Here is a 707,098-nt window from a genome sequence, read left to right as displayed (position 1 = left end):
CTCGGCTTCGGCCTGTGCGGCGGCCTCGGCTTCGGCCTGTGCGGCGGCCTCGGCTTCGGCCTGTGCGGCGGCCTCGGCTTCGGCCTGTGCGGCGGCCTCGGCATCAGCCTTTGCGGCAGCCTCGGCCTCAGCCTTTGCGGCAGCCTCGGCTTCAGCCTGCGCGGCAGCCTCGGCCTCAGCCTTTGCAGCAGCCTCGGCCTCAGCCTGTGCGGCGGCTTCGGCATCTGCGTCGGCCTGCGGATCGGCGGCGGCCGGCTGGCCACCGCCAGTCAGGGCAGCGATACATTCATCCACGCTGCCATAGCCGGCGACGATACAGGCCTCGGTAAAGGCCTGTTGCGCGTTGGCGATCGCATCGGCGTCGCCTGATGCCTGGGCATCGAGGAATGCCTGATACTCGGCCTGCTGCGCAAAGGCGGTGCCCGGCAGCATGGCGAGAGCGGCAAGACTGGTGCCGGTCAGAAGCCAGTTGCGTAAGCGCATGGTTTTATCCTTGTTTTTGGAGTCAGTTGCTCGAGAAGTGACGCTATGCTGCTGAACCGAACCTGAACGTCGGCTGACTTCTCTGGATCGAATTCCCCCGCTGGACCCCACGAACGCATGCGGCGAAGCACAGGTTCCAGCAAGCGGCGACAGGATCGGGCAATCGTGGCACCAGTGCGACACTGGCCCGGCTTTCCGGGACCAACCGGATAGGAGCACCCAGGCTTTGCGCCAGTTCCAGCAGCAGATCGAGGTGACGACGCGCGGGGCAGGGCTCTACGAGTTCACGCTGGCGGCGGAGCGCTTCGTGGGTGAGGCGGGAATCGAATCGGGGCTGCTGACGCTCTACTGCCGGCACACCTCGTGCTCGCTGCTGATCCAGGAGAATGCCGACCCGGACGTGCAGCGCGACCTCGACGCGTTCTTCCGCCGGCTCGTGCCCGAGGGCGCGAGCTGGATGGTGCATACGGCCGAAGGTCCGGACGATATGCCGGCCCATATCAAGGCAGCGCTGACACAGACCTCGATCGGGGTGCCGATCGTGAATGGAGCGCCGGCGTTCGGGACGTGGCAGGGGATCTACCTGTTCGAGCACCGGACGCGGCCGCATCGGCGGCAGGTGCTGATGCACCTGATCGGGGAGTAGAGCATTTTATAACTTAGCTATTGAGCTAAGTGATGTCATGGGATATGAAGCCTTCAAGCTAACTATTGGAAGGCTCGATCATGAAGCTCGTTTCCCAGCAGTTCATCTCCCTGGACGGCGTCTATCAGGGGCCCGGCAGTCCCGACGAGGATCGCAGCGGTGGCTTCGACCGTGGCGGCTGGCTTGTTCCGTTCGTCGATCCCAGCTTCGAGCAGGCCGTGGAGGCATGGACTGCCAATGCCGATGCTTTCCTCTTCGGTCGCCGCACCTACCAGGATTTCGGAGCATTCTGGCCGACGGTCACCAATCCGGCGGACCACAATGCGGCGCGGCTCAACAGCCTGCCGAAATATGTCGCTACCCGCTCCGGCAACGTCGAGCCGTTCTGGACGCCGGGCACGGTGCTGACGGGTGACGTGGAAGCTGAGGTGGCGAAGCTCAAGCAGCAGCCCGGTCGCGAGATCCAGATACACGGCAGCGGCTCGCTCACCGCGTCCATGTTCCGGGCGGGGCTGCTCGACGAGGTCCGCCTCGTCGTTGCCCCGGTGGTGGTCGGTGCCGGCCGCAAGCTGTTCACCGATACCGACCTGCCGCAGGGGCTCGAGTTCGTCGCCGAGTCGCGCACCCCCAGGGGCCTGCAGCTGCTGACCCTGCGCTATACGGGCCCGCTGACGCCTGGTACCTATGACCGCCATACGGCGATCCCAGGCGGGGATTGAGCGAAAGGCGCAGCTCGCGCCGTACCGGTTCGCGGCAAGCGGGCTAGGAGCGGGCTGCGCTTCGTGCCATGAGCAGGCAAGGGAGCCTGCCATGGATCTTGTCCTTACCTACTGGCCGTTCGCGCTCGGCCTGCTTGCGACCGGGGTGATCTCGGGCGTTGCGGCGGGCCTGCTCGGCATTGGCGGCGGGGCCATCATCGTGCCGGCGCTGGCGACGGCGCTCTCCATCATGGGCTTTGACAGCGACGTGGTGCAGCACGTGGCGGTGGGCACCTCGCTCGCCATCATCATCCCCACCGGCATCGCGAGCGCGCGGGCGCATGACCGGCGCGGCGCGGTGGACCGCGAGGTGCTGAAGCTGTGGGCGCCGTTCATCGTCGCGGCGACGCTGATCGGCGGTTTGATGGCCGGCCTGTTCACCGGCGACGTGCTGCGCATCGTGTTCGGGGTGATGGCGCTGTTCATTGCGGCCAACATCCTGCTGCCGTTCCAGGAGCGGCTGATGGGGCACCTGGGCGGCTCGAAGCTGACGCACCGGATCGCGGCGGCGGTGGTCGGCTATATCTCGGCGCTGATGGGCGTGGGCGGTGGCTCGCTGAGCGTGCCGACGCTGCATGCGTTCGGTGCGACAATGCACCGGGCGGTGGGGACGGGTGCCGCCATCGGGGTGTTCATCGCGATTTCGGGGACGCTCGGCTTCATCATTTCGGGCTGGAGCGCCGAGGGGCGGCCGCCGCTGAGCCTCGGCTACATCAACCTGCCGGCGCTGGTGCTGATCGGGGTCGCGGCGGCGCTGTGCGCGCCGTTAGGCGCAGCGATCGCGCACAGGCTGCAGCAGCGGACGCTGAAACTGGCGTTCGCAGCGTTTCTCGCCTTCGTGGGGCTGAACATGCTGTGGAAGGTGGTCGCGGGATAGGGGCAGCACGGTGTTTGCGGCCGCCCCCTCCACCAGCTTTGCTGGTCCTCCTCCCCCGCGACGCAGGGGAGGATCAAGAGGCTTCGCCGCTTAGTCGTCGAGGTCCCAGGTGACCTGGACGTTGATCTGGAAGCTGAGCTCGCCGCCTTCGACCGGGACGGCGCCGGCGGCGGAGTCGGCGACTGCCCTCATCATGTAGGGCTGCGGCGGCTGGTTGAAGTTCTGGGATTCGCTGATGTTGCGCAGCCCGCCAAGGTCCTCGCCGGCGGCGGTGGCGTAGAGCTCGGCCTTGCGGCGGGCGTCGGCGAAGGCGAGCTTGCGGGCTTCGTCGTAGAGCGCGCTCGGATCGGCAACGGCGAAGCTGACGCCGTTGATGGTGTTGGCGCCGACGGTCACCGCCTTGTCGAGTACGCCGCCGAGCTTGGCCATTTCACGCACGCGCACGTTGACGGTGTTGAACACCTGGTAGCCGGTGATCTTGGGCGGCAGCTGGTAGCCGTTGGCGTCGCGCGCGTCGGAATAGACGTAGTTCGGGTTGACCGAGAAGCCCGAGGTCTGGATGTCGCGCGCCTCGATGCCGGATTCCTTGAGGGTGGCGATCAGCTCGGCCATCGCCTTGGTGTTGGCGTCGAGCGCTTCGCGGGCGGTGGCGCCCTGGGTGGTGACGCCCGAAGTGATGAAGGCCGTGTCGGGAGCTGCGCTGACTTCGCCGACGCCGTTGATCGAGATGGTGCCGCTATCCTGGGCAAGGGCCGGGGCAGCGCTCAGGGCGGTGGCGAGGAGGAGGGGAATGAGGGCGGCAGTAAACGGACGCATGCGTCTCTCCTAATGTGGCCTAAGGCGGGCAATATGGCCCAGCCGAAAGCGGTGGTAGTGCGGCGCAGATGAATGGGGTTTGAACGCCGCTTCGAAGATGAGACGCCGGCAGCGTGGCAAAGCTTGGGTCGCGATCGAACGAAAGTTTGAGGAACGTGCCTCGCCGCTTGCTGGACAGGCTTTCGAGTGGCGGGTTAGGTAGCCGTCCAAAATTGGGAGAACTGTCTTGGCCAATCCGATCGTACCGAGCGAAGGCGTGCTGCTGGGGCGGGCGCGCGTGCCCGGGTTCGAGCATCCACGCGTCGTCACCGTGCGGGGTGAGGACGTGGTCGACATCACCTCAAAGGCCGCGCCGACCTCGCGTGACATCTCCGAGATGGAAGATCCCGCCGGCTACGTGCATGCGGCCGAAGGCAAGGTGATCGGCAGCGTGCACCAGCTGCTCGCCAACTCCTGGGCGGCGAAGACGCACGCCAGCGAGGCTTCGCTACTCTCGCCGATCGACCTGCAGGCGGTGAAGGCGGCAGGCGTGACGTTCGTGGTGTCGCTTCTCGAGCGGGTGATCGAGGAGCAGGCGCGTGGCGACAAGGCCAAAGCCGATGCACTGCGCAAGGATATCCTGACGCTGGTCGGCACCGACCTCAGCCAGCTCGAGCCGGGCTCGCCCGCCGCGATGGAGGTCAAGAAGACCCTGATCGCGCGCGGCGTGTGGAGCCAGTATCTCGAGGTGGGCATCGGGCCGGACGCAGAGATTTTCACCAAGTGCCAGCCAATGGCGTCGGTGGGGTATGGCGCCGATGTCGGCATCCTGCCGATCTCGGAGTGGAACAATCCCGAGCCGGAACTGGTGATGGTGGTGAACTCGCGCGGCGAAATCGTCGGCGCGACGCTGGGCAACGACGTGAACCTGCGCGACGTGGAAGGCCGCTCGGCGCTGCTGCTCGGCAAGGCCAAGGACAATAATGCGTCGGCCTCGCTGGGGCCGTTCATCCGGTTGTTCGACGGCAGCTTCACCATCGAGACGGTGAAATCGGCGGATATCGCGCTGTCGGTGACCGGCGAGGACGGGTTCGAGCTGACCGGGGTTTCAAACCTCAGCCAGATCTCGCGTTCGCCGGAATCGCTGGTTGCGGCCTCGATCGGGCGGCATCACCAGTATCCGGACGGATTTGTGCTCTATACCGGCACGATGTTCGCGCCGGTGAAGGATCGCGGCGGCGCCGGCAAGGGCTTTACCCACAAGGCCGGCGACGTGGTGTCGATCTCGACGCCATCGCTGGGGACGCTCAGCAATACGGTTCGGCTCTCGACCGAGGCGGCGCCATGGACCTATGGCGCGAGCCACCTGCTGCGGGATCTGGCGAAGGCCGGGCTGCTGTAGGCAAGCTCACGGAGTCATTCTCGCGAAAGCGGGAACGCTGTTGCGGCGCTTGCCGCATACGCGGCAAACGGAGATTCCCGCTTTCGCGGGAATGACCCGGCGGTTATGACGAAACTTGTGCCATGCGCACTGAACGAAGGAACGACCCGATGACCGAACTGCACAAGAACCTCATCAACGGCGAATGGGTCGGCGGCGACGGGGCGGAGAATATCAATCCGTCCAACACCAACGAGGTGGTCGGCGTCTATGCGCGCGCCTCGGCCGAGGACACCAAGAACGCCATCGCGGCGGCCAAGGCGGCGTTTCCGGCCTGGTCGCGCTCGGCGCCGCTGGAACGCTGGAGCGTCCTGAGCAAGACCGCGCATGAGATTTTCGCGCGCAAGGACGAGCTCGGCGCGCTGCTGAGCCGCGAAGAGGGCAAGACGCTGGCCGAGGGCATCGGCGAAGTCACCCGTGCTGGGCAGATCTTCGAATTCTTCGCCGGCGAGACGTTGCGCCTCAATGGCGAGAGCGTGCCGTCGGTGCGTCCGGGCGTCGGCGTCGAGATGACGCGCGAGCCGATGGGCGTGGTCGGCATCATCACGCCGTGGAACTTCCCGATCGCCATTCCGGCCTGGAAGATCGCGCCGGCACTGGCGTTCGGCAACACCGTGGTGATCAAGCCGGCCGACCTCGTGCCGGGCTGCACCTGGGCGATCGTCGAGATGCTCAACCGCAACGGCCTGCCCAAGGGCGTGCTGAATCTCGTCATGGGTCGTGGCTCGGTGGTGGGGCAGACCATGCTCGAGAGCCCGGATGTCGTCGCCATGACCTTCACCGGTTCGGTGAACACCGGGCGCAAGGTTGCCGAGGCTGGCATCAAGGTGATGCGCAAGATCCAGCTCGAAATGGGCGGCAAGAACCCGACCATCGTGCTCGATGACGCCGACCTGAAGGTGGCGGTGGAGACGACGGCGCAGAGCGCGTTCTACTCGACCGGCCAGCGCTGCACGGCGTCGTCGCGCCTGATCGTCACCGAAGGCATCCACGACAAGTTCGTTGCGGCGCTGACGGAGCGCATCCGCAACCTGCGCGTCGGCGATGCCATCGCCAAGGATACCGAGATCGGTCCGGTGGTCGATGCCGGCCAGCTCAAGCAGGACACCGACTATATCGAGATCGGCAAGAACGAGGGCGCCAAGCTCGTCGTCGGCGGCGACCTGGTGCAGCGCGACAACCCGGGCTTCTTCCTGCAGCCGGCGCTGTTCACCGAAGTGAACAACCAGATGCGCATCGCGCGCGAGGAGATCTTCGGGCCGGTGGCGGCAGTGATCCGCGTGAAGGATTACGAGGAAGCGCTGGCAGTTTCGAACGACACCGAGTTCGGCCTGTCGGCGGGTATCGTGACTACCTCGCTAAAGTATGCGACGCACTTCAAGCGCAATGCCGAGGCCGGCATGGTGATGGTGAACGTGCCGACCGCCGGCGTCGATTTCCACGTGCCGTTTGGCGGGCGCAAGGGCTCGAGCTATGGCCCCAAGGAGCAGGGCGCCTATGCCAAGGAGTTCTTCACCCAGGTGAAGACGGCGTATACGGCGGCTGGCTGAGTTCGGTCGCGCGTCAGAGCGCATTCGAAGCAATCATGCACGGAGTCATCCCCGCGAAAGCGGGGATCTTCGTTTTGCGGCACGTTCCGCCAAACCGAGATTCCTGCTTTCGCGAGAATGACCCTATGGTGGTAGGAATGAGCCGGTGATGGTGGTGGCCACCTCCGGGTGCTACTCGGGCTTCAGGCCGTAGGTGACGACGACGTTGCCCTGGGGGGTGACGGTCGAGCGCAGGAGCTTTAGCCGGCTGACCGGATCGGTGGGCTCGAACATATGCTTGCCCTTGCCGGCAACGACCGGGTGGGTGATGAGCGTCAGTTCCTCGAGCAGACCGGCAAAGAAGAGCTGGCGCGCGACGTCGATGCCGCCCATCACCGCGATCTCGCCGCCGTCCTGCGCTTTCAGCCGGCGGACGTAGTCGAGCAGGTCGCCCTCGATCAGGGTCGAGTTCTGCCAGGTGAGGTCGGACGGCTTGAGGGTGCGCGAGGCGACGTGCTTGGGCACGCCGTTGATGAAATCGGCGAAGTCTCCATCAGCACTGGCGGTCGGCCAGTAGCCGGCCCAATCCTGATAGCCGACGCGGCCGAGGATGACCGTATCGACCTTGCCCATGACTTCGGTCAGGAGCTGGCCGAGTTCGTTGTCGAAGGCATCGAACTGCCACTGGTCGGGCGCCTCGACGACGCCGTCGACGGAGTGGAAGAGGCCTGCAGTGATCTTGCGCATGTCGTTTTCCTTGTTGCCGGCCGCCAGTCACAGGGGCCGTTCATCGACACGACGAGCGGCATTCCCACGGATCGACAATGCGTCGCGAAAAATTACGCGGACTGCCGAATGGGCTCGGCGGCGCTGGCCGTGGTGCGGTGGGCCGGCAGCAGCCGGGCGGCGTTGATCGCGGCCTCCCTGGTGCCGAAGGGGCCGGCGACCAGGCCGTGGCTGTCATAGACGCCGAAGCCGCCATCCTCGCGGTAGTGGATTTCCCAGCCATGCACCGAAGCAATCTGGACGCTCATCGAATAGTCTCCCACAAAACGTCCCCGGTCGCGCCGTTGGGCGCGCCGGGGAATAGTCAGCGTGTGCGAAGCTGAAAACGCGTTGGGGTTCAGCGAGTTCCGCAGCGATGGCAATAAACCCGGTGCCGTCGTGAATGCGGCCTCAGGCGCTTTCGCGGCTGAGGATTTCGAAGCCGAGGCGGACGGCCCGCGTGGCCAGCGGCCGGCCGGCCAGCCGCTCGAGCATCATGCGGCCAGCCTCGACGCCGGTCTCGCGATTGGGGAAGCGGACCGTGGTCAGCGAAGGCTTGATCCACTGTGCCATCGGGGTGTCGCCGAAGCCGGCGATGGCCACGCGGCCGGGCACGTCGATGCCGAGATCGATGGCATACTGGATGGCGCTGACGGCGACGAGGTGGCCGGCGAACAGCACGGCGTCGATCTGCGGCGCCTCACGCAGGATGGCGCCGATGACCTCGCCGCCCGTCGGGGTGCCGGGGTTGCTGGTGACCTCGTAGTGGAGCGGCGGGGCGATGCCGGCTTCCTCGCAGGTGTGGCGCAGGCCATCGAGACGGGCCATCATGCGGCTGTCGTCGAGGCCGGTGTGGCCCACGAAGGCGAAGTGCCTGCGGTCGCGGGCGATCATGTACTGGGCCAGCGAGGCGCCGGCATCGAAGTTGGAGGAGCCGACGCTGACGTCGATCGGGTTGGGCGTGTAGTCGAACATTTCGACCACCGGTGTGCCGGAGCGCGCCAGCATGTCGATGCATTCGGGCGCGTGGTCCTTGCCGGTGAGGATGATGCCGTCGACGCGGTGGCCGAGGAAGGTGCGGACGAGCGCCATCTCGTTGAGTTTCGAGAAATGCGAGTTGCCGAGCAGGATCTGGTAGCCCGCCGGTTCGAGCAGGTCGGCGACGCCCTGCATGATGACGCCGTGGATGGGGTTGGCGATGGTGGGCACGACGATGCCGACCACCATGGACTTGGCCGAGGCCAGGCTGGAGGCGAGGCGGTTGGGAATGTAGCCGAGCTCGGCGGCGACCTTTAGCACGTGCTCGAGGGTCTTCTTCGACACCCGTCCGGGGTTGCTGATGCAGCGCGAGACGGTGATCGTGGAGACGCCCGCCGCCGCAGCGACCTCCTGCAGGCGCACGGGCGAGAGTGCGACTTTTGGTGGGCTGGCGGCAGGGCCGCTTGACGCCTTCTCATCCATGGTGCTACGCAGCCCTCGATTGGACAGCGCTATCCATGCTGTCCAGAATGTTTCTCTAGTCGAGCGAGAAGTGCTTCGCAACAGTCATTGCAGCTGGGCGAGGCTTTGAGCGAGATGTATGGACAGCGCTGTCCATACCGATCAGAGAGGAGGATCTGAGATGGATTGGAGTCAGTTCCATGTCACCGCCTTCGTGCTGAAGGTCCGCGAGGGCCGCACCGAGGAGTATCGCCGGCGCCATGCCGAGATTTGGCCTGAGATGGCGGCTGCGCTGAAAGCCACCGGCATCGTCCACTACGACATCTTTCTCGACGAGGCGGGGCGGCAGGTATTCGGCCACCAGATCCGCAGCCGGCCGGCTGACCCGCCCACGCCGGAGGACCCGGTGTTCCTCAAGTGGCGGGCCTACATGGCCGACGTCCTCGAGATGGAGAGCGAGCGGCCGGTGCGGGTGCCGATCGAGCATGTGTTTCATCTGACGGCGTGAGGCCGCGAGCTCACGCCAGAACGTACTGCGCCCACAGAGGGCGCGATCAAGGGAGGACTTGATGAGCAGACTATCGACGACCTTGCTGGGTGCTTCGCTCGCCGCGCTGCTGGCGACGACCGGGCTTTCCTGGGCGCAATCGGTGCCCGAGGTGCCGCGCAACCGCACTCTGATCAGCCAGGGCTGGGACTTCTACAACCAGGTGCCCTCGATCGACAATTTCAACCCGTATGCCGGCGTGCTGCTGCATCAGCGCAACAGCCTGCACTACACGGTCAACGAGGTGCTGTTCTACACCAACCACAACACCAACGAGACCACCGGCTGGCAGGCCGAAAGCTACAGCTACAACGACGACTTCACCGAAGTGACGATCAAGCTGCGTGACGGCGTGAAGTGGTCGGACGGCGAGGCGTTCACGGCCGATGACGTGGCCTTCACCTTCGACATGCTGAAGGGGGCGGCGCCGGAGCTGCTGTTCTCCTCGCAGATCGCCGAATGGGTGGACTCCGCGACGGTGACCGATCCGCTGACGGTCGTGGTCAAGCTGAAGAAGCCGGGGCCGCGCTGGGTGCAGGATTTCCTCGCCACCGGCCAGTCGACCCGCTTCGTGACCGTGCCCAAGCATATCTGGGGCGGCCAGGACCCCAAGACCTTCGCGAATTTCGACATCGCCAAGGGCTGGCCGGTCGGCACCGGGCCTTACAAGCTGGTGAAATCCGACGCGAACTCGCTGTTCTACGACCTGCGCGACAGCTGGTGGGCGCTCGACGCCGGCCTCGTCACCGCGATGCCGCAGGTGCAGCGCGTGGTCTACGTGCCGGCGACGGCGGAAGCCATGCCGCAGCTGTTCGCCACCAACCAGATCGACATGGGCCGCTCCATCCAGGCGGGCCAGTTCGAGGCGATCCGGGCACAGAACCCGGCGCTGGTGGCGTGGAACGAGCAGGGCCCGGTGTGGGGCGGGCCGGATGGCTGCACCTACGCGATCCGCTTCAACACGCAGGTTGCGCCCTTCGACAATCCGGCGCTGCGGCACGCGATCAACGCCGCGCTCGATCGCGACCAGGTGGTGAACCTCGCCTATGAAGGCTCGATGATGCGCGCCACGGTGCCGTTCTCGTCCTATCCGGGCATGCTCGCCTATGTCGACCAGCTCAAGGATGTGGCGGGCGTTGCCGATCTCGACGCGCACAGTCCCGAACTGGTGGCCCAGTACATGGCCGAAGCCGGCTTCACCAAGGGCGGCGACGGCAAGTGGGCCAACGCGGATGGCTCGCCGCTGCAGATCGAGCTGCAGGTGGCGCAGGGCGATCCGTCGGGTCCGGTGCTGAGCCAGCAGCTGCAGTCGGCCGGCTTCGATGCGCTGCTCAACGTGCAGCAGGGCACGGCGCTCAACGACTCGATGGCGGCCGGCAATTTCCAGATGACCATGGGCCCGCATTGCGGCAGCCTCTATGACCCCTGGCAGACGCTCGAGCATTTCCACTCGAAATACGTGGCGCCGGCCGGTGAAGCCTCAAAGAACCTGCGCGCCGTGACCCGCTACGGCAATCCGGAGCTCGACGGCATCCTCGACAAGCTCGAGCAGATGCAGCCTTCGCCGGAGAACGCCGAGTATGTCGAGCTGGTGAAGCAGGCGACGGCCATCTTCGCGCGCGACCTGCCGGAGATCTCGCTGGTCGAGGAGACGCAGACGCTGGTCTACAACACCACCTACTGGACGGGCTGGCCCTCGGCCACCAACCCCTACATGGCGTCGTTTATCCCGTGGGAAGGCTTTGCCCGCGTGGTGCAGAGCCTGCAGCCGACGCAGTAAGCCGACTGTTTCCGGGGGCGGCCGCGCCGCCTCCGGTCCATCCATTCTCTTTCAGGTCGCACGAAGCTCGATGGTCAAGATCAAGGAAATCCGCGCGTTCGCCATTCGCAACGAGATGGTCGGCGCACTCTATAACGAGGGCAACCAGCCCAAGACCAAGCCGCGGCGCGCGCCCTGGACCAAGGATGCCGAGGTGGCCGGGCCGATGTCGGGCTATTCGCGCTTCAAGCGCCTGCGCTCGAGCTGGCGCTTCGATGGCCCGGTGGGCGTGCTGATCACCGCCGACGACGGCACCACCGGGTTCGGCACGACGCGCTACGGGCAGCCGGTGATCAGCCTGATCAACGACCATTTCGCGCCGCTGTTGGTGGGCGAGAACGCCATGGCCACCGACCGCGTGTGGGACATGATGATGCGCATGTCGATGCCGTACGGCTCGACCGGCATCACCTCGTACGCGGTGAGCGCCGTCGACTTGGCCATGTGGGACCTCAAGGGCAAGATCCTGAAGACACCCGTCTACGAGCTGGCCGGCGGGCCGGCGCGGGAGAGCCAGTTCGTCTACGCCACCGGCAACGATACCGACTGGCACATGGAGCTGGGGTTCAAGGCGACCAAGCTCGCCTGTCCCTACGGCACGTTCGACGGGCTCGACGCCATCAAGAAGAATGCCGAATTCGTGGCCAAGAACCGCGAACTCATCGGCGACGATGTCGAGCTCATGCTCGATTGCTGGCTCGCCTTCGACGTCGAGTTCGCGGTGCGGCAGGCCGAGGCGCTGCGGCCCTACAAGCTCAAGTGGATCGAGGACTGCCTCAACCCCGACAACCTCGATGCGCACGAGCTGCTGCGCCAGCGGTTGCCCTGGCATACGCTGGCGACCGGCGAGCATTGGTATTCGCCGCTGCCCTTCGCGCATGCGGCAAAGCGCCAGGTCGCCGATATCTTCCAGCCCGATATCTGCTGGGTCGGCGGGTTCACGGCCTGCCAGCGCATCGCCCATATCGCCGAAAGCGCCGGCATCGAGGTGATGCTGCATGCGGGCATGAACAACCCCTACGGCCAGCATTTCAGCTTCAGCCAGCCGGGCGTGCGCTGGGGCGAGTATTTCGTCGGCTCCGGCCCGGGCGTGCCGCTCGAGGAGAGCCGGGTGTTCCCCGGCATGGCGGTGCCGGTGAACGGACAGCTCGTGCCGAACGGCGAGCCGGGCTTCGGGCTCGGGCTCAGCGCGGCGGCCATCGAGGCGATGGCCGTTTAGGAGACGACCCCGATGTATGCAGGTTACGTCGCGCGACGGCTGGGCATCATGCTGCTGGTCGTGTTTCTCGCGGTGTCGATCAACTTCGCGCTGCCGCGGATGATGCCGGGCGACCCGATCCAGGCGCAGCTCAGCCAGCTGCTCGCCTCCGGCGGCGGCTCGGGCGATATCAGCGCCATGGTGGAGGCTTACCAGCAGCGGTTCGGACTCGATCAACCGATCTGGAATCAGTACCTGGCGTACTGGCAGTCGCTGTTCAGCCTCGACCTCGGCTATTCGCTCACCAACTATCCCGAGCGGGTGGACGCTGCCATCGCCAACAGCCTGCCGTGGACGCTGGGATTGCTCGGGTTGGCGACGGCGGTGAGCTTCACGGTCGGCACGCTGCTCGGCGGCTTGATGGGCTGGCCGCGGACGCCGCGCTGGCTGCGCGGGTTCGGGTCGGGCGTCGTGCTGCTCTCGTCCGTGCCGTATTTCCTGATCGGCATGATCCTGCTCTATCTTTTCGCCATCGTGGTCCGGTGGTTTCCGGCGGGCGGCGGCATGCCATTCGGCATCAATGCGGGGTTCAACCTCGAGACCATGCGCGGCGTGATCTGGCACGGGACGTTGCCGGCGCTGTCGATCATCATCGCCGAGATCGGCGCCTGGGCCATCGGCATGCGCGGCATGCTGGTGAGCGTATTAGGCGAGGACTACATCACGCTCGCCGAGGCCAAGGGCAACAAGCCGGGCCGCATCCTCAACCGCTACGGCATGCGCAACGCACTGCTGCCGCAACTGACCAAGCTGGCGCTGACGCTCGGCCACATCGTTTCGGGCGCTATCCTGGTCGAGGTGATCTTCTCCTATCCAGGGCTCGGCTTCCGGCTGTACCAGGCGATCCAGTCCAAGGACTATTTCGTCATCCAGGGCATCGTGCTGCTGCTCTCGGTATCGATCGCCATCGCCATGTTCATCCTCGACCTCATCTATCCGCTGATCGATCCGCGGATCACGGCGAAAGGCCGCTGACCATGCGCCATTTCCTCTCCCTCGCCGGGCTAGAACTGTCGCGCAACCGCACGCTGCTGGCGGGGCTCGTGCTGCTCGGGCTGATCATCATCGTTGCCATCGTCGGACCGCTGCTGGTCGACGTGACGCAGGCGCAGGTCGGCGCCACCATTCCGCGCTCTCCGCCGAGCGCGGAGCACTGGTTCGGCACGGACGGGCAGGGCCGCGACATGCTCACGGTGCTGATCCTCGCCATGCCGCAGACGCTGAAGGTGGGGCTGCTGGCTGGGCTGATCAGCCTGTCGGTCGGGGTGGCGCTGGGACTGATCGCCGGCTTTACCGGCGGTATCGTCGACACGGTGATCCGGCTCGCCTCGGACGTGATGATGACCATTCCGGGCATTGCGATCCTCGTGCTGGTGGCATCGAACGTGCGCGAGATGACGGTGGAGCTGATGGCGGTGATCGTCGCGAGCCTCTCCTGGATGGTCGCGACCCGCACCATCCGCGCGCAGACACTGTCGCTGCGCGAGCGCGGCTATGTGGCGATCGCGCGGCTCAACGGCGCATCGGGGCTGAAGCTGATCTTCGTCGAGGTGCTGCCCAACCTCCTGCCGTTCATCGCGGCGAGCTTCGTCATCACCGTCTCGAACGCGATGCTGGCGACGGTCGGGCTCGAGGCGCTGGGGCTGGGGCCGCAGAACGACCTGACGCTCGGCATGACGATCTACTGGGCGCAGTTCTATGGCGCCATCATCCGCGGCATGTGGTGGTGGTGGGGTCCGCCGATCATCGCCATCACGCTGATCTTCATCGGGCTGATGCTGACATCGGCGGGCATGGATAGTTTTGCCAACAAGCGGCTGGGGTCGAACTGATGGCTGCTCCCGTGCTCGAGGTGAACAACCTCACCATCGAATATCGCACGCCCACCGGCCCGTTTCATGCCGTCAACGACGTAAGCTTCTCACTTGAGCCGGGCGAGCGCTTAGGGCTTGTCGGCGAGTCCGGTTCGGGCAAGTCGACAACGATCCTGGCGCTGATGCGCATGCTGCGCGGCGGGACAGTTACCGGTGGCTCGCTGCGGCTCAACGGGCGCGATCTGCTGGGCGTTTCGGACCGCGATTACCGGGCGTTGCGCTTTGCTGAGATGTCGCTGGTGCCGCAGGGGGCGATGAGTTCGCTCAACCCGGTGCTGCGCATCGGCGAGCAGATCGGCGACATTTTCGACGATCACGGCGTGCGCCATGGCCGGGCCGAGCGGGTGCGGATCATCGGCGAATTGCTGCAGCGCGTCGGGCTGCCTGCGAGCGTGCAGGATCGCTTCCCGCACGAACTGTCGGGCGGCATGAAGCAGCGCGTCTGCATCGCCATGTCGATTGCGTTGAAGCCAAGCCTGATCCTGGCCGACGAGCCGACCAGCGCGCTCGACGTGATGGTGCAGAAGCAGGTGCTGGGGACGCTCGGCAAGGTGCAGCGCGAGCTCGGCGCGGCGATCATACTGATCGGGCACGACATGGCGCTGATGGCGCATTTCGTCACCCGGATCGGCGTGATGTATCGCGGCAAGCTGGTCGAGACGGGACCGGTGCGCGAGGTGTTCGCCAACCCGCAGCATTCCTACACGCGCATGCTGATCGAATCGCTGCCGTCGTTCGAGCGGACCGGCGCCTTCCGCGGCGCGGGGGCGCGGGCCGAAGACTTTCTCAGTTCCGGAGGCGCGTCATGAGCAAGCGGCTCGAAATCGCCGACGTCGATGTCACCTTCTCCTCGGGCTTCGGCGGGCGGGACAAGAAGCATGCGCTCGCGAATCTGTCGCTGACGGTGGGTGGGCCGAGCCCGGCGATCACCGCGGTGGTGGGCGAGAGCGGCAGCGGCAAGACCACGCTGATCCGGCTGCTGCTCGGCTTCCAGGCGCCCACGCGTGGCAGCGTGCTCTATGACGGCAAGCCGATCGTGGGGATGAACACGGCCGAGCAGGCGACCTTCCGGCGCGAAGTGCAGGCGATCTTCCAGGACCCCTTCGACGTGTTCAATCCGTTCTACAAGATCGACCATCCGCTGCTGTCGCCGCTCTCGGCGTTCGGCATCACCCGGTCGCGGGACGAGTCCTATGCGAAGATCGAGAAGGCGCTGCGCAGCGTCGGGCTCGACCCGGCGGCGACGCTGGGACGCTATCCGCACCAGCTGTCGGGCGGGCAGCGGCAGCGGGTGATGATCGCGCGGGCGCTGCTGCTCGATCCGGCAATCATCCTCGCCGACGAGCCGGTGTCGATGGTGGACGCCTCGCTGCGCTCGACCATTCTCGAGATTCTCTACGGTCTTAACCGCGACATGGGCATCTCGCTGATCTATGTCACGCACGACCTGACCACGGCCTACCAGGTGGCCGACACGATCGTGGTGCTGCATGGCGGGCAGGTGATGGAGGTCGGGGCAGCCGAGGAAGTGATCCATCGGCCGCGGCATGCCTACACCAAGGCGCTGATCGAGGCGGTGCCGTCGCCAGACCCAGAGACGCCGTGGAATCTCGACGAGACGGGCGAGGCGCCGGCGCGCTTCGTCGAGCCGGGGCAGAAGCTGGTGCTGGAGCGGGTCGATCCGCTGCGCGCGGTCGCGGTGCCGGCCGGGACGGCGCGGGAGACAACCAGCGTCGCCGAGATTCAGGCGGCGGTGGCGGCAGCGCGCCAGGCGGCGATCGGCTCCGCCGCCTAGCTGAGGGCCCACGCGGCGCCGGTGACTGCGACTGCGACCTTGCCGCCGATATCCGGAAGCTCCTGCTGGGACGTTTCGAACGAAATGGCGTGACCGCCGACATGTGCGATGGCGATGGCGGCTCGGCCGCCGACGCGCTCCAGCGCGCGCAACGTCCATTCGCCGGTACTCGCGGGGACCAGTTGAAGCTGCTCGGGGCGGAGGAGGATGCTTGCCTGGCCGTCGGGTCGTCCTTGTTCGGGCCGTAGCGGGATCGTGCCGAGCAGGCTGTGCGTCTGGCCGGCGCGGATATCCGCGTCGAGGATGATGGTCGGGCCGAGGAAGGCGGCGACGGCTTCGCTCCGAGGCATCAGGTAGACGTCGCGGGGGTGGCCGGCCTGCGCGAGCTTACCGTCCTCGAGCACCACCAGCTGCTGGCTGAACTCCATGGCTTCGTCGCGGTCGTGGGTCACGAGCAGCGAGGCGATGCCAGCCTCTGTGAGGATGTCGGCGGTGGCGCGGCGGAGCTGATCGCGCAGGCCCGTGTCGAGAGCGGAGAAGGGCTCGTCGAGCAGCATCAGCCGGGGGCGGCGGGCGAGAGCGCGGGCGAGGGCGACGCGCTGCTGCTGGCCGCCCGAGAGCTGGTGCGGGGCGCGGCTGGCCGCGCTGCGGGGGAGTTCGACGAGTTCGAGGAGTTTCAGCGCCTGCGCTTCGCTGTCGGCGGCTTCGCGGATGCCGAAGCGAATGTTGTCGACGATGCTGAGATGCGGGAACAGCGCACCTTCCTGCATGACGAGGCCGATATTGCGCTTGTGCGGCGGCACACCGGCTTCGGGGTCGGCGATCCTTTGGCCATCGAGGCTGATCTCGCCGGTATCGGGAATCTCGAAGCCGGCGATGAGGCGGAGCAGGGTAGTCTTGCCCGAGCCGGAGGGGCCGACGACGGCGGTGCGTGAGCCGGCGGCGACGTCGAGACTCATGTCGGCAAGAGCGGCAACGGCGCCGTAGCGCTTGCCGAGGCCGCGGATGGAAAGCATGCTCATCGGGCCTTGGTCGCCTGCCGGTGAAGAATGACGCAGAGCGGGATGGATAGCACAACCATGGCGAGGGCGAAGGGGGCGGCGCCCATGTGGTCGAACTCGCCGGTTCGGGCCCAGAACTGGGTGGCCAGCGTCTCGGTGCCTATGGGCGACAGCATCAGTGTTGCGGTCAGTTCGGTGACGATGCCCATGGCGACGAGCGCCATGCCGGCCGCGATGCCGGGCATGGCGAGGCGCAGGGTGGTGCCGATGGCGGCGACCAATGGTGGGCGGCCGAGCGCGATGGCGGCCTGCTGCAGCTCGGCGGGGACCTGAGCGAGGCTGGCGCGCACCGAGACGATGGCGCGGGGCAGGAAGAGCAGGACGTAGGCGATCAGCATGGTGATCACGGTCTGGTAGAGCGGCAGCGCGACGCGGACGGTGATGGCGACGAGCGCCAGCGCCACGATCACGCCGGGCAGGGCGCCGACATAGAGGTGCACATTCTCGAGCGCGCGCTGCAGCGGGCCGGGGGCGCGGGCGGCCATCCAGGCGATGGGCAGCGAGACCAGCGTGACGAACAGGGCGCCGAGTACGGCGTAGAAGGCGGACTGGCCGAGGGCCGAGCCGAGTTCGCCGAGGTGCCAGGACTCGACGCCGCCGATCCACATCCAGCGGATCAACGTCACCATCGGCAGGCCGACGGCGAGGATGGTGGTAGCGATGGGGAGCAGCATCCACAGCCAGGCCGTGCGGCCGAGCTTTGCCACCGGCGCAGTGCGGGCGGCGCCGCTGCCGACGCGGGCATAACGGCGATCGCCGCGCAGCCAGGCTTCGAGCGCGAGAAGGGCGACGGCGCAGGCCACCAGCACGATGCCCATCAGATTGGCCGCCGGGCCGTCATAGACCGCCTGGAACTGGTTGACGATGGCGACCGTCAGCGTGTCGTAGCGGATGAGGACGTAGAGGCCGTATTCGGCCAACAGGTGGAGCCCGATCAGCAGGCCGCCACCGCACAGGGCCAGCCGGAGCTGCGGCAGCACCACGGTGAAGAACACCCTTGCTGGGGAATGGCCGAGGGTTGCGGCGATATCTTCAACCGCCGGATCAAGCCGGCGCAGCTGCGCCATCACCGGCAGATAGACCAGCGGGAAATAGGCGAGCACCGAGATGCCGACCGCCGGCCCGAGGCCGCGCAGCATGGGAAAGCTGCTGTCCCAGGCATAGGCCATGACGAAGGCCGGCACGGCGAGCGGAGCGACGGCGAGCCAGCGCCAGAGGGCGCGCAGCTGCAGGTCGGTGCGCTCGGTCAGCCAGGCCAAGGCGAGGGCGAGGCCGATGCAGAGCGGGACGGCCAGCAGCTGCAACACCAGCGTCGACAGGAAGACCTCGCCGACGCGCGGGCGAAAAATCATTGGCGCCGCGGTGTCCCAGCCGGCCTGGGCCAGCACCCAGACGACGAACCCGGCCGGGATCAGCGCGATGGCGGCAACCAGCGCCGCCGCCGCGATCACCGCCGGATGGGCGGCGGTGCGGCGGTGGCGGACCAGGCGCTCGGCGCGGGTCGCGACAGCTATGGCGGGCTCGGCGAGGCTCACGTCACATCACGCCGGCGGCCGTCATCAGCTGCACGACTTCCTGCGCGTTGAGCAGCGAGGGGTCGACCTTGGGATAACCAATGGTCGAGAGCGGCGGCAGGATCGGGTTGGCTTCGACGCCGCTGCCGACAGTGTACTCGAAGGCGTGGTCGCGCAGCACGGCCTGGCCCTCGGCGCTGGTGACGAAGGCGAGGAATTGCTGCGCCACTTCGGGATTGTCGGACGACTTGAGCACGCCGCCGCCCGAGATCGAGACGAAGCCGCCCGGATCGTTGGCGCCGAAATAGAGGTCCTTGAGCTTGTTCGAGCTCTCGCCGGTCGCGGCTTTGTCGCCGAAATAGTAGTAATTGTAGATCAGGGCGCCCGCGACTTCGCCCATGTTGGCGCCGCGCATGGCTTCGAAATTGCCGCGATAGACAATGGCGTTCTTCCTGAGGCCGGCGAGCCAGTTGGCGGTCTCGTCGGTGCCCGAAAGCTGCAGCAGGGCCGAGACGATGGCCTGGAAGTCGGCGCCGGCGGGGGCGGCGCCCCAGCGGCCCTCCCATTCGGGCTTGGCGAGGTCGAGCATCGACCTGGGGAGGTCGGCCTCCTTCAGCATCTCAGTATTGTAGACGAAGAGCGTGGTGCGCGCGGCGATGCCGGTCCACATGCCGCTGGTGGGCCGGAATTCTTCGGGCACCTGCGCCAGCGTGTCGGGCGCGACGGGCGAGAACAGGCCGGCCTGCTCGACCATCACCATGGCCGGGGAATTTTCAGTGAGGAAGATGTCGGCCGGGGAGTTGAGGCCTTCCTGCACGATCTGGTTGGCCATCAGGATGTCGGTGCCCTTGCGGATGGCCACCGGGATGCCGGTCTTGGCGGTGAAGGCATCGGCCCAGGCCTGGGTCAGGGCCTGGTGCTGCGAGGTGTAGACGGTGATCCCCGGGTCCTGCGCGTGGGCGGCCGGAATGGCGAGAACCGAGAGGGCGAGGGCGGCGAAGAGACGGCGTGACAGCATCGAAGAGAGTTCCTTAGTCGACCCACATGCGGCGGAGATTGGACGTCGATTTGTTGATCAGGTCGTAGAGCTCGGACTTGCCCTCGCGCTCGAACAGGGCGCGGGCGGTGCGCTCGAGATCGAACAGGATTTCGCGCTCGTCGGCGCGGCGGAACAGGCTCTGCGCCCAGGTGACGGCGACCTCGCGCACGCCACGGGTCACCGGCTCGACGCGGTGCATCACGGTGGTGGGATAGGTTACGGCGGAGCCGGCTGGGAGCTTGTAGGCGGTTTCGCCGCCGGTGGTTTCCATCACCAGTTCGCCGCCGTCATAGCTGTCCGGATCGGCGAGGAAGATCGTCACCGAAATGTCGGCGCGCATGAAATCCGGCCCCATCAACGGGTTGTCCATGTGCGTACCGAACTCCATGCCGGGCTCATAGCGCGCAAACAGCGGCGGCGCGAAGTGCCGCGGCATCACCGCGGCGGAAAAGACCGGGTTATTCTTGAGTGCGGCGATCACTTTTTGTTGAGCCGCCTCCAGAGCCGGGCCGGCGCCGAGCTGCTCGTTGTGCTTCACGAGCCGCGAGGCCCAGCCGGAACTCAGGACCCCGTCGACATAGACACCCGCGGCCACCGTACTGCGCAGCTCGGCAAGGGCGGCGGCATCGAGGACGTCGCTGATGCAGAGGATCATTCCCAGAAACTCCAGGTGGTTCAGGTCCACCGATTAATAGTTGACTGTCACAGTCAGTTTTCCTACGCGTTGCATCGCCGAACGGCAAGCTACTTTGGGTCGCACGGGGGTTGGCGTGGAACGCAAGACGAGAATCTGGATCGGGCTGGGCACAGCGCTGCTGGTCGGCAGCACCAGTGTCGAGCGCATCGCGCTGGCACGGGAAAGCTCGTTCACAGATCCAGCGGCGACAGCCCAGACGGGCGCGCTCGCGCCGACCAGGCGCATCCATGTGGCGCAGGTCGAGGCGGCAGGCGAGGGTGGTCCCAACGAGGGCGGCGGCCCGGTGCTGGGGACGATCACCGAGTTCCGTCTCGCGAGCAACGATGCGAGCGCCTTCGCCTATGACGCCAAGGCTCAGGTGGAAGGCTATGTCGACCTCGTCACCGCGACTTATTCGACGGCGTTCGACGCGGCGACCACGTTGCGTATCGCCATCGGAGCGCTGACCGACGCGCCGTCGGCCGAGACGCTCGAAGGCGCGCGCACGGCGTGGCTTGCGGCGCGTAGCGCCTATCTCGATACCGAGGCGTTCCTGTTCTATGCCGGACCAGTCGACGGCCCGGGTGGACCGTTCCCGCGGCTCAATGGCTGGCCGGTCGATCCGGCGGGCCTCGACGCGCTGATCGCCGACGAGGCGCAGTCGCTGAATTTCCGCGCCATTGCCCGGCTCAATACGATCGAGCCGCCGGTCAAGATCACCACCGGCTTGCATGTGCTCGAGTATCTGCTGTGGGGCGCCGATGGCGGGCTGACCGCCGATGCGTTCACCAACGCGCCGCGGCGTGGGCAGTATGCCGAGGCGTTGGCGCAGTTGCTGGTCAACGACCTGACCGTGGTCAGCGCCGCCTGGGCGGCCGGCGAGAACAACTATCGCGCGTCGGTGGAGCAGATGGACCAGCGCAATGCGCTCGGCCGCGCCTTCAACGGCATGACCGTGCTGCTCGGCTACGAAATCCCGCTGCGCCGCATCGGCGCGGGGCTGTTCCCGGCCAATGAGAATTTCCAGCCGTCGCCGTTCAGCGGCACGTCGGAGGCGGACAACGCCCACTCGTTCGGCGGCGCCAAGGCGGTCTATTTCGAGACCGGGCTCGACAAGCTGGTCGATGCGACCGACGCCGAGCTCGGGGCCAAGATCCGCTCCGAGTTCGAGGCAGCGGAAGCAGCCGTCGCCGCGATGGATGCGCCGTACGAGCGCTTCCTTGCTCCCGCATCGGGCTCGCCCGAGCGCGCCGCTGCCGAGGCGGCGGTGCGGGCGCTCACCGATCTTGCCCGCGATCTTCGCCAGGCCGGTAACCGGCTCGGCATCCTCGTCGTCGTCCCCGGCATGTAGCCGGCCGACCCTTCCCCGCCGCGGGGGTCAGGGCCCGGCGGCATCCAGCGTCAGTCCACGGAGCACGGAGGGTTCGTGCCTCCCGGGACAAAACAGAAGAGCACCCTCATGCTGATCCGTAGCCTCGTTACCCTTGGCGCCGTGCTGATGACCGGCACCGCGCTTGCCCAGGACATCACGTCCGTCGCCGATTTCACCACCGACAAGGCCAATGATTTCCGCGGCCTCGCCTATGGCGCCGATGGCAAGATCTATGTCTCTGGCCATCTCGGCGACCCGTCGGCTGAAACCGACCCGACCACGGTTGTCGTGGTTGGCCGCCTCAACTCCGATGGCACTCCGGACACCACGTTCGGTAACGGCGGCTTTGCCACGGTCGACCTCGGCCCCGGCGTCGAGCAGTCGCTGGCCGTTGCTCCGCTCGCCAATGGCGAAGTCGTCGCGGCGGTGAACGCCAATGAGGAGGATGGCGGTATTTCGGTTTTCCTCGTGAAGTTCGACGCGACCGGCAAGCAGGTCACCGGCGACGCCTGGGGCGGCGAGACCGGGGCGGTGGAAGTGGTGTTCGGCTGGGCCAATGCCGCCAATGACGGCTTCCCGGGTGTCGACAATCCGCCGCAGGACACGGCCTGGGATCTGAAGGTCGACAACAGCTCGGGCACCGAAAAGCTGGTCGTCGCCGGCCATGGCTCGGCCGTTGAAGGCTCGGGCCGCACCGATGCGGACCGGTTCGTGACGCGCCTGCTCGCAGCGGATGGCTCGGTCGATCCGGCGTTCAACGGCGGCAAGCCCTATACCTACCACTCGGCGCAGGCCTTCAACGAAGGCGGCCGTCGCGTCACGGTGGGCGCCGACGGCTCGATCATGAGCGCGGGCTACACCAATCTCGGCGACTCGCTGCGCAACCACGTGATCCTGATCCACCTCAATGCTGACGGCACGCTCGACGACGGCTTCGGCGGGTTCGTGACGCCCGAGTCGTCGGCGACCGCAGTTGGCCTTACCGCCACGCCGGGTGTGGCCGTGTTCAACCCATTCGTCGGCGATGGCGGCTTTGCCGAGTGCTACGCTGCCGTGCAGCTCTCGGATGGCAGCTGGGTGACCACCGGTTACGGTGGCGCGACCGGTGAGGGCGTTGCTTCGACGCTCGGCTTCAAGACCACCGAGGCGCCCGACATCGTTTCGTTCAAGGTGAAGGGCACCGCGCTCGACACCAGTTACGGCGGCGCCGGCCAGGTGGCCGTGCAGTCGGAAGGCCTCGGGCTCACCACTGCCGAAGATCGCGGCCGTCTGCTCGTCGCACTGCCGGGCGATCGCACCCTGCATGTCGGCTATTTTGGCGGCATCCCGTCGGCGGTCGTGCTCGACGCTTCGGGCAAGCTCGACACGACGGTCAGCGAGGACGGCATCATCGCCCTGCCGAACGACACTGTGGGGGCGCAGTTCTTCGGTGCTGCCGTGTCGCCGGATGGCAAGAATGTTGCGCTCTCGACCAACAACAACAAGGCCGGCGCCCGCGTCGTGGTGCTCGAGCTGCAGAGCTGATTGCTCGCATAGGGCAGGCTAAAGAAGGGCGGCTCTCGGGCCGCCCTTCTTGTTTTGCGTGCTCACGCCGAGTGAAGGCGGTCGGATGTTAGATCGACGGCGCGAGATGTAATTTTTGTGTACTGATTGAGCGGGCTATCGGCTTCAAAAAGAGATTATTGTTGACAACAACTTTGCCCTACGCGATGACCGGTGAGGGAGGGGTAGCCTCTCCGTGAGCATCGTGAGGGAGCGCCGCCGTGAAGATCACCGAGATCAAGACTTACCTGATGCAGGTGGGCGCGCGCCCGAGCAGCCCGACTGACAAGAACGGGCTTGCGGTGCTGGAGGGCGATTTCGCCGGTTCGCGCAACTGGCTGTTCGTCAAAATCTTCACCGACGAGGGCATCTATGGCGTCGGCGAATGCTCGGGCTGGCCCAAGGTCATCGAGACGGCGGTCAAGGACCTGTCGCATGTGCTGGTCGGCGAGGACCCCGGCAATATCGACCGGCTGTGGCAGAAGATGCTGACCAGCCTGATGGGGCACGGCATGACCGGCACGGTCGGCGGCGGCGCCATGACCGGCATCGAGATGGCGATGTGGGACATCAAGGGCAAGGCGCTCGGCCAGCCGGTGTGGAACCTGCTTGGCGGCTGCTTCCGTGATCGCATCAAGGTCTATGGCCATGCGCGCACCAAGGCGCGCGCCGATGAGCTGCTGGGGCTTGGCTACTCGGCGATGAAGCTGCCGCTGGCCGGCAAGGACGATATCGACCGGGTCTACATGATCCGCGAGCATGTAGGGCCGGATGTCGACCTGATGCTCGACGCGCACGGCCCGTCGTGGATGACAGCGCAGGACGCGATCGCCTTCGGGCGCGCGCTCGAGGACGCGGACCTCTTGTTCTACGAAGATCCGGTGGCGCCGGAGAACCTCGATGCGCTGGCGCGGGTGCGCGATGCGGTGGATATTCCGCTGGCGGCCGGCGAGCGCGTTTCGGCCATCTGGGGCATCCTGCCCTATATCGAGCGCGACCTGGTCGATGTGATCCAGCCCGATACCGGGCGGGCCGGCGGCATCACGCAGATGCGCAAGATGGCCGCGATGGCCGAGACCCACTTCATGACCATGGCGCCGCACTCGGGTTCGCTCGGGCCGGTGGCTGAATACGCGGCGCTGCACGTGATGGCGACCATTCCCAACGCGCTGATGCTGGAGCGGCTCGAGTTCGACTGGCCGGGCCGCGACACCGTGATCACGCCGGCGCCCAAGGTGGTCGATGGCCACATCGCGCTGCCGACGGCGCCGGGGCTGGGCGTCGACATCGTCGAGGACGAGATCGTGAAATATCCCAGCCGCGTCAACGTGCGGAACGACGAAGGCGTCTACGAGCCGGGCACGCATGGCGAGTCCGTCTATTTCCAGACCCGCTTGCGACGGGCGTCCACGCTCCGCCGCACCCGTTCCTAACTCGCCACCCAGCCTCGACGAGGAGATATTTTGATGCGCACGCCAAAGGTTACGCCCGAGACCCTGTCCGAGTCCGTCATCGCCGTGCCGCCGCTGGCGCGCCGGGCCGACTATGCGCTCGACAAGGAGGAGAACCGGAAGATCCTGGCGCATCTGGCCAAGGGCGGGGTGACCACGGCGCTCTACGGCGGCAATGCCAACCTCTACAACCTGGCGCTGAGCGAGTACGGCCCGTTGCTCGACATGCTCGAGGAGGTCGCGCCGAAAGAGAGCTGGATCATCCCGTCGATCGGGCCGGATTTCGGCAAGGCGCTGGACCAGGCGGGGATGCTGCGGGACCGGGCGTTCCCGACCGCAATGGCACTGCCGCTTAGCTTTCCGGCCGACAGTGCCGGCGTCGCGACGGGCCTGCGGCTGATCGCCGAGCGGTATGGCAGGCCGATCACTGCCTATGTGAAGGCCGACAACTATATCACGCCCGCCGACCTTGCGCGGGTGGTGGCCGATGGCGCGGTGTGCGCGATCAAGTATGCGCTGGTGCGCGACAACCCGGATGACGACCGCTTCCTCGACGAGCTGGTGCAGCGGGTGGACACCAAGTTCATCGTCTCGGGCATCGGCGAGCGGCCGGCGATCAGCCACCTGACGAAGTTCAAGCTGACCGGCTTCACTTCCGGCTCGGTGTGCATAGCGCCGGCCCTGTCGGCGGCGCTGCTGAAGGCGCTGAAGGCTGGGGATGGCAAGCGGGCGGCCGAGCTGCGGGCAAAGTTCCTGCCGCTCGAGGACCTGCGCGACGGTTACTCGCCGCTGCGCGTGCTGCATGCGGCAGTGGACGCCGCGGGCGTCGCGAAGACCGGGCCGCTGCTGCCGTTCCTCAGCAATCTCACGGACAAGGGGCTGCTCGACCGGATCGGACAGGCTTCGCGCGAGCTGCTGGCGCTCAACCAGCAGGCGCTGAAGGAGCTGGCGGCCTGAGGGTCAGGGCTGGCGGGTGACGTCGGTGAGACGGCGGCGGGCCTGACTGAGATGGAAGCGCATATAGAGGGCAGCGGCATCGGCATCGCCCATCTCGATCGCCTCGACGATCTGGCGGTGCTCCTGCACGACGGCGGCACGCCTTGCCTCCGAGCCGAGCGCGGTGAGGCCGAGCGAAACGTTCATCAGGCCTTCGACCTCGGCCGTCAGGTCCTCGAGCTGGCGAACGAACAGCTCGTTGCCGGTGGCGGACGCTACGGCGAGATGGAAGGCGATATCAAGATGCTGGGCCGGCTCGCCGGCTTCGACGGCGGTGCTGAAGGCCTTCATGGCGCTGCGGATGCGGAGCAGATCCTCCTCGGTCCGGCGCCGGGCCGCAAAGCTCGCCGACTCCGCTTCGAGCGCCATGCGGACCTCGAAAGTGCGCAGATAGGCGGCGAAGTCGGGGGCCTCGACGAACCGCGAGACGTCCGGCGAGGGGGCGCGCGCGAGGTAGGTGCCCGAGCCGCGCCGAGATTCGACGAGCCCGTCGGCCTGCAGCCGCATCAGGGCCTCACGCACCACCGGCCGCGAGGCGCCGAAGGCGCTGCACAGCGCGTTCTCGGTGGGAAGCTTCTGGCCGACAACGAGCGCGCCCTGCATGATCTGCTCGAGCAGCTGCCCGTAGAGGATATCGGCAAGCCGCCGCTTCGGCACCGGCTGGATGTTGATGTTCTTCATCGGTTTCCCGCTACCTGTCAGCGCGATCACTACAAGGTGGCAATAACGTTGACAACTTACTTGGCTGTCAGCGGTGCGCGCCCCAGGGTCGTGTCCCGCTGCAGGAATTCCCGCCGCTTGTCCTGATCACTTCCGGAGCCCACGCCATGCATGTTCTCGTCGTTCAGCCGCAGCTTGACAAGGTCGTCACCGACGCCGAGGGGCGCGGGGCCTGGCGCAGGAAGCTTGAGGAGGCCTCGCCCGACGATACGTTCGAGTATCTGGCGACCGACGCGGAACTGCCGGAGCGGATTGCAGACGCCGATGTAGTGGCCGGGTACGTCGCGCCGGAGGCGCTGGCGCAGGCCTCGCCGCGGCTGAAATGGGTGCACTCGTGGGCGGCCGGGCCGGACAAGCAGCTCTATCCGGCGTTCAAGGACAGCGACATCATCCTCACTTGCTGCAAGGGAAATGGCGCGGTGCCGCTCGCCGAGCACGCCATCATGCTCATGCTGATGCTGCAGCGCGATGCGGTGCGCTGGCTCGACGAGCAACGGCAGAAGGTGTGGCGGCACCGGCCGCACGAGGAGCTGGCCGGCAAGACCTGCGCCATCATTGGCACCGGCTATTCCGGCGTCGACCTGGCGCTCAAGGCCAAGGCCTTCCACATGGAGGTCATCGGCATGCGCCGCAGTGGTGAGCCGGCCGAGCATTTCGACCGGATGTATCGGCGCGAGCAGCTGTATGAGTTTCTGGGCGCGGCGGATTTTGTGGTGGTCACGGCGCCGCGCACGCCAGAGACGCTGGGCATGCTCGGGGCGGCCGAGTTCGCGGCGATGAAGCCGAGCGCCTACTATGTGTGCTTCTCGCGGGGCGGCATTGCTGACGACGCGGCGCTGCTTGAGGCGATCGTATCCGGCAGGATCGCCGGGGCGGGGCTCGATGCGCATGGCGAGGAGCCGCTGCCGCCGGAGAGCCCGTTCTGGGACGCGCCCAACACGATCATCACGCCGCATAATGGCGCGACCACGCCGGGCACGCACAAGCGCGGGCTCGAGATGCTGATCGAGAACCTGCGGCGCTACCGGACCGGCGACCCCATGGTCAACGAGGTGGAGAAGTCGGCGGGGTACTGAGCCCCGCCGCTTGGTGCCTCAGGCACGGAGTCATTCCCGCGCAAGCGGGAATCCTTGTTTGCGGAGCGTCCGGTCAACGGAGATCCCCGCTTTCGCGGGGATGACGCCGTGGGCGTGGTAGGGCCGGAACTCAGAGTGGGTGCAGCGTGAACGGCACGCCGGTCGAGGTGCCGGTGTCCTTGAGCTGTTGCAGCAGCACCGGCGGAATCGGCACGCCCGATTTGCGGCGCCTGGCTTCGGACTCCGCGGCGCGTTCACCGGGGTAACGGCCATCGCCGGTTGCTGCCGCGTCCTCGTAGACGCCGAGCCAGGTGTCGACATCGGCGCCGAAAGCGTCGTCGACGAGGGCCGGATTGATCAGCATCAGGAAGCCACCCATGCTGGCGGTGCCGTCGCGGGTGCCCGAGTTCACCGAGGCGGTGTTGCCCTGCAGGCTGTTGACCAGCGTCTGCACCAGCATGGCAAGGCCCATGCCCTTGTAGCCGCCGGTCGGCAGCACGGCGCCGGCCCAGGCGGCGTCGGCGTCAGTGGTGGGTGAGCCGTCCGGCGCGAGCGCCCAGCCCTCGGGCACCGGTGTGCCTTCGCGGATGGCCTGGCGCAGGTAGCCGCGGGCGACGACGCTGGCGGCCATGTCGAATACCAGCGCGGGCCGGCCGGGCAGGGGGACAGCGAAGGCGAGCGGGTTGTTGCCGATGGCGCGCTTGGTCCAGCCGGGCAGGGCCATCCAGGGTTGCGTGGCCTGCGCCATGAAGGCGACGAGACCGGCTTCCGCGGCGGGCAGCACATAGCTGCCGAGCGCCGCGAGATGGCCGCAGCGATGGATCAGGCAGGTAACGGTGGCCTGCGTGCGGGCCTGCTCGATGGCGGCCTGCACGGCGGCGACGCCGATGAACTGGCCGAGGCCGCGATCGCCCTCGTAGTGCATCATGCCGTTGCGCAGTTCGGCGCCGTGCCTCGGCGTCGGGTTGATGCTCCCGTCGCGCAGCGAGTCCGCGTAGTTGGGCAGGCGCGAGATGCCGTGCGTGTCGACACCGCGCAGGCTGGTGCGCACCAGCACATCGGCGGCGATGCGGGCTTCGGCCTCGGGCATGCGGCAGGCGGCGAGAACCTTGGCGGCCCAATCCTGTAGCGGATCGGCGGCAAAGTGCTGCTCGTTGGGGAGGGGCGCGTTCACAGGCTGGGCTCGCTTTCCTTGTGGTCTTCCTGGTCGTCCTCCCACTTGGGGCGCGGGGTCGCGTTGACCAGGCGCTGCGTGTAGGGGTGCTGCGGGTTGTTGAACACGGCGTGGGTCTGGCCCTGCTCGACTATGTCGCCGTTCTTCATCACCAGCACGCGATTGGCGAAATGCTTCACCACGTGCAGGTCGTGCGAGATGAAGATGTAGGACAGGCCGAGCCGGTCGCGCAGGTCGGCCAGCAACGCGATCACCTGTGCCTGGATCGACAGATCGAGCGCCGAGACCGCCTCGTCGCAGATGATGAGCTCGGGCTCGCAGGCGAGCGCCCGGGCGATGGCGATGCGCTGGCGCTGGCCGCCGGAGAACTCATGCGGGTAGCGGTCGGCATGCTCGGGGGCGAGGCCGACGAGGCCAAGCAGTTCGGCGACGCGCTCGTCCCAGCGCTCGCGCGGCTGGATGTCCCGGTGCACGGTCCACGGCTCAGAGATGATGCGGCGGACGGTGAGGCCGGGGTTGAGCGACGAGTAGGGGTCCTGGAACACCATTTGCAGGTTGCGGCGCAACCGGCGCTGGTCCTTGCCGTCCATCTCGAGCAGGTTCTTGCCGCGATAGTAGATGCTGCCGCTGGTGGTTGAATCGAGCAGCATGAGCAGGCGTGCCAGCGTCGATTTGCCCGAGCCGGATTCGCCGACGATGGCGAGGGTTTCGCCGCGCGCCACGGTGAAACTGGCGTCGTTCACGGCATGGATAACGCCAGGGCTGACGAAGCCGCGCGGGACGAAATAGTCCTTGAACAGGTGCTCGACGCGCAGCAGCTCGTCGGCACCACGCGCCGCCTCCTTGGTGCTGGCGACGCCATCTGGGCGGGCATCGAGCAGCTTCCTGGTGTAGGGGTGCTCGGGCGCATCGAAGACCCGGCGGGTCGGGCCGGTTTCCACGATGCGGCCGCCCTGCATCACCGCGACGCGGTCGCCCATGTTGGCGGCGACCGACAGGTCGTGGGTGATGAGCATCACCGCCATGCCCATCTCGCTCGTCGTTTCTTGCAGCAGCGCGAGGATTTCGCGCTGCACGGTGACGTCGAGCGAAGTGGTCGGCTCGTCCGCGATCAAGAGGTCGGGCTTGAGGATCATCGCCATGGCGATCATCACGCGCTGGCGCTGGCCGCCCGAGAACTGGTGCGGATACTGGTGAGCGCGCCGCTCGGGTTCGGGAATGCCGACCCGCCGCAGCAGGTCCACGGCGCGTTGCCAGGCCTCGCCCTTGGGCGCGGCGCCGTGGACGATCATCGCCTCGGCGACCTGGCGGCCGATGGTATAGAGCGGGTGGAGGTGGGCCAGCGGATCCTGGAAGATGATGCTGATCCTGCGGCCGTTGACCTTCTCGCGCTCGGCTTCCGAAAGCTTGAGCAGGTCCTTGCCGTTGAACAGAATCTCGCCACTGGTGATCTCGGCGGGCGGGCGATCCAGCAGGTCCATGATCGCGGCCGCGGTGACGCTTTTTCCCGAGCCGCTTTCACCGAGGACGACGAGCGTCTCTCCGCGGTCGATGTGGAAGCTGACATCATGCAGCACCTCGATCGGCGCTTTCTCGGTGAGGAAGCGGACGTTGAGGTTTCTGACCTCGAGCAGGTGCTGGCTCATCGGCGGTTGCTCCGGGCGATGGAGAGCCGCCAGCGCTGCTGAGGGTCGGTGACGGTACGCAGCCAGCTGGCCAGCAGGTTGAGCGACAGCGTCGTCGCCATGATCATCAGGCCGGGGAAGAAGGACAGCCACCAGGCCGTCTGCAGGTACTGGCGGCCGGCGGCCACCATGGCCCCCCACGAGAATTCCGGAGGCTGGATGCCGAGGCCGAGGAAGCTGAGTCCGGACTCCGCGAGGATGACCGAGGCGAAGTTGACCGCCGCCACCGTGGTGAGCGTAGGCGCAACCAGCGGGAGGATGTGCCGTATGACTATGGCGAAGGTGCCGACGCCGAGCGTGCGGGCGGCGCTGACGAACATGCGCTCGCGGATTTCCAACGTTTCGGCGCGCGCGGTGCGGATGTAGAGCGGCATGGCGCCGAGCGCGAGAATGGCGACGACGTTCAACAGGCTCGGGCCGATGATGTAGAGCACGATCAGCGCCAGCAGCAGGTTGGGGAAGCTGATGACGATGTCGGTCAGCCGCATGATGATGGTGTTGACCCAGCCGCCGACATAACCGGCGACGATGCCGATAAGTCCGCCCAGCGTCATCGCCGCAAGCACGGCGCCGGCGGCGATCGAGAGGCTGGTCTGCGCACCGACGATGAGGCGCGCGATCATGCTGCGGCCCAGGCTGTCGGCGCCCAGGATGTAGATGAAGCCCTGGTCGAGCGAGAAGGGCGCCAGGTTACGCTTGCGCAGGCTCATCTCGGTCGCCGCGTCCCACAGGAAGAACGGGCCGAAGATGGCGAGGAGGACGAGGATGGCGATGAAGATCGCCGATACGGTGGCGAACGGATCGCGCAGGAGCATCCGGAAGAGCGTGATGGATTTCTCGCGCCGCGGACGCGCAGGTGCTGTGAGAGTGCTCATGGTCACCGGGTGTAGCGGATGCGCGGATCGACGAGCCCGTAGAGGATGTCGATCGCGATGTTGAGGATGAAGATGGCGATGGCGATGACCAGCACAGCCGATTGCACCACGGCGAAATCGCGCTGCAGGATGGCATCGATCAGGGTCTTGCCCATGCCGTTGAGGCCGAACACGGTCTCGGCGATGATCGAGCCGTTGATCATGCCCACGGCCATGTCCCCGGCGACGGTGATGATCGGCAGCCACGAGCTGCGCAGGGCATGGCCGAGCATGGCGCGGCGGCCGAGGCCCTTGGCCTTGGCGGTCTTCACATAGGGCGATGACAAGACGCTGATCATGGTGCCGCGCACCACCTGGGTGAGCAGGCCCGTGGGCCTCAGCGCGACGACGATCACCGGCATGACCCAGTATTCCGGACCGCCGATGCCGGAGGTGGGCAGCCAGCCGAGCGCGACGGCGAAGAGCAGGATGCCGACGATGGCGATCCAGAAGTCGGGGGCGCTGGCGCCGGCCAGCGAAAGCGTGGTGGCGAGGCGATCGAACAGGCCGCCCGGCCGGCTGGCGGCGAGGGTGCCGACGACTACGGCGACCACGACAGTGATGGTCAGCGCCAGTGTTGAGAGCAGGAGCGTCGTCGGCACGGCCTCGAACACGGCGACCATGGCGGAGCGCTGCTGGCGCATCGAGATGCCGAAATCGAAATGCAACAGGCCTTCGACGTAGCGGAAGAACTGCATGTAGATGGGATCGGAATAGCCCATCTGGACGGCGTAGGCGGCACGCTGCTCGGCCGAGGCTTCCTCGGGCAGATAGAGCGCGGCCGGGTCGCCGGTCAGTCGCGTCAGCACGAACACCGCGATCAGCAGGCCCACCAGGGCGATGAGCGAGTGCAGTGCACGGCGCAGGATAAACTGGAGCATGATGCTTCCCTCCGGCCTTCGTCAGAAGAAACGGCACGCGGGGGACGGGCCGTCCGCGTGCCGCAAGGGCCTTATTTGAAGGTCATGTTCTGGACGACGATCTGGGTGGCCGTCTCCGAGGTCGGGACCCAGTTGAGCCGTTCGGATACCCGGGCGAAGGACACCATATAGAACAGTGGCACGGCGATGGTGTTCTCCTGGACATACGCCAAGGCCTTGCGGAAGCCAGCGGTCCGCTCCTCGCCGGTCAGGACGATCGAGTCGTTGATGATCTTGTCCAGCTCGGGCTGGTTGAAGGTCGCCGACTGGTTGCCGGTCGACTCGAAGTTGCCCAGGCTGAACGAGGCGTCGCCGCGGTCATTGTCCGACATGATCAGGTTGATGTTCGGCCCCACATCCTCGGGGAAGGGGCGGGCCTGGTAGTTGGCGTGACGGGCCCGTTCCATCATCTCGAGCTGCACGTTGAAGCCGACATCGTTGATCATCTGGGCGATGACCTCCATGACTTCCTCGGCATTGGCGAACACGCCGATGCGGCCCGGGAAGCGGATGGAGACGCTGGTGTCGACGCCGTCGGCCTGAGCCTCGGCGAGCAGTTGCTTGGCGCGTTCTGGATCGAACGGCCGCTGCGGAATATCGGGGTTGTGACCGTTGATGGCCGGCAGCGGCAGCTGGGCGGCGAGGATCGAGTCGGCCGGCAGGACCGAGCCGAGCATGGCTTCGCGGTCGATCGACAGGGCCAGCGCTTCACGCACGCGCGCGTCGGTGAAGGGCGGGAAGCGGTCGTCGATGCGGATCCAAGTGGTCTCGGTGTTGAAGTAGGAGAAGTCGGTCTTGGGGTTGGTCGCATCCTGCTCGGAGATTTCGAGCGCGATGTCGGCCTCGCCGGCTTCCACCATGGCGGCACGCACGGCCGGTTCGTTACGGAACACGTAGGTCACCTGCGAGACCTGCGGCTGCTCGCCCCAGTAGTCGGGGTTGCGATCGAGCACGACCTGCACGCCCGAAGTCCATTCCTTGAGGACGTAGGGGCCGGTGCCGACCGGGTTGCGGGTGAGCGTGGTCTGCTCGGTCTTGGGTGACATCATCGGATAGACCGCAAAGCCCAGGTCGAGGATCGGGGCAGGGCGGTCGGCGGTGATGTCGACGGTGTACTCGTTGACCGCTTCGGCCGTCAGCTTGAAGGTGGTGAAGGCCTTGGTGGTGACCGAGCAGATGAAGTCGTCGCGCATGCCGCGCTCGATGCTCCACACCACTGCCTCGGCGTTGAACGGGGTGCCATCGGTGAAGCTGACGCCCTCGCGCAGCTTGACGCGCCAGGTATCCTCGTCGATCAGCTCCCATGAGGTTGCAAGCCTTGGCGTGAGCTCGCCGGTGGTCGCGTTGCGATCGACCAGCGACTCGGAGATGTTGTTCTTGGTGATCAGGCTCATCGCGGCATGGCCGTTCTCGCACGGGTCGAGCGTATCGGGCTCGGTCCAGGCAGCGATGGTGATGGCAGTGTCGTCCTGAGCGAGTGCTGCGACCGGCGTGATGCCGAGAGACAGCGCCAGCGCCGCAGGCGCCAGTCGGTTCCATGTCAGTTTCAACTTTTCCTCCCGTTGATCTGCAAGCGGTGCAGTCAGCTATGCCCCTCCTCCATGGCCGCCACCGGCGGGGCGGGCCGCGCGGCGGGATTGCTGCTCGCGATGCGGGCGAGTGTGGTTAGTCCATCCCTGTGGCGCCCGGCGGACCTGTTCGTCCTTGTCCGGGCGGTAGTCGATGTCACGGCTCGCCCTTGAGGCGGGCACGCGTGGTGATCTGGCGCGGGTCGCACATCAGCTCGAGCACCGTGGCGCGGCGCGAGGCGAGCGCGGCGGCGAGGGCGGGTGCGAACTGTTCGGTGCGCTCGATCCGCTCGGCATCGGCGCCGAGGGAGCGGGCGAGCGCGACGAAATCGGGCGCCGGCAGGTCGGTGCCGATGACGCGACCCGGATATTCGCGCTCCTGATGCATGCGGATGGTGCCGTACATGCGGTTGTTGAAAATGAGGATGATCGGGGCGGCGCCATACTGCACCGCGGTTGCGACCTCCAGCCCGGTCATCATGAAGCCGCCATCGCCGACGCAGCCGATCACGGTGCGGCCGGTGCTGATCGCGGCGGAGACGGCGGCGGGCACGCTGTAGCCCATGGCGCCGCTGGTCGGCCCGATCTCGCGACCGGGGCGGCCGAAGCGGAAGAAGCGCTGGGGCCAGCCGGTGTGGTTACCGGCATCGAGCGTGATCACCGCATCCTCGGGCAGCTGGCGCTGCAACTCGCCGATGATTGTCGCCGGGTCGAGCTCCATCGTCGCGGGCGGGATGGTGGCGGCATCGAGATACTCGCGGCGCAGCGTCTCGCGCCAGTCGGCGCGGGTGGCAACGGGCGCCACATCGAGGGCGGCGAGGGCTTCGGCGAAGCTTGCGGAGCTCGCGACAATAGGCAGGTCAGGGGTGAAGACGCGGCCGAGTTCGTCGGCCTCGGGATAGACATGAACGAAGGTCTGCACCGGCTCGGGCACGGCCATGATGGCGTAGGCCTGGGTGGTGATCTCACCGAGCCGGGCGCCGATGGCGACGACAAGGTCGGCCTCACGGACACGGCCGGGCAGGGTGGGCGGACCGGAAGTGCCGAGTTCGCCGGCAAAGGCGGGAGAGTCGTTGTCGACGACATCCTGCCGGCGGAAGGAGCAGATGACCGGGATGTCGGCGCGCTCGGCGAAGCTGGTGATCGCCGCAGCCGAGGCATCGGTCCAGTCGCCGCCGCCGACGAGGAGCAGCGGGCGCTGCGCGGCGGCCAGCAGCTTCTCGAAGCGCCGGATGTCGCTATCGGCGGCGCGGGGCTTGGCTGGCTGGTAGGGCACGGCATCCGGCACGGTCGCCAGTTCGGTGAGTACGTCTTCGGGGAAGGCCAGCACCACCGGGCCGGAGCGGCCCGAGGTGGCGACGTGGAAGGCGCGGCTGACCAGTTCGGGGATGCGTTCGGCCTGCTGCACCTCGGTGACCCATTTGGCGACGCCACCGAACATGGCGCGGTAGTCGATCTCCTGGAACGCCTCGCGGCCCGCGGCCTCGCGGGCGACCTGCCCGACGATCAGGATCATCGGGGTCGAGTCCTGGAAGGCCGTGTGGACGCCGACCGCGGCATGTGTCGCGCCGGGGCCGCGAGTGACCATGCAGATGCCGGGCTGGCCGCTCAGCTTGCCATAGGCCTCGGCCATATTGGCGGCGCCGGCCTCGTGCCGCGCGTTGACCAGCTTGAACTGGTTGCGGGCGTCGTAGAGCGCGTCGAGCAGGGCCAGGTAGCTCTCGCCGGGCACGCAAAAGCCCATGCGCGCACCATGCAGCAACAGCTGGTCAGCGAGGATCTGTCCCCCCGTACGCTCGGTTGCAGCAACTGGCGCCATCTGACCTCCTCCGACGTTGCGGGGGAGAATGGCAGAACCGGAAAAAGATGCAAACTGTTTTTACATCTATGCGACGTAGGTGTATGGCCGTGGTCCCTTCTGGTGGCTTGTATTCGGCGGAATACCGAGAGAAACTGGACTAAACCGCATGTGCGTAAGTGCCCGTATTGTCCATTCCAGATGTACGGTAGGCGTACAAATCTTGACATCCGGCCGTCATCGTGGCCGAGGGGACGGCGAGCATGAAACCAGCGGCGCAAGGCAACGCCGCCGTCGTCCAGGCAAGCCTGCTGATGGTGCTGGGCGCGTCGCTGACGGCGGTGGACGGGGCGATCGTCAAGATCGTCGCGGGCGAACTCCACCCGCTGCAGATCTACTTCTTCCGCTGCCTCTTCGCGCTGGTGGTGATGCTGCCCTTCGTCATCGGCAAGCGCATCCCGCTGCGCACGACGCACCTGCCGCTGCACATCCTGCGGGCCGTGCTCAAGCTGGTGAGCATCGTGACGCTGATGTTCGCCATCACCATGCTGCCGCTGGCGACGGTGACGGCGATCGGTTTTGCCTCGCCGCTGTTCGTCATCATCGGGGCGATGCTGTGGTTCGGCGACAGCGCGGGGAGGCGGCGGCTGCTCGGGCTGGCGCTGGGCTTTGTCGGCGTGCTGGTGGTGGTGCGGCCCAGCGACGGGCTCGGCGAGGCCGGGGCGATCGTGGCACTGGTGGCGGCCATCATGGCGGCGGCGGTGACGCTGCTGATGAAGTACAGTTCGTCACGCGAACCCGCGGCCGGCATCGTGGCGCTCAACCTGATCATTTCGGTGCCGATCGCGCTCGTGACCGCGATCCCCGTGTGGGTGTGGCCGTCACAGGACGTAATCCTGCTGCTGGTGCTGCAGGGCGCACTCGCGGCGCTGTGCCAGCTCTGCTACGTGGCGGCGCACTCGCTGGCGGAGGCGACGGTGCTGATGCCGCTCGATTTCCTGCGGCTGCCGGCCGCGATCATCATCGCCTTCCTGCTGTTCCAGGAGACGGTGGACCTGTGGACGATCGTAGGGGCGGCCATCATCTTCATCGCCGGCGCAATGGCGCTGGAGCGACGGACAAGCATCGGTCCGCCGGAAGGGTGATGGTGGGCCCACCAGGACTCGAACCTGGAACCAGACCGTTATGAGCGGTCGGCTCTAACCATTGAGCTATGGGCCCTCGGCGCCTGACATAGCAGCCGGGGGGCGGGCGTCAACCGGTTGCGCTATTGCGATTTCACCACGCGGAAGAGGCCGCCTTCGCCGGTGGTGATGTAGAGCTCGCCGGCGCTGTCGCTGCCGAACGAGGTCACGTTGCCGAGCTGGCCGATCTGTTCGGTCCAGTCGGTGACCGCGCCGGCTGCGCCGTCGGCCCAGGGGAAGGACTGGATCATGCCGGTACAATAGTCGGCGAAGAAATAATGGCCGGCGAGTTCCGGGATGGCCGCGCCGCGGTAGACATAGCCGCCGGTGACCGAGCAGCCGCCGGTTTCGGCGTGCGAATAGGCGTGGACCGGGGCGACGAAGTCGGACTGCTCGCAGGTGTCGGCGCCGTAGCATTCGGGGCCTTCCACGATGTTCCAGCCGAGGTTGGCGCCGGCGTCGCCGGTGGTGATGACGTTGATCTCCTCCCAGGCGTTCTGGCCGACATCGGCGATGAAAATATCGTTGCCGTCGAAGGAGATGCGCCAGGGATTTCGTGCGCCGAGGGCGAAGATTTCCGGCGCGCCGCCGCCATTGGCGAAGGGGTTTTCGGGCGGGATGGCGTAGGGTGCGGCGCCGTTCACATCGAGGCGCAGAATCTTGCCGAGCAGCTCGTCGGGTTTCTGGGCGCGGTTCTCGGGGTCACCGGCCGCGCCGCCATCGCCCATGCCGATGTAGAGATAGCCATCCGGCCCGAAGCCCAGCCAGCCGCCATTGTGGTTGGAGTAGGGCTGGTCGACGCTGAGCAGGGTCTGGGCCGAGCCGGGGTCGGCGACGTTGGGATCGGACGAGACGGTATAGCCGACGACCTGGGTGTTGCCGGCCGAGTCGGTGTAATTGATGAAGAAGCGGCCGTTGCTGGCGTAGTCGGGGTGGAAGGCGAGGCCGAGCAGGCCCTGCTCGTTGCCGGTCGAGACATTGCCGCTGAGGTCGAGGAAGGGCGCCTCGAGCAGGTTGCCGTCGGCGACGATGCGGATGGCGCCCGATTGCTCGACCACGAAAAGCCGCGGGTCGTCCGAGGGCGCGACGGCGAAAAGCGGCTGGTCGAGATTTTCGACGACCGCCTCGGCGGTCAATGCGACCGGCTGCGCCGCCGCCGGGCTGGCGAAGACGGTGAGCATAAGCACGGCAAAACTCGTCAGTCGCAGCATGGTCCGCATCCTCGTCTCCCGGGTTGAGCATAACTCAACGCGAGGCGGTGGGGATTGACCAGCCGGGGGCGGTCAAAGCTGCGTGAGGAATCAGGCGCTTGTGGGCGCGACGCTGTCCTTGAGGGCCGCGAGTTCGGCTTCGGCGCGCAGGGCGCGATCACGCCAATCCTCGAGGGTCAGCCCATCGAGGCGGGCCGGCTCGGCCGGGGCGGTCTCGATCGCTTCGGGGATCGGGGCGCCGGTGACCTTCGCATGCAGGGCCGCGATATAGGCTGCGTCATCGGCGTGGAGCGTGCCGGCTTCGTGCTCGGCCAGCCAGCGATTCAGGTCGGCGGTGGTGTCCTCGTTCATGCTGCCGGTGGCCAGCAATTCCTTGATCAGCGCGTCGACCTGCACAGGCATCTCCTTGTCCGTTTCGGGCGCAACCTAATGGAAGCGAAGCCAAAGGGAAACCCGGCGCGGCATCGCGTCACCCGGGGCGGAAAGCGCGGCTCAGGAAGGCCGAGCCGGCGATGCCGAATCGCCAGGGGACCTCGACGGCCTTGGTGATGCCAATGCGCGGGCCGACGACGACCGGCCGCGCGACCTGCGGCAGGCGGATGGTGAAGGGCGGGCCATCGAGGCGGAGGCCATCATGGGCCCGGGTGACGGCGAGCGCCTGGGCCAGCTTGCCCGGGCCGGTGCAGAGTTTTCGCGGGTCGGCGAGGCCACGGCGCTCGGCCATTTTCTCAATGCCCGCAGTGGGTTCGAGGGCGCGGAGGAGGATGGCGGCGGCACCGGCGCAGGAGAAGTTCAGGCACCAGTGGATGCCGTAGGAGCGGTAGACATAGGCAAAGCCGGGGCCGAGGAACATCGAGGCATTGCGCGGGGTGGGGCCGCGGAAGGAATGCGAGGCGGGATCGCTCGGGTGATAAGCCTCGACCTCGGTGATGAGGCCGCCGACGCCATCGACGAGGAGCTCGGCGCCGAGTATCTCGCGGGCGACGAGGGTGACTTCGCGGTTGAAGAAATCGATCAGGGACATGGCCGCAGGATGGGCAAATTGCCCATGCCGCGCAAGGCGCTAGGGGGCGGTCAGATCCTGGGTTTGACGCCGCTGCGCAGGCGCTGGGTGGCGATCTGGATGGTGAGGTTCACCGCGCCCGAGCTGTCGGTATTGCCCGAGATCAGCGCCGCATTGGTGTTGGCGGAATTGGCGAGATCGGCCCTGAGGCCGGCGCGGCGCTTGGCGGCATTGGCCTGCATCTCGTCGTATACCGACGCGCGCGGCAGCCAGTTCATGGAGCGCTTCTCGACAATCATGCTGACCAATGTGGAGCGCTATGATGAACCAATCATTAATGCCTCCTGAACGCGGCCCGAACTGCTTGCATGCGACGGCAAGCCCATGAGAAGGCTGCAAAGGTGTTGAGGAGTGCGGCATGGATTCACTGAAGTTCGGCACCAGCGGCTTGCGCGGGCTCGCCACCGATCTCGTCGGCGGCGCGGCGCGGCGCTACACGGCGGCGTTCCTCGCTCATCTTGGCACGGCGGCGGGCAAGCGGGTGTATCTGGGCCGCGACTTGCGTGCTTCGAGCGCCGCGATCCTCGAGGATTGCGCGGTGGCGATCCGGGCGGCGGGGCTGGTGCCGGTCGATTGCGGGGCGCTGCCGACGCCGGCGCTGGCGCTCCACGCCATGGCCAATGGCGGGGCGGCGATCATGGTGACGGGCAGCCACATCCCGGCCGACCGCAACGGGCTGAAATTCTACACCGCGACGGGCGAGATCACGAAGGCCGACGAGGCCGGGATTGCCGCGGCGCTGAGCGAGACGGTTCCGGAGGGCGAGGGCAGGGCGGAAGACGAGACTGCGCTGGCGGGCGACCGCTACCGGCAGCGCTATCGCGGGCTGCTCGACGTCACCGCGCTCACTGGCTGGCGCATCGGGGTGTTCGAGCATTCCTCGGTGGCGCGCGACCTGCTGGTGTCGTTCCTCACCCGCGCCGGCGCCGAAGTGGTGCGGCTGGGGCGCTCGGAAGAATTCGTCGCGGTCGATACCGAGGCGTTCTCGGATGCGCTGTTCGAGCCGCGCTTTGGCTGGATCGACGAACACAAGCTCGACGCCATCGTTTCGACCGACGGCGATGCCGACCGGCCGCTGGTGATCGACGGAGCCGGCGAGTTCTTGCGCGGCGACGTGCTGGGGATGATCGCGGCACGGTTCCTCGGCGCCGACCGGGTGGTGACGCCGGTGACCTCGAACTCGGCGATCGAGGGTGTGGGCTGGTTCGGTCGGGTGGATCGCACGAAGGTCGGCTCGCCCTTCGTGATCGAGGGCATGGAAACGGCGGCGCAGGGTTCGCCCGGCGCGGTGGTCGGGTTCGAGGCCAATGGCGGCACGCTGCTCGGCAGCGATGTGGTGGTGAACGGCAAGACAATCACCGCGCTGCCGACACGCGATGCAGTGCTGCCGATGCTAGCGGTGCTGGCGACGGCGGCCAAGCTCGGCGAGAACCTCGCGGGGCTGGTGAAGACGCTGCCGGTGCGCGCGGCGCTCGCCGACCGCCTGGCGCATGTGGCGAGCGAGCGGAGCGCGGCGCTGCTCAAGCGGCTGGGCGAGGAGCCCGACTATGCCCGGGAATTCTTCGCGCCGGTGGGCGAGGTGCAGAGCGTCTCGAGCATTGACGGGCTGCGGTTCTCGCTGGTCTCCGGCGACACGGTGCACTACCGCGCCTCGGGCAATGCGCCGGAGTTGCGCTGCTATGTCGAGGGCGTGACGCCAGGCCGGGCAAAGGAGCTGCTGGCCTGGGGGTTGGCGGCGGCGAGCGCGGTGGTGCGGTAGGGAACGGTAAGACATATCGGCAGGCGGTTGTGCTCGCCGCCCCGGAACCGCGCTAGGATTGTCCTGCCTTTGAGGAGGATGACGTGGCGAATGGAGACAGTACGAAGCGACTGGCGGTGTTGATCGACGCGGACAACGCATCGGCCAAGATCGCCGAGGGCCTGTTCGAGGAAATTGCCAAGCTGGGGGAAGCCAGCGTCAGGCGCATCTACGGCGACTTTTCCAGCCCGCAATCGAAGCCATGGTCGGATGTACTGACGCGCTACGCCATCCTGCCACAGCAGCAGTTCGCCTATGTGAAGGGCAAGAACGCGTCGGATATCGCGCTGGTGATCGACGCGATGGACCTACTGCACAGCGGACGGTTCTCGGGCTTCTGCCTCGTGTCATCGGACAGCGATTTCACGCGGCTCGCTTCGCGCATCCGCGAAGAGGGCGTCGATGTTTATGGCTTCGGCGAGCAGAAGACGCCCGAGAGCTTCAAGCAAGCGTGCCGCAGGTTCATCTACACAGAGAATCTGCTGCCGGATGCGCCAGCCAAGGCGGGGACGCCTGAAACGGCCAAGCCCCCTTTGGAGCCAATCGCCAATGCGGAACGGCTGTTCAAGCGGGCGATGGGCGAGATGGAGACCGATGGCGGTTGGGTGGCGCTCAGTTCGGTCAGAAATCAGGTCGTCAATCTGGCTCCCGACTTCGATCCGCGGACCTACGGGTTCAAGAAGGTCAGTGATCTGGTGCGCAAGATTGCAAGCCTGGAGCTCAATGACGAGGGCTCTGGACGGGTACGGCTGAAGCTGAAGAACGAGGCACCTGCAAAGCCAGCGGCCAAAGGCAAGGCAAAGCAGGCGGGGCAGCCGGTGAAGAAGGCGAAGGGTTGAGGGGCTGTGCCTGTGGCCGCCCCCTCCACCAGCTTCGCTGGTCCCCCTCCCCCGTGAACGGGGGAGGATAAGAGGGGTTACTCCCGCACGATCACCAGTGCTGCCGCGGTGGCCATGATCACGCCGGCGGTGCGGTTCAGGGCGCGCAGGGCGCGGCTGGAGCGGAAGAAGTCGCGGGCGGCGGCGGCGAGGCCGGCATAGGCGCAGCCGATGGCGAGGAGGACGACCACCACGATGGCGGTGAGCTCGAGGAAGCCGAGCGGGGTGATCGGGCGGTCGAGCGGGATCACGGTGGGCAGCAGCGCCAGGTAGAAGACGATGGTCTTGGGGTTGCCCATGGTGAGGGCGAAGCCGGCGAGGAAGGTCTTCCAGGCGCTCTCCTCGCGCTTGGCGCCGATCTGCTCGGTGCCGGGCTTGGCGCTCCAGAACTGCCAGGCGACATAGAGCAGATAAAGCGCGCCGGCCCATTTCACCACGACGAAGATCGGACCGAACCAGGTGGCGATGGCGGCGAGGCCGAACAGGGCGAAGACGAGATAGACGAGGTCGCCGGCGAGGATGCCGAGCACCATGGGGAAGGCCGAGCGGAAGCCGCCGCCCAGCGCCCGCGCCACCACGGCTGCAACGCCGGGGCCGGGCACGATGACGGCAATGGCATAGGCTATGGTGAAGGCGATGAGGGTGACAATGTCCATGGCGACGCTCCGGAAGGCGCAACGGTTTACTGCGGGCGCGGCCGGAAGGCAATAGCGTCAGCATTGCTGACCTAAAATCACTTGCGGCGTTGGCAGGCGGCGAACAGGAAGAGCAGGGTCAGCCCAGGGGCGAGGGCGGCGGCGAGCGGTTGCCACTGATCGGGAAACATGGCGGCGCCCAGGGTCCAGGGCAGGCCGATGACGACGAGGGTGACGCCGGCGAGCGGCACGGGCTCGCCGCCCTGGACGACAAGTCCGATACCGTTCCACAGCAGCGTTCCGGCGTAGATCAGCGCGAAGGCGGCGACGACCAGCCGGCAGAGCCAGCCCATGCGGATGACGAAATGCGGGCGCTCGTCGACGACCACGACCGCGGGCGTCCGGCGCCGGCTGCGGCGGAGGATCGGGTATTTCGTCCTGAGCTCGCTGTCCCTCATCATGGCGAGGGTAGCGCCTGCGGGTTATGGATTTGCTAGGGCGGGGAAGGGGCGCTCGGATCACTCGCCGTCGCTGGTCAGCGCCATCACGTCGATGAAGACATTGTTCGTATCGTAGCGGCAGCGGAACTGTTTGATGCCCTCGCTGCCCTTATCGACGGTACCGTCGATGCTGGCGCTGCCATCGGGGGACCAGAGCAGCTCGCCCGGGGTGACGTAGATGGGGCGCGTGCCGTACTGGCCGGCGACCTCGCCGACGCAGTAGGCGACCATGCTGTCGGGCGGTACCGGCTGGCCGGGAGCGGGCGCGGCGCTCGAGGCGGCGGCATCGTCGGCGGCGATGGCGAAATCGATGGTGTAGGTGCAGGTGGCGCCGCGGCGGGCTTCGTTGCGCATCAGGTAGACATCGACGCGGTAGTCGCCGGCGGTGGCGGTGGTGCCGGTAAAGTCGTTGCCATCGATCGAGGCGTTGTAGATGGCCTCTGGGTAGGCGTCGGGCGCGTAGACGTTGAAATAGCAGCCGGCATTGTCGGGGTGGAGGCTCACGGCCATCACCTGGCCGGCGCCGGTGCCGAGATAGTAGGTCTCGGAGGCGTCGCCGGTGACGCTGCCGGACAGCGTGGTGCCGGTGGTGCCGGCGGGGAATTTGACTGTGTGCTCGGCAGCCAGCGTGGGCGCGGCGACAGCGAGCGACAGGGCGGCGAGAAGCAGGCGCATGCGATCCTCCCTCGGTACGCAGCCATTGCAGGCCGTGTTCGTGGCGGTGTTGGGGCGGCGCTTTCGCCACGCGGCGTTCGGCGAGCCGACGGCGTCGGGCGCGGCGGATTCAGGTCGCCATTCGCCCAAGCCACGGTGTCATTCCCGCGAAAGCGGGAATCTCTGTTTTCGGCGGGTGCGGTCAAACGGGGATCCCCGCTTTCGCGGGGATGACCCAGTGGTGGGGGGCGGGCACTCACCAATCCCCGCCCATAATCGCGCGACCTTGACAATCTACCTACTGATAGGTAGATAAGTCGTCATGGAACAGCAGACGGCAGAACGAATCCTGAAGACGGCGCGCGAGCTGGTTATCGCGGGCGGCTATAATGGTTTCAGCTATGCGGACATTGCCGAGGTGGTCGGCATCCGCAAGCCGAGCATCCACCATCATTTTCCGGCCAAGGCCGATCTGGTGCGGGCGCTGGTCGCCGGGTATCGCGAGGATCTGGCGGCCGGATTGGCCCAGTTCGAGGCGGTGTCGCCTGATGCCCCGGCGCAGCTGCGTGCCTATATCGCGACGTGGGAAGCGTGCATCGAAGATGGCAGCATGCCGTTCTGCCTCGGCGCGCAACTCGCGGCGGAGCTGCCGGCGCTGCCGCCGGAAGTCGCGGTGGAGGTGCAGGCGCATTTCCGGTTGCTGGCCGGCTGGCTCACCGAGGTGGTGGCGCGGGGCGTGCAGCAGGGCAGGCTTAGGATCAGCGGGACGGCCGAGGCCGAGGCAGAGACCATCATGGCCATTGTGCATGGGGCGATGCTGTCGGCCCGCGCCTATGGGACGCCAGCCATCTTCGGGCTGATCGTCAGGCCGATGCTGGATCGGCTCATGGCTAGCTGACGAACTCTCGACGGGGCAGGCGGGTAGGGCGGTGCGTGGGGTCGCCCCCTCCACCAGCTTCGCTGGTCCCCCTCCCCCGCTGCGCAGGGGAGGATATGGCGGCCCACTCGATCGATCGGACTAAACACGCTCTCTCAACCTACCTACTAGAAGGTCAATCAGATGAATGCCTCGAACAAGACTGAGTTGCCGGGCAATGCCGGCTGGCTCAAGACCTATGCTTTTGTGCGTTTCGGCTTTTCCGTCGCCTGGGTGGCGGCGGCGTTCGTGCTGGCGCCGCTCAACCCGGCGATCGCGGCGGTGCTGCTGGTGATTTATCCGGCCTGGGATGCGGTCGCGAACCTGGTCGACGCGCAACGCAATGGCGGGCTCGCGCGCAACGGCTCGCATCTGCTCAATGTGGTCGTCAGCGCCATCACCACGCTGGCGGTGATCGTGGCGCTGGGGCAGGGGATGACGGCGGTGGTCGTGGTGTTCGGCGTGTGGGCGATCCTGAGTGGGGTGCTGCAGCTCGTCACCGCGGTGCGGCGCTGGGCCTCGGGCGGGCAGTGGGCGATGGTGTTGAGCGGCGCGCAATCGGCTCTGGCGGGCGGCTTTTTCGTGTTCTCCGCGGGCACCATGCCCAATCCCGGCATCGCGCTGATCGCCGGCTATGCCGCCTTCGGCGCGATCTATTTCCTCGTGACGGCGGTGTGGCTCAGCGTGCGCGAGGCGCGTAGCCTCAGGGCAGCCGGCTGAGGCGCTCGGTGAGCAGGTCGTAGAAGCCGTCGGCGTTGCCGGAGCGGAGATAGGTGACGTTCTTCACCCGCCCGGTGACGCCCCAGTAGTCGGCGACGGTCATGCCGACGGTCAGTTCGCTCGATGTTTCGATCACGACGTTGATGTGGCGGCCCTGGAATAGGTCTGGATCGAGCATGTAAGCGATGACGCAGGGGTCGTGCAGTGGCGCGCCCTTGCTGTCATACTTGGCGATGTCGAAGCGCTCGGAGAAGGTCAGCATCTTGACCACCGCGTCGCCGGCCCTGTTGCCGAGGGCGCGGATGCGGTCGAGCCGGGGCTGGGTCGAGAGCATCATGTGGGTGACGTCGAGAGGCAGCATGGCGATCGGCACGCCCGAGCGCAACACGACGTCGGCGGCGTCGGGATCGACATAGATGTTGAATTCGGCGGCGGGCGTGATGTTGCCGCCCTCGAAATAGCCCCCGCCCATCATCACGATCTCCTGGATGCGCGGGATGATGCGCGGTTCCTTGATCATGGCCATGGCGACATTGGTGAGCGGACCGAGGGTGGCGAGCGTCACCGTGCCGGCCTCGTGCGTCAGCAGCGCCTCGATCAGGAAATCGACGCCGTGCTGCGGTTCAAGCTGCAGCTTGGGCGCCGGCAGGTCGGGGCCGTCGAGGCCGGTTTCGCCGTGCACGTGCTCGGCGGTAACGAGGGTGCGGCGCATCGGGCGCTCGCAGCCGGCATAGACGGCGATGTCCTTGCGGCCGGAGAGCTCGACCACCTTCAGCGCGTTGCGGGCATTCTGGGCCAGGGTGACGTTGCCGGCCACCGCGACGATGCCGAGGACATCGAAATCGGCGGGCGAGGCGAGGGCCATGAGGATGGCGACGGCATCGTCCTGGCCGGGGTCGGTGTCGATAATGATCTTGCGCGCCATGGGTTTAGCCCGGGTCCCTCAGAGATTGATTCCGGCGGCATGCTAGCGGGCGGCTCGGTCGGCGTCGACGGGCTGCGGCATCCTTCCGGCATCCGCGGCGCTGATCTGAGGACGCGCGGGAACGCCAAGTGCCGGCACTGCGTTTGTTGCAGCGCGGCGAAGGGAGCAACATGGTCACGAAGCAGGTTACGGGCGAGCGCCGCAAGGGGCTGACGAGGGACATCGAGAGAACCAATTTCGAGCGCGTGCTCGGCAATGCTGCCAAGATGGCAACGGTGGCGATCGGCATCGTGGTCGCGTTCGTGGCGATCCGCGAGGCGCAGGTGATCCTCGCGCCGGTGTTTCTCGCCATCATGATCGGGCTGGTGTTCGGGCCGGTGGCCGACCTGCTCGAGAATCGCGGCGTGCCCGAGGGGGTGTCGGCGGGACTGGTGGTGGTGCTGTTCCTCTTGGTGATCGTCTCGGGCGGGGCGCTGTTCTACGGGCCGCTGAGCGAGTGGGCCGAGCGCATTCCGGTGATCTGGGAGCACCTGCAGGCCGAGATGCAGAACTGGCAGGAGCCGCTGGCAGCGCTGGGCAACCTGCAGGAGCAGGTGAAGGGCGTGCTGGGCGGGTCGGGAGGCATGGAGGTGCGGGTCGAGGACGGCAGCGCCGTCACCGGCATCGCGCTGATGGCGCCGGCCTTTCTCGCGCAGGTGCTGGTCTTCCTCGTCTCGCTCTACTTCTTCCTCGCCACGCGCGAGAACATCCGCATCGCGACGCTGTCGCTGTGCTTTTCGCGGCGCATGCGCTGGCGCACGGCGCATGTGTTCCGCGACGTGGAGCAGAAGGTGTCGCGCTACCTGCTCACCATCACCATGGTCAACGTGGGCGTCGGGGTCGTGGTGACGGTGCTGATGTGGGGCATCGGCATGCCGTCGCCGATCCTGTGGGGCGCGATGGCGGCGGTGCTCAACTACGTGCCGTTCGTCGGGCAGGCGTTCATGGCGCTGATCCTGTTCCTTGCCGGGCTCGGGACGGGCGGCGGTCTCGAGGCGGCGGTGCTGCCGGTGGTGCTGTACTGGGCAGTCAATTTCGTGGAGGGCAATTTCGTGACGCCGAACCTGCTCGGCGCGACGATGACGGTGAATCCGTTCCTGATCTTTCTGTCGCTGACCTTCTGGCTGTGGGCGTGGGGGCCGATCGGCGGTCTGATCGCGGTGCCCTCGCTGCTGATCCTGCTCTCGACCATCACCCACATCCTGCCGGTGCGGCAGCTGCCGCCGCGCAAGGAACGGCGGCTGGTGAACGAGAAGACCCGCCACGATGTCGAGCAGGCCGAACCCCTGGCGCCGCCTCCGCAGCCCCCCAAGACCGCCGCACCCAAGCGCACGCCACGGAAGCGGGCCGCGCCGGCCCAGTAGCCCGTACACTAGCCCAATGGACAGCCTTGACGCCCGGCGGACCAGACCGCAGTTTGCGGGCTTCCAACAAGCACGGGTGAGCGATGGCAGGCGAAGCGGTAGCGCAGGCGGCGGAGGCGGTGGCACATGGCGGCGGCGTCGACCTGGTACAGGTCGTGGCGCTATTGGCTGCAGGTGTGATCGCGGTGCCGCTGTTCCGCCGGCTGGGGCTCGGTTCGGTGCTGGGCTATCTCGCGGCGGGGCTCGCGGTCGGACCGTTCGGGCTGGGGCTCGTACATGATCCGCTGGGCATCCTGCACGCAGCCGAGCTGGGCGTGGTGCTGTTCCTGTTCATCGTCGGGCTCGAGATGGAGCCGGCCAAGCTGTGGGGGCTGCGCAAGCAGATCTTCGGGCTCGGTGTGTTGCAGGTCGGGCTATGCGGGCTGCTACTGACGCTGGTCGGCATGTTCGTGCTGCAGCTGCCGCCGGCCATCGCCTTCGTGGGCGGGCTGGGCTTCGTGATGACCTCGACGGCGATCGTCATGCAGATCCTCAGCGAACGCGGGGAGCTGCAGTCACCGGCGGGGCAGAAGATGGTGTCCATCCTGCTGCTCGAGGACCTTGCGATCGTACCGCTGCTGGCGATGGTTGCGTTCCTGTCGCCCGGGGTCGATGCAGAGCAGACCGTGATGCAGCGCTGGATTAGCGTGGGCGTGGGGGCGGGCTCGCTGGTCGCGGTGATCTTCGCCGGCCGCTGGGTGCTGAATCCGGTGTTCCGCATCCTCGCCGAATCCAAGGCGCGGGAGATCATGACGGCAGCGGCGCTGCTGGTGGTGCTGGGTGCGGCGCTGATCCTCGATGCGGGTGGGCTCAGCATGGCGATGGGTGCGTTCCTCGCCGGCGTGCTGCTCTCGACCTCGACCTTCAAGCACCAGCTGGAAGCGGATGTGGAGCCGTTCCGCGGCCTGCTGCTGGGATTGTTCTTTCTTGCCGTCGGCATGTCGCTGGACCTCAACGTGGTCGCGGCCAACTGGAGCTTCATCGCGATTGCGGTGGTGCTCTACATGCTGGTGAAGGGCGGCACGATCTACGCCATCGCGCGTCTGCTCAAGTCCGACAATCGCGATGCGATCGAACGCGCGGTGCTGATGGCGCAGGGCGGCGAGTTCGCCTTCGTGCTGTTCACCACGGCGACGGCGGGCGGGCTGATGACGGCCGAAATGAACGCCATGATGACGGCGACCGTGATCATTTCGATGGTGCTGACGCCGTTCTCGACCATGCTGCTGAAGATCGTGCCCAAGCCCAGGCAATCGCTGGCGGATGTCGAGCAGATCCCGGAGGGGTTGAGCGGCAACGTGCTGCTGATCGGCTTCGGCCGCTTCGGGCAGATCGCCAGCCAGCCGCTCATCGCCAAGGGGCAGCACACCATCTCGATCATCGACAACGACGTCGAGATGATCCAGGTGGCCCAGACCTTCGGGTTCAAGATCTACTATGGGGACGGCACGCGGCTCGACATCCTGCATGCCGCGGGGGCCGGCAACGCCGACCTCGTCCTCGTCTGCGTCGACAAGAAGGAAGACGCGACGCGCATCGTCGAACTGCTCAAATCGGAATTCCCGCTGGCCAAGGTGATGGCGCGCGCCTTCGATCGCGGTCATGCGCTGGAGCTGATCCAGGCGGGGGCCGACTACCAGTTGCGCGAAGTGTTCGAGAGTGCCCTCGAGTTCGGCGCCGAAACGCTCCGCCAGCTCGATGTCGACGTGGTCGAGGTGGGCGAGATCATCGAGGGCGTGCGCGAGCGCGATCGGCAACGCTTCGCCGCGCAGATGGTCGGCGGCCTGATGGCCGGCCGCGACCTGCTGATCTCCAACGCGCAGGACCAGGCGCGCGAGAGCGGCACGGTGACGGGGCCATCTACGCCGGTCATGCCGCCGCCGGAGGATGCGGCGCAGGTCGCGAAGGGGTAGGGGCCGCGTTCTTCGCGAAGGTCAGTGCGGGAAGATACCCCCCACCCTGTCCCTCCCCCGCAAGGGGGGAGGTGACCTGCGTTCGCAAGTCTTCGTCCCGCTGGTACCGTGCGCTGTGTGAGCGTCTCCCTCCCCCTTGCGGGGAGGGGACAGGGGTGGGGGTATCTTTCGGCACCGATGCCGGCCAAGCCACGGTGTCATCCCGGCGCAGGCCGGGATCCAGCCTGGGGTGCTTCAGCGCGCCGTGAAGGCGGAGAGACCTCAGGATGGGCCCCGGCCTGCGCCGGGGTGACGCGGTGAGTTGGCGACAGCGTGCCTCACCGGCCCAATAGAACAATCGCCCAAGCTCTAGGCACGCTGCCTTAGAACCATTCTCATCGGGGCTTCCCACGGTGGCGTTTCAGTGCAACAGTGACCGTATAGAGGGGAACGTCATTACTGTGATGCCGGATTGCGACAATGCCGCAAAAGCCCCTCGTATTGGATGCTCCCGTCCCCGAAAAGCGCGCCCTGACCACCGAGGCGCTGCAGGACGAGATCCTTGAAAAGCTCACCTATTTCATCGGCAAGGACCCGATCGTCGCGCGTCCGCACGACTGGCTGAAGGCCACGATCTATGCGGTGCGCGACCGCATCATCGACCAGTGGATGGAGTCGAGCCGGGAGACCTGGCGCACCTCCAACAAGCGCGTCTACTATCTCAGCCTCGAATTCCTGATCGGGCGGCTGCTGCGCGACGCGATGAACAATATCGGCGTCATGGAGCATGTCCGGGCGGCGCTGAAGAACTTCAACGTCAACATCGACGACATGATCAACCTCGAGCCCGACGCGGCGCTCGGCAATGGCGGCCTCGGCCGGCTTGCGGCGTGCTTCATGGAGTCGATGGCGACGGTCGATATCCCGGCCTATGGCTACGGTATCCGCTACGTGCATGGGCTGTTCCGGCAGGAGATGAGCGACGGCTGGCAGGTCGAGCTGCCCGAGACCTGGCTCGCCCATGGCAACCCGTGGGAGTTCGAGCGGCGGGAGTCGAGCTACGAGGTCGGCTTCGGCGGGCAGGTGGTGCCGGTGCCCGAGCCCGACGGGACGACGCGGCTCGAATGGCGGCCGGCCGAGCATGTGCTGGCGGTGGCCTTCGATACACCGATCGTGGGCTGGCGCGGCAAGCGCGTGAACACGCTCCGGCTGTGGTCGGCGCAGCCGATCGACCCGATCCTGCTCGACAAGTTCAACGCCGGCGACCATATCGGCGCGCTCGAGGAGAGCGCCAAGGCCGAGGCGATCACCCGCGTGCTCTATCCGGCCGATTCGACTCCGTCGGGTCAGGAGCTGCGGCTGCGCCAGGAGTTCTTCTTCTCCTCGGCCTCGCTGCAGGACATCGTGCGCCGGCACATGCAGGCCTATGGCGACCTGGGGACGCTCTCCGACAAGGTGGCGATCCAGCTCAACGACACGCATCCGGCGATCTCGATCGCCGAACTGATGCGCATCCTGATCGATATCCACGGCATGAAGTTCGCGGCGGCCTGGAAGCTGACCAAGGCGACCTTCGGATACACCAACCATACGCTGCTGCCCGAGGCGCTCGAGACCTGGCCGGTGGGGCTGCTGGAGCGGTTGCTGCCGCGCCAGATGCAGCTGATCTACGCCATCAACGCCGAGGTACTGGGCGAGGCCCGCGCCATGGGCGGGTTCACAGACAACCAGATCGCCAACCTGTCGCTGATCGACGAGCATGGCAGCCGGCGCGTGCGCATGGGCCAGCTGGCCTTTGTCGGCTCGCACTCGATCAATGGCGTGTCGGCACTGCATTCCGACCTCGTCAAGAAGACGCTGTTCGCCGATCTCGACCGGCTCTATCCGGGGCGCATCAACAACAAGACCAACGGCGTGACGCCGCGGCGCTGGCTGATGCAGTGCAATCCGGAGCTGACCAAGCTGATCGCGGGGCGGATCGGGCCGGAATTCCAGGACAAGCTGGAGCTGCTCAGCGGGCTCGACGCGCATGCCGACGATCCGACCTTCCAGGACCAGTTCAAGGCGGTGAAGCGGGCCAACAAGGCGCGGCTGGCGCAGGTGATCAAGGACCGGCTGGGGATCGTGGTGTCGCCGGACGCGCTGTTCGACGTGCAGGTGAAGCGCATTCACGAATACAAGCGCCAGTTGCTCAACGTTATCGAGGCGGTGGCGCAATACTCGATGATCCGCTCGCACCCGGAAAGGGACTGGGTGCCGCGGGTAAAGGTGTTCGCCGGCAAGGCGGCGCCGGGCTACTGGAACGCAAAGCTCATCATCAAGTTGATCAATGACGTGGCTACGGTCGTGAACAACGACCCGGCTGTTCGCGGTCTACTGAAGGTGGTTTTCCTGCCCAATTATAACGTGAGCCTCGCCGAGACGATCATCCCGGCGGCGGACCTTTCCGAGCAGATTTCGACGGCCGGCATGGAGGCCTCGGGTACGGGCAACATGAAGTTCATGGCCAATGGCGCCATCACCATCGGCACGCTCGACGGCGCCAATGTCGAGATGCTGGAGCAGGTGGGGCCGGAGAATATGATGATCTTCGGGCTGACGGCGGACAAGGTGGCCGAGAAGCGCCAGCGCAGCGAAGTGCCGCGTTCGGCCATCGACAGCTCGCCGATGCTGCGCGAGGCGCTGGAGGCGATTTCGTCGGGCGTGTTCTCGCCCGACGATCCGAACCGCTACCGCGACCTGATCGGCGGCATCTACGACCACGACTGGTTCATGGTGGCGCGCGACTTCGACGCCTATGCCGCCGCGCAGCGCAGCGTCGACCAGGTCTGGAACAACCCACGCAAATGGTATTCCATGGCGATCCGGAACACTGCGCATGTCGCCTGGTTCTCTTCGGATCGGACGATCACGGAATATGCCAAGGGTATCTGGGGCGTGCCGGTCGGGGGTTAACGGGTGACCAAGTCCAAGTGGCAGGCGGCTGACAGCGACGTCCAGGCGATCGTTGCCGGCCGACATTCCGATCCATTCTCGATCCTGGGCCTGCACCAGGTCGGGGATATCTGGGTGGCGCGGACCTTCATTCCGCACGCGGAGTCGGTGTCGGCGCGCACGCTCGACAGCCGGATCCTCGGAGAGCTGAGCCCTCGTGGCGAGGGCTTCTTCGAGGGCGAGGTGAAGCTGACGGGCCGGATGCCGGTCAGCTATCACGCGCGCAATGACGGGGGCGAGTGGAACGTCCTCGACCCATACAGCTTCGGGCCGGTGCTCGGGCCGATGGACGACTATTATATCGGCGAAGGCTCGCACCTGAGGCTGTTCGACAAGCTCGGCGCGCATGCCATCGAGTTCGAGGGCGTGAAGGGCACGCATTTCGCCGTATGGGCGCCCAATGCGCGGCGCGTCAGCGTGGTCGGGCCGTTCAACGAGTGGGACGGGCGGCGGCACCCGATGCGGGTGCGCATCAATACCGGGGTGTGGGAAGTGTTCATCCCCGGGGTCGCTCCGGGCGAAGTCTACAAATACGAGATCGTCGGCGCCGACGGCGACCTGCGGCCGCTCAAGGCCGATCCGTTCGCGCGGCAGTCGGAGCTGCGGCCAAAGACGGCTTCGGTGGTCACCGATCCCAAGCCGTTCGAGTGGACGGACGCGGCCTATCTCGAAAAGCGTGCCAGGACCGACTGGCGGCGGAAGCCCGTCTCGATCTACGAAGTGCACATGGGGTCGTGGCGACGGCGGGCGGATGGCTCGTTCATGAGCTACGAGCAGCTGGCCGAGCAGCTGATCCCCTATGCCGCCGACAGCGGCTTCACCCATATCGAGATGCTGCCGATCACCGAGCATCCGCTCGACCTGAGCTGGGGCTACCAGCCGACCGGGATGTATGCCCCGACCGCCCGGTTCGGCGATCCCGACAGCTTCGCCAGGTTCGTCGATAGCGCGCATGCGGCGGGGCTGGGCGTGATCCTCGACTGGGTACCGGCGCACTTCCCCACCGACGAGCACGGGCTGGCGCGTTTCGACGGCACGGCGCTCTACGAGCACGAGGATCCGCGGCAGGGCTATCACCCCGACTGGAACACGGCGATCTACAATTTCGGGCGTCAGGAGGTCGTGAGCTTCCTCGTCAACAACGCGCTCTACTGGCTGGAAAAATTCCACCTCGACGGGCTGCGCGTCGACGCGGTGGCCTCGATGCTCTACCTCGATTACTCGCGCCAGCCGGGGCAGTGGGTGCCCAACCAGTTCGGTGGCAACCACAATCTCGAGGCGGTGGAGTTCCTCAAGCGGGTGAACACCGAGGCTTATCGCCAGCATCCGGGCGTGATGATGATCGCCGAGGAATCGACCTCGTGGTCGGGCGTATCGGCGCCGGCGGACAAGGGCGGGCTGGGCTTCGGGTTCAAGTGGAACATGGGGTTCATGAACGACACCCTGCGCTACATGAGCCGCAACCCGATCCACCGCCGCTTCCACCATGGCGACATGACCTTCGCCGCGCTCTATGCGTATTCGGAGAATTTCATCCTGCCGCTCAGCCATGACGAGGTGGTGCACGGCAAGGGCTCGCTGCTTTCGAAGATGGGCGGCGACGACTGGGGACAGTTCGCGGGCCTGCGCGCCTATTACGGCTTCATGTGGGGCTGGCCGGGCAAGAAGCTCCTATTCATGGGCCAGGAATTCGCGCAGCGCGAGGAGTGGAACGAGGCGAGGGGACTCGACTGGTGGCTGCTCGATGCGCCGGCGCATGAAGGCGTGCGGCGGCTGGTGACCGATCTCAACGCCCTCTATCGCGAGCTGCCGGCGCTGCATGCGCGCGACAACGAGCCGGAGGGGTTCGAGTGGCTGATCGGCAACGACCACACCAACTCGGTGTTTGCCTTCGCGCGCAAGGCCCCGGGCGAGCAGCCGGTGGTGGTGATCGCCAACATGACGCCGGTGCCGCGCGAGAATTATCGCGTGCCCATGCCGCTCGCCGGCAACTGGGTGGAGCGGCTCAATACCGATGCCGGCTGGTATGGCGGGACCAACAAGGGCAACCAGGGCCGGGTGGTGGCCAAAGAGAGCACGGTGAAGGGGCTTGGCCCCTATGCCGACCTCTACCTGCCGCCGATGTCGACGCTTTATCTGAAATACGACCCCTCCTGAGAGGGGCAGTGCTTAGGGACAGTCGCGTGAACGGATACAAGAGCCTGCAAATTTCCGGGCACGTGGTTTGGGGAGGGAAACATGGCTGACTACAGGACTCCATCGCCACTCGCCCGCGAGGCGATGGCCTATGTGCTGGCAGGCGGGCGCGGTACCCGGCTGTTCGAGCTGACCGACCGGCGCGCCAAGCCCGCCGTCTATTTCGGCGGCAAGTCGCGTATCATCGACTTCGCGCTATCCAATGCGCTCAACTCCGGCATCCGCCGCGTGTCGGTGGCGACGCAGTACCAGGCGCATTCGCTGATCCGGCACCTGCAGCGGGGCTGGAACTTCCTGCGCACCGAGCGCAACGAAAGCTTCGACATCCTGCCGGCAAGCCAGCGCGTGTCGGAAACGCAGTGGTACGAGGGCACCGCCGATGCCGTGTACCAGAACATGGACATCATCGAGGATTACGGCCCGCGCTACATCGTGCTGCTCGCGGGCGACCACATCTACAAGATGGACTACGAGATCATGCTCCGCCAGCACGTGGATACGGGCGCGGACGTGACCATCGGCTGCCTCGAGGTGCCGCGCATGGAGGCCACCGGCTTCGGCGTGATGCATGTCGACGGGCGCGACCGGATCGTCGATTTCGTCGAAAAGCCCAAGGACCCGCCGGGCATCCCGGATCGGCCGGACTACGCGCTCGCCTCGATGGGCATCTATGTGTTCGAGACGCGCTTCCTGATGGAGCAACTGCGCCGGGACGCGGCGACGGCCGGGTCGAGCCGCGATTTCGGCAAGGACATCATCCCCTATATCGTCAAGAACGGCTCGGCCTGGGCGCACCGCTTCCCGCGCTCGTGCGTGCGCTCGCCCAACGAGGAAGTCGCGTACTGGCGCGACGTGGGTACGGTCGATGCCTACTGGAAAGCCAATATCGACCTCACCGACGTCACCCCGCAGCTCGACCTCTACGACCGCGACTGGCCGATCTGGACCTTTGCCGAGATCACCCCGCCGGCCAAGTTCGTGCATGATTTCGAGGGTCGGCGCGGCTCCGCGGTGAACTCGCTGGTGTCGGGCGACTGCATCGTGTCGGGTGGCCAGCTGACGCGCACGTTGCTCTCGACCGGCAGCCGGGTGCATTCCTATTCCGAGCTGCACGAGGCGGTGGTGCTGCCTTACTGCACGATCGCGCGCGGGGCGCGGCTCAGGAAGGTGGTGGTCGATCGGGGCGTGTCCATTCCCGAGGGACTGGTGGTGGGTGAAGATGCCGAGTTCGACGCCAAGTGGTTCCGCCGCACCGCCGACGGGGTGACGCTGATCACCCAGCCGATGATCGACAAGTATCTCAGCAGTCGATGAAGCCCTCAGGCGCTGCAGGGCAGCGAGGGCTTCACGTCCGTTTAGTTGTCGCGTGTTCGAACCGGAAAAGTCTGCAACTTTTCCTGAACACGCTCCGATCGCCGCGGGAGCACCGATGACCGAAGTCCTCTCCGTCGCCTCGGAGGCTTTCCCGCTGATCAAGACGGGAGGCCTCGCAGACGTCGTCGGCGCGCTGCCGGCGGCGCTGGCGCCGCATGATGTGTCCATGCGCGTGCTGCTGCCGGGCTATCCGAAGGTCATGGATGCCCTGCGGGGCGGCCGGGAGCTCTGGTATTACGACGATTTCTTCGGCGGCGAGGCCCGGCTGATCGGCGGCAGGGCGAAGGGGCTCGACGTCATCGCCATCAACGCGCCGCACCTCTACGACCGGCCGGGCAACCCGTATCTGGGACCGGATGGCCGGGACTGGCCCGACAACTGGCAGCGCTTCGCGGCGCTGAGCTTTGTCGGCTACGACATCTCGCGCGGCATGCTGGAGGGCTACCGCCCGGACATCGTCCACTGCCACGACTGGCAGGCGGGGCTGGTGCCGGCCTACATCAAGTTCAACCCGGGCAGCAGCGCCAAGACCATCCTGACGGTGCACAATATCGCCTTCCAGGGCGTGTTCGGCTGGGACGTGTTCAACGGCCTGAAGCTCGACTACGAGGCGGCCCGCACCGGCTCGATCGAGTATTTTGGCAACATGGGTTATCTCAAGGCCGGTCTGCAACTCGCCGACATCGTGACGACGGTGAGTCCGACCTACGCGCACGAGATCCGCACGGGCTACTACGGCATGGGGCTCGAGGGGCTGCTGCAATCGCGCTCCGAGACAGTGCACGGCATCCTCAATGGTATCGACGCGGCAGAGTGGAACCCGGCGACCGACGCGGCACTGCCGCAGCAATATCAGGCGAGCACGATCTTTCAGCGCGCTGCCAACAAGCAGGCGGTCGAGCAGCATTTCTCGCTCGAGGCGGGTGAGGGGCCGATCCTTGCGGTGGTGAGCCGGCTCACCGGGCAGAAGGGGCTCGACATGCTGCCGGCCCATATCGACAACCTCGTCGCCCAGGGCGGGCGGCTGGTGGTGCTGGGCACGGGCGAGCCGCATATCGAGGATGCCTTTGCCGGCGCCGCACTGCGGCACCCCGGGCGCGTGGGTGTGGAGATCGGCTATTCGGAGCCGCTGAGCCACTTGATCCAGGGCGGAGCGGACGCGATCCTGATCCCGTCGCGCTTCGAGCCATGCGGGCTGACCCAGCTCTATGGTTTGCGCTATGGTTGCGTTCCGGTGGTCAGCCGCGTGGGCGGCCTTGCCGACACGGTGATCGACGCCAACGAAGCCGCCATCGAGGCTGGCGTCGGCACCGGAATCGTGTTCTCGCCGGCCACAGAAGAGGCTCTGGGCGAAGCCATTCGCCGGACGCTGGCGCTCTATGCGCGGCCGAAGGTGTGGCACAAGATGCAGCGCCGGGGGATGAAGTCGGATGTCTCCTGGGAACTCAGCGCCGAAAAATACGCCGACCTCTACGCGTCAATCCTGGGGCACAAACAGAATGACGACACTGACGATTGAGACGACGCCTTTTGCCGACCAGAAGCCGGGCACGTCCGGCTTAAGGAAGCGGACCAAGGCGTTCTCGGTGCCGAACTATGTCGAGAACTTCGTGCAGTCGATCTTCGACTGCCTCGAGGGGATCAAGGGCAAGACGCTGGTGATCGGCGGCGATGGCCGCTACTTCAACGATGTCGCCATCCAGAAGATCATCCGGATCGCCGCGGGCAACGGGTTTGGCACGGTGCTGGTGGGCCAGAACGGGCTGCTGTCGACGCCGGCGGCCAGCCACGTGATCCGCCACCACAAGGCGTTCGGCGGGCTGATCCTGTCGGCCAGCCACAATCCGGGCGGGCCGGACGGCGATTTCGGCATCAAGTACAACGTCAGCAATGGCGGGCCGGCGCCGGAGAAGATCACCGAGGCGGTGTTCGCTCGCTCCAAGGTCATCGACCGCTACCTGACGGTGGATGCGCCGGACGTGGACCTTTCGCGCATCGGCACGCAGCATTCGGCCGGCATGGTGGTCGAGGTGATCGACCCGGTCAGCGACTATGCGGCGCTGATGGAGACGCTGTTCGATTTCGACAGAATCCGCGCCATGTTCGCAGGCGGCTTCCGCATGCGCTTCGACGCGATGCACGCCGTGACCGGGCCTTACGCCCACCGCATCCTCGAGGGGATGCTGGGGGCGCCGGCGGGGACGGTGATCAACGGCACGCCGTCGCCGGATTTCGGCGGCGGGCATCCCGATCCGAATCTCGTCTATGCCAAGGAGCTCTACGACCTGATGATGAGCGAGGACGGCCCGGATTTCGGCGCCGCCTCGGACGGCGACGGCGACCGCAACCTGATCATCGGCAAGAACCGGTTCGTGACGCCCTCGGACTCGCTCGCCATCCTCGCTGCCAACGCGCCGCACGCGCCGGGCTACGCAGATGGCATTGCCGGTATCGCCCGCTCGATGCCGACCAGTGCGGCGGCCGATCGCGTCGCCGAAAAGCTCGGCATCGAGATGCACGAGACGCCCACGGGCTGGAAGTTCTTCGGCAACCTGCTGGACGCGGGGCGAGTCACCATCTGCGGCGAGGAATCGGCGGGCACCGGCTCGAACCATGTGCGCGAAAAGGATGGGCTGTGGGCCGTGCTGCTATGGCTCAACGTGATCGCGGCGCGCGGGCAGGGCGTCGACATGATCGTGCAGGACCACTGGGCCACCTACGGGCGCAACTATTACACCCGCCACGACTATGAAGAAGTCGACGCGGCGGCCGCCAATACGCTGATGGACGAGCTGCGCGCAAAACTGCCGGCGCTGGTGGGACAGACGCTCGAGGGCAGGGCGGTGGCCTATGCCGACGACTTCACCTACCACGATCCCGTGGACGGTTCGACGAGCGCCAGGCAGGGGGTGCGGATCGGCTTTGCCGATGGCAGCCGCATCGTGCTGCGGCTCAGCGGAACCGGCACTGTGGGGGCCACGTTGCGTATCTACCTTGAACGCTACGAGCCGCCCCATGGACAGCATGATCTCGACACCCAGTCTGCACTCGCCCCTCTCATCGCCATCGCAGACAGTGTCGCCGGGATCAAATCCCGCACCGGCCGTGATGCGCCGAGCGTTATCACTTGAGGACCCGTATCTAGTGAAACCCGAACTGATCCCGGGCGCCGGCAGCCCGGAGAAACTCGGCGCCACCATCACCGCCGAGGGTGTGAACTTCGCCGTCTATTCCGAGACGGCGTCGGCGCTGTTCGTTTCGATCTACGACGAGACGGACAAGGAAATCGGGCGCTTCGAGCTCGATGGCCACGATGACAACGTGCACCACGGGCTGGTCGCCAATATCGGCGCCGGCGCGCGCTACGGCTTGCGTGCCGATGGCCGCTACGATCCGGACCAGGGCTATTTCTTCGACCCCAACAAGCTTCTGGTCGACCCGTACGCGAGGCGCATCGACCGCACCTTCGTGCGCTCGCCGCGGCTGCGCCTGCATCGCGACGAGGCGGTCGACACGGCGCCGCTGATCCCCAAGGCGATCGTCGTAGGCGCGGAGAACACGGCCGTGATGCCGCGCCGCAAGGCGCCGCAGATGTTCTACGAGCTGAACGTGCGCGGCTATACCATGCGCCATCCCTCGGTGCAGGGGCCGCTGCGCGGTACCATCGCCGGGCTGACGACGCAGCGGGTGATCGACCATTTCAAGTATCTGGGCGTCGATGTCGTGCAGCTAATGCCGACCGCGGCCTGGATCGATGAAGGCCACCTGCCGGCGCTCGGGCTGACCAATGCCTGGGGCTACAACCCGGTGACGTATTTTGCGCTCGATCCGCGGCTCGCGCCGCGCGGCCCGCAGGAATTGCGCACCATGACCGACATGTACCGCAAGGCGGGCATCTCGGTGATCCTCGACGTGGTCTACAACCACACCGGCGAGGGCGACGCCGACGGGCCGATGCTGTCGATGATGGGGCTCGACGCCAAAACCTACTACCGCTTCGTCGAGGTCGACGGGAAACAGCACCTCGTCAACGACACGGGCACTGGCAACACGCTGCGCTGCGACCATCCGGCGGTGCAGAACCTCGTGATCGACAGCCTGCGCTATTTCGTCGAGGAACTCGGCGTGTCCGGCTTCCGCTTCGACCTCGCGCCGGTGCTCGGTCGCGAGCCGGGGTTCAATCCGGACGCGCAGATGCTGCAGCGGATCAAGTCCGATCCGGTGCTGAGCAAGTCGATCCTCGTGGCCGAACCGTGGGATCCGGGTCCGGGCGGCTATCAGCTCGGTCGCTTCGGCAAGGAATTCCACGAGCACAACGACACGTTCCGCGACGAAGTGCGCTCGTTCTGGAAGGGCGATCAGGGCAAGATCGGGGCCCTGGCCGGCAAGGTCGCCGGCTCGGCCGAGATCTTCAACTTCGCCGGGCGCAAGCCGACGGCCGGGGTGAACATGCTCGCCGTGCATGACGGCTTCACGCTCGCCGACCTCGTCAGCTATCTCGACAAGCACAACGAGGCCAATGGCGAGAACAACCGCGACGGCCACAACAACAACTACTCGTGGAATTGCGGCGCCGAAGGACCGACCGACGACGCCAACATCAACGCCGCCCGCCGCCGCGACGTGCGGGCGCTGCTGGCGACGCTGTTCCTCAGCCGCGGCCTGCCGCTGCTGCAGCAGGGCGATGAGTTCGGCCGCTCGCAGCAGGGCAATAACAACGCCTATGCGCAGGACAACGAGATCACGTGGCTCGACTGGGAGAAGGCGGACGGCGAACTGGTCGACTATGTCGCCGCGCTGACCGAGTTCCGGCGCAAGCATACGGCGCTGACGCACGACCATTTCCTCACCGGCGAGACCCGCAAGGGCGTGCGCGATGTTGCCTGGCTGCATCCGGACGGCCGCGAGATGACCGACGGCGACTGGAACGATGACGGCGCCTCGGTGCTGGGCATGCGGCTGCAGACGGCGGACGAGGAACTGATCGTGTGGTTCAACCGCCGGATCGAACCGGTGCTGGCGCGGCTGCCCGAAGGCTACTGGACGGTGGGCCTGCAGTCGGACGACAAGGCAGTGCTGCCGCTCGCCGACGGCGCAGCGACGCTGCCGCCGCGCTCGGTGGTGGCGCTGGTGAAGGCCCAGATCCCGCCGGAGAAGCCGGAAACGACGCCGGGGCAATATCCGGAGGAAACGCCGGTGCAGCCCGAGACCCCGCAACCGCCGCCGGCTCCGGACAGCGTACCGGGCAATCCGCCGGTCGAAGTGCCGCCGAGCGAGCCCCCGGAGACGACGCCGAAGGAATAGGGCTGCCACAAGGGAAGATTCCCGCTTTCGCGGGAATGACCCGGTGGTTGGACTAGCCACGATGTCATCCCCGCGAAAGCGGGGATCTTCGTTTCAGGGCAGCACTGAGGGCTGTGGCTTCCACGACCCCCTCTCTGCTGCGACTAACTCGCTGGCGCTCGTAAGTCTCGCGTCTCCCCCGCCAAGGGGGAGAGGGTGCGTCGCTGCAGGCATCCGATACTGATGGAAGGCTTCTCCCCCTAGGCGGGGGAGAAAGCGAAAACTTGGGCTTAGCGCAGCTAAGTCCTTAGTTTTCGCAAGAGAGGGGGTGCGGTGGCGCACCAGCCTCAGTCTTGCGCAAACCCGAACTGCCGATACAGCCGCTGCGCCGTGCCGTTGTAGATATCCACCTTCAACGCGACTTCCTCGGCCCCCCGAGCCCGCAGCGCGGTGATGGCGGTCGATATCAGGGCCGAACCTACCCCACGGTTGCGCCAGCGGACGTCGACCACGAGGTCCTTGATGAAGCTCGAGGTCCAGCACAGGCAGAAGCCGATGACGTCGTCGCCGGCCCTGGCGACGAAGGCGAGGTTGCGGTCGTATTCGCTGTCCGTGACGATGCCACCCCACCAGTCGAGCGCGCGCTCGGGCACGGTGCCGAAGCCGGTGGAATAGGCGGCCCGGAGCAGGGCGTGGACGCGGGTGGCGTCATCGGCCGTGAGCGTGGCGATCCGGACGGCCTCCGGCAGCGCGATGGCGGGGGACGAAAGGCTCAGTGGTCGGCGCAGACGGATGTGGCCGGGGGCGGCCGCGGTGGGCGGTTTGTCGGGCGCCGCAAGCTTACCAAGATTGCTTTCAGTCCATGATTGGAGCGGTTCCAAAAGGCCCGGATTCCGGCTGGTTTCGGGCGAAAACATACCCTTGTTCTTCCGAACATCCGCCGCTCTGCGGGAGCCTGATCCGGCCCGTCGACGCGATGTCACGCCGATGACCGCTCGCTGGAACGCCGCCGGATCAACCGGTGGCGCGACAAAGCAAGATTTGCCCTGCGGCCCAACCCTATCCGTATGGAGATCCTCAAATGCACCTCCCCCTCAAAGCCACTGCTGCGCTCGTCCTCGCTGCGCTGCTCGCCGCTCCGGCGTTCGCCGCGACCGTTGATCCCGCCAAGGAAGTCAACGCAGTCAAGGCCGACGTCGTGCCGGTCGGCACGCTGACGCCGATGATCGGCGAGTGGTCGGCCGGCGACCTCAACTTCCTCGACAAGGCCGCTTCGATCAAGGTGTTCGATACCAAGACGCTGTACAGCCCGGCCGATCTGCAGAAGATCGCCAGCGCCGAGACCAGCCAGATGAAGCAGCTGGGCCGCTTCCGCGAGGCGATCCGCGCCGATGCCGGGCTCGCGGGCTGGTTCAAGGCGCACAATATCGACATCAACCGCGTGGTGGCGGTGAGCGATCCGGACGGGAACCCGCAGGTTTATTTGTATTGATGCAGCGAATGGGCGCCGGCGGCGATCGCCGGCACCCATCCTCCCCTGCGTAGCGGGGGAGGGGGACCAGCGAAGCTGGTGGAGGGGGCGAGGCTGGACTCGGTGCGTGTGGTCGCCCCCTCCACCGCCTTCGGCGGTCCCCCTCCCCCGTAAACGGGGGAGGATAAGGGTGGCTACTCCGCCGCTACCGCCGGCACCAGCCCGCCCATCCGCTCGATGAACCCGATGATCTCGTCGAGATTCTCCCGCCGCAGCAGGTCGGTGAACACGTATGGCCGGCCTTCGCGCACCCGCCGCGTATCCGCGTCCATCACCTCGAGGCTCGCGTTCACGTATTGCGCGATGTCGGTGTGGGTGACGACCAGCAGGTCCGAGCGGGTGATGGCGGGGCCGCCCTTGCGCGGGATCTTTTCGCCCTGGGCCACGGAGATCACGTAGATGGTGATGTCGGCGAGGTCGGGGGAGAAGGTGGCGGCGAGGTTGTCGCCGCCCGACTCGATCAGGATGATGTCGAGATCGGGGAATTTGCGGTTGAGCTCGGCGATGGCGTTGAGGTTCAGCGAGGCGTCCTCGCGGATCGCGGTGTGCGGGCAGCCGCCGGTTTCGACGCCGACGATGCGGTCCTCGGAGATGGCCTGCACTCGGTTGAGGATGAGCGCATCCTCCTTGGTGTAGATGTCGTTGGTGACCACGGCCATCGAGTAGCGCTCGCGCATGGCCTTGAGCAGCATTTCGCACAGCGTGGTCTTGCCGGAGCCGACGGGGCCGCCGATGCCGACGCGGAGGGGGCCGTTGAGCGATTTCATATGAGCCTCATGATGACGAGGAGGAGAAAGCCGGCGCCCAGCGCGAGGCAGAGCGGGGAATAATTCTTGCGGTCGAGCGTGGCGAACGGTTCTTCCGAGAAGCGGGCGCGCCAGCCGGCGGTGTAGCCGATGGCGCCGCGGCCGAGGAAGATTGCCGCGAGGACGACGCCGACCAGCGTCAGCAGCAGGCCGCCGGCGGTGTGATCGGCGAGCGCCAGCGCGAACACGCCAGCGGCGAGGACGACGATGGAAACGACGAGGCTTGCAAGGCGCGGCACGCGGGTGACGCCGGGTCGGCCGATGACGGTGCGCGCCAGCAGTTCCGGATCGCGGATCGGCCAGCGGCTGCCGATGGCCCACAGGAAATGGGCGATCGCCACCGCCAGCAGCACCACGAAAATCAGGGCGGCGACCAACATGCTCATGAGCGGAAAATCCTCGGTTCCAGCGTCTCGTGGCGCATCTGCGCGATATCGGCGGCGTAGGCGATTGCACCGAGATCGGCAAGGGATGCCGTTGCCGCGGACGCAGCGAGGGCCGCGACGCTGGGTTCGAGGGCGGACATGACGGCGAGGCCATCGGTCTGGCCAAGGGGCACGAGACGGACGGCGACCGAGACCTGGCCGTGCACGGTGGCGGTGAGCCAGGCGAGGAGCGTGTCGACGAGGTCGATGTCGTGCGCGGCGGCGATGGCGCCGACAGCGATCGGGTAGGGGCAGGGTTCTGGCAGGCGGACGATGGTCTCGGTGGGCCAGTGCGCGGCGGCGCGGACATAGCTGTCGCCGGTGATGGTGGTCTCGAGCCAGCGCTCGCGGGAGGAGATGAGGGCGAGGGAGAGATCGGCGAGGTCGCGGAGGGCCGTGCCTGTGGCCTCCCCCCTCCCAGCCTCCCCCACAAGGGGGGAGGTGCCCGCTGGTGAGTGGGGCGCGATCTGGTCGAATCCACCAGCCCACACCTCCCCCCTTGTGGGGGAGGCTGGGAGGGGGGAGGCCCCAAACTCGATCTGTCCCCGGCCCGCCCGCCAGGCATGCGCCAGGAGGATCGCGTCCGTCCGGATGCCCCCATGCTCCAACGCCCCGGAAATCCAGCTTTGCAAGCGTTCGGAATCGGTTACGCGACGATCTGCAATTGCCGTCTCAAGTCCGGCCGACCAAGCGAAGGCGCCGACCGGGAAGGCGGGCGACAGCCAGGTGACGAGCTTCTGCAGCGCGGCTGGCGCGGTCATCGGTTGAGCAGGGCGTGCACGGGCTCGCCATGGCTGTGCGAATAGGCGCCTTCCTCGGGGAAGAACGGCTCGGACACGTCGGTGACGCTGGCGCCGAGCCCGCGCAGCATGTCGCGGATGACATGGTCGCGCAGGATGAGGACCCGATCGTTCTCGATCTGGGTTTTCAGGTGCCGGTTGCCCAGGTGCCAGCAGAGCCGCATCAGGTGGATGCGATCCGTACCGCGCACATCGTAGAGCAACTCCTCGCCGGCGACGATTTCGGCGAGGCGACCGTCCTCGAGCTTTAGGGCGGAGTGGCTTTCGAGCGTGATCGGCTCGGGGAAATCGACCAGCACGCTGTCGCCGTGCACCAGCTCGATGCGGCGACGGCGGACGCGACGCTCGTCGTGGGGAAGAATGGCGAGATCGAAGGGGATTTTCCCGAGCTGGCCGGGCGGCACATAGCCGACCGCGCGCAAGGTCTGCGGCATCAATCAATCCAAGTCTGGAGGCTTCCCAACCTTGGCGGGCAGCTTAGCGGCTCAGACGCGCGTGTCAAAGTAGAAGGCGATGGCCCAGGCCTGGTAGGCGAGGTGCAGCAGCACGAAGCCGAGGTGGAAGCGCCGGTTCGGCGTCCAGATCGCGATGGCGGAGAACACCAGCCCGAAGGGAATCTGCGCGATGTAGAGGATGCCCATGGCATCGAAATAGGGCGTCCCCTTGATCAGCGTATCGACGAGGTCGAGCAGGAAGGTCAGCCCGAAGATCGAGAAGAACCAGTGGCGGCGCCTGATGAAGAAATCCTCGTAGCCGTCGTAGTCGTCGAGCCGGTCGGGGAAGAGCAGCGCGGCGAGCGCGAACAGCGTGATGGCGTAGAAGATCAGGAAGGCGAAGGTGCCGAAATTCCAGTGCGGCAGCCCGGTCAGGCCGAATTCCCACCACCAGAACAGGATGAGCTCGATCACCATCGAGACCACCCAGAGCATATGGATGAGCGAGAGCTTCGCCCGGCTGGGATGCTGGATCAGCCCCGCCATGCCCAGCAACAGGCGCGTCAGGCCGAGCCCGACCACCGTGCTCATGACCATGCGGACGTGGACGAACACGTCGTGGGCGGCGGAAGGATCCATCGCAGTCTCAGGGCGTGTTGACCGCCTCGGTGCATTCGACGCCTTGCGGGTCGGCCTGCAGGTCGGTCAGCGTGGCGTCGCTGCCGCGGGTCCAGAACTCATACTGGCCGGCGACATATTTCGCGCCATCGGCAGCGATGACGTTGACGAACACCATCTTGCGGTCGCCCACGGGGACGATGGCGAGAAAGTTGGGCTCGGCGTTGATGAACTCGACCGTGAACGGGTCGAGCCCCTCGCACTGATACTGGTGCGTCGTCTTCTCGAAATCGCCGGTCAGGCTGAGCACGACCTGCGCCGAGACATCGACATTCTGCATCATGGCAGCAGTGGCTAGAGCTTCCATCGGCGCTTCCCTCCATCGCGATGTGCGCGAAGGTTAGCTGATTCTGTGGCGATCAGGCGGCATGGAGGGGGGTCGGCTACGCCGTTGCCGCAGGGCGCCGTCCCTGCCAACCAGAGGATCGGAAGCCAGGCATGGTCACCGATCGGGAACGCGCCCCGCCGACCACGCGCAGATCTCACTTGTGTGTTGCGGGACGCCTAGAGTTCGCCGGCGGGACCGGGGAGGAAGTTCGGATCCAAGATCTGCTCTACCGTGTAGGGGCAAGTCTCGGGGAAGGCAGCTTCGGGAAGCCGTGTCTGGGTGATCGCCTCATTCCGACCGATAATGTAGCTGCCGCGCAGTGACTCGGCGGGGTAGCTCCTGAGGCTGGGGCTCCTCTTCAGGACGCGGGCCAGCCGGATACGCTGCTCATCGATACTCCACTTCCAGCCATACTTTCGCTTGGCAGGCTGGAATTCCCACTTCAGAAGATGCGCTATCAAGACCTCCAGGCGACTGTCGATCTGATGTTCCTCAGAGCGCCCCAAGCTCTCAATCTCCTCGGCGACGTTTTCCAGGTCGATGCGGTCGAGCTTGTGAGCGCGGATAAGCGCGCCCTGCTCGGCTGCCCAGAGCGCGAAGTCGTCATCAATCGACGTCAGCGTCTTGAGATCGATCTTGTTCATGGCCGGCAGAGTACCAAACCGTCGTCGGTTTTAAAACCGATCGTGGATCGGCTGTGCCTCGTCGACCTCAGAACAGGAAATAGCGCTGCGCCATCGGCAGCACCGTGGCCGGCTCGCAGGTCAGCAACTCGCCGTCGGCCCGCACCTCGTAGGTTTCGGGGTCGACTTCCAGCTTGGGCATGGCCGAGTTGTGGATCATCGAGGCCTTGGTGATGCCGCCGCGGGTGTTTTCGACCGGCAGCATGCCCTTGTCGACGCCGAGCCGGCCCTGCAGGCCGCTGTCATAGGCCGCCTGGCTGACGAAGGTCACCGTCGACGAGGTCCTGAGCTTGCCGTGGGTGGCGAACATCGGGCGGTAGTGCATGGGCTGCGGGGTGGGGATGGAGGCGTTGGGGTCGCCCATCGGGGCGGCCGCGATCGAGCCACCGAGCAGCACCATTTCGGGCTTCACGCCGAAGAACGCGGGGCTCCACAGCACCATGTCGGCGCGCTTGCCCACCTCGATCGAGCCGATGTGGCGGCTCATGCCCTGCGCGATGGCGGGGTTGATGGTGTATTTGGCGATGTAGCGCTTCACGCGGAAATTGTCGTTGTTGCCGGTTTCCTCGGGCAGGGCCCCGCGCTGCCGCTTCATCTTGTCGGCGGTCTGCCAGGTGCGGATGATCACTTCGCCGACGCGGCCCATGGCCTGGCTGTCGGACGAGAACATCGAAAAGCAGCCGATATCGTGGAGGATGTCCTCGGCGGCGATGGTCTCCTTGCGGATGCGGCTCTCGGCGAACGCGACATCCTCGGCGATCGACGGCGACAGGTGGTGGCAGACCATCAGCATGTCGAGATGCTCGGCCAGCGTGTTAACCGTGTAGGGCCGGGTCGGGTTGGTGGACGACGGCAGCACGTTGGGTAGGCTCGCTACCTTGATGATGTCGGGCGCGTGGCCGCCGCCAGCGCCCTCGGTGTGGAAGGCGTGGATGGTGCGGCCCTTGAAGGCGCGTACGGTGTCCTCGACGAAACCGGATTCGTTGAGCGTGTCGGTGTGGATCATCACCTGCACGTCATAGGCGTCGGCGACGGCCAGGCAGTTGTCGATGGCGGCGGGCGTCGTGCCCCAGTCCTCGTGCAGCTTCAGCGAACTCACGCCGGCGAGGATCATTTCCTCGAGCGGGGCGGGGAGCGCGGCATTGCCCTTGCCGGCGATGCCGAGATTCATCGGGAAGGCATCGAAGCTCTCGATCATGCGCTGCGCATGCCAGGCGCCGGTGCAGGTGGTGGCGAGCGTGCCATGCGCCGGGCCGGTACCGCCGCCGACCATGGTGGTCATGCCGGCCATCAGCGCTTCCTCGATCTGCTGCGGCGCGATGAAGTGGATGTGGCTGTCCATGCCGCCGGCGGTGAGGATCTTGCCTTCGCCGGCGATGATCTCGGTGGAGGGCCCGATGATGACGTCGACGCCCGGCTGAGTGTCCGGATTGCCGGCCTTGCCGATGGCGTGGATGCGGCCGTCGCGCAGGCCGACATCGGCCTTGTAGATGCCGGTATGGTCCACGATCAGCGCGTTGGTGATCACCGTGTCCATGGCGCCCGCCGCGCGGGTGATCTGGCTCTGGCCCATGCCGTCGCGGATCACCTTGCCGCCGCCGAACTTCACCTCCTCCCCATAGGTGGTGAGGTCGCGTTCGACTTCGATGAACAGCTCGGTATCGGCGAGGCGGACCTTGTCGCCGGTGGTCGGCCCATACATCTGGGCATAGGTCGAGCGGGAGATGCGAGCCGGCATGGAGAGTCCTCTGGGCGAAGCAGTTCCTCCCATTTCAATCGCCTAAGATTGAGGCTGTCCAGCGGGTTGCCGAGAAAATCGGCATCTCAAACTTGAGTAGTAGAAACAAATTTCTGGCTGGCTCGCGTCGAGCTATGTCTCCGGCATGCGGTTGGGCGCATTGAGGGATTTTCATGAATCGGTTGCTGATGATTGCCGCGCTCGCGGCAGGTGGTCTCGTCGCGGGTAGCGCTTACGCGGCGCCTTCGGTGGAACGGGGCGACTACCTTGTGAATTCCATCGCCGCCTGCGGCAGCTGCCATACGCCGATGGGTCCGCAGGGCTTCATCGCCGAGCAGGAACTGGGCGGGCGCGTCGTCGAGGAGACACCGGCCTTTACGGCGATCGCTCCCAACATCACGCCGGCCGGGCGGGTGAAGGACTGGAGCGACGCGGAGCTCGCCAAGGCGATCCGCGAGGGCATCCGTCCCGATGGCTCGGTGATCGGCATGCCGATGCCGTTCGAGGTCTACAAGGGCCTGTCGGACACCGATCTTGCCTCGATCGTGATGTACCTGCGCACCGTGCCGGCGGTGGAGAACGACCCGGGCACCTCGGTCTACAACATTCCGCTGCCACCGGCCTGGGGACCGCCGGTCGAGCATGTCGCCGACGTGCCGGAAGGCGTGACGGTGGAATATGGCGAATACCTCGCCGGGCCGGTCGGCCACTGCGTGGTCTGCCATTCGACCTTCGGGCCGCAGGGGCCGATGCTGGATACGGCGCTGGGCGCGGGCGGGCAGGAATTCCACGGGCCGTGGGGCACCTCGGTCGCCGCCAACATCACCCCGACCGGGCTATCGAAATACACCGACGAGCAGCTGGCGGCGATCATCACCACGGGTACGCGGCCGGATGGGACGACGCTGATGCCGCCGATGTCGATCGGTCATTATGCGAAGATGAAGCCGGATGACGTGCAGGCGGTGATCGTCTACCTGCGCTCGCTGCCGGCGAAATGAGGTGATGCCGGAGCCGCCGTCAGCCGGCGGCCCGGCTCATCGCCGCGGCCTTGCGATAGGCGGTGGTGTAAAAGCCGATCAGCCGGTCGAGTACGCGCACGCCCTTTTGCAGCATCGGATCCTTGTAGCGCGCGCCGACCACGGACATGGCCAGCACCTGGATGGCATAGGCCTGCTTCTGCTTGCCCTCGGCGTAGAGCGCATTGCCGCTCTTCTGGAAGTCGGCGAGCAGGATCTGGGTGTGGGCGGGCTGCAGGGCGGCCTTGTAGCTGCGCCAGTCCTTGGCGCCGGCCTTGTCGATCAGGCGGGCGGCGAGGCTGCCGAGCCGGAACATCGCCTCCGGATCGGCTTTGTGGCCATTGCGCAAATCCTGCATCATGGCGCCGAAGCGCTGCTTGAAATCGTCTTCCTTGGTCGGCATGGCCATTCCGTTCGTGAACGGCCCTCTCTAGCCCAAAGCATCGGCCTTGCCAAAGCCTCGCAGGCGCATTCCACCGCGCGGTGGCGTGCGGGTGACACCGGCAGCTAGAGCTTGCCCATCACCTTGCCCTGGAAGCCATAGACCTCGCGCTTGCCCGAGAGCGGCACGAGCTTCACCTCGCGGGTCTGGCCGGGTTCGAAGCGGACAGCGGTGCCGGCGGCGATGTCGAGGCGGAGGCCGCGCGCGGCTTCGCGGTCGAAGCTCAGGCCAGCATTGGTCTCGTAGAAATGGTAGTGCGAGCCGACCTGGATGGGCCTGTCGCCGGTATTAGACACCTCGATGGTGATCTGTGGCGCGCCGGCATTGAGCTCGATTTCGCCGGGGACGGTGATGATTTCGCCGGGAATGAAGGCCATGGGATCACCTGATCGGTTCGTGGACGGTGACGAGTTTGGTCCCGTCGGGAAAAGTGGCTTCGACCTGCACGTCGTGGATCATCTCGGCGATGCCGTCCATGACCTGCGCGCGGGTCACCACATGGGCGCCGGCTTCCATCAGGTCGGCGACGGAGCGGCCGTCGCGGGCGCCTTCGACGACATAGTCGGTGATCAGCGCGATGGCCTCGGGATGATTCAGCTTCACGCCGCGCTCGAGGCGTTTTCTGGCGACGATCGCGGCCATGGAGATCAGCAGCTTGTCTTTTTCGCGAGGCGTCAGGTTCATGCGGGCGTTCCTGCGGGAGTGTCGTTCGTGGGGCACTGGATCCCCGCCTGCGGGGGGATGACGGCAATGGATGGGGCGATGACAGGTGCCACCTCCACGGTGTCATTCCCGCGAAAGCGGGAATCCATCTCGCCGCCCGCGCGGGCCGAGAGATGGATCCCGGCCTGCGCCGGGATGACGTCGGTGGAGAAGGAGGCCATTGGTCCCATCATTACAAATGCCAGAGGCGGGGCAGGGCGCCCGCGCCGGAGAGATCGGCAATTATTGGCGTGATGATCCGGCGCAGCGCAAGCCCGGATGGCGCCATGGCTCGGATGACGAGACGCTCGCCGATGACGGAGGCGCCGGCCTCGCCCCCGAGCTTTTCGCGGACGCGGTCGAGCTTCAGTTCGGCATCGGCGCCGACATAGAGGAGCGTCGCGAAGGCGTTGGCGCCGGCGAGCAAAGCGAGGTTTTCGCGCTCGGCATCCGTGCCGGTGAGGCGGGTGGCTTCGGCATGCATGAGGCGGCCATTGCGGCGGATGCGCCAGTTGTCGGTGAGCCGCGCGCTGCGGGCGGCTTCGCCCATGGCTTCGCGGCCGAGGAGGATCGCTTCGATGGCGAAAAGGCTCGCGTCCGGCGCCAGGTCGATCTCGAGGCTGCGGTTGAGGCGGGCGCCCTCGAACAGGATGGTTTCCTGCGGCAGCCAGTCGAGATGGGCCCCGGCGCCGACCTCGATGCGGGTGCGTACCGTCGCGTCGTCGCCGAGCGAGCGGTAGACGCGTTCGCAAGCCTGCGTGGTCAGCACCATGCGCGCGCCGGGCGCGGCGTTGACCTGCCACGAAACGTCGTCGCCGCCGGTGAGGCCGCCGGCGGTGTTGATCAGCACAGCCTGCAGGCTCGGGTCATGCGTGTGCGGCAGGCGAATCTTGGCGCAGCCCTCCTGGTAGAGGGTGGTGAGCCGGGTCCGGCCGTCGAGCACCTGCGTGGCGATGCGGCCGGTGCCGCGCGCGCGCTGGTGATTGGGGAGGGGGAGGGCGGTCATGCGGCCGACACCGAGCGGGAAGAACACCCCCCACCCTGTCCCTCCCCCGCAAGGGGGGAGGTGACCTGCGCTCGCAAGTTTTCGTATCGCACCAATGTGGATGTGAGCGTCTCCCTCCCCCTTGCGGGGAGGGGACAGGGGTGGGGGTATGTTTCCCGCACCGGACTATCCAGAGGCGCCACCGTCACACCATCAAATGCCGGCGCACTTCCGGCAAGTCGAGATCGGCCGCAGGGCCGGAATGCATGATTTCACCGCGATCCATGATGTAGATGTCGTCGGCGATCTCGCGGCAGAAGTCCAGATACTGTTCGACGAGCAGAATGGTCATCTGCTTTTCGTCGCGCAGGAACTGCAGGGCGCGGCCAATGTCCTTGATGATCGAGGGCTGGATGCCCTCGGTCGGCTCGTCCAGCACCAGCACTTTCGGGCGCGTCACCAGCGCGCGGCCGATGGCGAGCTGCTGCTGCTGGCCGCCGGACAGGTCGCCGCCGCGTCGCCCGAGCATCGACTTGAGGATCGGGAACAGCGCGAAAATATAGGTCGGAACGTTCCGGTCGGCGGGCTTCAGGCCGGCATAACCGGTCTCGAGATTTTCCTTCACCGTCAGCAGCGGGAAGATTTCGCGGCCCTGCGGCACGTAGCCCAACCCCATGCGGGCGCGCTTGTAGGGCGGGGCTTTTTTCAGCACTTCGTCGCCGAAGGTGATCTCGCCGGCCGACACATTGTTGATGCCGGTGATGGCGCGCAGGGTCGAGCTCTTGCCGACCCCGTTGCGGCCGAGCACGGCGGTGATGCGGCTCGGCTTGCACTCGATGGTGATGCCGCGCAGCGCCTGCGCCGCGCCGTAATGGAGGTCGATGGAACGGATGGCGAGGGGGGTGCTCATGGGCGCTGGTCTCTCGGTTTGTGATCCTCCCCTGCGTAGCGGGGGAGGGGGACCGCCGAAGGCGGTGGAGGGGGCGACGGGAAGCGCCGGTACTTGTGGTCGCCCCCTCTACCAGCTTCGCTGGTCCCCCTCCCCCGTGTACACGGGGGAGGATCACCGAGAGTGCGGTGTTCTGCCCTCATCGTCCCAGATACCTTTCGATCACCACCGGATTGGCGCTCACCTGGTCGAGCGTGCCTTCGGCCAGCACGGAGCCCTCCGCGAGGCAGGTGACGCGGGTGCCCAGTTCGCGCACGAAGCTCATGTCGTGCTCGACCACCACCACCGAGTGCTTCTGGGCGATCTGCTTGAGCAGCTTCGCCGTCTCGACCGTCTCGGCGTCGGTCATGCCGGCGACCGGTTCGTCGACCAGCAGCAGCTTCGGATCCTGCGCCAGCAGCATGCCGATCTCGAGCCACTGCTTCTGGCCGTGGCTGAGGTCAGCCGCGAGCTCGTCCTTGCGACCGATCAGGCGGACCGTCTCGAGGATTTCGGTGATGCGGGCGTGGTCCTCGGCGCTCTGGCTGTAGGTGAGGGCAGCGAAGACGCCGCGCGGCTTTTTCAGCGAGAGGACGAGATTGTCCCACACTGTGTGGCTCTCGAACACCGTCGGCTTCTGGAATTTACGGCCGATGCCGAGATTGGCGATCTGCGCCTCGTCGAGCTTGGTCAGGTCGGTGCGGCCGTCGAAATAGACCTCGCCGTCATCGGGGCGGGTCTTGCCGGTGATGATGTCCATCATCGTGGTCTTGCCGGCGCCGTTGGGGCCGATGATCGCCAGCATCTCGTTGGGATGGACGATGATCGACAGGGCGTTCAGGGCGCGAAAGCCGTCGAAGCTGACGGAGACGCCGTTGAGATAGAGCATGGTGTCGGCTTTGTCGGTCATTCGGCCGGCTCCGGATGGGTCTTGGCCTGGGGCAGGGTGGCGGGGTCTTCATCGGCCTCGGCGGCGGACGAGGCTTCCTTGCCCTTGCGGGTGCGCAGCTTGGCGAACAGCCCGACAATGCCCTTGGGCAGGAACAGGGTGACCACGACGAACAGGCCACCGAGCGCGAACAGCCAGTATTCGGGCAGGGCGCCGGTGAAGTAGGACTTGCCCAGGTTGACCAGCACCGCGCCGATGATCGGCCCGACAATGGTGCCGCGCCCGCCAACCGCGACCCAGATCACCGCCTCGATCGAGTTCTCGGGCGCGAACTCGCCCGGGTTGATGATGCCGACCTGCGGCACGTAGAGCGCGCCGGCAATGCCGGCCATCACGGCCGAAACGGTGAAGGCGAACAGCTTCACGTTCTCCGGCCGCCAGCCGAGGAAGCGGGTGCGGCTCTCGGCGTCGCGCACGGCGACCATCACCTTGCCGAGCTTGCTGTTCACGATCATTGAGCAGACGAACACCGAGAGCGCGAGGAATAGCGCCGACAACGCGAACAGGGTGGCGCGGGTCGCCGGCGCCTGGATGTTGAAGCCGAGGATGTCCTTGAAGTCGGTCAGCCCGTTATTGCCGCCGAAGCCGAAATCGTTGCGGAAGAAGGCGAGCAGCAGGGCGAAGGTCATCGCCTGGGTGATGATCGAGAGATAAACGCCGGTTACGCGGCTGCGGAACGCGAGGTAGCCGAAGACGAAGGCGAGCAGCCCCGGTACGACGATCACCATCAGCATGGCGAACCAGAACATGTCGAAGCCGAACCAGTACCAGGGTAGTTCCTTCCAGTTCAGGAACACCATGAAATCGGGCAGGATCGGGTTGGCATAGACGCCACGGCTGCCGATCTGGCGCATCAGGTACATGCCCATGGCGTAGCCGCCGAGCGCGAAGAAGGCGCCATGGCCGAGCGACAGGATGCCGACATAGCCCCAGACGAGGTCGAGCGCGAGCGCCAGCATGGCGTAGCAGAGATACTTGCCGAACAGGGTCACGGCGTAGCCGGGGACGTGTCCGAACTGACCGGGCGGCACCAGCAGGTTCAGCGCCGGCACGGCAATGGCGATGGCGACGAGGATGGCGACGAGCCAGATGGCCTTGCGGTCGAGCGCGCGGAAGAGGAGCTGGGTGATCATTGATGGGACGCTCCGGGCTGGCGCTCCCCTCCCCCTTGCGGGGAGGGGCTGGGGGTGGGGGTAGTCCGGGGATCGCCGATGGACCCCCACCCTCGTTCCCTCCCCGCAAGGGGGAGGGAGGCGACGACGGCCCTATTTGCGAATGCCATCATCACTGCTCCACCGCCCGACCCTTCAGCGCGAACAGCCCTCTCGGCCGCCGCTGGATGAACAGGATGATGAGGATCAGGATGATGATCTTGGCCACCACCGCCCCCGCATAAGGCTCGAGGAACTTGTTGGCGACGCCGATGGAGAGGGCCCCCACCAGCGTGCCCCAGAGGTTGCCGACGCCGCCGAACACCACGACCATGAAACTGTCGATGATGTAGTTTTGGCCCAGGTTCGGCGAGACATTGTCGATCTGGCTCAGCGCCACACCGGCGAGACCGGCAATGCCCGAGCCGAGGCCGAAGGTCATGGCGTCGACGAAGGGGGTGCGGATGCCCATGGCGCTGGCCATGCGGCGGTTGGAGGTCACAGCCCGCATCTGGAGGCCGAGCGGGGTGCGGTTGAGCACGGCGAGCAGCGCCAGGAACACCGCGATGGCGAAGATCACGATCCAGAAGCGATTCCAGGTGATCGACAGGCCGCCGAGGTCGAAGCTGCCGGACATCCAGCTGGGGTTCGCGACTTCCTTGTTGGTCGGTCCGTAGATGGTGCGGATGGCCTGCTGGATGATGAGGCTGAGGCCCCAGGTGGCGAGCAGGGTTTCGAGCGCGCGGCCATAGAGCCAGCGGATGATACCGCGCTCGATGGCGATGCCGACCAGCGCGGTGACGAGGAAGGCGAGCGGCAGCGCGATGGCGAGCGAATAGTCGAGCATGCCGGGGAAACTGCGCCGGATGATCTCCTGCACGGTGAAGGTGGTGTAGGCGCCCAGCATCACCATCTCGCCATGCGCCATGTTGATGACGCCCATCACGCCGAAGGTGATGGCGAGGCCGATGGCGGCGAGCAGCAGCACCGAGCCCAATGAGATGCCGTACCAGACGTTCTGGGCGATGCCCCAGGCCTGCTGGGTCTGGTTCAGCGAGTCGATCGCCGCCTGGATGGTGGGCTGCAGTTCCGGCGGCGAGGTGGCGAGGATGCCCGACAGCAGGGTGATGGAGTCGCGGCCACCCCGAGCCTTCACCGCCTCGACGGCGGCAGTCTTTTCCTCGAGCGAGGCGTCGGTCTTGAGAATGATGGCGGCGCGGGCGCTCTCCATCACGGCCTTGACCTGCGGATCGGCCTCGGCGGCGATGGCGGTGGTCAGGAGTTCGAGATTGTCCGGGTTGGCGTCGCGCAACACCGACTGCGCGGCACTGAGGCGGGTGGCGCGGTCGTCGCTCATCAGCGTCATCTGGCCGATGATGGTCCGCAGCCCACGGCGCAGGCCATTGTTGACGCGCACCTTCTCCATGTCGGCTTCGGCGGCGCCGGCAAAGGCCGCGCCGGTGACCGGGTCGATGGCATCGGCGCCTTCGCCGAGCAGGACCTTGCTGGTGGCTTCGATCACATACAGCTCGCCGTCGAGCAGGGTCTGCAGCACCGGCACGGCGCGCGGATCGCCGGTGGCGGCCAGCGCCGAGGCGGCCGCTTCGCGATCACGGAAATTGCCGGGCGCGAGGGCGTCGACGAGCGGGGCGAAGGTGGCGTCGTCGACCTGGGCGAGGGCGGGGGTGAGCGGGAAGAGCAGGGCGAGGAGCGTGAGGACCGCGAGTATCCAGCGTGTCGCCACCCCCCTCCCAACCTCCCCCACAAGGGGGGAGGTGTGAGCCGGTGCGTTTGGCGCGATCGCGCCATTCACACAGTTCGGCACCTCCCCCCTTGTGGGGGAGGTTGGGAGGGGGGAGGCCACAAGCCCGATCTGACCGTAGTTCACCGCAATGCCCCGAAAAATGGAAAAGAGGCGAGGGCGCTGGCGCCCTCGCCGGGAACCGCCGGGCGATTACATCGCGCCGCAGGTCTTGGTCTCGGTGTTGTAGTTGCCGCACTTGAGGTCGACCCAGTCGGCTTCCAGCACCTTGGATTCGGGCAGGAAGTCGGTCCAGGCGTCGCCGGGGACTTCACCGTCGGTCTCCCACACCACGTCGAACTGGCCGTCGGCCTGGATTTCGCCGATGAGGACGGGCTTGGTGATGTGATGGTTGGCAAGCATCTTGGCGACGCCACCGGTCAGGTTCGGCGTCTCGAGGCCGATAATGGCGTCGAGCACGGCGTCGGTGTCGGTGGTGCCGGCCTTCTCGACGGCCTGGACCCAGAGGTTGAAGCCGATCACGTGGGCTTCCATCGGGTCGTTGGTCACGCGCTCGGGATTGCCGATGAAGGCGCGCCACTTCTCGATGAACTCGGCATTGGCCGGTGTATCGACCGACTGGAAGTAGTTCCAGGCGGCGAGGTGGCCGACGAGCGGAGCGGTATCGAAGCCGGCGAGTTCTTCTTCACCCACCGAGAAGGCGACGACCGGGATGTCCTCGGCCGAAATGCCCTGGTTGGCGAGTTCCTTGTAGAACGGCACGTTGGCGTCGCCGTTGATGGTCGAGACCACGGCGGTCTTCTTGCCGGCCGAGCCGAAAGCCTTGATGTCGGAGACGATGGTCTGCCAGTCCGAGTGACCGAACGGGGTGTAGTTGATCATGATGTCTTCGGCAGCGACACCCTTGTCCTTGAGATACTGCTCGAGGATCTTGTTGGTGGTCTGCGGATAGACGTAGTCGGTGCCGGCGAGCACCCAGCGCTCGACGCCTTCTTCGTTCATCAGGTAGTCGACGGCCGGGATGGCCTGCTGGTTCGGCGCGGCGCCGGTGTAGAACACGTTGCGCTCGGACTCTTCACCCTCGTACTGCACGGGGTAGAACAGGATCGAGTTCAGCTCCTTGAACACCGGGAGCACGGACTTGCGCGACACCGAGGTCCAGCAGCCGAACACGGCGGCGACCTTGTTCACTTCGATCAGCTCGCGGGCCTTTTCGGCGAACAGCGGCCAGTCCGAAGCGGGGTCGACGACCACGGCTTCCAGCTTCTTGCCAAGCAGACCGCCCTTCTTGTTCTGCTCGTCGATGAGGAACAGCATCGTGTCCTTCAGCGTCGTCTCCGAGATCGCCATCGTGCCCGACAGCGAGTGCAGGATGCCGACCTTGATGGTGTCGTCCTGCGCGAAGGCCGGCACGATGGACGCGGCCATCGACCCGGCCAACGCAGCGGCGAGCATCACGCCGCGTGCGAATTTCATTGTCATCTGTTTGATCCCTCACAGGTACCCAATGCCCACGGCCCCCGATATTTGGCGCAGGTCACAGGAGGGCAGCGTGGGACGAAACCGGGAGGGGCCCTATACGTCGATTGACGTAGGTCGGCGTAGTAGACCCGCGATGCCGCGCTCCCCTCCCCCTTGAGGGGAGGGGTTGGGGGTGGGGGTCCATCGGTGATCACAGAACCACCCCCACCCTCGATCCCTCCCCTCAAGGGGGAGGGAGGCGATCATCGCGGACATCGGTGAGTCCATGGATTCCGCGTGACTGCCGCTCCGTCCGTGCTAAACAGGGCAGCGGCGCTTTTTTGAGCAGTAGTCCAGAATGGTGAGATTGTAGACACTGCCCATGGCCCGACAGCGGATTATTCACATTCGTCGCGACTATAACCGGTGGGTCGCCAACCAGACCCTCGAGGATTACGCGCTTCGCTTCACCGCTAAATCGGCGCGGCAGTTTTCGACTACGCGCATCTCGCACACGGCCATCGGCGCCATCTCGTTTCTTGCGCTCGAAGCGATCGGCGGGGCGATCACGCTCAGCTACGGCACGACCAATGCGATGGTGGCGATCGTCATCGCCTCGATCGCGATCCTCGCCGTCGGGCTGCCGATCGCGAACTATGCGACCAGGCACGGCGTCGATGTCGACCTGCTCACGCGCGGGGCGAGCTTTGGCTATATCGGCTCGACCATCACCTCGCTGATCTATGCGAGCTTCACCTTCATCCTGTTCGCCATCGAGGCCTCGATCATGTCGAGCGCGCTGGAACTGGCATTCGGCATCCCGCTCTGGCTCGGCTACATCATCAGCGCCGTGGTGGTGATCCCGCTGGTGACGCATGGGGTGAAGCTGATCAGCCGCTTCCAGCTGATCACCCAGCCGGTGTGGATTATCCTCAACATCCTGCCCTTCATCGCCATCGCGCTGGTCGACTGGCAGAAGATCGACATCTGGGTGGCGTTTGCCGGGCTGCACCAGGCAGCCGCCGAGCCGGGGACCTTTGCGCCGTTCGAAGTCGCAAAATTCGGCGCGGCCTCGGCAGTGATCCTGGCGCTGATGACGCAGATCGGCGAGCAGGTCGACTTCCTGCGCTTTCTCCCGGCCGACTGGAAGGCGAACAAGAAGCGCCACACGCTGGCGGTGTTCCTCGCCGGCGCCGGCTGGGTGGTGGTGGGAGCACCGAAGCTGCTGGCCGGCTCGTTCCTCGCCGTGCTGGCGCTGACCCATGGGGTGGCGCCCGAGCATGCCTCCGAGCCGGGGCAGATGTACGCCATCGCCTTCGGCTACATCATTCCCAACGAGACGCTGGCGCTGATCCTGATGGCGGTGTTCGTCGTGGTCAGCCAGCTCAAGATCAACGTGATGAACGCCTATGCCGGCTCGCTGGCATGGTCGAATTTCTTCTCGCGGCTGACGCACAGCCATCCGGGGCGTGTCGTCTGGCTGCTGTTCAACGTGGCCATCGCCCTGCTGCTGATGGAACTGGGCATTTACAAGCTGCTCGAGGCGACGCTGACGATCTTTTCGATCGTCGCCATGGCGTGGCTGTGCTCGATCTCCGCCGACCTGTTCGTCAACAAGCCGCTGGGGCTCGCGCCGCCCGGCATCGAGTTCAAGCGCGCCCATCTGTACGACATCAACCCGGTCGGGCTGGGGTCGATGACGATCTCCGCCACCGTGGCGCTGGTGGCGCATTTCGGCGCCTTCGGGCCGCTGGCCTCGTCGCTCGCACCCTATATCGCGCTGGTCGTCGCCTTCATCGCCTCGCCCACCATCGCCTGGGCCACCAAGGGCAAGTACTACCTGGCGCGAAAACCGCGGCAGGCGTGGGCGAACGAGAAGTCGATCACCTGCTCGATCTGCCAGCATCCGTTCGAGCCCGAGGACATGGCGTGGTGCCCGGCCTATGCGGCGCCGATCTGCTCGCTCTGCTGCTCGCTCGATGCGCGCTGCCACGACCTGTGCAAACCCAACGCGCATTTGCGCGCGCAGGCGCACGCGGTGGCGGCGACGATCCTGCCGGAATGGGCGGTGCAGAAGCTCCAGACCCGCGTCGGGCGCTACGGCGTGCTTGCCGGGGTCTCCACGCTAGCGATCGGGGCGCTGCTGGGGCTGATCTACTATTTCGCCTCGCGCGCCGCGCCGGAGACGGCCGAGGTGGTGGGCGGCACCATCGCGGTCGTTTTCTTCGTCTTCGCGGTGGTCGCCGGCATCGTCACCTGGTTCTTCGTCCTCGCGCAGGACAGCCGGGTGGTGGCCGAGGAGGAGAGCTCGCGTCAGAACACGCTGCTGCTCAAGGAAATCGCCGCGCATAGCCGCACCGACGCCGCCCTGCAGCAGGCCAAGGAGAAGGCCGAGGCCGCCAATCTCGCCAAGTCGCGCTATGTGGTGGGGTTGAGCCACGAGCTGCGTACCCCGCTCAATGCCGTGCTCGGCTATGCGCAGATCCTCGAGCGCGACGAGGCGGTGCCCAAGCATCGCAAGGGCTCGATCCAGGTGATCCGGCGCTCGGCCGAGCATCTATCGGGGCTGATCGACGGGCTGCTCGATATCTCCAAGATCGAGGCGGGGCGGCTGCAGGTCTATTCCAACGAGATCAACATCCACGATTTCCTCGACCAGATCGTCGACATGTTCCGGCTGCAGGCCGAGGCGCGCGGCCTGGAGTTCCGGCATTCGCGCGCGCCCGCCTTGCCGCAATTCGTGCGCACCGACGAGAAGCGGCTGCGCCAGATCCTCGTCAACCTGCTCTCCAACGCCATCAAGTTCACCGATGCGGGCTTTGTCGATTTCGCCGTCGAGTATCGCATGCAGGTCGCGACCTTCCGCGTCACCGATAGCGGCCACGGCATCCTCGCCGACGATCTGGGCCGCATCTTCGAGCCGTTCGAGCGCGGCAGTGCCGAGCGCAACAAGCTGTCGCCGGGGCTGGGCCTGGGGCTGACCATCACCAAGCTGCTGACCGAGACGCTGGGCGGCGAGATCACGGTGACGAGCACGCCGGGGCAGGGCTCCACCTTCCAGGTGCGGCTGATGCTGGCCAAGGTGGAGCGCGCCGTCGCAGCCGCCGCCGCGGATCGCCGGATCGTCGGCTATGCCGGGCTGCGCCGGACCGTGGTCGTCGTCGACGACAATGCCGAGCATCGCGAGCTGATGCGCGAGATGCTGTCGCCGCTCGATTTCACCGTGCTCACCGCCGTCGATGGGCCGGACTGCCTGACGCTGGTGCAGGATATCCGGCCCGACCTGTTCTTCGTCGACATCCTGATGCCGGGAATGAACGGCTGGGAGCTGGTCGAAAGACTGCGCGATGGCGGGCAGGCTGCCCCCATCCTGATGCTCTCGGCCAATATCGGCGACGGCGCGGCCAAGACCAATTCCGATGCCGGACACAACGACGCGATCGCCAAGCCCTTCAGCCTCAACCAGCTGCTCGACAAGGTCGCGACGCACCTGCAGCTCGACTGGGTGTTCGACGAGCCGCAGGGCCGCAGGAAGCCGGCCCCGCGCAAGCGCGAGGCCAAGCTGGTGTCGCCGGGGCCGGAGCATCTGCGCGAGTTGCTCGACCTGGGGCAAATCGGGCATGTGCGGGGCATCGACGTGAAGCTGAAGGCGCTGGCGGCAGCGCCGGAGAACGGCCCACTGGTCGAGCTGCTGCGGGCGCGCATCGAGGTGTTCGACCTCGATGGCTATCGGGAGGTGCTGGAGAGCGTGGGCGGTGATGATCGATAAGGAGCGCAGCCGCGAGATCGTGCTGGTCGTCGACGACTCGCCCGAGGCGCTCGGCTTTCTCACCGAGGCCATGGAGGCGGCGGGCGTTACGGTGCTGGTGGCGCGCAGCGGCGAGACCGGGCTCAACATTGCGCGACAGGTGGTGCCCGACATCATCCTGATGGACGCCGTGATGCCGGGGCTCGACGGCTTCGAGACCTGCCGGCGCATGAAGAAGCTGCCGGAAGTGGCGCATGTGCCGATCATTTTCATGACCGGGCTCACCGAGACCGAGCATGTCGTGCATGCCCTCGAGTCGGGCGGGGTCGACTACCTGACCAAGCCGATCAACATCGACGAGCTGCGCGCCCGCATCCGGGTGCATCTCGCCAATGCGCGCTCGGCCCAAAGTGCGCGCATTGCGCTCGACGCGGCGGGGCGGCACCTGATGGCGGTCGCCGCCAATGGCGAGATGCTGTGGACGACGCCGCAGGCGAGCCGCCTGCTCGATGCGCTCGGGCCGGGCGGGGCCGGCAGTCGCCTCGTGGCGCAGCGCGCCGGCAACTGGATCGGCGAGACTACGGCGCCCGAGGGGCGCGTAGGCGAAAGCTTTGCGCTCGAGCCGACCGCGGCGCGCGGGCTGCAACTGCTCTATCTCGGCGCCGTCGGCAGCGACGAGCATCTGTTCCGGCTCATCGCCTCGTCCGGGGAGAACCAGGACAACCTGTTGCGCCAGCTGTTCGGGCTGACGCAGCGCGAGAGCGAAGTGCTGCTGTGGATCGCGCGCGGCAAGTCCAACCGCGATATCGGCGATATCCTGGGGCTCAGCCCGCGTACGGTGAACAAGCACCTCGAGCAGGTCTACACCAAGCTCGGGGTCGAGAACCGCGCCTCCGCCGCGATCAAGGCCACGCACGCGCTGCAGCCGCTGGAGCAGTGAATCGGGTCCGCGTGACCTGCAACCAACCTGCACGGTGTCTCGTTACTCGCTCGATACGCCGACACACAGATCGGCGACGGACTATCGGCCGAGGCGGGAAGGGCTGACGCTCCCTTTTCGATCGACGCCGGTGGGGCGCGGAGCTTCGGCTTCGCGCCTTCTTTTTTTCGCCACATAAGTGGCGACGCTTAGCCGGAATGTGGCGACCCGTAACGGCAAGGTAAGCGTTCGTTGGCGATGGCGGCATGCGGCGGAGCGACCCGATCACGCATATTTCAATCACTTGCCCTCAGAAATAACGTCAAGCAACGGCCGTGCGCCCGTCTCTTTGTCCAATTGCGGGATTCTGTGTGAATCCCCGCTGTTGCCTGGCATTTTCTCGCCGCAATCCCTATGAGGTCGTCGTTGTCATTAGGCGCAAGCTATTGGTAGTGGCGTCAATTGTACGCGTTATCGCGTATAAGGATCGTCAAATAACCGTGCTAGGCGCATTTGCGTAATTAGTGCAATTGATTCAAACTAAGCTGCCGCGATGCAACCATTGCCGGAAACATCAGCTATCGTATTGCAACTGTTGGTGGCCAACTAGATTTCATGGCTGGCAGAAGGCTTGCCGACGTAACGGAGTGAGTGGGATGACGCGGAATATTTTGGTTCTTGCAACAGCGGCGATGTTCGCGGTGGGTTTGGCTACCGCACCGGCGAGCGCCGGGCTGCTCGGCAATCTTGGCAAGACTGTGGAGAAGACGGTCGACAAGGTGGTCGATACGGTCGACAAGACCGTCGATAAGGTCACCGGTACCGTCGACAACGCGGCCGGCACCAAGCTGGGCGATACCGTCGACAAGGTGGTGACCATCAACGACGACACCCCCGAGGGGCTCGTCAACCTCACGACCAAGGGCGAGAACCTGGTAACCGCCACGGTGGGACCGGATGGCAAGCCGCTGGTGCGTGCGGGCGTCGGCCTGCTCAACGAGCGGAACCTGGTGTCGCTGGACGTCGATGCGCTCGGCCTAGACGTCGACCTCGAGATCGGCATTTCCGATCCCAGCAATCCGAACGGGCCGCAGAACCCGAACAATCCGAATAACCCGGTGCTGGTCGGCAGCCTGGGCGGCGGCTCCACCTTCACGGTGACCTGTGCCGTGAACAACACCAAGACGCTGCTGCAGGTGGCGGTCAACGGCAAGCTCACTGCCTCCGAGATCAAGGCCTGGCGACGGGCCGCGAACGTACAGATCATCCCGGTCAAGCTGTGCCCGCAGGCCAAGTCGCAGATCGCCAAGCTGTTCGCGCGCAGCAAGAAGATCCTGCTGCTGCAGCGTGCGGTGACCACCGACGACCTGATCATGGCCTCGCTGAACCGCACCAGTTACGACGCCCGCGATGTGGCGGCCGTGCAGCGGCGCGGCCGACAGCTCGTGGTCTACGTTTACTGACCCTCCTCCTCCCGAACGGTCAGTTCCCTGAGGGCGCGGTTTCCGCGCCCTTTCTTTTTGATTAACGCGAAATCCAAATTCGTTCGTAACAAGTATAAACACGTGATCCGAAGTACGTATCCGCACGCATGAAGGTTTACTGTAACTGATAGGTTCCTGTCAGGTTGGCGCTCCTAGGCTCGATGCTACGTTGTGGCAAAAGGAGATAGGTCATGCGACGGAGTAGCTGCGCCATACTGGCTGCATTTCTACTTACTACTAGCGCGTTAGTCACATCGGCGAGCGCGCTTGACCTTGGCGGAATTATCAGCGTGGACAGCGGTAACGCGGGTAACGACTCCGCCATCAATATCGGCCTGGGCGGCGATGACGACAGTTCCATCGGTATCAACCTGGGCAGCGGCGGCGATGACGACAACGATGTCGACCTCGATCTCGGCGACGATGACGATGGTGACGGCGGTACCGACCTGGGTGTGAACCTGGGGAATGGCGACGACAACGACATTGGCGTCGACCTTGGTTCCGATAACGACAATGGCGGCCTGCTTGGCGGCATTCTCGGCGGCAGCGACGACGACGATGACGACGATGGCCTGCTCGGCAACCTCCTCGGCGGTGGCGGGGATGACGACGGCTTGCTCGGTGGTGTCCTCGGCGGTGGTGACGGTGATGGCCTGCTGGGCGGCGTGCTCGGCGGCGGTGACGGCGACGATGGCCTGCTCGATGGCCTGCTGGGTGGCGACGGAGGTCTTGGTGATCTCGGCGACATCGATCTCGGCCTGACCGGCAACGACAACCTGCTCGACGATCTGGGGCTGGGCGACGGCGACGAGGACCTGCTCGGCAACCTGCTCGGTGACGACGGCCTGCTCGGCGATGACGGGCTCCTCGGTGACGATGGCCTGCTGGGTGATGTCGATCTCGACAATCTGCTCGGCGGCGACGGGCTGCTCGGTGGAGACGTGCTCAGCGACGGCCTGCTCGGGGATGTCGATCTCGACAACCTGCTTGGCGGCGATGGCCTGCTGGGTGGAGACATCCTCGGTGGGGACGTACTCGGAGAAGGTCTGCTGGGCGATGTCGATCTCGACAACCTGCTCGGTGGCGATGGCCTCCTGGGTGGCGACATCCTGGGTGGCGGTGTGCTCGGCGACGAAGGCCTGCTCGGCAATGTCGGCGTCGGCGACATCCTCGGCGGTGACGGGCTGGTCGGCGACATCGACCTCGACAACCTGCTTGGCGACGGGGTCGGCGGTATCCTCAACAGCGAGGACGGCCTGCTGGGCAATGTCGGACTCGACCTTCTCACCGGCGACGAGGGCGTGCTGAATGGCGGCATCCTCAACGGTGAAGACGGGTTGCTCGGCAACGTCGGGCTGGATCTGCTGACGGGCGACGAAGGCGTGCTCAGCAATGCCGGGCTCGATCTGCTGACCGGCGATGAAGGCCTGCTGAACAATGTCGGGCTGGACCTGTTGAGCGGCGACGAGGGCCTGCTCAGCAATCTCGACCTTATCACTGGCGACGAGGGCGTGCTGAACGACCTCGGCATTCTCACCGGCGATGAGGGCCTGCTCAACGGGCTCAATGTCAGCCGGGTGCTCGACCTCGGCAATGGCCTGAACCTCGACGATACGCTCGACCTCGGCGATGTCGGCCTGCTCGATCTGGGCGACCTCGACCTCAGCAACCTGCTGAATCTGGGTGGTATCGACCTCGGCGGCATCGATATCGACCTGGGTGGCGGCGACAACGGTCCTGGTGGCCCTGGTGGTCCCGGCGGTCCGGGAGGCCCCGGCGGTCCTGGCGGTCCGGGAGGTCCCGGTGGCCCCGGCGGTAACGGCGGTGGTGGCGGCAGCGCCAGCGTCATGCGGAACATGGCCAATGCCAACTGCGACGTCGCCGAGGCCAAGAAGGTGATCGCGCTGGCCGGCCAGGCCCGGATCGATCGGCGCCTGCTCGTTGCCTACCGCGTCGCGCCGACCGTGCGTGTCGTGCCGATCCACCTGTGCGCCGAGCTGCGCAACCGGGTGCTCGCCATCCTCGCCAAGAGCGGCAAGGTGCGTGCGGTGCAGACGGTGCTGAATGCGAACAACGCGTTCAACGGCAGCGGCCCGCGTTCCGCGGTCGTCTCGGCCACGATCCAGGGCGGCCAGGTGGTGGTCTACACGATCTGACGCCCAGTGGGCGGGCCGCGACGCCCGCCCTCATCCAGGTTCCGGCACCCACCCCCAGCCGGAACATTCGAGGGGACGCAGGAGCTGGCTCGCTCCTGCGTCCTTCTCTTTGTGAAGCTACTCCGCCGGGGCAGGGGGGGCGCCGGCCTCGGCCCTCGCCGCGTCGGCGAGCTCGCGCTCGAGGCGCGCCTCCTCCTCGGCCTTGGGCTTGGCGAAGCCGGCGAGCAGCAGGTAGGCGACCGGGGTGAGGTAGAGCGTCGCCACCGCCGCGAGGCTCAGGCCGCCGACCATGATCCAGCCCAGCGCGGCGCGGGCCTCCGAGCCGGCCCCGCCGGCGACGATCAGCGGCACGCCGCCTAGCACGGTGGCGATCATCGTCATCACCACCGGACGCAGGCGGATATTGGCGGCGTTCTCGATCGCCTCGGGCACCGTCTGGCCGCGGTCGCGCAACTGGTTGGCGAACTCGACGATGAGGATGCCGTTCTTGGCCATGATGCCCACGACGAGCACCAGCCCGATCTGGCTGTAGACATTCATGGTGACGCCGGTGAGCAGCATGGCGAACACGGCGCAGGCGAGCCCGAACGGCACCGTCGCCATGACGATGATGGCGCTCCACACGCTCTCGAACTGCGCGGCGAGCACGAGCAGGATCACCACCAGCGCGAAGCCGAAGGTGACGATCAGCCCGTTATTGCTCTCGCCCAGGGTCTTGGCCTCGGCCATCGGCACGATGCCGGCGCCGTCGGGCAGCATGGGCTGGGCAATGGCGACCGCCTCGTTGTAGGCGTCGCCGAGCGCGAACCCGTCGGTCAGCGCCGCGGTCACGGTCACGGCGCGGCGCTGCTGCTCGCGGCCGAGCGAGGGGGCGATCGGCTCCTCGCGCAGGCTGGCAATGGTCGACATCGGCACGTAGCGGCCGTCGGCGGTCCGGACGAAGATCGACTCGAGGTCGGCCGGATCGTTCACCGGGTTCGCCGTCGACAGCATGCGCACGTCGTAGCTCTGGTCGTTGATGAACACCGTGCCGATGTCGGAGCCGTCGATCATGGCCTGCATCGTCGTCGACAGGCCATTGATGTCGATGCCGAGCTGCGCCGCCTTCTCGCGGTCGATGCTGAGGGTCAGCTGCGGCTGGGTGGTCTCGTAGTTCACCGAGACGCGGCCCCATTTCTCGTCCTTTTCGAGCTCGGTCTTGATCGCGTTGGCGGCGGTGGACAGGGTCTCGTAATTGTCGCCGAGCAGGGCGAATTGCAGGCCCGAGCCGCCGCCGCGCACGCCCAGGCTGTTGCCGGAGCGGGCATTGGCGCGCACGCCCGGCACGTTGACCAGCTGCTGGGTGATCTCGGCGGTGATCTGCTGCTGGCTGCGGTCGCGATGCTCCCAGTCGGCCAGCGTCATGGCGATGAAGCCGTTGCTGGTGTTGGAGCCGAAGCCCGAGACCGAGAAAATGCTGGTGGCCTCGCCGCTCGCCACATAGGGCTGCAGGATCTCCTCGATCTTCTGCATCTGGGTGCGGGTGAAATCGAGGCTGACCGTATTGGGCGCGTTGACGCTGATCGACACCGAGCCGCGATCTTCGGGCGGCGTCAGTTCCTGCCGCAGCGTGCCGAACACCAGCCAGGCGGCGCCGGCGAAGGCCAGGGCGGCGATGATCACCACCAGTGGATTGCGCAGGGCCCAGCGCAAGGTGACGCGGTAGATGCCGGCGAGCACGCCGCCGAAGCGCTCGACCAGGTTGGGCGGCCGCTCGGCATGCGGCTTCAGCATGCGCGAGGCGAGCATGGGCGCGAGCGACAGCGCCACCACGGCGGAGAGGCCCACCGCGATGGCGAGGGTGAAGCCGAACTCGCGAAAGAGCAGACCCGTCTGCCCCGGCAGGAACGAGATCGGGATGAACACCGCAGCGAGCGTCACCGAGGTGGCGATGACGGCGAAGAACACTTCCTGGGTGCCGAGCACGGCGGCGGCGCGTGGTCCCAACCCCATGGCGCGGCGGCGGGTGATGTTCTCGAGCACCACGATCGCGTCATCCACAACGAGCCCGGTGGCGATCACAAGCGCCAGCAATGTCAGGATGTTGAGGGAAAATCCGAATGCATAGATTCCGGCCACCGTGCCGATCAGCGCCACCGGCATGGTGAGCGCCGGAATGAAGGTGGCGCGCCAATCGAGCAGGAACAGGAAGATGATGGCGATGACGCCGACCACGGCGATCAGCAGCGAACGCTCGACCTCGTGGATGGCGCCGCGGATGAACACGGACTCGTCGGACGAGATCTTGATGTTGACGCCCGGGGGCAGGGCGGTCTTCAGCTCCTCGACCGCCTTCTGCACGCCGTCCGAGATCTGCACGCTGTTGGACTGCGCCTGGCGCACGACGCCGACGCCGATGCCGGATTTGCCGTCGGAGCGCAGGCCCGAGTTGGAGGCGCCGGGCGAGAACACGACGCTCGCCACGTCGCCCAGCCGGGTGCCGTCCTTGATGACGATATTCTCGAACTGCTCGGGCGTGTTCACCTCGGCCACGGCGCGCACGGCGATGTTCTGGTTGGTGCCGTTGATCGAGCCGGCCGGGCTGTCGAAGGCCATGGTCGAGAGCGCCGAGCGGATGTCGGCGACGGTCAGCCCCAGGCTCGCGAGCTTGACCTGGTCGACGTCGATCTCGAACACGCGCGTCTGGCTGCCATTGATCTGCACGTCGGCGACGCCCGGGATCGAGGCGAGGCGCTCCGAGATCGTGGTCTCGGCCAGTTCGCTCAGCTCGTCGCGGCTCAGCGTGTCGGAGGTGACGGCAAGCTGCATGATCGCCTGCGCGTTGGAGTCCGCCTTGACGATCACCGGATCGTCGGCATCGTCGGGCAGGCGGTTGCTGATGCGGCCGAGCGCGTCGCGGATGTCGGAGGTTGCGTTGTCGAGATTGGTGCCGTCGGCAAAGGTGATCGACACACGGCTGCGGCCGTAGTTCGAGTCCGACGAGATTTCGGCGACGCCCTGCACGCGGGCGACGACGCCCTCGATCTCGGCGGTGATCTCGCGATCCACCGTCTCGGCCGAGGCACCGGAGAAGCTGGTCGACACCGACAGGGTCGGGCGCTCGACGCTGGGCAGCTCGCGTACCTCGACACCGATGAAGGCGGCGAGGCCGGCAACGATGATCAGCGCACTGACCACGATGGCCAGCACCGGCCGGCGCACGAACAGCCCGGCAATCGCGCCCCCGCGCTCGTTCTGGGACTGGATGCTCATGAGGCGGCTCCGGTGTCAGAGTGTGCGGCCACCCCCCTCCCGGCCTCCCCCACAAGGGGGGAGGTGGAGAGCGGGGCTTGTGGCTCGATCGTGCCTCGTGCACCGGCAGGCACCTCCCCCCTTGTGGGGGAGGTTGGGAGGGGGGTGGCTACGCACTCGATGCTCATGACGGGTTCCCCCCGCCCTGGCGCTGTCCTTCACCCGCATCAGCACCCGTACCCGTATCATCAAGCAGGCGCACGGTGGCGCCCGGGCTCAGCTGCTGTACGCCCTGGGTCACAACCTGGTCGCCGCCAGCGAGCTCGGCTTTCACCAGCACGCCGTCGGAGTTGCGCTGGATGATTTCGACCGGGGTACGCTCGACCTTGCCGTCGGCGTATTTCCACAGGTAGCTGCCCTCGCTCGACCACTGGATGGCGAGCGGGTCGACGGCCGGGAACGCCTCGCCGGGGAAGCCGAGGCTGACCGAAAAGCTCATGCCGGGGCGGAGTCGGCCGTCCTCGTTGGGGATCATGGCTTCGACCTTGAGCGTGCGGCTCGCCGTGTCGATGCGGTTGTCGACGGCGCTGACCGTGCCGTCGATGCCGACGCCGGGCAGGGCCACGGCGCTCGCCGTCAGCGGCATGCCGACGGCGATCGAGGGGGCATAGCGCTCGGGCACCCAGAAGCTCACCTTGATCGACGAGATGTCCTCGATGGTGGTGACGACGCTCTGCGCGGTCACGGCATTGCCGGCGCTGACCTGGAACAGGCCGACGGTACCGGCGATGGGGGTGGTGATGGTGCGGCGGGTGAGCGCCAGCTCGGCATTCTGCAGCTCGAGCCGGGCGTTGTCGTAGGCGAGCTGGGCCGCGGCCACCGAAACGGAGGTGGCGTTGTTGGCGCGGGCGAGCTCGTTGGTGCGGGTGAGGGCGGTCTCGGCGTCGGTGAAGGCGAGGCGGGCACGCTCGGCGGCGATCTCCTCGGCATCGGCATCGAGGACGCCGATCACGTCGTTGGCGGCGACCTCCTGGCCGGGCGAGACGCGCAGCTCGCGCAGCGTGCCGGTCGCCGGCGACATCACCGTCACCGACTGGGTCGCAGCGCCCTCGCCGATGGCGGAGAGCTTGTCGTTGATGGTCGCCAGCACCACCGGAGCGGTGACCACGACCATGGTGCGCGCGCCACCGCGGCCACCACCGCCCGGGCCACCGCCGCGCTGGCTGGCGGGACCGGTGGCAGCTTCCGCCTGTTGCAGGAAGGGTAGATCAACGCCGAAGCGCCGAAGAATGTCGGGGGCGCCGGGCACGAAGAAAACATACGCCGCCGCAGCCGCGCCCACGATGACGAGCGAAAGCAATACCTGCCGGATCAATCCAATATCCCAAGAGTCTCAGCCCGCTCGAGGCGGGGCACAAATCGGGGCGGACGATACCATCCGCGCCATGAGCAGCACATTAATTCCCAGTAACGTTGCCGTGGCCTGTCGGCCGGGCACTGAGGTTCAGCCCCTCACTTCCTCTCCCCGACGGGGCGAGGAGGCGGGCAGCCTCGACATGTGCGCTGCGCTATTGAGTCCCGACCCTAGTGCCGCTGCAACAGGTCCGCCAGCCAGTCGTTGCCGGCGGCGCGGGCGATGGCCGCCGCATCCTCACCTTTGGCGTTGCGTTGACTGGCGTCGGCGCCATAGAGCAGCAGCAGGCCGGCCATGGCCGCATCGCCATGCTGGGCGGCGGCGTGCAGCGGCGTGAAGCCGTCCGCCTGGACCTGGTTGGGGTCGGCGCCGGCGCGCAGCAGCTTCTCGACCATGGGAGCGCAGCGCTTGGCGGCGGCGGCGTGCAAGGCCGCAACCTTCTGGGCATTTTCGGCCGGCGCGTTGATGTCGCGGGTCAGCGGCAGCAGCAGGTCGAAGGCCTCCGGATTCTCGAAGAAGGCAGCGAGCGCCAGCGGGGTGAAGCCGTCGGGCGAGCGGGCATTGGCATCCCAGCCCGAGGCGAGCGCGGCTTCCAGCCGGGCGCCGTCGCGGAGGATGATCGCTTCATGCGGATCGAGGTCGCGCAGGCGGGCGCGGATAGCGGAAATGGCGCCGACATTGCCCATGTAGGCAGCCCAGGCGACGAGCGAGGCGCCCGAGGAATGGCGGGTGTCCACCAGCCCGGGATCGTAAGAGAGGGCGGCGCGCAGGCCGTCGAGATCGCCCTTCAGGACCAGATCGAACGGATCGCTCATGGGGCGAGCATACGCGTAAGCGACGTTCACTTGAAGTGGCCTCCCACAGCTACGACCGGCAGGCGATGAACGTCACCGCCTGCCGGAGGTTCCGTGCGTCATTGGCTGCCTTGTATGATGCCGCACGCGAACCGATCGCCGGAGTTCCCGGAGGGGTCGGTCTTGTAGTCGTCAGGGTCGTTGTGGACGACGAGCGCCGAGCCGTCGCCCTCCAGCAGCTCGGCCAGGGTGACGTTCTCGTTGTGCAGGTCGACAGTAACCTCGCCGTCATCGTTGGCGGTGATGTTCATCAGGTCCCCTGCATGCGGACCTTCGGGATTTTCCATGCCGTGCTTGTGGTCGGCCGGCTCGTAATGCGCGCCGGCGGTCTCGAATTGAGTGACGGTGTCGCACATGGCGGTCTCATGGATATGGAAGCCATGGTCGCCATTGGGCACGCCGGTCAACTCGCCGGTGATATGGACTCCGCCCTCCATCTCGGTGAGTTCCAGCGTGCCGAGCGAGGTGCCCGACTGGTCCATCATCACGGCTGTCGCGCCAGTCTGGGCAAGGGCCGGCAGCGTCAGCGCGGCAAAGGCGGCAAGCGCAAGGGCGTGGCGTTTCATCAAATTCCTCCTGGCAATGAAGAGGAACGCCGTTCAGGTGGCTCCGTTCCGTCAGACCCGACGGATCGCGCTGGGCTGCGCGACCTGCTCCATGTCGAGCGTGGCCGCACCCTGCTGCGCAAGGCCGATTGCAGCCGCTTTGACGGATGCCCTACGGATGCTAGCCTGCTTGCGAGGAGTTGCCATGACGATCGACGACAAGCCCCGCATCGTCGGTGGCGGACCCAAGAAGCTTCTGTATACGGTCGAGACCATCCGCAAGATGGGTGTCGGCAAGGCGGCCAAGGCACTCACTTCGCACAATGCCTGCAAGGCCTGCGCCTATGGCATGGGCGGCCAGCGCGGCGGCATGACCAACGAGCTGGGCGAGTTCCCGTCGGTCTGCAACAAGTCGGTGCAGGCGCAATCGACCGATATCCAGCCGGCCATTCCAGACGAGGCCTTCCTCCATCCGCTCAGCGACCTGCAGCAGCTCTCGGGTCGCGAGATGGAAAAGCTCGGCCGGCTCAACACGCCGCTATTCAAGGCGCGCGGCGCCGACCGCTTCGAGCCGGTGAACTGGGACTTTGCCATCGCCCATGCGGCGGCCAACCTCAAGACCACCGAACCGAACCGGACGTTCTTCTACTCCTCCGGCCGCTCGTCCAACGAAGCCGGCTTCGTGTTCCAGCTCTTGGCGCGCGCCTGGGGCACCAACAACGTCAACAACTGCTCCTACTATTGCCACCAGGCGACCAGTGAGGGGCTGGCCACCACCATCGGCAAGGGTACGGCCACGGTCGAGCTCGAGGACCTGACCGGCGCCGACCTGATCTTCGTCATCGGCGCCAACCCATCGTCGAACCACCCGCGCTTCATCCACATGCTGAAGCACTGCCGCGACCGGGGTGGCGATGTGATCGTCATCAACCCGGCGCGCGAGCCGGGGCTGGTGAAGTTCGCCGTGCCGAAGTCGCCGAGCTCGATGCTGTCGGGCGGCACCGAGATCGCGTCCGACTATCTCCAGCCGCGCATCGGCACCGATGTCTGGCTGTTCAAGGGGCTGATGAAGGCCATCCTCGCGATGGGCGCCGAGGATAAATCGTTCATCGAGCGACACACGTCGGGCTACGCCGATTTGTTGGCCGATCTTCATGCACTAAGCCTGGACCAAGTGGCGGAAGTCACCGGTGTAACGGTCGAAAGTCTGGAGCGTGTCGCCACCGCCTATGCCCGCCGGCAGAATGTCGTGTTCGCCTGGGGCATGGGCATGACTCACCACCTGCACGGCGTCGAAAATGTCGAGGCCATCGCCAACCTGGCGCTGCTCAGAGGCATGATCGGCAAGCGCTATTCCGGCCTCTTGCCGCTGCGCGGGCACTCGAACGTGCAGGGCATCGGTACCATCGGGGTGAAGCCGGTCGTGTCTGAGTCCGTGTTCGCCGCCATGGAGCAGTCCTTCGGCATAAACCTCAGCCGCGCCAAGGGCTTGGATACCATGGCCGGGCTCGAAGCAGCCGAGCGCGGCGAGATCGATGCGGCCGTGATCATGGGCGGGAACCTCTGGGGCGCAACGCCCGACACGGCCTTTTCCACCCGCGCCATGGAGCGCATCGGCTTCAAGCTGTTCCTCACCACCACGCTCAACCGGGGCCACGTGCATGGACTGGGCGAGGGCGAGGTGCTGATCCTCCCCGTCACCGCCCGCGACGAGGAATGGTCGCCGACCACACAGGAATCGATGTTCAACTATGTCCGCCTGTCGGATGGCGGCATCAATCGGCTGAGCAACGTGCGGCCCGAAACGGTGATCCTCTCCGACCTCGCCCAGCAGCTGCTGCCGGGCTCGCCGATCCCGTTCGAACGATTCAAGGAACACCGGCAAGTCCGTGAAGCGATTGCGAAAATCGTTCCCGGCATGGAGCAGCTAGCCGATATCGATGTGGCCAAGCGCGAGTTCCACATCCGCAATCGGGTGATGCACGCGCCGGAGTTCGGCACCAAGGATGGCAAGGCGCATTTCGTGGTGACGCCGCTGCCCAGGCCGCCCGGCCGGCTGACGCTCGCCACCGTCCGCTCGGAAGGCCAGTTCAACACCATCATCTACGAGGAGCAGGACGGCTACCGGCTGAAGGCGGGCCGCGACGCCATCTTCCTCAGCCGCGAGGACATGGCGGCGCGCGGCCTCAGCGATGGGCAGCGGGTGACCGTCGCCTCCGACCATGGCCGGATGGAAGGCACTGCCACGGCCTTCGACCTGCCTCCCGGCTCCGCGCTGGCTTACTACCCCGAGGCCAACGTATTGTGCGGGACGGCGGTCGATCCGCGCTCTAAGACCCCCGCCTTCAAATCCGTGCCGATCTGGATCGAAGCCTGAACACCGGTTCGGAAGTTTCCAATGACCGCCTTCACCAGTAAGACCCTGGACTTCCTCAAGGGCATCGCCGCGCACAACGAGAAGGCGTGGTTCGAGGCCAACCGACCACTCTATGAAGCCGGCTATGTCGAGCCGGCCAAGGCCTTCGTCAGCATGCTGGGCGAGCGGCTGCGCGCCATCGCGCCGGACGTGCATTTCGAGCCGCGGATCAACGGCTCGATCGGACGGATCAATCGCGACATCCGGTTCTCCAACGATAAGCGACCCTACAAGGACCATCTCGACCTGTGGTTCTGGCTTGGCGACACCAAAGGCTGGGACCGGCCGGGCTTCTGGTTCAGCCTCAGCGCCGACAAGGCTTTTGGCGGCACCGGCATCTACCAGTTCATGGGCGAACAGCTCGATGGCTTCCGCCAGTCCGCCATCCACCCGCGCTCGGGCAAGGCGCTGATGGCGGCGATGGCCGAGGTTAGCGCCAAGGGTTACGAGATCGGCGGCAAGACGCGCAAGCGCCCGCCAGCCGGGCTGGAGATCGCGCCGGAACGGGCCGAGCTGCTGCTCTACGAGGGCCTGCATGCCGGCTTCGAGCTGCCGTCGTCCGCCGCGCTCGAGCCCGATTTCATCGACCAGCTTGTTCGGCGCTATGCCGACACCTGGCCGATCGGCAAATGGATCGCCGACGAAGTGGCGGACTGACATAGCTGCCATACCAGTGGCGCATGACAAACGTCATCATGCTTTACCTTTTGCATCGGGGGCTCGTGCGTAACTCAGGCCGGGAATGCAGCAGGGTTTCAGTCATGACTTCGGCAGGCGCGCAGGCGCAGGATGGCGTGCGCGCCGTCATCGAACAGATCAATTCCGACCTCGAGCGCTATGGCGCGCGCAACAAGCAGGTGGCGACGCAGACGCGTCTCCTGGCGCTGAATGCGGTTATCGAGGCAGCGCGAGCAGGGGAGGCCGGGCGGAGCTTTGCCGTCGTTGCACACGAAGTGCAGCGGCTCGCCGAACAGCAGGCCGAGACGGCCGCCAGCTTCCAGCGCGAAGTGCAGGCGCGGATCGGCGAGAGCCGCAGCCTAGTCGGCACGCTCGAGGCGGTCCGGCTCACCGATATGGCGCAATCGCTGGTGCAACTGATCGTGCGTAACCTTTATGAGCGGACGGCAGACGTGCGCTGGTGGGCCACCGATGCGGCGCTGTGGCAGGCGCTGGCGGAGCCGACGCCGGAGGCCATTGCGCATGCCGGCGCGCGGTTGCAGGTGATCCATCGCTATTACTCGGTTTATTCCGATCTCGTGCTGGTGGATGCCGCGGGGCGGGCGGTGACCAATGCCAACCCCGTCTTCTCGGCCAAGGTGACGGCGCTCGACTACGAGACGGCGGTGTGGTTCCGCGAGGCGATCGGGCTTCAGAGCGGCGATGAGTATGTCGCCGACGACGTGCGCCAGAGCCGCTCGCAATCGGGCCGGCAGGTGCTGATCTACGGCACGGCGGTGCGCGCCGGCGGCGCCACGCACGGGCAGACGCTGGGGGCGCTCGGGGTCTATTTCGACTGGGAGCAGCAGGGCACCAACCTCGTCACCGACGATATCGCCATGGCGCCCGGCGAGAAGGAGCGCACCACCGTGATGCTGCTCGACGGCAAGAACCGGGTGATCGCGACGACCGAGAAGGCTCGGCTGTTCCAGCCGTTCCGCCTCGCCTCCGACGAAAAGCGCGGCAGCTATGTCGATGCGGACGGAGCGCTCGTCGCCTTCGCCCGTACCCATGGCTACCAGGAATATGACGGCATGGGCTGGACCGGCGTGGTGATCCAGCGGCCGCTGTGATCCTCCCCTGCGCAGCGGGGGAGGGGGACCGCCGAAGGCGGTGGAGGGGGGGACGGGAAGTGCCGGCGTGTGTGGCCGCCCCCTCCACCAGCTTCGCTGGTCCCCCTCCCCCGTAAACGGGGGAGGATCAAGAGCGGCAGCGCTCACCCATTCCTGAACGCGTATCCGTAGCCGTTCAGCGCAGGGGCGCCGCCGAGGTGGGCGTAGAGCACCTTGCTGCCCTTGGGGAAGTAGCCCTTGCCGACGAGGTCGATCAGGCCCTGCATGGATTTGCCCTCGTAGACCGGGTCGGTGATCATGCCTTCGAGCCGGCCGACGAGGCGGATCGCTTCCTTGGTTTCCTCGGAGGGCACGCCGTAGACGGGGTAGGCGTAGTCCTCGATCAGCACGATGTCGTCGCCAGTGATGTCGCGGCCGAGTTCCACCACCCTCGCCGTGTCCTGCGCGATCTGCAGCACTTGGGCGCGGGTCTGGGCCGGCGTGAATGACGCGTCGATGCCGATGACCTTGTCGGCGCGGCCGTCGGCGGCAAAGCCGACCGCCATGCCGGCATGGGTGGAGCCGGTGACGGTGCAGACGACGACATAGTCGAACTTTACGCCGAGCTCGGCTTCCTGCGCCCGTACTTCCTCGGCAAAGCCGACATAGCCCAGGCCGCCAAACTTGTGTACCGAGGCGCCGGCCGGGATCGGGTAGGGCTTGCCGCCCGTCGCCTCGACCTCCGCGATGGCGTTCTTCCAGCTGTCGCGGATGCCGATATCGAAACCGTCATCGACCAGCCGCACGTCGGCGCCCATGATGCGGCTCAGCATGATGTTGCCGACCCGATCGTAGACCGCATCCTCATGCGGTACCCAGGCCTCCTGCACCAGCCGGCATTTGAAGCCGATCTTGGCTGCGACGGCCGCGACCATGCGCGTGTGGTTGGACTGCACGCCGCCGATCGACACCAGCGTATCGGCGCCCGAAGCGATGGCATCGGGGATGATATATTCGAGCTTCCTGAGTTTGTTGCCGCCGAAGGCGAGGCCGGAATTGCAATCGTCGCGCTTGGCATAGATCTCGACGTCGCCACCCAGGTGCTCGGTGAGGCGCGACAGCTTTTCGATCGGGGTCGGGCCGAAGGTGAGCGGATAGCGCGGAAATTTTGCGAGATTCATGTGCAAGGCCTCGAGATAGGGTCCGCCGAAGTTAGCAAGGCGTGGGCGAAAGGTGCTTCCCAAGTTGAGGCATAGGCTGGGTCCGTGCTACGGCGTCAGGGCGTATTCGGCGTACATCTCTCCACAGGGCGTCCATCCATGAAAGAAACTTCCGCGGCGGAGCTCGATCGCATCGACGTCAAAATGCTGCGCGCCCTGCAGCGCGACGGGCGGATCAGCAATGCCGATTTGGCCGAGGAGGTCGGGGTCAGCGCTGCGACCTGCCATCGGCGGACGCAGCGCCTGTTCGAGGCGGGCTATCTCACCGGGGTGCGCGGGCTGGTCGATCCGCAGCAGCTGGAGCTCGGCGCGCTGGTGCTGGTCGGCGTGGTGCTGGATCGCTCGACGCCGGAGAGCTTTGCCACCTTCGAGGCGGCGGTCACCAGGCTGAAGTTCGTCATCGACTGTCACCTCGTCGCCGGCGACTTCGACTATTTCCTCAAGATCCGCGTCCGCGACATGGCCCATTTCAACCGGCTGCACGGCACGCAGCTGATCGCGCTGCCGGGTGTACGCCAGACAAGGACGTTCTTCGTGATGAAGGAAGTGGCCGACAACCGGCCACTGGAGTTTTGAGGCTGCGAAGGGGCAGGGCAGGTTGTTGCCTTATCCACCAGCTGTCATCCCTGCGAAAGCAAGGATCCATCGCGCCGCAAGCGCGGGCTGTGAGTTGGACCCCTGCTTTCGCAGGGGTGACAACCGGTGGGGTAGGTGGAGTCAGAGGCCAGACCTCAACCCACCGGATACGCCACATAAGCGAACCGCCGGCTGTCGGGGGCCCAGGAATTAACGTTGATCGTGCCCTGGCCGCCGAAGAAGCTGACGAGGTCGCGCTCGCCGCTGCCATCGGGCCGCATGAAGCGCAGGATCACGTCCTTGTCGGGCGGATGGCCGAGCGTGCCCTCGGGATAGCTCAGGTAGACGATCGACGCGCCGTCCGGCGACACGTGCGGGAACCAGTTGACGCGGGCGTCGAAGGTCAGTTGCTCGATGCCGGTGCCGTCGAGGCGCATGCGGAAGCACTGGGCGTGGCCTGGCTGGGCCGCCGCGCGCTCGCCGCTGAAATAGATCCACTGCCCGTCGGGAGAGTATTCCGGCCCGTCATTGGGGTAGGCGACATCGGACAGCCGCGTATCCGGCCCGCCGGCTGCAGGGATGGTGAAGATGTTCACCTGCCGGCCGCTGCCGCGATTTTCGACCGCGACGTAGCTCAGCGTCGCGCCGTCGGGCGAGATGCCGTGCAGGTAGTAGTGATGCGGGTGGTCGTGCGTGTTGGAGACGCGCCGCGGCGAGCCGCCGGTGACGGGCAGGGCATAGAGATGGCCGTCGTCGGAGCTAACATAGACCGTCCGGCCGTCGGGCGAGAGCACGTGGTCGTTGTTGATGTCGCGCAGGTGTCCCGTGTCGATCTTTTCGGGCGAGGCCGAACCATCGGCGGGGATGCGCCACAGCTCGCCCCCGGCATTGAAGATCAGCGCGGCGCCATCGGGCGTCCAGTTCGGCGCCTCGATCACCTCCTCAGCGGTGAAAATCACTTCGGTGTTGCCGCCCAGATCGGCGATGGTCAGTTCGGCGCGCTGGCCCGGCTGCAGGCTGCGGCCACGGCGGGTGAAATCTGGCTTGGTCATGTGGCGAGGAACCGTTGGCGGGCCGGAGAGGTTGTGCGAAACCGTTCGCGTGGGCGAGCCGGCAGGTCAAGGTCCCTCGTGCGTCCCTTTCCGCATTGTTCAGGTCGTTTCGTGCCGTACCCTTCGGCTATCACTGGCCTGAGCACGGAGTATCGCCCTTGAGTCTGCCGCAGCTGACCGCCCTCGCCATTGTCGCGCTGATGATGGCGGCATTTCTCTGGGGCAGGGTGCGCTATGACCTCGTCGCCGCCTGTGCGCTGCTGCTGGCGGTGATCCTCGGCGTGGTACCGGCCGCAGAGGCGTTTTCCGGCTTTTCCGACGACATCGTCATTATCGTCGGCAGCGCGCTGGTGGTCAGCGCCGCGGTATCGCGCTCGGGCGTGGTCGACGCGGTGATCGCGCGGGTGGCGCCCAATGTCACGGCGCCCTGGGTGCAACTGCTGATCCTCGTCACCGTGCTTGCGGCGATCTCCGGCTTCGTCAAGAATATCGGGGCGCTCGCCATCATGCTGCCGGTGGCGTTCCAGATGGCGCAGCGCTCGAAAGTCTCGCCGTCCATGTTCCTGATGCCGATGTCGTTCGCGGCGCTGCTGGGCGGGCTCGTCACGCAGATCGGCACCTCGCCCAACATCATCGTTTCCCGCATGCGCGAGGACCTGACCGGTGAGAGTTTCGGCATGTTCGATTTCGCACCGCTGGGCATCGCACTGTCCGTGGTGGGCGTGATCTTCCTTGCCGCCTTCTATTGGCTGGTGCCGCAGCGCAAGCGCGACAGCCTGTCGGTGAAGGATGCGATCGAGATCAAGAACTACACTACCGAGGCCGCGGTGGTCGAAGGCTCGGCCGTGCTCGACGAGACCGTAGCAGCGCTGCACAAGCTGGGCGGCGATCGCGCCATGGTCACCGCCATCGTTTCGGGCAAGGGGGGCCGGCGTACGCCGCTGCCCGATGCGGTGCTGCGGCTGGGCGACCGGTTGATCCTCGAGGGCGAGCCAGACGCACTCAATCAGCTCGTGTCGCAGGGCGGGCTGGCGCTCTCCGACCGCTCCGACACACCGGGCGTCGACCTCGTCGTCACCGAGGCCATTGTCGGCCCGAACTCGCCTCTGATCGGTCGCTCGGCGCGCGACTATGCGCTTTACGAGCGGACCGGCATCGACCTCGTCGCAGTGTCCCGGCGCGAAAGCCGGTTCACCGATCGCATCGGTACGATCCGGCTCGAGCCGGGCGACGTGATCCTGCTGCGCGGCACCCGGCCGCGTCTGGCCGAGCAGTTGCGCGACCTCGACGCGCTGCCGCTGGCCGACCGCGACCTGCAGCTTGGTGGCAGCCGCAACCGCTTCCTGCCGCTTTTCATTCTCGCCGGCGCGATCATCGCGACCGGCCTCGGCTGGCTGCCGGTGGCAGTCGCTTTCTTCGCCGCGGCGGTACTGATCGTCCTCACTGGAGCGCTGCCCTCACAGGATCTCTACCGGCGGCTCGACGGACCGATCCTCGTCATGCTCGGCGCGCTCATCCCGGTCAGCGACTCGCTGCGTACCACCGGCGCTACCGACATTATGGCGTCGTGGCTGTCGCAGGTTGCTGCCGGCCTACCGCCCTATGGCGCGCTGGCGCTGATCCTCGTCGCGGCGATGGCGGTGACGCCCTTCCTCAACAATGCGGCGGCCGTGCTGGTGATGGCGCCGATCGCTGCAACCTTCGCCACCGATCTCGGCCTTCGGCCCGAAGCCTTCCTGATGGCCGTGGCCATCGGGGCCGGGTGCGACTTCCTCACCCCGATCGGGCACCAGTGCAACACGCTGGTGATGGGGCCCGGCGGCTACAAATTCGGTGACTACTGGCGGCTGGGGCTGCCGCTTTCCATTCTCGTGGTGCTGGTGGCCGTGCCGCTGCTGCAGATCGTCTGGCCGCTGACCTAGCGGTGGTTGCCCCGCCGCGCGGCTTCCCCTACATACGGCGCACGAAATTCAGCACACAGTTTTGGGACCCGTACGCTTCATGGCGCGTCAGTTCATCTACCACATGCACGGCCTCAACAAGGCCTACTCCAACGGCAAGAAGGTCCTGGATAACATCCACCTGAGCTTCTACCCGGATGCCAAGATCGGCGTGCTCGGCCCCAACGGCTCGGGCAAGTCGACGCTGTTGCGCATCATGGCCGGCATCGACACCGACTATACCGGCGAAGGCTGGGTGGCCGAGGGCGCCAAGGTGGGGTACCTGGCGCAGGAGCCGCAGCTCGATCCGCAGCTCGATGTCAAGGGCAACGTGATGACGGGCGTCAAGGAGAAGAAGGACATCGTCGACCGCTACAACGAGTTGATGATGAACTATTCCGACGAGACTGCCGACGAGGCGACCAAGCTCCAGGACATCATCGACAGCCAGAACCTGTGGGATCTCGACAGCCAGGTCGAAGTCGCCATGGAGGCGCTGGGCTGCCCGCCGGGCGACGCGTCGGTCGAGAACCTGTCGGGCGGCGAGAAGCGCCGCGTGGCGCTTTGCGCCCTGCTCCTCAGCCAGCCCGACCTGCTGCTGCTGGACGAGCCGACCAACCATCTCGACGCCGAGACTACGGCGTGGCTCGAAAACCACCTGCGCGAATTCCCCGGCGCGGTGCTGATCATCACCCACGACCGCTACTTCCTCGACAATGTCACCGGCTGGATTCTCGAGCTCGATCGCGGCCGCGGCATTCCCTACGAGGGCAATTACTCGGCCTATCTCGGCGCCAAGGCCAAGCGCTTCGCGCAGGAGCAGTCGGAAGACGCGGCGCGCGCAAAAGTGCTGGAGCGCGAAAAGGAATGGATGGGCCAGAGCCCGCAGGCGCGCATGGCCAAGTCCAAGGCGCGTATCCGCGCCTATGACGAACTGGTGAAGGTCAACGAGGCCCGCACCATGTCGAACACGGCACAGATCATCATCCCGCCGGGCGAGCGGCTAGGCCAGAACGTCATCAGCCTCGAGGGCGTCACCAAGTCGTACGGCGATCGCGTGCTGATCGACAACCTGACCTTCAAGCTGCCGCCGGGCGGCATCGTCGGCATTATCGGCCCGAACGGGGTCGGCAAGTCGACGCTGTTCCGCATGATCACCGGGCAGGAGAAGCCGGACTCGGGCGCCATCACCATCGCCGACAACGTCAACCTCGGTTATGTCGACCAGAGCCGCGACACGCTCGCGCCGAACAAGACGGTGTGGGAAGAGATCTCGGGCGGCAACGACATCCTGATGCTGGGCAAGCGCGAAATGAACTCGCGCGCCTACACCTCGGCCTTCAACTTCAAGGGTTCCGACCAGCAGCAGAAGGTCGGCAACCTCTCAGGCGGCCAGCGCAACCGCGTGCACCTCGCCAAGATGCTGAAATCGGGCGCCAACGTCCTCCTGCTCGACGAGCCCACCAACGATCTCGACACCGAAACCCTCGCCGCGCTCGAAGAGGCGCTGGAGGAATTCGCCGGCTGCGCCGTGATCATCAGCCACGACCGCATGTTCCTCGATCGTCTGGCGACCCACATGCTGGCCTACGAAGGCGACAGCCACTTCGAGTGGTTCGAAGGCAACTTCCAGGACTACGAACAGGACAAGATCCGCCGCCTCGGCGCAGACAGCGTGAACAACCACAAGGTGACGTATAAGAAGCTGACGCGGTAACGCGTCCAGACCCCTTTCAAACGGTCCGTGTGGCTTCTCGCCCGCGGACCGTTTTTGTTTATCGGCTCGCCGAATGGCTAGATGTCACGGCCCTTCTTACCTGCCAAAAGAAGCGGCGCGAGGAGGCACCGATGAACATCCTGAAGCATGAGAACCCGGCCGCGGCCATCACCACCGCGGCCGACGAAGCCATTTTCACCGCCGCGCGTGAGACCGCCGATCCGGTGCTCCCGCCCGAGGCTTCGACCTCAACGGCGCTCACCTGGCGCCGCCACACCGGCACCACCGTGTACCCGGGCGTGTCGCGCGACTACGCCGTGCACGTTCCGGCCAATCTCGATCCCACCACCCCGGCGTCGCTGCTCGTCTTCCAGGATGGCCGCTTCTACACCGACGACAAGTTCCGTGCGCCCGCCGTGCTCGATGCGCTGATCGCGGCCGGCGCCATCCCGCCGACCGTTGCGGTATTCGTGCAGCCGGGCGATCTGCCGGGCAATCCGGAGCAGAGCCGCGGAAACCGGTCGGTCGAGTACGATACGCTCGGGCCGGCCTATGTGACCTTCCTGCTCGAGGAACTGCTGCCCGAGGCGCTGGCGGGGCTCAACATCTCGAACGACCCGGCGCAGCGCGCCATCTGCGGCATGAGCTCGGGTGGTATCTGTGCGTTCAATGCCGCGTGGGAGCGGCCCGAAGCGTTCGGCAAGGTGATCAGCCATTGCGGCAGCTTCACCAATATCCGGGGCGGGCATGTCTATCCGTCGAGGGTGCGGGCGGCCGAGCCCAAGCCGCTGCAGCTGTTCCTGCAGAGCGGCGTCGACGATCTCGACCGGCCAGCCGGCAACTGGGCCGCGGCCAATTTCGACATGGCCACGGCGCTGGCGTTCAAGGGCTATGACTACCGCTTCGAGTTCGGGCTGGGCGCACACGACCTGCGGCACGGCGCGGCGGTGTTCGCGGCAACGCTCCGGTGGCTCTGGCGCTGAACAGTCCCGTGAACGTCATTGGCGCCGGGTAGGCGTGGACGCGACGGCCGGCTGCCGTTATCGAAGGGGCCGCAACCGTCGCGAGAGAGCGCCATGGCCGACTGGTCCCCGTCCCAATACCTGAAATTCGAGGACGAGCGCACGCGCCCCTCGCATGACCTCCTCGCCCGCGTGCCGCTGACGGCGCCCCAGCGGGTGGTCGACATGGGCTGCGGGCCGGGCAATTCCACCGAGCTTCTGGTGGAGCGCTTCCCGGAGGCCGAGGTCACCGGGCTCGACAACTCGCCCAACATGCTGGTCGAGGCGCGCAAACGTCTGCCGGGCGCGCGCTTTGCCGATGCCGATGCCAGTACATGGGTGCCGGAGCCGGGCACCGACCTCGTCTTCGCCAACGCCATCTACCAGTGGGTGCCGGATCATCTGGCGCAGCTGCCGCGCGTGGTCGAAGCGCTGCCCGAAGGCGGAGTGCTGGCCGTGCAGATGCCGGACAACATGGCCGAACCCAGCCACGTCCTGATGCGCCAGACTGCCGCCGAGGGCCCGTGGGCCGAGCGGCTGCGCGGCGCCGCCCGCCTGCCGCTACCGCCGGTGCGCACCTATTACGACGCCTTCCGTCCGGTGGCGCGCCACATCGATATCTGGCACATCGCCTACAACCACGTGCTGGATGGCCCCGAGGCCATCGTCGAGTGGGTGAAGGGCACGGGGCTGCGCCCGTTCATCGACCCGCTGGCGCCCGCCGAGCGCGAGGATTTCCTCACCCGCTATCTCGAGCACATCGCCGAAGCCTATCCGCCCACCACGGACGGCAAGGTGCTGCTGCGTTTCCCGCGGCTGTTCATGGTTATCGGGCGTTAGGGTGCGGTGTTGATCTCGACGATGTTGCGATCGGGATCGAGCACGTAGAGCTGGGCAAAGCCGGCTGGTCCGGTGCGCTTGACCAGCAGGCGGCGTGGGTCGCCATCGGGAGCGTGCTCGCTGAAGCCATGATCGGCGAGGAGGGCAACGACACCCTCGAAATCGTCGGTGGTCATGGCGAAGTGTCCGTCATTATTGTCGACGGTGTCGCTGCGGCGGAAGGTTTCGCCATCATGCACCACGAGGTGGAGTTGCCGGTCGCCGCAGGCCAGCCACGCACCGCGCACCGGAAAATCAGGTCGCAGCAACGGGTTCAGGCCGAGGATATCTCGGTAGAATCCGAGGGCGCGATCGAGGTCGCGAACGATGATCGAAACATGGTGCAGGCGTAGGCTGGGCAAGGCTGCCTCCTGTCGTCTTGGGTAAGCGTAGCGCGCCGGGCGGGATTGCGATAGCGCACGGCGCGCCGATTGCCGGGGCCTAGCCCGCGCCGGCTGCCGATGGTAAGCCGCGCTTTTCCAGTGCAGCCGGAGTCTTGGCCATGTCCGCCCCGTTCGAAATCAACTTTGATGGCGCCGTGATCCGAGGCGAGGCGGATGGGTTCGGCATTCCGGTCGTGTTCCTGCATTCCGGCGTTACCGACCGGCGCATGTGGGCCGAGCAGATGGCCGAGCTCGCGGCGGAGGGCTACCACGTCGTCAGCTATGACCGGCGCGGATACGGGCAGACCGAAACGCAGAATGTGCCGTTCAGCCATCTCATCGATCTCGAAGCGGTGCTCGACCAGCTCAGCATCCACGCGGCGATCTTCGTGGGCTCATCGATGGGCGGCGGGCTCGCCATCGACTTCGCGCTGGAGCATCCCGAGCGGACCATCGCGCTGGCGTTGATCGGCACCGCTATCAGCGGCGGCGAGGATGCGGAGGTTCCCGAGGAGGCGGCCGATCTCGAGGATGCCTACGAGTACGCCATCGATCGCGGCAATTTCGACAGCGCCAACAAGATTCTCGCGCATCTGTGGCTCGACGGACCGCTGAGCGAGGCCGGGCGCGTTTCGGGTCCAGTGCGCGAGCTGTTTCTCGCCATGGATGCGATCCAGCTCAACCATCCGAAGCTGACGCAGGAAGAAGAGCCGGAGTCGGCCATCGATGCGGTCGGCAACATCATCGCGCCCACTCTGCTGGTGGTGGGCGAGCTCGATTTCCCCGACATCGTCGACCGCCACGAGGATCTGAGCGAGGAAATGGAGAACGCCTTCGCCGTGGTGCTCGAAGACACGGCGCATTTCCCCAGCCTCGAGCGCCCCGACCTGTTCAACCCGATCCTGCTCGAATTTCTCGAGGCGGTGACGGGGCAGGGCGAGGACGACGAGGATAGCTACGAGGCCTAAGCCGCAACGCGTCCGAAGGCGCGGCGGAATGCCGTCGGGCTGACGCCGGTCTTGCCGCGGAAGTGGTGGCGCAGGGTTTCCTGCGTCCTGAAGCCCACGGCTTCGGCGATGGCGTCGAGGCCGAGCGTGGTGGTTTCGAGCAGTTCCTTGGTGCGCTCGACGCGTTCGGCGATCAGCCAGTTGAGCGGGCTGAGGCCCGTGGCATCGTTGAAGTGTCGAATCAAGCTGCGCTCGGAAAGCCTTGCGCCGGCTGCCATCCGGGCAATCGTCCAATCCTCGTCGAGACGCTCGCGCAGGATGTCGAGCAGCGGGCCGACCTGCCCGCGGCGCTCGCGTGCGACGGGGCGCGCGACATATTGCGCCTGGCCGCCTTCGCGGTGGGACGGCAGCACCAGCCGGCGGGCGACAGTGTTGGCGATCTCGGCGCCGAAATCCTGGCGGACGATGTGAAGGCAGAGGTCGATGCCGGCGGCGGAACCCGCGGCGGTCAGCACGTTGCCGTCATCGACATAGAGGATGTCGGGCTCGACCGTGATGGTCGGGAATTCGGCGCGCAGGCTATCAGCATAGCGCCAGTGCGTCGTGGCGCGGCGGCCATCAAGCAGGCCGGCGCGGGCGGGGACGAACACACCGGAGCAGAGCGTGGCGATGCGGGCGCCGCGGGCGCTGACCCGGCGCAGGGCGTCGCCGAGCACATCGGGGATCGGTTGTTTCGCCCCGCGCCAGCCGGGGACAACGATCAGGCCGGCATCCTCGAGCCGGCTCAGGTCGTGCGCGGTGTCGATCATGATGCCGCCCGTCGAGCGATAGGGGCCGGGCTCGATGCCGACGATTTCATAACTGTACCAGTCGAGATGCGAAAATTCCGGCCGTGGCAGGCCGAAGACTTCGACGGCGATGCCGAACTCGAACATGCAGAGCTGGTCGTAGGCGAGGATGGCGACGTGGCGGTTTTTCATGATGGCGGGATATTACCGCATATTGGCATTCCGGCCACTCACCGATCCCGCCATTCTCCGGCAGCATCCGGCCATGCAAGCCATGGAGGCACAGATGCAAAGCAACGTGACGCTGTTTCCCGCCGCATCCTCAGCTGAGGCGCGGCTCCATTTTGCGGCCCGGCTGGGCTTTGAGACCGACTGTTGGGACGTGCACGAGGCGCTGAGCCGCGGCGCGCAGGATTTCGTGCTGCTCGATGTCCGCGGGCCTGCGCTCTATGCCGCCGGCCATGTGCCGGGCGCGATCAACCTGCCGCATGGCAAGATCACCGGCCGCAAGATGGCCGAGTGGCCGCAGGCGACGCTGTTCGTGGTCTATTGTGCCGGCCCGCACTGCAACGGCGCCAACAAGGGGGCGCTGCGGCTCGCCGAACTCGGCCGGCCGGTCAAGGAAATGATCGGAGGCGTGACTGGCTGGCTCGACGAGGGGTTTTCGCTGGCGACCGGCGAGGCGCCTGGCAGCATCGCGCCGGAACTGGCGGCGGCGGAGTAGGGTGCCAGATGCACACTGGCCCATGATTGCATGCTGACCGACCCACAAACACGGCGTCATCCCGGCGCAGGCCGGGATCCATCCTGAGATGTTTCTGCTCTCAGCGGAGGTGGAGAACCTCAGGATGGGCCCCGGCCTTCGCCGGGGTGACCCTGTGAGTGGGACTGCTGTCCGTGGTTCGCGCGATGCGCCGCCGCTTGGGTGATGGTCCGGCGCTAGAGCGCCAGGATATCCGCGAAGTGCTGTTCGAGCTTGGGCGTCGGGATGTTGGTCAGATCCTTGGGCAGCTCGGCGATTATGGCCGACTTCAACTCCTTGCTGAGCGCCGGGCGGATATCGCCCAGCGCCGTCGGGGCGGCGGCGATGATCAGCTGGTCGAAGGCCTTTTCCTGGTGCTTGCGCTCCAGCTCTTCGGCCACGCGCTCGACGAAGCGGCGCTCGCGCACGGCCACCGGATCGGAGGAATATTCCATGGCGCTGCGGCCATCCGAGCCCGAGGAATAGCTGCGGCCCGGCTTGTCGGCCATGATCTCGCCCGCCTTCAGCGGCTCCTGCTCGAACATCAGGTCGTCGACAGCCGTAAAGCCCTCGCGCGGACGATGCTCGAACACCTTCGCGGTGGCGCCGTCGGCGATGAGGATCCAGGTGACCTTGGCTTTCATGGCACGCTCCATTTTGCTGATGACCCAAGCCTAACGCTGGACGTGGGGATTGGTTTGATCTCCATCAAGGCGACTGCTGACTGCCATCGCAAAGTCTGATTTGCCGCGCCTGCGCCGCGCTGCTAGAAGCCGCGGCATATTGGGCCGCCAGCGGCCGAAAGGACACGCCTTGGCGTCCGTTACCACCTCATCGCCGGATGACCGCATGCAGGCCGGGCTCGTCTCGGGCCTCACCGCCTATCTGCTCTGGGGCTTCCTACCGCTGCTGTTCGACAAGCTGCGCCATGTCGGGGCGACGACGCTGGTCGCCGACCGGACGCTGTGGTCGCTGCTGCTCGTAGGCGCGATCCTGATCGTTGCCGGCCGCACTGCCGAAGTCCGCGCCATCCTGCGCGACTGGCGCACGGTGCGCTCGATGGGGCTGGCGGCAGTCCTGCTCGCGGCGAACTGGCTGATCTATGTCTACGCGGTCGAGACCAACCAGGTGCTCGAGGCGAGCTTCGGCTATTTCATCAACCCGCTGGTGAATGTGGCGATGGGCATGCTGCTGCTCGGCGAGCGGCTCAATCGCTGGCAGACGGTTTCGGTGGCCATTGCCACCGTGGCGATCGGCATCCAGGCCATGGGACTGGGCGGCGTGCCCTATATCGCGCTCAGCCTCGCCATCACCTTCGCGCTCTACGGCTACCTCAGGAAGACCGCCAAGGCCTCGTCGGCGACCGGCCTCTTCGTCGAAACGCTGCTGCTGTCGCCGGTGGCTTTGGGCTACATCCTCTACACCTTCGTGCGCGATGGCGGCATCGGCGTCCATGCCGATCCGGGCACGCTGCTGCTGCTGGCGGCCACCGGGCCGGCGACGGCGGGGCCACTGCTGCTGTTCGCCTTTGCCGTGCAGCGGCTGCGGCTCAGCACCATCGGGATGCTGCAATACATCGCGCCGTCCATCCAGTTCCTGCTGGCGATCACGCTGTTCGGCGAACATCTCAACGGCACGCGGCTACTGAGCTTCGGGCTGATCTGGCTGTCGCTGCTGGTCTACACCGCCGACTCGATCGTCCGGCTGCGCAAGGCAGCGGCATGACGGACGAGCTGCCCGCCCTCAGCTTCACCGCCCGGGTCGAGGGCGTGTTCGTGGTCGAGACCGAAGCTGTCGAGTCGACGCCGAAACCCGAGATTCAGCTCACCTATGCGGGCGTCGTCGGCGACCGGCACGAGGGGCTGACGCGGCCGAGCGGGGCGCGCGAGCCGTGGTATCCGCGCGGCACCAAGATGCGCAACGAGCGCCAGCTTTCGATGCTGTCAATCGAAGAACTGGTCGAGGTCGGGGCGACGCTGAAGCTGCCCAGGCTGCCGGCCGAATGGATCGGCGCCAACCTCGTGCTCTCAGGCGTTCCGGAGTTCTCGAAGCTGCCGCCGCGCACGCTGCTGATGTTCCCGAGCGGAGCCACCATCCGCGTCGACGGTGATAACGGACCGTGCCGCATTTCCGGCCGTTCGATCATGGAGCACCATCCGGATCGCAAGGATGTCGAGTTCGCCTTTGTCAAAGCCGCATTGGGCAAGCGCGGGCTGGTCGGCTGGGTCGAGCGCGAAGGCGCCGTCCGGCTCGGCGACGAGGTGAGGGTGCGCACCTGGCGGCAGGCGATCTACGCCGCGGCAGGCTGATTGAGGGCCTGCCGCGCACCGCGGATGGTGGCGGCCACATCCTCGAACACGGCAGTGAAGGGCGTCGCCTCGCGCCAGACCAGCGACAGGTGGCGGCGCGCGCCGGGCGATTTCAGGCGGTGGATGCTGATGCGGTTGCCGGTCGCCTCCTTGCGGAGCGCGATCTCGGGCAGGAGCGTAATCCCCTGGCCGTTGGCGACGAACTCCACGATCGTCGACAGCGACGTCGCCGCGAAGGTGTGGCGGGCCGTGTCGGCATCGAGGGCGCAGGCCGCGATGGCCTGGTCACGCAGGCAGTTACCCTCATCGAGCAGCAGCATGCGGTCGCCGTCGATGGCGGCGAGCGGCACGGGTTCGCTGGTGCGCTCGGTGGCGGCAGTCGCCAGCACGAACTCATCGTCGAACAGCGGCGCGCGGGTGAGGCGCAGGCCGCCGGCCTTGGGTTCGCTGGCGATCAGCGCGAGGTCGAGGCTGCCATCGGCGAGCGCTTCGACCAGCGCTTCGGTGCGGTTCTCTGACACGGTGAAGCTCAGTTGCGGCAGCTCCCGCTGCAGCGCCGGGAAGATGTGGGGCAGGAGATAGGGGGCGACCGTCGGGATCACGCCGAAGCGGAGCGGCCGAGTCGGGTGGCCGCGCGCGCCGCTGACAAAGCCCTCGAGCGCGTCGGCCTGCTCGAGAATCGGGAGGATACGCTCGATGAACTCGCGGCCGAGCGGGGTCAGCCGCACCGATTTGCCGAGCCGGTCGAACAGGGGCGCTCCGCAATGCGCCTCGAGCTGGCGGATCTGCTGGCTCAGCCCCGGCTGGGTGACGTTGCAGCGCTCGGCGGCGCGGCCGAAATGGCCGGTCTCCGCCAGCACGGCGACATAATGCATCTGCCTCAGGGTGATCATGATAAGCTTAGATTATCAACGTGAGTAGTGCAATCAATTGGCATTATGCCGCGCCCTTGGCCAGAATGGAATCATTCCAAAAGAGTGGTCGCGGGGGCATGGCGATCCGTCTGCGCGCCGCATTTGGTCGGCGTTGCAGTCACCGCCGTGTCACCTCGGCCTACTATCCAACGACAGACAGACGGAGACGAACATGGACGCAGGCAGTGATGGTGGCGCGGGCAAATGCCCGGTTCCGCATGGCAGCACCGGGCGCAGGAATCGTGACTGGTGGCCCAAGCAGCTCGACCTTTCCATGCTTCACCGCAATTCCTCCCTGTCCGACCCGATGGGCTCGGATTTCGACTACGCCGAGGAATTCAAGAAGCTCGATTTGGCCGCGGTGAAGGCCGACCTCGTCAAGGTCATGACCGACTCCAAGGACTGGTGGCCGGCTGATTTCGGCCACTACGGCGGGCTGTTCATCCGCATGGCCTGGCATAGCGCCGGCACCTATCGCATCACCGATGGCCGCGGCGGCGCGGGGCAGGGGCAGCAGCGTTTCGCCCCGCTCAACAGCTGGCCGGACAACGCCAATCTCGACAAGGCGCGCCGGCTGATCTGGCCGATCAAGCAGAAATACGGCAACGCCATCTCGTGGGCCGACCTGCTCGTCCTCACCGGCAACGTCGCGCTCGAATCGATGGGCTTCAAGACTTTCGGCTTTGCGGGTGGCCGCGCCGACGTGTGGGAGCCTGAAGAGCTGTTCTGGGGGCCGGAAGGCACTTGGCTCGGCGACGAGCGCTATTCGGGCGAGCGCCAGTTGAGCGAGCCGCTCGGCGCGGTGCAGATGGGCCTCATCTACGTCAACCCGGAAGGCCCGAACGGCAATCCGGATCCGGTTGCGGCGGCGCGCGATATCCGCGAAACCTTCAGCCGGATGGCGATGAACGACGAGGAAACCGTTGCGCTGATCGCCGGCGGCCACACCTTCGGCAAGACCCATGGCGCGGGTGATCCGTCGCTGATCGCGGCCGAGCCGGAAGGCGCCGACCTCGAGGACCAGGGCCTGGGCTGGAAGAGCAAGTATGAGTCCGGCCATGGCGCGCACGCTATCACCTCCGGCCTCGAGGTGACCTGGACGCAGACGCCGGTGAAGTGGAGCAATTTCTTCTTCGAGAACCTGTTCAACTACGAGTGGGAGCTGACCACCAGCCCGGCCGGCGCCAAGCAGTGGGTGGCCAAGACCGACGACAAGGTGATCCCGGACGCGTTCGATGCGACCCGTAAGCACCGGCCGACCATGCTGACCACCGACCTGTCGCTGCGCTTCGACCCCGAGTACGGCAAGATCTCGCGCCGCTTCTTCGAGAACCCGGACCAGTTCGCCGACGCCTTTGCCCGCGCCTGGTTCAAGCTCACCCATCGCGATATGGGGCCCAAGGTCCGCTATCTCGGCCCGGAAGTGCCGGCCGAGGACCTGATCTGGCAGGACGTGATCCCGGCCGTCGACCACGCACTGGTCAACGACGCCGACATCGCGACGCTGAAGCAGAAGATCGCGGCCACCGGCCTCACCGTTGCCGAGCTCGTTGGCACCGCGTGGGCCTCGGCCTCGACCTTCCGCGGATCGGACAAACGCGGCGGCGCAAACGGGGCGCGCATCCGCCTCGCACCGCAGAAGGACTGGGAAGTCAACAAGCCGGCGCAGCTGGCGAAGGTCCTCGCCGTCCTCGAAGGCGTGCAGGCCGATTTCCAGGCCGGCGGCAAGCGCGTGTCGCTGGCCGACCTGATCGTGCTGGCCGGCGGCGTCGGCATCGAGCAGGCGGCGAAGGCCGCCGGGCAGGATGTCACCGTGCCGTTCACGCCGGGCCGCATGGATGCCAGCCAGGAGCAGACCGACGCACTCTCATTTGCCGCGCTTGAGCCGCGCACCGACGGTTTCCGCAACTACCTCGGCCCTCGCCGTTTCCTCGAGCCCGAGGAAGCACTGATCGACCGCGCCGCGCTGCTGCGGCTCACGGGTCCGGAAATGACCGTTCTCGTTGGCGGCCTGCGCGTGCTCAAGGTCGGCGTCAACGACCACGGCGTGTTCACCGACCGTCCGGGGACGCTGAGCAACGACTTCTTCCTCAACCTGCTCACCATGGACACCGTCTGGGCGCCCAAGGCCGGCGAGGAAGGCGTCTACGAGGGTCGCGACCGGGCGTCCGGTGCGCTCAAGTGGACCGGCACTCGCACGGACCTGATCTTCGGCTCGCACTCGCAGCTGCGCGCGCTGGCTGAGGTTTACGCGCAGTCGGACTCGGCTGGGAAGTTCACCAAGGACTTCATTTCCGCGTGGGTGAAGGTGATGAACGCGGACCGGTTCGATCTCGCCTGAGGTCGTTCACGGCGCCCGCAGTCGTCATCTCCCCCTTGGCGGGGGAGAAGCGAGACTTACGAGCGCAGCGAGTTAGTCGCAGCAGAGAGGGGGCGTGGCGGGCACCGTACCTCCCACGCCCCCTCTCTTGCGATTTCTAGGACTTAGCAAACGCTAAACCCAAGAAATCGCTTTCTCTCCCGCCAGGGGAGAGATGGGCTCCGTGCCCAATTCGTAAAATTTGAATCAAACCCGCCCGTTCACCTTCAGCGGACACTCCGATCTGTCCTCCCAATGTCGCCTCCAGCGTCGGCAGAAGCCGGAGGGAAGTGACGATGAGTGAAATGGAAGAAGGCGCAACGCGGGCCTTTTCGACGTTCAGAGTGCTGAACGGGGATTCCAATATCGTGGAACGCGAACAGCTGTTCCGCAACATGGCCCAGCTCTACTCCTATGTTTCGGATCGCTGCGACGATGAGCAGGTCGCGCAGTATGACGAGGTGCTGTGCCAGCTGGCCGAACTGGTCGAAGCCGAGGCGCGCTCGCACGTGGCCAAGCTCCTGGCGCCACTCGACCGCGCGCCGGGCAATGTCGTGGTCAAGCTCGCCAACGACCTGATCGAGGTGGCGCAGCCGCTGCTCGAATTCTCCAACGTGCTCAGCGACGACGACCTCATCGACATCATCATGAACCAGTCCGAGGCGCACCGTGTCGCCATCGCCGGTCGCCAGCAGGTGCCCGAGCGCGTCGGCGAGGCGATCGTCGAGCATGGCGAGACCGAATCCGTGACGCGCCTCGTGCGCAACGAAGGCGCCGAACTGGGCACCACGACGCTGCGCCGGCTGGCCGAGCGCGCCGCCTCCGATGCCGCCATCGCCGCCGATCTGCGCGGCCGCCCCAATATCGATTGGTCGGCAGTCGGCACCAAGATCGAGCAGGTTGGCCAGCGGGTGCGCGAGACGATGGTGCAGATCGATCCGCAGGTCGATCCGGTCACCGTCGGCAAGGTGCAAGCCGTGGTCTACAACCGCATGCGCAACCGTGCCGGCTTCTCCAGCCAGGAGTGGAAGGTCGCCTACAACCAGGTCAAGGCACTCGCCGATCGCAAGCAGCTCGATGAGCGCGCGCTGATCCGCTTCGCCCGCTTCGGCTATGGCCACCACACCGCTGCGGCGCTGACCATCCTGCTGCGTGTCGGCCCGGAAGTCTTCGTGAAGTGGCTGGCCATGCAGGACTACGTCGCCATCACCGTGGCGCTGCGAGCGCTCGGTATCGCACCGGACCTGTTCGAGGCCATGGCCGCCTCGATGCCGTGGCGCGACCTGCCGACCCAGCCGGACCTGCAGAATGTGCGCAAGCGCTTCGAGGCGCTGAGCCAGGACGAAGCGTCGGAGATATTCGAGACGTGGCGCAGCCACGCCTTCCGTCGCCGCCAGCCCACCGAGGATGCGGCCGGCGCCGCCTGACAACGACTCCAAAGCCTGTCTGAGAAACTCTGCGGCGACCCCCGGGTCGCCGTTTTCTCGTGCGCTCAGCGCAATTCCTGCGCCAGTCCGATGAGCAGTCCGCCGGGCCCGCGAATATAGCAGAGCCGGTAGATGCCCTCGTAGTCGACCACTTCGCCGACGAGCTGGGCGCGTCGGCCGAGCCTCGTCAGCGTGGCGTCGAGATCATCCAGAGCGAACATGACGCGCAGATAGCCCAGCGCGTTGACCGGGGCACTGCGATGGTCCGAGACGACGGCCGGCCGCAGGAAGCGCGAGATCTCCAGCCGGCTGTGGCCGTCCGGGGTGCGCATCATGGCGACTTCGACATGCTGGTCGCCCAGCCCGGTGACCTTCCCGGCCCATTCGCCTTCGATCGTCGCCCGGCCTTCGAGCTCGAGGCCGAGCTCGCCAAAGAAGGCGACGGCCTCCTCGAGGTCGTCGACGACGATTCCGACGTTGTCCATCCGCTTGATTGCCATGCAGGTACTTTATGCGCCGCGCCGGCAGGGGTCTACTGCCTGCGCTTGCGCGAGCCGGGCGCGACTTTCCCGATGCCGTGTCGAATTGCAGCCGGCCTGTTCGGCTATGGTGTGAAGGCAGCGCAACAGGGTCCGCTGCCACATCGTTTGAGGATCTGCCATGACCGAATATCTCGTCGCCGTCCACCATCCCGATGACTTCAAGCCGTCCTCGGAGAGCGAGGCGACGCGCGCCGATGTCAGCGCGCTCAACCGCGAAATGGTCGCTGCCGGCATCCGCGTGTTCGTCGGCGGGCTGACCTCGGTCAGCGATGCCCGCGCCATCCGCGTCAGGCCCGATGGCCAGGTCGTGGTTACCGATGGTCCATACATCGAGACCAAGGAGCATATCGGCGGCTTCTGGGTGCTCGAGCTCCCCGACATGGAGGCGGCGCTCGAATGGGGCCGCAAAGCCGCCATCGCCTGCCGTGTCCCGGTCGAGGTGCGCCCGTTCGGCAAGGGCTGAGTTCAGCGGGGCAGCAGCCTTGTGAGTGCTTCCTCGACCAGCGCGGGGACCTGCGCCGGATCGCCGAGATAGGCGATTTCGAGCAGGCCGTCCGACAGTGCGACGAGCAACGAGGCGGTTATCGCGGGGGCAGGGTCTCCGGCGCCAGCCGAAAGGTCACGCAGGGTGTCGTGGTACCAGGCCCGCCGTGCATCGACAGCCCGTCGCACCGGGCTTCTGGGGTCGGGATATTCGGCGGCGGCATTTAGGAACGGGCAGCCGCGGAAGCCGCCGCCGATCGCGGCGTCGCTGATCCGGCCGAGGATGGCGGCAATCATCTGGCGCGGCGGCCCAGGCGGCAGCGCGGCGACGGCAGCCCGGCCGATCCGATCCTGTTCCCCGATATAGGCGACCACCAGGTCATCCTTGGACGGGAAGTGGTTGTAAAAGGTCGCCTTGGCGACGCCGGCCTCGGCGATAATGCGGTCGATGCCGACGGCGTGGATGCCCTCGGCGTAAAATAGCCGGGTTGCGGTGGCGAGCAGGCGCTGGCGCGCGGGACTGACTGCCGGCGTGTTCATCGTTCCAAAGCCTCCCGTTTTCACCACTTGACTATAACAGACAGGTCTGTACAGTACAACATACAGACCGATCTGTTCATTAGTGTGTGCTGAGATCGGAGACCGACGATCGGAGATAAGAAATGACAGTGCTCGAACTCCAGGCGTTGACGGCCCGACATTCCGGCGCAGAGGCCTTCCATGGCGGGCTCTTTCGTGGCGTCTTGATGTCGGTGAAGCGCTGGCACTGCCGTCGGCAGACGCTGGCCCGGCTGTCGGCGTTGAGCGAGCGCCAGCTGGTGGATATGGGTGTCGAGCCCTCCGACATACCCCTGCGGCACAACTCGATGTGGGAAAAGCCCCATAGTCGGCCGGACATCCGGTAACCGAGGGACAGAAATGAGCAAGAGGCTCCGCGACAGCACTGGTCTGCGCCAGTTCCTGGATATCGAGCAGCAGCGCAACTGGATGGAGGGCAAGTCGGCCCCGCCCGATGCCGATGAACGGTCGGATTCCGTGGAACAGCGGTTCAAGTACGCGCCGCGGCTGCAGAAGCTGCTTGCCCGACCGCAGGCCGAGGCAGTCCTGAGCATCCTCAGGCTGTACAGCCAGAACTGCATTCCCATGCCACGCAGAACGGAACGAGAATACTGGTCGGTATCGTGTCTGCCGTCGACCTCAGACAAGCCGCTGGTCCGCGTCAACGCGAGCTGGATGGAGCTGTTCACGATCTACGCGGACGGCGACGGCGTCCGCGCCCGATTCATCGTGCATCTCTCCGATTTCAGCACGGACCGCTCACAGGCGGAGGGCCACGTGGACGAGACCCTGCTGGAGCAAAGCGTCACGACACCGGAGGACGTCAGCTACTTCTTCCCGCGCGGCGAGGACATGTTCGGCATCAATGTGCGCGGCTCCGCCTCGATCGATAAATTCCTCTCGGTTCCCGGCGTGTTGCGCGCCATTCGCAGATTCAACCTGACGCACATGAACCGGGGGCGGAACGCCTATCAGGCGAGCCACTGCTACGGCGTCGCGGACTACATGCTGGATGGCCAAGGCTAGCTCAGCGTTTCCGAGGCCGGCGGCCATCGGTTCCTGGATCAAATCTTTTGATAGGAGACGGAAATGCAATCGAACGACACAGCGGAGGTCATCCGCCGGTTCAACCAGGCGTTCGCGGAGCACGATCCGCAGCTGCTCGAGGGCCTGATTGCCGCCGACTGCGTGATGGAAACCATCCAGCCGGCTCCGGACGGGGAGCGCTACGAAGGATATGAGACCAATTTCGAGTTCTGGCGTGCGCTGGCGGCCGATGCCACTTCGCGGTTCGAGGTGGAAGAGACCGTGGTGATGGACAATCGCGCCAATATCCGCTGGCGCCTGCACTTCGGGGAGAACGATTCCCTCCGCGGCGTGAGCCTGATGCAGGTGCGCGACGGGAAGATCGTCGAGGCGCTGGCCTATGCCAAGGTGCCAGGGCAGATCGCTCCACTGCCCGAGGCGGAGCCGCGACCGCATGATGACAGGGGAGAAACGCGATGATCATAATCGCCGGCCACACCGAGACGAGGGACGTCAGCGAGCGCGACGCCGCCGTCGCGGGCTTTGCCAAAATGGTCGAGCGCGCGCGGCAGCAGGATGGCTGCCTCGACTTCGCGATCTCTGCCGATGCCGTCGATGAGCGGCGGGTCAACCTGTTCGAACGCTGGCGCGACGAAGCGGCGCTCAAGGCCTGGCGCAAGGTCGCGCGGGGGCCACGGATGGCGCCGGTGCGCGTCGAGGTCAGCCTCTACCGCACGGAAAAGGCGGAAACGCCGGTCTAGCCTGCGTCGACCCGCGACACTTGTGCGGTTGCACGGTGGGCACCGGCGCGGTACCTGCCTCGCGAGGGCAAGATGAATCCGAGAGCACGCCGCATGGTTCGGGAGGTCGGCACCGCGTTTGCGGTGTTGGCCATCTACGTTCTCACGCTGCTGCTGCCGATGCACCAGGCCGCCGGGCTGCAGCGGGACCTTGCCGCACTGGGCTACGAGACCATCGGTGCCTGGTCCGTCTGCGAGGATTTTGTCCCGACCGACAAGGGCGGAGACCAACCCGAGCCGGCGGCGGTCAAGTGCCCAGCAGCGGGCATCGGCAAATACGAGTTTGCGGCGCTGCTGCCGCCAGCCATCACCATTGCCGCGCCAGTTGTTGCCGAGTCCATCCGGCACCTGCTCCCCGCGACGCCGGCGTCGACCAGCCCGCCGGATCATTTCGGGCAGCCCCGCGCCCCTCCAGCCTTGGTCTGATATTCTGACTGGCAGTCTTCTGCCGCACAGACCTCAATCGACTGGAGATCAATGATGATCCGTATGCTTTCCTGCGCGGCCGTGGCCGTCGCTACCTTCGCCTCTGCCGCTCCGGCCTTCGCCCACGTCACTCTCGAGGTGCCGCAGGCGGCGATCGGCTCGACCTACAAGGCCGTGCTGCGCGTTCCGCATGGCTGCGGCGCTGAGGCGACCCACACCGTCCGGGTGCAGATCCCAGAGGGGTTCTTTGCCGTCAAGCCGATGCCCAAGGCCGGCTGGACGCTGGAAACCGTCACCGGGCCCTACGCGCAACCCTATGACAATCACGGCACGCCGCTCACCGAGGGCGTGAAGGAGATCGTCTGGAAGGACGGCAACCTGCCCAACGAGTGGTACGACGAGTTCGTGTTCCGCGGCACCTTCGCCGGCTCGCTCGAGCCCGGGCGGTTCTATTTCCCGCTGGTGCAGGAATGCGCCAATGGCGAAGAGGCCTGGATCGACGTCACCGGCGACGATGATGCCGAGATGCCGGCGCCGAGCCTCGAACTCGTTCCTGCCGGCGCGGCTGGTCACTGATCCGGGTCGGGCGCGGTCAGTCCCGCGCCCGCCTTTCCGATGGAGAATGGCATGCCGAGCGGATTGATCCGCACCGTGGTGATGGCCGTCGCGCTGCTGCTCGCCTCGGCGACCGCCGCCATGGCGCACGCGCAGCTGCTGTCGAGCTCGCCGGCACCGAACGTGGTGGTCGCCGAGGCGCCGGAAATGGCGCAGCTGATGTTCAGCGAGCCGGTCACCGCGCTGGTCGTGACGCTCATTGCGCCGGACGGAACGCATCAGGACCTGCTCGGGCAGACCACCAGCGGCGAGACGCTGACCGTCACGCTGCCGGAGGGGCTGGGGCAGGGCACGCATGTGCTGAGCTGGCGGGTGATCTCGGTCGATGCGCATCCGATCGGCGGCTCGCTGATCTTCTCGGTCGGCGCCGTGTCGGGCGATGGCACCATCACGGTGCCTGCCGCGGACGCGGTCGTCTCCGTGGCGCTCTGGGCTAGCAAGCTTGCGTTGTTCATCGGCCTGCTCTTCGGCCTCGGCGGCGCGGTCTTCGGCCTCATCGCCACGCAACCGCTTGGTGCGCGCCGAGCGGCCATCACGTTGACGCTTGTCGGCCTCATCGCCGCACCCGCGAGCCTGGGTCTCCACGGCCTCGATGCGCTTGGTCTTGGGCTTGGCGCTATTTTGAGTGGTCCGCCATGGACCACGGCGCTGGCCACCAGCTACGGCCCGACGGTCCTCATCGCCGCGGCGGCGCTGGCGCTGGCGTTGCTGGCCCTGTTACGCCCCCGCTTCGGCGTGGTCGCGTGGCTCGCCTGGCCGCTGGCCGGGCTGGCTTTGTCGCTGAGCGGGCATGCCGGGGCGGCCGAGCCGCAATTGCTGACCCGGCCCATGGTGTTCCTGCACGTCAGCGGTCTTGTCTTCTGGGTCGGCGCGCTGGTGCCGCTCTTCGTGCACCTGCGCGAGCGCACACCGGAAGCCGATCGGGCGCTCGCCGATTTCTCCAGCATCATCCCGCTGGCCGTCGCGCCCATCCTGATCTCGGGTGCGGCGCTGGCCGTGGTGCAAATGGGCGCACCCGGTCCGCAATGGCTCGCGCCCTATGGCCTCATCCTTGCGACCAAGCTTGGCCTGCTCGTGGCGCTGCTCGGGCTCGCCGTGTGGAACCGCGGCTGGCTGACCAAGCCAGTACTGGCCGGTGCCCCGGGAGCACCACGGCGGCTCATGCTGTCCGTGCGGGCGGAGATCGTGCTCGTCCTGCTGATCCTCGGGCTCGTCGCCGGATGGCGGTTCACGCCGCCGCCACGAGCGCTCGCCGAGGCGGCGACGATCACTGCCACCGCGCCGCTGCTGCTGCACCTGATGGGGGACGAGGACATGGCGATGGTCACGCTCGATCCCGGCCAGGCCGGACAGGTGTCGCTCGATATCTCGCTCTCCGACCACGACGGCAACCCACTGGTGGCCGAGGCGATCACCGTGACGATCTCGTCACCCTCACTCGGCATCGAACCCTTCAAGGCCGAGGCCGCCGCCAACGGGGTGGACTGGCAGGTCAGCGGCGTGCAGCTGCCGCTTGCCGGCCGCTGGCAGCTCGAGCTCAATATCCGCAAGACGCGGTTCAGCCTCGTCCGGCTGTCGACGGAGTTCGAGCTGCCCTAGAGGGCTACTGCACCTGCCGTTCGACGAACTGTGCCAGTTGGGTGGCCACGGTGCCCCAGCCGTCGTGGAAGCCAAGCTGCTCGTGCATGGCACGGTCGGCGTCGGATTTGTGCATCACGTGGGCGTGGTACGCCGTGCCCTCGGGATGGTCGGTCAGCGAGATCACGGCGGTGATGAAGGGCTGCTCGGCGGGGCGCCAGCCGCCGGTTAGCGCGTTGGTGAACACCAGCTGCCGGTCAGGCTCGATGGCGAGGTAGCAGGCCGATAGGTGCGGGGTGAAGCCGGTGCCACTCTCGTCGATTTCGGTGATCAGCGCGCCGCCCGGCCGTAGCTCCATCGCCGCGACACGGCACAGGGCCGGGGCAGGGATCCACCATTGCTCGAACGCTGCGGGCGTCGTCCATGCCGACCACACGGCGCTGCGTGGCGCCTTGATGATGCGGTTCAACTCGAGGTCGAGGTTCTTGTCGATGGTACGGCTCATTTTTCTCGGTCCTTGTCGAGTGCGCGGATGACGAAGTGCTCGAGCCGGTCGGTGCGCTCTTCCCAGAGCGCGCGCTGCTCGTCGAGCCAGCCCGAAACCAGCTGCAGCCGGTCCCTGTCGATGCTGGCGGTGCGCACCCGGCCATCCTTTCTGGTGTGGATCAGCCCGGCTTCCTCGAGCGCATGGATGTGCTTCATGAACGAGGGCAGGGCCATGTCGAACGGCTCGGCCAGCGTGCTGATGCTGGCTGAACCCACGCCCAGGCGCGTGATCACGGCGCGCCGGGTCGGATCGGCGAGGGCCTGGAAGACGGAATCGAGCTGTGAAAATTGCTGAGCCATAAGGCTAAGTATCAATCTTAGATACTAAGCGCAAGAGCTAGGTGATGTGTCGCTGGCTTACCCAACGTGACGACACCACTGCACGAGGCGGTGACGCCGCTGATGCTGCTGGTCACGGTCGGGGTGATCGGCTGCCTTGCCGGCGCGCGCCATTTCGCGCGCCGCTGAGCAGGCACTAGACCTCACGGCTCGCGAGATATAAAGATATCTTTATATCTGATGCGAGGACCGATGAGCGATACGGCCGATCTGGTTGGCGTACTGCGCGCGGCGGGGGAAACCACCCGGCTGCGGCTGCTTGCATTGCTGGCCGATGGCGAGCAGTCGGTCAAGGACCTCACCGAGATTCTCGGCCAGAGCCAGCCGCGCGTATCGCGGCACCTGAAGCTGCTCGCCGATGCCGGGCTCGTGCATCGCAATGCCGAGGGCGCCTGGGCCTATTACTGCCTCGCCGATGCCGGGGCAGGGGGTGATCTGGCCCGCTGGCTCATCGGCCGGCTCTCGCCCGAGGATCCGGACCGGCTGCGCGATCGCAAGCGCCTCGAGGCCGTCCGTCTGGCGCAGGCCGAGCAGGCCGCCTCGTATTTCGCCAAGGTCGCCGACAGCTGGGACCTGCTGCGCTCGCTGCACGTGCCCGAGGAAGCGGTGGAAGCCGCGATCCTCAAGGCCGTGGCCGGCCGCAGCGTCGATACGCTTATCGATCTCGGCACCGGCACCGGCCGCATGCTGGAGCTGCTGTCGGGTCACTATCGTCGTGGTATCGGCATCGATGCGAGCCGCGAAATGCTCGCGGTGGCGCGCGCCAAGCTGGCTGCGAGCGCCGTGGGCCACGCGCAGGTGCGGCTCGGCGACATCTCCGACCTCGACAGCGGTGCGCTCAAGGCCGACCTCATCATCATCCACCAGGTGCTGCATTATTTCGACGATCCCGGCCGCGTGCTGCTGCAGGCGCGCCGCGCGCTGAAGCCGGGCGGCGAGCTGCTGATCGTCGATTTCGCCCCGCACGGACTCGAGTTCCTGCGCAGCCATCACGCGCATCGCCGGCTCGGCATCGGCGAGGTGCAGATGGCCGCCTGGGCGCGCGCCGCCGACCTCGGCGTTGCCTCGTTCGAAAGCTTTCCACCCACCAACACCGCCGAAGGCCTGACAGTCTGCCTCTGGCGCCTCACCGACGAGACGGATCGACCCAAATGAGCACCGACTATACCGATCGCCCGAGCCGCATGAGCCCGGACGCGCGGCCCGATTTCCTTGTCTCGTTCGAGTTCTTCCCGCCCAAAACGGACGTGATGGAGGAGCGCTTCTGGGAGTCGATCCACAAGCTCGCCCCGCTGCATCCACGCTTCGTCTCGGTGACTTACGGCGCTGGCGGCTCGACGCGCGAGCGCACCCTGCGCATGGTCAAGGAAGTGAAGGCACAGACCGGTGTCGATGCGGCAGCCCACCTCACCTGCGTGTCGGCGACGCGCGATGAAGTCGACGCGGTGGTGCGTGGCTACAAGGAAGCCGGCATCAGCCGCATCGTGGCGCTGCGCGGCGATCCGCCGGAGGGCGTGGGCAAGCCGTTCACCCCGCATCCGGAGGGCTACAGGAATGCCGCCGAGCTCGTCGCCGGCATCCGCAAGATCGGCGATTTCGACATCTCGGTCGCCGCCTATCCGGAAAAGCATCCGCAGAGCCCGGGCTGGGACGCCGATATCGACAACCTAAAGCGCAAGCTCGATGCCGGGGCGACCCGCGCCATTACCCAGATGTTCTTCGATAATGACGACTATCTCCGCTTCATCGAGCGTGCCCGGGCGGCCGGCATCACTGCGCCGATCGTGCCGGGCATCCAGCCGATCCACTCGTTCAAGCAGATCTCGGGTTTCGCAGCCCGCTGCGGTGCGTCGATCCCGGGCTGGGTCGCCGATCGCTTCGAGGGGCTCGAGGAGGACCCGGAGACCCATGCACTGGTTGCATCGGCGGTAGCCGCCGAGCAGGTGTTGGAACTGGTCGATAATGGGATTACGGAGTTCCACTTCTACACGCTGAACCGCTCCAACCTCGTCCTGGCGCTGGCTCGGCTGCTCGGTTACCGGCCGGATTGAAAGCAAAAGCGTTCAGCGCGCATTCATGTCCGTTCAGGTAACGTTCACCCTCGGGGCAAGCCGGTGGCCACAACATGGCCACTAAGTCGCGTAGGATTCCCGTGAGGGTGGACGGGGCCACTTTTGAAGGACAGCAGACAATGAAACTCGATGCCAAGGTGAAGGGCGGACTGGCTTGGGCCGGTCTGATCGTCATCCTCGCCGTACCCGCGGCTGACATCCTTTTCGGCCAGCAGGGCGCCTCCAGCGCGACCGCCAGCGCCGCTGTTACCACTGCCGAAACCGCCGGCAAACCGGGCCTCAAGCTACCCGTTGCCAAGCCCGCCGTGGGCACCGATCCGGTGCAGACGGCCAGCACGGGCGAGAGCGCTCCGGTCGATAACTTCCTGAAATCCGGCAAGAAACTGCCGTCCTACATCTCCGATGCCGACGAAGTGAAGACCACGCCGGCTCCGGTGACGGTCAAGCCCGTCCAGCCCGTGACGACGCCGACGCAGGTCGCCACCGCCGCTCCGGTCGAGAAAACTCCGCCGGTCCCGCTGCCGCGCAGCGCCCGGCCTGAAACTACGACCGTCGCCACCCTGCCGCGCCAGGAGGCGCCGCCGCTCATCGTCGAGGAGCAGCCGGCTGCTGCCGTCGACCGCTTCCCGCTCAGCGACAACGAGGTCGTCACCGGCGACCAGCTGGAAGAGTGGGATTCGGGCTCGCTCGCCGACTATCTCGAGCGCAAGGGCCTGATGTCGGGCAGTCAGCCGCAGGCGGAGCGGGAAGTCTATGTCGAGCAGCCGGAGCAGCGGCGCAGGCTCGATGAATTCTGGCTGTTCTAAGCAACAATATCGGCCGCTTCCGGGCGGCCGCACTGTCAGGGGGTGACAGGTGCAATCGGCCGCATGTCTCAAGTCTATGAATTTCGCGCTTGCCCGATATTGTTCGCCCCGTTCGGAGAAGCACATGTCGGTCTGGCAGCGTCTGGGCGCATTCCTCGGGTCTCCGAGCCAGCGGACGGGTCTCGTCGGCTCGCTGGTGAATGCGCTCGACCCCGATAACTGGTTGCCCGGCGGGCGCGATGCCGCCTTCACGCTGGCGCTGATCGCGCTCTCGGCCAAGATGGCGGTGTCGGACGGCGTGGTGACGGCGTCCGAGCTGCGCGCCTTCCAGCGCACCGTCGAGATTTCGCCCGGCATCGAGGAGCAGGTCGACCGGCTGTTCAAGCTCGCCCAGCAGGATGTGGCCGGCTACGAATCCTATGCCAAGAAGATCCGGCGCTTCTTCATCGACAGCCCGGATACGCTCGAGCACGTACTCGACGGGCTGTTCTACATCGCCTCGGCCGACGGCATGATCCACGACGCCGAGCTCGAATATCTCAAGAATGTCAGCGATATCTTCGGCTTCGACGATGCGCGGTTCGAGCAACTGACGGCGCAGCACGTGCTGTTCGAGCGGGGCGTCGATCCCTACACCGTGCTCGGCCTCGCGCCGACGGCCGACAGGGCCGAGGTGAAGCGCGTCTACCGCCTGCTGGTGGCCGAGCATCACCCTGACCGGCTGATCGCCAAGGGCGTGCCGGAAGAGCTGATCGATGTCGCCACCGGGCGCATGGCGGCGATCAACAATGCCTACAACCAGATCATGAAGGCGGCGGCGTAAGCGGCTCGGCCGCTTGACGCGCTGCCTGATGCTCCCCCATATGCGCCCGTCAGTTGACCGGGTGGCCGCTCCGTGCGCTCCAGCACGCGGGGAGGAAAGTCCGGGCTCCATCGAAATACGGTGACGGCTAACGGCCGCCGGGGGCGACCCCAGGGAAAGTGCCACAGAAAGCAAACCGCCTGCCCAAGTCTGCTTCGGTAGACCGGCCGGTAAGGATGAAAGGGTGCGGTAAGAGCGCACCGCGGGCCTGGCAACAGGAACGGCACGGCAAACCCCACCGGGAGCAAGCTCAAATAGGGACGACGCGGAGCGCAAGCTCCAGCCGATTTCGAGGCCGGTCGTCCGGGTTGAGTGCATGAAGCCGGCAGCAATGCCGGCTCAAGATGAATGGCCGCCACGTCAGCGCAAGCTGGCCCTACAGAACCCGGCTTACAGGCCAACTGATGGATATCGAGGGGGTGGGCGAAAGCCCGCCCCCTCGGCCCGTTCTGGAGCCGGCGGCGTACACCGGCGTGGAGACTGTCCACCAGGTCGGCTCGCTCGTGGTGAACGTGCCGTAACCTCAACAGAATCTTAATCTCGGCCCGCCAAAGTGCGGCCATCCCCTTCGGGGAGTTTTGCGCGTGCCGGCTTGGCCGGAGTGGAGTTTCGGGCGGAAGATGAGTGAGCCGAGAGGCAGCGACGGTCAGGTGCCGCATGTGCCGGTGCTCCTGGCCGAGGTGCTCGAGGCGCTGGCCCCGCTCGATGGTGCGCGCATCCTCGATGGCACCTTCGGGGCCGGGGGGTATTCCCGTGCACTGCTCGAAGCCGGCGCATCCGTGGTCGCGGTCGACCGCGACCCGTCCGTGCTGCCTCATGCCGCGCGGTTGAGCGCCGATTTCCCGAGTCAATTCAGCTTCGTGCCGGGGACTTTTTCCGAACTGGATGAGCTTGCCGGCGGGCCTGTCGATGGCGTCGTACTCGATATCGGCGTCTCCTCCATGCAGCTCGATCAGGCCGAGCGCGGCTTCTCCTTCATGCAGGAAGGGCCGCTCGACATGCGCATGTCGTCAGAAGGGGAGAGCGCCGCCGACCTCGTCAACGATCTCGACGAGACGACGCTCGCCAACCTGCTGTTCGCCTTTGGCGAGGAGCGCAAGTCGCGTCGTATTGCTCATTCCATCGTCGCTGCGCGTGCCGCGGCCCCGATCACCACGACGACGCAGCTGGCCCGGCTGATCGAGAAGGCCATCGGCCGCAAGCCCGGCGACGCCCATCCGGCGACCCGCAGCTTTCAGGCTCTGCGCATCGCGGTGAACGGCGAGTTCGAGCAACTGGTCGAGGGGTTGTTTGCCTCCGAGCGGCTGCTCGGCGAGGGCGGGCGACTCGCGGTCGTCACCTTCCATTCGCTGGAGGATCGCATCGTGAAGCGCTTCTTCGATCCGCAGAAGGGCGGCCCAGCGCAGTCGCGCCACCTGCCTCAGGTCAGCGAGGAGGCGCTGCGCTGGGGCCGCGCCGGCAAGGCGATCAAGGCGTCAGCTGCCGAACTCGCGCGCAACCCACGCTCGCGTTCGGCAACGCTGCGGTCCGGGCTTCGCACGGCGGCTGCGGCCCGCGCGGTATCGCTGGCAGGCCTCGGCGTTCCCACCTGGCGAGGGGCGGCATGATCAAGATTCTCAATGTGGTGCTGGTCTGTTCCAGCCTCGTGGTGCTGGTCGGCGTCTACGGTCTCAAGTACTCGGTCGAGGACATCGCGGCCGAAAAGGTGGCGCTCGAGCGCAAGCTCGATCGGCAGGCCGGTGAGCTCAGCCTGCTACAGGCCGACTGGTCCTATCTCAACCAGCCCGCACACGTGGCGCCGATCGTCGCGCGTCACCAGGAAGCGATGGGGCTGGTGACCACGAACCAGAAGCAGATCGGCAGCATCGGCGACCTGCCCATGCGCCCGGCCGCGCCCGATACCGCGGCGCTCGACGATCTCCTCAACGCACTCGATCAGGGTATCGACCCGATCGGCCAACTGATCGAGGCCAACTGATGGCGATCATGACAGCCGGTGCCGACAGCATTTCGCTCGATGGCGGGCGCAAGGCGCGTGGCAATCTCACCAAGGCACGCATCCGCTGGGTGATCGCGGCGCTGATGCTGGTGTTCGCCGTGGTCGGCGGCCGCCTCGTGCAACTGGGCGCCACTGTCACCGACTCGACCATCGAGGGGGTGGCCCGTGATGTCATCACGGCCAGCCGCCCGCCAATCCTCGACCGCAACGGGCTGGAGATGGCGGTCGATATCCGGGTGCCGTCGCTGTTCGCCGAGCCGCGCCGCATCATCGACGTCGAGGAGGCGGTGCAGAAACTCCGGACCGTGCTGCCTGACCTCGACGAGGAGTGGCTGCGCAACCGCCTCACCGGCGACAAGGGCTTCGTGTGGGTCAAGCGAGAACTGACCCCCGCCATTGAGGAGCGCATCTTCCAGTTGGGCATTCCCGGGCTCGATTTCGTCACCGAGAGCAAGCGCTTCTATCCGTCGGGCAAGGAGGCCTCGCACATCCTGGGGGGCGTCAATATCGACAACCAGGGTACCATGGGCATCGAAAAGCACATGGACGACGACAGCCTCGCGGTGCTGCAGGCCACGGGCCTGGCGCGCGATGCCGACATGACGCCGGTGAGCCTGTCGGTAGACCTGCGTGTCCAGCACGCCATGTATGCCGAGCTGCAGGACGCCTTCACGCGCTACCAGGCGGTGGCCGCGGCGGGCGCCATGATCGACGTCAGGACCGGCGAGATTATCGCATTGGTGTCGCTGCCGGACTACGACCCGAACATTCCTGCGACGCTGTTCCAGGACTTCCAGGGCAAGAAGAGCTTCCGCTTCAATCGCATCACCTCGGGCATCTACGAGCTCGGCTCGACCTTCAAGACCGTGACCATGGCCGGCGCGCTCGACAGTGGCCGGGTCCGCATCACCGACCAGTTCGATGCGCGCTTCGGCGTGCGGTTCGGCCGCTTCACCATCGACGATTTCCACGGCAAGCACCGCATCCTGGCTGTGCCCGAAGTCTATAAATACTCGTCCAATATCGGCACGATCAAGATCATGCAGCAATTGGGCAAGGATGCGTTCCGTGACTTCCTCGGCCGGATCGGCATGGACCAGCCCGTGCCGTTCGAACTGCCCGAGATGCGGAAGCCGAAGGTGCCGGACAAGTTCTCCGAGATCGTCGCTGCGACCTCCAGCTTTGGTCACGGCCTGTCGGTATCGCCGCTGCACATGCTTCGCGCTATGGCGGCCTTCGTCAACGATGGCAACATGGTGGTGCCGACCCTCTACAAGCGCAGCGAGGAAGAGGCGCGCAAGACCTACGTCCCGGTGATCTCGCCAGCGACGAGCGCCCAGATCCGCTACCTGATGCGCCTCAACGCCATCGACACCGGCGGCTCCGCCACGCGCATGAACAAGCTCGCCAACGGCTATCGGGTCGGTGGCAAAACCGGCACGGCCGAGAAGGTGGTGAATGGGGCCTACTCGTCCGCCGTCAACTTCAACGCCTTCGCCTCGGCCTTCCCGCTCGACAATCCACGCTACGCCATGGTGATCATCGTCGATGAGCCCAAGGCCGAGGCCGGTTTGATGTCGAGCCAGAACACCGCGGGCTATAATGCGGGCGAAATTACGGGACGGGTCATTCAACGGGTCGCGCCAATGCTTGGAATCGCGCCAGACTTCAGCGAAATACTGGACCAGAATCTTGTCCCACCTGAGCTTCGCTGAAGCCGACCGAGAAATCACAGGCGTGCCTTTCGCGCTAGACGAACTGCTCAAAGGAACGGGCGCCGGCAACGTGCCCTCGCTCACCGTCGAAGGCATCAATGCCGACAGCCGGGCTATTGGCGCGGGCGAGGCCTTCTTCGCCCTGCCGGGTACACGCGTGCATGGCGACGGCTTTGCCGCGCAGGCGGTGGGGCGTGGCGCCACCGTGATGATCACCGACCGCGTCCCTGCGATCGCTCCCGGCGTGCCGGTCGTACTGGTCGACGATGTGCGGGCCGCTTATGCCCGCGCCGCCGCGCGCCAGTTCGCGCCGCAGCCCGAGGTCAATGTCGCGGTCACCGGTACCAACGGCAAATCCTCGATCGTCTCCTTCGTGCGCCAGATCTGGACCGCCTGCGGCATCGAGGGCGCCAGCCTTGGCACCGTCGGCGTCGAGACCAAGGCCGGCATCGAGCCGCGCGAGCTCACCACTTCCGATCCGTTGTCGCTGCATCGCGACCTCGGCGCGCTCAAGGCGCGCGGTATCGGCCATGTAGCGATGGAGGCCTCGAGTCAGGGGCTGGACCAGCGCCGGGTCGACGGCATCCGCTTCAACGCGGTGGCGTTCTCGAACCTCAGCCGCGACCATCTCGACTATCACCTCGACATGGAAACCTACCGCGAGGCCAAGCTTCGGCTGTTCAGGGAATTGCTCGCCGATGGTGGCGCCGCGGTGATCAATGTCGATGATCCCGAGCACATGCCGTTCCTGTTCGCCGCGCTCGACCGTGGCGCTACGTTGATGACGGTGGGGCGCGAGGGCGCCTTCCTCGAACTCACCGATATCCGCAACGAAGGCTATGGCCAGCGCGTCACCGTCCGCATGGTCGGCGAGCCGGTCAGCTTCTTCCTGCCGCTCACCGGCGCGTTCCAGGTCAGTAACGCAGCAGTGGCGCTGGCGCTGGCCATCGCAACGGGCGCGCAACCGGACAAGGCCGTGGCGGCGCTGGCGCATCTCAAGGGTGCCAGGGGCCGGTTGGAGCTTGTCGCCGAGCATAACGGCGCGGCGATCTTCGTGGATTATGCCCACAAGCCCGTGGCGCTCGAGACAGCGCTCGAGTCGCTCCGCCCCTATGCCAGCAACAGGCTCAAGGTGGTGTTCGGCGCCGGCGGCGATCGCGACCAGGGCAAGCGCCCGATGATGGGCGAGGCGGCGAGACGGCTGGCCGACGATGTGCTCGTCACCGACGACAATCCGCGCACCGAAGACGCTGCGACGATCCGCAAGCAGATCCTCCTCGCCGCCGATGGCGCCCGTGAGATCGGGGATCGGCGCCTCGCCATCGAGACCGCCATCGGTGAACTCGAGCCCGGCGACGTGCTGCTCATTGCCGGCAAGGGTCACGAGGACTATCAGATCATCGGCACCACCAAGCACCACTTCTCGGACCACGAGGTGGTGCTGGAGACGTTGAAAGGACTATAGCCGCATGCGACCGCTCTGGACTGTCGCCGAGGTCGTCAAAGCCACCGGCGGCCACCCGGAAGGCGTGTCGGATGGGCCGATCTCCTCGATCTCGATCGACTCCCGCGAAATCGCCGCCGAAGCGCTGTTCGTCGCCATCAAGGGCGATGTGCATGACGGGCACGATTACGTCGGCAAGGCGCTCGAGGCCGGCGCGACGGCGGCGCTCGTTTCCGAGGCCTATTTCAAGGCCAAGGGCGGGCAGGGTCTGATCGTCGTTCCCGATCCACTCAAGGCCCTCGAAGCCCTGGCCGTCTCAGCGCGGCAGCGCAATCGAGGGCAGATCATCGCGGTAACCGGCAGTGCCGGAAAGACCACTACGAAGGAAGCGATCCGCACCACGCTCGCCGCCTTCGGCGAGACGCACTACTCGATCAAGAGTTTTAACAACCACTGGGGCGTGCCGCTGATGCTGGCGCGGCTACCGCGCGAGGCGCAGTTCGGCGTGTTCGAGATCGGCATGAACCATGCCGGCGAGATCACCCCGCTGGTGAAGCTGGTGCGCCCGCATATCGCGGTGATCACCACCGTCGCCGCCGCCCATCTCGAGTTCTTCAGCTCGGTCAACGACATCGCCGCCGCCAAGGCCGAGATCTTCCTCGGGCTCGAGCCGGGCGGGGTGGCGCTGCTCAACGCCGACCACGATTATCTCCACATCCTCTTCGCCCATGCTCGGGCGGCCGGCGTGGGCAAGGTCGTGACCTATGGCTTCGATGACAGCGCCGACTGGCACATTGCCTCGGTCGGCACGGCCGGCGACAAGACGCTCGCCGATGTCGCCCACGATGGCGAGCGCTTCCGGCTGGAACTGCAGGTGCCCGGCCGGCACATGGTCGCCAACGCCGTTGCCGCGCTCGCGGTCGCGTCCTTATCGGGCGAGGCGACGCAGCCGGCCGTCGCAGCCCTCGCCAAGTTCGGCGCGCCGGAGGGCAGGGGGCTGACGCTGCGGCTCGGCCCCAAGGACAAGCCGCTGCTGCTGGTCGACGAGAGCTACAATGCCAATGTCGCTTCGATGAACGCGGCGATGGACCTCTACGCCTCAGTCTCCCCGCCGGGCGGCCGCAAGGTCCTCGTCCTCGGCGACATGCTGGAGATGGGTCCGCAGGGACCGCAGCTCCATGCCGGGCTGCTGAAGGCCGTGCTGAAGACCGGGGCGAGCGAAGTCTACCTCGTCGGCACGGCCATGCGGGCGCTAGCGTCCGAGCTGATCCGGGTCCGGGAATCCGACCGCGACGCGCCGGCCGTGACCCACGTGCCCACCGCCGAGGAGATCGGAGATACCATTCTCTCCGCGCTTGCCTACGGCGACGCAGTTATGGTCAAAGGGTCGAAAGGCGTCCGGCTCTCCCCTCTCGTGCAGAAGATCCGCGAGCGCTTCGAAAACGCCTAAGGGCGGGACGGGTGGGACACCGGTAGTATGCTGTATTTCCTCGGGCAGTTGGGCGATAGCCTCGCCGCCTTCAACGTGTTCCGCTACATCACCTTCCGTACTGCCGGCGCGGTGATGACCTCGCTGTTCTTCGTGTTCCTGTTCGGCCCCTCGATGATCGCGGGCCTGCGGGTGCGGCAGGGCAAGGGGCAGCCGATCCGCGAGGATGGCCCGCAAGGGCACCTGCTGACCAAGAAGGGCACGCCCACCATGGGTGGGCTGATGATCCTTGCCGGTACGGTGATCTCGACGCTGCTGTGGTCCAACCTCAGCAACCTCTATGTCTGGGCGGTGCTGTTCGTCACCGTTTCCTTCGGCGCCATCGGCTTTTACGACGATTACCTCAAGGTCACGAAAGCCTCGCACAAGGGCTTTTCCGGCCGGCAGCGGCTGATCATCGAGGCGATCGTGGCGCTGATCGCGGCCTATGTCATGGCTTCTGTCACCGACCCGGCCATCGCCACGCAGCTGATGTTCCCCTTCATCAAGGGCTCGGGAATTCCGCTCTGGTATTTCTTCTACTTCTTTGCCGCCTTCATCATCGTGGGCGCCGGCAACTCGGTGAATTTTACCGACGGCCTCGATGGCCTCGCCATCGTGCCGGTGATGGTCGCGGCGGCCTGCTTCGGACTGATTGCCTATCTCGTCGGCTCGTCGAACTTTTCCGAGTACCTGCTGCTCAACTATGTCGCCGGCACCGCCGAACTCTCGGTGCTGTGCGGCGCCCTGATCGGCGCAGGCCTGGGTTTTTTGTGGTTCAACGCTCCCCCGGCGCAGATCTTCATGGGCGACACGGGCTCGCTGGCCCTGGGCGGCGCGCTCGGTGCCATCGCGGTTGCGACCAAGCATGAGATCGTGCTGGCCATCGTCGGCGGCCTGTTCGTGCTCGAAACCGTGTCGGTGATCGTCCAGGTCGTCTCGTTCAAGCTCACCGGCAAGCGCGTGTTCAAGATGGCGCCGATCCACCATCATTTCGAAATGATGGGCTGGACCGAAAGCCAGGTAGTGATCCGCTTCTGGATCATCAGCTTCGTGCTGGCGCTGATCGGGTTGAGCTCGCTGAAGCTGCGCTAGGCGCCACGTGCACCGGCCCCCTCTCCCCCTTGGCGGGGGAGAAAGCGAAAACTTGGATCTTAGCGCAGCTAAGTCCTTAGTTTTCGCAAGAGAGGGGGTGGTTCTGATAGCCACTCTGCCCATCAGCCCCCTCTCTGCTGCGACTAACTCGCTGCGCTCGCAAGTCTCGCCTCTCCCCCGCAAGGGGGGAGAGGGTGCGTCGCTGTTTGCTCCGCGCAGGATTCGCAAAACGCGAATCCGTTGCGAACTTGGTAACCACCCAGCCCGTACAATTTAACTCTAGTTGTGCGTACGGGAGGCCGTCCAAACCAGGGCGGCGTCGGTTCAGATGTTTTCACGCGAGCGCAAGACGCCGATCGCGGAGTGGTGGTGGACGATCGACAAGTCCCTGCTCGCCGCGTTGATCCTGCTCATGCTGGTCGGGGTGCTGCTGAGTTTTGCAGCCAGCCCGCCGGTGGCCGAGCGCCTGGGGTTGGGGCCCTGGCATTTCATCGTGCGCCAGGCGATCTTTGCGGCGCTGGCGCTGCCGGTGATGATCGTCACGTCCTTCCTGCCGCATCGCACGGCTCGGTTCGCAGCGCTTGGTGTGCTGGTCGTCTCGATCATCATGCTGTGGCTGACCCTGCGCTTCGGCGTCGAGGTAAAGGGCGCGCGGCGCTGGATCTCGATTGCCGGCAATACCGTGCAGCCGTCCGAGTTCGTGAAGCCGGCCTACGCGGTGATCGGCGCGTGGCTGTTCGCCGAAGCGATGAAGCAGAAGGGCGTGCCGGCCCGCATCCTCGCGACGCTGATCATGGTCTCGATCGTGGGCGGCTTGCTGTTGCAGCCCGACATCGGCCAGACGGCGCTGGTGCTGGCGACCTGGGGCGCGCTGCTGTTCCTGTCCGGCATTTCGTGGTTCGTAATCTTCGGGCTCGGGGCAGGGGCGGTTGGCCTGCTGTTCGGCGCGTACATGTTCTTCCCGCACTTCGCGCGGCGCATCGACACCTTCATCAATCCCGAGAGCGGTAACACCTACCAGGTCGACAAGGCGCTGAGCTCGTTGCTCGAGGGTGGCTGGTTCGGGCGCGGGCCGGGCGAGTCCTTTGCCAACAAGAAGATCCCCGACGCGCATGCCGACTACGTATTCTCGGCCGCAGCGGGCGAGTTCGGCATCCTGTTCTGCCTCTGCCTGGTGGTGCTGATCGGCTATATCGTGGTCAAGGCGCTGATCGGGGCACAGCAGCAGTCGAGCCTGTTCGCCCGCCTTGCCGCCTCGACCCTCGCCATCCAGTTCGGGCTGCAATGCTCGATCAACCTGGCGGTGAATCTCAGCCTCATCCCGCCCAAGGGCATGACGCTGCCCTTCGTCTCCTATGGCGGCACCTCGATGCTGGCCGTCGCCTTCGGCATGGGGCTGATGCTGGCGCTTACCCGCAAGAAGCCGGAGGAGCGGCTGGCGAGCGGACTTCCCGTCTATCGCACCGCAGTGCTATCCCCCGCCGAATGAGCAGATTCGTCCTTATGGCTGGCGGCACGGGAGGCCATCTCTTCCCGGCCATGGCGCTGGCGCAGGAATTGCGCCGGCGCGGCCATGACGTCCAGCTGATGACCGACCACCGGGTCGAAAGCTATGGCGGCGATTTCCCCGCCAGCGCGACGCATATCGTGCCCTCGGCGACGCCCTCGGTGCGCAATCCAGTGAAGTTCGTCGTCGCCGGCATCACCATCGCCTGGGGCATCGGGGTCGCCTTCTTCAAGCTCGGTGGCATCAAGCCGGACGCGGTCGTCGGCTTCGGGGGCTATCCGGTCTACCCACCCTTCATGGCGGCAAGTCTGCGCGGTATCCCCGGCCTGCTGCACGAGCAGAACGCCGTGATGGGACGCGCCAACCGCGCGCTGGCCGGCATGGCAAAGGCCATCGGGCTGACCTTCCCCCGGACGGCCAAGGCGGAAGCCTTCGCCGCCAAGAGCGAGCTCGTCGGCAACCCCATCCGCGACCGCGCGCGGCAGGCGGCCCGCACCCCGTATCCCGCAATCGAAGCTAACAACCCCATTCGTCTGCTGGTGTTCGGCGGCAGCCAGGGCGCGCGGGTGTTCGGCGATCTCGTGCCGCCGGCGGTGGCGTCGCTGCCCGAAGCGCTGCGCCATCGACTGTTCATCACCCAGCAGTGCCGGCCCGAGGACCTCGATCGCGTCGCCGAGACCTATCGGCAGGCCAAGGTGAATGTCGAGCTCGCGCCGTTCTTCGATGATCTGCCCGAGCGGATGGCCGCCTCGCACCTCGTCATCTCGCGCGCCGGCGCCTCGACCATCACCGAACTCACCGCCATCGGCCGGCCGGCGATCATGGTGCCGCTGCCGGGCGCCATCGACGCCGACCAGAAGAATAATGCGCTCGTACTCGAAGCCGCCGGCGGCGGCTGGATCGCCGAGCAGGCCACGCTTACGCCCCAATCGCTTGCCACTCGCTTGACCTCACTTCTCGGTGATCCGGGCGCGTTGCAGAGGGCTGCGGCGGCTGCCAAGGCGCTGGGCCAGCCAGACGCCGTCACCAAGCTCGCCGACGCGGCAGAACGCCTCGCGGACAAGGGAAAAAGAACACAATGAAGATGCCCCGCAATATCGGCCCGGTGCATTTCGTCGGCATCGGCGGCATCGGCATGAGCGGCATTGCCGAAATCCTGCACAACCAGGGCTACAAGGTCCGCGGCTCGGATAGCGCCGAGAATCCCAATGTGCAGCGGCTGCGCTCGATGGGCATCGAGGTGGCGATCGGGCAGTCGGCCGATAACCTCAAGGACGCCGCAGTCGTCGTCATCTCATCCGCCATCAAGAAGGGTAACCCGGAACTCGCCGCCGCGCGTGCCCGTGGCCTGCCGGTGGTGCGCCGCGCCGAGATGCTGGCCGAGATCATGCGGTTCAAGAACGCCATCGCCATCGGCGGCACGCACGGCAAGACCACGACCACGACGCTGGTCGCGACCCTGCTCGATGCGGCGAACTACGACCCGACCGTCATCAACGGCGGCATCATCAACGCCTATGGCACCAATGCCCGCCTCGGCGGTGGCGAGTGGATGGTGGTCGAGGCCGACGAGTCCGACGGCACCTTCGTGCGCCTGCCGGCCGACGTTGCCATCGTCACCAATGTCGATCCCGAGCATCTGGACTATTACGGCGACTTCGAGAAGGTGAAGCAGGCCTTCATCACCTTCGTCGAGAATGTGCCGTTCTACGGCTTTGCCGTGATGTGCCTGGATCATCCCGAGGTGCAGGCGCTGGTTGGCCAGATCCGGGACCGCCGCGTCATCACCTATGGCCGCAATCCGCAGGCCGATGTGCGGCTGCTGGAGCTGGAGAACCGTGACGGGGTCCAGCATTTCTCGGTAGAGATCCGTGACCGCATCCGCATGACGCATCTGAGGATCGACGAGCTCGAGCTGCCCATGCCGGGTGAGCACAATGCGCTCAACGCCACGGCCGCCATCGCGGTGGCCGACCAACTGAAGGTGCCGGCCGAGGCGATCCGCAAAGGGCTGAAGAGCTTTTCGGGCGTGAAGCGCCGCTTCACCCGGACCGGTCTGGTCGGCGGCATCACCGTCATCGATGACTATGGCCACCATCCGGTGGAGATCGCCGCCGTGCTGCGGGCGGCGCGACAGTCGGCGCGGCGTGACGTGATCGCGGTTGTGCAGCCGCACCGCTATTCCCGCGTGCATGACCTGTTCAACGAATTCGCCACCTGCTTCAACGATGCCGATACGGTCATCGTCGCCCCGATCTATGCGGCGGGGGAGGCTCCGATCGAAGGCGTGACGCATGAGGAGCTGGTGGCCCGCATCCGGGCCCGCGGGCATCGCGACGCGATGGTCATCGACCGTCCCGAAGCGCTGGCACCGCTGCTCGCGGCGCGCGCCGCCGACGGCGATTACGTCGTCTGCCTCGGCGCCGGCAACATCACGCAATGGGCCGCTGCGCTGCCGAACGAGCTCGGCGCCATCATCGGTAAAGAGGTCGAGCTGCCATGAAGCACGTCGCCGTTCTGATGGGCGGGCTCGCCAACGAGCGGCCCGTGTCGATCATGTCGGGCACCGAGTGCGCGCGTGCGTTGCGCAATGCCGGCTACACCGTCACCGAGGTCGATGTCGGTTACGACATCGCCGAAAAGCTGCGCGAGCTGAAGCCGGATGTCGCCTTCAACGCGTTGCACGGCCCGTTCGGCGAGGATGGCACCATCCAGGGCGTGCTCGAGTTCCTGCGCATTCCCTATACGCATTCGGGCGTGCTGGCCTCGGCGCTGGCGATGAACAAGCACCAGGCCAAGATCATGTTCAAGGCTGCAGGCATTCCGGTCACCGACCACACGATTGCCAACCGCGCGGAGGTGGCGCGCGGCCACGTCATGGCGCCGCCCTATGTGGTCAAACCGATTGCCGATGGCTCGAGCTTTGGTGTCTTCATCGTCAAGGCCGACCAGTCGCACCCGCCGCAGGAGCTTTTGCGCGAGGACTGGAACTCGGGCGAGGAGGTGATGGTCGAGCGCTATATCCCAGGCCGCGAGCTCACCTGCGCCGTGATGGGCGACGTGGCGCTCGGGGTCACCGAGATCGTCACCGACCTCGCCTTCTATAATTATGAGGCCAAGTACGCCAAAGGCGGCTCCTTTCACGTCGTTCCAGCACAACTGCAACCGAAAATTTACGACAAAGTGCAGAAGATGGCGCTCAAGGCGCATGCTGCGCTCGGGTGCCGGGGCGTGACGCGGAGCGATTTCCGCTACAACGACCAGGCGGGGCCGGACGGTGAACTCGTCTGCCTCGAGATCAACACCCAGCCAGGCATGACCGAGACGTCGCTGGTTCCCGAACAGGCCAAGTTTGCCGGCCATTCGTTCGAGGAGCTGGTTGCCTGGATGGTGGAGGATGCGAGTTGCAACAGGTAGGGGCACAGAGTTTCGCCAACGCCCAACCTGTCGATCCGCGCCAGTTCCCCGTCGTCATTCCCCGCACCAGCCGTAACGCGCTCGTCAAGGCGAGCCACGTCTGGGTGCTGCACCGCAAGGTCATCCTCAGGGTGCTCGGGGTCATCCTTGCGCTGCTGCTTGCCGTCGGCGCCTGGGAAGGTCGCAACTTCATCGGCGCGGCCGGCACGGCGGTCTACCGGTTCGTGCAGGGTGAGTTCGCCGAGGTCGGCTTCGGCATCGACGCCATCGAGATCACCGGCCAGACGCTGACCGCCGACAAGGACGTGATCGCACTCCTCACCGTCGGCACCGGCAATTCGACGCTGACTTTCGATGCGCAGAAGGCGCAGGCGCGGCTCGAGTGGCTGCGGGCGGTGGAGTCGGCGACGGTCCGCAAGGTTTACCCGAACAAGGTCATCGTCTCGATCGTCGAACGCGTGCCCGTGGTGCGCTGGCGCGTCGGGGAGACGACCTGGCTGATCGACGAGCGGGGCAAGAAGATCGGCACCGACATCGCCTCGTATACCGACCTCCCACTGGTGATCGGCGAGGGCGCGGCGGACGACGCTGTCGCCATGGTGCGCGTGCTCGAGCGACATCCCGACCTCAAGGAGGGCCTCGCCGCGCTGAGCCGCATCGGCGACCGGCGCTGGGACCTGATGTATCGCAATGGCCTGCGCGTGCAGCTGCCCGAGAGCGGCATCGCACAGGCGCTCGGCCACCTCGAAATGTACCAGCGCGACTATGCGCTGCTCGATCGTGACGTGACGCTGATCGATCTGCGCGTCGCCGGCTTCGTGACGCTCAAGCCGGGCGAAGCCGCAGCCGAGCAGATCGCGGTCGCCAACGGCAAGAAGCCGGTGAAGAAACCAGCCGCGCCGGCAATCAAGGTAACGCAGGCGGCAGGCGCCGTGCCGGGCATAGTGCCGGTCGTGCCAGTGAAACGGACCCAGTAAAGACCATGATGACCGATGCCTTGACCGCGCGGCTTAAGCCTCTGCAGCCGGGTCGCACCTCGTTGGTAACGGTGCTCGATATCGGCTCGACCAAGATCTGCTGCGTGATCGCGCGCCTGGTGCCGCGCGCCGAGGGCAAGGCGCTGAAGGGCCGCACCCACAATGTCGAGGTGATCGGATTCGGCTACGGCCCGTCGGCCGGCATAAAGTCGGGCGTCATTGCCGATCTGGACAAGGCCGAGCAGGCGGTGCGCACGGTCGTCGGCATTGCCGAGCGGGCCGCAGGCCTGACCGTGCAGTCGGTGATCGTCAACGTTACGGCGGGCCGGCTCGGGTCCGAGACGTTCTCGGCGACTGTCAATCTCGGCGGCTCCGAAGTGGAGCGCGGTGACGTGCAGCGCGTGTTGCGCGCCGTCAACGAGCGTTCGGTGCGGCAGGAGCGCTCGATTGTCCATGCGTTGCCCATCGGCTACTCGCTCGATGGCCAGAAGGGGATCAAGGATCCCAAGAACATGGTGGGCGAAAAGCTGTCCATCGATGTGGCGGTGGTTTCGGCGGAGACGCTTGCCATGCGCAACATCGAACTGGTGCTGCATCGGTGCCACCTGCAGATCGAAGCGCTGATGGCAACGCCATATGCGTCGGGCCTGTCGACACTCGTCGACGACGAGGCGTCGCTCGGCGTCGCCTGCGTCGATTTCGGTGGCGCCACCACGACCGTCTCGGTCTTTGCCGAGGGGCATCTCGTCTATGCTGACGCCATCGCCATCGGCGGCCACCACCTGACGCTCGACATCGCCCGTTCGCTCTCGGTCGGCATTGCCGATGCCGAGCGGCTCAAGACCATGTACGGCTCGGTGCTGCCGGGGCAGGCGGATGAGCGCGACCTGATCCCGATCACTCCGGTCGGCGCCACGGCCGACGAAGCGCCGGGGCAGATCCCACGCTCGCACATCACCCGGATCATCCGGCCGCGTGTCGAGGAAGTGCTCACCGCCATCAAGGATCGCATGCAGGCCACCGGCATGATGGATGTCTGTGGCAGGCGATTCGTCATGACCGGCGGTGCCAGCGAGCTCACTGGTCTGCCGGAAGTCGCCCGCCGAATCCTCGCCCGCAACGTGCGGAACGGCCGTCCGATGGGCATCTCCGGTTTGCCCGATCTCGCCAAGGGCCCGGCCTTCGCCGCCGTGGCCGGCATGCTGGTGTACCCGCAGGTGTGCGGCCAGGAATATGTCGAGCCGCAACGCTCGGCCCGGCTCACCGGCACGGACGGATATTTTGCCCGCGTCGGCAGCTGGCTGCGTACGAGTTTCTAGGCGGAGGCCAGCTCCGCCGAGCCGCACAGGGCGGTAAGGCGTCCCTCAACTTCATGCTTAACCTCAGGTAACCAACGCGTTGCCAAGCCTTGCAATTTGCCATCACGTTAACGGTTTCGGCGGCATTGTTAGGGTCTGATTAACGAATTGGCGACTAATACTGGTCCCACACGCCACTCATGGGGCCATCATGACGATCAACCTCACCATCCCCGATATCCAGGAACTGAAGCCCCGCATCACCGTGTTCGGTGTCGGCGGAGCAGGCGGCAACGCGGTCAACAACATGATCGCCTCGGGGCTGTCCGGTGTGGATTTCGTTTGTGCCAATACCGATGCGCAGGCGCTGGCACTCGCCAGCGCGCAGCGGATCATCCAGCTCGGTGTTTCGGTCACCGAAGGCCTCGGTGCCGGTTCGCACCCTGAAGTAGGTCGCGCCGCAGCCGAGGAAAGCTACGACGAGATCAACGACCATCTGTCGGGCGCCCACATGGTGTTCATCACCGCCGGCATGGGCGGTGGCACCGGCACCGGCGCAGCCCCGGTGGTGGCCCGCGCCGCGCGCGAGCAGGGCATCCTGACCGTCGGCGTCGTGACCAAGCCGTTCCAGTTCGAAGGCAACCGTCGCGCCCGCCTCGCCGAGGATGGCATCGACGAGCTGCACCGCCATGTCGATACGCTGATCGTCATCCCGAACCAGAACCTCTTCCGCGTCGCCAACGAGAAGACCACCTTCGCCGACGCCTTCAAGATGGCTGACCAGGTGCTCTATTCGGGCGTCGCCTGCATCACCGACCTGATGGTCAAGGAAGGCCTGATCAACCTCGACTTCGCTGACGTGCGCGCCGTGATGCGCGGCATGGGCAAGGCGATGATGGGTACCGGCGAAGCTTCCGGTGACGATCGCGCCCGCCACGCTGCCGAGGCGGCGATCGCCAACCCGCTGCTCGACGATGTGTCGATGCACGGCGCCCGCGGTCTGCTGATCTCGATCACTGGTGGTCCGGATCTGACCCTCTACGAAGTGGACGAGGCCGCAAGCCGTATCCGAGAGGAAGTCGACTCGGATGCCAACATCATTCTCGGCGCCACCTTCGATCCGGATATGACCGGCACGATCCGCGTCTCGGTCGTTGCGACCGGCACCGACGCGACCATGGTGCAGGCGCTCGAGCCGATGAAGGCCAATCCGACTCGTCAGCCCCTCCAGGCTTCGGCGCTTCGCCAGGCAGCTGCCGAACGGCAGCCGCAGCAGATCGCTGCGCCGGTCGAGCTCGCCGATGAGCCTGAGTTCGAGGAGCAGGTGCAGCAGGCGGTCGCTGAGGCGATCAGCCATGACGTCTCCGACTACGCCTCGGCCTATGGCGACGAGGATGACGGCATCACCGTCGAGCCCTACGTGCCGGCTGCAAGCCATACGCAACTCGAAGAGGCGCCGCGACTCATCGATACGCCGATCCCGAGCGCCTACGTCCCGTCGAGTGCCGAGCGTCCGGATGGGCAGCGCCGCATGCCGCGTACCGAGGAGTTCCCGGCTGTTGCAAGGCAGTCACTCAGCGGCCAAGAAAAGCAGGAAGCCGAACCGCGCAATGCCCGCGCCCTGTTCAAGCGCCTCGCTTCGAATGTCGGCCTTGGCCTTAAGTCGAACGAGCCGGTGCGGACTGCTCCGCAGCTCGAACCGAGCGCCGACGACGCTGCCGCGCGCAGCGCCATCGAGGCCGGTGGGGCCCGGAATCCGCGAGTTTCGGCTGGTGCCGAGGGTGCCCGTGGTAACCTCGACCAGCACGGGCGCCAAGCGGCGCAGCCGGCCGCCAAGGAGCAGATCGAGATTCCGGCTTTCCTCAGGAAACACGGCTGAGGCCGCGGGGGAAAAGCCCTTTCGCCAGATCCCGGTGCGGCTTCCGCGCCGGGATTTTATTGTCTATGACTGCCTCGGGGCCGCAGACGGGCTGGAGTCTATAAAGCATGCATAAACTTTCGGCGCGGCAGCGGACCTTGGCCGATGCGCTCGAATTCAGCGGTTTCGGTGTTCATTCCGGCGCCCCTGTTACCCTCGTCATCGAACCTGCGGCTCCCGACAGCGGCTACACGATCACCCGCCGGCTCGATACCGGCCGCAAGGTCGGTCCGGTGCCGGTGCATTTCTCGCGCGTTACCCGCACGACGCTGTGCACGACGATCGACCTGGGCGACAGCGTCTCGGTTGCTACTGTCGAGCACGTGATCTCGGCGTTGTCCGGCATGGGCGTCGATAACGCCCACCTGATTCTGACCGGCTCGGAATGTCCGATCATCGACGGCAGCGCCGCGCCCTTCGTGCAGGGCATCCAGTCGGTCGGCCTGATGATGCAGCCGGCGCCGCGCCGTTACATCAAGATCATGCGCCAGGTGCTGGTGCGCAACAACGAGGCTTCGGCCGCGCTCGAGCCGTATAACGGCCGCCAGTTCGATCTCGAGATCGATTTCGACAGCCGCGTCATCGGCCGCCAGCGGATGATCTTCGACTGGACCCCGCGCAAATATTTCGAGGATGTGTCGCGCGCCCGTACCTTCGGCTTCGTGCGCGATGCCAAGGTGCTGCGGCAGGCCGGCTACGCCCTCGGCTCGTCGATGGAAAACTCCATCACCGTGCACGAGGACAAGATTCTCAACCCCGGTGGCCTGCGCTACGAGGACGAGTTCGTCCGTCACAAGCTGCTCGACGCCATCGGGGACCTGGCGCTGTGCGGCCTGCCGATCTACGGCCGCTTCCGCTCCTACAAGGGCGGCCATGCGCTGAACGCGCTGGTGCTGCAGGGCCTGTTCGCCAGCGAAGCCAACTACGAGATCGTCACCGCGGACCAGTTGCCGGTGGCCTTCGATGCGCTGGACGATGTGCCGGAAGGGCTCAGCGTCCAGACTTATCTGCGCTCGGTCGGGTGACCGGCCACAGTTTTGATCTTTTTTATCAGTAGTTCGCCTGCCACAATTCAGGTGGTGCGTAAGGGATGGGGCAGGTCGTGACGATCTCTCAGCTTGCAGGTTATTCGGGTCGATTCACGCGGCTTGCCGCGATCGGCGTTCTGGTTGTGCTGCTGGCTGGCTGCAACCTGTTCGGTTCGCCCAAGATCAAGGAAGAGGCGATCGTTCCGCCCGACCAGCTCTACCAGCAGGCGCTGGGCGAGATGGACAAGCAGAACTACCAGACCGCGATCAAGACGCTTGAGAGGCTGCAGCGCCAGCATCCCTACTCGGACTACAACGAGAAGGCGAAGCTGATGGAGATGTTCGCCAACTACCGAATCGGCAGGTTCGAGGAGGCGCTCCTCGCCGCGGACCGCTACCTGGCGCTCTACCCGTCGTCCAAGGAAGTGCCCTACGTACTCTACATCAAGGGCAACTCGTACTTCGCCCAGATCACCGATACGACGCGCGACCAGCAGATCTCCATGGACGCGATCAACACCTACCAGATGGTGATCAACAACTACCCGCAGTCCGAGTATGCCAAGGATGCCAAGGAAAAGCTGAAGATCGGCGTTGACCAGCTGGCGGGCAAGGAGATGTCCGTGGGCCGGTACTATCTGGGCAACGGCAACTATCCGGCGGCAATCAACCGCTTCCGCCAGGTCGCCGAGAACTACCAGAACTCGACCCACATCGAGGAAGCGCTATACCGCCTCACTGAAGCCAACCTGCAGCTTGGCCTCGTCTCCGAGGCGCAGACCGCCGCCGCGGTGCTCGGGCACAATTATCCGGCCAGCGAATGGTACAAGCGCGCTTACGAATTGCTCGCCAAGCAGGGCGTCAGCCCGCAGGTCAACGCCTCGAGCCCGCTGGCGTCGCTCAAAGCGAACTAGGTCGCAAGAACTCTCTTCGAAAGCACGTCATCCTGTGGGTGGCGTGCTTTTTTGTTGCCGTTTTGTTCGCGTCTGGTAGATTTCGAAACGTGATCTGTTTGGCTGGCCTGGGCCGGTCGATCTCGCAAGGGGCCATGCCCGAATGCTCAACGCGCTTTCGGTCCGCAATATCGTTCTCATCGATCAGCTCGACCTGGCCCTCGACGAAGGGCTGACGGCGCTCACCGGCGAGACCGGCGCCGGCAAGTCGATCCTGCTCGACGCGCTGACGCTGGCGCTGGGTGGCCGCGGCGACGCCTCGCTGGTGCGCTCGGGGGCCGAAAGCGGCCAGGTGGTCGCCGTGCTGCAGCTGCCGCGCAACCATCCGGCACGAGAGGCGCTGCGCGAGAACGCCATCGCCGACGACGAGGACATCATCCTGCGCCGGGTGCAGTTCTCGGATGGCCGCACGCGCGCTTTCATCAACGACCAGCCGGTATCGGCCGGGCTACTGCAGGCGGTGGGCAGGCTGATCGTCGAGATCCACGGCCAGCACGACGACCGGGCGCTCGTTGACGTCAATACGCATCGTGCCGCGCTCGATGCGTTCGGCGGGCACGAATCGCTCGTGGGCGCGACCTGGAGCGCGCACGAGATGCTGGTCGAGGCGGAAGCCGCGGTCGCCGGGCAGCGCGCCATCATCGCCGAAGCGCAGGCGCGCGAGGAATATGCCCGCCATGTCGTCGAGGAACTGGGCGAGCTCGATCCAGAGGACGGCGAGGAAGAAGTGCTGGCCGAGCGCCGGCAGCGCCTGATGACGCTGGAAAAGGCGGCCGAGGAAGTTCGCGACGCCGACGAGATGCTCAATGGCCCGACCGCCCCGGGCCCGGTGCTGGCCGGTCTGATGCGGCGGCTGATGCGCAAGGCCGATGCCGGCGCAGCGGTGTTCCAGCCGATCGTCGAGGCGCTCGACGCCACGCTCGTCTCGCTCGATGCGACTTCGGACGCGCTCGAGGCATTGAAGCGCGACATGGCCTTCGATCCGGCCGATCTCGAGAAGGTCGAGGAGCGCTTGTTCGCCCTCCGCGCCGCGGCCCGCAAGCACCAGACCACGGTCGATGGTCTCCCCGAGGTGCTGGCCAAGTACCGCAACGACCTCGAGATGCTGCAGAGCGGCGAGGAATCGCTGAAGGCGCTGGAAGCTGCCGCCGTCACTGCCCGCGCCGCCTACACTGCCGCCGCGACGGCGCTGAGTTCGGCGCGCGAAAAGGCGGCGGCAGCGCTGTCCAAGGCGGTGGGCGCCGAGCTGCCCGACCTGAAGCTCGGAGCGGCAAAGTTCATCGTCGACCGGCAGGTGGACGAGAAGCGGGTCGCTGCTTCCGGTTTCGACCAGATCGCCTTCCATGTGCAGACCAATCCGGGCACTCCCGCCGGCCCGATCCTCAAGGTCGCGTCGGGCGGCGAACTGAGCCGCTTCATGCTGGCGCTCAAGGTGGTGCTGGCCGATCGCGGCTCGGCTCCGGTGCTGATCTTCGACGAAATCGACACCGGCGTCGGCGGCGCGGTCGCGGATGCCATCGGGCGGCGGCTGTCCCGGCTCGCCGGCAAGGTACAGGTCCTCACTGTAACCCATGCACCGCAGGTGGCGGCACGCGCGAGGAGCCATCTGCTGATCGAGAAGCAGGCGATAGAGGAGGGCGCCTTCGTGCGCACCCATGTCCGCCGCCTTGATGGCAAGACGCGAACCGAGGAGGTCGCCCGCATGCTCGCCGGCGCCAAGGTGACCGACGAGGCACGCGCCGCCGCGGGTAAGCTGATTTCCGAAGTCTCATAAGCCACAGCGTGACTTACGGCGACGGATGGGTATCCTCAGCCGAACCAGGAGGATCCCCGATGAGCGGTGCCGAACGCGAAATCGAGAGTTTTGGCGAGTCCGAAGCCCGGGCCGAGATCGACCGGCTGCACGAGCTGCTGGCCGAGGCCGACCGAGCCTATTTCGAGCAGGATGCGCCGACGATCACCGATGCCGAGTACGACGCCATGAAGCGCCGTTACCAGGCGTTCGAAATCGCCTTCCCCATGCTCAAGCGCAGCGACAGCCTCTCGGACAAAGTCGCCGGCGCGCCGGTCGAGGGTTTTTCCAAGGTGCGGCACGCCGTGCCCATGCTCAGCCTCGCCAAGGCCTACACCGACGAGGACGTGGTCGATTTCATCGAGCGCGGCAGGCGCTTCTTCGAGCGCGACAAGGACCTGAAGCTCGCCTTCACCGCCGAGCCCAAGATCGATGGCCTGTCGGCCTCGCTGCGCTACGAGAACGGCGTGTTCGTGCAGGGCGCGACGCGCGGCGATGGCGCGGTGGGCGAGGACATCACGGCCAACCTCAAGACCATCGCCGATATCCCGCACAGGCTGAAGGGTTCGGGCTGGCCTGAGACCATAGAGATTCGCGGCGAAGTCTACATGACCATGACCGAGTTCGAGGCGCTGAAGGCGCGCTCGGCGGCGGTGGGCGGGCAGGAGTATGTCAACCCGCGCAACACGGCGGCCGGTTCGCTGCGGCAGAAGGACCCGTCGATCACCGCCAGCCGCAACCTGCGCTTTTTCGCCTATGCATGGGGGGCGACCACTGCTGATCCCGCGCCGACCCAGTATGAAGCGGTACAGAAGTTCGGCGAGTGGGGCTTTGCCATCAGTCCGCTGATGGTGCGCGCCACCTCGATGGAAGAGCTGATCGCGCAGTACAAGAAGATCGAGGAACTGCGCTCCTCGCTCGGCTACGACATCGACGGCGTCGTCTACAAGGTCGACGATCTCGAGCTGCAGCGGCGCTGGGGCTTTTCGAGCGGTGAGCCGCGCTGGGCCGTGGCGCACAAGTTCCCGGCCGAGCAGGCCTTCACCACCGTGCGCGCCATCGATATCCAGGTCGGCCGCACCGGCACCTTGGCGCCGGTGGCGCGCCTCGCGCCCGTTGGCGTCGGCGGCGTGGTGGTCGAGAACGTGACGCTCCACAACGAGGACTACATCAAGGGCATCGACAGCAACGGCCTGCCGATCCGCGGCGACGAACCGATAGATGTGCGTATCGGCGACACCGTGGTCATCCAGCGCGCGGGCGACGTCATTCCGCAGATCGTTCGGGTGGTGCTGGAGCAGCGCCCGGCCGATGCGGTGCCCTACGAGTTCCCGCATGTCTGTCCGGTCTGCGGCTCGCCCGCGACGCGCGAGATCAACGAGAAGACCGGCAAGGAAGATTCGCGCCGCCGCTGCACCGGCGAGCTGGTCTGCGCCGCCCAGGCGGTCGAGCGACTGCGCCATTTCGTGTCGCGCGGCGCCATGGATATCGAAGGCCTGGGGGCCGAGAATATCGATCTGCTGTTCAACTCGGGCCTCGTGAGGACGGCCGCCGACATCTTCACTCTGCGCGACCGCCGGGCCGAGGTGCAGGCGGCCTTTGCCGCCCGGCGCGAGGAGCAGTCGCGCCTGCGCGAAGAAGCCTCGGGCAAGGTGCGCAAGGCGACGCGCTCGGTCGAGGAGCGCAGCTTCGAGGGCCTCGACAAGCTGTTCAACGCCATCGACGCGCGGCGCGAGCCTGAGCTCGATCGCTTCATCTTCGCGCTGGGCATCCGCCACATCGGCGAAACCACCGGCGCCGTACTGGCCAAAACGTTCTCCAGCATCACCGCGCTGCGCGAAAAGGGGCTCGAAGCGGCTGCCGCCGGCGGGAACCTGCACGAGGTTTTTCCGTCGGTGAACGGTATCGGCGACACGGTGTGGGAAGCGCTGCGCGATTTCTTCGAGAACGAGCGGAACGTCGCTGTGCTCGATCGCCTGCTCGAGCAGGTGAAGCCGCGCGACTATGTCGTTACCGTTTCGGCCACCAGCGAAGTCGCCGGCAAGACGGTGGTGTTCACCGGCAGCCTCGAGAAAATGACCCGCGGCGAAGCCAAGGCCATGGCCGAGCGGCTGGGCGCCAAAGTGGCCGGATCAGTGTCGAAAAACACCGATATCGTCGTCGCCGGTCCGGGAGCGGGCTCGAAACTCAAGGAAGCGCAGGCGCTGGGCATCCTTGTTTTGGACGAAGATCAGTGGCTTGAGTTGGCGGCCAAATGACCGCCAAGGGGATGAGGATGCTGAAGCGGGTCGCCGCTCTGTTGTTTGCCGCATTGTGCCTGCCCGCGGTGGCGGGGGAGGCCGGCGATATCACGCGCACGCATCTCTACGCCGGCACGCTGGGGGAGGGCCTCAACCAGTTGCGGCCGTTCTACGAGCGCGGCGACATGGAAGGTCGCTTCGGCGTGGGCTTGATGAGCTTCACCCAAGGGCTCGAGCATTTTGCGCAGGGACTCTACCGCCACGGCTTCACGGCCCCTGATGCCGGTCCGGTGATGGGCTCGCCGCTGGTGATGCCGGTGCCGGTGAACGCCAATCCCGAACCGCTCGATTACGACAGGTTCCGCGCCTTGCTGCAGCGGCTGGTCGAGGACATGGATGCCGCCCGCGTGGCGCTGCTTGCTGCCGGGGAATCCGGCGACTATGTCGTGCCGGTCGATATCCTGCAGGTTCGCATCGATCTCGACGGCAATGGCAGCGGCTCGGAGAGCGAGACCATCGGCGCGGTGATGCAGGCCATGTTTGGTGGCGCCGCCGTTCCCGGCCCGACCGATCCGGGTGCGCCGCCGCCCACTCCACCGGCGCCACAGCCGATTACCATCGGCTTTGATCGTGCCGATGCCATCTGGCTCGCCGGCTATACCCAGGTGGTCGCGGCGCAGGCCGATTTCCTGCTCGCCCACGATTTCCGGGCGCTGTTCGACACTACCTTCCATCGCTTCTTCCCGCGCGCCGGGCTGCCGATGCAGGATTATGTCACCTCGACCGGTTCGCTGATGCTCGATCCGGCATCGGACAACGCCATCGCCGATGCGCTCGCCGCCATCCACAACCTCAACTTCCCGGTCGTCGATGCCGATCGGCTGAAGCGGGTGCGCGAGCGGCTTCGGGACATCACGACGCTCTCCCGCCGCAACTGGGAGGCGATTCTCGCCGAGACCGACAACGACCACGAGCTGCTGCCCAACCCGAACCAGGTGGGCCTCACGCCCGATGCCAAGATCACGCAGGAACAGATCAACGCCTGGGGCCTGACGCTCGATGCGGTCGATCAGATCCTCGAGGGCCAGCTGCTCATCCCGCACTGGCGCTTCGCCAAGGGGTTCGACCTCAAGGCCTATTTCGAGGGCGCCAAGCGCACCGATTTCATGATGCTGATCACGGGCTACGACGCGCTGCCCTTCCTCAAGGATGGGCCGATCGCGAGCACGGAGAATTTCCGCGCGGCGACCGACGTGTTCGGCGATGCGCTGTGGGGCTACGCCTTCTGGTTCAACTGACCGGCATGGCGGGCGAGGAAATCCTGCACGAGTCCCCGATGGGCCAGGAAGAGCCATCGGCGACGGTGAGTAGCTCAGCTTCTGCTCATTGCTTGTCGAGCCATGCGCCGAGCTGGTCGATGAGGTAGTTGGTGCCGCCTTCGCGTTGCTCGACGGTGTCGAGCCCGTCGAGGAAGGCGCCGTCTTCGCGCAGCACCAGTTTGGTGCCGTCGGCTTCCGGCCGGAGTTCGATGGTGGCGACCGACACCGAGATGCGCTGGCCGTTCAGCTTCATCTGGTAAGTGTAGATGATGCGGTTGTTTTCGACGATGTCCTGGTACAGCACGTCATAGCTGTAGACGTCGTTGCCCATCTTGCCTTCGTTGAACTCGCGGCCGCCGACGCGGAATTCGAAGATGTCGTCAGCGCTGCCTTCCTTCGGGCTGCCGAACCACTGGCGCTTGAACTCTGGCTTGGACCAGGCACCGAACACTACGGCGGGGGCGTGCCGATAGGTGCGCTCGACGGTGAAGGTGCCATGGACGATTGAGCGTTCGGTCATTTTCTTCTCCTGATTTGCCCGGCATGCGGGCGTAAGAAACCGGTCCGGCTCGTGGCCGGCACAGGCTCCGTGATGAAATATCGGACGGACTAGTCCTTGGACTCGTTGCCGAGGGGCATCGCGTCGAGGAAGGCGCCAAGCCGGTCGAGCCGCTTCTCCCAGCCGATGCGCCGATCATTGATCCACTTCTCAGCCAGGCTCAGCGCTCCCGTATCGATAGTGCAGGTGCGCACGCGGCCCACCTTCTCGGTCTTCACCAGCCCGCTGTGTTCCAGCACCTTGAGGTGCTGCACCACGGCGGGCAGGCTCATGTCGAACGGCGCGGCAAGTTCGCTCACCGATGCCGGCCCCCGGCTCAATCGCTCCACCATATGCCGCCGTGTCGGGTCGGCCAGGGCCTGGAACATGAGATCGAGCGGTTCGGGTGTTTGATTAAGCATACTCTTAAGTATCGCGATGCGATCATGGTGTCAATAGATAAGTGATTGATTAAGTGAAATCAGTGCGTGGAGATGCTCACCGCGTCGACGGTCCAGTCCCGTGGCGGCGCCTCCTCCAGCTTCTCCACGGTCACCACCTTGGGCGGGCCGTCGAGCTGACCGTAATAGGTGGCAAAGGCTGTGTCGGCGGCGTCGCGCCCGACGGCAATCTTGACGATGCCGTCGATCGGACAGAGCCGCGTGGCGTCAAACAGGTACCAGCGCCCGCCCAGATAGGCCTCGAACACGGCGTGGAAGTCCTGCGGCACGAGTTCCAGCGCATAGGCCGAGACGAAGCGGGCCGGGATGCCCAGAGCGCGAACCAGCGTGATGCCCAGGTGGGCGAAATCGCGGCAGACGCCGGCGCGCGAGGTGAAGGTCTCATAGGCCGAAGTGAGGCTGTCGCTCGAGCCTTCGACATAATCGACATTCTCGAAGATCCAGTTGCAGACCGCCTGTACGCGCTCGTGCCCGGCCGGGAGGGAGCCGAACTGCCGCCAGGCAAAACGCGCCAGCCGGTCGGACTGGCAGTAGCGCGATGGGGCGAGGTGCGGCAGCACGTCGAAGGGCAGGGCGGCGATCGGCACTTCGTCCAAGCTCTCGGTGTCGCCGATCACATGGGGCTGAGTGTCCACTTCGGCCCTGTAGCTGATCAGGTGCGTACCCGGCGGCAGCACCATACGGCGATAGCGGTTGCCGGTCTCGGGGACCTCGTGCACGTCGCCGGCCGGGCCGTCATAGGCCTCGCCAGTCAACACCTGGCCGCCAGCGCGCTGGGCCTCGATATTGAGGATAAGCGTCGTCTCGCTGACGACGTCGTATTGCAGCTGGCAGCCGACCGAAAAGCGCATGTGCTTGCCCCTTGAATGTGCGCTCAATTCGCAGGGGCCTCGCCGGGTTCCGGAACCAATCGGGTTCGGCACCGGTTTTTCGGGTATCCACGTCCGGCCGGATCGCCCTATGACCATCCTCAATGTGCGTCACGTCACCAGCTATGCCTATGCCAGGCCGGTTCGCTTCGGGCCGCACAAGCTACTGTTTCGGCCGCGCGATAGTCACGACCAGCGCATGCTGCGCGCCGACGTCAAGGTGTCGCCCGAGGCTGAACTGCACTGGATCCACGACGTGTTCGGCAACTGCATCACCATCGCCCAGTTTCCGGATGTGAGGGCGACCGAGCTGCGGTTCGAGACCAATATCGTGCTCGACCATACCCCGCACATGGTGCCGCGCTTCGAGACCGAGCCGCGCGCCAAGTTGTGGCCGTTCGAGTATGACGAGGAGTGCCTGCCCGATCTTGCCGCCTATATGCGGCCGCATCACCCGGCGCCCGAGGTCGAGGCTTTCGCCCGCAAATTCACCCGCGCCGGGCGCGAGACCGAGACCGGGCACCTGCTGATGACCATGACCACCGGCATTCGCGAGAGCCTCACCTATGTGCGGCGCAACGAGCCGGGCACGCAGTTGCCACTCCATACGCTGACCCTGCGCTCGGGCACCTGTCGCGACTACGCGCTGCTGATGATCGAGGCCTGCCGGGCGCTCGGCTTGGCGGCGCGCTTCGTCACCGGCTACATCTATTCGCCTTCGCGCGATGCTGGCGGCGTGCTGCGCGGTGGCGGCGCTACCCATGCCTGGGTGCAGGTGTTCCTGCCTGGCGCGGGCTGGGTCGAGTTCGATCCCACCAACGGCATTGTCGGCAGCAGGGACCTGATCCGCGTCGGCGTCGCCCGGGAGCCGAGACAGGCACGTCCGCTCAGCGGCAGCTTCATCGGCGATCGCGCCGACTATCGCGGCATGGCGGTGCAGGTGAACGTCACCGCAGGGGGCGGCGCGGTGCCCGATGTCGCGGCGGCCGGCCGGCGCGTACGCAACGCCAACGTGGCGGCGCTGGATCAGCCGCGGCCTTAGCCTTCTGCCCGGTTGCACTTATGCGCCAATCGCTTACACCTCCGCTCGCGTCAAACGAGAGGAGCATCGCGATGGCCGGCAAGGTGAGGTGGGGCATTCTGGCGACGGGTGGCATCGCGTCGAAATTCGTGCAGGACCTGCAGCAGCACGGCCACACGGTGACCGCCGTCGGCTCGCGCTCGCAGGCTGGCGCCGATGCTTTCGCCGCCCGCTTCGGCATAGGCGGGGTCCACGGCAGCTACGAGGCGCTGTGTGCCGATCCCGAGATTGATGCGATTTATGTCGCGACCCCGCACCCGATGCATCACGCCAACGCGAAGCTGGCGCTCGAGCATGGCAAGCACGTGCTGATCGAGAAGGCCTTCACCGTCAACGCCCGCGAAGCGCAGGACCTCGTCGACCTTGCGGCCAGCAAGGGCCTCGTCGTGCTCGAAGCGATGTGGACGCGCTTCCTGCCGCACATGCTGCGCATCCGCGAAATCCTCGCCTCCGGCGCGCTGGGCGAAATCCGCTCGGTGGTCGCCGAGCATGTGCAGGACCTGCCGGACGATCCCAAGCATCGTCTCAACGCGCTGGAGCTGGGCGGCGGTGCATTGCTCGATCTCGGCATCTATCCGATCTCGTTCGTGTTCGATGTGCTCGGCAAGCCCGAGACGATCGTCGCCAGGGCGCGGTTCAAGGACACCGGCGCCGACGGCACCGTCGCCACGATGTTCACCTATCCCGATGGCGCCATCGCCATGACGATCTCGGCCAGCGACACGGCCGGGCGCAACATCGCCACCATCCACGGCACCGACGGGCGCATCGAGATCGACACGGTCTGGTACACCCCGACCAGCTTCCGCCACTACAAGGGCAAGGACGAACTGGTCGAGCACTACACGTCCAACGTCACCGGGCGCGGCATGCAGTACCAGGCCGCCGAGCTCGAGCGGCTGGTCGCCGCCGGTGAGACCGCGGGCACGATCCTGCCGCCCGCCGAGAGTGTCGCCATCATGGCCTGCCTCGACGAGATCCGGGCGCAGATCGGGCTGCGTTATCCCACCGAATAGGCGGCAGTTGCCGGGCAACGGCGCAGGCGGCACTATGGCACCAACGAGGAGCCACACCAAAATCGTCCTGCGCGTGCTGACCAGCCTGTTCGGCCGACCCGATCCTGTCCCGGGCCGGCCTCGCATCGAACTCGCCGAACGGCCGGCACTGATCTACGCGATCGGCGACGTGCATGGGTGCCTGGCGGAACTGGTCGAGCTCGAACGGCTGATCGCCGAGGATGCTGCCGACACCCCCGGTGATAAGCTGTTGGTGATGCTGGGCGACTATGTCGATCGTGGGCCGAGTAGCGCGCAGGTGCTCGACCATCTGCTCGAACCGCCGCCGGCCGGATTTCGCCGCATCGCGCTGTGCGGCAACCACGAGCAGGCGCTGCTCGATTTCCTCGCCTCGCCCCGGCGCGGCGAATCCTGGCTCGATTTCGGCGCCGAGGCGACGCTCGCCTCCTATGGCGCTGATCCGCTGGTTGCCCGGCGCGGCGCGCTGCCGGCCGCCGCCACCCTCGAAGCGCTGATGCCCATCGAGCACCGCGAGCTTCTCGCCAACCTGCCGACCCTGCTGACCGTGCCGGGCTACGCCTTCGTTCATGCTGGCCTCGCGCCCGGCGTGCCGGTCACACGGCAGAACGACGCCGACCTGATCTGGATCCGCGAGCCCTTCCTCAGCACCGCTCGGGTAGCCGACGGCGTGGTCGTCGTCCACGGGCACACTCCCGGTAGCGAACCGGTGGTGACGCCGGCCCGCATCTGCGTCGATACCGCCGCCTTCGCCACCGGACGCCTCACCGCCGTACGCATACCGGCCATGGGCGAGCCGCGCTTCATCGCGACGGCGCGGGCAGGGGGCCCGCCGCGCTAGAAGCCAAGCCGTACGGCGGCATCATGCATTGCCGTGGCGACCACCTGGTAGCCCGCGGCATTGAGGTGGATGTTGTCGTAGCGGAGCGAGCGCGGCACGATGTCGGCGCGCACGTCCTCGGCATCGTCCGGAGAGGCGGCGGCGATGAGCGCCGCGCGCAGGTCGACGAAGCGGCTGCCATAGGTGTCCTTGAGCCGCGCGTTCAGGGCCAGCAACTGTGCATAGCCTGGCGTGCCGGCGCGTTCGACGGCATAGTTGCCGTTGATGATCGCGCCGACGAGATAGCGATCGTGACCCAGCGCGGCGACCATCTGCGCGATGTCGGCGAGCACGATCTGTGGCTCGTCGTAGTTGTTGCGGCCAACCCAGATCCAGGTGACTTCGCCACGCTCGGTCGCCGATGCAGCCAGCATGCGCGTCCTGACCTCGGTCGAGGTCTCCCCGCCAAAACCGTGCACGGATACGACGCGCGGCGGCACGAACATGGCGCTCGCGAGCCTGGGGTAGCTGAGCGTGCTGCCCGCGCCTGCTCCCGCGGTCAGGCTGTCGCCCCAGGCGGCGATCGGCAGCGTGCTCGGGGTGCGCCGGTCCGGCACTATGACGGGCAGCGCCAGCAGCACGACGATCGCCGCCGCGACTGCCGTCACCGCGAGCCATAGCCTAGCCGGCATAGGCCACCCAGCCCCGAAAGCTGAAGCCCGCGTAGAACAGGCTGATCCCGCCGAACCCCGCATCGCGGAGCATAGCTTCTTCCTCTTCCGGAGCGAGGATGCTCAGCCGAGTGCCTATGGCCTGCCGTGCGAGCTCGAGGCTCGCCGGATCGGCACCGTCGCGTGCGCCGAAGGCGACATGGCGGGCGATGAAGGCGGAACGCTCGGGCTCGGTCTGCGGGAAGCTGACATGCGCCAGCACGAACGGCGCACCGGGCCTCAGCCGCCGCCGGATCTGCTGCAGCGTCGGCAGCCGTTGCTCGCGCGGAATGAAGTGGAAGGTCAGGATGCTGGTCGCGCCGTCGAACGGCCCTTCGGGCGCCGCATCGATATAGCCTTCATGGAGCGCAATCCGGTCGGCATGAGCACCGGCCGTCTGCGCGGCCAGCCGCAGCATGTCGGCCGAGGGATCGACGCCATCGAACCGCCAGCCCGGGTGCGCCTCGGCGAAGGCGCGTAACTCCAGCCCGCCGCCGGCTCCGAGCACCAGCACGCGTCCGTCGACCGGCACGCGCTCGGCCAGCAGCATGGTGGTCATGCGCAGCAGGCCGGCATGCCCAGGAACCTGCCGCGGCGGGCCCTCCACATAGGAGGCCGCGTGCTGCGCGCCGAAGGTATTTGTCATGCGATCCTCCTCCCGGACAGGCGGCGGCCGGCAAGGGCCAGCACCAGCCCGCCGATCACGATGATGACGGCCCCCGCCACCACGCCTTCATTGGGCAACTCGGCAAACAGCAGCCAGCCGACGAGGGCGGCGAATACCAGCGAGGAATAGGACAACGGCGCCAGCGCCGACACCCGCGCCAGCATGTTGGCCCGGATATTGAGATATTGCCCGAAGATGGCGAGCGGCCCAAGCCCGAGCAGCGCCAGGTTCACCCAGCCGGCCGAGCGCCAGGTGAGGAGGGCAGGGACAAGCAGGATCATCATGCCCAGGAAATTCACGCTGGCCAGCGTTACCAGCGGCCGGTCCGTGGCGGACAGGATCTTGATGAACAGTCCCTCGAGCGCGAGCAGGAAGCTGCCGGCAACCACCACCAGCATGGGCACCAGGTAACTCGCATCAGCCGCGGAGAAGGCGCCGCGCGACAGGACGATCACCACCGCCCCGGCGAGGCTGATCGCGACGGCCGCGAGCCGCACCCCGGTCATGCGCTCGCCCAGCACCGAGATGCCGAGCAGGATCAGAAACACCGGGCTCAGCTGCGAGATGGCAGTGACGTCGACGACCGGAATCTGCGTGTTGCCGTAGATGATCGTGGCGCCACCGAGCCCGCCGGTAAGGGCGCGCCAGACATGGCGCATCGGTTTGGGGCTCTTCAACGTGCGCCAGGTTTCGCCGCGCAGCAGCGCGACCACGACGATGGTGAGAAAGCCGCCGACATAGCGCAGGAACATGATCTGCAGCGGCGAGGCGAGGTCGCCGACAATGCGCCCCGACACGAAGATCAGCGTGAAGATGCCCGCCACCAGCAGCGCGTAGATCGCCGCAAGGGGATGGATGTGCCTGATGTCATCGGCTGCGAGGCTGCTCATGCCAGCGAAGATCCCACTCGTCCGCCAGTCCACGCGCCAGCTCCGACGCTCCCGGTGTAGCCGCCGCCCACCGCCCGCGCCAGTCACCAATGGTCTGCTTCCATCAGGTGGAAGGATGGTCTGCAGCGATGTTGGGGAAGGAGAGTGGCGCGCCCTAGGGGAATCGAACCCCTGTTCCCGCCGTGAGAGGGCGGTGTCCTGACCGCTAGACGAAGGGCGCGGCGGAACTCTTATGGCGATCTACGCCAACCACGTCAACACTACCCCATGTGGAGGAAGTGGCGCGCCCTAGGGGAGTCGAACCCCTCTCTGCACCGTGAAAGGGTGCCGTCCTAACCGATAGACGAAGGGCGCCGCGGTGGTGGTCCCTATAGGGGGGTTCACCCAAGCTGGCAAGAGCCATTTTCCGGGCTGTGGAAGGTTTCAGCAGCCTGAGAAGGTCACCGGCTTGTTCCAGCCGCGCGGACGGTCGCGCACGTCGACATGGATGAAGTTACGCCCCGGATAGCAGCCGAGCCCGCCGACGTCGCGGTTGGATTTGGCGAAGGCGATGAGCTGGCTCTTGGGCACGCCGGGGATGAAGAAATCCACCGCCAGGCACTTCATGTGCATGCTGGAATCGACGCCGCCGCCGATAATGTTGCGGATCGGATCGCGATAGGCCGAGTTTACGACGATCTTCTTGCCGAAGCGGCGCTCGAACGAGCCGATCACGCCCTTGAGCTTGGGATTGACGCAAGAATTGTCCACGTCCCAGGACGACAGGTACATGCCGTTGCGGACGACGAAGCCATTGTAGGAGGCGCCGCCGCCACCGCCGAGGAAGAAGCAGCCGGACAGGAGCGTTGCGCACCACAGCGCAGCGACGAGACGTAGCATGTAGTTCTGATCCCCGACCTGTCGGATCCGGTATGGTCGAGACCGGCCCTTGCCCGGCCGGCCTCGTTGTCGGGAAAGCTACATAGGCTTGGCTAACCGGCGGCTAAGCCGCGTGGTTAGCGAGCCGTTACCAGGCGCCGGTATTGGGCATCGACACCCACGGCTCGGCCGGCGGCAGGGGCGAGCCCTTCTGCAGGATTTCGACCGAGATGTTGTCGGGCGAGCGCACGAAGGCCATGTTGCCGTCGCGAGGCGGGCGATTGATGGTGTAGCCCATGTCCTGCATGTGCTTGCAGAAGGCGTAGATGTCATCGACCTCATAGGCGAGGTGGCCGAAATTGCGCCCGCCCGTATAGACCTCGGGGTCCCAGTTATAGGTGAGCTCGACCGGGGTTTCATGCTGGCCGGGAGGGGCGAGGAAGATCAGCGTGTAGCGGCCCTTCTCGTTCTCGGTGCGGCGGATTTCCTCGAGCCCGAGGCCGTCGCGATAGAAGCGCAGCGACGCATCGACATCGGTGACGCGAACCATGGTGTGCAGGTATTTCAACGGGAGACCTCCTCGTAGATGGCCGGAGGAGCCCCGGCCGAAAGCGGGCGCACTCTAGGGGCGAGGGGCAGGTGGGGCAACTGCGCCATGCGCACTAGTGTCCGCCGCAGCACTGCCGCCGTGGTGGGTGGAAAAGGCAGAGAAAATGGTAAACGCTTCTTAACTTCCGGCAATGAATCGGACAGAGTGAAGCGGTCTTGTAGCGTACCCCGTCTTGCGGCGGGGCGAGTACGAAGAGGCTTATTGGCATGGGGGCCAAGTATTCAGCCGAGGGCGACGATGCCGGAGCACGCTCCGAGGATCGTCACGACTTGGGCCAGCAGAGCGGCGCCGATAGCGGGCTCGATGTCATCGAGATCGTCGGCACCATCAAGTGGTTCGACGTCGCCAAGGGATTTGGCTTCATCGTCCCCGATGATGGCCGCCCCGATGTGCTGCTACATGTCACCTGCCTCAGGCGCGACGGCTACCAGACCGCTTACGAGGGCGCCCGTATCGTGGTCGAGGCTTTGGCCCGTCCCGGGGGGTTGCAGGCCTTCCGCATCGTTTCGATGGACGAATCGACCGCCAGGCATCCGGCGCAGTTGCCGCCGCCGCGCACCCATGTGGCCGTCGAGCCGACCAGCAAGCTCGAGCGGCTCGAGGTGAAGTGGTTCAACCGCATTCGCGGCTTCGGCTTCCTGTCGGCCGGCGAGGGCACGCCCGACATTTTCGTGCACATGGAAACGCTGCGCCGCTTCGGCATCACCGAGCTCCGCCCCGGCCAGTATGTGCTCGTGCGGTACGGCAATGGCCCCAAGGGCCTGATGGTCGCCGAGATCCGCCCCGACGGCTGGGGCGACGCCCCGTCCTCGCACTGAGGCACTAGGCCTCTCTTCGCCACAGGGTCATCCCGGCGAAGGCCGGGATCCATCCTGAGATGGTCCGGCCAACGCTCCCACGGTTTGGGGCAGGGGCGCCGCCCACCCACCAGCTGTCATCCCTGCGAAAGCAGGGATCTACCTCTCCAACAGCGCGGGCTGCGCGTTGACCCTGCTCCGGCAGTGGTGACGTCCGGTGGTGAGGGCGCACGTTAGTCGAGCGGCCACCCCACCGACGCCGCGCGCCAAAACCTTTTTCGCCCTACACGCGCCGCGATCGCCCGGTTATGGTCCCGGGCGTTTCGTTTCCGCGGGTTCCCATGCTCAAACTGCTCAAGCTCATCCAGGCCGCGCTGCTGGCGCTGGTCGTCATGCCGCTCGCCGCCTGCTCGGCCGATGACAGCCAGCTGGTGATCAAGTCCGCAAATGGCGATCACACCTTCACCGTCGAGGTCGTCGATACCCCGGAATCGCGGGCCCGCGGGCTGATGTTCGTGCAGTCGCTGGCGCCCGACGCCGGCATGCTGTTCGATTTCAAGGAGAGCCGGCCGGTCTCGTTCTGGATGCGCAACACCTTCATCCCGCTCGACATGGTGTTCATCCGCGCCGACGGGGTGGTGGCCAATATCCACGTCAACGCCATCCCGCAGGATCCGACGGGTATTCCGTCGGACGGGCCGGTGATGTTCGTGCTCGAAATCCCGGGCGGCCGTTCGGTGGAGCTGGGGCTCAAGCCGGGCGACACCGTCGTCCACCCACGGATCAAGCCAGCCGGCTGATCACCATGCAGTCGAGCACCGCGACGAGGTGGAGGCTCGCGCCGGCGACGACGAAGCCGTGCCAGAGCGCATTGTGGAAGCTCAGCCGCTCCCACAAATGGAAGATCAGTCCGACGCTGTAGCAGACGCCGCCGGCCACCAGCAGCCACAGCGCCGTGCCCGGCAGGTGCGCGGCCAGCGCCTGGAACACGAACACGCCGCTCCAGCCGATGCCGAGATAGAGCACGATGGCTCCGCGTCCGAACCTGTGTGGCACGAACAGTTTCAGCGCCATGCCGGTGAGCGCTGCGACCCAGATCAGCAGGCCCATCACGATGGCGGACGGTGTCGCGCCCAGCAGTACGAGGAAGGGCGTATAGGTGCCGGCGATGAACAGGAAGATCGCCGCCTGGTCGAGCCGGGCCAGCGTCCGCTTGGCCGGCGCGGTGATCGGGCAGAGATTGAACGCCAGCGACACGCCCAGGACGGTCAACAGGCTTCCGACATAGAGTACCAGCGCCGGCAGCTCGTCCGGCGCGGTCTCGAAGCCGGCGAAGGCCAGCAGCACGGCGCCCAGCGCAACGGCCACGATGATGCCGATGCCATGCACGATGCCGTCGGCGATCAGCTCGGGCAGGGTGAACGGGCGGCCGCGGGTCCACCAGGTGCGGGCAATGGTCGTCTCGGTCGTCACAGGCGCGGCGATCCCTCAAATTGAATAAGCTGTGACAATCCCGTCATCGGACTGTCATAGTCAAGCAATTCGGCGGTGTGGGTGCTTGACACGTAACGCAGTTGTTACAAACGTCCGGCCATCGCCTTGTTTGGGAACGCGAAATGAGTCTCCCCGAGCTCTACTCGGCTTTGGCCGATCCGACCCGGCTGCGCGTGCTGGAGCTGCTGCACGAAAAAGCGCGCCCGGTGCACGAGCTCGCCGCCGCCTTCGATATCAGCCGTCCCGCCATCTCGCGGCACCTGCGCGTGCTCAAGGAGGCGGGCTTGGTCACCGAGATCAAGCAGGGGCGCGAGAACGTCTATTCGTTCACGCGCGAGCCGCTGAAGCTCGGGGCAGGGTGGATCGAGAAGCACGCGGCCAAACCCGCGGCCAAGGCGAAGGCCGCGAAGAAAGCCGTCGCGCCGGTCGTCGCACCCGAGCCGATCATCGTCAAAGCAGTCGAACCGGTGGCTGCACCCAGGCCGCTGGCAAAGACGAAGTCCGTATCAGTTCGCGTCAAACCTGCCGAAGCCCCAATCGTCATACCGCCGACCGCGCCCGCCCAAGCGCCGCCGCAGCTATCCTTCTTCGATCTCTAGGGTCATCGGCTGGCGTAACGCCATCCACTACCACCGCGTCATCCCGCCGTCGGGCGGGGCCGATCCTGAGATGTCGCGGTGTGGCCTAGGGCCCGGGCACCAACTCATCGATCCGGCCGGTGAGATAATAGCCGGCGAGCCCGGCCCACTCGCGCAGCGCGATCGTGGCGACAGCCATGTTTTCGGGCGATTGATCGGGCTTGAAGCGGATGCCTTCGCTGCCGCTGGCGAGATAGTCCGCTGGCCACGGCACGACGGCGAGGTCCGCCCGGCGAAACAGGCCGACCGAGCGCGGCATATGGAAGGCCGAGGTGACCAGCAGCCAGGTCTGGCCATCGGTCGTGCCGGCCACGGCCCTGGCGAACTGCGCATTCTCCTCGGTATTGCGCGACCTGTCGTCGATGAGGATGCGGTCGGCCGCTATGCCGAAGGCCTCGAAGAAGCGCTTGCCGGCCAGCGCTTCCGCTTCCTGCGCGACCAGCGCCGGTTGTCCGCCGGCGATCAGCACCCGCGCTTCGGGATGTCGCTGTGCCAGCCGCAGTGTTTCCACGAACCGGTCGCCCGACCGGTTCAGCTCCCAGCCGCCGCGCACGTCGTTCACCTCCCCATCCATGGCGCCGCCCAACACCACGATCCCATCGATCCGGGCCGGCTCAGGCGGCCGGGCAAAACGCTGCTCGAGCGGAGTGATCAGCAGGTAGCCGAAGGTGGTGAAGCTGCACACGAGGAGCAGCAGCAACGCCGCCGCGATCGCCACCCGCGCCGGCCAGCGCCGCCTCAGCCAGCTCAGCAGCAGGCCAAGCACAAGCAGCAGCAGGACGAGCGACAGCGGTTGCGCCAGCAACCAGAAGATGCGGGTGAAGTACGGGAACAGGGCAGGGACCTCCGACGGGGCCGCCACCCTGCCATTGCCGCGCCGTGGCAGCAAATGGGCGGATGCCGAGAAAGGCTGGCGACCTCGGGAGGATTCGAACCTCCGACCAACAGCTTAGAAGGCTGCTGCTCTATCCCCTGAGCTACGAGGCCGTGAGCGCGATGTAGCGCAAAGCCGGGCAAATGTCAGTCCCGGAGCGGCGACATACAAGGATGCTCAGATCGCCTCCGTGCTCTCGCGCACGATCAGGTCGGAGGTCAGCACCACGTGGATCGGCTCGTTCTCGGAGGCGATACCCTCGATGATGTCGATCAGCGTGCGCGTCGCCATGCGGCCGATCTTTTCGCGGGGCTGGCGCATGGTAGTGAGCGGCGGGTCGAAATATTCGGCGACCGCGATATCGTCGAAGCCGATCAGCGAGATGTCACGCGGGCACTCGATGCCCGCCTGCCGCGCGCGGTGAATGAAGCCGATGGCCATTTCGTCGGTGGCGGCAAAAATCGCAGTGGGCAGTTCGCCCGAGGCGAGGATGGCATCGGCGGCCGACTGGCCCGAGGGCATGTTGTAGGCGCCCATCGCCACCCATTCGGGACGGATCTCGAGGCCCGCCTCGGCCATGGCCTCGCGGTAGCCGAGCAGCCGTTCATGCGGGTTCTGGTTGCGCGAGGGCACGCTGATATGGCCGATGCGTCGATGCCCGAGGGCGACCAGGTGCTGCACGGCGCGCTTGGCCGCGGCGCGGTTGTCGGTGATTACCGAGTTGATCTTGGCATCGGGCAGCTCGTCATAGGCGGCGACGAGGGGGAGGGCGATGCCGGCCTGGCCGATGCCGTGCAGTCGGTTGGTATCGAGCGAGCCGTCGAACAGCAGCAGCCCGTCGGCGCGCGTCGAGAGCAGATAGTCGCGCAGCCACAGGTTCGGATCGTCGCCGATGCTCGAGGCCACCATCACGCTGTAGCCCCGTTCGGAGGCCTCGCTGATCACCGCATCGACGATGGTCGAATAGTACGGATTGCCGATATTGGGGGCCGCCATCAGAATCGTGCGGGCGGCCTTTAGGCGTAGGGAGCGGGCTGCCTGGTTGATGGTGTAGCCCGTTTCGCGCACCGCGGCGTGAACCCGCTCGCGGGTCGTCTCGGACACTCGTTCGGGGGCACTCAGCACACGGCTGACAGTGGCTGCGGACACATTGGCGTGTCGCGCAACATCTTGAATTGTCGGTGTTTTTCTCGACGTGTTCATTGTCGGGCGGTTCTCCCTCGGCGCCGCCTGCTACTTCTGTCTAATTCGTTCTTGACAGTCCGGCAAGGAATGTCGGAAAGTCCCTGCAATCGATTGCATCAGGTTCTGCAAGCGCCGATGAAATCGATTACACGCAATCGGCGGAGACTGCATCCAAAAAGATGGGGTCCTGCACCGCCGATGAAATTTCGCAAGGGGGCAACCGCTCCTCTGGTGAACGTTGGGAGGACTACATTATGAAATCTTTCGTGTCGGTGGTGGCCGTTGCGGCCGCCGCCCTGCTTGGCAGCACGGCTGTTCGCGCCGCTGACGTCGAAGTCATCCACTGGTGGACTTCGGGCGGCGAGCAGGCGGCCGTGTCGGTCTTCGCGAACGAGTTCGACAAGACCGGCGACAAGTGGGTCGACAACGCGATCGCGCTGGGCGAAACCGCCCGTGCCGCGATCATGCAGCGCGCGCTGGGCGGCGATCCGCCGGATGCCGCGCAGTTCAACCCGGGCCGTCAGTATGAAGAACTGATCGCGGCCGGCCTGCTGCTGGATCTGACGCCGCTCGCCGAGCAGGAAGGCTGGGACAATTTCATCCGTCCCGCCGATACCGTTGCTCCGTGCAAGATCGACGGCAAGTGGTGGTGCGTTCCGGTCAACATCCACATGAACAACTGGGCCTGGATCTCGATCCCGGCGTTCGAAAAGGCCGGTCTGCCGGTCCCGACCACCTGGGACGAGTACATCGCCGACCTGCCCAAGCTGAAGGATGCCGGCGTCATCCCGTTCGCCGTCGGCGGTGACGGCGGCGGCTGGCAGATCTCGACGCTGGCCAACGGCCTGATCCTCGCCCAGCTGGGCGCCGAGAAGGTCGAAAAGATCTGGAAGGACAAGGATCTCGACCTGGCCGGCGGCCCGGAAGTGCTCAAGGCCTTCACCGATCTGAAGACCCTCGGTTCCTACGCCGATGCCGGTTCGCCGAACCGCTCGTGGAGCGACACGACTTCGCTGGTGATCTCCGACGAGGCGGCCCTGCAGGTCATGGGCGACTGGGCTCAGGGTGAGTTCCAGGTCGCCGGCGAGAAGCCGGGCGTCGACTATGCCTGCTCGCTCGGGCCTCTGCTTCCCGAGCCCACCAATGTCCGTATCGGTGGCGACATCTTCGTGTTCTTCAAGCAGAACGATCCGGAAGTCGAGCGCGCCCAGCTGTCGCTGGCCTCGATGATGGTGAACCCGACCGTGCAGGCGCTGTTCAACACCGCCAAGGGTTCAGCTCCGATCCGCGACGACGTCGACCTGTCGCTCGCCAATGACTGCATGAAGCTCGCCATCTCCGTGCTCGGCAAGGACGGCGCGGTGGTTCCGGACCAGAACGTGTGGCGCAACGAGGCCTTCGCTACGGCCCAGAACGCCATCTTCTCGGACCTGATCTACAACGCTGCCACCACCCCGGAAGCGGCCCAGGCGCAGTTCGTGCAGCTGCTGCAGAACGCCGAGTAAGGTGTGTCGAAAGCGCGGCGGCCCGGCTATGCTGGGCCGCCGTTTCCATTTCTGTTGCATGTCTTCGAGGAATTGAGGCGTGACCATTACTGTTGCCGATGAGCAGGGCCTGACCACGGGCCAGCTCAAATCCAGGGCCAACCGCCGAAAACTCCTCGGCAAACTGCCGGCGATCGTCGGTACCCTGCCGATGACCATCGTGGCGCTCGGCGTCTTCGTCATCGGCATCGCCTTCACGGTGGTGTTGAGTTTCACCAACACCAAGTTCTTCCTCATCAACATCGATTTCGTCGGGCTGCGACAGTATCAGGTGCTGTGGTCGACGCCGCGCTGGCTGCAGTCGGTCGAGAACATCTGGTTCTACGGCTTCGGCCATATCGCGCTCTGCCTCGGCGTCGGCTTCCTGCTCGCGGTGGCGATGGACCAGCGCATTCGCGGCGAAGACGCGTTCCGCACCATCTTCCTCTACCCCTTCGCGCTGTCGGCGGTGATCACGGGTCTGGTCTGGCAATTGATGCTCGATCCGATCTGGGGCCTCCAAGCCTTCGTGCGCAGCCTCGGCTATCCCGACTTCACGTTCGCCCCGCTCGCCAGCGGCGATACCGCGCTGCTCGGCATGATCGTCGCGTCGGTGTGGAACGGCGTAGGCGTCACCATGGCGATCCTGCTGGCCGGCCTCCGTGGTGTCGACGAGGAAATCTGGAAGGCCGCCAAGATCGACGGCATCCCGACCTGGCGCACTTACATCTCGATCGTCATCCCGATGATGCGCGGCGCCGTCGCGACGGCCTCGATCCTGCTCGTCGTCAACGTCGTGCGCACCTTCGACATCGTCATCGCCATGACCGGCGGTGGTCCGGGCATCTCCACGCAGATGCCGGCTACCTACGTCATCGACAACATCAACTCGCGCAACGTGGCGCAGGGCATGGCCGCAGCAACCTGCATGCTGCTGCCGATCCTGGCGCTGATCCTGATCCAGGCGTTCTTCCGCTGGCGTGCTGCGCGCAAGGTGAGCACCACATGAGTTCCGCAGTCGCCACTGCCGGCATGGAGCCGACCGGCCCCAAGCCCAAACGCCTGACGCCCGCCCGCGTCGGCATCTATGCCTTCCTGATCATCGCGGCGTTGTTCTTCCTCGTTCCGCTCATCGTCATGCTGATGACGTCGATGAAGTCGATGAACGAGATTCGCGGCGGCAACATCTTCGCGCTGCCGATGCAGCCGACCTTCGACTACTGGGTGAAAGCCTGGAGTTCGGCCTGCACGGGTCGCGACTGCTTCGGCCTCCAGCCCGGCTTCTTCAACTCGGTGAAGATCACCGCGCTGTCGGTGCCGGTCTCGATCATCCTCGCCATGGTCAACGGCTACGCGCTCAGCTTCTGGCGCTTCAAGGGCTCGGAGCTGCTGTTCGGCATCCTCGTGTTCGGCGCCTTCGTGCCGTTCCAGGTGCTGGTCTATCCGATCATCTTCGCGCTCAGCCGCGTCGGCCTGTTCGGTACGCTGCCCGGCATCGTGATCGTCCACACCATCTTCGGCATGCCGATCCTGACGCTGTTGTTCCGCAACTTCTTCGCTTCGCTTCCGGGCGAGCTGTTCAAGGCGGCGCGCGTCGACGGGGCAGGGTTCTGGCGTATCTTCTTTTCGGTGATGCTGCCCATGTCGGTGCCGATCACCATCGTAGCGGTCATCCTGCAGGTCACCGGCATCTGGAACGACTTCATCTTCGGCCTGGTGTTCGCCGGCCGCGAGAACATGCCGATGACGGTCCAGCTCAACAACATCGTGCGCACCTCGACCGGCACGGTCGAATACAGCACCAACATGGCGGCGACGGTGCTTACCGGCGCGGTGCCGCTGATCGTTTATTTCGTGTCCGGTAAGTGGTTCGTCCGCGGCATCGCTGCCGGCGCGGTGAAGGGGTAAATCCTCCAATGACGTCTAGTGTTTCCATCCGCGATCTCAGCCTCAACTTCGGCCCCGTGAAGGTGCTCGAGAAGCTGGATCTCGAAGTCGCCCGCGGCGAGTTCATCGTGCTGCTCGGGCCCTCGGGCTGCGGCAAGTCCACGCTGCTCAACTGCATCGCCGGCCTGCTCGACGTCTCCGACGGGCAGATCCACATCTCGGGCAAGAACGTCACCTGGGAGGAGCCCAAGGACCGCGGCATCGGCATGGTGTTCCAGTCCTATGCGCTCTATCCGCAGATGACGGTGGAAAAGAACCTGAGCTTCGGCCTGCGCGTCGCGGGCATGCCCAGGGCCGAGATCGAGACGCGCGTGAAGCGGGCCTCCGAGATCCTGCAGATCCAGCCGCTGCTGCAGCGCAAGCCGGTCGAGCTCTCGGGCGGCCAGCGCCAGCGCGTCGCCATCGGCCGAGCGCTGGTGCGCGACGTCGACGTGTTCCTGTTCGACGAACCGCTGTCGAACCTCGATGCCAAGCTGCGCAACGACCTGCGCGTCGAGATCAAGCGCCTGCACCAGCGGCTCAAGAACACCATGATCTACGTCACGCACGACCAGATCGAGGCGATGACGCTGGCCGACCGTATCGCCATCATGCGCAACGGCGTCATCCAGCAGCTCGATGATCCGCACACCATCTACAACAAGCCCAGGAACCTGTTCGTCGCGGGCTTTATCGGCTCGCCGTCGATGAACTTCCTCAACGGCGATCTCAACGCCGGCGCGATCAACGTGTCGGGCACCACCATTCCGCTCGCCAACTATGCCTTCGCGGGCAAGGCCGAGGGCGGTGCGGTGCTGGGCATCCGCCCCGAGCATGTGGTCGTCGGGGAGGACGCCCGCCGCATGCCGTTCCAGATCGAAAGCGAGATCGAGATCGTCGAACCGATGGGCGCCGATACCGTGGCCTGGACCAAGGTTGGCGGCCAGCAGCTGACCTTCCGCGCCGCAGCCGAGGTCCATCTCGAGCCCGGGCAGAAGGTGCTGATCGGCTTCGATCCGGCCCGCGGGTCGGTGTTCAACGCGCAGAGCGGCGAGCGCATCTGACCTTTTGCCGGATTGGCATTACCCGTCGCGTGGCGGTACCACCCCGCGACGTGCAATGTCCAAGCACATAATCGGCGCCGCCCCGGCCCAAACCGGGGCGGCCGCTTTACGGGAGGACGATCATTGGATTTTTCGTTTCAGCTCTATAGCGCGCGCAATTTTCCGCCGCTCGACGCGGTTCTCGGACGGATCGCCAAGCTCGGCTACAAGCAGGTCGAAGGCTTTGGCGGGCTCTATGCCGATGCCGAGACCCTCGCCGCGGCGCTCAAGGCCAACAATCTCACGATGCCGACCGGCCATTTCGGCCTGTCGCAACTGCTCGATACCGACGCTGCGCTGAAGACCGCCGAAACGCTCGGCATCCGCTACCTCTACTGCCCGGCCATCCCCAAGGAAGAGCGCACCGGCAAGCCGCTAAGCGGCTGGGTCGAGCTCGGTGAGACGCTCGCAAAGCTCGGCGAAGCTTTCCGCAAGCGCGGTTTCGGCTTTGGCTGGCACAACCACGATTTCGAGTTCACCCCGCTGCCGACCGGCGAGCTGCCGATGGACATCCTGCTCACGACCGCCGCCCACAACGAGTGGGAAATGGACGTCGCCTGGGTGGTCAAGGGCGGCCAGGATCCGATCGCCTGGATGAAGAAGTATGGCGGCCGCATCAATGCGGTGCACGTCAAGGACATCGCGCCCGCCGGCGAGAATGCCAACGAGGACGGCTGGGCCGATGTCGGCCACGGCACCATGGATTGGCAAGCGCTTTCGACCGCCATCAAGCAGCACACCAATGCCCGCTACTGGGTGATGGAGCACGACAATCCGGCCGACGTCGACCGGTTCGCCTCGCGCTCGATCGCTTCCGTCAACGCCTGGAAATAAGAGAAGTCCAATGGATATCGGCTTTCAGCTCTACAGCGCCCGCAACTACCCGCTCGCCGAGGTGCTGAAGAAGGTAGCCGCACTCGGCTACACCCATGTCGAAGGCTATGGCGCGCTCTATGCCAACCCCGATCCGGCCGCGCTCAAGGCACTGCTCGACCAGAACGGGCTGACCATGCCGACGGCCCATATCAGCCTCGACGACCTCAAGGACACGGCAAAGACCCTGAAGCTCGCCGAAACGCTCGGCATCAAGGTCGCCGTCTGCCCCTGGCTCGCGCCCGAGCAGCGCCCGACCAGCGCGGCGGGCTGGAAGCAGTTTGGCGCCGAGCTGCAGGCGATCGGCAAGCCGCTGCAGGATGCCGGCCTCACCTTCGGCTATCACAACCACGATTTCGAGTTCGCGACCTATGACGGCCGCTACGCCCTGGACATCCTGCTCGAAGCCGCGCCCGCGGTGAACGTCGAAGCCGACGTGGCCTGGATCGTGCGCGGCAAGGCCGACCCGGCCACCTGGCTGCCCAAGTTCGGCGACCGCATCGTCGCCGTCCACGTCAAGGACCTCGCCCCCGCCGGCGAAGCCGAGGACGAGGGTGGCTGGGCCGATGCCGGCCACGGCACCGTCGGCTGGACCAAGCTGTGGCCGATCGTCCGTAACCAGACCCGCGCGCAATATTTCGTCGCCGAGCACGACAACCCCAACGACATCGATCGCTTCGCCTCGCGCTCGATCGCCTTCATCAAGACCCTCGGAGCCTGATCCAAAATGGCAAAGACCTATGGCGTCGGCATCATGGGTGCCGGCAATATCTCGGCCGCCTACCTGCGTCTCGCGCCGCTGTTCAAGAATCTCGAAGTCCGCGCCATCGCCGACATTCTGCCAGAAGCCGCCAAGAAGCGGGCCGAGGAGTATAATGTCGCCGCGCAGACCCCGGATGAGCTGCTGAAGAACTCCGAGATCGACGTGATCGTGAACCTCACGATCCCCTCGACGCATTTCTCGGTGTCCAAGGACATCCTCACCTCCGGCAAGCACGCCTACTCGGAAAAGCCGTTCGTGCTGTCGGTCGAGGAGGGCATCCAGCTCAAGGCGCTCGCCGCCGAGCATGGGCTCAAGGTCGGTTCGGCTCCGGACACGTTCCTGGGCGGCGCGCACCAGCAGGCCCGCTCGATCATCGATTCGGGCAAGCTCGGCCGCATCGCTTCGGGCACCATGCACGTGATGAGCCGCGGCATGGAGCACTGGCACCCCAATCCGGATTTCTTCTTCCAGCCCGGCGGCGGCCCGATCCTCGATCTCGGCCCGTACTACATCACCGACCTGATCAGCCTCGTCGGCCCGATCAAGCGCGTCTCGGCCTTCACCGGCATGGCGCGCGCCGAGCGTGAAGTGACCGCCGAGGGCCCGTACAAGGGCACCTTCATCAAGGTCGGCACACCGACGACCATCCACGCCATCCTCGAGTTCCACTCGGGCGCGATCATCACGCTGGGCGCCAGCTGGGACGTGGCCAGCCACGGCCACCACAATATCGAGCTCTACGGTACCGAAGGCTCGGTCTACGTGCCCGATCCGAATTTCTTCAACGGCGATGTCACCATCACCGACATTACCGGCGCCAAGGAGAAGGTGACCCCGTGGGATCACCCGTTCGGCGTCGCCAACCAGGGCCTCGATACCCCCAACCCGCGCGCCAACTACCGCAATGCGGGCCTCTCCGACATGATGGATGCGTTCGAGACCGGCCGGCACGCCCGCTGCGACCTCGACACGGCCCTGCACGCCGTCGACGTCATGGTGTCGATCCTCAAGGCCGGCGAGACCGGCCAGGTGATCACGCTGCAAACCACCTGCGAACGCCCGGCCGCCTTCGGCCCGGATGAGGCCCGCGCGCTGCTCCGCTGAGCCTGTTCGCATCGGAAAATGACAAAGGCCCGGGAGCGATCCCGGGCCTTCGGCTGACCCCCACCGAGATGCCGTTGCCGCAAGGCAATCCCAGCCGCATCCAGCTCGTCGCGCCGCAGGGCAGGCTGCCACCCTGAGTCAGGCGACGCGGGTTGCCAGCATGGGGCGGTCGAAGCGCAGCCACAGGGCGATGAAGCAGGCGCAGCCGAGCAGCCCGGTCAGTACCACCAGCCACAGCGCCACCTGCGTCGACAACATCCCGGCGACGATCGCGAACACCACCGGCGCGAAGGAGGAAACCACCAGTCGCGCCGAGCTGATCAGCCCCAGTCGCCGTCCGTAGCGGCCGGCCCCGAACAGCGCGAGCGGCAGCGTGCCCGACACGATGCTCGACAGCCCCGAGCCGAGCCCGAACAGAATGGCGAAGGCGGCGCCGCCAACCATCCACGGCGCCGTGGTGGCGAGCAGCACCAGCGCCAGCGGCATCAAAGCGGCGGCGATGGCGGCGAGCGCGGCCTGCGACAGGCCCTTTCCGAACTGCATGTTCACCACCCGGCTCAGCACCTGCGCCGGCCCGAACAGCGTGGTGACCATCACGCCGGCCGCACCCATGCCCAGCGTCGTCAACAGCGGGATCATGTGCATGAGGATGGCCGAGGAGACGAAGCCGAGCAGCGCGAACCCGGCGAGCATAAGCAATTGGGCGCCGGTCTCGGCCGAAGGCGGCACGAGGGCAGGGTGCTCGCTCGCGGTCGTCGCCTGCGGTTTGTCAGGCGCCCGGCGTCCCTGCCGCGCCAGCCAGATATGCGCCGGCAGGCAGGCGACGAGGTTCAGCGCGGCATAAACGAGATAGACCTCGCGCCAGCTGAGCGTCGCGTGCAGCGCCGTGGTCAGCGGCCAGAACACGGTCGAGGCAAAGCCGGCGATCAGCGTCAGGTGCACGATGGCGCGCTGCGCTCCCGGCCCCGTCAACTGGGCCAGCGCGGCGAATGCGGTGGAATAGAGCACGAAGGCCGAGGCGATCTCCACCGCCATCAGCCCGGCGACGAATGCCGGGCCGTTGGGCGCCAGCGCCATCAGCGCCAGGGCGAGCGCCGCCCCCACCGAGCCCCACGCCATCAGCCTTGCCGCGCCGAACCGGTCGGCCCAGCTGCCCGAGATCGGCGCGACAACGCCACCCACCAGCAGCGACACTGACAGCGCCGCATAAACCCATTCCAGCGACCAACCGAACTCGCGGCCGATCGCCGGCGCCAGCGCGCTGAAGCTGTAATAGAGCGTCCCGTAGCCGATGACCTGCGTCAGCCCGAGGGCCCAGATCACCCGGTGGCGCGTGTTTGCGCTCAGCTCGCTCATTGTTCGCCCGGGCCTGGTGGTTCAGCAGCAGCCGGATTTCGCCGCGGAGGGCGAGCAGCACGCTGCGGCTTCCGCCTGTGCCGCGCGATGGCGCGGCTTGCAGATGGCCGGGCGTTCGCCCAGCTGCACCACCGCCTCGGTATCGGTGAAGCCGATGCCCGCCACGTCATAGACCTGCATCGCCTCGTCGGGCCGGCTCACCTCGATGGTCACACGGGCATCACCGCTGAGCCGGATCTTGCGATCCACCTGCGTGAGAATCGCGCGGAATTTCCCGACCGCGAGGAAGGTCTGGCCCTCCTTGGCGGGCATGTCCTCGACCTGCAGGATGGTCTCCCGCCAAGCATCGGGATTCCCGCCGCAGTCGAGCGTCACGAACGAGCCGGCCTTTACCTCGGTGACGTGATAGCCCGGCTGCACGCGCCGGCCGCCATATTCAAGCACCAGGGCTTTGTCGTCATGCGGGGCGAGCAGCGCCAGCAGCGCGCTCAGGGATGTGTCTGCAATCAGGGGGCTGGCGTGAGCGTTCATCGTGCGCTATCCTCATTTCAACGACTCTTGAGATATTGAAATGAAACTCGACGAACAGCAAGCCCTGGATGCATTCGGCGCCCTCTCGCAGGAGACGCGGCTGCAGATGGTGCGTGCGCTGGTGGTTGCCGGTCCGGCCGGCCTCGCAGCCGGCGCCATCGGCGAAGCGGTGGGCGCATCTTCGTCCAGCGCCTCGTTCCACCTGTCGCATCTCGAACGCGCCGGGCTCGTCCAATCGCGCCGCGAGTCGCGCTCGATCATCTATTCCGCCAATTTCGACGGGCTCAGCGGCCTCGTCGAATTCCTGATGCGCGACTGCTGCCAGGGCCACCCGGAAGTGTGCCTGCCTGCCGCTGCCGTCGCCGCATCCTGCTGCGCCCCCGCCACCAAGGAGACCGCCTGTGCCTGCTGATCGCCCTTACAACGTCCTGTTCCTCTGCACGGGCAATTCGGCCCGCTCCATTCTCGGCGAAGCACTGCTGAACCACGTCGGCGGCACCCGTTTTCGCGGGTATTCGGCCGGCAGCCACCCCAAGGGCCAGGTGCACCCGATGACGCTCGAGGTGCTCAAGGATGCCGGCATCTCGATCGAGGGCCTGCGCTCCAAGGCCTGGGACGAGTTCGCCACCCCCGACGCGCCGAAGATGGATTTCGTCTTCACCGTCTGCGACCAAGCGGCCGGCGAGGCCTGCCCGATCTGGCCGGGCCAGCCGATGACCGCCCACTGGGGCATCGAGGATCCCGCCGCCGTCACCGGCCCGGAGTTCCAGCAGCGCGCTGCCTTCGAGGCCGCGCTCGGCTTCATGCGCAACCGCATCGCCGCCTTCACCAACCTGCCGCTCACCAGCATCGACCGGCTGACGCTGACGTCGAAGCTGCGCGGCATCGGCGCCATGGACGGCGCCACCGTCAAGGCCCCGCAGGTCGCGTGACCTCGCCCATGACCGAACTTCCGCGGCGCCTCGTTGCCGAGGCGCTCGGCTCGGCGCTGCTCGTCGCCACCGTGGTCGGCTCGGGTATCATGGCCGCCGCGCTCACCACCGATGGCGCGCTGGCGCTGCTCGGCAACACCCTGCCGACCGGCGCCATCCTCGTCGTTCTGATCACCGTGCTCGGGCCGATCTCGGGCGCGCATTTCAATCCGGCGGTGACGCTGGTCTTCACCCTGCGCCGCGAGCTGCCGGCCAGCCTCGCGCTGGCCTACATTCTCGCCCAGTGCGCCGGCGCCATCGCAGGCACCTTGCTCGCGCACGCCATGTTCGAGCTGCCGCTTCTCCAGCTCTCGACCCAAGCGCGCAGCGGGGCAGGGCAATGGCTGGCCGAGGCGGTCGCGACCTTCGGCCTCGTCGCCGTGATCCTCGGCGGCCTCCGCGCCCGGCCCGACAGCGTGCCGTGGCTGGTCGGCCTCTACATCACCGCCGCGTACTGGTTCACCGCCTCGACCAGCTTCGCCAATCCGGCCGTCACCCTTGCGCGGGCGCTCACCGACAGCTTTTCCGGCATCAGCCCCGCCGATGCGCCGGGCTTCATCATCGCCCAGCTCATCGGGGCGCTTGCCGCCGCCGCGCTCGGCGGCTGGCTGTGGCGGGCCGACATCCTACCGTCGCGCTAACACGTAGGATCACTTCTTTTCCGGGTTAACGACACCCAGCCTCGGGCGGACAAATTCCGCTCAACTGTCGCCATTTGCGCCAAGCCCGCTTCAACCGTGGATGGTCCAGGGTTCGGTCTTCCAAGACAAGGGTATGTTGCATATGGCTGTGCTGGCACTGGCGTACGAGATGGCGATGAGCGATCCGATCAACGAGGCATTGGTGCTCTACACGGGCTTCGGCAGTTCACCGTTTCCGCGCGCCAAGACCCCGCATCTGGTGCAGCGCTTCGGACATGACGAGGGCAACGCCCTCAAGCAGCGCATCCTCGAGCTGCTCGAGGAGTTGCAGCAGCCGGTCGATGGGCCGGAGAAGCGGTCCAGGAAGAGCGTTACCGAGCGCGCCATCGAGCAGCTCCGCCCACGCCATCCCGAGCTCGACGAGTCGGGTCTGAAGGCGCTGGCCTGGACTTTTGCGTTCGGGCTGCGCTGAGCGCCATCGTTCACCTTCAGTGAACGCTGCATTTCATTTTCTGCACGAATAACGCCGGCGTCCTGTTCGAGGCCGCCAGTCGTGTGGTCAAAGCCCCGGAAATCCCTTTACACACAAGCGTGTAACCTGACGCACAGGCGTGTAACCGGGGCAGTGTTCTGTGCCCTCATTCCCATTAGGTGCCTGCTTGCAGCTCGGGTGTACGGGCACTTATTTGCCTCTAGTCACATTTTGATACTGGAGTGCAGCAGAAATGACCAAACCGAAGATCGCAGTAATCATCAGCTCGACCCGTCCGACCCGCTTCGGCGACAAGCCGGCAACCTGGATCGCTGAACATGCCAAGGCGCGCGGCGACATCGACGTCGAAATCGTCGACCTGCGCGATTACGACCTGCCGCTGTTCGATGCCCCAGCCTCGGACTTCTGGATGCCGACCCCGAACGAGGTTGCCGCCAAGTGGCAGGCCAAGCTCAACGAGTTCGACGGCTACATCATCGTCACCGCCGAGTATAACCGCTCGATCACCGGCGCGCTGAAGAATGCCATCGACTGGGCCTACAAGCCGTTCATGAAGAAGGCCGTCGCCTTCATCGGCTACGGTTCGGTGGGCGGAGCGCGTGCCGTCGAGCACCTGCGCAACATCGTCGTCGAGTTGCAGGCCGTGCCGGTCCGCCACGCCATCCACATCGGCGGCTCGGATTTTGCCCCGATCATGTTCGGCCAGAAGACCTGGGATGAGACCAAGGTGAACTTCGACCAGTTCGTCCCCGACTTCCTCGAGAACCTGGTCTGGTGGACGAAGGCGACCAAGACCGCCCGCGACGCCGACTCGGCGGCGGCTGCCAAGGCCGCCTGATCGGGCCAATAGCCTTCGCCGGGGTTCTCCTCCTTTCGCACCCCGGCCCCCAGAGGCGGCGCTCTCCAGGGCGCCGCCTCATTTCTTGACTGGTGACGGGCGGCGCTCTCCAGGGCGCCGCCTCATCTTTTTGCGTACACGCTGCGGTGCTCTCCGGAGGCGCTGCGCTATTTCTCTTGGATATGACCGACGCCGCCATGTTAAGGTTGCCATGCAACCCCGGCGCAGGCTTCGTGTTGAGTGCGGGCGATGTTAGGTGTAGACAGCGCGCCGCCCGTATCCGGAGCTCTTCATGGCAAACGTGCCAAACGCTGCCGTACAATCCGACACCACCGATTCCAGTCACAGCGATGCGAAGAACAAGGCCCTGCCGGGTCTGGTGATCGGCGCCATCGGCGTCGTCTATGGCGATATCGGCACCAGTCCGCTCTACGCCTTCCGCGAGGCGCTGGCGTCGCGGCCGGCCGAGCAGGAAACGGCCATCGAGATTCTCGGCCTGCTGTCGCTGATCGTCTGGGCCATCACCATCACGGTGACGGTGAAGTACATCTTCTTCGTCACCCGCGCCGACAACAAGGGCGAGGGCGGCACGCTGTCGCTCATGGCGCTGGCCTCGAAGGGGCTTGCCAAACGCCCCACCTGGATTCTCGGCATGGGTATTGCCGGCGCGGCGCTGTTCTTCGGCGACGCCATCATCACCCCGGCGATCTCGGTGCTGTCGGCGGTCGAAGGCGTGACCCTGATCGCGCCGAATCTGTCGAGCTGGGTCGTGCCGGCTACGGTGGTACTGATTGTCGCCCTGTTCATGGTCCAGCGTTTCGGCACGCATAGCGTGTCGCGCGTGTTCGGACCGATCACCGCGCTGTGGTTCCTCACGCTGGGCATCGGCGGGCTGCTGCAGGTTCTCCACAATCCCGGGGTGCTGATCGCGGTCAATCCGGCCTATGGCGCGACGTTCCTTTTCACCCATCCCGAGATTGCGCTGCTTGTCGTCGGCGCCATCTTCCTCGCCGTCACCGGCGTCGAGGGCCTCTACGTTGATCTCGGCCATTTCGGCCGGCGGCCGATCGTCGTCGCCTGGTTCTCGCTGGTGTTTCCGGCGCTTCTGCTGAACTATTTCGGGCAGGGGGCCTATGTGCTGTCGGTCGGGCCGACCAACGTCACCTATCCGTTCTACGAGATGTGGGCGCCCTGGGCGCGGCTGCCGATGATCATCTTCGCCACGGTGGCGACGATCATTGCCAGCCAGGCGGTGATCACCGGCGCCTATTCGCTGGCACAGCAGGCCATCGCGCTGAACCTGCTGCCCCGCATGACGGTGCTGCACACCTCGGAGACGCAGTCCGGGCAGATCTACGTGCCGCAGGTCAACGGCATCCTCATGGTGCTGGTGATCCTGCTGGTCGTCGGCTTCCAGGATTCATCGTCGCTGTCGCACGCCTATGGCATTGCGGTTTCCGGTGTCATGCTGGTGACGACCATCCTGCTCGGCATTGTGATGTGGCGGGTCTGGCGCTGGCCCCCGGTGGCGACGCTGCTGGTCATGATCCCGTTCCTCATCATCGACCTGGGTTTCTTCGTCGCCAACGCGGTCAAGCTGGCGCAGGGCGGCTGGGTCCCGGCGATCGTTGCCTCCGTGCTGGCCGGCCTGATGACGATCTGGATCTGGGGCCGGGCGATTCTCTCCGAGAAGACCCGTCGCGACGAGGTGCCGTTGCAGTTCCTGGTGGAGAATCTCGCCAAGAAGAAACCGACCATCGTGCCCGGCACGGCGATCTTCCTCACGTCCGACATCGAGGGCGCACCCACCGCGCTGCTGCATAGCCTCAAGCACTACAAGGTGCTGCACGAGCAGAACGTCATCCTCACCGTCGTAACGTCCTCGGCGCCGCGCGTCTCGGACGACGAGAAAGTCACCATCGATGCCTATAACGACCTGTTCTACCGGGTGGTCGTGACCTTCGGTTACATGGAAACCCCGAACATTCCCAAGGCGCTGGCACTGGCGAGGAAGCTCGGCTGGAAGTTCGACATCATGTCGACGTCGTTCTTCCTGTCACGGCGCTCGCTCAAGCCCTCACGCAAGGGCGGAATGCCGTTGTGGAGCGACCGCATCTTCATCGCGCTCGCCCGCAACGCCACCGATGCGACGGAATACTTCCACATCCCGACCGGTCGCGTGGTTGAAATCGGCACGCAGGTGGTGATCTAGTCGGGCCGGGGTAACCGCCGGGACGACTTCTACTGCGCAAGACGCTCGACATCGCGATTGCCGGAGCAGGGCCGGGCGGGCTCGCCACGGCTCTGTTCCTGAGCCGCGCCGGCCACCGTGTGCGGCTGTTCGAGCGTTTCGAGCAGCCACGCCCAGTCGGCTCGGGCTCCATGTTGCAGCCCACCGGCCTCGCCGTGCGCGATGCTGCTGCACTCGCCACCGCGCTCGACGCTGCCGACTCGGTCCCCGACGCGCTGGCGCGCTACGCCGAGCTGCGTCGCTGGCATGTCCGCCTTTACCGGTTCCTGTCCGTGCCGTGGCTGCTCGCGGGCATGGTGAGTGGGCAATTGCTGAGTCCTCTCAGTCGCTTGCAACCGGAAACGGAACGGTCGCGCGAGGTGGCAGCGTGACTCGGCCGCATATCCTCATCGTCGGCGGCGCCGGCGTGTTCGGCTCGCGGCTGGCGCGGCTCCTCGCCCGGCGCAAGGCGTTCCGCATCAGCCTTGGTGGGCGTACGCAGGGCCGGGTGCTGACATTGCAGCGCGAGCTGCGGCTCGTCGACGAACAGGGCGAGTTCGCCTTCGTCCATATCGACCGCGAGCGCATCGGCATCGAGCGCCTGCGCGAAATCGCCTGCCAGGTGGTGATCGACTGCGCCGGCCCGTTCGAAAAGGGCTGCACCGAGCTGATCGAGGCCGCTATCGGCGCCCGCTGCCACTATGTCGATCTCGCCGACAGCCGCGCCTTCGTCGCCTCGGTCGGCCGCTTCGACAGCGCCGCTCGCGCCGTCGGCATCGCGGTGATCGCCGGCGCCAGCACCACCCCGGCGCTGACCCATGCCGTGGTCGAGGCCGCCACCGAGGCCTGGCTGTCGGTCGATAGCGTCGATGTCGCCGTCGTGCCCGGCAACCGAACGCCGCGCGGGAGGGCCGTAGTCGAATCGGTGCTCGGCTGGGTCGGCCAGCGCATCCGCGTCTTCCACGAGGGCACCTGGGCCACTGGCCGCGGCTGGAGCGGCGGACGCCGTGTCAGCATCGAGGGTCTGAAACCGCGCCGCGCCTTCCTCGCCGATGTGCCCGATCTCGACATGCTGCCGGCCCGCTTCCGCCCACGTATCCGGGCCCAGTTCGATGCCGGGCTCGAGCTCGAGCCGCTCAACCGCCTGATCGGCCTCGCCGGTCTCGTCGTCCGCTGGGGTCTCGCCCCGTCGGCGCGGATGTTCACCGGCATCGGCCTCACCGTCGCCAACTGGCTCGAGCGCTTCGGCACCGCCGATGGCGGCATGCTGGTCGAGATGGCGGGCCAGGACATGCGCGGCGAGCCCCGCGTCATGCGCTGGTCGCTGACCGCGAAGGAAGGGCACGGCCCCTATGTCCCGGTCGCGCCGGCCGCCGCGCTGGTGGAGGCGCTGGCGCTCGGCTACGGCGTGCGCGCCGGCGCTCGCCCTGCTGCCGGCGTGCTGAAGCTCGAGCACATCAGGCCGTGGTTTGATGGCCTCGCCATCGAGATCAAGCAGGTCGCCTATCGCGGCGAGAAACCGCTCTACCGCCGCGCCCTCGGTGAAGGCTTCGACAAGCTGCCCGGCGTCACCCGCAACATCCATCGCGGCCGCCCCGCCATCATCGCCGAAGGCGAAGCCGTGATCGCACCAGCCGAAAACGCCATGACCCGCGCGCTCGCCCGCCTGTTCGGCCTGCCGCGCGAGGAGGGCCGCCTGCCGGTGCGGGTCATCATCGAAAGCCGCGACGGCCGCGAGTACTGGACCCGCTTCTTCGCCGACCGCCCGATGCGCTCGACCATGAGCCTCACCAAAGGCAATTTCATCGAAGAACGCTTCGGCCCCGTCGCCATCCGCATGCGGCTGATCGGCCGCACCGACGGCCTCGACATGCAGCGCGTCGGCGGCAGCGTCTGGGGTGTGCCGCTCCCAGGCTTCCTGCTCCCCCGCATCAGGGCAGAAGAACGCGTCGACGAGGGTGGGCGGCACAGGTTCGACGTCGAAATCATCCTGCCCCTGATCGGGCGCCTGGTGGCGTATCGGGGGTATCTGGTGCTGTAGGGCAGGGGCAGGGCGGCCCACCCCCACCCACCACGCTGCGCGTGGTCCCACAAGGGGGAGGGAAAATCGCGGGCAACCTCCAGCACGGAAGCTTCAGTCGGGTGTCCCTCCCCCTTGTGGGGAGGGGGACCGGCGAAGCCGGTGGGTGGGGGTAGCCACGCCCACCGCATCCCTCAAATACTCGCCCCCACACTATGCAGCCCGGCATAAACCCCGCCGGCCGCCATCAGCACCTCGTGCGTGCCTTCCTCGACGATCCCATCCCCGGTGAGCACGACGATCCGGTCCGCGTGCCGCACCGTCGACAGCCGGTGGGCAATGACGATCGTCGTCCGCCCCTCGGCCAGCGTCAGCAGCGCCTGCTGCACCGCCCGTTCGCTCTCGTTGTCGAGCGCGCTCGTCGCCTCGTCGAAGATCAGGATGGCCGGATCCTTGAGGAAGGCCCGCGCAATGGTCAGCCGCTGCTTCTGCCCGCCCGACAGCTTCACGCCGCGCTGGCCGATATCGGTGTCGTAGCCCAAGGGCAGGGCGGTGATGAACTCATGCGCATTGGCCGCCCGGGCCGCCGCGACGATCTCCTCGTCGGTCGCGTCCGGCCGGCCATAGCGCAGGTTCTCGGCCACCGTGCCGGCGAACAGGTACACATCCTGCTGCACCAGTCCGACATGCCGGCGGAGCGAACTCAGCGTCACATCGCGGATATCGCGCCCGTCGATGCGGATGGCGCCGGCATCGACATCATAGAAGCGCGGGATCAGCGCGCAGAGCGTGCTCTTGCCCACCCCCGACGGGCCGACCAGCGCCACGAACTCGCCCGGCCGGATATCGAGGGACAGATCGTTGAGCACATGCGGGCCGTCCGCCTCGTAGCGGAAGCCGACCTGGTCGAGACGGATTGCCCCCTCGGGTAGCGGCAACTCGATCGCGCCGGGCCGATCGGCGATGTCGGGCTCGACCTCGAGGATCTCCATCGCCCGCACGAACCCAGTATAGCCCTCCTGCCAGAGCCGCACGAAGTTGGCGAGCCGCTGCACCGGATCGACCAGCACCGCCACGCAGAGCAGGAAAGTCAGCATCTCGGCGACATTCAGTTCGCCCGAAAGGATGCGCAGCGCCCCCAGCACGATGACGAGGATGGTGACGAGCTGTGCAAACGTCTCGGTGCCCACCGAAAACCACGCCTCCGAGCGATATCCGTCGGCCCGGCTCTCGAGGAACTTCTGGTTCTGCTCGCCGAACCGCCCCGTCTCCAGCCCCTCATTGGTGAAGGATTGCACCACCCGGATACCGGCCAGCGCATCCTCAACGCGCTCGTTCACCGCGGCGATCTGCTGCTTGGAACGCTCCAGCGCGCGGTTCATGCGCCGGTTGAAATGCAGCGCGTAAACCACGGCAAACGGAGTCATAAGCAGAATCAGCCCGGCCAGCGCCGGGTCGATGAAGAACAGCACGACCATGGCGCCGAGGAACTTCAGCACCGCGATCGAGAGATCTTCCGGGCCGTGGTGGAACAGCTCGCCGAGCCACAGCGAGTCGTTGGTGATGCGGCTCATCAGCTGCCCGGTGCGTTGCCGGTCATAGAAGCTGAACGACAGCTTCTGGCAGTGCTCGAACAGCTCCTGGCGCAGGGCAGCCTCGATCCTGGCCCCCATCACATGGCCCTGGTAGTCGACGAAGAACACCGCCGCCACCTGCACCGCGAGGATGGCGAGCATCACCGCGCCCATGGTGAGGATCTGCGCAAAGGCATCCGGCGCGCTGTCGAGCGCCAGCAGGCGCGTGGTCACGAAGTTGGCGCAGAGCGGCAGCGCCACCGCGGTGCCGGCAACGAGCACGGCACAAGCCAAGTCCGCCGCGAGCAGCGGCAGATGCGGGCGATAATAGGAGAGGAATTTTCCCCAGCGCGACCCGCGCCGCTGGGCGGCATCCGGCGTAGCGGTGAAGGCGGAAGAGGCGGCTTTACGGCGCTGCGGTTTTTGCTCCGCGCGCTGCGAGTGAGGAGACATGGAATGTCCTGTCCTGAATGAAGCGGGTGATCTCTTGGGACAGGATCGCTTTCATCTCATTCTCCTCGGCCACAGCGGCGATTGGCGAGAAACATCGGGCAGTCGCGCGCGCTCGTCAATTCCGATGCGGCAGTTGCAGTTCGCGTTGTGGCCCGGCTGCGACAGCCTTCTTACCTCTCCCTTTGGGGGAGAGGTCGGCCCGAAGGGCCGGGTGAGGGGGCCTTCTCCACGCACCGAGCTTGCGGCAAGACCCCCTCACCCCACCCTCTCCCTAAGGGAGAGGGGGCGTTGTGGCTCGCCCCGCGATTACATGAATGGGCCTAGGCCGGGATCGCCACGTCCCGCTTGCCGTAGGCCCGCAGGAACGTCCGCACGCCGTTGCGGGCCGCCGCCCGCACCTGCTCCTCGCTGACCCGGGTGCCCGGCTCGTTGGGCAGGTCGGCGCTGATCAACGCCATGAACTGCCGCGCCGCAAGGTCCGGGTCGTCGGCCTCGATCTGCCCGGAACGGGCCAGCCGGGCAAACCGGCCGGAAATAGCCGGCCAGTTCTTGCCCGGACCGTAGTCCTTCCAGGTCTCGAACAGCTCGGGATAGCGCGCGCCCTCGTTCTCGATCAGCTTGCGCAGCGCCCGTGAATTGGCGTCGCACAGGCAGTTGCCGGTCAGCCGCACGGCGAAATCCACCAGCTCGCGGCCGATATCGGCAGGATGGTCGGGGAAGGTCGCCAGCGTCTCGACCATGCGGGCGCTCGACTGTTCGTTGATGCCGCGCACCACCTCGGCGAACAATTTCTCCTTGTCGCCGATCTGGTTGTAGATGGTCTGGCGCGACACGCTCGCCTCTTCGGCGATGGTGTCGATGCTTGCCCCCACATAGCCGTCGCGGACGAACACCACGGTTGCCGCCGCGATGATGGCGCAGCGCTTGTTGTAGTTGCCCCGCTGCATGGCAGGGCTGCGAGGGACGGTATCGCTCAATTCCATGCACTAGAGGATAATCGCACTTGACGAATTGGACAAGAGTGTCCAAAAGTAACTTTGACACGAGTGTCCATTTTTGTGGACGCTCATGTCGCAAGGCAGCAGCACATCGAGGTTGGTCGGAGACCGAACGGACGCGCCAGGGTGATGGCGCGCGATGGTCCGGCCGTCAGGAACCTTGCGGGGGAGGGCCCCGCGAGCTGTCGAACATTACGAATTGAGCAGTTGGGAATTGCTGCAATGAACGCGAAAATCTTGGGCACGGCCGTCATTCTCGGCCTGTTGTCGGTCGTCGGTCCGGTCGCGATCGACATGTATCTGCCGGCGCTGCCGGAAATCGGCGTCCAGCTCGGCGCCAGCACCTCCACGGTGCAACTGAGCCTCATGTCCTTCATGGCGGCCTTCGCCATCGGCCAGCTCTTTTACGGCCCGGTCAGCGACATGGTCGGCCGCAAGCCGCCGCTCTATTTCGGCCTCGGCATCTTCATGCTGGGCTCGATCGGCTGTGCGCTCGCGCCGTCGATCGAATGGCTGATCGTCGCCCGCTTCGTCCAAGGCATCGGCGCCTGCGCCTCGGCCTCGCTGCCGCGCGCCATCGTGCGCGACCAGTATACCGGCGCCGAAGCGGCCCAGCTGTTCAGCCTGATCATGCTGGTCTTCTCGGTGTCGCCGATCCTCGCGCCGCTCACCGGCAGCCTCGTCATCGCCTTCGGCGACTGGCGCCTGCTGTTCTGGGTGATGACGGTTGTCGGCCTGCTCGGCCTTGCGCTCACGGTGTTCGCCCTGCGCGAGACCCGGCCGGTGCACCTGCGCACCGAATCGAGCATTGGCGGCGCGCTGCGCAGCTACGGCACGTTGCTGCGCGACTGGAACTTCATCGGCCTCGTGATGATCGGCGCCTTCGGCATGTCGAGCTTCATGGCCTTCATCGGCAATTCGAGCTTCATCTACATCGAGCATTACGGGCTGACGCCGACGCAGTACTCGTTCGCCTTCGCCGCCAACGCCATCTCGTTCTTCGCCGTCTCGCAGTCGACCGGCTATATGGTGAAGCGGTTCGGGTTGCAGCGCCTCGTGCGCTGGGCTGTCACCGGCTTTGCCTCGGCCATGGTGCTGCTCGCGGCGCTGTTCGTCGCCGGCATCGACAGCATGTGGGTGCTCTCGGGCCTGATGTTCGTCGCCTTCGGCTTCCTCGGCCTCGTGCTCCCCACCACCGGCGTCCTCGCCATGGAAGAGCACGGCGCCATCGCCGGTACCGCTTCGGCGCTGATGGGCACGCTGCAGATGATCTCTGGTGCAGTGGTGATGGGCATTGTCGGCGCCTTCCACGATGGCACCGCCATCCCGATGGTCCTCGGCTTCGCCATCTGCGCGCTCGCCGCGTTCCTCATCGCCCAGGTGACGATCCGCACGACCACCACGCAGGTCGTCGGCGCGCCGGCGGAATAAGCCTCGATCGGCTCCCCTCCCCCTTGAGGGGAGGGGCTGGGGGTGGGGGTCCATCGGTGATCACCGCGCCACCCCCTCCCTCGTTCCCTCCCCTCAAGGGGGAGGGAGGCGCCCAAGCAGGCGCCGGTGCGTGGTGCTACCCCTCATCCGCCCTCCGGGCACCTTCTCCCACAAGGGGAGAAGGCCTGACTGAGATGTCGGCGGGGTGGCCTTCTCCCTGGATTGGAGAAGGTGGGCGAAGCCCGGATGAGGGTGGGGCCGCGCGCGCCGTTCGAACTACTTCGGCATATCCGGGCAAAGGAACGGCACCGTCGCCGCCGCGTATTTCTCTTCCTGCACGGAGCTGCCCAGCTTCAGGTTCAGCACCAGCTCCGCATCGGTCAGCGACACGATGTCGGCCGCGATCTCCATGCCGTCCTCGTCCCAGCTGAGGGACGTGTCCGAGGTCAGTTGCCATTTCGACAGCCGGTGCGTCTCCCAGCACGAATCCTGCACGAAGGTGCCGTCGGAGAGGAAAATCCGCATCACGCCCGGCAGGTCGCCGTCGGTCTTGGTCCACACCCGGTCGGTGAGGCCCGGCTTGTCGATGCGTCCGTCTTCCGCGGTCGCCTCGGCGGCCTCCTGCGCCATGGCGGGCAGGGCGCCGGTGGAGGCGACACCCCACAAAGCGAGCAGTGCGAACAGGGCGGCTTTGCTGGTCATGGGGATTTGTCTCCGTGGCTCGATCTCAGTTGGGGCGCTGATCGGGGCGGCACAATGGCCGCGCCGAAAGAAAATGGCGCCACGTGTCGGTGGCGCCATTGATAGGCATCGTAAATGAACGGAAAATGAGCGCAGCCGCTCAGGCGTTCTGGAAGCGGCCGAGCACCTTGTCCTTGGCGCGCATGCGATCGCGCGCCTGCTTGGGCCACAGATCGTAGGCCGCGCCCTCGAGCGCGTGGCGCGCATGCAGCGGCCAGTTCGGATCATCGAGCGCAGTGCGGGCGAAGGCGACGAAGTCGGCATCACCATCGGCCACGATGCGTTCGGCATCCTCGGGGGTGTCGATCAGGCCCACCGCCATGGTGGCGACGCCTGCCTGGCGCACCGAGCGGGCCAGCGGCACCTGGTAGAGCGGACCGACCCTGAAACTGTTGCCCTCGAAGCCGCCGGACGAGACGTGCACCACATCGACGCCGCGGGCCTGCAACTCGCCGGCGAGCACGACCGAATCCTCGACCGTCCAGCCGCCCTCGACGCCGTCGGTCGCCGAGATACGGACCAGCAGCGGCTTGTCCTCGGGCCAGGCAGCACGCACTGCCTCGGTCACCTCGAACAGCAGGCGCATGCGGTTCTCGCGGCTGCCGCCATATTCGTCGGTGCGGTGGTTGGCGAGGGGGGAGAGGAACTGGTTCAGCAGGTAGCCATGCGCGGCGTGGATCTCGACGACGTCGAAGCCCGCCGCCTGGGCACGCTGTGTCGCAGACACGAAATCGTCGATCACCTTGCGGATACCCGCCTGGTCGAGCGCGGTCGGGGTCTGGAAGTTCGGGCTCGCGTTGTGAGCCTCGGCGCTTGGCGCCACCGGCACCCAGGTCTCGTAGGCATACTCGACCTTGTCGGCCTCGGTTTCGTCGAAGCCGTGCCGCCACGCGATGGGCGTCGCGGCCTTGCGGCCGGCATGCGCCAGCTGAATGCCCGCCGCCGAGCCCTCGGCCTTGATGAAGTCGACGATGCGCTTCAGCGGCTCGATCTGGGCGTCGTCCCACAGGCCCAGATCGCCGTAGGAGATGCGGGCTTCGGGGCTGACGCCGGTGGCCTCGAGGATGACGAGGCCGAAGCCGCCAATGGCGAAACGGCCGAGATGGACGAGATGCCAGTCATTGGCGAAGCCGTGCTTGGCCGTGTACTGGCACATCGGGGCGACCACCGTGCGGTTGCGCAAGGTCAGTCCGCGCAGGGTGTAGGGCGAGAAAAGCTGGGACATGGAGTAGGTCTGCTGCAAGTCTTGGAAGGGCTCGCACCATGCATCCGGTCGCTTCCATCGGCAAGTGCCGATGGAAGGTCCATTCGGTTAGTCCCCTGCTTGCCACCAAACCGTGTCCGCCTGAACCGCATCCGCCCGTCGGCGTGAACCCGGCTGCCTATGCCGCCTGCGCCCGACGGTGGCCGGACACTTCGGCGCCGGCATTGCGCTCCAGCGTCAGCAGCTGCAGCGAGCAGGCGACGATCACCGCGCCCATGATGATATAGGCGATCTGGAAATCGATCGGGCCCAGCACCGGCGCCCCGCGCCACATCTGCGAGAGGTTGAGGCAGGCCGCCGACACGGCAACGCCGAACACCATGGCGAGCTGCTGCGACATCGAGGAGATGGTCGTTGCCGAGCTGCGCTGGCTGGCCTCGACATCGGCAAAGGCCAGCGTCGCCAGCGCGGTGAACTGCATCGAGCGGGTGCAGCCGGCGACGAACAGGATGATCGCCGTCAGCGCGTAGGGCAGGTCGGGGCTCAACAGCCCGCAGGCCATCACCGAGACCCCGGCGAGCACGCCGTTGACGGTGAGGATCGAGCGGAAGCCGAAGCGGCGCAGCGTCGGCGTCGTCACCGCCTTGATGGCGAGGTTGCCGAAGAAATAGATCACCACCAGCCCGCCGGCGCTCAGCGCGTCCATGCCGTAGCCGACCTGGAACATCAGCGGCAGCAGGAACGGGGTGGCATTGATCGCGGTCCGCATGATCGCGCCGGCCTTGGCGTCGGTGGCGGCAAAGGTCCGGATCTTCAGCGTGCGCAGGTCGATCAGCGGATGCTTCACCCGCAGCAGCCACGCCACCGCGGCGGTGCCGACGACAAAGCCGATGACGATCAGGATGGAGGCGACCAGCGGGGGCAGCGTGCCCTGGACCAGCGCGTCGAAACCGTAGAGCAGGCAACCGAGCGTGAGCGCGGTCAGGACGAACCCCGGCGCGTCGAACGGCCGGTCGGCGAACTCGGTGTCCCTGGGCACGATGGCCGCGACCAGCGCCAGCCCGAGAATGCCGAGCGGGATGTTGATCCAGAAGTTCCAGTGCCAGGAGACGAACTCGGTGATGAAGCCGCCCAGCGCCGGGCCGAGCACCGGCGCAAACAGAGCCGGCCAGATGGTCAGCCCGATGGCCGGCACGATCTCTGCCTTGGTCGCCGTGCGCAGCACGATGATGCGTCCAACCGGGAACAACACCGAACTCGAGGCACCCTGCAGCGCCCGGGCAATGGCGAACTGGCCGAGATCGGCAGCCGCGCCGCAGGCGATGGAAGTGAGGGTGAACAGGGCGATCGCCACCATGAACACGCGCTTGGCGCCGAACCGGTCGGCCAGCCAGGCGGCCGCCGGGATGCAGCTCGCCACCGCCAGCATGTAGATCGTGACGCCGAGACTCATCTCGAGCGTGCCGACGTTGAAATCGCGTGCCATGCGGGGCAGGGCGGTGACGATGATCACCCCGTCGAGGAACTGCATGAACAGGGTGGCGGCCACCACGAGGGCGACGTTGCGGGCGTGCGGGCTGAGGGACGTCGGCATGGCAATCGGGAAATTAGCTAGTATGGCAGCTATACGCGCGCGCCACGCCCTGCGCCATGGGCGTTTCGGCTGATGCTGACAAAAACCGGTCGGGGTGTCGCGTAGTTTCCTCACATCGACAAACGAGGAGACGATACATGACCACCTCCCAGCTTCGCGGCCTGTGCACCATCGCCTACACCTCGGACGACCACGACGCCGCCAAGGCCTGGTTCAGCAAGCTGCTGGGCACCGAGCCCTATTTCGATCGCCCCGGCTATGCCGAGTTCCGCATCGGCGACTACCAGCACGAGCTCGGCCTGCTCGATGGCAAATATGCCGGCTATCTCGGCGGCGACGTCGTCCCCCACGACGGCCGTGCCGGCGCCATCGCCTATTGGCACGTCGACGATCTCGAAGCGATGCTCGCCCACGCCGTCGCGCTCGGCGCCAGGATCCACCATCCGCCCCGCCAGTTCCAACCCGACAGCGATTTCGTCGGCGCCACGGTCATCGACCCCTTCGGTAACCTCCTCGGCTTCATGCACAACCCGCACTATCTCGAGATGCTGGGGGAGAAGTGACGGCGACGCACCGGCCTCTCCTGATCCTCCCCCGCGGGGCGGGGGAGGGGGACCGGCATAGCCGGTGGAGGGGGCGACCAAACACTCAGACTGACCCGTCCCCATCCAACTCACGACGAGTTGCCCCGCCGATCCACCCTCGCTACTCTCCCGCTACACCGGACATTCCGGAGCCCTGCACTCGGGAGGATGCACGCGGCTCGTCTGCCCCGCCCAATGATCCGGCCCATTCCAGCAAAATCCTTGCCCCAACCGGATCGCCCGTTGCCATGCCGTTTTTCGACCTGCCGCAGTCTGAACTCGAGACCTATCGCTCGCGCGCCGTCGCCCCTGCCGATTTCGACGCCTTCTGGGCGGCCACGCTCGAAGAATCGCGCGCCAGGCCGCTCGACGCCACATTCGAGAAGGTCGATGCCGGCCTGAAGCTGGTCGAGGCCTATGACGTCACCTTCTCCGGCTTCAACGGCGACAAGGTGAAAGGCTGGTACCTCAAGCCTGCCGGCGTCGCGCCGCGTGGCACGGTGGTGAAATTCATCGGCTATGGCGGCGGCCGTGCCCTGCCGCACGAGCACCTGCTGTGGCCCACCACAGGGCGGGCGCTGCTCGTCATGGATACGCGCGGGCAGGGCGCCGCCTGGTCGCGCGGCGACACGCCCGATCCCACCGGCTCGTTTCCGGCCCATCCAGGCTTTATGACCCGCGGCATCAACGACCCGCGCGACTACTATTATCGCCGCGTCTTCACCGACGGTGTTCGCGCCGTTGAAGCCGCACTCACCCGCGCCGAGACCGATCCGGCCAGACTTTCCGTGGTCGGAGGCAGCCAGGGTGGTGGCATATCCATTGCTGTCGCCGGACTTCACCCCGGTGTTAGGGCGGCTATGCCCGATGTTCCATTCCTCTGCGACTTCCCCCGCGCCGTCGGCCTCACCACCCGTGACCCCTATGGCGAGATCGTGCGCTACCTCGCCGTGCACCGCGAGAAGGCCCAGTCCGCCTACGCCACCCTCAACTACTTTGACGGCGTCCACTTCGCCGCCCGCGCCCAGGCGGCCACGCTGTTCTCGGTCGCCCTGATGGATGATGTCTGCCCGCCCTCCACGGTCTACGCCGCCTACAATGCCTGGGCCGGGCCCAAGAGCATCGAGACCTACAGTTTCAACAATCACGAGGGCGGCGGCACCTGGCAGGAGCGGCGGCAGGTCGCCTGGCTGGATGAGACCCTGCCGTGACCACGCTTGCCCTCGACTATGCCGAGCGCGACGGACAGATCGCCCGTCGCCGCTTCGTCTACTCGCGCATCGCCATCTACGCGGTGCTGGCCTTCTTTGCGCTGATCTACCTCGTCCCGGCGCTGCTGGTGTTCTTCAACTCGTTCCGCAACCCGGCCGAGCTGCGCGAGTATGGCGTCATCAACTTCCCGCGCAGCTTCTCCTTTGATTCCTACGTGCGCGTATGGACCCAGGCCTGCGTCAGCGGCACCTGCCGCGGCATCGCGCCCAACTTCCTCAACTCGCTGATCATCACCGTGCCCTCGACGGTCGTGGTCACGCTGCTCGGCGCCATCAACGGCTATGTGCTCAGCAAATGGCGCTTTCCCGGCGCCAACTTCATCTTCACGATGATCTTCCTCGGCGTGTTCATCCCCGGCCAGATCGCGCTGCTCCCGTGGGCGTGGATCATGGGCCAGCTCGGCCTCGCCAATAACGTCATGGGCCTGCTGCTCATCCACACGGTGCAGGGCATTTCGTTCGCGACGCTGTTCTGCCGCAACTTCTATGCCGGCCTGCCCGACGAGATCATCAAGGCCGGGCAGATCGATGGGGCCGGCTTCTGGCGCATCTTCATCAAGGTCGTGCTGCCGCTCTCGGGCCCGATTCTCGCCGTCGCCGCCATCTGGACCTTCACCACCATCTGGAACGAGTATCTGTTCGGCATGGTGTTCACCTCGGGCGACCAGCAGCCGATCACCGTCGCCATGATGGGCGTGCGCTCGGGCGGCTCCGCCGCCACCGTGATGATCGCCGCGGTACCGCCGCTGCTGGTCTACTTCCTCGGCGGCAAGTACTTTGTCCGCGGACTCACCCAGGGAGCGCTGAAATAGGCATGAGCGGACGGCCATACGTCATCGACGAACTGATCTCGGCGAAAGCCATCGCGGCGCGCGTCGAGTCGCTGGCCAAGGAGATCTCAGCTCATTTCGACGGCACCGACAAGCTGGTGGTGGTCGGCCTGCTGCGCGGCTCGTTCGTCTTCATCGCCGACCTCGTGCGCGAGCTCGACCTGCCGGTCGAGGTCGACTTCCTCGAAGTCTCGTCCTACGGCAACTCCACTGAATCCAGCCGTGAAGTGCGCATCCTCAAGGATCTGCGCGGCGAGATCGAAGGCCGCGACGTGCTGGTGGTCGAGGATATCGTCGATACCGGCTACACGCTGAAGCACGTGCTCGACATCCTCGCCACGCGCCATCCGCGCCGCGTCGAAGCGTGCGCGCTGCTCGACAAGCCGTCGCGCCGCGAAGTGAACATCAAGGCGCGCTGGATCGGCTTCGAAATCCCCGACAAGTTCGTCGTCGGCTATGGCATCGACTACGCCCAGCGCAACCGCAACCTCGGCTATATCGGCGCGGTCCGGTTCACGGAGTAGGTGTCGAGGCCGCCAAGGCGATCGGCGGTGCGACGGTCGCAAAGCTGACAGGCTTTGAGGTGGGAAGCATCAGGATTGTCCCACCGGGTTGCGGCGGTCCGAGGGTCTGGAACGACGCCGATAGAACGACAGCTGGCACTGGTTCGGCCTTCGCTGCCGACGGCGTGACCACAGGTGACGGTGCCAGTCCGGTGGCAAGGCTCGTGACCGGAGCCGGAACGTGGATCGGAATCTCGACCGCCTGGTTGATTGCGACGATGGCGAAATCGCCTCTGCGGCTCACCCCGCGAGGCCGGAACAGCTCCCAGCCCATAGTCGTCTGACCTTTGAAGTCGGTTTTCTGGATGATGAGATTGCGGTCCATGCCCGCCGGACGCTTGCCGCTGGCATCGGCGCGGGCCGAGAAGTCGTTGGTGAAGCGCACGGCGAGCGTCTTGGGCTCGCCCACCTCGAAGCGCACCACGTCGTCCCGCTCACGCGCGACCGTGCCGCTTCCCACTACGACGCCGTCGGCGACGATTTCGTATTCCGGCGCGCCTTCGTAGAAGGTACCGCCAAGCGTCAGCGTCAATGTCTCGGCCGATGCCGATGTCGCGCCTGCACAGGCGAGAGCCAGCGCCGCCAGGATCTGCTTCACTCGTCGACCCCCCATTACTCGCGAGCGGGTTGAATTGTCCCCTGCGCAAGTACAACCGTTGCCAATACTAGGGCAGCCGAGTTTACAGAACTGTAACCGTGCAAGATTTGCCGGGAGGCGCGCCGGGGCCTCGGCGTCGCCTTGACAGTTGCCCGCCCGCAGTGAAGGTAAGCCCCCGAAATTCTTGGCGGGTCGCCCGCTGAGGTACGTGCACCAAGGCGCGACGCAGACCGCGCCGCAAAGGAGGATTCTCGATGCGCACCATCAAGGGGCCGGCCATTTTTCTGGCCCAGTTCGCCGGCGACGCGGCACCGTTCGATACGCTCGACAATATCTGCGGCTGGGCCGCCGACCTCGGCTACAAGGGTGTGCAGATCCCAACCTGGGCGTCGCATTTCGTCGACGTCGAGAAGGCGGCCACGTCCAAGACCTACGCCGACGAGGTGAAGGGCATCGTCAACAGCCACGGGCTCGAGATCGCCGAGCTTGCGAGCCACATCATCGGCCAGCTGGTCGCCGTGCATCCGGTCTACGACACGCTGTCGGACGGCTTTGCCATCCCGGCGGTGCGCGGCAATCCCAAGGCGCGGCAGGAGTGGGCGGTGCAGCACCTCAAGTGGTGCGCTGCCGCAAGCAAGAACCTCGGGCTCAAGGCGCACGCTACCTTCTCGGGCGCGCTCGCCTGGCCGTTCCTCTATCCGTTCCCGCAGCGTCCGGCCGGCCTCGTCGAAGAAGCTTTCGATGAGCTGGCGCGCCGCTGGACCCCGATCCTCGACGAGTTCGACCGCCACGGCGTCGACGTCTGCTACGAGATCCATCCGAGCGAGGATCTGCATGACGGCGTGACCTACGAAATGTTCCTCGAGCGCGTGAACAACCACGCCCGCGCGAACCTGCTCTACGATCCGAGCCATTTCGTGCTGCAGCAGCTCGACTACCTGCAGTACATCGATTTCTACCACGACCGGATCCGGATGTTCCACGTCAAGGACGCCGAGTTCAACCCGACCGGCAAGCAGGGCGTGTATGGCGGCTTCCAGAGCTGGGTGAACCGCGCCGGCCGCTTCCGCTCGCTCGGCGACGGTCAGGTCGATTTCGCCGGCATCTTCAGCAAGCTCAGCCAGTACGGTTTTGACGGCTGGGCCGTGCTCGAATGGGAATGCGCCATCAAGTCGCCGCAGCAGGGCGCCGAGGAAGGCGCGCCGTTCATTGCCAGCCACATCATCAACGTCACCGAGAAGGCGTTCGACGACTTCGCCTCGTCGGGCACCGACCAGGCGGCCAACCGCAAGATTCTCGGGATCAGCTAAGCAAGGCCACGGAGCTTCCCCCACCTCCGGATGTCATCCCTGCGAAAGCAGGGATCCATTCCTCCGCCCCGCACGGGCTGCGAGTTGGACCCCTGCTTTCGCAGGGGTGACACCCGGTGATAGGGGAGAAGTCGGAACACACTAGGGAGCAGGGACAAATGGCAGAAAACGGCGCACCGCGCATTCGCCTGGGCATGGTTGGTGGTGGAACGGGAGCCTTCATCGGCTATGTCCACCGCGTCGCTGCCCGCATCGACGGGGATTACGAGCTGGTCGCCGGCGCATTGTCGTCGCGGCCGGACGTTGCGATCGAATCCGGCAAGAACATCGGCCTCGCCGAGGACCGCATCTACACCTCCTACGAGGAGATGGCGGCCAAGGAATCGGCGCGCAAGGACGGCATCCAGGCCGTGGCCATCGTCACGCCCAACCACATGCACTATGGCCCGGCCAAGGCCTTCCTCGAGGCCGGCATCCACGTCATCTGCGACAAGCCGCTGACCTCGACGCTGGAAGATGCGCGTGCCCTCGCTGCCATCAAGCCCAAGAAGGGCGCGAAATTCCTCCTCACGCACAACTATACCGGCTACCCGCTGGTCCGGCAGGCGCGTGAGCTGGTGAAGTCGGGCGCGCTCGGCAAGATCCGCGTCGTCCAGGTCGAGTACCCGCAGGACTGGCTGGCGGTGGCCGCCGATGTCGGCAACAAGCAGGCGGCCTGGCGTACCGACCCGAAGCGCTCGGGCGCCGGCGGCGCCATCGGCGATATCGGCACGCACGCCTACAATCTCGCCCGCTTCGTCACCGGTCTGAAGACCGAGGCGGTGAGCGCGGACCTGCAGAGCTTCGTCAAGGGCCGCAAGCTCGACGACAACGTCCACATCATGCTGCGTTTCGCCGGCGGTGCGCGCGGCATGCTGTGGGCCAGCCAGGTCGCGGTCGGCAGCGAGAACGGGCTGCAACTGCGCGTCTATGGCGAAAAGGCCGGCCTCGAGTGGCGGCAGGATAACCCGAACTACATGTGGTACACCGAGTTCGGCAAACCCAAGCAACTGCTGACCCGTGGTGGCGCCATCTCGGCGGATCCCGCCTCCTCGATGAATGTCCGCATTCCGTCCGGCCACCCCGAGGGCTATCTCGAAGCCTTCGCCACGCTCTACAGCCAGTTCGCCCAGGTGATCCGCGGCGAGGGCAAGGACGTAGCGGGCCTCTTGCCCAGCATGGCCGATGGCGTCGAGGGCATGGAGTTCATCATCGCCTCGGTGACGTCGTCGCAGAACGACGGCAAGTGGACCAAGCTCAGCGACGTGTAAGCGTCCGCCGACTCCCGCAGGCGCAATTGAAGCTCGGAGTCATTCCCGCGAAAGCGAGAACCTCGGTTTCCGTGCGTGAGGCCAAACGGAGATCCCCGCTTTCGCGGGGATGATCCGGTGGGAAAGCGAGTCGGGGGCCAACGAGTAGTTCAGCTCAGCGCCGCGTGGCCGCCCGTCCCAGCGCGCCGCCCAGCGGCCCGGATCGGGTATCGAAGGCCGGCGCGTCCACCCGTTCGACCGTATAGCCTCTGGCAGTGAGCAGGGCGGGCACGCCTTGTGCGCCCACCAGATGCGCGGCGCCGACGATCACGAGGCTATCGTCATTGTCGGCCAGCATCTGCTCGAGCGGGGCGATCCACCTCTCGTTGCGCCGGGTGATCAGGCGGTCGTAGACCGGATCAGTGCCGGCCTGCATCTGATCTTCCACCAGCCGTGCCAGCGTATCGGCGTCACCGCGCAGCCACGCATCGACCAGCGGCTCGAAGGCGAAATCCACGCCGGCCTCCATGGCGTCGAGCGTCGACCTGAGGCTTGCCAACTGCTCGTCGATCGGCGCATCGGCGAGAAAGCCCATCTGCTCGGCCGCCGTCTCCAGTCCGCGCTTGCGGTCGGCCGGTAACGTCGGCTCGATCGTCAGCTCGACGCCCGCCCGCATGTCGACGCCACCCGGCGACATCAGCGTAAGGGCGGCGAGCCAGGGCTGCATGCGGTCGAAGGCGGCGGGATCGAGGCCGGCTCCGCTCGCGACCGAGCGGAAGCGCTCGTAGTCGCCGGGGCCGAGTAGCTCGGCCAGCGTCTGGCCGCCGGAGAGCCGACCCTTGGTAATTCCCATCTGCGACGCCACCGCATAGGCGTCGACGTCCATCACCAGCTCGAACGTCACATAGTCAGCGGCGGCGAGCAGGGCGTCGAACTGCGGAGTGCGCCAGTCGAGATCGCGCGTGAATACATGCACCGAGCCGAACAGATGAATGGAGCTGTCGGCATCGCTGACCTTCCAGATGGCCGGGTCGGCGGTGGCGGGGCCTGCAAGGCCGAGCGCGGTCAGGCTGGCGAGAAGAAGCTGGCGGAGGCGGTCGGCTCCGCCCATCGTCAGTGCGTCCAGGGCGTCTTGCGGTCGGAGCGGAAATTGTCCGGGTAGCTCGAGCGCTTAACCGTGGACTTGTGCTCGGGCATCACCTGGTAGGGGATGCCGTTGCGCTCGGCATAGGCGGTCGCCTCGTCCAGCGTTTCGAAGTTGAGCCGGATCTGCGCGCGCGTATCGGTGCTGGAGGTATAGCCCATCAGCGGCTCGATCTCCCGGGCAGTGGCCGGCTCATACACCAGGACCCACTCCTTGGACTTGCCCCGGCCCGACTGCATGGCGTTGGGTGCAGGTCGGAAGATACGTGCCGTCATCGCTTCCTCTTTGTAGTGGTCGGGGCAGAGTGATTCGAACACTCGACCCCCGGTTCCCAAAACCGGTGCTCTACCAGGCTGAGCTATACCCCGAACTGATGTCATCCGTTAGCTGCACTCGCGCCAAAGAGCAAGGCTGGGACACGCCGATCGGCGCCATTGACGACGCCTGCGACTATCGCCCACACAGGACGCATGAACGATTTCGGCAAACCCTGGCCCTTCGGCCTGTCGCGGCGCAACGCGCTCTATTTCGGGCTCGGCTTTGCCGTGCTGATCGCGCTGCTCTATCTGCTCGACCGGCCAGTCTCGGTGCTGGGCACCGGTCTGCCCGCCGATGTGCGCCGGGTGTTTCGCTGGATCACGCGCTGGGGCGAATCCGACTGGGTGCTGATCCCCACCTTCGCCGGCTGGCTCATCGCGTGGCTGCTGAGCATCGTCACCCGCGACAAGCTCAAGGCCGCGCTGGGCGAGTTCGCCGCATTGTCCGGCTTCATCTTCGCCGGCGTGGGCTTTCCCGGCCTCATGTCGGCGCTCCTGAAGCGCATTTTCGGCCGTGGCCGCCCGGAGACGTGGACGGCCGAGGCGCCGATCGCCTTCCGGCCGTTCAGCTGGGGCAATTACGACTGGCAGAGCTTTCCCTCGGGCCATGCGACCACTTCGTTCGCGCTCGCGGCCGTGATCGCGCTGCTCTGGCCGCGCGCGTTCTGGGTCGCGATCGTGCTCGCCGCCACCATCGCGATCTCCCGCATCATCCTGGGCCAGCACTATCCCACCGACATCACCGCCGGGGCGGTGCTGGGCGTACTCGGCGCTTACGCGGTACGGGCATTCTTCGTCCGGCGCGGCTGGCTGTTCAGCACCAGAGACGGGCTGACGCTGCGCCAGCCCTTCACGCATATCCCGGCCCTGTTCAGGAATTGACGCTGCGGTAGCGCTCGAGCCCGGCCGCCATGTCGGCCTTGAGGTCCTCGATGTCCTCGAGCCCGACATGCAGGCGGAACATCTGGCCCTCCGCCGTCCACGGCACGGCGGTGCGGATGTTGGACGGGTTGAAGGGCAGGCACAGGCTCTCGTAGCCACCCCATGAATAGCCCATGCCGAACAGCTCCATGCCGTTGACCATGGCAGCCGTGGCGTCGCGCGTGCGCTGGCGAAGGCGCATTGCGAACAGGCTGCCGGCGCCGGTGAAATCGCGCGCATAGATCGCGTGATCCGGGCTCGAGGGCAGGGCGGGGTGATACACCTCCTCCACCTCGGGCTGCTCGGCGAGCCACCGCGCGAACGCGACGCTCTGGGCATGGTGGTGCTTCATGCGCAGGCCGAGCGTGCGCATGCCGCGCAGCGTCAAGTACGCATCGTCGGGCGAGATGGTGACGCCGAGAATGCGGTGTGTGCGCTTGAGCTTGGTCCACAGCTTCGCGTTGGCCGAGACCGTGCCCACCATCACGTCGGAGTGGCCGACGAACATCTTGGTGCCAGCATGCATCACCATGTCGGCACCCAGCTTCAGCGGGTTGTGGAACAGCGGGCTGGCCCAGCTGTTGTCGACGATCACCGTCACGTCGCGCTCATGCGCAGCCCTGGCGATGGCGGGCAGGTCCTGCATCTCGAAGGTCAGCGAACCCGGGCTCTCGACGAAGATAGCCTTGGTCTTCTCGGTGATCAGCCCGGCGATGCCTGCGCCGATGCGTGGGTCGTAGAATTTTGCCGTGATGCCGAAACGGCCCAGCCCCTCGGTCGAAAAGATCCGCGTCGGGTCGTAGGCCGAATCCGTCACCAGCACTTCCTCGCCGGCCGACACCGCCGCGAGCAGGGCGGTCGAGATCGCCGACAGGCCGGAGGGGCAGATCACCGTGCCTTCGGCGCCTTCGAGCTCGCTGACCAGATCCGCCAGCGCGGCAGTGGTGGGGTTGTCGTTGCGGCCGTAGCGGATCGGCGCCTTGTAGTTTTCGAGCTCGTCGAGGGTTTCGAACAGCACCGTCGAGCCCCGGAAGACCGGCATATTCACATAGCCGAGATGCTCTGACGACGCACGTCCGCCATGTGTAAGAATGGTTTCGGCAGCCAGCGGCAAGCCGGTTTTCGTAGTCTTTTCAGTCATTTGGCACTCTGCTCAAAATCTCAGCCGGCACGGGTAATTGAACAAAAAACAGTCAGGTGTACTGCCCCAATTCGGCCATAGAGCTTGACGCAACCGTCAATTGTCGCTTCGATGGTTATCAGCATCACTCCCGTCCTAAAAGGCGGAGGTGCCGCCGGAGGGGGGCTGGGCTCAGTCTTTCCGGCCAAAAACAGGGTCAGGAAACAAGGTAAAACAATGATCAAATCGCTTCTCTCCGTTGCGCTGGTGGCAAGCTTGGGGCTTTCCGCCACCGCCGCGCACGCGCAGACGGCGGCCGCTTCGGCTACGCTCGATGCCGTCAAGGCGAAGGGCTACCTGCAGTGCGGCGTGACCGGCGGCGTGCCGGGCTTCTCGGCACCCGATGCCAACAACAACTGGTCGGGCCTCGAGGTCGATTTCTGCCGCGCCATGGCTGCCGCGATCTTCAACAACGCCGATGCGGTCCGCTACACCCCGCTCACCAGCCAGGAGCGCTTCACGGCCCTCTCCGCCGGTGAAATCGACGTGCTGAGCCGCACCACTACCTGGACCATGAGCCGCGATACCCAGCTGGGCATCAGCTTCATCGGCACCATGTTCTATGACGGCCAGGGCTTCATGGTCCGCAAGGCCGATGGCATCAACTCGGCTCTCGAGCTGAGCGGCGCCGCCATCTGCATCGAGTCCGGTACCACCACCGAGCTCAACGCCGCCGACTACTTCGCTGCCAACAACCTCGAGTTCAACACCGTCGTGTTCGTCGATCAGGACGAAGTGGTGAAGGCCTACGAAGATGGCCGCTGCGACGTATACACCACGGACTCCTCGGCACTCGCCGCCGAGCGTTCCAAGCTCGCTGTTCCCGATGATCATGTGATCCTGCCCGAGATCATCTCCAAGGAGCCGCTCGGCCCCGTGGTGCGCCAGGGTGACAGCGGCTGGTTCAATATCGCCCGCTGGACCTACTTCGCGCTGCTCGAAGCCGAAGAGCTCGGCGTAACCTCGGCCAATGTCGACGACATGCTCGCTTCCGACAATCCGGCCATCAAGCGCCTGCTCGGCGTCGAAGGCGATTTCGGCGCGCCCATCGGCCTCACCAAGGACTGGGCCTACCAGATCATCAAGCTGGTCGGTAACTATGGCGAGAGCTACGAGAAGCATGTCGGCCCGGCGACCCCGATCGGTCTTGAGCGCGGCCTGAACGCGCTGTGGAAAGACGGCGGCATTCAGTACTCGCCGCCGATCCGCTAAGCTTCGTTGCAACCCGGCGCCATCCTGTGGCGCCGGGTTGTCCGTTTCCGGGCGCTCGGCGGAACGCTGCCCGGACTGACTTTTTCTCCTGGGCAGGGGAGATACGCCGCCTATGGCCTCAATCGGAACGGCGCAACCGGCGCCGACTCGAAGCTTTTCCCTCAATGACCCCGTCATTCGCGGTGTCTTCTACCAGGTCGTCGTCGCGATCCTGGTGGTGCTGTTCCTGGTCTGGATCGTCAACAATACGGCGGCCAACCTCCAGGCACAGAACAAGACCTCGGGCTTCGATTTCCTCGGCAAGACCGCCGGCTTCGACATCAGCTTCTCGCTGCTGCCGTGGAGCCGCACCTCCTACTATTGGGAGGCGTTCCTTGTCGGGCTCACCAACACCATCCTCGTGGCCGCGATCGGCATCTTCTTCGCGACGATCCTGGGCTTCGTCCTGGGCATCGCGCGGCTGAGCTCCAATTTCATCATCTCGCGGCTCGCGACGGTCTATATCGAGACCATCCGCAACATCCCGCTGCTGCTGCAGCTGTTCTTCTGGTACTTCGCCGTGCTCAAGGCGATGCCGGCGGTGCGCAATTCGCTGGCGCTGCCGTTCGACGTCTTCATCAACCAGCGCGGGCTGTTCGTGCCCAAGCCGCTGCCGGACGAGCAGTTCTGGTATGTGGTCGTGGCCTTCTTCATCGGCATCGTGCTGTCCGTCGGCCTCGGCATCTGGGCCAAGCGCAGGCTCGAGGCGACCGGCCAGCGCTTCCCCACCTTCTGGGCGTCGCTCGCCCTGATCCTGGGGCTGTGCGCCATCGTCTGGTTCGCCAGCGGCGCGCAGGTGGCCTTCGATCCGCCGGTGCTGCAGCGTTTCAACTTCTCGGGCGGGCTCGAACTGCCGCCCGAATTCGTGGCGCTGGCCTTCGGCCTCATCATCTACACCGCCGCCTTCATCGGCGAGACGGTGCGCGGCGGCATCATGGCCGTCAGCCACGGCCAGACCGAAGCAGCGCAATCGCTCGGTCTCAAGGAGGGTGACCGGCTTCGCCTCGTCATCGTCCCGCAGGCCATGCGCGTGATCGTGCCGCCGCTGACCAGCCAGTATCTCAACCTCACCAAGAACTCGTCGCTGGGCGCCGCCATCGGCTATCCCGAACTCGTCAACGTGTTCTCCGGCACCGTGCTGAACCAGACCGGCCGGGCGATCGAGGTCATCGCCATGACCATGGCGGTCTATCTCACGCTGTCGCTGCTCACCTCGGCGATCATGAACTGGTACAATGCCCGCGTGGCGTTGGTCGAACGGTGAGGGCGGCGCAATGACCGGATACGTTCGTACCGAGATGGCGCCCGCACTGCCGGCGCCGCGCCGGACCAGCGGCTTCGTGCTGTGGCTGCGTGAGAACCTGTTCGCCACCCCGGTGGATACGGGCCTCACCATCCTGGGGCTGCTGTTCCTCGCCTGGGCCGTGCCGCCGCTCATCGGCTTCCTGCTCACCAATGCGGTGTGGCCGGGCGGAACGGTGGAGGAATGCCGCGAGATCGGCGCAGGGGCGTGCTGGGCCTATATCGGGGCCCGCGTCAACTTCTTCATCTACGGCTTCTACCCGATCGACCAGTACTGGCGCCCCAACATCGTGTTTGCCATGGCCGCGGTGCTCATCGTGCCGCTGGCCATGCCGAAGGCGCCGTTCAAGCTGATCAACGCGCTGCTCTTCTTCGTGGCACTGCCGATCGTGACGGTGGTCCTGCTGTCGGGCGGCTGGTTCGGGCTCAGCCGCGTGCCCACCGAGCAGTGGGGTGGCCTGCTCGTCACCCTGATCATCTCCTATGTCGCCATCCTCGGCTCGCTCCCGCTCGGCATCCTCTTGGCGCTGGGACGGCAATCGAAGCTGCCGGTGATCAAGACGCTGTGCGTCTGCTTCATCGAGCTGTGGCGCGCCGTGCCGCTGATCACCGTGCTGTTCATGGCCTCGATCATGCTGCCGCTGTTCCTGCCGCAGGGCACGACCATCGACAAGCTGCTGCGTGCGCTGGTGGGCGTCACGCTGTTCGCCTCCGCCTACATGGCCGAAGTGATCCGCGGTGGCCTGCAAGCCATTCCACGCGGCCAGTACGAGGCGGGCGCCTCGCTGGGGCTGGGCTACTGGCAGCGCATGGGCTTCATCATCCTGCCGCAGGCGCTCAAGCACGTCATCCCGGGCATCGTGAACATCTTCATCTCGCTGTTCAAGGATACCTCGCTGGTGTCGATCGTGGGCATTTTCGACCTGCTCAACACCATCCAGGCGGGCACGTCCGACGCCAACTGGTTCTCACCCACCCAGGCGATCACCGGCTACGTCTTTGCCGCGATGATCTACTGGGTCTTCTGTTTCTCCATGTCGCGCTACTCGATGTTCATGGAGCGCCGGCTCAACACCGGCCACAAGAGGTAAGCAATGACCACCGAACTCTCCGCCGTCGACCGGGATATCGACCGCTCGAACATGTCGGTCAGCAAGACCGATGTCGCCGTCGAGATCATCGGCATGAACAAGTGGTTTGGCGATTTCCACGTGCTGCGCGACATCGACCTCAAGGTGATGAAGGGCGAGCGCATCGTCATCGCCGGCCCCTCGGGCTCGGGCAAGTCGACGCTGATCCGCTGCATCAACCGGCTCGAGGATCACCAGAAGGGCCAGATCATCGTCAATGGGACCGAGCTCACCAACGACCTCAAGCGCATCGACGAGGTGCGGCGCGAGGTCGGCATGGTGTTCCAGCACTTCAACCTGTTTCCGCACCTGACCATCATGCAGAACCTCACGCTGGCCCCGATCTGGGTGCGCGGCATCCCCAAGGCCCAGGCCGAGGAGACCGCCATGAAGTATCTCGAGCGGGTGCGCATCCCCGAGCAGGCGAGCAAGTATCCCGGCCAGCTCTCGGGCGGCCAGCAGCAGCGCGTCGCCATCGCCCGTTCGCTGTGCATGAACCCGCAGATCATGCTGTTCGACGAGCCGACCTCGGCGCTCGACCCCGAAATGGTCAAGGAAGTGCTCGAGGTGATGATTTCCCTCGCCGAGGAAGGCATGACCATGCTGTGCGTGACCCACGAGATGGGCTTTGCCCGCCAGGTCGCCAACCGCGTCATCTTCATGGACCAGGGGCAGATCATCGAGCAGAACGAGCCGCAGGAGTTCTTCTCCAACCCGCAGCACGAACGCACGAAACTGTTCCTCAGCCAGATCCTGCACTGAGGACGGGCGAAGCCCGTTCACGTCCCCCTTGATGGGGGAGGCAAGCGAAGCTTGGCAGCCTGCTGCCTAGCGCAGCTCGGAGGGGGTGGAGCCGCAAGCACCGGCCTCTTCAAATCCTCCCCCGCGTGGCGGGGGAGGGGGACCAGCGAAGCTGGTGGAGGGGGCGGCCAAAGCCTCATTCATCGGCCGTCAATGACCGGTTCGTGAAGCGCCGCCCGGAGCGGCAGCGCTGCTGTCCTTACTGGCCGAGCAGCGGCGGGCACCGCCTCCTCCGACCCGTCCGAAACGCCCGGATCGCCGAACTTTCCTTCACCTCTGTCCCCCGCCCGCCACCCGCATGCGACAATGATCGCCAGCGAGGCCAGGCAACGGGAAAACCGGCATATGCATGAAATGAACGAAATGGGCACCGTTCGTTCAGTGGGTTCGGCCGATGCTGCCTTGACCCCACCCGACCGGATCGGGATATATCCCGACCGAGGGCGCACAGGAGCAGCGATTTGACCATGACGGTTGCGGCCGTTCGGCGGCGCCTCGTCCGCCTCTTCATCCTGATGGCCGTGCTCGTCCCGGCGCTGGCCGCTGCGCAGGAGCAACCGGCGCCTGCCGGGCCGACGCTGCAGGCGATCCGTGATCGCGGCCACCTGATCTGCGCCACGGCCGATCCGCTGCCGGGGTTCGCCCAGCCGGGGGCGGACGGGCTCTGGACTGGCTTCGACGTCGATTTCTGCCGCGCCGTCGCCGTGGCGATCTTCAACGATCCGAGCAAGATGGAGTTCGTGCCGCTGTCGGGCGACAGCCGTTTTGCCCAGCTGCAGACCGGCAGCATCGACCTCATCGCCCGCAATGCGCCCTGGACCATGCGGCGCGATACGGGCTACGGCGTGCGCTACGTGGCGACCTCGTTCTTCGACGGGCAAGCCTTCATGGTGCCGCAGTCGCTGGGGTTCGTGTCCGCCTACGAGCTTGACGACGTCAATGTCTGCATCCTCGACGAGCCCGAGCCGCTCGCGAACCTGCGCGAGTTCTTCTTCACCACGCAGGCGACCTACACCGAGGTGCTGTACGAGGATCGCGAGGATCTCGCCGTTGCCTATGCCCAGGGCATGTGCAACGCCGTATCCGCGTCGGCGAGCTTTCTCAACGCCATGCGCCGCGCGCTGCCGGAGCCGGCGACGCATCGTATCCTGCCCGAGCGCATCTCGAAGGACTCGTTCGGTCCGGTTGTCCGCGCCGGCGACGACCAGTGGTTCAAGATCGTCGCCTGGACTTTGTTCGCGCTCATCAACGCCGAGGAATCGGGCGTGACCTCCGCCAATATCGAGTCGCTTGCCGCTGCCAAGACGCACCGCATCCGGCGCCTCCTCGGGCTCGAGGGGACGTTCGGTCCGGGTATCGGGCTCGACCGCATGTTTATTTCGAATGTGATAAAGGCCGTAGGCAATTACGGCGAAATCTTCGATCGAAACTTCGGCCCCACAACCGGCGCGGCCGTGGTGCGCGGCCAGAACGCGCTGTGGATCAACGGCGGGCAGCTCTACGCCCCGCCGGTGGAGTGAGAGCCGCTGTCAGGCCGGGTCGAACAGGAGACTGACACGGCGGTTGATGGCGCCCTTCTTCTCTATCTTGCCGAGCTTTAAGCGTCCGATTTCGCTGGTGTTTTTGACGTGCGTGCCACCGCAGGGCTGCAGGTCGACGTGGCCGATCCGGACCAGCCGGACGCGACCCTGGCCCATGGGTGGCTTGACCTTCATGGTCTTCACCAGGCCCGGATTGGCCTCGAGTTCGGCTTCGGTGATCCACTGGGTGGTGACGTCGTGATTGCTGGAAACCAGCCGATTCAGCTCGGTTTCGAGCGCCGCGAGATCGGCCGGAACCTCCGGCATGTCGAAATCGAGCCGGCCCTTGTCCTCGCCGACCGAGCCGCCGGTGACCGGGAAGGGGAAGACGACGGACAGCAGGTGCAGCGCGGTGTGCATGCGCATCAGCTTGTAGCGGCGGTCCCAATCGAGGTGGACTACGACGTCTTGGCCCGGCTTGATCCGGGCTTGATCGCGCCTTGGTACGTGGAAGATCGCCAGCTTATCGCCGTTGGGGTGGATCGTCTCGCCGATGGCGATCGAGGAGCCGTCCGAAAGCTCCAGCCGGCCGGTGTCGCCGGGCTGGCCGCCCGAGGTGGCGTAGAAGATCGTGCGGTCGAGAATGATATCCCCGCCCTCGGTCACCGCGGTTACAGTGGCCGGCAGCGATTGGGCGTAGCTGTCGTCGCGGAAGACGAACTCGGTCACGCGACCGGCTCCGGCTCCACGACGGCCTTCCAGTCGATCGGCGCGCGGCTTTCCAGCCAGTGCGGCACGGGCAGGTTCTTGGAGCGCAGGAATTCGGGGTTGAACAGTTTTGACTGGTAGCGATTGCCGTAGTCGCACAGCACGGTAACGATCGTCTTGCCCGGCCCGAGGTCGCGCGCCAGCCGCACGGCGCCGGCGATGTTGATGGCCGACGAGCCACCCAGGCACAGGCCCTCATGTTCGAGCAGGTCGAACACATAGGGCAGGGCTTCGGCATCGGGGATCTGGTAGGCGCGGTCCACCACCACGTCTTCGAGATTGGCGGTGATGCGCCCCTGGCCGATGCCCTCGGTGATGGAATTGCCCGAGCTCTTGAGCTCGCCATGGGCGTAGTAGTTGTAGAGCGCGGCACCCTCGGGGTCGGCGAGGCCGATCTGCACGTTCGGGTTCTTGGCCTTCAGCGCCATCGAGACGCCGCCCAGCGTACCGCCCGAACCCACGGCGCAGATGAAGCCGTCGACCTTGCCGCCGGTCTGCTCCCAGATTTCCGGGCCGGTGGTCTCGACATGGGCCTGACGGTTGGCGACATTGTCGAACTGGTTGGCCCAGATGGCGCCGCCGGGCAGTTCGCGCGCCAGCTTCTCGGCGAGCCGGCCCGACAGCTTCACATAGTTGTTCGGGTTCTTGTAGGGTTTTGCCGGGACCTGGATCAGCTCGGCGCCGAGCAGGGTCAGGGCGTCCTTCTTTTCCTGGCTCTGCGTCTCGGGGATGACGATCACCGATTTGTAGCCGAGCGCGTTGGCGACCATCGACAGGCCGATGCCGGTATTGCCGGCCGTGCCTTCGACGATCGTCCCGCCCGGTCGCAGCAGCCCTTTCTTCTCCGCGTCGCGGATGATGTAGAGCGCTGCCCGGTCCTTTACGGACTGGCCGGGATTGAGGAACTCCGCCTTGCCCCAGATCTCGCAGCCCGTCGCGTCCGAGACGCGGTTGAGCCGGATGAGGGGCGTATTGCCGATGGCGGAGATGACGTCGCGGTGGTTGGTCATGGGGGACGGGAGGCTGTGGAGGTTGGCTTGGAAACTAGGCGGCACCCGCGCGGCTGCCAAGGCTCAAGCCTCGGAATGGTATGCGATTTTCCGGCCGCGACCGGCAGTGGCAGGTTTTGCCGGAAGCGGCCCGGTCCTGAGCAGTCCATTCCGCCGATGACCGCCGGATACCGGCCGGCGGATAGATTTCGTCCTCGCGTGAAATAGATTTTCCTTTGCCATGCCGTCGTGGCGCGGGCGTTTCGACGGTGACAGAAGCAAGACAAGCTCCACCTTTATAGCGGCAGATCGGCGCAAATGTCGGGGATACCTGACTAATCTGGTCGTCTTGCGCCGCTTGCCGCCCTCCGGCCGAGCCGTTATTTCACAGCCCGTTGCAACCCAGCCATCTGCCCAGCGCCATGACGTCTACCGGCCCCCGCGGCCTCACCCACCTCAAATCGCTCGAAGCCGAGAGCATCGAGATCTTCCGCGAAGTCGCGGCCAGCTTCGAGCGGCCGGTGATGATGTATTCGATCGGCAAGGATTCCTCTGTCCTGCTGCATCTGGCGCGGAAGGCATTCTTTCCGAGCCGCGTGCCGTTTCCGGTGCTTCACATCGATACCAAGTGGAAGTTCCGCGAGATGATCGAGTTTCGCGACCGCATGGCACGCGAGCACGATCTCGACCTGATCGTCCACACCAACCCGGACGGGCTGGCGCAGGGCATCAACCCGTTCGACCACGGCTCGGCGGTGCATACCGACATCATGAAGACGCAGGCGCTGCGCCAGGCGCTGAACGCCGGCAAGTATGACGCGGCAATCGGCGGCGCCCGGCGCGACGAGGAGAAGTCGCGCGCCAAGGAGCGCATTTTCTCGCACCGCAACGCCCAGCACGCCTGGGACCCCAAGAACCAGCGGCCCGAGCTGTGGCGCATCTTCAACACCCGGCTGGCGCCGGGCGAGAGCATGCGCGTGTTCCCGATCTCGAACTGGACCGAGCTCGACGTGTGGACCTACATCTACGCCGAGAACATCCCTATCCCCGAGCTCTACTTTGCCCGCAAGCGCCCGGTGGTGGATCGGGCCGGTACGCTCATCATGGTCGATGACGACCGCTTCCGCTTCAATCCCGGCGAGACGGCGCGCGAGGAGATGATCCGCTTCCGCACCCTCGGCTGCTACCCGCTGTCGGGCGGCATCCGGTCGGATGCCGCTGACCTGCCCTCGATCATCATGGAGATGCAGGCATCGCGAACCTCCGAGCGCGAGGGCCGGCTGATCGATTCCGACAGCGTGGGCTCGATGGAAAAAAAGAAGCAGGAGGGGTATTTCTGATGGCAACCGTGCCGCGTTCCATTCTCACCCCACACACCGACGTCATCCCCGCGAAAGCGGGGACCTCCGTTTGGCCGCACCCCCTGCAAACTGAGGTTCCCGCTTTCGCGGGAACGACTCCGTGCTTGTGGCCGGCAACCGGACAACTTCACGGTGAGGGGCAGCATTGATGGCAACTGTGCCGATGTCCGCCCCCACCGCCGCCGAAACCGCGCTCGAGCTGTGGCTTGCCGAGCAGACCGACAAGAGCCTGCTGCGCTTTCTCACGTGCGGCTCGGTGGATGACGGCAAGTCGACCCTGATCGGCCGGCTGCTCTATGACAGCCAGCTGATCCTCGACGACCAGCTCGCCTCACTGCGCAAGGAAAGCCGCAACCGCACCACCGGCGATGAAGGCATCGACTTCTCGTTGCTGGTCGACGGGCTGACCGCCGAGCGCGAGCAGGGCATCACCATCGACGTCGCCTATCGGTTCTTCTCCACCGACAAGCGCAAGTTCATCGTGGCGGACACGCCCGGCCACGAGCAGTACACCCGCAACATGGCGACCGGCGCCAGCAATGCCGACCTCGCCATCGTACTGATCGATGCGCGCAAGGGCGTGCTGACGCAGACCCGTCGCCACAGCTTCATCCTGAGCCTAATCGGCGTGAAGCATGTCGTGCTGGCGGTGAACAAGATCGATCTCGTCGGCTATGACGCCGACGTATTCAACGCCATCGAGAGCGAGTACCGGGCCTTCGCCAAGGATCTCGGCTTTTCGAGCCTGGCCGCCATTCCGGTGTCGGCGCTGAAGGGCGACAATATCCTAAGTGCCAGCGCCAACATGCCCTGGTATCGCGGCCCGCAGCTGGTGCCGTATCTCGAGAGCATCGAGGTCGCCACCGATCGCGCCGACAAGCCGCTGCGCTTCCCGGTGCAGTGGGTGAACCGTCCGAATCTCGATTTCCGCGGCTTCTCGGGCACCGTCGCCTCGGGCGTGGTGCAGGTCGGCGACGATGTTCTCGTCTCGGCCTCGCGCAAGCCGGCCAAGATTGCCCGCATCGTCACCATGGACGGCGACCAGCCGCGCGCCATTGCCGGCGAGGCAGTCACCCTCGTGCTCGACCGTGAGATCGACGTGTCGCGCGGCGACGTGCTGGTGCATCCGGGCGCGACGCCGGAGTATTCGAACCAGTTCCAGGCCCGGGTGGTATGGATGAGCGAGGAGCAGGCCATTCCGGGTCGCTCCTACCTGCTCAAGGTCGGTTCGCAGGTGGTGCCGGCGTCGATCACCGACCTCAAGTACCGCACCAACGTCAACACGCTGGAGCAAAGCGCGGCCAAGACGCTGGAGCTCAACGAGGTCGGCACGCTGACCATCGCCACCGACAAGCCGATCGCCTTCGACAGCTATGGCGACAACGCGCCGACCGGCAGCTTCATCCTGATCGATCGCATCTCGAACGCCACGCTGGGCGCCGGGGTCATCGATTTCGGCCTGCGGCGGGCGCAGAATCTCAGCTACCAGTCGTTCGACGTGAACCGGAAGGTGCGCTCGGACCTCAAGGGACAGACGCCGCAGATCGTGTGGTTCACCGGCCTCTCCGGCTCGGGCAAGTCGACCGTCGCGAACCTCGTCGAGAAGCGCCTCACCTCCGAAGGCCGGCACGCCTATATCCTCGACGGCGACAATGTGCGGCACGGCCTCAACAAGGATCTCGGGTTCACCGACGAAGCGCGCGTCGAGAACATCCGGCGCGTCGCCGAGGTGGCGCGGCTGATGGCCGATGCCGGGCTGATCGTGCTCGTCTCGTTCATCTCGCCCTTCCGCAACGAGCGGCGGCTGGCGCGCGAAGTGGCCGGCGACGTCCGCTTCACCGAGGTCTTCGTGAACACACCGCTGGAGGTGTGCGAGGCGCGCGATCCCAAGGGCCTCTACGCCAAGGCGCGGCGCGGCGAGATCCAGAACTTCACCGGCATCTCGAGCCCGTACGAAGCGCCGGAAAAGCCCGACATCATGCTGCATGGCGGCACCCACACCCCGGTGCAGATGGCCGAGGATCTTTACGCCCGCGTGTTCGAGTGGGACCTGGGCTACTCGATCTAGTTTTCGCACTGGCTGTCATCCCTGCTTTCGCAGGGACGACAGTCGGTGAGAAGGGCGAACCGCCGGGCTGGTACAACCAATCGGTGAATGCTTCTTCCAGCCTGTAACAACTCACGTCCCGGCGCTGGTGCGGCGGGACGTAAGGTGCAAAAATGCCGGCCTCTGGTTCGGCTACTCGTTGATGCGCACCGCGGTTCGGCTTGCACTCTTTCTGCTGTTTTCCTGGGTGGGGCTGTCGTTCGCCGCAATCGACGACTCGCGCGTCTGGTTCGAACAACTGAGCCCGGAGGAGCGCACCGCGACACAGACCGACCTGATCCTGTTGGGCCACTACGAGTATCTCGTCGACGGCAAGTTCGGGCAGGGGACGTTCGACGCCATCTCCGCCTTCCAGCGCAGCCAGGGCAGCCAGCCGACGGGGGTGCTGTCGTCGAGCGAGCGGCAGCGCCTGCGCGACCTGGCGCGCGATGTCGACAGCCGCTTCGGCATCGAGCTGGTCAGCGACGCCGAGGCGCGGGTTGCGATGATGATTCCGGGCCGGCTGCTGTCGATCCGCAGCGCGACCGGCACCGGCACCTCCTATGTCAGCGAGGATGGCGAGATCTCGCTCGAGACGATGCACTCGGCGCTGACCGAGCATTCGTTCGAGGATCTGTTCGAGGCCATGACCGCGCCCGATCCCGAGCGCATCGTCACCTATCGCAGTTTCGGCTCCGGCCGCTTCGTCGTCTCGGGGCAGATCGGGGACTACTCGTTCTACACGATGTTCGTGAGCGCCGGAGACGAGGCCATCGGCTACTCCCTGGCCTGGGGTCAGACCTACGAGGCGGTCGGGCCGATCGCCTCGATCTATCTTGCCTCGAACTTCAACCCGCTCAGCAACCTGCCGCCGCCACCGGCCCTGGAGAAGGCCGAGGGCGGGGCCGGAGCGCCGCCCGCAGGACAGTTCGACCTGCCGGCCGACGAACCCGGCCTGATCGTGCTCAACGCCGAGATCGACGAGGGCACGCCGCGCGCCTTCCGGCAGGCGCTCGAGGCCCGCCCGGAGGCGCGCATCGTGGCGCTCAACAGCCCGGGTGGCTCGGTGGACGCCGCGATCACCGTCGCCTGGGAGATCCACAAGCGCGGCCTCGCCACCTATGTTCCGGCGGGGATGGGGTGCTATTCGGCCTGTGCCTACATGTTCTTTGCCGGCACGGAACGGCAGGTGTCGGGCGAACTCGGCGTGCACCAGATCTCGTCCGAGATCGCGGACCTGGTGCTGGCGCAGACGACGCTGGGCGACGTCATCGATGCACTGCAGAGCTTCGGCGCACATCCGCAGGTGATCTCGCACATGCTGCGCACGCCGCCGAGCGACATGTATATCTTCAGCGCCGAACAACTGACCGAGTACAATATCCAGCTGGGCAATCCGATCGAGGTTGCCGTGGCGCTGAGTGCGCCGGTGAGCCTCGACGGGAAGCGCGGCGCCTATCTCGAGAGCGGCAAGCCGGCCGCTTTCGTGCAGCTGACCAGCAGCAGCTCGCAGGGCGAGGCCGAGCGCTCGCGCGACTATCTTGCCGGCCGCTGGGGCACGCTGTTCGGTGACGTGAAGCCCGAGATCGAACTCGCCGACCGGGTGTATCGCGTGCAGTTGCCGATGCCATCGGCGGAACGGGCGAACACGGTTTGTTCTGCTATCAAGGCCGATGGCGGCGGCTGCTATGTCACCGGAGAGTAAGGACCTGAGGTCCTCGCGGCCCTGCGAACAAGTCCTGAGCCCGATCTACTGATGTACGTAGGGCAGATGTTATCGACCACATCTCATCTACGACTATCGTCGTATCAGCGGATCGATTGTTGATCGAAAGACGGGTTCCGATTTCGTTCTCGTTCAATATTGTGCGACGAAGCGACGCAACCTGCAAAAGCTGCATCCGGCTGCTTCAGGCCTGATCCTCGCTCACCGGGACTGCGATTTCCGCCGTGCACACCGTTTCGGTGTCGATGTTGCGGTCGACGCCCCAGTCGAGTGTCTCGAGCCGCAAGGTGTCGAACAGCGCATCGGTGCTCACCGAGCGCCCGTCGAGTCGGGACAGGACGGCGGAAAAGCGCTCAGCCAGATCGGCAGGCGCGCCCGCATCGGCGGCAGGGTCCACGGCAACACTCTCGGTCAGGGAATGAGAAAGCCGGGTTGGCCCCGGGCTGTTGGAGCGCGGGCCTACTGCAGAAGCTCTAAAGGGCGCGTTGTTCGACAAGATAAAATTTCGCTTTCATTCGGAAAGCGCGCCATCGCATTTCAATGCACGAAGCTTTAGCGCAGGTTTCTACCGCGCGACTACATCTATCCAGCTGAACGGAACATGAAAAGCGCCGCTGCCCCCAAACAGGACCAGCGGCGCCACGATTTGGCCCGGGAGGTTAACCGGCCGTTGCGGGCAAACGGGCGATCCAGTCGCCGATGCGGGTGAGGTTGCCGCCGAGCTTGGCATGGGAGAGCGGGCGGTATTTTTCGGCGAGGGCTTCGGCCTCGGCGCCGGACTGGTGGCGGAGGTAAGGCTCGAGCCAGGCGAGGGCGAAAGGCTCGAGCTTCTGCTTGCCGGTCTGGTAGCTCTGCTCGACGCCAGCGACCCGCTCGACCACCGCAGGATCGGCGGCGGCCTTGAGGCTGAACGCGGCGATGCGGGTCAGGGCGCCGTCGCAGGCGGCGTAGGCGTCGTAGCCGGTGGCGGCGAGTAGCTCGGCCGTCAGCACCAGCGGGGCGGTGGCGTGGAGCTGGTAGTTCATGGCCTTGTCGGCGCGGTTCATCTCGAGCGGCAGGCTGCCATCGGGGCTGGCCTGGCAGGCGACGAGCTCGAAGCTCATGCGGGCCCAGTCGAGGATCTGCGGGTCGCCGTCGAGCCGGCCGGTGGCGGCGGCGGCGAGGGCGGCCCAGGCGCGCAGGTTGTTCCGCGAGGCATTGGGCGGAGCCTCGCCGTCGAAGAACAGCATGGTCGCCTCGATATTGGCCTTGAGCCAGCCGAGCACGCGGGCGCGCCTCGCGGGATCGAGGCCGCCGACCGCATCGGCCTGCAGCAGGGCGATGGCGAGGCCAGCCTGGCGGGCCGGGATGGCGAGCTGGACGTTGAGCGTTTCGAGGTCCGATAGGGCACCGGCGGTGGCCCAGCTGTCGAGCCAGTCGAGGGCACAGGCGGCGCGGGCGGTGTCGTTTTCGACGAGCGCGGTGTTAGTCATGCGCATCAGGTCGCCGATGAAATCCTCGACCGGCTTCAGCACCTTGTCGACTTCGGCGTTGGAAGCCTCGTCGATGTCCGAGCGGGTCTTGCTGTCGTCGGTGTAGCGGCTGCCGAAGGCCAGGGACACCACCGGCGCGGGCGCGGCCTCGCAGGCGAAGGGAGCCTCCTCGGCGCGGAGGGATGTCACGCCGAGGAGGGTGGTCATCGCCAGGGCGATGCCGAACGGGATACGCATCTAGTTCTCCACTGCCATCGAGGCGAGCAGGCGCTGGGCCTCGGCATTGCCGCGGCCGGCGGCGTCCTTGAGCAGTACGGTCGCCTCCTGGATCGAGGGCTGGATGCCGATGCCCATGGCGTAGGCCTTGGCGAGCTCGACCATGGCGGTGACGTCGCCGGCATCGGCGGCGCGCTTGAGCCAGGTCGAGGCGTCGCGGGCGTCGGCGGGGGTGCCGTTGGTGCGCAGGTAGAGGCCCATCTCGCGCATCGCCTCGGCACTGCCGCCGGCGGCGGCGGCGGCGTAGCGGGAGGTCCAGTCGACCTCGGCCATGACGGCGGTCTGGATGGCGGGCGGCGACTTCAGCACGCGCTCGCGCAGCTTGCCGAGATCGGCGACGGGGGCCTCCTCGATCATGCGCTTGAACATGGCGACCGCCTTGGTGGGGGCGTAGTCCTCGCTGTCGGGGTCGGCGTAGATCTTGACCAGCCGGCCCACGGCGGTGTCGTCGCCGAGGGCCACGGCCTTTTCGTAAAGCTCGATGCCGGTCTGGGCGTTCTGTTCGCCGCCCATGGCGACATAGCGGTCGGCGATGGCGGTGTGGCGCCAGCCGTCCTCGCCGGCGAGCATCAGGCTGACCTGCAGCCAGTGGTCGGTCTCGGCGTCGTCGGCGGTGGCGATGAAGGCGCCGGCGAGCTTGTTGGTGTTCTCGAAAGTGCAGTCGATGACGCTGGCGGCACGGTAGAGATAGTCGTGCTTCATCGCCTCGTCGGTGGCGTGCGAGGCGGCGAAGATCAGGGCGTCGGCGTCGCCGCGCTCCTCGATCGCCTGGTGATACTGGGCGAGCAGGTCTTCCTCGGTCTTGCCCTGGGATTCAAAGATCGGGATGAGACGCAGGATGGCCTCGCCGGAGCCCTGGTCGGCTGCCTCGGTGAGATAGCCGATGGCCTCCTGCTCACGCGCCGGATCACCCGGGAAATAGTCGAGCAGCACGGCGGCGAGATCGACCGGGGCACGCGGCAGGCCGCGGGCACGGGCATCCTGGAGCATGTCGATCGACTGCTGGATCATCTCGGGCGAGGGATCGACGGTGAGGCGGTGGCGGGCCAGCGCGTCGATGGTCGCGGGGATGGGATCGATGCGCGACTGCCAGAAGTCGAGCATCTGCTGGCTCGCGCCGCTCCGATGCAGGTAGTCGACATAGTAGGCGACCGAATTGGGACGACCGTAGAGCGCGTGGGTCTGAAGCTTGGCGAGCGCGATCGGATCGGCGTTCGGATCGAGCGCGCCGATATCGTCGGAGTCCATGAACTCGGTGGAGTTGCCGGCAGCATCCTCGGTGCGCTGCCAGAAGGCGGCGAGGCGCATGTCCGAACCTTCCGGTGCGCGGCAGAGATAGGCCTGGCGGAGGTCGGTCATCGGGTCGATCTTGCCGGCATCGGTCACCGCAAAGCTCATGAGCTCGGTGGCGCGTTCGAATACGCCCGGCTCGTCGCGGTGGCGCAACAGGATGAAGGCAAGCTCCTGGGCGCTGTCGGCATCGTCGAGCGCCACGCCCTTCTCGAGCAGTGCCTGCGCTTCGGCTTCGCCGGCCCAGCGGCCCTTTTCGTCGAGGACGAGTGTCGCGAGCTTGGAGAAGGCCCAGCCCGGCGGGGAGGGCATCTCGACCAGCTGGGTCAGGCGGGCCTTGAACTCGGCCCGCTTTTCGGGCTTGGCCTGCTCGGTCTCGAGCAGCGTCGCGAGGCGGAACAGCGCGGTACGGTTACCAAGGTCGGAGGACTGGGCGTAGAGCTTTTCGGCCCGTTCGAGGTCCTTCTCGACCAGCGCGCCGGCCTCGTAGAACTTGCCCAGCTCTACCTGCGCGGCGGCGACGCCGCGGTCGGACGCCATGTTGAGGTATTTGAGCAGCTTGTCGTTGTCCTTGACGATCAGCTCGCTCTCGAGATGCAGCTGCGCCACCTTCCAGGCGGCGCTGGGGTCGCCGAGATCGGCGGCGAGGCGCAGCCACTGCTCGGAAATGTCGTGGTTCTGCTTGACCACGAGACCCTTGGAATATTCGCGGGCGATGCGGCCGATGCGGTCGCAGATCTCGCCGTCGAGCTTACCGACGAGGGCGCCGAAGGCCATGGTGACGGCGAGCTTGGGGTCGAGGTCCCAGCCGGTCACCTGCTGGCCGGCAATGTTCATGGTGGCGAGGCGGAGCAGGGAGTCGGCATTGCCGCCCATGGCCGCGCGGGTCATGTAGCCGAGGCCCTTTTCCTGGTCTTTCTTGACCACGATGCCGTCGAGATAGAGCGTGCCGAGCAGGTTCAGCGCCTTGGGGGCAAGACCGGCCTGGTTGGCTTCGAGACCCTCGATGATGCCGGTCTCGCGCAGTTGCGGGATCTTGCCGGCCTTGAGGTAAAGATTGACGCGATCGAGCGTGGTGTCGGGCACCTTGGGCGCCGACATCTTCGTGGCGACGGTGAGCATCTTGTCGACCAGCTCGAGGTTGCCGATCGGATTGAGGTCGCGGAGGCGACGCGCATCGCGCAGCACCGCCTCCGGATCGCCTTCGGGAATGCTCTCCCCATCCCACGCCAGCCAGCGGTTGACGACCTCGGGATCGGCCTTCTTGGCGATGCAGACTTCCTGAGCCGGAATCTCCGGCGGCAGGAAGACGACATCGACCGGCTCGGCCAATGCCGGGGTCACGAAGCTGGCGCCGAGCATGAGCGCTGCGGCGAAAAGGCGAGAGACGGGAGCGGGCATCATTGCCTCCGTTTAGAGTCGCTTACTGCGCGGCGAAGAACGCGTTTTCGACGGCGGTCGCGGTGTAGGTGCCGTTCGAGCCGGTGAACACGATCGACACGCCGCCACGACGCTTGAGGTCGAGCGCGGCGACGGTTGCGACCGGCTGGCCTTCGGCCTGCACCTCGAAGTCGAGGGTGAGCGGGGCCTTCAGTGCGACGGACTTCGCCGTATCGCCGGCAATGGCCTCGATCGCCTTGGTGTTGGCGCTGGGCACGAACAGGTCGACGCTGGCCAGGTCGGAGAGGTTGTAGAAGTAGACTGTGGCCTTGCTGGGATCGCTCGCCGGTGCGTCCTGCAGCACCAGCGGCTCGCCTTCGACGCTCCAGGCGTAGGTGTAGTAGGTGCCCGGCTCGGCGGTCACGCTGCCCGACACGTCGCCGGCCGATACCGCAATGTCGCCCGGCTGCACATTGACGTAGGCCGAGAGGCCATCGTTGACGTTGTCGACGGTCGTGCCGTTGACCACGGCCACGGCGGCGCCCGGAACCAGCACGCGCACGAAGGCCGAGTTGGGGTCGACCGGAGCGTCATAGAGGCCGTCGTCCTGGGCGATCGCGAGCGGGGCCGAACCGAGCAGCATCGCCGCGGCGAGGGTCATGAGTTTGGGAGTTGAGCGCAGCATTCTGGCTCTCCTTTGCCTTACGTGTTGCAGATGGAAATCGCCGCGTTCTCTTCGGAGAGGCGGTCGTACTTGATGGAGACCTTGGCCAGCTCGAGGCTGTCGAGGGACTCCAACGGGATGTAGAAGCGTCCCGTGCCGCGGAAGCGGTCGCCGCGATGCACCTCGCGGGTGAAGGTGCGCCCGTCGCGGCTTTGGAAGCTGAGGACGACGTCGCGGCTGTTGTTGTCGCCGGCATCGGCCAGCAGCACCTGGTTGGGCGTGATCGATGTGCCGCTCAGATCGGCCTCGAACAGGCCCTGGGCCTTGTCGATCACCGGCGTCGAGGCCACCGGCTGGCACTCGTTGCGCGCAGCCGCGATCAGCTCGGTCAGCGACCCCGTGCCGAACTGGGCGAGGTTGTTGTAGATCGGGTTTTCCCAGACCATGAACTTGGGCCGGTTCTCCTGGAACTCGCGCGAGGTGAGGTAGGAGGTGATGGCGCCGAACTGGTTGCCGCCGGTGATGGCGAAGTTTGACACCGGCATGCTGGCATACTGGGCGAGGAAGCCGGCAAAGTTCGGCACCTCGGCATCGGAGAAAGAGGTGCCGACCAGCGCGATCTCGTCGCTCGGTCCGCCTTCCTCGCCACCGCCGCTGTCACCGAAGATGTCGAGCGCGGCATCGGCGCTGGCCACTTCCACGGTCTCGTAGGCAGTGGAGATGACGGGGGGCAGGCTCTGGACGCAGAAGGCCTGAAGCGTGCGGCGCATGCCGGAGACGGCAAGCTCGCTGCCTGTCGGGCGGGTTTCGAAGTTCACCGGCGTGATCTCGGCATATTCCGGCAGGTCCTTGAGCAGGCCGCCGATGGCCTGGGCGGCCCGTTCGGCACCGCGCGAGGTCCAGTGGAAGTCCGAGCGGAAGAATGGCGGGTCGCTGCCATCGGATGTGCGCAGCGCCTTGAGCAGGTCGACGGCGAGCACGCCCTTCTCATTGAGGCGCGCGACCTGATCCTCGTAGACGGCGACGGCGATGTCCTCGTTGAAGCCGAAGAGCGAGGCCTCCTCGGGCAGGAAGGTTGGCAGGGTCACGCTCTTGGTCGGGATCGGTACGTAGAGCATGGTGGTGCCGCGCGCCTTCAACGCGGCAGCGAGCTGGCTCATCTGGTCCGCGGTCACGTCGGTGAGCGGATGCTGCATGCGCAGGTCGGCAAAGATGCGGAAGAAGAAGCCATCCTTGCCCTCGACCGAGGGCAGGGTCGGGTTGTCCTCGAGATGCTTGCAGCCGAAGGCGGAATCGATGGCAAGGGCGGGGGCGGCGCTCAGCATGGCGGCGAGTGCGGCGCCGAGCATCAGCAGCTTGTTCATGGCGCGGTCTCCGTGGAGGCGGTGAGTTGCGGGTCGAGGTTGCGCAGCATGTTCTCGGCCATGGTGCGGATGTTGAGCTCATCGGCGGCGACGGCGATCTCGAGCAGGCTTTTGGCCTTCTCCAGGGTCGTCGGATCGGGCGTACCGCCGAGCAGGGAGACGGCGAGGTCGAAGGCGGCCTTGCTGTCACCACCCTCCGCCGCAGCGGTGAGCAGCTCCTCGGCTTTTTCAGGCTGCGGACCGAAGGGGACGCCCTTGCGGTACATCGAGATCAACCCGTCACGCGCCGCGGCATCGCCCCTGGCGGCGACCTTCGCCAGCAGCTCCTCGGACTCGGCCGTATTCTTGGGCTGCTCGACGAGCGCCCCGGATTCCAGCAGACGGACGAGTGGCTTGACCGCGGCCATGCGGCCGCCGCGCAGCGCCAGCATGTAGAAGTAACCGGCGGTGCCGAACTCGTCGGTATCGCCCGCTTCCACGATGGACTTGGCCAGGTAGTAGGCGCCGAGGTCGTCGCCCGACTCGGCGAGACGCCGCATCTCGGCGTAGCTGGCCTTGCCTTCGAGCATCTTGGTGCGGAGCGCCTTCATCGGGTCGACCGGCTTCGCGATGCGGATCTTCGGCGCCCGCGGCGGCGGCTTGCCGATATGCCGCGGCGGATCGTTCGTGCGCTTGAGCCGCTCGAACGCCCTGTCCTGGGCAGCGGCCGGCTGGGCCAGCAGGCCGGCAACCATGGCGGTGAGAGCGAGGGCGAGGAGCGGCTTCATGGGCTGGCCTCCTCCGTCGCTGCCGGGGCCCGGTTCCAGAGCTCGACCTGGCCGAGATAGCGGATCGGGAACTCCCAGATCACGGTCTCGGGCGGGGTATCGCGCAGGGTGTCGGAAGCGAGCAGGGCGCGCATCGGGGCGATCGGACCCTTGCCTTCCTCGGCCATGTTCAGCACGTCCGAGCCGAGCGCGACCTTGAGGCTCTCGCCAAAACTCCACTGCTCGTTGGCGCTGTAGCTCGTGCCGGTCAAAATGAACGGTATGGAGGAGGGTCCGAAGATGTCGGCGGGCGCAGCCTCAGGGGGGGCGATGGCTGTGCGGGGCACGACAGTCTCCGGACCCAGACCGACGAGTGGTGCCAACCCGCCGGTGACGATGAACTTGGAGAGATCACCCTCGCGCTCGACCGGGGCGGCGTCGGCGAGAGTGTAGGCGGTGTCGCGCCGGCCCAGGGCCGCACCGACCGTATCGGCGACCACGGAAGCGCCGAGCGGGGTCCAGTGCGTGTCGGTGTTGAGGAAGAGCTGGCCCTGGGCCTTGGCGTCGAGCAGCGCGGTGCGCGTTTCGACGTTGCGGATGCCGGCCTGGTCGAGCATGGCGCGGAAATCGGTGTAAAGGCGCTCGAGATCGCCGGGGATGGCGGCGTAGCTGACATGCTCGCTGTAGATGTCGGCCTTGGTCGGCAGCGGCACGACCACGAGTTCGATGCCCCTGGCGGCGAGCTGGTCGCGGATCTCGGTGACGCCGGCCAGAGCCTCGGCGAGGTCGGGCGTGCGCTTGAGCGTGGCGTCGAACTCCTCCTTGGAGAAGAGCCAGCCATTGTCGCCGACCACCACGCCGGGGCGGCCTTCCTTGAATACCAGGTAGCGGCCGGCGCCCATCAGGTCGATCGAGGGCAGCCGGTGCGGCATGATCTTCTTGTAGTAGCTGTCGATCTGCTCGGCCGCCTCGCCGCTGAGATAGGCCGAGGCCGATTTCGGCATTTCGGCGATGTCGCGACCCAAGCCCGAGACGAACTCGTAGTTGGCGACCACGGCGTAGCCGAGGAACAGCACAGGCAGGGCAAAGCCGGGCGCGAAGCTCGCGAGGGTTTTTGCACTCATCGTGTTGGACATTGTCGGCCTCAGAACTGGAAGTAGAGGAAGGGCGAGTAGGTCTGCTCGGCGAGGCGCATCAGGCAGAAGATGGCCAGCGCGCTCAGCGCCGCGGCCTTGACGAGGCCGGTGGTGCTGGTGACCGCGATGGTGCCGTCGCCGTTCACCGCGATCTGGGGCTCGTAGAACTGGCGGACGCGCGGCTCGGCGATGGTGATGGCGATGGCGACCGCCAGCATGGTCATGGCCTCACGGCTCACCATCCAGGCGACTTCGGGGCGGATGCCGATGCCGTTGAAGCCGAACATGCCGGCATACATCTGGAAGGCCTGGCCGAGATCGGGCGCGCGGAAGGTGACCCAGCCGAGGACGACCGCGATGAAGGTCGCGGGCAGGCTCCACCACAGGCTCGGGGCCCGCTTGTCGAAGCCGGTGAGGCGCTCGATGACGAGGATGCCGCCGTGCCAGACGCCCCACAGGATGAAGGTGAAGTTCGCCCCGTGCCACAGGCCGCCGAGCAGCATGACCATGAACAGGTTCACGTAGGTGCGGGCGACGCCCTTCCGGTTGCCGCCGAGCGGGATATAGAGGTAGTCGCGCAGCCAGACCGACAGCGAGATATGCCAGCGCCGCCAGAACTCGGTGATCGAGCGGCTGATGTAGGGCATGTTGAAGTTCTCGGCGAAGCGGAAGCCGATCATCAGCGCGAGGCCGATCGCCATGGCGGAGTAGCCGGCGAAATCGAAGTAGAGCTGCATGGAGTAGGCCAGCGCCCCGAGCCAGCTTTCGACCACGGTGGGGTTGGGGGCCGAGAACATGGCGTCGGCGAGGGGCGCGACCGGGTCGGCGATCAGCACCTTCATGGAGAGGCCGATCAGGAAGCGCTGCCAGCCGGCGTTGAACAGCTCCCAGCTATGCTCGCGCTTGGCGAACTGCGGGGCGAGGTCCTTGTAGCGCAGGATCGGGCCGGCCACGAGCTGCGGGAACAGCGCGAGGAAGGCGGCGAAATCGATGATGTTGTAGCTGACCTTGGCGTCGCCCCGGTACACGTCGACGAGGTAGCTGACCGAATGGAAGACATAGAACGAGATGCCGATGGGCAGCAGCAGCTGCCAGTGGATGCCGAGCGCATCGGGCGTGGTGCCCCACAGCGTGGCAAAGCTGTCGACGAAGAAGTTGAGATACTTGAAGACGCCCAGCACGCTGAGGTGCCCGATGACGCCGATGGCGAGGAAGAGCTTGGCCCTGGGCGTGCCCCGGTACTTCCCGACGAGGATCGAGAAAACGTAGGCCCACAGCGTGTTGGCGACCAGCAGCACGAGGAAGTCGAAGCGCCACCAGCCGTAGAACAGGTAGGACTCGATGAGGAGCGTGAAGTTCCGGTACTTGTTCGGCGTCAGGTAGTAGGCTGCCAGGAAGATCGGCAGGAACAGGAACAGGAACGTCTCGGACGAAAAGACCATCAGGCATCCCCCTCGAAGGTACAGGTGGTGGGGCGCAGGGCGCCGTTGGGTGTGAGCTTGGCGCCGGACTTCAGCTCGAGCCCGTCGATGATCGTCGGACCGCCCGCGTCGGCGCGCAGGTCAAAGAAGCGGTCGGTGAACTGGACCAGCTCGCCGTCGAGCAGGCGCGGGGCCTGGCCGGTGAAATCGTTCTGGGCAAAGGCGAGACGCGCCGTGGTCGAGCCCTTGATGCCGACGCGGTTGCCGTCGAGCTCGTTGGAGGCGATCTCGATCACGCCGTAGTCGGGCTGGTGGGTGACGGTGATGCCGGCATTGCCATTGTCGATCAGCCGGTTGGTCCGCACATCGAGCCCGGCGCTGTCGCGGATGGCGAGGCCGGACTGGGCGTTCTGCAGCAGCAGGTTGTCGGCGACCGCGATGCAATCGGCCGAGGCGACCGAGACGCCCGAGCGCTTCGATCCGGCAATCAGGTTGCTACGGATTTTCAGGTCGGCGCTGCCGGCATCGGCGAAGATGCCGTTGAGGCCGGCGTCGATGATGATGTTGCCGGTGAGGTCGACGCCGTTGGCGGCGTTGGTGACCTTGATGCCGTGGGCATCGGGGCCGGGCAGCACGACATTGCCGCGCGCCACCAGCGTGGTGCCGCCGCTCAGCAGCAGGGTGGTGCCGGTGAGGATGTTGTTGTCGACGATGGCGCCGGTCGCATCGATCAGCGCCAGCGCGCCGACATCGGTGAAGCGGCTGTCGCGAATGAAGGAACTGCCGGTGCGGTTATAGAAGCCGCTCTCGAGCAGCGTCAGCCCGGTCATCGGCGGGAACAGCCCGAAGCCGAGATCGGCGAACTGCATGCGTTCGAACTGGGCGTTGCCCGACATGGCGACGACCACGAAGGGATTGAAATCCTTGAGGCGCGGGTTCTCGGCTCCGGTCACGCCGATGCTCGCATCGGTACCGATGAGGTTGCCGGCCGAGAGCAGGAATGCGCCGCTCGAACGGTCGAGCAGCAGGGTCTCCCCCGGCTGCATGAACAGGGTGGCGCCGTTCCACACCGCGATCGGCAGGTGCGCGACATAGCCGTCGGGGGTCTTCTCGATGGCGTCGGTGAGGCCCGCGGCTTGGGCGGCTTCCTGCAGCTGGGCGAGGCTGGCGACGCCGCTGCCGACCAGCAGCACTTCGGGCTCCGCCTGCGCCTGGCGCAGGGCGACGTGATAATTGGCGCCGGCCTGGAGCGCGAGCTGGCTCAGCACCAGGTCGAGCGCGGCGGAGCTCACGGTCACGCCGCCGAGCCGGGGCCGGCCGGGGGACCCGGTCGGCGCATTGCGGAACTCGAGGCCGAGGGGGGCGAGGGCGGCGCGCAGCTCGTCGAGCGGACGGGCCTCCCCGACCATCGCCGTGACCTCGTCCACGGTCTTTTCAAAGGCGAGAGTCCGCGCATAGTCCGCCGCCGTGGCGGCCACGGGGAGGCACGCCGCCATGATGGCGAAACCAGCGCGGACTCCTGCCTTACGCATGTTCGCGGCTCCCGTCGCCCACCGCAGCCAGCTCGAGGAGCGGAGTGAGGTGGGTCAGCGGACCGTCCACATGGCAGGCGACTTCGATCACCTGCATCGGGCCGGTGCCGTCATTGGTGACCTGTGCGTCCTGTTCGGGGCCGACCTCGAAGGTGGCGCCGGCGCGCACCTGGCGCTGGCGGGTGCCGATCTGCAGCGTGCCCGAGCCCGAGGCGACGACCATCATGCGGCGGAAGTCAGCGCCGCGTTCGACAGGGAGGGTCGCGCCGGGGTTCACGGTGAGGTGGCGCAGCATGTAGCCGGCACCCGAGGCGAGCTTGCCCTGGCGGCCCCAGTCGGTGGTGCCGAAGGCGTGGTCATCGGCCTCGCGGCGGTTCTGCGCCTTGAGCTGCTCGACTACCTTCTTGACGTCCTGGCTCTTGTCCCTGGTGGTGACGAGGAGCGCGTCCTTGGTGTCCACCACGACGAGGTTGTCGACGCCGACCACGGCGACCAGACGATCGGACCCGCGAACATAGGAGTCACGGGAGTTCACCATCAGCACGTCACCGGTGACGACGTTGCCCTCGTCGGTCTTGTTGCCGATGGTGTGGAAGGCGGCCCAGGCGCCGACATCGTCCCACTCGACATCGGCGGGAGCGAGCGCAACGGATTTGGACTTCTCGAACACGGCGCGTTCGGTCGGCAGGCTCTCGGCGGAGCCGAAGCTGACTTCCTCGAGCAGCAGCGCGCCGTCATCGAGCTCGGCATTGGCGAGCGAGGCGCTGACGGCGCCGAAGGTCACCGGGTCGAAGCGGCGATATTCCTCGATCACCGTGTCGGCACGCATCAACGAGATGCCGGAGGCCCAGTAGGCGAGGCCCGTCTCGATCAGCGACTGGGCGATCTGCGCATTGGGCTTTTCGACGAAGCGCTCGGCGCGGTGGACGCCGCGGTAGTTCGAGAACTCGCCGCCGTCCATGATGTAGCCATAGCCGGTCTCGTTGTAGCGCGGCTTGATGCCGAAGGTGACGATCAGCCCGTCCATCGCGGCCTTCCAGGCGGCGCGGACGCGGCCGTTGAGGTCGCCGTCGATCACATGGTCTGATGGGCAGATCAGCAGCACCGCGTCGGGATCGGTGCGGGCGATCAGCAGCGCGGCGCTCAGCACGGCAGGGCCGGTATTGCGTGCCACCGGCTCGGCGATGATGCGCGCGTTGCGCTGGATGTCGCGCAACTGGCGGCGCACGGTGCCCAGATGCCCGCTCGCCACCGAGACGACGGGATCGTGGAACAGCTCGCCGCGATGGCGCTGGACAGTGGTCTGGAAGAAGGTGATCGAGCCCTCGGCGTCGATGGGCTGGAACTGCTTCGGCTGCTGGCCGCGGGACAGCGGCCAAAGCCGTGTACCCACACCTCCGCAAAGGATGACCGGATGGATGGCGTTCATTTTCGAGTGGCCCTCTGTCTTGTTCGCCGTCATTTGAAGGAGAAGAACCGGCTTACCGCCGCCAGCGGATCGGCCGTGATGAGCACATCCACCGGGGCGCCGACGAGCGATGGCTCGAGGGGCGTCGCGGGAACGAGCGTCACCGGAATGGCAGTGCCGTCGCCGGCCTTGGCCGTACGCAGCAGGCCGGGAAGCTCGGCCGGGTCGAGCGTGGCGCTGGTCACCGAGCCATTGGGCAGGTGCACCTCGGCATGGGCGCCGGAGGCGAGCTTCCTGAGCCCATTGCCGTCGACATGCGAGGTGATCACAGCCTGGGCGTCGGCAGGCGCGACGGTCATGACGGTATCGCCGGCAAGGACCGTGGCGCCCGACTGGGCCGCGCCAGGGGAAACGACGCAATCGCAGGGCATCGACACCGCGAGCACTTCACCGGCCGTGGTGCGGATGGCGAAGGCGATCTCGCCCTGGGTGGCGGCCGGATTCACGAAATCGAGCTGGCCGGGGCTGATGGCGCGCAGGTCCATGCCGTCGAGCGTGATGGTCGAGAGGCCGGTGACCGGTGTCACGAACAGGCGCTCGTAGAGCTTTACGCCGACAAAGCCGACCAGCAGCAGGCCAAGGCCGGCAAAGAGACCCCAGCGCAGCCCGTTGAGCAGGCCCTGACCGGCAGAGGGTTTGGCCCTGGGCACATCGTTACGCGCCTTCTCGACCTTGTCGCCGGTACGGATCAGGCCGTCGACGCCGACCAGGTCGCCACCGACGTAGGAGTTGAGGATGTAGCGCAGTTGCGGCAGATGCGGGCCGGTCGGCTCGAGGAAGCGCAACGAGACGGTTCCCGCTTCGGGCGAGCCGGCGCCGATGGCGGCATCGACCGGCAGGCTGATCGAGTAGCCGGGGAAATTGAACGACAACACGACCACCTGCACGCGGCCGTGCAGGTGCGGGTCGATCAGGCCGGTGGCCTCGGCGCCCACGACCGACAGGCCATTGCCCTGGAACGAGCGGCCGTTGATGAGGACGTTGAACGGCAGCCGGATGACCGGGTGGTCGCCATGCACCGCGAGATCGCTCAGCGGGGGCGCGACCGGGCTGGTCTTCTGTTCGAGTTCAGCATGCGCTTCGGTCATTGATACTAAGCCCTCAGTTGGCATGGATCGGGAGGGGGCTCAGCAGCCCCGTGACGAAGAGGACGCCAGCGACGAGCAGGCCCAGGGCGAGCACGTGCATGTAGCTGGAGGTCAGGGAACGGATCCGGCCCTCACTGCCACCGGCACCGGCAATGGCGGTCGACTGGCGGGTCCAGCGCTGGCGGTCGAGGCGGAACATGACCGAGGTCTTGATCGCGGCGCCGAACAGCTGGCCGAAGTAGAGCAGGAACGGGTAGGTGATCGGGAACGGGCCGCCGAAGCTGGCGAGCAGCCAGCAATAGACATAGCGCGTGGCCATGACCCAGGCGACGTAGGCAACGGCGATCAGCGGATCGACGAACACCGCGTAAAGCACGATGCCGACCGGAGCCGTCAGCGTCGTCCACATCGAGACGCGCTGGTCGAGGATCGACCACCAGGTGAAGAGGCCGATCTTCTGGGGCCCGAGCGCCAGCGCGCGGCCATTGGTGCGCAGCATGTTACCGAACCAGCGGCGCATCAGCGTCACGGCGCTCTCGACGAAGCCCGGCTTGGGCTGGGTTTCCATCGACACGCAGGCAACATCGGGCAGGTAGGCCATCTGGAAGCCGTGCTTGAGCAGCCAGAACCAGGTCGACTTGTCGTCGCCGGTGAGGAACTTCACGCGGCCCAGGCGCCAGTGATCGATATAGTCCTGCTCGATCGAGGCGATGAACTCGGGGTCGGTGGCGAGGTCCGCCCGGAACACCGACATGCGGCCGGTGAGGGTCAGCACGCGGCCGCCGAGCGCCACTGCCGACATCATCATCTGGCGCTGGGTGAAGCGCAGCTTGAACCAGTCACGGAAGATCGGGGTCTCCTCGATCTCGGCTCGCTCGTGGGTGGTCAGCGCGCCGACCTTGCCGCTGGCGAAGAACGGCGCGGCCCGCGCCACGATGTCCTCGGGGATCTGGGTGTCGCCGTCGATGAGCAGCACGACGTCGTCGGCGCTGGGGTAGCGGCGGGCGATGGAGCGGAGCGAGGTGGCGAGGGCGTCGCGCTTGCCGGTGCCGTCGATGCGGTCGATCACCACCTCGACGGTATTGATATCCCCGAGCACCTGCTGGGCCACCGAGCGGATCAGCCGCTCGTCGGCGAGATCGACCACCGAGGCCACCACAGTGGCGCCGCCGGGAGAGCGGCGGGCAGCCTGGAAGATGGAGCGATAGACGCGCGAGGTGATGTCGGCGTCGATCTTGTAGCTGGTGGCCAGCATGAAGGCGTGCGCCGGGCGGCGGGTGGCATAGAGGGCCGCGGCGGCGGCGCGCCGCCGCGGATAGACGATGCGGATATAGAGGTGCCCGCGCACGAAGTTGATCAGGGCCCAGCCGTAGCGCCACAGCCCGATCACCCCGAGGGTGAGGAAGACGCCGGCGCCGGCCGAGAAGGCGGAGGAGGGGACGGCGCTGGCGACTGCGGCGACGGCAAGGACGTAGATGATGTGCGCGAGCGGGTTCATGGCGCTTACCAGCAGATGCCTTCGTAGGTGCCGTTGGAGCGCAGGCTGGCGTTGATGCGGGTCAGATCGACCAGCGAGCGGTATTCGGAGACGGCGTTGAGGGGGGCGATGGTTTCCTCGTAGCGATTGCCCACGAGGATCACGTCGGAGGACGAGATCAGGTCCTCGATCTTGCCGACGAGACGCTGCGGCAGGTCGGGCACGACATCGTTGCCACGGCCCATGGCGGAGACGCCGCCCTCGACCGCCTGCCAGACGTAGGGGTCGTAGACCTTGAGCTCCATGCCCTTGGAGATGAGCCGGCTCGCGAGCTCGGCCAGCGGGCTTTCGCGCAGGTCGTCGGTGCCGGGCTTGAAGGCGATGCCGACGAGGCCCACCGACTTGGCGCCGGAACTGGCGATCATCTTTTCAGCCCGGTCGATCTGGGCCGCGTTGGCGATCAGCACGGAGTCGAGGAGGGGGGAGGCGACACCCTTTTGGGCAGCGAGATGCTGCAGGGCGCGGACGTCCTTGGGCAGGCAGGAGCCGCCGAAGGCGAAGCCGGGACGCATGAAGTAGGGGGAGATGTTGACCTTGGTGTCCGAGCAGATGAGCTTCATCACCTGCTGGCCGTCGACGCCCGACGCCTTGGCGATGTTGCCGATCTCGTTGGCGAAGGTGACCTTCACGGCGCGCCAGGAGTTCGACGCGTATTTCACGGCCTCGGCGGTGCGCAGCGTCACCACGTTGGACGGCACCGGCATGCCGGAGTTCACTTCCTTGAGGATGGCCTCAGTGCGCGCCTCGAGCGCGCCGAAGACGATGAGGCCCGGATCGTAGTAGTCGGCGATCGCGGTCGATTCGCGCAGGAACTCGGGGTAGTAGCCGACGCCGAAATCCTGGCCGGCGACCATGCCGCTGGCTTGCTCGAGTTCGGGCACGCAGACCTCGTCCATGGTGCCGGGCACGATGGTCGAGCGGATGATGACCGAGTGGAAGCTCGGCTTGTCCTTGAGCGCCTGCCCGATGTCGGCGCAGACGCCCTTGACGTATTTCAGGCCCACGGCGCCGGTGTCGTCGCTGGGGGTGCCGACGCAGATGAAGCTGGCGTCGGTGTCGAGCACGGCCTGGCGGCCATCGGTGGTGGCGCGCAGGCGGCCGGACGCCACGGCGCGTGCCAGGATCTCGTCGAGGCCGTTCTCGACGATCGGGGACAGGCCCGCATTGACGGCGCTGACCTTGGCGGGGTCGAGGTCGACCGCGATCACCTCATGCCCGTCGTCGGCGAGGCACGCGGCCGACACGACACCGACATATCCAATTCCAAAGACGCTGATTTTGGCCACGACAGTCCTCTCTCAGAAGTGTGAGCAGTATTGTTCTCGCCCGAGGGGCAAGTTATGCGGGGCGATGAAGCAACAGAACGACGAGCTACAAGCTCATTGGCCTCGTTCCGCCAAGTGCCTCCTATCGATCTCTCCACCGCTGGAGCTTCGAAGTAGACACTTAGTTTCGGAAGTATCGCGCTGGGATCGGCGATGACTGTCCGTTCGTGAGGGAAAGCCTGTGTGCTGGCCCCATTTCTGAGAAGCAATGGCGATTCATACGAGCCATTCCGCCAGCGCATGTCAGCGGGATGTCATGCAACGTTAACGTTTGCATTCCTGCGTCATCCAACCGCAGGCGGGCCGCAGGTTTCGGCGTTCACGTTGCGTTGATCAAGCGGGACCGGAGCGTGGTGGAATTAGGGCGAAAGAATGTGACCTGTCGGGGCCGGAATCGCGCTGCTCAAATTGTGGGCAGGTTTTGTGGTTCCAATCGGCCAGCGCCGCTGACCCTTCCGGTCCTTCGAAGGGTGAGGCCAGCGTCGCCGCTGCAGCCGGAAATGCTGTAGTTCCAGGCTTTTCGTTCGAGTCTTTAAGTAATCCCGCGGCGATTCCGGGAAGGATTCGCCGACGGTTTTCGCCACATGCCGAGCGTGGGACGCGGGAAGCGCAGGGCAGCCGCGCTTTTGCCGTCGTTGCGCGAAAGAATTCGCATGGGCAGAGTCGAAGGTGCCTTCGGCTCATTGGCGCGGGGCGTTGCACGCCAAGCGCTTGGGTAACAGCAGCAGCGGGTCATATCGATTGTCATCCACCGGAAGCAGCCGGCCACTGGTCCTTATTGTCGAGGACGAACCCATGATCATGCTGGGGGCGGTACAGTTATTCGAGGCCGCGGGCTTCGAGGCTCTCGTCGCGTTCAGCTCGGACGAGGCCGTGGCGCATCTGGAGAGTCGCTCCGGCATCGCGATCACGTTCATCGAATATGATGCGCCGGGCACGCTCGATGGTCCGCAACTCGCCGAGACCATCCGCATCCGCTGGCCGACGATCGAGATCATCGTGGTGTCGCAGCCGCGCGCGGGCGAGACGCCCGACCTGCCGCTGGGGGCACGCTATTTCGAGAAGCCGTACACCCATTCCGAGATCACCCGCGCACTCGAGGAGCTGGGGCTGATCGGCCAGGCGCCGCGCGCCCGTACCAGGCTGCCGCCGCGGGTATGACAACGTTTTCGCCCGCCTACGTCTTGAGGCGGGTTGCGCCCCCGACCGGTTGCGGTCAAACTCGGCGTCGCGATACGTCGGAGAGGGGCGCAAATGCGGGGTGCCATCCTGGCCGCGACGGCGGCGCTTCTGTGTAGTGCCGGCGTCGTGCATGCGGGCACGCTGGCCGATGTGCGCGAGCGTGGCACGCTGAACTGCGGTGTCAGCGAGGGGCTGCGCGGCTTTTCCGAACAGGACGACAGCGGTGCATGGGTCGGCTTCGATGTCGACTTCTGCAAGGCGGTGGCTGCGGCGGTGCTCGGGGACGGCGGCAAGGTCGAGTATGTGTCGCTCTCGGCCGAGGACCGGTTCGCGGCGCTCGCCGATGGCAAGATCGACCTGCTCTCGCGCAACAGCACCTGGACGATGACCCGCGATCTCGAGCAGGGGCTCGAGTTCGCAGGCGTCAGCTATTATGACGGGCAGGGCTTCATGATCCCGGCGCTGTTCGGCGCCACCAGCCCGCTCCAGCTCGACGGCGCCACGATCTGCCTCGTCAGCGGCACGACGACCGAAGCCAATCTCACCACCTATTTCGAGGCCGCCGGGCTCAGTGTCTCGGTGCTGCCCTTCGACGAGCGGCCGGAAGCGCGGGCGGCCTACGAGGCGGGGCAGTGCGACGGCTATACGGCGGACCGGTCGGCGCTTGCAGCCGAACGCTCGCTGCTAGCGGTGCCGGAGGACCACGTGATCCTCAAGGATGTGATCTCCAAGGAGCCGCTCGGCCCGGTGACGAGGGACGGCGACCAGGAGTGGACCAGCCTGGTGCGCTGGACGCTGCTGGCGCTGATCGACGCCGAGGAGCGCGGGCTCGATGCGGCCGCGGTGGCGGGCGCCAAGGCCGACGAGGCGCGGCGTGTAGGGGCGCCTGCGGTGGCGGCGTTCGGCCTTGATGCGGACTGGCTGATCGATGTGCTGGCGGCGGTGGGCAACTATGCCGAGATTTTCGACCGCCATCTCGGCGAAGATACGCCGATGCAACTGAGCCGTGGCGTCAACGCGCTCTGGAACCAGGGTGGGCTGCTCTATGCTCCGCCGATGCCGTGAGCTGCTGATCGCGCTTGTCGCGCTATGGTGCGTGCCGGCGCTGGCACAGGACATCTCGGGCATGTCGGCCCGCGACCTCGCCGTCGTGCGCATCAATATCATCGACCTGTTGGCCAACGAGCCGCGCCTGCCACTGCCGATCCGGCAGCGCCGCGACGTGCTGCGCGCGTATTACGAGGAGCGTGGTGGCGAACTGATCTGGCTGGGCAGCTCGCGCGGGGCGGCAATGGTCGCGCGGCTGGTCAACGCCGAGGATGACGGGCTCAATCCCGATGACTATCCGGGCGCGCGGCTGGGCGAATTGCTGACCGCGGCGGGGGCTACCGACAAGCGGAGCCTCGCGATCATCGAGCTATATTTCTCGGCGGCCTTCCTCGAATATGCATCCGACCTGCGGGTGGGGCGGTTCCTGCCCAACAAGATCGATCCCAACTTCTTCCTCGCGCCGCGCCAGATCGACGAATCGGCGGCGCTCGACACCGTTGCGTCCGAGGTAGACCTCGACACGGCCTTCCACCGCTTCGAGCCACAGAGCTCCGAGTATGCCGCACTGCATCAGGCGCTCGACGACTATCGGGCGCTGGCGGTGTTGGGTGGCTGGGGCACGGTGCCGCTGGGGGAGACGCTGAAGCCGGGGATGAGCGATCCGCGCATCCCGGCGCTCAGGGCACGGCTGGCGGTGACCGATGGCGCCGCGTCCGAAGCGCCCGGCGTGCCGGAACTCTACGACGACACCCTGGTCGAAGCGGTGAAGCGTTTTCAGGCGCGGCACGGGCTTGAGGTCGACGGCGTCGTCGGCCCGGCGTCGCTGGTGGCGATGAACGTGCCGATCGAGGCGCGCATCGAATCGATCGCCTTCGCCATGGAGCGCTGGCGCTGGATGCCGGACGATTTGGGCCAGCAGTACATCATCGTCAACATCGCCGGCTTCGAGCTTGAGCGGGTCAGGGACGGCGTCGTCGAGGAGCGCATGGCCGTGGTGGTGGGCAAGCCCTATAGCCGCACGCCGGTGTTCAGCGATGCCATCCGCTATCTCGAGTTCAACCCATACTGGAATGTGCCCGCCGGACTCGCCGCCAAGGAGGAGTTGCCCAAGCTGCAGTCCAACCCGGGATCGGTCGCGGCGGCGGGCTTCGAGGCGGTGCGCGGCGAGGAGGTCTACGACGTCCGTCAGGTGGACTGGGCGCAGGTCTCGCCGGCACGCTTCCCATTCCGGCTGCGCCAGAAGCCAGGCCCGAACAATGCGCTGGGACGGGTGAAGTTCATGTTCCCCAACCAGCACGATGTCTACCTGCACGACACGCCGTCGCGCAGCCTCTTCGGGCGGGCCGAACGGGCCTTCAGCCATGGCTGTATCCGGCTGTCGCGGCCGCTCGAACTGGCTGAGCAGGTGCTGGCGGCGGGTGGCGTGCCGGATTGGTCGATGGGGCGAATCGACAACGTCGTGGCATCGGTCAAGAACACCGTGGTGAACCTCAAGACGCCGCTGCCGGTGCACATCACCTATCTCACCGCCTGGGCCGAGCCGGACGGGGTGCATTTCAGCTCGGACATCTACGGCCACGACGAAAAGCTGCTGGCCGCGCTCGACGGGAAGTCGCTGGCCTGGTGATGGGCGGGGCGCTTGCAGGTGGAATTCTCGGCCTCGATTTGCCACCGGGTCATCCCCGCGAAGGCGGGGATCTCCGTTGGGCCGCACGCACCTGAACGGAGGTTCCCGCTTTCGCGGGAATGACTCCGAGTTCAATTTGTAGGTGCAAAGACCGGTTCTGCCCCCGTGAACACCACCGCCGGTGCAGGAAGCGAAACCGCCCTACGGTTCGCGCAGCAGGTGGGCCGGCCGCGTGGCCAGCGCGCGCCAGATGGTTGCCGCTCCCAACAGGCCGGTGAGCAGCACCGCGCCGATGCCGACGATGGAGAGCGTGGTCGGGTTCACGGTGAACTCAACGTCGAGCAGCACGCCGGTGAGGATGCGGGCGAGGGCGATGCCGACGGGCGTGGCGATCAGCGCGGCGAAGGCGGCGAGGATCACATATTGCAGGATCGAGACCGAGACGATCTCGGGCTGGGTCGCACCCAGCACCTTGTTGATCACGGCGTCGGCCTGGCGCTGGCGCCGACCGGTGGCGAGCGCGCCGATGAGGACGAGCAGGCCGTTGCCGACAGCAAGGCCACCGACCAGTGAGGAGGCGAGCGAGAGCTGGCTCAGCGCCGCCGTGATCAGGCCGAGCGTTTCGCCGATGGCGATGAAGCGCACGTCCGGCAGGGCTTCGGCCAGCCGCTGCTCGACGGCGCGTTCCTTGCCGGGTTCGGCCGTGACCGCGCCGAGCAGAGTTGCCGGATAATCCTCGAGCACGCCCGGCGAGAAGGTGGCGAGGAAATCGATGCCGCCTTGCCAGGAATAGTCGCGGAAGTTGGCGACCGTCGCGGTGACGCTGTCGCCGAAGATGGTGAAAGTGACAGTGTCGCCGATATTCACGCCCAATCCGGATTTCAGGCTCTGGTGCAGCGAGACGAGGGCCGGACCGCTATGGCCGGCGTCCCACCACTGGCCTTCGACCACGCGCGAGGTGGAGGGCAGCACGGAACGGTAGGTGATCGGGATTTCGCCCGAGAGCAGGAACAGCGCCTCGGGGCCTTGCGGCGAGAGACTGGCGGTCGGCGTCTGGTTCACCGCGGCGAACTCGCCGCGCAGCATGGGTGTGGCGGTAAAGGCGGTGACGTCGCCGCCTTCGGCCTGCATGGCCTCGAGCGTCGCGACCTCGTCGGGGAAGAGGTCGGACGCGACGAAGCTAGGCGCATCGAACACCGAAGCGCCCAGATACTCGTTGCGCAGGTTCACCTCGAGCACGAGGACGACGACCAGCATGGTCAAAGCCATGGCCACCGACACCACCACCGAAGGGGCATTGGAGCCTTCGCCGGAGATGCCGCGCAGCGCGTAGCGTAGCGGTCTGACGCCTGTTTCCGGGACCCGGTGGAGCAGGGCCTGCGCTGCCCCGATGGCGAGGCGGAACAGGGCGGCCGACAGTCCGCTGACCGCGACGAAAGCCAGCACCAGCATCACGTCGTCGGTCATCAGGATGGCGAGCCAGATGAAGACGGCGCCGGCGAGCAGCAGCGGGATGAACTGGAACGAACCGAACAGCGCGCGCCAGTCGATGGGCGGGGCGGCGAGGCCCTTGGCGCGGAACAGGGTGACCGGGCGGATGCTCTGGGCCTGCTGCAGCGGCAGGTAGGCAAAGGCGAAGGCGGTGACGAGGCCGACGCCGGCTGCGACCAGCAGCGGCTGGGCGTAGAGCGTGGGCGCAAGGCTGACACCGACGGCGCTGCCGACGATGGGGATGGCGATCAGCGCCACAGTCGCCCCGATGACAAGGCCGACGCCGACGCCGACGGCGGCGAGCGCGCCGACCTGGGCGAAGAAGTGGAGGAAGACGCGGGTGCGCGTGGCGCCCATGGAGCGCAGCACGGCGATGACGCTGGAGCGCTCGGCGATATAGGCCGAGATCGAGGTCCACACGCTGACGCCCCCGATCAGCAGCGAGGCGAGCCCGACGATGACAAGGAAGCGCATGAACAGGTCGTAGTAGCGCACCATCGGGCCGAGCCCGTCGCGAGCCGAACGCACGGTCCAGCCGCTGTCGCCGAAGGCCTGCTGCAGGGCCGCCTTGCCGGCTTCGGCGTCGCGAACGTTGAGCAGCAGCTTGTAGCGGAAGAAGGTGCCGAGCCCGGGGAGCGGGGAGGTTCGGTCGCCCAGCACGGCGAGGCCTTCGGCGGAGATCAGCGCGGGCAGGCCGAGGCGGAAGCCGCGGACGGCGGAATCGGGCAGGCCAGCGAGCATGCCGCGGACCTGGAAAGGCGTGCCGCCGAGCGTGAAGGTATCGCCTACGCCGATGCCGAGCTGGCCGAGCATGATCGGGCTGACGAGTGCGCCGAACATGCCATTTTCGAGGCCGAGGCGACCATGGACGTTCTGGCCGGCCACGAGGTCCGGGCTGGTCACCTGGCCGAGCAGGGGGTAGTTCGGGCCGATGGCGATCAGGTCGACGAAGGCATCCTTGTCGCCCAGCTCGGCGCGTACGTTGGTGTCGATGGCCGAGGCGAGGCGGCCATAGGTCTCGAAGGCGACAATCTCCTCGCGGGTGGCGCCGCGGTCGGTGCGCGACAGCTCGACGTCGCCACCCATCAGCACGGCGGCATCGCGCTCGACGGCGGTGCGGATCGCGGTGCCGACAGAGCTGACGCCGGCGATCAATGCCGTGCCGACCGCGAGGCAGACCACGAGAAGGCCGAAGCGGCGGAGATCGCCGCGCATATCGATGAGACCGATGCGGATGGCGGCGAGGATCGCACGCATCAGGTGCGTCTCGTCGTCGTTTCGACCAGTTCGCCACGCGTCATGGTGAAGACGCGATCGGCGCGGGCGGCGAGTTGTGGGTCGTGGGTTACCAGCGCGACGGCGGTCTTCTGTTGGCGCGCCAGATCGAACATCAGCTCGATCACCACCTGTCCGGTGGCCTGGTCGAGATTGCCGGTCGGTTCGTCGGCGAGGAGCAGCTTGGGCTTGGCGATCATGGCGCGGGCGAGGCCGACGCGCTGCTGTTCACCACCCGAGAGGGCGGAGGGGCGGTGGTGCAGCCGGTCGCCGAGGCCGACCGCGGTCAGTGCGTCGACAGCCTGCTTGCGCACTTCGGTCAGCGGCAGGTTCGGTTGCGCGATCTCGAGCGCGAGGCCCACATTGTCGAGTGCGCTCAGCGAGGGGATGAGATGGAAGCTCTGGAACACGATGCCGAGCGTCTCGCGCCGGAACAGGGCCAGTTCGTCCTCGTTCAGGCCGGCCAGATTGTGTCCGCCGACGATGATCTCGCCGGACGTCGGGCGCTCGAGGCCTGCCAGCAGCATGAGCATCGAGGTCTTGCCGCTGCCCGAGGGGCCGACAATGGCGACCACCTGGGAAGGCTGAACATCGAACGAGACGTTCTTCAAAATGTGGAGCGGGTGGCCCGCTATATCGAGCGTATAGTTGATCGATGACGCAGAAATTATCGGCGCGTCATGCTGAATCGCCACATCTGTCGTAGAATTGGAAGTGAGCATGATGCAGGGGACTTGCCGAGCGTAACAAACCGAATGATTGTGCGCGCCACGTGCCGACGACTAGCCTTGATGGCCAGGCCAGGTTTGCAGCCTGCGAAGGTCTGACACCCTGAGGCCGGCGAGTCAAAAGCCATCTGGATTTATCACCGGCGATCGCCGGGTCCTGCCGACGGGTGGGAGCAACAACGGTAGGGGACATGCTGAAATCGTATCGGGCGATCGCACTTGCGGCGATCATTGGACTGTCGGGCCTCGCGGCGGTTCCGGCGCAGGCAGGGCCGGCGGAGCTGGACAAACTCCTCTCCTATATCGGCAACTGGCAGGGGCAGGGCGCCCTGGTGGGCGGCGAGGCCCCCGAGCCGTTCAAGTGCCGGCTGACCGTAACCAGGGGCAACCAAGAGAAGGTCAACTATGCCGGCCGCTGCAGCCTGGTGAACATGAACCTCTCGGTTTCTGGCACCATCGCCTATGACGATGCGGCCAGCCACTACAAGGCGGTGATGAGCTCGAATGCCGGCTTCACCGGCGTGGCGGTCGGCCGCGAGCGCGGGCAGAGCATCAGCTTCGATCTCGCCGAGCGCCAGACCGACCGGGGCGGCAACGACGTACGTATCGGCTCGCTGCTGATCCTTCAGGGCGGCGGGATCCAGGTGGATTTCCAGGTCGAGTTCAACAACTCGGGCCAGATCCTGACCGCTTCGGTACCGTTCTCGAAGTAGGCTGCTAGCGCCTGCCGTTGAGGCAGGCGGCGTCGACCAGGCGTGCCGTCAGGTTGTAGCGACGATAGGCTCCGGACGTCCGCCCTACCTCGATGGGTGGGGCGAGTTCGGGGCAATCGACCGTGTAGCTCACGACCGCCAGGATCGGTCCGGCCAAGTCGATCGGCAGGGGATATTCCTGCTCGTAATGGTGCATCGGGCGGCCGGCGGGGCGGCGGGCGTAGATGGCCAGCCCGGCGTCGCGGCCGGTGTAGAACAGATCGGCGAGGATATCGCGGTTCTCGGCGTAGATCGGCACGTCGCCGTTGCCCTGGGCGAGGGCGATGATCTCGTTGCTGGTCGTCGTGCGTCCGGTGTAGCGCTCGAGCGGCGGATCGAAGCCGAGGATCGGCGTGTTCGGCCACAGGGTCAGCAGGGTGATCGCCACCGCCAGCACGACATTGAGCGCGAGGCCGGCGGCGCGCAGCCAGGGAACGCGCGCCAGCGCCGCCATGGCGAGCGGGACGCCGGAGAAGTAGGCCGCGGCGGCCCAGTTGGCATAGGCGGTATCGATGATCGACTGCCCCGACACGGCAATCAGCGGCACGACGGCGAAGGCAGCCAGCGGCCCGAAGCTGCGGAAGCGCGCCAACGCGACCAGCAGGGCCCCGAACAGGATGGGGCCCATCACGCCGAACTGGCTGCCCACGAAGGTCACGAGGCCACCGAGGCCCGGTGTCTGCCGCGCGTTGGCTGCGCCGCGAATCCAGCCGATATTGTCGGCGGTGTGCTGCAGTGTGGTCAGCCCGTTGAGCGCGTTCCAGAGCAGGTTGGGGCCGATGACGACGAGGAAGGCGAGGCCGAGCAGCGCGGCGTTGCGCCAGCCGATCCGGGCCTGCGGGAAGACGATCGCGGCGAGCCCGGCGCCGATGAGGAAGTAGATGGCGGCATATTTGGCGAGGAAGGCAAAGCCGATCAGCGCGCCGGCGAGGAGGGCGTAGCGGGCCTTTTTGGTCTCGCTCAGGTGCCAGTGGGCGAGCAGGGCGCCGGCGAAGAAGGGCGCCATCACCGAATCGGTGGAGATCAGCATCATGCCGAAGGCGACCATCGGCATGCTGAGATAGGCCGCCGCGACCCAGATCGCGGAGCGCGGGCCCCAGATGCGGGCCGAGAGCGCGGCGAGGAGGAAGGCGGTGATGCCGTTGAGCACCGCCGAGGGCATGCGCACCCAGAATGGGGCATCGCTGCCGGCGAGTGTGGTCACAGCGCCGATCAGCCAGGCGATCAGCGGGGGTTTCGAGTAGTAGCCCCACTCGAAGTGCTGGCCCCAGAGCCAGTACTGCGTCTCGTCGACGAACAGATCGGTGCGGTCGAAGGCGAGGACGACCAGGCGGAGCACGACCACCGCCGCGACAAGCGCGGCGACCGGCCAGGCCCAGCCCTGCCGGTCAGCCGCCGACTGCGTCACGGCGCCGCTCGGCGTAGATCAGCCACAGGTTGCGTGCGTAGATCACGACGCCGAACAGCTGGCCGAGGATGAAGACCGGATCCTGCCGGTAGAGCGCGTACGCGAGCAGCATGACGCCGCCGGCGAGCGAAAAGTACCAGAAGGCGGTTGGCACGACCGATTTGCGCTGGCGTTCCGAAGCGATCCACTGGACCAGGAAGCGGCCGGTGAACATGGCCTGCGCGAGCAGGCCGAAGACCACCCACAGCAGCTCAATCTGGTTCTCCACGTGGAAGATCTGCATCAGCCATTCGGCCATGGGTCAGCTGTCTCCTTGGGTCGCGCCCGCCGGCCGGGTCTTCTTGCGCCGGTGGATCAACCACATGACGCCGAAAAGGTCCACAACGCCGACGAGGGCGCGCTGGAAGTTGGAATAGTTGGAGCGACCGGCGCCGCGCTGGCGATGGCTCACGTCGACCAGGGCCACATTCCAGCCGTCGCGCTTGAACAGCGCCGGCAGGTAGCGGTGCATGTGATCGAAATAGGGGAGGGCGAGGTAGGCGTCGCGACGGAAGGCCTTGAGCCCGCAGCCGGTGTCGCGGGTGCCGTCCTTCAACAGGAACGAGCGGATGCCGTTGGCGAGGCGCGAGGCGACCTTCTTGGACCAGGTGTCCTGCCGGCCGACGCGCTGGCCGGCGACGAGGCCGAGGCCGGTGCTGCCAGCGGCAAAGAGCGGCGCTACCAGCCTGGGCAGCTCGGCCGGCGGGTTCTGGCCATCGCCATCGAGCATGCAGACGATCGGCGCGGTCGCGGCGCTGACGCCGGTGTGGATGCCCGCCGACTGGCCGCCGGACCGCTCGTGCCGCAGCACGCGCAGATGCGGCTTTTCGGTCGCCAGGCGCGCCAGCATATCGGGCGAGCCGTCGGTCGAGCCATCGTCGACGACGATGATCTCATAGGGCGCATATTCGGTGAGCGCGGCCTCGATCTCGGCGATCAGCGAGGGGAGGTTCCCTGCCTCGTTGCGCGCGGGAACAATTACGGACAGCCTGGTCATCATAACCCTGTTTCGCCGCGCTCTATAGGCGAGGCGGCCAATACTGGCAATCGGCCCACGGGCAGGTGGGCCATGCGCTGTGACCGATTTGAAACGCGGTCGCGGGCGGCGAACCGAACGGCTTTAGCTACGTTGGAACGGCATCAAGCCGGAGGTTTTCAGATGCCGATCGAGTACCCCAAGCCGCCCTTTCCCGAGCAGCAGCAGCCCTATCCGGGCTTTACCAAGCGGATGGACCCGGTGCCGGACCATGGCGAGGACAGCTATCGCGGCTCGCAGCGGCTCGAGGGCAAGAAGACGCTGGTCACGGGCGGCGATTCCGGTATCGGGCGGGCCGTGGCGCTGGCCTTTGCGCGCGAGGGCGCGGACGTCGCCATTTCCTATCTCAGCGAGGACGAGGATGCGCACGATATCAAGCGCGATATCGAGGATTGCGGACGCCAGTGCCTGCTGCTGCCCGGTGATCTCGCTGATCCGGCGCATTGCCGCGACATCATCGCCAGGACCGTCGAGGCATTCGGCGGCCTCGACGTGCTGGTGAACAACGCCGCGCACCAGGGCTATTTCGAGGCCATCGAGGATATCCCGGACGAGGAATGGGAAAGGACGATGGCGGTGAACATCTCGGCGATGTTCTATCTGACCAAGGCGGCCGTGCCGCACATGAAGCCGGGTTCCTCCATCATCAACACCGCGTCCAAGCAGGCGGACGAGCCCAGCCCCGAGTTGCTGGCCTATGCGGTGACCAAGGGGGCGATCCAGAATTTCAGCGCCGGCCTTGCCCAGTTGCTGGCGAAGAAGGGGATACGCGCCAACACCGTGGCGCCGGGACCGGTGTGGACACCGCTCGGGCCGGCGACGCTGCCGGCCTCGAATGTCGCGGAGTTCGGCGAGCAGGTGCCGTTCAAGCGGCCGGCGCAGCCGGCGGAGCTGGCGCCGCCCTATGTGCTGCTGGCGAGCGACGAGGCGAGCTATATCTCGGGCGCGACGATTGCCGTCACCGGCGGCAAGCCCGTCATGTAGGCGTCACGGACCGGGTTTCCCCAGACGCAAATTCGGGGTTGGCAAAGGAAAACAAACCCGCTACATGGGCCCGGCCTTGAACGAGGCACCCCGTGTTCCGCGATAGCTCAGTTGGTAGAGCGTTCGACTGTTAATCGAATGGTCGCTGGTTCGAGTCCAGCTCGCGGAGCCAATCCTCCTTAAATATCAGCGCCTTGGGTCTGGGCACGGCTGCGCGCTGCGGCCAGTTCCTGCGGTGTGTTGATATTGGCGAACGGGTCGCCGGTCGCCGTTTCCGGCCATTCCACCATCACTGCCGAAGCCGAACCGGCCAGCCGCTTGAGACTGTGTGGCGCCGTAGCGGCCGTCACCTGCGCCGGCAGGTCGAGGAAGCGGACGACGCGCCACAGGGCGTTGGTGGGATAAGGCTGGCCGCCATAGCTCGCCATCGCAACGTCCCTACCGCCGATAGCGGCGGCGAGCCGGTCGACATAGTCGGGCGGCAGGAACGGGGTGTCCACGGCCACGCTGACGAGGAATTCGGGAGGGTGCGGCCGGGCGACGCACCAGGTCATGCCACCGGCGAACCCGGCGAGCGGGCCGGCATAGTCGCCGTCGAGGTCCGGCACGGGCACCATCAGTTCCGGCAGATGAAGCAATTCGGGCGCTATCCGGCCATGGGCGACGAGCAGGGGCGTGCAGCCGTCGAGCCGGTCCGTCACCCGCTCGAGCAACCGCCGGCCGCCAATTACGAGTTCGGACTTGAGGGCGCCGCCCAGGCGCTCGCCGCGGCCGCCGGCGAGGATCAGGCCGGCAATCGTGGCGGGGTTTGACGTTTGCATATGGGCACTTATCCGGCGCGAGCGACGGCGCTAAAGTCACTCCGCCAAGATCGAGGGTCAATCCATGACGAGCCTGCTGCTACTGACCTATGCCGCGCCCACGCTCGAGCTCGCCGCGGGCGACATCCTGATCGACCAGGGCAAGAAGGACGGCAAGCTTTATGTTCTCGACTCCGGCACGCTGGCCGTCGAGCGCGACGGGGTGAAGATCGCCACCATCGACCAGCTCGACTCGCTGATCGGCGAGATGTCGCTGCTGCTCGACAAGCCACACAGCGCCACGGTGCGGGCCGAGACCGACGCGCGTGTCCGCATGGTGGACGACGCCATGCTCGTCCTCGAGCGCCAGCCGATGATCACGCTTCGGCTCGCGACGCTGCTCTGCCAGCGCCTCGACACGACGTCGGCGCTGCTTGCCGAGGCAACGCATGCGCCGGAGAAGGAAGAGAGCCTGATGGAGCGCCTGCGCGGCGCGCTGATGGGGCATGGCGAGGCGAAGGCCTAGGGTCCGTCCTAAATAGACATGTCACGCACTGTGTTCAGGCCTGCGCCTCCCGGGGGGCGCCGCGTGCAAGCTCAACTACCCTCCCGATCAAGCGGGAGTGTCACTCCGGACGCATTATCCACTGGGTCTCCCCGCGAAAGGGGGACTCTCCGTTTGATGGACGCACCGAAAACAGAGGTTCCCGCTTTCGCGGGAATGACTCCGCGCCTGAGGCGCATGCCTTAAGGAAGTCCCGTGCGTTGGAACTCAGCCCAGCCGGTAAGGTCGGCGGAGGCCTCATCTTCGGTTGCCTCGCCCGGATCGGCCTTCCTGGCCTGCAGGCGGCGTTGCCTTGCCTTCCATGCCGACCGTTGCCGTCTCTCGGCGGCGGCTTCCGCATCCTGCTCGCGCCACTCGACGACCAGGTCACGGTTGAGCGCGTCCTCGACAAACTCGGGGTCGAACACATGGAACGTGATAGTGCCGCGCCCACGCAGCTTCACCGTTCTCGTGCCGGCACTTGGCAGCCGGCCGTCCTCGAGCCACCGGCGCCGCTCGGTCGAAGAGATTCCAAGAATGTCTTCGATCTCACGCGGGATCACCGGTCGGCTTTCGATGCCCACCAGCGCCCTGGAGACGATCGCCGAGGCGGCGGCAAACTCATCCTCCGCCCCCCTCGGCATACTGAGGGTGAGTTCGCCGGCCTTCACCGTGAGCAACTTTCTGGCCGCCACCGGAAGCTGGGATCGGACCTGCATGTACAGGCCCTTGGAGCGAACCGACGAGCCTAGCCTCGCGGCATGGGGCAAGGTCCAGCTGCTGGTCAGATGGGAGGAGTCGTTCGTCCTTGACGTCATGCGGGATCAGGTAGGCGTTTCCTCCCACCGTCGCAACCACACCGCTATCCCGGCTGAGCCCGCGCCGTCGCCATCTGGCCAGATTTCGGAATGCGTTCCGAAGCCCGGCGGCATCTTCTCGGGGCCGGCGCAACAGCAGCAGGCAGGCTCTTGCCCAACCTATTGTCTTCGCCTATGAACCGCGCTCGTTGAGGCCACGTGGCGGAGTGGTTACGCAGCGGATTGCAAATCCGTGTATACCGGTTCGATTCCGGTCGTGGCCTCCATCCTTCCTCTTCCTTATGCCGTCCAGGCGACCGTTCTTGAAGCGGTCGCGGCGGGGCGCTATCACCTCGCCACATATTTCCAGCCAAAGGATCGCCCGATGGTCGACTACGCCGCCGCCCGCCTGAAAATGGTCGACAACCAGCTGCGCACCAGCGCGGTGAACGATCACCGCGTGCTGGCGGCGATCGGGGAGGTGCCGCGCGAGCGCTTCGTGCCGGCGGACCGGCAGGCGCTGGCCTATGCCGATGTAGCCCATGCGCTCGGTGGCGACAGGTATCTGGGGCCGGCCGCGCCGTTCGCCCGGCTCGTACAGCTGGCCGAGATCAAGCAGGCCGACCACATTCTCGACGTCGGCGCGGGCACCGGCTACAGCACTGCCGTGCTGGCGCGGCTGGGCGCGGCGGTCACGGGGCTCGAATCCGACCCGGCGCTGGCGCAGCAGGCGAAGGTCAATCTCGAGGGTTTGGACAATGCCGGCGTCATCGTCGGGCCGCTGGATGGCAGCAGCCTGTCGCAAAGCTACGACGTCATTGTCATCGAGGGCGCCGTCGACGCCGAACCGACGCAGTTTTTCAGCCGTCTCAACGAGGGTGGTCGCCTCGTGGCACTGGTGCGCAGCCAGGGGCCGGCGGTCGCCATGATCTATGTGCGGGGCGGCGACGATGTGACGGCGCGCAGCGAGTTCAACACCTCGCTGCCACCGCTGGCGCGGCCGGAACGGATGGAAACCTTCACATTCTGAAGGCCTCCGGTGGCCGGGCATGTTACTGACCAGATGGCCGGCAGTGTTGCCCGTCCGTCACGTGCCTGCACTTTTCCAAGGTTAAATGTTTGCAAGCCTTGAGTTGCTATGTTGTGCGTCCCATGTGGTCGACGTAACCTTGCGGGCGCGTCAGAGAGGTCGAATATGCGTTATCTGGGGGCAGTGCGGGCGGGCGCCCTTGCCGTAATTCTTGGCCTGTTGTCATCGACAGCCAATGCGGAGAGCCTGCGTTCGGCGCTCGAGAGCGCCTATCAGAACAATCCGGACATCATGTCCGCCTTGCTTGCGGTAAAGGCCAGCGCCGAGAACATCGCGCTCGCCAAATCGGGCAAGCTGCCGACCATCGGGGCCTCGGCCAGCGTCGGCGGGTCGTGGGACCTGCCGCAGGGCGGCGACTTCACCACCGGCTTCAGCCAGTCGCTGGGCATCAGCTACAACCAGACGCTGTTCGACAATTTCAAGACCGAGGCTGATATCGAGCAGGCCCGGGCCGGCGTCGAGGTATCGAAATACGCGTTGCGCAACGCCGAGCAGAACGTGCTGCTCTCGGTGGTGCAGGCCTATTTCGCGGTGATCCGCGACACCCAGCTGGTGCAGCTGCGGGCCGATAACATGGCCTTCTTCGACGCGCAGGTGAGCTCGGCTGAAGATCGGCTGCGGCTGGGCGAAGGCACGCGCATCGACGTATCGCAGGCCAAGGCCCGCCAGGCCGCGGCGGTTTCGTCCTATCGTTCGGCTGTCGCCTCGCTGCAGACCAGCCAGGCGAGCTATGAACGCTGGGTCGGGCACAAGCCATCGGGCCTGAGCTCGGATTTCAACTTCGGCAAGATGCTGCCGACCTCGATCGACAGTGCCATCGGCTCGGCCGAGGAGCGCCATCCAGCACTGCTCTCCGCCCGCGCCGCCATCCGCGTCGCGCAGGCCGGTTCCGATGCCGCCGCGGCCGCCTTTGGCCCGACGCTCGGGCTCGTCGCCAGCATCGATGCGACGCAGGGTTGGAGCAGCGCGGATCCGCCGCAGGGCGGTTCGAGCAGCAACCTCGGCGGTTCGGCGCGGCTGTCGCTGTCCATCCCGATCTATTCGGGCGGGGCGATGAGCGCGAACCTCCGCAAGGCCAATATCAGCCAGATCCAGACCGAGGTCGATGCGCTGTCGGCGCGCGACCAGATCCGCGAGGCGGTGATCTCGGCGTGGTCGACGCTGCAGAATGCTTCGGCGCAGATCGAATCGGCGAACGCAGCGGTGGCATCCAACCAGCTGGTGGTCGAAGGCACGATCCAGGAGCGCGATGTCGGGCAGAAGACCACGCTCGACGTGCTCAATGCCCAGGCCGAACTGACCACGGCGCGCGAGGCGCTGATCTCGGCGCGTTCGACCCGCATGATCGCGGCGTTCTCGCTGATGTCGTCGGCCGGCAAGCTCAGCCCGGAATATCTGGGCCTCAATGTCGCGGTCCATTCGGCGGACGGCTATATTTCCAGCGTCGAAGACGTCTGGCTCGAAATGCGGGCGCTCGACGAGGGCCGCTAGCCGCTTCCGTCGCAAGCGGATCAGGTTTCGACAGGGCCGCTGTGCACTTGCACGGCGGCCCTGTCGTTTCCGGGCTGTCGATCAGGTCAAGACCCGACCTTGCCGTATTCCCCCGGAAATCGCTGGGGAAGACGCAAGCGGTAGTGTGCCGCCGATTCACAAACCGCGACCGCTTGCACTAGATTGACAAGTAACGATTCGGATCGACGCCCGAGTCTCCTCGGAATGTGCGGCCGCGTATCGGCGGGTAATGTGAGGCAGTTATGAATAAGCCGGCGCCCAAAGAGCCCTCCATGGACGAGATCCTGTCCTCGATCCGGCAGATCATCGCCGACGACGATGCGGGCGCTGCGGTCAAGAAGGCGCCGACCCTGATGCCGGCGCCGACGCCGGCCCGCAGCTTCGTGCCGCAGGCCGTTCCGCCGACGCCTGAACTGGAGGAGGCCGAGCCGCTGGCGCTGTCGCCGGAGCAGATCCTCCGCGAGACAGCGGTCGAGGATGGGGCGCGTCCGGGGCTCAGTTATTCCGAGCTGCTGGGCGGCGCCGACACGTCCGGCGATTTCGAGGCTACCATGGTCGACCCCGAGGATATTGCGTTCGAGAGCGACGAGGACGACGAGCCCGCTCCAACGCCGGCGCCTGCTCCGGTGTTCACGCCGCCGCGCCCCGCGATGGAGCGGCCGGCGCCGCGTCCGGTTGCGGCTGCAGCGCCGCTGCCCGATCCGCAGCTCACTGCCGATCTCGCCGAGGAACTGCTCGAGCCGACCACGCAATCGGCGGTGAAGAGCACGTTTGCGCGGCTGTCGAGCATGCAGACGGTGGGCTCGGGCGTGACCATCGAGGAGATGATGCGCGAGATGTTGCGGCCGATGCTCAAGGATTGGCTGGACGAGAACCTGCCGACCATTGTCGAGCGCATGGTCGAGCGCGAGATCGCCCGGGTGTCGCGCGGCGGCAAGTAACGCGGACTTGGCGGACGCCGACGGCGCCACCATATGCGTCGGTGTTGACTTTCAGCACCCGCCTTTCCTAAGACCCTAGCCACCGAATTTCGTGGCCCGCCCGGCAGCAATGCATCGCGGCGGGCTTTGCGCCGTTGGAAACCACCTATGCTCGAGAAGACCTACGAACCGGCCGCCGTCGAGGCCCGCATCTATGCTGAGTGGCAGGAGGCCGGGGCCTTCAAGGCCGGGGCAGGGGCAAAGCCGGGGGCCGAGACCTTCTCGATCGTCATTCCGCCGCCCAACGTCACCGGCTCGCTGCATATCGGGCACGCGCTCAACAACACCATTCAGGATATCCTCATCCGCTTCGAGCGCATGCGCGGCAAGGACGTGTTGTGGCAGCCGGGCACCGACCATGCCGGCATCGCGACGCAGATGATCGTCGAGCGCCAGCTGATGGAGCGCCAGCAGCCGGGCCGGCGCGAGATGGGCCGCGAGAAATTCCTCGAACGCGTGTGGGAGTGGAAGGCGGAGTCGGGCGGCACAATCCTGAATCAGCTCAAGCGCTTGGGCGCATCGGCTGATTGGTCGCGTGAACGTTTCACCATGGACGAGGGCCTCTCCGAGGCGGTGCGAAAAGTGTTCGTCGGGCTCTACGAGAAGGGCCTGATCTACCGGGCCAAGCGGCTGGTGAACTGGCACCCGGGGCTCGAGACGGCAATCTCGGATCTCGAGGTCGAGAATATCGAGACCAACGGCAAGATGTGGCACCTGCGCTACCCGATCGAGGGGAGCGAGGAGACCATCACGGTCGCCACCACGCGGCCCGAGACGATGCTCGGCGACGTGGCGGTGGCGGTGCATCCCGAGGACGAGCGCTACCGGCACCTGATCGGCAAGTTCGTGATCCTACCGATCGTGGGACGGCGCATTCCGATCGTGGGCGATGAATATGCCGATCCGGAGCTGGGCTCGGGCGCGGTGAAGATCACGCCGGCGCATGACTTCAACGATTTCGAGGTCGGGCAGCGCCATGGGCTGAAGCCGATCAACATCTTCACCTCGACGGCGAAGCTGAACAGCTCGGTGCCGGAGGCCTATCGCGGGCTCGACCGGTTCGAGGCGCGCGACAGGATTGTTGCCGAGCTGGAAGAGTCGGGCGTGCTCGTCTGGGTCGAAGACAAGAAGATCATGGTCCCCTACGATGAGAAGTCGAAGCAGATCGTGATCGAGCCGTTCCTCACCGACCAGTGGTTCGTGAAGGCCGATATTCTGGCTGAGCCGGCGCTGGCCTCGGTGAAGGAGGGCCGGACCAAGTTCGTGCCCAAGCAGTACGAGAACACCTATTATGCCTGGATGGAGAACATCAAACCCTGGTGCATCTCGCGCCAGCTTTGGTGGGGTCACCAGATTCCGGCCTGGTATGGGCCGCGGCTCAATACCGATCCGGACTTCTCCAACCGCGAGGCCGGGCCGAAATGCTTCGTGGCCGACAGCGAGGCCGAGGCGATCAAGCTGGCGCAGGCCTATTATGGCAGCCGCAAGATCGAGGTGCATAGCGGCGGGCTGAACTCGCCCGAGTTCGCCAAGGACATGTCGGCGTTCGATACGACGCAGCGCGACCGGCTGAACCCGACGACCTGGTCGATGCGCAAGGCGCGCGACCCGTTCGCAGAGCTGAGCGATAGCAAGGTGCCGCTGCATCGCGACGAAGACGTGCTCGACACCTGGTTCTCGTCGGCGCTGTGGCCGTTCTCGACCATGGGCTGGCCGAACCAGACGCCGGAACTGGCCAAGTATTACCCGACCGACGTGCTGGTCACCGGCTTCGACATCATCTTCTTCTGGGTCGCGCGGATGATGATGATGGGGCTGGAGTTCACCGGCACCGAACCCTTCCACACGGTCTACATGCACGCCCTCGTCCGTGACGAGAAGGGCGCCAAGATGAGCAAGACCAAGGGCAACGTGATCGACCCGCTGAACCTCGTCGACGAGTATGGGGCGGATGCGACGCGCTTCACGCTGGCCGCCATGGCGGCGCAGGGGCGCGACATGCGGCTCGCGATCAGCCGCGTCGAGGGCTACCGCAACTTCGTCACCAAGCTGTGGAACGCGGCGCGCTTCCTCGAGATGAATGGCTGCGTGCGAGTCGAGGCCTACGATCCCAAGGCCAACACGCTGGCGCTCAACCGCTGGATCATCGCCTCGACGGCGCGCGCGGCCGCCAATGTGACGGCGGCGATCTCCGACTACCGCTTCAACGAAGCCGCCAACGTTGCCTACGACTATGTCTGGGGCACGTTCTGCGACTGGTATATCGAACTGGCGAAGCCCGTGTTCACCGAGGGCAGCGAGGCCGACAAGGCGGAGACGCAGGCGACCGCGGCCTTCGTGCTCGACCAGATCCTGAAGCTGCTGCACCCATTCATGCCGTTCGTGACCGAGGAGCTGTGGGCCGAGACCGGCAAGACCGGGCCGGCGCGCGAGAAGCTGCTGATCATCTCGGAATGGCCGGAACTGGCCGGGCTCGAGGACGAGCAGGCGCAGGCCGAGCTCGACTGGCTGGTGGCGCTGATCTCGGGCATCCGTTCGGTGCGTCAGGAAATGAACGTGCCGGCCGGCGCCAAGATCAAGCTGCTGGTGGTCGAGGCAGGGGAGGAGACGGGCACGCGCGTCGAGGCGCATCTCAATTCGCTGACTCGGCTCGCCCGGCTCGAGAGCGTCGACTACACCTCGGACGTGCCGCGCGACTCGGCGCAGATCATCCTTGGCGAGGCGACCTTCGTTCTGCCGCTTGCGGGTGTCATCGATCTGGATGCGGAACGCGCTAGGCTGAAGCGCGAGATCGCCAAGGAAACGGTCGAGATCGACAAGATCGACAAGAAGCTGGGCAATGAGCAGTTCCTGGCCAAGGCCGCCGAAGAGGTGGTCGAGGAGCAGCGCACGCGCCGGGCCGAGGCGGTCGAGCGGATCAAGCGGCTGGAAGAGGCGCTCGCGCGCTTGAGCTAGACTTCCTAGTTGTCGCGCTTTCGAACCGGAAAAGTCTGCAACTTTTCCTGAAAACGCTCAGAGGAGCCCTCCATGGGCGAAACGCTACCGGCCAGCAACCAGCGTCCGCCCGTGAAGGACTGGATGACCATCGTCCAGTTCGACGGCAAGGGCGGCGTGCGCAAGCTGGAAGAAACCGAGGAAGCCGATTTCGTCACCCCGCCCAAGGGCTTTGCGCTGATCTCGGGCAACTCGCGGGCGCCCGAGTTCAAGGTGTGGTTGAAAAAGGAGCTCGGCGATTTCAACGCCGACCTCATCACCGTGCCGTCGACGCGCAGCCGATGCACGATCCTCGACGATCGCGCGCTGATCGTGCTGCGGGTGGCGCGGCCGAGCGCCGATCCAGAGGATGTCGGCCGGCAACTGCTGAGCCTGTGGCTCGAGAAGGGCCGGGTGATCATCGCGTCGGAGCTCAACATCGTCGAGTTCCTGGGCATCACGCAGTGGCAGCAGACGCACCACGCGCCGCTGACGCCGGCGGACCTCGTGGCGCGTCTGGCGCTGCGGGCGGCGGACCGCATCGAGCCGCTGACCGAACGGTTGGGCGACCAGCTCGATACGGTCGAAGAGAACGTGATGGCCGACCGCACGCATGACGCGCGGGCCCGGCTGGCGCACCTCAGGCGCACGCTGATCAACATGCGCCGGCTGATCTGGCCGCAGCGCGACGTGCTGACGACGCTCGAAATCGAGGACCTGAGCTTCTTCACGGCGCGCGACCGGGTGCGCCTGCGCGAGGCGGCGGCGCGGACGGCGCGGCTCGGCGACGAGATGCAGACGCTGTCGGAACGCGCCGTGCTGGTGCACGAACAGCTGCTCGACACCCGCGCCGAAGAGATGAACCGCAATATGCTGGTGCTGGCGGCGGCGACCGTGGTGTTCATGCCGCTGACGGTGATCAGCGGGCTGCTCGGCATGAATGTCGAGGGCATCCCGTTCCACGACAGCCCGGCCGCGTTCTGGGTGGTGACGGGCGGCCTCGCGGTGCTGGGCGCCGCGATCTACCTGTTCATGCGCAAGCGGAAGTGGATGTAGGCGGGGCATCAATGCCCGTCATCCGGTCGACTTGCGAAGCCACTGGGTGGGCGACAAACTCAGTACAGATATCTATCCCCTCACCCCCAAACCCATGCGAGTCTCCCCCTCGTTCGCTGCACCAAAAGCGAGATCATGACGAGTGGTTGGTGTGGTGGAGATTGGGTGGGTCGGTAGTCGTGCCGGTCCAGGCCTAAAGCACGTCGGCACGATCCGGTTCGCCGGGGACGCCGCTAACAACGCGGGGGACTTGGCGGATGCACGCCCGGTCTCAGGCTGCAACTGCCCGCATCGGGCGGGGGGTGAAGGTTGGTGAGCGCGGAATCCGGCAGCCAGCTCAGCTTCGGGCAGTTCGCGATGCGGCACGGGATGCGCCCGGGCCCACGTGCCATAAGCCCAAAACCCCGATCGGCCGGCGAGGCGTGAGCCTCAATTACATTGCGGACTAACCGCGAGGGCAAACGCCTCCCCGGCACGTCGCTTCGCTCTTTGACATCCTCCGGGGGGCCAGTGGCCGCCGGATGCATCTGTGCGCCTATGGGCACCTGGCGATCTCACTCCACCGGCCGTCATCCCGGCGCACGCCGGGACCCACTGCTCAGTTCGTCGATCCAGACCCACACCGCGCCGGTCCATCCCGGCAAGGTCGGCACCATCAGTGCGCGGGCTAGCTCCGCGCACTGGGTCCCGGCGTGCGCCGGATGACGATCGAGTTTGAGGCATGGTTATCTCCACCCCGCTTGCGGCGGCTGGGTAGCATCGAAGCAATAGCCTCGACTCTTCACCCCATCATGGGGGCGGTAGGGGAGCGGCCGTCCGCCTCAGCGACGCACCAACTCCCCGCCGCTCCCCGAATTCTGAACCGCAAGTGAATCCCTCGTGACGTTTTTGCAACAGCAAGTTTGATTCCCGTTTGCCGCTCCCGGCGATCAACGATTTGCTGAGGATGCCCGCCACAATGTGACCCTAAAAGAAGCGGAGGACGAAGCAGGGGACGGGCTGCGAGGATGGACGGGCACTGCACGGTGTCCGGACCGAACCATTCGTGCGCTTCCCGCCCTTGTAGCCTGCCCGACCGGGGCACATAAACGGCGCCATTTCATTGGCACCGGACAACCGGAGCGGACAGGCAGGACAGGGAAATGGCATCCAACTACGTCGACAAGTCGAAACTACCGTCGCGGCATGTGACCGAGGGCCCGGAGCGCGCACCGCACCGGTCGTACCTCTATGCGATGGGGCTGACGAGCGAGCAGATTCACCAGCCGCTGATCGGCGTGGCGACGGCGTGGAACGAGGCAGCTCCCTGCAACATCTCGCTGCAGCGCCAGGCGCAGGCAGTGAAGAAGGGCGTTGCCGCCAACCACGGCACGCCGCGCGAATTCACCACCATCACGGTGACCGACGGCATCGCCATGGGCCATGCCGGCATGAAGTCGTCGCTCGCTTCGCGCGACGTGATCGCCGATTCGGTCGAGCTCACGATGCGCGGCCACTCCTATGACGCGCTGGTCGCGATGGCCGGCTGCGACAAGTCGCTGCCGGGCATGATGATGGCGATGATCCGCCTCAACGTGCCGTCGATCTTCATCTATGGCGGGTCGATCCTGCCGGGCCGCTTCCGCGGCCGCGACGTGGTGGTGCAGGACCTGTTCGAGGCCGTCGGTCTCCACTCGGTCGGCAAGATGGACGACGAGACGCTCGACGAGCTCGAGCGCGTCGCCTGCCCGTCGGCCGGTTCGTGCGGCGGCCAGTACACCGCCAACACCATGGCCATGGTGGCGGAAGCCATCGGCCTCGCGCTACCCTATAGCTGCGGCGCTCCGGCACCCTATGAAATCCGCGATGCGCTGTGCGCCAAGGCGGGCGAGCAGGTGATGGAGCTGCTGAAGATGCAGCTGCGTCCGCGCCAGATCGTCACCCGCGAAGCCTTCGAGAATGCCGCGATGACCGTGGCCGCTACCGGCGGCTCGACCAACGCAGCGCTGCACCTGCCGGCCATGGCGCACGAGGCGGGCATCGACTTCGACCTGTTCGACGTCGGCGAGATCTTCAAGCGCACCCCGTATATCGGCGACCTGAAGCCGGGCGGGAAATATGTGGCCAAGGACCTGTTCGAGGCCGGCGGCATTCCGCTGGTGATGAAGGCCCTGCTCGAGGGCGGGTACCTGCATGGCGACGTGATGACCGTCACGGGCAAGACCGTGGCCGAGAACCTCGAGAAGGTGAAGTTCAATACCGAGCAGGACGTGATCCGTCCGACCTCCAATCCGATCACCGCCACTGGCGGCGTGGTGTCGCTGCGCGGCAACCTCGCGCCCGATGGCGCCATCGTGAAGGTGGCGGGGCTCAAGAATCAGCGCTTCGTTGGTCCGGCCCGCGTGTTCGACCGTGAGGAAGAGTGCTTCGAGTGCGTCGACAAGCGCCTCTACAAGGAAGGCGATGTGCTCGTCATCCGCTACGAGGGCCCCAAGGGCGGCCCCGGCATGCGCGAAATGCTGTCCACGACCGCGGCCCTCTACGGCCAGGGCATGGGCGACAAGGTGGCACTGATCACCGACGGCCGGTTCTCCGGCGCGACGCGCGGCTTCTGCATCGGCCATGTCGGCCCGGAAGCGGCGATCGGCGGTCCGATCGCGCTGATCCAGGACGGCGATATCATCACGCTCGATGCCGTGACCGGCGAAATCTCGGTCAATGTCAGCGAGGAAGAGTTTGCCCGGCGCAAGACCTCGTGGGTCCCGCGCGACCATGAGTATGGCTCGGGCGCCATCTGGAAGTATGCCCAACTGGTGGGGCCGGCACGCTATGGCGCGCTGACCAACCCGGGTGCCAAGGGCGAGAAGGAGCAGTATGCGGACATCTAGGGCAGGAGCCCTTGTTTCCGTTGCATTTTGGGCTGCGCTCGCGATTGCGGGCGTAGCCACCCCGGCCGCCGCGCAGGTGAGCGGCGTGCTGCCTTCGCTGCCGGCAACGCCAGAAACGGCGGCCGACGCGGCATTGGCGATGGCCAACAAGCTCGATGGCGCCGGTGGCGGCATTTCGAGCGACGACCTGATCGCGGCGCTCGAGGATGCGGCGCTGGCCGGCCAGCCGATGGCGCTCTATCAGCTCGGCCTGATGTACGAGGCGGGCGAGGGCGTCGACAAGGATCCGGTCAAGGCCTTCGGCTATTTCAGCCAGATTGCCGACGAGCATGCCGACACCGCGCCCAAGGGCGTCGAAGCCGACATCGTGGCGCAGAGCTTCCTCAAGGTCGGCGAGTATTACCGCACCGGGCTGCCGGAAGCGGGCATCCCCAAGAACGAAGCCTATTCGAACAAGCTGATCCTGCATGCCGCGTCCTATTTCGGCGATGCGGACGCGCAGTTCAAAGTCGGCGAACTCTATCTCAGCGACGACGAGCTGGGCGACAACCCGCTGCAGAGCGCGCGCTGGCTGAACCTCGCGGCCCGCAAGGGCCATGCCGGGGCACAGGCCAAGCTCGGCGACATACTGTTCAACGGCGAGGGGCTCGAAGCCGACCCGATCGAGGGGCTGATGTGGCTGACGATCGCCTCGCGCCGTGCCGCCGGCACGATCGACCAGGGCTGGATCGACGACCTGCTCAACAACGCGATGTCGATCGCCACGCCCGAGCAGCGCCAGCAGGCGGTGCAGCAGGCGGATACGCTGGGCTCGCGTTTCGGCGGGCTGTGACGCTCACAAGCTGATCCCGGGCACGGAGTCATTCCCGCGAAAGCGGGAACCTCCGTTTGCCGGGGGTGCGGCAAGAAAACTGAGGTCCCCGCTTTCGCGGGAATGAGCCGGTGGGTGGGCGAGAGCGTGGCTGGCGCAGCCCGGTACCCTAACAGCAGCGTTCAGACCCAATTCAGCCGGGGTGTGGCAACCAATGGACAACAGACCCGTTGGACCAGTGCCATGCGTATTCCGATCATTCTCGCGCTTATCGTCGTCATCACGCTGCCCAAGGACGTTCATGGGCTGGTGGATGATGTTTCGGCTCAGGTCCGCACCGCCAGTGTCGTGGTGACGAAGTTCTTCGATCGCCGCGACGAGCCGGTGCAGGTGGCGGCGCTGTCCAAGGGGCATGCCGACACGCAGAAGGGGCTGTCGCAGAATCTGCGGTAGTCGCGTTGTGCGGTGTGCTCGGCGCACCACCCCTCCGAGCTTCGCTAGTTCGCTTGCGCTCACAAGCTGCGATTGCCTCCCCCATCAAGGGGGAGGTGTGGCCGGTACGTGCCCAATACGCGATTGTCATCCCTGCGAAAGCAGGGATCCATTTCGCGGCCCGCGCCGGTGGCTAGTTGGATCCCTGCTTTCGCAGGGATGACATCTGGTGGGAGGGCGTGGTCGAGGCCAGTACCCCAAGCGGATGACCGGCAAGCGAACAGCTAGAAGTTGAAATCGCCTTCGACGGGGACGTGGTCGCTGGGCTTTTCCCAGCCGCGGACCTCGCGGTGGATGATGACGTCGTTGAGGCGGTCGGCTGCTTGCGGCGAGAGCAGCAGGTGGTCGATGCGGATGCCGTCGTCGCGGTCCCAGCCGAAGGTCTTGAAATCCCAGAAGGTGTAGAGCGGCTCGTCGGTGACGGCGCGTAGCGCGTCGGTCATGCCGAGGTTGAGCAAGGCGCGCCAGCGCTGGGCGCTTTCGGGGCGGAACAGGGCGTCGCCGACCCACTGCTTGGGGTTCTTGGCGTCGATGGCGGCGGGAATGATGTTGTAGTCGCCAAGCAGGATGAAGGGCTCTTCGAGCTTCAGCCGCTCCTCGACGAATGTGTGAAGCCGGTCCATCCAGCTGAGCTTGTAGGGGAATTTGTCGGTGCCGACCGGGTTGCCGTTGGGCAGGTAGATGCAGCAGACGCGGACCACGCCGCCCTCGACCGAGAACACGCCCTCGATGAGGCGCGACTGCTCGTCGCCGTCATCGCCGGGGAGGCCGCGGGTGACTTCGTCGAAGCGGTGCTTGGAGAGGATCGCGACGCCGTTCCAGCTCTTCTGGCCGAAGGTCTCGACATTGTAGCCGAGGCCCTCGATTTCCATGCGCGGGAAATCCTCGTCCACGATCTTGATTTCCTGCAGGCAGACAATGTCGGGCGAGGCTTCTTCGAGCCACTTGAGCAGCGCGCTGTGGCGCGCCTTGACGCCGTTGATGTTCCAGGTGGCGATGCGCATGGGTCGACTCCGTTTGAGCCGACCCTAGTAGAGTTTGGCGCTCAATTGAACTGCTCCGGGATATCAGAGCGAAGCGTAGACTGCGTCGCGGATGTCCTCGCGGAATGGGCCGTTGCAGCCTTCGGGTGCGGTGTTGGTGAGGACGGCGATCGATAGCTTGTTGGTGCGGTCGATGATCCAGTTGTGGCCCCAGGCGCCGCCCCAGTCGAGCGTGCCGACGGGGCAGGGGCTGCGGGCCGCGCTGGGGTCCTCGATCATGGCGCCGAGGATGGTGAAGCGCTTGCCGGCATCGGATTCGCGGCGCGGGAGGGTGCCGATCTGGTTGATGAAGGCTTCGGCAGTGGTTTCGGGCTTGAGGAACGTGCCGCCGTTGTAAACCTCGAGCATCTTCATCACGTCATCGGCAGTGCCGCACGAGCCGCCGCCGCCGGACTGCGGTGCATCGGCGCGCAGGATGCGATCGACCTCCCAGCCCGTGCCGCGGTGGTCGTCCATGGTGATGCGGGCTGGCGGGACAATGGAGGGGTTGGGCAGGTCGCCATTGAAGTAGTTGGCGGAAAGGCGGGTGGCGTCGGTGGGGGTGAAGCGCCAGTCGACCATGCCGAGCGGACCGGCGGCGTACTTGTTCACCGCCGCCTCCAGTGTCGAGTTGTTGATGGCGGCGATGACGCCGCCGACGACGTCTATGCTGGTGCCATAGGCCCAACCGGTGCCGGGCGCGAAGAGTAGAGGCGCCGTGGCGAGGCGGCGCAGGTTCTCCTCGAGCGGGATGTAGGGGCCGGACATGCCGGGCGCCACGTTCTTCGGCGTCGTTTCGTAGGAGAGGCCGGAACTATGCGCGAGCAATTGCCGGATGGTGATCGGCCGCACGACGCCATCGGGGCTCGGCGGCGTGAAGTAGGGCAAGTATTTGGTGACAGGGTCGTCGAGCTTGAGAAGGCCGGCCTCCATCATCTTGAGGGCGGCGGTGGCGACGATGGGCTTGGTGACCGAGGCGAGGCGGAAGATGGCGTCGCGTTCGAGCTTTCGCCCGGACTCGCGGTCGGCAAGACCGGCCGTGCGCGCGTAGATCTCCTTGCCGTCGCGGTTCACCAGCACGACGCAGCCCACGATGCGGCTGACCAGCGCGGCGCCGATCGCCGCATCCACATTCGACTGCAAGCTCATGAAATCCTCCCAGATTTTGGTAGGACGCTAAGGTCCGCGATTGCCACGGACAAGTCGCCGAAAGGCAAAAGCGTCAGGCGACGGCGAAGCTGGTGCCGCAGCCACAACCGGCGACGGCGTTGGGGTTCTTGATCTGGAAGCTCTGGCCGATGAGATCGTCGACATAGTCGATCTCGGCGCCGCCGAGGAATTCGAGGCTGAGCGAGTCGATCAGCACCGTGGCGTTGCCGTTCTGAAGGACGAGGTCGTCCGCGGCCGGCTGTTCCTGGACGAGGTTGTACTCGTACTGGAAGCCCGAGCAGCCGCCGCCGGCGACGGCGATGCGCAGCACGGTGCCTTCGCCCTGTTTACTCAGGATGCGGCCAATCCGCTTGGCGGCGCGGTCTGTCAAAATGACATTGTTCGGTGCTAGAGCAACTTCCGACATCGTATACCTCTCGGCTGCCGGAGCCGGCAGCGATGAGTAACAATCTAATATCGTCGAGCGACGATGAAAAGGGTTCAGCGCATAATGGCTGAGCATGCCGCCTATGCTTCCTTCCCACATCAGAGCCGGGGGCGGCTCTACGATCCCGGTTCGAGCCCGACGCGCTCGGAGTTTCAGCGCGACCGCGATCGCATCATCCACTCAACCGCGTTCCGGCGCCTGCAGTACAAGACGCAGGTGTTTCTGCACCACGAAGGGCAGCATTATCGCACGCGGCTGACCCATACGCTGGAAGTGAGCCAGATGGCGCGCTCGGTGGCGCGGTCGCTGGGGCTGGACGAGGACCTGACCGAGGCGGTGGCGCTGGCGCATGACCTGGGGCACACGCCGTTCGGGCATGCGGGCGAGCGGGTGCTGGACCAAAAGCTCACGCAGTGGGGCGGGTTCGACCACAACATGCAGGCGATCCGCGTGGTGACGCGGCTCGAGAACCGCTATGCCGAGCATGACGGGCTGAACCTCAGCTGGGAGGCGCTGGAGGGCATTCTCAAGCACAACGGGCCGCTGATCGATCGCGATGGTGGGCCGTATCGGGCGGACAAGCCGGTGCCGCAGGGGCTCGCCGAGATTCCGGCGAGCGCCGACCTGATGGCGTGGAGCCACGCGAGCCTCGAGGCGCAGTCGGCGGCGATTGCGGATGATGTGGCGTACAACTCGCACGACATCGACGATGCGCTGCGGGCCGGGCTGGTGAAGCTGCCGGACCTGGTCGAGGTGCCGCTGGTCGGGCCGCTGGCGCGCGAGGTGCTGACGCGCTGGCCGGATATCGAGCGCAGCCGGCAGGCGCATGAGCTGCAGCGGCGGCTGATCACGGTGCAGATCGAGGACGTGATTGCCGAAAGCACGCGGCGGATCGCCGAGGTTGACCCGCAATCGGCGGACGAGGTGCGGTTCGCCGGGCGGACGCTGATCGGGTACTCGTCGGCGATGGCGGTGGCCGAGAAGGCGCTGAAGGAGTTCCTGTACCAGCGGGTCTATCGCAGCGACGAGGTGATGGGGCCGGTGCGGCGCAGCGAGACGGTGGTAGCGGAGCTGTTCGACCACTACATGGCGACTGCCGACATGCCGGGACGGTGGGGCGAGGCGGCGCGGGGCGCGGCCGATCGCGGGGTGCGGGCAGGGATCGTGGCCGACTTCATCGCCGGGATGACCGATCCTTACGCCGAAGAGCAGCATGCCCGGCTGTTTGACGGAGTCCAACAGTTAGGGTAGGGCCTCCCAACCCCGCCACGGGGTCATTCCCGCGAAAGCGGGAATCTCCGTTTTCGGGCCTATCCCTGCCACCGCAAACAGAGGTTCCCGCTTTCGCGGGAATGACCCGGTGGGTTTGGCTATCCAAGTGAGCACAACATGAACGTCTTCGCGCTGTTCGACACCCGCGTCGCCGACGCACTCAAGGCCCTCTATCCTTCGATCACCGAGGATGTGCTGGCCCGAGCTGCGGTGGAGCCGCCGCGAGATGCGGGGCATGGCGACCTGTCGAGCAATGCCGCGATGGTGGTTGCAAAGCCGCTGGGCAAGAACCCGCGCGAGGTGGCGACGGCGCTGGCCAAGCATTTCAAGGACGATCCAGACGTGTTGTCAGTCGAGGTCGCTGGGCCCGGCTTCCTCAATTTCCGGCTGGCGACGCCGGTGTGGCACAAGGTGCTCGCCTCGGTGGCGGCGCAGGGCGAGGCGTTCGGCAAGTCCGATATCGGCAAGGGCGAGCGGGTGAATGTCGAGTATGTCTCGGCCAACCCGACCGGGCCGATGCATGTGGGCCATACGCGCGGTGCGGTGTTCGGCGACGCGCTGGCCTCGCTGATGGCGTATTCGGGCTATGACGTGACGCGCGAATACTACATCAACGATGCGGGCAGCCAGATCGAGACGCTCGCCCGCTCGACCCTGCTGCGATACCGCGAGGCGCTGGGCGAGACGATCGAGATCCCGCCGGGGTTCTATCCGGGCGACTACCTGATCCCGGTGGGGCAGGCGCTGAAGGCGGAGTTCGGCACCTCGCTGCTGGATAAGCCTGAGGCCGAGGCGCTGGCGCTGGTGAAGGACCGGGTGCTGGCGGCGATGATGGACCTCGTGCGCGCCGACCTGGCCCGGCTCAACGTGCATCACGACGTGTTCTTCTCGGAACGGCAGCTGCACGGGCAGGGCGGCGATATCGACGCGACGCTCGAGTGGCTGCGCTCGCAGGACATGGTCTACCAGGGCCGGCTCGAGCCGCCCAAGGGCAAGACGCCGGAGGACTGGGAAGACCGCGAGCAGACGCTGTTCCGGGCCACCAATTACGGTGACGATGTCGACCGGGCGCTGGTCAAATCGGATGGCAGCTACACCTATTTCGCCGCGGACATTGCCTACCACCGCAACAAGTACCTGCGCGGCTTCACCCACATGGTCAATGTGCTGGGCGCCGACCACTCGGGCTATGTGAAGCGTCTGCAGGCGGCAGTGAAGGCCGTGTCGCATGGCGAGGCCGATATCGACGTGCGCATCTGCCAGCTGGTGCGGCTCCTGAAGAACGGCGAGCCGTTCAAGATGAGCAAGCGGTCGGGCGACCTAGTGCTGCTTTCCGACGTCGTCGAGGAAGTCGGCTCGGACGCGACGCGGTTCATGCTGCTCTATCGCCGGAACGACGCCGCGATGGACTTCGATTTCGCCGTGGTGAAGGAGCAGACCCGGGACAACCCGGTGTTCTACGTGCAGTACGCGCACGCCAGGACATACTCGGTGTTCCGCAAGGTAGCCGAGGAGATGCCGCAGCTCGACGTGTCGCCGGCGGCGCTGCGCGCGGCGGAGCTGTCGCTGCTGTCGTCGGAGGCCGATCTCGAGCTGGTGAAGGCGCTCGCGCAGTGGCCGCGCATCGTCGCGTCGGCGGCGCATGCGCATGAGCCGCACCGGGTGGCGTTCTACCTGTACGAGCTGGCCAGCGCGTTCCACGGTTTCTGGGCCAAAGGTAACCAGGATGTTGCCTTACGCTTTGTTAACGCCGATGATTCAAAGCTGACGACAGCTCGACTCGCCCTGGTCGCGGCTGTCCGGCAAGTGCTCGTCAATGGCTTGAACTTGCTTGGCGTTTCTGCGCCCGAGGAGCTTTCATAATTCGGGCGTATTAGTTTGTAGAGTGGCCGGCTCTTCGTCCGGGGGTACTTGTACGGACGCCGGGGACCACGAGTACAGGGGCGCTGCTTTCATGACAGCGAGACCGCAGTAGATGCCTGATGGCCAGGATAAATCCGACGACCTGATTGCCGAACTGGCCAAACTGATGGCCAGCAACACGACGCCGGCCCCAGAGCCCGAAGGCAATCCTGCGCCCAAGCTGGTTACGCTGCCGGATGCCCCGCAAACGGCGGCGCCTGCGCCGATCCGTATCCCGGGCATGGACTCGCCGGCTACCGCCACGCCACAGGTTCAATCTGCACCGACCGTGACGCCGCCGCCCGCACAGTCGGCTCCGGCTCAGCCGGCGCCGGTGACGCCGGGCGTATTGCGCATTCCGGGCATGGATCGCCCGGTATCGGTTGCCCCGGCCGGCAACGTGCCGACACCTTCCATCGGCAGTGCGCCTGCGCCCTCGGTTGCTGCTTCCCCGGCGCCGACAGTCAGTGCGGCGCCGGTTCCTGTCGCGCCGCGGCCGGTTGAGGCCAAGCCGGCCGCATCGTTCGATTTCGGCAGCTCCCCCGCTGCCACGACTTTCAAGCCCGAGCCGATGTCGAGCTGGCAGGATCGCGAGATCCCCAAGCCTGTGCCGTCGCACCCGGCGCCGCCGCCTGTTTCAGCTGCACCGGAGCCGCCCAGGCCGGTCGCGCCTGCGGTTTCGCCCGGCACGTCGGCCATCTCGTCCGTGGCCATGCCCAAGGCCGAGACGCCGTCACCGCGGGTCGAGCCAAGCATTACTGCGCCGACGCCAAAGCCGGGTGCGAGCGCGCCCGCGCCGGTCAGTCCGATGGTGGAGGCGGCCAAGGCCTCGCCGGCCGCCGACAACTTCGACTTCGACTTCGGTTTTGCCACCAACCCGCCTGAGCCGATCGGAGGGCAAACGTCCAAGCCCGCTCCGGCGGCAGTGCCGCCTGCCGCGTCGTCCGAAGATCCGATCGCCGACCTGATCGCGGCCGAACTCGACTCGGCCGATGCCGAAGCGGCGCAGGAGCAGCCGCGTCCCGCGCAGCCGGCACCGCGCAGCTTCCCCCAGCCGGCGGGTGGTCCCACGCCGCAGCAGCGGCCGGTACAGGCTGGTCCCGTGCCGTTCCGGCCGAACCAGGCATCGGTCCCGGCGCAGCCGCAGGCGAGCAAGCCCGAGGATCGCTTCGGCGTTGCCCCAGTGTTCGGGCGGGCCGGCCGTTCGCAGGTTGCGGCGCGTCCGCAGCAGCCGGCCAGCGATCCGATGGAAGAAATCGAGAGCCTGATCGGCGAGGCGGTGCGGGTCGAATTGACCACCGATAAGCCGACGCCGGCTCCGGCACCCGTGCCAGCCGCGCCGATGGTGCGGGCGAACGCGCAGAGCGCGCCCGCCGTGCCTCCGCTGACCGCCGGCATTCCGCCGCGTCGCGCCGCCATCAAGGACAAGGACGGCGATGTCGGCTCGGCCGAGGCCGCGATCCTTGCGGCCGCCGCTGCCAGCGGCGCCGAGGTCGGCCGTCTTGACAGCGTGGCCAGCGAGCCTGGCCCGTACAAGCGCGTCAAGGCCAAGCCGGAGCGGCGGTCGGGCGGCATGCGCCAATATGTCGGCATGGCGGTGGCGGGCACGCTGCTGCTGGCCGCCGGCTTCGGGCTCTACTGGGTGCTCGGCATGGGGCGCGGCAGCGATGCCGATGCGCCGGTGCTGACTGCCGATGCGACGCCGGTGAAGGAAGTTCCGCCGCCCGCGCCGGCGACGACCACGACGCAGCAGGGCGCGGTGGTGTTCAATGAGCTGGGTGGCGGCAACGCCACCGTGCCGGCCGACGAGCAGCTCGTGTCGCGAGACGACAGCGCCGAAACCAGCGTCGCCGATGTGGCGCGTACGGTCGGCGAGGGCGGGGAGGCCGCGAGCGAGAGCGAATTGGCCAATCGCAAGGTTCGCACCGTGACGGTACGTCCGGATGGCACCATCGTCTCGGGCGACGAAGCGGTCGCCGGCAACGAAGAACTGCCGGTGGACCGGCCGAACGTGCCGGATCTGCCGGGCGCCGACGTGCAGCCGTCCGAGCTGCTGGCTTCGATGCCGGCCGATCCGAGCGCTGTCGATGCGGCCGCGGCTACCGGCGGACAGCCGCTGCCCGCTGATCCGACGCAGGTTGCTGCTCTTGCGCCGAGCCCCGGGGCCACGATCGATCCCTCGATCGTCGCGCCGATCCCGGTGGCGCGGCCGACCAATCGGGCGGCGCTCGGTGGTGGAGCTAACTCGACCGTTGCCAGCGTGCAGCCGGTCGATCTCGGTGCAAGCCAGCCTGCTCCGGCTCCCGTGGCTGCTGCTCCAGCGGCGCCGAGCGGCAGTGGTCCGTACGTGCAGCTGAGTTCGCAGCCGAGCCAGGCGGATGCCGAGAACGCGCTGCGTTCGACGCAGAACCGGCTCGCTAACATCCTGGGTGGGCGCAGCCTTGCGGTGCGGCAGGTCGACCTGGGTGCCAAGGGCACGTGGTATCGCGTGGTGCTGCCGGTGCCGACGTTCCAGGATGCGACCGATACCTGTGCCGGGCTCAAGAATAACGGCATCGACTGCGTGCCGATCGGCGGTTGATCGCCGCCGACGGTTCCTTGACGTCCGCCGCTGATAGGGCGCAAATCGGTCATCTGGCGCGCTTCCGAACCGGAAAAGCCTGCAACTTTTCCTGGAAGCGCTCGACGGCTCGGGCGGGCGGCTGATGAGCGAGACACCTTCGGACTGGTTCGTATCGCCCGACACGCCGCGCGACGACGAAATCCTCTATGTCGACGTTGCCGGCTATGAAGGGCCGCTCGACCTGCTGCTCGATCTGGCGCGGCGGCAGAAGGTCGATCTCGGCAAGATCTCGGTGCTGGCGCTGGCCGAGCAGTATCTGGGCTTCATCGAGACGGTGCGCGAGAAGCGGATCGAGATCGCGGCCGATTACCTGGTGATGGCGGCGTGGCTGGCTTACCTCAAGAGCCGGCTGATGGTGCCGCAGCTGCCCAGCGACGACGAACCGTCGGGCGAGATGATGGCAGCGCTGCTGCAGTTCCGACTGAAGCGGCTCGAGGCGATGCGCAAGGCGGCGATGCAGTTGGTCAACCGGCCGCGGCTGGGGCGCGAGGTTTTTGCACGCGGGCAGCCGGAGATGGTGGTCGTCGAGCGGCGCAACCTCTACGAGGCGAGCCTCTACGACCTGCTCAAGGCCTATGCCAACGGGCGCGAGCGCGGCATGCCGCAGGATTACCACCTGTTCGAGCGCAGCGTGTGGTCGCTGCAGGAGGCGCGCGAGATTTTGACGCGGCTGATCGGGGAGAGCATGGACTGGGTGCCGCTCGATGCGTATCTGGACCAGTATCTGAGCGACCCGGAGCAGCGGAAGACCGCGACGGCCTCGAGTTTTGCCTCTAGCCTTGAACTGGCCCGGCAGGGGCAAATAGAACTGCGCCAGACCCTGACCTTCGGGCCGCTGTTCATGCGGCGGCGCCAGGGGGACAAGTCCGGTGACGGAAAGAAGCCGCAATGAACGACGCCCGGGTGCGGGACATCGATATCGACGAGCATGGCGAGATAGCCGAGCGGAATCTGCGGATTCTCGAGGCGATCCTGTTCGCGTCGAGCGAGCCGCTGTCGGTCGGCGATATTGCGCCATATCTGGGGGAGGGCGCCGATGTGCCGGTGCTGCTCCTGCAACTGGCCGAGCGCTATCGCGGGCGGGGCGTGAACCTCGTGCAGCGCGGCGACCGCTGGGCGTTCCGGACGGCGGATGACCTGTCCTTCCTGCTGCGGCGGGAGGAGACGGAGAGCCGGCAGCTGTCGCGCGCGGCATTGGAGACCCTAGCCATCATCGCCTATCACCAGCCGGCGACGCGGGCCGAGGTGGAAGAGGTGCGCGGTGTCGCGAGCGGTGGCGGCACGTTCGACGTGCTGATGCAGACTGGCTGGGTGCGCATGCGCGGGCGGCGACGCACGCCTGGGCGGCCGGTGACCTATGGCACGACCGAGGCGTTTCTCGACCATTTCGGACTCGAGAGCTTGGCCGACCTACCGGGGCTCGAGGAGTTGAAGGGCTCGGGGCTGCTGTCGAGCCGGCTGCCGCCGGCCTTCCAGGTGCCGTTGCCTTTCGACGGTGCGCTGCGTGACGACGAGGATCCACTCGATCCCGGCGACATGGGCGAGAGCGACGACGGCGAATGACTGAAGCCGAGGAGTTTGAGGACTGGGGCCCCCGCGGCACGGCCGGCGTCGCCTTTGCCGCGGCGCTGCGTTTCGACCATGTCAACGTGACGCTGGGCGGGCGGCCGGTGCTGCGCGATTTCTCGCTGGCGTTGGTGCCGGGCGAGATCGTGTGCCTGCTCGGCGAGAGCGGCTCGGGCAAGTCGACCATCCTGCGGGTGGCGGCGGGAATCCAGCGGATCGATGGCGGGACGGTGCGGATCAACGACGAGATCGTGTCCGGGCCGGGCGTGCACCTCAAGCCGGATCGGCGCGGCATCGGGCTGATGTTCCAGGATTTTGCGCTGTTCCCGCATCTGTCGTTGCTGCAGAACGTGACCTTCGGGCTGCGCAAGCTCGGGCGGGCGGCGGCGCTGGCGCAGGCACGGCAGGCGCTGAAACGGGTGGGGCTCGACGATCGCGAGGCGGATTATCCGCACCAGCTCTCGGGCGGGCAGCAGCAGCGGCTGGCGCTGGCGCGCTCGATTGCGCCGCGGCCGGGTATTTTGATGCTCGACGAACCGTTCTCGAGCCTCGACGCGCGGCTGCGCGAGACGGTGCGCAACGAGACGCTGGCGGTGCTGCGCGAGACGCATGCGACGACGATCATCGTGACGCACGACCCCGAGGAGGCGATGCTGCTGGGCGATCGGATCGCGCTCTTGCGGCATGGGCGGCTGGCGCAGATCGATACGGCATCGGCGATCTACAATCGGCCGGTGGATCTGAACGCGGCGCGCTTTTTCTCGCCGCTGAGCGAAATTGACGCAAAGGTGAGCGGGGGCCGGGTGGAGACGCCGCTCGGGCCGGTTGCGGCCCCCGGGCATGCCGAGGGCAGCCGGGTGGTGGTGGCGATCCGGCCGATCGGTGCGCTCGACGTGCGGACGGAGGCGCCCGGAACGCCGGGGCGCGTGCTGGCCAAGCGCGACGCGATCGGGATCGACCTGTGCGAAGTGAGCGTGGCGGGGATCGACCGGCCGATCCAGATCCGGCGGCGGGCCGACCGAAACCTCGGCGTCGGCTCCGACGTTTTCCTCACGCTCAATCCGGAACACGTCCTTGTGTTTGCCAAGGATTGAACCTATTTCTGCGTGCTAGTAACCGCGTAAGGCATATCTCGGAGACTAAGCATGCACGCGCCAGGCATTTGGGGCATCATCGTCGTAGCGATCGTCGTGATCGTCCTTTTCGGTCGCGGCAAGATTGCCGGCCTCATGGGTGAAGTCGCCTCGGGCATCAAGTCCTTCCAGAAGGGCATGCGCGACGAGGAAACCAAGCCCACGCCGCAGATCGACGCTTCGGTTACCGCCGAGCCGGCCCGCGAACCCGAAAAGGCCAAGGACGCCTGATCGTCTGACGGCCGCTCCCCGGAGCCATATTCATGCTCGGCGTCGGCTGGACCGAAATGCTTTTGATCGGGGTGGTTGCCCTGATCGTCATTGGTCCCAAAGAACTCCCCGCACTCATGCACAAGGTCGGCCAGTTTGCCGGCACGATCCGTCGCATGGGCCAGGACTTTCAGCGCGAGCTGAACAAGACCACCGGTCTCAACGAGATCAAGAACCTGCGCGAGTCCGTGACGCAGCCGCTCAAGGCGACTGCCGACGCGATCCGCAAGGAATTCAACACTACATCGCCAACGGGGCAGGTGACGCCCTCGGGCGCGCTGAAGCCGGCTGATCCGAAGGCCGAGAGCGTGGTCGACGAGATCAAGGCCGCGGCCGGGATGACGAAGCCGGCCGCGCTGCCGCTAACGGCCGCTGCTGCGGCCGCCGCGAAGGCGACCGAGGCGGCCGAGGTGTCGACGCCCGCCGTCGCCAAGGCGCCGGCGGCAAGTGCCACCAAGGCGCCGGTGAAGGCCGCCCCCAGGAAGATCAAGGCGCCGAGCGAGAGCACGGTAGATGCCGGGGAGATCGAGCCGGTAAAGCCGGCGCGAAAGCCCCAGACGACGAAGCCGATCGAGTCGCCAGCTCCGGTCGAAGCCATCGCGCCCACCAAGAAGCCAGCGGCGAAGAAGAAGGCGGCAACCGGTGCACCGGCCGAGACCGCCGCCGCTGCGCCGGTCAAGAAGGCCGTGCCATCGCGGCGCGCGAAGTCCGTAGCGCCGCCTGACGGATCGGCGAAGAAGCCCGCCCTGCGCAAGCGGGCCACACCAAAGACACCGACCTGACCATGGCCGAGCAGACCAAACTCGCTGCGCCCGAACCTGAAGTCGACACGGACGAGCTCGCCGGGAGCGAAGCGCCATTGCTCGATCACCTGATCGAGCTCAGGAAGCGCCTGATCCGGTCGGTCATCGTGATTTTCGTGCTGCTGATCGCCTGCTTCTTCGTCTCGGGCTCGATCTTCGATATCCTCGTGCAGCCGTACCGCAACGCGGTCTATCCGGAGCCGGTCGAACTCATCTACACGGCGCCGCAGGAATTCTTCTTCACGCAGCTGAGCCTCGCCTTCTTCGGAGCGATCTTCCTCGGCTTTCCGTACCTGGCGGTCGAAATCTACGGGTTCGTGGCGCCGGGGCTCTACAAGAAGGAGCGCCGCGCCTTCATTCCGTACCTGGTGGCGACGCCGATCTTTTTCGTGCTCGGTGCGGCGATGGTCTACTTCGCGGTGCTGCCGATGGCGATGCATTTCTTCGCCATGATGGAGACCGACGAGATCCAGATGCTGGTCAAGGTCAGCGAGTATCTGGGGCTGGCGATGACGCTGATCATCGCCTTCGGTATCTGCTTCCAGCTGCCGGTGATCCTGACGCTGTTGGCCCAGATCGACCTGATCGGCAGCGGCGCACTGAAGAAGGGGCGGCGCTACGCCATCGTCGCTATCCTGGTGTTCGCGGCCTTCATTACGCCACCCGACCCGATCTCACAGATCGGCCTCGCGCTGCCGATGTATCTGCTCTACGAACTCTCGATCTGGTCGGTTTCGCTGGTCGAGAAGCGCCGGGCAAAGGCGCTGGCCGAGGCCGGCGCCGATGAGACGCCGACCGCCTGACTTGGTGGCGTAGGCGCGGGGAGCGGCCGCTGTCCAGCTAGATCTCGCGAGTTGCCTCTTTCAGCCAGGCACGAACCTCGCCGGTGACGAGGGGGCCGATCTCCTTGAAGACGCGCTTGTGGTAGGCGTTCAGCCACTTGCGGTCGTCAGCGGAGAGTTGCGCTTCGTCCACGAGGCGAAGGTCTATGGGCGCGAGGGTGAGAGTCTCGAACTCGAGGAATTTGCCGTCGCCGACCGGGCTTTCGATGACGCTCAACAGGTTCTCGATGCGGATGCCGAAGGCGCCTTGCTTGTAGAAGCCGGGCTCGTTCGAGGTGATCATGCCCGGCTCGAACGGCACGGAATAGCGCGACGAGATGCCGATCGGGCCTTCGTGCACCGAGAGGAACGCGCCGACGCCGTGGCCGGTGCCGTGATTGTAGGTGACGCCATCCTGCCAGAGGAACTGGCGGGCCAGGACATCGATCTGCGCGCCGGTGGTGCCTTTGGGGAAGCGGACGCGCGAGATGGCGATCATGCCGCGCAGCACCTGGGTAAAGCGGGTCTTCTGCTCGGTCGTGACCTTGCCGGTGGCCATGGTGCGGGTGATGTCGGTGGTGCCCGAGAGGTACTGGGCGCCGGAATCGACCAGCATCAGTTCGCCGGGTTTCAGCTGCCGATTGGTGCTGCGGTTGACGTGGTAGTGGATGATGGCGCCGTTCGGGCCGGCGCCGGAAATGGTGTCGAAGCTGACATCGACGACGCTGGGGTCCTCGCGGCGGAAGCCTTCGAGCGCAGTGACGATGCCGATCTCGTCGAGCTGGCCCCTGGGGGCTTCGGCATCGAACCAGCAGAGGAACTTGGCTATGGCGGCGCCGTCGGCGCGGTGGGCTTCGCGCATGCCGGCGAGCTCGGCGTCGTTCTTGATCGCCTTGGGCAGCAGGACGGGATCGCGCTTTTCGATCAGCCTGGCGTCGCTGACGCCCTTGATGGCCTGGACCACGGCGACGGGGACGGTGCCGGGATCGATCATCACGCGCTTGTCGGCGGCGCCCAGCTTGCGCAGAGCGGCGATCATGGTGGCGACGTCGGCCACCTTGGCGAGGCCCTCTAGGCCCTTCCTCAGCTCGGGGGTGATCTTGTCCTTGTTGACGAACAGGGTCGGCATGCCGGTCTTGGGCACGAGGGCGAAGCCGAGCATGACAGGCACGTTGGGCACGTCGCGGCCGCGCAGGTTGAACAGCCAGTTGATGGATTCGGGGACGGTGAGGACGACCGCATCGGCGCTGTCGGCGGCGAGGATGGCGCGCAGTTCGGTGAGCTTGTCGGGCGCGGTCTTGCCGGCGCGGTTGTGGCCGAGGAACTCGACGGCGCCATTGGGCGGGGCAGGGCGGTCGGCCCAGATGGTGTCGACGAGGTTGGCGACCGGCACGAGGGTGGCGGACTTGCCAGCGAACTTCTTTTCGAGGTCGGCGATCTCGCTGGGCGTGTGCAGCCAGGGATCGAAGCCGACCTTGGCGGACTTAGGCACGTAGTCCGCGATCTTGGCGGGGATGCCGCCCTGCACGGCTTCGACGACTTCGACCATTGTGGTGTCGGTCTCGGCGGGCGCCTGCAGGGTGTAGCGGCCGTCGACGAACAGGGCGGCCTTTTTCGCGCCGACTATGGCGAGGCCGGCCGAGCCGGTGAAGCTGGTAACGTAGCCGAGGCGCGCCTCGCTCTCGGGCACCGACTCGCCGCGATGCGCATCGGCGCGCGGCACGAGGAAGGCATCGACCCCGGCCTCACGCATGGCGGCGCGCAGCGCTTTCACCCGGCCGGCCACGGTTTTGGGCGAGGTGCGGGTGTCGAAGTTCTGGTAGACGGCGGGGGCGAAGTCGTTGGGGCTCATGGCGGATTTTCGTCGGTGGGATGTGCCGAAACCCTAGCAGAGCCAATCCTGCCACCAAAGGGCCAAAAGCCTGAGCGGCGCGTTCAGGCGCGGTTCACCGGGGCGGGGGCATTTAGCCGCCGCGGGGTAACGGGAGATCGAAATGAACGACCGCAAAACCCTGTTCCGCCGGGTCTTCGCATCCATGATCGAACGCCGCACCAACGAGGCGCAGCGCCAAATCACCGAATACCTCAAGGCCCGGCAGCCGAATGTCGCCGCGCGTGCGGAGCGATTCACCGGCCGTTAAGGCGCCTTGCATGGCCAGCATGGCTACCCTTCAAAAACAACACCTTACCGGCTTGGCCTGCCGGGACTATATGCAAGCTCAAGCGGCAGAAGTGGCCGCACCAGTTTCACTAGACCGGGAGAAAGAGATGCCCGAGAACAAGAACGACTTTCGCAAGGCGCTTGCCGGCGTGATCGATGCACGTGGCCGCGAAGCCACTCGCAGCGTTGCCCGCGCCCGCGAACATCTTCTGCTCGGCGCGCTGACCAAGCGCCCGAACTAAGCGGTTTGCGCGCGGAATGCGCGGCAGTCGCCTGTATTGACCGAAGCTGAATCCCCGGACGTGAGTTCGGGGATTTTGTTTTTGGGGGTGATGGAGCGTGGGGCTCCACCCCCTCCGAGCTGCGCTAGGCAGCAGCTGAGCTGCCAAGCTTCGCTTGCCTCCCCCATCAAGGGGGAGGTGGGGGCCGGTGGGTGAGGCCGCCCCCTCCACCGCCTTCGGCGGTCCCCCTCCCCCGTGAACGGGGGAGGATCGCGGAGAGGCCGGTGGGTGGGGCTAGCGCTTCTCCAGCACCAGGGTGGTCCATTCCTTCTTTTCGATGCGGTGCTTGAGGACGATGCCTTGCAGGGCGTAGGCGGAGATGACGCGGTTGGCCTGGGTGTTGAGGATGCCCGAGAGGATGACGGTGGCGCCGCGCTCGGTGATCTTGCGCATGCCGGGGGCGAGGGCGACCAGCGGGCCGGCGAGGATGTTGGCGACCACCATGTCGTAGGGCGCGCCGGTTGCGATCTGGCGGTGGTCGAGGCCGGTGGCTTCGAGCGCGATGACATAGTTGCCGACGCCGTTGTCGCGGGCGTTCTCGACCGTGGTGGTGACGGCGATGGGGTCGATGTCGGTGGCAAGCACCGGCAGGTGGGTGCGCTTGGCGAGCGCGATAGCGAGGACGCCGGTGCCGGTGCCGACGTCGATCATCTGGCTGTAACGGCGGCGCTTGAGGGCACGGTCGATGGCTTCGAGGCAGCCGGTGGTGGTTTCGTGGTGGCCGGTGCCGAAGGCCTGGGCGGCATCGATGCGGATCGGGGTGACGCCGGAGGTGGGGACGGCATCCTCGTGGCTGCCATAGACGAAGAAGCCGCCAGCGATGACGGGCTTCAGGCCTTCGAGGGATTTTGCGACCCAGTTGACGGCCGGGTCGATCGCTTCGACGGCGAAGCTGACATCGCCGCCGAGCGTGTCGCGGGCGAGGGCGTTGAAGGCGTCGAGGTCGGGCTCGCTGTCGCAGGTGGCTTCGAACACCCACTCGCCGGTATCGGCGTCCTCGTGCGCGGAGGCGGTGATGGCGAGATCGTCGCGGGCCATCACGGCATCGACCAGGGCGTAGGCCTGATCCTTGGTGAGGGCGGTCGAGAGCTGGGAGAGCGTCATGGGGCAAGAAGTCCTGTTTGACGCTGTTTCGGCAGCGGGCCGGGCGAAGTCAATGCCCGGCGACGTGGATCGTTAAGCGGCGGCTGCGTTGTCGAGCAGGGTCAGGTCGGCCCAGACGGGCAGGTGGTCGGAGCCGGTGCGGGCGAGCGCGGTGTGGTGGACGCCCATGGCGTCGACGCGGAAATCGCGACTGAGGATGATGCGGTCGAGCGCCAGCATGGGCCGACGCGAGTGAAAGCTCGGGCCCGGGGTGACGATGTCGTGGTGGCGGGCGAATTCGGCGAGGCACCCGCCATCCTCGGCCCACTGGTTGAGATCGCCCATGATGACGGTGGGCATGCTGGCCTCGAGCTTTTCGAGATAGCCGACGACGGCTTCGGCCTGCTTCAGGCGCCAGTTGCCGATGAGGCCCAGATGCATGCCGACGACGCGGATGGCCGAGCCGTTGACGACGACGTCGGCCATGACGGCGCCGCGCGGCTCGAAGGCGGGCAGCTCGATGCGCTGGGTGCTCCTGATCTCGCTACCCTTGCGCACCAGCAGCACGTTGCCGTGCCAGCCGAGACTCATTTCGCGGATGCCGAAGCGGACGGGCAGGTAGTCGGTGTGGTCGACGATCATATCGGCCGACACGGTGGTAACGCGCTGGCCGAAGCGGCGATCGACCTCCTGCAGCGCGATGATGTCGGCGTTCAGCTCATTGAGGATGGAGAGGATGCGATCGGGCTGGCGGCGGCGGTCCGTGCCGATGGATTTGCGGATGTTGTAGGAGGCGACCTTGACCATGAGAACTCAGAGGATTGGCGACAAAAGCCGTCCGGCATTGGCGATGAAACGGGCGAAGGGATTGCGCTTCTGCACTTCTTCGCGGGTGACTTTGCGGCAATGGGTGAAATCGGTCTCGAGCATTTTCTCGACGTCCTCGATCACCTGCTTGTCGGTCATCCAGACGGTCATCTCGAAATTGATGGCGAAGCTGCGGTTGTCGAAGTTCACGCTGCCGACGCCGGCGATGCGGTCGTCCATCAGCAGCACCTTCTGATGCAGGAAGCCGCGATGGTAGCGGTAGATGGAGACGCCGTGTTCCACCATGGCATCGGCATGGGCATTGCTGGCGAGCCAGACCAGCAGGTGATCGGGCTTGGCTGGCAGCATGATTCGGACATCGACGCCGCGCATGACGGCAGCGTAGAGAGCTGTGCGCATATCGGTGTCGGGCACGAAATAGGGGCTGACGACCCACAGGCGCCGGCGGGCCTGGCCGATGATATCGGCAAAGGCGATGGCGTTGGCCTCGAGCTTGTCGGCTGGGCCGGTAGCCATGACGAGCGTGGAGACGTCGCCGACTTCCTCGACCCGTTCGGGTGGCGGCAGCTCGAGGGCATGATCGGTAGCCCAGAGCCAATCCTCCTGGAAGATCAGTGAAAGAGACGAGGCGGCGGGACCTTCGATGCGGATCTGGGTGTCGCGCCAGGCGCCGAATTTCTTGTCCTCGCCCAGGTATTCGACGCCAACATTGGCGCCGCCGGTCCAGGCGACCTTGCCGTCAACGACGACGTTCTTGCGGTGATTGCGATAATTGATCCGCATCGGGCCGAAGACGCGCAGCAGCTGGTGGCGGTGATTGAAGCCGTAGATCAGGACACCCTCGTCCTTGAGGCGCTTTTTGTAGGCGCCCGAAAGGCGGGTGCTGCCGACATCGTCGTAAAGCACATAGACCTTCACGCCGGCGCGGGAGCGCTCGATGAGGGCGTCGGCCAGGCGCTGGCCGAGGGCATCGTGGCGGATGATGTAGAACTGGACCAGCACGTAGACCTGGGCCTCGGCGATGCCGGCGATGATCGAATCGAACGTCGCCTTCCCGTCGATGAGCAGGTCCACCTTGTTGCCGGCGATGAAGGGCATGCCGGCGGCACGGCGTTGGACCGGCCACTCGTCGCCCGTTTCGCGGTCGATGACGGCCAGATCCTCGCTGCGCAAAAGACGGGAATGGCGCACCTGCAGCTTGGTGTTGGCGTAGCTGTCGAAATGCTTCCAGCCGAAGACGAGATAGACCAGTGCCGTGGGGAAGGGCAGGAAGGCGAGCGAGACGAGCCAGGCGATCGAGCCCTGCGAGGTGCGCGAGGCGCTGATCTCGCGAACGGCGCAGATGATGGCTAGGGCATAGAAGCCGGCCAGCACCATGGCGATGATGGGGATGCTCTCGATGACGCTTTCCGCCATCTCCGTCACGTCGACAACTTCGCCCATCGAGCCTCCCGCACCGCCAGCCTAAGACTAATATCCGATCGTTCGCCGCTGGCTAGTGCCGACCACCGGCGCGATGGGAGTTGCGTCCACCAACGAACGCCGCGATTGTGGGGTTGCCTGCCGATTTCCCCCACAATGAGCTTGCCGTGTCGACCCCCACGCCCAACCCACGTGAAAACGCGATGGCTGGGATCGGTTTCAAGCTGGGTTCGGTATGCCTGTTCCTGGGCATGTCGAGCTTCCTCAAGGCGGCCGAGAACGTGCCGGCCGGGCAGTTGGTGTTCTTCCGCTCGGCCTTCGCCATCCTGCCGATCATCGTCTACCTGATCTACCGGCGCGAGCTGCTGGTGGGGCTGCAGACCAAGCATCCCGTGAGCCATTTGTGGCGCGGGCTGGTCGGCACGGGCGGCATGATGACCGGGTTTTTCGCGCTGACGCAGCTGCCGCTGCCCGAGGCGATCACCATCAACTATGCAACGCCGCTGCTGATCGTGGTGTTTTCCGCACTGTTCTACCACGAGCGGGTGCGGCTCTACCGCTGGAGCGCGGTGCTGGTCGGGCTCGTGGGCGTGGTGATCATCATCTGGCCGCGGCTCACGGTATTCTCTGGCGGGGTCGGGGACCTGACCGGGGCAACGCTGGGGGCGATCTCGGCGCTGGTATCGTGCTGCTTTTCGGCGACCGCCATGGTGCTGGTGCGGCGGCTGGTCGACACCGAGCGCTCGGCGACGATCGTGCTCTATTTCTCCTCGATCTCGGCGCTGCTCGGGCTCTGCACCCTGCCGTTCGGCTGGGTGATGCCGACGACCGAGCAGTTCGCGCTGCTGGTGGCGGCCGGGATTTTTGGCGGGATCGGGCAGATCCTGCTCACCGAATCCTACCGGCATGCCGACATGTCGGTGGTGGCGCCGTTCGAGTATGCCTCGCTGCTGCTGTCGGTGGCGGTGGGCTATTTCTTCTTTGCCGAGGTGCCGAGCCTGCCGATGCTGGTGGGCGGCTCGATCGTGGTGGCGTCGGGGCTGTTCATCATCTACCGCGAGCACCGGCTGGGGCTGGAGCGGAAGCGGGCGAGCGAGGTTAGTCCGCCGCAGTAGGGTGGCTCAGGTTTCCTCGCGCTGTGAGTGCGGCATCTACCTCAGGATGGGATCCCGGCCTGCGCCGGGATGACCCGGTGGGTGGGCGCGATTGTGCCCCCGCTGAGGGTTGAGGGTCATCCCTTCTGGACGAAGCTCTCCAGCACCTTTTTCTTGCCGGCTTTTTCGAAGTCGATCGAGAGCTTGTTGCCTTCGATCTGCTCGATGGTGCCGTAGCCGAATTTCAAGTGAAAGACACGCTGGCCGACAGAGTACTTTGAGCCGCGGCCGTCGTCGGTGGAGCGGGCGACGAGGTCGCCGTCGATGGTGATCGGGCCGGCCGATTTGCGTGAGCTGGCCTGGGCGCGGGCGCGCTGCCAGCCGGGCGTTTCGTAGAGGGAATCGAACGGGTCGCGGGTGTCGAAGCGGCTGCTGGAGCGGCCGCCATAGCCGTAACCGCCGTAGGAGGAGCCGGTGTCCTTCACTTCGACGGCGGCGGCGGGCAGCTCGTCGAGGAAGCGCGACGGGATGGCGGATTGCCAGAGGCCGTGGGTGAGGCGGTTCTGGGCGAGCGAGACGCGCAGGCGTTTTCTGGCGCGGGTGAGGCCGACATAGGCGAGGCGGCGCTCTTCCTCGAGGCCGGCGCGGCCGCTTTCATCGAGGGTGCGCTGGCTGGGGAACAGGCCTTCCTCCCAGCCGGGGAGGAATACGGTGTCGAACTCGAGGCCCTTGGCGGAGTGCAGGGTCATGATCGAGACGGCGTCCTCGGCTTCGCCACTGTCACGGTCCATGACCAGCGAGACGTGCTCGAGGAAGCCCTGCAGCGAGTCGAACTCGCTCATCGAGTTGATGAGTTCCTTGAGGTTTTCGAGCCGGCCCTCGGCCTCGGCGGACTTATCGTTCTGCCACATCTCGGTGTAGCCGGACTCGTCGAGGATCTGGGCGGCGAGCTCGGCATGCCACGGACTGCGGCGGGGGATGCCGGGGGCGGTATCTTCGTCGACCTGCTTTTCGCCCCCGGGCGGGGTCTGCATGCGCCAGTTCCAGTCGTCAAACTGGGCCATCAGCTCGCGCAGGGTGGTGCGCGGCTTGGCCTTCAGTTCTTCGGTTTCGATGAGCATGCGCACGGCGCCGGTCAGCGTCGTGCCCTGCAGGCGGGCGGTTTCGTGGAGCAGCTTCACTGTGGTGTCGCCGAGGCCGCGCTTGGGGACGTTGACGATGCGCTCGAAGGCGAGGTCGTCGTTCTGGTTCACCACCAGGCGGAAATAGGCGATGGCGTCACGGATTTCCTTGCGCTCGTAGAAGCGCGGGCCGCCGATGACGCGGTAGTTGAGGCCGAGCGTGATGAAGCGCTCTTCGAAGGCGCGCATCTGGTGGGAGGCGCGCACGAGGATGGCCATGGAGTTGAGCACGTCGCCGCCGCGCTGGAGCTGCTCGATCTCCTCGCCGACCTGGCGGGCTTCCTCGTCGCTGTCCCAGACGGAAGTGACGTGCACGAGGTCGCCGGCCTCGCCGACATCGGTGTGCAGGGTCTTGCCTAGGCGGCCCTGGTTGTTGGCGATGAGGTGGGAGGCGGCCTTGAGGATGTTGGAGGTCGAGCGGTAGTTGCGCTCGAGTCGGATCACCTTGGCGCCCGGAAAGTCCTTCTCGAAGCGCAGGATGTTGTCGACCTCGGCGCCGCGCCAGCCATAGATCGACTGGTCGTCGTCGCCGACAACGCAGATATTGGCTTCCGAGGCCGGGCGGCCCTGGGCGAGGAGGCGCAGCCAGAGATACTGCGCGGTGTTCGAATCCTGGTACTCGTCGACGAGGATGTATTTGAAGCGCCGATGGTACTCGGCGAGCACATCCGGGTGCTCCTTGAACAGCTTGATGTTCAACAGCAGCAGGTCGCCGAAATCGGTCGCGTTGAGGGTGGCGAGCCGGGCCTGGTAGTCGTGGTAGAGATTGGGCAGGCGGCCATTGGCGAAGCCGGATTTTTCAGCCGGCGGCACGTCCTCGGGTAACCAGCCGCGGTTCTTCCAGCCATCGAGCATGCCGGCAAAGACGCGGGCGGGCCAGCGCTTCTCGTCGATGTTCTCGGCTTCGAGCAGCTGCTTGATCAGGCGGATCTGGTCGTCGGTATCGAGGATGGTGAAATCGGAGCGCAGCTTCACCAGCTCGGCATGGCGGCGCAGGATGCGGGCGCCGATGGAGTGGAAGGTGCCCAGCCACGGCATGCCTTCGACGCCCGAGCCGACGAGGTGGCCGATCCGCTCCTTCATTTCGCGGGCGGCCTTGTTGGTGAAGGTCACCGACAGGATCTCGGACGGCCAGGCGAGGCGGGAATTGAGGATGTGGGCGATGCGGGTGGTGAGCACGCGCGTCTTGCCCGTCCCGGCGCCGGCGAGGACCAGCAGCGGCCCCTCGGTGCTGAGCACGGCCTCGCGCTGTTCTTCGTTCAGCCCCTTCAGATAGCCGAGCCCGGCCACAGCGGGCTTGCGGCCCAATTGGCTGGTGATCGCACCGGCGGCGGGCCGGTCGAGGCGTTGCGGTTCAGATGCCATACGGGATTGACGAATCCTGTTTCGTTCTCATCGGCGAATATAGGGAGTGGGGCGGCCGATGTATACGTTCCGGGCATGTCACAGGACTGTCATGGGACTGTCACGCAAGCGTTGTGCGGCCTGCCTAAGCGTCAGCCCTCTTTTCAAGGGGGACTACATGCTGAAAAAGTCAATTCTGCTCGGCCTTTCGGCCAGCCTGCTCGCCGGCTCCGCCATCGGCGCCGAGTATTTCGACCGCATCGCCAGCTTTCCGGTGGCGCTGAACAACCCCGACGTTGAAGTCGGCAGCACCGAGAATTCCTCGGAAATCATCACCGCGACCGAAGACGGCATGACGCTCGTCTATTCGAACGCGCTGCTGGGCGGCATCGGCTTTGTCGACATCACCGACCCCAAGGCCCCCCAGGCCGGCGGTTTCGTGAAGCTCGAAGGCAGCCCGACCTCGGTGGCCGTGATCGGCGGCCGTGCGCTCGTTACCGTCGACACCACTGAAGATTTCACCGCGCCGACCGGCTATCTCGCCATCGTCGACATCGCGACCAAGACCCTCGAGTCCCAGTGCGACCTGGGCGGCCAGCCGGATGCCGTGGCCAAGAGCCACGATGCCTCGATCATCGCGATCTCGATGGAGAACCAGCGCAACGAGGACGTGAACGACGGTGACATCCCGCAGCTGCCGGGTGGCAACGTGACGTTCTTCAGCGTGGGCGAGGGCGGTGCGATCGACTGCTCGACCATGCGCGTCACCGACCTGACCGGCGTTGCCGATATCGCGCCGGAAGATGCCGAGCCCGAGTATACGGACTTCAACGGCAAGAACGAACTCGCGCTCACGCTGCAGGAAAACAACCACATCGTGATCATCAACGGCGAGACCGGTGAGATCATCAACGACTTCTCCGCCGGCGCGGTCGACCTCAAGAATATCGACGCCACCGAAGACGGCGTGCTGAGCTTCACCGAAAGCCAGGACGGGCGCCTGCGCGAGCCGGACGCCGTGCAGTGGCTCGACGACGACCGCATCGTGATCGCCAATGAAGGCGACTGGAAGGGCGGTTCGCGCGGCTTCACCATCTTCAACAAGGACGGCACCGAGCTCTACGAGAGCGGCCCGGCGCTGGACTATATCGCGGCCACGCTCGGCCACTATCCGGAAGGCCGTTCGGACGCCAAGGGCGTCGAGCCGGAAGGCATGGAAGTCGGCACATTCGGCGACACCAAGTACATCTTCGTGAACCAGGAGCGCGCGTCGCTCGTGGCCGTCTACAAGGATACCGGCGCCGAGCCGGAATACATCCAGTCGCTCCCGTCGGGCGTCGGCCCGGAAGGCGCCCTGGCCATTCCGTCGCGTAACCTCTACGTCACCGCCAACGAGACCGACCTGTCGGTCGATGGTCTCGCCGGCTCGCATGTCATGATCTTCGAGCTGGCCGAGCGCGATGCTCCGGCCTACCCGCAGATCGCGTCGGACATGGTCGACGGCGTGCCGCTGGGCTGGGCTGCGCTGTCGGGCGCCGTTGCCGATGCCGAAAAGCCGGGCACGCTCTATGCCGTGACCGACAGCGCCTTTGCGGAAGCGGCGATCTACACGGTCGACGCCACGCAGAAGCCGGCCAAGATCACCAACAAGGTCGTGGTCACGCGGAATGGCCATCCGGCCCAGAAGCTCGACCTCGAAGGCATCACGCAGGACGGTGAAGGCGGCTTCTGGCTGGCTTCGGAAGGCGATACGGCCAAGCTGACGCCGCATGCGCTGTACCACGTCAATGCCGATGGCGAGATCGAAGACGAGTTCGCTTACCCGGCCTCGCTGCTCAAGGGCGAGACCCGTTCGGGCTCGGAAGGCATCGCCAAGATCGACGACACGCTCTGGATCGCCATCCAGCGCGAGTGGAAGGATGACGAGAAGGGCTTTGTGAAGCTGCTGGCCTACAACACCGACAGCGAAGAATGGGGCGCGGTGCGCTATCCGCTCGAGAAGGCTCCGGAAGGCGGCTGGGTCGGGCTCTCGGAAATCACCGTGCACGGTGACTACGTGTACCTGATCGAGCGCGACAACCAGATTGGCGAGAAGGCCCAGCTGAAGGCCGTGTACCGCGTGCCGGTGTCCGAGCTCGTGGCCGCGCCGCTCGATGGCGAGATTCCGGTCGTGACCAAGGAACTCGTCCGCGACCTGATCCCTGACCTCAAGGCGAATAACGGCTACGTGGTCGACAAGGTCGAAAGCCTCGCGATCGACAGCGAAGGCACTGCCTATGTCATCACCGACAATGACGGTGTGGATGACAGCTCGGGCGAGACCTTCTTCTGGACCTTCAAGGTCGAGTAAGACGCGCTAAACTGTTTGACGGGGCCGGTCCGTGAGGGCCGGCCCTGATCGTTTGTGACGCGGAATTGAACGGCGATGGCCGACTTCGTTCAGTTCGGTTGCTCAAGATCGACATCGCCCTATTTCGTTTGCCCGTGAGCAGATTATCGCATGCTGCACGATGGCGAGGATAAGTCGGGCGGAGGGGCGGTTTCTCGGGCGCTTCGAAGCGGGACGGGACCGGCGTCGTGGCGCCGACAGTGCCCGGGATAGCCGGTCAGGTCAGTGGACCGTACCTATTTTCGCTGCAAGTCTGCCGCATTCATGAATGGCTTCTGAACTGATGTTCAGGTGACGAGCGCTGTGGCACGGACAACACGATCGTGAGGGATGACCCGCGAACAGCCCGTGACGTATCTGCGGGCTTTGCCTACACTTTGCCGAGTTTTGCGGAGATTCACGCGGCCCCGTGCTGAACCGGCTTTTCATCATCATCGGCGTGCTTGCGATCCTTGCCATCGCCGCGGCTTTCGTCGTGCCCAGCTTCATCAACTGGGGCGACTATCGCGAGCGGCTGGCGACGATTGCCGGCGAAGTGCTGGGTGCGCCGGTGCGGATCGAGGGCGATGTCGCCTTCTCGCTGCTGCCGCAGCCAAAGCTGCAGTTCTCGGCGGTGAGCGCCGGGCCGGCGGACCAGCCGGCGCTGACCATCGACAAGGTCGAGGCCGAGTTCTCGCTGATCGACTTCCTGCGCGACCGCTACAACGTCACCCGGCTGGTGCTCGACCATCCGGCGGTGCGTATCGGTATCGGGGCGGATGGGGCACTGGCGACCAGCGTGGCGCTGGCGCAGACGGTGGAGAGCAATATCTCCGTCGCCAACGCGACGATTACTGGTGGCACGGTGACGGTGGCCGATGCACGGACCGGTAACGAGCTGGTTGCGACCAATGTGGCGGGCGAGCTCCGGATCGACGCGCTGCGGGGACCGTTCTCGTTCCAGGGGACGGGAAGCTTCGAGGATCGGTCATACGCGCTGCGACTGACGACCGGAGCGCTGACAGCCGAGGGCGGCGGGACGCTGGCGCTATCGCTGCGGCCGACGGACGATCGGTTCACGCTCTCGGCCGAGGGGACGATCGAGACCGGAGCGAACCCCGGCTTCACCGGCACGATGACCTGGCGACAGCCGCCGGTGCGGCTGGTGGGCGAGGCGCCGGTCGATGCGGGGCAGGGCGACCTGGTGATGACCAGCAAGGTGGCGGCGACGACGTCGCGCATCCTGCTCACCGACTATGTGGTGGTGCCCGACGAGAACCGCGGGGCGACGCGGTTGCAGGGCGCGGCCGAGGTGTCGCTGGGCAGCAATGTCGCCTTCAACGCGGTGATCTCTGGCGGCGTGCTGGCGCTGCCGCCGCGCGATGCCACGGCCGAGCAGGCGGTCGAGCCGTATGAGATCGTGCGGCTGATCAAGGAATTGCCGGTGCCGCCGGCGCCGGGGATTCCCGGGACGATCGGCATGGATATCGCCGAGGTCGGCCTGCGGGCCTTTGCGCTGCGCAACGTGCGGCTCGACGCGGCGACGGATGGCAGCGGCTGGACGATCAGCCAGCTGACCGGGGTGCTGCCGGGCGATGCGACGGTGACGCTGAGCGGCGATGTGGATGTGTCGACGGGCAAGCCCGAGTTTGCGGGCAGCCTTGCGGTGCGCTCGCAGCGGCTGGATGCGCTGTCCACGATGTGGCGAGGATTGGCCGAGGGCAACCCGCTATTCGGCATGCCGGGCGGGATCGCGGCGCGGCTGAACCTCGTGGGCGAGACGCTGAGCATCAGCGAGGCGAGCGTCGAGCTCGACGGGCAGAAGATCCCGTTCTCGGCACAGATCGGGCTCGGGGCCAATCGCGACCTGCACTTGAGCGCCGATGTGGGCGAACTCGATGCGGCGCGGAGCGCTGCGCTGCTGGCACTGCTGCCGGACCTCAATAGCGACATCGCGTTTCCGGTGACGTTTCCGAAGGGCGAGTTCGAGCTCAGCGCGGCGCGGGCGCAGATTGCCGGGCTCGACGGATCGGACCTCGTGGCACGCGGTTCGTGGGACGGCGGCGTGCTGGTGGTGGACGAGGTATCGGCGAGCGACCTGGGCGGGGCGCGGTTCAGTGCGACGCTGACGGCGTTCGGCTCGATCGTGAAGCCGGAGCTGTCGGGCACGGCCGATATCGCGGTGGAGAGTGCCGATGCGCCGGCGCTGGCACAGCTTTATGCGGCGCTCGGGACGTCGGATGCGGTGGCGCAGTTCCTCAGACCATCGCTGCCGGTGGCGCTGAAGCTGAGGCTGGACGCGCCGAATGGCGAGGGGGCGCAGAGCCTGACGCTGAGCGGCACGGCCGCGGGATCGGATGTGACGGCGGAGGCGGAGCTGCAAGCGGGCTTCCTGCGGGCGCTGAGCGGCTCGCTGCAGGTGCGGTTGAATGCGCGTGCCGCCGACGCCGCGGCGTTGACTCAACAGCTGGGGTTGCCCAGTGGCGAGATGTTTGCGGCGGGGGCGCCGGGGACGCTGGTGGTGCATATCGACGGCAATGTCGGCAACAGCCTCGAGACCACGATGCGGCTGGCGAGCGGGGCGGACTCGGTGGGTTTTTCGGGTAACGTCGTGGTCACCGATCCGGCGGCGTTCAGCGGGCGGGGCACGCTCAAGGTGGCGCTTGCGGACGCCTCAGCGCTCGCCGACCTGGCGGGCGCGCAGGGCATTTCGCTGCCGGCGCTGAGCGGGTCGGCCTCGGTGGTGTTCGACGGGTCGGACGACATTTCGTTCGGGGGGATCGAGGGCAATTCGGCCGGGCAGCCGTTCAAGGGACAGCTGGCGCTGACGCGGCGGGGCGAGACGCTGGATGCGGCCGGGGCGCTCGAACTGCAGGCGATCGACGTCGCCGGGCTGGTCGGTGCGGTGGCGGGGCCGGCGGCGTTGCTGGAGGGCACGGGGCTTTGGCCAGAAGGGCCGCTGACGCTTGGCAACGCGGCGCGGACGAGCACGGGGCGAATCGCGGTGACGGCGCCAGTGCTGACGGTGGCGGGTCGGGAGATCGGCAGCGAGGCGCGGCTCAGCTTCGATTGGGACGGGACCAGCACGCGGCTGCGCAATGCCCGCGCCAAGCTGGGTGAAGGGACGGCCGAGCTCGAGTTGACGGTGTGCTGCGCCGGGCCGTTGCCGGCCAAGCAGGTGAGCGGGCGCTATGCACTCAACGACGTCGCGCTCGACGAGGTGATGCCGCCCGCTGTGGCTGCCGCGCTCGACGGCAAGCTCGACATGAACGGGCGGATCAACGGCACGGCTGAGAGCATCGCCGGGCTGCTCGGGGCGATGACCGGGGACGGGACGTTCAACGTGTCCGGGTTCAGCATTGCGCGGCTCAATCCGCAGGCGCCGCGCGCGGTGACGGGGCTCGAAAACATCCTCGAGATGCAGCCCGAGGAGGTCGTCGGGTTGATCGAGGAGCGGCTCGATGACGGGCCGTTCACCAGCCCGGAGGTGGCGGGGACCTACACGATTGCCGGGGGCACGCTGCGCAGCCCGAACCTGGCCATCGAGGGCGAGGGCGGGCGGCTGTTCGGCAGCGGGTCGATCCGGCTTGCGGACCTCGGACTCTCGGGGAGCTACAGCCTGACGCCGACGGCGATCACACCGGCTGCGATGGGCAGCGACGTGGGGGCAGGGCAGATCGTGGCGCGGCTCGGCGGCACGTTGCTGGCGCCGGAGCGGTCGTTCGATGTGTCGGCGCTGGTCGATACGATCATGGTCAAGGCGTACGAGGCCGAAGTGGCGCGGCTCGAAAAGCTGCGGGCCGAGGACGAGGCGCGCAAGGCCGCCGAGGCGGAGGAGGCTGCGCGACTGGCAGCCGAGGAAGCGGCGCGGAAAGCGGCGGAGGAGGAGGCTGCACGCAAGGCGGCCGAGGAAGAGGCGGAGCGACGGGCGGCCGCGGAGCAGGCGGCGCGGGAGGCAGCCGCGGCGGAGGCGGCTCGGCAGGTTGAGGAAGATGAAGCGACGCGGCGGGCGGTCGAGGAGGCACTGAAGGATCGGCCGGTGGATATTGGCTTTGGGAACTAGGGGCGCCGGGGCTGGGCCGGGCCCGTGGACTTCGAGTGTGGGGCTCCACCCCACCCGGCTGCGCTAAGGCCGCGCCGGGCGCGGCCAAGCTTCGCGAGCCCTCCCCATCAGAGGGGAGGGAGATCAGTGGACTTGGAGAGTGGAGTGTCCACCTTGTCGGCGAGCGGTCAGCCGGCGCGGTCACGGTACCAGGCGAGGACGGCCAGCCGAACGGCGGAGGAGAGGTTGGGGGTTTCCCTCGCTTCGTCGATCTCGCCGATCAGGACGGGCAGGGTGATGCCGCGGGCGGCGGCGAGGCGTTCGAGGCCGGCCCAGAATTCGGGTTCGACGGCGATGCTGGTGCGGTGACCGGCGATGGTCAGCGAGCGCTTTTCCACGCGCGCGGCCGGCTATTTCTTGCGGAAGCTGTCGAGGCTGACGACCTTTTCGCCCTTGGCCTCGGGCGTCGGGGCGGCGGGCTTGAGCTCGGTGACCTCGGCGGGAGCAGCAGCGGGCTCGTCATGGGCTTCGGGGTCGGCGACGCGCTCGACGTCGAACTGCAGGCCGAACTGCACGGACGGATCGAAGAAGCCCTTGATGGCTGAAAAGGGGATGCTGAGGAGTTCGCCGCGACCATCGAAGGACAGCTCGACCTCGAAACCGGTCTCGGTGACCTTCAAGCCGGTGAACTGGTTCTGGAGCACGATGGTCATTTCCTTGTCGTACTGCTCAACCAGCTTCTGGCTGAGCCGCACGCCGGGCGCCTTGGTGACGAAGGAAATGAAGAAGTGATGCTCGCCGGGCAGACCCGTCCGCGCCACTTCGGACAGCACCTTGCGGACCACGCCGCGCAGCGCCTCCTGGGCCAGGATGTCGTAGCGGATGAGGTCTTCGGCCATTGAGCGTTTCCAAGCGCGGGTGAATCCCCGCCTGGCGTTAATATCTCAGGTGTGCCGGTAGCAGTTCAAGGCAAAAGCGGCCGGTTGCCTTGGGTCATTAGGCGAGCCTTGAACGATGGGGAGGGAAGTGCAGGCTTCTGTTGCCAGGTGCCTGCGAACCCCGCCTGCCGCCCTGCTAGGAGCGGAGGACTTTAATTCCCAGTGCTAGCGCCGCATTACGCAGCGACAGCAACCGGAGCATAGTTGTCGTTGGCAACTATTAGGATGGCCCGATATCGGTGGTACCATGCCGAGCAAAAGTCTACCCTTTACGCCCTTGTCGATCCTGTTTCGTCCCCATGCAACCCGCCACGACGGGGAGATCTGGTGGAGACGCCGGGCACTGCCCCCGGGTCCAATGGGTTTATTACGATAGCCGTTTATCGCCATAGCCGGTCACCCGGCAGGTTCTATATAGGCGCGATGGGTGGGCGATGCAAAGGGGGCAGCCGTTGGATGTCCCTGGATCGTATCCACAAACGAGGTCGGGGCTGTGGGTTCCTCGTGCGGGCGCGAGCGACTACACTGGACCCATCTTTCCCGCAGAATCGTTCAGCCCCATGCGCCAGTATCTCGACCTGCTCAGTGACGTGCTCGAAAACGGGACCGACCGGTCGGACAGGACCGGAACCGGGACGCGCTCGGTGTTCGGGCGGCAGGTGCGGTTCGACCTGTCGCGGGGCTTTCCGCTGGTGACGACCAAGAAGCTGCACATCAAGTCGATCATCTACGAACTGCTGTGGTTCCTGCGCGGCGAGACCAATGTGCGCTGGCTGCAGGAGCGCGGGGTGAGGATCTGGAACGAGTGGGCCGACGAGAACGGCGATCTCGGGCCGGTCTATGGCTCGCAATGGCGGAGCTGGCCGGACGGGCATGGCGGCACCATCGACCAGATCCGCAACGTGGTGGAGTCGATCAAGACCAAGCCGGATTCGCGGCGGCATATCGTTTCGGCGTGGAACCCGGCCGAGGTGGACGAGATGGCGCTGCCGCCGTGCCACTGCCTGTTCCAGTTCTATGTGGCGGACGGCAAGCTGAGCTGCCAGCTGTACCAGCGCTCGGGCGACCTGTTCCTGGGTATCCCATTCAACATCGCGTCCTATGCGCTCTTGACCGAGATGATGGCGCGGGTGACCGGGCTGAAGCCGGGCGAGTTCGTGCATTCGTTCGGCGACCTGCACATCTACCACAACCATTTCGAGCAGGTACGGCTGCAGCTGACGCGCGAGCCGCGGCCGCTGCCGCGGCTGACGATCAACCCGGACAAGACCGACATCTTCGACTACGTCTTCGAGGATTTCATGATCACCGGCTATGATCCGCATGAGCGGATCAAGGCGGAGATTGCGGTATGAGATTGCTGGGACTGGCTCTTGCCCTGCTATTGGCCGCGCCGGCGCTGGCCAACGACACGATGGCGACGCTGGGTACCGGCGGGTTGGTATTCCTGCAGTCGCCCGACGTGAAGATGGTGCGCGAGGACCTGTATGTTTCGCCCGAGCAGATCCGGGTGAAGTACGAGTTCCGCAACGAGGGCGCTGAGGACCAGGAGGCGCTGGTGGCGTTTCCGCTGCCCGACATCACCGGCGACGGCGACTTCATGACGGCGGTGCCGAGCGAGGATCCCGCCAACATTTTCGGGTTCGAGACGACGGTGAACGGCGAGCCGGTGCAGAGCGAGCTGCACCAGTACGCGTTCGCGACCAATATCGACTACACGGCGTTCCTTGAGGATCTCGGCGTGCCGCTGCTGCCGTTCGGGCAGGCGACGCAGGCGGCGATCAACGCGCTCGACGACGAGCAGAAGGCCGAGCTGCTGCATCGCGGGCTGGTGATCCCGATGGAATACGACATCGGGCAGGGGATGCAGACCGAGTATGTGCCGGTGTGGACGCTGCGCTCGACCTATAGCTGGGAAGCGAGCTTTCCGGCCGGCGAGACGGTGGTGGTGGAGCACCAGTACAAGCCCAGCGTCGGTGGCACGGTCGCGGTGACCTTCCTCGGCGAGGGTTACGACGACTACGACCCCAAGACCGAGTACGCGAAGAAATACTGCACCGATGATAGCTTCATCAATGCGGTGAAGAAGACGCTGCCCGATCCGGACGAGCCTTATGGCGCGCCGTTCACCGAGAGCTGGATCAGCTATGTGTGGTCGACGGGATCGAACTGGAGCGGGCCGATCGGGACGTTCCACCTGACCATCGACAAGGTGCTGCCGCAGAACCTCGTGTCGTTCTGCTGGGACGGCGAGGTGACAAAGACCGGGCCGACGACGTTCGAGATGGAGGCCAAGGACTGGTGGCCGCCCTACGGCCGCGAGCTCGAGGTGCTGATCCTCAACCGGCAGAATCCGGAACCGACCGTCGGGTGAGCACTCCATGACCGTAACGATTCGCAGCGCCGTCCCCGGGGACGCGACGCTCATAATCCGTTTCATCGCCGACCTCGCCGCGTACGAGAAGCTGTCGCATGAGGCCAAAGCGAGCGAGGCTGACATTTTGCGCGACCTGTTCGGCGAGGCGCCAAAGGTGTTCTGCGAGATTGCCGAGCATGAGGGGCGGCCGGTCGGGTTTGCGTTGTGGTTCTACACCTACTCGACGTTTCAGGGCCGGCACGGCATCTGGCTCGAGGATCTGTACGTCGATCCGGAGGCGCGCGGGCTCGGGATCGGCAAGGCGCTGCTCAAGAGCCTGGCGCAGCGTTGCGTGCGCGAGGGCCTGGGGCGGTTCGAGTGGTGGGTACTCGACTGGAACGAGCCCTCGATCAACTTCTACAAGGCGCAAGGCGGGGTGATGCAGGACGAATGGACCAAGGTGCGCGTCGAGGGTGAGGCGCTGGCCAGGCTGGGTGCACCGTGAGCGTCCCCATCGCGATGATCGCGGCGGTGGGCGAGAACGGGGTGATCGGGGCCGAGGGCCAGATCCCGTGGCGGCTGCCGACCGATTTCGCGCATTTCAAGCGCACCACGCTGGGCAAGCCGGTGATCATGGGACGCAAGACCTTCGAGAGCATCGGCAAGCCGCTGCCGGGGCGCACGAACATCGTGGTGACGCGGCGGCGCGACTATGCGCCCGAGGGCGCGGTGGTGGTGCACGATCTGGGGGAAGCGATCGCGGTGGCGCAGGAGATTGCGACGCGAGACGGAGCTTCCGAGGTGATTGTCGGGGGCGGCGGCGAGATTTATGGGGAGGCGATGCCACTGGCGGAGCGACTTTACGTCACACATGTGGCGGCAGTTCCCGAGGGCGATGCTCGCTTTCCGGCAATAGACCCAAAGGAATGGGAAGTTGCCGAGGAGGTGTTGCTTGCTCGTACCGAGCGCGACAGCGCGGAATTCTCAGTGAGAATCTATCGTCGGCGTTCACCGGCCGCACGTTGATCGGCTTGGGCGCGCCCCCTATATAGGGCGGCAAGTCAAAACCCTTGGAAAGGTAACGCATGCCTTGGGACAACAATACGGGCGGGGGCGGCCGCAATAGCAATAATGGCGGCCCGTGGGGACAACCGTCCGGTGGCGGCGGCGGTGGCAATCGCCGTGGCGGGGGCGGGACACCCAGTCTCGAGGAAATTCTTTCGCGTGGCCGCGACCGCTTCCAGGGGGGGATTCCCGGCGGGCGCTGGGGCCTTGTCGGCGGCGCGGTGCTGCTGATCGCGGTGTGGCTGTTCAACTCGATCTACACGGTCGATCCTGCGGAAGTCGGCGTCGAGCTGCAGTTCGGCAAGCCCAAGCCCGAGCTTTCCAATCCGGGCCTGCATTTCCATCTGTGGCCGGTCGAGACGGTGGAGAAGGTCTCCGTGGCGCTGAACCGGACCACGATCGGTGGCACTTCAGGTGCGCGGGCCAGCGATGAGGGCCTGATGCTGTCGGGCGACCAGAACATCGCCGACGTGCGGTTCACCGTGTTCTGGTCGGTGGCGAACCCGATCGAGTACCTGTTCAATGTGCGTGAGCCCGAGGACATCGTGCGGCTGTCGGCCGAAAGCGCGATGCGCGAAGTGGTGGGCCGGCGGCCCGCCGACGACATCTTCCGCAACGACCAGGGCGGTATTGCGAGCCAGGTGCAGGACATCACCCAGGCAATCCTGACCAGCTATGGCGCGGGTATCACCGTGAGCGAGATCAACATCGAATATGCGGCGCCGCCGTCAGCGGTGGTCGAGGCCTTCAACGAAGTGCAGCGCGCCGGCCAGGACGAGACGCGCGTGCAGGAAGAGGCGCGGCGCGATGCCAATACCCGCCTCGGTAACGCGCGCGGACAGGCCGCGGCGGTACGGGAGCAGGCGGCGGCCTACGCCAACCAGGTGGTGCAGGAAGCCACCGGTGAGGCCGAGCGCTTCAACCAGATCTACGCCGAGTACGTGAATGCGCCCGATGTGACGCGGCAGCGCCTGTTCCTCGAGACGATGGAAGAAGTGCTGGGCGGCTCGCAGAAGGTGCTGATCGAACCAGGACAGAACGGCAGCGGGGTAATCCCCTATCTGCCATTGCCTGAGCTCAGGACGACACCGCCGACCAGCGGCGCCCCGACCACCGACGTTGCGCCGAGGTAAGCCATGAACAGACTTGTTGTTGCCGGCATTGCCGTCGTCGCCCTCATCTACGTCTTCTTCTCCTCACTCTACGTGGTCAACGAGCGCGAGCAGGCGATCGTGCTGCGCTTCGGCCAGATCACCGACGTGCGCAGCGAACCGGGCGTCTACTTCAAGATTCCGACCGATATCGTGGACACCGTGCAACTGATCGACGATCGGCTGCTGCGCGTCGACATCACCGATCTGCGCGTGCAGGTGCAGGGCGGCGCGTTCTATATCGTGGATGCGTTCCTGACCTACCGCATTACCGACCCGCGCCTGTTCCGCGAACGCGCCCTGGGCCAGCTGTCGGTGGTCGAGGATCGCATCAGCACGAGCTTTGCGGCCGTGCTGCGCCAGGTCTACGGTCTGCGCGACTTCGATGATGCGCTGTCGGAAGAGCGCGCGCAGATGATGGTGGAGGCGCGTGACCTGATCCGCCCCAACGTCGAAAATCTCGGCGTGCAGGTGCTGGACGTGCGTATCGTGCGAACCGATCTCGATGCGGAGGTGTTCGAGAGCACCTATAACCGCATGCGCGAAGAGCGTCTTGCCGAGGCGGCCGGTATCCGGGCGCGCGGCCAGGAAGCAGCCCAGACGTTGCGCGCCATCGCGGAGCGCCAGGCGGTGGAGATCGAGGCGGCGGCTACCCGTGACGGCGAGATCATCCGCGGTCAGGGCGACGCCGAACGGAACCGGATCTTTGCTGCGGCTTACGGCCAGGACCGGGAGTTCTTCGAATTCTTCCGCTCGATGCAGGCCTATCGTGCCTCAATGAGCGGGGACCGGACCACCATGGTGCTGTCGCCCGAGAGCGAGTTCTTCCGCTATTTCGGCTCGAACGGCGAACTGCCGGCGCGCAACCCGAGCCCGGCGGCGCCGATTGCGACGGCACCTGTGCCCGAGACCGCGGTGCCGCGCACGCAGGGGCCGGCGCTCGACGGGCTGGGTATCGAGGAAACTCCGGTGCCCGAGCTGACGCTCGACAACGGCCAGACGCTGGCGCCGACGGTGGGTACGGAAGTGCCGCCTCCCGTGGAGGTGGTTCCCGAGCTTCCGGCGCCGGCTCCCGAGCCGGCCCCGGCTGCCCCGGCGGAGACGACGCCGGCTCCGGTCCCGGCGCCCGCCGATGGCGCGGCACCGGCGGCGACTCCCTGATCCTCAAAGCCCCGGCCCAGTGCCGGGGCTTTCGTTTTCGGGCAACACCAAGTGTTGCGCATCAACCATTCGTGCGGCGGCGCATGCGCATGGCGGACGAGGACTTGTTCTCTTGCGTCGGCTTCGCGGATAAGCTCGGCGCCGGGACATGGATAGGTCATCCCGGTGAATCGGAGTGCGGTCGATGTGGCGTGCGGGGCGTTTGTTCGGGATGGTAGTGCTGGCCGCGGGGCTGGCGATGCCTTTGAGCGGCGCGGCGCTGGCCCAGGCGCAGGGACCGGGCTCGGTGGCCAAGCTCGCCGAACAGCTGTCGCCGGCCGTGGTCAATATCGGGACTTCGCGGCATGTGCTGGGCGGACCGGGCGTGCCGTTCCCGGAGTTGCCGGAAGGCTCGCCGCTGCAGGAATTCTTCGACGAGCACAACCCCAATGAGGGGCTGGGCGAGGAGCAGATGCAGGAGGCGCGCAGCCTCGGCTCGGGGTTCATCATTTCCGCTGACGGCACTGTGGTGACCAACAACCACGTGATCGACGGAGCGGAGGAAATCTCGGTCTACCTGACCGACGGGACGCGGCTGCCGGCGACGATCGTCGGACGGGACGACAAGACGGATCTGGCGCTGCTCAAGGTCGACGCAGGGCGCGACCTGCCGTTTGTCGAGTTCGGCGACAGCGACACGGCGGTGGTGGGCGACTGGGTGATGGCGATCGGCAACCCGTTCGGGCTCGGTGGTTCGGTGACACTGGGGATCGTTTCAGCGCGCAACCGTGACATCCAGTCGGGTCCGTATGACCAGTTCATCCAGACCGATGCCGCGATCAACCAGGGCAATTCGGGCGGGCCGCTGTTCGACATGAACGGCAAGGTGATCGGCATAAACACCGCGATCATCGCGCGCGGCGGCTCGTCGCTGGGCATCGGCTTTGCGGTGCCGGGGAATCTGGCGCAGCCGGTGATCGCCCAGCTCGGCGAGTTCGGCGAGACCCGGCGCGGCTGGCTAGGCGTCGGCATCCAGGAGGTCAGCGAGGATATTGCCGACAGCCTGGGCCTCACGAGTACATCGGGGGCGCTGGTGATCAACGTCACCAAGGGCGGGCCGTCCGAGACGCTGGTCAAGGAAGGAGACATCATCCTCGAGTTCGATGGCAAGGCGATTGCGCGGATGCGCGACCTGCCGCGGGTGGTGGCTGAGACTGCGGTGGGCAAGGCCGTGCCGGTAAAGCTGCTGCGCGATGGGACGGAGCTCACGATCGACATCACGCTGGGGCGGCTGGAACTGGGCGAGCAGTTGCTCGCGGGGGTGACGCCGGACGCCGAGGCTCCGGCCACCGATGCACCCGCGCCCGAGGCAGAGGTCGAGGTGTCGCCGGCGCCCGAGGGGCTGACCGAGCTGGTCGGGTTCGAGGTGGCGCCGATCGACGACGCGCGGCGGAGCGAGTTCGACATCGCCGAAAGCGAGAATGGCATCGTGGTGACGACGGTGCGCAGCGGCTCGGATGCGCAGGCGAAGGGGTTCATTCCGGGGCTGATCGTGACCGAGGTGAACCAACGCCAGATCGGCTCGGTGGACGAACTGAACCAGCTGGTCGCCGAGGCGCGCGAGGCGGGACGGCCGGCGGTGCTGTTCAAGGTGACCGATCCGGCGGGGACGAGCCGGTTTATTGCGGTGCGATTGGGGTAGGGGCCACATACCCACCCGGGCGTGGCGAGATAGTGCCTTCGACACGCGTCGGTCCTCATGCCGATCAGCGGACGATGTCTTCGTCCGTGTAGCCCTGTAGATAGAGTAGCGCCGTGAGGTCGGCGTGGTCGATGCGGACGTCGGCCTGGGCGGCGACGTGCGGCTTGGCGTGGAGGGCAACGCCGCAGCCGGCGGCCTTGATCATGTCGAGATCGTTGGCGCCGTCGCCGACGGCCATGGTGAGGGCCATGTCGAGGTGGCGCTCGGCGGTGAGGGTGCGCAGGCGGGCGAGCTTGGTCGACTTGTCGACGATGGGGTCAGCGACCGTGCCGGTGAGGCGGTCGCCATCGAACTCGAGCACATTGGCGATGGCTTCGTCGAAGCCGATGCGCTTGGCGAAGTAATCGGCGAAGAAGGTGAAGCCGCCCGACACCAGCGACGTGTAGGCGCCGTAGGCCTTCATCGTGTGGATGAGGGCGCGGCCGCCGGGGGCGAGGGTGATGCGCTCGCGGCGGATTTCCTCGATGAGGTGACGCTCGAGGCCCTTGATCAGGGCGACGCGGGTGCGCAGCGCCTGCTCGAAATCGAGCTCGCCGTTCATGGCGCGCTCGGTGATGGCGGCGACCTCGGCCTTGATGCCGACGGCATCGGCGAGCTCGTCGATGCATTCCTGCTCGATCATGGTCGAATCCATGTCGGCGACGAGGACGAGCTTCTTGCGATTCTCGGCGGGGACAAGGGCGGTATCGACCGGCTTGTCGCCGATGATGGCGCGGGCGGAGGCGACCGGATCGGCGACCTTCGGGCGCTCGATCTCGCAGGCGACGCGCTGGTGCAGCCAGTTGATCTCGCCACCGGTCTCGTGCTGGATCGCCGCGACCAGGGCGGAGTCGAGCGCCGGGTCGGCGGGATTTGCGATGAGGCAGAGTACCGTCATGGATATCGTCGAAAGGCCGGAGATATGGGCGTCAGCCCCGGGAAACGCGCGGTGTTGATAGCGGGTCCGACCGCCAGCGGCAAGTCGGCGCTGGCGCTGGCGATGGCGCGCGAGCAAGGCGGGGTGATCGTCAACACCGATGCGCTGCAGGTCTATGACGGGCTGCGGCTGATCACGGCGCGTCCCTCGGCGATCGAGATGGAACTGGCCCCGCACCGGCTGTACGGCGAGGTGCCGCCGGCGGTGCGGTTTTCGACCGGGGACTGGGCGCGGGCGGCAATGGCCGTGATCGCCGAGGCGGACGGGCGGGTGCTGATCTTTACGGGCGGCACCGGGCTCTATTTCGAGGCGCTGCTCAACGGGTTTGCCGATGTGCCGGAGGTGCCGGGCGAGATCGTGCGCGAAGTGGAGGCCGAGATCGCCGGGCTCGACCGCGAGGCGCGCGGGGCGCTGATCGCGGCGCGTGACCCGGTGATGGCGGCGCGGCTCAAGGCGCCGGATCCGCAGCGGGTGACGCGGGCGCTGGCGGTGCTGAGGGCGACCGGGCGGTCGCTGGCGAGCTTCCAGGACGAGGCGCAGGCCGGGCTGCTGGATGGGTTCGAGGTCGAGAAGCTGGTGCTCGATCCGGACCGCGAGGTGCTGCGGCAGCGGATCGCGGCCAGGTTTGCGGCGATGATGTCGGGCGGGGCGATCGAGGAGGTGCAGGCGTTGCTGGCGCTGAAGCTCGATCCGAGCCTGCCGGCAATGAAGGCGATCGGGGTGCCGGAGATCACTGCCCTGCTCGCGGGGGAGATCGAGGAGGACGAGGCGATGGAGCGGGCGGTGATTGCGACGCGGCAATATGCCAAGCGGCAACGGACATGGTTCCGCAACCGGATGGCAGACTGGAACCGGGTGGCGGTGTAAGGCGCCGGCCGCGAGGTTCGGGCCGGCGCCTTCGATCAGTGCTTCATGGCATGGTGTTCGCAGGAGACGGCGGGATTGAAGGGCATGAGCTCGCCCATCGGGTTATCGCGGAACAGCCAGACATGCTGGTCGAAATGCGGGGCGAAGCCGTGCGCTTCATCCCCGGGGGTGGCCGGGTCGTCGGCCATGTGGTCCCAGTTGCGGCCATTGAGCACCAGCTGATCCGGGGTGCCCTGGGCGTCCCAGGCGGCTTCGAAGACGAGGTTCTCGACGGCGACGAGCTCAAGCGAGCCGTCGGCCTGGGGCTCGTAGATCAGGATGGATGGCTTCATCCAGTCGGTATAGGTCGAGCCGCCGTCGACCCGTGGCGCGGTCGCGGTGATCTGCAGCAGGCCGGGGTGGATGTAGTGCAGCCCCATGGCCCCGAGCTCAGCCGGGAAGCCGGATTCGGCGGCTGACACGCAATGGTCCTCGGGCAGGATGTAGCCATCCGCCAGTGCTACGTTCACGTCCTTGTATTTGCTTACGGCGTCACGCAACTGGTCGAGATCGACGTCGACGGCCAGGGCAGCCGTCGGGAGAAGCGATGTCACCAGAGCAAAAACTGCAAGTGCCTTCACTGTACCCTCCTCAAACAGTCAAACGCGGGCGGGATGTCCACGGTTGTGCGGGAGAGATTAGCACTTCGTCAGAACCGGCGCACGACATGGACGCGCAGCGAAGCATATCACCAAAGACTTAGCCGCGGTGGTAGTAGCGCGATTTCCGCGCGCTGGAGATTTACCCACGCTGTCGGGAATGTGCTATTGATTGGCTATATGACGACTTGTACACAGCGCGGCTGCGGAGGACGACGTGAAGCGGATATTCGTGTTCGCTATCGGCATGTTGCTGGCACTCCCAGGCTGGGCCGAGGACACGACTGCTCCGGCCTGGGCTGACGTGCAGCCCATCTTCACCCAACATTGCGTGATGTGCCACGGGCCGCAGGGCGCGGCGAACGGGCTGCATCTCGACAGCTACGCTTCGGCAGTTGCGGGGAGCAAGAACGGCGCGGTGGTGCTGGCGGGCGATGCCGCCCATAGCGAGCTGATCCAGCGGCTCAAGGGCGAGAAGACGCCGCGCATGCCGTTCCTCAGCTATCCGCTGGGCGAGGACCAGATCACGCTGATCGCGCGCTGGATCGACGCGGGGCTGCTCGAAAAGTAGTTACGTGACGTCGATGCGCGTGGCGCCGGTGGTGCGCTCGAGGTCGGCCGCGGTGATCTCGAAGACCGAGCGTGGGTCCCCGGCGGCGGCCCAGACGGTGGCAAAGCCGTGCAGCGCTTCGTCGAGATAGGTCGGCAGCGGGGCCGGGTGGCCATAGGGCGAGACGCCGCCGATGGAAAAGCCGGTATGCTGCTTGACGAAATCGGCGTCGGGGCGCTCGAGCGCCTCGCCGATGCGCTGGCCGGCGCGCTTTTCGTGCACGCGGTTGCTGCCGGAGACGAGCAGGAGGTAAGGCTTGCCGCTGTCCTTGCCCTTGAACAGCAGCGACTTGACGATGCGGCCGACCTCGATGCCGAGGGCGTCGGCGGCCATCTGGGCGGTGGTGGCGAGCTGATCGAGCACGATCACCTGGCCGGGCAGGGCGTGGCGGGCAAGGGCGTCGGCGACGCGCTGTTCGGCGGGCTTGAGCTGGGTCATGCGGGGTTGTCTGCCATGAATTTCTGCACGAGGCCAAGCCGCTCGCGCAGCGCAAAGCGGCCGACGAGCAGGATGGCGACGAAGGCGAGGCCGGCGGCGAGGCCGAGCCAGATGCCGACGCCGCGCAGATCGGCGACGAAGCCGAGCAGGTAGGCGGTGGGCAGGCCCACGCACCAGTAGCCGAAGATGGCGAGGAACATCGGGGTGCGGGTGTCGGAGAGGCCGCGCAGGGCGTGGGCGGCAACGACCTGGGCGCCATCGACGAGCTGGAAGATGCCGGCAATGCCGAGATAGGTGGCGGCGAACATCAGGGCGGCGGCATTGGCCGGGTCGGAACCATCGAGGAAGATGCCGACCAGGGCGTGCGGGGCGACGAGGAACAGCGTCGCGGTGAGCGCCATGAAGCCGACACCCATCGCGAGGCCGGTCCAGCCAGCAAGGCGCACGCCTTCGGGATCGCGGCGGCCGGCGGCGAGGCCGACGCGCACGGTGGCGGCGACGCCGAGGCCGAGCGGTACCATGAAGGCGGTGGAGGCGAGCTGCAGCGCCACCGCGTGGGCTGCAACCTCGTTGGTGCCGAGCCGGCCCATAAGGATGGCGGCGACCGAGAACAGGCCGACTTCCGCGGCGACGGTGAGGCCAATCGGCACGCCGACGCGCAGGACCTCGAAGAAGTGCTTCCAATCGGGCTTGAGGAAGCGCGCGAGGATATAGAAGCGCTTCAGCTTGCGGTGCGTGACGGCGTAGCCGAGCAGCGCGAGGAACATGAACAGGTTGACGAAGCCGGTGGCGATGGCGGCGCCGCGCAGCTCGAGCCGCGGGAAGCCGAAATGGCCGAAGATCAGCACCCAGGCGACGAGACCGTTGACGATGACGCCGAGCACGGTGACGACGAGGATCACCCGGGTCGCCGCAAAGGCGGACAGGAACGAGCGCACCACGGCGATGCCGAGCGCGGGATAGAGCATCCAGAAGCCGGCCAGCATGTAGCTTTCGGCGAGCGCGGTGACCTCGGGATCCTGGCCGATGGCGAGGTAGATCGGGCGGATGTTGAGGACGATCGGCACCAGCAGGGTGGAAATGAGGATCGCGACCCAGAAGCCCTGGCGGACGATGCGGCGCACGGCCTTGGTGTCACCGCGGCCGCGGGCCTGGGCGACGAGCGGCGCCACGGCGCCGACAATGCCGATGCCGGTGAGCTGGAAGGGCATCAGGAATGCGCCGGCCAGCGTGCCGGCGGCGAGATATTTCGGGCCGAGCCAGCCCATCAGCACCACATCGGTGGTGAAGAGCAGGTTCTGGGCCAGTTGTGCAATGATCAGCGGCCACGCCAAAGCAAGGCTGGCGCGGAACTCGGTGGCCCAGCCACGTGAAGAGATTTCGCCGACGCCGGAGGCCGGCGCCGCAACTTGTTCAGACATTTGGCATTCCACTCGCGGGCGAGACGCTTAGCCCAATCACAAAGGTCTCACAAGCGCGTGGAACTAAACGGCGAAATGTGCATTCATGCTCAGGGGTTCATGGCGTCAAAACACCTGCGGAGAAAATCTTCCCATGCGTAAAATCCTATCCTCTGTTGCCGTGCTGGCCACGGCACTCACGCTTTCGGCGTGCTCGACCACGGAAAAGGCGGCGAGTGTCGGTGCAGTCACCGGCGCAGTCATCGGCGGCGCTACTACCGGCTCGCTCGGCGGCGCTGTTGTCGGCGCGACGGTCGGCGGCCTCACTGGTGCGGTTGCTGGCTCGCTGGTCGGTCGCTATCGCGATGATCCCACCAAGTGCGTGTGGGAAGACCGCAACGGTCGCCGCTTCGTCGCCGAGTGCTCGCCGCGCGGCTGATTCGGCAGCTTTACAGGGACAGGCCCGGCCAAGCGCCGGGCCTTTTCGTTTCACGGGGCGAGGTTTGCCGGAACGGGCGGCGCTTCGTACTTGACCGTGATTTCGACGCGGCCATTGCCGGCAAGATAGGGATCGTTCGGAAAGAGCGGATCGGCGGCGGCCTGGCCGGTCACCGACTGCAGCCGGTCGTCCGACAGGCCGAACTCGCCGAGGATGGAACGGACGGTGTTGGCGCGGTCGCTCGACAGGTCCCAGGCGCCGTAACGCGGATTGGGATAGCTCGCGCCAGCGGCCGTGTGGCCGGAAATGGCGATCGGGCGCGACAGGCGCTCGAGGATGGGACCAAGCGCGGCGATGGCCTTGCGGGTTTCCTCGTAGGGGAACTTTGAGCCCTCGGGGAACATGGGGCGGCCTTCCTGATCGATGATCTGGATATTGAGGCCCTCCTCGGTCTCCTCGACGAGGAGGCTGTCGGAGATCGTGGTGATCTCCGGATCGGCCTGCCAGGCTTGCCGGATGCTCGCGGCAGCGCTGTGGAAATCGGTGTTGTACTGCGACTGCATCGGCACCGTGGAAGCGCGTGTTGCCTCGTTGGGGCTGCCGCCGGCGTCGTCGGTCCCGCCGCGCGATTCCAGTTGCGGACCGGCCTGGCTGCTTTCGGGGGCGGTCAGCGCGTCCTTGCTGGAATCCACGGCGATCTTGGCACCATCGGCCGTGAAGGCCTGTCCCCCCATGACGCCGCCGGCTCCGCTGGTGCTTTCGGAGACGTTGGGTGGAGCGAAATAGTCGGCGAGGCCCTTCTTCTGCTCGGGCGTGGTCATGGAGATGAGCCAGAGCAGGAGGAAGAAGGCCATCATGGCCGTCACAAAATCGGCATAGGCGATCTTCCAGGCGCCGCCATGATGGGCGTGGCCGCTCTTCTTGATCTTCTTGACGATGATCGGCTGGTTGCCGGGGAGGGCCACGACGGGCTCCTTAGGTCAGCGCAGGCAGGTTCGCGGTCGCTTCGTCGATCTCGGCGAAGGTCGGGCGGACTTCGCTCATCAGGGCCTTGCGGGCGAACTCGATGGCGATGGACGGGGCATAGCCCGACATGTGAGCGAGCAGCCCGACCTTCATGGACAGGAAATACTTGGACTCGGCCTCGAAGATATTGCGCAGCGACTGCGCCATGGGGCCGAAGAAGCCATAAGCAACGAACACGCCGAGGAAGGTACCGACGAGGGCGCCGCCGATCATGTGGCCGAGCACTTCGGGGGGCTCGCTGATCGAGCCCATGGTCTTGATGACGCCGAGCACGGCGGCGACGATGCCGAGCGCCGGGGTGCCGTCGGCGAGGGACTGGACGGCGCCGATCAGGCGCTCGTTCTCCTGGTGGTGGGTCTCGAGTTCCTCGTCCATCAGCGATTCCATCTCGTGCACCACGTTGGAGCCGAGGGTGACCATGCGCAGGTAGTCGCACATGAACACCACCGCATGGTGGTTCTTCATGAAGGTCGGGAAACGCTGGAACAGTGGCGAGTTCTCAGGATCCTCGATGTGCTGCTCGAGGGCGAGGACGCCCTTGGATTGCACCAGCTTGAACAGGGTGAACTGCAGGCCGAGCAGCTCGACATAAGCTTCCTTGTTGTAGCGAGGACCGCGGAACAGGATGCCGAACAAGCCGGCCGTCTGCTTCAGGACGGGACCGGTATTGCCGATGATGTAGGCGCCGAAGGCAGCGCCCAGGATGATCACGGCTTCGAAGGGCTGGATCAGCACTTCGATGTGGCCGCCCATGGCGATGTAGCCACCGAGCACGGACACAAAGATAACGACAATACCGACGATGAGCCGCATACGCGTGACGCCCCGTACTCAAAACGGGAACCGCATGGTCGGAAGGAGGGTCCGAACGGCAGTGCCCAGTCATAAACTCGCTTCTGCGAGACCCTTCAGCATCGCTCCGGATGCCGCTGCCGCTTACGGGCAGAGTCGGGTACGCGTTCGGCGGCTAATGTCGTACGCGGCGGGTTAAGGTTCGGCTAATCGGGGCGGGCGGTTTGGCGGGGGTTTGCTGGGGCAGCGAGGCAGCCGCAACCACGGTTGTCATTCCTGCGAAAGCAGGGATCCATCTGTGCATCGGTGCGGGCTGTGAGTTGGACCCCAGCTTGCGCTGGGGTGACAGCCGGTGTGTGGGGTTGCCGTTGGATACAAGGCCCCAGTACCGGTCAGCCGGCGCGGAGCAGGGGGATCGCGAGGTCCTTGCGGAACAGGTAGAGCAGGATGCGGAGGGCGTCGCCGTCGGGACCGGTAAGGCCGGGGTTACGGCCTAGGGCGTTGCGAGCGTCCTCGTGGGCCCATTCGAGCAGGTGGCGGTGCACGTCGGGGACGGCAAGATGGTAGCCGGGCATGCCGGACTGTCGGGTGCCGAGCACGTCGCCCTGGCCGCGCAGCTCGAGGTCCTTCTCGGCGATCTCGAAGCCGTCCTCGGTCTTGCGGATGGTTTCGAGGCGGGCTTCGGCGGTTTCGCTGAGCGGCTCCTTGTAGAGCAGGAGGCACGCGGAGCGCTGGCTGCCGCGACCGACGCGGCCGCGCAGCTGGTGCAGCTGGGCGAGGCCGAAGCGCTCGGCATGCTCGATGATCATGATGGTGGCGTTGGGCACATCGACGCCGACTTCGATCACCGTGGTGGCGACGAGGATCTTGGCTTCGTTGTTCTGGAAGCGGTCCATGGCGGCCTGTTTCGCCGCCGCGCTCATGCGGCCGTGGACGAGGACGACCTGGTCGCCGAAGACCTTCTTCAGCTCGGCGAAGCGGTCCTCGGCGGCGACGACTTCGAGGGTTTCGCTCTCTTCGACCAGCGGGCATACCCAGAAGGCCTGTGCACCTTCGTCGATGCGGGCCCTGAGGCGCTGGATGACGCGGTCGTACTCGGAGATCGAGAGCACGGCGGTGTCGATGGGCTGCCGGCCGCGCGGCTTTTCGCGCAGGATCGAGACGGCCATGTCGCCGAAATGGGTGAGGACGAGGGTGCGCGGGATGGGGGTCGCGGTCATCACCAGCAGGTCGGCATGCGCGCCTTTCTCGCTGAGGGCGAGCCGCTGGTGGACGCCGAAGCGGTGCTGCTCGTCGACGACGGTGAGGCCGAGATTGTGGAACTCGACGCCGGACTGGAACAGGGCGTGGGTGCCGACGGCGATGTGGCTTTCGCCGGTGCGCAGCCGTTCGAGGGCGGCGCGGCGGTCGCCAGCGGGCATCTTGCCGGTCAGGAGCTCGATGCCGAGGCCGGCCTTCACGCAGATCGGGGCGAGTGAGCGGTAGTGCTGGGCGGCGAGCAGCTCGGTGGGCGCCATCATGGCGGATTGCGCGCCGCTCTCGGCAACGGCGGCCATGGCCATGAGGGCGACGACGGTCTTGCCGGCGCCGACATCGCCCTGCACCAGCCGCGACATGCGCTCCGGGGCGGCGAGGTCGTGGCGAATATCCTCGACGGCGAGGCGCTGGCCTTCGGTGAGGGTGTAGGGCAGGGCGGCGGTGACCGCGGCGGTGATCTCGCCGGTGAAGGTGCGGGGGATGCCGCGGGGCGAGACGAGCTGCGAGCGGACGATGAGCAGCGCGAGCTGGCCGGCGAGATACTCGTCGTAGGCGAGGCGCATGCGGTTCTTGGACCAGAGCTGCGCATCGTCGGGCGTGTCGGGGGCGTGCGAGGCGGTCATGGCGGCCTGGAAGGTGGGCCAGCCGAACTCGGCAATGCGCTCGGCCGGCATCCACTCGGCCAGCTCGGGCAGGGTGCCGAGCACCTGGCGGATCAGCTTGATCAGGACGCGGGAGGCGAGGCCGTGGGTGAGCGGGTAGACCGGCTCGACCAATGGCATATCCTCGAACTTGTCGACCTCGACGACATAGTCGGGATGGGTGATCTGCTTTTCGCCGTTGAAGAAGCCGATGGTGCCCGAGACGTAGCGATCCTCGCCGACGGGCAGCAGCTTTTCGACCCAGCCGCCCTGAGCGCGGAAATAGACGAGCTGGATCTCGCCGGTTTCGTCGTGGGCGAAGACCCGATGCGGCACGTTGGGGCGACCGCGTGGCGGGGGCTGGTGACGGTCGATATGCAGCTTCAGCGTCGCGATGTTGTTGTGCACGGCGCCGGCAATGCCCTCCATGCGGCGGCGGTCGACGACGCCGGAGGGCATGTGCATGAGCAGGTCGAGCGCGATGGCTTCCTGCCCCTCGGGCGCGCCGAAGAAGCGGGTGAGCAACGACGAGAGCTGTGGGCCCACGCCCTTGATGGAGTGCAGCGAACGGAACAGCGGATCGAGGATGGGTGGACGCGCCATGCCTGCCATGTGTGATGGCCGCCCGGCATGGGTCAAGCCTCACGTGGACAGGGGCGCGCCGAGAGCGTAAACACGCCTCCCACATCCCCCGAGACGACCCGATCATGGCCCTTCAAAAAGACGCCGGTGAAGATTCTGCATTGCGCGAGCGCCGTTTGCGCTATCGCGCCTGGCATCGCGGGACCAAGGAGATGGACCTGCTGCTCGGGCCCTATGCCGACGCCAAGCTCGGCACGATGAGTGCCGCGGAACTCGACCGGTTCGAGCAGCTTCTGGAGGAGGCCGATACGGACCTGCTCAAGTGGCTGATGGGCCAGGAGCCAACACCCGCGGACGCCGACCACGCATTGCTCGCGGACGTTCTCAACTTCCGGACCTCGAAATGACCGAACTGCGCGCCGATCGCACCATTGCCAACGTGCCCGACGGGATGCAGCCCGTCGCGTTCGCGCGGCTCGTCGAGGAGAGGCTGAAGCAGGCGCCGGACGAGGGTGTCGCGGCGGTGTTCGTTGCGCGCGACGGGCGACGCATGCAGCGCATGCTGGAAATCCTCGAGCAGCTGATGCCGGGGCACCAGATCCTGTCGCTCCCCGCCTGGGACTGCCTGCCCTATGACCGCGTGTCGCCGAACGGGGTGACCGTGGCGGCGCGGATGACGGCGCTTTCGACCGTTGCCAGCGGGGCGGCCAAGGGGGCGATCGTCGTCACCACCGTCAATGCGCTGGCGCAGAAGCTGCCGCCGCGCGACGTGGTGGCGGGGATGAGCTTTGCCGCGGCGGCCGGGCAGGTGGTCGATAGCGAAAAGCTGGTCGGCTGGGCGGCGGGCAATGGCTATCTGCGTGTGCCGACGGTGCGCGAGACCGGTGAGTATGCGGTACGCGGCGGGCTGATCGACATGTTCCCGGCGGGAGCAGAGCAGCCCTATCGCTTCGACTTCTTCGGGCGGCAGCTCGAGACCATCCGCACCTTCGATCCTGACACACAGCGCACGACCGGCAACGTCAAGCGCATCGCGCTGGCGCCGATGAGCGAGGTGCTGCTGAGCGATGAGGCAATCAAGCGCTTCCGGGCGCGCTACACGACGATGTTCGGTGGCAACACGGTGGACGATCCGCTCTATGCGGCGGTGAGCGCTGGGCAGCGCTATCCGGGCGTCGAGCACTGGCTGGCCTTCTTCTACGAGGCGCTCGACCACCTCACCGCCTACACCGAGGCCGCGCCGTTCGTGTTCGACGACCAGGCCAAGGAGGCCTTCGTCGACCGGCTGTCGCAGATTTCCGATTACTATCAGGCGCGCGAGGATGCGCGGCACGAAAAGCAGGCGCCGAACTCCGGCCCGCCCTACAAGCCGGTGCCGCCGGAGCAGCTCTACGAGACGGGCAAGGCGATCTACGAGGTCGCGCCCAAGGGCGGGGTGGTGCAGTTGTCGCCGTTCGCGACGCCGGACACCAAGCGCGCCGACGATGCAGGCGGGCGGGTGGCGCCGAGTTTTGCGGCGGAGCGGCAGGCGCAGGACGTCAACCTGTTCCAGGCGGTCGTGAACCTCTTCGCGCGCGAGCGGAAGGCCAAGCGCAAGACGATCATCGCGTGCTGGTCGGAAGGTTCGCGCGACCGCATGGCGCAGGTGCTGGCCGACCACGGGCTGGCGCATCCGCGCATGGCGGAGAACTGGCGCGACGCGGAGACGACTTCGGCGGAAACGACGGCGTTGGTGGTGCTGGGGCTCGAGACGGGCTTTCAGACCGACGACATGCTGGTGCTCAGCGAGCAGGATATTCTCGGCGAGCGGTTGCTGCGGCCACAGCGGCGCAAGCGCGCATCCGACGCGCTGACCGAGGCGGCGGGCCTCGCCGCGGGCGATCTTGTGGTGCATGTGGACCACGGCATCGGCCGGTTCCTCGGGCTCAAGACCATCGAGGTGCAGGGCGCGCCGCACGACTGTGTCGAGATCGAGTACGCGGGCAACACGAAGCTCTATCTGCCCGTCGAGAATATCGAGCTGCTGTCGCGCTATGGCGCCGACGCGGTCATCGAACTCGACAAGCTGGGCGGCGTGGCCTGGCAGGCCAAGAAGAGCCGGCTCAAGAAGCGCATCCGCGAGATGGCCGACCAGCTCATCAAGATCGCGGCGCAGCGCCAATTGGTGACCGCGCCGCCGATCGACATCCAGACCGGCCTCTACGAGGAGTTCGCGGCGCGCTTCCCCTACGACGAAACCGAGGACCAGCTGGCGGCGATCGCGGCGGTGTTCGAGGACCTGTCGTCGGGCAAGGTGATGGACCGGCTGGTGTGCGGCGACGTCGGCTTCGGCAAGACCGAGGTGGCGCTGCGCGCCGCCTTCGCCGTCGCCATGTCGGGACGGCAGGTGGCGGTGGTGGTGCCGACGACGCTGCTGTCGCGGCAGCACTTCAAGACGTTCACCGAGCGCTTTTCGGGATTGCCGCTGCGCATCCGGCAGGCGTCACGGCTCGTATCCGCGAGCGAGCTCAAGGGCACTCGGGAAGAACTCGAGAAGGGCACGGTCGACATCGTTGTCGGCACGCATGCGCTGCTCGCCAAATCGATCAAGTTCAAGGATCTGGGCCTGCTCATCATCGACGAGGAGCAGCACTTTGGTGTGGCGCATAAGGAGCGGCTCAAGGAGCTGAAGGGCAACGTGCACGTCCTGACGCTGACGGCGACGCCGATACCGCGCACGCTGCAGCTGGCGCTTACCGGGGTGCGCGACCTATCGCTCCTGGCGACGCCGCCGGTTGATCGGCTGGCGATCCGTACGTTCATTTCGCCCTTCGACGCACTCAGCGTGCGCGAGGCGCTGCTGCGCGAAAAATATCGTGGCGGGCAGGCGTTCTACGTGGTGCCCAAGATCAAGGATCAGCCCGATATTGCCGAGTTCCTGCGCCAGCAGGTGCCCGAGGTCAGCTATGTCGTCGCCAACGGACAGATGCCGCCGGGCGAGCTCGACGACATCATGAACAATTTCTACGACGGCAAGTTCGACGTGCTGCTGGCGACGACGATCGTCGAATCCGGGCTCGATATTCCGAACGCCAACACGCTGATCGTGCACCGGGCCGAGAACTTTGGGCTGGCGCAACTCTACCAGATCCGCGGCCGCATCGGGCGGGCCAAGCAGCGCGCCTACGCGCTGTTCACGATCCCGGCCGATCGCAAGCTCAACGACACGGCAGAGCGGCGGCTGACGGTGCTGCAATCGCTCGAAACGCTCGGTGCGGGCTTCCAGCTCGCCAGCCACGACCTTGATATCCGCGGTGCGGGCAACCTGCTGGGCGACGAGCAGTCCGGCCATATCCGCGAAGTTGGGTTCGAGCTCTACCAGGCGATGCTCGAGGAGGCGGTGGCGGCGCTGCGCGATGGCGATGCCGACTACGAGGACCGCAACGAGTGGAGCCCGACGATCTCGCTGGGCATGCCGGTGATGATTCCGGAGCACTATGTGCCGGACCTGCAGGTGCGCATGCAGCTCTATCGCCGGCTCGGCGACCTGGCCGATCCGCGCGAGATCGACGCGGCAGGCGCCGAGCTGATCGACCGCTTCGGGCCGCTGCCCGCGGAGGTCGAGGCACTGCTCAAGGTGATCCTCGTCAAGGCCCTGTGCCGGCAGGCCAATGTCGAGAAGGTCGACGCGGGACCGAAGGGAGCGGTGATCACGCTCAGGCGCAACGAATTCCCCAATCCGGCGGGGCTGGTGCGCATGGTTTCGGACCCGCAGATGCAAGTGCGGATCAAACCCGATCAGAAACTCGTGTTCGCCAGAGATTGGCCAAGTGCAGATGCGAGACTGAAGGGAACGGCTGCGATTCTCTCGAGGATGGCCCGTTTGGCCGCGGAATCGGGCGTTGCCGCAACAGTTTCAGGTTAAGACTTTCGGAAGTCGCAGTGGCCATGCTATTGCCCGATTTCGTGCATTGAAGAACACGCAATTGAGGTGGCGTGAGAGCCACCGCTGGTAGGACACCACAAGGAATCTCAATGACGCTCAAGAAGCTCGCCGTCGCCGGATTTGCGGTAGCCGCGCTGATGATGCCCACCTTCGGGGCGCTGGCGCAGGAAGCCGCACCCGCCGCTCCCGCCGAGGGGGCAGCTGCTCCGGCCCAGGAGGGCGCCGCTCCGGCGGCCGCCCCGGCAGCCAATGCCGCTCCGGCGCAGAACTGGCTGAAGGTCTGCGACCCGATCGCGGACAACAAGAAGGCCTGCATCATGCGTCAGGTCGTGGTGGCGAACGGCCAGTTCCTCGGCTCGTTCCTGCTGCGCGACGATCCGGGCCAGGAAAGCCGCCTGCTCGCCGTGGCGGCGGTGCCGCTCGGGGTGCTGCTGCCGTTCGGCCTGACCTGGCAGATCGATGGCGGCAAGCCGATCCGCGTGCCGTTCATGCTGTGCGACCCGCAGAGCTGCGCCACCCAGTTGGTGATCAACGAGGCCTATGTGAACAGCCTCAAGAAGGGCGGCACGCTGCGCCTGACCGCCAAGAATCGCCAGAACAAGGATCTGGTCATCGACATCAACCTCGGCGGCTTCACTGCCGTCTATGATGGCGAAGCGGCGATGACCTTCGACGAGTTCAACAAGCAGGCGACGACCCCGTCGGCGCTCGAGCAGCAACTGCAGGATCGTGCCGAGCAGCTCCGCCAGGAACTGTCGGGTGATGGCGCAACGCCGCCGGCGGACGGTGCGGCTCCCGCGCCGGCTCCGGCCCCTGCGACGCCGTAAGCGGCCGACTGGACGAGATGTAGAAAGGGCGCCTCGCGGCGCCCTTTTCTTTTTGCGGCCGCGCTGGTCAGCGGTTGCCCATGCCGATGCCGAAGGCGGTGCGCCGAAGCGGTGGCAGCATGCGCAGGGCCCATAGACCGCCGGCGCGCAGGGCTTGGGACGGCAGGAAGTCGCTGAGCAGCGAACGGAACAGTGCGTCGACCATGGCGCCGGTGCGCTGCAGGTCGTCCGTGCGGCGGCGGGCATAGTCCTCGCTGACGGCAATTACCCAGCCGGGCTGGGTGCGGTCGACGCCGGCAAGGGCGGCTTCGAGATCGGCGACGTCGCGCAGGCCGAGATTGAGGCCCTGGGCGCCGATGGGCGGGAAAGCATGCGCGGCCTCACCGACGAGCAGCACGCCGTTCATGCCGGCTTTGTCGACGGTGAGGGTCGAAAGCAGGAACATGTGGGCGGGCGTCAGCAGCTTGATGTCGCCGAACAGGCGCTGCGACTTATCGAGGAAGGTTTTCCGCAGGCCTTCGGCGCCGCCGGCCTGGGCAGCTTTCAGCACGTCGCGATCATCGATCCAGACGAGGTTGGCACGATTGCCGCCGGCCGGGACGAGGGTGAAGGGCCCCTGTTCATAGTGAAACTCGACCGAGCAGCCGCCCAGCGGGCGGGATAGCTCGAGATCGCAGACCAGCGCGGCCTGGGTGAAGCCGTGCTCGCGGGCGCGAAAATCAGTGGCGACGCGGACCAGCGACTTTTTGCCATCCGAGCCGATGACGAGCGGAACGGTGAGCACCGTGCCATCGGTGAGGGTGACGCACCAGCCGCCGGCCGGGTCGGGCTCGATGGCGGTCAGGGCGAGGTCGCGGGTTTCGAGATTGGACAGCGTTCCGCGCGTGGTCTCGAAGGCGGCGAGCAACGCGGCGTTGGGAAAATTCCAGCCGAAGGCGTCGAGGCCGGCCTCACCGGCGTCGAACAGCGTTTCGGGCGCGCGGATCAGCCGGTCGGTGGCATCGATGATGCGGATTTGCGACAGCCGATGGCCGATGGCGGCCGGGTCGGGCACGAGGCCGGCCCCGCGCAGATAGTCGACACTGGGCCCCATCAATGCCGAGGTACGCCGATCGGGCGGGCCCTTTGGCGCGAGGTGGAGGGTCGCCAGCCCGGAGCGGGCCACGGCCACCGCGGCGGCAACGCCGGCGAGGCCGCCACCGACGACGACGGCTTCGTAATTCGCGCTCATCGGGCTGGCCATTGCTGATCCTTCGACAAAGATGACGGAGTAGCAGTGCGTAGAAGCCCCCGCCAGCGACATGGTAGCACAGGCCGCCGGCCCTACCGTGGTCAACGCTCGTGCGCTCTTTCCACATTCGAAGCTGCGCCCTAAATATGTCGCCACTCAGCAGCTGAATGGGAGCCGATATGCTGGAACTACTCGCCGACCCCAATGTGTGGGCCGCCTTCCTGACCCTTACGGCGATGGAAATCGTTCTGGGTATCGACAACATCGTCTTCATCTCAGTGCTGGTCTCGCGGTTGCCCAAGGAGCAGGCCGATCGTGCCCGCAAGCTCGGCCTGGCACTGGCGCTGATCTTCCGTATCCTGCTGCTGCTGGTGATCAGCTGGATCATCGGGCTGACGCAGCCGGCCTTCGACATCCTCGGCTTCGCGCCTTCGTGGAAGGACCTGATCCTGATCCTGGGCGGCGCCTTCCTCGTCTACAAGGCGACCCACGAGATGCATGCCGAGCTCGAAGAGCCGCATGAGCATGCCGACGACCTGAAGAAGCAGGCATCGATGGCGTTTGCGGCCATCATCTCGCAGATCATCATCATCGACCTGGTGTTCTCGGTGGATTCGATCGTCACCGCGGTCGGCATGGCCGACCATGTCGAGGTGATGATCGCCGCGGTGATCGTCGCCGTCGGCGTGATGTTCGTGGCTTCCGGCCCCGTGGCGGATTTCGTCGCCAAGCATCCGACCACCAAGATGCTGGCGCTGGCCTTCCTGCTGCTGATCGGCACCTCGCTGGTGGCCGACGGCTTGGGGTTCCATATTCCGAAGGGCTACATCTACTCGGCCATGGGCTTTTCGGTGCTGGTCGAGGCGATCAACATCATCGCCAAGGAGCGTCGCAACCGGCGCAGCCCCGTGGCAAAGACAGCAACCGCGGTGATCGCGGAGCTGTCGCACGAGCCGCCGCCGGCTCCCGCGGCCGCGGCTGGCGCCCCCGCGGCAAAGCCCCGGGCCAAGGCGCGTTCGACCACGACTTCGCGCGCCCAATCGCGTCCCAAGTCCGCACCGAGGAAGTAAGCCAATGAGTCGCGCAATCGTCGTTCATGAACTGGGTGGCCCCGAGAAGCTGACGCTCGAGGATATCGAGGTCGGTGCGCCCGGGCCCGGGCAGATCAAGATCAGGAGCCGGGCCATCGGGCTCAATTTCATCGATACCTACCAGCGCAGCGGGCTCTACAAGCTGCAATTGCCGTTCGTCGCCGGCAATGAGGGAGCGGGCGATGTGATCGCCGTTGGGCCCGATGTCACGGCGTTCAAGGTGGGCGACCGGATCGCCTACCAGGGCGCGGTGGGCGCCTATGCCGACGAACGGCTGCTGCCGGCCGACCGGCCGGTCCGCATTCCCGACGGCATCAGCTACGAGGTGGCCGCGGCGGCCATCCTCAAGGGGCTGACGGCGTACTATCTGCTGCACCTGACGCATCAGCTCAAGGCGGGCGAGACGATCCTCATCCACGCCGCCGCGGGTGGCACGGGACAGATCCTGACACAGTGGGCCAAGGCGATCGGCGCCACGGTGGTCGCTACGGCCGGGTCCGACGAGAAATGCGAGATCGCGCGCAAGAACGGCGCCGACCTCGTGATCAACTACAAGAGCGAGAACTTCGTCGAGAAGGTGAAGCAGTTCACCGGCGGCAAGGGCGTGGACGTGGTCTATGACGGCGTGGGTGCGGCGACCTTCGAGCCTTCGCTCGACTGCCTCAAGGTGCGTGGGCTGATGGTCAGCTTCGGCAACGCGTCGGGACCGGTGTCGATTCCCAAGCTGACGATCCTCGCCGAAAAGGGCTCGCTGTTCCTGACCCGCCCGACCACCGGCGGGTACCTGCGTACGGCCGAGGATATCCGCATCGGGGCGGAGGCGCTGTTCAACGTGATCGCGCTGGGCAAGGTGAAGATCGCCATCGACCAGACCTTCCCGCTGGTGGAGGCCGAAAAGGCGCATCGGGCGCTGGAGGCACGCGAGACGACGGGGTCGACGCTGCTATTGCCGTGAGGTGATGGCGGGCAGGGAGGGATTCGAACCCCCGGAACGCTTGCACGTTCGCCGGTTTTCAAGACCGGAGCAATCAACCGCTCTGCCACCTGCCCGTGGCGCTCGCTTTAGCTTCTAGGCTCGCGGCTGTCCAGTTGCGCGCACCCAGGTGGTCTGGACGACGCCGGGATCGATCGTTGCCATGTCGCGGGCTTCGAGGCCGGCACCGGGAAGGACGAAGCGGGGGTGGTCCTTGCTGAAGCAGGGGATGCCGCCAGGGAGCGTCAGGCCGCGGACTTCGGAGAGGATGAAGCGGTCGTAGTGCGGCAGGAACAGGTCGAAGGCACCGGTGCCGCCGGTGATGGCGACCGTGCCTTCAGTGATGCCGAGGCGAGTGAGCGCGGCGGCGATGTCGAGGCCGGCGGGGTTCCACAGCGTCGCCAGCGGGTCGGTCGGGTCGGGGGCGAGATCGGGGATCGAGCGGGTGAGGACGAGACGACGGCGGCCGGGATTCTTGTGGTTGGCGTGGCCCAGGCGGCCGAGGACGACGAGCACCGAGGCATCGAGCGCGGCCTGGAACAGGCGCCAATCGGCCTCGCTGCGCAGCGCCGGGGGCATGGTGCCGTCGGTTGCGGCGATCATGCCGTCGACCGAGATGATGGCATGGCCTTCGACGATGACGCTGGAGCCGGGGATGGACATGGGGGCGCTGTAGCGCGCGGCGGGACAGCCCGCAAGCGCGCGTGCTAGGGGAGGCACATGTCTGCCGTTTATCCCTCTCAGAGATCGCCACTGATCATGCCGCTGGGCGACCGGGCGCTGCTCGTGCGCTTCGGCGAGCGGCTGGATGATGCGACCAACGCGGCGGCCATCGGCTTTGCCGGGCGGGTGGAAGCGGCGGCGATTGCCGGAGTGGTGGAGGTGGTGCCGAATCTCGTTTCGGTGCTGCTGCGTTTTGATCCGGACGTCACGGATTTCGAACGGCTGGCGGGTGAGGTGCGGCTGCTCGGGCCGGGCGAGGGCGCCGTGTCGCCGGGGGCCGAGCATCGGGTGGCGGTGACATTCGACGGGGCCGATCTCGAAGAGGTGGCGGCGTTGGTGGGATTGAGCACCGAGGCGTTCGTGGCGGCGCATAATGCGCGGGTGCTGCGGGTGCTGGCGACGGGGTTTGCGCCGGGGTTCCTCTATTGCGGGATGCATGGGGCGGCGCTGGTGGTGGCGCGGCGCGCGGTGGTGCGGCGGCAGGTGCCGGCGGGGACGGTGCTGTTCGCAGCGGGGCAGACGGCGATCACCTCGACGCCAATCCCGACCGGGTGGCATGTGATCGGGCGGACCGAGTTTCGCAATTTCGATGCTGCCGCGACGCCGCCGACGCACGTGCGGGCGGGCGACAGCGTGCGGTTCGAGGTGGCCCGGTGAGTGCGCTGCGCATCGTTCGGGCCGGGCCGCTGGTGACGCTGCAGGATGCCGGGCGGCCGGGTTTCCTGCGCGATGGTATAAGCGCGTCAGGACCGATGGATCGAGCGGCGTTCGAGCGGGCAGGAGGCTGGCTCGGCAATGCCGCAGCGACGGGGATCGAGTTCACCAGGGCGGGGCTGAGCTTCGTCGTCGAAGACGGGCCGCTGGGGATGGCGTGGGACGGCGGGACGTTCGCCATGCGGATCGACGGCACAGAGAAGTCATGGCCGGGGCGGGCGGTGCTGAAGGCGGGCATGGTGGTCGAGGTGACGCCTGGGGCGCGGGGGAATTACGGTTACCTGCGGTTCGATGGCGAGGTCGATGTACCGGCGGTGATGGGAAGCCGGGCAATGAGTTCGATTGCCGGCCTCGGTGGCTTTCACGGGCGGGCGCTGGCGGCAGGTGATGTGCTGGGCTTCGGGCCGGCACTGGTGCGGGCGATGGCACCGCATCCGCGGACGACAGCGGTCGTGGATGGGCCGATCCGGGTGGTGTGGGGCATTCATGCCAATGTGTTCGATGGCGGGGTGCGGCAGCGTTTCGTGTCGGAGGGTTTTGTAGTGACGCCGCAGCTGGACCGGATGGGCGTGCGGCTGGGCGACAAGGCTGGCGTGTTCGCGGGGCAGCGGATCCTGTCGCTGGTGTCGGATGCGGTGGTGCCGGGAGATGTGCAGATTCTTGGTGATGGGACGCCGATCGTGTTGATGCGGGACCACCAACCAACCGGGGGTTATCCGCGGATCGCGACGATTGTCTCGGCCGATCTCGACCGGTTCGCGCAGCTGCGGCCGGGCGCGGAGGTACGGTTCGAGCCGGTGACGATTGCCCATGCGAGGATGCTGAAATGAACGTGCTCGATCTCAATGCCGATCTAGGCGAGGGCATGCCGGGGGACGAGGCGTTGCTCGAGATCGTGTCGTCGGCCTCGATTGCCTGCGGCGGGCATGCGGGGGACGATGAGACCATGCGCGCGGCGCTACGGGCCGCGGCGGCGCGGGGCGTGGCGGTGGGGGCGCATCCGGGCTTTGCCGATCGGGAGAATTTTGGGCGGAAGCGCCTGATGCTGCCGCCCAATGAGCTCGACGAAACGGTGCGGGCGCAGGTGAAGCGGCTGGTGGAGATCGCCGAGGAGGAGGGCGTGCCGGTGCGCTATCTCAAGCTGCACGGGGCGCTGGCCAACATGGCGGCCGAGGAGCCGGCGGTAGCGGCGCTGTGCTTTGCGGCGGTGACGGGGCTGGTGGACGACATGGCGGTGCTCGCCATCGACAACAGCGCGCAGGTGGAGGTGGCGGAAACGCTGGGTTTTCGCGTGGTGCGCGAGGCCTACGCCGACCGGGCCTATCTGCCCGACGGACTGCTCGTGCCGCGCGCGGCGCCAGGGGCGGTGCTGCACGATCCGGGCGAGATTGCAGAGCGGGCGGTGCGGCTGGCGCAGGCCGGCGAGCTGGTGGCCATCGACGGGACGGTGATCGAGACTTCGGCGACATCGCTCTGCATCCATGGCGATACGGCCGAGGCGGTGGCGATCGCGCGGGCGGTGCGCGAGGCGCTGGAGCGTGAGGGGATCGCGGTCAAGGCGCCGTACTGAGGTTGCGGTTCGGCCTGACTTGGGCCATATCGGCGGCGCCACACGGAGGCTGCCAATGACTGCAAAGATCATCGACGGAAAGAGCTATGCCGAGGGGCTGCGCGGCCGCATTGCTGGCCATGTCGCGCGGCTGAAAGCCGAGCACGGCATCACGCCGGGCCTCGCGGTGGTGATCGTCGGGCACGATCCGGGCAGCGAGATCTACGTCTCGCAGAAGGCCAAGCAGACCGTCGAGGTCGGCATGCACTCGGAAAAGTACGAGCTGCCCGAGGATACGCCGGAAGCCGAGGTGCTGGCGCTGGTCGAGAAGCTGAACGCCGATCCGGCGATCCACGGCATCCTGGTGCAGCTGCCGGTGCCCAAGCAGATCGACCCCAACAAGATCATCGCGACGATCTCGCCGGACAAGGATGTCGACTGCTTTACGCCGGCCAGTGTGGGGAAGCTCCAGATCGGGCTGCCGGGGCCCGTGAGCTGCACGCCGCTCGGCTGCCTGATGCTGCTGCGCGATACGCTGGGCTCGCTCGAGGGGCTGAACGCAGTGATCGTGGGGCGCTCGAACCTCGTGGGCAAGCCGATGGCGCAGCTGCTGCTGCGCGAGAACTGCACGGTGACGGTGGCGCATTCGAAGACCAAGAACCTGCCCGACGTGGTGCGTCAGGCCGATATCGTCGTGGCGGCGGTTGGTCGGCCGCAGATGATCAAGGGCGACTGGATCAAGCCCGGCGCCACGGTGATCGATGTGGGCATCAACCGCATTCCGGCGCCGGAGCGCGGCGAGGGCAAGACACGGCTGCTGGGGGACGTGGACTATGCCGCGGCCGCCGAGGTGGCGGGCGCGATCACGCCGGTGCCGGGCGGGGTGGGGCCGATGACCATCGTGTGCCTGTTGGCGAATACCGTGACGACGGCGTCGCTGATCAATGGGCTGGAGCCGCCGCGGGATTTGACGCCGTAGGGTGCCATCACCACCCGGACGTAGACAGTCGGGCCTCCCTCCCCCTTGCGGGGAGGGAACGAGGGTGGGGGTGGTGCAGCGATCAAAGATGGACCCCCACCCCCAACCCCTCCCCCCAAGGGGGAGGGGAGCGTGCCCGTCGGTACGCCTGTCACCCCTTCCTATCCGCGAACGTCTGTTGCAGGCGCTTGGGTGCGCGAAAACGCCAGGCGTCTTCTAGGCGGAGGCCGAGCTCCTCGTCGGTGATGATGTCCATGCGGACGAGCAGGCCGGGCCAGCCCTTGAAATGGTCGGTCTGCCAGTAGATGTCGGGTGCCATTTCCATGAGCAGGTCTTTCTGCTCGAGCGGGCAATGCAGCACCATTTCGCTGGGGCCGCGGACCGAGGCGAAATTCTTCGTCTTCACCTTGAGCGAGGGCGCGCCGTAGCTGGTCGACTGGGTGACTTCGGGCAGCTGGCGCTCGGCGCAGAGGCGGAGCATCCGGCCGATTTCGGTTTCGCGCGCCGCCATCGCCATCTCCCTCACAATCCAGCAAAAAACCGCCTTGGACCGATCCGGAGTCTGGCGCATATCGAGGCGATTGGCTACACCAGCCTTGAACCCGAAGCGCCAGCCTCCCGGGGCCTCCATGACCGATGACGCCGATATCGCGGAAAGCGGGGAAACCCGGCCCGACCCGAACGCCTTTCGCGACGCGGAAGAGCAGCTGAATCCGGCCTGGATCGAGCAGCTGCGTGCCCACCTACTGGCGGGCGAGGAGCATGACCTCGCCGAGATGATGGAGCCGCTGCACGCGGCTGACGCCGGCGACGTGCTCGAGGCGTTGGACGCCGAAGAGCGTGTAGCGCTCGTCCAGATGCTGGGCGACAAGTTCGACTACCTGGCGCTGACCCAGGTCGACGACTCCGTCCGAAACGAGATCATCGAGGAGCTGCCAGCTGAGGAAGTGGCGCGCGGTGTCGCGACACTCGACAGCGACGATGCCGTCTACATTCTCGAGGACATGGACGCCGGCGACCGCGAGGAGGTGCTCGCCGCCTTGCCGGCCTTCGAGCGGCTGAGCCTCAAGCGCAGTCTCGACTTTCCCGAGGATTCCGCCGGCCGGCGGATGCAGACCGATTTCATCGCGATCCCGCCGTTCTGGACCGTAGGCCAGACGATCGACTACCTGCGGGCCGAGAGCGACCTGCCGGACGAGTTCTTCCAACTCTACGTCGTCGATCCGAGCTACCGGGTGCTGGGGACGATCCCGCTCGACAAGTTCCTACGCGCCAAGCGCATGGTGCGGATCGAGGACCTGATGAACCACGACGTCCTGACGGTCGAGGCGACCGAGGATCAGGAGGAAGCAGCGCGCGACTTCGAGCGCTACGACCTCGTCGAGATCGGCGTGGTGGACGAGAACAAGCGGCTGGTCGGCGTGCTCACGGTCGACGACATCGTCGACGTGATCCACGAGGAGGCGACCGAGGACATCAAGCTGCTCGGTGGCGTGGGCGACGAAGAGATTTCGGACAGCCTGCTGTCGACGGTGCGGAGCCGTGCACCCTGGCTGGTGGTGAACCTCATTACGGCGATGCTGGCCTCGTTCGTGATCAGCCTGTTCAACGCCACCATCGAGCAGATGGTGGCGCTGGCGGCACTGATGCCGATGGTCGCCTCGATGGGTGGCAATGCGGGCACGCAGACGATGACGGTGACGGTGCGGGCGCTGGCGACCCGTGACCTGGACCGGGGCCGGGTGCGTCGCCTGATCCTGCGCGAGGTATCGGGCGGCTTCGTCAATGGATGCATCTTTGCGATCCTGATCGGCGGAATCACGTGGGCGCGCTACCTCAATCCGGGCCTCGGGGTGGTCATCGGCATGGCCATGATCGTGAACATGGTCGCCGCCGGCAGCGCTGGAATTCTGATCCCCCTGGCGCTCAACCGGATGAAGATCGATCCGGCCATCGCATCGTCCACGTTCGTCACGACAGTGACGGATGTCATTGGATTCTTTGCGTTTCTGGCGCTTGCCGGGCTATGGTTCGGGCTGTTCTAGCCATACTTCTTAGGTCTAATCTCGACCTATCCACTGTGGCTTTCCCGCCACTTCCACCAAGGTCGTATCCGGGTTAACGAATCATTGCTGTCGCAATTCCGTCACTCTCGTGGTTGCGGCAGGACCCGAAGACGGCAAGAAGGAGCTTTGATGCGTACTTCAAAGACCCAGTGGTGGCGTTCTGCAGTCCCGACAGTGTCCTGGACACTGGTCTGCCTGCTGGCAATGTCACTTGTGTTCACTATCGTTGCCGGCGCCTAAGGACGGGGCGCAACTGGACCCAGCAGGGTCGTCGATAGTAAAGAGATTGGGAAGGGCGCCGGGCCACTCGGCGCCCTTCGGCATTGAGGCTCCCATGAAACTGATATTTGCGAACCGCAACTACTCGAGCTGGTCGCTGCGCGCCTGGCTCGTGCTCAAGCATTTCGGCATCCCGTTCGATGAGGAGATGGCGCTTCTCAACGGCGAGGGCTGGAAGGAAAACATCCGCAAGAAGTCGCCGAGCGGAAAGGTGCCGGTGCTGATTGACGGCGAGCTGGTGCTGCCCGAGACCACGGCGATCATCGAGTATCTCAACGACAAATACCCGGCCAAGGGGATCTGGCCATCGAACCGGATCGAACGGGCGTTGGCGCGCGCGGCAGCGGCCGAGATGCATGGCGGCTTTTCGGCGCTGCGCAGCGAGGCGCCGATGAACCTGCGCGGCTCGCACCCGGGCAAGGTGGATATCGACCTCGTCGCCGATGACCTCAAGCGCATCGAGCGGCTGTGGGGCGACCTGCTGTCGCGCTCGGGCGGGCCGTATCTGTTCGGCACGTTCACGGCGGCCGATGCGATGTTCGCGCCCGTGGCGACGCGCATCCGCACCTACGAGTTGCCGGTGACGGATGTCGCCATGGAGTATGTCGAGGCGATCTATGCGCTGCCGGCGTTCCAGGAATGGTTCGCCGAGGCGGTGAAGGAGCCGTGGGTGGTCGAGCACGACGAGATCGACATCATCCTCGCCAAGCGGGGCGCGGCCGGCAACGCATGATGCACATGATCAAGCTCTGCGTCGGGGTCGCGACGCTGGAGGAGCTCGAGGGCTATCGCAACGAGCGCGCCCATTGGTGGGGGGCCGACTATGGCGAGGACGTGCATGTCCATCGCACGCGCACCATGCCGAAGCGGCGCGCCGAAATGGAGGGCATCGGCTCGATCTACTGGGTGATCTCGGGCGTGGTGCGGTGTCGCCAGCCGATCCTGAGGCTGGCCGAGGCGGTGGACGAGCAGGGGCTCAAGTGCTGCGACATCATCATGGCGCCCGACATGGTGCGGACGGTGCCGCGGCCGAAATCGCCGTTCCAGGGTTGGCGCTATCTCGACCCGAAGGATGCGCCGGCCGATCTCGACAAGGGCGGGTTTGCGGATGAAGGTTCGGTCGAGCTGGCCGAGGAACTGGCCCGGCTGGGGCTGATCTGAGGCAGGAATGCCGCGTCGCGCCTGTGTCATCGGGGGCTGGTGAAACAGCGCTTGAATGGGGTCAGCGATCCCCTTCATACTTTTGGGTAGCGACCGAATCCCGGGATGGCGCCGCCGGGGCGCCTGAGGGGCAGGGGAGACCGATGGGCAGGACGGGGACGCACGTCATCGTCGTGGGCAACGAGAAGGGCGGGTCGGGCAAGTCTACCACTGCCTTCCACCTCGCCGTCTTCCTCATGTACCAGGGCTTTCGCGTCGCCTCGATCGACGTGGACAGCCGTCAGCAGACGCTGACGCAGTATGTGCGTAATCGGCGCAACTGGGCCCAGGCGCATGACCTGAAGGTACCGCACGCCACGCATTACCACCTGCCGCTGGCCAAGTCGGACTCGGTGAAGGAGAACCAGCGGGTCGAGTTCGACCTGTTTCGGCAGGCGATCATCGAGGTGGAGGGCGAAGCCGATTTCCTCATCGTCGATACGCCGGGCTTCGACACGCACCTGACGCGGCTGGCGCACTCGCTGGCCGATACGCTGGTGACGCCGCTCAACGACTCGATCATCGACCTCGACGTGATGGCGCATGTGGATCCGGTGACGGGCGACCCGCGCGAGATGAGCCACTATGCGCGGCTCGTGCAGCGGGCGCGGACCGAGCGGTTGTCGATCGACGGACGTACCATCGACTGGGTGATCGTGAGGAACCGTATCTCGATGCTGCCGTCGCGCTCGACGCGCGTGGTGCAGGGCGCGATCGAGAAGATCGCCATACGGCTGGGCTGCCGGGTGGCGGACGGGATCGCCGAGCGCGTAATCTTCCGCTCGCTATTTCCGACCGGGATGACGGTGTTCGATCCGCTCGACGAGGAGATGCTGGGCGGACTGCCCTCGATGTCGCATCTGAGCGCGCGGCAGGAATACCGGGCGCTGGTCGAGGCGTTGAAGCTGCCGGTGAGCGAACGGGCCAAGGCCCGTATCGAGGGGGAGAAGGCGCTGGCGGCGAGCGCCAGCGAGCCGGTGGCGTTTGAGCATATGGCGGGGGAGTAGGCCTTAGCCCCGAACCCAAGACTCGTAGTCATTCCCGCGGAAGCGGGAATCTTTGTTTCAGCACCTGACGGAACGGAGATCCCCGCTTTCGCGGGGATGACCTGGTGGTGTGAGGCGGGTTCGAAACCAGACAGGCGCGTCAGGCGAACTCTTTGGCTGCGGTCCGGCGGGGCAGGATGACGCGCACGGCGCGGCTGCCGGTGGGGCTGAACACGTCGAGATCGATCTCGACATGCGGCATCAGCATGCGGCGGGTGCGGGCGCTGAGAGCGAGCACAACACCGAGCAGGTCGGAGACGTTGCGGCGCTTGAGGCTCGGGTTGAGCCGCGCCACCATGGCGTTGACGGCTTCGGCGCGCTCAATGTGATCGTCGGCGGCGAGGGCCGAGCGGCCGACAAAACGGGCAAGCTCGGATAGACTGGACGTTTCGCTCATTTGGGCTACTCCAAACACGGGCCACAAACTCGCTTCCCTGGGGAGGCTGTTTCTTCGGTGCGGTTTTTCGTCTGTCGCGCTTTCGAACCGGAAAAGTCTGCAACTTTTCCTGAAAGCGCTCCTAGGACTGCATCGCGAGACAGCTCATCTTTGCTTTCTTGAGTTCACTGCAGATGTCGGTCGCGTCCTCGCGACCGCCGAAACCGCCGAAGCGGGCGCGGTAGAAGGTCTGGCCGTTTTTCTCGAAACGCTCGACATAGGGGCGGAAGCCGCCGAGCGTGGCGAGACGGGCCGAGGCGTCGCTGATGAGCGAGTTGGCCCCGCTTTCGGACGGAGCTGCGCCGATCTGGACAACCCAACCGCTCGCGACGGGGCCGGCAGCGGGGGCAGCCTCGGCTACGGCCAGGGGCGCCGGCGCGGTCTGGTCCTCGATGATGTCGGGAGCGGTGTCGCCGATGCCGCCGGAGGTCATCAGGTCGATCGGCTCGCCTTCCTCGCCGATGCCGACCGGCGGCAAGGGGGCGGAGGGCGCGGTCTGGCCGAGCGGGGCCGGGGCGGCGCCCAGCGAGAAGGTGTCGCTGAGCCAGGCGCCGATCACATCGAGCGGACGATCGTCGCCACCCATGCTGGCGGTGGCGGGGCCGGCGAGGTTGGTCGCTGCCTGCACGGCGGGCTCGAAGCCGAGATCGGCGGGGCGTGCCTCCGGCGTCGGGGCGACATCGCCGACGACGGCAACGGCGACCGCATCGGGAAGCTGGGCGGCTTCGGCGACGGCCTGCAGGCGGAAGGACGGGTAGGGCGCGGGCATGACCGGCACGGGCTCGGTCGAGGCGACCATCACGGTCGCGCCCTTGCGGCCGGGAAGCGGAATCATGGCGGTTTGGACGTAGCTGCCGGAGCGACCCTTGGGGAGATAGGTCTTGACCAGTTCACGTACCTTGGCATCACGACTGCCGGCAGTGTCGAAGCCGAAGCCGACCACAACGACGTGGCGGCCGTCCTTACGCGCTGCGGTCAAGAGGTTATAGCCCGAGGCATTGATGTAGCCGGTCTTGATACCGTCGACACCGTTGTTGCCGAGCAGCCGGTTATGGTTGCCGTAGGTCCGCTTGCCGTAGCTGAAGCTCTTGGTCTGGAAGTACTCGTAGTACTTGGGGAAGTGCTGGTAGATGGCAATGCCGAGGATCGCCTGATCGCGCACGGTGGTGACCTGGCCGCTATCGGGCAGGCCCGAGGCATTGCGGTAGGTGGTGCTGGTCATGCCGAGGGCGTGGGCCGTGGCGGTCATGCGCTTGGCGAATGCACTCTCGGAGCCGGAAATGTTCTCGCCGATGACCCGGGCGATGTCGTTGGCCGAGATGGTGACCAGCGCCTTGATGGCATTCTCGACGGTGATGGTCGAGCCGGCCTTGATGCCGAGCTTGGTCGGCACGGCCGAAGCGGCGAATTTCGAGACCTTGAACTTGGTCTTCAAGGTAATGTTACCGGCCTCCAGTTCCTGGAACAGGACATAGAGGGTCATCACCTTGGTGATCGAGGCGGGGTAGCGGGCGGCGTCGGACGAGCTCTCGTAGAGCACCTTACCGGACTTGGCGTCGACCACGATGCCAGCAAATTTGCGCGGCACCGAGGCCGCTTCAGCCGTGGCGACAGTGCTGACGACAAGGGCGGCGGCGACCACGGTCGCGGCGAGAATGCGCCAAGCGCGCCCGACGAAATGGGAAAAATGCTTCTGGGAAAGCACCCGGTACTCCAAACAACAATCGGGTCGAAAAGCCCGTACGCAACGCCTTCAGAAGCTTTCCGGACCGCCCCAACCGGCCCGTGCCTGCTCCCTGTTGCCAGCGAGAATAGGCTGGCGCGCCTTACCTTTTCGTAAAATGCGACGCATTTGTGAGGCGGGTCGGGGAACCCTTACCTGCGCCAAAGTTTAGGTACGTGGCCACTTAACAAGCGGACGCCCATGACTACATAATGGCCTCACCATGCTGCTTCGACCCGATCTTTCCCAGACCCGAGCCATGCGTGCCGACATCGCCAAAAGCGCCCGGTTCGCGGGCACTTCCGGCACTCCGCTGCGTAATGCGGAGGATGACGGGCAGGACAAGCGGGGGAACGGGTCGAGCAAGCAAGATACAGCGACCATCACCAAGCCCAGGACGAAGAGCAAGCGACCCAGCCTCTATCGGGTGCTGCTGCTCAATGACGATTACACACCCATGGAATTCGTCGTCCTGGTTCTGCAGGACGTATTCAACAAGACCCGCGAAGACGCCATGCGCATCATGCTCCATGTCCACAACCATGGCGTGGGGGAATGCGGCGTCTATCCGTTCGAAGTGGCCGAGACCAAGGTCACCAGGGTCATGGATGCCGCACGCAAGAACCAGCATCCGCTGCAGTGCGTGATGGAAAAGCAATAGGAACCGACATATGCCCTCTTTTTCCCGCGGACTTGAGAAGGCCCTCCATCAGGCAATGAACCTGGCCCGCGAGCGGGCGCATGAGTTCGCGACGCTGGAGCACCTGTTGCTGGCCCTGACCGACGATCGCGACACGATCGCGGTGCTCAATGGCTGCGACGTCGACATCGAGGCGCTGAAGAGCGACCTCGAGGATTTCATCAACGAAGAGCTCGACAGCCTCGTTGTGCCCAACGGGCAGGACGCGCGGCCGACAGCGGCGTTCCAGCGCGTGATCCAGCGCGCGGTCATCCACGTGCAATCTTCCGGTAAGGAAGAAGTTACCGGCGCCAACGTGCTGGTCGCGATCTTTGCCGAGCGCGAGAGCCACGCTGCCTATTTCCTCGAGCAGCAGGACATGACGCGGCTCGACGCGGTCAACTTCATCTCGCATGGCATCACCAAGTCCGGACCAAGCGAGGAGCGGCGCGTCCGCGGTTCCGAGGGTGGCCCGAATGGCGGCAACCAGGGCGAGGAAGGCGAGCGCTCGGGGAACGGGCAGAGCTCGGCGCTGGCCGATTTCTGCGTGAACCTCAACGACAAGGCGCGCGCCGGCAAGATCGACCCGCTGATCGGCCGCGATCCTGAACTACGCCGCACCATCCAGGTGTTGTGCCGCCGTTCCAAGAACAACCCGATCTATGTGGGTGACGCCGGCGTGGGCAAGACCGCCATCGCCGAGGGCCTGGCGCGCAAGATCGTCGAGGGCGACGTGCCCGAAGTGCTGCGTGAATCGGTGATCTACGCGCTCGACATGGGCTCGCTGCTTGCGGGCACGCGCTATCGCGGCGACTTCGAGGAGCGGCTGAAGGCCGTGATGAAGGAACTCGAGAAGCACCCGGACGCGATCCTGTTCATCGACGAGATCCACACCGTGATCGGCGCCGGCGCCACGTCGGGCGGCGCGCTCGATGCTTCGAACCTGCTGAAGCCGGCCCTGGCTTCGGGCAATATCCGCTGCATCGGCTCGACCACCTACAAGGAGTACCGGCAGTTCTTCGAGAAGGACCGGGCTCTGGTTCGGCGCTTCCAGAAGATCGACGTCGCCGAGCCGACCATTCCGGATGCGATCGAGATCGTGAAGGGCCTGCGCCCGTATTTCGAGGACTACCACAAGCTCAAGTACACCGATGAGGCGCTGAAGGCCGCAGTGGAGCTGAGCGCCCGCTACATCAACGACAGGAAGCTCCCCGACAAGGCGATCGACGTGATCGACGAGACGGGCGCGAGCCAGATGCTGCTGACGCCGGAGAACCGCAAGACCATCATCGACGTGCCGGATATCGAGCAGACCATCGCGACGATGGCCCGCATCCCGCCCAAGTCGGTGTCGAAGTCGGATTCCGAGCTCCTCGCCAATCTCGAGAACAACCTCAAGACGGTGGTGTTCGGCCAGGATGTAGCGATCACGGCCCTCGCGTCGGCGATCAAGCTGGCCCGGGCCGGCCTGCGCGAGCCGGAAAAGCCGATCGGTTCGTACCTGTTTACCGGTCCGACCGGCGTGGGCAAGACGGAGGTGGCGAAGCAGCTGGCGGATACGCTGGGTGTGGAACTGCTGCGCTTCGACATGTCGGAGTACATGGAGCGGCACACCGTTAGCCGCCTGATCGGCGCCCCTCCGGGCTATGTCGGGTTCGACCAGGGTGGCCTGCTCACTGATGGCGTGGATCAGCATCCGCATTGCGTGGTGCTGCTCGATGAAATCGAGAAGGCGCACCCGGACCTGTTCAACATCCTGTTGCAGGTGATGGACCACGGCAAGCTGACGGACCACAACGGCAAGTCGGTCGACTTCCGCAACGTGATCCTGATCATGACTTCGAACGTGGGCGCGATGGAGCTGCAGAAGAGCCCCATCGGCTTCGGGCGCAAGCGCGAGCAGGGCGACGACGAGGAAGCGATCAACCGGATGTTCACGCCGGAGTTCCGCAACCGGCTCGACGCGATCATCTCGTTCGGCCCGCTGCCGCCGGCAGTCGTCCGTCGCGTGGTCGAGAAGTTCGTGCTGCAGCTCGAGGGCCAGCTGGCCGAGCGTGGCGTAACCATTGAGCTGACCCCGGAAGCGGCCGAGTGGCTGGCGATCCGCGGGTATGACGAGCGCATGGGTGCGCGGCCGCTGGGCCGGGTGATCCAGGAGCACGTCAAGAAGCCGCTGGCCGACCAGGTGCTGTTCGGCGAGCTGCAGAACGGCGGCTCGGTGACGGTGGCTGTGGTTGGCGTCGGCCCCGATGCCAAGCTCGAGCTGATCGCGGTGCCCCCGCGTCCGGCACGGCCCAAGGCGATCCCGGGTCCCAAGACCCGAAAGGCCAAGGCGGCCGCGGCGGACAGCGCCGAGGACAAGCCGGCCGAGGAAAAGAACTGACGTCGTTGATAGTTTCCCATGCAGGGAATTGAGGCCGGGAGCGATCCCGGCCTTTTCTTTACGGAGCAGACCATGGACTCGAAGGCAGGACGATCGCGATTACCGGGGCGGCACGCGGACTAGGCGCTTCGCTCGCCATCGTAGCGGCGGACAGAGGCATGATCCCGCTCTTGCTGGGGCGGAATGACCGGGGGTTGAGCGTGACAGCCGATGCCATCCAGGCGCGGACGGGCAGGCGGCCGGATGCTTTCGTGTGTGACCTCGCCGATCTGCAGTCGGTGACTGAGGCGGCGGACCGGATCGCCATGGTGCATCCGGAGCTGGATGTGCTGGTCAATTCCGGTTCGCAATGGGCGGGCGGCGCGTTCGAGGCGATGAGCGATAGCCGGATCGCGGCGGTGGTGGGGTCGACCGTTACTGCGACGATGGCTTTGACGCGGCGGTTGCTGCCGCTGCTCCGGGCTAGGCCGGAGGCGGACATCCACACGGTGGTATCGACGAACGGGCTGCCCTATGTGCGGTTGACCACGTCGGCTGCCGTTCGTGGCGGCCAAGCATGCGCAGACGGGCTTCGTGCAGGCGCTGACCGAGGAACTGGTCGGCACCAGAGTTCGGGTGACCTCGGTCTATCCGGGGATCATCGAGAGTGTCTCGCCCCTCGATGCCGGCTGGGACCGTGTGCGCGGCGAGGATGAGATGCTGGGCGAGCGCGACGTGGTGGAGGCGATCCTCTACGTGCTTGGCCAGCCGCGCAACGTGGCGATCCGCTCGCTGGTGATCGAGCGGGCGCGGACGGAGTTTCTCGGCTAGGCCGGCGCCCGCTCGGTTGTGTCGCGGCTGGCGATCTCCTTGTGTGCCGCGCGGATGGCGTCGTCGATGCTGCGCTCGAAATGGGCGGCGGGCGGCTTGACGCCGTGTGAGGTCAGCGACTTGCGGACAGCCGGGTTGGCGCCGGAAATGTAGAGCAAGACATTGTGCCGGCCAGCCTTGCGGGTAACGCCTTCGATGGTGTTGGCGGCGGTGGAGTCGATGAAGGGCACGGCCGAGAAGTCGATGACGAAGGCGCGGTGCTGGTCGGCGATGCGGTCGAGGATGTTGCCGACGGTGGCGGCTGCGCCGAAGAAAAAGGCGCCGGTGATGCGATAGACGGCGACCTGCGGGTCGGTGGCGATGGCCGGATCATAGGCTTGGCGATCGGCACCGGTATCGTCGGGCTGGTCCTCGGGGATGGGCGGTACGTGCACCTCCACATTGGCGGAGGCGGCCATGCGGTGGATGAACAGCAGGGTGCCGAGCGCGAAGCCGACGACAATGCCCTCGGTGAGGCCGCGGAACACGGTGAGGCCGAAGGTCGCGAGGAGGACGATCGCATCGCCGACCGAGGAGCGGACGAGAATGGCGAAGGCATGCCGCTCGGCCATGTTCCAGGCGACGATGACGAGCACACCGGCCAGCGCGGCAAGCGGGATGTAGCTGGCGAGCGGGGCGGCGACCAGCATGAACAGCACGATGAAGGCGGCGTGGAACATGCCGGAAAGCGGGCTGCGGGCGCCGGAGCGGACATTGGTGGCGGTGCGGGCGACGGTGCCGGTGGCGCAGATGCCGCCGAACAGGGCCGAGCCGATATTGGCGATCCCTTGCGCGACGAGCTCCATGTTGGAGCGGTGGCGGCGGCCGGTCATGCCGTCGGCGACCATGGCGGAGAGCAGGGATTCGATCGCGCCGAGCAGGGCGAAGGAGATGGCGTCGGGGAGGACGGCCTGGATCTTCTCGAGCGAGAGCGGCGGTAACGAGGGGACAGGCAGGGTGCTGGGGATGCCGCCGAAGCGCGTGCCGATGGTTTCGACAGGCAGGTTGAGGAGGGCAGCGGCGAGAGAGGCGACGATCACGGCGAGGAGGATGCCGGGCCAGTGCGGGCGCCAGTGGCGCAAGCCGAGGATGACGCCGATGCTGAGCGCGGCGATGCCGATGGCGGCGGGGTTGGCGGTGCCGATGGCGCCGGCGAGGACCTCGAGCTTGGGCACGATCTCGGCCGGTTCGCCGATGAGGGTGAGGCCGAACAGATCGTGGATCTGGCCGATGAAAAGGATGACGGCGATGCCGGAAATGAAGCCTACTGTCACCGGATAGGGGATGAACTTGATGTAGCTGCCGAGCCGCAACACGCCCATCAGCAAGAGGATCAGGCCGGCGATGATGGTGGCGATGAACAGCCCGTCGAGGCTGTGGCGGGCAATGGTGCTGGCGACGAGGACGGTGAAGGCAGCGGCCGGGCCGCCGATCTGGAAGCGGCTGCCGCCGAGCGCGGAGATGAGGAAGCCGCCAATCGCGGCGGTGAAGAGGCCGCGCTCGGGCGCAGCGCCCGAGGCAATGGCGATGGCCATGGACAGCGGCAGGGCGACGATGGCGACGGTGAGGCCGGCGAGGATATCGGCACGCAGATCCGGCAGGCGGTAACCTTCGCGCAGGACCGTGACCAGCTTGGGGGTGAACAGGTCGATCGGCGCGGGTTCGGTGGCGCCGGAACTGGGGCTGGAGGCGGTATTGGCCATCGGATCATTCGCCCTTTCGCGAACAATGCGGCGATGCGTGGGCTGGGCCGCGATCGCCCTGGAATTTGCCTAGTTCGTCCTGGGTTGTGGTTGTCGGAGGCGCACGCCGCGGCCGCCGGTTTCGCTGCGGGCATTGTCGCCGATGAGCTCGACGCCGGCTGCGTTCAGCGCTTCGACGACGCGGGTGAGCGTATCGACGATGCCGCGGACATTGCCGTCGCTGGCTTCCATGCGCTGGATAGTGGGCAGGGACACGCCGGCCATTTCGGCCAGAGTCTTCTGGTCGATGCCGAGGAGGGCGCGGGCGGCCCGCAACTGGGCGGCAGTCATCATCAGTGTTAACGCCTGGACGGGGAAGTCTAGCGCACAAAGTCGACGAACTGATGCGTCACGCATCAGCTACGAGTCGTAGCAGTTTTGGGGCGAACCGGGAAGTCGCCGGGTTAGGGCGAGTTCGGGCGCGGCGCGTGGATGATGTTGCCGACGAGGAAGGTCAGGTAGATGGCGCCGGGGATGAATAGCGCGCCCACGTGCAGTTCCTTGTAGGCGAAGGCACCAATGCCGGCGCCGAGCAGCAGCGAGAACCACACCAGCAGGTGCTGGACCCAGCGCCAGGGCGGCGCGTCGCCATGGACGGCGCGGGCAAGGTCCTGGCCGACGGCAAAGAGGGTGCCGGTCACGAAAGTGGCGCCGAGGCGGACGGCGCCGGCCGGCTGCAGCACGGCGTTCTGTGCGCCGGCTGCAGCGGCGAGGGTGAGCATGGCCTGTGCCGGCGTGAAGCCGTTGGTGTAGAGCGCACCGGTGACGAGCAGACCGGCGATGACGAAGGTAAGGGTGCCGATGCGACCGCGGCGACCGCCGATGGTCGAGATCAGGCTGCCCAGGAAGCTGCCGATCACGAACATGGCGATGAGGCCAGCGGGCAGCAGCAAGCCCGCACCTATGTGGGTGAGACCGGCGCCGAGCTGAGTGGTGTTGCCACTCATGAACGAGGTGTAGAAGCCGCCCAACTCGATGAAGCCGACGACGTCGATCATGCCGGCCGTGGCAGTCAGCACGAGCCCGAGGGAGAGATGGGGTGTGGGCGTCACTTCAGATGTGCGGCGATCGCCCTGGCTTGCTCGGCGAGTTCGGCGTCATCGGCTTTGCCACTGTCGCCATGGCGCCCGACCGGGACGCCCTCGTAGACCGGAATGATGTGAAAGTGGAGGTGGAAGACCGACTGTCCGGCCGGTGCTTCGTTGAACTGGGCGATGCGGATGCCGTCGGGGCTCAAGGCCCGGCGCACGGCATTGGCGACACGCTGCACGTGGCCGATAGCCTTGGCAAGGACAGCCGGATCGGCATCGTACAGGTTACGCGATGGCGCCTTCGGGATGACGAGGCTGTGGCCTTTGGACTGGGGGAAGATGTCCATCATCACCAGCACGTCGGCATCCTCGTAGACCTTGTGCGAGGGAATCTCGCCCCGAATGATCTTGCCGAAGATGTTTCCCGGGTCGTAGGTGGTCACGAGGCGGCTCCCAAAGCTTGGTCTTCGGGATAATAGTTGCCGGGATAGGTTTCAATTGTCTCTTCGACGATATCGGCGGCAAGCCCCGTGCCGTCCTCGAGCATGAGCTTTTCCTGCATTTCGGTGGCGGCGATGGCGAAGGAGGCGTCGGTGGACAGCTCTTCCAGCGCCGAGGCGAGGATGTGCGGGGTGAGTTTCCTCAGCTTCACCGGGGCCGGGCCGCAGCCCAGTTCGTAGACGCGGCGGCCCCAGTAGGGCTGGTCGAAGAAGTGCGGGACGACGAAGGTGGGCCGGCCGGCAAAGAGGCCGGCATAGGTGGTGCCGGCGCCGCCGTGATGGACGAGGCCCTTCATCAGCGGGAAGAGTTTTGTGTGCGGGGCCTTGTCGATCGAATAGACGGTGTCGGGCAGGTCCTCGGACTTGATGCCGCCCCAGCCCTTGCCGACCACGGCGCGGCCACCCCATTCGCGCAGGGCGCGGGTGATGATCTCGGTGTTGCGCGCCGCGCCCCAGGGCATGGAGCCGAAGCCGAGATAGATCGGCGCATCGCCGGCATCGAGGAAGCGCTGGAAATCGGCGTCGGGGGCCCAGCCGGAGGTATCGTCGAGGCGCCAGAAGCCGGTGACCGTGGTGGTCTCGGGCCAGTCGCCGGGCGGTGGGGAGATGGTGCGCGAATAGGCGTGCAGGGCCGGGATCGGCTCGCCGCGGGCATTCTTGGAGAAGCCGGAGCGCTTGCGGCTGCGCAGGCCGAGGAGCTTGGCGCGCATGCGGTCGCGCGGGAAATCGTAATAGCTCTGATGCGCGGCCTGGACGACGTAGCTCAACCGGTTGAACAGCGGATCGAGGCTGATGCGGTTGAACAGCGGCTCGGGGGCAGGGCCGTCATAGCCGAAATAGGGGAACTCGCCGGTCGGGTTGATCGGCTGGAAGGCCGTCATGATGGCCGGGATGTCGCGCGCCTCGGCGATATCGACGGCGAAATTGGTGGTCTGGTGGAAGATGATGCAATCGACATCCTGCGCGGTGGCCCAGAGGCGCCGGCAGGCTTCCTTCATGATCTTCTGGCCGTCGCGCAGCAGCTTTGGCGCGTAGAGTAGCGAGTTCTTCGACATCACCAGATCGAACTGGCTCTGGCGCATGAAGGCCTGGATGTCGCTGCCCAGCGTCGCGAACTCGATGCCCTGCCCGGTGACGAAGTTCTCGAAGTCGTTGGTGGCGCAGAGGACAACGGAATGGCCGCGCTTCTTGAGGGCGAGCGCCAGCGCGGCAAAGGGCTGGACGTCGCCCATCGTGCCGATCGCTGCTATCGCGATGCGCTTGCTCATGCCGTCTCCATGTCGCCGCCTCTGGACGGGCCTCTCCTTCTAGCGAGGAGTGTGGCTGTGCTGAGGCGGGGAAAATACCGCGCGGGACCCGTGCGCGTCCAGTCGGGTGACTGGAAGCACAGGCGAAACGGGCAGGCAAGCGCTCCTATTGGCGGTCCCCATGTCTGAAGGGGGTGTAGCGCTCGAGCTGCTCCTGCTCGCGGGCGACGGAGGCGCGTTCGGAGGCGACGAAGCGAGCAACGGCGTCGCGCAGGCCGGGGTGGCCGATCCAGTGCACCGAGCGCGTGGTGGCGGGGGCGTAGCCGCGCGCGAGCTTGTGCTCGCCCTGCGCACCGGCTTCGACGACGCTGAGCTTGCGGGCGATGCCGAAATCGATGGCCTGGTAATAGCAGAGCTCGAAGTGCAGGAACGGCACGTGCCGGGTGGCGCCCCAGTAGCGGCCATAGAGCCTATCGTGGCCGATCAGGCTCAACGTGCCGGCGATCGGCTCGTCGCCGTCATAGGCGAACATCAGCACGATGCGGTCGGCCATGGCCGCCGAAAGCAGCGAGAAGAAGCGGCGGTTGAGATAGGGCCGGCCCCACTTGCGGCTGCCGGTATCCTGGTAGAACTCGAAGAAGTGATCCCACACATCCTCGGTGAGGTCGGCGCCGGTGAGCCAGCGAACGGTCAGTCCCTCGGGCTCGAGCGCGTCGCGGCGCTCGCGGCGGGTAACCTTGCGGTGACGGGAGGAGAGGGTTTCGAGGAAATCGTCGAAGCTCGAAAAGCCCTCGTTGTGCCAGTGATACTGGGTGTCGTGGCGGACCAGCCAGCCGGAGGCACGGGCGAGTTCGGCCTCCTCCTCGGTGACGAAAGTGGCGTGGACCGACGAGATGTTGTTCTGCGTCGCCAGCATTTCCGAGCCGCGCATCAGTGCGGTGCGGATGGCCGGGTCGGTGGCGAGGAAACGCGGGCCGGTGACCGGGGTGAAGGGCACGGCGCATTGCAGTTTCGGATAGTAGTTGCCGCCGGCGCGGTCGAAGGCATCGGCCCAGCCGTGATCGAACACGTATTCGCCCTGCGAGTGCGACTTGGCATAGAGCGGCATGGCGCCGACGATGGCGCCGGCTTCGTCCTCGAGAACGAGATGCTGCGGCTGCCAGCCGGTGCGGTGGCTGGCTGAGCCGGACTGCTCGGCGGCGAGGAAGAAAGCGTGGTCGAGGAACGGGTTGTCGACGACGCCGTCATGGTTCGGCGCCAAGCTGTTCCACACCCCCGCCGGGATGTCGGCGATGGACGAGACGGAACGGGCGCTGAGCGAGTTGTCAGGCACTTGGCGGTTCAAAACCCTCGAAGACGATCTGGTCGGCCTTGCCGATGACAGCGAGCGCGGCGGCGGGCGTCTTGATGGTCCAGGCGGTGACCGGGATGCCGAGCGCGCGGAAGAATTTTACCGCCGCGAGGTCGAGCGACTGGTCGCGGCAGGAGATGAAATCGAAGCGGGTCATCGGGTAGTGCAGCAGATTGCGCAGCACGAACTTGACGCCGCCCGAGAGGTGCTGGTCCCACTCAGGCTCGTCATAGCCATAGGTGACGATGCCGAGCGGCATGGTGCCGCCGCGCTTGCGCACCTCGACCAGGAGCTTTGGATCGAAGGACTCGATGGTGACCGGGCCGCGATAGCCCTTGAGCGCATCCATGACGGTTTGCGCCAGGACCTCGGTGGAGGCCTGGTCGGGTTGCTGCTTTAACTCGATCTGCAGCAGCACGCGACCTGCGATCTGGGCCAGGAACTCACTGAAGCGCTGCGGGGTGTCGCCGGTGGTGCTGTCGAGCAGGGTGTAGCTCGCGAGCTCGGCCATGGTTTTGGCGCCGACCGGGCCGGCGATGCCGGTCAGCCGGTCCAGATCGTCGTCGTGGAAGATCATCGGGATGCCGTCGCGGCTGAGCTGGACATCGCACTCGATGGCGTAGCCCTTCTCGATCGCGGCGGCGAAGGCGCTGGCGGTGTTCTCGATGATCCCGCGGCTGCGGTCATGCAGGCCGCGATGGGCGATGGGACGATCGAAAACGGGTTTGGCGCACATGGTCTTAAGCCGTCATATGGGGTTGCAGGTGCCCGGGCGCTAGCAGCCCCTGATGACAGTTTGTTTGCGTCAGCCTTCGACCTCGACGATGCCCTCGACTTCGACGGCGGCGCCGAGCGGCAGGGCCGCCATGCCGATGGCGGAGCGGGCGTGCCGGCCCTTGTCGCCGAGCACGCCGACGATGAGGTTCGAGGCGCCATTGGCGACGAGGTGGTGCTCGGAGAATTCGGGGGTCGAGTTCACGAACACGGTGAGCTTGAGCACGCGGATCTTGGTGAGGTCGAGCCCGGCCGAGTGGACGACCTGGCTGAGGAAGTTCACCGCTGCCAGTTCGGCGGCATTGCCGCCCTGGACGACATTCATGGTGTCGCCGAGCTTGCCGACGGAGACGCCGCTGGCGTCCGACGAAATCTGGCCGGACACGTAGACGATGTTGCCGGTGCGGGTGACCGGGATATAGGTCGCAACCGGCGCCTTCGGCATGGGCAGCTCGTAGCCATATTCGCGGAGCTTATCGAGGGGGCTGGTCATCTTGGTTCTCTTCGTCTGTCTTGTCGCTATTGCGCTCGGCACGTGCCTTCACGCGATCATATAGCTTGCCGCGGATCACTGCGTCGCGGCCGAAACGGTCGCGTACACGGTCAATGGCCCGCTCGGCAGCAGCCCGGCGGGCAATGCCGGGTTCGATAAGGTCGACCGGGTCGATCCCGTCGGCCGCCGAAATGCCGCTGACACCGATTCCGATGAGACGGAAAGCAGTGCCATCCACCTCGCGGGCGAGCAGCTGCAGGCCGGTTTCGTAGAGCACGCTGGCAAGCTGTGTCGGGATCATCAGGGCCCGCGCGCGGGTTCGCAAGCGAAATCCGGCGGATTTGAGCTTGAGGGTCACCGTGTCGCCGACCAATCCCTTGGCCTTGAGCCGTTCGGACAGGCGCTCGGACATGGCGAGCAGCTCGGTCGAGAGTTCGTCATAGCCCTTGAGGTCGGTGTTGAAGGTGGTCTCGGACGAAACCGACTTCATGCGGTCGTCGGTCGACACCGAGCGGGCATCCTCGCCGCGGGCAAGTTTCGCCAGGCGGGCACCGGTATCGCCGTAACGGCGGATGAGCTCGATGTCGGGGGTCTGCTGCAACTGGCCGATCGACTCGAAGCCGTCCTTGCGCAGCGTTTCGGAGAACACCTTGCCGACGCCGAAGATGAGGCTCACCGGCTGGCGGGCGAGGAAGTCCAGCGTCTCGGCCTTGCCGATAACGGCGAAGCCGCGTGGCTTGTCGAGGTCGGAGGCGGTCTTGGCGAGGAACTTGTTGTGGCTCAGGCCGACCGAGATGGTGACGCCGATCTCGCGTTCGACCTGCCGGGCGAAGCGGGCGAGGACAACGGCGGCCGGTGCGCGATGCAGCGTCTCGGTGCCGGTGAGGTCGAGGAACGCCTCGTCGATCGAGAGCGGTTCTACCAATGGGGTCAACGCATCCATGAGAGTACGGATCTGGCGGCTGACGGCCACGTACTTCGCCATGTCGGGCGGGATGACCACGGCTTGCGGGCAAAGCTCGCGCGCCTTGAACATCGGCATGGCGGAGCGCACGCCATATTGCCGGGCGATATAGCAGCAGGTGGAGACGACGCCGCGGGTGCCGCCGCCGATGATCAGCGGCTTGTCGACGAGGCTCGGATTGTCGCGCTTTTCGATCGAGGCGTAGAAGGCGTCGCAATCGACATGGGCGATGCTGAGTACGCCGAGCTCAGCATGGGCAATGATGCGCGGCGAGCCGCAGGCGCGGCAGCGGGGCAGGGGCTCGGGAGTGTCAAAGGTAGCCGAGCAATCGCGGCACAGCGAGAGCATGGCTCATCCCGAGGGGTTGAGCTTGGCCCAGACGCGCATGAAGTCGTCGGGTTTCAGGCTGTTATTGGCGCAGACGGCGAGAAGCAGCGGCTCGTTGCTGGCGACATAATCAACGAGGCCACGGTCGAGGCCGGCGCCGCCGGCAGCCTTGCGCAGCGCGTCGGGCGAGTAGCCGGTCATGGTCATGAACTCGGCGAGCTGGGCCGGATTTTCGGCGAGATAGTGCAGGCACATGTCGCCCAGGGTCCGCGCGGTGAGTTCGATGGATCTGGGCACGGAGGGACTCAGGGGCTGGTCAGGAGTGTAACAGATTGATGTTACCTCGAACTTGGGGCAGAACACGAGGGTCCCCGGCCCGGTTACGGGCAGATTTGAGTCTCCATGCCCAAGACCGTGATGATCGTTGAGGACAACGAGCTCAACATGAAGCTCTTCAACGATCTGCTTGAATCTCGTGGCTATTCCATCATCCAGACCCGCAACGGGCTGGAGGCGATGGACCTTGCCCGGGCGCACCGGCCGGACCTGATCCTGATGGATATCCAGCTGCCCGAGGTATCGGGGCTGGTGGTCACCAAGTGGCTCAAGGAAGACGACGAGCTGGCCGCGATTCCGGTGATCGCGGTCACGGCCTTCGCCATGAAGGGCGACGAGGAGCGGATATTGCAGGGCGGTTGTGAGGGATACATCTCCAAGCCGATCTCAGTGCCTCACTTTTTGGAAACGATTGCCCACTACATTGGTCCCGCCAACTAGCCGGAATCCCGGCAGGTCTCCTCACATTGCGAGGGTTGCGGTCTTTGACGGCACGGGTGCTGATCGTCGACGATATTCCAACGAATGTCCGCCTGCTCGAGGCGCGGCTTTCGGCCGAGTATTTTGAGGTCGTCACCGCCGCTTCTGGCCGGCAGGCGCTCGATGTTTGCGCCGAGGGCGCCGTCGACTTGGTGCTACTCGACGTGATGATGCCCGAAATGGACGGGTTCGAAGTTTGCCGGCGGCTCAAGGCCGACCGCCATACCAGCCATATCCCCGTGCTGATGGTGACTGCGCTCGACCAGCCCTCTGATCGCGTGCGCGGGCTGGAGGTCGGGGCCGACGATTTCATCTCGAAGCCGATCGACGACGTGCAGTTGATGGCGCGGGTCAGGAGCCTGGTGCGCCTCAAGGCGCTGACCGACGAGCTGCGGGCCCGTGCCCGCACCGGGCAAGAGATCGCTATCGAAGATGCGCAGCTGGCGATGGATAGAGTGGACCACAGCAACGGCCACGTGCTGCTGATCGATACCGATGCGCGCCACGCCGAGCGCATCCGCGGCTATCTCGCGGCCAACAATCGCGTCGACGTGCTGGCTAATCCGGCCGACGCGGCACTGGCGGTGAGCGGGGGCGAGTACGAACTGGCGCTGGTGTCGATGGCGCTGAAGGATTTCGACCCGCTGCGGGTGTGCTCGCAGATGCGGACGGCGGAGCAGACGCGTTCGCTGCCGATCATCCTGATGGCCGAGGAAGACGACCGGCCGCGCGTCGTGCGCGGCCTCGACCTGGGCGTCAACGACTTCATCATGCGGCCGGTGGAGCGCAACGAGCTGCTGGCCCGGGTGCGCACGCAGATACGTCGGCAGCGCTATGCGGTGGAGTTGCGTCAGAGCGTCAGCAACACGTTGGCGCTGGCGGTGACGGACGAGCTGACCGGGCTCTACAACCGGCGCTATTTCGAGCGGCATTTGTCGATCCTGCTGGGCAAGGCGCAGGAGCAGGGGCGCGATATGGCGCTGATGCTGATCGACATGGACTACTTCAAGTCGGTCAACGATACGCATGGCCATGACAGCGGCGACGCCGTGCTGCGCGAGTTCTCCGACCGGCTGCGGCGCCATATCCGCGGCGTAGACCTCGCCTGTCGATTCGGCGGCGAAGAGTTCGTGGTGCTGATGCCGGACACCGATTCCCGCCAGGCGCATGGCGTGGCCGAGCGTGTGCGGGCTGCAGTGGCTGAAAAGGCGTTCGACGTAGGGAATGGCCGGCCACTGGCGGTTACTGTGTCCGTCGGGCTGGCGCTCAACGAACACGAAACCGATACGCCCGAACTATTGCTGAAACGAGCCGACGTGGCGCTCTACCGCGCAAAGCGGGGTGGCAGGAACCGCGTGGTCTACGACGCGGCGTGACGAAGATGCCGCACTGCAGAATTAAGGTTAAGCTTTAGTAACGTTTCGTCGCAGCCATTTGACTAGGCGCGATAAAACGGTAAGTTATACACATGACAAGACAACGCCGACACAAGCGTTGGCAGTCACCCCTACGGTTCTCCTCAGGTCCGCCGCAACTCCTGGGTCCGTAGGGAGGCCGGTCCGCAGTGGTCAAGAGTGGCCTCTTCGACATGCCGCTCGGACCGGCCGCTTTCAAGAACGCCCGTCCCTTCTATAGGGGCGGGCGTTTTGCATTCGTGATGGATTTCCCAAAAAGAGACAGTTTGAAACGAAAAGCCCCGCGACTGGCGCGGGGCTTTTCGTTTGGACGCAAGCAGCGTCGTCAGATCACTTGATCTTGGCTTCCTTGAACTCGACGTGCTTGCGCACCACGGGGTCGTACTTCTTGAACGAGAGCTTCTCGGTCTGGGTACGCGAGTTCTTCTTGGTGACGTAGTAGTAGCCGGTGTCGGCGGTGGACACGAGCTTGATCTTGAGCGAGACGGCTTTGGCCATGATTCACGTTCCTTGAAACGGCTTGCCGCGCGGGGTGTTCGCGCGGCGCTGAATTACCCGGCCGAAAGGGCCTTACGAAATTTGGCCGGAAACTACGGATTTTCCGGCCGGTGTCAAGGTGGATGACGTGCCGACAACGCGCGGCGGGGCGAAACGGAGGTCCCCGCTTTCGCGGGGATGACACCGGGTGTACGGACTAAGCGTCGTGCCGGCTGTGGTCGGCGCGGGCCGGGTCGAAGCCGTGCATGTAGTTGGCCCATTGCAGGCCGACCACGGCGCCCTTGATCGAGGGCAGCATGACGAGCGGCAAGAGGATCGCCGCCGGAATCATGGTCCAGACATAAAACATCGGGTCGACGGGGCCGCCCATTTCGGCATGCAGCATCCAGCCGACCAGGACGTGGCCGACGATGAAGATGGCGATATAGGGCGGGAAGTCGTCGGCGCGGGCCTGGCTGAAATCGAGGCCGCACTCGGAGCAGGACTCGTTCAGCTTCAGGTATTTGCGGTAGAGCTTGCCCTTGCCGCAGTTGGGACAGCGGCAGAGCAGGCCATTGCCGATGGCCTTCAGCAGGGGGCGGGGCGTACGAAACGTCTGAACTTCGACAGCCATTTGTCTATCTCTTGGCGCGCGAAAATCCGCGCTTAGTCGGTGAACTTCTGCCAGACCTAGATGGTCCCTTGCGGCCCCGTCCACCAGATGACGGAACGCCGCGGCTGCCTTCGCTCAAAAGCTCGAAGCGCAGGGCGCCGGCAATGGGTGCAACCTCGAGCAGGCGGACTTCGACATCGTCGCCGATGCGGAAGGTTTCGCCGGTGCGGTCGCCGACCATGGCCTGCATCTCCTCGACGAAGCGATAATAATCCTGGCCGAGGGTCGAGGCCGGGATGAAGCCGTCGGCGCCGGTATCCTTCAGCCGGACAAACAGACCTGAACGGGTGACGCCGGAGATGCGGCCCTCGAACCTGGCGTTGACGTGGGCGGCAAGGAACTGCGCCAGCAGCCGATCATTGGTTTCGCGTTCGGCCAGCATGGCGCGGCGTTCGGTGGAGGAGATGTGCTGCGCGATGCCGGGGAGCTTGGCGATCTCGCCTTCGGTCAGCCCGTCATTTCCCAGGTTCAGCGCGCCGATCAGGGCGCGGTGGACGATGAGGTCGGCATAGCGGCGGATCGGCGAGGTGAAGTGAGCGTAGCGATCGAGGTTGAGGCCGAAATGGCCGTAATTCTCGGCCGCGTACTCGGCCTGCGCCTGGGTGCGAAGGATGATCTCCGAAACCTGCTGGATCTTGCCGTCGGTGCGCGCCTTGTCGAGGATGCGGTTGAAATCGGACGGGCGGACCGCGTCGGATTTCGGCGCCGGCAGCGACAGTGACGCGAGGAAGTCGCGCAGGGCGACGAGCTTTTCCTGGCTGGGCGTATCGTGCACCCGATAGAGCAGGGCGCTGCGGTGCTTCTCCAGCGTCTCGGCGGCCGCGACATTGGCGGCAATCATCATCTCTTCGATGAGACGATGCGCATCGAGGCGCTCGGGCACCTTCACGTCGACGACCATACCGGCCTTGTCGAGGATGATCTTGCGCTCGGGCAGATCGAGATCGAGCGGGCCACGGGCGTCGCGGGCCTTGGCCATGGTGGCGTAGGCGGCCCACAGGGGCTTGAGGATGGTGTCGAGGATCGGGCCGGTCTTGTCGTCGGGCTTGCCGTCGATGGCGGCCTGGGCCTGCTGGTAGCTGAGCTTGGCGGCCGAACGGAACAGCACGCGATGGAAGCTGTGGCTGCGCTTCTTGCCGTTGCGGTCGAAGACCATGCGCACGGCAAGGGAGGGGCGGTTTTCACCTTCCTTCAGCGAGCAGAGGTCGTTCGAGATGCGCTCGGGCAGCATCGGCACGACGCGATCCGGGAAATAGACCGAGTTGCCGCGGATATAGGCTTCGCGGTCGAGCGCGGTGCCGGAGCGGACATAGGCGGCGACGTCGGCGATCGCCACGTAGACAATGTGGCCGCCTTCGTTCTTCGGATCGGTGTCCGGCTCGGCATAGACGGCGTCGTCGTGGTCCTTGGCGTCGGCCGGATCGATGGTGATCAGCGGGATGTGGCGCCAGTCCTCACGGCCCTTGAGTTCGGCCTCCTTGGCCTCCTCGGTTTCCTTCAGCACGGAGGCAGGGAAGCGGTAGGGGATCTCGAGGTTATGGATGGCGATCATCGAGATCGCGCCCTCGGATTGCGGGTTGCCGATGACGTTGGTGACCCGCGCCTTGGGGATCATCAGCCGGCCGGTGAACTTCACCTCGACCTCGACGAGGTCGCCATCGCGGGCATCGCCGAGATCGCCGCCGTCGATGCGCATTTCCTTCTGCTTGCGGTCGACCGGGATCAGGCGGGCGCCGCCTTCGTCCATGCGCACGATGCCGACCTGGCCGCGGCGCGGCTTGTCGAGGATCTTCATGGTGCGGGCGGTGTAGCGTGGCACGTCGCCTTCGCCGGCATCGATGCGGGCGAGAATGCGGTCGCCAGGCGCCGGGACGACGCGGGCATTCCTGGGCTGCCGGACCTCGACACGCGGGGCCGGGCCTTCCTCGGTGTTCCACTGCGCCGGGAAGGCGTGCAGATCGTCGGGATCGGCGTCGGCCGGTATGTCGAGGACGGTCACGGCGGGCAGGGCCGCGGTGCGACGGAGTTGCTTGCGGGTTCGGGACAGGTGTCCGTCGCCCTCAAGCTCCTTGAGTAGCACCTTGAAGGGGGTGCGCATGTCGCCGTGGATGCCGAAATGGCGCGCGAGGTCGCGCTTGCCGTCGAGGCTGGGATTTTCCGCCATCGCCTGGAGGACAGCCTCGCGCGAGGGCAGGGCGCCCACGGCAAACTGCCGCGGGGTTTTTGTGGTTTTGATAGTCGTTTTGCTTTTCTGAGCCATGTTCACTTCTCAGAGGTCCTCAATGACCTCCGGTGGCGGCGGCTCTGAACGGGGATTCCCGCTTTCGCGGGAATGACCCGGGGGTCTGAACGACCTCCCGAGTAATCAGGCCTCCGCAGTCTTTTTCGATGCGGTCTTGGGCTTTGTCGTGGTCGACTTGCCCTTGGCCGCGGGTTTCTTGGTCGCCGCCTTCTTCGCCGGTGCCTTCTTAGCAGCAGCGGTGCGCGACGAGGATTTCTTTGCGCTCGGGCCGCCCTTGGCGGCGATGAGCTCGAGTGCCTGCTCGAGGGTTACATCCTCGGGCTTCAACTCCTTGGGCAGCGTGGCGTTCACCTTGCCCTGATTCACGTAGGGGCCATAGCGGCCGGCACGAACCGTGATCGGACCGGCATCGTGCTCGAAGGTCTGGATCGCCGCCGGAGCACCGGCACGACCCTTGCCGAAGCGTCCGCCACCGGCGGCCTTCTGGGCGATGAGGTCGACGGCGCGGTTGATGCCGACGGTGAAGACCTCTTCGACGTCCGGCAGGTTGGCATAGGTGCCGTCGTGCAGGACGAAGGGTCCGTAGCGCCCGATGCCGGCGCTGATCGGCTTGCCGGATTCCGGGTGAAGGCCGATTTCGCGGGGAAGGGTGAGAAGCTGCAACGCCTTGTCGAGCGTCAGGCTGTCCGGAGTCCAACCCTTGGGCAGCGACGCGCGCTTCGGTTCGGGTCCGTCGCCCAGCTGCACATATGGGCCGAAACGGCCGGACTTCAAGGCAACCTCGAGCCCGCTCGCCGGATCGGTGCCCAGTATGCCGTCGCCGGCACCGGCTTCGCTGGCGCCGCCGGTGGCCGCGTCGGAGAGCTGCATGGTGTAGCGGCACTCTGGATAGTTCGAGCAGCCGATGAAGGCGCCGAACTTGCCCAGCTTCAGCGACAGCTGGCCTTCGCCGCAGTTGGGGCAGCGGCGCGGATCGGAGCCGTCGGCCTTGGCCGGGAAGATGTGGTCGGCGAGCAGGTCGTTCAGCGCGTCGAGGACTTCGGAGACGCGCAGGTCCTTGATCTCTTCGACATGGCCCTGGAAGTCGCGCCAGAAGTCGCGCAGCACATCCTTCCAGGCAAGCTTGCCGTCCGAGATGAGATCGAGCTTTTCCTCGAGACTGGCAGTGAAGCCGTACTCGACATAGCGGTTGAAGAAGCTTTCGAGGAAGGCGGTGACGATGCGGCCGCGATCCTCGGGAACGAGCGCGCGCTTGTCGATGCGGACGTAGTTGCGGTCCTGCAGCACCGAGACGGTCGCCGCATAGGTCGAGGGCCGGCCGATGCCGATCTCTTCCATCTTCTTGATCAGGCTGGCTTCGGTGTAGCGCGGCGGCGGCTGGGTGAAGTGCTGCTCGATCAGCGCCTGCTCGAGCCTGGGCCGGTCGCCGACATTGAGCGGCGGCAGCTCGCGGCTATCCTCGTCCTCCTCCGCGTTAGGATCGCGATCCTCCTTGGCCTCGACGCCATAGAGCGCAAGGAAGCCGGGGAAGGTGACGACCGAACCGATGGCGCGCAGCGCGATGTCGCGGCTGGTGGCAAAGACCGCGATGTCGGCGGTGGTGCGTTCGATCTCGGCCGAGCGCATCTGGCTGGCGAGGGTGCGCTTCCAGATCAGCTCGTAGAGGCGATGCCGATCCGGATCGCCGCGCAGGGTGTCCGGATGACGGAACATGTCGGTGGGACGAATGGCCTCGTGGGCCTCCTGCGCGTTCTTGGCCTTGGTCGAATAGATGCGGGCCTTCTCGGGCAGGTAGTCGGCGCCGAAATTCTTGACGATGGCGCGGCGGGCCTGGTCGATACCCTCGGGCGCCATCTGCACCGCATCGGTACGCATATAGGTGATGATGCCGTCTTCGTAGAGGCGCTGGGCGATCTGCATCGTGCGGGACGGCGAGAAGCCGAGGCGCGAGGAGGCATCCTGCTGCAGGCTCGAGGTCGAGAACGGGGCGTAGGGATTGCGCTTGGTCGGCTTCTTGTCGACAGCGGTGACCGAGAACGTGCCGGCTTCGATGGCGGCCTTCAGCGCCTCGGCATCGGCGGCGCTGCCGATATCGAGCTTGTCGGTCTTCTTGCCGTCGACGGAGTAGAGGCGGGCCTCGAAGCTCTTGCCCTTCTCGTTGAGACGGGCGCCGATCGACCAATATTCCTGGGCGCGGAAGCGCTCGATCTCGCTTTCACGGTCGCAGACGAGGCGGAGTGCCACGGACTGGACGCGGCCGGCCGAGCGCGAGCCGGGCAGCTTGCGCCACAGCACCGGCGAGAGCGTGAAGCCGACGAGATAGTCGAGCGCGCGGCGGGCGAGATACGCATCGACCAGCGGCTCATCGATATCGCGCGGATTGCGCATCGCCTCGGTAACGGCATCCTTGGTGATGGCGTTGAAGACGACGCGGCGAACCGGCTTGTCCTTGATCAGCTTCTTCTGCCGCAGCACATCGAGCACGTGCCAGCTGATTGCCTCGCCTTCGCGATCGGGGTCGGTGGCGAGGATCAGTTCGTCGGCGTTCTTGAGAGCGTTGCCGATATCGGCCAGGCGTTTCCTGGAGGCCGTGTCGACTTCCCAGCTCATGGAGAAGTCGTCGTCGGGCAGCACGGAGCCGTCCTTGGCGGGCAAATCACGGACGTGGCCGAAACTGGCCATGACCTCGTAATCCTTGCCGAGGTACGAGCTGATCGTCTTGATCTTGTTGGGACTTTCGACGACGACGAGCTTCATTCACATACTTTCGGGAGTGGCATCCGGACGCGGCGCAACATGGTGAAGCGGTCGTGGGCTGTCAACCGGGCCAAAACCGGGGTCCGCCATTCCCCCTAAGGGGGAAGAATCTGTCGCTCAGGGTTTCAGCGCCACCAGCTGTCCGCTCGACCATTCAACGCGACCTTCGAGATCGAGTTCGAGCAGGAGCGTCTGGACCCGGGCGATGGCTATGCCGGTTGACTTGATGATGTCGTCGACGGCCACCGGGGTGAGGCTCAGGGCCTCGATCAGCAGCGCGCGCTCGTTGTCGGACGGCGGGGCGGGATCAAAGCTCTCGCCGTCGGGCAGCCAGTCAGGTTCGAGCAGGCTGGTGCGCGAAGGATCAGCATCACGCAGGGTTTCGATGATGTCGGCGGCACCGGTGATCAGTTTTGCCCCTTGCTGAATGAGGGCGTTGCCGCCCTCGGCGCGGGGGTCGAGGGGCGAGCCGGGGACGGCGAAGACCTCGCGATTCTGCTCGAGGGCAAGGCGGGCGGTGATCAGCGAGCCGGAGCGCTTGGCGGCTTCGACCACGACCGTGCCCAAGGCGAGGCCGGAAACGAGGCGATTGCGGCGCGGAAAGTCGCGGGCACGCGGTTCCCAGCCGAGCGGCATTTCGGTGAGCAGCGCGCCGCCATTGGCATAGATGTCGCGGGCAAGCGGCAGGTTCTCGTCGGGATAGATGTGGTCGAGCCCGCCGGCGAGCACGGCGACCGTGCCGGTGCGCAGCGAGGCGCGGTGCGCGGCGGCGTCGATACCACGGGCGAGGCCGGAGACCACGGTGTAGCGGGCCTCGCCGAGATCGGCGGCGAGCATCTGGGCGAATTTCTGGCCGGCGGTGGAGGCGTTGCGGGCGCCGACAATGGCGACGGTGCGGTACCAGTCGAGATTGTCGCGCCCGGAGATGGTGACCATGGGCGGCGCGCCGGAGATATAGCGCAGTAGTGGCGGATAGCCCGGCTCGCCCGAGCCGACGAGGCGGCCACCTAGCTTGGCGGTGGCGGCGATCTCGTCCTCGGCTTCCGCGACAGTGGGGATGCTGGCGGCGGTGCCGGCGCGTTTGAGCAGGCCGGGCAGGGCGGCGATTGCCGCTTCGGCGGAGCCTTCTCGGTTGATCAACTGCCGGAAGGTCTGCGGGCCGACATTGGGGGTGCGGATGAGGCGCAGCCAGGCGATGCGCTGCGACGGCGTCAGTTCGATGCCGCCGGAGGACATGGATCAGCCCGGCTTCTTCTCGGAGCCGATCTTGGGCTCGGTGCCGTTCCACAGCCGCCGGATATTGGGCCAGTGCTTGTAGTAGATGAGCAGCGTGAGCAGCCCGCAGGCCGAGGCAAAGAGCAGGGCGTAGTTCTCGCTGGCGGCGAGGCCATAGGCAAAGAGCGGGGCCGTGGCCGCGGCGGTGAGCGCGGCGAGCGAGGAGAACTTGCGGGTGAAGGCGATGAGCAGCCAAACGCCGCAGAAGATCAGGCCGACGCGCCAATCCCACCCCAGCAGCACGCCGACATAAGTGGCGACGCCCTTGCCGCCCTTGAACCCGAGCCAGACGGGGAAGATGTGGCCGAGGAAGGCGAAGATGCCGGCGGTGTAGACGATGTACTTGTCGGCGAGGATGGCATCGACGCCGGGCGTCGAGATCAGGAACCAGCGGGCGATCAGCACGGCGGCGAGGCCCTTGCCGGCATCGAGCAGCAAGGTCCCGGCGGCGAGCCAGCGATTGCCGGTGCGCAGCACGTTGGTGGCGCCGATATTGCCCGAGCCGATCGAGCGGATATCGATGCCGACGGCGCGCGTCAGCAGCAGGCCGAAGGGAATCGAGCCGAGCAGGTAGCCCATCGCGGCAGCGATCAGGAAGTTCATGCGGAAGCGCCCTCTTTGACCGCAGCATGGCTGAAGACCGGCTTGCCCGCAACGAAGCTGTGCATGACGGCGCCCTGCATGCGGGCGCCCTCGAAAGCTGTGTTGCGGGAGCGGGAGCGCAGCTCGCGATCCTTCACCACCCAGGGGAAGTCGGTATCGATGACGATGATGTCGGCGGGAGCGCCGACGGCGAGGCGGCCGGAGCTCAGCCCGAGGATCTCGGCCGGGCGGCTGGTCATGGCACGGAGGAGCGTCAGCAGCGGCACGTCGCCGGAATGGACGAGGCGGAGGGCGGCGGCGAGCAGGGTTTCGAGCCCGACCGCGCCGTCCGAGGCTTCGGCGAAGGGCTGGCGCTTCACTTCGCTATCCTGCGGATCGTGGCCGGAATGAATGGTGTCGATGGCACCGGAGTTGAGGCCGGCGATAACGGCCTGGCGGTCATCTTCGGAGCGCAACGGCGGCGACAGCTTGAAGAAGGTGCGCCAGGGCGCGACGTCGTTCTCGTTGAGCGCGAGGTTGTTGATCGAGATGCCGGCGGAGATGGCCTTGCCGCGGCGCTTGGCGGTGGCGAGCAGGTCGACGGCGGCGCCGGTCGAGACCTGCGCGGCGTGGTAGCGTACGCCGGTCAGCGCCGCGAGCTGGAGGTCGCGGGCGAGCGGGATGGTCTCGGCCTCGATCGGGATGCCCTTGAGGCCGGAGACGGTCGCCAGCGTGCCCTCGTTCATCACGCCATCCCCGACGAGTGTGTGGTCGGCGAGGTGGTGGATGACGGGCAGGTCGAAGTTGGCTGCGTAGGTGAAGGCCGAGCGCAGCAGGCCGGCGGACTGCACCGAATGGCGGCCGTCGGTCAGCGCCACGGCGCCGGCCTCCTTGAGGAGGCCATACTCGGTGATCTCCTCGCCCTTGAGGCCACGGGTCAGCGCGGCGGCGGGGAGGATGTTGACGGCGGCGGTGGCGCCGGCGCGGCGGAGCAGGAAATCGACCAGCGCACCATCGTCGATCACGGGCGTCGTGTCCGGCATCAGCACGAAGCTGGTGACGCCGCCGGCGGCCGCGGCATCGGCGGCGCTCTGCAGGGTCTCGCGATATTCGTGGCCGGGCTCGCCGGTGAAGACGCGCATGTCGATGAGGCCGGGCGCGACGACGAGACCGCGGGCATCGTAGATTTCGGCGCCGTCGGGGATGCCCTGCGGGCCGGCATCCGTGAGCCCGGCGATCTTGCCGTCCTCGACGAGGAGGGCGCCGGGGGCATCGCGGCCGGAGGCCGGATCGATGATGCGGGCATTGGTGATGACGAAGGGTTTTGCGCTCATCATGCCTCCTCGCGATCGGCGAGGAGGGTATCGAGCACGGCCATGCGGACGGCGACGCCCATCTCGACCTGCTCAGTGATCACCGAGCGCGGTCCATCGGCGATGGCCGGGTCGATCTCGACGCCGCGGTTCATTGGGCCCGGATGCATGACGATGGCGTCGGGCTTGGCGTAGCTGAGCTTTTCGGCGTCGAGGCCATAGAAGTGGTAGTATTCGCGGATCGAGGGGATCATCCGGCCGCTGGCGCGCTCGTGTTGGAGGCGGAGCATCATCACCACGTCGGCGCCTTCGAGGCCTTTGCGCATGTCGGTGTAGGTTTCGGTCGCCAGCGCCTCAATGCCCTTGGGCAGGAGCGTGCGCGGGGCAACGACGCGGGTCCGCGCCTGCATGGCGCCGAGCAGCAGCAGGTTCGAGCGGGCGACGCGGGAATTGGCGATGTCGCCGCAGATGGCGACGGTAAGGCCGGCGAGAAAGCCCTTGTGCTGGCGGATGGTGAGCGCATCGAGCAGCGCCTGGGTCGGATGCTCGTGGCTGCCGTCGCCGGCATTGATCACCGAGCAGCCGACTTTCTGGCTCAGCAGTTCCACCGCGCCCGACGAGCCGTGCCGAACAACGATGACGTCCGGGCGCATGGCGTTGAGGGTCGCAGCAGTATCGATCAGCGTTTCGCCCTTGGCCACCGACGAGGTCTTCACCGACATGTTGGTGACCTGCGCGCCGAGCCGCTTGCCGGCGATCTCGAAACTCGACTGGGTGCGGGTCGAGTTCTCGAAGAACAGGTTGATCTGGGTCTTGCCTGAGAGGGTGGGCAGGATCTTGCGGGGCTGCCGCGAGATCGGGATCATCGCCTCGGCGCGATCGAGCAGCTCGACGATTTCGTACTGGTTCAGCTGGCTGATGCCGAGCAGGTGCCGATGGCGGAATGGGGGACGCGAGGCCTTCTGGCCCACGGTGACCGATGCTGGCGAGGAAGTAGCCATGCCGCTCCGTTCCGGATGTTCGGCGGGTCTAGCGCGGGGTGGGGAGCGTGTACAGCCTCACGCAGCATTTTCCACGTATGTGATCCGGCTACAGCGCGCCTCTGCGGAGACGCTCCAGAGCGCCCTGCAGGATATAGCTGGCGGCCAGCTTGTCGACGACCTCGGCGCGCTTGTCGCGGCGGACATCGGCCTCGATCAGGGTGCGGGTAACGGCGGATGTGGAAAGCCGCTCGTCCCAGAAGGCGATGGGGACATCGGTCTTCTGCGCGAGGTTGCGGGCAAAGGCGCGGGTGGATTGGACGCGCGGCCCCTCCGAGCCATCCATATTCAGCGGCAGGCCGAGCACGAGGCCGACAACGGTGTTCTCGGCGATCAGCTGGAGCAGCCGGTTCGCATCCTCGGTGAACTTAGTGCGACGGATGGTTTCGAGCGGGGTGGCCGAGTAGCGCATGCCGTCGGAGATGGCGACGCCGATGGTCTTGGTCCCGAGGTCGAGGCCGAGGAGTTTGCCGGTGGGGGGGAGGAGGGAGATGGCTTCAATTACCGGCACGGCAAGACACCTGTTGCGTGGAGGAACAAAACGTGATCATCTGCCTATGCGAGATGACGTACGTAGCATTACATAGGTAGTCTAACTCGGTTGCGTGTTTACACCGATCCGTCGATCTTGAAAGTGCAATTGGTGCACTATTCCTGTGGGGGCAGGGATGTCGACCATCAAACGGATCGGGAAGCTCAAAATACAGGTCTACGCCGACGACCACTATCCGTGGCACTGTCATGTCATTTCGCCGGATCTCGAAGTCCTTGTCAGTCTGGACGATTTGTCAATCATCAAGGGCGTCCGTTATCGTCGGGAAATCTCGGACGCGCTGGCATGGATCCAAGCTAACTTGGACTTCGTGCGTGGCGAGTGGAAAAGGCAGAATGAGCGTTGACGACCTTTACGAGGAAGCCCCGCTTCCCCGGATTGAAAGTGCAGAAGCCCTCGACGGTCGCCGTGTGCGCATCGTGTGGCGAGGCGGTGTTGCGCAGGATATTGATGTCGCGCCGGCATTGGCCAGCCGCCGTATATTTCTGCAGTTGCGTACGGATGATGAGCTGTTCAGGACTCTGCAGGTCAACGAGGACGGCAACGCAATTGAATGGGCAGACGGCGCGGAGCTTACTGCTATTTGGCTTGAAAGGTTGGCTCCGACTGCTCTTGCTAATACGGAGTTCCGTGCGGCCATGGATGAGCTTGGCTACACTCTGGAGGGCATGGCTGCGCGTCTCGGGTTGTCTAGGCGTTTGATCGCAGACTACCGCCGTGACAAGCCGATTCCTGAGACGGTAGGTCTGGCCGTTCGGTATCTTATCGAGCATCAGAAGAAGGCCAGTTAGGTCCATTGCCGGTCATATGAAACTCACCTGGTTTGGCGGCACGACCGTCCGTGTTCATATCGGCGGCAGTATACTCGTCTGCGATCCGGCGGGGACAAATGGGGTGGATCCGGACGAGCTGGTTTCGGGGGCGGATCGGGTCTTTGCCATGTCCGAGGGGCTGGAGCGGGTCGATCCGGCGGCTTGGCAGCCGGAGCGGGCCGGGACGATGCTCAATGAGGCGGCTCCGGTGCAGGTACTCGGCGTCGAAGGCGGAGCGATTGTTTCCGTGGCCGGCGAGGCGCCGTTGCTGCTGGTGACCGGCGCTTTGCCGCGGGTCGGGCGCTGGGGGCGGGATGCTGTCGTGGTGGTGTTCGGGGATGAGGCCGATCGGCTGGCGGAGGCCGTGCTTGACGAGATCGGGCCGCAGCTGATTGCGGTTGCCGCGCCGGAGGCTATCGTCGATCGGGCGATTGCGGTGCTGAAGGATCGACTGGACGGAACGGGACTCACTTCGCTCGAGGCCGGGTTGGCGCTGGAAGTTTGATGGCGCCCATCAAGGGATTTCGTTGTTCTCCGCCGCTTTCCGTTGCTAGAAGGCGGCAAAATGTGACTTTCGGAGTGACCCATGTCGGTTGATGCTGCCACCGTGAAGCGTATCGGGCGCCTGGCCCGGATCCGGATCGAAGAAAGCGAGGTCGAAAAGTACCAGGACGAGCTCAACGCCATCCTGGGCTTTGTCGAGCAACTCGGCGAAGTGAATGTCGAAGGTGTCGAGCCGATGACCTCGGTGACGCCGATGCAGCTGCGCCGGCGCGACGACAAGGTCACCGACGGCGGCTATCCGGACAAGATCGTAAAGAACGCGCCGCTCACCGAAGACAATTTCTTCATGGTGCCCAAGGTCGTCGAGTAAGCGCTATGGCCGTCAGCATCGCCATCGAGACGCCGCTGCAGGACGATATCCGCCAGCTGGTGCACGAGCTCAACGAGCACCTGCTGCCGCTGTCGCCGATCGAGTTCCAGTTCAAGATGACCGTCGAGCAGATGGCGGATGCCGACACGACTGTGTTCGTGGCGCGCAACGAGGCCGGCGCGGCGGTGGGAATCGGGGCGCTGCGGGTGATCTCGGCCGAGGCGGGCGAGGTGAAGCGCATGTACACGAGCCCGTCGGTGCGCGGTCAGCGTGTCGGCTCGGCGCTGCTCGATGCGATCACGGCGCTGGCGCTCGACAAGGGCATGTCGCTGCTCCTGCTCGAGACGGGCACCGGCGAGGGCATGGCTGGGGCGCACCGGCTCTACACCAACTCGGGTTTCAACGAACGCGGGCCGTTCCTCGATTATCCCGAGAGCGAGTGGTCGGTGTTCTTCGAGAAGCGGATCAGGCAGCCTGCTGTTGCGTGATCCGTTGCGCGATGTTGCGATAATCGCAACGTCAGCACGCAATGTTGCGATTATCGCAACAGAACTATAGGAACGGCGGGACCTTTCCCGCGTCCTTCCCGCGAGCCTGAATTGACCGACCTTACCCACCTGAGCCTTGCTGCTGCCCGCGATGGGCTGAAGCGCAAGGATTTCTCGTCCAGCGAACTGACCGGCGCCTACCTCACGGCGATCGAGGGCGCCAACCCCAAGCTCAATGCCTATGTGGCGGTGACCGGAGAGCAGGCGCTGGCACAGGCCAAGCGGAGTGACGACAAGCTCGCGGCCGGGCAGGGCGGGCCGCTCGAGGGCGTGCCGCTCGGCATCAAGGACCTGTTCGCCACCAAGGGCGTTCATACCCAGGCGGCGAGCCACATCCTCGATGCGTTCAAGCCGGAATACGAATCGACGGTGACCAGCAATCTGTGGCGCGACGGCGCGGTGATGCTGGGCAAGCTCAACATGGACGAGTTCGCCATGGGCTCGTCGAACGAGACCTCCTATTACGGCCCGGTGATCAACCCGTGGCGGTCCGCCAACTCGAATGCCCAGCTGGTGCCGGGTGGCTCGTCGGGTGGCTCGGCGGCGGCGGTGGCGGCGTGGCTGTGCGCTGCGGCGACGGCGACGGATACCGGCGGCTCGATCCGCCAGCCGGCGGCGCTGACCGGCACCGTGGGCATCAAACCGACCTATGGGCGGTGCTCGCGCTGGGGCGTGGTGGCGTTCGCCTCCTCGCTCGACCAGGCCGGGCCGATCGCCCGCACGGTCGAGGATGCCGCGATCATGCTCGGCTCGATGTCGGGGTTCGACGCCAAGGATTCGACCTCGGCGCAGCTCGCTGTGCCGGATTTCGCGGCGGCAGTGGAGCGCGGCGTGAAGGGCCTCGTGATCGGCATTCCGCGCGAGTATCGCATGGACGGCATGCCGGCCGAGATCGAGGCACTGTGGCAGCAGGGCATTGCCTGGCTGAAGGCCGAGGGCGCCGAGGTGCGCGACATCTCGCTGCCGCACACCAAGTATGCGCTGCCGGCCTATTACATCGTGGCGCCGGCGGAAGCGTCGTCGAATCTCGCGCGCTATGACGGTGTGAAATACGGGCTGCGCGACACGGGCAAGGACATCACCGACCTCTACGAGCTGACCCGCGCCGATGGGTTCGGGCGCGAGGTGAAGCGCCGCATCATGATCGGCACCTATGTGCTGTCGGCCGGCTATTACGACGCCTATTACGTCCGCGCGCAGAAGGTGCGCACGCTGATCAAGGCCGACTTCGAGACCGTGTTCAACGATGGCGTCGATGCCATCCTGACGCCGGCAACTCCTTCTGCAGCCTTCGGAATCGGCGACGAGGACATGAAGGCCGATCCGGTGAAGATGTACCTCAACGACGTGTTCACCGTGACGGTGAACATGGCCGGGCTGCCGGGCATCGCCGTGCCGGCAGGCAAGGACGGGGCGGGGTTGCCGCTCGGTTTGCAGCTCATCGGCAAGCCGTTCGACGAGGAGACGCTGTTCGCGGCGGGCCGGGTGATCGAGCGCTCGGCGGGGATCGACTTTACGCCCGACAAGTGGTGGTAAGGCGGGCGTCGTGGGGTCTGCAGCTATTGCCGGCCCTGCCTTGCGTTGGCTGAATCCGCTTGAAGCCTAGCGGTTTCAGCCCTATTTGCCCGCCATGCGCAAATTGAGACTTGTCGAAATGCCGGTCAGGCCGGTGATTTCGTTTCAAAGGACTGGCTCCATGGCCGATGTATTCACCACCCTCGACTGGTCGGCTCCGCCCAAGGATATGTCCAAACCGCTGCAGGCGCTGTGGTGGGTGAAGAAGGGCGGGCTGCGCGTCGGTCCCGAATGGGAAGAGGCGCACCGGATCGTGCAGTCGATGGAAGGCACGTTCGAGTTCGACTGGGTGCATGCGTTGCTGCACTGGATCGAGGCCGACATGGGCAATGCCGACTACTGGTACCGCCGCGCCGGCCGCAAGCGCGCCACGGCGAGCGTTTCTGCCGAGTGGGAGCATATTGCCCGCGAACTGAGCGGCGTGACCCAGCATTAGGCCGGCAGAATACGACAGCTTGGAACGAGGGGGATAATTCCCCCTCGTTTTTGTTTTCAGCGATTGGTCAGTTCGGCTCGAACGAGCTCGAGGCCGCGCCGCGTGATGCGGTAAGGGCGGCCGTCGGACGAGGCTATGGCCTTCTTGTTCTTTAGCTTTTTGAACATGCCCAGGGTGCAGGGCATGAGCCAGCCGTCGCGGCTGTAGAGTTCGATGCCGTTGATCTTACCGGATTCGGTCTTAAGGGCGTGGATGGCGCCACCCTGTGCGAGCGCGTGCAGCACCCGCTGTTCCTCGCGGGAGATATCCATTTATTGTCAGTGCCTTGGAGGTGCGTGTGAACACGGACCGCCGCCAGCATCGCGCTTGGCGGCCGTCTGGTTTCAAACCCAACGCCAACTCGTTGATCGCGAAAGGCGATCAAGCGGTAGCGTTGGTGTTACGCAATCTCCGGCTGGCTAGACATAAGGACACTCCGTCAGTAGCGCTGACCTGATGCACGGCGCAGGCTGAACGGGCGATGAATAGCGGTTGAACCGGCAGTGGACCAGAGGCCAATTGCAATCGGCGGCGGCGCGGTGCAAACCAGCAACGTTCGATATCCCGCCGAGACTATTCCAGTGACCAAAACCCCCGCCGAGTGCCAGAGCAAAGACGACGTTCGCGTCGAGATCGACCGCATCGACCAGCAGCTGCTGGCGCTGCTCGCCGAGCGGCATGGCTATGTGACGCGTGTCGCCGAGATCAAGACCGACCCGCACGAGGCGTTCGATCCGGTACGCATCGAAGCGATCATCGCGCGGCAGCGCCAACGGGCGCAGGAACTGGACCTCGACGAGGACCAGGCGGAGTTGATCTGGCGCACGCTGATCAACTGGAATGTGAACTACGAAAAGGGCATTATCGCTGCGCGCAAGCGGCACGGCTGAGCTAGGCTCGGCTGTCCCGCGCGACAGGAGTCATCGTATGACGACGACCGAGATCACTGTTCGGAAGGCTGTGGCGAGCGAGGCAGAGCGGCTCACCGATCTGGCCCTGCTGGCCTGGGAGCGCGACCTGCGCCCCTTCCTGAGCGGTGAGGCGGCGAGCCGTCAGAACGAGAGGCGCCGGCTCGGCATGGCGGTGCATGAACTGCTCGATCGCACCATCGTCGCCGAGATTGATGGCGTGCCGGTGGGCTGGTGCGCGCGGGCCCGCGGCCGGCCCTATATCCCGTACCTGTTCGTGACCCCGTCGCTGCAGAACCAGGGCATCGGCAAGCTGCTGCTCAGGCGCATGGAATCGGTGCTCGAGCTCGAGGGCAACGACCGGGTGCAGCTCGATACGCTGAGCGACAACGTGCGGGCGGTGAATTTCTACCAGCACCAGGGCTACCGCATACTCGTGCTGAAGCGCGAAGGCGGGCAGGGCAGCGATCCGCAACTGAGTATCCGGCTCGAAAAGCGGCTCAACCCCTGGCGCGGTCCGCTGAACGACGAGGACTGAGGCGGAGTCCTTTGCGCCCATTGCGGGTAGCTTGGGGCGCGCCACCTTCCCGGGAAACCGTCATGCCCGGGCTTGCCCTGGGCACCCATGCATAGCGGGCTGCCTATGGGTCCGCGGGGCAAGCCCGCGGATGACGACTGAGGGCGTGTTGATAGCAAGCTGCCGAAGAACCTCGATCCGACCTGAACGTGTTGCCTTGTCGGCGAGGTCGCACTATGGCTTCGAGGTTCAATTCGAGGCCTGAGCCCATGACCCTTATCGATACGCGCACGCCGAACCCCAAGAGCTTCATCAAGGGGGCGACGGGCGACTGGGAAATCGTCATCGGCATGGAAGTGCATGCCCAGGTGACCTCGGAATCGAAGCTGTTTTCCGGTTCGTCGACCGAGTTCGGCTCGCCGCCCAACTCCAACGTGTCGTTCGTCGATGCGGCCATGCCGGGCATGCTGCCGGTGATCAACGACGAGTGCGTGCGGCAGGCGGTGCGGACCGGGCTGGGCCTCAAGGCGCAGATCAACAAGCGCTCGATCTTCGATCGCAAGAACTACTTCTATCCGGACCTGCCGCAGGGCTACCAGATTTCGCAGTTCAAGGACCCGATCGTGGGCGAGGGCTCGGTGTTCCTCGACATGCCTGAGGGCCGGATCGAGATCGGCATCGAGCGGCTGCACCTCGAGCAGGATGCCGGCAAGTCGATCCATGACCAGCACCCGAACATGAGCTTTGTCGACCTCAACCGGTCGGGCGTGGCGCTGATGGAAATCGTGTCGAAGCCCGACCTGCGCAATTCCGACGAGGCCAAGGCATACCTCTCCAAGCTGCGCACGATCCTGCGCTACCTTGGCACCTGCGACGGCAACATGGAGCAGGGTTCCATGCGCGCGGACATCAACGTCTCGGTGCGCAAGCCCGGCGGCGAGTTCGGCACGCGCTGCGAGATCAAGAACGTCAACTCCATCCGCTTTGCCGGACAGGCCATCGAGTTCGAGGCGCGGCGGCAGATCGATATCCTCGAGGATGGCGGCACGATCGACCAGGAGACGCGGCTCTACGATCCCAAGACCGGAGAGACGCGCTCGATGCGGTCCAAGGAAGAGGCGCACGATTATCGCTACTTCCCCGATCCGGACCTGCTGCCGCTGGAATTCGACCAGGCCTTCATCGATGGCCTGGCCCAGCACCTGCCGGAGCTGCCCGACGACAAGCAGGCGCGCTTCATCAGTGAGTATGGCGTGACGCCGTATGACGCGATGGTGCTGACGCTGGAGCGCGAGACGGCCGACTATTACGAGGCGGCGGTTAAGTTCGGCGGCGCCAAGCGCGACGGCAAGGCAGTCGCCAACCTGGTCAACGGCGACATCGCGGCCTTTGCCAACAGCCAGGGGCTGAGCGCGTTCGAGACGCATATCAAGCCGGGGCAGATTGCCGGCATCGTCGATCTCGTCGCGGCCGGGACGATTTCGTCCAAGGGCGCCAAGGACCTGCTGCAGGTGATCATAGCCGAGGAGCCTGAGGGCGAGCCGGCCGAGATCGTCGAGCGGCGCGGCATGAAGCAGGTGACCGATCTGGGCGCCATCGAAGCGGTGATCGACCAGATCATCGCCGCGAACCCGGGGCAGGTGGCAGCCGTGAAGGCCAAGCCGACCATGCTCGGCTGGTTCGTCGGGCAGGCGATGAAGGCTTCGGGCGGCAAGGCCAACCCGCAGGCGCTGAACGAGTTGCTGAGGAAAAAGCTCGGCATCGAGTAGGCCGGGCATTGCCAAGCTCACCGATGCCACCAATGCCGAATGGGCGTCGCGCTTCCGGGCCGAGCAGGGGAGCGGCTAGAGGCCGCCCGAGACGCGCAGGACCGCGCCGGTGGCGTAGGATGCTTCCTCGGACAGCAGCCAGATGACGGCATTGGCGATCTCGTCGGGTTCGCCGATGCGGGCCATGGGCACGCGTGAGACGACGCGCTGCGGCCGGCCGGGTTCGCCGGCAGTGGCGTGGATGTCGGTATAGATGGTGCCGGGCGCCACGGCATTGACACGGATGCCGGTGCTGGCGACCTCCTTGGCGAGGCCGATGGTCAGCGCCTCGACGCCGGCCTTGGAGGCGGCGTAGCCGACATATTCATGCGGCGCGCCGAGCGTCGAGGCGATCGACGAGATGTTGACGATGCTGCCCCGGATGCCGGCGGGCTGCCAGCGCCGGAGCGCCGCCTGGCACATCAGCATGGCGCCGAGCAGGTTGACCGCAAGGATGGCCTGCAAGGTTTCGGGTGTCGTATCCACGAACGGACCGATGCGTCCGGTGATGCCGGCATTGTTGACGAGGGCTGTTATCGGGCCAAGGCTGTCTTCCGCCTCGACGAAGGCCCGTTCGGCGAAATCCGGCTCCGCGACATCACCCTTGATCGCCGTGCAACGCGTGCCGCCGGCCTCCAGCTCGCGCAGCAACTCGGCCGCCGCCTCATCGTCGCTGCGATAAGTGACGCAGACGGCGTAGCCCAGCGTTGCGGCGCGCCGGGCGATCGCCGCGCCGATGCCGCGCGTACCGCCGGTGACGAGCAGGGTGGGCCGGCTGGTGGTCATGCGCATGCTCCTGTTGCGGTTTCGCGGAATGCAGCGGAGCGGGCGGCTGGCGTCAACCTTGATCGAAACGATCAATACGTGCGCGGCGAGGCGACGCGGCTGCCAGGGCGGGGTACGGTCCTGCCGATGGGGTGGCCGATCAAGGGGAGATGACCGTGCCGAAAGGATACTGGGTAGCGGATCTCGAGGTTTCGGACCCGGAGGCGTATCAGGCGTTCGTGCGCCCGTTCCTCGCCGAGAACGAGGGCCGCTTCCTGATCCGGGGCGGCGAGCGGCAGGTGGTCGAGGGGACGATGAATTCGCGGGTCGTGGTGATCGAGTTCCCGAGCTACGAGCATGCGAGCCGGGTCTACAACTCGGCGGAATACCAGCAGGGCATGAAGCTACGGCTGGGGGCGAGTAGTGCGAACCTCGCCATTGTCGAAGGGTTCGACGGCTAAGTCAGCCGGCGTTCGGATCGCCCGGTTGCCGCGATGCGTACTCGGCCTCATAGGCGACGCGATGACGCCGCTTCATCCAGAGGCGTACGCCGACGCCGCTGACGAATGCCGCGAGGACCGCGAGGCCCAGCGCCACCGGCTGGGCCAGCATATCGACGCTGTAGAAGACACCATAGAAGATGAGCGCCACCGCAAGAACCGAAACGGCGATCAACCCGTAAGTAATGGCCGAGCCGTCGGGCTTGGGCGCGTACTTCAAGGCGGCCGCCTTGGCATTGGCCTGTCTGATCTGATCGGGCACAGGAAATCCTTGGGTGTGTCGCTAGAAGTCACGCGAACGGAATCCGCGCCGGTTGGGCCGCGGGCTAGGGCTGGGTGTAGCGCAGCCGGCGCGCCAGTTCGGCGGCCGTATCGCGGTCGCCGTTGGCCTTGTCGAGAATTTCCCGCGCCTGCTTCAGCGTGAGGCCGAAGGAGTTGGCGAGAAAGCCCGCCGTGTACTGGGTGGGCTGGGGCGGATCGAGACTGTCGATCATGATGAGTTCCTTTGGCGGGTAGCCTTGGCGGTCGGCCAGCTATGCGGCTGCCTTCTGGCGCGGCAGGGGGTATGCCTCGGCCTCGTAGAGGGCGCGGATCGCCGCGCCGTCGTAGCGGCGCTCGTCGACCTCGAGGAACGAGCCGATCAGCCAGGAGGCGGGCACGTCTTCCATCATGTACTGGAGCGCGTCGGCCGCCGTCTTGAAGCGGCGGTACTGTTCGCGGGCCGATTTGGCGTAGCGGCGGCTGGGATAGAGCTCGGCGGCGGCAGCGTAGTTGAAATCATCCATCGGACTATCCCTTCGGGGTAGGGGCCCGGCTCAGGGCATCGTGGCGGGGAGATCGGCCGGACCGCGAGGGTCCGGCCGTTGGCAATCAGGCGAGCTGCAGGTTGGTCGCCGACATCTTGCCATCGCGGCCGGATTCGAGATCGTAGGTGACCTTCTGGCCTTCAGCGAGACCCATGATGCCAGCCGCCTCGAGGGCAGTGGCGTGGACGAAGGCGTCCTTGCTGCCATCGCTCGGGGCGATGAAGCCGAAACCCTTGGTGGCATTGTAGAATTTGACGGTGCCATTGATCATGACATTAGCTTTCGATTGTGAGGCCGCGCCGTTTGGCGAATGCACTCGTTGCTCCGACGCGACATGCGGCAGAGGCCTAAACGTTTGCAAAGCACGGAAACCAACAGCCGGCGAGCCGGACGATCAGAAGCCAACGATGGCTTAACGTCCTCTCTAGATGGCGATGCAGTTGGCCAAAATCAAGGCGAAGGTCCGGAAAATATTGCCGAATATTTTCCTGCGCCCTGAAAATCTTGGCTATGGCCCAGAAATCGAGTGAAAGAAGTGCGCTTTACAGCTTTAAATCACATCCAGTGCCTGTGGCGTGATAGCCTGTCGAACTTGCGCGCATTTCGCGCGCTCGTCTGACAAAGATCGGACACTTCAAATGCAGATCCCGACTTGGGTGAAACCCGGCCTGATGGGCGTGGGTGTAGGCGCAATCGCATTGGCCATCATCGGCTTCAACTGGGGTGGTTGGGTGACGGGTGGCGCGGCCAAGGACATGGCGACGAAGGCGGCCAATGCTGCTGTCGCATCGGCGCTGATCCCGTATTGCGTCGATCGCGCCGGGGCGGCCGATGCGACGGCGATGACCGCGCTCAAGGACGCGTCGGCCTATTCGCGCAAGGGAATTGTGGAGAAGGCTGGCTGGGCCACGCCGCTCGGCGCGGACAAGCCGAACAGCGCCCTGGCCGAGGCATGCCAGCTGAAGCTCGCCGAGGCGTTCTAGCGGATCTCACACCCGGAGCCGCCGGCAAGTTGCGGTGGCTCCGCAAGGCCTGAAGGCCTTGCACCGGACGCCCATCGGCGCCGCGGCTATCCTTCCTGCTCGTCGGCGATCTCGCCGACCTCCTTGCCGGCCTGCGTGATCCGGAGATGCCGCTTGCTGTCATCGGGTTCGGCGAGGCTGCGCGAGATGAGGAAGGCGGCTGCGGCATCGCCGTCGCGGCCGGAGAGCGATTTCATCGCAATGGGGCCCTGGGCGAGCTGACGCAGCAGGTGATAGGCGGACACCGGAACGTGCTCGAGCCGCAAGCCGACCAGCTGCACTGCCCGCAGCCGGATCGCCGCCTTATAGAGCAGGCGGGAAAGCTCATCGCGCGACAGGTCGTCGACGCGGCCGGCGGCCTCCATCAGCTGGTGCGAGAAAGGTCTATGCTCGTCCACGGTTCGGTCCCCCATGTCGGCTAATCGGTCTCGTGGCGGGATTGGTGCCGCCGGCTTGCGGCGATGTCCTCGAGCCGTGAGAGCGAGGGATGCCCGGCATTGTGCAGGTGCGGCGCGCCGCCGGCGGAGATGGCCACCAGATCGGTGAGGCCGAAGACGCGGGAGACCTCGGCGAGCGGCGGCTTGCCGCCCTTGATGCGGTAGCTCGAGGGCGGACGATCGAGACGCGTCAGCGTGATGGTGCCGCCGCGGGTAACCGCGACCTCTTCGACCAGATGCGTGGCGGGGTCGATCCCGTAGATCATCATGGTCAACTCCGCCCGGAGCTGCTCAGAAGTCTTCGATGTCATCGTTCGCCCTTCGTCCCGAAAACGGGAAGGTCCTGCGCTACGCGGAAGGACCGAACCGCGCGGGAACTTCTACGTAACTGGTGTGCCGCGGGCCGGTTTACAACCGGCGATCTTGGTTCCGACGGGCTCAGGCTCAGCGGGTGAAGGTGAAAAGCTGGCGGTCGAGCGGGAGCGCCGGGGTCTCGGGATGGGGCCAGCGGGCGGTGCCGAGGCCGTATTTGTGCGGGGGTTCGGTGAAGAATTGCCGGTCGGTGAAACCGGCATCGGCGAAGCTGGCGTCGATGCGGGCGTTGAGATCGGTGTACTGGCCGCCGCGGCTCCAGATCAGATAAGCGCCGGGAGCGCAGAAGCTGGCGGAGGTGCCGGCGAGGTAGAGGATGTCGTCCTCGCTGATGTTGCCCATGATGCCGACCAGCAGCACGAGGTCGGCAGGGATGGCGCCGACGGCGTTCCGCGGGTCGCCGGCATCGGCACAGACGACCTCGATGTCGGCACCGATCTGGGCGGCGCGCTGGCGGGCGGTTTCGGCGAGATCGGGCGAGAGCTCGACGATGCGGCCAGAAACACGGGCGGCATCCTGGGGCCGCTCGTCGAGTACGCCGAGGATGTCGCGGCCATCGCCGGAGCAGAGGCTGAGCAGGCGCAGCGGGCCGGAGCGGGCGTCGAGCTCGGCGGCGATCAGGCCGCGGACGCGGCGCAGGCGGGCCGAGTTGTTCGACGTGGGATCGGCATAGTCGTCGTGCCAGCGGACGTAATCGCGCATGAAACCCTCCGTGCTCGGGGCTGCATACGCCGAGTCGAGGGCGCTGTCCTTCACGACGCTGAGGCCGATTTCTTGCCCACCGCCAGCTGGTCACGCACGGCGGGGTCCGCGTCGAGGAAGCTCGCCTCGGCCGTGGCGCCGACGGCGTCGAAGTAGCGGCTCATGAAGTTGCGGTAGGCTGCGGCGAGCGCGATGTCGGCAATGTTGAGATCGGTGAGCTCGACGGCCCGGAGGCGGGCGATGTCGGCTTCAGTGATCTGTGAGGCGTCGCGGGTGATCTGCTCGGCATAGGCGAGCATTTCGACCTGCTGTTCGGTGAGGCCGGCGTTGCGGTAGTCGCGGTGGATGGCGAGCACCTGGTCGCGACCGAGCATGCCCGAGAGCGAGCGGAAATAGACGTGCGAGCAGTAGCTCGAGGGCACGTATTTCGCCGCGATGAAGGTGATCAGGCGGAAGTTGAGCAGGCCGAGCGAGAAGCCGTCGCGCATCTGGTGCAGCAGGCGCTCGATGGGCAGCAGCATGTCGGGGCGGGCCGACCAGCAACTCGTCGCCTGCATCACCGTGCCCATTACGGCGATCTCGGCATTGTAGAGCTCGGCGACCTCGCCGGTCGCCTCATCCGGGGTAATCGTCTTCACATACATCGCTGGGTCCCTCTGCCTCGCGCGCCGGCTGGAGCGGGCAGGGTGAACCGGACTTGAACGGAACCGCAAGGGTGGGCGCGCCGTTGTGCGGGGTTATCGACTATTCGGAGACGACCATGTCCGTACTCAACCGCGTGCTGTTCAACGTGCTGTGCAAGGATCTCGGCGACAGCGTCGCTTTTTATCGCAAGCTGTTCGGGCTCGACCCGATCTACGAGAGCGACTGGTTCGTGGTGCTGACGCCGCCGGGCCAGCCCAATGTGCAGATCGGGCTGATCGACCAGGTCAGCGAGTTCACGCCGCGGCATGCCTGGGGCATGCATGAGGGCACTTACCTCACCTTTGTGGTGGACGACGTATTCGCGGTGATGGACCGGGCGCGCGAGATGGGCGCCGAGATCGTGTCGGAGGCCGTGGCACTGGACTACGGGCAGACGCGCGGGCTGATCCGCGACATGAATGGCATGGTGATCGACGTGTCGACCCCTACCGAGGAGCTGGCAAAGCGCGAGGACGTGACGATCGTCGAGACCGAGCGGCGGACGGCGATCGACCAGGATCAGCCGGAGGATCGGGGCGGCTCGTCGGTGATGTAGGGACGGCCTCGCGGTCTCCCCCCGGCGCGTTTCCTGGCAATGGCCACCGAGTCATTCCCGCGAAAGCGGGAACCTCCGTTTTCGGCGCTGCAGCAAACCGAGATCCCCACTTTCGCGGGGACGACCCGGTGGGTGGGAAAGCAAGCGTGGAGAGGCGAAAGCGGGCTTCGTCCGGTTACGCGGGGGCCTTGCGGAAACCCTTCACCAGTCGGCCGTCGATGAAGACGAGGCCGAGGAAGATCACCAGGATGCCGATGATGTGGGTGAGCTCGAAGCGCTCATGCAGCACCAGCACGCCCAGAAGGATCGCCGAGATCGGGGTGATGAAGGTGTTGAGCGACAGATTCGTCGCGCCCACACGCGGCAGCAGCCAATAGACGAGCAGGAAGCTGAAGCTGGTCGAGAATACGGCGATGCCGAACAGCGCGCCCCAGGTTTCGATGCGCGTGATCACGGGAATGTCGAGGGCGAAGGCAGGCGCGCCGGTCAGCAGGCCGGCGATGATCGGCCAAAGCAGCGCCAGGGGGATCGACACCAGCGCCGCGCCGGTGAGCGAGGCCGAGGCCACGGCGTAGGGCTCGACCTTGGCGAAGCGGCGGGCATAGTTGAGCGTCAGGGCGTAGCAGCAGGTGGCGGCGAGGGCGGCGAGGATGCCGATGACCTGGCCGGAGGCGCCCATTCCGAACGAGGGCAGCGACAGGATGACGGCGCCGGCAAAGCCGACGGCGACGCCTATCACCTTGTTCCAGGTGGCCTTCTCGCCGCCGGGCCAGAGCTGGGAGACGATCACCGTGGTCATGGGCGTCATGCCGTTGATGACGCCGACGATGGAACTGGCGACGGTCTGCTCGGCGAAGGGGAAGAGCGCGAAGGGGATGGCGTAGTTGAGGATGCCGAGAACGAGGAACTGCGGGTAGAGCTTCGGATCGGTGGGCAGCTTCTTGCGCGTGGCGACGAAGACCAGCCAGCAGATGAGGGCGCCGATGCTGACGCGGCCGGCCGCGACCCAGAGCGGGCTGATCTCGCGGATCAGGATGGCGTTGAACAGGAACGAACAGCCCCAGACGGCGCCGAGCAGGATGATGAGCAGCCAATAGCGCAGCGGCATGGGTCAGACCTCGATGGTGAAGCCGAGCTCGATGTCGGCGGCCGACTGCCCGCGCAGGCCCCAGTTTTCGCGCGGGACGTCGTGGATGACGATCTTGAGATCGGAAGAGGGCACGCCGAAGGCGGCGAACTCGCGGGCCAGCGCGGCGTAGAGACGGCGTTTGGCATCGTGCGAGCGGCCGGCAAACATCGAGATCTCGACGATGGTGTAGTTGGGACCGCGATCCGGTGCTGCCGCGAAGGCGTGCGCCGGATATTCGAGGATGCGCACGAAACGGTCATCCTCGGGGATGCGGATGCCCTCGACGAGGGCGCGCTGGACGGCGGCGATCAGCCCGGCGTGGCGGTCGCCGATCCAGCCGGCGCGGGTTTCGATGCGAGTCGAGGGCATGGGGTTGTTCCCGTGAGGCGCGGAAGATGGCGCAAGGCGGCGTGCCGGTCGAACCGATTTTAGCGATGGGAGCCATCGATTCCGGTGATAGCGTCGCGGCTCCAAAGGGGAGAACAGCATGCGCAAACTCGTAGTGAGCAATTTCGCGACGCTGGACGGGCTGTTCGACGGGCCGGCCGGCGATATCGGGCCGCTGTTCCGATATCTTCATCCGGACTACCATGCCGACGGCAGCTTCGACGTCTATAACCTCGAGCGCCTCAAGGCGGCGGACTACCTGCTGCTGAGCCGCAAGGCGTTCCTGGGCAACCGGGAATACTGGACCGGGGTGCGCGGCAGCCCTGAGGTCAGCGCGGTGCGGCGGGAGTTTGCCGAGCTGATCGCGGAGCGGCCCAAGCTGGTGATCTCGGAACCGGCTGGGGGCAGATGAACTCGGGCCGTGGGGAAACACGGAGATCATCCCCCGAGCCATGGCAGCGGAGCGGGTCGCGGCGCTGAAGGCGGGCGGCGAGGGGGATATTCTCGTGCTGTTGAGCCGCCTGCTGTGGGGCGACCTCCTGGCAAGGCGGCTGGTGGACGAGTTGCACATTACCTTCTTTCCGATCGTGGGTGGGGTGGGGAAACCACTGTTTGCCGAGCGGCCGGCGGTGCCGTTGCGGTTGGTCCGCAGCGAGAGCTGGCCCGGGTCGGGGAAGGTGCTCACAGTTTACGCTCCGGATTACGCGCTGGCCGAGTAGCGTCTCGCGACGGCTTGCGGAACGGTCGCGCGACAAGATATGTTAGTGCTTACATATCTGGTGCGAGACTGAAATGAGCTATCTTTCCGACATGGGCGTGCTGTCGCTGGGCAGCCAGCTCAAGGCGATCAGCGACCAGCTCTACGTCATGGCGGACGCCGCCTATGCGCAGGCGGGCATTCCGCTGCAGGGACGGTGGTTCCCGATCCTCAAGCTGCTGCACGATCGAGGACCGATGACGGTGGGGGAGATCGCCGCGGCGGTGGGGCAGACACATTCGGCGATCAGCCAGCTGACCAACAAGCTCGTGCGCGAGGGTTGGGTCAGCACTTCGAGCGATCCCGGCGACCGGCGGACGCGGCGGCTGGCGCTGACGGCGGAGGCGGCGGCGATGGTGCGTGAGGCCAAGCCGCTATGGCGCGCGATGCAGGAGGTGCTGGAGGAGCGGGTGCGCGCAGCCGGGCTCGACGGGCAGCAGACGCTCGACGGGCTCGCGACAGTGGCACGGCCGGGCATGGCGGATGAAGTGGCGCTCAAGGTGCGGCGCTACCGGCGCGAGGCGGTGCGGATCATGCCGTTCCGGCCGGAGCTGCGCGAGCATTTTTACCGGATCAATGCCGAGTGGGTGGAGCGCTACTTCACGATGGAGCCGGCCGATATCGCGGTGCTGACCAACCCGGAGGAGAAGATCCTGAAGGGTGGTGGCGCGGTGCTGTTCGCCATGCTGGGCGAGGAAGTGGTGGGCACCTGCGCGCTCAAGCAGGAATCACCGGGCGAGTTCGAGCTGACCAAGATGGGCGTTTCGCCCGCGGCACAGGGGCTCGGGATCGGCCGGATGCTGATCGATGCGGCGATTGCCGAGTTCCAGCGCATCGGCGGGCGGGAGCTCTATCTCGAGACCAACACGAAACTGGCCACGGCGATCCGGCTCTACGAGAGCGCCGGCTTCGAGCATCAGCCGGCGGTGCGGGAGGGGACGCCCTATGCGCGGGCGAACGTGTACATGATCTGGCGGGGGGCTGGGGCGAAGGCGGCGTGAGGGCGACCGATCACGGTGGGAGATCGACGCATCTCAGGATAGGCCCCGGCCTGCGCCGGGGTGACCCGGTAGGTGAGGAGGTATCGCGGATCAGCCAGGCTGCCCGATCAACCCGTGTAAGTCGCGGCGCCTCTCGCCACGAGCGCCAGCGCTTCGGGGTAGATGCGGTGTTCTTCGGCGAGGACGCGGTCGGCGAGGGCTTCGGCGGTGTCGCCGGGGAGGACCGGGACGCGAGCCTGGAGGATGGTGGGGCCTTCATCGACGCCGGGGCTGACGAAGTGCACGGTGCAGCCATGCTCGGTGACGCGGTCGGCGAGCGCGCGGGCGTGGGTGTCGAGGCCGCGATAGGCGGGGAGCAGGGAGGGGTGGATATTGATCAGCCGGCCCTTCCACTTCTCGGTGAATTCCGGCGTCAGGATGCGCATGAAGCCGGCGAGCGCGATGATGTCGGGCCGCCAGAGCTTCAGTACATCGGCGAGAGCAAGCTCGAAGCCGGTGCGGCTGGGGTAGTCCTTGTGCCAGCGCCAGGCGGTGGCGATGCCGTGGGCGCCAGCAATCTTGAGGCCGGCGGCATCGGGCTTGTTGGAGAAGACGCCGACAATCTGGGCCGGGTAGTCCGGCGCGCGGGCGGCCTCGATGAGCGCGGACATGTTGGAGCCGCGGCCGGAAATCAGGATGGCGACGCGTTTGCGTGGCTCGGTCACAGCGCCAGGGATCCTTCGAAGGTCACCGGCTCGCCGGTGCGCGGCTGCAATTCGCCGACGACGGCGGCGGTCTCGCCGGCGGCGGCCAGGTGCTCGACGAGGCGGCTCGCATCCTCTGGCGCCACGGCGCAGAGCATGCCGACGCCGCAGTTGAAGGTGCGCAGCATTTCGCGCTCGTCCATGCCGCCGACGCGCGACAGCCACGAGAACACCTTCGGGGTGCGGATGCGGCTCAGGTCGACATGAGCGCTCAGCGTATCGGGCAGGACGCGCGGGATGTTGTCGATGAAGCCACCGCCGGTGATATGGGCGAGGGCTTTGATGCCGATGCCGGCCTTGAGCGCGGAGAGCAGCGGCTTCACGTAGATGCGGGTGGGGGTGAGCAGGGCCTCGGCGAGAGTCCTGCCCTTTTCGAACGGGGCTTCGAGATACCAGTCGATGCCGCTGAGCTCGACGATCTTGCGGACCAGCGAGTAGCCATTCGAGTGGACGCCGGAGGAGGCGATGGCGACCAGCACGTCGCCGGCGGCGACATCGGCGCGCGGTAGCAGGCTACCACGCTCGGCGGCGCCGACGGCGAAACCGGCGAGATCGTAGTCCTTGCCGTGGTACATGCCGGGCATTTCGGCGGTCTCGCCGCCGATCAGGGCGCAGCCGGCGATGCGGCAGCCTTCGGCGATGCCCTCGACAATGGCGGCGCCGGTCGTCACGTCGAGCTTGCCGGTGGCGAAATAGTCGAGGAAGAACAGCGGCTCGGCGCCCTGCACGATGATGTCGTTGACGCACATGGCGACGAGGTCGATGCCGATGGTCGCATTGTTGCCAGTGTCGATGGCGATCTTGAGCTTGGTGCCCACGCCGTCATTGGCGGCTACGAGGATGGGGTCGACAAAGCCGGCGGCCTTGAGGTCGAACAGACCGCCGAAACCACCGATCTCGGCATCGGCGCCGCTGCGGCGGGTGGAGCGCACGGCGGGCTTGATGGCCTCGACAAGGGCGTTGCCCGCGTCTATGTCGACGCCGGCCTGCTTGTACGAGAGCCCGTTTGATGGCACGTTTTGCGCGTCGGACATGGGCTGTTCGCCAGACTTTGAGAGGTAGCGGAATTGCCGAGCGCTGATAACCGCTCCACCTCGGTGACGCAAGAGACGCCCCGGACGATGAGCCTGAGAAACCAGGTGATGATCTGGGCCGGGCTGTTCGTCGCCGCCATCCTGCTGCTGTGGGTGTTCCGCTCGATCCTGCTGCCATTCGTGGTCGGGCTGACGCTCGCCTACCTGCTGAACCCGGTGGTGAACTGGCTGCAGGGCGTCGGCATCGGGCGCAGCTGGGGCGCGATGCTGGTCCTGTTCGGCGTGCTGGTGCTGCTGATGGGCCTGCTCCTTGCCCTGGTGCCGCTGCTGGCGGAGCAGGTGGGCGGGCTGGTCTCGCGACTGCCCACCTATGTCAGCGACCTGCAGGCGCTGATCCGCGAGTGGATGCCACAGTTCACCGAGTGGATCGGACCGGACCGGGCGGCGCAACTCGAAGGCAGCCTGTCGGACCTGATCGGGCGCGGCGTGGAATTTGCCGGCCTCGTCACCGCGACCCTCGCGGCCAGTGGACTCACCGTCATCAATACCATCGCCGTGCTGTTCATCACGCCGGTCGTCGCCTTCTACCTGCTGGTGGATTGGGAGGGGATGCTGAAGCGGGGCGACGAGTTGCTGCCACGCAAGTATCGCGACGAGATCCGTGGCGTCCTCTCCGACATCGACAATGCCATGGCCGGCGTCATTCGCGGCCAGGGCGGTGTGATTCTCGTGCTCTGCATCTACTATTGCACGGCCCTGACGCTGTCCGGGCTCAACTACGGCCTTGCCATCGGGCTGATCGGCGGCCTGCTCAGCTTCGTGCCCTATGTCGGCTTCCTGATCGGCTTCGCGCTGTCGATGACCATCGCGCTGGTCCAGTTCTGGCCGGATCAATGGCTGTTCGTGCTGATCGTGCTCGCCATCTACCTAGTGGGCCAGTTTCTCGAGGCGAACATCCTCTATCCCAAGCTGGTGGGGCAGAGCATCAACATCAACCCGGTCTGGCTGATGTTCGCCCTGTTCGCCTTCGCCCTGCTGTTCGGCTTCGTGGGCCTGCTGCTTGCCGTGCCGCTGGCCGCGATCACCGGCGTGCTGACGCGCTACGCGCTCGCCAAGTACCAGCAGTCGAGCCTCTATCTGGGGGCCGACGAGGCACCCGAGCCGGCCCCGGCCCCGGCACCCGCGCCGAGAGCGGTGCGGAAAGTTCGCGCCGCGGCGCAGAAATGACGATCGACGAAAGCGGCCTGCCGGATCGGCGCCAGCTGGCGCTCGACCTGGGGCACGAGCCATCGCATGCGGCGGCCGATTTCATCGTCGGCGACGGCAATCAGCTGGCGCATGCGCATGTGCTGGCGTTCCCGCACTGGCCGGGACCGCTGACATTGATCGTGGGGCCGGCGAGCGCGGGCAAGTCGCATCTCACGCGCATCTGGGCCGAGATCGCAGAGGCTGGGGAGGCGACGCCCGCGACGGCGGAGGGGCTGTCGCGCGACGGCGGCGACCGGCCGCTGGTGCTCGAGGATATCGAGCGGGCGGGCTACGACGAGGCCGCGTTGTTCCACCTCATCAACCAATCGATGCGGGACCGGCGGCCGCTGCTGATGACGGCGCGGGAGCCGGTTGCCAACTGGCCCTTCGCAACCGATGATTTGAAGTCGCGGGCCCGACTCGCCGCGCACTTCACGGTGGAGCTGAGCGACGACATCCAGTTGTCGCAGATGTTCGTGAAGCTGTTCGGCGACCGGCAGGTGGCGGTCGATCCGCGGATCATCGCCTATCTTGTGGCCCGCATGGAGCGTTCGTCGGAGGAAGCCGTTGCTCTGGCGGCGCTGATGGATCGCATGGCGCTGGAGCGCGGCACGGCGATCACGCGAGCGATCGCCGGCGAGGCGCTGCGGCAGCGCGACGCGGCGCGCGGCGACGACGATCAGATGGAACTCGAGCTCGAAAGCGAAGCCGACGACGATGAATGACCTGAGCGAAATCGCCGAAACCCCGGTCGAGGCGCCCGACACCGCGGAGTTGCGGCAGAGCCCGGCCCGCTTCGTCAACCGCGAGGTCAGCTGGTTGCAGTTCAACATGCGTGTGCTGGAGGAGGCGGGGAACACCAACCATCCGCTGCTCGAGCGGCTGCGTTTCGTCTCGATCTCGGCCAACAATCTCGACGAGTTCTTCATGGTGCGCGTCGCTGGACTCAAGGGTCAGGTGCGGGCCGGGCTCTCGAGCAAGAGTGCCGACGGGCTGACGGCGAGCGAGCAGCTCGAGGAGATCGCGACGCTGGCGCAGCACCTGCACCTCGAACAGCAGGATCACTGGCAGCAGCTGCGCGAGGACCTGTTCGCCAAGGACGTGGTGATCCACGAACAGGACGACCTGACGCCGGAGCAGATCAAGTATCTGCAACGGCTGTTCCGCGACGAGATTTTCCCGGTGCTGACGCCGATCGCGGTGGACCCGGCGCATCCGTTCCCGTTCATCCCCAACCTGGGCTTCACGCTGGCCTTCGAGATGGTGCGCGAGGGGACGACGCAGACGCTCACGGCCCTCGTGCGGGTGCCCTCCAACCTCGACCGCTTCATCACAATTCCGGCCGATCTTTCGGCCGGAGGGCGGGTCGAGGTGGTGACGGTCGATACGCTGATCAACCTGTTCATCGGCAAGATGTTTCCGGGCTACGAAGTGTCGGGCTCGGGCGCCTTCCGCATCATTCGCGACAGCGAAATCGAAATCGACGACGAAGCGGCCGACCTCGTGGTCGAGTTCGAATCCGCCCTGCGGCAGCGCCGGCGCGGCATGGTGATCCGGCTCGAGATCGAAAAGAAGATGCCGCGCGCGCTGCGCCGCGACATCTCGGAGCGGCTTGGCGTGGGGCCGACCGATACGTTCGAGGTTGAGGGCTTTCTCGGGCTGGCGGACGCGAGCTGGATCTGTTCGATCGACCGGCCGGACCTGAAGTTCACGCCGTATACGCCGCGCTTCCCCGAGCGCATCAAGGACTATAACGGCGACATCTTCGCCGCCATCAAGGCCAAGGACCTGCTGGTTCACCACCCGTTCGAAAGTTTCGACGTGGTGGCGCAGTTCCTGATGCAGGCGGCGCGCGACCCCGACGTGGTGGCGATCAAGCAGACGCTCTATCGCACCTCGCGCGACAGCCCGATCGTCAAGGCGCTGGTACAGGCGGCCGAGGCGGGCAAGTCGGTGACCGCGCTGGTGGAACTGAAGGCGCGCTTCGACGAGGAAGCGAACATCCGTTGGGCCCGCGACCTCGAGAGGGCCGGGGCGCAGGTGGTGTTCGGCTTCATCGAGCTCAAGACACACGCCAAGATGAGCCAGGTGGTGCGGCGCGAGAACGGCAAGCTGGTGAGCTATTGCCACCTCGGGACCGGCAACTACCACCCGATCACGGCCAAGATCTACACCGACCTCAGTTATTTCACGACCGAGCCGGCGATCACGCGCGACGTGGCGCGGGTGTTCAACTTCATCACCGGCTATGCGCGGCCGACCGAAATGGAAGCGATCGCCTTCTCGCCGGTGACGCTGCGCCAGACGCTGCTCGATTCGATCCGGGCCGAGGTGGAGTTCGCGGAACGCGGCGAGCCGGCGAATATCTGGATGAAGATGAACGCGCTGGTCGATCCGGCGATCATCGACGCGCTCTACGACGCCAGCCGCAAGGGCGTGAAGATCGAGCTGATCGTGCGCGGCATCTGCTGCCTCAGGCCGGGTATTCCCGGCTTCTCGGACAATATCCGGGTGAAGTCGGTGGTCGGGCGCTTCCTCGAGCACAGCCGGATTTTCTGCTTCGGCAATGGCGCGGCCCTGCCGTCCCGGCGGGCGCGGGTCTACATGAGCTCGGCCGACGTGATGCAGCGCAACCTCGACTGGCGCGTCGAGGTGATGGTGCCGATTCTCAACGCCACGGTGCACGAGCAGATTCTCGACCGCACCATGGTCGCCTACCTGAAGGACAATCAACAAAGCTGGGAAGTGCTTCCCGATGGCAGCTCCGATAGGATAAAGGCCAAGGAGGATAAGGAACCCTACAACGCGCATGATTACTTCATGACGAACCCGAGCCTTTCCGGCCGCGGCACCGCGCTCAAGCGCGACAAGGAAGAGAGAAGCGAGTGAATCAATACTGGGGCGTTGACGCTGATCCGACCGCGCAGGGCCGTATCAAGGGCGCCCGCCCCGTGGCTGTTCTCGACATCGGTTCCAACTCGGTTCGCCTCGTTGTCTACGAGCGGCACTCGCGCGCGTTGACCCCGCTCTACAACGAAAAGACCGCCTGCGCGCTGGGGCGCGGCCTCGGCAAGAGCGGCAAGATTGCCTACGAAAACATCGACCGGGCGCTGACGGCGATCCAGCGCTTCGCGCTGGTGGCGCGGCTGATGCGGGTGGGAGCGACCCATATCCTCGCCACCTCAGCGGTGCGCGAAGCCAGCAATTCCAAGGCCTTCGTCGATGCGGTGGAAGAGATCATGGGCACCAAGGTGTCGGTGCTTTCGGGTCCCGAGGAGGCGCATTTCGCCGCGCTGGGCGCGATTTCGGGCATCCCCGGCTTCACCGGAGTCGTCGGCGACATGGGCGGCGGCAGCCTCGAGCTGTCGAAGATCACCGGCGGATCGGATGCGAGCGGGGAGACGCACGGGCTCGGCGTGATCCGCGTACAGGACGATTCGGGGAACGAGCCGGCCAAGGCGCAGGCGGTGGCCAGGCGCCGGCTGAAGAAATCGAAGCTCCTGGTCGGGCAGGGCGGCGCCTTCTGTGCTGTCGGCGGCACATGGCGCTCGCTCGCCAAGATCCACCAGGTGCTGCGCAACTACCCGCTGCATATGGTGCAGCACTATACCGTCGCGGCGGACGACATGATGGAGCTGTGCGAGCAGATCATCGGGGCCGCCTCGACGGGCAAGAGCTATCCCGGTGCCGAGCAGGCGAGTTCGAGCCGGCGCGACCTCGTACCATACGGCGCGGCGGTGCTGCTCGAGGTGCTGCGGGCCGGCAAGTTCGATCAGGTGGTATTCTCGGCGCTGGGTGTCCGAGAAGGCTATCTCTATGGCCTGCTCGACGAGAAGGAGCAGGCGGTCGATCCGCTGATGCAGATGGCCGAGCAGATCAATGTTCTGCGTTCGCGCGCCCCCGTGCATGCTGACGATCTGATCGACTTCAGCAGCGATCTCTTCAAGGCAGCCGGCATCAAGGAAACGGCCAACGAGGAACGGTTGCGCAGGGTGGCGTGCTACCTGGCCGATATCGGCTGGCGCGGGCATCCCGACTATCGCGGCGAGCAGGCCGTGGACATGGTCGCCTACGGCTCGGCCACCGGCGTCGACCATCCGGGGCGTGCCTTCCTCGCCGAGGTGCTGGCGGTGCGCTACATGGGGCTCAAGCAGAAATCGATCAACGCCACGTTGCTGGCGCTGTCCGGCCCTGAAATGAGTGCAAGGGCCAGGCTGCTCGGCGCTGTCTTCCGCGTCGGCTATCCGATGTCGGCAGCGATGCCCGGAGTGCTGCCGCGGGTGCGCTTCTCGGTGAATGAGGACAAGGGCATCCTGAAGCTGCATTTGCCCGAGGACCTGGCCTTCCTCGACGGCGAGCACCTGCGCGGACGGCTGGACCAGCTCGCCGGCGTCGCGAGCTTCAAGCTGACGGATGTGGTTACGGGATAGGGGTTGGTCCCTTTTTCGCCCCAACCACGGGGTCATTCCCGCGAAAGCGGGAACCTTTGTTTTTGCGCTTGAGCGGCGCGAGGCTGCCGCGAGGCCAGTTCAAGTAAAGAGATTGTCGTAGAGATCATCCCAGTCGGGATTGGTCTTTTCAATCAGTTCGATCTTCCATGCGCGGTACCATTTCTTGATCCGTTTTTCCCGCGTGATCGCGTTGTACGGATCGTCACGTCCACGGCCGCAAAGGCTGAGACCTGAGGCGTAGGAGAGGCCCGCAAACGGAGGTCCCCGCTTTCGCGGGGATGACCCGGTGTCTGGGAGCCACAGTGCGCCCCATCGCCAGTTGGCCTCAGTCCTCGTCGTCGTCGATGATCTCGATCTCGATGATGCCGGTCTTGCTGGCGGCGAGGCCGAGCTTGCCGTGCTTGATGGCCAGCGCCTTGTCGCCGAACAGCTTGCGGCGCCAACCCTTCAGGGCCGCAACGTCGGCTTCGTCGTCGAGCACGATGGCGTCGATGTCGTCGGAGGTGGCGATGATGCGCGAGGCGACACCGTTGTCCTCGGAGACCGACTTCAGCAGTACGCGGAGCAGGTCGCCGACGGCGCCCTTGGGCGAGGGGCCGCGATAGCGCTCGGGCAGCTTGGGCAGGTCATTCTTGCCGAGTGCTTCGACGTCCTTGAGGATCGAGATGATTTCGGCGGCGCCCGAGGAGCGGCCATAGCCGCGCTGTACGGCACGCAGCTTGTCGAAACTCTCGGGGTTCAGCGGACGCTGCATGGCCAGCTCGATCAGCGCGTCATCCTTGAGGATGCGGCTGCGCGGCTGGTCGGTATCCTGCGCCTTCTGCTCGCGCCAGGCGGCTAGGCCGCGCAGGGCCGCGACATCGCGGGGCTTGTTCAGCTTGGCCTTGAGTCGCTCCCAGGCATGCTCGGGCTGGACGACATAGGTGTGGATGGACTCGAGCACGGCAAGCTCGTCCTCGACCCAGTCCCAGCGGCCGGCATCGTTCACCTGCTTGACGAGGGCGCGGTAGACGTCGCGCAGATGGGTCACATCGGCCAGCGCGTAGGTCTTCTGCTTCTCGCTGAGCGGGCGGGCCGACCAGTCGGTGAAGCGCGAAGACTTGTCGAGCTCGACCTTGGTGATCGAGCGGACAAGGTTGTCATAGCTGACGCTGTCGCCGAAGCCGCAGACCGAGGCGGCGACCTGGGTGTCGAAGATGTTGACGGGGACCTTGCCGGTCAGCTTGACGAAGATTTCAATGTCCTGCCGGGCAGCATGGAAGACCTTGCGCACCTTGCCGTTGGCAAGCAAGGCGAAGAAGGCAGACAAATCGAGGCCCGGGGCGAGCGGATCGATCAGGACCGCCTCGTCATCAGTGGCTGCCTGGAGCAGACACAGTTTCGGCCAGTAAGTCGTTTCGCGGAGAAACTCGGTGTCGACCGTCACGAATTCATAGCCGGCGGCACGCTTGCAGAAGGCGGCGAGCTCGTCGGTCGCAGTAATAGTCTCCATCAGACTCTTTCGTCACGAGGCTTTTCTATCCTGAATAACAGGGGTTTTGTGGCTCGACCAGTCCCGCTGGTGCCGATTGGCAACACTGGCCGCCGTTCGCCTTGACAAAGGCGACCTCGCATGCGCTTGTCCGGCCCCTGAATCCGCCTGCAAAACCCTTGAGAGATGAGCAAAATGCACCGCTATCGCACACAGACCTGCGCCGCCCTTCGCACGGGTGACGTGGGCAATAATGTGCGCTTGTCCGGCTGGGTGCACCGCGTGCGCGATCATGGCGGGCTGCTGTTCATCGACCTGCGCGACCACTATGGCATGACCCAGCTGGTGATCGACCCGGACTCGGCCGCCTTCAAGCTGGCCGAGACGGTCCGCTCGGAATGGGTGATCCGCGTCGATGGCGAGGTGAAGGCGCGTACGCCCGAGACGGTGAACGCCAAGCAGCCGACCGGCGAAGTGGAAGTGTTCATCCGCGAGCTCGAAGTGCTGAGCGAAGCCATCGAGCTGCCGCTGCCGGTGTTCGGCGAGCCGGACTATCCGGAAGACATCCGGCTCAAGTACCGATTCCTCGACCTGCGCCGCGAAACGCTGCACGCCAATATCGTCAAGCGTACAAAGATCATATCGTCGATGCGCCGCCATATGGGCGATGCCGGTTTCGCCGAGTACACGACGCCGATCCTGACGGCCTCCTCGCCGGAAGGCGCGCGCGACTTCCTCGTGCCGAGCCGCATCCATCCGGGCAAATTCTTCGCGCTGCCGCAGGCGCCGCAGCAGTACAAGCAGCTGCTGATGGTGGCGGGCTTCGATCGCTATTTCCAGATCGCGCCGTGCTTCCGCGACGAGGATCCGCGCGCCGATCGGCTGCCGGGCGAGTTCTACCAGCTCGACCTCGAGATGAGCTTCGTCACCCAGGAAGAAATCTGGGAGACGGTGGAGCCGGTGATGACCTCGGTGTTCGAGGAGTTCGCCGACGGCAAGCCGGTGACCAAGAACTGGCCGCGCATTCCCTATGACGAGGCCATTCGCAAGTACGGCTCGGACAAGCCGGACCTGCGCAACCCGATCGTCATGCAGGATGTCACCGAACATTTCCGCGGCTCGGGTTTTGGCGTGTTCGCCAACCAGATCGCCAGCGACGACAAGGTCAAGGTGTGGGCCATTCCGGCTCCCACCGGCGGCAGCCGCGCGTTCTGCGACCGCATGAACGCCTGGGCGCAGGGGCAGGGCCAGCCGGGTCTGGGCTACATCTTCTTCAAGGACGGAGCCGGCTCGGGCCCGATTGCGAAGAATATCGGCGAGGAGCGGACCGATGCGGTGCGCACGCAACTCGGTCTCGCCGACGGCGACGCGGTGTTCTTCGTGCTGGGCCGGCCGGACAAGATGTACAAGTTCGCCGGCGAGGCGCGGAACAAGGTGGGGCTCGACCTCAACCTGACGCAGCTCGACAAGTTCGAGCTCTGCTGGATCGTCGATTTCCCGTTCTACGAGTGGAGCGAGGACGAAAAGAAGATCGACTTCGCGCACAACCCGTTCTCGATGCCGCAGGGCGGGATCGACGCGCTCAACAATGAGGAGCCGCTGTCGATCAAGGCGTACCAGTACGACGCGGTGTGCAACGGCTTCGAGATCGCCTCGGGCTCGATCCGTAACCAGCTGCCCGAGACCATGGTCAAGGCGTTCGAGCTGACCGGCAAGTCGCGCGAGGAAGTGATCGAGCAATTCGGCGGCCTCTATCGCGCCTTCCAGTTCGGGGCTCCGCCGCATGGCGGCGCGGCATTCGGCATCGATCGCGTGGTGATGCTGCTGTGCGGCGTGCAGAACCTGCGCGAGATCTCGCTGTTCCCGATGAACCAGCAGGCCGAAGACCTGCTGATGGGCGCCCCGAGCCCGGCCTCGCCCAAGCAGCTCAGGGAACTGAGCGTGCGGGTGATCACGCAGTAATCGGCAAGGGCGCTTCGGCGCCCTTTTCGTTGGGGCTCGGTCTCACAGGCCTCCCTCCCCCTTGCGGGGAGGGATCGAGGGTGGGGGTGGTGCGGTGATCACCGATGGACCCCCACCCCCATCCCCTCCCCACAAGGGGGAGAGGAGCTTCGAGGCTGGTGGCAAATGGCGGCGTTAACGATCCGGTAACCATGCGTAGATAGGCAGATGTTGCCTAGTTCCGTGGGGCCGGATTCGCGCGGTGAAGTCCAAGTACTCCAACGCACTGATGTTGATCGCTGCAATCGCGGCGTTCCTGCCCGTGCTCGCGGTCGATTTCGTGCTCGATTCCTATGTGCGGGCGCGTGAGCGGGTGGTGCTGGAGCAGGCGGCCGATGGCGTTGCCGCGCAGGTGCAGGCCACGGCCTATGAGGGGATTGCGGGATTGCGCCGCATCCTCGCCGAGAGCCCGTCGCTGTGCACGCCCAGCTTCATCGCCAATGTGCACCGGCAGATCGAGCAGAGCCTCTATCTAAGGCAGGTGCTGGTCGAGAATTCGGACGGCGTGCAGTATTGCGACGCGCTGGGCAAGGACGTGAAATACACCGCGCTCAGCAAGCCCATCACCATCCCCAACCATACCGAGACCATCGAGGTGGTGCGGTTCGCCGGTCTCAGAATGCCGGCGCTGAAGGTGACGCAATCGTTCGGCAGCGCGCGGCGGGTGTCGGCCTTCGTGCCGGTGCTGGCGAGCGAGGTGGAATCCCTGATCGGCGCGCTGAAGCCGACGGCGATGGTGCGGGTGGCGCTGACCGACGGGGTGGAGATCGTCACGGCCGGCGATCCGCGCGCCTATGACGAGCGCGGCAAGACCGAATTCGTGGCGGCTGAGAGCTTTGCCGGCGAGCTGCCGATCCGCGTTGCGGCGGCGGTGCCGTTCGCGATCCTCAGGGCCGATTACGGCGACCTCGATGCGAGCTTCACCATCGTCGCGGCGCTGATGTGCGGGGCGTTCCTCGTGCTGGCGCTGCAATATGTGCGGCGCTCGGACCTGCCGGCCTTCGACCTCGAGCGGGCGATCAATGCGGGCGAGCTGAAGCCGTTCTACCAGCCGGTGATCAACTTGAGGACCGGGGCGCTGGCGGGGTGCGAGGTGCTGTGCCGGTGGGAGAAGCGAGGCGGGGAGATCGTGCCGCCATCGGCCTTCATCGAGTTCGCCGAGATGACCGGGCTTGCGATCCCGATGACGCAGAGCCTGATGCGGCAGACACGCAACGACCTCAACGAGCTGTGCCGGCAGATGCCGGAGCTGAAGGTCTCGATCAATCTGTTCGAGGGCCATTTCCGCACCGGCCAGCTGGTCGAGGACGTGCAGGCGATCTTCAAGGAATCCGCTATCGAGTACCGGCAGCTGGTGTTCGAGATCACCGAGCGCAAGCCGCTCGAGAAGATGGCGGAAGCCAACAGCGTGATCGGCGGGCTGCACGCGCTCGGCTGCCGGATCGCGCTCGACGACGCGGGCACCGGGCACTCGAACCTTGCGGTGCTGTCGACGCTGGGCATCGACATGGTCAAGATCGACCGCGTGTTCGTCGAGATGGTCGCCGATGGGTCGCATCCGGTGCCCGTGCTGGACGGGCTGATCAACATGGCGCGCGAGCTGGGCCAGGACGTGGTGGTCGAGGGCGTCGAGACGGAGGCGCAGGCGATCTACCTGCGTGCGCGCGGCGTGGTGAACGCGCAGGGCTACCTGTTCGCCCCACCGCTGCGGGCCGCCGCGTTCAAGGAACTGGCGGCAGCGCTGAACCCCAAACCCACCGCGGAGCCGGGGGCACTGCGGGTGCAGGTGGCTTAGCGGCGGCCCGGGATCCGATGCCGCGACCATCTGAACGGGTGGAGACACCTCAGGATGGGCCCAGGCCTTTCGCCGGGGTGGAAGCAGGGATCCAAGTTTCGGCACGCACTGGCGGTGAGATGGATCCCAGCTTTCGCTGGGATGACAACCGGCGGGTGGAGCACCATATAGCCGGCGCCGGCGCGATGGCTGTCTCCCGGCTCGCACAGCTTGGCTACAGTAACCCCTGCATGCTAGACACCGCGCCTTGCCGGCATTCCGCTCGGCAATTCCCATTGGAGATGAAAATGATCAAGGTGACGTTCCCCGACGGTGCAGTTCGCGATTTTGCGCGCGGCACCACCGGGACCACCGTGGTCGAATCCATCTCCCCCAGCCTCGCCAAGAAAACCGTCGCCATGAAGTGGAACGGGGTGCTGTCGGACCTGTCCGATCCGCTCGAGGCGGACGGCGCGATCGAGTTCGTGATGCGCGACAGCGCCGACGGGCTCGGCCTGATCAGGCACGATGCGGCGCACGTGCTGGCCGAAGCGGTGCAGGAGCTGTGGCCCGATACGCAGGTGACGATCGGGCCGGTGATCGAGAACGGCTTCTACTACGACTTCAAGCGCGAGGTGCCGTTCAGCGAGGATGATTTCCCGACCATCGAGAAGAAGATGGCCGAGATCATCTCGCGCGGTGCGGCCTTCACCAAGGAAGTATGGACCCGCGACCAGGCCAAGAAGGTGTTCGCGTCGAAAGGCGAGAACTTCAAGGTCGAGCTCGTCGACGCCATCCCCGAGGACCAGTCGATCAAGATCTACAAGCAGGGCCAGTGGTTCGACCTCTGCCGTGGACCGCACATGCGCTCCACCAAGGATGTCGGCACGGCGTTCAAGCTCACCAAGGTGGCGGGCGCCTACTGGCGTGGCGACAGCAACAATCCGGTGCTGAGCCGCATCTACGGCACGGCGTTCGCGAGCCAGAAGGAGCTCGACGAGTATCTGCACATGCTCGAGGAAGCCGAGAAGCGGGATCACCGCAAGATCGGCAAGGACCTCGACCTCTTCCACCTGCAGGAAGAAGCGCAGGGGTCGGTGTTCTGGCACCCCAAGGGCTATGTCCTCTACAACCAGATGGAGGCCTATATCCGCCGGCGGGTGAACGCCAACGGCTATAACGAGGTGAAGACCCCGCAGCTGATGTCGTCCAAGTTCTGGGAGGCCTCGGGCCACTGGGGCAAGTACCGCGAGAACATGTTCGTGGTCCCCGACGAAATCCCCGGCACGGAGGAAGAGGGTCCGGTGCTGTCGGGCAAGGCGGAGCTGATGGCGCTCAAGCCGATGAACTGCCCGGCGCATATCCAGATCTTCAACCAGGGCATCAAGTCCTACCGCGATCTGCCTATCCGGATGGCGGAATTCGGCTGTTGCCACCGCAACGAGGCGCATGGCGCGCTGCATGGTTTGCTGCGCGTGCGGCAGATGACGCAGGACGATGCGCATATCTTTTGCACCGAGGACCAGATCCAGGCCGAGACCGAGCGTTTCGTGCACCTGCTCTATTCGGTGTACGGGCACATGGGCTTCGACAATGTCGTCATCAAGCTCGCGACGCGGCCGGAAAAGTTCGGCGGCACCATCGAGCGCTGGGACGCAGCGGAGAAGGCCCTGGGCGATGCGCTGCGCGCCACCGGCTACGACTTTGTCATCGCCGAGGGCGAAGGGGCGTTCTATGCGCCCAAGCTGGAGTTCCACCTCAAGGACGCGATCGGTCGGTCGTGGCAGGTGGGCACGCTGCAGCTCGACTATGTGCTGCCCGAGCGGCTGGGCGCGATGTATGTCGCCGAGGACGGGACCAAGAAGTACGCGGTGATGCTGCACCGCGCCATCCTGGGCTCGCTGGAGCGGTTCATCGGCATGCTGATCGAGCACCATGCCGGCAAGATGCCGATGTGGCTGGCGCCAGTGCAGGTGGTGGTCGCGACCATCGTCTCGGAGGCCGACGACTACGCCCAGAAGCTGGTCGATCGGCTGAAGGCCGGCGGCATCCGAGCCGAGCTCGACGCGCGCAACGAGAAGATCAACTACAAGGTGCGCGAGCACTCGGTGCAGAAGGTGCCGCTGATGTTCGTGGTCGGCAAGCGCGAGGCCGAGGAGGGCACCGTGTCGGTGCGCCGGCTCGGGACCGAGGGCCAGAAGGTGATCGCGGCAACCGACGCGATCGTCGAACTGATGGCCGAGGCAGTGCCGCCGGATTTGAAGCAGCAGGCCGAGGCTGCGTAAGAATGAAAAGGGGCCGCTCTCGAGCGGCCCCTTTGCTTTGGTGGGTATCGCTTCAATCACAGGGTCATTCCGGCGCAGGGCCGGAATCTAGCCTGAGATGTTTCCGCCTCTGGTGAGGGTCGAGAGACCTCAGGATGGGCCCCGGCCTGCGCCGGGGTGACACCGTGGGTGGGATGGTCTTGAGCCTCGTCCCAATCTCGATTGTCATCCCTGCGAAAGCAGGGGTGACAGCCGGTGGGTGGGGGTGTTGCGGAAGAGCGCGCCGTGCCGTGCGCAGTCAGACCGCTCAGGCGGCAGTGAGTTCCACGGTAACGCGAATCCCTTCGCGGACGGCGGGGGCCGGGGCGGTGCGGCAGAGGACGCGGGCGGGATCGTCGCCGGCATTGCGGTAGGCAAAGTGCATGCCGGCGGGGACGCGGATGAAGGCGCCGGCGCCGACGAAGCCGGCCATGCCGTTGACCATCACCTCGAGCAGGCCGTCCTTGACCACGATCACGGTTTCGGCGTGCTCGTGCCGGAAGGGGCCGACCTGCACCTGGGGCAGGACGAGATGGGCTTGTGCCTGGTACTGAAACCCGGCGCCCGACGCATTGGCGATGTCAACGACACGGTCGCCGGCGATGAAGAATGCGTGCCTCGACATTCCGAGTCTCTCCCCGCGAGAAGTTGTTCTCCGTCCGGGTGGCGTAGCGGGACGCACCTGAACAGCATTTGAACGACTGCCTGGGGAAGAAGATAGGTACTATCGCAGGCGGCGACAATTACCGCCGGGGCGCCTGATGTGCTTTACATCGTGCCGGGGCCGAGGAACTGGATGCCCAGCTCCTTCATCGAGCGCCAGACGACGGCGCAGGCCTGCGGGCGGACCTTGTCGACGAGCAGATCGAAGGTGCGCGGGATCTTGGTCACCGAGGCGACCTCGAGCTTGGCGCCGGTCTCGGACAGGTTGCGGATGATGCAGCGCATACGGGTACGGCCACCGTCGAACACGATGGTCGCTTCGATCATGGTGTTGCGGCGCGGGGAAAGGCGTTTTTCGAGCCGTACGTCCAAAGCGGTAGTCCTCTAGCAGGTCGAGGCACCATGCCGTCGCAGTATGAGAGAAGTACTTATGCGGCTGGTAAACTTGCGCAGAACGGCGCTCAAGGCATGCCGGCGAGCTGCAGGCCCTGCAGATAGCGGGCGAGCAGCGAGGGGTACATGAAGCGCAGGCCGTCGCCGACCTTGGCCACGGTCACGTCGGGCTGGGTCTTGACGAAGCGCTCGGCGGCATCGCGCGCGGCGGCCAGATCGCCGGCATTGGCGTAGTAGGTGGCCAAGTCGCGCCACGGCCAGGTGATGCCCGGCCGCTCGGACATGGCGCGGCGGGCCCAGATGACCGCCTGCTGCGGGCGGCCGGCGGCGAAATGGGCGAGGCCGACGCCGATATGGATGTTGAAGGCGAACGGGTCCATCGGCGACAGGCGGGTGGCACGCTCGAAGGCAGCCAGCGCCTCCTCGGGATTGTCGAGATAGACCTGGCCCCAGCCACGGCGCATCCAGGCCCAGGCATGGTTGGGATCGAGCGCCAGCGCCCGGTCGGCGAGAGCCGCAGCCTGCGGCACGTCGAGGCCGACCATCATGATGGCCGAGGCGAGCGCGGTGAGCGCGGTAGGGTCGTCGCCGATGGTGCGGACGGCGGTCTCGATCATGCGGTTGGCGGCCCGGCGCTCGCCGGCGAAATCCATGGTCCAGTTGTAGACCACCTGCTGGCCGTGGGCCCAGCCGGCCAGCGAGGCGGCGAGCGCATAGTCCGGATCGAGCGCGAGAGCGCGGTTCAATAGCGCGATGGCTTCGGCGTTGTCCTCGGGGCTGTGAGCCCAGAGGTGGGGGAAGGCGCGCATGACGAGGTCGTAAGCCGCCAGCATATCGGGCCGCTTCTTGCGGGCACGCTCGATCTCGGCACGGCGGATCGAGGGCTGGATGGCGCCGGCGACTTCGGCGGCCATGCGGTCCTGCAGGTCGAACAGGTCGGCGACGGCTCCGTCGATGCGGTTGGACCAGATGTGGCTGCCGGTCTCGGTCTCGACCAGCTGGGCGGTGATGCGGACACGCTCGCCGACGCGACGGACCGAGCCTTCGACGACGTAGCGCACGCCGAGGTCGCGGCCGATCTGGCGGATGTCGATGCCGGCGCGGCCCTTGTAGGCAAAGGCCGAGTTGCGGGCGATGACGAAGAAATCCTTCGCCCGGCTGAGGGTGGCGGTGATCTCCTCCACCACGGCGTCGGCAAAGTAGCTCTGGTCGGCTTCGCCGGAGAGATTGTCGAAGGGCAGGACAACCACCGAGGGGCGGTTGCTCGGCGGGGCAGGCGGCGCCGAATCGCCCGACTGCGGACGCACGATGCCCGCGGGGTGCCAGGTATAGATGCGGACGGTCTTGGCGATGTTCTTGAGCTCGGTCGGCCCCATGTCGATGAAGGGCAGATCGATGGTGCCGTCGAGATACTGGTACATCCACTTGGTGATGGACATGCCGCCGGGCGGCGACTGGCTCTGGACGCGCACCGCGAGGTTGATGCCCGAGCCGTAGAGGTCGTTGCCGGCCACCAGCACGTCGGCGAGCACGATGCCGGCGCGAATCTGGAACAGTTCGCCGCCCGGCGCGTGGATCTTACGATCATGGATCTCGCGCTGCAGGTCAGCGGTCCACTGCACGGCGGCGACGACGCTGGAGAACTCGGCGAGCAGCCCATCGCCCATGGTCTTGAACACCTTGCCGCCGGCAGTCCCGATGGTGCGCGTGACGAGACGCTCATAGACCCGCTGCACGAGGCGCAGGGTCTGACGTTCGTTGCGCTCGACGAGGCGGGAGTAGCCGACCACGTCCAGCGATACGATGGGGACCAATCTCCGGTCGGGCTGAACCATCACAATGCTTCTGCTGCAAGCATTCCGCCATATAGCACCAGCTATTGTGACACCGATAGCGACACAGCAACATTCGGTAGCGAAAACGATGGGATAGGGCGTGCGAATACAGTCTTGCGGGCACGCGCCTAAGGTAGGTAGTGCCGTGGATCGCGCCTCTCCACCGGCTGTCATCCCTGCGAAAGCAGGGATCCATCTATCGGCCAGAGCGGGCTGCGAGTTGGACCCCTGCTTTCGCAGGGGTGACAGCCGGCGTGGACTGGAGAGGGAGTGCCTCTGCGGCGGACCGGCCTAGCCGGCCTCGGCGGCGCGATCGAGCAACAGTCGGCGCTCGCGTTCGTTGCGGGTGAGGCCGGCGGCGCGTTCGAATTCGGCGCGGGCCTCCTCGTTGCGGCCGAGCTTTTTGAGGAAATCGCCGCGCACGCTGGGCAGCAGGTGATAACCGGCGAGCGAGGGATGGTCGGTGAGGTTGGCGTCGAGCAGGGCGAGGCCGACCGCGGGGCCGAAGGCCATGGCGTGGGCCACGGCGCGGTTGAGCTCGATCACCGGGTTGGGCGCGGTTTGGGCGAGAATGTCGTAGAGCGCGGCGATGCGCGACCAGTCGGTGTCGGCAGCCTTTCTCGCGCGGGCGTGGCAGGCGGCGATGCCGGCCTGCAGTGCGTAGGAGCCGGTGCCGTGCAGCGCTTCGGCTTTGTCGAGCGCGTTGAGGCCGCGGCGAATCATCAGCTGGTCCCAGAGCGCCCGATTCTGGTCGAGCAGCAGAATGGGTTCGCCCTCAGGCGTCGTACGGGCGCGCAGGCGCGAGGCCTGGATTTCCATCAGCGCGACGAGGCCGTGCACCTCGGCCTCCGCGGGCATGAGGTTGGCGAGAATGCGGCCCAGGCGCATCGCTTCCTCGCAAAGCTGGGGCCGGGTCCAGTCGTCGCCGGCGGTGGCGGAATAGCCTTCGTTGAAAATGAGGTAGAGCACCTCCAGCACGGAGGCGAGGCGCTCGGCGCGCTCGTCGGCCTCCGGAACCTCGAAGGGCAGGCCGGCTTCGGCGAGGCTCTTTTTGGCGCGCACGATGCGCTGCGCGATGGTCGGCTCGGCGGCGAGGAAGGCGCGGGCGATCTCGTCGGTGGTGAGGCCGCCGAGCAGGCGCAGGGTCAACGCCACGCGCGCCTCCGGCGAGATCGCCGGATGGCAGGAGGTGAAGATCAGCCGAAGCAGGTCGTCGCCCACGTCATCGTCCAGCGCGGTGTCGTAGTCCGGCGCTGTCTCCTCCTCTTCGCGCAGGTCGTGGCCGAGCTCCTCGAGCTTTCTGGCAGCCATCTTGTTGCGGCGGAAATAATCGATGGCGCGGCGCTTGGCGGTCTGCATCAGCCAGGCCGCGGGATTGCGCGGCACGCCGGTGTCCGGCCAGGTCTTCAGCGCCACGATCAGCGCGTCCTGCGCCAGCTCCTCGGCCATGCCGACATCGCGCACGATGCGGGTCAGGCCGGCAATCAGCTTGGCCTGCTCGAGGCGGAACACCGCCTCGATGGCACGCTGGGTTTCGCGCTGGGTGGTCGCGGCGGGCGCGACCGGGCTGGCTGTTGCTTGCATGGCGGCGGATCAGACCAAATCCGATCCGCCGCCGCAACCCGGTCATTTATGCGACTTCAACGCCATACCCATGGCCGCCTCGCGCTCGATGAGGTCCGGGGTCATGGCGTCCCCGAAATCCTCGGCGGTGGCGATCTGGCGCAGCTCGAGTTCGACATTGCCGTGGCCGTCCTCGGGCGGCCACTGCTTCATCCACTCGATCGCCTCGGCGCGGGAGGCGACCTCGATCATGGTGAAGCCGGCAATGAGCTCCTTGGCCTCGGCGAAGGGGCCATCGAGCACCGTCGGCTTGCCCGCCCGGAAGGTCATGCGGGCGCCGCGCGAACTCGGCAGCAGGCCGTCGCCGCCGACGAGGACTCCGGCCTTGGCCAGCTTCTCGTTGTAAGCGGTCATCTTCTCGATGAGCTCGGTGGAGGGCAGGACCGCGGCCTCGGTTTCGGCGTCGGCCTTCCGGATGATCATGAAGCGCATGGGCGTATCCTCGTCGTCGCGATGGTCAGCGGGTGACCGGCTTCTCGTTGGCGGCGCGCCAGGCTTCTTCCTTCTCGATCAGCTCAGGCGGGGCGACGTCGGCGAAATCGGCGGATTCGTAGACGCGGCGCAGCTCGATGGTCTCGCCGTCCTCGAACGGGATGCGCTTGACCCAGCCGAGCGCTTCTTCCTTGTCCTTGGCGGTGATGATCCAGAAGCCGGCGATCAGCTCCTTGGTCTCGGCGAAGGGGCCGTCCTTGACCTCGAGCTTGCCGCCCGTGGAGGTGATCCGGGCGCCGTCCTTGGAGGGATAGAGGCCGTCCCCGGCCAGCATGACGCCGGCATTGATCAGCTCGTCGTTGAACTTGCCCATGGCCTCGAACGCCTCGGGGCCCGGCATGATGCCGGCTTCGCTGTCGGCAGTGGCTTTGACGATGATCATGAAGCGCATTTTGTCTGTCTCCTGTGGGCGCGGCGCATGCTGTTATGGCCGCTTTCACTGACACGACGAAGCGCCTCCGCCGGAATCGACACGGGCGATGAAGATTTTTCGATTTTTTGCGGGAGGCGATCCGGCGCTCGGCGTCATCCCTGCGGAAGTGGCTTGCCGCACGCACCGAGAACAGAGGTTCCCGCTTTCGCGGGAATGACCCGGTGGGTGGAGCGGGGAGCGGTGGATGTGCCGGAGTGGCGGACGTGGCCGTCAGTAGACCGCGGTCAGCACTTCGATTTCGCGCGGCGGGCCGGCCTGGACCTGGAACTCGCGGTTGTAGACCTGGTCGCCGCGCTTGGCCAAAACCAGGTAGTCGCCTTCGCCCAGGACGGTCGAGGGGAAGGCGCCGGTTTCGGTGAAGATGGTCTGGCCGTCGGTGGTCTTCACCGTCCAGTCGATGTCGGCGATGGCCTCGCCGCCGGCCTCGCTGACCAGCTTGAACGAGACCTGCGCCGCCTTGTGGTAGAGCGTCGCCTCGGTGAGCTGGCCCGGCTCGACGCGCAGGTCGGCGCGCACCACGGCGTTCACGTCGCCGAAATAGGAGACGATGTGATAGGTGCCGGCATTCAGCGTCACGATGTCGTCGGGGCTCAGGTTCTGCGCCACGAGCGTACGGCTCGATTCGGAGCCCGCGGTGTAGATGTCGAAGCGGAGCAGGTTGATGGGGATCGCCACATCGCCGGTGACGGCGGCGCTGAGGCGCATGGCGCCGGCATCAAGGATCAGCTGCTTGGTATTGTCGCCTTCCGCCACGGTCAGCGTGTCGGTGATCTGGGCCCGGCCATAGGCGAGGTGCACGACATAGTCGCCCGGGGCGAGCTGCATATGCGCGGTCGCCTCGTCGGACTTTTCGGCGAGGATCAGGTCGCCGGCGGCGTCGGTGCGGGTTTCGAACACGCGCCAGGTGACACCATCGGGCAGGGCAGCGCCCTCCTCGGTGATGCGGGCAATCAGCGTCACCGGCTGCGGATCAAGTTTCGCCGCGACCGCCTCGGCAGCCGCGGCCGCGGCCGAAGCGATGGCCTCGGGCGACGGTGTCGGCGTTTCGGGAGCGGCGGCCAGCTGGTCGGGAGCGGCGGGGTCGGCGGCCGGCTGCTGCACCGCGCCCTCGGGCATGCGGTCGGCGCGGCGGGGCAGGGGCACCGGCGCATCCTGCGCGAAAGCCGGTGCGAGCAGGGCCGCGAGCGCGAGCATGCCGATCAATGCCCTGAGTTTCACCTGCCGTCCCCGCAACCGACGCCCCAGCGGGACGCTTCGAAATACCGCGCGTGCTACGCTTGGATTGGGGAAAAGCTGTGTCATAAGGTCCGCACTCTCGCAAGGACAGACCCATGACCATCAACTCCGCAGTCGTCGACTATCTCAAGACCCGCCGCTCGGTCGGCATCGGCTTCCTCAAGGATCCGGGTCCGACGCCCGAGCAACTTCGCGAGATCATCACCATCGGCGTGCGGGTGCCCGACCATGGCAAGTTCGAGCCGTGGCGGCTGATTGTCATCGAAGGCGACGCGCGCATCGAAGCCGGCGAAAAGCTGGCCGAGATCATGAAACGCCGACGGCCCGAGCTCGACGAAGCCGGGCTCGACATCGAGCGGCGCCAGTTCCTGCCGGCGCCGGTGACCATCGGCGTGCTGCTGTCGCCCAAGCCGAATCCCAAGGCCCCGGAGATGGAGCAACTGCTCTCGGCCGGCAATGTGTGCTTCAACCTCTCGCACGCCGCCTTCGCCATGGGCTTTGCCGCCACCTGGACCAATCGCTGGTACGGCTTCGACACGGAAGCCCAGACCATGCTGGGCGCGCGCGGCGGCGAGCGCTTCATCGGCTTCATTCACATCGGCACGCCGACCGCAGTGATCGAGGATCGCGACCGCCCGAGCGTCGAGAAGATCGCGACCTGGTGGCGCGGGTAACCTTTCGTTAACCGGCTGCGGGCGATTGGTTAACCGATCGTTAGCAGCCGGGTCTCGTCGATTCGATGGGCGTGAAGCCGATATCGGTGCCGCAGCCGCTCGCCTATGCCATTGATTCGGCAGGGGCGAAGAGCGACGTCGATTTCGACTACCTGCTGCAGACGGCAATTCGCGAAAGCAGCCTCAACCCGGAAGCCAAGGCGCGCACCTCGAGCGCCACCGGCCTGTTCCAGTTCCTCGACAGCACCTGGCTGCAGGTGATGAAGGAGCAGGGGCCGCGGCTGGGCTATCAGGCCTATGCCGACGCCATCCAGGTCGATACGGACGGTGACTACTACGTCGCCGACAAGGGCCTGAGGAAAGAGATCCTGGCGCTGCGCGAGAACCCGGCCGTGGCCTCGGACCTTGCGGCGGCGTTCACTCGTTCCAACGGCGAATACCTGTTCGAAAAGTTCGGGCGGATGCCGAGCCCCGGTGAGCTCTACATCGCGCATTTCCTCGGGGCGCAAGGGGCGGAAAAGCTGTTCACGGCCGGACTCGCGGACCCGAACCAGATCGCAGCCAGGCTGTTTCCCAGGCAGGCCAAGGCCAACCCCACGATTTTTTACGACGACGGCAAGGCGCGGACGATCCGCGAGGTGTATCTGTCGCTGGTGGGGAAGCACGATGGCGTAGCCGATACCCGCTTCACCGCGCAGCAGTTGGGCGACGATCCCTCCAAGTGGCCCGATGTGGCGGTGCCGTCGCGCTTCGGGCCGGACGACATGAGCTTCACCTCGATGTTCTCCAACGAGGGCGATGTCACCGGCCGCGTGCTGCTGAGCCCCGCCGACGAAGCGCAGGGCGGGGCGCTATTCGTGCAGCTCTACGGGCAGGGCAAAGCTCCTTGATCGGCGCTGAAATTATGGTGAACCGTTCCTTAAGGCTTGGCGGATAGCGTCTTTGGCACAATCCGGAGAGCTTGATGGTCGCCTACCAGGACTTCGTGGCGCTGAGCCAGTCGCATGACAGCGAAGAGCGTGGCCGGGCGGCGCATCTGGCGGCTCTCGCCTATCTCAACCACTATGGTCCGGCCGACGAGCATGCGGCGCTCTACGCAGCGCTGATCGGCTTTCTCGACGACCCGTCGGTGCGGGTGCGTGGAGCGCTGGCCTACGGCCTGCTGCACTCGATGGACGCGCCGCGCCCGATCCTGCTGGCCCTGCTGCAGGACAGCGCCATCATCGCGCGGGCGGTGGTGCAGTACTCGCCGGCGCTGGTCGATACGGACCTGCTGACAGTCGTCCGCGGTGGCGATGCGACGCTGCTCCTGGCGATCGCCATGCGCGAGCGGCTGAGCCTGCGGCTGGGCGAAGCGCTGGTGGCGAGCGGAGACCGGGCCGTGCTGGTGGCTCTGCTGGCCCGGCCGGATGTGGTTCTGTCGGCGGTGACCTTCAGTGCGCTCGCTCGAGGCCTCGGCAGCGAGGACGCCGAGGTGCGCGGGCTGCTGCTCGATCGCGACGACCTGCCGGCCGATGCACGGCTGGTTCTGGTCAAGGCGGTAGCGGTGGCCCTGACAGGGGCCCGCATCGTCAGTGGCGCGATTGCGCCGGCCCGGCTTGGGCGGCTGCTGCGCGACGCGACCGATACGGCCCTCACCGCCATCGGCGAGGAAGAGGCGGCCTCGGGCCGAGCGCCCTATGCGGCCGAGCTGATCGATGCCGAGGAAGTCTCGACCCGCGTCATGCTGCACGCCCTGGTGCAGGGCCATGTGCTGTTCTTTGCCGATTGCATCGCGCAACTGAGCGGCGTGGTGCGCGACAAGGTGTTCACGCTGCTCGATCGCGGCAGCCGCGCCTCGCTCAACGCGCTGTTCGCCCGCTGCGGCCTGAGCCCGGCGGTGCGGAACCTGCTGGCGAGGCTTATCTTCCACGCACGCTCGGCAGACCTTGCGGACGATCTGGCGGCGCGCCACTTCGTGGTGACGGCGCTGACCGAGGAACTGATCGCCGACCATGCTGGCTCGATTCCCGCCGAGCTCGAGGAGGCCTTCGCCTATCTCAGCGAGCAGAACGTGATCCTCGCCCGCAAGGCCGCGCGCGGCGTGATGGCCGGCTTCGCCGTGGGGGCCGAGGCGCCGATGCCGCTGCCTCGGATCGAGACCGAAGACCGGCTGGCCTTGCCCGCGGCCTGAGTGCGATGCAACAGGTCGACATTGTCTGCGTGGTGTTCGAGGGGGACGTGCGGCTGCTCGAGCTGCAGCTCGTCTCAATCGATCGCCTGTTCGACCTCGATACGCTCGGAACCTACTGGCTGATCCCGAACGGGGAGGCAGATGGTTTCGAGGCAGGGCTACGTGGCTTTGTCGACAGACTCCGACCAGCTCTCCGGGACAAGGTGAGGATCCTGCCGGCCTCGACTCTCGCCACCGAGAAGCTCGGAGGCTGGCGTGGGCAGCAGGTGATCAAGCTGCTCGTCTCGCGCCGGATCGCCGCGCTCACCTATCTGGTGCTCGACGCCAAGAACCACTTCATCCGCCCGGCATCGGCGGCCGATTTCTTCCGCGACGGCAAGGCGCTGACGCTGTTCGACCGTCCCAGTCCGGCAATGCAGTATCTGCTGGTGGCGTCGGCGTCATATTTCGGCATTTCGCTTGATGAGGCGATGGCCGAGGCCATGCCGACCATCACACCCTACCTCATGTATACCGATATGGCGCGCGCACTGCTCGACGAGGTGGAAAAGCGTGAGGGTATGCCGTTTGCACGCGCCTTCCTGATCAATCTCAAGGGCTTCGGTGAGTTTCTTCTGTACTACGCTTATCTCAGGTGGCGCGGGGAGATCGCCGGCCGCTATGTGAACGGGCCGCGGACCTGCATTACGCTGTTTGCCAAGTGGCCCGAGGAGGCGGCTGTCATCGGACGGGTGCTGGACGGTGTGTCGCGGCCGGAGGTCAACATGTTTGGCCTCCACCGGCTCCGGCTGCCCATTCTCGGCCGCGAGCACAAACAGCGGATTGCGCAGATGTGGCAGGTGGCGGGCATCGCCACCGCCGATGAGGCCGAGTATTACCTCGAGCCGCAGCCTAGTAGCTGAACTGTTCCGCCAGTACGCGCTCCTCGAGCCCCGAGCCGGGATCGAACAGCAGGGTGGCCTTCTGCCTGCGATTCTCGCGCACCGTTACCTCGAGCACGCGCTGGAATTCGACGTTGTCGGCGACGGCGGCGACCGGGCGTTTGTCGGGCTCGCGGGTGAGGAAGGTCACCACGGCGTCGTTGTTGAGCACGGCGCCGCGCCAGCGGCGGGGGCGAAAGGGGGAGATCGGGGTGAGGGCGAGGAGCTTGGCCTCGATCGGCAGGATGGGGCCGTGGGCCGAGAGGTTGTAGGCGGTCGAGCCCGCAGGGGTAGAGAGCAGCACGCCGTCGCAGATGAGTTCGTCGAGGCGGGTCTTGCCGTCGACCAGGATCTCGACCTTCACCGCCTGGTAGCTCATACGGAACAGCGAGACCTCGTTGAGGGCGAGGGCGGTCGCCTCGCTGCCGTCGGCAAGGCGGACATGCATTTCGAGCGGATAGATGTCGGTGGGGCTGGCGGCGCTGAGCCGCTCGATCAGGCCATCGGCGGCATAGTCGTTCATCAGGAAGCCGACAGTGCCGAAATTCATGCCGTAGACGGGCACGCCTGTGCCCATCTTGTCGTGCAGGGTCTGCAGCATCAGGCCGTCGCCGCCGAGCGCAACCACCACCTGGGCCTCGTCGAAGCCGCAATCGCCATAGCGCTCGCGCAGCATGGCGGCGGCCCGATCGGCCTCCGGCGTGCCACTCGACACGAAGCTCACACCTTGGATGGGTTCGGCCACGGCCCGCCTCTCAAACTCCGCGTGCCTAGCATGGGCGGGTGACGCGGGGAAGAACGGGTTGATCGCAACCTTCGTCTCAACTACATGAGCCCAAAAGCATTTGAGGACATGGAATGCGCGCCGAGACGACCAAGACCATCGCTGAAATCGAGCAGGTGCTGAGCCTGCTGAGGAGGCATCTTTGACTGGGATACAGCCCAGGCAAGACTAGACGACCTCAACGCCCGTACCGAAAATCCGAACTTCTGGGCCGATCCCGAGAAGGCGCGGCCGATCATGCAGCAGCGCGACGAGCTGGATAGCCAGATCAGCGCGGTGAAGCGGCTCGAGGCAGCGGTCCGCGACAACTCCGAGCTCATCGAGATGGGCGAGGCGGAAGGCGATGCCGACGTGGTCAAGGAAGCCGAAGAGGCCCTCCAGACCGCGCTCAAGGACGCGCGCTCGGCCCAGGTCGAGACGCTGCTGTCCGGCGAGGCGGATGGCAACGACGCCTATCTCGAGATTCACTCGGGCGCAGGCGGCACCGAGAGCCAGGACTGGGCCAATATCCTGTTGCGCATGTACACGCGCTGGGCCGAGCGGCGGAAGTTCAAGATCGAAGTGATGGAAATGCATGACGGCGAAGAGGCCGGCATCAAGTCCGCCACGGTCAAGATCTCCGGGCACAATGCCTATGGCTGGCTGAAGACGGAATCGGGCGTGCACCGGCTGGTCCGCATCTCGCCCTATGACAGCGCGGCGCGGCGGCACACGAGCTTTTCGAGCGCGTGGGTCTATCCGGTGGTCGACGACACGATCAACATCGAGATCAATGAGTCCGACCTCAAGGTCGACACCTACCGGTCGTCCGGTGCGGGCGGCCAGCACGTGAACACCACCGACTCGGCGATCCGCATCACGCATATTCCGTCGGGCGTGATCGTCGCCTGCCAGCAGGAACGCAGCCAGCACAAGAACCGTGCGACGGCGATGAACATGCTGAAGGCGCGGCTCTATGAGATCGAGCTGCAAAAGCGCGAGGAAGCGGCGAACGCGGAATCGGCGGCCAAGACCGATGTCGGCTGGGGCCACCAGATCCGCAGCTACGTGCTGCAGCCGTACCAGATGGTGAAGGACCTGCGCACCGGACACGAGACGTCCAATACCGGCGCGGTGCTGGATGGCGACCTCGACGACTTCATGGAAGCCTCGCTGGCGGCGCGGGTGACCGGATATGCGGATCGCGTGGCGGACGTGGACTAAGCGGTTCGCGACGCGGATTGAACAAGGGCGTGGCCGAGGCCGCGCCCTTTTCTTTTCATGGCACTCCAGGCCGCTGTCACCCACGGAGTCATTCCCGCGAAAGCGGGAATCTCTGTTTGCGGAGCGTGCGGTGAAACAGAGATCCCCGCTTTCGCGGGGATGACCCGGTGGGGGGCGGCGGGCTTCGAGAGGGACGGTTAGCGCGGCCTACTTGCCGTTGCCGTTGCCGTTCCCGTTCTCGGCATGCGGCGGGGTTTGCTGCTGGCCGGGCTGGGCCATCTCGTGCACGTGGTCTTTCTTGGAGACGCGCGGGCGGTGCATCAGGTCGAAGCGGCGGACGGTGTAGATGAACAGGCCTGCGGCTATGAGGACGAGTACGCCGGCGCCGAAGAAGGGGGCGCCGGGGAAATAGTCCGGTGCGCCTTTCGGGGCGCGGGTGAAGAAGCTGAACAGCTGGGTGGCGAGCAGCGGGCCGAGGATCGAGGCCAGCGAATTGGTGGCGTTGATGGCGCCCTGCAGTTCACCCTGCGCGTCGTCCGGCACCTGTCGCGACATCAGCGAGTTGATGGCGGGACCGGCCATGCCGGCGAGTGAACCGAAGATCAGGAAGCCGTAGAGCGGAAGTTCGGAGTGGATGAAGGCCGTGCCGATGAAGGCGATCGAGGCGGCCAGCATGCCGAGCAGCACCGTCGACCATTCGCCGATCTTCTTGGTCAGCAGCCCCACCAGCAGCGCCTGGCTGGCGGCAAAGCCGATGCCGAAGCAGCCCAGCGCGATGCCGATCTGGGCCGACGAGAAATTCAGCACCTCGATGGTGAAGAAGTTCCACACCGAGGGGAAGGATTGGCTGGCGAGCACGAAAATACCGAGCGTACCGAGCAGCCAGAGCACCACCGGGTTGCGCGAAAGGCTCAGCAATACTCCGAACGGGTTGGCGCGGCGGATGTCGAAGGGGCGGCGTTTGTCCTTGCCGAGACTTTCGGGCAGCACGAAGAAGCCGAACAGCAGGTTGGCGCCGGCGAGCGCGGCGGCAGCATAGAAGGGCCAGCGCGGGCCGAGCTCACCGAGGAGACCGCCCACAACCGGTCCGAAGATGAAGCCGAGGCCGAAGGCGGCGCCGATGAGGCCGAAGCGATGCGCGCGCTTGTCGCGCGGGGTGATGTCGGCGACGTAGGCGGTGGCGGTCGCGACCGACGCGCCCGAAATGCCGGCGATGATCTGCCCGACGAAGATCAGCGGGATCGCATTGGCAAATCCCATGGTCGTGTAGTTGATGGTGAGGCCAGCGAGCGCGATCAGGATGATCGGGCGGCGGCCGAAGCGGTCCGACAGGTTGCCGAGTGCCGGGCCGAACAGGAACTGCATCAGCGAATAGGCAAAGACGAGATAGCCGCCGATCACGGCGGCCTGCGCGACGCTGCCGCCCGACAACTGGCCGATCAGCTGCGGCAGCACGGGCAGGATGATGCCGTAGCCCAGCATGTCCAGGAAGATGGTGATCAGCACGCAGGCAAGCGTGAGGTTGGACTGGGGCGATACGGGCATCAGGCGAGTTTTCCAGAATTGGGCGCAGTTGACACAGCGACCGGCAGTTGCGCAAGCGCGGCAGGTCAGCGCGGCGCCACCAGAGGGGTGGGATCGGGGGCGACGTCGTAACCGTAGAGCCAGGCCAGCCGATCCAAATGTCCGCGAGGGCCCTGGAGTTTCACCACGGCATTGCGAGCCAGCGTGAACGGCCACTCGAGGTGGAAGGCGAAGCCGTTGGAGTTCGAGATTTTCCGCACCCGCTCGACGCGTGGCTGCCTGATCGCGGCGTAGCGGCGGAGGGCTTGCTCGGCATCGGGCTCGGTCATCAGCAGCGGGGCGAGGATTGCGGCATCCTCGATGGCCATGACGGCGCCCTGGGCCTGGAACGGCATCATGGCATGCGCGGCATCGCCGATGAGCCCGACGCTGCCCTCAGACCATTTCGGCGCCTCGACGGTGGAGAGCGGCCAAAAACCCCAGGCGTCGCCGGCGGCGGCGAGGATAGCCTCGAACTGGCGGCTCTTTCTGGCGGCCCAGGGCAGCTTCGGCGCGTGCGGCGGGTCGTCGCCGAAGGCGATCTCCGGTTTGCATTTGGCGAACAGGGCGACGTTGACCTGCTTGCGATGCGGCAGAGGGTAGGTGACGGCGTGGTAGCCCGGGCCCCAGAGCAGCGTGGTGCGGTCCTGCCGGATGTCACCGGCCAGCGCCGTCTGCTCGAGCGTGATGCGCCAGGCCACCGCGCCGGTGTAGGTCGCCTTGGGTCCCATCAGGATGCCGGTGCGGGTGCGCGAGTTGACGCCGTCGGCGCCGATGAACGCAAAGGCGCGGGCCGAGCGCGATTTGCCGTCCGCCTCATCGACGGTGACCGAGACGCCGCGGGCATGGCTCACCACGTCATAGGAGCGCACGCCGAACAGGATGTCGATATTGGCGAAGCGCTTGCAGGCCCGGTACAGCACGTCGGCGAGATCGGCGCGGTGCATCACCGCATAGGGGGCGCCGAAGCGCTCCTCCACGACACGGCCGAGTTCCAGCGTCAGCAGCGGCTCGCGGGCGCCATAGGGCACGACGTCGATGCCGGCCGGTTCGAAGGCGACGGCGGCGAGTGCGCGGTCGAGCCCGAGGCGGTTGAGGATCTTTCGCGCGTTGGGGCTGATCTGCAGCCCTGCGCCGACTTCCTGCACGGCCTCGCGACGCTCGAGCACCACGACGGTCGTGCCAAACTTGGCGAGTGCGAGGGCAAGCGTCAGCCCGGCAATGCCGGCGCCGGCGATGTAGACGGTGCGTCCGTTGCCGGACATGTCAGCGGATCAAGCGGCTTCGGAGTGGAAGATGGCCGAGAGCGGCTCGGAAGTGCCGGGCGCGAGCTCCCGGTTGTAGATGTAGAGCGTCGAGCAATAGGGGCAGACGATCTCGTTGTCCTTGCCCATGTCGAGATAGATATGGGGGTGATCGAACGGGGGCAGGGCACCGACGCACTGGAACTCCTTGGACCCGATCTGGATGCTGCGCAGCCCCTCGGTATTGTGGAAGTGCGGCGTGCTCTCGTGTGCCATCGGAAAAGTCCCCGGGGTGGAAATCGGCGCGAACATAGTCGCGCAGGGGGCGGAAGGGAAGGGCGGCTACCAGGGCCGGTGCGGGAAACGTACCCCCCACCCTGTCCCTCCCCCGCAAGGGGGGAGGCGACGTGCGCTCGCACGCTGTCGTTCCATTCGCACCGAGCTAGTGTGAGGGGCTCCCTCCTCCTTGCGGGGAGGGGACAGGGGTGGGGGTATCTTCGGCACGGCTGCTGCCGCGAGACGTATCCCTGCTTTCGCAGGGATGACAGCGTGTGTATGAGGCGGGGCAGTGCTTCCGTCCGGAGTTTCCCATGCCCGAGTTCAGTTCCGCCGGTATCGGCATCGCCTATGAGGTGCATGGCGAGGGCAGGCCGATCCTGCTCATCCACGGCTTCGGCTCGTCGGGGAAGATCAACTGGATCGATACCGGCTGGGTGGAGACGCTGAAGGAGGCCGGCTACCAGCCGATCACCTTCGACAATCGTGGCCACGGCGCCTCGCGAAAGCTCTACGACACCAAGCTCTATTATGCGCACGAGATGGCCGAGGACGCACGGCGGCTGCTCGACCATCTGAAGATCGAAGCGGCGCCGGTGATCGGCTACTCGATGGGCGCACGGATCACCGCCTACCTGATGCTGAACCATCCCGAGCGGGTGAGCTGCGCGGTGTGGGGCGGCATGGGAGTCAACCTGATCTCTGGGCTCGAGGACAGCGAAGAGATCATCGAGGGCCTGACGGCCGAGTCGCTGGAGCAGGTCAGGGGACGGATGGCACGGCAGTTCCGCATCTTTGCCGATCACAACAAGGCCGACCGGGCGGCGCTCGCTGCCTGCATGGTCAATTCGCGCGAGCCGATGCCGGAAACGAGCGTCCGGAAGATCGCCGGCCCGGTGTTGGTGGCGGTGGGGAGCGAGGACGACATGGCGGGTTCGGCCGAGGCGCTGGCGGCGATGCTGCCGCAGGGCGAGGCCTTCACCATCGAGCGGCGCGACCACATGCGGGCGACAGGCGACAAGCTGTTCAAGGCCGCCGCACTGGAATTCCTCGCCCGGCACTGAGCCCAAGTAACTATTCGACGATCGATTTCCCCGGCGAACGTTTTTGTGCGCTAGGGGTTGGTATCGGAGCATGACTTGGCTTATATCGGCACCTGCCGATGGAGAGACCTATGACCACGACCAACCTCAAATCAGTCGAGATCGCTGCGATCGATCCGGTGTGGGATGCGGTGGTCTCGGGGGCGCGACAGGTCGCGCAGGCTGAGCCGGCGCTCGCCAATCTCGTCTACTCCAACGTGCTCAACCATTCGAATTTCGAGGAAGCGCTGGCGCATCGGCTGGCCGAGCGGCTCGACCATGCCGACGTGTCCGCCGACCTGATCCGCCAGACTTTTCGCGATGCCCTGAGCGCGCGGCCGGAGATCGGGCTCGAGTCGCGGGCCGACCTCGCGGCGACGCTGGAGCGCGATCCGGCGCTGCACAAGGCCGTCGACGGCTTTCTCTATTTCAAGGGTTTTCACGCCATCCAGACGCACCGCTTCGCGCACCAGCTGTGGACCATGGGGCGCAAGGATTTCGCGCTGTATCTCCAGAGCCGGTCTAGCTCGGTGTTCCAGGTCGACATCAATCCCGCGGCGCGGATCGGCAAGGGCATCCTGCTCGACCATGCAACCGGGTTCGTGGTCGGCGAGACGGCGACCATCGGCGACAATGTCTCGATCCTGCAGGGTGTGACGCTGGGCGGAACGGGTAAATCCGAAGAAGACCGGCACCCCAAGATCGGCAATGGCGTGCTGATCGGTGCCCATGCCGTGGTGCTGGGCAATATCAAGGTCGGCGATTGCGCGCGCATCGGTGCCGGCTCGGTGGTGGTCAAGGAAGTGCCGCCGCGGGTGACGGTGGTGGGCGTTCCGGCCCGCGTCATCGGCGAAGCCGGCACGGCGCACCCGGCCTCGGTGATGGACCAGACGCACGGCGTACAGGACCTGACCGGCTGAGGCCGGAGCGGGTGGCAAGCGTTATCTGAGCGAAAAAAGCGCCTTGCCGGGATTGCCCGATAAGGCGCAATGCCTATTGTGCGCGAAAATCACCGCTTCGGAGGCCGCATCCATGAACCACCCCGAGATCATCAAGCTGCAGAAATTCCTGCAGCAGAAGTTCAACAACCGGAACCTCGACGTCCGCCCGCGCAACAAGCAGAATGACAGCGTGGAAGTGTACCTGGGCGAGGAATTCCTCGGCCTGATCTATGTCGACGACGAGGACGGCGACCGCTCGTACAACTTCCAGATGGCGATCCTCGACGTCGATCTGGACGAGATCCACTGACGCATCCAGGGACGCCGGGCCGACCGAGAGAGACGGCCCCCTCCCGGCCTCCCCCATAAAGGGGGAGGTGCCCGACCGGTGTGTTGGGCGCCATCCCGGCAAAAGCCTCGACTCTTCACCTCCCCCTTTATGGGGGAGGATGGTAGGGGGTCGTCTGCCAGCGGTTTTTCTCTACAGCGCCCCGATCTGGTTCAGCCGCGCGTCGACCAGTTCGTCGAACTCGCGCCAATGCGCCAGCGCAGCCTCGGGGAACGTGAACACGGCCGCGACGCCTGGCCCCAGGTGCACGGTCCTGAGGCACTGGCCCGGGCCGCCCGGCACGAGCGCAGAACACTTCGCCACGAACGGATCGGCCGAGAGGGCGTCGTACCACACGGCTTCGTCGGCATAGCCCTCCACGGGCCGTAGCGGCTTGCCCACGAGGCCCGGCGGGCCTTCCAGCTGTTCCGGCATGAACTGATGCAGGTAGACCCCATCGAGCAGGGCGGCGCTGGGGCGGACGCGGCTGCGTGGCAGTAGCGTGACGTCGACCGCCTCGACAGCGGCATCGGGGCCGAGCGGCAGGTCGAAGCGCAGGTCGATCTGCTTGGCGAAGCCCTCGATGCGCTGTTCATCGTAGCGGAACCAGGCGAGCGGAATCTCGAGTTCGACGCCACCGAGCGAGCGGGTCAGCGTCGTCTCGGCATCGAGCCGGTGCGCCTCGGTGCGGGCAGTGCTGCCGGCGCCATCGATGAGATAGGCGACACCGATGCCGCCGAGCAGCAGCAGGGCGGCGATGCCGGCGAGGTTGAAGCCAACCGGATGGTGGGGCGGGGCAGGGGCCTCGGCATTGCCGGACATGTGGGAATTAACCAGTCGCTGCGGGCGTCGGATGACAGTCAAACAGGCGCCTGCTATGCTTAACAAAGCGTTAAGATGTGGTGAGTGGGCGCCGATGCTGAGAGAACTGATGCTGGCCGGACTGATCATGGCGGTCGGGCTTACGGTGGCCGGCATGGGCACGCATCTCTACCAGGGCCTTGCCAGGACGCAGGCCATGCTGCGTTACGACGGCAGAACGTTCCTGCATACGCTCGGTCATCTCGGGGTTAGCTTCGTGTGCGGCCCCTACATCATGCTGCAGATGGGCTGGCAGCAGGATCGCAGCGGCACACTGTCGATCACCATGGCCCTGGTGGCGGCCTTCGTCGCCTTCGGTTGGGCCTTCATCACCGGCCTGCTCTGGGTCGGCGGGTATTTTGCGCTGACGACCTGAGGTCTGGCGTTCGGCCGACTTACTTCGACGCCACGAAAGTGGCACGCTCGTCGATCAGGTCGACCCACTGCGCGGCGTCGGCCTGCGACTGGCGCTTGAGGTAGGTGTAGGGCGTCTCGTTCCAGAGCAGCACGCGGCCGTCCTGGTTGTCGAGCACCACGTCGCCACGATCGGTGCGGACCAGCAGCACGGCATGGCCTTCGCCGTTGGGCTGGCGGACGACGGTCATCAGCAGGGTCGAGGGGTTCCAGCCCATCTCGATCAGCGCCTTGCGCTTGGCGAGGGCAAAGTCCTCGCAGTCGCCGTAGCCGGCATCGGGATAGGCCCACAGCTCGGAGACGCGGTAGAGGTCCTTGTCGGAGACCGGGGTCACGGCGGCGTTGATCAGGTTGTTGACGTCGACCAGCTCGTTCCAGCGCTTGTCGGTCAGCGAGGCGGCTTCGACGGCATTGGGGTTGGCGGTGCACTCGGCGCGGTTGGCCTTGCAGAAGTCCGAAGCGCCCACCGGGATACTGGTCAGCCCACCAGCAGGCGCGAAGGCCGGGTTGGCAAAATCGATCTGGTCGGCGCGGGCGGGAATGGCAAGAATGAAGATCGCCATGGCGAAGGCCGCTGCGACGGAAAAGAGCTGCTTGGTGGTGTTCGACATCTTTGAAGTCCCCTGACGGTGACCAAGATGCCGGGGGCGAATTGCCCCGACCGAAAAACTGCAAGCTAGTTTTTAAGCGAATTCAATGCGTTGCGGTCACGCTTCGTTAGGCATGAATTTGGGGTGGCCGCTGGTCGGCGCGCCAAACACGGAGTCATTCCCGCGAAAGCGGGAACCTCTGTTTGCGGTTCGCGCAGCCCAAACAAAGATCCCCGCCTTCGCGGGGATGACCCGGTGGGTGGGATAGTCCAGTCGGCAGGAGGCCCGCTGTTGCCGGATCCGTCAGTTCATCCGCAGGTTCTGCTGCACCACGGTGAGCATTTCCTGGGCGGAGACGAACTCGACGGCGACGCCGTCGCCGAAGTGGCGGACGACGCGGGCGCGCATGCGGCCGAGCGTGACCGGCGTGCCCATGGCGGGCCGGACGGCGAGCTCGATGGCGGCACCCGACAGCGAGATGTCGATGATCTTGCAGTTGTAGCGGCGGCCGTCGTCGAGGACGACGGAGGAGTGCCGATTGTCGGGGACGACGCGCTCATGGCGGCGGTCCTCGGGCAGGTTCAGAATGTCCTTGTTGGCGAGCCAGGTGAGCTGGGCCGCCATCTTGTCGCGCTTACGCGAGGTGGCGGCGATGCCCATGTGGAAGCCGCCCTCGATGACCTCGGTGACATCGCCCTCGATGCGGCCGAGATGATCGAGATAGGCGATGACCTTCTCGCCGGCGAGGCCGGCAACCGGGGCGATGACGAGCGCGTCGCCCGGGGACATTTCAAGGACCTGGCAGGGGAATTCGCGCCGGTCGGACAGCATGTAGCGGCCGAGCATCGACACCCTCACCCGCTGGAATTGCGGGAGCTGAGCGTAGTTGCGGGCCGGCCGCGCGAGCCGGGTGTTGTCGGTGAGCATGCTGCGACCGCCGGGTCCCAAGTCATTGACCGGGACAGGCTAATCCACGCTTGGTTAACTGAACGTTCGAGGCGGCCTGAACATTGCCGGAATCCGGCGTTTTTTCAGCGCCGGCCACCGTCGATGACGGCGAGATGGGCGTAGCGGCGCGCGGTGCGTCCGTAAACCGTCGCCGACATCGGGGGCGGGACGTGTGGCGCGATGCCGAAAGCCAGCTCCTCGGACGGCACGACGGAGCGCATGTCGCGGGCGACATCGTCCAGCGACACATCGTCGGGCCAGATCAGCCTCAGCCCGGTGATGCGTTGCTCGAGCACCGGTTGCACGCCGAACCAGTAGGGCTCGTCGAGCGCCGTCATGGCGCCGAGTATGCGCGACTGCGTGCTGCCGTTGTGACGCAGCGGCAGCAGGATGGTCTCGACCGACAGGCGCGTGTGCACCGCCGTCGTGCCCTGGAACGTGACGAGGGCAACCGCATGATCCTCGGTGACGGCGCGGATCAGGGTGTCGATAGCGTCGCGGTCACGATCGTGCCACAGACGCGTAAAGGAACGGCCCTTGAGCTCGCGGGCATAGGCCGTGCAAAGGTGAGAGCCGGCGAGGCGAAAATCGAACTCGTGGCGGTCGTTGAACTCGAGGATGAAGGTGTTGGCGAGGGCCGAGCGGATGCGCGTGGGATCGATGTCGCGCCGGTCAGGCGCGCTGCGGGATCCACGCAGGGCGTTCCAATAGTCGAACAACGCCTTGGTGCTGGCCTTTTGCATCTTCTACCTTGTTTCGTAACCCAGCCCGCTCTCTGTAGGGGAACGAGCGCCGCCGACACCAAGAGTGACAAAAGGCGCTTGGGAAATCGCCTTTAATCAATTGTTAGGGTTAACGCCGCAGGGGGCGTGTGGATAAGTCAGGGGATTGGGCTAGAAAGCCCGAAAATCCGGGAGTTTCGATGAGCGACGAGCAAAAAGGCGAGCAGATTCAGAGCGATGAGGGACGCCAGCCGGTGTTCCTGTTGCCCGGAGTGGTGAGCGCGCTGGTGGGCCTCATGGTCGCCATCCACCTGGCGAGAGCCTTTGTTCTTAAGGAGTCCGGGGACATCACGCTGGTCTACTGGTTCGGGTTCATCCCGCTGCGCGCACTCATTCCGGCGGAGTTCGATTGGGGGTGGATACCGCTCCTCTGGACTCCCTTCACGCACGCCTTTTTGCATGCCGGATGGGAGCACCTTTTAATCAATTGCGCCTGGCTCGCCATTTTCGGCACCCCGATGGCCCGCCGATACGGGGCGATTCCCACGGTGATTCTCTTCCTTGTGAGCGCATTGGCGGGCGCACTGTTCTTCGCGGCAACGACGCTGCCGCATCTGCAGGTGCTGCTTGGCGCCTCGGGTGGCATTGCGGGGCTGACCGGGGCGGCCTGCCGCTTCATGTTCCAGCCGGTGCTCTTCGCCCGCGATCCGGAGACGGGCGAGCCACGTGTGCTGGGGCGGCGTACGGCTAGTCTCGCCGAATTGATACGCAACCAGCGGGCGGCCTTCTTCATTGCAGTATGGGTCATTCTCAACGCCGCCGTGCCGTTCCTGCCGCTGCTGACCGGGCAAGAAGCGGGGATTGCCTGGCAGGCACATCTGGGCGGGTTCATCGCGGGGCTGCTGGTGGTCCCGCTCTTTGATCGCCGCCCGAGGGAGACGACAGCATGAGCGAAGACCTATCGGCCCGCATCGAGAAGCTGGAGACGACGATCGCTTTCCAGGACCAGGCGATCGAGGACCTGAACCAGGCGCTGGCCCTCCATTTCAAGGAGATCGAGGCGCTGAAGCGCGAGTTGCACAATCTCGGCTCGCAACTGCGCGACGTGGAAGCGCATCCTGCCCTGGCGCCGCAGGCGGAGCCGCCCCCGCCGCACTACTGAGCCTTGTAGACCTCAGCCGGATCGAATAGTCGCGGCTCGCCCGTGTCGTGGAGCGTGCCGGTGGGCTCGACCACGCGGTAGAAGCAGCTCTTGCGGCCGGTGTGGCAGGCGGCGCCGCGGCCGGTCTGCTCGACCTGCATCAGGATCACGTCCTGGTCGCAGTCGGTGCGCAGTTCGAGCACCTTCTGGATCTCGCCCGAGCTCTCGCCCTTCTTCCAGAGCTTTTGCCGCGAGCGCGAGTAATAGTGCGCTTCGCCGCTCTCGAGCGTCAGGCGCAGAGCCTCGGCGTTCATGTGGGCGACCATGAGCACGCGATTGCTGCCGGCTTCCTGCGCGATGGCGGTGACGAGGCCGTGCGCGTCGAATTTCGGCGCAAAGACGGTGCCTTCCTCGAGGTCGGCGTGGCTCAGGGCGGTGGGATCGGTGAAGGACGGCGTGCTCATGAGCCGGGATATAGCCCGGCCCATGCAGGGGCGCCAGAGCGTCAGTCGGCGAGGCCGATCCAGATTTCGCAGGTGCCGAGCCCGGCAGCCGCGTTGAAATCGGGGCCGTAATACTCGACGAAGTTGATCTGCTCGGCCTGCGTGTATCCGGACTGCGGCAGCCACTGGTCGAAAATCGCCTGGATGGTCGAGCGGATGGTCGAGATATGGCCAGAATGAGTGACGCGAGCCCAGCGGCGCGAGGGCAGTTCGAGCACCTCGAAGCCGTCGGGCAGGTCGTCGGTGGCGGTGACTTCCTGGCCGCACATATAGGTGCAGTAGTCGCCATCGCCGTCTGCGACGACACCATAGGCGATGTGGGGCACGGCGTTCGGGATATGGCCGAGATATTGCTGGAAGCGCTGCCAGTGCGCGGGGATGGAGTTGGAATCGCGCATGTCGTGCCGCTGCAGGAGGCCGGCAATGCGGCGGGCGGGCATGTGCTCGATGCGCGGCGGGGCGAGCTTGACGGCGGTTTCGGTGTGCATCGGGAGAGGCTCCACAAGGTTCAGGTCACTGAGGGAGCGCCGTTTGCGCAAGTCAGCCGGGGTGAGCCCGAACTGGTCGCGGAAGGCGCGGGTGAATGCCTCGTGCGACCCGTAACCGGCATCGAGCGCCACGCCGAGAATGTCCGGAGCTCCATTGGCCAGAGCCTTGGCCGCCTCGGTGAGGCGGCGGGCACGGGTATAGCCGGAGATGGAGTGGCCGGTGGCGAGCGGGAAGATGCGGGACAGGTAGGTGCGGGAGACGCCGGCATGGGCGGCCATCTCGTCAAGGCTCAGGGGCACGCCGAAATGCGTCTCGATGAGCCAGATGGTCCTGGCGATGGCGGTCATGTCGAAGCTCCGTCTACGAGGCTCCGATCATATGCCACCATCGGCTTTTGCGTATTTGATCGCGGTTGCGGTGGCGGACAGGGTCGATGTTCCGCCATTTGCCCCACCCACCGGCAGTCACCCCAGCGACAGCTGGGGCCCAACTTGCAGCCCGCGCTTGTGGAGGCTTGGATCCCAGCTTTCGCTGGGATGACACCGCGTGTGAGGCGGGTCTGGCGCCATCCACGCTGACCCGAGGTCAGCCCCGCTTGCCGATCAGGGCGAAGAAGCGGTCCTGCAGGTCGCGTTCCTCGGCGAACACGCCGGTGAAGCGCAGCGTGGTGGTCTGGGCGCCGTGGGCGCGTACGCCGCGCATCGACATGCACATGTGCTCGGCCTCGATCAGCACGGCGGCGCCGCGCGGGTTGAGGTGCTCGTTGAGCGCGTCGATGATCTGGGCCGTCATGTTCTCCTGCACCTGCAGGCGCCGGGCATAGACCTCGACGAGGCGGGCGAGCTTGGACAAGCCGACGACGCCATCCTGTGGCAGGTAGGCGATGTGTACCTTGCCGAAGAACGGCACCATGTGGTGCTCGCAGTGGCTGGAGAACGGGATGTCCTTGACCAGCACGATGTCCTCGTAGCCGCCGACCTCCTTGAAGGTGGTGGAGAGGATTTCGGCCGGGTCCTGCGCATAGCCGGCGAAGAATTCGCCATAGGCATTGGTGACGCGGCGCGGGGTGTCGAGCAGGCCCTCGCGCTCAGGGTTGTCGCCGGCCCAGGCCAACAGCGTGCGGACGGCCGCTTCGGCTTCCTCGCGGCTTGGCTTGGGGTAATGAGCGACGAGCGTGACAGGCTGGTGCGGCTTAGCGCTGGCGTCCATTGCTGAACTCCCGGTCAATTTCCGGCGACAGGTGGCATTGTCGCCTAACGGTTCACGGATCATCAGAGACGTGGACGCCACTGACTTGCTGAATGCACATCACTATATAGGGTTGAAACGCGTCGGGCCAAGGAACAGTTTCGTGCCAAATGGAACTCACGGACCTCTACTCGGACAAAATTCTCGAGATTGCTGGAAATCAGCCGCGCCCGGGCCGGCTGAGCGATGCCGACGCGACAGCGCGCAAGGTGAGTCGTGTGTGCGGTTCGACCATCGAAGTCGACATCAAACTGGATGACGGCGTGATCACCGGCTACGGCCACGACATCCAGGCCTGCGCGCTGGGGCAAACCTCCGCGGCGGTGGTGGCGAGCCATGTCGTCGGCACCACGGCGGGCGAGTTCCGCCGCGTGCGCGACGAGATGACGGCGATGCTGAAGGCCGACGGGCCGCCGCCTTCGGGCGAGCGCTGGGCCGACCTCAAATATCTGGAGCCGGTGCGGGAATACCGGCCGCGGCACACCTCGACGCTGCTGGTGTTCGATGCCGTGTGCGAGGCGCTCGACAAGATCGAGGCCAAGGCGACCGCCTGATGGGGCAGGGCCTGAAGCTGTTCTGGAGCATCGTGGACTGGCCGTTCAAGGTCGTCTCGTACGGGCTTATCCAGGGCTATCGCTACTCGCTGAGCATGTTCATGGGCCGCAACTGCCGGCACGCGCCGACCTGCTCGGAATTCACCCGCGACGCGATCTGGCGGCACGGCTTCTGGCCCGGCGGCTGGATGGGCCTCGCCCGCATCGTCCGCTGCCGGCCGGGCGGCACGCATGGCTACGATCCGGTGCCGGAAACTTTGCCCGCGCAGGCGCACTGGTACCTGCCGTGGACCTACGGGCGCTGGAAATAACCGCCAGACGGAAATGCGCGCGGCGGCGGCTTTCAATCGCCATCGATTAGTGGCACTGACACTGTCCAATTTCCGGAGGGTGCGATGTCGGCCGACATGACTGAACAGAGGAAGGCGCTGCGTGAGGCGGCGCTGCATTTTCATCAGTTCCCCAAGCCCGGAAAGCTCGAGATCCAGGCCACCAAGCCGCTCGGCAACCAGCGCGACCTGTCGCTCGCCTATTCGCCGGGCGTCGCGGCGCCCTGCGAGGAGATCGCGCAGGACCCGGAGGCCGTCACCAAATACACCTCGCGCGGCAACCTCGTCGCCGTGATCTCGAACGGGACGGCGGTGCTGGGGCTGGGCAATATCGGCGCGCTGGCAAGTAAGCCGGTGATGGAGGGCAAGGCCGTGCTCTTCAAGAAGTTCGCCGGTATCGACGTGTTCGATATCGAGATCGACGAGACCGATCCGCAGAAATTCGTCGAAGTGGTGCGGCCGCTCGAGCCGACCTTCGGCGGCATCAACCTCGAGGACATCAAGGCACCCGAGTGCTTTGCCATCGAGGAAGCGCTGCGCGAGCGCATGAATATCCCGGTGTTCCATGACGACCAGCATGGCACCGCGATCATTGTTGGTGCGGCGGTGTTGAACGGGCTGGAACTGGCCGGCAAGAAGATCGAGGACGTGAAGATCTGCACGTCCGGCGCGGGCGCTGCCGCCATTGCCTGCCTCAACATCCTCCTCGCGCTCGGCGCGAAGCTCGAGAATATCTGGGTGGCCGACAAGGACGGGTTGCTCACCTACCGGCGCAACGACGTCAACGACAAGTGGCGCGGCAAGTTCTGCCGGCATGACAGCGAGGCGACCTCGCTGGCCGAGGTGATCGAGGGGGCCGATATCTTCCTCGGGCTGTCGGCGGCCGGCGCCCTGAAGCCGGAAATGCTGATGAAGATGGGGCCGAAGCCGCTGATCCTGGCGCTGGCCAATCCCAATCCCGAAATCATGCCGGAAGTGGCCAAGGACCTGCGCCCCGACGCCATGGTGTGCACGGGACGGTCGGACTATCCGAACCAGGTCAACAACGTCCTCTGCTTTCCCTTCATCTTCCGCGGCGCGCTCGATGTCGGCGCGACGACGATCAACGAGGAGATGAAGCTCGCCGCCTCGCAGGCGATCGCCAGGCTGGCGCATGATCCGGGCCTCGAAGTGTCGCCGTCGGGCGCGCCGGCGGTCTACGGGCCGGATCACATCATTCCCAACCCGTTCGACCAGCGGCTGATCCTCCGCATCGCGCCGGCGGTGGCACGGGCGGCAATGGAGTCGGGGGTGGCGAAGCGCCCGATCACCGATTTCCAGGCCTATCACGACAGCCTCAACCGCTTCGTGTTCCGCTCGGGCCTGGTGATGAAGCCGGTGATCGACCGGGTCATCGGGCAGGCCAAGCGTGTCGCCTTCGCCGACGGCGAGGATGAGCGGGTGCTGCGCGCCGCGCAGGTGCTGATCGAGGACCGGATGGCGCAGCCGATCCTGATCGGACGTCCGCAGGTGATCGAGAGCCGGCTGCAGCGCTTCGGCCTCACCATCAAGCCGGGCCGCGACTTCGAGGTAGTGAACCCGGAGGACGATCCGCGCTATCGCGACTATGTCGACCTGTTCCACTCGCTGGTCGGCCGCAGCGGCGTAACCCCGGACATCGCCCGCACCATCGTGCGCACCAACACCACGGTGATCGCGGCGCTGTCGGTGAAGCGCGGCGATGCCGACGCCATGCTGTGCGGCTTCCAGGGTCGCTACATCAAGCATGTGCGCGACATCCGCTCGATCATCGGCCTGCAGGACGGCGTCCAGGATGTTTCGGCGCTCTCGATGCTGATCATGCCCAAGGGCGCGTTCTTCCTCGCCGACACGTACGTCAACATGGACCCGACGCCGGACGAGCTGGTGGCGATCGCGCTGCAGGCGCGCGATCATCTCAAGCGCTTCAACATCGAGGCGCGCGCGGCGCTGCTCAGCTACTCGAACTTCGGTTCACGAGACGGCGATACCGCGTTCAAGATGCGCGAGGCCTATCGCAAGCTCAAGGCCGTCGCGCCGGAGATGATCCTAGAAGGCGAGATGCAGGGCGACGTCGCCCTCAACGAGGAGCTGCGCAGCCGCTATTTGCCGGACTCGGTGCTGAAGGGCGAAGCGAACCTCTTGCTGTTCCCCAATCTCGACAGCGCCAACCTCTCGATGACGCTGCTCAAGGAAATGAACAACGCGCTCGCCGTGGGGCCGATCCTCATGGGTCCGCGCGCGCCGGCCCACATCCTTGCCCCCTCGACCACCAGCCGCGGAATCGTCAATATGACGGCAATCGCCGCCAGTGAAGCGGTGGCCCTGGGAGAGAGAGCCTGATGATCCGCCATTCCGTTATCTTCGTGCTCAAGCACGCGCATGGTTCGCTGCAGGAAAAGGCGTTCCTGCGTGACGCGATGGTGCTGACGGAGATTCCGGGTGTCGAGAAGTTTGAGCAGTTGCGCCAGGTCTCGAAGAAGAACGACTACGAGTTCGGCTTCTCGATGGAGTTCGCCGACCAGGCCGCCTACGACGCCTACAATGTCCACCCCAAGCACGTGAAGTTCGTGCAGGAGCGCTGGCAGCGCGAGGTGGAGCGGTTCCTGGAGATCGACTACGAGCCCGTGTGAGGCCGAAGCGCTCTAGACCGGGTCTGGCCCCGGCCCCTTGAAATCGTCCGGCGAGGGGTTATCGCGGCGCGCCCGATATTCGGACCAGCGCCCGGCGATCCGCGCCCGCGCCCCGTCGGCAAACACATTGGCAAGGCCAGCGGCGACGACGACGCCCAATCCGGCAAGACCGATGGCGTCGGGGACCTCGGAGAAGAACAGCGCGCCGTAGAGCAGGGCCCAGATGATCTGGCTGTATTGCATCGGTGCGACCCGGCTCGCAGGCGCCAGCGCGACGCCCTTGAGCTGCAGCATGTAGCCGATGCCGCCCAGCACGCCGGCCATCAGCAGCAACCCGAGCAACGGCCATGACGGCCAGGTAAAGCCGATGATCGCCATGCCGATGAGATTGGCGCCGAGGGTGAACAGGCCCGGCAGGGCGAACAGGGTCACCCGTCGTTCGGCCCCCGAGAGCAGCCGGATCACCGTGAGCGACACCGCTGCCGCCAGCGCGCAGATGAAGGCGGTGAGATGCCCGAGCTGGATCTCGCGGAAGCCGGGTCGCACCACCAGCAGCACGCCGAGAAAGCTCAGCACCACCAGCAGCCAGCGATCGAGCGACACCTCTTCCTTGAGCACGATGACCGACAGGATGGTCGCCAGCACCGGGATGAGGAAGACCAGGCAATAGGCCTCGGCGAGCGGAATGGTGACAAAGGAATAGGTGATGAGGATGGCGCTGAGCGTTCGGCACACCGCAACGAGGATCATCAGCGCCGGCCGGTTCAGCTTGAACGTGTCGCGCCAGCGCTCCTCCCTCGGCTTGGAGAACAGCGCTGGCAGAAACGAGAAGATCGTGCTGAAAAAGCCGATCTCGAACGTGCTGAGCGAGCCGCCCAGCCCTTTGATCAGTGCGTCGCCGGTCGAGAATGCGGCCATGGCGACCAAGGCGCAGAGCACGCCGAGCGAAACTGGTGAAAGCGAGCGCAACATCTACTTGCCGGCCATGGCCTCGCCGGGCTGCGCCTTGCGCTGTTCCTCGGCGTCGTCGCCGAGCGGCCGGCTCATCTCGGAAATGGCGGTCGCCGGGCCGAAGATGGACAGGCGCGAGAAGATACGGATGCGTGTCTCGTTGGACATGACGTTCATGATGCCGCCGAGCGCCACGACGACGAGGCCGCAATAGGCGACCATGTCGGGATATTCGTGAAAGAAGAGGGCGCCGAAGACGATCGCCCAGGCGATCTGGCTGTACTGCGCCGGCGCGATCTGGCTCACCGGCGAGCGTCGCGTGGCCGCGATGAACACGATGTTGCCCGTGCCGCCGAGCGCGCCGATGGTCATCAGCAGCGCGAACTCTTCCCAGGTCGGCCAGTGAAAGGTCGGCAGCATCAGGATGCCGTTGATCACGACGATGTAGCCGAGCGGCCAGCCGAGAAGGCTGACGCGGGCCTCGACCGGTGCGATCTTGCGCAGCGTCGTGGTGGTGATCCCGCCCATCAGCGCCGCGAACAGCGCAAGCAGATGTCCCAACTGCAGCTCACGGAAGCCCGGCCGGACCACCAGCAACACGCCCAGAAAGCTCGCGCCGAGGAAGAACCAGCGATGCCATGTCACTTCTTCGCGCAGGATCGTGCGCGACAGCGCCACCACGAAGATCGGGGCGAGGAAGGCGATCGAATAGGCTTCGGCGAGCGGGATATGGGTGAAGGCGTAGATGATGCAGAGGTTGCCGATCACGCCGGTGGTCGAGCGCAGCTGCACCAGCCAGGGATGGCGCATCTTGTGCACCTGCCGCCAGTGCTCGCCCTTGGGCTTGGTGAAAATCGCCGGAACGAACGAGAACAAGGCGGTCCAGAACGCGATTTCGAAGACGCTCAGGCTACCGCCGAACCCCTTGATGATGGCATCGCAGCACGAGTAGAGCAGGTAGGCAACGAGCGATAAGGCGACGCCGGTCGGCATCTGGGGAATCCGGGGGACGAGGGTGGTGGTCGACTAGTATGTTAGCCACCCTATACGCCGCGCTCCCGACTCCGTCGATGGGTGCCAAAGCCACACTGGCTAATTATTTCGTCTCTATTTGAACGCGCCGTTACTTGAAACGCGCATTTGCCAGCGGGCCGATGGTTTCGATCTTGTTGGTCCAGATGTAACCGGTAAAGCCGTCCGGCACCTGCGCAAGTTGTTCCGGGGTATCGATGCCGGCCGTGCCCGGATCGCCCGCGCCATACGGGCCGAGCAGGATCACCTCGGTGCCGGCGTCGCTCAGGCGCTTGAGGAACAGGTCGGGCCAGCCCCACAGGAAAGGAGCGACGTTGATCGGCATCATCACTACGGTGTTCCGGCATGCCTCGGGCACAATTCCCGTCCAGCCGATTCCCGCGTAGTTGAGCACGCAGTCGATCAGCCCGCGCCGCGACCACACATTCAGGTCGCCGATCAGCTCCTGGGACCGAAGGGTCGGCGGATCCCCGCCGTAGGCGCCCCACACGTTCTCGCGCCATTCCGGATGGGCGGCGATCACCGCCGCCAGCATGTCGCCCTCGCGCGCCTCGTTGCTCTTGAAGTTGACGAGGATGCGCTGGCCGGGCAGGGCGCTGAACACCTCCTCCAACTCTGGCATCATGCCGACGCCCTTGCCACGGAACGGGTAGGTCGCGCCGTCATCGGCGGTGTAGCCATAGCCGATGTCGAGCGTCCTGAGGTACGCCATGTCGTGGCTGCGTGTGTCGCCCTCTCCTTCGGTGCGGCAGTCGACCGTCCAGTCGTGCAACACCGCCAGCTTGCCGTCGGTGGTCGGATGCACGTCGAGCTCGACGATGTCGGCGCCGGCCGCGAAGGCTGCCTGCATCGAGGGAATTGTATTTTCGAGGAACTCGTGCGTCGGCGGATCCATGCGCTCGGCCGTGCAAGTGTCGTTATCGAGGCCGGCGCGGTCGAAGGTCTGGTGGACGCCGCGATGCGCGATCAGCTGCACGCCGCCCTCTGGAGGCGCCGCCCACCACGATCCGTTGAACAGGATGACCGCAACCGCAAAGACAGCGATCGCAATGAGAATTCGCCACAACCAGCGCATGCCGCCCCCAAAAAACGCAGGGCAAACTCAGCGGCGTTCATGGCCCAAGTGTGGCTGGATGCTCGCAAAAACGGCCCGTTCCGACGATCAGAACGGGCCGTCTATTGGGCTGAAGAGCCTGCCCGATGGGCAGGTCCAGGCTTATGCCGCCATGGCCTTCTTGAGATTGGCGTCGATCGCGTCGAGGAAAGCGAGGGTCGAGAGCCACTTCTGGTCCGGGCCGACCAACAGCGCCAGGTCCTTGGTCATCTGGCCGCCTTCGACCGTGTCGATGCACACCTGCTCCAGCGTCTCGGCGAACCTGGCGAGTTCGGCGTTGTCGTCGAGCTTGGCGCGGTGGGCGAGGCCACGCGTCCAGGCAAAGATCGAGGCGATGGAGTTGGTCGAGGTCTCCTTGCCCTGCTGATGCTGGCGGTAGTGCCGGGTCACCGTGCCATGCGCGGCCTCGGCTTCCACGATCTTGCCATCGGGGGTCATCAGCACCGAGGTCATCAGGCCCAGCGAGCCAAAGCCCTGCGCCACGATATCGGACTGCACGTCGCCATCGTAGTTCTTGCACGCCCAGACGTAGCCGCCGGACCACTTCAGCGCCGAGGCGACCATGTCGTCGATCAGGCGGTGCTCGTACCAGATCTTCAGTTCGTCGAACTTGGCCTTGTAGTCGCGGTCGAAGATCTCCTGGAAGATGTCCTTGAAGCGACCGTCATAGGCCTTGAGGATCGTGTTCTTGGTCGAGAGGTAGCACGGCACCTTGCGATTGATGGCGTAGTTGAACGAGGCATGGGCGAAGTCGGCGATCGAGTCGTCGAGGTTGTACATGCCCATGGCAACGCCGGCCGACGGCGCGTCGAACACGTCATATTCCTGCACCGTGCCGTCATCGCCGACGAACTTCATCGTCAGCTTGCCCTTGCCGGGGAACTTGAAGTCGGTGGCGCGATACTGGTCGCCGAACGCGTGGCGGCCGACGATGATCGGCTGCGTCCAGCCGGGCACCAGCCGCGGCACGTTCGACATGATGATCGGCTCGCGGAAGATCACGCCGCCCAGGATGTTGCGGATGGTGCCGTTGGGCGACTTCCACATCTTCTTGAGGCCGAATTCCTCGACGCGCTGCTCGTCGGGCGTGATGGTCGCGCACTTGATACCGACGCCGTGCTTCTTGATGGCGTTGGCCGCGTCCACGGTCACCTGGTCGTTGGTGGCGTCGCGGTTCTGGACCGAGAGGTCGTAGTACTCGATGTCGAGATCGAGATAGGGGAGGATCAGCTTGTCCTTGATCGCCTGCCAGATGATGCGGGTCATCTCATCGCCGTCGAGATCGACGACTGGGTTGGCGACTTTGATCTTGGCCATGCTTCAAGCTCCTCGGGCGGCTATGGTTTGATGCCGGGGCTAATAGCATGAAATCGCCCGCACGGAAGCCGGGGGGCGACGAGACTTGCGTGGGGTAAGGCGGGCGGCGCCGCCATAGCGACACCGCCCGCCCGCCCAAAGCATGTTGTGGACACGACTCGAGCGTTGCCACAATTGGCGATCTCCACTGCATTTCCTAGACGGACTAAGGTCTTAGCTTGAAACTCTCATCTCACGCATCGAGCACGCCACAGCCTGGACTTGACACCGTGTAACTACACAGCCATCTATCGGCCATGCGTGACGACTTCACTCAATGCATGGTGTCCAATACCCGGATGGCGGCGCGAGCCATCACCCGGCGCTACGACGCCTATGCCCGGCAGTTCGGCATCACCTCGACCCAGTTCTCGCTGCTTGGCGTCATCACAGCCTCAGGCGAGCAAACGGTGAGCGAGCTCGCCGAGGCGCGCGGCTTCGAGCGCACCACGCTGACCCGCAATCTCGACCGGCTCGAGAAGATGGGGCTCATCGAGTCCCGTGCCGCCGAGCACGGCAACGGCCGGCTCTGCCGGCTGACGCCCAAGGGCGAGGCGCTGGTCGAACAGCTTCTGCCCTATTGGCGCAAGGCCCAGGCCGAGATCCGCGAGGAGCTCGGCGCCGAGGGCTTTGACGAAACCCTGAAGACACTGCAGCGCCTCGCCTCCATCTGAACTTCCACATCGCGGCCATCTCGTGCCGCCACAACCGTGTATCTACACGAGGAGAATGACATGACCGCTCAGGCTGATCCCATCGTCGTCACGGGCATGGGGGTGGTGAGCCCGCTCGGCACCGGCGTCGATACCGTCTGGTCGCGCCTCATCGCCGGCCAGAGCGGCATCGTCCGCAACACCCGGTTCGACGTCACCAACTTCACCGCCAAGATCGCGGGACTGGTGCCGACGAAGGAGACCGACCCGGAAGGCTTCGATCCGCTGGTCGCGATCGACCCCAAGGACATCAAGAAGATGGACCTGTTCATCCAGTATGGCTTGGTCGCTGCACAGGAGGCCCTTAGCCAGTCCGGCTGGGTCGCCGATACGCCGGAGAAGCAGGCTGCCACCGCCACCATCATCGGCACCGGCGTCGGCGGCTCGCCGGTCATGGCGGAGGCGGTAGAAACCATCATCGAAAAGGGCCCGCGCCGGCTTTCGCCCTTCACCGTGCCGGCCTTCCTCGCCAATCTCGCGGCTGGCTGGATCTCGATCCGCCACGGCTTCAAGGGCCCCATCGGCGCGCCGGTCACCGCCTGCGCTGCCTCTGGCCAGGCCATTGGCGACGGCATGCGGCTGATCCTTACCGGCGAGGCTGACGTCGCCGTGGTCGGTGGCGCCGAAGGCTCCATCGACCCGATTTCGGTGGGCGGCTTTGGCGCGGCGCGCGCGCTCGCCACCGCCTTCAACGACGATCCGCAGGCCGCGTCACGCCCCTTCGACCGCAAGCGCGACGGCTTCGTGCTGGCGGAGGGGGCCGCAGTCATGGTGATCGAGCGGCTGAGCCACGCCCAGGCCCGCGGCGCCACGCCGCTCGCGATCCTTGCCGGTTACGGCACCTCGGCCGACGCCTACCACCTGACGGCCGGAGAGCCGACCGGCGCAGGGGCGCAGGTGGCCATGCGCAATGCGCTGAAGATGGCTGGCGTGTCGCCGGGCGAGATCGACTACATCAACGCCCACTCGACCTCGACCAGCGTCGGCGACGCCGCCGAGCTGGCCGGCATCGGCGCGGTCTTCGCCAATCGCGGCAAGGACCTCGCCATCTCCTCGACCAAGTCCGCCACCGGACACCTGATGGGCGCCGCCGGCGCCATCGAGGCGGTCTTCTCGGTGCTCGCCATCCGCAACGGCATCGTGCCGCCGACGCGCAATCTCGATGATCCCGACGTCGGCGAGCGCTTCGACCTCGTCCCGAAGGTGGCCAAGCAGAAGACCGTGCGCCACGCCCTGTCGAACGCCTTCGGCTTCGGCGGTGTTAACGCGTCGCTGGTGTTTTCCGCGATCTAGCGGCCCCGGGCTTCTTCGGTTTTTCCGGTTTGACCGGGCGCTGGGCCACGGCTTTCTCCGCGAAGCGGACCCAGTCCTCCAGCGCCTCGTCGTCCTCGATTGCGTCGGCATCGATCCAGAAGAAGCCCGACATCACCCGGCCGCTATGGATCATCTCACTGGTCCCCGGCCGGGCCTTGGCGGCCTCGTGGTTGGCCTTGCCCACCGAGATCAGGATGCCGCCATCCTTCTTGCAGCCCACGAGAATATGCCCGTTGAGCAGGAAGGTGAGCCCGCCGAACATGTATTTCTCGCTGATGCGCGGATCGTCGCCCACCAGCATGCGGACGCGGTCGGCGACATGGTCCATGGCTTCCGATTTCATTTGGGCGGCAGGCTCCTGACGTAGGGTTCGGCGAACGCGATCCAGCGGGATATCGCGGCATCGTCGGTTACCGCATCGGGCGCGACCGCAACAAATCCCGTCATCTCGCGCGCCCCCATCTTCATCGTGCCGACCCCTGGCTGCGCCAGCGCCTCGGCGGTCGTTTCCGGCGACACCCGCACCAGCAGTTCGCCGCCCTTCATCGCCGCCACCAGCATGTTGCCATGCAGCATGAAGCCATAACCACCGAACATCTTCTGCTTACGCACCCCGTCCATCGCCAGCAGCGGCCGGATGCGGGCGGCAAGGCTGTCGGCCGGCGTCATGACTCCTGCTCGCGATAGGTCTGCCAGCGCGGCAGCCCGGCCGGAAGCGCGTCCCAGTCGTGATGGCTGCGTGCAAAGATCAGCTGGTTGGGCACGAACCACCCGGCGCCCGCGAATAGTCCGGCCGGCACCAGCGTCAGCTCCGGCGCCCGGCTCGAGCGCGCCAGCAGCGGCGTGCCGCAGGCCGGGCAGAACCAGCGCGTCATCGTCGCACCCGAGGCCGACGGCCGGTCGAACGAGCGCGTCTCACCGGCAATCGTAACGTCACCCGAGGCCATTGCGACCACAGCCGAATGGCCCGTACCGCTGGCCCGCTGGCAATCGAGGCACGCGCACATGAACATCGACTTCACCGTGCCGGCGATCCGCACCGAAACCGCGCCGCAGGCACAGCTGGTTTCGAGCTCGATGCTGGGTCGTGCCGGAGAGGACATGCCGGAAGCTGACACCAGCCCGCTTGAGCGCGCAAGTGCTTGATCGGGCAGGGCGCCCACACTAGACGAGTGCCATGGTTTATGCCCCGAGCTTCCCGATCGAGACGGAACGCCTGCGCCTGCGCCCCTTCACGCGCGGCGATGTCGATGCCGTTTTCGAATACCGCCGCCGGGACGATGTGGCCCGTTACCTCATGGACGGGCCGATGACCCATGAGAGCGTCGCCGAGGCGCTAGGAATGCGGGTCGGGCAGGAGGCGCTGCGCGTGGAGGGCGACAAGATCTTCCTCGCCGTCGAGCTGAAAGACCAGCACGGCGTCATCGGCGAGCTGTCGCTGATCCTCAGGAGCGAACCCTGGCGCCAGGGCGAGATCGGCTACATCTTCCATCCCGACCATCACGGCCGCGGCTACGCCACCGAGGCAGCCCGGATGTTGCTCGCGATGGGTTTTGCGGGGGCAGGCTTGCACCGCATCTATGCTCGCTGCGCCGCCGCCAATATCGGCTCCTGGCGCGTCATGGAGCGGCTCGGCATGCGTCGCGAGGCCCACTTCCGCGAGCACGCTTTCGTCAAGGGCGAGTGGGACGAGGAAATGATCTACGCCATTCTCGAACATGAATGGCACGCCGAGGGCTAAGTGCCCGCGCGCTCAGGTCTATTCGGCTCAGGCAGCCAGATTTGGTAAGATATTTCAAGGAATAAGCCGGAACCGCTCCAGTGCGGTGGCGTTGCCTCTCACAAGTTATTCCGTGCGGGGAACATCATCATGACCAAGCCAGAACTACCCATAGAGACCGAGCGATTGATGCTTCGGCCATTCCGGAAATCCGATCTGGAGGACGTCGCAGCCTATCTCGCCCTGCCCGATGTGCAGCGCTACCTGGATTGGAAGGCGCGCGACAAGGAGGAGGCAAAATCGGCGCTGGAGGCCATGATTCGCGAGCAGCGCATGCATCGTCCAGGGGATGCCATTTCGCTGGCCATCATCCGCAAGGGCGACAACAAGCTGATCGGCCATATTTCGCTGCGCTGGGTCGACGCCACCGCCGGGCAAGCCGAGATCCGTTTCATCGTCAGCCCGGATGCCCGCCGCAACGGTTATGCCCGCGAGGCGGCGCGGGCTGTGCTTGATCTCGGCTTCGAGGAACTCGGCATGCACCGTGTCTTCGCCCGCTGTTCTGCCCGCAACGAACCTTCAGCCAAGCTGCTGAGGCACCTCGGCATGCGTCTCGAGGCCCATTACCGCGAGCATGCCCTGTTTCAGGGAGAGTGGGACGAAGAACTGCACTTCGCCGTGCTCGATCGCGAGTGGGTGCGGGGCAGCAAGGTGAAGGAACTGAGCCGGCACAAGGTCGCCTGAACAGGGTGCGACTCTTCGCGCGGGCGTAATTTTATGGCCCGACCTATACCCTGACGATACCAAAAAATCGCATGGCAGCCATGCTGCACTCCTTACGGCGCGCGGCGTTTCTGCTTTACTTGTTCTTGCGGGGCTCGCGCCGGGCGGAAATCAGGATCGAGGGGATCTGGGTTTCGCCGCGACGCCGCTTAGTGACGACTACTTGGGGACCCCTCATGGCCTTGATGCCCGCGGCCAATTACCGGCAAGGACGCGCCACCAGCGCCCTGGTCCGCCTCTCGCGCAACGTCCTGCTCATCGCCGTGGTCGTCTTCGCCGCGGCGCTGCTCGGCAGCCTCACCCGACCTACGGGCTTTCTCGCCTCGTTCTGGCCAGCCAACGCGATTCTCGCCGGCCTGATGGTGCGAAAGCGCCAGTTCCGTCGCCTGTCGGTGATTTTTGGCGCTATCGCAGGCTATGTCGCAGCAGCCTTCATCGTCGGCGACGAGTTCCATATAGCGCTGCTGCTGAACATCGCCAATCTCGCCGGCGTCTTAAGCTTCGTGCTGCTGTTCGGCGCGCTCGATCCGCTCGATCGCCAGTTGGCGCGGCCGCAGGGCGTTCTGTTCCTGCTGGTCGTGGCGGCGGGCGCGTCCGCCGTCAGCGGCTTTGGCGGAGCCATGGCGCTCGGCGCATTGTTCGGCAATCCGCATCTGAGCGGCTGGATGCTTTGGTTCGCCGCCGACCTCGTCAACTACCTCGCCATTCTGCCCGTCATTCTCACGGCGCCGCGATTGCTCGTCTGGTTGCGACCATGGCGGGTGCCGCGTGGCGCCTGGCGCGTCTCCGCTGCCCCGATCGCCCTGCTGCTCGTGGCGATGGCCATCAGCGCCGGCTTCGCGCATCCCGTCGCCCTGGCCTTTCCGCTGCCGGCGCTGATCTGGTGCACATTGACCCTGCCGCTCTTCGGCGCCGCGCTCGCGGTCATGGCCTACTCGACCTTCGTCATGGTCGGCATCGCGCTCGGCCTGTTCGATCTGTCCTCGGGCGGGCTCGACACCCACGCGGTCCTCGCCGTGCATATCGGCGTCGCCCTGCTGGCGCTCGGCCCGCTCGCGGTTGCCAGCGTCAGCAGCGAGCGCCGCCGACAGATCGACGAGCTCGAGCGGCTGGCGCGCTACGACTCGCTCACCGGAGCCCTGACGCGCAGCGCCTTCATCGATCGGGCCAGCAGCATGATGGCGAGCCTCGCGCACCGCGGCGAGCCTGTCGCTGTGCTGCTGCTGCTGGATGCCGATCACTTCAAGCAGATCAACGATACACATGGCCACCAGGCCGGCGACCGCGTGCTTGTCGCGGTTGCCACGGCCATCCGCGGCTGCATCCGCGACAGCGACCTCTTCGGCCGGCTGGGTGGGGAGGAATTTGCGCTGCTGCTGCCCTCGATCGCCGGGGACGAGGCAGAAAACGCCGCCGAACGCATCCGCGTCGCCGTCGCCAATCTCGGCGTCGTGCTCGACAGCGGCATGGTGCAACTCGTGACTGTGAGCGTCGGCCTGGCCTACGCCGGTACCGCCGAGCGCGATCTCGGTGCGCTGATCTCGCACGCCGACAACGCCATGTACGAGGCCAAGCGCGCCGGCCGCAACCGCATCGCCACCCGGCGGGTGTGATCCGTTCGCCGGCCGATACTTGATCTCGACGCCCGTTCCGCCCTATGCCGCCGCCAACGGAGTTGATTGGCAGCATGGCCGGAACCGACAAGTCGCAGGAATTCGTCTACCGGCCGAGCCCGGCGATCATCCTGTGCGAGCCGCAATTGGGCGAGAATGTCGGCACCACGGCGCGGGCCATGGCCAATTTCGGCCTGTGGGACCTGCGACTCGTCAACCCGCGCGACGGCTGGCCCAACGAGCGCGCCATCGCCGCCGCCTCGCGCGCCGACCACGTGATCGACAAGGTCCGCGTGTTCGCCACGACCGAGGAGGCGATTGCCGACCTCTCGATGGTGTTTGCCACCACAGCCCGCCGCCGCGACATGCAAAAGCCGGTCTACGGGCCGGAGGAGGGCGCCCAGCGCGCCATCTCCCACATTGCCGGCGGGCACAAGGCCGGCATCCTGTTCGGACGTGAACGCTGGGGCCTCTATAACGAGGAAGTGGCGCTCGCCGACGCCATCATCACCTATCCGGTCGAGGCCGCCTTTGCTTCGCTCAACATCGCCCAGGCCGTGCTGCTGATGTCCTATGAGTGGCGCCGCCAGTACGACAAGGGCGAGGTGCTGCCCTTCGAGGGCGGGCTCGACCCGATTGCGCCGCGCGGCGAACTGCTCGGCCTGTTCGAGCATCTCGAAACCACGCTCGACCGCACCGGCTTCTTCAAGACCGACGACAAGCGCCCGGCCATGGTCAACAACCTGCGCGCCGCCTTCGCCCGGGCCCAGCTTTCAGGCCAGGAGATCCGCACCCTGCGTGGCGTCATCTCCTCGCTCGATCGCGTACACCTCCGCCATGGCCGCCTGGCCCGCAAGAGCGAGACCGGCGAAGAATAGAGCGAAAGGGGCAGGCGTGACCCTTTGACGCCCGTCGTGCGGCGTGCGACATGGCGCCTCACCATGGACACGACCTCCGCCGCCGAGCCGAACAAGCTCGCCTTTAGCTACCGCAATTTCCGCTTCTTCTGGGCTACGACGCTGCTGGTCAGCTTCGCGGTGCAGATCATGTCGGTGTCGATCGCCTGGCAGATCTACGATGTGACGCGCGAGCCGTTCCTGCTCGGTCTCGTCGGGCTGTCGCTGTTCCTGCCGGCGCTGGTGCTCATCCTCGTCACCGGACTCACCGCCGACCGCTTCAACCGCCGCCTGATCATGGCGATCTGCCTCGGCGTCGAGCTGCTCTGCGCGCTGGGCTTTCTCGCCTTCGTCAACGCGCAGGCGCATGAAGTCTGGCCGATCTTCGCCATCCTCGTGGTGCTTGGTACGGCCCGCGCCTTCTGGAACCCGGCGGCGCAGTCGCTGGCGCCCAACCTTGTGCCTTCCGAGGCTCTGGCCAACGCCATCACGGTCAACATGTCCGCCTGGCAGTTCGCCGCCATTGCCGGTCCGGCCGTCGGCGGGCTGCTCTATGGCGTACATCCGTCGGTCGCCTTCGGCACCGCTGCGGTGCTGCTGGTGCTCGGCATCGGCTCGGTGCTGATGATTTCAAGGCCCCCCAAGCGCGAGTCGCATCAGGCGACCAGCCTCGGCACGCTGCTCGCCGGCTTCCGCTACATCTTCTCCAACAAGGTCGTGCTTGGCGCGATCTCGCTCGACCTGTTTGCTGTGCTGATGGGCGGCGCCGTCGCGCTGCTGCCGATCTACGCCCGCGATATCCTCCATGCCGGCCCGGCCGAGCTCGGCTACCTGCGCGCTGCCCCCGGTGTCGGCGCCATCGTCATGGCGGTGATCCTGTCGCGCTTCCCCATCCGCGACCATGCCGGCAAGCTGCTCTTCCTGTTCGTCGGCCTGTTCGGCTGCTTCACCATCATCTTCGGCCTGTCGACCTCGATCTGGCTGTCGGTAATCGCCCTGGCGCTGGTCGGCGCCTCCGACATGGTCAGCGTCACGATCCGCGAAACCATCATGCAGCTGTGGACCCCGGAAGAGGTGCGCGGCCGCGTCAACGCCGTGAACTCGGTATTCATCGGGGCGTCCAACGAACTCGGCGAGTTCCGTGCCGGCACGGTAGCCCACCTCATCGGCCCGGTCCCGGCCGTGGTGCTGGGCGGCATCGGTTCGATCATCGTTGCCGGCACCTGGGCGGCGATGTTCCCGAGCCTCAGGAACCAGCGCACGCTGAACAAGAAGATGGTTGAGGGATAGGGCATCCGGCCGGTCCAGAAGCCCGCGGCGCTTGACACCGCCGTGTCATCCAACTATCACGCGCCCACTTGACGGACGCAGCCGGTCCGACGAGCGCACCCGGGATTCCCTGAACCTGAGGAATCTGTCGGCCCTGACCGCAAGGCAGGGCAGAGGAGGGCGCAATCACTTTCGACGTTCTGAAAGGATTACGATGTCGAAGCGCATTCAGTCCAAGCACAAGATCGATCGCCGTCTTGGCGAAAACCTGTGGGGCCGTCCGTCCTCGCCGCTGAACAACCGTGCCTATGGCCCCGGCCAGCACGGCCAGCGCCGCAAGGGCAAGACCTCCGACTACGGCCTGCAGCTGCGCGCCAAGCAGAAGCTCAAGGGCTACTACGGCACGATGACCGAGAAGGCCTTCAAGAAGCTCTACATCGAGGCCGCCCGCGTGAAGGGCGATACCGGTGAGCGCCTGATCGGGCTGCTCGAGAGCCGCCTGGCCTCGGTGGTCTACCGCGCCAAGTTCGTGGCGACCCCATTCGCCGCCCGCCAGTTCGTCAGCCACGGCCATATCCTGGTCAACGGCAAGCGCGTCAACATTCCCTCCTATCAGGTGAAGGTCGGCGACAAGATCGAGATCAAGGAGCGTTCGCGTCAGCTGGGCATCGTCCTCGAGGCCAACCAGCTCGCCGAGCGTGATATCCCCGACTATCTCGAGGTCGATCACGGCCGGCAGGCCGCGACCTACGTGCGCGTCCCGGCCCTCGCCGACGTGCCGTACCCGGTCCAGATGGAACCGAACCTCGTCGTCGAATTCTACTCGCGCTAATCGCGCGGGACATCCGACGGAATTGGAAAGGGCCGCCCGATTGGGCGGCCCTTTTGTTTGGGCTGGAGCGGGAGCTGCCTGCGGCAGCCCTCGTCCTTTAGGCGGGAGTGGCGTCAGACAGCGATTCCTTGATCGGCTGCTGTTCGAGCGGAATGAAGCTCTCGAAGCGGTGCAGGCGGGCGTAGATCGACATCAGCTCGACGATCGTCGTCCAGGCTCGGGCGAAGAACTGGAACGAGGATGCGACCTCGCCGAAGGCATTCTGCACCTGCTGGTAGATGCCCAGCGTGAGGGTGCCGGCAAGAATGGACGGGGACAGCGCGAGCAGAGGGATGTAGCCGGCGACGTTGAGGTAGGCGTAGCGGGCCAGGTTGAAGTAGGTGTAGTGGAAATAGAGCCGGAAGTAGTTCTTCTGGACGTTGGAGAAGAGCTCCCGGAACGTGGCCGGCGTCGGGCGGTCGTCATGGTCCTCGCCATAGACGAGCTCCTTGCGGAGCGCTGCCTCGACCTTCTGGTTCTGGAAATTGAGTCCCGGCAGCTTGATGCCGACGCCCCAGAGGAGCGCCGTGCCCAGCGCGGCCGAGGCGAGGGCCACCCAGACCAGATTGCCCGGCAGGTTGCCGAAGATCGGCAGTTCGGTGATGTTGACCGACAGGTCCCACAGGATGGGCAGGAACACGACCAGCGTCATCAGCGAGCTGACGAAGGCAGTGCCGAGATCCTCCATGATCGAGGCGAACCGCATCGTGTCTTCCTGCACGCGCTGCGCCGCACCTTCGGTGGTGTGGATCTCCGGCCAGTAGGCCATGTAGTAGGACGTCATCGCCTTGCGCCAGCGGAACACATAGTGCGAGGTGAAGAAGTTGAGCAGGATCAGGAAGATGATATTCGGCATCAGCACGGCGAACAGCGTGACGACGTAGGGCCAGTATTGCTCGGGTGGCACCGAGCCCGGTTGGCTCAGTGCCTGCTGCAGAAGGTCGAAGAACCGACCCTGCCAGTCGTTGACCCATGCGCTGATCTGCACCTGGGCGTAGACGGCGAGGATCAGCACGGTGCTGCCCACCACGCTCCACCAATACCACTCGCTGCGCCGGTAGAAATACCAGAACACGCAGAACAGCACCGATAGCATCAGGATATACTGGTACTCCCAGATCTTCCCGCCGTTGAGGAAGTTTGGATCGGAGACGACGCAGTTGGCGGGCGTCGCTGCCGTTGGCGCCGCCGCTGCCGCAGGATCGGTGGGAGCAGGGGCGTTGGGATTGGTGAGCTCTTCGCCGGCCGCGGGAGCGGCTGGCGTGTCGGTCGATCCGGCGGGCGCCTGGCCGGGTGCACAGATCTGGGGGGCGAGGAAGCGGTCAACGCTGATTGCGCTCCGCAATGGGTCGCCGCCGGCATAAAAAAGCAGGATGCCGATAAGCAGCAGCCCGAAAGCCGACGCGAAGAACAACCTGGGTGCGGGGAAAAACGAGCGGAACACGCGCGACTCCTTGGGGTTCCGGAAACTCGTCTGTCATCTAACTGACGAAATTGGGGCCGGGCAACAGACGGAAGCGCACCTTGCCATCATGTAATGGACCCGCCAGCTTTCGGTAAGCCGCGCGCTCTGGTATCAGGCTGCCCATGAACCAGATCGCCCCGCCCGCCCAGTTCGAAGATGCCGAAGATCTTTCCGGCGCCCATCCGCTTTTCGCCAATGCCCCGCGGTCGGTCGAGTTCAACAAGCTGCGCAAGCGCCTCATCCGCAACATGCGCGAGGCGATCGACAAGTTCGGCATGGTGCGGGCAGGGGAGCGCTGGCTGGTGGCCATCTCCGGCGGCAAGGACAGCTATGGCATGCTGGCGCTGCTGCTCGATCTCAAATGGCGCGGCCTGCTGCCGGTCGAGCTCATCGCCTGCAATCTCGACCAGGGCCAGCCGAACTTCCCCAAGCACATCCTGCCCGAATGGCTCACCGCCAACGGCATCACGCACCGCATCGAGTACCAGGACACCTACTCGATCGTCACCGACAAGCTGCCGGCGGGCGCGACCTATTGCTCGCTCTGCTCGCGCCTGCGCCGCGGCCATCTGTATCGTATTGCGCGCGAGGAAGGCTGCACCGCGCTGGTGCTCGGCCACCACCGCGAGGATAGCCTCGAAACCTTCTTCATGAACCTGTTCCACGGCGGCAAGCTCGCCGCCATGCCACCGCGGCTGATGAACGACGATGGCGACGTCGAAGTGCTGCGCCCGCTGATCTACTGCGCCGAGCCGGATCTCGAAAAGTTCGCCGAGCACATGGCCTTCCCGATCATCCCCTGCGACCTGTGCGGCAGCCAGGACGGGCTCGAGCGCAACGCCATGAAGGCGATGCTCAACGACATCGAAAAGCGCATGCCCGGCCGCAAGGACGTGATGATCCGCGCCCTCGGCAACGTCAACGCCAGCCACCTGCTGGACCCAAAACTGTTCGACTTCCTGAGCCTCGGCAAGGCGCGCGACTAACGGCGCAGTGAGTTCCCCTCACGCCGGCGGCTATAGTCGGCCGACCCCCTTCTTAGCGGACCATCATGACCAGCATCGATATCGCCCGCCTCGCCACCATCCTGCGCGAGGCTGCGCAGGCCGAGATCAACCCGCGTTTCCGCCATCTCGATAGCGGCATGGTGCGCCAGAAATCCGAGGCTATCGACCTCGTCACCGAAGCCGACGAGGAGGCCGAGCGCCACATCAAGGCAGCCGTCGCCGCCGAATGGCCCGATGCCCTGTTCATCGGCGAGGAGTCGGTGGCGGCCGATCCGGCTCTGCTCGAAAAGCTCAAGGACACCGATTTCGCCATCATCGTCGATCCGGTCGATGGCACCGCCAACTTCGCCGCTGGTCTGCCGCTGTTCGCCACCATGGCGAGCGTAGTGGTCAACGGCGAGACCGTCGCCGGCATCATCTACGATCCGATGGGCGACGACTGGGTGCTGGCCGAAAAGGGCGCCGGCGCCTGGCAGCGCCGCCCCGACGGCACGCAGTGGCAGCTGCAGGTGGCGACCGCACCAGCGCTCGAGCAGATGGTCGGACACGTCTCGATCACCTACCTGCCGGGCGACAGCAAGGCCCGCGTGCTTTCCAACCTCGCCAAGGTGCGGGTCGCGGCCAACTATCGCGTCGCCGGCCACGACTACCGCACCTTCGCCTCGGGCCACTCGCATTTCGTCGCCTTCAACAAGCTGATGCCGTGGGACCACTTGGCCGGCTCGCTGATCTCCGAGGAGGCCGGCGGCTATGTCCGCCGTTTCGACGGCTCGCCTTATCGCCCCGAGCATCTCAGCGGCGGGCTGATTATCGCAACCGATCCGGACACTTGGCAGTTGCTCCGGCGGGAGGTCTTCACGTTATAGTAGCCTCCTGATCGTCGAGGGGAGGCGCGGTTGGACCATCTGAACTACTGGGCGATCGCCGAGCGCGATATCGAGATCCAGAACCCGGTGACCGACCGCAAGCTCCGGCTGCTCGACGACTATTGCGATATCGGCGATGGCCTCAGTGTGCTCGACATCGGCTGCGGCAAGGCCTGGCTGATGCGGCAATGGGCCGAGCGCCACGCCATCGAGGGTGTCGGCATCGACATCAATGCCCGCTTTCTCGAGGTGGCGCGGCGCAAGGCGCCAGCCCGTGGCCGGCTGACGTTCCACAACACGGCCGTCAAGGGCTTTCGCGTCGAGCCGGCGAGCTACGACGTGGTCATCTGCCTCGGCGCCTCCTTCGTTATCGGCGAGGTGCCGCAGGCCATCGAGTGGATGGCCGCCGCTGCCAAACCCGGCGGACGGCTGGTGATCGGCGATCTGGTGCTGAAGCATCCGCCCGCCGTGCCCAAGGGCCTGGTGCTGCCGCCCGATACGCTCGGCATGATCGGCATCGTCGAGCGCCACGGCGCCGAGGTCTTGGCCACCATCAGCGCCTCGGAAGCCGATTTCGAGCGCTACGCCAGCCATCATCGCCACGCAACGCTCACCTGGGCCCGCGAAAATCCCGACCATCCCGACCACGCCCAGGTTCTCGACAAGAGCCGGGAGGACTGGATGTATTACCAGCGCACCATCCGTCCCATGCTCGGCTGGACGATCTTGGTGGGGAGGAAGAAGGGGTAGCCCAACCACCGGGTCATTCCCGCGAAAGCGGGAACCTCTGTTTCCTTGGCCAGAAACGAAGATCCCCGCTTTCGCGGGGATGACATCGAGCTTGTGGAGACTACGGCACGAAGCGTGTGTGCCTAGTGCCCCGCATCCTGCGCCGGTTGCGCATATTGCGGGCTCACCCCGAACAGCCGGCCCCGCTCCGCGATGAGGATGCAGGACAGCACCAGCGCGCCCATCACCGCATAGCCGGTCGCATTGGGCACGAGCGTGCCGTCGTAATGCTGGCCGATATAGGTGCCGATCAGCGCCCCGCCGACCGTCTGGGTGAAGCCGAACACCGAGGCCGCCGTGCCGGCCACCGCACCCAGCGGCTCCATCGACAGCGAGTTCATGTTCGAGGCGGCCCAGCCGAACATCCACTGGATGACGACGAACAGCCCGAAGAAAACCGGGAACGGGATCGGCCCCATCAGCGCGAGGCCAAGCCAGATGACCGCGCCGGCGAGGTAGATGAGGATGGCCGTATGGCTGATCCGGCGCATGCCATAGGTCCTGACCACCCGCGAGTTGACGAACTGGGCCACCGCGATGGCGCCGGCCATCACAGCGAAAGCCACCGGGAAATACGGCCCCAGCCCGTAGAGTTCGACGAAGATCTGCTGGCTGGCCGAGATGAAGCCGAACATCGCCCCGAACAGGAACGTGCCGGCGAGGCCATAGAACAGCGCCTGCCGGTTGGTCACCACAATGCGGAAGCCGTCGATCACGCTGCGCAGGCTCAGCGGCCGACGGTACTCCGGGTGCAGTGTCTCGGGCAGACGGATGAAAGCCCAGATGCCGAACAGGCCAGCGAGTGCGGTCATGAACAGGAAGATATACTGCCACGGCCCGGCGAGCAGGATGATCTGGCCGATGCCCGGCGCGAGGATCGGGATCGCCATGAACACCATGAAGGTCAGCGACATCACCTCGGCCATCTCGCGGCCCGAATACTTGTCGCGCACCACGGCGGTAGCGATCACCCGCGTTCCCGCGGCCCCCAGCCCCTGCACGAAGCGGAGCGCAAGCAGCACGGTGAAATTGGGCGCAAACGTCGCTGCGAAGGCACAGGCAAGGTAGATGCCGATGCCGACCAGCAGCGGTGCGCGCCGCCCGAACCGGTCGGTCAGCGGCCCGAAGGCCAGCTGGGCGATGCCGAAGCCGAACATATAGGCGCTGACGACGAGCTGGCGCTCGTTCTCGTGGCTGATGCCCAGCGCTTCGCCCATATAGGGCAGGGCGGGCAGCATCACGTCGATGGCCAGCGCGTTGAGCGCCATCAGGGCGGCGACAAGAGCAATGAATTCGACGCGGGAGAGCTCCCGCGTCTGTGCAGTAGTATCGGACATGTGGTTCTCGTGGCCGGAAATGGGAGGAGGCGGCCGAAAAGAGCCGCAACATGCTCTTGCCGGCGCGCTTTGGCAACCCGTTAGGGTCCTAATCTTTCGGTGGGCAGACGCTTGTGATCAGGCCGCCTTGGGCTGGAATGCCGGCGCGCTCCGCTCCTTGATCGGCAGATGAATCGCCGCCGACCCCAGCCCGAGCAGAATGCCCAGATACCACACGAGGCTGTACGAGCCCGTCTGGTCGAACACATAGCCGCCCAGCCATACCCCGATGAACGAGCCAACCTGGTGGCTGAGGAAGGCGACGCCATAGAGCATGCCCATGTAGCGGGCGCCGAAGAACAGTGTCACCAGCCCCGCCGTCGGCGGCACCGTCGACAGCCACAATAGTCCGATCACGCCTGAAAAGACGAAGGCCGTCACTTCCGTCACCGGCAGGAACACGAACAGCGCGATCGCCACGGCGCGGATGAAATAGATCGAGGCCAGCAGCAGCGGCTTCGACACCCGCCCGCCCAGATACCCGGCGCCGAGCGAGCCGATGATGTTGAACAGCCCGATCACCGCGATGGCCCAGCTGCCCACTTCCGGCGACAGCCCGCACTGCACCAGATAGGCCGGCATGTGCACGTTGATGAAGGCGAGGTGGAAGCCGCACACGAAGAAGCCGATCACCAGCAGGCGATAGGAGTTGACGCTCCAGGCCCGCTTGAGCGCCACGCCGAACGGCATCTCCACCGAACCCGCGGCACGCTCCGAACGGCCGCGCAGTGCATAGGTCAACGGAATCACCAGTACCAGCAACGCCGCCGCGTAGAGCAGCGTGCTCTGCCAGCCGAAGGCGCCGATGAAGCCCTGCCCGATCGGGGCGAAGGCGAACTGCCCGAACGAGGACGCGGCGGTCGCGATGCCGAAGATCAGCGAGCGCTTCTCCTGCGGCACCGATCGCCCGAAGGCCACCATGACAATGGAGAAGGACGAGGTCGCAATGCCGACGCCCACGATGATGCCGGCCGTAAGGTTGAGCAGCGTGCCGGTCGGCGATACCACCATCAGCGCGAGGCCCGCCGCATAGATCAGCAGCCCGCCGATGATCACCTTGGCCGTGCCATGCTTGTCCGCCAGCGCTCCCGCGAACGGCTGCGCGATGCCCCAGGCGAGGTTCTGGATCGCCATGGCGAGGCCCCAGGCCTCCCGCGTCAGTCCGAGATCCGCCGTCAACGGCAGCGTCAGCAGGCCGAAGCTGGTGCGGATGCCGTTGGTCACCGCCGCGATCACGCAGCCGGCGATGATCAGGACGATGAGCGGCGTCGCAAGCGAGCGGGGCGCAGTAAGCGAAGACATGGCAAGACTCGTCGTTGGAAGCCGTGTATCTACACCCGCGCGCGGAGGCGGTGAAACGGATTTCCGTTATGGCTGCGATCACGCCCGTTGATCGCCGGACGCCATGCCGCAGTTGATCCGCCGCAATCGCGGACTATTTAGGGGACGAACCGGAGTCGTCGCGTGATCCGCCACATTGTCTTTTTCACCGCCAAGCCCGAAAACCTCGATGCGGTCGTCGAGGGACTGAGCCTGCTCGGCCAGATCCCGCACTCCGGGCATTTCGAGGTGATGCGGAACGACAAGGTCGATCTCTACGGCAACGAGGTCGACGTGGTGGTCTATGCCGAGTTCGCCGACGAGGCGGCCCTGGCCGCCTACAAAGCCCACCCGCTCTATGCCGAGGCCACCAGACGCGTTCGGCCGCTGCGGGAGCTCCGCTACGCGGCCGATTTCAAGGCGCAGGAGCCGGTTTCGCTCAAGCGGTCTGCTTGACCGGCACGCCCTTGTCGCCGAGGTAGGTCTGCAATTCGCCGGCCTGGAACATCTCGGTGAGGATATCGGCGCCGCCGACGAACTCGCCCTTGACGTAGAGCTGGGGAATGGTCGGCCAGTTGGTATAGGCCTTGATGCCCTCGCGCAGCTCCTGGCTCTCCAGCACGTTGGCGCTGTTATAGTCGACGCCCAGATACTCGAGGATCTGCACGACGCGGCCCGAGAAGCCGCACATCGGGAAATCCGGCGTGCCCTTCATGTACAGGAACACGTCGTTACCCTTCACCTGCTCGTCGATCAGCGCGTTGATGTCGCTCATGTGAATGCCTTTCATGCCGCCGGGGAGGAGACCGGCGCGTCTCTCGCTAGATAATCCCGCAATGCGGCGCTGTCGAGATGTGCTCATCGGTATTTGACGATGGAGCGTCAGTCGCTGGGGGCCTCTTCTTCACCAAACCCACCGGGTCATTCCCGCGAAAGCGGGAATCTCTGTTTCGGTCAGGCCACCGTGCCGGGCGTCAGCCCAGCCGAGCCTTGATCCACGGATGCTCGGTCACGTGCTCGAGCGCGTCATACTGCACGGCCTCCCAGCCATGCTCGCGCGCGCCCTTGATCACCGCTTCGCTGTCATCGAAGAACAGCGGCGGCTCGTCCTGCGGCCCGATCCGGTTGCTGACCCACTCGTAATAGGGCTTGTGTGGCTTGGTGTGCCCGACGCGCGCCGAGTGGAAGATGTCCTCGAACACCTCGCCGAACTTCAGCTGCTGCCACAGCCACTGTGCCCGCATGTGCTCCTGGTTGGTGGCGATGTAGAGCCGTATGTCGCCGCGCTCTTTCAGCTTGCGCACCACCTCGAGCAGCGGCTCGTTGATATTGCTGTCCTTGGCCAGCCAGTAGCCGGCAAACGCCATGGCCGGCCCACGATAGCCAAGCCGGGGCAGGGTGCGATCCAGTGCCTCCAGCAGCGACATCTGCCCCACGATCACCTTCTTGACGAAGATGTCGAAGATGAATTCCTTTTTGAATTCATCGGGATCGACGCCCATGTCCTCCCCATGGTCGCGTCCCACCGGACCAGCCGCGCCGGATTGGCGGTGTAGCCGTTGATCAGGACGCCATCGACGTCGAAGAGAACGGTTCTCAATCCGGTGCCTTGGTCTGCAGGGCCAGCGAGTGCAGCACGGTGCCCATGTCGGCGCCGAAAGCCGCATTGACCATCTGGTGCTGCTGGACGCGGGTTTTGCCCCGGAAACTCTCCGAGATCACCGTCGCCGCGTAATGGTCGCCGTCACCGGCGAGATCGCGAATCTCCACCTGGGCATCGGGGATCGCGGCGATGATGCGTTTTTCGATCTCATGCGCGGCCATGGCCATGGCGAGTCTCCCGGCGGTGTGAACGTTCCCGAGATATGGCATGCGCCCGCCATAGCTTCAACGCGAAGACGCCCGCTCTTTCGGGCGGGCGTCCATGCTTCGATATCTTAGGCGGCCTGGCGCTTGGGCAGCTTCCAGTTCGGCCGCACCCAGTGGCAGGTATAGCCGTTGGGAATGCGCTGCAGATAATCCTGGTGCTCGGGCTCGGCCTGCCAGAACGGGCCGGCCGGCTGCAGCTCGGTCACCACCTTGCCGGGCCACAGGCCCGAGGCGTCGACATCCTTGATGGTGTCCTCCGCCACCGCCTTCTGCTCGGCGTTCTCGTAAAAGATCGCGGAGCGATAGGCGCGGCCGATATCGTTGCCCTGCCGGTTCTTCGTCGAAGGATCGTGGATCTGGAAGAAGAACTCGAGGATATCGCGATAGCTGATGCGGCTCGGATCGAAGATGATCTCCACGGCCTCAGCATGGTCGCCATGGTCGCGATAGGTGGCGTTCGCCTTGCCATCGTCACCCGAGTAGCCGACGCGGGTGGAGATGATCCCGTCCTTATGGCGCAGCAATTCCTGCGCGCCCCAGAAACACCCGCCGGCAAGAACCGCCCGCTCGGTATTGGTCGTCATGATGCGCTCTCCATGTTTGGATACGCCCTATATACGCACGGTCGAGGCGAAATGTTACATCTGGACACGGATTTGGGAGAGGGGGTCAGTCGAAGACTTCGCCCGCCATGAACTCCGGGAACCACCCTTCGTGGGCCTTGCGCAGCTCGGCGACCGGCACCGGACGCGCTTCGCCCAGCTTCAGCTCCGTGCCACCGGTATTGCCGATCCACGGCGCGAATACGCCGGCATAGGGATAGACCTCGGCATAGAATTTCTCGAGATTCTCGCGCGTCATCGTGACGATGTAGCGCCCCTGGTCCTCGCCGAAGAATAGCGGGATCGGGTCGCCGCCATCGAGCTGGTTCACCGTCGCGCCGATGCCCGAGGCCATCGCCATTTCGGCGAGGCCGACAGCGAGCCCGCCATCGGAGAGATCGTGCGCCGCCGTCGCCACGCCGTCGCGGATCAGGATGCGGACGAGGTCGCCGACCTTGCGCTCATGTTCGAGGTCCACCGGCGGGGGCGTGCCGTCCCTGCGCTTGAACAGATCGCGCAGGTAGATCGACTGGCCCAGATGCGTGCCCCACCAGTCCGGCGCGCCGAACAGCAGGATCGCCTCGCCTTCCGCGGCGAAGCTGGCGCGCGCCATGCGGCCCCAGTCGGGGATGAGGCCCACGCCGCCAATGGTCGGGGTCGGCAGGATGCCGCGCCCATTGGTCTCGTTGTAGAGCGACACGTTGCCCGACACGATCGGGAAGCCCAGCGCCCGGCAGGCCTCGCCAATCCCCTTCACTGCATGCACCAGCTGGCCCATGATTTCGGGCCGCTCGGGATTGCCGAAATTGAGGTTGTCGGTTGCCGCCAGCGGGTCGGCCCCGGTCGCTGTCAGGTTACGCCAGGCTTCGGCCACCGCCTGCTTGCCGCCCTCATAGGCATCGGCCTCGCAATAGCGCGGCGTCACGTCCGAGGTGAAGGCGAGCGCCTTGGTCGGGTGGCCGGCAACGCGGATCACGCCGGCATCGCCCCCCGGCCGCTGCAGCGAGTTGCCCTGGATCAGTGTGTCATACTGCTCGTAAACCCAGCGCCGCGAGGACAGGGCAGGCGAGCCCAGCAGTCGCAGCAGCGCATCGGCCACGTCCATCTGCGGAATGTCGTCGGCGGCCAGCGCCCGCGGCGGCACCGGGGCCACCCATGGCCGGTCATATTCCGGCGCCTCATCGCCCAGCTGCTTGATCGGCAGGTTGGCGACTTCCTCGCCCTTCCAGATTACCCGGAAACGCAGGTCGTCGGTCGTGTGGCCGACCGTCGCGAAATCGAGTTCCCACTTCTCGAACACGGCGCGCGCTTCGGCTTCCTTTTCCGGATGCAGCACCATGAGCATGCGCTCCTGGCTTTCCGACAGCATCATCTCGTACGGCGTCATCGCGTCTTCGCGCACCGGCACATTGTCGAGGTTGAGCTCGATGCCGAGGTCGCCCTTGGCGCCCATCTCGACCGCCGAGCAGGTCAGCCCCGCCGCGCCCATGTCCTGGATGGCGATCACCGCGCCCGTCGCCATCAGCTCGAGGCAGGCTTCCAGCAGGCGCTTCTCGGTGAACGGGTCGCCCACCTGCACGGTCGGGCGCTTCTCCTCGATATCGTCGCCGAACTCGGCCGAGGCCATCGTCGCGCCACCGACGCCGTCGCGCCCGGTCTTGGCGCCCAGATAAACCACCGGCAGGCCGACGCCTTCGGCCTTGGAGTAGAAAATCGCATCCGTGTTCACCAGCCCGGCCGCGAACGCGTTGACGAGGATATTGCCGTTATAGCGCTCGTCGAACTCCACCTCACCGGCCACCGTCGGCACGCCGAACGAGTTGCCATAGCCGCCCACGCCCGCCACCACGCCCGAAACCAGATGCTTGGTCTTCTCATGCTCGGGCGCGCCAAAACGTAGCGCGTTCATCGCCGCCACCGGCCGCGCGCCCATGGTGAACACGTCGCGCAGGATGCCCCCCACGCCCGTCGCCGCGCCCTGGTAGGGCTCGATGTAGCTGGGATGGTTATGCGACTCCATCTTGAACACGATCGCCTGCCCGTCGCCGATATCGACGACGCCGGCATTTTCGCCCGGGCCCTGGATCACGAGCTGCCCGGTCGTCGGCAACGTGCGCAGCCATTTCTTGCTACTCTTGTACGAGCAGTGCTCGTTCCACATCGCCGAAAAGATGCCCAGCTCCGTGTAGGTCGGCGCCCGGCCGATCAACTGGATGATCTTCTGGTACTCGTCGAGCTTCAGTCCATGGTCGGCAACGAGCTGCGGCGTGATGGCGATATGGTTGTCGAAGGTCATGCGATTCCGGCCTGGCTGGGGTCTCGCCCGCTATAGCGGATGCGACGGGCCGATGACACGAAAAATCCGCGGAGCGCGCAGAGCTTTCCGGCTCCACGACGCGACCAATGTAAGCTCCTAGATTTCCCCGCCCACCAGCATGGCGAGGCTCGAATTGTAGTATTGTGGGTCGCCCGTGACCTCGACCCCGATCCACGCCGGCAGGTCGAGCGCCGCCGTCGGGCTTTGCAGCTCCACCTCGACGAGGATCAGCCCGGTATGGCGGCCGCGAAACTCGTCGACCACCCAGTCACCGCCGGGCAGATCGAGCTCGTGCCGCAACTTCTCGATCTGCGAGCCGCGGCTCAGCCTGAGCAGGTGGCGCGCGTCCGCGATCGGCACCTCGTACTCGAATTCGGCCCGCGCCAGCGCCGAGCCGCCGGACTTGATGGTGATGAAGGCCTTGACGTCGTCGATCGTGCGCACACGCACCGTCACGCCGGTGCCGCCGGTGGTGAGATAGCCCTGGCGTAGCACATGGCTGCTCTTGATGTTGTTGCGCCAGTCCGAGTTGAGGACGAGGAATTTCCGCTCGATCTCGATCGCCATTACTCGGCCGCCTCGCGCCGCGACCAGCCCTCGAGATAGGCGACGAACCGCGCCTTCAGGGCTTTGGGCGTTTCCGCGAAGACCTGCTGGCCCAGCACCGCGATCCGCTCCTCTAGCTCGGTCCGCCGCGGCACGATCGCCGCGAGCGCAGCCTCGACATCGATGTCGGAACCGATCTCGCGTGGCGCCGTGACGAGGATATGCCCCAGCACGGACAGGTCGTGATGCTGGCCGAGCGCGTCGGCGAGGTCGCCCGCGCTCTTGTGTGCCGAGGGCAGCACGTCCTCGGCACACTCCTCGAGCAGCCCGAGCTGGTTCCAGTGGTATTTCACGTATTTCCGCCACTCGTGGAACGCCTCGTCCGTCCGGTGCCGCTCGGCGAACCGCCGGGTCCAGCGTCCGCGCTCATAGGTACGCTTGAGGCCGGTCGCCAGCGTATCGAGATCGATCCGGTCGCGTGACCACCGGGTCGAGCGCGCCTGCAGGTGCCGCATCTGTGCCGCGAACGTCGCCAGTGCCGCCGCCTCGGCCGCCGTGTCGGTGTCGCCCGCTTCCTTCGCCGCCTTCGGCACCGGTCGCCCGGCCCATTCCATCAGGTCGGCATAGGTCTGGACCGCCACGCGCTGGTCGCGCGCGCCCGAAAGCCCGCGCGACGCGTCGCGCACGAACGCATTCTCTTCGGCATATTCGGGGAAATCGGGACGCACCAGCCGCAGCAAGGCACGCAGCTTCTTGGCGCGCCGCCGCGCCTCATGCACCCGCTTGTCGGTTGGATCGGCAACGGCTTCGGCGACATCGATCGCCTTGGCGATCTGCTCGCGCGCGATGCGCAGAAAACCCTCGCCGGCCGACCGGTCGGTCCGGGACCACTGGAAACTCATGGATGCTCCCGCCCGTGGTGCTTCGGCGCGACCTTATGCAAACGCCTGTGTCATAAACAAGTCACCAGGCACGCGGCTATGCCGTGGCGGCCCGCCGCGCCAGCCATCTGTCGGCGGTCACGAACACCAGCGCGAAGATCGCCACGGCCAGCAGCAGCACCGCCACCCCGATCGCCACCGTGCCGTAGCCGAACTTGCCGGCGTCGAGGATGTCGTATGGGTACTCGTTCACCACCGCCCCGCGCAGCAGCGCCCACGCGACATAGAGGACGCCGGGCAGGAGGATCAGCGGGATCTGCCCGTAGCGCAGCGTGCCATGCGGCGCGAACAGCAGCCACCAGGCGAGGTAGATGATCGGCGCCACATAGTGCAGCAGGTAAGTCGCGATCAGCAGGTTGCCCTCGAACGTGTAATAGGGGTGCAGCATGAAGTGATAGTAGAGCATCACCAGCGTGATAAAGGTCGCGGCCGAGACCAGCATCACCGGCCGCCCAAACCCGCTGATCCAGCGCCATCCCGTCAGCACCGCCGCATAGGACAGCAGCAGCCACAGGTTGGTCAGGTGGGTGAAATAGGTCCAGAAGTAGATGAACGCGTCGGGAAGCGACCGCGCCACCGGATTGGTCTCGGACACCACCATGACAGACGGAAAGATGGACACCCAGTCGAGGGTCAGTCCAACCAGGCCGGCCACAATGCCGGCAAGCGCGATAACCAGACGCAACGGATCAACTCGAGATAACGGCCGCAATCCCGCGAGGTTAGCCCCGCCGAACGCATCGCGCTACCCATGAGTTGGGCACGCTTATCCTCCCCCGCGAGGCGGGGGAGGGGGACCAGCGAAGCTGGTGGAGGGGGCGACCACAAACACCGGCCCGGGGGGAGGCAAGCGAAGCTTGCCAGCGTCAGCGAACTAGCGCAGCTCGGAGAGGGTGCGCCTCGGGCAACCTCAAGCCGCCAACAACCCCGCAAACAGCGCCCGGCCATCGCTGCCGCCATGCGCGGCCTCGATCAAATTCTCCGGGTGCGGCATCAGCCCGAGCACGTTCTTCTTGGCGTTCAGCACGCCGGCAATATCGTTGATCGAGCCGTTGGGGTTGGTCCCCTCGGCATAGCGCAGCGCCACCTGCCCATTGCCTTCGACCGCCGCCAGCGTCTCGGCATCGGCGAAATAATTGCCGTCGTGATGTGCCACAGGGGTGCGGATCACCTGGCCCTTGGCATAGCCGCGGGTGAACTCGGTCTCGGCATTCTCCACCGAGAGCTTCACCTCACGGCAGACGAATTTCAGCGACGCGTTCCGCATCAGCACGCCCGGCAGCAGCTGCGCCTCGGTGAGAATCTGGAAGCCGTTGCAGACGCCGAGCACGCGAACCCCCTGGTCCGCCCGCTCACGAATCGTCTGCATCAGCGGCGAACGCGCCGCGATGGCGCCGGCGCGCAGGTAGTCGCCATACGAGAAACCACCCGGGATCACGATCAGGTCGACCTTGGGGATCTCGGCATCCTTGTGCCAGATCACCACGGGCTTCTGCCCGCCGATCTTTTCGAGCGCATCGATCATGTCGGTGTCGCGGTTGAGGCCCGGAAACACGACGACGGCGGCTTTCATCGGCAACTCCATGGAAGTTGCCGATCCTTTGATGAGTCTTGGTGGCAAAAGCAAGGGGGAGCGGCGTTCCGTCCCGCCTCGCGACTACTCGGCCGGCTGCACCGCCGCCGGCTTCACGAAGCCGCGGCTGCCCGGCGTGCCGGGCACATGCGCCCAGGCCGGCCGCTCGAACAGGAAACGGCCATAGCCCGTCCGTTCGATCAGCCAGTACAGCACCAGCGGCGAAACCAGCGCGATGCTCATCACGATCACGCTGACGAGGCTGACATCGTCGGTTACCCCGGTCTTGAGCAGCAGCACGCGGCTCGCCGCCATCGGGATCGAGAAGCTGAGATAGACGACGATCGAGTGCTCGCCCAGCCAGCGCAGCCAGTCCATGCGCGGCAGCCGTACCAGCAGCGCCGCCGTCAGGCACACCGCCACCGAGCCGATCAGCCCCAGCGCCAAGTGCAGGAAGGGCAGCCCGGCATAGCCGAGCGTAATGCCGCGCGGATGCATCTCAGACCCGCCGGCGAACACCAGGTAGCCCAGCAGCAGCCCGAAGCCGAGCAGCAGCGCCGTCCCCAGCAACGCGTTGCGCTGCAAATGCCCCACGATCCGGAACACCACCGGCGCAAAGGCATAGCCGACATAGTAGTAGACCAAATACGCCGCGAAATGATCGATCAGCGAGATGCCGGTCTCGATCTGCGCGATCTGCAGCGCCGCCGCGACGCCGAAGCCGAGCCAATGCGGGACCCGGGCGGTGAACAGGAGCTTGGTGGTCAGCGAGTAGACCGCCAGCATGTAGATGAACCACAAGACGCCATACGGCTCGTAGATCGCCTGCACCATCTGGCTGCCCACGCTGGCGAAATCGCCCGTGCCTAGCCCGACCTTGAACACGATCTGCAGCGCCGCCCACAGCGCGTAGAAATAGAGATAGTGGACCACCCGCCGGTCGACATAGTGCGCCCACGGCCGCGCGATCACCTGCGACAGGAACAGGCCCGAGATCAGGAAGAACTCAGGCATGCGGAAGGGCGTCGCCCAGCCGATGATGTAGTGGAGAACGCCGGTGCCGTTGAGGTCCTCACCCACCCCGTAGGCGGAGTGCATCATCACCACGAGGATGATGGAAAGGCCTTTGGCGGCGTCGACCCAGTCGAGGCGTTGGGAGGAGGGGGCGGGCATGGCGGCAATCCTGCTATGGTTGCCGCTTTCTTAACCCTGTTCGGCCGGTCCGTGTGTGAACTCTGCCGTCAGCCTTAAGCCAAGTGCTTAATATGTAAGGCTTTAATCACACGCCGGTGATCAGACCGGGAGCGTCGAGTAGGAAGCGGCAAGGATCGCCAGGGTCAGGAAGAACATTGCGGACAGCGAGAAGGTCTTGATCATTTTGGTTCGGACGAAGCTTGAGAAAGCACCGGCATTCCAGTGCGACGCCGCCGTTCGGTGGCGCATGCCCGGAATGCGCCCAAACTCCTGAACGCAGTCTGAACCCGGCTGGTTAATGCCTGCCGCGCCCGATCACATCTGTCGCTGAACTTCGCCCCTGTGCGTATGCAACATCACGGCGACGCCCGGCGTCACCACGATCCGACAGCGATGGGGCAGGGGAGGATCTTAGACCGGAACCGATGCGTAAGCTGCGAAAAGCAGCCCGAGCGCAAGGAAGAAGGCGATCGACAGCGAGAACGTCTTGAGCATCGGAGTGGTCTTTACTGGTACTGGCTCAGTTACGCGAGCGGCAGCACCATAGGCGGTGAATCTTAAGGCGTGATTTCGATCGTGTAGTTTTCGATGACCGTGTTCGCCAAGAGCTTCTCGCACATGGCGCGCACATTGGCCTCGGCCTGTGTCACATCGGCATCAGGGATCACGAGGTCGAAAACCTTGCCCTGCCGCACGGCGCCGATGCCGTCGAATCCGAGGCTCTTGAGCGAACCCTGGATGGCCTGGCCCTGAGGGTCCAGCACACCGGCCTTGAGCGTAACGGTGACGCGCGCTTTCATCGAATTTCCCGAAACAAGGGCAGGGCGCTTGGCCCTGCCGGGCTATTGCACGAGTCGCGGACCGGTGGTCAACGCGTTGTCGGTTTCGACGAGGATGCCGAGCCGCTGCGCCACTTCGCGATAGGCGTCGACCAGCCCGCCCAGGTTCTCGCGGAAGCGGTCCTTGTCGAGCTTGTTGCGGGTCTTGATGTCCCACAGCCGGCAGTTATCCGGCGAAATCTCGTCGGCGAGCACGATGCGCATCAGGTCGCCGTCATAGAGCCGGCCGCACTCGATCTTGAAATCGACGAGCTGGATGCCGACGCCCATGAACAGGCCGGTGAGGAAGTCGTTGACCCGGATGGCGAGCGCCATGATGTCGTCGAGCTCCTGCGGCGTGGCCCAGCCGAAGGCGGTGATGTGCTCTTCGGACACCATCGGGTCGTTGAGCGCATCGTCCTTGTAGTAGAACTCGATGATCGAGCGCGGCAGCTGCGTGCCTGGCTCGAGCCCGAGGCGCTTGGTCAGCGAGCCGGCGGCGACGTTGCGCACCACGACTTCGAGCGGGATGATCTCCACTTCCTTGATCAGCTGCTCGCGCATGTTGAGTCGGCGGATGAAGTGGGTCGGAATGCCCAGCCCGTTCAGCTTGGAAAAGATGTACTCGCTGATGCGGTTGTTGAGCACGCCCTTGCCGTCGATGATCTCGTGCTTGGCGCCGTTTCCGGCGGTAGCGTCATCCTTGAAATACTGGATCAGCGTCCCGGGTTCGGGACCCTCATAGAGGGTCTTGGCCTTGCCGTCATAGATCTTGCGGCGACGGTTCATATGAGCCCTGCCTCTTGGCGAATGTGGGGAATTGCGGCTCTCATGCGCCAGAATGCCCGGCCAATGCAAGCTATTTAACGGATAGCTACCCGCCCCGGCTAGGGCCGGAGCCGACCAACTCACCACGTCGCGCACTTCAATCGAACCCGCATGATCGGTGCATCCGCCAGCCCGGTCCGCGCGTTCTGCTCCGCTGACCATTTGCCGCGCGCCGCGCCCGTTGATTTGCCCGGCGCGCCAGCTTATGTCGAACCCAACGAGGGCGCCCGCAGCGGGCCGGAAAAGCGGAGTGAACGATGGCTGGTTTTGACGATCGCGAAAAGGGCTATGAGGCCAAGTTCGCCCATGACTCCGACCTCCGCTTCCGCGCCGAGGCGCGCCGCAACAAGCTGCTCGGCCTGTGGGCCGCCGAGCACATGGGTCTGAGCGAAGAGCACGCCAAGCAATATGCCGCCGAAGTGGTGGCGTCCGACTTCGAGGAAGCCGGCGACGAGGACGTGTTCCGCAAGATCTCGTCCGACCTCAAGGCCAAGGGCGCCTCGGTGTCCGACGACATGATTCGCCAGAAAATGGCCGAACTGGTCAACGTCGCCCGCGACCAGGTCCTCAGCGAGGGCTAAGCCGCATCGGAGGCCTTGGGCTCGATCGAGAGCTTGAGTCCCATGGCCTCCAGCACCTTCAGCACGGTCGCTAGTTGCGGATTGCCATCCTCGCTGAGCGCCCGATACAGGCTCTCGCGCGACATGCCGGTTTCATGGGCAATCGCGCTCATGCCTTTGGCACGCGCCACGTCGCCGATTGCTCCAGCGATAACCCGCGCATCGCCGCTTTCCATGGCATCGTAGAGGTGCTCTCGGATCGCGTCATCGCTGCCGAGGAATTTCGAGGCATCGAACGGTACGAATTCCACATCGTTCAACTTATGTCTCCTTCGCCTTCAGCATCGCTCGCGCACGCTCGATGTCCCGCTGCTGAGAGGATTTGTCGCCGCCGCATAGCAGCAGCAACAACCGCTCGCCGCGGATCGTGAAGTAGAGCCGATACCCCGGCCCATAGTCGACCTTCAGCTCCGACAGTCCGCCGCCGAGCGACCTGACATCACCGAGCAAACCATCACGCCCACGGCCAATCCTCGAGGTGATCCGGCGTTGCGCGCGCTCGTCCTTGAGCCCTTCGTGCCAAGCCTGGAACTCGGTGCTCTGTTCAACTATCAACGGCATGCTGCCCCTCGCATGTCGCCCATAGGCTACACTTTCTGGCGCAGCCGTGCAATCAGATCCGCTGCATCAGCCGCGTGAACATCAGCAGTCCTTCGGGCCACGGACCGTGGCCTGAGGCGACGTTGATATGGCCGGCCTCGCCGGCAAAATGCAGCTCCGAGCCCCAGGCCGTCGCCATGTCGGCGGCCCGTTCCGGCGACACCAGCGCGTCATTGCTGGAGACCACCAGCAGCGACGGGAACGGCAGCGGGTCGAGCGGTACATTGGCAAAGCTCAGCGCCTCGCGCGGCACCGCCGTGCCCTCATGATCTGGCGGCGACACGAGGAACGCCCCCTTCACCTTGCCCTTGGGCAGCCGCGCCGCGGCATGCACCAGCGCCGATACCGCCAGCGAATGCGCGATCAGCACCACGGGCTTGTCCGCCGTCTCGACCGCCTCGACGATCGTCGCCGTCCAGTCGCGCACGTCGGGATTGTCCCACTCGTCCTGCTCGACCACGCGGCCGGTCGAAAACCGCTCCGCCCAGCGTCGCTGCCAGTGGCCCGGCCCGGAATTGCCCAGCCCCGGCAGGATCAGGATGTCCGCGTCGCTGATCCTCATATCCCGCGCCTGCGCTTCATGAAGTACGCATCGGGGCAGGGGTGGAGATCCACTTTCGGTCCCTGGCTGTCGTAGAAGCCGACGGCGCCCGGCATCGAGATGAGCGCCGTACCGACCCGTTCGCCCAAAATGTCGCGGCAGGCCTGAAGTAGCCCGAGGCCGATGCCGCGGCCTTGGAACTCGTCATGCACGGCGAGATCGCCGCAATAGGCGACCCAGGCGAAATCGGTGAGGCAGCGCGCCACGCCGACGCAGCGCCCGTCGATCCGGGCCGACACGATCAGGTCCGCGCCCGCAATCATCTCGGCGACACGCTCGCGATCCCCGATCGGCCGCGTCGGGCCCAGCGCGCTGTGGCCTACCACGTCGACATAGTCGTCGACGGGCAGGGCCGCTTCGCGCGCGTAAACGACGTCTTCGTTGCGAAGGTCTTGGCTCACGGCTCCGGCCCGAACACGCGCTCGAACAGCGCGTCGACATGCTTCAGATGGTAGAAATCGTCGAACATGGCGTCGATATCGCCCGCCGACAGCTTGGCCGAAACCTCGGGATCGGCCTTCAGCAGCGAGGCGAACAGTCCGGCCCGGTCGCCGCGGTGCTGCCACACCTGCATGGCGTTGCGCTGCACGGCGGCATAGGAATCCTCGCGGCTCATCCCTGCCTGCGTCAGCGCCAGCAGCACGCGCTGGCTGTTATGCAGCCCGCCGAGCAGGTCGAGGTTGCGCTTCATGTTGTCGGGATAGACCAGGAGGTTGTCGATCAGCCCGGTCAGCCGCGCCAGCGCAAAGTCCAGCGTCACCGTGGCATCGGGCCCGATCATGCGTTCGACTGAGGAATGCGAGATATCGCGCTCGTGCCACAGCGCCACGTTCTCGAGCGCCGGCGTCACCATGCCGCGCACGATGCGGGCGAGGCCGGTGAGGTTCTCCGACAGCACCGGGTTGCGCTTGTGCGGCATGGCCGACGAGCCCTTCTGGCCGGGAGAGAAGAACTCCTCCGCCTCCAGCACCTCGGTGCGCTGCAAGTGCCGGATTTCGGTCGCCACCCGCTCGATCGAGGAGGCGACGACGCCCAGCGTCGCAAAGAACATGGCGTGCCGGTCGCGCGGGATCACCTGCGTCGAAATCGGCTCGACCGTCAGCCCCAGCTGCTCGGCCACATACGCCTCGACCCGCGGATCGATATTGGCGAACGTGCCGATGGCGCCGGAAATCGCACAGGTCGCGATCTCGGCCTTGGCCGCTACTAGTCGCGCCCGCGCCCGGTCGAACTCGGCATAGGCCTCGGCGAGCTTGATCCCGAAGGTCGTCGGCTCGGCATGGATGCCGTGACTGCGCCCGATGGTGATCGAGTACTTGTGCTCCTTGGCCCGCTTCTTGATCGCGACCAGCAGCTTGTCGATATCGGCGATCAGGATGTCCGACGCCCGCGCCATCTGCACCGCAAGGCAGGTGTCGAGCACGTCCGATGAGGTCATGCCCTGGTGCAGGAACCGCGCTTCCGGCCCGACGATCTCGGCCACATGCGTCAAAAACGCGATCACGTCGTGCTTGGTGGTCCGCTCGATCTCGTCGATCCGCGCCACGTCGAATGTCGCATCACGGCCCTTGGCCCAGATCGTCTCGGCCGCCTCTTTCGGCACCACGCCCAGCTCGGCGAGCTTGGTCGTCGCATGCGCCTCGATCTCGAACCAGATGCGGAAGCGGGTCTCGGGCGACCAGACGGCAACCATCTCGGGGCGGGAATAGCGCGGAATCATGGGCTTATCGCTCTTTGTTTGCGTAACGGACGAGTTACGCGGTAACGGTCATGGCGGCGTTACGGATCGCCGCGATCCGGCCGGCATAGGTTTTTGGGTCATTGCCCGCGAACACCGACGTGCCCGCCACATAAAGGTCGGCGCCCGCTTCCGCCAGTGCCCTGGCGTTGTCGACGCTCACACCGCCATCGACCTCGAGGTCGATCGGCCGGCCGCCGATAAGCTCGCGCGCCTGCCGCAGCTTGGTCAGCGCCTCGGGAATGAACTTCTGGCCGCCGAACCCGGGGTTGACGCTCATCACCAGCACCAGGTCGATATCGCCGATCACATGCTCGATCGCCGACACCGGCGTCGCCGGATTGATCGCCACCCCGGCGCGCTTGCCCTCGGCCCGGATCGCCTGCAGCGACCGATGCAGATGCGGCCCAGCCTCGACATGCACGGTAATGCTGTCCGCCCCGGCCTTCGCGAACGCGCTCAGATACGGATCCGCCGGCGCGATCATCAGGTGCACGTCGATGATCTTCCTGGTCAGCGGCCGGATCGCCGACACGATCAGCGGCCCGATCGAGATATTGGGCACAAAATGCCCGTCCATCACATCGACATGAATATAGTCCGCCCCCCCGGCATCGATGGCGCGGATCTCCTCGCCCAGCCGGGCAAAATCGGCGGACAGGATCGACGGCGCGATACGGATCGGGCGGGTCATGGCGAGCTCGTCAGCTGTGTGTTGCGCCTGTCAGTTTCCACGTGCGCAGTCTGACGGACAAGCGCTGCTTACCCCGCCCCAATCCCGATGTCATCCCTGCGAAAGCAGGGATCCATCTCTCCACAGGTGCGGACCGTGACATGGATCCCTGCTTTCGCAGGGATGACAATCGTAGTGGAGGAGAGGCCTCGACCCATCCCCACCAACTGGGTCACCCCGGCGCAGGCCGGGGCCCATCCTGAGGTCGTTCAACGATCAATGACGGCAGCGGCCACCTCAGGCTGGATCCCGGCCTCCGCCGGGATGACACCGGGTTTGCTGCACGAACGGTGATTGTGCGAGTCCCTACGGCACCACCGTCCCGACATCCCCATCCGCCGCCGCGGCGAGCTTGGGTGGCAGCAGGTCCAGCAGATAGCCCAGCGACAGCGGGGTCTGCCAGCTCATCGCCGCGGAGGCCAGCCCGTCGCCGCGGAGGCCAGCCCGTCGCCGTCGTCGAGCCACACCGAGCGGCCTTCCTTGGCCAGCCGCAGGCCCTGATAGAGCCCCATCGCCTCCACCTTCTCCTGAATCGTCGCGTCGTCGGTCGGCCAGATCGCCACGTCCATGTCGATCATGTCGATATACTCGGCGCTGACGGTGATGCGGTTGTCGTCCTGCGCCAGCTTGTCGAGCTCGGGCGGGAAGGTCAGCCCCAGGTCGATCAGGAATTTGCTGGCGAGGTCGTTGCTGCTCCAGGCCTCGAAGCTGCCGTCGTCGCGCAGGTACACGTTCGTGCCGGTCTTGTCCGCGAGTTGCGGATATTGCTCCCGCACCGCCGCATAGCGCTCGGCGAATTCTGCGACGATCGCCTCCGATTTCGCGGTCGTGCCGGAGGTGGCCCGGTCGATGATCTCGAGCTCGGCCTGCCATGGTGCGCCCCAATGCTCGAAGCCGGCAGGCGTCACCACCGTCGGGGCGATCTGCGACAACATCTTGTAGGTGCCCTCGTCCATCGTGACGTAGATGGCGATGATCAAATCGGGCCTCTGGGCTGCCACCCACTCGACGTTCACCCCATCGGCATTCATCACCTCGGGCGTCGCGTTCACCGCCTTGCGCGCCTCCTCCGCCCACGGCCAGGTCGCATAGGGGTGCTCGCCCCACCATTCCTTGACGCCTACGGGTGCAATGCCAAGCGCATAGAGGAAATCCTGCTCGTGCATGCCCACCGACACCACCCGCGCGGGCTTTGCCGCGATTGTGGTGCTCCCGTAGACATGCTCCACCGTCACCGGAAACTCCTGCGCCAGCGCTGGCAGCGCCAGCACGAGCAGCGCCGCGAGCGCCGCAATCAGCCTGTTCATCTCTCAATTCTCCGAACCCAGTAGATGGCACGCAATCTTCTAAAGATGATTGTCGTCGTCAAGTTATCTGAAGATCGGCTGCGACGTTCCGGCTTGTGGGCATCTGCGTGCCGCAGAGTGCTGATTAACCAATGTTATTTCCGCGGCACGGCGCGCGGGCTAGGTGCGAGTCCATGGGGCTTGTTCAGGTTCAGTTTTCTGCGATGGCGACGTGCACGCTGGCGTCAGCCGCGGGCAGGGCCTGTTGTGACTCCGTTGGCCGGCGCCCACGCCAATGCTGACCTCCGATCAGTCTCGCCTCGCGGCCTTCGACAGCATCGATGCCGATGATCTCGAGGGATTTCGGCTGCTCACCGGGCCACAGCGCACCCACCCGCGCGGCAGCTTCCTGAGGCACGAGGGCTCGCCCGCGCCGGAAATCTACCGGTTGCGGGCTGGGTGGCTCGTGGCCAGTGTCGGCAACAGCGATGGCGGCCGGCAGATCTGCAAGGTACATCTGCCCGGCGATCTCGTGACCTCGAGCATCGGCTGCCCCGAGGCTGTCGAGACGATCCAGGCGCTTACCGATGTCACGGTTGAAGTCATTCCGATCGAGGTGTTCGGCCGAATTTTCCGCGAGCGTCCGCGGTTCGGGGCGTTGCTCTTTCTGTGGTCGCAGGAGGAACGCGTGGATCTGATGCATCGTCTGTCCGCCGTCGGTCGGTCCGATGGCAGCCGGCGGATGGGCGCCTTCCTGCTGTCGCTCTACCGGCGGCTGATGATGGGCCGCGACGATGAGATCAGGTCTTTTGGCCTGCCGATGACGCAGCAGGACCTTGGCGATGCCACCGGCATGAGCGTGGTCCATGCCAATCGCAGCCTGAAACATCTGCGGGCGCTTGGCCTCGTCACCCTGCGCGACGGAATCATGACTTTGCACGACGTGGATGCGCTCGTGCAGTTCTGCGGCACCCCGCCGCTGCAGGTGCGGCGGACCGACTGGCGCTGAACGAAGCCCCCGAGTTCATCACACGCCATTGACTGGCGTGTCGCATTCCCCGGCGCAGCGAAACCGGCTACAGAGCGGCGCATGGAAGGCTTCTCGTTCCCCCTCGTCTTCGGCGCCGGCGTGCTGAGCTTCCTCAGCCCCTGTGTGCTGCCGCTCGTGCCGCCCTATCTCACCTATATGAGCGGCGCCTCCTTCGACCAGCTGCGCGCCGATGGCGCCTCGGCCGGCGTCCTGTGGCGGCGCAGCGTCTTCACGTCGCTCTTTTTCATCGCCGGCTTCTCGATCGTCTTCGTGCTGTTCGGCGCCACTGCCACCGCGCTCGGTCAGACGTTTCGGCAGGCGTTACCGATCCTCATGCCGCTTGCCGGCATCGTCATCATCGCCATGGGCCTGCATTTCCTCGGCGTCTACCGCATCGGCCTGCTCGACCGGCAGCTGCGCCACAACGGCCCCGGCGTCGCCAGCGGCCCGGCCGGCGGGTTCCTGCTCGGCCTCGCCTTCGCTGTCGGTTGGACCCCGTGCATCGGCCCGGTTCTCGCGGCCATCCTCGCCGTGGCGTCCAGCAAGGAAAGCGCCCTCGACGGCGCCGCGCTGCTCGGCCTCTATTCGCTGGGCCTCGGCCTCCCCTTCCTCCTCGCCGGCATCGCCATCGGTCCCTTCCTCACCTTCTTCTCGGGCTTCAAGAAGCACCTGGGTACCGTCGAAAAGATCATGGGCGGCCTCCTCGTCGTCACCGGCCTCCTGTTTCTCACCGGCCAGTTCACCCGCATCTCGTACTGGTTCCTCGAGACGTTTCCGGTCCTGCAGCAGTTCGGCTGAGCTAAATCAGCTTCAGCCCGCGCAGCGACGCGTGTCCTGCCTTGCCGATGATGATGTGGTCATGCAGCGTGATCCCCAGCGGTCGTGCCACGTCGTTGATCTGCCGCGTCATCTGCACGTCGGCGGAGGAAGGGGAGGGGTCGCCCGAAGGGTGGTTGTGGACGAGGATGATGGCCGTCGCCCCCAGCTCCAGCGACCGCTTGATCACCTCGCGCGGATAGACCGGCGTGTGGTCCACCGTGCCTTGCTGCTGCACCTCGTCGGCGATCAGCCGGTTCTTCTTGTCGAGGAACAGGATGCGGAATTGCTCCACCGTGTTGAACGCCATCTGCGCTGTCACATAGTCGATCAGCGCCGACCATGAGCTGAGGATCGGCAGCTCGCGATCCACCCGGTGGCGCGCGAAGCGCTGCGCGGCCGCCTGCACGATCTTGAGGTTGGTGGCAACCGATGCGCTGATCCCCTTCACCTCGGCCAGCCGCTCCGGCGGCGCGCTCAACACCGCCGAATAGCTGCCGAAGCGCGCCAGCAATTCCTTGGCCAGCGCCTTGGTGTCCTGGCGGGGGATGGCGAGAAACAGGATCAGCTCGAGCAGTTCATAGTCGTCGAGCGCCTCTTCGCCCACCTTGAGGAAGCGCTGCCGCGCCCGCTCGCGATGGCCCGAGCGGTGATCGAGGGCAGGGGCTGCCTCGCCGAGTCCGTCCGGCGCTGGCTTCTCCCCCCTCGGCATGGCGTCAGCGGCGGGCTTCGAGCGGGTTGAACAGGCCGCGCGGCGAGACGGTGAAAATCTCGCAGCCGGTCTCGGTGATGCCGATCGAGTGCTCGGCCTGCGCCGACAGCGTGCGGTCGCGCGTCACCGCGGTCCAGCCGTCCGACAGGATTTTCACGTGCGGGCGGCCGAGGTTGATCATCGGCTCGATGGTGAAGATCATGCCCGGCTTCAGCGCGACGCCCGTGCCAGGCACGCCAAAATGCATGATGTTGGGCTCGTCGTGGAACAGCTGGCCCACGCCGTGTCCGACGAAATCGCGCACCACGCTCATCCGCTCGGCTTCCGCCAGCGTCTGGATCGCCGCCCCGATATCGCCGGTGGTATTGCCGGGCTTGGCCGCCGCGATGCCGGCTTCGAGCCCCGCATAGGTCACCTCGATCAGCCGCTCGGCCTTCCGGCTGATCTCGCCCACCGGGTACATGCGCGAACTATCCCCGTACCAGCCGTCGACGATTAGAGTGAGGTCGATATTGACGATGTCGCCCTCGCGCAGCGGCCGCTCGTCCGGCATGCCGTGGCAGACGACATGGTTGATCGAGGTGCAGATCGAGTAGCGATAGCCCTTGTAGAACAGCGTCGCCGGAATGGCGTTGTGGTCGCGCGCGAACTCGTAGGCGAGCTTGTCGAGCGCCGCCGTGGTCACCCCCGGCTGCACCGCGTCGACCAGCAGGTCGAGCGCCTCGGCGGTCAGGCGCGAGGCCTTGCGCATGCCGGCAAAGCCCGCCTCGCCATGCAGCGGGATAACGCCCGCCGTGCGGCGCGACTTGGTCTCTGCATCGACATAGGTGATCATCGGCAACTCCGTTCAGAATGCTGAAAGTAAGCGTTCATGTTGGCTATGGAAAGGGCCGTTCATCGGGTCAGCAATGCTGTGGCATTCCCCGCGGATTGCTTGACCTTCCGGGCCTCTTCGGGGCAATGCATAATGCCTCTCGCAGGGGCAGATATGTCGTCCGCAACCACCGTCACCGCCGCTCTCGTCGTCATCGGCGACGAAATCCTGTCCGGCCGCACCAAGGACGTGAACATCGGCGCCACCGCCGATTTCTGCACCGAGCTCGGCATCGAGCTTTCCGAAGTGCGCATCGTCCCCGATATCGAGGACGAGATCGTCGCCGCGGTGAATGCCGTAAGATCCCGCTACACCTACGTTTTCACCACCGGCGGCATCGGCCCCACGCATGACGACATCACCGCCGATGCGGTCGCCAAGGCCTTCGGCGTTGCCCTGCCGATCAACCCCGAAGCCCGCGGCATGCTCGAAGAGCGCTGGAAGCAGACCGGCACCGAGGTCAACGAAGCGCGCCTGCGCATGGCCCGCATTCCCGAAGGCGGCACGCTGATCGTCAATTCCGTCAGCGCCGCGCCCGGCTTCCGCATCGGCAATGTCCACGTCATGGCCGGCGTCCCAAAGATCATGCTCGCCATGCTCGAAGCCATCGCTCCCACGCTCGAGGGCGGCCGGAAGATGAAGTCGGTCAGCATTGCCTGCCGCGTCGGCGAAGGCACGATCGGCGGGCCCTTCGGTCGCATCCAGGCCGATTTCCCGGACGTGAAGATGGGCAGTTATCCCCGCATGGGCTCGACCAGCGTAATGACAGAGCTGGTGCTGCGTTCGTCCGACGATGCGCGTCTGGAACTCGCGGCGGGCCGGGTGCGGGAAATGGTGGCCGAAGCCCACCGCGCCGCCGGCCTGCCGGTCGATGCCGAACCCTATTGATTTGATGCGGCGCCGCCGCCAGGAGACCTGAAGTGACGCAGACCGCCCAGAAATCCTTCCCCGTGACGTGGGACCAGTTCCACCGCGACAGCCGCGCGCTCGCCTGGCGGCTACAGAGCCTCGGCCCGTTCGATGCGCTGGTCGCCATCACCCGCGGCGGCCTCGTACCCGCAGCCATCGTCGCGCGCGAGCTCAACATCCGCGTCGTCGAAAGCGTGGCCGTGAAGAGCTACGACCACCAGAACCAGGGCGGCATCAAGGTGCTGAAGCCCATCACCGACGATCTGTTGGCGAAGGCGAAGACCGGCGGCAAGATTCTGATCGTCGACGACCTCGTCGACACGGGCGCTACCGCCCGCGTCGTCCGCGACATGCTGCCGGGCGCCCATTTCGCCACCGTCTACGCCAAGCCCAAGGGCCGCGAGATGGTCGACACCTTCATCACCGAAGTCAGCCAGGACACCTGGATCTTCTTCCCCTGGGACCTCGACGTCGCCTACGTCCCGCCAATCTCGGGCGCGACGGACTGACGGTGTCACAGCTGCTGCACCACGTTGATCCACAGCCCCGAAGGGTCCTTGAGGCTGAACCGGCGCTGGCCGAACGGCTCGTCGGTGAGCGGATAATCCGGCTCGCGCCCGGTCGCGCGGACCTCTTCGAGTGCGGCCGCGGCGTCCTTCACCTCGAGCTCCATACTGGCGCCGGCGAAATACGGCTCCGGCCCGGGCGGATAGGACGGATGTCCGGGCGACATGAAGGCGATGCTCGCTCCATCGGCCTGCATGTAGACGAACCAGTCGTTCTCGAACACCACGGCAAAGCTCAGGTGCTTCACCCAGAAGTCGCGGCAGGCGGCAAAGGCGTCGGTCACGATGATCGGGTAGCGGTCGATGAACTGCATGTCAGGCCTCCAAAATCGATGGCTGACACGGTAAGGGAGTCTCCCTGACAACCGATGTCAGGCTTTATCAGCCTGTTGGCATTTGAGTTTTTGCCATCTTTGTGGGAAGCCCTGTCGCAGCGCGGGCGTGATGGAATGGTAGACATACGGGACTTAAAATCCCGAGGGTGTACACCCGTGTGGGTTCGAGTCCCACCGCCCGCACCACAGGAGCCGGAATGCTGCTCAAGCTGGAAGTTCTCGAAGCCATCAAGCGCGGCGACATCACGCTGCAGTTCCGTCGCTGGACGCGCCCGACCGTGAAGCCGGGCGGCACGCTGAAGACCAAGGTCGGGCTGCTGAAGATCGGCCGTATCGACGACATGTCGCCTGACGATGTCACCGAGGCCGATGCGAAAAAGGCCGGCTTCCGCGACGTCGCCGAGTTCCGCAAATGGCTCGACACCATGAAGCAGGGGCCGCTGTTCCAGCGCATCGAGGTCAGCTACGCCGGCGACTAGGCGCGCCTGCGCTCCTGCACCCAGGGTTGCTCGTCGAGATTGGGGCCGAGGACGGTGAAGCGGGTGAGCGCCCCCGACAACGTCTGTTGCAGCACCGCCAGCGCGCGCACCCACTCGGTGTAGAGCCGCCGGCAGCGGCGCACGCGGTCGAGGGAAACGCAGCGCTGGCTCACCTCGGTGCGCCAGTCCGGGCACTTGGCTTCGCGGGCAAAGCGGCTGATCACCGTGGCATGCGGAGCGGGCAGGGCGAGAACCGCCCAGTAGACGGTCAGCGCGTCCGGGTCCACATGGCGCCGGCTTTCGACCTGCTCGGCCTGGAAGGCCCAGATCAGCAGGTCCTGGATATCGATGCTTTGGGGCATGCTCACCTCTTTCGCCCCCAGCTAGCCTCCCCAAAAACGGCGGAAGGAATACCGGGTTTCCACATTCGGTGCGCTTACCGCTGCGGCTGGTTGACCGGGGGTAAAGCCGGCCCTCGCAGCTTCCACGCAAATCGAGACGAGACTTACTGAGTGCCCGCCAAGCGCTTGTCGTGGCAGCAGAACCTCATTCCGCGAAACACGTAGGCAGCCGTTCAGCGCGACGAGCCGAGGCGTGCGAAGCCGTGCTAGATTGGCTCAACCGGCAGGAGTCGCGGACACATGATCGGCAGCATCCTCACGGGCATCGTCGCCCTGATTCACGTCTACATCCTCGTGCTCGAGATGTTCCTGTGGACGAAGCCGCAGGGGCTCAAGGCATTCGGCCTGACCCCCGACTTCGCCGAGCAGACCAGGACGCTCGCCGCAAACCAGGGACTCTACAACGGCTTTCTCGCGGCGGGCCTGTTCTGGGGCATCTGGCTGGGCGAAGCGGGTGATCCGGTCAAGGCATTCTTTCTGGGCTGCGTTGTCGTCGCCGGCGTCTTCGGGGCCGTCACCGCCAGCCGCAAGATATTGTTCGTGCAAACAATTCCGGCCGTAGCTGCGTTGCTTGGCGTCTGGCTCGGCTGAACTTATTCACAGGCGTTGACTATTGCACTGCAGAAATTGCCGCGCTCGTACAACTTGGATAGTCTGTCGAGGCGGTGTGATCTGGGGGTATTCTCCGATGCGTGACGTGTCCAGGGGGCGGGGCGTCGGCTGGTGGGCAAGTCTGTTCGTGGCCGCGTCCCGCGTATCGCGCCCCATTTCCGGCCAACAGGCAGGCCAACATGACCTCGGGTAAGCAGGTTGCGCTGGGCTGGGACGACCTGACGCCGACTGGCAACTGGACCCACCAGCCAGAAGGTCGGAATGTGCCCAAGAAGGTGGTTTTTCTCGTCGACTACGGCATGGTGGGCCACGGGCTCGCGCCGCTCTTTGTCGATGGACACGCCACCGAGTTGGGCTTCTGGGGCCTGTCGAGCGACATTATCCGCCGGCTCACCCGCCTGAACGAGCTCTACGACCGCCAGATCAACTGGGACGATCCGGCCGACCCGACCTGGCGCATGTCCGAACGTGACCGCAAGGAATTCAACGCGCTGCTGCCTTTCGTCGTCTCCGAACTGCAGATCGCGCTCGGCGACCAGTGGGAGATCGAGGTCGAGAGCCAGCCTCTCTAGCCGGGCAGGGGCTACGCAAAGCTGTAGTGCAGCCGGACGCAGCCGGTGCCGAGCACATTGGCTTCGAGCAGCTTCACGCTCTTCCGAAACCCGGTCGGCGGGAACAGCAGCGCGCCGCCGCCCAGCAACTGCGAGATGACATAGACCTCGATCTCGTCGAGCGCGCCGCGTTCGATGAAGGCCATCTGCAGCTGTCCGCCGCCCAGCATCCACACATCGCCGTCGTCGAGCGCACGCAGCTCCTCGATCAACGCTGGAACGTCGCTGCGGATCTCCACCGGTGCCACGGGATTGTCGATCGGCCGCGAGGTGACGACGATGCTGCGCTGCTCCTTGTATGGCCAGTCGGGGACGTTCCTTTCCATCCAGTCATAGGTCGAACGCCCCATCACCACGGTGCGGATGCGCTTGATGAACAGGTTGTAGTCGAACTCTCCCAGCTGCATGTCCGTGCGCTGCGTCAGCCAGTCCAGCGTCTCCTCCGGCTCGGAGATATACCCGTCGAGGCTGGTAGCGATATAACCGACGATGCGGGCCATGATGGGTCTCCATTGTTTGTAAACGAACGTTCGTTTATATAGCTGGCATGGCTAGGCCACGCAAGATTTCCGACGAAGATGTCATCGAGGCCGTCGCCGGCCTGCTCGCGAGCGAGGGGCCCGCGGCACTCACCTTCGCTGCCGCCTCCGAGGCGACGAAGCTGTCGCCGGCCACGCTGGTGCAGCGCTACGGCAACCGCGACGCCCTAATGCAAGCCGCGCTCCTCTGGATGTGGGATCAGCTCGATCTCGAAACCGCCGCCGCCGACGCGGCTCACCCGCGCGACCCCGAGGGTGCCATCGCGCTGCTGGTCCGGCTGTCCACCGGCTACGGCGCGACCGACGATCACGGGCAGGGCTTGCTCCTGCTGCGCGAGGATTTTCGCGATCCCAAGCTGCGCGCCCGCGGTGCCGCCTGGCAGCAGGCGCTCAGCCATGCCCTCGGCCGCCGCCTCGCCAGCGATCCGGCGAGGCAGGATCACCTCGGCCGCCTGATGGCCAGCCAGTGGCAGGGCGCCATCCTGTGGTGGGGTTTTTCCCGCGACGGCACGCTACGCAGCTACCTCAGGCGCGAACTGCGCGACTGGCTGCACACGATCGGCGCTTAGCTTCCGTCAAATCCGGGTTCAATCCGCCCATCCAAGCGCCTATCTTGAGAGGATGCACTACCGCATCATCGATACCGCGCTCGGACAAATGGCCATCGGCTGGACCGATATCGGCCTGTCGCGCCTGATGCTTCCCGGCGAATCCCCCGCCGAAATGCGTCAGCGCATGGAGAGCAAGGGCCGCACCGAGCAATCTGCCGCCCAGCCCGAGCTTGTCGCCCGGATCGAAGCCTACACCGAAGGCGCCGAGGACAATTTCGCCGATCTCCCCGTCGACCTCGACGGTGTCCCCGACGTCAACCGCCGCATCTACGAGCGCATCCGCCAACTCGCCTGGGGCGAAACCACCACCTACGGCGCCATTGCCCGCTGGCTCGGCGATGTCGCGCTCTCCCGCGCCGTCGGCGCCGCCATGGGCGCCAACCCCATCCCGCTGGTCATCCCCTGCCATCGCGTCCTCGCCGCCGACGGCAAGACCGGCGGCTTCTCCTCCCCCAACGGCGTCCGCACCAAGATGCAGATGCTGGCGCTGGAGCACGCCGCCTCGCCGACGGGGCAGTTTTCCTTCGGGTTCTGAGTTTGGCAGCTGGGGCGTGATCGTCCGCCACCCACGATGTCATCCCGGCGCAGGCCGGGATCCATCCTGAGATGCCGCAACGCGCCGTGGATGTGGAAAGACCTCAGGATGGGCCCCGGCCTCCGCCGGGGTGACCCTGTGCGTGTGGCGTAGTTCGCGAACTACTGCCCCCGCTTGAACACCTTCAGATACGTCAGTTCCTTCGTCACCTTCGTCGCGATCGACTCGACCGGATCGTCCACGTCCACCTTCAGCACGTTCTCGTCCGCCGCCGGCCGCTCCAGGGTGGCGAACTGGCTGTCCAGCAGCTTGGGGTTCATGAACTCGTGCTGCCGTGCCTCGATGCGCTTGCGGATGGTTTCGATGTCGCCATCGAGGAACACGAACAGGATAGGCTCGCCCGCCTTCTCGGTGAGATAGTCGCGATAGGCCCGCTTCAGCGCCGAGCATGCCCCGACGGCCACGCCCTTCTGCTCCGCGGCTTCCGCCAGCGCCTTGGCCAGCGTTTCCAGCCAGGGCCAGCGATCCTCGTCGGTCAGCGGAATGCCGGAGCGCATCTTCTCCTTGTTCGCGGGCGGATGGTAGCCGTCGCCATCGAGGAAGGGTGCGTGCAGCCGCCGCGCGATGGCCGCGCCGCTCGCCGATTTGCCCGACGAGGCGACGCCCATGGCGATGATGATGCGGGCCCCCTCAAACGGTGGCTGTGAAGGCGCCGTCGACATAGAGAATGTGTCCGTTGACGAAGGAGGAGGCTTCGGAGGCGAGGAACACGGCCGCGCCGCCCAGCTCGGCTGGCTGCCCCCACCGGCCCATGGGCGTCCGCGTTTCCACCCAGGCGCTGAATTCCTTGTTGTCCAGCAACGCCTGGTTGAGTTCGGTGGCGATATAGCCCGGCGCGATGCCGTTGACGTTGAGCCCGTACTTGGCCCAGTCCACCGCCATGCCGCGCGTCAGGTTGGCGATCGCCGCCTTGCTCGCCGCATAGGGCGCGATGGAGGGCCGCGCCAGATTGCTCATCACCGAGCAGATGTTGATGATCTTGCCCGTCTTGCGCGCGATCATGCCACGCGCCACGGCGCGCCCGACGATGAAAGCCGACGTAACGTTGGTCGACATCACCTGCTCGAACTTTTCCAGCGGAAAGTCCTCGAGCGGCACCCGGTGCTGCATGCCGGCATTGTTGACCAGGATGTCGATCGCCCCGATCTCGGTCTCGGCATGCGAGATGGCGTCGTCGACGCTCTCCTCGCTGGTCACGTCGAAAGCCAGCGCCTTCACCCGCGCGCCGCCCTCGGCCAGCCGCGCCGCCGCTTCGCCCAGCGCTTCGGGGTTGCGCGAGTTGATGATGATCTCGGCCCCGGCGCCGGCCAGCGCCTCGGCGATGCCGAAGCCGATGCCCCGGCTCGAGCCGGTCACCAGCGCCCGCTTGCCCTTGAGGTTGAAGTGCGAAAGCGTATCCAAGCTGCCCCTCCGTAATTGGCGCGACACTAGTGGATCGCGCCCCTGCCGGTAAACTGCCAATCCGGCGCTCTCCCTAGTCCGATGGTGGGGGGCTGAGGGGTGGCATTCCTGCCATCGCCATGCCACAAAGCCGCCCCGGAACTGAATAACTCCCAACGGAGAATGAATATGGCGTCTGCCGATATCGGCCTCATCGGCCTTGCTGTGATGGGCTCGAACCTGGCGCTCAATATCGCCGAAAAGGGCTACACCATTGCGGTTCACAACCGCACGGCGTCCCGTATCGACGATTTCGTCGCGACCGCGAAGGAAGAGGGGCTCGATGGCAAGGTGGTGCCCGAGGCCGACCTCGTGCAGTTCATCCAGTCGGTGAAGCGCCCCCGCTCGATCATCATCATGGTCAAGGCCGGCAAGCCGGTCGACGAGATGATCGAGCAGCTGCTGCCGCACCTCGAAAAGGGCGACGCCATCCTCGAATGCGGCAACTCGCTCTATACCGACAGCCAGCGGCGCTTCGAGTACCTGCGCGACAAGGGCATCGGCTTCCTCGGCATCGGCGTCTCCGGTGGTGAAGAAGGCGCCCGCCACGGCCCCTCCATCATGGTCGGCGGGCCCGAGGCGCAGTGGAAGAACGCCCAGCCGATCCTCGAGGCGATCTCGGCCAAGTTCAACGGCGAGCCGTGCTGCGCCTATCTCGGCGAAGGCGGCGCCGGCCACTTCGTCAAGATGATCCACAACGGCATCGAGTACGGCGACATGCAGATGATCGCCGAAGTCTATGGCGTGATGCGCGACGGGCTCGGCATGAACCCGGCCGCCGCCGCAAAAGTGTTCAAGGACTGGGACAAGGGCCCGCTCAACTCCTACCTGATCGAAATCACCGGCCTCGTACTCGAGGCCGTCGAGCCCAAGACCGGCAAGCCGCTGGTCGATCTGATCCTCGACAAGGCCGGCCAGAAGGGCACCGGCACCTGGTCGGCCATCGCCGCCCAGCAGCTCGCCGTCCCGGCCACGGCCATTGAGGGCGCCGTCGCCGCCCGCTCGATCTCCTCCCGCAAGGAAGAGCGCGTCGCCGCCGAAGCCGTCTACGGCAAGCCCGCCGCCGGCAAGGCCGATGTGTCGCTCACCGATCTCGAGCAGGCGCTGCTCGCCGGCAAGATTGTCTCCTACGCGCAGGGCTTTGCCGTGATGGCCAAGGCGTCTGAGGAGAATGGCTGGAACCTGCCGCTCGCCACCATCGCCAAGATCTGGCGCGCGGGCTGCATCATCCGCTCGCGCTTCCTCGACCAGATGTCGGCTGCCTACGCCAAGGGCGGCGCCACCAACCTGTTGATGGTTCCGGACTTTATCGAGATCATGAAGTCGGCCAACAAGTCGCTGCGCAAGGTCGTTTCGGCCGCTGCGCTCGGCGAATTCCCGCTGATCTGCCTATCGGCCTCGCTGGCCTATTTCGACAGCTACCGCCAGGCCCAGGGCACCGCCAACCTGACCCAGGGCCAGCGCGACTTCTTCGGCGCCCACGGCTTCATCCTCACCGACCGCGATGGCGAACAGCACGGCACCTGGCCGTCGACGCTGGGCAAGTAAGACAGGGGCACCGGCCTCTCCGCGATCCTCCCCCGCGTGGCGGGGGAGGGGGACCAGCGAAGCTGGTGGAGGGGGCGGCCACACGCACCTCCCTCTCGGTCGTCATCCGCGGGCTTGACCCGCGGACCCATAGGACGCTGAGGCTGTGCATGGGTCCGCGGGTCAAGCCCCAGGCATGACGGTGGCAGGGGCGAGACCACGCCCAACCACCAGCTGTCATCCCTGCGAAAGCAGGGATCCACCTCTCCACCAACGCGGGCGGTGAAATGGATCCCTGCTTGCGCAGGGATGACAATCGAGTTTGGGACAGAGCTTGGCGCGCGAGCCGCCTCAGCTCGGCTCCACTACCGTAGCGACCGCCGCGGCGTACGTGATCCCGCCACCAAACGCCACCAGCCCCAACCGCTGCCCCGCCTTGGTCGCGGGCAGGGCGTCCATCAGCGCCAGCGGAATGGTCGACGAGCTGGTATTGCCGATGGTCTTGATGATCGAATGCGCCGGCCGGCCCGAGCGGCGGGCGATGGCGTCGATGATGCGCTGGTTGGCCTGGTGCGGCACCATCAGATCGATATCGTCCATGCTGATGCCTTCGGCGGCGCAGGCCGAGGTGAGCGTCGCGGTCATGGCGCGCACCGCATCGGTGAACACCTCTCGCCCGTTCATCTTGACATAGCCCTCGCCGGCGCGCGGCACGCTGAGCAACTCCCCGGATTCGGGCGAGCCGGAAATCGTCGGCTGCGCGTAGGTGAAGAGCAGCGGTTGTCCATGCGACGCGCCCTGCACCAGCGAGGCGGTGGCGGCATCGGCAAACAGCACGGCGGTGTTGAAATCGTTCTGGTCGAGCAGCGGCGACAGCACTTCCGAGGTCACCACCAGCACGCGCGCATCGGGATTGTTGCGCACATAGTCGCGCGCATTGGCGAGCGCATAGAGATAACCCGAGCAGGCCGCGTTGATGTCATAGGCCGGCAGCGTTGCCCGGCCCGATGTGCTCACCGCATCGGCAACCCGGCAGGCCAGCGATGGGGTGATCACGTCCGGCGTACCCGTCGTCGCGATGACGAGATCGATATCGCCGATCTCGAGTTTTTGCTCCTCGAGCAGCTTCTTGGCCGCCGCGGTCGCGAGCGACAGCACCGTCTCGCCCGGCTGGATCCAGCGGCGACTTTCGATGCCGGTGAGCTTGACGATATCGGCCACGTCGCGCGTCTGCCAGTTGCCGCGCAGGTCGGAATTGTGAACTTTTCGGGCGCCGGTGACGCCGGCAATCCCGACAACGCCCACCGCCACCTCGGCACGCCCGGCGATCACCGGAGCGGCAACGGCCGCGGTCCGGCGCTTGAGGATCGCCTTGTCGATGCGCTCGGCCGTCACCGTGGTCTGCTGCTTCACCGAAGCCGGATCGGCCTCGACGAACAGCAGCGGCGCGCCGACCGGCACCTTGTCCTTCAATGCCACGGCGATGGACAGCACCTTGCCCGACACCGTCGCCTGCACGTCCACAGCCGCCTTGGTGGCTTCCACCACCGCGACGAGGTCGCCGGTCTTGATGACGTCGCCCGGCTTCACCAGCAGCTCGACAATTTCCACTTCGTCGTCCGCCGGTCCCGAGCCGATCGCGGCAATCGCCGCCGGGCCGGTTTCGACTTTCGGCGCTTCCCAGCTCAGGTCGAACTCGAGCAGCGCTGCGGCCGCTTCCATGATGCGCCGGTATGACGGCAGGGTCTCGATCTGCCGCTCGAACTGGAACGGCACATGGATATCGTCGCGCGTCACGCGCCTGGCCGTCACCGGCATGCCGGCCCGTTCCATCACCGTCGCCATCACCTCGGCGCCAAAGCCGGCGGTGTGGTTGTCCTCGTGCACGACCAGCAGGCGCTTCGTCCTTCGCACCGAACGCAGTACGGCTTCCTCGTCCCACGGCGAAATCGAGCGCAGGTCGATGAGCTCGATTTCAGCCCCGGCCTGTTCGAACGTCTCGGCCGCCAGCGCCGACTGCGCCAGCGGATTACCCCAGGTGACGAGCGTCAGCTCATTGCCGGTCCGTACCGTACGGGCACGCCCCGGCGCCACGAATTGCTTGGCGACATCATCCGAGGTGCGCCGATCCGAAAGGTTCAGGGCGCTCTTGGGGTAGAGGAACACCGTCGGCCGGCCGCTCTCGAAGGCGGCGTTGAGCAGCCCTGCCGCGTCGCCGGCGGAGGACGGCATCACCACGTCGATGCCCGGCACATGCGCCAGCACCGATTCGAGCGTCTGCGCATGGAACGGACCGAGCCCGGCCTTGTAGCCGCCGCAGCTCACCATCAGGATCACCGGCGCCTGCCATTGCCCGTCGGTGCGCCAGTAAAGCGAGCCGAGCTCGGAGATGATCTGGTTGAACGCCAGCGGCAGGAAATCGGCGAACTGGATGAAGGCTACCGGCCGCTGCCCGGCAAAGGCACGGCCGATCGAGGTGCCAACAATCGTCGATTCCGACAGCGGCGCGTTACGCACCCGGCCCGGGAAGGCCGTCGACAACCCCTTGGTGACGCCGAACACGTCGCCCTTGGGGTCCTCGATGTCCTGGCCCAGCACATGGATGTCGCGATGCGCGGAAAGCTGCTCGCGCAGCACCCGGTTCAGCGCTTCGCGCATGGTCAGGTTCGGCGCCGCGGCGTCGCCGCGATATTCCTTGGTCGTCGCGAACTCCGCCGGGTAGGGCGCCTTGGCCGCCCCAGCCGTCTGCGGTGTCTGGTCGGCCCGCGCCTCGGCCACCGCGGCCGCCACTTCGGCGATCAGCGTCGTCTCGAGCTGGGTCAGCGCCACATCACCCATCTGCGATTCGCGCAGCGACTGGCGGATCGCCTCGAGCGGATCGCGGCCTGTGCCGGCCTTGAGGTCGTCGGCGCTGCGGTAGAGCGCCTGGTCGTCGGCATTGGTGTGGTCCGACAGCCGCTCGAGCTCCATCAGCACGATGGCCGGGCCGCGCGTGGCGCGCGCATGGGTCACCGCCGCCTCGAAGGTCACCCGCGTCGCCGTCAGGTCCACGCCATCGACGCGGCGAATCGGCAGGCCGAGATAGCTGTCGGCGGGGCCGGTCGGCAGGTCGAAGAAGGTCTGCCCCGGCGTCTTGGTCGAAATCGCCCAGCGATTGTCCTGGATCACGAACACCACCGGCGCTTCGCTGCGCACGGCTTCCGCCACCGCCTCGAGGAATTCGCCCTGTTGCGTCGTGCCATCGCCCACGCAGCAGATCACCACCGGGGCGTCGGGATGGAACTTCACCGCCTGCGCGTTACCCACCGCATGCAGCGCATTATTGCCCACCGGGCCGACCATGGAGGCGACCTTGAGGTCGTGCGCCGCGTAGTGGGCGCTCATCTGCCGGCCGTTGGAATGCGATCCCGCCGTGGCGAGCAGGCTGCGGAAGAACTCCACCACCGGCATGCCGCGTGCCACCAGCAGCGCCTTGTCGCGATAATGCAGGTGCAGCCAGTCGTCGCCATTGAGGAAGTCGGCGAGCAACGCGGTCGATTCGTGGCCGGCGCCCGAGACATGAAAATGCGCGAGGCCCTGCTTCACCAGGTCCTGCTCGACGCGGTCGATCTCCCGCGCCAGAAACATTGCGCGGTGCAGCCGCAGCATCGTCGGAATATCTGATGTCATCAGCATTGCGTGCGGACCCTAAACCCGCCCCAAATGAAAAACCAGAACAACTATCCGGCTTTGGCCGGATGCATGGCTGATTTGCTCGGCGCGTTGCCGGGTTGCGACGGCAAGGTCAGGTACCGATCAGGTGCGCCAGCTTCTTGCCCACCGCAAGATACTTGCCGGGGTCGACGGCATTGTCGGCACGGCGGACTTCGAAGTGCAGATGCGGTCCGGTCGAGCGGCCGGTCGATCCGACTTCGGCGATCGGCGTACCCGTGTTGACGACCTGGCCTTCCTTGACGAGGTAGGCGCTCAGATGCCCGTAGCGCGTCAGCAACCCCGGCCCATGGGTGACTTCCACAGTCTTGCCGTAGCCGGCCCGCTCGCCGACATAGCTCACCTTGCCATAGCCTGCGCTCAGTACGGGCGTACCCCGGGGCGCCGGGAAATCGATGCCGGCATGGAAGGCGCGGCCGCCGGTAAAGGGGTCCTTGCGATTGCCGAAATTGGAGCTGATCCGGTCGAGTCCACCCATCGGCTCGTGGATCGGCGCCAGGTCGAGCGCACCACGGGCCGCCTTGAAGCGCACCAGCGCCAGATAGGCCGCACTCGCATCGTCGACGATGCCGTCCGAATCGCTATCGTCCACCGCGGGTTCGAATGGCCCGCCGACGGCGTCCTGCTCCGGCATGACCGGCTGGATGCCGATGCCGTTCAGCGCGACGAGGATATCGTCAGTCGAGCGGGTCGCTTCCTCGGAGAGGGCGGCGAGAGCGAGGCGGCTGTCGTCCATCATGCGAGTCATCGACGCGCCGATCTCGGCGAGGTCGCCGCTCCTGGCGACGGGCACCGGCACTACGGGAGCATCGTCGATGGAGACCGGCAGGCTCGCCGTCTCGATCCCGAGTTCGGCCGCCTTCTGCGCCAGTTGCTGCACGAACTGGTGCTGCTCGAGCAGCACTTCCTGCTGCTGCGTCAGCTCCTGCAATTGCAGGTTGATGTCGCCGGCCTGCGCGAATTGCCGCGAATGCAGGCGATCGACCTCGACGCGCAACTGCGCGATCCGGTCCTCATAGGCAGCGACCACGAGTTCCTTCTGCCCGCCGAGGAGGGCCGCGATGTCGGGCGACATCATCAAGCCGACGGCGGTCAGCACGTTGGTGCCGAACAGCACGGCGAAGCTCAGGTAGAACACCCATGGCCGGATACCTGCGACCATTCTGGTCGCGGGCTTCGGGGCTGAACCGAAGACCTTGGGAGGAGGCTGGACGCCTGCGGATTTCGTACGCACGACCGCGACTCCGGGACGCTACTCGACTGTCGCGATCATGATCCGTTAGGGTTAACAAACGCGAAAAGTGGCCGGGGCCCGTGTCCGGCGGTTCACGTTGAAGCGGTCCACAAACTCCGGCGTCATCCCCGCGAAGGCGGGGATCCAGTAGCCCCACACTCGGTGCTCGACTGGGTTCCCGCCTGCGCGGGAATGACACCGTGGAGAGGCTCCTTCGGTGGCAAGCACACGTCAGACCCGCTTGCGTGCCTTCGTTGCCGCCGCGGCAGGAGACAGCGCCCGCACCGCCTCCAGCACCTCTTCGGCATGGCCCTTGATCCGCGTGGCATGGAACACGCCCGCCACCTTGCCGTCCGGCCCGACCAGCACCGTCACCCGCTTCACGCCCATGAACTCGGTGCCCCACAGCTTCTTCAGCTGCCAGATGCCATAGGCCTCGATGGCTTTGCGCTCCGGATCGGCGGCGAGGGGTACGCCGAGATTATACTTGTCGCGGAACGTGCAGTGCTTCTCCACCGTGTCGGGCGAGATGCCGACCACCACGGCGCCGAGCTTCTTGAACTGCGGCATCAGGTCGGTGAACTCGATATTCTCAAGCGTGCAGCCCTCGGTGTCGTCCTGCGGATAGAAATACAGGACTACCGGGTGCCCGAGGTGGTCGGACAGGCGAAACTTCTCGTAGGCATCGGTGATCAGCTCGAAGTCGGGGGCGACATCACCTGGGGAAATGAGGCTCATGGTCTCTGGCATCGGTGGAAGGACTGGCTCAAAACAGCGGCGCGCGGGCTTTTGGTGCCATATTCAAGCCCCTATCATTGGGCACTGCACCGCTGCTCGGTTTGATTCTACGATAGGGCGGCAGGGCGAGCAGTCTCAAGTCGGAAAGCAGTGAAACCTACACCGGCCCCCGGTTCCCAGCTCCGCAAGCGCTCGGCATGGCGCACCCTGGGCAAGATCGCCGCGGCGCTGGTCGCTGCGCCACTGGTGTTGCTCGTCATTCTGTATGCCGTGCTGCTGCTCACGCCGATCCCGCTGCCCCTCGTCAATTCGCAGGTCCGCAACCTCGTTCTGAGCTCGATGCCCGAGGGCAGCCAACTCGAGCTCGGCGACATGGCGCTGGCGCTCGAGGGCCTGGCGCTGCCGGTGATCAAGTTCAGCCCGGTCGTCTATACCGACACGCTCAACGGCGGTTCGGTGAGCATGGAGGCGCTCGAGGTCGGCATTTCGCCCACGCGTATGCTGGTCGGGCAGCCCGGCGCCATCGTCACCGTGGTCGGCCCGCACCTGCAGGTGAACCAGGACCTGTTCGGGCCGCGCCTTGCCAAGTTCGAGTATGTCGATGAGCCGAACGGCGAGCGCACCGTGCGCATCATCGAGGGCCAGCACAGCTTCCCCGAGGTGAACCTGTCGCCCGAGGGGCTCGCCGTCAAAGGCGAGGTGCCGGACGCCAATCTCGGCATCCGCTCCGACAACGACTGGCTGATCTACAACCTCGAGGCCGCCGCCAAGGGCGTCGCCGGCATCGTCGAGCAGGCGCGGGCAGGGACGTTCTCCCGGCTGATCGTGCGCAAGGGTGCGCTCGACATGAACGACGCGCTCTACGGCATCCTGCGCCACTTCACCGACATCACCATCGATATCGCCGCCAACGCCGATGGCGACGGGGCCGCAGGCAATTTCTCCGCCACCATCGGCGGCTCGGTGATGAACGGCATCATCGAGTGGGTGGAGCAGCCCGACAATGCCGCCCGCATGAAGATGTCGATCACCAATTTCGACCCTTCGGCCTTCGCGCCGCTCGCCGCCGAGCAGTCGATGGGCATTGCCGGCACCATGTCGGTATCGATCGATGTCGGTTTCACCCGCGAGAGCAAGATCACCGACGGCATCTTCCATCTCGACATGACGGGCATGGACGTACGGGTGAACGACCAGTATTTCCCCATCGCCACCTCCATCGCCGAGGTGAAGTGGGAGCCCGCCATCGGGCAGTTCACCATGGCCGATACACGGGTCAGCGTCGCCGAAAGCACCGGCACGGTCAGCGGCGTGTTCAAGCTCGGGCTCGACCAGCTTTACGGTCCTATCGTCGGCATCTCGGTCTCGGCCAGGGATGTCGCCATCCACGACGAGACCGGTGCACCGCCCGAGCCGTTCAGCGCCGTCAGCTTCCAAGGCTGGTCGGCCCCGCTCTATGGCGCCACCGGCATTGACCAGTTCGAAGCCAGGAAGGCCGATGGCAGCCAGCTGGTCGCCACCGGCCGCGTCGACATGGTCCGGCGCGGCACGGGCTTCGACCTGCGCGTCGGCGGCGACGGGCTTTCGGCCGACGACATCAAGCGGCTGTGGCCGGCTTTCCTCGCCAAGGAGTCGCGCGACTGGTTCGTCAAGAACGTGGTCGGCGGGCACATCACCGCTTCCACCATGCGCTATTCCTTCCCGGTCGGCTCGCTCGGGGCGCCGGGCGAGAACAAGCCGATGCCCAAGAACGCCATGTCGATCGACATCACCGGGGTCGGCGTGAAGATCAAGGCGCTCGAGACCATGGATCCGATCGCCATTGACGGCCAGATGAAGCTGACCATGCGCGACACCGACATCACCATGTCGGCCGACGGTGCGACCATCCCGACGCCCAAGGGCAATATCGGCATCGCCAACGCCGCCTTCGTCATCGGGGCCAACAGCGACACCGAAAGCCTGTTCGAGATCTCGGGCCAACTGTCGGGCGGCATTCCGGCACTGCTCGACTGGACCCGGACCAACCAGCCCGATGCGCTCAAGCAGGTGGCGCTGCCGGTCAATCTCGATGTCATCAACGGCAACCTGTCGCTGGGGCTGGTCGCGACCATCATCACCGACAAGGCCACCAACGAAGCCAAGAGCATCAACTACACCGTCAACGGCAAGGTGCAGGATCTCGCCACGGCCTCCCCGATCGAGGGCCACACAGTCGGCAATGGCCAGCTCTCGTTCCAGGTCACGCAGGCTGGCTTCAGCATCGACGGCACCACCGAGTTCGACGGCGTCGAGGCGGACGTCGCCGCCAAGGGCAAGCTCGATCCCAAGCAACCGGACCTGATGCTGAGCGCCACGGTCGATTCCGACGCGTTCAAGAAGTTCGGCTTCGACGTCTCGTCGTTCCTCGACGGCCCTCTGACGGTCGTGGCAAAACCCATGCCCGACGGCAGCGTGCAGATGGTCGCCGACCTGACGGACGCCAGACTGAGCATCGCTGATCTCGGAATAAGCAAGGCCAGGGGCGTACCAGGGCAGGCGCAGGCCCAGATCAAGCAGGACGGAGACATCATCGACATCAGCCGCCTCGACCTCGGCTTTGGCGATGTCAGCATCGAGGGCGGGCTCGGAATCGACATCAAGAACGGCCTGCAATCGGCTGAATTCACGTCATTTTCGCTCAGCCCTGGCGATCAGGCCCAGCTCTCGCTGACCCCGATCCGCAACGGCTACGAGTTGCGCCTGCGTGGCGACCAGCTCGACCTCAAGCCCATGCTGCAACGCCTGTTCAGCCTTTCCGGCGACTCGACCGGCGGGCCGCAGTCCTCGCTCACCAACCAGACCATCGCGCTGGACGTCGAATTGAAGCGCGCCCTCGGCTTCTACAAGACCACTGCCTACAACCTGAATCTCGACCTCGTGCTTCGCGGCTCCGACCTGCAGCGGGTCAATCTTCAGGCCAATCTCGGTGGCGAGCGCAACGTCTCGGTCACCACCAACCCCACGCCCGACGGCAAGGTGATGTCGGTCGCCTTCAACGACCTCGGCACGTTGCTCAGGCTGGTGAACGTCTATCCCAATATCGAGGGCGGCGAGGGCAGCCTCGTGCTCGAGACCATCAACGACAGCAAGCTCGACCAGGGCCTGTTCACGCTGAGAAATTTCGCCTTCGTCAACGAGAACGCAGTGCAGCAGATCCTCGCCAACGACAACTCGTCGCGGCAGGTCGCACGCTCGGGCCGACTCGAATTCCGCAGCGCCCAGGCGCAGTTCATCCGTCGCAGCGACCGCGTCGAGCTGGTCGATGCCGTGCTCGCCGGCAATACTGTGGGCGGCACGGCGCGTGGCTTCATCTATACCGACCGGCGCGAATACGACATCACGGGCACCTATGTGCCGCTCTTCGGGCTGAACAACGCCTTCGGCCGTATTCTCGGACCGCTCGCGGGGCGGCAGGGCGAGGGCCTGTTCGGGGTCACCTTCGCGGTGCGCGGACCGCTAGACAAGCCCGACTTCAAGATCAACCCGATGTCGGCCCTGGTGCCCGGCGCTTTCCGCCGGCTGTTCGAGTATCGCGCGCGCGAAATCCCGCGTGAGGAGTAGGTTGATCTCGATCAAAGTATGAGTTGAACGACGGTGACAGGCTCACGACATACTCTCTAATCTGGAGGTAACTGATTATGTACGCTCACATTCTCGTCGCGACCGACGGCTCCGAACTGGCCGATCGCGCCCTTGATCAAGCCATTGCGCTGGCCAAGGCGCTCAGTTCCGAAATCACCATCGTAACGGTGAGCGAGCCTGCCGCCGTAGTCGGTGCCGGTTACTCGGCGGTCGCCGGGACCATCGTCGATCCGATCCCCGAACTGATCGAAGCGCAGGAAGAGGCGGCCAAGGGCCTGCTCGACAAGGCCAGCGCCAAGGTCACCGGCGCCGGCGTTCCGGTGAAGACCGTCTACGTCAACGACAGCTTCCCGGCCGAGGGCATCATCCTCACCGCCCAGAACACCAAGGCCGACCTGATCGTCATGGGCTCCCACGGCCGCCGCGGCCTCGGCCGCCTGCTGCTGGGCAGCCAGACCAACAACGTCCTGGCTCAGACCAAGATCCCGGTGCTGGTCACTCGCTAGAGCGCTTTCAAGAAAAGCTGCAGACTTTTCTGGTTCGAGAGCGCGACTGATTAAGTGCCTGGTGGTATGAAATAGTCATACCGCATGCTAGGCTGATCTCCACCTATGGAGGTCAGCCATGTCCAAAGTCGTCAAACGCACCTTCAGCCTCACTGAAGAACAGGCCGCCTTCATCGACGCCAAGGTCGAGTCTGGCGGCTATGTCTCGGGCAGTGAGGTGATCCGCGAGGGCCTGCGGGGCCTGCAGGAAGACGAAGCAGCAATTCAGCGCTGGATCGCCGAGGAGGTAGTTCCGACGCTGAAACGGATCGACGCCGGTGAAGAAGACCTCATCGACATCGACGACGCTTTCGAAGAAATCCTGGCCGAACTTGATGCGCTTGAGAAGCGCTCGGCATGAACCGCCGGGTCGTTCTTTCCCGCACGGCTCTATCAGATCTGGCGAAGATTGCGCGATGAATCAGTGAGGCCGGCGCCCCGCACACCGCCAGGCGCTACGTTCAGCGGATCAAGGCAAGATTGGCCGGCCTGACCGATGTGCCCGGAGCTGGCCGCGCCTTCGAAGCAGATGGGTCGGAGCTGCGCGTAATAGGCTTCGAGCGCCGCATCATGATCGCTTACCGCGTGGAAAAGACCCGCATCATCGTAACGCGGGTCTTCTATGGTGGTCAGGACTGGGAACGGGCTCTGCGAGGCAATGGTCCTGAAGCCGGCTCCTAAACCGGCTTCAACAGCGCGTGCTTCTTCTTGCCGACCGAGAGCTTGATCACGCCTTCCGTCAGCACCGCCGCCGTCCCAAGCGTCGCCCGCTCGTCGCTGACCCCCTCGTCGTTCACCCGCACCGCGCCCGATTGCACGTGCCGGCGCGCCTCGCCGTTCGAGCCGGCGAGCCCGGCCGTCACCAGCGCGTTGAGCAACCCGATCCCGGCCGCAAGGTCGGATTTCGACACCTCGAACGTCGGCAGCGAAAGGTCGATGACGCCGGCCTCGAAGGTCGCCGAGGCAGTCGAAGCCGACTGCTCCGCCGCTTCCCGCCCGTGGACGATCGCCGTGACTTCCGTGGCGAGGATTTTCTTCGCCTCATTGAGCTCCGACCCGCCCAGCGCCTCGAGCTTGGCGATCTCGTCGAGCGGCAGGCGGGTGAAGATCTTCAGCCACTTGCCGACATCGGCGTCTTCGGTGTTCCTGAAATACTGCCAGAAGTCGTAGGGCGAGTAGATGTCGCCATTGAGCCAGACGGCGCCGGAGGCCGACTTGCCCATCTTCTCGCCGGAGGACTTGGTGAGCAGGGGCGTCGTCAGTGCGTAGAGCTGCGCGCCACCCATCTTGTGGCTCAGGTCGACGCCATTGATGATGTTGCCCCACTGGTCCGAGCCGCCCATCTGCAGCACGGTGCCGTAGCGCTTGTTGAGCTCGACGAAGTCGTAGCCCTGCATGATCATGTAGTTGAATTCGAGGAAGGTCAGCGACTGCTCGCGCTCGAGCCGCATCTTCACCGAGTCAAAGCTCAGCATGCGGTTGACCGAGAAATAGCGGCCGATCTCGCGCAGGAACTCGACATAGTTGAGCTTCAGCAGCCAGTCGGCATTGTTGACCATGATCGCGTCGGTCGGGCCGTCGCCATAACGCAGGATGCGGCTGTAGACCTTCTTGATGCTCTCGATGTTGCTGTTGATCTTTTCGACCGTCAGCACCTGCCGCTCGGCCTCGCGACCGGTCGGATCGCCCACCATCGAGGTGCCGCCGCCCATCAGGCTGATAGGCCGGTGACCGGTTTCCTGCAGCCAGTAGAGCAGGGTGACGGTGATCAGGTTGCCGATATGGATCGAGGTCGCCGTCGCGTCATAGCCGACATAGCCGGTGATCGTCTCCTTGGCCGCCAGGGCATCGAGCCCTTCGGGGTCGGAGATCTGGTGGATGAAGCCACGCTGATCGAGGACGTTGAGGAAGTCTGATTTGAACTTGGCGGCCATGGCTGGGCTCTGACGGTTGCGCTGTGGGGCTTCGGTTTCTCACCGGGTCATCCCCGCGGAAGCGGGGATCTCCGTTCGGCCGGCGCTCGCCTCAAACAGGGATTCCCGCCTTCGCGGGAATGACGCCGGTGGTGGGACGGGATAAGGCTCCCATCAGGACGCTCAGCGCCCCTTGCCCGCCGCGATATCCGCGCGGCGACGGTCGAGATACTCGGCGCAACGCTCGGTCAGTTCGTCGATCTTGTTCTCGTAGAAGTGGTTGGCCCCTTCCACGATCTGCTGCTCGATGGTGATGCCCTTCTGCGTCTTGAGCTTGTCCACCAGCTTCTGAACCGACTGCGGCGGCGCCACGCGGTCCTTGTCGCCATGGATGATCAGGCCCGACGAGGGGCAGGGCGCGAGGAACGAGAAATCGTAAAGGTTTTCCGGCGGGCTCACCGAGATGAAGCCCTCGACCTCGGGGCGGCGCATCAGCAGCTGCATGCCGATCCAGGCGCCGAACGAGAAGCCGGCGATCCAGCAGCCACGCGACTCGCGGTTGAGCGTCTGCAGCCAGTCGAGCGCTGCGGCCGCGTCCGAGAGTTCGCCGATGCCATGGTCGAAAATGCCCTGCGAACGGCCGACGCCGCGCGAGTTGAAGCGCAGCACCGAAAAGCCCCGCTGCGCGAACATGTAGAATAGGTTGTAGACGATCTGGTTGTTCATCGTCCCGCCGAACTGCGGGTGGGCATGCAGCACGATGGCGATCGGCGCGTTTGGGTCCTTGCCCTGCTGGTAGCGGCCCTCGAGGCGGCCTTCGGGTCCGTTGAAGATGACTTCTGGCATAGGTTCTTTCCCTGGCCCGCCAATCCCATGCACGTGGCTCATAGCTCACGCGCGGGTCGGGCCTCGCGGCTTGACGAATGATACGCCGCTGCCTAAAACATGGGCCGAAAACTCCAGTTTCGAATAATTCTAAACTGAGTTTTCGAAGGCGGCAGTTGGTGTTCCAACCGCTTCCGGTTGCTGGTGAGCGCTCCTTGTAGAGAAAGTGAGCGCCCGATTTCAAGAATTGTTTCATGGTCCGAGCGAGCGCGAGTCGCGTTCCGGCAAGGCCATTGATGCGGAAGGCGGGCCCTCGGGTCCGAGGACGATGGGCCGACAGACGATCTATCTCGATCACAACGCGTCGGCGCCGCTTCTCCCCGAAGCGCGCGCCGCGATGATCGATACGCTCGGTCTGGTCGGCAATCCGTCTTCCGTGCATGCCGAGGGCAGGGCGCTTCGCGCCACTATCGACAAGGCCCGCGCCCAGGTGGCGCGGCTCGCCGGAGCAGAGCGCGACCAGGTCGTGTTCACCGGCTCGGCCACCGAGGCGATCACCCAGGCCATCGTCGGCGGCGCCAGGGCTTTCAACGTCGATGCCATCGTTGTCTCCGAGGGCGACCACGCCGCCGTCCTCAAGGCCGCCGAGGCCACCGGCCTGCCGGTCAAGAAGGTCGGGCTCGATGCCGACGGCCTGATCCGCCTCGAGCAGATCGCCGGCGCTATTGCCGAGGCCGACATGGTCGGCATGCGCCTCCTCGTCGCCGTCCATCTCGTCAACAACGAGACCGGCGTGATCCAGCCGGTCGATCGCATCGAGGTGCTGGTTGGCCCCAGCCCGCACTACCTGTTCGTCGATGCGGTGCAGGGCTTTGGCAAGATCGGCCTCGATTTCGCCTCCCGCGCGCCCGACCTGATGGCGGTCAGCGCCCACAAGATCGGCGGCCCCGCCGGCGTTGGCGCGCTGCTGATGAAGGGCCACGCCGACCAGGTGCGGCTGATCCCCGGCGGCGGCCAGGAAGGCGGCCGGCGCGGTGGCACCGAGAATGCGGCGGCCATCGCCGGCTTCGCCGCGGCAGCGGAAGTCTTCGCGGACAAGTTCTACCACGCCAATGTCAGCGAGCTGGTCCGGACCGCCGAGGATGGCATGCGACTGATCGCGCCCGACCTCGTTGTCTTCGGTGAGGCGGCCGATCGCATCGGCAACACCTCCAACTTCGCCGTGCCCGGTTTGAAGAACGCCGTGGCGATGATGGGGCTCGACCTCGCCGGTATCGCCGTTTCGTCCGGTTCGGCCTGCTCGTCCGGCAAGGTCGGCCCGTCCCATGTGCTCAATGCCATGGGCGTGCCGGCAGACTTAAGTGAATGCGCGCTGCGCATCAGTTTCGGCTGGTCCTCTTCCATCGGGGACGTCGAAGCCTATCTCAAGGGTTTTGGCGAAGTCGTCGGGCGTCATCGCGCCCGCCACGGCGTCGCAGCTTAGGAAGAAGACCATGGCTCGCTACGATATCCCGACGCTCAAGGAAGAGATCGAGGACGATACCGTCGAGAAGGTACTCGCGCTCGATGTCGAAAAGTACAAGTACGGGTTCGAGACCGCCATCGAAGTCGAGAAGGCCCCCAAGGGCCTGAACGAGGACACCATTCGCTTCATTTCGGCCAAGAAGGAAGAGCCGGAGTGGATGCTGGAGTGGCGGCTCGAGGCCTATCGTCGCTGGCTCACCATGACCGAGCCGACCTGGGCCAAGGTGCACTACCCCAAGATCGACTTCCAGGACATGTACTACTACGCCGCGCCTAAGGGCTCGAACCGGCCCAAGTCGCTGGACGAGGTCGATCCGGCGCTGCTCGAAATGTACGAGAAGCTCGGCGTGCCGCTGAAGGAGCGTGAGCTGCTGGCCGGGGTCGAGCAGCCCAAGGTGGCTGTCGACGCGGTGATCGATTCCGTGTCGGTCGCGACCACCTTCCGCGACGAGCTCAACAAGATGGGCATCATCTTCTGCTCGATCAGCGAGGCCATCCGCGAATACCCGGACCTCGTGAAGCAGTACCTGGGCACGGTCGTACCGGTCTCGGACAACTACTACGCCACGCTCAACTCCGCGGTCTTCACCGACGGCTCGTTCTGCTACGTGCCCAAGGGCATCCGTTGCCCGATGGAGCTCTCGACCTATTTCCGCATCAACGAGGCCAAGACCGGGCAGTTCGAGCGCACCCTGCTGATCGCCGACGAAGGCGCGTACGTCTCCTATCTCGAGGGTTGCACCGCCCCCGCGCGCGCCGAGCATCAGCTGCACGCTGCCGTGGTCGAGCTCGTCGCCCTCAAGGATGCCGAGATCAAGTACTCGACCGTCCAGAACTGGTTCCCAGGCGACAAGGACGGCAAGGGCGGGGTCTACAACTTCGTCACCAAGCGTGGCGACTGCCGTGGCGACAACTCCAAGATCAGCTGGACCCAGGTGGAAACCGGTTCGGCCATCACCTGGAAGTATCCGAGCTGCATCCTGCGCGGCGACAACTCGTCGGGCGAGTTCTACTCGATCGCCATCTCCAACGGCTACCAGCAGGTCGACAGCGGCACCAAGATGCTGCACCTCGGCAAGAACACCACGAGCCGGATCATCTCCAAGGGCATCGCGGCGGGCTTTTCCGACAACACCTATCGCGGCCAGGTCTCGGCTCACGCCAAGGCGAAGGGCGCGCGCAACTTCACGCAGTGCGACTCGCTCCTGATCGGCGACAAGTGCGGCGCCCACACCGTGCCCTATATCGAAAGCCGCAACTCGAGCGCCGTGTTCGAGCACGAGGCGACGACGTCGAAGATCTCCGACGACCAGATGTTCTACGCCATGCAACGCGGCCTTTCCGAAGAGGAAGCGGTGGCGCTGATCGTCAACGGCTTCGTCCGCGATGTGCTGCAGCACCTGCCCATGGAGTTCATGGTCGAAACCCAGCGCCTGATCTCGATCTCGCTCGAAGGCAGCGTGGGTTGATCCTCGGCGCCTGAGACAAAAACAGGCCGCGTCCAGAACGGCTGAGCCTCAAACATTATCCTCGCCCGCCGCCTTGAACGGCCCGGCGATACTGGAGAAGACCGAATGACCACCCCGATGCTCGAAATCCGCAACCTGCATGTCCGGATCGAGGAACGCGAAATCCTCAAGGGCGTAAACCTGATCGTCCCCAAGGGCGAAGTGCACGCCATCATGGGGCGCAACGGCTCGGGCAAGTCGACGCTGAGCTATGTGCTCGCCGGCAAGGAAGACTATGAGGTCACCGACGGCGAAGTGCTGCTCGATGGCGTCAACATCCTCGAGATGGAGCCCAACGAGCGCGCCGTCGCCGGCCTGTTCCTCGCCTTCCAGTACCCGATCGAAATCCCCGGCGTTGCCACCATGACCTTCCTCAAGGCCGCGCTGAATGCCCAGCGCAAGGCCCGCGGCGAAGGCGAGATTTCGACGCCGGACTTCATGAAGGCGGTCAAGGAAGCCGGTTCCGCCATGCATATCGACAGCGACATGCTGAAGCGCGCGCTCAATGTCGGCTTCTCGGGCGGCGAGAAGAAGCGCGCCGAAATCCTGCAGATGGCGCTGCTCAAGCCCAAGATGTGCATTCTCGACGAGACCGATTCCGGCCTCGACATCGACGCGCTGAAGATCGTCTCGGAGGGCGTGAACGCCTTGCGCGGCCCGGAGCGCGCCATGCTGGTGATCACCCACTACCAGCGCCTGCTCAACCACATCGTGCCCGATGTGGTGCACGTTTTCTCCGACGGCCGCGTGGTCGAGTCGGGCGGCAAGGACCTGGCGCTCGAGCTCGAAGCCAAGGGCTATGCCGGCTTCGACGAGGAGAAGGCGGCGTGAGCATCGCTATCCCCGTTCGTCTCGGCCCGGCCGAGACCAAGTTGATCGAGCAGCTCAACGCTGCCGGCGCGACCGATGAGGCAACCCGCCTCGGCGGCTCCGGCCTGCCGACCCGTCGCGTCGAGTCCTACCATTACACCGACCTGAAGCAGCTGCTGCGCGCCGTGCCCGAGCTGGCTGGCGATCCACTTGCTGCCGGCGCTGATGGCTCGATCGCCACGACGCCTCCCGCGCTCACCGTGCCCGGCGCCTTCCAGTTGGTCATCGCCAATGGCCGCGTCCAGAAGCGTGGCACCGCTCCGGCCGGCGTCATTGCCGGTACCACCAAGGGCGGCGTGCTCTCGATCCGCGACGACATCGTCACCCGGCTCAACAACGCGCTGGTCAGCGAGGCGCTGACCCTCGATCTCGACGGCTCCGTCGACCCCGTGATCCAGATCGACCGCCGCACCGAAGGCGCCGCCGGCCACTCGGCCAGCGCGGCCAAGATCTTCGTCGGCGACGACGCGAGCGCGGTGATCGTCGAGACCTATGCCGGCTCCGACGAGGCGCACCTGGGCAACCACGCCACCTATCTGGCGCTGGGCAAGAACGCCAGGGTGACCCACATCACGGTGAACCTGAGCGGCAAGTCGGCGACGCACTTTGCCTCCAACGAGTACCAGCTCGGCGAGGGCGCGCAGCTGCGCACGCTGGTGATCAATGCCGGCGGTGCCCTGAGCCGCACCCAGCTCTTCCCGCGCTATGCCGGGGCAGGGGCGCATGCCGACGTCACGGGCCTCAACCTCGTGTCCGATGGCCAGCACACCGACATCACCATGGATGCGCTGCACGCCGTGCCGCACACCTCGTCCAAGCCGCTGTTCAAGTCGATCGCCCGTGGCCGCTCCAAGGCCATCGTGCAGGGCCGGCTGGTCGTAGCGCGCGACGCGCAGAAGACCGACGCCAAGCTGATGAGCCAGGGCCTGATGCTGTCGGACGAGGCGGAGATCCTCGCCAAGCCCGAACTCGAAATCTACGCCGACGACGTGGTCTGTGGCCACGGCGCCACCTCCGGCCAGCTCGACGAAGACCACCTGTTTTACCTCCTCAGCCGCGGCATTCCCAAGGCCGAGGCTGAAACCATGCTGGTCCGTGCCTTCCTCGCCGAACTGATCGACCCCATCGAGGACGCAGCCCTCAACGAAGCGCTGACCGCGGTGATCGAGGATTGGCTGGCGCGGGGGTAGGGCCGGCAGAAAAGGCCCCCTCACCCGGAGCGCGTTGCGCTCCGACCTCTCCCCCAAGGGAGAGGTGGTGCTGGGGTGAGATGGTGCCTCAAGTCACCTCTCCCTTGGGGGAGAGGTCGCCGCGCAGCGGCGGGTGAGGGGGCCTTCGCGCTCCCACTGGAAAGCAGATGACCTTCGACCTCGCCAAAATCCGCGCCGATTTCCCGATCCTGGATGAAAAGATCCACGGCCACCGGCTCGTCTATCTCGACTCCGGCGCCTCGGCCCAGAAGCCAAACCCGGTGCTCGACAAGATGGATTGGGCGCACCGGCATGCCTATGCCAACGTGCACCGCGGCCTCCACACCCTCGCCAACCGCGCCACCGAGGCCTACGAGGGCGGCCGCCAGGCCGTGCAGCGCTTCCTCAACGCGTCGCGCCCCGAGGAAATCATCTTCGCCCGCTCGGCCACCGAAGCGATCAACCTCGTCGCCGCCTCCTTCCTCGGCCCGCGCATCGCCGAGGGCGACGACATCGTGCTCTCCATCATGGAGCACCATTCCAACATCGTGCCCTGGCATTTCCACCGCGAGCGCAAGGGCGCTGTGCTGAACTGGGTCGATGTTGGCGACGATGGCAGCTTCTCCCTCGATGCGTTCGAGCAGGCCCTGACCCCGCGCACCAGAATGGTCGCGATCACCCACATGTCGAACGTGCTGGGCACGGTCACGCCGATCAAGCAGATCGTCGAGATCGCTCAAGCTCGCGGCATTCCCGTGCTGGTCGACGGCAGCCAGGGCGCCGTGCACAAGAAGGTCGACGTGCAGGATCTCGGCGTCGATTTCTACGTCTTCACCGGCCACAAGCTCTACGGCCCCACCGGCATCGGCGTGCTCTATGGCCGCTACGACCTCCTCGCCGACATGCAGCCCTTCAATGGCGGCGGCGAGATGATCGATGTCGTCACCCGCGACACCGTCACCTACAACGAGCCGCCGCACCGCTTCGAAGCCGGCACGCCGCCCATCGTCCAGGCCATCGGGCTCGGCGCCGCCATCGAATATGTCGAGGCCATCGGCCACGAGGCGATGGAAGCGCAGGAAGCCGACCTCACCGCCTACGCGATGGAGCGGCTCACCCGCATCAACTCGCTGCGCCTCATCGGCACCGCGCCGGGCAAGGGCGGCATCTTCTCGTTCGAACTCAAGGGCGCCCACGCCCATGATGTGTCCACCATCCTCGATCGCTACGGCATCGCCGTGCGCGCCGGCACCCATTGCGCCATGCCGCTGCTGCAAAGGTTCGGGGTCACCTCTACCTGCCGGGCCTCCTTCGGCCTATATACCGGCAAGGACGATATCGACGCGCTCGTCGAGGGCATCGAAAAAGCGCGCAGCTTCTTTTCGTAAGGCGCGAAATCTGTCGCCTAAAGGATTGATATGACGGACGAAAGCAAGGAACTGGCGCCTGCGACGGAAGTGGTGGCCGAACCCAATGCCGGCGACACGCCCCGCATCACGCCCAACATTGCCGGCACGATGGCGCCCGAGGAAGTCGAGCGCATCACCGCCGACCTGATCGGCGCGCTGAAGACGGTCTACGATCCGGAGATCCCGGTCGACATCTACGAACTCGGCCTCATCTACAAGGTCGATCTCGACGACGACCGCAACCTCACCATCGACATGACGCTGACCGCGCCGGGCTGCCCGGTGGCCGGCGAGATGCCGGGCTGGGTGGAAAACGCGGCGCTCGGCGTCGAGGGCATCCAGAACGTCACCGTCAACATGGTCTACGATCCGCCATGGGATGCCTCGCGCATGAGCGAAGAGGCCCAGGTCGCGCTGAACTGGTGGTAAGTTCGAAGCGTTAGGTCTATATATCGTCTGGTTACGATGAAGGTCCGAGTCCGATGCCATTGAAGATCATGAGCCTCACCGACGCAGCCGCCGAGCGGGTGCGCGAGATCATGGAAGACAGCGACAAGCCGGTCACCGGCGTGCGTGTCGGCATCAAGAATGCCGGCTGCGCCGGGCAGTCCTACACCCTCGACTACGTGGCCGAGCCGGTAGCAGGCGACGACCACATCGAGGACAAGGGCGTCCACGTCTATGTCGAGCCCAAGGCGACCCTGTTCCTGCTCGGCACGGTGATGGATTTCGAGGAAGACATCCTCAAGTCCGGCTTCACCTTCAAGAACCCCAACCAGACCGGCGAATGCGGCTGCGGCGAAAGCGTCCAGCTCAAGCCCGCCGACCTCAAGGCCCTGGCCGACGCCCGCGCCGCCGCGCACGCGTAAGCGCCCGTCCGCTCAATCTCCCCCACCCACGATGTCACCCCGGCGAAGGCCGGGGCCCATCCCGAGATGCCGCGGCGTCTTCCGCGATGGTGCGAAAGCCCGTTCAGATCGCGTCAATGATCGGTTCATAATCCGTAGCGCAATAGGTCGGCCATGCTAACCTACGCCCCAGTTGCAGCGCGTCCGCCAATTCGCTACACCCATCCGGCTTGCTTCAACCTCACCCCGGCGACAGGACCGGGCCATTCGACAGATCGATGTGTCCGGCACTGCCGGAGTGAGCGCGGCTTCAGGCCGCTGTGACGGGGTTTTCCATGACTATTGATGCGCCCTCAAAGCTCGAGGCTTTGACGATCATTCCGCCTGCCCATCCGCTGGTCGGCCGCGTGACGCCGCCCGGATCGAAGTCGATCACCAACCGCGCCCTGCTGCTCGCCGCCCTCGCCAAAGGCACCAGCCGCCTCACCGGCGCACTCAAGAGCCGCGACACCCAGCTCATGGCCAAGGCCTTGATCCAGATGGGTGTTTCGGTTGAAGAACCGGATGCCACGAGCTTCATCGTCACCAGCGGTGGCACGCTCAAGGCCCCCACCGAGCCGCTGATGCTCGGCAATGCCGGCACCGCCACCCGCTTCCTCACCGCCGCCGTGACCCTCGTCACCGGCCGCGTCGTCATTGATGGCGACGAAGCCATGCGCAAGCGTCCGATCGAGCCGCTGCTCGTCGCCCTGCGCTCGCTCGGCATCGACGCCACCAGCGCCACCGGCTGTCCGCCTGTCACGATCAACGGCACCGGTACCTTCGGCTCCGGCCGCGTCGAGATCGATGGCGGCCTCTCCAGCCAGTATGTCTCGGCCCTGCTGATGGCCGCGCCGTTCGGCGAAGGCCCGATCGAGGTCGCGCTGACCGGCAAGGACCTTGACGCCCGTGGCTACGTCAACCTGACCCTCGCCGCCATGCGCGCCTTCGGCGCCAGCGTCGAGCAAATCGACGAAATGACCTGGCGCGTTGAGCCCACCGGCTACCGCGCCACCGATTTCCACATTGAGCCCGACGCCTCAGCGGCGACCTACCTGTGGGCCGCCGAAGCGCTGACCCACGGCAAGATCGATCTCGGCGTGCCGATGGAGTCCTTCACCCAGCCTGACGCCGAGGCCGCCAAGCTGATCCGGCAGTTCCCGCGCATGCCGGCCGTCATCAACGGCTCGCAGATGCAGGACGCCGTACCCACGCTCGCCGTGCTGGCTGCCTTCAACGAGACGCCGGTTCGCTTCGTCGGCATCGCCAACCTGCGGGTAAAGGAGTGCGACCGTATCTCGGCGCTATCCACCGAGCTCAACCGCATCCGGCCCGGCCTCGCGCGCGAGGAGGACGACGACCTGATCGTGAATTCCGACCCGGCACTCGCCGAGCCTCGCCGCAACGCCACGACTCGGATCGAGACCTACGAGGACCACCGCATCGCCATGAGCTTCGCGCTCGCCGCGCTGAAGGTCGGCGGCATCACGATCCTCGACCCACTATGCGTGGGCAAGACCTATCCGGAATACTGGAACGCGCTGCGTTCGCTGGGTGTGGAGACGCGCGAGGTCTAACCGGGCGTCGCGGGGCAGGTGGTGGAGCCACACGCGCGCATGTTGGCGATCTTGGCCTTCAGCACGTCGAGCGGCACGGCGCCGGGGATGATCTCGTCGCCGATGATGAAGGTCGGCGTGCCGGTGATCTTCAGCTTGTCGGCGATCGTGTAGCTGGTCTTGATTGCCTCGGCGACCCTGGGCGTGCCCATGCCCATCTCCAGCGTGATCGGGTTGAGCCCGAGATCGGACGCGGCTTTCAGCGCCGCTGCCTTATCGACCTGGCCGCGGCCGGTGAACAGCGCCTGGTGGAAGCCCCAGTAGTCCACGTCAGCGTCCGCTACCTGGATCGCCACCTTGGCGGCATCCAGCGAGCCCTGCGACAGGATCGGGAACTCCTTGAGGATGAGCTTTACGCCCTTGTCCTCCTCGAGCAGCTGCGCCAGCGCGGGCAGGGCCTGCCGACAGTAGGTGCAGTTATAGTCGAACATCTCGACCAGCGTGACGTCGCCTTCGGGATTGCCCAGCACCACCTGGCCTTCGGCCTCGTAGATGGCCGGCTTGAGTTCGGCCAGCGCCGTCGCCGTCGTGGCCTTGCGTTCGGCAGTCAGTTCGACCTCGAGCGCCGCATCGACCTGTTGCAGGATGCGGGGGTTGGCGAGCAGATAGTCCTCGATCATCGGGTTGAGTGTCGCCGCATCGAGCTGTGCCGCCGACTGCCTGGGCTGGCGGGCGAGATAGTCGGCAACGATGGTTTCCACCGCCGGCTGGTCGAGTCCGGCCTTGGGCGCGGTAGCAACCACCTCCTCGGCAATCGAGCGCACCGCGGCCTCGTCCATGGCGGGGCGGGTCGCGAGCGACATCCCGAGTCCGCCCGCAAGGACGCCGGCGAGAACAACGAGGGCGGTAGTCAGGCGGGACATGGCAACTCCAGGGCACTTCTGGCCCAACGCTCTATCAGACCACCACGAAATTGCCACCGCACGAAGCCGGCCCGCTTCAATTCTGGTTGAGCCGGCGGCGCGGATCACTTAGCCAGTCTGGATATGGACGAGAGCAAGATCACGGGCCTCCGGCCCTTCTACGTGATGGAGATCACCGCCCGCGCCAAGGCGGCCGAGGCGAGCGGTCGGACGATCATGCACATGGAATCAGGCGAGCCCGGCGCTCCACCGGCACCGAAGGTGCGTGAGGCAGTGGCCGCGGCCCTCGCCCTACCGCAGCACTACACGCACTCGGCCGGCCAGATCGAGCTGAGGCGAGCGCTTTCGGACTACTACCACGACCAGCACGGCGCCACCGTCGATCCCGACGCGATCGTCGTCACCATGGGCTCGTCCTCGGGCTTCATTCTCGCCTTCCTCGCCGCCTTCGGTCGCGGCGCGAAGATCGCCGTTACCCGCCCGGGCTATCCTGCTTATCTCAACACGCTCGACGGCCTCGGCATGCAGGCGGTCGAGATTCCGGTGACAGCCGCCGCCGGCTGGCGTCTCATCGCCGCCGATATCGAAGCCGCCTATGCCCGCGAACAGTTCGACGGCCTGCTCTTCGCCTCGCCGGCCAACCCAACCGGTGCGGCGGTAACGCGCGACGGCTTGAAAGAGATCGTCGACACCTGCGCCCGCCTCGGCATCCGCTTCATCTCCGACGAAATCTACCACGGCCTCGATTATCGCGCCCCGTCCGTCTCGGCGCTCGAGTTCACCGACCAGGCCATCGTGATCAACAGCTTCTCCAAATATTACTGCATGACCGGCTGGCGCATCGGCTGGATGGTGCTGCCCGAGGCGGTCAACCGACGCACCAACATCCTGCAGCAGAACCTGTTTATCGCCGCTCCGACCCTCAGCCAGATCGCCGGCCGCGTGGCGCTGGGCGAGCGCGACTACGCCGAAGCCCAGAAGGCGCAATATGCCGAGAACCGCCACGCGCTCGCTGAAGGCCTCGCCCAGTTCGGCCTCGCGACCGCCAGCGAGGGCGACGGCGCCTTCTATGCCTATGTCGATTTCTCCCGCTACACCAACGACTCCCTGAACTTCTGCATCGAGCTGCTTGACGCCGTCGGCGTCGCCGCCACTCCGGGCATCGACTTCGACCGCATAAACGGCAACCGCTTCGTCCGCTTCTCCTACGCCGGCACCCGCGCCACCATCGACGAAGGCCTCAACCGGCTCGAAACCTTCCTCAAGGGACGCTGAGGGGGCCACGGCCTTCGCGATCCTCCGATCGTGGGCCTTGACGCCAAGCGCGACGACATGGCGCCTCATCCGCAATGACATTCCCGCAGGCGAAAACCCAGTCGGCCACCGGACCTACGGCTGCTGGATCCCCGCCTGCGCGGGGATGACGCCGGAGTTTGGGGACGGCTTCGAATGTAAAACAATGAGCGACAGGCGCTGGCGCCGGGATGCGAAAAGGGCGGGATCACTCCCGCCCTTTGTTCATTCAGCCACCGAGGCCCAGGCGGCGCTGCCACCAGCCGACCTTCTTGGGTTTGGCTTCCTCCGCCGCGGCTTCTTCGGAGGGAGCCGTGGTGCTGACCACGATCTCGCCCTCGGGGATAGACTTCCTTGCGCGCCGCTTCGGCTTTTCCTCGGTCGCTGTCTCAACGACGGGTTCCGTTTCGGCAACCACAGGAGCAGCCTCGGCCCCGGCAACTACCGGAGCAGCCTCGGCAACCACAGGGGCGGCTTCCTCAGCCGCCGGCGCTGCCTTGGGCTTGCGGGCACGGGTACGCTTCGGCTTGGGTGCCTCCTCGGCCGGAGCGGCTTCTTCGGCGGCGGGTGCTTCGACCACAGCCGGAGCCTGGGCGGCGGCAGCTTCCTCAGCTACCGGCTCGGCCTTCTTGCGACGGCCGCGCTTGGGCTTGGGCGCCTCTTCGGCAACGGGTTCGGTCACAGCCGGTGCAGGCTCGACCGAAACGGCAGGGACCACGTCCGCCTCGGCAACCAGCTCGGCCACGGCAGCAGCTTCCGCATCCTGTTCGGGTGCGCCGGCTTCGGCGTCGGCTGCCACCTGCTCGACCCCATCCTCGGGCCGGCGGTTGCGACGGCCGCCACGACGGCCGCGACGGCGGCGGCGGCGCGGCTCGCCGTCTTCCCCCACGGTGCCCGGCGCGCTCTCGGCCTCGCCATCCTCATCACCGCCCTCGGCATCGGCCGAAACCTCGGCGGCGGGCTGGCGCTGCTGACCATTGTCGCTGCGCTCGCCGCGATCGCGGTCACGGCCGCGCCGGCGGCGGCGACGGCGGCCGGAGCGCTCGCCGTTGCCTTCGTCGGAACGCGCGGCCGTCTCTTCGGCCTCGTCTTCGTCCTCGTCGACGATGTCAGCGTCGGCCACATCGGCCTCGATGAGAGTGGACGTATCGACCCGCACATGCGTGCCGGCGGTTTCGCTGCGATCGAGCTGGCGGGCCTCGCCACGCTCGATGGCATAGTGCGAGGGACCGACATGGTCATCGGCGACGATGGTGATCGACAGCCCGTACTTGGCCTCGAGCTGGTTCAGCGTACCGCGCTTGGAATTGAGGATGTAGAGCGCCACGTCGGTGGGGACGCGCAGGTTGATCGACTGGCCGGGCTTGCGCAGCACGTAGTCTTCCACGTTGCGCATGACCATCAGCGCCAGGCTCTCGACCGAGCGCACCAGCCCGGTACCCTGGCAGGTCGGGCACTTGTGCGTCGAGCTCTCGACCACGCCGAAGCGGATGCGCTGGCGGCTCATCTCGAGCAGGCCGAAATGGCTGATGCGGCCGACCTGGATCCGGGCCCGGTCGTTCTTCAGCGCTTCCTTGAGCTTGCGCTCCACTGCCCGGTTGGAGCGGTTCTCCACCATGTCGATGAAGTCGATGACGATGAGGCCCGCAAGGTCGCGCAGGCGAAGCTGCCGCGACACTTCCTCGGCGGCTTCCAGGTTGGTCTGGAGCGCGGTGTCCTCGATATTGTGTTCCTTGGTCGCCCGGCCCGAGTTCACGTCGATCGAGACGAGAGCTTCGGTCGGGTTGATCACGATATAGCCGCCCGAGGGCAGGTTCACCGTGGGCGAGAACATCTGGTCGAGCTGTCCCTCGACGGAATATTTCGAGAAGATCGGCGCATCTTCCTTGTAGAGCTGCACGTTCTTGGCGTGGCTCGGCATGATCATGCGCATGAAATCTTTGGCCTCGCGGTAGGCGTCGTCGCCTGCCACGTACAGCTCATCGATGTCCTTGTTGTAGAGGTCGCGAATGGTCCGCTTGATCAGCGAGCCTTCCTCGTAGACGAGGCAAGGTGCCTGCGACTTGAGCGTCAGCGAGCGGACATTCTCCCACAGGCGCTGCAGGTACTCGAAGTCGCGCTTCACCTCGGCCTTGGTGCGGCTTGCACCGGCCGTGCGCAGGATGATGCCCTGGCCCTGCGGCACATCGAGGTCGCCGACGATCTCCTTGAGGCGCTTGCGGTCGGCGGCATTGGTGATCTTGCGCGAAATACCGCCGCCACGCGCCGTGTTCGGCATCAGCACCGAATAGCGGCCGGCGAGCGACAGGTAGGTGGTCAGAGCCGCGCCCTTGTTGCCGCGCTCTTCCTTCACGACCTGCACCAGCATGACCTGCCGGCGCTTGATCACTTCCTGGATCTTGTACTGGTGCCGGCGCTGCGAGGGCCGGCGGCGCTCCTGCGCGTCTTCGAGCGCGTCGCCGCCACCGACGCTTTCGACCGGCTCGTTATTGGCCGGCGCCTGCTCGATGTGGCTATGCTCCTCGTCGTCCTCGGCCTCGGCGGGGGCCTCCGCCTCGGTCGTCGCGGCGGGAGCGGCGTCGTGCTCTTCGTCCTCATGCTCCTCGTCGCGCAGCAGGGCTTCGCGGTCGGCAATCGGGATCTGGTAGTAGTCGGGATGGATTTCCGAGAAGGCGAGGAAGCCGTGGCGGTTGCCGCCATACTCGACGAAGGCCGCCTGCAGGGACGGCTCAACGCGCGTCACCTTGGCGAGGTAGATGTTCCCTCTGAGCTGCCGCCGGGTGGCGGATTCGAAATCGAACTCCTCGAGCCGGTTACCGCTGGTGACGACGATCCGTGTTTCTTCCGGGTGGATGGCATCCACCAACATGCGCTTTGTAGCCATAGACTAAGTCTCCGCGCCTTCGCGCGCCGACAGCGGCAGCCCGGCGAGCCGGGCCTCCCCGTGTGGCGCCATGCGAGGCGAATGGTTCTGGGGTAGGGGCGCCTAGTGCGCCGGGAGGAGCGACGGCGAACACGCCGTTGCGATAGTGGAGAGCGTTGGCAGCCGGAAAGTCGATGACAAAAGCGCAACCGCTATTCGGGATCGCGTCCAACTTTGTCCGTCCGGTGGCCATCAGACCTCTTCCTTGAGAACAGGCCAGCGAATTCTTGCTGCCCGCTCTTCGATCCCCGTGGGAATCGAGATTCTTACGCGAGGCGTCAAATGTGCCGCACTTCGGACCAGCTAGGGTCCGCCGCTGCCACCATCCCGGCCCCTTGGGGCACGATGCGCCATACCGGCATATGGGAGGGGCAGCAGGCCGCCTCAAGATGGCTTTAGGGTTGTTGCCGCAAATTGGCAACAGGAAAGTCAGAAGCTGCGTGGGCAGGCGGGTTTGACAGGCAGGACGATATTGCATTGTCGACTTCGTCGCCGTAACGCCGCAGAATCGCCGGAGTGATAGGGCTCTTGGCGCCTGTTCAGGGGAGCGATACCGACTTGCTGAAATCTGCCGGGCCCGGCGGTAAAACCGGCGGCTTCATGAGGATTTGCATGGCCTTGGCGGCCATGCTGCTGGCCTTGTTCGCGGCCGCGCCGGCTTTCGCGCAGCTCGAATCGATCGAGGATTATCCGGACGTTATCGACGCTCGCGTCACCGCCACGGCCGAGCGCGCCCGCCTGATCATCGATCTCAGCGGCCCCACCGAGTTCGCCATAGCGACCCTCGCCGAGCCGAACCGTCTCGCCATCGACGTCAAGGCGTTCGACGTGAAGATTCTGGCGCCCGCCGACGTTGCCGGCAGCGGCCTGGTCACTTCGTACGCAGTGGAGATGGCCGAGAAGGGCAGGGCCCGCACGACGCTGACGCTGGCGGCGCCGGCGCTCGTCCAGCAGGCCTATGTCCTCGACGCCGTGGCCGATCAGCCGGCTCGTCTCGTCGTCGACATCATTCCGACCACGCCGGAAGCCTTCACCGAGAAGGTCGCTGCCGACCTTGCTGCTTCGCTTGCCAACCGCGGCACGGCGCCCGAAGCGTCTTCGACCGCGCCCGGAACGCACGCGACCGTGGCCGCCACACGGCCGCTGGTCGTGCTCGACCCGGGCCATGGCGGTGTCGACAACGGCGCCAGCGCCCCCAATGGCGTGCACGAGAAGGACATCACGCTCACCTTCGCGCTGCAGCTGCAGAAGGTGTTGATCGAGACCGGCAAGTTCGACGTCGCGCTCACGCGCGAGGACGACACCTATCTCTCGCTGGATGAGCGCGTCGATCTGGCTCGGCAGAACAAGGCCGACATCTTCATCTCGCTCCACGCCGACAGTTTTCAGCAGCCCGAAATCCGTGGCGCCTCGGTCTATACCCGCGACGAGAATGCCACCGACGTGCTCGACAAGGTACTGGCCGATGGCGAAAACCGCTATGATATCGTCGCCGGCTTCGCCGTGCCGCAAGCAACCCCGGCCGTGATGGACATCCTCGTCGACCTGATGCGGCGCGAGATGCGCAAGTCGAGCTTCCTTGCCGCCCAGTCCATCATCCACCAGCTCGAGCCGAGCGTGACGCTGCGTCCGTTCCCGGTGCGCCAGGCCGACTTCTTCGTGCTGCAGGCACCGGACGTGCCGTCGGTGCTGGTCGAGCTCGGTTTTCTGTCCAACGCCTCCGACATCGCCAACCTGCAACAGAGCGACTGGCGCGACCGTACGGTCGATGCGCTGGCTCGCGGCATTGCCGACTATTTCGACCAGACGCAGAAAACCGCGGCGACGGCGACGCAGTGACCGGCGCGCACCATCGGCGGCGCTTACGTGCTCCGGTGCGCGTGATGTCCACAATTCCGCCCTTGTCTGCTATGATTCCGCTGTCGAGTTCGTCCGGCCGGGTTAACGTCGGGGCTTTGTTTCCAGGGTTTAGGTACTGATGCTGCGATTGCTCGGCTGGCTTTTCGGATTTGGTGTGTTCTGTGCGCTGGGTGCGGTCGCCGTAGGCGCGGTCTACCTCAACGACCTGACGGCCAAGCTTCCCGACTATACCGTGCTGAAGGACTATCAGCCGCCCGTAACGACGCGCGTCCACGCCGCCGACGGCACCCTGCTCGCCGAATATGCCCGTGAGCGCCGCCTGTTCCAGCCCATCGAGACCATCCCGCCGCTGGTGATCGACGCTTTCCTTTCCGCCGAGGACAAGGATTTTTACAAGCATGGCGGCCTTGCCGTGGACGGCATCGTCCGCGCCCTGCGCGACAACGTCATGGCCCGCATCGACGGCAATTCTGCCATCCAGGGCGGCGGCTCCACCATCACGCAGCAGGTGGCCAAGAACTTCCTGCTCACCTCCGAGCAGACCTGGGACCGCAAGATCCAGGAAGCGATCCTGGCGCTCAGGATCGAGTCGACGTTCAGCAAGAACAAGATTCTCGAGCTCTACCTCAACGAGATCTTCCTCGGCTCGGTCGGCGGCCAGACCTATGGCGTCGCCGCGGCCGCGCTCAACTATTTCGACAAGGCGCTCTACGAGCTGACCTTGCCGGAGGCCGCCTATCTCGCTGCACTCCCTAAGGGTCCGACCAACTACCATCCGTTCCGTTACCCCAAGGCCGCCATCGAGCGGCGCAACTGGGTGCTCGACCGTATGGTCGAGAATGGCTACGTCACTGCCGAGGATGGCGCCAAGGCCAAGCAGGAGCCGCTGGTGGTCACGCCGCGCGATACCGGCACGCGCCTCTATTCGGCCGAATATTTCACTGAGGAAGTGCGGCGCCAGCTCGGCAAGCTCTACGGCGAATCCGAGCTCTATGGCGGCGGCCTCAGCGTGCGCACCACGCTCGATCCGCACCTGCAGGAATCGGCGCGCCGCGCCCTGATGGACGGCCTGATCCGATACGACCACAACGAGGGCTTCCGTGGGCCGGTCGCGACCGTCGATATCGCCGAGGATTGGGGTGTTGCCGTCAACGAGGTGCGTCCCCTCAGCGACGTGCCCGAGTGGCGTCTCGCGGTCGTTCTCGAGATGGGCGACAACGAGGGCACGATCGGCCTTCGCCCGGAGACCGACGTTGGCGGCAAGGTCTCGACCGAGCGCGTAACCGGCACTCTCGCCGGTCCCGATATCAAATGGGTGAGCCAGAAGCTCGGCACCATCCTCAAGCCGGGCGACGTCGTCTACGTCTCGGCGGTGGCCGGCAAGCAGGGCGCCTACACGCTCGAGCAGGTGCCAGAGCTCGAAGGCGCCCTCGTCGCCATGGATCCGCGCACCGGCCGCGTGCTCGCCATGGTCGGCGGCTTTTCCTACGCCGAATCCGAATTCAACCGGGCCACCCAGGCGATGCGGCAGCCAGGCTCCTCGTTCAAGCCGATCGTCTATTCGGCCGCGCTCGACAATGGCTATACGCCGGCCTCGGTGGTGCTCGATGCGCCGATCGAGGTGGTGAATGCCGACGGCAGTATCTGGCGGCCCGAGAACTATGCGCAGAGCTTCTATGGTCCGCAGACCCTGCGTGTCGGCATCGAGAAGAGCCGGAACGTCATGACCGTGCGCCTGGCGCAGGATCTTGGCATGCCGCTGATCTCGGACTACGCCAAGATGTTCGGCATCTATGACGATCTGAACCCGGTCCTCGCCATGGCGCTCGGCGCCGGCGAAACGACGGACATGCGCATGACGGCGGCCTATGCCACCATTGCCAATGGCGGCCGCAAGATCGTGCCGACGCTGATCGATCGCATCCAGGACCGGTACGGCAAGACCATCTACAGGCATGACGAGCGCGTCTGCGACGGCTGCGTCGCCGATGGTTGGCACAGCCAGGGCGAACCGCTGATCATCGACAACCGCGAGCAGGTGCTCGATCCGATGACGGCCTACCAGATCACCTCGATGATGGAAGGCGTGGTGCAACGCGGCACCGGCACCGCCGCCAAGGTGCTCAACCGCCCGGTCGCGGGCAAGACCGGCACGTCGAACGACTACAAGGACGCTTGGTTCATCGGCTTCACGCCGGAGCTGGCGGTGGGCGTCTATGTCGGCTTCGACACGCCGCGCAACATGGGGCGTCAGGCGACCGGCGGCGAGATGGCGGTGCCGATCTTCACGCAGTTCATGGAGAAGGCACTCGCCGGCAAGCCCCCGACCCCGTTCAACATGCCCGGCGGCATGAACCAGGTCTGGATCAATCCGGGCAGCGGCGTGAAGGCCAATGGCGGCGATGTCGCCATTTATGAAGCCTTCAAGCCGGGCACCGGCCCCAACCTCGTCACTTCGGTGATCGGCGTGGATTCCAACGCTTTCCAGGCCATCCAGCAGCAGAACCAGGATCCGGGCGGCGGCTTCAATGATTTCAACTTCGGTCGCGGCGGCCTGTTCTAGCGGTGATCGTGAACTGGCCCGATCCGCGGCTCGAACGGAAGGCTGAACCGCGGCCGGTGGACGACGGACTGCGCGCCATCGGCCAGCGCCTGCTCGAGGCGGCCCGGGCGGCCAACGCCTACGGTCTCGCCGGGGTCCATATCGGCGCCGTGGCCCCGGTCGTCGTGGTGAGCTTTGAGCCGGATCCGGCCAGGCGCGACCATCGTGTGCTCTACAACGCGACCATCGATGCGCTTGCCACGGAAACCGCGCCCGGCACCGAGGGCTCGGTGTCGATGCCGGGGGCCGAGGCCGAGATCGTCCGTCCGATCTGGGCGGAGGTCTCGTGGGATGATGAAGCCGGCGCACGTCAAGCCGCACGGCTCGAGGGCCTGCCCGCCCGCATCGCCCAGCACGAGATCGACCAGATGAATGGCGTGTTCTTCCTCAACCGTCTGTCGCGGCTGAAGCGCGAAATTATCGTCAAGCGTTGGAAGAAGCACAGCGCCGGCTAGAGCTTCGCCGCCAAAGTCACGCCCGTGGAACGCGTCGACTGCCATGTAACGCCACTCGATAGTTCCTGGCTGAGCCGGAGGCGTCCTTGGATTTGCAGCAGAAGCGCCCCGAAATGGGAGCCGGCAATTATGCCCGCGACGACACCACCGTCGCGTTTTATCTTCGCATTAATGCGCTGATCTCCAAGCAGTCGACGGTTCTCGACCTCGGCGCCGGGCGCGGCGCGGGGCTCGAGACTGCCGACCACTTCCCAAGATCGCTGTCGCGGCTCAAGGGCAGGGTGGCTTGGCTCTCGGGCTGCGACGTCGATGAGGCCGTGCTGCAGAACGAGCATCTCGACGACCGGCGCACCCTCGGTCCCGGCGGTTCGCTGCCGTACGAGGATGGCACTTTCGATCTTGTCTACAGCGACTGGGTGATCGAACACATTGCCGATGTCGAAAGCTTCGTTGCGGAAGTCGGTCGCGTGTTGAAGCCGGGCGGCTGGTTCTGCGCTCGCACGCCCAACAAGTGGGGCTATATCGGACTCAGCGCCCGCGCCGTTCCCGATGCGCTCGAGGGCGCCTTCCTGCGTCGCCTGCAGCCCGGCCGCCAACAGCGCGACGTCTTTCCCAAGATGTACCGGCTCAACACGCTCCCAGCCATCCGCCGCGCGTTCAGCGAGGACCGTTGGATCGATTGTTCCTATTCCTGCTCGGCGCCGCCCGCCTATAGCGGCGGCAACCCGGTCCTGTTCTCGCTGATCGAGCTCTTCCAGGCCGCCACGCCACCGGCGCTGAATACGGTATTGATGGTCTTCATGCAGAAGCGATGAAGAGCTGACCGGCCGCCTGGGATGGGTGGTGCCGGCAGCAGGATTTGAACCCGCGACCCACTGATTACAAATCAGTTGCTCTACCAACTGAGCTATACCGGCGCGAGGCGGTCGATAACATCGGGCGGGGCGGGGCGCAAGGCGGGGCGGGCGTGACGCGGCCGGCCGCTTTCGCTAACGCTCAGCTGTGCTCGGCCCCCGCTGGCCGGTGCGATTCGGTCGGGAGGCGCCGATGGCGAAGCGCTCGAAGCTCGCAGCGAAGGTCAAGGCGTGGCCGCGCTACCTGGCCTTCTATCTTGGCGCCGGGGCAGGGGCGATCGGCCTGGCCCTCGGCCTGTGGCTTCTTCCCTCCTATGCCGTCGCGATCGGCGCGAATGCGATGTTCGCGGTCTATCTGGTCCTGACCGCCCTCGTGCTGCCGCATCTGAGCGCCGCGTTCCTGATGCAGCGGCCGGACGATGCCGATGCGCCTATCGGCGCCATCTTCACCGTCACCGGGCTGGTCGTGCTGGTCGCCATGGGTTCGCTGTTTCTCACCCTCAACGGCGGCAGCTCGGCCGATCCTGTTGAGATCGTGCTCAGTGTCGTCTCGGTGTTGCTCGGCTGGTTCACAGTGCACACCATGGCGGCCCTGCACTATGCCCACGAATACTATCGCGACGATGCCGCGACCGGCGGTGACGCCGTGCTCGGCGGGTTGGATTTTCCCGGGCGCGACAAGCCCGATGGCATGGCCTTCCTCTATTTCGCCTACGTGATCGGCATGACGGCACAGGTAGCCGATGTTGCCGTGAGCTCGCGCACGATGCGGCAGCGCGTGATGCTGCACGGGCTCTTCTCCTTCTTTTTCAACACGGTGATCGTGGCGGCGACTGTCAACGTCGTCGTCACCCTGGCGGGCAGCTGACCAATTGCCCAGCTTCGCGCCAGATGGTCTATTCGGCAGCCGAGGGACAGCCTTGTCGGCGCCGCCTGCAACGAGGAAACGATGATGACGCCTCTTCGCCTTCTTGCCTTGCCCGCCCTGGTCGCGGCCGGCCTGACGCTCGCGGCCTGCGACAATAACCAGCCGGCCCCGCCGCCCGCGCAGACGCCGGCTGCGCCCGCAGCGCAGGCGCCTGCCGCTACCCCGTCCCCAGACGCCGCGGCCGAGCAGGCTGCAGCGGAGCAGGCGGCAGCCGAAGAGAAGGCAGCCGCCGACAAGGCGGCTGCCGACGCGAAGGCCGCCGAGGAAGCCGCAGCTGCGGCAAAGGCCGAAGACGAACGCAAGGCCGCGGAAGCTGCCGCCGCTGCGAAAGCAGAGGAGGAGCGCAAGGCTGCAGAAGCTGCGGCAGCCAAGGCAGAGGCCGAGCGCGTTGCGGCCCTTGAGGCTGCCGCCGCCAAGGGCAAGGCGGATGCCGAGGCCGCGATCGCGAGCGCCGTGGCCGCAGCTTCCGAGAAGGCCGAAGCTGATCGCGTGGCGGCGCTCGAAGCCGCAGGCGCGAAGGGCAGAGCCGACGCCGAGGCCGCCGTTGCGACCGCTACGGCCGCTGCCGCAGCGCAGGTTGAGGCCCAGCGCGCTGCCGCCATCGAAGCTGCCCGGACCAAGGGCCGTGGAGATGCGGAAGCGGCAGTTGCTGCCGCGAAAGCCGAGGAAGAGTGGCTTGCGGCCGAGGTGAAGGCTGCCGCCGAGCGCAAGGCGGCAGAAGACGCCGCCGCTGCCGAGGGGGAAGCAGAACGCAATGCGGCTGAGACTGCCGTCGCCACCGCCAAGGGCGCGGCAGACGCCAATGCCGCTGTCGCCGCCGCCGAGGCCGCCGGTGCGGCTACGGCCGAAGCCAAGGGTGCTGCCGATGCCGTTGCTGCGGCAGCCGCTGCCGAGGCGGCTGATGCGCAAAGCAAGGGCGCATCCGACGCTGCTGCTGCCGCCGCCGCCTCGGAGACCGTCGCGGCGGCCACTGCGCCGTCCGGAAATGCCGAGGCCAAAGGCGCGGCCGACGCCGCGGCTGCCGTTGCTGCAGCCGGTGGCGCAACGACAGCGGCCACCACCGCCACCACTGCACAAACAAAAGGTGCCGCTGATGCTGCGGCCGCCGTCACGACGGCCGAGGCTGCGCCCGCCGCCGCCACCGGCACGCTGCCAGCCCAGGGCCTGAAACCCGACACCCGCATCGCGGCCGCCGCCGGCGCCACGGGCGAAATCGGCTATCTCGGCGTCTGGGTGCCAGACTCGACCGACTGCGCCACGGTCGACCAGGGCAACAACGAAGGGCTCGTGGTCATCTCGCGCGTCAGCCTGCGCAGGGGCGGCGAGATCTCGATCCTGAACCCGACCCCGGCTGTCGACGGCAAGGCCAGCCTGACTGCCGGTGCGACGACCTTCGAGGTCGTCGAAACCGGTCCGGATGCGATCACCGTGGATGGCGCGGCGCTCGTGCGCTGCGTGCTGCCGTAAGCGACTGTAGCGGGCCGGTTACGCCGGCCCGCGTCCCGCCGTGGCGGCGAACAGCGCAATCGCCGCAGCGTTCGAGACGTTCAGCGACTTGATCGGCCCGGGCATGTCGAGCCGCACCATCTCGTCGCAGAGTTCGCGGGTGCGCTGCCGCAGCCCTTTCCCCTCGGCGCCGAGCACGATGGCCATTGGCACGTCGTCGGTCCGCGGCCGCAGCGGCTGAGGCGCCTCGGAATCAAAGCCGATCACCGTAATGCCGCGGTCCTTCAGCTTCTCGATGGCATCGCCGAGATTGCGCACCTCGATCATCGGCACCAGGTCGAGCGCCCCTGAGGCGGCCTTGGCCATCACCCCGGTCTCGCGCGGTGAATGCCGTGCGGTCGTCACCACCGCATCAGCCCCGAATGCGCAAGCCGTACGCAGGATCGCGCCCACATTATGCGGATCGGTCAGCTGATCGAGGATCACCACGAGCCGCGGGTTCGGCACATCGTTGAGCCCGAACCGGCTCACTGCCTCGACTTCGAGCGCCACGCCCTGGTGCACCGCATCGGCGCCGAGCAGCCGGTCGAGCTCCTTGGGCGTCGTCTCGGTGTAGCGCATCTCCACCGTGCCGGTTTCCTTGAGCCGCATCAGCGCGTTCGGCGTCACCAGCAGGTTGCGTCGCTCGCGCAGCGGATTGTCCAGCGCGGCGCGCACCGTATGCAGGCCGTAGAGATAGACCGGACCGGTATCGGGATCGTATTTCGGCTTGGGCGGGAATTTGTTGCGGCTCATGCCGATGCGGTAGCCCGTTTTGCCCGCCCGAACAAGCTAGCGGGCCGCCGCCGCGCCGATCTCGATCGTCACTGCCAGTCCGCCCGCCGCGGCGCGGGCAAAGGACAGAGTTCCGCCATTCAGCGTCACGATCTCCCGCGCGATGGCGAGGCCCAGCCCGGACCCGGGCCGCGCCTCGTCGAGTCGCCGCCCGCGCTCGCCCAGGCGCGCGATGGCGGCTTCGTCCAACCCGGGTCCATCGTCGACGATCGCGATGACGGCCCGTTCGCCGTCCTGTCTGGCCGAGAGATGCACGGCGTGGCTGGCGTATTCGGCCGCGTTCTCCAGCACCACCCCGAGCAGTTCCGACAGGTCCATGGCGTCGAGCCGGGCCACGAGCCCGGCCGGAATCTCCGTCTTCCACGCGAGCTCCCGCCCCTTGGGCGTCGCGCGCACCGCCGCCACCACCTTGCCGGCAACCTCCGCCAGCGGCGTCACATGCCGGTCGGAGCGCACACGGTGCCGCAAGCGCGAAAGCTTCAGCTGGTGATCGATCGTCTCGGTCATCCGCTCGGTCAGCTGCTCGATCCGCCCCGCCGCCTCCGCCTGACCGGTGCGCTGCAGCTCAAACGCTTCGCCATTCATCAGCGTCAGCGAGGTTTTGAGACCATGCGCGAGGTCCGCGGCGCGCTCGCGGGCAAACTCGATCGATTGCTCCTGCAGGGCGAGCAGATCGTTCACCTCGGTCACCAGCGGCACCACTTCGGTCGGGTAGGGACCCTCGAGTGTGTGCGCCTCGCCCGAGCGCACCCGCCCGACATCGCGCTTGATCCGCTTGAGCGGCGCCAACCCGATCTCGACGGTGAGCCAGTATGTGCCGAGCAGCGCCAATGCGATGATGGTCAGGGCGCGAATGAGGTCGGAGCGGAAGGCGGCATTGGCCGCCTCGACATCGGCGAGGTTCTCCGCCACGGCCAGCTGCAGCGGTCGTTCTGTGCCGTCCGGGCCCTCGAAGGTCAGCCTCTGCGAAACGACGAGCACCGTCTGCCCCGCCGGTCCGGCCGTGCGCTCGGTGACGACTTCATCCCCGGTGGCCGAGGCGGCCAGCGTCGTGTCCCACAGCGAGCGGGAGCGGACGCGCTCGGTGGTGGTTGGATCGAGCAGCTGCCAGTAGATGCCACCGGCCGGCGTGTCGTAGCGCGCATCGGGCAGGGGGGTGGTCAGCTCCGGCAGCGCCAGGGTCGCATCGGTGACCGCGACCAGCCGGTCGAGTTCCGCCGTCAGCCGCGACGCCAGCGAGCGCTGCGTGTGGTCGGCAAAGATCGCCGCGAACGCGTAGCCAGCCACCACCAGCACGAGCACCAGCGACGCCGCCGCTAGCGCCAGTTGCCGCAGGCGGAGCGAGGCGGATTTCATTCGGGCTCGATGCCCATGCCGTAGCCGAAGCCACGGCGGGTGATGATGGAATCGGCGCCCAGCTTCTGGCGCACACGCCGCACCAGCACTTCCACCGCGTTCGAATCGAGCTCGGTGTCGTCGGTATAGAGATGTTCGGTCAGCTCGGGCTGGCCGACGACGCGGCCCAGATTGTGCATCAGGTAGCTGACGAGGCGGAATTCCTGCGGCGTCAGCGGCACCAGCGCGCCGGCCTTCACCACCCGCACCTGCCGCGTATCGAGATTGATGTCGCCATGCTCGATCACCGGGGCAGGGTGCCCGACCGAGCGCCGGAGCAGGGCGCGGATGCGGGCCACCAGTTCCTCCACCCGGAAGGGCTTGGCGAGATAGTCATCGGCGCCGGCGTCGATCCCCTCGACGCGCTCGTCCCAGTTGCCGCGGGCCGTAAGGATCAGGATCGGCGTCGTGATCCCGGCCTTGCGCCAGCGCTTCAGTGCCGTCAGCCCGTCCAGCATCGGCAGGCCGAGATCGAGCACGATGGCGTCGAACGCCTCGGTGTCGCCGCGGAACCAGCCGTCCTCGCCATTGGCCTCGCGCTCGACCAGGAACCCGGCCATCTCGAGCCCGGTGCGGACGGTGGTGGCGATGCCGTCTTCGTCTTCGATGACCAGGATGCGCATGGCTTAGTCCAGCACCGCGCCGGTGGCGGCGTCGAGCCGGGCCCGCCGCACATGCCCGTCTGGCGCCACATAGGTCACGCGAAAGGTCAGCCGGTCGCCGCGCTCCTCGAGGCTCACATCGACGACGCGGCCCGAGATCTGTTCGGCAAAGCGCCGCAGCAGCTCCTCGAGCGCCAGTGCGCGTCGATCCTCGACGCCCTTCAGGGCATCGTCGTGATCGTCGTCATCGTCGTCGCGTCCGCGGCCCTGGGCGAGGACCGGCGTCGCGGCGAGCGCGAGGAACAGGGTGAGGAGGTGGCGGCGGCGCATCGGCGGTCCACTATCGCAATCAAGCTTACGAGCAGCTTACGGCGGCCGCCGGCCGTGCGTAAGGGCCACTCTGCTAAACCGGTCGTCGTCCAGCAGACAGTAGACCCGAAGGCCCGGAAGAAGGCTCCAACTAGAAGGCTCCAATGAAGGCTCTGACAGTAAGCACACTCATCGCCGTAGTCCTCGCCGTCGCCGTGCAGCCGGCGGCGGCAGCCAGCATCAAGAAACTCGTCAACGACAAGGTGCTGGCGGACTACTGCGCCACCGTAGCGATCGATAGCCACACGACGACCACCCTCGTCGCCTATGATGGCAGCAAGGTCACCGGCAGGGTGCATTGCGAAGCCGAAGATCGCTTCGGCCGCGACGGCGATGATGACGACGGCCACCGCCGCGGCCGAGGCCGCGACGACGACCGCAGGGACGACTGAGTACTCCGGCCGGCGCTGCCCGGACCCGAAACCTGAGCGCCGGACCGCACGCCCGCCCGATCCGCACCGGGCGGGGCAGGCCGCCGGTGGTGGAGACGCCAACCTCCACCGCCGGCGGCACAATCTCTGTCACGACACGTCACATTCGGTGTTGACAGGGGGAGCCCCCGTCAGCATAAACCGCACGCGCTTCGGACCGGTGGTTCGGCGCCTGACGAAAGTCAGCGGTTCCCAAGGGACCGGGAGAGTGTCCCGAGTGGCAAAGGGGGCGGACTGTAAATCCGCTGGCTAAGCCTTCGTAGGTTCGAGTCCTACCTCTCCCACCACCCTTTCCTTTGCATCGCCGACCGCTTGCTAGCTCAGCGCCGCTTCGCTATCAGGAACGCGTCGCGGGTGTAGCTCAATGGTAGAGCAGCAGCCTTCCAAGCTGAATACGAGGGTTCGATTCCCTTCACCCGCTCCAACCTTCCCGACAATAGGCCGCGACTTCCAGCCTAGGCGTTCGAGCGCGCCGCCTCGCCCACGATCCAGTCGCGAAACGCCTTGATCTTGGCGACGTTCCTGCGGCCCTCGGGATAGGCGAGGTAATACGCATTGCCTTCGTCGATGACCTGCCTGAATGGCTGGATCAGCTTGCCGTCGGCCACCTCGCGCTCGAAATAGGCCGGGGTCAGCAGCGTCACGCCCTGGCCGGCCATAGCCGAGACGGCATCGAGCGCCTGGATGCTCAGCGACGGCGCCTTCTGGTGCTGCAGCACCTCGATCGGCAGGCCGTTGGTGGTGAGCCATGTCAGCCACCACGGATCCCGCGGGTCGATCAGCGGCAGTTTCAGGATATCGGCCGGCTCACGCACGCCGCCGATCGAGTCGGCCAACGCCGGCGACAGCATCGGCGTGTAGCGCACATCGAGCAGCTTGGTCGCGGCCAGGCCCGGCCAGTTGCCCTTGCCCGAGCGGACAACCACATCCACCTCCTCGCGCCCGAAATCGACCAGCCGCTCGGTTGTTTCGAGCCGCACCGCGATTTCCGGGTGCAACAGCTGAAAGATGCCGAGCCGCGGCGCCAGCCACTGCGAGGCGAATGTGTGCATCGTGTTGACGATGAGCGTCCCGTGCTCACGCTCCCCCAATTCCACGAAAGCATCGCGCAGGATGTCGAAGGCCCGACTGATATCGGGCGCTAGCCGCTGCCCGGCCTCGGTCAGCACCACCTCGCGCGGCCGCCGCAGGAACAGCGGCGCACCCACCCGCTCCTCGAGCAGCTTGATCTGGTAGCTCACCGCCGCCTGTGTCATCCCCAGCTCCGCCGCGGCGCGCGTAAAGCTCAGATGCCGGGCGGCGGCATCGAAGACACGTATGGCGGCAAGCGGCGGCAGGTTGTTTGGCATAAAGTCTCCTTATGCACGATACCCGACGTTTGGTTGGAAATCAAAGCCGAGGGAGCGCATCTACGGGGCAGCAAAGCCCGAGGAGGGAAAATGCTCTATCAGCCCCGGAAGTCCCGCCACCCGCTCGTCGAACTCGCACGCCGCGTCTTTTCGTGGTCAGCCGAGCCCCGCCGCATGGATATCCGCGAACTCAGCAGCCACCTGCGCGACGATATCGGCGCTCCCGACTACGGCGCCGGCACGCCGCGCGACGAGCGCCTCGATTGTTATCTCTAATTGCGGATGGTGGTGGTACGTCGAATCCATAGGCCATGAACGCTCCCATCCGCCGCACGAAAACGCGGGTAGCGGGTGAGGGCGCTTGCCTCGTGTTCTCAGGGTGGTCGACGCCGTCAGGATTGTCTGCTGGGCACTTGCGAAGCCCTCGCCTTTTCAGTAGAGGGAGGGCCGCAGGTTTTAGGGGTATAGCTCAGTTGGTAGAGCATCGGTCTCCAAAACCGAGGGTCGCGGGTTCAAGTCCTGCTGCCCCTGCCACCTGCGAGAGCTCCCTCACGCCAGTTCGATGCGCTCCGAGCCATGCGGCGGGGGTGGGACGGTGATGCCGTTTGCGGCATATTCGTTCAGCTTGTAACGCAGCGCACGCACACTGATATCGAGGATGGCGGCCGCGTGGGTGCGGTTGCCCTGGGTGGCGCGCAGCGTCGCGAGAATCAGCTCGCGTTCGACTTCGGCTGCGGCGAGGCCGACCAACTGGCCGGCGGCGCTGGGGTCCGGGTTCAATTCATACGCGTTGAACAAGATGTGCCCTCCATATGGTCCGTCGCGATTCAGAAGGCTACGCGCTCTAACCTGACGACCCGCTGACAACGAGATCACCACGCGCGGTGTGCAGGTTGATCGATCTGGTGACACGAGCATGTCACTGGGGCTTGCAATAGCTGGGCCAAGCCATTAGATACCGCTTCCCAGCCGCCCGGGGTGACTCGCGCGGTTATTGCTTTTTGGCCGGAAGGCCGGACGGAAAGAAGAGCCGATGGCGGGCGTCAACCCACTGAAATTCCTCCAGGAAGTACGCCAGGAAACCAACAAGGTGACTTGGCCGACCCGGCAGGAAACGCTGATCTCCACCATCATGGTGCTGATCATGGTGACGCTTGCGAGCCTGTTCTTCCTTGCCGCCGACCAGATCATCGCCTGGCTCGTGCAGCTGATGCTGTCGATCCGCTGAGCGACAAACGGATACTCTAGGAGCTACGGCGCGGCATGGCCAAACGCTGGTATATCGTTCAGGCTTACTCGAACTTCGAGCGCAAGGTCGCTGAGGACATCAAGCAGAAGGTCGCTCAGAATAAGCTCGAGGAGCTGTTCGACGACGTCATCGTGCCGACCGAGAAGGTCGTTGAGATGCGTCGCGGCCGCAAGGTTGATGCCGAGCGCAAGTTTTTTCCGGGCTATGTCCTGGTGAAGATGGAAATGACCGACCAGGCGTTCCACCTCATCAAGAACACGCCCAAGGTTACCGGCTTCCTCGGTTCGGGCGACAAGCCCATGCCGATCTCGGAAAAGGAAGCCATGGCCATCCTGCAGCAGGTGCAGGAAGGCGTCGAGCATCCCAAGCCCTCCGTCTCGTTCGAGGTGGGCGAGCAGGTGCGGGTCGCCGACGGTCCCTTCGCCAGCTTCAACGGCGTGGTCGAAGAGGTCGACGAGGAACGTTCGCGCCTCAAGGTGGAAGTGTCGATCTTCGGTCGGCCGACGCCTGTGGAACTCGAATACGGTCAGGTCGAGAAGGTCTAGCCTTCGCGTACCGACTGAAGAATTCGGCGCAAGCCGATGCGGCAGCCGCAAGGTTGCCGAAAACCGTGGGAGGGTAGGGTGCTCGCCAAGCGCCCGTAAGTCCCGGACCACGGCGTCTCACCGCCCGGGTGACGCCGGGCAGCGTTTGAAAGGACGTATCATGGCAAAGAAGATTACTGGCTACCTGAAGCTTCAGGTCGCTGCCGGTTCGGCGACCCCGTCGCCCCCGATCGGCCCCGCGCTGGGTCAGCGCGGCCTCAACATCATGGAATTCTGCAAGGCGTTCAACGCCAAGACCGCAGAGCTCGAGAAGGGTTCGCCCATCCCGACCGTGATCACCATTTATGCCGACAAGAGCTTCACTTTCGAGACCAAGCTCCCGCCGGTGACCTACCTGATCAAGAAGGCCGTGAACCTCAAGTCGGGTTCCAAGCTCCCGGGCAAGGAATCGGCCGGCACCATCTCCTCCAAGCAGATTCGCGAGATCGCCGAGAAGAAGATGGCCGACCTCAACGCCTATGATGTCGAGCAGGCCATGACCATGATTGCGGGCTCGGCCCGTTCCATGGGCATCCAGGTAGAGGGCTGATCCAGATGGCAAACCTCGGTAAGCGTACGACCGCCATTCGTGAAGGCATCGACCGCAAGAAGCTCTACGAGCTCGGCGAAGCCATCAAGCTCGTCAAGGAGCGCGCCAAGGCCAAGTTCGACGAGACCGTCGAAGTCGCCTTCAACCTGGGCGTCGACCCGCGTCATGCCGACCAGATGGTCCGCGGCGTGGTGAACCTGCCCAACGGCACCGGCAAGACCGTTCGCGTCGCCGTGTTCGCTCGCGACGCCAAGGCCGCCGAGGCCACGGCCGCCGGTGCGGATATCGTCGGTGCGGAAGACCTGATGGAGCAGATCCAGGGCGGCAACATCAACTTCGACCGCGTGATCGCTACGCCGGACATGATGCCGCTCGTCGGCCGCCTGGGTAAGATTCTCGGTCCGCGCAACCTGATGCCGAACCCCAAGGTCGGCACCGTGACCCCGGATGTCGCCGGTGCGGTGAAGTCCGCCAAGGGCGGCGCCGTCGAGTATCGCGTCGAGAAGGCCGGCATCATCCATGCCGGCGTCGGCAAGGCCTCGTTCACCGAGGAAGCGCTGCTGGAAAACATCAAGGCTCTGGCCGATGCGGTTCAGAAGTCCAAGCCGGCCGGCGCCAAGGGCACCTACATGAAGCGCGTCGCCGTTTCGTCGACCATGGGCCCCGGTGTCCACGTCGACCCGTCGTCGGTCCACTAAGGACTGACACGGAGCGCGATCAGCAAAAGTTGCAGACTTTTGCGGTTCGATCGCGCGACCAACGAATGACGGGTCGCGATCTTCGCGACCCAAGGTTTCCGGCGGCTTCGGTCGCCGGAAATGCCGTCCGCAGGGATGGCAGAAGTCCTGTCCGAGACTGCGGGTGCGCCGCGAGGCGCCTAAGCTCCAAGAGGGGCCTGCATAGATGGGGTGAAGACCGGAATTCGTTCCGGTTCGAACCAGGCCAGTTGCCGCCAAGGGGCATTTCGTCCTCCCAACGGTCAGCCGGTTGACAGGCATCAACCGCTGCACTCCCGAAACGGAGGGCAGCAATTGGCAAACGGTCCGGGGCCTATCTCCGGATCATATGTGGAGACTAGCAGTGGAAAGAGCGGAAAAGGCTGAGCTCGTCACTTCGCTCCAGGCGTCGTTCGCGGCGGCTGGCTCGATCGTGGTCGCTCAGAATACCGGCCTCACCGTTGCTGACCTGGAAAATCTGCGCAAGCAGATGAAGCAGGCCGGCGGAACGGTGAAGGTCGCCAAGAACCGCCTTGCCAAGCTTGCTCTGAAGGAAACCGACAACGCGGACATCTCGGCCCTGTTCACAGGTCCGACCGTCGTCGCCTTCGCCCAGGATCCCATGGTCGCGCCGAAAGTCGCGGCCGCTTTCGCCGACAAGAACCAGAAGTTCGTGGTTCTCGGTGGCGCAATGGGGAAGACCGGGCTCGACGCGAACAACGTCAAGGCGCTCGCCACGATGCCCTCGCTGGATCAGCTCCGCGCCACGCTCGCCGGCATGCTCAAGCAGCCGGCCACGCGTATCGCGTCTGTCCTGCAGGCTCCGGGCGGTGCGGTTGCACGGGTCATCTCGGCTCACGCCGAGAAGGGCAATGCAGCATAGGCATGACTACCCACGTGGGGTCGAAACGACCCTCCACGGTTCGAACTGAAACATCAAAGAGAGTGAATTCAAATGGCTGATCTCGCCAAACTCGTAGACGACCTGTCTGCCCTGACCGTCCTCGAGGCTTCGGAACTGTCGAAGCTGCTCGAAGAGAAGTGGGGTGTTTCGGCTGCCGCTCCGGTCGCCGTTGCCGCCGCTGCCGGTGCTGCTGCTCCGGCCGCTGCTGCTGAAGAGAAGACCGAATTCGACGTGATCCTCGCCTCGTTCGGCGACAACAAGATCAACGTCATCAAGGAAGTCCGTGCCATCACCGGTCTGGGCCTGGGCGAAGCCAAGGCTCTCGTCGAAGGCGCTCCGAAGGCCGTCAAGGAAGGCGCGTCCAAGGCCGAGGCCGAGGACATTCAGAAGAAGCTGGAAGCTGCCGGCGCCAAGGTCGAGCTCAAGTAAGTTCGTCTACGGACACGAATTCGGGCAGCGCGGTAGAAAATACCGCGCTGCCTTATTGGCGTCTCATTTATGGTGCTTGGGACGCAGTTCCACCCGCGCGATTGGATAGCCGGGCAGGGACAATCAGGAATTTCGGAGTTTGAGCAGCGCTTTTCGAGCGATGGTCGGCTTCACTGCGATGGCAACGGGGCAGTGCATTTCCCGTTCCGACGAGTTGCGTTCAACCGGGGCTTCCCTCCCTCTCGCTGAGGCCCCGGCGACAAAAGCAAGGCCAATGTCCTGATGCCCGACGGCTGATAGTCGGGCCTTTGGACATTCGCCTCCGAGACATCGAGAAACTGAGGAGCTGGTATGGCTACCACGTTCAACGGCCGCCGTAAGGTACGCAAGTCTTTCGGCAGCATTCGCGAAGTCACGGAGATGCCGAATCTCATCGAGGTCCAGAAGGCTTCGTATGATCAGTTCCTCATCGTGGACGAGCCCAAAGGCGGTCGTTCCGAAGAGGGGCTGCAGGCCGTCTTCAAGTCCGTCTTCCCGATCACCGACTTTTCTAACACTGCTTCCCTCGAGTTCGTGAAGTACGAGTTCGAGCAGCCCAAGTACGACGTCGACGAGTGCCGGCAGCGCGACATGACCTTCGCAGCGCCCCTCAAGGTGACGCTGCGGCTGATCGTGTTCGAAGTGGACGAGGAGACCGGCGCCCGCTCGGTCAAGGACATCAAGGAGCAGGACGTCTACATGGGCGACATGCCCTTCATGACGTCGAACGGCACCTTCATCGTCAACGGCACCGAGCGCGTGATCGTTTCGCAGATGCACCGCTCGCCGGGCGTGTTCTTCGATCACGACAAGGGCAAGACCCATTCGTCCGGCAAGCTGCTGTTTGCCGCGCGCATCATCCCGTATCGCGGTTCCTGGCTCGACCTCGAGTTCGACGCCAAGGACATCGTCTATGCGCGTATCGACCGTCGCCGCAAGATTCCGGTCACCTCGCTGCTCAAGGCCCTCGGCCTCGACGCGGAGGAGATTCTCGACACCTATTACGACACGGTGAGCTTCGAGAAGACCAAGACCGGCTGGAAGAAGCCGTTCGACGCCGAGAAGATGAAGAACGCCAAGCCGACCTTCGACCTCATCGACGCCAAGACCGGCGACGTTGTGCACGAAGGCGGCAAGAAGCTTTCGCCGCGGCAGGCCAAGAAGCTCGCCGAGGGTGGCCTCACGCATCTCGCGGTCGTCGAGGAAGACCTCTATGGGCAGTACATCGCCCAGGACCTGGTCAACCTCAAGACCGGTGAGATCTTTGCCGAGGCCGGCGACGAGATCGACGAGAAGCTGCTGACCAAGCTCAAGGACGCCGGCTTCGACGAGCTGCCGATCCTCGACATCGACCACGTCACCGTGGGCGCCTACATCCGCAACACGCTGGCGATCGACAAGAACGAGTCCCGTGAGGACGCGCTGTTCGACATCTACCGCGTCATGCGCCCGGGCGAGCCGCCGACCGTCGAAACCGCCGAAGCCATGTTCAAGTCGCTGTTCTTCGACAGCGAGCGCTACGACCTGTCGGCCGTGGGCCGCGTGAAGATGAACATGCGTCTCGATCGCGACGTCGAGGACACCGTCCGCATCCTGCTCAAGGAAGACATTGTCGAGGTCATCCGCACCCTCGTCGACCTCCGCGACGGCAAGGGCGAGATCGACGACATCGACAATCTCGGCAACCGCCGCGTGCGTTCGGTCGGCGAGCTGATGGAGAACCACTACCGGCTCGGCTTGCTCCGCATGGAGCGCGCCATCAAGGAGCGCATGTCGTCGGTCGAAATCGACACCGTCATGCCGCAGGACCTGATCAACGCCAAGCCCGCGGCTGCCGCCGTGCGCGAGTTCTTCGGCTCCTCGCAGCTTTCGCAGTTCATGGACCAGACCAATCCGCTCTCGGAAGTCTCGCACAAGCGTCGTCTCTCGGCGCTCGGGCCTGGCGGTCTCACCCGTGAGCGCGCCGGCTTCGAAGTCCGTGACGTGCACCCGACGCACTATGGCCGTATCTGCCCGATCGAGACGCCGGAAGGCCCGAACATCGGTCTGATCAACAACCTCGCGACCTACGCCCACGTCAACAAGTACGGCTTCATCGAGACCCCGTACCGCAAGATCGTGGACGGCAAGGTGACCGACGAGGTCGTCTACCTGTCCGCCATGGAAGAGGCCAAGCACTACGTCGCTCAGGCCAACGCCAAGCTGACCGCCAAGGGCGAATTCGCCGATGACCTGGTCGTGGCCCGCCACGCCGGCGACAACGGCCTGACGCCCAAGGAGACGATCGACCTGATGGACGTGTCGCCGAAGCAGGTGATTTCGGTCGCCGCCTCGCTGATCCCGTTCCTCGAGAACGACGACGCCAACCGCGCCCTGATGGGCTCGAACATGCAGAAGCAGGCCGTGCCGTTGCTGCGTGCCGAGGCTCCCTTCGTGGGCACGGGCATGGAGTCGGTCGTGGCTCGTGACTCGGGCGCCGCCATCGTCGCCAAGCGCAAGGGCATCGTCGACCAGGTGGATGCGACCCGTATCGTTATTCGCGCTACCGAAGAGACCGATCCGGGCAAGCCGGGCGTCGACATCTACAACCTGATGAAGTTCCAGCGTTCGAACCAGTCGACCTGCATCAACCAGCGCCCGCTGGTGGTGGTGGGCGACCACGTCGAAGCCGGCGACATCGTTGCGGATGGCCCGTCCACCGACCTGGGCGATCTGGCTCTCGGCCGGAACGTGCTGGTCGCCTTCATGCCGTGGAATGGCTACAACTTCGAAGACTCGATCCTGCTCAGCGAGAAGATCGCCATGCAGGACGTGTTCACCTCGATCCACATCGAGGAATACGAAGTGATGGCCCGCGATACCAAGCTCGGCCCCGAGGAAATCACCCGCGACATTCCGAACGTTTCGGAAGAAGCGCTGAAGAACCTCGACGAAGCCGGTATCGTCCACATCGGTGCCGAAGTCGCTGCCGGTGACATCCTCGTCGGCAAGATCACGCCGAAGGGCGAAAGCCCGATGACGCCGGAAGAAAAGCTCCTCCGCGCCATCTTCGGCGAGAAGGCCTCGGACGTCCGTGATACCTCGCTCCGCGTGCCCCCGGGCGATGCTGGTACTGTCGTTGAAGTGCGCGTGTTCAACCGCCACGGCATCGACAAGGACGAGCGCGCCATGGCCATCGAGCGCGAGGAAATCGAGCGTCTCGCCAAGGACCGTGACGACGAGCAGTCGATCCTCGACCGCAACGTCTATGCGCGGCTGAAGGAAATGCTGTTCGGCAAGACCGCCACGACCGGTCCCAAGGGCTATGTCGCCGGCACCAAGCTGAACGACGCGACCTTCGACGCCCAGCCGCGGTCCAAGTGGTGGCAGTTCGCCCTCGACGACGACAAGGTCATGGCCGAGATGGAGGCCCTCCACGCCCAGTACGAGGAGAGCCGCAAGCTGCTCGAGCAGCGCTTCATCGACAAGGTCGACAAGCTGCAGCGCGGTGACGAACTTCCGCCGGGCGTGATGAAGATGGTCAAGGTCTTCGTCGCGACCAAGCGCAAGATCCAGCCGGGCGACAAGATGGCCGGCCGTCACGGCAACAAGGGTGTGGTTTCCCGCATCGTGCCGGTCGAGGACATGCCGTATCTTGAAGACGGCACCTCGGTCGATATCGTGCTGAACCCGCTCGGCGTGCCGTCGCGCATGAACGTCGGCCAGATCCTCGAGACGCATCTCGGCTGGGCATGCCGCGGCGTGGGCAAGAAGATCGACGAGATGATGCGTGCCTACCAGCAGAAGGGCGACCTGACGCCGCTCAAGAAGCAGATCAGCGCGCTCTATGACGGTGACGACTATGTCTCCGGCCTCGACGACGACAGCGTCCTGCGCCTCGGCGAGCACCTTTCCAAGGGTGTGCCGATCGCAACGCCGGTCTTCGACGGCGCCAAGGAAGCCGACATCGTCACCATGCTGGAGCAGGCCGGGCTGAAGTCGTCGGGTCAGTCGACCGTCTTCGACGGCCGCACCGGCGAGCAGTTCGATCGTCAGGTGACCGTGGGCTACATCTATATGCTGAAGCTCCACCACCTCGTGGACGACAAGATCCACGCGCGCTCGATCGGTCCGTACTCGCTCGTTACCCAGCAGCCGCTGGGCGGCAAGGCGCAGTTCGGCGGCCAGCGCTTCGGCGAAATGGAAGTGTGGGCCCTGGAGGCGTATGGCGCTGCCTATACCCTGCAGGAAATGCTGACCATCAAGTCGGACGACGTTGCCGGTCGTACCAAGGTCTATGAGGCGATCGTCAGAGGCGACGACACCTTCGAGGCGGGCATCCCCGAGAGCTTCAACGTTCTCGTCAAGGAAATCCGCTCTCTCGGCCTCAATGTGGAACTGGACACTTTCGAAGGCGAAACCCTGTCCCAGGGTGGGCCGGCGGACCAGCTCCCATCTCCTCAGAACGCGGCGGAATAACCGTCTGCCGAGTTCACCCCCCAATCACTTCGGAACTCGGAGCCTGAGCGCTCCGAGCCTCCGATAAGAGGAGCACCTTATGACTACTCATCACGTAATGGACCCGTTCAACCCGCAGGTCCCGGTTCAGATGTTCGATCAGATGAAAATCTCGATCGCATCGCCCGAGAAAATCCTGAGCTGGTCCTACGGCGAGATCAAGAAGCCCGAGACCATCAACTACCGTACCTTCAAGCCCGAGCGCGACGGCCTGTTCTGCGCGCGCATCTTTGGGCCGACCAAGGACTACGAGTGCCTGTGCGGCAAGTACAAGCGCATGAAGTTCAAGGGCGTCATCTGCGAGAAGTGCGGCGTTGAAGTCACCCTGTCGCGCGTCCGTCGCGAGCGCATGGGCCACATCGAGCTCGCCGCTCCGGTTGCGCACATCTGGTTCCTGAAGTCGCTGCCCTCGCGCATCGCGCTGCTGCTCGACATGACCCTCAAGGACATCGAGCGCATCCTCTATTTCGAGCAGTATGTCGTGCTGGACCCGGGTCTGACCCCGTTCGGCGTGAACGAACTCGTCACCGAGGAGCAGTATCTCGACGCGCAGGATCAGTACGGCGCCGACACCTTCACCGCCAAGATCGGCGCTGAGGCCATCCGCGACCTGCTGCTCTCGCTCGACCTCGAGAAGATCGCCGCCGACCTCCGCGTGGAGATCGCCGAGGCGACCACCGAGCTGAAGCCCAAGAAGCTGGCCAAGCGCCTGAAGATCGTCGAGCAGTTCATCGTCTCGGGCAACAAGCCCGAGTGGATGATCATGACCGTCATCCCGGTCATTCCGCCCGAGCTCCGCCCGCTCGTCCCGCTGGACGGCGGCCGCTTCGCCACGTCCGATCTCAACGACCTCTACCGTCGTGTGATCAACCGCAACAACCGCCTGAAGCGCCTGATCGAACTGCGCGCCCCGGACATCATCATCCGCAACGAGAAGCGCATGCTTCAGGAAGCGGTGGATGCGCTGTTCGACAACGGCCGCCGTGGCCGCACCATCACCGGTGCAAACAAGCGTCCGCTGAAGTCGCTGTCCGATATGCTCAAGGGCAAGCAGGGCCGGTTCCGTCAGAACCTGCTCGGCAAGCGCGTGGACTATTCCGGCCGTTCGGTGATCACCGTGGGTCCGGAGCTGAAGCTCCACCAGTGCGGCCTGCCCAAGAAGATGGCGCTCGAGCTGTTCAAGCCGTTCATCTACTCGCGTCTCGAGGCCAAGGGTCTGTCGTCGACCGTCAAGCAGGCCAAGAAGCTCGTCGAGAAGGAGAAGCCCGAGGTTTGGGATATCCTCGATGAAGTGATCCGCGAGCACCCGGTTCTGCTGAACCGCGCTCCGACCCTTCACCGTCTGGGCATCCAGGCGTTCGAGCCGCACCTGATCGAAGGCAAGGCGATCCAGCTGCACCCGCTCGTCTGCGCGGCGTTCAACGCCGACTTCGACGGTGACCAGATGGCCGTGCACGTCCCGCTGTCGCTTGAAGCGCAGCTGGAAGCACGCGTGCTGATGATGTCGACCAACAACATCCTGCACCCCGCCAACGGCCAGCCGATCATCGTGCCGAGCCAGGACATCGTGCTGGGTCTCTACCACCTGTCGTTGATGAACGATAAGGAGCCGGGCGAAGGCATGGCGTTCTCCGACATGGGCGAGCTGGAGCATGCGCTGGCGACCGGCGTCGTGACCATGCACACCAAGATCAAGGGCCGCGTCGACGTCTATGACGAAGACGGCAGGCACTCGACCGAGGTCGTGGAAACCACGCCCGGTCGCATGATCATCGGCAAGCTGCTCCCCAAGAGCATCAAGGTCCCGTACGCCACGGCCAACCAGCTGATGACCAAGAAGATGATCTCCAAGATGATCGACACCGTGTATCGCGGTTGCGGTCAGAAGGAGACGGTCATCTTCTGTGACCGGATCATGGACCTGGGCTTCAAGCACGCTGCCCGCGCCGGCATCTCGTTCGGCAAGGACGACATGGTTATCCCGGCGTCCAAGTACAAAATCGTCGAGGACACCCGTAAGCTGGTTGAGGAATTCGAGCAGCAGTACAATGACGGCCTGATCACTCAGGGCGAAAAGTACAACAAGGTCGTCGACGCCTGGGCCAAGTGCGGTGACAAGGTCGCCGAGGAGATGATGAAGGGTATTGCCGCGGTCAAGTTCGACCCGGAGACCGGCCGTCAGCTCCCGATCAACTCGGTCTACATGATGTCCCACTCGGGCGCCCGCGGTTCGCCGGCGCAGATGAAGCAGCTTGCCGGTATGCGCGGCCTGATGGCGCGTCCGGACGGCTCGATCATCGAGACCCCGATCACGGCCAACTTCAAGGAGGGCCTGAACGTTCTCGAGTACTTCAACTCGACCCACGGCGCCCGTAAGGGGCTCGCGGACACCGCGCTGAAGACCGCGAACTCGGGGTACCTGACCCGTCGTCTCGTCGACGTGGCACAGGACTCGATCATCACCGAGATCGACTGCGGCACCGATCGCGGCCTGACGATGGAGCCCATCGTCGATGCCGGCCAGATCGTGGCGTCCCTGGGTCAGCGTATCCTGGGCCGTACCGCGGCCGACGATATCGTCAACCCGGAGAATGGCGACGTCATCGTCGCCAAGGGCACGCTGCTCACCGAGAAGGACGTCGAGGTCATCGAGTCCTACAAGGTCCAGTCGGTTCGCATCCGCTCGCCGCTGACCTGCGATCTGCGCACCGGTTGCTGCGCCGCCTGCTATGGCCGCGACCTGGCGCGTGGCACGCCCGTCAACATCGGCGAGGCGGTTGGCGTCATCGCCGCCCAGTCGATCGGCGAGCCGGGTACGCAGCTCACCATGCGCACGTTCCACATCGGTGGCACGGCGCAGGTGGTGGACTCGTCCTATCTCGAGGCTGGCGCCGAGGGTAAGGTCGAGATCCGCAACCGGAACGTGGCCAAGATCGAGGGCAACCAGCTGATCGCCATGGGTCGTAACGTCACCATCGCCATCCTCGATCAGGACGGCAAGGAGCGCACCACGCACCGCGTCACCTACGGTGCCAAGCTCCGTGTCGACGATGGTTCCGAGGTCAAGCGCGGTCAGCGTATCGCCGAATGGGATCCGTACACCCGCCCGATCCTGGCGGAAGTCGAAGGCGAAGTGGCCTTCGAGGATCTGGTCGACGGCGCCTCCGTGGCGGAAACCACCGACGAGACGACGGGCTTCACCAAGCGCGTGGTCATCGATTGGCGTGGCAACCAGCGTTCGGACAGTCTCAAGCCGGCGATCACGGTCAGGCGCGGCGACGCCGTCGTCAAGCTCGATCGCGGCGGCGAGGCCCGGTACCTGCTCTCGGTCGACGCGGTCATCGCCGTCGAGCCTGGCGAGAAGGTGTCTCCGGGTGACGTTCTTGCGCGTATCCCGCTCGAGAGCGCCAAGACCAAGGACATCACCGGCGGTCTGCCGCGTGTGGCCGAGCTGTTCGAGGCCCGTCGTCCGAAGGATCACGCGATCATTGCCGAAATCACCGGCACGATCCGCTTCGGCCGCGACTACAAGAACAAGCGCCGGATCATCATCGAGGCCTCGGAAGAGGGCGCCGATCCCGTCGAGTACCTGATCCCGAAGGGCAAGCCGTTCCACCTGCAGGAAGGCGACACCATCGAGAAGGGTGAGTACATCCTCGACGGCAACCCGGCACCGCACGACATCCTGGCGATCAAGGGCGTCGAGGAGCTCGCTCGCTACCTCGTCAACGAGATCCAGGAAGTCTACCGTCTCCAGGGCGTGCTGATTAACGACAAGCACATCGAGGTGATCGTTCGCCAGATGCTGCAGAAGGTCGAGATCACCAACCCGGGCGACAGCGGCATGCTCAAGGACGAGCAGCTCGACAAGCTCGATTTCGATGAGCTCAACGATCAGCTCGTCGCCGATGGCAAGAAGCCGGCGGAGGCCGTTCCGGTGCTCCTCGGCATCACCAAGGCGTCGCTGCAGACCCGCTCGTTCGTGTCGGCCGCGTCCTTCCAGGAAACCACCCGCGTCCTCACCGAGGCGGCGGTTTCCGGCAAGGCCGACCTGCTCGAGGGCCTCAAGGAGAACGTCATCGTCGGCCGGCTCATCCCGGCGGGCACCGGTGCCGGTACCAGTAAGGCCAAGGCCATCGCAGCTCGCCGCGACGAGATGATCCTCGACGAGCGCCGCCGCCAGGCCGAAGCCGTCGCCATCCCGGCCCCGGAAGCGACCCCGGCCGAGCCGGCCGAGTAAGCGATCTCAATCACGACATTCGAAAGGGCCCTCCGGGGCCCTTTCTTTTTTGCGCCGACGCTGCGTCCCCACGAACTCCTGCCTTGGGCGGAACCTGGCTCCGGTCATTGAACCGTCACGCCGCCGGGACTAGAAGCCGCCGAAAGCGATGGAGAGAACGATGAGTGCCGTGTGGACCGAGGTTGACGACTATATCTTCGAAAAGCTGGTCGCCGAGGACGCCGTCCTCGCCGATGCGCTCAAGGCGAACGCCGCTGGCGGGCTCCGCCCCATCGACGTCTCCGCCGCACAGGGCAAGTTTCTGCACCTGCTCGTGCGGATGACCGGCGCCAGGCGCATCCTCGAAGTCGGCACGCTCGGTGCCTATTCGACCATCTGGATGGCGCGCGGCCTGCCGGCCGACGGCCGCGTGGTCACGCTTGAGTACGAACAGAAGCACGCCGACGTCGCGCGTCAGAACATCGAGCGGGCAGGGCTCTCCCACATGATCGACGTCCGCGTCGGCGCCGCCGCCGACACGCTGCCGGTGCTGGCAGCGGAGAAGCCGGAGCCCTTCGACTTCGTCTTCATCGACGCCGACAAGCCGAGCAACACCATCTATCTCGACTGGGCCATCAAGCTCGGCCGTCCCGGCACCGTGATCGTCCTCGACAACGTGGTCCGCGACGGCCAGCTCGCCAACGCGGCCAGCACCGACCCTAACGTCATGGGCAGCCGCGGCGCCTTCGAGCTCATCGCCGGCAACCCGCGCCTCTCCGCCACTGCGCTGCAGACAGTCGGCGCCAAGGGCTATGACGGCTTCGCGGTGATGATCCTCGACTAAGGGCGGACAGAACCCCATTCGCCGCAAGCCACCGGCTGTCACCCCTGCGAAAGCAGGGGACCATCCCTCCGCCAGCGCAGGGAGCGAAATGGATCCCTGCTTGCGCAGGGATGACAATCCGTGGGGTGGCTGAGCCTTTAGGAGACGCTACTACGGCGCCTTGTACCCGACATAGGCGGTGTACTCGCCAAGCAGCACCGACCACAGGCTGAACGCGGCGTCGAGGTTGTCGCGCGAGACACCGTGCTCAAGATTCACGTCGAATTCGAGCGCTGCGTCCAGGTCGGCATCGAGATAGGCGTTGCCGAAGCGCTTGTCGCGGTTCCAGGCATTGAGGGCGTCCATGGTCGGCTTCACCCCGGCAAAGGCAGAATAGAAGTTGAGGTCCTCGCACCCCTTGCCGTCCGGACCGCAGTTCATGAAGAACACGTAGTAGGGCACGCCCTTGATGTTGCCGGCGATACGCGGCGCGCCGCCTGGCTGGTCCTCGAGTTCGGCTGCGCCATAGCCCCGGGCGAGCGTCACGATGTCGTCCACCTGGCTGGCATCGACCAGCTCCTGCGCCGCAGCCGGAACGGCCACGGCGGCGAGCGCGGCGGCAAGCAAAGCGGATCTCATCGAAAGGCTCCTCGCGAAAAACGTGGGCCACCCTACACGTTCGGCGCCGACCGGCCAATCGGTGGTGGCGAGGGCAGGGGGCAGATCCGAGAATCCAGAGGAAAGCCGCGTGCCGCGGCTGGTCAAAGCCATGCGTTGCGGGCAGGTTAGCCCTGTCGACCCTCCTGCTGCCGTCCGGATGCGGAAATTCCCCGGATGAGCAGGCTTTCGAGCATGACTTGCTCGCGAAAGAATCCTTGACGAGGGGACTCACTGCCCATATAGAGGCGCAACCTTAGCGGTCGGTCGTGAAGTTCACGCGGGTATCTGCCACCTAGAGCGGGCATCCAGGAACCTCAAACACACTGCCAAAGGCACGAGACGACGACAAATCTTTGTGCGCATGAACGTCGGTAATCCCGGCGGTCCGCTGCAATAAGAGGCGCCGCTGCCCCTTGGAGGGCGGACCTGGTGCCCCTTTTGGTTTGTTTGCGTCCTCGACCAGTGAATTTCGGACCGATGGAAAGAGCGCAATGCCGACCATTAATCAGTTGATCCGCAAGCCTCGGGCGTCCAAGCCCAAGCGGAACAAAGTACCGGCGATGGAAGCAAACCCGCAGAAGCGCGGCGTGTGCTCTCGCGTCTATACGACTACCCCCAAGAAGCCGAACTCGGCTCTCCGCAAGGTCGCCAAGGTCCGTCTGACCACCTCGCGCGAAGTCATTTCCTACATCCCCGGCGAAGGCCACAACCTGCAGGAGCACTCCGTGGTGCTCATTCGCGGTGGCCGTGTGCGCGACCTGCCGGGTGTGCGCTACCACGTGCTGCGCGGCGTTCTCGACACCCAGTCGGTGAAGGATCGCAAGCAGCGCCGTTCCAAATACGGCGCGAAGCGGCCGAAGTAAGGAGCAGATCAGATGTCCCGTCGTCACGCAGCTGAAAAGCGCGAAGTCAACCCCGATCCCAAGTTCGGCGATATCGTCGTCTCCAAGTTCATGAACTCGCTCATGGAAGACGGCAAGAAGTCGGTCGCCGAGTCGATCGTCTACGGCGCCTTCGACCTGGTGCAGGCCAAGCTGAAGCAGGATCCGATCACCGTGTTCCACGGTGCGCTGGACAACATCCGCCCGGCCGTCGAAGTGCGTTCGCGCCGCGTCGGTGGTGCCACCTACCAGGTTCCGGTTGAGGTCCGTACCGACCGCCAGCAGGCTCTCGCCATTCGCTGGCTCATCGAGTCCGCCCGCAAGCGTGGCGAGCACACCATGAAGGAGCGCCTGTCCGGCGAGCTCATGGATGCCGTCAACGGTCGCGGCCAGGCCGTCAAGAAACGCGAAGACACGCACCGTATGGCTGACGCCAACCGTGCCTTCTCGCACTACCGCTGGTAACGGAAGGCTCCTCGCAATGGCCCGCGAATACCCGATCAATCACTATCGTAACTTCGGCATCATGGCCCACATTGATGCCGGCAAGACGACCACGACCGAGCGTATCCTCTACTACACCGGCAAGTCTCACAAGATCGGCGAAGTCCACGACGGCGCCGCGACCATGGACTGGATGGAGCAGGAGCAGGAACGCGGCATCACCATCACGTCGGCCGCTACCACGACGTTCTGGAAGGGCCGTGACGGTACTCAGTTCCGTTTCAACATCATCGATACCCCCGGCCACGTGGACTTCACCATTGAAGTCGAGCGTTCGCTGCGCGTGCTCGACGGCGCCATCGCGCTGCTCGACGGCAACCAGGGTGTCGAGCCGCAGACGGAGACCGTCTGGCGGCAGGCCGACAAGTACAACGTCCCGCGTCTGATCTTCGTCAACAAGATGGACAAGACCGGCGCCGATTTCTACTTCTGCCTCGACACGCTGGACAAGCGCCTGGGCATCAAGCCGGTGGTCATGCAGCTGCCGATCGGTGCCGAGAGCGAGTTCAAGGGCGTCGTCGACCTGATCGAGATGAATGCTCTGGTCTGGCGCAACGAAGAGCTGGGCGCCCAGTGGGACGTGGTCGAGATCCCCGAGGATCTGAAGGCCCGCGCTGCCGAGTACCGGGAGAAGCTGGTCGAGACCGCCGTCGAGATGGACGATGCGGCCACCGAGGCCTACCTCAACGGCGAGATGCCGGACAACGACACGCTGCGCCGGCTGATCCGCAAGGGCACCTGCGACGTGAAGCTGTACCCGGTGTTCTGCGGTTCGTCCTTCAAGAACAAGGGCGTGCAGCCGCTGCTGGATGGCGTCATCGACTTCCTGCCGGCTCCGACCGACATTCCGGCGATCAAGGGTATCGACGTCAAGACCGATGCCGAGATCGAGCGTCACGCAACCGACAGCGAGCCGCTGTCGATGCTGGCCTTCAAGATCGCCAACGACCCGCACATGGGCTCGCTGACCTTCTGCCGCATCTACTCGGGTCACCTCGAGGCCGGTGCGATGCTGGAGAACACGGTCAAGGAGAAGAAGGAACGCGTCGGTCGCATGTTCCAGATGCACGCGAATTCTCGCGAGCAGATCAACGAGGCCTTCGCCGGTGACATCGTCGCCATCGTCGGCCTCAAGGACACGACCACGGGTGATACGCTCTCGGATCCGGCCCACAAGGTCATCCTCGAGCGCATGGAGTTCCCGGAGCCGGTCATCGACATCGCTGTCGAACCGAAGTCGAAGGCCGACCAGGAGAAGATGGGCCTTGCCCTGGCTCGCCTGGCTGCCGAGGACCCGTCGTTCCGCGTCAAGACCGATGAAGAGTCGGGCCAGACGATCATCTCGGGCATGGGCGAGCTTCACCTCGACATTCTCGTCGATCGCATGAAGCGCGAGTTCAAGGTGGAAGCCAACATCGGTGCGCCCCAGGTGGCTTACCGCGAGGCGATCACCCGCACGGTCGAGCATGACTACACCCACAAGAAGCAGTCGGGTGGTTCGGGTCAGTTCGCGCGTATCAAGTTCCGCATCGAGCCCAACGAGCCGGGCGCGGGTTTCGCGTTCACCTCGGAAGTCGTCGGCGGCAACGTGCCGAAGGAATACGTTCCGGGCGTGCAGAAGGGTGTGGAGTCGGTCATGGGCGCAGGCCCGATCATCGGCTTCCCGATCGTGGACATCAAGTTCGCGCTCACCGACGGTGCCTACCACGACGTGGACTCCTCGGTTCTCGCCTTCGAAATCGCCGGCCGTGCGGGCTTCCGCGAGGCCATCGAGAAGGCGGCTCCGAAGATCCTCGAGCCGATCATGCGGGTTGAAGTTCTCACCCCGGAAGACTATGTCGGCGACGTCATCGGCGACCTGAACTCCCGCCGCGGTCAGATCCGCGGCACCGAGGCTCGGGGTATCGCTCAGGTGATCGACGCGATGGTGCCCCTCGCCAACATGTTTGGCTACGTGAACTCGCTGCGTTCCATGTCTCAGGGCCGCGCGCAGTACACCATGACGTTTGACCACTACGAGCAGGTGCCGCAGGCGGTCGCTCAGGAGGTTCAGGCGAAGTACGCCTGATCTTCCAACCCAAGAAGAACCCAACTCCAGCCACCAAAGGCTGAATACGGAGAATAGTGATGGCTAAGGAAAAGTTTTCCCGCACCAAGCCGCATTGCAACATCGGCACCATCGGTCACGTCGACCACGGCAAGACCTCGCTGACGGCTGCAATCACCAAGGTGCTGGCTGAGACCGGCGGCGCGACCTTCAAGGCGTACGACCAGATCGACGCCGCGCCGGAAGAGAAGGCCCGCGGCATCACCATCAACACCGCTCACGTCGAGTACGAGACGACCAACCGTCACTACGCTCACGTCGACTGCCCCGGCCACGCCGACTATGTGAAGAACATGATCACCGGCGCGGCCCAGATGGACGGCGCGATCCTGGTCGTGTCGGCTGCCGATGGCCCGATGCCGCAGACCCGCGAGCACATCCTGCTCGCCCGTCAGGTCGGTGTGCCGGCCCTGGTGGTGTTCCTGAACAAGTGCGACATGGTCGACGATCCGGAACTGCTCGAGCTCGTCGAACTCGAGGTGCGCGAGCTGCTCAGCTCGTACGAATTCCCGGGCGACGATATTCCGATCGTCAAGGGTTCGGCTCTGGCCGCCCTCGAGGACTCGGACAAGACGCTTGGCCACGACGCCATTCTCGAGCTGATGCGCCATGTCGATGCGTACATTCCGCAGCCGGAGCGTCCGATCGACCAGCCGTTCCTGATGCCGATCGAAGACGTGTTCTCGATCTCGGGTCGCGGCACCGTGGTGACCGGCCGTGTCGAGCGCGGTATCGTCAAGGTTGGTGAGGAAGTCGAGATCGTCGGCATCAAGACCACCCAGAAGACGACCGTGACCGGCGTCGAAATGTTCCGCAAGCTGCTCGATCAGGGCCAGGCTGGCGACAACATCGGTGCGCTGATCCGTGGTATCGACCGTACTCAGGTCGAGCGCGGCCAGGTCCTCTGCAAGCCCGGTTCGGTCAACCCGCACACCGAGTTCGTGGCCGAGGCCTACATCCTCACCAAGGAAGAGGGTGGCCGTCACACGCCGTTCTTTGCGAACTACCGTCCGCAGTTCTACTTCCGCACGACCGACGTGACGGGTGTGGTGACGCTGCCGGAAGGCACCGAGATGGTCATGCCTGGCGACAACGTGAATATCAACGTCCAGCTGATCGTGCCGATCGCCATGGAAGAGAAGCTCCGCTTCGCTATCCGTGAAGGTGGCCGCACCGTCGGCGCCGGCGTCGTCGCCAAGATCCTGAAGTAAGGCCTGCAATGGCTGGCGCGGCGCGCCTCAAGCGCGCCGCGCTCCATTTTTCGCTGGGAAAGCAAGATGAACGGTCAAAACATTCGCATCCGGCTCAAGGCCTTTGACCACCGTGTCCTCGACAACTCCACCCGGGAGATCGTGAACACGGCAAAGCGCACGGGTGCGCAGGTGCGCGGGCCGATCCCGCTGCCCACACAGATTGAGAAGTTCACGGTCAACCGTTCGCCGCACATCGACAAGAAGTCGCGCGAGCAGTTCGAGATCCGCACGCACAAGCGTCTGCTCGATATCGTTGACCCGACCCCGCAGACGGTCGACGCGCTGATGAAGCTCGATCTGGCCGCCGGTGTCGACGTCGAGATCAAGCTCTAAGTCGAGCAACGAGTAGAGAGTTTTCGCGCTGACCATCCAAAGGGTCCTCTTGGATAATGACCCGGTCAAGCGCCAAAGAGAGAAGGTAACAACCGATGCGTTCTGGTTTGATCGCACAGAAGGTGGGGATGACCCGACTGTTCATGGAGGACGGCACGCACGTCCCCGTGACCGTGCTCAGCCTCGAGAACTGCCAGGTCGTGGGTCAGCGCACGCAGGAGAAGGACGGCTACACCGCCCTCCAGCTCGGCGCCGGCACCGTGAAGGCCAAGAACATCACCAAGGCGGATCGTGGCCAGTTCGCGGTCGCCAAGGTCGAACCGAAGCGCCAGATAACTGAGTTTCGTGTCGATCCTGCGAACCTGATCGAAGTGGGCGCCACCTTCCAGGCCGACCATTTCGTCGAGGGCCAGCTGGTGGATGTCACCGGCACCTCGATCGGTAAGGGTTTCGCCGGCGGCATGAAGCGCTGGAACTTCGGTGGCCTGCGCGCCACGCACGGTGTGTCCGTCTCTCACCGCTCGCACGGTTCGACCGGCCAGCGTCAGGACCCCGGCAAGGTGTTCAAGGGCAAGAAGATGGCCGGCCACATGGGCGACCGTCGCATCACCACCCAGAACCTCAAGGTCGTGCGCACCGATGTGGAGCGCGGGCTGATCATGGTCGAGGGTGCGGTTCCGGGCGCCAAGGGCGGCTGGATCCAGATCAAGGACGCGGTCAAGAAGGCCGCTCACAAGGACGTCGTTGTCCCCGGCTCGTTCAAGCCGGCGGCAGCCGTGGCCGAGGAGACGAAATAATGGAACTCCAGGTCACCACTCTGGACGGCAAGACCGACGGTTCGGTCACCCTGAAGGACGACATTTTCGGTCTGGAAGTCCGCCAGGACATCCTGCACCGCATGGTCCGCTACCAGCAGCTCAAGGCGATGGCCGGCACCCACAAGGTCAAGCACCGCTCCGAGATCGCTTACACCAGCAAGAAGTCGGTGAAGCAGAAGGGTTCTGGCGGCGCTCGTCACGGCAACAAGGCGGCTCCGCAGTTCCGCGGCGGCGGCCGGGCTTTCGGTCCCGAGCCCCGCAGCCATGCGATCGACCTGCCCAAGAAGGTGCGCGCCCTGGCCCTGAAGCATGCGCTTTCGGCCAAGGCCAACGCCGGCGAGCTGGTTGTGGTCTCGAACGTTGCCACCAAGGAGCCCAAGACTGCAGCGCTCGTCGCCCAGTTCGGCAAGCTCGAGTGGACGAATGCTCTGATCATCGACGGCGCCGAGGTTGACAAGAACTTCGCCAACGCGGCCCGCAACATTCCGCAGATCGACGTGCTGCCGGTGCAGGGGATCAATGTCGCCGACATTCTCCGCCGCCATAAGCTCGTTCTGACCAAGGCAGCGCTCGAAGCGCTCGAGGCACGGTTCGCATGAGCAAGTTCACCAACTACGACGTGATCCGCAATCCGGTCGTCACCGAGAAATCGACCATGGCGTCCGAGAACGGCCAGGTCGTGTTCGACGTCGCGATCGACGCCACCAAGACCCAGATCAAGGAAGCCGTCGAGGCTCTCTTCTCGGTCAAGGTGAAGGCGGTCAACACCCTGGTCCGCAAGGGCAAGGTGAAGCGTTTCCGGCAGGAACTTGGCACCCGCAAGGACGTCAAGAAGGCCATTGTCACCCTGGTCGACGGCCAGTCGATCGATATTTCGACCGGCATCTAAGGGGGAGAGCAGAAGATGGGTTTGAAAACTTACAATCCGACCTCCCCGGGTCGCCGCCAGCTGATCACGACCGACCGGTCGGAGCTGTGGACGGGCAAGCCGGTCAAGGCCCTTACCGAGGGTCTGACCAAGAAGGGTGGCCGCAACAACGCCGGTCGCATCACGGCCTATCACCGTGGTGGCGGTCACAAGCGGTCGTACCGTGTCGTCGACTTCCGCCGCACCCGTTGGGATGCGGTCGCTACCGTCGAGCGCCTCGAGTATGATCCGAACCGCACGGCCTGGATCGCGCTGCTGAAGTACGAGGATGGCGAGCTCGCCTATATCGTTGCTCCCCAGCGCCTCGCCGCCGGCGACAAGGTCGTCTCCACGCTCGGCACCGCCGACGTGAAGCCGGGCAATGCCATGCCGCTCGAGCGCATGCCGGTCGGCACGATCGTGCACAACGTCGAGATGAAGCCCCGCAAGGGCGGTCAGATCGCGCGTTCCGCCGGTACCTACGCCCAGTATGTGGGTCGCGATGCCGGCTGGGCCATCCTGCGCCTCAACTCGGGCGAGCAGCGCCGCGTCCATGGCTCATGCCTCGCCACTGTGGGCGCGGTGTCGAACCAGGATCACGCCAACACCTCGATCGGCAAGGCCGGTCGCAGCCGCTGGCTCGGCCGCAAGCCGGTCAACCGCGGTGTGACCATGAACCCGGTCGATCACCCGCATGGTGGTGGTGAAGGCCGTACCTCGGGTGGCCGTCACCCGGTGAGCCCGTGGGGCAAGCCGACCAAGGGCAAGAGGACCCGTTCCAACAAGTCGACGGACAAGTTCATCGTCCGCTCGCGTCACCTGAAGAAGGGCCGCTAAGCCATGTCGCGTTCAGTCTGGAAGGGCCCGTTCGTCGACGGCTATCTGTTCAAGAAGGCAGAGACCTCGCGTTCGAGCGGCCGCAATGAAGTCATCAAGATCTGGAGCCGTCGTTCCACGATCCTGCCGCAGTTCGTCGGCCTGACCTTCGGTGTCCACAACGGCCACAAGCATGTGCCGGTGGCGGTCAGCGAAGAAATGATCGGCCACAAGTTTGGCGAGTTCGCGCCGACCCGGACCTACTACGGTCACGCGGCCGACAAGAAGGCCAAGAGGAAGTAAAATGAGCAAGCCGAAAACTCAGCGCGCGCTCAAGGACAACGAGGCCAAGGCGGTTCTCCGCATGCTTCGTACCTCGGGCCAGAAGCTCAACCTCGTGGCAGCGATGATCCGCGGCAAGAAGGTCGACAAGGCCCTGGCCGAGCTCGAGTTCTCGCGCAAGCGCGTCGCCGGCCCGGTCAGGAAGACGCTCGAGAGCGCCATCGCCAACGCCGAGAACAACCATGGCCTCGATCCCGATAGCCTGGTGGTCGCGGAAGCTTATGTCGGCAACGGCCTGATCATGAAGCGCTTCATGGCCCGCGGTCGCGGTCACGCCGCTCGCCTCGAGCACACGTTCTCGAACCTCACCATTGTGGTTCGCCAAGTTGAGGAGACCGCATAATGGGTCAGAAGATCAACCCGATCGGTCTGCGCCTCGGCATCAACCGCACCTGGGACTCGCGTTGGTACGCCAACAAGGGTGAGTACGGTTCGCTGCTGCAGGAAGACCTGAAGATCCGCGAGACCCTGCTCGAGGACCTCAAGCAGGCCGCGGTCTCCAAGATCGTCATCGAGCGCCCGCACCGCAAGTGCCGCGTGTCGATCCACACTGCCCGTCCGGGCATCGTGATCGGCAAGAAGGGCGCCGACATCGACAAGATCCGCGCCAAGGTGAAGAAGTTCACCGACAGCGAAGTGCACATCAACATCGTTGAAGTGCGCAAGCCGGAAACCGACGCCAACCTCGTGGCGCAGGGCATCGCCCAGCAGCTCGAGCGTCGCGTGGCCTTCCGCCGTGCCATGAAGCGCGCCGTGCAGACGGCGATCCGCATGGGCGCCGGTGGTATCCGCGTCAACGTCGGTGGCCGTCTCGGCGGTGCCGACATCGCCCGTACCGAGTGGTATCGCGAAGGTCGCGTGCCGCTGCACACCCTGCGTGCCGATATCGACTACGGCACTGCCGAAGCCCGTACGACCTACGGCATCATCGGCATCAAGGTGTGGATCTTCAAGGGTGAAGTCCTCGAGCACGATCCGTCGGCGCATGAGCGCCGTGCGACGGAAGCCGGTCCGGGTGATGGTGGTCAGCGTCGCGAGCGCGGCGATCGTGAGGATCGTGGCGATCGCCCGAACCGTCGCGACCGCGAGCGCGAGAACGCGAACTAAGAAGGCATAGATAAATGCTGCAACCAAAACGCACCAAGTTCCGCAAGGCGCACAAGGGCCGCATCCATGGCAACGCCAAGGGTGGCACCGACCTCGCTTTCGGCCAGTACGGCCTGAAGTCGCAGGAGCCCGAGCGTGTCACCGCCCGCCAGATCGAGGCGGCCCGTCGTGCCATCACTCGTGAGATGAAGCGCGCCGGCCGTGTCTGGATCCGCATCTTCCCCGACCTGCCGGTTTCCAAGAAGCCGACCGAAGTCCGCATGGGTAAGGGCAAGGGTTCGGTCGAATTCTGGGCCGCCCGCGTCAAGCCGGGTCGCATCCTGTTCGAAATCGACGGCGTCCCCGAGGACGTTGCCAAGGAAGCACTGCGCCTGGGCGCCATGAAGCTTCCGATCATGACGCGGGTCGTGACCCGCATTGCGGATTGATAGCCATGGCCAAGAAGAAAACGGAAGTGAAGAGCGGCGGTGCCGTCGACCTTCGCGCCAAGACCCCCGACGAGCTGAAGGATCAGCTCCTCGGGCTGAAGAAAGAGCAGTTCAACCTGCGGTTCCAGCGCGCTACCCAGCAGCTGGAGAAGCCGGCCCGCGTACGTGAGGTCCGCCGCGAGATCGCGCGGGTCAAGACCGTGCTCGGCGAAAAAGCCGCAGCGAAGTAGGAGACACAGATGCCCAAGCGCGTTTTGCAGGGGACCGTGGTCTCCGACACGAATGAGAAGACCGTGGTGGTGCGCGTCGACCGCGCCTTCACCCACCCGGTGATGAAGAAGACCGTGCGCCGGTCCAAGAAGTATCACGCCCATGACGAGGCCAATGCGGCCAAGGTCGGGGATGTCGTCTGGATCGAAGAGTCGGCGCCGATTTCGAAGAACAAGCGTTGGGTCCTAAAGCCCTCCGCGTAAACCGGAATTTAGGGCTCGCCGCGTAGGCAGACCCCGAACTTAGAAGGCATCAAGCCATGATCCAGATGCAGTCCAATCTCGACGTTGCCGATAATTCCGGCGCGCGTCGTGTCATGTGCATCAAGGTGCTCGGCGGCTCGCACCGCAAGTACGCCTCGGTGGGCGACATCATCGTCGTGTCGGTGAAGGATGCGATCCCGCGTGGTCGCGTGAAGAAGGGCCAGGTGATGAAGGCCGTGGTCGTTCGGACCGCGTTCCCGGTGCGTCGCGACGACGGCACGATCATCCGCTTCGACCGCAACGCCGCCGTGCTGATCAACAACCAGGCCGAGCCAATCGGTACCCGTATCTTCGGGCCGGTGCCGCGCGAGCTGCGTAGCAAGAACCACATGAAGATCATTTCGCTTGCGCCGGAGGTGCTGTGATGGCCTCGAAGATCAAGAAGGGCGACAAGGTCGTCGTTCTCGCGGGCAAGGACAAGGGCAAGACCGGTACCGTCGAGCGGGTCATCCCGACTGACGACCGTGCCGTGGTCACCGGCATCAACCTCGTGCGTCGCCACACCAAGCAGACCGCGAGCCAGGACGCCGGCATCTTTACCAAGGCCGCGCCGATCCACCTGAGCAACCTCGCGGTGGCCGACGCCAATGGCAAGCCGACGCGCGTCGGCTTCAAGATCAACGAAGACGGCACCAAGGTGCGCGTCGCCAAGTCGACCGGAGACACGATCGATGGCTGAGACAGCTTACGTCCCGCGTCTCCGTACCGAGTACGACGAGACCATCAAGCCCGAGCTCATCAAGGAGTTCGGCTACAAGAACGTCATGATGGCGCCCAAGCTCGACAAGGTCGTGCTGAATATCGGCGTCGGCGAGGCGGTCAACGACACCAAGAAGGTGCGCGCTGCCGCGGCGGATCTTGAGAAGATTGCTGGCCAGAAGCCGGTCATCACCCACGCACGCAAGTCGATCGCCGGCTTCAAGGTTCGCGAGCAGATGCCGCTCGGCGTGAAGGTGACCCTGCGCAAGGCTCGCATGTACGAGTTCATCGACCGACTGGTGAATATCGCCCTGCCGCGCGTCCGCGACTTCCGCGGGCTGAACCCGAACTCGTTCGATGGCCGCGGCAACTATGCCATGGGCATCAAGGAGCACATCATTTTCCCCGAGATCAACTTCGATCAGATCGAACAGACCTGGGGTATGGACATCATCGTGTGCACCACCGCGCAGTCGGACGACGAAGCCCGCGCGCTGCTCAAGGCTTTCAATTTCCCCTTCCGGCAGTAACGGAAGAGAGACGAGGACGGACATGGCAAAGACCAGCTCCATCGAGAAGAACAACAAGCGCAAGCGCCTCTCCAAGCAGCTCGCTCCCAAGCGCGCCAAGCTGAAGGCGACCGTTATGGACCAGAGCCTGTCGCTCGAGGAGCGCTTCAAGGCGCAGCTCAAGCTCGCCGCTCTGCCGCGCAACTCGGCCGAGAACCGCGTGCACAACCGCTGCGAAGTTACCGGCCGTCCGCGTGGCTATTACCGCAAGCTCAAGATGAGCCGTATCGCCCTGCGTCAGCTGGGCAGCCTCGGGCTCATCCCGGGCATGGTCAAGTCGAGCTGGTAAGGAGAGAAGACAATGGCAATCTCTGATCCGATCGGCGATATGCTGACCCGCATCCGCAACGCGCAGCAGCGTCGTCGCGATGTGGTGCAGACGCCGGCCTCGACCCTGCGGGCCCGCGTGCTCGAAGTGCTGAAGTCGGAAGGCTTCATCCGTGGTTTCTCGGAGAGCACGCTTGATAACGGCATGCCGCAGTTCGACATCGAGCTGAAGTATTCCGACAACCAGCCGGTGATCCGGACGATCGAGCGCGTCTCGCGTCCTGGCCGCCGTGTCTATGCGTCGGTGAAGAATATCCCGTCGGTCGCGAATGGCCTTGGCGTGTCGATCCTGTCGACCCCCAAGGGCGTGATGGCCGATCATGAAGCCAAGGCCCAGAACCTGGGTGGTGAGGTACTCTGCCGCGTCTTCTAAGGCGAAAGCCGTGAAGCCGTCGGTGTGACGATTACTCCGAAGGAAGTAAGATAGAATGTCCCGTACAGGCAAAAAGCCGATCGCACCGGTCAGTGGCGTCACCGTCACGATCAACGATCGCACGGTCACCGCGAAGGGGCCGAAGGGCGAGCAGTCGCTGACGCTCATGGATGTCGTGAACGCCAAGCAGACCGATGATGGTATCGTCATCGAGCCCGCCGATGACAGCAAGGAAGCCCGCGCTGCCTGGGGGACGACCCGCGCGCTGATCAACAACATGGTGATCGGCGTCAACACCGGCTTCGAGAAGAAGCTCGCGATCCAGGGCGTCGGTTACCGCGCTGCCATGCAGGGCAAGGATCTCAAGCTCTCGCTCGGCTTCAGCCACGAAGTGGTGTTCGAGACCCCCAAGGGAATCACGATCGCTGCCCCGACCCAGACCGAAGTCGTGGTCACCGGTGTCGACAAGCAGCAGGTCGGCCAGGTTGCAGCCGATATCCGCGGTTGGCGTCCGCCGGAGCCCTACAAGGGCAAGGGTGTGCGTTATGTGGGCGAATTCGTCGCCCGCAAAGAAGGCAAGAAGAAGTAAGGAGCGCACGAGATGCCCATCAGCCTCAAAGGTGCTGAGCGCCGCAAGGCGCGCGTTCGCAAGGCGCTCAAGGCCAATTCCAAAGGCCGTCCTCGCCTCAGCGTGCACCGCACCGACAAGAATATCTACGCACAGATCATCGACGATGCTTCGGGCCGTACGCTCGCTGCCGCTTCGAGCATCGACAAGGACGTGAAGGCCTCGCTCAAGAACGGCTCGACTTCGGAGGCTGCGGCCACCGTCGGCAAGCTGATCGCCGAGCGCGGTGTTGCCGCCAATGTCGGCGAGGTCGTTTTCGACCGTGGCTCGTATCTCTTCCATGGCCGCGTCAAGGCCCTGGCTGATGCGGCCCGCGAAGGCGGCCTGAAGTTCTGATCCGGCGACAAAGGAAAATTCGATGAGAGACGTTCAAGAGCGCGATAGCGAATTCGTCGACCGGCTGGTTCACATCAACCGCGTCGCCAAGGTTGTGAAGGGTGGCCGTCGCTTCGGCTTTGCTGCCCTGGTTGTGGTCGGTGACCAGAAGGGCCGCGTCGGCTTCGGTCATGGCAAGGCGCGTGAAGTGCCCGAGGCCATCCGCAAAGCGACTGAGCAGGCCAAGCGCCAGATGATCCGCGTGCCGCTGCGCGATGCCCGTACGCTGCATCACGACGTGATCGGCCACCACGGGGCAGGGCGCGTCATCCTGCGCGCCGCTGTTCCCGGCACCGGCATCATCGCCGGCGGTCCGATGCGTGCGGTGTTCGAGACCCTCGGGGTCAACGACATCGTGGCGAAGTCGCAGGGCACTGCCAACCCGTACAACATGGTGCGGGCGACCTTCGATGCGCTGAAGCGCGTCGACAGCCCCCGTTCGGTCGCCGCCCGTCGCGGCCTGAAGGTCTCGGACCTACAGGCTCGTCGTGGCGAGACCACTGAAGCCTGATTGCGGGCTGAGGAGTAGCTAGAATGGCCGACAAGACCATCACCATCGAGCAGATCGGCAGCCCGTCGCGTCGCCCCGGCGACCAGCGTGCGACCCTGATCGGGCTCGGCCTCAACAAGATCCGCCGGCAGTCCACCCTCAAGGACACGCCCGAGGTCCGCGGCATGATCAACAAGATCCCGCACCTCGTCCGCGTCGTCGACGCCAAGTAAGGAACGAGAGCAATGACTCGTTTGAACGAACTCCGGGACAACCCGGGCGCCAACAAGAAGCGCGTGCGCGTCGGTCGTGGTATCGGCTCGGGCGTCGGCAAGACCGGCGGCCGCGGCGGCAAGGGCCAGACGGCCCGTTCCGGCGTCGCCATCAACGGCTTCGAAGGCGGCCAGATGCCGCTGCACATGCGTATGCCCAAGCGTGGCTTCAACGCGCTGAATTCCAAGGACTGGAACCAGCTGCGCATCGACCGCGTCCAGGCCTATATCGACAGCGGCAAGCTCGACGCCAAGAACGTGATCGACACCGAGGCGCTCATCGCCGCCGGCGTCATCCGTCGCAAGCGTGACGGCGTCCGCCTGATCGGTAGCGCGGGCTTCACTGCCAAGAAGGTGACCTTCAAGGTGGATTACGCCACCAAGGGTGCGCTTGCTGCTATTGAAGCGGCCGGCGGCAAGGTCGATATGCCTCAGGCAGAGCAGAAGGCTGACGCCTAAGCGCGCCAAGCCCCAGTCTTAAGGGAGCGATCATGGCGTCCGCAGCCGAACAGCTGGCCAGAAATCTCAACTTCGGGACCTTCGCGAAAGCGAAGGCCCTTCAGCAGCGCATCTGGTTCACACTGGGTGCGCTTCTTGTTTATCGGCTCGGGACCTATATCCCGCTGCCGGGCATCGACCCCGATGCCTATGCGGCATCGTTCGAGCAGCAGTCCCAGGGTATCCTGGGCATGTTCGACATGTTCGCCGGCGGCGCCGTGCAGCGCATGGCGATCTTTGCGCTGAACCTCATTCCGTACATCACGGCCTCGATCGTGGTGCAGGTGATCACCACTGCTTCGCCGCGCCTCGAGGCGCTGCGCAAGGAAGGTGAGTCCGGCCGCCGCAAGCTGAATCAGTATACCCGCTACCTCGCGGTGCTGTTCTGCGCGGTGCAGGCCTATGGCATCGCCGTCGGGCTCGAGTCGAGCCAGGGCGTCGTGCTCGATCCGGGTTGGTTCTTCCGCCTGTCGACGGTCATCACGCTGGTCGGCGGCACCATGTTCCTGATGTGGCTGGGTGAGCAGATCACCTCGCGCGGCATCGGCAACGGCATCTCGCTGATCATCTTCGCCGGCATCGTGGCCAACCTGCCCACCACCGTGGTGCAGACGCTCGAGCTCACCCGGCAGGGCAGCATCAACCCGCTGTGGGGCATCGGCCTGCCGGTACTGGCGATCGTCGTGATCGCCATCATCGTGTTCTTCGAGCGCGCCCAGCGCCGGCTGCTGATCCAGTATCCGAAGCGCCAGGTCGGCAACAAGATGTTCCAGGGCGATACCTCGCATCTGCCTCTGAAGCTGAACACCTCGGGCGTCATCCCGGTGATCTTCGGCTCCTCGCTGCTGCTGCTGCCGGCGACCATCGCGTCGTTCGCGGCCCAGGGCGATGCGCCGCAATGGCTGCAGGTCACGGCAGCGCTGCTCGGCCGCGGCCAGCCGCTCTACCTGATCCTGTTCGCCGTCCTGATCATTTTCTTCGCCTTCTTCTATACCTCGATCGTGTTCAACCCGCAGGATACGGCCGACAACCTGAAGCGTTCCGGGGGCTTCATTCCGGGCATCCGTCCGGGTGAGCGTACCGCCCAGTACATCGACTATGTGCTGACTCGCATCACGGTTATCGGTGCGCTGTATCTGACGGTGGTGGCGCTCATTCCCGAGCTGATCCACAGCCAGTTGTCGGTGAGCCAGTTCATCGGCGGCACGTCGCTGCTGATCATGGTGACGGTGACCCTCGATACGGTCACGCAGATCCAGAGCCATCTGATCGCGCAGCAGTACGAGGGCCTGGTGAAACGTTCGCGCCTTGGGGGAAAGCGTAAATGAGGTTGATCCTCCTGGGCCCGCCGGGCGCCGGCAAGGGGACGCAGGCCAAGATCCTGGTCGAGACTTTCGGTATTCCGCAGCTCTCGACCGGCGACATCCTGCGCTCGGCCATTGCGGCCAAGACACCGATGGGTCTTGCCGCCAAGGAAGTGATGGACCGCGGCGATCTCGTCTCCGACGACATCGTCAACGGCATCGTCTCCGAGCGGCTCGACCAGGCCGACTGTGCCAACGGCTTCGTGCTCGACGGCTTTCCGCGCACTATCCCGCAGGCCAAGGCCCTCGACGGCATGCTGGCCGAGAAGGGCATGGAGCTCGATGCGGTTGTAGAATTGACCGCCAATGCCGATATCCTCGTGGCGCGCGTCATCAACCGCGCCAAGGAGAGCAACCGCCCGGACGACAATCCGGAGGTGATCCGCAATCGCCTCGACATCTACAAGCGCGACACCGCTCCGCTCGTCGACTTCTACCGCGGCAAGGGTCTGCTCAAGACGGTCGATGGCATGGAATCGGTAGAGCAGGTGACTGCGGCGATCCGCGAGGCGCTCGCATAGCTCGTATTTGCCGGGCAGGGCCCTGAGCAGTTGACTCTGCTGGGCCTTGTCCTTATGAACCGCGCCAGTCTCATGGATTTATGGACTGGATTCGGTTCCCTAGTTGAATGGGGGTCCGGACTCCGGTCCCTTGTCGTTATCAATCGAGCGGCTTCTGCCGCCGACTAAAGGAGAGCGGACGTGGCTCGTATTGCTGGCGTCAACATCCCGACCAACAAGCGCGTTGTCATCGCGCTTCAGTATATCCACGGCATCGGCCCGAAGTTCGCCAAGGACATCACCGAGAAGGTGGGTATCCCGACCGAGCGCCGCGTCAACGACCTGACCGACGCCGAGGTCATCCAGATTCGCGAAGCCATCGACCGCGAGTACGTGGTGGAAGGCGATCTCCGTCGTAACGTCGCCATGAATATCAAGCGGCTGATGGATCTGGGCAACTACCGTGGCCTGCGTCACCGCAAGGGCCTGCCGGTCCGCGGCCAGCGCACCCATACCAATGCCCGCACCCGCAAGGGTCCGGCCAAGCCGATCGCCGGCAAGAAGAAGTAATCTGGGGTCGCGGAGGACCTCTCCGTCATCCCGATGTAGCCGCTGGAACTACGGCGGCGTCGATATCGAACTGAGGAAGCAAATTGGCAAAGCCTGAAGGCGCGCGCGTAAAGCGCAAAGAACGCAAGAACATCACCAATGGCGTGGCGCATGTGAATGCGTCGTTCAACAACACCATGGTCACCATCACCGACGTGCAGGGCAACACCATCTCGTGGTCGTCCTCGGGTGTGATGGGTTTCAAGGGGTCGCGCAAGTCGACCCCGTATGCCGCCCAGGTTGCGGCGGAAGATGCGGCCCGCAAGGCCCAGGAACACGGCATGAAGACCCTCGAGGTCGAGGTTCGTGGTCCCGGTTCGGGTCGTGAATCGGCGCTCCGCGCGCTGCAGGCTGCTGGCTTCAACGTCACCAGCATCCGCGATGTCACCTCGATCCCGCACAACGGTTGCCGGCCGCGCAAGCGCCGTCGCGTCTGACCCTGTCACGGTAGATCTCCCGGCGCGCGCACTCGCGCCGGGATAGGGACATTGCTTTGGACAGGCGGTTAGGCGGACCGCCCATTTGAAAGGACACCACCGTGACCATCCAGCGGAACTGGCAGGAACTCATCAAGCCGACCAAACTGGACATCGTTTCGGACGGCGGCAATGCGCGTATCGCGTCCGTCGTCGCTGAACCGCTTGAGCGCGGCTATGGCCTGACGCTCGGCAATGCGCTGCGCCGTGTGCTGCTGTCCTCGCTCCAGGGGGCGGCTGTGACCGCCATCCAGATCGACGGCATCCTGCACGAATTCTCGTCGCTGCCGGGCGTGCGCGAGGACATTACCGACCTCGTGCTGAACGTCAAGGAAATCGCCGTCAAGATGGCTGGCGATGGCCCCAAGCGCCTCACCCTGAACAAGCAGGGTCCGGGCGCTGTCTACGCCGGTGACATCAAGGTGTCGGGCGATATCGAAGTGCTGAACCCCGAGCTGGTGATCTGCCACCTCGACGACGGCGCCGAGATCAACATGGAGTTCACGGTCAACACCGGCAAGGGCTACGTCCCGGCCGACAAGAACCGTCCGGACGACGCCCCGATCGGCTATATCCCGGTCGATGCGCTGTTCTCCCCCGTGCGCCGCGTCTCCTACAAGGTCGACGCGACCCGCGCCGGTGAGAGCCTCGACAAGGACAAGCTGACCCTGACCGTCGAAACCAATGGCGGCATTTCGCCTGAGGACGCCGTGGCCTATGCCGCGCGCATCCTGCAGGACCAGCTGTCGGTGTTCGTCAACTTCGAAGAGCCCACCAAGGAGAAGGCCCAGGACGTCGTCCCGGAACTCGCCTTCAACCCGGCGCTGCTCAAGAAGGTCGACGAGCTGGAGCTGTCGGTCCGTTCGGCGAACTGCCTGAAGAACGACAACATCGTCTACATCGGCGACCTCATCCAGAAGACCGAAGCCGAGATGCTCCGCACCCCGAACTTCGGCCGCAAGTCGCTCAACGAGATCAAGGAAGTTCTCGCCCAGATGGGTCTCCATCTCGGCATGGACGTGCCGAACTGGCCGCCTGAGAACATCGACGATCTGGCCAAGCGCTACGAAGATCACTATTAAAGCCGGCTGAGTAGCCGCCAACCGCCCGTCGTGAGACGCCCGGGCCTATGGGAGTAACAAAATGCGCCACGGTAATACCAACCGTAAGCTCAACCGGACCTCGGCCCACCGCAAGGCCATGTTCGCCAACATGTCTGCCTCGCTGATCAAGCATGAGCAGATCGTCACCACCTTGCCCAAGGCCAAGGAACTGCGGCCGATCGTCGAAAAGCTGATCACGCTCGGCAAGCGCGGCGACCTTCATGCCCGTCGTCAGGCCATCGCCCAGATGCGCGACGAGACCCAGGTGCAGAAGCTGTTCGGTGTGCTCGGCCCGCGCTACCAGGACCGTCAGGGCGGCTATATCCGTATCCTGAAGGCCGGTTTCCGCTACGGCGACAACGCCGCTCTCGCGGTGATCGAGCTGGTCGATCGCGATCCCGATGCCAAGGGCCAGGATTCCGGTCCGGTCGAAGTGCGCGACACCGAGGACGAAGGCATCGCGGCGTAAGCCCGCGTGACCTGAGCTGATTGAGTTGAAAGGCGGTCCGGTGTTCCGGGCCGCCTTTTCGTTTGCGTTGGGAAGATAACGCCCCGAGATTTGGGGCGCGTAGGGTAGGGGGCTTGAATGACCGACAAGGGCTTGATCCTCGTAACCGGGGCGACCGGCTTCGTGGGGAAATGGGTGGTGATCCAGTTGCTGCAGGCGGGCTATCCGGTGCGCGGCACCATCCGCTCCCTGAGCCGCACCGCGGAGGTTCGCGCCGGCGTCGCGACCCAGACCGGCGAGGAAGCGCTATCTCGCCTCGAGCTCGTCGAAGCCGACCTGCTCGACGACAAGGGCTGGGCCGCGGCCATGCAGGGCGTCGCCGCGGTCATGCACGTGGCCACCGTCATCCGCGCCGATGAGCCCAGGGACCAGAGCCTTGTCATCCGCCCCGCCGTCGAAGGCACCGAGCGCGTGCTGCGCTTCGCCAACGCAGCGGGCGTCAAGCGCGTGATCATGACCTCGTCGGTCGCTACTGTCGGCTATGGCCACGGCCACACCACGGGCAAGCGCGTCTATGACGAGACGTACATGACCCGGTTCGAGAACCTGAAATACACCTGGGCCTACTGCATCGGCAAAACCACCGCCGAGCGCAATGCCTGGGCCTATGCCAAAGAGCACGGCATGGAGCTCACCACCATCCATCCCGGCGCCATCCTCGGCCCGGCCGTCGACAAGGATGCCTCGATCTCCATCGGCCTTGCCACCGGGCTGCTCGCCGGTAAGACCGCCGCCATGCCCTCCAACGGCTTTGCCGTGGTCGACGTGCGCGATGTCGCCGCGCTCCACGTCGCCGCGCTCGAGAACCCGGCCTCGATCGGCGAGCGCTACATGGCCACCGCCGAGTACCTGCCCTTCCACGCCGTTGCCGGCATCCTGCGCGAAAAATACCCGGACTGGCCGATCACCGAGAAGCGCGCGCCCGACTGGATCATCAAGATCGTCGCCATGATGGGCGGCCCGGTGCGCCAGATCATCAACGACATCGGCAACGAGAAGCACTACGACACGACCAAGAGCGTCGCGCTGCTCGGTCGCCCCTACATCACCGCGCACGACGCGGTCCTCGCCTCCGCCGAGAGCGCCGTCCGCCTCGGCTTGATCACCAAGCCGGCGCCGAAGCGCTAGCCATTGGCCCCTCGGTGATCCTCCCCCGCGTGGCGGGGGAGTGCTCGGCTTGGACTGCTCTTCGGATACGCCATCTTGCGCGGAGTCATTCCCGCGAAAGCGGGAACCTCTGTTTGGCATGGGCAGCAAACGGAGATCCCCGCTTCCGCGGGGATGACCAGGAGGGCATTTGCGTCCGAAGTGAACACTCCCGTGTTCACGGGCAGGGGGCGTCGCTCTCACAAGCGAGCCTACCTCTCCAGCCCCCACGCCGCATACAGCCGCTTCAGCTCCTGCATCGAGCCCAGCTCGACCAGTGGCAGCCCGGCAGCACGCATCCGCCCCTGGTCTCGCGCCCGATTCTTCGGCTGCACCAGCAGGATCCAGCGCACCATCTCCCACTTGATGCTGTCCTTGTCGCCCGCCAGCGATCCCGGCCGCGACCGCTTCTCGAACAGCGTCCGGTTGAGATAGCGCGCGAAATTCGCCCAACGCCCGTCCCCCAGCAGGATGATCCCGGTCGCCCGCGCGAAACGCCGCGGCATCAGCGCGGAGTAGTTCCCATCCATCACCCAGCGTTCCGTGGCGATCGCCGCATCGTGCAGCGCGGCGAACTCTTCGTCCGAGCGCTGCACCCAGTCCGTGTCGGGCAGATGCCGGAACAGATCGAGGTGAAACGCCTCGGCCCCGAGCTTCCTGCCCAGCGCCACGGCCAGCGTTGATTTTCCCGCATTCGACGGCCCGCAGATCATGATCCGGTCGCCCAGCGCGGCCAATGGCGGCAGCTCCATCATCCCCTCCATGTCGACTTATCCCCGCTTCCGGGGGCGGCCTTATACTGCATGCACCGCTTCGATGCGAGGTGCCGACGGGGCATCGCGGAGCGGGTAGGGGGCCGGGTGCAAGCCGTTGCATCCGGGGTGACTGCGGTTCCTGCATCGCTTCGCGGTGCCGTGCGTCATAAGTCCCTTCGCAATGGGCGGGGCGACAGTCCCACCGACTACTTTGGCCGGTCTACCGGCATAATAGGGACGAAGTCCCGCCCATGCCGCAGCTTCGGAAGCGGCAAGACCGAACAGACCCCGAAGCCGATGGCTGTCGGGCGCTTTCCTACGTCCGGGTTGTCGCTTCGTCGGGCCAGCTGCTGTACAGAGCAGGGCGGTCAGCTCAGGAGGCAAGCATGTCCAGGGTCGTCATCATCGGTGGCAGCGGTCACGTCGGAACCTATCTCGTGCCGCGCCTCGTCGAGGCCGGCCACCAGGTGCTGAACGTCTCGCGCGGTTCGGCAAAACCATACTCGCCCAATGCCGCCTGGGCCGAGGTTGACACCGTCACCATCGACCGTGCCGCCGCCGAGACCGATGGCAGCTTCGGCGCCGCCATCGCCGCGCTAGAGCCCGATATCGTCATCGACATGATCTGCTTCACGCTCGAGAGCGCCAAGCACCTCGTCGAGGCTCTGCGCGGCCGCGTCCAGCACTTCATCCACTGTGGCACCATCTGGGTCTACGGCCACAACACCGCTGTCCCCGCCACCGAGGACCAGCCGCTCAACGCCTTCGGCGACTACGGCACCCAGAAGGCCGCCATCGAGACCTTCCTGCTCGATCAGGCCCGCCGCCACAACTTCCCCGCCACCGTGTTCCGCCCGGGCCACATCGTCGGCCCCGGCTGGAACCCGCTGAACCCCGCCGGCCACTTCAACCCCGAAGTGTTCTCCAAAATCGCCCGCGGCGAGGAGCTGAGCCTCGCCAATTTCGGCCTCGAGACTGTCCACCACGTCCATGCCGACGATCTCGCCGCGCTCGTCATGGCCATCATCGCCAACCGCTCGACCGCGGTGGGCGAAGCCTTCAACGCCGTCTCGCCACAGGCCATCAATCTGCGTGGCTATGCCGAAGCCATGTATCGCTGGTTCGGCCACGAGCCGCGCCTCAGCTACCAGCCCTTCGACACCTGGAAGACCACCCAGGACCCCAAGGAAGCCCAGGCCACCTGGGAACACATCGCCCGCAGTCCAAATCATTCGATGGACAAAGCCCGCCGCCTCCTCGGCTTCACTCCCCGCTTCAGCTCGCTCGAGGCGGTGAAGGAGGCCGTTGCCTGGCTCATCGACAACGGCAAGGTGGCGCGGCCCTGAGCCCGCCGCGTCGGCGCCCAGAATCTTTCGGCCACCCCCTTCACTGTGTCACATCCCTTGTCTAACAAGGGCCCGAGCAATCGTTTGCATAAGAGGGCAGCGCGCATGTCTACCATCATCGATGTCACCGGCCGACAGATCTTCGACAGCCGCGGCAATCCGACGGTCGAAGTCGATGTGGTGCTCGATGATGGCAGCTTCGGCCGCGCCGCCGTGCCCTCGGGCGCTTCGACCGGCGCCCACGAAGCCGTCGAGCTGCGCGATGGCGGCAAGCCCTTCCTCGGCAAGGGCGTCACCAAGGCCGTCGATTTCGTCAACACCGAGATCTTCGCCGAGATCCAGGGCCTCGACGCCCTCGACCAGATCGAAGTCGATCGTACCCTGATCGAACTCGACGGCACCCCGAACAAGGCCCGCCTCGGCGCCAACGCCATCCTCGGCGTGTCGCTCGCCGTCGCCAAGGCCGCCGCCGAGTCGAGCTCGCTGCCGCTGTTCCGCTATGTCGGCGGCCCCAACGCCCATGTGCTGCCGGTGCCGATGATGAACATCATCAATGGCGGCGCCCACGCCGATAACCCGATCGACATGCAGGAATTCATGATCCTGCCGGTCGGCGCCGAATCCATCGCGCATGCTGTGCAGATCGGTGCGGAGATCTTCCACACCCTGAAGAAGGGCCTCGCGGCCGACGGCCACAACACCAATGTCGGTGACGAAGGTGGCTTTGCGCCGAACCTCAAGTCGGCCGAGGCGGCGCTCGAGTACATCGTCAAGTCGATCGAGAAGGCCGGCTACACCGCTGGCAAGGACGTCTATCTCGGCCTCGATTGCGCCTCGACCGAGTATTTCAAGGGCGGCAAGTACGAGATGGAAGGCGAAGGCAAGTCGCTCTCTTCCGAAGAGAACGCAAAGTTCCTCGCCGGCCTGGTGGGAAAATTCCCGATCATCTCGATCGAGGACGGCATGGCCGAAGACGACTGGGAGGGCTGGAAGGCGCTGACCGACCTGCTCGGCAAGAAGGTCCAGCTCGTCGGCGACGACCTGTTCGTCACCAACACCGAGCGGCTCAAGTCCGGCATCAAGATGGGCGTCGCCAACTCGATCCTCGTCAAGGTCAACCAGATCGGCTCGCTCTCCGAGACCCTAGACGCTGTCGATACCGCCCACCGCGCCGCCTACACCTCGGTGATGTCGCACCGCTCGGGCGAGACCGAGGACTCGACCATTGCCGACCTCGCGGTCGCCTGCAATTGCGGGCAGATCAAGACCGGCTCGCTGTCGCGCTCCGACCGGCTGGCCAAGTACAACCAGCTGATCCGCATCGAGGAAATGCTCGGCTCCGCCGCGAAATACGCCGGCACGTCGATCCTCAAGGGCTGATCGTTTGGTCGAAGTTTGCGAGGGCCGCGGCATCCAGCGATGCCGCGGCCCTCGCTGTTCTTATCCCCGTGTGATCGGGGTCGTGCGACACTGCTCCCGAAACCGCCTGTTAAGCGGTCATACACTAGATTGGAGCCGTTACAGCCGACCGGACACCATGCCCACCCGTCTCAAACGCCCCGCCTTCTGGCGCCATGTCGCCCTTGCCCTCGGGCTGATCGCTTTCCAGGGCTATCTGGGCTATAGCGTCGTCACCGGGCAGTTCGGCATCGAGAGCCAGGACGCGCTCGAAACCGAGATCAGCGAACTCAGCGCCAGGTCGGCGGCGCTACAGGCCGAGATCGATTCCTACCGCCATCGAATCGATCTGTTCCAGACCACCAAGCTCGATCCGGACCTCGTTTCCGAGCGGGCTAGGGCGCTTCTGGCAATGTCTCGGCCCGATGACATCATCATCATGGTCGATCCGTCCGGTAAACCGGTTTTACGTTCATCTGTTGCATCAACCACAGATCAGTTAAGCGGCGAAATCGAAGCTGGAACGGATAGATAGCTCCGTTTCTTCGTGTCGGCTCTGGATTCGCATCTGTCGTAAACATGCGCTAAGGTCTCTTCGCTGCGGCTTTGATGCCGCACGCGATGATGCTGCTTATCCATCTTCCGGAGCTCTTGCCCATGGCGCGTAAAGCGGCGGCCAAATCGGCCCAGTCCAATATCCCCGAACTCACCAAGGATCAGGAACTCTCCGCTTACCGCGACATGCTGCTCATCCGCCGCTTCGAAGAGAAGGCCGGCCAGATGTACGGCATGGGCCTCATCGGCGGCTTCTGTCACCTCTATATCGGCCAGGAAGCCGTGGTCACCGGCGTCACGATGGCGTCGAAGAAGGGCGAGGACGCCCAGATTACTGGCTACCGCGACCACGGCCACATGCTGGTCATGGGCCTCGATCCCAAGGGCGTCATGGCCGAGCTGACCGGCCGTCAGGGCGGTCTCTCCGCCGGCAAAGGCGGCTCGATGCACATGTTCTCCAACGAACACCGCTTCTACGGCGGCAACGGCATCGTCGGCGCCCAGGTCGCGCTCGGCACCGGCCTCGCCTTCGCGTCCAAGTACAAGAAGGACGGCTCGGTTTCGCTCGCCTATTTCGGCGACGGCGCGGCCAACCAGGGCCAGGTCTACGAGAGCTTCAACATGGCCAAGCTCTGGAACCTGCCGGTCGTCTATATCATCGAGAACAACCGCTACGGCATGGGCACCTCGGTCGATCGCGCCTCGGGCCAGCCGAACCTCTCCCGCCGTGGCGAGGGCTTCGACATTCCCGGCGAGCAGGTCGACGGCATGGATATCCGCCTCGTCTACGATGCCGCCAGGCGAGCCATCGAGCATGCCCGTTCCGGCAAAGGCCCCTACATCCTCGAGATGCTGACCTACCGCTATCGTGGCCACTCCATGTCCGATCCGGCCAAGTACCGCAGCAAGGACGAGGTCTCGACAATGCGTGCCGAGCGCGATCCGATCGAGCAGGTCAAGGCCCGCATCATCGAGCAGCGCTACGGCACCGAAGAGAGCCTCAAGGAAATCGAGACGCAGATCCGCGCCATCGTCACCGAGGCTGCGGACTTCGCTACCGCCGATGCCGAGCCCGCCACGTCGGAGCTGTGGACCGACATCTACGCCCCCGCCTGATCGCCGCTCGCCGACCCATTCGATCTCCCGCTGGAGACCCAGATGCCTACCATTCTCATGCCCGCACTCTCGCCGACCATGGAAGAGGGGAAACTCTCCAAATGGCTCGTCAAGGAAGGCGACCAGGTAAAGCCCGGCGACGTGCTCGCTGAAATCGAGACCGACAAGGCGACCATGGAGGTCGAGAGCGTCGACACCGGCGTCGTCAACAAGATCCTCGTCGAAGAGGGCGCCGAAGGCGTCAAGGTGAACGCCCCCATCGCCGTGGTGCTCGGCGAAGGTGAGGAAGCCGGCGACCTCAGCGGCCAGGCTGCGCAGCGCGCCCCGGCCACCGTCTCCGCCGAAGCTGTCGCCGAGGCCAAAGCTTCGTCCGAGCCGACCGCTCCTGCCGGCGTCGCGCCGGTCGCAATCCTCGAGGTCGCCTCCGATCCGGACCTGCCGGCCGATGTCGAGATGGTCGAGATGACCGTGCGCCAGGCCCTCAACGAGGCCATGGCCGAAGAGCTGCGCCGCGACCCCAACGTCTTCGTCATGGGCGAGGAAGTGGCCGAATATCAGGGCGCCTATAAGGTCACCCAGAACCTGCTGCAGGAATTCGGGCCCGAGCGCATCGTCGACACCCCGATCACCGAGCACGGCTTTGCCGGCCTCGCCGTCGGCGCCGCCTTCGCCGGCCTCCGCCCGATCGTCGAGTTCATGACCTGGAATTTCGCCATGCAGGCGATCGACCAGATCATCAACTCCGCCGCCAAGCAGCTCTACATGTCCGGTGGCCAGGTCTCGGCGCCCATGGTGTTCCGTGGCCCCAACGGCGCCGCCGCCCGCGTCGGGGCCCAGCACAGCCAGGACTATTCGGCCTGGTACAGCCACGTCCCCGGTCTCTACGTCGTCGCGCCGTTCTCGGCCGCCGACGCCAAGGGCCTGCTCAAGGCCGCCATCCGGTCGAACACTCCGGTGGTCTTCCTCGAGAACGAGATCCTCTACGGCTCGACCGGCCTCGTGCCCAAGGTCGATGACTATGTCCTGCCGATCGGCAAGGCGCGCATCGCCAAGGAAGGCAAGGACGTCACCATCGTCTCCTTCTCGATGGGCATGCGCTACGCCACCCAGGCCACCGAAAAGCTGGTCGCCGCCGGCGTCGATGTCGAGCTGATCGACCTGCGCACGCTGCGCCCGATGGACACCAAGACCGTCATCGAGTCGGTGAAGAAGACCGGCCGTCTTGTCACCGTCGAGGAAGGCTGGCCGCAGGGCGGCATCGGCGCCGAGCTGGCCGCCGTGGTCACCGCCGAGGCGTTCGACTATCTCGACGCCCCGCCGACCCGCGTTACCGGCAAGGACGTGCCGATGCCTTACGCGGCGAACCTCGAAAAGCTGGCGCTCCCGAGCGTCGATGAAGTCATCGCGGCGGTCAACGCGGTCACCTACCGGAGCTGAGGTCATGAGCATCAACATCACCATGCCCGCACTCTCCCCCACCATGGAGGAGGGCAAGCTCGCCAAGTGGCACGTCAAGGAAGGCGACAAGGTCTCCTCCGGCGACGTGATCGCCGAGATCGAGACCGACAAGGCGACGATGGAAGTCGAGTCGATCGACGAAGGAACGGTCGGCAAGATCGTCGTGCCCGAGGGCACGGAAGGCGTGAAGGTCAACGCCGTCATCGCCGTGATCCTCCAGGAAGGGGAGAGCGCCGCCGACGTGAAGGAGCCGGCTCCGGCCGCCGCTCCAGCTCCCGTCGCCAAGGCTCCCGAGCCCGCCAAGGCCGAAGCTGTTCCGGCCCCCGCGCCGGCAGCACCCGCCGCCGCTCCCGTTCCGGCTGCGCCCAAGGCCGCTCCAGCCCCCGCCGCCAACGGTGCCCGCGTCTTCGCCTCCCCATTGGCCAAGCGCCTCGCCAAGGAAGCAGGGATCGAGCTCAGCGCCGTCTCGGGCACCGGCCCGCATGGCCGCGTCGTCAAATCCGACGTCGAAGCCGCCAAGTCCGGCAAGACCCCGCTCAAGGCCGCTCCGGCACCTGCCGCCGCTAGCGGCGGCGCCGCACTCGCTGGCGGCATGACCAAGGCTCAGGTGCTCGCCCTCTATCCGGAAGGCAGCTACGAGCTCGTGCCCAACGACGGCATGCGCAAGGTCGTCGCGGCCCGCCTCACCGAGTCGAAGCAAACCGTCCCGCACTTCTACCTGTCGCTCGACTGCAAGATCGACGCGCTGCTAGAGGCACGCGAGCAGATCAACGCCGCGTCGCCCAAATCGAAGGACGGCAAGCCCGAGTACCGCCTCTCGGTCAACGACTTCGTCATGAAGGCCTGGGCCGCGGCGCTGATGAAGGTGCCGGCCGCCAACGCCACCTGGGCCGGTGACTCGATCCTCTACCACAAGCACGCCGATGTCGCCGTCGCCGTGGCAGTGCCCGGTGGTCTCTTCACCCCGGTGGTGAAGGCCTGCGATACCAAGTCGCTGCGCCAGATCTCCGAGGAAGTGAAGGACCTCGCCACTCGCGCCCGCGGCAAGAAGCTCGCCCCGCACGAGTACCAGGGCGGCACCTCGTCGGTCAGTAACCTGGGCATGTACGGCATCAAGAACTTCCAGGCCGTCATCAACCCGCCGCACGGCACTATCCTTGCGGTCGGTGCCGGCGAAGAGCGGGTCTATGTCGAGAAGGGCCAGATCAAGACGGCCAACTTCATGACCGTGACCCTGAGCTGCGACCACCGCGCCGTCGACGGCGCGCTCGGCGCCGAGCTGCTGGCCGCCTTCAAGGGCTTGATCGAAACCCCGGTGATGATGCTCGCCTAAAGGGCAGGGATTTGATGATGAAGACCATCCTCGCCTTCGGCGATAGCCTCACTTTCGGCGCGGACGCGGCATCGCAGGGCCGGCACGCCTTCGAAGATCGGTGGCCGAGCGTGCTCGAAAAAGGGCTCGGTGGCACCGCTCGCGTCATCCCCGAGGGTCTGGGCGGGCGCACCACGGCGTTCGACGATTTCTCGTCGGCCGCCGACCGAAACGGCGCACGCATCCTGCCCACACTGCTCGATACCCACAAACCACTGGACCTGGTGATCATCTTCCTGGGCACCAACGACCTGAAGATCTACCTCAACGGCACTGCCTTCGGTGCCGCCATGGGCGTCAAACGGCTGGTCGAGATCGTGCGCACGCACCCCTATGGCAAGCATGGCGGCGTGCCCGAAGTGCTGATCGTCGCCCCGCCGCTGACCGTTGCGACCGAGCATGTCGACCTGCACCCGATGTTCGCGCCTCGCGCCGATGAGGCCAAGCTCTTCGATCACTATTACAGCCGCGTCGCCAAGGAAGTTGGCGCTGCGTATTTCAACGCGGCAAGCGTGGCCGTGGCGACCCCGATCGACGGCGTCCACCTCGATGCCGCCAATACCCGCAAGATCGGCGAAGGCCTCGTGCCGCTGGTCAAATCCGCCCTCGGTCTCTGAACCGCTGGCCGGCAACACGACGAAAGGCAGTCCAGATGGCTGACCAATACGACCTCATCGTCATCGGCGCCGGACCCGGCGGCTATATCGCGGCCATCCGCGCCGCGCAGCTCGGCATGAAGGCCGCGATCGTCGAGCGCGAGCACATGGCCGGCATCTGCTCCAACTGGGGCTGCATTCCCACCAAGGCCCTGCTGCGCACGGCCGAAGTCTACGGCCACATGGCTCACGCCAAGGACTACGGCCTCACCGCCACGGAGTTCGGCTTCGACCTCGAAGCCATCGTCAAACGCTCGCGTGGCATCGCGGCGCAGATGAACAATGGCGTCCAGTTCCTCATGAAGAAGAACAAGGTCGACATCATCTGGGGCGAGGCCGTGCTGACCTCGCCGACCGAGATCAAGGTGGCGCCGACCAAAAAGCAGATCGTCCAGCCCCAGGGCCCGATCCCTAAGAATGCGCTGGGCGAAGGCACCTACAAGGCCAGGAACATCATCATCGCCACCGGGGCCCGGCCGCGCGTGTTGCCCGGCATCGAGCCCGATGGCGACAAAATCTGGACCTATTTCGAGGCGATGAAGCCGGCGAAGTTCCCCAAGAGCCTCGTGATCATGGGCTCAGGCGCCATCGGCATGGAGTTCGCGAGCTTCTACCGCTCGCTGGGCGCCGAAGTGACCGTCGTCGAGCTGCTGCCGACCATCCTGCCGGTCGAGGATGCCGAGATCGCCGCCCATGTGAAGAAGCGCTTCGAGAAGCGCGGCATCAAGATCATCACCGACGCCAAGGTGGCCAAGGTCGAAAAGACCAAGGACGGCATCGTCGCCCATGTCGAACCCAAGACCGGTGAGAAGTCGCAGATTGCTGCCGATGCGCTGATCTCGGCGGTCGGCGTGCAGTGCAACAGCGAAAACCTCGGGCTTGAGGCGCTGGGGGTGAAGATCGACCGCGGCGCCATCGTCATCGATCACTACGGCCGCACCAACGTGCCGAGTATCTGGGCCATCGGCGACGTCGCCGGCCCGCCGATGCTGGCCCATAAGGCCGAGCATGAGGCCGTCATCACGGTTGAAACCATTGCCGGCCTCAAGGGCGTGCACGGCCTCGACAAGTTGAAAGTGCCGGGCTGCACCTATTGCGAGCCACAGGTCGCGAGCGTCGGCCTTACCGAGGCCAAGGCCAAGGAGCAGGGCAGGGACATCAAGGTCGGCCGCTTCCCCTTCGTCGGCAACGGCAAGGCCATTGCGCTCGGCGAGCCCGAGGGCCTCGTCAAGACCATCTTCGATGCCAAGACCGGCGAGCTGCTCGGTGCCCACATGGTTGGCGCCGAAGTCACCGAGCTGATCCAGGGCTTCGTCGTCGCCATGGGCCTCGAGACCACCGAGGAAGAGTTGATGCACACCATCTTCCCGCATCCGACTCTCAGTGAGACGATGAAGGAATCGGTGCTCGACGCCTACGGTCGCGCCCTGAACATCTGAGGAGCCCGCTAATGGTGCCGCCCGCCGACATTCCCGGCCTGCCCAACGACATCACGCCGCTGATCGTCTTCCTCGCCATCGGTTTGCTCGCCGGCTGGCTGGCGAGCCTCGTGCTTGGCGGCGGCGGGCTGCTGCGCAACCTGATCGTCGGCGTCATCGGTTCGTTCGTCGGCGGCTACGTGCTGAACCTCGCGGGCATCCGCCTGCCCATCGACAATGTCTGGGTCTCCAGCATCGTCACCGCCACGCTCGGCGCGCTGCTGGTTATCCTCGTTGCCCGGGTGGTGGCCAAATAGCCATGCGTCGCGCCATCGCTTCAGCCCTGGTCCTCGCCGCGCTGTCCGCGCCCGCCCTGGCGGTCGACAGCTCGGCGACCAGCGTGACCTGCGCCGGCGCGGTGACGACCCAGCTCGGGACCCAGCCCGCGGTGCGCGACCTCGAGCCCTCGACGCTCCCGGTGCTCGCCTACAAGGCCGAGCCTAAGGAGCGTGAGTACAAGCGCCTCGCCAAATTCGGCGACGTGCCTGTCGACGTCCTCGTCTACCGCGTCAACGCGCGGACCCTGCGCCTGCAGATCTTCGAGGATGGCCCGAACGGCCCGCAGGTGCTGGCCGACGCACCGCTCGGCGCCGACCTGTCCGATCTGACCTACCGGCCGCTTGGCGCCGACCAGCTGGTCACGATCTACTGTTACTGAGCCCGCCCGTCGCCGGGGTTGAACCGGCTATGCCCGAACGCGATATCGATACGGGGCAAATGAGGGTAAGAACGATGGGACTGCCGGAAAAGCAAATTGGGGGAGAACTACAAATGGGTCGCATGGATACCCGCGCACTGGTGATCTTTCTCGTGATCGGCGTCGTGGCTGGCTTCCTCGCCAGCCTGATCGTCGGTGGCGGTGGGCTGATCACCTACCTCGTGAGCGGCGTCATTGGGTCGTTCGTGGGCGGCTACCTGTTCGCTGCCCTCAATATCAACCTCGGCATCAAGAGCCCCATCGTCACGCAGATCATCACCTCGACGGTGGGCGCCATCATTGTTGTCATCATTGCCCGGCTCATTGCCGGCTAGGATATCTCCTTGGTCACCCTGATCGACAGAACCGACTCCCGTCCGCGCCATCCCGAGAAGGCCAACCGGCCCGAAAACGAGATGCTACGCAAACCGGACTGGATCCGCGTCAAGGCGCCGGGCTCTCCCATCTACAAGGAGACCCAGCAGATCGTGCGCGAGAACAACCTCGTCACCGTGTGCGAGGAAGCGGGCTGTCCCAATATCGGCGAGTGCTGGTCCAAGAAGCATGCGACCATGATGATCATGGGCGAGATCTGCACCCGCGCCTGCGCTTTCTGCAACGTGCGCACCGGCCTGCCGACCGCGCTCGATCCGATGGAACCCGAGAACGTCGCCAACGCTGTCGAAAAGCTCGGCCTCGCGCATGTCGTCATCACCTCGGTCGACCGTGACGACCTGCCCGATGGCGGCGCCGAGCACTTCGCTCAGGTGATCCGCGCCATCCGCGCCCGCACTCCGAAGACCACGATCGAGATCCTGACGCCCGACTTCCTCCGCAAGGAAGGGGCGCTCGAGATCGTGGTCGCGGCCAAGCCCGACGTGTTCAACCACAATCTCGAGACGGTCCCCTCGAAGTACCTGAAGGTCCGCCCGGGCGCCCGCTACTTCCACTCCATCCGCCTGCTGCAGCGCGTGAAGGAACTCGATCCCACCATGTTCACCAAGTCCGGCATCATGGTCGGCCTCGGCGAGGAGCGGAACGAGGTCCTGCAGTTGATGGATGACCTGCGCTCGGCTGACGTCGATTTCCTGACCATCGGTCAGTACCTGGCGCCGACCAAGAAGCACTACCCGGTCAACCGCTTCGTCACCCCCGAGGAGTTCAAGTCTTACGCCACCGTGGCCGAGACCAAGGGCTTCCTGCTCGTCTCATCGAGCCCGCTCACCCGCTCTTCGCACCACGCCGGCGAGGATTTCGAAAAGCTCCGCGCTGCAAGGATGGCCAAGCTCGCCCATGCCTGACCTGTTCATCGAGCGTCACTCCGAACACCTGCCGCAACGCATGTTCGATCTGGTCTCGGACCTCGAGTCCTACCCGCGGTTCATTCCCAACTGTAAGGCCATGGAGGTGCGCGACGACGCAGCCGGAGGCCTGCTGGCGCGGATGACCATCACCTTCGGCCCGATCACGCAGGCCTATACCAGCCGCGTGGTCGCCGATCCGGAGACGATGACCATTACCGCCAAGGCGACCGACGGGCCGTTCGCCTATCTGGACAGCAAGTGGACCTTCACGCCGGAAGGCGAGGGCACCCGCATCCGCTTCGACATCGATTTCAAGATCTCCAATCCGCTGGTCGCTGCGGTGGCCGAGCCGGCATTCGTCGCCAAGCAGGACGAAATCATCGATGCCTTCGAAGACGAAGCCGACCGCCGCTTCGGCTAGTCCGCAACCGGATGCCGGACGACACCGCCATCGCTGATCATGCGATCGACGATGGCGCGCTCGATCTGCCAGGCATGCACGTCGATGCCAGCGTGACCGAAGCCGAACAGATGGAGCCGGGCCGCTGGATAGTGCTGCCGCAGGTAGCTCACAACGATCAGCCCGCTGCTCGGCACACCGCCATCGTGGCCGACCTCGCGCGCCAGCTCCCGGTAGGTCTGCGCCGGAACCGTGCGCACCGGCTTGAACCGGCCGTGCCGCTCGAGAATGCTGTGGCTGTAGTTCCGGATATTCGGGCCCCTCCCGGGCGCTACTCCGTCGAGTTCGTCCACCAGTTGCGGCTCGATCGGCAGCCAGACCTCCCTGGCTGCCAGCACCACCGGCAGGTTGATCTGCCAGGAATGCCGGGCCATCCGCCGCCAGTCGTGGTTGATGAGCACCAGCGCGTCCGTCCGGTACCCACCGCTTGCAGCGCCGGCGTTGGGCGCCATGTTGAAGCGGACAACCGTATCGCAGGCCCTGATTCCGGCCGCTTGACCGGCGCACAGCCGTCCATTGCCGACCACCGCCACGGTGCCAGCTGTGCGGAACAGCGGCGAGAGGCCACTCTGCAGCGAGAATCGAGACGACTGCAGCGGGATGTGCTTCCAACCCGCCACAAACTTCAAATAGTTGAGCACAACCAATGACTAGCGACGGACGGCATGCCTGACAACGATCAAAGTCCCCGCATTTTCGTGGACGCCGGATTCCTGATCGCGCGCCGGCACCTGCCGCCTTCCGGCGTTACTCGCGTCAACGAGGAGTTGCTGCGGCACTTCGAGGCCAGGCCGCACGGCGTCGGCGTGTACCATGACCGACGGAGCGATGCATATCGCGCGGTCTCCACCAGGGCACTGACCGCCATGCGCGCTCTGCCGCATCTGGGCAAGCGATCGGAGACCGCCTCGCCGATGGCACGGCTGCTCCGCCCGCTGCAGCGGCTGAAGGTTGCTCTGGCCTTCCGCCGCCTGCTCGGCGAGCAGCTGACGCCGCAGGCCGGCGACCTCTACCTCTCCGTCGGGATGAAGACCTGGTCGCCCGCCGAGCGTGTCCACCTGCATGAGTTGGCGCAGCGCGGCGTGCGGGTCGTCACCATGGTGCACGACATCATCCCGCTGCGCCGGCCCGACATCACGGTCGAATTTCTCCACGAACTGTTCGAGCCGTGGCTGCGGGACACGCTGTCGTTCAGTTCCAGCTTGCTTACACCGTCCCGCTGGGTCGCGCAGGACATCGAACGCTATCTCGCCGAACACGGGCTGCCGGCTCCGACGATCCATCCCGTTGCATTGCCGCCCGGCCTCGATCCGGCAACACCGCCGGCCGAGACCCCGCGGCTCACCCAACTGGCTGCGCGCCCGTTCGTGCTCATGACCTCGAGCTTCGCGCTGCGCAAGAACCAGCGCTTCGCCGTCCGGCTCTGGCAGCGCCTCCACAGCGAATTCGGGACCCGCACCCCAGCCCTGGTGCTCTGCGGCACGCTGAACGATCCGAGCCTCCTCCACGAGCTGGAGGCGCAAGACGGCTGGAACGAGTTTGCCACCGTCATCACCGATGCCAGCGACGGCGAGTTGGCCTGGCTCTACGCCAATGCCCGCTGCACGCTGTTCCCGTCGATGGCTGAGGGCTGGGGCCTCCCCATCACCGAGGCGCTCGCCTTCGGCCGCTATTGCCTGGCCGCCGACAATACCTCGCTGCCGGAAGCAGGGCAGGGGCTCTCATTCCACGCTGCGCTCGACGATCCGGACAGCTGGCTGGCCGAACTGCGCCGCGTCGTCACCGATCCGGACTACCTCACGGCCCGCACGGCCCATGTAGCAGCCAGTTACAGGCCGCGCAGCTGGGCCGACTACGCCCGGGACGTCGAAACCGTACTGATACGCTAGCGCGCCGCCTCGAACAGCATGTTCAGCGCCGTCACCACGGTAGCGTGCCGCACTTCATCCCGGTTGCCCGGGAACACATGCTGGACATGCTGCGTGCCGTCGATGGTCGCGAGCCCGAAATGCACCAGCCCGACCGGCTTTTCCGCCGTGCCGCCATCTGGCCCGGCAATCCCGGTCACCGCGATCGCCATATGCGTGCCGGCCGTCCCCAGCGCACCCTCGGCCATCGCTTCGGCCACATGCCGCGATACCGCGCCATACTGCTTGAGCATGGCGTAGGGCACGCCGATCATGCCGATCTTGGCCTCGTTGGCATAGGTGACGAAGCCACCATAGACTACCTCGGACGAACCCGGCACCGCCGTCAGCGCCCCCGCGATGAGCCCACCGGTGCAGCTCTCCGCCGTCACCACGGTTATCCCCTTGGCCCGCAGCGCTGCTATGGTCTCGGCGGCAAGGGAGGCAATGTCGTCGGGCAGTTTCATCTCAATCCTCGCGCGGCAGTTCGATGCTGGCGGTGGCCATCGCGACAATACCCTCGCGCCGTCCGACAAAACCCAGCTCTTCACTGGTCGTTGCCTTGACCGCTATGCGGCGGGGGCCGATGCCCGTGACCTTGCCGATAGCCGCCTTCATCGCCTCAACATGGGGGTTCACCCGCGGCGCCTCACACACGATCGTGACGTCGAGGTTGACGATCCGTCCGCCGCGCTCGGTCACCAACCCTGCTGCATGGCCGAGAAAGATCGAGGACGCCGCCCCTTTCCACTGCGGATCGGAGGGCGGGAAATGCTTGCCGATATCGCCTTCGCCGAGCGCGCCATAGATGGCGTCGGTCAGGGCATGCAGCGCCACATCGGCGTCCGAGTGTCCCTTGAGCTTATGCGTGTGTGGGATCTCGACGCCCCCCAGCCACACGGCATTACCCTCGTCGAACGGATGGACATCGAAGCCCGTGCCGACGCGCGTTTCCATGGTCCTGCCTCCGTGCAGCAGGCGCTCGGCCCGCGCGAAATCCTCGGGATGGGTGATCTTGATGTTGGTCGTGCTCCCCGGCGTCAGCGCCACGGTAAGCCCGGCCCATTCGGCAATCGCCGCGTCGTCGGTAAACTCGTGCGGCATCTGGCCGGCCCGCAGGTGCGCGGAAAGAATTTGCGGGAACCGGAACCCCTGCGGCGTCTGCGCCGCAAACAGCGTCCGCCGATCCTCGGTCGCCGTCACCGTCCGTCCATCGAGCGAGCGCTTGATCGTATCGGTCACCGGCACCACGGGCAGGGCCGCATCGCTCCCGGCCAACGCTCCGATCACTCCGGCAATGACGGCGTCGTCGACCAATGGACGGGCTGCGTCCTGGATCAGCACCAGGTCGGGGCGCTTCGGCGCCAGTGCCTGCAGCCCGGCAAGCACCGAGGCCTGCCGCTGCGCACCTCCCGTCACCGGTGGCAGCAGTCGGTCATCCGTGAGCCCGAGCGCCGCATACATCTCCGCATGGCCGGCGTGGATCACGGGGACTACGAAGCCGATATCGGGCCGAGCGAGGAAAGCCATGATGGTGCGCGCCAGCACAGGCCTGCCCCCCAGCCGACGATATTGCTTCGGGCTGGCGTCTCCGCTAGCAGTGGCGCGCTCGCCGCGCCCGGCGGCCACCACGATGACGGCGATTGACGGCGAACGTGTCATTGTCGTTTCAAGCAAGCCCGTTAGTGCGGGCAAGCTCTATCGGCGGCGTTGCACCGGGGCAAGAGCCGCGCCCGGCGCAGGCCAAGTCCGCGCGATACGTGGTTGCACACGATGGATTTTTGACTATTCTGCGGGCATTTCCTGGAAATGAGCAAATCTGGGGCAGCGGTTGTCTGAGTTTGCCTGCACGTTGAGCATTGCTGATCACGCCTTGCGCAATCGCGCCTTTTTGGCGCCGATGGCCGGAATCACCGACGCGCCGATGCGCCGCCTCGCGGAGCGTTTCGGCGCCGGCCTTGTCGTGTCCGAAATGATCGCCAGCAACGCCCTCGCCACCGGGCAGGACGAGATGGTGCGCAAGCTCGGCAAGTCCGGCGCGCTGCCGCATGTCGTCCAGCTCGCCGGCTGCGAGGCCGAGTGGATGAAGCGCGGCGCCGAGATTGCCTACGCCGCCGGCGCCGACATCATCGACATCAACATGGGCTGCCCGGCCAAGCGCGTCACCAACGGCTATGCCGGCTCGGCCCTGATGCGCGTGCCTGACGAGGCGCTGAAGCTGATCGACGCCACAGTCGCTGCGACTCCGCTGCCCGTGACCGTGAAGATGCGCCTCGGCTGGGACGACGACTCGCTGAACGCGCCCGATCTCGCCCGCCGCGCCGTCGATGCGGGCGCCAGGATGATCACCGTCCACGGCCGCACCCGCCAGCAGTTCTACAAGGGCACCGCCCGCTGGAACCTCGTCCGCGCCGTGGTCGAGGCCGTCCATGTTCCGGTCGTCGTCAATGGCGACATCGTCAGCACCGAGGCCGCTGAGGAGGCTCTTCGCCAGTCCGGCGCCGCCGCCGTGATGATCGGTCGCGGCGCGCAAGGCCGTCCCTGGGCCGTCGGCCAGATCGGCGCCGCGCTTGAGGGCAGGGTAGTCGCACCGGCGCCTGTGGGCACAGAACTCGCCGCGCTCGTCCGCGAGCACTACGAGGACATCCTCTCCGAATACGGCACCCATATCGGCGTGCGCGTCGCCAGAAAGCATCTCGACTGGTATCTCGAGGCCGCAGGCATCGTGCTCGATAAACCCGAGCGGAACCGGCTGCTCAATGCCGAGAATCCAGCCGATGTCGGTTCCATGATCGACACGATCTACGCTGCCGACTGGAGGCTCGCCGCATGAGCAAGGCGCCTGTCCCGGCCCTCAGCACGGCGGTGCTGCAGGCTCTGCCGCAACCGATCATCGTATGCGGCGAGGATCGCAGCATCGTCTTCGTCAACTACGCTGCCGAGGCCTTCTTCGGCGCTTCGATGAGCGTACTGTCGCGCCAGCGCCTCGACGACCTCATCGCCTTCGGCTCGCCGATCATCGGCCTTATGCAGGCCGTCGCCGATCGCCGCGGCCCGATGACCGAGTATCGCGTTCGCGTCGGTTCCTCGCGCTTCACCGAGCAGCAGGACGACCGCATCGTCGATGTCTTCGCCTCACCGCTGTCCGACTCGGACGGCCGCATCGCGCTGCTGTTCCAGGAGCGCACGATGGCCGACAAGATCGACCGCCAGCTGGTCAGCCGCGGCGCTGCCCGTTCGGTCACCGGCCTCGCCTCCATGCTCGCCCACGAAATCAAGAACCCGCTCTCGGGCATCCGTGGCGCGGCTCAACTGCTTGAGCAGTCCGTCACAGCGGAGGAATTGCCGCTCGCCCGCCTGGTGCGCGACGAAGTCGACCGCATCGTCGATCTCATGGATCGCGTCGAGGTGTTCGGCGACGACCGCCCGCTCGAGCGTGAGCCGATCAACATCCATGTCGTCCTCGACCGCGTAAAACTGCTGGCCAGGAACGGCGTCGCCAGGGGCATCAGCCTCTACGAGGAATATGATCCGTCGCTGCCACCCGTCGCCGGCAATCGCGATCAGCTGATTCAGGTCTTCCTCAATCTGGTGAAGAACGCTGCAGAAGCCCTTGAGCGCACACCGAAACCGGAGATTCGTTTTTCGACGGCGTTCCGGCCTGGCATTCGTATCTCGGTGCAGGGTGTGTCCGAGCGCATCTCGTTGCCCATCGAGATCATCATCGAGGATAACGGCCCCGGCGTTCCCGCCGACATGGTGCCGATCCTGTTCGACCCGTTTGTCACCACCAAGTCGAACGGCTCGGGCCTCGGCCTCGCGCTTGTCGCCAAGATCATCGGCGACCATGGCGGCGTCGTGGACATGGACAGTCGTCCCGGCCGCACCCGCTTTCGCATCCTTCTTCCCGTCGCGACCAAGGCCGCGATGCTTGAAACCGACGACAACGAGGTTCTGGCCAAATGAGCCACACTGTGCTGCTCGCCGATGATGATGCCGCGATCCGCATGGTGCTGAACCAGGCGCTGACTCGCGCGGGCTACGAGGTTCGCCCCACCGGCAACATGTCGACCATGTGGAACTGGGTGAGCCGCGGGGAAGGGGACCTGCTGATCACCGACGTCTCGATGCCGGATGGCAATGCCTTCGACATCATGCCCAAGATCAAGAAGCTGCGCCCGGACCTGCCCATGGTGGTGATGAGCGCGCAGAACACCTTCATGACGGCGATCCGCGCCAACGAAGTGGGCGCCTACGAGTATCTGCCAAAGCCCTTCGACATCGCCGAGGTGCTGTCGGTCGTCGCGCGCGCCCTCGCCGACTCCAAGAAGGCGACGAACGCCGAGAAGAAAGCCGATGATCCCGGCGAGACCATGCCGCTGGTCGGCCGCTCCCCGGCCATGCAGGACATCTACCGGGCGCTGGCGCGCCTGATGCAGACCGACCTCACGGTGATGATCACCGGCGAGAGCGGCACCGGCAAGGAACTGGTGGCCCGCGCCCTCCACAATTTCGGCAAGCGCCGCAACGGCCCCTTCGTTGCCATCAACATGGCAGCCATCCCGCGCGACCTGATCGAGGCCGAATTGTTCGGTCACGAGAAGGGCGCCTTCACCGGCGCCACCGCGCGCTCGTCCGGCCGCTTCGAGCAGGCCGAGGGCGGCACTCTGTTCCTCGACGAGATCGGCGACATGCCGATGGACGCGCAGACCCGCTTGCTGCGTGTGCTGCAGGAAGGCGAGTACACGATGGTCGGCGGCCGCACGCCGATCAAGTCGAACGTCCGCATTGTCGCCGCGACGCACCGCGATCTGGGCCAGATGATCCGGCAGGGCCTGTTCCGCGAGGACCTCTACTATCGGCTCAACGTCGTGCCGATCCGCCTGCCGCCGCTGCGCGAGCGCATCGACGACATCAACGATCTCGTGCAGCACTTCCTGCGCGCCGCCCAGCGCGAGGGCGAGCCGCTCAAGACCATCTCGCCCGACGCCATCCGGCTGATGCAGAACTATTCGTGGCCGGGCAACATCCGCGAGCTCGAGAACCTCGTCCGCCGCCTCGCCGCGCTTTATGCCGATGAGAATATCTCGGTCGAGATCGTCCAGTCTGAGCTCAACCTCGCGGACCGCCAGCCGGTCGCTACCGCAACCGGGCCGGTCGATGTGTCCACGGCTGTCGAGACTCACGTCGCGCAGTTGTTGCGCGAATTCGAACCAAACCTGCCGCCCGCCGGTCTCTATCAGCGTGTCATCGACAAGGTAGAGGCGCCGCTCATCGCCATGGCGCTCAACGCGTGTGGGGGCAACCAGATCAGGGCGGCCGACCTGCTCGGGCTAAACCGGAATACGCTGCGCAAGAAGATCCGCGCCCACTCGATCGAGATCGTAAAGCAGTCCCGCCGGCAGGGCTGATCGTTCACGAATTGGGTTACGCTCAGACGTGTTGTTGCGAAAATGCATCAATGCGGGTAGGGAGGGAGTGTGGCACTCCTCCCACGGTGTCACATTTTTGCACCAATTGAGCTAGAGGGTCACGCTGCCGGGGAGAGAGCGCCGGCGACGAGTCTCCTGAACCCGAGTCCGGATTGCACGACGCCACGCTGACCAGCGAAGCACTGTCCGAACCGTCCGTGTCGACGGTGGCAGCAGCGCGCACGCGGCCCGTCATGTTCGGTGATACCGGCCGCAAGGTGATCCGCACCATCGGCCTCATCGTCGTGCTGCTCTCGGTTTTCGTATCGTCCGGCTCGTTCCTGATCATGACCGGCGCCAGCGACATCGAGCCTACGCCCGAGGTCTGGACCATCATCTGGATCGTCAACGGCCTGCTCGTGCTGTCGGTGGTTGCCCTGGTGCTCACCGAGGCGACGCTGCTGGCCCAATCGCGACTGCAGGGCCAGCCCGGCGCGGCGCTGCAGGTGCGCATGGTCGCCATGTTCGCCTCCATTGCGGCCGTCCCGGCGCTGCTGGTCGCCGTCGTCGCCATGATCTCGCTGAACCAGGGGCTCGACCAGTGGTTCTCCGAGCGCACGCGGACCATGGTCGAAAGCTCGCGCCTCGTGGCACGTTCCTACCTGCTCGAGCACTCGCAGGTGCTGCGCGACGACATCATCTGGGTCGCCAACGAGTTGGAGCAGGCGCGCGGCACCTTCGAGACCGACCGCGAGCGCTTCCAGCGCATCCTGACGGCGCTGGCCGTCACCCGTTCGCTGCCGTTCACCTCGCTGATCTCGGCCGATGGCGACACGCTCATGCGCGCCCAGATCAACGCTCCCGGCACCGCCCCGCGCGTGCCACCCGGCCTCACCGAAGGCGTGGTCGAAGGCCGGCCCACCGAGATCGCTCCTGGCCGTACCAACCTCGTCGGTTCGGTCGTGAAGCTGCGTGGCTATGAAGATACCTATCTGTTCGTGGCGCGCCCGGTGGATCCCGAGGTGCTGGAGTTTACCCGCCTCACCGACCAGAACATCACCGAGTATCGCAATTACGAGAGCAATCGGCTGGTCTTCCAGATCACCTTCACGCTCATGTATGTCGGTCTCGCCCTGGTGCTGCTGCTCGCCGCGGTGTGGATTGGCATCGCCCTTGCCAACCGCTTTGTCGACCCGATCCGAAACCTCATGATCGCCTCGAGCCGCGTGTCCGATGGCGACCTCGACGTGCACGTGCCGGTGCTGCCGGGCAAGGGCGATTTGCGCGACCTGTCCAACCGCTTCAACACCATGACGCAGCAGCTCAGGTCGCAGCGCGTCGCCCTCGTCGAAGCCAACGAGACCAACGAGAAGCGCCGCCAGTTCACCGAGGCCGTGGTGGAGGGCGTTTCGGCCGGCATCGTCGGGCTCGATCCGTTCGGCGGCATCACGCTGGTCAATCTGCGCGCTGCCGAGATGTTCGGCACCGACGAAATCTCTCTGGTCGGCAAGCGCATCGACGACGTCATACCGGCGCTCGCGCCGATCTTCGAGCGGGCAAAATCCAACCGCCGCGGTACCATCCGCGACCAGATCGAAATCGGCTCCGGCCCGGACTACCGCACCTACCAGGTCCAGCTGACCCGCGAAGGCACGATGACCGAGTCCAAAGGCTTCGTCGTGACCCTCGACGACATCACCGATCTCCTGTCCGCCCAGCGCACCGGCGCCTGGGCCGATGTCGCCCGCCGCATCGCGCACGAGATCAAGAACCCGCTGACCCCGATCCAGCTCAGCGCCGAGCGCCTGCGTCGGCGCTATGCATCCAAGCTCGCCGACGATTTCGACATCTTCGACAAATGCATCAACACCATCGTGCGCCAGGTCGGCGATATCGGCCGCATGGTCGACGAGTTCTCCTCCTTCGCCCGCATGCCGGAAGCCAAGCTCGAGAAGGGCAATCTCACCGATGCGGTGCGGCAGGCCGTGTTCCTCGAAAGCGTGCGTTTGCCGGAAGTTGCGATCAACATGGAGCTTCCTGAGGCGCCGATCGTTGCTTGGTTCGACAACCGGCTGATCAGCCAGGTTCTCACCAACCTGATCAAGAACGCGGTGGAAGCGATCGAAGGCGCCGGACTCGAAGGGATCAAGAACCCGGTCATCACCGTCGCCGCGGCGGAAGAGGGCGACATGGTGCGCCTCTCGATCTCCGATAACGGCAAGGGCTGGCCTAAGGAAAACCGGCAGCGCCTGCTCGAGCCTTACGTGACGACGCGCGAGAAAGGCACCGGCCTCGGTCTTGCTATCGTCGCAAAGATCATTGAACAGCACGGCGGCAGAGTCGACCTCGTCGACGCCGAGCCTGACGAGAGTGGGCGCGTCGGCGCCTGTTTCACCTTCACGCTGCCGCGCAAGCGGCCCGGCGAAGACGACGCGGAGCCCGAGGCTCCCGAGACCACGGAAGCGGAGCAGCAGGCCGCGACCGCAACAGCGACTGACGATACGGCGGGTGGGGCAAAACCTGACGGCGGACAGCAAGAGGAGCCGCAATTGCAAGCGGTCGATAACACCTGATGGCCCTCGATATCCTGATCATCGACGACGAGGACGATATCCGCGACCTGATCGCGGGCATTCTGGAAGACGAGGGGTACCAGGCCCGCCAGGCCCACGACGCGGACTCGGCGCTCAACGAGATCGCGAAGCGCCGGCCAAGCCTGGTATTTCTCGATATCTGGATGCAGGGCAGCCGCCTCGACGGCCTGCAGCTGCTCGACGAGTTCCAGAGCCAGCACCCGGACATGCCGGTGGTGATGATCTCGGGTCACGGCAATGTCGAAACCGCGGTCAGCGCCATCCGCCGCGGCGCCTATGACTATATCGAGAAGCCGTTCAAGGTAGACCGGCTGCTGCTGATCACTCAGCGCGCCATGGAATCGGCTCGCCTGAAGAACGAGGTGGCCGATCTGCGCGAGCGTTCGAACAAGGCGGCTCAGATGGTCGGCAACTCGCCGGCAATCCAGGCCGTACGCTCGCTGATCGAGAAGTCGGCGCCCACCAACTCGCGCATCTTCATCTCGGGCTCCTCGGGCACCGGCAAGGGCCTCTCGGCCCGACTGATCCATGAAAAGAGCGCCCGGGCCCAGGCGCCGTTCGTCGAGATCAACTGCTCGCTCTACTCGCCTGACGAAGTCTCGGTCGTTCTGTTCGGCCGCGAGACGCGCGAAAAGACCGGAACGCTACGCACGGAAGTCGGTGCACTCGAGCGCGCTCATGGCGGCACGCTCTATCTCTCGGAGGTGGCGACGCTGCCGGCCCAAGCGCAGCAGGCGCTGTTGCGCACGCTGGTCGAGAGCAAGTTCAACCGCGTCGGCGGTACGGTCGCCGTGCCCATCGACGTCCGGATCATCTCGTCGAGCTCGCAGAATGTCGGCACGCTGATCGAGCAGGGCCAGTTCCGCTCCGATCTGTTCCACCGGCTCTCGATCGTGCCGCTCCAGCTCAGCTCGTTGAAGGAACGGCGCGAGGATATTCCCTCGCTGGTGGAAGTGTTCATCGAGCAGGTCTGCCGCCTCCACAACCTGCGCACCCTGACCATCGGTCCCGATGCCGTCGCGGTGCTGCAGGCGCAGGATTGGCCGGGCAACGCCCGCCAGCTGCGCAACTCGATCGAGCGGCTGCTGATCCTCATCAAGGACCAGGCGCCGGCCGACGGCGTGGTCACTGCGGCTCTGCTGCCGCCCGATATCGGCGAGGTGCTGCCCACGGTGGGCGACAGCGACTCCTCGGCCCACCTGATGAGCCTGCCGCTGCGGGACGCCCGCGAGGTGTTCGAGCGGCAGTACCTGATGGCGCAGATCGAGCGTTTCGGCGGCAACATCTCCAAGACCGCCGAGTTTGTTGGCATGGAGCGTAGTGCACTGCATCGCAAGATCAAGTCGCTGGGGCTTTAGCCGGCCTTGTTCGGCCGGGTAGGCAACGCGATATTTTCTATGCCATAGTTGCTCCGCGATGGGAGCACGAAGGCGGATCGGGCAGGGCTACTAGGAGCTCTGGTCGATAACACGGGACGGGGCGTCAGGCTGCCGTTCGACACAGATAAGAGGCCAGGAATGCCCAGCGAAAAGACTCAGAACCTTCAGGATGCCTTCCTCAACCACGTTCGCAAGCAGAAGGTCCCGGTCACGATCTTCCTCGTGAACGGGGTGAAGCTGCAGGGGGTCATCACCTGGTTCGACAACTTCTGCCTGCTCTTGCGGCGGGACGCACAATCGCAGCTGGTCTACAAGCATGCGATCTCGACCATCATGCCCGGTGCGCCGATCCAGCTCTTCGATCCCGAGCATACCGACCAAGCTTGATAGCGCCTGAATGACAGACGATTTCGACGACGAGGCCGCCCACAAGGGCGGCCCGAAGGCATTCATAGATCAGCGTACCGCGCCCACCCGCGTCGGGCTCGTCGTACCCGACGTGCGCGGTCGTGCCACTGGCCATTCGATCGAGGCCCGGCAGGCCGAGTTCGAGGGCCTTGCGGCGGCCATCCGGGTCGAGATCGTGTTCTCCGAGATCGCCAAGGTGCGTGAGATCAAGCCGGCGACCTTCGTGGGCGGCGGCCATGTCGCCGAGTTCGCCCGCCGGGTGAAGGAGGACGAGGTCGAACTGCTGCTCGTCGATGCGGCGCTGCACCCGATCCAGCAGCGCAACCTCGAGAAGGAAACCGGCGCGAAGGTGCTCGACCGCACCGGCCTGATCCTCGAGATTTTTGGTGAACGCGCAGCGACCCGAGAAGGCGTGCTGCAGGTCGAACTGGCGCACCTGAACTACCAGAAGAGTCGGCTGGTCCGCAGCTGGACCCACCTCGAACGCCAGCGCGGCTCAGGCGGCTTCGGCTTCATGGGCGGCCCCGGCGAAACGCAGCTGGAAAGCGATCGCCGCCAGCTGCAGGACCGCATCAAGCTTCTTGAAGAACGCATTGATAAAGTTAAACAAACGCGCGGTCAGCAAAAGGGCCGTCGTGACGCCGTGCCGTTCCAGGTCGTGGCGCTCGTTGGCTACACCAACGCTGGAAAGTCGAGCCTGTTCAATGCCTTGACCGGGGCAGGGGTGTTCGCCAGGGATCTGCTGTTCGCGACCCTCGATACCACGGTGCGCAAGATCGAGCTGCCGCACGGCCGCGAGGTGATGCTGTCCGACACCGTCGGTTTCGTCTCCGATCTGCCGACCGACCTGATCGCCGCCTTCCGCGCCACGCTGGAAGAGGTGCTGGAAGCGCAGGTGATCCTGCATGTCCGCGACGTTGCCAATCCCGACCACGCCGCGCAGGCGGCCGACGTGCTCAAGGTACTGGAAGAGCTCGGTGTTTCGGCCGAGACGACGCCGATCATCGAGGTCTGGAACAAGATCGACCTGCTCGAGCAGGACGCCGACGGCACGCACCCCGCGCTGGCGACGATGAGCCCGCTGGGCAAAGTCGCGGCGACCGTGGCTGTGTCGGCCCAGACTGGTGAAGGGCTGCCGGCGCTGCTCGAAACCATCGAGCAGGTGCTGGGCGGGCAGGGGCGGACCTACAAGGTGCAGGTGCCGCACTCGGCCGGCGCCGATATCGCCTGGCTCTACGGCCATGCCGAGATCCTGGGGAAGGCCGAGCCCGACGATGACGGGCAGGTTTACGAGGTGCGGGTCGATCCGCGCTATACTAGTAGCTTCGCGCAGCGCTTTGCCGGTCGCATCGACGGACTAGACGCCGCCTGAATTGTCCTTGGCCCGGATCTCGTTCCAGTAGCCGTCGAGCCTGTCGAGCCCGGCCTCAGCCAGCGCAACACCGTCTTCCTTGGCGCGGGCCTCGACATAGCGGAAGCGCCGATCGAACTTGACGTTGGCGTCGCGCAAGGCGGACTCGCCCTCGACACCCAGCTTGCGGGCAAGGTTGGCGGCCGCGAACAGCAGGTCGCCCAGTTCTTCATGGATATCGGCCGCGTTGCCGGCTTCGGCGGCGGCCGCGACCTCGTCCAGTTCCTCGCGCACCTTGGCCAGCGTCTGGCGCCAGTCGGGCCAGTCGAACTGTACCGAGGCGGCGCGCTTGGAGAGCTTTTCGGCGCGGGCGAGGCCGGGCAGGGCGTGCGGCACGTCGTCGAGGATCGAGGCCTCGACCTGCTTCTTCTCGGCCTTCTTGGCGCGCTCGTCGGCCTTGACCTCATCCCACTTGGCCTTGGCGCCGCCGGCGCTGCGCGCGGCTTCCTCGCCGAACACGTGCGGATGGCGCCGGATCAGCTTTTCGGTGATGGCGTAGACGACGTCTCCGAGGTCGAAAAGCCCTTGTTCCTGAGCCATTTGTGCGTGGTAGACGGGCTGGAGCAGGAGGTCGCCGAGTTCCTCGCGCAGGTCGGAATAATCCTTGCGCTCGATGGCGTCGGCGACTTCATAGGCCTCTTCGATCGTGTAGTGCCGGATCGTCTCGAAGGTCTGTTCGAGGTCCCAGGGGCAGCCGCCATCGGGGTTGCGCAAGGCCGCCATGATCTCGATCAGGCGGGAAATGTCGCGGGACGGCTGCATCTGGAATCCCTCGGGTCAGACGATGTCGAATTCGACGGTATGGTTGCCCAGCCGCCCGACGACATGACCGGTGCCGCTGACCGGCACGAGGCCGCAGAGCGAACCGGTGGTGATGATCGTACCAGCCTTCAAAGGACAGTGGGGCTGCTGGTTCTTGGCATAGGCGATGAACGATGCCTGAACGTTTCCAAACGAGTGCTTGGCTGGCGCCAAATGGATGCGCTGGCCGGCGAACTCGAGTTCGACGTCGAAATTGTGGATGTCGCCACCGAGATCGCGATGATCCGGATTCATGACGTAAGCCAGATGGGACATACCGTCCGAGAGACCGCCATTATAGCCGGCCGCGGCACGGTCGGTGAACCGCGTGCCACAGACCTCGATGCCGACGAAATAGTAGTCGATGGCTTCGATGATCTCGAGCTCATCGCGCTGCGCCGTGGCCTGGTCGAGGTCGCGGTCGAGCACCAGGCCGATCTCGAGCTCGAGTCCGATGACGTTGGCCTGCGGCAGCTTGAAGTCGCCCGACTGGCCGAAGTGCGACTTGTAGATCGGCGCGACGACGCCGAGCCCGTCGTCCGGAGCGACGCCGGTCTTGTAGAGGCCGGGCGTCTCGCCAAGGAGCGCCATCACGCGCCGCTGCACGTCAAAGACGGTGTCGCGGTCGATCGTGGAATAGGGCGTCGGATCGACGTCGTGGCGGCCGGCCTTGTGAGCGTCGGTAAGACGCTGGGCGAGGTCCTCGGTCGTGGTCATCAGGATGCTTCCTCCATTCGCATAATATATATTATGGAACTAGCGCATGTTACGATTTGAACGGATTTCGTTCGTTTCGTTCGTGCCACCAGCTTTTGCCGATCACCGGCCCTTCGGGATTACGGCAGTTGCCGTGATTTCGATACGTAGCCCTTCGGCGATGAGCTCCTTGACCACCACCGTGGCGCGGATCGGATATGGCTTCACCGTGAAGAACTCGGCGTAGACGCGGTTCATGCCCTTGGCGTCGGTCCGGTCGGTCAGGAACACCTGGACCTGCACCAGGTTGGTCAGCTCGCCGCCGGCGGCCCGCACGGCCTGCTGCAGGTTGCTGAGCGCCTGGCGCGTCTGCACTTCGATGTCGCCCTGGACGATGTCGCCGGTCTTTGGATCCTCGGCCACGACGACGATCCACACGTGATCGCCGGCGCGGACGCAGTCGTTGATCGGCGCCGAGGATGGCGCGATGCCGGTGTCGATGACTTCAATCATGCTGCCCGCTCCCTTGCGTTGGGCCGTAGAGTAACGCGAGTGCGCTCAGCGGGGACTGATGATCTCGCCGTTGGTGATGTCGATCTGCAGCCCGTCATAGGCCGGCCGCACGTGGTCCGGCGTCATGGCGTCGGTCTGCACGTAGTCGAGATCGATATGCAGGTTGGTGAGCACGGCGTGGCGCGGCTTCAGGTCCTCGACCAGCTCGAGGGCCTCTGACAGGCTCAGATGGCTCGGATGCGGCGCCGGGCGCAGCGCGTCGAGTATCCAGGTGTCGAGCCCGCTCACGGCCTCGCGCGAGCCATCCGGAATACCGCTCAGGTCGCACGAATAGGCAAAGCCGCCGACACGAAAGCCCAGCGAGGTGATGTCGCCATGCTCCTGCTCGAACGGCAGCACGGTGATCGAACCGCCCGGCCCGTCGACTACCAGCGGCGTGCCGGCCTCGATCAGGTGCTGGTTGAGGATCGGCGGATAGCCGGAGCCCGGCGGCGCCGTGAAGCAATAGGCAAAGCTCGGCACGATGCGGTTGGCGGCTTCGGCGGTGAAGTAGACGTCGACGCGGCGCTTGTTGTTCAGCGCCAGCACACGCAGGTCGTCGATGCCGTGCGTGTGGTCGGCATGCTCGTGCGTATAGAGCACGGCCTCGACGCGATCGACCTCGGCCGACAGCAGCTGCTCGCGCAGGTCGCAGCCGGTATCGACGATGATCCGGGTCGGCACGTCCGAGCCTTCACTGAAGCCTTCGATCAGCAGCGAGCAGCGGCGGCGGCGGTTCTTCGGATTGGCCGGATCGCACACCCCCCAGTGCCCGCCAATGCGCGGCACACCGCCGGATGACCCGCATCCCATGACCGTAGCGACTATACGCGTTGCTTCAGGCATTACGCCTTGGCCTTTGAAAATAATCGATAAAAATTGCTCGTCGTCTCTTCGCCCAGCCGCGCCAGCTCGATGCCGCGCACCTCGGCGACCTTGGCGGCGGTATGCGCCACGAAGCTCGGCTCGTTGGTCGCGCCGCGATGCGGCACCGGCGCCAGATAAGGCGCGTCTGTTTCAACCAGATAACGGTCGGCCGGCACGAGCTTGGCGACCTCGCGGATTTCCTCGGCGTTCTTGAAGGTGATGATGCCGGAGAACGAGACGTAGCCGCCCAGATCGAGCGCCGTACGGGCGAGATCGACGCCGCCGGTGTAGCAGTGGAGGACGAACGGGAAGGCCCCCTGCCCCATTTCCTCCGCCAGAATGCCACCCATATGAACGTCAGCTGAACGGGAATGGATGACGAGCGGCAGCCCGGTTCGGCGTGACGCCTCGACGTGGCGCCGGAAGCCGGTCTCCTGCGCCTCCTTCGGCGCATTGTCGTAGAAGTAGTCGAGCCCAGCTTCACCGATGGCGACGCAGCGTGGATGCTCGCTCAGCCGGATCAGGTCGTCGGCAAAGATGTCGAGCTCTTCGTCGGCATGGTGCGGGTGCGTGCCGACCGAGCACCAGACTTCCGGATGCGCCTCGGCAATGGCAATAATCTCGTCGAAGCGCTTCACCCGGGTCGAGATGGTGACCATGCCGTCGATGCCGGCGGCCTTGGCGCGCTCGAGCATGCCAGCCCGATCGGCGGCGAGCTCGGGGAAGTCGAGATGGCAGTGGCTGTCGATCAGCATCGGTCGGGCCGTCTCTTACGCCGTCTTGGCGTGCTCGAACTTCTTGAACACCGGCTCGGGCGGCGGCAAGGCGGTACCGGCGGGAATGGCCTCTGCGGCAAGCGCATGGCTGAGCAGCCGCTGGTCGGCGGGCACCGCCAGCGCGTCGAGCATCTTGCCCGCCGATTCCGGCACGAACGGCTGCGCGGCGATAGCCGCGCGGCGCACCACATCGGCCGTCGTGGCGAGGATCGTGCCCATGCGCGGCAGGTCGGCCTTCAGCCCCCATGGCGCCTGATCGGCGAAATAGAGGTTGGCGGCATTGAGCAGCGTGGTCAGCTCGCCGGCCGCCTCGTGGATCTGCTGGGTCTGCATTGCCGCATTCATGCGTCCGACCGCAGCGATGGCTTCGGCGACGATCGCCTTGTCGGCCTCGTTCGGCGCCGCTTCCGGCAGCACGCCGGCAAAATTCTTCTGGATCATCGACAGCGAGCGCTGCGCCAGGTTGCCAAAATTGTTGGCGAGGTCGGAGTTGTTGCGGTTGATGAACTTCTCTTTGCCCCAGTCGCCGTCCTGGCCGAAGCTGATCTCGCGCAGGCAGTACCAGCGGACCGGGTCGGTGCCGTAGAGGTCGAGCTGTTCGTGTGGGTCGACGATGTTGCCGACCGACTTCGACATCTTCTTGCCTTCCGAGGTCAGGAAACCATGCGCGAAGACGCGGTGCGGCACGTCGATGCCGGCGCTCATCAGGAAGGCCGGCCAGTAGACGGTGTGGAAGCGGATGATGTCCTTGCCGATGACGTGCAGGTTCGCCGGCCAGTACTTCTTGAACTGCTCCGAACCGCCATCCGGATAGCCGACGCCGGTGATGTAGTTGGTGAGCGCGTCGACCCACACATACATCACATGCCCCGGCGCGCCCGGCACCGGAATGCCCCAGTCGAACGTCGTGCGGCTGATCGAGACATCCCGCAGCCCGGCTTTCACGAAGGCGATGATCTCGTTACGCCGCTCGGCCGGCGCGATGAACTCCGGATGCTCCTCGTAGAGCTTCAGCAACCGGTCCTGATAGGCCGAGAGGCGGAAGAAGTAGCTGTCCTCCTCGACCCAGTTCACCTCGGCCCCGGTCGGCGCGAGCTTCTTGCCGCCTTCGCCGTCGGTGAGCTCGTCCTCGTCGAAATAGGCTTCGTCGCGCACCGAGTACCAGCCCTTGTAGGTCGACTGGTAGATGTCGCCATTATTGCTGGCCGCCATCTTGCGCCAGATCTCCTGGCTCGCCTCGTAGTGGCGCGGCTCGGTGGTGCGGATGAAATCGTCGTTGGAGACGTTGAGCCGCGCTGCCAGCTCCTTGAAGCGGGCCGAGTTCCTGTCGGCGAGCTCGCGCGCGGTGATCCCCTGCGCGGTCGCGGTCTGCACCATCTTGATGCCGTGCTCGTCCGTACCGGTGAGAAAGAAGGTGTCCTTCCCCTCGAGCCGGGCCCAGCGGGCGATGGCATCAGTCGCGATCATCTCGTAGGCGTGGCCGATATGCGGCTCGCCATTGGGATACGCGATGGCAGTGGTGACGTAAAAAGTCTCGGTCATGGTGCGGACTGGGCGACGCTCAATTGGTGGTGTTTCCGGATCGCATCAAGGAGCGCGACCAGGGTCTGCCGCATGTCGAGGTTGTATTCATCGGCATCGGCAAGGGAAAGTTGGGCCTTGTCCCATAGCTCGTTGGCCGAGGCAAGCCGCCGGCGGTCGCCGGAGGCCGCGGCAGTGCGCGCCGCTTCCGCGATCCAGTCGTTGAGGATGTCACGCGCGAAGGCGAGCTCTGCCGAAGCCCGGTCACCACCCAGCGCATCGGCAAGCGCGAGACGCGGCGCGGCGGGACCAGAGGGGTTGGCGAGCCAGGCCTGGAGGTCGGCCAGCGCGCCGCCCTCGCCGAGCAGCATGGCCTCGAACGCCCGCCGCGGCTTGCCACCGGCCAGCGACACGGCGCGATCGATCAGGCCAGCCGGCGCGCCATTGCCTTGCAGCACCGTCCGCACGTCAGCATCGGCCACCGGCCGTAGTGCCACCTGAAAGCAGCGCGACTTGATCGTCGGCAGCAGCGAGCCCGGCCGATGCGAGACGAGGAGGAACGTCGTGTCCGCCGGCGGCTCCTCGAGGATCTTCAACAGCGCATTGGCAGAACTGTCATTGCAGTCGTCGATCGGATCGACGAGCGCGATGCGGTGCCCGGCGCGGCCGCGCGTCATGCGCAGTTCCTCGATGAAGCGGCGGACCTCTTCGACGCGGATGGCGGTGTAGTAGCCCTTGCCGGTCTCGCGCGCCGCCTTGCGCATCACGAACAGGTTCGGGTAGGCGCCAGCGGCGACCTGCGCCGCGATATGCTCGGGGCTCTCGTCGCCGGTATGGGCAAAGATGCGGCGGGCGAGATCGAAGGCCAGCGTCGCCTTGCCGATGCCGCGCGGCCCGTGGATCAGGATGCCGCCCGGCAGCCGTCCGGCCGCCAGCCGCTCGACCAGCGTCGCGATGGCGGCATCGTGGCCGGCAACGGCAGTCTGGAACTCGGGAGGCGGTACGCCCTCGAGCTGGTCGGGCTCGCGTTCGGGATAGTCCAACTAGCTGGCTTTCTGTTCCGTCAGTTCGGGGAAGCGGCGGATGACCGTATCCCAGATTTCCTCTTCCAGCGCATCTTCGGACTGATTGGCCGGCAGCACAACGCAGCGGTCGGAATTGGTGTCGGCGATGGCAAGGAAAGCGGCGCGCAGCCGCTGGTGCCACTCGAGATCTTCCTTCTCGAACCGATCGCCGGTCTCGGCCAGCGCTTTCTCGAGCTCGCGGCTGTTGACCCGGGCGAAGGCGACAGCCGGGTCCATGTCGAGAATGAAGGTGAGGTCGGGCGTATGGCCGTCGAGCGCCAGCGTCTCGAGTCCGCGGATCAGCTTGTCGTCCACCCCGCCGGTGAGCCCCTGGTAGGCGCGGGTCGAGTCGTGGAAGCGGTCGGAGATCACCCACTTGCCGCTCTGAAGGCTGGGCGCGATCAGCGTCGAGACGTGGTCGTAGCGGGCGGCGGCGAACAGCACGGCCTCGGCGCCGGGGCCCCAGCTCTCGGAGCGGCCCTGCAGGATGAAGGCGCGCACCGCCTCGGCCCTCGGTGTGCCGCCCGGCTCGCGCGTGCGCACCGCTTCGATATCCATGCGGTTGAGGCGGACCAGCAGACGCTTGACCTGCGTGGATTTGCCGACGCCTTCACCACCCTCGAAGGTGATGAACTTGGCCGCCGGTTTGGCTGGAAGGTCATTCATTGGTCAGCGTTTCCGGCAATCTTCCAGGCCAAGCGTTTTCTACGGTGCCATCCCAGCGAAAGCTGGGATCCATCTGGCCACAGCGCGGGTGGAAGCTTGGATCCCAGCTTTCGCTGGGATGACAGCCGGTGAATACCACCGTGCCAGTCAAAAGCAGCCCCGGACTACAGCCAGCCGAGCGCCAGTTCCTTGAGCGCGTCGGTCGCCTTGCGGATGATGTCGCCTTCGCCGACATCGGCGCCCGCATAGAGCGGCGTGACCTGTACCACAGCGCCGTTGCACATGACATTGAGCTGAGCCAGCTCCTGGCCTTTCTGCACAGGCGGCATTATCGGCGCCTTGTAGGTCACAGTGGCCTGCGGGCAGTTCTGCGCCCCCTTGGGGATGAACAGGTCGATATTGCCCTTGCCCACCAGCGGCACGGAGCCGGAAGAGCCGCCATAGACATCGGCCTCGGCGATCACCTCGTCCTGCGCGAAGACGGGGATCAGTTCGAAGCCGCGTGTGCCCCAGCTGATCAGCTTGCGGCCTTCCTCGGTGCGCTCGTTCATCGACTTGAGGCCGTGGAGCACCGCAATGAGACGGCGGCCCGAGGCGGCGGTGGAGACCACCTCGCCATAGCCGGCCTCCTCAAGGTGACCGGTCTTCAGCCCGTCGACGCCCAGCCCGAGCTCGATCAGCGAGTTGCGGTTGAGCTGTCTGATCTTGTTCCAGGTGAACTCGGTCTCGGCAAAGATCGGATAATATTCGGGGAATTGCGCGATGATGAAGCGCGCGATGGTCGCGAGGTCGCGTGCCGTCGAATACTGGTTCGGGTCAGGCAGGCCGGTGGAATTGACGAAGCTCGAGCCGGTGAGCCCGATCTCGGCGCCGAGCTTGTTCATCATGGTGGCGAAGGCCGGCTCGCTGCCGGCGATGCCCTCGGCCAGCGCGATGGCGGCGTCGTTGCCCGACTGGATGACGACCGAGCGCACCAGGTCCATCACCGGGACCTTGGAGTTGAGCTCGGCGAACATGGTCGAGCCGCCCGAGGCGGCGCCACCGGTGCGCCAGGCATACTCCGAGATGAAGAACTCGTCGGTCGGCTGCAGCTTTTTCTGCTGGAGCTCGTCGAACACAACGGCGAGCGTCATGAGCTTCGCCATGCTGGCGGGCACCAGCCGCTCGTCGGCGGCCTTGTTGAACAACACGGTGCCGGACTCGTAGTCCATCAGCACGGCGTAGGTCGCCTTGGTGTCGAATTCCTGCGCGCGAGCGACCGAGACCGGCGTCGTAGCGACAATGATGGCTGCCAGAAGGCCCTGGAAGAACCGCATCCCAACCTCTTCCCGCGGCCCTGCCCGGCCGCCACGCCCTTCTAATAAAGCACCAAATCCTTGAGACCAAGTTCGCGGGCAAGCACCATTGCGTCATCGCGGGCGACGCCGGGCTTGAGATGCGTGAGCACCAGCCGGGTCGCATCGGCGCCGGGGACGCGCACGGCTTCCTCGTCGACGGCGCCGAGCATGGCGAAGGCGAGCGCCACGTCATAAGCCCGGGTCTCATCGGTGAAGACGCCAAGCTGCAGCTTGATGGCGCGCTTGTCTTCATCCACCGAGGCGGCCCAGGCATCGAGATCACCCGAGCGCGTCGCCATGGCGTTGACGGCGGCGTGGGCGCTGGAAATGTCCCGATCGGCCGCGCCGCTGTCGGCATAGCCGAACAGGCCGATGAAATCGCCGAGCAGGTCCGGCCGCTCGGCTGGCTGCGGCACCAGCGCCGGAGTGTCGGCCATCGCCAGCATCGTGGTCTGCTGCTCCATGCGCGTCGGCCTGTCGACGCTGGCCAGCAGCATGCGGGTATCGTCGCCATTGAGCGGCGCCGGGCCGATATACTGGACCTGGATGTTGCCGACGCCCCGGTTGGCGTAGCCGAGGATCTCGGCGGTGCGATAGCTCAGGTCCATCACCCGGCCATGCATGTAGGGACCGCGATCGTTGACGCGACAGACAACGGAGCGGCCATTGTCGGTGTTGGTCACGCGGACATAGCTCGGCAGCGGCAGCACCGGGCTGGCGCAGGAAATGGCGGTGGCCGAGAAGATTTCGCCGTTGGCGGTGAGCCGGCCGTGGAAATCGTTGCCGTACCAGGAGGCACTGCCGCTCGCGACATAACCGACTGGGTTGGCGAGCGGCGTGTAGGTTTCGCCGCGCACCGTGTAGGGCTTGCCGACCAGCGCCCTGCCCCCGCCCTTGCGCGGGTTCTTTGCGTTGGTGACGCGCGGACTGGCCGAGACGCCGAACTCTTTCGAGCTGAAGGCGGCGCGCTTCACATGCGGCACGCCGTTGCCGCCACTGCACGCGGCGATGGCCGGGAGCAGAAGTGATGCCAGCACCAGCAGCCGGGCGGCCGCACGAAGGTCGCGAGGGAAAACTGCCAAAGCCGATCAACCCGATAACTAGAGAGGCGCGCACTCTAGGGAGAAGGCGCGCGGAACGCCTCAACACAACCGCATCGTGGTTGCGGCCGGGTTAATTTGAGTCGAATGCGGTGGAATGTGATCGAGGAAGCGTGATGAGCAGCGATGCCGCCACCCCCACGATTGTCATCCCAGCGAAAGCTGGGATCCATCTCGCAGCCCCCAGCTTCTGCTGGGGTGACAGCCGGTGGGTGTGGCATGGTCCGTGCCCCTCCCTGCTCGAGCACTAACCTCTCGGTCGTGATCCGCGGGCTTGACCCGCGGACCCATGCATAGCTGCGGCGCTACCGCGCCAGCCAGTCCAGCAGCGCCTGCGTCACGATATCGGGCTGCTCCGCCAGCGCCATGTGGCCGGCTTTCGGTACTTTCACCAGCCTGGCGTTGGCGATGCCGGCGGCCATCTCGTGTGCCGCCTCGGGCACGGTGATCGCGTCGGCCTCGCCGACCACCACCAGCGTGCGTATGGCGATGCTGCTTAGCTCGGGCCGGGAATCCGGGCGGGCAATGATGGCGTTCTGGTGCCGGACGTAGGTCTGCGGGCCGACGGCCAGCGCCATGCGGGTGTGCAGGGCACGCAGCTCCGCATCGCCCTGGTTGTCGGGATGCACGGCATTGGGAAAGCTCGTCGACACGGCGAGGGCGAACTTGCCCTGCTCCGTCAACGCGATGGCATCGCGGCGCTTCTGCGTCGCTTCGGACGAATCCGGCCGCGCGGAGGTATCGAGCAGCGCCAGGCGCTCGACGCGGTCCCTGGCCTGCCGCAGGATTTCGAAGGCGATGTAGCCGCCCATAGAGAAGCCGACCAGGGCGAAGCGCGGCGGCGCGGCGGCGAGGATCGCCGACGCGATCTCGGCCATGCTGTCACCCCGCACATGGTTGGCAATGGTCACGGGTCCCGCCTGCCACAGGGCCGGCAGCTGGGCGCTGTAGATCTCGGCGGTGCAGTTGAGGCCGGGAACGAGAAGGATTGGAATTGTCATGGGAGCAAGAATCCTGATCGACGCTTTCAGTTGCGGCTCTGGCGACGCAACCGCCTTCCTTGCCCTCGCACTGGCAATCATATAAAGAAATCTTTATATCCTGCCGTGCCAACGCAGTGACGACGTGCCCATTGTGGCGCGAGCAACTCTGGAAAGTCGAGTGATGACCCAGGCTCAACACCTTGAGATCGATAGAAATTCCTTGCCGGACGGCGACGAGGTGCGCAAAGCGCTTACGGCGGCCGCCCAGGAACGCATCCTCGTCCTCGATGGCGCCATGGGCACGATGATTCAGCAGCTCAAGCTGGATGAGGCCGCCTATCGCGGCGAGCGCTTCAAGGATTGGCACAAGGATGTGCGGGGCAATAACGACCTGCTCAACCTGACCCTGCCCGATGCCATCCGTGCCATCCATCTCGAGTATTTCCTCGCCGGCGCCGACATCGTCGAGACCAACACCTTCTCCTCGACCGATATCGTCATGGCCGATTACGGCATGCAGGAGCTCGCCTACGAGCTGAACCTTGCCGGCGCGAAGCTGGCGCGCGAGGCGGCGGAGCTCGCCTTCGAGAAGGACGGCAGGCGCCGCTTCGTCGCCGGCGCCCTCGGCCCGCTCAACAAGACCGCCTCCATGTCGACGGACGTGAACTCGCCGGGTCACCGCGCGATCACCTTCGACGAGATCGTCACCGGTTATTCCGAGCAGATCAACGGGTTGATCGACGGCGGCGCTGACCTCTTGCTGTTCGAGACGATCACCGACACACTCAACACCAAGGCCGGCATCTTCGCCGCCCAGCGCATCTTCGCGGAGCGCGGCTACGAGCTGCCGGTGATGATCTCGGGCACGATCACCGACCTTTCCGGCCGCACGCTGTCCGGCCAGACGCCGACGGCGTTCTGGTATTCGGTGCGGCATGCAAAGCCCTTCACCATCGGACTCAACTGTGCGCTCGGCGCCAACGCCATGCGCGCCCATATCGCCGAGCTGAGCGACGTCGCCGACACCTTCATCTGCGCCTATCCCAATGCGGGTTTGCCCAACTCGTTCGGCGGCTATGACGAAACGCCGGAATTCATGGCCCGGCAGCTCGAGGGCTTTGCGCGCGATGGCTTCCTCAACATCGTCGGTGGCTGCTGCGGTTCGACCCCGGACCACATCCGCGCCATCAAGCAAGCGGTAAGCAAGTACAAGCCGCGCAAGATCCCCGAGGTGCCGACCTTCCTGCGCCTGAGCGGCCTCGAGCCCTTCACGCTCACCGAGGATATTCCGTTCGTGAACGTCGGCGAGCGGACGAACGTCACCGGCTCGGCCCGGTTCCGGAAGCTCATCACCGCCGGCGACTACACCGCCGCGCTCGAAGTGGCGCGCGACCAGGTGCAGAACGGCGCCCAGGTCATCGACATCAACATGGACGAGGGCCTGATCGACTCGGTCGCCGTGATGACGGAGTTCTTGAACCTCCTCGCCGCCGAGCCGGATATTGCCCGCGTACCGCTGATGATCGACTCTTCGAAATTCGAGGTGATCGAGGCGGGGCTCAAGTGCGTGCAGGGGAAGCCGCTCGTCAACTCCATCTCCATGAAGGAAGGCGTCGAGAAATTCCTCGAAACCGCCCGCCTCGTGCGCGCCTATGGCGCCGCGGTGGTGGTGATGGCGTTCGACGAGCAGGGCCAGGCCGACACCTACGAGCGCAAGGTCGAGATCTGCTCGAAGGCCTACAAGCTGCTCACCGAGGAAGTCGGTTTCCCGCCCGAGGATATCGTTTTCGACCCCAATATCTTCGCGGTGGCGACCGGCATCGAGGAGCATGCGGGCTATGGCATCGCCTTCATCGAAGCCACGAAGACAATCCGCCAAACACTTCCGCACGCTCACATTTCCGGCGGCGTGAGCAATCTCAGCTTCTCGTTCCGCGGCAACGAGCGGGTGCGCGAGGCGATGCACTCGGTTTTCCTCTACCACGCCATCCAGGCGGGCATGGACATGGGCATCGTCAATGCCGGCCAACTGGCCGTCTACGACACGCTCGAGCCGAACCTAAAGCAGGCCTGCGAGGACGTGATCTTCAACCTCCGCCCCGACGCGACGGAGCGGCTGCTGGAGATCGCCGAGCAGTTCAAGGGCCAGGCTGGCGGCGAACAGAAGGCCAAGGACCTCAGCTGGCGGAATTCCGCGGTCGAAGACCGGATATCCCACGCACTAGTGAATGGAATAACCGAGTTTATCGACGCCGATACAGAGGAAGCCCGCCAGAAACTCCCGCGCCCGCTCGACGTCATCGAAGGCCCGCTGATGGCCGGCATGGGCGTCGTCGGCGACCTCTTCGGCAGCGGCAAGATGTTCCTGCCGCAGGTGGTCAAGTCCGCCCGCGTGATGAAGCAGGCCGTGGCCCTGCTCCTCCCCTACATGGAGGCGGAGAAGGAGGCCAATGGCGGCGCCGGCGGGCGCTCGTCGGCCGGGAAGATCCTGATGGCGACCGTGAAGGGCGACGTCCACGACATCGGCAAGAACATCGTCGGCGTGGTGTTGAGCTGCAACAACTACGAGATCATCGATCTCGGCGTGATGGTGCCGACGGCCAAGATCCTCGAGACCGCCAAGGCCGAGAAGGTCGACGTCATCGGTCTATCGGGCCTCATCACCCCCTCGCTCGACGAGATGGTGCATGTCGCCGCCGAGATGGAGCGCGAAGGTTTTACAGTGCCGTTGCTGATCGGCGGCGCGACGACCTCGCGCGTCCACACGGCGGTAAAGATCCACCCGCAATACCATGGCGGGCCGACCGTGCACGTCAACGACGCCAGCCGCGCCGTGAACGTCGTGTCGTCGCTGCTCAGCAACGAGCAGCGCCCGGCCTATGTTGAGGACGTGAAGGCCGAGTACGAGAAGCTGGCGGCCCGGCACTACCAGGCCGAGGCGGAAAAGCAGCGCACCAGCCTCGAGGCGGCGCGCGCCAACCGGTTCAAGCCGCAATGGGATGGCTACGTGCCGCCGAAGCCCGCGTTCCTCGGCACGCGGGTGTTCGAGAACTACGACCTCGGCGAGATCGCGAAATATATCGACTGGACGCCGTTCTTCCAGGCCTGGGAACTGAAGGGCCGCTACCCTGCCATTCTCGAGGACGAGAAGCAGGGTCCGGCGGCCCGGCAGCTGTGGGACGATGCCCAGAAGATGCTGCGCGAGGTGCTGCAGAAGAACTGGTTCCGCCCCAAGGCGGTGATCGGCTTCTGGCACGCCAACCAGGTCGGCGATGACATCCGCCTCTATACCGACGAGGACCGCAAGGACCAGCTTGCGACCTTCTTCACCCTGCGCCAGCAGTTGTCGAAGACCAACGGCAAGCCGCACATGGCGCTGGCCGACTTCGTCGCGCCCGAGGGCATCCCCGACTATCTCGGCGGCTTCGTCGTGACGGCGGGGCTCGAGGAGAACCTGATCGCTGAGCGCTTCGAGCGCCGGAACGACGACTATTCGTCGATCCTGATCAAGGCGCTGGCCGACCGCTTTGCCGAGGCTTTTGCCGAGCTGATGCACGAGCGGGTGCGCAAGGAGTTCTGGGGTTATGGCGCCGCGGAGACCTTTCAGCCGCACGAGCTGGCGGGCGAACCCTACAAGGGCATCCGCCCTGCCCCCGGCTATCCGGCGCAGCCCGACCACACCGAGAAGACGACGCTATTCCACCTGCTCAATGCCAAGCAGCGCATCGGCGTCGAGCTCACCGAGAGCTACGCCATGTGGCCGGGCTCGTCGGTGTCGGGCATCTATCTGAGCCACCCCGAGAGCTACTATTTCGGCGTCGCCAAGGTAGAGCGCGACCAGGTCGAGGATTATGCGAAGCGCAAGGGTATGGCCGTGCGCGAGGTTGAGCGCTGGCTCGGCCAGATCCTCAACTACACGCCGAGCTCGGACAAGGGGGCGGCGTGAGCATGTCGGCGTCGCAAAAGGCCCCCTCACCCGGCCTTCGGCCGACCTTTCCCCCAAGGGAGAGGTGGTGGGGCGGCGAGATCTCGCCCAGAGCTGACCTCTCCCTCGGGGGAGAGGTCGGATTGCGCAGCAATCCGGGTGAGGGGGCCTTCCCCGAATGACCTCCCCTGCCCCCTATGCCCGCCGCGAGCGCTCCGTGCCGGTGACCGTGGTCACCGACAAGGCCGCGCTGGCGCGCTTCGGCGGACGCGATACCGCGGTGGTGCACCTCGATCCGCCGCTGCATGCGCATGAGCCGGGCACCGAGTGCATTGCCTGCGAGTCGCGCGGCAATGTGCGGGTGCTGCTGTTCGAGCTGCAGGAAAAGCTGAGCCGCGGCATGGTCGAGCCCTTCATCCGCGTCGTCGTCGATGCCACGGATGCGCCCGATGCCGCTGCGGTGGCCGATGCACTCGTGCCCGGCCGGCTGCCGGCCTTTGGCCTGCGCGACCATGCGGTGGCCCGCAACTTCCACCTCGAAGAACTGCTTTAGCGCCCTGCGCCAGTCGTATTTGACTCGTCGCCATCAAGGGCTAAGCTCCTGTGAACGCTCGCTTGCTCGGCGGCGTGTGCGAGGGGGACTGAGCGATGGAAGGGCGGGAGCCTTTTTCGATCAACGTCGGCGGCAAGCTGCTGTTCTTTTCGATGATCCTATGCGTGTTCGGCGTGCTGGCGCTGGTGCTGCTGCCGCTCGGCACGATGCTCACCCCACCCGCACCCCCGGTTGAAGGTGCTGAGCCCGGCCCGGGGCTGGTCGGCGCACTCATTCCCGGCATCGGCGTGATCTTTGCCGCGCTGATATTCGCGGTGCTCGCCGGCCTGCTGCTGGGCTACGGCAAGAGCAAGCACCCTGACGCCTAGTGCACGTGCTCCGCGGTGCACTGGCTGTGATCGGCCAGCACCTCGATGATCCGGCAATCGCAAATGCGGCCGTGATGGCATTCATCCACCATGCGTGACAGCTCGCCGCGCAGCGCCGTGAGGCTGGCGATCCGGCGATCGATCTCGGTCAGGTGGTTGCGGGCGATGCTGTCGGCCTGATGGCACGAGGCCTGCGGCATGGCCGACATGCCGAGCAGCTCGCGAATATCCTCGACCTCGAAGCCGAGCTCGCGGGCGTGGCGGATGAAGTTCAGGCGCCGGACTTCGTCCGTGCCGTAGCGGCGCTGGTTGCCCTCGGTGCGCGGCGGCGACGGCAACAGCCCGATCTGCTCGTAAAAGCGGATCGTCGGCACCTTTACGCCGGTGCGCCTGGCCAATTCGCCGATCGGAAGATTCATCGCTTTCGCCTCTTGATCCTCTAGTGACTAGAGGTCCTAGATGTAGGCGGACATGAAGACGAATCCAAGGAACAACGCCGTGTCCGACACCGCCGAGAAGCTGAAATTCCGTGTTGGCGGCATGGATTGCGCCGCCTGCGTGATGAAGATCGAAGGCGCGGTGCGGCGGCTGCCGGGCGTCGGCGAGGTCGGCGTTTCGCTCAATAGCGGCACGCTGACCGTGCAGCCGGACGGGATCATCGCTAGGGGCGCGATCGAGCGAGAAGTGAAGGCCTTGGGCTACACGATTGCTCCCGCCAAGGGGGCGGCGCCCGATGCCCAGAAGCACGATCGTTCGCACGAGGGACACTCGCACGAGGGCCATGATCACGATCATGACCACGACCATCCGCATGACCAAGGCGACGCCGACGAGCATGGCGCGCCGATCGACGGGCCGTGGTGGCAGACACGCAAGGCGGTCCTGACCTTCGCCTGCGGCACAGCACTGGTCGCCGCCTATCTCGTCGGCCTCGCGGTCCCGGCCATCGGCCACTGGGCCTTCGTTGCGGCCATGGCCGTCGGCCTGATCCCGGTGGCGCAGCGGGCGCTGGCGGCGGCCATGCGCGGCATGCCCTTCACCATCGAGACGCTGATGACCATTGCGGCGGTCGGCGCGGTGTTGATCGGTGCGACCGAAGAAGCGGCCACGGTGGTGCTGCTCTTCCTCGTCGGCGAACTGCTCGAGGGTGTCGCGGCCGGGCGAGCGCGGGCCAGCATCAAGGGGCTCGCCGACCTGGTGCCCAAGCTCGCACTGGTCGAGCGCGATGGCGGCACGACGGAGGTCCCCGCGGCCGAACTCGCCGTGGGTTCGATCATCCTCGTACGCCCGGGCGACCGCATCGCTGCCGATGGCGAGATCGTCGACGGCCGCTCGGCCATCAACGAAGCGCCGGTGACCGGCGAGAGCGTGCCCAAGACCAAGGGCGCAGGCGACGCCGTCTTCGCCGGCACCATCAACACCGACGCGGTACTGCGGGTGCGCGTGACGGCGGCCGCGGCCGACAATACCATCGCCCGGGTGATCCGGCTGGTCGAGGAGGCGCAGGAGAGCAAGGCGCCGACCGAGCGCTTCATCGACCGCTTCTCGCGCTACTACACGCCGGGCGTGCTGGTGGTGGGCGCACTGGTGGCCATCGTGCCGCCACTGCTGTTCGGCCAGAACTGGAGCGAGTGGATCTACAAGGGTCTCGCCATCCTCCTGATCGGCTGCCCCTGCGCGCTGGTGATCTCGACCCCTGCCGCGATCGCTGCGGGCCTGTCAGCCGGAGCACGGCGCGGGCTGCTGCTCAAGGGCGGCGCGGTGCTGGAAGGCCTGCGCAACATCACCACCGTCGCCTTCGACAAGACCGGCACGCTAACCGGGGGCAAGCCGGTGGTCACCGACGTGGTCGGCATCGGCCGTTCGGAGCGTGACGCACTGTCGCTGGCGGCGGCGCTCGAAACCGGCTCGAGCCACCCGCTCGCCGTGGCGATCCTGGCGCGCGCCAAGGCCGATCGCGTGCCGGTGCCGCCGGCGGCCGACGCCAAGGCCATCGCCGGCAAGGGCGTCACCGGGCGCGTTGGCGGCCAGAACCTGCTGCTTGCCTCGCCCTCCGCCGTCGAAGATGCTGCGGGGCTGTCGCCCGAGACCAAAGCGCAGATCGACCGCTTCAACGATGCCGGCAAGACCGTCTCGGTGCTGACCGCCGACGGCCAGGTCGCCGGGCTTTTCGCCATCCGTGACGAAGCGCGAGCCGATGCGCGCGAGGCACTGGCCCGGCTCAAGGCCGAGGGCGTTAAAACCGTGATGCTGACCGGTGACAATGAGCGCACCGCCCGCGCCATCGGCGGCGAGCTCGGCATTGAGGTGCGCGCTGGGCTACTGCCGGAGGACAAGCAGCGCATCGTGCGCGAACTACAGGCCGCGGGCCGCGTCGTCGCCAAGGTCGGCGACGGCATCAACGACGCCCCTGCCCTCGCGGCGGCCGATATCGGCATCGCTATGGGCGGCGGCACCGACGTCGCGCTCGAAACGGCCGATGCCGCCATCCTCCACGGCCGCGTCGGCGACGTCGCCAACATGATCGGCCTGTCGAAAGCCACGCTCGGCAACATCTGGCAGAACATCGCCGCTTCGCTGGGGCTGAAGGCGGTGTTCCTCGTGACGACGATCATCGGCGTCACCGGGCTATGGCCGGCGATCCTCGCCGATACGGGCGCGACCGTGCTGGTGACGCTGAACGCGATGCGGTTGCTGGGCTGGCGGGGCAAGTAGGCAGCGAGGCCCACAAACGACAACGGCCCCTTGCGGGGCCGTTCGTTCGTCCGGTCGAGGAACCGGAACCTCCTGGTGCGGTCGAGAAGACTCGAACTTCCACGCCTTGCGGCACAGCGACCTCAACGCTGCGCGTCTACCAATTCCGCCACGACCGCACGTCAGGGGTATTGCGCTTGGCCTTCCGGCGAAGCGAGGCTGCGTTTAGCAACGCTCGTTCGCGGGCGCAAGCGATTAATTCCGCTTTGCAGCCCTGGCTCCGATCAGGCGACGCGGCGGACCTTTTCGGTGAGTTCGACGGTCAGCCGGCCGTCCTCGACCTTGATCTCGCCGCGCGCGATCAGGGTGTTGTTGGCATAGACGCGCAGCGGGTCGTTCTCGGTGGTGTCGAGCTCGATCACCGCGCCGCGGCCCATGCGCAGCAGGTGGTGGACCGGCATGGTGGCCGCCCCCAGTTCAACGGTGATATCGACTTCAATTGTGTCTAGAGTGTTCATACATAAACCGGGAACGAGGCCGGACTGAATCAGCCCGGATGACGAAGCGAGCATTGGATGGCCGTGCTTACCGAAGCGTTAACGACTGACCCGTCCTGCGACACCGGCATGAAGCTGATGCGCACCGATGGCACCCCCGTGGACTGGACCATCGCCGATGGTCTGGTCGACTACCCCACCGCGCTGGCCGCGATGCGCGCCCGCGCCGCCGCCATTGCCGATGGCACCGCCGGCGAACAGGTGTGGCTGGTGGAGCATCCGCCGCTCTACACCGCTGGCACGTCCTCGACGCCCGAGGACCTTCTCGCGCCCAACCGCTTCCCCGTCTACGACGCCGGGCGCGGCGGGCAGTACACCTATCATGGCCCCGGCCAGCGCGTGGTCTACTTCATGCTCGACCTGCGCCAGCGCGGCCGGGACGTCCGCTGCCTCGTACAGGGCCTCGAGGGGCTGATCATCGACACCCTCGCCGCCTTCAACATCAAGGGCGAGCGGCGCGAGGGCCGGATCGGGGTGTGGGTGCAGCGACCCGACAAGGGTTTTGGCCGCGAGGACAAGATTGCCGCCATCGGTGTGCGCGTGTCGCGCTGGGTGACGTTCCATGGCATCGCCATCAACGTGAACCCCAATCTCGATCATTTTGGCGGCATCGTGCCGTGCGGCATTTCCGACCAGGGCGTGACGAGCTTCGAGGACCTTGGCCAGCTCGCCTCGATGCCCGAGGTGGATAGCGCCTTGCGCGCCGCTTTCGAGCTGCGCTTCGGCGCGACGGGCGGCATTGCACGAGAGGCTCTTGTGCCGGCGGCCTGAGGCACGCATTTTGGGGCAACGATTCCATTAGAGGATGACGCCATGACGCTGGACGATCTCAAGAAAATCTTCCTGTCGCCGACGCTGTTCCGTCTGGAGACGATCCTCTCGCCCCGCCTCGTGCCGGTGCTCTATGCCACCGGCCTTGCGGCACTGCTGCTCTGGTCGGTGGGGCACCTGTTCGCGAGCTTCGGCCGCAACTTCGGCGACGGCCTGTGGGGCATCCTCGAGATCGCCGTTTATGGCTCACTGTTCCTGCTGCTGCTCCGCGTGATCTGCGAGGTGCTGCTGGTGTTCTTCAAGGCCAATGAGGCCACCACCCGGGCGGTGAGCATCAGCCGCGTGCCGAGCTCGCTGATGGATGAGGTGCGCGACGCGATCTCCGATATCGCCGACGAAGCCCCGGATGTCGACGAGACCAGCGAGGGCGTGTCGTCGCCTTCCCCGGCTACCCCGACCGCGCGACGGACGGCCCGGCGGACGCCGCCGACCATCACCGACAAGCCGGATATCTGAATGCAAAAAGGCCGCCCCGAGGGCGGCCTTTTCATTTGAGCTCGGCTCGATCAGGCGGCGGCGAGACGCCGGCTTTTCATCATCTCGTCGACGCTCCAGGCGCCCGGGCCGGCAAAGACGAGGTAGAGGAACACGAAGCAGAACAGCACCGCCGCGTCGCCGCCATTGGCGACCGGGATGATGTTGCCCTGCCCCATCATCGGCACGTGCATGAACCAGTAGGCATAGGCCATCTGCCCGGCGAGGATGAAGGCCACCGGCCGGGTGAAGAGGCCAATCAGTATGGCGAGGCCGCCAAATACCTCGAGGATGCCGGCAATGCCCATCAGCGAAAGCAGTTCGGGCTGGCCCATCTGCGAGGCCGGGAAGCCGAACAGCTTCTGCGTGCCATGCGCCATGAAGCACAGGGCGGTGACGATGCGCAGAACCGCGAGGGCCTGGGGCTGGTATTTGTTCAGGGAGTCGATCAATTGCGTGCTTTCCTGCTGACGCCGCGGGAGGTGGGCGCGTCAAACAAGAGCCCTGAACTCAAGATTCAGGTCAACTGAACCTTCCGTAAGCTGACTTAATCGTGAAGCGCGGGTCATCAGGGCTGCCCTGCTTACATCGCAAACCACCGATCATTGCTTTTTCCGCCATTTGGCGTATAGCCACGCCGCAATGACAAACGCCCCGAAAATCGGCCTGGTCAGCCTCGGCTGCCCCAAGGCACTCGTCGATTCCGAACGCATCATGACGACGCTGCGCGCGCAGGGCTATGCCTTCTCGCGCGACTACGAAGGCGCGGACGTGGTGCTGGTGAACACCTGCGGCTTCCTCGACAGCGCCAAGAAGGAAAGCCTCGAGGCGATCGGCGAAGCCGTCGGCGCCAATGGGCGGGTGATCGTCACCGGCTGCCTCGGCGTCGAAGAAGAGATGATCCGCGCCACCCATCCGAGCGTGCTCGCCGTCACCGGCCCGCACCAGTACGAGGATGTGGTCAACGCGGTGAACACCCACGTGCCGCCGGTGCCCAACAAGTTCGTCGACCTCGTGCCGGAAGCCGGGCTGAAGCTGACGCCGCGGCACTACGCCTACATGAAGATTTCCGAGGGCTGCAACAACCGCTGCACCTTCTGCATCATCCCGCAGATCCGCGGTGACCTCGTGTCGCGCCCGATCGCCTCGGTGCTGTACGAAGCCGAGCGGCTCGTGGCCACCGGCGTCAAGGAGATCATGGTGATCTCCCAGGACACCTCGGCCTACGGCCTCGACATCAAGTACCAGTCGAGCAAGTTCCGTGGCCGCGATATCGAGGCCCGCTTCCAGACCCTCGCCGAGGAACTGGGCAAGATGGACGTGTGGACCCGCCTCCACTACGTCTACCCCTACCCCCACGTCGACAGCGTCATCCCGCTGATGGCGGAGGGCAAGATCCTCCCCTATCTCGATATCCCGTTCCAGCACGCCTCGCCGCAGGTGCTGAAGTCGATGCGCCGCCCGGCCAACCAGGTGAAGACGCTCGACCGCATCAAGGCCTGGCGTGGCATGGCCCCGGACCTCGCCATCCGCTCCAACTTCATCGTCGGCTTCCCCGGCGAGACCGAGGAGGACTTCGAGTTCCTGCTCGATTGGCTCGAAGAGGCCGAGATCGACCGCATCGGCTGCTTCGAATACGAGCCGGTGACCGGCGCGCCGGCCAACGACATCGAGGGCATCGTCCCCGATGAAGTGAAGCGCGAGCGCTACGAGCGGCTGATGGAAGTGGCGCAGGATATCTCGGCCCACGTCCTTTCGAAGAAGGTCGGCCGCACCATCGACGTGCTGGTGGACGACGTGCAGCCCGAAATGGGCCGCGCCGTCGGCCGCTCGCAGTGGGATGCGCCCGAAATCGACGGCTCGGTGATCATCCATGAAGCTGACGGCATCAAGCCGGGCGATATGGTGTCGGTGACGGTGACCGACAGCGACGAGTACGACCTGTTCGGCGTACCGGCGGCCAAGGCCGAGGCAGACCGCGCTCCGGTGGCGGTTTCGGCGAACTGATGCAGCTCCATCGCGAGCACGTCTTGCGGCTGCCTCGCGGCGGCACCCTGACGCTCGGGCGCACGGCCCGGGTGATGGGCATCCTCAACGTCACGCCCGACAGTTTTTCCGACGGCGGCCGCTTCGACGCGCTGCCGGCGGCGCTGACGCATGCGCGCGCGATGGTCGCCGAGGGCGCCGATCTCATCGATGTCGGCGGCGAGAGCACGCGGCCGGGCGCTGCCGAGGTATTAGAGGCTGACGAACTGACGCGCGTTGTCCCGGTGATCGATGCGCTCATCGCAGATGGGATCGCCGCTCGGATATCGATAGACAGTTACAAGGCCCGTGTCGCCGAGGCGGCGCTCGCGGCCGGCGCAGCCATCGTCAACGACGTACACGGGCTGCAGCGCGAGCCGGAGATCGCCGCAGTGGCGGCGCAGTATGGCGCGCCCGTGGTCGCCATGCATTGGGACAAGGCGCGCGATACGAGCCGCGACCTGATCGACGCGATACGCCGCTATTTCGACCGCACCCTGCAGATAGCGGCGGATGCTGGCATCGCTGCGGAACAGATCGTGCTCGACCCGGGTTTTGGGTTCGGCAAGTCGCTGGCGGAAAACTACGAGCTGCTGCGGCGACTGCCCGAGCTGGTGGCGCTCGGCTACCCCGTGCTGGTCGGCACATCGCGAAAATCGATGATCGGCCGCGTGACCGGCGGCGAGCCGGACGAGCGGGTGGCCGGCACGGTGGCAACCTCGGTGCTCGGTTATGGCGCCGGGGCGCAGATTTTTCGCGTGCACGACGTGCGCGCCAATCGCGATGCCCTGCGCGTCGCACAGGCGGTCCAGTATGGGCCGGAGACTTAGGATATCCACGTGACTACAGAATTTGGCGGCGACCGCATCATCCTCAGCAACCTGGGGTTCTTCGGCTATCACGGCGTGATGCCCGAAGAGGCCGTGCTCGGTCAGCGCTTCTTCGTAGACCTCGTCTGCGGAATCGACTTGCGCGTGGCTGGGCGTACCGACGATCTCGACGCCAGCGTGTCCTACGCCGAGATCTACGAGGTGACCAAGGCCGCGTTCGAGGAGCGCCGGTCCAAGCTGATCGAAGCGGTGGCGCAGAACATCGCCGACCGGCTGTTTGACGTCTTTCCGGCGATCACCTGGGTGCAGGTACGGGTGCGCAAGCCTTCGGCACCGATCCCGATGGTGGCCGGCGAGGCGGCGGTGGAACTGCACCGGCAGAGGAGCGACCGCTGATGGCGCAGGCATGGCTGGCCCTCGGGGCCAATATCGGCGATCCGCCGGCGCAGGTGCGCGAGGCGGTCGAACGGCTCGATCGCTGGCCGGGCATTCACGTCGTGGCGCAATCCGGCATGCTGCTGACCAAGCCGTGGGGCAAGACCGACCAGCCGGATTTTTCCAACATGGTGGTGGAAGTCGAGACCACCGTGCCCCCGCTCGACCTGCTCGACGCGTGTCTCGCGATCGAAAAGGAGATGGGCCGGGTGCGCGACATCCGCTGGGGACCGCGACGCATCGATATCGATGTGGTCGCCTACGAGCGGCTGGAGCTCGATCTAGAGCGGCTGCATATTCCGCACCGCCACGCGCACGAGCGCGATTTCGTGCTCGACCCGCTGCGCGAGATCGCGCCAGAGGTGGCGGATTGGATCGTGGGCAGGAAGCGCTGAGGCTAGCGCCGTGGTGCATCACACCCACGGGGTCATTCCCGCGAAAGCGGGAACCTCTGTTGGCCACACGCACCATCGCAAACGGAGATTCCCGCTTTCGCGGGAATGACCCGGTGGCTTGCGACGCCGCAGTGCCCTAGCCCCGCGTCATCCTCAACACCCGCACCGCCGCGTCATAGTCCAGCCGGCGTTTGGCGCGGCGTTCCTTCGCCTCGTCGACCTCGCCCCACAGCCGGATATTGTGGTCCTCGTCGACATGGGCGGCGAACCAGACCTCTTCGGCATCCATCAGCGCTTCGCGCAACGCAATGGCGAGGAGGCCCGAGCCGGTGATGCCGGTGAGCGAGTTCAGCGCCACCGTTTCGATCAGGCCGGCATCGGCGAGCGAGTGCGTCAGCCGCTCGAGCGTCGGGGCCGGCTGGGGCTGGTGCAGGATGCCGATGGTGGGCTGGAAGCCGATTTCGAAATGCCGCGCCAGCTTGACGAGCGCCGCGTCCCAAACGCGCTCCTGCTCGGCCACCAGTTCGCGCGGGCTGTCGGCGCGATAGAGCAGCAGGTCGTTGCCGGCATACTTCACGATTTCGGCGCGCAGGGCCGGCAGGCGCTCCTCGCCGGCCTCGATAGCCGAATTCACGAGGCGGACAACGGGCATCACCTTGGGGTCGATGAACTCGCCCTGCGCCGCCCACTCGGCCGCCATCGCCTCGGCGAGCGGCTGGTGTGGCACGACCACCGGCACCTGGCCCGGCGTGCGCGGCGTCTTGCCGTCGAGGGTGACGGCATAGCCGCCGGCGGCCGAGCCGACGCCAACCTCCTTGTAGAAGCGCTTGGGCAGCTCGACCTTGTTGAGGTGCTGGGCCCGGCCATAGCCGTCTTCGCGGTGCTGATAGGCATCTTCGAGAAATTCGCGCATCAGGCCTCCAGCAACTTGTCGATGGCGCCGTCGAGGGCATCGAAGCTGTCGATGACCATATGGGCGCCCGCCTCGTGGAGTTCCACCACCTCGTGATAGCCCCAGGCGACGCCCAGCGCCTTGACCCCGGCGGCGCGGGCCATGCGCATGTCGTGCACCGTGTCGCCGATCATCACGGTGGCGTCGCGGCCGACGCCGGCCTTCGCCATCGCGGTCTCGATCATCTGCGGGTCGGGCTTGCCGCGATTGTGGTCGGGCGTCTGGATCGAGTGGAAGCGGCCGATGATCTCGTGCCGCTCAAGCAGCGTCATCGCCCCGCGATAGCCTTTGCCGGTAGCCACGGCGAGGATGGTCTCGGGATCGCTCTGCAGCCGGTCAAGCGCGGCCAGCGCCCCGTCGAACAGCGGCTCGCGCGCGGTGCCGGCGCGGCTGTGATAGTGCGTGCGGTAGGACTGCATGATGACCTCGATGCGCTCGGCATCGACGCCGGGCGCAAGGATCGCCATCGCTTCCCGCGCGGTGATGCCGGAGATGGCGCGCATCTCCTTTTCGGTGGGCACTGCCTGACCCACGGCCGTAAAGGCCTCGGTGATCGTCTCGACGATCAGGGCGACGGAATCGATGAGGGTGCCATCGAGATCGAAGACGACGAGCCGCATGGAGGAATATCCTTTCGGCCCGCTCAGAACCATAAAACGCGGGGCGTGTCACGCCCCGCGCCGGGGCTCGCGGCTATTGCGCCGCAAAGCAGTAGAGGAAGCCGGCGCCGCCGGTCGAGACCAGGTTCTCCTGGCTGCAGCCGCGCGACGGATGCGCCGCATTCCACGATGTGGCGGTGGCGAGGCTGTCCGGCCCCATGCGGTCGACATGGCCGAGCATGGCCGTGCCTTCCCCGTTCAGCGTCCAGTCGCCACAAGTCTGGCCGGTAGCCAGCGTACCATCGGCATTGGTGCCGGTGAGGATGTCGTGCTGGTTCGGATCGTCGCCACGGCCGGGAACCACCGCACCGGTTTCGGTGAGCGCGGTCTGTTTGCTGATGTTGTTGGTATCGGAATGCAGGTTGGCGACGTCGGTGGCGATCACATCGCCCTTGAAATTCTGCCATGGGCCGGCGCCGATGCGGTCCTTGGCGTTGACGCCTTCGGCGCTCAGGTAGGCCATCCAGGTCTTGCCGCTGGAGCCGGCTGCATCGGCGAGCTGCTGGCAATGGGCGTCGGCTCCCTCAAGCCCGCCCAGATTGGCGCCGTCACCAACGCCGACGGAGGTGACGAAAAAGGTCATGGTGGAGGCATCCTGCCCAAAGGCAGGGACAGCAATGGCGAGGGCTGCCGCGGCCGAGGCGGCAAGAACGATCGATTTCATTGTTATCTCCCTGAGAGCCCACTACGGGCGGACGGGAGGTGAACACGCCAACGCCGCGATTAGTCCCCTGCTCGCGGGCTTTTGATCAGGCGTCTTCGGGGTCCTGGTCCTGCGCGTCATAGCGCTCGGCATCGAAACCGAGCACGTCGAACGTCGCCTGCATGTGCGGCGGCAGCGGCGCGGAGACGTCGAGATAGGTGCCGCCCTTGAGCGGCAGCCGGATGCGCCGGGCGTGCAGGTGCAGGCCCTTCGAGATCTCCTCGGGCGCTTCCCAGTTCTGGATGTTGAAATAGCGCGGATCGCCCATGATCGGGTTGCCGAGTTGCGCCATGTGCACGCGCAACTGGTGCGTACGGCCGGTCACCGGCTTCAGCGTCACCCAGGCAAAGCGCCGGGCGGCGGTATCGGTGGTCGAATAATAGCTCATCGAGTGCTGCGCGCCGGGCGTGCCCTGCTTCACCACCACCATCTGCTCGCCATCGGTGGTCGCCTGCTTGGCAAGGAAGCAGGAGATCGAGCCCTGCCGCGGCGACGGGTTGCCCCACACCACGGCCCAGTAGATTTTTCGCGCCTGGCGGGAGGCGAACACGGTGCCGAAATGCGCGGCCGCCGCCTTGGTCTTGGCGACAACGAGACAGCCAGAGGTGTCGCGGTCGAGGCGGTGGACGAGGCGCGGCGCCTCGCCCTTCTTGTTGGGCAGGCTCTTCAGCAACCCATCCATGTGCCGCTTGGTGCCGCTGCCGCCCTGGCTGGCGAGCCCGTGCGGCTTGTTGAAGACGTAGAGGTCATCGTCCTCGTAGAGGATGATCGAGCGCAGGAACTCGGCGTCCTTGCTGTTGATCTCGCCTTCCGCCTTTTCCGGCGCCGGATCGATCGGCGGGATGCGCACCAATTGGCCGGCGGCGAGCCGCGTATTGGTCTGCACGCGGCCGGAATCGACGCGGATCTGGCCAGAGCGCAACAGCTTCTGCAGGTGGCCGAACGTGACCTGTGGGAAATGCGTCTGGAACCAGCGGTCGAGCCGCATGCCGTCCTCGTCGCGCGCGACGACCTGTTGCCGGACGCCGCTCACGCGAGCACCCGAATGGCGGAAAGGCCGAGCCACAGGCCGCCCAGCGACAGGACGACCGAGCCGACGATGTAGAGAAAAGCCAGCACGAAATCGCCACGCTCGAGCAGCGTGATGGCATCGAGCGAAAAGCTCGAGAAGGTGGTGAACCCGCCAAAGATGCCGACGGCGACGAACAGCCGGATTTCGTTCTGGAACTGCGGCGTGGTCTTGGCGAGCACGCCCACCAGCAGGCCCATGGCCGTCGAGCCGAGAATGTTGACGACGAAAATGCCGAGCGGAAAGCCGTTCGGGGAGCTACCGACGGCGCCGCTGAGTGCAAAGCGCGCCAACGCGCCGAGCGCGCCGCCGATGCCGACGAGGAGATAAGGGTTCATGAGCGCCTTGTACGAGGGGCGCAGGACATTGGGAAGGGGGAAGCCACCATCCCCGCTCCGGTCTCAAGCGCGGCAGCGACCGGGTGCGGTATCGCGAAAAACTACTGAGCTCAGGAATCGTTCGTCTGTCGCGTTTCTGTCGTCGGAGGCGCCAATACAGAGTTCAGCTCAGGAAGATTGACGATATGTCGCACGACCCCTAAGTAGTTAACCTGATGTTAACGCGAGGGTTGTCATAATGAGAATTCATGCAGTGTTGGCTGTTCTGGGTGCACTGACGTTCGGCGTTTCAACCGCCAGCGCCGCAACCGTGAACTTCACCGCCACCTACGATCCGGATAACGCGACGATCGCCAATCGGGGGCTTGCGAGCGATCCGACCCAGGAGACGCTGCATGGCGGGTTTGCGCTCGACAGCACCAAGCCCGCCAATGTCGGTGACAACTTCACGCTTGAGTATTCGTTTGGCGGGGCAGGCATCACCGGGTCGTTCATTGGCGCTACAATTCAGACGTTGACGTCCGGACCGGGTCAGGACTTGTGGATCAGCGGTACGCTTTCGTTCCTTGATGCGGTTGGCGGTACGATCTTCTCCACGGCCGTGGGCTACGACAATGCCGACCCCTGGACGTCGATTGGCAGCAACTCGATTGGTACGAACCTGATCAACACGCCGAACTTCGTCAGCTTCGCATCGCTTCCCACGACGATCTACGGCATCTTTTTCAGCGGCACGATCGAAGGGGCCCTGAGCGGCTCCGGTGCTCGCGACTATGGCACCGGCTACATCCAGCTGTTCGGCTACGACATCGCCACTGTGGCCGCCGTTCCCGTTCCTGCCGCCCTGCCCCTGCTCGCAGCCGGTCTTGGCGCACTCGGCTTCATGGGCTGGCGCAAGAAGCGCGCTGCGGCTCCGCTCCCCATCTAAGTCAGTCGGCTTCTCGGCAATTCTGGAAGGCCCGCTCCGGCGGGCCTTCCCATTTTGGGGCCGCTTACTGCGTCGAGGCCTCGTCCTCGCCATCCTCGTCGATCTCGAGCGCGGGGGCCACGGCCGATGACACCAGCCCGTTGAGCGAGCCGCCCTTGAGCCCGAGTTCGGCGAGCAGCGCATCGATCAGCGGGGCCTGGCTGCGATAGCGCAGCGCGGCATCGACGGCCTGGTCAGCGATGCCACCGCCGTTGCCGTTCATCAGCTGCCCGCCGCCGTTGCCGCCGCCGGCAAGACCGTCGACATGCAGGATCTTGATGCCGTCGATGTTTTCCATCGGCTTCACCGATTCCGCGATGATCGAGGGCAGCGCCTGGATCAGGGCCATGCGGATATTCATGGCGATCTGTTCTGGCGACAACTGGTTGGCCGCCTCGTTCATGGCCTGCTTGCCCGCGGCCTCGACCTTGTAGGAAACGTCGGTCGCCTCGGCGCGAATCTTCTCGGCTTCGGCCTCGCCCTGAGCCAGCGTACGGGCGGCTTCGGCGCGGCTGGTGGCAGCCTGCTTTTCGGCATCGGCGGCGACCACGATGTTGATCGAGGCCTTCTCGGCTTCCTGCTGCGCTTCGATCAGCTGGATACGCTTGGTGCGCTCGGCGATCTCGGTCAGCCGCGCCGTCTCCACCTCTTCGGCCGCCTTGGCGGCGAGGGCGCGGGCCGCGTTGGCCTTGGCGTCGGCCTTGGACTGCTCCTCGGATTTTGCCGCCACCGCGATGGCGCTCGACTGCTCGGAAATGGCGATCGACTGGTCGGCCTTGATCGCGGCCTCGCGGATCTGCTGCCGGCTGATCGTGCGGGCAGCCTCGGATTCGGTAGCACGCTGGGCGCGCAGGCTCTCGATCTCGGCGTTCTGCTGGTCGATGCGGATGGCGATCTCGCGCTCGTTGTTCAGCCGCGCATATTCGGTGTCGCGCGTGATGGTGAACTGCTCCTGCTGCGCCTCGAGATTCTTGCGCGCAATCGCCACCTGGGTGTTCTGCTCGATCTCGTTGCGGCTCTTGCGCCGCTCCTCGATCGACTGGGTCATCTTGGTCAGACCCTCGGCGTCGAACACGTTGTTGGGATTGAAGAATTCGCGGTTGGTCTGGTCGAGGCCGGTCAGCGACACGGATTCGAGCTCGAGGCCGTTCTTGAGGATGTCCTCGGACACCGCAGCCTGCACCTTCTGGACGAAGTTAACGCGCTGCTCGTGCAGCTCTTCCATCGCCATCTCGGCGGCCACGGCGCGCAGCGCGTCGACGAACTTGCCTTCCACCAGTTCCTTCAGCGCCTGCGGCTCCATGGTGCGGCGGCCCAGAGTCTGCGCCGCGTCGGCGATCGCCTCGGCGGTCGGCTGTACGCGTACGTAGAACTCGGCCTGCACGTCGACGCGCATGCGGTCCTTGGTGATCAGCGCCTGCTCGGCGGTGCGTACCACTTCGAGCCGCAGTGTGTTCATGTTGACCGGGATGGTCTCGTGCAGCACCGGCAGCACGAGCGCGCCGCCATTCATGATCACCTTCTGCCCGCCAAAGCCGGTGCGGACGAAGGACACTTCCTTGCTGGCCCGGCGATAGAGCCGCGCGATGATCATGCCGATCACGAAGATCGCGATGAGAATGATGCCGGCGAAGATCAGGGTAGAAATGAGCTGGTCGTACATGCGGCTATTCCTGTGGCGGGGTGAGGCGGGTGACGGCGCGATAGATGTTCTTCTCGCGGCCGACGATGAAGACGCGATCGCCGGCGCCGTAGCTCGAGCCGGGCTCGCCGGGCTCGAGGAGGATGTAATGGGTGCGGCCACGCAGATCCGTGGTCTTGGCTTCGGCTGGCTGGCCCTGCCGGGCTTCGCCGCGAATGATGGTGGCATAGCTGCCGATCAGCTCGGCGCGGCTCGCCGCTTCCGACTGGTCGCGCGGAAAGATGTCGCCGAGCCAGCGGCCGAGATGGCGCGTGGCATAACTGGCGCCAATCAGCGCCGGGATGGATGCGAGCCAAGCGTTGAGCGCGCTGCCTAGGACGCCGGCCGCAACCCACTGGACGAAATAGCCAGAGAGTGCAAAGCCGGTGAGGAAGATGACAAGCAGCGCCAGGAACGGCAGCCGCCCGATCGAGAACCAGCTGAGAATGTGGGAGAGCGGCCCGACTTCCGCGCCGCTGAGCTCGGGCGCTTCGAGATCGGGCACGTCGATTTCTGGAAGCGCAGCCTCGATGGACGCCGAGGGCGAGAAGCCGCCGAGCAGCGACAGCAACTCGATTACGCCGATCGCGAGCATTACGATCAATGCAACCGTGAACGGTGCGAACTCTGGCGCGAAAACGTCTATCTTGCCCCTCCCCTGATCTCTCAGGTCATATGGGACTGTTGTGACAGTTTTCCATAGGGTGCAAGGACTTCGGGGTAGGAGCGCGCGGGATGGTTATTTCAATCCACTGAGTCATTCCCGCGAAAGCGGGAATCTCTGTTTGCTCCGGGAGCCGAACATAAACAGAGATCCCCGCTTTCGCGGGGATGGCACTGCGGCAGATCGCAACGCTGGTGGAGCCTGAAACTCAGCCTTCCCCCTCTTCCTCCCGCCGCGCCTCACGACGGCCGGCCCAGAATTCGAGGCGCTTCTTCACCTCGCGCTCGAAACCGCGCTCGTTGGGCTGGTAGAATTCGGGGAGCCTGTCGCCGGCGAACTCGTCGGGGAAGAATTCCTGGCCGGAGAAGGCGTCGGGCCAGTCGTGGTCGTAGCGATAGCCCTTGTTGTAGCCGAGCTCCTTCATGAGCTTGGTCGGGGCGTTGAGGATATGCTTGGGCGGCGGCAGCGAGCCGGTCTGCTGCGCCAGCGCCTTGGCGGCGTTGAACGCCACGTGCGCGGCGTTCGACTTGGGCGCGGTCGCGACATACGCGATGGCCTGCGCCATGAACAGCTCGCCCTCCGGCAGGCCGGTGCGCTCGAACGCGTTCCAGGCCGTGATCACCTGCACCATGGCCTGTGGGTCGGCCATGCCGACATCCTCGGACGCTGCGCAGGCGAGGCGCCGGAAGATCGTGTCCGGGTGCTCGCCGCCCACCAGCATGCGCTGGGCCCAGTACATGGCGGCCTGCACATCCGAGCCGCGCAGCGATTTATGGAAGCAGCTGAGTAGGTTGTAGTGCTCCTCCTGGCCCTTGTCGTAGACCGGCGCGCGCTTCTGCACCGTCTCGGCGAGGCCGACGACGTCGAGCGTGGTGCCCTCCGGCAGCGCGAACAGTTCCTCGGCGAGGCCGATCAGATAGCGGCCGTCGCCGTCGGCCATGTCGAGCATGGCGTCGCGCGCTTCGTCGTTGATCGGCAGCTTCTTGCCGACATGCTGCTCGGCCCGCTCGGCGAGGATGGCGAGGTCGGCCTTTTCGAACCGGCGCAGCGTGTAGACCTTGGCCCGCGACAGCAGTGCCGCAACCATCGAGAAGCTCGGGTTCTCGGTGGTGGCGCCGATCAGGATGACGGTGCCGTCCTCGACATGCGGCAGCAGCGCGTCCTGCACGTTGCGATTGAAGCGATGCAGCTCGTCGACGAACATCACCGTCTGCCGACCGGCCCCGGCGCGCAGCGCCTTGGCGTCGGCGATCACCTTGCGCAGGTCGGCGACGCCCGACAGCACAGCGCTCAGCTGCACGAAATCGAGCCCGACCTCCTTGGCGACCAGCCGCGCGATGGTGGTCTTGCCCACGCCCGGCGGGCCCCACAGGATGAACGACGAGACGCGCCCGGCCGCCACCATGCGGCCGATCGGACCGTTCGGCCCGAGCAGGTGATCCTGTCCGATGACGTCGGCGAGCCGCTGCGGCCGCAACTCTTCGGCCAGCGGGCGCGGCGCGGCATCATCGAACAAAGATTGCATCAGCCACTCACCTCGGCACGGACGATCCTTCCGCCCCGCTGTAGCACGACCTGCCAGCTGCGGGGGCGATCATTGGCGACTTTGCCGAAGGTTTCGGCGTCCGGGATGTCGGTGCCGTTGAGCGTGAGGATCAGGTCCCCTGCCCGCAATCCCATGTCGTCTGCGGGCGAGCCGCGTTCGACCGAGCGGACCAGTGCGGCACGCGTGTCGAAGCGCAGGCCGAGTTCCTGCGCCACCGCAGGGGTCACGGTCTCGGCGGTGGTGCCGGCAAAGCGCGTATTACCCGAAACGGTGACCGGCTGGCCGGCCTGCGGCGGCGCTTCCAGCGTCACCGTCTTGGTTTCGGTCTTGCCGCCACGGAAATACTCGACCTCGGCAGTCGCGCCGACCGGCTTGGTGGCGAGGCGGAAGTCGAAGGCGCTGGGCTGCTCGATGGCAAAACCGTCGACGGAGAGGATCACGTCACCATCAGCAAAACCGGCGCGTGCGGCCGGGCCATCGGGGGCGAGTTCGCTGATCAGGGCGCCACGCGCCAGGCCCACCCCCATGCTGTCGGCGAGGTCGGCGGTGACGGACTGCATGCGGGCGCCGAACCACGGCCGCACCAGGGCGCCGCCCGCAATGCCGGTTTCGGCGACGAGCTTGGCCATGTTGGCCGGAATGGCAAAGCCGATGCCGACCGAGCCGCCCGACCGCGACACGATGGCAGTGTTGACGCCCACCAGCCGACCCTGCAGGTCGACGAGTGCGCCGCCCGAGTTGCCCGGATTGATGGCCGCATCGGTCTGGATGAAGAACTCGTAATTGTCGCTCTCGACCCCGGTGCGGGCCAGCGCCGACACGATCCCCGAGGTGACGGTCTGGCCGACGCCGAAGGGATTGCCGATAGCGAGGACGAGGTCGCCGACTTCGAGCTGGTCGGAATCGGCGAACTGCAGCGGGGTGAATGTCACGCCCCTGGGATCCTTCACCTTCAGCACGGCAAGGTCGGTCTTGGGGTCTTCGAGCACGAGGTCGACCGGGTATTCCTGCCCGTCATTGGTGGCGATGCGGATATCGTTGGCGCCCTCGATGACGTGCTCGTTGGTGATAATGACCCCGGAAGCATCGACGATCACGCCCGAACCGAGCGACTGCGATTTCTGCGGACGGCCCTGCATGAACGGGCTGTCGCCGAAAAAGCGCTGGAAGAACGGATCGCCCATGAACGGCGAGTTGGAGCGCTGGCTGATCGTGGTGGCGTAGACGTTGACCACCGAAGGGGTCACCGACTTCACCACCGGCGCGAAGCTCAGCTGCATCTCCGTACGCGTCTGCGGCACGCTGCGCGGCGGCTCGACGGCGACCGGCGGCAGTTCCTGCGCCACTGCGGCGATGACGGGCGGCGCCTCGCTTCGTCGGCTGGAAATCTCGGCATAGGCAAGGACGAGAACCGCACCTGCGGCAACGCCGCCGAGCGCGAAGAGCCAGGACTGTTTCGACATCGGTAATCCCCAGGACGAATCCGGTTGGTCCCGCCCGACAAACGCCGGGATTCTGGCAGCTATTTGGTCGCGGCATTACGGTTTGGCAATGCAGAAATATGACGTTGCGACGGGGGGCAATCGCCCCTATATGCAGCGCTCGTTTTCGCCCCCTGCAAAAGCCCTCCGGAGGGGCCCTTCTCCCGACCACCGAAAGGTTAGCCGCCAATGACTGAGCCAACCAAGGTCTACGCCAACACGTCCAGCCTGATTGCAGCCGAGGAACCGGATTTTCCGAGCTTCCTGTTTTCCAGCAAGGAGCTGCACCGGTCGGTGAAGGTGTTCAAGAAGGGTTTTGACGGGCTGCTGACCTACGCGGTCAAGTGCAACCCGTCGCCACACATCATCAAGCAGCTGCACGAAGAGGGTCTCAAGGCCTTCGATGTCGCCTCCAACATGGAGATGGAGCTGGTGCGCGACCACGCTCCGGGCGCGGCTATGCACTACAACAACCCGATCAAGAACAAGCGCGAGATCGAGCGCGCCTACAACGAGTTCGGCGTTCGCTCCTTCACCATCGACCACCCGCAGCAGCTCGACCAGCTCGCCGCCGTCGTGTCGCCCAGCAAGGACATCGAGGTCACTACTCGCTTCAAGGCCGGCAAGGCGCTGAAGAGCTACGATTTCGGCATCAAGTTCGGCGTCATGCAGGACGGCGCCGCCGAGATCGTCAAGCTCGTCGACCAGATGGGCTACACGCCGTCGCTGTGCTTCCATGTCGGTTCGCAGTGCGAGGACGTGTACGCCTACGAGCGGCACATCGCAGCAGCAGCCAAGATCGCCGAGGAATCGGGCATCACGCTGAAGCGCCTCAACATCGGCGGCGGCTATCCGGCGCCGTATCCGACCTCCGAAGCACCGCCCATGGACTATTATTTCGAGACCATCTCGCAGGCGGTGAAGGACAATTTTGCCGGATCCAAGCCCGAGCTGATCATCGAGCCCGGTCGTGCCCTCGTCACCTCGTCGACTTCGCTGCTGCTGCGGGTGAAGCATCAGCGCGGCGGCCAGTCGGTCTACCTCAACGACGGCGCCTACGGCTCGCTGATGGAAGTGAAATTCATGCACTTCACCCCGCCCTCGCGCGTCTGGCGCGGCCCGCGTCTCCACGACAATGACGGCGAGTTCTCGGACTTCACGGTTTGGGGCCCGACCTGCGACAGCTACGATGTGCTGCCGCAGATCTTCACCTTCCCCTCGGACGTGGATGAGGACGACTGGATCGAGTTCGGTCTGATGGGCGCCTACACCCAGGCCTCGCTCACCCCGTTCAACGGGTTCTGGCGCCGGGACCAGTACGAGGTCGCCGAAGTCTATACCGGCAAGGACATGGCGCCCGCCGAGTAAGGCCGGCGGCCCGGCGACGACGTTGCACCCCCGCGAAAAGCGGGGGTGTTCGTTTGAAGCCACACCGGTGGCTCCCACGACCCCCTCTCTTGCGAAAACTAAGGACTTAGCTGCGCTAAGCCCAAGTTTTCGCTTTCTCCCCCGCCAAGGGGGAGAAGCCTTCCACAAGCACCGAGTCCCGCAGCAATGCACCCTCTCCCCCTTGGCGGGGGAGAGGCGAGACTTACGAGCGCCAGCGAGTTAGTCGCAACAGAGAGGGGGGCGGGGCGCACCGTTCCCCTCGAACCTGACACAAAACCGTAACATTGCCCTCCCCCGCGCCGAGGACTAGCATCCCCGGACCTGCCCAGGGGAGGCGCTGATGCATTCTGGCGTTTGGTTGGGACTTATCGTGATTGCCGGTTTTGCCGTGTGGGGCGCCGTGCTGTTCTGGCGCGGCCGCGTCGAGGAGGCGCCGGCGCGGCACGAAACCCGCCGCGAGCGACGGCGCCTGCACCACAGGGGCTAGAGCAGCGCCTCGATCGGCGCGGCAAGATCGGCCGGCTCGGTGGCCGAGCCGAAACGCTTGACCGTCGTGCCGGAGCGATCGACGAGGAATTTCGTGAAGTTCCACGGAATCAGCTGCACGCCGAGCAGGCCGGGCGCCTTGCGCTTCAGCCAGTTGTAGAGCGGCAGCGAGCCCTTGCCGTTGACAGTGATCTTGCTGAACAGCGGGAAGGTCACGTTGTAGTTGAGGTCGCAGAACGCCGCGATCTCGGCTTCGGTGCCCGGCTCCTGCTCGCCGAACTGGTTGCACGGAAAGCCGAGCACGACGAAGCCGCGATCCTTGTAAGTCTGGTAGAGCTTTTCGAGCCCGGCATATTGCGGAGTGAAGCCGCACTTGCTGGCGACATTGACCACCAGCACCACCTTGTCGCGATAGTCGGCCAGCGACTGCACCGTGCCGTCGAGCCGCGGCGCCGAAAATTCGTAAAGCGAGGTCAAGGCAGTTCTCCGAGCAGGGGCAATATCCCTGCCCTATTCCTCGCGCTTTGTCGCGTCCAGTCGCTTTTCGGCGAGTGCCTTGATCGCCGCCTCGCGCTGCTTTTCGGCTTTCGTGCGTCCGAACTTGGCGCGATTCTCCGCCGCAACCTGTTCCTTGTCGGCGCGCGCCTTGGCCTTGCGGGCTTTGGAGAGGGAGAGGATGTCAGCCATCGGGGTCTCGGTCAGTTGCTGGGGCGCGATAGCGCCAGATAGATACTGTCGCACCATTCGTCGCCAACAAGGAAAGTCCGTTCAGCGCGGCCGGTCTCGACGAAACCCAGCTTGCGCAGCAAGGCAAGCGATACGGCATTGCGCGGATCGACATCGGCCGTGATGGCATTGATGGGATATTTCGCGAAGGCATAGGCAATGAAGGCCGCGGCGGCTTCCATCGCAATGCCCCGGCCCCAGACGTCGGGATGGAAGATGTAGCCGAGCTCAGGCTGGTTCCAGATGCCGATATTGCCGATGACCCGGCCTTCGTGCTCGACGACCCACTCGTCGCGGGCCGGATCGCCGCTGAAGAACTGCGCCTCGAACCACCGCTCGGTGACGGACATCGACTCGTGCGGCAGCGTCGCCCAGTAGCGCATCGCCTGCGGCGACGACATGAACGCATGCACGGCATCGAGATCGTCCGGACGGGCGCGGCGCAACAGCAATCGCGCCGTCCGGATCTCGGTCGTCACACCAGCCGGCTCTGCGTCTTGGCGGCGTCGATGAAGCTCGCGAATAGCGGGTGCGGCTCGAACGGCTTGCTCTTCAGCTCCGGGTGGAACTGCACGCCGATGAACCACGGATGGTCGGTGCGCTCGACGATCTCGGGCAGCTTGCCGTCGGGCGAGACGCCGGAGAAGAGGAGGCCATTGGCCTCGAGCACCTTGCGGTAGTTCATGTTCACTTCGTAGCGGTGGCGGTGCCGCTCGGTGATCCGGGTCGAGCCGTAGATGTCAGCGACGCGCGAGCCCTTGGCGAGCTGGGCCGGATAGGAGCCGAGCCGCATCGTGCCGCCGAGATCGCCCTCGGTCGAACGCGTCTCTTTCTCGTTACCTTTGGTCCACTCGGTCATGATGCCCACGACCGGCTCCTTGGTCGGACCGAACTCGGAGGAATTGGCGTTCTTGATGCCGGCCGTGTTCCGCGCCGCCTCGATACAGGCCATCTGCATGCCGAAGCAGATGCCGAAATACGGCACATCTTTGAGTCGCGCAAAGCGCGCTGCCTGGATCTTGCCGGCCGAGCCGCGCTCGCCGAAGCCACCGGGAACGAGGATGCCGTGGATGTGCTCGAGATAGGGCGCGGGCTCCTCGCGCTCGAAAATCTCGCTGTCGATCCATTGCAGGTTGACCTTTACCCGGTTGGCGATGCCGCCATGGACGAGCGCTTCCGAGAGCGACTTATAGGCGTCCTTGAGACCGGTATACTTGCCCACGATGGCGATGTTGACCTCGCCCTCGGGGTTGTGGAGGCGGGTCGAGACCTCGTTCCACTGGCTGAGATCGGGCGCCGGCGCGTCGGTGATGCCGAAGGCGGCGAGGATCTCGGCGTCGAGGCCTTCCTTGTGGTAGGCGAGCGGCACGTCATAGATCGAGGCGACGTCGAGACCCTGGATCACGGCGCTTTCGCGCACATTGCAGAACAGCGCCAGCTTCTTGCGCTCGGACTGCGGGATCGGCCGGTCGCAGCGCACCAAGAGGATGTCGGGCGAGATGCCGATCGAGCGGAGCGTTGCCACCGAGTGCTGGGTCGGCTTGGTCTTGAGTTCGCCGGCAGAGGGGATGAACGGCATCAGCGTCAGGTGCATGTAGACGGCGTCGCCGCGCGGCAAGTCGTTGCCGAACTGGCGGATGGCCTCGAAGAACGGCAGGCCTTCGATATCGCCAACCGTGCCGCCGACCTCGACGAGCACGAAGTCGAAGTCCTCGTTGCCATCGCGGATGAAGTCCTTGATGGCGTCGGTAACGTGCGGGATCACCTGCACGGTGGCACCCAGGAACTCACCCTTGCGCTCCTTGGCGATCAGGTCGGAATAGATGCGGCCAGTGGTGATGTTGTCGCGCTTGTTGGCATGCCGGCCGGTGAAGCGCTCGTAGTGACCGAGGTCGAGGTCGGTCTCGGCCCCGTCATCGGTGACGAACACCTCACCATGCTGGGTCGGCGACATCGTGCCGGGGTCGACGTTGAGATAGGGGTCGAGCTTGCGGAGGCGGACCTTGTAGCCACGAGCCTGCAGCACCGCGCCGAGCGCCGCGGATGCAAGGCCTTTGCCCAATGAGGAAACCACGCCACCGGTGATGAAAACGTACCGAGCCATGGGCCTTCACCTTATTTGGTCGAAACTCTGATTCTCAAGGCCAGCCTCGATCACGAGTGCTGCCCATACAAAAGAAGAAGGGGATGTTGCCATCCCCTTCCCTGGGTACCTGTCGCGGACCTTACGGGGCCACTGGTTGTTCTGTCGTAGCCGGCGCTGGAGCGGCGGGAGCGGTGGTCGCTCCATCCGCCGGCGCAGCAGGCGCGGCGTCGGTCGCAGGAGCCGGCTCGGTGGTCGTCGGAGCCGCCGGGAGCGCGAGACCGGGATCGGTCGCGGGTGCCGTGGTGGCCGGAGCCGGCGCCGTGCCGCCCGGAAGCGGCAGGTCGCCCGAGGTCTGCTGCTGCATCTGCTGCAGCGCGTCGAGCACCGTGGTCGGCGTCTCGCCGCCCTGGCTTGCGCCCTCGAGGATGCCGCTGGTGCCGCGATCGAGCTCGGCAAGAATGGTGAGGCCGATGGCCGAGGCGAAGAACAGCGCCGCAAGGATCGCCGTAGTGCGGGTCAGCAGGTTCGCCGAACCGCGCACGCTGATCAGCCCGTTCGAGCCCGAGGTACCCATGCCCAGACCGCCGCCCTCGGAGCGCTGCAGCAGGATGACCGCAATCAGCGCGACCACGATGAGGAGATAGGCGACGATCAGTACGTTGGCCATTGGACCCAAGGCTTTCGATTTCGGTTTGGCGGGCCTTCTACACGCGCGCCAAAACAAATGCCAGCGCCGAGCGCAACCATGTCACTGGCTGCGCCGCGCCGTTTCAAACCGCCGAGATAATGGCGTGGAAGTCATTTGCCAAGAGGCTTGCCCCGCCGACCAGGCCGCCATTCACGTTGGCGATGGCCAGAATTTCGGTCGCGTTGGCCGGCTTCATCGAGCCCCCATAGAGAATGCGGGCAGCCTTGCCCTTGTCGCCGAAGCGCTGTTCGAGGTCGCGCCGAATGGTGCCGTGCATCTGCGCGATGTCCTCGACGCTCGGCGTCCGGCCGGTGCCGATGGCCCATACCGGCTCATAGGCGATGACGATGCCACTGTCGCGCCAGTCCGGCGGCACCGAGCCCAAGAGCTGGCTGAGCACCACGGATTCGGCGCGTCCGGAATCGCGCTCGGCCTCGGTTTCGCCCACGCAGATGATCGGGATCAGCCCCGCGCCCATCGCCGCGTTCGCTTTTGCACGCACCATCTCGTCGGTCTCGCCATGGTCGGCACGGCGCTCGGAATGGCCGACGATGACATACTGCGCGCCGGCGTCGGCGAGCATGGGCGCGCTGATATCGCCCGTATGGGCGCCGTTGGGCGCCGCGTGGCAATCCTGGCCGCCGATCACGATACCCATCGGCGCCGCGAGATCGCTCAACCGCTCGAGGAGCGTCGCGGGAGGGCAGATGACCACGGTGCACCTCGGCGGGGTCTGCGCCAGCTTCTCGCCGAGGCTGCGGACCTCGCCCAGCGCCGCGCTGGTGCCGTTCATCTTCCAGTTGCCCGCAATCAGCGGCGTGATCTCAGCGCTCACTTGACGTTCCTTCTACTTGCCTATCGCCGGAGTTTCCCATAACCCCCGCCTTTGATGTGCCTTGCGGCACAAACTCGACCCTGTCTAGTATCCGCCGCCCGCCGGGACGGCGGTGGCTCTTGGATTTGTCTCGATGCTGAATAGCCTGCGCAATTTCGGTCGCTCCTGGATCGGCAAGATTCTTGGCGTACTCCTGCTGATCGGCCTCGCCGGCTTCGGCATCGAAAATGTCATAACCCAGCTTGGCACTTCCACGGTGGCGAGCGTCGCCGGCCGTGACATCACGGTGCGTGACTATCAGCGCGCCTATGACAGCCAGATCAACCAGGTCGCCCAGCAACTGGGTCAGGTTCCTACCGTCGAACAGGCTACCGCGCTCGGCGTGCCCGGCATGGTGCTCCAGCGCCTCGCCGGCGAAGCGGTGGTCAACAAGCTCGGTCAGGACCTCAACCTCGGCGTGTCGCAGGACCGGTTGAGCAAGCTGCTGCGCGAAGACCCGACCTTCCAGAACGCGCTCGGCCAGTTCGATGCCGGCAGCTTCACGCGCGTGTTGCAGAATAGTGGCTTCACCGAAGCGGAATATTTCGACCTCCAGACCAAGGCGGCGCAACGCCAGCAACTGATCGCCGGCCTGCTCGGCGACACCCAGGCGCCGACTGCGGCGCTCGAACTGGTGAACCGCTATCTGGGCGATGCCCGTACCGTCGACTATTTCGTTCTGAACGCCCAGACCCTGCCGCCGGTTGCCGATCCCACCGAGGAGGAGCTTGCGGCCTATCTGAGCGAACACCAGGCCGAGTTCCGCACCCCGGAGACCCGCACCATCGACATGCTGGCGCTCTCGCCGGATTCCCTGGCAGCAAGCAAGGTGATCTCCGACGAGGAAATTGCAGCGGAATACGAGCGCACCAAGGACACCCGGGTGAAGATCGAGCGCCGCCACATCCAGCAGCTGGTGCTTGGAACGCCGGAACTGCAGGCCGCCTTCGAGGCGGGCAAGGCCGCAGGCACCCCAATCGCCGACCTCGTGGCCGCAAACAACGTGACGCTGCAGGATCTGGGCACGCTGGCCCGCTCAGAGGTCACCGACTCCGCGCTCGCGGAAGCCGCGTTCGGCCTCCCGCTCAACGACTATGTCATTATTCCGGGCATCGGTTCGGAGCGTGTCGTCACCGTCTCGGAGATACAGCCGGGCGGCCAGATCACGCTGGAGGAAGCGCGTGAGGATATCCGCCGCCAGCTGGCACTGACCCAGGCTCGCAACGAGTATGGCGATGTACTCGATCAGGTCGAGGAGCTGCGCGCCGCCTTCAGGCCGCTCGCAGAGATCGGCCAGCGCTTCAACCTCAACGTGGTCACCATTCCGCTGACGCAAGGCGCCCCCGAGCTCTCGGGCGACCGCGATGTGAGCCCCGAGGAATTGCAGAGGCTTTCGACCGCCGTGTTCTCGGCCGAGGAAGGCAAGCTCACGGCTGCCGTCACCATGGGCTCGAACCGCAACATCTTCTTTGACCTCAAGTCGATCGCGCCGGCGCGCGACCAGACGCTGGACGAGGTCCGCGATGCCGTCGTTGCTGCACTGACGACGCAACGGACCAGCGAGGCGCTGACCGCGGAGGTCACCCGCATCACCGATCAGCTCGAGGCGGGCACGCCCTTCGCCGATGTGGCCACATCGGTGGGGCAGTTCCCCATCCTCAGCCCGGCAATAAAGCGGGACGGTACCGCGACCGTCGGCGGCTCCACGGCGCAGAACGACCCCGCGCTGTCGGGCGATGTCGCTGCGGCGATCTTCAACGGCGGGCCGAACCATTTCGGCTCGGCGAAGAACGCCGATGGCGACCAGGTCGTGTTCCAGGTAGTGGAAGTGACCCCCGCCGCCGCTGACGCCAATGCACAGGCGACGCAGTTCGTCGAGAACTCGATCCGCGACGGCGTCTACGAGGACCTGATCCGCGGCCTCCTCGCCGACAACCCGATCCGCCAGAACCCGCAGGTTCTCAACCAGCTGCTGAGCACCGGCGCCACGCAATGACCACCGACGACCAGTTTAGCCGCTTTGCGGACGGGTATGGGGCCGGCCGCGCGCAGATCGTTTTCCGCCGCGTCGTCGCCGACCTCGAGACGCCGATCGGCGCCTACCTGAAACTGGCCGACGGACGCACCAACACCTTCCTGCTCGAAAGCGTACAGGATGGCGCCATCCGCGGGCGCTACTCGATGATCGGCCTTGATCCGGACATCATCCTCAAGGTCGAAAAGGGCCAGGCCAGCATCAACCGCAATGCCGGCCTCACACCCGACGCTTTCACCCCGGTGAGCGAGCCTCCGCTCGAGGCGCTGCGCGCTCTGGTGGCCGAGAGCCAGGCCGATGTGCCGCCGGGCCTCCCCTCCACCGCCGCCGGCATCTACGGCTATCTCGGCTACGACATGGTGCGCCTCATGGAGGTGCTGCCCGACCGTCACGAGGACCCGCTCGGCTTCCCGGAATCGATCCTGATGCGGCCCTCGCTGCTTGCCGTGTTCGATACGGTGAAGGACGAGCTCTACGTCACGGCCCCGGTCTACGTGCGCGAGGGCACCAATGCCCGGCAGGCCTGGGAAGGCGCGCAGGCACGGATCGATGATGCCGTTGGCCGGCTCGGCCGCACCCTGCCCTACACCGCGACGCCCCCCAGGCTCGACAAGATCGCGGTGCGGTCCAACACGCCGCCGGCCGACTATGCCAAAATGGTCGAGGCCGCCAAGGAGTACATCCGGGCCGGCGACATCTTCCAGGTGGTGCTGAGCCAGCGCTTCGAGGCCGATTTCGACCTGCCGGCGACGGCGCTCTACCGTGCCCTACGGCGCACCAATCCCTCGCCTTACATGTATTTCCTCGATTTCGGCCGTTTCGCCGTGGCCGGATCGAGCCCGGAAATCCTGGTGAAGGTCGAGAAGGGCCAGGTGACCATCCGCCCCATCGCCGGCACCCGCAAGCGCGGCGCGACGCCGACGCGCGACAAGGAACTGGCCGACGAACTGCTCTCCGATCCCAAGGAACTCGCCGAGCACCTGATGCTGCTCGATCTCGGCCGCAACGATGTCGGCCGCGTCGCCAGGATCGGTAGCGTCAAGGTTACGGACAAGTTCTTCCTCGAGTACTACTCGCACGTCATGCACATCGTCTCGAACGTTGTGGGCGAGCTCGATCCGAAGAAGGATTTCGTCGACGCCCTGGCCGCAGGATTCCCGGCGGGCACCGTGTCGGGTGCTCCGAAAGTGCGGGCGATGGAGATCATCGACGAGCTCGAGAAATCCCGCCGCGGCATATATGGCGGATGCGTGGGCTATTTCGGCGCCGACGGCACGATGGATACCTGCATCGTGCTGCGCACCGCGATCGTTTCGGACGGCAAGATCTACGTGCAGTCGGGCGCCGGCATCGTCGCCGACAGCAAGGCCGAACTCGAGCAACTCGAGTGTGAAAACAAGGCCCGCGCCCTGTTCAGCGCTGCCGAAGAGGCGTTACGTTATGCCGGCGAAGCGAGGGTCGGGCAGTGAGCGCAGCATACGGATTTCGATGGCGGTTCTGACGTCTGAACCGATATTCCCGCTTTCACGGGAATGACCCGGTGGTTAGAACCAAGCTCAGGGGAACCCGACACATGCGCCTTCTCGTCATCGATAACTACGACAGCTTCACCTACAACCTCGTCCATTTCCTGGGCGAGCTCGGGGCCGAGCCCGAGGTATGGCGCAACGACAAGATCACCACCGACGAGATCGCCGCGATCGCGCCCGACGCCATCGTGCTCTCGCCCGGCCCGTGCACGCCGACCGAGGCAGGCATCTGCCTCGCCGTGATCGAGCGCTTCGCCCCGACGACACCGATCCTCGGCGTCTGCCTTGGCCATCAGGCCATCGGCCAGGCCATGGGCGGCGACGTGGTTCGCGCGCCCGACCTGATGCATGGCAAGACCAGCAAGATCAACCACACCGGCCGAGGCCTCTTCCGTGGCCTCAATGCGGGCTTCGAGGCGACGCGCTACCACTCGCTGATCGTCAAGCAGGAGACGCTGCCGGCCGCGCTCGAGGTCACTGCCTCGACCGATGATGGCCTGATCATGGGCATGCAGCACCGCGATTTCCCGACGCACGGCGTGCAGTTCCACCCGGAAAGCATCGCCAGCGAGAACGGCCACGCCCTGCTGCAGAATTTCCTCAACATCGCCCGCGACTTCAACCTGAAGAGGGCTGCGTGATGGACATCAAGGCAGCCCTCAACAAGATCGCCTCGCGCCAGGATCTCACCGGTGAGGAAATGCGCGGCGTGATGACCACCATCATGGATGGTGGCGCAACGCCCAGCCAGATCGGCGCCTTCCTCATGGGCATGCGCGTCAAGGGCGAGACGGTCGGCGAAATCGCCGCCGCGGTTTCGATCCTGCGCGAGAAGATGGTCCCGGTGACGATCGCCGAGCCGGAAGACACGATCGACATCGTCGGCACCGGCGGCGACGGTGCCGAGACGCTCAACATCTCGACCGCCACCTCGTTCGTGGTCGCAGCAGCCGGTATTCCCGTGGCCAAGCATGGCAACCGCGCGCTGAGCTCGAAATCCGGCGCTTCCGACGTGCTGACCGCGCTCGGAGTGAAGCTCGACCTCACGCCCGACCAGATTTCCCGCGCCATCAGCGAGGCCGGCATCGGCTTCATGTTCGCGCCAGCCCACCATCCGGCGATGAAGCATGTCGGCCCCACCCGCATGGAGATGGGCACGCGTACGATGTTCAACCTGCTGGGACCGCAGTCCAATCCCGCCGGAGCACGCCGCTATATGCTGGGCGTCTACGACAAGAAGTGGGTCGAGCCGGTCGCCGCCGCCCTCCTCGCCAACCGCGCCGTTTCGGCCTGGGTGGTCTATGGCGCCGACGGGATCGACGAGCTTTCGACCACCGGCGCCAGCTTCGTTGCCTCCATCAAGAACGGCGACCTGCGCAGTTTCGAGGTCACGCCCGAGGAAGCCGGCTTGCCCCGTGCCACGCTTGCCGACCTCAAGGGCGCTGACCCGGCCTATAATGCCGGCCGTCTCCGCGCGCTGATGGATGGCACAAAGGATGCGTATCGCGACGTGGTGCTGCTCAATGCGGCTGCCGCGTTCATCGTCGCCGGGCGCGTCGACAGCCTGAAGCAGGGTGTCGCGCTCGCCGCCGAACAGATCGATTCCGGTCGCGTCAAGACCACCCTCGACAAGCTCATTTCCGTAACGAACAGCTGACATGTCCGATATCCTCTCCCGTATCGAAACCTACAAGCGCGAGGAGATCGCGGCCGCCAAGACCCTCAGGCCGTGGGCCGACGTGGTGGCCGAGGCCCACGACGCGCCGCCGGTGCGCGGGTTCCTGTCGGCGCTGAAGAAGAAGCGGGCGGAGAGGCAGTTTGCACTGATCGCCGAAGTGAAGAAGGCGAGCCCGTCCAAGGGGTTGATCCGTACAGACTTCAACCCCACCGAGATCGCCCGTGCCTATGAGCGGGGCGGCGCCGCCTGCCTCTCCGTCCTCACCGACACCCCAAGCTTTCAGGGGGCGCCGGCTTACCTGATGGAGGCGCGGGCCGCGACGAACCTGCCCGTGCTGCGCAAGGATTTCCTGTTCGAGACCTATCAGGTCGCCGAAGCCCGCGCATGGGGTGCCGACTGCATCCTGATCATCCTGGCCTCCGTCACAGACGATGTGGCGCGCTACCTGCTCGACGCGGCCGAGGAGTGGAAGATGGACGCGCTGGTCGAGGTGCACGACCAGATCGAGCTCGACCGCGCCCTTGGCCTCAATGCCGGCTTTATCGGCATCAACAACCGGAACCTGCGCACGTTCGAGACGACGCTCAACACCTCGATCACCCTCGCCGGCGGCGTACCCAAGGGTGTGCATCTCGTCTCCGAGTCCGGCGTCAACTCGCACGCCGACCTGCTCAAGCTCGAAGAATCGGGCATCGGAACCTTCCTCGTCGGCGAGAGCCTGATGCGGCAGGATGACGTCACCGCAGCGACCATCAAGCTGCTGCGCGGCTGACATGGCCCTTACCCACCTCAACCAGCGTGGGGAAGCCCATATCGTCGATATCGGCGACAAGGCGGTTACGCGTCGTCGCGCCGTTGCCACCGCGCGGCTCGAAGCCAAGCCCGAAACAGTAGAACTGATCCTCGGCGGTCAGCTCAAGAAGGGCGACGCGCTCGCCGTGGCCCGCATTGCTGGCATCATGGCGGCGAAGAAAACCTCGGAGCTGATCCCGCTCTGCCACCCGATCCCGCTGACCAGCGTCAGCGTCGAGATCGTCGGCGACGGCCCTGCCCTGCTGGTCACCGCCACGGCTGAAACCACAGCGCAGACCGGCGTCGAGATGGAAGCGATGACCGCCGCCTCGGTCGCCGCGCTCACGCTCTACGACATGGCCAAGTCGCACGATCGCGCCATGCGCATCGCGGCGGTGCAGCTCGAGCAGAAATCGGGCGGCAAATCGGGGGATTTCCAGCGATGATGCCGGTGGACGAGGCGCTGCAGCGCGTCTTCCGCAAGCTCCCCGATCTCGGCAGCGAAGCCGTACCGCTGTCCCGCGCCCACGGCCGCGTGCTCGCCAAGCCGCTCGTCGCCACCCACAACCAGCCGCCCTTCGATGCCAGCGCCATGGACGGCTACGCCGTGCGCGCCGCCGAAGTGGTGCCCGGCCGCCCGCTGAAGCTCGCCGGCACCTCGCAGGCCGGGGCTCGCTTCGTCGGCATGATGGAGCATGGCCAGTGCGTCCGCATCTTCACGGGCGCGCCCATGCCGATCGGCGCCGACGCCGTGATCATGCAGGAAGAAGCGACCGCCAAGGGCAACCAGATCAGCTTCGAAAAGACCCCGGTGGCCGGCCATTCTGTCCGCAAGCAAGGCTTCGACTTCAAGCGCGGCACCGAACTGCTGCCGGCCGGCGTGGCGCTCACGCCCGGCATGCTCAACCTCGCCGCCTCCGCCAATCGCCCCGAGCTGACAGTGACGAAACGTCCGCGCATCGCGGTAGTCGCCACCGGCGACGAGCTGGTGCCGCCCGGCTCGACGCCGGGCCCCGACCAGATCATCGCCTCGAACAGCTACGGCCTTATCCCGCTGCTCGCGCCCTACGCCGCCGAGGTGATCGACCTCGGCATCGTGCCTGACGACACGAAGAAGATCGAGGATGCCCTGCTCTCGGCCTTCGACCAGGGCATCGACATGCTGGTGACCACTGGCGGCGCCAGTGTCGGCGAGCGCGACTACGTGCAGGAAGTGTTGCGCGACCTCGGCGTCGAGCTCGATTTCTGGAAACTGAGGATGCGTCCGGGCAAGCCGCTGATGTTCGGCACCCGCGGCAAGGCGCTCGTCTTCGGCCTCCCCGGCAACCCGGTCTCGGCGCTCGTCACCTCGACCATCATCATCAAGCCGGCCCTGCGCGCCATGACGGGCTTTGCCGACCCCTACTGGCCCCGCATCGGCGCGCCGACGCTGAAGGGCCTGCCCGCCAATGGCCCGCGCCGCCACTACATGCGCGCCACGCTCAGCCGCAACGATATCGGCTTCCTGCAGGTCGATCCGATCTTCGAGACCGATTCCAGCCATTCGAGCTCTCTGGCATTGGCCGATGCGCTGATCGTCCTGCCCGAGGATTCGCCCGGCGTCCCGCCTGGCGAGATTGTCGACGTCATCCCCCTCAACTGGGGCGCCTAACCCCGGAATCCCGTACGTTTTGGCGCCGACAGCACCCCGTCGCTAACCGGATATTTACCGCACGGTTGCAGAACATAACTGGAACGGATACAACACGTTCAGTCTTTGTTCCGATTCTGCTCACCGGAGCCGCCAGATGCTGACGCGCAAGCAACATGAATTGCTGATGTTCATCCACGAGCGGATGAAAGAGTCAGGTATTCCACCTTCCTTCGACGAGATGAAGGACGCGCTCGATTTGCGCTCCAAGTCCGGCATCCACCGGCTGATCACCGCGCTCGAGGAGCGCGGCTTCATCCGCCGCCTGCCCAACCGGGCCCGGGCGCTCGAGGTGATCAAGCTGCCCGATTCGATGAACCCCTCGCTCGGCGGCCGCAAGGCGCGCTTCGAGCCGTCGGTTATCGAAGGCAATCTCGGCCGCGTCGCCGCTCCTCCGCCCCGCCCGGCTGCGGCAGCGCCGGCCGACGAGCCCTATCGCTCCGTCTCCATCCCGGTCATGGGCCGCATCGCGGCCGGTACGCCCATCGAGGCGATCCAGACCCATAGCCACACCATCGCCATTCCGCCCGAAATGCTCGGGCCTGGCGAGCACTATGCGCTCGAAGTGCGCGGCGACTCGATGATCGATGCCGGCATCTTCGATGGCGACACCGTGCTCATCCGCAAGCAGGACATGGCCTCGACCGGCGAGATCGTCGTCGCGCTGGTCGATGAAGAGGAAGCCACGCTGAAGCGCCTGCGCCGCCGCGGCAATTCGGTGGCCCTCGAAGCGGCCAATCCGGCCTACGAGACCCGCATCTTCCCGCCCGACCGGGTGAAGGTGCAGGGCCGTCTCGTCGGGCTGCTGCGCAAATACTGAGTTTGACCCACCGCCAATCGGGTCCTGGGGCCGGCTTCGCGCCGGCCCTTTTTTTCTTATGAAATCAGAGCCGATAGACGACAGTTGCACTAGGGTCTTGGTGCCAAAGACGCTAGGTTCCGGCGCGCTTCGCGGACACATCGTCCGCGGTCGCATCGGCGCGATCCTACCGGGAGAGTGGATCACCTTCCCGACCGCGCTTTAGGCGACACCACGTCCGGCCTTCCGCCGGCACGTCAGGGAGAAGAATTTGGCAGGACAAGTCGAGTGGGTCGCGGTCGATTGGGGCACCTCCAATCTGCGCGCCTGGGGCATTGATGGCGATGGCGAGATCGCGTTCTCGCGCTCCTCGCCCGACGGCATGGGCCGGCTGAGCCGCGAGCAATATCCCGAAGTACTGACCGGGCTGCTCGGCAGCGAGGCCGACGGCGTCAGCGAGGTGGTGATCTGCGGCATGGCCGGAGCCCGCCAGGGCTGGATCGAAGCGCCCTATCTCGATGCCCCCGCCGACTTGCGGACGCTCGCCAACGGGGCCGTTTGGCCTGACATGCCCGGCGAGCTCGACCCGCGCATCCTGCCGGGCGTGTGCATGCGCGATGTCGGCGCCGAGGACGTGATGCGCGGCGAGGAAACGCAGCTGCTCGGCCTGTCGAGCCTCGTCCCCGGCTTCTCCGGTCTCGTGGTGATGCCCGGCACGCACAGCAAGTGGGCGCTGCTCGATGGCACCCGCCTCACCCGCTTTTCGAGCGCCATGACCGGCGAAGTGTTCGAGCTCCTGCGCACCCATTCCGTGCTGCGCCACTCGCTGGGCGGCGAGCTCGAGGGCGAGGACCGCGATATCGGCTTTGCCGCCGGTCTCGACCAGGGCCTCGAACATCCCGAGCGCCTGACGGCGACGCTGTTCAAGGTCCGCGCCGGCGCCCTCCTCTCCGGCCGCTCCGCACCCTGGTGCGCCGGCTTCCTTTCGGGCCTCCTGATCGGCGCCGAGATCGGCGGGCAGAAGAGCTGGATCGGCGGCAGCGAGATCCCGCTGATCGGCAGCGTCGGTCTCAGCGGGCTCTATCAGATCGCCTTCGACCGGCTGGGGGCGAAGACGCGCGTCGTCGACGCCACTGACGCGACGCTTGCCGGCCTCAAGGCCGCCAGACAGGGTTAGGACCATGGACCACCGTCACATCATCGCCATCCTGCGTGGCATCACCCCGCCCGAAACCATCGCCGTGTGCGAGGCGCTTGTCGGCGCCGGCATCACGCTCATCGAAGTGCCGCTGAACTCCCCCGAGGCGCTGAAATCGATCGGCGATGCGGCGAAGGCCTTCGAAGGCCGGGCTTCGATCGGCGCCGGCACGGTGCTCGCCCGCTTCGAGGTCGACGAGATCGCCGATGCCGGCGGCCAGTTCATCGTCTCGCCCGATACCAATCCCGAGGTGATCATCCGCACGCGCGAGCTGAACCTCGCCTCCTATCCCGGCGTGTTCTCGCCCACCGATGCCTTCACCGCTATCCGCGCCGGGGCGACCGGACTGAAATTCTTCCCGGCCGAAGTGCTCGGCCCCAAGGGCATCAAGGCCATGAAGGCCGTGCTGCCGCCGGCACTGCCGCTTTATGCCGTAGGCGGAGCCAACCCCGACAATTTCGGCGAGTATTTTGCCGCCGGCTGCGCTGGCTTCGGCCTCGGCACCTATATTTTCAAGCCCGGCATGCACGCCGGGGAGGTTGCCGAACGAGCGGTCAAAGCCGTTGCGGCCTATGAGGAGGGACGATCCAAATGAACCGGAAGGCCGAGCTTTTCGTCGATAGCCGCTGCGAGTTGGGCGAAGGGCCGTTCTGGCATCCGCTGCTCGGCCGCCTGTTCTGGTTCGATATCCTCAACCGCACCATGCTGAGCGCCGGCCCCGACGGCCACATCGTCGATCGGGTCGTGTTCCAGGACACGGTGGCCGCCGCCGCCGTGATCGATGCAGACAACCTCGCCGTGGCCCAGTCCGGCGTGCTGCTGCGCTACAACCTCGTCACCGATGAACGGACCCCGATCGCCCCGATCGAGGCGGACATCCCGACGAACCGTACCAACGACAGCCGTGTCGATCGCACCGGCGGCTTCTGGATCGGCACCATGGGCCGCAAGCCGGAAGGTCCGAGCGGCAACGTGCATCGCTACCGCGCAGGCGAGGTGGTGAAGGTGATCAGCGACATCCGCGTCCCCAACTCGCTCTGCTTTTCGCCCGACGGTCGCACCGCCTATTTCACCGATGCGGGCAAGATGATCGTCAAGTGCGCGCTGGATCCCGAGACCGGGCTACCCGCCGGGCCATGGGAAGACTTCTACACCATGGATGGCCTCGGTGGCGCCGATGGGTCGGTAGTCGATTCCGAAGGCTTCCTCTGGAATGCCCGCTGGGGCGGCGGCGCAGTGATCCGTATCTCGCCCGAAGGCACGCTGGTCGAAACGATCGAAGTGCCCGGTGTCACCCGCGTCAGTTGCCCCGCCTTTGGCGGGCCGGACTACCGAACGCTCTATCTCACCACCGCGCGCGAGAACATGGCGCCCGAAGAGGTCGACAGCCAGCCGCATGCCGGCAGCGTCTTTGCCATCGATATCGAAGTGCCTGGCCTGCCTGAGCCGTTCCTGACGCTCTGAGTGCTCACTGTGGCGCTGCTCGCCACGGCCGGCTGAGTGGCGGAATGGCGGGGCGGACCTCGAAGGCCGCCCTGCCCTCGTCCCAGCGCAGCCAGTGCACGCCACCGCGCGCCAGAGCCTCGGCGTCGATGACCGTACTCGCCCCACACGGAGCGGGCACCCGCCGGCGTGCGATCACGAGGTCGGCCAGCGCGCAATCCTCGTAGAAGGCTGCCGGATCGAGTGCCAGCGCCAGTGTGAAGCCGCGCGGGCTCGCCCCGAAGCAACCGACACTGTCGCAGCTGAGTGGCGAGGCAGCGGAGATCGGATCACCATAGGTCTCGGCCCAGACGTTGACCGCAAAGCTGCCCGGCTTGCCCGCAACAAGCGCCAGTCCCTCGGCGCTGCGCATGGCTATGGCCTGCGTGGTATCGGCAATCAGCACATCAGGCGGGCTATCGAGCGCGAGCAGCAGCACCAGTGGCACGGCGATTACAGGACCGATCAGCCGGTGCCAGGTGGAGAGGAAGGTGAACCAGGCGAAGGCGGCAAGCCCGACACCGAGCGCCAGTGGCGTCAGCAGCGGGCTGTAGCTGAGCCCGGCGCTCCAACCGGCAACGAGTGTGCCGAGATCGAGCATGCGATCGATCGACCAGCCCATCACCGACAGCGCCGGCTGCTCCCAACCGAACGGCATGAGCAGCGCTGCCATGACTGCCGCCGGCATCATGATGAAGCCGACCAGCGGCAGGGAGAACAGGTTGCCGAGCACGCCGAGCGGTGAGGTCTGCTGGAAATGGTAAACCGAGAACAGCAACGTCGCGAGCCCGGCGACGAGACTGGTGAGAGCGATGCCGCCCAGATAGCCGAGGACGCGCCGCGGCACCGAGCGCTGCCGCTCCTCCTTGGGCTTCCAGAGCTCCCAGATCGCAATCAGCGCCACGACGGCGGCGAAGGAAAGCTGGAAGCTGGGCCGGAAGATCGACGCCGGATCGGTAGCGATGACGATGATCGCTGCTATAGCCACGTTGCGCATGGTCAGCGCCCGGCGGCCGAACACGATGGCTCCAAGCACCAGCACCAGCATGATGGTCGAGCGCAACGCCGCGACATTGCCGCCCGAGATGGCGAAGTAGGCGAGAGCCGCAACAATAGCGCCCACCGCCGCGACCCGCTTGACCGACAGCATGCCGTGCAGCCCGGCGAATGGGGCGAACCCCAGCCGCAGCGTCACCAGCACGAGCCCGGCGACGATGGTGAGGTGCAGGCCCGAGACGGAGAGCACATGCGCGAGGCCGGCGACCGCCATGGTCTCGCGCGCCACGTCCGACACCGCGCTCTGGTCACCGGTGATCAGCGCCCGCGCGATGCCGGCCGAAGGCTGCGGCAGCTCGGCATCGATCCGCTGCGCAATGCCGCGCCGGATGCTGTCGATGATGTGCTCAGGCGTCGCCTCCGAGCCCGCCAAAACGAGCTCGAACGTGCCGGTGGTGTTGCCGTAGGCGCCAACCCCATCGAAGTAGGCGTGAAACTGACTGTCGAAGCCATTTGGCAGTACCGGACCGGGTACCGGCGAGAAGCGGATCGGCGCGCGGATCACATCGCCCGGCGACAGCGTCGAGCCGCCACTGACCACTATGCGGGCCCGCCGCATCGGCGCCGGCCGGGCATCGCCGACCGGGGTGAGGTTAGAGACGATGACCCGGACGCCGCTCTCGGCCTCGAGGAGGATCTCGTCGATGCGTGCCTCGTAGGTGCCGTAGAGCGGGCGCTGCAGCATGGCAGTGCCGAATAAGGCGCCATGGATAGCAAGCAGGGCAAAGCCGAACCACACGCAAAACGCGAGCGCGGTGAGGCGAAACGTCACCAGTCGGTTACGGCATAGCGCCAAGGCGATGGACAAAGCCAGACCAACGGCCATGGTCGGCCAGAAGTCCGGCAGTTCAGGCCAGACCATGTAGGCAATAAGCCCGACCATCATCGCGTAGGGTGCGAGCAGAAACAGCCGCCGGTGCTCAAGCGCGGTGACTATGCTGCCCGCCAGACCCAGGTCGATGGCCCGCATCTGTCCGCCAGCCGACGGCGCGGGCAACTGCGCGCCCGGCTCCCGCACAGGCGGCAGCCGGCGTTCAGAGACCTCGCCTCCGTCCACCGTCAGGGTCATGCTGCGAGCCCCCGTCTCGCGCCACACGCCACCATGGCACGCGCCGCGACCGCCCGCCAGCGGCCGAGGCTTGCACTTGCACCTGCGGCTGCTTACACACCGGCAGCACCTTAGTTTCCGGGATCCTTCACGCCGCCATGGCCACCCCTGTCGTCACCCGCTTCGCCCCCTCGCCCACCGGTTACCTCCATATCGGCGGCGCGCGCACGGCCCTGTTCAACTGGGCCTTCGCCCGCCACACCGGCGGCAAGATGCTGCTACGCATCGAGGACACCGACCGCGAACGCTCGACCGAGGCGGCAGTACAGGCGATCTTCGAGGGCCTAAAGTGGCTGGGGCTGGATTGGGACGGCGAGCCCTACATGCAGTTTTCCCGCGCTGCGCGGCACGCCGAGATCGCCAACGAGCTGCTGGCCCGCGGCCAGGCCTATTACTGCTACTGCTCGCCCGAGGAGCTGGCGCAGATGCGCGAGGACGCGCGCGCCAAGGGCCTGCCGCCGCGCTACAACGGCTATTGGCGCGACCGCGACCCCTCTGAGGCGCCCGCCGGTGTCGCTCCCGTGATCCGCATCAAGGCGCCGCTCACCGGCGAGATCCGGGTGCAGGACCACGTCCAGGGCGAGGTCGTGTTCAAGACCGAGAACCTCGATGATTTCATCATCCTGCGCTCGGACGGCACGCCGACCTATATGCTGGCCGTCGTGGTGGACGACCACGATATGGGCGTCACCCACATCATCCGCGGCGACGACCACCTGACCAATGCCGCGCGCCAGATCGTCATCTACAACGCCATGGGCTGGTTCGTGCCCGAGATGAGCCACATCCCGCTGATCCACGGTCCGGATGGCGCCAAGCTTTCGAAGCGCCACGGGGCGCTCGGGGTCGAGGCCTATCGCCAGATGGGCTACCTGCCTGAGGCGATCCGTAACTATCTCGCCCGGCTCGGCTGGAGCCACGGCGACGACGAGATCTTTTCCACCGAGCAGATGGTCGAGTGGTTCAGCCTCGATGCCCTCAACAAGGGTGCGGCGCGCTTCGATTTCGTCAAGCTCGAGAACATCAACGGGCACTATATCCGCGAGGCCGATCCCAAGCGCCTCTATGACGTGATGCTGGCGACCGCCGAGGAAGTCGGCCGGCTGACCGATGCCGACGGTCTCAGCGCCAACAAGGACACGGTACTCGCCGCCCTGCCCGAGCTGCAGCCGCGTGCCAAGACCGTGCTCGAGCTGATCGACCTCGCCCAGTTCATCTATGCCGTGCGCCCGCTGCCGATCGACGAGGCCGCAGCCGGGCAGCTTACCCCCGATGCACGGGCCAATATCGGTGCCTTCGCGGACATCCTGAAGGGCCTCAACGACTGGAGTGTCGAGACGATCGATGCGGCCGCCCGGGCCTTCGCCGAAGCGCGCGGCCTGAAGCTCGGCAAGGTAGCGCAACCACTACGTGCCGCCCTCACCGGACGCACGATTTCGCCCGGCATTTTCGAAGTCATGGTGTTGATCGGACGCGAGGAAACGCTGGCACGACTGGCCGATCAGGCAGGCTGAGCTTATCGGAAAAGCCGATTAGGACAGCGCTGTTCACCCACGTGTTGCACGGGGTAGGTATATCGGATACGCCACTGCTACCCGCCGCAACAAACGACGATCCGGCCGGCCCGCTCCCACCTATTCGCGGGCATTTTCGGCCCAATTAGGAGAGCGATCGATGAGCGATACAGTCGCCAAACTTACCATCGGGGACAAGACTTTCGAATTCCCGGTGCTCTCGGGGTCGGTTGGCCCGGAAGTCATCGATATCCGATCGCTTTACGCCAAGACCGGGCTGTTCACCTACGATCCCGGTTTCACCTCCACCGCCGCCACCGACAGTTCGATCACCTATATCGACGGCGACAAGGGCGAGCTGATGTATCGGGGCTACCCGATCGAGCAGCTGGCCGAGAAATCCAATTATCTCGAAGTCTGCTACCTGCTGCTCTACGGCGAGTTGCCCAACAAGGCGGAGCTGGCCGATTTCACCGAGCGCGTGACCAAGCACACCATGGTCCACGAGCAGATGCACTATTTCTACCGCGGTTTCCGCCGTGACGCGCACCCGATGGCGATCGTGTGCGGCGTGGTCGGCGCCATGGCGGCCTTCTACCACGACTCGACGGACATCAATGATCCGCAGCAGCGCGAGATCGCCTCGATCCGCATGATCGCCAAGATCCCCACGATCGTCGCGATGGCCTACAAATACTCGGTGGGTCAGCCGTTCGTGTATCCGCGCAACGATCTCGACTACTCCTCGAACTTCCTGCGCATGTGCTTCTCGGTTCCGGCCGAGGACTATGTGGTGAACCCGGTCATCGCCCGTGCGATGGACCTGATCTTCACCCTGCATGCCGACCACGAGCAGAACGCCTCGACCTCGACCGTGCGTCTTGCCGGCTCGTCCGACGCGAACCCGTTCGCGTGCATCGCGGCCGGCGTGGCTTGCCTGTGGGGCCCCGCCCATGGCGGCGCCAACGAGGCGGCGCTGAACATGCTCAAGGAGATCGGTACGCCGGACCGCATTCCGGACTTCATCGCCAAGGTGAAGGACAAGTCGTCAGGCATCCGCTTGATGGGTTTTGGCCACCGGGTCTACAAGAACTACGATCCGCGCGCCAAGGTGATGCAGGACACCTGCAAGCAGGTGCTGGCCCAGATCGGCGTCGAGAACAACCCGCTGCTACAGGTGGCCCAGGAGCTCGAGCACATCGCGCTCACCGACGAGTATTTCATCTCGCGCAAGCTCTACCCGAACGTCGACTTCTACTCGGGTATCATCCTCGAGGCGGTCGGCTTCCCGACCTCGATGTTCACCGCCATCTTCGCGCTCAGCCGCACCGTGGGCTGGATCGCGCAGTGGAAGGAAATGATCGCCGACCCGCAGAAGAAGATCGGCCGGCCGCGCCAGCTCTACCAGGGCGCTCCGACGCGCGACTACGTGGCGATGAGCGAACGCTGAGCCACCGCCAGCACCCGTTCCGCAGCATCGACAAGGGGCGCCTCGGGCGCCCCTTTCTGCATCAGGGCCCTGAGTTCGGCAAACGCGTTGCGCTGGCTCTCGACGTTCTTGGGATCATCGAGGAGTGCGTGCAACGGTGCCAGATCGCGCGGAGCCGGCGTCTCCTCAAACAGCACTTCCGGGACGGCGCGTCGGCCAAGGACGACATTGGGCAGCGCCACATCGACATTCAGCCTCAACTTCCGATAGAGCCGCGCCTGATGCGGATCGGCGACATAGGTGACCACCATCGGTACGCCGCTCACGGCGAGCTCGAACGTCACCGTGCCGCTCACGGCAAAGGCGGCATAGGCCGCGCTGAAGGCGGCGTCCCGCTCGACGCCCGTCACGACCCGCACCGGCACCGGCCACGTGGCCGTCTCGGCCCGCAGGCTGTCTACCAGCATCGGCAAAGTCGGGATCACGAAGCCGGTGATGCGTTGATGGTCGGCAAGCTTCTCGGCCGCCTGTCGCATCAGCGGCAGATGCCGCCGGACCTCGCCCCTGCGGCTTCCAGGCAGCAGCAGTAACGGGCCCTGGTCGGGCTGGCTTGTCCGGTACGGGAAACGCTCGACCGCGGGATGCCCCACGAAATGTGTCGATGGCCCACCGAGCTTCGCCATGACCTCCGGTTCGAACGGCAGAATGGCCAGGAGCTCATCGAAGAGCGGCCTAAGCTGCCCTGCCCGCTCAGGGCGCCACGCCCAGACCGTGGGCGCCACGTAGAGGATCAGGCGAATGTCGGGCGCGATCTTGCGAACCCGCTTGGCCACGGCCTTCACGAACACCTGCGAGTCGATCAGGACAGCCACATCGGGGCGCTGCCGGATGATCGCATCGGCTGTCTGCCGGATCCGCCAGAGCAGCAGCGGCAAGCGCCGCAGCACATCGCTGAAGCCCATGACCGCCAGGTTCTCCATAGGAAAGATGCTCTTTAGCCCCTCGGCCGCAAGCTCCTGCCCACCCACACCCATCAGCGCGACGGAACCGCGCTCCCGCAGCCGGCGCACCAGGTGGGCACCCAGCCGGTCGCCCGAGCTCTCGCCGGCGAGCACGAAAAGCCTGAGTTCGCTATTCCGTTGCAAGGCCGACCACGCTGACCCCGAGTCGGTCAGCCTCTGCGATCAGTGCCGGGCGCTCGAGCACGATCGATTTGCCCGCCTCGGCAACGATCACCGAGATGCCAGCTGCGGCGGCGGCGATCACCGTCTGCGCTCCGATGGTCGGCAGGTCGACGAAGGCGGGTTGCTGCGGCTTGATCGCCTTGGCCAGAATCATCGGCACGACGCCATCGCCGACCAGTCCCTCGCGCTTGAGCTGTCCGGCCCGAGCGATGAGGGCATCGGTGCCGCCGATATCCTCGACGGCGACGACGCGCAGGCCCGAGACCACAGCGGCCTGGCCAATGTCGAGCGCGCCGATACCGCGGGCCACGCCGAGCGCGAAACGCGCCGACGCGATGATGTCTTCGTGCAGTTGCGGTCCGGCAATCGTACCGTCGGTCGCCAAAAGGTCGGGCGCAATCTCGTGCACGCCGATCAGATCGGCGCCCGTCATCTTCTTGAGCACGCTGCCGATGGCCGAGAGCGTCGCATCGCCGACCGGCATTCCCGAGGTCGGACGGGTCGCCTTGTCGCCGTTGCCGGCGGCGAAGCTGATCAGCCCTTCGCGTGCGCGGTCCGGCAGGTGGATAGCGCCCGCGAGCACGATATGAGTGGTGCGGAACACCTTCACTGACCAGATGATGCCGAGCGGGTTCGCGACGTCGGCGGTAATCACCTTGGCTTGGGTGATGTCCGGTCGTGGCACCAGCGAGAGCACCTGCACCTTGTAGCCCAGGCTCAGCGCCGCATCGACCGCGTGGGTCACGAGCGGCCCGGCTCCTGCCACAACAGTGAGCCGCCGGGCCATCAGTCCTCCATGGGAACGTTGTCCGGCAGCGTCAGGCCGCCCTTGGCCGCGCTGATGAACTTGACCACGTTCTGGACCAGCGGTTCGTCGGCAAACAGCTCGGAGGCATCGTCGACGCGTTCCTGCAGAGTGCCTTCGGAAGCAAAGATCATCCGATATGCCGCGCGAAGCCGGTGGATCGCTTCCCGATCAAAGCCGCGGCGCTTGAGCCCGACGAGATTGAGCCCCTGCATGACCGCCGGATTGCCGTTGACCATCCCGTAGGGGATGACGTCCTTCTCAACCTTGGCCATGCCGCCCACGAAGGCGTGGGCGCCGACATGGACGAACTGGACGGTGCCGCAATGGCCGCTGAGAATGGCATAGTCGTCGATGATGCCGTGCCCGGCGATGCCGGTATTGTTGGAGAGCACGACGTTATTGCCGATACGGCAGTCGTGCCCGATATGGACGCCGATCATCAGCAGGCAGCGGTCGCCGACCACTGTCTCCATGCCCCCGCCGCTCGTGCCGGGATTTATGGTCACGTGCTCGCGAATGGTGCAGTCGGCGCCGATCCGCAAGGTCGACTGCTCGCCGGCATATTTGAGGTCCTGCGGCTGGTGACCAACCGAGGCAAACGGGAAGATCCGGGTCCGCGGTCCGATGGTCGTCCTGCCCGTCACCACGGCATGCGAGATGACCTCAACACCGTCGCCAAGCGCGACCTCTGCGCCGATGACGCTGTAGGGCCCGACCGTAACGCCCGCACCCAGCTTGGCACCGGGCTCGACGATGGCCGTGGGATGGACGCTCATTTGCCGGTTTCGCTCACCATGGCGCCGACCTCGGCCTCGGCAATCACCACGCCATCTACAATCGCCTTGGCCTCGAACCAGCCCATCGTCATGCGATGGCGGATCTTCCTGATGTGGTACTCGATCCGGTCGCCCGGACGCGCGGGCTTGCGGAACTTGCACTTGTCGACCGTCAGCAAGTAGACGATGTGATCCTTACCCTTGCCGGTGCCCGACGCAATCGCGATGGCGCCAGCTGTCTGCGCCATGCCCTCGATGATCAGCACGCCGGGGAATACCGGCTCGCCGGGGAAATGGCCCTGGAACATCGGCTCGTTGAACGTGACGTTCTTGATGCCAACCGCGGACTCGTTGCCATCGATCTGGATGATCCGGTCGATCATCAGGAACGGATAGCGATGCGGCAAATGCCGCAGGATTTCCTGGATATCCATCGAAGTCAGCTCGCGAGCCAACTCCGCTGGCGCATCACTCTTCACGTCCAATCTTGACCCCTTTGCTAAGCCGCCGCAGCGAGGCGATTTCCTGCCACCACTTGCGCACGTCCTGTGCCGGAAATCCTCCGACCCTTGAACCCGGCGCAACATCCTTGGTGACGCCGCCCCAGCCCATCACAAGCGTGCCGCGGCCGATCGTCAAATGCCCTGCAGTCGAAGCCCCGCCGCCCAGCAAGACCGAGTCCTCAAGTACAGTCGATCCCGAAAGACCGCAATGCGCCGCGATCAGGCAATAGCGCCCGATGCGGCAATTGTGGCCAATCTGCACGAGATTGTCGATCTTGGTGCCTTCGCCAATGACCGTGTCGCCAAGGGCGCCGCGGTCCACGGTGGTGTTGGCGCCGATCTCCACCGAATCCTGGATGATGACGCGGCCAAGCTGCGGGATCTTGCGGTTGGTCGTCGCGTGTCCTAGCCAGCCGAAGCCCTCGGTGCCGATCCTGGCGCCGGCATGGATGACCACGTTATTGCCCAGGTATGAGCACTCGATCGAGACGTTGGGGCCGATGACGCTGTTACGGCCGATCGTCACGCCGCGCCCGATGACCGTGTTCGGACCAATGACCGTGTTGCGGCCGATCTCGACATTGGGACCCAGCACAACATTCGGCCCGATCCGCACGCCCTCTTCGAGGAAGGGCGCTGCGCCGCTCGCCTCGAATTGCGCCTTAGCCGTGCCGCGCGTTCCCAATGGATAGAGCCGTTCGAGCAGGTCGGCGAACAGGTCATGTGCGCGCGCATCGACAATGGCCACCGCGGTGGCCGGCACGTCGTCCTTGAACTTGGGGTGCACGATGACCGCGCCGGCGCGGCTCTCGCGCAGCGCAGGCAGGTAGTCGGAATGGGCGGCCAGCGCCAGGTGCCCCGGCCCGGCCAGCTCGAGCTCGTCCGCGCCGGTTATGACGAGGTCACCTGCGCGACTGTCGCCCTCGACTGCGCGCCCAAGCGTCGACAACACGACACCCAGCGAGATCGGTCCGGAGGAAGAGTGGAAGCGCGTATCGACCATAGCCGTCATTACACAACAAAGAGGCCGCGGGGCAACCGCGCCGCGGCCTCGAAAACCAAGGGCCGGCCTCTTGGCCGGCCCGGAGATTACAGCAGCTGCTGCAGCGTCAGCGTGAAGACCTGGGTCTTGTCGTCCGTCGCCTTGTTGAGGACGTGGGCAAAGTCACCACGCAGCGGACCGAACGGGCTGTCCCAGATGATCGATGCACCCACCGACGCCTTGAAGTTGTCGTCGATGCTGCCGTCCGCGATCGGGTACCCAATAGATGGAATGTCAGCAGTGCTGCCATTGCCATCGATCAGGGCGGCATCTGCCCAAACCGCGCCACGCACGCCGTAGGTTTCCGGAAGCATCGGGATCGGAAACTCGATTTCAGCAGAGGCGGCCACGTACGACGTGTAGCCAAGCTGTTCGTCGTTGTCGTCCAACCGCGCGCCGATGCCACCCGAACGGAAGCCGCGCACGATGCTGCTGGTGCGGAAAGCTTCGAGCGGATGCACGCCATCGTCATCGAGGGAGGCAATGTAGCCCGCCTGACCCTTGACGCTACCGATGACGTTCCAGTCGGACATCAGCGGCATGAAGTAGCGGCCCTTCACCTCGGTCTTCAGCAGGTTGTAGTCCCAACCGATATACTGCTGGCTGAACTGGCCGATGAAGCCTTCAGTCGGACGCCGGCTGTCGTCCAGCGTGTTGTAGTTCAGCGAGTAGCCGACCCATGCCTTCTCGAAGGTGTCGTCCTCAGTCACGTCGATGATGAGCGAATGCGGATCGTCGTCATCGTTGACCACCTTCTGCTCGAGACCCACGAATAGCGACGCGTTGAGATCGGTGGTGATCGGAGCGCCGATGCGAATCTGACCGCCAGTCGCCGTCGTGCCGTAGATATTCGAGTCAGTCTCGTCCTTGACCCGATGATAGACGTCGAAGCCAGTCGAAATCCGCAGGCCGGCAAAACGCGGTTCGGTGAACGAGAAGTCGAAGCCCTTGCCGTCCTCGGACCCAGTGAGGGACGCACGTACATACTGGCCGCGGCCAAGGAAGTTGCGCTCGGTGACCGACACCTCACCGAGAATGCCGGAGGTCGAGTCGTACCCGGCCGTGATGCCGTACTCGCCTGTCGGCTGCTCCTCGACACTGATGTTGAGCACGACCTTGTCGGGGGCACTGCCCGGCTGCACGTCGAAGTTAACGACCTTGAAGAAGCCGAGCTTCTCGATATTGGTCTTGCCGCGCTGCACCATCGAGCGGTTGAAGGGGTCGCCTTCACCGAAATCGAGCTCACGACGGATGATCGCATCGCGGGTCTTGACGTTGCCGGTGATGTTGATGCGCTCGACATAGACGCGGGCGCCCTCATCGATGAGATAGGTCACGTTGAACGTGCTGGTCGCCACGTCGCGGTCGACGCGCGGGCGGACATCGGCAAAGGCATAGCCCTGTGCCGTGGCCTCGAAGGCCAGGTCCTGCTGCGAGCGCTCCAGGTCGGCGAGCGAATAGGTGCTGCCGCGGCCGGTCCGGATGTTGCCGGTCAGCGCATTGGCATTCAGGCCCGCGATCGACGTCTCCACCCCAACCTCGCCGAAGCGATAGCGCTCACCCTCGGCGATCGAGAAATTGACGAAATACGCGTTGCGCGACGGATCGAACTCACCGACCGCCGAAGTCACCTGCGCGTCGGGGAAGCCGTGGTTCATGTAGTAAAGCTCGATCAGCTGCGAATCGACCTGCAGCATTTCCGGGCTGTACGAGTCGTCGCGGAACAGCCAGCTCAGGAAGCCGGTTTCGCGCGTACGGATTACCGACTTGAGGGTACCCGTACCGATCGAATTGTTGCCGGTGAAATTGATCGCAGCAATACCCGTGCGCTCGCCTTCGTTGACGACAAAGGTCAGGCGGTCACGGTCAGCCGACACCGCCTCGATGCGCGGCGTCACCGTCACGTTCATGTAGCCCTTGGCCGCGTAGGCCTGGCGGATGGTCTCGGCATCAGCGGCGAGGGTCGCCTGCGTGTAGGTGCCGGCCTCGGCCGTGGTGATCATGCGCATCAGGGTGTCGTCGGTGATGCCGGAGTTACCCTCGAACAGCACGGAGGAAACCAACCGTCCCTGCTGCGCCTGGGCCACATCGACCCCGAGAATGGTTCCGCTGAGGCCGCTGAGCGGCGCCGCCAACACGAGGGCGAGCGCCACATAGACACCGCGCATCAGCTTCTTGGGGTTCATCATAATTCTTGTTGCCTCGTGCGACCTACGCCGGGAATCGCCATGCACAGCTCTCCCCAGCCAACTCCATCAAAAGCTTTTACTGGATTTTTAACCACGGACAAGCCGCGAGCGGCGTCGAGGTTAGCGAAAGATTGGTCCTCGTGCATTCCTGCAACACCTAGAAAACCAAGCTTATCCAAGGGTTAACGGAAAGCTCCGGGTCTCCGGCAAATGCGGCAGGACCGTGACGACATCATGACGCGGCGTCCTGGATGCGCTCCCGTCGCGGGCCCGGATTCGTCAGAACAGGTCGTTGATGACCGTGAAGACCATCAGCGTGAACACGATCGCGAGCCCGAACCGGTAGCCGAGATCCTGAATGCGCTGCGGCAGCGGCTTTCCGCGGATCGCTTCGGCGAGATAATAGGCCAGGTGTCCGCCGTCGAGCATGGGAATCGGCAGCAGGTTGAAGATTCCGATATTGAGCGACAGCAACGCCATCAGGTTGATCAGCGGCACGATGCCGAGCGTCGCCACCTGCTGTGACACCGTGGCGACCTTCACCGGACCGCCGAGTTGGTCGACATCGCCGCGGCCGACGAAGAAGTCGCCCAGGAATGCCACGGTGCGATCGATGATGAACCGCACTTCCTCGAACGTCATGCCGATGGCTTCGATCGGGTTCGGCTTGTAGAGGACGACGTCGTCCTGCGTCACGTTGCTGGTGACGCCGAGTCGCCCGATGCGATGGTTATTGCCGAACCTGTCGGTGGAGATCGCCGCGTCCGGTGTCGCCGGCAGGGTCAGGGTGTCGCCGTCGCGCTCCAGCACGATGGTGATCGTGCGCTCGGGCGCGGTCGAGACCAGCCGCTGGAAGTCCTCGAAGCCGCGCACCTTGAAGCCGTCTACGGACACGATGCGGTCGCCCTGCTCGAGGCCGGCAACCATGGCCGACGACCAGGGGCCGACCCAGCTCACCACCGGCGGCAGGGTGTAGCGACCGTAGCCGAGCAGCAGCGCATAGAGCACCAGCAGGGTCAGGATGATATTGGCAATGGGACCGGCGACAACGACAGAGATGCGCTGCCAGACATTCTTGTTGACGAAGAGCTGCTCGCGCAGTTCGGGCCCTGCCCGCTCGATGAACTCTTCGTCGGGCACGCTGGCGGCGTTCATGTCGCCCACGAAGCGCACATAGCCGCCGAGCGGGATAGCCGAGAGTTTCCAGCGCGTGCCGTGACGGTCGTTGAAGCCGATCAACTCCGGGCCGAAGCCGATGGAGAAGGCCTGGACCGCGATGCCGTTCCAACGGGCCGCGAGGTAGTGCCCCATTTCGTGCACGAACACGATGACCGTGAGCACGGCGAGAAATGGCACCACATAGGAGAGCAGCCAGAAAAAGAAGTCCATGTCGTCGCCAGTCCGTTGCCTCGCCCTCGATCCAACCTAGGAATCGAATGCGTTGAGATTGCGATTTGCTACCAATACAGGAAGCCCGCCGCGATTGCGTCGGGACCGGCGTGCAGCAGACCGACGAGATAGACGAACAGTGCGCCGAAGGTGAGGCTGTCGAGTCTGTCCATCAGCCCGCCATGTCCGGGAATGATGTCGCCGGAATCCTTGACCCGGAAGCGCCGCTTGATACCGCTTTCGGCCAAGTCTCCCACCTGCCCGACGATACTCAGCGCCGCAGATAGAACCAGGCCGATCCACCATGGCGACTGGGGCGCCACAAGCAACCACACCACAAGGCCCACCAGCGTGCCGGCCGTGAAGCCGCCAATGGCGCCCGACCAGGTCTTGCCCGGCGAGATATCGGGGGCGAGCTTTTCGCCGCCCACCTGGCGGCCGGTGAAATAGGCGGCGGTGTCCGTGAGCCAGATCACGCAGCCGAGCATGAGCCCGGCCCAAAGTCCCGTGTCGACGACGCCGGGCAGGTTCCAGGTTGCGTCGCCGCGGATCGTCAGCAGGGCGACGATGACGACGCCGTAGAAGGTCACCCCTCCGATGCGCCACCAGCGAGGGCCGGCACTCCCCAGGGCCGCGACGAGAACTGCTACACCGATGACGGCCAGAGATGCGAGCGGGCCGAAGGCCGGGTAGACCAGAGCCGACAGCGCCAGCAGCGCGATGAGCGCGCCGCCGATGGCTGTCAGCGCCTGCAGCCTTACCATGCGTTCCCATTCGCGATAGCAGCCGGCAAAGATGGCGCCGACCAAGGCGGCAAAGACGTAGCTGCCGAAATAAAGGCCGATAACTGTGACAAGGAGCAGGACGGCCGCCGACGCGATGCGGGGGCCCAGGTCCGTCCATGAGCGGCGGGCCAGCGGATTGAAACTGGGACGGGGATCGTCCGGCGCGCTCACGGGCTCCTCGACTCGATCCCGCCGAAGCGCCGGTTACGCGAGGAATATTCGTCGAGCGCCTTGAGGAAGACCTGCTCGTTGAAATCCGGCCAGTGCTCGTCGACGAACACCAGCTCGGAATAGGCGCCCTGCCAGAGCAGGAAATTCGAGACACGCTGCTCGCCGCTGGTGCGAATGATCATGTCCGGATCGGGGATGCCCGAGGTATAGAGCGCGCGCTCGACCGTTTCCTCAGTGATGTCTTCGGCCTTGAGCCGCCCGGCGGCGACTTCGGCCGCGATATGGCGCGTCGCCTCGGTGAGCTCGTTCTTGCCGCCGTAGTTGAAGGCGACGATCAATTCGAGCCCGGTATTCCTTGCGGTCTTGCTCTGCACCTCGTCGATCAGGCGCTTGAGCGCTTCGTCCAGCCCTGCCCGGCTGCCGATGATGCGAATGCGGACGTTGTTCTGGATCAGCGAGGCGAGGTCGGAGGCGACGAAGCGGTGCAGCAGACCGAAGATGAAGTTGACCTCATCGAGCGGGCGACGCCAGTTCTCGGACGAGAAGCTGAAGACTGTCAGGTGCTTGATGCCGTAGCGGATCGACAGCTCGACCAGCCGCCGCAGGGCTTTGACGCCCTCGACATGCCCCTCGGTGCGCAGCTTGCCGCGGGCCTGGGCCCAACGGCCATTGCCATCCATGATGACCGCCAGATGCGCCGGAATCCTGAGGCCAGGCTTCGCGCTGGGCGTCGTGGCAACGGCGGTATCGACGGACATTAAGCGCCCTCCAGGGGCCGGTACTGCAGGCCTATACTAGACCTGCATAATTTCCTGTTCCTTGACGGCCAGGACCTTATCGATCTCGCTCACCGCCTGGTCTGTCGCCTGCTGCACCAGATCGGACTGCTTGCGGCTGTCGTCCTGGCTGAGATCGCCATCCTTCTCGAGCTTCTTGAGCAGGTCCATGCCGTCGCGGCGGATGTGCCGCACAGCCACGCGAGCCTGCTCGGCATAATTGTGCGCCACCTTCGTGAGTTCCCGACGACGTTCCTCGTTGAGCTCTGGCAGCGGCACGCGGATCACCTGGCCTTCGGCAGCGGGGTTGAGCCCGAGGCCGGAGTTGCGGATGGCCTTTTCGACGGCGCCGGCAAGCGTGCGGTCCCATACCTGCACGCTCAGCATCCGCGGCTCGGGCACCGTAACGGTCGCCACCTGGTTGAGCGGCATGCGCCCGCCATAGGCTTCCACGGTCACCGGCTCCAGCAGGCTGGCGCTCGCGCGCCCGGTGCGCAGGCCCGCCAGTTCGTCGCGCAGCGAGGCGATGGACTTCTGCATGCGGTCCTTGAGTGCGGGCAGCGAGAAGGTCTCAGCCATCGGACATACTCCTTAGATTTTTCCGCGCCTTAGCCGACGCGTGTACTCTTGGCTTGGCCGGCAAGGACGCCCTTGAGGCCAGCCTTGTCGTCAAGTGCGTAAACAATTATCGGCAAGCCGTTGTCGCGGGCAAGCGCGAAGGCCGCCGTATCCATGACGCGCAGGTCCTTGGCGATCACCTCCTCATGGGTGATCGTCTCAAAGCGCGTCGCATCGGGGTTCTTCTTGGGATCGGCCGAATAGACGCCGTCCACCTTCGTCCCCTTGAGCAGCACGTCGCACCTGAGCTCGATCGCCTTGAGCGCCGCCGCCGTATCGGTGGTGAAGAACGGGCTGCCGGTGCCGCCGGCGCAGACGACGACATACCCATCGGCGAGCGCGAGGTTGGCGTCGCGGGCGGTGAAGGTGTCGGCCACCGTCTCCATCGGCACGTTGGAATAGACCTTGACCTTGAGGCCCTTCTGCTCGAGGGCATCGCCGAGCGCGAGCGAGTTGATCACCGTGCCGAGCATGCCCATCAGGTCGGAGGTGACCCGGTCGCCGCCCTTGGCTGCCACCGCCATGCCGCGAAAGATGTTGCCGGCGCCGATGACGATCGCCACCTCGACGCCGGTCTTGGCGACCTCGGCGATCTGGTCGGCCATGGCGTGCAGGAATTCGGGCTCGATGCCGAAGGACTGGTCGCCTGCAAGCACCTCGCCAGAGACTTTGAGCAGAATCCGTTTGTAGGCGGATTTGGCCATTGGTCAGTCTCCCTCGGGTGCATGAGGCGCCCCCGCATGGGCGCTGCGGGCGGTTATGACATATTCGGGCGAGCTTGGAAGAGCCCGCCCGAAAAAGAGTTGTGTCAGTTGGCGTTGGCCGGTGCCTGCGGCACACCCGAGGTCGCCGCAACTTCGGCCGCGAAGTCGGTCTCTTCCTTCTCGATGCCTTCGCCCAGGGCGTAGACGACGAAGCCGGTGACCTTGATCGGGGCGCCCGCGTCCTTCTCGGTGTTCTTGACCACGTCGCCGACCTTGGTCTCGCCGTCGATCACGAACACCTGCGAGAGCAGCGTGACTTCCTCGTAGAACTTACGCACGCGGCCTTCGACCATCTTCTCGACGATCTCGGCCGGCTTGCCGGACTCCTTGGCCTGCTCGGCAAAGATGGCACGCTCACGCGCCACCACGTCCTGATCGATGTCGTCGGGCGACACGCTCAGCGGCTTGGTGTTGGCGATGTGCATGGCGATCTGCTTGCCCAGGCCAGCCAGCACGTCCTTGTTGCCGGTCGACTCGAGCGCGACGATCACGCCCAGCTTACCCAGGCCCGGCTTCACCGTGTTGTGGACATAGGAGCCGATGACGCCGTCCTTGACCTCGAGCACGCCGGTGCGGCGCAGGTTCATGTTCTCGCCGATCTTGGCGATCGCGTCGGTCAGCTCGGCCGAGACCGAACGGCCCGAGCCCGGGTACGGCATCTCGGACAGCTTGCCCACGTCACCGTCGGCGTCATGCGCGAGCTTGGCCACGTTGGCGACGATGCCCTGGAACTGCTCGTTGCGCGCGACGAAGTCGGTCTCGGAGTTGACCTCGACGATGGCGCCCTTGGTGCCTTCGATCGAGACGCCCACGAGGCCCTCGGCAGCCACGCGGCCGGCTTTCTTCGCCGCCTTGGCGAGACCGCGGGTGCGCAGCCAGTCGACCGCGGCTTCCATGTCGCCGCCGGTCTCCTCGAGCGCCTTCTTGCAGTCCATCATGCCCACGCCAGTCATCTCGCGGAGCTCTTTAACCTGCTGAGCGGTAACAGCCATTTCGATATCACCTTTCCGCGGCCCCACGCCGGAGCCGCGCCATTGGTCGGAATGTGAAAGTCCGGAAAAGCCCAGACTTAGTTCGCAGGCGCCGAGGTGTCGGCGTCTTCGGCGCTGAGCGCCGGCTCTTCCGGAGCCTCTTCCTGCGCGCCGAGGTCGGCGCCGCGGCCGGCAGCCGAACGGCCAATGCCGTCGATGGCAGCGCGGGCGACCAGCGAGCAGTAGAGCTCGAGCGCGCGGGCGGCGTCGTCATTGCCCGGGATGGCGTAGTCGACCAGATCCGGATCGGAGTTCGAGTCGACGATCGCGATCACCGGAATGCCAAGACGCTTGGCTTCCTTGATGGCGTTCTGCTCCTTGTTCGTGTCGATCACGAACAGCAGGTTGGGCAGGTTGCCCATGTCCTTGATGCCGCCGAGGTCGCGCTCCAGGCGCTCCTTCTCACGCGACAGCAGCAGGGCTTCCTTCTTGGTGAGGCCGGTCGCGCCTTCGGTCAGCTGCGCATCGAGCTCGCGCAGGCGGTTGATCGAGTGCGAGATGGTCTGCCAGTTGGTCAGCGTGCCGCCGAGCCAACGGGAATTGACGTAGTACTGGGCCGACTGGCGAGCCGCTTCGGCCACTACCGGGGCCGCCTGGCGCTTGGTGCCGACGAGCAGCACGCGACCGCCATCGGCGACGGTGTCCGAGATCAGCTGCAGCGCGCGCTGCAGGGCCGGCACGGTCTGGCTCAGGTCGAGAATATGGATGTCGTTGCGGACGCCGAAGATGTGGCGTTCCATCTTCGGGTTCCAGCGGTGCTTCTGGTGGCCGAAGTGAACACCTGCCTCGAGCAGCTGGCGCATGGAAAAATCGGGCAATGCCATGGAAGGCTTCCTTTACCGGTTATTGCCTCCGCGGACGTTTGCAGCGGTTTCCCGCCACCGGCTGGAGCCATCGGCCTCATGCCGCGGCGCCACGTCACGCGTGTGAATTACGCCCGGATTCCCGGACGCGCCGCGCATATAGGGGGTTTTGCCGTCATAGGCAAGGGTACGGCTGAGTCCCTGCTTTATCGTGCCTCACTCGATCGTCATCCTGGCGAACGCCGGGACCCAGTGCGCGAAGCCGTCCTGTGCGCTGACCATGCCGACCTTGCTGGGATGGACCGGTGAGGAGTGAGCTTTGGGCTACCAACTGAGCAGTGGCTCCCGGCTTCCGCCCGGATGACGGGCCGGTGAGCGGCGAGAGTGCCGTAGCCCCTGAAGCATCTCAGGATGGGCCCCGGCCTGCGCCGGGTGACCCGGTGGGTGGGCGAGATCGAGGACGACGGCTAGCCCCCCGCCTCTTGTCGGTGGGAAACGTCAGCTCAGCCGAACGTCCACCACGCCTTCCATCGCCTTGATCGAGCCGGCCAGTTCCGGGCTGAGCCGGAAGCCGCCCTTGAGCTCGACTTCGTACTCGCGCGCGCCCGCATCCCGGATCACGATGAAGCTGACGAGGCCCTCGCCGCCAGGGCGGAGCTGGCTGCTGATCGGCTGCAGGCACTTGGCGCTGTCGGTGAACACGGTCAGCCGCTTGCCGACCTTTTCGGCGAGGCCGTCGATAGGCTGTGCGTTGATCAGGCGCAGGCTGATGCCGTCCGGGCGTTCGTCGGCTTCGACGGTCAGCACCACAGACTTGCCGGGCTGTAGCACGTCGGAGAACTGGCTCACCTGTTCGGAGAAGGCGATCACCTCGTAAGCGCCGCTTGCATCGGAGAGCGACACGATTGCCATCGGGTTGCCCTTTTTGGTACGCCGATCGTTACGGGTCGCGATGGTGCCCGCGAGGCGCCCCGCCCGCGCGTCGGCTTCCTTCACCGCCAGCTCGAAATCGGCATAGGGCTGCACGCGCAGCCGATCGAACAGCTCGGCATACTGATCGAGCGGATGTCCACTGAGATGGAAGCCGATGGCGCCGTGCTCGCGCGCCAGCCGCTCGGCCGGTAGCCAATTCGTTACGGACGGATTGAGCCGGATCGGCTCGGGCTCGGCCGAGGCGAACATATCCATGATGCCGTCGGCGGCATTGGCATTGGTGCGCTGGGCGGTGGCGACGATGGCATCGATGGCGGCAAAGGCCTGCTCGCGGCGCGGCACCAGCTGGTCGAAGGCGCCCGCATTGATCAGGGCTTCGAGCGTGCGGCGGTTGATAATCTTGGCGTCGACCCGGGCGGCGAAGTCACCCAGGTCGCGGAACGGCCTGTCGCCGCGCCGCTCCATGATGTGCTCGGCTACCGCCTGGCCCACGCCCTTCACGGCGCCGATGGCATAAAACACCTTGCCGTCATGGGTGTTGAACACCGCATCCGAGCGGTTCACGCAGGGCGGGACGATCTCGATGTCGTGCTTGCGCGCATCCTGACGGAATTCGTTGAGCTTGTCGGTATTGCCCATGTCGAGCGTCATGGTCGCCGCGAAGAATTCGTGCGGGTAATGCGCCTTGAGATAGGCCGTCTGGTAGGAGACGAGGGCGTAGGTCGCGGCATGCGACTTGTTGAAGCCGTAGTTGGCGAACTTGGCGAGCAGGTCGAAGATGGTGTCGGCGAGGCCCGGCTTCAGGCCATAGCGGATGCAGCCCTCCTGGAAGCGCGCCCGCTGCGCATCCATCTCGGCCTTGATCTTCTTGCCCATGGCGCGGCGCAGCATATCGGCTTCGCCGAGCGAGTAGCCGGAGAGGATCTGCGCGATCTGCATCACCTGTTCCTGATAGACGATGACGCCGTAGGTCTCGTTCAGCACCTCGCCCAGCGCCTCGTGCGGATACTCGATGTCCTCGTCGCCGCGCTTGCGGGCGTTGAACATCGGAATGTTCTCCATCGGGCCGGGGCGGTAGAGCGCGACGATGGCGATGATGTCCTCGAAGCGGTCGGGCTTCATGTCGGTAAGCGCGCGCCGCATGCCGGCGCCTTCCACCTGGAACACGCCGGCCGTATCGCCGATCGAATAGAGCCTGTAGGTCGCCGCGTCGTCGAGCGGGATGTCCTCGATGCGGAATTTGTCGGCGCGGCCGCGGTTGATCATGTCGACGGCGCGCTTGATCGTGGTCAGCGTCTTGAGGCCCAGGAAGTCGAACTTCACGAGACCGGCAGCTTCGCTCCACTTCATGTTGTACTGGCTGACCGGCATGTCGGAGCGCGGATCGCGATAGAGCGGCGCCAGCTCCTGCAGCGGCCGGTCGCCGATGACGATGCCGGCCGCGTGGGTCGAGGCGTGGCGATAGAGCCCCTCGAGCTTCTGGCCGACGGCGAGCAATTCGCCGACCTGTTCGTCCTCATCCGCCATCTGCCTGAGCTGCGGCACTTCCTTGAGCGAGCGTTCCAGCGTCCACGGGTCGGCAGGGTTGGCGGGCACGAGCTTGGCGATCCGGTCGACCTGCCCGTATGGCATCTGCATGACACGACCGACGTCGCGCAGCACGGCGCGCGCCTGAAGCGTTCCGAAGGTGATGATCTGGGCGACCTGTGCCTCGCCGTATTTCTGCTGGACGTAGCGGATCACCTCTTCGCGGCGGTCCTGGCAGAAATCGATGTCGAAGTCCGGCATCGACACACGTTCGGGATTGAGGAAGCGCTCGAACAGCAGGTTGTAGCGCAGCGGATCGAGGTCGGTGATGGTCGTCGCATACGCAACCAGCGAACCGGCGCCCGAGCCGCGGCCCGGCCCCACCGGAATATCCTGCGCCTTGGCCCACTGGATGAAATCGGCGACGATCAGGAAGTAGCCAGGGTACTTCATGCGCTCGATGATGCCGAGCTCGTATTCCAGCCGCTCGCGATAGATCTCGACGGTCTTGCCCGGGCCGGGGCCGACCTCGGCGAGACGGCGCTCGAGCCCGGTGCGCGCCATCTCGGCCAGCGCCCGGGCTTCGGCGGCAAAGGCTTCGTCGGCGCTCTGACCCGGCGAGGCGGCGAAGGTCGGCAGCACCGGGTTGCGCTTCTTGGGCCGGTAACCGACGCGTTGCGCGATCTCGACCGTGTTGTCGAGCGCCTCCGGCAGGTCGGCGAAGAGTTTTTGCATCTCCGCGCGGGTCTTGAAATAGTGCTGGTCGCTGAGCTTGCGCCGCTCGGTCTGGGCCAGCACGGTGCCCCCGGCGATGGCCAGCAGCGCGTCATGCGCCTCGAAGTCGGCGGGCGTGGGATAGAACGGCTCGTTCGTCGCCACCAGCGGCACGCCATGCGCGTAGGCATAGTCGATCAGCTTGGCTTCATTCGCCGCCTCCTGCAGGCGGCCATGGCGCTGCAGCTCGACGTAGAGCCGGTCGCCAAACACCTCGCGCAGCCGGTCGAGGCGAGCGATGGCAAGCGTATCGAGATTGTTACCGAACCAGGGGTCAATCGCCCCTTCCGGGCCGCCCGAGAGGCAGATAATGCCATCGAGCGCCTCGCGGGTCAGCCACTCGAGCCGAGCGGCGGCGCGGCCATTTTCGCCTTCGATATGGGACCGGCTGACGAGCGCCGATAGATTGGCGAAGCCATCGGAACTGCCGGCGATCAGCACCAGCCCGCCTTTGCCGAAGCGGTCGCGCGAATGACCGCGCTCCTGCATGCGGTCCTGGCTGTTCTCGATGGCCGAGAAATCGACCGCCAGTTCCACGCCGACGATGGGCTGGATGCCCTTACCGGCCGCCTTGTCGGAGAACTCGAGCGCGCCGAACAGGTTGTTCGTGTCGGCGATGCCGAGCGCCGGCTGCTTGTCCGCCTTGGCGAGGTCGAGCAAACGCCCGAGCGGCAGCGCCCCCTCGAGCAGCGAGTAGGCGGAATGAACGTGCAGGTGGATGAAGCCGGGGCCAGACATGAAATCTTCCTAAGCCCCGGCCGGCCATACGGCCAGCCGACGGGACATCAATCCACAACCCGTCACACGAGTCGGGTCGCGATATCCATCCAGGTGAGCGAGGCGACCGAGAAGCCGGCAATGGTGGCGAAAGCGAGCAGATCCTTGAAGAACGTGAGCATGGGAACCTCAGTTGTTTCTATTCTGTTCTTATATGTTCCGCGTTTGTTCTTGTCTATTGGCTCGTCCCAATCCATGAGTATGTGGTTAATTTGCGAGTCGGAGGACGTCAGATGAACCAGTCGGAAAAGGGCGAGCGCTTCCGCGAGCTGCATCGCGGCCCGCTCTTCGTGATGGCCAATCCGTGGGATGCCGGCAGCGCCCGCCTGCTCGCGGGGCTCGGGATGAAGGCGCTGGCGACGACGAGTGCGGGCTTTGCCTGGACGCTCGGCCGCAAGGATATGGGCGTCACCCGCGACGAGGCGCTGGCCAACGCGGCGCAGATCGCGGCGGCCGTGGACCTGCCGGTGAGCGGGGACCTCGAGAACGGCTATGGCGACGATCCGGCCTATGCCGCCGAGACCATCCGGCTGGCGGCCGAAGCGGGTCTCGTGGGCGGTTCGATCGAGGATGCGACCGGCCGGGCCGAGCAGCCGATCTACGAGTTCAACCATGCCGTCGAGCGCGTGGCGGCCGCCGCCGAGGCGGCACACGCCCTGCCCTTCCCGTTCACCTTCGTCGGCCGAGCCGAGAATTATCTCCACGGCCGCCCCGACCTCGATGACACCATCCGGCGGCTGCAGGCCTACGAGGCGGCCGGTGCTGACGTGCTGTTCGCGCCCGGCCTGCCCAATCTCGACGCGATCCGCACGGTGGTGGCTTCGATTTCGAAGCCACTCAATGTGGTGCTGTGGCAGAAGCAGACGCCTTACGCGATCGGCGATCTTGCGGCGGCCGGCGTGCAACGGGTCAGCACCGGCGGCTCGTTCGCCCGCGCCGCGCTCGCCGGCCTCGCCAATGCGGCCACGGAAGTGCTCGGACCGGGGACGCTGAGCTATCTCGATGGCGCGCTGACCACGGCGGAGATTCATAAGTTCATGGGCGACAAGCCTTAGGCTGGATTTTGCCGCAGCCGCCCGCTACGCCTTGGCGATGCCGCTGACCGACCGCGACCGCGAAAAGCTCGAACGCATCCTGAAGCTGCTCGGCTCCGACCACCCGGGCGAACGGGCGTCGGCCGCGTTGGCCGCGCATCGCATGCTGCAGTCGCTCGGGCTCGAGTGGGAGGATATCCTCGCCGAAAGGCCGGCGGCGAAGGTGGTGGTGCAACGTGTGCGTGAGTGGGACATCAACCACCGCGACGCCGCCGAGGCGCGCATCCGGCAGCTGAAGTCCACCACCGAGCGGCAGGAACGGCAGATCCGAGCACTACGGACGCGGATCAACCACCTCAACGATCGCGAGCGGCTACGGCGCGAGTCGCAGGGAGCGGCGGAGTAGGCGCACTTCGCGCACCAACCACTGAATGTCATCCCTGCGAAAGCAGGGATCCACTTCGCAGCCCTCGCTGGCGGATAAATGGATCCCTGCTTTCGCAGGGATGACACTCGAGCTTGGGGTAGGCGCCCTGCCCTAAACCGTCGTTTCGACGATCAACCCGTCGCGCAGCGTCACGATGCGGTTGGCCCGCCGCGCTAAGTCGAAATTGTGCGTCGCGATCAGCGCGGCGACGCCTTCCTGCCGGATGAGCCCGGCCAGCGCCTCGAACACCACGTCGCTCGTCGCCGGGTCGAGATTGCCGGTCGGCTCGTCGGCGAGGATGATGCGTGGATGGTTGGCGGCGGCGCGGGCGATGGCGACGCGCTGCTGCTCGCCGCCCGAGAGCTCGGCCGGCCGGTGCTGCGCCCGCGAGCCGACGCCGAGCAGGTCGAGCAGTTCCTGCGCGCGGGCATTGGCCGCCCCCTGCTCCACCCCGGCGATCAGCTGCGGCATGGCGACGTTCTCGATGGCCGAGAATTCCGGCAGCAGGTGGTGGAACTGGTAGACATAGCCGATGGTGTTGCGGCGCAGCAGCGTGCGGCCACGCTCATTGAGCTTGCTGGTCGGAAGGCCGGTGATGGTCACCTCACCCGCCTGCGGCCGCTCCAATAGCCCGGCGAGGTGCAGCAGCGTCGATTTGCCGGCGCCCGACGGCGCGACAATGGCGACGAGTTCGCCGCCGCGCACGGTGAGGTCGGCCGCCTCGAGCACCCGCACCCTGGTGTCGCCCTCGCCATAATGGCGGTGCACCTGGCTCAGCTGGAGGTGGACGTCACTCATAGCGAAGGGCCTCGACAGGATCGTACTGGGCGGCGCGCCACGCCGGATAGAGCGTCGCGAGGATGCTCAGCCCCATCGCCACGGCGACGATGGCGAACACCTCGGACGGGTTGGTGCGGCTGGGCAGCGAGGAGAGGTAGAACACCTCGGGCGGAAAGATGGTGATGCCGAGCAGGCTCGACAGGAACGCCCGGATGGCCTCGGCATTAGCCGCGATCACCAGTCCGAGCGCCAACCCCAACAGGGTGCCGCCGACCCCGATGGCGATGCCGGCAATGCCGAAGATGCGCATGATCGAGCCGCGCGTCGCCCCCATGGTGCGCAGCACCGCGATATCGGTGCCCTTGTCCTTCACCAGCATGATCAGCGACGAGATGATGTTGAAGGCGGCGACGACGATGATCATCGACAGGATGACGAACATCACCGAGCCCTGGGTCTGCAGTGCCTCGAAGAAATTCTGGTGCTGCTGGCGCCAGTCCGAGAGGATCAGCGGCCGTTCGATCTGCTGGCCGATCCTGAGGCGCATGTCGTCGACCCTGTTCGGGTCGGTGATGAACACCTCGATTGCGGAGGCGCGGTAGATGCGGTCATAGGCCGCCTCGCGCTCTTCGTCGGTCGCATCGGGCCCCGGCACTGAAGCGTTTGGCTTCAGCACCCGGTCGAACATGTTGAGATAGTCCTGCGCCGGCTGCATCGGCATATAGAGGTAGAAGCTGTCGAACTCGGTCATGCCGAGATCGAAGATCACCTGCACCGGGAAGGAGCGCGTGCGCGGCCGTCCACCCTCCTCGAGGGTCGCGGGCTCCGGGCTCAGCAGCGTCACCGGGTCCCCGACATTGACCTTGAGCTTTTCCGCCAGCCGCCGGCCGATGGCGACGCCGTTGCCGGTGTCCCAGTCGTCCCAATGTCCAAGTATGGCGCCGCCATGCAGCAGCTTCAACTGCTCGATCGAGGCCAGCGACATGCCGCGCACGATGACGCCAGTGGCGTCCGCTCGTACACCCGAGGCCAGCGCCTGCCCCTCGACGAACGGGATCGCCGCAACCACGCCGTCGACGCCGCGGATCTGCAGGGCGCTCTCGTCATAGTCGGTGAATCGCGCCTCGATCGGATAGGCCTGGAAGTGCCCGTTGAGCCCGAGCAGCTTTGAGACGATCTCGGAATTGAAGCCGTTCATCACCGAGGTGACGACGATCAGCGCCGCGACGCCCAGCGCGATGCCGGTCAGCGTCAGCCCCGCGATAACCGACACGAACCGGTCGCGACGGCGGGCGCGCAGATAGCGCCAGGCCACAATGAACTCGAAGCGCGAGAACGGCCCCGGATCGCCGGCACTGGCCCTGACATCGCTCACTGGTTCAACCCCTCGATCGGATCGAGCTTGGCCGCGCGCCAGGCCGGATAGAGCGTCGCGAGGAAGGTGAGCCCGAGCGACAGCACGACGACGAACAGCACTTCCATCGGATCGATCCGCGACGGTAGGCCAGCCATCAGGAACAGCTCGGGCGGAAAGATCGGGATGTTGAGCACGTTGGAGACGAAGGCCCGGATCGGCTCGACATAAGTCGCGACCACAAGTCCGAGCAGCAGGCCGAGTACGGTACCCGAAAGCCCGATGGCAAAGCCGGTCATCGAGAAGATGCGGAGAATCGCGCCGCGCGTCGCACCCATCGTGCGCAGGATCGCGATATCGGGGCCCTTGTCCTTCACCAGCATGACGAGGCTGGCGATGATGTTGAAGGCGGCGACGAGAATGATGAGCGACAGGATCACGAACATGACCACCCGCTCGACCTGCAGGGCCGAAAAGAAGGTGGCGTTGCGCTGCTGCCAGTCGGTGATCGCCATCGGCCGGTCGAGCGCGGCGGCGAGTTGTTCCTTCATGCCGGCAATGTCGTCGGGATTGTCGACGAACACCTCGACGCTCGAGGCCTTGTACACGCGCTCGGACGCGGCATCGATCTCCTCCTCGGTCGCCATGACGCTGGGCATGGCGGCGCCCTCCTTGAGGCGATCCTCGTAGAAGCGGAAATAGACCTGCGCCACCTGCATCGGCAGGTAGATGTAGAAGCTGTCATACTCGGGCGCGCCGAGATCGAAGATCACGTTGACCGGCATGGTGCGCTCGGCCGGCGTGCGGCCGAACGGGGTCAGCGTGCCGTTGGGATTGATGATGGTGATGTCGTCGCCGATGGTGACGCCGAGGCGGTCGGCCAGCCGCTGGCCGATGGCTATGCCGGTGCCGTCATCCCACTGGTCCCAGCCACCCAGCCGTGCCCCGTCGCGGAGCGAGGCAACTTTGGCGATCGAAGCCTCGTCGATGCCGCGCACCACGACGCCTGTCGCGCTCGAGACGCCTGAGGCGAGTGCCTGACCCTCGACATACGGAATGGCATAGACCACACCCGGCACGCCCTCGAGGCGGGTGACGACGTCGTTGTAGTCGGCAAAGCCGGCTTCGGTCTCCTGCACGACGAAATGGCCGTTGAGACCGAGAATCTTGCCGATCAGCTCGGTGCGAAAGCCGTTCATCACCGACATGACGACGATCAGCGTCGCCACGCCGAGGATGACGCCGATCAGCGTCAGCACCGCGATCACCGAAACGAAGCGCTCCTTGCGACGCGCGCGCAGGTAGCGGCCCGCCACGAGCCATTCGAAGCGCGAGAACGGTCCCGGCGCCTTCGCAGCGGTGGCGGGGGCGTCGGTCAAACGCTGTCCCGCCGCTGCGGCACGATCAGGCCCTTGAGCCGGCCGACCGCCGCCTCGATCGACAGCGTCTCGCGCTCGCCGGACTTGCGGTGCTTGATCTCGACCGTGCCTTCCTTGAGGCCGCGCGGCCCGACGATCAGCTGGTACGGGATGCCGATCAGGTCGGCCGCGGCGAACTTGGCGCCGGCCGGCTGGTCGCGATCGTCATAGGCCGCGTCGATGCCCTCACGCACGAGATCGTCGTACAGCCGTTCGGCCGCCGCATCGGAATCGGCATCGCCGACTTTGAGGTTGATGACGGTAGCCTCGAACGGCGCGACGCTCACGGGCCAGACGATGCCGTTTTCGTCGTGGCTGGCCTCGATGATGGCCGGCACGAGGCGGGTCGGGCCGATGCCGTAGCTGCCCATGTGGACTTCGACCTGGCCCTCTGGGCTGGTGACGGTGGCCTTCATGGGCGTCGAGTATTTCGTACCGAAATAGAAGATGTGGCCGACTTCGATGCCCCGGGCGGCGAGCTGGTTGTTGCCGGACACCGACGCGCGGAAGGTCTCCTCATCGGTCATTTCGTCGGTGGCCGCAAAGAGCGACGTCCAATCGTCGAAGATGGGCGAGAGATCGCCCTCAAAATCGGTCTCGATCGAAGGGATCGGCTTGTCCAGAAGGCCAGCGTCGAGGAATACCGCGCTTTCCCCCGTGTCGGCGAGGACGTGAAACTCGTAGCTCATGTCACCACCGATCGGGCCGGTATCGGCCCGCATGGGGATACCCGTGAGGCCGAGCCGGTAGAAGGTGCGCAGGTAGGCGGCGAACATGCGGTAGAACGAGCGCTTGGCTCCGGCTTCGTCGAGATCGAAGGAATAGGCATCCTTCATCAGGAACTCGCGGCTGCGCATGGTACCGAAGCGCGGGCGCACCTCGTCACGGAACTTCCACTGGATGTGGTAGAGATTCAGCGGCAGATCCTTGTAGGACTTCACGTAGGTGCGGAAGATGTCGGTGATCATCTCCTCGTTGGTCGGGCCGTACAGCATTTCGCGCTCGTGCCGATCCTCGATGCGCAGCATTTCCTTGCCGTAGGCGTCGTAACGGCCCGATTCCTTCCACAGGTCCGCCGACTGGATGGTCGGCATCAGCAGCTGGATGGCGCCGGCGCGGTTCTGCTCTTCCTCGATGATGCGAATGACCTTGTTCAGCACCTTGAAGCCCAGCGGCAACCACGAATAGCTGCCCGCGGCCTGCTGCTTGATCATGCCCGCGCGCAGCATCAGCTGGTGCGAGACGATTTCGGCTTCCTTCGGCGTCTCCTTGAGGAGGGGCAGGAAGTAGCGGCTCAAACGCATGGATGGACCCTTATGGCGCCGGATTCGATTGGCAACCCTATAGCGCACTCAAGGCAAAAGTGGAGCCTGCAAAAGCGCGCGAAACTTGGGCAAGCGAGACGATTTGCGGCGCTTTTGTGCAGCGTCACGATCCAGCGTCAAACCACGATGAAGACTATGTAAAAATGCAATGGCAGCCATGCAGAATCCGCTTGGCAGCCCCGGATTCAGTTGTTAGGGTCCGGCTCCATAAGAACACAGGCAACCACAAGTTGCCGGACGTCGACAACGTCAAGGGAGGAGCGTTGGCCGCCACCTAAACCGTGTGCCTAAGACCAGCGTATTGTCGAGAAACTCATCAAAGCAGGGCCTTGGCCCTGCTTTTTTCATTTGCGGATGAAGAAACGATGACAACTGCTTCCCAATTCAGGACAATTGCACTAAGCCTTGAAGGGACCACCGAGGCGCCGCATTTCGATCGGCAGGCGTTCAAGGTCCGGCGCACCTATGCGACGCTCGCCGCCGACGGCCTCAGCGCCAACCTCAAGTTCACCCCCGACGAGCAGGAGTTCAAGGTGCTGCTGGCGCCTGAGGCGTTCGCCGCCATCGACAATGGCTGGGGACGGCAGGGCTGGACGACGGTGACGCTGGATCGCGTGTCGACGGAGGAACTGCGGGCGGCGCTGGTGATGGCGCACACACACGCGGTGCCGGTGAAGCCAGAGCGGTAGGGCACCGTGTTGCGCCCCGCGTTCGGCCGTCATCCCGGCGAAAACCGGGACCCAGTGCTCCGGTGTTGGAACGCGCGCAGGACGGGCCGATCTTTCAGTGATGGACCGGCGGGGTCAGCGCGCCGCTCTGGCGGTCGCGCAGTGGGTCCCGGCCTGCGCCGGGATGACGGTCAGTGGGTGTATTGACTAACGTCTCGGTAGCGGGTGCGCGAGCCCTAGCGCCAATATTCCTGCAGCCAGGGCGTGCTCAGCGCCCACAGCAGCAGGCCGGTCACCACGGCGGCGAGGATCGTCGTTGCCAGGAGCTTCGGCCAGAGGCGGAGGATGCCGGCGGGAGCGCCGCGCTCGGTGCCTGGCTGCCACTCGCCCGCGTCGATCTGGTTGCGCACCTTGAAGGGCAGCACGACGAACAGGCAAAGCCACCAGACGATGAAGAAGATCGCGATATAGGTGCCGACTTGCATGACGCACTCAGACGCGGTGGACGAACACAGTTACGTTGGGTTTGCGGCCCCAATATGCCGTGACCTCGCTGCGCACCGCGCGATGCAACGCCGTGTTGACCAGATCGGGATCGCTGCGCCGCTTGGGCGGGATCGACTTGAGCGTGCCGGTGACGGCGCGGCGGATCAGGTGCGGCAGTGACTCGCCGTCATCCTCGACATCGGGCAGCCCCTCGATCGCGAGCTCCGGGCCGGCGATGATGTGGCCACCAGAATTGACGCACAGGCTCACGACGATGTGGCCGCCGAAGCTTAGCCGGCGCCTGCCCTTCACGCCGCTCTCTTCGGGCGTACACAGCACGTTGCCATCGAGGTAGAGCTCGCCGGTGCGGACCTCGCCGGGGAATTGCAGCGTATCGGGGAAGAGCCGCACCATGTCGCCATTGCGGGCGTGGACGACCATGTCGATGCCCTGCTGGCGGCCGAGCTGGGCGTGCGCCTCGAGATGCGCGGCTTCACCGTGGACCGGAATGAGCACATCGGGCTTCACCAGGTCGTAGAGCCGCTTCAGCTCCTCGCGCCGAGGATGGCCGGTGGTGTGGACCATGGCGTGATCGCGGGTGATGACGTCCACGCCGCGGTCGATCAGCATGTTCTGGATGTCGATCACTTCGCGCTCGTTGCCCGGGATGGCCCAGGACGAGAAGATCACCCGGTCGCCGGCATTCAGCGATATCTCCGGATGCTCGTCGCGCGCGATGCGGGCGATCGCCGCACGGGCCTCGCCCTGGCTGCCGGTGCATAGCAGCACCACGTCCTTGCGGGCCAGCGACTTGTATTCACCCTGATCGAGGAAGGGCTCGATCCCCTCCATCAGCCCGAGCTCGCGGGCAATGCCGGTGATGCGATGCATGGCCCGGCCCGACATCACCACGCGGCGCCCGGCCTTCTGCGCGGCGCGGGCGACCGAGATGATGCGGCCGACATTGGAGGCAAAGGTGGTGATCGCCACGCGGTGGGGGGCGGCAGCGATCAGCTGGTCGAGCGTCTCGGCCACCTCGTGCTCGGACGGGCTGGTGCCCTCCTTCATCGCGTTGGTGGAATCGCAGATCAGCGCGATCGGGCCCGAGCGGTCGGCCCCGATCTCACCGAAGCGCGGCAGGTCGGTGGGCGGTGCGCCAATGGGCGCCGGATCGAGCTTCCAGTCGCCGGTGTGAACGACCCGGCCGACCGGCGTCGTGATCAGCAGGGCGCAGCTTTCCGGGATGGAGTGGGCGACGTTGATCGCCTCGATGGTGAACGGGCCGACCGTGAAGGGCTTGCCGACCCGCATCGGGCGGATCTCGATATCCTCCATGATGCCCTCGGACTCGCGCTTGGCGGTCAGCATCGCGGCGGTGAAGGGGGTGGCATAGACCGGGCGGTCATAGGCCGGCCACAGGTCGAGCACGGCGCCGTAATGGTCCTCGTGGCTGTGGGTGAGCACGAGCGCCAGCACATCGTCGGCATTTTCCTCGAGGAAGGCCGGGTCGGGCAGGATCAGCTCGACGCCCGGCTCGTTGGGGCCGGCGAAGGTCACGCCGCAATCGACCACGATCCACTTGCGGGCGTTCTCCGGCCCGAAGCCGTAGGCCGCCATGTTCATGCCGATCTCGCCGACGCCGCCCAGCGGCACGAAGACCAGTTCGTCGGTAAAAGCTCTGGCCATCAAATGCTCCTGTGGCTGGCGGTGGTGCCGAAATGCACGTCACCCGCCGTGATGGCGATACGTGAATTATCGTTGGCGCGGACGATCAACCGCCCCGCCTCGTCTATCGTCTCGAAAATGCCGCGCACGACGTCGCCGTCGCGGCTCACTGCAACCTCGCCGCCGATGCCGGCGGCAGCGGCGCGCCACTGCTCGAGGATCGCGCCGATCCCCCTGCCCTGGTCCCACGCCTCGTAGGCCTCGACCCAGGCGTCCGACAGCGCGCCGAACACCTTTGCCGCATCGGCCTCGATGCCGAGCTGCCTGAGCGAGGTCGCCGGATACGGCAGGCCATCGGGCGCGGCAACGACGTTGACCCCGATGCCGATCACGATCGCCATGCCGCCATCGGGCCGCTTCTGCGCCTCGAGCAGCATGCCCGAGAGCTTGCCGCCATCGGCCAGTACGTCGTTGGGCCATTTCAGCGCGATGCGGCCGCCGGCGAAATCGGCGCCATCTATGCCGGTCTTCAGCCTGGCGCCGGGGACGAAATCACCGAGCGCGCGGTGCAGCGCCACGCCGGCGACAAAGCCGAGCGTCGCAGCCATGGCAGGGTCGCATTCCGGCACCACCAGCAGGCTAGCAGCCAGGTTGCCATGGATCGTCTGCCACGGCCGGCCACGGCGGCCACGACCGGCCGTCTGCTCGAGCGCGCAGAACCAGACGTCGCCGACATCCCCGGCCTGGGCGGCCCTGGCCGCCTCGGTCGAGGTCGATCCCACGCTGTCAAAGCCGTGGACTCTATATCCCCGAATGGCTGCCTTTGGCCCCAGCCAGAAGTCCGCCACTAGAACAGGCTTCCGGCCGCAAAGCGCGCGGCGGCGGTGAGAGGTCCGCCGACAGTGGCGAAATAGGTGACGATGAGGAAGCCGACACCGGCCATCACTACGGCCAGTTCGCCGGGCACCGCAGCGAACTTCAGCTGCGGCTCGTCGAAGTACATCACCTTGATGATGCGCAGGTAGTAGAACGCGCTCACCGCCGAGGCGAGGACGCCGATCACCGCCAGCACGAACAGCCCCTGCTCCACCGCGGCAAGGAACACCTGCCACTTGGCGAAGAACCCGGCGAGCGGCGGCAGGCCGATGAGCGAGAACATCAGGATGGCGATGGTGCCGGCGAGGAACGGACGGCCCGATGCGAGGCCCGCCAGCTCCGAGATGGTCTCGACCGGTCGGCCGTCCTCGGTGCGCAGCGCCAGAACGCAAGCGAAGATGCCCACGGTCATCGCGACATAGATCGCCATGTAGATGGCGACGCCCTCGACGCCGCCTGCCGTGCCGGCCGACAGCCCGACAAGCGCGAAGCCGACATGGCCGATGGACGAGTAGGCAAGCAGCCGCTTGAGGTTGTTCTGGCCGATGGCGGCGAACGAGGCGAGCACCATCGAGGCGATCGACAGGAAGATCACGATCTGCTGCCAGTCATGCGTGATCGGCCCGAAGCTGACGGTGGCGACGCGCACGAACAGCGCCATGGCGGCGACCTTCGGGGCGGCGGCGAAGAAGGCCGTCACCGGGGTCGGCGCGCCTTCGTAGACGTCGGGCGTCCACATGTGGAACGGCACGGCCGAGATCTTGAAGGCGATACCGGCAAGCAGGAACACCATGCCGAAGATCAGTCCGATCGAGCGGCCCTCGGCCGTGACCTGGCCGACGATCAGGTCGAGCTGGGTGGTGCCGGTGAAGCCATAAACCAGCGAAGCACCGTAGAGCAGCATGCCCGAGCTCAGCGCACCGAGCACGAAGTACTTGATGCCGGCTTCTGTCGCCCGGCCGTCCTCGCGCTTCATCGCCGCGACGACGTAGAGCGCGAGGCTCTGCAGCTCGAGGCCGATATAGAGGGTCATCAGGTCGTTCGACGACACCATGACCATCATGCCCAGCGTCGCCAGCAGCACGAGCACCGAGTACTCGAACTTGTCGATGCCGTGTTCCTTGCTGGTCGACAGCGAGATCAGCACGGTCGCCGCCGCGCCGCCGAGGACGAGCGCCTTCATGTACTGGGCAAAGCCATCGACGATGAACACACCGTTGAACAGCACGCCGGTCGCCGGCTGCAACAGCAGCACAGCCAGCACTGCGAGGAGCAGCACGATCGAGATGATCGCCACCGCGCCAGGGCGCAGCGATTTCCAGAACAGCGCGATCAACAGCACCACAACCGCGCCGGCGGCCATGAGCAGTTCCGGATAAGCCGGAGCGAGCGAAGCGAAGCTCGTAACGTCGGACTGCATGCCCGTCTCCTAATGCCCGGTCGCCGCGGCGACCGCCTGCGGGGCGGCGCCGATGGCGCTGGCGAAATTGTCAGCGACGAGACCCACCGAGGCAGCGGTCGCATCGAGGATCGGCGCCGGATAGAAGCCGAAGAGGATGGTGAGGATGATCAGCGGCACCAGCACCGCGACCTCGCGGCGATCGAGATCGAGGATCCCCATCAGCGATTCCTTGGTCAGCGCGCCGAAGATCACCCGGCGATAGAGCCAGAGCGCATAGGCCGCCGACAGGATCACGCCGAAGGCCGCGAAGAACGCCACCCAGGTGTTGACCTGGAACGCCGCGAACATGGTGAGGAACTCGCCCACGAACCCGGACGTGCCCGGCAGGCCCACGTTGGCCATGGTGAACACCATGAAGGCGAAGGCATAGCGCGGCATGCGCTCGACCAAACCACCATAGGCTTCGATGTCACGGGTGTGCATCCGGTCGTAGACCACGCCGACGCAGAGGAAGAGCGCGGCCGACACGATGCCGTGCGAGATCATCTGGAAGATCGCGCCGTGGATGCCGTAGATGTTGCCCGAGAAGATGCCCATGGTGACAAAGCCCATGTGCGCCACCGAGGAGTAGGCGATCAGCTTCTTGATGTCGGTCTGCACGAGTGCGATCAGCGACGTGATGATGATCGCCGCGATCGACAGTACGAACACGAAGTTCGCGAACTGGTGCGAGGCATCGGGAAACATCGAGATCGAGAAGCGGATGAAGCCGTAGCCGCCAAGCTTGAGCAGGATCGCGGCCAGGATCACCGAGCCGCCCGTCGGCGCCTCGACGTGGGCTTCGGGCAGCCAGCGATGGAACGGCCACATCGGCATCTTCACCGCGAACGAGGCGAAGAACCCGATCCACAGCCAGGTCTGCATCTCCGGCGGGAACCTGAAGGTCAGCAGCTTCTGGATGTCGAGCGTACCAGCGGTCGCGAACATCGCCATAATGGCGATGAGCATCAGCACCGTGCCGGTGAAGCTGTAGAAGAAGAACTTGTAGGTCGCCTGGATACGCCGCGCCCCGCCCCAGATGCCGATGATCAGGAACATCGGGATCAGCGTGCCCTCGAAGAATACGTAAAACAGCGCCAGATCGAGCGTCGCGAACGCGCCGATCATGAACGTCTCGAGGATCAGGAAGACGATCAGGTACTCGCGTACGCGCTTGGTGACCGAGCCCCAGCTGGTGAGGATCACGGCCGGCATCAGCACCGCGGTGAGCGGGATGAACAGCACCGAGATGCCATCAACGCCCATGCGATAGCCGATCGAGTCGCCCAGCACGTTGTAGTTCTCGACGAACTGGAAGCCGGTGTCGCTCGGATCGAACAGATACCAAAGGTAGAGGCTGAGCGCGGCCGTCACCACGGTGACAACCAGCGCAATCCAGCGCTGCAGGCTCTCGCCCGCCGCATCGCGCCCGCCGACGAAGAGCAGGATCAGCGCGCCCAGCGTCGGCAGGAACGTGATGACCGTCAGTAGATTGTCGCTGAAGATCATCCGAGAAGTCCCCCAGCGGCGATGGCCCAGGTGAGCAGCGCCGCAATACCGATAAGCATGGCGAATGCGTAGTGATAGAGATAGCCGGACTGGAGCTTCACCACCCGGCCGGTGATGTCCTTGACGCGATTGCCTAGACCCTCGGTGAGCGTCTGGTCGACCAGCTGGTCGTCAAAGCCCTTCCACAGCGCGCGGCCGAGCCACAGCGCCGGCTTGACGAAGATGCGGTCGTAGAGTTCGTCGAAGTACCACTTGTTGAGCAGGAACTTGTAGAGGCCCTGGTTGCTGGCCGCGAGGTTCCGCGGCACGGCCGGATCAACGATGTACATCCACCACGCCGCGCCGAAGCCGAGGACCATGGCGACGGTCGCCGACCACTTCACCCATAGCGGCACGCCGTGGGCGGCCTCGAGCAGATCGTGCGGCACGACGACCGAACCGGCAAAGAAATGCTCGATATGCTCGGCATGGCCGAAGAACAGGTCGTTGAACACCACGCCCGCGAGCACCGCGCCGACACCGAGGATGTAGAGCGGCACCAGCATCACGGCCGGGCTCTCATGCGCGTTGTCGTGGGCGCTGCCGTGGTGGCCATGGCCGTGATCGTGGGCGTCCAGCGGCTCATCGTGGCTCTCCGCCGCGGCATGGGCCGGGTCGGGATGAGCCGAGTGCCCGTGCTGGGCATCGCGCGGCTTGCCGTGGAAGGTCAGGTGGATCAGGCGCCACGAGTAGAAGCTCGTGAAGGCGGCAGCGATCACCAGCGACCAGAAGGCGATGTAGCCGGTCGATTCACCCGCGGCATACGCCACTTCGATGATGCCGTCCTTGGAGAAGAACCCGGCAAAGCCCAGCGGCGTGCCCGGAATGCCGACGCCGGTCAGCGCCAGCGTGCCGATGATCATCAGCCAGTAGGTGACCGGAATCTTCTTCCGTAGCCCGCCCATGTTCCGCATGTCCTGCTCATGGTGCATCGCATGGATCACTGAGCCGGCGCCTAGGAACAGCAGGGCCTTGAAGAAGGCGTGCGTGAACAGGTGGAACACACCGGCCGAGTACATGCCGGCGCCCAGCGCCACGAACATGTAGCCCAGCTGCGAACAGGTCGAGTACGCGATCACGCGCTTGATGTCGTTCTGGACGAGGCCGACCGTCGCGGCAAAGAACGCCGTCATCGCGCCGATCAGCATCACCACCATCATCGCGACCGGCGCGGCGTCGAACATCGGCGACAGGCGGGCAACCATGAACACGCCGGCCGTCACCATGGTGGCGGCATGGATGAGCGCCGACACCGGGGTCGGGCCTTCCATGGCGTCCGGCAACCAGGTGTGGAGCAAGAACTGCGCGGACTTACCCATGGCGCCCATGAACAGCAGCAGGCAGACGACAGTCATCGCGTCGAGGTCCCAGCTGAGGAACCGGATGGTCATGCCCGCGACCTCGGGGACGGCATGGAAGGCGCCGTCGAAATCGAGATGGCCGAGCACCATGAAGGCGCCGAAAATGCCGAGCGCGAAGCCGAAGTCACCGACGCGGTTGACCACGAACGCCTTCATCGCCGCCGCGTTGGCGGAGGGGCGCGTGTACCAGAAGCCGATCAAGAGGTACGAGGCCAGACCCACGCCTTCCCAGCCGAAGAACATCTGCAGGAAGTTGTCGGCCGTCACCAGCATCAGCATGGCGAAGGTGAACAGCGAGAGATACGCGAAGAAGCGCGCCCGGTGCGGATCGTCGGCCATGTAGCCGATCGAGTAGACGTGGACGAGGCACGACACCGTCGTCACCACCACCAGCATCACCGCGGTCAGCGTGTCGACGCGCAGGATCCAGTCGAGCCTGAGGTCGCCCGAGTGAATCCAGCTCAGCACCGTGACCTTCAGCACCTCGGCATGGCCGGCTGCCTCGGCGGCACCCTCGGCCGCCTCAGGCGCGAACCAGAAGCCCGAAAAGACGATCCAGCTCAGTACCGCGGCGATGATCAAGAGCCCGGTGGTGATGAACTCGCTGGTCCGATGCCCGATGATCCGGACGAGGAGGCCCGCGATCAGCGCCCCGACCAGGGGCAGGAATACAATGGCCTGGATCACGGGGTCAGCCCTTCAGCTGGTTGACGTCTTCCACGGCAATGGTGCCGCGGTTGCGATAGAAGATGACGAGAATGGCAAGGCCGATGGCCGCCTCCGCCGCGGCGACCGTGAGGATCAGCAGCGCGAAGACCTGGCCGGCGAGATCGCCGAGCTCGCCCGCGAAGGCGACGAAGTTGATGTTCACCGCCAGCAGGATCAGCTCCACCGACATCAGGATGACGATGATGTTCTTCCGGTTGAGGAAGATGCCGAACACGCCCAGCGTGAAGAGAACCGCGCCAACCGCCAGAAAATGGCCAACGCCGATACCTGTTGCTTGAAGCAGCATCTAGAGCCCCTGCCCCGACTTGACCTTGACCAGCTCGACCGCCTCCGAGCGCTTGCGCCCGGTCTGCTTGAACACATCCTGCCGCTTGACGTTCGGCTTGTGCCGCAGCGTCAGAACGATCGCGCCGATCATGGCGACCAGCAGGATCGCCGCGGCGCCCTGGAACAGGAACACGTAGCGCGTGTAGAGCAGCTGGCCGATCTGGCGCGTATTGGAAAGCGCCGCATCCATCGGCACCGTGCCGGCGGCCTCGATGCCCGATGGCAAGACGAAGCTGCCCCCGACCAGCAGCAGCTCGAGCAGCAGCACAATGCCGACCACCACGCCCACCGGCGCGTATTGCAGCATGCCCTCGCGCAGCGACGTGAAATCGACGTCGAGCATCATGGTGACGAACAGGAACAGCACCGCGACCGCGCCGACATAGACGACGATGAGGATCAGCGCGAGGAACTCGGCGCCGGCGAGCATGAACAGCCCGGCCGAGTTCACGAAAGCGAGGATCAGGAACAGCACCGAGTGCACGGGATTGCGCGCCGCGATCACCATCAGCGCCGAAGCGACGGTGATGACCGAGAACAGGTAGAAGAAAAACAGCGGGAGGGTCATGCGCAGGCCTCGGAACTCTCGCCCCCTCTCCCTTTGGGGAAGAGGGCTGGGGTGAGGGGGCCTTGCCCCAAACTCGGTGACGAAGGCAAGGCCCCCTCACCCGGCGCTGCGCGCCGACCTCTCCCCCGAGGGAGAGGTGTCGCTGTGGCGCCTTCGTTGAAAATCATCTGCATTCGCGATCACCGATACGGCGCATCGGCGGCCAGGTTGGCAGCGATTTCACGCTCCCAGCGGTCGCCGTTGGCGAGCAGCTTCTCTTTCGAGAAATACAGCTCTTCGCGGGTTTCGGTGGCGAATTCGAAGTTCGGGCCCTCAACGATGGCATCGACCGGGCAGGCCTCCTGGCAGAAGCCGCAATAGATGCACTTCACCATGTCGATGTCATACCGGATGGTGCGGCGGGTGCCGTCGTTCTGGCGCGGGCCGGCCTCGATGGTGATGGCCTGCGCCGGGCAGATCGCCTCGCACAGCTTGCACGCGATGCAGCGCTCTTCGCCATTGGGGTAGCGGCGCAACGCATGTTCACCGCGGAAGCGGGGCGAGTACGGGATCTTCTCGAACGGGTAGTTGATCGTCTTCTTGGGCGCAAAGAAGTAGCGCATCGCCGCAAAGAAGGCGCCGACGAACTCGCGCAGCAGGAGGCCGTTGAGGAACTGAGTGAAACGCATCAGACAGCACCTCCGTGCCAGCCCCAGCCGGTGAGCTGGAGAACGAATGCCACGACCACCACCATCAGCAGCGAGATCGGCAGGAACACCTTCCAGCCGATCCGCATCAGCTGGTCGTAGCGGTAGCGCGGCACGATGGCCTTGGCCATGGCGAACATGAAGAACACCGCGCAGAGCTTGAGGCCGAACCAAACGAGGCCCGGGATCCAGTTGAACGGGGGGATATCGAGCGGCGCGTCCCAGCCCCCGAGGAACAGGATCGTCGTCATCGCGCACATCAGGATGATGGCGATGTACTCGCCCAGCATGAACAACAGGTACGGCGTCGAGCCATATTCCACCATGTAGCCGGCCACGAGCTCGGACTCGCCTTCCGGCAGGTCGAACGGCGGACGGTTGGTTTCAGCCAATGCCGAGATGTAGAAGATCACGAACATCGGGAAAAGCGGCAGCCAGTACCAGTCGAGGAAGCTCAGCCACGGCACGCCCAGCATGGTGGCGATGCCGCCCGACTGCTGCGCCACCACGATATCGGTGAGGTTCAGCGAACCCACGACGAGCAGCACCGTGATGATCACGAGGCCGATCGACACTTCGTACGACACCATCTGCGCGGCCGAACGCAGCGCGCCGAGGAAGGCGTATTTGCTGTTCGAGGACCAGCCGCCGATGATGATGCCGTACACGCCCAACGACGAGATGGCGAAGATGTAGAGGATGCCGATATTGATGTCGGCCAGCGCCCAGCCGCGATCGAACGGGATCACCGCATAGGCTGAGAGCGCCAGGATCGAGGTCACCAGCGGGGCGAGCAGGAACAGGCCCTTGTCCGAGCCCGCCGGGATCACCGGCTCCTTGAACACGAACTTCAGCAAGTCCGCGAACGACTGCAGCAGGCCGAACGGACCGACGACGTTGGGGCCGCGACGCACCTGCACCGCCGCCCAGATCTTGCGGTCGGCGAGCAGGATGTAGGCGGTGAAGATCAACAGCGCGACCAGCAGCAGCAGCGCCTTGTAGATGAAACCAACCTGCGTACCCCAACCGAAGATCGGGATGCCGAGCAGGTAGTCCAGCGCTGAAACGACGAAATCCATCGGGGTTCCTTACTCCGCGGCCTGCTTGAGGCCAGCCGCGAGGGCTGCGCATTCCCCCATCGTCGCGGACGAGCGCGCGATCGGGTTGGTGAGGTGGAAGTCGGCGATCGGCGAGGTGTAGGTCGCCGACTTGGTCTTGATCGCGGCGCCGGCGAGCTTCTTCACGTCGTCGATCGAGCTATTCGCAATCTGGTCGAGCCGCGCCAGGTGCGGAAACTCCGCATAGATCGCGGCGCGCAGCCCAGTCAGCGAGTTGAACGGCAGCGGCTGGCCCAGCACGGCCGACAGGGCGCGGAAGATCGCCCAGTCTTCCTTGGCCTCGCCCGGAGGGAACACGGCGCGCTCGGCGAGCTGCACGCGGCCCTCGGTGTTGACATAGGTGCCCGATTTCTCGGTGTAGGTCGCGGCCGGCAGGATCACGTCGGCGCGATGCGCACCGGCATCGCCATGCGTGCCGACATAGACGACGAACGCCTTGCCCATGGCCGACGTGTCGTACTCGTCGGCACCGAGCAGGAACAGCACGTCGAGCTTGCCTTCGCCGGCAAGGCCGATCTGGTCGGCCGAGCAGACACCGCCGTCATGCGGCACGAACTTGATGTCGAGCCCGCCGACACGACCCGCCGCATTGTGCAGCAGCGCAAAGCCGTTCCAGCCTTCCGCGACATTGGCTCCAGTCGCGAGCTTGGCCGCGAGCGCAATCGTATCGCGGCCGATCTGCTTGGACTTGGCGGCGCCGTGCGACACGGCGCCCTCGCCCACGATGATCAGCGGCTTCTTGGCGTTGGCCAGCGTACCGGCAAAGCTGCCCTGCCCCGCGACGAGATCGGCGAGCGCCGAGAACCCGTTGCCGAGATAGGTGTAGTCGTAGGTGAGGTCGGCCTGGTCGCCGATCACCGCGATCGGCGTGCCCTTGGCGCGCCAGGCCTTGCGGATGCGGGCGTTCAGCACCGCCGCTTCCTTGCGCGGGTTCGAACCGATGATCAGGATGGCGTCGGCCTCTTCGATCCCGGCAATGGTCGGGTTGAAGATATAGGCCGAGCGCGGCATGGACGGATCGATCCCCGACATCGCCGGACGGCTGTCGGTCATGCCCGAACCGAGCGAGGTCATCAGCGCCTTCAGCGCATACATGTCCTCGACCGAGGCGAGATCGCCGGCAATGGCGCCGACCTTGTTGCCGCCGCCCGAGGCCTTGATCGCCTTGGCGATGGCCGCAAAAGCCTCGTCCCACGACGCCGGCTTCAGCTTACCGCCCGAACGGACATACGGCCGGTCGAGGCGCTGCGACTTGAGCCCGTCCCAGATGAAGCGGGTCTTGTCGGAAATCCACTCTTCGTTGATGGCCTCGTTGACGCGCGGCAGAATACGCATCACCTCGCGGCCACGCGCATCGACGCGGATGTTGGAACCGACCGCATCCATCACGTCGATGGACTCGGTCTTCACCAGCTCCCACGGACGGGCATGGAAGGCATAGGGCTTGCTCGTCAGCGCGCCGACCGGGCAGAGGTCGATGACGTTGCCCTGCAGCTCGCTCGACAGCGCGCGCTCGAGATAGGAGGTGATCTCGGCATCCTCGCCGCGACCAAGCAGGCCCATCTCGCTGATGCCGGCGACTTCGGTGGTGAAGCGAACGCAACGCGTGCAGTGGATGCAGCGGTTCATCTCGGTCTTCACCAGCGGCCCGAGATACTTTTCCTCGACGGCGCGCTTGTTCTCGGCGAAGCGGTTCTTGTCCACGCCATAGGCCATGGCCTGGTCCTGCAGGTCGCACTCGCCGCCCTGATCGCAGATCGGGCAATCGAGCGGATGGTTGATCAGCAGGAATTCCATCACGCCTTCGCGGGCCTTCTTGACCATCGGCGTGTTGGTGAACATCTCGGGCGGCTCGCCATTCGGGCCGGGGCGCAGGTCGCGCACCGACATCGCGCAGCTCGCCTGCGGCTTGGGCGGACCGCCCTTCACCTCGACGAGGCACATGCGGCAATTGCCGGCCACCGACAGGCGCTCGTGGTAGCAGAAGCGCGGAATCTCGGCGCCGGCAGCCTCGGCGGCCTGCATCAGAGTGTAGTGATCCGGGACTTCGACGAGTGTACCGTCGACCTTGATATTGGCCATCGCCCTACTCCGCCGCGATCGAGGGCACGGCGCCCTCGCTGGTCGAGGACCAGGTATACTGGTCGATGCGCGCCTCGATGACGTCGCGGAAATTGCGGATCAGGCCCTGGATCGGCCAGGCCGCCGCGTCGCCGAGGGCGCAGATGGTGTGCCCTTCGATCTGCTTGGTGACCTCGAACAGCATGTCGATCTCGCGCTTCTGGGCGCGGCCCTGCACCATGCGCTCCATCACGCGCATCATCCAGCCCGTGCCTTCGCGGCACGGCGTGCACTGGCCGCAGCTCTCGTGCTTGAAAAAGGCCGCGATGCGCCAGATCGCCCGGATGATGTCGGTGGACTTGTCCATTACGATCATGCCGCCGGTGCCGAACGAGCTCTTCTTCTCGCGCAGCCCGTCGAAGTCCATGATCGCGGTGCGCATGTCTTCGCCACGCACGACCGGGCACGAAGCACCACCGGGGATCACGGCGAGCAGGTTGTCCCAGCCGCCGCGAATGCCGCCGCAATGCTTTTCGATCAGCTCCTCGAACGTGCAGCCGAGCGAATCCTCGAACACGGCCGGCTTGTTCACGTGGCCCGAGGCCATGAACAGCTTGGTGCCGGTATTATTCGGTCGGCCGAAACCGGCGAACCAGGCGCCGCCACGGCGCAGGATTTCCGGCACGACGGCGATCGACTCGACGTTGTTGACGGTCGTCGGGTTGCCGTAGACGCCCATGGCGGCCGGAAACGGCGGCTTCAGGCGCGGCTGGCCCTTTTTGCCCTCGAGCGACTCCATCAGCGCGGTTTCTTCGCCGCAGATATAAGCACCGGCGCCGTGATGGACGACGATCTCGAAGTCCCAGCCGTGGATGTTGTTTTTGCCGATCAGCCGGGCGTCATAGGCCTGCTGCACCGCGGCTTCAAAATTCTGGCGCTCGCGGATGAACTCGCCGCGGATATAGACGTAGGCGATATGCGCGCCCATGGCGCGGCCGGCGAGGAGGCACCCCTCGATCAGGTGATGCGGATCATGGCGCAGGATCTCGCGATCCTTACACGTGCCCGGCTCCGACTCGTCAGCGTTGACCAGCAACTGGCTCGGACGACCGTCGCCGGCGCCTTCCTTGGGCATGAAGGTCCACTTGAGCGCGGTCGGGAAGCCTGCGCCGCCGCGGCCCCGCAGGCCGGAGCCCTTAACCTCGTTGACGATCCAGTCGCGACCGTTGTCGATGAACTTCTTCGTATCGACCCAGCCACCACGCGCGCGCGCCCCTTCGAGGCCCCAGTCGCCGTTGCCGTAGAGATTGGTGAAGATGCGGTCTTTGTCTTCCAGCATCAGCGCGGGTCCTTCCCGAACACACGGCGATATTCCTCGACGCCGCCGGTGGCGAGCGCCTTGGCCTGATTGATCCAGTTGTCGCGCGCGACACGGCCCGGGAACGACAGCCGCTCCTCGAGCTTGGCGATGTCGTCGGCGCCGAGCGCGGCGACCTGCGCCCAGGTGGTGACGCCGATCTCGTTGAGCCGGCCCTCGAGCACCGGACCGACGCCCGAGATCAACTTGAGGTCGTCCTTCTGCCCAGCCGGTGCGGAGAACAGCGGGCCGCCGGTCTCACGCGTCGGCGAGGTCACCGACGGCGCCGCGGCAACGCGCTTGGCCTTGGTGTCGGTCTTGCCCGCATCGATCTTGCCGGCCGGCGATTCCGCGCCGGTGGCCTTGTCGCGCATCGCCTTGTTCGGCTTGCCGTCGGCCTTGGCAGACGCGTTCGCCGCCTTGCGCTCGCCCTCGGCGGTCGCGGTCGCGACCTTTTCCGGCGACGGCGACTTCAGGGCCGGCGCGGTTTCCTCGGTCGTCTTGTTCTTTCGGCCGGCGGCGGTCGGCTCGGCGGGCTTTGCTGCCGGAGCCGCCGCAGCGGGCGCCGGGGCAGCGGGAGCAGCGGCAGGCGCCGGAGCGGGCTCGGGCGGCGGCGGGAACGGCTTATAGGTGCGCGTCGCGGTCGGCTTTTCGAGCAGCGTCGTCTGCCCGCCCTCGGCCGCGCTGGTCTGCCGCGCGATCTGCGTGCCGGGCTTCACTTCCGCGCCCTTGCCGGCGGCAAACTTGTCGAGGATGGCTTCGAAGCTCTCCGGCGTCAGGTCCTCGTAGGTGTCCGACCCGATCATCACCAGCGGCGCGTTCACGCAGGCGCCGAGGCATTCCACCTCTTCCCAGCTGAACTTGCCGTCCGGCGTCGTCTCGAACGGCTCGTGGTTGATCTTGCGCTCGCACACGTGCCGGATGTCCTCGGCACCGCGCAGCATGCACGGCGTCGTGCCGCACACCTGGACGTGCGCGACGGTGCCGACCGGCTTCAGCTGGAACTGGGTGTAGAAGGTCGCGACTTCGAGCACGCGGATATACGGCATGCTGAGCAGCCCGGCGACCGTCTCGATCGCGGCGCGGCTGATCCAGCCCTGCTGCTCCTGCGCACGGAACAGCACCGGAATCACGGCGGACTGCTGACGGCCCGGCGGATACTCGGCCATCTTCTTTTCGGCCCAGGCTTGGTTCTCCGCGCTGAACGCGAAGCTCGCCGGCTGGACGGCCTCATCTGCAAGGCGGCGGACGGACATTTAGCGGTCGACCTCACCGAATACGATATCGAGCGAACCGAGGATGGCGGCGACGTCAGCCAGCATGTGCCCTCGGCAAAGGAAATCCATGGCCTGCAGGTGCGCAAAGCCCGGCGCGCGGATGTGGCAGCGATACGGCTTGTTGGTGCCGTCCGAGACCAGATAGACGCCGAACTCGCCCTTGGGTGCTTCGACCGCGGCGTAAACCTCGCCGGCCGGCACCTTGTAGCCTTCGGTATAGAGCTTGAAGTGATGGATCAGTGCTTCCATCGACTGCTTCATCTCGCCCCGCTTGGGCGGCACCACCTTGCCGTCGGTCGAGGCCACCGGCCCCTGCCCTTCGGGCGAATTCAGCAGCGCAATCGCCTGCTTCATGATGCGGATCGACTGGCGCATCTCTTCCATGCGGACGAGATAGCGGTCGTAGCAGTCACCGTTCTTGCCGACCGGAACGTCGAAATCGAAGCGGTCGTAGCACTCGTAAGGCTGGGCTTTCCGCAGGTCCCAGGGCGCGCCCGAACCGCGCACCATCACGCCCGAAAAACCCCACTTCCACGCATCGTCCAAGGCCACCACGCCGATATCGGCGTTGCGCTGCATATAGATGCGGTTGCCGGTGAGCAGCTTTTCGAGATCGTCGAGCACCAGCAGGAACGGGTCGCAGAACGCCTCGATATCGTCGACGAGCGCCTGCGGCAGATCCTGGTGCACGCCGCCCGGCCGGAAATAGGCCGCGTGCATACGGCTGCCCGAGGCGCGCTCGTAAAAGATCATCAGCTTTTCACGCTCGTCAAAACCCCACAGCGGCGGGGTGAGCGCGCCAACGTCCATCGCCTGCGTCGTGGCGTTGAGGATGTGCGACAAGAGGCGCCCGATCTCGGCATAGAGCACGCGGATCAGCTGGCCGCGCATCGGCACTTCGAGCCCGAGCAGCTTTTCCACCGCGAGGCAGAAGGCGTGCTCCTGGTTCATCGGCGCCACGTAGTCGAGGCGGTCGAAATACGGCACGGCCTGCAGATAGGTCTTGGTCTCGATCAGCTTCTCGGTGCCGCGGTGCAGCAGCCCGATATGCGGATCGACGCGTTCGACCACTTCGCCGTCGAGCTCGAGGATGAGCCGCAGCACGCCGTGCGCAGACGGGTGGATCGGACCGAAGTTGATCGTAAAATTGCGGACGTCGACTTCAGACATCAGTTCTTCGCTTTCTCGTCGCCCGGCAGCACGTAGTCGGTGCCCTCCCATGGCGACAGGTAGTCAAACTGGCGGAATTCCTGCGCCAGCTTCACCGGCTCGTAGACCACGCGCTTGCGTTCTTCGTCGTAGCGCACCTGCACATAGCCGGTGGTCGGGAAGTCCTTGCGCAGCGGATAGCCGTCAAAACCGTAGTCGGTAAGGATGCGACGCAGGTCCGGGTGACCGGTGAACAGCACGCCGAACAGGTCGTAGGTCTCGCGCTCGAACCAGTCGGCGCCCGGGAAAATCCCGGTGATCGAGGGCACCGGCTTGTCGGCGTCGGTGGTGAGCTTCAGCCGCACGCGCACATTCTGCTTGGGGCTGAGCAGGTGGTAGACCACCTCGAAGCGCTCCTCGCGCTCCGGATAGTCGGCGCCGCACACGTCCGAGATCGAAATGAACGCCTCGTGGTCGTGCAGGAACGTCACCACGTCGACGATCGCCTCGCGCTGCACCGTCAGCGTTAGCTCGCCAAAGGCGAGCTTGGTCTCGAGCACCTTGTCGCCAAGCGCGTTACTGGCGCGTTCGGCCAGCGCCGCAAGCGGGGAAGAGGTCGGGGCCTCGGTCATTGCCGGTCCTAACGTTCGATCGTGCCGGTGCGGCGAATCTTCTTTTGCAGCAGAAGGATGCCGTAGAGCAGCGCCTCTGCCGTCGGCGGGCAGCCGGGCACATAGATGTCCACCGGCATCACCCGGTCAGCCCCGCGCACCACCGAATAGGAATAGTGATAATAGCCGCCGCCATTGGCACAGCTGCCCATCGAGATGACGTAGCGCGGCTCCGGCATCTGGTCGTAGACCTTACGGAGCGCGGGAGCCATCTTGTTGGTCAGCGTGCCGGCGATGATCAGGCAGTCGGCCTGGCGCGGCGAAGCGCGCGGCGCGGTGCCGAATCGCTCGATGTCGTAGCGCGGCATCGACATCTGGATCATCTCGACGGCGCAGCAGGCGAGGCCCGTCTGCATCCACATCAGCGAGCCCGTGCGGGCCCAGGTGATCAGCTGCGAAGCGGTGGTGGCGAGGAAGCCCTTGTCCGCCAGCTCGGCATTGACCTCGAGCATGAACGGATCGTCGGCGCCCACCGGCTTGTTGGTCCTGGGGTCGATGACGCCCTTGGGCTGGGGAGCAACCAGCGTGCCTTCGGTCAATCCCATTCCAGCGCGCCTTTCTTCCATTCGTAGATGAAGCCGATGGTCAGGACGCCGAGGAAGATCATGACCGACGTGAAGCCGAACCAGCCCACGTCACGGAACGCCACCGCCCACGGGAACAGCAGCGCCACTTCGAGGTCGAACACGATGAACAGGATCGAGACCAGGTAGAAGCGCACATCGAACTTCATGCGCGCATCGTCGAAGGCCTCGAAGCCGGCTTCGAACGCCGACACCTTTTCGGGATCGGGCTTCTTGTAGGCAACGATGAAGGGGGCAACCATGAGGGCCAGGCCGATAACCGCAGCCAGGCCGACGAAGATGAGGATCGGCAGGTAGTTGCTGAGCAACTCGTTCATTGTACAGCCTAGTGGTCGGACCGGCAGGAGCTGCCGGTTCGCGCGGCCAGGCAGGCAATTTTGGGCCCGCGTGACGACGCGACTTGTTGTGGCACGGGCTTAGCCCACGCCACCCATCGTTTCAAGGGAAACAAAACCTGATAGTTCAGATCAGGATAAGCATAAACGCCCTGTCCCGACGACAGGCAGGCGAATGATTATCCACGACCGGTTCCGCTAGAAGTGAAACTTGGCGCCCAGGCTGATCTGGTCGGTCGGATTGTCGCCTTGCGCGGCAAAGCCGTGCAGATATTCCGCGCTCACGGATATGCCGTCGGTGATCGCATATTCGAGGCCGCCGCCGGCCAGAACGCCGATCTCTCCGGTGCCCGTAAGCTCGGTGCCATAGCCGGCCGAGACATAAGCCAGCAAATCCTCGGTCACGAGCACGCCGCCGCGGCCGGTGATCTGGCCGTAGGCGGTATCGATGGTATCGGAGGTCAGCCCGTGCAGCGCTACTTCGCCGCCCACGAGGAAGAAATCGAACTGCGCGTTGACGCCGGCCGCGATCCCGATGCCAACTTCAGCGTCGCGCTGTTCGCTGCGCTGGGCTACGCCGTACACGCCGGCGTAGAAGCCGCTCCAGTCGAAACTCTCACCCGCTACCGGAACGGAGATGGTGCTCGATTCGACGGGCACGCTGATGAGCTCGGCGGCAGCCCCTGCCCCGATTCCAGCGCCCATGGCCAACATGACCAGCAGCAGACGTCGCAACATCCGCATCCGTTTCTCCGTTGTCGCCTCCCGAGCGACCAATGCTCGCCCAGCGCCTGCGGTTCCGCTTGACGCCTATTGGACATGCGCATTGTGGCCCGAGTATGCAACGGGCGCCACATCGGCAAGGTTAGCACCAATGCCGCGACATGACTTTGAATGGAGGATCAAATTCCGGGGAGCCGCTTATCGACCCCCCCTGCGCCACCAGGGAGGTGGCGCGAGTGACGGGGCTCGAACCCGCGACCTTCGGCGTGACAGGCCGACGCTCTAACCAACTGAGCTACACCCGCTAAACGGCTTGCCGCCGTGCAACGTGGCGTCCGTTTAGAGGGAGGGTCGGAGGGTGTCAAGCGCGGATGTGGAAGTTTTTCGACAGCCCTGTTGATGCTGCACTGGCACCGGGGAAAAGCATGCGCGGGTTGACGAGTTGGCTGCGAAACCATAGGTAGCGGCGTCGCGTGACCCGCGCCGGTTTTCGGCGCAGCGGGCGGTTAGCTCAGTTGGTAGAGCATCTCGTTTACACCGAGAGGGTCGGCGGTTCGAGACCGTCACCGCCCACCACGCTTCTCTCGATCCCACCGGCAGAAACAACAAGGGCCCCGGCGACCTGCGCGCGGGGCCCTGTGGTCTCAAAGACCGGAACCGATCTTAGTTGATCGAATCCTTCAGGCCCTTGCCGGGCTTGAACTTGGCTTGGTTCGAGGCCGGGATCTTGATCTCGGCGCCAGTAGCCGGGTTGCGACCGACCGAAGCCTTGCGCTTGGACACGGCGAAGGTGCCGAAGCCAACCAGACGCACCTCGTCACCCTTCTTCAGAGCGGCGGTGATGGCGTCGAACACGGCATCGACAGCCTCGCCAGCCTGGGCCTTGGTCAGCGCGGGGACGGCGTCGGCAACCATGCCGATCAGATCATTCTTGTTAGCCATTGGTTTCCTCACTGTGGGATGCCGGCCAATTTGCCCGGCGGTAAGACGCGGTGAACCTTCTTCGATTCTGAGGTCGACGCAAGGAAATCCGGGCGTTTCCGCACGTCAGCCACCGCATTCCTGTTAATGAAGTGCCAATTCTGGCTCAACTTTGGCGGACTTCGGGCGTCACCGTGGCGATTGACGTCTTTCTGATGCCAAGCAGCAGCGGAAGCGCCAGAAGATACACCGCTCCGCCCACGATCCAGATCAGCCCGGGCCAGGTCGGCTTGATCAGGAAATAGACGTAGGAGAAGAAGAGCGGCCCGAATACTGCCGAGAGGCTGACGAGGCTCGCCAGCATGCCCTGCAGCTTGCCCTGGTTGTCGGCGTCGACCTGGCGCGTGGTCAGCGACTGCAGCGCCGGCATGCCGATGCCACCGAGGGCGAAGAGCGGAGCCAGGGCGAAAAGGATCCAGCCCTGCGTGGCAAAGCCAAGAATCACCAGCGCCGTGAGCTCGCACGCCATGCCGAGGACGAGCGCCCATTTCTCGCCCAGCCGCGCCGCTGCGGGTCCGGTCAACAGTGCCTGCGCGCCGGCATGGAAGACGCCGAAGGCGCCGAGCGACAGTCCGACCATCAGACCGTTCCATTGGAATGTGTCCTGGCCGAACAGCGCCCATACCGTGCCGTACATGGTGCCGACGAAGTTCATGATCACGAAGATCGCCATCAGCGGCAGCAAGGCCTTGAAGGTCAGCGCCCAGCCCAGCGGCTTGAACGGATTGAGCGTATCGAGATCGAACCGCGTGCCGGCATCGCCCTTGCGCGATTCGGGCAGCACGAACAGCGCCAGCGCGAAGTTGACCGCGTTCAGCGCCGCAGCGAGCAGGAAAGGCGCGCGCACCCAGATGTCGCCGAGAATGCCGCCCAGCACGGGGCCGATGATGAAGCCGATGCCGAACATGGCGTGGAAGTAGCCGAAGCGCCTGGCCCGCTCCTCCTCGGCCGAGATGTCGGTGATATAGGCGGTCGCTACCGCCATGTTGGCGCTGGTGACGCCGGCAATGGCGCGGCCGATGACCAGCATCCAAAGTTCGGGCGCGAAGGCCATCACGAGATAATCGATCGCCGCGCCCGCCAGCGAGATCAGCAGCACGGGACGCCGCCCGAAGCGGTCGCTGAGCACGCCCAGCACCGGCGAGAACAGGAACTGCATGGCCGAATAGAGGGCGAGCATCACGCCCATGAGCGTCGCCACTTCGCCCGCGTGCGTCACGTCGCGCAGCAGATTCGGCAGGATCGGAAAGATGAGACCGATGCCGACGGCATCGAGCGTCACCGCGGCCAGGATGACGACCAGAGCTTTGTTCACGTCGGGGGCTCCCTATGCTCCCGCTGGGCGTTGTTCTATATTCGTTCTCATCGGCCGCTGCAAGCCGAGCCCGGGAGATGGGAGCAATATCACGAACTTGCGAGCCTGCCTTGATGGGCAGGCACGAAATCGCGAGCGAGATGCCGCGGCGCTACAGCGCCCGCGCCGCGCCGTCGGCGGTGCGGAAGGCCATCGCCATGATGGTGAGCACCGGATTGAAGCCGCCATTGGTCGGATGCACCGAACCGTCGGCGATGTAGAGATTGTCGTGCCCCCACACCCGGCCGGCAGTATCGGTGACCGAGTTGGTGGGATCCGTCCCCATGCGGCACGTGCCTGCCTGATGCTGCCCGCCGGTAAGGCCCGGATCCGGCGCCACGCCCCAGGTCCGCTCTGCCCCCGAGGCCCGCAGCCAGTCATGCGCGCGCTCGTACATGAAACGCGAGGTCCGGGTCGTCTCGGCGTGCACCGAACCGGAAAGCCGCGCCACCGGCAGCCCCCATCTGTCGCGGACGCCAGCAGCGACGGTCACCCGTGCCTCCGGGTTGGGGATCTCATGGACCGGCCCGGCGATGCGCAGCACATGGTGGTACTGGTCGCGCATGAAATCCTTGGCAGTGAGCCCCCACCGCTTCTGCTCGGGCGGCAACACGTTCTTCCAGAAGATCACCGGCGGCTGGACGAAATCGTCAGCCAGCATGCCGCCGCCGACAATGCCGGCATTACCGTGGTTCCACGCGGTCGTCGCGAGCCCGACGCCCGGCCCGCGCGAACCATGCACCGGCTCGTCGAACAGCCCGTAGGCGACCGGGTAGACATGCCCCTGCAGGTTCCGCCCGACGAGGTCGTGGCCATTGCCGAGACCGTCCGGCTCCCGCGCCGAGGGCGAGTTGAGCAGCAGTCGTGCCGTCTCGATCGCCCCGCCCGCCAGCACCACGGCCTTGGCCCGCACCACATGCTCGGTGCCATCGACATCGACGAAGCGCACGCCCGTCACCTTGCCTGTACCATCGGTCTCGACCCGCAGCACCATAGCGCCAGTCACCAGTGTACAGCGCCCCGTCGCCAGCGCCCGCTTCACCATCGTGTTCTGCGTGCCGTTCTTGGCGTCACTCGGGCAGGGAAAGCCGACACAGCTGCCGCATGCGATGCAGGCCGCCCGCCCGTCGCGCGCGACGCTGTTGATAGCCAGCGGCGGCCGCGTGGTCGCGATACCCAGTGCCTCGGCGCCGCGCTTCAGCAGCGGCAGCGCCACCGATTCCGGCAGCGGCGGCATCGGATAGTCCTTGGCCCGCGGCCCCTCGTGCGTGTGTGCGGCCCCCTGCCCGGCCACGCCGATCGCCCACTCGGCCCGCTCGTACCATGGCGCCAGCTCGTCATAACCGATCGGCCAGTCCGTCAGCGACGAGCCCTCCGGCACGCCGTAGATGCCGGCCATGTGGAAGTCGTCGCGATGAAAGCGCCAGGCCTGTGCGCCGTAAACCAGCGTGCCGCTGCCTACCGCGGCTGCGAGGTTCTGGTAGCGCCCGTCATGCGGCGCCACCACATGCTCGACCTCGTCGCGATCGACGAAAACCCGCGGATTTCCGTCGAGATCGGGCCCGGTATTGTGCCCGTAAAGCGCAAGCCGATGGTTACGCAAATGGTCGCGATAACCGCTGTCGCCGTAAGACCGCATCAGTCCCCGCTCGAGCAGCAGCACGCTCCGTCCGGCCTCGGCCAGCACGCCCGCCGCAACGCCGCCGCCGGCTCCTGCGCCAACAATGATTACGTCATAGTCGAGAGTGCCGGAGTATCCGGTCGCCCGCTGCCCGTCCTGCTGCTCCGGTCCGTTCGGACCTTCCGGCAGCCCGTGCGCATAGCCAACCATGCTCCACGCGCCGGCGCCGCGATTGCCGCCATTGCCGGGGTCGGCATAGACGCCCTCGGCTACCAGCTCCACCAGCCGCCGGAACCACGCCTCACCCTCGACTGCCGCCAGCGCCTCATCGTCGGGAGAGTCTGTCGCCAGTGCATCGAGCCCTGTCGCGATCAGCTCGCGATCCGCCGGAAACTCGGAAAAGTGCCAGGCCAGATAGTCGAGCGCCCCGAAGCCGATGGCTCCCGGATCGCGATCCGCCGGCATGATCCTGTCGACAACTGCCGCGAGCCGCGCCTGATTCATAAGTTCCCTCCGCCCCGGTTCTCGGCCGGGTTCACGGAGAGCATGAGCTTATTCGCTCGGACCGGGCAACCCGCCTTGCGGCCTAGAGGTAGCGCCGCCCCGCCACCCACACGCCACGCACCACCGGCAGGTCGCCGACCATGCGCACCTGCACGATGTCGGCCCGCAACCCCGGTTCCAGCCGGCCGCGATCGTCGAAGCCGAGCAGCTCGGCCGGACGTGACGTAACCGTCCGGATACCGGTGGTGAGGTCGCCCAGCCGTTGGCCGACGAGAAAGGCGCCGTGCAGCAGGCTCGCCGGCACATAATCCGAGGTCAGCACGTCGAGGCAGTCGGCTTCCGCGAGCTGCATCGCGCCGACATTGCCCGAATGCGAGCCGCCCAGCACGACATTGGGCGAGCCCATGACGATCTGCTGACCCTTGGCCCGCGCATGCCGCGCCGCGTCCATCGTGGTCGGAAACTCGCTGATCGTGATGCCGTCGCCGGCCGACTGCTCGACATCCTCGATGGTCGTGTCGTCGTGGCTGGCGAGGCGTATCTGCTTGTCGCGCCCGTGCGCCGCAATGATCGCGCGCGCTTCGGGCACGAAGCGTGTCTGCTGCTCCACTCGGTCGTCGAGATAGGCCCGCCACTCGCTCTCGGACCACACCACATTGTTCTTCTTGCGCCGGAACGCCCGATAGAGGTCGGTGTCCTTCCACTGCCGCTGGCCCGGCGTGTGGTCCATCATCGACATCAGCCGCAGCTGCGGATTGTCGACATGCGCTTCGATGATCGGCAGCAGCCCGCCATCCGACAGCTCACAGCGGAAGTGGAACCAGTGGTCCGCTCGCAGCAGGTCCGCCGCCCGCGCGGCGTCCACGCCGCCGATCGCGGCATGCAGCATCTTCGTGCGCGCGCCAGCGCTGTCATAGTCACCCAGCGACAGCGAATCGAGCACGGTGGTGATGCCCGCCGACACCATCTGCGCGTCATGCGCCATCGCCGCCGCCAGCCCGGAGGGCCAGGTCACACCCGGGCGCGGGTGAAAGTGGTGCTCGATATTGTCGGTATGGAGGTCGATCAGTCCGGGGATCAGCAGATCCCCCTCACAGTCGATGACCTGCGCCTTTGGCCCAGCCGCGTCGGCAACAACTCCTTCGCGCACGAACAGCTCGGTGGCGCCGGTCACCTCGGGTGCCAGCACCCGCGCATTGGTGAGGTGAAAGTCCCGCATCGCGCCAGCCGTCGTCATCGTCCACTCCATCATCCAAAGGCGACGCGGATAGTAGCAGGATGTGACAGCCTTGCGACGGAGCTTGTCTAGCTGGATAGACAACGCTAGCGCCGCAAATGAAAACGGCGCCCGAAGGCGCCGTTCCGTGTTTCATCACTTATGCCGCTCAGTGCGGCAGGCTGGCTCCGGCGTCATCGCCGTCGGCCGGCTCGATGGCGGGGGCCGGCGCGGCCGGCTTGTCCTCGTCATACTGCCATTCGATCGGCTCGGGCTGGCGCACCAGGGCGCGGCTCAGCACCTCGTCCATCCGGCTCACCGGGATGATCTCCATGCCCTCGGTCACGTTCGCCGGGATCTCCTTGAGATCGCGGGTGTTCTCCTCGGGGATGAGCACCGTCTTGATGCCCGAGCGGAGGGCGGCGAGCAGCTTCTCCTTGAGGCCACCGATCGGCAGCACCCGGCCACGCAGCGTCACCTCGCCGGTCATCGCTACGTCGTTGCGGACCGGGATGCCGGTCATCAGCGACACGATGGCGGTCGCCATGGCGATACCCGCCGACGGACCGTCCTTCGGAGTTGCACCCTCCGGCACGTGCAGGTGGATATCGCGCGTATCGAACAGCGGCGGCTTGATGCCGAAGTCGATCGAACGCGAGCGCACGTAGCCCGAGGCGGCCGTGATGGATTCCTTCATCACTTCCTTGAGGTTACCGGTAACCGTCATGCGACCCTTGCCGTGTGTCATCACGCCTTCGATGGTGAGGATTTCGCCACCCACCGAGGTCCAGGCGAGGCCCGTGACGGCGCCGACCTGCGGCTCCGCATCGAGCTTGTCGTTCCGGAAGAAGGCCGGCCCGAGATATTCCTCGAGCAGCTCCGAGGTGATCTCCACCTTGGTCGCCTTCTTGGTCATGATGTCGCGCACCGCCTTCCGCATCAGCTTGGACAGCTCACGCTTCAGGTTACGCACGCCGGCTTCGCGGGTGTAGTTCCGCACCACGGCCATCAGTTGCTCGTCGTCGAGGACGAACTCCTTGGGCTGCAGCCCGTTCTCCTTGAGCGTCTCCGGGATCAGGTGACGGCGCGCGATCTCGAACTTCTCGTCCTCGGTGTAACCCGAGAGGCGGATGATCTCCATGCGGTCCATCAGCGGAGCCGGGATGTTCAGCGTGTTCGAGGTCGTCACGAACATCACGTCGCTCAGGTCGTAGTCGACCTCGAGATAGTGATCGTTGAACGTGTTGTTCTGCTCCGGATCCAGCACTTCGAGGAGAGCCGAGCTCGGATCGCCACGGAAGTCCTGGCCCATCTTGTCGATCTCGTCGAGCAGGAAGAGCGGGTTGGACTTGCCGGCCTTCTTCAGCGACTGCACGACCTTGCCGGGCATGGAGCCAATATAGGTCCGGCGGTGACCGCGGATTTCGGCCTCGTCACGGACGCCACCGAGCGCCATGCGCACGAACTCACGGCCGGTCGCCTTGGCGATCGACTTGCCCAGCGAGGTCTTGCCAACGCCCGGAGGACCGACGAGGCAGAGGATCGGGCCCTTGAGCTTGCCGGTGCGCGACTGCACCGCCAGATACTCGAGGATGCGCTCCTTGACCTTCTCGAGGCCATAGTGATCCTCGTCCAGCACCTGCTCGGCGTAGACCAGGTCGCGCTTGACCTTGCTCTTCTTGCCCCACGGCAGCGTCAGCAGCCAGTCGAGATAGTTGCGGACGACCGTCGCTTCAGCCGACATCGGGCTCATGGTGCGGAGCTTCTTCAGCTCAGCATCGGCCTTCTGCCGCGCTTCCTTGGACAGCCTGGTCTTCTTGATCTTCTCTTCGAGCTCGGTCAGCTCGTTCGAGCCTTCCTCGCCGTCGCCCAGCTCGCGCTGGATCGCCTTCATCTGCTCGTTGAGATAATACTCGCGCTGCGTCTTCTCCATCTGGCGCTTGACGCGCGAACGGATGCGCTTTTCGACCTGCAGCACACCGATCTCGCCTTCCATGAGGCCGAGGATCTTCTGCAGCCGCTCCATGATCGAGACGGTCGCCAGCAGCTCTTCCTTCTGCTCGATCTTGATCACCAGGTGGCTGGCAATCGTGTCGGCAAGCTTGGAATGGTTGGTGATCTGGCTGACGGCGTTGACCACCTCGGCCGAGATCTTCTTGTTGAGCTTGACGTAGTTCTCGAACTCGCTCTGCGCCGAACGGGCGAGCGCTTCGAGCTCGGTCTCGTCTTCCTCGGGCTCGACCAGCGTGTGGGCCTCGGCCTCGAAATAGTCGACGGTCTGGATGTACTTGTCGATCTGGGCACGGCGCAGGCCTTCCACCAGCACCTTGACGGTGCCGTCGGGCAGCTTCAGCAGCTGCAGCACGGAGGCAATCGTGCCCGTCTCGTAAATGTCTGCGGGCGACGGATCGTCGTCCTGGGCATTCTTCTGGGTGACGACGAGGATGTGCTTGTCGTCGCGCATCACCTCCTCGAGGGCCTTCACCGATTTCTCACGGCCGACGAAGAGCGGCACGATCATGCCCGGAAAGACAACGATATCGCGTAGCGGCAGCACCGGGTAAACCCGTTCGCGATCGAAAGCGGCGCCACCTTGGGTCGTATCCGACATATTTGGTCCTTTCCTGGGACGCGGGGACTTCGGGAGGAGAGTTTCGGACCCCACGTCCGCCTAGCAATCGGGCCAGTCCCCACAATGGGCGGCGAGCCTGATTCTGCTGATTAAATAGGTTAGCCTGTCCAAACGGCAAGTCGACCTGCCCGTTATGGCTGGTATGCGTTGTGGTTACCCCTTCAGCTGTGCTGCATCTACATCAAATGGGACCAAGTCCTGGTCCAATATACCGGGCCCGTGGCCGAATGAGGGTCCCCGTCCCCGCCTGCTCGATGGCGTGTGCCAGCCAGCCCACCGAGCGCGCAACGGCGAATATGAGCGCCGGCGCCTGTTTCGGCAGATCGTAAGCGGCCGCCACCGCCGCAAGTCCGAAGTCGATATTGGGCGCTTCTTCGAGCACGACTTCACCCGCCCGGAGCAACCGGGCAAAGGCCGGCGGCAGGTCGATACCGGCGAGCAAGGCTCGACAGCGGACATCGCCGTGCGGATAGAGCCGGTGCCCGAACCCCGGCACTATGCGCCGCTCGCCGAGCCAGTCGAGCAGCGCTGCCTCGGCATCGTCGGGGTGCGCGTCGATATCCTCGGCCAGCGCCATCACCTCGTTCGCAGCATCGCCATGCCGCGGCCCATGCAATGTCGCGAGCCCCGATAGCGCGCCCGCCGCCAGCGATGCCCCGGTCGACACCGTCACCCGTGCTGCAAAAGTCGAGGCATTGAGCTCGTGGTCCGCCAGCAGCACCAGCGTCCGACGGATCGCGTCGGCCGCCCTGGGCCGACCGAATAACCGCGCCAGCCGCTCGTGCAGTGGCGCGTCGCCCGGTCCAGCCAGCGCTGCTGAAATGTCCGCATGTACTCCCGCCGCATCGAGCCGCAATGCCGCCGGCCCACCACCCAGGCTCGGCGGATCGGCCGCCGCCCGTCGGGCCAGTACCGCGAAGGCCGCGGCGATGCCCGGTGGCTCCGACACGCCCTGCCCCAGGACGGACTCGTTGCGCCCGCCCCAAAGCAGCGCCGCGATCTCCTCCAAGCTCGCGCTCTCGGCCAGTTCCGCCGCGTCGCGCCCGCGGTAGTAGAGCCGCCCGCCCGACACCGTAGAGATCGCGGTCGCCAGCACCGGCTCGCCCCAGCTCATCGCCTCCGACGCGGCGGCCGCCGCCCCGCGCCGCCCGCGCGAACGCGCCGCCACGCGGTCCACGTCCTCCTCGCGATAGAGGCTGCGCCGGCTGTCGGCCGGGTCGGGCTTGGCCCGGATCCGCCCACGGCTGACATTGGCGTAGAGCGACTGCGGCTTGCTCCCCAGTCGTCGCAATGCCTCCCGCGCCTCCAGCCACATGCCCGCACCTTACATTGATCGATAGCATCAAGATTGACGTCAATGTTAGCGCATCCGACATTCAGCGCAACATTGAGGTGCCCGAATGAGCAATGGTCTTGAAAACGTCGTCGCCGCCGAAACCGTCCTCTCCGATGTCGACGGCCTCGTCGGACGCCTGGTGATCCGCGGCCTGCCGCTGCAAGCCCTCGCCGGCCGTAGCCGCTACGAGGAGGTGCTGCACCTGCTCTGGGACGGCTTCTTCGACGATCTGCCCGATCCGCGCCAGCTCGCCGCGCGCCTGGGCGCCGCCCGCCAGGCGGCCTTCGCAGCCCTCGTCGATACCACGGGGCTCGAGCCCTTCGACGCCATGCGCGCGCTCGTCGCCCGCCAGCCTGACGGTGACGACCTCGGCACGGCCCTCGCGCTCGCCGCCGCTCCCGCCGTGTTCCTCCCCGCCGCGCTACGGCAGCGCGACGGCCTGGCGCCGATTGCGCCTGATCCAGCGCTGCCGCACAGCACCGACATCCTGCGCATGCTGACCGGCACGATGCCCACGCCCGAAAAGGCGGCCGCGCTGGACACCTATCTCGTCACGGTGTGCGATCACGGCCTCAACGCCTCGACCTTTGCGGCCCGTGTCGTCGCCTCCACGCGCGCCGGCCTCATGTCCTCCGTACTCGCCGCCCTTGGCGCCCTCAAGGGACCGCTGCACGGTGGTGCCCCCGGCCCGGTGCTCGACATGCTCGATGCCATCGGCACGCCTGGCAATGCGCTGCCCTGGATCGACGCCGCCCTGCACCGGGGCGAACGGCTCATGGGCTTTGGCCACCGCATCTACCGTGCCCGCGACCCACGTGCCGATGCGCTCGCGGGCGCCCTCGAACGGCTCAAATCCACCGGTAACGTCGATGTGACGCGCATGGGTCTCGCCATGGCGGTCGAGGAAACCGCCCTCGCCGCCCTCCGGCGCCATAAACCCGATCGCCCGCTGCTCACCAATGTCGAGTTCTACACCGCGCTGCTCCTCGAAGCCCTTGGCTTTCCGCGCGAAAGCTTCACGGCCGTGTTCGCCGTCGGCCGCGCCGGCGGATGGATCGCGCACGCTCGCGAACAGGCCAGCACCGGCAAGCTCATCCGCCCGAAATCGACCTATATCGGCCCCGCTCCCAGATACGCGGCGTGATCGCGCGTTTTGGCGTACGTGCCCATCAAAGTGAATGGCAAGGGCTGCCGAAAGGGCCTAGGGTTCCATCCATCGGCCACCGCATTTTATGGCAAGGAGCCGACTGAGAGGCGTGCGCCACCCGCGCCACACTCCCGCCTCACCTCGTTCGGAAGGCAGGGACTATGAGTTCAGAACAACGCCTGGATTTGCATGTGACGTGTGACTATTGCGGTCACGAAAACCACCTGACGGTCGCGACGACATCGCTGTCCGACCAGCACCCGGTCCATTGCGCCGTGTGCGGCGGCAAGGTCGGCACGCTGGCCGACCTCAAGGCACATGACGCGGCAACCTTGCGGGTCGCCGCCGAGTAACAAGAGGCGGCCCGGAAAGGGCCGCCCGCCATTCACATCACGCCGCCACTTTCGGCGGCAGCTGCTGACCCGGGGTCGAGAGCGAGATCGCCTCCTCGTCCGGAGTCATGTCGGCTGGCACATCGGCGAACAGCGGCGTCGAGAGATAGCGCTCACCCGTGTCGGGCAACATGGCGAGGATCGTCGACCCGGCCGGGGCCGTCTCCGCCACCTTGAGCGCCGCCGCAAAGGTCGCGCCGGCGGTGATGCCGACAAAAATGCCTTCCTTCTGCGCCAATTCCATCGAGGTCTTCATCCCCTCGGGGCCAGCGATGGTCAGGACCTGGTCGAACAGCTTCTCGGTCACTGCCTCGTTGGTGATCCACGGAATGAAATCCGGGCTCCAGCCCTGGAACGGGTGCGGTTTCCATGCCGGGTGGCTGCCCGTCGCGGCGTGGTCGGCGCGGCGCTCCTGGCCCTCGCCGCTGGTCAGCATCGGCGCGCCTTCCGGCTCGGCGACGATGATCTTGGTGTTCGGCATCTTCTCGCGCAGCACCCGGCCCACGCCGGTCAGCGTACCGCCGGTACCAAAGCCGGTGACCCAGTAGTCGAGCTTCTCGTCGGCGAAATCGCGGACGATTTCCTGCGCCGTCGTCCTCGAGTGCATCTCGGGGTTAGCTTCATTCTCGAACTGGCGGGTCTGGAACCAGCCATTGGCTTCGGCCAGCGCTTCCGCCTTGCGGATCATGCCGTTGGCGCGCTCGGCCGCCGGGGTCAGCACCACCTTGGCGCCGAGGAAACGCATCAGCTTGCGCCGTTCCACCGAAAAGCTCTCGGCCATGGTAACGACCAGCGGATAGCCCTTGGCCGCGCACACCATGGCGAGGCCGATGCCGGTATTGCCGGAAGTGGCCTCGATCACTGTCTGGCCCGGTTTCAGCGCGCCGGATTTCTCGGCCGCTTCGATGACCCCGAGCGCCAGGCGGTCCTTGACCGACCCAAGCGGGTTGAAGGCCTCGACCTTGACATAGAGCTTCACGCCCTTGGGGCCGAGCTTGTTGATCCTCACCACCGGGGTGTTGCCGATGGTGCCAAGGATATCGTTGAACTTCATCTTGCTTCCTCTTCGTGACCCCGCTTGCGCGCAAACCTACTCGCGGCCGCAAATCCGGACAAGTGAACCTGTGGTACAGTAATCATATGATGACTCGACATCAGTCGAGCGCATCGCCCCAGACGAGCTTCTTCGCCACCTTGAACGCCGCCTTGTCGCGGCTCGGGACCACGCGCTGCTCGAGCCCTTCCGCAGCACACACCGCCAGCGCCACCGAGAACTTGTTCTCCTCCGGCTGCCGCAGCACCCGCCCGCCTGCGCGCTGCCCGATTCCCGGCCGGGCCAGGACGAGATAGCTGTATTTCTCGTCCTCGTAGCCGAGCGTGCCGCCCTTCATGCGCATATGGTCGCGCGTCCGGCTGAGCCGCACCGAGAAATGGCACCAGTCCGGCGCCACCAGCGGGCAGGCCCGTTCATGCGGGCACGGCGCGACCACCTCGGCCCCCTGCCCGATCAGCCGCGAGCGCACGGCCAGCAACCGCTCGTAGTCGCGCGGCCTGCCGGGCTCGACGATCACCAGCACGCCATCGCAATGTCTCCACAGCCTGTCGGCGGCAACCAGCAATTCCGCATCGGAAAGTTCGGTGAGCGCATAGGCGCAGGTGACGAGCGGGAACTGCCGCCCGAGCGCGAACCGCCCGAGTTCACCGAGCTGCACAGCCACCTTGCCCGCCGGGGTCTCGATGGCCAGCGTTTCCGCCACTGCGAGAAACGCGCGATTGTGATCCACCAGCAGCGCCTCGATCCCCGCAAACGCCGCCGCCGCCGCCCATGCTGCCGTCCCCGGACCGGCCCCGACATCGAGCACCGCCGCCGGCGCGAAGTCCGGTGCACACCGGGAGACTTCCTCCAGCACCGCCGACACCGCCGCATAGGTCGCTGGCATCCGGCTCAGGGCGTAGGCGAGCACATCGGCCTCACCGCCGATCACCTGTCGCGACGCCCCGCGCTGCCGATAATGCTCGGAAATTCGCCCCGCGCTTGCCGCCAGGTTCTGCTGGCCCTCGGCCAGCCGCCGCACCGCGGCCGACAATCCCGCCGGTATGTCGCTCACCGTCCGCCGATCCGATCTGCCGCTGCCATGCCGCGCTTATGCACCAGCCGCCGGCGCAAAAGCAAAGGCCCCGCCATTACTGGCGGGGCCTTTCAATTCAATCGCTTGAAGCTCAGGCGCTGACCTGCGTCTCTTCCTTCTTGCGCTCGGCATAGATGTAGAGCGGGCGGGCGTCCTTGCCGTTCACCACTTCCTCGCTGATCACCACTTCCTCGACGCCATCGAGCGACGGCAGGTCGTACATGGTGTCGAGCAGGATGCCTTCCATGATCGAACGCAGGCCGCGCGCGCCGGTCTTACGCTCCATGGCCAGGCGCGTGATCGCCTTGAGCGCGTCCTCGTGGAAGGTCAGCTCGACCTCTTCCATCGAGAACAGGCGCTGGTACTGGCGCACCAGGGCATTCTTGGGCTCGGTGAGAATCTGGATCAGCGCCGCCTCATCGAGATCCTCGAGCGTGGCGAGGATGGGCAGGCGGCCGATGAACTCGGGAATAAGTCCGAACCGCACCAGGTCCTCCGGCTGCACGTCCTTCAGGAGGTCGCCGACGCGGCGGTCACGCGGGTCCTTCACCACGGCAGAGAAGCCGATGCCCGAGCCTTCGCCGCGAGCGGCGATGATCTTCTCGAGCCCGGCAAACGCGCCACCGCAGATGAACAGGATGTTGGTCGTGTCCACCTGCAGAAACTCCTGCTGCGGATGCTTGCGACCACCCTGCGGCGGCACCGAAGCCACGGTGCCTTCCATGATCTTCAGCAGGGCCTGCTGCACGCCCTCGCCCGACACGTCGCGGGTGATCGAGGGGTTGTCCGACTTGCGGGAGATCTTGTCGACTTCGTCGATATAGACGATGCCGCGCTGCGCCTTCTCGACATTGTAGTCGGCGGCCTGCAGCAGCTTGAGGATGATGTTCTCGACGTCCTCGCCGACGTAGCCGGCTTCGGTCAGCGTCGTCGCATCGGCCATCGTGAACGGCACGTCGAGGATGCGCGCCAGCGTCTGCGCCAGCAGCGTCTTGCCGGTACCGGTCGGGCCGATCAGCAGGATGTTCGACTTCGAAAGCTCGATGTCCTGGTTCTTGGTCGCATGGTGCAGGCGCTTGTAGTGGTTGTGCACTGCCACCGACAGCACGCGCTTGGCACGGAACTGCCCGATGACGTAGTCGTCCAGCACCTTGCAGATCTCGGCTGGCGTCGGCACGCCGTCCGAGGACTTCACCATCGAGGTCTTGTTCTCCTCGCGGATGATGTCCATGCACAGCTCGACGCATTCATCGCAGATGAACACGGTCGGTCCGGCGATAAGCTTCCTGACCTCATGCTGCGATTTTCCGCAGAACGAGCAGTAAAGCGTGTTCTTGCTGGATTCGCCGCTGGTGGTGTCCTTGGACATCCTGTCACTCCAGGGAGTTAGGGCTCCCATTCCCGGCTAGGTTTGAACGCTAGCCCCGTTATCCTGAACAAAAGGTAAGTCCGACCGACCTTAATGGCCAGCCGGACCCCCCGCAATCACACAAGTGTCACACTGAGGTGCGGCTCTGCCGTTCACCTTAATGCATAAAAGGCTCAAGAAGCTGCTTCGGGCTCCGCGCGCTTTTCGAAGATGGAGTCGATGAGGCCGAACTCCTTGGCCTGCTCGACGCTCATGAAGTTGTCGCGCTCGAGGGCGTTGTGGATCGTCTCGTAGTCCTGCCCGGTGTGCTTGACGTAAATCTCGTTGAGCCGGCGCTTCAGGCGTTCGGTGAACTGGGCGTGGATGAGGATATCCGTCGCCTGGCCCTGATAGCCGCCCGAGGGCTGGTGCACCATGATCGAGGCATTCGGCAGCGCCGCGCGCATGCCCTTCTCGCCTGCCGTCAGCAGGAGCGAGCCGGCCGAAGCCGCCTGGCCCACGCACAGCGTGGCGACCGCCGGACGGATGAATTGCATGGTGTCGTACATCGCCAGGCCCGCCGTTACGACGCCGCCGGGCGAGTTGATGTACATGGAGATCTCCTTCTTCGGATTCTCCGACTCGAGGAACAGCAGCTGCGCCGTGATCAGCGAGGCCATGTTGTCCTCGATCGGCCCGGTCACGAAGATGATCCGCTCCTTGAGCAGGCGCGAATAGATGTCGAACGCGCGCTCGCCCCGGTTGGTCTGCTCGATGACGGTGGGCACGAGATAGTTGTAGTAGGTTTCGACCGGATCTCTCATTTCGAGATGTTTGCCCCTGGTTAGGAAGAATCAGCGCTCAGCGGCCGACTTCAGGCGAAGCCCCGTTAAGGGCGGGTAAAGCGACAGATAGGCGCCAATGTGGCGAGCTGCAACGCAACGATATTTGCGCTTCCGCCCGGCCCGCCGAAAGCTGCCCGGATGGTTAGGACCGCCCGAACCATTTGGCCCGCCGGGCGTTCCGCCCACTGACACCACCCGCCCGGACACCGCTCGTGCCGCATCTGCATGTTCTGCTCAACTCCCGCTCGGGCTCCGCCAGCCTCGATGCTGCCAGCCTGCAAGAAAAGCTGGGGGCCATCGGCTATACGGCCGACATCGATGCCGACCAGGATTGGTCGTTCCGCGCCCGCCTCCGCGCTGCCCGCCGCAGCCGAGCCGACATCCTCGTCGCTGCAGGCGGTGACGGAACCGCGACGGCCCTTGCCGAGGTCGCCGCAGAGACCGGCAGGCCGCTCGCCATCCTGCCGATGGGCACGGCGAACCTGCTCGCCCGCGACCTCGACCTGCCGCTCGACCCCGACGCCTGGATCGCGGCCCTGCCTGGCTTTGCCGAGCGCCGCATCGACATCGGACGGGTCAACGATCGCGTGTTCCTGCACAAGGTGGTGATCGGCTTCGTGCCTGCCATCGCGGCCGGCCGCGAACGTATCCGCGGCGCCGCGGGCCTGCCGGCTCGCATCGCCTTCATGAGCTACGCAGCCCGTCGCATCCTGCGCGCCCGTCGTATCGCGCTCGAGGTGACACGCGACGGCGAGGCGCCCCATATCGACAGGCTGCAGGCCGTGGCCGTAGCCAACAACTCGTATGACGAAGCCTTCGGTCACGTCTTCGCCCGCTCGCAACTGGATGCCGGGCACCTCGGGATCTATAAGCTGAACCGCGTCACCCTACTCAAGGCCGTCAGCCTCGCCGCTGGCATCGTCATCGGCCGCTGGCAGGACGACGCAGCGCTGACCATCGAGACCGCCGAGCAGGTGTCGATCCGTTCGCGCCATAAGCGCCTCAAGGTCATGCTCGACGGCGAGGTCGAAAGCCTGCAGACACCGCTCGATTTCCGCATCGACAAGCGGGCGCTTACCGTTCTCGCTCCGGCGCCCGCTGCTGTGCGGCCAGAGCAAAGCGAGGAGGCCACCGCATGAGGATCGCCCACCTCTCCGACCTTCACTTCGGCCACCACGACGCCGCTGTCGCCGAGGCGCTCGCGACCGAGCTCAAGGCCCAGGCCCCCGACCTGGTGATCGTCAGCGGCGACTTCACCCAGGTCGGCAGCCGCGGCGAGTTCGCGCAGGCCCGGCGCTGGCTCAACGAACTGGCGCTGCCTTTCCTCGCTGTGCCCGGCAACCACGACGTGCCGGCGGTCAACCTCTTCCGCCGCTTCGCCTCGCCCTATGGCCTCTACAAGCGCTACATTGCGCATGAGACCGAGCCCTTCCTCGAAGCCGGCGGCATCGCCTTTGCCGGCATCAACACCGCCCGCCGCATGCGGCTCGAGCTCAACTGGTCGCACGGCTCGATCCGCCACCGCCAGCTGCGAGAGCTCGAGGGCCGCTTCGCCGCCGCCAGCCCTGGCGCGGTGCGCGTCATCGTTGTCCATCATCCGCTGCTGCAGCCCGAAACGCCGGGCCTCAAGCCGATGCGCTCGGTCGATCGCGCCGACCTTGCCCTGGAGACCTTCGCCCGGCTCGGCGTACGTCTCGTCCTCTCCGGCCATTTCCACATGAGCTACGTGCGCAGGCACGCCTACGAGGTCAAGGTCGGCGCCCCGACAGGCGCCCGTGCCTCGGCCACCGCCCCCATCCTCGTCTGCCAGGCCTCCTCGGCCATCTCGACGCGGCTGCGCGGCGAACCCAACGCCTATAACCTCATCGATTTCGGCCCCGAGCCCGACCGCATCGCCATCGCCGTCCGCGACTGGACCGGCGCCGACTGGCACACCCGCGAAGCCACGGCCGCGCAGAAGCTGCCGGAAGAGGCGCCGGTCTGAGCTTGTCGCCGGTAAGGAATTTCCTTACATTACGGCCATGATCAAGAGCAGGCTGACCAGCAAAGCGCAGACCACCATTCCGCAGCCCGTGCGCACCGCGCTGGGCCTCAGGGACGGTGACGAGCTCGCCTACCAGATCGACGGCGATCGCGTCATCCTGACCAAGGCCACCATCGTCGCCCTCGACGACCCCTTCGCCCTGTTCGAAGAGTGGGACAGCGAGGCGGACCGAGTGGCCTATGCCAAGCTTTGAGGCCGGCGACGTCGTTCGCGTCCCCTTCCCCTACACCAACAGTGAAACCACTCAGCATCGCCCCGCCATGGTCATCTCGGACGGCGCTATCGGCACGGGCATGTTCTTGTGGGTGCTGATGATCACCAGCGAGGGCAATCGCCCTTGGCCCGGCGATGTGTCGCTCGGCCAGAGCTATGCGGCAGCCGGTCTGCCGGCACCATCACGCATCCGGACGCTGAAGATTGCCACCATCAAAGCGGCCATGGTGGAGCCCATCGGCAAGCTCAGCGCGCTGCAGTTGGCGCAAGTTCGCGAAGAACTCCGCCGCCTTCTGGGTCTGTCTACCCCTTGAACTCGACCTTCACGCCGCGCTGCCGGAAGTAGGCCTGCATCATCTTGCGGCCCTGCCGGTTGTTCTGCGCGAGCTTGGCCGGATCGAACACCGCTTCCTTGGCGCCGGCCTTGGTCATCGCGCCCTTGAGCGCGCTGATGTGCTGGTCGATGTCCTGGTTGTTGGCCTCGAGCGAGGCATAGATGTTGTCGATCGCTTGTTCGAGGGTGAGCTCGCTCATGTCCGGCCTCCGGCGTCTTTGTTCGGCGGCAACGCATAGCCGGTTTGCCGCGAACGGCAAGCGCTTTCAGCACCTTCCCTCGCCTCGTGCGCGTCGCTAGCATCGCAGGAAACGTCCTGCAGCAGGTTCCCCTTGACCGACTCCGTCCCCTTCACCCTCGTCGATCGCCACGCCTCCGCGCAGCCGCGCGAACTGTCCTTCTACCGCGACCCCTATGCCTTTTACGACGCCGTCCATGCCGCCTCGCCGGCCTTCTTCTGGGACAATTACGATCACTGGTGCTTCGCCGGCTTCAAGGACGTAAGCCTCCTCCTCCGCGACAAGCGTTTTGGGCGCCAGATTCTGCACCTGATGAGCCGCGAACAGCTCGGCATGTCCCCGCCCAAGCCGCATGTCGCCGCCTTCGACCAGACCGAAAAGTTCTCGCTGCTCGCGCTCGAACCGCCGACCCACACGCGGCTGCGCGCGCTGGTCAACCGCGCCTTCGTCTCGCGAAACGTCGAGCAACTCCGCCCGCGCATCGAACGCCTCACCAACGAGCTGATCGACGCCTTCGAGCCCGCCGGCCACGCCGAGCTGCTGCGCAGCTTCGCCGTCCCCATCCCGGCCATCGTCATCGCCGAAATGATCGGCATGCCCGCCGAGATGGCCATGCAGCTGGTCGATTGGTCCAACCGCATGGTCGCCATGTACATGTACGGCGTCACCCGCGAGACCGAGCTCGACGCCAACCAGGCCTCGATCGAGTTCATGGCCTATATCCGCGAGCTCATCGCCGCCCGCCGCGCCAAGCCGCGCGAGGACCTGCTCACCCACATGCTCACCGCCGAGGTGGATGGCGAAAAGCTCACCGAGGACGAGGTGATCTCCACCACCATCCTCCTCCTCAATGCCGGCCACGAAGCTACCGTCCACACCACCGGCAACGCTGTCAAAGCCATCATCGAAAGCGGCCTCGACCCGGCAACGCTGTTCGCCGACGACAAGCAGACCGAAGCCACGGTGGAGGAGTGCCTGCGCTTCGACGCCCCGCTCCACATGTTCACCCGCTACGCCCTGCAGGACGTGACCCTCGACAACGGCCTCAGCTTCAAGCAGGGCGAGACCATTGGCCTCATGCTCGGCGCCGCCAACCGCGACCCGGCCCGCTTCGCCGAACCCAACCGCTTCGACCCCTTCCGCACCGACGGCGCCAATGTCAGCTTCGGCGCCGGCATCCACTTCTGCATCGGCGCACCGTTGGCGCGGATCGAGCTGCAGGTGGCGCTACGGACGCTATTCACCCGCCTGCCGGGCCTGCGCTTCGCCAAGCCGCCCCAGTACAAGAACATCTACCATTTTCATGGGCTGGAACGGCTGGAGGTGGCGTGGTGAAGTCTTGAGCGAACTCGAAGCCATCTACCGCGACTACATCGCCTGCCTCAACGCTCGCGACTGGTCGGCGCTCGGCCAGTTCGTACATGACGATGCCATCCACAACACTCGCCGCCTCGGGCTCGCGGGCTATCGCCTCATGCTCGAGCAGGACGTCGCCGAGATTCCCGACCTGCGCTTCAGAATCGAGCTGCTCGCGGTCGAGGCGCCGATCGTGGCCGCACGCCTTGCCTTCAACTGTGCGCCCCGCGGCATGTTTCTCGGTTTGCCGGTGAACGGCCGCACGGTCGCCTTCACCGAAAACGTATTCTACGCCTTCCGGCAGGGCCGCATCGCCGAAGTCTGGTCGGTCATCGACAAGGCCGCTATCGAGGCACAGCTCTAGAGCCCAGCCAGCACCTCCGGCACCAACCCTGGCAAATCCTCCGCCAGCAGGCCCGGCTTGCCCCACCGGTTCGCCGCCTCGCCATGCACCCATGCCCCGGAGCAGGCCGCGTCGAACCCACCCATACCCTGCGCAAGCAATCCCGCGATGATCCCGGCCAGCACGTCGCCCGAACCGGCCGTACCCAATGTCGGCGGCGCGTTGTCGTTGATCACCGCCCGTCCATCCGGCGCCGCCACCACGGTGTCAGCTCCCTTGAGCAGCACGATCGCGCCCGAACGCGCCGCCGCCACCCGCGCCCGCTCCACCTTCGAGCCCTTCACCTCCCCGAAAAGTCGCTCGAACTCGCCCTCATGCGGCGTCATTACCACCGGCCGCCCGGCATCCGCCTTGATCGCCGCGAATAGCGCGTCGGGCGCTTCCTTGAAGCTCGTCAGCGCATCGGCGTCGAGCACCGCCGCCGAGCCACTGCCCAGCACCGCCAGCACGTTGGCCCGCGTCGCCTCCCCTACACCCGCCGCCGGCCCGATCACGAACGAGCGTACCTTGTGCTGCTCGATCAGCAGCGACAGGCTCGCCGCCCCGTCCGACGGCTTCAGCATGATCGCCGTTAGGTGGTTGGCATGCACCAGCAGCGCCGAATGTGCTCCGGTCAGCGTCACCAACCCGGCCCCGGCCCGAAACGCCGCCGTCGCCGCGAGCCGGCTCGCCCCTGTCTGCAGCGGCCCGCCCGACATCACCATGCAGTGCCCGCGCGTGAACTTGTGCCCCGCAGCATCCGGTCGCGGCACCTGCCACAGGGCCGGTCCATTGTGCCACAGCTTCGGCTCGATCTGGCCCAGCACCTTGTCGGGAATACCGATCTGCCGCAGCGCAACTTCGCCACAGAGCGCCCGCCCCGGCAGCAGCAAGTGCCCCGGCTTCAGCCGAAAGAACGTCACGGACGCCGTCGCCTGCGCGGCCACGCCGCGCACCTGCCCGCTCGCCCCATCGAGCCCGCTCGGCACATCCACCGCCACTACCGGCAAGCCCGACGCGTTCACCGCCTCGATCAGCCCGGCCAGATCACCCTCGACCTCACGATCGAGCCCCGCCCCCAGCAGCGCATCGACGATCACATCGGCCGGCTGCAGCCCATCCGCCCGCGCCGGCTCGACCAGCCCCTTCCACAGGTCGGCGAACAGCGCCGCATCGCCCTTGAGCTTCTCCCGAGCGCCGAACAGCATGAGCCGCACCTCACGCCCCGCCTGCCGCAGCTTTTCGGCAGCGACAAACCCGTCCCCGCCATTATTCCCTGGCCCGCACAGCACCAGCACGCGCCCATCCGGATAGCGCTCCGCCACGAACTCGGCCACCGCCGTCCCCGCCGCCTCCATCAGGTCGACCGACTTCACCCCGGCCATTACCGCCAGCTGGTCGGCGCGGGACATTTCGGACGGGGTGAGGAGGACGTGTTCGGTGTTCATGGCAGGAGCGTAGCAAGCCAAGTACGCGGTGCCCATCTCCGCCTTGGCGGAGGAGAAAGCGATTTCTTGGGCTTAGCGTTCGCTAAGTCCCAGAAATCGCAAGAGAGGGGGTCTGGAGGGCACGAGGCTCCCTACCCCACCGGTGTCATTCCTGCGAAACCAGGAATCCATTTCGCCGCCCGCGCTTGCGGACAGGTGGATTCCTGCTTTCGCAGGAATGACACCGAGCGCAACGGCTTGGCCGGTGGGATCCTACGCCGCCGCAAACAAAAAGGCCGCCCCGAAGGGCGGCCTCAAACCTCGTCGCAGCACCGCTCAGTGGTGGTGCTCCTCAGGAACCTCGTTGTCGTCGGCCGCGATGATGCGGCTGAGTTCGGCGCGGGTCATCGGCTTGTCGGTCTTTTCGGCCAGCTCGATCACGTAGTCGACGACCTTGTTCTCGAATACCGGCGCGCGCAGTCCGGCAAGAGCCTGCGGGTTCTTGCGGTAGTAGTCGTAGACCTGCTGTTCCTGGCCCGGGAACCGGCGCACTTCGGCGATCAGCGCCTGCTGGTGCTCTTCCTCGGTCACATCGATCTTGTTGACGTTGCCGATCTCGGCGACGACGAGCCCCAGGCGCACGCGGCGCTCGGCAATCGCGCGATACTGCTCCTTGGCGGCTTCCTCGGTCGTGCCCTCGTCCTCGAACGAGCGGCCGTGATGCTCGACCTCATGCACGACGCGCTGCCAGATCGTGTCGAACTCGGCATCCACTAGCTGCTCCGGCACGTCGAACTTGTGGCCTTCGTCGAGCTGGTCGAGCACCTGGCGCTTGATCGCCTGGCGGCTCATCGAATCGAGCGCGGTGCGCATCTGGTCCTTCACTGCGTCACGCAGTGCGGCGACGTTCTCGAGCCCGAGATTCTTGGCGAACTCGTCGTTCAGCTCGCCCGAGCGCGGCCCGTCGATATGGAGGATCTGCACCTCGAAGTCGGCCTTCTTGCCGGCCAGCTCTTCCTGCGCATAGTCCTTGGGGAACGTGACCTTCACGGTCTTGGTCTCGTTCTTCTTCATCCCCACCAGCTGCTCTTCGAAGCCGGGGATGAACTCGCCCGAGCCGACGACGAGATGCGCATGGTCCGAGGTGCCGCCCGGGAAGGCCTCACCCTTGATCGTGCCCTTGAAGGAGAGCCCGAGCCGGTCGCCATTCTCGACGACGCCGTCCTCGCCCTTCTCCTCGTAGCCGCGCTGCTGCGCGAACACGCGCTCAACTTCCTTGTCGATGTCCTCTTCCGAGATATCGACAACCGGACGGTCGACCTTGAGGCCCTTGAAGTCCATCAGCGCCACCGGCGGCAGCACTTCGTAGCTGACCTCGAAATTGAGGTCGGCGCCGCCGTCCAGCACCTGGTTGATCACGTTCTGGTCGTCCGGCAGGTCGACCTTCGGCTGCGTCGCGGCGCGCTCGGAACGGTCGTCGAGGGTCTTGGAGACGGTCGAGTTGATCGCGTCGGACAGCACTTCCGACATCGCCGAGCGGCCGAACACCTTCTTGAGGTGGGCCATCGGCACCTTGCCCGGACGGAAGCCCTTGATGTTCGCGGTGCCCTTCAGTTCTTCGAGGCGCGCGTCGAGACGATCGCTCAGGTCCTTGGCCGGAATGACCAGGGAGAGTTTGCGCTTGAGGCCCTCGTTGAGGGTTTCCGTGACAGCCATTGGGTGTTCCCGTTGTTCTTCGAATCTCGTGTGGCCGGGGGTGCCGTGGCGGATTGGTGCGGGTGAGAGGGCTCGAACCTCCACGCCTTGCGGCGCTGGAACCTAAATCCAGTGCGTCTACCAGTTCCGCCACACCCGCAAGGTGCCCCGTCGGCCGGGTCGCGTGCATATATGGCAAGAACGGAGCAAGGTCAAAGGGGGATGGCGGCTACTGTAGCACCTGCCTGCAAGTGCCCAGTATGGCGGTCCACCGTTACGCCCCGGCGTTATCCGCCCCTTGCCGATGCCGCTTTATTCAGCTTTCGTGTTCGTTGAGATGTCGCGCTGATGATCACATCGCGCTCAGGTTGCACAAACATTGAGCATATACGGTCGGGCCGACTTCATCTCATGGATAAGCCGTGCGCCACACTGTGCTGAACTGATTACCGTTTTCGGTTTCTGGCACGCGTGGCACGGACCCTGCATACATCTGGGCGGCACTGACCGGTGCCCAAGTGGAGGCCTGAATGAAAAAGATCGAGGCTATCGTAAAGCCGTTCAAGCTCGACGAAGTGAAGGAAGCGCTGCAGGAAGTTGGCCTGCAGGGCATCACCGTGACCGAGGCCAAGGGTTTTGGCCGCCAGAAGGGTCATACCGAGCTCTATCGCGGTGCCGAGTATGTCGTGGACTTCCTGCCCAAGGTGAAGGTCGAGGTGGTGTGCCCCGACGATCTCGCCGAAAAGGCAATCGAAGCGATCCGCGGCGCCGCTCAGACCGGCCGCATCGGCGACGGCAAGATCTTCGTCTACTCGATCGAGCAGGCCATCCGCATCCGCACCGGCGAATTCGGCGACGACGCGCTCTAGGGGCGCCCTGCCGCGTCTGCCCGCCTAGAACCATATCCAGACTTTTTAACAGGGGAACCTAATGACCACTGGAGCCGACATCCTCAAGAGGATCAAGGACGAGGACATCAAGTACGTCGATCTGCGCTTCACCGACCTGCGCGGCAAGCTGCAGCACGTGACTTTCGACCAGACCATGGTCGACGAGGACCTGTTCGAAGAAGGCACCATGTTCGACGGCTCGTCGATCGCCGGCTGGAAGGCCATCAACGAGTCCGACATGGTGCTGATGCCCGATCCGAACTCGGCCTACATGGACCCGTTCTTCGGCGCCTCGACCCTCGCCATCAACTGCGACATTCTCGAGCCGCTGACCTACCAGCCCTATAACCGCGACCCGCGCACCACGGCCAAGAAGGCCGAGGCCTACGTCAAGGAACTTGGCCTGGGCGACAGCGTCTATTTCGGCCCCGAGCCCGAGTTCTTCATCTTCGACGACGTCCGCTACTCGAACACCACCTACAAGGTGGGCTTCTCGGTGGATTCGACCGAACTGCCGACCAACAACGACACCGAGTACGAGTCGGGCAATACCGGCCACCATATCGGCCTCAAGAAGGGCTATTTCCCGGTTCCGCCGCTCGACAGCGCGCAGGACATGCGCGGTGAAATGCTCGCCGCCATGGGCGCCATGGGCGTGCCGATCGAGAAGCACCATCACGAGGTGGCTTCGGCCCAGCACGAGCTCGGCATGAAGTTTGCACCGATCATCGCCGCCGCCGACAACGTGCAGATCTACAAGTACGTGATCCAGCAGGTCGCCCAGGCCTACGGCAAGACCGCAACGTTCATGCCCAAGCCGGTCTATGGCGACAACGGCTCGGGCATGCACTGCCACCAGTCGATCTGGAAGGACGGCAAGCCGCTCTTCGCCGGCGACCAGTATGCAGGCCTGTCGATGGATGCCCTCTACTATATCGGTGGCATCATTAAGCACGCCAAGGCCATCAACGCCTTCACCAACCCGACCACCAACAGCTACAAGCGCCTGGTGCCGGGCTTCGAAGCCCCCGTGCTGCTCGCCTACTCGGCCCGCAACCGCTCCGCTTCGTGCCGCATCCCCTTCGGCCAGTCGCCGAAGGCCAAGCGCATCGAAGTCCGCTTCCCCGATCCGCTGGCGAACCCGTATCTCGGCTTTGCCGCCATGCTGATGGCCGGCGTCGACGGCATCAAGAACAAGATCCACCCAGGCGACCCGATGGACAAGGATTTGTACGAGCTGCCCAAGGAAGAACTCAGCCAGATCCCGACCGTCTGCGGCTCGCTGCGTGAAGCGCTCGAGTCCCTCGACAAGGACCGCGAGTTCCTCACCGCCGGCGGCGTGTTCGACAACGACCAGATCGACAGCTACATCGAGCTGAAGATGACGGAAGTGATCAAGTTCGAGCACACCCCGCACCCGGTCGAGTACGAGATGTACTACTCGGCCTAAGCGCTGGATCGATCGCAGGAATCGGAAAGGGCCCCGCACGGGGCCCTTTCTCTTTCGGGATGTCCGCATGTCACAGCCCGGCGAAGAATGCCCGCACGTCGCCGGTCCAGACCTCGGGCACCTCCAGCACCGCGTAGTGCCCGCCCACGTCGAACTCGGTCCAGCGCACGATGGTGTTGCTGGCCTCGCCGTAGCGGCGGATCGGCACTTCGTCGTAGCCGAACACCGCGACGCCGGTTGGCACACCGGAGTTGGCCTTGGGCGACCAGGCGTCCGGATCATGTGCATTCTCGTAGTAGAGCCGGATCGAGGACGCGGCCGTTCCCGTGAACCAGTAGATCATGAAGTTGGTGAGGAACCTGTCCATCGGCACGGCATCGACGCGGTCGCCGAAGCTGGTGAACAGCTCGCTGATCCAGGCGAGCAACCCCGCCGGCGAGTCCGAGATGCCGTACGCGAGGGCCTGCGGCCGGCTCGACTGCATGGCGTTAAAGCCAAAGTGCTCGGCCATGAAGCGCTGCACCCGCTGCAGCCGCACCTTCTCGCGGTCGTTGAACGTCGCGATCTCCTCGGGCTCGATCGGCCCCAACGGGATGAAGCCCATGGTCGCCGCATTGAGGTGGACGCCGATGATCCGGTCGGGCGCCAGCCGGCCGATCTCGGGTCCGATGATGGCGCCGGCATCGCCGCCCTGCACGCCGAAGCGCTCGTAGCCGAGCCGGCTCATCAGCTCGAGAAAGGCCCTGCTGATCCGCACGTTGTTCCAGCCGGCCTCACGGGTCGGTCCGGAGAAGCCGAAGCCAGGCAGCGACGGCACGACCACGTCGAATGCATCCTCGGCCTTGCCGCCATGCGCCACCGGGTCGGTCAGCGGCCCGATCACGTCGAGGAACTCGACGATCGAGCCCGGCCAGCCATGGATCAGCAGCAGCGGCTTGGCATTCGCCTCGCCCGACTTGACGTGGATGAAGTGGATATTCTGGCCGTCGATCTCGGTGGTGAACTGCGGCAGCCGGTTGATCGCCGCTTCCGTCGCGCGCCAGTCATAGCCGCCGAGCAGGCGGTCGATGGCACCCTGCACATAGGCGTTGGTCGGGCCCTGGTTGAAGCCGCGGGCATCGATCTCGCTCGGCATTACGGTGCGACGCAGGCGCTCCTCGAGGTCCTGCATCTGGGCAGCGGAGACGCCGATCTTGAAGGGGGTGATGGTGGCCATTTGGGTTGCTCCGGTCGGGGTTGCGTTGAAGACACCCCCTTCGTAGCCAACCCCCGCCGGCGATTATTGGAAGTTTCCGCCAACCTCGCTGGCTGCGGCGCGCACGATCTGCCTGGGCGTCTGTCCCATGATCGCCTTGAGCGAATTGATCATGTGCGCCTGGTCGGAAAAGCCTAGCGCCAGCGCCACCTCGACCGACGGCCGCCCCAGCTGCAGCAACCCCATCGCCTTCTGTGCCCGCTGCACCAGCGTGAAGTGCTTGTAGGTGAGCCCGGTCGTCTTGAGGAAATGCCGCTGCAGCGTGCGCTCCGACATCGCCTTCGGATGCCCATCGACCACCGAAGCCACCAGCTCGTTGTTGCCCACGATCCCGTCGCGCACGAGATGCTCGACGAACACGTCGGCATTCTCGAAGGTCGGGATCTCGCGCACATCGGTGCCGATCCAGAATCCGCCCGGCCCGAACCCTTCGAGCATCACGCCCTCGTCGCGCATCACCTCGCCCGGCATCAGCGGCATGAAGCTGTGCGGCTTGAACGAAATGACCAGCAGTTCGTCGCCGTCCTCGTGATCGAACCCGACCGGCCGCGTCGTCAGCCCGGTGCGCAGCACCTGCCGGTGCCCGTCGCGCTGGATGATGGCAATGTCCCAGCAGCCATCCGGCCGCATCGGCACCTGCCCTGCCCCGACAAAGCGGGTCGAGCTGATGCTCTCCACCAGTGGGGACTCGACGGGACGTGTCTGTACCAGGCTCGCCATGCCGGCACGATAGCAGCGAACCGGCCGCCACCAAAGCCAGGCGGCCTACTTCGTCGCCACCCAGACCACATGCCGCGCGCCCTTGCCGCCATGCGCCCGCGCCTTCAGTTCCTCGACCTTCATCCCCGATTGCCCGAGCCGCTTGGTGAACTGTGCGTCCGGCGCCACCGACCACACCGCCAGCATGCCGCCCGGCCGCAGCGCCGCCTTGGCCCTGGCGATCCCGGAATGGCTGTAGAGCGCATCGTTCCCCGGCCGCGACAGTCCCTCCGGACCATTGTCGACATCGAGCAGGATGGCGTCGAACTTGCCGGCATCACCGGCCATCACGGCGCCTACGTCACCCACCTTCAGCGTCAGCCGCGGATCGTCGAGGGTTTCGCCATGCAAGTGCGCCAGCGGTCCACGGGCCCACTTGCCGGCGATCTCCGGCACCAGTTCGGCCACCACGAGTTCCGCATCGGGCCGAAACCCTGCCAAAGCCGCCCGCAGCGTGAACCCCATGCCCAGGCCGCCGATCAGCACCCGCGCCTTGGCTCGCCCGCCGATGCGCTCGGCCGCGATCCGCGCCATCGCCTCCTCCGACCCGGCCTGCCGGCTGCTCATCAGCCCGATCGTACCGGCAAAGATCGTGAACTCGGTCCCACGCTGCATCAGTCGAAACTCTCCGCCGCCGGGCACGTTTGCACGGTCGAGTTCAATCCATGGCAGCACGGCGCTCTCCTCATTCGATCGCGGCACATCTAGCCTCACATGCGCGTTCAGCCCAGCCCCAAGAGTGCTTGCGCCAGCCGATGGGGCTGGCATGCTGATGGCCAAATAGAAAGAGATTCCCCAATGAGTGTCGGACTGCTCGGCCTGCTGGATGATGTGACCGCCCTCGCCAAGGTCGCTGCCGCCTCGATCGACGATGTCGCGGGCCAGGCGACCAAGGCCGGGCTCAAGGCCGCCGGCGCCGTTATTGACGACACGGCCGTTACCCCCAACTACGTCTCCGGCTTTTCCGCCGATCGCGAATTGCCGATCGTCTGGCGGATCGCCGTCGGCTCGATCCGCAACAAGCTGCTCATCCTGCTGCCGGCGGCGCTCGCGCTCAGCTTCTTCGCCCCCTGGATCATCACCCCGCTGCTGATGATCGGCGGCGCCTATCTCTGCTACGAAGGGGCCGAGAAGGTCTACGAAGCCTTTTTCCCGCACGCCGCCCATGAGCTCGAGGCCGATCTCGACCAGCCGGCCGACAACCCGAAATCGCTGGAGGAGGAGCGTGTCGCCGGCGCCATCCAGACCGATTTCATCCTCTCGGCCGAGATCATGACCATCGCGCTCGCCGCCCTGCCCGGCCTGCCCCTGTGGGAGCAGGCGCTGGTGCTCGTCGTCGTCGCCGTCGGCATCACCGCCCTCGTCTACGGCGCGGTGGCGCTCATCGTCAAAGCCGACGACATCGGCCTCGCCATGGCCCGCGGCGCCCGCACCGGCGCCGGCCGCGCCTTCGGCCGCGGCGTGCTCGTCGCGATGCCATGGGTCATGCAGACCCTCTCGGTCGTCGGTACGGCCGCCATGATCTGGGTCGGCGGCGGCATCGTCGTCCACGGCCTGGCGAGCTTCGGGCTGAGCCAGATCGAGCATGTCGTCGAGGCCTTTGCCCACGGCGCCGAGCAGCTGATCCCGGCCATTGCCGGCATCGCGGCGGAACTCGCCACCATCGCCGCCGATCTCGTGATCGGCCTCGTCCTCGGGCTTATCCTCATCCCGGTTGCCAAGTACTTGATCGCCCCGCTCTGGCACCTCGTCCGCGGGCTGCTGCCCAAGCGGGCGTCGTCGTGACACCGGAATGCGCCGCAGCTTCGTCGCTTGGGCACAAAACTCACCGAGCGCTGGCCAGCACCTCGTCGCGGGAGAGCCCGGCGAAATTCAGGGCGGTCTCGTCGAGATAGCCGAAGCGGTCCATGACCGGCCCATGCGCCAGCACGATCGCCCGGGCCTGCTCGGGCGTCAGCTTCTTGGTGAAGTCGTGCCGCGCCCCCACCCCAAAGAAGCGTTCCGATTGCTTCGACGGGTTCCGGAACTTGCCCGACTGTTCCAGGCTCTCGAGCCGATCGAGGCTCGTCTCGGCCACGGCAAGGCGGATCTCGTCCTCCGTCGCACCCAGCCCAAGATGCGACAGCACTCTGGCAAACTCGTTCTCGGGGCTGGCGACGAGATCTTCATAGCGGATCGTAACGACCCGCCCTCCGCTCAGATCGACCCAGCTGCGCACGTTGGTCGACCAACCGCCCCAGGGCTCGGGCATGCCGCCCTCGTGCCCGCTCGCGACGTAGAGCGGCTCATTCATCACCCGGATGGCGTGGTCGACCGAGTACGAAAAATGCTTGGCCAGTGACGGGGCGACATCCAGCGGATTGCGGAGGATGTAGACCGCGCCGCCGAACACGCTCTGGTCGAAGGTGGGATGCCCATAGGCCACGCCGTAGAAGGAATGCGTCTTGATGTAGGGTTGGCTATTCACCTGCCGTGCCAGCCACCGATGCAGTCGCGGCCGCAGTTCGGCGATCTCCGGCGGCGTCAGCTGATCCGGCGCCTTGTCCACGAACATCCTGGCGTAGGCAGGCGTCGTGTCCCACGGCAGGTGCTTCCCGATATCCCGAACGTCATCGGATGCCGGAACGACACCGCGCTGGCGGAGCAGCGACAGCAGCAGAAGACGCGTCCAGGTGTTGCCGGAGCGAGGATAGGACGCCAGGAATCGAAGCTTGCGGAGCATGCCAAAGCCTAGCAGCCGCCGCCGGTTCCATCCATCTACGAAACAGCCCGGTCAGCCCAGCCGCTCCCCCGCGGTCACGGATCGTCGCGCGTCTTCAGCGTTAGCTTCGCCTCGAGCTGGTCGAGCGGTTGCAGCTGGTTGAACTGCACGGCAAAGCCGGCCTCGAGATGGCGGACCACGCGCCCCGGCACCGCGCCGACGCCGGCGGATGTCCCCAACGGCGGCAGCACGTCGGCCGAGATCGCCACGCCCGACTGCGACATGTCTATGAGGAAGCAGTCGAAGCGCGCGTCATCGTCCAGCACCAGCCTGGCGCGCGTCTCGCGCGGCAGCAGGCGCTTGTGCTGGCGGCGATCGCTCACCGTCTTGAGGCTCTTGCGCTTCAGCCAGTCGATACGCGCGCCGAGCTGCGCCCGTTCAGCCTCGGTACACTCGAAACTCGCCGCAAAGCCGTCCGGCAGCACCCGCGTCACACGGCCCCGTACGATGCCAAGCCCATCGAGCGTCGCCGTAAAGCTGTCGCCCGGCTCGCCTGCCACCGGCGCGTTCAACACCGCCTCGAAGGCCGAAATGGACCGCGCGCGGCAGGCGAATACCTTCACCACGCCGGGCGTCTGCGCGCGGCGCGCCAGAACGTAGCTGCCCATCACGTCGCCGATGAAGCGCACATCGATGCGGTTCACATGTGTCGCTATGCCGTTGGCCGGCCCCTTCTGGGCTGCACTATCCATCAATACTCAGATTGCCTGTCTACTCGGTGGGATGACGACTTCGTAGCCCGCGACGAGCCGATCGGCATCGGCCGCCTCGAGTACGAGGTCGAAGGCGACCGCGAAGCCGCCGTCAAAGACGCGAACGACATGAGCCGGAACGCGGCCGACGGAAACGGCCTCGCCAGGAGCGGCCGGGTGATCGCTGCTCACCGCCGCGCCGGTGCGCGAGACATTGGCGAGCCGTGCATCGATCGTCGTGCCGTCCGAAAAGGTCACGGCCGTGCGTGCATCACGGGGCGTCGTGCGCATGAACTGGCGGTGGTCGCCCTCTAGCCGTCCGCCGCGCCGGCGCAGCAGCGACACCCAGGCGCCGAGCCGTTTCCGGGCGTCGTCGCGCAGCAGGGTGAAACACACGAAGCCGTCCTCGCGGATGTCCTCGATCTCGCAGCGTATCGGCCCGAAGCCGTCGAGCTCGATCCAGATATGCTCGCCCGCCTGGCCGTGCACGGCCGAGCGGACCACCATGGCCGAGGCGGACAGGCTCACAACCTCGCACGGTTCGACGCGCAGCCCACCGCCGCCTGGCGTGTAGGTGAAGGTGCCCGCAACGCCCCCGTCGTAGCGCAGTTCGGCGCGACGATCGGCCAGACGCTGCGCATATCCCCCATCCGGCTCCCGCATTGCCTCCGGCCCCAATCCGTTGGTGTGGAGCAAGACTAGGCTTCGACAGGTGAATCCATCGTTACTCGACTAGACGTAACTCAATATCTCGATACGCCGTTCAAGTAATGATATCGATTTCATTGCGTAACATGTGACGGAAGAGCGCAGATGTCATTCAACTTTCTTCCAACATCATCGTCTCGAAGAAATCCTCCGGCCCTTCGACCTCCTGCAGCCGGCGACCGACGATCTCGAGATAACGCGTGCCGACATTCCTGACGAAGCTGCGGTCGTGCGACACCAGCACTGCGGTGGCCCCATGCGCGAGGATTTCGCCTTCCAGCGCCTCGCGGCCCGGAATATCGACATGGTTGGTCGGCTCGTCCATCAGGTAGAGGTTCGGCGCCGTCAGCCGCAGTGCCAATAGCCCCAGCCGGGCCCGCTGCCCGAAACTGAGCTTGCCGATCGGCTGGCTCTGCTTCTCGATCACGAAGCCCGCCGCGGCCAGCAGGCTCCGCACCCGCGCATCGGTCTGGTCGAAGCGGGTCGAAATGAAGCTCTCCGGCGTCTCCCGCGTCGGCAGCTGCGACATGTCCTGGTCGGTATAGCCCAGCACCAGCGAGGGGGTGACGCGCACGCCCGGCAGCGCCTCGCCGGTCATCGCGCGGTGCAGCAGCTTCACCAGCTGCGTCTTGCCGGTCCCGTTCCGGCCGAGCAGCACGATGCGATCGCCCTGGAAGATGTGCAGTTTGTCGATCCGGAACAGCAGCCTGCCATCCGGTGTCGCCACATCGACATTCTCGAGCCCGACCAGGAGCTTGGCATGCGTGCCCGAATTGCCGAGCCGGATCTCGCCGGCCCGCTCCTTGTGCACCGGGCGCACCGCCTCCTCGATCCTGCTCGCCCGTTCGCGCAGCTGCTTGGTCTTCACCACCAGGAGGTCGCTGCCGGAGTTGATACCGATATTGTTGAGCTTGGCCGCCTGCTTCCTGAGCTTGGCCGCTTCCTTGAGATCGCGTTCGTTCTGCATCGCCTGCGACGCGTCCTCGCGCTCCAGCTCGTCTCGCGCGGCCGAATAGCTGAGCGGGAAATAGCGCGACGCCACCGGCCTCAAAAACAGCGTCCGGTTGGTCACCGCATCGAGGAAGTCGCGATCATGGCTCGCCACCACCAGCGGAATGTTGCGCGCCTCGCGGTTGAGCCAGGTCTCGAGCTTGAAGATCTTGGTGAGGTCGAGATGGTTGGTCGGCTCATCCATCAGCATGGCGTCGGGGTCGGTCACCCATACCCGCGCGATCAGCATCAGCCGCTGCCAGCCGCCACTCAGCTCGGAAACCAGCCGGTCCCGCATCTCATAGGGCGTATCGAAGCCGTCGAGCGCCACGTCGGCGCGCCAGGCATCGGTCTCGCGATCGGCCGGCGGCAACGCGTCGAGCACCGCGTCGCGCAGCGTCAGCGGCAGCAGTGCCCCCGGCACGTCCTGCTCGACATAGCCGATCCGAAGCCCGCGCGAGCGCACGATCTCGCCCGCGCTCGGCTCGGTCTCGCCGGCCATGATGCGCAGCAGCGTGGTCTTGCCCAGTCCGTTGCCGGCAACAAGCCCGACGCGGTCGCCGTCGGCGATGACGATGTTGAGGTCCGCGAACAGCGGCGCTGTCGCGATGGCGGAAATGGATTTGAGGCTGATGGAGGCCATCTGTCTGTCTCGAGTCTGCGGCGCGAGAGCGCCTTGCCGAACTGGGCTCGCGCGATGCGGAGCCGGTTTGGGCAGACCGTTAAGTGGAGACGAGACTGTCGTCCGGACCCTACCGGTCAGCCCTGCAACTGAAGCTGCAGGGCACAGACAGGGCCGCGACTGCGGTGCTGGTCATGACGAAAACCCACGGCGACCCTCCTTGCTGGTGTTGGCGGACAAATCCCAATGCACCCGGGCGCGCCGGAAATCAAGCGCTCACGCCAGGTAGAACAGCGCGGCGACGGCAGCAATGGCGATGGGACGGGGCAGAACGAGATGGGCAAGCCGGTACGCAGAACTTTTCAACCCGGCTTGCAGCCACCCGTTATGGCGTGGCGCCCGAAAACCGGCCTCAGGATACGCGAGGCCACCCTCGTTTCGGACGCGCATACGGCTACTCCACACACAAAACCGTATGCCCCTGAGATTAGCCGGGAGCGCTTAAGAAAGTGCTTCGAGAAAGCAAACGAAGTCTGAATCACCTGCTCCATAACAACGCGTGCACTGTCCCGTGTCGGCGCGTGCCGCATTGATTACACTGCATAATTTTCCTAGGCTGGGCGCCACTTCTTGCGCTCGAGGATGTTGCCGTTGCAGGTCGAGACCTCGAGCAGCCACTGCCAGCCATCCCTGGTGCCGCGCACCCGGATGCGGTGGTCGTTCTTCTGGTTGAGATAGATGTTGGTATAGCCCTTGTCGGCGATCACCTGGCGGATGCGATGGTCGGTCAGCTCGATGCAGATCGTCCGCCATCTGCCCCTGTCGAAATCGAAACCGAACATCGGCGGCGCGGCGACGGCCGGCAGGGTTGCGGCCGCGAGCATGAGCCCGAGCACGGTCGAGGTGAGGAAGTTGCGTTTCATCTGTTGTCTCCCGGCTGAATGCCGAAACGAAAATCCCGGCCACAAAGGGCCGGGATTTGGGCGGAAGCAAGGGGAGGAGGTCTCGCTCCCGTCCGTTGGAAATCAGAAGTTGAACTGGAAGCGCAGACCCGGGCGCCAGCGCTCGCGCAGACGCTCGACATTGGTGACGCGGCCGGTGCAGCGGTTGATGTCCATGGCATAGGTGCGACGGCCCCAATCGGCCACGACCTTCACGCGGACGCCGCGGCGATCGACGAAGCGGACATTGTCCCAGCCACGGCGCTGCAGGCCACGGCGGACTTCATTATTGGTCAGGCACTCGCGCTGGAAGCGGCGGCCGTCGCGGAAGCCATAGGCGAAATTGTTGCCGCCGCCCTGGATGCCGAACTCGAAGTTGAAGGACGGGCCGCCGGACTGGGCCTGGGCAGGCATGGCGCTAAACGCCGAGGCGCCGAGCGTGAGCGCAATCAGCGCCGCACGGCCGGTCTTCTTCATGCGGGAAAGGACTTGGGTCATTTTCGGGTCTCCTAGGTCGTCTGTCGTGGGTTCACCCCACTTGGGTAAGCTGGACCCTATGCTCCGCATCATTAACGGCCGCCTGATGGCCCGTTCATCTGCCGTTCATGTCGGTGGCGACACGGCGGCGGTTCAGCGGAAGCGGGTTACCGCGGGGCGAGGGTGAGATTGCCAGCATGCCCTCCGAGTGCGGCAGCTATCTCTGTAGAGGCAGCCGGCAATCTCGCTGCTGGTGATAGTCGATCGCCGCTGAACACTCACAAAACCGTGCGTTCACCTGCCGTTCACCCGATTGACAGCCCTGCGAGGGAGCCGTACGCGGAGCGCTTAACCCACCCTGCCCCGCACTTGTGCTAGAGCTTTGTGAGCGCCCGATTCGCGCTCCGACGGAGATTTCATTGGCGGCCATCGAAGACCTTTTCGGCGAGGACCCGACGCCCCAGGCCACCCCTCAGCCTGCGCCGAAACCGGCACGCGCCGTCGCTGCCGCCGCCGCGAACAACGTCGCCCACGCCAACACCTATTCCGCCGCCGATATCGAAGTCCTCGAAGGCCTCGAGCCGGTCCGTCGCCGCCCCGGCATGTATATCGGCGGCACCGACGCCAACGCGCTCCATCACCTGTTCGCCGAAGTCATCGACAACTCGATGGACGAGGCCATCGCCGGCCACGCCAGCCGCATCGAGGTGCACCTGGGCGAGGACGGTTTCCTGACCGTCACCGACAATGGCCGTGGCATTCCGGTCGAGCATCATCCGAAGTTCCCGGGCGTCTCGACGCTCGAGATCGTCATGACGCGCCTGCATGCCGGCGGTAAGTTCGACGGCAAGGCCTACGAGACCTCGGGCGGGCTCCACGGCGTCGGTGTTTCCGTGGTCAACGCGCTGTCCGACAGCCTCGTCACCGAGGTGGCGCGCGACCAGGTGCTCTATCGCCAGAGTTTCTCGCGCGGCAAGCCGCTCGGCGGCGTCGAGACGCTCGGCAAGGTGCAGAACCGCCGCGGCACCACGCAGCGTTTCCATCCCGACCCGCAGATCTTCGGCGAGCACAAATTTTCGGCCGCCCGCCTGTTCAAGATGACGCGCTCCAAGGCCTATCTGTTCGGGGGCGTCGAGATCCGCTGGAGCTGCGACGAGAGCCTCGCCAAGGACGACGTTCCGGCCAAGGCCACCTTCCACTTCCCCGGCGGCTTGAAGGACTTCCTCGCCAACCGCATCGAAGGCGAACCGCGCATCACCGAGGACATCTTCTCGGGCATAGTCGGCAAGCCCGGCAGCCACGGCGCCGTCGAGTGGGCCGTGGCCTGGTGCCTCGGTGACGGTTTCGTCAATTCCTACTGCAACACCGTGCCGACCGGCGATGGTGGCACGCACGAGCAGGGTCTGCGCGTCGCCCTGCTCCGCGGCCTGCGCAACTACGCCGAGCTCAGCGGCAACAAGCGTGCGGCGCAGCTCACCGCCGACGACGTGTTCGTCCAATGCTCGTCCATGCTCTCGGTGTTCATCCGCGAGCCGGAATTCGTGGGCCAGACCAAGGACAAGCTGAGCTCGCCCGAGGCGACCCGTATTGTCGACAAGGCGATTTCCGATGCCTTCGACCACTGGCTCGCCGCCTCGCCGAACCAGGCGACAAAACTGCTGGACTGGGCGATCGAGCGCGCCGAGGAACGCCTGCGGCGCAAAAAGGAAAAGGAAGTCGACCGCCAGTCGGCCACCCGCAAGCTGCGCCTTCCCGGCAAGCTCGCCGACTGCACCCAGTCGGCCGCCCAGGGCGCCGAGTTATTCATCGTCGAAGGCGACTCGGCGGGCGGCAGCGCCAAATCGGCGCGGGACCGGACCAGCCAGGCGGTCCTCCCGCTGCGCGGAAAAATCCTCAACGTTGCCGGCCTCAGCCGCGACAAGATCCAGGCCAGCCAGGCCATCGCCGACCTGATCCAGGCGCTCGGCTGCGGCACCCGCGAGCGCTATCGCGACGACGATCTCAGGTATGACAAGATCATCCTGATGACCGACGCCGACGTCGACGGCGCCCACATCGCCTCGCTGCTGATGACCTTCTTCTTCCAGGAGATGCCCAAGCTCATCGAGGGTGGCCACCTCTACCTCGCCATGCCGCCGCTCTACCGCATCACGCTCGGCCCCAAGGTCGCCTACGCGATGAACGACGCCCACCGCGACCAGATCCTCGACACCGAGTTCAAGGGTAAGAAGCCCGACATCACCCGGTTTAAGGGCCTTGGCGAAATGCCCTATGTCCACCTGCGCGAAACCACGATGGACAAGAAGACCCGCTCCATGCTGCAGGTCCGCGTCCGCGAGGACTTCGACGAGACCAAGACCACCGTCGACCGCCTGATGGGCAACCGCCCCGAAGCCCGCTTCGAGTTCATCCAGGAAAACGCCGCCTTCGTGACCGATCTGGATATCTGAGGTCGGACGTTCGACTCTCGCTCCCGCGCGAGGCTGGCGGCTCTGATGGTGACACCGTGCTGCTCGCGCTCGCGGAGCGCCCGGCAGCTATGCGAAATACTGCCGGGCAACTTGAGCGCGACATAGTCGCCAATCATCATTGCTCCGAATTAATCAAACCCCCGCGAATCCCGTTGACTCGCAAGGGGTTTGCACTATGTTCCGGCCCGCGTCGCGCACGCCCCCCGGACAGGGCGGAGTCCGGACCGCTTGTTGTCGGCGAGGCCTGACCATCGGCTGTATTTCGCGACTTAATGTCGACCCGCACCTTCTCAAGTAGCTGCCCGTCGACCAGCCTCTATCTGACTTGAGCGGACCACTGATTTGGCAAATGACTTTTCCGGGCTCGGCCTTTCCGCCAAGGTGATCGATGCGGTCGCGGCTGCCGGTTACACCAAGCCCACCGACATCCAGGCCCAGGCCATCCCGCACGTCCTTGAAAAAAAGGACATTATCGGCATTGCGCAGACCGGCACCGGCAAGACGGCATCCTTCGTGCTGCCCATGCTCACCCTGCTCGAAAGCGGCCGCGCACGGGCGCGCATGCCGCGCACGCTGATCCTCGAGCCGACGCGCGAGCTCGCCGCGCAGGTCGCCGAGAACTTCGAAAAGTATGGCAAGAACCACAAGCTCAACGTCGCGCTGCTGATCGGCGGCGTCTCCTTCGAGGACCAGAACAAGGTCCTAGACCGGGGCGCCGACGTGCTGATCGCCACGCCCGGCCGCATGCTCGACCAGTTCGAGCGTGGCCGCATCCTGCTCACCGGCGTCGACATCCTCGTCATCGACGAGGCCGACCGCATGCTCGACATGGGCTTCATCCCCGACATCGAGCGCATCTGTGGCCTCCTGCCGCCGCGCCGGCAGACTCTGTTCTTCTCGGCCACCATGCCGCCCGAGATTCAGCGTCTCACCACCCGCTTCCTGCGCGATCCGATCAAGATCGAAGTCGCCCGCCAGAACTCGACCGCCGAAACCATCGAGCAGCGCCTCGTGCGCGTCTCCAACAAGCCCGAGGAAAAGCGCGCCGCACTGCGCGCCCTGATCCGCGCCGAAGTCGGCCTCAAGAACGCGATCATCTTCTCCAATCGCAAGCGCGACGTGGCGACGCTCGCCCGCTCGCTCGAGCGCCACGGCTTTTCCGCCGGCGGCCTCCACGGCGACATGGACCAGAAGTCCCGCATGGAAACGCTCGATGCGTTCAAGACCGACAAGCTGCAGCTGCTGGTCGCATCGGACGTCGCGGCCCGCGGCCTCGACATCCCGGCAGTGAGCCACGTCTTCAACTTCGACGTGCCTACCCATGCCGAAGATTACGTGCATCGCATTGGCCGCACCGGTCGTGCCGGTCGCTCTGGCGTGGCCGTCACTCTCGCCGCCCCTTCGGATGGCAAGTATATCGATGCCATCACCAAGCTGATCCACAAGGACATTCCCGAGGCCGGCTTGCCTGGCGATGCCGCACCGGCCAAGCGCTCCGAATCCGCCGCTCCAGTTCGCGAAAAACCCGAGGGCGGCCGCCGCCGTCGCGCCGATCGCGAGCCGCGTGAAGAGTCGAGCCCGGCTCCGAACCGGCGCGAAGACTCCAGCCGCCCGCCGCGTCAGCGCGACCAGCATATCGAAGGCATCGTCGTTGATTCACCCTTCGGGGCCGATGGTCCGATTCCGGCTTTTCTGTTGAGGAAATAGACGCCGTAACGGAAATACCTCGACCGTGAGGTAAAATGGCCGACGCGCCATGCGTTTTTACGCACTATTAATGCCGAAGATCAGAGAATGACCTCCGATCAATAGAGGCGCTGCGGTCGGGGGAACTGTGTCGGAGCAGGAATTCAAGCGCGCCCTGGGCTATGCCCAAGCGGCTATGGACGTGCTCACACGGGCCACCATTCCTCCCTATCCGCAATTCTATGAGCTGCTCTACACCTATGTGACCGGGGTCAACGCGGCGCTGAACAGCCGCATCAACGAAATCCTGCGGGCCGGCCTGCCCACGGCCGATATGGCGGAGCGGCTCTACAACGAGTTCCTGAAATCGCAGGATGTGCACGAGCGGCTGTCGGGCGTCTCCGAGCGCGTCTCGCAGCGTATGGTTGCCATCCACGAAGCCATCGACACCACCATGACCACGGCGAGCGCGTATTCGGCCTCGCTGCAGATGGCGAGCGGCGACCTCGGCGCGGCCGATTTCGACGCGACCCGCCTGCGCCAGATCGCCGACATGCTGCTGGCCGAGACGCGCCGCATGCAGGTGTCGAACCATCAGCTCGAGCTCAGCCTCGCCGCCTCGCGCGACGACATCGAGGCTTTGCAACGCGACCTCGAGGACGTCCGCCGCGAGGCCCTGCTCGATCCGCTCACCAAGGTCTATAACCGCAAGGCCTTCGACGACGGTATCGCGCGCCTGCTGCGCGAAACCCTGGATACCGGCGAGTCGCTGTGCCTGATGCTGATCGACATCGATCATTTCAAGCGCTTCAACGACACCTGGGGCCACCAGACCGGAGATCAGGTGCTGCGCCTCGTCGCCATGACGCTCAAATCCAACATCAAGGGCCGCGACCTCGCGGCGCGCTACGGCGGCGAGGAGTTCGTCGCCATCCTGCCGGCCACCGATCTCGACGGCGCCGTGACACTGGCCGATCACATCCGGCGCGCCATCCAGGCCAAGGAACTGCTCAAGCGCTCGACCAACGAGAAGCTGGGCCGCGTCACCGCGTCCTTCGGTGTGGCGCTGCACCGTAGCGGCGATACGACCTCCTCGCTAATCGAGCGGGCCGACCGCTGCCTCTACGCGGCCAAGCATCGCGGCCGCAACATGGTGGTCAACGAGCGCCAGCTCGCCGACAACGCCACCGCGGCGGCCTGACCCTCTCCCCACAGCCCCACGCGCCGCAAATCCGCCCTTTTTCGTGCATTATTCCGCGCCGCGCTTGCGCCCGCAGGGGGCCCGGTGCAAAAGGCACGGACCATGGCTCACCGCGTTCTCGTCCTCAACGGCCCGAACCTCAACATGCTCGGCACCCGCGAGCCTCAGACCTATGGGTCCGAGACCCTTGCCGACATCGAAAAGGCCACCATTGCCGAGGGCCAGGCGCTCGGCCTCGAAGTCACTTGCCGGCAGTCCAACCATGAGGGCGAGCTCGTTACCTGGATCCAGCAGGCGCTGGGCCAGTTCGAAGCCATCGTCATCAATCCCGGCGCCTATTCGCACACCTCGATCGCCATCCACGACGCCTTCCGCGCCGTGTCGCTTCCGGTGATCGAAGTCCACCTATCGAACATCTACACCCGTGAGGCGTTCCGCCATCACTCCTACGTTTCGCCGGTGGCGATGGGGGTGATTTGCGGTCTGGGCGCCACCGGATATAGGCTGGCCCTCCGCGCACTGGCCGAAAAACTATAAGAGGCAGAACATGACCAAGGCGTCCTCCCCGAATGCCGATCAGGACCTGATCGAGGCCATCGCGAAGCTCCTCAACGAGCAGAACCTCGCCGAGATCGAGATCGAGCGCGAGGACCTGCGTGTCCGCGTCACCCGCAGCTACGCCACCCAGGCGGTGCAGCAGGTTTCGGTCCCGGCCTACGCACCGGCCGCGCCCGCGCCGGCCCACGCGGCCTCCACCGTGCCCGCCGGCGCCGCTGCCGGCGCAGCGCCCGCCGCCGACGACCTCGCCTCCAACCCGGGCACGCTGACCTCGCCCATGGTCGGCACTGCCTACCTGTCGCCCGAGCCGGGCAAGCCGACCTTTGTCAGCGTCGGCGCCAAGGTGTCCGAGGGCCAGACCGTCCTCATCGTCGAGGCGATGAAGACCATGAACCAGATCCCGGCGCACCGCTCCGGCACCGTCACCCGCATCCTCGTCGAGGACGCCGCCCCGGTCGAATACGGCCAGCCGCTCGTCGTCATCGAGTAACACGGCGATGTTCCAGAAAGTCCTCATCGCCAATCGCGGCGAGATCGCGCTCCGCATCCTTCGGGCGTGCAAGGAGCTCGGCATCTCGACGGTTGCCGTCCACTCGACCGCCGATTCCAACGCCATGCATGTGCGCCTCGCCGACGAGAGCGTCTGCATCGGCCCGCCGCCTGCCAAGGACAGCTATCTCAACATCCCGTCGATCATGGCGGCTTGCGAGATCACCGGCGCCGACGCCGTGCACCCGGGCTACGGCTTCCTCAGCGAGAATGCGCGTTTCGCCCGCATCCTCTCCGAGCACAAGATCACCTTCATCGGCCCCTCGTCGCACCATATCGAGATCATGGGCGACAAGATCACCGCCAAGAAGACCGCTGTCGAGCTCGGCATCCCGGTGGTTCCGGGCTCCGCCGGCGAGGTGAAGACCGAGGACGAGGCGAAGTCGACCGCCGCCGAGATCGGCTATCCCGTGCTGATCAAGGCCACCGCCGGCGGTGGCGGTCGCGGCATGAAGGTCGCCCACACCGAGGCCGATCTGCTGCTCGCCTGGTCGACCGCTCGCACCGAGGCCAAGGCGGCCTTCGGCAACGAGTCGGTCTATATGGAAAAATATCTCGGCCAGCCCCGGCATATCGAAGTGCAGGTGCTGGGCGATGGCCAGGGCAACGCCGTTCACCTCGGCACGCGCGACTGCTCGCTGCAGCGCCGCCACCAGAAGGTGTGGGAAGAAGCCCCGGCCCCGACCGTGCCGCTCAACGAGCAGCTCGAGATCGGCGAAGTCTGCGCCGCCGCCATGCGCAAGCTGAAATACTCGGGCGCCGGGACGATCGAGTTCCTGTACGAGAACGGCAAGTTCTACTTCATCGAGATGAACACGCGCCTGCAGGTCGAGCACCCGGTCACCGAGCGCATCACCGGCATCGACATCGTCTACGAGCAGATCCGCGTCGCCTCGGGCGAAAAGCTGAGCATCAAGCAGGAAGACGTCGCCTTCACCGGCCACGCCATCGAAGTGCGCATCAACGCCGAGGACCCGCAGACTTTTGCGCCCTCGCCCGGCAAGATCGCCTTCTACCACCCGGCCGGTGGCGTCGGCGTGCGCGTCGATAGCGCCGTCTACCAGGGCTACTCGATCCCGCCCTACTACGACTCGCTCATCGGCAAGCTCATCGTCTATGGCCGCACTCGCAACGAGTGCCTGCAGCGCCTCCGCCGCGCCGTGGACGAGTTCGTCGTCGACGGGGTCAAGACCACCCTGCCTCTGTTCCAGCGCCTGATCCAGAACCAGGACATCGCCGGCGCGCAGTATGACATCCACTGGCTGGAAAAATTCCTCAAGGACAACAAGGCCTGAGCGGCGTTTCCTGTGGTTAACGCAGTCTGAACGGGCAACCCACCGTCCGTTCAGGCGTTGGCTGGCATGCTCCAATCCGAACCCGGAGTAAACCGATGCCGCACATGTTCGATCTTCTCGACGCCGCCATCTTCCTCGCCCCGCTGCTCGTCGCAGCTGCGATCCTTCCCGCGCTGATCAATCGCGCCATCCACTGAGCTATTGCGGCGCAGCGGCAAGCGTCTGCAGCCAGCCGCCCATTTCCTCGCGATAGCGCGCCGGATTTTCCTTGAACGACAGCAGGTGGTTGGCGCCCGTCCTCAGATAGGTGATCGGCCCCACGCGCTCCGCCACCAGCCGGTCGCTGAGCGTAATCGGCACCAGTCCGTCCTCCGTGCCATGCGCAAGGAACACCGGTCCCGGAAATTTCGCCACCGCCTCGAGGCTCACGGCCTGGCTGAGCCTTGCGCGCCGGTAGAGATCGAACACCGCAATCCCCGCCGCCGCCAGCGTTCGCGCAAAGGGCAGCGCCCGCGCTCCGAGCTTGTCCGCCACCACCTCGTTGAAATCGAGCGCCGGCGCATCCAGCGCCAGCGCCACTACCGTGTCCGCTTGCTCCGAATGCATCAGGAACTGCCCGGTGATGCCCCCACCCATGGATTCGGCCGCGATGATGACTGCCGGTGCCCCCCGGTCCAGCGTCCAGCTGACCGCCGCATCGAGATCGCGCCACTCGGTCGTGCCGAAGGCGTGCAGCGGGTTATTGGGCTCCGCCGGCGCACCGCGATCGTTGCGGTAGGTGATCATCAGCGTCGGGATACCGGCGTCATGAAGGATCGACAGTTGCCGGTAGCCGTTCTCGCGCACCCCGCCGATACCATGCACATAGATGGCCCACGGGCCCGTCATCTTCGCCGCCGGCACAAACCAGGCCTCGGCTGGCCCGAGCTCGGTCTCGACGCTTACCGTCTCGAACTCCAACCCCAGCGCCACCTTCGGGTCGCCGAAGAAGCCGAGTTCGAAGGGGTCGGTCGGCGGGTTGGGGTTGTTGTAGCCGGCCCAGTCGACGCTGCCGGGCGTCAGGAGATGATTGAGCAGCGCCGAGGTCAGCACCGCACCGGCCAGCACGTAAAGCCCTGCGACCACCACAACGGCGATGCCGATCCGTCGCAGCCACCTGCCCATGGGCGCCCCTTCCTGCTGTTCGCGAAGACTTGCGCATCGCCGCCTGTGCATGCAAGCCCCCGCCGGTTGTGCGCCGCCCCTGCCCGGCCCATATTCCAGCCATGTCGCGCAAGACCGACCCTTTCGCCATCGACCTCACGCCCGAACTGATCGTCCGCGCCTATCAGGCCGGCATCTTCCCCATGGCCGAGGACGCAGGCTCGCCCGATCTGTTCTGGGTCAGCCCGCAAAAGCGCGGCATCATCCCGCTCGACGCCTTCCACATTTCGCGCAGCCTGAAAAAGACTCTGCGCACCCATCCCTACCAGGTGAAGGTCGATGCCGATTTCCCCGCCGTCATCGAGGGCTGCGCCACCGCGGGAGTCGATCGCGACACCACCTGGATCAACCCCGAGATCCGCCGCCTCTACGGCGCGCTGTTCGATCGCGGCATGGTGCACACCGTGGAAGTCTGGGATGGTACCCATCTTGTCGGCGGCCTCTACGGCGTCTCACTCGGCGGCGCCTTTTTCGGCGAATCGATGTTCCACCGCAAGACCGATTGCTCCAAGATCGCCATGGCGCACCTGCTGCACCGGCTCGTCGCCGGCGGCTACCGGCTGCTCGATACACAGTTCGTGACTGATCACCTGAAGACCTTTGGCGGCATCGAGATCCCGCGCGAGGACTACGAAGCCCGCCTCGCCGACGCCCTTCGCCACCAGGCGGATTTCTTCGCTCTCGACCGAGCCTGAGCTCAGTCCATCTGCGCCCCACCGGTGGCATTGAGCACTGTCGCCGTCATCCCGCTCGCGAGGTCGGAGGCGGCCAGCACTACGGCATCGGCGATCCCGGCCAGCGGCGTGAGCCGCCGCAAAGGCGTCCCGAGCCCTGCCTTGCGCTCGAACTCCGCCAGCGAAATTCCCTCGGCCGCGGCATGGATCTTGAACGCTTCCCGCACCCCCGGCGCATCGGGTGAACCCGGCGAGCGCACGCATACGCACCGTACCCCGCGCGGCCCGTTCTCGACCGCCAGGTGCCGAATGAAATGCTCGACCGCCCCCGTCGCCACCCCGAAGCCGCCCATCACCTCATAGGCCTCGCGCGCCGCATTGGCCGAGATGCCGACGATCACCCCGCCACCATTGGCCGCCATGTGCCGCGCATTGGCCGTGCCGGTCGAAAACCAGGTCTGCATCGCCGTGATGATCGGCGCGATGAACTTTTCCCGCGACGTGTCGGTCAGCGGCGCGCCCTGCGTGTCGTCGAGCCCCACGGCGTTGAACATGATCTTCACCGGTCCGGCCTTTGCCGCGATCTCCTGCAGATGCGCCTCCACCGCCCGGTGATCTGTGGCATCCACCGGCGCCGCCTCGGCGCGGCCGCCCAGGGCCTTCACTTCACCGGCCACCCGCTCCAGCCCGTCGCGATTGCGCGCCGCGAGAAATACGAGCGCGCCTTCCCGCGCAAAGGCCCTGGCCACGGCGCTACCTACCGCGCCCGAGCCGCCATAGATCACCGCCGTCCTGTCCCCGAGCAGCATGGCCTCAATCCTTGAGCTTGATGGCGACGATGGTCTCGAGCTTGTTCGGGTCGGGCTCGTCGTCAGGCCCGTTGAGATAGAATTCCACACGCGAGGCGAAATGGTCGCCATCGGCTTGCTCGTGCACGTCGAAGGCGTGGCCGTTGGCGCGCGACCAGTCGATCAGTGCGGCGTTCGCCTCGATCAGGTGGTCGTACGAACCGAGATAGGTCAGCTGAGCATAGCGCCCTGCCGGCAGTTCGCCGCCGATCAACTCACCCTCAGACTGCACCCGCCCCATGGTGCTGATGCCGAACTCGATCTCCAGCTCGGGCATCTTGACGATGTTGTACTTGAAGAAAACCGGACCAACCGTTTGTATCTTCTGCGCCTGGACGCCGCCGAACAGCGCCCCCATGGCCTCATCGATATCCTTGCTGAACGGAATTTTCACCGCCCGCCGCACGGCCACATAGGGCTGCGCCTCGCGCACCACGATCGTCGGTTCACCGATCTTCATTGCTCTCCTCCTTCTGTCTTTGGCTGCGGCCACGCGCCGCCGCGATGTCCTCGGCCACCCCGTCGCTGCGCGGTCGCCCCTTGGGCCGCCAGTCATCGTCATCCATGAACAGCAGCAGATAGCGGCTGAGCAGCTCGAAGCCGCTCCGCCAGCCCCAGCCATGCCCGTCGCGCTCGGCGGCGCTGATGAATGGCGTCTGCCGGAACAGCATGCGCGTGCGTCCGTCGGCGAGCTCGATGAAATCCATAGTCACCACGGTTTCGAACGCGTCATAGGCGTTGATGTAAGTGAAGCTCAGCCGGCCCGGTTCGTCGATCTCGAGATACTCGCCCGAAATCCAGTGCGCATGCCCGGGCCCGTTGCTCATGCAGCGCCGCCACTTTCCGCCGACGCGAAAATCGATGTCGCACTCGAGCAGCGCATAGCCCTCCGGCCCGTACCAGCGCACCATATGCTCGGGATCGCGCCACAACCGCCACACCAGCTCGCGCGGCGCGTCGAACACCCGGTCGATCTCCAGCACCAGTTCGCGCTGTTCTGCCGTCGCCTCACTGTTTCCGGCCATCGGGGTCTCCCTTCTGCATGTCGGCCAGATAGGCATCCATGCGGTCGAACTGGGTGTCCCAGTGCCGGCGATAGCGCTCGACCCAGCCTGACACCTCCGCCAATGGCGCCGCATTCAGCTGCACCGGCCGCCACTGAGCCTGCCGCGTCCTGAGCACCAGCCCGGCCTGCTCGAGCACCTTCAGGTGCCGGGAGATGGCCGGTAGCGAGATCGCGAAGGGCGCCGCCAGTTCGTTCACCGAGGCCTCCCCTCGGCTCAACCGCTCGAGGATAGCCCGACGCGTCGGATCGGCCAGTGCCGAGAAGGTCAGGGTCAGTTGATCCATATTTCACGCATGCGTTAAATAACGCATCCGTTAAATACGATCGGCAATCCCCCGTCAAGCTGGGCGCTTCAACTGCCCTCGGTGTCATTCCCGCGAAGGCGGGAACCTAGTTGCACGTCGGTGCGTCAAGCACGGGGTCCCCGCCTTCGCGGGAATGACATCGTGGAGGGGCGCCCCTCAGCCGCCTGCGTTCGGCGGCGGCACGTCCGAGTTCGGCTTACACTCGAGCAGCCAGATGTCGTACACGGCGTGGTCGATGGCGTTGAGCGCCGGGCTGTCGGCGAACATCCAGCCGGTAAAGATGCGCTCGATCTTGCCCGCGAGGCTCACCTGGTCCACCTCGACGAACACGCTGGTGCGCTGCGTCTCGGTCGGCGGCCGCGTATAGCAGGCCCGGGGCGTGATCTGCAGCGCCCCGAACTGCACGGTCTCGTCGACATAGACGTCGAAGGTGGTGATCCTGCCCGTGATCTTGTCGAGCCCGGAGAATTTCGCCACCGGATTGGCGATCGGCTGCGCCAGCGCCGGCGCAGCCAGCAACAGGCTGGCGGCGATGGCTAAAAATGCCCGGTGGAGCATGGAGAAACGCCGTGCGATAGCCGTCGCCTTATTCCGGCGACCAGGCGTCATAGTCGGCGCTGACGCGCGGACGTTCGCCCTTGCTGAGCAGCGAACCGTCCGGACGATAGGCCAGCGCGGTGCCGGTCAGGTTCGGCTGGTGCGGCAGTTGCCAGGCACGAGCCTTGTATTCCGCCTCGGTCGGCGGCGTATTAGTGCGATAGTGCATCCAGCCATACCAGCCGGGCGGAATCCTGGAGGCTTCGGCGACGCCGCCTGCGTAGGACACCATGCGGCGCTCGTAGCCGTTCGGGCCGATCTTGCCATTCCGCGAACGGTAGTAGCGGTTGCCCAGTTCGTCGGTACCGACATACTCGCCCTGCGTCGCGATCCACAGCCGCGTGCCCCAGGTATTGCCGCGCCACCAGGTAAGAATCTCCAGCAGGAAGTCCTTCCAGCTGAACCCGTCGCGATCGTCGCGTGCCATGCCGTCCGTCCATAACCGGCGCACGAAACGGCGCCATCGAAACCACGTTGGCTCTAGCACGCGGGCGCGCCAGCGCCTAGGGCCTTCGCCGCCTCGTCGGACGCCACCGCGCACATCTACCTATTGTGGTGCCGGCAAGCCCGGAGCGCTGCCTATGGCGCTAAAATTGTGAAGGAAATAATGCGCTTGACAGGTTTCGCACCGAAATCCGCCTCGCGCTTAGCCCCCATCCCTCATCCTCGCGCATCGCTCAAACAGGGCCTAAGAGTGGCGGTTTCTCGTGGGCTTAGCGCCGATTCTGGCAGCAGCAGATCGGCGCGATTCAGTCAAAATTGACGCTGCCCATTCACGAATCGGGGTTGGAACTTTTCCCCGTAATCCACATATGAGATACTGGATTTAGGCGCTTTCCGGAGCGCCCACCACTACCGCTTGTGTCTGTGAGTTGGAGGCGGGCATTGACCGACTCGAAGCGCCGCCGCAATCATTTACGGGTTGCGCCGACCCATGTGGTCAGCGCGGCGGCATGTCGGAACGAACTGCTGGCAGATAGACCTGCAGATGTTCCACCGGGGCTCGTATGGCCGCCCCAGGCGGCAGGGTACAAAGCGTCAGACGAATTCAAGGCGGAAGCCATCTAGTGGCGGCTGCGGGCTTTCACGCCTGCATTATTGGGGAATCTATAAGAATGCGCATCGAACGCCGGTACACCAAAGCAAATGACAGTGCCTATGCCGGGATCGATTTCCGCTCGGTGACGAGCGAGATTCGCAATCCCGACGGCTCGACCGTGTTCAAGCTGGACAATATCCAGGTCCCCTCCACCTGGTCGCAGGTAGCTGCCGACATCATCGCGCAGAAATATTTCCGCAAGGCCGGCGTCGCCAAGATCCTGAAGCGCGTCGAGGAGAACGATGTTCCCTCCTGGCTGTGGCGTTCGGTTCCCGACGAGAAGGCGCTGGCAAAACTCCCCGAAGCCGAGCGCCATGGCTCCGAGACCGACAGCCGCCAGGTCTTCGAGCGCCTCGCCGGCACCTGGACCTACTGGGGCTGGAAGGGCAAGTATTTCAATACCGAGGAGGACGCGCGCGCCTTCTTCGACGAGCTCTGCTTCATGCTGGCGACCCAGAAGGTGGCGCCGAACTCCCCGCAGTGGTTCAACACCGGCCTGCACTGGGCCTATGGCATTGACGGCCCCGGCCAGGGCCATTTCTACGTCGATCCCTTCACCCACAAGCTGACCTCGTCCAAGTCCGCTTACGAGCATCCGCAGCCGCATGCCTGCTTCATCCAGTCGGTGACCGATGACCTCGTCAACGACGGCGGCATCATGGACCTGTGGGTCCGCGAGGCCCGCCTGTTCAAGTACGGCTCGGGCACCGGTTCGAACTTCTCAAAACTCCGTGGCGAAGGCGAGCGCCTCTCCGGCGGCGGCAAGTCCTCCGGCCTGATGAGCTTCCTCAAGATCGGCGACCGCGCTGCCGGCGCCATCAAGTCGGGCGGTACCACCCGCCGCGCCGCCAAGATGGTCATCGTCGATGCCGACCATCCCGATATCGAGGCCTATATCGACTGGAAGGTGAAGGAGGAGCAGAAGGTCGCCGCCCTCGTCACCGGCAGTAAGGTCGTCGCGCGCCACATGAAGGCCGTCATGAAGGCCGCCGTGAACTGCGAAGGCGACGGCGACGACTGCTTCGACGTCAACAAGAACCCCGCCCTGAAGCGCGAAGTCCGCGCGGCCAAGAAGGCGCTCGTGCCGGAAAACTACATCCAGCGCGTCATCCAGTTCGCCCGCCAGGGCTATACCGACATCGATTTCCCGACCTACGACACCGACTGGGATAGCGAAGCCTACCTCACCGTCTCGGGCCAGAACTCGAACAACTCGGTCCGCATCACCGACGATTTCCTCAAGGCCGTCGAGACCGACGGCGACTGGGATCTGAAGGCCCGCATCACCGGCAAGGTGACCAAGACTCTCAAGGCCAAGGACCTGTGGGAGCAGATCGGCTATGCCGCCTGGGCCTCGGCCGATCCGGGCCTGCACTTCCACACCACCATCAACGAGTGGCACACCACCCCGGAAGCCGGCGAGATCGTCGCCTCCAATCCGTGTTCGGAATACATGTTCCTCGACGACACGGCCTGCAACCTCGCCTCGGTGAACCTGCTCCCCTACCGCAACGCCGATAGTTCCTTCGACGTCGCCGCCTTCGAGCACACGACCCGCCTCTGGACCATCGTCCTCGAAATCTCGGTGATGATGGCGCAGTTCCCGAGCAAGGCCATCGCCGAGCGCTCGTTCATCTACCGCACCCTCGGCATCGGCTACGCCAACATTGGCGGCCTGCTGATGACCTCGGGTATCCCCTATGACTCGGCCGAAGGCCGCGCCATTGCCGGCGCCATCACCGCCGTGATGACCGGCGTCTCCTACGCCACCTCCGCCGAAATGGCCGGCGAGCTCGGCGCCTTCGGCGATTACGAGCGCAACGCCCAGCACATGCTGCGCGTCATCCGCAATCACCGCAACGCCGCCCACGGCAACCGTGACGGCTATGAGGGCCTGTCGATCGCCCCGGTCGCGCTCGACCACGCCTCGCTCAAGGATGCGAACCTCTCGACCCGCGCCAAGGCCGTGTGGGACGATGCGCTGCGCCTCGGTGAAAAGCACGGCTACCGCAACGCCCAGGTCTCGGTCATCGCCCCCACCGGCACGATCGGCCTCGTGATGGATTGCGACACCACCGGCATCGAGCCCGATTTCGCCCTGGTGAAGTTCAAGAAGCTCGCCGGCGGCGGCTACTTCAAGATCATCAACAACGCCGTGCCCCCGGCTTTGCGCACCCTCGGCTACACCGAGAGCCAGATCGCCGAGATCGAGGCCTATGCCGTCGGCCACGGCAACCTGAACCAGGCCCCGGGCGTCAACCCGTCCACGCTCCGCGCCAAGGGCTTCACTGACGACAAGATCGACGCGCTGAACAAGGCCGCGAAGTCCGCCTTCGACATCAAGTTCATCTTCAACCAGTGGACGCTCGGCGCCGATTTCCTCAAGAGCCTCGGCGTCACCGACGCGCAGCTCTCGGACATCAGCTTCGACCTCCTCAGCTTCCTCGGCTTCACCAAGCGTGATGTCGATGCCGCCAACACCCATGTGTGCGGCTCGATGACCCTCGAGGGCGCCCCCGGCCTCAAGGATGCCGACCTGCCGGTGTTCGATTGCGCCAATCCCTGCGGCAAGATCGGCAAGCGCTATCTCTCGGTCGATAGCCACATCCTGATGATGGCCGCTGCGCAGCCCTTCATCTCGGGCGCTATCTCGAAAACCATCAACATGCCGAACGACGCCACCGTCGCCGACGCCAAGGAAGCCTATATGCTCTCCTGGCGCCTGGCGCTGAAGGCGAACGCGCTCTATCGCGATGGCTCCAAGCTCAGCCAGCCGCTCAACGCCTCGATCATTTCCGATGACGAGGACGACGAGGAGGATGCCGTCGAGGCGCTCGCCGCCGCCAACCAGATGGCGCGCGTCCCGCAGGTCACTGAAAAGATCATCGAAAAGATCGTCGAGCGCGTCTCCCGCGAGCGTGAAAAGCTGCCGAACCGCCGCAAGGGCTACACCCAGAAGGCCAATATTGGCGGCCACAAGGTCTACCTGCGCACCGGCGAGTTCGACGACGGGCGCCTGGGCGAAATCTTCATCGACATGCACAAGGAAGGCGCCGCCTTCCGTGCCATGATGAACAACTTCGCCATCTCGATCTCGCTCGGCCTGCAATATGGCGTGCCGCTCGATGAATATGTGGAGGCCTTCACCTTCACCCGCTTCGAGCCGGCCGGCATGGTCATGGGCAACGACCGGATCAAGAACGCCACCTCGATCCTCGACTACATCTTCCGCGAGCTGGCCGTGAGCTATCTCGATCGCGAGGATCTGGCCCATGTCCACACCGACACCCCGACCGCGCTCGGCAAGGCCGACGAAGGCCAGCGCCCTGCCCCGATCCCGGCGCAGAACCTGGTCTCCCGCGGCATGACCCGCGGCAAGGTGAAAGACCAGAACCTGATGCTCGTCTCGGGCGGGCTGACGGCCGCCGCCTACAACCCGGTGCAGTCGATGCAGACCTCGACCGTCACCGCGCTGAAGGCCGCCACGGCCCTGAAGGTGGACCTCAACCCCCACGTCCTCAACGAAGCCGAACTCAACCCCATCCCCACCCCGCCCCCCAGCCAGGACCTCGGCCAGCTGCGCTCACAGGCCCAGATGCAGGGTTATACCGGCGACCAGTGCTCCAACTGCAACTCGATGCGGATGAAGGTCTCGGGCCACTGCATGGTGTGCGAGGACTGCGGGACGACGACGGGCTGCAGCTGAGTTGGCGCCTTCGGCTGCTGCCAACCAAACATAACCACGCACGAAATAGAAGAAGGGGCCGCGAGCAATTCGCGGCCCCTCTTTTCTAGATCAGATCATCTTCGAGGTCTGCGTCCGCATAGGGATCCTCCTCGTCGAGGTCCGCCTCACTCTCACCAGCAACAGCGAGAGCGCCTGCTCGATGTAGTCGCCGGTAAGTCCTTGACCAAACGACCAACTCATCCTCGATGCGCTTTGTGACGTCCCTCCAGTGATCAGTCAGTCTGGGCTCAACCCCCTTGGAGTCTAGGAGCGCTTCTCCATCGTGCCCAGAAACGCCACATAGCACTTCAAAGGCGCCCTCAAGCTGCTGCAATGCGCCGCTGAAAGAACTAAGCGCAGCATTAAATACGTCTTCCGGCGTATCGCCCACACGAACTGTCTTCATGCGCCCCGGAGGCGGAAACTCCGTTCGAAGCCACACGTCATTCACGATCTGTGGCGCCAGGCCGTCTGACGACATCCGTACGGTGCCCGCCTCATCTAGTGCGACAAGTGGATCACCGGCTGTGAAATCTGCGATGCTTCTTGCAAGTTGGAGTACACCGTGAGGAGAACGACGCATGGCATCGAGCACTTCCGCAGGCGTCCTGCGATCTGGCTGGTTACCAGTTCCGCCTCGGTCGGCGTTGAGACCGCCGGCCACAACCAGCGGGTATGCCGCCCGGACGGCCAACTCAAGTGAGGCCGGTCCCGGCTCCTCTGCGGACGCCCCCGCGGCAAGAGAACGATGGATTTCTGCCAACGCATCTTTCCCAAGCCGCTCCGCATCGCGACCGGTCGGTTGCCAGTCTTCGTGGTGGGCAGACTTGGAATAGGAGTGCCGCAAATACCGCCGGAATCGATCAATCTTCGCAGGGTCCGCAACCGCCCTCAGTATCAACGCCGTGGCAAGCTCGTTCATGAGCTTCGGCGTCACCCGCTTTCTGGTGGACTGGCTAGTGACGGCAACTCTAATCGCTTCTGCCTTCCGCGCATCGTTGCTCATGAACAGCTTGACGATGCTCGCCGCTCTTATGACCGGATCATCTGAGAGCCGTGCCGCAAGAGCCTCCGCTTTCGTGGAGGCACCAGCATAATAGTCACGCTCTACTTTTGAGACCAAGCCGCGTCGATAAAGTTCGTCCAGTACCTCGTCTGCTAGCGATTCATTTTCCGGTCCTTCACCCCAAGCCTTTGGAGGGTCAACGTGCCGGAGCGCGACCAACGACTTAATGGCTGTTGAGAACTCGGTCGTACCTCCTGCGTGAGGAGTAAACCCGACGATCACCAATGCCGGAATGACTTCGCATCGCAACGCGATCAAAGCATCCTGACCTCTTTCCCCTCGTTCGAATGCCTCATTAAGCTTTCGAACGTGGACCCTGAGCCGCCCTTCGTTGTCGTCATATGGGATGTCGGCCGACCGGATTTTTAGAAGGTCGTGCACGGCCGTTGTCCGCGACGAACCTTCTACCGTAACGAGTACCGTCTGAGCCGGAGCACCGTCAGCGTGCTCGTAGGTTGTGCTGGCCAACCAGACCGACTCCATGACACCCTGAGATGCAATTGAAACTCGCCAGTCGTTCTCCGCGAGCACATAGCTGGCGGCCTGCTGCGATGCCCATGTTAGATGATGAGCATTCTCAATCTTCACCCTAAGCTCCGCTAGCTGAGGGTGGTCCATTCGCAGCGGCTCTGGCTCCGCAAGGGGACGGAACTTGCTATCCTCGCCGGCGCTGCCGGGATCGATCGCGAACGGATGTCGTCTAGAGGGAAGCGTACGGGGGTTCCTTGGGTCGGGCATAACCCGCCTCGACCAGACCGAAGTGCGAATCCCGTGCAGAGTACCTCCCGGCACAGGTATACGCTCGCCTCCAGGCTCCTCAGCATCTCCGATTACGCGCCTTACCTGACTAGGGTCCACGACGGCATTTGCGATGGCAAATGCCGATGGCCTGGACAGGCCATATGCTTGGATGAGCTTGTCGGTAAGGTTCTGGCGCGCCTTTGCGTGCGCATAGTCGGGTAGCAACGACACCGGCCGAGGCAAAATGTGGTCATCGTCAACAGGTGATACAGTCATAGCTTTCGCTCCATGATGGGGCGGCATGGCGGGCTATCAAGAAACCGAGTGCCAAGGGTGGCACTCGGCCATGCGACCTATTTCCAAGTGCGGCGACGCAGCTCGGCGTGGAGCCAGCGAAGGCCCCGCTCATCCGAAAGCGCCGCAGACACTACAATCGGCGAATCCATGTCCGCCCGATCGACCCGGATTACGTCCCCGGGCAAATTGGTCACGTCAAAGCCATGCCGCTTTAGATCACGGCAAGCGTTGTCCATCTCGATGCTTATGCTCATACCGCATGTCCTTGGCTCAAACCTTGAGTGGCAAAATCTGCACCCAAGGCTTCGACTTGGTTGAGATTTCCGAGGTGCCAAGGAGCGGAGCTCCGTGCGCATCCCCTCCAGCGTACCAACCAGAGGTTGGCGTTACCGAAGGCGGCTGCAGTTAATACAAACGAACCCAAGACGTATGGAGCTCAAACCGTCCCCACGTAGTCTCCCTGCGCAGCCTAGCTGCCGGTGGTGCGTTCACATTGCCTGTGTCGCGGTGGTTAATGAATCGTCTAGCCCATCGGAGATGTCAAGCCCGCTCAGTGTACCGCCCCAACCACCCCCGCATCCGCCCCGCCAAATCCGTCTGCACCACCGACACCCCTGCCCCCCACCTCGTCCGGCCGCTCGAGCGCGGCGGTATCGGTAAAACCCCCGCAGGCCACGCCGTCCAACGTGTTGACCCACATGGCGATGCCGGCGGCGTCGAACCAGTCGCGCGCCGCTCAGATGTCGTCGATCGTGTCGTAGACGAACTCGCGCACCACCGGCTCAGCGCGATCCCTCAGCCACCACCCGCGCCACTGCCTCTACCCGCTCCCCCGGCGTTCCCGTCACCTCGATCACCCGCGGCCCATCGGCCAGCAGCCCAAGATCATCCTCGCGCAGCATGGTCTTGAGCCGGGCGTCCACCCGGGCCCTGAGCTTTGGGTGTTCGATCGGCACCGCGATCTCGTCCGGTCGCCGCAGCGGCACGAACACGAGGAGGTCGAGGCGCGCCAGCGCTTTCTCGATCCGGCCGAGCAGCCTGCCGTCCGGGCTCCACTCAAACCCCTCGCCGGCGCTCACCACCTCGAGATAGGCGATGAGATCGAGCGGACAGCGATCGAACACCACATCCGCCTCGCTCGTCGCAAGGATCAGGGCGCAGCTCTGCTGCAGCTGCTCCTCGAGGTCAGCCACGTTCGGCCCGTCGGCGAACACCACGCCCGCCTGCGCCAACAGCCAATAGGGCTCCGGCACGTGCGCGTAGCCCGGATGCGCCGCACAAAACTCCTCGACCAGCGTGGTCTTGCCGACCCCATGCGTCCCCGTCACCGCAATCCGCATCCCCGCCTCCCCGGCCCATCCCCCGCCCCTACCTCTCCCGCGACGGACGAAGCAAGCGGAGCTTGTAAGCGAACGATCTGCGCACCGAAAGGCGCTGACCACCACCGACACCTCACCAC

The 707,098-nt window shown here is 65.7% G+C and carries 689 protein-coding genes, 17 tRNA genes, 2 other RNA genes and 2 pseudogenes; 374 read left to right on the top strand and 336 right to left on the bottom strand.

Annotation, left to right across the window (positions count from 1 at the left end; genetic code table 11):
• Window positions 1-483: hypothetical protein (locus tag AC3A6I_RS12100; protein ID WP_487543962.1), on the bottom strand; the 483-nt coding region annotated here is incomplete at its 3' end.
• Window positions 484-709: 226 nt separating this feature from the next.
• Between AC3A6I_RS12100 and AC3A6I_RS12095 the strand changes: the two genes are divergently transcribed.
• From AC3A6I_RS12095 to AC3A6I_RS12085, 3 genes are all read left to right on the top strand, one after another.
• Window positions 710-1,129, top strand: a complete 420-nt coding sequence (locus tag AC3A6I_RS12095; RefSeq protein WP_487543961.1) for a secondary thiamine-phosphate synthase enzyme YjbQ — start codon at window positions 710-712, stop codon at window positions 1,127-1,129.
• Between the two features lie 80 nt (window positions 1,130-1,209).
• The gene (locus AC3A6I_RS12090; RefSeq protein ID WP_487543960.1) at window positions 1,210-1,848 is read left to right on the top strand and encodes a dihydrofolate reductase family protein; all 639 of its coding nucleotides are present in this window, start codon (window positions 1,210-1,212) and stop codon (window positions 1,846-1,848) included.
• Between the two features lie 91 nt (window positions 1,849-1,939).
• Window positions 1,940-2,764, top strand: a complete 825-nt coding sequence (locus AC3A6I_RS12085; protein ID WP_487543959.1) for a sulfite exporter TauE/SafE family protein — start codon at window positions 1,940-1,942, stop codon at window positions 2,762-2,764.
• Window positions 2,765-2,854: 90 nt separating this feature from the next.
• Here the strand turns inward: AC3A6I_RS12085 and AC3A6I_RS12080 are convergent, their stop codons facing one another.
• On the bottom strand, window positions 2,855-3,580 hold the full coding sequence (locus AC3A6I_RS12080) for an SIMPL domain-containing protein (RefSeq protein ID WP_487543958.1): 726 nt from the start codon (window positions 3,578-3,580) through the stop codon (window positions 2,855-2,857).
• Window positions 3,581-3,806: 226 nt separating this feature from the next.
• Here AC3A6I_RS12080 and AC3A6I_RS12075 point away from each other — a divergent pair, with 226 nt between their 5' ends.
• Together AC3A6I_RS12075 and AC3A6I_RS12070 are read left to right on the top strand one after the other, a co-directional pair.
• Entirely contained in the window at window positions 3,807-4,961 is a 1,155-nt protein-coding gene (locus tag AC3A6I_RS12075) for a fumarylacetoacetate hydrolase family protein (protein ID WP_487543957.1), read from the top strand.
• 149 nt (window positions 4,962-5,110) lie between these two features.
• A complete protein-coding gene (locus AC3A6I_RS12070; protein WP_487543956.1) occupies window positions 5,111-6,550 on the top strand; it encodes an aldehyde dehydrogenase family protein in 1,440 nt (479 codons plus the stop codon).
• 171 nt (window positions 6,551-6,721) lie between these two features.
• On the opposite strand, the gene AC3A6I_RS12065 is transcribed toward AC3A6I_RS12070, so the two are convergent.
• The 3 genes from AC3A6I_RS12065 to AC3A6I_RS12055 all read right to left on the bottom strand — a co-directional run bounded on the left by AC3A6I_RS12065 (window position 6,722) and on the right by AC3A6I_RS12055 (window position 8,755).
• Window positions 6,722-7,276, bottom strand: a complete 555-nt coding sequence (locus AC3A6I_RS12065; RefSeq protein ID WP_487543954.1) for a dihydrofolate reductase family protein — start codon at window positions 7,274-7,276, stop codon at window positions 6,722-6,724.
• A gap of 92 nt (window positions 7,277-7,368) precedes the next feature.
• Window positions 7,369-7,563, bottom strand: coding sequence for a hypothetical protein (locus AC3A6I_RS12060; RefSeq protein ID WP_487543953.1), 195 nt, complete (start codon window positions 7,561-7,563; stop codon window positions 7,369-7,371).
• 142 nt (window positions 7,564-7,705) lie between these two features.
• Window positions 7,706-8,755 carry a LacI family DNA-binding transcriptional regulator gene (locus tag AC3A6I_RS12055; RefSeq protein ID WP_487543951.1) on the bottom strand — a complete coding sequence of 350 codons (1,050 nt, stop codon included), beginning with the start codon at window positions 8,753-8,755 and terminating at the stop codon, window positions 7,706-7,708.
• Window positions 8,756-8,915: 160 nt separating this feature from the next.
• On the opposite strand from AC3A6I_RS12055, the gene AC3A6I_RS12050 reads away from it, so the two are divergent.
• From AC3A6I_RS12050 to AC3A6I_RS12020, 7 genes are all read left to right on the top strand, one after another.
• The gene (locus AC3A6I_RS12050; RefSeq protein WP_487543950.1) at window positions 8,916-9,242 is read left to right on the top strand and encodes an L-rhamnose mutarotase; all 327 of its coding nucleotides are present in this window, start codon (window positions 8,916-8,918) and stop codon (window positions 9,240-9,242) included.
• Between the two features lie 61 nt (window positions 9,243-9,303).
• Entirely contained in the window at window positions 9,304-11,061 is a 1,758-nt protein-coding gene (locus AC3A6I_RS12045) for an ABC transporter substrate-binding protein (RefSeq protein WP_487543948.1), read from the top strand.
• Between the two features lie 70 nt (window positions 11,062-11,131).
• A complete protein-coding gene (locus AC3A6I_RS12040; RefSeq protein ID WP_487543947.1) occupies window positions 11,132-12,319 on the top strand; it encodes an enolase C-terminal domain-like protein in 1,188 nt (395 codons plus the stop codon).
• 12 nt (window positions 12,320-12,331) lie between these two features.
• On the top strand, window positions 12,332-13,333 hold the full coding sequence (locus AC3A6I_RS12035) for an ABC transporter permease (protein WP_487543946.1): 1,002 nt from the start codon (window positions 12,332-12,334) through the stop codon (window positions 13,331-13,333).
• Window positions 13,334-13,335: 2 nt separating this feature from the next.
• The gene (locus AC3A6I_RS12030) at window positions 13,336-14,190 is read left to right on the top strand and encodes an ABC transporter permease (RefSeq protein ID WP_487543945.1); all 855 of its coding nucleotides are present in this window, start codon (window positions 13,336-13,338) and stop codon (window positions 14,188-14,190) included.
• On the top strand, window positions 14,190-15,041 hold the full coding sequence (locus AC3A6I_RS12025; protein ID WP_487543944.1) for an ABC transporter ATP-binding protein: 852 nt from the start codon (window positions 14,190-14,192) through the stop codon (window positions 15,039-15,041). Before AC3A6I_RS12030 ends, AC3A6I_RS12025 begins: the two co-directional genes overlap by 1 nt.
• On the top strand, window positions 15,038-16,027 hold the full coding sequence (locus tag AC3A6I_RS12020; RefSeq protein WP_487543943.1) for an ABC transporter ATP-binding protein: 990 nt from the start codon (window positions 15,038-15,040) through the stop codon (window positions 16,025-16,027). Before AC3A6I_RS12025 ends, AC3A6I_RS12020 begins: the two co-directional genes overlap by 4 nt.
• Here AC3A6I_RS12020 and AC3A6I_RS12015 read toward each other — a convergent pair.
• Genes AC3A6I_RS12015 through AC3A6I_RS12000 form a run of 4 tightly spaced genes read right to left on the bottom strand, consistent with a single transcriptional unit; the run spans window position 16,024 to window position 20,296 of the window.
• Window positions 16,024-17,049 (bottom strand): ABC transporter ATP-binding protein, encoded by a 1,026-nt coding sequence (locus AC3A6I_RS12015; RefSeq protein WP_487543942.1) that lies wholly within the window; start codon window positions 17,047-17,049, stop codon window positions 16,024-16,026. The two genes, AC3A6I_RS12020 and AC3A6I_RS12015, sit on opposite strands and share 4 nt — an antisense overlap.
• On the bottom strand, window positions 17,046-18,623 hold the full coding sequence (locus AC3A6I_RS12010; protein ID WP_487543941.1) for an ABC transporter permease: 1,578 nt from the start codon (window positions 18,621-18,623) through the stop codon (window positions 17,046-17,048). The genes AC3A6I_RS12015 and AC3A6I_RS12010 overlap by 4 nt, the downstream gene beginning before the upstream one ends.
• A 1-nt stretch (window position 18,624) precedes the next feature.
• Window positions 18,625-19,620, bottom strand: a complete 996-nt coding sequence (locus tag AC3A6I_RS12005) for an extracellular solute-binding protein (protein ID WP_487543940.1) — start codon at window positions 19,618-19,620, stop codon at window positions 18,625-18,627.
• Between the two features lie 13 nt (window positions 19,621-19,633).
• A complete protein-coding gene (locus AC3A6I_RS12000) occupies window positions 19,634-20,296 on the bottom strand; it encodes a Fe2+-dependent dioxygenase (RefSeq protein ID WP_487543939.1) in 663 nt (220 codons plus the stop codon).
• A gap of 115 nt (window positions 20,297-20,411) precedes the next feature.
• Between AC3A6I_RS12000 and AC3A6I_RS11995 the strand changes: the two genes are divergently transcribed.
• The 4 genes from AC3A6I_RS11995 (at window position 20,412) to AC3A6I_RS11980 (ending at window position 25,639) form a co-directional block, all read left to right on the top strand.
• Window positions 20,412-21,668 carry an imelysin family protein gene (locus AC3A6I_RS11995; protein ID WP_487543938.1) on the top strand — a complete coding sequence of 419 codons (1,257 nt, stop codon included), beginning with the start codon at window positions 20,412-20,414 and terminating at the stop codon, window positions 21,666-21,668.
• Window positions 21,669-21,776: 108 nt separating this feature from the next.
• Window positions 21,777-23,213, top strand: coding sequence for a delta-60 repeat domain-containing protein (locus AC3A6I_RS11990; RefSeq protein WP_487543937.1), 1,437 nt, complete (start codon window positions 21,777-21,779; stop codon window positions 23,211-23,213).
• 239 nt (window positions 23,214-23,452) lie between these two features.
• Window positions 23,453-24,664 (top strand): mandelate racemase/muconate lactonizing enzyme family protein, encoded by a 1,212-nt coding sequence (locus AC3A6I_RS11985; RefSeq protein ID WP_487543936.1) that lies wholly within the window; start codon window positions 23,453-23,455, stop codon window positions 24,662-24,664.
• A 33-nt stretch (window positions 24,665-24,697) separates the two neighbouring features.
• Window positions 24,698-25,639, top strand: coding sequence for a dihydrodipicolinate synthase family protein (locus AC3A6I_RS11980; protein WP_487543934.1), 942 nt, complete (start codon window positions 24,698-24,700; stop codon window positions 25,637-25,639).
• Between the two features lie 3 nt (window positions 25,640-25,642).
• Here AC3A6I_RS11980 and AC3A6I_RS11975 read toward each other — a convergent pair whose 3' ends face one another.
• Window positions 25,643-26,359 carry a FadR/GntR family transcriptional regulator gene (locus tag AC3A6I_RS11975; protein WP_487543933.1) on the bottom strand — a complete coding sequence of 239 codons (717 nt, stop codon included), beginning with the start codon at window positions 26,357-26,359 and terminating at the stop codon, window positions 25,643-25,645.
• 146 nt (window positions 26,360-26,505) lie between these two features.
• Between AC3A6I_RS11975 and AC3A6I_RS11970 the strand changes: the two genes are divergently transcribed.
• Window positions 26,506-27,474 (top strand): D-2-hydroxyacid dehydrogenase, encoded by a 969-nt coding sequence (locus tag AC3A6I_RS11970; protein ID WP_487543932.1) that lies wholly within the window; start codon window positions 26,506-26,508, stop codon window positions 27,472-27,474.
• A 130-nt stretch (window positions 27,475-27,604) separates the two neighbouring features.
• On the opposite strand, the gene AC3A6I_RS11965 is transcribed toward AC3A6I_RS11970, so the two are convergent.
• The 6 genes from AC3A6I_RS11965 to AC3A6I_RS11940 all read right to left on the bottom strand — a co-directional run bounded on the left by AC3A6I_RS11965 (window position 27,605) and on the right by AC3A6I_RS11940 (window position 35,554).
• On the bottom strand, window positions 27,605-28,648 hold the full coding sequence (locus tag AC3A6I_RS11965) for an Ldh family oxidoreductase (protein WP_487543930.1): 1,044 nt from the start codon (window positions 28,646-28,648) through the stop codon (window positions 27,605-27,607).
• On the bottom strand, window positions 28,645-30,294 hold the full coding sequence (locus AC3A6I_RS11960) for an ABC transporter ATP-binding protein (RefSeq protein WP_487543929.1): 1,650 nt from the start codon (window positions 30,292-30,294) through the stop codon (window positions 28,645-28,647). Before AC3A6I_RS11960 ends, AC3A6I_RS11965 begins: the two co-directional genes overlap by 4 nt.
• The gene (locus tag AC3A6I_RS11955) at window positions 30,291-31,208 is read right to left on the bottom strand and encodes an ABC transporter permease (RefSeq protein WP_487543928.1); all 918 of its coding nucleotides are present in this window, start codon (window positions 31,206-31,208) and stop codon (window positions 30,291-30,293) included. The genes AC3A6I_RS11960 and AC3A6I_RS11955 overlap by 4 nt, the downstream gene beginning before the upstream one ends.
• 2 nt (window positions 31,209-31,210) lie before the next feature.
• Window positions 31,211-32,128, bottom strand: coding sequence for an ABC transporter permease (locus AC3A6I_RS11950; protein WP_487543927.1), 918 nt, complete (start codon window positions 32,126-32,128; stop codon window positions 31,211-31,213).
• A 71-nt stretch (window positions 32,129-32,199) separates the two neighbouring features.
• Window positions 32,200-33,717 carry an ABC transporter substrate-binding protein gene (locus AC3A6I_RS11945; RefSeq protein ID WP_487543925.1) on the bottom strand — a complete coding sequence of 506 codons (1,518 nt, stop codon included), beginning with the start codon at window positions 33,715-33,717 and terminating at the stop codon, window positions 32,200-32,202.
• Window positions 33,718-33,892: 175 nt separating this feature from the next.
• Window positions 33,893-35,554: a thiamine pyrophosphate-dependent enzyme gene (locus AC3A6I_RS11940; RefSeq protein ID WP_487543924.1), complete on the bottom strand. Its 1,662-nt coding sequence runs from the start codon at window positions 35,552-35,554 to the stop codon at window positions 33,893-33,895.
• A 242-nt stretch (window positions 35,555-35,796) separates the two neighbouring features.
• Here AC3A6I_RS11940 and AC3A6I_RS11935 point away from each other — a divergent pair, with 242 nt between their 5' ends.
• The gene (locus tag AC3A6I_RS11935; protein ID WP_487543923.1) at window positions 35,797-36,678 is read left to right on the top strand and encodes a DMT family transporter; all 882 of its coding nucleotides are present in this window, start codon (window positions 35,797-35,799) and stop codon (window positions 36,676-36,678) included.
• On the opposite strand, the gene AC3A6I_RS11930 is transcribed toward AC3A6I_RS11935, so the two are convergent.
• The 5 genes from AC3A6I_RS11930 to AC3A6I_RS11910 form a co-directional block, all read right to left on the bottom strand.
• Window positions 36,679-36,754, bottom strand: a tRNA-Ile gene (locus AC3A6I_RS11930).
• 46 nt (window positions 36,755-36,800) lie between these two features.
• Window positions 36,801-37,928, bottom strand: coding sequence for a PQQ-dependent sugar dehydrogenase (locus tag AC3A6I_RS11925; protein ID WP_487543921.1), 1,128 nt, complete (start codon window positions 37,926-37,928; stop codon window positions 36,801-36,803).
• 90 nt (window positions 37,929-38,018) lie between these two features.
• A complete protein-coding gene (locus AC3A6I_RS11920; protein ID WP_487543920.1) occupies window positions 38,019-38,330 on the bottom strand; it encodes a hypothetical protein in 312 nt (103 codons plus the stop codon).
• A gap of 67 nt (window positions 38,331-38,397) precedes the next feature.
• On the bottom strand, window positions 38,398-38,952 hold the full coding sequence (locus AC3A6I_RS11915; RefSeq protein ID WP_487543919.1) for a DNA-3-methyladenine glycosylase: 555 nt from the start codon (window positions 38,950-38,952) through the stop codon (window positions 38,398-38,400).
• Between the two features lie 50 nt (window positions 38,953-39,002).
• Entirely contained in the window at window positions 39,003-39,209 is a 207-nt protein-coding gene (locus AC3A6I_RS11910) for a hypothetical protein (protein ID WP_487543918.1), read from the bottom strand.
• Between the two features lie 140 nt (window positions 39,210-39,349).
• Here AC3A6I_RS11910 and AC3A6I_RS11905 point away from each other — a divergent pair, with 140 nt between their 5' ends.
• Window positions 39,350-40,750, top strand: coding sequence for a phosphomannomutase (locus tag AC3A6I_RS11905; RefSeq protein ID WP_487543917.1), 1,401 nt, complete (start codon window positions 39,350-39,352; stop codon window positions 40,748-40,750).
• An 83-nt stretch (window positions 40,751-40,833) separates the two neighbouring features.
• Window positions 40,834-41,628, top strand: coding sequence for an NYN domain-containing protein (locus AC3A6I_RS11900; RefSeq protein ID WP_487543916.1), 795 nt, complete (start codon window positions 40,834-40,836; stop codon window positions 41,626-41,628).
• A 77-nt stretch (window positions 41,629-41,705) separates the two neighbouring features.
• Here AC3A6I_RS11900 and AC3A6I_RS11895 read toward each other — a convergent pair whose 3' ends face one another.
• The 3 genes from AC3A6I_RS11895 to AC3A6I_RS11885 form a co-directional block, all read right to left on the bottom strand.
• Complete coding sequence (locus AC3A6I_RS11895; RefSeq protein WP_487543915.1) at window positions 41,706-42,323, bottom strand: LysE family translocator; 618 nt, start codon at window positions 42,321-42,323, stop codon at window positions 41,706-41,708.
• A 77-nt stretch (window positions 42,324-42,400) separates the two neighbouring features.
• The gene (locus AC3A6I_RS11890) at window positions 42,401-42,763 is read right to left on the bottom strand and encodes a hypothetical protein (protein WP_487543914.1); all 363 of its coding nucleotides are present in this window, start codon (window positions 42,761-42,763) and stop codon (window positions 42,401-42,403) included.
• 57 nt (window positions 42,764-42,820) lie between these two features.
• A complete protein-coding gene (locus AC3A6I_RS11885; protein ID WP_487543913.1) occupies window positions 42,821-43,477 on the bottom strand; it encodes a hypothetical protein in 657 nt (218 codons plus the stop codon).
• A gap of 301 nt (window positions 43,478-43,778) precedes the next feature.
• On the opposite strand from AC3A6I_RS11885, the gene AC3A6I_RS11880 reads away from it, so the two are divergent.
• Window positions 43,779-44,354 carry a TetR/AcrR family transcriptional regulator gene (locus AC3A6I_RS11880; RefSeq protein ID WP_487543912.1) on the top strand — a complete coding sequence of 192 codons (576 nt, stop codon included), beginning with the start codon at window positions 43,779-43,781 and terminating at the stop codon, window positions 44,352-44,354.
• A 162-nt stretch (window positions 44,355-44,516) separates the two neighbouring features.
• Window positions 44,517-45,092, top strand: a complete 576-nt coding sequence (locus tag AC3A6I_RS11875; RefSeq protein WP_487543911.1) for a DUF308 domain-containing protein — start codon at window positions 44,517-44,519, stop codon at window positions 45,090-45,092.
• Here the strand turns inward: AC3A6I_RS11875 and AC3A6I_RS11870 are convergent.
• Complete coding sequence (locus AC3A6I_RS11870; RefSeq protein ID WP_487543910.1) at window positions 45,076-46,017, bottom strand: nucleoside hydrolase; 942 nt, start codon at window positions 46,015-46,017, stop codon at window positions 45,076-45,078. The two genes, AC3A6I_RS11875 and AC3A6I_RS11870, sit on opposite strands and share 17 nt — an antisense overlap.
• A 170-nt stretch (window positions 46,018-46,187) precedes the next feature.
• On the opposite strand from AC3A6I_RS11870, the gene AC3A6I_RS11865 reads away from it, so the two are divergent.
• The 8 genes from AC3A6I_RS11865 (at window position 46,188) to glgX (ending at window position 61,219) form a co-directional block, all read left to right on the top strand.
• On the top strand, window positions 46,188-47,420 hold the full coding sequence (locus AC3A6I_RS11865) for an AI-2E family transporter (protein WP_487543909.1): 1,233 nt from the start codon (window positions 46,188-46,190) through the stop codon (window positions 47,418-47,420).
• A gap of 83 nt (window positions 47,421-47,503) precedes the next feature.
• A complete protein-coding gene (locus AC3A6I_RS11860; RefSeq protein WP_487543908.1) occupies window positions 47,504-49,372 on the top strand; it encodes a monovalent cation:proton antiporter-2 (CPA2) family protein in 1,869 nt (622 codons plus the stop codon).
• A gap of 459 nt (window positions 49,373-49,831) precedes the next feature.
• The gene (locus tag AC3A6I_RS11855; RefSeq protein WP_487543906.1) at window positions 49,832-52,306 is read left to right on the top strand and encodes a glycogen/starch/alpha-glucan phosphorylase; all 2,475 of its coding nucleotides are present in this window, start codon (window positions 49,832-49,834) and stop codon (window positions 52,304-52,306) included.
• 3 nt (window positions 52,307-52,309) lie between these two features.
• The gene (glgB, locus tag AC3A6I_RS11850; RefSeq protein ID WP_487543905.1) at window positions 52,310-54,502 is read left to right on the top strand and encodes a 1,4-alpha-glucan branching protein GlgB; all 2,193 of its coding nucleotides are present in this window, start codon (window positions 52,310-52,312) and stop codon (window positions 54,500-54,502) included.
• 81 nt (window positions 54,503-54,583) lie between these two features.
• Window positions 54,584-55,855, top strand: a complete 1,272-nt coding sequence (gene glgC, locus AC3A6I_RS11845; protein WP_487543904.1) for a glucose-1-phosphate adenylyltransferase — start codon at window positions 54,584-54,586, stop codon at window positions 55,853-55,855.
• Between the two features lie 115 nt (window positions 55,856-55,970).
• Window positions 55,971-57,434 carry a glycogen synthase GlgA gene (glgA, locus tag AC3A6I_RS11840; protein ID WP_487543903.1) on the top strand — a complete coding sequence of 488 codons (1,464 nt, stop codon included), beginning with the start codon at window positions 55,971-55,973 and terminating at the stop codon, window positions 57,432-57,434.
• The gene (locus AC3A6I_RS11835) at window positions 57,415-59,046 is read left to right on the top strand and encodes an alpha-D-glucose phosphate-specific phosphoglucomutase (protein WP_487543902.1); all 1,632 of its coding nucleotides are present in this window, start codon (window positions 57,415-57,417) and stop codon (window positions 59,044-59,046) included. Before glgA ends, AC3A6I_RS11835 begins: the two co-directional genes overlap by 20 nt.
• A gap of 13 nt (window positions 59,047-59,059) precedes the next feature.
• Complete coding sequence (glgX, locus tag AC3A6I_RS11830; RefSeq protein ID WP_487543901.1) at window positions 59,060-61,219, top strand: glycogen debranching protein GlgX; 2,160 nt, start codon at window positions 59,060-59,062, stop codon at window positions 61,217-61,219.
• A 326-nt stretch (window positions 61,220-61,545) separates the two neighbouring features.
• On the opposite strand, the gene AC3A6I_RS11825 is transcribed toward glgX, so the two are convergent.
• A complete protein-coding gene (locus AC3A6I_RS11825; protein ID WP_487543900.1) occupies window positions 61,546-62,079 on the bottom strand; it encodes a GNAT family N-acetyltransferase in 534 nt (177 codons plus the stop codon).
• 200 nt (window positions 62,080-62,279) lie between these two features.
• On the opposite strand from AC3A6I_RS11825, the gene AC3A6I_RS11820 reads away from it, so the two are divergent.
• Entirely contained in the window at window positions 62,280-62,690 is a 411-nt protein-coding gene (locus tag AC3A6I_RS11820; protein WP_487543899.1) for a hypothetical protein, read from the top strand.
• A 173-nt stretch (window positions 62,691-62,863) separates the two neighbouring features.
• Here AC3A6I_RS11820 and ureG read toward each other — a convergent pair whose 3' ends face one another.
• From ureG to ureC, 8 genes are all read right to left on the bottom strand, one after another.
• Complete coding sequence (ureG, locus tag AC3A6I_RS11815; RefSeq protein WP_487543898.1) at window positions 62,864-63,496, bottom strand: urease accessory protein UreG; 633 nt, start codon at window positions 63,494-63,496, stop codon at window positions 62,864-62,866.
• Entirely contained in the window at window positions 63,493-63,921 is a 429-nt protein-coding gene (locus tag AC3A6I_RS11810) for a DUF3995 domain-containing protein (protein WP_487543897.1), read from the bottom strand. Before AC3A6I_RS11810 ends, ureG begins: the two co-directional genes overlap by 4 nt.
• On the bottom strand, window positions 63,918-64,721 hold the full coding sequence (locus AC3A6I_RS11805; RefSeq protein ID WP_487543896.1) for an urease accessory protein UreF: 804 nt from the start codon (window positions 64,719-64,721) through the stop codon (window positions 63,918-63,920). The genes AC3A6I_RS11810 and AC3A6I_RS11805 overlap by 4 nt, the downstream gene beginning before the upstream one ends.
• Entirely contained in the window at window positions 64,718-65,194 is a 477-nt protein-coding gene (locus tag AC3A6I_RS11800) for an urease accessory protein UreE (protein ID WP_487543895.1), read from the bottom strand. The genes AC3A6I_RS11805 and AC3A6I_RS11800 overlap by 4 nt, the downstream gene beginning before the upstream one ends.
• A 51-nt stretch (window positions 65,195-65,245) precedes the next feature.
• Window positions 65,246-65,833 carry a hypothetical protein gene (locus AC3A6I_RS11795; protein ID WP_487543894.1) on the bottom strand — a complete coding sequence of 196 codons (588 nt, stop codon included), beginning with the start codon at window positions 65,831-65,833 and terminating at the stop codon, window positions 65,246-65,248.
• A 7-nt stretch (window positions 65,834-65,840) separates the two neighbouring features.
• On the bottom strand, window positions 65,841-66,179 hold the full coding sequence (locus tag AC3A6I_RS11790) for an MliC family protein (RefSeq protein ID WP_487543893.1): 339 nt from the start codon (window positions 66,177-66,179) through the stop codon (window positions 65,841-65,843).
• Window positions 66,180-66,376: 197 nt separating this feature from the next.
• On the bottom strand, window positions 66,377-66,844 hold the full coding sequence (locus AC3A6I_RS11785; protein ID WP_487543892.1) for a DUF29 domain-containing protein: 468 nt from the start codon (window positions 66,842-66,844) through the stop codon (window positions 66,377-66,379).
• A 67-nt stretch (window positions 66,845-66,911) separates the two neighbouring features.
• Window positions 66,912-68,621, bottom strand: coding sequence for an urease subunit alpha (ureC, locus tag AC3A6I_RS11780; RefSeq protein ID WP_487543891.1), 1,710 nt, complete (start codon window positions 68,619-68,621; stop codon window positions 66,912-66,914).
• A 173-nt stretch (window positions 68,622-68,794) separates the two neighbouring features.
• Here ureC and AC3A6I_RS11775 point away from each other — a divergent pair, with 173 nt between their 5' ends.
• Complete coding sequence (locus AC3A6I_RS11775; RefSeq protein WP_487543890.1) at window positions 68,795-69,622, top strand: c-type cytochrome; 828 nt, start codon at window positions 68,795-68,797, stop codon at window positions 69,620-69,622.
• Window positions 69,623-69,641: 19 nt separating this feature from the next.
• Here the strand turns inward: AC3A6I_RS11775 and AC3A6I_RS11770 are convergent, their stop codons facing one another.
• The 9 genes from AC3A6I_RS11770 to urtA form a co-directional block, all read right to left on the bottom strand.
• Window positions 69,642-70,043, bottom strand: a complete 402-nt coding sequence (locus AC3A6I_RS11770) for a hypothetical protein (RefSeq protein WP_487543889.1) — start codon at window positions 70,041-70,043, stop codon at window positions 69,642-69,644.
• A 104-nt stretch (window positions 70,044-70,147) separates the two neighbouring features.
• The gene (locus AC3A6I_RS11765; RefSeq protein ID WP_487543888.1) at window positions 70,148-70,459 is read right to left on the bottom strand and encodes an urease subunit beta; all 312 of its coding nucleotides are present in this window, start codon (window positions 70,457-70,459) and stop codon (window positions 70,148-70,150) included.
• Window positions 70,460-70,463: 4 nt separating this feature from the next.
• Window positions 70,464-70,766, bottom strand: coding sequence for an urease subunit gamma (locus tag AC3A6I_RS11760; RefSeq protein ID WP_291390636.1), 303 nt, complete (start codon window positions 70,764-70,766; stop codon window positions 70,464-70,466).
• A gap of 211 nt (window positions 70,767-70,977) precedes the next feature.
• On the bottom strand, window positions 70,978-71,790 hold the full coding sequence (locus AC3A6I_RS11755; protein WP_487543887.1) for an urease accessory protein UreD: 813 nt from the start codon (window positions 71,788-71,790) through the stop codon (window positions 70,978-70,980).
• 184 nt (window positions 71,791-71,974) lie between these two features.
• Window positions 71,975-72,679, bottom strand: coding sequence for an urea ABC transporter ATP-binding subunit UrtE (gene urtE, locus AC3A6I_RS11750; RefSeq protein ID WP_487543886.1), 705 nt, complete (start codon window positions 72,677-72,679; stop codon window positions 71,975-71,977).
• A 178-nt stretch (window positions 72,680-72,857) separates the two neighbouring features.
• Window positions 72,858-73,607, bottom strand: a complete 750-nt coding sequence (urtD, locus tag AC3A6I_RS11745) for an urea ABC transporter ATP-binding protein UrtD (protein WP_487543885.1) — start codon at window positions 73,605-73,607, stop codon at window positions 72,858-72,860.
• The gene (gene urtC, locus AC3A6I_RS11740; RefSeq protein WP_487543884.1) at window positions 73,604-74,779 is read right to left on the bottom strand and encodes an urea ABC transporter permease subunit UrtC; all 1,176 of its coding nucleotides are present in this window, start codon (window positions 74,777-74,779) and stop codon (window positions 73,604-73,606) included. The genes urtD and urtC overlap by 4 nt, the downstream gene beginning before the upstream one ends.
• Window positions 74,780-74,930: 151 nt before the next feature.
• A complete protein-coding gene (urtB, locus tag AC3A6I_RS11735; protein ID WP_487545018.1) occupies window positions 74,931-76,499 on the bottom strand; it encodes an urea ABC transporter permease subunit UrtB in 1,569 nt (522 codons plus the stop codon).
• A 252-nt stretch (window positions 76,500-76,751) separates the two neighbouring features.
• The gene (urtA, locus tag AC3A6I_RS11730; RefSeq protein WP_487543883.1) at window positions 76,752-78,041 is read right to left on the bottom strand and encodes an urea ABC transporter substrate-binding protein; all 1,290 of its coding nucleotides are present in this window, start codon (window positions 78,039-78,041) and stop codon (window positions 76,752-76,754) included.
• Between the two features lie 361 nt (window positions 78,042-78,402).
• Here urtA and AC3A6I_RS11725 point away from each other — a divergent pair, with 361 nt between their 5' ends.
• From AC3A6I_RS11725 to AC3A6I_RS11710, 4 genes are all read left to right on the top strand, one after another.
• Window positions 78,403-81,789: a hybrid sensor histidine kinase/response regulator gene (locus tag AC3A6I_RS11725; protein ID WP_487543882.1), complete on the top strand. Its 3,387-nt coding sequence runs from the start codon at window positions 78,403-78,405 to the stop codon at window positions 81,787-81,789.
• Window positions 81,779-82,708, top strand: coding sequence for a response regulator (locus AC3A6I_RS11720; RefSeq protein WP_487545017.1), 930 nt, complete (start codon window positions 81,779-81,781; stop codon window positions 82,706-82,708). Before AC3A6I_RS11725 ends, AC3A6I_RS11720 begins: the two co-directional genes overlap by 11 nt.
• 635 nt (window positions 82,709-83,343) lie before the next feature.
• Complete coding sequence (locus tag AC3A6I_RS11715; RefSeq protein ID WP_487543881.1) at window positions 83,344-84,150, top strand: hypothetical protein; 807 nt, start codon at window positions 83,344-83,346, stop codon at window positions 84,148-84,150.
• Window positions 84,151-84,461: 311 nt separating this feature from the next.
• Window positions 84,462-86,330, top strand: coding sequence for a hypothetical protein (locus AC3A6I_RS11710; protein WP_487543880.1), 1,869 nt, complete (start codon window positions 84,462-84,464; stop codon window positions 86,328-86,330).
• 117 nt (window positions 86,331-86,447) lie between these two features.
• On the opposite strand, the gene AC3A6I_RS11705 is transcribed toward AC3A6I_RS11710, so the two are convergent.
• The 4 genes from AC3A6I_RS11705 to AC3A6I_RS11690 form a co-directional block, all read right to left on the bottom strand.
• Window positions 86,448-89,582: an efflux RND transporter permease subunit gene (locus AC3A6I_RS11705; RefSeq protein WP_487543879.1), complete on the bottom strand. Its 3,135-nt coding sequence runs from the start codon at window positions 89,580-89,582 to the stop codon at window positions 86,448-86,450.
• A gap of 163 nt (window positions 89,583-89,745) precedes the next feature.
• Complete coding sequence (locus AC3A6I_RS11700) at window positions 89,746-90,936, bottom strand: efflux RND transporter periplasmic adaptor subunit (RefSeq protein ID WP_487543878.1); 1,191 nt, start codon at window positions 90,934-90,936, stop codon at window positions 89,746-89,748.
• A 209-nt stretch (window positions 90,937-91,145) separates the two neighbouring features.
• The gene (locus AC3A6I_RS11695; protein WP_487543877.1) at window positions 91,146-91,790 is read right to left on the bottom strand and encodes an ankyrin repeat domain-containing protein; all 645 of its coding nucleotides are present in this window, start codon (window positions 91,788-91,790) and stop codon (window positions 91,146-91,148) included.
• A 98-nt stretch (window positions 91,791-91,888) separates the two neighbouring features.
• Window positions 91,889-92,395, bottom strand: a complete 507-nt coding sequence (locus tag AC3A6I_RS11690) for a superoxide dismutase family protein (RefSeq protein WP_487543876.1) — start codon at window positions 92,393-92,395, stop codon at window positions 91,889-91,891.
• Window positions 92,396-92,579: 184 nt separating this feature from the next.
• Here AC3A6I_RS11690 and AC3A6I_RS11685 point away from each other — a divergent pair, with 184 nt between their 5' ends.
• The 3 genes from AC3A6I_RS11685 (at window position 92,580) to AC3A6I_RS11675 (ending at window position 96,580) form a co-directional block, all read left to right on the top strand.
• Window positions 92,580-94,751, top strand: a complete 2,172-nt coding sequence (locus tag AC3A6I_RS11685; protein ID WP_487543875.1) for an FdhF/YdeP family oxidoreductase — start codon at window positions 92,580-92,582, stop codon at window positions 94,749-94,751.
• 21 nt (window positions 94,752-94,772) lie between these two features.
• The gene (locus tag AC3A6I_RS11680) at window positions 94,773-95,447 is read left to right on the top strand and encodes a DUF2461 domain-containing protein (protein WP_487543874.1); all 675 of its coding nucleotides are present in this window, start codon (window positions 94,773-94,775) and stop codon (window positions 95,445-95,447) included.
• A gap of 104 nt (window positions 95,448-95,551) precedes the next feature.
• A complete protein-coding gene (locus AC3A6I_RS11675) occupies window positions 95,552-96,580 on the top strand; it encodes a methyl-accepting chemotaxis protein (protein WP_487543873.1) in 1,029 nt (342 codons plus the stop codon).
• 143 nt (window positions 96,581-96,723) lie between these two features.
• On the opposite strand, the gene AC3A6I_RS11670 is transcribed toward AC3A6I_RS11675, so the two are convergent.
• On the bottom strand, window positions 96,724-97,740 hold the full coding sequence (locus tag AC3A6I_RS11670) for a 1-aminocyclopropane-1-carboxylate deaminase (RefSeq protein ID WP_487543872.1): 1,017 nt from the start codon (window positions 97,738-97,740) through the stop codon (window positions 96,724-96,726).
• A gap of 138 nt (window positions 97,741-97,878) precedes the next feature.
• On the opposite strand from AC3A6I_RS11670, the gene AC3A6I_RS11665 reads away from it, so the two are divergent.
• Complete coding sequence (locus tag AC3A6I_RS11665) at window positions 97,879-98,355, top strand: Lrp/AsnC family transcriptional regulator (RefSeq protein WP_487543870.1); 477 nt, start codon at window positions 97,879-97,881, stop codon at window positions 98,353-98,355.
• A gap of 155 nt (window positions 98,356-98,510) precedes the next feature.
• Here the strand turns inward: AC3A6I_RS11665 and AC3A6I_RS11660 are convergent, their stop codons facing one another.
• Window positions 98,511-99,407 carry a TolB family protein gene (locus AC3A6I_RS11660; protein WP_487543869.1) on the bottom strand — a complete coding sequence of 299 codons (897 nt, stop codon included), beginning with the start codon at window positions 99,405-99,407 and terminating at the stop codon, window positions 98,511-98,513.
• A gap of 158 nt (window positions 99,408-99,565) precedes the next feature.
• Here AC3A6I_RS11660 and AC3A6I_RS11655 point away from each other — a divergent pair, with 158 nt between their 5' ends.
• The 4 genes from AC3A6I_RS11655 (at window position 99,566) to tam (ending at window position 104,905) form a co-directional block, all read left to right on the top strand.
• Window positions 99,566-101,329 carry an SLC13 family permease gene (locus AC3A6I_RS11655; protein ID WP_487543868.1) on the top strand — a complete coding sequence of 588 codons (1,764 nt, stop codon included), beginning with the start codon at window positions 99,566-99,568 and terminating at the stop codon, window positions 101,327-101,329.
• Window positions 101,330-101,408: 79 nt separating this feature from the next.
• On the top strand, window positions 101,409-103,064 hold the full coding sequence (ettA, locus tag AC3A6I_RS11650; protein ID WP_487543867.1) for an energy-dependent translational throttle protein EttA: 1,656 nt from the start codon (window positions 101,409-101,411) through the stop codon (window positions 103,062-103,064).
• A gap of 131 nt (window positions 103,065-103,195) precedes the next feature.
• Window positions 103,196-104,047, top strand: a complete 852-nt coding sequence (locus AC3A6I_RS11645; RefSeq protein WP_487543866.1) for an alpha/beta hydrolase — start codon at window positions 103,196-103,198, stop codon at window positions 104,045-104,047.
• Window positions 104,048-104,140: 93 nt separating this feature from the next.
• The gene (tam, locus tag AC3A6I_RS11640; RefSeq protein ID WP_487543864.1) at window positions 104,141-104,905 is read left to right on the top strand and encodes a trans-aconitate 2-methyltransferase; all 765 of its coding nucleotides are present in this window, start codon (window positions 104,141-104,143) and stop codon (window positions 104,903-104,905) included.
• Here tam and AC3A6I_RS11635 read toward each other — a convergent pair.
• Window positions 104,902-105,306 (bottom strand): VOC family protein, encoded by a 405-nt coding sequence (locus AC3A6I_RS11635; RefSeq protein WP_487543863.1) that lies wholly within the window; start codon window positions 105,304-105,306, stop codon window positions 104,902-104,904. The two genes, tam and AC3A6I_RS11635, sit on opposite strands and share 4 nt — an antisense overlap.
• A 140-nt stretch (window positions 105,307-105,446) precedes the next feature.
• Between AC3A6I_RS11635 and AC3A6I_RS11630 the strand changes: the two genes are divergently transcribed.
• Window positions 105,447-106,295: an alpha/beta fold hydrolase gene (locus tag AC3A6I_RS11630; protein WP_487543862.1), complete on the top strand. Its 849-nt coding sequence runs from the start codon at window positions 105,447-105,449 to the stop codon at window positions 106,293-106,295.
• On the opposite strand, the gene ftrA is transcribed toward AC3A6I_RS11630, so the two are convergent.
• On the bottom strand, window positions 106,292-107,254 hold the full coding sequence (gene ftrA / locus AC3A6I_RS11625; protein ID WP_487543861.1) for a transcriptional regulator FtrA: 963 nt from the start codon (window positions 107,252-107,254) through the stop codon (window positions 106,292-106,294). The two genes, AC3A6I_RS11630 and ftrA, sit on opposite strands and share 4 nt — an antisense overlap.
• 94 nt (window positions 107,255-107,348) lie before the next feature.
• Between ftrA and AC3A6I_RS11620 the strand changes: the two genes are divergently transcribed.
• Window positions 107,349-107,786, top strand: coding sequence for a rhodanese-like domain-containing protein (locus AC3A6I_RS11620; protein ID WP_487543860.1), 438 nt, complete (start codon window positions 107,349-107,351; stop codon window positions 107,784-107,786).
• Window positions 107,787-108,001: 215 nt separating this feature from the next.
• Here the strand turns inward: AC3A6I_RS11620 and AC3A6I_RS11615 are convergent, their stop codons facing one another.
• Window positions 108,002-108,448 (bottom strand): host attachment protein, encoded by a 447-nt coding sequence (locus AC3A6I_RS11615; RefSeq protein ID WP_487543859.1) that lies wholly within the window; start codon window positions 108,446-108,448, stop codon window positions 108,002-108,004.
• Window positions 108,449-108,617: 169 nt separating this feature from the next.
• Here AC3A6I_RS11615 and rarD point away from each other — a divergent pair, with 169 nt between their 5' ends.
• Together rarD and AC3A6I_RS11605 are read left to right on the top strand one after the other, a co-directional pair.
• Window positions 108,618-109,529 carry an EamA family transporter RarD gene (gene rarD / locus AC3A6I_RS11610; protein ID WP_487543858.1) on the top strand — a complete coding sequence of 304 codons (912 nt, stop codon included), beginning with the start codon at window positions 108,618-108,620 and terminating at the stop codon, window positions 109,527-109,529.
• Window positions 109,526-110,113: an MOSC domain-containing protein gene (locus AC3A6I_RS11605; RefSeq protein ID WP_487543856.1), complete on the top strand. Its 588-nt coding sequence runs from the start codon at window positions 109,526-109,528 to the stop codon at window positions 110,111-110,113. The genes rarD and AC3A6I_RS11605 overlap by 4 nt, the downstream gene beginning before the upstream one ends.
• On the opposite strand, the gene AC3A6I_RS11600 is transcribed toward AC3A6I_RS11605, so the two are convergent.
• Window positions 110,095-111,006: a hydrogen peroxide-inducible genes activator gene (locus tag AC3A6I_RS11600; RefSeq protein ID WP_487543855.1), complete on the bottom strand. Its 912-nt coding sequence runs from the start codon at window positions 111,004-111,006 to the stop codon at window positions 110,095-110,097. The two genes, AC3A6I_RS11605 and AC3A6I_RS11600, sit on opposite strands and share 19 nt — an antisense overlap.
• A gap of 193 nt (window positions 111,007-111,199) precedes the next feature.
• Between AC3A6I_RS11600 and katG the strand changes: the two genes are divergently transcribed.
• Window positions 111,200-113,368, top strand: coding sequence for a catalase/peroxidase HPI (gene katG / locus AC3A6I_RS11595; protein WP_487543854.1), 2,169 nt, complete (start codon window positions 111,200-111,202; stop codon window positions 113,366-113,368).
• A 314-nt stretch (window positions 113,369-113,682) separates the two neighbouring features.
• Entirely contained in the window at window positions 113,683-114,813 is a 1,131-nt protein-coding gene (locus AC3A6I_RS11590; protein ID WP_487543853.1) for a DUF2336 domain-containing protein, read from the top strand.
• A 65-nt stretch (window positions 114,814-114,878) separates the two neighbouring features.
• On the opposite strand, the gene AC3A6I_RS11585 is transcribed toward AC3A6I_RS11590, so the two are convergent.
• The gene (locus AC3A6I_RS11585) at window positions 114,879-115,313 is read right to left on the bottom strand and encodes a VOC family protein (RefSeq protein WP_487543852.1); all 435 of its coding nucleotides are present in this window, start codon (window positions 115,311-115,313) and stop codon (window positions 114,879-114,881) included.
• Between the two features lie 160 nt (window positions 115,314-115,473).
• On the opposite strand from AC3A6I_RS11585, the gene AC3A6I_RS11580 reads away from it, so the two are divergent.
• On the top strand, window positions 115,474-115,818 hold the full coding sequence (locus tag AC3A6I_RS11580) for a YciI family protein (RefSeq protein ID WP_487543851.1): 345 nt from the start codon (window positions 115,474-115,476) through the stop codon (window positions 115,816-115,818).
• Between the two features lie 2 nt (window positions 115,819-115,820).
• Here AC3A6I_RS11580 and AC3A6I_RS11575 read toward each other — a convergent pair whose 3' ends face one another.
• Entirely contained in the window at window positions 115,821-116,378 is a 558-nt protein-coding gene (locus AC3A6I_RS11575) for a TetR/AcrR family transcriptional regulator (RefSeq protein WP_487543850.1), read from the bottom strand.
• A 122-nt stretch (window positions 116,379-116,500) separates the two neighbouring features.
• Here AC3A6I_RS11575 and AC3A6I_RS11570 point away from each other — a divergent pair, with 122 nt between their 5' ends.
• From AC3A6I_RS11570 to AC3A6I_RS11540, 7 genes are all read left to right on the top strand, one after another.
• Window positions 116,501-116,743, top strand: coding sequence for a DUF1127 domain-containing protein (locus AC3A6I_RS11570; protein WP_487543849.1), 243 nt, complete (start codon window positions 116,501-116,503; stop codon window positions 116,741-116,743).
• A gap of 13 nt (window positions 116,744-116,756) precedes the next feature.
• On the top strand, window positions 116,757-117,422 hold the full coding sequence (locus AC3A6I_RS11565; protein WP_487543848.1) for a hypothetical protein: 666 nt from the start codon (window positions 116,757-116,759) through the stop codon (window positions 117,420-117,422).
• A 63-nt stretch (window positions 117,423-117,485) separates the two neighbouring features.
• Window positions 117,486-117,902 (top strand): nuclear transport factor 2 family protein, encoded by a 417-nt coding sequence (locus AC3A6I_RS11560; protein ID WP_487543847.1) that lies wholly within the window; start codon window positions 117,486-117,488, stop codon window positions 117,900-117,902.
• The gene (locus AC3A6I_RS11555; protein WP_487543846.1) at window positions 117,899-118,183 is read left to right on the top strand and encodes a putative quinol monooxygenase; all 285 of its coding nucleotides are present in this window, start codon (window positions 117,899-117,901) and stop codon (window positions 118,181-118,183) included. Before AC3A6I_RS11560 ends, AC3A6I_RS11555 begins: the two co-directional genes overlap by 4 nt.
• 72 nt (window positions 118,184-118,255) lie before the next feature.
• Window positions 118,256-118,648 (top strand): hypothetical protein, encoded by a 393-nt coding sequence (locus AC3A6I_RS11550; protein ID WP_487543845.1) that lies wholly within the window; start codon window positions 118,256-118,258, stop codon window positions 118,646-118,648.
• A 54-nt stretch (window positions 118,649-118,702) separates the two neighbouring features.
• A complete protein-coding gene (locus tag AC3A6I_RS11545; RefSeq protein ID WP_487543844.1) occupies window positions 118,703-119,224 on the top strand; it encodes a YcnI family copper-binding membrane protein in 522 nt (173 codons plus the stop codon).
• Between the two features lie 51 nt (window positions 119,225-119,275).
• A complete protein-coding gene (locus tag AC3A6I_RS11540; RefSeq protein WP_487543843.1) occupies window positions 119,276-120,862 on the top strand; it encodes a copper resistance CopC/CopD family protein in 1,587 nt (528 codons plus the stop codon).
• A 4-nt stretch (window positions 120,863-120,866) separates the two neighbouring features.
• On the opposite strand, the gene AC3A6I_RS11535 is transcribed toward AC3A6I_RS11540, so the two are convergent.
• Together AC3A6I_RS11535 and AC3A6I_RS11530 are read right to left on the bottom strand one after the other, a co-directional pair.
• Window positions 120,867-121,346, bottom strand: coding sequence for an SRPBCC family protein (locus tag AC3A6I_RS11535; protein ID WP_487543842.1), 480 nt, complete (start codon window positions 121,344-121,346; stop codon window positions 120,867-120,869).
• Window positions 121,343-121,687, bottom strand: coding sequence for an ArsR/SmtB family transcription factor (locus AC3A6I_RS11530; protein WP_487543841.1), 345 nt, complete (start codon window positions 121,685-121,687; stop codon window positions 121,343-121,345). The genes AC3A6I_RS11535 and AC3A6I_RS11530 overlap by 4 nt, the downstream gene beginning before the upstream one ends.
• Window positions 121,688-121,918: 231 nt before the next feature.
• On the opposite strand from AC3A6I_RS11530, the gene AC3A6I_RS11525 reads away from it, so the two are divergent.
• The 23 genes from AC3A6I_RS11525 to AC3A6I_RS11415 all read left to right on the top strand — a co-directional run bounded on the left by AC3A6I_RS11525 (window position 121,919) and on the right by AC3A6I_RS11415 (window position 149,615).
• Entirely contained in the window at window positions 121,919-122,881 is a 963-nt protein-coding gene (locus AC3A6I_RS11525; RefSeq protein ID WP_487543840.1) for a metalloregulator ArsR/SmtB family transcription factor, read from the top strand.
• Window positions 122,878-123,777, top strand: a complete 900-nt coding sequence (gene metF / locus AC3A6I_RS11520) for a methylenetetrahydrofolate reductase [NAD(P)H] (protein ID WP_487543839.1) — start codon at window positions 122,878-122,880, stop codon at window positions 123,775-123,777. The genes AC3A6I_RS11525 and metF overlap by 4 nt, the downstream gene beginning before the upstream one ends.
• Window positions 123,778-123,917: 140 nt before the next feature.
• On the top strand, window positions 123,918-124,604 hold the full coding sequence (locus AC3A6I_RS11515; protein WP_487543837.1) for a hypothetical protein: 687 nt from the start codon (window positions 123,918-123,920) through the stop codon (window positions 124,602-124,604).
• A gap of 124 nt (window positions 124,605-124,728) precedes the next feature.
• Window positions 124,729-125,427, top strand: coding sequence for a TerB family tellurite resistance protein (locus tag AC3A6I_RS11510; RefSeq protein ID WP_487543836.1), 699 nt, complete (start codon window positions 124,729-124,731; stop codon window positions 125,425-125,427).
• Between the two features lie 49 nt (window positions 125,428-125,476).
• An RNA gene (gene rnpB, locus AC3A6I_RS11505) (RNase P RNA component class A) lies at window positions 125,477-125,875 on the top strand.
• Between the two features lie 211 nt (window positions 125,876-126,086).
• Entirely contained in the window at window positions 126,087-127,073 is a 987-nt protein-coding gene (gene rsmH / locus AC3A6I_RS11500) for a 16S rRNA (cytosine(1402)-N(4))-methyltransferase RsmH (protein WP_487543835.1), read from the top strand.
• On the top strand, window positions 127,070-127,444 hold the full coding sequence (ftsL, locus tag AC3A6I_RS11495; RefSeq protein ID WP_487543834.1) for a cell division protein FtsL: 375 nt from the start codon (window positions 127,070-127,072) through the stop codon (window positions 127,442-127,444). Before rsmH ends, ftsL begins: the two co-directional genes overlap by 4 nt.
• The gene (locus tag AC3A6I_RS11490) at window positions 127,444-129,180 is read left to right on the top strand and encodes a peptidoglycan D,D-transpeptidase FtsI family protein (protein ID WP_487543833.1); all 1,737 of its coding nucleotides are present in this window, start codon (window positions 127,444-127,446) and stop codon (window positions 129,178-129,180) included. Before ftsL ends, AC3A6I_RS11490 begins: the two co-directional genes overlap by 1 nt.
• Window positions 129,181-129,202: 22 nt before the next feature.
• On the top strand, window positions 129,203-130,645 hold the full coding sequence (locus AC3A6I_RS11485) for a UDP-N-acetylmuramoyl-L-alanyl-D-glutamate--2,6-diaminopimelate ligase (protein ID WP_487543832.1): 1,443 nt from the start codon (window positions 129,203-129,205) through the stop codon (window positions 130,643-130,645).
• A 4-nt stretch (window positions 130,646-130,649) separates the two neighbouring features.
• Window positions 130,650-132,074, top strand: a complete 1,425-nt coding sequence (locus tag AC3A6I_RS11480; protein WP_487543831.1) for a UDP-N-acetylmuramoyl-tripeptide--D-alanyl-D-alanine ligase — start codon at window positions 130,650-130,652, stop codon at window positions 132,072-132,074.
• A 27-nt stretch (window positions 132,075-132,101) separates the two neighbouring features.
• Complete coding sequence (gene mraY / locus AC3A6I_RS11475) at window positions 132,102-133,187, top strand: phospho-N-acetylmuramoyl-pentapeptide-transferase (RefSeq protein WP_487543829.1); 1,086 nt, start codon at window positions 132,102-132,104, stop codon at window positions 133,185-133,187.
• A 328-nt stretch (window positions 133,188-133,515) separates the two neighbouring features.
• Window positions 133,516-134,676, top strand: coding sequence for an FtsW/RodA/SpoVE family cell cycle protein (locus AC3A6I_RS11470; RefSeq protein WP_487543828.1), 1,161 nt, complete (start codon window positions 133,516-133,518; stop codon window positions 134,674-134,676).
• Window positions 134,673-135,776 carry an undecaprenyldiphospho-muramoylpentapeptide beta-N-acetylglucosaminyltransferase gene (murG, locus tag AC3A6I_RS11465; protein WP_487543827.1) on the top strand — a complete coding sequence of 368 codons (1,104 nt, stop codon included), beginning with the start codon at window positions 134,673-134,675 and terminating at the stop codon, window positions 135,774-135,776. Before AC3A6I_RS11470 ends, murG begins: the two co-directional genes overlap by 4 nt.
• Complete coding sequence (murC, locus tag AC3A6I_RS11460; protein ID WP_487543826.1) at window positions 135,773-137,197, top strand: UDP-N-acetylmuramate--L-alanine ligase; 1,425 nt, start codon at window positions 135,773-135,775, stop codon at window positions 137,195-137,197. The genes murG and murC overlap by 4 nt, the downstream gene beginning before the upstream one ends.
• Complete coding sequence (locus AC3A6I_RS11455) at window positions 137,194-138,111, top strand: D-alanine--D-alanine ligase (RefSeq protein ID WP_487543825.1); 918 nt, start codon at window positions 137,194-137,196, stop codon at window positions 138,109-138,111. Before murC ends, AC3A6I_RS11455 begins: the two co-directional genes overlap by 4 nt.
• On the top strand, window positions 138,099-139,088 hold the full coding sequence (locus tag AC3A6I_RS11450) for a cell division protein FtsQ/DivIB (protein WP_487543824.1): 990 nt from the start codon (window positions 138,099-138,101) through the stop codon (window positions 139,086-139,088). The genes AC3A6I_RS11455 and AC3A6I_RS11450 overlap by 13 nt, the downstream gene beginning before the upstream one ends.
• Window positions 139,089-139,093: 5 nt before the next feature.
• Complete coding sequence (ftsA, locus tag AC3A6I_RS11445; protein WP_487543823.1) at window positions 139,094-140,407, top strand: cell division protein FtsA; 1,314 nt, start codon at window positions 139,094-139,096, stop codon at window positions 140,405-140,407.
• A 190-nt stretch (window positions 140,408-140,597) separates the two neighbouring features.
• Window positions 140,598-142,265: a cell division protein FtsZ gene (gene ftsZ, locus AC3A6I_RS11440; protein ID WP_487543822.1), complete on the top strand. Its 1,668-nt coding sequence runs from the start codon at window positions 140,598-140,600 to the stop codon at window positions 142,263-142,265.
• 107 nt (window positions 142,266-142,372) lie between these two features.
• Window positions 142,373-143,329 (top strand): UDP-3-O-acyl-N-acetylglucosamine deacetylase, encoded by a 957-nt coding sequence (gene lpxC / locus AC3A6I_RS11435; protein WP_487543821.1) that lies wholly within the window; start codon window positions 142,373-142,375, stop codon window positions 143,327-143,329.
• A 77-nt stretch (window positions 143,330-143,406) separates the two neighbouring features.
• Window positions 143,407-144,246, top strand: coding sequence for an outer membrane protein assembly factor BamD (locus tag AC3A6I_RS11430; protein WP_487543820.1), 840 nt, complete (start codon window positions 143,407-143,409; stop codon window positions 144,244-144,246).
• 142 nt (window positions 144,247-144,388) lie between these two features.
• A complete protein-coding gene (gene recN / locus AC3A6I_RS11425; RefSeq protein WP_487543819.1) occupies window positions 144,389-146,059 on the top strand; it encodes a DNA repair protein RecN in 1,671 nt (556 codons plus the stop codon).
• Window positions 146,060-146,118: 59 nt separating this feature from the next.
• Complete coding sequence (gene ligA, locus AC3A6I_RS11420; RefSeq protein ID WP_487543818.1) at window positions 146,119-148,335, top strand: NAD-dependent DNA ligase LigA; 2,217 nt, start codon at window positions 146,119-146,121, stop codon at window positions 148,333-148,335.
• Between the two features lie 17 nt (window positions 148,336-148,352).
• Window positions 148,353-149,615 carry a hypothetical protein gene (locus AC3A6I_RS11415; protein ID WP_487543817.1) on the top strand — a complete coding sequence of 421 codons (1,263 nt, stop codon included), beginning with the start codon at window positions 148,353-148,355 and terminating at the stop codon, window positions 149,613-149,615.
• Between the two features lie 85 nt (window positions 149,616-149,700).
• On the opposite strand, the gene AC3A6I_RS11410 is transcribed toward AC3A6I_RS11415, so the two are convergent.
• The 3 genes from AC3A6I_RS11410 to AC3A6I_RS11400 form a co-directional block, all read right to left on the bottom strand.
• Entirely contained in the window at window positions 149,701-150,156 is a 456-nt protein-coding gene (locus AC3A6I_RS11410) for an SRPBCC family protein (RefSeq protein WP_487543816.1), read from the bottom strand.
• Window positions 150,157-150,245: 89 nt separating this feature from the next.
• The gene (locus AC3A6I_RS11405) at window positions 150,246-150,596 is read right to left on the bottom strand and encodes an ArsR/SmtB family transcription factor (RefSeq protein ID WP_487543815.1); all 351 of its coding nucleotides are present in this window, start codon (window positions 150,594-150,596) and stop codon (window positions 150,246-150,248) included.
• Window positions 150,597-150,655: 59 nt separating this feature from the next.
• The gene (locus AC3A6I_RS11400; protein ID WP_487543814.1) at window positions 150,656-151,486 is read right to left on the bottom strand and encodes a transglutaminase-like domain-containing protein; all 831 of its coding nucleotides are present in this window, start codon (window positions 151,484-151,486) and stop codon (window positions 150,656-150,658) included.
• 109 nt (window positions 151,487-151,595) lie between these two features.
• Between AC3A6I_RS11400 and AC3A6I_RS11395 the strand changes: the two genes are divergently transcribed.
• From AC3A6I_RS11395 to AC3A6I_RS11385, 3 genes are all read left to right on the top strand, one after another.
• A complete protein-coding gene (locus tag AC3A6I_RS11395) occupies window positions 151,596-152,546 on the top strand; it encodes a transglutaminase family protein (protein ID WP_487543813.1) in 951 nt (316 codons plus the stop codon).
• A gap of 71 nt (window positions 152,547-152,617) precedes the next feature.
• Window positions 152,618-153,601: a Gfo/Idh/MocA family protein gene (locus AC3A6I_RS11390; RefSeq protein WP_487543812.1), complete on the top strand. Its 984-nt coding sequence runs from the start codon at window positions 152,618-152,620 to the stop codon at window positions 153,599-153,601.
• Between the two features lie 34 nt (window positions 153,602-153,635).
• On the top strand, window positions 153,636-154,460 hold the full coding sequence (locus tag AC3A6I_RS11385; RefSeq protein WP_487543811.1) for a metallophosphoesterase family protein: 825 nt from the start codon (window positions 153,636-153,638) through the stop codon (window positions 154,458-154,460).
• Here AC3A6I_RS11385 and AC3A6I_RS11380 read toward each other — a convergent pair.
• From AC3A6I_RS11380 to AC3A6I_RS11350, 7 genes are all read right to left on the bottom strand, one after another.
• Window positions 154,457-155,131, bottom strand: coding sequence for an SGNH/GDSL hydrolase family protein (locus tag AC3A6I_RS11380; RefSeq protein WP_487543810.1), 675 nt, complete (start codon window positions 155,129-155,131; stop codon window positions 154,457-154,459). The two genes, AC3A6I_RS11385 and AC3A6I_RS11380, sit on opposite strands and share 4 nt — an antisense overlap.
• Complete coding sequence (locus tag AC3A6I_RS11375; RefSeq protein ID WP_487543809.1) at window positions 155,121-155,795, bottom strand: class I SAM-dependent methyltransferase; 675 nt, start codon at window positions 155,793-155,795, stop codon at window positions 155,121-155,123. The genes AC3A6I_RS11380 and AC3A6I_RS11375 overlap by 11 nt, the downstream gene beginning before the upstream one ends.
• Window positions 155,792-156,706 carry a DMT family transporter gene (locus AC3A6I_RS11370; RefSeq protein WP_487543808.1) on the bottom strand — a complete coding sequence of 305 codons (915 nt, stop codon included), beginning with the start codon at window positions 156,704-156,706 and terminating at the stop codon, window positions 155,792-155,794. The genes AC3A6I_RS11375 and AC3A6I_RS11370 overlap by 4 nt, the downstream gene beginning before the upstream one ends.
• A 145-nt stretch (window positions 156,707-156,851) precedes the next feature.
• Window positions 156,852-156,926, bottom strand: a tRNA-Glu gene (locus AC3A6I_RS11365).
• A gap of 59 nt (window positions 156,927-156,985) precedes the next feature.
• Window positions 156,986-157,060, bottom strand: a tRNA-Glu gene (locus AC3A6I_RS11360).
• A 69-nt stretch (window positions 157,061-157,129) separates the two neighbouring features.
• Window positions 157,130-157,585, bottom strand: a complete 456-nt coding sequence (locus AC3A6I_RS11355; RefSeq protein WP_487543807.1) for a YcbK family protein — start codon at window positions 157,583-157,585, stop codon at window positions 157,130-157,132.
• A 127-nt stretch (window positions 157,586-157,712) separates the two neighbouring features.
• Complete coding sequence (locus AC3A6I_RS11350; protein WP_487543806.1) at window positions 157,713-158,132, bottom strand: VOC family protein; 420 nt, start codon at window positions 158,130-158,132, stop codon at window positions 157,713-157,715.
• A 248-nt stretch (window positions 158,133-158,380) separates the two neighbouring features.
• Here AC3A6I_RS11350 and AC3A6I_RS11345 point away from each other — a divergent pair, with 248 nt between their 5' ends.
• Window positions 158,381-158,992 (top strand): cold-shock protein, encoded by a 612-nt coding sequence (locus AC3A6I_RS11345; RefSeq protein ID WP_487543805.1) that lies wholly within the window; start codon window positions 158,381-158,383, stop codon window positions 158,990-158,992.
• A 320-nt stretch (window positions 158,993-159,312) separates the two neighbouring features.
• Window positions 159,313-159,771: a DUF192 domain-containing protein gene (locus tag AC3A6I_RS11340; protein ID WP_487543804.1), complete on the top strand. Its 459-nt coding sequence runs from the start codon at window positions 159,313-159,315 to the stop codon at window positions 159,769-159,771.
• Here the strand turns inward: AC3A6I_RS11340 and trhA are convergent.
• Window positions 159,755-160,444, bottom strand: coding sequence for a PAQR family membrane homeostasis protein TrhA (trhA, locus tag AC3A6I_RS11335; protein ID WP_487543803.1), 690 nt, complete (start codon window positions 160,442-160,444; stop codon window positions 159,755-159,757). The genes AC3A6I_RS11340 and trhA overlap by 17 nt on opposite strands.
• Window positions 160,445-160,587: 143 nt before the next feature.
• Between trhA and AC3A6I_RS11330 the strand changes: the two genes are divergently transcribed.
• Window positions 160,588-161,064, top strand: a complete 477-nt coding sequence (locus tag AC3A6I_RS11330) for an ArsR/SmtB family transcription factor (RefSeq protein WP_487543802.1) — start codon at window positions 160,588-160,590, stop codon at window positions 161,062-161,064.
• Window positions 161,065-161,149: 85 nt separating this feature from the next.
• On the opposite strand, the gene AC3A6I_RS11325 is transcribed toward AC3A6I_RS11330, so the two are convergent.
• From AC3A6I_RS11325 to AC3A6I_RS11315, 3 genes are all read right to left on the bottom strand, one after another.
• Window positions 161,150-161,965, bottom strand: a complete 816-nt coding sequence (locus tag AC3A6I_RS11325) for a YdcF family protein (RefSeq protein WP_487543801.1) — start codon at window positions 161,963-161,965, stop codon at window positions 161,150-161,152.
• 49 nt (window positions 161,966-162,014) lie between these two features.
• Window positions 162,015-162,090 (bottom strand) — tRNA-Arg (locus AC3A6I_RS11320).
• A 64-nt stretch (window positions 162,091-162,154) separates the two neighbouring features.
• Window positions 162,155-163,180, bottom strand: a complete 1,026-nt coding sequence (locus AC3A6I_RS11315; protein WP_487543800.1) for a LacI family DNA-binding transcriptional regulator — start codon at window positions 163,178-163,180, stop codon at window positions 162,155-162,157.
• A gap of 236 nt (window positions 163,181-163,416) precedes the next feature.
• On the opposite strand from AC3A6I_RS11315, the gene AC3A6I_RS11310 reads away from it, so the two are divergent.
• The 7 genes from AC3A6I_RS11310 to AC3A6I_RS11280 all read left to right on the top strand — a co-directional run bounded on the left by AC3A6I_RS11310 (window position 163,417) and on the right by AC3A6I_RS11280 (window position 170,454).
• Window positions 163,417-164,667 carry an ABC transporter substrate-binding protein gene (locus AC3A6I_RS11310; protein WP_487543799.1) on the top strand — a complete coding sequence of 417 codons (1,251 nt, stop codon included), beginning with the start codon at window positions 163,417-163,419 and terminating at the stop codon, window positions 164,665-164,667.
• A gap of 79 nt (window positions 164,668-164,746) precedes the next feature.
• Complete coding sequence (locus AC3A6I_RS11305) at window positions 164,747-165,694, top strand: carbohydrate ABC transporter permease (RefSeq protein WP_487543798.1); 948 nt, start codon at window positions 164,747-164,749, stop codon at window positions 165,692-165,694.
• Window positions 165,691-166,593, top strand: coding sequence for a carbohydrate ABC transporter permease (locus AC3A6I_RS11300; RefSeq protein ID WP_487543797.1), 903 nt, complete (start codon window positions 165,691-165,693; stop codon window positions 166,591-166,593). Before AC3A6I_RS11305 ends, AC3A6I_RS11300 begins: the two co-directional genes overlap by 4 nt.
• Window positions 166,594-166,601: 8 nt before the next feature.
• Complete coding sequence (locus AC3A6I_RS11295) at window positions 166,602-167,675, top strand: ABC transporter ATP-binding protein (protein WP_487543796.1); 1,074 nt, start codon at window positions 166,602-166,604, stop codon at window positions 167,673-167,675.
• A 123-nt stretch (window positions 167,676-167,798) separates the two neighbouring features.
• Window positions 167,799-168,548, top strand: coding sequence for a sugar phosphate isomerase/epimerase family protein (locus AC3A6I_RS11290; protein WP_487543795.1), 750 nt, complete (start codon window positions 167,799-167,801; stop codon window positions 168,546-168,548).
• Window positions 168,549-168,558: 10 nt separating this feature from the next.
• Complete coding sequence (locus AC3A6I_RS11285) at window positions 168,559-169,308, top strand: sugar phosphate isomerase/epimerase family protein (RefSeq protein ID WP_487543794.1); 750 nt, start codon at window positions 168,559-168,561, stop codon at window positions 169,306-169,308.
• A gap of 6 nt (window positions 169,309-169,314) precedes the next feature.
• The gene (locus AC3A6I_RS11280) at window positions 169,315-170,454 is read left to right on the top strand and encodes a Gfo/Idh/MocA family protein (RefSeq protein ID WP_487543793.1); all 1,140 of its coding nucleotides are present in this window, start codon (window positions 169,315-169,317) and stop codon (window positions 170,452-170,454) included.
• 138 nt (window positions 170,455-170,592) lie between these two features.
• On the opposite strand, the gene arsK is transcribed toward AC3A6I_RS11280, so the two are convergent.
• Window positions 170,593-171,810, bottom strand: a complete 1,218-nt coding sequence (gene arsK, locus AC3A6I_RS11275; protein WP_487543792.1) for an arsenite efflux MFS transporter ArsK — start codon at window positions 171,808-171,810, stop codon at window positions 170,593-170,595.
• 21 nt (window positions 171,811-171,831) lie between these two features.
• A complete protein-coding gene (locus AC3A6I_RS11270; RefSeq protein ID WP_487543791.1) occupies window positions 171,832-172,341 on the bottom strand; it encodes a DUF6428 family protein in 510 nt (169 codons plus the stop codon).
• Between the two features lie 40 nt (window positions 172,342-172,381).
• Between AC3A6I_RS11270 and AC3A6I_RS11265 the strand changes: the two genes are divergently transcribed.
• From AC3A6I_RS11265 to AC3A6I_RS11230, 8 genes and pseudogenes are all read left to right on the top strand, one after another.
• Window positions 172,382-172,753, top strand: a complete 372-nt coding sequence (locus tag AC3A6I_RS11265; protein ID WP_487543790.1) for an ArsR/SmtB family transcription factor — start codon at window positions 172,382-172,384, stop codon at window positions 172,751-172,753.
• The gene (locus AC3A6I_RS11260) at window positions 172,743-173,273 is read left to right on the top strand and encodes an arsenate reductase ArsC (RefSeq protein ID WP_487543789.1); all 531 of its coding nucleotides are present in this window, start codon (window positions 172,743-172,745) and stop codon (window positions 173,271-173,273) included. Before AC3A6I_RS11265 ends, AC3A6I_RS11260 begins: the two co-directional genes overlap by 11 nt.
• Before the next feature lie 8 nt (window positions 173,274-173,281).
• A complete protein-coding gene (locus tag AC3A6I_RS11255; protein WP_487543788.1) occupies window positions 173,282-173,953 on the top strand; it encodes an MIP/aquaporin family protein in 672 nt (223 codons plus the stop codon).
• 133 nt (window positions 173,954-174,086) lie between these two features.
• Entirely contained in the window at window positions 174,087-174,425 is a 339-nt protein-coding gene (locus AC3A6I_RS11250) for a hypothetical protein (RefSeq protein WP_487543787.1), read from the top strand.
• Between the two features lie 253 nt (window positions 174,426-174,678).
• Window positions 174,679-175,284, top strand: coding sequence for an NADPH-dependent FMN reductase (locus AC3A6I_RS11245; RefSeq protein WP_487543786.1), 606 nt, complete (start codon window positions 174,679-174,681; stop codon window positions 175,282-175,284).
• Between the two features lie 292 nt (window positions 175,285-175,576).
• Window positions 175,577-177,496, top strand: a complete 1,920-nt coding sequence (locus AC3A6I_RS11240; RefSeq protein ID WP_487543784.1) for a potassium transporter Kup — start codon at window positions 175,577-175,579, stop codon at window positions 177,494-177,496.
• 32 nt (window positions 177,497-177,528) lie between these two features.
• Window positions 177,529-177,789 (top strand): annotated as a pseudogene (locus tag AC3A6I_RS11235) (FAD-dependent oxidoreductase); the annotation flags it as partial.
• 113 nt (window positions 177,790-177,902) lie between these two features.
• Window positions 177,903-179,555: a saccharopine dehydrogenase family protein gene (locus AC3A6I_RS11230; protein ID WP_487543783.1), complete on the top strand. Its 1,653-nt coding sequence runs from the start codon at window positions 177,903-177,905 to the stop codon at window positions 179,553-179,555.
• A 173-nt stretch (window positions 179,556-179,728) separates the two neighbouring features.
• On the opposite strand, the gene AC3A6I_RS11225 is transcribed toward AC3A6I_RS11230, so the two are convergent.
• Both AC3A6I_RS11225 and AC3A6I_RS11220 read right to left on the bottom strand, forming a co-directional pair.
• Window positions 179,729-181,561 (bottom strand): ABC transporter ATP-binding protein, encoded by a 1,833-nt coding sequence (locus tag AC3A6I_RS11225; RefSeq protein WP_487543782.1) that lies wholly within the window; start codon window positions 181,559-181,561, stop codon window positions 179,729-179,731.
• A 320-nt stretch (window positions 181,562-181,881) separates the two neighbouring features.
• The gene (locus tag AC3A6I_RS11220; RefSeq protein WP_487543781.1) at window positions 181,882-182,508 is read right to left on the bottom strand and encodes a TetR/AcrR family transcriptional regulator; all 627 of its coding nucleotides are present in this window, start codon (window positions 182,506-182,508) and stop codon (window positions 181,882-181,884) included.
• 273 nt (window positions 182,509-182,781) lie between these two features.
• Here AC3A6I_RS11220 and AC3A6I_RS11215 point away from each other — a divergent pair, with 273 nt between their 5' ends.
• A complete protein-coding gene (locus tag AC3A6I_RS11215; RefSeq protein WP_487543780.1) occupies window positions 182,782-183,990 on the top strand; it encodes a multidrug effflux MFS transporter in 1,209 nt (402 codons plus the stop codon).
• Window positions 183,991-184,266: 276 nt separating this feature from the next.
• On the opposite strand, the gene AC3A6I_RS11210 is transcribed toward AC3A6I_RS11215, so the two are convergent.
• The 3 genes from AC3A6I_RS11210 to AC3A6I_RS11200 all read right to left on the bottom strand — a co-directional run bounded on the left by AC3A6I_RS11210 (window position 184,267) and on the right by AC3A6I_RS11200 (window position 187,529).
• The gene (locus tag AC3A6I_RS11210; RefSeq protein ID WP_487543779.1) at window positions 184,267-184,692 is read right to left on the bottom strand and encodes a hypothetical protein; all 426 of its coding nucleotides are present in this window, start codon (window positions 184,690-184,692) and stop codon (window positions 184,267-184,269) included.
• Between the two features lie 139 nt (window positions 184,693-184,831).
• Window positions 184,832-185,956, bottom strand: a complete 1,125-nt coding sequence (locus AC3A6I_RS11205) for an NADH:flavin oxidoreductase/NADH oxidase (RefSeq protein ID WP_487543778.1) — start codon at window positions 185,954-185,956, stop codon at window positions 184,832-184,834.
• 157 nt (window positions 185,957-186,113) lie between these two features.
• Window positions 186,114-187,529, bottom strand: coding sequence for an MFS transporter (locus AC3A6I_RS11200; protein ID WP_487543777.1), 1,416 nt, complete (start codon window positions 187,527-187,529; stop codon window positions 186,114-186,116).
• Window positions 187,530-187,666: 137 nt separating this feature from the next.
• Here AC3A6I_RS11200 and AC3A6I_RS11195 point away from each other — a divergent pair, with 137 nt between their 5' ends.
• The 4 genes from AC3A6I_RS11195 (at window position 187,667) to hpt (ending at window position 190,738) form a co-directional block, all read left to right on the top strand.
• Window positions 187,667-188,092 carry a VOC family protein gene (locus tag AC3A6I_RS11195; protein WP_487543776.1) on the top strand — a complete coding sequence of 142 codons (426 nt, stop codon included), beginning with the start codon at window positions 187,667-187,669 and terminating at the stop codon, window positions 188,090-188,092.
• Window positions 188,093-188,361: 269 nt separating this feature from the next.
• The gene (locus tag AC3A6I_RS11190; protein WP_487543775.1) at window positions 188,362-189,324 is read left to right on the top strand and encodes an acetylxylan esterase; all 963 of its coding nucleotides are present in this window, start codon (window positions 188,362-188,364) and stop codon (window positions 189,322-189,324) included.
• Window positions 189,321-190,196 carry a carbohydrate ABC transporter permease gene (locus AC3A6I_RS11185; protein ID WP_487543774.1) on the top strand — a complete coding sequence of 292 codons (876 nt, stop codon included), beginning with the start codon at window positions 189,321-189,323 and terminating at the stop codon, window positions 190,194-190,196. Before AC3A6I_RS11190 ends, AC3A6I_RS11185 begins: the two co-directional genes overlap by 4 nt.
• Before the next feature lie 2 nt (window positions 190,197-190,198).
• Window positions 190,199-190,738, top strand: a complete 540-nt coding sequence (hpt, locus tag AC3A6I_RS11180) for a hypoxanthine phosphoribosyltransferase (protein WP_487543773.1) — start codon at window positions 190,199-190,201, stop codon at window positions 190,736-190,738.
• Here hpt and AC3A6I_RS11175 read toward each other — a convergent pair.
• Window positions 190,728-191,375, bottom strand: a complete 648-nt coding sequence (locus AC3A6I_RS11175) for a carbohydrate-binding domain-containing protein (RefSeq protein ID WP_487543772.1) — start codon at window positions 191,373-191,375, stop codon at window positions 190,728-190,730. The genes hpt and AC3A6I_RS11175 overlap by 11 nt on opposite strands.
• A gap of 254 nt (window positions 191,376-191,629) precedes the next feature.
• On the opposite strand from AC3A6I_RS11175, the gene AC3A6I_RS11170 reads away from it, so the two are divergent.
• Entirely contained in the window at window positions 191,630-192,685 is a 1,056-nt protein-coding gene (locus tag AC3A6I_RS11170; protein WP_487543771.1) for a sugar phosphate isomerase/epimerase family protein, read from the top strand.
• 158 nt (window positions 192,686-192,843) lie between these two features.
• Complete coding sequence (locus tag AC3A6I_RS11165; RefSeq protein WP_487543770.1) at window positions 192,844-193,995, top strand: Gfo/Idh/MocA family protein; 1,152 nt, start codon at window positions 192,844-192,846, stop codon at window positions 193,993-193,995.
• A gap of 154 nt (window positions 193,996-194,149) precedes the next feature.
• Here AC3A6I_RS11165 and AC3A6I_RS11160 read toward each other — a convergent pair whose 3' ends face one another.
• From AC3A6I_RS11160 to AC3A6I_RS11150, 3 genes are all read right to left on the bottom strand, one after another.
• Window positions 194,150-195,085: a TraB/GumN family protein gene (locus AC3A6I_RS11160; RefSeq protein ID WP_487543769.1), complete on the bottom strand. Its 936-nt coding sequence runs from the start codon at window positions 195,083-195,085 to the stop codon at window positions 194,150-194,152.
• A 2-nt stretch (window positions 195,086-195,087) separates the two neighbouring features.
• Window positions 195,088-195,393, bottom strand: a complete 306-nt coding sequence (locus tag AC3A6I_RS11155; protein ID WP_487543768.1) for an ETC complex I subunit — start codon at window positions 195,391-195,393, stop codon at window positions 195,088-195,090.
• A gap of 16 nt (window positions 195,394-195,409) precedes the next feature.
• Window positions 195,410-195,486 (bottom strand) — tRNA-Pro (locus tag AC3A6I_RS11150).
• A gap of 102 nt (window positions 195,487-195,588) precedes the next feature.
• Here AC3A6I_RS11150 and AC3A6I_RS11145 point away from each other — a divergent pair.
• Window positions 195,589-196,317, top strand: a complete 729-nt coding sequence (locus AC3A6I_RS11145; RefSeq protein WP_487543767.1) for a phosphatase PAP2 family protein — start codon at window positions 195,589-195,591, stop codon at window positions 196,315-196,317.
• Here AC3A6I_RS11145 and metC read toward each other — a convergent pair.
• On the bottom strand, window positions 196,307-197,497 hold the full coding sequence (gene metC, locus AC3A6I_RS11140) for a cystathionine beta-lyase (protein ID WP_487543766.1): 1,191 nt from the start codon (window positions 197,495-197,497) through the stop codon (window positions 196,307-196,309). The two genes, AC3A6I_RS11145 and metC, sit on opposite strands and share 11 nt — an antisense overlap.
• Window positions 197,498-197,713: 216 nt before the next feature.
• On the opposite strand from metC, the gene AC3A6I_RS11135 reads away from it, so the two are divergent.
• The 5 genes from AC3A6I_RS11135 (at window position 197,714) to AC3A6I_RS11115 (ending at window position 203,540) form a co-directional block, all read left to right on the top strand.
• Window positions 197,714-198,748, top strand: coding sequence for an amino acid ABC transporter substrate-binding protein (locus AC3A6I_RS11135; protein WP_487543765.1), 1,035 nt, complete (start codon window positions 197,714-197,716; stop codon window positions 198,746-198,748).
• Between the two features lie 112 nt (window positions 198,749-198,860).
• Window positions 198,861-200,051 (top strand): amino acid ABC transporter permease, encoded by a 1,191-nt coding sequence (locus tag AC3A6I_RS11130; protein ID WP_487543764.1) that lies wholly within the window; start codon window positions 198,861-198,863, stop codon window positions 200,049-200,051.
• A 10-nt stretch (window positions 200,052-200,061) separates the two neighbouring features.
• Window positions 200,062-201,180, top strand: a complete 1,119-nt coding sequence (locus tag AC3A6I_RS11125; protein ID WP_487543763.1) for an amino acid ABC transporter permease — start codon at window positions 200,062-200,064, stop codon at window positions 201,178-201,180.
• A 3-nt stretch (window positions 201,181-201,183) separates the two neighbouring features.
• Window positions 201,184-201,981 carry an amino acid ABC transporter ATP-binding protein gene (locus AC3A6I_RS11120; protein ID WP_487543762.1) on the top strand — a complete coding sequence of 266 codons (798 nt, stop codon included), beginning with the start codon at window positions 201,184-201,186 and terminating at the stop codon, window positions 201,979-201,981.
• A gap of 506 nt (window positions 201,982-202,487) precedes the next feature.
• Complete coding sequence (locus AC3A6I_RS11115; protein WP_487545016.1) at window positions 202,488-203,540, top strand: amino acid ABC transporter substrate-binding protein; 1,053 nt, start codon at window positions 202,488-202,490, stop codon at window positions 203,538-203,540.
• A 9-nt stretch (window positions 203,541-203,549) separates the two neighbouring features.
• Here the strand turns inward: AC3A6I_RS11115 and AC3A6I_RS11110 are convergent, their stop codons facing one another.
• Window positions 203,550-204,269 (bottom strand): alanyl-tRNA editing protein, encoded by a 720-nt coding sequence (locus AC3A6I_RS11110; protein WP_487543761.1) that lies wholly within the window; start codon window positions 204,267-204,269, stop codon window positions 203,550-203,552.
• On the bottom strand, window positions 204,266-205,318 hold the full coding sequence (locus AC3A6I_RS11105) for a cysteine synthase A (RefSeq protein ID WP_487543759.1): 1,053 nt from the start codon (window positions 205,316-205,318) through the stop codon (window positions 204,266-204,268). The genes AC3A6I_RS11110 and AC3A6I_RS11105 overlap by 4 nt, the downstream gene beginning before the upstream one ends.
• Before the next feature lie 401 nt (window positions 205,319-205,719).
• Between AC3A6I_RS11105 and cysD the strand changes: the two genes are divergently transcribed.
• The 3 genes from cysD (at window position 205,720) to AC3A6I_RS11090 (ending at window position 210,449) form a co-directional block, all read left to right on the top strand.
• Window positions 205,720-206,637, top strand: a complete 918-nt coding sequence (gene cysD / locus AC3A6I_RS11100) for a sulfate adenylyltransferase subunit CysD (protein ID WP_487543758.1) — start codon at window positions 205,720-205,722, stop codon at window positions 206,635-206,637.
• Between the two features lie 184 nt (window positions 206,638-206,821).
• Entirely contained in the window at window positions 206,822-208,726 is a 1,905-nt protein-coding gene (cysN, locus tag AC3A6I_RS11095; protein WP_487545015.1) for a sulfate adenylyltransferase subunit CysN, read from the top strand.
• Between the two features lie 181 nt (window positions 208,727-208,907).
• The gene (locus tag AC3A6I_RS11090; RefSeq protein WP_487543757.1) at window positions 208,908-210,449 is read left to right on the top strand and encodes a peptidoglycan-binding protein; all 1,542 of its coding nucleotides are present in this window, start codon (window positions 208,908-208,910) and stop codon (window positions 210,447-210,449) included.
• Window positions 210,450-210,654: 205 nt separating this feature from the next.
• Here AC3A6I_RS11090 and AC3A6I_RS11085 read toward each other — a convergent pair whose 3' ends face one another.
• From AC3A6I_RS11085 to AC3A6I_RS11025, 13 genes are all read right to left on the bottom strand, one after another.
• Window positions 210,655-210,867, bottom strand: a complete 213-nt coding sequence (locus tag AC3A6I_RS11085) for a hypothetical protein (RefSeq protein WP_487543756.1) — start codon at window positions 210,865-210,867, stop codon at window positions 210,655-210,657.
• A gap of 262 nt (window positions 210,868-211,129) precedes the next feature.
• Window positions 211,130-212,179 (bottom strand): alginate lyase family protein, encoded by a 1,050-nt coding sequence (locus tag AC3A6I_RS11080; RefSeq protein WP_487543755.1) that lies wholly within the window; start codon window positions 212,177-212,179, stop codon window positions 211,130-211,132.
• Window positions 212,180-214,909, bottom strand: coding sequence for a tetratricopeptide repeat protein (locus AC3A6I_RS11075; protein ID WP_487543754.1), 2,730 nt, complete (start codon window positions 214,907-214,909; stop codon window positions 212,180-212,182). It lies immediately after the preceding gene.
• 22 nt (window positions 214,910-214,931) lie between these two features.
• Window positions 214,932-215,573, bottom strand: coding sequence for an alginate O-acetyltransferase AlgF (locus tag AC3A6I_RS11070; protein ID WP_487543753.1), 642 nt, complete (start codon window positions 215,571-215,573; stop codon window positions 214,932-214,934).
• 17 nt (window positions 215,574-215,590) lie between these two features.
• Window positions 215,591-216,916 carry an alginate O-acetyltransferase AlgX-related protein gene (locus AC3A6I_RS11065; protein ID WP_487543752.1) on the bottom strand — a complete coding sequence of 442 codons (1,326 nt, stop codon included), beginning with the start codon at window positions 216,914-216,916 and terminating at the stop codon, window positions 215,591-215,593.
• On the bottom strand, window positions 216,913-217,683 hold the full coding sequence (locus AC3A6I_RS11060; protein ID WP_487543751.1) for an SEL1-like repeat protein: 771 nt from the start codon (window positions 217,681-217,683) through the stop codon (window positions 216,913-216,915). Before AC3A6I_RS11060 ends, AC3A6I_RS11065 begins: the two co-directional genes overlap by 4 nt.
• Complete coding sequence (locus tag AC3A6I_RS11055) at window positions 217,680-218,798, bottom strand: alginate O-acetyltransferase AlgX-related protein (RefSeq protein WP_487543750.1); 1,119 nt, start codon at window positions 218,796-218,798, stop codon at window positions 217,680-217,682. Before AC3A6I_RS11055 ends, AC3A6I_RS11060 begins: the two co-directional genes overlap by 4 nt.
• A gap of 8 nt (window positions 218,799-218,806) precedes the next feature.
• Window positions 218,807-220,240, bottom strand: coding sequence for an MBOAT family O-acyltransferase (locus AC3A6I_RS11050; RefSeq protein WP_487543749.1), 1,434 nt, complete (start codon window positions 220,238-220,240; stop codon window positions 218,807-218,809).
• Window positions 220,240-221,751: a right-handed parallel beta-helix repeat-containing protein gene (locus AC3A6I_RS11045; protein WP_487543748.1), complete on the bottom strand. Its 1,512-nt coding sequence runs from the start codon at window positions 221,749-221,751 to the stop codon at window positions 220,240-220,242. The genes AC3A6I_RS11050 and AC3A6I_RS11045 overlap by 1 nt, the downstream gene beginning before the upstream one ends.
• A complete protein-coding gene (locus AC3A6I_RS11040; RefSeq protein ID WP_487543747.1) occupies window positions 221,744-223,180 on the bottom strand; it encodes a mannose-1-phosphate guanylyltransferase/mannose-6-phosphate isomerase in 1,437 nt (478 codons plus the stop codon). Before AC3A6I_RS11040 ends, AC3A6I_RS11045 begins: the two co-directional genes overlap by 8 nt.
• 29 nt (window positions 223,181-223,209) lie before the next feature.
• The gene (locus AC3A6I_RS11035) at window positions 223,210-224,307 is read right to left on the bottom strand and encodes a hypothetical protein (protein ID WP_487543746.1); all 1,098 of its coding nucleotides are present in this window, start codon (window positions 224,305-224,307) and stop codon (window positions 223,210-223,212) included.
• 13 nt (window positions 224,308-224,320) lie between these two features.
• On the bottom strand, window positions 224,321-225,805 hold the full coding sequence (locus tag AC3A6I_RS11030) for a glycosyltransferase (RefSeq protein ID WP_487543745.1): 1,485 nt from the start codon (window positions 225,803-225,805) through the stop codon (window positions 224,321-224,323).
• Between the two features lie 5 nt (window positions 225,806-225,810).
• The gene (locus AC3A6I_RS11025; RefSeq protein WP_487543744.1) at window positions 225,811-227,130 is read right to left on the bottom strand and encodes a nucleotide sugar dehydrogenase; all 1,320 of its coding nucleotides are present in this window, start codon (window positions 227,128-227,130) and stop codon (window positions 225,811-225,813) included.
• A gap of 708 nt (window positions 227,131-227,838) precedes the next feature.
• On the opposite strand from AC3A6I_RS11025, the gene AC3A6I_RS11020 reads away from it, so the two are divergent.
• From AC3A6I_RS11020 to AC3A6I_RS11010, 3 genes are all read left to right on the top strand, one after another.
• Entirely contained in the window at window positions 227,839-228,330 is a 492-nt protein-coding gene (locus tag AC3A6I_RS11020; protein WP_487543743.1) for a response regulator, read from the top strand.
• A gap of 93 nt (window positions 228,331-228,423) precedes the next feature.
• A complete protein-coding gene (locus AC3A6I_RS11015; RefSeq protein WP_487543742.1) occupies window positions 228,424-229,416 on the top strand; it encodes an amino acid ABC transporter substrate-binding protein in 993 nt (330 codons plus the stop codon).
• A complete protein-coding gene (locus AC3A6I_RS11010) occupies window positions 229,397-231,028 on the top strand; it encodes a L,D-transpeptidase family protein (RefSeq protein ID WP_487543741.1) in 1,632 nt (543 codons plus the stop codon). Before AC3A6I_RS11015 ends, AC3A6I_RS11010 begins: the two co-directional genes overlap by 20 nt.
• 201 nt (window positions 231,029-231,229) lie before the next feature.
• Here the strand turns inward: AC3A6I_RS11010 and AC3A6I_RS11005 are convergent, their stop codons facing one another.
• Both AC3A6I_RS11005 and AC3A6I_RS11000 read right to left on the bottom strand, forming a co-directional pair.
• On the bottom strand, window positions 231,230-233,776 hold the full coding sequence (locus AC3A6I_RS11005) for an ABC transporter permease (RefSeq protein ID WP_487543740.1): 2,547 nt from the start codon (window positions 233,774-233,776) through the stop codon (window positions 231,230-231,232).
• Window positions 233,776-234,516, bottom strand: coding sequence for an ABC transporter ATP-binding protein (locus tag AC3A6I_RS11000; RefSeq protein WP_487543739.1), 741 nt, complete (start codon window positions 234,514-234,516; stop codon window positions 233,776-233,778). Before AC3A6I_RS11000 ends, AC3A6I_RS11005 begins: the two co-directional genes overlap by 1 nt.
• A 197-nt stretch (window positions 234,517-234,713) precedes the next feature.
• On the opposite strand from AC3A6I_RS11000, the gene AC3A6I_RS10995 reads away from it, so the two are divergent.
• Complete coding sequence (locus tag AC3A6I_RS10995) at window positions 234,714-235,235, top strand: hypothetical protein (protein ID WP_487543738.1); 522 nt, start codon at window positions 234,714-234,716, stop codon at window positions 235,233-235,235.
• 4 nt (window positions 235,236-235,239) lie between these two features.
• Here AC3A6I_RS10995 and AC3A6I_RS10990 read toward each other — a convergent pair whose 3' ends face one another.
• From AC3A6I_RS10990 to AC3A6I_RS10980, 3 genes are read right to left on the bottom strand one after another with little or no spacing between them, the layout of a single operon-like run.
• The gene (locus AC3A6I_RS10990; protein ID WP_487543737.1) at window positions 235,240-236,682 is read right to left on the bottom strand and encodes an ArnT family glycosyltransferase; all 1,443 of its coding nucleotides are present in this window, start codon (window positions 236,680-236,682) and stop codon (window positions 235,240-235,242) included.
• Window positions 236,663-236,980: a lipid-A-disaccharide synthase N-terminal domain-containing protein gene (locus AC3A6I_RS10985; RefSeq protein WP_487543736.1), complete on the bottom strand. Its 318-nt coding sequence runs from the start codon at window positions 236,978-236,980 to the stop codon at window positions 236,663-236,665. Before AC3A6I_RS10985 ends, AC3A6I_RS10990 begins: the two co-directional genes overlap by 20 nt.
• 3 nt (window positions 236,981-236,983) lie before the next feature.
• Window positions 236,984-237,718 (bottom strand): glycosyltransferase family 2 protein, encoded by a 735-nt coding sequence (locus AC3A6I_RS10980; RefSeq protein WP_487543735.1) that lies wholly within the window; start codon window positions 237,716-237,718, stop codon window positions 236,984-236,986.
• Between the two features lie 162 nt (window positions 237,719-237,880).
• Here AC3A6I_RS10980 and AC3A6I_RS10975 point away from each other — a divergent pair, with 162 nt between their 5' ends.
• On the top strand, window positions 237,881-238,741 hold the full coding sequence (locus AC3A6I_RS10975) for an SDR family oxidoreductase (protein ID WP_487543734.1): 861 nt from the start codon (window positions 237,881-237,883) through the stop codon (window positions 238,739-238,741).
• Between the two features lie 96 nt (window positions 238,742-238,837).
• Window positions 238,838-238,913: transfer RNA gene (locus AC3A6I_RS10970), tRNA-Asn, on the top strand.
• Between the two features lie 7 nt (window positions 238,914-238,920).
• Here AC3A6I_RS10970 and mobA read toward each other — a convergent pair.
• Window positions 238,921-239,562, bottom strand: a complete 642-nt coding sequence (mobA, locus tag AC3A6I_RS10965; protein ID WP_487543733.1) for a molybdenum cofactor guanylyltransferase — start codon at window positions 239,560-239,562, stop codon at window positions 238,921-238,923.
• A 64-nt stretch (window positions 239,563-239,626) separates the two neighbouring features.
• On the opposite strand from mobA, the gene AC3A6I_RS10960 reads away from it, so the two are divergent.
• Complete coding sequence (locus tag AC3A6I_RS10960; protein ID WP_487543732.1) at window positions 239,627-240,067, top strand: cyclic nucleotide-binding domain-containing protein; 441 nt, start codon at window positions 239,627-239,629, stop codon at window positions 240,065-240,067.
• Between the two features lie 221 nt (window positions 240,068-240,288).
• On the opposite strand, the gene AC3A6I_RS10955 is transcribed toward AC3A6I_RS10960, so the two are convergent.
• Entirely contained in the window at window positions 240,289-240,903 is a 615-nt protein-coding gene (locus AC3A6I_RS10955) for a hypothetical protein (RefSeq protein ID WP_487543731.1), read from the bottom strand.
• Window positions 240,904-241,095: 192 nt separating this feature from the next.
• Between AC3A6I_RS10955 and AC3A6I_RS10950 the strand changes: the two genes are divergently transcribed.
• The 9 genes from AC3A6I_RS10950 (at window position 241,096) to AC3A6I_RS10910 (ending at window position 252,624) form a co-directional block, all read left to right on the top strand.
• Window positions 241,096-241,169, top strand: a tRNA-Cys gene (locus tag AC3A6I_RS10950).
• On the top strand, window positions 241,136-241,912 hold the full coding sequence (locus tag AC3A6I_RS10945) for a protein-L-isoaspartate O-methyltransferase family protein (protein WP_487543729.1): 777 nt from the start codon (window positions 241,136-241,138) through the stop codon (window positions 241,910-241,912). Before AC3A6I_RS10950 ends, AC3A6I_RS10945 begins: the two co-directional genes overlap by 34 nt.
• Before the next feature lie 165 nt (window positions 241,913-242,077).
• The gene (locus AC3A6I_RS10940; RefSeq protein ID WP_487543728.1) at window positions 242,078-243,463 is read left to right on the top strand and encodes a TolC family outer membrane protein; all 1,386 of its coding nucleotides are present in this window, start codon (window positions 242,078-242,080) and stop codon (window positions 243,461-243,463) included.
• Window positions 243,464-243,756: 293 nt separating this feature from the next.
• A complete protein-coding gene (locus AC3A6I_RS10935; RefSeq protein WP_487543727.1) occupies window positions 243,757-244,425 on the top strand; it encodes a PopZ family protein in 669 nt (222 codons plus the stop codon).
• A gap of 147 nt (window positions 244,426-244,572) precedes the next feature.
• The gene (locus AC3A6I_RS10930; RefSeq protein ID WP_487543725.1) at window positions 244,573-247,419 is read left to right on the top strand and encodes a valine--tRNA ligase; all 2,847 of its coding nucleotides are present in this window, start codon (window positions 244,573-244,575) and stop codon (window positions 247,417-247,419) included.
• A 72-nt stretch (window positions 247,420-247,491) separates the two neighbouring features.
• Complete coding sequence (locus tag AC3A6I_RS10925; protein WP_487543724.1) at window positions 247,492-248,493, top strand: CorA family divalent cation transporter; 1,002 nt, start codon at window positions 247,492-247,494, stop codon at window positions 248,491-248,493.
• A 1,142-nt stretch (window positions 248,494-249,635) separates the two neighbouring features.
• Entirely contained in the window at window positions 249,636-251,360 is a 1,725-nt protein-coding gene (gene ilvD, locus AC3A6I_RS10920) for a dihydroxy-acid dehydratase (protein ID WP_487543723.1), read from the top strand.
• Window positions 251,361-251,445: 85 nt separating this feature from the next.
• Window positions 251,446-252,192, top strand: a complete 747-nt coding sequence (locus AC3A6I_RS10915) for a tetratricopeptide repeat protein (RefSeq protein WP_487543722.1) — start codon at window positions 251,446-251,448, stop codon at window positions 252,190-252,192.
• A 222-nt stretch (window positions 252,193-252,414) separates the two neighbouring features.
• Window positions 252,415-252,624, top strand: a complete 210-nt coding sequence (locus tag AC3A6I_RS10910) for a hypothetical protein (protein WP_487543721.1) — start codon at window positions 252,415-252,417, stop codon at window positions 252,622-252,624.
• A gap of 263 nt (window positions 252,625-252,887) precedes the next feature.
• Here the strand turns inward: AC3A6I_RS10910 and xth are convergent, their stop codons facing one another.
• The 3 genes from xth to AC3A6I_RS10895 all read right to left on the bottom strand — a co-directional run bounded on the left by xth (window position 252,888) and on the right by AC3A6I_RS10895 (window position 255,261).
• Complete coding sequence (xth, locus tag AC3A6I_RS10905; protein WP_487543720.1) at window positions 252,888-253,667, bottom strand: exodeoxyribonuclease III; 780 nt, start codon at window positions 253,665-253,667, stop codon at window positions 252,888-252,890.
• Window positions 253,668-253,730: 63 nt separating this feature from the next.
• On the bottom strand, window positions 253,731-254,834 hold the full coding sequence (locus tag AC3A6I_RS10900; RefSeq protein WP_487543719.1) for a serine hydrolase domain-containing protein: 1,104 nt from the start codon (window positions 254,832-254,834) through the stop codon (window positions 253,731-253,733).
• A gap of 73 nt (window positions 254,835-254,907) precedes the next feature.
• A complete protein-coding gene (locus tag AC3A6I_RS10895; protein ID WP_487543718.1) occupies window positions 254,908-255,261 on the bottom strand; it encodes a HesB/IscA family protein in 354 nt (117 codons plus the stop codon).
• Between the two features lie 84 nt (window positions 255,262-255,345).
• On the opposite strand from AC3A6I_RS10895, the gene AC3A6I_RS10890 reads away from it, so the two are divergent.
• From AC3A6I_RS10890 to tatC, 9 genes are all read left to right on the top strand, one after another.
• Window positions 255,346-256,533, top strand: a complete 1,188-nt coding sequence (locus AC3A6I_RS10890; RefSeq protein WP_487543717.1) for a deoxyguanosinetriphosphate triphosphohydrolase — start codon at window positions 255,346-255,348, stop codon at window positions 256,531-256,533.
• A gap of 138 nt (window positions 256,534-256,671) precedes the next feature.
• The gene (gene argS, locus AC3A6I_RS10885) at window positions 256,672-258,417 is read left to right on the top strand and encodes an arginine--tRNA ligase (RefSeq protein ID WP_487543716.1); all 1,746 of its coding nucleotides are present in this window, start codon (window positions 256,672-256,674) and stop codon (window positions 258,415-258,417) included.
• Between the two features lie 112 nt (window positions 258,418-258,529).
• On the top strand, window positions 258,530-261,037 hold the full coding sequence (locus AC3A6I_RS10880) for an SPOR domain-containing protein (protein WP_487543714.1): 2,508 nt from the start codon (window positions 258,530-258,532) through the stop codon (window positions 261,035-261,037).
• A gap of 124 nt (window positions 261,038-261,161) precedes the next feature.
• On the top strand, window positions 261,162-261,971 hold the full coding sequence (locus AC3A6I_RS10875) for a segregation and condensation protein A (protein WP_487543713.1): 810 nt from the start codon (window positions 261,162-261,164) through the stop codon (window positions 261,969-261,971).
• Window positions 261,968-262,642, top strand: coding sequence for an SMC-Scp complex subunit ScpB (gene scpB, locus AC3A6I_RS10870; RefSeq protein ID WP_487543712.1), 675 nt, complete (start codon window positions 261,968-261,970; stop codon window positions 262,640-262,642). Before AC3A6I_RS10875 ends, scpB begins: the two co-directional genes overlap by 4 nt.
• The gene (locus AC3A6I_RS10865; protein ID WP_487543711.1) at window positions 262,639-263,739 is read left to right on the top strand and encodes an ABC transporter ATP-binding protein; all 1,101 of its coding nucleotides are present in this window, start codon (window positions 262,639-262,641) and stop codon (window positions 263,737-263,739) included. Before scpB ends, AC3A6I_RS10865 begins: the two co-directional genes overlap by 4 nt.
• Before the next feature lie 51 nt (window positions 263,740-263,790).
• Window positions 263,791-264,009: a twin-arginine translocase TatA/TatE family subunit gene (gene tatA, locus AC3A6I_RS10860; RefSeq protein ID WP_487543710.1), complete on the top strand. Its 219-nt coding sequence runs from the start codon at window positions 263,791-263,793 to the stop codon at window positions 264,007-264,009.
• 32 nt (window positions 264,010-264,041) lie between these two features.
• Window positions 264,042-264,830: a Sec-independent protein translocase protein TatB gene (gene tatB, locus AC3A6I_RS10855; RefSeq protein ID WP_487543709.1), complete on the top strand. Its 789-nt coding sequence runs from the start codon at window positions 264,042-264,044 to the stop codon at window positions 264,828-264,830.
• A gap of 2 nt (window positions 264,831-264,832) precedes the next feature.
• A complete protein-coding gene (gene tatC / locus AC3A6I_RS10850) occupies window positions 264,833-265,654 on the top strand; it encodes a twin-arginine translocase subunit TatC (protein ID WP_487543708.1) in 822 nt (273 codons plus the stop codon).
• 37 nt (window positions 265,655-265,691) lie between these two features.
• On the opposite strand, the gene AC3A6I_RS10845 is transcribed toward tatC, so the two are convergent.
• On the bottom strand, window positions 265,692-267,524 hold the full coding sequence (locus AC3A6I_RS10845) for an aminopeptidase P family protein (RefSeq protein WP_487543707.1): 1,833 nt from the start codon (window positions 267,522-267,524) through the stop codon (window positions 265,692-265,694).
• Window positions 267,525-267,666: 142 nt separating this feature from the next.
• Here AC3A6I_RS10845 and AC3A6I_RS10840 point away from each other — a divergent pair, with 142 nt between their 5' ends.
• Window positions 267,667-267,813: a hypothetical protein gene (locus AC3A6I_RS10840; protein ID WP_487543706.1), complete on the top strand. Its 147-nt coding sequence runs from the start codon at window positions 267,667-267,669 to the stop codon at window positions 267,811-267,813.
• 10 nt (window positions 267,814-267,823) lie between these two features.
• Complete coding sequence (locus AC3A6I_RS10835) at window positions 267,824-268,075, top strand: hypothetical protein (protein ID WP_487543705.1); 252 nt, start codon at window positions 267,824-267,826, stop codon at window positions 268,073-268,075.
• A gap of 273 nt (window positions 268,076-268,348) precedes the next feature.
• Here the strand turns inward: AC3A6I_RS10835 and AC3A6I_RS10830 are convergent, their stop codons facing one another.
• The 3 genes from AC3A6I_RS10830 to cls all read right to left on the bottom strand — a co-directional run bounded on the left by AC3A6I_RS10830 (window position 268,349) and on the right by cls (window position 271,468).
• Complete coding sequence (locus tag AC3A6I_RS10830) at window positions 268,349-269,218, bottom strand: 50S ribosomal protein L11 methyltransferase (protein ID WP_487543704.1); 870 nt, start codon at window positions 269,216-269,218, stop codon at window positions 268,349-268,351.
• A gap of 72 nt (window positions 269,219-269,290) precedes the next feature.
• The gene (locus AC3A6I_RS10825; RefSeq protein ID WP_487543703.1) at window positions 269,291-270,004 is read right to left on the bottom strand and encodes an endonuclease/exonuclease/phosphatase family protein; all 714 of its coding nucleotides are present in this window, start codon (window positions 270,002-270,004) and stop codon (window positions 269,291-269,293) included.
• A 6-nt stretch (window positions 270,005-270,010) separates the two neighbouring features.
• Window positions 270,011-271,468 (bottom strand): cardiolipin synthase, encoded by a 1,458-nt coding sequence (gene cls, locus AC3A6I_RS10820; protein ID WP_487543702.1) that lies wholly within the window; start codon window positions 271,466-271,468, stop codon window positions 270,011-270,013.
• Window positions 271,469-271,650: 182 nt separating this feature from the next.
• On the opposite strand from cls, the gene AC3A6I_RS10815 reads away from it, so the two are divergent.
• Window positions 271,651-272,562: a DMT family transporter gene (locus tag AC3A6I_RS10815; RefSeq protein ID WP_487543700.1), complete on the top strand. Its 912-nt coding sequence runs from the start codon at window positions 271,651-271,653 to the stop codon at window positions 272,560-272,562.
• A 116-nt stretch (window positions 272,563-272,678) separates the two neighbouring features.
• Here the strand turns inward: AC3A6I_RS10815 and AC3A6I_RS10810 are convergent, their stop codons facing one another.
• Entirely contained in the window at window positions 272,679-275,087 is a 2,409-nt protein-coding gene (locus tag AC3A6I_RS10810) for an ATP-dependent helicase (protein WP_487543699.1), read from the bottom strand.
• A gap of 157 nt (window positions 275,088-275,244) precedes the next feature.
• On the opposite strand from AC3A6I_RS10810, the gene AC3A6I_RS10805 reads away from it, so the two are divergent.
• Window positions 275,245-277,416, top strand: coding sequence for an esterase-like activity of phytase family protein (locus AC3A6I_RS10805; protein WP_487543697.1), 2,172 nt, complete (start codon window positions 275,245-275,247; stop codon window positions 277,414-277,416).
• A 448-nt stretch (window positions 277,417-277,864) separates the two neighbouring features.
• Window positions 277,865-281,497, top strand: coding sequence for an AsmA family protein (locus tag AC3A6I_RS10800; RefSeq protein WP_487543696.1), 3,633 nt, complete (start codon window positions 277,865-277,867; stop codon window positions 281,495-281,497).
• Window positions 281,498-281,664: 167 nt separating this feature from the next.
• On the opposite strand, the gene AC3A6I_RS10795 is transcribed toward AC3A6I_RS10800, so the two are convergent.
• From AC3A6I_RS10795 to ssrA, 3 genes are all read right to left on the bottom strand, one after another.
• The gene (locus AC3A6I_RS10795) at window positions 281,665-281,874 is read right to left on the bottom strand and encodes a ribbon-helix-helix domain-containing protein (protein WP_487543695.1); all 210 of its coding nucleotides are present in this window, start codon (window positions 281,872-281,874) and stop codon (window positions 281,665-281,667) included.
• 12 nt (window positions 281,875-281,886) lie between these two features.
• Entirely contained in the window at window positions 281,887-282,375 is a 489-nt protein-coding gene (locus tag AC3A6I_RS10790) for an SspB family protein (RefSeq protein WP_487543694.1), read from the bottom strand.
• Between the two features lie 126 nt (window positions 282,376-282,501).
• Window positions 282,502-282,858: a transfer-messenger RNA gene (gene ssrA, locus AC3A6I_RS10785) on the bottom strand.
• Window positions 282,859-282,974: 116 nt separating this feature from the next.
• Here ssrA and AC3A6I_RS10780 point away from each other — a divergent pair.
• The 7 genes from AC3A6I_RS10780 to AC3A6I_RS10750 all read left to right on the top strand — a co-directional run bounded on the left by AC3A6I_RS10780 (window position 282,975) and on the right by AC3A6I_RS10750 (window position 289,828).
• Window positions 282,975-283,769 (top strand): thymidylate synthase, encoded by a 795-nt coding sequence (locus AC3A6I_RS10780; RefSeq protein ID WP_487543693.1) that lies wholly within the window; start codon window positions 282,975-282,977, stop codon window positions 283,767-283,769.
• Window positions 283,766-284,788: a DUF4424 domain-containing protein gene (locus tag AC3A6I_RS10775; RefSeq protein WP_487543692.1), complete on the top strand. Its 1,023-nt coding sequence runs from the start codon at window positions 283,766-283,768 to the stop codon at window positions 284,786-284,788. The genes AC3A6I_RS10780 and AC3A6I_RS10775 overlap by 4 nt, the downstream gene beginning before the upstream one ends.
• A 7-nt stretch (window positions 284,789-284,795) precedes the next feature.
• Window positions 284,796-285,275 (top strand): N-acetyltransferase family protein, encoded by a 480-nt coding sequence (locus AC3A6I_RS10770; protein ID WP_487543691.1) that lies wholly within the window; start codon window positions 284,796-284,798, stop codon window positions 285,273-285,275.
• A complete protein-coding gene (locus AC3A6I_RS10765; RefSeq protein ID WP_487543690.1) occupies window positions 285,272-285,796 on the top strand; it encodes a dihydrofolate reductase in 525 nt (174 codons plus the stop codon). The genes AC3A6I_RS10770 and AC3A6I_RS10765 overlap by 4 nt, the downstream gene beginning before the upstream one ends.
• 59 nt (window positions 285,797-285,855) lie before the next feature.
• Entirely contained in the window at window positions 285,856-286,968 is a 1,113-nt protein-coding gene (gene hflK / locus AC3A6I_RS10760; protein WP_487543689.1) for an FtsH protease activity modulator HflK, read from the top strand.
• Between the two features lie 3 nt (window positions 286,969-286,971).
• The gene (hflC, locus tag AC3A6I_RS10755) at window positions 286,972-288,147 is read left to right on the top strand and encodes a protease modulator HflC (protein WP_487543688.1); all 1,176 of its coding nucleotides are present in this window, start codon (window positions 286,972-286,974) and stop codon (window positions 288,145-288,147) included.
• A gap of 238 nt (window positions 288,148-288,385) precedes the next feature.
• On the top strand, window positions 288,386-289,828 hold the full coding sequence (locus AC3A6I_RS10750) for a Do family serine endopeptidase (protein ID WP_487543687.1): 1,443 nt from the start codon (window positions 288,386-288,388) through the stop codon (window positions 289,826-289,828).
• Between the two features lie 64 nt (window positions 289,829-289,892).
• Here the strand turns inward: AC3A6I_RS10750 and serB are convergent, their stop codons facing one another.
• The gene (gene serB, locus AC3A6I_RS10745) at window positions 289,893-290,765 is read right to left on the bottom strand and encodes a phosphoserine phosphatase SerB (RefSeq protein WP_487543686.1); all 873 of its coding nucleotides are present in this window, start codon (window positions 290,763-290,765) and stop codon (window positions 289,893-289,895) included.
• A 24-nt stretch (window positions 290,766-290,789) separates the two neighbouring features.
• Here serB and miaA point away from each other — a divergent pair, with 24 nt between their 5' ends.
• Window positions 290,790-291,671 carry a tRNA (adenosine(37)-N6)-dimethylallyltransferase MiaA gene (gene miaA / locus AC3A6I_RS10740; RefSeq protein ID WP_487543685.1) on the top strand — a complete coding sequence of 294 codons (882 nt, stop codon included), beginning with the start codon at window positions 290,790-290,792 and terminating at the stop codon, window positions 291,669-291,671.
• A 35-nt stretch (window positions 291,672-291,706) separates the two neighbouring features.
• Here the strand turns inward: miaA and AC3A6I_RS10735 are convergent, their stop codons facing one another.
• Window positions 291,707-292,264 (bottom strand): hypothetical protein, encoded by a 558-nt coding sequence (locus AC3A6I_RS10735; protein WP_487543684.1) that lies wholly within the window; start codon window positions 292,262-292,264, stop codon window positions 291,707-291,709.
• Between the two features lie 262 nt (window positions 292,265-292,526).
• On the opposite strand from AC3A6I_RS10735, the gene AC3A6I_RS10730 reads away from it, so the two are divergent.
• Window positions 292,527-292,880, top strand: a complete 354-nt coding sequence (locus AC3A6I_RS10730; RefSeq protein ID WP_487543683.1) for a c-type cytochrome domain-containing protein — start codon at window positions 292,527-292,529, stop codon at window positions 292,878-292,880.
• Here the strand turns inward: AC3A6I_RS10730 and AC3A6I_RS10725 are convergent, their stop codons facing one another.
• A complete protein-coding gene (locus tag AC3A6I_RS10725) occupies window positions 292,881-293,357 on the bottom strand; it encodes a YbaK/EbsC family protein (RefSeq protein WP_487543681.1) in 477 nt (158 codons plus the stop codon). It abuts the gene before it with no gap.
• Window positions 293,354-294,778 carry an MATE family efflux transporter gene (locus AC3A6I_RS10720; protein WP_487543679.1) on the bottom strand — a complete coding sequence of 475 codons (1,425 nt, stop codon included), beginning with the start codon at window positions 294,776-294,778 and terminating at the stop codon, window positions 293,354-293,356. Before AC3A6I_RS10720 ends, AC3A6I_RS10725 begins: the two co-directional genes overlap by 4 nt.
• 133 nt (window positions 294,779-294,911) lie before the next feature.
• Here AC3A6I_RS10720 and AC3A6I_RS10715 point away from each other — a divergent pair, with 133 nt between their 5' ends.
• The gene (locus AC3A6I_RS10715; RefSeq protein ID WP_487543678.1) at window positions 294,912-295,196 is read left to right on the top strand and encodes a YMGG-like glycine zipper-containing protein; all 285 of its coding nucleotides are present in this window, start codon (window positions 294,912-294,914) and stop codon (window positions 295,194-295,196) included.
• A gap of 50 nt (window positions 295,197-295,246) precedes the next feature.
• Here the strand turns inward: AC3A6I_RS10715 and AC3A6I_RS10710 are convergent, their stop codons facing one another.
• The 3 genes from AC3A6I_RS10710 to recG form a co-directional block, all read right to left on the bottom strand.
• On the bottom strand, window positions 295,247-296,161 hold the full coding sequence (locus AC3A6I_RS10710) for a flagellar motor protein MotB (protein ID WP_487543677.1): 915 nt from the start codon (window positions 296,159-296,161) through the stop codon (window positions 295,247-295,249).
• Window positions 296,162-296,171: 10 nt separating this feature from the next.
• On the bottom strand, window positions 296,172-297,035 hold the full coding sequence (gene motA, locus AC3A6I_RS10705) for a flagellar motor stator protein MotA (RefSeq protein ID WP_487543676.1): 864 nt from the start codon (window positions 297,033-297,035) through the stop codon (window positions 296,172-296,174).
• Between the two features lie 371 nt (window positions 297,036-297,406).
• Window positions 297,407-299,515, bottom strand: a complete 2,109-nt coding sequence (recG, locus tag AC3A6I_RS10700) for an ATP-dependent DNA helicase RecG (protein WP_487543675.1) — start codon at window positions 299,513-299,515, stop codon at window positions 297,407-297,409.
• 104 nt (window positions 299,516-299,619) lie between these two features.
• Between recG and AC3A6I_RS10695 the strand changes: the two genes are divergently transcribed.
• From AC3A6I_RS10695 to AC3A6I_RS10685, 3 genes are all read left to right on the top strand, one after another.
• The gene (locus AC3A6I_RS10695) at window positions 299,620-299,901 is read left to right on the top strand and encodes a succinate dehydrogenase assembly factor 2 (protein ID WP_487543674.1); all 282 of its coding nucleotides are present in this window, start codon (window positions 299,620-299,622) and stop codon (window positions 299,899-299,901) included.
• Window positions 299,898-303,398 carry a transcription-repair coupling factor gene (gene mfd / locus AC3A6I_RS10690; RefSeq protein ID WP_487543673.1) on the top strand — a complete coding sequence of 1,167 codons (3,501 nt, stop codon included), beginning with the start codon at window positions 299,898-299,900 and terminating at the stop codon, window positions 303,396-303,398. Before AC3A6I_RS10695 ends, mfd begins: the two co-directional genes overlap by 4 nt.
• 110 nt (window positions 303,399-303,508) lie before the next feature.
• Window positions 303,509-304,246: an invasion associated locus B family protein gene (locus AC3A6I_RS10685; RefSeq protein WP_487543672.1), complete on the top strand. Its 738-nt coding sequence runs from the start codon at window positions 303,509-303,511 to the stop codon at window positions 304,244-304,246.
• 67 nt (window positions 304,247-304,313) lie between these two features.
• On the opposite strand, the gene AC3A6I_RS10680 is transcribed toward AC3A6I_RS10685, so the two are convergent.
• The gene (locus AC3A6I_RS10680) at window positions 304,314-305,489 is read right to left on the bottom strand and encodes an FAD-dependent monooxygenase (RefSeq protein WP_487543670.1); all 1,176 of its coding nucleotides are present in this window, start codon (window positions 305,487-305,489) and stop codon (window positions 304,314-304,316) included.
• 167 nt (window positions 305,490-305,656) lie between these two features.
• On the opposite strand from AC3A6I_RS10680, the gene AC3A6I_RS10675 reads away from it, so the two are divergent.
• Window positions 305,657-306,547 (top strand): TerC family protein, encoded by an 891-nt coding sequence (locus AC3A6I_RS10675; RefSeq protein WP_487543669.1) that lies wholly within the window; start codon window positions 305,657-305,659, stop codon window positions 306,545-306,547.
• A gap of 4 nt (window positions 306,548-306,551) precedes the next feature.
• Complete coding sequence (locus AC3A6I_RS10670; protein ID WP_487543668.1) at window positions 306,552-307,523, top strand: quinone oxidoreductase family protein; 972 nt, start codon at window positions 306,552-306,554, stop codon at window positions 307,521-307,523.
• A 5-nt stretch (window positions 307,524-307,528) separates the two neighbouring features.
• Here AC3A6I_RS10670 and AC3A6I_RS10665 read toward each other — a convergent pair.
• Together AC3A6I_RS10665 and AC3A6I_RS10660 are read right to left on the bottom strand one after the other, a co-directional pair.
• Window positions 307,529-307,618 (bottom strand) — tRNA-Ser (locus AC3A6I_RS10665).
• A gap of 19 nt (window positions 307,619-307,637) precedes the next feature.
• A complete protein-coding gene (locus AC3A6I_RS10660; protein WP_487543667.1) occupies window positions 307,638-308,204 on the bottom strand; it encodes a dihydrofolate reductase family protein in 567 nt (188 codons plus the stop codon).
• A 57-nt stretch (window positions 308,205-308,261) separates the two neighbouring features.
• On the opposite strand from AC3A6I_RS10660, the gene AC3A6I_RS10655 reads away from it, so the two are divergent.
• Genes AC3A6I_RS10655 through AC3A6I_RS10640 form a run of 4 tightly spaced genes read left to right on the top strand, consistent with a single transcriptional unit; the run spans window position 308,262 to window position 311,506 of the window.
• Window positions 308,262-308,921, top strand: a complete 660-nt coding sequence (locus AC3A6I_RS10655) for a 5-oxoprolinase subunit B family protein (protein WP_487543666.1) — start codon at window positions 308,262-308,264, stop codon at window positions 308,919-308,921.
• Window positions 308,918-309,808 (top strand): 5-oxoprolinase subunit C family protein, encoded by an 891-nt coding sequence (locus AC3A6I_RS10650; protein WP_487543665.1) that lies wholly within the window; start codon window positions 308,918-308,920, stop codon window positions 309,806-309,808. Before AC3A6I_RS10655 ends, AC3A6I_RS10650 begins: the two co-directional genes overlap by 4 nt.
• Window positions 309,805-310,548, top strand: coding sequence for a LamB/YcsF family protein (locus AC3A6I_RS10645; protein ID WP_487543664.1), 744 nt, complete (start codon window positions 309,805-309,807; stop codon window positions 310,546-310,548). The genes AC3A6I_RS10650 and AC3A6I_RS10645 overlap by 4 nt, the downstream gene beginning before the upstream one ends.
• Window positions 310,549-310,603: 55 nt before the next feature.
• Complete coding sequence (locus tag AC3A6I_RS10640; protein ID WP_487543663.1) at window positions 310,604-311,506, top strand: bifunctional methylenetetrahydrofolate dehydrogenase/methenyltetrahydrofolate cyclohydrolase; 903 nt, start codon at window positions 310,604-310,606, stop codon at window positions 311,504-311,506.
• A gap of 151 nt (window positions 311,507-311,657) precedes the next feature.
• On the opposite strand, the gene AC3A6I_RS10635 is transcribed toward AC3A6I_RS10640, so the two are convergent.
• Window positions 311,658-312,017, bottom strand: a complete 360-nt coding sequence (locus AC3A6I_RS10635; RefSeq protein ID WP_487543662.1) for an MmcQ/YjbR family DNA-binding protein — start codon at window positions 312,015-312,017, stop codon at window positions 311,658-311,660.
• A 118-nt stretch (window positions 312,018-312,135) separates the two neighbouring features.
• On the opposite strand from AC3A6I_RS10635, the gene mgtE reads away from it, so the two are divergent.
• The 4 genes from mgtE to AC3A6I_RS10615 all read left to right on the top strand — a co-directional run bounded on the left by mgtE (window position 312,136) and on the right by AC3A6I_RS10615 (window position 316,058).
• A complete protein-coding gene (gene mgtE, locus AC3A6I_RS10630) occupies window positions 312,136-313,551 on the top strand; it encodes a magnesium transporter (RefSeq protein WP_487543661.1) in 1,416 nt (471 codons plus the stop codon).
• Window positions 313,552-313,906: 355 nt separating this feature from the next.
• On the top strand, window positions 313,907-314,584 hold the full coding sequence (locus AC3A6I_RS10625) for a glutathione S-transferase family protein (protein WP_487543660.1): 678 nt from the start codon (window positions 313,907-313,909) through the stop codon (window positions 314,582-314,584).
• Window positions 314,581-315,012: a DUF1489 family protein gene (locus AC3A6I_RS10620; protein ID WP_487543659.1), complete on the top strand. Its 432-nt coding sequence runs from the start codon at window positions 314,581-314,583 to the stop codon at window positions 315,010-315,012. The genes AC3A6I_RS10625 and AC3A6I_RS10620 overlap by 4 nt, the downstream gene beginning before the upstream one ends.
• A 143-nt stretch (window positions 315,013-315,155) precedes the next feature.
• Window positions 315,156-316,058 carry a division plane positioning ATPase MipZ gene (locus AC3A6I_RS10615; protein WP_487543657.1) on the top strand — a complete coding sequence of 301 codons (903 nt, stop codon included), beginning with the start codon at window positions 315,156-315,158 and terminating at the stop codon, window positions 316,056-316,058.
• A 139-nt stretch (window positions 316,059-316,197) separates the two neighbouring features.
• Here AC3A6I_RS10615 and AC3A6I_RS10610 read toward each other — a convergent pair whose 3' ends face one another.
• Entirely contained in the window at window positions 316,198-316,494 is a 297-nt protein-coding gene (locus AC3A6I_RS10610) for a hypothetical protein (RefSeq protein ID WP_487543656.1), read from the bottom strand.
• A gap of 121 nt (window positions 316,495-316,615) precedes the next feature.
• The gene (locus AC3A6I_RS10605) at window positions 316,616-318,238 is read right to left on the bottom strand and encodes a D-alanyl-D-alanine carboxypeptidase (RefSeq protein WP_487543655.1); all 1,623 of its coding nucleotides are present in this window, start codon (window positions 318,236-318,238) and stop codon (window positions 316,616-316,618) included.
• Between the two features lie 331 nt (window positions 318,239-318,569).
• Between AC3A6I_RS10605 and clpS the strand changes: the two genes are divergently transcribed.
• The 4 genes and pseudogenes from clpS (at window position 318,570) to AC3A6I_RS10585 (ending at window position 322,128) form a co-directional block, all read left to right on the top strand.
• Window positions 318,570-318,917 carry an ATP-dependent Clp protease adapter ClpS gene (gene clpS / locus AC3A6I_RS10600; protein WP_487545014.1) on the top strand — a complete coding sequence of 116 codons (348 nt, stop codon included), beginning with the start codon at window positions 318,570-318,572 and terminating at the stop codon, window positions 318,915-318,917.
• 10 nt (window positions 318,918-318,927) lie between these two features.
• The gene (gene clpA, locus AC3A6I_RS10595; protein ID WP_487543654.1) at window positions 318,928-321,318 is read left to right on the top strand and encodes an ATP-dependent Clp protease ATP-binding subunit ClpA; all 2,391 of its coding nucleotides are present in this window, start codon (window positions 318,928-318,930) and stop codon (window positions 321,316-321,318) included.
• A 92-nt stretch (window positions 321,319-321,410) separates the two neighbouring features.
• Window positions 321,411-321,818, top strand: a pseudogene (locus AC3A6I_RS10590) (SDR family NAD(P)-dependent oxidoreductase); the annotation flags it as partial.
• A 43-nt stretch (window positions 321,819-321,861) separates the two neighbouring features.
• Window positions 321,862-322,128, top strand: a complete 267-nt coding sequence (locus AC3A6I_RS10585) for a hypothetical protein (protein WP_487543653.1) — start codon at window positions 321,862-321,864, stop codon at window positions 322,126-322,128.
• On the opposite strand, the gene AC3A6I_RS10580 is transcribed toward AC3A6I_RS10585, so the two are convergent.
• The 10 genes from AC3A6I_RS10580 to AC3A6I_RS10535 form a co-directional block, all read right to left on the bottom strand.
• A complete protein-coding gene (locus tag AC3A6I_RS10580) occupies window positions 322,125-323,870 on the bottom strand; it encodes a SulP family inorganic anion transporter (protein WP_487543652.1) in 1,746 nt (581 codons plus the stop codon). The genes AC3A6I_RS10585 and AC3A6I_RS10580 overlap by 4 nt on opposite strands.
• A 69-nt stretch (window positions 323,871-323,939) precedes the next feature.
• Window positions 323,940-324,203, bottom strand: coding sequence for a helix-turn-helix domain-containing protein (locus tag AC3A6I_RS10575; protein WP_487543651.1), 264 nt, complete (start codon window positions 324,201-324,203; stop codon window positions 323,940-323,942).
• Window positions 324,204-324,313: 110 nt separating this feature from the next.
• Entirely contained in the window at window positions 324,314-324,961 is a 648-nt protein-coding gene (locus AC3A6I_RS10570; protein WP_487543649.1) for a YoaK family protein, read from the bottom strand.
• On the bottom strand, window positions 324,958-325,383 hold the full coding sequence (locus AC3A6I_RS10565; RefSeq protein WP_487543648.1) for an HIT family protein: 426 nt from the start codon (window positions 325,381-325,383) through the stop codon (window positions 324,958-324,960). Before AC3A6I_RS10565 ends, AC3A6I_RS10570 begins: the two co-directional genes overlap by 4 nt.
• Window positions 325,380-326,708, bottom strand: coding sequence for a glycosyltransferase (locus tag AC3A6I_RS10560; RefSeq protein ID WP_487543647.1), 1,329 nt, complete (start codon window positions 326,706-326,708; stop codon window positions 325,380-325,382). Before AC3A6I_RS10560 ends, AC3A6I_RS10565 begins: the two co-directional genes overlap by 4 nt.
• Before the next feature lie 145 nt (window positions 326,709-326,853).
• Complete coding sequence (locus AC3A6I_RS10555) at window positions 326,854-328,020, bottom strand: GNAT family N-acetyltransferase (protein WP_487543646.1); 1,167 nt, start codon at window positions 328,018-328,020, stop codon at window positions 326,854-326,856.
• Window positions 328,013-328,774, bottom strand: coding sequence for a glycerophosphodiester phosphodiesterase family protein (locus tag AC3A6I_RS10550; protein WP_487543645.1), 762 nt, complete (start codon window positions 328,772-328,774; stop codon window positions 328,013-328,015). Before AC3A6I_RS10550 ends, AC3A6I_RS10555 begins: the two co-directional genes overlap by 8 nt.
• Before the next feature lie 69 nt (window positions 328,775-328,843).
• Window positions 328,844-329,305, bottom strand: coding sequence for a RidA family protein (locus tag AC3A6I_RS10545; RefSeq protein WP_487543644.1), 462 nt, complete (start codon window positions 329,303-329,305; stop codon window positions 328,844-328,846).
• The gene (locus tag AC3A6I_RS10540) at window positions 329,286-330,617 is read right to left on the bottom strand and encodes a DNA polymerase IV (RefSeq protein ID WP_487543643.1); all 1,332 of its coding nucleotides are present in this window, start codon (window positions 330,615-330,617) and stop codon (window positions 329,286-329,288) included. Before AC3A6I_RS10540 ends, AC3A6I_RS10545 begins: the two co-directional genes overlap by 20 nt.
• Before the next feature lie 3 nt (window positions 330,618-330,620).
• Window positions 330,621-330,893 (bottom strand): DUF3572 family protein, encoded by a 273-nt coding sequence (locus AC3A6I_RS10535; protein WP_487543642.1) that lies wholly within the window; start codon window positions 330,891-330,893, stop codon window positions 330,621-330,623.
• A 105-nt stretch (window positions 330,894-330,998) separates the two neighbouring features.
• On the opposite strand from AC3A6I_RS10535, the gene AC3A6I_RS10530 reads away from it, so the two are divergent.
• The gene (locus tag AC3A6I_RS10530) at window positions 330,999-331,373 is read left to right on the top strand and encodes a response regulator (RefSeq protein ID WP_487543641.1); all 375 of its coding nucleotides are present in this window, start codon (window positions 330,999-331,001) and stop codon (window positions 331,371-331,373) included.
• 44 nt (window positions 331,374-331,417) lie between these two features.
• Window positions 331,418-332,788, top strand: coding sequence for a PleD family two-component system response regulator (locus AC3A6I_RS10525; RefSeq protein ID WP_487543640.1), 1,371 nt, complete (start codon window positions 331,418-331,420; stop codon window positions 332,786-332,788).
• A 369-nt stretch (window positions 332,789-333,157) separates the two neighbouring features.
• Here AC3A6I_RS10525 and rpmG read toward each other — a convergent pair whose 3' ends face one another.
• From rpmG to ruvX, 9 genes are all read right to left on the bottom strand, one after another.
• A complete protein-coding gene (gene rpmG / locus AC3A6I_RS10520) occupies window positions 333,158-333,325 on the bottom strand; it encodes a 50S ribosomal protein L33 (protein ID WP_273959475.1) in 168 nt (55 codons plus the stop codon).
• Between the two features lie 196 nt (window positions 333,326-333,521).
• Window positions 333,522-333,938, bottom strand: coding sequence for a DUF983 domain-containing protein (locus AC3A6I_RS10515; RefSeq protein ID WP_487543639.1), 417 nt, complete (start codon window positions 333,936-333,938; stop codon window positions 333,522-333,524).
• A 4-nt stretch (window positions 333,939-333,942) separates the two neighbouring features.
• On the bottom strand, window positions 333,943-336,180 hold the full coding sequence (gene rnr, locus AC3A6I_RS10510) for a ribonuclease R (protein WP_487543638.1): 2,238 nt from the start codon (window positions 336,178-336,180) through the stop codon (window positions 333,943-333,945).
• Between the two features lie 162 nt (window positions 336,181-336,342).
• Window positions 336,343-338,976, bottom strand: a complete 2,634-nt coding sequence (topA, locus tag AC3A6I_RS10505) for a type I DNA topoisomerase (RefSeq protein WP_487543637.1) — start codon at window positions 338,974-338,976, stop codon at window positions 336,343-336,345.
• Between the two features lie 117 nt (window positions 338,977-339,093).
• Window positions 339,094-340,212, bottom strand: coding sequence for a DNA-processing protein DprA (gene dprA, locus AC3A6I_RS10500; protein WP_487543636.1), 1,119 nt, complete (start codon window positions 340,210-340,212; stop codon window positions 339,094-339,096).
• 3 nt (window positions 340,213-340,215) lie between these two features.
• Window positions 340,216-340,854: a glycerol-3-phosphate 1-O-acyltransferase PlsY gene (gene plsY / locus AC3A6I_RS10495; protein WP_487543635.1), complete on the bottom strand. Its 639-nt coding sequence runs from the start codon at window positions 340,852-340,854 to the stop codon at window positions 340,216-340,218.
• Window positions 340,851-342,167, bottom strand: a complete 1,317-nt coding sequence (gene pyrC / locus AC3A6I_RS10490) for a dihydroorotase (protein ID WP_487543634.1) — start codon at window positions 342,165-342,167, stop codon at window positions 340,851-340,853. The genes plsY and pyrC overlap by 4 nt, the downstream gene beginning before the upstream one ends.
• The gene (locus tag AC3A6I_RS10485) at window positions 342,167-343,147 is read right to left on the bottom strand and encodes an aspartate carbamoyltransferase catalytic subunit (protein WP_487543633.1); all 981 of its coding nucleotides are present in this window, start codon (window positions 343,145-343,147) and stop codon (window positions 342,167-342,169) included. Before AC3A6I_RS10485 ends, pyrC begins: the two co-directional genes overlap by 1 nt.
• Before the next feature lie 88 nt (window positions 343,148-343,235).
• Window positions 343,236-343,697 carry a Holliday junction resolvase RuvX gene (gene ruvX, locus AC3A6I_RS10480; protein WP_487543631.1) on the bottom strand — a complete coding sequence of 154 codons (462 nt, stop codon included), beginning with the start codon at window positions 343,695-343,697 and terminating at the stop codon, window positions 343,236-343,238.
• 157 nt (window positions 343,698-343,854) lie between these two features.
• Here ruvX and AC3A6I_RS10475 point away from each other — a divergent pair, with 157 nt between their 5' ends.
• The 7 genes from AC3A6I_RS10475 (at window position 343,855) to AC3A6I_RS10445 (ending at window position 347,984) form a co-directional block, all read left to right on the top strand.
• Window positions 343,855-344,085: a DUF4160 domain-containing protein gene (locus AC3A6I_RS10475; protein ID WP_487543630.1), complete on the top strand. Its 231-nt coding sequence runs from the start codon at window positions 343,855-343,857 to the stop codon at window positions 344,083-344,085.
• Window positions 344,075-344,530 (top strand): hypothetical protein, encoded by a 456-nt coding sequence (locus tag AC3A6I_RS10470; RefSeq protein ID WP_487543628.1) that lies wholly within the window; start codon window positions 344,075-344,077, stop codon window positions 344,528-344,530. The genes AC3A6I_RS10475 and AC3A6I_RS10470 overlap by 11 nt, the downstream gene beginning before the upstream one ends.
• Before the next feature lie 16 nt (window positions 344,531-344,546).
• Complete coding sequence (locus tag AC3A6I_RS10465; RefSeq protein ID WP_487543627.1) at window positions 344,547-345,056, top strand: hypothetical protein; 510 nt, start codon at window positions 344,547-344,549, stop codon at window positions 345,054-345,056.
• A gap of 81 nt (window positions 345,057-345,137) precedes the next feature.
• Window positions 345,138-345,425, top strand: coding sequence for an Asp-tRNA(Asn)/Glu-tRNA(Gln) amidotransferase subunit GatC (gene gatC / locus AC3A6I_RS10460; RefSeq protein WP_487543626.1), 288 nt, complete (start codon window positions 345,138-345,140; stop codon window positions 345,423-345,425).
• Window positions 345,426-345,430: 5 nt separating this feature from the next.
• A complete protein-coding gene (locus tag AC3A6I_RS10455) occupies window positions 345,431-345,913 on the top strand; it encodes a GNAT family N-acetyltransferase (protein ID WP_487543625.1) in 483 nt (160 codons plus the stop codon).
• A 111-nt stretch (window positions 345,914-346,024) separates the two neighbouring features.
• Window positions 346,025-347,509: an Asp-tRNA(Asn)/Glu-tRNA(Gln) amidotransferase subunit GatA gene (gatA, locus tag AC3A6I_RS10450; RefSeq protein ID WP_487543624.1), complete on the top strand. Its 1,485-nt coding sequence runs from the start codon at window positions 346,025-346,027 to the stop codon at window positions 347,507-347,509.
• Window positions 347,510-347,669: 160 nt separating this feature from the next.
• Window positions 347,670-347,984: a hypothetical protein gene (locus AC3A6I_RS10445; protein ID WP_487543623.1), complete on the top strand. Its 315-nt coding sequence runs from the start codon at window positions 347,670-347,672 to the stop codon at window positions 347,982-347,984.
• Window positions 347,985-348,040: 56 nt separating this feature from the next.
• Here AC3A6I_RS10445 and AC3A6I_RS10440 read toward each other — a convergent pair whose 3' ends face one another.
• The gene (locus AC3A6I_RS10440) at window positions 348,041-348,295 is read right to left on the bottom strand and encodes a YjhX family toxin (protein ID WP_487543621.1); all 255 of its coding nucleotides are present in this window, start codon (window positions 348,293-348,295) and stop codon (window positions 348,041-348,043) included.
• Window positions 348,296-348,604: 309 nt separating this feature from the next.
• Here AC3A6I_RS10440 and AC3A6I_RS10435 point away from each other — a divergent pair, with 309 nt between their 5' ends.
• The 3 genes from AC3A6I_RS10435 to gatB all read left to right on the top strand — a co-directional run bounded on the left by AC3A6I_RS10435 (window position 348,605) and on the right by gatB (window position 351,217).
• Window positions 348,605-348,913, top strand: a complete 309-nt coding sequence (locus tag AC3A6I_RS10435; protein WP_487543620.1) for a chorismate mutase — start codon at window positions 348,605-348,607, stop codon at window positions 348,911-348,913.
• Between the two features lie 37 nt (window positions 348,914-348,950).
• Complete coding sequence (locus AC3A6I_RS10430) at window positions 348,951-349,469, top strand: N-acetyltransferase family protein (RefSeq protein WP_487543619.1); 519 nt, start codon at window positions 348,951-348,953, stop codon at window positions 349,467-349,469.
• Window positions 349,470-349,717: 248 nt separating this feature from the next.
• The gene (gatB, locus tag AC3A6I_RS10425; RefSeq protein ID WP_487543618.1) at window positions 349,718-351,217 is read left to right on the top strand and encodes an Asp-tRNA(Asn)/Glu-tRNA(Gln) amidotransferase subunit GatB; all 1,500 of its coding nucleotides are present in this window, start codon (window positions 349,718-349,720) and stop codon (window positions 351,215-351,217) included.
• Window positions 351,218-351,292: 75 nt separating this feature from the next.
• On the opposite strand, the gene AC3A6I_RS10420 is transcribed toward gatB, so the two are convergent.
• Window positions 351,293-352,042 carry an SDR family NAD(P)-dependent oxidoreductase gene (locus AC3A6I_RS10420; RefSeq protein ID WP_487543617.1) on the bottom strand — a complete coding sequence of 250 codons (750 nt, stop codon included), beginning with the start codon at window positions 352,040-352,042 and terminating at the stop codon, window positions 351,293-351,295.
• 155 nt (window positions 352,043-352,197) lie between these two features.
• Here AC3A6I_RS10420 and AC3A6I_RS10415 point away from each other — a divergent pair, with 155 nt between their 5' ends.
• A complete protein-coding gene (locus tag AC3A6I_RS10415; protein WP_487543616.1) occupies window positions 352,198-352,482 on the top strand; it encodes a DUF1330 domain-containing protein in 285 nt (94 codons plus the stop codon).
• 1 nt (window position 352,483) lies between these two features.
• Here AC3A6I_RS10415 and AC3A6I_RS10410 read toward each other — a convergent pair whose 3' ends face one another.
• The 4 genes from AC3A6I_RS10410 to AC3A6I_RS10395 form a co-directional block, all read right to left on the bottom strand.
• A complete protein-coding gene (locus AC3A6I_RS10410) occupies window positions 352,484-352,783 on the bottom strand; it encodes a hypothetical protein (RefSeq protein WP_487543614.1) in 300 nt (99 codons plus the stop codon).
• 64 nt (window positions 352,784-352,847) lie between these two features.
• Complete coding sequence (locus AC3A6I_RS10405; protein ID WP_487543613.1) at window positions 352,848-353,015, bottom strand: hypothetical protein; 168 nt, start codon at window positions 353,013-353,015, stop codon at window positions 352,848-352,850.
• Between the two features lie 39 nt (window positions 353,016-353,054).
• Window positions 353,055-353,306 carry a hypothetical protein gene (locus tag AC3A6I_RS10400; RefSeq protein WP_487543612.1) on the bottom strand — a complete coding sequence of 84 codons (252 nt, stop codon included), beginning with the start codon at window positions 353,304-353,306 and terminating at the stop codon, window positions 353,055-353,057.
• Between the two features lie 85 nt (window positions 353,307-353,391).
• Entirely contained in the window at window positions 353,392-353,598 is a 207-nt protein-coding gene (locus AC3A6I_RS10395; protein ID WP_487543611.1) for a cold-shock protein, read from the bottom strand.
• A 367-nt stretch (window positions 353,599-353,965) separates the two neighbouring features.
• Between AC3A6I_RS10395 and AC3A6I_RS10390 the strand changes: the two genes are divergently transcribed.
• The gene (locus AC3A6I_RS10390; RefSeq protein ID WP_487543610.1) at window positions 353,966-354,310 is read left to right on the top strand and encodes a hypothetical protein; all 345 of its coding nucleotides are present in this window, start codon (window positions 353,966-353,968) and stop codon (window positions 354,308-354,310) included.
• An 86-nt stretch (window positions 354,311-354,396) separates the two neighbouring features.
• On the opposite strand, the gene AC3A6I_RS10385 is transcribed toward AC3A6I_RS10390, so the two are convergent.
• The 4 genes from AC3A6I_RS10385 to AC3A6I_RS10370 all read right to left on the bottom strand — a co-directional run bounded on the left by AC3A6I_RS10385 (window position 354,397) and on the right by AC3A6I_RS10370 (window position 356,504).
• Window positions 354,397-354,762, bottom strand: a complete 366-nt coding sequence (locus AC3A6I_RS10385; protein ID WP_487543609.1) for a hypothetical protein — start codon at window positions 354,760-354,762, stop codon at window positions 354,397-354,399.
• A 5-nt stretch (window positions 354,763-354,767) separates the two neighbouring features.
• Window positions 354,768-355,055 (bottom strand): hypothetical protein, encoded by a 288-nt coding sequence (locus tag AC3A6I_RS10380; protein WP_487543608.1) that lies wholly within the window; start codon window positions 355,053-355,055, stop codon window positions 354,768-354,770.
• A 175-nt stretch (window positions 355,056-355,230) separates the two neighbouring features.
• Window positions 355,231-355,860, bottom strand: a complete 630-nt coding sequence (locus AC3A6I_RS10375; protein WP_487543607.1) for a hypothetical protein — start codon at window positions 355,858-355,860, stop codon at window positions 355,231-355,233.
• 50 nt (window positions 355,861-355,910) lie between these two features.
• Window positions 355,911-356,504, bottom strand: a complete 594-nt coding sequence (locus tag AC3A6I_RS10370) for a carboxymuconolactone decarboxylase family protein (RefSeq protein ID WP_487543606.1) — start codon at window positions 356,502-356,504, stop codon at window positions 355,911-355,913.
• Window positions 356,505-356,620: 116 nt separating this feature from the next.
• Between AC3A6I_RS10370 and AC3A6I_RS10365 the strand changes: the two genes are divergently transcribed.
• The gene (locus AC3A6I_RS10365) at window positions 356,621-357,100 is read left to right on the top strand and encodes a VOC family protein (protein WP_487543605.1); all 480 of its coding nucleotides are present in this window, start codon (window positions 356,621-356,623) and stop codon (window positions 357,098-357,100) included.
• A 175-nt stretch (window positions 357,101-357,275) separates the two neighbouring features.
• Here AC3A6I_RS10365 and AC3A6I_RS10360 read toward each other — a convergent pair whose 3' ends face one another.
• On the bottom strand, window positions 357,276-358,208 hold the full coding sequence (locus tag AC3A6I_RS10360; protein WP_487543604.1) for a DMT family transporter: 933 nt from the start codon (window positions 358,206-358,208) through the stop codon (window positions 357,276-357,278).
• Window positions 358,209-358,211: 3 nt separating this feature from the next.
• The gene (locus tag AC3A6I_RS10355) at window positions 358,212-358,598 is read right to left on the bottom strand and encodes a tautomerase family protein (protein ID WP_487543602.1); all 387 of its coding nucleotides are present in this window, start codon (window positions 358,596-358,598) and stop codon (window positions 358,212-358,214) included.
• Window positions 358,599-358,716: 118 nt separating this feature from the next.
• Between AC3A6I_RS10355 and AC3A6I_RS10350 the strand changes: the two genes are divergently transcribed.
• The 3 genes from AC3A6I_RS10350 (at window position 358,717) to AC3A6I_RS10340 (ending at window position 360,374) form a co-directional block, all read left to right on the top strand.
• Window positions 358,717-359,028: a hypothetical protein gene (locus AC3A6I_RS10350; protein WP_487543600.1), complete on the top strand. Its 312-nt coding sequence runs from the start codon at window positions 358,717-358,719 to the stop codon at window positions 359,026-359,028.
• A gap of 40 nt (window positions 359,029-359,068) precedes the next feature.
• Window positions 359,069-359,335 (top strand): dihydrofolate reductase family protein, encoded by a 267-nt coding sequence (locus tag AC3A6I_RS10345; protein WP_487543599.1) that lies wholly within the window; start codon window positions 359,069-359,071, stop codon window positions 359,333-359,335.
• Between the two features lie 73 nt (window positions 359,336-359,408).
• The gene (locus tag AC3A6I_RS10340; protein WP_487543598.1) at window positions 359,409-360,374 is read left to right on the top strand and encodes a bifunctional helix-turn-helix transcriptional regulator/GNAT family N-acetyltransferase; all 966 of its coding nucleotides are present in this window, start codon (window positions 359,409-359,411) and stop codon (window positions 360,372-360,374) included.
• Between the two features lie 107 nt (window positions 360,375-360,481).
• Here the strand turns inward: AC3A6I_RS10340 and purN are convergent, their stop codons facing one another.
• Together purN and purM are read right to left on the bottom strand one after the other, a co-directional pair.
• Window positions 360,482-361,024 carry a phosphoribosylglycinamide formyltransferase gene (gene purN, locus AC3A6I_RS10335; RefSeq protein WP_487545013.1) on the bottom strand — a complete coding sequence of 181 codons (543 nt, stop codon included), beginning with the start codon at window positions 361,022-361,024 and terminating at the stop codon, window positions 360,482-360,484.
• 50 nt (window positions 361,025-361,074) lie between these two features.
• Entirely contained in the window at window positions 361,075-362,151 is a 1,077-nt protein-coding gene (gene purM, locus AC3A6I_RS10330; RefSeq protein WP_487543597.1) for a phosphoribosylformylglycinamidine cyclo-ligase, read from the bottom strand.
• Window positions 362,152-362,238: 87 nt separating this feature from the next.
• Between purM and AC3A6I_RS10325 the strand changes: the two genes are divergently transcribed.
• The 4 genes from AC3A6I_RS10325 to AC3A6I_RS10310 are packed head-to-tail and all read left to right on the top strand — an operon-like array spanning window position 362,239 to window position 367,829.
• Entirely contained in the window at window positions 362,239-363,378 is a 1,140-nt protein-coding gene (locus tag AC3A6I_RS10325; protein WP_487543596.1) for an AI-2E family transporter, read from the top strand.
• Window positions 363,375-364,124 carry a P-loop NTPase family protein gene (locus AC3A6I_RS10320; protein WP_487543595.1) on the top strand — a complete coding sequence of 250 codons (750 nt, stop codon included), beginning with the start codon at window positions 363,375-363,377 and terminating at the stop codon, window positions 364,122-364,124. The genes AC3A6I_RS10325 and AC3A6I_RS10320 overlap by 4 nt, the downstream gene beginning before the upstream one ends.
• Window positions 364,117-366,288, top strand: a complete 2,172-nt coding sequence (locus AC3A6I_RS10315) for an RNA degradosome polyphosphate kinase (RefSeq protein WP_487543594.1) — start codon at window positions 364,117-364,119, stop codon at window positions 366,286-366,288. Before AC3A6I_RS10320 ends, AC3A6I_RS10315 begins: the two co-directional genes overlap by 8 nt.
• Window positions 366,285-367,829 carry a Ppx/GppA phosphatase family protein gene (locus AC3A6I_RS10310; RefSeq protein WP_487543593.1) on the top strand — a complete coding sequence of 515 codons (1,545 nt, stop codon included), beginning with the start codon at window positions 366,285-366,287 and terminating at the stop codon, window positions 367,827-367,829. Before AC3A6I_RS10315 ends, AC3A6I_RS10310 begins: the two co-directional genes overlap by 4 nt.
• Before the next feature lie 346 nt (window positions 367,830-368,175).
• On the opposite strand, the gene rnd is transcribed toward AC3A6I_RS10310, so the two are convergent.
• The gene (gene rnd, locus AC3A6I_RS10305) at window positions 368,176-369,342 is read right to left on the bottom strand and encodes a ribonuclease D (RefSeq protein WP_487543592.1); all 1,167 of its coding nucleotides are present in this window, start codon (window positions 369,340-369,342) and stop codon (window positions 368,176-368,178) included.
• A 174-nt stretch (window positions 369,343-369,516) separates the two neighbouring features.
• Between rnd and aspS the strand changes: the two genes are divergently transcribed.
• The 3 genes from aspS (at window position 369,517) to thrS (ending at window position 375,381) form a co-directional block, all read left to right on the top strand.
• Window positions 369,517-371,283 carry an aspartate--tRNA ligase gene (aspS, locus tag AC3A6I_RS10300; protein WP_487543591.1) on the top strand — a complete coding sequence of 589 codons (1,767 nt, stop codon included), beginning with the start codon at window positions 369,517-369,519 and terminating at the stop codon, window positions 371,281-371,283.
• Between the two features lie 241 nt (window positions 371,284-371,524).
• Window positions 371,525-373,117 carry an EAL domain-containing protein gene (locus AC3A6I_RS10295; RefSeq protein ID WP_487543590.1) on the top strand — a complete coding sequence of 531 codons (1,593 nt, stop codon included), beginning with the start codon at window positions 371,525-371,527 and terminating at the stop codon, window positions 373,115-373,117.
• Window positions 373,118-373,404: 287 nt separating this feature from the next.
• Window positions 373,405-375,381, top strand: a complete 1,977-nt coding sequence (gene thrS / locus AC3A6I_RS10290; protein ID WP_487543589.1) for a threonine--tRNA ligase — start codon at window positions 373,405-373,407, stop codon at window positions 375,379-375,381.
• 286 nt (window positions 375,382-375,667) lie between these two features.
• Here the strand turns inward: thrS and AC3A6I_RS10285 are convergent, their stop codons facing one another.
• The 7 genes from AC3A6I_RS10285 to AC3A6I_RS10255 form a co-directional block, all read right to left on the bottom strand.
• Window positions 375,668-376,024: a cupin domain-containing protein gene (locus AC3A6I_RS10285; RefSeq protein ID WP_487543588.1), complete on the bottom strand. Its 357-nt coding sequence runs from the start codon at window positions 376,022-376,024 to the stop codon at window positions 375,668-375,670.
• A 143-nt stretch (window positions 376,025-376,167) separates the two neighbouring features.
• Window positions 376,168-376,434 carry a PilZ domain-containing protein gene (locus AC3A6I_RS10280; protein ID WP_487543587.1) on the bottom strand — a complete coding sequence of 89 codons (267 nt, stop codon included), beginning with the start codon at window positions 376,432-376,434 and terminating at the stop codon, window positions 376,168-376,170.
• Between the two features lie 89 nt (window positions 376,435-376,523).
• Window positions 376,524-378,290: an adenylate/guanylate cyclase domain-containing protein gene (locus AC3A6I_RS10275; protein WP_487543586.1), complete on the bottom strand. Its 1,767-nt coding sequence runs from the start codon at window positions 378,288-378,290 to the stop codon at window positions 376,524-376,526.
• Window positions 378,291-378,581: 291 nt separating this feature from the next.
• The gene (locus AC3A6I_RS10270; RefSeq protein ID WP_487543585.1) at window positions 378,582-379,874 is read right to left on the bottom strand and encodes an RNA polymerase sigma factor; all 1,293 of its coding nucleotides are present in this window, start codon (window positions 379,872-379,874) and stop codon (window positions 378,582-378,584) included.
• A gap of 42 nt (window positions 379,875-379,916) precedes the next feature.
• Complete coding sequence (locus AC3A6I_RS10265; RefSeq protein ID WP_487543584.1) at window positions 379,917-380,345, bottom strand: YciI family protein; 429 nt, start codon at window positions 380,343-380,345, stop codon at window positions 379,917-379,919.
• 25 nt (window positions 380,346-380,370) lie between these two features.
• Window positions 380,371-380,796, bottom strand: coding sequence for a YciI family protein (locus AC3A6I_RS10260; RefSeq protein WP_487543583.1), 426 nt, complete (start codon window positions 380,794-380,796; stop codon window positions 380,371-380,373).
• A 252-nt stretch (window positions 380,797-381,048) separates the two neighbouring features.
• Complete coding sequence (locus tag AC3A6I_RS10255) at window positions 381,049-382,056, bottom strand: hypothetical protein (RefSeq protein ID WP_487543582.1); 1,008 nt, start codon at window positions 382,054-382,056, stop codon at window positions 381,049-381,051.
• Between the two features lie 113 nt (window positions 382,057-382,169).
• Here AC3A6I_RS10255 and AC3A6I_RS10250 point away from each other — a divergent pair, with 113 nt between their 5' ends.
• The 4 genes from AC3A6I_RS10250 (at window position 382,170) to AC3A6I_RS10235 (ending at window position 385,823) form a co-directional block, all read left to right on the top strand.
• Complete coding sequence (locus tag AC3A6I_RS10250; RefSeq protein ID WP_487543581.1) at window positions 382,170-382,748, top strand: nitroreductase family protein; 579 nt, start codon at window positions 382,170-382,172, stop codon at window positions 382,746-382,748.
• A 71-nt stretch (window positions 382,749-382,819) separates the two neighbouring features.
• Window positions 382,820-383,638 carry a transglycosylase SLT domain-containing protein gene (locus tag AC3A6I_RS10245; protein WP_487543580.1) on the top strand — a complete coding sequence of 273 codons (819 nt, stop codon included), beginning with the start codon at window positions 382,820-382,822 and terminating at the stop codon, window positions 383,636-383,638.
• Between the two features lie 74 nt (window positions 383,639-383,712).
• Window positions 383,713-384,921, top strand: a complete 1,209-nt coding sequence (locus tag AC3A6I_RS10240; protein ID WP_487543579.1) for a DUF2336 domain-containing protein — start codon at window positions 383,713-383,715, stop codon at window positions 384,919-384,921.
• Between the two features lie 5 nt (window positions 384,922-384,926).
• Window positions 384,927-385,823 (top strand): DUF6492 family protein, encoded by an 897-nt coding sequence (locus tag AC3A6I_RS10235; protein ID WP_487543578.1) that lies wholly within the window; start codon window positions 384,927-384,929, stop codon window positions 385,821-385,823.
• Here AC3A6I_RS10235 and AC3A6I_RS10230 read toward each other — a convergent pair.
• On the bottom strand, window positions 385,813-386,586 hold the full coding sequence (locus AC3A6I_RS10230) for an NAD kinase (protein WP_487543577.1): 774 nt from the start codon (window positions 386,584-386,586) through the stop codon (window positions 385,813-385,815). The genes AC3A6I_RS10235 and AC3A6I_RS10230 overlap by 11 nt on opposite strands.
• Before the next feature lie 113 nt (window positions 386,587-386,699).
• On the opposite strand from AC3A6I_RS10230, the gene prfB reads away from it, so the two are divergent.
• A protein-coding gene (gene prfB, locus AC3A6I_RS10225) for a peptide chain release factor 2 (RefSeq protein ID WP_487543576.1) occupies window positions 386,700-387,828 on the top strand; the annotation gives its coding sequence in 2 pieces (ribosomal slippage) (window positions 386,700-386,768 and window positions 386,770-387,828; 1,128 coding nt in all).
• A gap of 207 nt (window positions 387,829-388,035) precedes the next feature.
• Here the strand turns inward: prfB and AC3A6I_RS10220 are convergent.
• The 3 genes from AC3A6I_RS10220 to AC3A6I_RS10210 all read right to left on the bottom strand — a co-directional run bounded on the left by AC3A6I_RS10220 (window position 388,036) and on the right by AC3A6I_RS10210 (window position 390,911).
• Window positions 388,036-389,373, bottom strand: a complete 1,338-nt coding sequence (locus AC3A6I_RS10220) for a TCR/Tet family MFS transporter (protein WP_487543575.1) — start codon at window positions 389,371-389,373, stop codon at window positions 388,036-388,038.
• Between the two features lie 65 nt (window positions 389,374-389,438).
• Window positions 389,439-390,656 carry an FAD-dependent monooxygenase gene (locus tag AC3A6I_RS10215; protein ID WP_487543574.1) on the bottom strand — a complete coding sequence of 406 codons (1,218 nt, stop codon included), beginning with the start codon at window positions 390,654-390,656 and terminating at the stop codon, window positions 389,439-389,441.
• A 9-nt stretch (window positions 390,657-390,665) separates the two neighbouring features.
• Complete coding sequence (locus tag AC3A6I_RS10210) at window positions 390,666-390,911, bottom strand: zinc-finger domain-containing protein (protein WP_487543573.1); 246 nt, start codon at window positions 390,909-390,911, stop codon at window positions 390,666-390,668.
• A 314-nt stretch (window positions 390,912-391,225) separates the two neighbouring features.
• Between AC3A6I_RS10210 and AC3A6I_RS10205 the strand changes: the two genes are divergently transcribed.
• The 3 genes from AC3A6I_RS10205 to AC3A6I_RS10195 all read left to right on the top strand — a co-directional run bounded on the left by AC3A6I_RS10205 (window position 391,226) and on the right by AC3A6I_RS10195 (window position 393,244).
• On the top strand, window positions 391,226-391,975 hold the full coding sequence (locus AC3A6I_RS10205; protein ID WP_487543572.1) for an alpha/beta fold hydrolase: 750 nt from the start codon (window positions 391,226-391,228) through the stop codon (window positions 391,973-391,975).
• A gap of 110 nt (window positions 391,976-392,085) precedes the next feature.
• Window positions 392,086-392,913: a serine O-acetyltransferase gene (gene cysE, locus AC3A6I_RS10200; protein WP_487543571.1), complete on the top strand. Its 828-nt coding sequence runs from the start codon at window positions 392,086-392,088 to the stop codon at window positions 392,911-392,913.
• Between the two features lie 112 nt (window positions 392,914-393,025).
• A complete protein-coding gene (locus tag AC3A6I_RS10195) occupies window positions 393,026-393,244 on the top strand; it encodes a DUF3126 family protein (protein ID WP_487543570.1) in 219 nt (72 codons plus the stop codon).
• A 171-nt stretch (window positions 393,245-393,415) separates the two neighbouring features.
• Here the strand turns inward: AC3A6I_RS10195 and AC3A6I_RS10190 are convergent, their stop codons facing one another.
• Window positions 393,416-394,084, bottom strand: a complete 669-nt coding sequence (locus AC3A6I_RS10190) for a hypothetical protein (protein ID WP_487543569.1) — start codon at window positions 394,082-394,084, stop codon at window positions 393,416-393,418.
• 94 nt (window positions 394,085-394,178) lie between these two features.
• On the opposite strand from AC3A6I_RS10190, the gene AC3A6I_RS10185 reads away from it, so the two are divergent.
• Window positions 394,179-394,499, top strand: a complete 321-nt coding sequence (locus tag AC3A6I_RS10185) for a DUF6949 family protein (protein WP_487543568.1) — start codon at window positions 394,179-394,181, stop codon at window positions 394,497-394,499.
• 19 nt (window positions 394,500-394,518) lie between these two features.
• Here AC3A6I_RS10185 and AC3A6I_RS10180 read toward each other — a convergent pair whose 3' ends face one another.
• The 3 genes from AC3A6I_RS10180 to AC3A6I_RS10170 form a co-directional block, all read right to left on the bottom strand.
• A complete protein-coding gene (locus AC3A6I_RS10180; RefSeq protein WP_487543567.1) occupies window positions 394,519-395,148 on the bottom strand; it encodes a transglutaminase-like cysteine peptidase in 630 nt (209 codons plus the stop codon).
• Between the two features lie 282 nt (window positions 395,149-395,430).
• Complete coding sequence (locus tag AC3A6I_RS10175; RefSeq protein ID WP_487543566.1) at window positions 395,431-396,054, bottom strand: PilZ domain-containing protein; 624 nt, start codon at window positions 396,052-396,054, stop codon at window positions 395,431-395,433.
• Window positions 396,055-396,158: 104 nt separating this feature from the next.
• A complete protein-coding gene (locus tag AC3A6I_RS10170) occupies window positions 396,159-396,818 on the bottom strand; it encodes a PAS domain-containing protein (protein ID WP_487543565.1) in 660 nt (219 codons plus the stop codon).
• A 179-nt stretch (window positions 396,819-396,997) separates the two neighbouring features.
• Between AC3A6I_RS10170 and AC3A6I_RS10165 the strand changes: the two genes are divergently transcribed.
• The gene (locus tag AC3A6I_RS10165; RefSeq protein ID WP_487543564.1) at window positions 396,998-397,747 is read left to right on the top strand and encodes a rhomboid family intramembrane serine protease; all 750 of its coding nucleotides are present in this window, start codon (window positions 396,998-397,000) and stop codon (window positions 397,745-397,747) included.
• Complete coding sequence (locus tag AC3A6I_RS10160; RefSeq protein ID WP_487543563.1) at window positions 397,744-397,959, top strand: SlyX family protein; 216 nt, start codon at window positions 397,744-397,746, stop codon at window positions 397,957-397,959. Before AC3A6I_RS10165 ends, AC3A6I_RS10160 begins: the two co-directional genes overlap by 4 nt.
• On the opposite strand, the gene hisI is transcribed toward AC3A6I_RS10160, so the two are convergent.
• From hisI to folE, 3 genes are all read right to left on the bottom strand, one after another.
• Complete coding sequence (gene hisI / locus AC3A6I_RS10155; protein WP_487543562.1) at window positions 397,953-398,402, bottom strand: phosphoribosyl-AMP cyclohydrolase; 450 nt, start codon at window positions 398,400-398,402, stop codon at window positions 397,953-397,955. The two genes, AC3A6I_RS10160 and hisI, sit on opposite strands and share 7 nt — an antisense overlap.
• 41 nt (window positions 398,403-398,443) lie before the next feature.
• Complete coding sequence (locus AC3A6I_RS10150; protein ID WP_487543561.1) at window positions 398,444-399,277, bottom strand: AraC family transcriptional regulator; 834 nt, start codon at window positions 399,275-399,277, stop codon at window positions 398,444-398,446.
• Window positions 399,278-399,515: 238 nt separating this feature from the next.
• Window positions 399,516-400,139 carry a GTP cyclohydrolase I FolE gene (gene folE, locus AC3A6I_RS10145; protein WP_487543560.1) on the bottom strand — a complete coding sequence of 208 codons (624 nt, stop codon included), beginning with the start codon at window positions 400,137-400,139 and terminating at the stop codon, window positions 399,516-399,518.
• Between the two features lie 149 nt (window positions 400,140-400,288).
• Here folE and AC3A6I_RS10140 point away from each other — a divergent pair, with 149 nt between their 5' ends.
• The 4 genes from AC3A6I_RS10140 to AC3A6I_RS10125 all read left to right on the top strand — a co-directional run bounded on the left by AC3A6I_RS10140 (window position 400,289) and on the right by AC3A6I_RS10125 (window position 403,712).
• A complete protein-coding gene (locus tag AC3A6I_RS10140) occupies window positions 400,289-400,732 on the top strand; it encodes an iron-sulfur cluster assembly scaffold protein (protein WP_487543559.1) in 444 nt (147 codons plus the stop codon).
• Window positions 400,732-401,043, top strand: coding sequence for a membrane protein insertion efficiency factor YidD (gene yidD / locus AC3A6I_RS10135; protein ID WP_487543558.1), 312 nt, complete (start codon window positions 400,732-400,734; stop codon window positions 401,041-401,043). Before AC3A6I_RS10140 ends, yidD begins: the two co-directional genes overlap by 1 nt.
• Window positions 401,044-401,139: 96 nt before the next feature.
• Window positions 401,140-403,422, top strand: coding sequence for an NADP-dependent malic enzyme (locus tag AC3A6I_RS10130; RefSeq protein WP_487543557.1), 2,283 nt, complete (start codon window positions 401,140-401,142; stop codon window positions 403,420-403,422).
• On the top strand, window positions 403,422-403,712 hold the full coding sequence (locus AC3A6I_RS10125; RefSeq protein WP_487543556.1) for a Dabb family protein: 291 nt from the start codon (window positions 403,422-403,424) through the stop codon (window positions 403,710-403,712). The genes AC3A6I_RS10130 and AC3A6I_RS10125 overlap by 1 nt, the downstream gene beginning before the upstream one ends.
• Before the next feature lie 12 nt (window positions 403,713-403,724).
• Here AC3A6I_RS10125 and AC3A6I_RS10120 read toward each other — a convergent pair whose 3' ends face one another.
• The 4 genes from AC3A6I_RS10120 to AC3A6I_RS10105 form a co-directional block, all read right to left on the bottom strand.
• Window positions 403,725-404,684, bottom strand: a complete 960-nt coding sequence (locus tag AC3A6I_RS10120) for a DMT family transporter (RefSeq protein ID WP_487543555.1) — start codon at window positions 404,682-404,684, stop codon at window positions 403,725-403,727.
• Window positions 404,685-405,656 (bottom strand): DMT family transporter, encoded by a 972-nt coding sequence (locus AC3A6I_RS10115; RefSeq protein WP_487543554.1) that lies wholly within the window; start codon window positions 405,654-405,656, stop codon window positions 404,685-404,687.
• A 130-nt stretch (window positions 405,657-405,786) separates the two neighbouring features.
• On the bottom strand, window positions 405,787-406,770 hold the full coding sequence (locus AC3A6I_RS10110; protein WP_487543553.1) for a glycerophosphodiester phosphodiesterase family protein: 984 nt from the start codon (window positions 406,768-406,770) through the stop codon (window positions 405,787-405,789).
• Between the two features lie 141 nt (window positions 406,771-406,911).
• Window positions 406,912-408,126, bottom strand: a complete 1,215-nt coding sequence (locus AC3A6I_RS10105) for an NADP-dependent isocitrate dehydrogenase (RefSeq protein ID WP_487543552.1) — start codon at window positions 408,124-408,126, stop codon at window positions 406,912-406,914.
• Between the two features lie 320 nt (window positions 408,127-408,446).
• Between AC3A6I_RS10105 and AC3A6I_RS10100 the strand changes: the two genes are divergently transcribed.
• On the top strand, window positions 408,447-408,839 hold the full coding sequence (locus AC3A6I_RS10100) for a MarR family winged helix-turn-helix transcriptional regulator (RefSeq protein ID WP_487543551.1): 393 nt from the start codon (window positions 408,447-408,449) through the stop codon (window positions 408,837-408,839).
• 60 nt (window positions 408,840-408,899) lie between these two features.
• On the top strand, window positions 408,900-410,171 hold the full coding sequence (gene fabF / locus AC3A6I_RS10095; protein ID WP_487543550.1) for a beta-ketoacyl-ACP synthase II: 1,272 nt from the start codon (window positions 408,900-408,902) through the stop codon (window positions 410,169-410,171).
• Here fabF and AC3A6I_RS10090 read toward each other — a convergent pair.
• The 3 genes from AC3A6I_RS10090 to AC3A6I_RS10080 are packed head-to-tail and all read right to left on the bottom strand — an operon-like array spanning window position 410,140 to window position 411,295.
• Window positions 410,140-410,535, bottom strand: coding sequence for a TfoX/Sxy family protein (locus AC3A6I_RS10090; protein WP_487543549.1), 396 nt, complete (start codon window positions 410,533-410,535; stop codon window positions 410,140-410,142). The genes fabF and AC3A6I_RS10090 overlap by 32 nt on opposite strands.
• Window positions 410,532-410,861: a TfoX/Sxy family protein gene (locus AC3A6I_RS10085; RefSeq protein ID WP_487543548.1), complete on the bottom strand. Its 330-nt coding sequence runs from the start codon at window positions 410,859-410,861 to the stop codon at window positions 410,532-410,534. Before AC3A6I_RS10085 ends, AC3A6I_RS10090 begins: the two co-directional genes overlap by 4 nt.
• A complete protein-coding gene (locus AC3A6I_RS10080; RefSeq protein ID WP_487543547.1) occupies window positions 410,858-411,295 on the bottom strand; it encodes a GFA family protein in 438 nt (145 codons plus the stop codon). The genes AC3A6I_RS10085 and AC3A6I_RS10080 overlap by 4 nt, the downstream gene beginning before the upstream one ends.
• Before the next feature lie 74 nt (window positions 411,296-411,369).
• Here AC3A6I_RS10080 and AC3A6I_RS10075 point away from each other — a divergent pair, with 74 nt between their 5' ends.
• The 6 genes from AC3A6I_RS10075 to rpsD all read left to right on the top strand — a co-directional run bounded on the left by AC3A6I_RS10075 (window position 411,370) and on the right by rpsD (window position 417,305).
• A complete protein-coding gene (locus AC3A6I_RS10075) occupies window positions 411,370-411,933 on the top strand; it encodes a GNAT family N-acetyltransferase (RefSeq protein ID WP_487543546.1) in 564 nt (187 codons plus the stop codon).
• Between the two features lie 129 nt (window positions 411,934-412,062).
• Complete coding sequence (locus AC3A6I_RS10070; RefSeq protein WP_487543545.1) at window positions 412,063-412,656, top strand: GNAT family N-acetyltransferase; 594 nt, start codon at window positions 412,063-412,065, stop codon at window positions 412,654-412,656.
• 215 nt (window positions 412,657-412,871) lie between these two features.
• Window positions 412,872-414,308, top strand: a complete 1,437-nt coding sequence (locus tag AC3A6I_RS10065) for a GGDEF domain-containing protein (protein ID WP_487543544.1) — start codon at window positions 412,872-412,874, stop codon at window positions 414,306-414,308.
• A 74-nt stretch (window positions 414,309-414,382) separates the two neighbouring features.
• The gene (locus AC3A6I_RS10060; protein ID WP_487543543.1) at window positions 414,383-415,186 is read left to right on the top strand and encodes an RNA methyltransferase; all 804 of its coding nucleotides are present in this window, start codon (window positions 414,383-414,385) and stop codon (window positions 415,184-415,186) included.
• 63 nt (window positions 415,187-415,249) lie between these two features.
• A complete protein-coding gene (locus AC3A6I_RS10055) occupies window positions 415,250-416,494 on the top strand; it encodes an MFS transporter (RefSeq protein ID WP_487543542.1) in 1,245 nt (414 codons plus the stop codon).
• 193 nt (window positions 416,495-416,687) lie between these two features.
• Window positions 416,688-417,305 carry a 30S ribosomal protein S4 gene (gene rpsD, locus AC3A6I_RS10050; RefSeq protein WP_487543541.1) on the top strand — a complete coding sequence of 206 codons (618 nt, stop codon included), beginning with the start codon at window positions 416,688-416,690 and terminating at the stop codon, window positions 417,303-417,305.
• Window positions 417,306-417,402: 97 nt separating this feature from the next.
• Here the strand turns inward: rpsD and AC3A6I_RS10045 are convergent, their stop codons facing one another.
• Window positions 417,403-418,788, bottom strand: coding sequence for an SbmA/BacA-like family transporter (locus tag AC3A6I_RS10045; protein ID WP_487543540.1), 1,386 nt, complete (start codon window positions 418,786-418,788; stop codon window positions 417,403-417,405).
• 143 nt (window positions 418,789-418,931) lie between these two features.
• Between AC3A6I_RS10045 and ttcA the strand changes: the two genes are divergently transcribed.
• The 3 genes from ttcA to AC3A6I_RS10030 all read left to right on the top strand — a co-directional run bounded on the left by ttcA (window position 418,932) and on the right by AC3A6I_RS10030 (window position 421,432).
• Window positions 418,932-419,795 (top strand): tRNA 2-thiocytidine(32) synthetase TtcA, encoded by an 864-nt coding sequence (ttcA, locus tag AC3A6I_RS10040; protein WP_487543539.1) that lies wholly within the window; start codon window positions 418,932-418,934, stop codon window positions 419,793-419,795.
• Window positions 419,796-419,860: 65 nt separating this feature from the next.
• Complete coding sequence (locus AC3A6I_RS10035) at window positions 419,861-420,682, top strand: inositol monophosphatase family protein (protein ID WP_487543538.1); 822 nt, start codon at window positions 419,861-419,863, stop codon at window positions 420,680-420,682.
• Window positions 420,683-420,712: 30 nt separating this feature from the next.
• Window positions 420,713-421,432 carry an SAM-dependent methyltransferase gene (locus tag AC3A6I_RS10030; RefSeq protein ID WP_487543537.1) on the top strand — a complete coding sequence of 240 codons (720 nt, stop codon included), beginning with the start codon at window positions 420,713-420,715 and terminating at the stop codon, window positions 421,430-421,432.
• 122 nt (window positions 421,433-421,554) lie between these two features.
• Here the strand turns inward: AC3A6I_RS10030 and AC3A6I_RS10025 are convergent, their stop codons facing one another.
• A complete protein-coding gene (locus tag AC3A6I_RS10025) occupies window positions 421,555-422,808 on the bottom strand; it encodes a multidrug effflux MFS transporter (protein WP_487543536.1) in 1,254 nt (417 codons plus the stop codon).
• Between the two features lie 117 nt (window positions 422,809-422,925).
• Window positions 422,926-424,149 carry an MFS transporter gene (locus AC3A6I_RS10020; RefSeq protein WP_487543535.1) on the bottom strand — a complete coding sequence of 408 codons (1,224 nt, stop codon included), beginning with the start codon at window positions 424,147-424,149 and terminating at the stop codon, window positions 422,926-422,928.
• Between the two features lie 162 nt (window positions 424,150-424,311).
• On the opposite strand from AC3A6I_RS10020, the gene AC3A6I_RS10015 reads away from it, so the two are divergent.
• Entirely contained in the window at window positions 424,312-424,623 is a 312-nt protein-coding gene (locus AC3A6I_RS10015) for a Dabb family protein (protein ID WP_487543534.1), read from the top strand.
• Here AC3A6I_RS10015 and grxD read toward each other — a convergent pair.
• The 12 genes from grxD to purC form a co-directional block, all read right to left on the bottom strand.
• Window positions 424,607-424,942, bottom strand: coding sequence for a Grx4 family monothiol glutaredoxin (grxD, locus tag AC3A6I_RS10010; RefSeq protein WP_487543533.1), 336 nt, complete (start codon window positions 424,940-424,942; stop codon window positions 424,607-424,609). The genes AC3A6I_RS10015 and grxD overlap by 17 nt on opposite strands.
• Window positions 424,943-425,141: 199 nt before the next feature.
• Window positions 425,142-425,669: an HAD family hydrolase gene (locus AC3A6I_RS10005; protein ID WP_487543532.1), complete on the bottom strand. Its 528-nt coding sequence runs from the start codon at window positions 425,667-425,669 to the stop codon at window positions 425,142-425,144.
• A gap of 94 nt (window positions 425,670-425,763) precedes the next feature.
• On the bottom strand, window positions 425,764-425,997 hold the full coding sequence (locus AC3A6I_RS10000) for a BolA/IbaG family iron-sulfur metabolism protein (RefSeq protein WP_487543531.1): 234 nt from the start codon (window positions 425,995-425,997) through the stop codon (window positions 425,764-425,766).
• Window positions 425,998-426,104: 107 nt separating this feature from the next.
• Window positions 426,105-426,620: a peptide-methionine (S)-S-oxide reductase MsrA gene (gene msrA / locus AC3A6I_RS09995; protein ID WP_487543530.1), complete on the bottom strand. Its 516-nt coding sequence runs from the start codon at window positions 426,618-426,620 to the stop codon at window positions 426,105-426,107.
• A gap of 85 nt (window positions 426,621-426,705) precedes the next feature.
• Window positions 426,706-428,934, bottom strand: coding sequence for a phosphoribosylformylglycinamidine synthase subunit PurL (gene purL / locus AC3A6I_RS09990; protein ID WP_487543529.1), 2,229 nt, complete (start codon window positions 428,932-428,934; stop codon window positions 426,706-426,708).
• 117 nt (window positions 428,935-429,051) lie between these two features.
• The gene (locus tag AC3A6I_RS09985; protein WP_487543528.1) at window positions 429,052-429,522 is read right to left on the bottom strand and encodes a CYTH domain-containing protein; all 471 of its coding nucleotides are present in this window, start codon (window positions 429,520-429,522) and stop codon (window positions 429,052-429,054) included.
• Window positions 429,522-430,403 (bottom strand): CHAD domain-containing protein, encoded by an 882-nt coding sequence (locus AC3A6I_RS09980; RefSeq protein WP_487543527.1) that lies wholly within the window; start codon window positions 430,401-430,403, stop codon window positions 429,522-429,524. Before AC3A6I_RS09980 ends, AC3A6I_RS09985 begins: the two co-directional genes overlap by 1 nt.
• Window positions 430,404-430,479: 76 nt before the next feature.
• Complete coding sequence (locus tag AC3A6I_RS09975) at window positions 430,480-431,127, bottom strand: Pr6Pr family membrane protein (protein ID WP_487543526.1); 648 nt, start codon at window positions 431,125-431,127, stop codon at window positions 430,480-430,482.
• Window positions 431,128-431,352: 225 nt separating this feature from the next.
• Entirely contained in the window at window positions 431,353-432,015 is a 663-nt protein-coding gene (purQ, locus tag AC3A6I_RS09970; RefSeq protein WP_487543525.1) for a phosphoribosylformylglycinamidine synthase subunit PurQ, read from the bottom strand.
• 84 nt (window positions 432,016-432,099) lie between these two features.
• Entirely contained in the window at window positions 432,100-433,188 is a 1,089-nt protein-coding gene (locus tag AC3A6I_RS09965) for an acyltransferase family protein (RefSeq protein ID WP_487543524.1), read from the bottom strand.
• Window positions 433,189-433,766: 578 nt separating this feature from the next.
• Window positions 433,767-434,009, bottom strand: a complete 243-nt coding sequence (gene purS / locus AC3A6I_RS09960) for a phosphoribosylformylglycinamidine synthase subunit PurS (RefSeq protein ID WP_487543523.1) — start codon at window positions 434,007-434,009, stop codon at window positions 433,767-433,769.
• A gap of 42 nt (window positions 434,010-434,051) precedes the next feature.
• Entirely contained in the window at window positions 434,052-434,816 is a 765-nt protein-coding gene (gene purC / locus AC3A6I_RS09955; protein WP_423067628.1) for a phosphoribosylaminoimidazolesuccinocarboxamide synthase, read from the bottom strand.
• A 296-nt stretch (window positions 434,817-435,112) separates the two neighbouring features.
• On the opposite strand from purC, the gene AC3A6I_RS09950 reads away from it, so the two are divergent.
• Entirely contained in the window at window positions 435,113-435,436 is a 324-nt protein-coding gene (locus AC3A6I_RS09950) for a DUF1476 domain-containing protein (protein ID WP_487543522.1), read from the top strand.
• Here AC3A6I_RS09950 and AC3A6I_RS09945 read toward each other — a convergent pair.
• From AC3A6I_RS09945 to AC3A6I_RS09915, 7 genes are all read right to left on the bottom strand, one after another.
• Window positions 435,433-435,726 (bottom strand): addiction module antidote protein, encoded by a 294-nt coding sequence (locus tag AC3A6I_RS09945; protein ID WP_487545012.1) that lies wholly within the window; start codon window positions 435,724-435,726, stop codon window positions 435,433-435,435. The genes AC3A6I_RS09950 and AC3A6I_RS09945 overlap by 4 nt on opposite strands.
• Before the next feature lie 10 nt (window positions 435,727-435,736).
• Window positions 435,737-436,036 carry a type II toxin-antitoxin system RelE/ParE family toxin gene (locus AC3A6I_RS09940; RefSeq protein WP_487543521.1) on the bottom strand — a complete coding sequence of 100 codons (300 nt, stop codon included), beginning with the start codon at window positions 436,034-436,036 and terminating at the stop codon, window positions 435,737-435,739.
• A gap of 52 nt (window positions 436,037-436,088) precedes the next feature.
• Window positions 436,089-436,637, bottom strand: coding sequence for an RBBP9/YdeN family alpha/beta hydrolase (locus AC3A6I_RS09935; protein WP_487543520.1), 549 nt, complete (start codon window positions 436,635-436,637; stop codon window positions 436,089-436,091).
• The gene (locus AC3A6I_RS09930) at window positions 436,634-437,077 is read right to left on the bottom strand and encodes a GNAT family N-acetyltransferase (protein WP_487543519.1); all 444 of its coding nucleotides are present in this window, start codon (window positions 437,075-437,077) and stop codon (window positions 436,634-436,636) included. The genes AC3A6I_RS09935 and AC3A6I_RS09930 overlap by 4 nt, the downstream gene beginning before the upstream one ends.
• Entirely contained in the window at window positions 437,074-438,396 is a 1,323-nt protein-coding gene (gene purB / locus AC3A6I_RS09925) for an adenylosuccinate lyase (RefSeq protein WP_487543518.1), read from the bottom strand. Before purB ends, AC3A6I_RS09930 begins: the two co-directional genes overlap by 4 nt.
• Window positions 438,397-438,430: 34 nt before the next feature.
• Window positions 438,431-439,108: a ribulose-phosphate 3-epimerase gene (rpe, locus tag AC3A6I_RS09920; RefSeq protein WP_487543517.1), complete on the bottom strand. Its 678-nt coding sequence runs from the start codon at window positions 439,106-439,108 to the stop codon at window positions 438,431-438,433.
• A 443-nt stretch (window positions 439,109-439,551) separates the two neighbouring features.
• Window positions 439,552-440,454: an iron-siderophore ABC transporter substrate-binding protein gene (locus tag AC3A6I_RS09915; protein ID WP_487543516.1), complete on the bottom strand. Its 903-nt coding sequence runs from the start codon at window positions 440,452-440,454 to the stop codon at window positions 439,552-439,554.
• A 274-nt stretch (window positions 440,455-440,728) separates the two neighbouring features.
• Between AC3A6I_RS09915 and AC3A6I_RS09910 the strand changes: the two genes are divergently transcribed.
• Both AC3A6I_RS09910 and AC3A6I_RS09905 read left to right on the top strand, forming a co-directional pair.
• A complete protein-coding gene (locus AC3A6I_RS09910; RefSeq protein WP_487543515.1) occupies window positions 440,729-441,442 on the top strand; it encodes a Crp/Fnr family transcriptional regulator in 714 nt (237 codons plus the stop codon).
• Between the two features lie 81 nt (window positions 441,443-441,523).
• Window positions 441,524-442,261: a cytochrome c biogenesis CcdA family protein gene (locus tag AC3A6I_RS09905; RefSeq protein WP_487543514.1), complete on the top strand. Its 738-nt coding sequence runs from the start codon at window positions 441,524-441,526 to the stop codon at window positions 442,259-442,261.
• 1 nt (window position 442,262) lies between these two features.
• Here AC3A6I_RS09905 and radC read toward each other — a convergent pair whose 3' ends face one another.
• On the bottom strand, window positions 442,263-442,991 hold the full coding sequence (radC, locus tag AC3A6I_RS09900; RefSeq protein WP_487543513.1) for a RadC family protein: 729 nt from the start codon (window positions 442,989-442,991) through the stop codon (window positions 442,263-442,265).
• A 4-nt stretch (window positions 442,992-442,995) separates the two neighbouring features.
• Window positions 442,996-443,826, bottom strand: coding sequence for a type I methionyl aminopeptidase (gene map, locus AC3A6I_RS09895; RefSeq protein ID WP_487543512.1), 831 nt, complete (start codon window positions 443,824-443,826; stop codon window positions 442,996-442,998).
• A 153-nt stretch (window positions 443,827-443,979) separates the two neighbouring features.
• Between map and AC3A6I_RS09890 the strand changes: the two genes are divergently transcribed.
• Both AC3A6I_RS09890 and gpt read left to right on the top strand, forming a co-directional pair.
• Window positions 443,980-444,753, top strand: coding sequence for a competence/damage-inducible protein A (locus AC3A6I_RS09890; RefSeq protein ID WP_487543511.1), 774 nt, complete (start codon window positions 443,980-443,982; stop codon window positions 444,751-444,753).
• A gap of 32 nt (window positions 444,754-444,785) precedes the next feature.
• Window positions 444,786-445,283, top strand: a complete 498-nt coding sequence (gene gpt, locus AC3A6I_RS09885; RefSeq protein WP_487543510.1) for a xanthine phosphoribosyltransferase — start codon at window positions 444,786-444,788, stop codon at window positions 445,281-445,283.
• A 5-nt stretch (window positions 445,284-445,288) separates the two neighbouring features.
• Here gpt and AC3A6I_RS09880 read toward each other — a convergent pair whose 3' ends face one another.
• Window positions 445,289-445,654, bottom strand: a complete 366-nt coding sequence (locus AC3A6I_RS09880) for a VOC family protein (protein WP_487543509.1) — start codon at window positions 445,652-445,654, stop codon at window positions 445,289-445,291.
• Window positions 445,655-445,775: 121 nt separating this feature from the next.
• Between AC3A6I_RS09880 and AC3A6I_RS09875 the strand changes: the two genes are divergently transcribed.
• Both AC3A6I_RS09875 and AC3A6I_RS09870 read left to right on the top strand, forming a co-directional pair.
• Window positions 445,776-445,861 (top strand) — tRNA-Leu (locus tag AC3A6I_RS09875).
• A gap of 11 nt (window positions 445,862-445,872) precedes the next feature.
• Window positions 445,873-446,154, top strand: coding sequence for an ASCH domain-containing protein (locus AC3A6I_RS09870; RefSeq protein ID WP_487543508.1), 282 nt, complete (start codon window positions 445,873-445,875; stop codon window positions 446,152-446,154).
• On the opposite strand, the gene AC3A6I_RS09865 is transcribed toward AC3A6I_RS09870, so the two are convergent.
• On the bottom strand, window positions 446,151-446,516 hold the full coding sequence (locus tag AC3A6I_RS09865) for a hypothetical protein (protein ID WP_487543507.1): 366 nt from the start codon (window positions 446,514-446,516) through the stop codon (window positions 446,151-446,153). The genes AC3A6I_RS09870 and AC3A6I_RS09865 overlap by 4 nt on opposite strands.
• Window positions 446,517-446,795: 279 nt before the next feature.
• Here AC3A6I_RS09865 and AC3A6I_RS09860 point away from each other — a divergent pair, with 279 nt between their 5' ends.
• Window positions 446,796-447,146: a DUF1304 domain-containing protein gene (locus tag AC3A6I_RS09860; RefSeq protein ID WP_487543506.1), complete on the top strand. Its 351-nt coding sequence runs from the start codon at window positions 446,796-446,798 to the stop codon at window positions 447,144-447,146.
• A 200-nt stretch (window positions 447,147-447,346) separates the two neighbouring features.
• Window positions 447,347-447,739, top strand: coding sequence for a hypothetical protein (locus AC3A6I_RS09855; RefSeq protein ID WP_487543505.1), 393 nt, complete (start codon window positions 447,347-447,349; stop codon window positions 447,737-447,739).
• 11 nt (window positions 447,740-447,750) lie between these two features.
• On the opposite strand, the gene AC3A6I_RS09850 is transcribed toward AC3A6I_RS09855, so the two are convergent.
• Window positions 447,751-448,278, bottom strand: coding sequence for a dihydrofolate reductase family protein (locus tag AC3A6I_RS09850; protein ID WP_487543504.1), 528 nt, complete (start codon window positions 448,276-448,278; stop codon window positions 447,751-447,753).
• Window positions 448,279-448,325: 47 nt separating this feature from the next.
• Between AC3A6I_RS09850 and AC3A6I_RS09845 the strand changes: the two genes are divergently transcribed.
• Together AC3A6I_RS09845 and AC3A6I_RS09840 are read left to right on the top strand one after the other, a co-directional pair.
• The gene (locus AC3A6I_RS09845; RefSeq protein ID WP_487543503.1) at window positions 448,326-448,886 is read left to right on the top strand and encodes a TetR/AcrR family transcriptional regulator; all 561 of its coding nucleotides are present in this window, start codon (window positions 448,326-448,328) and stop codon (window positions 448,884-448,886) included.
• A 52-nt stretch (window positions 448,887-448,938) separates the two neighbouring features.
• Complete coding sequence (locus tag AC3A6I_RS09840) at window positions 448,939-449,463, top strand: methylated-DNA--[protein]-cysteine S-methyltransferase (RefSeq protein ID WP_487543502.1); 525 nt, start codon at window positions 448,939-448,941, stop codon at window positions 449,461-449,463.
• Window positions 449,464-449,624: 161 nt separating this feature from the next.
• Here AC3A6I_RS09840 and AC3A6I_RS09835 read toward each other — a convergent pair whose 3' ends face one another.
• Together AC3A6I_RS09835 and AC3A6I_RS09830 are read right to left on the bottom strand one after the other, a co-directional pair.
• A complete protein-coding gene (locus AC3A6I_RS09835) occupies window positions 449,625-450,185 on the bottom strand; it encodes a gluconokinase (RefSeq protein WP_487543501.1) in 561 nt (186 codons plus the stop codon).
• A complete protein-coding gene (locus AC3A6I_RS09830) occupies window positions 450,154-450,924 on the bottom strand; it encodes a glucose 1-dehydrogenase (RefSeq protein ID WP_487543500.1) in 771 nt (256 codons plus the stop codon). The genes AC3A6I_RS09835 and AC3A6I_RS09830 overlap by 32 nt, the downstream gene beginning before the upstream one ends.
• A 168-nt stretch (window positions 450,925-451,092) precedes the next feature.
• Here AC3A6I_RS09830 and gndA point away from each other — a divergent pair, with 168 nt between their 5' ends.
• The gene (gene gndA / locus AC3A6I_RS09825; protein ID WP_487543499.1) at window positions 451,093-452,511 is read left to right on the top strand and encodes an NADP-dependent phosphogluconate dehydrogenase; all 1,419 of its coding nucleotides are present in this window, start codon (window positions 451,093-451,095) and stop codon (window positions 452,509-452,511) included.
• 330 nt (window positions 452,512-452,841) lie between these two features.
• Here gndA and AC3A6I_RS09820 read toward each other — a convergent pair whose 3' ends face one another.
• From AC3A6I_RS09820 to AC3A6I_RS09810, 3 genes are all read right to left on the bottom strand, one after another.
• The gene (locus AC3A6I_RS09820; protein WP_487543498.1) at window positions 452,842-456,165 is read right to left on the bottom strand and encodes a beta-ketoacyl-ACP synthase 3; all 3,324 of its coding nucleotides are present in this window, start codon (window positions 456,163-456,165) and stop codon (window positions 452,842-452,844) included.
• 109 nt (window positions 456,166-456,274) lie between these two features.
• Window positions 456,275-457,363 (bottom strand): M23 family metallopeptidase, encoded by a 1,089-nt coding sequence (locus AC3A6I_RS09815; protein ID WP_487543497.1) that lies wholly within the window; start codon window positions 457,361-457,363, stop codon window positions 456,275-456,277.
• A gap of 303 nt (window positions 457,364-457,666) precedes the next feature.
• On the bottom strand, window positions 457,667-458,173 hold the full coding sequence (locus tag AC3A6I_RS09810; RefSeq protein WP_487543496.1) for a peroxiredoxin: 507 nt from the start codon (window positions 458,171-458,173) through the stop codon (window positions 457,667-457,669).
• Window positions 458,174-458,323: 150 nt separating this feature from the next.
• On the opposite strand from AC3A6I_RS09810, the gene AC3A6I_RS09805 reads away from it, so the two are divergent.
• The 4 genes from AC3A6I_RS09805 to AC3A6I_RS09790 all read left to right on the top strand — a co-directional run bounded on the left by AC3A6I_RS09805 (window position 458,324) and on the right by AC3A6I_RS09790 (window position 463,023).
• Window positions 458,324-461,776: a hypothetical protein gene (locus tag AC3A6I_RS09805; protein WP_487543495.1), complete on the top strand. Its 3,453-nt coding sequence runs from the start codon at window positions 458,324-458,326 to the stop codon at window positions 461,774-461,776.
• A gap of 77 nt (window positions 461,777-461,853) precedes the next feature.
• On the top strand, window positions 461,854-462,303 hold the full coding sequence (locus AC3A6I_RS09800; RefSeq protein ID WP_487543494.1) for a universal stress protein: 450 nt from the start codon (window positions 461,854-461,856) through the stop codon (window positions 462,301-462,303).
• Window positions 462,304-462,421: 118 nt separating this feature from the next.
• Entirely contained in the window at window positions 462,422-462,703 is a 282-nt protein-coding gene (locus AC3A6I_RS09795; RefSeq protein ID WP_487543493.1) for a type II toxin-antitoxin system ParD family antitoxin, read from the top strand.
• Window positions 462,704-462,762: 59 nt separating this feature from the next.
• Window positions 462,763-463,023 (top strand): type II toxin-antitoxin system RelE/ParE family toxin, encoded by a 261-nt coding sequence (locus AC3A6I_RS09790; RefSeq protein ID WP_487545011.1) that lies wholly within the window; start codon window positions 462,763-462,765, stop codon window positions 463,021-463,023.
• Here AC3A6I_RS09790 and tyrS read toward each other — a convergent pair.
• Window positions 463,020-464,276 carry a tyrosine--tRNA ligase gene (gene tyrS, locus AC3A6I_RS09785; RefSeq protein WP_487543492.1) on the bottom strand — a complete coding sequence of 419 codons (1,257 nt, stop codon included), beginning with the start codon at window positions 464,274-464,276 and terminating at the stop codon, window positions 463,020-463,022. The genes AC3A6I_RS09790 and tyrS overlap by 4 nt on opposite strands.
• A gap of 162 nt (window positions 464,277-464,438) precedes the next feature.
• The gene (locus AC3A6I_RS09780) at window positions 464,439-465,101 is read right to left on the bottom strand and encodes an alpha/beta hydrolase (protein ID WP_487543491.1); all 663 of its coding nucleotides are present in this window, start codon (window positions 465,099-465,101) and stop codon (window positions 464,439-464,441) included.
• A 307-nt stretch (window positions 465,102-465,408) separates the two neighbouring features.
• On the opposite strand from AC3A6I_RS09780, the gene AC3A6I_RS09775 reads away from it, so the two are divergent.
• From AC3A6I_RS09775 to aroA, 8 genes are all read left to right on the top strand, one after another.
• Window positions 465,409-466,563 carry a cysteine desulfurase family protein gene (locus AC3A6I_RS09775; protein ID WP_487543490.1) on the top strand — a complete coding sequence of 385 codons (1,155 nt, stop codon included), beginning with the start codon at window positions 465,409-465,411 and terminating at the stop codon, window positions 466,561-466,563.
• Window positions 466,564-466,573: 10 nt separating this feature from the next.
• On the top strand, window positions 466,574-468,073 hold the full coding sequence (sufB, locus tag AC3A6I_RS09770; protein ID WP_487543489.1) for a Fe-S cluster assembly protein SufB: 1,500 nt from the start codon (window positions 466,574-466,576) through the stop codon (window positions 468,071-468,073).
• Window positions 468,074-468,190: 117 nt separating this feature from the next.
• Window positions 468,191-468,943: a Fe-S cluster assembly ATPase SufC gene (gene sufC / locus AC3A6I_RS09765; protein ID WP_487545010.1), complete on the top strand. Its 753-nt coding sequence runs from the start codon at window positions 468,191-468,193 to the stop codon at window positions 468,941-468,943.
• Window positions 468,940-470,172 carry a Fe-S cluster assembly protein SufD gene (gene sufD / locus AC3A6I_RS09760; RefSeq protein WP_487543488.1) on the top strand — a complete coding sequence of 411 codons (1,233 nt, stop codon included), beginning with the start codon at window positions 468,940-468,942 and terminating at the stop codon, window positions 470,170-470,172. Before sufC ends, sufD begins: the two co-directional genes overlap by 4 nt.
• A gap of 167 nt (window positions 470,173-470,339) precedes the next feature.
• Complete coding sequence (locus AC3A6I_RS09755; protein ID WP_487543487.1) at window positions 470,340-471,560, top strand: cysteine desulfurase; 1,221 nt, start codon at window positions 470,340-470,342, stop codon at window positions 471,558-471,560.
• Between the two features lie 129 nt (window positions 471,561-471,689).
• A complete protein-coding gene (locus AC3A6I_RS09750) occupies window positions 471,690-472,010 on the top strand; it encodes an SUF system Fe-S cluster assembly protein (protein WP_487545009.1) in 321 nt (106 codons plus the stop codon).
• A gap of 53 nt (window positions 472,011-472,063) precedes the next feature.
• Entirely contained in the window at window positions 472,064-472,450 is a 387-nt protein-coding gene (locus AC3A6I_RS09745; protein WP_487543486.1) for a HesB/IscA family protein, read from the top strand.
• Between the two features lie 314 nt (window positions 472,451-472,764).
• Window positions 472,765-474,045, top strand: coding sequence for a 3-phosphoshikimate 1-carboxyvinyltransferase (gene aroA, locus AC3A6I_RS09740; protein ID WP_487543485.1), 1,281 nt, complete (start codon window positions 472,765-472,767; stop codon window positions 474,043-474,045).
• Here aroA and AC3A6I_RS09735 read toward each other — a convergent pair.
• A complete protein-coding gene (locus AC3A6I_RS09735; protein WP_487543484.1) occupies window positions 474,042-474,947 on the bottom strand; it encodes a DsbA family protein in 906 nt (301 codons plus the stop codon). The two genes, aroA and AC3A6I_RS09735, sit on opposite strands and share 4 nt — an antisense overlap.
• A 123-nt stretch (window positions 474,948-475,070) precedes the next feature.
• Between AC3A6I_RS09735 and AC3A6I_RS09730 the strand changes: the two genes are divergently transcribed.
• On the top strand, window positions 475,071-476,222 hold the full coding sequence (locus AC3A6I_RS09730) for a pyridoxal phosphate-dependent aminotransferase (protein ID WP_487543483.1): 1,152 nt from the start codon (window positions 475,071-475,073) through the stop codon (window positions 476,220-476,222).
• Between the two features lie 247 nt (window positions 476,223-476,469).
• Here AC3A6I_RS09730 and AC3A6I_RS09725 read toward each other — a convergent pair whose 3' ends face one another.
• A complete protein-coding gene (locus AC3A6I_RS09725; RefSeq protein WP_487543482.1) occupies window positions 476,470-479,124 on the bottom strand; it encodes an Rne/Rng family ribonuclease in 2,655 nt (884 codons plus the stop codon).
• Window positions 479,125-479,775: 651 nt separating this feature from the next.
• On the opposite strand from AC3A6I_RS09725, the gene AC3A6I_RS09720 reads away from it, so the two are divergent.
• The 4 genes from AC3A6I_RS09720 (at window position 479,776) to AC3A6I_RS09705 (ending at window position 484,895) form a co-directional block, all read left to right on the top strand.
• Window positions 479,776-481,002 carry an N-acetylmuramoyl-L-alanine amidase gene (locus AC3A6I_RS09720; protein ID WP_487543481.1) on the top strand — a complete coding sequence of 409 codons (1,227 nt, stop codon included), beginning with the start codon at window positions 479,776-479,778 and terminating at the stop codon, window positions 481,000-481,002.
• A gap of 139 nt (window positions 481,003-481,141) precedes the next feature.
• Window positions 481,142-483,586 (top strand): penicillin-binding protein 1A, encoded by a 2,445-nt coding sequence (locus AC3A6I_RS09715; protein ID WP_487543480.1) that lies wholly within the window; start codon window positions 481,142-481,144, stop codon window positions 483,584-483,586.
• Window positions 483,587-483,594: 8 nt separating this feature from the next.
• The gene (locus AC3A6I_RS09710; protein ID WP_487543479.1) at window positions 483,595-484,080 is read left to right on the top strand and encodes a peptide deformylase; all 486 of its coding nucleotides are present in this window, start codon (window positions 483,595-483,597) and stop codon (window positions 484,078-484,080) included.
• Between the two features lie 86 nt (window positions 484,081-484,166).
• Complete coding sequence (locus AC3A6I_RS09705) at window positions 484,167-484,895, top strand: class I SAM-dependent methyltransferase (RefSeq protein WP_487543478.1); 729 nt, start codon at window positions 484,167-484,169, stop codon at window positions 484,893-484,895.
• A 26-nt stretch (window positions 484,896-484,921) separates the two neighbouring features.
• On the opposite strand, the gene AC3A6I_RS09700 is transcribed toward AC3A6I_RS09705, so the two are convergent.
• A tRNA-Thr gene (locus AC3A6I_RS09700) sits at window positions 484,922-484,997 on the bottom strand.
• A gap of 130 nt (window positions 484,998-485,127) precedes the next feature.
• Between AC3A6I_RS09700 and AC3A6I_RS09695 the strand changes: the two genes are divergently transcribed.
• Window positions 485,128-485,802: a DUF1345 domain-containing protein gene (locus AC3A6I_RS09695; RefSeq protein WP_487543477.1), complete on the top strand. Its 675-nt coding sequence runs from the start codon at window positions 485,128-485,130 to the stop codon at window positions 485,800-485,802.
• Between the two features lie 84 nt (window positions 485,803-485,886).
• Window positions 485,887-487,329 (top strand): hypothetical protein, encoded by a 1,443-nt coding sequence (locus AC3A6I_RS09690; RefSeq protein WP_487543476.1) that lies wholly within the window; start codon window positions 485,887-485,889, stop codon window positions 487,327-487,329.
• 18 nt (window positions 487,330-487,347) lie between these two features.
• Here AC3A6I_RS09690 and rlmB read toward each other — a convergent pair whose 3' ends face one another.
• The 4 genes from rlmB to AC3A6I_RS09670 are packed head-to-tail and all read right to left on the bottom strand — an operon-like array spanning window position 487,348 to window position 490,469.
• The gene (gene rlmB, locus AC3A6I_RS09685) at window positions 487,348-488,103 is read right to left on the bottom strand and encodes a 23S rRNA (guanosine(2251)-2'-O)-methyltransferase RlmB (RefSeq protein WP_487543475.1); all 756 of its coding nucleotides are present in this window, start codon (window positions 488,101-488,103) and stop codon (window positions 487,348-487,350) included.
• Window positions 488,104-488,139: 36 nt separating this feature from the next.
• Entirely contained in the window at window positions 488,140-489,498 is a 1,359-nt protein-coding gene (locus AC3A6I_RS09680) for a sensor histidine kinase (RefSeq protein WP_487543474.1), read from the bottom strand.
• Window positions 489,495-490,160: a response regulator transcription factor gene (locus AC3A6I_RS09675; RefSeq protein ID WP_487543473.1), complete on the bottom strand. Its 666-nt coding sequence runs from the start codon at window positions 490,158-490,160 to the stop codon at window positions 489,495-489,497. Before AC3A6I_RS09675 ends, AC3A6I_RS09680 begins: the two co-directional genes overlap by 4 nt.
• 3 nt (window positions 490,161-490,163) lie before the next feature.
• Complete coding sequence (locus AC3A6I_RS09670; RefSeq protein ID WP_487543472.1) at window positions 490,164-490,469, bottom strand: PepSY domain-containing protein; 306 nt, start codon at window positions 490,467-490,469, stop codon at window positions 490,164-490,166.
• 143 nt (window positions 490,470-490,612) lie between these two features.
• Between AC3A6I_RS09670 and AC3A6I_RS09665 the strand changes: the two genes are divergently transcribed.
• From AC3A6I_RS09665 to AC3A6I_RS09655, 3 genes are all read left to right on the top strand, one after another.
• A complete protein-coding gene (locus AC3A6I_RS09665) occupies window positions 490,613-490,900 on the top strand; it encodes a hypothetical protein (protein ID WP_487543471.1) in 288 nt (95 codons plus the stop codon).
• A 241-nt stretch (window positions 490,901-491,141) separates the two neighbouring features.
• Window positions 491,142-491,226, top strand: a tRNA-Tyr gene (locus tag AC3A6I_RS09660).
• Window positions 491,227-491,289: 63 nt separating this feature from the next.
• Window positions 491,290-491,363 (top strand) — tRNA-Gly (locus AC3A6I_RS09655).
• A 31-nt stretch (window positions 491,364-491,394) separates the two neighbouring features.
• On the opposite strand, the gene gcvA is transcribed toward AC3A6I_RS09655, so the two are convergent.
• Window positions 491,395-492,288: a transcriptional regulator GcvA gene (gene gcvA, locus AC3A6I_RS09650; protein WP_487543470.1), complete on the bottom strand. Its 894-nt coding sequence runs from the start codon at window positions 492,286-492,288 to the stop codon at window positions 491,395-491,397.
• A 90-nt stretch (window positions 492,289-492,378) separates the two neighbouring features.
• On the opposite strand from gcvA, the gene AC3A6I_RS09645 reads away from it, so the two are divergent.
• A complete protein-coding gene (locus AC3A6I_RS09645; protein ID WP_487543469.1) occupies window positions 492,379-492,564 on the top strand; it encodes a hypothetical protein in 186 nt (61 codons plus the stop codon).
• A 182-nt stretch (window positions 492,565-492,746) separates the two neighbouring features.
• Window positions 492,747-492,822, top strand: a tRNA-Trp gene (locus AC3A6I_RS09640).
• Window positions 492,823-492,837: 15 nt separating this feature from the next.
• Here AC3A6I_RS09640 and AC3A6I_RS09635 read toward each other — a convergent pair.
• Complete coding sequence (locus AC3A6I_RS09635; RefSeq protein WP_487543468.1) at window positions 492,838-493,086, bottom strand: helix-turn-helix domain-containing protein; 249 nt, start codon at window positions 493,084-493,086, stop codon at window positions 492,838-492,840.
• A gap of 235 nt (window positions 493,087-493,321) precedes the next feature.
• Between AC3A6I_RS09635 and secE the strand changes: the two genes are divergently transcribed.
• From secE to AC3A6I_RS09590, 9 genes are all read left to right on the top strand, one after another.
• Window positions 493,322-493,516: a preprotein translocase subunit SecE gene (gene secE / locus AC3A6I_RS09630; protein WP_487543467.1), complete on the top strand. Its 195-nt coding sequence runs from the start codon at window positions 493,322-493,324 to the stop codon at window positions 493,514-493,516.
• Between the two features lie 35 nt (window positions 493,517-493,551).
• A complete protein-coding gene (nusG, locus tag AC3A6I_RS09625; protein ID WP_487543466.1) occupies window positions 493,552-494,082 on the top strand; it encodes a transcription termination/antitermination protein NusG in 531 nt (176 codons plus the stop codon).
• Window positions 494,083-494,242: 160 nt separating this feature from the next.
• The gene (gene rplK / locus AC3A6I_RS09620) at window positions 494,243-494,671 is read left to right on the top strand and encodes a 50S ribosomal protein L11 (RefSeq protein ID WP_487543465.1); all 429 of its coding nucleotides are present in this window, start codon (window positions 494,243-494,245) and stop codon (window positions 494,669-494,671) included.
• 5 nt (window positions 494,672-494,676) lie between these two features.
• A complete protein-coding gene (gene rplA, locus AC3A6I_RS09615; RefSeq protein ID WP_487543464.1) occupies window positions 494,677-495,369 on the top strand; it encodes a 50S ribosomal protein L1 in 693 nt (230 codons plus the stop codon).
• A gap of 382 nt (window positions 495,370-495,751) precedes the next feature.
• On the top strand, window positions 495,752-496,270 hold the full coding sequence (rplJ, locus tag AC3A6I_RS09610; RefSeq protein ID WP_487543463.1) for a 50S ribosomal protein L10: 519 nt from the start codon (window positions 495,752-495,754) through the stop codon (window positions 496,268-496,270).
• A 72-nt stretch (window positions 496,271-496,342) separates the two neighbouring features.
• A complete protein-coding gene (rplL, locus tag AC3A6I_RS09605; protein ID WP_487543462.1) occupies window positions 496,343-496,720 on the top strand; it encodes a 50S ribosomal protein L7/L12 in 378 nt (125 codons plus the stop codon).
• Between the two features lie 351 nt (window positions 496,721-497,071).
• Complete coding sequence (gene rpoB / locus AC3A6I_RS09600; protein WP_487543461.1) at window positions 497,072-501,217, top strand: DNA-directed RNA polymerase subunit beta; 4,146 nt, start codon at window positions 497,072-497,074, stop codon at window positions 501,215-501,217.
• Between the two features lie 79 nt (window positions 501,218-501,296).
• Window positions 501,297-505,496, top strand: coding sequence for a DNA-directed RNA polymerase subunit beta' (gene rpoC / locus AC3A6I_RS09595; RefSeq protein WP_487543460.1), 4,200 nt, complete (start codon window positions 501,297-501,299; stop codon window positions 505,494-505,496).
• A 160-nt stretch (window positions 505,497-505,656) separates the two neighbouring features.
• A complete protein-coding gene (locus AC3A6I_RS09590; protein ID WP_487543459.1) occupies window positions 505,657-506,319 on the top strand; it encodes an O-methyltransferase in 663 nt (220 codons plus the stop codon).
• A 150-nt stretch (window positions 506,320-506,469) separates the two neighbouring features.
• Here AC3A6I_RS09590 and AC3A6I_RS09585 read toward each other — a convergent pair whose 3' ends face one another.
• Complete coding sequence (locus AC3A6I_RS09585) at window positions 506,470-506,937, bottom strand: YbjN domain-containing protein (protein ID WP_487543458.1); 468 nt, start codon at window positions 506,935-506,937, stop codon at window positions 506,470-506,472.
• A 512-nt stretch (window positions 506,938-507,449) separates the two neighbouring features.
• Here AC3A6I_RS09585 and rpsL point away from each other — a divergent pair.
• From rpsL to AC3A6I_RS09425, 32 genes are all read left to right on the top strand, one after another.
• Window positions 507,450-507,821 carry a 30S ribosomal protein S12 gene (gene rpsL / locus AC3A6I_RS09580; RefSeq protein ID WP_291392968.1) on the top strand — a complete coding sequence of 124 codons (372 nt, stop codon included), beginning with the start codon at window positions 507,450-507,452 and terminating at the stop codon, window positions 507,819-507,821.
• A 12-nt stretch (window positions 507,822-507,833) separates the two neighbouring features.
• Window positions 507,834-508,304, top strand: coding sequence for a 30S ribosomal protein S7 (gene rpsG, locus AC3A6I_RS09575; RefSeq protein ID WP_487543457.1), 471 nt, complete (start codon window positions 507,834-507,836; stop codon window positions 508,302-508,304).
• A 16-nt stretch (window positions 508,305-508,320) separates the two neighbouring features.
• Window positions 508,321-510,411: an elongation factor G gene (gene fusA, locus AC3A6I_RS09570; protein ID WP_487543456.1), complete on the top strand. Its 2,091-nt coding sequence runs from the start codon at window positions 508,321-508,323 to the stop codon at window positions 510,409-510,411.
• A 59-nt stretch (window positions 510,412-510,470) separates the two neighbouring features.
• Window positions 510,471-511,661: an elongation factor Tu gene (tuf, locus tag AC3A6I_RS09565; protein WP_487543455.1), complete on the top strand. Its 1,191-nt coding sequence runs from the start codon at window positions 510,471-510,473 to the stop codon at window positions 511,659-511,661.
• Between the two features lie 66 nt (window positions 511,662-511,727).
• A complete protein-coding gene (gene rpsJ, locus AC3A6I_RS09560) occupies window positions 511,728-512,036 on the top strand; it encodes a 30S ribosomal protein S10 (protein ID WP_423067695.1) in 309 nt (102 codons plus the stop codon).
• A 95-nt stretch (window positions 512,037-512,131) separates the two neighbouring features.
• Window positions 512,132-512,833: a 50S ribosomal protein L3 gene (rplC, locus tag AC3A6I_RS09555; protein ID WP_487543454.1), complete on the top strand. Its 702-nt coding sequence runs from the start codon at window positions 512,132-512,134 to the stop codon at window positions 512,831-512,833.
• Window positions 512,833-513,453: a 50S ribosomal protein L4 gene (gene rplD, locus AC3A6I_RS09550; RefSeq protein ID WP_487543453.1), complete on the top strand. Its 621-nt coding sequence runs from the start codon at window positions 512,833-512,835 to the stop codon at window positions 513,451-513,453. Before rplC ends, rplD begins: the two co-directional genes overlap by 1 nt.
• Window positions 513,450-513,743: a 50S ribosomal protein L23 gene (locus AC3A6I_RS09545; RefSeq protein WP_487543452.1), complete on the top strand. Its 294-nt coding sequence runs from the start codon at window positions 513,450-513,452 to the stop codon at window positions 513,741-513,743. Before rplD ends, AC3A6I_RS09545 begins: the two co-directional genes overlap by 4 nt.
• A 15-nt stretch (window positions 513,744-513,758) precedes the next feature.
• Entirely contained in the window at window positions 513,759-514,598 is an 840-nt protein-coding gene (gene rplB, locus AC3A6I_RS09540; protein ID WP_487543451.1) for a 50S ribosomal protein L2, read from the top strand.
• 3 nt (window positions 514,599-514,601) lie between these two features.
• Window positions 514,602-514,880, top strand: a complete 279-nt coding sequence (gene rpsS, locus AC3A6I_RS09535) for a 30S ribosomal protein S19 (protein WP_487543450.1) — start codon at window positions 514,602-514,604, stop codon at window positions 514,878-514,880.
• 1 nt (window position 514,881) lies between these two features.
• Complete coding sequence (rplV, locus tag AC3A6I_RS09530) at window positions 514,882-515,262, top strand: 50S ribosomal protein L22 (protein ID WP_487543449.1); 381 nt, start codon at window positions 514,882-514,884, stop codon at window positions 515,260-515,262.
• On the top strand, window positions 515,262-516,026 hold the full coding sequence (rpsC, locus tag AC3A6I_RS09525; RefSeq protein ID WP_487543448.1) for a 30S ribosomal protein S3: 765 nt from the start codon (window positions 515,262-515,264) through the stop codon (window positions 516,024-516,026). Before rplV ends, rpsC begins: the two co-directional genes overlap by 1 nt.
• 14 nt (window positions 516,027-516,040) lie before the next feature.
• Window positions 516,041-516,454 carry a 50S ribosomal protein L16 gene (rplP, locus tag AC3A6I_RS09520; RefSeq protein WP_487543447.1) on the top strand — a complete coding sequence of 138 codons (414 nt, stop codon included), beginning with the start codon at window positions 516,041-516,043 and terminating at the stop codon, window positions 516,452-516,454.
• A gap of 5 nt (window positions 516,455-516,459) precedes the next feature.
• Entirely contained in the window at window positions 516,460-516,684 is a 225-nt protein-coding gene (gene rpmC / locus AC3A6I_RS09515) for a 50S ribosomal protein L29 (protein WP_487543446.1), read from the top strand.
• A gap of 9 nt (window positions 516,685-516,693) precedes the next feature.
• Window positions 516,694-516,927 (top strand): 30S ribosomal protein S17, encoded by a 234-nt coding sequence (gene rpsQ / locus AC3A6I_RS09510; protein WP_423067702.1) that lies wholly within the window; start codon window positions 516,694-516,696, stop codon window positions 516,925-516,927.
• Between the two features lie 56 nt (window positions 516,928-516,983).
• Complete coding sequence (rplN, locus tag AC3A6I_RS09505; RefSeq protein WP_487543445.1) at window positions 516,984-517,352, top strand: 50S ribosomal protein L14; 369 nt, start codon at window positions 516,984-516,986, stop codon at window positions 517,350-517,352.
• On the top strand, window positions 517,352-517,666 hold the full coding sequence (gene rplX / locus AC3A6I_RS09500) for a 50S ribosomal protein L24 (protein WP_487543444.1): 315 nt from the start codon (window positions 517,352-517,354) through the stop codon (window positions 517,664-517,666). Before rplN ends, rplX begins: the two co-directional genes overlap by 1 nt.
• Window positions 517,659-518,216: a 50S ribosomal protein L5 gene (gene rplE, locus AC3A6I_RS09495; RefSeq protein ID WP_487543443.1), complete on the top strand. Its 558-nt coding sequence runs from the start codon at window positions 517,659-517,661 to the stop codon at window positions 518,214-518,216. The genes rplX and rplE overlap by 8 nt, the downstream gene beginning before the upstream one ends.
• Before the next feature lie 22 nt (window positions 518,217-518,238).
• Window positions 518,239-518,544: a 30S ribosomal protein S14 gene (gene rpsN / locus AC3A6I_RS09490; RefSeq protein ID WP_487543442.1), complete on the top strand. Its 306-nt coding sequence runs from the start codon at window positions 518,239-518,241 to the stop codon at window positions 518,542-518,544.
• A gap of 12 nt (window positions 518,545-518,556) precedes the next feature.
• On the top strand, window positions 518,557-518,955 hold the full coding sequence (rpsH, locus tag AC3A6I_RS09485; RefSeq protein ID WP_487543441.1) for a 30S ribosomal protein S8: 399 nt from the start codon (window positions 518,557-518,559) through the stop codon (window positions 518,953-518,955).
• Window positions 518,956-519,010: 55 nt separating this feature from the next.
• Window positions 519,011-519,544, top strand: a complete 534-nt coding sequence (gene rplF, locus AC3A6I_RS09480) for a 50S ribosomal protein L6 (protein WP_487543440.1) — start codon at window positions 519,011-519,013, stop codon at window positions 519,542-519,544.
• Between the two features lie 12 nt (window positions 519,545-519,556).
• Window positions 519,557-519,919 (top strand): 50S ribosomal protein L18, encoded by a 363-nt coding sequence (gene rplR / locus AC3A6I_RS09475; RefSeq protein ID WP_487543439.1) that lies wholly within the window; start codon window positions 519,557-519,559, stop codon window positions 519,917-519,919.
• Between the two features lie 22 nt (window positions 519,920-519,941).
• Entirely contained in the window at window positions 519,942-520,469 is a 528-nt protein-coding gene (rpsE, locus tag AC3A6I_RS09470; protein ID WP_487543438.1) for a 30S ribosomal protein S5, read from the top strand.
• A gap of 23 nt (window positions 520,470-520,492) precedes the next feature.
• Complete coding sequence (gene rpmD, locus AC3A6I_RS09465; protein WP_487543437.1) at window positions 520,493-520,681, top strand: 50S ribosomal protein L30; 189 nt, start codon at window positions 520,493-520,495, stop codon at window positions 520,679-520,681.
• Window positions 520,682-520,693: 12 nt separating this feature from the next.
• A complete protein-coding gene (gene rplO / locus AC3A6I_RS09460) occupies window positions 520,694-521,179 on the top strand; it encodes a 50S ribosomal protein L15 (RefSeq protein ID WP_487543436.1) in 486 nt (161 codons plus the stop codon).
• Between the two features lie 32 nt (window positions 521,180-521,211).
• Window positions 521,212-522,546 carry a preprotein translocase subunit SecY gene (gene secY / locus AC3A6I_RS09455; RefSeq protein WP_487543435.1) on the top strand — a complete coding sequence of 445 codons (1,335 nt, stop codon included), beginning with the start codon at window positions 521,212-521,214 and terminating at the stop codon, window positions 522,544-522,546.
• A complete protein-coding gene (locus tag AC3A6I_RS09450; protein ID WP_487543434.1) occupies window positions 522,543-523,103 on the top strand; it encodes an adenylate kinase in 561 nt (186 codons plus the stop codon). Before secY ends, AC3A6I_RS09450 begins: the two co-directional genes overlap by 4 nt.
• Before the next feature lie 180 nt (window positions 523,104-523,283).
• A complete protein-coding gene (gene rpsM / locus AC3A6I_RS09445; RefSeq protein WP_487543433.1) occupies window positions 523,284-523,652 on the top strand; it encodes a 30S ribosomal protein S13 in 369 nt (122 codons plus the stop codon).
• Window positions 523,653-523,735: 83 nt separating this feature from the next.
• A complete protein-coding gene (gene rpsK, locus AC3A6I_RS09440) occupies window positions 523,736-524,128 on the top strand; it encodes a 30S ribosomal protein S11 (protein ID WP_487543432.1) in 393 nt (130 codons plus the stop codon).
• Window positions 524,129-524,229: 101 nt separating this feature from the next.
• Window positions 524,230-525,249 carry a DNA-directed RNA polymerase subunit alpha gene (locus AC3A6I_RS09435; protein WP_487543431.1) on the top strand — a complete coding sequence of 340 codons (1,020 nt, stop codon included), beginning with the start codon at window positions 524,230-524,232 and terminating at the stop codon, window positions 525,247-525,249.
• Window positions 525,250-525,310: 61 nt separating this feature from the next.
• Window positions 525,311-525,739 (top strand): 50S ribosomal protein L17, encoded by a 429-nt coding sequence (gene rplQ, locus AC3A6I_RS09430; protein ID WP_487543430.1) that lies wholly within the window; start codon window positions 525,311-525,313, stop codon window positions 525,737-525,739.
• Window positions 525,740-525,856: 117 nt separating this feature from the next.
• Window positions 525,857-526,906 (top strand): NAD-dependent epimerase/dehydratase family protein, encoded by a 1,050-nt coding sequence (locus AC3A6I_RS09425; protein ID WP_487543429.1) that lies wholly within the window; start codon window positions 525,857-525,859, stop codon window positions 526,904-526,906.
• Between the two features lie 230 nt (window positions 526,907-527,136).
• On the opposite strand, the gene AC3A6I_RS09420 is transcribed toward AC3A6I_RS09425, so the two are convergent.
• Entirely contained in the window at window positions 527,137-527,676 is a 540-nt protein-coding gene (locus AC3A6I_RS09420; RefSeq protein ID WP_487543428.1) for a P-loop NTPase family protein, read from the bottom strand.
• A gap of 389 nt (window positions 527,677-528,065) precedes the next feature.
• On the opposite strand from AC3A6I_RS09420, the gene AC3A6I_RS09415 reads away from it, so the two are divergent.
• The 13 genes from AC3A6I_RS09415 to AC3A6I_RS09355 all read left to right on the top strand — a co-directional run bounded on the left by AC3A6I_RS09415 (window position 528,066) and on the right by AC3A6I_RS09355 (window position 539,480).
• A complete protein-coding gene (locus tag AC3A6I_RS09415) occupies window positions 528,066-529,025 on the top strand; it encodes an NAD-dependent epimerase/dehydratase family protein (protein ID WP_487543427.1) in 960 nt (319 codons plus the stop codon).
• Between the two features lie 105 nt (window positions 529,026-529,130).
• Complete coding sequence (gene eno, locus AC3A6I_RS09410) at window positions 529,131-530,405, top strand: phosphopyruvate hydratase (protein ID WP_487543426.1); 1,275 nt, start codon at window positions 529,131-529,133, stop codon at window positions 530,403-530,405.
• 157 nt (window positions 530,406-530,562) lie between these two features.
• Window positions 530,563-530,958, top strand: a complete 396-nt coding sequence (locus AC3A6I_RS09405) for an FtsB family cell division protein (RefSeq protein WP_487543425.1) — start codon at window positions 530,563-530,565, stop codon at window positions 530,956-530,958.
• Between the two features lie 122 nt (window positions 530,959-531,080).
• On the top strand, window positions 531,081-532,094 hold the full coding sequence (gene pdhA / locus AC3A6I_RS09400; protein WP_487543424.1) for a pyruvate dehydrogenase (acetyl-transferring) E1 component subunit alpha: 1,014 nt from the start codon (window positions 531,081-531,083) through the stop codon (window positions 532,092-532,094).
• Window positions 532,095-532,136: 42 nt separating this feature from the next.
• On the top strand, window positions 532,137-533,531 hold the full coding sequence (locus AC3A6I_RS09395) for a pyruvate dehydrogenase complex E1 component subunit beta (RefSeq protein ID WP_487543423.1): 1,395 nt from the start codon (window positions 532,137-532,139) through the stop codon (window positions 533,529-533,531).
• 4 nt (window positions 533,532-533,535) lie between these two features.
• Window positions 533,536-534,885, top strand: coding sequence for a pyruvate dehydrogenase complex dihydrolipoamide acetyltransferase (locus AC3A6I_RS09390; RefSeq protein ID WP_487543422.1), 1,350 nt, complete (start codon window positions 533,536-533,538; stop codon window positions 534,883-534,885).
• Between the two features lie 17 nt (window positions 534,886-534,902).
• On the top strand, window positions 534,903-535,541 hold the full coding sequence (locus AC3A6I_RS09385; protein ID WP_487543421.1) for an SGNH/GDSL hydrolase family protein: 639 nt from the start codon (window positions 534,903-534,905) through the stop codon (window positions 535,539-535,541).
• A 35-nt stretch (window positions 535,542-535,576) separates the two neighbouring features.
• Window positions 535,577-537,019 carry a dihydrolipoyl dehydrogenase gene (lpdA, locus tag AC3A6I_RS09380; protein WP_487543420.1) on the top strand — a complete coding sequence of 481 codons (1,443 nt, stop codon included), beginning with the start codon at window positions 535,577-535,579 and terminating at the stop codon, window positions 537,017-537,019.
• An 11-nt stretch (window positions 537,020-537,030) separates the two neighbouring features.
• A complete protein-coding gene (locus AC3A6I_RS09375; protein ID WP_487543419.1) occupies window positions 537,031-537,315 on the top strand; it encodes a GlsB/YeaQ/YmgE family stress response membrane protein in 285 nt (94 codons plus the stop codon).
• A 2-nt stretch (window positions 537,316-537,317) separates the two neighbouring features.
• A complete protein-coding gene (locus AC3A6I_RS09370; protein WP_487543418.1) occupies window positions 537,318-537,716 on the top strand; it encodes a hypothetical protein in 399 nt (132 codons plus the stop codon).
• Window positions 537,717-537,838: 122 nt separating this feature from the next.
• Window positions 537,839-538,090 (top strand): GlsB/YeaQ/YmgE family stress response membrane protein, encoded by a 252-nt coding sequence (locus AC3A6I_RS09365; protein WP_487545008.1) that lies wholly within the window; start codon window positions 537,839-537,841, stop codon window positions 538,088-538,090.
• A gap of 9 nt (window positions 538,091-538,099) precedes the next feature.
• Complete coding sequence (gene lipA / locus AC3A6I_RS09360; protein WP_487543417.1) at window positions 538,100-539,056, top strand: lipoyl synthase; 957 nt, start codon at window positions 538,100-538,102, stop codon at window positions 539,054-539,056.
• On the top strand, window positions 539,049-539,480 hold the full coding sequence (locus AC3A6I_RS09355) for a type II toxin-antitoxin system RatA family toxin (protein ID WP_487543416.1): 432 nt from the start codon (window positions 539,049-539,051) through the stop codon (window positions 539,478-539,480). Before lipA ends, AC3A6I_RS09355 begins: the two co-directional genes overlap by 8 nt.
• On the opposite strand, the gene AC3A6I_RS09350 is transcribed toward AC3A6I_RS09355, so the two are convergent.
• Window positions 539,477-540,166 carry a glycosyltransferase family 29 protein gene (locus AC3A6I_RS09350; RefSeq protein ID WP_487543415.1) on the bottom strand — a complete coding sequence of 230 codons (690 nt, stop codon included), beginning with the start codon at window positions 540,164-540,166 and terminating at the stop codon, window positions 539,477-539,479. The genes AC3A6I_RS09355 and AC3A6I_RS09350 overlap by 4 nt on opposite strands.
• Before the next feature lie 18 nt (window positions 540,167-540,184).
• On the opposite strand from AC3A6I_RS09350, the gene AC3A6I_RS09345 reads away from it, so the two are divergent.
• Window positions 540,185-541,408: a glycosyltransferase gene (locus AC3A6I_RS09345; protein WP_487543414.1), complete on the top strand. Its 1,224-nt coding sequence runs from the start codon at window positions 540,185-540,187 to the stop codon at window positions 541,406-541,408.
• Here AC3A6I_RS09345 and AC3A6I_RS09340 read toward each other — a convergent pair.
• Window positions 541,405-541,893, bottom strand: coding sequence for a CinA family protein (locus tag AC3A6I_RS09340; protein ID WP_487543413.1), 489 nt, complete (start codon window positions 541,891-541,893; stop codon window positions 541,405-541,407). The two genes, AC3A6I_RS09345 and AC3A6I_RS09340, sit on opposite strands and share 4 nt — an antisense overlap.
• Window position 541,894: 1 nt before the next feature.
• Window positions 541,895-543,088: a bifunctional 2-C-methyl-D-erythritol 4-phosphate cytidylyltransferase/2-C-methyl-D-erythritol 2,4-cyclodiphosphate synthase gene (locus AC3A6I_RS09335; protein ID WP_487543412.1), complete on the bottom strand. Its 1,194-nt coding sequence runs from the start codon at window positions 543,086-543,088 to the stop codon at window positions 541,895-541,897.
• A 190-nt stretch (window positions 543,089-543,278) separates the two neighbouring features.
• Between AC3A6I_RS09335 and dusB the strand changes: the two genes are divergently transcribed.
• The 7 genes from dusB to hflX all read left to right on the top strand — a co-directional run bounded on the left by dusB (window position 543,279) and on the right by hflX (window position 552,590).
• On the top strand, window positions 543,279-544,259 hold the full coding sequence (gene dusB / locus AC3A6I_RS09330; protein WP_487543411.1) for a tRNA dihydrouridine synthase DusB: 981 nt from the start codon (window positions 543,279-543,281) through the stop codon (window positions 544,257-544,259).
• Window positions 544,256-545,392, top strand: coding sequence for a two-component system sensor histidine kinase NtrB (locus AC3A6I_RS09325; RefSeq protein WP_487543410.1), 1,137 nt, complete (start codon window positions 544,256-544,258; stop codon window positions 545,390-545,392). Before dusB ends, AC3A6I_RS09325 begins: the two co-directional genes overlap by 4 nt.
• Window positions 545,389-546,837, top strand: coding sequence for a nitrogen regulation protein NR(I) (gene ntrC / locus AC3A6I_RS09320; protein ID WP_487543409.1), 1,449 nt, complete (start codon window positions 545,389-545,391; stop codon window positions 546,835-546,837). The genes AC3A6I_RS09325 and ntrC overlap by 4 nt, the downstream gene beginning before the upstream one ends.
• A gap of 173 nt (window positions 546,838-547,010) precedes the next feature.
• Window positions 547,011-549,410 (top strand): sensor histidine kinase NtrY-like, encoded by a 2,400-nt coding sequence (locus tag AC3A6I_RS09315; protein WP_487543408.1) that lies wholly within the window; start codon window positions 547,011-547,013, stop codon window positions 549,408-549,410.
• Window positions 549,410-550,789: a nitrogen assimilation response regulator NtrX gene (ntrX, locus tag AC3A6I_RS09310; RefSeq protein ID WP_487543407.1), complete on the top strand. Its 1,380-nt coding sequence runs from the start codon at window positions 549,410-549,412 to the stop codon at window positions 550,787-550,789. The genes AC3A6I_RS09315 and ntrX overlap by 1 nt, the downstream gene beginning before the upstream one ends.
• Window positions 550,790-550,948: 159 nt before the next feature.
• Window positions 550,949-551,197: an RNA chaperone Hfq gene (gene hfq / locus AC3A6I_RS09305; protein ID WP_487543406.1), complete on the top strand. Its 249-nt coding sequence runs from the start codon at window positions 550,949-550,951 to the stop codon at window positions 551,195-551,197.
• Between the two features lie 10 nt (window positions 551,198-551,207).
• Window positions 551,208-552,590, top strand: coding sequence for a GTPase HflX (hflX, locus tag AC3A6I_RS09300; protein ID WP_487543405.1), 1,383 nt, complete (start codon window positions 551,208-551,210; stop codon window positions 552,588-552,590).
• Here hflX and mazG read toward each other — a convergent pair.
• The 11 genes from mazG to AC3A6I_RS09245 form a co-directional block, all read right to left on the bottom strand.
• On the bottom strand, window positions 552,576-553,391 hold the full coding sequence (mazG, locus tag AC3A6I_RS09295; RefSeq protein ID WP_487543404.1) for a nucleoside triphosphate pyrophosphohydrolase: 816 nt from the start codon (window positions 553,389-553,391) through the stop codon (window positions 552,576-552,578). The genes hflX and mazG overlap by 15 nt on opposite strands.
• A 15-nt stretch (window positions 553,392-553,406) precedes the next feature.
• The gene (locus AC3A6I_RS09290; protein ID WP_487543403.1) at window positions 553,407-554,147 is read right to left on the bottom strand and encodes a hypothetical protein; all 741 of its coding nucleotides are present in this window, start codon (window positions 554,145-554,147) and stop codon (window positions 553,407-553,409) included.
• Between the two features lie 102 nt (window positions 554,148-554,249).
• Window positions 554,250-554,639, bottom strand: a complete 390-nt coding sequence (locus AC3A6I_RS09285) for a RidA family protein (protein WP_487543402.1) — start codon at window positions 554,637-554,639, stop codon at window positions 554,250-554,252.
• Between the two features lie 45 nt (window positions 554,640-554,684).
• Window positions 554,685-555,524, bottom strand: coding sequence for an MBL fold metallo-hydrolase (locus AC3A6I_RS09280; RefSeq protein WP_487543401.1), 840 nt, complete (start codon window positions 555,522-555,524; stop codon window positions 554,685-554,687).
• Window positions 555,524-556,300, bottom strand: coding sequence for a TatD family hydrolase (locus tag AC3A6I_RS09275; protein WP_487543400.1), 777 nt, complete (start codon window positions 556,298-556,300; stop codon window positions 555,524-555,526). Before AC3A6I_RS09275 ends, AC3A6I_RS09280 begins: the two co-directional genes overlap by 1 nt.
• 15 nt (window positions 556,301-556,315) lie before the next feature.
• A complete protein-coding gene (gene metG / locus AC3A6I_RS09270; RefSeq protein ID WP_487543399.1) occupies window positions 556,316-557,863 on the bottom strand; it encodes a methionine--tRNA ligase in 1,548 nt (515 codons plus the stop codon).
• A complete protein-coding gene (locus AC3A6I_RS09265; RefSeq protein ID WP_487543398.1) occupies window positions 557,860-558,885 on the bottom strand; it encodes an AAA family ATPase in 1,026 nt (341 codons plus the stop codon). The genes metG and AC3A6I_RS09265 overlap by 4 nt, the downstream gene beginning before the upstream one ends.
• Window positions 558,886-559,572 (bottom strand): dTMP kinase, encoded by a 687-nt coding sequence (tmk, locus tag AC3A6I_RS09260; RefSeq protein WP_487543397.1) that lies wholly within the window; start codon window positions 559,570-559,572, stop codon window positions 558,886-558,888.
• 164 nt (window positions 559,573-559,736) lie between these two features.
• Window positions 559,737-560,888: a D-alanyl-D-alanine carboxypeptidase family protein gene (locus AC3A6I_RS09255; RefSeq protein ID WP_487543396.1), complete on the bottom strand. Its 1,152-nt coding sequence runs from the start codon at window positions 560,886-560,888 to the stop codon at window positions 559,737-559,739.
• 41 nt (window positions 560,889-560,929) lie between these two features.
• Entirely contained in the window at window positions 560,930-561,991 is a 1,062-nt protein-coding gene (locus AC3A6I_RS09250; protein WP_487543395.1) for a septal ring lytic transglycosylase RlpA family protein, read from the bottom strand.
• 323 nt (window positions 561,992-562,314) lie between these two features.
• On the bottom strand, window positions 562,315-563,010 hold the full coding sequence (locus AC3A6I_RS09245; RefSeq protein ID WP_487543394.1) for an alpha/beta fold hydrolase: 696 nt from the start codon (window positions 563,008-563,010) through the stop codon (window positions 562,315-562,317).
• A gap of 163 nt (window positions 563,011-563,173) precedes the next feature.
• Between AC3A6I_RS09245 and metH the strand changes: the two genes are divergently transcribed.
• The 3 genes from metH (at window position 563,174) to AC3A6I_RS09230 (ending at window position 567,838) form a co-directional block, all read left to right on the top strand.
• Window positions 563,174-566,938: a methionine synthase gene (metH, locus tag AC3A6I_RS09240; RefSeq protein ID WP_487543393.1), complete on the top strand. Its 3,765-nt coding sequence runs from the start codon at window positions 563,174-563,176 to the stop codon at window positions 566,936-566,938.
• Window positions 566,939-567,095: 157 nt separating this feature from the next.
• Window positions 567,096-567,470, top strand: a complete 375-nt coding sequence (locus AC3A6I_RS09235) for a hypothetical protein (RefSeq protein WP_487543392.1) — start codon at window positions 567,096-567,098, stop codon at window positions 567,468-567,470.
• Window positions 567,471-567,565: 95 nt separating this feature from the next.
• Entirely contained in the window at window positions 567,566-567,838 is a 273-nt protein-coding gene (locus AC3A6I_RS09230; RefSeq protein WP_487543391.1) for a hypothetical protein, read from the top strand.
• Here the strand turns inward: AC3A6I_RS09230 and AC3A6I_RS09225 are convergent.
• A complete protein-coding gene (locus tag AC3A6I_RS09225; protein ID WP_487543390.1) occupies window positions 567,835-568,257 on the bottom strand; it encodes a MerR family transcriptional regulator in 423 nt (140 codons plus the stop codon). The two genes, AC3A6I_RS09230 and AC3A6I_RS09225, sit on opposite strands and share 4 nt — an antisense overlap.
• A gap of 52 nt (window positions 568,258-568,309) precedes the next feature.
• On the opposite strand from AC3A6I_RS09225, the gene AC3A6I_RS09220 reads away from it, so the two are divergent.
• The gene (locus tag AC3A6I_RS09220) at window positions 568,310-570,553 is read left to right on the top strand and encodes a heavy metal translocating P-type ATPase (protein ID WP_487543389.1); all 2,244 of its coding nucleotides are present in this window, start codon (window positions 568,310-568,312) and stop codon (window positions 570,551-570,553) included.
• Between the two features lie 73 nt (window positions 570,554-570,626).
• On the opposite strand, the gene AC3A6I_RS09215 is transcribed toward AC3A6I_RS09220, so the two are convergent.
• Window positions 570,627-570,711 (bottom strand) — tRNA-Leu (locus AC3A6I_RS09215).
• A gap of 105 nt (window positions 570,712-570,816) precedes the next feature.
• On the bottom strand, window positions 570,817-571,050 hold the full coding sequence (locus tag AC3A6I_RS09210; protein ID WP_487543388.1) for a FliM/FliN family flagellar motor switch protein: 234 nt from the start codon (window positions 571,048-571,050) through the stop codon (window positions 570,817-570,819).
• 108 nt (window positions 571,051-571,158) lie between these two features.
• On the opposite strand from AC3A6I_RS09210, the gene lipB reads away from it, so the two are divergent.
• Window positions 571,159-571,860 carry a lipoyl(octanoyl) transferase LipB gene (gene lipB, locus AC3A6I_RS09205; RefSeq protein ID WP_487545007.1) on the top strand — a complete coding sequence of 234 codons (702 nt, stop codon included), beginning with the start codon at window positions 571,159-571,161 and terminating at the stop codon, window positions 571,858-571,860.
• Window positions 571,861-571,902: 42 nt separating this feature from the next.
• The gene (locus AC3A6I_RS09200) at window positions 571,903-572,376 is read left to right on the top strand and encodes a DUF4282 domain-containing protein (RefSeq protein WP_487543387.1); all 474 of its coding nucleotides are present in this window, start codon (window positions 571,903-571,905) and stop codon (window positions 572,374-572,376) included.
• 50 nt (window positions 572,377-572,426) lie between these two features.
• Here AC3A6I_RS09200 and AC3A6I_RS09195 read toward each other — a convergent pair whose 3' ends face one another.
• Window positions 572,427-572,846 carry a DoxX family protein gene (locus AC3A6I_RS09195; protein WP_487543386.1) on the bottom strand — a complete coding sequence of 140 codons (420 nt, stop codon included), beginning with the start codon at window positions 572,844-572,846 and terminating at the stop codon, window positions 572,427-572,429.
• 190 nt (window positions 572,847-573,036) lie between these two features.
• On the opposite strand from AC3A6I_RS09195, the gene rimO reads away from it, so the two are divergent.
• The 4 genes from rimO to folK are packed head-to-tail and all read left to right on the top strand — an operon-like array spanning window position 573,037 to window position 576,079.
• The gene (gene rimO, locus AC3A6I_RS09190) at window positions 573,037-574,401 is read left to right on the top strand and encodes a 30S ribosomal protein S12 methylthiotransferase RimO (RefSeq protein WP_487543385.1); all 1,365 of its coding nucleotides are present in this window, start codon (window positions 573,037-573,039) and stop codon (window positions 574,399-574,401) included.
• Window positions 574,401-575,249, top strand: coding sequence for a dihydropteroate synthase (folP, locus tag AC3A6I_RS09185; protein WP_487543384.1), 849 nt, complete (start codon window positions 574,401-574,403; stop codon window positions 575,247-575,249). The genes rimO and folP overlap by 1 nt, the downstream gene beginning before the upstream one ends.
• 9 nt (window positions 575,250-575,258) lie before the next feature.
• Window positions 575,259-575,645 (top strand): dihydroneopterin aldolase, encoded by a 387-nt coding sequence (gene folB / locus AC3A6I_RS09180; protein WP_487543383.1) that lies wholly within the window; start codon window positions 575,259-575,261, stop codon window positions 575,643-575,645.
• Window positions 575,645-576,079 (top strand): 2-amino-4-hydroxy-6-hydroxymethyldihydropteridine diphosphokinase, encoded by a 435-nt coding sequence (gene folK / locus AC3A6I_RS09175; RefSeq protein WP_487543382.1) that lies wholly within the window; start codon window positions 575,645-575,647, stop codon window positions 576,077-576,079. Before folB ends, folK begins: the two co-directional genes overlap by 1 nt.
• Window positions 576,080-576,215: 136 nt before the next feature.
• Here folK and AC3A6I_RS09170 read toward each other — a convergent pair whose 3' ends face one another.
• The 5 genes from AC3A6I_RS09170 to crcB form a co-directional block, all read right to left on the bottom strand.
• Window positions 576,216-576,992, bottom strand: a complete 777-nt coding sequence (locus AC3A6I_RS09170) for an ATP12 family chaperone protein (RefSeq protein WP_487543381.1) — start codon at window positions 576,990-576,992, stop codon at window positions 576,216-576,218.
• The gene (locus AC3A6I_RS09165; protein WP_487543380.1) at window positions 576,992-577,651 is read right to left on the bottom strand and encodes an HAD family hydrolase; all 660 of its coding nucleotides are present in this window, start codon (window positions 577,649-577,651) and stop codon (window positions 576,992-576,994) included. Before AC3A6I_RS09165 ends, AC3A6I_RS09170 begins: the two co-directional genes overlap by 1 nt.
• Window positions 577,652-577,724: 73 nt before the next feature.
• On the bottom strand, window positions 577,725-578,354 hold the full coding sequence (locus AC3A6I_RS09160; RefSeq protein ID WP_487543379.1) for a hypothetical protein: 630 nt from the start codon (window positions 578,352-578,354) through the stop codon (window positions 577,725-577,727).
• Between the two features lie 85 nt (window positions 578,355-578,439).
• The gene (locus AC3A6I_RS09155; protein ID WP_487543378.1) at window positions 578,440-579,426 is read right to left on the bottom strand and encodes an RluA family pseudouridine synthase; all 987 of its coding nucleotides are present in this window, start codon (window positions 579,424-579,426) and stop codon (window positions 578,440-578,442) included.
• Window positions 579,423-579,800 (bottom strand): fluoride efflux transporter CrcB, encoded by a 378-nt coding sequence (gene crcB, locus AC3A6I_RS09150; RefSeq protein ID WP_487543377.1) that lies wholly within the window; start codon window positions 579,798-579,800, stop codon window positions 579,423-579,425. The genes AC3A6I_RS09155 and crcB overlap by 4 nt, the downstream gene beginning before the upstream one ends.
• A gap of 253 nt (window positions 579,801-580,053) precedes the next feature.
• Here crcB and AC3A6I_RS09145 point away from each other — a divergent pair, with 253 nt between their 5' ends.
• Window positions 580,054-580,728: a PEP-CTERM sorting domain-containing protein gene (locus tag AC3A6I_RS09145; RefSeq protein ID WP_487543376.1), complete on the top strand. Its 675-nt coding sequence runs from the start codon at window positions 580,054-580,056 to the stop codon at window positions 580,726-580,728.
• 64 nt (window positions 580,729-580,792) lie between these two features.
• On the opposite strand, the gene AC3A6I_RS09140 is transcribed toward AC3A6I_RS09145, so the two are convergent.
• The 4 genes from AC3A6I_RS09140 to AC3A6I_RS09125 form a co-directional block, all read right to left on the bottom strand.
• Window positions 580,793-582,430 carry a flotillin family protein gene (locus AC3A6I_RS09140; protein ID WP_487543375.1) on the bottom strand — a complete coding sequence of 546 codons (1,638 nt, stop codon included), beginning with the start codon at window positions 582,428-582,430 and terminating at the stop codon, window positions 580,793-580,795.
• A gap of 4 nt (window positions 582,431-582,434) precedes the next feature.
• On the bottom strand, window positions 582,435-583,094 hold the full coding sequence (locus tag AC3A6I_RS09135; protein WP_487545006.1) for a YqiJ family protein: 660 nt from the start codon (window positions 583,092-583,094) through the stop codon (window positions 582,435-582,437).
• Window positions 583,095-583,320: 226 nt separating this feature from the next.
• Window positions 583,321-584,637, bottom strand: coding sequence for a replication-associated recombination protein A (locus AC3A6I_RS09130; RefSeq protein ID WP_487543374.1), 1,317 nt, complete (start codon window positions 584,635-584,637; stop codon window positions 583,321-583,323).
• Window positions 584,637-586,121, bottom strand: a complete 1,485-nt coding sequence (locus AC3A6I_RS09125) for a Do family serine endopeptidase (protein WP_487543373.1) — start codon at window positions 586,119-586,121, stop codon at window positions 584,637-584,639. Before AC3A6I_RS09125 ends, AC3A6I_RS09130 begins: the two co-directional genes overlap by 1 nt.
• Window positions 586,122-586,328: 207 nt before the next feature.
• On the opposite strand from AC3A6I_RS09125, the gene AC3A6I_RS09120 reads away from it, so the two are divergent.
• Both AC3A6I_RS09120 and AC3A6I_RS09115 read left to right on the top strand, forming a co-directional pair.
• Window positions 586,329-587,507, top strand: a complete 1,179-nt coding sequence (locus tag AC3A6I_RS09120) for a type III PLP-dependent enzyme domain-containing protein (RefSeq protein WP_487543372.1) — start codon at window positions 586,329-586,331, stop codon at window positions 587,505-587,507.
• 361 nt (window positions 587,508-587,868) lie between these two features.
• The gene (locus AC3A6I_RS09115) at window positions 587,869-588,015 is read left to right on the top strand and encodes a hypothetical protein (protein ID WP_487543371.1); all 147 of its coding nucleotides are present in this window, start codon (window positions 587,869-587,871) and stop codon (window positions 588,013-588,015) included.
• Here the strand turns inward: AC3A6I_RS09115 and AC3A6I_RS09110 are convergent.
• The 6 genes from AC3A6I_RS09110 to tpiA form a co-directional block, all read right to left on the bottom strand.
• A complete protein-coding gene (locus AC3A6I_RS09110) occupies window positions 588,012-588,491 on the bottom strand; it encodes a glutathione peroxidase (protein WP_487543370.1) in 480 nt (159 codons plus the stop codon). The two genes, AC3A6I_RS09115 and AC3A6I_RS09110, sit on opposite strands and share 4 nt — an antisense overlap.
• Window positions 588,492-588,524: 33 nt before the next feature.
• Window positions 588,525-588,701 carry a DUF4169 family protein gene (locus AC3A6I_RS09105; protein WP_487543369.1) on the bottom strand — a complete coding sequence of 59 codons (177 nt, stop codon included), beginning with the start codon at window positions 588,699-588,701 and terminating at the stop codon, window positions 588,525-588,527.
• 11 nt (window positions 588,702-588,712) lie between these two features.
• Window positions 588,713-589,219, bottom strand: a complete 507-nt coding sequence (locus AC3A6I_RS09100) for a GNAT family N-acetyltransferase (RefSeq protein ID WP_487543368.1) — start codon at window positions 589,217-589,219, stop codon at window positions 588,713-588,715.
• Entirely contained in the window at window positions 589,216-590,844 is a 1,629-nt protein-coding gene (pyrG, locus tag AC3A6I_RS09095) for a CTP synthase (RefSeq protein WP_487543367.1), read from the bottom strand. The genes AC3A6I_RS09100 and pyrG overlap by 4 nt, the downstream gene beginning before the upstream one ends.
• Before the next feature lie 121 nt (window positions 590,845-590,965).
• Window positions 590,966-591,493 (bottom strand): preprotein translocase subunit SecG, encoded by a 528-nt coding sequence (gene secG / locus AC3A6I_RS09090; protein ID WP_487543366.1) that lies wholly within the window; start codon window positions 591,491-591,493, stop codon window positions 590,966-590,968.
• A gap of 103 nt (window positions 591,494-591,596) precedes the next feature.
• Window positions 591,597-592,349, bottom strand: a complete 753-nt coding sequence (gene tpiA, locus AC3A6I_RS09085) for a triose-phosphate isomerase (protein WP_487543365.1) — start codon at window positions 592,347-592,349, stop codon at window positions 591,597-591,599.
• A 133-nt stretch (window positions 592,350-592,482) separates the two neighbouring features.
• Between tpiA and AC3A6I_RS09080 the strand changes: the two genes are divergently transcribed.
• From AC3A6I_RS09080 to AC3A6I_RS09030, 11 genes are all read left to right on the top strand, one after another.
• Window positions 592,483-594,384: a peptidylprolyl isomerase gene (locus tag AC3A6I_RS09080; RefSeq protein ID WP_487543364.1), complete on the top strand. Its 1,902-nt coding sequence runs from the start codon at window positions 592,483-592,485 to the stop codon at window positions 594,382-594,384.
• Window positions 594,381-595,892 carry an anthranilate synthase component I gene (gene trpE / locus AC3A6I_RS09075; RefSeq protein ID WP_487543363.1) on the top strand — a complete coding sequence of 504 codons (1,512 nt, stop codon included), beginning with the start codon at window positions 594,381-594,383 and terminating at the stop codon, window positions 595,890-595,892. The genes AC3A6I_RS09080 and trpE overlap by 4 nt, the downstream gene beginning before the upstream one ends.
• A 104-nt stretch (window positions 595,893-595,996) precedes the next feature.
• Window positions 595,997-596,593 (top strand): anthranilate synthase component II, encoded by a 597-nt coding sequence (locus AC3A6I_RS09070; RefSeq protein WP_487543362.1) that lies wholly within the window; start codon window positions 595,997-595,999, stop codon window positions 596,591-596,593.
• On the top strand, window positions 596,590-597,609 hold the full coding sequence (trpD, locus tag AC3A6I_RS09065; RefSeq protein ID WP_487543361.1) for an anthranilate phosphoribosyltransferase: 1,020 nt from the start codon (window positions 596,590-596,592) through the stop codon (window positions 597,607-597,609). The genes AC3A6I_RS09070 and trpD overlap by 4 nt, the downstream gene beginning before the upstream one ends.
• Window position 597,610: 1 nt before the next feature.
• Window positions 597,611-598,402 (top strand): indole-3-glycerol phosphate synthase TrpC, encoded by a 792-nt coding sequence (gene trpC / locus AC3A6I_RS09060; RefSeq protein ID WP_487543360.1) that lies wholly within the window; start codon window positions 597,611-597,613, stop codon window positions 598,400-598,402.
• Window position 598,403: 1 nt separating this feature from the next.
• Window positions 598,404-598,868, top strand: coding sequence for a cyclic pyranopterin monophosphate synthase MoaC (moaC, locus tag AC3A6I_RS09055; protein WP_487543359.1), 465 nt, complete (start codon window positions 598,404-598,406; stop codon window positions 598,866-598,868).
• Window positions 598,865-600,073, top strand: a complete 1,209-nt coding sequence (locus AC3A6I_RS09050; RefSeq protein WP_487543358.1) for a molybdopterin molybdotransferase MoeA — start codon at window positions 598,865-598,867, stop codon at window positions 600,071-600,073. Before moaC ends, AC3A6I_RS09050 begins: the two co-directional genes overlap by 4 nt.
• 136 nt (window positions 600,074-600,209) lie before the next feature.
• Window positions 600,210-600,932, top strand: coding sequence for a transcriptional repressor LexA (gene lexA, locus AC3A6I_RS09045; RefSeq protein ID WP_487543357.1), 723 nt, complete (start codon window positions 600,210-600,212; stop codon window positions 600,930-600,932).
• A gap of 250 nt (window positions 600,933-601,182) precedes the next feature.
• Window positions 601,183-602,088 (top strand): 2-dehydro-3-deoxygalactonokinase, encoded by a 906-nt coding sequence (locus AC3A6I_RS09040; protein ID WP_487543356.1) that lies wholly within the window; start codon window positions 601,183-601,185, stop codon window positions 602,086-602,088.
• Between the two features lie 4 nt (window positions 602,089-602,092).
• Window positions 602,093-602,704, top strand: coding sequence for a 2-dehydro-3-deoxy-6-phosphogalactonate aldolase (locus tag AC3A6I_RS09035; protein WP_487543355.1), 612 nt, complete (start codon window positions 602,093-602,095; stop codon window positions 602,702-602,704).
• Window positions 602,701-603,573, top strand: a complete 873-nt coding sequence (locus tag AC3A6I_RS09030) for an SMP-30/gluconolactonase/LRE family protein (protein WP_487543354.1) — start codon at window positions 602,701-602,703, stop codon at window positions 603,571-603,573. Before AC3A6I_RS09035 ends, AC3A6I_RS09030 begins: the two co-directional genes overlap by 4 nt.
• A 4-nt stretch (window positions 603,574-603,577) precedes the next feature.
• On the opposite strand, the gene AC3A6I_RS09025 is transcribed toward AC3A6I_RS09030, so the two are convergent.
• On the bottom strand, window positions 603,578-605,716 hold the full coding sequence (locus tag AC3A6I_RS09025) for a ComEC/Rec2 family competence protein (RefSeq protein ID WP_487543353.1): 2,139 nt from the start codon (window positions 605,714-605,716) through the stop codon (window positions 603,578-603,580).
• A gap of 137 nt (window positions 605,717-605,853) precedes the next feature.
• Between AC3A6I_RS09025 and gltX the strand changes: the two genes are divergently transcribed.
• Window positions 605,854-607,269 carry a glutamate--tRNA ligase gene (gltX, locus tag AC3A6I_RS09020; RefSeq protein WP_487543352.1) on the top strand — a complete coding sequence of 472 codons (1,416 nt, stop codon included), beginning with the start codon at window positions 605,854-605,856 and terminating at the stop codon, window positions 607,267-607,269.
• A 160-nt stretch (window positions 607,270-607,429) separates the two neighbouring features.
• Window positions 607,430-608,719, top strand: coding sequence for a citrate synthase (locus AC3A6I_RS09015; RefSeq protein ID WP_487543351.1), 1,290 nt, complete (start codon window positions 607,430-607,432; stop codon window positions 608,717-608,719).
• Here AC3A6I_RS09015 and lpxB read toward each other — a convergent pair.
• From lpxB to dnaE, 14 genes are all read right to left on the bottom strand, one after another.
• Entirely contained in the window at window positions 608,695-609,843 is a 1,149-nt protein-coding gene (lpxB, locus tag AC3A6I_RS09010; RefSeq protein ID WP_487543350.1) for a lipid-A-disaccharide synthase, read from the bottom strand. The two genes, AC3A6I_RS09015 and lpxB, sit on opposite strands and share 25 nt — an antisense overlap.
• Window positions 609,830-610,669 (bottom strand): UDP-2,3-diacylglucosamine diphosphatase LpxI domain-containing protein, encoded by an 840-nt coding sequence (lpxI, locus tag AC3A6I_RS09005; RefSeq protein ID WP_487543349.1) that lies wholly within the window; start codon window positions 610,667-610,669, stop codon window positions 609,830-609,832. The genes lpxB and lpxI overlap by 14 nt, the downstream gene beginning before the upstream one ends.
• Complete coding sequence (gene lpxA, locus AC3A6I_RS09000) at window positions 610,669-611,466, bottom strand: acyl-ACP--UDP-N-acetylglucosamine O-acyltransferase (protein ID WP_487543348.1); 798 nt, start codon at window positions 611,464-611,466, stop codon at window positions 610,669-610,671. Before lpxA ends, lpxI begins: the two co-directional genes overlap by 1 nt.
• Window positions 611,463-611,900 (bottom strand): 3-hydroxyacyl-ACP dehydratase FabZ, encoded by a 438-nt coding sequence (gene fabZ, locus AC3A6I_RS08995; RefSeq protein ID WP_487545005.1) that lies wholly within the window; start codon window positions 611,898-611,900, stop codon window positions 611,463-611,465. Before fabZ ends, lpxA begins: the two co-directional genes overlap by 4 nt.
• Before the next feature lie 34 nt (window positions 611,901-611,934).
• A complete protein-coding gene (lpxD, locus tag AC3A6I_RS08990) occupies window positions 611,935-612,981 on the bottom strand; it encodes a UDP-3-O-(3-hydroxymyristoyl)glucosamine N-acyltransferase (protein ID WP_487543347.1) in 1,047 nt (348 codons plus the stop codon).
• A 77-nt stretch (window positions 612,982-613,058) separates the two neighbouring features.
• Entirely contained in the window at window positions 613,059-615,197 is a 2,139-nt protein-coding gene (gene bamA, locus AC3A6I_RS08985) for an outer membrane protein assembly factor BamA (protein ID WP_487543346.1), read from the bottom strand.
• Window positions 615,198-615,479: 282 nt separating this feature from the next.
• Entirely contained in the window at window positions 615,480-616,589 is a 1,110-nt protein-coding gene (gene rseP / locus AC3A6I_RS08980) for an RIP metalloprotease RseP (protein ID WP_487543345.1), read from the bottom strand.
• A gap of 68 nt (window positions 616,590-616,657) precedes the next feature.
• Window positions 616,658-617,545, bottom strand: coding sequence for a phosphatidate cytidylyltransferase (locus AC3A6I_RS08975; RefSeq protein ID WP_487543344.1), 888 nt, complete (start codon window positions 617,543-617,545; stop codon window positions 616,658-616,660).
• Entirely contained in the window at window positions 617,542-618,303 is a 762-nt protein-coding gene (gene uppS / locus AC3A6I_RS08970; protein ID WP_487543343.1) for an undecaprenyl pyrophosphate synthase, read from the bottom strand. Before uppS ends, AC3A6I_RS08975 begins: the two co-directional genes overlap by 4 nt.
• Before the next feature lie 36 nt (window positions 618,304-618,339).
• Window positions 618,340-618,900 (bottom strand): ribosome recycling factor, encoded by a 561-nt coding sequence (gene frr, locus AC3A6I_RS08965; protein ID WP_487543342.1) that lies wholly within the window; start codon window positions 618,898-618,900, stop codon window positions 618,340-618,342.
• A 29-nt stretch (window positions 618,901-618,929) separates the two neighbouring features.
• On the bottom strand, window positions 618,930-619,643 hold the full coding sequence (gene pyrH / locus AC3A6I_RS08960; protein ID WP_487543341.1) for a UMP kinase: 714 nt from the start codon (window positions 619,641-619,643) through the stop codon (window positions 618,930-618,932).
• Window positions 619,644-619,747: 104 nt separating this feature from the next.
• Complete coding sequence (tsf, locus tag AC3A6I_RS08955) at window positions 619,748-620,695, bottom strand: translation elongation factor Ts (RefSeq protein WP_487543340.1); 948 nt, start codon at window positions 620,693-620,695, stop codon at window positions 619,748-619,750.
• 77 nt (window positions 620,696-620,772) lie between these two features.
• Window positions 620,773-621,558, bottom strand: coding sequence for a 30S ribosomal protein S2 (gene rpsB / locus AC3A6I_RS08950; protein ID WP_487543339.1), 786 nt, complete (start codon window positions 621,556-621,558; stop codon window positions 620,773-620,775).
• Between the two features lie 477 nt (window positions 621,559-622,035).
• Entirely contained in the window at window positions 622,036-625,509 is a 3,474-nt protein-coding gene (dnaE, locus tag AC3A6I_RS08945) for a DNA polymerase III subunit alpha (protein ID WP_487543338.1), read from the bottom strand.
• A 272-nt stretch (window positions 625,510-625,781) separates the two neighbouring features.
• On the opposite strand from dnaE, the gene AC3A6I_RS08940 reads away from it, so the two are divergent.
• Entirely contained in the window at window positions 625,782-626,603 is an 822-nt protein-coding gene (locus AC3A6I_RS08940; protein WP_487543337.1) for an isocitrate lyase/PEP mutase family protein, read from the top strand.
• Between the two features lie 37 nt (window positions 626,604-626,640).
• Window positions 626,641-626,988, top strand: a complete 348-nt coding sequence (locus tag AC3A6I_RS08935) for a hypothetical protein (protein ID WP_487543336.1) — start codon at window positions 626,641-626,643, stop codon at window positions 626,986-626,988.
• A 132-nt stretch (window positions 626,989-627,120) separates the two neighbouring features.
• Here AC3A6I_RS08935 and AC3A6I_RS08930 read toward each other — a convergent pair whose 3' ends face one another.
• Genes AC3A6I_RS08930 through proS form a run of 4 tightly spaced genes read right to left on the bottom strand, consistent with a single transcriptional unit; the run spans window position 627,121 to window position 631,865 of the window.
• A complete protein-coding gene (locus tag AC3A6I_RS08930; RefSeq protein ID WP_487543335.1) occupies window positions 627,121-627,807 on the bottom strand; it encodes an ABC transporter ATP-binding protein in 687 nt (228 codons plus the stop codon).
• Entirely contained in the window at window positions 627,800-629,164 is a 1,365-nt protein-coding gene (locus AC3A6I_RS08925) for an ABC transporter permease (protein ID WP_487543334.1), read from the bottom strand. The genes AC3A6I_RS08930 and AC3A6I_RS08925 overlap by 8 nt, the downstream gene beginning before the upstream one ends.
• Window positions 629,161-630,522 carry an FtsX-like permease family protein gene (locus AC3A6I_RS08920; protein WP_487543333.1) on the bottom strand — a complete coding sequence of 454 codons (1,362 nt, stop codon included), beginning with the start codon at window positions 630,520-630,522 and terminating at the stop codon, window positions 629,161-629,163. The genes AC3A6I_RS08925 and AC3A6I_RS08920 overlap by 4 nt, the downstream gene beginning before the upstream one ends.
• Window positions 630,519-631,865 (bottom strand): proline--tRNA ligase, encoded by a 1,347-nt coding sequence (gene proS / locus AC3A6I_RS08915; RefSeq protein WP_487543332.1) that lies wholly within the window; start codon window positions 631,863-631,865, stop codon window positions 630,519-630,521. Before proS ends, AC3A6I_RS08920 begins: the two co-directional genes overlap by 4 nt.
• A gap of 386 nt (window positions 631,866-632,251) precedes the next feature.
• On the opposite strand from proS, the gene AC3A6I_RS08910 reads away from it, so the two are divergent.
• The gene (locus tag AC3A6I_RS08910; RefSeq protein ID WP_487543331.1) at window positions 632,252-632,575 is read left to right on the top strand and encodes an MmcQ/YjbR family DNA-binding protein; all 324 of its coding nucleotides are present in this window, start codon (window positions 632,252-632,254) and stop codon (window positions 632,573-632,575) included.
• A gap of 215 nt (window positions 632,576-632,790) precedes the next feature.
• Here the strand turns inward: AC3A6I_RS08910 and AC3A6I_RS08905 are convergent, their stop codons facing one another.
• The 19 genes from AC3A6I_RS08905 to AC3A6I_RS08815 form a co-directional block, all read right to left on the bottom strand.
• The gene (locus AC3A6I_RS08905) at window positions 632,791-633,039 is read right to left on the bottom strand and encodes a DUF1467 family protein (protein ID WP_487543330.1); all 249 of its coding nucleotides are present in this window, start codon (window positions 633,037-633,039) and stop codon (window positions 632,791-632,793) included.
• 7 nt (window positions 633,040-633,046) lie between these two features.
• A complete protein-coding gene (locus tag AC3A6I_RS08900; RefSeq protein WP_487543329.1) occupies window positions 633,047-634,726 on the bottom strand; it encodes a ribonuclease J in 1,680 nt (559 codons plus the stop codon).
• Window positions 634,726-635,487: a biotin--[acetyl-CoA-carboxylase] ligase gene (locus AC3A6I_RS08895; protein ID WP_487543328.1), complete on the bottom strand. Its 762-nt coding sequence runs from the start codon at window positions 635,485-635,487 to the stop codon at window positions 634,726-634,728. Before AC3A6I_RS08895 ends, AC3A6I_RS08900 begins: the two co-directional genes overlap by 1 nt.
• A gap of 65 nt (window positions 635,488-635,552) precedes the next feature.
• Window positions 635,553-637,001, bottom strand: coding sequence for an NADH-quinone oxidoreductase subunit NuoN (gene nuoN, locus AC3A6I_RS08890; protein WP_487543327.1), 1,449 nt, complete (start codon window positions 636,999-637,001; stop codon window positions 635,553-635,555).
• Between the two features lie 9 nt (window positions 637,002-637,010).
• Window positions 637,011-638,531, bottom strand: a complete 1,521-nt coding sequence (locus AC3A6I_RS08885; RefSeq protein ID WP_487543326.1) for an NADH-quinone oxidoreductase subunit M — start codon at window positions 638,529-638,531, stop codon at window positions 637,011-637,013.
• Window positions 638,528-640,618 carry an NADH-quinone oxidoreductase subunit L gene (gene nuoL / locus AC3A6I_RS08880; RefSeq protein ID WP_487543325.1) on the bottom strand — a complete coding sequence of 697 codons (2,091 nt, stop codon included), beginning with the start codon at window positions 640,616-640,618 and terminating at the stop codon, window positions 638,528-638,530. The genes AC3A6I_RS08885 and nuoL overlap by 4 nt, the downstream gene beginning before the upstream one ends.
• A gap of 4 nt (window positions 640,619-640,622) precedes the next feature.
• A complete protein-coding gene (gene nuoK / locus AC3A6I_RS08875) occupies window positions 640,623-640,946 on the bottom strand; it encodes an NADH-quinone oxidoreductase subunit NuoK (RefSeq protein ID WP_487543324.1) in 324 nt (107 codons plus the stop codon).
• The gene (locus AC3A6I_RS08870; RefSeq protein WP_487543323.1) at window positions 640,947-641,555 is read right to left on the bottom strand and encodes an NADH-quinone oxidoreductase subunit J; all 609 of its coding nucleotides are present in this window, start codon (window positions 641,553-641,555) and stop codon (window positions 640,947-640,949) included.
• A gap of 179 nt (window positions 641,556-641,734) precedes the next feature.
• The gene (nuoI, locus tag AC3A6I_RS08865; protein WP_487543322.1) at window positions 641,735-642,223 is read right to left on the bottom strand and encodes an NADH-quinone oxidoreductase subunit NuoI; all 489 of its coding nucleotides are present in this window, start codon (window positions 642,221-642,223) and stop codon (window positions 641,735-641,737) included.
• Window positions 642,223-643,320, bottom strand: coding sequence for an NADH-quinone oxidoreductase subunit NuoH (gene nuoH / locus AC3A6I_RS08860; RefSeq protein ID WP_487543321.1), 1,098 nt, complete (start codon window positions 643,318-643,320; stop codon window positions 642,223-642,225). The genes nuoI and nuoH overlap by 1 nt, the downstream gene beginning before the upstream one ends.
• 9 nt (window positions 643,321-643,329) lie before the next feature.
• Window positions 643,330-645,441, bottom strand: a complete 2,112-nt coding sequence (nuoG, locus tag AC3A6I_RS08855; RefSeq protein ID WP_487543320.1) for an NADH-quinone oxidoreductase subunit NuoG — start codon at window positions 645,439-645,441, stop codon at window positions 643,330-643,332.
• Between the two features lie 4 nt (window positions 645,442-645,445).
• Window positions 645,446-646,759 (bottom strand): NADH-quinone oxidoreductase subunit NuoF, encoded by a 1,314-nt coding sequence (gene nuoF / locus AC3A6I_RS08850; protein WP_487543319.1) that lies wholly within the window; start codon window positions 646,757-646,759, stop codon window positions 645,446-645,448.
• The gene (nuoE, locus tag AC3A6I_RS08845) at window positions 646,759-648,033 is read right to left on the bottom strand and encodes an NADH-quinone oxidoreductase subunit NuoE (protein WP_487543318.1); all 1,275 of its coding nucleotides are present in this window, start codon (window positions 648,031-648,033) and stop codon (window positions 646,759-646,761) included. Before nuoE ends, nuoF begins: the two co-directional genes overlap by 1 nt.
• Window positions 648,034-649,224 carry an NADH-quinone oxidoreductase subunit D gene (locus AC3A6I_RS08840; RefSeq protein ID WP_487543317.1) on the bottom strand — a complete coding sequence of 397 codons (1,191 nt, stop codon included), beginning with the start codon at window positions 649,222-649,224 and terminating at the stop codon, window positions 648,034-648,036. It lies immediately after the preceding gene.
• A complete protein-coding gene (locus tag AC3A6I_RS08835) occupies window positions 649,224-649,835 on the bottom strand; it encodes an NADH-quinone oxidoreductase subunit C (protein ID WP_487543316.1) in 612 nt (203 codons plus the stop codon). The genes AC3A6I_RS08840 and AC3A6I_RS08835 overlap by 1 nt, the downstream gene beginning before the upstream one ends.
• A gap of 8 nt (window positions 649,836-649,843) precedes the next feature.
• The gene (locus AC3A6I_RS08830; protein WP_487543315.1) at window positions 649,844-650,419 is read right to left on the bottom strand and encodes a NuoB/complex I 20 kDa subunit family protein; all 576 of its coding nucleotides are present in this window, start codon (window positions 650,417-650,419) and stop codon (window positions 649,844-649,846) included.
• Complete coding sequence (locus AC3A6I_RS08825) at window positions 650,410-650,775, bottom strand: NADH-quinone oxidoreductase subunit A (protein ID WP_487543314.1); 366 nt, start codon at window positions 650,773-650,775, stop codon at window positions 650,410-650,412. Before AC3A6I_RS08825 ends, AC3A6I_RS08830 begins: the two co-directional genes overlap by 10 nt.
• A gap of 216 nt (window positions 650,776-650,991) precedes the next feature.
• Window positions 650,992-651,531 carry an outer membrane protein gene (locus AC3A6I_RS08820; RefSeq protein WP_487543313.1) on the bottom strand — a complete coding sequence of 180 codons (540 nt, stop codon included), beginning with the start codon at window positions 651,529-651,531 and terminating at the stop codon, window positions 650,992-650,994.
• Between the two features lie 213 nt (window positions 651,532-651,744).
• A tRNA-Asp gene (locus AC3A6I_RS08815) sits at window positions 651,745-651,821 on the bottom strand.
• Between the two features lie 195 nt (window positions 651,822-652,016).
• Between AC3A6I_RS08815 and AC3A6I_RS08810 the strand changes: the two genes are divergently transcribed.
• Window positions 652,017-652,092 (top strand) — tRNA-Val (locus AC3A6I_RS08810).
• A gap of 87 nt (window positions 652,093-652,179) precedes the next feature.
• On the opposite strand, the gene AC3A6I_RS08805 is transcribed toward AC3A6I_RS08810, so the two are convergent.
• The 6 genes from AC3A6I_RS08805 to AC3A6I_RS08780 all read right to left on the bottom strand — a co-directional run bounded on the left by AC3A6I_RS08805 (window position 652,180) and on the right by AC3A6I_RS08780 (window position 661,139).
• Complete coding sequence (locus tag AC3A6I_RS08805) at window positions 652,180-652,458, bottom strand: HU family DNA-binding protein (protein ID WP_487543312.1); 279 nt, start codon at window positions 652,456-652,458, stop codon at window positions 652,180-652,182.
• Window positions 652,459-652,603: 145 nt separating this feature from the next.
• On the bottom strand, window positions 652,604-653,812 hold the full coding sequence (gene tet, locus AC3A6I_RS08800; RefSeq protein WP_487543311.1) for a Tet(A)/Tet(B)/Tet(C) family tetracycline efflux MFS transporter: 1,209 nt from the start codon (window positions 653,810-653,812) through the stop codon (window positions 652,604-652,606).
• Between the two features lie 151 nt (window positions 653,813-653,963).
• Entirely contained in the window at window positions 653,964-655,976 is a 2,013-nt protein-coding gene (locus AC3A6I_RS08795) for a GMC oxidoreductase (protein WP_487543310.1), read from the bottom strand.
• A gap of 82 nt (window positions 655,977-656,058) precedes the next feature.
• Complete coding sequence (locus AC3A6I_RS08790) at window positions 656,059-657,213, bottom strand: alpha-D-ribose 1-methylphosphonate 5-triphosphate diphosphatase (RefSeq protein WP_487543309.1); 1,155 nt, start codon at window positions 657,211-657,213, stop codon at window positions 656,059-656,061.
• Window positions 657,214-657,361: 148 nt separating this feature from the next.
• Window positions 657,362-659,803, bottom strand: coding sequence for an endopeptidase La (gene lon / locus AC3A6I_RS08785; protein WP_487543308.1), 2,442 nt, complete (start codon window positions 659,801-659,803; stop codon window positions 657,362-657,364).
• Between the two features lie 202 nt (window positions 659,804-660,005).
• Window positions 660,006-661,139, bottom strand: a complete 1,134-nt coding sequence (locus tag AC3A6I_RS08780; RefSeq protein ID WP_487543307.1) for a citrate synthase — start codon at window positions 661,137-661,139, stop codon at window positions 660,006-660,008.
• Between the two features lie 85 nt (window positions 661,140-661,224).
• Between AC3A6I_RS08780 and AC3A6I_RS08775 the strand changes: the two genes are divergently transcribed.
• Window positions 661,225-662,304 (top strand): citrate synthase/methylcitrate synthase, encoded by a 1,080-nt coding sequence (locus tag AC3A6I_RS08775; protein ID WP_487543306.1) that lies wholly within the window; start codon window positions 661,225-661,227, stop codon window positions 662,302-662,304.
• Window positions 662,305-662,468: 164 nt separating this feature from the next.
• Window positions 662,469-662,660 carry a hypothetical protein gene (locus tag AC3A6I_RS08770; RefSeq protein ID WP_487543305.1) on the top strand — a complete coding sequence of 64 codons (192 nt, stop codon included), beginning with the start codon at window positions 662,469-662,471 and terminating at the stop codon, window positions 662,658-662,660.
• Between the two features lie 37 nt (window positions 662,661-662,697).
• Here AC3A6I_RS08770 and cysK read toward each other — a convergent pair whose 3' ends face one another.
• The 4 genes from cysK to AC3A6I_RS08750 all read right to left on the bottom strand — a co-directional run bounded on the left by cysK (window position 662,698) and on the right by AC3A6I_RS08750 (window position 667,000).
• Entirely contained in the window at window positions 662,698-663,753 is a 1,056-nt protein-coding gene (cysK, locus tag AC3A6I_RS08765; protein ID WP_487543304.1) for a cysteine synthase A, read from the bottom strand.
• Window positions 663,754-663,853: 100 nt separating this feature from the next.
• Complete coding sequence (locus AC3A6I_RS08760) at window positions 663,854-664,807, bottom strand: small ribosomal subunit Rsm22 family protein (RefSeq protein WP_487543303.1); 954 nt, start codon at window positions 664,805-664,807, stop codon at window positions 663,854-663,856.
• A 112-nt stretch (window positions 664,808-664,919) separates the two neighbouring features.
• On the bottom strand, window positions 664,920-666,197 hold the full coding sequence (clpX, locus tag AC3A6I_RS08755; protein WP_487543302.1) for an ATP-dependent Clp protease ATP-binding subunit ClpX: 1,278 nt from the start codon (window positions 666,195-666,197) through the stop codon (window positions 664,920-664,922).
• Window positions 666,198-666,370: 173 nt separating this feature from the next.
• Window positions 666,371-667,000, bottom strand: coding sequence for an ATP-dependent Clp protease proteolytic subunit (locus AC3A6I_RS08750; protein ID WP_487543301.1), 630 nt, complete (start codon window positions 666,998-667,000; stop codon window positions 666,371-666,373).
• 233 nt (window positions 667,001-667,233) lie between these two features.
• Here AC3A6I_RS08750 and AC3A6I_RS08745 point away from each other — a divergent pair, with 233 nt between their 5' ends.
• Genes AC3A6I_RS08745 through AC3A6I_RS08730 form a run of 4 tightly spaced genes read left to right on the top strand, consistent with a single transcriptional unit; the run spans window position 667,234 to window position 669,592 of the window.
• Window positions 667,234-668,160 carry a diacylglycerol/lipid kinase family protein gene (locus tag AC3A6I_RS08745; protein ID WP_487543300.1) on the top strand — a complete coding sequence of 309 codons (927 nt, stop codon included), beginning with the start codon at window positions 667,234-667,236 and terminating at the stop codon, window positions 668,158-668,160.
• A complete protein-coding gene (locus tag AC3A6I_RS08740; protein WP_487543299.1) occupies window positions 668,157-669,005 on the top strand; it encodes a metallophosphoesterase family protein in 849 nt (282 codons plus the stop codon). The genes AC3A6I_RS08745 and AC3A6I_RS08740 overlap by 4 nt, the downstream gene beginning before the upstream one ends.
• A gap of 37 nt (window positions 669,006-669,042) precedes the next feature.
• Window positions 669,043-669,258 carry an AbrB/MazE/SpoVT family DNA-binding domain-containing protein gene (locus tag AC3A6I_RS08735; RefSeq protein ID WP_487543298.1) on the top strand — a complete coding sequence of 72 codons (216 nt, stop codon included), beginning with the start codon at window positions 669,043-669,045 and terminating at the stop codon, window positions 669,256-669,258.
• On the top strand, window positions 669,245-669,592 hold the full coding sequence (locus tag AC3A6I_RS08730) for a type II toxin-antitoxin system PemK/MazF family toxin (protein ID WP_487543297.1): 348 nt from the start codon (window positions 669,245-669,247) through the stop codon (window positions 669,590-669,592). Before AC3A6I_RS08735 ends, AC3A6I_RS08730 begins: the two co-directional genes overlap by 14 nt.
• On the opposite strand, the gene AC3A6I_RS08725 is transcribed toward AC3A6I_RS08730, so the two are convergent.
• Window positions 669,582-669,812, bottom strand: a complete 231-nt coding sequence (locus tag AC3A6I_RS08725) for a hypothetical protein (RefSeq protein ID WP_487543296.1) — start codon at window positions 669,810-669,812, stop codon at window positions 669,582-669,584. The two genes, AC3A6I_RS08730 and AC3A6I_RS08725, sit on opposite strands and share 11 nt — an antisense overlap.
• Window positions 669,813-669,944: 132 nt before the next feature.
• Here AC3A6I_RS08725 and AC3A6I_RS08720 point away from each other — a divergent pair, with 132 nt between their 5' ends.
• Window positions 669,945-671,186: a cytochrome P450 gene (locus tag AC3A6I_RS08720; protein ID WP_487543295.1), complete on the top strand. Its 1,242-nt coding sequence runs from the start codon at window positions 669,945-669,947 to the stop codon at window positions 671,184-671,186.
• Window positions 671,155-671,571 carry an ester cyclase gene (locus AC3A6I_RS08715; RefSeq protein ID WP_487543294.1) on the top strand — a complete coding sequence of 139 codons (417 nt, stop codon included), beginning with the start codon at window positions 671,155-671,157 and terminating at the stop codon, window positions 671,569-671,571. Before AC3A6I_RS08720 ends, AC3A6I_RS08715 begins: the two co-directional genes overlap by 32 nt.
• Here the strand turns inward: AC3A6I_RS08715 and AC3A6I_RS08710 are convergent.
• The 3 genes from AC3A6I_RS08710 to AC3A6I_RS08700 form a co-directional block, all read right to left on the bottom strand.
• The gene (locus AC3A6I_RS08710; RefSeq protein WP_487543293.1) at window positions 671,568-673,037 is read right to left on the bottom strand and encodes an NAD(P)H-hydrate dehydratase; all 1,470 of its coding nucleotides are present in this window, start codon (window positions 673,035-673,037) and stop codon (window positions 671,568-671,570) included. The genes AC3A6I_RS08715 and AC3A6I_RS08710 overlap by 4 nt on opposite strands.
• Window positions 673,038-673,352: 315 nt before the next feature.
• Complete coding sequence (tig, locus tag AC3A6I_RS08705; RefSeq protein ID WP_487543292.1) at window positions 673,353-674,732, bottom strand: trigger factor; 1,380 nt, start codon at window positions 674,730-674,732, stop codon at window positions 673,353-673,355.
• Window positions 674,733-674,786: 54 nt separating this feature from the next.
• Window positions 674,787-674,871: transfer RNA gene (locus tag AC3A6I_RS08700), tRNA-Leu, on the bottom strand.
• A gap of 370 nt (window positions 674,872-675,241) precedes the next feature.
• Between AC3A6I_RS08700 and AC3A6I_RS08695 the strand changes: the two genes are divergently transcribed.
• Window positions 675,242-675,580 carry a P-II family nitrogen regulator gene (locus tag AC3A6I_RS08695; protein ID WP_487543291.1) on the top strand — a complete coding sequence of 113 codons (339 nt, stop codon included), beginning with the start codon at window positions 675,242-675,244 and terminating at the stop codon, window positions 675,578-675,580.
• A 61-nt stretch (window positions 675,581-675,641) separates the two neighbouring features.
• Window positions 675,642-677,051 carry a type I glutamate--ammonia ligase gene (gene glnA, locus AC3A6I_RS08690; RefSeq protein ID WP_487543290.1) on the top strand — a complete coding sequence of 470 codons (1,410 nt, stop codon included), beginning with the start codon at window positions 675,642-675,644 and terminating at the stop codon, window positions 677,049-677,051.
• Window positions 677,052-677,121: 70 nt separating this feature from the next.
• Here glnA and AC3A6I_RS08685 read toward each other — a convergent pair whose 3' ends face one another.
• The 3 genes from AC3A6I_RS08685 to AC3A6I_RS08675 form a co-directional block, all read right to left on the bottom strand.
• Window positions 677,122-678,267 (bottom strand): epoxide hydrolase family protein, encoded by a 1,146-nt coding sequence (locus tag AC3A6I_RS08685; protein WP_487543289.1) that lies wholly within the window; start codon window positions 678,265-678,267, stop codon window positions 677,122-677,124.
• A gap of 63 nt (window positions 678,268-678,330) precedes the next feature.
• Window positions 678,331-678,984: a helix-turn-helix transcriptional regulator gene (locus tag AC3A6I_RS08680; RefSeq protein ID WP_487543288.1), complete on the bottom strand. Its 654-nt coding sequence runs from the start codon at window positions 678,982-678,984 to the stop codon at window positions 678,331-678,333.
• An 87-nt stretch (window positions 678,985-679,071) separates the two neighbouring features.
• Window positions 679,072-679,680: a spermidine synthase gene (locus tag AC3A6I_RS08675; RefSeq protein ID WP_487543287.1), complete on the bottom strand. Its 609-nt coding sequence runs from the start codon at window positions 679,678-679,680 to the stop codon at window positions 679,072-679,074.
• Between the two features lie 183 nt (window positions 679,681-679,863).
• On the opposite strand from AC3A6I_RS08675, the gene AC3A6I_RS08670 reads away from it, so the two are divergent.
• Entirely contained in the window at window positions 679,864-680,850 is a 987-nt protein-coding gene (locus tag AC3A6I_RS08670; RefSeq protein WP_487543286.1) for a DUF808 domain-containing protein, read from the top strand.
• 40 nt (window positions 680,851-680,890) lie between these two features.
• On the opposite strand, the gene AC3A6I_RS08665 is transcribed toward AC3A6I_RS08670, so the two are convergent.
• The 6 genes from AC3A6I_RS08665 to AC3A6I_RS08640 form a co-directional block, all read right to left on the bottom strand.
• The gene (locus tag AC3A6I_RS08665; protein WP_487543285.1) at window positions 680,891-681,787 is read right to left on the bottom strand and encodes a sulfotransferase domain-containing protein; all 897 of its coding nucleotides are present in this window, start codon (window positions 681,785-681,787) and stop codon (window positions 680,891-680,893) included.
• Between the two features lie 74 nt (window positions 681,788-681,861).
• The gene (locus AC3A6I_RS08660) at window positions 681,862-682,518 is read right to left on the bottom strand and encodes a PilZ domain-containing protein (protein WP_487543284.1); all 657 of its coding nucleotides are present in this window, start codon (window positions 682,516-682,518) and stop codon (window positions 681,862-681,864) included.
• A gap of 6 nt (window positions 682,519-682,524) precedes the next feature.
• The gene (locus tag AC3A6I_RS08655; RefSeq protein ID WP_487543283.1) at window positions 682,525-683,214 is read right to left on the bottom strand and encodes a PilZ domain-containing protein; all 690 of its coding nucleotides are present in this window, start codon (window positions 683,212-683,214) and stop codon (window positions 682,525-682,527) included.
• A gap of 124 nt (window positions 683,215-683,338) precedes the next feature.
• Window positions 683,339-684,859, bottom strand: a complete 1,521-nt coding sequence (locus AC3A6I_RS08650; protein ID WP_487543282.1) for an ABC-F family ATP-binding cassette domain-containing protein — start codon at window positions 684,857-684,859, stop codon at window positions 683,339-683,341.
• A gap of 590 nt (window positions 684,860-685,449) precedes the next feature.
• On the bottom strand, window positions 685,450-685,761 hold the full coding sequence (locus tag AC3A6I_RS08645; protein ID WP_487543281.1) for a hypothetical protein: 312 nt from the start codon (window positions 685,759-685,761) through the stop codon (window positions 685,450-685,452).
• A gap of 102 nt (window positions 685,762-685,863) precedes the next feature.
• A complete protein-coding gene (locus AC3A6I_RS08640) occupies window positions 685,864-686,277 on the bottom strand; it encodes a hypothetical protein (protein WP_487543280.1) in 414 nt (137 codons plus the stop codon).
• 407 nt (window positions 686,278-686,684) lie between these two features.
• Here AC3A6I_RS08640 and parE point away from each other — a divergent pair, with 407 nt between their 5' ends.
• The 6 genes from parE to accC all read left to right on the top strand — a co-directional run bounded on the left by parE (window position 686,685) and on the right by accC (window position 694,016).
• Complete coding sequence (gene parE / locus AC3A6I_RS08635) at window positions 686,685-688,706, top strand: DNA topoisomerase IV subunit B (RefSeq protein WP_487545004.1); 2,022 nt, start codon at window positions 686,685-686,687, stop codon at window positions 688,704-688,706.
• A gap of 363 nt (window positions 688,707-689,069) precedes the next feature.
• Window positions 689,070-690,434 carry a DEAD/DEAH box helicase gene (locus AC3A6I_RS08630; RefSeq protein ID WP_487543279.1) on the top strand — a complete coding sequence of 455 codons (1,365 nt, stop codon included), beginning with the start codon at window positions 689,070-689,072 and terminating at the stop codon, window positions 690,432-690,434.
• Window positions 690,435-690,561: 127 nt separating this feature from the next.
• Complete coding sequence (locus AC3A6I_RS08625) at window positions 690,562-691,614, top strand: GGDEF domain-containing protein (RefSeq protein ID WP_487543278.1); 1,053 nt, start codon at window positions 690,562-690,564, stop codon at window positions 691,612-691,614.
• Window positions 691,615-691,716: 102 nt separating this feature from the next.
• On the top strand, window positions 691,717-692,151 hold the full coding sequence (aroQ, locus tag AC3A6I_RS08620) for a type II 3-dehydroquinate dehydratase (protein ID WP_487543277.1): 435 nt from the start codon (window positions 691,717-691,719) through the stop codon (window positions 692,149-692,151).
• 10 nt (window positions 692,152-692,161) lie between these two features.
• Window positions 692,162-692,662 carry an acetyl-CoA carboxylase biotin carboxyl carrier protein gene (gene accB, locus AC3A6I_RS08615; RefSeq protein WP_487543276.1) on the top strand — a complete coding sequence of 167 codons (501 nt, stop codon included), beginning with the start codon at window positions 692,162-692,164 and terminating at the stop codon, window positions 692,660-692,662.
• A 7-nt stretch (window positions 692,663-692,669) separates the two neighbouring features.
• Window positions 692,670-694,016 carry an acetyl-CoA carboxylase biotin carboxylase subunit gene (accC, locus tag AC3A6I_RS08610; RefSeq protein WP_487543275.1) on the top strand — a complete coding sequence of 449 codons (1,347 nt, stop codon included), beginning with the start codon at window positions 692,670-692,672 and terminating at the stop codon, window positions 694,014-694,016.
• 198 nt (window positions 694,017-694,214) lie between these two features.
• Here the strand turns inward: accC and AC3A6I_RS08605 are convergent, their stop codons facing one another.
• Window positions 694,215-695,180 (bottom strand): alpha/beta hydrolase, encoded by a 966-nt coding sequence (locus AC3A6I_RS08605; protein WP_487543274.1) that lies wholly within the window; start codon window positions 695,178-695,180, stop codon window positions 694,215-694,217.
• A 101-nt stretch (window positions 695,181-695,281) separates the two neighbouring features.
• On the opposite strand from AC3A6I_RS08605, the gene aat reads away from it, so the two are divergent.
• Window positions 695,282-695,914 (top strand): leucyl/phenylalanyl-tRNA--protein transferase, encoded by a 633-nt coding sequence (gene aat, locus AC3A6I_RS08600; RefSeq protein ID WP_487543273.1) that lies wholly within the window; start codon window positions 695,282-695,284, stop codon window positions 695,912-695,914.
• Window positions 695,915-695,916: 2 nt separating this feature from the next.
• On the opposite strand, the gene AC3A6I_RS08595 is transcribed toward aat, so the two are convergent.
• From AC3A6I_RS08595 to AC3A6I_RS08570, 6 genes are all read right to left on the bottom strand, one after another.
• Complete coding sequence (locus AC3A6I_RS08595; protein WP_487543272.1) at window positions 695,917-696,702, bottom strand: SDR family NAD(P)-dependent oxidoreductase; 786 nt, start codon at window positions 696,700-696,702, stop codon at window positions 695,917-695,919.
• Between the two features lie 4 nt (window positions 696,703-696,706).
• Complete coding sequence (locus tag AC3A6I_RS08590) at window positions 696,707-697,201, bottom strand: GyrI-like domain-containing protein (RefSeq protein ID WP_487543271.1); 495 nt, start codon at window positions 697,199-697,201, stop codon at window positions 696,707-696,709.
• Window positions 697,188-697,766 (bottom strand): SRPBCC family protein, encoded by a 579-nt coding sequence (locus AC3A6I_RS08585; RefSeq protein WP_487543270.1) that lies wholly within the window; start codon window positions 697,764-697,766, stop codon window positions 697,188-697,190. The genes AC3A6I_RS08590 and AC3A6I_RS08585 overlap by 14 nt, the downstream gene beginning before the upstream one ends.
• Window positions 697,750-698,091 (bottom strand): ArsR/SmtB family transcription factor, encoded by a 342-nt coding sequence (locus AC3A6I_RS08580; protein WP_487543269.1) that lies wholly within the window; start codon window positions 698,089-698,091, stop codon window positions 697,750-697,752. The genes AC3A6I_RS08585 and AC3A6I_RS08580 overlap by 17 nt, the downstream gene beginning before the upstream one ends.
• Before the next feature lie 177 nt (window positions 698,092-698,268).
• On the bottom strand, window positions 698,269-698,670 hold the full coding sequence (locus AC3A6I_RS08575; protein WP_487543268.1) for a DUF2155 domain-containing protein: 402 nt from the start codon (window positions 698,668-698,670) through the stop codon (window positions 698,269-698,271).
• Between the two features lie 28 nt (window positions 698,671-698,698).
• Window positions 698,699-699,136, bottom strand: a complete 438-nt coding sequence (locus tag AC3A6I_RS08570) for an NADH:ubiquinone oxidoreductase subunit NDUFA12 (protein ID WP_487543267.1) — start codon at window positions 699,134-699,136, stop codon at window positions 698,699-698,701.
• Between the two features lie 688 nt (window positions 699,137-699,824).
• On the opposite strand from AC3A6I_RS08570, the gene AC3A6I_RS08565 reads away from it, so the two are divergent.
• Window positions 699,825-703,514, top strand: a complete 3,690-nt coding sequence (locus tag AC3A6I_RS08565; protein WP_487543266.1) for a vitamin B12-dependent ribonucleotide reductase — start codon at window positions 699,825-699,827, stop codon at window positions 703,512-703,514.
• Between the two features lie 85 nt (window positions 703,515-703,599).
• Here the strand turns inward: AC3A6I_RS08565 and AC3A6I_RS08560 are convergent, their stop codons facing one another.
• Window positions 703,600-705,189: a hypothetical protein gene (locus tag AC3A6I_RS08560; RefSeq protein ID WP_487543265.1), complete on the bottom strand. Its 1,590-nt coding sequence runs from the start codon at window positions 705,187-705,189 to the stop codon at window positions 703,600-703,602.
• A 1,232-nt stretch (window positions 705,190-706,421) separates the two neighbouring features.
• The gene (locus AC3A6I_RS08555; protein WP_487543264.1) at window positions 706,422-706,979 is read right to left on the bottom strand and encodes an ATP/GTP-binding protein; all 558 of its coding nucleotides are present in this window, start codon (window positions 706,977-706,979) and stop codon (window positions 706,422-706,424) included.
• Window positions 706,980-707,098 lie beyond the last annotated feature (119 nt).

This window comes from Devosia sp. Soil_C_22, assembly GCF_057657195.1.
Note: the sequence above shows the minus strand (reverse complement) of the source record. Positions and strands in the feature narration are given on the sequence as shown.

Excerpts from the sequence above, each read along its gene's own strand:
- AC3A6I_RS12090 (WP_487543960.1), top strand. The coding sequence starts at position 1,210 with ATGAAGCTCGTTTCCCAGCAGTTCATCTCCCTGGACGGCGTCTATCAG.
- AC3A6I_RS12085 (WP_487543959.1), top strand. The coding sequence starts at position 1,940 with ATGGATCTTGTCCTTACCTACTGGCCGTTCGCGCTCGGCCTGCTTGCG.
- AC3A6I_RS12080 (WP_487543958.1), bottom strand. The coding sequence starts at position 3,580 with ATGCGTCCGTTTACTGCCGCCCTCATTCCCCTCCTCCTCGCCACCGCC.
- AC3A6I_RS12070 (WP_487543956.1), top strand. The coding sequence starts at position 5,111 with ATGACCGAACTGCACAAGAACCTCATCAACGGCGAATGGGTCGGCGGC.
- AC3A6I_RS12065 (WP_487543954.1), bottom strand. The coding sequence starts at position 7,276 with ATGCGCAAGATCACTGCAGGCCTCTTCCACTCCGTCGACGGCGTCGTC.
- AC3A6I_RS12060 (WP_487543953.1), bottom strand. The coding sequence starts at position 7,563 with ATGAGCGTCCAGATTGCTTCGGTGCATGGCTGGGAAATCCACTACCGC.
- AC3A6I_RS12055 (WP_487543951.1), bottom strand. The coding sequence starts at position 8,755 with ATGGATGAGAAGGCGTCAAGCGGCCCTGCCGCCAGCCCACCAAAAGTC.
- AC3A6I_RS12050 (WP_487543950.1), top strand. The coding sequence starts at position 8,916 with ATGGATTGGAGTCAGTTCCATGTCACCGCCTTCGTGCTGAAGGTCCGC.
- AC3A6I_RS12045 (WP_487543948.1), top strand. The coding sequence starts at position 9,304 with ATGAGCAGACTATCGACGACCTTGCTGGGTGCTTCGCTCGCCGCGCTG.
- AC3A6I_RS12040 (WP_487543947.1), top strand. The coding sequence starts at position 11,132 with ATGGTCAAGATCAAGGAAATCCGCGCGTTCGCCATTCGCAACGAGATG.
- AC3A6I_RS12035 (WP_487543946.1), top strand. The coding sequence starts at position 12,332 with ATGTATGCAGGTTACGTCGCGCGACGGCTGGGCATCATGCTGCTGGTC.
- AC3A6I_RS12030 (WP_487543945.1), top strand. The coding sequence starts at position 13,336 with ATGCGCCATTTCCTCTCCCTCGCCGGGCTAGAACTGTCGCGCAACCGC.
- AC3A6I_RS12025 (WP_487543944.1), top strand. The coding sequence starts at position 14,190 with ATGGCTGCTCCCGTGCTCGAGGTGAACAACCTCACCATCGAATATCGC.
- AC3A6I_RS12020 (WP_487543943.1), top strand. The coding sequence starts at position 15,038 with ATGAGCAAGCGGCTCGAAATCGCCGACGTCGATGTCACCTTCTCCTCG.
- AC3A6I_RS12015 (WP_487543942.1), bottom strand. The coding sequence starts at position 17,049 with ATGAGCATGCTTTCCATCCGCGGCCTCGGCAAGCGCTACGGCGCCGTT.
- AC3A6I_RS12005 (WP_487543940.1), bottom strand. The coding sequence starts at position 19,620 with ATGCTGTCACGCCGTCTCTTCGCCGCCCTCGCCCTCTCGGTTCTCGCC.
- AC3A6I_RS12000 (WP_487543939.1), bottom strand. The coding sequence starts at position 20,296 with ATGATCCTCTGCATCAGCGACGTCCTCGATGCCGCCGCCCTTGCCGAG.
- AC3A6I_RS11990 (WP_487543937.1), top strand. The coding sequence starts at position 21,777 with ATGCTGATCCGTAGCCTCGTTACCCTTGGCGCCGTGCTGATGACCGGC.
- AC3A6I_RS11980 (WP_487543934.1), top strand. The coding sequence starts at position 24,698 with ATGCGCACGCCAAAGGTTACGCCCGAGACCCTGTCCGAGTCCGTCATC.
- AC3A6I_RS11975 (WP_487543933.1), bottom strand. The coding sequence starts at position 26,359 with ATGAAGAACATCAACATCCAGCCGGTGCCGAAGCGGCGGCTTGCCGAT.
- AC3A6I_RS11970 (WP_487543932.1), top strand. The coding sequence starts at position 26,506 with ATGCATGTTCTCGTCGTTCAGCCGCAGCTTGACAAGGTCGTCACCGAC.
- AC3A6I_RS11960 (WP_487543929.1), bottom strand. The coding sequence starts at position 30,294 with ATGAGCCAGCACCTGCTCGAGGTCAGAAACCTCAACGTCCGCTTCCTC.
- AC3A6I_RS11955 (WP_487543928.1), bottom strand. The coding sequence starts at position 31,208 with ATGAGCACTCTCACAGCACCTGCGCGTCCGCGGCGCGAGAAATCCATC.
- AC3A6I_RS11950 (WP_487543927.1), bottom strand. The coding sequence starts at position 32,128 with ATGCTCCAGTTTATCCTGCGCCGTGCACTGCACTCGCTCATCGCCCTG.
- AC3A6I_RS11940 (WP_487543924.1), bottom strand. The coding sequence starts at position 35,554 with ATGGCGCCAGTTGCTGCAACCGAGCGTACGGGGGGACAGATCCTCGCT.
- AC3A6I_RS11935 (WP_487543923.1), top strand. The coding sequence starts at position 35,797 with ATGAAACCAGCGGCGCAAGGCAACGCCGCCGTCGTCCAGGCAAGCCTG.
- AC3A6I_RS11925 (WP_487543921.1), bottom strand. The coding sequence starts at position 37,928 with ATGCTGCGACTGACGAGTTTTGCCGTGCTTATGCTCACCGTCTTCGCC.
- AC3A6I_RS11920 (WP_487543920.1), bottom strand. The coding sequence starts at position 38,330 with ATGCCTGTGCAGGTCGACGCGCTGATCAAGGAATTGCTGGCCACCGGC.
- AC3A6I_RS11915 (WP_487543919.1), bottom strand. The coding sequence starts at position 38,952 with ATGTCCCTGATCGATTTCTTCAACCGCGAAGTCACCCTCGTCGCCCGC.
- AC3A6I_RS11910 (WP_487543918.1), bottom strand. The coding sequence starts at position 39,209 with ATGAACTGGCTGCCGCGCGCGTCGGTATACGACGAGATGCAGGCCAAT.
- AC3A6I_RS11905 (WP_487543917.1), top strand. The coding sequence starts at position 39,350 with ATGGATTCACTGAAGTTCGGCACCAGCGGCTTGCGCGGGCTCGCCACC.
- AC3A6I_RS11895 (WP_487543915.1), bottom strand. The coding sequence starts at position 42,323 with ATGGACATTGTCACCCTCATCGCCTTCACCATAGCCTATGCCATTGCC.
- AC3A6I_RS11890 (WP_487543914.1), bottom strand. The coding sequence starts at position 42,763 with ATGATGAGGGACAGCGAGCTCAGGACGAAATACCCGATCCTCCGCCGC.
- AC3A6I_RS11885 (WP_487543913.1), bottom strand. The coding sequence starts at position 43,477 with ATGCGCCTGCTTCTCGCCGCCCTGTCGCTCGCTGTCGCCGCGCCCACG.
- AC3A6I_RS11880 (WP_487543912.1), top strand. The coding sequence starts at position 43,779 with ATGGAACAGCAGACGGCAGAACGAATCCTGAAGACGGCGCGCGAGCTG.
- AC3A6I_RS11875 (WP_487543911.1), top strand. The coding sequence starts at position 44,517 with ATGAATGCCTCGAACAAGACTGAGTTGCCGGGCAATGCCGGCTGGCTC.
- AC3A6I_RS11870 (WP_487543910.1), bottom strand. The coding sequence starts at position 46,017 with ATGGCGCGCAAGATCATTATCGACACCGACCCCGGCCAGGACGATGCC.
- AC3A6I_RS11865 (WP_487543909.1), top strand. The coding sequence starts at position 46,188 with ATGGTCACGAAGCAGGTTACGGGCGAGCGCCGCAAGGGGCTGACGAGG.
- AC3A6I_RS11860 (WP_487543908.1), top strand. The coding sequence starts at position 47,504 with ATGGCAGGCGAAGCGGTAGCGCAGGCGGCGGAGGCGGTGGCACATGGC.
- AC3A6I_RS11855 (WP_487543906.1), top strand. The coding sequence starts at position 49,832 with ATGCCGCAAAAGCCCCTCGTATTGGATGCTCCCGTCCCCGAAAAGCGC.
- glgC (WP_487543904.1), top strand. The coding sequence starts at position 54,584 with ATGGCTGACTACAGGACTCCATCGCCACTCGCCCGCGAGGCGATGGCC.
- glgA (WP_487543903.1), top strand. The coding sequence starts at position 55,971 with ATGACCGAAGTCCTCTCCGTCGCCTCGGAGGCTTTCCCGCTGATCAAG.
- AC3A6I_RS11835 (WP_487543902.1), top strand. The coding sequence starts at position 57,415 with ATGACGACACTGACGATTGAGACGACGCCTTTTGCCGACCAGAAGCCG.
- AC3A6I_RS11820 (WP_487543899.1), top strand. The coding sequence starts at position 62,280 with ATGCACCTCCCCCTCAAAGCCACTGCTGCGCTCGTCCTCGCTGCGCTG.
- ureG (WP_487543898.1), bottom strand. The coding sequence starts at position 63,496 with ATGAAATCGCTCAACGGCCCCCTCCGCGTCGGCATCGGCGGCCCCGTC.
- AC3A6I_RS11810 (WP_487543897.1), bottom strand. The coding sequence starts at position 63,921 with ATGAGCATGTTGGTCGCCGCCCTGATTTTCGTGGTGCTGCTGGCGGTG.
- AC3A6I_RS11805 (WP_487543896.1), bottom strand. The coding sequence starts at position 64,721 with ATGACCGCGCCAGCCGCGCTGCAGAAGCTCGTCACCTGGCTGTCGCCC.
- AC3A6I_RS11800 (WP_487543895.1), bottom strand. The coding sequence starts at position 65,194 with ATGCCGCAGACCTTGCGCGCGGTCGGCTATGTGCCGCCCGGCCAGCTC.
- AC3A6I_RS11795 (WP_487543894.1), bottom strand. The coding sequence starts at position 65,833 with ATGGATCCTTCCGCCGCCCACGACGTGTTCGTCCACGTCCGCATGGTC.
- AC3A6I_RS11790 (WP_487543893.1), bottom strand. The coding sequence starts at position 66,179 with ATGGAAGCTCTAGCCACTGCTGCCATGATGCAGAATGTCGATGTCTCG.
- AC3A6I_RS11785 (WP_487543892.1), bottom strand. The coding sequence starts at position 66,844 with ATGAACAAGATCGATCTCAAGACGCTGACGTCGATTGATGACGACTTC.
- ureC (WP_487543891.1), bottom strand. The coding sequence starts at position 68,621 with ATGCCGGCTCGCATCTCCCGCTCGACCTATGCCCAGATGTATGGGCCG.
- AC3A6I_RS11775 (WP_487543890.1), top strand. The coding sequence starts at position 68,795 with ATGAATCGGTTGCTGATGATTGCCGCGCTCGCGGCAGGTGGTCTCGTC.
- AC3A6I_RS11770 (WP_487543889.1), bottom strand. The coding sequence starts at position 70,043 with ATGCCGACCAAGGAAGACGATTTCAAGCAGCGCTTCGGCGCCATGATG.
- AC3A6I_RS11765 (WP_487543888.1), bottom strand. The coding sequence starts at position 70,459 with ATGGCCTTCATTCCCGGCGAAATCATCACCGTCCCCGGCGAAATCGAG.
- AC3A6I_RS11760 (WP_291390636.1), bottom strand. The coding sequence starts at position 70,766 with ATGAACCTGACGCCTCGCGAAAAAGACAAGCTGCTGATCTCCATGGCC.
- AC3A6I_RS11755 (WP_487543887.1), bottom strand. The coding sequence starts at position 71,790 with ATGACCGCCCTCCCCCTCCCCAATCACCAGCGCGCGCGCGGCACCGGC.
- urtE (WP_487543886.1), bottom strand. The coding sequence starts at position 72,679 with ATGAGCACCCCCCTCGCCATCCGTTCCATCGACCTCCATTACGGCGCG.
- urtD (WP_487543885.1), bottom strand. The coding sequence starts at position 73,607 with ATGACCGACAAAGCCGACACCATGCTCTATCTCAACGGCGTCTCCGTC.
- urtC (WP_487543884.1), bottom strand. The coding sequence starts at position 74,779 with ATGATCACCCAGCTCCTCTTCCGCGCGCTCGACCGCAAGGCCATCTGG.
- urtA (WP_487543883.1), bottom strand. The coding sequence starts at position 78,041 with ATGACAATGAAATTCGCACGCGGCGTGATGCTCGCCGCTGCGTTGGCC.
- AC3A6I_RS11725 (WP_487543882.1), top strand. The coding sequence starts at position 78,403 with ATGGCCCGACAGCGGATTATTCACATTCGTCGCGACTATAACCGGTGG.
- AC3A6I_RS11720 (WP_487545017.1), top strand. The coding sequence starts at position 81,779 with ATGATCGATAAGGAGCGCAGCCGCGAGATCGTGCTGGTCGTCGACGAC.
- AC3A6I_RS11715 (WP_487543881.1), top strand. The coding sequence starts at position 83,344 with ATGACGCGGAATATTTTGGTTCTTGCAACAGCGGCGATGTTCGCGGTG.
- AC3A6I_RS11705 (WP_487543879.1), bottom strand. The coding sequence starts at position 89,582 with ATGAGCATCCAGTCCCAGAACGAGCGCGGGGGCGCGATTGCCGGGCTG.
- AC3A6I_RS11695 (WP_487543877.1), bottom strand. The coding sequence starts at position 91,790 with ATGAGCGATCCGTTCGATCTGGTCCTGAAGGGCGATCTCGACGGCCTG.
- AC3A6I_RS11690 (WP_487543876.1), bottom strand. The coding sequence starts at position 92,395 with ATGAAACGCCACGCCCTTGCGCTTGCCGCCTTTGCCGCGCTGACGCTG.
- AC3A6I_RS11685 (WP_487543875.1), top strand. The coding sequence starts at position 92,580 with ATGACGATCGACGACAAGCCCCGCATCGTCGGTGGCGGACCCAAGAAG.
- AC3A6I_RS11680 (WP_487543874.1), top strand. The coding sequence starts at position 94,773 with ATGACCGCCTTCACCAGTAAGACCCTGGACTTCCTCAAGGGCATCGCC.
- AC3A6I_RS11675 (WP_487543873.1), top strand. The coding sequence starts at position 95,552 with ATGACTTCGGCAGGCGCGCAGGCGCAGGATGGCGTGCGCGCCGTCATC.
- AC3A6I_RS11670 (WP_487543872.1), bottom strand. The coding sequence starts at position 97,740 with ATGAATCTCGCAAAATTTCCGCGCTATCCGCTCACCTTCGGCCCGACC.
- AC3A6I_RS11665 (WP_487543870.1), top strand. The coding sequence starts at position 97,879 with ATGAAAGAAACTTCCGCGGCGGAGCTCGATCGCATCGACGTCAAAATG.
- AC3A6I_RS11660 (WP_487543869.1), bottom strand. The coding sequence starts at position 99,407 with ATGACCAAGCCAGATTTCACCCGCCGTGGCCGCAGCCTGCAGCCGGGC.
- ettA (WP_487543867.1), top strand. The coding sequence starts at position 101,409 with ATGGCGCGTCAGTTCATCTACCACATGCACGGCCTCAACAAGGCCTAC.
- AC3A6I_RS11645 (WP_487543866.1), top strand. The coding sequence starts at position 103,196 with ATGAACATCCTGAAGCATGAGAACCCGGCCGCGGCCATCACCACCGCG.
- tam (WP_487543864.1), top strand. The coding sequence starts at position 104,141 with ATGGCCGACTGGTCCCCGTCCCAATACCTGAAATTCGAGGACGAGCGC.
- AC3A6I_RS11630 (WP_487543862.1), top strand. The coding sequence starts at position 105,447 with ATGTCCGCCCCGTTCGAAATCAACTTTGATGGCGCCGTGATCCGAGGC.
- ftrA (WP_487543861.1), bottom strand. The coding sequence starts at position 107,254 with ATGAAAAACCGCCACGTCGCCATCCTCGCCTACGACCAGCTCTGCATG.
- AC3A6I_RS11620 (WP_487543860.1), top strand. The coding sequence starts at position 107,349 with ATGCAAAGCAACGTGACGCTGTTTCCCGCCGCATCCTCAGCTGAGGCG.
- AC3A6I_RS11615 (WP_487543859.1), bottom strand. The coding sequence starts at position 108,448 with ATGAAAGCCAAGGTCACCTGGATCCTCATCGCCGACGGCGCCACCGCG.
- AC3A6I_RS11605 (WP_487543856.1), top strand. The coding sequence starts at position 109,526 with ATGACGGACGAGCTGCCCGCCCTCAGCTTCACCGCCCGGGTCGAGGGC.
- AC3A6I_RS11600 (WP_487543855.1), bottom strand. The coding sequence starts at position 111,006 with ATGATCACCCTGAGGCAGATGCATTATGTCGCCGTGCTGGCGGAGACC.
- katG (WP_487543854.1), top strand. The coding sequence starts at position 111,200 with ATGGACGCAGGCAGTGATGGTGGCGCGGGCAAATGCCCGGTTCCGCAT.
- AC3A6I_RS11590 (WP_487543853.1), top strand. The coding sequence starts at position 113,683 with ATGAGTGAAATGGAAGAAGGCGCAACGCGGGCCTTTTCGACGTTCAGA.
- AC3A6I_RS11585 (WP_487543852.1), bottom strand. The coding sequence starts at position 115,313 with ATGGCAATCAAGCGGATGGACAACGTCGGAATCGTCGTCGACGACCTC.
- AC3A6I_RS11580 (WP_487543851.1), top strand. The coding sequence starts at position 115,474 with ATGACCGAATATCTCGTCGCCGTCCACCATCCCGATGACTTCAAGCCG.
- AC3A6I_RS11575 (WP_487543850.1), bottom strand. The coding sequence starts at position 116,378 with ATGAACACGCCGGCAGTCAGTCCCGCGCGCCAGCGCCTGCTCGCCACC.
- AC3A6I_RS11570 (WP_487543849.1), top strand. The coding sequence starts at position 116,501 with ATGACAGTGCTCGAACTCCAGGCGTTGACGGCCCGACATTCCGGCGCA.
- AC3A6I_RS11565 (WP_487543848.1), top strand. The coding sequence starts at position 116,757 with ATGAGCAAGAGGCTCCGCGACAGCACTGGTCTGCGCCAGTTCCTGGAT.
- AC3A6I_RS11560 (WP_487543847.1), top strand. The coding sequence starts at position 117,486 with ATGCAATCGAACGACACAGCGGAGGTCATCCGCCGGTTCAACCAGGCG.
- AC3A6I_RS11555 (WP_487543846.1), top strand. The coding sequence starts at position 117,899 with ATGATCATAATCGCCGGCCACACCGAGACGAGGGACGTCAGCGAGCGC.
- AC3A6I_RS11550 (WP_487543845.1), top strand. The coding sequence starts at position 118,256 with ATGAATCCGAGAGCACGCCGCATGGTTCGGGAGGTCGGCACCGCGTTT.
- AC3A6I_RS11545 (WP_487543844.1), top strand. The coding sequence starts at position 118,703 with ATGATCCGTATGCTTTCCTGCGCGGCCGTGGCCGTCGCTACCTTCGCC.
- AC3A6I_RS11540 (WP_487543843.1), top strand. The coding sequence starts at position 119,276 with ATGCCGAGCGGATTGATCCGCACCGTGGTGATGGCCGTCGCGCTGCTG.
- AC3A6I_RS11535 (WP_487543842.1), bottom strand. The coding sequence starts at position 121,346 with ATGAGCCGTACCATCGACAAGAACCTCGACCTCGAGTTGAACCGCATC.
- AC3A6I_RS11530 (WP_487543841.1), bottom strand. The coding sequence starts at position 121,687 with ATGGCTCAGCAATTTTCACAGCTCGATTCCGTCTTCCAGGCCCTCGCC.
- AC3A6I_RS11525 (WP_487543840.1), top strand. The coding sequence starts at position 121,919 with ATGAGCGATACGGCCGATCTGGTTGGCGTACTGCGCGCGGCGGGGGAA.
- metF (WP_487543839.1), top strand. The coding sequence starts at position 122,878 with ATGAGCACCGACTATACCGATCGCCCGAGCCGCATGAGCCCGGACGCG.
- AC3A6I_RS11515 (WP_487543837.1), top strand. The coding sequence starts at position 123,918 with ATGAAACTCGATGCCAAGGTGAAGGGCGGACTGGCTTGGGCCGGTCTG.
- AC3A6I_RS11510 (WP_487543836.1), top strand. The coding sequence starts at position 124,729 with ATGTCGGTCTGGCAGCGTCTGGGCGCATTCCTCGGGTCTCCGAGCCAG.
- rsmH (WP_487543835.1), top strand. The coding sequence starts at position 126,087 with ATGAGTGAGCCGAGAGGCAGCGACGGTCAGGTGCCGCATGTGCCGGTG.
- ftsL (WP_487543834.1), top strand. The coding sequence starts at position 127,070 with ATGATCAAGATTCTCAATGTGGTGCTGGTCTGTTCCAGCCTCGTGGTG.
- AC3A6I_RS11490 (WP_487543833.1), top strand. The coding sequence starts at position 127,444 with ATGGCGATCATGACAGCCGGTGCCGACAGCATTTCGCTCGATGGCGGG.
- AC3A6I_RS11480 (WP_487543831.1), top strand. The coding sequence starts at position 130,650 with ATGCGACCGCTCTGGACTGTCGCCGAGGTCGTCAAAGCCACCGGCGGC.
- mraY (WP_487543829.1), top strand. The coding sequence starts at position 132,102 with ATGCTGTATTTCCTCGGGCAGTTGGGCGATAGCCTCGCCGCCTTCAAC.
- AC3A6I_RS11470 (WP_487543828.1), top strand. The coding sequence starts at position 133,516 with ATGTTTTCACGCGAGCGCAAGACGCCGATCGCGGAGTGGTGGTGGACG.
- murG (WP_487543827.1), top strand. The coding sequence starts at position 134,673 with ATGAGCAGATTCGTCCTTATGGCTGGCGGCACGGGAGGCCATCTCTTC.
- murC (WP_487543826.1), top strand. The coding sequence starts at position 135,773 with ATGAAGATGCCCCGCAATATCGGCCCGGTGCATTTCGTCGGCATCGGC.
- AC3A6I_RS11455 (WP_487543825.1), top strand. The coding sequence starts at position 137,194 with ATGAAGCACGTCGCCGTTCTGATGGGCGGGCTCGCCAACGAGCGGCCC.
- ftsA (WP_487543823.1), top strand. The coding sequence starts at position 139,094 with ATGATGACCGATGCCTTGACCGCGCGGCTTAAGCCTCTGCAGCCGGGT.
- ftsZ (WP_487543822.1), top strand. The coding sequence starts at position 140,598 with ATGACGATCAACCTCACCATCCCCGATATCCAGGAACTGAAGCCCCGC.
- lpxC (WP_487543821.1), top strand. The coding sequence starts at position 142,373 with ATGCATAAACTTTCGGCGCGGCAGCGGACCTTGGCCGATGCGCTCGAA.
- recN (WP_487543819.1), top strand. The coding sequence starts at position 144,389 with ATGCTCAACGCGCTTTCGGTCCGCAATATCGTTCTCATCGATCAGCTC.
- ligA (WP_487543818.1), top strand. The coding sequence starts at position 146,119 with ATGAGCGGTGCCGAACGCGAAATCGAGAGTTTTGGCGAGTCCGAAGCC.
- AC3A6I_RS11415 (WP_487543817.1), top strand. The coding sequence starts at position 148,353 with ATGCTGAAGCGGGTCGCCGCTCTGTTGTTTGCCGCATTGTGCCTGCCC.
- AC3A6I_RS11410 (WP_487543816.1), bottom strand. The coding sequence starts at position 150,156 with ATGACCGAACGCTCAATCGTCCATGGCACCTTCACCGTCGAGCGCACC.
- AC3A6I_RS11405 (WP_487543815.1), bottom strand. The coding sequence starts at position 150,596 with ATGCTTAATCAAACACCCGAACCGCTCGATCTCATGTTCCAGGCCCTG.
- AC3A6I_RS11400 (WP_487543814.1), bottom strand. The coding sequence starts at position 151,486 with ATGCGCTTTTCGGTCGGCTGCCAGCTGCAATACGACGTCGTCAGCGAG.
- AC3A6I_RS11395 (WP_487543813.1), top strand. The coding sequence starts at position 151,596 with ATGACCATCCTCAATGTGCGTCACGTCACCAGCTATGCCTATGCCAGG.
- AC3A6I_RS11390 (WP_487543812.1), top strand. The coding sequence starts at position 152,618 with ATGGCCGGCAAGGTGAGGTGGGGCATTCTGGCGACGGGTGGCATCGCG.
- AC3A6I_RS11385 (WP_487543811.1), top strand. The coding sequence starts at position 153,636 with ATGGCACCAACGAGGAGCCACACCAAAATCGTCCTGCGCGTGCTGACC.
- AC3A6I_RS11380 (WP_487543810.1), bottom strand. The coding sequence starts at position 155,131 with ATGCCGGCTAGGCTATGGCTCGCGGTGACGGCAGTCGCGGCGGCGATC.
- AC3A6I_RS11375 (WP_487543809.1), bottom strand. The coding sequence starts at position 155,795 with ATGACAAATACCTTCGGCGCGCAGCACGCGGCCTCCTATGTGGAGGGC.
- AC3A6I_RS11370 (WP_487543808.1), bottom strand. The coding sequence starts at position 156,706 with ATGAGCAGCCTCGCAGCCGATGACATCAGGCACATCCATCCCCTTGCG.
- AC3A6I_RS11355 (WP_487543807.1), bottom strand. The coding sequence starts at position 157,585 with ATGCTACGTCTCGTCGCTGCGCTGTGGTGCGCAACGCTCCTGTCCGGC.
- AC3A6I_RS11345 (WP_487543805.1), top strand. The coding sequence starts at position 158,381 with ATGGGGGCCAAGTATTCAGCCGAGGGCGACGATGCCGGAGCACGCTCC.
- AC3A6I_RS11340 (WP_487543804.1), top strand. The coding sequence starts at position 159,313 with ATGCTCAAACTGCTCAAGCTCATCCAGGCCGCGCTGCTGGCGCTGGTC.
- AC3A6I_RS11330 (WP_487543802.1), top strand. The coding sequence starts at position 160,588 with ATGAGTCTCCCCGAGCTCTACTCGGCTTTGGCCGATCCGACCCGGCTG.
- AC3A6I_RS11315 (WP_487543800.1), bottom strand. The coding sequence starts at position 163,180 with ATGAACACGTCGAGAAAAACACCGACAATTCAAGATGTTGCGCGACAC.
- AC3A6I_RS11310 (WP_487543799.1), top strand. The coding sequence starts at position 163,417 with ATGAAATCTTTCGTGTCGGTGGTGGCCGTTGCGGCCGCCGCCCTGCTT.
- AC3A6I_RS11300 (WP_487543797.1), top strand. The coding sequence starts at position 165,691 with ATGAGTTCCGCAGTCGCCACTGCCGGCATGGAGCCGACCGGCCCCAAG.
- AC3A6I_RS11295 (WP_487543796.1), top strand. The coding sequence starts at position 166,602 with ATGACGTCTAGTGTTTCCATCCGCGATCTCAGCCTCAACTTCGGCCCC.
- AC3A6I_RS11285 (WP_487543794.1), top strand. The coding sequence starts at position 168,559 with ATGGATATCGGCTTTCAGCTCTACAGCGCCCGCAACTACCCGCTCGCC.
- AC3A6I_RS11280 (WP_487543793.1), top strand. The coding sequence starts at position 169,315 with ATGGCAAAGACCTATGGCGTCGGCATCATGGGTGCCGGCAATATCTCG.
- arsK (WP_487543792.1), bottom strand. The coding sequence starts at position 171,810 with ATGAGCGAGCTGAGCGCAAACACGCGCCACCGGGTGATCTGGGCCCTC.
- AC3A6I_RS11270 (WP_487543791.1), bottom strand. The coding sequence starts at position 172,341 with ATGAACGCTCACGCCAGCCCCCTGATTGCAGACACATCCCTGAGCGCG.
- AC3A6I_RS11265 (WP_487543790.1), top strand. The coding sequence starts at position 172,382 with ATGAAACTCGACGAACAGCAAGCCCTGGATGCATTCGGCGCCCTCTCG.
- AC3A6I_RS11255 (WP_487543788.1), top strand. The coding sequence starts at position 173,282 with ATGACCGAACTTCCGCGGCGCCTCGTTGCCGAGGCGCTCGGCTCGGCG.
- AC3A6I_RS11250 (WP_487543787.1), top strand. The coding sequence starts at position 174,087 with ATGTTGCATATGGCTGTGCTGGCACTGGCGTACGAGATGGCGATGAGC.
- AC3A6I_RS11245 (WP_487543786.1), top strand. The coding sequence starts at position 174,679 with ATGACCAAACCGAAGATCGCAGTAATCATCAGCTCGACCCGTCCGACC.
- AC3A6I_RS11240 (WP_487543784.1), top strand. The coding sequence starts at position 175,577 with ATGGCAAACGTGCCAAACGCTGCCGTACAATCCGACACCACCGATTCC.
- AC3A6I_RS11225 (WP_487543782.1), bottom strand. The coding sequence starts at position 181,561 with ATGTCTCCTCACTCGCAGCGCGCGGAGCAAAAACCGCAGCGCCGTAAA.
- AC3A6I_RS11220 (WP_487543781.1), bottom strand. The coding sequence starts at position 182,508 with ATGCAGCGGGGCAACTACAACAAGCGCTGCGCCATCATCGCGGCGGCA.
- AC3A6I_RS11215 (WP_487543780.1), top strand. The coding sequence starts at position 182,782 with ATGAACGCGAAAATCTTGGGCACGGCCGTCATTCTCGGCCTGTTGTCG.
- AC3A6I_RS11210 (WP_487543779.1), bottom strand. The coding sequence starts at position 184,692 with ATGACCAGCAAAGCCGCCCTGTTCGCACTGCTCGCTTTGTGGGGTGTC.
- AC3A6I_RS11205 (WP_487543778.1), bottom strand. The coding sequence starts at position 185,956 with ATGTCCCAGCTTTTCTCGCCCTACACCCTGCGCGGACTGACCTTGCGC.
- AC3A6I_RS11200 (WP_487543777.1), bottom strand. The coding sequence starts at position 187,529 with ATGCCGACGTCCCTCAGCCCGCACGCCCGCAACGTCGCCCTCGTGGTG.
- AC3A6I_RS11195 (WP_487543776.1), top strand. The coding sequence starts at position 187,667 with ATGACCACCTCCCAGCTTCGCGGCCTGTGCACCATCGCCTACACCTCG.
- AC3A6I_RS11190 (WP_487543775.1), top strand. The coding sequence starts at position 188,362 with ATGCCGTTTTTCGACCTGCCGCAGTCTGAACTCGAGACCTATCGCTCG.
- hpt (WP_487543773.1), top strand. The coding sequence starts at position 190,199 with ATGAGCGGACGGCCATACGTCATCGACGAACTGATCTCGGCGAAAGCC.
- AC3A6I_RS11170 (WP_487543771.1), top strand. The coding sequence starts at position 191,630 with ATGCGCACCATCAAGGGGCCGGCCATTTTTCTGGCCCAGTTCGCCGGC.
- AC3A6I_RS11165 (WP_487543770.1), top strand. The coding sequence starts at position 192,844 with ATGGCAGAAAACGGCGCACCGCGCATTCGCCTGGGCATGGTTGGTGGT.
- AC3A6I_RS11160 (WP_487543769.1), bottom strand. The coding sequence starts at position 195,085 with ATGGGCGGAGCCGACCGCCTCCGCCAGCTTCTTCTCGCCAGCCTGACC.
- AC3A6I_RS11155 (WP_487543768.1), bottom strand. The coding sequence starts at position 195,393 with ATGACGGCACGTATCTTCCGACCTGCACCCAACGCCATGCAGTCGGGC.
- AC3A6I_RS11145 (WP_487543767.1), top strand. The coding sequence starts at position 195,589 with ATGAACGATTTCGGCAAACCCTGGCCCTTCGGCCTGTCGCGGCGCAAC.
- metC (WP_487543766.1), bottom strand. The coding sequence starts at position 197,497 with ATGACTGAAAAGACTACGAAAACCGGCTTGCCGCTGGCTGCCGAAACC.
- AC3A6I_RS11135 (WP_487543765.1), top strand. The coding sequence starts at position 197,714 with ATGATCAAATCGCTTCTCTCCGTTGCGCTGGTGGCAAGCTTGGGGCTT.
- AC3A6I_RS11130 (WP_487543764.1), top strand. The coding sequence starts at position 198,861 with ATGGCCTCAATCGGAACGGCGCAACCGGCGCCGACTCGAAGCTTTTCC.
- AC3A6I_RS11125 (WP_487543763.1), top strand. The coding sequence starts at position 200,062 with ATGACCGGATACGTTCGTACCGAGATGGCGCCCGCACTGCCGGCGCCG.
- AC3A6I_RS11120 (WP_487543762.1), top strand. The coding sequence starts at position 201,184 with ATGACCACCGAACTCTCCGCCGTCGACCGGGATATCGACCGCTCGAAC.
- AC3A6I_RS11115 (WP_487545016.1), top strand. The coding sequence starts at position 202,488 with ATGACGGTTGCGGCCGTTCGGCGGCGCCTCGTCCGCCTCTTCATCCTG.
- AC3A6I_RS11105 (WP_487543759.1), bottom strand. The coding sequence starts at position 205,318 with ATGACCAACCACCGCGACGTCATCTCCGCCATCGGCAATACGCCCCTC.
- cysD (WP_487543758.1), top strand. The coding sequence starts at position 205,720 with ATGACGTCTACCGGCCCCCGCGGCCTCACCCACCTCAAATCGCTCGAA.
- cysN (WP_487545015.1), top strand. The coding sequence starts at position 206,822 with ATGTCCGCCCCCACCGCCGCCGAAACCGCGCTCGAGCTGTGGCTTGCC.
- AC3A6I_RS11090 (WP_487543757.1), top strand. The coding sequence starts at position 208,908 with ATGCGCACCGCGGTTCGGCTTGCACTCTTTCTGCTGTTTTCCTGGGTG.
- AC3A6I_RS11080 (WP_487543755.1), bottom strand. The coding sequence starts at position 212,179 with ATGCGTATCCCGTTCGGCATCGCCCTGGCGATGACCACCCTCCTCGGC.
- AC3A6I_RS11075 (WP_487543754.1), bottom strand. The coding sequence starts at position 214,909 with ATGCCCGCTCCCGTCTCTCGCCTTTTCGCCGCAGCGCTCATGCTCGGC.
- AC3A6I_RS11070 (WP_487543753.1), bottom strand. The coding sequence starts at position 215,573 with ATGCTGCGCTCAACTCCCAAACTCATGACCCTCGCCGCGGCGATGCTG.
- AC3A6I_RS11065 (WP_487543752.1), bottom strand. The coding sequence starts at position 216,916 with ATGAACAAGCTGCTGATGCTCGGCGCCGCACTCGCCGCCATGCTGAGC.
- AC3A6I_RS11060 (WP_487543751.1), bottom strand. The coding sequence starts at position 217,683 with ATGAAGCCGCTCCTCGCCCTCGCTCTCACCGCCATGGTTGCCGGCCTG.
- AC3A6I_RS11055 (WP_487543750.1), bottom strand. The coding sequence starts at position 218,798 with ATGTCCAACACGATGAGTGCAAAAACCCTCGCGAGCTTCGCGCCCGGC.
- AC3A6I_RS11050 (WP_487543749.1), bottom strand. The coding sequence starts at position 220,240 with ATGGTCTTTTCGTCCGAGACGTTCCTGTTCCTGTTCCTGCCGATCTTC.
- AC3A6I_RS11045 (WP_487543748.1), bottom strand. The coding sequence starts at position 221,751 with ATGCGTAAGGCAGGAGTCCGCGCTGGTTTCGCCATCATGGCGGCGTGC.
- AC3A6I_RS11040 (WP_487543747.1), bottom strand. The coding sequence starts at position 223,180 with ATGAACGCCATCCATCCGGTCATCCTTTGCGGAGGTGTGGGTACACGG.
- AC3A6I_RS11035 (WP_487543746.1), bottom strand. The coding sequence starts at position 224,307 with ATGACCGAAGCGCATGCTGAACTCGAACAGAAGACCAGCCCGGTCGCG.
- AC3A6I_RS11030 (WP_487543745.1), bottom strand. The coding sequence starts at position 225,805 with ATGAACCCGCTCGCGCACATCATCTACGTCCTTGCCGTCGCCGCAGTC.
- AC3A6I_RS11015 (WP_487543742.1), top strand. The coding sequence starts at position 228,424 with ATGCGGGGTGCCATCCTGGCCGCGACGGCGGCGCTTCTGTGTAGTGCC.
- AC3A6I_RS11010 (WP_487543741.1), top strand. The coding sequence starts at position 229,397 with ATGCTCCGCCGATGCCGTGAGCTGCTGATCGCGCTTGTCGCGCTATGG.
- AC3A6I_RS11005 (WP_487543740.1), bottom strand. The coding sequence starts at position 233,776 with ATGCGTGCGATCCTCGCCGCCATCCGCATCGGTCTCATCGATATGCGC.
- AC3A6I_RS11000 (WP_487543739.1), bottom strand. The coding sequence starts at position 234,516 with ATGCTCACTTCCAATTCTACGACAGATGTGGCGATTCAGCATGACGCG.
- AC3A6I_RS10995 (WP_487543738.1), top strand. The coding sequence starts at position 234,714 with ATGCTGAAATCGTATCGGGCGATCGCACTTGCGGCGATCATTGGACTG.
- AC3A6I_RS10985 (WP_487543736.1), bottom strand. The coding sequence starts at position 236,980 with ATGGCCGAATGGCTGATGCAGATCTTCCACGTGGAGAACCAGATTGAG.
- AC3A6I_RS10980 (WP_487543735.1), bottom strand. The coding sequence starts at position 237,718 with ATGACCAGGCTGTCCGTAATTGTTCCCGCGCGCAACGAGGCAGGGAAC.
- AC3A6I_RS10975 (WP_487543734.1), top strand. The coding sequence starts at position 237,881 with ATGCCGATCGAGTACCCCAAGCCGCCCTTTCCCGAGCAGCAGCAGCCC.
- mobA (WP_487543733.1), bottom strand. The coding sequence starts at position 239,562 with ATGCAAACGTCAAACCCCGCCACGATTGCCGGCCTGATCCTCGCCGGC.
- AC3A6I_RS10960 (WP_487543732.1), top strand. The coding sequence starts at position 239,627 with ATGACGAGCCTGCTGCTACTGACCTATGCCGCGCCCACGCTCGAGCTC.
- AC3A6I_RS10955 (WP_487543731.1), bottom strand. The coding sequence starts at position 240,903 with ATGACGTCAAGGACGAACGACTCCTCCCATCTGACCAGCAGCTGGACC.
- AC3A6I_RS10940 (WP_487543728.1), top strand. The coding sequence starts at position 242,078 with ATGCGTTATCTGGGGGCAGTGCGGGCGGGCGCCCTTGCCGTAATTCTT.
- AC3A6I_RS10935 (WP_487543727.1), top strand. The coding sequence starts at position 243,757 with ATGGACGAGATCCTGTCCTCGATCCGGCAGATCATCGCCGACGACGAT.
- AC3A6I_RS10930 (WP_487543725.1), top strand. The coding sequence starts at position 244,573 with ATGCTCGAGAAGACCTACGAACCGGCCGCCGTCGAGGCCCGCATCTAT.
- AC3A6I_RS10925 (WP_487543724.1), top strand. The coding sequence starts at position 247,492 with ATGGGCGAAACGCTACCGGCCAGCAACCAGCGTCCGCCCGTGAAGGAC.
- ilvD (WP_487543723.1), top strand. The coding sequence starts at position 249,636 with ATGGCATCCAACTACGTCGACAAGTCGAAACTACCGTCGCGGCATGTG.
- AC3A6I_RS10910 (WP_487543721.1), top strand. The coding sequence starts at position 252,415 with ATGCGTATTCCGATCATTCTCGCGCTTATCGTCGTCATCACGCTGCCC.
- xth (WP_487543720.1), bottom strand. The coding sequence starts at position 253,667 with ATGCGCATCGCCACCTGGAACATCAACGGCGTCAAGGCGCGCCACAGC.
- AC3A6I_RS10900 (WP_487543719.1), bottom strand. The coding sequence starts at position 254,834 with ATGAGCTTGCAGTCGAATGTGGATGCGGCGATCGGCGCCGCGCTGGTC.
- AC3A6I_RS10895 (WP_487543718.1), bottom strand. The coding sequence starts at position 255,261 with ATGTCGGAAGTTGCTCTAGCACCGAACAATGTCATTTTGACAGACCGC.
- AC3A6I_RS10890 (WP_487543717.1), top strand. The coding sequence starts at position 255,346 with ATGGCTGAGCATGCCGCCTATGCTTCCTTCCCACATCAGAGCCGGGGG.
- argS (WP_487543716.1), top strand. The coding sequence starts at position 256,672 with ATGAACGTCTTCGCGCTGTTCGACACCCGCGTCGCCGACGCACTCAAG.
- AC3A6I_RS10880 (WP_487543714.1), top strand. The coding sequence starts at position 258,530 with ATGCCTGATGGCCAGGATAAATCCGACGACCTGATTGCCGAACTGGCC.
- AC3A6I_RS10875 (WP_487543713.1), top strand. The coding sequence starts at position 261,162 with ATGAGCGAGACACCTTCGGACTGGTTCGTATCGCCCGACACGCCGCGC.
- scpB (WP_487543712.1), top strand. The coding sequence starts at position 261,968 with ATGAACGACGCCCGGGTGCGGGACATCGATATCGACGAGCATGGCGAG.
- AC3A6I_RS10865 (WP_487543711.1), top strand. The coding sequence starts at position 262,639 with ATGACTGAAGCCGAGGAGTTTGAGGACTGGGGCCCCCGCGGCACGGCC.
- tatA (WP_487543710.1), top strand. The coding sequence starts at position 263,791 with ATGCACGCGCCAGGCATTTGGGGCATCATCGTCGTAGCGATCGTCGTG.
- tatB (WP_487543709.1), top strand. The coding sequence starts at position 264,042 with ATGCTCGGCGTCGGCTGGACCGAAATGCTTTTGATCGGGGTGGTTGCC.
- tatC (WP_487543708.1), top strand. The coding sequence starts at position 264,833 with ATGGCCGAGCAGACCAAACTCGCTGCGCCCGAACCTGAAGTCGACACG.
- AC3A6I_RS10845 (WP_487543707.1), bottom strand. The coding sequence starts at position 267,524 with ATGAGCCCCAACGACTTCGCCCCCGCCGTCTACCAGAACTTCGACACC.
- AC3A6I_RS10840 (WP_487543706.1), top strand. The coding sequence starts at position 267,667 with ATGAACGACCGCAAAACCCTGTTCCGCCGGGTCTTCGCATCCATGATC.
- AC3A6I_RS10835 (WP_487543705.1), top strand. The coding sequence starts at position 267,824 with ATGGCCAGCATGGCTACCCTTCAAAAACAACACCTTACCGGCTTGGCC.
- AC3A6I_RS10830 (WP_487543704.1), bottom strand. The coding sequence starts at position 269,218 with ATGACGCTCTCCCAGCTCTCGACCGCCCTCACCAAGGATCAGGCCTAC.
- AC3A6I_RS10825 (WP_487543703.1), bottom strand. The coding sequence starts at position 270,004 with ATGGTCAAGGTCGCCTCCTACAACATCCGCAAATCCATCGGCACGGAC.
- cls (WP_487543702.1), bottom strand. The coding sequence starts at position 271,468 with ATGGGCGAAGTTGTCGACGTGACGGAGATGGCGGAAAGCGTCATCGAG.
- AC3A6I_RS10815 (WP_487543700.1), top strand. The coding sequence starts at position 271,651 with ATGGCTGGGATCGGTTTCAAGCTGGGTTCGGTATGCCTGTTCCTGGGC.
- AC3A6I_RS10810 (WP_487543699.1), bottom strand. The coding sequence starts at position 275,087 with ATGGCATCTGAACCGCAACGCCTCGACCGGCCCGCCGCCGGTGCGATC.
- AC3A6I_RS10805 (WP_487543697.1), top strand. The coding sequence starts at position 275,245 with ATGCTGAAAAAGTCAATTCTGCTCGGCCTTTCGGCCAGCCTGCTCGCC.
- AC3A6I_RS10790 (WP_487543694.1), bottom strand. The coding sequence starts at position 282,375 with ATGGCCGAAGACCTCATCCGCTACGACATCCTGGCCCAGGAGGCGCTG.
- AC3A6I_RS10780 (WP_487543693.1), top strand. The coding sequence starts at position 282,975 with ATGCGCCAGTATCTCGACCTGCTCAGTGACGTGCTCGAAAACGGGACC.
- AC3A6I_RS10775 (WP_487543692.1), top strand. The coding sequence starts at position 283,766 with ATGAGATTGCTGGGACTGGCTCTTGCCCTGCTATTGGCCGCGCCGGCG.
- AC3A6I_RS10770 (WP_487543691.1), top strand. The coding sequence starts at position 284,796 with ATGACCGTAACGATTCGCAGCGCCGTCCCCGGGGACGCGACGCTCATA.
- hflK (WP_487543689.1), top strand. The coding sequence starts at position 285,856 with ATGCCTTGGGACAACAATACGGGCGGGGGCGGCCGCAATAGCAATAAT.
- hflC (WP_487543688.1), top strand. The coding sequence starts at position 286,972 with ATGAACAGACTTGTTGTTGCCGGCATTGCCGTCGTCGCCCTCATCTAC.
- AC3A6I_RS10750 (WP_487543687.1), top strand. The coding sequence starts at position 288,386 with ATGCCTTTGAGCGGCGCGGCGCTGGCCCAGGCGCAGGGACCGGGCTCG.
- serB (WP_487543686.1), bottom strand. The coding sequence starts at position 290,765 with ATGACGGTACTCTGCCTCATCGCAAATCCCGCCGACCCGGCGCTCGAC.
- miaA (WP_487543685.1), top strand. The coding sequence starts at position 290,790 with ATGGGCGTCAGCCCCGGGAAACGCGCGGTGTTGATAGCGGGTCCGACC.
- AC3A6I_RS10725 (WP_487543681.1), bottom strand. The coding sequence starts at position 293,357 with ATGACCCAGCTCAAGCCCGCCGAACAGCGCGTCGCCGACGCCCTTGCC.
- AC3A6I_RS10720 (WP_487543679.1), bottom strand. The coding sequence starts at position 294,778 with ATGTCTGAACAAGTTGCGGCGCCGGCCTCCGGCGTCGGCGAAATCTCT.
- AC3A6I_RS10715 (WP_487543678.1), top strand. The coding sequence starts at position 294,912 with ATGCGTAAAATCCTATCCTCTGTTGCCGTGCTGGCCACGGCACTCACG.
- motA (WP_487543676.1), bottom strand. The coding sequence starts at position 297,035 with ATGCGGCTCATCGTCGGTATTGTCGTTATCTTTGTGTCCGTGCTCGGT.
- recG (WP_487543675.1), bottom strand. The coding sequence starts at position 299,515 with ATGGCGCGTCCACCCATCCTCGATCCGCTGTTCCGTTCGCTGCACTCC.
- AC3A6I_RS10695 (WP_487543674.1), top strand. The coding sequence starts at position 299,620 with ATGGCCCTTCAAAAAGACGCCGGTGAAGATTCTGCATTGCGCGAGCGC.
- mfd (WP_487543673.1), top strand. The coding sequence starts at position 299,898 with ATGACCGAACTGCGCGCCGATCGCACCATTGCCAACGTGCCCGACGGG.
- AC3A6I_RS10685 (WP_487543672.1), top strand. The coding sequence starts at position 303,509 with ATGACGCTCAAGAAGCTCGCCGTCGCCGGATTTGCGGTAGCCGCGCTG.
- AC3A6I_RS10680 (WP_487543670.1), bottom strand. The coding sequence starts at position 305,489 with ATGGCCAGCCCGATGAGCGCGAATTACGAAGCCGTCGTCGTCGGTGGC.
- AC3A6I_RS10675 (WP_487543669.1), top strand. The coding sequence starts at position 305,657 with ATGCTGGAACTACTCGCCGACCCCAATGTGTGGGCCGCCTTCCTGACC.
- AC3A6I_RS10670 (WP_487543668.1), top strand. The coding sequence starts at position 306,552 with ATGAGTCGCGCAATCGTCGTTCATGAACTGGGTGGCCCCGAGAAGCTG.
- AC3A6I_RS10660 (WP_487543667.1), bottom strand. The coding sequence starts at position 308,204 with ATGTCCATCCCCGGCTCCAGCGTCATCGTCGAAGGCCATGCCATCATC.
- AC3A6I_RS10655 (WP_487543666.1), top strand. The coding sequence starts at position 308,262 with ATGTCTGCCGTTTATCCCTCTCAGAGATCGCCACTGATCATGCCGCTG.
- AC3A6I_RS10645 (WP_487543664.1), top strand. The coding sequence starts at position 309,805 with ATGAACGTGCTCGATCTCAATGCCGATCTAGGCGAGGGCATGCCGGGG.
- AC3A6I_RS10640 (WP_487543663.1), top strand. The coding sequence starts at position 310,604 with ATGACTGCAAAGATCATCGACGGAAAGAGCTATGCCGAGGGGCTGCGC.
- AC3A6I_RS10635 (WP_487543662.1), bottom strand. The coding sequence starts at position 312,017 with ATGGCGGCGCGCGAAACCGAAATCGGCCGGATGCTCCGCCTCTGCGCC.
- mgtE (WP_487543661.1), top strand. The coding sequence starts at position 312,136 with ATGACCGATGACGCCGATATCGCGGAAAGCGGGGAAACCCGGCCCGAC.
- AC3A6I_RS10625 (WP_487543660.1), top strand. The coding sequence starts at position 313,907 with ATGAAACTGATATTTGCGAACCGCAACTACTCGAGCTGGTCGCTGCGC.
- AC3A6I_RS10620 (WP_487543659.1), top strand. The coding sequence starts at position 314,581 with ATGATGCACATGATCAAGCTCTGCGTCGGGGTCGCGACGCTGGAGGAG.
- AC3A6I_RS10615 (WP_487543657.1), top strand. The coding sequence starts at position 315,156 with ATGGGCAGGACGGGGACGCACGTCATCGTCGTGGGCAACGAGAAGGGC.
- AC3A6I_RS10610 (WP_487543656.1), bottom strand. The coding sequence starts at position 316,494 with ATGAGCGAAACGTCCAGTCTATCCGAGCTTGCCCGTTTTGTCGGCCGC.
- clpA (WP_487543654.1), top strand. The coding sequence starts at position 318,928 with ATGCCCTCTTTTTCCCGCGGACTTGAGAAGGCCCTCCATCAGGCAATG.
- AC3A6I_RS10580 (WP_487543652.1), bottom strand. The coding sequence starts at position 323,870 with ATGGCCAATACCGCCTCCAGCCCCAGTTCCGGCGCCACCGAACCCGCG.
- AC3A6I_RS10575 (WP_487543651.1), bottom strand. The coding sequence starts at position 324,203 with ATGATGACTGCCGCCCAGTTGCGGGCCGCCCGCGCCCTCCTCGGCATC.
- AC3A6I_RS10560 (WP_487543647.1), bottom strand. The coding sequence starts at position 326,708 with ATGAGCAAGCGCATCGCGATAGCAGCGATCGGCACGATGGGCGACGTC.
- AC3A6I_RS10550 (WP_487543645.1), bottom strand. The coding sequence starts at position 328,774 with ATGTGCGCCAAACCCGTTTTCGATCGTCCCATCGCCCATCGCGGCCTG.
- AC3A6I_RS10545 (WP_487543644.1), bottom strand. The coding sequence starts at position 329,305 with ATGACCAGCCCCCTCGATAAGCTCCGCGAATATGGCTACGAGCTGCCC.
- AC3A6I_RS10540 (WP_487543643.1), bottom strand. The coding sequence starts at position 330,617 with ATGCTCTCGCTGTGCCGCGATTGCTCGGCTACCTTTGACACTCCCGAG.
- AC3A6I_RS10530 (WP_487543641.1), top strand. The coding sequence starts at position 330,999 with ATGCCCAAGACCGTGATGATCGTTGAGGACAACGAGCTCAACATGAAG.
- rpmG (WP_273959475.1), bottom strand. The coding sequence starts at position 333,325 with ATGGCCAAAGCCGTCTCGCTCAAGATCAAGCTCGTGTCCACCGCCGAC.
- AC3A6I_RS10515 (WP_487543639.1), bottom strand. The coding sequence starts at position 333,938 with ATGGCTGTCGAAGTTCAGACGTTTCGTACGCCCCGCCCCCTGCTGAAG.
- topA (WP_487543637.1), bottom strand. The coding sequence starts at position 338,976 with ATGAAGCTCGTCGTCGTCGAAAGTCCCAACAAGATCAAGACGATCAGC.
- dprA (WP_487543636.1), bottom strand. The coding sequence starts at position 340,212 with ATGTCCTCCGGCGGCATCGAACTGACGCCGTCGCAGCGCATCGCCTGG.
- plsY (WP_487543635.1), bottom strand. The coding sequence starts at position 340,854 with ATGAACTTCCTGATCGCTGCCGCGATGGGCTACCTGCTCGGCTCGATT.
- pyrC (WP_487543634.1), bottom strand. The coding sequence starts at position 342,167 with ATGAGCGCAAAACCCTTCGTCATCACCAATGCCCGCATCATCGATCCG.
- AC3A6I_RS10485 (WP_487543633.1), bottom strand. The coding sequence starts at position 343,147 with ATGGCTACTTCCTCGCCAGCATCGGTCACCGTGGGCCAGAAGGCCTCG.
- AC3A6I_RS10475 (WP_487543630.1), top strand. The coding sequence starts at position 343,855 with ATGTCGACCATCAAACGGATCGGGAAGCTCAAAATACAGGTCTACGCC.
- AC3A6I_RS10470 (WP_487543628.1), top strand. The coding sequence starts at position 344,075 with ATGAGCGTTGACGACCTTTACGAGGAAGCCCCGCTTCCCCGGATTGAA.
- AC3A6I_RS10465 (WP_487543627.1), top strand. The coding sequence starts at position 344,547 with ATGAAACTCACCTGGTTTGGCGGCACGACCGTCCGTGTTCATATCGGC.
- gatC (WP_487543626.1), top strand. The coding sequence starts at position 345,138 with ATGTCGGTTGATGCTGCCACCGTGAAGCGTATCGGGCGCCTGGCCCGG.
- AC3A6I_RS10455 (WP_487543625.1), top strand. The coding sequence starts at position 345,431 with ATGGCCGTCAGCATCGCCATCGAGACGCCGCTGCAGGACGATATCCGC.
- AC3A6I_RS10445 (WP_487543623.1), top strand. The coding sequence starts at position 347,670 with ATGGCCGATGTATTCACCACCCTCGACTGGTCGGCTCCGCCCAAGGAT.
- AC3A6I_RS10440 (WP_487543621.1), bottom strand. The coding sequence starts at position 348,295 with ATGGATATCTCCCGCGAGGAACAGCGGGTGCTGCACGCGCTCGCACAG.
- AC3A6I_RS10430 (WP_487543619.1), top strand. The coding sequence starts at position 348,951 with ATGACGACGACCGAGATCACTGTTCGGAAGGCTGTGGCGAGCGAGGCA.
- gatB (WP_487543618.1), top strand. The coding sequence starts at position 349,718 with ATGACCCTTATCGATACGCGCACGCCGAACCCCAAGAGCTTCATCAAG.
- AC3A6I_RS10420 (WP_487543617.1), bottom strand. The coding sequence starts at position 352,042 with ATGACCACCAGCCGGCCCACCCTGCTCGTCACCGGCGGTACGCGCGGC.
- AC3A6I_RS10405 (WP_487543613.1), bottom strand. The coding sequence starts at position 353,015 with ATGATCGACAGTCTCGATCCGCCCCAGCCCACCCAGTACACGGCGGGC.
- AC3A6I_RS10400 (WP_487543612.1), bottom strand. The coding sequence starts at position 353,306 with ATGGATGATTTCAACTACGCTGCCGCCGCCGAGCTCTATCCCAGCCGC.
- AC3A6I_RS10395 (WP_487543611.1), bottom strand. The coding sequence starts at position 353,598 with ATGATCAATGGCACCGTCAAATTCTACAATGCCACCAAGGGTTTCGGC.
- AC3A6I_RS10390 (WP_487543610.1), top strand. The coding sequence starts at position 353,966 with ATGCAGATCCCGACTTGGGTGAAACCCGGCCTGATGGGCGTGGGTGTA.
- AC3A6I_RS10385 (WP_487543609.1), bottom strand. The coding sequence starts at position 354,762 with ATGGGGGACCGAACCGTGGACGAGCATAGACCTTTCTCGCACCAGCTG.
- AC3A6I_RS10380 (WP_487543608.1), bottom strand. The coding sequence starts at position 355,055 with ATGATGATCTACGGGATCGACCCCGCCACGCATCTGGTCGAAGAGGTC.
- AC3A6I_RS10375 (WP_487543607.1), bottom strand. The coding sequence starts at position 355,860 with ATGCGCGATTACGTCCGCTGGCACGACGACTATGCCGATCCCACGTCG.
- AC3A6I_RS10370 (WP_487543606.1), bottom strand. The coding sequence starts at position 356,504 with ATGTATGTGAAGACGATTACCCCGGATGAGGCGACCGGCGAGGTCGCC.
- AC3A6I_RS10365 (WP_487543605.1), top strand. The coding sequence starts at position 356,621 with ATGTCCGTACTCAACCGCGTGCTGTTCAACGTGCTGTGCAAGGATCTC.
- AC3A6I_RS10360 (WP_487543604.1), bottom strand. The coding sequence starts at position 358,208 with ATGCCGCTGCGCTATTGGCTGCTCATCATCCTGCTCGGCGCCGTCTGG.
- AC3A6I_RS10355 (WP_487543602.1), bottom strand. The coding sequence starts at position 358,598 with ATGCCCTCGACTCGCATCGAAACCCGCGCCGGCTGGATCGGCGACCGC.
- AC3A6I_RS10350 (WP_487543600.1), top strand. The coding sequence starts at position 358,717 with ATGCGCAAACTCGTAGTGAGCAATTTCGCGACGCTGGACGGGCTGTTC.
- AC3A6I_RS10345 (WP_487543599.1), top strand. The coding sequence starts at position 359,069 with ATGGCAGCGGAGCGGGTCGCGGCGCTGAAGGCGGGCGGCGAGGGGGAT.
- AC3A6I_RS10340 (WP_487543598.1), top strand. The coding sequence starts at position 359,409 with ATGAGCTATCTTTCCGACATGGGCGTGCTGTCGCTGGGCAGCCAGCTC.
- purN (WP_487545013.1), bottom strand. The coding sequence starts at position 361,024 with ATGTCCGCGCTCATCGAGGCCGCCCGCGCGCCGGACTACCCGGCCCAG.
- purM (WP_487543597.1), bottom strand. The coding sequence starts at position 362,151 with ATGTCCGACGCGCAAAACGTGCCATCAAACGGGCTCTCGTACAAGCAG.
- AC3A6I_RS10325 (WP_487543596.1), top strand. The coding sequence starts at position 362,239 with ATGAGCCTGAGAAACCAGGTGATGATCTGGGCCGGGCTGTTCGTCGCC.
- AC3A6I_RS10320 (WP_487543595.1), top strand. The coding sequence starts at position 363,375 with ATGACGATCGACGAAAGCGGCCTGCCGGATCGGCGCCAGCTGGCGCTC.
- AC3A6I_RS10315 (WP_487543594.1), top strand. The coding sequence starts at position 364,117 with ATGAATGACCTGAGCGAAATCGCCGAAACCCCGGTCGAGGCGCCCGAC.
- rnd (WP_487543592.1), bottom strand. The coding sequence starts at position 369,342 with ATGGAGACTATTACTGCGACCGACGAGCTCGCCGCCTTCTGCAAGCGT.
- aspS (WP_487543591.1), top strand. The coding sequence starts at position 369,517 with ATGCACCGCTATCGCACACAGACCTGCGCCGCCCTTCGCACGGGTGAC.
- thrS (WP_487543589.1), top strand. The coding sequence starts at position 373,405 with ATGATCAAGGTGACGTTCCCCGACGGTGCAGTTCGCGATTTTGCGCGC.
- AC3A6I_RS10285 (WP_487543588.1), bottom strand. The coding sequence starts at position 376,024 with ATGTCGAGGCACGCATTCTTCATCGCCGGCGACCGTGTCGTTGACATC.
- AC3A6I_RS10275 (WP_487543586.1), bottom strand. The coding sequence starts at position 378,290 with ATGGTTCAGCCCGACCGGAGATTGGTCCCCATCGTATCGCTGGACGTG.
- AC3A6I_RS10270 (WP_487543585.1), bottom strand. The coding sequence starts at position 379,874 with ATGCAAGCAACAGCCAGCCCGGTCGCGCCCGCCGCGACCACCCAGCGC.
- AC3A6I_RS10265 (WP_487543584.1), bottom strand. The coding sequence starts at position 380,345 with ATGCGCTTCATGATCATCCGGAAGGCCGACGCCGAAACCGAGGCCGCG.
- AC3A6I_RS10260 (WP_487543583.1), bottom strand. The coding sequence starts at position 380,796 with ATGCGCTTCATGATCATCGTCAAAGCCACTGCCGACAGCGAAGCCGGC.
- AC3A6I_RS10250 (WP_487543581.1), top strand. The coding sequence starts at position 382,170 with ATGACCATCAACTCCGCAGTCGTCGACTATCTCAAGACCCGCCGCTCG.
- AC3A6I_RS10240 (WP_487543579.1), top strand. The coding sequence starts at position 383,713 with ATGGTCGCCTACCAGGACTTCGTGGCGCTGAGCCAGTCGCATGACAGC.
- AC3A6I_RS10235 (WP_487543578.1), top strand. The coding sequence starts at position 384,927 with ATGCAACAGGTCGACATTGTCTGCGTGGTGTTCGAGGGGGACGTGCGG.
- AC3A6I_RS10220 (WP_487543575.1), bottom strand. The coding sequence starts at position 389,373 with ATGCCCGTATCGCCCCAGTCCAACCTCACGCTTGCCTGCGTGCTGATC.
- AC3A6I_RS10215 (WP_487543574.1), bottom strand. The coding sequence starts at position 390,656 with ATGTCCGGCAACGGACGCACCGTCTACATCGCCGGCGCCGGCATTGCC.
- AC3A6I_RS10210 (WP_487543573.1), bottom strand. The coding sequence starts at position 390,911 with ATGGCACACGAGAGCACGCCGCACTTCCACAATACCGAGGGGCTGCGC.
- AC3A6I_RS10205 (WP_487543572.1), top strand. The coding sequence starts at position 391,226 with ATGCCCGAGTTCAGTTCCGCCGGTATCGGCATCGCCTATGAGGTGCAT.
- cysE (WP_487543571.1), top strand. The coding sequence starts at position 392,086 with ATGACCACGACCAACCTCAAATCAGTCGAGATCGCTGCGATCGATCCG.
- AC3A6I_RS10195 (WP_487543570.1), top strand. The coding sequence starts at position 393,026 with ATGAACCACCCCGAGATCATCAAGCTGCAGAAATTCCTGCAGCAGAAG.
- AC3A6I_RS10190 (WP_487543569.1), bottom strand. The coding sequence starts at position 394,084 with ATGTCCGGCAATGCCGAGGCCCCTGCCCCGCCCCACCATCCGGTTGGC.
- AC3A6I_RS10185 (WP_487543568.1), top strand. The coding sequence starts at position 394,179 with ATGCTGAGAGAACTGATGCTGGCCGGACTGATCATGGCGGTCGGGCTT.
- AC3A6I_RS10180 (WP_487543567.1), bottom strand. The coding sequence starts at position 395,148 with ATGTCGAACACCACCAAGCAGCTCTTTTCCGTCGCAGCGGCCTTCGCC.
- AC3A6I_RS10175 (WP_487543566.1), bottom strand. The coding sequence starts at position 396,054 with ATGCTCACCGACAACACCCGGCTCGCGCGGCCGGCCCGCAACTACGCT.
- AC3A6I_RS10170 (WP_487543565.1), bottom strand. The coding sequence starts at position 396,818 with ATGCAAAAGGCCAGCACCAAGGCGTTGTTCGACTATTGGAACGCCCTG.
- AC3A6I_RS10165 (WP_487543564.1), top strand. The coding sequence starts at position 396,998 with ATGAGCGACGAGCAAAAAGGCGAGCAGATTCAGAGCGATGAGGGACGC.
- AC3A6I_RS10160 (WP_487543563.1), top strand. The coding sequence starts at position 397,744 with ATGAGCGAAGACCTATCGGCCCGCATCGAGAAGCTGGAGACGACGATC.
- hisI (WP_487543562.1), bottom strand. The coding sequence starts at position 398,402 with ATGAGCACGCCGTCCTTCACCGATCCCACCGCCCTGAGCCACGCCGAC.
- AC3A6I_RS10150 (WP_487543561.1), bottom strand. The coding sequence starts at position 399,277 with ATGACCGCCATCGCCAGGACCATCTGGCTCATCGAGACGCATTTCGGC.
- folE (WP_487543560.1), bottom strand. The coding sequence starts at position 400,139 with ATGGACGCCAGCGCTAAGCCGCACCAGCCTGTCACGCTCGTCGCTCAT.
- AC3A6I_RS10140 (WP_487543559.1), top strand. The coding sequence starts at position 400,289 with ATGGAACTCACGGACCTCTACTCGGACAAAATTCTCGAGATTGCTGGA.
- yidD (WP_487543558.1), top strand. The coding sequence starts at position 400,732 with ATGGGGCAGGGCCTGAAGCTGTTCTGGAGCATCGTGGACTGGCCGTTC.
- AC3A6I_RS10130 (WP_487543557.1), top strand. The coding sequence starts at position 401,140 with ATGACTGAACAGAGGAAGGCGCTGCGTGAGGCGGCGCTGCATTTTCAT.
- AC3A6I_RS10125 (WP_487543556.1), top strand. The coding sequence starts at position 403,422 with ATGATCCGCCATTCCGTTATCTTCGTGCTCAAGCACGCGCATGGTTCG.
- AC3A6I_RS10120 (WP_487543555.1), bottom strand. The coding sequence starts at position 404,684 with ATGTTGCGCTCGCTTTCACCAGTTTCGCTCGGCGTGCTCTGCGCCTTG.
- AC3A6I_RS10115 (WP_487543554.1), bottom strand. The coding sequence starts at position 405,656 with ATGCCGACCGGCGTCGCCTTATCGCTCGTTGCCTACCTGCTCTACTCG.
- AC3A6I_RS10110 (WP_487543553.1), bottom strand. The coding sequence starts at position 406,770 with ATGCGCTGGTTGTGGCGAATTCTCATTGCGATCGCTGTCTTTGCGGTT.
- AC3A6I_RS10105 (WP_487543552.1), bottom strand. The coding sequence starts at position 408,126 with ATGGCCAAGATCAAAGTCGCCAACCCAGTCGTCGATCTCGACGGCGAT.
- AC3A6I_RS10100 (WP_487543551.1), top strand. The coding sequence starts at position 408,447 with ATGGTGTCCAATACCCGGATGGCGGCGCGAGCCATCACCCGGCGCTAC.
- fabF (WP_487543550.1), top strand. The coding sequence starts at position 408,900 with ATGACCGCTCAGGCTGATCCCATCGTCGTCACGGGCATGGGGGTGGTG.
- AC3A6I_RS10090 (WP_487543549.1), bottom strand. The coding sequence starts at position 410,535 with ATGAAATCGGAAGCCATGGACCATGTCGCCGACCGCGTCCGCATGCTG.
- AC3A6I_RS10085 (WP_487543548.1), bottom strand. The coding sequence starts at position 410,861 with ATGACGCCGGCCGACAGCCTTGCCGCCCGCATCCGGCCGCTGCTGGCG.
- AC3A6I_RS10080 (WP_487543547.1), bottom strand. The coding sequence starts at position 411,295 with ATGTCCTCTCCGGCACGACCCAGCATCGAGCTCGAAACCAGCTGTGCC.
- AC3A6I_RS10075 (WP_487543546.1), top strand. The coding sequence starts at position 411,370 with ATGGTTTATGCCCCGAGCTTCCCGATCGAGACGGAACGCCTGCGCCTG.
- AC3A6I_RS10070 (WP_487543545.1), top strand. The coding sequence starts at position 412,063 with ATGACCAAGCCAGAACTACCCATAGAGACCGAGCGATTGATGCTTCGG.
- AC3A6I_RS10065 (WP_487543544.1), top strand. The coding sequence starts at position 412,872 with ATGGCCTTGATGCCCGCGGCCAATTACCGGCAAGGACGCGCCACCAGC.
- AC3A6I_RS10060 (WP_487543543.1), top strand. The coding sequence starts at position 414,383 with ATGGCCGGAACCGACAAGTCGCAGGAATTCGTCTACCGGCCGAGCCCG.
- AC3A6I_RS10055 (WP_487543542.1), top strand. The coding sequence starts at position 415,250 with ATGGACACGACCTCCGCCGCCGAGCCGAACAAGCTCGCCTTTAGCTAC.
- rpsD (WP_487543541.1), top strand. The coding sequence starts at position 416,688 with ATGTCGAAGCGCATTCAGTCCAAGCACAAGATCGATCGCCGTCTTGGC.
- ttcA (WP_487543539.1), top strand. The coding sequence starts at position 418,932 with ATGAACCAGATCGCCCCGCCCGCCCAGTTCGAAGATGCCGAAGATCTT.
- AC3A6I_RS10035 (WP_487543538.1), top strand. The coding sequence starts at position 419,861 with ATGACCAGCATCGATATCGCCCGCCTCGCCACCATCCTGCGCGAGGCT.
- AC3A6I_RS10025 (WP_487543536.1), bottom strand. The coding sequence starts at position 422,808 with ATGTCCGATACTACTGCACAGACGCGGGAGCTCTCCCGCGTCGAATTC.
- AC3A6I_RS10020 (WP_487543535.1), bottom strand. The coding sequence starts at position 424,149 with ATGTCTTCGCTTACTGCGCCCCGCTCGCTTGCGACGCCGCTCATCGTC.
- grxD (WP_487543533.1), bottom strand. The coding sequence starts at position 424,942 with ATGAGCGACATCAACGCGCTGATCGACGAGCAGGTGAAGGGTAACGAC.
- AC3A6I_RS10005 (WP_487543532.1), bottom strand. The coding sequence starts at position 425,669 with ATGGGCGTCGATCCCGATGAATTCAAAAAGGAATTCATCTTCGACATC.
- AC3A6I_RS10000 (WP_487543531.1), bottom strand. The coding sequence starts at position 425,997 with ATGGCCATGGCCGCGCATGAGATCGAAAAACGCATCATCGCCGCGATC.
- msrA (WP_487543530.1), bottom strand. The coding sequence starts at position 426,620 with ATGACGACCAATACCGAGCGGGCGGTTCTTGCCGGCGGGTGTTTCTGG.
- purL (WP_487543529.1), bottom strand. The coding sequence starts at position 428,934 with ATGACCTTCGACAACCATATCGCCATCACGCCGCAGCTCGTTGCCGAC.
- AC3A6I_RS09985 (WP_487543528.1), bottom strand. The coding sequence starts at position 429,522 with ATGGCGATCGAGATCGAGCGGAAATTCCTCGTCCTCAACTCGGACTGG.
- AC3A6I_RS09980 (WP_487543527.1), bottom strand. The coding sequence starts at position 430,403 with ATGAGTTTCCAGTGGTCCCGGACCGACCGGTCGGCCGGCGAGGGTTTT.
- purQ (WP_487543525.1), bottom strand. The coding sequence starts at position 432,015 with ATGAAAGCCGCCGTCGTCGTGTTTCCGGGCCTCAACCGCGACACCGAC.
- AC3A6I_RS09965 (WP_487543524.1), bottom strand. The coding sequence starts at position 433,188 with ATGCCCGCCCCCTCCTCCCAACGCCTCGACTGGGTCGACGCCGCCAAA.
- purS (WP_487543523.1), bottom strand. The coding sequence starts at position 434,009 with ATGAAAGCGCGCGTCACCGTTACGCTCAAGGCCGGTGTGCTGGACCCT.
- purC (WP_423067628.1), bottom strand. The coding sequence starts at position 434,816 with ATGAACCGTCGCCGCAAGATCTATGACGGCAAGGCCAAGACCCTCTAT.
- AC3A6I_RS09950 (WP_487543522.1), top strand. The coding sequence starts at position 435,113 with ATGGCTGGTTTTGACGATCGCGAAAAGGGCTATGAGGCCAAGTTCGCC.
- AC3A6I_RS09940 (WP_487543521.1), bottom strand. The coding sequence starts at position 436,036 with ATGCCGTTGATAGTTGAACAGAGCACCGAGTTCCAGGCTTGGCACGAA.
- AC3A6I_RS09935 (WP_487543520.1), bottom strand. The coding sequence starts at position 436,637 with ATGAGGATCAGCGACGCGGACATCCTGATCCTGCCGGGGCTGGGCAAT.
- purB (WP_487543518.1), bottom strand. The coding sequence starts at position 438,396 with ATGATTCCGCGCTATTCCCGCCCCGAGATGGTTGCCGTCTGGTCGCCC.
- rpe (WP_487543517.1), bottom strand. The coding sequence starts at position 439,108 with ATGACCCGCCCGATCCGTATCGCGCCGTCGATCCTGTCCGCCGATTTT.
- AC3A6I_RS09915 (WP_487543516.1), bottom strand. The coding sequence starts at position 440,454 with ATGAACAGGCTGATTGCGGCGCTCGCGGCGCTGCTCGTGCTGGCGCTG.
- AC3A6I_RS09910 (WP_487543515.1), top strand. The coding sequence starts at position 440,729 with ATGCTGACCTCCGATCAGTCTCGCCTCGCGGCCTTCGACAGCATCGAT.
- AC3A6I_RS09905 (WP_487543514.1), top strand. The coding sequence starts at position 441,524 with ATGGAAGGCTTCTCGTTCCCCCTCGTCTTCGGCGCCGGCGTGCTGAGC.
- radC (WP_487543513.1), bottom strand. The coding sequence starts at position 442,991 with ATGCCGAGGGGGGAGAAGCCAGCGCCGGACGGACTCGGCGAGGCAGCC.
- map (WP_487543512.1), bottom strand. The coding sequence starts at position 443,826 with ATGATCACCTATGTCGATGCAGAGACCAAGTCGCGCCGCACGGCGGGC.
- AC3A6I_RS09890 (WP_487543511.1), top strand. The coding sequence starts at position 443,980 with ATGTCGTCCGCAACCACCGTCACCGCCGCTCTCGTCGTCATCGGCGAC.
- AC3A6I_RS09880 (WP_487543509.1), bottom strand. The coding sequence starts at position 445,654 with ATGCAGTTCATCGACCGCTACCCGATCATCGTGACCGACGCCTTTGCC.
- AC3A6I_RS09870 (WP_487543508.1), top strand. The coding sequence starts at position 445,873 with ATGCTGCTCAAGCTGGAAGTTCTCGAAGCCATCAAGCGCGGCGACATC.
- AC3A6I_RS09865 (WP_487543507.1), bottom strand. The coding sequence starts at position 446,516 with ATGCCCCAAAGCATCGATATCCAGGACCTGCTGATCTGGGCCTTCCAG.
- AC3A6I_RS09860 (WP_487543506.1), top strand. The coding sequence starts at position 446,796 with ATGATCGGCAGCATCCTCACGGGCATCGTCGCCCTGATTCACGTCTAC.
- AC3A6I_RS09855 (WP_487543505.1), top strand. The coding sequence starts at position 447,347 with ATGACCTCGGGTAAGCAGGTTGCGCTGGGCTGGGACGACCTGACGCCG.
- AC3A6I_RS09850 (WP_487543504.1), bottom strand. The coding sequence starts at position 448,278 with ATGGCCCGCATCGTCGGTTATATCGCTACCAGCCTCGACGGGTATATC.
- AC3A6I_RS09845 (WP_487543503.1), top strand. The coding sequence starts at position 448,326 with ATGGCTAGGCCACGCAAGATTTCCGACGAAGATGTCATCGAGGCCGTC.
- AC3A6I_RS09840 (WP_487543502.1), top strand. The coding sequence starts at position 448,939 with ATGCACTACCGCATCATCGATACCGCGCTCGGACAAATGGCCATCGGC.
- AC3A6I_RS09835 (WP_487543501.1), bottom strand. The coding sequence starts at position 450,185 with ATGTCGACGGCGCCTTCACAGCCACCGTTTGAGGGGGCCCGCATCATC.
- gndA (WP_487543499.1), top strand. The coding sequence starts at position 451,093 with ATGGCGTCTGCCGATATCGGCCTCATCGGCCTTGCTGTGATGGGCTCG.
- AC3A6I_RS09820 (WP_487543498.1), bottom strand. The coding sequence starts at position 456,165 with ATGCTGATGACATCAGATATTCCGACGATGCTGCGGCTGCACCGCGCA.
- AC3A6I_RS09815 (WP_487543497.1), bottom strand. The coding sequence starts at position 457,363 with ATGGTCGCAGGTATCCGGCCATGGGTGTTCTACCTGAGCTTCGCCGTG.
- AC3A6I_RS09810 (WP_487543496.1), bottom strand. The coding sequence starts at position 458,173 with ATGAGCCTCATTTCCCCAGGTGATGTCGCCCCCGACTTCGAGCTGATC.
- AC3A6I_RS09800 (WP_487543494.1), top strand. The coding sequence starts at position 461,854 with ATGTACGCTCACATTCTCGTCGCGACCGACGGCTCCGAACTGGCCGAT.
- AC3A6I_RS09795 (WP_487543493.1), top strand. The coding sequence starts at position 462,422 with ATGTCCAAAGTCGTCAAACGCACCTTCAGCCTCACTGAAGAACAGGCC.
- tyrS (WP_487543492.1), bottom strand. The coding sequence starts at position 464,276 with ATGGCCGCCAAGTTCAAATCAGACTTCCTCAACGTCCTCGATCAGCGT.
- AC3A6I_RS09780 (WP_487543491.1), bottom strand. The coding sequence starts at position 465,101 with ATGCCAGAAGTCATCTTCAACGGACCCGAAGGCCGCCTCGAGGGCCGC.
- AC3A6I_RS09775 (WP_487543490.1), top strand. The coding sequence starts at position 465,409 with ATGGGCCGACAGACGATCTATCTCGATCACAACGCGTCGGCGCCGCTT.
- sufB (WP_487543489.1), top strand. The coding sequence starts at position 466,574 with ATGGCTCGCTACGATATCCCGACGCTCAAGGAAGAGATCGAGGACGAT.
- sufC (WP_487545010.1), top strand. The coding sequence starts at position 468,191 with ATGCTCGAAATCCGCAACCTGCATGTCCGGATCGAGGAACGCGAAATC.
- AC3A6I_RS09755 (WP_487543487.1), top strand. The coding sequence starts at position 470,340 with ATGACCTTCGACCTCGCCAAAATCCGCGCCGATTTCCCGATCCTGGAT.
- AC3A6I_RS09750 (WP_487545009.1), top strand. The coding sequence starts at position 471,690 with ATGGCGCCCGAGGAAGTCGAGCGCATCACCGCCGACCTGATCGGCGCG.
- AC3A6I_RS09745 (WP_487543486.1), top strand. The coding sequence starts at position 472,064 with ATGCCATTGAAGATCATGAGCCTCACCGACGCAGCCGCCGAGCGGGTG.
- aroA (WP_487543485.1), top strand. The coding sequence starts at position 472,765 with ATGACTATTGATGCGCCCTCAAAGCTCGAGGCTTTGACGATCATTCCG.
- AC3A6I_RS09735 (WP_487543484.1), bottom strand. The coding sequence starts at position 474,947 with ATGTCCCGCCTGACTACCGCCCTCGTTGTTCTCGCCGGCGTCCTTGCG.
- AC3A6I_RS09730 (WP_487543483.1), top strand. The coding sequence starts at position 475,071 with ATGGACGAGAGCAAGATCACGGGCCTCCGGCCCTTCTACGTGATGGAG.
- AC3A6I_RS09725 (WP_487543482.1), bottom strand. The coding sequence starts at position 479,124 with ATGGCTACAAAGCGCATGTTGGTGGATGCCATCCACCCGGAAGAAACA.
- AC3A6I_RS09720 (WP_487543481.1), top strand. The coding sequence starts at position 479,776 with ATGGCCTTGGCGGCCATGCTGCTGGCCTTGTTCGCGGCCGCGCCGGCT.
- AC3A6I_RS09715 (WP_487543480.1), top strand. The coding sequence starts at position 481,142 with ATGCTGCGATTGCTCGGCTGGCTTTTCGGATTTGGTGTGTTCTGTGCG.
- AC3A6I_RS09695 (WP_487543477.1), top strand. The coding sequence starts at position 485,128 with ATGGCGAAGCGCTCGAAGCTCGCAGCGAAGGTCAAGGCGTGGCCGCGC.
- AC3A6I_RS09690 (WP_487543476.1), top strand. The coding sequence starts at position 485,887 with ATGACGCCTCTTCGCCTTCTTGCCTTGCCCGCCCTGGTCGCGGCCGGC.
- rlmB (WP_487543475.1), bottom strand. The coding sequence starts at position 488,103 with ATGAGCCGCAACAAATTCCCGCCCAAGCCGAAATACGATCCCGATACC.
- AC3A6I_RS09680 (WP_487543474.1), bottom strand. The coding sequence starts at position 489,498 with ATGAAATCCGCCTCGCTCCGCCTGCGGCAACTGGCGCTAGCGGCGGCG.
- AC3A6I_RS09675 (WP_487543473.1), bottom strand. The coding sequence starts at position 490,160 with ATGCGCATCCTGGTCATCGAAGACGAAGACGGCATCGCCACCACCGTC.
- AC3A6I_RS09670 (WP_487543472.1), bottom strand. The coding sequence starts at position 490,469 with ATGCGCCGCCGCCACCTCCTCACCCTGTTCCTCGCGCTCGCCGCGACG.
- AC3A6I_RS09665 (WP_487543471.1), top strand. The coding sequence starts at position 490,613 with ATGAAGGCTCTGACAGTAAGCACACTCATCGCCGTAGTCCTCGCCGTC.
- gcvA (WP_487543470.1), bottom strand. The coding sequence starts at position 492,288 with ATGCCAAACAACCTGCCGCCGCTTGCCGCCATACGTGTCTTCGATGCC.
- AC3A6I_RS09645 (WP_487543469.1), top strand. The coding sequence starts at position 492,379 with ATGCTCTATCAGCCCCGGAAGTCCCGCCACCCGCTCGTCGAACTCGCA.
- secE (WP_487543467.1), top strand. The coding sequence starts at position 493,322 with ATGGCGGGCGTCAACCCACTGAAATTCCTCCAGGAAGTACGCCAGGAA.
- nusG (WP_487543466.1), top strand. The coding sequence starts at position 493,552 with ATGGCCAAACGCTGGTATATCGTTCAGGCTTACTCGAACTTCGAGCGC.
- rplK (WP_487543465.1), top strand. The coding sequence starts at position 494,243 with ATGGCAAAGAAGATTACTGGCTACCTGAAGCTTCAGGTCGCTGCCGGT.
- rplA (WP_487543464.1), top strand. The coding sequence starts at position 494,677 with ATGGCAAACCTCGGTAAGCGTACGACCGCCATTCGTGAAGGCATCGAC.
- rplL (WP_487543462.1), top strand. The coding sequence starts at position 496,343 with ATGGCTGATCTCGCCAAACTCGTAGACGACCTGTCTGCCCTGACCGTC.
- rpoB (WP_487543461.1), top strand. The coding sequence starts at position 497,072 with ATGGCTACCACGTTCAACGGCCGCCGTAAGGTACGCAAGTCTTTCGGC.
- rpoC (WP_487543460.1), top strand. The coding sequence starts at position 501,297 with ATGACTACTCATCACGTAATGGACCCGTTCAACCCGCAGGTCCCGGTT.
- AC3A6I_RS09590 (WP_487543459.1), top strand. The coding sequence starts at position 505,657 with ATGAGTGCCGTGTGGACCGAGGTTGACGACTATATCTTCGAAAAGCTG.
- AC3A6I_RS09585 (WP_487543458.1), bottom strand. The coding sequence starts at position 506,937 with ATGAGATCCGCTTTGCTTGCCGCCGCGCTCGCCGCCGTGGCCGTTCCG.
- rpsL (WP_291392968.1), top strand. The coding sequence starts at position 507,450 with ATGCCGACCATTAATCAGTTGATCCGCAAGCCTCGGGCGTCCAAGCCC.
- rpsG (WP_487543457.1), top strand. The coding sequence starts at position 507,834 with ATGTCCCGTCGTCACGCAGCTGAAAAGCGCGAAGTCAACCCCGATCCC.
- fusA (WP_487543456.1), top strand. The coding sequence starts at position 508,321 with ATGGCCCGCGAATACCCGATCAATCACTATCGTAACTTCGGCATCATG.
- tuf (WP_487543455.1), top strand. The coding sequence starts at position 510,471 with ATGGCTAAGGAAAAGTTTTCCCGCACCAAGCCGCATTGCAACATCGGC.
- rpsJ (WP_423067695.1), top strand. The coding sequence starts at position 511,728 with ATGAACGGTCAAAACATTCGCATCCGGCTCAAGGCCTTTGACCACCGT.
- rplC (WP_487543454.1), top strand. The coding sequence starts at position 512,132 with ATGCGTTCTGGTTTGATCGCACAGAAGGTGGGGATGACCCGACTGTTC.
- rplD (WP_487543453.1), top strand. The coding sequence starts at position 512,833 with ATGGAACTCCAGGTCACCACTCTGGACGGCAAGACCGACGGTTCGGTC.
- AC3A6I_RS09545 (WP_487543452.1), top strand. The coding sequence starts at position 513,450 with ATGAGCAAGTTCACCAACTACGACGTGATCCGCAATCCGGTCGTCACC.
- rplB (WP_487543451.1), top strand. The coding sequence starts at position 513,759 with ATGGGTTTGAAAACTTACAATCCGACCTCCCCGGGTCGCCGCCAGCTG.
- rpsS (WP_487543450.1), top strand. The coding sequence starts at position 514,602 with ATGTCGCGTTCAGTCTGGAAGGGCCCGTTCGTCGACGGCTATCTGTTC.
- rplV (WP_487543449.1), top strand. The coding sequence starts at position 514,882 with ATGAGCAAGCCGAAAACTCAGCGCGCGCTCAAGGACAACGAGGCCAAG.
- rpsC (WP_487543448.1), top strand. The coding sequence starts at position 515,262 with ATGGGTCAGAAGATCAACCCGATCGGTCTGCGCCTCGGCATCAACCGC.
- rplP (WP_487543447.1), top strand. The coding sequence starts at position 516,041 with ATGCTGCAACCAAAACGCACCAAGTTCCGCAAGGCGCACAAGGGCCGC.
- rpmC (WP_487543446.1), top strand. The coding sequence starts at position 516,460 with ATGGCCAAGAAGAAAACGGAAGTGAAGAGCGGCGGTGCCGTCGACCTT.
- rpsQ (WP_423067702.1), top strand. The coding sequence starts at position 516,694 with ATGCCCAAGCGCGTTTTGCAGGGGACCGTGGTCTCCGACACGAATGAG.
- rplN (WP_487543445.1), top strand. The coding sequence starts at position 516,984 with ATGATCCAGATGCAGTCCAATCTCGACGTTGCCGATAATTCCGGCGCG.
- rplX (WP_487543444.1), top strand. The coding sequence starts at position 517,352 with ATGGCCTCGAAGATCAAGAAGGGCGACAAGGTCGTCGTTCTCGCGGGC.
- rplE (WP_487543443.1), top strand. The coding sequence starts at position 517,659 with ATGGCTGAGACAGCTTACGTCCCGCGTCTCCGTACCGAGTACGACGAG.
- rpsN (WP_487543442.1), top strand. The coding sequence starts at position 518,239 with ATGGCAAAGACCAGCTCCATCGAGAAGAACAACAAGCGCAAGCGCCTC.
- rpsH (WP_487543441.1), top strand. The coding sequence starts at position 518,557 with ATGGCAATCTCTGATCCGATCGGCGATATGCTGACCCGCATCCGCAAC.
- rplF (WP_487543440.1), top strand. The coding sequence starts at position 519,011 with ATGTCCCGTACAGGCAAAAAGCCGATCGCACCGGTCAGTGGCGTCACC.
- rplR (WP_487543439.1), top strand. The coding sequence starts at position 519,557 with ATGCCCATCAGCCTCAAAGGTGCTGAGCGCCGCAAGGCGCGCGTTCGC.
- rpsE (WP_487543438.1), top strand. The coding sequence starts at position 519,942 with ATGAGAGACGTTCAAGAGCGCGATAGCGAATTCGTCGACCGGCTGGTT.
- rpmD (WP_487543437.1), top strand. The coding sequence starts at position 520,493 with ATGGCCGACAAGACCATCACCATCGAGCAGATCGGCAGCCCGTCGCGT.
- rplO (WP_487543436.1), top strand. The coding sequence starts at position 520,694 with ATGACTCGTTTGAACGAACTCCGGGACAACCCGGGCGCCAACAAGAAG.
- secY (WP_487543435.1), top strand. The coding sequence starts at position 521,212 with ATGGCGTCCGCAGCCGAACAGCTGGCCAGAAATCTCAACTTCGGGACC.
- AC3A6I_RS09450 (WP_487543434.1), top strand. The coding sequence starts at position 522,543 with ATGAGGTTGATCCTCCTGGGCCCGCCGGGCGCCGGCAAGGGGACGCAG.
- rplQ (WP_487543430.1), top strand. The coding sequence starts at position 525,311 with ATGCGCCACGGTAATACCAACCGTAAGCTCAACCGGACCTCGGCCCAC.
- AC3A6I_RS09425 (WP_487543429.1), top strand. The coding sequence starts at position 525,857 with ATGACCGACAAGGGCTTGATCCTCGTAACCGGGGCGACCGGCTTCGTG.
- AC3A6I_RS09420 (WP_487543428.1), bottom strand. The coding sequence starts at position 527,676 with ATGGAGCTGCCGCCATTGGCCGCGCTGGGCGACCGGATCATGATCTGC.
- AC3A6I_RS09415 (WP_487543427.1), top strand. The coding sequence starts at position 528,066 with ATGTCCAGGGTCGTCATCATCGGTGGCAGCGGTCACGTCGGAACCTAT.
- eno (WP_487543426.1), top strand. The coding sequence starts at position 529,131 with ATGTCTACCATCATCGATGTCACCGGCCGACAGATCTTCGACAGCCGC.
- AC3A6I_RS09405 (WP_487543425.1), top strand. The coding sequence starts at position 530,563 with ATGCCCACCCGTCTCAAACGCCCCGCCTTCTGGCGCCATGTCGCCCTT.
- pdhA (WP_487543424.1), top strand. The coding sequence starts at position 531,081 with ATGGCGCGTAAAGCGGCGGCCAAATCGGCCCAGTCCAATATCCCCGAA.
- AC3A6I_RS09395 (WP_487543423.1), top strand. The coding sequence starts at position 532,137 with ATGCCTACCATTCTCATGCCCGCACTCTCGCCGACCATGGAAGAGGGG.
- AC3A6I_RS09390 (WP_487543422.1), top strand. The coding sequence starts at position 533,536 with ATGAGCATCAACATCACCATGCCCGCACTCTCCCCCACCATGGAGGAG.
- AC3A6I_RS09385 (WP_487543421.1), top strand. The coding sequence starts at position 534,903 with ATGAAGACCATCCTCGCCTTCGGCGATAGCCTCACTTTCGGCGCGGAC.
- lpdA (WP_487543420.1), top strand. The coding sequence starts at position 535,577 with ATGGCTGACCAATACGACCTCATCGTCATCGGCGCCGGACCCGGCGGC.
- AC3A6I_RS09375 (WP_487543419.1), top strand. The coding sequence starts at position 537,031 with ATGGTGCCGCCCGCCGACATTCCCGGCCTGCCCAACGACATCACGCCG.
- AC3A6I_RS09370 (WP_487543418.1), top strand. The coding sequence starts at position 537,318 with ATGCGTCGCGCCATCGCTTCAGCCCTGGTCCTCGCCGCGCTGTCCGCG.
- AC3A6I_RS09365 (WP_487545008.1), top strand. The coding sequence starts at position 537,839 with ATGGATACCCGCGCACTGGTGATCTTTCTCGTGATCGGCGTCGTGGCT.
- AC3A6I_RS09355 (WP_487543416.1), top strand. The coding sequence starts at position 539,049 with ATGCCTGACCTGTTCATCGAGCGTCACTCCGAACACCTGCCGCAACGC.
- AC3A6I_RS09345 (WP_487543414.1), top strand. The coding sequence starts at position 540,185 with ATGCCTGACAACGATCAAAGTCCCCGCATTTTCGTGGACGCCGGATTC.
- AC3A6I_RS09340 (WP_487543413.1), bottom strand. The coding sequence starts at position 541,893 with ATGAAACTGCCCGACGACATTGCCTCCCTTGCCGCCGAGACCATAGCA.
- AC3A6I_RS09335 (WP_487543412.1), bottom strand. The coding sequence starts at position 543,088 with ATGACACGTTCGCCGTCAATCGCCGTCATCGTGGTGGCCGCCGGGCGC.
- AC3A6I_RS09325 (WP_487543410.1), top strand. The coding sequence starts at position 544,256 with ATGAGCAAGGCGCCTGTCCCGGCCCTCAGCACGGCGGTGCTGCAGGCT.
- ntrC (WP_487543409.1), top strand. The coding sequence starts at position 545,389 with ATGAGCCACACTGTGCTGCTCGCCGATGATGATGCCGCGATCCGCATG.
- ntrX (WP_487543407.1), top strand. The coding sequence starts at position 549,410 with ATGGCCCTCGATATCCTGATCATCGACGACGAGGACGATATCCGCGAC.
- hfq (WP_487543406.1), top strand. The coding sequence starts at position 550,949 with ATGCCCAGCGAAAAGACTCAGAACCTTCAGGATGCCTTCCTCAACCAC.
- hflX (WP_487543405.1), top strand. The coding sequence starts at position 551,208 with ATGACAGACGATTTCGACGACGAGGCCGCCCACAAGGGCGGCCCGAAG.
- mazG (WP_487543404.1), bottom strand. The coding sequence starts at position 553,391 with ATGCAGCCGTCCCGCGACATTTCCCGCCTGATCGAGATCATGGCGGCC.
- AC3A6I_RS09290 (WP_487543403.1), bottom strand. The coding sequence starts at position 554,147 with ATGACCACGACCGAGGACCTCGCCCAGCGTCTTACCGACGCTCACAAG.
- AC3A6I_RS09285 (WP_487543402.1), bottom strand. The coding sequence starts at position 554,639 with ATGATTGAAGTCATCGACACCGGCATCGCGCCATCCTCGGCGCCGATC.
- AC3A6I_RS09280 (WP_487543401.1), bottom strand. The coding sequence starts at position 555,524 with ATGCCTGAAGCAACGCGTATAGTCGCTACGGTCATGGGATGCGGGTCA.
- AC3A6I_RS09275 (WP_487543400.1), bottom strand. The coding sequence starts at position 556,300 with ATGCTGATCGACAGCCACTGCCATCTCGACTTCCCCGAGCTCGCCGCC.
- metG (WP_487543399.1), bottom strand. The coding sequence starts at position 557,863 with ATGACCGAGACTTTTTACGTCACCACTGCCATCGCGTATCCCAATGGC.
- tmk (WP_487543397.1), bottom strand. The coding sequence starts at position 559,572 with ATGAATGACCTTCCAGCCAAACCGGCGGCCAAGTTCATCACCTTCGAG.
- AC3A6I_RS09255 (WP_487543396.1), bottom strand. The coding sequence starts at position 560,888 with ATGCGGTTCTTCCAGGGCCTTCTGGCAGCCATCATTGTCGCTACGACG.
- AC3A6I_RS09245 (WP_487543394.1), bottom strand. The coding sequence starts at position 563,010 with ATGACAATTCCAATCCTTCTCGTTCCCGGCCTCAACTGCACCGCCGAG.
- metH (WP_487543393.1), top strand. The coding sequence starts at position 563,174 with ATGACCCAGGCTCAACACCTTGAGATCGATAGAAATTCCTTGCCGGAC.
- AC3A6I_RS09235 (WP_487543392.1), top strand. The coding sequence starts at position 567,096 with ATGACCTCCCCTGCCCCCTATGCCCGCCGCGAGCGCTCCGTGCCGGTG.
- AC3A6I_RS09230 (WP_487543391.1), top strand. The coding sequence starts at position 567,566 with ATGGAAGGGCGGGAGCCTTTTTCGATCAACGTCGGCGGCAAGCTGCTG.
- AC3A6I_RS09225 (WP_487543390.1), bottom strand. The coding sequence starts at position 568,257 with ATGAATCTTCCGATCGGCGAATTGGCCAGGCGCACCGGCGTAAAGGTG.
- AC3A6I_RS09220 (WP_487543389.1), top strand. The coding sequence starts at position 568,310 with ATGAAGACGAATCCAAGGAACAACGCCGTGTCCGACACCGCCGAGAAG.
- AC3A6I_RS09210 (WP_487543388.1), bottom strand. The coding sequence starts at position 571,050 with ATGAACACTCTAGACACAATTGAAGTCGATATCACCGTTGAACTGGGG.
- lipB (WP_487545007.1), top strand. The coding sequence starts at position 571,159 with ATGAAGCTGATGCGCACCGATGGCACCCCCGTGGACTGGACCATCGCC.
- AC3A6I_RS09200 (WP_487543387.1), top strand. The coding sequence starts at position 571,903 with ATGACGCTGGACGATCTCAAGAAAATCTTCCTGTCGCCGACGCTGTTC.
- rimO (WP_487543385.1), top strand. The coding sequence starts at position 573,037 with ATGACAAACGCCCCGAAAATCGGCCTGGTCAGCCTCGGCTGCCCCAAG.
- folP (WP_487543384.1), top strand. The coding sequence starts at position 574,401 with ATGCAGCTCCATCGCGAGCACGTCTTGCGGCTGCCTCGCGGCGGCACC.
- folK (WP_487543382.1), top strand. The coding sequence starts at position 575,645 with ATGGCGCAGGCATGGCTGGCCCTCGGGGCCAATATCGGCGATCCGCCG.
- AC3A6I_RS09170 (WP_487543381.1), bottom strand. The coding sequence starts at position 576,992 with ATGCGCGAATTTCTCGAAGATGCCTATCAGCACCGCGAAGACGGCTAT.
- AC3A6I_RS09165 (WP_487543380.1), bottom strand. The coding sequence starts at position 577,651 with ATGCGGCTCGTCGTCTTCGATCTCGATGGCACCCTCATCGATTCCGTC.
- AC3A6I_RS09160 (WP_487543379.1), bottom strand. The coding sequence starts at position 578,354 with ATGAAATCGATCGTTCTTGCCGCCTCGGCCGCGGCAGCCCTCGCCATT.
- crcB (WP_487543377.1), bottom strand. The coding sequence starts at position 579,800 with ATGAACCCTTATCTCCTCGTCGGCATCGGCGGCGCGCTCGGCGCGTTG.
- AC3A6I_RS09140 (WP_487543375.1), bottom strand. The coding sequence starts at position 582,430 with ATGTACGACCAGCTCATTTCTACCCTGATCTTCGCCGGCATCATTCTC.
- AC3A6I_RS09130 (WP_487543374.1), bottom strand. The coding sequence starts at position 584,637 with ATGCAATCTTTGTTCGATGATGCCGCGCCGCGCCCGCTGGCCGAAGAG.
- AC3A6I_RS09125 (WP_487543373.1), bottom strand. The coding sequence starts at position 586,121 with ATGTCGAAACAGTCCTGGCTCTTCGCGCTCGGCGGCGTTGCCGCAGGT.
- AC3A6I_RS09120 (WP_487543372.1), top strand. The coding sequence starts at position 586,329 with ATGACTGAGCCAACCAAGGTCTACGCCAACACGTCCAGCCTGATTGCA.
- AC3A6I_RS09115 (WP_487543371.1), top strand. The coding sequence starts at position 587,869 with ATGCATTCTGGCGTTTGGTTGGGACTTATCGTGATTGCCGGTTTTGCC.
- AC3A6I_RS09105 (WP_487543369.1), bottom strand. The coding sequence starts at position 588,701 with ATGGCTGACATCCTCTCCCTCTCCAAAGCCCGCAAGGCCAAGGCGCGC.
- pyrG (WP_487543367.1), bottom strand. The coding sequence starts at position 590,844 with ATGGCTCGGTACGTTTTCATCACCGGTGGCGTGGTTTCCTCATTGGGC.
- secG (WP_487543366.1), bottom strand. The coding sequence starts at position 591,493 with ATGGCCAACGTACTGATCGTCGCCTATCTCCTCATCGTGGTCGCGCTG.
- AC3A6I_RS09080 (WP_487543364.1), top strand. The coding sequence starts at position 592,483 with ATGCTGAATAGCCTGCGCAATTTCGGTCGCTCCTGGATCGGCAAGATT.
- trpE (WP_487543363.1), top strand. The coding sequence starts at position 594,381 with ATGACCACCGACGACCAGTTTAGCCGCTTTGCGGACGGGTATGGGGCC.
- AC3A6I_RS09070 (WP_487543362.1), top strand. The coding sequence starts at position 595,997 with ATGCGCCTTCTCGTCATCGATAACTACGACAGCTTCACCTACAACCTC.
- trpC (WP_487543360.1), top strand. The coding sequence starts at position 597,611 with ATGTCCGATATCCTCTCCCGTATCGAAACCTACAAGCGCGAGGAGATC.
- moaC (WP_487543359.1), top strand. The coding sequence starts at position 598,404 with ATGGCCCTTACCCACCTCAACCAGCGTGGGGAAGCCCATATCGTCGAT.
- AC3A6I_RS09050 (WP_487543358.1), top strand. The coding sequence starts at position 598,865 with ATGATGCCGGTGGACGAGGCGCTGCAGCGCGTCTTCCGCAAGCTCCCC.
- lexA (WP_487543357.1), top strand. The coding sequence starts at position 600,210 with ATGCTGACGCGCAAGCAACATGAATTGCTGATGTTCATCCACGAGCGG.
- AC3A6I_RS09035 (WP_487543355.1), top strand. The coding sequence starts at position 602,093 with ATGGACCACCGTCACATCATCGCCATCCTGCGTGGCATCACCCCGCCC.
- AC3A6I_RS09030 (WP_487543354.1), top strand. The coding sequence starts at position 602,701 with ATGAACCGGAAGGCCGAGCTTTTCGTCGATAGCCGCTGCGAGTTGGGC.
- AC3A6I_RS09025 (WP_487543353.1), bottom strand. The coding sequence starts at position 605,716 with ATGACCCTGACGGTGGACGGAGGCGAGGTCTCTGAACGCCGGCTGCCG.
- gltX (WP_487543352.1), top strand. The coding sequence starts at position 605,854 with ATGGCCACCCCTGTCGTCACCCGCTTCGCCCCCTCGCCCACCGGTTAC.
- AC3A6I_RS09015 (WP_487543351.1), top strand. The coding sequence starts at position 607,430 with ATGAGCGATACAGTCGCCAAACTTACCATCGGGGACAAGACTTTCGAA.
- lpxI (WP_487543349.1), bottom strand. The coding sequence starts at position 610,669 with ATGGCCCGGCGGCTCACTGTTGTGGCAGGAGCCGGGCCGCTCGTGACC.
- lpxA (WP_487543348.1), bottom strand. The coding sequence starts at position 611,466 with ATGAGCGTCCATCCCACGGCCATCGTCGAGCCCGGTGCCAAGCTGGGT.
- fabZ (WP_487545005.1), bottom strand. The coding sequence starts at position 611,900 with ATGGATATCCAGGAAATCCTGCGGCATTTGCCGCATCGCTATCCGTTC.
- lpxD (WP_487543347.1), bottom strand. The coding sequence starts at position 612,981 with ATGACGGCTATGGTCGATACGCGCTTCCACTCTTCCTCCGGACCGATC.
- bamA (WP_487543346.1), bottom strand. The coding sequence starts at position 615,197 with ATGAACCCCAAGAAGCTGATGCGCGGTGTCTATGTGGCGCTCGCCCTC.
- rseP (WP_487543345.1), bottom strand. The coding sequence starts at position 616,589 with ATGGACTTCTTTTTCTGGCTGCTCTCCTATGTGGTGCCATTTCTCGCC.
- uppS (WP_487543343.1), bottom strand. The coding sequence starts at position 618,303 with ATGTCCGTCGATACCGCCGTTGCCACGACGCCCAGCGCGAAGCCTGGC.
- frr (WP_487543342.1), bottom strand. The coding sequence starts at position 618,900 with ATGGCTGAGACCTTCTCGCTGCCCGCACTCAAGGACCGCATGCAGAAG.
- pyrH (WP_487543341.1), bottom strand. The coding sequence starts at position 619,643 with ATGGCCAAATCCGCCTACAAACGGATTCTGCTCAAAGTCTCTGGCGAG.
- tsf (WP_487543340.1), bottom strand. The coding sequence starts at position 620,695 with ATGGCTGTTACCGCTCAGCAGGTTAAAGAGCTCCGCGAGATGACTGGC.
- rpsB (WP_487543339.1), bottom strand. The coding sequence starts at position 621,558 with ATGGCATTGCCCGATTTTTCCATGCGCCAGCTGCTCGAGGCAGGTGTT.
- dnaE (WP_487543338.1), bottom strand. The coding sequence starts at position 625,509 with ATGTCTGGCCCCGGCTTCATCCACCTGCACGTTCATTCCGCCTACTCG.
- AC3A6I_RS08940 (WP_487543337.1), top strand. The coding sequence starts at position 625,782 with ATGAACCAGTCGGAAAAGGGCGAGCGCTTCCGCGAGCTGCATCGCGGC.
- AC3A6I_RS08935 (WP_487543336.1), top strand. The coding sequence starts at position 626,641 with ATGCCGCTGACCGACCGCGACCGCGAAAAGCTCGAACGCATCCTGAAG.
- AC3A6I_RS08930 (WP_487543335.1), bottom strand. The coding sequence starts at position 627,807 with ATGAGTGACGTCCACCTCCAGCTGAGCCAGGTGCACCGCCATTATGGC.
- proS (WP_487543332.1), bottom strand. The coding sequence starts at position 631,865 with ATGCGTTTGAGCCGCTACTTCCTGCCCCTCCTCAAGGAGACGCCGAAG.
- AC3A6I_RS08910 (WP_487543331.1), top strand. The coding sequence starts at position 632,252 with ATGACAACTGCTTCCCAATTCAGGACAATTGCACTAAGCCTTGAAGGG.
- AC3A6I_RS08905 (WP_487543330.1), bottom strand. The coding sequence starts at position 633,039 with ATGCAAGTCGGCACCTATATCGCGATCTTCTTCATCGTCTGGTGGCTT.
- AC3A6I_RS08900 (WP_487543329.1), bottom strand. The coding sequence starts at position 634,726 with ATGGCCAGAGCTTTTACCGACGAACTGGTCTTCGTGCCGCTGGGCGGC.
- nuoN (WP_487543327.1), bottom strand. The coding sequence starts at position 637,001 with ATGCAGTCCGACGTTACGAGCTTCGCTTCGCTCGCTCCGGCTTATCCG.
- AC3A6I_RS08885 (WP_487543326.1), bottom strand. The coding sequence starts at position 638,531 with ATGATCTTCAGCGACAATCTACTGACGGTCATCACGTTCCTGCCGACG.
- nuoK (WP_487543324.1), bottom strand. The coding sequence starts at position 640,946 with ATGCTGCTTCAAGCAACAGGTATCGGCGTTGGCCATTTTCTGGCGGTT.
- AC3A6I_RS08870 (WP_487543323.1), bottom strand. The coding sequence starts at position 641,555 with ATGACCCTCCCGCTGTTTTTCTTCTACCTGTTCTCGGTCATCACCGTC.
- nuoI (WP_487543322.1), bottom strand. The coding sequence starts at position 642,223 with ATGCGTTTCACTCAGTTCCTCAACGGCCTCCTGCTGCGCGAGTTCGTC.
- nuoH (WP_487543321.1), bottom strand. The coding sequence starts at position 643,320 with ATGGATTTCGTCGTTTCAGCGCTGGACTACCTGCTCGGCATCCCGATC.
- nuoG (WP_487543320.1), bottom strand. The coding sequence starts at position 645,441 with ATGGCCAATATCAAGGTCGACGGTACACTCGTCGAAGTCCCGGATCAC.
- nuoF (WP_487543319.1), bottom strand. The coding sequence starts at position 646,759 with ATGCTGGAAGACAAAGACCGCATCTTCACCAATCTCTACGGCAACGGC.
- nuoE (WP_487543318.1), bottom strand. The coding sequence starts at position 648,033 with ATGTCCGTCCGCCGCCTTGCAGATGAGGCCGTCCAGCCGGCGAGCTTC.
- AC3A6I_RS08840 (WP_487543317.1), bottom strand. The coding sequence starts at position 649,224 with ATGTCTGAAGTCGACGTCCGCAATTTTACGATCAACTTCGGTCCGATC.
- AC3A6I_RS08835 (WP_487543316.1), bottom strand. The coding sequence starts at position 649,835 with ATGACCGAGGCCCCGACCTCTTCCCCGCTTGCGGCGCTGGCCGAACGC.
- AC3A6I_RS08830 (WP_487543315.1), bottom strand. The coding sequence starts at position 650,419 with ATGGGATTGACCGAAGGCACGCTGGTTGCTCCCCAGCCCAAGGGCGTC.
- AC3A6I_RS08825 (WP_487543314.1), bottom strand. The coding sequence starts at position 650,775 with ATGAACGAGTTGCTCAGCAACTACCTGCCGATCCTCATCTTCGTCGGC.
- AC3A6I_RS08820 (WP_487543313.1), bottom strand. The coding sequence starts at position 651,531 with ATGTTGCGACGTCTGCTGCTGGTCATGTTGGCCATGGGCGCTGGAATC.
- AC3A6I_RS08805 (WP_487543312.1), bottom strand. The coding sequence starts at position 652,458 with ATGGCTAACAAGAATGATCTGATCGGCATGGTTGCCGACGCCGTCCCC.
- AC3A6I_RS08795 (WP_487543310.1), bottom strand. The coding sequence starts at position 655,976 with ATGAATCAGGCGCGGCTCGCGGCAGTTGTCGACAGGATCATGCCGGCG.
- AC3A6I_RS08790 (WP_487543309.1), bottom strand. The coding sequence starts at position 657,213 with ATGACGACGGCTGGCGCGATGCGGGACTTTCACCTCACCAATGCGCGG.
- lon (WP_487543308.1), bottom strand. The coding sequence starts at position 659,803 with ATGTCGGATACGACCCAAGGTGGCGCCGCTTTCGATCGCGAACGGGTT.
- AC3A6I_RS08780 (WP_487543307.1), bottom strand. The coding sequence starts at position 661,139 with ATGTGGCTGGAGGCGCGGGAGGCATTGCGACGACTGGGGAGCAAGCCG.
- AC3A6I_RS08775 (WP_487543306.1), top strand. The coding sequence starts at position 661,225 with ATGAGCAATGGTCTTGAAAACGTCGTCGCCGCCGAAACCGTCCTCTCC.
- AC3A6I_RS08770 (WP_487543305.1), top strand. The coding sequence starts at position 662,469 with ATGAGTTCAGAACAACGCCTGGATTTGCATGTGACGTGTGACTATTGC.
- cysK (WP_487543304.1), bottom strand. The coding sequence starts at position 663,753 with ATGAAGTTCAACGATATCCTTGGCACCATCGGCAACACCCCGGTGGTG.
- clpX (WP_487543302.1), bottom strand. The coding sequence starts at position 666,197 with ATGTCCAAGGACACCACCAGCGGCGAATCCAGCAAGAACACGCTTTAC.
- AC3A6I_RS08750 (WP_487543301.1), bottom strand. The coding sequence starts at position 667,000 with ATGAGAGATCCGGTCGAAACCTACTACAACTATCTCGTGCCCACCGTC.
- AC3A6I_RS08740 (WP_487543299.1), top strand. The coding sequence starts at position 668,157 with ATGAGGATCGCCCACCTCTCCGACCTTCACTTCGGCCACCACGACGCC.
- AC3A6I_RS08735 (WP_487543298.1), top strand. The coding sequence starts at position 669,043 with ATGATCAAGAGCAGGCTGACCAGCAAAGCGCAGACCACCATTCCGCAG.
- AC3A6I_RS08730 (WP_487543297.1), top strand. The coding sequence starts at position 669,245 with ATGCCAAGCTTTGAGGCCGGCGACGTCGTTCGCGTCCCCTTCCCCTAC.
- AC3A6I_RS08725 (WP_487543296.1), bottom strand. The coding sequence starts at position 669,812 with ATGAGCGAGCTCACCCTCGAACAAGCGATCGACAACATCTATGCCTCG.
- AC3A6I_RS08715 (WP_487543294.1), top strand. The coding sequence starts at position 671,155 with ATGGGCTGGAACGGCTGGAGGTGGCGTGGTGAAGTCTTGAGCGAACTC.
- AC3A6I_RS08710 (WP_487543293.1), bottom strand. The coding sequence starts at position 673,037 with ATGAACACCGAACACGTCCTCCTCACCCCGTCCGAAATGTCCCGCGCC.
- tig (WP_487543292.1), bottom strand. The coding sequence starts at position 674,732 with ATGGCTGTCACGGAAACCCTCAACGAGGGCCTCAAGCGCAAACTCTCC.
- AC3A6I_RS08695 (WP_487543291.1), top strand. The coding sequence starts at position 675,242 with ATGAAAAAGATCGAGGCTATCGTAAAGCCGTTCAAGCTCGACGAAGTG.
- glnA (WP_487543290.1), top strand. The coding sequence starts at position 675,642 with ATGACCACTGGAGCCGACATCCTCAAGAGGATCAAGGACGAGGACATC.
- AC3A6I_RS08685 (WP_487543289.1), bottom strand. The coding sequence starts at position 678,267 with ATGGCCACCATCACCCCCTTCAAGATCGGCGTCTCCGCTGCCCAGATG.
- AC3A6I_RS08675 (WP_487543287.1), bottom strand. The coding sequence starts at position 679,680 with ATGCAGCGTGGGACCGAGTTCACGATCTTTGCCGGTACGATCGGGCTG.
- AC3A6I_RS08670 (WP_487543286.1), top strand. The coding sequence starts at position 679,864 with ATGAGTGTCGGACTGCTCGGCCTGCTGGATGATGTGACCGCCCTCGCC.
- AC3A6I_RS08665 (WP_487543285.1), bottom strand. The coding sequence starts at position 681,787 with ATGCTCCGCAAGCTTCGATTCCTGGCGTCCTATCCTCGCTCCGGCAAC.
- AC3A6I_RS08660 (WP_487543284.1), bottom strand. The coding sequence starts at position 682,518 with ATGGATAGTGCAGCCCAGAAGGGGCCGGCCAACGGCATAGCGACACAT.
- AC3A6I_RS08650 (WP_487543282.1), bottom strand. The coding sequence starts at position 684,859 with ATGGCCTCCATCAGCCTCAAATCCATTTCCGCCATCGCGACAGCGCCG.
- AC3A6I_RS08645 (WP_487543281.1), bottom strand. The coding sequence starts at position 685,761 with ATGAAACGCAACTTCCTCACCTCGACCGTGCTCGGGCTCATGCTCGCG.
- AC3A6I_RS08640 (WP_487543280.1), bottom strand. The coding sequence starts at position 686,277 with ATGACCCAAGTCCTTTCCCGCATGAAGAAGACCGGCCGTGCGGCGCTG.
- aroQ (WP_487543277.1), top strand. The coding sequence starts at position 691,717 with ATGGCTCACCGCGTTCTCGTCCTCAACGGCCCGAACCTCAACATGCTC.
- accB (WP_487543276.1), top strand. The coding sequence starts at position 692,162 with ATGACCAAGGCGTCCTCCCCGAATGCCGATCAGGACCTGATCGAGGCC.
- accC (WP_487543275.1), top strand. The coding sequence starts at position 692,670 with ATGTTCCAGAAAGTCCTCATCGCCAATCGCGGCGAGATCGCGCTCCGC.
- AC3A6I_RS08605 (WP_487543274.1), bottom strand. The coding sequence starts at position 695,180 with ATGGGCAGGTGGCTGCGACGGATCGGCATCGCCGTTGTGGTGGTCGCA.
- aat (WP_487543273.1), top strand. The coding sequence starts at position 695,282 with ATGTCGCGCAAGACCGACCCTTTCGCCATCGACCTCACGCCCGAACTG.
- AC3A6I_RS08595 (WP_487543272.1), bottom strand. The coding sequence starts at position 696,702 with ATGCTGCTCGGGGACAGGACGGCGGTGATCTATGGCGGCTCGGGCGCG.
- AC3A6I_RS08590 (WP_487543271.1), bottom strand. The coding sequence starts at position 697,201 with ATGAAGATCGGTGAACCGACGATCGTGGTGCGCGAGGCGCAGCCCTAT.
- AC3A6I_RS08585 (WP_487543270.1), bottom strand. The coding sequence starts at position 697,766 with ATGGCCGGAAACAGTGAGGCGACGGCAGAACAGCGCGAACTGGTGCTG.
- AC3A6I_RS08580 (WP_487543269.1), bottom strand. The coding sequence starts at position 698,091 with ATGGATCAACTGACCCTGACCTTCTCGGCACTGGCCGATCCGACGCGT.
- AC3A6I_RS08575 (WP_487543268.1), bottom strand. The coding sequence starts at position 698,670 with ATGCTCCACCGGGCATTTTTAGCCATCGCCGCCAGCCTGTTGCTGGCT.
- AC3A6I_RS08570 (WP_487543267.1), bottom strand. The coding sequence starts at position 699,136 with ATGGCACGCGACGATCGCGACGGGTTCAGCTGGAAGGACTTCCTGCTG.
- AC3A6I_RS08565 (WP_487543266.1), top strand. The coding sequence starts at position 699,825 with ATGCGCATCGAACGCCGGTACACCAAAGCAAATGACAGTGCCTATGCC.
- AC3A6I_RS08555 (WP_487543264.1), bottom strand. The coding sequence starts at position 706,979 with ATGCGGATTGCGGTGACGGGGACGCATGGGGTCGGCAAGACCACGCTG.